The sequence below is a fragment of the Alphaproteobacteria bacterium genome (assembly GCA_017302575.1).
Taxonomy (GTDB): Bacteria; Pseudomonadota; Alphaproteobacteria; order Rickettsiales; family UBA3002; genus JAFLDD01.
The window spans coordinates 633749-1556494 of the sequence record JAFLDD010000001.1 but is presented as its reverse complement, the minus strand read 5'-3'; the positions used below and the strand labels follow the sequence as shown (position 1 = coordinate 1556494).

General features: G+C 51.3%; 926 protein-coding genes, 18 tRNA genes, 2 other RNA genes and 1 riboswitch (2 of these 947 only partly in view). Of the genes, 487 read left to right on the top strand and 459 right to left on the bottom strand.

Features of this window, described 5'->3' with window-relative positions; all coding sequences use genetic code 11:
• Positions 1-408 carry the 5' portion of a DUF2336 domain-containing protein gene (locus J0M34_07965; protein ID MBN8544184.1) on the bottom strand. The gene continues 738 nt to the left of window position 1, outside the view, so the window shows 408 of its 1146 coding nt (coding positions 1-408); it begins with the start codon at positions 406-408; its stop codon lies off the left edge, out of view.
• A 48-nt stretch (positions 409-456) separates the two neighbouring features.
• Entirely contained in the window at positions 457-1596 is a 1140-nt protein-coding gene (locus J0M34_07960) for a DUF2336 domain-containing protein (GenBank protein MBN8544183.1), read from the bottom strand.
• A gap of 167 nt (positions 1597-1763) precedes the next feature.
• Between J0M34_07960 and J0M34_07955 the strand changes: the two genes are divergently transcribed.
• Both J0M34_07955 and J0M34_07950 read left to right on the top strand, forming a co-directional pair.
• Complete coding sequence (locus J0M34_07955) at positions 1764-2468, top strand: CoA transferase subunit A (GenBank protein ID MBN8544182.1); 705 nt, start codon at positions 1764-1766, stop codon at positions 2466-2468.
• A 1-nt stretch (position 2469) separates the two neighbouring features.
• Positions 2470-3120, top strand: coding sequence for a CoA transferase subunit B (locus J0M34_07950; protein MBN8544181.1), 651 nt, complete (start codon positions 2470-2472; stop codon positions 3118-3120).
• 57 nt (positions 3121-3177) lie between these two features.
• Here the strand turns inward: J0M34_07950 and J0M34_07945 are convergent, their stop codons facing one another.
• The gene (locus tag J0M34_07945) at positions 3178-3642 is read right to left on the bottom strand and encodes a RidA family protein (protein ID MBN8544180.1); all 465 of its coding nucleotides are present in this window, start codon (positions 3640-3642) and stop codon (positions 3178-3180) included.
• Positions 3643-3843: 201 nt separating this feature from the next.
• Here J0M34_07945 and J0M34_07940 point away from each other — a divergent pair, with 201 nt between their 5' ends.
• From J0M34_07940 to J0M34_07905, 8 genes are all read left to right on the top strand, one after another.
• A complete protein-coding gene (locus J0M34_07940) occupies positions 3844-4212 on the top strand; it encodes a TrbC/VirB2 family protein (protein MBN8544179.1) in 369 nt (122 codons plus the stop codon).
• A 78-nt stretch (positions 4213-4290) separates the two neighbouring features.
• Complete coding sequence (locus tag J0M34_07935) at positions 4291-6675, top strand: hypothetical protein (GenBank protein MBN8544178.1); 2385 nt, start codon at positions 4291-4293, stop codon at positions 6673-6675.
• A complete protein-coding gene (locus J0M34_07930) occupies positions 6672-8291 on the top strand; it encodes a type IV secretion system protein (GenBank protein MBN8544177.1) in 1620 nt (539 codons plus the stop codon). Before J0M34_07935 ends, J0M34_07930 begins: the two co-directional genes overlap by 4 nt.
• Before the next feature lie 107 nt (positions 8292-8398).
• Complete coding sequence (locus J0M34_07925; GenBank protein MBN8544176.1) at positions 8399-9106, top strand: type IV secretion system protein; 708 nt, start codon at positions 8399-8401, stop codon at positions 9104-9106.
• A complete protein-coding gene (locus J0M34_07920; GenBank protein MBN8544175.1) occupies positions 9106-10083 on the top strand; it encodes a TrbG/VirB9 family P-type conjugative transfer protein in 978 nt (325 codons plus the stop codon). Before J0M34_07925 ends, J0M34_07920 begins: the two co-directional genes overlap by 1 nt.
• Positions 10080-11276: a TrbI/VirB10 family protein gene (locus J0M34_07915; protein MBN8544174.1), complete on the top strand. Its 1197-nt coding sequence runs from the start codon at positions 10080-10082 to the stop codon at positions 11274-11276. Before J0M34_07920 ends, J0M34_07915 begins: the two co-directional genes overlap by 4 nt.
• Positions 11277-11285: 9 nt before the next feature.
• A complete protein-coding gene (virB11, locus tag J0M34_07910) occupies positions 11286-12269 on the top strand; it encodes a P-type DNA transfer ATPase VirB11 (protein MBN8544173.1) in 984 nt (327 codons plus the stop codon).
• A 224-nt stretch (positions 12270-12493) separates the two neighbouring features.
• Positions 12494-14167, top strand: a complete 1674-nt coding sequence (locus J0M34_07905; GenBank protein ID MBN8544172.1) for a type IV secretory system conjugative DNA transfer family protein — start codon at positions 12494-12496, stop codon at positions 14165-14167.
• Here J0M34_07905 and J0M34_07900 read toward each other — a convergent pair.
• On the bottom strand, positions 14164-14697 hold the full coding sequence (locus J0M34_07900) for a histidine phosphatase family protein (GenBank protein ID MBN8544171.1): 534 nt from the start codon (positions 14695-14697) through the stop codon (positions 14164-14166). The genes J0M34_07905 and J0M34_07900 overlap by 4 nt on opposite strands.
• Positions 14698-14763: 66 nt before the next feature.
• Between J0M34_07900 and J0M34_07895 the strand changes: the two genes are divergently transcribed.
• On the top strand, positions 14764-16965 hold the full coding sequence (locus J0M34_07895) for an RNA degradosome polyphosphate kinase (GenBank protein ID MBN8544170.1): 2202 nt from the start codon (positions 14764-14766) through the stop codon (positions 16963-16965).
• Positions 16966-16967: 2 nt separating this feature from the next.
• Positions 16968-18461 (top strand): Ppx/GppA family phosphatase, encoded by a 1494-nt coding sequence (locus tag J0M34_07890; GenBank protein ID MBN8544169.1) that lies wholly within the window; start codon positions 16968-16970, stop codon positions 18459-18461.
• Here J0M34_07890 and J0M34_07885 read toward each other — a convergent pair.
• Positions 18353-19003: a leucyl/phenylalanyl-tRNA--protein transferase gene (locus J0M34_07885; GenBank protein ID MBN8544168.1), complete on the bottom strand. Its 651-nt coding sequence runs from the start codon at positions 19001-19003 to the stop codon at positions 18353-18355. The genes J0M34_07890 and J0M34_07885 overlap by 109 nt on opposite strands.
• Positions 19003-19440, bottom strand: a complete 438-nt coding sequence (gene aroQ, locus J0M34_07880) for a type II 3-dehydroquinate dehydratase (protein MBN8544167.1) — start codon at positions 19438-19440, stop codon at positions 19003-19005. Before aroQ ends, J0M34_07885 begins: the two co-directional genes overlap by 1 nt.
• A 20-nt stretch (positions 19441-19460) precedes the next feature.
• Here aroQ and thiS point away from each other — a divergent pair, with 20 nt between their 5' ends.
• Entirely contained in the window at positions 19461-19673 is a 213-nt protein-coding gene (thiS, locus tag J0M34_07875) for a sulfur carrier protein ThiS (protein ID MBN8544166.1), read from the top strand.
• Positions 19673-20449: a thiazole synthase gene (locus J0M34_07870; protein MBN8544165.1), complete on the top strand. Its 777-nt coding sequence runs from the start codon at positions 19673-19675 to the stop codon at positions 20447-20449. The genes thiS and J0M34_07870 overlap by 1 nt, the downstream gene beginning before the upstream one ends.
• Here J0M34_07870 and J0M34_07865 read toward each other — a convergent pair.
• Genes J0M34_07865 through J0M34_07845 form a run of 5 tightly spaced genes read right to left on the bottom strand, consistent with a single transcriptional unit; the run spans position 20446 to position 24661 of the window.
• The gene (locus tag J0M34_07865; protein MBN8544164.1) at positions 20446-20811 is read right to left on the bottom strand and encodes a response regulator; all 366 of its coding nucleotides are present in this window, start codon (positions 20809-20811) and stop codon (positions 20446-20448) included. The genes J0M34_07870 and J0M34_07865 overlap by 4 nt on opposite strands.
• 2 nt (positions 20812-20813) lie before the next feature.
• Positions 20814-21890 carry a response regulator gene (locus tag J0M34_07860; GenBank protein MBN8544163.1) on the bottom strand — a complete coding sequence of 359 codons (1077 nt, stop codon included), beginning with the start codon at positions 21888-21890 and terminating at the stop codon, positions 20814-20816.
• Positions 21880-22542: a DNA replication protein gene (locus tag J0M34_07855; GenBank protein MBN8544162.1), complete on the bottom strand. Its 663-nt coding sequence runs from the start codon at positions 22540-22542 to the stop codon at positions 21880-21882. Before J0M34_07855 ends, J0M34_07860 begins: the two co-directional genes overlap by 11 nt.
• Positions 22539-23603, bottom strand: a complete 1065-nt coding sequence (locus J0M34_07850; protein ID MBN8544161.1) for an AI-2E family transporter — start codon at positions 23601-23603, stop codon at positions 22539-22541. The genes J0M34_07855 and J0M34_07850 overlap by 4 nt, the downstream gene beginning before the upstream one ends.
• Positions 23600-24661 carry a DUF2066 domain-containing protein gene (locus J0M34_07845; GenBank protein ID MBN8544160.1) on the bottom strand — a complete coding sequence of 354 codons (1062 nt, stop codon included), beginning with the start codon at positions 24659-24661 and terminating at the stop codon, positions 23600-23602. The genes J0M34_07850 and J0M34_07845 overlap by 4 nt, the downstream gene beginning before the upstream one ends.
• 82 nt (positions 24662-24743) lie before the next feature.
• On the opposite strand from J0M34_07845, the gene J0M34_07840 reads away from it, so the two are divergent.
• The gene (locus J0M34_07840) at positions 24744-25805 is read left to right on the top strand and encodes a phosphoribosylformylglycinamidine cyclo-ligase (protein MBN8544159.1); all 1062 of its coding nucleotides are present in this window, start codon (positions 24744-24746) and stop codon (positions 25803-25805) included.
• Positions 25796-26374 (top strand): phosphoribosylglycinamide formyltransferase, encoded by a 579-nt coding sequence (locus tag J0M34_07835; protein MBN8544158.1) that lies wholly within the window; start codon positions 25796-25798, stop codon positions 26372-26374. The genes J0M34_07840 and J0M34_07835 overlap by 10 nt, the downstream gene beginning before the upstream one ends.
• Positions 26375-26446: 72 nt before the next feature.
• Here the strand turns inward: J0M34_07835 and ndk are convergent, their stop codons facing one another.
• A complete protein-coding gene (ndk, locus tag J0M34_07830; protein MBN8544157.1) occupies positions 26447-26869 on the bottom strand; it encodes a nucleoside-diphosphate kinase in 423 nt (140 codons plus the stop codon).
• 151 nt (positions 26870-27020) lie between these two features.
• Between ndk and J0M34_07825 the strand changes: the two genes are divergently transcribed.
• From J0M34_07825 to J0M34_07815, 3 genes are all read left to right on the top strand, one after another.
• Positions 27021-27872, top strand: a complete 852-nt coding sequence (locus tag J0M34_07825; protein ID MBN8544156.1) for an OmpA family protein — start codon at positions 27021-27023, stop codon at positions 27870-27872.
• Positions 27869-28792, top strand: coding sequence for a cobalamin biosynthesis protein (locus J0M34_07820; protein ID MBN8544155.1), 924 nt, complete (start codon positions 27869-27871; stop codon positions 28790-28792). The genes J0M34_07825 and J0M34_07820 overlap by 4 nt, the downstream gene beginning before the upstream one ends.
• Before the next feature lie 134 nt (positions 28793-28926).
• Entirely contained in the window at positions 28927-30276 is a 1350-nt protein-coding gene (locus J0M34_07815) for a hypothetical protein (protein ID MBN8544154.1), read from the top strand.
• Here J0M34_07815 and J0M34_07810 read toward each other — a convergent pair.
• The 8 genes from J0M34_07810 to J0M34_07775 all read right to left on the bottom strand — a co-directional run bounded on the left by J0M34_07810 (position 30266) and on the right by J0M34_07775 (position 37609).
• Entirely contained in the window at positions 30266-31321 is a 1056-nt protein-coding gene (locus tag J0M34_07810) for a VWA domain-containing protein (GenBank protein MBN8544153.1), read from the bottom strand. The two genes, J0M34_07815 and J0M34_07810, sit on opposite strands and share 11 nt — an antisense overlap.
• 5 nt (positions 31322-31326) lie before the next feature.
• Entirely contained in the window at positions 31327-32229 is a 903-nt protein-coding gene (locus J0M34_07805) for a pilus assembly protein (protein ID MBN8544152.1), read from the bottom strand.
• Positions 32229-32786 carry a pilus assembly protein gene (locus J0M34_07800; GenBank protein ID MBN8544151.1) on the bottom strand — a complete coding sequence of 186 codons (558 nt, stop codon included), beginning with the start codon at positions 32784-32786 and terminating at the stop codon, positions 32229-32231. The genes J0M34_07805 and J0M34_07800 overlap by 1 nt, the downstream gene beginning before the upstream one ends.
• 47 nt (positions 32787-32833) lie before the next feature.
• Positions 32834-33943 carry a rod shape-determining protein RodA gene (rodA, locus tag J0M34_07795; GenBank protein MBN8544150.1) on the bottom strand — a complete coding sequence of 370 codons (1110 nt, stop codon included), beginning with the start codon at positions 33941-33943 and terminating at the stop codon, positions 32834-32836.
• A gap of 23 nt (positions 33944-33966) precedes the next feature.
• A complete protein-coding gene (mrdA, locus tag J0M34_07790; GenBank protein ID MBN8544149.1) occupies positions 33967-35751 on the bottom strand; it encodes a penicillin-binding protein 2 in 1785 nt (594 codons plus the stop codon).
• 15 nt (positions 35752-35766) lie between these two features.
• The gene (gene mreD / locus J0M34_07785) at positions 35767-36234 is read right to left on the bottom strand and encodes a rod shape-determining protein MreD (GenBank protein MBN8544148.1); all 468 of its coding nucleotides are present in this window, start codon (positions 36232-36234) and stop codon (positions 35767-35769) included.
• 43 nt (positions 36235-36277) lie between these two features.
• Positions 36278-37111: a rod shape-determining protein MreC gene (gene mreC, locus J0M34_07780; GenBank protein ID MBN8544147.1), complete on the bottom strand. Its 834-nt coding sequence runs from the start codon at positions 37109-37111 to the stop codon at positions 36278-36280.
• A 72-nt stretch (positions 37112-37183) separates the two neighbouring features.
• Complete coding sequence (locus J0M34_07775) at positions 37184-37609, bottom strand: hypothetical protein (protein ID MBN8544146.1); 426 nt, start codon at positions 37607-37609, stop codon at positions 37184-37186.
• A gap of 161 nt (positions 37610-37770) precedes the next feature.
• Between J0M34_07775 and J0M34_07770 the strand changes: the two genes are divergently transcribed.
• Positions 37771-39831 carry a tail fiber domain-containing protein gene (locus tag J0M34_07770; GenBank protein ID MBN8544145.1) on the top strand — a complete coding sequence of 687 codons (2061 nt, stop codon included), beginning with the start codon at positions 37771-37773 and terminating at the stop codon, positions 39829-39831.
• A 144-nt stretch (positions 39832-39975) separates the two neighbouring features.
• Positions 39976-41466: a hypothetical protein gene (locus J0M34_07765; protein ID MBN8544144.1), complete on the top strand. Its 1491-nt coding sequence runs from the start codon at positions 39976-39978 to the stop codon at positions 41464-41466.
• Between the two features lie 100 nt (positions 41467-41566).
• Here the strand turns inward: J0M34_07765 and J0M34_07760 are convergent, their stop codons facing one another.
• From J0M34_07760 to miaA, 7 genes are all read right to left on the bottom strand, one after another.
• Positions 41567-42613, bottom strand: a complete 1047-nt coding sequence (locus J0M34_07760; GenBank protein MBN8544143.1) for a rod shape-determining protein — start codon at positions 42611-42613, stop codon at positions 41567-41569.
• A 67-nt stretch (positions 42614-42680) separates the two neighbouring features.
• Positions 42681-44246 (bottom strand): 2-isopropylmalate synthase, encoded by a 1566-nt coding sequence (locus J0M34_07755; protein ID MBN8544142.1) that lies wholly within the window; start codon positions 44244-44246, stop codon positions 42681-42683.
• 53 nt (positions 44247-44299) lie between these two features.
• Positions 44300-45313: a ketol-acid reductoisomerase gene (gene ilvC, locus J0M34_07750; protein ID MBN8544141.1), complete on the bottom strand. Its 1014-nt coding sequence runs from the start codon at positions 45311-45313 to the stop codon at positions 44300-44302.
• A 58-nt stretch (positions 45314-45371) separates the two neighbouring features.
• Positions 45372-45920, bottom strand: coding sequence for an acetolactate synthase small subunit (gene ilvN, locus J0M34_07745; protein ID MBN8544140.1), 549 nt, complete (start codon positions 45918-45920; stop codon positions 45372-45374).
• A 3-nt stretch (positions 45921-45923) separates the two neighbouring features.
• Positions 45924-47678: a biosynthetic-type acetolactate synthase large subunit gene (gene ilvB / locus J0M34_07740; protein MBN8544139.1), complete on the bottom strand. Its 1755-nt coding sequence runs from the start codon at positions 47676-47678 to the stop codon at positions 45924-45926.
• Between the two features lie 104 nt (positions 47679-47782).
• Positions 47783-48886, bottom strand: coding sequence for a hypothetical protein (locus J0M34_07735; protein MBN8544138.1), 1104 nt, complete (start codon positions 48884-48886; stop codon positions 47783-47785).
• Positions 48887-48928: 42 nt separating this feature from the next.
• Positions 48929-49813, bottom strand: a complete 885-nt coding sequence (gene miaA, locus J0M34_07730) for a tRNA (adenosine(37)-N6)-dimethylallyltransferase MiaA (GenBank protein MBN8544137.1) — start codon at positions 49811-49813, stop codon at positions 48929-48931.
• Between miaA and serB the strand changes: the two genes are divergently transcribed.
• Entirely contained in the window at positions 49807-50637 is an 831-nt protein-coding gene (serB, locus tag J0M34_07725) for a phosphoserine phosphatase SerB (GenBank protein ID MBN8544136.1), read from the top strand. The two genes, miaA and serB, sit on opposite strands and share 7 nt — an antisense overlap.
• A gap of 81 nt (positions 50638-50718) precedes the next feature.
• On the opposite strand, the gene J0M34_07720 is transcribed toward serB, so the two are convergent.
• Genes J0M34_07720 through hflK form a run of 3 tightly spaced genes read right to left on the bottom strand, consistent with a single transcriptional unit; the run spans position 50719 to position 54225 of the window.
• Positions 50719-52146, bottom strand: a complete 1428-nt coding sequence (locus tag J0M34_07720; protein MBN8544135.1) for a DegQ family serine endoprotease — start codon at positions 52144-52146, stop codon at positions 50719-50721.
• A 15-nt stretch (positions 52147-52161) separates the two neighbouring features.
• Positions 52162-53097: a protease modulator HflC gene (hflC, locus tag J0M34_07715; GenBank protein MBN8544134.1), complete on the bottom strand. Its 936-nt coding sequence runs from the start codon at positions 53095-53097 to the stop codon at positions 52162-52164.
• Between the two features lie 3 nt (positions 53098-53100).
• Positions 53101-54225, bottom strand: coding sequence for an FtsH protease activity modulator HflK (gene hflK / locus J0M34_07710; GenBank protein ID MBN8544133.1), 1125 nt, complete (start codon positions 54223-54225; stop codon positions 53101-53103).
• A 49-nt stretch (positions 54226-54274) separates the two neighbouring features.
• Here hflK and J0M34_07705 point away from each other — a divergent pair, with 49 nt between their 5' ends.
• Complete coding sequence (locus tag J0M34_07705) at positions 54275-55060, top strand: Mrp/NBP35 family ATP-binding protein (GenBank protein ID MBN8544132.1); 786 nt, start codon at positions 54275-54277, stop codon at positions 55058-55060.
• A gap of 86 nt (positions 55061-55146) precedes the next feature.
• Positions 55147-56964: a hypothetical protein gene (locus tag J0M34_07700; protein ID MBN8544131.1), complete on the top strand. Its 1818-nt coding sequence runs from the start codon at positions 55147-55149 to the stop codon at positions 56962-56964.
• Positions 56965-56973: 9 nt separating this feature from the next.
• Here J0M34_07700 and J0M34_07695 read toward each other — a convergent pair whose 3' ends face one another.
• The 3 genes from J0M34_07695 to J0M34_07685 all read right to left on the bottom strand — a co-directional run bounded on the left by J0M34_07695 (position 56974) and on the right by J0M34_07685 (position 62726).
• Entirely contained in the window at positions 56974-57474 is a 501-nt protein-coding gene (locus tag J0M34_07695; protein ID MBN8544130.1) for a TIGR00645 family protein, read from the bottom strand.
• A gap of 87 nt (positions 57475-57561) precedes the next feature.
• Complete coding sequence (locus J0M34_07690) at positions 57562-58479, bottom strand: FAD-dependent thymidylate synthase (protein ID MBN8544129.1); 918 nt, start codon at positions 58477-58479, stop codon at positions 57562-57564.
• Positions 58480-58583: 104 nt separating this feature from the next.
• Positions 58584-62726 (bottom strand): hypothetical protein, encoded by a 4143-nt coding sequence (locus tag J0M34_07685; protein ID MBN8544128.1) that lies wholly within the window; start codon positions 62724-62726, stop codon positions 58584-58586.
• Positions 62727-62860: 134 nt separating this feature from the next.
• On the opposite strand from J0M34_07685, the gene ssrA reads away from it, so the two are divergent.
• The 4 genes from ssrA to ettA all read left to right on the top strand — a co-directional run bounded on the left by ssrA (position 62861) and on the right by ettA (position 66056).
• Positions 62861-63224, top strand: a transfer-messenger RNA (tmRNA) gene (ssrA, locus tag J0M34_07680).
• A 49-nt stretch (positions 63225-63273) separates the two neighbouring features.
• On the top strand, positions 63274-63795 hold the full coding sequence (locus tag J0M34_07675) for a hypothetical protein (protein ID MBN8544127.1): 522 nt from the start codon (positions 63274-63276) through the stop codon (positions 63793-63795).
• A 24-nt stretch (positions 63796-63819) separates the two neighbouring features.
• Positions 63820-64278 (top strand): nucleoside deaminase, encoded by a 459-nt coding sequence (locus tag J0M34_07670; GenBank protein MBN8544126.1) that lies wholly within the window; start codon positions 63820-63822, stop codon positions 64276-64278.
• A 101-nt stretch (positions 64279-64379) separates the two neighbouring features.
• Complete coding sequence (gene ettA / locus J0M34_07665) at positions 64380-66056, top strand: energy-dependent translational throttle protein EttA (protein ID MBN8544125.1); 1677 nt, start codon at positions 64380-64382, stop codon at positions 66054-66056.
• A 3-nt stretch (positions 66057-66059) separates the two neighbouring features.
• Here ettA and J0M34_07660 read toward each other — a convergent pair whose 3' ends face one another.
• Positions 66060-66647 carry an ABC transporter substrate-binding protein gene (locus tag J0M34_07660; GenBank protein ID MBN8544124.1) on the bottom strand — a complete coding sequence of 196 codons (588 nt, stop codon included), beginning with the start codon at positions 66645-66647 and terminating at the stop codon, positions 66060-66062.
• Positions 66647-67345: a VacJ family lipoprotein gene (locus J0M34_07655; protein MBN8544123.1), complete on the bottom strand. Its 699-nt coding sequence runs from the start codon at positions 67343-67345 to the stop codon at positions 66647-66649. The genes J0M34_07660 and J0M34_07655 overlap by 1 nt, the downstream gene beginning before the upstream one ends.
• Before the next feature lie 249 nt (positions 67346-67594).
• On the opposite strand from J0M34_07655, the gene metF reads away from it, so the two are divergent.
• Complete coding sequence (gene metF, locus J0M34_07650; GenBank protein MBN8544122.1) at positions 67595-68485, top strand: methylenetetrahydrofolate reductase; 891 nt, start codon at positions 67595-67597, stop codon at positions 68483-68485.
• Here the strand turns inward: metF and J0M34_07645 are convergent.
• Both J0M34_07645 and J0M34_07640 read right to left on the bottom strand, forming a co-directional pair.
• Entirely contained in the window at positions 68482-69162 is a 681-nt protein-coding gene (locus J0M34_07645) for an OmpA family protein (GenBank protein ID MBN8544121.1), read from the bottom strand. The genes metF and J0M34_07645 overlap by 4 nt on opposite strands.
• A complete protein-coding gene (locus tag J0M34_07640) occupies positions 69159-69986 on the bottom strand; it encodes a MotA/TolQ/ExbB proton channel family protein (GenBank protein MBN8544120.1) in 828 nt (275 codons plus the stop codon). Before J0M34_07640 ends, J0M34_07645 begins: the two co-directional genes overlap by 4 nt.
• 71 nt (positions 69987-70057) lie before the next feature.
• On the opposite strand from J0M34_07640, the gene J0M34_07635 reads away from it, so the two are divergent.
• The 3 genes from J0M34_07635 to rsmD are packed head-to-tail and all read left to right on the top strand — an operon-like array spanning position 70058 to position 72079.
• The gene (locus J0M34_07635) at positions 70058-70792 is read left to right on the top strand and encodes a gamma-glutamyl-gamma-aminobutyrate hydrolase family protein (protein ID MBN8544119.1); all 735 of its coding nucleotides are present in this window, start codon (positions 70058-70060) and stop codon (positions 70790-70792) included.
• Positions 70785-71525 (top strand): rRNA pseudouridine synthase, encoded by a 741-nt coding sequence (locus tag J0M34_07630; GenBank protein ID MBN8544118.1) that lies wholly within the window; start codon positions 70785-70787, stop codon positions 71523-71525. Before J0M34_07635 ends, J0M34_07630 begins: the two co-directional genes overlap by 8 nt.
• Entirely contained in the window at positions 71525-72079 is a 555-nt protein-coding gene (gene rsmD, locus J0M34_07625; protein ID MBN8544117.1) for a 16S rRNA (guanine(966)-N(2))-methyltransferase RsmD, read from the top strand. The genes J0M34_07630 and rsmD overlap by 1 nt, the downstream gene beginning before the upstream one ends.
• Positions 72080-72145: 66 nt before the next feature.
• Here rsmD and J0M34_07620 read toward each other — a convergent pair whose 3' ends face one another.
• The gene (locus J0M34_07620; protein ID MBN8544116.1) at positions 72146-72991 is read right to left on the bottom strand and encodes a hypothetical protein; all 846 of its coding nucleotides are present in this window, start codon (positions 72989-72991) and stop codon (positions 72146-72148) included.
• 10 nt (positions 72992-73001) lie between these two features.
• On the opposite strand from J0M34_07620, the gene J0M34_07615 reads away from it, so the two are divergent.
• A complete protein-coding gene (locus J0M34_07615; protein ID MBN8544115.1) occupies positions 73002-74129 on the top strand; it encodes a coproporphyrinogen III oxidase in 1128 nt (375 codons plus the stop codon).
• Positions 74130-74136: 7 nt separating this feature from the next.
• On the opposite strand, the gene J0M34_07610 is transcribed toward J0M34_07615, so the two are convergent.
• On the bottom strand, positions 74137-75366 hold the full coding sequence (locus J0M34_07610; GenBank protein ID MBN8544114.1) for a penicillin-binding protein activator: 1230 nt from the start codon (positions 75364-75366) through the stop codon (positions 74137-74139).
• Between the two features lie 38 nt (positions 75367-75404).
• Between J0M34_07610 and rsmI the strand changes: the two genes are divergently transcribed.
• Genes rsmI through J0M34_07585 form a run of 5 tightly spaced genes read left to right on the top strand, consistent with a single transcriptional unit; the run spans position 75405 to position 83004 of the window.
• Positions 75405-76265, top strand: coding sequence for a 16S rRNA (cytidine(1402)-2'-O)-methyltransferase (rsmI, locus tag J0M34_07605; protein MBN8544113.1), 861 nt, complete (start codon positions 75405-75407; stop codon positions 76263-76265).
• Positions 76234-76605: a YraN family protein gene (locus J0M34_07600; GenBank protein MBN8544112.1), complete on the top strand. Its 372-nt coding sequence runs from the start codon at positions 76234-76236 to the stop codon at positions 76603-76605. Before rsmI ends, J0M34_07600 begins: the two co-directional genes overlap by 32 nt.
• 1 nt (position 76606) lies before the next feature.
• Positions 76607-77266 carry a BON domain-containing protein gene (locus tag J0M34_07595; GenBank protein MBN8544111.1) on the top strand — a complete coding sequence of 220 codons (660 nt, stop codon included), beginning with the start codon at positions 76607-76609 and terminating at the stop codon, positions 77264-77266.
• A 9-nt stretch (positions 77267-77275) separates the two neighbouring features.
• Positions 77276-78208 (top strand): glutathione synthase, encoded by a 933-nt coding sequence (gene gshB, locus J0M34_07590; GenBank protein MBN8544110.1) that lies wholly within the window; start codon positions 77276-77278, stop codon positions 78206-78208.
• A gap of 59 nt (positions 78209-78267) precedes the next feature.
• Positions 78268-83004 (top strand): NAD-glutamate dehydrogenase, encoded by a 4737-nt coding sequence (locus J0M34_07585; protein ID MBN8544109.1) that lies wholly within the window; start codon positions 78268-78270, stop codon positions 83002-83004.
• A gap of 7 nt (positions 83005-83011) precedes the next feature.
• On the opposite strand, the gene purH is transcribed toward J0M34_07585, so the two are convergent.
• Genes purH through J0M34_07535 form a run of 10 tightly spaced genes read right to left on the bottom strand, consistent with a single transcriptional unit; the run spans position 83012 to position 94826 of the window.
• Positions 83012-84547 carry a bifunctional phosphoribosylaminoimidazolecarboxamide formyltransferase/IMP cyclohydrolase gene (purH, locus tag J0M34_07580; GenBank protein ID MBN8544108.1) on the bottom strand — a complete coding sequence of 512 codons (1536 nt, stop codon included), beginning with the start codon at positions 84545-84547 and terminating at the stop codon, positions 83012-83014.
• Positions 84544-86409 carry a polysaccharide biosynthesis protein gene (locus tag J0M34_07575; protein MBN8544107.1) on the bottom strand — a complete coding sequence of 622 codons (1866 nt, stop codon included), beginning with the start codon at positions 86407-86409 and terminating at the stop codon, positions 84544-84546. Before J0M34_07575 ends, purH begins: the two co-directional genes overlap by 4 nt.
• The gene (locus tag J0M34_07570; GenBank protein MBN8544106.1) at positions 86406-87104 is read right to left on the bottom strand and encodes a hypothetical protein; all 699 of its coding nucleotides are present in this window, start codon (positions 87102-87104) and stop codon (positions 86406-86408) included. The genes J0M34_07575 and J0M34_07570 overlap by 4 nt, the downstream gene beginning before the upstream one ends.
• A 20-nt stretch (positions 87105-87124) precedes the next feature.
• Positions 87125-88888, bottom strand: coding sequence for a DNA mismatch repair endonuclease MutL (gene mutL, locus J0M34_07565; GenBank protein ID MBN8544105.1), 1764 nt, complete (start codon positions 88886-88888; stop codon positions 87125-87127).
• On the bottom strand, positions 88875-90089 hold the full coding sequence (locus J0M34_07560; protein MBN8544104.1) for a hypothetical protein: 1215 nt from the start codon (positions 90087-90089) through the stop codon (positions 88875-88877). Before J0M34_07560 ends, mutL begins: the two co-directional genes overlap by 14 nt.
• Positions 90086-91405 carry an insulinase family protein gene (locus J0M34_07555; protein ID MBN8544103.1) on the bottom strand — a complete coding sequence of 440 codons (1320 nt, stop codon included), beginning with the start codon at positions 91403-91405 and terminating at the stop codon, positions 90086-90088. Before J0M34_07555 ends, J0M34_07560 begins: the two co-directional genes overlap by 4 nt.
• Entirely contained in the window at positions 91395-92786 is a 1392-nt protein-coding gene (locus tag J0M34_07550) for an insulinase family protein (protein MBN8544102.1), read from the bottom strand. The genes J0M34_07555 and J0M34_07550 overlap by 11 nt, the downstream gene beginning before the upstream one ends.
• Positions 92786-93391: a DUF3035 domain-containing protein gene (locus J0M34_07545; protein ID MBN8544101.1), complete on the bottom strand. Its 606-nt coding sequence runs from the start codon at positions 93389-93391 to the stop codon at positions 92786-92788. The genes J0M34_07550 and J0M34_07545 overlap by 1 nt, the downstream gene beginning before the upstream one ends.
• A 30-nt stretch (positions 93392-93421) precedes the next feature.
• On the bottom strand, positions 93422-93880 hold the full coding sequence (gene lspA, locus J0M34_07540; GenBank protein ID MBN8544100.1) for a signal peptidase II: 459 nt from the start codon (positions 93878-93880) through the stop codon (positions 93422-93424).
• Between the two features lie 31 nt (positions 93881-93911).
• The gene (locus J0M34_07535) at positions 93912-94826 is read right to left on the bottom strand and encodes a bifunctional riboflavin kinase/FAD synthetase (protein MBN8544099.1); all 915 of its coding nucleotides are present in this window, start codon (positions 94824-94826) and stop codon (positions 93912-93914) included.
• A gap of 54 nt (positions 94827-94880) precedes the next feature.
• On the opposite strand from J0M34_07535, the gene murJ reads away from it, so the two are divergent.
• Entirely contained in the window at positions 94881-96428 is a 1548-nt protein-coding gene (gene murJ / locus J0M34_07530) for a murein biosynthesis integral membrane protein MurJ (GenBank protein ID MBN8544098.1), read from the top strand.
• Here the strand turns inward: murJ and J0M34_07525 are convergent.
• The 4 genes from J0M34_07525 to petA are packed head-to-tail and all read right to left on the bottom strand — an operon-like array spanning position 96425 to position 100033.
• Entirely contained in the window at positions 96425-97219 is a 795-nt protein-coding gene (locus J0M34_07525) for an undecaprenyl-diphosphate phosphatase (protein ID MBN8544097.1), read from the bottom strand. The genes murJ and J0M34_07525 overlap by 4 nt on opposite strands.
• A 55-nt stretch (positions 97220-97274) precedes the next feature.
• Positions 97275-98030, bottom strand: a complete 756-nt coding sequence (locus J0M34_07520; protein ID MBN8544096.1) for a cytochrome c1 — start codon at positions 98028-98030, stop codon at positions 97275-97277.
• Positions 98030-99493 (bottom strand): cytochrome b N-terminal domain-containing protein, encoded by a 1464-nt coding sequence (locus J0M34_07515; protein MBN8544095.1) that lies wholly within the window; start codon positions 99491-99493, stop codon positions 98030-98032. The genes J0M34_07520 and J0M34_07515 overlap by 1 nt, the downstream gene beginning before the upstream one ends.
• 9 nt (positions 99494-99502) lie before the next feature.
• Positions 99503-100033 carry a ubiquinol-cytochrome c reductase iron-sulfur subunit gene (gene petA, locus J0M34_07510; protein MBN8544094.1) on the bottom strand — a complete coding sequence of 177 codons (531 nt, stop codon included), beginning with the start codon at positions 100031-100033 and terminating at the stop codon, positions 99503-99505.
• 172 nt (positions 100034-100205) lie between these two features.
• Here petA and J0M34_07505 point away from each other — a divergent pair, with 172 nt between their 5' ends.
• Both J0M34_07505 and hemF read left to right on the top strand, forming a co-directional pair.
• A complete protein-coding gene (locus J0M34_07505; GenBank protein ID MBN8544093.1) occupies positions 100206-100664 on the top strand; it encodes a tRNA (cytidine(34)-2'-O)-methyltransferase in 459 nt (152 codons plus the stop codon).
• A 60-nt stretch (positions 100665-100724) separates the two neighbouring features.
• Positions 100725-101711: an oxygen-dependent coproporphyrinogen oxidase gene (hemF, locus tag J0M34_07500; GenBank protein MBN8544092.1), complete on the top strand. Its 987-nt coding sequence runs from the start codon at positions 100725-100727 to the stop codon at positions 101709-101711.
• Here the strand turns inward: hemF and J0M34_07495 are convergent.
• The 5 genes from J0M34_07495 to J0M34_07475 form a co-directional block, all read right to left on the bottom strand.
• Positions 101677-102549 (bottom strand): class I SAM-dependent methyltransferase, encoded by an 873-nt coding sequence (locus J0M34_07495; GenBank protein MBN8544091.1) that lies wholly within the window; start codon positions 102547-102549, stop codon positions 101677-101679. The two genes, hemF and J0M34_07495, sit on opposite strands and share 35 nt — an antisense overlap.
• 38 nt (positions 102550-102587) lie before the next feature.
• On the bottom strand, positions 102588-103811 hold the full coding sequence (locus tag J0M34_07490; GenBank protein ID MBN8544090.1) for an MFS transporter: 1224 nt from the start codon (positions 103809-103811) through the stop codon (positions 102588-102590).
• Positions 103812-103870: 59 nt separating this feature from the next.
• Positions 103871-104101, bottom strand: coding sequence for a hypothetical protein (locus J0M34_07485; GenBank protein ID MBN8544089.1), 231 nt, complete (start codon positions 104099-104101; stop codon positions 103871-103873).
• An 11-nt stretch (positions 104102-104112) separates the two neighbouring features.
• Complete coding sequence (locus tag J0M34_07480; protein MBN8544088.1) at positions 104113-105093, bottom strand: adenosine kinase; 981 nt, start codon at positions 105091-105093, stop codon at positions 104113-104115.
• An 86-nt stretch (positions 105094-105179) separates the two neighbouring features.
• Complete coding sequence (locus tag J0M34_07475) at positions 105180-105890, bottom strand: 3-deoxy-manno-octulosonate cytidylyltransferase (GenBank protein ID MBN8544087.1); 711 nt, start codon at positions 105888-105890, stop codon at positions 105180-105182.
• A 79-nt stretch (positions 105891-105969) separates the two neighbouring features.
• Between J0M34_07475 and J0M34_07470 the strand changes: the two genes are divergently transcribed.
• The 13 genes from J0M34_07470 to J0M34_07410 all read left to right on the top strand — a co-directional run bounded on the left by J0M34_07470 (position 105970) and on the right by J0M34_07410 (position 120487).
• A complete protein-coding gene (locus tag J0M34_07470; GenBank protein MBN8544086.1) occupies positions 105970-106578 on the top strand; it encodes a cytochrome c family protein in 609 nt (202 codons plus the stop codon).
• Positions 106579-106649: 71 nt separating this feature from the next.
• Entirely contained in the window at positions 106650-107087 is a 438-nt protein-coding gene (locus J0M34_07465; protein MBN8544085.1) for a hypothetical protein, read from the top strand.
• Between the two features lie 9 nt (positions 107088-107096).
• Positions 107097-108074, top strand: coding sequence for a paraslipin (locus tag J0M34_07460; protein MBN8544084.1), 978 nt, complete (start codon positions 107097-107099; stop codon positions 108072-108074).
• A 98-nt stretch (positions 108075-108172) separates the two neighbouring features.
• A complete protein-coding gene (locus J0M34_07455; GenBank protein MBN8544083.1) occupies positions 108173-109978 on the top strand; it encodes an ABC transporter substrate-binding protein in 1806 nt (601 codons plus the stop codon).
• Complete coding sequence (yejB, locus tag J0M34_07450; GenBank protein ID MBN8544082.1) at positions 109975-111075, top strand: microcin C ABC transporter permease YejB; 1101 nt, start codon at positions 109975-109977, stop codon at positions 111073-111075. Before J0M34_07455 ends, yejB begins: the two co-directional genes overlap by 4 nt.
• A complete protein-coding gene (locus J0M34_07445; GenBank protein ID MBN8544081.1) occupies positions 111072-112109 on the top strand; it encodes an ABC transporter permease in 1038 nt (345 codons plus the stop codon). Before yejB ends, J0M34_07445 begins: the two co-directional genes overlap by 4 nt.
• Entirely contained in the window at positions 112106-113701 is a 1596-nt protein-coding gene (locus J0M34_07440) for an ABC transporter ATP-binding protein (protein ID MBN8544080.1), read from the top strand. Before J0M34_07445 ends, J0M34_07440 begins: the two co-directional genes overlap by 4 nt.
• Positions 113702-113739: 38 nt before the next feature.
• Complete coding sequence (gene mnmE / locus J0M34_07435) at positions 113740-115047, top strand: tRNA uridine-5-carboxymethylaminomethyl(34) synthesis GTPase MnmE (GenBank protein ID MBN8544079.1); 1308 nt, start codon at positions 113740-113742, stop codon at positions 115045-115047.
• 24 nt (positions 115048-115071) lie between these two features.
• Complete coding sequence (mnmG, locus tag J0M34_07430; protein ID MBN8544078.1) at positions 115072-116925, top strand: tRNA uridine-5-carboxymethylaminomethyl(34) synthesis enzyme MnmG; 1854 nt, start codon at positions 115072-115074, stop codon at positions 116923-116925.
• Positions 116926-117528: a 16S rRNA (guanine(527)-N(7))-methyltransferase RsmG gene (gene rsmG / locus J0M34_07425; protein ID MBN8544077.1), complete on the top strand. Its 603-nt coding sequence runs from the start codon at positions 116926-116928 to the stop codon at positions 117526-117528. It begins immediately after the preceding gene.
• Positions 117529-117536: 8 nt separating this feature from the next.
• The gene (locus J0M34_07420; protein MBN8544076.1) at positions 117537-118325 is read left to right on the top strand and encodes a ParA family protein; all 789 of its coding nucleotides are present in this window, start codon (positions 117537-117539) and stop codon (positions 118323-118325) included.
• Between the two features lie 12 nt (positions 118326-118337).
• The gene (locus J0M34_07415; GenBank protein ID MBN8544075.1) at positions 118338-119240 is read left to right on the top strand and encodes a ParB/RepB/Spo0J family partition protein; all 903 of its coding nucleotides are present in this window, start codon (positions 118338-118340) and stop codon (positions 119238-119240) included.
• 44 nt (positions 119241-119284) lie between these two features.
• Positions 119285-120487, top strand: a complete 1203-nt coding sequence (locus J0M34_07410; protein MBN8544074.1) for a hypothetical protein — start codon at positions 119285-119287, stop codon at positions 120485-120487.
• On the opposite strand, the gene J0M34_07405 is transcribed toward J0M34_07410, so the two are convergent.
• The 5 genes from J0M34_07405 to J0M34_07385 all read right to left on the bottom strand — a co-directional run bounded on the left by J0M34_07405 (position 120484) and on the right by J0M34_07385 (position 126377).
• Positions 120484-121521 (bottom strand): DNA polymerase III subunit delta, encoded by a 1038-nt coding sequence (locus J0M34_07405; protein ID MBN8544073.1) that lies wholly within the window; start codon positions 121519-121521, stop codon positions 120484-120486. The two genes, J0M34_07410 and J0M34_07405, sit on opposite strands and share 4 nt — an antisense overlap.
• Complete coding sequence (locus J0M34_07400; GenBank protein MBN8544072.1) at positions 121518-122018, bottom strand: hypothetical protein; 501 nt, start codon at positions 122016-122018, stop codon at positions 121518-121520. The genes J0M34_07405 and J0M34_07400 overlap by 4 nt, the downstream gene beginning before the upstream one ends.
• Positions 122019-122020: 2 nt before the next feature.
• Positions 122021-124573, bottom strand: a complete 2553-nt coding sequence (locus tag J0M34_07395) for a leucine--tRNA ligase (protein ID MBN8544071.1) — start codon at positions 124571-124573, stop codon at positions 122021-122023.
• The gene (locus J0M34_07390) at positions 124573-125094 is read right to left on the bottom strand and encodes a DUF3576 domain-containing protein (GenBank protein ID MBN8544070.1); all 522 of its coding nucleotides are present in this window, start codon (positions 125092-125094) and stop codon (positions 124573-124575) included. The genes J0M34_07395 and J0M34_07390 overlap by 1 nt, the downstream gene beginning before the upstream one ends.
• A 122-nt stretch (positions 125095-125216) precedes the next feature.
• On the bottom strand, positions 125217-126377 hold the full coding sequence (locus tag J0M34_07385; GenBank protein MBN8544069.1) for a porin: 1161 nt from the start codon (positions 126375-126377) through the stop codon (positions 125217-125219).
• A gap of 261 nt (positions 126378-126638) precedes the next feature.
• Between J0M34_07385 and J0M34_07380 the strand changes: the two genes are divergently transcribed.
• Complete coding sequence (locus tag J0M34_07380; protein ID MBN8544068.1) at positions 126639-127352, top strand: YggS family pyridoxal phosphate-dependent enzyme; 714 nt, start codon at positions 126639-126641, stop codon at positions 127350-127352.
• Between the two features lie 16 nt (positions 127353-127368).
• Here J0M34_07380 and J0M34_07375 read toward each other — a convergent pair whose 3' ends face one another.
• The 9 genes from J0M34_07375 to priA are packed head-to-tail and all read right to left on the bottom strand — an operon-like array spanning position 127369 to position 135503.
• On the bottom strand, positions 127369-127521 hold the full coding sequence (locus J0M34_07375; GenBank protein MBN8544067.1) for a Flp family type IVb pilin: 153 nt from the start codon (positions 127519-127521) through the stop codon (positions 127369-127371).
• A 28-nt stretch (positions 127522-127549) separates the two neighbouring features.
• Entirely contained in the window at positions 127550-128140 is a 591-nt protein-coding gene (locus J0M34_07370; protein ID MBN8544066.1) for a hypothetical protein, read from the bottom strand.
• Between the two features lie 36 nt (positions 128141-128176).
• Positions 128177-128575 carry an ATP synthase F1 subunit epsilon gene (gene atpC, locus J0M34_07365; protein ID MBN8544065.1) on the bottom strand — a complete coding sequence of 133 codons (399 nt, stop codon included), beginning with the start codon at positions 128573-128575 and terminating at the stop codon, positions 128177-128179.
• An 8-nt stretch (positions 128576-128583) separates the two neighbouring features.
• Positions 128584-130014, bottom strand: coding sequence for a F0F1 ATP synthase subunit beta (atpD, locus tag J0M34_07360; protein MBN8544064.1), 1431 nt, complete (start codon positions 130012-130014; stop codon positions 128584-128586).
• A 30-nt stretch (positions 130015-130044) separates the two neighbouring features.
• Complete coding sequence (locus J0M34_07355; protein MBN8544063.1) at positions 130045-130554, bottom strand: hypothetical protein; 510 nt, start codon at positions 130552-130554, stop codon at positions 130045-130047.
• Complete coding sequence (locus J0M34_07350) at positions 130551-131423, bottom strand: F0F1 ATP synthase subunit gamma (GenBank protein ID MBN8544062.1); 873 nt, start codon at positions 131421-131423, stop codon at positions 130551-130553. Before J0M34_07350 ends, J0M34_07355 begins: the two co-directional genes overlap by 4 nt.
• 6 nt (positions 131424-131429) lie before the next feature.
• Positions 131430-132956: a F0F1 ATP synthase subunit alpha gene (locus J0M34_07345; GenBank protein ID MBN8544061.1), complete on the bottom strand. Its 1527-nt coding sequence runs from the start codon at positions 132954-132956 to the stop codon at positions 131430-131432.
• 18 nt (positions 132957-132974) lie between these two features.
• Positions 132975-133526, bottom strand: coding sequence for an ATP synthase F1 subunit delta (gene atpH / locus J0M34_07340; protein ID MBN8544060.1), 552 nt, complete (start codon positions 133524-133526; stop codon positions 132975-132977).
• Between the two features lie 48 nt (positions 133527-133574).
• Positions 133575-135503, bottom strand: a complete 1929-nt coding sequence (priA, locus tag J0M34_07335) for a primosomal protein N' (protein ID MBN8544059.1) — start codon at positions 135501-135503, stop codon at positions 133575-133577.
• 42 nt (positions 135504-135545) lie between these two features.
• Between priA and fsa the strand changes: the two genes are divergently transcribed.
• The 4 genes from fsa to J0M34_07315 all read left to right on the top strand — a co-directional run bounded on the left by fsa (position 135546) and on the right by J0M34_07315 (position 138458).
• Positions 135546-136199 (top strand): fructose-6-phosphate aldolase, encoded by a 654-nt coding sequence (fsa, locus tag J0M34_07330; GenBank protein ID MBN8544058.1) that lies wholly within the window; start codon positions 135546-135548, stop codon positions 136197-136199.
• Positions 136196-136591, top strand: coding sequence for a hypothetical protein (locus J0M34_07325; protein ID MBN8544057.1), 396 nt, complete (start codon positions 136196-136198; stop codon positions 136589-136591). Before fsa ends, J0M34_07325 begins: the two co-directional genes overlap by 4 nt.
• Positions 136592-136680: 89 nt before the next feature.
• Complete coding sequence (locus tag J0M34_07320) at positions 136681-137430, top strand: DUF484 family protein (GenBank protein ID MBN8544056.1); 750 nt, start codon at positions 136681-136683, stop codon at positions 137428-137430.
• 92 nt (positions 137431-137522) lie between these two features.
• Positions 137523-138458, top strand: coding sequence for a tyrosine recombinase XerC (locus J0M34_07315; GenBank protein MBN8544055.1), 936 nt, complete (start codon positions 137523-137525; stop codon positions 138456-138458).
• Here J0M34_07315 and J0M34_07310 read toward each other — a convergent pair whose 3' ends face one another.
• Positions 138459-138725, bottom strand: a complete 267-nt coding sequence (locus tag J0M34_07310; protein MBN8544054.1) for a hypothetical protein — start codon at positions 138723-138725, stop codon at positions 138459-138461.
• A gap of 193 nt (positions 138726-138918) precedes the next feature.
• Here J0M34_07310 and J0M34_07305 point away from each other — a divergent pair, with 193 nt between their 5' ends.
• Positions 138919-139116 (top strand): hypothetical protein, encoded by a 198-nt coding sequence (locus J0M34_07305; GenBank protein ID MBN8544053.1) that lies wholly within the window; start codon positions 138919-138921, stop codon positions 139114-139116.
• A 161-nt stretch (positions 139117-139277) separates the two neighbouring features.
• On the opposite strand, the gene J0M34_07300 is transcribed toward J0M34_07305, so the two are convergent.
• Positions 139278-140483, bottom strand: coding sequence for an NADP-dependent isocitrate dehydrogenase (locus tag J0M34_07300; protein ID MBN8544052.1), 1206 nt, complete (start codon positions 140481-140483; stop codon positions 139278-139280).
• 161 nt (positions 140484-140644) lie between these two features.
• On the opposite strand from J0M34_07300, the gene J0M34_07295 reads away from it, so the two are divergent.
• Both J0M34_07295 and J0M34_07290 read left to right on the top strand, forming a co-directional pair.
• The gene (locus J0M34_07295; protein ID MBN8544051.1) at positions 140645-142471 is read left to right on the top strand and encodes an HAD family hydrolase; all 1827 of its coding nucleotides are present in this window, start codon (positions 140645-140647) and stop codon (positions 142469-142471) included.
• Positions 142468-142680 carry a hypothetical protein gene (locus J0M34_07290; protein MBN8544050.1) on the top strand — a complete coding sequence of 71 codons (213 nt, stop codon included), beginning with the start codon at positions 142468-142470 and terminating at the stop codon, positions 142678-142680. Before J0M34_07295 ends, J0M34_07290 begins: the two co-directional genes overlap by 4 nt.
• Position 142681: 1 nt before the next feature.
• Here J0M34_07290 and J0M34_07285 read toward each other — a convergent pair.
• The 5 genes from J0M34_07285 to J0M34_07265 form a co-directional block, all read right to left on the bottom strand.
• Positions 142682-142758: transfer RNA gene (locus J0M34_07285), tRNA-Arg, on the bottom strand.
• Complete coding sequence (locus J0M34_07280) at positions 142759-143910, bottom strand: TOBE-like domain-containing protein (GenBank protein ID MBN8544049.1); 1152 nt, start codon at positions 143908-143910, stop codon at positions 142759-142761.
• A complete protein-coding gene (cysW, locus tag J0M34_07275) occupies positions 143900-144745 on the bottom strand; it encodes a sulfate ABC transporter permease subunit CysW (protein ID MBN8544048.1) in 846 nt (281 codons plus the stop codon). Before cysW ends, J0M34_07280 begins: the two co-directional genes overlap by 11 nt.
• Positions 144721-145560, bottom strand: coding sequence for a sulfate ABC transporter permease subunit CysT (gene cysT / locus J0M34_07270; protein MBN8544047.1), 840 nt, complete (start codon positions 145558-145560; stop codon positions 144721-144723). Before cysT ends, cysW begins: the two co-directional genes overlap by 25 nt.
• A complete protein-coding gene (locus J0M34_07265; protein MBN8544046.1) occupies positions 145557-146489 on the bottom strand; it encodes a sulfate ABC transporter substrate-binding protein in 933 nt (310 codons plus the stop codon). Before J0M34_07265 ends, cysT begins: the two co-directional genes overlap by 4 nt.
• A gap of 11 nt (positions 146490-146500) precedes the next feature.
• On the opposite strand from J0M34_07265, the gene J0M34_07260 reads away from it, so the two are divergent.
• A complete protein-coding gene (locus J0M34_07260; protein MBN8544045.1) occupies positions 146501-149548 on the top strand; it encodes an L-glutamate gamma-semialdehyde dehydrogenase in 3048 nt (1015 codons plus the stop codon).
• On the opposite strand, the gene J0M34_07255 is transcribed toward J0M34_07260, so the two are convergent.
• The 7 genes from J0M34_07255 to mdh form a co-directional block, all read right to left on the bottom strand.
• Complete coding sequence (locus tag J0M34_07255) at positions 149545-150930, bottom strand: dihydrolipoyl dehydrogenase (protein MBN8544044.1); 1386 nt, start codon at positions 150928-150930, stop codon at positions 149545-149547. The genes J0M34_07260 and J0M34_07255 overlap by 4 nt on opposite strands.
• A gap of 1 nt (position 150931) precedes the next feature.
• On the bottom strand, positions 150932-151150 hold the full coding sequence (locus J0M34_07250) for a hypothetical protein (GenBank protein ID MBN8544043.1): 219 nt from the start codon (positions 151148-151150) through the stop codon (positions 150932-150934).
• Positions 151150-152334 (bottom strand): 2-oxoglutarate dehydrogenase complex dihydrolipoyllysine-residue succinyltransferase, encoded by a 1185-nt coding sequence (odhB, locus tag J0M34_07245; GenBank protein ID MBN8544042.1) that lies wholly within the window; start codon positions 152332-152334, stop codon positions 151150-151152. Before odhB ends, J0M34_07250 begins: the two co-directional genes overlap by 1 nt.
• 9 nt (positions 152335-152343) lie before the next feature.
• Entirely contained in the window at positions 152344-155244 is a 2901-nt protein-coding gene (locus tag J0M34_07240; GenBank protein MBN8544041.1) for a 2-oxoglutarate dehydrogenase E1 component, read from the bottom strand.
• 134 nt (positions 155245-155378) lie between these two features.
• On the bottom strand, positions 155379-156254 hold the full coding sequence (sucD, locus tag J0M34_07235; protein MBN8544040.1) for a succinate--CoA ligase subunit alpha: 876 nt from the start codon (positions 156252-156254) through the stop codon (positions 155379-155381).
• 9 nt (positions 156255-156263) lie between these two features.
• Positions 156264-157436, bottom strand: a complete 1173-nt coding sequence (gene sucC, locus J0M34_07230) for an ADP-forming succinate--CoA ligase subunit beta (protein MBN8544039.1) — start codon at positions 157434-157436, stop codon at positions 156264-156266.
• A 26-nt stretch (positions 157437-157462) separates the two neighbouring features.
• The gene (gene mdh, locus J0M34_07225) at positions 157463-158425 is read right to left on the bottom strand and encodes a malate dehydrogenase (GenBank protein ID MBN8544038.1); all 963 of its coding nucleotides are present in this window, start codon (positions 158423-158425) and stop codon (positions 157463-157465) included.
• Positions 158426-158600: 175 nt separating this feature from the next.
• On the opposite strand from mdh, the gene J0M34_07220 reads away from it, so the two are divergent.
• Positions 158601-159095: a hypothetical protein gene (locus J0M34_07220; GenBank protein MBN8544037.1), complete on the top strand. Its 495-nt coding sequence runs from the start codon at positions 158601-158603 to the stop codon at positions 159093-159095.
• Between the two features lie 3 nt (positions 159096-159098).
• On the opposite strand, the gene rho is transcribed toward J0M34_07220, so the two are convergent.
• From rho to J0M34_07200, 4 genes are all read right to left on the bottom strand, one after another.
• Positions 159099-160358: a transcription termination factor Rho gene (gene rho / locus J0M34_07215; GenBank protein MBN8544036.1), complete on the bottom strand. Its 1260-nt coding sequence runs from the start codon at positions 160356-160358 to the stop codon at positions 159099-159101.
• Positions 160359-160518: 160 nt separating this feature from the next.
• Positions 160519-160950, bottom strand: a complete 432-nt coding sequence (gene hemJ, locus J0M34_07210) for a protoporphyrinogen oxidase HemJ (GenBank protein MBN8544035.1) — start codon at positions 160948-160950, stop codon at positions 160519-160521.
• 15 nt (positions 160951-160965) lie between these two features.
• Positions 160966-161952 (bottom strand): ferrochelatase, encoded by a 987-nt coding sequence (locus J0M34_07205; GenBank protein ID MBN8544034.1) that lies wholly within the window; start codon positions 161950-161952, stop codon positions 160966-160968.
• Entirely contained in the window at positions 161949-162980 is a 1032-nt protein-coding gene (locus J0M34_07200; GenBank protein MBN8544033.1) for a uroporphyrinogen decarboxylase, read from the bottom strand. Before J0M34_07200 ends, J0M34_07205 begins: the two co-directional genes overlap by 4 nt.
• A gap of 352 nt (positions 162981-163332) precedes the next feature.
• On the opposite strand from J0M34_07200, the gene J0M34_07195 reads away from it, so the two are divergent.
• From J0M34_07195 to dnaQ, 4 genes are all read left to right on the top strand, one after another.
• Complete coding sequence (locus J0M34_07195) at positions 163333-164166, top strand: kinase/pyrophosphorylase (GenBank protein ID MBN8544032.1); 834 nt, start codon at positions 163333-163335, stop codon at positions 164164-164166.
• Positions 164159-164983 carry a shikimate dehydrogenase gene (locus J0M34_07190; protein ID MBN8544031.1) on the top strand — a complete coding sequence of 275 codons (825 nt, stop codon included), beginning with the start codon at positions 164159-164161 and terminating at the stop codon, positions 164981-164983. The genes J0M34_07195 and J0M34_07190 overlap by 8 nt, the downstream gene beginning before the upstream one ends.
• Positions 164980-165567 (top strand): dephospho-CoA kinase, encoded by a 588-nt coding sequence (locus tag J0M34_07185; protein ID MBN8544030.1) that lies wholly within the window; start codon positions 164980-164982, stop codon positions 165565-165567. The genes J0M34_07190 and J0M34_07185 overlap by 4 nt, the downstream gene beginning before the upstream one ends.
• 102 nt (positions 165568-165669) lie before the next feature.
• Positions 165670-166353: a DNA polymerase III subunit epsilon gene (gene dnaQ / locus J0M34_07180; protein MBN8544029.1), complete on the top strand. Its 684-nt coding sequence runs from the start codon at positions 165670-165672 to the stop codon at positions 166351-166353.
• On the opposite strand, the gene secB is transcribed toward dnaQ, so the two are convergent.
• On the bottom strand, positions 166350-166805 hold the full coding sequence (gene secB, locus J0M34_07175) for a protein-export chaperone SecB (GenBank protein MBN8544028.1): 456 nt from the start codon (positions 166803-166805) through the stop codon (positions 166350-166352). The genes dnaQ and secB overlap by 4 nt on opposite strands.
• A gap of 67 nt (positions 166806-166872) precedes the next feature.
• On the opposite strand from secB, the gene J0M34_07170 reads away from it, so the two are divergent.
• Genes J0M34_07170 through J0M34_07150 form a run of 5 tightly spaced genes read left to right on the top strand, consistent with a single transcriptional unit; the run spans position 166873 to position 171185 of the window.
• Positions 166873-167544 (top strand): Tim44 domain-containing protein, encoded by a 672-nt coding sequence (locus J0M34_07170; protein MBN8544027.1) that lies wholly within the window; start codon positions 166873-166875, stop codon positions 167542-167544.
• Positions 167545-167596: 52 nt separating this feature from the next.
• Positions 167597-168694, top strand: a complete 1098-nt coding sequence (locus J0M34_07165) for an MltA domain-containing protein (GenBank protein MBN8544026.1) — start codon at positions 167597-167599, stop codon at positions 168692-168694.
• Positions 168695-169141, top strand: a complete 447-nt coding sequence (locus J0M34_07160) for a Smr/MutS family protein (GenBank protein MBN8544025.1) — start codon at positions 168695-168697, stop codon at positions 169139-169141.
• Positions 169138-169833: a response regulator gene (locus tag J0M34_07155; GenBank protein MBN8544024.1), complete on the top strand. Its 696-nt coding sequence runs from the start codon at positions 169138-169140 to the stop codon at positions 169831-169833. Before J0M34_07160 ends, J0M34_07155 begins: the two co-directional genes overlap by 4 nt.
• Positions 169830-171185 (top strand): two-component sensor histidine kinase, encoded by a 1356-nt coding sequence (locus tag J0M34_07150; protein ID MBN8544023.1) that lies wholly within the window; start codon positions 169830-169832, stop codon positions 171183-171185. Before J0M34_07155 ends, J0M34_07150 begins: the two co-directional genes overlap by 4 nt.
• 116 nt (positions 171186-171301) lie before the next feature.
• Here the strand turns inward: J0M34_07150 and phaP are convergent, their stop codons facing one another.
• From phaP to J0M34_07135, 3 genes are all read right to left on the bottom strand, one after another.
• Positions 171302-171754, bottom strand: a complete 453-nt coding sequence (gene phaP / locus J0M34_07145) for a TIGR01841 family phasin (GenBank protein ID MBN8544022.1) — start codon at positions 171752-171754, stop codon at positions 171302-171304.
• Between the two features lie 121 nt (positions 171755-171875).
• A complete protein-coding gene (gene proC, locus J0M34_07140; protein MBN8544021.1) occupies positions 171876-172649 on the bottom strand; it encodes a pyrroline-5-carboxylate reductase in 774 nt (257 codons plus the stop codon).
• A 137-nt stretch (positions 172650-172786) separates the two neighbouring features.
• Positions 172787-173284, bottom strand: coding sequence for a YbjN domain-containing protein (locus J0M34_07135; protein MBN8544020.1), 498 nt, complete (start codon positions 173282-173284; stop codon positions 172787-172789).
• 290 nt (positions 173285-173574) lie between these two features.
• On the opposite strand from J0M34_07135, the gene J0M34_07130 reads away from it, so the two are divergent.
• The gene (locus tag J0M34_07130; protein MBN8544019.1) at positions 173575-174300 is read left to right on the top strand and encodes a prepilin-type N-terminal cleavage/methylation domain-containing protein; all 726 of its coding nucleotides are present in this window, start codon (positions 173575-173577) and stop codon (positions 174298-174300) included.
• Positions 174301-174303: 3 nt separating this feature from the next.
• On the opposite strand, the gene J0M34_07125 is transcribed toward J0M34_07130, so the two are convergent.
• Positions 174304-174540, bottom strand: coding sequence for an accessory factor UbiK family protein (locus J0M34_07125; protein ID MBN8544018.1), 237 nt, complete (start codon positions 174538-174540; stop codon positions 174304-174306).
• A gap of 91 nt (positions 174541-174631) precedes the next feature.
• On the opposite strand from J0M34_07125, the gene rfaD reads away from it, so the two are divergent.
• Genes rfaD through J0M34_07100 form a run of 5 tightly spaced genes read left to right on the top strand, consistent with a single transcriptional unit; the run spans position 174632 to position 179085 of the window.
• On the top strand, positions 174632-175624 hold the full coding sequence (gene rfaD, locus J0M34_07120) for an ADP-glyceromanno-heptose 6-epimerase (GenBank protein MBN8544017.1): 993 nt from the start codon (positions 174632-174634) through the stop codon (positions 175622-175624).
• Positions 175624-176412, top strand: coding sequence for a prolipoprotein diacylglyceryl transferase (locus tag J0M34_07115; GenBank protein ID MBN8544016.1), 789 nt, complete (start codon positions 175624-175626; stop codon positions 176410-176412). The genes rfaD and J0M34_07115 overlap by 1 nt, the downstream gene beginning before the upstream one ends.
• A gap of 1 nt (position 176413) precedes the next feature.
• A complete protein-coding gene (locus J0M34_07110) occupies positions 176414-177487 on the top strand; it encodes an SAM-dependent methyltransferase (protein ID MBN8544015.1) in 1074 nt (357 codons plus the stop codon).
• Positions 177484-178209, top strand: coding sequence for a peptidoglycan editing factor PgeF (gene pgeF / locus J0M34_07105; GenBank protein MBN8544014.1), 726 nt, complete (start codon positions 177484-177486; stop codon positions 178207-178209). The genes J0M34_07110 and pgeF overlap by 4 nt, the downstream gene beginning before the upstream one ends.
• Before the next feature lie 3 nt (positions 178210-178212).
• Positions 178213-179085: a branched-chain amino acid aminotransferase gene (locus J0M34_07100; GenBank protein ID MBN8544013.1), complete on the top strand. Its 873-nt coding sequence runs from the start codon at positions 178213-178215 to the stop codon at positions 179083-179085.
• Here J0M34_07100 and pgsA read toward each other — a convergent pair.
• The 3 genes from pgsA to J0M34_07085 are packed head-to-tail and all read right to left on the bottom strand — an operon-like array spanning position 179082 to position 182237.
• Complete coding sequence (gene pgsA, locus J0M34_07095) at positions 179082-179660, bottom strand: CDP-diacylglycerol--glycerol-3-phosphate 3-phosphatidyltransferase (protein MBN8544012.1); 579 nt, start codon at positions 179658-179660, stop codon at positions 179082-179084. The two genes, J0M34_07100 and pgsA, sit on opposite strands and share 4 nt — an antisense overlap.
• Positions 179653-181458, bottom strand: coding sequence for an excinuclease ABC subunit UvrC (gene uvrC / locus J0M34_07090; protein ID MBN8544011.1), 1806 nt, complete (start codon positions 181456-181458; stop codon positions 179653-179655). The genes pgsA and uvrC overlap by 8 nt, the downstream gene beginning before the upstream one ends.
• Positions 181459-181460: 2 nt before the next feature.
• On the bottom strand, positions 181461-182237 hold the full coding sequence (locus tag J0M34_07085) for an SDR family NAD(P)-dependent oxidoreductase (protein ID MBN8544010.1): 777 nt from the start codon (positions 182235-182237) through the stop codon (positions 181461-181463).
• Positions 182238-182251: 14 nt separating this feature from the next.
• Here J0M34_07085 and J0M34_07080 point away from each other — a divergent pair, with 14 nt between their 5' ends.
• From J0M34_07080 to J0M34_07055, 6 genes are all read left to right on the top strand, one after another.
• Positions 182252-183940 (top strand): cation:proton antiporter, encoded by a 1689-nt coding sequence (locus J0M34_07080; protein MBN8544009.1) that lies wholly within the window; start codon positions 182252-182254, stop codon positions 183938-183940.
• Positions 183941-183984: 44 nt separating this feature from the next.
• Positions 183985-184920, top strand: coding sequence for a ribose-phosphate pyrophosphokinase (locus J0M34_07075; protein MBN8544008.1), 936 nt, complete (start codon positions 183985-183987; stop codon positions 184918-184920).
• 156 nt (positions 184921-185076) lie between these two features.
• Positions 185077-185760, top strand: coding sequence for a 50S ribosomal protein L25/general stress protein Ctc (locus J0M34_07070; GenBank protein MBN8544007.1), 684 nt, complete (start codon positions 185077-185079; stop codon positions 185758-185760).
• A 3-nt stretch (positions 185761-185763) separates the two neighbouring features.
• The gene (locus tag J0M34_07065; protein MBN8544006.1) at positions 185764-186321 is read left to right on the top strand and encodes an aminoacyl-tRNA hydrolase; all 558 of its coding nucleotides are present in this window, start codon (positions 185764-185766) and stop codon (positions 186319-186321) included.
• Positions 186322-186437: 116 nt separating this feature from the next.
• Positions 186438-187538: a redox-regulated ATPase YchF gene (gene ychF, locus J0M34_07060; protein ID MBN8544005.1), complete on the top strand. Its 1101-nt coding sequence runs from the start codon at positions 186438-186440 to the stop codon at positions 187536-187538.
• Positions 187539-187569: 31 nt separating this feature from the next.
• On the top strand, positions 187570-188439 hold the full coding sequence (locus J0M34_07055) for an FKBP-type peptidyl-prolyl cis-trans isomerase (GenBank protein ID MBN8544004.1): 870 nt from the start codon (positions 187570-187572) through the stop codon (positions 188437-188439).
• A gap of 308 nt (positions 188440-188747) precedes the next feature.
• Here the strand turns inward: J0M34_07055 and J0M34_07050 are convergent, their stop codons facing one another.
• The gene (locus J0M34_07050; protein ID MBN8544003.1) at positions 188748-189638 is read right to left on the bottom strand and encodes a LysR family transcriptional regulator; all 891 of its coding nucleotides are present in this window, start codon (positions 189636-189638) and stop codon (positions 188748-188750) included.
• A gap of 121 nt (positions 189639-189759) precedes the next feature.
• Between J0M34_07050 and J0M34_07045 the strand changes: the two genes are divergently transcribed.
• Complete coding sequence (locus tag J0M34_07045; GenBank protein ID MBN8544002.1) at positions 189760-190494, top strand: zeta toxin family protein; 735 nt, start codon at positions 189760-189762, stop codon at positions 190492-190494.
• Here the strand turns inward: J0M34_07045 and trxB are convergent.
• The 4 genes from trxB to greA form a co-directional block, all read right to left on the bottom strand.
• Entirely contained in the window at positions 190491-191450 is a 960-nt protein-coding gene (gene trxB / locus J0M34_07040; GenBank protein MBN8544001.1) for a thioredoxin-disulfide reductase, read from the bottom strand. The genes J0M34_07045 and trxB overlap by 4 nt on opposite strands.
• A 78-nt stretch (positions 191451-191528) precedes the next feature.
• The gene (locus J0M34_07035; protein ID MBN8544000.1) at positions 191529-192131 is read right to left on the bottom strand and encodes a peroxiredoxin; all 603 of its coding nucleotides are present in this window, start codon (positions 192129-192131) and stop codon (positions 191529-191531) included.
• 112 nt (positions 192132-192243) lie between these two features.
• Complete coding sequence (locus tag J0M34_07030) at positions 192244-193209, bottom strand: mitochondrial fission ELM1 family protein (protein ID MBN8543999.1); 966 nt, start codon at positions 193207-193209, stop codon at positions 192244-192246.
• Positions 193210-193683 (bottom strand): transcription elongation factor GreA, encoded by a 474-nt coding sequence (gene greA, locus J0M34_07025; protein ID MBN8543998.1) that lies wholly within the window; start codon positions 193681-193683, stop codon positions 193210-193212. It lies immediately after the preceding gene.
• Positions 193684-193823: 140 nt separating this feature from the next.
• On the opposite strand from greA, the gene J0M34_07020 reads away from it, so the two are divergent.
• A complete protein-coding gene (locus tag J0M34_07020; protein ID MBN8543997.1) occupies positions 193824-194471 on the top strand; it encodes a hypothetical protein in 648 nt (215 codons plus the stop codon).
• A gap of 8 nt (positions 194472-194479) precedes the next feature.
• Here J0M34_07020 and carB read toward each other — a convergent pair whose 3' ends face one another.
• From carB to cpaB (J0M34_06945), 15 genes are all read right to left on the bottom strand, one after another.
• A complete protein-coding gene (carB, locus tag J0M34_07015) occupies positions 194480-197770 on the bottom strand; it encodes a carbamoyl-phosphate synthase large subunit (protein ID MBN8543996.1) in 3291 nt (1096 codons plus the stop codon).
• On the bottom strand, positions 197770-198897 hold the full coding sequence (gene carA, locus J0M34_07010) for a glutamine-hydrolyzing carbamoyl-phosphate synthase small subunit (GenBank protein MBN8543995.1): 1128 nt from the start codon (positions 198895-198897) through the stop codon (positions 197770-197772). The genes carB and carA overlap by 1 nt, the downstream gene beginning before the upstream one ends.
• A gap of 113 nt (positions 198898-199010) precedes the next feature.
• Positions 199011-199796, bottom strand: a complete 786-nt coding sequence (locus J0M34_07005) for a prepilin-type N-terminal cleavage/methylation domain-containing protein (GenBank protein ID MBN8543994.1) — start codon at positions 199794-199796, stop codon at positions 199011-199013.
• An 11-nt stretch (positions 199797-199807) separates the two neighbouring features.
• Positions 199808-200590, bottom strand: a complete 783-nt coding sequence (locus J0M34_07000; GenBank protein MBN8543993.1) for a type II secretion system protein — start codon at positions 200588-200590, stop codon at positions 199808-199810.
• A gap of 15 nt (positions 200591-200605) precedes the next feature.
• Positions 200606-201841 carry a polyhydroxyalkanoate depolymerase gene (locus tag J0M34_06995; protein ID MBN8543992.1) on the bottom strand — a complete coding sequence of 412 codons (1236 nt, stop codon included), beginning with the start codon at positions 201839-201841 and terminating at the stop codon, positions 200606-200608.
• A gap of 144 nt (positions 201842-201985) precedes the next feature.
• On the bottom strand, positions 201986-202672 hold the full coding sequence (locus tag J0M34_06990; protein MBN8543991.1) for a hypothetical protein: 687 nt from the start codon (positions 202670-202672) through the stop codon (positions 201986-201988).
• 12 nt (positions 202673-202684) lie between these two features.
• On the bottom strand, positions 202685-204070 hold the full coding sequence (gene dctA, locus J0M34_06985) for a C4-dicarboxylate transporter DctA (GenBank protein ID MBN8543990.1): 1386 nt from the start codon (positions 204068-204070) through the stop codon (positions 202685-202687).
• Between the two features lie 46 nt (positions 204071-204116).
• Positions 204117-206168 carry an excinuclease ABC subunit UvrB gene (gene uvrB / locus J0M34_06980; protein ID MBN8543989.1) on the bottom strand — a complete coding sequence of 684 codons (2052 nt, stop codon included), beginning with the start codon at positions 206166-206168 and terminating at the stop codon, positions 204117-204119.
• Between the two features lie 19 nt (positions 206169-206187).
• A complete protein-coding gene (locus tag J0M34_06975) occupies positions 206188-207135 on the bottom strand; it encodes a type II secretion system F family protein (GenBank protein ID MBN8543988.1) in 948 nt (315 codons plus the stop codon).
• Positions 207135-208100 carry a type II secretion system F family protein gene (locus J0M34_06970; GenBank protein ID MBN8543987.1) on the bottom strand — a complete coding sequence of 322 codons (966 nt, stop codon included), beginning with the start codon at positions 208098-208100 and terminating at the stop codon, positions 207135-207137. The genes J0M34_06975 and J0M34_06970 overlap by 1 nt, the downstream gene beginning before the upstream one ends.
• Positions 208101-208109: 9 nt before the next feature.
• On the bottom strand, positions 208110-209516 hold the full coding sequence (locus tag J0M34_06965) for a CpaF family protein (protein MBN8543986.1): 1407 nt from the start codon (positions 209514-209516) through the stop codon (positions 208110-208112).
• 1 nt (position 209517) lies between these two features.
• A complete protein-coding gene (locus tag J0M34_06960; GenBank protein MBN8543985.1) occupies positions 209518-210768 on the bottom strand; it encodes a hypothetical protein in 1251 nt (416 codons plus the stop codon).
• 58 nt (positions 210769-210826) lie between these two features.
• On the bottom strand, positions 210827-211414 hold the full coding sequence (locus tag J0M34_06955) for a hypothetical protein (GenBank protein MBN8543984.1): 588 nt from the start codon (positions 211412-211414) through the stop codon (positions 210827-210829).
• Entirely contained in the window at positions 211414-212862 is a 1449-nt protein-coding gene (locus J0M34_06950) for a type II and III secretion system protein family protein (protein MBN8543983.1), read from the bottom strand. The genes J0M34_06955 and J0M34_06950 overlap by 1 nt, the downstream gene beginning before the upstream one ends.
• A gap of 44 nt (positions 212863-212906) precedes the next feature.
• The gene (gene cpaB / locus J0M34_06945) at positions 212907-213899 is read right to left on the bottom strand and encodes a Flp pilus assembly protein CpaB (GenBank protein ID MBN8543982.1); all 993 of its coding nucleotides are present in this window, start codon (positions 213897-213899) and stop codon (positions 212907-212909) included.
• A 345-nt stretch (positions 213900-214244) separates the two neighbouring features.
• Here cpaB (J0M34_06945) and guaA point away from each other — a divergent pair, with 345 nt between their 5' ends.
• Genes guaA through J0M34_06920 form a run of 5 tightly spaced genes read left to right on the top strand, consistent with a single transcriptional unit; the run spans position 214245 to position 220118 of the window.
• Positions 214245-215795, top strand: coding sequence for a glutamine-hydrolyzing GMP synthase (guaA, locus tag J0M34_06940; GenBank protein MBN8543981.1), 1551 nt, complete (start codon positions 214245-214247; stop codon positions 215793-215795).
• A gap of 3 nt (positions 215796-215798) precedes the next feature.
• A complete protein-coding gene (locus J0M34_06935; GenBank protein ID MBN8543980.1) occupies positions 215799-216446 on the top strand; it encodes a tetratricopeptide repeat protein in 648 nt (215 codons plus the stop codon).
• Between the two features lies 1 nt (position 216447).
• Positions 216448-217767: a PQQ-binding-like beta-propeller repeat protein gene (locus J0M34_06930; GenBank protein MBN8543979.1), complete on the top strand. Its 1320-nt coding sequence runs from the start codon at positions 216448-216450 to the stop codon at positions 217765-217767.
• Between the two features lie 11 nt (positions 217768-217778).
• Complete coding sequence (der, locus tag J0M34_06925) at positions 217779-219137, top strand: ribosome biogenesis GTPase Der (protein ID MBN8543978.1); 1359 nt, start codon at positions 217779-217781, stop codon at positions 219135-219137.
• A gap of 51 nt (positions 219138-219188) precedes the next feature.
• Positions 219189-220118, top strand: coding sequence for an ABC transporter ATP-binding protein (locus J0M34_06920; GenBank protein ID MBN8543977.1), 930 nt, complete (start codon positions 219189-219191; stop codon positions 220116-220118).
• Between the two features lies 1 nt (position 220119).
• Here J0M34_06920 and J0M34_06915 read toward each other — a convergent pair.
• A tRNA-Arg gene (locus J0M34_06915) sits at positions 220120-220196 on the bottom strand.
• Positions 220197-220280: 84 nt separating this feature from the next.
• On the opposite strand from J0M34_06915, the gene J0M34_06910 reads away from it, so the two are divergent.
• From J0M34_06910 to J0M34_06875, 8 genes are all read left to right on the top strand, one after another.
• Entirely contained in the window at positions 220281-220880 is a 600-nt protein-coding gene (locus J0M34_06910; GenBank protein ID MBN8543976.1) for an NTP transferase domain-containing protein, read from the top strand.
• Positions 220881-220911: 31 nt separating this feature from the next.
• Positions 220912-221454 (top strand): cupin domain-containing protein, encoded by a 543-nt coding sequence (locus J0M34_06905; protein ID MBN8543975.1) that lies wholly within the window; start codon positions 220912-220914, stop codon positions 221452-221454.
• A gap of 518 nt (positions 221455-221972) precedes the next feature.
• Positions 221973-223787, top strand: a complete 1815-nt coding sequence (locus tag J0M34_06900) for a ribonucleoside-diphosphate reductase subunit alpha (protein ID MBN8543974.1) — start codon at positions 221973-221975, stop codon at positions 223785-223787.
• 35 nt (positions 223788-223822) lie between these two features.
• Positions 223823-224230 (top strand): hypothetical protein, encoded by a 408-nt coding sequence (locus tag J0M34_06895; protein ID MBN8543973.1) that lies wholly within the window; start codon positions 223823-223825, stop codon positions 224228-224230.
• A 57-nt stretch (positions 224231-224287) separates the two neighbouring features.
• Positions 224288-225274 carry a ribonucleotide-diphosphate reductase subunit beta gene (locus J0M34_06890; protein ID MBN8543972.1) on the top strand — a complete coding sequence of 329 codons (987 nt, stop codon included), beginning with the start codon at positions 224288-224290 and terminating at the stop codon, positions 225272-225274.
• A 209-nt stretch (positions 225275-225483) separates the two neighbouring features.
• Positions 225484-226023 (top strand): 50S ribosomal protein L11 methyltransferase, encoded by a 540-nt coding sequence (locus tag J0M34_06885; protein ID MBN8543971.1) that lies wholly within the window; start codon positions 225484-225486, stop codon positions 226021-226023.
• Between the two features lie 114 nt (positions 226024-226137).
• Entirely contained in the window at positions 226138-226710 is a 573-nt protein-coding gene (locus J0M34_06880; GenBank protein ID MBN8543970.1) for a hypothetical protein, read from the top strand.
• A gap of 7 nt (positions 226711-226717) precedes the next feature.
• On the top strand, positions 226718-228661 hold the full coding sequence (locus tag J0M34_06875) for a hypothetical protein (protein MBN8543969.1): 1944 nt from the start codon (positions 226718-226720) through the stop codon (positions 228659-228661).
• Between the two features lie 59 nt (positions 228662-228720).
• On the opposite strand, the gene J0M34_06870 is transcribed toward J0M34_06875, so the two are convergent.
• Positions 228721-230691, bottom strand: a complete 1971-nt coding sequence (locus tag J0M34_06870; protein MBN8543968.1) for an APC family permease — start codon at positions 230689-230691, stop codon at positions 228721-228723.
• Between the two features lie 166 nt (positions 230692-230857).
• Between J0M34_06870 and mnmD the strand changes: the two genes are divergently transcribed.
• A complete protein-coding gene (gene mnmD, locus J0M34_06865; protein MBN8543967.1) occupies positions 230858-232492 on the top strand; it encodes a tRNA (5-methylaminomethyl-2-thiouridine)(34)-methyltransferase MnmD in 1635 nt (544 codons plus the stop codon).
• Between the two features lie 25 nt (positions 232493-232517).
• Positions 232518-232592: transfer RNA gene (locus J0M34_06860), tRNA-Thr, on the top strand.
• A 139-nt stretch (positions 232593-232731) separates the two neighbouring features.
• On the opposite strand, the gene J0M34_06855 is transcribed toward J0M34_06860, so the two are convergent.
• Together J0M34_06855 and ubiA are read right to left on the bottom strand one after the other, a co-directional pair.
• Complete coding sequence (locus tag J0M34_06855; GenBank protein MBN8543966.1) at positions 232732-233991, bottom strand: GGDEF domain-containing protein; 1260 nt, start codon at positions 233989-233991, stop codon at positions 232732-232734.
• The gene (ubiA, locus tag J0M34_06850) at positions 233988-234830 is read right to left on the bottom strand and encodes a 4-hydroxybenzoate octaprenyltransferase (protein MBN8543965.1); all 843 of its coding nucleotides are present in this window, start codon (positions 234828-234830) and stop codon (positions 233988-233990) included. Before ubiA ends, J0M34_06855 begins: the two co-directional genes overlap by 4 nt.
• A gap of 44 nt (positions 234831-234874) precedes the next feature.
• Between ubiA and J0M34_06845 the strand changes: the two genes are divergently transcribed.
• Both J0M34_06845 and gshA read left to right on the top strand, forming a co-directional pair.
• Complete coding sequence (locus J0M34_06845; protein MBN8543964.1) at positions 234875-235624, top strand: 16S rRNA (uracil(1498)-N(3))-methyltransferase; 750 nt, start codon at positions 234875-234877, stop codon at positions 235622-235624.
• Entirely contained in the window at positions 235593-236864 is a 1272-nt protein-coding gene (gene gshA, locus J0M34_06840; protein ID MBN8543963.1) for a glutamate--cysteine ligase, read from the top strand. Before J0M34_06845 ends, gshA begins: the two co-directional genes overlap by 32 nt.
• Here the strand turns inward: gshA and J0M34_06835 are convergent, their stop codons facing one another.
• A complete protein-coding gene (locus tag J0M34_06835) occupies positions 236865-237041 on the bottom strand; it encodes a DUF465 domain-containing protein (protein MBN8543962.1) in 177 nt (58 codons plus the stop codon). It abuts the gene before it with no gap.
• 236 nt (positions 237042-237277) lie between these two features.
• Positions 237278-238810, bottom strand: a complete 1533-nt coding sequence (locus J0M34_06830) for a YifB family Mg chelatase-like AAA ATPase (protein ID MBN8543961.1) — start codon at positions 238808-238810, stop codon at positions 237278-237280.
• 147 nt (positions 238811-238957) lie between these two features.
• Here J0M34_06830 and J0M34_06825 point away from each other — a divergent pair, with 147 nt between their 5' ends.
• Together J0M34_06825 and J0M34_06820 are read left to right on the top strand one after the other, a co-directional pair.
• Positions 238958-240781 carry a hypothetical protein gene (locus J0M34_06825; GenBank protein ID MBN8543960.1) on the top strand — a complete coding sequence of 608 codons (1824 nt, stop codon included), beginning with the start codon at positions 238958-238960 and terminating at the stop codon, positions 240779-240781.
• A gap of 204 nt (positions 240782-240985) precedes the next feature.
• On the top strand, positions 240986-241648 hold the full coding sequence (locus tag J0M34_06820; protein ID MBN8543959.1) for a J domain-containing protein: 663 nt from the start codon (positions 240986-240988) through the stop codon (positions 241646-241648).
• On the opposite strand, the gene rpoH is transcribed toward J0M34_06820, so the two are convergent.
• The 11 genes from rpoH to coxB all read right to left on the bottom strand — a co-directional run bounded on the left by rpoH (position 241645) and on the right by coxB (position 252270).
• Positions 241645-242553, bottom strand: coding sequence for an RNA polymerase sigma factor RpoH (gene rpoH, locus J0M34_06815; GenBank protein MBN8543958.1), 909 nt, complete (start codon positions 242551-242553; stop codon positions 241645-241647). The two genes, J0M34_06820 and rpoH, sit on opposite strands and share 4 nt — an antisense overlap.
• Before the next feature lie 97 nt (positions 242554-242650).
• Positions 242651-243649, bottom strand: a complete 999-nt coding sequence (locus tag J0M34_06810; GenBank protein MBN8543957.1) for an RluA family pseudouridine synthase — start codon at positions 243647-243649, stop codon at positions 242651-242653.
• Positions 243649-244902, bottom strand: a complete 1254-nt coding sequence (locus J0M34_06805) for an insulinase family protein (GenBank protein MBN8543956.1) — start codon at positions 244900-244902, stop codon at positions 243649-243651. The genes J0M34_06810 and J0M34_06805 overlap by 1 nt, the downstream gene beginning before the upstream one ends.
• Entirely contained in the window at positions 244899-246272 is a 1374-nt protein-coding gene (locus tag J0M34_06800) for a threonine synthase (GenBank protein ID MBN8543955.1), read from the bottom strand. The genes J0M34_06805 and J0M34_06800 overlap by 4 nt, the downstream gene beginning before the upstream one ends.
• Positions 246273-246968, bottom strand: a complete 696-nt coding sequence (locus J0M34_06795) for an SURF1 family protein (GenBank protein MBN8543954.1) — start codon at positions 246966-246968, stop codon at positions 246273-246275.
• Positions 246955-247290, bottom strand: coding sequence for a DUF983 domain-containing protein (locus J0M34_06790; GenBank protein MBN8543953.1), 336 nt, complete (start codon positions 247288-247290; stop codon positions 246955-246957). Before J0M34_06790 ends, J0M34_06795 begins: the two co-directional genes overlap by 14 nt.
• A 95-nt stretch (positions 247291-247385) precedes the next feature.
• A complete protein-coding gene (locus tag J0M34_06785) occupies positions 247386-248198 on the bottom strand; it encodes a cytochrome c oxidase subunit 3 (protein ID MBN8543952.1) in 813 nt (270 codons plus the stop codon).
• A gap of 12 nt (positions 248199-248210) precedes the next feature.
• Positions 248211-248732: a cytochrome c oxidase assembly protein gene (locus J0M34_06780; GenBank protein MBN8543951.1), complete on the bottom strand. Its 522-nt coding sequence runs from the start codon at positions 248730-248732 to the stop codon at positions 248211-248213.
• 138 nt (positions 248733-248870) lie between these two features.
• Positions 248871-249779, bottom strand: a complete 909-nt coding sequence (locus tag J0M34_06775; protein ID MBN8543950.1) for a heme o synthase — start codon at positions 249777-249779, stop codon at positions 248871-248873.
• Positions 249766-251391 (bottom strand): cytochrome c oxidase subunit I, encoded by a 1626-nt coding sequence (gene ctaD, locus J0M34_06770; protein MBN8543949.1) that lies wholly within the window; start codon positions 251389-251391, stop codon positions 249766-249768. Before ctaD ends, J0M34_06775 begins: the two co-directional genes overlap by 14 nt.
• A gap of 21 nt (positions 251392-251412) precedes the next feature.
• The gene (gene coxB, locus J0M34_06765; GenBank protein MBN8543948.1) at positions 251413-252270 is read right to left on the bottom strand and encodes a cytochrome c oxidase subunit II; all 858 of its coding nucleotides are present in this window, start codon (positions 252268-252270) and stop codon (positions 251413-251415) included.
• A 157-nt stretch (positions 252271-252427) separates the two neighbouring features.
• On the opposite strand from coxB, the gene tldD reads away from it, so the two are divergent.
• Positions 252428-253831, top strand: a complete 1404-nt coding sequence (gene tldD / locus J0M34_06760; protein ID MBN8543947.1) for a metalloprotease TldD — start codon at positions 252428-252430, stop codon at positions 253829-253831.
• Here tldD and J0M34_06755 read toward each other — a convergent pair.
• Positions 253828-254214, bottom strand: coding sequence for a hypothetical protein (locus tag J0M34_06755; protein MBN8543946.1), 387 nt, complete (start codon positions 254212-254214; stop codon positions 253828-253830). The genes tldD and J0M34_06755 overlap by 4 nt on opposite strands.
• 296 nt (positions 254215-254510) lie before the next feature.
• Here J0M34_06755 and J0M34_06750 point away from each other — a divergent pair, with 296 nt between their 5' ends.
• The 3 genes from J0M34_06750 (at position 254511) to J0M34_06740 (ending at position 255668) form a co-directional block, all read left to right on the top strand.
• The gene (locus J0M34_06750; GenBank protein ID MBN8543945.1) at positions 254511-254753 is read left to right on the top strand and encodes a hypothetical protein; all 243 of its coding nucleotides are present in this window, start codon (positions 254511-254513) and stop codon (positions 254751-254753) included.
• A gap of 79 nt (positions 254754-254832) precedes the next feature.
• Positions 254833-255195, top strand: a complete 363-nt coding sequence (locus J0M34_06745) for a hypothetical protein (GenBank protein ID MBN8543944.1) — start codon at positions 254833-254835, stop codon at positions 255193-255195.
• 167 nt (positions 255196-255362) lie between these two features.
• Entirely contained in the window at positions 255363-255668 is a 306-nt protein-coding gene (locus J0M34_06740) for a hypothetical protein (protein ID MBN8543943.1), read from the top strand.
• On the opposite strand, the gene J0M34_06735 is transcribed toward J0M34_06740, so the two are convergent.
• From J0M34_06735 to J0M34_06690, 10 genes are all read right to left on the bottom strand, one after another.
• On the bottom strand, positions 255665-256468 hold the full coding sequence (locus J0M34_06735) for a 4-hydroxy-tetrahydrodipicolinate reductase (GenBank protein MBN8543942.1): 804 nt from the start codon (positions 256466-256468) through the stop codon (positions 255665-255667). The two genes, J0M34_06740 and J0M34_06735, sit on opposite strands and share 4 nt — an antisense overlap.
• Positions 256465-257634, bottom strand: coding sequence for a molecular chaperone DnaJ (gene dnaJ / locus J0M34_06730; GenBank protein ID MBN8543941.1), 1170 nt, complete (start codon positions 257632-257634; stop codon positions 256465-256467). Before dnaJ ends, J0M34_06735 begins: the two co-directional genes overlap by 4 nt.
• 43 nt (positions 257635-257677) lie before the next feature.
• Positions 257678-259615, bottom strand: a complete 1938-nt coding sequence (gene dnaK, locus J0M34_06725; GenBank protein ID MBN8543940.1) for a molecular chaperone DnaK — start codon at positions 259613-259615, stop codon at positions 257678-257680.
• Positions 259616-259720: 105 nt separating this feature from the next.
• A complete protein-coding gene (locus tag J0M34_06720; GenBank protein MBN8543939.1) occupies positions 259721-261709 on the bottom strand; it encodes a hypothetical protein in 1989 nt (662 codons plus the stop codon).
• A 141-nt stretch (positions 261710-261850) separates the two neighbouring features.
• On the bottom strand, positions 261851-265198 hold the full coding sequence (locus J0M34_06715; protein MBN8543938.1) for a hypothetical protein: 3348 nt from the start codon (positions 265196-265198) through the stop codon (positions 261851-261853).
• 214 nt (positions 265199-265412) lie between these two features.
• Positions 265413-265488 (bottom strand) — tRNA-Ile (locus J0M34_06710).
• A 143-nt stretch (positions 265489-265631) separates the two neighbouring features.
• Positions 265632-265922 carry a hypothetical protein gene (locus tag J0M34_06705; GenBank protein MBN8543937.1) on the bottom strand — a complete coding sequence of 97 codons (291 nt, stop codon included), beginning with the start codon at positions 265920-265922 and terminating at the stop codon, positions 265632-265634.
• Between the two features lie 95 nt (positions 265923-266017).
• Positions 266018-266194 (bottom strand): hypothetical protein, encoded by a 177-nt coding sequence (locus J0M34_06700; GenBank protein MBN8543936.1) that lies wholly within the window; start codon positions 266192-266194, stop codon positions 266018-266020.
• Positions 266195-266303: 109 nt separating this feature from the next.
• On the bottom strand, positions 266304-266834 hold the full coding sequence (locus J0M34_06695; GenBank protein MBN8543935.1) for a demethoxyubiquinone hydroxylase family protein: 531 nt from the start codon (positions 266832-266834) through the stop codon (positions 266304-266306).
• A complete protein-coding gene (locus J0M34_06690) occupies positions 266831-267328 on the bottom strand; it encodes a disulfide bond formation protein B (protein ID MBN8543934.1) in 498 nt (165 codons plus the stop codon). Before J0M34_06690 ends, J0M34_06695 begins: the two co-directional genes overlap by 4 nt.
• 127 nt (positions 267329-267455) lie before the next feature.
• Here J0M34_06690 and J0M34_06685 point away from each other — a divergent pair.
• From J0M34_06685 to J0M34_06670, 4 genes are all read left to right on the top strand, one after another.
• Positions 267456-267540 (top strand) — tRNA-Leu (locus tag J0M34_06685).
• 260 nt (positions 267541-267800) lie between these two features.
• Positions 267801-268691: a DUF1698 domain-containing protein gene (locus J0M34_06680; GenBank protein ID MBN8543933.1), complete on the top strand. Its 891-nt coding sequence runs from the start codon at positions 267801-267803 to the stop codon at positions 268689-268691.
• Between the two features lie 4 nt (positions 268692-268695).
• Positions 268696-269052, top strand: coding sequence for a DUF1523 family protein (locus J0M34_06675; protein MBN8543932.1), 357 nt, complete (start codon positions 268696-268698; stop codon positions 269050-269052).
• Positions 268989-269276 (top strand): alkylphosphonate utilization protein, encoded by a 288-nt coding sequence (locus J0M34_06670; protein ID MBN8543931.1) that lies wholly within the window; start codon positions 268989-268991, stop codon positions 269274-269276. Before J0M34_06675 ends, J0M34_06670 begins: the two co-directional genes overlap by 64 nt.
• A 3-nt stretch (positions 269277-269279) precedes the next feature.
• Here J0M34_06670 and J0M34_06665 read toward each other — a convergent pair whose 3' ends face one another.
• Together J0M34_06665 and J0M34_06660 are read right to left on the bottom strand one after the other, a co-directional pair.
• Entirely contained in the window at positions 269280-269900 is a 621-nt protein-coding gene (locus tag J0M34_06665; GenBank protein MBN8543930.1) for an SRPBCC family protein, read from the bottom strand.
• Between the two features lie 49 nt (positions 269901-269949).
• A complete protein-coding gene (locus J0M34_06660) occupies positions 269950-270867 on the bottom strand; it encodes a bifunctional helix-turn-helix transcriptional regulator/GNAT family N-acetyltransferase (protein ID MBN8543929.1) in 918 nt (305 codons plus the stop codon).
• 118 nt (positions 270868-270985) lie between these two features.
• On the opposite strand from J0M34_06660, the gene hisB reads away from it, so the two are divergent.
• Genes hisB through J0M34_06620 form a run of 8 tightly spaced genes read left to right on the top strand, consistent with a single transcriptional unit; the run spans position 270986 to position 275315 of the window.
• Positions 270986-271585, top strand: coding sequence for an imidazoleglycerol-phosphate dehydratase HisB (hisB, locus tag J0M34_06655; protein MBN8543928.1), 600 nt, complete (start codon positions 270986-270988; stop codon positions 271583-271585).
• Positions 271586-271641: 56 nt separating this feature from the next.
• On the top strand, positions 271642-272025 hold the full coding sequence (locus J0M34_06650; GenBank protein MBN8543927.1) for a DUF2628 domain-containing protein: 384 nt from the start codon (positions 271642-271644) through the stop codon (positions 272023-272025).
• Complete coding sequence (hisH, locus tag J0M34_06645) at positions 272022-272648, top strand: imidazole glycerol phosphate synthase subunit HisH (protein ID MBN8543926.1); 627 nt, start codon at positions 272022-272024, stop codon at positions 272646-272648. Before J0M34_06650 ends, hisH (J0M34_06645) begins: the two co-directional genes overlap by 4 nt.
• Positions 272648-273181, top strand: coding sequence for a GNAT family N-acetyltransferase (locus J0M34_06640; protein MBN8543925.1), 534 nt, complete (start codon positions 272648-272650; stop codon positions 273179-273181). Before hisH (J0M34_06645) ends, J0M34_06640 begins: the two co-directional genes overlap by 1 nt.
• Positions 273178-273888, top strand: coding sequence for a 1-(5-phosphoribosyl)-5-[(5-phosphoribosylamino)methylideneamino]imidazole-4-carboxamide isomerase (hisA, locus tag J0M34_06635; protein MBN8543924.1), 711 nt, complete (start codon positions 273178-273180; stop codon positions 273886-273888). The genes J0M34_06640 and hisA overlap by 4 nt, the downstream gene beginning before the upstream one ends.
• Positions 273885-274643: an imidazole glycerol phosphate synthase subunit HisF gene (gene hisF / locus J0M34_06630; GenBank protein ID MBN8543923.1), complete on the top strand. Its 759-nt coding sequence runs from the start codon at positions 273885-273887 to the stop codon at positions 274641-274643. Before hisA ends, hisF (J0M34_06630) begins: the two co-directional genes overlap by 4 nt.
• 1 nt (position 274644) lies before the next feature.
• A complete protein-coding gene (locus tag J0M34_06625) occupies positions 274645-274962 on the top strand; it encodes a phosphoribosyl-ATP diphosphatase (protein ID MBN8543922.1) in 318 nt (105 codons plus the stop codon).
• Positions 274962-275315 (top strand): HIT domain-containing protein, encoded by a 354-nt coding sequence (locus J0M34_06620; GenBank protein ID MBN8543921.1) that lies wholly within the window; start codon positions 274962-274964, stop codon positions 275313-275315. Before J0M34_06625 ends, J0M34_06620 begins: the two co-directional genes overlap by 1 nt.
• Here J0M34_06620 and maf read toward each other — a convergent pair.
• From maf to J0M34_06570, 10 genes are all read right to left on the bottom strand, one after another.
• Positions 275304-275834, bottom strand: coding sequence for a septum formation protein Maf (gene maf, locus J0M34_06615; protein MBN8543920.1), 531 nt, complete (start codon positions 275832-275834; stop codon positions 275304-275306). The two genes, J0M34_06620 and maf, sit on opposite strands and share 12 nt — an antisense overlap.
• Entirely contained in the window at positions 275834-276052 is a 219-nt protein-coding gene (infA, locus tag J0M34_06610; GenBank protein MBN8543919.1) for a translation initiation factor IF-1, read from the bottom strand. The genes maf and infA overlap by 1 nt, the downstream gene beginning before the upstream one ends.
• Positions 276053-276164: 112 nt before the next feature.
• The gene (locus tag J0M34_06605; protein MBN8543918.1) at positions 276165-276626 is read right to left on the bottom strand and encodes a UPF0262 family protein; all 462 of its coding nucleotides are present in this window, start codon (positions 276624-276626) and stop codon (positions 276165-276167) included.
• A gap of 14 nt (positions 276627-276640) precedes the next feature.
• Positions 276641-277921, bottom strand: a complete 1281-nt coding sequence (hisD, locus tag J0M34_06600) for a histidinol dehydrogenase (GenBank protein ID MBN8543917.1) — start codon at positions 277919-277921, stop codon at positions 276641-276643.
• A complete protein-coding gene (locus J0M34_06595; GenBank protein ID MBN8543916.1) occupies positions 277911-278570 on the bottom strand; it encodes an ATP phosphoribosyltransferase in 660 nt (219 codons plus the stop codon). Before J0M34_06595 ends, hisD begins: the two co-directional genes overlap by 11 nt.
• Positions 278567-279874 carry a UDP-N-acetylglucosamine 1-carboxyvinyltransferase gene (gene murA, locus J0M34_06590; protein MBN8543915.1) on the bottom strand — a complete coding sequence of 436 codons (1308 nt, stop codon included), beginning with the start codon at positions 279872-279874 and terminating at the stop codon, positions 278567-278569. Before murA ends, J0M34_06595 begins: the two co-directional genes overlap by 4 nt.
• A 42-nt stretch (positions 279875-279916) precedes the next feature.
• Complete coding sequence (locus J0M34_06585) at positions 279917-281173, bottom strand: impB/mucB/samB family protein (protein ID MBN8543914.1); 1257 nt, start codon at positions 281171-281173, stop codon at positions 279917-279919.
• Positions 281174-281201: 28 nt separating this feature from the next.
• Positions 281202-281774, bottom strand: a complete 573-nt coding sequence (locus J0M34_06580; protein MBN8543913.1) for a dCTP deaminase — start codon at positions 281772-281774, stop codon at positions 281202-281204.
• A 70-nt stretch (positions 281775-281844) separates the two neighbouring features.
• A complete protein-coding gene (locus J0M34_06575; protein ID MBN8543912.1) occupies positions 281845-282156 on the bottom strand; it encodes a hypothetical protein in 312 nt (103 codons plus the stop codon).
• Positions 282153-282293, bottom strand: coding sequence for a hypothetical protein (locus J0M34_06570; GenBank protein MBN8543911.1), 141 nt, complete (start codon positions 282291-282293; stop codon positions 282153-282155). Before J0M34_06570 ends, J0M34_06575 begins: the two co-directional genes overlap by 4 nt.
• A gap of 56 nt (positions 282294-282349) precedes the next feature.
• Between J0M34_06570 and J0M34_06565 the strand changes: the two genes are divergently transcribed.
• A tRNA-Thr gene (locus J0M34_06565) sits at positions 282350-282424 on the top strand.
• A gap of 107 nt (positions 282425-282531) precedes the next feature.
• Here J0M34_06565 and J0M34_06560 read toward each other — a convergent pair.
• Both J0M34_06560 and J0M34_06555 read right to left on the bottom strand, forming a co-directional pair.
• Positions 282532-284349: an ABC-F family ATP-binding cassette domain-containing protein gene (locus J0M34_06560; protein MBN8543910.1), complete on the bottom strand. Its 1818-nt coding sequence runs from the start codon at positions 284347-284349 to the stop codon at positions 282532-282534.
• An 8-nt stretch (positions 284350-284357) separates the two neighbouring features.
• Positions 284358-285602, bottom strand: a complete 1245-nt coding sequence (locus J0M34_06555; GenBank protein ID MBN8543909.1) for a DEAD/DEAH box helicase — start codon at positions 285600-285602, stop codon at positions 284358-284360.
• 332 nt (positions 285603-285934) lie between these two features.
• Here J0M34_06555 and J0M34_06550 point away from each other — a divergent pair, with 332 nt between their 5' ends.
• The 4 genes from J0M34_06550 (at position 285935) to J0M34_06535 (ending at position 293167) form a co-directional block, all read left to right on the top strand.
• Positions 285935-286456 carry an ATP-dependent zinc protease gene (locus J0M34_06550; protein MBN8543908.1) on the top strand — a complete coding sequence of 174 codons (522 nt, stop codon included), beginning with the start codon at positions 285935-285937 and terminating at the stop codon, positions 286454-286456.
• A gap of 5 nt (positions 286457-286461) precedes the next feature.
• A complete protein-coding gene (locus J0M34_06545) occupies positions 286462-288081 on the top strand; it encodes a UUP1 family membrane protein (protein MBN8543907.1) in 1620 nt (539 codons plus the stop codon).
• Between the two features lie 13 nt (positions 288082-288094).
• Positions 288095-289024, top strand: a complete 930-nt coding sequence (locus J0M34_06540) for an alpha-L-glutamate ligase-like protein (GenBank protein ID MBN8543906.1) — start codon at positions 288095-288097, stop codon at positions 289022-289024.
• 192 nt (positions 289025-289216) lie between these two features.
• On the top strand, positions 289217-293167 hold the full coding sequence (locus tag J0M34_06535; protein MBN8543905.1) for a hypothetical protein: 3951 nt from the start codon (positions 289217-289219) through the stop codon (positions 293165-293167).
• A gap of 62 nt (positions 293168-293229) precedes the next feature.
• Here the strand turns inward: J0M34_06535 and J0M34_06530 are convergent, their stop codons facing one another.
• The 4 genes from J0M34_06530 to J0M34_06515 all read right to left on the bottom strand — a co-directional run bounded on the left by J0M34_06530 (position 293230) and on the right by J0M34_06515 (position 298327).
• Positions 293230-294063, bottom strand: coding sequence for a hypothetical protein (locus J0M34_06530; GenBank protein ID MBN8543904.1), 834 nt, complete (start codon positions 294061-294063; stop codon positions 293230-293232).
• Positions 294064-294211: 148 nt separating this feature from the next.
• Positions 294212-296803, bottom strand: coding sequence for a hypothetical protein (locus J0M34_06525; protein MBN8543903.1), 2592 nt, complete (start codon positions 296801-296803; stop codon positions 294212-294214).
• A gap of 119 nt (positions 296804-296922) precedes the next feature.
• Complete coding sequence (locus J0M34_06520) at positions 296923-298236, bottom strand: DUF2748 family protein (protein MBN8543902.1); 1314 nt, start codon at positions 298234-298236, stop codon at positions 296923-296925.
• A gap of 14 nt (positions 298237-298250) precedes the next feature.
• Positions 298251-298327, bottom strand: a tRNA-Arg gene (locus tag J0M34_06515).
• A gap of 62 nt (positions 298328-298389) precedes the next feature.
• Between J0M34_06515 and J0M34_06510 the strand changes: the two genes are divergently transcribed.
• Entirely contained in the window at positions 298390-299274 is an 885-nt protein-coding gene (locus J0M34_06510; GenBank protein MBN8543901.1) for a carbon-nitrogen hydrolase, read from the top strand.
• A gap of 3 nt (positions 299275-299277) precedes the next feature.
• Complete coding sequence (locus J0M34_06505) at positions 299278-300309, top strand: agmatine deiminase family protein (GenBank protein ID MBN8543900.1); 1032 nt, start codon at positions 299278-299280, stop codon at positions 300307-300309.
• Here J0M34_06505 and J0M34_06500 read toward each other — a convergent pair.
• Complete coding sequence (locus J0M34_06500; protein MBN8543899.1) at positions 300306-301703, bottom strand: phosphomannomutase/phosphoglucomutase; 1398 nt, start codon at positions 301701-301703, stop codon at positions 300306-300308. The two genes, J0M34_06505 and J0M34_06500, sit on opposite strands and share 4 nt — an antisense overlap.
• Before the next feature lie 118 nt (positions 301704-301821).
• A complete protein-coding gene (locus J0M34_06495) occupies positions 301822-302796 on the bottom strand; it encodes an AAA family ATPase (protein ID MBN8543898.1) in 975 nt (324 codons plus the stop codon).
• Positions 302797-302875: 79 nt separating this feature from the next.
• Here J0M34_06495 and J0M34_06490 point away from each other — a divergent pair, with 79 nt between their 5' ends.
• A complete protein-coding gene (locus tag J0M34_06490) occupies positions 302876-303376 on the top strand; it encodes a prepilin peptidase (protein MBN8543897.1) in 501 nt (166 codons plus the stop codon).
• Here J0M34_06490 and J0M34_06485 read toward each other — a convergent pair.
• The gene (locus J0M34_06485) at positions 303373-304275 is read right to left on the bottom strand and encodes a YihY/virulence factor BrkB family protein (protein ID MBN8543896.1); all 903 of its coding nucleotides are present in this window, start codon (positions 304273-304275) and stop codon (positions 303373-303375) included. The genes J0M34_06490 and J0M34_06485 overlap by 4 nt on opposite strands.
• 80 nt (positions 304276-304355) lie before the next feature.
• Here J0M34_06485 and aceB point away from each other — a divergent pair, with 80 nt between their 5' ends.
• On the top strand, positions 304356-305954 hold the full coding sequence (gene aceB, locus J0M34_06480) for a malate synthase A (GenBank protein ID MBN8543895.1): 1599 nt from the start codon (positions 304356-304358) through the stop codon (positions 305952-305954).
• 4 nt (positions 305955-305958) lie between these two features.
• Here the strand turns inward: aceB and J0M34_06475 are convergent, their stop codons facing one another.
• Entirely contained in the window at positions 305959-306648 is a 690-nt protein-coding gene (locus J0M34_06475) for an acyloxyacyl hydrolase (GenBank protein ID MBN8543894.1), read from the bottom strand.
• Positions 306649-306798: 150 nt separating this feature from the next.
• Here J0M34_06475 and J0M34_06470 point away from each other — a divergent pair, with 150 nt between their 5' ends.
• Complete coding sequence (locus tag J0M34_06470; protein ID MBN8543893.1) at positions 306799-307203, top strand: hypothetical protein; 405 nt, start codon at positions 306799-306801, stop codon at positions 307201-307203.
• Positions 307193-307828, top strand: coding sequence for an O-methyltransferase (locus J0M34_06465; protein MBN8543892.1), 636 nt, complete (start codon positions 307193-307195; stop codon positions 307826-307828). The genes J0M34_06470 and J0M34_06465 overlap by 11 nt, the downstream gene beginning before the upstream one ends.
• Here J0M34_06465 and J0M34_06460 read toward each other — a convergent pair.
• Together J0M34_06460 and J0M34_06455 are read right to left on the bottom strand one after the other, a co-directional pair.
• Positions 307815-308279 carry a DNA polymerase III subunit chi gene (locus tag J0M34_06460; protein MBN8543891.1) on the bottom strand — a complete coding sequence of 155 codons (465 nt, stop codon included), beginning with the start codon at positions 308277-308279 and terminating at the stop codon, positions 307815-307817. The two genes, J0M34_06465 and J0M34_06460, sit on opposite strands and share 14 nt — an antisense overlap.
• 71 nt (positions 308280-308350) lie before the next feature.
• Positions 308351-309841 carry a leucyl aminopeptidase gene (locus J0M34_06455; GenBank protein MBN8543890.1) on the bottom strand — a complete coding sequence of 497 codons (1491 nt, stop codon included), beginning with the start codon at positions 309839-309841 and terminating at the stop codon, positions 308351-308353.
• Positions 309842-309925: 84 nt separating this feature from the next.
• Here J0M34_06455 and J0M34_06450 point away from each other — a divergent pair, with 84 nt between their 5' ends.
• From J0M34_06450 to rsmA, 5 genes are all read left to right on the top strand, one after another.
• Complete coding sequence (locus tag J0M34_06450; GenBank protein ID MBN8543889.1) at positions 309926-311032, top strand: LptF/LptG family permease; 1107 nt, start codon at positions 309926-309928, stop codon at positions 311030-311032.
• Position 311033: 1 nt separating this feature from the next.
• The gene (gene lptG, locus J0M34_06445) at positions 311034-312158 is read left to right on the top strand and encodes an LPS export ABC transporter permease LptG (GenBank protein ID MBN8543888.1); all 1125 of its coding nucleotides are present in this window, start codon (positions 311034-311036) and stop codon (positions 312156-312158) included.
• Between the two features lie 91 nt (positions 312159-312249).
• Positions 312250-314403, top strand: a complete 2154-nt coding sequence (locus tag J0M34_06440; GenBank protein MBN8543887.1) for an LPS-assembly protein LptD — start codon at positions 312250-312252, stop codon at positions 314401-314403.
• The gene (locus J0M34_06435; protein ID MBN8543886.1) at positions 314393-315634 is read left to right on the top strand and encodes a SurA N-terminal domain-containing protein; all 1242 of its coding nucleotides are present in this window, start codon (positions 314393-314395) and stop codon (positions 315632-315634) included. The genes J0M34_06440 and J0M34_06435 overlap by 11 nt, the downstream gene beginning before the upstream one ends.
• A complete protein-coding gene (rsmA, locus tag J0M34_06430) occupies positions 315631-316461 on the top strand; it encodes a 16S rRNA (adenine(1518)-N(6)/adenine(1519)-N(6))-dimethyltransferase RsmA (GenBank protein ID MBN8543885.1) in 831 nt (276 codons plus the stop codon). Before J0M34_06435 ends, rsmA begins: the two co-directional genes overlap by 4 nt.
• A gap of 31 nt (positions 316462-316492) precedes the next feature.
• On the opposite strand, the gene gmk is transcribed toward rsmA, so the two are convergent.
• The 3 genes from gmk to J0M34_06415 are packed head-to-tail and all read right to left on the bottom strand — an operon-like array spanning position 316493 to position 318208.
• Positions 316493-317131, bottom strand: a complete 639-nt coding sequence (gene gmk / locus J0M34_06425; protein ID MBN8543884.1) for a guanylate kinase — start codon at positions 317129-317131, stop codon at positions 316493-316495.
• On the bottom strand, positions 317121-317612 hold the full coding sequence (locus J0M34_06420) for a copper chaperone PCu(A)C (protein ID MBN8543883.1): 492 nt from the start codon (positions 317610-317612) through the stop codon (positions 317121-317123). The genes gmk and J0M34_06420 overlap by 11 nt, the downstream gene beginning before the upstream one ends.
• Complete coding sequence (locus tag J0M34_06415; protein ID MBN8543882.1) at positions 317609-318208, bottom strand: SCO family protein; 600 nt, start codon at positions 318206-318208, stop codon at positions 317609-317611. Before J0M34_06415 ends, J0M34_06420 begins: the two co-directional genes overlap by 4 nt.
• Positions 318209-318357: 149 nt before the next feature.
• Here J0M34_06415 and J0M34_06410 point away from each other — a divergent pair, with 149 nt between their 5' ends.
• Positions 318358-318852, top strand: coding sequence for a hypothetical protein (locus J0M34_06410; protein MBN8543881.1), 495 nt, complete (start codon positions 318358-318360; stop codon positions 318850-318852).
• 1 nt (position 318853) lies between these two features.
• Entirely contained in the window at positions 318854-319876 is a 1023-nt protein-coding gene (locus J0M34_06405) for a 2-dehydropantoate 2-reductase (protein ID MBN8543880.1), read from the top strand.
• On the opposite strand, the gene J0M34_06400 is transcribed toward J0M34_06405, so the two are convergent.
• On the bottom strand, positions 319813-320337 hold the full coding sequence (locus tag J0M34_06400) for a hypothetical protein (protein ID MBN8543879.1): 525 nt from the start codon (positions 320335-320337) through the stop codon (positions 319813-319815). The genes J0M34_06405 and J0M34_06400 overlap by 64 nt on opposite strands.
• Between J0M34_06400 and J0M34_06395 the strand changes: the two genes are divergently transcribed.
• Entirely contained in the window at positions 320329-320790 is a 462-nt protein-coding gene (locus tag J0M34_06395) for an outer membrane protein assembly factor BamE (protein MBN8543878.1), read from the top strand. The genes J0M34_06400 and J0M34_06395 overlap by 9 nt on opposite strands.
• Here J0M34_06395 and thiL read toward each other — a convergent pair.
• From thiL to rpiB, 9 genes are read right to left on the bottom strand one after another with little or no spacing between them, the layout of a single operon-like run.
• The gene (gene thiL, locus J0M34_06390) at positions 320787-321653 is read right to left on the bottom strand and encodes a thiamine-phosphate kinase (GenBank protein MBN8543877.1); all 867 of its coding nucleotides are present in this window, start codon (positions 321651-321653) and stop codon (positions 320787-320789) included. The two genes, J0M34_06395 and thiL, sit on opposite strands and share 4 nt — an antisense overlap.
• A complete protein-coding gene (locus J0M34_06385; protein ID MBN8543876.1) occupies positions 321646-322110 on the bottom strand; it encodes a hypothetical protein in 465 nt (154 codons plus the stop codon). Before J0M34_06385 ends, thiL begins: the two co-directional genes overlap by 8 nt.
• On the bottom strand, positions 322103-322558 hold the full coding sequence (locus tag J0M34_06380) for a 6,7-dimethyl-8-ribityllumazine synthase (GenBank protein MBN8543875.1): 456 nt from the start codon (positions 322556-322558) through the stop codon (positions 322103-322105). The genes J0M34_06385 and J0M34_06380 overlap by 8 nt, the downstream gene beginning before the upstream one ends.
• 1 nt (position 322559) lies before the next feature.
• Complete coding sequence (gene ribB / locus J0M34_06375; GenBank protein MBN8543874.1) at positions 322560-323654, bottom strand: 3,4-dihydroxy-2-butanone-4-phosphate synthase; 1095 nt, start codon at positions 323652-323654, stop codon at positions 322560-322562.
• Positions 323651-324241: a riboflavin synthase gene (locus J0M34_06370; protein ID MBN8543873.1), complete on the bottom strand. Its 591-nt coding sequence runs from the start codon at positions 324239-324241 to the stop codon at positions 323651-323653. Before J0M34_06370 ends, ribB begins: the two co-directional genes overlap by 4 nt.
• Positions 324226-325305, bottom strand: coding sequence for a bifunctional diaminohydroxyphosphoribosylaminopyrimidine deaminase/5-amino-6-(5-phosphoribosylamino)uracil reductase RibD (ribD, locus tag J0M34_06365; protein ID MBN8543872.1), 1080 nt, complete (start codon positions 325303-325305; stop codon positions 324226-324228). The genes J0M34_06370 and ribD overlap by 16 nt, the downstream gene beginning before the upstream one ends.
• A 2-nt stretch (positions 325306-325307) precedes the next feature.
• Positions 325308-325757: a transcriptional repressor NrdR gene (gene nrdR / locus J0M34_06360; protein ID MBN8543871.1), complete on the bottom strand. Its 450-nt coding sequence runs from the start codon at positions 325755-325757 to the stop codon at positions 325308-325310.
• A 14-nt stretch (positions 325758-325771) separates the two neighbouring features.
• On the bottom strand, positions 325772-327121 hold the full coding sequence (locus J0M34_06355) for a serine hydroxymethyltransferase (GenBank protein ID MBN8543870.1): 1350 nt from the start codon (positions 327119-327121) through the stop codon (positions 325772-325774).
• A 10-nt stretch (positions 327122-327131) separates the two neighbouring features.
• Positions 327132-327563, bottom strand: coding sequence for a ribose 5-phosphate isomerase B (rpiB, locus tag J0M34_06350; GenBank protein ID MBN8543869.1), 432 nt, complete (start codon positions 327561-327563; stop codon positions 327132-327134).
• A gap of 125 nt (positions 327564-327688) precedes the next feature.
• Between rpiB and J0M34_06345 the strand changes: the two genes are divergently transcribed.
• From J0M34_06345 to J0M34_06330, 4 genes are all read left to right on the top strand, one after another.
• On the top strand, positions 327689-328498 hold the full coding sequence (locus J0M34_06345) for a prepilin peptidase (GenBank protein MBN8543868.1): 810 nt from the start codon (positions 327689-327691) through the stop codon (positions 328496-328498).
• 124 nt (positions 328499-328622) lie between these two features.
• Positions 328623-330419 carry a secretin N-terminal domain-containing protein gene (locus tag J0M34_06340; protein MBN8543867.1) on the top strand — a complete coding sequence of 599 codons (1797 nt, stop codon included), beginning with the start codon at positions 328623-328625 and terminating at the stop codon, positions 330417-330419.
• Position 330420: 1 nt separating this feature from the next.
• Positions 330421-331185, top strand: coding sequence for a hypothetical protein (locus J0M34_06335; GenBank protein ID MBN8543866.1), 765 nt, complete (start codon positions 330421-330423; stop codon positions 331183-331185).
• Positions 331185-331979 carry a hypothetical protein gene (locus J0M34_06330; GenBank protein ID MBN8543865.1) on the top strand — a complete coding sequence of 265 codons (795 nt, stop codon included), beginning with the start codon at positions 331185-331187 and terminating at the stop codon, positions 331977-331979. Before J0M34_06335 ends, J0M34_06330 begins: the two co-directional genes overlap by 1 nt.
• Here the strand turns inward: J0M34_06330 and panB are convergent, their stop codons facing one another.
• On the bottom strand, positions 331980-332801 hold the full coding sequence (panB, locus tag J0M34_06325; GenBank protein ID MBN8543864.1) for a 3-methyl-2-oxobutanoate hydroxymethyltransferase: 822 nt from the start codon (positions 332799-332801) through the stop codon (positions 331980-331982).
• Complete coding sequence (locus J0M34_06320; protein ID MBN8543863.1) at positions 332767-334287, bottom strand: HAMP domain-containing histidine kinase; 1521 nt, start codon at positions 334285-334287, stop codon at positions 332767-332769. The genes panB and J0M34_06320 overlap by 35 nt, the downstream gene beginning before the upstream one ends.
• A gap of 183 nt (positions 334288-334470) precedes the next feature.
• Here J0M34_06320 and rpmH point away from each other — a divergent pair, with 183 nt between their 5' ends.
• The 6 genes from rpmH to argB are packed head-to-tail and all read left to right on the top strand — an operon-like array spanning position 334471 to position 338454.
• On the top strand, positions 334471-334605 hold the full coding sequence (gene rpmH, locus J0M34_06315) for a 50S ribosomal protein L34 (GenBank protein ID MBN8543862.1): 135 nt from the start codon (positions 334471-334473) through the stop codon (positions 334603-334605).
• 14 nt (positions 334606-334619) lie between these two features.
• A complete protein-coding gene (gene rnpA / locus J0M34_06310; protein MBN8543861.1) occupies positions 334620-334976 on the top strand; it encodes a ribonuclease P protein component in 357 nt (118 codons plus the stop codon).
• A complete protein-coding gene (gene yidD, locus J0M34_06305; GenBank protein ID MBN8543860.1) occupies positions 334969-335205 on the top strand; it encodes a membrane protein insertion efficiency factor YidD in 237 nt (78 codons plus the stop codon). Before rnpA ends, yidD begins: the two co-directional genes overlap by 8 nt.
• 1 nt (position 335206) lies before the next feature.
• Positions 335207-336931, top strand: coding sequence for a membrane protein insertase YidC (yidC, locus tag J0M34_06300; protein ID MBN8543859.1), 1725 nt, complete (start codon positions 335207-335209; stop codon positions 336929-336931).
• Complete coding sequence (locus J0M34_06295; GenBank protein ID MBN8543858.1) at positions 336928-337536, top strand: YihA family ribosome biogenesis GTP-binding protein; 609 nt, start codon at positions 336928-336930, stop codon at positions 337534-337536. Before yidC ends, J0M34_06295 begins: the two co-directional genes overlap by 4 nt.
• A gap of 9 nt (positions 337537-337545) precedes the next feature.
• Positions 337546-338454, top strand: a complete 909-nt coding sequence (argB, locus tag J0M34_06290; GenBank protein ID MBN8543857.1) for an acetylglutamate kinase — start codon at positions 337546-337548, stop codon at positions 338452-338454.
• Here argB and J0M34_06285 read toward each other — a convergent pair.
• From J0M34_06285 to rplU, 14 genes are all read right to left on the bottom strand, one after another.
• Positions 338441-338917, bottom strand: coding sequence for an RNA pyrophosphohydrolase (locus J0M34_06285; protein MBN8543856.1), 477 nt, complete (start codon positions 338915-338917; stop codon positions 338441-338443). The genes argB and J0M34_06285 overlap by 14 nt on opposite strands.
• On the bottom strand, positions 338917-340272 hold the full coding sequence (locus J0M34_06280; GenBank protein MBN8543855.1) for a divergent polysaccharide deacetylase family protein: 1356 nt from the start codon (positions 340270-340272) through the stop codon (positions 338917-338919). Before J0M34_06280 ends, J0M34_06285 begins: the two co-directional genes overlap by 1 nt.
• Positions 340272-341615: a S41 family peptidase gene (locus tag J0M34_06275; protein MBN8543854.1), complete on the bottom strand. Its 1344-nt coding sequence runs from the start codon at positions 341613-341615 to the stop codon at positions 340272-340274. The genes J0M34_06280 and J0M34_06275 overlap by 1 nt, the downstream gene beginning before the upstream one ends.
• A gap of 16 nt (positions 341616-341631) precedes the next feature.
• Complete coding sequence (locus tag J0M34_06270) at positions 341632-342750, bottom strand: peptidoglycan DD-metalloendopeptidase family protein (GenBank protein ID MBN8543853.1); 1119 nt, start codon at positions 342748-342750, stop codon at positions 341632-341634.
• Positions 342734-344290, bottom strand: a complete 1557-nt coding sequence (locus J0M34_06265) for a 2,3-bisphosphoglycerate-independent phosphoglycerate mutase (protein MBN8543852.1) — start codon at positions 344288-344290, stop codon at positions 342734-342736. Before J0M34_06265 ends, J0M34_06270 begins: the two co-directional genes overlap by 17 nt.
• Positions 344291-344329: 39 nt before the next feature.
• A complete protein-coding gene (locus J0M34_06260) occupies positions 344330-344794 on the bottom strand; it encodes a 23S rRNA (pseudouridine(1915)-N(3))-methyltransferase RlmH (protein ID MBN8543851.1) in 465 nt (154 codons plus the stop codon).
• Positions 344795-345112 carry a DUF1905 domain-containing protein gene (locus tag J0M34_06255; protein MBN8543850.1) on the bottom strand — a complete coding sequence of 106 codons (318 nt, stop codon included), beginning with the start codon at positions 345110-345112 and terminating at the stop codon, positions 344795-344797. It abuts the gene before it with no gap.
• A complete protein-coding gene (rsfS, locus tag J0M34_06250) occupies positions 345102-345524 on the bottom strand; it encodes a ribosome silencing factor (GenBank protein MBN8543849.1) in 423 nt (140 codons plus the stop codon). The genes J0M34_06255 and rsfS overlap by 11 nt, the downstream gene beginning before the upstream one ends.
• A gap of 33 nt (positions 345525-345557) precedes the next feature.
• Positions 345558-346154: a nicotinate (nicotinamide) nucleotide adenylyltransferase gene (gene nadD, locus J0M34_06245; protein ID MBN8543848.1), complete on the bottom strand. Its 597-nt coding sequence runs from the start codon at positions 346152-346154 to the stop codon at positions 345558-345560.
• A complete protein-coding gene (locus J0M34_06240; GenBank protein MBN8543847.1) occupies positions 346151-347392 on the bottom strand; it encodes a glutamate-5-semialdehyde dehydrogenase in 1242 nt (413 codons plus the stop codon). The genes nadD and J0M34_06240 overlap by 4 nt, the downstream gene beginning before the upstream one ends.
• Complete coding sequence (locus J0M34_06235; GenBank protein ID MBN8543846.1) at positions 347389-348507, bottom strand: glutamate 5-kinase; 1119 nt, start codon at positions 348505-348507, stop codon at positions 347389-347391. The genes J0M34_06240 and J0M34_06235 overlap by 4 nt, the downstream gene beginning before the upstream one ends.
• Entirely contained in the window at positions 348479-349519 is a 1041-nt protein-coding gene (obgE, locus tag J0M34_06230) for a GTPase ObgE (protein ID MBN8543845.1), read from the bottom strand. The genes J0M34_06235 and obgE overlap by 29 nt, the downstream gene beginning before the upstream one ends.
• An 89-nt stretch (positions 349520-349608) precedes the next feature.
• Positions 349609-349860 (bottom strand): 50S ribosomal protein L27, encoded by a 252-nt coding sequence (gene rpmA, locus J0M34_06225; protein ID MBN8543844.1) that lies wholly within the window; start codon positions 349858-349860, stop codon positions 349609-349611.
• A gap of 12 nt (positions 349861-349872) precedes the next feature.
• Positions 349873-350364 carry a 50S ribosomal protein L21 gene (rplU, locus tag J0M34_06220; GenBank protein ID MBN8543843.1) on the bottom strand — a complete coding sequence of 164 codons (492 nt, stop codon included), beginning with the start codon at positions 350362-350364 and terminating at the stop codon, positions 349873-349875.
• A 151-nt stretch (positions 350365-350515) separates the two neighbouring features.
• On the opposite strand from rplU, the gene J0M34_06215 reads away from it, so the two are divergent.
• The 8 genes from J0M34_06215 (at position 350516) to J0M34_06180 (ending at position 356876) form a co-directional block, all read left to right on the top strand.
• Entirely contained in the window at positions 350516-351913 is a 1398-nt protein-coding gene (locus J0M34_06215) for a PAS domain-containing protein (GenBank protein ID MBN8543842.1), read from the top strand.
• A gap of 45 nt (positions 351914-351958) precedes the next feature.
• Positions 351959-352717, top strand: a complete 759-nt coding sequence (locus J0M34_06210) for a phosphate ABC transporter ATP-binding protein (protein ID MBN8543841.1) — start codon at positions 351959-351961, stop codon at positions 352715-352717.
• The gene (locus tag J0M34_06205; protein MBN8543840.1) at positions 352710-353183 is read left to right on the top strand and encodes a PAS domain-containing protein; all 474 of its coding nucleotides are present in this window, start codon (positions 352710-352712) and stop codon (positions 353181-353183) included. Before J0M34_06210 ends, J0M34_06205 begins: the two co-directional genes overlap by 8 nt.
• An 82-nt stretch (positions 353184-353265) precedes the next feature.
• Complete coding sequence (gene rplM / locus J0M34_06200; protein ID MBN8543839.1) at positions 353266-353727, top strand: 50S ribosomal protein L13; 462 nt, start codon at positions 353266-353268, stop codon at positions 353725-353727.
• A 6-nt stretch (positions 353728-353733) separates the two neighbouring features.
• Positions 353734-354177: a 30S ribosomal protein S9 gene (gene rpsI / locus J0M34_06195; protein ID MBN8543838.1), complete on the top strand. Its 444-nt coding sequence runs from the start codon at positions 353734-353736 to the stop codon at positions 354175-354177.
• A gap of 56 nt (positions 354178-354233) precedes the next feature.
• Positions 354234-355238 (top strand): N-acetyl-gamma-glutamyl-phosphate reductase, encoded by a 1005-nt coding sequence (locus J0M34_06190; GenBank protein MBN8543837.1) that lies wholly within the window; start codon positions 354234-354236, stop codon positions 355236-355238.
• 32 nt (positions 355239-355270) lie between these two features.
• Positions 355271-355750 (top strand): gamma carbonic anhydrase family protein, encoded by a 480-nt coding sequence (locus tag J0M34_06185; GenBank protein MBN8543836.1) that lies wholly within the window; start codon positions 355271-355273, stop codon positions 355748-355750.
• Between the two features lie 79 nt (positions 355751-355829).
• Positions 355830-356876, top strand: coding sequence for a hypothetical protein (locus J0M34_06180; protein MBN8543835.1), 1047 nt, complete (start codon positions 355830-355832; stop codon positions 356874-356876).
• On the opposite strand, the gene phaC is transcribed toward J0M34_06180, so the two are convergent.
• Positions 356873-358612 (bottom strand): class I poly(R)-hydroxyalkanoic acid synthase, encoded by a 1740-nt coding sequence (gene phaC / locus J0M34_06175; protein MBN8543834.1) that lies wholly within the window; start codon positions 358610-358612, stop codon positions 356873-356875. The genes J0M34_06180 and phaC overlap by 4 nt on opposite strands.
• A gap of 260 nt (positions 358613-358872) precedes the next feature.
• On the opposite strand from phaC, the gene J0M34_06170 reads away from it, so the two are divergent.
• The 5 genes from J0M34_06170 to recJ are packed head-to-tail and all read left to right on the top strand — an operon-like array spanning position 358873 to position 365243.
• A complete protein-coding gene (locus J0M34_06170; protein ID MBN8543833.1) occupies positions 358873-359964 on the top strand; it encodes a hypothetical protein in 1092 nt (363 codons plus the stop codon).
• A 38-nt stretch (positions 359965-360002) separates the two neighbouring features.
• Complete coding sequence (locus J0M34_06165) at positions 360003-361214, top strand: LL-diaminopimelate aminotransferase (protein ID MBN8543832.1); 1212 nt, start codon at positions 360003-360005, stop codon at positions 361212-361214.
• Entirely contained in the window at positions 361211-362497 is a 1287-nt protein-coding gene (locus J0M34_06160; protein ID MBN8543831.1) for a homoserine dehydrogenase, read from the top strand. The genes J0M34_06165 and J0M34_06160 overlap by 4 nt, the downstream gene beginning before the upstream one ends.
• A 53-nt stretch (positions 362498-362550) precedes the next feature.
• Positions 362551-363507, top strand: coding sequence for a class II fructose-bisphosphatase (glpX, locus tag J0M34_06155; GenBank protein MBN8543830.1), 957 nt, complete (start codon positions 362551-362553; stop codon positions 363505-363507).
• A complete protein-coding gene (recJ, locus tag J0M34_06150; GenBank protein ID MBN8543829.1) occupies positions 363507-365243 on the top strand; it encodes a single-stranded-DNA-specific exonuclease RecJ in 1737 nt (578 codons plus the stop codon). Before glpX ends, recJ begins: the two co-directional genes overlap by 1 nt.
• Here recJ and J0M34_06145 read toward each other — a convergent pair.
• Positions 365235-365876, bottom strand: a complete 642-nt coding sequence (locus J0M34_06145) for a carbonic anhydrase (protein MBN8543828.1) — start codon at positions 365874-365876, stop codon at positions 365235-365237. The two genes, recJ and J0M34_06145, sit on opposite strands and share 9 nt — an antisense overlap.
• A gap of 127 nt (positions 365877-366003) precedes the next feature.
• On the opposite strand from J0M34_06145, the gene J0M34_06140 reads away from it, so the two are divergent.
• Positions 366004-366078, top strand: a tRNA-Glu gene (locus tag J0M34_06140).
• Positions 366079-366150: 72 nt separating this feature from the next.
• Positions 366151-367215: a glycosyltransferase gene (locus J0M34_06135; GenBank protein MBN8543827.1), complete on the top strand. Its 1065-nt coding sequence runs from the start codon at positions 366151-366153 to the stop codon at positions 367213-367215.
• Here J0M34_06135 and J0M34_06130 read toward each other — a convergent pair.
• Positions 367193-368110: a hypothetical protein gene (locus J0M34_06130; protein MBN8543826.1), complete on the bottom strand. Its 918-nt coding sequence runs from the start codon at positions 368108-368110 to the stop codon at positions 367193-367195. The genes J0M34_06135 and J0M34_06130 overlap by 23 nt on opposite strands.
• Before the next feature lie 90 nt (positions 368111-368200).
• Between J0M34_06130 and J0M34_06125 the strand changes: the two genes are divergently transcribed.
• Genes J0M34_06125 through J0M34_06115 form a run of 3 tightly spaced genes read left to right on the top strand, consistent with a single transcriptional unit; the run spans position 368201 to position 371348 of the window.
• Complete coding sequence (locus tag J0M34_06125) at positions 368201-369571, top strand: methyltransferase domain-containing protein (GenBank protein ID MBN8543825.1); 1371 nt, start codon at positions 368201-368203, stop codon at positions 369569-369571.
• Entirely contained in the window at positions 369568-370920 is a 1353-nt protein-coding gene (locus J0M34_06120; GenBank protein ID MBN8543824.1) for a class I SAM-dependent methyltransferase, read from the top strand. Before J0M34_06125 ends, J0M34_06120 begins: the two co-directional genes overlap by 4 nt.
• On the top strand, positions 370917-371348 hold the full coding sequence (locus tag J0M34_06115; protein MBN8543823.1) for a GNAT family N-acetyltransferase: 432 nt from the start codon (positions 370917-370919) through the stop codon (positions 371346-371348). Before J0M34_06120 ends, J0M34_06115 begins: the two co-directional genes overlap by 4 nt.
• Positions 371349-371447: 99 nt before the next feature.
• On the opposite strand, the gene typA is transcribed toward J0M34_06115, so the two are convergent.
• On the bottom strand, positions 371448-373274 hold the full coding sequence (gene typA, locus J0M34_06110; GenBank protein MBN8543822.1) for a translational GTPase TypA: 1827 nt from the start codon (positions 373272-373274) through the stop codon (positions 371448-371450).
• A 104-nt stretch (positions 373275-373378) separates the two neighbouring features.
• Between typA and J0M34_06105 the strand changes: the two genes are divergently transcribed.
• Positions 373379-374002 carry a MarC family protein gene (locus J0M34_06105; GenBank protein ID MBN8543821.1) on the top strand — a complete coding sequence of 208 codons (624 nt, stop codon included), beginning with the start codon at positions 373379-373381 and terminating at the stop codon, positions 374000-374002.
• Here the strand turns inward: J0M34_06105 and J0M34_06100 are convergent.
• From J0M34_06100 to J0M34_06070, 7 genes are all read right to left on the bottom strand, one after another.
• On the bottom strand, positions 373992-374237 hold the full coding sequence (locus J0M34_06100) for a hypothetical protein (protein ID MBN8543820.1): 246 nt from the start codon (positions 374235-374237) through the stop codon (positions 373992-373994). The genes J0M34_06105 and J0M34_06100 overlap by 11 nt on opposite strands.
• Before the next feature lie 20 nt (positions 374238-374257).
• Positions 374258-374331: transfer RNA gene (locus J0M34_06095), tRNA-Gln, on the bottom strand.
• 53 nt (positions 374332-374384) lie between these two features.
• Positions 374385-374705 carry a divalent-cation tolerance protein CutA gene (locus J0M34_06090; GenBank protein MBN8543819.1) on the bottom strand — a complete coding sequence of 107 codons (321 nt, stop codon included), beginning with the start codon at positions 374703-374705 and terminating at the stop codon, positions 374385-374387.
• Positions 374706-374771: 66 nt separating this feature from the next.
• Positions 374772-375569, bottom strand: a complete 798-nt coding sequence (locus J0M34_06085; GenBank protein ID MBN8543818.1) for a prepilin-type N-terminal cleavage/methylation domain-containing protein — start codon at positions 375567-375569, stop codon at positions 374772-374774.
• Between the two features lie 123 nt (positions 375570-375692).
• Positions 375693-377168, bottom strand: coding sequence for a D-glycero-beta-D-manno-heptose-7-phosphate kinase (gene rfaE1 / locus J0M34_06080; protein ID MBN8543817.1), 1476 nt, complete (start codon positions 377166-377168; stop codon positions 375693-375695).
• Entirely contained in the window at positions 377168-377740 is a 573-nt protein-coding gene (locus J0M34_06075; protein MBN8543816.1) for a DUF1013 domain-containing protein, read from the bottom strand. The genes rfaE1 and J0M34_06075 overlap by 1 nt, the downstream gene beginning before the upstream one ends.
• A 10-nt stretch (positions 377741-377750) precedes the next feature.
• Positions 377751-378791 (bottom strand): NAD(P)H-quinone oxidoreductase, encoded by a 1041-nt coding sequence (locus J0M34_06070; GenBank protein MBN8543815.1) that lies wholly within the window; start codon positions 378789-378791, stop codon positions 377751-377753.
• Between the two features lie 81 nt (positions 378792-378872).
• Between J0M34_06070 and J0M34_06065 the strand changes: the two genes are divergently transcribed.
• On the top strand, positions 378873-379058 hold the full coding sequence (locus J0M34_06065; GenBank protein ID MBN8543814.1) for a DUF1192 domain-containing protein: 186 nt from the start codon (positions 378873-378875) through the stop codon (positions 379056-379058).
• 4 nt (positions 379059-379062) lie between these two features.
• Here J0M34_06065 and J0M34_06060 read toward each other — a convergent pair whose 3' ends face one another.
• From J0M34_06060 to J0M34_05980, 17 genes are all read right to left on the bottom strand, one after another.
• The gene (locus J0M34_06060; protein MBN8543813.1) at positions 379063-379812 is read right to left on the bottom strand and encodes a prepilin-type N-terminal cleavage/methylation domain-containing protein; all 750 of its coding nucleotides are present in this window, start codon (positions 379810-379812) and stop codon (positions 379063-379065) included.
• A 31-nt stretch (positions 379813-379843) separates the two neighbouring features.
• Complete coding sequence (rpmE, locus tag J0M34_06055; protein ID MBN8543812.1) at positions 379844-380134, bottom strand: 50S ribosomal protein L31; 291 nt, start codon at positions 380132-380134, stop codon at positions 379844-379846.
• A 36-nt stretch (positions 380135-380170) separates the two neighbouring features.
• Complete coding sequence (gene thiD, locus J0M34_06050; protein ID MBN8543811.1) at positions 380171-380980, bottom strand: bifunctional hydroxymethylpyrimidine kinase/phosphomethylpyrimidine kinase; 810 nt, start codon at positions 380978-380980, stop codon at positions 380171-380173.
• Positions 380980-382332, bottom strand: coding sequence for a phosphoglucosamine mutase (locus J0M34_06045; GenBank protein ID MBN8543810.1), 1353 nt, complete (start codon positions 382330-382332; stop codon positions 380980-380982). Before J0M34_06045 ends, thiD begins: the two co-directional genes overlap by 1 nt.
• Before the next feature lie 124 nt (positions 382333-382456).
• A complete protein-coding gene (ftsH, locus tag J0M34_06040; protein ID MBN8543809.1) occupies positions 382457-384406 on the bottom strand; it encodes an ATP-dependent zinc metalloprotease FtsH in 1950 nt (649 codons plus the stop codon).
• Between the two features lie 9 nt (positions 384407-384415).
• Entirely contained in the window at positions 384416-385417 is a 1002-nt protein-coding gene (tilS, locus tag J0M34_06035; protein ID MBN8543808.1) for a tRNA lysidine(34) synthetase TilS, read from the bottom strand.
• On the bottom strand, positions 385408-386295 hold the full coding sequence (gene ybgF / locus J0M34_06030) for a tol-pal system protein YbgF (protein MBN8543807.1): 888 nt from the start codon (positions 386293-386295) through the stop codon (positions 385408-385410). The genes tilS and ybgF overlap by 10 nt, the downstream gene beginning before the upstream one ends.
• Positions 386296-386404: 109 nt before the next feature.
• Positions 386405-386887 carry a peptidoglycan-associated lipoprotein Pal gene (gene pal / locus J0M34_06025; protein ID MBN8543806.1) on the bottom strand — a complete coding sequence of 161 codons (483 nt, stop codon included), beginning with the start codon at positions 386885-386887 and terminating at the stop codon, positions 386405-386407.
• Positions 386888-387242: 355 nt separating this feature from the next.
• Positions 387243-388541 (bottom strand): Tol-Pal system protein TolB, encoded by a 1299-nt coding sequence (gene tolB, locus J0M34_06020; protein ID MBN8543805.1) that lies wholly within the window; start codon positions 388539-388541, stop codon positions 387243-387245.
• 161 nt (positions 388542-388702) lie between these two features.
• Positions 388703-389512: a hypothetical protein gene (locus J0M34_06015; protein MBN8543804.1), complete on the bottom strand. Its 810-nt coding sequence runs from the start codon at positions 389510-389512 to the stop codon at positions 388703-388705.
• Positions 389513-389524: 12 nt separating this feature from the next.
• A complete protein-coding gene (gene tolR, locus J0M34_06010; GenBank protein MBN8543803.1) occupies positions 389525-389977 on the bottom strand; it encodes a protein TolR in 453 nt (150 codons plus the stop codon).
• 1 nt (position 389978) lies between these two features.
• Positions 389979-390752 carry a protein TolQ gene (gene tolQ, locus J0M34_06005; GenBank protein ID MBN8543802.1) on the bottom strand — a complete coding sequence of 258 codons (774 nt, stop codon included), beginning with the start codon at positions 390750-390752 and terminating at the stop codon, positions 389979-389981.
• Positions 390753-390761: 9 nt separating this feature from the next.
• Positions 390762-391208, bottom strand: a complete 447-nt coding sequence (gene ybgC, locus J0M34_06000; protein MBN8543801.1) for a tol-pal system-associated acyl-CoA thioesterase — start codon at positions 391206-391208, stop codon at positions 390762-390764.
• The gene (gene ruvB / locus J0M34_05995) at positions 391208-392245 is read right to left on the bottom strand and encodes a Holliday junction branch migration DNA helicase RuvB (GenBank protein MBN8543800.1); all 1038 of its coding nucleotides are present in this window, start codon (positions 392243-392245) and stop codon (positions 391208-391210) included. Before ruvB ends, ybgC begins: the two co-directional genes overlap by 1 nt.
• Positions 392242-392859 (bottom strand): Holliday junction branch migration protein RuvA, encoded by a 618-nt coding sequence (ruvA, locus tag J0M34_05990; GenBank protein MBN8543799.1) that lies wholly within the window; start codon positions 392857-392859, stop codon positions 392242-392244. The genes ruvB and ruvA overlap by 4 nt, the downstream gene beginning before the upstream one ends.
• A complete protein-coding gene (gene ruvC / locus J0M34_05985; protein ID MBN8543798.1) occupies positions 392856-393356 on the bottom strand; it encodes a crossover junction endodeoxyribonuclease RuvC in 501 nt (166 codons plus the stop codon). The genes ruvA and ruvC overlap by 4 nt, the downstream gene beginning before the upstream one ends.
• Positions 393349-394095 (bottom strand): YebC/PmpR family DNA-binding transcriptional regulator, encoded by a 747-nt coding sequence (locus tag J0M34_05980; GenBank protein MBN8543797.1) that lies wholly within the window; start codon positions 394093-394095, stop codon positions 393349-393351. The genes ruvC and J0M34_05980 overlap by 8 nt, the downstream gene beginning before the upstream one ends.
• Positions 394096-394202: 107 nt before the next feature.
• On the opposite strand from J0M34_05980, the gene J0M34_05975 reads away from it, so the two are divergent.
• Genes J0M34_05975 through J0M34_05965 form a run of 3 tightly spaced genes read left to right on the top strand, consistent with a single transcriptional unit; the run spans position 394203 to position 395404 of the window.
• A complete protein-coding gene (locus J0M34_05975) occupies positions 394203-394829 on the top strand; it encodes a hypothetical protein (protein MBN8543796.1) in 627 nt (208 codons plus the stop codon).
• Positions 394830-394838: 9 nt separating this feature from the next.
• Positions 394839-395120: a heavy-metal-associated domain-containing protein gene (locus J0M34_05970; protein ID MBN8543795.1), complete on the top strand. Its 282-nt coding sequence runs from the start codon at positions 394839-394841 to the stop codon at positions 395118-395120.
• Positions 395117-395404, top strand: coding sequence for a metal-sensitive transcriptional regulator (locus J0M34_05965; protein MBN8543794.1), 288 nt, complete (start codon positions 395117-395119; stop codon positions 395402-395404). Before J0M34_05970 ends, J0M34_05965 begins: the two co-directional genes overlap by 4 nt.
• Here the strand turns inward: J0M34_05965 and J0M34_05960 are convergent.
• From J0M34_05960 to J0M34_05940, 5 genes are read right to left on the bottom strand one after another with little or no spacing between them, the layout of a single operon-like run.
• Positions 395401-396591 (bottom strand): O-antigen ligase family protein, encoded by a 1191-nt coding sequence (locus J0M34_05960; GenBank protein ID MBN8543793.1) that lies wholly within the window; start codon positions 396589-396591, stop codon positions 395401-395403. The genes J0M34_05965 and J0M34_05960 overlap by 4 nt on opposite strands.
• The gene (locus J0M34_05955; protein MBN8543792.1) at positions 396591-397679 is read right to left on the bottom strand and encodes a DegT/DnrJ/EryC1/StrS family aminotransferase; all 1089 of its coding nucleotides are present in this window, start codon (positions 397677-397679) and stop codon (positions 396591-396593) included. Before J0M34_05955 ends, J0M34_05960 begins: the two co-directional genes overlap by 1 nt.
• Before the next feature lie 8 nt (positions 397680-397687).
• Positions 397688-398260: an N-acetyltransferase gene (locus J0M34_05950; protein ID MBN8543791.1), complete on the bottom strand. Its 573-nt coding sequence runs from the start codon at positions 398258-398260 to the stop codon at positions 397688-397690.
• Position 398261: 1 nt separating this feature from the next.
• On the bottom strand, positions 398262-399323 hold the full coding sequence (locus tag J0M34_05945; protein ID MBN8543790.1) for a Gfo/Idh/MocA family oxidoreductase: 1062 nt from the start codon (positions 399321-399323) through the stop codon (positions 398262-398264).
• 4 nt (positions 399324-399327) lie between these two features.
• Positions 399328-400632, bottom strand: coding sequence for a nucleotide sugar dehydrogenase (locus J0M34_05940; GenBank protein ID MBN8543789.1), 1305 nt, complete (start codon positions 400630-400632; stop codon positions 399328-399330).
• Between the two features lie 98 nt (positions 400633-400730).
• On the opposite strand from J0M34_05940, the gene J0M34_05935 reads away from it, so the two are divergent.
• The 19 genes from J0M34_05935 to J0M34_05845 are packed head-to-tail and all read left to right on the top strand — an operon-like array spanning position 400731 to position 422623.
• Positions 400731-401822, top strand: a complete 1092-nt coding sequence (locus tag J0M34_05935; GenBank protein MBN8543788.1) for an N-acetyl sugar amidotransferase — start codon at positions 400731-400733, stop codon at positions 401820-401822.
• Position 401823: 1 nt separating this feature from the next.
• Positions 401824-402606, top strand: a complete 783-nt coding sequence (locus J0M34_05930) for an ABC transporter permease (GenBank protein ID MBN8543787.1) — start codon at positions 401824-401826, stop codon at positions 402604-402606.
• On the top strand, positions 402606-403907 hold the full coding sequence (locus J0M34_05925) for an ABC transporter ATP-binding protein (GenBank protein ID MBN8543786.1): 1302 nt from the start codon (positions 402606-402608) through the stop codon (positions 403905-403907). Before J0M34_05930 ends, J0M34_05925 begins: the two co-directional genes overlap by 1 nt.
• A gap of 6 nt (positions 403908-403913) precedes the next feature.
• Positions 403914-404729: a class I SAM-dependent methyltransferase gene (locus J0M34_05920; GenBank protein ID MBN8543785.1), complete on the top strand. Its 816-nt coding sequence runs from the start codon at positions 403914-403916 to the stop codon at positions 404727-404729.
• A 2-nt stretch (positions 404730-404731) separates the two neighbouring features.
• Complete coding sequence (locus J0M34_05915; GenBank protein MBN8543784.1) at positions 404732-405622, top strand: methyltransferase domain-containing protein; 891 nt, start codon at positions 404732-404734, stop codon at positions 405620-405622.
• On the top strand, positions 405622-406668 hold the full coding sequence (locus J0M34_05910; protein ID MBN8543783.1) for a CDP-glycerol glycerophosphotransferase family protein: 1047 nt from the start codon (positions 405622-405624) through the stop codon (positions 406666-406668). Before J0M34_05915 ends, J0M34_05910 begins: the two co-directional genes overlap by 1 nt.
• Positions 406665-407750, top strand: a complete 1086-nt coding sequence (locus J0M34_05905) for a phosphocholine cytidylyltransferase family protein (GenBank protein ID MBN8543782.1) — start codon at positions 406665-406667, stop codon at positions 407748-407750. The genes J0M34_05910 and J0M34_05905 overlap by 4 nt, the downstream gene beginning before the upstream one ends.
• Positions 407747-408562, top strand: coding sequence for a hypothetical protein (locus tag J0M34_05900; GenBank protein MBN8543781.1), 816 nt, complete (start codon positions 407747-407749; stop codon positions 408560-408562). The genes J0M34_05905 and J0M34_05900 overlap by 4 nt, the downstream gene beginning before the upstream one ends.
• Positions 408559-411483, top strand: a complete 2925-nt coding sequence (locus tag J0M34_05895; protein ID MBN8543780.1) for a hypothetical protein — start codon at positions 408559-408561, stop codon at positions 411481-411483. The genes J0M34_05900 and J0M34_05895 overlap by 4 nt, the downstream gene beginning before the upstream one ends.
• Positions 411483-412079 (top strand): gamma-glutamyl-gamma-aminobutyrate hydrolase family protein, encoded by a 597-nt coding sequence (locus J0M34_05890; protein ID MBN8543779.1) that lies wholly within the window; start codon positions 411483-411485, stop codon positions 412077-412079. Before J0M34_05895 ends, J0M34_05890 begins: the two co-directional genes overlap by 1 nt.
• Positions 412076-413335, top strand: coding sequence for an ABC transporter ATP-binding protein (locus tag J0M34_05885; protein MBN8543778.1), 1260 nt, complete (start codon positions 412076-412078; stop codon positions 413333-413335). Before J0M34_05890 ends, J0M34_05885 begins: the two co-directional genes overlap by 4 nt.
• Before the next feature lie 3 nt (positions 413336-413338).
• Positions 413339-416536, top strand: a complete 3198-nt coding sequence (asnB, locus tag J0M34_05880; GenBank protein ID MBN8543777.1) for an asparagine synthase (glutamine-hydrolyzing) — start codon at positions 413339-413341, stop codon at positions 416534-416536.
• A complete protein-coding gene (hisH, locus tag J0M34_05875) occupies positions 416533-417141 on the top strand; it encodes an imidazole glycerol phosphate synthase subunit HisH (GenBank protein MBN8543776.1) in 609 nt (202 codons plus the stop codon). The genes asnB and hisH (J0M34_05875) overlap by 4 nt, the downstream gene beginning before the upstream one ends.
• The gene (gene hisF / locus J0M34_05870; GenBank protein MBN8543775.1) at positions 417138-417899 is read left to right on the top strand and encodes an imidazole glycerol phosphate synthase subunit HisF; all 762 of its coding nucleotides are present in this window, start codon (positions 417138-417140) and stop codon (positions 417897-417899) included. The genes hisH (J0M34_05875) and hisF (J0M34_05870) overlap by 4 nt, the downstream gene beginning before the upstream one ends.
• Complete coding sequence (locus tag J0M34_05865) at positions 417896-418723, top strand: hypothetical protein (protein ID MBN8543774.1); 828 nt, start codon at positions 417896-417898, stop codon at positions 418721-418723. Before hisF (J0M34_05870) ends, J0M34_05865 begins: the two co-directional genes overlap by 4 nt.
• Before the next feature lie 6 nt (positions 418724-418729).
• Complete coding sequence (locus J0M34_05860) at positions 418730-419989, top strand: N-acetyl sugar amidotransferase (protein MBN8543773.1); 1260 nt, start codon at positions 418730-418732, stop codon at positions 419987-419989.
• A complete protein-coding gene (locus J0M34_05855; protein MBN8543772.1) occupies positions 419989-421131 on the top strand; it encodes a glycosyltransferase in 1143 nt (380 codons plus the stop codon). Before J0M34_05860 ends, J0M34_05855 begins: the two co-directional genes overlap by 1 nt.
• 3 nt (positions 421132-421134) lie before the next feature.
• A complete protein-coding gene (locus tag J0M34_05850; protein MBN8543771.1) occupies positions 421135-422352 on the top strand; it encodes a glycosyltransferase family 4 protein in 1218 nt (405 codons plus the stop codon).
• A complete protein-coding gene (locus tag J0M34_05845; GenBank protein MBN8543770.1) occupies positions 422342-422623 on the top strand; it encodes a hypothetical protein in 282 nt (93 codons plus the stop codon). The genes J0M34_05850 and J0M34_05845 overlap by 11 nt, the downstream gene beginning before the upstream one ends.
• Here the strand turns inward: J0M34_05845 and J0M34_05840 are convergent.
• The 3 genes from J0M34_05840 to J0M34_05830 all read right to left on the bottom strand — a co-directional run bounded on the left by J0M34_05840 (position 422620) and on the right by J0M34_05830 (position 423905).
• Entirely contained in the window at positions 422620-423402 is a 783-nt protein-coding gene (locus J0M34_05840; protein ID MBN8543769.1) for a hypothetical protein, read from the bottom strand. The genes J0M34_05845 and J0M34_05840 overlap by 4 nt on opposite strands.
• Before the next feature lie 204 nt (positions 423403-423606).
• A tRNA-Ala gene (locus tag J0M34_05835) sits at positions 423607-423682 on the bottom strand.
• 70 nt (positions 423683-423752) lie between these two features.
• Positions 423753-423905, bottom strand: a complete 153-nt coding sequence (locus tag J0M34_05830) for a DUF1674 domain-containing protein (GenBank protein MBN8543768.1) — start codon at positions 423903-423905, stop codon at positions 423753-423755.
• A 28-nt stretch (positions 423906-423933) separates the two neighbouring features.
• Between J0M34_05830 and J0M34_05825 the strand changes: the two genes are divergently transcribed.
• The 9 genes from J0M34_05825 to J0M34_05785 all read left to right on the top strand — a co-directional run bounded on the left by J0M34_05825 (position 423934) and on the right by J0M34_05785 (position 432237).
• Complete coding sequence (locus J0M34_05825) at positions 423934-425091, top strand: methyltransferase domain-containing protein (GenBank protein MBN8543767.1); 1158 nt, start codon at positions 423934-423936, stop codon at positions 425089-425091.
• 16 nt (positions 425092-425107) lie between these two features.
• Complete coding sequence (locus J0M34_05820) at positions 425108-425779, top strand: ribulose-phosphate 3-epimerase (protein MBN8543766.1); 672 nt, start codon at positions 425108-425110, stop codon at positions 425777-425779.
• Positions 425779-426345 carry an SIS domain-containing protein gene (locus tag J0M34_05815; protein MBN8543765.1) on the top strand — a complete coding sequence of 189 codons (567 nt, stop codon included), beginning with the start codon at positions 425779-425781 and terminating at the stop codon, positions 426343-426345. Before J0M34_05820 ends, J0M34_05815 begins: the two co-directional genes overlap by 1 nt.
• A gap of 110 nt (positions 426346-426455) precedes the next feature.
• A complete protein-coding gene (locus J0M34_05810; protein MBN8543764.1) occupies positions 426456-427112 on the top strand; it encodes a hypothetical protein in 657 nt (218 codons plus the stop codon).
• 78 nt (positions 427113-427190) lie between these two features.
• On the top strand, positions 427191-429953 hold the full coding sequence (locus J0M34_05805; protein ID MBN8543763.1) for a chemotaxis protein CheW: 2763 nt from the start codon (positions 427191-427193) through the stop codon (positions 429951-429953).
• Positions 429953-430441, top strand: a complete 489-nt coding sequence (locus J0M34_05800) for a chemotaxis protein CheW (GenBank protein ID MBN8543762.1) — start codon at positions 429953-429955, stop codon at positions 430439-430441. Before J0M34_05805 ends, J0M34_05800 begins: the two co-directional genes overlap by 1 nt.
• 1 nt (position 430442) lies before the next feature.
• On the top strand, positions 430443-430817 hold the full coding sequence (locus tag J0M34_05795; protein MBN8543761.1) for a response regulator: 375 nt from the start codon (positions 430443-430445) through the stop codon (positions 430815-430817).
• On the top strand, positions 430817-431419 hold the full coding sequence (locus J0M34_05790) for a chemotaxis protein CheB (protein MBN8543760.1): 603 nt from the start codon (positions 430817-430819) through the stop codon (positions 431417-431419). Before J0M34_05795 ends, J0M34_05790 begins: the two co-directional genes overlap by 1 nt.
• On the top strand, positions 431416-432237 hold the full coding sequence (locus J0M34_05785; protein MBN8543759.1) for a protein-glutamate O-methyltransferase CheR: 822 nt from the start codon (positions 431416-431418) through the stop codon (positions 432235-432237). The genes J0M34_05790 and J0M34_05785 overlap by 4 nt, the downstream gene beginning before the upstream one ends.
• Before the next feature lie 45 nt (positions 432238-432282).
• Here J0M34_05785 and J0M34_05780 read toward each other — a convergent pair whose 3' ends face one another.
• The gene (locus J0M34_05780) at positions 432283-433014 is read right to left on the bottom strand and encodes a response regulator transcription factor (protein MBN8543758.1); all 732 of its coding nucleotides are present in this window, start codon (positions 433012-433014) and stop codon (positions 432283-432285) included.
• Between the two features lie 367 nt (positions 433015-433381).
• Between J0M34_05780 and J0M34_05775 the strand changes: the two genes are divergently transcribed.
• The 4 genes from J0M34_05775 to J0M34_05760 are packed head-to-tail and all read left to right on the top strand — an operon-like array spanning position 433382 to position 436836.
• Positions 433382-434542: a hypothetical protein gene (locus J0M34_05775; GenBank protein MBN8543757.1), complete on the top strand. Its 1161-nt coding sequence runs from the start codon at positions 433382-433384 to the stop codon at positions 434540-434542.
• Between the two features lie 46 nt (positions 434543-434588).
• Positions 434589-435938 (top strand): flagellar protein export ATPase FliI, encoded by a 1350-nt coding sequence (gene fliI / locus J0M34_05770; GenBank protein MBN8543756.1) that lies wholly within the window; start codon positions 434589-434591, stop codon positions 435936-435938.
• Positions 435939-436358 (top strand): flagellar FliJ family protein, encoded by a 420-nt coding sequence (locus tag J0M34_05765; protein ID MBN8543755.1) that lies wholly within the window; start codon positions 435939-435941, stop codon positions 436356-436358.
• Positions 436348-436836 (top strand): hypothetical protein, encoded by a 489-nt coding sequence (locus tag J0M34_05760; GenBank protein ID MBN8543754.1) that lies wholly within the window; start codon positions 436348-436350, stop codon positions 436834-436836. Before J0M34_05765 ends, J0M34_05760 begins: the two co-directional genes overlap by 11 nt.
• Before the next feature lie 68 nt (positions 436837-436904).
• On the opposite strand, the gene pdxH (J0M34_05755) is transcribed toward J0M34_05760, so the two are convergent.
• The gene (gene pdxH, locus J0M34_05755; GenBank protein MBN8543753.1) at positions 436905-437483 is read right to left on the bottom strand and encodes a pyridoxamine 5'-phosphate oxidase; all 579 of its coding nucleotides are present in this window, start codon (positions 437481-437483) and stop codon (positions 436905-436907) included.
• Positions 437484-437520: 37 nt separating this feature from the next.
• On the opposite strand from pdxH (J0M34_05755), the gene J0M34_05750 reads away from it, so the two are divergent.
• From J0M34_05750 to J0M34_05735, 4 genes are read left to right on the top strand one after another with little or no spacing between them, the layout of a single operon-like run.
• Positions 437521-438864, top strand: coding sequence for a YdbH domain-containing protein (locus tag J0M34_05750; GenBank protein ID MBN8543752.1), 1344 nt, complete (start codon positions 437521-437523; stop codon positions 438862-438864).
• Positions 438861-439037: a YnbE family lipoprotein gene (locus J0M34_05745; GenBank protein ID MBN8543751.1), complete on the top strand. Its 177-nt coding sequence runs from the start codon at positions 438861-438863 to the stop codon at positions 439035-439037. The genes J0M34_05750 and J0M34_05745 overlap by 4 nt, the downstream gene beginning before the upstream one ends.
• 9 nt (positions 439038-439046) lie before the next feature.
• Positions 439047-439367 carry a YdbL family protein gene (locus J0M34_05740; GenBank protein ID MBN8543750.1) on the top strand — a complete coding sequence of 107 codons (321 nt, stop codon included), beginning with the start codon at positions 439047-439049 and terminating at the stop codon, positions 439365-439367.
• On the top strand, positions 439367-440104 hold the full coding sequence (locus J0M34_05735) for a methyltransferase domain-containing protein (GenBank protein ID MBN8543749.1): 738 nt from the start codon (positions 439367-439369) through the stop codon (positions 440102-440104). Before J0M34_05740 ends, J0M34_05735 begins: the two co-directional genes overlap by 1 nt.
• A 3-nt stretch (positions 440105-440107) precedes the next feature.
• On the opposite strand, the gene J0M34_05730 is transcribed toward J0M34_05735, so the two are convergent.
• Genes J0M34_05730 through rph form a run of 4 tightly spaced genes read right to left on the bottom strand, consistent with a single transcriptional unit; the run spans position 440108 to position 443821 of the window.
• Positions 440108-441958, bottom strand: coding sequence for a thioredoxin family protein (locus J0M34_05730; protein MBN8543748.1), 1851 nt, complete (start codon positions 441956-441958; stop codon positions 440108-440110).
• Positions 441949-442494 (bottom strand): NAD(P)H-dependent oxidoreductase, encoded by a 546-nt coding sequence (locus J0M34_05725; GenBank protein MBN8543747.1) that lies wholly within the window; start codon positions 442492-442494, stop codon positions 441949-441951. Before J0M34_05725 ends, J0M34_05730 begins: the two co-directional genes overlap by 10 nt.
• A complete protein-coding gene (gene rdgB / locus J0M34_05720) occupies positions 442491-443102 on the bottom strand; it encodes an RdgB/HAM1 family non-canonical purine NTP pyrophosphatase (protein ID MBN8543746.1) in 612 nt (203 codons plus the stop codon). Before rdgB ends, J0M34_05725 begins: the two co-directional genes overlap by 4 nt.
• Entirely contained in the window at positions 443102-443821 is a 720-nt protein-coding gene (rph, locus tag J0M34_05715) for a ribonuclease PH (GenBank protein MBN8543745.1), read from the bottom strand. Before rph ends, rdgB begins: the two co-directional genes overlap by 1 nt.
• A gap of 190 nt (positions 443822-444011) precedes the next feature.
• Here rph and grpE point away from each other — a divergent pair, with 190 nt between their 5' ends.
• Genes grpE through J0M34_05690 form a run of 5 tightly spaced genes read left to right on the top strand, consistent with a single transcriptional unit; the run spans position 444012 to position 447320 of the window.
• Positions 444012-444590: a nucleotide exchange factor GrpE gene (gene grpE / locus J0M34_05710; protein ID MBN8543744.1), complete on the top strand. Its 579-nt coding sequence runs from the start codon at positions 444012-444014 to the stop codon at positions 444588-444590.
• A gap of 33 nt (positions 444591-444623) precedes the next feature.
• Entirely contained in the window at positions 444624-445502 is an 879-nt protein-coding gene (locus J0M34_05705) for a hypothetical protein (protein ID MBN8543743.1), read from the top strand.
• Positions 445502-446050 (top strand): HAD-IIIA family hydrolase, encoded by a 549-nt coding sequence (locus J0M34_05700; protein ID MBN8543742.1) that lies wholly within the window; start codon positions 445502-445504, stop codon positions 446048-446050. The genes J0M34_05705 and J0M34_05700 overlap by 1 nt, the downstream gene beginning before the upstream one ends.
• Complete coding sequence (locus tag J0M34_05695) at positions 446035-446625, top strand: YdcF family protein (GenBank protein MBN8543741.1); 591 nt, start codon at positions 446035-446037, stop codon at positions 446623-446625. The genes J0M34_05700 and J0M34_05695 overlap by 16 nt, the downstream gene beginning before the upstream one ends.
• Entirely contained in the window at positions 446622-447320 is a 699-nt protein-coding gene (locus J0M34_05690; protein MBN8543740.1) for a 1-acyl-sn-glycerol-3-phosphate acyltransferase, read from the top strand. The genes J0M34_05695 and J0M34_05690 overlap by 4 nt, the downstream gene beginning before the upstream one ends.
• Here J0M34_05690 and J0M34_05685 read toward each other — a convergent pair.
• Entirely contained in the window at positions 447300-447962 is a 663-nt protein-coding gene (locus tag J0M34_05685) for an ATP-binding cassette domain-containing protein (protein MBN8543739.1), read from the bottom strand. The two genes, J0M34_05690 and J0M34_05685, sit on opposite strands and share 21 nt — an antisense overlap.
• A 57-nt stretch (positions 447963-448019) precedes the next feature.
• Here J0M34_05685 and J0M34_05680 point away from each other — a divergent pair, with 57 nt between their 5' ends.
• Positions 448020-448796: a zinc-ribbon domain-containing protein gene (locus tag J0M34_05680; GenBank protein ID MBN8543738.1), complete on the top strand. Its 777-nt coding sequence runs from the start codon at positions 448020-448022 to the stop codon at positions 448794-448796.
• On the top strand, positions 448796-449332 hold the full coding sequence (gene hpt / locus J0M34_05675) for a hypoxanthine phosphoribosyltransferase (protein ID MBN8543737.1): 537 nt from the start codon (positions 448796-448798) through the stop codon (positions 449330-449332). The genes J0M34_05680 and hpt overlap by 1 nt, the downstream gene beginning before the upstream one ends.
• Before the next feature lie 76 nt (positions 449333-449408).
• On the opposite strand, the gene lysA is transcribed toward hpt, so the two are convergent.
• Genes lysA through argH form a run of 3 tightly spaced genes read right to left on the bottom strand, consistent with a single transcriptional unit; the run spans position 449409 to position 452247 of the window.
• Positions 449409-450665 (bottom strand): diaminopimelate decarboxylase, encoded by a 1257-nt coding sequence (gene lysA / locus J0M34_05670; protein ID MBN8543736.1) that lies wholly within the window; start codon positions 450663-450665, stop codon positions 449409-449411.
• On the bottom strand, positions 450665-450850 hold the full coding sequence (locus tag J0M34_05665) for a hypothetical protein (protein ID MBN8543735.1): 186 nt from the start codon (positions 450848-450850) through the stop codon (positions 450665-450667). The genes lysA and J0M34_05665 overlap by 1 nt, the downstream gene beginning before the upstream one ends.
• On the bottom strand, positions 450847-452247 hold the full coding sequence (argH, locus tag J0M34_05660) for an argininosuccinate lyase (protein ID MBN8543734.1): 1401 nt from the start codon (positions 452245-452247) through the stop codon (positions 450847-450849). Before argH ends, J0M34_05665 begins: the two co-directional genes overlap by 4 nt.
• A gap of 12 nt (positions 452248-452259) precedes the next feature.
• On the opposite strand from argH, the gene J0M34_05655 reads away from it, so the two are divergent.
• Entirely contained in the window at positions 452260-452832 is a 573-nt protein-coding gene (locus tag J0M34_05655) for a TlpA family protein disulfide reductase (GenBank protein MBN8543733.1), read from the top strand.
• Between the two features lie 24 nt (positions 452833-452856).
• On the opposite strand, the gene J0M34_05650 is transcribed toward J0M34_05655, so the two are convergent.
• Both J0M34_05650 and J0M34_05645 read right to left on the bottom strand, forming a co-directional pair.
• Positions 452857-453663, bottom strand: coding sequence for a TIGR01459 family HAD-type hydrolase (locus J0M34_05650; GenBank protein ID MBN8543732.1), 807 nt, complete (start codon positions 453661-453663; stop codon positions 452857-452859).
• On the bottom strand, positions 453664-455238 hold the full coding sequence (locus tag J0M34_05645) for a lysine--tRNA ligase (GenBank protein ID MBN8543731.1): 1575 nt from the start codon (positions 455236-455238) through the stop codon (positions 453664-453666).
• Positions 455239-455332: 94 nt separating this feature from the next.
• Here J0M34_05645 and J0M34_05640 point away from each other — a divergent pair, with 94 nt between their 5' ends.
• The 4 genes from J0M34_05640 (at position 455333) to J0M34_05625 (ending at position 461060) form a co-directional block, all read left to right on the top strand.
• Positions 455333-457354: an SPOR domain-containing protein gene (locus J0M34_05640; protein ID MBN8543730.1), complete on the top strand. Its 2022-nt coding sequence runs from the start codon at positions 455333-455335 to the stop codon at positions 457352-457354.
• Positions 457355-457446: 92 nt separating this feature from the next.
• A complete protein-coding gene (locus J0M34_05635; GenBank protein ID MBN8543729.1) occupies positions 457447-457815 on the top strand; it encodes a DUF3307 domain-containing protein in 369 nt (122 codons plus the stop codon).
• Positions 457816-457911: 96 nt separating this feature from the next.
• The gene (locus J0M34_05630; GenBank protein MBN8543728.1) at positions 457912-458280 is read left to right on the top strand and encodes a hypothetical protein; all 369 of its coding nucleotides are present in this window, start codon (positions 457912-457914) and stop codon (positions 458278-458280) included.
• Complete coding sequence (locus J0M34_05625) at positions 458277-461060, top strand: FecR domain-containing protein (protein MBN8543727.1); 2784 nt, start codon at positions 458277-458279, stop codon at positions 461058-461060. The genes J0M34_05630 and J0M34_05625 overlap by 4 nt, the downstream gene beginning before the upstream one ends.
• A gap of 2 nt (positions 461061-461062) precedes the next feature.
• On the opposite strand, the gene J0M34_05620 is transcribed toward J0M34_05625, so the two are convergent.
• Positions 461063-463252, bottom strand: coding sequence for an adenylate/guanylate cyclase domain-containing protein (locus tag J0M34_05620; protein MBN8543726.1), 2190 nt, complete (start codon positions 463250-463252; stop codon positions 461063-461065).
• Between the two features lie 22 nt (positions 463253-463274).
• Between J0M34_05620 and J0M34_05615 the strand changes: the two genes are divergently transcribed.
• From J0M34_05615 to J0M34_05605, 3 genes are read left to right on the top strand one after another with little or no spacing between them, the layout of a single operon-like run.
• On the top strand, positions 463275-464630 hold the full coding sequence (locus tag J0M34_05615) for a DUF560 domain-containing protein (protein MBN8543725.1): 1356 nt from the start codon (positions 463275-463277) through the stop codon (positions 464628-464630).
• A 7-nt stretch (positions 464631-464637) separates the two neighbouring features.
• Positions 464638-465006: a cyclic nucleotide-binding domain-containing protein gene (locus J0M34_05610; GenBank protein MBN8543724.1), complete on the top strand. Its 369-nt coding sequence runs from the start codon at positions 464638-464640 to the stop codon at positions 465004-465006.
• Positions 465003-465455, top strand: a complete 453-nt coding sequence (locus J0M34_05605) for an ATP-binding protein (GenBank protein MBN8543723.1) — start codon at positions 465003-465005, stop codon at positions 465453-465455. The genes J0M34_05610 and J0M34_05605 overlap by 4 nt, the downstream gene beginning before the upstream one ends.
• Here J0M34_05605 and J0M34_05600 read toward each other — a convergent pair.
• The gene (locus tag J0M34_05600; GenBank protein ID MBN8543722.1) at positions 465452-467002 is read right to left on the bottom strand and encodes a tetratricopeptide repeat protein; all 1551 of its coding nucleotides are present in this window, start codon (positions 467000-467002) and stop codon (positions 465452-465454) included. The genes J0M34_05605 and J0M34_05600 overlap by 4 nt on opposite strands.
• The gene (locus J0M34_05595; protein MBN8543721.1) at positions 466995-468686 is read right to left on the bottom strand and encodes a glycosyl transferase family protein; all 1692 of its coding nucleotides are present in this window, start codon (positions 468684-468686) and stop codon (positions 466995-466997) included. Before J0M34_05595 ends, J0M34_05600 begins: the two co-directional genes overlap by 8 nt.
• Positions 468687-468974: 288 nt before the next feature.
• Here J0M34_05595 and J0M34_05590 point away from each other — a divergent pair, with 288 nt between their 5' ends.
• From J0M34_05590 to ccoS, 10 genes are all read left to right on the top strand, one after another.
• Positions 468975-474083 carry a M48 family metalloprotease gene (locus tag J0M34_05590; protein MBN8543720.1) on the top strand — a complete coding sequence of 1703 codons (5109 nt, stop codon included), beginning with the start codon at positions 468975-468977 and terminating at the stop codon, positions 474081-474083.
• Between the two features lie 189 nt (positions 474084-474272).
• Complete coding sequence (locus J0M34_05585) at positions 474273-474896, top strand: sulfite exporter TauE/SafE family protein (GenBank protein MBN8543719.1); 624 nt, start codon at positions 474273-474275, stop codon at positions 474894-474896.
• Between the two features lie 4 nt (positions 474897-474900).
• Positions 474901-476346 (top strand): cytochrome-c oxidase, cbb3-type subunit I, encoded by a 1446-nt coding sequence (gene ccoN, locus J0M34_05580; protein MBN8543718.1) that lies wholly within the window; start codon positions 474901-474903, stop codon positions 476344-476346.
• A complete protein-coding gene (gene ccoO, locus J0M34_05575) occupies positions 476333-477070 on the top strand; it encodes a cytochrome-c oxidase, cbb3-type subunit II (GenBank protein MBN8543717.1) in 738 nt (245 codons plus the stop codon). Before ccoN ends, ccoO begins: the two co-directional genes overlap by 14 nt.
• Complete coding sequence (locus tag J0M34_05570) at positions 477070-477222, top strand: cbb3-type cytochrome c oxidase subunit 3 (GenBank protein MBN8543716.1); 153 nt, start codon at positions 477070-477072, stop codon at positions 477220-477222. The genes ccoO and J0M34_05570 overlap by 1 nt, the downstream gene beginning before the upstream one ends.
• Positions 477215-478087, top strand: a complete 873-nt coding sequence (gene ccoP / locus J0M34_05565; GenBank protein MBN8543715.1) for a cytochrome-c oxidase, cbb3-type subunit III — start codon at positions 477215-477217, stop codon at positions 478085-478087. The genes J0M34_05570 and ccoP overlap by 8 nt, the downstream gene beginning before the upstream one ends.
• A 3-nt stretch (positions 478088-478090) precedes the next feature.
• Positions 478091-479470, top strand: coding sequence for a cytochrome c oxidase accessory protein CcoG (ccoG, locus tag J0M34_05560; GenBank protein ID MBN8543714.1), 1380 nt, complete (start codon positions 478091-478093; stop codon positions 479468-479470).
• A complete protein-coding gene (locus J0M34_05555; GenBank protein MBN8543713.1) occupies positions 479467-479904 on the top strand; it encodes a FixH family protein in 438 nt (145 codons plus the stop codon). The genes ccoG and J0M34_05555 overlap by 4 nt, the downstream gene beginning before the upstream one ends.
• Positions 479901-482054, top strand: coding sequence for a cadmium-translocating P-type ATPase (gene cadA, locus J0M34_05550; GenBank protein ID MBN8543712.1), 2154 nt, complete (start codon positions 479901-479903; stop codon positions 482052-482054). The genes J0M34_05555 and cadA overlap by 4 nt, the downstream gene beginning before the upstream one ends.
• Positions 482051-482212, top strand: coding sequence for a cbb3-type cytochrome oxidase assembly protein CcoS (ccoS, locus tag J0M34_05545; GenBank protein ID MBN8543711.1), 162 nt, complete (start codon positions 482051-482053; stop codon positions 482210-482212). The genes cadA and ccoS overlap by 4 nt, the downstream gene beginning before the upstream one ends.
• On the opposite strand, the gene J0M34_05540 is transcribed toward ccoS, so the two are convergent.
• Positions 482209-482451 (bottom strand): YdcH family protein, encoded by a 243-nt coding sequence (locus J0M34_05540; GenBank protein MBN8543710.1) that lies wholly within the window; start codon positions 482449-482451, stop codon positions 482209-482211. The genes ccoS and J0M34_05540 overlap by 4 nt on opposite strands.
• Positions 482452-482577: 126 nt before the next feature.
• Between J0M34_05540 and J0M34_05535 the strand changes: the two genes are divergently transcribed.
• Together J0M34_05535 and J0M34_05530 are read left to right on the top strand one after the other, a co-directional pair.
• On the top strand, positions 482578-483198 hold the full coding sequence (locus tag J0M34_05535; GenBank protein MBN8543709.1) for an OmpW family protein: 621 nt from the start codon (positions 482578-482580) through the stop codon (positions 483196-483198).
• 2 nt (positions 483199-483200) lie between these two features.
• Positions 483201-483623 (top strand): hypothetical protein, encoded by a 423-nt coding sequence (locus J0M34_05530; protein ID MBN8543708.1) that lies wholly within the window; start codon positions 483201-483203, stop codon positions 483621-483623.
• Here the strand turns inward: J0M34_05530 and J0M34_05525 are convergent.
• From J0M34_05525 to J0M34_05490, 8 genes are all read right to left on the bottom strand, one after another.
• A complete protein-coding gene (locus J0M34_05525; protein MBN8543707.1) occupies positions 483620-484345 on the bottom strand; it encodes a Crp/Fnr family transcriptional regulator in 726 nt (241 codons plus the stop codon). The genes J0M34_05530 and J0M34_05525 overlap by 4 nt on opposite strands.
• A 331-nt stretch (positions 484346-484676) precedes the next feature.
• Positions 484677-487691 carry a hypothetical protein gene (locus J0M34_05520; GenBank protein MBN8543706.1) on the bottom strand — a complete coding sequence of 1005 codons (3015 nt, stop codon included), beginning with the start codon at positions 487689-487691 and terminating at the stop codon, positions 484677-484679.
• A complete protein-coding gene (locus J0M34_05515; protein MBN8543705.1) occupies positions 487681-488304 on the bottom strand; it encodes a hypothetical protein in 624 nt (207 codons plus the stop codon). The genes J0M34_05520 and J0M34_05515 overlap by 11 nt, the downstream gene beginning before the upstream one ends.
• Positions 488305-488488: 184 nt before the next feature.
• Positions 488489-488959 (bottom strand): hypothetical protein, encoded by a 471-nt coding sequence (locus J0M34_05510; GenBank protein ID MBN8543704.1) that lies wholly within the window; start codon positions 488957-488959, stop codon positions 488489-488491.
• Between the two features lie 621 nt (positions 488960-489580).
• On the bottom strand, positions 489581-490603 hold the full coding sequence (gene cydB, locus J0M34_05505; protein MBN8543703.1) for a cytochrome d ubiquinol oxidase subunit II: 1023 nt from the start codon (positions 490601-490603) through the stop codon (positions 489581-489583).
• A complete protein-coding gene (locus J0M34_05500) occupies positions 490596-491999 on the bottom strand; it encodes a cytochrome ubiquinol oxidase subunit I (GenBank protein ID MBN8543702.1) in 1404 nt (467 codons plus the stop codon). The genes cydB and J0M34_05500 overlap by 8 nt, the downstream gene beginning before the upstream one ends.
• A 44-nt stretch (positions 492000-492043) precedes the next feature.
• A complete protein-coding gene (locus J0M34_05495; GenBank protein ID MBN8543701.1) occupies positions 492044-492223 on the bottom strand; it encodes a DUF2892 domain-containing protein in 180 nt (59 codons plus the stop codon).
• An 11-nt stretch (positions 492224-492234) separates the two neighbouring features.
• Positions 492235-492591: a carboxymuconolactone decarboxylase family protein gene (locus J0M34_05490; GenBank protein ID MBN8543700.1), complete on the bottom strand. Its 357-nt coding sequence runs from the start codon at positions 492589-492591 to the stop codon at positions 492235-492237.
• Between the two features lie 102 nt (positions 492592-492693).
• On the opposite strand from J0M34_05490, the gene J0M34_05485 reads away from it, so the two are divergent.
• Together J0M34_05485 and J0M34_05480 are read left to right on the top strand one after the other, a co-directional pair.
• Positions 492694-492978 carry a winged helix-turn-helix transcriptional regulator gene (locus tag J0M34_05485; protein MBN8543699.1) on the top strand — a complete coding sequence of 95 codons (285 nt, stop codon included), beginning with the start codon at positions 492694-492696 and terminating at the stop codon, positions 492976-492978.
• Positions 492979-493001: 23 nt separating this feature from the next.
• Positions 493002-493523: a rhodanese-like domain-containing protein gene (locus J0M34_05480; protein MBN8543698.1), complete on the top strand. Its 522-nt coding sequence runs from the start codon at positions 493002-493004 to the stop codon at positions 493521-493523.
• Positions 493524-493796: 273 nt separating this feature from the next.
• Here the strand turns inward: J0M34_05480 and J0M34_05475 are convergent, their stop codons facing one another.
• The gene (locus tag J0M34_05475) at positions 493797-494171 is read right to left on the bottom strand and encodes a hypothetical protein (GenBank protein MBN8543697.1); all 375 of its coding nucleotides are present in this window, start codon (positions 494169-494171) and stop codon (positions 493797-493799) included.
• 374 nt (positions 494172-494545) lie between these two features.
• On the opposite strand from J0M34_05475, the gene J0M34_05470 reads away from it, so the two are divergent.
• Both J0M34_05470 and J0M34_05465 read left to right on the top strand, forming a co-directional pair.
• Positions 494546-495142: a hypothetical protein gene (locus J0M34_05470; GenBank protein MBN8543696.1), complete on the top strand. Its 597-nt coding sequence runs from the start codon at positions 494546-494548 to the stop codon at positions 495140-495142.
• A gap of 310 nt (positions 495143-495452) precedes the next feature.
• Positions 495453-496100, top strand: coding sequence for an amidotransferase (locus J0M34_05465; GenBank protein ID MBN8543695.1), 648 nt, complete (start codon positions 495453-495455; stop codon positions 496098-496100).
• Positions 496101-496103: 3 nt separating this feature from the next.
• Here the strand turns inward: J0M34_05465 and J0M34_05460 are convergent, their stop codons facing one another.
• Positions 496104-496841, bottom strand: coding sequence for a sulfite exporter TauE/SafE family protein (locus J0M34_05460; GenBank protein ID MBN8543694.1), 738 nt, complete (start codon positions 496839-496841; stop codon positions 496104-496106).
• Between the two features lie 5 nt (positions 496842-496846).
• Positions 496847-497398 carry a hemerythrin domain-containing protein gene (locus J0M34_05455; GenBank protein MBN8543693.1) on the bottom strand — a complete coding sequence of 184 codons (552 nt, stop codon included), beginning with the start codon at positions 497396-497398 and terminating at the stop codon, positions 496847-496849.
• Positions 497399-497487: 89 nt separating this feature from the next.
• Here J0M34_05455 and J0M34_05450 point away from each other — a divergent pair, with 89 nt between their 5' ends.
• Positions 497488-498600 carry a ThiF family adenylyltransferase gene (locus J0M34_05450; GenBank protein MBN8543692.1) on the top strand — a complete coding sequence of 371 codons (1113 nt, stop codon included), beginning with the start codon at positions 497488-497490 and terminating at the stop codon, positions 498598-498600.
• Here J0M34_05450 and J0M34_05445 read toward each other — a convergent pair.
• From J0M34_05445 to hemN, 14 genes are all read right to left on the bottom strand, one after another.
• Complete coding sequence (locus tag J0M34_05445; GenBank protein MBN8543691.1) at positions 498597-498923, bottom strand: hypothetical protein; 327 nt, start codon at positions 498921-498923, stop codon at positions 498597-498599. The two genes, J0M34_05450 and J0M34_05445, sit on opposite strands and share 4 nt — an antisense overlap.
• Positions 498920-499498: a molybdenum cofactor guanylyltransferase gene (locus tag J0M34_05440; GenBank protein ID MBN8543690.1), complete on the bottom strand. Its 579-nt coding sequence runs from the start codon at positions 499496-499498 to the stop codon at positions 498920-498922. The genes J0M34_05445 and J0M34_05440 overlap by 4 nt, the downstream gene beginning before the upstream one ends.
• Positions 499470-499922, bottom strand: a complete 453-nt coding sequence (locus J0M34_05435; protein ID MBN8543689.1) for a molybdenum cofactor biosynthesis protein MoaE — start codon at positions 499920-499922, stop codon at positions 499470-499472. The genes J0M34_05440 and J0M34_05435 overlap by 29 nt, the downstream gene beginning before the upstream one ends.
• Before the next feature lie 2 nt (positions 499923-499924).
• Positions 499925-500179 carry a hypothetical protein gene (locus tag J0M34_05430; GenBank protein MBN8543688.1) on the bottom strand — a complete coding sequence of 85 codons (255 nt, stop codon included), beginning with the start codon at positions 500177-500179 and terminating at the stop codon, positions 499925-499927.
• Complete coding sequence (locus J0M34_05425; GenBank protein MBN8543687.1) at positions 500164-501420, bottom strand: molybdopterin molybdotransferase MoeA; 1257 nt, start codon at positions 501418-501420, stop codon at positions 500164-500166. Before J0M34_05425 ends, J0M34_05430 begins: the two co-directional genes overlap by 16 nt.
• A complete protein-coding gene (moaCB, locus tag J0M34_05420; GenBank protein MBN8543686.1) occupies positions 501420-502406 on the bottom strand; it encodes a bifunctional molybdenum cofactor biosynthesis protein MoaC/MoaB in 987 nt (328 codons plus the stop codon). Before moaCB ends, J0M34_05425 begins: the two co-directional genes overlap by 1 nt.
• Positions 502407-503384, bottom strand: coding sequence for a GTP 3',8-cyclase MoaA (gene moaA / locus J0M34_05415; protein ID MBN8543685.1), 978 nt, complete (start codon positions 503382-503384; stop codon positions 502407-502409).
• A riboswitch (molybdenum cofactor riboswitch) is annotated at positions 503372-503514 on the bottom strand. (Overlaps the previous gene by 13 nt.)
• Positions 503515-503560: 46 nt before the next feature.
• Positions 503561-505138 carry a nitrate- and nitrite sensing domain-containing protein gene (locus J0M34_05410; protein ID MBN8543684.1) on the bottom strand — a complete coding sequence of 526 codons (1578 nt, stop codon included), beginning with the start codon at positions 505136-505138 and terminating at the stop codon, positions 503561-503563.
• 94 nt (positions 505139-505232) lie between these two features.
• Entirely contained in the window at positions 505233-506138 is a 906-nt protein-coding gene (locus J0M34_05405) for a U32 family peptidase (GenBank protein MBN8543683.1), read from the bottom strand.
• 2 nt (positions 506139-506140) lie between these two features.
• On the bottom strand, positions 506141-507151 hold the full coding sequence (locus J0M34_05400) for a U32 family peptidase (GenBank protein ID MBN8543682.1): 1011 nt from the start codon (positions 507149-507151) through the stop codon (positions 506141-506143).
• Complete coding sequence (locus J0M34_05395; protein MBN8543681.1) at positions 507135-507638, bottom strand: SCP2 sterol-binding domain-containing protein; 504 nt, start codon at positions 507636-507638, stop codon at positions 507135-507137. The genes J0M34_05400 and J0M34_05395 overlap by 17 nt, the downstream gene beginning before the upstream one ends.
• Before the next feature lie 17 nt (positions 507639-507655).
• Positions 507656-508240: a pyridoxamine 5'-phosphate oxidase gene (gene pdxH / locus J0M34_05390; GenBank protein ID MBN8543680.1), complete on the bottom strand. Its 585-nt coding sequence runs from the start codon at positions 508238-508240 to the stop codon at positions 507656-507658.
• A gap of 41 nt (positions 508241-508281) precedes the next feature.
• The gene (locus J0M34_05385) at positions 508282-508701 is read right to left on the bottom strand and encodes a hemerythrin domain-containing protein (GenBank protein MBN8543679.1); all 420 of its coding nucleotides are present in this window, start codon (positions 508699-508701) and stop codon (positions 508282-508284) included.
• Between the two features lie 16 nt (positions 508702-508717).
• On the bottom strand, positions 508718-510100 hold the full coding sequence (hemN, locus tag J0M34_05380) for an oxygen-independent coproporphyrinogen III oxidase (GenBank protein MBN8543678.1): 1383 nt from the start codon (positions 510098-510100) through the stop codon (positions 508718-508720).
• Positions 510101-510232: 132 nt separating this feature from the next.
• Between hemN and J0M34_05375 the strand changes: the two genes are divergently transcribed.
• The 7 genes from J0M34_05375 to J0M34_05345 all read left to right on the top strand — a co-directional run bounded on the left by J0M34_05375 (position 510233) and on the right by J0M34_05345 (position 520174).
• The gene (locus tag J0M34_05375; protein ID MBN8543677.1) at positions 510233-511549 is read left to right on the top strand and encodes a NarK/NasA family nitrate transporter; all 1317 of its coding nucleotides are present in this window, start codon (positions 510233-510235) and stop codon (positions 511547-511549) included.
• Between the two features lie 25 nt (positions 511550-511574).
• Positions 511575-512888 (top strand): NarK family nitrate/nitrite MFS transporter, encoded by a 1314-nt coding sequence (locus tag J0M34_05370; protein ID MBN8543676.1) that lies wholly within the window; start codon positions 511575-511577, stop codon positions 512886-512888.
• 95 nt (positions 512889-512983) lie between these two features.
• A complete protein-coding gene (locus J0M34_05365) occupies positions 512984-516781 on the top strand; it encodes a nitrate reductase subunit alpha (GenBank protein ID MBN8543675.1) in 3798 nt (1265 codons plus the stop codon).
• A 4-nt stretch (positions 516782-516785) separates the two neighbouring features.
• On the top strand, positions 516786-518315 hold the full coding sequence (gene narH / locus J0M34_05360) for a nitrate reductase subunit beta (protein MBN8543674.1): 1530 nt from the start codon (positions 516786-516788) through the stop codon (positions 518313-518315).
• Complete coding sequence (gene narJ / locus J0M34_05355) at positions 518302-519015, top strand: nitrate reductase molybdenum cofactor assembly chaperone (GenBank protein ID MBN8543673.1); 714 nt, start codon at positions 518302-518304, stop codon at positions 519013-519015. The genes narH and narJ overlap by 14 nt, the downstream gene beginning before the upstream one ends.
• Positions 519012-519701, top strand: a complete 690-nt coding sequence (gene narI, locus J0M34_05350; GenBank protein MBN8543672.1) for a respiratory nitrate reductase subunit gamma — start codon at positions 519012-519014, stop codon at positions 519699-519701. Before narJ ends, narI begins: the two co-directional genes overlap by 4 nt.
• Before the next feature lie 2 nt (positions 519702-519703).
• Entirely contained in the window at positions 519704-520174 is a 471-nt protein-coding gene (locus tag J0M34_05345; protein ID MBN8543671.1) for a hypothetical protein, read from the top strand.
• Positions 520175-520505: 331 nt separating this feature from the next.
• On the opposite strand, the gene J0M34_05340 is transcribed toward J0M34_05345, so the two are convergent.
• Entirely contained in the window at positions 520506-521753 is a 1248-nt protein-coding gene (locus J0M34_05340) for an alginate export family protein (protein ID MBN8543670.1), read from the bottom strand.
• Positions 521754-521888: 135 nt separating this feature from the next.
• On the opposite strand from J0M34_05340, the gene J0M34_05335 reads away from it, so the two are divergent.
• The 4 genes from J0M34_05335 (at position 521889) to J0M34_05320 (ending at position 527538) form a co-directional block, all read left to right on the top strand.
• Positions 521889-523067, top strand: a complete 1179-nt coding sequence (locus tag J0M34_05335) for an NnrS family protein (protein MBN8543669.1) — start codon at positions 521889-521891, stop codon at positions 523065-523067.
• Positions 523060-524496, top strand: a complete 1437-nt coding sequence (locus tag J0M34_05330; protein ID MBN8543668.1) for an aminotransferase class I/II-fold pyridoxal phosphate-dependent enzyme — start codon at positions 523060-523062, stop codon at positions 524494-524496. The genes J0M34_05335 and J0M34_05330 overlap by 8 nt, the downstream gene beginning before the upstream one ends.
• Positions 524497-524650: 154 nt before the next feature.
• Positions 524651-526858 carry a ribonucleoside triphosphate reductase gene (locus J0M34_05325; GenBank protein ID MBN8543667.1) on the top strand — a complete coding sequence of 736 codons (2208 nt, stop codon included), beginning with the start codon at positions 524651-524653 and terminating at the stop codon, positions 526856-526858.
• Positions 526840-527538 (top strand): anaerobic ribonucleoside-triphosphate reductase activating protein, encoded by a 699-nt coding sequence (locus J0M34_05320; protein ID MBN8543666.1) that lies wholly within the window; start codon positions 526840-526842, stop codon positions 527536-527538. Before J0M34_05325 ends, J0M34_05320 begins: the two co-directional genes overlap by 19 nt.
• Positions 527539-528401: 863 nt before the next feature.
• Here the strand turns inward: J0M34_05320 and J0M34_05315 are convergent.
• Positions 528402-528602, bottom strand: coding sequence for a helix-turn-helix transcriptional regulator (locus tag J0M34_05315; GenBank protein MBN8543665.1), 201 nt, complete (start codon positions 528600-528602; stop codon positions 528402-528404).
• Between the two features lie 235 nt (positions 528603-528837).
• Here J0M34_05315 and J0M34_05310 point away from each other — a divergent pair, with 235 nt between their 5' ends.
• From J0M34_05310 to J0M34_05285, 6 genes are all read left to right on the top strand, one after another.
• Positions 528838-530457 (top strand): recombinase family protein, encoded by a 1620-nt coding sequence (locus tag J0M34_05310; GenBank protein MBN8543664.1) that lies wholly within the window; start codon positions 528838-528840, stop codon positions 530455-530457.
• A gap of 183 nt (positions 530458-530640) precedes the next feature.
• The gene (locus J0M34_05305) at positions 530641-531810 is read left to right on the top strand and encodes a site-specific integrase (GenBank protein ID MBN8543663.1); all 1170 of its coding nucleotides are present in this window, start codon (positions 530641-530643) and stop codon (positions 531808-531810) included.
• Between the two features lie 62 nt (positions 531811-531872).
• Positions 531873-532946 carry a hypothetical protein gene (locus J0M34_05300; protein ID MBN8543662.1) on the top strand — a complete coding sequence of 358 codons (1074 nt, stop codon included), beginning with the start codon at positions 531873-531875 and terminating at the stop codon, positions 532944-532946.
• A 102-nt stretch (positions 532947-533048) separates the two neighbouring features.
• Positions 533049-533243 carry a helix-turn-helix domain-containing protein gene (locus tag J0M34_05295; GenBank protein MBN8543661.1) on the top strand — a complete coding sequence of 65 codons (195 nt, stop codon included), beginning with the start codon at positions 533049-533051 and terminating at the stop codon, positions 533241-533243.
• A gap of 9 nt (positions 533244-533252) precedes the next feature.
• Positions 533253-533735, top strand: coding sequence for a helix-turn-helix domain-containing protein (locus J0M34_05290; GenBank protein MBN8543660.1), 483 nt, complete (start codon positions 533253-533255; stop codon positions 533733-533735).
• Positions 533736-533738: 3 nt separating this feature from the next.
• Complete coding sequence (locus J0M34_05285; protein ID MBN8543659.1) at positions 533739-534830, top strand: tyrosine-type recombinase/integrase; 1092 nt, start codon at positions 533739-533741, stop codon at positions 534828-534830.
• On the opposite strand, the gene J0M34_05280 is transcribed toward J0M34_05285, so the two are convergent.
• The 9 genes from J0M34_05280 to J0M34_05240 form a co-directional block, all read right to left on the bottom strand.
• Entirely contained in the window at positions 534827-535174 is a 348-nt protein-coding gene (locus J0M34_05280) for a DUF3147 family protein (GenBank protein ID MBN8543658.1), read from the bottom strand. The two genes, J0M34_05285 and J0M34_05280, sit on opposite strands and share 4 nt — an antisense overlap.
• Positions 535155-535781 (bottom strand): cation transporter, encoded by a 627-nt coding sequence (locus tag J0M34_05275; GenBank protein ID MBN8543657.1) that lies wholly within the window; start codon positions 535779-535781, stop codon positions 535155-535157. Before J0M34_05275 ends, J0M34_05280 begins: the two co-directional genes overlap by 20 nt.
• A gap of 6 nt (positions 535782-535787) precedes the next feature.
• Positions 535788-536201: a hypothetical protein gene (locus J0M34_05270; GenBank protein MBN8543656.1), complete on the bottom strand. Its 414-nt coding sequence runs from the start codon at positions 536199-536201 to the stop codon at positions 535788-535790.
• Position 536202: 1 nt separating this feature from the next.
• Positions 536203-539403, bottom strand: a complete 3201-nt coding sequence (locus J0M34_05265) for a CusA/CzcA family heavy metal efflux RND transporter (GenBank protein MBN8543655.1) — start codon at positions 539401-539403, stop codon at positions 536203-536205.
• Between the two features lie 8 nt (positions 539404-539411).
• Positions 539412-540350, bottom strand: coding sequence for an efflux RND transporter periplasmic adaptor subunit (locus J0M34_05260; protein MBN8543654.1), 939 nt, complete (start codon positions 540348-540350; stop codon positions 539412-539414).
• The gene (locus tag J0M34_05255; protein ID MBN8543653.1) at positions 540340-541590 is read right to left on the bottom strand and encodes a TolC family protein; all 1251 of its coding nucleotides are present in this window, start codon (positions 541588-541590) and stop codon (positions 540340-540342) included. Before J0M34_05255 ends, J0M34_05260 begins: the two co-directional genes overlap by 11 nt.
• Before the next feature lie 51 nt (positions 541591-541641).
• Complete coding sequence (locus J0M34_05250) at positions 541642-541938, bottom strand: hypothetical protein (GenBank protein MBN8543652.1); 297 nt, start codon at positions 541936-541938, stop codon at positions 541642-541644.
• 50 nt (positions 541939-541988) lie between these two features.
• Positions 541989-542630, bottom strand: a complete 642-nt coding sequence (locus tag J0M34_05245; protein MBN8543651.1) for a hypothetical protein — start codon at positions 542628-542630, stop codon at positions 541989-541991.
• Positions 542631-542746: 116 nt separating this feature from the next.
• Positions 542747-542823, bottom strand: a tRNA-Met gene (locus J0M34_05240).
• Positions 542824-543033: 210 nt separating this feature from the next.
• Here J0M34_05240 and J0M34_05235 point away from each other — a divergent pair.
• From J0M34_05235 to J0M34_05205, 7 genes are all read left to right on the top strand, one after another.
• Positions 543034-543123 (top strand) — tRNA-Ser (locus J0M34_05235).
• Between the two features lie 121 nt (positions 543124-543244).
• The gene (locus J0M34_05230; GenBank protein ID MBN8543650.1) at positions 543245-544183 is read left to right on the top strand and encodes a DUF2806 domain-containing protein; all 939 of its coding nucleotides are present in this window, start codon (positions 543245-543247) and stop codon (positions 544181-544183) included.
• A gap of 207 nt (positions 544184-544390) precedes the next feature.
• Positions 544391-544918 (top strand): sigma-70 family RNA polymerase sigma factor, encoded by a 528-nt coding sequence (locus tag J0M34_05225; protein ID MBN8543649.1) that lies wholly within the window; start codon positions 544391-544393, stop codon positions 544916-544918.
• Positions 544911-545558, top strand: coding sequence for a DUF1109 domain-containing protein (locus tag J0M34_05220; protein MBN8543648.1), 648 nt, complete (start codon positions 544911-544913; stop codon positions 545556-545558). Before J0M34_05225 ends, J0M34_05220 begins: the two co-directional genes overlap by 8 nt.
• 109 nt (positions 545559-545667) lie before the next feature.
• Positions 545668-545916 (top strand): hypothetical protein, encoded by a 249-nt coding sequence (locus tag J0M34_05215; GenBank protein ID MBN8543647.1) that lies wholly within the window; start codon positions 545668-545670, stop codon positions 545914-545916.
• Positions 545917-545961: 45 nt separating this feature from the next.
• Positions 545962-547644, top strand: a complete 1683-nt coding sequence (locus tag J0M34_05210; protein MBN8543646.1) for a DUF692 family protein — start codon at positions 545962-545964, stop codon at positions 547642-547644.
• Positions 547631-548068 carry a DoxX family protein gene (locus tag J0M34_05205; GenBank protein MBN8543645.1) on the top strand — a complete coding sequence of 146 codons (438 nt, stop codon included), beginning with the start codon at positions 547631-547633 and terminating at the stop codon, positions 548066-548068. Before J0M34_05210 ends, J0M34_05205 begins: the two co-directional genes overlap by 14 nt.
• A 2-nt stretch (positions 548069-548070) precedes the next feature.
• Here J0M34_05205 and J0M34_05200 read toward each other — a convergent pair whose 3' ends face one another.
• Genes J0M34_05200 through J0M34_05160 form a run of 9 tightly spaced genes read right to left on the bottom strand, consistent with a single transcriptional unit; the run spans position 548071 to position 559446 of the window.
• Positions 548071-549741, bottom strand: coding sequence for an alpha-keto acid decarboxylase family protein (locus tag J0M34_05200; GenBank protein ID MBN8543644.1), 1671 nt, complete (start codon positions 549739-549741; stop codon positions 548071-548073).
• A gap of 40 nt (positions 549742-549781) precedes the next feature.
• A complete protein-coding gene (locus J0M34_05195) occupies positions 549782-550660 on the bottom strand; it encodes a hydroxymethylglutaryl-CoA lyase (GenBank protein ID MBN8543643.1) in 879 nt (292 codons plus the stop codon).
• A complete protein-coding gene (locus J0M34_05190; protein ID MBN8543642.1) occupies positions 550657-551169 on the bottom strand; it encodes a biotin/lipoyl-binding protein in 513 nt (170 codons plus the stop codon). Before J0M34_05190 ends, J0M34_05195 begins: the two co-directional genes overlap by 4 nt.
• A complete protein-coding gene (locus J0M34_05185) occupies positions 551166-552668 on the bottom strand; it encodes an ATP-grasp domain-containing protein (protein MBN8543641.1) in 1503 nt (500 codons plus the stop codon). The genes J0M34_05190 and J0M34_05185 overlap by 4 nt, the downstream gene beginning before the upstream one ends.
• The gene (locus tag J0M34_05180; GenBank protein ID MBN8543640.1) at positions 552665-553453 is read right to left on the bottom strand and encodes an enoyl-CoA hydratase/isomerase family protein; all 789 of its coding nucleotides are present in this window, start codon (positions 553451-553453) and stop codon (positions 552665-552667) included. The genes J0M34_05185 and J0M34_05180 overlap by 4 nt, the downstream gene beginning before the upstream one ends.
• 1 nt (position 553454) lies before the next feature.
• Positions 553455-555068, bottom strand: coding sequence for a methylcrotonoyl-CoA carboxylase (locus J0M34_05175; GenBank protein MBN8543639.1), 1614 nt, complete (start codon positions 555066-555068; stop codon positions 553455-553457).
• Entirely contained in the window at positions 555068-556585 is a 1518-nt protein-coding gene (locus tag J0M34_05170; protein MBN8543638.1) for an aldehyde dehydrogenase family protein, read from the bottom strand. The genes J0M34_05175 and J0M34_05170 overlap by 1 nt, the downstream gene beginning before the upstream one ends.
• 8 nt (positions 556586-556593) lie before the next feature.
• Positions 556594-557748: an acyl-CoA dehydrogenase family protein gene (locus J0M34_05165; protein ID MBN8543637.1), complete on the bottom strand. Its 1155-nt coding sequence runs from the start codon at positions 557746-557748 to the stop codon at positions 556594-556596.
• 9 nt (positions 557749-557757) lie between these two features.
• On the bottom strand, positions 557758-559446 hold the full coding sequence (locus J0M34_05160) for an AMP-binding protein (GenBank protein MBN8543636.1): 1689 nt from the start codon (positions 559444-559446) through the stop codon (positions 557758-557760).
• Positions 559447-559507: 61 nt separating this feature from the next.
• On the opposite strand from J0M34_05160, the gene J0M34_05155 reads away from it, so the two are divergent.
• Positions 559508-559963, top strand: coding sequence for a MaoC family dehydratase (locus J0M34_05155; GenBank protein MBN8543635.1), 456 nt, complete (start codon positions 559508-559510; stop codon positions 559961-559963).
• Here J0M34_05155 and J0M34_05150 read toward each other — a convergent pair.
• Positions 559960-560997, bottom strand: a complete 1038-nt coding sequence (locus J0M34_05150; GenBank protein ID MBN8543634.1) for a hypothetical protein — start codon at positions 560995-560997, stop codon at positions 559960-559962. The genes J0M34_05155 and J0M34_05150 overlap by 4 nt on opposite strands.
• A gap of 126 nt (positions 560998-561123) precedes the next feature.
• Here J0M34_05150 and tdh point away from each other — a divergent pair, with 126 nt between their 5' ends.
• Together tdh and J0M34_05140 are read left to right on the top strand one after the other, a co-directional pair.
• Positions 561124-562152 carry an L-threonine 3-dehydrogenase gene (gene tdh / locus J0M34_05145; protein MBN8543633.1) on the top strand — a complete coding sequence of 343 codons (1029 nt, stop codon included), beginning with the start codon at positions 561124-561126 and terminating at the stop codon, positions 562150-562152.
• A complete protein-coding gene (locus tag J0M34_05140) occupies positions 562149-563336 on the top strand; it encodes a glycine C-acetyltransferase (GenBank protein MBN8543632.1) in 1188 nt (395 codons plus the stop codon). The genes tdh and J0M34_05140 overlap by 4 nt, the downstream gene beginning before the upstream one ends.
• Here J0M34_05140 and J0M34_05135 read toward each other — a convergent pair.
• Together J0M34_05135 and J0M34_05130 are read right to left on the bottom strand one after the other, a co-directional pair.
• Positions 563329-564330, bottom strand: a complete 1002-nt coding sequence (locus J0M34_05135; GenBank protein MBN8543631.1) for a hypothetical protein — start codon at positions 564328-564330, stop codon at positions 563329-563331. The two genes, J0M34_05140 and J0M34_05135, sit on opposite strands and share 8 nt — an antisense overlap.
• 68 nt (positions 564331-564398) lie before the next feature.
• Positions 564399-565247 (bottom strand): phenylalanine 4-monooxygenase, encoded by an 849-nt coding sequence (locus tag J0M34_05130; GenBank protein MBN8543630.1) that lies wholly within the window; start codon positions 565245-565247, stop codon positions 564399-564401.
• A 109-nt stretch (positions 565248-565356) separates the two neighbouring features.
• On the opposite strand from J0M34_05130, the gene hppD reads away from it, so the two are divergent.
• From hppD to maiA, 4 genes are read left to right on the top strand one after another with little or no spacing between them, the layout of a single operon-like run.
• On the top strand, positions 565357-566454 hold the full coding sequence (hppD, locus tag J0M34_05125) for a 4-hydroxyphenylpyruvate dioxygenase (protein MBN8543629.1): 1098 nt from the start codon (positions 565357-565359) through the stop codon (positions 566452-566454).
• A complete protein-coding gene (locus J0M34_05120) occupies positions 566451-567602 on the top strand; it encodes a homogentisate 1,2-dioxygenase (protein MBN8543628.1) in 1152 nt (383 codons plus the stop codon). Before hppD ends, J0M34_05120 begins: the two co-directional genes overlap by 4 nt.
• Positions 567599-568597 (top strand): fumarylacetoacetate hydrolase family protein, encoded by a 999-nt coding sequence (locus J0M34_05115; protein ID MBN8543627.1) that lies wholly within the window; start codon positions 567599-567601, stop codon positions 568595-568597. Before J0M34_05120 ends, J0M34_05115 begins: the two co-directional genes overlap by 4 nt.
• Positions 568597-569238: a maleylacetoacetate isomerase gene (gene maiA, locus J0M34_05110; protein ID MBN8543626.1), complete on the top strand. Its 642-nt coding sequence runs from the start codon at positions 568597-568599 to the stop codon at positions 569236-569238. Before J0M34_05115 ends, maiA begins: the two co-directional genes overlap by 1 nt.
• Here maiA and J0M34_05105 read toward each other — a convergent pair.
• From J0M34_05105 to J0M34_05095, 3 genes are read right to left on the bottom strand one after another with little or no spacing between them, the layout of a single operon-like run.
• Positions 569235-569912, bottom strand: coding sequence for an ATP-binding cassette domain-containing protein (locus J0M34_05105; GenBank protein MBN8543625.1), 678 nt, complete (start codon positions 569910-569912; stop codon positions 569235-569237). The genes maiA and J0M34_05105 overlap by 4 nt on opposite strands.
• Positions 569912-571081 (bottom strand): FtsX-like permease family protein, encoded by a 1170-nt coding sequence (locus J0M34_05100; protein MBN8543624.1) that lies wholly within the window; start codon positions 571079-571081, stop codon positions 569912-569914. Before J0M34_05100 ends, J0M34_05105 begins: the two co-directional genes overlap by 1 nt.
• On the bottom strand, positions 571078-572013 hold the full coding sequence (locus J0M34_05095) for an efflux RND transporter periplasmic adaptor subunit (protein MBN8543623.1): 936 nt from the start codon (positions 572011-572013) through the stop codon (positions 571078-571080). Before J0M34_05095 ends, J0M34_05100 begins: the two co-directional genes overlap by 4 nt.
• A gap of 106 nt (positions 572014-572119) precedes the next feature.
• Between J0M34_05095 and J0M34_05090 the strand changes: the two genes are divergently transcribed.
• On the top strand, positions 572120-573523 hold the full coding sequence (locus tag J0M34_05090; GenBank protein ID MBN8543622.1) for a pyridoxal phosphate-dependent aminotransferase: 1404 nt from the start codon (positions 572120-572122) through the stop codon (positions 573521-573523).
• Here the strand turns inward: J0M34_05090 and J0M34_05085 are convergent.
• The 5 genes from J0M34_05085 to J0M34_05065 form a co-directional block, all read right to left on the bottom strand.
• Positions 573520-574254, bottom strand: a complete 735-nt coding sequence (locus J0M34_05085; GenBank protein ID MBN8543621.1) for a phosphatase PAP2 family protein — start codon at positions 574252-574254, stop codon at positions 573520-573522. The genes J0M34_05090 and J0M34_05085 overlap by 4 nt on opposite strands.
• Before the next feature lie 76 nt (positions 574255-574330).
• Positions 574331-575248 carry a protein translocase subunit SecF gene (gene secF, locus J0M34_05080; protein ID MBN8543620.1) on the bottom strand — a complete coding sequence of 306 codons (918 nt, stop codon included), beginning with the start codon at positions 575246-575248 and terminating at the stop codon, positions 574331-574333.
• Between the two features lie 5 nt (positions 575249-575253).
• On the bottom strand, positions 575254-576165 hold the full coding sequence (locus J0M34_05075; protein MBN8543619.1) for a TerC family protein: 912 nt from the start codon (positions 576163-576165) through the stop codon (positions 575254-575256).
• 39 nt (positions 576166-576204) lie between these two features.
• Entirely contained in the window at positions 576205-577464 is a 1260-nt protein-coding gene (locus J0M34_05070; GenBank protein ID MBN8543618.1) for a dicarboxylate/amino acid:cation symporter, read from the bottom strand.
• 122 nt (positions 577465-577586) lie between these two features.
• Positions 577587-578972, bottom strand: a complete 1386-nt coding sequence (locus J0M34_05065; protein MBN8543617.1) for a sigma-54-dependent Fis family transcriptional regulator — start codon at positions 578970-578972, stop codon at positions 577587-577589.
• A 176-nt stretch (positions 578973-579148) separates the two neighbouring features.
• Between J0M34_05065 and J0M34_05060 the strand changes: the two genes are divergently transcribed.
• The 3 genes from J0M34_05060 (at position 579149) to J0M34_05050 (ending at position 583788) form a co-directional block, all read left to right on the top strand.
• Positions 579149-580234: an efflux RND transporter periplasmic adaptor subunit gene (locus J0M34_05060; protein MBN8543616.1), complete on the top strand. Its 1086-nt coding sequence runs from the start codon at positions 579149-579151 to the stop codon at positions 580232-580234.
• Positions 580235-580237: 3 nt separating this feature from the next.
• Positions 580238-583297 (top strand): efflux RND transporter permease subunit, encoded by a 3060-nt coding sequence (locus J0M34_05055; protein MBN8543615.1) that lies wholly within the window; start codon positions 580238-580240, stop codon positions 583295-583297.
• Between the two features lie 95 nt (positions 583298-583392).
• Positions 583393-583788, top strand: a complete 396-nt coding sequence (locus J0M34_05050; GenBank protein ID MBN8543614.1) for a hypothetical protein — start codon at positions 583393-583395, stop codon at positions 583786-583788.
• 32 nt (positions 583789-583820) lie between these two features.
• Here the strand turns inward: J0M34_05050 and J0M34_05045 are convergent, their stop codons facing one another.
• The 10 genes from J0M34_05045 to J0M34_05000 form a co-directional block, all read right to left on the bottom strand.
• On the bottom strand, positions 583821-584873 hold the full coding sequence (locus J0M34_05045) for a deoxyhypusine synthase (protein ID MBN8543613.1): 1053 nt from the start codon (positions 584871-584873) through the stop codon (positions 583821-583823).
• A gap of 48 nt (positions 584874-584921) precedes the next feature.
• Positions 584922-586121 carry a type III PLP-dependent enzyme gene (locus J0M34_05040; GenBank protein ID MBN8543612.1) on the bottom strand — a complete coding sequence of 400 codons (1200 nt, stop codon included), beginning with the start codon at positions 586119-586121 and terminating at the stop codon, positions 584922-584924.
• A 268-nt stretch (positions 586122-586389) separates the two neighbouring features.
• Positions 586390-587862 (bottom strand): exopolysaccharide Pel transporter PelG, encoded by a 1473-nt coding sequence (pelG, locus tag J0M34_05035; GenBank protein ID MBN8543611.1) that lies wholly within the window; start codon positions 587860-587862, stop codon positions 586390-586392.
• Entirely contained in the window at positions 587862-589364 is a 1503-nt protein-coding gene (gene pelF, locus J0M34_05030) for a GT4 family glycosyltransferase PelF (protein MBN8543610.1), read from the bottom strand. Before pelF ends, pelG begins: the two co-directional genes overlap by 1 nt.
• A gap of 6 nt (positions 589365-589370) precedes the next feature.
• Positions 589371-590501 carry a tetratricopeptide repeat protein gene (locus tag J0M34_05025; protein MBN8543609.1) on the bottom strand — a complete coding sequence of 377 codons (1131 nt, stop codon included), beginning with the start codon at positions 590499-590501 and terminating at the stop codon, positions 589371-589373.
• Positions 590488-591822 carry a GAF domain-containing protein gene (locus J0M34_05020; protein ID MBN8543608.1) on the bottom strand — a complete coding sequence of 445 codons (1335 nt, stop codon included), beginning with the start codon at positions 591820-591822 and terminating at the stop codon, positions 590488-590490. The genes J0M34_05025 and J0M34_05020 overlap by 14 nt, the downstream gene beginning before the upstream one ends.
• Positions 591823-591839: 17 nt before the next feature.
• Positions 591840-596219, bottom strand: a complete 4380-nt coding sequence (locus J0M34_05015) for a hypothetical protein (protein MBN8543607.1) — start codon at positions 596217-596219, stop codon at positions 591840-591842.
• Positions 596220-596401: 182 nt separating this feature from the next.
• Positions 596402-597322 (bottom strand): SDR family NAD(P)-dependent oxidoreductase, encoded by a 921-nt coding sequence (locus J0M34_05010; GenBank protein MBN8543606.1) that lies wholly within the window; start codon positions 597320-597322, stop codon positions 596402-596404.
• Positions 597323-597490: 168 nt separating this feature from the next.
• Positions 597491-598297, bottom strand: coding sequence for a prepilin-type N-terminal cleavage/methylation domain-containing protein (locus tag J0M34_05005; GenBank protein ID MBN8543605.1), 807 nt, complete (start codon positions 598295-598297; stop codon positions 597491-597493).
• A 31-nt stretch (positions 598298-598328) separates the two neighbouring features.
• Positions 598329-598799, bottom strand: a complete 471-nt coding sequence (locus J0M34_05000) for a low molecular weight phosphotyrosine protein phosphatase (protein MBN8543604.1) — start codon at positions 598797-598799, stop codon at positions 598329-598331.
• A 68-nt stretch (positions 598800-598867) separates the two neighbouring features.
• Between J0M34_05000 and J0M34_04995 the strand changes: the two genes are divergently transcribed.
• Positions 598868-599422, top strand: coding sequence for a nitroreductase (locus J0M34_04995; protein MBN8543603.1), 555 nt, complete (start codon positions 598868-598870; stop codon positions 599420-599422).
• Here the strand turns inward: J0M34_04995 and J0M34_04990 are convergent.
• From J0M34_04990 to J0M34_04970, 5 genes are all read right to left on the bottom strand, one after another.
• Positions 599419-600213, bottom strand: a complete 795-nt coding sequence (locus J0M34_04990) for a prepilin-type N-terminal cleavage/methylation domain-containing protein (protein MBN8543602.1) — start codon at positions 600211-600213, stop codon at positions 599419-599421. The genes J0M34_04995 and J0M34_04990 overlap by 4 nt on opposite strands.
• 112 nt (positions 600214-600325) lie before the next feature.
• The gene (locus J0M34_04985) at positions 600326-601111 is read right to left on the bottom strand and encodes a prepilin-type N-terminal cleavage/methylation domain-containing protein (protein MBN8543601.1); all 786 of its coding nucleotides are present in this window, start codon (positions 601109-601111) and stop codon (positions 600326-600328) included.
• A 9-nt stretch (positions 601112-601120) separates the two neighbouring features.
• Complete coding sequence (locus tag J0M34_04980) at positions 601121-601915, bottom strand: prepilin-type N-terminal cleavage/methylation domain-containing protein (GenBank protein ID MBN8543600.1); 795 nt, start codon at positions 601913-601915, stop codon at positions 601121-601123.
• Between the two features lie 84 nt (positions 601916-601999).
• Positions 602000-602323 (bottom strand): 2Fe-2S iron-sulfur cluster binding domain-containing protein, encoded by a 324-nt coding sequence (locus J0M34_04975; protein ID MBN8543599.1) that lies wholly within the window; start codon positions 602321-602323, stop codon positions 602000-602002.
• Positions 602323-603375, bottom strand: coding sequence for an NAD(P)/FAD-dependent oxidoreductase (locus J0M34_04970; GenBank protein ID MBN8543598.1), 1053 nt, complete (start codon positions 603373-603375; stop codon positions 602323-602325). The genes J0M34_04975 and J0M34_04970 overlap by 1 nt, the downstream gene beginning before the upstream one ends.
• Before the next feature lie 181 nt (positions 603376-603556).
• Between J0M34_04970 and J0M34_04965 the strand changes: the two genes are divergently transcribed.
• Positions 603557-604864, top strand: a complete 1308-nt coding sequence (locus tag J0M34_04965) for an aminotransferase class I/II-fold pyridoxal phosphate-dependent enzyme (GenBank protein ID MBN8543597.1) — start codon at positions 603557-603559, stop codon at positions 604862-604864.
• Here J0M34_04965 and J0M34_04960 read toward each other — a convergent pair whose 3' ends face one another.
• Entirely contained in the window at positions 604865-605341 is a 477-nt protein-coding gene (locus tag J0M34_04960) for a hypothetical protein (protein MBN8543596.1), read from the bottom strand.
• Between the two features lie 172 nt (positions 605342-605513).
• On the opposite strand from J0M34_04960, the gene J0M34_04955 reads away from it, so the two are divergent.
• From J0M34_04955 to J0M34_04945, 3 genes are all read left to right on the top strand, one after another.
• Entirely contained in the window at positions 605514-606206 is a 693-nt protein-coding gene (locus J0M34_04955) for a pirin family protein (GenBank protein MBN8543595.1), read from the top strand.
• A 20-nt stretch (positions 606207-606226) separates the two neighbouring features.
• Positions 606227-606697 (top strand): DNA starvation/stationary phase protection protein, encoded by a 471-nt coding sequence (locus J0M34_04950; GenBank protein MBN8543594.1) that lies wholly within the window; start codon positions 606227-606229, stop codon positions 606695-606697.
• A gap of 49 nt (positions 606698-606746) precedes the next feature.
• Positions 606747-606821: transfer RNA gene (locus tag J0M34_04945), tRNA-Cys, on the top strand.
• 2 nt (positions 606822-606823) lie between these two features.
• On the opposite strand, the gene J0M34_04940 is transcribed toward J0M34_04945, so the two are convergent.
• The 3 genes from J0M34_04940 to J0M34_04930 form a co-directional block, all read right to left on the bottom strand.
• Positions 606824-607186: a hypothetical protein gene (locus J0M34_04940; protein ID MBN8543593.1), complete on the bottom strand. Its 363-nt coding sequence runs from the start codon at positions 607184-607186 to the stop codon at positions 606824-606826.
• Positions 607187-607781: 595 nt separating this feature from the next.
• Positions 607782-608000 carry a hypothetical protein gene (locus tag J0M34_04935; GenBank protein MBN8543592.1) on the bottom strand — a complete coding sequence of 73 codons (219 nt, stop codon included), beginning with the start codon at positions 607998-608000 and terminating at the stop codon, positions 607782-607784.
• 3 nt (positions 608001-608003) lie between these two features.
• Positions 608004-608801, bottom strand: coding sequence for a hypothetical protein (locus J0M34_04930; protein MBN8543591.1), 798 nt, complete (start codon positions 608799-608801; stop codon positions 608004-608006).
• Between the two features lie 196 nt (positions 608802-608997).
• Between J0M34_04930 and J0M34_04925 the strand changes: the two genes are divergently transcribed.
• On the top strand, positions 608998-610362 hold the full coding sequence (locus J0M34_04925; protein ID MBN8543590.1) for a TolC family outer membrane protein: 1365 nt from the start codon (positions 608998-609000) through the stop codon (positions 610360-610362).
• 127 nt (positions 610363-610489) lie between these two features.
• Positions 610490-611035: a DUF2497 domain-containing protein gene (locus J0M34_04920; protein ID MBN8543589.1), complete on the top strand. Its 546-nt coding sequence runs from the start codon at positions 610490-610492 to the stop codon at positions 611033-611035.
• A gap of 68 nt (positions 611036-611103) precedes the next feature.
• Here the strand turns inward: J0M34_04920 and J0M34_04915 are convergent, their stop codons facing one another.
• Positions 611104-611466 carry a hypothetical protein gene (locus J0M34_04915; GenBank protein ID MBN8543588.1) on the bottom strand — a complete coding sequence of 121 codons (363 nt, stop codon included), beginning with the start codon at positions 611464-611466 and terminating at the stop codon, positions 611104-611106.
• A gap of 214 nt (positions 611467-611680) precedes the next feature.
• Between J0M34_04915 and J0M34_04910 the strand changes: the two genes are divergently transcribed.
• From J0M34_04910 to J0M34_04895, 4 genes are read left to right on the top strand one after another with little or no spacing between them, the layout of a single operon-like run.
• Positions 611681-612172, top strand: coding sequence for an ankyrin repeat domain-containing protein (locus tag J0M34_04910; GenBank protein ID MBN8543587.1), 492 nt, complete (start codon positions 611681-611683; stop codon positions 612170-612172).
• A gap of 49 nt (positions 612173-612221) precedes the next feature.
• A complete protein-coding gene (gene ilvD, locus J0M34_04905; GenBank protein MBN8543586.1) occupies positions 612222-613943 on the top strand; it encodes a dihydroxy-acid dehydratase in 1722 nt (573 codons plus the stop codon).
• A 59-nt stretch (positions 613944-614002) separates the two neighbouring features.
• Entirely contained in the window at positions 614003-614740 is a 738-nt protein-coding gene (locus tag J0M34_04900) for a hypothetical protein (GenBank protein ID MBN8543585.1), read from the top strand.
• 57 nt (positions 614741-614797) lie between these two features.
• Positions 614798-615001: a DUF2061 domain-containing protein gene (locus J0M34_04895; GenBank protein MBN8543584.1), complete on the top strand. Its 204-nt coding sequence runs from the start codon at positions 614798-614800 to the stop codon at positions 614999-615001.
• A gap of 69 nt (positions 615002-615070) precedes the next feature.
• On the opposite strand, the gene J0M34_04890 is transcribed toward J0M34_04895, so the two are convergent.
• The 5 genes from J0M34_04890 to dusB all read right to left on the bottom strand — a co-directional run bounded on the left by J0M34_04890 (position 615071) and on the right by dusB (position 622162).
• Entirely contained in the window at positions 615071-616465 is a 1395-nt protein-coding gene (locus J0M34_04890; protein MBN8543583.1) for a sigma-54-dependent Fis family transcriptional regulator, read from the bottom strand.
• Between the two features lie 123 nt (positions 616466-616588).
• A complete protein-coding gene (locus J0M34_04885) occupies positions 616589-618769 on the bottom strand; it encodes a PAS domain-containing sensor histidine kinase (GenBank protein ID MBN8543582.1) in 2181 nt (726 codons plus the stop codon).
• Between the two features lie 5 nt (positions 618770-618774).
• On the bottom strand, positions 618775-620241 hold the full coding sequence (ntrC, locus tag J0M34_04880) for a nitrogen regulation protein NR(I) (GenBank protein ID MBN8543581.1): 1467 nt from the start codon (positions 620239-620241) through the stop codon (positions 618775-618777).
• A 144-nt stretch (positions 620242-620385) separates the two neighbouring features.
• Positions 620386-621117, bottom strand: coding sequence for a hypothetical protein (locus J0M34_04875; protein MBN8543580.1), 732 nt, complete (start codon positions 621115-621117; stop codon positions 620386-620388).
• Positions 621104-622162, bottom strand: coding sequence for a tRNA dihydrouridine synthase DusB (dusB, locus tag J0M34_04870; protein ID MBN8543579.1), 1059 nt, complete (start codon positions 622160-622162; stop codon positions 621104-621106). Before dusB ends, J0M34_04875 begins: the two co-directional genes overlap by 14 nt.
• Before the next feature lie 40 nt (positions 622163-622202).
• Here dusB and J0M34_04865 point away from each other — a divergent pair, with 40 nt between their 5' ends.
• The 3 genes from J0M34_04865 to J0M34_04855 are packed head-to-tail and all read left to right on the top strand — an operon-like array spanning position 622203 to position 624327.
• Positions 622203-623297 (top strand): bifunctional 2-C-methyl-D-erythritol 4-phosphate cytidylyltransferase/2-C-methyl-D-erythritol 2,4-cyclodiphosphate synthase, encoded by a 1095-nt coding sequence (locus J0M34_04865; protein MBN8543578.1) that lies wholly within the window; start codon positions 622203-622205, stop codon positions 623295-623297.
• The gene (locus tag J0M34_04860) at positions 623294-623848 is read left to right on the top strand and encodes a phosphatidylglycerophosphatase A (protein ID MBN8543577.1); all 555 of its coding nucleotides are present in this window, start codon (positions 623294-623296) and stop codon (positions 623846-623848) included. The genes J0M34_04865 and J0M34_04860 overlap by 4 nt, the downstream gene beginning before the upstream one ends.
• A complete protein-coding gene (locus J0M34_04855) occupies positions 623845-624327 on the top strand; it encodes a CinA family protein (protein ID MBN8543576.1) in 483 nt (160 codons plus the stop codon). Before J0M34_04860 ends, J0M34_04855 begins: the two co-directional genes overlap by 4 nt.
• Here J0M34_04855 and glmU read toward each other — a convergent pair.
• A complete protein-coding gene (glmU, locus tag J0M34_04850) occupies positions 624324-625685 on the bottom strand; it encodes a bifunctional UDP-N-acetylglucosamine diphosphorylase/glucosamine-1-phosphate N-acetyltransferase GlmU (protein ID MBN8543575.1) in 1362 nt (453 codons plus the stop codon). The genes J0M34_04855 and glmU overlap by 4 nt on opposite strands.
• Before the next feature lie 66 nt (positions 625686-625751).
• On the opposite strand from glmU, the gene J0M34_04845 reads away from it, so the two are divergent.
• Both J0M34_04845 and J0M34_04840 read left to right on the top strand, forming a co-directional pair.
• On the top strand, positions 625752-626996 hold the full coding sequence (locus J0M34_04845; GenBank protein MBN8543574.1) for a DNA recombination protein RmuC: 1245 nt from the start codon (positions 625752-625754) through the stop codon (positions 626994-626996).
• Between the two features lie 54 nt (positions 626997-627050).
• Positions 627051-627566 (top strand): hypothetical protein, encoded by a 516-nt coding sequence (locus tag J0M34_04840; protein MBN8543573.1) that lies wholly within the window; start codon positions 627051-627053, stop codon positions 627564-627566.
• Here the strand turns inward: J0M34_04840 and recR are convergent.
• From recR to ffs, 4 genes are all read right to left on the bottom strand, one after another.
• Positions 627563-628153 carry a recombination protein RecR gene (gene recR / locus J0M34_04835; GenBank protein MBN8543572.1) on the bottom strand — a complete coding sequence of 197 codons (591 nt, stop codon included), beginning with the start codon at positions 628151-628153 and terminating at the stop codon, positions 627563-627565. The two genes, J0M34_04840 and recR, sit on opposite strands and share 4 nt — an antisense overlap.
• Before the next feature lies 1 nt (position 628154).
• Positions 628155-628472, bottom strand: coding sequence for a YbaB/EbfC family nucleoid-associated protein (locus tag J0M34_04830; protein MBN8543571.1), 318 nt, complete (start codon positions 628470-628472; stop codon positions 628155-628157).
• On the bottom strand, positions 628473-630149 hold the full coding sequence (locus tag J0M34_04825; protein ID MBN8543570.1) for a DNA polymerase III subunit gamma/tau: 1677 nt from the start codon (positions 630147-630149) through the stop codon (positions 628473-628475).
• A 122-nt stretch (positions 630150-630271) separates the two neighbouring features.
• Positions 630272-630368, bottom strand: an RNA gene (ffs, locus tag J0M34_04820) — signal recognition particle sRNA small type.
• 235 nt (positions 630369-630603) lie between these two features.
• Here ffs and J0M34_04815 point away from each other — a divergent pair.
• From J0M34_04815 to J0M34_04800, 4 genes are all read left to right on the top strand, one after another.
• Positions 630604-632886 carry a DNA translocase FtsK 4TM domain-containing protein gene (locus J0M34_04815; protein ID MBN8543569.1) on the top strand — a complete coding sequence of 761 codons (2283 nt, stop codon included), beginning with the start codon at positions 630604-630606 and terminating at the stop codon, positions 632884-632886.
• Positions 632887-632947: 61 nt separating this feature from the next.
• Positions 632948-633964, top strand: coding sequence for a hypothetical protein (locus J0M34_04810; GenBank protein MBN8543568.1), 1017 nt, complete (start codon positions 632948-632950; stop codon positions 633962-633964).
• A 93-nt stretch (positions 633965-634057) separates the two neighbouring features.
• The gene (locus J0M34_04805; protein MBN8543567.1) at positions 634058-634663 is read left to right on the top strand and encodes an outer membrane lipoprotein carrier protein LolA; all 606 of its coding nucleotides are present in this window, start codon (positions 634058-634060) and stop codon (positions 634661-634663) included.
• Positions 634664-634849: 186 nt separating this feature from the next.
• Positions 634850-635059 (top strand): DUF1150 family protein, encoded by a 210-nt coding sequence (locus tag J0M34_04800; protein MBN8543566.1) that lies wholly within the window; start codon positions 634850-634852, stop codon positions 635057-635059.
• A 108-nt stretch (positions 635060-635167) separates the two neighbouring features.
• On the opposite strand, the gene xth (J0M34_04795) is transcribed toward J0M34_04800, so the two are convergent.
• Positions 635168-635956, bottom strand: coding sequence for an exodeoxyribonuclease III (gene xth / locus J0M34_04795; GenBank protein MBN8543565.1), 789 nt, complete (start codon positions 635954-635956; stop codon positions 635168-635170).
• Between the two features lie 225 nt (positions 635957-636181).
• Here xth (J0M34_04795) and J0M34_04790 point away from each other — a divergent pair, with 225 nt between their 5' ends.
• The 13 genes from J0M34_04790 (at position 636182) to J0M34_04730 (ending at position 648450) form a co-directional block, all read left to right on the top strand.
• A complete protein-coding gene (locus tag J0M34_04790) occupies positions 636182-637411 on the top strand; it encodes a UbiH/UbiF/VisC/COQ6 family ubiquinone biosynthesis hydroxylase (protein MBN8543564.1) in 1230 nt (409 codons plus the stop codon).
• Positions 637408-638559 carry an acetylornithine deacetylase gene (argE, locus tag J0M34_04785; protein MBN8543563.1) on the top strand — a complete coding sequence of 384 codons (1152 nt, stop codon included), beginning with the start codon at positions 637408-637410 and terminating at the stop codon, positions 638557-638559. Before J0M34_04790 ends, argE begins: the two co-directional genes overlap by 4 nt.
• Positions 638560-638603: 44 nt before the next feature.
• Entirely contained in the window at positions 638604-638996 is a 393-nt protein-coding gene (gene apaG, locus J0M34_04780) for a Co2+/Mg2+ efflux protein ApaG (GenBank protein ID MBN8543562.1), read from the top strand.
• A 46-nt stretch (positions 638997-639042) separates the two neighbouring features.
• Positions 639043-639429, top strand: a complete 387-nt coding sequence (locus J0M34_04775) for a hypothetical protein (protein ID MBN8543561.1) — start codon at positions 639043-639045, stop codon at positions 639427-639429.
• Between the two features lie 201 nt (positions 639430-639630).
• Positions 639631-639795 carry a hypothetical protein gene (locus tag J0M34_04770; protein MBN8543560.1) on the top strand — a complete coding sequence of 55 codons (165 nt, stop codon included), beginning with the start codon at positions 639631-639633 and terminating at the stop codon, positions 639793-639795.
• A 122-nt stretch (positions 639796-639917) separates the two neighbouring features.
• Entirely contained in the window at positions 639918-641015 is a 1098-nt protein-coding gene (locus tag J0M34_04765; protein ID MBN8543559.1) for an EAL domain-containing protein, read from the top strand.
• A gap of 84 nt (positions 641016-641099) precedes the next feature.
• Complete coding sequence (gene cpaB / locus J0M34_04760; protein ID MBN8543558.1) at positions 641100-641954, top strand: Flp pilus assembly protein CpaB; 855 nt, start codon at positions 641100-641102, stop codon at positions 641952-641954.
• The gene (locus J0M34_04755) at positions 641954-643507 is read left to right on the top strand and encodes a type II and III secretion system protein family protein (GenBank protein ID MBN8543557.1); all 1554 of its coding nucleotides are present in this window, start codon (positions 641954-641956) and stop codon (positions 643505-643507) included. The genes cpaB (J0M34_04760) and J0M34_04755 overlap by 1 nt, the downstream gene beginning before the upstream one ends.
• A gap of 4 nt (positions 643508-643511) precedes the next feature.
• Positions 643512-643856: a hypothetical protein gene (locus J0M34_04750; GenBank protein MBN8543556.1), complete on the top strand. Its 345-nt coding sequence runs from the start codon at positions 643512-643514 to the stop codon at positions 643854-643856.
• 24 nt (positions 643857-643880) lie between these two features.
• Complete coding sequence (locus J0M34_04745; GenBank protein MBN8543555.1) at positions 643881-645059, top strand: AAA family ATPase; 1179 nt, start codon at positions 643881-643883, stop codon at positions 645057-645059.
• A gap of 3 nt (positions 645060-645062) precedes the next feature.
• Positions 645063-646490: a CpaF family protein gene (locus J0M34_04740; protein MBN8543554.1), complete on the top strand. Its 1428-nt coding sequence runs from the start codon at positions 645063-645065 to the stop codon at positions 646488-646490.
• Between the two features lie 2 nt (positions 646491-646492).
• Positions 646493-647446: a type II secretion system F family protein gene (locus J0M34_04735; GenBank protein MBN8543553.1), complete on the top strand. Its 954-nt coding sequence runs from the start codon at positions 646493-646495 to the stop codon at positions 647444-647446.
• Positions 647443-648450, top strand: coding sequence for a type II secretion system F family protein (locus J0M34_04730; protein MBN8543552.1), 1008 nt, complete (start codon positions 647443-647445; stop codon positions 648448-648450). Before J0M34_04735 ends, J0M34_04730 begins: the two co-directional genes overlap by 4 nt.
• A gap of 100 nt (positions 648451-648550) precedes the next feature.
• On the opposite strand, the gene J0M34_04725 is transcribed toward J0M34_04730, so the two are convergent.
• Positions 648551-649387 (bottom strand): tetratricopeptide repeat protein, encoded by an 837-nt coding sequence (locus tag J0M34_04725; protein MBN8543551.1) that lies wholly within the window; start codon positions 649385-649387, stop codon positions 648551-648553.
• 176 nt (positions 649388-649563) lie between these two features.
• On the opposite strand from J0M34_04725, the gene J0M34_04720 reads away from it, so the two are divergent.
• From J0M34_04720 to J0M34_04710, 3 genes are read left to right on the top strand one after another with little or no spacing between them, the layout of a single operon-like run.
• Positions 649564-650148, top strand: a complete 585-nt coding sequence (locus J0M34_04720; GenBank protein MBN8543550.1) for a pilus assembly protein — start codon at positions 649564-649566, stop codon at positions 650146-650148.
• Positions 650148-650705, top strand: a complete 558-nt coding sequence (locus J0M34_04715; GenBank protein MBN8543549.1) for a pilus assembly protein — start codon at positions 650148-650150, stop codon at positions 650703-650705. Before J0M34_04720 ends, J0M34_04715 begins: the two co-directional genes overlap by 1 nt.
• An 11-nt stretch (positions 650706-650716) precedes the next feature.
• Positions 650717-652084, top strand: coding sequence for a pilus assembly protein (locus tag J0M34_04710; GenBank protein MBN8543548.1), 1368 nt, complete (start codon positions 650717-650719; stop codon positions 652082-652084).
• 13 nt (positions 652085-652097) lie between these two features.
• Here the strand turns inward: J0M34_04710 and J0M34_04705 are convergent.
• A tRNA-Gly gene (locus J0M34_04705) sits at positions 652098-652172 on the bottom strand.
• 139 nt (positions 652173-652311) lie between these two features.
• Here J0M34_04705 and J0M34_04700 point away from each other — a divergent pair.
• The 11 genes from J0M34_04700 to J0M34_04650 all read left to right on the top strand — a co-directional run bounded on the left by J0M34_04700 (position 652312) and on the right by J0M34_04650 (position 659653).
• Complete coding sequence (locus tag J0M34_04700; protein MBN8543547.1) at positions 652312-652635, top strand: DUF4236 domain-containing protein; 324 nt, start codon at positions 652312-652314, stop codon at positions 652633-652635.
• A 7-nt stretch (positions 652636-652642) separates the two neighbouring features.
• Positions 652643-652825, top strand: a complete 183-nt coding sequence (locus J0M34_04695; protein MBN8543546.1) for a Trm112 family protein — start codon at positions 652643-652645, stop codon at positions 652823-652825.
• 135 nt (positions 652826-652960) lie between these two features.
• On the top strand, positions 652961-653833 hold the full coding sequence (locus J0M34_04690) for a MotA/TolQ/ExbB proton channel family protein (protein MBN8543545.1): 873 nt from the start codon (positions 652961-652963) through the stop codon (positions 653831-653833).
• 9 nt (positions 653834-653842) lie between these two features.
• Positions 653843-654238, top strand: coding sequence for a biopolymer transporter ExbD (locus tag J0M34_04685; GenBank protein ID MBN8543544.1), 396 nt, complete (start codon positions 653843-653845; stop codon positions 654236-654238).
• Complete coding sequence (locus tag J0M34_04680; GenBank protein MBN8543543.1) at positions 654235-654645, top strand: biopolymer transporter ExbD; 411 nt, start codon at positions 654235-654237, stop codon at positions 654643-654645. The genes J0M34_04685 and J0M34_04680 overlap by 4 nt, the downstream gene beginning before the upstream one ends.
• Positions 654642-655691, top strand: a complete 1050-nt coding sequence (locus tag J0M34_04675) for a TonB family protein (GenBank protein ID MBN8543542.1) — start codon at positions 654642-654644, stop codon at positions 655689-655691. Before J0M34_04680 ends, J0M34_04675 begins: the two co-directional genes overlap by 4 nt.
• A gap of 9 nt (positions 655692-655700) precedes the next feature.
• Positions 655701-656762, top strand: a complete 1062-nt coding sequence (rfbB, locus tag J0M34_04670) for a dTDP-glucose 4,6-dehydratase (GenBank protein MBN8543541.1) — start codon at positions 655701-655703, stop codon at positions 656760-656762.
• Complete coding sequence (gene rfbD / locus J0M34_04665; protein MBN8543540.1) at positions 656759-657607, top strand: dTDP-4-dehydrorhamnose reductase; 849 nt, start codon at positions 656759-656761, stop codon at positions 657605-657607. Before rfbB ends, rfbD begins: the two co-directional genes overlap by 4 nt.
• Positions 657604-658134: a dTDP-4-dehydrorhamnose 3,5-epimerase gene (rfbC, locus tag J0M34_04660; protein ID MBN8543539.1), complete on the top strand. Its 531-nt coding sequence runs from the start codon at positions 657604-657606 to the stop codon at positions 658132-658134. The genes rfbD and rfbC overlap by 4 nt, the downstream gene beginning before the upstream one ends.
• Before the next feature lie 2 nt (positions 658135-658136).
• Positions 658137-659003, top strand: coding sequence for a D-amino-acid transaminase (locus J0M34_04655; GenBank protein ID MBN8543538.1), 867 nt, complete (start codon positions 658137-658139; stop codon positions 659001-659003).
• Positions 658991-659653, top strand: a complete 663-nt coding sequence (locus tag J0M34_04650; GenBank protein MBN8543537.1) for an HAD-IA family hydrolase — start codon at positions 658991-658993, stop codon at positions 659651-659653. Before J0M34_04655 ends, J0M34_04650 begins: the two co-directional genes overlap by 13 nt.
• Here the strand turns inward: J0M34_04650 and J0M34_04645 are convergent.
• The 3 genes from J0M34_04645 to J0M34_04635 are packed head-to-tail and all read right to left on the bottom strand — an operon-like array spanning position 659646 to position 662537.
• Positions 659646-660767 (bottom strand): prephenate dehydrogenase/arogenate dehydrogenase family protein, encoded by a 1122-nt coding sequence (locus J0M34_04645; GenBank protein ID MBN8543536.1) that lies wholly within the window; start codon positions 660765-660767, stop codon positions 659646-659648. The two genes, J0M34_04650 and J0M34_04645, sit on opposite strands and share 8 nt — an antisense overlap.
• Positions 660767-661861, bottom strand: coding sequence for a histidinol-phosphate transaminase (locus J0M34_04640; GenBank protein MBN8543535.1), 1095 nt, complete (start codon positions 661859-661861; stop codon positions 660767-660769). The genes J0M34_04645 and J0M34_04640 overlap by 1 nt, the downstream gene beginning before the upstream one ends.
• Before the next feature lies 1 nt (position 661862).
• Positions 661863-662537 (bottom strand): chorismate mutase, encoded by a 675-nt coding sequence (locus J0M34_04635; GenBank protein ID MBN8543534.1) that lies wholly within the window; start codon positions 662535-662537, stop codon positions 661863-661865.
• 53 nt (positions 662538-662590) lie between these two features.
• On the opposite strand from J0M34_04635, the gene J0M34_04630 reads away from it, so the two are divergent.
• Positions 662591-663772, top strand: a complete 1182-nt coding sequence (locus tag J0M34_04630; protein MBN8543533.1) for a homoserine O-acetyltransferase — start codon at positions 662591-662593, stop codon at positions 663770-663772.
• The gene (gene metW / locus J0M34_04625) at positions 663769-664377 is read left to right on the top strand and encodes a methionine biosynthesis protein MetW (protein MBN8543532.1); all 609 of its coding nucleotides are present in this window, start codon (positions 663769-663771) and stop codon (positions 664375-664377) included. Before J0M34_04630 ends, metW begins: the two co-directional genes overlap by 4 nt.
• On the opposite strand, the gene J0M34_04620 is transcribed toward metW, so the two are convergent.
• The gene (locus J0M34_04620) at positions 664360-665271 is read right to left on the bottom strand and encodes a hypothetical protein (protein MBN8543531.1); all 912 of its coding nucleotides are present in this window, start codon (positions 665269-665271) and stop codon (positions 664360-664362) included. The genes metW and J0M34_04620 overlap by 18 nt on opposite strands.
• A gap of 170 nt (positions 665272-665441) precedes the next feature.
• On the opposite strand from J0M34_04620, the gene J0M34_04615 reads away from it, so the two are divergent.
• Entirely contained in the window at positions 665442-665651 is a 210-nt protein-coding gene (locus J0M34_04615) for a hypothetical protein (GenBank protein ID MBN8543530.1), read from the top strand.
• On the opposite strand, the gene J0M34_04610 is transcribed toward J0M34_04615, so the two are convergent.
• Positions 665648-667468: a lytic transglycosylase domain-containing protein gene (locus J0M34_04610; protein MBN8543529.1), complete on the bottom strand. Its 1821-nt coding sequence runs from the start codon at positions 667466-667468 to the stop codon at positions 665648-665650. The two genes, J0M34_04615 and J0M34_04610, sit on opposite strands and share 4 nt — an antisense overlap.
• A 144-nt stretch (positions 667469-667612) precedes the next feature.
• Between J0M34_04610 and J0M34_04605 the strand changes: the two genes are divergently transcribed.
• Both J0M34_04605 and J0M34_04600 read left to right on the top strand, forming a co-directional pair.
• Positions 667613-667879 carry a hypothetical protein gene (locus J0M34_04605; protein ID MBN8543528.1) on the top strand — a complete coding sequence of 89 codons (267 nt, stop codon included), beginning with the start codon at positions 667613-667615 and terminating at the stop codon, positions 667877-667879.
• 117 nt (positions 667880-667996) lie between these two features.
• Complete coding sequence (locus J0M34_04600) at positions 667997-669256, top strand: hypothetical protein (GenBank protein ID MBN8543527.1); 1260 nt, start codon at positions 667997-667999, stop codon at positions 669254-669256.
• A gap of 50 nt (positions 669257-669306) precedes the next feature.
• On the opposite strand, the gene J0M34_04595 is transcribed toward J0M34_04600, so the two are convergent.
• Both J0M34_04595 and ppa read right to left on the bottom strand, forming a co-directional pair.
• Positions 669307-671391, bottom strand: coding sequence for a sodium-translocating pyrophosphatase (locus J0M34_04595; GenBank protein ID MBN8543526.1), 2085 nt, complete (start codon positions 671389-671391; stop codon positions 669307-669309).
• 95 nt (positions 671392-671486) lie between these two features.
• Positions 671487-672011 carry an inorganic diphosphatase gene (ppa, locus tag J0M34_04590; GenBank protein MBN8543525.1) on the bottom strand — a complete coding sequence of 175 codons (525 nt, stop codon included), beginning with the start codon at positions 672009-672011 and terminating at the stop codon, positions 671487-671489.
• A 104-nt stretch (positions 672012-672115) separates the two neighbouring features.
• Here ppa and J0M34_04585 point away from each other — a divergent pair, with 104 nt between their 5' ends.
• From J0M34_04585 to queA, 9 genes are all read left to right on the top strand, one after another.
• Positions 672116-673321: an argininosuccinate synthase gene (locus J0M34_04585; protein MBN8543524.1), complete on the top strand. Its 1206-nt coding sequence runs from the start codon at positions 672116-672118 to the stop codon at positions 673319-673321.
• A gap of 68 nt (positions 673322-673389) precedes the next feature.
• Positions 673390-674142 (top strand): tellurite resistance TerB family protein, encoded by a 753-nt coding sequence (locus J0M34_04580; GenBank protein ID MBN8543523.1) that lies wholly within the window; start codon positions 673390-673392, stop codon positions 674140-674142.
• 96 nt (positions 674143-674238) lie between these two features.
• Complete coding sequence (gene gyrA, locus J0M34_04575) at positions 674239-676974, top strand: DNA gyrase subunit A (protein MBN8543522.1); 2736 nt, start codon at positions 674239-674241, stop codon at positions 676972-676974.
• 51 nt (positions 676975-677025) lie between these two features.
• Positions 677026-677517, top strand: a complete 492-nt coding sequence (locus J0M34_04570) for a hypothetical protein (protein MBN8543521.1) — start codon at positions 677026-677028, stop codon at positions 677515-677517.
• Between the two features lie 94 nt (positions 677518-677611).
• On the top strand, positions 677612-678139 hold the full coding sequence (locus tag J0M34_04565) for a hypothetical protein (GenBank protein MBN8543520.1): 528 nt from the start codon (positions 677612-677614) through the stop codon (positions 678137-678139).
• A 47-nt stretch (positions 678140-678186) separates the two neighbouring features.
• On the top strand, positions 678187-678702 hold the full coding sequence (coaD, locus tag J0M34_04560; protein MBN8543519.1) for a pantetheine-phosphate adenylyltransferase: 516 nt from the start codon (positions 678187-678189) through the stop codon (positions 678700-678702).
• Positions 678703-678750: 48 nt separating this feature from the next.
• Entirely contained in the window at positions 678751-679299 is a 549-nt protein-coding gene (locus J0M34_04555; GenBank protein ID MBN8543518.1) for a peptidylprolyl isomerase, read from the top strand.
• A gap of 35 nt (positions 679300-679334) precedes the next feature.
• Complete coding sequence (locus J0M34_04550) at positions 679335-679808, top strand: peptidylprolyl isomerase (protein ID MBN8543517.1); 474 nt, start codon at positions 679335-679337, stop codon at positions 679806-679808.
• Positions 679808-680830, top strand: a complete 1023-nt coding sequence (gene queA, locus J0M34_04545) for a tRNA preQ1(34) S-adenosylmethionine ribosyltransferase-isomerase QueA (protein ID MBN8543516.1) — start codon at positions 679808-679810, stop codon at positions 680828-680830. The genes J0M34_04550 and queA overlap by 1 nt, the downstream gene beginning before the upstream one ends.
• Here queA and J0M34_04540 read toward each other — a convergent pair.
• On the bottom strand, positions 680827-681498 hold the full coding sequence (locus J0M34_04540; GenBank protein ID MBN8543515.1) for a hypothetical protein: 672 nt from the start codon (positions 681496-681498) through the stop codon (positions 680827-680829). The two genes, queA and J0M34_04540, sit on opposite strands and share 4 nt — an antisense overlap.
• A 64-nt stretch (positions 681499-681562) precedes the next feature.
• Between J0M34_04540 and tgt the strand changes: the two genes are divergently transcribed.
• Both tgt and J0M34_04530 read left to right on the top strand, forming a co-directional pair.
• Positions 681563-682690 (top strand): tRNA guanosine(34) transglycosylase Tgt, encoded by a 1128-nt coding sequence (tgt, locus tag J0M34_04535; GenBank protein MBN8543514.1) that lies wholly within the window; start codon positions 681563-681565, stop codon positions 682688-682690.
• 72 nt (positions 682691-682762) lie between these two features.
• Positions 682763-682838: transfer RNA gene (locus tag J0M34_04530), tRNA-Lys, on the top strand.
• A gap of 147 nt (positions 682839-682985) precedes the next feature.
• Here the strand turns inward: J0M34_04530 and J0M34_04525 are convergent.
• Entirely contained in the window at positions 682986-684044 is a 1059-nt protein-coding gene (locus J0M34_04525; protein ID MBN8543513.1) for a DUF560 domain-containing protein, read from the bottom strand.
• A gap of 91 nt (positions 684045-684135) precedes the next feature.
• Positions 684136-685530 carry an amino acid carrier protein gene (locus tag J0M34_04520; GenBank protein MBN8543512.1) on the bottom strand — a complete coding sequence of 465 codons (1395 nt, stop codon included), beginning with the start codon at positions 685528-685530 and terminating at the stop codon, positions 684136-684138.
• A gap of 94 nt (positions 685531-685624) precedes the next feature.
• On the opposite strand from J0M34_04520, the gene J0M34_04515 reads away from it, so the two are divergent.
• Both J0M34_04515 and J0M34_04510 read left to right on the top strand, forming a co-directional pair.
• Complete coding sequence (locus J0M34_04515; protein ID MBN8543511.1) at positions 685625-686794, top strand: hypothetical protein; 1170 nt, start codon at positions 685625-685627, stop codon at positions 686792-686794.
• A gap of 1 nt (position 686795) precedes the next feature.
• Entirely contained in the window at positions 686796-687266 is a 471-nt protein-coding gene (locus J0M34_04510) for a hypothetical protein (GenBank protein MBN8543510.1), read from the top strand.
• 1 nt (position 687267) lies between these two features.
• On the opposite strand, the gene pyrF is transcribed toward J0M34_04510, so the two are convergent.
• The 4 genes from pyrF to J0M34_04490 are packed head-to-tail and all read right to left on the bottom strand — an operon-like array spanning position 687268 to position 690459.
• Complete coding sequence (gene pyrF, locus J0M34_04505) at positions 687268-687990, bottom strand: orotidine-5'-phosphate decarboxylase (GenBank protein MBN8543509.1); 723 nt, start codon at positions 687988-687990, stop codon at positions 687268-687270.
• Complete coding sequence (locus tag J0M34_04500) at positions 687987-689303, bottom strand: dihydroorotase (GenBank protein MBN8543508.1); 1317 nt, start codon at positions 689301-689303, stop codon at positions 687987-687989. The genes pyrF and J0M34_04500 overlap by 4 nt, the downstream gene beginning before the upstream one ends.
• Positions 689296-689508 (bottom strand): hypothetical protein, encoded by a 213-nt coding sequence (locus tag J0M34_04495; protein MBN8543507.1) that lies wholly within the window; start codon positions 689506-689508, stop codon positions 689296-689298. The genes J0M34_04500 and J0M34_04495 overlap by 8 nt, the downstream gene beginning before the upstream one ends.
• A 3-nt stretch (positions 689509-689511) precedes the next feature.
• Positions 689512-690459, bottom strand: a complete 948-nt coding sequence (locus J0M34_04490; GenBank protein ID MBN8543506.1) for an aspartate carbamoyltransferase catalytic subunit — start codon at positions 690457-690459, stop codon at positions 689512-689514.
• Between the two features lie 105 nt (positions 690460-690564).
• Here J0M34_04490 and J0M34_04485 point away from each other — a divergent pair, with 105 nt between their 5' ends.
• Positions 690565-691563: a hypothetical protein gene (locus J0M34_04485; GenBank protein MBN8543505.1), complete on the top strand. Its 999-nt coding sequence runs from the start codon at positions 690565-690567 to the stop codon at positions 691561-691563.
• A gap of 42 nt (positions 691564-691605) precedes the next feature.
• Complete coding sequence (locus tag J0M34_04480) at positions 691606-692559, top strand: tetratricopeptide repeat protein (protein ID MBN8543504.1); 954 nt, start codon at positions 691606-691608, stop codon at positions 692557-692559.
• Here the strand turns inward: J0M34_04480 and J0M34_04475 are convergent.
• Entirely contained in the window at positions 692556-693293 is a 738-nt protein-coding gene (locus J0M34_04475) for an SDR family NAD(P)-dependent oxidoreductase (protein ID MBN8543503.1), read from the bottom strand. The two genes, J0M34_04480 and J0M34_04475, sit on opposite strands and share 4 nt — an antisense overlap.
• A complete protein-coding gene (gene mazG / locus J0M34_04470; protein MBN8543502.1) occupies positions 693290-694063 on the bottom strand; it encodes a nucleoside triphosphate pyrophosphohydrolase in 774 nt (257 codons plus the stop codon). Before mazG ends, J0M34_04475 begins: the two co-directional genes overlap by 4 nt.
• Before the next feature lie 36 nt (positions 694064-694099).
• On the opposite strand from mazG, the gene J0M34_04465 reads away from it, so the two are divergent.
• The 3 genes from J0M34_04465 (at position 694100) to J0M34_04455 (ending at position 696167) form a co-directional block, all read left to right on the top strand.
• Positions 694100-694834 carry a heme ABC transporter permease gene (locus J0M34_04465; GenBank protein ID MBN8543501.1) on the top strand — a complete coding sequence of 245 codons (735 nt, stop codon included), beginning with the start codon at positions 694100-694102 and terminating at the stop codon, positions 694832-694834.
• Complete coding sequence (locus J0M34_04460) at positions 694831-695166, top strand: ferredoxin family protein (protein MBN8543500.1); 336 nt, start codon at positions 694831-694833, stop codon at positions 695164-695166. Before J0M34_04465 ends, J0M34_04460 begins: the two co-directional genes overlap by 4 nt.
• Positions 695167-695423: 257 nt before the next feature.
• Positions 695424-696167, top strand: coding sequence for a CarD family transcriptional regulator (locus J0M34_04455; protein ID MBN8543499.1), 744 nt, complete (start codon positions 695424-695426; stop codon positions 696165-696167).
• A 146-nt stretch (positions 696168-696313) separates the two neighbouring features.
• Here the strand turns inward: J0M34_04455 and J0M34_04450 are convergent, their stop codons facing one another.
• The 18 genes from J0M34_04450 to ffh form a co-directional block, all read right to left on the bottom strand.
• Positions 696314-697066 carry a prepilin-type N-terminal cleavage/methylation domain-containing protein gene (locus tag J0M34_04450; protein MBN8543498.1) on the bottom strand — a complete coding sequence of 251 codons (753 nt, stop codon included), beginning with the start codon at positions 697064-697066 and terminating at the stop codon, positions 696314-696316.
• A complete protein-coding gene (locus J0M34_04445; GenBank protein MBN8543497.1) occupies positions 697067-697819 on the bottom strand; it encodes a prepilin-type N-terminal cleavage/methylation domain-containing protein in 753 nt (250 codons plus the stop codon).
• A 38-nt stretch (positions 697820-697857) separates the two neighbouring features.
• Entirely contained in the window at positions 697858-698661 is an 804-nt protein-coding gene (locus J0M34_04440) for a succinate dehydrogenase iron-sulfur subunit (protein ID MBN8543496.1), read from the bottom strand.
• Between the two features lie 9 nt (positions 698662-698670).
• Positions 698671-699492 carry a M48 family metalloprotease gene (locus tag J0M34_04435; GenBank protein ID MBN8543495.1) on the bottom strand — a complete coding sequence of 274 codons (822 nt, stop codon included), beginning with the start codon at positions 699490-699492 and terminating at the stop codon, positions 698671-698673.
• Positions 699492-701279 (bottom strand): succinate dehydrogenase flavoprotein subunit, encoded by a 1788-nt coding sequence (locus J0M34_04430; GenBank protein ID MBN8543494.1) that lies wholly within the window; start codon positions 701277-701279, stop codon positions 699492-699494. Before J0M34_04430 ends, J0M34_04435 begins: the two co-directional genes overlap by 1 nt.
• A 2-nt stretch (positions 701280-701281) precedes the next feature.
• A complete protein-coding gene (sdhD, locus tag J0M34_04425; GenBank protein MBN8543493.1) occupies positions 701282-701680 on the bottom strand; it encodes a succinate dehydrogenase, hydrophobic membrane anchor protein in 399 nt (132 codons plus the stop codon).
• Between the two features lies 1 nt (position 701681).
• A complete protein-coding gene (gene sdhC / locus J0M34_04420) occupies positions 701682-702056 on the bottom strand; it encodes a succinate dehydrogenase, cytochrome b556 subunit (protein MBN8543492.1) in 375 nt (124 codons plus the stop codon).
• Positions 702057-702331: 275 nt separating this feature from the next.
• Entirely contained in the window at positions 702332-703363 is a 1032-nt protein-coding gene (locus J0M34_04415; protein MBN8543491.1) for an aspartate-semialdehyde dehydrogenase, read from the bottom strand.
• Positions 703364-703367: 4 nt separating this feature from the next.
• Positions 703368-704483 (bottom strand): 3-isopropylmalate dehydrogenase, encoded by a 1116-nt coding sequence (leuB, locus tag J0M34_04410; GenBank protein MBN8543490.1) that lies wholly within the window; start codon positions 704481-704483, stop codon positions 703368-703370.
• Positions 704484-704487: 4 nt separating this feature from the next.
• Entirely contained in the window at positions 704488-704907 is a 420-nt protein-coding gene (locus J0M34_04405) for a DUF1761 domain-containing protein (GenBank protein MBN8543489.1), read from the bottom strand.
• Positions 704908-704954: 47 nt separating this feature from the next.
• Positions 704955-705554 (bottom strand): 3-isopropylmalate dehydratase small subunit, encoded by a 600-nt coding sequence (gene leuD, locus J0M34_04400; GenBank protein MBN8543488.1) that lies wholly within the window; start codon positions 705552-705554, stop codon positions 704955-704957.
• 3 nt (positions 705555-705557) lie between these two features.
• Positions 705558-706427, bottom strand: coding sequence for a four helix bundle protein (locus J0M34_04395; protein ID MBN8543487.1), 870 nt, complete (start codon positions 706425-706427; stop codon positions 705558-705560).
• Entirely contained in the window at positions 706424-707836 is a 1413-nt protein-coding gene (leuC, locus tag J0M34_04390; GenBank protein MBN8543486.1) for a 3-isopropylmalate dehydratase large subunit, read from the bottom strand. Before leuC ends, J0M34_04395 begins: the two co-directional genes overlap by 4 nt.
• 39 nt (positions 707837-707875) lie before the next feature.
• The gene (gene rplS, locus J0M34_04385; protein ID MBN8543485.1) at positions 707876-708277 is read right to left on the bottom strand and encodes a 50S ribosomal protein L19; all 402 of its coding nucleotides are present in this window, start codon (positions 708275-708277) and stop codon (positions 707876-707878) included.
• A gap of 78 nt (positions 708278-708355) precedes the next feature.
• Positions 708356-709066 (bottom strand): tRNA (guanosine(37)-N1)-methyltransferase TrmD, encoded by a 711-nt coding sequence (trmD, locus tag J0M34_04380; GenBank protein MBN8543484.1) that lies wholly within the window; start codon positions 709064-709066, stop codon positions 708356-708358.
• The gene (rimM, locus tag J0M34_04375) at positions 709059-709577 is read right to left on the bottom strand and encodes a 16S rRNA processing protein RimM (protein ID MBN8543483.1); all 519 of its coding nucleotides are present in this window, start codon (positions 709575-709577) and stop codon (positions 709059-709061) included. The genes trmD and rimM overlap by 8 nt, the downstream gene beginning before the upstream one ends.
• 83 nt (positions 709578-709660) lie before the next feature.
• A complete protein-coding gene (gene rpsP / locus J0M34_04370; GenBank protein MBN8543482.1) occupies positions 709661-710095 on the bottom strand; it encodes a 30S ribosomal protein S16 in 435 nt (144 codons plus the stop codon).
• 177 nt (positions 710096-710272) lie between these two features.
• Complete coding sequence (ffh, locus tag J0M34_04365; GenBank protein MBN8543481.1) at positions 710273-711625, bottom strand: signal recognition particle protein; 1353 nt, start codon at positions 711623-711625, stop codon at positions 710273-710275.
• A gap of 237 nt (positions 711626-711862) precedes the next feature.
• On the opposite strand from ffh, the gene J0M34_04360 reads away from it, so the two are divergent.
• The 4 genes from J0M34_04360 (at position 711863) to J0M34_04345 (ending at position 714186) form a co-directional block, all read left to right on the top strand.
• Positions 711863-712123, top strand: coding sequence for an exodeoxyribonuclease VII small subunit (locus J0M34_04360; GenBank protein MBN8543480.1), 261 nt, complete (start codon positions 711863-711865; stop codon positions 712121-712123).
• A gap of 89 nt (positions 712124-712212) precedes the next feature.
• A complete protein-coding gene (locus tag J0M34_04355) occupies positions 712213-713085 on the top strand; it encodes a polyprenyl synthetase family protein (GenBank protein ID MBN8543479.1) in 873 nt (290 codons plus the stop codon).
• Entirely contained in the window at positions 713085-713822 is a 738-nt protein-coding gene (locus J0M34_04350; protein MBN8543478.1) for a TlyA family RNA methyltransferase, read from the top strand. The genes J0M34_04355 and J0M34_04350 overlap by 1 nt, the downstream gene beginning before the upstream one ends.
• A 73-nt stretch (positions 713823-713895) precedes the next feature.
• On the top strand, positions 713896-714186 hold the full coding sequence (locus J0M34_04345) for a hypothetical protein (protein MBN8543477.1): 291 nt from the start codon (positions 713896-713898) through the stop codon (positions 714184-714186).
• On the opposite strand, the gene J0M34_04340 is transcribed toward J0M34_04345, so the two are convergent.
• Together J0M34_04340 and uvrA are read right to left on the bottom strand one after the other, a co-directional pair.
• On the bottom strand, positions 714183-714959 hold the full coding sequence (locus J0M34_04340) for a hypothetical protein (protein ID MBN8543476.1): 777 nt from the start codon (positions 714957-714959) through the stop codon (positions 714183-714185). The two genes, J0M34_04345 and J0M34_04340, sit on opposite strands and share 4 nt — an antisense overlap.
• A gap of 51 nt (positions 714960-715010) precedes the next feature.
• On the bottom strand, positions 715011-717923 hold the full coding sequence (gene uvrA / locus J0M34_04335; GenBank protein ID MBN8543475.1) for an excinuclease ABC subunit UvrA: 2913 nt from the start codon (positions 717921-717923) through the stop codon (positions 715011-715013).
• Between the two features lie 125 nt (positions 717924-718048).
• On the opposite strand from uvrA, the gene ssb reads away from it, so the two are divergent.
• From ssb to J0M34_04285, 10 genes are all read left to right on the top strand, one after another.
• Entirely contained in the window at positions 718049-718504 is a 456-nt protein-coding gene (ssb, locus tag J0M34_04330; GenBank protein MBN8543474.1) for a single-stranded DNA-binding protein, read from the top strand.
• A 40-nt stretch (positions 718505-718544) separates the two neighbouring features.
• Positions 718545-719372, top strand: a complete 828-nt coding sequence (locus J0M34_04325; GenBank protein MBN8543473.1) for a diaminopimelate epimerase — start codon at positions 718545-718547, stop codon at positions 719370-719372.
• Between the two features lie 54 nt (positions 719373-719426).
• Positions 719427-719897: a hypothetical protein gene (locus J0M34_04320; GenBank protein MBN8543472.1), complete on the top strand. Its 471-nt coding sequence runs from the start codon at positions 719427-719429 to the stop codon at positions 719895-719897.
• Positions 719898-719953: 56 nt separating this feature from the next.
• Positions 719954-721192 carry a tRNA (N(6)-L-threonylcarbamoyladenosine(37)-C(2))-methylthiotransferase MtaB gene (gene mtaB / locus J0M34_04315; protein MBN8543471.1) on the top strand — a complete coding sequence of 413 codons (1239 nt, stop codon included), beginning with the start codon at positions 719954-719956 and terminating at the stop codon, positions 721190-721192.
• Between the two features lie 3 nt (positions 721193-721195).
• The gene (gene ftsY, locus J0M34_04310) at positions 721196-722071 is read left to right on the top strand and encodes a signal recognition particle-docking protein FtsY (protein MBN8543470.1); all 876 of its coding nucleotides are present in this window, start codon (positions 721196-721198) and stop codon (positions 722069-722071) included.
• Between the two features lie 136 nt (positions 722072-722207).
• Entirely contained in the window at positions 722208-722504 is a 297-nt protein-coding gene (locus J0M34_04305) for a VirB3 family type IV secretion system protein (protein MBN8543469.1), read from the top strand.
• Positions 722504-724900 (top strand): VirB4 family type IV secretion/conjugal transfer ATPase, encoded by a 2397-nt coding sequence (locus J0M34_04300; protein MBN8543468.1) that lies wholly within the window; start codon positions 722504-722506, stop codon positions 724898-724900. The genes J0M34_04305 and J0M34_04300 overlap by 1 nt, the downstream gene beginning before the upstream one ends.
• A gap of 2 nt (positions 724901-724902) precedes the next feature.
• Positions 724903-726459 (top strand): type IV secretion system protein, encoded by a 1557-nt coding sequence (locus J0M34_04295; GenBank protein MBN8543467.1) that lies wholly within the window; start codon positions 724903-724905, stop codon positions 726457-726459.
• A complete protein-coding gene (locus J0M34_04290; protein MBN8543466.1) occupies positions 726456-727988 on the top strand; it encodes a type IV secretion system protein in 1533 nt (510 codons plus the stop codon). The genes J0M34_04295 and J0M34_04290 overlap by 4 nt, the downstream gene beginning before the upstream one ends.
• Before the next feature lie 10 nt (positions 727989-727998).
• Positions 727999-729429: a type IV secretion system protein gene (locus J0M34_04285; GenBank protein ID MBN8543465.1), complete on the top strand. Its 1431-nt coding sequence runs from the start codon at positions 727999-728001 to the stop codon at positions 729427-729429.
• A gap of 185 nt (positions 729430-729614) precedes the next feature.
• Here the strand turns inward: J0M34_04285 and J0M34_04280 are convergent, their stop codons facing one another.
• The 7 genes from J0M34_04280 to ruvX form a co-directional block, all read right to left on the bottom strand.
• Complete coding sequence (locus J0M34_04280; GenBank protein ID MBN8543464.1) at positions 729615-731477, bottom strand: hypothetical protein; 1863 nt, start codon at positions 731475-731477, stop codon at positions 729615-729617.
• 9 nt (positions 731478-731486) lie between these two features.
• The gene (locus J0M34_04275) at positions 731487-731771 is read right to left on the bottom strand and encodes a DUF2610 domain-containing protein (GenBank protein ID MBN8543463.1); all 285 of its coding nucleotides are present in this window, start codon (positions 731769-731771) and stop codon (positions 731487-731489) included.
• Positions 731772-731870: 99 nt separating this feature from the next.
• A complete protein-coding gene (locus J0M34_04270) occupies positions 731871-732188 on the bottom strand; it encodes an ETC complex I subunit (protein MBN8543462.1) in 318 nt (105 codons plus the stop codon).
• Positions 732189-732292: 104 nt separating this feature from the next.
• Positions 732293-734902, bottom strand: a complete 2610-nt coding sequence (gene topA, locus J0M34_04265) for a type I DNA topoisomerase (protein ID MBN8543461.1) — start codon at positions 734900-734902, stop codon at positions 732293-732295.
• Complete coding sequence (gene dprA / locus J0M34_04260; GenBank protein ID MBN8543460.1) at positions 734895-736049, bottom strand: DNA-processing protein DprA; 1155 nt, start codon at positions 736047-736049, stop codon at positions 734895-734897. The genes topA and dprA overlap by 8 nt, the downstream gene beginning before the upstream one ends.
• Positions 736039-736617 carry a glycerol-3-phosphate 1-O-acyltransferase PlsY gene (gene plsY, locus J0M34_04255; protein MBN8543459.1) on the bottom strand — a complete coding sequence of 193 codons (579 nt, stop codon included), beginning with the start codon at positions 736615-736617 and terminating at the stop codon, positions 736039-736041. Before plsY ends, dprA begins: the two co-directional genes overlap by 11 nt.
• A gap of 194 nt (positions 736618-736811) precedes the next feature.
• Positions 736812-737285, bottom strand: a complete 474-nt coding sequence (ruvX, locus tag J0M34_04250; GenBank protein ID MBN8543458.1) for a Holliday junction resolvase RuvX — start codon at positions 737283-737285, stop codon at positions 736812-736814.
• 52 nt (positions 737286-737337) lie between these two features.
• Here ruvX and gatC point away from each other — a divergent pair, with 52 nt between their 5' ends.
• Genes gatC through gatB form a run of 3 tightly spaced genes read left to right on the top strand, consistent with a single transcriptional unit; the run spans position 737338 to position 740568 of the window.
• Positions 737338-737625, top strand: coding sequence for an Asp-tRNA(Asn)/Glu-tRNA(Gln) amidotransferase subunit GatC (gatC, locus tag J0M34_04245; protein MBN8543457.1), 288 nt, complete (start codon positions 737338-737340; stop codon positions 737623-737625).
• A complete protein-coding gene (gene gatA, locus J0M34_04240) occupies positions 737625-739106 on the top strand; it encodes an Asp-tRNA(Asn)/Glu-tRNA(Gln) amidotransferase subunit GatA (protein ID MBN8543456.1) in 1482 nt (493 codons plus the stop codon). Before gatC ends, gatA begins: the two co-directional genes overlap by 1 nt.
• 1 nt (position 739107) lies before the next feature.
• A complete protein-coding gene (gatB, locus tag J0M34_04235) occupies positions 739108-740568 on the top strand; it encodes an Asp-tRNA(Asn)/Glu-tRNA(Gln) amidotransferase subunit GatB (protein MBN8543455.1) in 1461 nt (486 codons plus the stop codon).
• On the opposite strand, the gene J0M34_04230 is transcribed toward gatB, so the two are convergent.
• Entirely contained in the window at positions 740561-741277 is a 717-nt protein-coding gene (locus J0M34_04230; GenBank protein MBN8543454.1) for a hypothetical protein, read from the bottom strand. The two genes, gatB and J0M34_04230, sit on opposite strands and share 8 nt — an antisense overlap.
• Positions 741278-741374: 97 nt before the next feature.
• Here J0M34_04230 and J0M34_04225 point away from each other — a divergent pair, with 97 nt between their 5' ends.
• Positions 741375-741923, top strand: coding sequence for a hypothetical protein (locus J0M34_04225; protein MBN8543453.1), 549 nt, complete (start codon positions 741375-741377; stop codon positions 741921-741923).
• Positions 741924-741926: 3 nt separating this feature from the next.
• Here the strand turns inward: J0M34_04225 and J0M34_04220 are convergent, their stop codons facing one another.
• The 4 genes from J0M34_04220 to hemC are packed head-to-tail and all read right to left on the bottom strand — an operon-like array spanning position 741927 to position 745597.
• Positions 741927-743234 carry a hypothetical protein gene (locus J0M34_04220; GenBank protein MBN8543452.1) on the bottom strand — a complete coding sequence of 436 codons (1308 nt, stop codon included), beginning with the start codon at positions 743232-743234 and terminating at the stop codon, positions 741927-741929.
• Complete coding sequence (locus J0M34_04215) at positions 743227-744018, bottom strand: hypothetical protein (GenBank protein ID MBN8543451.1); 792 nt, start codon at positions 744016-744018, stop codon at positions 743227-743229. The genes J0M34_04220 and J0M34_04215 overlap by 8 nt, the downstream gene beginning before the upstream one ends.
• Entirely contained in the window at positions 744018-744686 is a 669-nt protein-coding gene (locus J0M34_04210; protein MBN8543450.1) for a uroporphyrinogen-III synthase, read from the bottom strand. Before J0M34_04210 ends, J0M34_04215 begins: the two co-directional genes overlap by 1 nt.
• Entirely contained in the window at positions 744683-745597 is a 915-nt protein-coding gene (hemC, locus tag J0M34_04205; protein MBN8543449.1) for a hydroxymethylbilane synthase, read from the bottom strand. The genes J0M34_04210 and hemC overlap by 4 nt, the downstream gene beginning before the upstream one ends.
• 28 nt (positions 745598-745625) lie before the next feature.
• Between hemC and tsaD the strand changes: the two genes are divergently transcribed.
• Positions 745626-746654: a tRNA (adenosine(37)-N6)-threonylcarbamoyltransferase complex transferase subunit TsaD gene (gene tsaD, locus J0M34_04200; GenBank protein ID MBN8543448.1), complete on the top strand. Its 1029-nt coding sequence runs from the start codon at positions 745626-745628 to the stop codon at positions 746652-746654.
• Here the strand turns inward: tsaD and J0M34_04195 are convergent.
• Positions 746632-747402: a substrate-binding domain-containing protein gene (locus J0M34_04195; GenBank protein ID MBN8543447.1), complete on the bottom strand. Its 771-nt coding sequence runs from the start codon at positions 747400-747402 to the stop codon at positions 746632-746634. The two genes, tsaD and J0M34_04195, sit on opposite strands and share 23 nt — an antisense overlap.
• 54 nt (positions 747403-747456) lie before the next feature.
• Here J0M34_04195 and J0M34_04190 point away from each other — a divergent pair, with 54 nt between their 5' ends.
• The gene (locus J0M34_04190; GenBank protein MBN8543446.1) at positions 747457-748041 is read left to right on the top strand and encodes a HupE/UreJ family protein; all 585 of its coding nucleotides are present in this window, start codon (positions 747457-747459) and stop codon (positions 748039-748041) included.
• On the opposite strand, the gene J0M34_04185 is transcribed toward J0M34_04190, so the two are convergent.
• On the bottom strand, positions 748036-749034 hold the full coding sequence (locus tag J0M34_04185) for a zinc ABC transporter substrate-binding protein (protein ID MBN8543445.1): 999 nt from the start codon (positions 749032-749034) through the stop codon (positions 748036-748038). The genes J0M34_04190 and J0M34_04185 overlap by 6 nt on opposite strands.
• Here J0M34_04185 and J0M34_04180 point away from each other — a divergent pair.
• Both J0M34_04180 and J0M34_04175 read left to right on the top strand, forming a co-directional pair.
• On the top strand, positions 749016-749780 hold the full coding sequence (locus tag J0M34_04180; protein ID MBN8543444.1) for a metal ABC transporter ATP-binding protein: 765 nt from the start codon (positions 749016-749018) through the stop codon (positions 749778-749780). The genes J0M34_04185 and J0M34_04180 overlap by 19 nt on opposite strands.
• Positions 749773-750573 (top strand): metal ABC transporter permease, encoded by an 801-nt coding sequence (locus J0M34_04175; GenBank protein MBN8543443.1) that lies wholly within the window; start codon positions 749773-749775, stop codon positions 750571-750573. Before J0M34_04180 ends, J0M34_04175 begins: the two co-directional genes overlap by 8 nt.
• On the opposite strand, the gene metC is transcribed toward J0M34_04175, so the two are convergent.
• Both metC and J0M34_04165 read right to left on the bottom strand, forming a co-directional pair.
• Positions 750544-751743: a cystathionine beta-lyase gene (metC, locus tag J0M34_04170; protein ID MBN8543442.1), complete on the bottom strand. Its 1200-nt coding sequence runs from the start codon at positions 751741-751743 to the stop codon at positions 750544-750546. The two genes, J0M34_04175 and metC, sit on opposite strands and share 30 nt — an antisense overlap.
• A 1-nt stretch (position 751744) precedes the next feature.
• Positions 751745-752185 carry a PAS domain-containing protein gene (locus tag J0M34_04165; GenBank protein MBN8543441.1) on the bottom strand — a complete coding sequence of 147 codons (441 nt, stop codon included), beginning with the start codon at positions 752183-752185 and terminating at the stop codon, positions 751745-751747.
• A 261-nt stretch (positions 752186-752446) separates the two neighbouring features.
• Between J0M34_04165 and J0M34_04160 the strand changes: the two genes are divergently transcribed.
• The 4 genes from J0M34_04160 to J0M34_04145 all read left to right on the top strand — a co-directional run bounded on the left by J0M34_04160 (position 752447) and on the right by J0M34_04145 (position 757974).
• Positions 752447-755776 carry an isoleucine--tRNA ligase gene (locus tag J0M34_04160; protein ID MBN8543440.1) on the top strand — a complete coding sequence of 1110 codons (3330 nt, stop codon included), beginning with the start codon at positions 752447-752449 and terminating at the stop codon, positions 755774-755776.
• On the top strand, positions 755773-756771 hold the full coding sequence (locus J0M34_04155; protein ID MBN8543439.1) for an NAD(P)-dependent glycerol-3-phosphate dehydrogenase: 999 nt from the start codon (positions 755773-755775) through the stop codon (positions 756769-756771). Before J0M34_04160 ends, J0M34_04155 begins: the two co-directional genes overlap by 4 nt.
• A 123-nt stretch (positions 756772-756894) precedes the next feature.
• Positions 756895-757443, top strand: a complete 549-nt coding sequence (locus tag J0M34_04150) for a hypothetical protein (GenBank protein MBN8543438.1) — start codon at positions 756895-756897, stop codon at positions 757441-757443.
• 21 nt (positions 757444-757464) lie between these two features.
• Positions 757465-757974: a hypothetical protein gene (locus J0M34_04145; GenBank protein MBN8543437.1), complete on the top strand. Its 510-nt coding sequence runs from the start codon at positions 757465-757467 to the stop codon at positions 757972-757974.
• Between the two features lie 168 nt (positions 757975-758142).
• Here the strand turns inward: J0M34_04145 and glnA are convergent, their stop codons facing one another.
• A complete protein-coding gene (glnA, locus tag J0M34_04140) occupies positions 758143-759546 on the bottom strand; it encodes a type I glutamate--ammonia ligase (protein MBN8543436.1) in 1404 nt (467 codons plus the stop codon).
• Between the two features lie 27 nt (positions 759547-759573).
• Positions 759574-759912 carry a P-II family nitrogen regulator gene (locus J0M34_04135; GenBank protein MBN8543435.1) on the bottom strand — a complete coding sequence of 113 codons (339 nt, stop codon included), beginning with the start codon at positions 759910-759912 and terminating at the stop codon, positions 759574-759576.
• A 278-nt stretch (positions 759913-760190) separates the two neighbouring features.
• Here J0M34_04135 and J0M34_04130 point away from each other — a divergent pair.
• The 3 genes from J0M34_04130 to J0M34_04120 all read left to right on the top strand — a co-directional run bounded on the left by J0M34_04130 (position 760191) and on the right by J0M34_04120 (position 762050).
• Positions 760191-760267, top strand: a tRNA-His gene (locus J0M34_04130).
• 63 nt (positions 760268-760330) lie between these two features.
• Entirely contained in the window at positions 760331-761824 is a 1494-nt protein-coding gene (locus J0M34_04125; protein ID MBN8543434.1) for a hypothetical protein, read from the top strand.
• Positions 761805-762050 carry a hypothetical protein gene (locus tag J0M34_04120; protein ID MBN8543433.1) on the top strand — a complete coding sequence of 82 codons (246 nt, stop codon included), beginning with the start codon at positions 761805-761807 and terminating at the stop codon, positions 762048-762050. The genes J0M34_04125 and J0M34_04120 overlap by 20 nt, the downstream gene beginning before the upstream one ends.
• Here the strand turns inward: J0M34_04120 and J0M34_04115 are convergent.
• The 6 genes from J0M34_04115 to ccmD all read right to left on the bottom strand — a co-directional run bounded on the left by J0M34_04115 (position 762047) and on the right by ccmD (position 766792).
• Positions 762047-763261, bottom strand: coding sequence for an MFS transporter (locus tag J0M34_04115; GenBank protein ID MBN8543432.1), 1215 nt, complete (start codon positions 763259-763261; stop codon positions 762047-762049). The two genes, J0M34_04120 and J0M34_04115, sit on opposite strands and share 4 nt — an antisense overlap.
• 231 nt (positions 763262-763492) lie before the next feature.
• Positions 763493-763867 carry a cytochrome c-type biogenesis protein CcmH gene (locus J0M34_04110; GenBank protein MBN8543431.1) on the bottom strand — a complete coding sequence of 125 codons (375 nt, stop codon included), beginning with the start codon at positions 763865-763867 and terminating at the stop codon, positions 763493-763495.
• Positions 763860-764357: a redoxin family protein gene (locus tag J0M34_04105; protein MBN8543430.1), complete on the bottom strand. Its 498-nt coding sequence runs from the start codon at positions 764355-764357 to the stop codon at positions 763860-763862. Before J0M34_04105 ends, J0M34_04110 begins: the two co-directional genes overlap by 8 nt.
• The gene (locus tag J0M34_04100; protein MBN8543429.1) at positions 764354-766219 is read right to left on the bottom strand and encodes a heme lyase CcmF/NrfE family subunit; all 1866 of its coding nucleotides are present in this window, start codon (positions 766217-766219) and stop codon (positions 764354-764356) included. The genes J0M34_04105 and J0M34_04100 overlap by 4 nt, the downstream gene beginning before the upstream one ends.
• Complete coding sequence (gene ccmE / locus J0M34_04095; GenBank protein MBN8543428.1) at positions 766216-766659, bottom strand: cytochrome c maturation protein CcmE; 444 nt, start codon at positions 766657-766659, stop codon at positions 766216-766218. Before ccmE ends, J0M34_04100 begins: the two co-directional genes overlap by 4 nt.
• Positions 766649-766792 carry a heme exporter protein CcmD gene (gene ccmD / locus J0M34_04090; protein ID MBN8543427.1) on the bottom strand — a complete coding sequence of 48 codons (144 nt, stop codon included), beginning with the start codon at positions 766790-766792 and terminating at the stop codon, positions 766649-766651. Before ccmD ends, ccmE begins: the two co-directional genes overlap by 11 nt.
• 380 nt (positions 766793-767172) lie before the next feature.
• Here ccmD and J0M34_04085 point away from each other — a divergent pair, with 380 nt between their 5' ends.
• From J0M34_04085 to J0M34_04060, 6 genes are all read left to right on the top strand, one after another.
• Entirely contained in the window at positions 767173-768816 is a 1644-nt protein-coding gene (locus J0M34_04085) for a type II/IV secretion system protein (GenBank protein ID MBN8543426.1), read from the top strand.
• Positions 768817-768881: 65 nt separating this feature from the next.
• Entirely contained in the window at positions 768882-770084 is a 1203-nt protein-coding gene (locus tag J0M34_04080) for a type II secretion system F family protein (protein ID MBN8543425.1), read from the top strand.
• The gene (locus J0M34_04075; protein ID MBN8543424.1) at positions 770084-771793 is read left to right on the top strand and encodes a hypothetical protein; all 1710 of its coding nucleotides are present in this window, start codon (positions 770084-770086) and stop codon (positions 771791-771793) included. The genes J0M34_04080 and J0M34_04075 overlap by 1 nt, the downstream gene beginning before the upstream one ends.
• Complete coding sequence (locus tag J0M34_04070; protein MBN8543423.1) at positions 771793-772497, top strand: hypothetical protein; 705 nt, start codon at positions 771793-771795, stop codon at positions 772495-772497. Before J0M34_04075 ends, J0M34_04070 begins: the two co-directional genes overlap by 1 nt.
• Positions 772498-772522: 25 nt before the next feature.
• A complete protein-coding gene (locus tag J0M34_04065; GenBank protein ID MBN8543422.1) occupies positions 772523-773746 on the top strand; it encodes a hypothetical protein in 1224 nt (407 codons plus the stop codon).
• Between the two features lie 19 nt (positions 773747-773765).
• On the top strand, positions 773766-774491 hold the full coding sequence (locus tag J0M34_04060; protein MBN8543421.1) for an ABC transporter ATP-binding protein: 726 nt from the start codon (positions 773766-773768) through the stop codon (positions 774489-774491).
• Here J0M34_04060 and J0M34_04055 read toward each other — a convergent pair.
• From J0M34_04055 to J0M34_04045, 3 genes are read right to left on the bottom strand one after another with little or no spacing between them, the layout of a single operon-like run.
• Entirely contained in the window at positions 774488-775636 is a 1149-nt protein-coding gene (locus J0M34_04055; protein MBN8543420.1) for a PilT/PilU family type 4a pilus ATPase, read from the bottom strand. The two genes, J0M34_04060 and J0M34_04055, sit on opposite strands and share 4 nt — an antisense overlap.
• On the bottom strand, positions 775636-776745 hold the full coding sequence (locus tag J0M34_04050) for a type IV pilus twitching motility protein PilT (GenBank protein MBN8543419.1): 1110 nt from the start codon (positions 776743-776745) through the stop codon (positions 775636-775638). Before J0M34_04050 ends, J0M34_04055 begins: the two co-directional genes overlap by 1 nt.
• Before the next feature lie 34 nt (positions 776746-776779).
• Positions 776780-778306, bottom strand: a complete 1527-nt coding sequence (locus J0M34_04045) for a tetratricopeptide repeat protein (protein MBN8543418.1) — start codon at positions 778304-778306, stop codon at positions 776780-776782.
• Positions 778307-778466: 160 nt separating this feature from the next.
• Between J0M34_04045 and J0M34_04040 the strand changes: the two genes are divergently transcribed.
• Both J0M34_04040 and J0M34_04035 read left to right on the top strand, forming a co-directional pair.
• Positions 778467-779315, top strand: coding sequence for a M23 family metallopeptidase (locus J0M34_04040; protein ID MBN8543417.1), 849 nt, complete (start codon positions 778467-778469; stop codon positions 779313-779315).
• Positions 779316-779324: 9 nt separating this feature from the next.
• Positions 779325-780380 carry a quinone-dependent dihydroorotate dehydrogenase gene (locus tag J0M34_04035; protein ID MBN8543416.1) on the top strand — a complete coding sequence of 352 codons (1056 nt, stop codon included), beginning with the start codon at positions 779325-779327 and terminating at the stop codon, positions 780378-780380.
• Here J0M34_04035 and J0M34_04030 read toward each other — a convergent pair.
• Positions 780377-781030, bottom strand: a complete 654-nt coding sequence (locus J0M34_04030; GenBank protein ID MBN8543415.1) for a dienelactone hydrolase family protein — start codon at positions 781028-781030, stop codon at positions 780377-780379. The two genes, J0M34_04035 and J0M34_04030, sit on opposite strands and share 4 nt — an antisense overlap.
• 63 nt (positions 781031-781093) lie before the next feature.
• Between J0M34_04030 and polA the strand changes: the two genes are divergently transcribed.
• Entirely contained in the window at positions 781094-783874 is a 2781-nt protein-coding gene (polA, locus tag J0M34_04025) for a DNA polymerase I (protein ID MBN8543414.1), read from the top strand.
• Positions 783875-783942: 68 nt separating this feature from the next.
• Positions 783943-785367, top strand: a complete 1425-nt coding sequence (locus J0M34_04020) for a nitronate monooxygenase (protein MBN8543413.1) — start codon at positions 783943-783945, stop codon at positions 785365-785367.
• Positions 785368-785370: 3 nt separating this feature from the next.
• Here the strand turns inward: J0M34_04020 and J0M34_04015 are convergent, their stop codons facing one another.
• Positions 785371-785868 carry a hypothetical protein gene (locus J0M34_04015; GenBank protein ID MBN8543412.1) on the bottom strand — a complete coding sequence of 166 codons (498 nt, stop codon included), beginning with the start codon at positions 785866-785868 and terminating at the stop codon, positions 785371-785373.
• Between the two features lie 38 nt (positions 785869-785906).
• On the opposite strand from J0M34_04015, the gene J0M34_04010 reads away from it, so the two are divergent.
• The gene (locus tag J0M34_04010) at positions 785907-786887 is read left to right on the top strand and encodes a D-glycerate dehydrogenase (protein ID MBN8543411.1); all 981 of its coding nucleotides are present in this window, start codon (positions 785907-785909) and stop codon (positions 786885-786887) included.
• Here the strand turns inward: J0M34_04010 and J0M34_04005 are convergent.
• From J0M34_04005 to ubiE, 6 genes are read right to left on the bottom strand one after another with little or no spacing between them, the layout of a single operon-like run.
• The gene (locus J0M34_04005; protein MBN8543410.1) at positions 786884-787618 is read right to left on the bottom strand and encodes a HesA/MoeB/ThiF family protein; all 735 of its coding nucleotides are present in this window, start codon (positions 787616-787618) and stop codon (positions 786884-786886) included. The two genes, J0M34_04010 and J0M34_04005, sit on opposite strands and share 4 nt — an antisense overlap.
• Complete coding sequence (gene cysK, locus J0M34_04000) at positions 787618-788589, bottom strand: cysteine synthase A (GenBank protein ID MBN8543409.1); 972 nt, start codon at positions 788587-788589, stop codon at positions 787618-787620. Before cysK ends, J0M34_04005 begins: the two co-directional genes overlap by 1 nt.
• Positions 788590-788591: 2 nt before the next feature.
• Entirely contained in the window at positions 788592-789050 is a 459-nt protein-coding gene (gene dut, locus J0M34_03995) for a dUTP diphosphatase (protein ID MBN8543408.1), read from the bottom strand.
• The gene (gene coaBC / locus J0M34_03990) at positions 789047-790270 is read right to left on the bottom strand and encodes a bifunctional phosphopantothenoylcysteine decarboxylase/phosphopantothenate--cysteine ligase CoaBC (GenBank protein MBN8543407.1); all 1224 of its coding nucleotides are present in this window, start codon (positions 790268-790270) and stop codon (positions 789047-789049) included. The genes dut and coaBC overlap by 4 nt, the downstream gene beginning before the upstream one ends.
• A gap of 51 nt (positions 790271-790321) precedes the next feature.
• A complete protein-coding gene (gene ubiB, locus J0M34_03985; protein MBN8543406.1) occupies positions 790322-791731 on the bottom strand; it encodes a 2-polyprenylphenol 6-hydroxylase in 1410 nt (469 codons plus the stop codon).
• Positions 791731-792471 (bottom strand): bifunctional demethylmenaquinone methyltransferase/2-methoxy-6-polyprenyl-1,4-benzoquinol methylase UbiE, encoded by a 741-nt coding sequence (gene ubiE / locus J0M34_03980; protein MBN8543405.1) that lies wholly within the window; start codon positions 792469-792471, stop codon positions 791731-791733. The genes ubiB and ubiE overlap by 1 nt, the downstream gene beginning before the upstream one ends.
• A gap of 54 nt (positions 792472-792525) precedes the next feature.
• Here ubiE and mutM point away from each other — a divergent pair, with 54 nt between their 5' ends.
• From mutM to dnaA, 4 genes are all read left to right on the top strand, one after another.
• On the top strand, positions 792526-793383 hold the full coding sequence (gene mutM, locus J0M34_03975; GenBank protein ID MBN8543404.1) for a bifunctional DNA-formamidopyrimidine glycosylase/DNA-(apurinic or apyrimidinic site) lyase: 858 nt from the start codon (positions 792526-792528) through the stop codon (positions 793381-793383).
• 126 nt (positions 793384-793509) lie between these two features.
• Positions 793510-793782, top strand: a complete 273-nt coding sequence (gene rpsT, locus J0M34_03970) for a 30S ribosomal protein S20 (GenBank protein ID MBN8543403.1) — start codon at positions 793510-793512, stop codon at positions 793780-793782.
• A 118-nt stretch (positions 793783-793900) separates the two neighbouring features.
• Complete coding sequence (locus J0M34_03965) at positions 793901-794347, top strand: rhodanese-like domain-containing protein (GenBank protein ID MBN8543402.1); 447 nt, start codon at positions 793901-793903, stop codon at positions 794345-794347.
• Positions 794348-794362: 15 nt separating this feature from the next.
• Positions 794363-795781, top strand: a complete 1419-nt coding sequence (gene dnaA, locus J0M34_03960) for a chromosomal replication initiator protein DnaA (protein ID MBN8543401.1) — start codon at positions 794363-794365, stop codon at positions 795779-795781.
• Positions 795782-795845: 64 nt separating this feature from the next.
• Here the strand turns inward: dnaA and J0M34_03955 are convergent, their stop codons facing one another.
• The gene (locus J0M34_03955; GenBank protein ID MBN8543400.1) at positions 795846-796421 is read right to left on the bottom strand and encodes a hypothetical protein; all 576 of its coding nucleotides are present in this window, start codon (positions 796419-796421) and stop codon (positions 795846-795848) included.
• A 2-nt stretch (positions 796422-796423) separates the two neighbouring features.
• Entirely contained in the window at positions 796424-797314 is an 891-nt protein-coding gene (gene rfbA / locus J0M34_03950) for a glucose-1-phosphate thymidylyltransferase RfbA (protein MBN8543399.1), read from the bottom strand.
• A gap of 153 nt (positions 797315-797467) precedes the next feature.
• On the opposite strand from rfbA, the gene J0M34_03945 reads away from it, so the two are divergent.
• From J0M34_03945 to gyrB, 3 genes are all read left to right on the top strand, one after another.
• A complete protein-coding gene (locus J0M34_03945) occupies positions 797468-798583 on the top strand; it encodes a DNA polymerase III subunit beta (protein MBN8543398.1) in 1116 nt (371 codons plus the stop codon).
• 146 nt (positions 798584-798729) lie between these two features.
• Entirely contained in the window at positions 798730-799869 is a 1140-nt protein-coding gene (gene recF, locus J0M34_03940) for a DNA replication/repair protein RecF (protein MBN8543397.1), read from the top strand.
• A 25-nt stretch (positions 799870-799894) separates the two neighbouring features.
• Positions 799895-802279 (top strand): DNA topoisomerase (ATP-hydrolyzing) subunit B, encoded by a 2385-nt coding sequence (gene gyrB, locus J0M34_03935; protein ID MBN8543396.1) that lies wholly within the window; start codon positions 799895-799897, stop codon positions 802277-802279.
• 56 nt (positions 802280-802335) lie between these two features.
• Here the strand turns inward: gyrB and J0M34_03930 are convergent, their stop codons facing one another.
• Positions 802336-802668 (bottom strand): hypothetical protein, encoded by a 333-nt coding sequence (locus J0M34_03930; protein MBN8543395.1) that lies wholly within the window; start codon positions 802666-802668, stop codon positions 802336-802338.
• 217 nt (positions 802669-802885) lie between these two features.
• Between J0M34_03930 and J0M34_03925 the strand changes: the two genes are divergently transcribed.
• Both J0M34_03925 and rpmB read left to right on the top strand, forming a co-directional pair.
• Positions 802886-803833, top strand: coding sequence for an SDR family oxidoreductase (locus J0M34_03925; protein ID MBN8543394.1), 948 nt, complete (start codon positions 802886-802888; stop codon positions 803831-803833).
• Positions 803834-803988: 155 nt separating this feature from the next.
• Positions 803989-804288 carry a 50S ribosomal protein L28 gene (rpmB, locus tag J0M34_03920; GenBank protein ID MBN8543393.1) on the top strand — a complete coding sequence of 100 codons (300 nt, stop codon included), beginning with the start codon at positions 803989-803991 and terminating at the stop codon, positions 804286-804288.
• 56 nt (positions 804289-804344) lie between these two features.
• Here rpmB and J0M34_03915 read toward each other — a convergent pair whose 3' ends face one another.
• The 5 genes from J0M34_03915 to J0M34_03895 are packed head-to-tail and all read right to left on the bottom strand — an operon-like array spanning position 804345 to position 808658.
• A complete protein-coding gene (locus J0M34_03915) occupies positions 804345-806219 on the bottom strand; it encodes a cobaltochelatase subunit CobT (GenBank protein ID MBN8543392.1) in 1875 nt (624 codons plus the stop codon).
• Positions 806216-807187, bottom strand: coding sequence for an AAA family ATPase (locus J0M34_03910; protein MBN8543391.1), 972 nt, complete (start codon positions 807185-807187; stop codon positions 806216-806218). Before J0M34_03910 ends, J0M34_03915 begins: the two co-directional genes overlap by 4 nt.
• 1 nt (position 807188) lies before the next feature.
• Positions 807189-807710 carry a hypothetical protein gene (locus J0M34_03905; GenBank protein MBN8543390.1) on the bottom strand — a complete coding sequence of 174 codons (522 nt, stop codon included), beginning with the start codon at positions 807708-807710 and terminating at the stop codon, positions 807189-807191.
• A complete protein-coding gene (locus J0M34_03900; protein MBN8543389.1) occupies positions 807707-808252 on the bottom strand; it encodes a J domain-containing protein in 546 nt (181 codons plus the stop codon). The genes J0M34_03905 and J0M34_03900 overlap by 4 nt, the downstream gene beginning before the upstream one ends.
• Before the next feature lie 37 nt (positions 808253-808289).
• On the bottom strand, positions 808290-808658 hold the full coding sequence (locus tag J0M34_03895; protein MBN8543388.1) for a helix-turn-helix transcriptional regulator: 369 nt from the start codon (positions 808656-808658) through the stop codon (positions 808290-808292).
• A gap of 250 nt (positions 808659-808908) precedes the next feature.
• Between J0M34_03895 and J0M34_03890 the strand changes: the two genes are divergently transcribed.
• Positions 808909-809169 carry a BolA family transcriptional regulator gene (locus tag J0M34_03890; protein MBN8543387.1) on the top strand — a complete coding sequence of 87 codons (261 nt, stop codon included), beginning with the start codon at positions 808909-808911 and terminating at the stop codon, positions 809167-809169.
• Here the strand turns inward: J0M34_03890 and J0M34_03885 are convergent.
• Positions 809166-809528: a methylated-DNA--[protein]-cysteine S-methyltransferase gene (locus J0M34_03885; protein ID MBN8543386.1), complete on the bottom strand. Its 363-nt coding sequence runs from the start codon at positions 809526-809528 to the stop codon at positions 809166-809168. The two genes, J0M34_03890 and J0M34_03885, sit on opposite strands and share 4 nt — an antisense overlap.
• Before the next feature lie 158 nt (positions 809529-809686).
• The gene (locus tag J0M34_03880) at positions 809687-810346 is read right to left on the bottom strand and encodes a ParA family protein (GenBank protein MBN8543385.1); all 660 of its coding nucleotides are present in this window, start codon (positions 810344-810346) and stop codon (positions 809687-809689) included.
• A gap of 95 nt (positions 810347-810441) precedes the next feature.
• Between J0M34_03880 and J0M34_03875 the strand changes: the two genes are divergently transcribed.
• The 3 genes from J0M34_03875 (at position 810442) to J0M34_03865 (ending at position 814063) form a co-directional block, all read left to right on the top strand.
• Positions 810442-811386, top strand: coding sequence for a threonylcarbamoyl-AMP synthase (locus J0M34_03875; protein ID MBN8543384.1), 945 nt, complete (start codon positions 810442-810444; stop codon positions 811384-811386).
• Complete coding sequence (locus J0M34_03870) at positions 811387-812652, top strand: hypothetical protein (protein MBN8543383.1); 1266 nt, start codon at positions 811387-811389, stop codon at positions 812650-812652.
• A gap of 154 nt (positions 812653-812806) precedes the next feature.
• Entirely contained in the window at positions 812807-814063 is a 1257-nt protein-coding gene (locus J0M34_03865; protein ID MBN8543382.1) for a hypothetical protein, read from the top strand.
• A gap of 30 nt (positions 814064-814093) precedes the next feature.
• Here the strand turns inward: J0M34_03865 and J0M34_03860 are convergent.
• A tRNA-Asn gene (locus J0M34_03860) sits at positions 814094-814168 on the bottom strand.
• A gap of 107 nt (positions 814169-814275) precedes the next feature.
• On the opposite strand from J0M34_03860, the gene J0M34_03855 reads away from it, so the two are divergent.
• Positions 814276-814938 (top strand): CPBP family intramembrane metalloprotease, encoded by a 663-nt coding sequence (locus J0M34_03855; GenBank protein MBN8543381.1) that lies wholly within the window; start codon positions 814276-814278, stop codon positions 814936-814938.
• Here the strand turns inward: J0M34_03855 and J0M34_03850 are convergent, their stop codons facing one another.
• Complete coding sequence (locus J0M34_03850; GenBank protein MBN8543380.1) at positions 814939-815739, bottom strand: hypothetical protein; 801 nt, start codon at positions 815737-815739, stop codon at positions 814939-814941.
• A gap of 109 nt (positions 815740-815848) precedes the next feature.
• Between J0M34_03850 and J0M34_03845 the strand changes: the two genes are divergently transcribed.
• The 5 genes from J0M34_03845 (at position 815849) to J0M34_03825 (ending at position 821083) form a co-directional block, all read left to right on the top strand.
• Entirely contained in the window at positions 815849-816550 is a 702-nt protein-coding gene (locus J0M34_03845; protein ID MBN8543379.1) for a ceramidase domain-containing protein, read from the top strand.
• Entirely contained in the window at positions 816547-817203 is a 657-nt protein-coding gene (locus J0M34_03840) for a ceramidase domain-containing protein (protein ID MBN8543378.1), read from the top strand. The genes J0M34_03845 and J0M34_03840 overlap by 4 nt, the downstream gene beginning before the upstream one ends.
• 115 nt (positions 817204-817318) lie before the next feature.
• On the top strand, positions 817319-819628 hold the full coding sequence (gene metE, locus J0M34_03835) for a 5-methyltetrahydropteroyltriglutamate--homocysteine S-methyltransferase (protein MBN8543377.1): 2310 nt from the start codon (positions 817319-817321) through the stop codon (positions 819626-819628).
• Between the two features lie 152 nt (positions 819629-819780).
• A complete protein-coding gene (locus J0M34_03830; protein ID MBN8543376.1) occupies positions 819781-820584 on the top strand; it encodes a phasin family protein in 804 nt (267 codons plus the stop codon).
• A 76-nt stretch (positions 820585-820660) separates the two neighbouring features.
• Complete coding sequence (locus J0M34_03825) at positions 820661-821083, top strand: organic hydroperoxide resistance protein (GenBank protein ID MBN8543375.1); 423 nt, start codon at positions 820661-820663, stop codon at positions 821081-821083.
• Here J0M34_03825 and hemA read toward each other — a convergent pair.
• Both hemA and J0M34_03815 read right to left on the bottom strand, forming a co-directional pair.
• On the bottom strand, positions 821080-822306 hold the full coding sequence (hemA, locus tag J0M34_03820) for a 5-aminolevulinate synthase (GenBank protein ID MBN8543374.1): 1227 nt from the start codon (positions 822304-822306) through the stop codon (positions 821080-821082). The two genes, J0M34_03825 and hemA, sit on opposite strands and share 4 nt — an antisense overlap.
• A gap of 76 nt (positions 822307-822382) precedes the next feature.
• On the bottom strand, positions 822383-823405 hold the full coding sequence (locus J0M34_03815; GenBank protein MBN8543373.1) for a COX15/CtaA family protein: 1023 nt from the start codon (positions 823403-823405) through the stop codon (positions 822383-822385).
• 49 nt (positions 823406-823454) lie between these two features.
• Between J0M34_03815 and J0M34_03810 the strand changes: the two genes are divergently transcribed.
• The 7 genes from J0M34_03810 to J0M34_03780 all read left to right on the top strand — a co-directional run bounded on the left by J0M34_03810 (position 823455) and on the right by J0M34_03780 (position 831102).
• On the top strand, positions 823455-824792 hold the full coding sequence (locus J0M34_03810) for a cbb3-type cytochrome c oxidase subunit I (GenBank protein MBN8543372.1): 1338 nt from the start codon (positions 823455-823457) through the stop codon (positions 824790-824792).
• Between the two features lie 67 nt (positions 824793-824859).
• Positions 824860-825375 (top strand): glycine zipper 2TM domain-containing protein, encoded by a 516-nt coding sequence (locus J0M34_03805; protein MBN8543371.1) that lies wholly within the window; start codon positions 824860-824862, stop codon positions 825373-825375.
• A gap of 147 nt (positions 825376-825522) precedes the next feature.
• Positions 825523-826314 carry an enoyl-ACP reductase FabI gene (fabI, locus tag J0M34_03800; GenBank protein MBN8543370.1) on the top strand — a complete coding sequence of 264 codons (792 nt, stop codon included), beginning with the start codon at positions 825523-825525 and terminating at the stop codon, positions 826312-826314.
• A 70-nt stretch (positions 826315-826384) separates the two neighbouring features.
• Positions 826385-826957, top strand: coding sequence for a hypothetical protein (locus tag J0M34_03795; GenBank protein MBN8543369.1), 573 nt, complete (start codon positions 826385-826387; stop codon positions 826955-826957).
• A 45-nt stretch (positions 826958-827002) separates the two neighbouring features.
• Complete coding sequence (gene aroC / locus J0M34_03790) at positions 827003-828067, top strand: chorismate synthase (protein MBN8543368.1); 1065 nt, start codon at positions 827003-827005, stop codon at positions 828065-828067.
• A 42-nt stretch (positions 828068-828109) separates the two neighbouring features.
• Complete coding sequence (gene htpG / locus J0M34_03785) at positions 828110-829942, top strand: molecular chaperone HtpG (GenBank protein ID MBN8543367.1); 1833 nt, start codon at positions 828110-828112, stop codon at positions 829940-829942.
• An 86-nt stretch (positions 829943-830028) separates the two neighbouring features.
• Entirely contained in the window at positions 830029-831102 is a 1074-nt protein-coding gene (locus J0M34_03780) for a GGDEF domain-containing protein (protein MBN8543366.1), read from the top strand.
• 12 nt (positions 831103-831114) lie between these two features.
• Here J0M34_03780 and J0M34_03775 read toward each other — a convergent pair whose 3' ends face one another.
• The 5 genes from J0M34_03775 to J0M34_03755 all read right to left on the bottom strand — a co-directional run bounded on the left by J0M34_03775 (position 831115) and on the right by J0M34_03755 (position 834750).
• Positions 831115-831309, bottom strand: coding sequence for a YdcH family protein (locus tag J0M34_03775; protein ID MBN8543365.1), 195 nt, complete (start codon positions 831307-831309; stop codon positions 831115-831117).
• Between the two features lie 145 nt (positions 831310-831454).
• A complete protein-coding gene (locus J0M34_03770; GenBank protein ID MBN8543364.1) occupies positions 831455-832384 on the bottom strand; it encodes a methionyl-tRNA formyltransferase in 930 nt (309 codons plus the stop codon).
• The gene (locus J0M34_03765; protein MBN8543363.1) at positions 832384-832779 is read right to left on the bottom strand and encodes a hypothetical protein; all 396 of its coding nucleotides are present in this window, start codon (positions 832777-832779) and stop codon (positions 832384-832386) included. The genes J0M34_03770 and J0M34_03765 overlap by 1 nt, the downstream gene beginning before the upstream one ends.
• Positions 832780-832815: 36 nt before the next feature.
• Complete coding sequence (locus J0M34_03760; GenBank protein MBN8543362.1) at positions 832816-833370, bottom strand: peptide deformylase; 555 nt, start codon at positions 833368-833370, stop codon at positions 832816-832818.
• Between the two features lie 36 nt (positions 833371-833406).
• Positions 833407-834750 carry a glutamate--tRNA ligase gene (locus tag J0M34_03755; protein MBN8543361.1) on the bottom strand — a complete coding sequence of 448 codons (1344 nt, stop codon included), beginning with the start codon at positions 834748-834750 and terminating at the stop codon, positions 833407-833409.
• A 23-nt stretch (positions 834751-834773) separates the two neighbouring features.
• Here J0M34_03755 and J0M34_03750 point away from each other — a divergent pair, with 23 nt between their 5' ends.
• Complete coding sequence (locus J0M34_03750) at positions 834774-836777, top strand: ComEC family competence protein (GenBank protein MBN8543360.1); 2004 nt, start codon at positions 834774-834776, stop codon at positions 836775-836777.
• Positions 836778-836781: 4 nt separating this feature from the next.
• Here the strand turns inward: J0M34_03750 and J0M34_03745 are convergent, their stop codons facing one another.
• Genes J0M34_03745 through J0M34_03720 form a run of 6 tightly spaced genes read right to left on the bottom strand, consistent with a single transcriptional unit; the run spans position 836782 to position 842764 of the window.
• Positions 836782-837513 carry a DUF599 domain-containing protein gene (locus J0M34_03745; protein ID MBN8543359.1) on the bottom strand — a complete coding sequence of 244 codons (732 nt, stop codon included), beginning with the start codon at positions 837511-837513 and terminating at the stop codon, positions 836782-836784.
• Entirely contained in the window at positions 837514-838302 is a 789-nt protein-coding gene (gene trpC, locus J0M34_03740) for an indole-3-glycerol phosphate synthase TrpC (protein MBN8543358.1), read from the bottom strand.
• Positions 838295-839242, bottom strand: coding sequence for an anthranilate phosphoribosyltransferase (gene trpD / locus J0M34_03735; protein ID MBN8543357.1), 948 nt, complete (start codon positions 839240-839242; stop codon positions 838295-838297). Before trpD ends, trpC begins: the two co-directional genes overlap by 8 nt.
• Positions 839239-839811, bottom strand: a complete 573-nt coding sequence (locus J0M34_03730; GenBank protein ID MBN8543356.1) for an aminodeoxychorismate/anthranilate synthase component II — start codon at positions 839809-839811, stop codon at positions 839239-839241. Before J0M34_03730 ends, trpD begins: the two co-directional genes overlap by 4 nt.
• Positions 839808-841301, bottom strand: coding sequence for an anthranilate synthase component I (trpE, locus tag J0M34_03725; GenBank protein ID MBN8543355.1), 1494 nt, complete (start codon positions 841299-841301; stop codon positions 839808-839810). The genes J0M34_03730 and trpE overlap by 4 nt, the downstream gene beginning before the upstream one ends.
• Positions 841301-842764, bottom strand: a complete 1464-nt coding sequence (locus tag J0M34_03720; protein ID MBN8543354.1) for a SurA N-terminal domain-containing protein — start codon at positions 842762-842764, stop codon at positions 841301-841303. The genes trpE and J0M34_03720 overlap by 1 nt, the downstream gene beginning before the upstream one ends.
• A 77-nt stretch (positions 842765-842841) precedes the next feature.
• Here J0M34_03720 and J0M34_03715 point away from each other — a divergent pair, with 77 nt between their 5' ends.
• From J0M34_03715 to J0M34_03610, 22 genes are all read left to right on the top strand, one after another.
• On the top strand, positions 842842-843573 hold the full coding sequence (locus J0M34_03715) for a triose-phosphate isomerase (GenBank protein MBN8543353.1): 732 nt from the start codon (positions 842842-842844) through the stop codon (positions 843571-843573).
• Positions 843574-843963: a preprotein translocase subunit SecG gene (gene secG / locus J0M34_03710; protein MBN8543352.1), complete on the top strand. Its 390-nt coding sequence runs from the start codon at positions 843574-843576 to the stop codon at positions 843961-843963.
• Positions 843963-845642 carry a CTP synthase gene (locus J0M34_03705; GenBank protein ID MBN8543351.1) on the top strand — a complete coding sequence of 560 codons (1680 nt, stop codon included), beginning with the start codon at positions 843963-843965 and terminating at the stop codon, positions 845640-845642. Before secG ends, J0M34_03705 begins: the two co-directional genes overlap by 1 nt.
• Positions 845639-846466 (top strand): 3-deoxy-8-phosphooctulonate synthase, encoded by an 828-nt coding sequence (gene kdsA, locus J0M34_03700; GenBank protein MBN8543350.1) that lies wholly within the window; start codon positions 845639-845641, stop codon positions 846464-846466. Before J0M34_03705 ends, kdsA begins: the two co-directional genes overlap by 4 nt.
• Positions 846463-847737, top strand: a complete 1275-nt coding sequence (gene eno / locus J0M34_03695; GenBank protein ID MBN8543349.1) for a phosphopyruvate hydratase — start codon at positions 846463-846465, stop codon at positions 847735-847737. Before kdsA ends, eno begins: the two co-directional genes overlap by 4 nt.
• Before the next feature lie 92 nt (positions 847738-847829).
• On the top strand, positions 847830-848225 hold the full coding sequence (locus tag J0M34_03690) for a hypothetical protein (GenBank protein MBN8543348.1): 396 nt from the start codon (positions 847830-847832) through the stop codon (positions 848223-848225).
• Between the two features lie 292 nt (positions 848226-848517).
• Positions 848518-848793, top strand: coding sequence for a septum formation initiator family protein (locus J0M34_03685; protein MBN8543347.1), 276 nt, complete (start codon positions 848518-848520; stop codon positions 848791-848793).
• 166 nt (positions 848794-848959) lie between these two features.
• On the top strand, positions 848960-851044 hold the full coding sequence (locus tag J0M34_03680) for a hypothetical protein (protein ID MBN8543346.1): 2085 nt from the start codon (positions 848960-848962) through the stop codon (positions 851042-851044).
• Between the two features lie 65 nt (positions 851045-851109).
• Positions 851110-851427 (top strand): hypothetical protein, encoded by a 318-nt coding sequence (locus J0M34_03675; protein ID MBN8543345.1) that lies wholly within the window; start codon positions 851110-851112, stop codon positions 851425-851427.
• 79 nt (positions 851428-851506) lie between these two features.
• Complete coding sequence (locus J0M34_03670; GenBank protein ID MBN8543344.1) at positions 851507-852127, top strand: ribonuclease D; 621 nt, start codon at positions 851507-851509, stop codon at positions 852125-852127.
• 3 nt (positions 852128-852130) lie between these two features.
• On the top strand, positions 852131-853105 hold the full coding sequence (locus J0M34_03665; protein MBN8543343.1) for a KpsF/GutQ family sugar-phosphate isomerase: 975 nt from the start codon (positions 852131-852133) through the stop codon (positions 853103-853105).
• A gap of 2 nt (positions 853106-853107) precedes the next feature.
• Complete coding sequence (lptC, locus tag J0M34_03660; protein ID MBN8543342.1) at positions 853108-853749, top strand: LPS export ABC transporter periplasmic protein LptC; 642 nt, start codon at positions 853108-853110, stop codon at positions 853747-853749.
• Positions 853746-854267, top strand: coding sequence for a lipopolysaccharide transport periplasmic protein LptA (gene lptA, locus J0M34_03655; GenBank protein MBN8543341.1), 522 nt, complete (start codon positions 853746-853748; stop codon positions 854265-854267). The genes lptC and lptA overlap by 4 nt, the downstream gene beginning before the upstream one ends.
• 47 nt (positions 854268-854314) lie before the next feature.
• Positions 854315-855169 (top strand): LPS export ABC transporter ATP-binding protein, encoded by an 855-nt coding sequence (gene lptB, locus J0M34_03650; protein MBN8543340.1) that lies wholly within the window; start codon positions 854315-854317, stop codon positions 855167-855169.
• A 74-nt stretch (positions 855170-855243) separates the two neighbouring features.
• The gene (rpoN, locus tag J0M34_03645) at positions 855244-856761 is read left to right on the top strand and encodes an RNA polymerase factor sigma-54 (GenBank protein ID MBN8543339.1); all 1518 of its coding nucleotides are present in this window, start codon (positions 855244-855246) and stop codon (positions 856759-856761) included.
• Complete coding sequence (locus J0M34_03640) at positions 856751-857980, top strand: CpaF family protein (protein MBN8543338.1); 1230 nt, start codon at positions 856751-856753, stop codon at positions 857978-857980. Before rpoN ends, J0M34_03640 begins: the two co-directional genes overlap by 11 nt.
• Positions 857981-858118: 138 nt before the next feature.
• On the top strand, positions 858119-858697 hold the full coding sequence (gene raiA, locus J0M34_03635) for a ribosome-associated translation inhibitor RaiA (GenBank protein MBN8543337.1): 579 nt from the start codon (positions 858119-858121) through the stop codon (positions 858695-858697).
• Positions 858698-858700: 3 nt separating this feature from the next.
• Complete coding sequence (locus J0M34_03630; GenBank protein ID MBN8543336.1) at positions 858701-859138, top strand: PTS sugar transporter subunit IIA; 438 nt, start codon at positions 858701-858703, stop codon at positions 859136-859138.
• The gene (locus tag J0M34_03625) at positions 859135-859572 is read left to right on the top strand and encodes a serine kinase (protein MBN8543335.1); all 438 of its coding nucleotides are present in this window, start codon (positions 859135-859137) and stop codon (positions 859570-859572) included. Before J0M34_03630 ends, J0M34_03625 begins: the two co-directional genes overlap by 4 nt.
• Positions 859573-859623: 51 nt before the next feature.
• Positions 859624-860031: a PTS sugar transporter subunit IIA gene (locus J0M34_03620; protein MBN8543334.1), complete on the top strand. Its 408-nt coding sequence runs from the start codon at positions 859624-859626 to the stop codon at positions 860029-860031.
• Entirely contained in the window at positions 860028-860324 is a 297-nt protein-coding gene (locus J0M34_03615) for an HPr family phosphocarrier protein (protein MBN8543333.1), read from the top strand. Before J0M34_03620 ends, J0M34_03615 begins: the two co-directional genes overlap by 4 nt.
• A 347-nt stretch (positions 860325-860671) precedes the next feature.
• Positions 860672-860875: a DUF465 domain-containing protein gene (locus J0M34_03610; GenBank protein MBN8543332.1), complete on the top strand. Its 204-nt coding sequence runs from the start codon at positions 860672-860674 to the stop codon at positions 860873-860875.
• 270 nt (positions 860876-861145) lie between these two features.
• Here the strand turns inward: J0M34_03610 and J0M34_03605 are convergent, their stop codons facing one another.
• Positions 861146-861421 carry a DUF2312 domain-containing protein gene (locus tag J0M34_03605; GenBank protein MBN8543331.1) on the bottom strand — a complete coding sequence of 92 codons (276 nt, stop codon included), beginning with the start codon at positions 861419-861421 and terminating at the stop codon, positions 861146-861148.
• Positions 861422-861560: 139 nt separating this feature from the next.
• Here J0M34_03605 and J0M34_03600 point away from each other — a divergent pair, with 139 nt between their 5' ends.
• The 3 genes from J0M34_03600 (at position 861561) to J0M34_03590 (ending at position 862491) form a co-directional block, all read left to right on the top strand.
• Positions 861561-861764, top strand: coding sequence for a 30S ribosomal protein S21 (locus tag J0M34_03600; GenBank protein ID MBN8543330.1), 204 nt, complete (start codon positions 861561-861563; stop codon positions 861762-861764).
• A gap of 121 nt (positions 861765-861885) precedes the next feature.
• Positions 861886-862092, top strand: a complete 207-nt coding sequence (locus tag J0M34_03595; protein MBN8543329.1) for a peptidoglycan-binding protein — start codon at positions 861886-861888, stop codon at positions 862090-862092.
• Positions 862093-862104: 12 nt separating this feature from the next.
• Positions 862105-862491 (top strand): hypothetical protein, encoded by a 387-nt coding sequence (locus J0M34_03590; protein ID MBN8543328.1) that lies wholly within the window; start codon positions 862105-862107, stop codon positions 862489-862491.
• Position 862492: 1 nt separating this feature from the next.
• Here the strand turns inward: J0M34_03590 and J0M34_03585 are convergent, their stop codons facing one another.
• Genes J0M34_03585 through J0M34_03575 form a run of 3 tightly spaced genes read right to left on the bottom strand, consistent with a single transcriptional unit; the run spans position 862493 to position 865405 of the window.
• Positions 862493-863893 carry an NAD(P)(+) transhydrogenase (Re/Si-specific) subunit beta gene (locus J0M34_03585; protein MBN8543327.1) on the bottom strand — a complete coding sequence of 467 codons (1401 nt, stop codon included), beginning with the start codon at positions 863891-863893 and terminating at the stop codon, positions 862493-862495.
• 2 nt (positions 863894-863895) lie between these two features.
• Complete coding sequence (locus tag J0M34_03580) at positions 863896-864276, bottom strand: NAD(P) transhydrogenase subunit alpha (protein ID MBN8543326.1); 381 nt, start codon at positions 864274-864276, stop codon at positions 863896-863898.
• Between the two features lies 1 nt (position 864277).
• A complete protein-coding gene (locus tag J0M34_03575; GenBank protein ID MBN8543325.1) occupies positions 864278-865405 on the bottom strand; it encodes a Re/Si-specific NAD(P)(+) transhydrogenase subunit alpha in 1128 nt (375 codons plus the stop codon).
• Between the two features lie 123 nt (positions 865406-865528).
• Between J0M34_03575 and purE the strand changes: the two genes are divergently transcribed.
• Genes purE through J0M34_03560 form a run of 3 tightly spaced genes read left to right on the top strand, consistent with a single transcriptional unit; the run spans position 865529 to position 867268 of the window.
• Positions 865529-866023: a 5-(carboxyamino)imidazole ribonucleotide mutase gene (purE, locus tag J0M34_03570; protein ID MBN8543324.1), complete on the top strand. Its 495-nt coding sequence runs from the start codon at positions 865529-865531 to the stop codon at positions 866021-866023.
• Complete coding sequence (locus tag J0M34_03565; GenBank protein MBN8543323.1) at positions 866023-867099, top strand: 5-(carboxyamino)imidazole ribonucleotide synthase; 1077 nt, start codon at positions 866023-866025, stop codon at positions 867097-867099. The genes purE and J0M34_03565 overlap by 1 nt, the downstream gene beginning before the upstream one ends.
• Positions 867092-867268 (top strand): hypothetical protein, encoded by a 177-nt coding sequence (locus J0M34_03560; GenBank protein ID MBN8543322.1) that lies wholly within the window; start codon positions 867092-867094, stop codon positions 867266-867268. The genes J0M34_03565 and J0M34_03560 overlap by 8 nt, the downstream gene beginning before the upstream one ends.
• Here J0M34_03560 and J0M34_03555 read toward each other — a convergent pair.
• Genes J0M34_03555 through rpmI form a run of 4 tightly spaced genes read right to left on the bottom strand, consistent with a single transcriptional unit; the run spans position 867260 to position 871331 of the window.
• The gene (locus J0M34_03555) at positions 867260-869617 is read right to left on the bottom strand and encodes a phenylalanine--tRNA ligase subunit beta (GenBank protein MBN8543321.1); all 2358 of its coding nucleotides are present in this window, start codon (positions 869615-869617) and stop codon (positions 867260-867262) included. The genes J0M34_03560 and J0M34_03555 overlap by 9 nt on opposite strands.
• Positions 869614-870711, bottom strand: coding sequence for a phenylalanine--tRNA ligase subunit alpha (gene pheS / locus J0M34_03550; GenBank protein ID MBN8543320.1), 1098 nt, complete (start codon positions 870709-870711; stop codon positions 869614-869616). The genes J0M34_03555 and pheS overlap by 4 nt, the downstream gene beginning before the upstream one ends.
• 51 nt (positions 870712-870762) lie before the next feature.
• Positions 870763-871122 (bottom strand): 50S ribosomal protein L20, encoded by a 360-nt coding sequence (rplT, locus tag J0M34_03545; GenBank protein MBN8543319.1) that lies wholly within the window; start codon positions 871120-871122, stop codon positions 870763-870765.
• An 11-nt stretch (positions 871123-871133) separates the two neighbouring features.
• A complete protein-coding gene (rpmI, locus tag J0M34_03540) occupies positions 871134-871331 on the bottom strand; it encodes a 50S ribosomal protein L35 (protein ID MBN8543318.1) in 198 nt (65 codons plus the stop codon).
• Between the two features lie 224 nt (positions 871332-871555).
• Between rpmI and J0M34_03535 the strand changes: the two genes are divergently transcribed.
• The 6 genes from J0M34_03535 (at position 871556) to argF (ending at position 876676) form a co-directional block, all read left to right on the top strand.
• The gene (locus tag J0M34_03535; GenBank protein ID MBN8543317.1) at positions 871556-871909 is read left to right on the top strand and encodes a hypothetical protein; all 354 of its coding nucleotides are present in this window, start codon (positions 871556-871558) and stop codon (positions 871907-871909) included.
• A gap of 228 nt (positions 871910-872137) precedes the next feature.
• Positions 872138-872887, top strand: a complete 750-nt coding sequence (locus tag J0M34_03530; GenBank protein ID MBN8543316.1) for a Bax inhibitor-1/YccA family protein — start codon at positions 872138-872140, stop codon at positions 872885-872887.
• Between the two features lie 155 nt (positions 872888-873042).
• Positions 873043-873567 carry a hypothetical protein gene (locus tag J0M34_03525; GenBank protein ID MBN8543315.1) on the top strand — a complete coding sequence of 175 codons (525 nt, stop codon included), beginning with the start codon at positions 873043-873045 and terminating at the stop codon, positions 873565-873567.
• A 238-nt stretch (positions 873568-873805) separates the two neighbouring features.
• Complete coding sequence (locus tag J0M34_03520; protein MBN8543314.1) at positions 873806-874576, top strand: ABC transporter permease; 771 nt, start codon at positions 873806-873808, stop codon at positions 874574-874576.
• 27 nt (positions 874577-874603) lie between these two features.
• Positions 874604-875770 carry an aspartate aminotransferase family protein gene (locus tag J0M34_03515; GenBank protein MBN8543313.1) on the top strand — a complete coding sequence of 389 codons (1167 nt, stop codon included), beginning with the start codon at positions 874604-874606 and terminating at the stop codon, positions 875768-875770.
• 3 nt (positions 875771-875773) lie between these two features.
• Entirely contained in the window at positions 875774-876676 is a 903-nt protein-coding gene (gene argF, locus J0M34_03510; protein MBN8543312.1) for an ornithine carbamoyltransferase, read from the top strand.
• Here argF and dxs read toward each other — a convergent pair.
• On the bottom strand, positions 876673-878598 hold the full coding sequence (dxs, locus tag J0M34_03505; protein ID MBN8543311.1) for a 1-deoxy-D-xylulose-5-phosphate synthase: 1926 nt from the start codon (positions 878596-878598) through the stop codon (positions 876673-876675). The genes argF and dxs overlap by 4 nt on opposite strands.
• A 42-nt stretch (positions 878599-878640) precedes the next feature.
• Here dxs and J0M34_03500 point away from each other — a divergent pair, with 42 nt between their 5' ends.
• Together J0M34_03500 and nadA are read left to right on the top strand one after the other, a co-directional pair.
• Positions 878641-879138: a L,D-transpeptidase family protein gene (locus J0M34_03500; GenBank protein MBN8543310.1), complete on the top strand. Its 498-nt coding sequence runs from the start codon at positions 878641-878643 to the stop codon at positions 879136-879138.
• Between the two features lie 23 nt (positions 879139-879161).
• Positions 879162-880094 carry a quinolinate synthase NadA gene (gene nadA / locus J0M34_03495; protein MBN8543309.1) on the top strand — a complete coding sequence of 311 codons (933 nt, stop codon included), beginning with the start codon at positions 879162-879164 and terminating at the stop codon, positions 880092-880094.
• A 2-nt stretch (positions 880095-880096) separates the two neighbouring features.
• On the opposite strand, the gene J0M34_03490 is transcribed toward nadA, so the two are convergent.
• Both J0M34_03490 and sdhA read right to left on the bottom strand, forming a co-directional pair.
• Positions 880097-880555, bottom strand: coding sequence for a hypothetical protein (locus J0M34_03490; protein ID MBN8543308.1), 459 nt, complete (start codon positions 880553-880555; stop codon positions 880097-880099).
• 18 nt (positions 880556-880573) lie between these two features.
• Positions 880574-882352, bottom strand: a complete 1779-nt coding sequence (sdhA, locus tag J0M34_03485; protein ID MBN8543307.1) for a succinate dehydrogenase flavoprotein subunit — start codon at positions 882350-882352, stop codon at positions 880574-880576.
• Positions 882353-882403: 51 nt separating this feature from the next.
• Between sdhA and nadC the strand changes: the two genes are divergently transcribed.
• From nadC to J0M34_03455, 6 genes are all read left to right on the top strand, one after another.
• Complete coding sequence (nadC, locus tag J0M34_03480; protein ID MBN8543306.1) at positions 882404-883240, top strand: carboxylating nicotinate-nucleotide diphosphorylase; 837 nt, start codon at positions 882404-882406, stop codon at positions 883238-883240.
• A gap of 39 nt (positions 883241-883279) precedes the next feature.
• A complete protein-coding gene (locus tag J0M34_03475; protein MBN8543305.1) occupies positions 883280-883711 on the top strand; it encodes a transcriptional repressor in 432 nt (143 codons plus the stop codon).
• A gap of 3 nt (positions 883712-883714) precedes the next feature.
• A complete protein-coding gene (locus tag J0M34_03470) occupies positions 883715-884503 on the top strand; it encodes a GNAT family N-acetyltransferase (protein ID MBN8543304.1) in 789 nt (262 codons plus the stop codon).
• A complete protein-coding gene (locus J0M34_03465) occupies positions 884504-885289 on the top strand; it encodes a 1-acyl-sn-glycerol-3-phosphate acyltransferase (GenBank protein ID MBN8543303.1) in 786 nt (261 codons plus the stop codon).
• A complete protein-coding gene (ddpX, locus tag J0M34_03460; GenBank protein MBN8543302.1) occupies positions 885279-885833 on the top strand; it encodes a D-alanyl-D-alanine dipeptidase in 555 nt (184 codons plus the stop codon). The genes J0M34_03465 and ddpX overlap by 11 nt, the downstream gene beginning before the upstream one ends.
• Positions 885834-885919: 86 nt before the next feature.
• A complete protein-coding gene (locus J0M34_03455) occupies positions 885920-886219 on the top strand; it encodes a flagellar basal body rod protein (protein ID MBN8543301.1) in 300 nt (99 codons plus the stop codon).
• Here J0M34_03455 and J0M34_03450 read toward each other — a convergent pair.
• A complete protein-coding gene (locus J0M34_03450) occupies positions 886216-886776 on the bottom strand; it encodes a NifU family protein (protein MBN8543300.1) in 561 nt (186 codons plus the stop codon). The two genes, J0M34_03455 and J0M34_03450, sit on opposite strands and share 4 nt — an antisense overlap.
• 58 nt (positions 886777-886834) lie before the next feature.
• On the opposite strand from J0M34_03450, the gene dapD reads away from it, so the two are divergent.
• Entirely contained in the window at positions 886835-887647 is an 813-nt protein-coding gene (dapD, locus tag J0M34_03445) for a 2,3,4,5-tetrahydropyridine-2,6-dicarboxylate N-succinyltransferase (GenBank protein ID MBN8543299.1), read from the top strand.
• Positions 887598-888776, top strand: a complete 1179-nt coding sequence (dapE, locus tag J0M34_03440) for a succinyl-diaminopimelate desuccinylase (GenBank protein MBN8543298.1) — start codon at positions 887598-887600, stop codon at positions 888774-888776. The genes dapD and dapE overlap by 50 nt, the downstream gene beginning before the upstream one ends.
• On the opposite strand, the gene truA is transcribed toward dapE, so the two are convergent.
• Positions 888773-889510: a tRNA pseudouridine(38-40) synthase TruA gene (truA, locus tag J0M34_03435; protein ID MBN8543297.1), complete on the bottom strand. Its 738-nt coding sequence runs from the start codon at positions 889508-889510 to the stop codon at positions 888773-888775. The genes dapE and truA overlap by 4 nt on opposite strands.
• 11 nt (positions 889511-889521) lie before the next feature.
• On the opposite strand from truA, the gene acs reads away from it, so the two are divergent.
• From acs to J0M34_03395, 8 genes are all read left to right on the top strand, one after another.
• Positions 889522-891438 (top strand): acetate--CoA ligase, encoded by a 1917-nt coding sequence (gene acs, locus J0M34_03430; protein ID MBN8543296.1) that lies wholly within the window; start codon positions 889522-889524, stop codon positions 891436-891438.
• Positions 891439-891597: 159 nt separating this feature from the next.
• Positions 891598-892644, top strand: coding sequence for a pyruvate dehydrogenase (acetyl-transferring) E1 component subunit alpha (gene pdhA, locus J0M34_03425; GenBank protein ID MBN8543295.1), 1047 nt, complete (start codon positions 891598-891600; stop codon positions 892642-892644).
• A 10-nt stretch (positions 892645-892654) separates the two neighbouring features.
• Positions 892655-893641: a pyruvate dehydrogenase complex E1 component subunit beta gene (locus J0M34_03420; protein MBN8543294.1), complete on the top strand. Its 987-nt coding sequence runs from the start codon at positions 892655-892657 to the stop codon at positions 893639-893641.
• 8 nt (positions 893642-893649) lie between these two features.
• Positions 893650-894399 (top strand): SIMPL domain-containing protein, encoded by a 750-nt coding sequence (locus J0M34_03415; protein MBN8543293.1) that lies wholly within the window; start codon positions 893650-893652, stop codon positions 894397-894399.
• Positions 894400-894412: 13 nt separating this feature from the next.
• On the top strand, positions 894413-895699 hold the full coding sequence (locus J0M34_03410; GenBank protein ID MBN8543292.1) for a pyruvate dehydrogenase complex dihydrolipoamide acetyltransferase: 1287 nt from the start codon (positions 894413-894415) through the stop codon (positions 895697-895699).
• Positions 895699-896046: a hypothetical protein gene (locus J0M34_03405; GenBank protein MBN8543291.1), complete on the top strand. Its 348-nt coding sequence runs from the start codon at positions 895699-895701 to the stop codon at positions 896044-896046. The genes J0M34_03410 and J0M34_03405 overlap by 1 nt, the downstream gene beginning before the upstream one ends.
• 8 nt (positions 896047-896054) lie before the next feature.
• Complete coding sequence (gene lpdA, locus J0M34_03400) at positions 896055-897452, top strand: dihydrolipoyl dehydrogenase (protein ID MBN8543290.1); 1398 nt, start codon at positions 896055-896057, stop codon at positions 897450-897452.
• An 83-nt stretch (positions 897453-897535) separates the two neighbouring features.
• Positions 897536-898225, top strand: a complete 690-nt coding sequence (locus J0M34_03395) for a hypothetical protein (protein ID MBN8543289.1) — start codon at positions 897536-897538, stop codon at positions 898223-898225.
• On the opposite strand, the gene J0M34_03390 is transcribed toward J0M34_03395, so the two are convergent.
• From J0M34_03390 to J0M34_03360, 7 genes are all read right to left on the bottom strand, one after another.
• Positions 898222-898812 (bottom strand): COQ9 family protein, encoded by a 591-nt coding sequence (locus J0M34_03390; protein MBN8543288.1) that lies wholly within the window; start codon positions 898810-898812, stop codon positions 898222-898224. The genes J0M34_03395 and J0M34_03390 overlap by 4 nt on opposite strands.
• Positions 898813-898832: 20 nt before the next feature.
• On the bottom strand, positions 898833-899864 hold the full coding sequence (locus tag J0M34_03385; protein ID MBN8543287.1) for a HAMP domain-containing histidine kinase: 1032 nt from the start codon (positions 899862-899864) through the stop codon (positions 898833-898835).
• 91 nt (positions 899865-899955) lie between these two features.
• Complete coding sequence (gene grxC / locus J0M34_03380) at positions 899956-900210, bottom strand: glutaredoxin 3 (GenBank protein MBN8543286.1); 255 nt, start codon at positions 900208-900210, stop codon at positions 899956-899958.
• Positions 900211-900236: 26 nt separating this feature from the next.
• Positions 900237-900878: a heme-binding protein gene (locus J0M34_03375; protein ID MBN8543285.1), complete on the bottom strand. Its 642-nt coding sequence runs from the start codon at positions 900876-900878 to the stop codon at positions 900237-900239.
• A 1-nt stretch (position 900879) separates the two neighbouring features.
• Positions 900880-901551, bottom strand: a complete 672-nt coding sequence (locus J0M34_03370; GenBank protein MBN8543284.1) for a glutathione S-transferase family protein — start codon at positions 901549-901551, stop codon at positions 900880-900882.
• On the bottom strand, positions 901551-902423 hold the full coding sequence (locus J0M34_03365) for a DUF1189 family protein (GenBank protein ID MBN8543283.1): 873 nt from the start codon (positions 902421-902423) through the stop codon (positions 901551-901553). Before J0M34_03365 ends, J0M34_03370 begins: the two co-directional genes overlap by 1 nt.
• 1 nt (position 902424) lies before the next feature.
• The gene (locus J0M34_03360) at positions 902425-903342 is read right to left on the bottom strand and encodes a complex I NDUFA9 subunit family protein (GenBank protein ID MBN8543282.1); all 918 of its coding nucleotides are present in this window, start codon (positions 903340-903342) and stop codon (positions 902425-902427) included.
• A gap of 98 nt (positions 903343-903440) precedes the next feature.
• On the opposite strand from J0M34_03360, the gene J0M34_03355 reads away from it, so the two are divergent.
• The 3 genes from J0M34_03355 to J0M34_03345 all read left to right on the top strand — a co-directional run bounded on the left by J0M34_03355 (position 903441) and on the right by J0M34_03345 (position 905499).
• Positions 903441-903525, top strand: a tRNA-Leu gene (locus tag J0M34_03355).
• A 58-nt stretch (positions 903526-903583) separates the two neighbouring features.
• Positions 903584-903961: a response regulator gene (locus J0M34_03350; protein ID MBN8543281.1), complete on the top strand. Its 378-nt coding sequence runs from the start codon at positions 903584-903586 to the stop codon at positions 903959-903961.
• Entirely contained in the window at positions 903958-905499 is a 1542-nt protein-coding gene (locus tag J0M34_03345; protein ID MBN8543280.1) for a PleD family two-component system response regulator, read from the top strand. The genes J0M34_03350 and J0M34_03345 overlap by 4 nt, the downstream gene beginning before the upstream one ends.
• Here the strand turns inward: J0M34_03345 and xth (J0M34_03340) are convergent.
• Positions 905488-906279 (bottom strand): exodeoxyribonuclease III, encoded by a 792-nt coding sequence (gene xth, locus J0M34_03340; GenBank protein MBN8543279.1) that lies wholly within the window; start codon positions 906277-906279, stop codon positions 905488-905490. The two genes, J0M34_03345 and xth (J0M34_03340), sit on opposite strands and share 12 nt — an antisense overlap.
• 112 nt (positions 906280-906391) lie before the next feature.
• Here xth (J0M34_03340) and J0M34_03335 point away from each other — a divergent pair, with 112 nt between their 5' ends.
• The gene (locus tag J0M34_03335) at positions 906392-906691 is read left to right on the top strand and encodes a hypothetical protein (protein MBN8543278.1); all 300 of its coding nucleotides are present in this window, start codon (positions 906392-906394) and stop codon (positions 906689-906691) included.
• Between the two features lie 3 nt (positions 906692-906694).
• Here J0M34_03335 and J0M34_03330 read toward each other — a convergent pair whose 3' ends face one another.
• Positions 906695-907015: an iron-sulfur cluster assembly accessory protein gene (locus J0M34_03330; GenBank protein MBN8543277.1), complete on the bottom strand. Its 321-nt coding sequence runs from the start codon at positions 907013-907015 to the stop codon at positions 906695-906697.
• 74 nt (positions 907016-907089) lie between these two features.
• Between J0M34_03330 and J0M34_03325 the strand changes: the two genes are divergently transcribed.
• The 13 genes from J0M34_03325 (at position 907090) to J0M34_03265 (ending at position 919560) form a co-directional block, all read left to right on the top strand.
• Positions 907090-908274, top strand: a complete 1185-nt coding sequence (locus tag J0M34_03325) for a deoxyguanosinetriphosphate triphosphohydrolase (GenBank protein ID MBN8543276.1) — start codon at positions 907090-907092, stop codon at positions 908272-908274.
• Entirely contained in the window at positions 908275-909987 is a 1713-nt protein-coding gene (locus tag J0M34_03320; GenBank protein ID MBN8543275.1) for an arginine--tRNA ligase, read from the top strand.
• The gene (locus tag J0M34_03315) at positions 909984-910892 is read left to right on the top strand and encodes an SPOR domain-containing protein (GenBank protein MBN8543274.1); all 909 of its coding nucleotides are present in this window, start codon (positions 909984-909986) and stop codon (positions 910890-910892) included. Before J0M34_03320 ends, J0M34_03315 begins: the two co-directional genes overlap by 4 nt.
• Positions 910892-911866 carry a beta-N-acetylhexosaminidase gene (gene nagZ, locus J0M34_03310; protein MBN8543273.1) on the top strand — a complete coding sequence of 325 codons (975 nt, stop codon included), beginning with the start codon at positions 910892-910894 and terminating at the stop codon, positions 911864-911866. Before J0M34_03315 ends, nagZ begins: the two co-directional genes overlap by 1 nt.
• A 46-nt stretch (positions 911867-911912) precedes the next feature.
• Positions 911913-912068: a twin-arginine translocase TatA/TatE family subunit gene (gene tatA / locus J0M34_03305; GenBank protein MBN8543272.1), complete on the top strand. Its 156-nt coding sequence runs from the start codon at positions 911913-911915 to the stop codon at positions 912066-912068.
• A 3-nt stretch (positions 912069-912071) separates the two neighbouring features.
• Positions 912072-912350 (top strand): twin-arginine translocase subunit TatB, encoded by a 279-nt coding sequence (gene tatB / locus J0M34_03300; protein MBN8543271.1) that lies wholly within the window; start codon positions 912072-912074, stop codon positions 912348-912350.
• Positions 912334-913101: a twin-arginine translocase subunit TatC gene (gene tatC / locus J0M34_03295; protein MBN8543270.1), complete on the top strand. Its 768-nt coding sequence runs from the start codon at positions 912334-912336 to the stop codon at positions 913099-913101. Before tatB ends, tatC begins: the two co-directional genes overlap by 17 nt.
• Entirely contained in the window at positions 913094-914521 is a 1428-nt protein-coding gene (gene serS / locus J0M34_03290) for a serine--tRNA ligase (protein MBN8543269.1), read from the top strand. Before tatC ends, serS begins: the two co-directional genes overlap by 8 nt.
• The gene (surE, locus tag J0M34_03285) at positions 914521-915294 is read left to right on the top strand and encodes a 5'/3'-nucleotidase SurE (GenBank protein ID MBN8543268.1); all 774 of its coding nucleotides are present in this window, start codon (positions 914521-914523) and stop codon (positions 915292-915294) included. The genes serS and surE overlap by 1 nt, the downstream gene beginning before the upstream one ends.
• Positions 915291-915956, top strand: a complete 666-nt coding sequence (locus J0M34_03280) for a protein-L-isoaspartate(D-aspartate) O-methyltransferase (protein ID MBN8543267.1) — start codon at positions 915291-915293, stop codon at positions 915954-915956. Before surE ends, J0M34_03280 begins: the two co-directional genes overlap by 4 nt.
• Before the next feature lie 153 nt (positions 915957-916109).
• Positions 916110-916823 (top strand): M23 family metallopeptidase, encoded by a 714-nt coding sequence (locus tag J0M34_03275; GenBank protein ID MBN8543266.1) that lies wholly within the window; start codon positions 916110-916112, stop codon positions 916821-916823.
• Between the two features lie 36 nt (positions 916824-916859).
• On the top strand, positions 916860-918287 hold the full coding sequence (locus J0M34_03270) for a deoxyribodipyrimidine photo-lyase (protein MBN8543265.1): 1428 nt from the start codon (positions 916860-916862) through the stop codon (positions 918285-918287).
• 82 nt (positions 918288-918369) lie between these two features.
• Positions 918370-919560 (top strand): hypothetical protein, encoded by a 1191-nt coding sequence (locus tag J0M34_03265; GenBank protein MBN8543264.1) that lies wholly within the window; start codon positions 918370-918372, stop codon positions 919558-919560.
• On the opposite strand, the gene J0M34_03260 is transcribed toward J0M34_03265, so the two are convergent.
• A complete protein-coding gene (locus tag J0M34_03260; GenBank protein ID MBN8543263.1) occupies positions 919557-920339 on the bottom strand; it encodes a cupin domain-containing protein in 783 nt (260 codons plus the stop codon). The two genes, J0M34_03265 and J0M34_03260, sit on opposite strands and share 4 nt — an antisense overlap.
• A 160-nt stretch (positions 920340-920499) precedes the next feature.
• On the opposite strand from J0M34_03260, the gene rpmG reads away from it, so the two are divergent.
• The 4 genes from rpmG to secD form a co-directional block, all read left to right on the top strand.
• On the top strand, positions 920500-920667 hold the full coding sequence (rpmG, locus tag J0M34_03255; protein MBN8543262.1) for a 50S ribosomal protein L33: 168 nt from the start codon (positions 920500-920502) through the stop codon (positions 920665-920667).
• Positions 920668-920672: 5 nt separating this feature from the next.
• The gene (yajC, locus tag J0M34_03250) at positions 920673-921101 is read left to right on the top strand and encodes a preprotein translocase subunit YajC (protein ID MBN8543261.1); all 429 of its coding nucleotides are present in this window, start codon (positions 920673-920675) and stop codon (positions 921099-921101) included.
• A 61-nt stretch (positions 921102-921162) separates the two neighbouring features.
• Positions 921163-922161, top strand: coding sequence for a glycosyltransferase (locus J0M34_03245; GenBank protein ID MBN8543260.1), 999 nt, complete (start codon positions 921163-921165; stop codon positions 922159-922161).
• 63 nt (positions 922162-922224) lie between these two features.
• On the top strand, positions 922225-922746 hold the 5' end (the start) of the coding sequence (secD, locus tag J0M34_03240) for a protein translocase subunit SecD (GenBank protein MBN8543259.1). It continues 1047 nt past the right edge of the window; only the first 522 of its 1569 coding nucleotides appear in the window; the start codon lies at positions 922225-922227; its stop codon lies off the right edge, out of view.

Sequence of the window (922746 nt, the reverse complement as noted above, 5' to 3'; positions counted from 1 at the left end):
GCGCTTGCTAATGGCCAGCAGCTTGCTGACTTCGCGGCTGGAATCAATGATGTTGATAAGATCAGCATCCGATAGAACTTTAGACGCTTCAAGAATAGGTAGCGACACACGCTCATGGTCATTAGCGAGGTGAATGACAATATCACGCGGCATTTCAGGATTTTCACGAATACGCAAGGCGAGGTTCTCACGAACTTTAAGATGCGCGTCCTTCATGAGAAGTCTGAAAATTTGCTCGGCTACTTCGCGCTCGCTTTCAACAAACTTCTTATCATTGTAGCCGGCAGAAACCTTGTGTAGCACATCCAAGCGCGCTTCTGCAGAATCGTCCTTGAGTAGACGTTCAACATCAGTCGCGGTCAGAATCATCGGACCGGTACTATCACGTGCTGCGTTATCTGAAGTCATGCACTAGGCCTAGCAAAGCCCGTGACACCTGACAAGTAAATGCGGGTATTAGTGAACGGTTGGTTGTTCACGCATGCTACGACCGATCAGCGAAAGCAACGTATCCATATGCTCAACCGCTTTATCATAGCCGCCACTGGTAATACGCTCTACCATACGCTGCCCAAAGTTCATCGAGCGATAGGCGCCATACTCTGTCTCATCGAGCGCCAAGCGCAGCATCACCTTAATCGCAGGGTAAAATGCTGCAGGCATCTGCGCCGAATCATAGAGCGCTTTGAAACCTAGTGGGCCTGGGTCAAGTACCAGCAAGCGCGCATTCGACACAGGAATGCCCACCAATTTCGCCAAGGCCGTTTCAAAGAAGCGCAGGTCACCAATGCAAAGCGAGCGAATCACCACGGAGTGTGTAAGACGTTTTGCTTTATACATACCATCCACCAACTTCTGGATGTCCTGCTGGCTCATCCAAGGGGATAGGAATTGTAGTGTTGCTGTTTCGCGCGCTGCTTCCGTCGCCTCTTCAATCACATGGAGATTGAGACGATAACGGCGCGTCAGTGATTTTTTGAGTTGGTCAGAGACTTTGCTAAATAGGCGCTCGGCAAACGCTGGCGACAAACCGCCGCGATAGACCAATTCCTCAAGCACGCTGTTTTCGCGCGAGAATTCTTCAAGCAAGGTTTCCAACGAGGTTTCAGAAAGCGACGCGCTCTGATTCGCGACAATCTCTTTCACCACTTCTGGAACATGCGTCTCAATCAAGGTATGCGCCAGAGCCTTACTCACCGACTCACGCTTCGCCACCGCCTGAAGCTTGGGCACTTCACGCGTTGCTTTCACGATACCGATCAGATCTTCTTCGGTGAGCACAAAGCTGTGCTGCAAAATCGGCACCGCTACCTCGGTCACATCGTTAGCGAGCGCGAAAACCACATCATGTGGGACATTAATATTATCTTTAAGCTGCTCAGCGAGCACTTTGCGTACACGCAACTCTGTATCACGCAGCAAGAGACGGAAAATTTCAATCGCGAGGGTATTTTCAGAATCCGAGAAAAGGCCAGTGTTAAACCCTGTCGTGATTTTATCCGCGATACGGCCACGCATAGCCGCAGATGGCTCTTTAATAAGGGCTTGAATATCTTCAGGCGTAATATTCACTGCACGCTCACTGGTTGGATGCATGGTCGTAAAATCTCCCTAAGATAGCGCGAAATGTATTAATGAATTATTAACATAATCGGCAAGGGTTAACAATACATAAAATAATGTGAATAGGCACTTATCCTCCGCTTTTACTTGACGATTGTGGCCGAAAAGCTAGGCTGCACCACGCGAAACGGGAGAGATAAATGGCCAATAAAGTATACACAGACGCAAAAACAGCCCTAGAAGGCCTCTTAAAAGACAATATGACCGTTATGTCGGGCGGGTTTGGCCTGTGCGGCATTCCCGAAAACTCCATTGCCGAGCTTAAAAATGCCGGCATTAAAGGGCTCACCATTATCTCCAACAACTGCGGGATTGATGAATTTGGCCTCGGCATTCTGTTGAAAGACCGCCAAATCAAGAAAATGATCTCTTCTTATGTAGGTGAGAATAAGACATTCGAGACCCAATACCTTAATGGCGAACTCGAAATCGAATTTAACCCGCAAGGCACATTGGCCGAACGTATTCGTGCTGGTGGCGCGGGCATTCCAGGCTTTTTCACCAAGACAGGCGTGGGCACCATTGTCGCGGAAGGTAAAGAAGTGCGTGAATTTAACGGCGAACAATACGTGATGGAAACAGGCCTCACCGCCGACCTCGCCATTGTGAAAGCATGGAAAGGCGACAAGGACGGTAACTTGGTGTTCCGCAAAACCGCACGCAACTTTAACCCGATGATGGCCATGGCAGGTCGCACCACCGTTGCCGAAGTTGAAGAACTGATCGAAGTCGGCGAACTCGACCCCGACAATATTCACACTCCAGGCATTTTCGTGCAGCGTATTTTCCAAGGCAAGAACTACGAAAAACGCATCGAGAACCGCACCGTAAGAAAGGCAGCATAACATGGCATGGGATAGAGACGATATGGCAATGCGCGCCGCAAAAGAGCTGCGCGACGGGTTTTATGTAAACCTCGGTATTGGTATTCCCACACTCGTGGCGAACCATATTCCCGCAGGCATCAAGGTTACGCTGCAGTCGGAGAACGGCATGTTGGGTATGGGGCCATTCCCCCTCGATACGGACGTAGACGCCGACCTTATTAATGCTGGCAAGCAAACCATCTCGGAACTGCCAGAGAGCGTGTATTTTAGCAGCGCTGATTCATTCGCGATGATTCGCGGTGGCCATATCGACTTGTCGGTGCTCGGCGCATTACAAGTTTCCGAAGCGGGCGATTTGGCGAATTGGATGGTTCCAGGCAAAATGGTCAAAGGCATGGGCGGCGCGATGGATTTGGTGGCGGGCGTGAAGCGCATCGTCGTTATCATGGAACATAATGCTAAAGACGGTTCGGCCAAATTAGTGAAGGCATGCAACCTGCCCCTCACCGGCCTTGGCGTGGTCGATATGGTGATTACCGATTTAGCGGTGTTTCATATTGAAGCAGGCAAACTCATTCTGAGCGAGCTTGCACCAGGCATCACGGTCGACGAAATCCGCAGCAAAACCGAAGCGTCCTTTGAAGTAGGTCGCACCCTCAAAGCTGCGTAAGTTTTTTACCGTTATTCGAGCGCCGAAGTGGCGCGCGCCGCTTGAGCGCAATGATGCTTATGCCAGCTCGAACGTTGCGTCTACCTCAACAGCAACACCAAATGGTAGACCAGAAACGCCCACCGCGAAACGCGCGTGCTTACCTGCATCACCAAAGATGTTCACCATCATATCCGAAACGCCATTCGCCACTTTGGGGTGATCAACATAATCATCCGGCGCGTTCACGAAAATGCCCATGCGCGCAAGGCGTTTAATCTTGCCCCAATCGCCGCCCAGAACTTTTTTCGTATGCGCAAGAATATTGAGACCACAAATACGGGCACATTCTTGGCCTTGCTCTAACGTGAACTCTCGTCCCACTTTGCCAATAAATTGTGGCTTGCCATCGAGCATGGGTAATTGGCCCGATACAAACACCATGCCGCCTGCGATGGTGCAGGGCACATAGTTTGCTGCGGGAAGGGTAACTTCCGGTAGAACAATCCCCAATTCCTTAAGACGTGCTTCAATATCGGCCATGCCAGACTCCAATGTGATAATGGTTAGAATTCAAACCCCTAGCTGTGACGCTTTTGCATCTAGGGTGACTTTCTATGCCATAGATCGTTAGCATTGTCATAAAATTGTAACGATTTAGTAACTATTTGTTGATAGAACTTATCAACGGGCGTCTATCTACGAAATAGATTCGTCTGATAGCGTGTAAAAAAGGGAGTCTCTATGAAATCAGTGATTACAAGTGAACAAGTCTGGTCACTCTGCATTTGCATGGTGATGGCGTATGCAGTGTTCCTGCTACCATCAGCAGCAATGGCGGAAGTAGACTTTGGTGCGAATATCAACATCGGCCTCGGTAACGGCGGTGGTGGTGGTGGCACCATTGGTCGCGTTCTGTGTAACGTTGCCGGTTGGTTTGAAGGCCCAGTAGGTCGCGGTATCGCAACCCTTGCGATTATCGTAATCGGTATCGGTGCCTTGATGGGTAAAGTATCATGGGGTATGGCGATTATCGTGGGTATCGGTATCGCGGTTATCTTCGGTGCTCCAACCATTGTAAACGAGTTGGGCGCTGGCGGCGGTGGCTGCTAACTAGCTTAGACGAACAAGGCGCTATCTTGCCGTAAGACGGGGTAGCGCCTTTTTCATAACATGAGGTAAGATTTCCGCATGGCGGGTTTACCGAAAAAAAAACTATTATCCATCACCAAATCGCACAAAAAACCTGACGATTTGGAAGCGATGCGCGACATCTCTGATGATGTCATTGAATCCGATTTTGTACCCTATGCGTGCTTGGCGGATGCGCACTCTCTCTTCACCAAGAATGGTGAAATTATCCAAATTATCAAAATTGCAGGGCTTGATTATACGCCGCAAGGCCAAGCTTCTGACTTGCGTACCGCAATACGTGACGCCATTTTCAGACACATCCCCGATACCAGCTATGCGATTTGGCTGCACACACTTCGTCGCAAACATACGCTAATAGAAAAATCTTTTTTTCCTGACGGATTTTCGTCACGCGTTGATGAAGCGTGGAACACGCAACATCGCTGGGACCAGTCCTATACGAATGAACTCTACATCACGATTGTCAAAGCAGGACAAGACGCCAACCTGTTTAATCTACAATCCTTGCTCAAAAGTTTGTGGTTGCCGAAAGATTTGCGCATACGCAACGCCTATCTGGATGAGGCTAATAGCGATTTAGACCTGACGGTTAATAATATACTTGAAAGCCTCTCATCATTCGGGGCGCGGCGCCTAGAAGTGGTCGAACGCAAGGGCGTATACTACTCTGAGCAGCTCGAATTTTTAGAGAAGCTCATCAATCTTGAAGAACGGCCTATGCCTGTTCCCACCCAAGATTTATCGCATTATCTTACGAGTGGCGAAATCACCTTTGGCTTCAACGCTATGGAAGTGCGCACCGCAGAAGGCAAGCGTCGCTTTGCGAGCATTCTTTCACTCAAAGAATATAAAGAGTCTTCGCTTGCGGGGATTGATCAGTTTCTAGAAATTCCATGCGAAATTATCATCACGCAGTGCTTCGATTTCATCGGCGCTTCACAAGCCAAAGAAGCTTACGAGAAGCAACAGCGCTACTTGAAACTTAGTGGCGATAAAGAACTCGCCGAGTGGGTCGAGATTGACCGCCTCACCGAACATAAAGAGTTGCCCGAGCGGGCGTTTGGTGAGCAGCAATGTTCAGTTTTCCTTATCGCACCCAGCATTAAGCAGCTTGAAGCAAATATCAAATTAGTACGTAAAGCACTGGGTAAATTAGGCATCCTGACGATACGCGAAGATCTGAAATTCGAAGAAATGTATTGGGCGCAACTACCTGGCAACTTTCCATTCATCGCCCGCAAGCGCTCCACGAATACGACGCACCTCGCTGGCTTTGCGAATTTGCAGCGCGCCCCAATGGGCAATACCAAAGGCAGCAAGTGGGGCCCAACCATTACGATTCTGCCCAGCATTCAGCGCACGCCATACTTCTTCAATTTCCATGCGGGTGAATCAGCCCATACGGCGATTATTGGCCGCACGCGCAAAGGCCGCACCACGCTTGCACATTTCTTGCTTGCCCAATCGCGCAAATTACAAACGCGCATCTGGTACCTTGATACACGCGGCCGAGCAGCGAGCTTTATTCAATCCATCGGCGGCACCTATCAACCGATTGGCACGATTCAGCATCCTATCAGCCCCCTCAAGTTGCCTGACGAGCCAGCCAACCGTGAGTTCTTGAGCTTATGGATGACCAGTCTATTCGCGCCCAAGACTCTTACACTTAATAGCGGCATGTTGTCGTTCTTCTCGGCGGTCGTGAATGAGTTCTATAAACTACCTGCTGAGCAACGCACCATGACGCTGATGCAGCAAGCCATTGCTGCAAACGATCCCGTGATGGCAAAAGCCATTACGCCATATATTGCGGGCGGTGAGAAAGGTGATTTGTTTGATTTGCCCACAGACCGCTTTGCACCAGGCAATATCACAGGGTGGAATATCAGCCACGTAATGGATGATCCCACCAAGCGCACTCCGCTTGCGACGTATTTATTGCACCGCCTGACCATGCAACTCGACGGCAAGCCCACCATCATTGTTCTGGATGAGGGATTCTTGCTGTTAGACAGCCCCATCTTCGGCACCAAGTCCAAAGAGTGGCTGGAGTTTCTTACCAAGCGCAACGCTATGGTACTCATCCTGTCGAGCAAGTTAGAGGAAAGCGCCAACCTCACGCATACCCCCACCATCATGAATGCGATGAGCACACAGCTTTACTTGCCCGACGCCGACCCCATGCCTCAGTACATGGATCGGTTCGGTTTGAGTGAGGCAGAGTATTACGCTTTGCCGCAACTCTCATCGATCGAGCGCCAATGCCTTCTGAAGCGCGCCGATGGAAACCATATACTCTCTGCAAAGCTTGATGGTCTGGGCGTGTTGTGTGATACGCTATCAGGCAGGCTTAGCGCGGGCTCCAGTAATCCCGCCGAACTGTTGGCAGAGCTGATGAACCCACGCAAGGAGCTTGCATGAGTCATCGCATTACCTACCAACAAATACTTTGGGCAATGTTCCTTACTTTTGGTGGGCTCGCATTTCTTATGCTGATGAGTGATCCCGCGCTCGCAGCATTTGGCGACCAAGGCGCACAGAGTTTTAGTTGCTATGATGGTAAAGCAGAGGGCGACCTCATCATGTCTGCAGCAGATTGCCCCTCGCGCCTAACCAAAGACAACATCTTCTCCTACCTTGTATGCCACGTTGAGAGCATCAGCAGCCAGATCTTCGGCAACATGTATTGCGGTGTGATTGTAGAGTTGATTCCTGCCGTGCAGGCGGTGCTCACCCTTGCCGTGGTTACGTTCGGTGTTGCGTTCACCGTTGGCGTGGTGCCCGCTACTGGTCGTGAAGCAATTGTATTTTTGCTGAAAATCGCTTTCGTTTTGGCCTTCGCCACCCAAGCCGAATACATGATTGGTTATGGCTACAACTTCTTTGTGGGTGGTTTGCGCGAAGGTACAGTGGTTGCGATGAGCGGCCTCGTTAATGACGAGAGCGGCAACCCCATCGACTCAACCGCCGACGTCTATGGATTCCTAGATAGCATGATGGGAAAAATGATCGGCTTCGCTACGGCAGAATCGGGCGAGACATGGAATGATGACAACAATCCCTGCAAAAACGCGCTTTTCGCCATGGTGGCGATTATGGCCATCGCCTTCCCGCCATTATTCTTGTTGTCGGGCCTGTTCTTCATGAAAATGATGATGTTCTTGCTGCGCGCAATCTTTGGCTACATGTTCTCGATTGTTGGAATCGCGTTCCTGATGACACTCGCGCCTATTTTCCTATCCATGGCGCTCTTCAAACAAACACGCAAATGGTTCGATAAGTACTTGGGCTACCTTGCATCCTTCACCTTGCAGATGGTGATTATCTTCACCTTCATCGCCTTTATTTTCTCGATCAAACCATTCAGCCTCATCGATAATATGGCGAGCCTTGTCGTGAAGAACGAGCAGGTTATTGAAACCGATACGTTCCGTTGGCCATGGCAATACTGTACGCTATGTAAATTTGAAATTGTTAGAGGAGGCACTCTCGAAGATGACGGTACAATAACAGGCGGAACCGTGCTTCCTGACGGTGATCGCACCAACCCAGCGACCGATTTATTTCGCTGTGAAGCGGGTGCGGATGGTACGCCCTATACCGTCCTCAATTCAGCCAATCCGGGCCCACTAGAAGATGGTAGCGCCAACAAAATCATGGAAATGGCGGGAACAACATTGCTCGGACTGGTGATACTCATTTATGTCATTGACCAAATTATCCACTACGTCCCAAGTATTGCATGGCGCTTGGCATCCTCACTCTCTGGCGGTGTCTATGCACCACAAGTGATTAGCGGCGGCGGCTTCCATGGTCAGGCGCCAGGTGTCAGCAACATGGCCTTTGACCTGACCGATAGGGTGGGTGAAGGCTTCTATGCCTCCTACACTGAGAAAATGCGCGAGGCGGGCTCTAACAGCATTACTGCTGCTGGAGCAGGGCTTGAAGGCGCACAAAGAGGCTTGCGAAGCGGGCTGACAGGCAGCTTGGCTGAATTCTTCTTCAACCCAACCCGCACCAGACATGACGAATACTAAGTGGTGTGCACAGACTTGTGCATAAGCAATCAGGGGCGCTTGCAATCACCCCACCCCCAGATATAGTTGCTTCTTGATTTTTCACCACAATCATTGGGGATTGCTGAGTGTTCAAGCGTAAGCAGCAATCAGTTTCAGATAGTGCCAAGCACTGGTATCAAGACAAGTACCAGCAAGTGTTGGTGCAGCGTAACGTGCTGGCGCTGCTGACCCTTGTCGCGTTGGCGGTATCGCTTATTTCCGTCATCGCCGTTAAGCGCATGGCACCCCTCAAAACCGTTGAGCCTTACCTCCTACAAATTGATGATCGCAGCGGCATCGTCCAATCGGTAAATCCTGCGCAACGCAATGTTTATGCAGCTAGCGAAGTCGTCGACCGCTACTTCGTATCGCGCTACATTTCCTCACGGGAAAGCTATAATTTCAGCATCCTGCGCTACAATTACGATTCCGTTCGCGTGATGAGCGTGCCTAACATTTTCTTTGATTACCGCAGAGCTGTAGACCCAGCAAACCCCAATAGTCTTGCCGCAGTATTCAAAGGCGTTGGTCAGCGCGACGTGAAGTTCGCTTCCATGAGCTACATCCACAATCCACCGCTACCCAACGAAGAAGTGGAAAAAACTCCTGCAAAAATCATGCAAGCGCGCATCATTGTGGTCGATAAGATTCCCGGCTCGTCAGACATTGAGACGCGCTATGTTGTTACGATTACGTTCGAGTATGCTAAGCTGAATCTCAATCAAGAAGAGATGCTGATTAATCCTCTAGGTTTCCAAGTACTGAACTATCAAATTCAGAAGGAGATCAACTAATGCGGCACGTGCTTGCCATGCTTGCATTACTCGTTGTATCCGCGCTAGCGGCGCCTGTTGTCGCGCAACCTGTTGTGAGCGATAGCCGCATCAAAACCTTCGTTTATAATGAAAATGAAGTATTCAACGTGACCACGCATTACGGCTACCAAGCCAATGTCGAATTCGGCAATAAAGAAGAAATTGAGACCGTTTCTGTTGGTGACCGCGTGGGTTGGCAAATTGTTCCTGCTGGCCGCCGCCTCTTCATCCGCGCGATGGAAGAGAAGGCTCACACCAACATGACCATTGTGACCAACAAGCGCGCTTATCAATTCGACCTGCGTTCCAGTGATTCAGATGCCGTGTATGGTAGTGAGGAACTAACCTACGTGGTGCGCTTCTTCTACCCCGAAGAAGGTGGTCTGCCACCTTCGCCGATCACCATTCCAACACAGCAAACCAGCGCGTGGTCAAGCCCTGCAGCACCCGTGCAGCAAGTCATGAGCGCTCCTATGGCACCACCCGTATCGATGATGCCAGCACCCGCACCACAAATCATGAGCGCCCCTGTGCAGACCTATGCGCCACCACCATCGCAACCAATTTACGCTGCACCTGCGGCACCCGCCTATTCAAACTTGCCGTCGCCCGCGTTGCTCAATAAGCCACCTGCGCCTGCTGCGCCCATCGCAACGACTATCGCCAGCTCCCAACCTGCAGCCAACCGCATGAATTATCGCTACACCTACACAGGCCCGAATGAAATCGCGCCCGTAAAAATCTATGATGATGGTCGCGCTACCTACTTCAAATTCCGTGACACGTCTCGTCTACCACGCCTTGCCATCATTAATAGTCGCGGTGAAGAAATCGAAGTGCCCTATCAGCTAAACGCGGAAGGTCTTGCAGTGGTGAATGCCATCGCCCCACAATTCTCGCTGCGCAATAATGGCGCAGAAGTCATGGTCTATAATGAAGCGCAGGTATCCGGATGAATACTGCCGCTCCTCCTCCTCCACCTCCACCACCGATGGATGATCCCTTCACCAGCAATGCTGAGCCAGAAGGCGGTGGTCTAGACACAGGCGCGCCTTCCGTTGCGGCAAGCAAGGGTAAAACCATGATGGTCATGGGCGCACTAGCACTCGTGGCGGTGTATCTTTTATACAGTATCTTTTTTGGCGGCGGCGGCGAAGAAGCGCCCGTCGTAGAGGATGAAAAACCACGACCCATTGCACAGCAGGAGTTTGAACCACCACCTCTTCCGGAAGAACCTCCCGTCCTCGCACCACCACCTATTATTGAAGCGCCACCTGTTCCGCAGCCAACCGTTCTGCCCGCGATTGAGCCAGAGGAAGACAATGCGCTGAAAGCACAAATGCAAGCACGTCAACGCTCGAACATGATGGTCGTGGATGGTGGCAATTCTGCGTTTGGCGGAACCAATGACGCACCAAGCCAAGAAGCGCCCATTGGTGATGACCCCAATAGCGCCTTCGCAGCAGCAGCCATCAACAACAGTAAAGCTGATCAATCGATTGCAACGCGTATTGGTGACTTACGCCGCGTCATTGCTCAGGGTCGGATGATTCAGGCAACCTTGGAAACGGCCATTAATACGGACCTTCCTGCACCGATTCGCGCAGTGGTTTCGCGTGATGTGTATGGTGAAGCGGGCACTAAGCCGCTCATCCCTGTTGGTTCGCGCCTGATTGGTCAATACAACACCAGCGTGACGGGTGGTCAGTCACGCGTATTCGTTATTTGGACGCGCGCTATCCGCCCCGATGGGATTGACGTACAGCTTGGCTCACAAGGCGTTGACCAAATCGGTCAAGCAGGTATCGCTGGACAAGTGGATACGAAATTCCAAGCCATCTTCTCGCGCGCGGTTATGTCGAGCGTTGTGTCTATCGCCTTGGCACTCGCTTCAGATGAAATCAGCCCAGGCGATGGCGAAAGCTCAACTACTTCCTCGACCTTTGGCACGACTCAGTCAGGCGATGCCGCATCCACCGCGACGGTCAACGCCTTGAATCGCTTGGGATCCGTCACCGAGACCTTCATGCAAGGCTTCCTTGATCTTGGGCCAACGATTCTGGTGGATCAGGGCACACAACTGAATGTTTTCGTCAATCGTGACCTGATTTTCCCCGCCGAACTTGTCGGCAGCCAAATCATCAACTAAACTGCTGCCATGTCATTGGCTGCTCTCAACACTTATCTCAAACCTCTTGAACGCCTCTTCGCCGAAGAAGGTATTCAGGAAATCTCTATCAACACGCCTGGTGAAGCGTGGGTCGAGAAGTTCGGCGATATGCGCCACGAAACACTGCCCGAGTTCACGCTTGAGCATTTAAAAGGCCTCGCGCACTTGATTGCTCAGTCCACCAATCAATCCATCAGCGAAGAAAAGCCGCTTCTGTCTGCAACCCTGCCTGGCGGCTACCGTATCCAAATCGTGTTCCCACCTGCTGTTGAGGGCAACACCGTCGCCATGTCGATTCGTAAACAAGCGACGATTCAAATGACGCTGGATGATTATGAGCGCATGGGCGCATTTTCCAACACCAAGACGGGAGCAAAAATCGAAGACGACGCCGACCGTGAGTTGATGGCGCTTTATAACGCAGGCGAAGTAAAGCAGTTCATCATCAAAGCGGTGCAGCATAAAAAGAACATCATCGTATCAGGCGGTACCTCCACAGGTAAGACCACCTTCCTTAACGCCGCGCTGCGCGCTTTGCCATCGCATGAGCGCATCATCACCGTTGAAGATGCGCGCGAAGTGCGCATTGAGAACGTTGCCAACCGCGTGCATCTATTGGCCAGTAAGGGCGGGCAAGGCCGCGCCAAAGTCAGCCAGCAGGATTTGATTGAGGCGTGTTTACGTCTGCGCCCTGACCGCATCATCGTGGGCGAGTTGCGCGGCGCTGAAGCATTCTCCTATCTGCGTGCGGTCAACACAGGTCACCCAGGTTCTATCGCGTCACTTCACGCCGATTCGCCAGCACTCGCGATCGAGCAGCTCATCCTCATGATCATGCAGGCTGACTTAGGTATCACGCGTGAACAGATTAAAGAGTATGTCGAAACCGTTATACAAGTTGTGATTCAGTTGAAGCGCGGCGAAAAAGGCCGCCGCTTCATTTCCGAAATTTACTTCAAGCCAGGTCACTAGCCATGAAGGAACAACTGGATTCGCTGTTCAATAAGCTGATCCTCGCGCTGCTGATATTCATCACGCTTGGCGTGCCAACCTACGGCGGTATTGCGGTTAGTTACGCACTGGGCCATCGCTATGTCAGCGAACGCCAACGCACCGCAATCGCGCCCTATAAATCCTATATTTTGGCAGCGACTAACCCGCTAGGCCTTATCAATGCTTATTACGGACTGCATAAAATGGCGGCTTACTACAAGCAGTTCCCTCAGCACCGCAGCTATTATTTCAACACCGAGTTTGATGCAAAATTTTACGGGCCGCTCGCGGGTAGCTTCCTGCTCGCCTTGTTCACCCTCTTCATGATGCGCGCACCTTTGATGGATTTCCGCCCCGTGCGCAAGAAAGAGAAGATCCACGGTGATGCGAAATGGGCCGATGAAGCAACCATTCGCCGCGCTAAGCTACGTGCCAAAAAAGGCCTGCTCATGGGGCGCACGGGCGTACGCAACTACCTTATTATCGACGACTTCCAACACGTGCTACTCTTCGCACCAACGGGCTCTGGTAAGGGTGTGGGCTTCGTGATCCCGAACCTGCTCTTTTGGGAAGAGTCCGTCGTTGTACACGATATTAAAGGTGAGAACTTCGAGCTCACCTCAGGCTATCGTTTCAATAAATTGAAGCAGACGTGTTTCTACTGGAACCCTGCTGACCCTAACGGTATCTCGCACTGCTATAACCCGCTCGACTGGATTTCCGACAAGCCCGGCCAGATGGTCGATGACGTGCAAAAAATCTGTAACCTCGTATTGCCCGAACAGGAATTCTGGCAGAACGAAGCACGTTCGCTCATGATGGGCGTGATTCTCTATCTCTGCGCGGTTCCAGAAAAAGTAACCTCGTTTGGCGAAGTCGTACGCACCATGCGTTCCGATGACGTAGTCTATAACCTCGCCGTGGTGCTCGACACGATCGGTGGTAAAATTCACCCTGTTGCCTACATGAACATCGCCGCCTTCCTACAAAAAGCCGACAAAGAACGTTCCGGCGTGATTTCAACCCTAAACTCAGGTCTTGAACTGTGGGCCAACCCACTGATTGATACCACCACCGCATCGTCGGACTTCGACCTGCAGACCCTGAAAAAGAAAAAGCAAAGCGTCTATGTCGGCGTAACGCCAGACAACTTGCAGCGCTTGGAGCCCCTGCTCAAAGTATTCTACCAGCAAGCCACCGACTTCATGACCCGCAACATGCCAAAGGCCGACGAGCCACACGGCGTCATGTTCATGATGGACGAGTTCCCGTCACTTGGTGAAATGCCACAATTCCAAATTGGTATCGCCTATTTCCGTGGTTACCGTGTGAAGCTCTTCCTCATCGTTCAGGATACGCAGCAGCTCAAGGGTATTTACGAAGAAGCAGGCATGAACAGCTTCCTCTCCAACAGCTATTACCGTGTGACCTTCTCGGCGAACAACATCGAAACCGCCAACATGATTTCACAGCTCGTGGGCAATAAAACGGCGCAGCAATCTTCGCACAACAAACCGCGCTTCATCGATTTCAACCCCGCATCGCGCACCATGCACGTTTCCGAAACGCAGCGCGCGCTTATCTTGCCACAGGAAGTGATTCAGTTGCCGCGCGACGAAGAGATTATCCTCATCGAGTCATTCCCGCCGGTGAAAGCGAAAAAGATTTTCTACTTCAAGGATTCGTTCTTCACCAAGCGCCTTATGCCACCTTGCCCAATACCAACACAAGAACCTTACGACCCACGCAAGAAGAAGAAAGTAGCAGCAGCGCCGCCTCCACCACCGGCTGATAACAAGCCTGCGGGCGCACCACCTGCAGCGCCACCACCTCCACCACCGCCTCCTGCGGCAAGCGGCACTAAACCTTCTGCTTAAGCGATTTTAGATGGCTGGGTTGCCGGCAGTTCTTTACCAATCAAGTAGGTTTCTAATAACCCGCTATTCAGTCTCATCTCGTTCCACGTATCGAGTGTGAAGCTCAGGCGTGCATAGGCGCAGGTTGGGAATTTCAAGGCAAGCCGCTTGATATCTTGCTCATCTTTAGCGTCATCCATCAACCGCACCACCAACTCATGCATGCCGGGATTGTGGCCAATAATCATGATATGCTGCGCCGTATCGTCGGCCTGCTGCACATAAGCGAGCATTTCTCCCGCGCTTGCTAAGTAAAGCTTATCGGCCAGAATCGTGGGGATAATGGCACCAAGTTGGGCCAGTGTTTCTCGCGTACGCGTCGCGCTGGAACACAAGATAAGCTCGGGCAACATGCGATGTTGCGCCAAATACGCGCCTAGGCGCGCCGCGTCCTCTCGCCCACGGGAGGTCAGGGGGCGCTCTGCGTCCGTTGCATAGGCTTCCGCGTCAGCAGCTTTCGCATGGCGAAGTATGGATAAGGTGCGTTTCAGTCTTGCTCTCCTCGCGCGTCAGGCTACATTACACGGGTAACCTTTCAACACAAGCTGCATTGCATCATGGCATCACGCACGCGCAAACGCACTCCTCTCGTTCCCGCCCCGTCGGAGACGTTGATCCGCGCACATTTTACCAAACCAGAACATCGCTTTTTCAATCGCGAAATTTCATGGCTGTCCTTTAATACCCGCGTATTGGAAGAGGCGATGAACCCGCACTTGCCGTTACTGGAGCGGGTCAGGTTCCTCTCTATATCCGCAGCAAACCTTGACGAATTCTACATGGTGCGCGTGGCGGGGTTGAAGGACAATCTAGACCAAGGCATTCATACGCCGTCGCCTGATGGTCTCACCACCAAGCAACAGTTAGACCGCGTCAACGAGGCAGCAGCCGCGCTGATCCACAAGCAACAGCAATGCTGGATTCATCTGCAAAAACTATTAGCGAAGGAACAGATTCGCATCATCACTGCGAAAGACCTCTCACGCAGTGATAAGGTCTGGTTACGCAGTTATTTTGAAAAGAATATTTTCCCTATTCTTACGCCTATCGCGGTGGACCCTGCGCACCCCTTCCCCTTCGTACCTAATCTCGGCATTGTGCAGCTCTACGCGCTACAGCCACCCAAAAAGAAGAGCAAAAAAATGCTCGCAATGGTGCAGTTTCCGCCCACGCAAGGCCGCTTTGTAAAACTGGAAACAGGCAAAGGCACACGCTTCATGCTGCTGGGTGATGTGATCGAGCTTTTCATTGATCTACTCTTCCCAAAATACACGCTGCTGAATGCGGGCGTATTCCGTATCGTGCGCGATAGCGACGTCGAGGTCGAAGAGGAAGCAGAAGACTTAATGCGCTATCTCGACAAAGCCGTCAAACAGCGCCGCTATGGGCGTATTGTGCGCCTCAAAGCCAGTAAGGGCGCAACAGCAGAGCTCATCAAATTCATGTGCGAGCATTTGCCAGCCGAGCGCGAGGATGTCATCGAGATTGAGGGTATGGTTGGGCTAGCACAGGTCAGTGAAATTTATGACACACCGCGTCCCGACCTGAAATTCTCGCCCTTCAAGGTGCGATTCCCCGAGCGCATCAACGACTATGGTGGTGATTGTTTTGCAGCGATTGAGGCGAAAGATATTGTCATCCACCACCCGTATGAATCCTTTGATGTGGTGGTCAAATTCATTGAGCAGGCGGCCGCCGACCCGAACGTTATTTCGATTAAACAGACACTCTACCGCACGAGCGCCGACTCACCGATTGTCAAAGCACTCATTCGTGCGGCTGAATCTGGCAAAACGGTTACTGCCCTAGTGGAACTCAAAGCGCGCTTTGATGAAGAAGCCAATATGCGCTGGGCACGCGACATGGAGCGCGCAGGCGTACAAGTCGTCTTCGGTTTCGTGAATATGAAGACGCACGCCAAAGTATCACTCGTCGTGCGGCGCGTTGGCAAAACCATGAAAACCTACGCGCATTTTGGCACGGGCAACTACCACCCTAATACCGCCAAAGTCTATGCGGATTTATCCTTCTTCACATGTAACCCCGACCTCTGTCAGGACGCTGGGTACGTATTTAATTACGTCACGGGCTATGCCAAACCCCTCACCTTCAAGAAGCTTGGCGTGGCGCCGCTACACATGCGCAATAAGCTCTATAAACTGATTCGCGAAGAAATGGCGCATGCGCGTGCAGGACGCCCTGCCGCTATCTGGGCGAAGATGAACTCGCTCATCGACCCCGAGATGATTGATGCGCTCTATGCTGCATCCCAAGCGGGGGTACAGATTGAACTTGTCGTGCGTGGTATTTGCGGTATCAAGCCAGGCATCAAGGGCTTCTCAGAAAATATTCGGGTGCGCAGCATGGTTGGCAGGTTCTTGGAGCATGGCCGTATGGTGGCATTTGGTGCGGGGCATGGCTTACCATCCCCCAAAGCCAAGCTCTTTATTTCTTCTGCCGACTGGATGACGCGCAATCTCGACCGCCGCATCGAACTGCTGATTCCCATCACCAATACGACCGTACATGCACAAATTCTTGACCAGATTTTCGTCGCCAATTTGAAAGACGAGCGCCAAAGTTGGGTGCTCAGTGCAAATGGCGAGTATCACCGCATCACCAACGACCCCAACGCGTTTGCTGCACATGATTACTTCATGACCAACCCGTCACTTTCAGGGCGTGGTAAAGCACTGCAAAAAATTGGCCAGCCCGAAACACCCATCGCTGCTGCCGCCAAGAAAAAGAAGCGTAATTAGCCATGGTCATTAAATATAACACCGCCACTGCCGATCACCCCAAAGGGTTGATTGGTATTATCGATATTGGCTCCAACTCCGTGCGCATGGTGGTCTATCACGCCCTTAAGCGCGTGCCACTTCCCGTATTTACCGAAAAATATATGTGCGCATTAGGCAAAGGGTTGGCCCGTACTGGGCGGCTTAATCCTGATGGGGTGAAGTCCGCCCGCATCGCAATGGCGCGCTTCATGGCTATGGCAGGAAGGCTTGAGTTAGCCAGTCTTGATATTCTCGCCACCGCCGCCGTACGTGACGCGGAAGACGGTAAAAAATTCGTGGCCGAACTGACCAAAGAATTTGGCATAACCATCAATGTGATTAGCGGCGAACGCGAAGCCGAACTAGCGGCGCAGGGTATTATCGCCTCCGTGCACGAACCGCTTGGCATCTCTGCCGACCTAGGTGGTGGCTCGATGGAGCTAGCCTCTGTCGAACGCCATAAAATTGGCCTAACGACAAGCTGTAGGCTGGGCTCACTTCGTATTCTCGATAGCAGCGAAGGCAAAACTAAAGCGATGGAAGAATTTATTAAGCGTGAGCTTAAAGCGATTCCATGGCTTAAAAACGCACACCCACATTGCCTGTATGCCATTGGCGGCGGCTTCCGTACCATTGCCAAACTCCATATGAAGAAAACGCGCTATCCGCTCGACATTGTGCATGAATACACCATGTCGAAACGCGCCATCTCGCAGTTGCTTGAGAAACTGGTAAGCCTCAATGCTTCGGAAATTGCTGCACTTCCAGGCGTCTCCACCAAGCGCGCACCAACCATGATTCCCACCGCACTGGTGCTGCAACAATTGCTCGATATGACAGGCGCACCAGAAGTGATGTTCTCCGTGAGTGGTATTCGTGAAGGATTTTTCTATGACCTGCTCAATCCCAAACTCCAACAGGAAGACGCGCTCATTGCCTCAGCAATGGATTTAGCCGCATTGATTGGGCGAGGTGGCCGTTATGCGCAAGAGCTTTACGAGTGGACACAACCACTCTTTACCAACGAGCCCATCGGCTGGCGCCGCCTGCGCTTCGCGCTATGCACCCTATCGGAACTCGCTTGGAGCATCGACCCTAATTTCCGCGCCGAATGGGCGTATCACCGCATTATCCAATCCTCACTCAAGGGACTAGACCATAAAGAACGTCTGATGCTCGCATTAGCGCTCTATCACCGCTACCAAACCAAGTGGAAGTCCGAACGGGACGAAATGAAACTGCTCGATGAGCGTGAACGTTTATGGGCGCGCTGTGTGGGCCTGTCAGCAAACCTAGCATTCCAGCTCTCGGCGGGTAAGGCGGGCAATCTGCACCATGCGGATATCCGCTTATCGGATGGACGCATTTATCTATCACTCGACAAAGAGGCTAACCCTCTGCGCACCGAAACCGTTGAAAAGAGACTCGACGGATTGGGTGAAGCATTCAAGGCTTTCTCCAACTTTGTCATATAGCGCCTACGCGATACTTCCTCGACACCGAACTGCTTGAGATGCTCATTCACATACTGTGTATCAAGCAACATATAGTGCGCCTCACGCAACACCTCAACAAGCGTCACCAGCGCAATTTTGCTCGCCTCACTCACGCGCGAGAACATGCTTTCACCAAAGAATGCACCACCCAATGAAACCCCGTATAGCCCGCCAACCAGTTGTTTCCCGTCCCACACTTCCACGCTATGCGCATGGCCTAACGCATGTAGATCACAATAGGCTTCGATGATGGTCTGGCTAATCCACGTTTCTTTGCGATCAGGGCGCTGTTCGGCGCAAGCCTTCATGACTGCACGAAAAGCACGATCAACCGTCACGGTGAAATGGTGCGACTTCATCACCCGCTTCAGTCCACGCGGAACATTAAAATCATCAAGCGGCAGTACACCACGTGCACTGGGGTGGAACCATTCAATCTCTTCTGCGTCTTGCGATGGCGCCATGGGAAAGTACCCATTGGCATAAGCTAGCAGCAAAGTTTCAGCGTTAAGCGCCTGCACTACTTCACCAGCTTGGCGAGTGTATCGATAGCCAAGGCATAGCCTTGCGCACCTTTGCCGCAAATCGTCTCCCTCGCCACCGACTCGATATAGGAATGATGACGAAACGGCTCGCGGGTTTTGGGGTCACTAATATGCACCTCGATAATCGGCAGATTAACAGCCTTTAGCGCATCATGTAGTGCAACTGATGTGTGCGTATAACCGCCCGCATTAATGATGATACCAGCATGGTTGGTCCGCGCTTCCTGCACCCAATCAATTAGCTCGCCTTCATGATTACTCTGGCGAAAATCAACCGTCAGGCCGTGTTTTTGTGCCGTGTTCACGCATAACGTCTCAATATCGGCAAGCGTGGTGGTGCCATAAATTTCTGGCTCACGCACACCTAATAGGTTGAGATTGGGACCATTTAAGACTAAGAGTTTTGCAGTCATGATAAAGGCTTAGCAAACTTATGGGAACGCAGCAACTCAGCATCACACTCAATGGCGAGCCACGCGCCATCACCGCTTCCACTGTGGCCGATTTGGTGCAGGAATTGGGCGTGGATATCCGCCAAATTGCTGTTGAACATAACCGCACGATTCTTGCGCGCCCCAATTACGTCAACACCGCGATCCAGCATGGAGACACCATCGAGATCGTCAGCTTCATTGGCGGTGGTTAATGCTACCAAGCGATCCGCTTATTATTGCAGGCCGCACCTATTCTTCGCGCTTACTCGTGGGCACGGGCAAATATAAAACCATGCACGAAACCAAAGCAGCGATTGAAGCATCGGGCGCACAAATCGTAACGGCTGCGTTACGCCGCGTCGATTTAAGTTCCGTTAAAGACGAAAAGCTGCACGACGCGATTGATCCGCAAAAATATACGTATCTGCCCAATACCGCAGGCTGCTACACTGCCGAAGAAGCACTGCGCACCCTAAGACTCGCCCGCGAACTGGGTGGGTGGACACTGGTCAAACTCGAAGTGATTGGCGATAAGCAGAGCCTGCTCCCGAACATGGAGGAAACGCTCAAAGCCGCACCGCTTTTGGTAAAAGACGGGTTCGACGTGATGGTCTATACGCTAGATGACCCTGCGCTATGCAAAGAACTGGAAGCGCGCGGCTGCTGCGCTATCATGCCACTTGCTGCACCCATTGGTTCTGGCCTTGGCATCACCAACCCTTCCAATATTCGCCGCATTGTCGAACAATCAGACGTTCCAGTATTCGTTGATGCTGGCATTGGTTGCCCGAGCGACGCTGTTCAAGCCATGGAATTAGGTTGCGACGGTGTGCTGATGAACACTGCCATCGCCGAAGCAAAAGACCCCGTATTAATGGCCCGCGCGATGCGGCAGGCAGTAGAAGCAGGAAGATTAGGATATTTAGCAGGGCGAATGCAAACGCGAGCACATGCCAGCCCTTCTTCACCAATAGACGGAATAATCTAGAGAACGCCCAGCTCTTTAAGCTGCTTTTCAACTGAATCGAGCGTGAGTGGTTTGGCAAGAAACCCATTCGCGCCCGCTTCCAACACTGTTGCTAGATTCGCATCACGTTCCTTAGCGGAACAGATAATCACTTTAAGATCCTGCAAACGCTCGTCCTGCCGCAGTCGTGTTAGATAATCAACGCCATCCATTTGTGGCATCATCCAATCCAGTAACACTACGTCAAACTGTTCGACCAGCAACATCGCTGCTGCTTCATCAGCAGCGCTGACTTCTTCTGCAACGAACCCTAAATCTTCCATGATAAACCGCGCCACCATGCGGTTATTGACGTTATCATCTACCACTAAACATTTTTTCATAACTAACCCATTTTGCGTATTAATTGATGCAAGGAACGTACGAGCTCTTCAGCAATCTCACGACCCGTTTCCTTAATCTTTTGATTAAAGATAACCGCAATAGCATCAATATGCTTACGCACCACCATCATACCGCTTTCATCAACAACAGGATGCTGCGTCAGGTAGTCGACAAGCATCTTGCCAACTTCGCTACCCAAATCATAGCCGAAGGTGCCCGCCTGTGTTTTAATGGCATAGGCAGCCGTTAATAGTAAGTGATGTGCCGTTGGGTCCGTTGGGCGTTTTTTAAGCTCGCCATAAGCTTCTTCCAGCTTAGCAATATCGTCGCGCACCCACTCAACAAACTCATTAGCCGCTTCCTGAATAGCTTCTTGGCCTTCAGCAATCACCCGATCATTGAGAATATCTTGCGCAGTAACATCCGCACCAACATGCTGCTTCATTTCGACATTAGGCGGCAAGAACGCTACCAGACCCAGCAAATCACTACCACTATCCATGACCATGTCGGGCAACTCTTTGCCGGCAGAAAGCCGCTCTCTCACTAGTGAACGTCGTTCACGACCACCAGGTGGTGTTGGCCTTTTGCGTCTGCGACATGGGCCCGCATAAATCGGTGCATCGACAAAGATACGCGGATAATCAATCACCTTAATAATGCGATCAGACAGCGTCTTGGCATTAAACGGTTTCACCAAAAATTCGGTAATCCCAGAATCACGCGCCAACTGCACATCGTCTTTTTCTGCCTTACCCGTAAGCATGATGATCGGAATGTCGCGACGCATACGCTTGGCGCGTTTCGCACGGCGAATAGCGCGCACCATATCTATTCCATCTACAGGGCTCATGTTCCATTCGGTAATGAGCAACTCAAAACTGCGCTCATCAAGCGCATCAATTGCTTTAGCACCACTATCAACCATCTCAACTTTACGAAAACCAAAGTTGAACAACACGCGGCGCACTAAATCCGCTACGCGCAAATCACGATCGGCAACCAGCACGCGGATATTCGCAAAGCGAATCCGCATGTCTTCTTGGCTTAAATGGATATTCGTTGTCTTAGACCGCATGGGAAACCCACTCACGCGCTAAGGGCAGCGTAATGGCACGCCCTGATTCCAGTGCCTTACTATCAAGCCACGCGGCCGCATGATGCGCCGATGCATAGGAACGTTCCATGCGCGCCACGATATAGGTAATCACTTCTGGTGCAACTCGAATTTGTCTATCCGCAAAATGCTTACTTAATAATGCACCTAGCAGTGACTCGTTGGGCGCAGTTAGCTCAAGCGCCACCATCGCGCTTAGCCGCGAATGCAAGTCTGGCAAGCGCACTTTTAGCCGTGCGGGAGCCTCAGGCATGGTCACGAGCAGTGCGTGGTTTTGTGCACGGCAATGATTGATGAGCTGCGCTAATGCCGCCTCATCATTCCAGCCATCTACCACCAATAAGGGTGCACGCGCCGCAAGGGTTGCTGCGTCCACAGTTCCTAATTCTTGCGTTACGTAAAAGCCGCCATGCTTCTGCACCATACGCTGCGCAAGATGGGTTTTGCCAGACGCAGGTGGCCCATAAAGCGCCATCACTGGCTCTGGCCAATTCGGAAATTGGTCAAGCACCTCTACCGCATGACGATTAGCATCACCTACAATATAATCCTCGGCTGCATAGCTTACTGCACCAGTAAACGGCATGACTAATTGTGAAACAGGTGTCGTCATACAGTCGTATAGAACGGGCATTCTAAATAGCGGCCAACGGCAAAACGCACCAATACACCAATAACGGCCGTAATGGGCACCGCGAGCAATACGCCTGCAAAACCAAGCAGCACCGCACCCGCCAACATACCAAACACCATCCATAACGGATGCAAGCCAACGCGATCACCAATCACTTTTGGTGTCAGGATTTGTGACTCCAAAATCTGCCCGACCATGTAAATACCAATGACCGACAGCGTCTGCCACTCAAGACCGAAATGCATATAGGAAATGCCTACCGCCAATACCGTGCTCACCAACGTCCCCACATACGGAATGATAATGAATAAGCCTGCAATCAGCGCCAAAATAAGCGAGAACGGAATGCCGATAATGCTAAGCGTCAGCGCATAGTAAATGGTTAGCATCACCATTACCAATACCTGCCCACGCAGATAGCCCGACAAGGTGCTGTCGATCAGCACAACTTGCTCACGAATCGTTGCAGCATGTGCACGCGGTAATAGACGATCGATACTTGCCACCATCTTGTCCCAATCGCGCAGCAAATAAAAACATACAATCGGTGTAATCAGCAACATGGAGGCCAGATTTAGAGCCGCCGCACTCGACACCATCACGCTTTTAAGCACGTCCGTTGCTGCTGCCAGCGTTTGTTGCGCAAGCTCGGAGGACTGAATATCACCCTTCTGCCCCAACAACTCAAGAATAGGCGCGCCATGATGCTTCATGGCCAGTTGCGCTTCGCGCAGCAAATCAGGAATGGAGGTGAGCACGCCCGCCAACTGATGGTACAGCAACGGCCCCAGCCACATGATAATCGATGCCAGCGCCACAAAGAACGTAACCGTAACCGTTGCCGTCGCACAGATACGTGAGAATTTTGCACGCTCCAGCCTATCGACCAACGGGTCAAACAAATAGGCCACCATCATGCCCACGACGAAAGGCAGTAAAATTGGTCTGATGGATTGTAGAAAAACAATGAACAGAGCAATAACCGTTGCCCAGAAAATCAGTGTAATTAAGCGCGAACGCCCTGTCGTTGAAATGCTCATAGTTGCCTCAATGAAATCGTCCAGCCTTCGGCGTTAGGGCGCACGAAAATCGCCGATTTCTCTAAGTGTTTTCGCAATCTTCTCTCGTTACCGTCATAATACAGCCTGCCATCCACATGCTGCAAAGTAACTGATGGTACCTCGAGCTGAATGAAGCCAGGGTAGCTGCGCAGCGCCGCCTGCATATCACCATATTCTTTCATGGTGATAAAGCTGAACGTAACGGGCAACTGCGCCGCCTGCTCCATCATTTTGCGCTCTTCAATCGAGATAGAGGCAGCAAGGTCTGTCGCAATTTGTGCAATCGTATTGACTGCATCTTGCACACGGCTTGACTCTTCTTGCTCTTTATCCTTGGGCGTCAAACTAACGCGTTCTAATTTCACACCGCGATCGGTCAAGCGTCTGAGTAGAATATCCGTAGGGTCAGTCGTTCCCTTTAATCCCGTTCTAACAACCGCAATCATTACCTCATTAGCACCATAGCGCTCAAACAAGCTTTTCATTTCATCATACTCAATGGTCAGGATGTTATTATAATCCACGACGCGCAAATCCTCAGGGTCGCCCACTGGAATAATCACGGAGCCCTTACCCATTTTAAGGCTTTGTGATTTGAGGGTTTCCGTAAGCGGATTACGTTTTTCCCACAACAAAGGGCGCTCGCCGTCCATATAGACACCCAGCACCATCACGCCGCGTCGACGAAATTGTGGTTCTGGATTTTCCTCGGGCAGACCCAGCACCTTGCGCAACGGCGTATCAACGATACTGACCTTGATTTCAGCATACGTGACATCGTCCTTACGTTGGGTTCGCACCACCGTATATCCACGAATCATCTCTTTGATTTCAGCTTCTGAAAGCTTGGTAAGCTGGGCCTCAACTTGCTGCGCCCCCAGCTTGCGCGCCAACATATAAAGCGCACGCTTCTTGGCATAATCAACGGCCTTGGCCTCGGCCCCACTTCTGAGCGAATCAATCCCCACACCAATGACCCGAATCTCATGCAAAGCGGCGTGGGCGGGCATCGCCGCCGCACAAACAAGCATCATCATTGCGCAAGCTCGTTGCAAAAAGCCTACGAATGGGTTAGTTCTGCGCGAAGTTTTTATAATCATTGCCTAAAGGTTAGCCCAAGTGAACGCATCCCGCAATCAGCGATATAAAGAAGCCGGTGTCGATATTGACGCAGGTAATGCCCTCGTCGAGCGCATTAAACCTATGGCAAAAGCCACAAAACGCCCTGGTGTGCTGGGCGGTTTGGGCGGCTTTGGCGCATTATTTGACCTGAAAGGCGCGGGCTTTAAAGACCCCCTTTTGGTTTCCACGACCGACGGGGTAGGCACTAAATTGAAGCTCGCACAGGAAATGAACCTGCATAGCACCATCGGTATGGATCTGGTGGCCATGTGCGTGAACGACCTGATTGTTCAGGGTGCAACACCGCTTTTCTTCCTCGATTATTTTGCAACAGGCGCGCTCGATGTGGATGCAGCAAGTGATGTGATTTCTGGCATCGCCGAAGGCTGTGCATTAGCAGGCTGCGCGTTGGTAGGCGGCGAAACCGCCGAAATGCCCGGTATGTATGCCAAAGGTGACTATGACTTGGCGGGCTTTGCCGTAGGCGCTGTGGAGCGCGACATGTTGCTGCCTCGCAATGACATTCAAGACGGTGATGTGCTGATCGGCATCGCATCATCTGGCGTGCATTCCAATGGCTACTCACTCGTGCGCAAAATCGTCAAAGACTCCAAAGTCGCCATGACCGACGACGCACCATTCGAGACCGAACATCGCTCGCTTGGCGGCGCACTGCTTGAGCCAACACGCATCTATGTGAAATCATTGTTGCCCCTTCTTGCTGCGCAAAAAGTGAAAGCCATGGCGCATATCACAGGCGGTGGGTTGAGCGAAAACCTCCCACGTGTATTGCCAGAAAATCTCGCCGCACATATCGACCTTGAGCGTTGGGATATGCCATCTGTATTCAAATGGCTCATGGCGGCTGGAGATGTCGACGCGTCCGAAATGTTGCGAACCTTCAATTGCGGTATCGGCATGATTTTGGTCGTCGCTAAGGACGATGCGGCGCATGTCCTGAGCGCACTAGAAAGCACGGGAGAACTGGCCGGCGAAATCGGTAGCCTGATGAAACAGACGGGCGAGCGTGTAACCTATTCGGGTAATCTATGCGACTAAAAGTCGCGGTGCTGATTTCTGGTAATGGCAGCAATCTGCAAGCCTTGATGGACGCGACAAAACCTCCCAATTACCCCGCAGAAATTGTTCTGGTGCTTTCGAATAAAGCGGATGCTTATGGTCTAGAACGCGCAAAAAAAGCCGGCGTCCCTACTGTTGTCATCTCACACAAAGATTTTCCCGACCGCGAAACGTTTGATCGTACGATGGATGCTGAACTCAGAAAGCATGGTGTAGAGTTTTTATGCCTCGCGGGTTTTATGCGCATTCTCTCGCCATGGTTCACGCGTGAATGGGCTGGCAAAGCCATCAACATCCACCCATCACTTTTACCCGCCTATAAAGGCACCGACACGCATAAGCGGGTATTAGAAGCGCGTGAACAAAAACACGGCTGCACCGTGCATTGGGTTACAGAAGAGCTCGATAGCGGCGCGATTATCGCACAATCCGCATTATACGTGATGCCGAACGATACGGCGGAAACACTGCAACAGCGCGTCCATGCGCTAGAACACGCGCTTTATCCCGAAGCATTGAAGAAAGTAGTAAAAAGGAACCCTGCGTAGCGCCGAAGTGGCGCGAGCCGCTTGCGGCGGGGGTAAGCGAAGCGAAGGGGGCAAAGAGCCCCCTTCATATTATTACCCAACAATCTCTTCTGGTTTGAAGAAGAAGTTGATTTCGGTCTTGGCGTTTTCCAACGAATCCGAACCATGCACCGAGTTGCGCTCGATCGACTCAGCGAACATTTTGCGCACGGTACCTTCTGCTGCGTTTGCAGGGTTGGTTGCGCCCATCACGTCACGGTGATGTGCCACGGCATTCTCGCCCTCAAGCACCTGAACCACAACTGGTGCGGTGATCATGTAGTCTACCAGCTCACCATAGAATGGGCGCTCTTTGTGAACGATGTAGAATTGCTCGGCCTGAGCGCGGCTGAGGTGAATACGTTTTTGCGCCACAATGCGCAGACCCGACTTCTCGAATACAGCGTTGATAGCGCCCGTAAGGTTGCGCTCGGTCGCGTCAGGTTTCAAAATCGAGAGTGTGCGTTCTTTAGCCATTTTATTACTCCTGCAGGCGTTAAATTTGGCGCTTCGTTAGAGCATAGTTTATTGGATTGCAAGGTTTTTATAGGGTTGCAAGGCTGAAAAGGATTGGATAGGTTGCCCAGCAATCAAGAATAATAAAACACGTCAACTACCGGCAAGCCCAATGAAACACGTTTTGGCCAGCATTCTGGCGCTTTTAGCGCTAACTGCGTGCGATACCACCGCATCGCTGAAGGATTTGCGCAATGTCGCGCCCAATAAGGACGTGTATTACGCCACGCTTGCCACCCACTATCAGGATTACGCCGAGGCTGAGCTGAAGGTCTATGACTGGTGGTCATCTAAATATTTCGCAGATAAGGGCCTTCTTGCCGCCTACGGCAAAGATGTAAAGCCAGAAAATCCCGATTATTGGGATATCGATGAAGGGCAATTGCGCACACTCCGCGCCGCACGCGAAGTGCTCATGGCCTCGCTGACCGAGGATATGAAACGCCAAAAACCCCGTGAAGCTGCCAACGCGGTAGCGCTCTATGATTGCTGGGTTGAAAACCAAGAAGAAGGTTGGGAAACAGAGGCAATTGAAACCTGCCGCGATGGCTTCTATGAAGCGCTCGGCAAGCTCGAAATCACGCCCGACGGCAAAGTGTCTGATGCTAAAGATCCCGCGCCTGTGCCTGTTGAAACCACCTCGTCGATCCTCTATTTCCCTTTCGATGATGACCGCCTAACCGATCTCGCTTATGAGGCGTTGAACGAACTGATCGACTATGTAAAATCAAGCGGCGATGCGAAGGTCGTACTCAATGGCCACGCGGATCGTTCCGGTAGTGATACATATAATTTCACACTCTCTGAACGCCGTTCACGCTTCGTACTCGACCAGTTACTTGCAGCAGGTATCGATCCAGGGCGCATCAGCTATTTTGCGTTTGGCGAAACCGACCCACAAGTACCTACCGAAGATGGTGTGAAAGAACCCGCCAACCGCCGCGTAGAGATCTTTATCGAATGAGCTTGGAGATTATCCAGTCGCATCTGCTCGTCGTGGTGATTGGATACCTCATCAGCCTCTGTTTCGGCTCAAGTTTGCGCCATTCTATTGGCCTGCCGCTACGTCGCTTCGTCCATAGTCGCATTCGCACGCTTGGTGAACGCCTCAATAAACGCAGCATTGCCACCCGCGTCTGGCGCGGCCTTATTTTACTCGTGCTACTCATGGTTCCATGCCTCGCATTAGATTGGTTTTTGGGAAGCGCTGGCTTGTTTGCAGGCATTATCATTGCGCTTAGCGCAGACCTCCAACCAAGTTTGTGGCATGGCTGGGTAGCTGTAAGCGCAGGCAAAGTGCGTGATGAAAGACGTCTCGCCAGCGCCACTTCGGCACTAGCACTTGAACCACAAAGCGCACCTGACCATCACGGCACATTACGCCTTATCATACTCGGTCTGATTCACCATTTCACGATTGTGCTCGTGGGCGGCGCCTTCTGGTTTGCGTTGTTGGGTCTTAAAGGCATGCTGTGCTACTACATGCTAGCCGTTGCCTCACATTACTTTCGTGATAGCGAACAAGATTGGAAAGCGTTCGGCTGGGCAGCAGGTCGTTGCTTTACCTTGGTCGACGCCGTGCCATCGTTACTGAGTATCGCGTTACTCTTTCTTGCCAGTATATTTGTTCCTAAAGCCAAACCCTTTGCAGCGCTATCTGCCTATGCGCGCGCCACGGATGAACACCATGCCTATGCTGTTGCCGCAGCGTTGAAAATTGGCCTTGGCGGGCCGCGTGTGGTGAATGGAAAAATCCATCAAACGCCATGGATTGGTGATGGGACTGCACGGCTAGAGGCCACTGATCTCGCACGCTTCATGACACTTTTTACCATCGCCCTCTTCGAATTCGCAGTATTATTGTTATTTATCATAAACTTATAACGAACTCCGAGTAATGCAAAAATTGCATGGCTTAGCGCCTTGCGCTATGCTTCTGTCACACAATCTTCATAAGTCTCAAGGTGTTTTGAACCGTCCGCTACGTTAGAATGAAAAGCGTAGGAAAAGGATGTTGGATGCAAGAAAACGCACCTACAGTAAATGAGACTACCGCGCCGCAATCGCCGCCACCTCCGGCGGGTTTGCCTCCTTACGCACGTCCAACTTCGGGCATGAACCCGATGCACTCCAAGACAGAGTCTACACTCGCACCCACGTCAGAATTTACGCGCTTGCTACTACTCGCGCTTGTTAGTCGTTACGTATTCCGTGGTGCGCTAGGCTTAGCATTCGCCAAGAAAGTGGATGCTGCAACCACCGCAGGCAAAGGAATCGGTGGATGGATTGAGAAGGCGCGCGTAAGTATTCTAAACACCGCAGGTTTTGGCGGACGCTTCATTCAGCGAAAATTATTTCCCAAAGTACCGCTCGATGAACTAGAGGCCGCAACCTACACAGGCGCGCTTGGTCTGGGCAGTGGTGCCCTCACATTGCAATACAGCCAAATGGTGCGCAACGACATCATGAATATGTTCAGTGAGTCGGTAGGATATGAATTTGGTAAAAGCCCAGACACAGTAACATTCCAAGACATTGAGCGCAGTCAAAACATGATCGTCAAAGCGACCGTGAAAAACTACCGCGACAAAATGTCCGAGCGCTTATTGGTGGATGGATTGTTTGTAGGCGCTATCCCGTTCCGCAATGGCCATCTAGCCGATTTGCTGTTGGGTGTGAAAGGTGCGCAGGCACTTAGCGAAACATGGAAGCGTAAGTCGACGATGTTTGAAGACTTAGTGACCTTCGTGAATAACAAAATTAATCCGCGCAATGGCCTTGGCCAGCCAGTTACCGTCGGCGAGATTTTCGATCTCTATCAACATTATAATGAGCAGTTTAACCCGCAGCGCATGTTCTCGAACGTGGTTGAGCGCGGCACAGGCGAAGGCGCCGTATGGGCAGATAGTCAGGTAATTTTCAAACGCGTCGCTGAGCTAATGAACCTCACCTATGCATATAAACACGAGAACCTTCTCGATGCACAAGGACAAGTAATTCCTCAGGCGAATTTCCCGTTACCTAAATTCGTTTACATGCTCGGTCACGACTTGATCGATACGCGCAATCCAAAAACGACATTGGCCTATATTGAGGTCGCTAACCGTTATGGCATGGAAGCAGTAAAGGACATGCAAACAGAGTTGGCGAAAGGCACGACTCTTGAATCGCTACTCGAACGCTATCCTGTTGTAGAAAAAAATATTGTGGCCGCTACACAAGCGCCTGTCAGCGAATCACCCAATAGCATCACGAAGGGCAACCACCCAGATCAGGCGCTCGACACGCCACGCTCAACGATCAGCACGCACGAGCTTCGTAATGCTGAAGTGATCGCGCCAGAAGCCGCGCACATCGCTACTCTGTAATCCGCAAATTACTAACCGTTGTCAGAATGGAATTGAAGGTTGTTGATAATGTTGCAGCATCTGGCGCAATAAAGAAATACTGCCCTTCATTCGTACCAGGCGCACCCGTCGCACAACTGCTCATCAAACTGCGCACACCCGCATTAGCCGCAACCGTACTTCCAAAAGCGATGGTGAATACAACAATACCTTGTGCTTTGAAATCTGCACAATTTTGCAGCGTTTGATTATCGGAAGATACGGTATTATTGACGCCGTCCGTCAGCCACACCACCGTGCGCACTACGTCATTTCGCATGGACTGTACGAATCCAGCACGGCTAGCCGCATACCCGAACGCCGTTCCACTGTTTGTGCCGCCTACAGCACGCATGGCGTTAATTTCAGAGGTAACAGTGCCGCGATTCTCCGTAAGTGGTAGCGTGTCAGCACCAGCACCTGGAGGCACGCCTGCATCATATGGCACTAGGGCGATGCGGTTGGCAGTATTGCCATCAGGCAATAAATTGGTCGCAATGTTTAACGCCGAGTTACGCAGTGCGGCGATACGCGTTTGTCCACCGCCCGCATCGGCTAATCCCATGGATCCAGAATTATCCAGGATCATGATAAGATCATAGCTATTACCTGTGGTGGTCGAGCTGCTGGCAATGCGCGTCCGGCCCGTACTCACAACCGTATTAATACCCAAAAGACTCACAAACCGCGTAGGGACATCTGCCGTTGCCGTCACTAAAATATCACCGTTCGATATGGAGACAGCAGGGTTGGGCCGCGCAATACCCATATATCCATTAGGGAAATTCAGTGCAAAATAACGCCGTCCTGCTGCTTCTTTTTCTGCCTGCGTTGCGTCGCTCGGCATCGTTGCTGCAGCAATCGCCCCTGCATCAGAAGCTTGTTGCAATTTTGAACGCACTAACTGTTGACGCCCCAAATCGATCGCTGCACCTGATACGGCCGTGAGCGTTAAAATCATCAATCCCGCGATGATCAGAACACTACCGTCATTAGACCCAATAAATTGCTTCAAGAAACGTTTCATAATCCTCATGGGCATACTGGTGAAGTCGTACAAATAAGGGCGCCAATGAACGTCCAGCTTCCGTTATTACAACGGTACAAGCCACATCCATCTGGCCCTGAATTCCAACCGCGTGTCGTGCCGCCACTTGGCACACATTCACATGGCATGGCACCCGCCAAACTTCCAATACCACATGAGCCTGGGGGGCAAATATCGCCAGGACCGCCACCGCTACTGCTGCTTGAACTACCACCCGGTGCCGACGCACAATCCGCGCAGCCAAACGAAGGTGGCAAGCAATTCAGTGTGCCATTACGCGGGTGTAAAAAGACACGTCGCACCTGCACGGCAGGCTGAATTGCAAAGTCAAAAATACCGTCCAGCACATCTGATAAAAATGGCTCGTAGGAATAGAACACTTCCGCAACAATCATGTTCTCTTCATTCATCATCGTCACCAGTTCCGATGAAATCGCCGCAGGAAATGTCGCGCTGCTATTTTGCACGCTTGCATTAATTGCGGCAGGCGTAAGACCGTTCACGATGGAAGTAGTCTCGCCATTCGAGAGTGTGCCGCCACCAGCAAATTGCCACAAAATACGGTTGTTCACACCACAACGTTGAAGGGAGGTTACAATCACCGACTGCCGCGCAGGATTATCAAACGGTCGCAGCAAACTGTCATAGGTGGTAAGCGTTGCGTTAAGCGTTGCCTCGCTCAGTGCGCCCGCGCCATCGGGCGGTGATTGCGCTACCGAGTCGGCAATTGCGTAGCCCGCTTTATCAATTTTCTGGGTGATCAGCACATAGCGTGTAAGCTCCGTACCGCCTAGCACCAGCAACAAAATCAGCGGCAATACAAAAACGAACTCTATGAGCGCAACGCCTTGTTGATGACAACAGAATCTACGAAACAGTGCGCGCATCAGAATGGCTCGTTCTTTACAATCGTATTAGCGGTAATCAGGAATACGCCATTATTACCAAAAAAGCGACTCATCAATGGAAGTTGCACGCGCCATGGGTAGAGCACACGCACCTCAACCACATCCCCAGCATTGCCTAAGCTAACCGAGGCGTCGGCACCTTGATAGCCAGGAATATCATTCGTTTCTTCATAAATGAGGGGCGGTTCACACGGGCCACCTAAACGCGGCGGGTCGTCCATACAAATGTCGGGCGATGCCGTGGTACCACCACTCACCACCGTTGAAGCCGAGATTTGCAACTGGCTAGAATTAATAAGCCCCCTAAGTTTCTGCCGAAGATGCGTGCGCACATATTCCACACGATCACCCCCAGGCGCTGCTTTCCCGAGGCTTGCCTCACGCGCCGTTGCAGCAACGGCGCTTTCAATCGCAACTTGGTGAAAGCCTATCAGGCCAAATTCGATAATTGCCATCAGCAATAAGAAGAAGACGGGCGCAACGAGTGCAAACTCAACGATGGTGGCCCCAGCATTATCTAAGCGTCGTAGCTTCATGGCAGGTACTATAGCAGAAATTAGCATAAAATGCGCGGATTTTCTCCTCATAGGCCAAACTGTCTCGGGCGCGGCACGTTGGCATCTCGGTTCACGTAAACATGCATCAAAAGGCCGCAAGCCGCTAAGGTACTGATGAGAAACGAGCCCCCATAAGAAAGGAACGGCAATGGTACCCCTACCACGGGAATCATGCCCATGACCATCGCCATATTAATGAAGATATGCACGAACAGCATTGCCCCCACCCCAGCCGCAACCAATCGACCAAACGCATGACGACAATTGCGCATCAAGAGCAGTGCAAACGCCAAAAGCACTGCATAAAGACCCAGCAGTACAAAGGAGCCGAAAAAGCCAAATTCCTCGGCCAACATCGTGAAAATAAAGTCGGTCTGCTTTTCAGGTAAAAAGTCTAATTGACCCTGCGAACCATTCAACAAACCTTTACCAATAAACCCGCCCGAACCAATCGCAATCTTGGATTGGATAATGTTATAGCCCGCACCAAGAGGGTCGCTCGCTGGGTCAAGAAACGTCATCACGCGGCGCTTCTGGTAATCGTGCAATAAGCTGTAGGCAACAGGCAGTGCGGCAGCGGCGGCGACAATGACACTGGCAAAATAATACCAACGAATCCCCGCCATAAAACAGACTGAGAACGCAATAAACGCCACGATGGTTGCCGTACCTAAGTTAGGCTGTTTCAAGATTAACGCCACGGGCATGAGCACCAAGAAAGCAGGCAGCAACAATACTAATATATGCCGCGTGCCCTCCAACGTCGCGCCATGGAAATAGCGCGCCAAGGCCAGAATCACCCCAAGCTTCATCAACTCCGAAGGCTGCAAATTAAACACGCCAAGGCTCACCCAGCGCTGTGCGCCCATACCGATAAATCCCATAGCCTCTACGATAACCAGCAATGCCAGACACCCAGCATAGGTGAGGTACGAAAGCTGCAACAAGCGCTGCGTTGGCATCACCACCAATGCAGCAAACACGCCAAATCCGATGACCATGCGTATCGCTTGCGGCACAGCGAACACACGCCATGCACCACCTGCTGCCGAATATTGCATGATCAAACCGATGGCACATAGAACGCATATGACGAGCATAATCGGCGCGTGAACATCACGCAGCCTGCGCCCCATTTTACGCCACTGATGCGCCGAGATCACGTGAACAACTCCATCGTTTTTTGCATGACATCTTTAGCAACAGGCGCTGCCGCCGACGCACCACCGCCACCATGCTCAATCAGCACGGCACAACAATATTGCGGATCATGCGTAGGGCCGTAGCCAACGAATAATCCGTGATGGCGATATTTCCATGGGAGTGTATTTTGATTAAGGCCACGAATCGTAATGCGCCGCACTTGCGACGTTCCCGTTTTACCACCGAAGCGGTAAGCTTCTTCGCGAATACCGCTCGCATAGGCAGTGCCGGTTGGTGCGTTAGTCACCATATCCATACCTTCTTGGGCGAGCTTCAGGAACGCTTCATCAATATCGATAAATCCGTCTTCGCGTATCGCTACTTCTTCCGTCAGTCGCGGCAAGATTTTCTTACCGCCATTCACCATGCGTGCAATCATCACCGCTAACTGCAACGGCGTTGTCAGCACGTCACCCTGACCGATCGATGTATTGATGGTCTCACCAGGATTCCACACGCCTCGACCAATGCGCGCTTTCCATTCAGGGGTTGGGATAATACCGCCCTTTTCGCTCATCAAACCAAGTTCTGTTGATTCACCCAATCCCAAATCATTCGCCATTTTAGCGATTCCCTCAATCCCCGCTTGGCGACCAACCGTGTAAAAATACGTATCGCATGATTGTGCAATCGCGCTCTTATAATCCATGGTTCCGTGGCCCTCAGGCTTCCAACAATTGAAGCGGTGATTACCCAAGAAGAAATGGCCAGGACAATGTACGGTCGTACGCGGATTGATTTTACCTTCACGCAGCGCCGCAAGCCCCACCAGCATTTTAAAGGTTGAGCCAGGAGGATATTGCCCCGTAATCGCTTTGTTCATGAGTGGAATTTTTTCATTCGCATTCAGCGCTTTCCAGTAGCCTTCTTTAATGCCTTTGCTGAACTCATTTGGGTCAAATGCCGGCATGGAAACCAGCGCCAGAATATCGCCCGTATGCACATGCATGACCACCACCGCACCCGCCTGATCACCCAAACGCTGCACAATAAATTCCTGCAATCGGCTGTCCACCGTCAGCTTCAACGCGCCGCCTGCAATCGGCTCTTCTTTTTTAAGTTCACGAATCGGCTGGCCAAGGGCATTCACCTCAATATGGCGCGTTCCCGCCGTACCGCGCAGGCGCTCTTCGAACAAATACTCAATACCGTTTTTGCCGATTTTCATATCAGGCAAACGCAGCAACGGATGGTCGCGATTATCGCGCTCCGACACCTTGCCAACATAGCCCAATAAATGCGCGGCGTGATCCGCAAATGGGTAATTGCGCCACTGGCCTTCTTCAATCGCAACGCCTGGAAGCTCGGGCAAATGAAACTCTATTTTTGCCATATTCTCCCACGATAATTGCTCAGCCAGCAAGAGTGGTCCCGCCGGTCTTCGTGGTGGAATCTGATCCAGTACGCGCTTCGTTTGCGCCGCGTCCCATGCGAGCAACTCTGCCAAACGAACGATGGTTTTGCGCGCCTGTTTGGGCTGATCACGGTCAATATACAGACGATAGCTAATATCATTACCCGCCATCATCACGCCCATGCGGTCGGTAATCACACCGCGCGGTGGAATAATAAGTTGAACCTTAATGCGGTTACCTTCTGCTTCGGTTTTTAACTCATCACCCTTAACGAATTGCAGATAATAGAGCCGCGATAAGAGCGCAGCACCTGCTGCAGCTTGAATACCGCCAAATACGACGGTGCGACGATTGAGCATCTGAAGCTGATTGAGCGAACGTGCCATGCGTAGTGTCTAGCACTATCGTAGCGGCGGAAGCAACCTGAGGATAGGAATCAATAACAGGTGGATAAGGGGGTAGAATAGAATCGTCCAAAACAATTCGCTAAGCGCTGGAACAATTGGCAGCCACGCGCGCATCACCCACGACATGAGTAGCCACAAGGCGGTCATGTAGATTGCACTGAGCATCGCAATCTGCACCCATAGCAGTCGGAAATTTTGCAGATTCAATTGACGTGCATAGCGTGTAATGGCTGCACAAAACACCATCAACAAGAATGCTTGAGTACCAAGCGCCGTGCCTGTGACTGTGTCTTGCGCCAAGCCTAAAATAAAAACAAACCACAACGGCCAGACACGCGGATAATGCATGACCCAAAAACAGCATAGCAGCAACCCCATATGGGGGAACAAATCATAGCCTTTAATGAGTGAAGGCAACGCGCCAAAGAGCACCATCACTACGCCGACAACGGCAGGCAGCATGTGCATACATTGATCTGAAAAGGAACGCGACCTAATCACCATACTAGTGTGAACGGTGCTGGACGATGCGCACAAATTCTGCGCGATCTACAGGGCGCATTGGCTTCACCATCACGGTACGATCTTGAATGCTAAACACTGTCCCCACCATGATGTTGGCAGGCATTAACCCGCCCTCTTCTGTGGTCAAGACCACATCACCCACCTGTGTTTTGGATTGCGGCGACACGAATGCCAAGCGCAACAATTCACCGCTCGTCCCAACAATAATGGCACGCTCACGGCTGGTTGCCGTCACCACAGGAATCCGCGACGACGCATCATTGATGAGCAGCACACGCGACGTATGATCGTCCGAGTCCATCACGCGCCCGATAAGGCCATGCGAATCGATCACGGCTTGGTAAGGTTTGAGACCATCCGACTTACCCGCATTAATCAACACCTGCTGTGCAAATGCACCGCCAATATGGCCCGTAATTTTCGCACTCACATACGTAGCACGCTCAACGGGCTGGTATTGCATCATTTGGCGCAGTGCCTCGTTCTCTGCCTTGAGCGACATCGCAACCGACTGCCAATGACGCAGCGTATCATTTTCGGCTTTCAGTAATTGATTCGTGTGGTGGGCGTTCCACACGCCACTCATATTCGCAAGCAGGCTATGCCACGCTTCAATCGGCTTCGCCATCACCTCAAATACGGGCGCCATTTGCCCTAGCACCGCAATCCGTGCCTGCGCTAGCGAAGTATGTTGAGAGCGCGAAAGAGCGACAAATGTCAGCGCGGTAATGAACAAGACAATCACCAGCCCCCGCGACACCAGCAAGCCAGTGGAGGACGTTGTGCGAATGGATGTCTCGCGCCAGCGCGTCATGCATGTCTCTCTAAGATAAGGAGCTTGGGTTTACTATGCGCCTAGTCACCGCCTGATGACAAGCAAAAATCGCTAAGACCTGTTGATTAGGCGCGATATTTCACTGGGTGCATCAAATTCATCGCCGTTAAAATCAATGAACATCTGCGTTTGTGCAGTGAAATCTACATCTGGATATTCTTTTTCAATCTGCGGCAACAGCGCGCGGATGCTACCCAAAAACATCGGGTTACTAGCTACGACGTCACGCATCACTTCAATGTGCATCTCAACATTGTAGCTTGCGGTCCCACGACCTGCGGGCTGCTTAGGTACAATGCCCTTCACGCCTGCATTCACCACCATGTAATCTTGGGTCAGCGCAGGACGTGTATTACCTGGCACTTTGCCAGCCACACGTTGTGCTAACTCGCGATATACATACGCATCGACCATACGCTTATCGTTGGCGTTTAGTAAATCATATGCCGTGAGTGGCGATGGAGTGTTTGATTGCATGAACCGAACTCTACACTGCAAGCGTTAAGAAAAGGTAAAAACCACGCAGTTCACATTATTTATTACACCTATAGCTGCTGTGCTTACATAATCACTTGGTAAGCCTGAGCCGCTCATGGTAGAATCCCTCCACGTTTAAAACCCTCCTCAGAGGAATTTGGATGCGCTCCTATCGTTACGCGTTTTCGCTGGTCGAACTATCAATTGTACTCGCCATTTTAGGCGTAATGACAGCAGGTGGATTAAGCATCGGCACCACCGTGGTCGAACAGCAAGCAAATGTCGCGAGCAATACGCAGCTTGATAGCATCAACCAAGCGCTGCAGGATTATTTCAAGACCCAACGCCGCCTACCCTGCCCCGCAAACCGCACACTGGCACTGGGTGCTGCGGGTTTTGGTAATGAAGCGGGCGTGTGTAATGCTGGCGCAGCGTTAGCGGGTACCGTTTCAATCGGTGGGGTGCGTATTGGAGCATTACCCGTGCGCGCACTCGGATTGCGCGACCGCTCCATCGCGGATGAATTTGGCAATCGCTATATCTATGCTGTCACTGAACGCCACACCAACGACGTTGACTTCGTTAGCACAGCACCCGTCTATCAAGGCATGATTACCTTGCTGGATGGTGGCGGCAATACTATCGCGGCTGGTGGCACGAATTCTGGCGTGAGCTACGTTATTGTATCGACAGGTAGTGATGGTAAAGGCGGGCTACGTTACCAAACGGCTGGCGCTCCCGTTGCCTGCGGCGCGAGCACCAATCTGGACGTTCAAAACTGTAATGACGACGCCACCTTCCGCGACGCGCGGTTTAACAATGGCTCTGTTGCTGCCAGCTTCTTTGACGACTTTGTGCGCTGGATGCCTAAATTCCGCCTAAGCGCCGTAAGCACAGGCAGCAGCACCAACCTCTGGTCAAACGTGGGCGACAACATTCACAGCGTTGGTAATGACGGCAGCACCACAACAGGCAATGTGGGAATTGGTACGACAACACCAACGAGCGGTCGCCTACACGTAGTAGGCTCGGGTGGGGGCGCAAGTTCTGCAGCGTTCCAGACAACTGGTGCTTCTATCAATTTCGTATCGTTCTTGAGTGCACAAGGCGGCGGCAATTATGGCACCTCCCTACAGTTTACCGATACCGGAGTAAACAACGCAACCATTAGCTCCATTGCGGATTCCCAGCTCGAATTCTCGACTGCGGGTGCTCCACGCATGCGCATCACAGCTAACGGCAACGTCGGCATCGGGACAACAACACCAGGCACAGCACGTTTGAAAGTGGAGGGCGCTGTTGCATCCCCAAGCTACTTATCAGAGTATTCTAATACAGGAACTGGGCGCGGCATATATGTATCAAGCCAAGATTTTCCAATCATTGGCAAAAGCACCTCAAATGCTTCTGGAAACTGGGCAGTACGCGGAGAATCTCAAGATGGATTGCATTACGGCGGCCTTGGCGTTGCTAATGCCTATGGTGCATATGGCGTTACTTACCGACCAGGTGGATATATAGGCGTGTATGGCATTGCCGATACGGTCGCTACGGGAGGTTATGGTGTGTATGGGTGGGGTAATGCCAACAACTCCTATGGTGTGAGGGGCCATGTGCCTGCAGCCGTTACTGGTGCACTTGCAATGCTCGCTACCGCAGATGGTTCCAATAACGCATTCCTCGCGCAGCAAGCCGGCTCACAGCGTTACTGCTATATCGGCACTGCAAGTTACGCCCTGCAATGCGGCACGGCCGATACAAACTTTCAGGGCAAAGTGGGTATATTATCAGGCGTGAATGCTGCTTACGGCCTTACGGTTGGGGCTGATGTTCTGGCATCTGGCTTCTTCTCGCCTTCCGACGCACGCTTGAAAGCCGACATTCATCCAGCCTTCGCGGAAAATGCTTTAGAGGTGTTGCAGAAAATTCACGCGGTGCATTTCACGTGGAAAAAAGACGGCAGCAAAGATATTGGCGTGATTGCGCAAGACGTCGAGAAAGTCATGCCTGAAGCGGTGAATGGTAAAGGCGACCAAATCAAACAGGTTGCCTATGATAAGCTCATTCTACCCGTTATCGAGGCAGTAAAGCAGCTCTATACCAAATTCCTAGCGCTGGTGGATCAGGTCAGGAAATTAGAGACACGTATCGATACATTAGAGAAAGAGAATCAGCAGCTTAAACAGCGCTTAGAGCGATTGGAAAAGCGTGTTGGGGCCTAAGAGCAATAACCCTTTTCGCTGCTAGGTTATCGCGGTGCAATAGGGAGCGTGCTTGCGAAGTGTTAATAATTAAGATAAGATAGACGTTAATAATAATGAATTTATAGGGGTGGCTAGATTATGGTGTCATATTGTTCGCGTTACATGGTTGCGTGTTTATTCTCATTAGCACTGCTCGTTTTCACACCACTCTCTAGCGCTCAAGCACAGGTTAATGCCTGTACGTACATTGCACCTAATACCACCCAGACCATCACGGCTCATGGTGTGAGTAAAGTAATCACCAATTACAGCACCACCGAAAGACTATGCGTACCAACGGGTAATGCATCGCAGTGGAGCAGCTTCACAGGAATGACTGCCAATGCGAAAATTGGTATCTCGAACGTTCCAGTGGTTAATGGTTTGTGTAGCGGTGTCCCAGGCGCCTGTAGCACAGGTACGGTCAGTGGTGATAACGGCTTAACGGCGTGCGGTACAACCCGCACATGGACCTGTAACGGTTCTGGTGGCGGTACGAACGCGAACTGTTCCTCAGCGAATTCTGGGTGTCCCGTCAATGGCGGATGGACCGCATGGAGCGCATGTTCTGTAAGCTGCGGTGGCGGCACACAGACACGCACCTGTACCAACCCCGCACCTGCCAATGGTGGTGCGGCATGCGTTGGTTCAACGTCACAAGCATGTAATACGACTGGCTGCCCTGTTAATGGTGGCTGGAGTGCATGGAGCGCATGTTCTGTAAGCTGCGGTGGTGGCACACAGACACGCGCATGTAACAATCCGACACCTGCCAATGGTGGTGCAGCATGCGTCGGTTCAACGTCACAAGCATGTAATACGCATGCATGTGCAGTCAACGGTGTATGTGGCGGCGGTGCGAACACATGTTCTGCAGGTAGCCCATCTGGCTATAATGCTGGCTCATGTGGCGGCAGCCAAACCTGGACCTGTAATGGTTCTGGCGGTGGCAGCAACGCAAACTGCTCGATTGCTAACGGTGCATGCGCACCAAGCGATCCATGCGCTGACGCAGGATTTGGTTCAAGCTGTCTGATTACTGATGAATCAAGCTGTATTGGTACACCTACAGGTACTGGCTATTGCTGCGCGGCATGTGGCGGCGGCGGCGGTGGCGGCGGTGGCGGTGGCTGCTTCGTTACGGGCACCAAAATCAAAATGTCCGATGGTAGCTATAAAGCCATCGAGCAGATTGAAGTGGGTGACTTAGTACAAGGTCAGACGCTGGAGAACATGATTCTGGCAGTAGACATCTACGAGACAGATGAGCCTACCTACAGCATCAATGGCGGCCGCCATTTCATTACTGGCGAACACCCAGTAATGACGACAAATGGCTGGGCGGCAATTGACCCAGAACTAACCCGCCTTGAGTATAGCCACACGAAGGATGAGCGCATCCATCGTGACTTGGGTAACCTCAAAGTCCTAAGCGTAGGTGATGTGATGCTCACGGAAGGTGGCAAGAAAGTGGTTATCCACTCAATTGACACTAAAGAAAACTCAGGTCATGAGCAGAAACTCTATAATCTGCGCATGAATGGTGATCACACCTATTACGCGGATGGAGTGCTCGTGCACAACTTGGGTGGTGAAGACATGAATAAGTTCTAACCTAGGTCTTCTAAATAAATAACCCGCGTGTGAGCAATCAGGCGCGGGTTTTTATTTGCCTAACGCGCAGGCAGAAATCAGATGGGTTGGGGTATAGAAACTAGTCTTGCTTGAACAGCACGTGCTTCAAGGTCTCGGGGTGCTCCAGCACACGGCCCGTACCAATCGCCACACAGGAAAGTGCATCCTCCGCCACGAATACAGGCAATCCCGTAGCCTGCGACAATGCCAGATCGAGATGCTTGAGCAGCGAACCACCACCCGACATGACAATGCCTTTATCGACAATATCGCTCGAAAGCTCTGGGGGCGTGGATTCAAGGGCGACCTTCACCGCCTCAATAATCTGATTCACGGGGTCAGCAAGCGCTTCAGCAATTTGTGCTTCGCTAAGCAATAATTCCTTCGGCACGCCATTCATCAAATCGCGGCCTTTAATTTCAACGAGCCTGCCCTGCCCATCCGCAGGTGCCAGTGCTGCGCCAATTTCTTTTTTAATGCGCTCTGCGGTTGCTTCACCGATGAGTAAGTTATGGTAACGGCGAATATAGTTGATGATAGCTTCATCCATCTTATCGCCACCCACACGCGCACTACGCGCATAGACAATCCCCGCCAGCGACAATACGGCGACTTCCGTCGTACCGCCGCCAATATCGACGATCATCGAACCCGTTGGCTCCGTCACGGGAAGACCCGCACCAACAGCCGCCGCCATTGGCTCTTCAATCAAGTACACATCGCGAGCACCTGCATTTTCTGCCGACTGTTGAATTGCGCGGCGCTCGACTGGCGTTGAACCAGCAGGCACGCAAATAATAATGAGCGGGCCCGTGAAGGAGCGGCGATTATGCACGCGCTGAATGAAGTACTTAATCATCTCTTCCGCCGCGCGGAAATCTGCAATCACGCCATCTTTGAGTGGGCGAATCGCTTCGATTTTTTCAGGCGTTCTGCCCAACATCAACTTTGCTTCATTACCGAATGCATAGGGCACCATCATGCCGCGTTCTTGGCGCAGCGCCACTACCGAAGGTTCATTCAGCACCACACCGCGACCCTTCACATACACAAGGGTGTTGGCGGTGCCGAGGTCAATCGCCATATCTTCTGAAACAAGGCCCAATAATCTTCCGAATCCGAACATGGAGTCTCCACATCATTTAGAACATGTATGGCTTGCCACGTTGTCGCACTTATCGCAATGAAAATGCTTAAGCGGCTGTGGACGGCGCATCCTCATGCGTGTCTTTGAAATGGATGCGGCGGGTAAATCCATCCAACTTGTTGAGTGCGGAAATGTAAGCTTTCGCTGAGGCCACCAGCGTATCCACGTCCGCGCCATGACCATTGACGAGATGGTCAGCACGCTCCAAACGCACGGTGACTTCCGCTTGCGCGTCCGTACCGCCTGTCACTGCATGCACTTGGTACAGCTTGAGCACCACGTCCGAATAATCAACGACCAACGATTTAATCGCGTTAAAGATTGCATCCACTGGTCCGTTACCTTCTTTTTTCGCGGTACGCGTCTTGCCATCGATGCGCAGGGCAAGTCGTGCCATTTGCGGGCCATCGCTGCCGCATTCCACGCTCAATTTCTCAAATACGAAGCGCGCATCATCGACCCCGCGCCCAACCAGCGCCATGATGTCTTCGTCGTAAATTTCCTTCTTCTTATCGGCGAGGGTTTTGAAGCGCACAAAGGCATCTTCCAACGCGTTATCCCCAAGCGAAAGCCCTAATTCTACTAGTTTATCTTTAAACGCCGCTCGGCCAGAATGTTTCCCCATCACGAGGTTCGATTTCGCCAATCCGACCGACTCAGGTGTCATGATTTCATAGGTGTCGCGGTTCTTCAGCATGCCGTCTTGGTGAATGCCCGACTCATGCGCAAAGGCATTCGCGCCCACAATTGCCTTATTCACCTGCACGCTTTGACCCGTTACTTGCGTCACCAAGCGCGATGCGCGCATGATATGCTCGCTTTTGACGGCGCATTCTACGTTATAGTGCGCCTTATGCACTTTCAGCGCCATCACCACTTCCTCAAGTGACGTGTTACCTGCGCGCTCACCAATCCCGTTGATCGTACACTCAATCTGGCGCGCACCAGCTTTCACCGCAGCCAGTGAATTTGCCGTTGCTAAGCCTAGGTCGTTTTGACCATGGAATGAGAAAATCGCCTTGTCAGCATTGGGCACTTTGCCCATCACGTGCGTGAACATCTTGGCAATACTCTCAGGCGTGCCATAGCCAACCGTATCGGGCAGGTTAATCGTCGTCGCACCCGCAGCAATCGCCACTTCCACCGCGCGGCAGAGATAATCGAGCTCGGTGCGCGTCGCATCCATCGCGCTCCACTCCACATTGTCGGTAAAGGTGCGCGCAAGTTTTACGGCGTCGCGAATTACTTCCAGCGCCTGGTCTTGCGAAATCTTGAATTGGTGTGTGAGGTGAATCTCCGACGTCGACATAAACGTATGGATACGCCCACGTTTCGCAGGCTTAATTGCTTCGGCTGCACGGCGAATATCCGCCTCCTTCGCACGCGCCAGCGAACACACCACTGCATTTTGTGTCACTTCCGCAATCGCCTTGACTGCTTCAAAGTCCCCGTCCGAGGCCATGGCGAAGCCCGCCTCAATCACATCGATGCCCATATTATCGAGCACTTCCGCGACGAGGAGTTTCTCCTCACGCGTCATGGACATGCCGGGCGATTGCTCGCCGTCACGCAAGGTGGTGTCGAAAATGATAATACGGTTGCTAGACATCATAACCTCTCTTCACGCGCGGAAGATAGGTCACCTATACCGCGCGGGTGTTTATATTACGCAGCGTCAACGAGCTTGTTTTTCGCAATCCATGGCATCATAGCACGAAGCTTCTGACCCACTTGCTCGATTGGGTGTTTCGCGGACTCTTCGCGATACTTCTCGAGCTTGTGTGCACCTTGCGTTGCACGGTCAGCAATGAACTCACGCGCGAATTTACCCGACTGGATATCCTCGAGCACGCGCTTCATTTCCTTTTTCGTCTCCGCGGTAATGATGCGCGGACCCGTTACATAGTCACCATATTCGGCAGTGTTGGAAATCGAGTAGCGCATATTCGCCATGCCGCCTTCATAGAGAAGGTCAACGATGAGCTTGGTTTCGTGCAAGCACTCGAAATATGCCATTTCTGGCGGATAGCCCGCTTCAACCAGCGTTTCAAAACCAGCGTTGATAAGGTGTGTGATACCACCGCAAAGTACCGCTTGCTCGCCGAACAAATCGGTTTCGCATTCGTCTTTGAAGTTGGTTTCGATGATACCTGAACGGCCACCACCCACGCCCGAAGCGTAGGAAAGTGCCAGTTTCAGCGCATTGCCCGAAGCGTCTTGCGCAACGGCAACAAGGCATGGCACGCCGCCGCCTTTGAGATATTCACCACGCACCGTATGTCCTGGGCCTTTTGGTGCCACCATAAACACATCCATGTCCGCGCGCGCTTTGATGAAACCAAAGTGATAATTGAAACCATGCGCGAATGCGAGCGCAGCGCCTTGTTTGATATTCGCCTCTAAACCTGCGTAAATATCGGCCTGAAATTCATCTGGCGCGAGAATCATCACCACGTCAGCATCTTTCACCGCTTCCGCAGCTTCTGCTACTTTGAAGCCAGCCGCTTTTGCTTTCGCAGCCGTTGCCGAAGTTGAACGCAGACCAATGGTAATATCTTTTGCGCCCGAATCCTTCAGGTTCAACGCATGTGCGTGACCTTGGCTACCATAGCCGATGATGGCAATTTTCTTGCCCTTGATGAGTGATTGGTCGCAATCTTTATCGTAGTAAACCTTCATGACGTTCTCCTTGGGGTACGGACGAGCGTTTTAACCTGATTGTTAAGAAATAAAAGCGCTAAATACCCTTTTTACCGCGCGCGACGGAAGCCACACCCGTGCGGCAGACTTCTTCCAGCCCAAGGGGCCTCATTAAGTCTATGAAAGTATTCACTTTTTCGGTAGTGCCCGTAATTTCAAAAATGAAGCTATCAATCGTGGTATCGACCGGCTTGGCGCGGAAAATATCGGCAATGCGCAATGCTTCGACGCGATCATCATTCTTACCCACGACTTTTACCAGCGCCAATTCACGCTCCACGAACGGCGATTCCACCGTCAAATCATGCACCTTATGTACAGGCACCATGCGCTCCAAAAGCGCGATGATGTGCTTGATTTTGCGCATGCTGCCGCGAGTCACCACCGTAATGCGCGACAAATGTTTCTTCGTATCAACCTCTGCCACGGTGAGGGATTCGATGTTGTAACCACGGCTAGAGAAAAGCCCCACCACGCGGTTCAACACGCCGAATTCGTTATCCACCAACACCGCCAAAATATGGCGCTCTTCTTGAACAACCTCATCGGGAATATCATAAACGATATCGAGTAATTCTTGGGTCATAACTTACACCAAATTCTTGTTGAGTTCGCGTTTGCTTTCTTCGGGGCCCAACACTAACTCGTGATGCGCAGCACCTGCAGGAATCATTGGGTAGACATTTTCATTCTGGTCAACCCAGACATCGGCCAGTACGGGGCCTTTATGGTCGATCATTTCTTTGATGGTCTCATCCAGCTTCGCGGGGTCTTTGACGCGAATCCCCTTCATGCCGAAGGCTTCAGCAAGTGCTACGAAATCAGGTAGCGAATCCATGTACGATTCGGAATAACGGCTGGAATAGAACATCTCCTGCCACTGGCGCACCATGCCCATATATTGGTTATTCAAAATGAAGATTTTCACTGGCAAGCGGTACTGCACTGCCGTGCTCATCTCCTGAATATTCATCATGAACGACGCCTCGCCCGTCACGCATACAACGGGCTTATTCGGGTGCGCGATCTGCACACCTATCGCGGCGGGGAAACCATAACCCATCGTGCCTAAGCCGCCCGAGGTCATCCAACGATTCGGCTTATCGTAGAGGATGTGCTGCGCCGCCCACATTTGGTGCTGGCCAACATCGGTTGTGATGTAGAAATCTTTTTTCTCGAGCGCCGCATTGAGGCGACGCAATGCGTGCTGCGGCTTAATGATGCGCTTGTCTTGGTGATAGCCGAACGAATTCTTGCCGCGCCAACCATCAATCTGCTTCCACCACTTTGCGAGCGCTTCTTTATTCGCAGTGACTTTCTTCTTCTTCCACAGCGCGATCATCATCTCGAGTGTTTCGCCAGCGTCCCCCGTAATCGGCAAATCCACATGCACGATTTTATTGATGCTCGATGCATCCACGTCCACGTGAATTTTTTTCGAGCCTTGCGAGAACGCATCGAGACGGCCTGTTACACGGTCATCGAATCGCGCACCGATATTGATCATCACGTCGCACTCGCTCATACACATGTTCGCTTCGAGCGATCCGTGCATACCCGGCATGCCTAAAAACTGCGCGTCGGTGCCTGCAAAAGCGCCCAAGCCCATCAGAGTCGTCGTCACGGGGAAACCCGTCATATGCGCAAGCTTGGTGAGTGCATCGCACGCATCCATACCCGAGTTCACCACGCCACCGCCGACATAAAATAGCGGGCGCTTCGCTTTGCCCATCAACTCCACCGCACGCTCGACCATTTTCGCATCTGGCTTCTTCACGACCACGGCCGTCATTTTACGAATCGGCACATCCTTGCCGCGATAGCGACCCACGGCATTCAAAATATCCTTTGGGATATCGACAAGCACAGGGCCAGGGCGACCCGTGCGCGCCACATAAAACGCCTCATGCATAATACGGTCGAGGTCGTTCACATCTTTCACGAGATAGTTATGCTTCGTGCAGCTACGCGTAATCCCCGTCACATCCGCTTCTTGGAATGCATCCGTTCCGATCACATGCGTGGGCACCTGCCCTGTCACACAGACCAGCGGAATCGAATCCATCAACGCATCCGTCAGAGCTGTCACCGTATTGGTCGCGCCAGGGCCCGACGTCACCATCAACACGCCAACCCTACCGGTCGAACGCGCGTAACCTTCCGCTGCGTGACCCGCACCTTGTTCGTGGCGCACCAGAATATGGCGCAGCTTGTTTTGCTTAAAGAGCGCGTCATAAATCGGCAGCACCGCGCCACCTGGATAGCCAAATACCACCTCGGTGCCGTTATCGAGCATCGATTGGATTACTATTTCGGCACCAGTTAATTCGCGTGGCTCGGCCATAATCGCTCCTGTGGATAAAGAGGCAGGAACCTAGCCTTTTCAAAGGATTGCGTCAATGTGCTTTGTGAAAAATAATAGCGTTTAGATAGTTGGGCCCATACAGCCTAACGCTGGGCGATCTCTGACCCTGTTTCCATAACCTGCAATTTACTTTGAAGCTGGCGCTTGGCGGCCAGAAGATCGTGCACATTTGTCGCGGCATCAATATGGTTGAGGAAAATAGGCGTGAGCGTATCAACCACCCTATTTTGAATACGTTGGTTATTATAGATCTCTACTCCTTCACCCACACTATTATCGTTAGCGATATCCGTTGGAGATTCGATTCTTTTTGGGAACATCCGCAACCTTTGCAGCTTCAGGCCTGGCAACCTTTCACCTCCGTCATTAGCGGGTGTGATGGCGGGCATTTGTCGGGTGAATCCATAACTTCTTTGTCCTGCTGCTGCTAATCGCTGTACTGGCGTACGCGAATGCGATTCGTGCAAATCCGTTGCACGCCCAATGAACCATGCAATAGACATTGGCGAGTGCTCAGGCAGGCACGCCTCAAACGGGGTGAGCGCATCCTCAACTAAATCTTGCGCAGCTTCACTGACTTGATCAAACTGCTCGGACGTAAATTCATCAGAATCAAATTCGGGGTGCTTTTCGGAATAAGCTTTGCAGGCCAACCTATAGGGAGATTCACTATATACTTTCGCGCTATCTTCACCTTTAGCAATGCGTCGCGCTGCCACTAAATCGCAAACATCATAGTAAGCGTCGTGCTGGAAATCGCCGTACTCTATCATATCTTCTAGAAAATCGGTCCATGGATTTTCTTCAGGATCATAATGCTGGCCAATTTCTTCCTTGAAAAGACTGATAAATTCTACAAATGCCTCATAGCCTAATATGGGTTGGCCAGCAATAACGGTTGAATTAAACCCATTCTCAAGCGCGATACGTATTAGGTTTTCTTGCTGCTCTCGCGTCTTGGCCTCCGCTAATCCTTGCTTCAAATGATCAAGGAGCGTTTCCGTATAATTCCATCCTTCATTTAATTCGGCATCTGTTAAGTAATCTGGGTCTTTAGTTTTGCCAGCGCGCGCCATTTCTTTCATTTCAAGCTTCATAGCCTTATGCTCTTCGAGCAAAAGGCTTCGGGCCTCTTCAAATGCCTGAAACAACATCTCGTCGTCGTGGTGATTGGCGATTTCTAACATAGGAGCCAATGTACCATCCCGCATTGCAAAATAGTGTGAAGATTACGTGAAAATACGACCAAACTGCTCATATTTATCAATGGCTTGAGCGCTTGGGAATTGGTTGCGTAGCCACGTTATTTGCCGTTTTGCATAATTACGTGTGTTTTGCTGCCCTTTTGCAACCGCCTCCTCTTGCGTCATGGTGCCTTGTAGATAGCGTATCAATTCGGGTACGCCATGTGCACGCATCAAGGGCTGTGATTCTGGCAATCGCATTTCCATCAATGCGCGTACTTCTTCGAGCGCACCCTGCTCCATCATCTGTAAAAAGCGCGCATCGATACGCGCATAAATTTCCGCGCGCGGCTTATCGACAAAACACACATGAAAGCGTGCATCGGGTAGCGGCGGCGTTGTCGGCTTTTCTTGGAAGCTGGCAAGGCTCTCACCCGTTGCCTCCATCACCTCTAGTGCACGCAGAATGCGCTGTGTGTCACCTGGCTTCAAGCGTGCCGCCATTACAGGATCTTTCGCTTGCAATGCATCATAGATATTCTCGGTGCTGCGCACGGCAGCGCGCACATCATCAGGGATAGGCGGGATATCATTGATGCCTTCCATCAGCGCTTTAAGATACATGCCCGTTCCACCGACCAGCACAGGAAGTCTGCTTTCTGCGCGGGCATGGGCAATGACGGGCAGGACCATCTCAAGCCATAGCTTCACCGAACCATTCGTGGTTGCATCCAAAACGCCGTAGAGCGCATGCTCGGTCTGCGCTTCTTCTTCCGCCGTCGGCCGCGCGGTAATAATGCGCAATTCGCGATACATCTGCATGGCATCTGCATTGATGATGACAGCAGGGCGCGTTGCTGCTAGCTCCAATGCAAGGGCGGATTTTCCGCTGCACGTCGTACCCGTTAAAATGAGAATGTCCGATGTCATATGTGATGACACTCATAGCCCCAGAAGGCACCAAACTCAACCCACCTAGCGGTGGGAGGCAGATTGTTTGGCTAGAGGAAGGGCGTGCGTGCGATATCTTTTTTGACTCCGTGCCAGAGATGCCTGCAATAGATGGTGTAGACATCGTGATCCAGCCCACGGCTGGCCGCGAGAAGAAGCTCCTCATCAGCGATATGGACTCAACGATGATATCGCAAGAATGCATCGACGAGCTGGCCGATGTCGTAGGACTGAAAGCCCATGTCGCCGCGATTACCGAGCGCGCCATGAATGGCGAGCTGGATTTCAAAGCCGCCCTGCGTGAACGCGTCGCACTGCTTAAAGGCCTCAAGTCCGCAGACTTGGAACGCGTCATGCGCGAACGCATAACGCTCATGGCTGGCGCACAAACGTTGGTGCGCACGATGAAAGCGCGTGGCGCTTACACCGTACTCGTCTCGGGCGGGTTCACGTTTTTCACATCACGCGTCGCTGCGCAGATTGGCTTTGATGTCGATGTCGCCAATATTTTGGAAATGGAAAATGGTGCGCTCACCGGTACGGTAGCGGAACCGATTTTGGACAAAGATACTAAACGCGAAATGCTGCAGCATTATTGCGCAGCAAAAGGCTGCGCCTTAGGCGATGCATTAGCAGTAGGAGACGGTGCAAACGACCTGCCTATGTTGCTTGCAGCAGGCACAGGTATTGCTTACCACGCCAAACCAACCGTGCAGGCGCAAGCGAAAGCGCGCATCAATTACAATGATTTGTCGGCACTGCTGTTTGTGCAGGGCATTCCGCGTGACGCATGGGTAGAATAAGCGGCGCATAAACGCCCACTTAAAAACCGCCGCCGCGACGGCCGTTGAGGCCGAAAGCCCTAGCGGCGCTTGGGCAAAATATTATTTCACAGGCAAGGTCACAAATCGCGTTTCGCCACGTCGTGCCACCAAGAGCAATACATAGTCACGCCCTGCGCGTTTAGCACGCTCAATGACGGATTGGAAAGTTGCGACGCTATCTAATGCATCCTGATTCGCCTCGACGATCACGTCTCCTGGACGCAAGCCGCGCTGCGCGGCAAGACTACTCGCCTTAATATCCAGCAGGAACAGACCGCTCACTTGTGATGGAATACGATAGGTCTGACGCAATTCACGATTCAACGGCGCAAGCGCCATACCCACGACATCACTCTCGCGTGTTTGCGGTTTGTTCTGTTGTTGTTTGATGGATCTCGGTGTTGCCGAATCGTCTGGCAACTGGCCGAGCTTCACTGTGTAGTGCTGCTCATGACCCTTACGCCATACCGTCACTTCCGAACGGCTGCCAATCTCGGTCTCTGCCACCATGCGTGGTAACGAGCGCATCGCATTGATTTCGTTGCCGTTGAATTTCACGATCACATCGCCCGCTTGAATGCCCGAGTCTTTGGCAGGACCATCGGGGCTAACCTCGAGCACCAATGCACCATGCGGTTTGCTTAGGCCAATCGAGTTGGCAATTTCTTCAGTGACTTCCTGAATCTTCACACCCAACCAACCACGGCTGATTTTACCGCTATTGCGCAACTGTTCGATAATCGGCTGCGCCATCGATGACGGTACGGCAAAGCCGATACCAACACTTCCGCCCGTGGGCGAAAAAATCGCTGAATTTATACCCACCACTTTACCTGCCACATCAAAAAGTGGGCCACCAGAGTTACCACGATTAATCGCCGCATCGGTTTGGATAAAGTCATCAAAAGGTCCCGCATTGATGTTGCGGCCACGCGCCGAAACAATACCCGCCGAGACCGAACCACCAAGGCCAAATGGGTTGCCCACGGCAATCACCCAGTCACCCACTTTCAGTGCGTCTGAGTCACCGAAGCTAACATAGGTAAGCGGCTTTTTACTCTCGACCTTCAGCAAGGCCAGATCTGTTTTAGCATCCGTACCGATAATCTTCGCACTAAGCTTAGTATCATCAGGGAAGGTAACGCTTATCTCATCCGCCTGCGCAACAACGTGGTTGTTGGTGACGATATAACCCTTAGGGTCAATCACAAATCCTGAACCCAATGACGTCACATCCTGCTCGCGCGGTGCGCCCATTTGGTTTTGGAACTGCTCCATAAATTCTTTGAACGGCGCAAACTGTGGGTCATTCGGTAATGCATCAAAATTGAAAGGTACCCCCGCAGAGGCCTGTTTGATTTTCTGGGTCGTTGAAATATTGACCACTGCCGCCATGCGCGGCTCAACAATCGGCGCAAAAGATTCAGGCGCGGCCGCATAAGCAACGGATGAAAACCCAATGACCAGCGAAGCGATAAGGTAACGCATAGGTACTCCGAATAACTATTGATTTAATTGCTTCAGGAAACCTTTATCGGGCGACATCACCACGGTTGTATCCTCCTTAGCAAGCGTATTGCGATACGCCTGCATGGAGCGATAAAAGTCATAGAATGACGGGTCACGACCAAATGCCGAAGCTGTAATGCCTGCTGCTTCCCCGTCGCCTTCACCGCGAATGGTTTCTGATTCTTTCTGTGCTTTGGCGAGAATCTCTACTTTCTCGCGATCCGCTTTCGAGCGAATCTCAAGCGCACGCTCTTCGCCTTCGGCGCGGAATTTCTGCGCCTCTTTGGTGAAGTTTTTACGCATGCGCTCATAGGTTGCTTGCGAAATGTCGGCGGGCAAATCAGCGCGCACAATGCGCAGATCGAGAATCTCGATACCAAATCCTTGACCGCGACGCTGTGTCGTTTCAACGCCCACAGAACCTTCTGCACGATCTTCCATATCACCGCGCGTTGCTTGGCGGTTCACCTGTAAACGAATCTGCTCCATGATCGCGGCGCGATCCTTCGAAAGCAAATCACTGAGTGAGTGATTCGCCAAGGTTTTACGCATGTTCGACACCACAATGCTGTTCAGGCGACTGGCCAGATTGGCCTCGGTACGCACCGCTTGGTAGAACAACACTGGGTCGGTAATGCGATAGCGCACAAACGCATCAATCACTACGCGCTCTTCAACATCTGTCTCACGATTTTTAGAAATAAATTCTGCAGGCTGCGCACGAAAATCGAGCAAGCGATTATCAAAGAAGATCACATTCTGCACAAAAGGAAGCTTGAACTTGAGGCCAGGCTCTTTGATTTCACGCACGATTTCACCAAACTGCAATACCAGCGCCTGTTGTGTCTGCACCACGATAAACACGCTGCTATAAAGCAGCACGCCCATCACTGCCAAAGCTGCGCCAATTTTTATGAGTATTTTTTCCATGGGTTACTCGCTCGCTTTCGGTTGGCTGACAGCAGGTAACGGCAATACAGGCACCACGCCCGTTCCCTTGGCCGACTCGTCGATAATCACTTTAGGCATGCCCTTCATGACAGCTTCCATCGTCTCCAGATACATACGCTTGCGCGTTACATCCTTGGCATTCACGTATTGCTCATAAATCTTATTGAAGCGTGCGACATCACCTTGTGCTTCTGCAACTACGCGATTTTTATACGCTTCCGCCGCCTGCACCATTTGCACGGCTTCCCCTTTCGCACGCGGGATAATGTCATTGCGGTAACCTTCGGCAACGCTCTCGGCAGTCTCTTTATCCTGCTCGGCGCGCTTCACGTCTTGGAATTCACCAAGCACAGGGTCTGGCACATCGGGCTTGCTTAAGTTCACGGCAATCACCTCAATACCTGCTTTATACTGGTCAAAAATACGCTGCATAATTGCTTTGGTGTCCTCAGCAATCTGCGACTGCGCAGTGGTCAACACGTCTTCCAATTTATTGCGGCCAATCACTTCTCGCATCGCACTTTCTGCAACTGCTTTCACGCTGCCTGCAGGGTCACGCACATTGAACAAAAAGTCTTGGGGGTTCGTGCCATCAATTTTCCACTGCACCTCAAACCCGATATCAACGATATTACGGTCAGAGGTTAGCATGAGGCTTTCATGATTTTGCGGCAAATACGACATTTCCGCCGACGCGCGACGAATGGTCGGATTCTCAACCGCGCCGCCGCCGCCAATCTCCACCTTATTGACCGTCGTCACCGAAGGAATCATCACCGACTCAACGGGATAGGGAAAATGATAATTAAGGCCAGGGCCTTCCGTGCGCTGATATTCACCAAAGCGCAACACCACGCCCAGCTCGTCTGGATTCACGCGATATACACCCGAGATAAGCCATAAAACAGCAAGCGCCGCGAGAATCATTCCCGCAATGCGCTTTTCGCTCGCCCCGCCATCGGGCCCCATAGCGCCACGCATGCGCTCATGCGCTTTACGCAGCAATGCGTCCAGATCCATTTGCGGTTGGCCACCACCGCCCCCTGAAGGAGGCCGCATACCACCACCATTACCACTTGGTCGTTTACCCCATGGACTTTGCGCCATGTCATCTCCTCTTGTGCGAGTGCGATGACAGATATAGACACAGTTTACCATGAGTTCAAGTAAACCCATTCCACCTTCGATAAATCACTCGCCGCTTGCCCATGTGGGGCGCATCGTCGCGATCGCTTCGGGCAAGGGCGGCGTTGGTAAATCAACGACTACAGTCAATCTTGCCCACGCATTAACGCACGCGGGAAATCGTGTCGGAATTTTGGATGCAGATATTTATGGGCCCAGCATTCCGCGTATGTTGCAGCTTGATACGAATCTGCGCCCTGAAATGGTCGATGGGCAAATGATTCCTCCCATTTCCTACGGTATTCGCGCCATGTCGATTGGGCTGGTGATGGGCGAGCAAGCCGCTATTTTGCGCGCACCGATGATCACGAAAGCACTCGTGCAGATGTTACGCCTGACACGTTGGGGAACGGCAGAAGAACCGCTTGATTACTTACTGATCGATATGCCGCCTGGAACAGGTGATATTAATTTAAGTTTGGCACAAAACGTGAAGTTGGATGGCGCGATGATTGTTACGACCCCACAGGAAGTTTCGGTGATGGATGCGCGCAAGGCACTGCATGCTATGCGCAAACTGGGCGTTGCAATTCTGGGCGTGATTGAGAATATGAGTTATTTCACTGACCCTGCGGGCACACGTCACGCGCTTTTTGGTACGGGTGGCGGCAAAAAACTCGCCTCTGAAGAAGGAGTGAATTTCTTGGGCGAAATCGCCGTAGACACCGCCCTCGGCATCGCGGCGGATACAGGCGCAATACCCGAGAAACAGGCGCTTTTACCGTATATTTCCATCGCTAATCTATTGAAACACTGAAATTTCAATAGGTTATTGCCAGCCACATTAAGCGTTTCTTAGTGTTTTTGCCCTATCCTAATAAGGAAGAAGAATAGGGCAGTCGAATGGGCAGGCCATTAACCGCTGAAGAGTTCATAGAATTACAGGCCTACATGCATTTGTGGGACCCCAACCTTCGTGTTGGTTTCGCCGATCGCGCGCAGTTAGAAGTGGCTTTTGGAAGCTGGACATCACACAACGTTTCGCATTTGGCGCTGTCTCCGCAATTGCTGGAGCCGCCGCTAACTTCTACACATCTAGATACAGTGCGCACGCTTTTCCACCAAAGTACGCGTTGGATACACAGTAGACGCGGCGAATATGAATTGACTGATTATGCGCCTCGTCGTGCATTTGAAGAGTTACGAGAAATCATCGGCCCCCGTATACTTGATGGCAATGGTATTCAAGAACCCTTCACACCAGCCGAGATTATAGAATTGGAGACCGAGGCATTGGTAATTGCCCGTAGTATGGGTCTAAGAGATTTCAGAATTCGCGGTGAGGGAGTTCCACCATTCCCAGCAAACGTACTTGCGCTTTTAGAACATGAATCTATCAGAGCTCGACTAGTGACAACCGAGCTTGCTAGTGATGTTAATATTGATCGTGCGTCTGCACGACTCATCGCCCATTACGTACAGAATCAAGAAGCATTCTATGATGTTATGGGCACTACACGTGAATCTGGAATGAATCCACAGCAGCGAGTATTGCTGGAGTGGTCAATCAACAGACTTGGTACACGTTATAACGTGACATTAGGGAATGAAGCGCCTCTCGTCACCCAAGTAGACGGGGTATTTCATGAATATCCAGTTTCTGATTTAAGCATTCGTGATGCTTATATCGCAGAGCGCTATATGGAAATGTCGCGTCCTGAGCGCCGAGAAGAGTCGCTAAGAATCCAGGGCACACGTAACGATTATCGTTCCATGAACATCGTCGAACGTCTTGAAGCAGCATATAGCGAGGAGCAAGATGTGCTCTTCGGCTCGATCAACGCACTCTTCGACAACAATGCAACACGCGCGTTGTTAGGCCAACACGGTGCAGGGCTTTACCTGTTCCAGGTTCCTATCGCATCAGGGCAAGAATATCGTATCTCTTCGGGGTATGGTCATCGCGACAGAGAAGCTACAAACATCGGCGGCGCTACGAGTTCGTTGCATCGGGCGCTGGACTTCGCGGGTATGGGTGAACCGCTTCAATTGCGGCCGATGCGTGAAGGCTATCTGCGCAGCATCGTATTTGACCCTTATTTTGGTTTGAGCGTAATCATGGCACATACGAATCGGCAAGGCCATCTGGTATTCAGCAGCGGCTATGGCCACTTAGGCGCTGTTGATTCGAACATCCTGCGCGATCTAGATTACGTTGCGGGAGATTTTCCCTTCCGTGATAACGAGGCTTTTTTCAGACGGCATCCAGAACTACGGACCGTAGCCGACCCCACCTCAGGGGACCCAAGACGCCGCCGTCCTCTCATGCTTTCAGATTTCTCCAATCCTGAAGTCGTCAATCAATTCAACGCAGCAATTCAGCACGACCGAGAGCGCGGTTACACGAATGGTCTAATGTTGTTTGGTGCAGGCGATGTGCCGCCTAGTATTTATCTCGAGCGAGACCGTCTTATAGGTGTCGAAGGCGCGACAGGATCGGTCACTGGTCCACATCTTCACGCGCTTCTGATGCGCGAACGGGGCGAAATAGTAGGCCTTGATACTGAAGCACTACGCAGGGGTCGCCTGCTTTATAACCAAGACAGTGTCGTCAATCCGTTCTTTGATTTCAATCCATCAGAAGTGAGTGACGGGCGCGCGCCCGAACATGGTCTGGGCGCAGAGAACACTGCAACGGCAATCGGACCCAGACGTTCATAAAATCTACAGCTACGCCCTCTTTGCGCCCATCGCGAGGCGGTCCATCCATGCCAGTAGGACGCCCGATAACACAAACACCACGTGAATAATCACCATCCACTGAATTTCACGGTCGGAGTATTTCTCGATATCCATGAAAATCTTGAGTAGGTGAATTCCTGAAATTGCGACAATAGATGCCACGAGTTTTAATTTCAGCGTCGTGAAATCGACCTTGCCGAACCACTCAGGCATATCTTCATGATCCCTCATGTCCATTTTCGACACGAAATTCTCATAGCCCGAAAACATCACAATCATCAGTAAGTTACCAGCAAGCGTCAGGTCGATGAGCGAGAGAATGCCCAAAATAACATCCGCTTGGTCAAGCTTGGGTGCGCGCTCAATCATGTGCCACAACTCGCCTGCAAAGGTAAAAATCAGCACACCGAGTGCCGCGATAAGCCCCACATACATAGGTGCCATTAGCCAACGGCTAGCGAATAAACCACGTTCAAGAATTCTTTCCATGATTGTCTCCTATTCTATGGGTACACTGCGTAGCGCCGTAGCTGCGCGAGCCGCTTGCGGCGGGGGTCGCAGGGGGTAAGACCCCCTCTATCCCAAAACCTTCTGTAATTCTTCCCATTCGCGCTTGGTGAGGCCACTGGTTTCTTGCGTAACTTTCTCACCCGCAATCATACGCTTCACCACACCCAGACCCGTGCGCGACAGGCTTGCAGAATGCAAACGATATTCCTCAAACGCCTCATGTGCGAAAGGCACCCAGCGCTTCATCACATCGACCATCACGTCTGCATAGGCACGAATTTCATATTGTGCATGAGAGTCTGCACGTAGGCGCAGAAAGTGCATCAAATTATGTAAATCAATTTTCCAATACCACTGCGTGTAGTAATTGAGCGTTAGATTCATCCGCGCCAATTCGCGCGCCAAACCCGACTTCTCCATGTTGATGACATTGCCCTGCGCGTCACAATTCATCATCTCTTCGTAATGATCGTAGACCTGCAATGCATCCTGACGAAGCAGCTCAAGCACACGCTTCGCTTCTTCTGGGCTTAAATTGTCATCAGAGCGGCCTTGGTTATTGCTCTTTGATTGCGGCGCGAGGTCTTCAATACGCGGAATGTAGAATTCCTTATCCATAATCGAATAACGTGCTGAGTATTCATTCACATTCGCCGTACGGTGACGAATCCATTGGCGCGCAATAAAAATCGGCAACTTGATGTGGAATTTGATTTCGCACATCTCAAACGGTGTCGAATGCCAATGGCGCATCAGGTAGTTGATGAGCCCTTTATCCTGATTCACTTGCTTGGTGCCCTTGCCGTACGAAACGCGCGCGGCTTGCACGATGGCCGAATCATCGCCCATATAATCGACGACGCGCACAAAGCCGTGATCGAGCACTTTGAGGGGTTCGTATAAAATCTCCTCCAGCGCGGGAACGGTGGCGCGCTTGGTGGAAAATGTTTCAAACTCGGATTGAGGGTCGGCTAGCTTGGTCATAGCGGTCATGGTCTTGCTCGTTGTTTTTGTGTTGGCAATGAACATAAACGAGCAGCACCACGCCGCAAGCGCGAAATCAACTTATCCACGGGTGGATTTAGATACTAGGCACCAACACGGGCAAAGGCATCGCCGCCCGCACCTATGCCTAACGGGCCATCCGCATTTGCCACGTCTGCCACCTGATAGGTACCAATCGTAGTGGTATCGCAACGGCCAAAGCTCAATGATGCTGCAAGGCGCGAACATTCTGCGCGTGCAGCCTCGATTGAAGCCAGCGACGCTTGTTCTAGACCTGCTGGCATCGCGCCCAATGCGCCCTCCGTCGTAGCGACTTGGGTTGGTTCTTCTGAACGATCCCCGCCGCCCGTTACAAGGTTCACTGCCCCGTTATAAATACCGCCTACGAATTCAGCACCTGCTGTCAGCGAAGGCTTCATGAGCATATCATCAATCGCTTCTTGAGAGAATCCACACTCTCGCAAGCGCGCTTGCACCAGTCGGTAACTACCTTCTGAACCAGCAGTCGTACAAGCACCCGCTACAATACCTGCCAGTGGTGCAGCATTCACGCCCTCGTCAGCAACTACTCCAGCGTTGTGTGAATTAATCGCGATTTGGTCTTCAGGGCTGAGAGCGCCCATATCAACCAGTCTTTGAATGATCTCGACATTTCTAGCAGCCGTAGCGCCAGCAATACAAGCACCACCAACACCTACAAAGAACAGAGCATCACCTACGTAAGGAACACGGTTAATCCAACCACATAAATGGCCCAAGCCCCCTACCACTTTATCAACCCCACCCCAAACGCTGCGCGTCTCACGAATGGCGTGTAACGCCTCTTCAGCCGCCGCTACGGCAGTGGTTGCATCTTTTGCGTCTGCATTAGTTCCATGCGCAGTGCCGCCTTCAATGGCACGTGTACCATTTGCTTCGGCACGCGTACCATTTGCCTCAGCGTTCTGTGCACGAGCGTTATTGAGATCATGACGTGCCGCACGACGACTGCTACGCGCTTCTAGTGCGGCCGCTTTCTCTGGGTTAGCAGCTCTGATGCGCTCAAACTCTGCATCAGGAATAGCGCTCGCTACTGCGTTTGGTAGACGCTGAATATCTTCCAGGCGCATATTAAAGAAGAAGTCTGGATTTCTAGCGAGCAACGCATCAACAATGGGTTGTGCATTGCGACGCATATCCTCGTATGGTCCGCCCGCGAAACCCGCATCAAATCGTCTGTCGAGCGGATCCGTAGATGGCTGAATAGCATCAATAAATGCCAAGCGTTCTGCTCTGAAAACATCAGCAACCTGACCGCTATCAAGGCCATTAATCAGCTTAACAATATCTTCAGAGCTGCGGCCACGCAGAATATCATTATTGATAGTTGCGCGGATTGCATCGGGATTATTTCTTGCAATCTCAATAAGCGTTATTACAGGCAAGCGCGACTTGACTGCATGAATCTGTTCTGCACTTGCTGCTGTCCACGCATCGGTAGGGATCGTCTGCAACGCATCCGTGGTCATATTAGCCAGTGTCGCGGTTGGTATATCGCGCACATGTGCATCCGTAAAACCACTCGCAGCTTGTGGCGAGATATCTGGCGCCATATCAGAATCAATGATGCGCACTAAATCTGGATTACCTGCCACCGTTGCACGATCTAGGCCAGCAACTGTCTGTCGCGCAAGAACTGGGTCAGTGCTCGCGATGCGATTAGCAGTAACATCCACAGCCAAGCGTTGAGTTTCACCATTAATAGCGCTCACTTTTCTCGCAACATCTGCATCAAGCGCAGGGTAAACACCGCGCGCGTCGACAACAGCAAGGCGCGCCGATTCTACGTGCAGATTTCTTACTTGTAGGTCTGCTGCACGTTGCAGATCAATCGCCTGATCCAATCTTACGCGGGCAGTTTCGGCTTGAATCTCCGCAGCTCTCAAACGATCAACTGCGTCGCTTCTCAGTCTTGCATCACTAGGTGTCTGAGCCGATAGGCGCTGTGCCTGTTCAGCAGCAAGGCGCGCAGCGTTTGCTCTTTCAGCAGACGAACGTGCTTCTTGAACCGCATTGAGTGCGCTTTGTTGCGCCGTCAACGCCCGATTAATCTCGGCAGAAAGTGCCCCCGCTTGTGCGTTGCCCTGTAATGCCGTGAGTCTGTTAATCACAGTGGTTGAGCGGCCTGCTTGAGCAGTCAGGCGCGTGTTCAATGCGCTAGCCAGATCATCCGCATTGGCAGCGAATTGCAGGTTCTGACGCACACCACGACGTACAGGCACGCCATCAGCAATTAACTCGAGACGACCATTAATCTCAGCGTAACTCATGTCAACTCTGCGACGATGTGGGTGTCTTTGCAGTTCCACATCTTGACGGGAGCCAAGACGCGCAAGCGCATCTGAGAGTTTTTTCTCGTTACCAACCAATTTTGTGCCCACCGTAGTCGGTCCGCGTCCAAGCACTACGCTTGCTCTTGATTTTGCGGTGTCGATGAGTTTTGCCTCTTCTCCACCGCGCAATCTGGTAGCATTAGCAATGCGCTTTTCTTGGTGCGCAATCACGCGTTCCTGATAGGCACGACCACCACGGCTAGTAACATTGCCGTTATCGAGTTTTGCTTGCGCCGCATCACGCAAATGCGTGGCGCGGTCGATACGTGCATCATACATAGCGACCTTGGCGTATGCACGGCGCACTTTGTTATTAAATTGTGGCGAAGCGCTACCACGACCTTCCGCATAGCCACGATTAAAGCTCGCGCTCATATGCGCTAAGATTCTGCCACTAAATGGGTTGATGGCTTGTGCCGCAGACTTAATGGGCAGGCCAATCAAGCGACCCAAACGACCATGCAAGTCCATCTTGTAACTTAAGTAACCAGCACCCAGAATCATTGCGGTTGCAACACCCTGTCTCTCAATCGTGGCGTTCTCTTCATCGCCCGTCCACGAGAAGTTACCTTCGCGATCTTTGAAAGCGCCAGGCACCAAATTCATCCATTGATTACCGATACGACCGCCCATATCTGAAGCGCCAGGAGCTGGTGCGTAATCAAATGAGTTGTTATTGTTACCAACGAGTTGATAATTGCCGTCCATATCACGGAACACACCGCCATTCGCAATCAAGTTGGTCAGATTTTCATCTACACCCGCAGCTCTTACGATGGCTGCAGCATCACGACGATCATTCTGGGAAATTTCATCTTCCAAAATTGCTCTGAAATCACGACCGCGATTGCGTGCAATATTTGCATCAGACTCACGTTGTCCTTCAGCGAATTTCTCCATCGCCGTCTCCCAGAGACGACCAAAGTCAAAATTGCCGCTCATGACGCCATCAACAATCGACTTTACTGCCGCACCAACGCCCGCGAAGAAGCTCGCCACAGGCGCAACAAACGGTATGTTTGCAACAACCCAGCTCCAACCAGCAGAAAGGGACTCGCCCATATAGCTCCAAACCAACGAGCGTTCGTTATTAAATGGGCTATCAATCAGTGGCATCGTCGCGCGATTTTCACCTTCAGCATCTGCCATCATTGCCGCCGTATAGATCGTCGCAATGCGGCGCGCACGTTCTTCACGTGCAGCGCCACTCATCGTCGCGCGACCACCAGCACCCCAAAGCTCGCCAGCAGTTGTAGAGAGCGCATTCCACGCATCAACCGGGGTATTGACAATATCCAAAGCCGTACCAAAAGCAGTGCCTGCTGCAGCCCAGCCGTTGAAGCCTTGTTGGCCTTGCTGATTGGATGGTTGCTGAGATGCAATAACATTACCCGCCGCACCCGCAACCGCCGAGGTTACGTTGGCTAGCAATTGTTGCATCGGCGCGTTCATAGCCTCTGAACCACCATTGATAGCGCTGACTAGCGCACCGAATGATAGATTGTTAGGGTTCTCAACTGCGATGTGCGTATCGTAATTCAGCACGAGGTTATAGATGGCCGCATAACGCGCACCATAGGTGGGGTCGTTCTCCATAACACCGCTCAGCGTTGTAAGCTGTGCTGGCGTCATGCTTCTAAGATTATAGTTCGCGCCGCGAATAGTAATTTCAGTACTAGCCGTCGCAGTATCTTGCGCTTCGCCTTCCGAACCTTCCTGCGTTTCCGCATTAGCACCCTCTGGCGCTGGTGCTGCGCTTGAGGCGCCACCATTGTTCGATCCGCTATTCGCTGCTGCATCTGCAGCCAAGCGTTGGCGTTCGCGTTCTTGTTCTTCTTCGGTTCGTTCGGTCATAAATAGACTCCCTTACACTCTTGAAGATACCCTAGTTTGATGACGGTTTGATGACGGTTTGGCAGAAAATTGCCAAAAAATGACCCCTCCCAAAGGCGCACATTTCCTAGATTTAGGGGGTCTAGAGCCCTTAGATTCTGGACTTTTGGGGGAATTACACTTATATTAACCCTGTTCCGCAAGGGACTATGGCGATAAACGCCGTACAGAATAGACGGATTGGACCCGGGGGCAGTACCCGGCATCTCCACAAAGTCGCTGTAAAGCGGCGTTTTTGAGGGGATGAAGTAGCATCGACAACCGTAATAAAAGTTCGGTTTTTGCCAGGAGTGACGCTCCTTAATCAGTCATTTTTTAAGTGCAAACGATAACTTTGCGCTCGTTGCAGCTAACGACAACAACGTCGTAGCGGCTCGTCTCGCTGCTTAGTGTAGCCTGACAAGTCCTAGCTTGTAAACGCGGCTCGGGGGAGGGCCGGGCAACAGAACCTCCCCCACTGAATCCCTCTGCTTTGACTTATAGCAATAAACAGGCTAGAGTGCCCGACATGACAAAAGACACGATAGATTACCCAAGCATGATCGACAACGCGATGCGCGACGTCGTCCGCCAATCACTCGTCCATATCGAGCGTTACGGCTTGCCTGGTGACCATCATTTCTTCATCTCGTTCCAAACCAATTTCCCTGGCGTAAGCATTTCGCCGCAGCTTAAGTCGCGCTACCCTGAGGAAATCACCATCGTGGTGCAACACCAGTTCTGGGACCTGCATATCCAACCTGATCATTTCTCGATCATGCTGAGCTTTAACAATATTCCAGAAAAACTCGTTGTACCGTTTGATGCCTTGACGGCATTTGCCGATCCATCCATCAAATTTGGCCTGCAATTCCATGGCAAAAAAGCGACCAGCTCGTCATCGGACGAAAAAGTGGCATGCCCTGCAACAGGTCGTACGGGTCCTGAAAAACCTCCCGTCGCTTCGTTTGAAGAAGAAGCCTCGCGTGAAGATGCAAAGCCTGCGAACGACGAGAAAGTCGTCAGCATGGAAGCGTTCCGCAAGCGGTAGCGTGCCGCTACGGGCATATATTTTATGAATGCTCTCTCCCCCTTCACCACCCTGCTTTCCCTTGCGAAGAAAGCCGCCCAAAAAGGCGAAGTACCCATTGCCGCAGCGATTGTCGACAACGCAGGTAACCTCATTTCCATGGCACATAACAGGGTCGAGAAGCGCAAAGATGCAACTCAACATGCCGAACTCATTGCCATACGCCTCGCCTGCAAAGCGCGCGGCGAGAAATATCTGGAAGATTGCGACCTATACGTAACCTTAGAACCCTGCGCCATGTGCGCCCAAGCGATTTCATTAGCCAAAATCCGCCGCGTCTATTTCGGCGCCTATGACGCGAAAGGCGGCGGTGTCGAGCACGGCGCACGTGTTTTCTCTCACCCACAATGCCACCACGCACCCGAAGTCATCGGCGGCGTCATGGAAAATGAATGTGGGCAGTTGCTTAGCGATTTTTTTGCCGCTAAACGTAACCAATCTTAAATCACAACAAGGTCATATGAGCGCAGCAGCGCGAATCAGCCTTGAGCACGCTTCATGGCGAGGTCAGCAGACCGAGCCGGAAGCATTCAAGAGGAGCATCTATGTCGGTTCAATACACCTTCGTCATGAAAGGTCTTTCCAAAACCTACCCGGGCGGCAAGACCGTCCTCAAGGATATTTGGCTCAGCTTCTTCCCCGGCGCGAAGATCGGTATCGTGGGTCATAACGGCGCGGGTAAATCGACCCTGCTTAAAATTATGGCGGGGCTGGATAAGGAATTTAACGGCGAAGCATGGGCGGCGGACGGTATCAAGGTCGGTTTCTTGCCACAAGAACCCAAGCTCGATGAAACGAAAACCGCGTTCGAAAACGTGCTGGAAGCACTGAAAGACAAAAAGAAAATCCTCGATGATTTTAACGCGATTTCCGAGAAACTAGGCGAAGTGACCGACAATGACGAGATGATGCAACTCATCGAAGACCAAGGAAAATTGCAGGAAATCATCGACGCACAAAATATCTGGGAGCTTGACCGTGAAATCGAAGTGGCGATGGAAGCACTGCGCTGCCCCCCAGGTGATGCAGATGTAACGAAACTCTCGGGCGGTGAAAAGCGCCGCGTGGCACTCGCCAAATTACTTTTGGAAAAGCCAGACATGCTGCTGCTCGACGAACCGACCAACCACTTGGACGCAGAGTCGGTCGCATGGCTCGAGCATTATTTGAAAAACTACCCCGGCAACGTGGTGATGGTCACGCACGATCGTTACTTCCTCGACAACGTCACGAGCTGGACGCTCGAACTGGATCGCGGCCAAGGCAAACCGTTCGAGGGCAATTACTCAAGCTGGCTGGAGCAAAAAGCCAAGCAGTTGAAGCAGGAAGAGAACGAAGAATCCGCACGCGCCAAAGCAATGGCCGACGAGTTAGAGTGGGTGCGATCATCGCCCAAGGCACGCCAAGCCAAGTCCAAAGCGCGCCTTAAGGCGTACGAAGAAATGCTCTCGCAACAGCAGGAAAAACGCACGGCAACTGCACAAATTATCATCCCCGCAGGCCCACGACTTGGTAACGTGGTGATTGAAGCAGAAGGCCTCAATAAGGGCTTTGGTGAAAGACTTTTGATCGAGAACCTCTCTTTCCGCCTGCCACCTAACGGCATTGTCGGCATCATTGGTCCCAACGGTGCGGGTAAGACCACCTTGTTCCGTATGATTACGGGCGGCGAAAAAGCAGATGGCGGTAGCTTCAAAGTCGGCGATACGGTGAAGCTCGGTTATGTGGACCAGTCGCGCGATGCGCTGAACGACAAGAAAACCGTGTGGGAAGAAATCTCCGACGGCAACGAAGATATTGAGCTGGGCAAAATTAAAATGAAGTCGCGCGCCTACTGCTCGGCGTTCAACTTCAAAGGCCCCGACCAACAGCGCCCCGTAGGTCAGTTATCGGGGGGTGAGCGTAACCGTGTGCACCTCGCAAAAATGCTCAAGTCTGGCGCGAACGTATTATTGCTCGACGAACCCACCAACGATTTAGATGTAGAGACATTACGTGCGCTTGAAGAGGCATTGCTCGAGTTCGCGGGCTGTGCGGTGGTCATCTCCCACGATCGCTGGTTCCTTGACCGTGTGGCCACCCATATTCTGGCGTTTGAGGGGAATTCGCACGTGGAGTGGTTTGAGGGTAACTACGCAGACTACGAGGCAGACCGTAAGAAGCGCTTAGGTACAGATAACCTCATCCCAACACGGATTAAATATAAGCCATTCCACGTATAGGGATTATTTCGCCGCTAGGACTTTTTTGTTGAGCGCGGAAATCAAGTAATCGATCCCCTTGCTATTCACCACCGAGTTAAACTCGGAACGCTGAACGTTGAGCAGGCTAACGCCCTCCACAACAATATCCGTCACCTTAAAGCTCGTCTTCTCGTCACGCAGGCGATAATCAACAAAGACGCTTGGCTTGCCTGGATCAACAATTTCCATCGTCACTACAACGCTGCCGTCCGTTTCTTGCTTAGCATTACCAAGCTTGTAAGACTGACCCGAGTATTTAGCGATGCGGCCAACATAGCCCTTCATCAAGAATGGCTCATACGCCTTAAGATACGCTTGTTGTTGCACGGGCGTTGCCACATTCCAATGTCTTCCCAACACGAAACGGCCGATGAACGGAATATCAACGATTGTTTTGAAAAGCGTTTCTAACTTTGCTTGCTTGACTGGCTGAGCATCCGTGGTTTTCACAATCGCCAATGCTTGCGAAGCAATCTTATCGACATAGGTTTTTGCAGCTACCGCGTCACCTGCTTGTGCTGCCTGCGCACTAAGCGCAAGCGCCAACACTGCACCCAAAAGCCTACGCATTAGAACTGGCCTTTATCCGAGTAGTCGTAGCTATTCTTGATTTCCGCATCGCGTTGCTGCGTGTAAATGCTACGCAGCGAAACGTATGGATCAAGCGAGCTCTCATAGATATCGTCAATTGGATCAAGTAAACGCTCGCGCTTCTCGATGCCTTTTGCCGAAGCATAGAAGAACGCGTCGGTGTTATCTTCAAGCGTGTAGCGGAATGGATCCGTGAACCAATCAACCACTAAACCAACCACGTCACGACCATTGCTTGGGCCTAAGATTGGTAAGACAACGTATGGGCCTGAACCAGCGCCCCATGCGCCAAGTGTTTGACCGAAATCTTCCGAACGGTAGTTAAGACCTGCAGTTGCAGCAACGTCAAACATACCACCGATACCAACGGTGCTGTTGAGCATAAAGCGCCAGAAAGCGATGAATGAACGATCTACATCACCCTGCAGCAACGCGTTAGCAACCGTAATAGGCTCGCCAAGGTTCTGCGCAACACCGCTCACGCGGTCACGAATATAAGGGGTGGTCACGAAGCGATAGCCATGAGCCACAGGCTTCAGGACAATATTGTCCACGACTTCGTTAAATTGGAACACGCCGCGATTGAGCGACTCCATTGGATCTTCTTCGTTGTGGGTTGCACAACCCGTGAGCGCTAAGCCCATCATTACTGCCGTCACAATACCATACACGCGCATACAAACGTCCTTATTGTTTTTCGTGTTGTTTTTCTTGTGCCGCGCAGATAGTGGTTTTCTGTCTGCCCGACAAGGTGAATCTAAGGACTGAATATGAAGAAATCCTTAGCGCCAAGCCGGTCAGTGAGTGACTTCACGCATAATTTCATAATATTACACATATAAAACAATAGATTAGAATATTTTTACCAAGCGGCCTGCAACGAGGGTTTTACGGATACATGTTGCAAGTTTGCCACAGGAGGCGAGATGGACACACAATCCGACCTGATATTGAGTCTGCGCGAGCTCTACACAAAGTCAGCACCAAGTGTTTCATTCGAATTTTTTCCGCCCAAATCGACGGATGCAGAGGCAAAATTATGGGAAGTGATCCGCACGCTTGAACCTCTTTCGCCGCGCTTTGTTTCCGTGACCTATGGTGCAGGTGGCACCACGCGCGAACGCACGCATGCCACAGTGAAGCGTATTAAAAATGAGACAGGCCTGCAGCCTGCAGCCCACCTTACCTGTGTGGGCGCAAGCCGCGACGAAATTAAAGAAATTGCCAAGAGCTATTGGGACGCTGGCGTACGCCATATCGTCGCGCTACGCGGTGATGCGCCTGCTGGTCAATCCTACACACCACACCCACAAGGTTACGCCTATGCCGATACGCTGGTGAAGGGATTACTTGAGATCGGTGATTTCGAAATTTCTGTTGCAGCTTACCCTGAGACACATCCCGAAGCGCGCTCGACACAAGCCGACATGGAACACCTTCAACGTAAAATCGACGCAGGCGCTACGCGCGCCATCACACAGTTTTTCTTTGATGCGGACGTCTATTTGCGCTTTGTTGAACGTACACAAAAAGCGGGTATCACCGCAGAAATCGTGCCTGGCATTTTGCCAGTTACAAATTTTGCGCAGCTCACGAAATTTGCCAGCATGTGCGGCGCAAGTGTGCCCGATTGGTTAGGCAAATTATTCGACGGCTTGGATGAAAAACCCGAACAACGTAATTTGATTGCTGCGATGATTGCAGCCGAACAATGTCGTATGTTGATGCTGGCGGGCGTAAAACATTTTCACTTCTACACATTGAACCGCGCTGAACTGACCAACGCCATTTGCCACATCTTAGGTGTCAGAGGCTAATCCGCCTTCACGACCTTGACCACCACGCGGCGATTCAGTTCTTGGTTCGCAGGCAGAGGCGCGCCCGTCTGGTCTTGGTTTGGAGCCTTGGGCTGTGTATCGCCAAACCCCATCACCTTCATGCGATCCGCAGGCAAACCACGTGCAATCAAGAACCGCACCGTGTTTGCTGCACGCGCCGCCGAAAGTTCCCAGTTACTCGGAAACTGCTCTGTGTCAATCGGCGAATTATCCGTGTGTCCCTCAACCGCAATCATGAGTGCATCCGCCGCCATTAACTTCTTAAGCGTTGGCACTATTGCATCCAGCATCGGAACTGCGGCAGGTAAAAATTTTGCCGAGCCCGGCTGGAAGAATGAAGAGGAGGAAAGCTCGATATCAATTTCGCCTTCCTTCATGCTAACCACCATGTACTGATCATAGCCACTTGCCCCAAGCGAAAGCTCCAGCTCCTTGGTAAGCTCTTGATAGGGGTCTTCGTGGGCGAGTTGCTCGCTGATAAAGCCGCGATCTTTAAGTGCGCTGGAAATACGTCCCAACTCTTTTGGGTCAAGTGTTGCTAGTGAAAATAGCAGCACAAAAAATGCAAAGAGCAAGGTCACTATGTCGGCGTAGGTTACTAACCAGTCATCACCGTCTGGCTCGGGAAGTTTGGGTGCTTTAACGCTGTCGCTCATGCAGATTTCGGCGCCGCGCCGCGCATTTGTTTATCGATATTGAAATGAATCGCTGGGTCAAGATAGCTGTTCAGACGATCCTGCATATAACGCGGCGAACGCTTGTCCGCGAGCAACACCAGTCCTTCCACCATCATCAAATTGCGGAAACGCTCGGACTCTTCTTTTTGCAGCAATTTATTGGCCGCAGGCAAAAACACCATGCGGGCGAAGAACACACCATAAAGTGTGGTGATAAGCGCCAACGCCATGCCTTGTCCCACCACTGCGGCCAGTGAATCAATCCCCGCGCCCATGCTTTCCAAGATAGCGATCAACCCTACGAGTGTCCCAATCATACCAAAAGCTGGCGCGTTCGACGCCATGCCTTTGAGAATTTGTACAGGAATCGTTTTACGTTCAAACTCTGCTTCTACTGCTGTCAGCATCATTTTGTGCAAATCCGCAGGCGGGTGATTAGTAATCACCAGCTCCATGCAATATTTGATGAGTGGGTCGTTCGCATTCAAGCCTTTGATTTCATTCTCAAGTGCGGGCAAGCCCTTTTGCTGCACGAGATAGCTCCACTTAATGAGGCGCATGATTTCGGAGTTAAGGCCCTCACGCGTGGATTTAGGTTTATGGAACATCCACCAAATAGCTTTAAAAGCCGTGCCAACATAATTGCTTTGATAGCCCATATAGGCAGCAGCAATTGAACCGCCAATCACCATCAACACGCTGGCACCGTCAAAATAAATCAACGGATTACTGGTCGAAATAAAAATCGCCAGAAGGGTGAGTCCTAATCCAAAAATAACGCCAAGTAAGGAAGCTGGTGACATATGTCCAAGACCATTGTGCGAGGATGAATTGCCAGCTACTATGCGGTATAAATTCGGAAAGTACAACTGTGATGCGCACATCATCCCCTGTCATCGGCTTCACCCTCGATTACGAAGAAAGTGGCGGCTACTCAAAGTATCCGTGGTATGCAATCCGCGATAATTACTGCGCTGCCGTTGCAAAATTTGGCGCAACCCCCATCGCATTGCCGCACGAAGTAGCACAAGTGCCACAGTATCTGGAACTGCTCGACGGCTTGATCATCACAGGTGGGAACTTTGACGTACCGCCCGAAATGTATGGTGACACTTCCACACACGAAAAGGTCACGCTCAAGCGTCGCCGCACGGAATTTGAGTGGGCCATTACCAAGGGCGCGCTTGAACGCAAGATGCCTATTTTTGGTATTTGCGGCGGCGAACAACTACTCAACGTCATTTTAGGCGGCACACTTATTCAGCATATTCCTGACAGCATTGAAAACGCCTTGCCACACGAGCAACCTAACCCGCGTCATGAAGTTGGGCATGAGGTGCGTATCGAGGACGATACACTGCTTAAGAACATCATTGGCACTTCTACCATCGCAGTGAACTCGGCGCATCATCAGGCCGTAGCGAAAGTGGCGGCCAATGCTCTCGTCAATTCCTATGCACCCGACGGAGTGATTGAAGGCCTAGAACTACCAACGCACCTTCACCCCTTCTGTCTTGGCGTACAGTGGCACCCCGAATTTCTGATTACCGATGCGGACGCAAAACTCTTCGCTGCATTCGTAACAGCCGCACGTAATTATCATGGCTGAGGGTGAACGTATCGCGAAACGCATTGCTGCTGCGGGCATCTGCTCGCGCCGCGATGCCGAGCGACTGATTCAGGACGGGCGCGTCAGCATGAATGGTAAAGTGATTCACTCGCCCGCGCTCAACGTCACCGCAAAGGACATTATCAAAGTGGATGGCGAAGCCATCAAAAGCAAAACTGCCGATACACCCAAACTCTACGTGCTGCACAAACCTGCGGGCTACTTAACCACCTCGCGTGACCCTGAAGGGCGTCCCACGGTGTTTGATTTATTGCCCAGCAATTTGCCGCGCCTAGTGACGGTAGGTCGTCTCGACTACGACTCGGAGGGGCTGTTGCTGCTGACCACAAGCGGTGCTTTGGCACGCGCCATGGAGCTACCTAAAAACAAGTTACCACGCACCTACCGCGTGCGCGTGCATGGTGAACCATCCAAAGATAAGATCGACAAAGTGCGTCGTGGCGTCACCGTCGATGGTGTGCAATATCGCGGCATCGAAGTGAAGGTCGAGCGCCAGCAATCGAGTGGGCGAAATTTCTGGTTGAATGTGACACTCAAGGAAGGCAAGAATCGTGAGATTCGCCGTATCTTTGAACATATCGGCTCACCCGTTTCACGACTGATTCGTATCAGCTATGCGGGCATCGAGCTGAGTGATTTGAAAAAGGGCGAAGTGGCGCAAATCGCACCACATGTCGTCGAGACGCTTTGTAAGAAATTGGAGGTGAAGTAATGCGGGTGATTACTGGAAAATATAAAGGCCGCAAACTCACACCACCTGCTGATACGTCTATCCGCCCCACCTCCGAGCGCACGCGCGAATCTCTTTTTAACTTACTCATGCACGGCCAGTTTGGTGGTGCCAATATTATTCACCAACGCGTTGCTGATATTTGCTGCGGCACGGGCGCACTTGGGATTGAGGCACTCTCGCGTGGCGCAACACACTGCGTATTTGTTGATCAGGCCAAAGCGGGACTGGAGCTTGCCAAAAAGAATGTCGAGCATATAGGCGCCACGGCGGACGCTAGTTTCATTCTCTCTGACGCGAATCATTTACCCAAAGCCACCGAGCCTTGCGCGCTGGTGATGATCGATCCGCCTTATGACATCAACATCATTCCGCGTGTGGCTGGGTCACTCATCGAACAGGGCTGGGTAAAAACAGGCAGCATCCTCGTAACCGAAGTGCGCTTCACTACCGACATGCCCGAACTGCCGGGCTTCTCATTGTTGCTAGACCGTCAGTACGGCAAAGCGAAGGTACTTATATGGGAATGCATTTAACCAATAACCGACGCATCGACGGTCGTTGAGGCCGAAAGCCCCAGCGGCGCTAGAGCGAACCTAAAGCTAAAACCCCTTACCTTGCCCCTTACCCGCACTCTGCATCGCGTTTTGCAGGAATTTTCCAGCAAGGTTTAGCCCTGCCCCTGCGAGTTTTTTCACGATATCTTTAGCATCTTCATAGACTGCCAATTGCCCTGTCACATAACTCGTATGGGCTTGATCGATACGTTTTTGATCGTCTTTTAGGCCCTTCTCGACTTGGCCAAGCATGTGCAGTGCCTCGTGCTTCTCGCGCGCATTGAGCTTTTTCGTAGCCAGCAGCGCCTGAATACGCTCACGCAAATCGTCCATCTCCACGTGATTCATTTCTGCTTGCGCGGTCGCAACATCCATCTGCCCGTTAGAAAGCTGTTCCAGAATATGCTCGACCAACCCAATATCGGCCAATTGTTGTTCGCCCTCTTCCTGACGAGACTTAAAATTACGGTCCGCCACTTCTGCAAACAAGGCTGCAAAAAATACCGTGTAATCGCGATAATGCTGCGCGAGTTCGGTACGCGTTCCTTGCGGTGGCAATTTGCTGGCAGGTGCGCCGCCAGTATATTTCATGAGCGCTTGACTCGTTGACTTATCCGTCGCGCGGTTGATATTGCCCACGGGGCGCTCTTGGATTTGTCGCAAAATCGCCAAGTCATAGGCAAGATGCTCAACCGACAAACGTGAATGTTTCGCATAGATATCAACGCCCGACGTATAGGCACGCACCGCGTCATGGAAATGCTCGATGCGCGGGCGCATATCGCCCTCGGCGTAGCGAATACCCCATTCTGCCTCAATGACCAGAATGCGCTCATACTTACCATGCATGAGGTTCAGGATTGCTTCTTGTTCTTTCGAGCCGATTGTCATAGCAAGCATTATGCACAGGAAACCGCCGCTCGCAATCTATGTTCACTGGCCTTTTTGCAAAAAGAAGTGCCCGTACTGCGATTTCAACTCCCATGTCCGTGAGCAAGTTGACCATGTAGCGTGGCAAACCGCATTGCTCAAAGAACTGGCGTATTGGCGCGCCCAAACCACAGGCCATCGCGTTGTCAGTATCTTCTTCGGCGGCGGCACGCCGTCGCTGATGGAGCCCTCGACGATTGAAGCCATCATCCGCAGCGTACGTGACGGTTGGGAATGTTGCGAGGACATCGAGATCACCATGGAAGCCAACCCCACTTCCGTAGAGGCCGCCAAGTTTCGTGATGTGGCCAGCGCAGGAGTAAATCGCCTATCGCTTGGCGTGCAGTCACTTAAGCAGGAATCGCTCTCGTTTCTGGGGCGTGAACACTCTGCGAGTGAGGCGCTATATGCATTGGAGTTGGCAGCAAAACATTTCCCGCGCTATTCGTTCGATCTGATTTATGCATTACCGCACCAAACCCTTGCAGCATGGGAAAGCGAATTGCGTGACGCACTGAAATACGTGCGCGGGCATCTTTCGCTCTATCAATTGACCATTGAAGAGAATACGGCATTTCACCATGCCTATCACGTCAAGAAAGAATTCGCGCTGCCCCCTGAACCGCTTGCAGCAAGCATGTATGAGACAACACAAACCATCATGAATGAGGCAGGTTTGCCTGCCTATGAAGTCTCGAATCATGCAGCAGCAGGCCAAGCCTCACGACATAATCTCGCTTATTGGCGAGCGGAGGCGTATCTCGGCATTGGGCCAGGCGCACATGGGCGCGTCGATATCGCAGACAATCGCATCGCCACGCGCAATCTCAAGTCACCAGAACGCTGGCTTGAGGTCACTACAAACAATGGCAATGGTATCGAAGAAGCATTGACGCTTACCGCGCAAGAACGCACCGAGGAACAGGTGCTCATGGGCTTACGTTTAATGGAAGAAGGCATCGACGCGTCACTGGTTTCTACTGCAAAAGTAGCCCCACTTATTGCGCAGCAATTGCTGCAGCAAAATGGTGATAACATAAGAGTAACAGCGAAGGGTGCATTACTATTGAATGCTATTATCGCAAGCCTGCTAACGTAATAACTACTTACCTAAAGCTTGCGGGCGAAGGCGAGATCACTTCAAACGAACCACCACGCACTTGCAACACCGCTAATCCGCGCTCAGACGTGCCGTCCTTGCGGAAACGGAAAATCCCGTTGGCGGGACCATGAAATCCACTACGACCCGTTAACACAGGCGGGGTAAACGAACGACCCGAAGTTACAATCGTAATAGCTAAAGCAACAGCGTCATAGGAAAGGCTCGCCACACGTGGCGCCTGGTATTTATAAGTGCTCTGGAAGCGTGTTTCGAACGCATGGGTAAATTGTGGTGGCGATGTCGCAAACCACGCACCTTCGAGATTCACACGACTTAGCAACGTTGGGTCATCCCAAAGACCAGTGCCTAATAATTTTACACTCTCACCTTGCACGCCGCGATTGCGCAAGCCACGCAGAATCGTTGCAAGTGGCGTACCACCTTCAGGCAAAAGCATGCTATCAAATGCAGCAGGCTTACCTTGTGGCAATATGCTGGCTAATGATGCCTCTACACCAACGCCTTGGGGTGAATAGAGCGCCTCCGCGACAACACCACCTCCATTCTTGGTAATCGTGCTTCGTGCGGTTGCCAGCACGGCTTGACCATAAGCTGAATTTGGCACCAGCGCCGCGAGTTGGTTGCGCCCTTGCGTGGTAGCAAAATCAACCACACGCTTGGTTTGTTGCTCTGGCGAGAACCCGAACAGATAAATGTTGGGGCGCGCAACGGTAAGGTTATTGGAAAAGCTAATCACGCTCAAACCCGCCGCTTCCGCAACTGGAGCGACGGCCTGTGTTGCGTCTGCAAATACGGGGCCGATGATCAGTACCACACCATCGTCAACGGCTTCATTGGCGGCATCGCGTGCCTGCTCTGGCGTATCGCCCGTATCATACGTCACAAGCTCTACACGACGTTTGTTGGCTTCGGGCGAGAGTGTCGCGTATTTATCAAATTGCGATAGGACGGCTGCATCCTGCATCGCACGGCCCAGATCTGCGTGACGACCCGTGATGGGCAATAATAGCGCTACCTTTACCGAGGCTCCCGAGAGGGTTTGCTGAACAGGAGCAGCACTTGGTCTTGCACCAATCGTCTGCGCAACGGGAGGGCGCAAATTAGCCGTATTAATCGTGCCAGCAGGCACGGCCTGATGCGTCATTTGATCCGCAGGTTGGCAGGCGCTAAGCAACACCAACGTCAGTACACTAACAACAATTGAGCGAATCATAGGATGCGAGCCTTGGTTTAATATGCTAAAGAAGTGCCATGACTAGCAAATCCCCAGCAAAAAGCAATGTGCCAAGCGCTTTATATGTCGTTGCCACGCCGATTGGCAACCTCAAGGACATGACCTATCGCGCCGTGGAAACCCTCAAAAGCGTTGCTGTTGTTGCATGCGAAGATACCCGCACCAGCCATGTATTATTGCAACATTATGGGATCGAGACACCTACCCTTTCCTTCCATGAACATAACAGCGCCTCCATGCAGGATACGTTGATTACAAGGCTCGCCGCAGGCGAGTCGATTGCCCTATTGTCAGACGCGGGCACACCGCTTGTCTCTGACCCCGGCGAGAGCCTCGTCAAGGCCGTATGGGAGACGGGCCATCGGGTGATTCCTATCCCTGGCGCCAGCGCAACGATGACCGCGCTCAGCGCCGCAGGCGTTGCCACAGACGGGTTCTATTTCGCAGGCTTCTTGCCTACCAAAGCCAGCGAACGCGAAGCGCGTCTAGCATTCCTACGCGCCCTACCTGTGACCATCATCATGTTTGAAGCACCGCACCGTATTCTCGAAACGTTGGAGCATCTTCTAGCATCGCTCGGTAATCGTACAGCGGTGATTGCGCGGGAACTCACCAAAACCTACGAAACATTTCATCGCGGCACGCTAGCTTCCTTGGCAGAAACCATGAAGGAGAAAACGCCCAAAGGGGAAATGGTCTTATTGGTAGAGCCCGCAGTGAGTGAAGGCGCATTGCAAGATAGCGCAATGATAGACACGCTACTCAAAGACGCACTCACACGTCTGCCCAAAAGCGCTGCCGCCGCCGAAGTCGCTAAAGCCACGGGACTGACAAGGCAGGAAATATATGCCCGCGCCATCGCGCTCAGCACGCAATAAACGTTACCGCAAAGGCATTCGCGCCGAATGGGTCGCCGCACAACATTTACGTCTGCGCGGGTGGCGCATTATTGGCACGCGCTTCAAAACTCCACTGGGCGAAATCGACCTGATCGCCAAACGCGGCCGCACCATTGCATTTATCGAGGTCAAAGCACGTGCCTCACACCAAAAAGCGGCAGAAGCAATTCACCACGAGAATCAGCAACGTGTGGTGCGCGCAGCACAATGGTTCCTAAGCGCACACCCAAACTACGCCGATTATCATCTACGATTCGACGCATGTTTAGTACCGTGGTACTACTGGCCAACCTTTATTCCCCATGCGTTTGGAGCCTAAAATGTACCGTATTCTCCTATTAGCAGCGTTATTGCCCGCACTAACTGCCTGCTTCACCGTCGTCAGCACCGCCGTTACGGAAACGGGCATCACCATAGCGGAGGATCGCTCCTTTGGCTCGCGCGTCGACGACAATGTTATCTACGCCGAAATCAACCAGATGTTTTTGGAAAAAGACGTGAATGATTTGTTGGTGAATGTGACCATCAACGTACGCCATAAGCGCGTCATGTTAACGGGTAACGCAAAAACCGAGGAAACCGCGCAAGAAGCGGTAAGACTTGCTTGGCAAGCGAAGGGAGTTCAAGAAGTTATCAATGAGGTCGAGATCAACCCTAATAGCAGCCTATGGGACAGCGCCAATGATTCGCTCATTAAAAAGAATCTCGAAGCGCGCTACCTGATCACGAAAGGCGTGTGGGTCATCAATTACTCCATCGATGTGGTGAATGGCACAGTCTATCTGCTGGGTATCACTCATAACCGCGAAGAACTGGATAAGGTGCTGGAAGTGGCACGCGCCACCAAGGGCGTGAAGAAAGTGGTGAGCCACTTAAAAGTTGGCACTCAAATGCCAGCCAAGCCTGAATTGCCTGCTTCTAACTACTCAACCAGCACCGTGCCACAAGACGCGCCTATTCAATCGAAGCAAAACTTCTAAAGGTCTTAGATGAAAAAAGTCGCCTTCCAGATGGACCCACCTTCACGGCTAAACGTGAAGACGGATACAACGTTAATGCTTGCCGAAGAAGCACAGAAGCGCGGCTATGATTGTTACTACTACACACCCGATGATTTAAGTTGGCGTGAAGGCGAAGTGCTCGCCACCTTACGACCCATGGACGTAGACACCGAACACCAGCATTTCTGTGAACTGGGCGAAGGATCATTTGAATCCTTGAATGGATTTGATGTCATCTGGATGCGCCAAGACCCTCCCTTCGATTTATCCTATATCAGCGCCACACATATTCTGGAGCATCTGCCCAAGCCTACACGCGTGTTGAATGATCCCAAAGGCGTGCGCGAATCGCCCGAGAAACTCTCGCCGCTTTTTTTCAAGGAGTTCATGCCGCCTACACTCATCAGTCGCGACATCAACGCCATCAGAAGTTTTGCGCAAGATCACAGCATGATTGTTGCAAAACCGCTTTATGGATTTGGTGGCCGTAGTGTATTCAAGCTCTCGGTAGATGATCCTAATATCATCACCCTACTGGAACACTGGACCGAAAGTTCGCGCGAGCCACTCATGTGGCAAGCCTTCCTTCCAGAAGTGAATAAAGAAGATCGACGCATCATTTTGGTGGATGGTGAGATTGCCGCCGTATTTGGTCGCGTACCACACAAGGGCTCGATACGCGCCAATATGCGCGTTGGTGGCGAAGCCGTGGCAGCATCCCTCACGCGACAGCAAGAAAAGATCTGTAATGCAATTCGTCCCTATCTTAAGGAGCACGGCTTATTATTGGTCGGTCTTGATGTGATTGGCGACTATTTAACCGAAATTAATGTCACCTCTCCCACAGGCCTACGGGCGGTTGAAAAGCTCTATGGCGAGAATCTGGCCGCCAAGGTGTGGGACAAGGTGGAGGGCAGTTAGTGCCGCAGCGCAATATGTTTTTTGCTTTCAGTTTTCATCGAAGTTGCTAAGGGAAGCGCATGTCACCAAACTACTCTTCTCGTCATACGCTTTTACTGCAAAAGATTCTTGCAGCATTGCCTAAGAAAACCTCAGGCGCAACGCGCGAATTTGTTGGTCATTTTTATGGCCAGTCTACCGTCGAAGAACTCGAGCAGATTACACCACAGCACGCAGCAAGCATTGCGCTTACTGCCTATGAACACACTGCAAAGCGCAATGGTAAGGGCTGGTCGATTCACATTAGCGGCGTTACGCATAACGACGCAAAGCGCGCTCAGCTTTTCATTCTCAATGACGATATGCCGTTTCTGGTTGATTCGCTGACCAACCTGCTGACACGTCTCGGTCTAAGCATACATCTCATCATCCACCCCGTATTGGCTGCAAAGCGCGACGCAAAGGGTAAGCTGCTCGCCGTAAGTGACGAGAAGCCAGCAGGCTATCATGCTGAGTCATTAATTTATATGGAGCTACCGCCACTCAATGATGCGAAGGCGCTTGAGAAGCACATTGACCGTGTCTTGAAAAAAGTGCGCGCCGCTACCGCCGACTGGAAGGCAATGGATGCCTCCGTCAACGCATTAGCCAAACATTATCAAAGCAAGAAGCGCGGCGAGTCAGAAGAAACCAAACAATTTCTTGGCTGGCTACAAGACAAGAATTTCGTATTCTTAGGAACTGCTGAATACGACAAAACCGCCAAAGGATTGGTATTAAACAAAGCCAGTGCCAAGGGTGTTTATCGCCTCGAGGCAGATCACGAGGACGCCATTGAGCGCGCCCTAACGCCAACCGCCAATAAAGGCTTTAGCATCCAAAAATCTTCGGACGTTTGCGAAATCCACCGCAGCGGCTCGATGGATTATATCGCCATCACTCGCACCGATGCCAAGGGGAACGTCACGGGCGAAGTGCGTATCCTCGGTCTGTTTACATCCGTCGTTTACTACCAAAGCACGGATTTGATTCCATTTATTCGCAACAAAGTGGCACATGTGCTCGAAGAGTCGGGCTTTGACAGGCATGGTCATAGCGGCAAATCGCTGCGCACCATTATTGAATTCTTACCGCGCGATGAATTGTTTCAGATCGACGAAGATGAATTATTCACCATGGCCATGGGCGTGCTTGCACTTGAAATCAAACCGCATGTGCGTCTATTCGCTCGCCGCGACACCTTCGGACGATTCGTAAGCTGCTTGCTATACATTCCGCGTGAACGCTTCTCGACCAGCATTCGTGAACAAGTCGGCAAAATGCTCGCCAAAGCCCTCCACGGCACGATGAGTAATTTCTACACACAAGTGACCGAGTCACCACTGGCGCGTCTGCACATCATCATCGAGACGAAACCAGAACACCAACCAAGCGTTGATCTTGCCTCAATTGAGCGCACGATTGCTGGTCTCGTGAATCTCTGGCAGGAAGCTCTCAGGGACGCACTGGTGACTGAATTCGGCGCAGAGAAAGGCGCAGCGCTCCATCATCGCTATGCCGAAGCATTTGGTGCTGACTATACCAATACGCATACCGCCCAAGCCGCCGCGTTTGACATTCGTCAGGCAGAGTTATGCCTCACACAGGGCGGCCTCGCGCTTGAATTATTCCGTCGTCCGAATGAGGACGCAGACTGGGTACATCTCAAATGCTACACCACGAATGTGGATTCCACCCTGTCGGATATTCTCCCTCTGCTTGATCAAATGGGTTGCACCGTGGTGGATGTAACACCTTACGACGTGACCCCTAAAAATAATCCGCCGCTATTATTGCGTGATTTCATTCTACGCGTTCCACCACTTGCGGGCGTCGATTTGACCCAGCATAAAGCACGCTTAGAATCGGCCATGACATCTGTATGGGCAGGCGTGACCAGCAATGATCCGCTCAACGCATTAGTATTTTATGCGGGCCTCACCATTCGCGACATTGAGATTCTGCAGCTTTATGCGCGCTATCTGAAACAAACAGGCTTCTCCTATAGTCATAGCTTTATTGCGCAAGCTTTGCGCCAGCACCCTGCGCTTACATGCCTGCTGATTGATATTTTCAAAGCGCGATTTGATCCTGCACAAAAAAATCGTGAGGCTCTCACACAGAAACTACGCACGCAATTAGCAAACGGACTAGAGAACGTCACCAACCTCGCTGAAGATACCGTCATTCGCCGTATCGAAGCGCTCATCATGGCATCACTGCGCGTGAATTATTTCCAGCGCGACGCGCAGGGCAATCTCAAGCCTTACATCTCGGTGAAATTCCGCTCGGCCGAAGTCCCCGAATTGCCTCTGCCCGTACCATACGCCGAGATTTTCGTTACCAGCATGCGCGTCGATGGTATTCACCTTCGTGGCGGCCCCGTTGCGCGCGGTGGCTTGCGTTGGTCAGACAGGCCTGAAGATTTCCGCACCGAAGTATTGGGGCTGATTAAAGCACAAATGGTGAAGAACGCGGTGATTGTACCGCAAGGTGCGAAGGGTGGCTTCATCCTGCGCAAACCACCATCAGAGCGTGATGCTTTCATGCAAGAGGGGATTAGCTGCTACAAGGAATTCCTCTGTGGTCTGCTTGATATTACCGATAATATCGTTGGCAATAAGATTGTCCGCCCGCAAGGCGTTGTCTGTCATGACGGCGAGGACCCATACCTCGTTGTCGCCGCCGATAAAGGCACTGCCACCTTCTCTGACATCGCTAATAGCGTTGCTGCAGAATATGGATTCTGGCTGGGTGACGCCTTCGCTTCTGGCGGCTCCGCAGGCTATGACCACAAGGCCATGGGCATTACCGCCGCCGGCGCGTGGGTTTCTGTTGAACGCCATTTCCGCGAGCTTGGCATGAAAACGTCTGAGCCATTTACCGCCATCGGTATCGGCGACATGGCAGGCGATGTGTTTGGTAATGGCCTATTATCTTGCGATAGCTTCAAGCTTATCGCCGCATTTAACCACAAACATATTTTCCTCGATCCTAATCCCGATCCCAAGAAAAGCTTTATCGAGCGCAAACGTCTTTTCGTGACTCCACGCACCCAGTGGTCAGACTATAATCCCAAGCTCATTTCACAAGGCGGCGGAGTTTACGAACGCAGCGCCAAATCCATTACCCTAAGCAAAGAAGCGCGCACGGCTCTTGGTACAGACAAAACCACGCTCTCGCCTGACCAACTGATCCAGTTGATTCTCAAAGCACCCGTTGATCTCTTGTGGAATGGCGGCATTGGCACCTATGTAAAGTCCAGCAACGAAACGCATGAGCAGGTTGGCGATCGTACCAATAACGCCGTGCGCATTAATGGCTCTGAACTGCGCTGCAAAGTAGTTGGCGAGGGCGGCAACCTCGGCTTCACGCAGCGCGGCCGCATCGAATACGCGCGCACAGGTGGCAAAATCAATACCGACGCCATCGATAACTCTGGCGGCGTGGATTGTTCAGACCATGAAGTAAACATCAAGATTGCTCTGGGCGCTGCTGTCGCTAAAAAACGCCTTAACACTACTAAGCGTAACCAACTCCTCAAAACCATGACGGACGAAGTTTCGCGCCTAGTACTCAAGGACAATCAACTGCAGACCCAAGCCATCACGCTGGCTGAGAAACAGGGTCTGGACCTGCTCGAATCGGTAGGTAGTTTCATGACCGAGCTTGAGCGCGAAGGTCTGCTCAATCGCGCTGTTGAATATCTGCCAACCGAAAAGCAACTAGGTGAAATGCGCGCAGCATATCAGGGCTTTACGCGCCCTGAGCTTGCGGTACTTATGGCCTATAGTAAGCTTTCGCTATTTGCTGATTTACAGGAATCCACACTGCTGGATGCTACGTATTTCGAAACGGATCTACTGCGTTATTTCCCTAAAGAAATGCAAAAATCTTACGCCGATGAAATTCGCAATCACCGCTTGCGCCGCGAAATCGTGGCGACGATGATCACCAACAGCATCGTGAATCGTACGGGCATTACCTTCACCTACGAACTCATGCGCGAAACTGGGCTAAGCGCCGCAGATGTTGCGCAAGCCTATGTGATTACGCGCGATGCTTTCAAACTACGTGAGCTGTGGCATAGCATCGAATCGCTCGATGGGGTGATTGATGCAGGCGTTCAGGCCGAGATGTTCAAGGCCGTGAATGGCTTCATTGAACATAGCTGCCGTTGGTTCTTGCGCCACGTTCCACAGCCTATGCGCATTGACACCGTCATGAAGCAGTTCGCCGACGGCATCTCGACATTCATTAAGCATCATGAAGCGATGATGACGAAAACGCTACGCAAGTCCTATGAAATCGCGGTTGATAATCTAACCAACATGGGCATTCCTGCAGCTATTGCCCGCCGTGTCGCATCGCTAGAAATTCTTGCCTCTGCCTGCGATGTGGTTGAAGCATCGAATACAACGAAGCTACCCGTAGAATATGTGGGCCGCGTTTACTTTGAATTGGGCGCTGAACTAAAATTGGGCTGGCTACGCCGCACGGCGCGCTCACTCAAAGTCGATACTCATTGGGAACAATTAGCCGTTACCGCGCTCGTCACAGAACTTTATCAAGCGCAACAGCAACTGACGGTTCGCGTGCTACGTCGCAAAAAAGCAGCGAATGCGCATGCGCTGGTCGTGGGTTGGATGCAAGAGCATGAAAGTTCACTACAGCGCTATTTGAACGCGATGGAAGGCCTCAAGTCGCAACAGCAGGCCGCCAATTACGCGATGCTGATCGTGGCTCTACGTCACGTACAATGGGCGATTAGCCTCTAATGAGCTACTAGTGCTTAAAGTGGCGTGAGCCCGTAAACACCATCGCGATGCCCGCCTCATCTGCTGCCGCAATCACTTCAGCGTCACGCACCGAACCACCCGGCTGAACGACTGCGGCAATGCCTGCTTCTTTCGCAAGCGCCACATTATCTGCAAAGGGAAAGAACGCGTCAGAAGCTAGCAATGCACCCTTCGTGTCATGACCATGGGCCTGCGCCTTCTCAATAGCAATGCGCACCGAATCAACGCGGCTCATTTGCCCTGCGCCAATGCCAATCGTTGCGCCATCTTTAATCAAGACAATCGCGTTAGATTTCACTGCACGTACCACCTCAAAACCAAATAGCGCCGAATCGTGCAATGTGGCGGGCAATGGTGCCTTGGTAACAACTTTCCATGTGGCATCACTAAGTTTCTGCACATCTTTTGTCTGCACTAAATAGCCCCCGCTAATAGGCACAATTTGCCATTGGGAAAGTGGGCTGCGTGACGTTTCGCCCTGCGCAATAAGAACACGTAAATTCTTTTTCGTGGCCAGCTTTTGTTGCGCTTCGGGGGTGATATCAGGCGCCACAATAACTTCTAGAAAGAGGCTGCCAATCGCATCCACCATCGCGGCATCAATCGCCTGATTACATGCTAAAATGCCACCAAACGCACTCACGGGGTCACTTGCCAAGGCCTTGCTAAATGCCTCCGTCACCGTCGCACCCAGCGCCACACCACAGGGGTTCGCATGCTTGATAATCGCTACGGCTGGCTGCTCAAATGAGAGGGCCAATTGCCATGCTGCCTCAGCATCCGCGAGGTTATTATAGCTAAGCTCTTTGCCTTGTAGTTGTCGCGCAAATGCCAAGCCACCATGCCCCTGATTGCGCTGATAAAGAGCCGCCTGCTGGTGTGGATTCTCACCATAACGCAGTACGTTTGCGCGCTTTGCATCAAGCAGATATTCAGGCCAACCACCGCTCATCCATGCACCAATCAAACTATCATATGAGGCAGTGCGGGCAAACGCCTTTGCCGCTAACTGGCGTCGAAACTCCAACGTAGTGCCACTTGATTGAATGGCTTCCAATACAGCCGTATAGTCTACAGGGTCCGTTACCACATTCACAAACGCATGATTCTTTGCTGCCGCACGAATCATCGCAGGGCCGCCTACATCGATTTTCTCTATCAGTTTTTCTGGGTTATCTGTTTCATTGAGCGTTGCCTCAAACGGATACAAATTCACCACCAGCAAATCGATTTCTTCAATCCCATGCTCACGCATAGCTTCCACATGCGCGCTCACATCACGGCGCGCCAGCAAGCCGCCATGCACCATAGGGTGCAATGTTTTAACGCGTCCATCCATCATCTCGGGGAACTTCGTCAATGCGCTGACATCGCGCACTTGGAGTCCCATTTCACGAATTAATTGTGCCGTACCACCCGTGGAAACCAAATCCACTCCTGCAGCAGCAAGTGCGCGTACAAACGGTTCGAGGCCCGTTTTATCGGAAACAGAAATAAGGGCGCGATGAATGGGTCGCTTCATGGTTGATACTCAGGAATAAGCTGTGAAATGGCGGTACGTACGGAGGCTTCGTCACCTGTGCGTGCTGCGTCCGTAAGGCGTTGCAGCGTGCTTAATATAGCGATTCTATCAAGCTCGCGTGCCTTGGCCTGACGAATGGATTGGTGCTTTGTTTCCGTAAGATTCTCAGCGTCGTGGAATAATTCTTCGAATAATTTCTCACCAGGACGCAGACCCGTAAATATAATCTCAATATCTTCGTATGGTTTGAATCCCGCCAAGCGAATCATCTGGCATGCAAGCTCCTCAATGCGAATAGGTGCGCCCATATCCAAAACATAAATTACTGCTTTTTCTTGCGCCTCAGAACCTAATACTGCCGCCTGCAGCACGAGCTGAACTGCCTCGCTAATCGTCATGAAATAGCGTGTCATTTCTTTGTGAGTCACGGTGAGTGGGCCACCCTTAGCAAGCTGCTTTTGGAACAACGGCACGACCGAGCCAGCCGAATTTAACACGTTGCCAAACCGCACCGTAATGAAGCGCGTGCTGCAACCGTCTTGTGCCAATGCTTGGCAATAAATCTCTGCCGCGCGCTTGCTTGCACCCATAATGCTGGTGGGGTTTACAGCTTTATCTGTGGAGATCTGCACCATCGTTGTCACACCATTAGCGATGCAGCAATCCGCAACCTGTTTGCTACCAAGCACGTTGGTCAGCACTGCCTGATCAGGGTTCTCCTCTGAAAGTGGCACGTGCTTAATCGCCGCCGCATGAAAGACGATTTCGGGTTTTACATGCTGCATAATGCGGTGAAGCTGCTCTTTATCACGCACATCACCTAATATTGCGTGACGCGTAAGTGTTGGGTGCGTCTCGGCAAGTTCATGATCAATCTCATAGAGATGAAATTCCGATAACTCATAAAGTGTAATCTGCGCAGGCGCAGAAGCAGCAATTTGGCGTACTAATTCGCTACCAATAGAACCACCTGCTCCCGTCACCAACACACGCTTACCTGCCACCAGTGCACGCATTGCAGGCCTGTCCAGCATTGCTGGTGGGCGGCCCAGAATATCTTCCACCGCCACAGGTTGCGCTTCATAGGCGCGATTACCGTCTTTAAGCTCGGTAAGCCCAGGCAAGCGCGCCAAAGTTACCTGATGTTGCTGCCCTACCTCCAGCAACTGCTCAATTGTCTCACGCGCGGTGCTTGGGTCAGTGAGCAGCATGCGTTGTGGTGCGCGACCCTTACGAACCAGTTTCTTGATGATGTAGCTCGCTTCCGCCACGCTGCCATACACGCGCACATGGTGGATTTCGCGGCCATGTTTGCGGGTTTCATCATCAATCAATCCGACAACACGATAAGGAAAATCGTCATTGCGCTCGGATTCACGAATAAACATTTCCGCCTGTGCAGTTGCCCCAATCAGTAACACAGGTACGCGCGCACGGCCGCGACCCAAAAAGCGCGCCACCAAAGAGCGGTCTGACGCAATCCGCCACAACACACGCAGCCCCATCAGAAACACCATCAGCGTCATCCAATGGATGAACACGACCGAACGTGGCATATAGTCAAGGCGCGTAATCTGGAATGAACCAAGATAGAAAAGCGCCAGCGCAATCGTGCCTGCTTTTGCAAGCGTCATAAGGTCATTGAGTGAGGTATAACGCCACAAACGGCGATAGGTTTTGGACACCAGCATGACCACCATCAGCACCAACGCAAAAGCCAGCGCACCTTGCCACCACAAATCCCGCGCAAACATTTGCTCGGAAAGTCGCAAATACATTGCGACCATGAAACTCAGCGCCGCCATAGCAGAATCATGAAGGATGGCGATCAGATTGAGAGGTTGTTTGAAGAAAGCTTTCATGTGCGGCGTACCAAAGCATAAATCACTACAGGCGACACGCCTAAAATGCCTAACCACCACGCCCCTGCATAGGCGCTATGCGCCGCAAAGAATCCCAAAAGGAATAATAAGACAGCATTACCTGCCCATACATCATGCGCATGATGGGCACGAATGCTAAAGAACGCGCCACCTAATGCACCAATCATGACCAACGAATCCGTGGCGATGGCATGGGGTAGGCCCAACGCCAACGCCCCCACGACAAACAGCGCCAGTGATACGCCATAGGCGGCGAGAACGCCATGGCTTGGTTCACCAAGCGGCACAAGCGACACACCCACCCAAACGAGATAGATGAACATCATCACCGCAAGATTAGGTATAGCCACAGGCAAAGCAAATTGCGGTGCGGGTAGGCCGCTCATAGCTATCACCACCAATAGCGCGCTCATCGTTGCACGCAGGGGAAAGCTGATAGGCACAGCAACATGGCGTGTGCCAGCAAACCATAACAGTAATGCGCAAATCGCCACTGCCGCAGGAATAAGCGCAACCGTTAGGAAAGCAAGCGCGCTAAGGGCAGCATAGCTAAGGATGTTAAAGGCGCGCAATGGCAATCCCAAAAAGGCGGCTAGTCGGTCAGCCGTGCGACTCAACACCCATGTGATGAGACCCGCTGAAAGCGCCAAAATAACTGCATAGACCCAAACCATGACATCCTCTTGGCCGCACTCTACCGCCTGCCGAACAGTTTTTCAATGTCGGCGCGCTTCAGCTCCACATAGGTCGGGCGACCATGGTTACACTGGCCACTATAGGGCGTTGCTTCCATTTGCCTCAGCAGCGCGTTCATTTCAGCAATCGTCAGTGCCCGCCCCGCACGCACGCTGCCATGACAGGCCATAGTGCTCAAGATTTCCTCAAGCCTGTCTTTAAGCGCCAGCCCCGCATCATAGATCGTCACATCATCAGCCAGATCTTGCACCAAGCCCGCAACATTGGTATCGCCAAGCAATGCTGGAATTTCGCGAATGACTAAAGCGCGCTCACCAAAACGCTCCATCACTAGCCCAAGCTGCGCCCACTCTTCGCTGCGACTCATCAGCCTATCAAGCTGCGCTTCACTTAATTCAACCATCTCAGGAATCAACAAGGCCTGCCGCTTTACGCCCTCAGATTGCATGGCAGTTTTGAACTTCTCATACATAAGACGCTCATGCGCCGCATGCTGATCAACCATAATCAGTCCGTCTTTTGTCTGCGCGAGAATATAGGTGTTATGCACCTGCGCAACCGCCGCACCTAGTGGGTAATCACGCACCTCTTCTGGCAAGGACAAAGGTTGGCGCTGTGCCGCCGAAGGCGGTAATTGTTGCGCAGACCACAAGCTTTGCGAGCGTGAATCCTGCAACTGCATGGGTGCAGCATAGGCATATGGCATGGCTTGCGGTACAAAAGACTGCAGCGCTGCATCAGCAACCGTAGTAGCAGCGCGCTGTGAAACGGATTGCAGGGCTGCCTTTAGCGCGCCAAGCAATAATCCCCGCACTAATTGTGCGTCTCTAAATCGCACCTCAGCTTTTGCGGGGTGCACGTTCACATCGACCTGATCGGTCGGCACATCTACAAATAGCACCACCACGGGGTGCCTGTCGCGCGCCAGTAAATCCTGATAGGCAGCACGCACCACACCAAGCAACACACGATCACGCACAGGGCGGCGATTGACAAACAAATACTGCGACATGGAGTTTGAGCGACTATAGGTTGGCAAAGCAGCAAAGCCTGTAACGCGCAGTCCTTCACGTGTGGCATCCACGGGCACGATATTAGCGGCAAGGCCCGTACCGATGATCTTTTCCAAGCGTTGCGGTTGGGCTTGTAGCCAGTCGCTGGTGAGTGCAGCAAAATCACGCAGCGTTTTTCCATCATGCGTCAGACGGAAACGAATATCTGGATGCGCCATCGCGAGACGCTCAATTACATCAATGGCATTGGCAAGCTCGGTGCGCGGCGTTTTAAGAAACTTGAGTCGCGCGGGAATCGCATAAAATAATTCACGCACTTCTATCACGGTGCCTTGCGCAAGCGCGGCAGGCACAAGTGCGCTTACCTCACCGCCATCGACACGAATCTGCCAAGCATCCGCAGCGCCTTTTGCACGCGATGTAAGCGACAAGCGCGCCACCGAACCAATCGAAGGCAGTGCTTCACCGCGAAATCCCATCGTATAGATCGCCATGAGATCGTCATCGAGCAGCTTGCTGGTAGCGTGACGCTCGACCGCCAAAGCAAGTTCGTCTTTGGGAATACCCGCGCCATTATCACGCACACGAACAAGCTGTATACCGCCCGCTTCAAGCGCTACTTCGATATCCGTTGCTCCTGCATCAATAGCGTTCTCGACCAGTTCTTTCACCACCGAGGCAGGGCGCTCAATCACCTCACCCGCCGCAATTTGGTTGATAAGGGTCGTGCTTAATCTACGAATTGCCATAGCCAAGCGCCTTGCGGGTAATACGTTTTCCCTCTTCCACGGCTGGTTGATTGAATGGGTCAATCTCAAGCATGGACGCCGTCAAGATTGTCTCAATCATCCACTGCGCCATCAACTCTGCTAACGACGCAGCAGTTAGCGCCCCACGAAACACACGAATCGGCACACCGTTTTGCTGCAAGGTTGTCACCGTTGCTTCGGCGGTAGCGTGCATAACATCGCCCATACGGTGCGAGCCCAGATATTCCATGCCCGCAACAGGCACAGACGCAAGTGGCGCACCTAAACCCTGCATCTGCGGCAGAATGAGCGTGAAGATTTTATCGCGTGGGCCATCCAGATAGAGTTGTAATTGGCTATGCTGGTCAATCGCACCAATCGCCGTGACTGGCGTAGCACCGCGACCATTTTTACCCAAACTCTCCGCCCATAGTTGCTTGTACCATTGCGTGGTTGGGCGCAATGCATCCGCATAGCCCATCGTAACGTGGATCGGCATATCAGGAATGCTTGCCGCATAAAGCGCCGCCGTTTCCAGATGTGTCTCTTCCCGTTTGCGCCAATGCGCCCACACAGATTCAGCAGCATCTGTAATGGTCTTCACATCCAATCCGGCAAAAACGGCGGGCAATAAACCGACAGCACTGAATACCGAGAACCTGCCGCCTAATTGGCTGGGATGATCAATGGTCATGCACCCTAAATACTCGGCAAACCTGCGCAGTGGACGCGCGCCTGCAGAAGTAAGAACGCACGCATTCTTGCGCAATATAGCTGCTGCGGCTTGTGCTTCATAATGCGCGAGTACCGCAAGCGCCGTAGCGAGCGTTTCCACCGTCTCGCCCGACTTACTGACAAACAGCCACGCAGTGTCTTCCAAACTCAAATGTGATAAAACAAAATCAATCGTCGCGGGATCGCAATTCTCAATAAAATCGACCTGAGATTCGGGCGCTAAGCTACATAAAGCCTGCGCACCAAGACTGGCGCCGCCCGTACCTACCACCATGAGCTTGGTTGCAGATGCACCAAGCTTCTGTGCAGCTTTAGCAATATTCGGATCCGCCACAACTGGGCTAGCAAGAAGCGGTTTAGCGCGCGCTAATATAGCTTCTTTTTGCTGCAGGAATTGCTGCATACGCTGTTGATGCTTGACCGGTAAAGCTGCGGCGAAATGGCGGCGCTCTTCTTGCCACATCATGGCGTTTTTTCTGCCTCTGGTTTGCCGCCCACACTAATAAATAGCAGGCGCGATGGGTCGAGCAATGTTTTAGCGGCGCGATTCATATCGCTGCAGCTTACTGCATCAAAATAATCATTACGCTTAGCGATATAGTCCTCACCCAAATCAAAAATTTGCATGGTGAGTAGCATCGAGGCAATGCTGCGCGTATTATCCATTTGTAATGGGAAGTTACCCTTCACAAATGTCTTGATATCAGAACATTCCTGCGTAGTTACGCCTTTCATATAAAGATCACGAAGCGTCTCTTTGACACGCTCTATCGCCTCATCGCGCTTGATGTTGCGCGTGGAAAGTGCGCCATTCAGCAGCACCGCACCACGATATTCATCAAGCCCAGCAGAGACCGAATAAACAAGACCGTCTTTTTGACGAAGTTCCTGATTCAAGCGTGAAGTCAGATTACCGCCACCACCCACAACTTCCATGAGTAAATAAGCCGCGTAAAATTCTGGGTCACTGCGGCGAATACCTGGCGCGGCAAATAATACGGTTGATTGTGGTACATTCATTCCATCATCAATAAAGGTGCCTTGCGCCTGAACCGAGCTATTAGCAACGCCAACCACACCTGTCTCATTATTTGGTAACGCGCGAATCAATGGCGAAAGCATATCATCAAGCAATGCATCATCCACGTCTCCTGCGGCAGATACGGTAAGATTACCAGAAGTGAGGTATGTATCGATGAATTGGCGCACATCGCTTTCGCTCACGCGAGCTATCCCCTCCGCATCACCAAGCTTTGGGTTGGCATAGGGGTGATTCGCGAATGCTTTTTGTGCGAACATGCGCGCCGCGCGGTACTCGGCACTTTCGCTCGCACGATAAAGGTCGGATTGTTGTGCCGCTTTGATGCGCGCGATATCCGCACCATCCAGGCGCGGCTTGGTCAAAGCAAGCGTGACCAATTTTCCTGCCAATGGCGCATGTTCTTTCAGTGTGTGAATATGCACCAACAACCTATCGGCGCTCACGGTGGTATCAATGCTGATGGCATTTTCTTCAAGCGCTTCTTGGAAAGCTAACGCGTCATACTTCCCTGCACCTTCTAGCAACATGGTCGCAGTGAGCTGCGCCAAACCGAGTGTATCCTGCGGGTCACTTGCATAGCCAGCACCTTCAAACGATAGTACAATGTGCACTACAGGTAATGTGTCATTCGATGCATACCATGCCACCACATCACGATCGAGTGTGGTGGTTTCCACCTCCACCGCTTGTGCAGCAAATGGTGCCAACAAGAACAGTGATGCGATAAGATTACGGAGCATGCGAACCCTCCGTTTGTGTTGGCAATAATACGCCCGTCACTTGACGAGAAGGAACCATCACCGCTTTTGCTGCCTGCATCATTTGCTGTGGCGTTACTGCGTCCAGCGCGTCACCCCAGTGATAAAACACGCGCTCATCTTTCCCCAGAATATAAAGCTGCCCCATCACATGCGCTAATGGCGACAAACCATCTTGTGCATATATTGTTTCCGCTTTTAGAAGCTTCTTAGCTCGGCCAATATCGTTGCTGTCAGGCACCGTGCCAAGTGCCCGCGTCAGCGACTGATCAAGCGCCGACTCTAGCTGCTCAATCGTCACGCCCTGCGCAGGCTCAGCCACAATCGTCACGCTGCTGGGGCCCTCAAACCAATCGCTATAATCCACTGCAACCGAAGTGGCGAGTTTCTGATTACGCACAAGTTCGTTATATAAAACACTTGTCGTGCCGCCGCCCAAATATTGCGCCCATACATGTAGTGGCATCGCGTCTTTAGATTCGGCAAAGTTAATGGTTGGCGCTACATAAGAACGCACCAACTGCGATTGCTCGACACGCGCGTCGCGCAAAATCACCCGTCGCTCGGAACGGCTAGGCAACACCTCACTAGGCCACTGGCGCTTGGGCTGTATGCCCGCCCGTAATGGTCCATAATGCTGCTGCGCCAATTTGCGCACTTCCGCCACTTCTACATCCCCCGCCACTACCAACACCATATTGCTTGGTCGATAATGTCTTGCCATGAATTCGCGCGCATCTTTTACCGTGAAGCGCTCAATATCCTCTGGCCAGCCAATCATCGGTTGGCGATACGGGTGATTTAGCAACTGCACCGCATCCATCTCTTCAGCTAGCAGTGCAGTCAATCGATTATCGACGCGCCATTTACGCTCTTCTTGGATCACTGGAATTTCACGTGCTGCACGCGCTGTATCAAGCGTTAGATGTTCGAGTCTATCCGCCTCCATTGCCATTACTTGCGGCAAATGTTCTTTGGCAATCGTCACAAAATAGGTGGTGTAGTCACGCGTGGTGTACGCATTATGTTCGCCACCAAAGCGGGCGATGGTTCGATCATATTCGCCCTCGGGAAAATTCTTGGTACCCGTGAACATCAAATGCTCAAGGTAATGCGCAAGGCCAGTTTTGCCATACGGATCATCTGCCGCACCAACCCGTACAAAAAGCGCATGCTCAACAGCAGGAATACGATCATTCGGCATGACCACAACGCGCAAACCATTACGCAGCGTAAAGCTCTCTACAGGCACCGCCTGTTTGATATCATACGCGTCCGCGCGCGGCGCTGCGGTATAAAAATATACAGCCGCCACCGCTCCAAGCAACACGATGACGAGGGGTATGAAAAATTTCTTCAACATTAGAAAATCTTATCGATGACGGAGCGACTTTCGTCAGCTTCTGGCACCTTGCCTTTATTAATCGGCTTACCTTTTTCTTTATTTTTGCGAATGCGCTTTGCTTCTTTCTTCGCATCGACAATGGGCTCTTCGCCTTCGCCTTTAGTAAGCTTATCGAGTAGCGACTTTTCGTTCGACGTATCTTTGGGGGCGGTTATATCAGCGCCAAGCTTTTGACGAATTTCTGGATCCGCATTCTCAGCACCAAGCTTACCTAGGAAGCTTGATTCAGCAGACGTCTTTGCATCACTTGAGATAACGGGATCCAGTGCCGTCTCAACGCTCTTTGGCGCGGGCTCCATCGTTTCAACGGTTGCTTGAGTTGTACCATCATCTTTCAAAATCAGCTTCTTCGCCTGATTCTCGGTGGATTCTGCGGCGCGTATCTCGCCTGGACGCGGCGGCTTGAGGTCAAAATCAGGCGGCACCGAAAGTGGCGGGCGCGACACCACCACAAACTCATCCGGCGCTTCGCGAGTAAGTCCCACCGCCTCGCGAACTTCATTGCCTTCGCAAGCCGTGAGCAACAGCGCTGTTATGATAAGAGGGGTCAGGTGGATACGCATGGAGCGAGCATAGCGAGAATCGCGGCGATTTCAAGCCGCGTGACGGTTAAAAAACAGGCTGTGGAACAATAAGATAGCAACCCCGATACAAATCGCCGCATCCGCGATATTAAAGGCAGGCCAGCCCAAATCACCGATATGAAAATAGAAAAAGTCTGCCACCGCCCCAAATCGAAGTCGGTCCACCACATTTCCCAAGGCCCCGCCAATAACGAGACTATAGCCAATCCACTCCGCAGGGCGCTTCGAATGCAGGCACAAACGCGCCAATACGGCAGAGATGATTAGCGCCACAGCAATCAAGAAGTATGGCACATAGGTTTCAGGGGCAGACAACATTCCAAAGCTGATACCGTGATTCCACACCATCACCAATTTAAACCATGAGGTGATGATAATCGCAGGGCGCGCATCTACATTTACCCACTCAAGCATGGCAAATTTTACGAATTGGTCCGCCAGCACAATAAGCGCAATCACGATAAGCATTGTACGAAGGGCTGGGTTACGATTCATGCTGTTACCCTAATAGCTTGCGGGCAAGGTTGCAATCACTTGCCATTTGTTCGACCAATTCCTGCTCGCTGCTAAAATGCTCTTCTCCACGCAAACGCTGCACACATTCAACCTGTAGCATCTGCCCATAAAGGTCTGCATTCACATCAAACAAATGCACTTCCAGTAACGGGCTAGCGCTGCGATACATCGGGCGTATGCCGAGATTTGCCACACCATCACCCTTATTGGTGCGTACAGCATATATACCAAATTTAGGCAAAAGCAGCTCAGGCGAGAAATGCAGATTCGCCGTTGGATAGCCCAATAATCGGCCTCGCTTATCGCCATGTTGCACACGCCCAGAAAGCAGATAAGGCCGCCCCAATAAACAAGCGGCTTTCTGCATATCACTATCTTCCAGCGCTTCACGAATCGCCGTAGAGGAACAAACACTATGCCCAACCTTTACGGGCGCAATTTGCGCGTGGGTAGCACTATACGATGTCAATAAACGCGTCAGCAACGCGGCATTACCCGTGCGCGCTTTGCCAAACGCAAAATTCGTACCCGTCACCACATGGCGCGCTGCAAGCTTTTGGTGCAGTATCTGATGCACAAATGCTTCTGCATGAAGCCCCGAAAGTGCTGCATTAAACCGTGCCAGAAACACCTGCTTCACACCTGCATCGCGCAGCAGGCGCAATTTCTCGCCAAGCGTCTGTAAGCGAAAGGCCTGCTTTGCTTTGCTAAAATAGCGCCGAGGGTGTGGCTCGAAGGTGAGAACGCTCGGCTCAAGTCCGCGTAATTTCGCCTCAATCAACATGGCATCGATCACCGCTTGGTGGCCAAGATGCAGCCCGTCAAAATTACCGATAGCCACAGCGCTCGCCACAGGGCTTTGGTAATTATCATCGACAGAAAGACGAATCAGGCGCATTCGGTTGCTTCACTTTATTAGCGGTGCTACGGAAGGTGCTATATAAGGCATGTTATGTCATTAGTAAAATCCAGTGCAACGATAGGTTTCTTTACCCTGCTCTCCCGCATAACGGGTTTCGTACGCGACGTTATCATGGCCAATCTTATCGGCGCGAGCTGGCTATCAGACGCATTCTTTGTTGCGTTCAAGCTTCCGAATTTCTTTCGCAGGCTCTTTGCCGAAGGCGCATTTAACGTTGCCTTTATTCCTTCTTTTGCCTCCATTCTAACGAGCGAGGGGCGCAATGAGGCAATGAAGTTCGCCTCCGAGGTGCTGAGTATTTTGTTGATGGCGCTGCTGTTACTCAATGCCGTCTTCATCATTTTCATGCCGTGGATCACTCCCCTTTTTGCACCAGGCTTCACAGACACGCCTGAGAAATTCAATCTCACGGTTACGCTCTCGCAAATCACATTTCCCTATATTTTGTTTATTTCTCTCGTTTCACTACTTGGCGGTGTGTTGAATAGCTTCAATAAATTTGCGGCACCTGCGGCAAACCCCATCTTGCTCAATCTCTGCATGATTGCGGGGATGCTTTTCCTAACACATTATACCGAAACACCCGCCCATGCGCTGGCCATATCGGTGTTTGTTGCGGGTATTGTTCAGCTTGGTTGGCTAATTGCGATTTGCCGCAATCACGCCATGCTGCCTTCGTTGCTTGTACCGCGCATCACGCCCAAAGTGAAAACCATGCTGCTACTCATGGCGCCTGCCGCGCTGGGTTCTGGGGTACAGCAGCTCAATTTGCTGATTGATGTGATCATCGCCTCGCACATTCCCGACGCGGTGTCATACCTCTATTATGCCGACCGCATCACCGAGCTTCCGATTGGTATGATAGGCGTAGCCATAGGCACAGCCATGCTACCAATGATGAGTAAGCAAATCCGTGAAGGCAACAAATCTGCTGCACAAAACAGCATGAATCGTGGCATTGAATTGGTCATGTTATTCGGCTTTCCAGCAACGGCAGCTTTATTGGCACTTGCTGAGCCAATCATCCGCGTACTCTACTTCCATGGCGCCTTTAACGCGCAGGACTTAGTGGCAACCTACATGGCGCTCATGGCATTCACCGTTGGCCTTCCCGCCTTCTTGTTGGTCAAAGTATTTGCGCCTGGGTTTTTTGCCAATCACGACACAAAGACACCTTTCAAAATCGCCGTGCTGTGCGTGGTGATTAATTTAATCCTGAATCTCACGCTGAGCATCTGGTTGGCGCATGTTGGTATGGCACTCGCCACCTCGATTGCGGGGTGGGTGAATGCTGGATTGATGGGCTACATCCTGCATAAACGCGGTATTTTCGTGCCTGATTTGACGCTCAAAAAGCGTCTGATTCGCATGGCTGTTTCCGCTAAAATCATGGTGCTGGCCGTCATCATATGCAATAGCCTTCTCGCCGCATTTTATCATGAGGGAATTGTCATACGCACCGCAACACTTGGCGTAGTGGTAACCTTGGGCATGGTGCTGTATGTGTTCACTGCATGGTACGCAAATGCGCTCGACAAAGAGCAAATCGGTCGTCTGTTCCGTCGCAACAAGTCCTAGATATACAGTAGCGCTAGAATCACGCTTCCTAGTGCTATGCGGTAATATGCAAAAGGCGCAAACCCGTGTTTGCTGATGAACCCAAGCGCCCAACGCACCACAAAAAGCGCTGCAAAAAAGGCGGCAAGAAATCCTGTGGCGATCATTTCCATGTCACTTGCACTAAGCGCAGCTTTGGTTTTGTAGAGTTGGAAACTTGCTGCACCAAGCATAGTCGGGATGGCTAAAAAGAAAGAGAATTCTGCCGCCGCTCTGCGCTCCATACCAATGAAGCGCGCGCCCATAATCGTCGCTCCCGAGCGTGAAACACCAGGTATCATGGCGAGACACTGAACGAAGCCAATCATCAGCGCCACGCGCCAACCCATTGACTCCGTATCATGAATGGTTGGCAGTGGGCGCAAGCGCTCAATCAACAGAATAATGACACCGCCCGAAATCAGCGCAAGCGCCACCACAGTGGGGTTAAAGAGCGTCGCCATAATCAGGTCGCGCGCCAAAATCCCGATGACTACCGCAGGGAAAAAAGCCAAGGCAATATTGCGAATAAACCGCCATGCGGCTGCGTCACCCATCAGCGCATCACGCAGCACTTGCCATAGTTTGACAAAATACAGCACACAAATAGCAAGAATCGCCCCGAACTGAATGACCACCTCAAATACACGGTCAGGCGGCACAGAAAGCGCCAGCATATCGACAGCAAGAATGAGGTGACCCGTGGAAGAAATGGGTAAAAACTCGGTGAGTCCTTCCAGAATGCCAAGAAAAAAAGCGTGGGCGAGCTGCATAGTTTTATTACCCCGTTATATGAGGCCAGTAGGCCGAGCTGGAAGCAATCAAAGACTAGTGTACGTCTTTCCAGATGCGCTTCTTCGCCACGTAGAAGAAACCTGTCATAATAGTGAGGAAGAGTATGACACGAATGCCCATACGCTTACGGCTTTCCATCTCAGGCTCCGATGCCCATTGTAGGAAATTCACTACGTCATGCGCCATCTGGTCAACGGTTGCTTGCGTACCGTCCTGATAGGTCACCGCATCGTCCTTGAGTGGCGCAGTCATCGCAATTTGTCCGCCCGCAAAATAAGGGTTGTAATGCAGACCCTCACCAACCTGAACATCCGCAGGCGCATCTTTGTAGCCCGTCAGCAATGAATAGACATAATTAGCACCATCATGGCGTGCTTTGATAATCAAACTCAAATCAAGCGGGTAAGCACCATTTTGTGCAGCGCGCGCCGCCTTTTCGTTAGGATATGGTGAAGGGAATTTGTCGGAAGCGCGTGCGGGGCGCTCGAACATTTCACCATCATCATTTGGACCATCCGTGACGGTATATTCTGCCGCCATCGTTTTTACTTCAGCTTCAGAAAAGCCCACATCGGTCAGTGTGCGGAATGCAACGCGTTTAATACCATGGCATGCAGAACATACTTCGCGATAAACCTGTAATCCGCGTTGAATGGATAGTTTATCTGGTTTACCGAAAACACCATCAAACGCCCAATTTTGTTGGCGTGGATGTTTAGCATCACCCGCAGCGAAGCTCGCCACTGGCACCAAAAGAGCAAACACCAAAAGAGCAGAGATCTTACGCATTAGTGGCTCCCTTTGATAACAGATGCGCTGATAGATTCAGGCAGCTTGCGTGGCTTCTCATATTTGCCGAGTAATGGCAGAATCACCAAGAAATAGCCGAAGTAATAGGCCGTACCAATCAGCGAGAAGATCACATAAATCCCCTCTGCTGGTTTTGAGCCCAGCCAGCCCAGCATCAATGCGTTGACGACAAACAGCCAGAAGAACCATTTGAAGACGGGACGATAATTACCCGAACGCACTTTGGATGTATCAAGCCATGGCAAGAAGAACAGCACGATCAACGCACCAAACATGGCGCATACACCGGCGAGTTTCGCTTCAATCACAAAACCGATAAGGCCAAGCAGCAGCAAGAATGCGCCTGCGCCACCCACAATCAATAAGCGCTGAACACGACCAACTGGTTCATTACCGCACACGCATTTTATGGTGAGGGTTGCACCAATCGCTTTGCCGATATTGCTAACGTTACATTCGCCACGCTTCCACGTCCCGTATTTGAGGAATCCAGCATAAGCCAACACAGGCAGACTTAACGCCCAGAAAGGAATGTCGAACACGAAGGCGCGCAAAATCGCGTAGAACGGTAGGAAGTACCACTCAGGAACAATGTGCGCTGGGGTAACAAGCGGGTTAGCAGGAATATAGTTATCTGCATGACCCAGATAATTCGGCGCGAAGAAAATGAACGCCGCATACACAATGAAGAACACACCAAAGCCGAAGAAGTCTTTCACCGTGTAGTAAGGATGGAACGGAATTTTATCCTGCGGGCCTTTAGCATCGATACCCGTTGGGTTGTTCGAGCCATGCGCGTGTAATGCGATGATGTGCAGAATCACTACGCCAACGATCAAGAATGGCAGCAAGAAGTGCAGCGCGAAGAAGCGATTCAGCGTCGGATGATCAACCGAGAAACCGCCCCACAGCCATGTAACAATTGGGTCGCCCACGATTGGGAAGGCTGAGAACAAATTGGTGATTACAGTTGCGCCCCAGAAGCTCATTTGCCCCCATGGAAGCACATAACCCATGAATGCGGTTGCCATCATGAGAATGAGGATGACGATACCAAGCCACCACAACACTTCGCGTGGTGCTTTGTATGAACCGTAGTAAAGCCCACGGAAAATGTGAACAAACACGACGGTAAAGAACATCGATGCGCCAACCGCGTGCATGTAACGCATCAGCCAGCCATAATTCACATCACGCATGATGTGCTCGACCGAATCAAAAGCACCCGCCGCCGAGGGATTGTAATGCATGGTAAGCAATAAACCCGTGAGGATCTGCGTCACAAGGCAAATGCCCGCGATGGAACCAAAGTTCCACCAATAGTTCAGGTTTTTAGGCGCAGGATAATCCACTAACGTATGCTGCAATGTCGAGAAAATCGGCAGGCGATAATCCAGCCAGCCCATCACGCCAGGTTTTTGTTCTTTTGGTGCATTAGCCATAACTACTCCTTATCCGATGAGGATGTTCGTATCGGACGTGAATTCATACGTGGGAACTAGCAGATTCTTCGGTGCTGGGCCTTTGCGAATACGACCCGATGTATCATAGTGCGAACCATGGCATGGGCAGAACCAGCCTTTATATTCACCCGCCATATTCCCAAGCGGTACGCAGCCTAAATGGGTACAGACACCGACCATCACCAGCCACTTTTCTTTGCCTTCTTTCACACGTGCAGCGTCTGGCTCTGGATCGCGCAATTCACTGAGCGGCACAGACTTGGCTTCCTCGATATCCGCCGCCGTGCGGTGACGAATAAATACAGGCTTACCGCGCCACATCACCTTGATTTCCTGACCTTCTGCAATCGCCGAAATATCCACTTCAGTTGATGCCAATGCCAATACATCCGCCGAAGGATTCAAGCTGTCAATAAATGGCCATGCAACGGCGGCAGCACCCAGTGCGCCCATTGCTTGCGATGCCAGGATGATAAAATCGCGACGGTCGCCGTCTTTTACGGAATGATCTGTGCCCATAATTTGCCTCGTTGCGCGGATGCGCGTGGGATTGTTCTTACTGGCGGTGGTAGTAAATGGGCGCGACCCTGTCAAGCTAAGCGGTGGTCCGATATGCTGATAATCGGATAACCGCTAATCCTGATGCAATTTTACTATTCCGTAAGTGGCGATATCTGATAATCCAATGCGCATGATTAATCTCGTTCTTTACCAGCCCGACATCCCGCAGAACCTAGGCGCGATGCTACGATTATCCGCCTGTATGGGTGCAACTATCCATGTGGTAGAGCCATGCGGTTTCCCGCTCAACGATCAAAAATTGAAGCGCGCGGGGATGGATTACATCGCGCAGGCATCGCTCATCAAGCACGCCGACTGGGACGCGTTTTTAACCTACCGCACGAAGCACACTGGGCGCATGTTCCTGCTCGAAACTGATGGCACAATCTCCTACACCGACATTGCCTATCACCCCAGTGATTATGTCGTCTTAGGGCGTGAATCGGCAGGCACACCACGCGCACTGTACGAGTTAATGGAACAGGTCATTGTAATTCCAATGCGCGAGGGAGTACGTTCACTCAACGTAGCCATGTCAGCAGGGATGGTGGTTGGTGAAGCCTCTAGACAATTAGGTTGGGCATTTTGACCTATATCAATACACGTAGCGATCGGCGCTTTATCCTTGCCGCCATATGAAGGAGGGCTTATGCCAACGACAGCACAACGCATAGAACGTGAAATGACACTGACTGAAAAAAAATCGCTCTCTGAGAATTGGTTCCGCAGCCTGCGTGATACTATCTGCGCGCACTTCGAAGCCATAGAAGACACATTGCAAAGCGAAGCACCTGCTGGGCGTTTTAACCGCACTCCATGGCAACGCGCTGAAGGTGGTGGTGGCGAAATTTCATTAATGAAGGGCCGCGTTTTTGAAAAAGTGGGCGTGAACATCTCGACCGTTACGGGCGAGTTTTCCGAGGCCTTTCGCAAAGAAATCCCTGGAGCCGCCGAAGACCCGCGTTTTTGGGCGTCAGGCATTTCGCTCGTTGCGCATCAATGCTCGCCGCTCGTACCTGCGGCGCATTTCAATACGCGCATGATTGTGGTGGGTGATGGTGCGCGTATTTGGTTTGGTGGTGGTGGCGACTTGAACCCCATGTACCCCGACGCAAAAGATACGCAGGACTTCCACAAAGCATTCCAGACGGTCTGCGACCCAGTCGATGCCGCCTTTTACCCTGCCTTCAAAGCGTGGTGCGATGAATACTTCTTCATCCCCCATCGTAACGAGGCGCGTGGCGAGGGTGGAATCTTCTATGATTATTTGGGACTCAATCACCTCGGCACACAGGGGGGCATGATTGCGCCTGGCCAATTCGGTAAGGGAGGATTGGGCAAAGAGCGCACCGCCATAGGTATGGAAGTGGCAAGCAACGCTAATCTTGATTGGAATCAATGCTTTAACTTCACTCAAGCCGTCGCCGAAGCATTCGCAGATATTTATCCACAGCTTATCACACGGAATATGAATAAGAAATGGACGCAAGAACAGCGTGAGCACCAGCTAAGGAAGCGCGGACGCTACACCGAGTATAACCTATTGTATGATCGCGGGACACGCTTTGGATTAATGACGGGTGGCAACCCTGAAGCCATCCTTATGTCCCTACCTCCTGAAGCAAAGTGGGATTAGCCTGCGCGATTAACATTTCAGCCGTCGGCAAGAACACCGATTTACGGTAACGCAGAATGATGCACTCATTAAATAATGTGCGTAACGGCAACCAGCTATCGCGCGCAATATAAAGCTTGCCACGCAGTAGCGGCACATGAATGGTTTCGGGCTCTAAAAACTGTTGCGCGCCAAATAAATGGTTCAGCTCACGATAGGTGCTCAAGCCATGATGTTCATTATCAGGGTTGTTGCGCGTGTGCTCGATATAGATGAACGGGCTTTTAAGCCTCAGCAGTCGCATAAAACGTCTAAGCATAATCGTTACGCGCAAATAATCGAGATTCGGTGTTTTAATAATGACAATGCCGCCTGGCTTTAACACACGATACATTTCAGCAATCAGGGATTGCTTCGTTTCATACGATAAATGCTCAAATACATCGGCAGAATACACCACATCAAACTGCCCGTCCGCGAATGGCAACGTGCGCGCATCACCCTCAACAAAATCGCCGCGCAAGCCAGCAGATGCAAAGGCGGCGCGCCCGCGCTCTAGTTGTTGCGTGTTCAAATCGATACCGCTTACGTTGCCGCCCATATGCGCGATAAGCGCCATGTAGTCACCTGCACCACAACCAACATCAAGAAAGCGACGTCCTTCTATAGGCCCCATACCTTCTACAAAAATCTCACGCGTCAGCACCTCAGCTAAATTTTGGCGCATGTAGGTTTCGCCGCGCGGCCCTTTTTCAGGCTGGTAGAAATACCCCTTCATCCACACAAAAGGGGAAGCCGCCTTATGCAATGTCAGCAGATGGGTTTTCGTCCATGCAGTGGGTCTACTTCTAAAAAACATAGAAAATGCCTCTCCATAAACATGTGCGCGTGGTTAGCTTAACGTATGAAGCGCCACAAAATCAATCCTGGAATGCCAAGTATCATCGACGTCAGGTACATGGCGCTCCAACCCCATTCTTGGGCAATCCACCCTGCTGTGCCCGACAATACCGTCACCGCAAAGGCCGCCAGCGCCGAAAGCAGTGCATACTGAGTAGCTGTATGGGTACGTTCGGTGAGTGACATCATATATGCAATGGCCGCCGCCGACGCCATGCCGCTTGCCAAATTGTCAAAGCTATTGGCCAACACCAGATACCATAGTTCAGGCCCTATCTGCGCTTGGCCGACATACACCACATTCGTCAACAGCGCGAGCATACCAAACGGCACCAAACACCGCTTCACTCCATAGCGATGAATCAGCCATCCTCCCGCCATCATTCCCACAATGGTCGCTGCAAAGCCATAAAGCTTATTCACCACCCCAAGCTGGGTTTTCGTAAATCCTAAATCGAGCAAGAAGGGCGTGGTCATAAAACCAACAAACCCGTCAGGCACACGGTAAAGTAAAATGAATAGCAACACCAAAAGCCATGCGGGCGTACGGCGAATGAAATCCACGAACGGCTCCTTCACCATACCCCAGATGGTCGTGGGTAATTTGCGCGCAGGGGGCGCTTCTGGCTCGGGCATGAACAAGGTGAAGGGAATAGAAACGGCAGCAATTGCCGCCATCACCATATAGACAGCGCTCCAGCTCACCACGTCGGCAAGCGCTAAGGCACCAGCGCCGGAAACGAGCATACCTAAACGATAACCAAACACGGCGAAGGCGGCACCAGCGCCATATTCTTCACGCGGCAAAATCTCAGCACGATACGCATCAATCACGATGTCTTGTGAGGCCGAAGCAATCGACAAAACAAGCGCCGCCACGGCAATCCATACAGGCGAAATGGACGCATCAATATTCGACAGCACCACCAACATGCCCACCACCCAAAGTTGGGCGCATAGAAGCCAACTACGTCGTCGCGAAAGAAAGGGCAAGGACACATAATCCATCGCAGGTGCCCACAGAAACTTCACGCTATATGGGAACGCAACCCACGCGAATAAGCCGATCGCCGCCATGCTTAAACCAGAATCGGTAAGCCACGCAGCAAGCGTCGACGCCATGAGCATACGCGGGAAACCGCTAAAAAATCCAAGCGCGCCAACCAGCAACATGCGGGGCTGTAAGTAAAGTCTGATTCCTGCTGTATTCTCGTGCGTCATGCCAACCTTCCTGGTTGGTTATTTCGACACATCATCTGCCTTTGCAAAAAAAGTGCAAGCTATTTGAATGGCTCAAAAAGTGGGCGTTCGGTATTATAGCGTACGATCGAAAGCAGCGTAACAAACACCAACAATCCCGCAAAGCTGAATGACATGAGTGCGTCACCCGCATTCTCAGGCAGCGTCTCGATACCCTTATGCAGCATCAGGCGCGCCATGACTGCACACAAAATGCCCGTGATCATTTTACCATCACGGCTCGTCGGAATATTTTTTATTGCTTCGTACATCGTGCCCTCGCCTACGCAGCCAAAAGCCGCTTCAAGCTTTTTTGCGCGCGCGCACCCAAGTGGGTGATAATGTCGCTCGCACAGGCAGAACCTAGGCGGCCACAATCACGTAAATCCATGCCATTCACATAACCATAGAGGAAGCCCGCCGCATATAAATCGCCAGCGCCCGTTGTATCCACGACTTCACGCACAGGAACAGCATCCACCATCGTGCGTTTGTCTTTGGTCAGAATCAGCGAGCCCTTGTCACTCATCGTGATTGCGATAATGTCGCACTTGCCTTGCAGCGCATCTAAAATCGCAGGGAAATCATTGCCTGGGTAAAGCGCACGCGCTTCAGCCTCGTTGCAGAATAGAATATCGAAATCATTCTCGATCATATTCAGGAATTCATCGCGCGAACGTTCTACGCAAAACACGTCTGACAAAGTAAAGGCAACTTTTGCGCCATGTTGCTTAGCAAGTGCGAACGATTTCTTGAGTGCAATTTTCGCACATTCTTGATCCCACATATAGCCTTCGCCATACACAATCTGCGCCTTGGCAATCAATGCTTCGTCGATATCACGCTCATATAATTCGTTGCAGGCACCAATGAAGGTATTCATCGTGCGCTGCCCATCGGGCGTCACGCAAATCAGGCAGCGCGCGGTCGCTTTACCCTTATCTGCCGCAGGGGTCGAGAAGTCCACGCCAAGCGATGTCAAATCATGGCGGAAAATTTTCCCTAATTCGTCTTTATATACTTTACCGATGAACGCGGTCTTCGCACCAAGTGAGGCGAGGCCTGCCAGCGTGTTCGCTGCAGAGCCGCCCGACACTTCAGTCGATGGGCCCATCTTGTTGTAAAGTTCTTCCGCACGCGCTTCGTCAATCAAGCACATCGTGCCCTTGTTCATGCCTTCTTTTTGTACGAACGCATCGTCGGCAAATGACAGCACGTCAACAATCGCGTTACCAATCGCCACCACATGATAAGGTTTATTCATCGTTGTCTCTCCTTTTGTCTCGCGTAGCGCCGTAGCTGCACAAGCTGCTTGCGGCGGGGGAAGCGAAGCTAGGGGTTAAGTCCCCTTCAACCAACGAGCATCTCCCGAGCGCGTTCTAAATCTTCAGGCGTATCCACGCCCAAGGGCACCGTATCTACCACAGAAACCGCAATCTGCAAGCCATTCTCGAGGGCACGAAGCTGTTCCAGCTTCTCGCGAATTTCAAGAGGGGAAGGCGCCCAACCGATAAATTTCCGAAGGGCATCCCGCTTATACGCATAAATACCGATATGGTGGTAACGCGCTCCCTCGCCATGTGGCGCGGTGGCGCGGGTGAAATAAAGCGCTCGCCCATCCTGGCCAATCACTGCTTTTACGACTGAGGGATTCGTGTGTTCTTCTGCCCGCGTAATAGGCGCGGCCAGTGTCGCGATATCCGCACCCGAGCGAGAAAGCGTATCCAACAACACAGAGAGTAATTGGGGCTCCAGCGTTGGTAAATCGCCTTGTAAGTTAATAATAATCTCATGATTGCTTTCATGGATTGCCGCCCACACGCGATCAGAGCCCGAGGGTAAATTCGCATCCGTCAATACAGCAACACCGCCCGCTTGGCGAATCGGCGCAGCAATACGCTCGCTATCACATGCCACTAATACATCGCCAATGCCTGATTCCACTGCCCGTCGCCAAACATGTACAATCATCGGCACATCACCAATCATGGCGAGGGGTTTTTCAGGCAAACGTGTGGCGGCAAGTCGCGCCGGTATCACAATTAAGGGCCGTATTGTCATTTTCTTTTCATCTCTCTTGCGGCGAAACCATCCTTATGCTACCCGCACCATAGCTAATCATCGCACGAATGGATCTACCATGAATATGAAGCTGAATACAATTGCCATGGCCATACTTACTGCTGGAGTTATCGGCATGGTAACGGGAAAAGTCACGCAATTTATGTATGATGGCGGCCCTGCACACCCAGGCGCACACCACGAAGAAAAGCGCGGCTACAGCATCGAAGTGGTGGAAACAACAACAGGCGGCGCACCAGCTGCGGCTGCAGGTCCTGCTGATATTTCAGCGCTCTACGCGAACGCCGATATTGCCGCAGGCGCGGATTACTTCAGCAAAAAATGCTCGACCTGCCATACGATTGAGCAAGGTGAGCCAAACAAGATTGGCCCGAACCTCTATGGTATTATGGGCGGCCCGCGCGCGCATGCGGCAGGTTTTGGCTACTCCGACGCTTTGAAGAACGCGGGCGGCAAATGGGGCTGGGAAGAAATGAACGCCTTCCAGTGGAATCCGAAAAAAGCCATTCCTGGCACCATCATGGCCTATGCGGGCAACAAAAAAGATCAGGAGCGCGCCAACCTGATTGCTTACCTCAATTCCAAAGGTAGCAACCTACCATATCCGCCCGTGAAGGCCCCCGAAGCTGTTCCCGCAGCCGAAGAAGCGCCTGCTGAGAAAAAATAGCTACTGCTTATCATTGCTCGTGGCTCATTCTTCGGGTAATGAATCATGAAACCTCAGCAACGGAGTTGCTCATGACACCATCGATTATGTGGTTAGCTACTGGCGCAATACTACTGGCACTCGAAGCATTTGGTCTTCCTGGTATTGGTTTATTATTTATCGGTCTTGGTGCGCTTGCGACTGCCATCATCATAGAAATCGGCATGATTGGCGGTGAAGATTACATTAGCCAAGGTGCTGCGTTTTTCATCAGCTCGGCAGTGTTCACCGTTCTTCTTTGGAAACGCCTCAAAGCATGGCGCATTGGCAAAGAACCCGCCTATTCCAATATGGTAGGTGACAGCGCTACCGTTGGTAAAGATGGTCTTACGCGCGGCAAAGAAGGTATTGTTCACTGGTCTGGCACACAGATGCGCGCCGTCCTCGCGCCCGAAGCTGCAGATGCGCTAAGTGAAGGCGCACATGTTACTATCACCGCCGTCAAAGGTAATGTCGTTTCCGTTAAATAGGAGTCGCCTATGTTCACCCCATTTCTATTACTAACTGTTGGTTTTGTTGGCATCCTCGTTCTGTTTAAGGGTGTCAAAATTGTGCCGCAGCAAACTGCGTGGATTATCGAGAAACTTGGCCGTTTTGACCGTAAACTGGAACCAGGCCTCAACATCCTTATCCCCTTCATCGAGCGCGTGGCCTACAAGCACTCGCTGAAAGAATTCGCCTATGATGTGCAGGAGCAACCTGCCATCACCCGTGACAACGTCACCATGATGATGGACGGCGTTTTGTACCTGCGCGTTATCGACCCCGTGCAAGCATCTTATGGCGTGAGTGATCCGATTTATGCGGTGTCACAGCTCGCACAAACCACGATGCGTTCGGAGATTGGTAAGCTCTCACTCGACCAGTGTTTCGAAGAGCGTGAAACCTTGAACGCCAATATCGTGGCAGCGATTAACCAAGCCGCGCAAGCATGGGGCATTCAATGTATGCGCTATGAGATTAAAAACATCACTCCGCCTGCAACCGTACTGAAGGCAATGGAACTTCAAGTTGCTGCTGAGCGCCAAAAGCGTGCGGAGATTTTACAATCCGAAGGTCTGCGCCAATCCAAAATCAACATGGCCGAAGGTGCAAAACAAGAAGTCGTGTTGAATTCCGAAGGTGCGCTGACCGACCAAGTGAACCGCGCAAAGGGTGAAGCAGAAGCGATTCTCGCTGTTGCTGAAGCAACCGCCAAGGGCATTGAATTAGTCGCTGCGGCCATTCAGAAAAATGGTGGCGAAGAGGCGGTGTCGATGAAGATCGCTGAGCAATATGTGGTGGCATTCGAAAAACTCGCCAAAACCTCAACCACCATTCTGTTGCCCGCCAATGCTAACGACGCAGGATCAATGGTGGCGCAAGCATTGACGATCTTCGAGCAAATTCGTGGCCAAAAGGGCGCCGCAAAAGAAGCACTGAACGCCGCACCGTGGGGCAAGCCAACGAAAGCCTAGTGCGCTTGATGCACCACTTGCGTGCAATTCGGTTGTGATTCGCAGCAGCACAAGCCTGTGTGCTAGCATATGCTGCCTGCGTGTCTTAGCATAAACTCATGCGTTTTTGGTTGTGTTGTTTTAGTCTCATTCTAGCGAGCGTGCCATCATTGGCGGCGCCGCAGCACGCCATCACTCTGTATGGCGCGCCAAAATATTCGGCAGGATTTTCGCATTTTGAATATGTTAATCCTAAGGCACCCAAGTGCGGCACGCTTAAACTTTCCTCCACAGGAAATTTTGATTCGCTCAATCCTTATATCTTGAAAGGTGTTTCGGCACCTGGTGTCGCGACCTATTTATTCCAATCACTCATGATGCCGTCTTACGACGAGCCACAAACCTACTATGCACTGATTGCAACATCGGTGGAGGTTGCCAAAGACCGTAGCTACGCTGATTTCACCATTAATCGTAAGGCACGCTGGAATGATGGCGTTCCCATCACCGCCCAAGACGTGGTGTTCAGTTTTGATACGCTTAAAAATGACGGCCACCCCGTTTACCGCGTCATGTATAAACCTATCAGCAAGGTCGAGGCGCTAGGCACATATCGCGTGCGTTTCCATTTTGATGATGTCGAGCACCTCGAATTGCCGCTTATTGCCGCAGCCATGCCAATTTTACCTAAACATTATTACGAAAAAGTAGCCTTCAACAAAACCACGCTCGTGCCACCTCTGGGTTCTGGTCCTTATGAAATTACCAAAGTCGAAGCAGGACGCAGCATTGTCTATGAGCGCGTAAAAAACTATTGGGCAAGTAATCTGCCAACACAAAAAGGCTTTTACAATTTCGACAAAATTCGTTTCGACATTTACCGCGACGATGTCGTAGCGCTTGAAGGCATCAAGTCTGGGCAGTTCGATTATTACGAAGAATATATCGCCCGCAACTGGGCTACCGCCTACAATATCGATGCGGTGAAACGTGGTGATTTACTCAAGCTCAAAATCCCCAATAAAATCCCGCGCGGCATGCAGGCATTCTTATTTAACATCCGCCGCGATAAATTTTCTGACCCACGCGTGCGTGAGGCTATTGGCCTGACCATGGACTATGAGTGGATGAACAAGACCTTGTTCTATAGTGCTTATGACCGCTCCAGCTCCTTCTTCCAGAATACGGAGTTCCAAGCTACGGGTCTGCCAGAGGGCGACGAATTGGCATTGCTCATGCCACATAAAAGCGAGCTTTCCCCTGCCCTTTTCGAGAAACCATTCACTGTGCCGCATACAGACGGTTCTGGCTATGATCGTAACAATCTGATCAAAGCTCAATCCTTGCTGGAGGATGCGGGCTGGGTGTTGCGCAACGGCAAACGTGTCCATGCAAAAACGGGCGAGCCATTGACCATTGAGTTTCTGATGACTCAACGCACCTTCGAGCGCGTCGTATCCATCATGCGTAAAAATTTGCGGCGCTTGGGTATTGATTCCACCTTCCGTTATGTCGATGCCTCGCAATACCAACGCCGCATCGACAAGCGCGATTTTGATATGGTTTCCATCTGGTGGAATTTGGGGCTCTTCTACCCCTCGACCGAGCAATATACCTATTGGCACTCCTCACAAGCGGATGTGGAAGGAAGCCAGAATCTTGGCGGCATTAAAAACCCAGTCGTCGATGAATTAGTGAATAAAATTCTGCGCGCGCAATCGCTTGAAACTTTGCGCCCAGCAGCCCGCGCGCTCGATCGCGTGTTGCTATGGAATCACTACGTCATTCCTCACTGGCACTTAAGCGCATGGCGCCAAGTACATTGGAATAAATTTGGCAAACCCAAAATACAGCCAAGCTACAACACCGCCGTTGATACATGGTGGATGTTGCCTGCTGCTGAGATCAAGGCAGGCGTGCGATGATCGCGTATATCCTGCGCAGATTAGGGCTTATCATCCCCACCTTGATCGGTATTTTGCTGATTAACTTCGTCATTATTCAGGCAGCACCTGGTGGCCCTGTCGAGCAAATGGTCGCACAGCTTACTCAAGGCAATTTGCATAGTGCGGGCGCATCCCGTGTGGGTGGTGTCACCACCGATTTTGGTGCGCAACAAGCAGCGCTGCAAGGCCAGAGCAACTATCGTGGCGCGCAAGGAATCGACCCCGAATTGCTGGAAGAACTCAAAGCACAATATGGCTTTGACAAACTCGCATATGAGCGTTTCCTGCAAATGGTTGGCGATTATATCACCTTTGATTTTGGTGATAGTTTCTTCCGTGACGAACCCGTGATCGGCTTGATTCTCGACAAGCTTCCGGTTTCCATTTCGCTGGGGCTTTGGACCACGCTACTCGTCTATCTCGTCTCTATTCCGCTTGGTATTCGCAAAGCCGTAAAAGACGGTTCGCGCTTCGATATTTATTCCAGCGCGCTTGTAGTCATTGGCCAAGCGATACCTGGATTCTTATTCGCAATTCTGCTGCTTATTTTATTCGCGGGCGGCAGCTATTGGCAAATCTTCCCGCTACGCGGCATCACCTCTGATAATTGGGAATCCTTGAGTTTAGCAGGCAAAGTGATCGATTATTTCTGGCACATTACCCTGCCCGTCATCTCCATGGTGATTGGTGGTTTTGCCTCCCTCACCTTGCTCACCAAAAACAGTTTCATCGAAGAAATTTCCAAGCACTACGTGATGACCGCACGCGCCAAAGGTCTACCCGAAAGCCGCGTGCTATATCGCCACGTATTTCGCAACGCGATGTTGATCGTGATCGCAGGAATTCCCTCCGCGCTGATTGCGATTCTCTTCACCAGTTCATTGCTGATTGAGGTGATTTTCTCGCTCGATGGCTTGGGTTTGCTGGGTTTCGAAGCCGCCCTCACCCGCGACTATCCCGTGATGTTTGGCACACTTTTCATCTTCACTTTAATTGGTCTGGTTTTCAAAATCTTGGGCGACATCACCTATATGCTGGTTGACCCGCGCATCGACTTCGAGCGGAGGGGCGCATGAGTATTAACCCCATCACACGCCGCCGTTGGGATACGTTCAAATCCAATCGTCGTGGCTATATTTCCTTCTGGATTCTGCTGAGTCTTTTCATCATTAGCTTATTCGCGGAATGCATTGCTAATGACCGCCCGATCCTCATCAAATATAAGGGCGATTATCTATTCCCCATCTTCGTCGAATATACAGAGAATGAAACCTTTGGGGGCGCGCTCGAAACCGAAGCCGATTATGGCGACCCATGGACCATCCACGAAATTAATCAGCATGGTTGGATGATTCGTCCGCTCATTCCCTATGATTATTCCAGCATCAATTTCAACATCAATCGCGCCCCTGCCCCACCCAGCACCACCAACTTGCTCGGCACCGACGATCAAGCGCGTGATGTCTTTGCGCGCATCATTTACGGCTTCCGCACCTCGATGTTATTTGCGCTCATTCTGGTGTCGCTCTCAAGCGTGATTGGTGTAGCGCTTGGCGCAGTACAGGGCTATTTCGGCGGGTTGCTCGACTTGTTTTTGCAGCGTTTCATTGAAATGTGGCAAGGCATTCCCGTGCTCTTTTTGCTGATTATCTTATCTTCCATGGTGGTGCCGAGTTTCTGGTGGATTTTGCTGCTCATGCTATTTTTCAAGTGGATGGCACTCGTCGATGTGGTGCGCGCCGAATTCCTTCGCGCCCGTAATTTCGATTATGTACGCGCCGCACGCGCGCTTGGCGTACCCGAACTTACAATCATGGTACGCCACGTATTACCCAATGCGCTCGTATCCGTATTCACCTTCGTACCTTTCATGGTGGTTGGTGCGATTGGCACCCTCGCATCGCTGGATTTTCTGGGCTTTGGGTTGCCTTCAGGCTCTGCGTCGCTTGGTGAATTGCTGCAGCAAGGTAAAAATAATCCGCAATCACCATGGCTTGGTATTACGGGATTCTTCGTACTCGCCTTCACCCTTTCGTTGACATTGTTTATCGGCGAAGCGGTGCGTGATGCATTTAACCCTCGCAAAATCTTTACGGGAGAACGCAAATGACGCTGCTCTCCATCAAAGATTTGCATATTGGTTTTGGCGATGGCGACCGTTACCGCGAAGCGGTTTCTGGTATATCGCTCACCATTGAGAAAGGTGAATTACTGGCGCTCGTTGGTGAATCGGGTTCGGGCAAATCACTTACGGCGCTGTCAATTATGCGCCTGCTCGCAAAAGAATCGCGCATCCCCAAAGGTGAGATTTTCTTTAACGACGAAGCGTTGCACGACGCATCATGGAAACGCATCCAAGAATTACGCGGCAATCGTGTCGGTATGATTTTCCAAGAGCCGATGACGGCGCTTAACCCACTACACCCGATTGAGCGGCAATTGGTGGAGTCCTACAAATGGCACCACCAAACCAAAGGTGAAAGCGCGCAGCAAAAAATCCGCGAGCTATTCGAAGCAGTGGGTCTGCCGCATTTCATTGGTCGCAAAAACATGTATCCGCATGAGCTCTCTGGCGGCGAACGCCAGCGCGTCATGATTGGTATGGCCATCGCCAACGACCCTGATTTATTGATCGCCGATGAACCCACCACCGCACTCGATGTCACGTTACAAGTGCAGATTCTGAAGCTGCTCAAGAAGTTGCAGATTGAACGCAATATGGGCGTGTTGCTTATCACCCATGATTTGACGGTGGTACGTAAAGTCGCTGATCGTGTCGCCGTTATGCGCGAGGGTAAGATTGTCGAAACGGGCAAAACCAAAGACGTGTTCGATAATCCGCAGCACGAATACACGAAAATGCTGCTAGCGGCGATGCCGAGTGGCTCCGCCGTGCCCATCCCCCGCCCCGCGACGGACGTCTTGCGCACCGAAGGTCTTAGCGTACGCTACCCCATTAAATCGGCGATATTACGTCGCACCAAAGGCTATGTGAATGCCGTCGAAAATCTGCCGCTTTTCATTCGTGCGGGCGAAACGGTCGGTATCGTTGGTGAATCCGGTTCGGGCAAATCATCACTAGGCTATGGCGTACTTAAAATGATTCCGGCGGAAGGCGAAGTGGTGTTCTTGGGTAATCGCATCGACGACCTCACCACCAAACAAATCCGCCCCATGCGCAAAGACATGCAGCTTGTATTCCAAGATCCCTACGCGAGCTTGAATCCGCGCATGACCGTGCGCGACATCATCGCCGAAGGTTTGGAGATTCACTTCCCCAAGCAATCACGAGCTGAGAATGAGCGCCTCGTGGATACCATGTTGGAGCGCGTTGGCCTCACGGGGGCGATGAAAGCGCGCTACCCTCACGAATTTTCGGGCGGTCAGCGCCAACGCATCGCGATTGCGCGCGCCATGATTCTAAAACCAAAACTTGTCGTGCTCGACGAGCCTACCAGCGCGCTGGACATGTCGGTACAAGGCCAAGTGCTCGACCTGCTCAAGGATTTACAAGCCAGCCACCAAGTGGCCTATATCCTCATCAGCCACGATTTGCGCGTCATCAAAGCCATGGCGCACTATATTTTCGTGCTGAAAAAGGGGCTGGTCTGCGAGCAAGGCAAGACCGCCGAAATTTTCGACAATCCGCAGCACGAATACACCAAATCCCTCATGCACGCTGCATTTGGTGAACAGCTTTAGGATTGCATTAGCGCCCGCTTCGGCCTAGTGCTGCCTCCATGAAAACCGCCGATACCATCTATGCACTCGCAACTCCGCCCGGTAAATCCGGCGTGGCGATTATTCGTATTAGCGGGTCGGCAGCGCCGACATGTTTATCATCGTTAGGGTGTGAAGTGCCGAAACCGCGTATGGCAACACGCCTCACACTCAAAGATGGCAACACGATATTAGACGATGCCCTAGGCATCTATTTTAAGGCCCCTCACAGCTTCACGGGCGAAGATGTGATTGAACTGCACACCCATGGCAGCCGTGCGATTATAAAGGCCGTTTTAGAGGCTCTTTCCAAAAACAAGGCGCTGCGTGTTGCCGATGCAGGCGAATTTTCTAAACGCGCTTTCCTGAATGGGAAGTTGGACTTGGCACAAGCCGAAGGTTTGGCAGACCTGATTGATGCAGAAACCACCGCCCAACACACCCAAGCCATGCGCCAATTTGCTGGGCAAAACAGCGCGTTGTTTGAAGAACTTCGCCAATCGGTTCTGCATCCCCTCGCCTTACTGGAAGCCTATATCGATTTCCCCGACGAAGAAATTCCAGAGGCTGTATTGGCAGATGTGAATACGCGCATAGAGGCTCTCAGAGCCAATCTCCGCGCGATGCTCGATGATAATCATATTGGCGAAAAAATCCGCCAAGGGATTGAGGTAGTTATTTTAGGCGCGCCCAATGCAGGTAAATCATCCCTCCTCAATACGCTGGCGCGGCGCGATGTCGCCATAGTATCAGAAGTCGCAGGCACCACACGTGACATGATCGAGGTGCATTTGGACATTAACGGCTACCCCGTGACATTGATTGACACGGCAGGGCTTCGCGAAACGTCCGATTCCATCGAAAAAGAGGGGGTTTTACGCGCCAAAAATCGCGCGAAATCCGCCGAGCTAAAATTGCTGCTGATTGATTCCATTACGAGATCGGAATCACATAATGATTTTGTTCATGATGATGATACAAACACCCTCATTATCTATACCAAAAATGATGTCGGAAAAGCTCCCGAAAATGCCCTATCCATATCCACCAAAACAGGGGAAGGTATTCAGGAGCTGATTGAGGCCGTTAAAAGCAGGGTTCTTCATGAAATGGGTTCGTCCCCTTCCCCGCTCATCACCCGCGCCCGTCATCGTGAAGCGTTACAAAGAGCTCTCGATGCGCTGGGTCGGTTCTCGTCCGACACTCCCTTAGAACTCCAATGCGAAGAATTACGAATCGCCGCTCACGCCCTAGGTAAAATCACTGGAAAAATCGATGTCGAAGATGTATTGGACGTCGTCTTTTCGACCTTTTGTATCGGGAAGTGAATGTAATAGGTGAAGGTGTTTCACGTGAAACAATTTGATGTCATTGTCATTGGCGGTGGCCACGCAGGTACGGAAGCGGCGGCGGCATCGGCACGTCTGGGGGCTCGTACCGCCCTACTCACCCACAAGGCACATACTATTGGTGAAATGTCCTGCAACCCTGCCATTGGTGGTATTGCGAAAGGCACCCTCGTTCGCGAAATCGATGCGCTGGATGGTGTCATGGGGCGCGCCATTGACCGAGGCGGCATCCACTATAAAATGCTCAATGCATCGAAGGGCCCTGCCGTTCGTGGCCCCCGCGCTCAGGCCGATCGTAAGCTCTATCGCGAGGCTGTTCAGGCTATCTTAAAGGAATATGAGAACCTCACCATCATCGAAGATGCGGCAGAGGATCTGATGATCGAAGACAGTGCAATCAAGGGCGTGATTGGCGCTTCTGGCACCAGCTACCCTGCCCCTAAAGTTGTACTTACAACCGGCACCTTCCTTCGTGGCCTTATCCATTGCGGCGAAAAGAAAACCCCTGCCGGTCGCGTGGGCGAAGCCCCTTCTATCGGCCTATCGGATACCCTCCATAGCCTGAACCTGATGATGGGTCGCTTGAAGACCGGAACCCCTGCTCGTCTTGATGGTCGTACCATTGATTGGTCGGTCTGCACTCCGCAACCCGGTGACAATCCACCTGTCCCATTCTCCTACATGACGGACAAAGTCACCGTTCCCCAAATCACCTGTTACATTACCCATACCACATCCAAGACCCACCAAGTCATCCGCGATAATCTCCATCGTTCGCCAATGTATTCAGGGCAAATCGAATCAACGGGCCCGCGTTATTGCCCATCGATTGAAGATAAAGTCGTGCGTTTTGCCGATCGCGAACGCCACCAGATTTTCTTGGAACCCGAAGGTCTGGATGACGACACGGTTTATCCAAACGGCATCTCAACATCGCTTCCGGAAGAGGTTCAACATGACCTCATCAAGTCGATTCCAGGTCTTGAGAATGTCACCATCATTCGCCCTGGCTACGCTATTGAATATGACTATGTCGACCCACGTGAACTGAAACCAACGCTTGAGACCAAGAAGCTGAAGGGTCTATACCTAGCAGGGCAAATCAACGGCACCACAGGCTATGAAGAAGCGGGTGGGCAGGGTATTGTGGCAGGTCTAAATGCCGCATTGGCATCACAAGGCGCCGAGCCTTTCGTGATTGATAGGTCAGAGGCCTACATTGGCGTGATGATTGACGACCTCATTACCCACGGCACCAAAGAGCCATACCGTATGTTCACCTCACGGTCGGAGTATAGACTGTCCCTAAGACCTGACAATGCCGACATACGTTTGACGGGTAGGGGCATTGCCATTGGATGTGTCGGCCGCGCACGCCGCGAAGCATTCGAACTCAAGAAACAGCTACTGGATGATGCCATCACTCAGGCAAAACGATTCAACATCAGCCCCAACGAAGCCAAAGAATATGATTTGGCTTTGAATCAGGATGGCGCGCGTCGTTCGATTCTGGATTTACTGTCTTACCCTAATATTGGTTTTGACGATATTGCACCTATCTGGCCAGAGATTCGTGAATGGCGTTCGGACATTCGTGAGCAGGTGGAAATCGAGGCGCTTTACAAAAGCTATCTGGAACGCCAACAGGCCGATATCGACCTCTTCAAACAAGAGGAAAATCTCAAAATTCCAGATGATTTTGACTATGACTCGGTAGGCTCTCTATCCAACGAATTGCGGGATAAATTGAAAAAAACAAAACCTGCTACGTTCGGCGCTGCCAGCCGCATTCAGGGCATGACACCCGCCGCCATTGGCGCCCTCATGGCCTATATGCGCCGCGGTCGAGCAGCCTAGATGGATGGCCAAAAACAAACCGCCTCTGGCGCAGCCAGTGTTTCACGTGAAACATTGGAGAAGTACGTCCAGCTTCTTTTGAAGTGGAACCAAAAAATCAACCTGATTGGGCCTTCAACAGAGTCCGAAATCTGGGAAAGACACATCAAAGACTCCCTCCAGATCGTACCGCTCATCCCCAAAGACGCAACTTCCATCGTCGATTTAGGGAGCGGGGCAGGTCTACCTGGGTTGGTCATAGCTAGTCAACTTTCCATTCCCATCACCCTCATCGAACGCGACCAGCGTAAATGTGCTTTTTTGGCCGAAGCTATCCGAATTTGTGAATTTTCACATGTAACATTATCGAATTCGGATGCGCGAAATTCACAGGCAAAATATAATGTAATAATGGCTCGTGCCCTATCTTCTATAGATGGATTGCTTACGTTATGCGAAAGCATGATTATGGAAAATTCTATTTGTTTCTTTCCAAAAGGCAAAACATACGCTATTGAGATAGCCGAGGCACAAGGTAACTGGAATTTTGACTACCAAGCGACCCCAAGCCTCACACAATCAGACGCGGTGATTCTCACCATTTCGAAGATCAAAAGAAAATAAGTACCTGTATGACAAGAATAATTTCGGTAGTGAACCAAAAGGGTGGGGTGGGCAAAACCACCACGGCTGTCAATATGGCAACGGCACTCGCCGCCTGCGGTAAGGAAGTCTTGTTGATCGACTTAGACCCGCAAGGCAACGCCTCAACCGGCCTCGGCATTCCGTCAGCACAACGAATTCATACGTCTTATCAAGTGCTTATTGGCGAATCGTCGCTCGAGCAAGCAGCCGTTAAAACCATCATTCCACGCCTTTCCATCGCCCCTGCGACCATTGACTTGAGCGGTGCAGAGATTGAATTGGTGAATATGAGTGCGCGTGAATACCAACTTAAAAATGCGCTTAAAGATATGCCGAATCACTGGGATTACGTGATTATCGATTGCCCGCCAAGCCTTGGGCTTCTCACCATCAACGCGCTCACCGCATCGGCCTCTGTGCTTATTCCACTACAATGCGAATTCTACGCGCTTGAGGGCTTGAGCCACCTACTCAAGACGATTCGATTAATCCAGACCAAATTAAATCCCACACTGAGTGTGCATGGCGTGGTGCTGACCATGTATGACCGCCGTAACAAGCTCACCGAACAGATTGAGCAAGACGTGCGCAGCTTCCTCGGCACCGATGTGTATCGCACGGTAATTCCGCGCAATGTGAGAATGTCTGAAGCCCCAAGTCACGGCAAGCCGGCATTGGTCTATGACCTCAAATGCCCTGGGTCGCAGGCATATCTGAAACTCGCACGCGAAGTTATCCAACGCGAACGTAAATTCGCGGAACAATTAGCAGCATAAAAGGAGTAGGGCATGGCAACAGCAACTGCAAAAAAAGGTCTCGGCAAAGGGCTTTCTGCCTTGATGAGCGAGGAATACTCAACCGCGCAAGCCAACGATAATGCAGTCGCAACATTGCCACTTGATAAGCTCGTTGCGGGCAAATATCAACCCCGCCGCGAATTCGATGTAGAGGCGCTCGCAGAGCTTACCGTTTCGATTGAAAAGAACGGCATCATGCAGCCAATTTTGGTGCGCTCGATTGCTGGTGGTAAATACGAAATCATCGCGGGCGAACGTCGTTTCCGCGCCGCTAAGCATGCAAAGCTCAAAAGCGTTCCCGTATTAATTCGCGACGATGTGAATGATCAACAGGCGCTCGAGCTGGCGCTCGTTGAAAACATTCAACGTCAGGATTTGAACCCACTTGAAGAAGCCACTGGCTATCAACGCCTGATGGATGAATTCAAATACACGCAAGACAAACTCTCCAGCATCGTTGGCAAAAGCCGCTCGCACGTGGCGAACCTGCTGCGACTGCTGAGCCTGCCAGAAGGCGTCAAAAAATACGTGGAAACAGGTGATTTGACCATGGGTCATGCCCGCGCCTTGATTGGCGTTGAAGGGGCAGAAAAAATCGCCCGTGATATCGTCTCAAAACAACTTTCCGTACGTGAGACGGAAAACTTGGTACGTGGCGATGCGCCCGTACAAACCAAAGAATCTCATCGCCCGGCAAGCAACCCTAAATCTGCGTCACCAAGAAGCGCGGACAAAAGCGATGATATTTTGCAGTTGGAACGTATGCTCTCCGACAACCTAGGCTTGGGCGTTAGCATTAACACCCGTAGCGGCAAGGCAGGGGAAGTGACGATTTCCTATAACTCATTGACAGAGCTCGATGAAGTGCTGCGCCGTCTTGGTGGTAGCATTTAAGGCTTTGTCATCATAACGTCATGATAATGCTGTAGATTGCTTAGATGCAACCTACCGAATATCATTTGAAACCCGAGTTAAAAGCGCGCCTAGAAACCGCTCTACAACACGCATCAGACGCGATTCGTTATCAGGAGTGGAATTATCCGCTCGTGAATAAAATGGCGGTTATTAAGGGAAGCAAAACTGTATGTGAAGCCCTTGAAGCCGCGTTGGGTACAGAAAATCCGAATGCCGTGCCAGATTACGCGCGATTTGGCTTATCTGCCCCAACCGACGAAGAGCAGGAACAGGCCTCCGATTTTCTATCGATGATAGAAGTGATAGCTAACGACGGACAGGGCGCACTCGTCATTAAGGGCTTACCCGAAGATAAACGCCTTTCGCTACTGACAATGGCGCTGCCATATTTTTTTGGCACGCTTACCAATACAGCACGTACAGGCGAGCAAACAGATGCGGAAGGCTATCCGCGCTATTTGAAGGCCGACAAAATTGCGGTAAGCGGCAAACGCTTGCGACATCACGCGGCGCAACCCTTGCATATCGATGGCGAATACAAAAAAGGCAACGATGCAACAGGCTTTCTATACAAACCCAATTACATGCTGCGATTCTTGGCATCGCGCGGCAAGGGGGATGCAAATCTATCTACCAATATCTTCACGATTGATGAGTTTGTAGACCATGTAACAACCAGCATCATGGCAGATGAAAGCTGCTCCCGCTTTCTCACAGAACAATGTGGTGAAGCACCAACGCATGACGCTGTGCGTGAGCTCATCATTGACACATTATGCAAGCCCATATGGCCTGCGCCAACAATTGACATCGTCCATGGCGATGTGAAAGGTAGCCGAGCACAGCCCATGTTGCTGAAAGATTCACAGAACCAACTTTTCGTGAACCATTTTGCAAATGTACTAGAAAAACTCGCCGTAAGAGAGAAGGGTACTGTTTGGGATAGGTGGCAAGCATTCGTGGTAAAAGAACATAGCCCCCAAGCGTGTCACTTCTTCGATAGATTAGCCCATGCCATGCAAGAGGCGCGTACCGAGATGAAAACGGTCGATGGACTCGTGCTCGATAATGGCGAGATGCTAGTGTACAATGATCGCAGGGTGATTCACGGAACGGGTAAGCTTGGCGAAGACGTCAAAGGTAAGCACACGCGTACCATTGTTAACGGTTCCGCCCATCGGAATTTTGACCCTTCAGAAACTAGCGGCTCGTTAACGCCACGTTAGGCCGCTTTTTTGCCCGTAGAAGCGAAACTCGCGATTTCCATGAATCCACTAGCCAACCGCATGCGTGATTGCTCTGCATGACGCTTAGAATCCAATTCTAGGCGTTGCAGCACTGCCAGAGCATCTGCAATACGATTGGAACCCCAGCGCAACGCGTGAGGCTTCATGGCGGGAACAATCTTGAAAGCAATCTTGCCATAGAGCTTTTCAATCGCCAGTTCGATACTTAGACCATCGCGCCTCAAGGCAGCGATTTTCTCCAGCGTATCAAAATAGCGCATCACAGCACGCACCAATACCACGCCCATGTGCCCTTCGGCCAACAACCTATCCGTTAGCTTGCATAGGGACACCGTATCACCTGCCGCAATCGCCTTGGCCAAATCTTCGAGTGATTTATCATTATTTTCGCCAATCACCGCCATTGCGTCTTCCAGCGATACATGTTCGGCCTCGTCACCGACATAGAGCGAAAGCTTTTCCAATTCATTGAGCATGATCTGACGATCGCCACCCAATTGCGTTGCCAGATACGACACGACATCCGAGCTGGCGCGTAGACCGAATCCTCGCAATGTGTCGCGCAAAAATTGATCAAGCTGCCCACCCTCATCCTTGTAGATGGCGATACAGGCGATGTCTGGCATCTTCTCGGCCCAGGCGCGCAGCTTCGAGTCACGCCCCAATCCTTCGGTCACTTGCAAAATCAGAAAATTATCGTGCGAACGTAGACCCAACGCATCTTGCACGATTGGTAAAATCGCGTCCGACGCTTCTCGTATCGTCACCACTCGACGCCCGCCCATCAGACTCATCGAGGCCAGCTCATCCGCAAGTCGGGCAGGGTCATCCTTGAGGTGTTCTGGGGCAAATTCGATACGCGATAGCGGGTCTTGGTCTTTCCCTTGCCAACCCTCCGTAAGCTCACGCGTACGTTGGCGGACTTGCCCTGCATCGCTTCCATAAATCAGCGCCGCCGATGATTTTTGTGGGTGCTTGAGATACCCATCCAGCTCGCGTGGAGAGATTTTCATGGCGCTAACTTCGCACTGAGATTGGCCAAGCGTAGTTTGTAATCCTGCGCCATTTCGATAATAGCGCGCTTCTTCGCATCTTCTTTCGAAACATAGGCCGCATAGTCTGCAGTTTGCGAACTATTGTAACTTCCCACACGGCGTAATTTGCCCGTGTGAATCACCGCATTGTCCGACAAGCGGGTGAGGGTGTAGTCACTATCATAACGCATTTCGCCGCGTTCCGATGTACCATCAGGATTGATGAATAATGGGTAGTCCGTCTCAACATAGGTGATGTTAAGAACATAGGCAGGCGCCATCACGCGATAGTCTGGATTGACCGCATCTTCAATTTCTGCACGCAGTAATTCGCCCAAAATGCCACCAGGCGTTTTAATTTCAATCGCCGCGAGAACTGTGCCAGCGCCGCGTGCTTGATAGTCGCGACTATGCATCGGCTCAAAACCACAAGCAGTTAGCGCCAGAAGCGCAATACTCATCAGAACATGTTTCATGCTTAGGCCGCTACAATATTGACGATTTTATTCGGGACGACGATGATCTTTTTTACACCCTTACCGTCGATTGCTGCAACCACTTTCGGCTCAGCAAGCGCCGCTGCTTCCGCCTCTTCTTTGGCGATGTCCACGGCCAGCTCCAGCGTCGCACGCAGCTTGCCATTCACTTGCACGGCAACCGTCACGGTGTCATCTGCCATCAATGCAGCATCGGCAACAGGCCATGTGCGCGTTGCGATTAAATCGGCATTGCCCATCAGCGCCCAGCATTCTTCGGCAAGGTGCGGAATAATGGGTGCGATGAGATGCAGCGCCGCCGTAACAGCCTCGCGATATTCTGCCGCACATGTTTGTGTGTCCAACTTCTCGAGCGCATTGGTCAATTCACGCACACGCGCCACTGCCTTGTTGAAATGGAATTGCTCGATATCACGCGTCACGCCATGAATGGTTTTATGCGTCTGCTTACGAATCGGGTGATCACCCGTTGGTACGCCCGCCTTTGTAATCGCATCCAGATTCTCTGCCACCAAACGATACAATCTACCAAGATAACGCCAAGCACCATCAATACCCGCATCCGTCCATTCCAAATCACGATCGGGTGGTGAATCGGACATCATAAACAAGCGCGCCGTATCCGCACCATAACCGTCGATGATATTGCGCGGGTCTACGGTATTCTTTTTCGATTTGGACATCTTTTCCGAACGTCCTACGGTCGCAGGGCTACCATCTTCGAATAGCCATTCGCCAGCATCATTTTTGTGTGCTTCGGCGGGGTATCTCCATTCGCCCTTAGCGTCTTTGAAGGTCACATGGCCAACCATGCCTTGCGTCATCAGACCCTTGAACGGCTCCTCGACATTCACAATGCCACAATGCTTGAGCGCGCGCGTGAAAAAGCGCGAATAGAGCAGGTGAAGCACCGCATGCTCAATGCCACCAATATATTGTTGCACTGGCATCCAGCGCTCGGCGTCTTTGGTGATGCCCTTATCGCCACCGCCAGAGGCATAACAGAACGGATACCATGATGATTCAAAGAACGTATCGAACGTATCGGTCTCGCGCTCAGCAGGCTTACCGCATTGAGGGCAGTTAACATGTTTCCAAGTGGGGTGATGGGCAATGGGATTTCCCGGCTTACCGAAGGTCACATCTTCTGGCAGCGTCACGGGCAATTGGTCTTCAGGCACAGGCACTGCACCACAATCTTTGCAATGAATAATCGGGATCGGGCAACCCCAATAACGCTGGCGGCTGACACCCCAATCGCGCAAACGATAGTTGGTCTTGCGTTTGCCAACGCCTTTCTTCTCAAGCTCGGCAATTGCTTCTTCTTTGGCATCGGCAACGCTCATGCCATCAAACAACGGCGAGTTGATCAGCACGCCGTCTTCTGTGTAAGGGAACGTCACTTCACCGCCATCTTTTGGCGCGACCACTTGCTTGATGTCGAGGTTATATTTCTTGGCAAATTCATAGTCACGCTCATCATGCGCAGGACAACCAAACACAGCACCCGTGCCATAACCCATGAGTACGAAGTTAGCGATATATAACGGATGCTCGCTTCCCGTGAAGGGGTTCACCACTTTGAGCCCCGTATCGAAACCCTTTTTCTCTGCCTTTTCGATAGCCTCTTCCGACGTGCCAAGCTGGCTGCATTCTTTGATGAACGCTTCCGCTTCGGGATTATGCCCAATCATGCTCTGCGCCAATGGGTGCTCTGGCGCAATCGCTACAAAGCTCATGCCATAAAACGTGTCGGGGCGCGTCGTGTAGATTTCAATATCACTTTCAATCACATCCTTGCCTGGCTTCTTGCACAGCACCTTAAGCGTCACCAGCGCGCCAGAGGATTTACCAATCCACTTTTCTTGCATGATGCGCACTTTGTCTGGCCATGCGCCGAGTGTCTCTAGACCTTGCAGCAAATCTTCCGCAAAGTGGGTGATTTTCAAGAACCATTGCGACAAGGTGCGGCGCTCAACGATAGCGCCTGAGCGCCAACCACGCCCATCAATCACCTGCTCATTGGCAAGCACCGTATTATCGACAGGGTCCCAGTTCACCACCGCTTCTTTGCGGTAAGCAAGACCGTGCTTCAGAAATTGAAGGAAGAATTTTTGCTCGTGCTTGTAATATTCAGGCAAACAGGTCGTCACTTCACGCGACCAGTCATAGCTCAAACCAATGGATTTAAGCTGCTCACGCATCGTCGCGATGTTCAAGAGTGTCCACGCCTTCGGGTGCGTGTTGCGTTGAATCGCTGCATTCTCTGCGGGCAATCCAAACGCGTCCCACCCCATGGGGTAAAGCACGTTATAGCCCTGCGCGCGACGGAAGCGCGCCACAACGTCACCCAGTGTGTAATTGCGCACGTGCCCCATATGGATATTGCCCGAAGGGTAGGGGAACATCTCAAGCACGAAGTAATCAGGCTTGCCGTTGGGTGCGGGCGTATTAAAAACGCCTTGCTTGCGCCACGCGTCTTGCCATTTAGCCTCGCTAACGCGGGCGTTATAACGCTCTGAGGGAGAGGCCATTAGTAACCTAGTTGTGCAACACGAAGTTGGCGCGCGCGCGTCAGAATGGCATCTTCAAGCTTGCGATTCGTCGCATCATCGACGGTTTGATCCAGCCATTGTTTCGTTTTCTCGTCCTGCTTCTGCTTGAACATACGCACTTTCACGCTATCCGCACGCAATTGACGATCGAGAATAAGCGCATTGACCTTGAAGCGCTCGCCGCGTGCTTTGGGGTCTTCATACCAATCGGTGAGCACCACGCCGCCAAATGGGTCAGCCGAGGCAAGCGGCATGAATGCCAAGGTATCCAGCGTTGCGCGCCATAGGAAGCTGTTTACCCCAAGCGGATTATTGCCTTCGTCGCCCTTTTTTTCGCTGCCACTTAGCAAAATACCGTCTTCCCCTGTAAGTTTGCCCACGCGTTCTTTGCGAACATCGTCTGGGTTTTTGGGGAATTCACTAGTGTCGCCTTCAAGGCCACAACCCGCAACTAACAATGAAAAAAGAGCAGTAAAGAAGAGAGATTTACGCAACGTCATAATTCGCCTCGCATGTGAGGCGCACACCATAGCGAGGGCGCAGAAGTTTGCAAGAGCTAGCCACAAAAGAAAAAGGGGTAGCATTTCTGCTACCCCTCCATCTTAGACTTTAAGCCTTCAGCTTAGAACGCAACTTGCGTACCGAGCAGGAAGGTCGTGCCGTCGTTGTCGAAACCACCAGCACCGCCTTGATCGAACTCGTAGAACGATACTTCAGCGTATGGGGTCAGACCCGGAGCAAGTTTGTAGTCTGCACCAACTACGAAGTTGGTGAAGTCGTTGTCGGTGGTAGCACCCGTCTCACGAGTTGAGTTCAGGTAAGTAGCCGACAGACCGAATGGACCGGTTTCGTAACCAGCACCGAGCGTCCAGAAATCTGAATCGTCGTTGTTGGTGTTAACTGCGCGACCTGAGTCACCCCAGCTACCGTACGAAGCAGCAGCCGACCAACCTTGGTAGCCCAAGAGAGCGCCAATGCTGTAGGTGCGGATGTCTTCGTTAGCAGCGGTGTCATGGTCACCGTTTTCGTAGGTACCAGCAGCACCCAACTTCAGACCGTTTTCGAACTGATGATCGAAACCGAGAGCGATTTCGAAGATCTCGCCGAACTGGCCAGCAGCGTTGTCAACACGAGCAACGGTTTGACCACGATCTTCCATATCAGGGGTGTAGCTTGCGCCAACCTGGAAGCCCGAGAATTTTGGTGAGTAGTAGCTAACTTTGGTTGAGTTGTAGAAGTTCTCATCACCCAGAGCGGTGGTCACGCCATGATCAGCGAAACCTTTAGCTTTGGTAATGAAACCGCCTGAAGCAGCCAAGGTAGCACCTGGGACAGCAATCGTGCCATCCACGTTGGTGAAGTTGGTCCAGTCACCGTCGATACCACCGGTAGCAACAGCAACGTCACCAGCGGTGATGCCCATAGCAGCAGTTGCGCCACGGTTACCGCCCATTTCGAAACGACCCCAGTTACCTTCGAGGTAGGTGAAGGTACGAGTAGCGTTGCCACCCGAGTTGTTGTTGTTGTCGGTGATGTCGGTCTCGAGATCGATTACCGCACCGTAACCAAGACCACCATCGGTCTTGCCATCAACGCGAACGCTGATCTCGTTATCATTGCGGAAACCATGACCACGGTTGTTGTCATCGCGGTCGTCGCTGGTTTGACCAGCTTGGAAATCAGCGAAACCACCGAGGGTTACTTTGGGCGTCTCAGCGTGAGCAGCTGCAGAAAGCAGTGCCGCGCCGATCAGACCCGTCGTACCAAGAAGAATCTTTTTCATACGAATCGTCCTTTTTTTAGTTAAACAAGCAAGAGACGTCTTACACTATGTAAGTGTCTCCTGTGAACACAAGGTGCACGTGGCAAAAGCCCTATGCTCCACGAGGCCTTTATTACGGGAAAGGGGGTGACACACGCAACCCTTGCCAAGCCTTTTTTGGTGTCTAGGGGGTATTTAACACCCCCCTGTTGCACATTTACCACAAAGTCACACCCCAACCGAACCTTGCGCTCCGCAAAAAGCTATGCTATTGAAAAAACTATGAAAACTAACATTAGCACCCCCCATGACAGCCTTGCCACCCGCTTGGCAGGCTTGCAACAATGCCTAAAGGGTGGCGGCAGACCCCTAGTATCTGCAAAAAATGCCTCCCAACCCCTTCCATCTCCCGCCAGAATCATAGCGGTAAGCAAAACTCACCCCCCCGAACGCATTGAGGAAGCCCTTCGCTTAGGTGTCACGGACTTTGGGGAAAACAAAGTGCAAGAAGCGCAAGGCAAGTTTCCCTCGCTTAAAGCTAACCACCCTGAATTGCGCTTGCACCTGATTGGCCCCCTACAATCTAATAAGGCCAAAGAGGCAGTAGCACTGTTCGATGTCATCCACACCATCGACAGACCCAAAATTGCCGATGCCGTTTGCGCCGAACTAAAAAAACAAAACAGAGTCGTTAGCTGCCTCGTCCAAATCAATATTGGTGAGGAACCGCAAAAAGCAGGCGTATTGCCGCAGGACTTAGCCGCGCTACTTGAACATTGCCATACAATTGGCCTGCCCATTCACGGACTCATGTGTATTCCGCCTGAGGGTGAGAACCCAGCGCCCTACTTTGCGCTAATGTACCAATTGAAACGAACGCACCAACTAGCTGAGCTTAGCATGGGCATGAGTGGGGATTATGAAACCGCGCTTCGTTTTGGGGCTACGATGATACGTGTAGGCACTGCATTATTCGGCGCCCGCAATCACTCCTAAGAACCGACACTGCAAACTAAAGCGCTGCTTCCATTGCATTGCTAATCGCTACCCAGACGCCATCCAGTGAATCACCCAATAGTTGGAAGGCAACAATCGCCGCCACAGATATCAATGATGCAATAAGTGCATATTCAATCGCTGTTGCGCCTGAGCGGTTCTGGAACATAGGCGAATTATACCACAAACGGGGGCAGCTAGAAAGTCGCATTCATGGATGATTGCTGTAAATAGGCCCGCATATCAGCCTGCTGGTAGGCGCGCGAAGCCCGTTCAGGGGGTGTTGAAGCTCCATAAAGTGCCAGCACTTGTGCACGCTGTGTATCAAGCGCACTGATTTTTGACGTCATTTCATTCATGAAAGCATGAGGCTTAACATCGTGAATACTAGGCTCTGTATGCTGGATGGGCTCAGCCTTTGCTACTTGCACGGGCACATCTTTATCGTCATCACCAAATACGGCGGCGACCATAGTGCTGCCAATATCCTTGCCGGTTTCTTGCTCAAAAATCACATCCGCCAAGCTGCTGACAAAACCAAATACGCCACCCAATGCCGCACCGCCCGCCAGTTTCATTTCAGGCTTGATGGTATCGCCAGTCACTTCGCGGTAAATCGTATTAACAACAGGGATATGCTGTAGCGGATTAATCAGGTCGAGAAAGTCCCAAAACCCATATTCCGTCTCTTCCGTATCTTTGCTTTTGCTCGCAGCCTTATAGTCAGCCTCTGGCGCTGCCATTGCGCTCAGCTTGGTAGGGATTTGTCTGATTTCTTCAATGGCCATGGGCACTGCGTTGCAAGCCCCGTGCCAAAGCCTGCCTTATAAAGCAGCTACGAGGGCCTTTGCCGCTTCCATACGCTTAGCAGCCTTTGCCTTGTCGGAGTCGGTGCTCGCGCTATTCACGTCACGTTCGGCGCGATCCAGAACCTCTTTCGCTTCCTCTAGGGTAATGCTTTCAAGGTCATGAATATCATCCGAAATCACAGTGCAGCCCTCAGGCGATACCTCTGCATAGCCAGACGTTGCGAATAAACGCTTCTGGCGTTTCTCTGGCAGATAGATCGAAATCACCCCAGGACGCAGCATCGAGAAGAACGGCGCATGGTTAGGCAACACACCAAAATCCCCTTCAAGGCCTGGGATATCGACCATCTCCACATGCGTATCAAGCACGCTTTGCGCGGGAGAAACAATATGCAGATGGAAGACGTTGCTCATGATAGTCCCTATGCAGCAGCAGCGAGTTCTTTGGCTTTCTCAACAGCTTCTTCAATCGTACCAACGAGATAGAAAGCTGCTTCTGGCAGATGGTCGTATTCACCATCAATAATTGCCTTGAAGCCTTTAATGGTATCCGCAAGCGACACGTATGCACCTGGCTTACCCGTGAACACTTCCGCTACGTGGAACGGCTGTGACAGGAAGCGCTGGATTTTACGAGCGCGCGCTACGGTGAGTTTATCTTCTTCCGACAACTCGTCCATACCCAGAATCGCGATGATGTCTTGCAATGACTTGTAGGTCTGCAGAACTTTCTGAACATCACGCGCTACTTTGTAGTGTGCGTCACCAACAATCGCTGCTGAAAGCATGCGGCTGGTTGAATCGAGCGGATCCACGGCTGGATAAATACCAAGCTCTGCAATCTGACGCGAGAGTACGGTGGTTGCATCCAAGTGTGCGAATGACGTTGCAGGCGCAGGGTCGGTCAAGTCATCTGCTGGTACATAAATCGCTTGTACCGAGGTAATCGAACCCTTGTTGGTCGAGGTAATGCGCTCTTGCATGTTACCCATCTCGGTTGCCAGCGTTGGCTGGTAACCCACTGCCGAAGGAATACGGCCGAGCAACGCGGATACTTCCGAACCCGCTTGGGTAAAGCGGAATACGTTATCGACGAAGAACAACATGTCGCGGCCTTCTTGGTCACGGAAATATTCCGCCACCGTCAGACCTGTGAGCGCAACGCGTGCACGCGCACCTGGAGGTTCGTTCATCTGACCGTAAATCAGGGCACATTTTGATTTCTTTGGATCGTCGAGGTTGATAACGCCCGACTCCACCATCTCATGGTAAAGGTCGTTACCTTCGCGGGTACGCTCACCCACACCGGCAAATACCGAGAAGCCGCCACGTGCTTTCGCAATGTTATTGATAAGTTCCATGATGAGTACGGTTTTACCCACGCCCGCACCACCGAACAGACCAATTTTACCACCCTTAGCGTAAGGCGCGAGCAGGTCAATGACCTTAATACCCGTCTCAAGAATTTCGTCTTTGGTCGACTGCTCAGTAAAGTTTGGCGCTTCAGCGTGAATCGGCGCTACGTGTTTTGCGCTTACGGGGCCACGCTCGTCGATTGGCTCACCGATTACGTTGAGGATACGACCAAGTGTTTCTTCACCCACTGGAACGGTGATTGGCGCACCCGTATCACGCACTGCTTGACCACGCGTCACACCATCGGTGGAGTCCATGGCAATCGCGCGCACGGTGTTTTCACCAAGATGCTGCGCAACTTCAAGCACGAGACGCTTACCGTCTACTTCCATCTCCAGCGCATTCAAAATCGCTGGCAAGTGGCCTTGCTCAAATTTCACGTCGATAACGGGGCCGATGACTTGTGCCACCGCACCTGCCTGCGCATCTGCTTTCATTTTAATTACTGCTGCCATAACTTCTCCTAATTATCTTGTCTCAATAGTGATTTCGTTTTTCTTTATCATCTTCGTCAGCATCAATTGAGTTGCCGACATCATGCCGAGAAACGTAGCTAGTGCACCGTGCGAACTGCCACCTTCTTTCTTGAATACAAACATATCCAATATAACGAACAAAGCTACGATCAGGATTTCCAGAACAATCACCGTACCAACCCAGCGCCAACGATAGATGTTAAGCTTCTCGTGCGATACATTTGGACTGATGGTGAATTTCTTACGTGGCTTGAATACGCGCATGAACAAAAAGTATGAAGCAATGCTCAGGAAAATAATTTCGATAACGATGGGTAGCAAAAATGGTAGATTATTTACCGCTTCCCTCAATTCTCCTGTTTTCATAAAAGCGAGCGTTGCTGTTACGCCTGCGATAGCGACAATAATACTAAATACGCTAAACAGCAAAGCAACGCGCCACGAAACGCTGTTAAGTGCCCGGTATTCCTCGCGAGTCGGCTTGTATGTCTCGTTCATCACACGGCCTCCGCACCCGAGATAATCTCGATGAGCTCTTTGGTGATATTCGCCTGACGTGTACGGTTATACTTCAGGGTAATTTTCTTGATCATCTCGCCTGCGTTTTTGGTGGCGTTTTCCATCGCGTTCATGCGTGCACCCTGCTCAGATGCTGCGTTCTCAAGCAACGCTTTGAAAATCTGCATCGCAAAGTTACGCGGCAATAAATCGGCGAGAATCGCTTCTTCTTCTGGCTCGTAATCATACGAAGCATCCGATGATTGTGAGGACGTTTCAATCGCCAGAGGAATCAATTGCTGGTGCGTTACGATTTGCGAAATGACTGATTTGAAGTGGTTATAGTAAATGCTCACCACATCGATTTTTTCGCGCTCAAAAATCTCAAGCACATCTTCAGCGATTGCTTCCGCAACAGTGTAAGCAACCGTCTTTTTCGCAATGTCGGTTTTCACGCCAACAATCAATTTACCAAAATCATTTTGCAGCAAATCGCGTGATTTCTTGCCGACGCAATAAAGCTTCACGTTTTTGCCTTGTGCTTGCAATTCCTTCACCTGCTTGCGCGTCGCGCGGGTGATGGAACTGTTGAACGCACCACACAAACCTCTGTCTGCGGTTGCCACAATGATCAGGTGATTTTTGTCGCTGCCCGTACCCTTAAGCAGTAACGGCCCGTTACTTTGATGCTGATAGGACGCCGCCAAACGCGATACCATGCGATCCATCGCCATCGCGTAAGGACGCGCTGCTTCAGCCGCTTCACGCGCACGGCGCAGCTTGCTCGCCGCCACCATCTTCATGGCTTTGGTGATCTTCTGCGTCGACTTCACGCTTTTGATTCGGTTTTTAAGGTCCTTGAGTGACGGCATAGTGTATTACGCAATGCGTCCTTTCACTTGGCCAATCACTTCTTTCAACTTCGCTTCTGATGCATCCGACAGCTTTTCTTCTTTGCGGATAGTCTCAAGCAGCGACTTCTCACCACGCAGCGTGCGCAGCAACTCTGCTTCGAAAGCGCCCACTTTGTTGGTAGCCACATCATCGAGGTAACCTTTCACGCCTGCGTAAATTACGCATACTTGCTCTTCCATCTGCAGTGGCGCGTATTGCGCTTGCTTCAAAAGTTCAGTGAGGCGCTGGCCACGACCCAGCAGCTTTTGAGTTGCCGCATCAAGGTCGGAACCGAATTGCGCGAATGCTTCCATCTCACGGAACTGTGCAAGCTCCAGCTTAATCGAACCAGCAACTTGTTTCATTGCCTTCACCTGAGCCGCAGAACCTACGCGTGATACCGAAAGACCAACGTTCACCGCAGGGCGAACGCCTTTATAGAACAATTCGGTCTCAAGGAAAATCTGACCATCGGTAATCGAAATCACGTTGGTTGGGATATAGGCCGATACGTCACCCGCTTGGGTCTCGATCACGGGCAATGCCGTCAATGAACCTGCGCCTTTATCGTCCGACATTTTTGCCGCGCGCTCAAGCAAGCGTGAGTGCACGTAGAATACGTCACCAGGATACGCCTCACGTCCTGGTGGACGGCGCAGCAAGAGCGACATTTGGCGGTATGCAACCGCTTGTTTCGACAAGTCATCATACACGATCACGGCGTGTTTGGCGTTGTCGCGGAAATATTCACCCATCGCACAACCAGCATAAGGAGCGAGATACTGAAGCGGCGCAGGATCCGAAGCGGTCGCAGCAACCACGATGGTGTATTTCAGCGCACCGGTTTCTTCGAGTTTCTTCACAACTTGCGCAACGGTCGAACGCTTCTGACCAACCGCAACATAGACGCAATAGAGTTTTTTCTTATCATCGCCCGACTCGAACGCCGCTTTCTGGTTCAAGATGGTGTCGATAGCGATAGCGGTCTTACCGGTTTGGCGGTCACCAATGATAAGCTCGCGCTGGCCACGACCAATTGGAATCAGCGCATCGATCGATTTAATACCGGTCTGCACAGGCTCATGTACCGATTTGCGGTATACGATACCAGGCGCTTTAAGTTCTACGCGGCTACGCTTTTTCGCGTTGATTGGGCCCTTACCATCGATAGGGTTACCGAGCGCGTCCACCACGCGGCCGAGCATCTCTTCGCCCACTGGCACGTCCACGATGGTGCCCGTACGTTTTACAGAGTCGCCTTCTTTCACGGCCTTGTCGTTACCGAAAATTACCACGCCGACAGAATCGGTTGAAAGGTTCAGCGCCATACCTTTAAGGCCACCATCGAACTCGACCATCTCACCAGCCTGAACGTTCTCAAGGCCGTAAACGGTGGCAATACCATCACCGACGGAAACAACTTGGCCTACTTCAGCCAGCTCTGCGGCAGTCGATGCGCCCGAGATATGCTTTTTCAAAATGTCCGAAATTTCTGCTGCACGAATATCCATACCAGTCTCCTTTATTTCTTAAGCGGCCAACAATTGCTGGCGCATACGTTTTAACGCGGTTTCCACCGTTCCATCTAGTAAGTGCGAACCTACGCGAACCTTAAGACCGCCGATCACGGCTGCGTCTTCGGTGAGGGTGAGATTCACTTTTTTACCGGTAGCTGCTGTAAGCGCTGCAGCGACTTCTTTTTGCTCCATCGCCGACAATGCGCGGGCGCTGGTAACATGTGCGTCGAGCTCACCTTTGTGCGCGGTCAGTTTCTTCGCGAGAAGCTGTGCAATTTCTGGAAGCAGCTCTGCGCGGCCTTGCTCAGCAATCACGCGAACCGAGTCCGCAGCGATTTTGTCAGCCTTGGCGAGCAGTTCTACCAAAATACCTGATTTAAGCGCACGGCCCAGTAGGGGATTAGCCAAGGCGGCTTTTGCCGCATCATGCGCACTAATTGCCTGAGCCAGCGCAACAATCGCGCCGACAACCTCTTGTTCTTTTTTCGCAGCAAGCGACAGCGCGAAGATGGCTTCGGCGTAACGCGAGGCGATAGTCAGACGTTCAGTGTGTGATGTACTCATAAATGCGCGCGCAACCTAGCAAGGAAAGTCACAAAGACAAGTGTTTTTTCACATGAAATAATACGGGTTCACATCCACCTTCAGCCGCACGCGCTTGAATACGACCGAATCTAGCCATAATTGCAAGGTTTTCTGGAGGTTTACAGGCTTATCAGCCTTGACCAACAAGCGGTAACGATATTGCCCCTTAAGTCGCGAGAGTGGGGCAGGGGCAGGGCCCAGCACCTTGATGCGTACATCCGCAGGGGCGGTTCGGGCAAGCTGAATGCCCGCACGCTGCACCTCGGCCTCTACTGTACCATCGAGCAATATGGCAGCGAGTTGCCCATAAGGCGGCCAATGGCCGCGCTCACGTATTTCCATTTCAGCACGCATGAATCCGTCCCTATCCCCCGCCGCCAGCGCCTTCATGACAGGGTGCTTGGATTCATAGGTCTGCAAATAGACATGGCCCGCCGTATCTCCCCGACCGGCACGCCCCGAAAGCTGATGCAGCAATTGATAGGTGCGTTCGCTGGCGCGCAAATCACCGCCATTTAGCCCCAAGTCCGCATCCACCACACCCACCAATGTGAGGTTAGGGAAGTGGTGACCCTTCGCCACCATTTGCGTACCAATGATGATGTTGGCTTCGCCCGAAATCACTTTATCAATGACCCCTGCATCCACCACTTCGTCACTACTCAAGGTGAGTGGTGTTATTTCTGGAAACAGCGCGGCGACTTCCTGCGCGATACGCTCAACACCAGGGCCGCAGGCAGCAAGTTTGCCTTCCACCTTGCAACTTGGGCACTCGGTTGGTTCTTTTTCTTTATGTCCGCAATGATGGCAATGTAGCTGGTGTTTGCTTTGGTGCAGCACAAGCCATGACGAACAATCCGAACACTCAAAACGATATCCGCAGGCACGACAGAGCATGAGCGGCGCATAGCCACGTCGATTCAAAAACAGCAACACTTGCTCGCCACGCGCTAACGTGCTCTTCATTTCTTGGATAAACACCGGCGACAAAAAATTCCCGCGCTCGGGGGGATGTTTTGTCATATCCAATAGATGAATGCTCGGCAGTCCTGCCGCACCGTGCCGCTCGATAAGCTGCACGGCCTTATAGCGACCAGCCTTAATATTCTGCACGGTTTCAAGTGATGGTGTGGCCGAGACAAGCGTAACGGGAATATCCTCGAACTTGGCGCGCACCACTGCCATATCGCGCGCATGATACAGCACGCCGTCTTCTTGCTTGTAGGAAAGATCATGCTCTTCATCGACGATGATATGCGCAAGGTCTTTGAAGGGTAAAAAGAGCGCCGAGCGCGCCCCGACAATCACCTTCGCTTCGCCCGCTGCGACAGCATGCCATGCACGTTTGCGGTCGGCAGGTGATTGGCTGGAGTGCCATACCACTGGCGGCGCACCGAAGGTTTTTTCAAAGCGCTGCATCCATTGATGGGTGAGGGAGATTTCCGGCACCAAAATCAGAATCTGTTTTCCGGCTTTGATGGCATCATCAATAATATGGAAATAGACTTCCGTTTTACCTGAACCCGTCACACCATCCAGCACCGTGGGTATGCTGCCATTTACTTTAATCGCTTCATAGGCGTTTTGTTGCTCAATCGATAATGTCGGTAAGTTAGAATGATACGTGGGCGGCACATAAGTCTTACGCGGCAATTTAGTGGCGTGCGCAAGGCCACTTAATGCCAACACCGCCCCGCGCGGCGCTAAAGTATATTCAGCCACCCAGTCAATGAATTTCAAAAACGCCGCACCCAGCGCTGGCACATCCGGCGATTGTAGCACCGATTTCATTTTAGCTTCGGGTACATCGTCGCTTCCAGCACCCAAAACCACGCCCATGACCTTACGCCCCGCAAGCGGCACTTCCACAATACTGCCCAAATGAATGCCGCTATCGGCACGATAGTCGAGCGATTTATCGAGCGAAGTTGCGAGTAAGACATTGACGCGTGGCATGGTGTGGGCTACCGAAGTTTCATTATTCACGGGGGAATTGCCATGAAGTTCTTTGTTGATACCGCAGATGTTGCCGAAATTAAAGACCTCGCTGCAACAGGTTTGCTCGATGGCGTTACCACTAACCCCAGCCTCATCAAAAAATCGGGGCGCGACTTCAAGGAAGTCATCAAAGAAATCTGCGCCATCACCAGCGGCCCCGTAAGCGCTGAGGTCGTCGCGCTTGATTATGAAGGCATGGTGAAGCAAGGCGAAGACCTCGCCAAAATCGCCAAGAACGTCACGATTAAAGTACCACTCACCATTGATGGTCTGAAAGCGTGCAAGTATTTCACGTCCAAAGGCACCATGGTGAATGTCACCTTGTGCTTCTCGGCATCACAGGCGCTGCTTGCTGCGAAAGCGGGCGCGACATTCATCTCACCATTCGTTGGTCGCCTCGACGATATCAGCATGAACGGCATGGATCTGATTGCCGACATCATGACCATCTACAAAGCCTACCCACATTTCAAAACTGAAGTATTGGTCGCTTCCGTGCGCCACCCCATGCATATCGTGGAAGCCGCCAAACTGGGTGCGCATGTGGCAACCGCACCTGCGGGCGTACTTAAGGCACTTGCTAACCACCCATTGACCGATAAAGGTCTCGACCAGTTCATGAAAGACTGGGCAGCAACAGGCCAAAAACTATGAGATTTCTGCAACCATTCTTTAGTGCGGATGCAACATTAGTATTGCTTATTGCGCTCATGGTGACTGCGAGTTTTCATTTCTTCAAAGCAAGGTTGCGCCCGAAAAAAGAGAAGGGCTTGCTGGAGTGGTACATTTCCTTCTGCGAAGCATTCGACAATCTGGTGCACTTCATCAGCATTCTTACCGTCATTGCTTTCGGCTATAGCTTCGGATGGATGGAAATGGTGAAGCTACTCATCCTATGCTTGGTTCTGCCAATCATTGGAAATCTGATTGCAATGATTATCGGCGTAAGGCGCTGGGAAGTTCTTGCAGGCATCATCGCAATGCCTTTGGCACTTTATTGTGCTTGGCGTGTCTTTCCGCATCTTAATTGGTTTGGCTTTCTCTAAAAAGCCACACCGTTCTAAAATCCTTCGCAAAAGCACAAAAACCGCCGTTTGGCAGTGAATGTTGCACGTTTCCTTGCTAGATTGAGCACATGGAAACTATGACAAAAAGCAACGACATTCCCGCAGAAGACACCAAAAAGCTGGTTGAGGACTATCTGCGTTCTCACCCCACCTTCTTGATGGACAACCCCGAAATGCTGGAGGTGTTATTACCCCCCGCCCAGAACCACGGGCGTGGCGTGGTCGACTTCCAATTCTTCGCCATCGATAATCTGCGTCGTGGCATGGGGAAAATGAAAGACAAATTCAATCACCTCGTCACTAGCGCGCGCGACAATATGTCAACGCAGCAGCAGGTACAGCGCGCGGTATTATCCATAATCCGCGCCAAGAATCTTGAGCAACTACTCGAAGTGCTCACCACCGATTTGCTGACGCTCTTTGATGTAGATGTCGTGCGTCTCGCCATCGAATCGAACGCGGCTGGCTTGTATGACACCTATTATTCAGAGCATAACTACTCTGGCATTTGCTTCGTGCCCATCAATACTGCACAAGCCGCATTGATGAACGAGAAGGTTCGGCTGATTGCCGACACACATAACGAGCCCCCGATTGGCTTCGAGATGATTTTCGCCGATTGCTCGAATCTGGTACGCTCATGCGCCCTACTGCGACTCGACCTCGAACGCGTGGGCAAGCCCGCCATTCTTTCCTTCGGGGTTCGCGATTCAGGCCACTTCAATCCAAGCCAGGGCAGTGAGCTACTCGGCTTCCTCGCCGCAGTCATGGCTGTGTCGCTAGATCGTTGCCTGAACGACGCGGAATTACCTGTGTAGTAAAACCCTTCTTGTTGGCGCAAGGTCATGCGCTGCTTGAGTGTATTAAAAGTTCTTATTGTTCAGTATGAAAAGCTGTGTATAAAAACAGCATGAGCAAAGGCCCCCTAGCACCCGAAATCGCACTTCACATCCGTGACTGGCTGAAAGAACTTTCAGGCGTCAAGCGTGCAAGCACGCACAGCGTCACTGCCTATACGCATGATGTTAGCGCCTTTCTGGCATTCTTACACCAGCACACGGGCGAAACCGTAACCAACGCAACACTCACCACCCTAGAAGAGCGAGATGTGCGCGCGTGGCTTGCCTTCCGCCTTAAGCGCGGTTACGCGAAAAGTTCAAACGCACGTGCCATTTCCGCACTACGCACCTTCTTCCGCTTCCTGCATAAACATACGGGGCTTGAGAATACTGCCGTTATGAATATCTCGGCACCCAAACTCGATAAGCCGCTTCCCAAAGCGCCCAATGAGTCACAAGCCAACGCGGCGCTGGATGGCCTGCTCGACTTTGATCGCAAGACATGGATCAACGCACGCAATCATGCGCTCGCTATACTGCTTTATGGTGCGGGCCTACGTATCAGCGAGGCGCTCTCACTTACCGTGAACGATATTCGTCACAAAGATTCGCTGCGCGTACGCGGCAAGGGTGCAAAATACAGACAAGTTCCTGTGCTGCCCATTATTCGTGACGCCGTAGAGGCGTATTTGAAATGCTCGCCCTTCCATCAAGACAATGACGACAGCGTACCGCTATTTTATGGCGCACGCGGCAAGGCCATGCAGCCTGCGATCTTTCAACGCCTCGTGCGTGACATACGCCGCCAGCTCGGATTACCCGAATCACTCACACCACACGCACTACGCCATGCTTTTGCAACGCACCTGCTGAGTCGTGGCGCAGAGCTGCGCGATATCCAAGAACTACTCGGCCACGCATCGCTTAGCACGACGCAGCGCTACACGCATGTCGATGCTGCACGACTACTAAGCGCCTATCAAGACGCGCACCCATTGGCAGAATAATTATTTGAGCGTCGCTGCAGTACGAATCACCGTTTCAAACACATCTTTCACGTGCTCTTCTGGCTTAAGACGCCCCGTGCGCATGTTGTCAGAAACCTGCTTCCATAACTCTGGCGCAAGCTCTTTTGGCAACAATACAAATCCCTCATTCGCTATTGCCTTAAGCACCGCATCTGCTTGCTTGGTGTAGTTTTCATTGAAGTAACTGCTATCCGCCGCTTGGATAGCGCTCGCAATTTTGCTGCGTAACTTGTTCATGCTGCTCATAAACATTACTCTAACAACTGCAGCAAAACCGTGCAGCATTTTCTTTGCTGCGATGCAACAAAACTGTGGATAGAATTGTTGCGGCGCACTGCTATGATGCGGCGCAGCTAGGGATTTCCTAAGTTTTTTTGTGCAGATGTGGTATAAAGAAACTGTGGATAATGACGTCCACATAAAGGAGTGAAGTAAGTTTATGAAGATTATTCATCTCATCACGTTGTTCCTCGTAGTTTTAGGTGGTGTTCACACCATTTTCAGTACGCTGGGTATCGATATGTTGGGTACGTTGCTTGGCAGCGGCATCCATATGACGATCATACATTTCGTGATCGGCTTGGGTACAGTATACTATGTACTGCCGATGCTTAAATCGCATCTCGCTAGTCACTAGTTACGCTAATCGATAGAAGCGTTTTCCCCGAATTTACGGGAATTCGCGTGAATTGACTTCTTCACACCTTCGCATGGTTACCATGCGAAGGTTTTCTTTTGAGGGCCAAGCTTGGTAAGGGACGCGAAGCGGTGGCGACGATGCGCCCTCCTGCTTAAAAATTACGCACTCAAACGTGCGGCAACTGCGTCAATGAACTGCCCCGTCGTCACGTATTTTTGCTGTGTGCCTACTAGTAAAGCTAGGTCTTTGGTCATGATGCCCGCCTCAACTGTATCAATCACCGCTTTCTCAAGCGTGGTGCAGAATGCTTCCAGCGCAGTATTATTATCAAACTTCGCGCGGTATCTGAGGCCTGAGGTCCATGCATAGATACTCGCGATGGGGTTCGTGCTCGTTTCTTTGCCCGCCTGGTGATCGCGGAAATGCCGCGTGACGGTTCCGTGCGCCGCTTCGGTCTCAACTGTTTTACCATCTGGCGTTAGCAGGATAGAGGTCATAAGGCCGAGCGAACCGAATCCCTGCGCCACCACGTCCGACTGCACGTCGCCATCGTAGTTCTTGCAGGCCCACACAAAACCACCATTCGACTTGATGGCATAAGCAACCAAATCATCAATCAAGCGATGCTCGTACCACAATTTAGAGGCTTCAAAACGCTCCTTAAATTCCGTGTCGAACACGCGCTGAAAGATGTGCTTAAAGTCACCATCGTATTTCTTGAGAATGGTGTTCTTGGTCGAAAGATAGACGGGGTAATTCACCGTCAACGCATAATTGAAGCAGGCACGTGCAAAACCCTCAATCGAGCGATTAAGGTTATACATACACATCGCCACCCCGGCGCTCTTGAAGTGATAGACTTCCTGTTCGTAAACCTCACTACCGTCATCAGGCGTGAATTTCATCACCAGTCTACCAGGGCGATCAACAATAATATCCGTTGCACGGTACTGGTCACCAAACGCATGACGGCCTACGATAATCGGCGCCGTCCAGCCTGGCACATAGCGCGGGATATTTTTGCAGATAATCGGTGCACGGAAAATCGTACCGTCCAAGATGTTACGAATCGTACCGTTAGGCGACTTCCACATTTGCTTAAGGCCGAATTCTTTGACCCGCGCCTCATCAGGCGTGATGGTCGCGCACTTAATGCCCACGCCGTGCTTCTTGATGGCATTGGCAGCATCGACGGTAATCTGATCATTCGTCTCGTCACGCTTCTCAATACCGAGGTCGTAGTACTCCAGCTTAATGTCGAGGAAGGGAAGGATAAGCTTATCCTTAATCATCTGCCAGATGATCCGTGTCATTTCATCACCATCAAGTTCTACAACGGGGGTATTAACGGATATTTTGGCCATGGCACTCGTTCCTGTGAGGGTTTGGCAATCAAGTAGCAGAGTGGGCAAACGAATCAAGCACGCATATCTGTCACAAAACCTTCATAAAAACCTTGGTGCGACAAACCCATTTTTCCTTTCTTTGTCACGCGCTTGTCATACTTATCCTCTAAGATGGAGCTATGCCCGACTCGGTATTTACAATCCCGCATAGCGACCACCCGGCCAATAACAAATTGGTGGTAGGACTGGACCTGAATGGTACGCTGCTAAATTACGACAAACAAACGGGCGCTGTAACGCCTATAAAGGGCGCGCTTGAGACCCTGAAATATCTCAAAGCACAAAATATACCCTTCTTCATCGCCACAAACGATGATGGCGACAAGCTATCTGTCGAAGAAAAGCTTATGAAGGCTTTCCCGGAAGATTATGAGTCCATCTTCGGAAACCTAGATACGCCAGACCATGGCTTTCCTATTTTCAAAGCAGGAAAAGAATCACTACGGCGCAAGCCAGCTCCCTTCCTATTGCTGGATGGCTATAAGAATTATGAAGGCTATAAACGCGTCTACATCGGAAACACACCGCATGATATGCGGGCCGCCGAGCGTGCGGGCGCACTGCCAATATTAGTGGGCGAGCCACGCCAAGAACATAACTTGCCAATCGAAACAAGCCACAGCATTACGCACCAGGACCTCCCTGAAACGCTACATATGCTGCGCTACGACCATTTGCTTAATTTCAGTGATGATCCGCAGAAAGCTAGCGAAATAAAAAATCCCCACGCGGGCAAAAAGAATTTGGTGCGCATCACCCAAGGTAAGGATGATCTGCAAACACTACTCGCTCGTGCGCAGGAAATGCAATATGCGCTCGTGCGCAAGGCCATTCTGGTTACCTTCCGTACATTCCTGAAAACACGCGACAACGCATCGGATCTTTTAGAAAGCGTGGAAAAAAGTACCGAAGAAAAGTGGTCAAAACTATCCGACGAAGAGAGAAGCAGAACCCCTAAAGACAAGTACCTCGCCATGCATTTCAACAAACTCGCCAAAGAAATGCGCTTGGATATTCGCATTATTGCCAATGGTCCCAAAAATGAAGAACGCACTAAAGATAAGGCGCTGGCACGTGGCAAAGAAGAAAATGCGATTGATGATTTGATTCGTATTAAATTCACTTCAAAAAGTTTTCCTGAAACGCTGCATCATATTCGCGACCGCCTCGTCACTAGCTACCCACACGTCATAGAATCGATGCATATGCGCGATGGTGGGAATGTGAGCGACGAGTTTAATATCGCTTTTCACGGCCTTATTGCCGACATCAGCATTGGTGAAAAAGATCAGGTCAATCGCGCAGATCGCATCAGTCATTTGATGTACGAAATACGTCGTGATTTTGAACTTCCCAATGATTCCAAGCTGGAAAGTGTGATTCAACGCATTCGCTTTTGGTCACGCTTGATTGAGCACATGATGCAAGATGATTTCGTGGCCAATGTTAATTCGCACCCGTCGCTGGAATCCTATATAAATCATGTAAGCAGAGGCCTTGCTCAGGAAAAGAATAGCCCAATTCCTGATCACGATATTACTAAAGTTTTGAGGGCCATCGACAACAAAGAAACCCTATTTTATCTTTCTACATTCTTACGCGACTACATCGGCCACAAAGACGCTCGCGCTGAAGCTTCTCCGACCACACTACAGCGCCGAGAAGATCTTGTTATCCCAGCCATGATGGATGATGAGCTGGAAGCTCTAAGCCCTGACGAAAAGAAGGAGAGAGTGGCAGACGCCGTTACCCAACTACAAAACGTGCACAAGCTTGTTCATATCGCCTATATTCGTGACGCGGATCCTAGCTGGCAGCAAGAATATGTAAAAATGGCGCGCGAACTGAACCAGAAAAAGGGCGCCGAGATTATTCCAGAGCGCATGTTGGATATGATTAATAACAAACCAAAAAGCGAGCCTCTACAGCCTGTGAGGGAACGATGAGCAACTGGGCATATTATAAATTCGACAGCATGCCGTGCCGCATCAAAATGCAAAATGGCAAAGCTATAAAAGCTGAAATCTACGAAGTGGGCGTAGGTTTTACGCAAGCCTCACCATTGCTCATCTCTGATGAAGGGCGACCACTGAATAAAGCAGAATTTGATGCGCTCTTGATGCTGCGTATTCAACAAAACAAAGCCGATGCGTAAGTGGTGGGATCGAGAGGATTCGAACCTCCGACCTAGCGTTTAGGAAACGCTTGCTCTATCCAGCTGAGCTACGACCCCTTAAGCAAACACCTTCATATTTTTAGGCATGACATAGACTGCTTGGTGCTTCATCAAATGCAATTGATCGACAACCGTTTTAGGCAATTCTGCATCCAGCAATGCGCCATTCTCGCGCTCTAGTTCAATTTTCACAAGCGGACCCGCAGGATTCATGTGAATGATCTCGGCCTTCACCGTTCCCGGCTCACGTGTAATGTAAAAATAGAGCTCATGTGGTCTGCAAAATACCTTCACGGGAACCCCAACCGTATTGGACGCAACGCTCTTGGTTTGTGACACGGGTATCTTGGGCTGTTCGGCGCGCAACAAGCGCGAAAGCAGGGGAATCTTCTTTACCCAATCATTACTTTTCTCGCTTAGCAAGCGCACGGGTTCTTGCTTTTCGCCCTCTTGTAGAAGCAACGTTCCGTCGGGCAATTGCCACGCGTCAAACTCGTTATAATGCCCCAAGAAATCATACACGAAGCCGTTAGCGGGTTGTAAATATACCTGCTCGGGCGTTCCCACTTGCTCGATTTTCCCCTGGCTCATCACCACCACTCTATCGGCCATTTCCATGGCTTCTTCTTGGTCATGCGTTACGAAAATCGTGGTGATGTTCAGCTCCTCATGCAACCTGCGCATCCAACGTCTTAGCTCTTTGCGCACCTTCGCATCTAGCGCACCAAAGGGCTCATCGAGCAGTAGAATTTTTGGCTCCACCGCTAGCGCTCTCGCCAACGCGACACGCTGGCGCTGTCCACCCGAAAGCTGCGACGGGTAACGCGCATGATAGGATTCCAAATGCACAAGATTGAGCAACTTCATGACCTTCTCATGAATCACTTCTTCGGAAAGTTTGTGCGCACCCTTGCGCACACGAAGACCAAACGCAACGTTTTCAAAAACGCTCATATGTTTGAATAATGCATAATGCTGAAACACAAAGCCCACCGCACTGCGTGCTGAGACATTCGCTTTTGAGGCAATCTGGATGACGCCCTTATCGGGTTTCTCAAGCCCCGCTATCATGCGCAGCAACGTCGTCTTGCCCGAACCAGAGGGCCCAAGCAACGCTATCAACTCCCCGTCCGCAATCGACAGCGACACATCCTTGAGCGCGCTGAATTCCCGAAATCGCTTACTGACCTGCTGTATGCTAATGCCCATGCAGCTTCCTCCTCTCCACCCATTGCTTAGCAGCCAAAGTGATGAGCGCAAGCAACGTCAATACCGACGCTACCGCAAAGGCTGCCGCAAAGTTATATTCGTTATAAAGCATCTCCACATAAAGCGGAATGGTTGTTGTCTCACCACGTATATGACCCGATACGACCGAGACAGCACCAAACTCGCCCATGGCGCGCGCATTACATAAAAGCACGCCATAAAGCAGTCCAAGTCGAATGTTTGGCAAGGTCACTTGCGAGAACATTTGCCACGGCGTTGCGCCTAACATTATCGCAGCCTCTTCCTCTTCGCGCCCCTGTTCTTGCATAAGGGGGATTAATTCTCGCGCCACAAAAGGGAAGGTCACAAATATGGTGGTAAGCACCAAGCCGGGCAGCGCAAAAATAATCTCGATATCATGGCGCACCAACCAATCACCGATCAATCCATGCACGCCAAAGAGCAGTACAAACGCAACGCCCGATATCACAGGCGACACCGAGAAGGGCAGGTCAATCAACGTTAGCAGCAAGCGCTTGCCGCGAAACTGGAACTTCGCAATCGCCCAACTTGCAGCCACGCCAAATACCACATTGAATGGCACAGCAATCGCCGCGACCACCACTGTAAGCATAATCGCCGCCGCCGCATCCGCTTCACTGATGCTTTCTAGAAACACCGCAAGACCTTGGCTAAAGGCCTCTGTGAAAACCGCAATAACAGGCAAGACGATCAGCAGCAAAATCGCGCTAATCGCGATTAAAGACAGGCCCATTCGCCATGCGAGCGGTTCATGCGTTGCCATGTGCTTCATACGACGCGACTCACTTTCCATTGCTGCACGCTGTTAAGTCCGTAAAGCACCGCAAACGAAACCATAAGCATCATCACCGCAATCACATGCGCACCCGCCATATCATATTCTTCGAGCTTCACCAAAATCACTAGCGGCACAATTTCTGCCACTTGCGGAATATTGCTGGAAAGAAAAATAACTGAGCCAAATTCACCAAATCCTCGCGCCAGCGCGAGCGAAAATCCAGAGACCAGCGCTGGAAATAAATGCGGCAACAACACGCGCAAAAACATCTGCCCATGAGTTGCACCAAGCGAAAGTGCGGCCTCTTCGATTTCGCTATCGAGCGCTTCCAACACTGGCTCAAGTGCGCGCACAACATAAGGCAAGCCAACAAATATTAGTGCCAGCCAGATGCCTGCCTGATTAAACACCAACTCAATTCCGATAGATTGCAGATAGCCGCCAACCCAACCATCGGGTGCATAAACGGCGCAAAGCGCAATGCCTGCAATCGCCGTCGGCAATGCAAACGGTAAATCAATCAACGCGTTGAGAAAGCCACGCCCTGCAAATTCATAACGCACCAACACCCACGCAATCACTATACCCAAAATCCCCGCAATCATCGCTGAGCCAACGGCAGCCATGATGCTGACGCGAAACGACGCTAGCACCCGCGCGTCCGTTGCAACGCGCATGATCTCTACCCATGTAAGTTGCGTCACGCTCAACACCAGCACCGCCAATGGCAGCACCACAATACTAAACAAGCACAATAGTGTTGTGCCCATCGCAAGAGGATAGGCAGGAAGCACGCTATGCGCCGTCAATGCGAAGGGGCGGAATTTCATTCGGACCTCTTCATGAATTGGTCGAATAGGCCATTTGCGTCAAAATGTTCTGCTTGGGCTTTTTTCCAGCCTCCGAACGCTTCGATGTTTAGCACGCGCGTATGATTCAAGCTTTGCAAATCATCACGCATTGTCGCTGAGCGGAAAAAATGCTGCACGGCAAGAGCTTGTGCATCTGGCCCAAAAAGCCCTTCAACATAGTCATTGGCGATGGCAGCTTCACTAAGCACCGCCACCACTGGCTCTGCCTTTATAGTCACTCGCGGCATCACAATTTCGAATGCGTCCGCTCCAAAATATTTCTGCGCCAGATGCGCTTCATTCTCCCACGTAATCAACACGTCGCCTTGCTTACGTCGCACAAAATTGGTGGTCGCGGCACGCGCTCCCGTATCAAATACCGGCACATGCCTAAGCCATGATTTCATGTAGTCACGCGCTGCTGGGGAATTTTCACCATAGCGCGCTTGGGCATAACCCCACGCCGCCAAATAGCCCCACCTTGCGCCGCCTGAGCTTTTGGGATTGGGCGTCAATACCCGCACATCTGGTCGCGTCAAATCACCCCAATCATAGATTTGTTTGGGATTTCCCGCCCGCACCAAAAACACGATTGTCGAATAAAACGGGACACGTGGCACGACGGGCTTGGCGCGTTTTTGTGCAATCATCTCAACATCATACTCTAGCGCTAGCGATACTACGTCTGCTGGCAGACCATCCATAACGGAGCGGGCCTGTTTCCCCGACCCACCATGCGACATGCGAATACGCGCCTTGGGGTGAGTGCTCTTGAAGTGGCGATTATAGTCAGCAAAAAGCTCACGCGTCGCATCATACGAAACATGTAGAAGTGTTTCACGTTCGGGCTTGGCGAATGCGTGAGAAGCGGCTAATGTCAGCGTCAGAATAGTAAACCATTTTACCATGCAGTAACCCTATGACGCGCGCCGCACAAAAGCAAGATTCAACCATTCCACTCGACACATTGTTGCTTGAGGTCAGCAGCAACGCCTTGCTCGACGAAACACGCGCCGTGAACGCACTGCTTGCGGCAACCAAACCTCTCACAGCAATGGACACGGGCGTACGCACCCGCGCCAGCGAACTCATCACCAAACAGCGCGCGATTGGTGCTGGCACGGCCGTAGAGGCATTCTTACAATCCTACGGCCTCTCCACCAAAGAAGGCATCGCCATGCTTTGCTTGGCAGAAGCGCTGCTGCGTATCCCCGACAGCACCACCGCCGATTCGCTGATTGAAGACACTTTCAAATCAGGCAACTGGAAACAGCATTTAGGGCAAAGCGATTCGACATTGGTCAACGCAGGCACATGGGGACTAATGCTTACCGGTGAAGTGCTTAAACTGGATTCGGGCGACTCGCTCGCTTCTTGGTTTGGTGGACTTGTAAAACGTTCGGGTGAGCCCGTCATTCGCCAAGCACTGCGCTCTGCTATGGGTTTCATCGGCCAGCAGTTTGTCATGGGCGAAGACATTGACGACGCGATTAAGAACGCCGCCAAGCCTGAAAAGCAAGGCTACATGATGTCCTATGACATTCTGGGCGAAGGCGCGCGTACCCAAAAACAAGCAGCACATTATGTCGATGCCTATATGGCAGCGATTGCCAAAATCGGCGCGAATCGCACGGGTGAATTATTTTCTAAACCAGGCATTTCCGTAAAGCTTTCCGCCCTGCATCCGCGCTATGCCTATTTGCAGCGCGACCGTGTACTCGTTGAGCTTCTGCCGCGCCTCAAAACCATCGTACGCGAAGCCATGAAACACGACATCGCCGTATCGTTGGACGCAGAGGAAGCCAACCGTCTCGACCTTCATTTGATACTCTATTATGAGCTTCTGCGTGATCCAGAATTCGCTGCGTTCGAAGGTATTGGCTTTGTATTACAGGCCTATCAAAAGCGTGCATTCTACGCCGTTGATGCCCTCATTCACATGGCGCGCGAAACGGGCCATAAAATCCCCGTGCGTCTCGTGAAAGGCGCTTATTGGGACAGCGAAATAAAATATGCCCAAGTGAATGGATTAAGCGGTTATCCTGTCTTCACGGAGAAATTCTACACCGATCTTTCCTATCTTGCCTGCGCGCAAAAAATGCTTGCTGCAACAGACGTGCTCTATCCGCAATTTGCTACGCATAATGCCCTCACCGTCGCCACGATTATCGAATTAGCAAAAACAAAATCGCTGGCCGTGTCGGCCTTCGAATTCCAGCGCTTGCATGGCATGGGCGAGAGCCTGCATGACCAACTGGTGGGCGAATATCGCAGCCGCATTTACGCGCCCGTAGGTGCACACAAAGACTTGCTGGCGTATCTCATTCGTCGCTTATTGGAAAACGGCGCGAATACCAGTTTTGTCCATTTACTGCTCGACCAAGCCACGCCGATTGACTCCCTCACCGAAAGTCCGATTACGCTATCACTTGCCGCTAATTCCATGCCAAGCGCTGCGATTCCATTACCTGTAAATCTGTATGGTAATCGCAAGAATTCTGGTGGCTTTGAGCTTGGCTATCGTGCCGAATATGAGCGCGTAACCAGCGCTCTGAAACCACTTCTCAGCAAAAAATATGAAGCGCCAAGGGACACTAACGTAAAAGAAATACCCAACCTCTTTGCTGCAGCAAAAACTGCGCAAAAATCATGGGACGTAACACCCATCGCCACCCGCGCAGAGATGCTACGAAAGGCAGCCGATATACTCGAAGCCGAGCAAATGGAGTGGATTGCGCTGCTACAGCAAGAGGGCAAAAAAACCATCTATGATGCGCTAGCTGAAATCCGTGAGGCAGCCGACTTCTGTCGCTATTACGCACTTCATGCCGAGCAGCTCTTCACCCCGCAAACGCTTACGGGACCAACGGGTGAAAGCAACGTGCTAAGCTTACATGGTTGTGGTGTGTTCGTGTGTATCAGCCCGTGGAATTTTCCTCTCGCTATTTTCATGGGCCAAGTCGTTGCCGCACTCGTTGCGGGCAATTGCGTGCTTGCCAAACCCGCCGAACAAACACCTGCGATTGCGGCAAAAGCAGTTGAAGCATTGCACCGCGCGGGCGTTCCCCAAGACGTACTACAACTCGTCTGCGGCAAAGGTGAAACCGTGGGCGCCGCGCTGATTAAATCGCCACACACGGCAGGTGTCTGCTTTACGGGCTCTACCTATGTGGCCAAACTTATCCAGCGTTCTTTGGCCGAAAAAGACGGACCAATCGTGCCACTCATTGCTGAAACGGGTGGCCAGAACGTAATGATTGTCGACAGCTCGGCACTACTCGAACAAGCGGTGGATGATATCATCACCAGCGCCTTTGGTTCGGCGGGTCAACGCTGCTCGGCGCTACGCTGCGTCTTCGTGCAGGAAGATATTGTGCCTGCGCTGCGTGAATTGCTCATGGGCGCGATGGATGAATTGCGCCTCGGCGATCCAAAAGAACTCACCACCGAGATCGGCCCCGTGATCGACGAAGAAGCCCAAACCAAACTAAAAGCACATAAAAAGGCTCTGATTCGCGCCGTACGCTGGTATCACTCCACCCCCGTAGATGCCGCTAATATCGCGTATGACAGCTTCGTGATACCACATGTATTCCCCATCCAGTCCCTTAGCGACTTGGAGGAAGAGCATTTCGGTCCCATCCTGCATTTCATCAGCTTCAAGGCTAAAGAGCTGCCACACGTCATCGAGCAAATTCACGCAACAGGTTATGGCCTCACCTTCGGCCTACATACGCGCCTAAGAAGCGGGATGGACGAAATCCTAAGCGCTGTCCATGTCGGCAATCGCTACGTAAATCGCTCGATGATTGGCGCCGTGGTCGGCGTGCAGCCCTTTGGCGGCGAAGGCCTCTCAGGTACGGGTCCCAAAGCGGGCGGCCCATACTATCTGCTACGCTTTGCACATGAACGCACCACGACCATTAACACCGCCGCCATTGGCGGGAATGTCGAGTTGCTTAGCTAGATATGAACGGCGCGGCCATCTACTGCTAACGCCGCTTCCTTAACCGCCTCATTGAGCGTTGGGTGGGCGTGGCAGGTGCGGGCGATATCTTCGCTCGAGGCACCAAATTCCATCGCAATGCAGACTTCATGAATCATCGTGCCCGCATGTGGACCAATGATATGGCAGCCATAGACTTTATCGGTCTTCGCATCCGCCAGAATTTTCACAAAACCATCTGGCGTGCCCGCGCCGCGTGCACGTGAGTTTGCCATGAATGGGAATTTGCCGACCTTATAGGCAACGCCTGATTCTTTGAGCTGCTCCTCGGTCTTGCCCACGGTGGCAACTTCTGGCCACGTATAAACCACGCCTGGAATCGCATCGTAATTAATGTGCGGCTTCTGACCTGCGATATGCTCGACACACACCACGCCCTCTTCCTCGGCCTTGTGGGCGAGCATAGGGCCTGCAATCACGTCACCAATCGCGTAGATGCCCGCAACATTGGTTTGTAGATGTTCGTCGACCTCGATGCGGCCACGATTATCCAATTTCACGCCAACGCTCTCTAAGCCCAAATTCTGGGTATAAGGGCGGCGACCCACTGCGACCAGCAACACGTCGGCCTTCACGGTCTCGGCATTGCCGCCTGCTGCGTCTTCCACGGTCAGCTCAACGCCTTTGCCTGCTTTTGCGGCAGTTACTTTCTTACCAAGGCGGAATGTCATGCCCTGCTTCTCGAGAATCTTTTGGAACTGTTTCGAGATTTCATTGTCGATGCCCGGCGTAATACGGTCGAGATATTCAATGACCGTTACTTCCGCACCCAGACGTCCCCAGACCGAGCCAAGCTCAAGCCCGATAACACCCGCACCAATCACCACGAGCTTCTTGGGAACTTCCTTAAGCTCCAGCGCGCCGGTAGATGACACGATTTGTTTTTCATCAATCGTAATACCGGGAAGCGGTGTTACCTCAGAACCCGTCGCGATGATGATGTTCTTCGCACCGTATTTCTTGCCCTCAACAGTCACCTCATTCTTACCGCTAATGCTGCCATGGCCTACTAGGTAGGTAACTTTATTTTTCTTGAAAAGACCCTCGATACCTTTGGTAAAGCTCGACACCACCTCGTCCTTACGGCCCATCATGGTCTTGAGGTTCAGCGACACCTTCGCGTCAATACCGTGCTTGGCGAATTCATGCTGTGCGTCGTGATATTTTTCGGATGATTCCAGCAATACTTTCGACGGAATGCAGCCCACATTAAGGCAAGTTCCGCCAAGGGTGCCGCGCTTTTCAACACATGCTGTTTTCAAGCCCAACTGCGCCGCGCGAATTGCCGCAACATAACCACCAGGGCCACCACCAATAATCACTACGTCAAAATTTTCGCTCATATTAAAACCCATCATCTTCCATTAAATCATCCATGAAATCTTCGGTCTCATTCGTATCGAGAACGTCGTCCATTTCTTCTTCATCATCTTCCTCGGCATCTTCCTCTTTGGAGGATTCAGATTGCGTATTCGAAGCATTACTCTGCTTGCTACTCGATGCCTTGGCGCATGCCGCAAGCGGCGACGCGAGCAAAACCATCACGAGCAGCAAACGTAGCATTAAAGACCTAGCAACAAGCGGCGAGGATCTTCAATCGCCTGCTTCACCTTCACAAGGAAGGTCACTGACTCACGACCATCAATGATGCGATGGTCGTACGAAAGCGCCACATACATCATCGGACGAATCACCACTTGGCCATTCACTGCCACGGGGCGCTCTTCGGTTTTGTGCATGCCCAAAATACCCGATTGTGGTGGGTTGACGATAGGCGTCGACATCAGCGAGCCATACACACCACCATTCGAAACGGTGAAGGTACCGCCCGTCATTTCTGCCATGCTCAGCGTGCCGCTACGTGCCTTGTCAGCATACATCGCGATATCCGCCTCGATTTGTGCGAGCGACTTTTTGTCGCAATCACGCACTACTGGAACCACAAGACCCTGCGCACCACCAACAGCAACGCCGATATCGTAGTAGTTTTTGTAGATGATATCATCGCCAGCAATTTCCGCATTCACTGCAGGAACCTGTTTGAGCGCGTTCACTGCAGCCTTGATGAAGAAGCCCATGAAGCCAAGCTTAATGCCGTGCTTCTTTTCGAACTCGTCTTTGTATTCGTTGCGCAGCGCAATCACGTTCGTCATGTCGATTTCGTTGAACGTAGTCAAAATCGCCGCCGTGTTCTGTGAATCTTTCAAACGACGTGCAATGGTCTGGCGCAATTTGGTCATCTTCACGCGCTCTTCGCGTGGTCCAGCAGCAGCGCCGCTCGTACCCATACCATCGCCCTCAAGCGCAGTAATCACGTCGCCCTTGGTGATGCGACCATCTTTGCCAGAAGCGGAGATGCTTGCAGGATTCACTTGCGGATTCTCTGCCAGCATCTTGGTTACTGCAGGGCCATTTGCCGCAGCAGGCGCAGCAACAGGTGCTGCCGCTTTCGCAGGGGCAGGGGCGGGAGCCGCAGCAGGTGCTGCCGCACTTACAGCGCCAGAAGCGCCCACTTCAATTTTACCCAAAATCGCGCCAACGCCAACATTGCTACCTTCCGCAGCGAGAATTTCCTTCAGCGCGCCAGCAGCAGGTGATGGTACCTCAACGGTCACCTTATCGGTTTCGAGCTCACAAAGCGGCTCATCGACTTTCACTGCGTCGCCCACTTTTTTGAACCATTTGGCGATGGTCGCTTCACTCACCGACTCGCCCAAAGTTGGAACGACGATATCCTTGGTTGCCATGAAAATCTCCTATGCTTTCTTACGTTGTTTTTGTGCGTTCGCATCTTCCGTTGGTGCGAAGGCTTTTTCGACAATCTCAGCTTGTGCGCGCTGGTGCAGCTTCATGTACCCTTCTGCAGGAGACGCGGCTTCTTTGCGGCCCACATAACGAATACGCTGATTACTACGACCCAATGCATCCAACACGTCGCCGATACGTGGGCCAATAAAGCGCCACGCACCCATATTCTCCGGCTCTTCTTGTGCCCAGAATATTTCAGCGTTTTTATATTTTACCAACGCTTCTTCAATCTCGTTGCGCGGGAAAGGATAATACTGCTCGACACGCACAATCGCGACGTCGTCTGCCTTGCGCTCACGACGCTGTTCCAGCAATTCGTAATAGAACTTACCGCTCGTGAAAATCAGGCGTTTTACTTTGTCATCTGCTGCAATCTTGTCGATCTCGCCGATTACGCGCTTGAAGCTAGAGCCTGGTGCAAAATCCTTGAGCGAGCTGGTAGCAAGCTTGTGACGCAATAGTGATTTTGGCGTCATTACAATCAAAGGTTTGCGGAATTTACGGCCTACAATCTGGCGGCGCAACGCATGGAAGAAGTTCGCAGGCGTCGTGATATTGCAGACCTGCATGTTGTCTTCACCACAAAGCTGCAAGAAACGCTCAGGGCGTGCCGAGCTATGCTCTGGACCCTGACCTTCATGACCATGCGGCAGTAACATCACGAGACCCGACATACGCAGCCACTTGATCTCACCGCTTGCGATAAACTGGTCGATGATCACCTGCGCGCCATTGGCGAAATCACCGAACTGCGCTTCCCACAACACCAACGCTTCTGGCTCGGCGAGCGAATAGCCATACTCGAACGCGAGTACGGCAAACTCACTGAGGTTTGAATCATGCACTTCGTAGTGCGCCTGTTCACCGCCTAAATGATTGAGCGGCTCAAAGCGCGCTTCTGTTTCTTGATCGATGAATACGGAATGGCGATGCGAGAACGTGCCGCGACCCGAATCCTGACCCGTCAAACGAATCGGCTTTCCTTCCTTAAGCAACGAACCAAAGGCCAATGCCTCGCCCATTGCCCAATCAAGGCCTTCACCCGTTTCCATCATCTCTTGCTTAGCTTTTAGCTGACGCTCTACTTTTCGGTTAATGTTGAAACCCTGCGGGAATTGCGTCAACGCGGCGCCAATTTCTTTCAGCTTCTTGAGGTCCACGCCTGTATCTGGCTCTTTGCCAAGACCAATTTCTGGCTGCGCAAAGCCGCTCCACTTACCCTCAAGCCAGTTTGCCTTGTTGGGTTTGAAGTCCTTGCCTGCTTCATATTCCTTATTGAAATGCACATTGAGTTTCTCAATTTCTGCTGCCACCTCATCTTCAGACAGCGTGCCTTCGGCGATCAATTTCTGCGCATAAATACGTGCAGGTAACTGTTTTTGAGCAATGGTTTTGTACATGATAGGCTGGGTGAACATCGGCTCGTCACCCTCGTTATGGCCGTATTTACGGTAACAAATAATATCGACCACCGTATCGCGCTGGAACTGTTGGCGGAATTCTGTCGCCAGCTTACATGCAAATATCACGGCTTCTGGATCTTCACCATTCACATGGAAAATAGGCGATTGAACCGACTTCGCACAATCCGTTGGATAGGGCGTAAACCGCGAATAACGTGGTGCGGTGGTAAAACCAATTTGGTTGTTCACGATAACGTGCACCGTGCCACCCGTGCGATAGCCGCGTAAATCCGAAAGCGCGAGCGTCTCTGGCACCGAACCTTGGCCCGCGAATGCGGCATCGCCATGCAGGGTTAAGCCCATTACTTTACTGCGCACACCGTCTTTTTTCTGGTCCTGTTTTGCACGCACTCTACCCACTACAACAGGGTTCACTGCCTCTAAGTGCGAAGGGTTGGCGTTAAGCGACAAGTGCAAATTCTTACCATTCGACATGACGCGATCATGCGATGCGCCAAGGTGATATTTCACATCACCCGATGAATTGACCGACTCAGGGAAATCCAAGTTGCCATTAAAAATCGACAGCAGCTCCGAATAGCGCTTGCCCATGATGGTGGTGAGTACGTTCATACGGCCACGGTGCGGCATACCAATAACAATTTCTTCTACACCAAGATTGCTTGCTGTTTCCAAAATCGCTTCCAAACCAGGCACCATTGCGTCGCCACCCTGCACGGAGAAGCGCTTCATGCCCGTATATTTTAGCTGCACAAATTCTTCGAACCCTTCAACCTCAAGCAGCGTATTCAAAATGCGCTTCTTCTCGTCTTTCGTGAGGTTTGGGCGGCCTTGCGCGGCTTCAATGCGCGACTGAATCCATTCGCGCTGCGCAGGATCTTGGATGTGCATGTACTCGAAACCAATCGCGCTCGAATAGGTTGCACGTAGAATACCCAGAATTTCAGTCAAGCTTGCGCGCTCGAATCCGAGCGTGCCGCCCAAATAAATCGGGCGATCATAATCAGCAGAGGTAAATCCATACGTCGCGGGGTCAAGGTCAGGATGCGACTTAGGTGGCTCCAAACCAAGCGGATCAAGATCCGCCGCCAAGTGGCCGCGCACGCGGTATGCGCGAATCAAGCGTTGGGCACGAATAGCGTCCCACGCCGCCGCTTCAATCGCCTTCGGATCGGCTGGCGAGGCGCCGGCGCCTTTCGTTTTATCTGCTTTTTGAGCAGCATCAGGATCTGCCTGCCCAATCACCGCGGAGGGTGTTTTATCCCATGACGGCTTTTGCGGGCTTGGGTCGCCAAGCGCGGCAAAGAATTTCTGCCAGCTCGCATCTACCGATGCAGGGTTGGCAAGGTAGCGCTTGTAAAGCTCTTCAATAAAAACAGAGTTCGCGCCGTACAGATAGGAATTTTCAAGCGTTTCGCGTGACATAAAAGGTCCCAAGTGCGAGTGCGTATGATGAGCCATACGCTCCCTTGGGTTGTAGGCCTCACCCATTGGAAATTCAAGAAAATTCCAAAACTAGTTGACTGCGTCAATCAGTTTGGGTTGTGCACTATTATGGGCTATTTACCCAAAACTTCTTTCATGGTGCGACCCATAAAGCTTGGATTATCAGTCACTTTGATGCCTGCAGATTTCATGGCTTCAATCTTGTCCTCTGCGCCGCCTGAACCACCCGAAACAATCGCGCCCGCGTGACCCATACGACGACCTGGAGGAGCCGTACGACCAGCAATAAAGCCTACGATTGGCTTTTTGATTTTCGACTTCTTGAGGAACTCAGCGCCCTGCTCTTCTGCATCACCGCCAATTTCACCAATCATGATGATCGCGTCCGTCTCGTCATCCTTGAGGAATAGCTCCAACACATCAACGAAGTTGGTGCCATTAACGGGGTCGCCGCCAATACCTACGCAGCTAGACTGGCCAAGGCCAATCGCCGACGTCTGGCCCACTGCCTCATAGGTCAACGTGCCTGAGCGCGAAAGAATACCAATGCGGCCTTTTTTGTGAATATGGCCAGGCATAATACCGATCTTGCACTCGCCTGGCGTAATCACGCCTGGGCAGTTTGGACCCACCAAACGCGTCTTCGAGCCCGAAAGCGCGCGCTTTACTTTCACCATGTCGAGCACGGGAATGCCCTCGGTAATACAAATCGCCAATTCGATTTCTGCATCAATTGCTTCCAAAATCGCGTCTGCTGCAAAACGAGGCGGAACATAAATCACCGACGCATTTGCGCCTGTTTTAGCCTTTGCTTCGTGCACTGTGTTGAACACGGGAAGCTCGAGATGCTTCGTGCCGCCCTTACCAGGCGTAACACCGCCCACCATTTGCGTGCCGTAAGCAATTGCTTGCTCAGAGTGGTAGGTGCCTTCACGACCCGTGAAGCCCTGACAAATTACTTTAGTATTCTTATTAACGAGAATGGACATGATAACTCCTTATGCCGCTTTTTTCTTAACGGAAACGGTGATTTTTTCTGCAGCATCGGCAAGGTTGTCAGCCGCAATAATCGGCAGGCCAGATGTTGCGAGCATTTTCTTGCCCAACTCCACATTCGTGCCTTCCAAACGCACGACGAGCGGCACATTAAGGCTGACTTCACGCGCCGCCGAAATAATACCTTCCGCAATAATATCGCAGCGCATAATGCCGCCGAAAATATTGACCAAGATGCCTTCAACATTCGGATCCGAGAGAATCAATTTGAATGCTTCGGTCACTTTTTCTTTATTGGCACCACCACCCACATCGAGGAAGTTGGCAGGCTCGCCGCCATAAAGCTTGATGATGTCCATCGTCGCCATGGCAAGGCCTGCGCCATTCACCATGCAACCAATGTTGCCGTCCATTTTCACGTAGGAAAGGCCGAATTTACCCGCCTGCAATTCAAGCGGATCTTCTTCGGATTCATCGCGCATCTCAGCAACCTCTGGCTGGCGGAACAGCGCGTTGTCATCGAAGTTGAATTTTGCATCAAGCGCGATGAGTTTTTTCTGCTTAGTGATCACGAGCGGGTTAATTTCCACTTGCGATGCATCCGTATGCAAGAAGGCATTGTAAACACCCTCAACCAATTTCGCGAATTCGCCATGAAGCTCGGTTGGAACCTGCATACCAAACGCCAATTTGCGCGCATGGTGCGGCTGGAAACCTGCGGCTGGATCAACAGGAACGGTGATGATTTTCTCGGGCGTATTGTGTGCCACATCCTCGATGTTCACGCCACCTTCTTTGGAACCAATGAACGTGATCGCTGAATATTTACGATCAAGCACCGCCGACAAATAAAGCTCTTCGCCAATGTCCGAACCTTCTTCGATATAGACACGCTTTACTTCCTTACCCTCAGGACCCGTTTGATGGGTAACAAGGATCATGCCGAGCATTTCTTTGGTCAAACGCTTCACTTCATCAAGCGACTTCGCAAGCTTCACGCCGCCCGCATTACCGCGACCACCAGCATGAATTTGCGCTTTTACTACCCAAAGCGCGCCACCTAAATTTTGCGCCGCTGCTTCTGCCTCTGCTGGCGTATAGGCAACGCCACCACGTGGCACTGCTACTCCGAATTTTGCTAAAACAGACTTCGCCTGATACTCATGAATATTCATATTACTACGCTCCTAAACAAAGTGCCTTAAGCAGCACGCTTCTCTAATTTAATGCCGCCGCAAAGCTCGCGCACCGCATTCACCGAATGATCAAATTGCTTCTGCGCATCCGCAGGCAACGCGATCTCAACGATTTTCTCAACACCGCCCGCGCCGATAATGACCGGCACGCCAACGTAAATATCTTTCTGGCCATACTGACCCGTGAGATGCGCCGCAACCGGCAGCAATTTCTTACGGTCTTTCAAATACGCATCGGCCATTTCAATCGCCGAAGCCGCGGGTGCATAATACGCCGAACCCGTCTTCAGCAAGCCAACGATTTCAGCCCCGCCATCACGCGTGCGCTGAACAATCTTGTCCATCTTTTCCTGCGTCGTCCAGCCCATTTTAATGAGATCTGGAACAGGAATGCCCGCAACGGTCGAATAGCTCACCACAGGCACCATCGTGTCGCCATGACCACCAAGCACGAAGGTGGTAATATCTTTTTGCGAGACCTTGAATTCTTCCGCGAGGAAGTAGCTAAAGCGCGCTGAGTCCAGAACGCCCGCCATACCCACAACCTTTTTAGGATCAAAGCCCGTCACTTGCTGCATCACCCATACCATTGCATCAAGCGGGTTGGTGATCACAATCACAAAGGCATTTGGCGCATATTTCTTGAGGTTTTCACCAACCGTGGTGATGATGCCCGTATTGGTATTCACCAAATCATCGCGGCTCATGCCGGGCTTGCGTGCAATACCTGCGGTGACAATCACCACATCCGCGCCTTTGATATCTTCGTAACTATTGGTGCCTTTTACGTTCGCGTCAACGCGCTCAACCGCGCATGATTGGGAAATATCAAGCGCCTTACCTTGCGGTAAGCCCTCGACCACGTCGAACAACACCACATCGCCCAATTCTTTGAGTGCGGCCAAGTGCGCCAAGGTGCCGCCAATATTGCCGCCGCCAATCAATGCGATTTTCTTTCTCTGAGCCATGCGAATCTCCCGTATTTTTGGTTTTAAGGCGTTTAACCATAGGACATGGCCAAACGCAACTGAGGATTGTGGTTATAGGGGGTAAGTATGAAGAAAGGGTAAAGTTGCGACGCATTCTCCAAATTGATGCAGCTTCGTAACATTTTCTTAACAATTCCAAGCTAAGGATTACTTCATGGGTGATGAAAAAACACAGAGAGCTGCATTATTAAGCCTAGACCGTCAGGCCGTACGCCTCGCCGCTGCGCTGAGCGATGGCTCGCTCAGAGATTTTTCACACGAGGCTAAATCTACTCTCTCTGGCAATATAAGCGTTTTTGCGTTTAATCGCGATGCCGCAAAAGAGCTTTTATGGTTGCGCCCTGACGACGATGATGGATTAGACAGAATAATAAAAAGAGTCTGCGAAGGCATTAATTCAGTGCCAGAAAAAATGATACAAGAACCACACGAAATGATTCCTGTTAAAGGCGTATTTTTAACGCCCATGACAACCTGCAATTACGCGAAAACCGACCGTTATCTTGGAGAGCGGAGCAATATAAGCTTTATCGAGCTACAGCATCGCGCTGGTGAAACTATCGAGATGTTTCCATCGCGTCGCGTATCACTCGGTTTTGAAGCGCTGAGGGCGCAAGAAGCGGCCGAACAGCAATCTGTTGCTCGCTAATCGCTATTTATTCATTCTTGCGAAGAATTCTTCGTTCGACTTGGTGTCCTTCATCTTATCGAGCAGGAACTCCATCGCATCCATTGGCCCCATGGGGTTGAGGATTTTGCGAAGCATCCAGATCTTGGAAACATCGCCTTTTTCGTAGAGCATTTCTTCCTTACGCGTACCTGACTTGGCGATATCAATCGCAGGGTACACGCGTTTGTCGGACATTTTGCGGTCCAGAATAATTTCAGAGTTACCCGTACCTTTGAATTCCTCGAAAATCACTTCATCCATGCGCGAGCCGGTCTCAATCAGCGCCGTACCGATGATGGTGAGCGAACCGCCGAATTCAATGTTACGCGCCGCACCAAAGAAGCGTTTTGGGCGCTGAAGCGCGTTGGCATCCACACCGCCAGTCAATACCTTGCCGGATGATGGGATCACGGTGTTGTAGGCGCGCGCAAGACGGGTAATCGAGTCGAGCAGAATCACAACGTCTTTCTTGTGTTCAACAAGTCGTTTAGCTTTTTCAATGACCATTTCCGCGAGATTCACGTGGCGGGTCGCTGGCTCGTCGAAGGTCGAGGAAACCACTTCGCCCTTCACAGTGCGCGACATGTCGGTCACTTCCTCAGGGCGCTCGTCGATGAGCAACACAATGAGGTAACATTCAGGGTGATTTGCCGTAATTGCGTGCGCAATGTTCTGTAACATCACCGTCTTACCTGTGCGCGGCGGCGCAACCACCAGCGTACGCTGGCCCTTACCTTGTGGCGCAACAAGGTCAATCACACGGCGCGACAGATCTTCCTTTTTAGTCGGATCAACAAACTCCATCTTGAGTTTTTGCTCAGGATAAAGCGGTGTTAGGTTGTCGAAATTCACGCGGTGACGGCACTTCTCTGGCTCGTCAAAATTCACTGATTTCACATGATTAAGCGCGAAATAACGCTCTTCGTTTTTAGGGGCGCGCAAAATACCCTCAACCGTATCGCCCGTACGAAGACCAATCTTTTTAACAATTTGCGGCGCGACGTAAATATCGTCTGGACCCGCGAGGTAGTTTGCTTCTGGATAGCGCAGGAAGCCAAATCCGTCCTGCAGGACTTCAATCACACCAACGCCGATAATTTCTTCACCTTGCTCCGCCATGCGTTTCAAAATGGCGAAGACCATTTCTTGCTTAAGCATGTTGCCAACGTTTTCAACGCCGTACTGTTCTGCCATTTCAAGCAGTTCGTTAGGTTTTTTGCTTTTTAGGTCTTGTAGTCTCATGGTTGGAATCTCGGAGGGTTGTGAAGGCGGATGTTTTTGGGAAGAGGGCAGAAACGGCGCGAAAATTTTGGGCCATCTGCAATCAAAGATGCACCACTTATATAGAAATGAATCACAGGGTCAAGCTTTTTTTATCCAAGCGCCTTATTTTGCTGGATTTTTAGAAGGGCTTAAACACCACCAAGACGACAATCCCGACCATCAATAAAGTTACCAACTCATTGATAATTCTATAGAATTTATGAGAGTGTGGCCGTTCGTCCGCAGCAAACTTCTTTCGTATGACTGAAAACCAGCCATGCATCCCCGAAAGACCCAAAACGAGCAAAATCTTAGCGTGAATCCACCCGCCTGTCCCCGGTCCGCCAAACCCCGTTATCACTATCAACCAGATACCAAACCCCCAACTCGCGATCATGGCGGGGTTGATAATGGCGCGCAGCAGCTTGCGCTCCATCACCTTCAGCATCTCGGAGGCGTCGGAGCCAACCTTGGTTTCGGCGTGATACACGTAAAGGCGCGGCATATACAACATGCCCGCCATCCAACTAATGACGCTGATGATGTGAAGTGTCTTGGCAAGCAGATACATATCCATGAAACACTCCTACGCTTTACAGGGGCACTTTGTCCATTCTTTCGGACAGATACGCGCGGGCGGCTCATTCAAACAAAGCTGTTTCAGTCCCTCAATAAAGGCAGATTCGATCGAAACTGTCGGCACGCGGAAATAGGGGGCGTCGCCAACAAGGTGGCAATATTCGATATCGAGCTCCACCAGTGTTTCAGAATGCTCTGACACAAACGCTATTGGCACAAGAACAATCGGAACATTATCGTCTTTTGCGCGCAACAATTCATTTTCCGTACTTGGCCCGATCCACTTCAAAGGGCCAACACGCGACTGGTAGCAATTCACAAAATCAAGTCCGTAAATATCAAGCTCTTCAACGACCTTGAGCGTCGTTTGTTCCACTTGCCATTGATAAGGATCACCTTTGGCAATGATCTTTTCTGGTAAGCCGTGCGCTGAAAACAGCACTCTCGGGGTGCCTTGCGCCGATGCTTTTTCATACGCTTGGCGAATCAATTTTGCCTGCGCGGTAATAAAATCTTTCTGAATAGGATAACATCCAACAATGCGCGTGGGCACATTCAATTGCGCAGCAGATGCCGCGCGCTGCCAATCCTTCACCGAAGAGCCTGTCGTTGTCGTCGAAAACTGCGGATAAAGCGGCAAAAGAATAATCTCATCGGGATTATATGCTTTCACCTGTTTGGCTACCTCATCGCTCATTGGGTGCCAATAACGCATACAAATAAATGTCTTATGATTTGACCCTAGCGCTGCTTGTAGCGCTTCTGCTTGCTCTTTGGTATTTTCCAAAATCGGTGATTTACCGCCTAGCTCGGCGTAAATACCTTGGGCCTTTGGTGCACGACGCGACGAAATCAATTTTGCCAAAAAATACCGCATAGGGTTTGGCACAGCGATAATCGCGGGGTCATTGAATAAATTAAATAAAAAGGGCTGCACTGCTTCAGATGAATCAGGGCCACCGAGATTAAAAAGTATCACGGCTTTCCGTGTCATCGGCGGTATTCTTTCAGTAAATTTGAAAGCGCTTCCACATGCGAAATTGGCATTTCAGGAATCATGCCGTGACCCAAATTAAACACAAATGCTGAATCTTTCATCGTTTCTAAAATACGCTTTGCTTCGTCCAATGCACCCTTCAAATCATAGCACAGCAATAACGGATCGAGATTACCCTGCAAGGCACGGCCTTGCGCATTTTGTTTTGCCCACTCCATGGGGGTGTTCATATCAATACCAAAGCAATCAACGCCCGTTTGCGCATAATCTTTCAAAAACAATCCCGCACCTTTTGGAAAACCAATAATCGGTATTTCTTTTTTATAAGCTCGCAATGCTTTGACGATTTTCGTTGTTGGCTTAATGCACCATACTGCAAATTGTGCAGGTGATAATAATCCCGACCAACTATCAAAAATCTGGATCGCTTCTGCACCTGCATCGATCTGCATTTTGAGATATTCAATCGTTGCATCCGTTATTTTGTCGATGAGCGATTGCATCAATACTGGTTCTGCCTGTGCGAACTGACGTGCCTTGGCAAATTCTTTGCCGCTTTTTCCTTGCAGCATGTAGCACGCTACTGTCCAAGGAGCTCCAGCAAATCCAATGAGGGCACCGCCCTTTGGCAATTCCTTTTTTACTAACCTTACGGTTTGAGCAACAGGCTCTAAACGCTCTCTCACTTTATCAACTTGAAAAGCATCAATACGTTGCTTGGTGTTTGTTACTTCAACGATTGGTCCTTCACCTTCTGCAAACCTAACATCAACACCAAGCGCATAGGGAATCACAAGGATATCGGAAAATAAAATAGCTGCGCTCATTCCAAAACGACGCAACGGTTGTAAGGTTACCTCCGCTGCCTTTTCTGGAGAGAAACATAAATCTAAAAAACCGCTCGCTGTCGCTCGCGTCGCTTTATATTCTGGTAAAAATCGACCTGCTTGCCTCATGAACCAAAAAGGAACTTGATCCGACTGCTTACCCTGAAGGGTCGATATGAGAAGTTTATCCTCGGTCACTTACTACTACTTTCTTTATATTAAATAAGAATAGAGGTGGTAGTGGGGATGGCATATAATGGGGATTCACGCAAACTCAAAACTACTCCCCACCTCTACGCGCATATACACGCCCTGTTTTTTGAAGGCATAAAAATGTGCAGATTCCAGACAAGTAATTCAATCCACAGCGGAAAATCACCAACAGGACATCGGGGACAAACCATCTACACACCCAATTCACAGACCAACCGCGCAACTGTGTCACAGGTGGATAATTTTCTGAGTTAGGGTATAGCGAATGTGTGTAGAACTGGCGATTTTTAAAAATCAGTGCATAACTCGTATTCTATACACAAGAGGATGTGCGTAAGTGAAAAGCTTCCATTTGCATTTGGTTTCCGATTCCACTGGCGAGACGGTGAGCAGCGTTGCACGTGCCGCCATGGCGCAGTTTGAGCACGCTCAGCCGATAGAGCATAGCTGGTCGCTGGTGCGAACCAAGGGACAATTGGAAAAGGTCATCGCGGGGCTTGAGGCCAACCCAGGCATAGTCATGTTCACCTTGGTGGATGCAGAAATGCGCGAATATTTGCGCCAAGCTTGCGGCAGACTCAAAGTGCCTTGTATCCCGATTCTGGGCCATGTGATTCGTGAATTCTCGAATTACCTGAATGAGAAGGCCACGGGCGCAGCAGGTGTACAGCATGAAATGAGCGAGGATTATTTTCAGCGTATCGACGCGATTAATTTCGCACTCGAGCACGATGATGGACAGGCAACGTGGGAGTTGGAGCAGGCCGACATTGTCATTGTCGGCGTTTCGCGTACCAGCAAATCACCAACCTGCGTATACCTTGCATATCGCGGCTTTAAGGCAGCGAACGTCCCGTTTGTGCCAAATGTTCCGTTACCAGATAATATTGTAAAATTGAGGCAACCACTCGTCGTCGGCCTGACGATTAGTGACGACCGCTTGATTGATATTCGCCGCTCGCGCCTAATGGCCATGAATCAGGACACTAACACCGATTATGTGCGCGAAGAGGCCGTGAAAGAAGAAATCGAGAACGCCAAGAAAACCTTCCGCCAGCAGGGCTGGCCAGTAATTGATGTCACCCGTCGTTCGGTCGAGGAAACCGCAACGCTGATGATTCAATACCGCCTGCGTCAGGTGGAAAAACGCCAGGCAGGTGGTAATGACTAGTCTGCGCACAGGGTTGATAGGTCATCCCGTGAAACACTCGCTCTCACCACAAATCCACCGCTATTGGATGGCGCAATATGGCATCAAAGGCGACTACGAGTTGTGGGATACGCCGCCCGAGCAATTGGGCGATACCATGCGTAAACTGCGCGATGAAGCCGTGCGCGGCTTCAACAGCACGGTTCCACATAAGCAAGCGCTCATGCCGTTTCTGGATGAGATAGACGAAACCGCCAGACGTATCGGCGCTGTGAACACAGTGCTGAATAGATCGGGTAAGCTCATTGGCATTAATACCGACTCATACGGCTTCATCACTAATCTGAAAGAAGGGTTGGGAAATCTCGAACCCTATTTGGAGCGGGTCGTCGTATTAGGTGCGGGAGGGGCGGCGCGAGCAGTGCTTTTATCTCTTAAAGATGCAGGCGCAAAGCGCGTAACCATCATTAACCGCACCGTCCAAACTGCCGCAGCGCTGGCCAAAGAATTTAATTGTGAAACAGAGCATTGGCCTGTGAATAACAAGATATTTTCAGGCACAACATTGCTAATTAATACCACCGTGTTGGGCATGCAGGGTAAAGACCCGCTTATCATCGATATTAGCGAGCTTGCCGACCATGCTGCCGTGCACGACATTGTCTATGCGCCGCTACAAACGCGATTGCTGGAAGAAGCGAGTGAGCAGGGATTTGCCACTGTCGATGGGTTGGGCATGTTGCTCTATCAGGCGCAGAAAGCGTTTGCGTTATGGCATGGGGTGGAGCCAAAAGTAACGGGCGCGCTTCGCGCGCATGTGATAGAGAAGATTGCATGATTGTGATTGGCATCACAGGCGGAATTGCTTCAGGCAAATCAACCATTGCCCGCATGATGGCACAGCGCGGAATCACCCATGTCGATGCAGACGTGCTGGTTCATGGGCTCATGAAAACACCCAGCGTCATCAGCGAAATCGCCCAAATCTTTCCCTCCGCGATTAAGAACGGCGCCGTTGACCGCTCAGCGCTTGGCGCCATCGTCGCCAAAGATAAGGCGGCGCTTATCGCACTAGAAATGGTCCTTCACCCCGCCGTGCGTGAAGCCGAATTAGCAGCACTAAAACAATCGGTTAGACAAAACCGCCGCGCCGTAATTTTGGACATCCCCCTACTGTTTGAATCGGGGGCAGAAGCGCTCTGCGATATCGTTATCAGCGCAGCCGCTCCACTCGACATGCGTCGTAAGCGCGCGTTCTTGCGAAAGGGAATGACGGGCGAAAAATTCGACCGCCTCGTCGCTCGTCAGTTAGACGAGGTCACGCGCAACCTGCTTGCGGACGTAGTTATCCCCACAACACTAGGCAAAGCCTTTACTCGCAGGCGCGTCGAGCTACTATTGCGCGAGTTGGGGTTGCGTTAATCTTGTTATTCGAGATTCAGTAGAATCAAGTCAGCCGTGAGCTGGCGAAGCCACGCGAAGGACTAGTCAGCATGACGATGTCTGAAGCATTTAAGGAGCGCCATGCGCGAAATCGTTTTAGACACAGAGACCACCGGTCTTGACCCCTATTCTGGTCATAGAGTCGTAGAAATAGGCTGCGTGGAGCTGATCAATCACATCCGTACTGGCAATCATTTCCAAACCTACCTCAATCCTGAGCGCGATATGCCGCCAGAAGCAGAGCGGGTCCATGGTCTGTCCAGTAGTTTTCTAAGTGATAAGCCGCTTTTCAAAACCATCGCCGCCTCATTTCTGGAATTCATCGGCGATTCGCCGCTCGTTATTCATAACGCCGCCTTTGATATGAAATTCATCAATGCGGAATTGGAATCAGCAGGGTTTGCTGCCCTTGATATGAGCCGTGCGCTCGATACCGTGCTTATGGCGCGTCAGAAATTCCCAGGCCAACCCGCGAGCCTCGATGCGCTTTGTAAGCGTTTCAACATCGACCTTTCCACCCGCACCAAACACGGCGCGCTGCTTGACTCAGAATTACTGGCAGACGTGTATCTGGAACTGCGTGGCGGACGGCAGGCCGTCTTGTCGTTGAAGGAAGAAGAAACGCGCAGCAATGATGAAATAGATCTCGCGTTCACGGGCCATACCGATATTCCCACCCGCCATTTTCCGCCCACGGCGGAAGAGCTGGCGGCGCACCGCACCATGCTAGAGAAACTTAAAAACCCGATTTGGAGCGCAGCTTAAGCGGCAGGCTTTGCGCGATTTTGTTGATAGAGCGCGAAGAAATCAATCGGCTCCATTTGCAGAGGCGGGAAACCACCATCACGCGTCACATCCGAAATCACGCGGCGCGCAAACGGATAAATCAGGAACGCACCCTGAATGAACACGATTTGTTCAATCGCATCTTCAGGAATACCTTTAATTTCCAACACGCCCGCATAGGTTAAATCCGCCATGAATACGGTGGTGTTCTCTGCAATTGCGCGTGCATTAATATGAATGGAAAGCTCGAACACATCTTGGTCGAGTCGTTGCGCACCAAGGTTCACCGCCACTTCCATGGTAGGCGGCTCTTTGAGTGTGAACAGGCTCTGTGGGGCCTTGGGATTTTCAAACGAGAGGTCCTTAACATATTGCGCGCGCAGGGCAATTGCGGCGGGCTGCTCAGGTGCTGTTTCGGGCGCTGTGTTCATAACTATCCTTGTAATTATTCGCGCTTGTCTCTATATCAGCCGTGCTATTATTGCTAGGAGAAATTGCGTGGAAGGCTTCCAATACGGCGACATTATCGTGATCGGCGCAATCGCTGCTTTTGTGATTCTGCGCTACCGCTCTATGCTTGGTTCTGACGCAGGGCGTGACCCTTCCGAAATCCAACGCACTCAGCAGGAGCGGCAAAAAGCCGCCGCCGCCGCGATGGAGCCGATTGTAAAGCTCGTCGAGCGCGAAGCTGCCAAAAAAGCCGAACAACCCGAAACTTCCTACCCTGAGATGCTGGCAATTTCCTTCAAGCAAATGCGCAATATTGATGCTGAATTTTCACCCGAAGATTTCGTGACAGGCGCAAAAATGGCTTTTGAGATGGTGATTAAAGCCTTCAACGAGCGCGACCACGAAACATTAAAAATGCTACTCGCAAGTGATGTGTACGAAAACTTCAACGAAGCAATCGAAACACAAAAGCAGCAAAACGTGACCCACCAAACCACACTCGTGGCCATCAACAAGGCCGACATCACCCATGCCACGCTTCATGGCAAAAAGGCACGCATCACCGTGAAATTCGACAGCGAGCAAATCCATGTGGTACGCGATGCATCGGGAGCTATCAGCCAAGGCAATCCGTCCGACATTGATCTGATGGACGATGAATGGGTATTTGAGCGTGACTTAACATCCTCAAGTCCGAACTGGATGGTTGTAGAAACCTGATTTCCATCACTTTATCATTCACGCCATGTGGTAAATCCAGTTTACTCGGCGCATGAAACATCTTGTTCTTTTATCCCTTATTCTCCTCACCGCCTGCGCTGGCTATGAGGGTGACCCACATAAAGCCATTCTTACCCAAGCAAGTTACAGCGACATGCCGGGCTGGAGCAGCGACAAGCATGCAGAAGCCTACAAAGTCTTTGTCGATTCCTGCCGTGTGAATGATAAGCGCCCCAGCGCCTATGTGACCAAAGCGGGTAATGTGATTGGTGATCGTACAGCGTGGCGAAATGTTTGCGCCTTGACCTATCGCTTCGCTAACCCAACCGATGGTGAGGCGCGTAAGTTTTTCGAAGCGAATTTCACCCCTTACCGAATTACCACTCCATCAAGCGACAAAGGCCGTCTGACGGGGTATTACGAACCACTTCTGCGAGGCTCGCTCAAACGGGAAGGGCGCTACCAAACCCCAGTGTATGGCATGCCAAGCGGCTCAACCTACCCATCACGTGCGGCGATAGAGGCAGGCGCGCTGCGTGGGCGTGCGCCTGTGCTGCTCTACGTTGATGATCCTGTCATGCTGTTCTTTTTACATATTCAAGGCTCGGGCAAAGTGCGCCTGCCAGACGGGCGCATCGTCGGCATTAATTATGCGGGGCAGAACGGGCATAACTACATTGCGATTGGCCGCGTCATGAAGGAGGAGGGGCTGCTCGAAGAAGTCACCATGCAGACCATTCGTGACTGGCTTTATGCTAACCCACGCGATGCGCAACGCATCATGAATACGAACCCGTCCTACATTTTCTTCAAGAAATCACCAGGGGACCAAATGGCAAAAGGCGCGCTTGGCATACCGCTCACTGCAGGTCGTTCCCTCGCCGTGGATGATGAGCGTTCAACTTATGGCGTGCCGATCTACATTGCCACCATGAGCCATAATGCACGGGGATATGAAGCCCCTTATCAACGACTCTTGGTCGCACAAGATACGGGCGGGGCGCTTATAGGCGCGCATCGCGGCGATATCTTTTTTGGTCGCGGTGAATTGGAAGAATGGCAGGCGGGTCACCAAAATGCTTTGGGTAAAGTCTTCTGGCTTTTGCCTAATACGCAAGGCGTGGGCCTCAAATTTTTAGATGTATTCTAAATGAAAAAGCGCGACCTCACAGAGCAAGAGCGTGAGGAATGGCTCATCGAAAACGGCCAAAAACCAAAAGCCTCCGCTCCTAAAAAGCAGGTACTGGCTGCCGCACCGGTTAAAAAATCAGCCGCTACGCGGCCCATTGAGCTCGGACATACCGCAGCTATTGATGCTAAGCGCCTTAAGGCTACCATCGAAGCAACTCTCGACTTGCATGGCATGAGTGAAGACGCCGCTCACCGCGCCTTAACGCGGTTCATGAAGGCCGCCATCGCCAGTGAAATACGCACCCTTTTGATTATTACGGGTAAGGGAAAAGGCGTTTTACGTGCTGCCGTGCCCAAATGGTTGGACGTACCATCACTTCGCCCCTTCATTCTTGCGCTGACCTATGCTACGCCCAAAGAAGGCGGCGAGGGCGCGTACCGCGTACTCATGAAACGGAAGAGATGACAGCAGCAACAACAGCACAGCATGTTTTAGTGGTCGATGATGATGATCGACTGCGCCAATTGCTGCAGCAATATTTAAGCGAGCAGGGCTACCATATATCCACGGCGGCCGACACTAAGCAGGCCGACCAGTTGATGAAAGTCTTTGCGCTGGATGCTGTGGTGCTCGACGTAATGATGCCAGGCGAGCAGGGAACAGATTATGCGCGTCGCCTCAAGCGCGAGGGGCGCGATGTGCCCGTATTAATGCTTACTGCGCGCGGTGAGCAAGACGAGCGCATTGAGGGGCTGGAAGCAGGTGCCGAAGATTATTTGGCCAAGCCCTTTGCACCGCGTGAATTAGCGCTGCGTCTAGAGAAGCTTATTGCCCGCACCCAAAAACAAGCACCAAGCAGCGCTGTGCGCTTCGGTCCATATAAATTCTCGCTCGATACGGGAAGATTATTACACCAAGACGGCCCTGTATATCTCACCACGAGTGAGCAGGCATGTTTGAAAATTCTCGCGCAACATGCTGGCCAACCTGTGGCACGCGAGCGCATGGCGGCGTTGATCGGTGACGTGCATAATGAGCGTTCGATCGATGTGCAGATTAATCGCCTGCGCAAAAAAATCGAAACTAATCCTAGCAAACCCGCATTCATTCAGACTATTCGTCATGAAGGCTATGTTCTCTATACGGATGGCGTATGAGCATTGGTCGTCTCATTAAGCGGTTTTTGCCCACTAGTTTATTTGGCCGTGCGCTGATGATTCTCATCGTGCCTGTAGTGATCTTGCAACTCATGATTGCCTATATTTTCTATGAGCGCCACTGGGATTCGGTGGTACGGAATTTGTCCTCTGCTGCATCAGGGAACGTAGCGCTGCTGGTGAATGAATTTGAGCGCAACCGTATTTTGCTTGGTAGCGAAGCAGCGATGGAACGCATGGAGCCACTCGCTATGGGCATGGGTATGCGCCTATGGCTGGACCGTGCCAACAACGCAACGATGGGCCCCAACACGGACGCATTTCGTTTTCGTGAATTTCGCTCAAACCTCGATAGGGTTATCGATTTTCCCGTCCGCGTGAGCGAATCATCTTCTGGTAAACAAGTGCGCGTCAACGTGAAAACGGATGTTGGCATTTTGCGTATCAGCATGGATCGCAAGCGCCTTGCTAGCTCCACCACGTACATTTTTATTCTATGGATGGTTGGTACCGCGCTGTTGCTTACGGCAATCGCGGTTATGTTCTTGCGTAACCAGATTCGCCCGATTGTGCAGCTCGCACGTGTTGCTGAGCAATTTGGACTAGGGCAAGACGTGCAAGGATACGCGCCGCGTGGCGCCAGTGAAGTGCGCCGCGCAGGTCGGGCTTTCACAACGATGGCCGACAGGGTGCGCCGCGCCATTCAGTCGCGCACCGAAATGCTCGCGGGCATCTCGCATGATTTGCGTACACCACTCACGCGCATGAAACTCGAAATCGAAATGGGGAAGATTGACCCTCAAACGCGAGACGCGCTGCATGCAGATATTGAAGAAATGCGCCACATGATTGACGAGTATCTGGACTTCGCGCGCGGCGATGCTGGCGAGACGATGGAGCCCGTGCAGATTCACATGTTGCTTGCCGATATTGTCGAGAATTACACGCGCCAATCCCGCGCAGTGAGCCTCGCCCCTTGTGAAGCGGTAATGCTAAATGCGCGCCCCCAAGCCCTGCGGCGCTGTCTGCAGAACCTCATTGATAATGCGCTTCGTTATGGCAAGAAAGCGCATGTGTCGCTTGAAGTCAGTACAACATTTGTACGCGTCAAAGTGTTGGATGAGGGGGAAGGGATTCCCGACGCACAACAGCAAGATGTATTTAAACCATTCTTGCGTCTTGAATCTTCGCGCAATGTCAAAACAGGGGGTGTGGGGCTTGGGCTTTCCATCGCCCGTGACGTTGCTCAAAGCCATGGCGGCGACATCACGTTAGAGAATCAGAAAGACGCTAAGGGCAAAATCCTAGGCCTTGAAGTCACCGTGCGCCTACCGCGCGCGATGGTAAAATAAAACGCCCCGTGTTTCCACGAGGCGCTCCATTTGTTGCTAACCTATCTTCGCTACAAACCGACGCTTCGACGTCCGTTGAGGACGTAAAGCTAAGCGCCGCCTGAGCGAACTTAAAACTAAGCAGCGTTTTTCTTTGAAGGCTTTGCCGTGAAGCTGGTCATTTCATCCAGGCTTTCAGCAGCGCGACGGTTGATTACATCAAACGCCTCGAAGCCAGACTTGCTTACCAATTCCGAAACTTCGCGCAGGTTGCTGAGCGAGTTCTCGAAGAAGGTTTTTGCAAGTTCAACTTGCTTTGCAGTGTTCACTTCAGGTGAACCACCGGTCAGCATGTCTTTGGTGGTCTTAAGCACTTTCTCAACATGTGAGCGTGCAACTTCCGCTTGGCGACGTGCAATTGCTTGCGCGCTTTCAGCCAGTGCTTGTGAAGCAGCCGAAGCAGCTTCTGCGTTGCGGCGGTTGAACGATGCTACGCTGTTCATGTCGAACGCAGGCATAGCAGGCATTTGAGGAGCTTTAAAATCGCTCCAGAATTTCATCGCATCCGCGAAAGGGTTTTGGGTAGCCATGGTCATCTCCATCTCATTGTTCCAGTAAAAGCTACACCGTGCAGCTTTGTTGCATTGCAATATAGTGAGGGAATCCGCCCTTGTCAACCCTAATTGTGCATTGCACAAATACTTCGCAGATTTAGGAACTTAAGGCTTTTGAGCGGCTTTCTGCGGCTTGGGCTGTGGCTTCTATAAGCGTCTGGAGGGACGGCAATAATACAGCAAGTGCTGCCTCGGTTGTGCCGCCTTTGCTGGTGACTTGCTCGCGCAGTTTGCTCACATCGGCGAAGGGTGTATTCGCCATGCATGCCGAACCAAACACCGTTTGTTTGACGAGAAGATGTGCCGTCTGCGCATCAAGGCCCAGATGAATAGCGGCACGCTCTAACGCCTCCATGAATGCAAAGACATAAGCGGGGCCCGAACCAGAAATAGCGGTCACCGCATGCATTTGCTCTTCGTCGTTCACCCAGCACACTTCACCGCCTGCGGCGAACAAGTCCTGTACGATGCGCTGATCTTCTTCCGCAATAGTCGGCCCACAACACACACTCATGCCCTGTCCAACCAAAGCGGGTGTATTGGGCATCACGCGCACGCTGTTCTTAGGTAGCGCACCTAATGGCACGCCCGCCATAATGGATATGACCAGCGTATCATTGGGCCACTTGGCAAGCGCGGGCTTGATCTCATGATAGCTTTGCGGCTTTACCGCTAATACGGCAGCGCGCGGTGGTGTAGTAAGAGCCGCCAGCGACTCGATGCTTTCTATTCCCTCATCTTTGAGAATGCCGCGCCGCAGGGAACTTGATTCGACCACCAGAGGCGACCATTGCCGCCAGCGTGTCGCCAGCGCCGTGCCCATATTGCCACCGCCGATAATCAGCAAAGGATGTTCACTCGTGAATTCCATCCACGGATTGTAGCGTGCGAAAACACGTTAGTCGATAGCTTCAATTTTATTAAAGTTGCGTAGCGCCGTAAGCTGCGCGAGCCGCTAGCGGCGGGGGAGTCATTGAGGGGGTAAGACCCCCTCATAATTCAAAACGCCTACGCTTCGCCGACAGTGTCCATCAATGCGATTTCAAGCGCTTCGTCGGTCGAATTGCCGCCCCACATAACTGATTGGAAAGCAGGATAGAAGCGATTGCACTCCGAAATGGCGATGTCGAGCAGGTCTTCCATCTGCTCACTCGTTGCGCCTTGGCCACCGCGCAGCAGCATGGCATGACGGAACATAATCAGCCCATCATCTGCACCCATGTCGAAATGACCCAACCACATTTTCTCATTCACTTTCGCTAGAAGCGGGTAAAGCTTCGCACGTTGCTTTTCGGGAATCTTGGTTTCAAACGCGCAGGAGAAAATCAGCGCGCCCAAATCGGCCTGCCACGTGAACCAGATACGGTAATTGCACCAGCTAGACTGGACCTCAGCAACCAGCTCTTCATCAATCGGGCGGTCGCAAAGCCATTCACGGTTTTGGATGAGTTCTTCAGCAAGATCGAGTGGGTTAGGCAGGGTTTCTTGGAAAGCAACAGCGGACATAGATACTCCCTTCGTGATCTCAAAGATCTTAGTGACGACGGTAGCCAGACAAATAAGAGATGTGCAGATACACGGTCCAAACGCCTCTTACTTGATCCAAGCGACTGTCCGTGCTCTTCGGCGAGAACCGCCGCGGCACAAGGGAAATAGAACACAAGATTTTGGCGAAATCTATCAAAATATGGTGCCCTGCACATAAAATAATACCAAGGCTTGGGGTGTGTGATAAAAATTCATAGTGAAAGCGTAGCCTAGTTAGAGTAGGCTGAAATCATCAAAAGAGGTACGCTATGCGTCGTCACGGTTTCTCGCTCGTCGAACTTTCCATTGTGCTGGTGATCATGGGGTTGATTGTCGGCGGCATCATGGCGGGCGCATCGGTGATTCGTAACACGGAAGTGAAAACGGTAATCACGGAATATAATCAATACAAGCAGGCGGTTCTCACCTTTCGAGGAAAATATGCAGCGCTACCCGGAGATATTCCAGACGCTGCTAGCTATTGGTCGGGCGCTGTGAATGGCGATGGTGATGGATTAATCGAATGGGCCGCCGCTGCGAACGGCACGGGTGAATTCGTACAATTCTGGAGACATCTCTCATTGGCGGGGGAGATTGAAGGCCAATATACGGGGCTTGCGGGTTCGGGTGGCCCAAGGCATGTCGTGCCGGGCACCAATGCGCCTAAATCGACTATTACTAATGGGGGTTGGGGAGCATTTTTTCAAGATATGAGTGCGGGAGATGCGGATAATTTTGCTATCAACTACGGGAACGTAATGGTTTTGGGCGGCGAAATCGCAACCAACTGGAACTGGAATATGGTGCTTAATCCTGAAGAGGCGTGGAATATCGATATGAAAATTGATGATGGTATGCCAGGGGCGGGATCGATAATTGCAACGAATCGTACGAGCTGTGCCAATTCAACATCCGTTGCGGATTACGCGGCAACATATCAGCTGAGTCAAAAAAATAAAATCTGCTCACTCTATTTTGTTCGTATAAACGAATAGAGTCTATTTTTTCAGCGCCTCGATCTCTGCTTTGAGCTTTTCATTTTCTTCGCGCGCTTTTTGCGCCATGGCTTTCACGGTCTCGAATTCATCGCGCGTCACGAAACGCTCTTTGGCCATAAATCGCTCCAAACCATCCGCAACCATGCTTTCAAGCTCGCGCTTCATATCCATGAACGCACCCGCAGCGCCCGAGGTCAGTTTGGCAACATCTTCGAAGAATTTAGAATCTTTTTGCATGGTGTACGTCCCAAGTCGCGAGTCTTTGGTTGTCAGTATTCCAAATCTATAGCACATTACGCACGACTCACAACTAACGACTCATGGCTTTATGAAGAAAATTCTCGTAACAGGCGGCGCAGGTTTTATTGGTTCAGTGATTGCGGGGCACCTAGCAAATTCGGGCGCTTACCATGTGGTGATCGTCGACCAATTCGGCTCGACCGAGAAATGGCGCAACCTCGCCAAGCACCGTATTTTTGAAATTATCTCACCAGGTGAGACGTTCTATTGGCTCGAATCGAATAAGGAATCGCTTGAGGCGGTTATCCATATGGGCGCGATTTCCTCGACTACGGAAACCAACGTCGATCTGATTATGGAGACGAATTTCTCGCTCTCCAAATCGCTGTGGAACTGGTGTACGGATGCGGGTAAGCGCTTTATCTACGCATCTTCTGCGGCGACCTACGGTGGTGGCGAGCAGGGGTTTGATGACCAGCTTGATATGAATTACCTCGCCAAGCTCTTGCCCATGAATGCCTATGGCTGGAGCAAACAGCTCTTCGACCAGTTCGTATCACTGACCGTCGCCAATAAAGACAAAACGCCACCCCAATGGGTTGGTCTTAAGTTTTTCAACGTCTATGGTCCGAATGAATACCACAAAGGTGACCAGAAATCCGTTGCCTGCACCATTTTCCCGCACGCGAAACATGGTCGACCTGTGCATTTGTTTAAGTCCTATAACGCCAAATACAAAGACGGCGAGCAGCTACGCGACTTCGTGTACGTGAAAGACTGTGTATCGGTCATTGAGTGGTTGCTGGCCAATCCGCAAGTGAACGGCTTGTATAATCTTGGCACTGGCAAAGCGCGTACCTTCAAGGATTTAGCGAATGCGCTCTTTGCGGCACTTGGTAAGCCGCCCGCCATCAGCTATTTCGAAATGCCAGAACATATTCGCCCGAAATACCAGTATTTCACCGAAGCGAAAATGGACAGGTTGGTGGCTGCAGGCTACACGAAGCCGATGACATCACTTGAAGATGGCATCAAGGATTATGTCCAAAGCTATCTCGCCAAAGAAGATCCGTACTTCTAATGCCTTTTCCCGACATTGATCCGATCGCGCTGCAACTAGGCCCGCTCGTTATTCGTTGGTATGCGCTTTCCTACATTGCAGGGATTGTGCTTGCTTATCTTTACATCGGCAAACTCAATGCGCGATTTCCCTATTTCAACGAGAAAGCACGCGACGATCTCATCACCTATGCGGTGATAGGTATCATTCTCGGCGGCCGTATCGGTTATGTACTCTTTTATAATTTTCCATACTTCATGGAACACCCAAGTGATGCACTCAAAATCTGGCAAGGCGGCATGAGTTTTCATGGCGGCCTGCTGGGCATCTTCGCGGCATTCTGGCTCTATGCGCGCCGCCACAAACTTCACTGGTTACGCATTATGGATTACTTGGCGGCCGCAACACCGATCGGTTTATGCCTTGGCCGTATCGCCAATTTCATCAATGGTGAGCTTTATGGTCGTGTCACGGACGTATCATGGGGAATCGTGTTCCCCCACGCAGGTGGTTTGCCACGTCACCCTAGCCAACTCTACCAAGCGGCGACCGAAGGCCTATTATTATTTGTACTGCTCTATGTGCTGATTCGTACCACCAACATCATGCGCTATCGCGGTGCGGTGGGTGGATTATTCCTCGCGGGTTATGGTGTCGCACGTTTCGTGATGGAATTTTTCCGCATGCCCGACCCGCAGCTCGGGTTCTTGTTTGGCCAGTGGCTCACCATGGGGCAACTACTCTGCGTGCCAATGATAGTGGCGGGCGCATGGCTTATGCTGCGTTCAAAACGTTATCCCGTGAGCTGATATGAGTGCGCTGCTCCCCATCATTCGTGAGAAAATTGAAAATGAAGGCCCCATAAGCATCGCCGATTATATGGCGCTGGCACTTGGCCACCCAGAGCATGGCTATTACCGCAAACATAACCCCCTCGGTGCGCGCGGAGACTTCATCACCTCCCCCGAAATATCGCAAATTTTTGGTGAAATGATTGGTGTCTGGGTTGGCGAAGTGTGGCGACAGCTCGGCGGTGGCCCCGTCTCGTTGGTAGAGCTTGGGCCGGGGCGCGGCACCTTGATGGCCGATTTGTTGCGTGCGACCAAAAAAATCCCCGAATTTCATGACAGCATCACCATTCATATGATCGAGACATCGCCTGTATTGGCGCATGAGCAATATCTGACCTTGCGTAATGAGCATCGCCGTGTCGAGTGGCTCGATAGCGTCGATGAACTTCCCGAAAGCAAGACATTACTCATCGCGAATGAGTTCTTTGATGCTTTGCCCATTCGCCAATATGTCATCACCAGCGAAGGCATGTGCGAACGACGAATCTATTGGGACCATAAATCCGAATCATTACAATTCGTGCTTGGCCCACCAGGGCTGCAACTAGCCAAAAGCGGCAAAGTCATCGCAGAGGGCACGGTGATGGAGCAGTGTCCCGCCGCGCGCAACATTATGCGCACGATTGCAACACGCATTAAGGCACATCAGGGCGCGGCACTCATCATCGATTATGGCTATATGGGCGATGCACACCGCGATACGCTACAAGCAGTCAAAGCGCACCAATTCCACCCCGTGCTCAAAGAGCCAGGCGATGCCGATATCACCGCGCATGTCGACTTTACTGCGCTGATGGAACTAACGCGTGAGATGGGCGTTCCTACGTACGGACTTGAAAATCAGGGCACATTCTTGACGCGCATGGGTGCAGAAATTCGTGCAGAAATGTTGATGCGCAATGCCGATGCCGCTCAACGCGAACAAATTGCCAGCAGTTTACAGCGAATTGTTTCACCGCAGGCGATGGGCGAATTATTCAAAGTAATGGCCATTTGCTCGGACGCTAAAATCGAAGTGCCAGGGTTCCAATGAAATACAAATTTTTCACACGCGAGGGCGGGGTAAGTGAAGGGCTTTATGCTTCACTCAATTGTGGGCCCGGCAGTAAAGATAACCCCTACCATGTCGCCGAAAATCGCGCGCGTGCCGCGCGCGCATTCGGGATAGATGCAGAACAATTATTTACTCTCCACCAAATCCATTCTGCTGAAGTTGTCAACGTTATCGAATCACGTGCCGCCATTACCAGACCACAAGCCGATGCCATGGTAACCAATAGGCGTGGCGTGATGCTGGGTATTTTGACCGCCGACTGCACGCCCGTGCTGTTTTATGATGCGAAGGCACGCGTGATTGGCGCGGCCCATGCGGGCTGGAAGGGTGCGCATGGTGGCGTGCTGGAGAACACCATTCTTGCCATGAAAAAACTGGGCGCCAGCACGGCCGATATGCGCGTCATGATAGGCCCCTGCATTCAGCAAAAAAGCTATGAAATCGGCCCCGAATTTTACGAGCGCTTCGCGCCCGAATTACAAAAGAGATATTTTATACCTGCGGCTCGCGAAGAGCATTTTATGTTCGATTTGCCCGCCTATGTGCGTAGCCGCCTGATTGCTGCAGGCGTCACCACCATCGAGAATAACGGGCAAGATACCCTTACCAGTGAAAAAGAGTATTTCAGTTATCGTCGCAGCACCTTGCGTAACGAACCAGATTACGGTAGGCAACTATCAGCAATCATGCTTCAGGAATAAACTATGTCAGCACCTTCATTCGACGATCGCGATGGATTCATTTGGTTAGATGGAAAAATGGTGGAGTGGCGCGCCGCCAAAACACACGTGCTGACGCACGGTCTGCATTATGGCTCCAGCGTGTTTGAGGGCGAGCGTGCCTATGGTGGCAAGATCTTCAAGGACCGCGAGCACACGGAGCGTTTTCATCGCTCGGCGCAATTGTTGGGCTTCACCATTCCCTATTCAGTGGATGCGTTGATGGCCGCTAAGCAAGAAGTAATGAAAGTAAATAATATCGTGGATGGTTACTTCCGCCCTGTCGCGTGGCGCGGTAGCGAGATGATGGCCATTAGCGCACAAAAGAACGTCATTCATGTTGCGATTGCGGCGTGGCAATGGCCAACCATGTATAAGCAAGAAATCAAGGAAAAAGGCATTCGCTTGGCACTGGCCAACTACAAGCGTCCTTCGCCTGAAACTGCGCCGTGCGCTAGTAAAGCGGCGGGTCTTTACATGATTTGCACTATCAGCAAGCACGAAGCAGAGCGCGACGGATTCGATGACGCGCTGATGCTCGATTACCGTGGCTATTTGTGCGAGGCAACGGGCGCTAACCTGTTTCTCGTGATTAATGGCGAATTGCATACGCCAACACCAGATTGCTTCCTGAATGGCATCACGCGCCTAACGATCATCGATCTGGCACGCGCGCGTGGCATCAAGGTTGTTGAGCGTCACATGCAGCCCAGCGAGCTTGAGAACGCGCAGGAAATTTTCCTCACGGGCACGGCGGCGGAAATCACCCCAGTAGGTGAAATCGCAGGACGCAAATATACCATTGGCCCTGTGACCAAGCAGCTTATGGATGATTATAGTAAGCTCGTGCGCTCTTAGGACTTCTTGTATAACGCAAGGCTATATTGAATCGCCGATACCACACCAAGTATCGCGCCCAAGACAAGCACCATATTCCCCAACACTACTACCTGCGCGCTGCCGCCCAGATAATAATCAAAAACGGTGAACTCAGGGAAACTGAAGGTAAGGCCTGCCAAAGTGATGCCAATGGCAACCATTTGCACGGCAGTCTTGTATTTGCCTGCGCGTGAAACGGGCAGGGAGCGCTGCTGCAAACCCAAATGCTCGCGTAATCCAGAAACATAAATTTCACGCAGTACAATAACCAGTAAGGTCAACACACCGGTTACGCCATAAAGCGCAAGCGGGATAAGGATGGCAGTAATAAGCAGCTTGTCGCTAATCTGATCCAGCATCGCACCTAATTCGGATTTCACATTCCACTTACGTGCAAAATACCCGTCAAAAAAGTCGGTCGCTGCCGCGACGATAAATAGCCAGAAAATCCATTGCTTGGCCAAGGAAGGCTCATGCAGCACGAATAAAATTGGCAAGATGAGCACAATACGGGCAAGGGTGAGCGCGTTAGGGATTTGTGGTTTGCTAAGCATGAAAATACTCATAAATGGTTGCTGCTATCTTCTTAGAGATTCCGGGAACATTTTCCAACTCATTTAACGTGGCACGCTCCACATCCGCCCGCGAACCGAAATGCAATAGCAGCGCCCGCTTACGGCTCGCACCGATGTTGGGAATGTCATCCAGCGCTGATTGCGTGAGTGTTTTGCTGCGCTTCTTGCGATGTGCGCCAATCGCAAAACGGTGCGCCTCATCGCGTAGCCGCTGTAGGTAATGCAGGGTTGCGTCATTCTCTGGCAGTTGAAACGGCTCATGATCTCTGCGGAAAAACCATTCGCGCCCCGCATTGCGGTCTTCGCCTTTGGCAATCGCCACGAAAACAGGGCCTTCGATGCCCAATGATGTTGTTATCTCTAATACGGCGCTTAATTGCCCTTTTCCGCCATCAATCAGCACTAAATCAGGCAGTGTCGCCCCCTCTTTGAAGCGCCGCTTCATGACCTCGCGCATCATGCCGTAATCGTCGCCTGCAATCGTTGCGGGATCTTTAATGGTAAAGCTTCGGTAGGATTTTTTCTCAAATCCTTCAGGTGTTGCTACCACCATAACCCCCACTGCCTGCGTACCCATCACGTGGCTGTTATCATAAATCTCGATACGCTGCGGCGGCTCACGCAAGCCAAATAACTGCTGCAGGGATAGGTGATGCTTGGCAATCGAGGCGCGTTCATTCAGGTTGCGGGCAAGTGAGAGCGCTGCATTGCTGAGGGCCTGTTCAATCAACGTGCGCTTATCACCACGTTGCGGCACACGGATCGCTACGCGAATTTCGGCAAGTTGCGAAAGGGCATCTTCCATCACCGCCACATCCTCAATCTCATGGCTTAATAACAGTTCTGCAGGCGGCAAATGACGTTGGTAAAACTGTCCCAAGAAGGCGAGTAGGATTTCACTATCGCTCGCCTCTTCTTGTTTTGGAAAATACGCATGCTGTCCGAAATGCTGCCCCGCGCGGAAGAAGTACACCATTACCACGACCGCACCCCCCTCGCGATGCAGGGCGATAACATCGGCATTCTCTAGACCTACGGCGTGTAGCGCTTGTTCTTGTTGCACCTTGGTCAATGCAGCAATACGATCGCGCAGCAGCGCCGCTTTTTCATAACCCATCGCCGCGCTAGCCTGCGCCATGTCTTTGACAAGCACATCTTGTACGTCGCGGTTTTTGCCACGCAAAAAATCGGTGGCTAACGCCACTTGCTGCGCATAGCCCGCCTCATCGACATAGCCTACACAAGGCGCTGAACAGCGCTTGATTTGATATTGCAGACATGGCCGCGAGCGATTTTTGAAAATACTGTCCGAGCAGGGGCGCAGCAAAAATGCTTTTTGTAAAATCCCTAGCGTCTCGTTGACGGCGCCTGTTGATGCAAAGGGGCCAAAATATCTGCTGCCTTTTGGCGCGCTTCGGCCGCGATGTTTGCTAAGGCGCGGAAACACGTGATCGGAGAAAATGATAAACGGAAATGACTTATCGTCCTTGAGTAGAACATTATAACGTGGCTGATGTTTCTTGACTAGGCTCGCCTCAAGCAACAACGCCTCTGCCTCATTTTGCGTGGTGGTGATTTCAACGCGCTCCACCTGCGATACCATGCGCAGGATGCGTGTCGAGAGCGCACTTGCCGACGTATAATTACTCACGCGATTGGCAAGATTTTTTGCCTTACCAATATATAAAATATCCCCCGCCGCATTCAGCATGCGGTATACGCCCGAAGTATTAGGTATATCTTTGAGCGCAGCCTTAATCTGCTCAGCGCCGCGCATGACTACTCCGCCTTCATCCAGCGTTCCGCACTCAGGTGCATGCCTGAAGATAGGTAGAAAATTTGTCCCGTGATGCTTGCTGTATCCAGAATATAAGAGACAGTGCGGCACACTTCTTCGGTGCTGCTAGTGCTTTTTAGCGGGCTGACCTTCGCAAGATTACTGAAGGTGTTCTCGGTATCCATCACGCCAGGTAAGGTTGCGCCCAATGCAATGGTGTTCATACGAATGCGTGGCGCTAATGATGCGGCCAATAAATCCGTCAATGGTAGCCACGAAAGTTTGCTAGCGGCGTAGGAGAAAAATTGCGGCGAAACACTCCAGCCCATCATACCATCAGACAAGGTAATCACGTGGCCCGAAAGGGTAGGCGGTAAATGTTTAGCGAATGCTTGTGTAAGCAGTAAGGGCGAGAGCACGTTGACACGGAAATGCTCTTCCAGCACGTCGGGCTTCATGGAGTCAATCGTGTCGCGAATAAAGCGCGCAGCATTGTGAACCACAAGAGTGACGGGGCCGATGGGTAAATCATCAAATAGTTTCGTCACCACATCCACGTGCGATAAATCGCCCTGAATTACGTGGGCGCGTTGACCCAGCGCACGAATCTCGCTCGCCAGATTCTCCGCCTCATTTGCCGAAGAATGGTAATGCACAATAATATCATAGCCGCGCGATGCGAGATGCAGCGCGACTTCGCGTCCGACCCGTTTTGCCGCACCCGTAATTAATGCACAGGGTGCATATGTGGAAGTGGTTGCCATAGATAATGTGACCATGTCATAACATGGGTATGGAAACCACGCCACTGCTCAATATCATCATGTTGCTTGCTGCTGCGGTAGGCATCGTCACGGTGTTTCGCGCCCTGCGATTAAGCCCCGTGCTTGGCTACTTGGTGGCGGGGACATTGATTGGCCCTTACGGATTTAAGTGGATTGCCGATGTCGATGATATGGCGGCCATCGCCAAATTAGGCGTAGTGCTATTGCTATTCATGATCGGCCTCGAGCTGTCGTGGGACCGCCTTAAAACCATGCGCGTTAAAGTCTTTGGCATTGGTGGCGCGCAAGTGACGCTGACGGGTGCGGTGTTGAGTCTGCTCGCCACTCAGCTAGGCTTCAAAACCGACATTGCGCTGCTGGTTGGTTTTGGGTTGGCACTATCATCAACCGCGCTGGTGTTGCAGGTGTTACAAGAGCGCCGCGCCAGCTCTACCCAAACGGGCAGGCTATCACTAGCCATTCTTATTCTGCAGGATATCGCGGCAATTCCGCTTCTTATCATCGTCCCGCTCATGGCAATAGAGGGCGCAGATTTTGCGGACACACTCGCCCAAACAGCACTGCGTGCCGCCGTAGCATTAACGATCATCATTATCGTGGGTCGGTTAGTGCTTCGCCCATTATTCCGCTATATCGCAAAGTTAGATAACGGCGAATTATTTGTCGCCACCACATTGCTCGTGGTGCTGGGGATTTCTTATATATCGGAAATGAATGGGCTTTCGATGGCCTTGGGCGCATTCTTGGCAGGCATCCTAATTTCTGAAACGGAATTTCGTCATCAGGTCGAGGCGGATGTGAAGCCCTATAAGGGCCTGCTCATGGGACTATTCTTCATGACCGTGGGAATGCACATCGACATCGCATTTATTCTCGAACACGCACAAGCGGTGCTGGTATTATCAAGCGGTTTGCTACTGATTAAGGGCTCGCTTTTATACTTCATTCTGCGCCTCTTCCGTCGTAATCGCCAGACTTCGGGCCACACGGCGCTTATCATGGCACAGGGGGGTGAGTTTGGATTCATTTTATTCGGAATGGCCGCAGCCCTTGGCGTATTACCACAAGGCCAGTCACAGCTTTTACTACTAGTCATTGCGGTTACCATGGCGCTCACACCGCTACTCGATATGGTGGGCACAAAGCTGGAGCGTGAATGGCGCAAGCGTGCGCGCAGTGATGCGTTGCCACAGCTTGAAGAAGAAGCCAGTGACATGAAAGAGCATATCGTCATGGCGGGCTATGGCCGCATGGGCAGCATCTTGGCGGATGTGATGACGTATGAATCTATCCCCTTCATCGCGCTGGATGTGAACCCGCGTCACGTTACACGCGGCAGGCGTCGCCACCACCCCGTTTATTTCGGCGACGCGAGCCGACCCGACGTGCTCGAGGCCCTAGGTGTCACCCGCGCGCGCTGCATTATCATCACGTTCCACAAAATGGCCGACACAGAACGAGCGCTTCACTTATTACGAGCGGTCTATCCAGAAATCCCGATTTTTGCGCGCGCCAAAGACGAAGACGATGCCGAGAAGCTTTATAAAGCGGGTGCTACTGCCGTTATCCCTGAAATTTATGTAGGCGCGATGCGCTTGACCAGCCGCTTGCTCAAAGAGCTGAACTGGCCAGAGCCCGAAATCACTAGGGTAATGGAAACCATGCGCGCCCATACAGGTCCTGCGAATCTAGATTGATAGAGCATTGACTCTGCGCGTCCAACTCTCTATCACTCCTGCTCATGAAACTCATTGCATGTAACAGCAATCCCCAGCTTGCCGCCGAAATGGCGAAAGTGCTGGGCGTAAAGCTTACGGAAGCCTCCATCAAGCGCTTCTCGGACATGGAAATTTTCGTTGAGGTCATGGAAAACGTGCGTGGCGAGGACGTGTTCCTCATTCAGTCCACCTCGTATCCCGCCAACGACCACCTCATGGAATTGCTGATCACGCTCGACGCACTCAAGCGTGCTTCAGCGCGCCGCGTCACGGCGGTACTACCCTATTTTGGCTACGCGCGCCAAGACAGGAAACCAGGCCCCCGCACACCGATTACGGCAAAGCTCGTGGCAAATTTGATTACCGAGGCAGGCGCCGACCGCGTATTGAGTGTTGATTTGCACGCTGGCCAGATACAAGGCTTCTTTGATATTCCCGTAGACCATCTCTATGCGCGCCCTGTGATTGTTGAAGACATCAAGGAGCAGTACAAGAACCTCGATAATCTCATGATAGTCTCGCCTGATGTTGGCGGTGTGGTGCGCGCACGCTCACTCGCTAGCCGCTTGGATGTTGATCTGGCGATTGTCGATAAACGCCGCGAAGGCGCAAATAAATCAGAAGTGCTCAACATCATCGGTGATGTAGAGGGGCGTGACTGTATCCTGTTCGACGATATTGTCGATACGGCAGGAACCCTATGTAACGCCGCCGAGGCGCTTATGAAAGCGGGCGCTAAGTCGGTCGCTGCGTATATTACGCACGGTGTACTCTCAGGCCCTGCGGTTGATCGTATTGGCAAATCAGCGCTGACATCCGTTGTGGTGACCAATTCCATCGCGCAGCCAGACACGGTAAAGAACGGTAAGAAAATACGTACGCTCAGTATCGCTCCCCTTCTGGCGGAAGCTATCAAGCGCATCTCGGAAGAGACCTCTGTGTCGAGCTTGTTTGATTAGGGCGTCTGCCAGCTTATAAGTCATTGATTAGGCTGCATATTGTAAGAATGAAGATTCCCAGCCCCTAACCCCTTGCTTTAGCAAAAGAACCCTGCTATACCCGCGCCCCTAACGCAAGCAAGCGCCCAAAACCTAAGAGAAACGCTGGAGAAAACCATGAAAGCGCAAGTAGAATTTGAAGCAACACTTCGTCCCGTAGCAGGCAAAGGCACCGCACGTCAAAGCCGCCGCGAAGGTCGCGTGCCTGTCGTGGTTTACGGCAACAAGCAAGACAGCGTCAGCCTGACGGTCGATGCAAACAAAATCAGCCAGGAATATTTCCGTGGCGGTTTCATGAACAAAGTGGTTGCGCTAAAAGCAGACGGCAAAACCTTCCACGCGATCCCACGCGACATCGCGCTCAACCCAGTGTCAGACAAGATCGAACACGCAGATTTCATGCACGTGGATGAGAAATCACAAGTAAAAGTATGGGTGCCAATCCACTTCTTGAACGCTGAGAAATCAGTGGGCATTAAGCGCGGTGGTGTACTCAACGTGGTGCGTCACGATGTGGAACTGCTTTGCAATGTTAACTCGATTCCAAAATACCTCGAAGTAAACGTTGCTGAATTGAACATTGGTGACTCCGTACACATCAGCAACATCGCCCTTCCAGAAGGCGTGAAGCCAGCGATTAAGCGTGACTTCACCATTGCTTCTATCGCAGGCCGCATGGCTGAAGAAGAAGTGGCAACGGCTGCTCCGACCTCGGCAGAAGTTCCAGCAACGAACGCTGCTGCGGCGCAAGCTGCTGCTGCGGCCGCACCTGCTGCTGCTGCACCTGCCAAGAAGAAGTAAGCAATGCTTCTGATCGTAGGGCTCGGTAATCCGGGTACTTCCTACGCGCGCAATCGGCATAATATCGGTTTCATGGTGGTGGACGCGCTGGCGGACACGGCGAGCTTTTCCAAAAAATTCCATGGCGAAGCTGCTAGTATCGCGCGTGGTACTGAGAAACTGATTTTGCTCAAGCCTCAAACCTACATGAATCTTTCTGGCCAATCCGTACAGGCGGCCATGGCGTTTCATAAACTCGCCCCCGAGCAGATTATCGTGCTGCACGACGATCTGGATTTGAGCCTCGGCAAGGTCCGCATCAAGCAAGGCGGCGGCCATGGCGGACATAATGGCCTGCGTGATATCGACGAAAAGATCGGCAAAGAATATTGGCGCATTCGCATTGGCATCGCCCACCCAGGCGATAAAGACAAAGTGCATGATCACGTATTGAGCAATTTTGGTAAGGATGAAAAGCCCATCATCAACCCCGTGATTGATGCATTGGCGGATAACATTCAGCTATTTTGGGAACATTCTCCCGCCGCGCTCATGAGCAAGCTTGCACTCTTGGCAGAATAATCTATAGCCATCGTCATCTTATAAACGTTATTCGAGCGCAGGAGCGCGAGACAGCCATGAGCTGTGAAACACGCTCCATTGCGTAGGCCAGCAGGCCGGAGCAGGGAGCATTCTAAATGGGCTTCAAATGTGGTATCGTTGGACTGCCAAACGTTGGCAAATCCACCTTATTCAACGCACTCTTGTCGCAACAGGCGGCAGAGGCAGCGAACTATCCATTCTGCACGATTGAACCAAACGTGGGCCGCGTTGCCGTGCCGGATGCGCGCCTAGATGTGCTCGCCAAGATTGCTGGATCTGCAACGATTATCGGTACGCAGCTTGAGTTCGTCGATATTGCAGGACTCGTACGTGGCGCTAGTAAGGGCGAGGGATTGGGCAATCAATTCCTGAGCCATATCCGTGAGACGGACGCGATTATCTACGTACTGCGCTGCTTCGAAGATGGTGACATTACGCACGTGGAAGGCAGCATCGACCCCCTGCGTGATGCAGAGATTATCGAGCTTGAGCTAATTTTGGCGGATATGGAGTCCCTCGAAAAACGCGTCGATAATGGTGCCAAGAAAGCCAAAGGCGGCGACAAAGATGCTGCTGCTATGATTGCGTTGGCTGAGCCTATTCTCGCGCTGCTGCGCGACGGCAAGCCCGCGCGCCTCTACACGCCCAAAGATCGTGACGAAGCAAAACGCGTGAAATTACTGCAACTTCTCACCAGCAAACCCGCAATGTATGTACTCAATGTTGAGGAAGCCTCTGCTGCTGCTGGTAACGCGCTTTCCGCCAAAGCTGCGACTATGGCAAAAGAAAAGAATGCGGCGTCCGTCATTATCTCTGCGCAAATCGAAGCGGAAATGGCAGGGCTCTCAGCCGAAGAGAAATTAGAATTCCTGAAAGATCTGGGCCTCAAAGAAACGGGCCTTAATAGCATCATTCGTGAAGGCTATAAGCTGCTTGATCTTATCACCTTCTTCACCGTTGGACCCAAAGAAGCCCGCGCGTGGGATGTGCGCAAAGGCGCTCTTGCCCCTGAAGCGGCGGGTGTCATTCATACGGATTTCGAGAAGGGCTTCATTCGCGCCGAAACCATTGCCTACCAAGATTATGTGGACGGTAATGGCGAAGCGGGCGCGAAAGAAAAAGGCAAACTCCGCCTAGAAGGCAAAGAATACACCGTGCAAGACGGAGATGTTTTCCATTTCCGATTTAATGTGTAAGATGCCCGCTTCGTAGTAACGGAGCGATGCCATGATGCCTTTCCCAAAATGGATTAGTTGGATTTTTGTATGTCTGCTGGCCTATATTATTTACGTGGGCAACCAGTCGCAAAAGCCACCCGAAAGCGCCCCTAAAGAAGCCCCCGTTACTTCACAAGCAACGCAACCTAAAGACTATGAATCACTCCGCAAGCTGGTCGATGGTGATCGCTGGTATCGCGCCATTAACCCAAGCTATATCGGTGATGCCGACATTAAAGAAGTAAGTGTAGGTGAGGGTGCAGGCGTGCAGTGTGGTGACGACGTAAGCGTGCTGCTGCGTGGAACGCGTGAAGACGGCGCTAATTTCGACGCGTCGCATGATGAGTCCAAGCCCCTTGAATTCATGGTGGGTAAGGCACCTTTTGCTGCGCTCAATGAAGGTCTGATCGGAATGAAGTTGGATGGCCAACGCGTGCTCGATGCTCCAGCCAGTCAGGTTTATTCGGATCCAGAAAAACGTAACTTCAGTGAAATCAAGTTCCACCTCACCCTGAAGAAACACGTCAGCATGTCACCAGATAGCTTATCGGCAACGGCGGTAACGCTCGTAGCAGGCAACGACAAGAAAGAACCAGCGCGCTGTGGTGCAACGCTTCGTGCGGCTGTTACCATATTCAATGCGAAAGGTGAGCGCATTGCGCACACTAGCGAGCCAGTCAGCATTACTTTAGGTGCGCGAGAGCTGGCATGGGGTGTGGATGTGTTGGTGCGCGGAATGCGCATAGACGAACAGCGCCTTCTTACTTTGCCGCCAGCCTATCTCAAGCAGGCCACGAAAGCAGATGCTGCACTCACAAAATTACGACGCGCGCTTGATAGCAATGAAGTGCGTTTTGTGCAGATAGAGCGCCGCCCATAAAAAAAGCCGGGCGTTGTCACCCGGCGAGCATAACAGGGAGGCTACCCGCCCGATCGAAAAATCAGGCGACCGGGCAAGTGCCCAGTGGTGCCGAAGCACCAGTTCATCTGGCCAGAAGCCAAATGGACGGGGAACCTAGAGCAATTCACGTGCCAGTCAATCAAATTATACGGAATTCGCTAAGCGACTGATAGGGGCTGTGAAACGGGTGAAAATCTAACTAAACCATGGGTTTAGTGCACTTAAAACGGACGCTTCAGCGTCCGTTGAGGACGTAAGGGTCGCGCCGCACGCGCGCACTAAAATTACTAGAAGCCGGATTCCGCAATCTTCTGGGCGATAAAATTGCGAAACACAGCAACGCGCTTCGAATTCTTAAGCTCCACGGGGTAAATGTAATAGGTCTCGGTCGTTGGGCCTTGAATTTCAGGAAGCACACGCGCGATGTGGCGTGTTTTATACATGATATAGTCTGGCAACGGCGCAATCCCCATACCCTGTTTCACTGCCACGCGTAACGAAAATAGCGAATTCACCTTGAAGAATGGTTTAAGGCCCAGATCTTTGGCCTCTGGCAATTCATAAAGCCAATTCACCTCTTGGAAGGGGCTGGCAAAGGACGCATCAAACCCGAGCAATTTGTGATGCTTCAGGTCAGCAACGCATTTGGGTGTGCCGTACATTTGTAAATAGTCGCTGGATGCGTAGAGTGAGTTATGAAGTGTCATCAATGGCACTTGCACCAGATCAGGGTGCTTGGCAGGGTAGAAGCGAATCGCCGCGTCCGCTTCACGAATCGTCAAATCCAATTCGCGGTCCTCGCTGAGCAGCGTTACATCAATGTCGGGGTAAAGGTCGGTGAACTCCTTCATCTGTTTGGAAAGCCAGATATTCGTGAATGTCGCGGGCGCTGTTAGCTTATAAGGACCCTTCGGTTTCGTTGACGATTCCGAAAGCGCATTCTCTGTGGTTTGAAGTTTGGTCACCATGTCCGAAACGGTGCGGAATAAAATCTCGCCTTGTTCGGTAAGCATTAACCCGCGCGCATGACGGTGAAAAAGCGCGATGCCAAGCTTTTCTTCGAGCGCGGAGATTTGGCGGCTCACCGCCGATTGCGATAGGTTGAGTGACTCGCCCGCTTTGGTCAGGCTTTTACTTAAGGCGACGCTGTAAAATATCCGCAGCTTGTCCCAATCCATGAGTGCCCCTCATTGCTGCGGCGCAATATAGACAGAAGCGATTCGGTAATCAAGCGGCGAACGCCTTTCATTCTAAGCATATGTCATAAATCTTTAATATATGGCGGATAAGCTGGATTTAATGACCAATGAACTGCCCGAACAGACCCCTAAATTAATCTTCGTAGCTGGCGCGACGGGCTCGGGTAAATCACGCTTGCTTAAACACGCAAAAAAACTCTCTGGCGCACCAGACGATAGTCATGTCATCAGTTTTAATGACTTTAAGGATATCGCCACACACCATATGCCTGTGTCGCACTCAGAGAAATCGGGTGCTAATCTTCAAGGCTTTTTAGATGCGCGAGAAAAGGTATTTAGTGAGGCGTTGGACTCAGGCAAAACCATCATCTTTGAAACCCATTGTGAAAACAGGGAACAACTCGTCGACTTTGTCGGGCGCGCCAAAGAGCGCGGATATACGGTAGAGGCCTATGGCGTTATACGGGATATAGAAGGGTATCTTGAGCGCCGATTGGCCAAAGGCAAGAAGTACATAGCTGATGTGATTCCTAACCAGTTATCCTTTATCCGCAATTGGGAATATTTCCGATTATTCCCCGACAAATCTATTTGTTTTGAAGCCCATGATGGCGCTCCAAAATACGTAACACTACATGAAACCGTGCGTGATGGCGAAGATGTGCGGCTCTATCACCACGACCTGCCGCGTTGGGAAAGATTGGTGGATGGATGGAGCGAAGACTTAAGCAAGTCCGAACCCTTCTATCCAACCAGCAATGAAATACCTCACACCAGACTGGTTGAAGTAAATTCGAGAGAAGCGATGCTATCAGGCGGTAGGGGAAAATCCTAAGCTGCTTGTGAAATTGCGTGCTGATGCTCAAGGAACTTCTGCGCCTCAAGTGCAGCCATGCACCCAGTACCTGCGGCCGTCACTGCTTGGCGATAGATTTTATCCTGCACATCACCTGCTGCAAATACCCCCGCAATATTCGTTTGCGTCGTTCCTGCCTTGGTAACGAGGTAGCGGTCGCCGTCCATTTGCAATTGGTCTTTGAATAGCCATGTATTAGGCTCATGGCCAATGGCCACGAATGTACCTTGAACAGGCAGTTCAGAAATCGCCCCTGTTTTGAGGTTCTTGAGTTTAAGATGTGTCAGGTTGGGTGGATTATCCGTGCCACAGAATTCTTCCACGGCACTATCCCAAATCACCTTGATATTGGGGGTTTTGAATAATCTGTCTTGGCCAATTTTTTCAGCGCGCAGGCTATCACGACGATGCACAAGCGTTACCGACTTACAGATTTTGGATAGGAATAATGCTTCCTCCACCGCACTGTTGCCGCCGCCAATGACCGCAACATCTTTGCCTTTGAAGAAAAATCCATCACAGGTCGCGCAGGCAGAAACACCGAAATTCTGGAATTTCTTTTCTGATTCCAAACCAAGCCAGCGTGCCGATGCGCCAGTCGCGATAATCACCGTTTCGCCGTAATACGCATCGCCTGAGTCACCGACTGCGCGGAACGGACGCTTCGATAAATCCACTTCTTTGATGTAGTCGTGGAAAATGCGCGTGCCAACATGCTTGGCCTGTGCCTCCATCTGTTCCATCAGCCATGGGCCCTGAATGGCTTCAGCAAAGCCAGGGTAGTTCTCCACTTCCGTGGTAATCGTCAACTGACCGCCTGGCTGCATACCATGCACCATGATGGGCGTAAGCGCCGCGCGAGAAGCGTAGATTGCCGCTGTGCAACCTGCTGCACCAGAGCCAATAATCAGGACGGGTGTATGATGTTCAGCCATATCAGACTCCATAAGTAGGGGAGGTCAGCGCCCGACTCAGCCTACGAAACAAGCAGACTGAGTCGGGAGCGATTAAAACTAGAGCGCTTTTGCGTGCTCTTTGAGATAAGAAGCAACGCCCGCAGCATCAGCTTTCATACCAGCATCACCCTTTTTCCAGTTAGCAGGGCACACTTCGCCATGCTCTTCATGGAAGGCGAGCGCATCGATCGTGCGTAGCGTCTCATCAACATTGCGGCCAAGCGGCAGATCATTGATGAGTTGGTGGCGCACAACGCCTTTCTTGTCGATCAAGAAAGTGCCACGGAACGCAACAGCGTTGTTGAGCAATACGTCGTAGTCGCGTGCAATTGACTTGGTGATGTCCGCAACCATTGGGAAGCGAATGTTACCAATGCCGCCTTTATCAACGGGCGTATTTTTCCACGCGTAGTGGGTGTATTGTGAATCTACCGATACACCGATGAGTTCAACGCCGCGTTTTTTGAATTCTTCAATGCGGTTATCAAACGCGATGATTTCGGATGGGCACACGAAGGTAAAATCAAGCGGCCAGAAAAACAGCACGCCGTATTTACCCTTAATGTGGGTCTTCAAGTTGAAATCCGATTTGATGCTGTTATCTGGCATCACCGCGCTAGCGGTAAAATCTGGGGCTTCTTTGCCGACGAGTACACTCATGAATCACTCCTATTGGGTTGGTTGTCGCCGTTAATATATGGATACAAATTACCCACGCAACCCCCAATAACAGGGTTTTCAGGAAACAAATTTTAGTAAAATGGAAACGAAACTAGCTACGAATTTGCGGGAATCGCGTTCTGATTGCAGTGGCCACTAGCCGCGCATCATCCATAATCGTTGCGGGTTTCCACTCAAGAGAACTGGTGCTATCCAGTGGCTTAGCTAATAGCTGTTCATAAAGCGATTGGTGCAGCCGCGCATGTTTTTTGGGGATCACCTGCTCTGGCGCGAAGAGATAGACAGGCTTGCCCGAAACACAGGCCTCCGTGCACATAGAGAGCGAATCGCCCGTTGCAACCACTGCGTCGGCGCAGCCCAACAGCCCAAGATAAGGGTTGTCCTTATCCGCATCCCAGCGATGCAGAATATGCGCGCCACCCGCGAGAAGTGGTGCAATGACGTCCAATGCTTCTTTGGGCGTACGACGGCTTGTCGTCACCATCAATGTTCCCGTGGGTGCTAAATCCCGCGCGCGGGTGATGAGTTCACGCCAATCAGCCGCCCGATATTTTCCGTGTTTGGTATTACCGCCTATCGTCACCGCAACCCATGGGCGCGGCAGTTGGCGGAACTTGGGTAACCATGCCTCTTTTGCTGCTGCCAGCGTCTCTGGCGTAACGGCGTGTAGCGGTGCAATGGTGGTGAGGATATTATCGGCAGCCTTCACATCGTCATGATTGGGTACGGCCACTAAATCAAAATCACGTGCGGCACTTGACCACATCAAATACACAATGACGGTGCTTGGCGATTTCTTTTTGATGTAACGTGCAATCGGAATGGTGCGTCTGCCTGCGGTAATCACCAGCTTCGGCCATGGTGGTGCGATAGGCGCGCTGTGCGAATCATCCAGTGTGGTGAGGGACGGTGCAGTGAGTGGCAGGCGCGTCTTCCAATTAAAGGCAAGGCGTTTTAGTACAAACGGCATTCCCAACTTGCCAATGACGCCCAAGACCTGACCTGTATGCCCCGTACGATCATCCACGAGACCCCATACTGGAACAGGAGGTTCCATCTATTTGTACTGAACCTTCAACACTTCATAAAAGCGTACGCCTTTGGGCGTATTTACCTCAATGGAAGTGCCCGCTTTTTTACCAATCAGTGCCCGACCAATCGGTGCGGTGTTGGAGATCAGACCGCGTGTAATATCCGCCTCATAATCGCCAACAATTTGGTAAGTGATTTCTTCCTCGGTCTCTTCATCGACCACCGTTACGGTCGCACCGAATTTGATATGCTCGGCAGCATGCTCCACGACATCGATCACCTCAGCACGTGACAGTATCGCCGTGAGTTCCATGATGCGGCCTTCGATGAAGCTCTGCTTCTCCTTAGCGGCATGATATTCGGCATTCTCCGACAAATCGCCATGGGCGCGCGCTTCCGAAATCGCCTCAATCACCGCAGGGCGCTGCACGGTTTTGAGTTCTTTCAGTTCTTTCTCCAAACGGGCAAAACCCAGCTCGGTCATGGGAATCTTTTCCATAACATCCTGATACTTAATGATTTATGAGTAAAACGAACCCTGAATCTATCGGGTTTACTGCTGCGAGACAATAACAAACTTTCACAAAAGCGTCACACTGGAAAAGGGCAGTTTTGCTAGAATAAAAGCAGGAGAAACATATGGCCAAGCAAGAACAACTACCCAAAATCAAACCGCAGGAAAAACCGAGCTTGCTCAACCACGGGGCAGGGCAAGGCGCATTCTGGGGTGGAATAGCGGGATATTTAGCAACTATACCCATGATGCTTTCTGGAAAGGTGCGCACGGCAATTACTGCAAGTTTTGCTGTATCGGCTCTGGGTGCTGTTGTTGGTGGATTTTTAGGCAAATCAAAACAAGAGCAAGAACAAGTTGAGGGACGCGAGGTCAAAAAGCCGACTTCTTGGAATACAGGTATCATTACGGGTTTAGCTGTAGTGTCACCAATAACATTTGGTATTAGCTTTGTTAATATTCCTAAGGCGATGGCAGGAAAAGTAGGCATTGTGGGATCGCTTCTGGGTCTTACAAGCTTAGCAACAACCATCACTGGCATGGTGATCGGCAGCGGCATGCGCAAAAAAGAAATGCAGCGCGACTATAACCAAGCACTCAATCAGTTGGGCGAACAAAAAATCGCCGAAGGCATGGCCTATAAAAACGCCGCACTCTCACCACAAGAGCAGACGATTCTCGAAGGTCTCATGAATGCTCAGAAACAAGGTGGCCATGCGAGCAAGCTCGCCGAATCGCGTGAGCAAACTTCACCAGTGCAAATGAACCTCTAACGCTAAAACTACGCTGCGCTTTTCTTCTTAGCAGCTTGCGTATTCACGTATGATTGCAGTGGCGCAACGTCCAATCCCTTAGCACCCGCTTTATCAATCGCGGCAATCGCTTGAACCATAGCGCGGGCGCCTGCAATGGTGGTCGAATAAGGAATTTTACCCAAAAGCGCCGTGCGGCGAATCGAATAGGAGTCGGTAATCGCGGCCTGACCCTCGGTGGTATTAAATACCATGGCGATATTACCGTCTTTCATCATATCCACGATATGCGGGCGACCCTCGCGCACCTTATTGACGATCTCAATCGGTATGCCTTGTAGCTTCAAATACTCGCCCGTACCACGCGTGCAGACAACGCGGAAACCAAGCGTTGTAAGTTCCTGCGCAATGACCGAAGCGGCTGGCTTGTCGCCATCACGCACCGAAAGGAACACTTTGCCTTCCTTAGGCAAGGTGCTGCCCGCACCAATGAAGCCCTTGGCAAATGCCGCAGCAAAATTCGTGTGCAGACCCATGGTCTCACCCGTTGATTTCATTTCAGGCCCTAAAATCGTATCCACGCCTGGGAAGCGCGCGAATGGGAACACCACTTCCTTCACCGCAACGTGTTTGAGATTTTTCATCAAGGTCGTGTCGTCTGGCAAATCAAAGCTCGCCAGTGACTCACCCGCCATGAGGCGTGACGCGATTTTCGCAATCTGAATGCCCGTTGCTTTGGCAACGAACGGCACGGTGCGCGAGGCGCGTGGATTCACTTCGAGGATATAAATATTGCCCTGCTGTACGGCAAACTGCACGTTCATCAGGCCTTTCACGCCCAACGCACCCGCAAGCGCAATCGTTTGCTTGCGCACTTCGTCGATAATATTATCGGGCAATGAATAAGGCGGCAATGAACACGCCGAATCGCCGGAGTGAATGCCCGCTTCTTCAATATGTTCCATGATGCCAGGGACAAAGAAATCCTTGCCGTCGCTCAAGCAATCCACATCGAGCTCAATCGCGTCCTGCAAATAGCCATCCAGCAGAATTGGTCCATCACCAAACAGAGCTAAGAGCTCCGCCGTATAATTTTTTAATTCGACCGAGCCATGAATAATGCGCATCGCGCGGCCACCAAGAACATAAGACGGGCGCACCACTACAGGGTAGCCAATGGCTTCTGCAGCCGGCACCACTTCTTCAACCGTTTTACAAATCGCATTCTTCGGCTGCTTCAATTTCAATTTGTGCAGCAATTTTTGGAAACGCTCGCGGTCTTCGGCAAGGTCAATGCAATCGACTGACGTACCGATAATCGGAATGCCCGCTTCTTCGAGTGCGTGGCCGAGCTTGAGTGGCGTTTGTCCGCCGAACTGCAAAATCACACCCACGAGCGTGCCGTTCGTTTTTTCTTTCTCGATAATTTCAATCACATCTTCTGCCGTGAGTGGCTCGAAGTACAAGCGATCTGAGGTGTCATAATCCGTTGAAACCGTTTCAGGGTTACAGTTGATCATGATGGTTTCATAGCCCGCGTCTTTGAGGGCATAGGCCGCGTGTACGCAGCAATAATCAAACTCAATACCTTGGCCAATACGGTTCGGCCCACCACCTAAGATAACGATTTTTTTGCGGTCACTTGGGCGTGATTCGCAGAACGCGGCCTCACCATGACCTTCATAGCAGCTATACATGTACGGCGTGGGTGATTCGAATTCCGCCGCACACGTATCGACGCGCTTGAACACAGGGCGCACGTTATGTTTGTGGCGCGCCTTGCGAATATCTTTCTCGGTTTTCTTGGTGAGGGCAGCAAGCTGCTTATCGCTGAAACCAAGTTTTTTGAGTGCGTGTAACGATGGCGCATCGCTTGGCAAACCATTCGCTTTCACCCACATTTCGGCATCAATAATTTTCTTCAGTTCGCGAATGAACCATGGGTCATATTTCGTAAGCGTGTGAATTTCATCCACACTCATGCCGAAGCGCAAGGCTTGGCCGATTTTGAGAAGTCTATCGGGCGCAGCAACGGTAAGCGCCGAGCGCACAGCATCTAGGTTTTCTGCGCTTACGCCTTCAATCTCCACCGCATTTAATCCCGTGAGTCCCGTCTCGAGCGAACGGAAGGCTTTTTGCAACGATTCCGCAAAACTACGACCAATCGCCATCGCTTCACCGACTGATTTCATGGCGGTCGTCAGCGTCGTGTCCGTGCCGGGGAATTTCTCGAACGTAAAGCGCGGAATTTTCGTCACCACATAATCAATCGTCGGTTCAAAGCTCGCAGGCGTTGCCTTGGTAATGTCGTTGATGACTTCATCAAGCGTATAGCCCAATGCCAATTTCGCTGCCACCTTCGCAATTGGGAAGCCCGTGGCTTTCGATGCCAATGCGGAGGAACGCGACACGCGTGGGTTCATCTCAATCACCACCATGCGCCCGTCTTTCGGGTTCACGGCGAATTGCACGTTCGAGCCGCCCGTATCCACGCCAATCTCGCGCAGCACGGCAATCGAAGCGTCGCGCATGATCTGATATTCTTTGTCGGTGAGCGTGAGGGCAGGGGCAACGGTGATGGAGTCACCGGTATGCACGCCCATCGGGTCGATATTCTCAATGGAGCAGATGATGATGCAGTTATCCGCCTTGTCGCGCACCACTTCCATCTCATACTCTTTCCAGCCGAGTACGGATTCATCAATCATCACTTCACCCACCGGCGAAGCGTCCAAGCCTGAAGCGACAATCGCTTCGAATTCTTCACGGTTATAGGCAATACCGCCGCCCGAACCACCCATGGTGAAGGACGGGCGGATGACAGCAGGCAGGCCCGTATCCGCCAGTGCGGCGCGCGCCTCTTCCATGGTTTTTACGACATGGTTTTTGGGAACTTCTAAACCAATGCGCGCCATAGCTTGGCCGAATAACAAGCGGTCTTCCGCTTTGTTGATGGATTCGAGTTTTGCGCCAATCAACTCGACATTATATTTCTCAAGCACGCCGCTTTCTGCGAGTGCCTTCGCACAATTCAGCGCCGTTTGCCCGCCCATGGTGGGTAGCAACACGTCTGGCTTTTCTTTCGCAATAATTTTTTCGACATATTCCGGCGTGATGGGTTCGATATAGGTCGCGTCTGCCAAGTCAGGGTCAGTCATAATGGTGGCAGGGTTGCTATTCACCAGAATCACGCGGTAGCCTTCGGCCTTCAGCGTTTTCACCGCTTGCGTGCCCGAATAGTCAAACTCGCAGGCTTGGCCAATCACAATCGGCCCCGCGCCAATAATCAGAATGCTTTTTATGTCCGTACGTTTAGGCATTACGCAGCCCTCTTTTTCTGTGAGGCCATGAGTTCGGCGAATTGTTTGAACAGCGGCAACCAATCATGCGGGCCGGGGGATGCCTCGGGGTGGCCTTGCACCGAGAAGCACATGCCGTCTTTGGTGGCGATGCCTTGAATCGTGCCATCAAACAACGAACGGTGTGTGACCTCGACATTAGCGGGCAAGCCCTTATCGCTCACGCAGAAGCCGTGGTTCTGCGAAGTAATGGCAACCTTGTTCGTTTTCAAATCTTTGACAGGGTGGTTCGCCCCGCGATGGCCTTGTTTCATTTTCTCGGTTTTCGCGCCGAGTGCGAGGCCGAGCATTTGATGCCCGAGGCAAATACCAAACAGCGGCACGTTCGCGGCAATGATTTTTTGAATCACGGGCAGGGAATATTGCGCCGTGGCGGAAGGGTCGCCAGGGCCATTGCTTAAGAACACACCGTCTGGCTTCAGTGCTAAAATCTCTTCTGCGGTGGTGGTCGCTGGAACAACCGTCAGCCTGCAATCTTGCGAAGCAAGGCAACGAAGGATGTTGAGTTTCTCACCATAATCAATCGCCACCACATGGTGCGCACCATTGCCGATTTCTGTGTAGCCTTTGCCCAGCGCCCAGCGCTGCTTGCGCCATTCATATTGCGCAGGGGTCGTCACATGCGCGGCGAGCTCTAGGCCATTCATATCGGGCGCAGCGTCGAGTGCGGCTTGTAATTTCTTCTGGTCGATTTTGCCATCTTTGAAAAAACCAATCGCGCAATTTTGTGCGCCGTTTTTGCGGATATGCGCGGTGAGTGCACGCGTATCCACGCCGCAAATGCCCGTGATGCCGTTATTGATGAGCCAATCAGTGAGGTGCACATTGGCGCGGAAGCTGGAAGGGTCGGTGATGTTCTCGCGCAGAATTAACCCTGCGGCGTAGGGCTTTGCCGCCTCGATATCCTCGCCATTGCAGCCGACATTGCCAATATGCGGAAAGGTGAAGGTAATGATTTGACCGGTGTATGATGGGTCGGTGAGGATTTCCTGATACCCCGTCATCGCGGTGTTGAAGCAGATTTCACCCGCTGTAATACCATGTGCGCCAACGCCAAACCCTGAAAACACTGTCCCATCCGCGAGCATGAGCGCGGCATTGGGGGCAGTGGCGAAGGTCTGAGCCATCAGTAAAACTCCAATAAACGGGTAAACGGCTGTTACTTACGGGCTCACGCCCTGCCAGTCAAGCGGCAATGTGGTTAAAATGCTTTTGTGAAATTCAAGGCACATTGGGGCGTAGAATCGGTCAAACGATAGCTTGCGACCAGATCGAGCTCCGAATGCGTACCATCATCAGCCGCGCTACATAAGTTATTCCAATACATGGCGATTATTCTTCCAGTGGCGGGCTTACCGTCATCCATCTTCGTATCGATATTCCATGCTTCTTCTGGTTTTAATAGCGCAGTATGCGACGCGCCTGTTGCTGAAGCAGCCCCAAAGCGAAGATGGTTAAGATATTCGCCAGCATAGAAAGTGGTGTTGCCAACAAAGGGAGAGACAGAGGTGACTACCGTCCATCCGCCACTTCCCAGTTTACTCGATGGGCCATTTGTACCGATGATGGTGTGGTTTGCACCGCCGCTACCAGCAAGACCCGTATAAGTACCCTCTATTAGACCCGCCAAGGAGAGTTGTTTCCAGAATTGGAAACGCTCACCCGTTAAGCCCGCGCCGGCAGCATCGGTAATCGCGCCATCGCCGTTTCCATTACAGGTGCCAGGCGTGGCTGCGCTGCCGCTATGAGCGTTACAGTCTGTCGCGTTCTTACCCCAGAAACTAGTTGCGCTGCTCATATCGCCGGGAATCGCAAAGTACTTATCGCGGAAGGTATTCACGGCAGCAGCGTAGCGCTGATATTCTGTGCTTACAGCGCGCAGCTCGGATGCACGAATGAGCGACTGACCCGCGAGGATACCACCTGTCAGCAATCCGAGGATGACAAGGACAATCGAGAGTTCAACCAACGAGAAACCACGATTCATATCTAACAATTCTATAAATTGGTTAGCAGTAAAGGACACCCAAGCGCGGTCTGAACTAAATCATAGACTGAAGTGCTTGGCACGTCTGTGGTAGTGCAATTTAATCGAAAACTGGACTTTAAAGTTCGTATTTTACCTATAGCTGGCAGACCATCATCCATCTTGGTGTCGATGTTCCAAGCTTCTTCGGCTTTAAGAACACCAACGTTAGCAACGTTCGAAGTGTGTTGTCCACCTAGGTACAGAGTGTTGCCATAGCTGCCAGCAAATGGTGAGTTGGTGCCATCTTGTACCCCAAGCCACATCGCGCCGTATCCAGCGTTTGATAGTTTGCTGCGCGGCGCGTTGTTAGAACTGAACTCTACATGCTGCCCGCCACCGCTTCCGGCTAGGCCAGAGTAGGAGCCCTCAATCAGTCCCGATAAAGCCAGATGACGCCAAAATTGGTGCATATCGCCTGACTGGCCAGCACCGCCAGCACTGTTGATACTTCCATCGCCACCACCATCACAAGCCCCTGGTGAACCTGCTACTCCGAGGCCATGAGTGCTTACACAATCCGCATTCGTATTAAGGCGATTCCAGAATCTGGTTGCGCCATTAAAATCTCCTGGAATCGCAAAATACTTATCGCGAAAAGTTTGTACTGCAGCAGCGTAGCGCTGATATTCTGTGCTTACAGCGCGCAGCTCACTTGCGCGGATGAGTGATTGTCCCGCGAGAATACCACCTGTCAGCAATCCGAGGATGACAAGGACAATCGAAAGCTCAACGAGTGAAAAACCGCGCTGCATGGCGCGGATTATAATCTACGAATGTTTCTCAATCCAGCCTGTAATAACAGGGCGGACCTGCTCGCGCCATTTGCGGCCATTGAAGATACCATAGTGACCCACTTGTGGTGCCATATGGTATTTTTTCTTCGCATCCGAAAGATTCTTGGTGACCTCGAGTGCGGCTTTAGTCTGGCCAAGGCCCGAAATATCATCCAGCTCACCTTCAATCGCCAAGATAGCGGTTTTGGTAATCGCATCGGGGCGCACGCGTTGGTCATAATGCATCAACTTGCCATCCGGCAGCGAATGTTTGTGGAATACTTCCTCAATGGTCTGCAAGTAATATTCCGCAGGCAAATCGGCCACTGCGAGATACTCATTATAGAAGTCACGATGCGATTGCGCCTTCTCACCGTCTCCTTGTACGAGATGATTGAAAAGATCAACATGTGCGTCTTTATGACGCTCGAAGTTCATGCTCATAAAGCCAGCAAGCTGTAAGAAGCCTGGGTAAACACGGCGTGCAAAGCCTGGGTAATTGAGCGGCACGCGTGTGATCACATTGCTCTCGAACCACGAAATAGAATGTTCTTTGCTGAACTGATTCACCTTCGTTGGCGCTTTACGTGTATCCACTGGACCACCCATCAACGTCATCGTTTTAGGTGTGCAGGGGTCTTTGGTCTGGTTCATCAACGCAACGGCTGCCATGAGTGGCACAGAAGGTTGGCACACCGCCATGGTGTGAATGCCAGGGCCAATATGGCGCATAAATTCGAGCAGATAGTCGATATAGGTATTAAGCGTGAATTCACCCTTAAAGAGTGGCACTTCACGACCATCCAACCAATCGGTGATGTAGACATCATGATGCGGTAACAGTGCTTCAACTGTACCGCGCAGAAGCGTTGCATGGTGACCCGACATAGGCGCAACCAAAAGCAGCTTCGAACTTTTTTGTTTCGTATCGCGCTTAAAGCGCACGAGTTTACAGAATGCTTTCTCAAGCAATACTTCTTCCCACACGTCTACTTTTTTACCAGCAATCTCGGTCGTGGTGATGCCGAACTCTGGCTTAGGGTAAGACTGGGTGATGCGTTCAATCAACTCACCCGTTGCCGCCATGTGACGACCAAGACCCGTATAGGAAAGCGGGTGCAGGGGGTTTGAGAACATGTGTTTGGTGGCGTTGGCCATCATGCGCATAGGCGCAAGCGAGGCATGATGCATTTCTTTTAAATGATACAGGCCTGTGTTTTCGAAAATCATACTACCTCGTGGTCTAGCATTGTTGTTTTTGAGTCTTCAGAATAGCACCGATATCTGAAGAAACGGTTAAGCCACTTGCCTAGCAATAGTAGTTACGCATAAAACTACTACAAGATTTAGTATGTGGCTAGAAAAAACAGCATCTTAACGGTGTCGAGCCACATTACGCGCCAATACCTCACTCAGGAAGGCCATGGACACTGACGTGCACACCAACCATAAAACCATGGTGCCCATACCTGTGCGGGCGCAGACATTAGCATCCATCATCCGCAAGAATACTGCAAACATGAAGAGCACCGAAGCCTGAATGAAGAGCAACGTGCCAGGTTTGTTATGCGCATGCAGGTGCGCCGAGAAAATGACCAGCACCAACAAGATGGGTAGATAAAAAACAGCACCATTCATCTCGCGTGGGTTATGCAATTCGATGTTAATGTAATTCACCACAATAAACGTAAGTACGCCTAACAGCACATGCTTCCATCGCAGACCAATCACGTAACGAATGAAAATCGTGAAGAAGCCAAATACATAGGCCATGATAATAGCAACCTGTGTCCACAAGGTGGGTACGGATCGGAAGAAATAATTATAAACGCCCAAGATACCAATTGCCGCAATAGCCCACGCTACGGCATGCACCGCTTCTGCGGCCGCGAAACCATCACGACGGAAAATAAGATAGCGGCGATAGGTGTAAAGCCCAGCCAGCACAAAAGAAAGATTAGCCAACACATAAACAGGCATAGCCCACGTTACGTGATGACCCTTCACGCAGTAGGAACCCAAAATCATATTCAGCAATGATTCACTGAGCGCAGGATCCATAATGTAGGAAGTCTAGACTTTTTTACTCGCCGCGTCCAGCGCATGCGATTCAAGTATCACATCCTCTGGGTCACTTGCCGCATGCACCTCAATGGCACCACTTAATACTTTCTTGGCATGCACCAGATCAATCGCCTTCTCCCAGCGACCAATCACCAGCGTGCCTACGCAATTACCAATCAGGTTGGTGATGGCGCGCGCCTCTGCCATGAAGCGGTCAATACCCAACACGATGGTAACGGCAACCACTGGAATAATATCAAGCGTCGATAAGGTGCCCGTAAGCACGATAAACGCCGAACCTACCACTGCAGCCGCACCCTTAGAGGTGAAGAGCATCGTCAGTAAAATGGCCACTTCTTGCTCCCATGTCAGCGGTGTGTTGGTGGCTTGGGCAAGGAACACTACTGCCATGGTGAAGTAAATTGACGAACCATCGAGATTGAAACTATAGCCCGTAGGAATCACCATACCCACCACTTGTTTATGGACACCGAGCTTCTCAAGTTTATCCAAAATGCGCGGCAGCACCGTTTCCGAAGAGCAGGTGCCCAGCACAATAAAGATTTCCTCGCGGATATATTTGATGAGTTGCCAGATGGAGAGTCCCGTGGTCACTTTGAGCAATAAGGCAAGACCAACGAATACAAACGCCAAGCATGTCACATAAAAGAGCACCATGAAATAGAGCAGATTGCCTAAAGTCTCCACGCCGTAAGCACCAATGGTAAAAGCCATGGCGCCGAACGCACCAAGCGGTGCGAGTTTCATGATAATCGCGATAATTTTGAAAAACACCTGTGCGACGAGATCAATACCCTGAAGAATGGGCTTACCTTTTGCGCCTAGGCTCAGCATGGCCCAAGCAAACAGAATCGCAATCACCAGTACTTGCAGCAAGTTGCCTTCAGCAAATGCACCAACAAATGTTTTGGGAATGAGATTAAGCAGAAACTCCGTAAAGCTTTCGCTTTTGGTAGCACTAGCTGCGCTTAGATACGAATCTACCGCGCTGGGGTCAATCGAACTAACGTCGATATTCATGCCGTTTCCTGCGCCGCCTGCCGTTCCTACAATCAGGCCTATAATCAACGCCAAGGTAGTAGCACAAAAGAAATAGAACAGAGATTTAACACCCAAGCGTCCCGCCGATTTCATGTCACCCATATGGGCGATGCCAGACACTACGGTGCAAAAAATAATCGGCGCAATCACCATTTTGATGAGTTTGATGAAGCCATCACCCAAAGGCTTCATTTTTTGCCCGATATCTGGCGCAAAATACCCTAACGCAACGCCAATCCCAATAGCGATGAGCACCTGAATATATAAATGACTCAACCACGATTTTTTTTGAGCAGCCATAGGACCCCATGCATTTTCATGAATGGGCACCATAAAGACTTAGGCGTGAATTACTACCCCATAATCCCGCAGTGCAGCATTACGCTTTCTTTTTTCGTGTCTTCGGTGCTTTGCCAGTTGCTTTTGCAATAGGCGTTGCAGGTAATTCCAGCAGCATTGACTCCATGCGTTTTACCTCGTCGCGCAAGCGTGCGGCCGTTTCGAATTCCAAATCATTCGCGGCTTTGAGCATTTGCTTTTTCAGTTTCTCGATCTGCACTTCAAGCGATGTGCCGGTGAAATCTTCCAAGCCAGACTCTTTCACATCAACAGTCAAATAATCCTGCTCCTCGACCGACTGGCGAATATCCGAAAGCGATGCCTTCACCGATTGCGGTGTGATGTTGTGCTTTTTATTATAGGCCTCCTGAATCGAACGTCTGCGGTCGGTCTCTGCAATCGCGCCTTTCAGCGAGTCGGTCATTTTATCGGCATATAAAATCACCTTGCTGTTCACGTTGCGTGCCGCCCGACCAATGGTTTGAATCAGCGCCGTTTTGCTGCGCAGAAAACCTTCTTTGTCGGCATCTAGAATCGCCATCAGCCCGCATTCGGGAATATCCAAACCCTCACGCAGCAGGTTCACGCCAATCAGCACATCGAAAACGCCAACGCGCAAATCGCGGATGATTTGAATACGCTCCAGCGTATCAATATCCGAATGCAAATAGCGCACCTTGATGCCCGCTTCGTCCATATATTCGCTGAGCTCTTCGGCCATGCGTTTGGTAAGCGTCGTCACTAAGGTGCGCTGGCCGAGCTTTACTTGTTGCTTCACTTCGCTCAACAAATCATCGACCTGCAAACCAACGGGCTTAATAATACATTGTGGGTCGACAAGGCCCGTAGGGCGAATCACCTGCTCGGCGAATAGCCCATTCGTCCAGCCCAGTTCCAACTCGCTTGGCGTTGCCGAAACACAAATGGTTTGTGGGCGCATCGCGTCCCACTCCTCGAATTTGAGTGGGCGATTATCAAGGCACGATGGCAAACGGAACCCATGCTCCGACAAGACACGTTTGCGCGCTTGGTCACCATTATACATGCCGCGCACTTGCGGCAACGTCACATGCGACTCATCGACAAACAGCAATGCATTTTGCGGTAAATATTGGAACAACGTCGGCGGCGGTTCACCCGGCGCAGTGCCGGAAAGATAGCGCGAATAATTTTCGATGCCACGACACATGCCCGTTTCCATGAGCATTTCCAAATCAAATTGCGTGCGCTGTTCCAGTCGTTGCGCTTCAAGTAATTTTCCGTTGGCGTGCAGCCAATCAAGCCGCGCTTTCAAGTCCGTTTTAATATCTTTGATGGCCGCTTCAAGTGTTGGCTTGGGTGTCACATAGTGGCTGTTGGCATAAAGCGTAATCTCACTCAAGGTCTCGCCGCGCTCGCCCGTCAGCGGGTCAAATTCATAGATGGTTTCAATCTCATCCCCAAAGAAGCTCAAGCGCCATGCGCGATCTTCCAAGTGGGCAGGGAAGATATCGACACTATCGCCGCGCACACGGAAAGCACCGCGCACAAAGGCCATGTCATTGCGCTTGTAGAGAAGCTGCACGAATAGCGCGAGCAATTCTTTTTGCGTAATCTCGTCACCGATTTTGAACTTCTTGGTCATGCTCAGATAGGTCTCGACCGAGCCGATACCGTAAATACAGCTCACCGAAGCAACCACAATCACATCGCGTCGTTCCAGCAGCGAGCGCGTGGCACTATGGCGCATGCGGTCAATCTGTTCGTTAATCTGCGATTCTTTCTCGATGTACGTATCGCTTTTCGCAACATACGCTTCGGGCTGATAATAATCGTAATAGGAAACAAAATATTCCACCGCATTGTTGGGGAAGAAATGCTTCATTTCGTTATAAAGTTGCGCGGCGAGGGTTTTATTATGTGCCAGAATCAAGGCGGGGCGATTCGTTGCCTCGATCACCTTCGCCATGGTGAAGGTTTTGCCTGAACCCGTCACACCGAGCAGCACCTGATTTTTCGCCTGTGCTTCCAAGCCTTTGACAAGCTGCGCAATTGCCTGCGGCTGGTCGCCGCGCGGTTCATACTCGGAGATAACCTGTAATGAAGAAGCCATTACGCCTATATAGGCGAACTTAGCCGCCGGTTAAAGCACTACCATCACGCATGAAGCTGATAATCGCAGGCCCAAGGATGATGAGCATGAAGGCGGGCATCAACAAGAACACAAGTGGGATGGTTAGCAATACAGGCAGGCGTGCGGCCTTTTCCTCCGCCTTTGCGAGGCGCTGTAATCTGAAGTCCTCGGACAATACTCTGAGCGTATCGGTGAGCGATGTACCGAAGCGTTCGGATTGAATGAGCGTGGCAGTAAGTGATCGGAAGGCGAGCAAGTCTGTGCGCTCAGCAAGGTTAGAAAGCGCCTTGGTGCGGTCATTCAGCAATGCCAATTCCAGACGCGTGCGGTTCAGCTCTTGCGTCATTTCAGGAAAAGCGCGTCCCAATTCGCCACACACGCGGTTGAGCGATGCATCCAGCGCTAGCCCCGATTCAACGCAAATGAGCAGCAAATCGAGCGTATCAGGGAAAGCCTTGATGAGCAGGCTTTGGCGCTTGCTAATGGCGTTTTGTAAAAAGAAATAGGCGCCGAACACGGCAATAAATCCGATGAATAAACCCATCACGATAAAAAGGATTTTGCGCGTGCCGTCTGCAGGGGTGGCGACAAATGTCAGTGCTAACATTAGCAATACAATGCTCACCACGCGCTGGAAGAAGAGATAGAAAATCGGCGCATCGGGAGAAGGATTGCCCGCGCGGGCGAAACGCACCTCTAGTTTGCGCGTCGCTTCTTCAACATTCACGCCCATCATGCGTAGAATACCTGCCAGCGTTTTAGCGCGCATGGAAAGCTCTTTATCAAGACCAATTGAGCCTTCAGAGTCTTCGGTAATGCGTGTGCCATCAGCCGCGATACGAATGCGCAGCGAATCTTTGCGGCGGCGATTGGCCAAAAATTGGTCAAACGCGAGATAGCTTAGAAACACTACCAACCCAACCAGACCTGCGCCAAGAAGTTGCATTATATCTCCACGTCAATCATCTGTTTTACGACGAAGACACAGATGCCGAGCAGCCCAAGCGCGGTACCAAACATCATCATACCGATAGGGTCAGTGAAGAATGGCATCAGGTACGTAGGCTGCATGGCATAAAGCGCGCAGAACACAAATACTGGCAATAGGCCCAGCACCCATGCCGTCGCGCGGCCTTCGGAAGTCATAGCGCGAATTTTGTGTCGTAGCTGCTTGCGTTTGCGGATGATGCTGGAAAGATTGTTGATGATCTCTGCCAAGTTGCCACCCGTCTCTTGCTGAACCGTGAGTACAACCACGAAAAAGCGAATATCGGGCTCATTAATACGTACCGCAAGCCGTGCTAAAGCTTGATTCAAATTACGACCCATACCCAGCTCATCCACCACCTGGCGGAATTCTTCTTTAACGGGTGATTGCGAATTATCAGCCAGCATCTGCAGCGCGGTAGTGAGCGGAAAGCCTGAACGCACACTGCGCACAATCATATCGAGCGCATCGGGAAACTGGTCAAGAAACTGGCGATTACGCTTACGTACTGCACGCACGCAATGGCGGTATGGCAGATAATAACCAAGCAAACTTGCCAACAGCAAAGCGGCTGGCAGCGTGATGCCAAGCCCTATAAATAAAACAAGGCTGATACCAAATCCGGCCAGCATTAACGTCACCAAGAAGCGCAATTGATGCAGATATCCCGCTTGCACAGCCGCTTCATAAATAGGCTGCATGATGCGCCAGCCAAATACCGCACGCACCAGCGCGGACTCTTCCAGAAGCTGGTCTTTGAGAATAGTGGCCGTATCGTTCGTGCCTTGCGTTTCTTGATAGATGCGTTCTAGCGCTTGCTTGGTGTAATCACTCGCATCGCTCGGAATAGCCTTCGGAAATAGTATCGCGAACGCGATGTAGCTCACAATGCCCACACCTAATGCGAAGAGAAATACTTCCAATGAAACCTCCTATACGGGTCGTGGGAAGCACGACATAAGTTCATCCACTAGCCCGTAATATTCAGCTTGTTCGGCCATGCGCGGCTTGAACGGCATCGCTTCATATTCACCATCTAGCGTACCATCAGCGCGCACGCCTTTGACGCGATATTGGAACAAGGTCTGCGACTGAATAGTCTGCGAGTCAAAACCCGTGACCTCTTCAATTTGTACAATGCGACGCTTGCCATCTCGCATACGTTGAATCTGCACGATGAGATTCAGCGCGCTGGCGATTTGATAGCGCAACGAACTAACACCAATACTTACCGAAGACATCGCCACCAGATTCTCAATACGCGACAAGCAATCACGCGGTGTGTTGGCGTGAATGGTTGCCATCGAACCATCGTGGCCCGTGTTCATGGCAGACAATACGTCTATGGCCTCGTCACCGCGCATCTCACCAAGAATGATGCGATCAGGGCGCATACGAAGCGCGTTGCGCACCAGTTGGCGTTGATTCACCTCGCCCTTGCCCTCAATCGAAGCAGGGCGTGTTTCTAAGCGCAGCACATGTGGTTGCACCAATTGCAGCTCTGCCGCGTCCTCAATCGTGATGACGCGCTCGGTCGCCTCAATATGGGCAGAAAGCGCATTGAGTAGGGTTGTTTTTCCTGAACCCGTACCACCCGAGATAATAATATTCATGCGCACGCGGCCGCAAATCGCCAAGAATTTTGCCATGGCGGGCGAGAGCGAACCATAATCTACATATTGTTCGAGCGAGAGCTTATTCTTTTTGAATTTACGAATCGAAACCAGCGCACCATCCAGCGCAAGTGGCGGAATAATCGCGTTGAAACGCGAGCCGTCTGGCATACGCGCATCGACCATCGGGTTGGCTTCATCGACCCTACGACCAACGCGTGAAACAATGCGTTGAATCACGCCCAGCAGATGCTCTTCACTCAAAAACGTAATATCGGTGAGAAAAATTTTGCCATGGCGCTCGATGTAAATGCGCTTATGCGTATTAATCATGATATCGTTGACGTCAGCATCTTTGAGGAGCGGCTCAATGGGGCCAAATCCTAAAATCTCGTCCATCGCCTGATCTTTTATCAGCGAGATTTGCGGCGCGGTAAGCGGAATAGGAACGTTTGGTAATAGCTTCTCGGATGCTTCACGCACTTTGCGACGACGCACATCCACATCCATGCGCTCTAGTGCCTGAAAATCGATTTGATCGACCATATCAGCAAGCAACGCCTGCTTAGCAGCGCGATAATCCGCCGTTTCTAATTTGGAATCCAGATAGCGATAAAGCTCATGCTCACCTTCTGGTATGAAGGGCACTGAAGGGTTTGGCGCAGCAGTGGTAGCTGCTGGCGCTGCTGGTGTTGCAGAAGCTTCGAGAGGTTTTTTACCAAACATATTAACTTCCCTTCGTGAAGCGCGCTAAAGCACCCATAAAGCCACTTGGTTTTCCTTCGTCCGTGTCCAAGTCGGTGAGTGGATTAAGCCCCAACAACAAACGCGCGAGCTGTTCAATATCATGCCGCAGTTTGCTAGGTGGTAGCTCCATAATTGTCTTGGCTTCGCCTTCTGCCATTACTACGGATTTAATGTCATTGGTCACCATGTGGCGAATCGGTAGGCCGCACACTCTTTCGAAGTCTTTGGGCTCAATCGCCTCTTTGAATTTAGCGCCTGAACGGTTGATAACCAGTGATACCTGATCCATCGAGATATTATGCTCACGCCACGCTTTCAGCAGGCGCGCCGAGTGAGTAACGGACTTAAGCCAAAGCTGCGCCACCAACACTTGATGGGTGGAATATTGGCAGGCAGTAGCCACCCAAGGCAACCATACATGCGGCAAATCGAGAATGATCGTGTCATACGATTGCTTCAAGATGGTCAGCAATTCTGGAATGGCTTGCGCACTAAGATTGGGCAGAAAACGCAAATCACTAGGCGCTGCAATCACGTGCAGATCGCCATATTGGGCAGCCATGCGACGAATGAGGGTCGTATCAATACCACGCTCAGGATGTTCGAATAAATCACGAATACCGTACTGGCTTTGCAGATTGATATTCTTTGCCACCATGCCGAATTGGTAATCCATATCGACCAACACAGTGTGGCCTTGGAAAATTTCGCTAATCGCGTAAGCAGTGTTGAGTGCCAGTGTGCTAGCACCATCGCCACTTGCGGCGCTCATCATGGCAATCACGCGCTTTTCTTTGCCAGTGCTGCGCGTTGCGGCAGGGGCGGTGGCGGCTGCCGCTTGGGCAGGGGCAGCAGGTGCTGCTGAGGCAGGCCCAGCGAGTGCTTTAACAATATCTTGGCCCAAGGCTGGCATTGGCAAATAATCCAGCACTCCGCGTGATACCAGCGCGCGATAAAGTTGGATGTCATTGGTATTGCCTGCCGCTACTACACGTGTGCCCGCCACGCATTGTTCGCCCAACGTGTCAATTTCTGGCAATACGTCTGAGCCGCGCGAGCCAAGCTCAAGCACGATGTGCGAAGGTGTAATTTGATGTTTGGCAATTTTCTCGGCCGCGCTAGCAGGCGTACCTACCATAATCCAAGGTTCTTCCACACCCATGGCTTGGGCAACATCACGCGCCCATGGCTCAAGGGATGCTTCGCTAATAAGAATAAATAAACCGCTCATGACACTCCTGACACACTACACCGCTCTTTATGCCCGAGACCTAGGTGTGCGCAACGTATTACTGAGAACCAGAGGCACTTGTCAGTGAATTATCTATGGTGAGTGGTGCGCGCACCTCAGGCGACTTGCGGTAATTCTCAAAGGCTTGAACCCCTTTTTCTGCACCCGGATAATCCATCAAATTTGGATTCACAAACTGCTGTTTGTTTGGCACATGCTGAACGACGTTTGCCGCAATCGAGCACCCAAAAGACGCATGATTAAGCTGGTAGGGATTATCATTATCAATAAAGCGCTGTTCACAATCACGCGCTAAAATACGCTCATAAATCAGCGTCACGGTCTGCTCGCCTGATGGTACAAGTAAGGTAGGAACGCCATATAAATCGAGGACTTGTTTCGCCTCTTCGCACATTGGGTCGCCGTCTGTGCAGTAAAGTTCAGCGCGTGTTGGTTGGTCGCGGTTAATCCAATCCGATAAATCATTAAGTTCCGAATCGCTTTGCACGGTGAGATTGACCACTTCCGATGACACATCGATCAATGATTCAGGGCCACCACGATTAAAATAGGCCTGAGGTGACGGACGTTCGCACGCGCTGAGCGTGAGGGCAAGGAATGCGAGTGCTGCAAGGGATGCGCGCATTAGTCTACCATAAACCCAACGGGCCCCTCTGCAGTAGGTGTTGCATCGGTCGGTGCGCCAAGTGCTCCGTAGAAAATCGACTCCATGAAGCTGGCGGGTCTGAAATCATCGGTCGGTAATTTAATGTCGCCCGCTTTGGTTGGATCCACCAAATAAGGCGTTACAGCAATCACCAATTCCGTTTCATTGCGCTGATAGGAAGCGGAACGGAATAATGCCGAAAGCACTGGAATTTCACCCGCACCTGGGAGCTGATTGATTTGGGAAACCATGGTGTCGCGAATCAAGCCCGCAATCATGAACCCTTCACCTGGCGCAAGCTCCACCGTAGTAGAAGCGCGACGCGTGATAAGCGAAGGAGCGACAAAACCATCCGTAGTGGTGAAGGTGCGCTCATTGCTGATTTCGGATACCTCAGGCTGCACCTGAACGCGGATACGATTCTCGCTCAGCACGTAGGGCGTGAACTTAAGCGCCACACCAAAGGGTTTATATTGAATGGTAACACTGTCACCGTCTTGAGGTACGGGAATCGGGAATTCGCCACCTGCCAAGAACTCCGCCTGCTCGCCCGAAAGTGCCACCAGATTTGGCTCAGCTAATACCTTGAATAGCCCATCCTGCTCCAGCGCTTCAATCAATCCACCCAAACCATATTGCCCGCCTTGTTGCTGGATGCCAATACCAGAAAACGCGCTATTAGAAGCCTGATAACTACCGAATCGGAAAGAACGCTCGTTCGTGGCGGCATCTAATGCACCCAAACGTCCGCCACCTGTTCCGATGTTAAAGCTTAGGCTACCGCTTTTCACCGCCTGCAAATTCACACCAAGATTTTTGAGCGCCGTACGTTGGATTTCACCGATACGAATTCTCAACATCACTTGCTGGCCTGCGGTGATTTTCATGAGATTCAGAATAGGCGAGCGCTCGGCGTCGCCATCACGAACGGGACGCGATTTGGCTTCGTCTTTCGTCAACTTACCTGCCACGAATTGCTCGGCGATTTCAACGGCAGTTGCCGCTGTTTCTGCACTTGATACTTCGCCAGTCAGCGCAATGCGCGTATTCACCATCTCCACGCCAATGCGCTCATATGGTAAGAACTCGCGCAGTGCTTTGCGAATCGCTGGAAGGTCATAGACGACATACACATCGACGCTGCGAATGAGGCGCGATTTGCCATCAAATACACGCAAAGTGGTCTGGCCGATTTGTTTACCAATCACCGAGACTTTATTTTTGCCGTGCACATACACGTCGGCGACTTCGGGATCCGTGATGATGACCTCACCCATATCTACCGAAGTGGTCAATAATTCAGAGCGATTAATGGGTACATAGAAGGTCCCCGGCTTACTCGCAGCAAAGGCTTCATGCGAAAGCATGTTCAAGCCCAATACTATCAAACACGCGCTAAGAACACGTGCGAGGCGCGACCGAACCATTGTTTGCCCTTACTCTCAGGCTATTGCGTGACCGTCGACGCGGGCTAGTTTGCGGAGGGTTCCCCAGGATTGACGCGAACCGCAACCGCAGGCACAACCTGCGCTGCTCCCGATGCACCAGGAGCAAGGGCAGAAGATGCGATTTGTGCAGTCAAGTCAAGCGGCGCGGATGGGCCTGTGGATTCTTCTGGCTGCGTACCGCGAACGATGATGATGCCGCTTGTTGGCGTCACCGATTCATCAGGTTTTTGGTACTGCGAAATGTCGTTAAATGCCGTCACCATCATCGGATCAACCGATTCTTCATCCTGTGTCGAGCGTAGGGTTAGGGTCAGCGCGCCGACCTTTGCGCCCAAACGTAAACGCTGCGCGTCCGTCGGAGATGCAGCAAGCGATACAGAGCGTGGGATTGGAATCGTGCCATCTTCTTTGACGCCACCTGCTGCGCGCTGGTCGACCGCTAATACGCGCACGTTCGTGAGCAATGTCTCAGTAAGGGATTTGGTTTCACGTTTTTGTGAAAGTTGCCCTTTGGCGCCACCTGGGGGCTGCACCCATTTTTCTTCCTCGATCTCGTGCGTCAACATAACGTCCACACGGTCGCCTGGGAATACGAATCCCGCCAAACCGTCTGTTTCGTTAGTTTGAATGGTCACCATGCGCATGCCTTTAGGCAGCGTACCCGCAATGAAGTTGGGGTCGTCTTTATTAACGAGCTTATTAGTCAAGATTGGCTCTTGTGGTTGGAAATTACCGCGCGACACCATGCCGCTCACCACATCATTGCCTGCGATCGCGAATCCTTCGACCACCAAATGTTCTGGCCAAGGCTGAACTTCGAGCATTTCATCTTTAATGAGCATGCCGGGCACTATGGGCTGCGCCGCGACGATCACATTCGTTGTGCTCACGGATTGTTGTGGTGCTTGACCAGGAGTCTGCGCGACCTGCGAGCTGTTACCACCCGACATAGAAAGCACGATGAATGCAGCTACTGCCGCAAGGATAATTGCAAAAATAAGTCCGCCAAAACGCATGCCAACCTCTTATATGTGCCCAGTGAAGGGGCCTCGTTGTTGTTTTTCTACAAGAAGCGTGTGTGAATCCCCACAAACTTCTGTGCGTAACTATGTGGATAATAATGTGTATTACCCGCCTAGAGGCAAGATTATACGATTGAAAATGCTAATTTTCGGTTAAAAAGCTAAAAGGGCAGGCTGAATGGGGATTTCAGGTAACAGTGGTTAGAGCTGCCTCACGAAATAAACCGCACACGCAATGATGTTATTGGTCAAGTTACGGCAGAGTTGCCAAAAATGCCCCCCTAAAGCCACCTAAAACCACTATACATATCAGCCGCTTCACGCTAGACGAACAAGCCTATGAATCATGAACGTATCCTTATCCTCGATTTCGGCTCACAAGTAACCCAGCTCATCGCGCGGCGCGTGCGAGAGGCGGGCGTTTATAGTGAAATTCGCCCCTGCACCATTTCGCTTGCCGATATCAAGGCGTTCGGCGCGAAAGGCATCATTCTTTCTGGCGGTCCCGCATCTGTGCATGAAGATTACTCGCCCACCGTCGATAAAGGCATTTTCGATTTGGGTATCCCACTTCTGGGTATTTGTTACGGTGAGCAACTCATGTGTAATTTGTTGGGCGCGGCAGTAACGCCTGGCAACACGCGTGAATTTGGCCGCGCCATGGTGAGTGTGGTGGATGATAACGCGCTGTTCAAAGGTGTATGGGTGAAAGGCCAGACCAGCCAAGTCTGGATGAGCCATGGCGACAAGATCAATGGATTACCTGCTGGCTTCAAAGTTACCGCTACCACCGAAACCGCACCTTATGCAGCGATTGCCGACGAAGTGCGTAAATTCTACGGCGTGCAGTTCCACCCCGAAGTGGTTCACACGCTTGATGGTGCAAAACTCATCACGAACTTTGTGCGCGCGATTTGTTGCTGTAAAGGCGATTGGACCATGAAGGCATTCCGCGCCGAGGAAATCGCCCGCATCCGCGCGAAGGTCGGCAAAAAGAAAGTCATCTGCGGTGTGAGCGGTGGCGTTGATTCTTCCGTGGTTGCCAAATTATTGCACGAAGCGATCGGTGACCAGCTGGTCTGTATTTTTGTGGATACGGGTATGCTGCGTCTCAATGAAGGCGAGCAAGTGCACCAGCGTTTTGTGGAGCATTACAAAATCCCGCTTATTTACGTGAACGCCAGCCAGCTCTTTCTCACCCGCCTCAAAGGCGTGACGGACCCCGAGCGTAAACGCAAAATCATTGGTGAAACATTTGTCGAGGTGTTTGACGCCGAAGCAGCCAACTTCCAAGACGCGGAATTCTTAGCACAAGGCACTCTCTACCCCGATGTGATTGAGTCAGTGAGCTTCCATGGCGGCCCATCCGCGACCATTAAATCGCACCATAACGTGGGCGGATTGCCAGAAAAAATGAAGCTCGGTCTGGTCGAGCCATTACGCGAACTCTTCAAAGACGAAGTGCGCATCTTGGGTATGGAGCTCGGTATCCCTGAAGATTTAGTGTATCGCCATCCATTCCCAGGCCCAGGTCTTGCCATTCGCATTCCAGGTGAAATCACTCTCGAGAAACTCGATGTGCTTCGCAAGGCAGACGCGATTTACATTGAAGAACTCCGCCGTCACGATCTTTACGATAAAATCTGGCAAGCGTTTGCCGTGTTGCTGCCCGTAAAAACCGTAGGCGTGATGGGCGACGCCCGCACCTACGAAGCCGTCTGTGCGCTGCGTGCTGTTACCTCAACCGACGGCATGACAGCAGATGTATTCCACTTCCCGCACGACGTGCTGCATGCAATTGCAGTGCGCATCGTCAACGAAGTGCGCGGCATTAACCGCATCGTGTATGATATTACCAGCAAACCGCCTGGCACCATTGAGTGGGAGTAACCTATGGCAGAGAACGATAGTTTATTACGTGAAGTGGACGAAGCCATTCGCCAAGACCGCTTGATGGCGTTGTGGAATCACCTCAAAATGCCGATTATTTACGCATCCATCGCGTTGGTTGTCATCACGGCGGGCACCAGTGTTTGGAAGCAATATCAACAATCTCAGGCAGAAAAGATCACCCTCGCTCTGGCCGACGCGCAATCCCTTTACGGTGCACAAAAATATGAGCAAGCCGCCAAGGCGTTTGAAGCACTGACGCATCAAACACGAGGCGAGCTGGCCGATGCTGTAAATCTTTGGCAGGCGCGCGCCTTGCTTGGCGCAGAGAAAGAGGTGCCCGCCTTGCGTACCTTGCAAAACATTATCCTAGCCCCCGAAGGCAAGGATTTGTTCTGGCGCGATATTGCCTGCCTGCATCTGATGGGGTTGGTAAAAACCGCAGGTGAAATGCCATCACAATGTCAGGGTAAAAAGACGTCACCACTTTCGCCAGTACTTCAGCAAATATATGCTGCAGGGCTCTGGCAAGCAGGGGACGAGAAGGCTGCGCGTGCGCTGCTCGAATCCATCGCCAACGACACCACGCTACCGCCTAATGTTCGTGCACAAGCGCGCTCACTCGATACGACGATAGCGTACAAGGAGTAACATGCGTTACGCTCCACTCATCCTGACATTACTTGCGCTAAGTGCGTGCAGCGACACGCGCCTACCAGGTTGGATGGGCGGCGACCCACCTAAAATCGAGCGGTTGCCAGGTGAGCGATACGACGTGCTCGCCACTGAAACCACACTGAAGCCCGACGAGTCGGTACTGGATAAGCCCGTTGATGTACCCGAACAGCAGGCTAACGAAGATTGGCGCAACATCAACCAAGTCATGAGTGTCGCACACCCTGGTATTACAGGCCTTGAGAATTCCAGCTCAGCAACCATTGGTGATGGTGATGATTTCAAGCAAGGCATGGCGCCTTCCCCCATTGTTGCAGAAGGCACCGTCTATGCCATGGATGCGATTGGCAACGTCTCTGCCCATGCCGCCGATGATATTGACACGATTCGCTGGGTGAGCGAAGCGGCAGCAGAAGAAGACGAGCCAGAAATTCTGGGCGGTGGTATCGCTTATGATAATGGCACGATTTATGTCACCACAGGATTTGGCAAGCTTGTCGCGCTCAATGCTAAGAGCGGCAAGAGCATCTGGAAAACGTCGGTCGGCGCGCCCGTGCGTGGTGCACCTGCTATCTCAGAAAATATTGCGGTGGTGCTCACTGCCGATAACCAAACCCTTGCTTTCAATGCCACCACAGGTGCACCGCTTTGGGAGCATCGCGGCATTCGTGAAACCGCAGGATTCTTCTCGCGCACCTCGCCTGTAATCAGCGAAGGCGTGGTGGTTTCCGCCTATTCATCAGGTGAATTAGTGGCGCTGCGTTTGACCGCAGGCACCGTGATTTGGGCAGACTCCGTAAGTTCACCCATCAAAACACGTGCGGCGGCTGCATTTAGCGGTATTGATGCCGACCCACTCGTACAAGACGGTGTTGTCTATGTCGTAAGTGCTGGCGGCGTCATGATGGCCAACGCGCTACTCAATGGCCGCCCGCTTTGGTCACAGCGCATCGCTGCACATCAAACGCCGTGGGCCGCAGGCAATGCACTTTTCCTATTAACCGACGAGCATGAAGTGGCCGCATTATTTAAGCGCGACGGCGGAGTGCGTTGGGTGAGCTCGCTCAAACAAACAGACCGTGGGCACGACATCACCCCAAAATTATTTGGGCCTATGCTCGCAGGTAACGCAATCATCGTGGTGGATGCAGATGGCAGCTTCGTTGCGCTTTCACCGCGCACGGGCAAAAAACTGCGCATTCTCGATGTGCCTGATGGCATTGCTGCCGCACCAATTGTCGCAAATGGTGTACTCTACCTCGTCACCGCCGACGCAACGCTGCACGCGTTTAAATAGGAATCATTATCATGAGCTTCACCCTTGCGATTATCGGCCGCCCTAATGTCGGCAAATCCACCCTGTTTAACAGGCTGGTGGGCAAGAAGCTGGCCATTGTTGATGATGCAGCAGGCACGACGCGCGATAGGCGTTATGCACCTGCATCCTTAGCGGGGCTTGAGTTTACCATCATTGACACAGCAGGGCTTGAGCAAGCGCCAGCCGATGCATTGGAATCACGCATGATGGAACAGACCAAATCGGCAATCACCGAGGCCGATGTGATTTTGCTCATGGTCGATGTGCGTGACGGCGTCACCGCCGCCGACGAAGTATTTGCGCGTATGGTGCGTGCGTCAAACAAGCCCGTTATTTTGGTGGGCAACAAGGCTGAAGGTAAAGCCGCCGCCGCAGGAATTTCCGATTTATATTCACTGGGCTTCAACAAAATCGCCCTGATTTCCGCCGAGCACGGTGAAGGTATGGGCGAGCTTTACGAGGCGCTCGAAGAATACCGCGAAGAAAAAGACGAATGGGAAGAGGTGGAAGAAAGCACCGAGGAATACGAGCATCTCTCCATTGCCATTATTGGTCGTCCGAATGCGGGCAAATCCACCCTTATCAACGCGTTGCTCGGTGATGATCGCCTGTTGGTGGGGCCCGAAGCAGGCATTACGCGCGATTCGATTTCTGTCGAATTCTCACATAAAGGCCGCAGCCTGAAACTGGTGGATACGGCCGGTATGCGCAAGCGTTCCAACATCCAACACAAGCTCGAAAAACTTGCCGTTGCCGACTCTGTTCGCGCCATTAAATACGCACAAGTCGTGGTGGTATTGCTCGACGCGACCGCGCCGCTTGAAAAGCAAGATGCGGTGATTGCCTCACTCGTTGAGCGTGAGGGGAGAGCGTGCATTATCGGCCTTAATAAATGGGATTTAGTGAAGGCCAAGAAGAAGGAATATCTCGAAGAATTACGTTACATGCTCGACAAGCAATTACCGCAATTCCATGGCATCGAGGCAGTGCCGTGCTCAGCATTAAATCGCCAAGGACTTGATGCGCTGATGGATGCTTGCATGAATGCTTACGACATCTGGAATAAGCGCGTGCCCACCGCCGAGTTGAATCGTTGGCTTGAAATGTCGTTGCAGCACCATAGCCCGCCCATGGTGCGTGGCCGCCGCCTCAAGGTGAAGTATATGACGCAAATCAAATCGCGCCCGCCTGCTTTCCAGCTCTCGACCAACATGGCCAAAGAATTTCCTGACGCGTATTTACGCTATTTGGTCAACGGCTTGCGCGAAAGCTTCGGCTTGAAGGGGACGCCCATTCGCATGAATCTCAAAGTCAGCAATAACCCTTTTGCGAAGAACAAAAAGAAATAGTGTTTCCAAAGCTCTGCTTTGAAATCGCATATTTTGCTATATAAAGCGCCCATGACCGCACCTGCTATACGCATTGAGAATTTGCAAAAGACCTACCGCGCCAAAGGCGGTCAGGCGAAAGAAGCCCTGAAAGGCATTTCGCTGGAAGTGCCGCGTGGCGCTTTTTTCGGCCTGCTGGGACCTAATGGCGCAGGCAAATCCACCCTCATTAATATTCTTGCGGGATTGGTAATAAAAAGCGGCGGAGCGGCGGAAATCTGCGGCTACGACATTCAAACACAGGCGCGTCAAGCGCGCAGCGCGATTGGAGTGGTGCCACAAGAATTGGCGCTCGATACCTTCTTCACGGTGCGTCAGGCGCTCGACATTACGGCAGGATATTACGGCGTGCCAAAGTCAAAGCGTCGTACGCAGGAAATTATCGATGCGATGGGACTTAGCGACAAGGCCGACGTCCCCTCGCGTCGCCTGTCAGGTGGTATGCGCCGCCGTCTGTTGGTTGGCAAAGCCTTGGTGCATGCACCACAAGTGCTGATCTTGGACGAGCCTACAGCAGGCGTGGATGTAGAATTGCGCAGCCAGCTTTGGGACTATGTGAAAGAGCTGAACCGCAAGGGAACGACCATTCTGCTCACTACCCATTACCTCGAAGAAGCAGAGGAGCTTTGCGATGAGATTGCCATCATCAATCACGGCCAGATTATCGCGCATGATTCGAAAAAAGCCTTGATGGAAAAGGTCGATAAAAAAGAGATATTCTTTACGCTCACGCAAGCCTTGGCAACCATTCCCGAAAGTTTGGCCGACCTTAATCCGCGTATTGCTGAGGGTAAATTGGCGATTGAATATCAACCCTCCCACGCGAATATGGACGCGGTCATCAAGCGCGTGCACGAAGCGGGACTTACGATTAAAGACGTCTCGACCAAAGAAGTGGATCTTGAGGATATTTTCCGCAGCCTGACAAAAAGGGCAGCGTAGCTGGCGCACCCGACTGGAGTCGAACCAGCAACCTTTGCCTTCGGAGGGCAACGCTCTATCCAGTTGAGCTACGGGTGCAGCGCGCTTGCTATAACAGTATCCAACATTGGCGGCCAAGTAAAAACAGGTTTCATAACACTGGCCGTATGCTAGCATCGCGCCATGATGATACTTCCCGCCATTCTCGCAGGTGGTGGCGAGGGCAAGCGCCTCGCACCACTTTCTACGCCTGCCAGAACCAAACCATTTATCCCCTTGCCGGATGGCCAATCACTGCTCGAAAAAACCTTGCGACGCGTAAACGCCGAGGGATTCCTGCCCCCCATACTTATTGGCCGTAATGATGATCGCTATGCCTTGATGAATCACGCGCGCGCTGCATCCATTGTACCGCAAAGCATTTTGCTTGAGGCTTCGTCGTTTAATACGGCATTTGCGATTGCCTGCGCCACTGCCTATGCCCCGCCAGATGCGATGCTCGCCTTTCTGCCCGCAGATCACGCGATTGACCAGCCCGAGCCATGGAAAGAAGCCATGCAGGACGCAGCAAAACTTGCGCAAGATGGCGACACGATCGCACTTATCGGCATGGAAGGGGTGGCGTTTAGCGCTGAGTATGGTTGGATGGAGTTAAAGGGCACAAACATCATCAAATTTCTCGAAAAGCCCAATAAATTACCAGAATCTGGCAAGTTTTTTGGTAAATTCTGGTCAATTTATCGGTACATCAGGGGCATTTTCGCGCCTATTAGCCGAAAATAGCCCAGATATTTGGCAATTTGCCCAAAAATCTGTGCAAAATAGACAAAAACAGTGGGAATATGAGTGCCTAGATGCCTCAGATGCCGATTTTCAACCCATTTCATTCGATAAAGCGGTGATCGAGAAAGCCACTTCGCTGCGTGCGGTAAGCGCCTCCTGCGGTTGGCGGGATTTAGGAACATTGGCCGCATGGCTCGATTACACCCAGCAACCGCTCGAAAAACAATTACGCACGACCTCACGCGTCGACAGGCCGTGGGGATATTATGAGGTGTTGGATGTAAGTGCCGATAAAACCACTAAGCGCTTGCACGTTTTTGCGGGATGTCGTCTGTCGCGCCAACGTCATATTCATCGCAGCGAACATTGGAAGATTGAATCAGGCGAAGCCTATATCGAAAACGGTGAAGCACGCGCGACGTTGCATGCAGGACAAGAAATGACCATTGCGCGTGGAGCTTGGCATCGCCTCGTTAATCCCACGGACGCACCATTGATTATCCATGAAACGCAAATCGGTGTGGCCGATGAGAATGATATCGAGCGCTGCGAAGATGATTACGGCAGAATTTAGGTTTTGCGTGCGAAACCCCGTCGCCTGCGGCTAGCAATTTTTATCGTTACATGTATGATGTAGTTGGTGCACCTAAGCGCAGAATGTGGACAGCTTTGTGCATCCCGTGTGGATACAAGGATAGCATGCTCTAACGCACTCAAAAATAGTGCAAAAAAATAAATGTGAATCCACAGCATATCCCGATTGCGTCGCTGCCTAGAATCGCTAGCTTGTATGGCTCACTACCGCCTGAGTCATGGCAAAAATACCCCAGCGACTGTGGCGATTGAGACACAATATATAGTGTTGCTAAAAAACACAGATTTTGTGAAAAACTGGATACGACAAAAAACTAGGCTACTGATTTTGTGGAGTAAAATAACTTGCAACTGGAAAAATAGGGAAGTGTGAATAAAAATCCCCTAGACGACCAAACCACAATATGTAGTATTCGTCTTCTGCGAGAGTACTAACCCGCACAGACGGCCTACGACGAGACAATTAGGATACTGACAGGGTGTGCTAAAAACAAAAAAATGGAGAGTGAGATGACGATTAACGCTGCCGACATTACCACCGATAAAACCCGCGATGTATACCTCACCGATTTCGGCAAAGCGACGCTCGATGATCGTTACTTACTACCAGATGAAACCTATCAAGATTTGTTCGCGCGCGTTGCCGCAAGTTACGGCGATGACGCAGACCACGCAGGTCGTATTTACGATTACATTTCCAAAATGTGGTTCATGCCCGCAACCCCCATCCTCTCCAATGGCGGCACCAAGCGCGGCTTGCCCATTAGCTGCTTCTTGAATGAAACCGAAGATTCGCTGAACGGTATTGTTGATTTGTGGAACGAGAACGTCTGGCTTGCTTCACGTGGTGGCGGAATTGGTTCTTACTGGGGCAACTTGCGTTCGTTGGGCGAGAAAGTTGGTCGTAACGGCAAAACTTCAGGTGTTGTACCATTCATTCGCGTACAAGATTCGCTGACCTTGGCGATTTCGCAAGGCTCATTGCGTCGTGGTTCAAGCGCGGTATATCTCGACATTTCGCACCCAGAAATCGAAGAATTTATTGATATTCGCAGACCAACGGGCGGCGACCCAAACCGTAAAGCGTTGAACCTTCACCACGGCGTCAGCGTGACGGACGCATTCATGACCGCCGTAGAAAAAGACGAGAAGTGGGACCTGCTCTCGCCGAAAGACAAGCATGTTGTGGAGACCGTAAAAGCACGTGATTTGTGGGCAAAACTGCTGACAACGCGCATCGAAACGGGTGAGCCTTACATCCTCTTTATTGATACGGTGAATAAATCAATTCCAGAGCATCATAAGCAGCTCGGCCTCACCGTGAAGATGTCCAACCTCTGCTCGGAGATCACGTTGCCAACAGGATTTGACCATCTAGGTCAAAGCCGCACGGCAGTGTGCTGCCTCTCCTCGCTCAATGTTGAATATTTTGATCAGTGGAAAGATCACCCACAATTCATCACGGACGTGATGCGTTTCCTCGACAACGTCTTACAAGACTTCATCGATAGCGCCCCTGATTCCATGGCGCGTGCAAAATATTCTGCGATGCGTGAGCGTTCCGTTGGTTTGGGTATCATGGGCTTCCACTCATACCTTCAAAGCAAAATGATTCCGTTTGAATCGGTGATGGCGAAAGTGTGGAACAAAAAAATGTTCGAACATATTCGCAAGCAAGCAGATGCGGCGTCGCTACTTCTTGGTGAAGAGCGCGGCCCTTGCTTGGATGCCGCAGAAGTTGGTTCCAAAGAGCGTTTCAGCAATAAAATGGCGATTGCACCGACCGCGTCGATTTCCATTATTTGCGGCAATGCCTCACCAGGTATCGAGCCGTATGCAGCAAATGCATTCACGCAAAAAACCTTGTCGGGCAGCTTTGTGGTACGCAATAAATACCTCAAGCAGTTGCTTGCCGAGAAAGGCCAAGACACCCCAGAAGTATGGTCACTTATCACGACCAATGAAGGTTCTGTTCAGTTCTTGGATTTCCTTTCAGAAGAAGAAAAGCTCGTTTTCAAAACCGCGTATGAAATGGATCAACGCTGGGTGGTTGAACACGCAGCAGATCGTTCACCATTTGTGTGCCAAGCACAGTCAGTGAACGTATTCTTGCCCGCAAATATTCACAAACGGGACTTGCATAGCCTGCACTTTATGGCATGGAAGAAGGGTGTGAAGTCGCTGTATTACTGCCGTTCAGCAAGCTTGCAGCGTTCGGACAAGGTATCAAACAAAACGCCAGAGATTCAACTGGAGATGAGTTTGAAAACCAAACAGACCTCGACATATGAAGAATGTCTGGCCTGCCAATAACGATTACCCATATTTATACATTTTAGGAGACCTACATGGCACAAGCGAATACCAAAACATTCATCATCATCGGTGCGATCATTGCGATCATCGTGGCGATCGTTACCCAGATGGGCGGCAAAGTTGACCAAGCGGCGGTAGATACAGCCGCTGGTAAAGCAGAAGAAGCAACTAGTGCAGCAGGCGCTGCCGTAGAAGCGGCAACCACAAGCGATGCGGATGCGGCAGCAGCAACCCAAGCAGTGGATGCGGGCGCTCAAGCGGTAGATGCAGCAGCTTCGGCTGCGGCTCCAGCTCCAGCAGCTCCGGCTCCTGTTCCGCCAACACCAACGGATGCGGCAGCAGCAGCAGGTGCGGCGGCAGCAGGTGCGGCAGTTCCAGCTGCGGCGCCAGCCCCAGCAGCTCCAACACCAGCAGCAGCGCCAGCTCCAGCAGGTAACTAACACACCCAATCTCTCGCCCACTTAGGTGGGCGAGAAAACTATCTAAAGGAAAATCATATGTCTTCACTGCTTGATGCGAAACCAATCTACAAACCTTTTGCCTATCCATGGGCGTATGAGGCGTGGTTGATGCAACAACGTATTCATTGGTTGCCTGAAGAAGTACCACTCGCCGATGATGTGAGGGACTGGAAAAAGAATCTCCTGCCGCCCGAGAAGGCATTGCTCACGCAAATTTTCCGCTTCTTCACCCAAGCAGATATCGAGGTGAATAATTGCTACATGAAGCATTATTCCCAAGTGTTCAAACCTACTGAAGTGCAGATGATGCTCAGCGCATTCTCGAACATGGAGACGATTCACATCGCCGCTTACTCGCACTTACTTGATACGATCGGCATGCCTGAAACCGAATACCAAGCCTTCATGAAGTACAAAGAAATGAAGGATAAGTACGATTACATGCAGCAGTTCGGCATGGACAGCAAGATTGACATCGCTACCACCATGGCGGTGTTTGGCGCTTTCACTGAAGGCCTGCAATTATTTGCATCCTTCGCGATTCTGCTCAACTTCCCGCGCTTTGGTAAAATGAAGGGCATGGGGCAGATTGTAACGTGGTCAGCACGCGACGAGACCCTACACACCAACTCTATTGTGCGCCTGTTCAAAACTTTCTGTGATGAGAATCCAGAAGTCTGGAACGACGAGCTGCGCTCACGTCTTTATGTAGCGTGCAACACGATCGTAACGCACGAAGACGCCTTCATCGATCTCGCCTTCGGTGTAGGTGAAGTACAGGGCCTGACCCCAAATGAAGTGAAAAGCTATATTCGCTTCATCGCCGACAGGCGTTTGGCGCAGCTTGGTCTGCAGCCTATGTATCAGATCGAGAAGAACCCACTCCCATGGCTTGACGATATGCTAAACGGCGTTGAGCATGCGAACTTCTTCGAGAACCGCGTGACAGAATACGCAAAGGCAGCGACCCAAGGTACATGGGACGATGCCTTCGTGATTCACGAGGCTACCGAGGCAGCCTAGTGCTTAGTGGCGGGCTTTGGTTCGTCTTCTGGCCCTGACTTCAAGATTGGCAATTGACGCGGAAGCGTCGCAAATAATACGCCTTGAGTGTGTGTTGGTTGCTTGACGGGCTGTGTCTGTGTGTTCATGAAGTCCTCCATGACTCTTATACGCGTGACATCTATAGTATCCTGCGCGGGCGTTAACGAAACGTTACTATCCACAGGGAAATGATGCAGAAGCACGAAATCACACTCTATGCAGGCGCCGATGCGTTTGGTGATGGCTCTCACCCCACTACGCAGCTCATGCTCGCTGCGCTCGATGCGATCGATACACAAACATTCCTGCCAAACGCAGTCTGCGATATGGGGTGTGGGGCAGGGCTGCTTGCCATGCGCGCTGCGCAACGCTTTGGCTGCAAAGTGGTTGCAGTAGATATTGAGCGCACCGCCATCGAAGCTACTCGCGAGAATGCCACGAGAAATGGACTGGTCGTCGACACAGCGCACTCGGACGGATTTACACATCCCATCATCATGGCTCATGCGCCCTACGACCTTATCCTTATGAATATTTTGGAAGAACCGCTTATTCGTCTATCAGTTGACGTAGTCAACAATCTCGCGGCGGATGGGGTGCTGATTATGAGCGGTATGTTGCTATGGCAGTCAGAGAATATTATCAATGTTTATCAGGAGCTTGGGCTTTCTTTGGCCCATCGCTTACAGCGTGGTGACTGGGTGGCGTTAGCTTGGCAAAAAGCCTGAGATTATCGCAGCGAAGCAGCACGATTGACCCCATAGTTTCATCAAACCTTCACATAACTTTTTGACCAATCCGCTACACTGACAGCAAGGTAAAACAGGCCAGAGGGCTTTAACATGTCTAGCGTAACGGAAAATGGCATTCTCGACAAAAAGGACTTTGAATCATTCAAAGAGCGCACGGTTGCATCAAAATTCCGACACCAGTTGTTTTTGGGGATAGGCGGCGCGACGGTATTTGGCCTGGTTGGCGCATTCGGCAAAGCACTGCTTGATATTGCACTCCTGGGCAGTGCAGGTGCAGGCCTTGCATGGGCAGGTCTTGCTGCCACTGCGGTGGTTGGTCTTGGCTGTATTTATTTGGGCAGTAAATTTCTTTCAGAATCCATTTTAATGGATCAAGATTTTCAAGCTAAGAAAATTGCGCTTGCAACAGATGTATCTCGCGCGCAAGCTTTAGTACCAGATTCGCCGACACGACCTGTACATACAACGCCACCAGGAATGGCAATCCAGCGTCAACAAGAACTAGGCGATCCTGAAGATTCACAAGGCCATGACAAAATCTGGGCTGAAAGCGTACAGCGCCGCGACGCTACTGCCGTTGCACCCAAAGCCAAGACCGAAAGTTGGGAGCAGGTATTAGAAGCTGCAGAAAATTCACCCACTATTAGTCAACGCATTCACTAGGAACTAAATGGCAACGGAAATTACATTTGCCCATTCAGAACCTGCCCCACAAAGGCCACAATCTGTGCCGACTGCTTCTTATGTAGCAACACAGCGCGCCGCCACTCGCGTCACCCCACCTGATGCACGTCAGTTTGATGTACAAAAAATGGCGCAGCACCACCACATTCATGTAGAGCATGGCTCGTTATTTGTTGACCCCTATTTGGTGATTCACCCGCGCGAACTTGACCCCGCAAATGAAGAAGCGCTGAAGCGTAAATTACGCCTGACCTATAGCATTAACGACCCATCATTTTTCGAATCCGCGAAGCGCTTACCTGTTGCACTTAACATGGGTCAGCTAATCCCCGTATCACTGGCTGCCAAGCGCAGCAAATTGCAAAACGCCATCAAGCAATTTAACGACGAAGCTTCAGGCAATGGCCTAGACCAGCAGCTTGCTCGTGATGCACATGATCGCAATCATCCGATGGCGGCTATTGTCCGCGACACGTTGCAAGAACCGCATGTTGATCCTGTGGGTCTGGAGATGCTCAAGAACTCGCTGGCAATGTATATGCTGTGCCGTGAGCAACTCACGCGCCGAGGCTATTACGGTAAACTGACCGACTATATCAAGCGCACTAACTCGCCCGAACAGGTCCTGTCTGACTTGCAAGAGGAGTTGGGTGTAACCCCAAGCCAAATTCAAGACGCGGCATTAAATGGCGGCATTGATGGCGTAGGTAGATTAATGGGGCTCGATGCCAATTACATTGCCGAAGTGAAGCGTTTGAGTGATGTGAGTGCACAAAGTGACTTCTCATATAATTTGGTTGAACATTGGCATATTGGCCGCCAAGTACTCAGCGCGGATGCGTCGTTCGAGCAGAAACTAAGCTCAGGCCTAGAGGCGCGCATTAATGCAAAAATCAAAGAATACCGCTCACAAGTGCGCCACCACTATGATGTGCCAGAACCGATTCGCAAGGAAGAGAACCGTATCGCACAAGCATTGAAACTGGTGCACCCTACGCAAGCGGCATTGATGTTCGAGCTTGGCTATGAGCTGTGCTACTCACCAGAAATGACCGCAGATAAAATCGCTTTTCACCCAGGCATTTATGGTCTGCACCGCAAATCAGCAAATGACTTGCGCGATATCCAAGGCACCTATCGTATTTATTTCTCAGGCAAGGGCGATCTCAAAGGCTCGATGCGCACGCTGGTGCATGAAGTCACCCATAATTTATGGCCCGACTATCTAACCGAAAAAGAAGTGCGGGCGATTGATACGTTAGCCGCAGCAGATCGCGATCGCTTCCGCAATCTTTCACGCCTGATGGATGAGAAGTTTGATAGCTTTGCCAAATATGTGCATGCGTATCATGCGGGCAACCCGCAAGAAAAGCAGGCGGTGCTCACCAGTATGAACGAGCATTTCGCGCTTTATAATGTGCGCTTTGACCGCATTCTGCCTACGCTCAAGGACCCATATGAATTAATGTTCATGACCAAACATGCGGCCGATCGTCTGCATGTAGAAGGCGAAATGTATAATAAGTCAGGCTATGACACGCCGCAGGAACGCTTCCGCGAAGTGCTCTCGCGCTTCTCTGAATTGAAGCTCGTTGAGTTGCGCGACAATCAGCCTCTACTGGAATTTATCGCCCCTGGTTTGAACAAAGTATTTAATGATTACTACATTCCGCATCTCGAGCGTGTGCGTAGTGATATTTATAGCCGCGCGTCACGTAATGAGTCGCCCGTGACAAGAACTGCGGCATATCACGCTAGCGAGTCGCAACCCGCTCAAGAGCAAACAAGCATGCCACGCGCAGCAGATGCTGCCTGCGAAGCGCACGATAAGAATGCGACACCAGAAACGTCAATCTCCACTGAAACGGCGATCAAGATGGGTCCCGCGCTTCAGGCGCTGGAGTCAATGGGCGCCTACAAAGCGCACTAACACTTTCTGTTATTCAAGATTTGGCTAACGCTTTAGCTTCGTGAATCCCACAGGAATCACTACAGTTTCATTGGCATAATAATCAGATTCTGCGAACGGCTATGTAACTTCTTCTGCAACATGTAGGCCGTTTGGTTATGCAGCATTTGGTGCATGAAGGTTTCGTTCTCGAAAATCAACTTCGTTGCAAAAAATACAGCGCGCGGGAAGTCTTGTTGAATGCGTTCCGTGAGTTTGGATGCGGTATCAATCACGTCCGTACCGTAATCATGATAATAGGTGCTTGCAAGGCCACGATTGGTACAGAAATCGACATAATTCTTGAGCGTTAATTTCGTGTCGCGGCGCAATTTATGCCACATCGTCTGGTCGGTGAATTCTTCCGTATCAATCTCACCTACGCTAGCAAATACGAAGTTTTTGAACACATTCGGGAACAGGCGCTGCACCCACAAGAACGTGTGCATACCGCTTGCTGCGGAACCGCCCACCAAGAACACAGCCGTAGGCTCACGCGGGTCCATTTTGGGTTTTTCGGTAATGGTTTTGCTCGCGCCGCCAAACATGGCTGCGCCCAACTCTTCTTCGATATCACTCAGCTTTTTATGAACCTCGTCGTAGTGGCGGCGAATCCAAAGCCCAAGCGCGATTACAAGGCCCGTAACCAACACGGTTTTCCATCCACCATAGGAGAATTTCTCAACCAGCGTTGTAACAAGAATGGTCGCGCATACTAAAAACGCCAACCCAGCAATTGCCAATCTATGAAGCGATTTCCAGTTTTTGCGATCACGCCAACGATAGCGCGTAAGACCCGCAGTAGATAAGCTGAAGGTCAGGAAAACGTTAATGGAGTATAAAATAACCAGCACGTGCACTTCACCGCCCGTTAATAATAGCGCACCAATTGCAAGTCCGCCCATCAGTACCACGCCATTACGCGTGACAAGGCGGTTGGAGAGCGAGCTGAACATATGTGGCATCCAACGGTCCACCGCCATCGCCGCCAATACCGAAGGACCTGCAATAAAGCCTGTGTTACCCGCCACGAACAAAAGCCCCATCGCAAATAGCAGCGAGATGGTGACAAATTCTTTCGAGATATTAGTGCCAAATAATTCCCAGTCAGCCGTGACCGCTTTGAACGCAGTAGCGTTCAGCGTCTGGCCATCGACTTTTTGTACATCCCACAAAAGATACATCAGGATGATACCTGCCGCCATGAATGCCAGCGAAGCCGCCACTGCCCACATGGTCATTTTGCCCGTTCTTACGCGAGGTTCGGCAAGGCTTTGTACGGAATTTGAAACAGCTTCAAGACCTGTGTAGGTACCACCACCCAGCGAGAATGCTTTAAAAAATAATGCCAACACCGCAAGCCAGCCCACACTTTCTGTCATAGCGGAAGTTTCGTGCACAGCGTTGGGCATCACATCATCTAAGCCATAAGAGTGCGAAATAATCGCCGCTACAATAAGGACCACATGGGTGACGACAAAGCCCATGAAAATTGGCAGCAACATGCGTATGGATTCCTTCATACCACGCAAATTCATGTACGTGAGCAACATGACAATGGCGCAGCCCATCGGCAATTTATAGGTTTGGTACTCGGGAGGGAATAAGCTGAACAGCGCATCAATTCCTGCGGCGACCGAAATAGCAATCGTCAGCACGTAATCAATGAGTAGCGCGCCACCTGCCGTGAGGCCTGCCTTGGGACCCAGCAGACTAGAAGCAACACGATAACCACCACCGCCATTGGGGAATAGTTCGATTACTTGCGTATAAGCTGCCGCAATCAGGAAGACGGTAAAAGCGGTAGCAATCGCCAAGAAGATCGCCATGTGTGTGTGCGCGCCAAGCGCAAGGAACGCTTCTTCAGGACCGTAGTTGGCGGAAGACAAACCATCGGCACCAATACCAACCCACGCGAAGAAAGTAATGAGTGCTAAGTGCTTGCGTGTATCGGCCTTAAAGGGGTCGAGCGGCTTGCCGAAGAAAAATTGTTTAACTGCTTTTACGTTCATGGCCTGTGGCCTTCATTTCTTGCGCTAATAGCGTAATGACGCGCTGCAATAATCCTGTTCCATTGTAAATGCAAGCTTTCCGCATGAGTCTCTAGTGTTTTCTAGATAATTCAATGGGCTAGTAGAAAAATAAATCGCGTTGTGCTAGGTAAGCCACATGCATTTTATGCCTAAACAACCCAATCTGCCTCTTCCCGACATCGTCTGGGACGGCGCTACGCTCACCAGCCGAGCCTATGATGACGTCTATGCATCACGCGAGGGCGGCGTTGCAGAAACGGAATATGTATTCTTGGGCGGCAATGGATTTCCTGAACGTTGGAAAACACAAAACCATTTCACGATCGCTGAATTAGGCTTTGGCGCAGGCTTAAATTTTTTCACAACATGGCGACAATTCATCACCCACGCCGCACCAGAAGCGCACTTACATTTCATTAGCACGGAACGCTATCCGCTTAACGCGCAGGAAATGATGCGCGCTATTGCGCCGTACCGCGAACTGGAATGGATGGCACATCAATTCGCCGCGCGTTTACCGCAACGCCTTGCGGGTATTCATCACCTGCAATTCGAACGCGTGACTCTTACCTTGTGTTATGGCGACGCTGCCGAAACTTTACCGCAACTCAATCATCGCGTGGATGCATGGTTTTTGGATGGATTCTCGCCAGCAAAAAACCCCACTATGTGGGGCGAAGAGGTGTTGAAACACGTCGCACGATTAGGCGGAACATTTGCTACATTCACGGCGGCTGGTGAAGTGAAACGCCGCATGGAAGCATTCGGATATCGCGTCGAGAAACGCCCAGGATTTGGTAAAAAGCGCGATATGTTAATAGGTAGCCACCCGTTGCCTATGCCGCATCACAGGCGTGATAATGTGACTATTATCGGCGGTGGTATTGCGGGCTGTAGCACCGCCTATGCATTGGCGCGTCGCGGACATCGTGTGACCCTCTATGAAGAAGGCATCATCGCATCGGGCGCGTCGGGAAATCCAGCCGCATTACTCTATCCGCGCATCACCAAACATTGGTCACCAGAGATGAGTTTTTATCTGAGTGCTTATAGCTATATGCTTTCGCACATACCATACTGGAACAGCGCCCATGAAGTAGCGCCACTCATTAAAACCATCAAAGACGAACAGGAGCGCGAGCGCTTCACTGATATCAGCGCACGCACCAATATCGACCCGTCGATTCTGTATCTTGATAGGGCGCGTGACGCGTTGATATTCCCCAGCGCCATGTGGATCGACCCGCGCGAGCTATGTTATAAATTGCTGCAGCACCCTCACATCACGGTGCATGAGAATGCGGCTGTCGACGAACTTCCAGCCTCGCTCACAGTCTTGTGCAATGGCTATAGCGCGCAGCGTTTTGCACCCGAATGTGCTATGAAGCAGAATGCGGGACAAATTTCCCTCGTGCCCAACTGCCACCTGCAGCATAAACCCAACACACCACACTCACATAAAGGCTATATTATCCCGCATGATGCTGGGGTTTTGATTGGCGCTACCTACGACCGTGAAGACTTAAGTGGCGCGGTAACGCAGGCCAACCACCAAAAGAACCGCGAGGAAGCGCAGACCGCGCTCGCCGATTTATTTACCGATGATGATATGAGTGATTGGCAGGGCAGAACCAGCCTGCGTGCGACAACGCCTAGCCGTATGCCCTATATTCAGAAGGTACGCGAGGGGCTTTATATCAACGCAGGCCACGGCTCACGCGGGATGCTTTCTGCGCCCTATGGAGCCGAATTACTGGCAAATGAGATTTGCAATTCGTGAAAAAGACGCTAATCATGCCGCCAGTGCCGGCATAGCTCAGCGGTAGAGCAGCGCTTTTGTAAAGCGAAGGTCGGGAGTTCAATCCTCTCTGCCGGCACCATGCTATCGATTCGCAGATTAGCGCAACCGCGCCTGCGATTAGATAGGATGATTGTGTTGAGGGTTGAACGACGTTCACCACGAGGCCAACGGGCCGAGAGTAGGCAAGCGTAGCGCGCCCATCCTCTCTGCCGGCACCATTAACTTTCTTTCAACCAGCCTCTGAAATTCATCGGCTTTCCGAAATAATATCCCTGCAGATAATCGACCCCAAGCTCCATCAGCAGTTTGGCGACTTCACCATTCTCCACGAATTCCGCAACGGCCTTCAGACCGAATCCATGGGTGAAATCGAGCAGGGTTTTTACGAAAAAGCGCGAGTCAGCATTGTCGGTAAGGTCGCGCACAAATACGCCGTCGATTTTGATCATGTCGATTTCAAGCGACTTAAGTTGCGAGAAAGAAGTGTAGCCTGCGCCAAAATCATCGAGCGCTACCATCACGCCCATGGCTTGTAACTCTGCGCAGAACATCGCGCTTAATTTGAGGTCGCGGTGAATGGCCGTTTCGGTCAACTCGACAATCAGGCGCGGTGCGATAGCAGGCGTTTCATCAATCAACGTACGTAAATGTTTGTACCATACCGAATCATGCGTCGTCAGATTTGACACGTTAAGTGCCAACACCACGTTGGGGTCATGGCGTAGCTCTTTCACCACCATTTCCAAGGTCAAGCGATCAATGTCTGCAATCAACCCCATACGCTCAGCTACAGGAATCAGCGCCCCCGCCGAGCTGATTTTTCCATCATCGCTATGCAAGCGCAGCAATGCTTCGTAATGGCTTACGGCGCCTGTTTTGCTGGCGATAACTGGCTGGTAGGCCAGTCGAATCCGCTTGTGCTGAATGGCCTGCCCCAAGAAATTTGCCAGACCCATTTGCTCGCGGCTTTGTGCGGCATGTGTATCGCTACAATGGCCCGTTCCTTGATGAGCAAGCGCCACTAATGTGCGGCCCAATATCTCCTCTGTGCTTGCGTCGTTAAATGGCAACACATGATGCGCCACTGAAGCAACGCAATGCACGTCGCCATAGCGTAGCTGTGAGGAAGCCTCGCGCACATCGCTGCGCAATTGCGCAGCAAGCGCTTCTAAATCCGCAGAGGTCGTTTTAGGAATAAGAATGCCAAACTGGTCGCGCTGGGTGCGTGTTACAACGCTAGCAGCACCTGCTTGCATATCGATCAACTCGCGAATGTCTTCCATGACATTTTCAGCAACGCTCACCCCATAACCACTTACAATCATGGCCAAGTTATCAATCGATACAATGAGCAAGCCAGCCAAATGACCACCGCTTGCTGCTTGTTTAGCGAACATATCAAGAGTGGCGATGAAATCTTGCGGATAGCCGCAAGCACCTAAAGTAAGAGGAGAGTTTTCTGACGAATCAAAGGTCATAGTGTCACGCTAGAGTGCCACTCGTCAGCCAGAATAGCAATCAACAAAACAAGCCCTAACCATTCATTGCTGCGGAAGATGTCGCCCGCGTTGCTGCCGCGTCTGAGTCTGCGGATTTGCAGGCAGGCATGTGCCGCAACCAGCAATAACCCGAACTCATAATAGATTCCTAATTTAGCAATAATGCCCGCAGAAACTAGCAGCAGCCACATGGCAAGATAGCAGCCAAGCGCGAAAATCGGCACATACTTACCCAAACGCAGTGCGGTTGATTTCACGCCGATAAGTGCATCGTCCTGAGTGTCTTGAAGCGCATAAATCGTGTCATAGCCAAGGGTCCAAAAAAGCGCGGCGGCGTAAAACAGCCAAGCACTTAGCGTGATGTCGCCCGTAGTGGCGATGGAGGCGAACAAAATACCCGTGTTAAACGTCACGCCCAAAAATAATTGCGGCCAATAGGTGATGCGTTTCATCCATGGATACGCGGCAATCAGCGCCAACACGCAGAATGCAAGTGGCAAGGCGAGTGGTGGCAGGCTCAATATAATTGCGAGGCCAACAAGCAACAGAACCGCAAGCAACATTATCGCCTGTTTGAGTGTCAACGTGCCAGCCGCGAGAGGACGTGACTGCGTGCGCGCTACATGCTTATCGAAATCGCGGTCGGCAATGTCATTGAGGATGCAGCCTGCCGCACGCATCGCTGCTGCACCTAATAAGAATATAAGAAAAACGGTAGGTTCAGCGCCATGTACCGCAAGCGCCCATGCTGCGGGTAGGTAGCACAACCAAATGCCAATCGGTTTATGAAGTCGCATCAATTCGAGGATGGGTCGCATACGCTACTTCTAGCATCTTAAAATAATTCTGCTAGTGCTTGGCTATGACTATACACCGCATTGCTAGCATCACGCCGCTACAAAAGGGCATCATCCTCGCCTTGGATGAATCACAAGCTCATTATGTAACAAGTGTTTTGCGTTTAAAAACCAATGATACGCTCAGACTATTCCACGCCGACTCAGGGGAATATGAAGGGGTGATTCATGCCGTCTATAAAAAAGGCTGTGAATTGCGCATCGGCGAGCAAACGCGCTCACCCAAACGTAGCCCTGATTTTTGGTGTTGTTTTGCCCCAGTGAAAGGTGGACGCACCGAAACGATTATCGAAAAAGCCACCGAGCTAGGCGCGCGTGTGATTCAGCCCGTGCTTACCAAGCGCTGCGTCGTCGATAAAGTGAATCTGGAGCGTTTCGAAATCATCGCACGCGAAGCCGCCGAGCAATGTGAGCGCCTTGATATACCAGAGATTCGCCCGCTCATCCCATTCGAAAAATTACTTGCTTCATGGCCGAACGAGCGCCTCTTGTTTTATGGTGACGAGTCAGGAAACAGTGAATCCATCACAAAGACTTTGGAAAACAGAACCCCCCAAATTGCGAGTCTGGCTGGACCTGAGGGCGGGTTCACGCCCGAGGAATTTGCTCAGCTAAGCCATGTCGCATTTGCACGCGGCGTTTCACTTGGTCCACGCATCTTGCGTTCGGACACGGCAAACATTACCTTGTGTGCACTCATCATGCAGCAATTCGGAGATTGGAATGAACGTCCCCGCTTCCAGCCAAACGCCTAGCATCACGATTGTGCCAACGATTGAAGCGCTGCTTCGAACGCGCGGGGAAGATATTCGTGCGTGGTTCGCCAAAGTGCGCACACGGGTCAATGCGCCCTTTTATAGCTCGGTCGATGTGCGTCACGCGGGCTACAAACTTGCGCCCGTAGACACAAATATTTTTCCAGCAGGATTCAACCATCTTTCGCAAGCAGCCCGCGCGCGCGCCAAAGAGCGCATACAGGCACGGATTAGCGCACAAGAGATTAAGAATATCCTCATCATTCCCGAGAATCACACCCGTAATCAGGGCTACATCGATAACCTCTATGCACTTTCAACTCTTGTTGCAGAAGCGGGCGCTGAAGTGCGTATCGGTAGTTTAATCGCTGAGAAGAACGCGCCGATCGCGTTGAGCACGTCATCTGGCGCACCTGTGAATGAGTTGCCACTGCTGCGCGATAAAAACACACTCAGCACCGAAGATGGTTTTGTGCCAGAGCTGATTTTGCTCAATAACGACCTGACCTCAGGCCTGCCTGAAGTGCTGCGCGGCCTAACGCAACGTATTCAGCCACGCCCATCGCTTGGTTGGTATCGTCGCCGCAAGTCCATCCACTTCGATGCCTATGATAAACTCGCACAAGAATTCGCCCAAGCCTTCGATCTCGACCCATGGCTCATCACCACGGAAACGCATAAATGCGGCCTCGTCAATTTCGGTGATCGCAAGGGGCTTGATTGCGTAGCGGTTGCGGTGGAAAAAGTGCTGCACAAAATTCGCGTGCATTACCGCCATTACGGCATCACCAGCGAGCCCTACGTATTCGTGAAGTCGGACGCAGGAACCTACGGCATGGGTATCATGACTGCCAAATCAGGTGACGAAGTGGTGGAGATGAACAAGAAAGTGCGTAACAAAATGAACACGATTAAAGAGGGCACCCAAAGCACCGAGGTGATCATCCAAGAGGGCGTGCCAACGATTGACACCGTCGAGGGCTTCGCTGCCGAACCGATGATGTATCTGGTCGACGGCTATGCGGTCGGTGGTGCGTATCGTGTGAATCGTGAGCGTGATGCGGAAGGAAATCTCAATGCTTCTGGCATGTATTTCGCGGGTATGTGCGACGAAGGTGAAGTAGCCGATGCCGCGCACGTAAACGTCGCCAAATGCAGCTTCGGTGCATTCGGGCTGATTGCATCGCTTGCCTCACTCGCCGTACCCTCGGAAGAATACGGCGAGCAATATAGCATCTAATTATGCGTTGATAGGTTGCCTTCCCCGCTTATTGCGCTTGCGATGGGCCTGCAGTTTGTTGAGTTTATCCTTAATCATCAGGCGCTGCTTTTTGAGCATCATCACGCGCATCCAGTCAGGATATTTCTTGCGTGTTTCTTCCTCAATCTCAATTTGCACAACGGCAGATTTGTTCATGAGTGCTTTGAAAAGCTTAAACAGTTTGAAATTCATAGATCCTCCTTTGGTTGAGGAGGTAACGGTGCGTACTTGTCGATAGCACCGGAAACCTCCAGTGCGATCCGACATCACGCTTCACCATGAAGCGTCAGAGGGGCCCGGCTCGCAAAAGGAAATATGGGAAATAAAAACGCGTACGCAAGGGGTACGCCATGTAATTTTTTAATGAATCTAAGCTATTGAATAATATTATTCTAAGCTGCCTCGATCCAGCGCCCTTGCGGTTGCTGACGATAGGAAAGCGCCTCTGCTAAATGCGTATGACCAACGGATGGGCTACCTGCTAAATCGGCAATCGTTCGTGCTACGCGCATCACACGCGTCAAACCGCGCATGGAAAGTTGTAAACGCTTAGTCGCATCCTCGAGCAGCTTTTGTGCGGCCGCATCAAACTGCACCATGGATTGCAACGCATCGCCGCCCACTTCGGAATTGGTGCGCGCAATAATCCCCATCGTTGCAAAGCGCTTTTGCTGCATCGCGCGCGCCTCTGCGACGCGTGCTGCAACGTTTGTAGAAGGCTCTGCATTGGACGGCGTGAGCATCGAGAGTGTTTCCACCGCAGGCACTTCGACATGCATATCAATGCGGTCAAGCAGTGGGCCTGAAAGCTTGGACTGATAATCCACCGCGCATTTAGGCGCTTTGCTACAGGCACGTGAAACATCATCCAGATAGCCGCAACGACACGGGTTCATCGCCGCAATCAGTTGGAAGCGAGCAGGGTAAGTGATGTGCGCTTCAGCGCGCGCGATACTTACCGTACCAGTCTCTAATGGCTGGCGCAGCGATTCAAGTACACCGCGTGGATACTCAGGAAGCTCGTCCAAAAATAATACGCCTTGATGCGAAAGCGAAATTTCACCTGGCAATGCGCGCCTACCACCACCGACCATGGCTGCCATCGAGCTGGAATGGTGTGGCGCACGGAATGGCCGTGTATTTGAAAAGGTACCGCGCACGAGATTGCCCGCAACCGAGGCGACCAAATTAACTTCAAGCATTTCATTCGCATCCATTGGCGGCAGAATATTCGGCAAGCATGACGCCAGCATAGATTTTCCAGCACCTGGTGGCCCGATCATCAGCAGGTTGTGCGCGCCTGCAGCAGCAATTTCGAGTGCGCGTTTAGCGATATCCTGTCCGCGCACTTCTGATAAATCGGGTCCACGATGTGCCGTCCCAACCATACTTGGCGATGGCGGGCTCAACACTTGCTGCCCCTTAACATGATTAATAAGCGCTAGCAGTGAAGCGGGCGCAAGCACATCGATATGCTCACCGCCAAATGCTGCTTCTGCGCCATTATGCTCAGGGCAAATAATCCCTTTTTGTTGTGCTGCCGCCGCCAGTGCCGCAGGCAAGACACCAGCAACTGGTAATAACTGACCATCAAGCGCCAGCTCACCCATGGCGATGTATTCGCCCATCGCATCTTCGGGCAGCATGTTCAGTGCAGTAAGTAGCCCCAGCGCAATCGGCACATCGAAATGCGAACCTTCTTTGAGAATATCGGCAGGTGCGAGATTGATAAGAATCTTTTTAGCTGGAATTGCAATCCCCATGGATTGAATGGCGGCGCGCACGCGTTCGCGCGACTCGGCAACCGTCTTGTCGGGCAGCCCCACAATGGTGAACGCGGGAAGCCCCGCACCAATATGTACCTGCACCTCAACGGGCACCGCCTCAATGCCCTCAAACGCAACGCTGTGAATGCGAACGACCATGGGTAGGACGCTAGATTAATTTAACCCTATGGTAAAGCTGATGATTTTGGCATTAACCAAATCTTAACCTCTGGCGGATAAAACGCTTAAGTAACCGTTCTCTAAGACTTTCTTAGCGTATCCTTAACCCAAATCACGGCATACTCCATGCGAAATACCGTACCACAACTGACCGTTATTGATAAAGAAGAGCCAGTAGTGGATGCGGAGAATATTGCGCACAAAAGGAAGTTCATGGCGAAGCCGAACGCACAGTTTTTTACCCCCGTTGCTGCTGGGCCAGATGCGCGTGCTAAATCGCCGCGTGCGAAAACGCTTATCGCGTTCTCCGCACTCATCATGTTGTTGTTCTGCGTATTCGTGGCTTATCAAGCCAGCAAGGCATATGAGAATTCGGTGAATGAGGGCAAAAAGAATGCCGCACGCCTTACCAAGATTCTTTCCGACCAAGTTGAACTAACCTTCCTAGCGGTGGACCTCACACTGCGTCGTGCCGTTGAGCGCCAGTATTTCAACATGCTCTTTGGCGGCAACTTGCCACATGACATTGAAAATAATTTCCGCAATTGGGTAGAAGAAACGCCGCAAATCGCCGCGATGATGTTGGTGAATGAGCATGGCGCAGTTGAAATCGCTGCCAATAAAGACGGCTATGATAGCTGGTTCAACTATTATGAATCACTTAAAGAAAGCCCATCTTTCAGCAGCCTGCAAGACGATCTCGAGCGCAACTACTACATCGGCCAACAACACACACAAAGTAAAGAGCACCCCACACTCGTAGTGATGAGTCGCAGGCTTAATAAGCTTGATGGTTCCTTTGGTGGTGTCATCATTGCGGCAATTGATCCTAAATATTTCTCTGACTTCTTTACGTCTGTCGATTTTGGTACAGAGCGTTTCATGTCGTTGATGCTTGAAGACGGCACCCTGCTATTCACTGGCCCAGATCACGACCCAGAGCGCGACGTCATTCTAGATTTTATCGGCGATCATGCCAATGAACATGCTAAGCCGCATGCTGTCATTACCGATACGCAAAGTTTCAATGATACGATTAAAATCTACTCCTATTCACAACTTAAGAATCTCCCCATCATCACCGCCATCGTGATTGATGAGGCCGACTTCCTCTCCACGTGGCGTGATGCGCGTGTGAAGGATATTTCATTCCTCGCTATCTTCACCATTTTCGGTTCGGTGCTGTCATTCTTCGCACTCACCATGGCGAAACAGATTATGCGCGTGGAAGAATCCGAGGGTGCGGCGATTCTTGCCTCGCAAGCTAAATCCGAATTCCTTGCCAACATGTCGCACGAGTTACGCACGCCGCTTAACGCCGTCATCGGCTTTTCGGAAATGCTCAATGCGGGCTATTTTGGCCCACTCAACGACAAACAAAAAGAACGTATCCAAGATATCAACCTATGCGGCACGCACCTGCTGCAGTTGATTTCGGATATTCTCGAGTTCTCAAAAGGTGAAGCGGGCAAACTTGAACTTAACGAGGAAGAAGTCGATATCTCGCGCAGTATCGAGGAATGTACGCGCATCATGAACGAGAAGGCAAAAGGCAAACAGATTGCGCTGATAAGCAATATCGCACCAGGCTTACCGCTACTCAAAGCCGATAAGCGCAAGGTGCGCCAAATTCTGCTCAACCTGCTTTCCAACGCGATTAAGTTCACGCCGCAAGCGGGTTCCATCACGATTGATACGGGCCTCGAAGGCAATCAGCTTGCCATCACTGTTACTGATACAGGTATTGGTATTGCTGAAGAAGACATCCCCACCGCGCTTGCTGTATTTGGCCAGGTGCATCGTAGTCAAAGCCACGAAGGTACGGGACTGGGTCTACCGCTTTGTAAAATGTTCGCCGAACTCCATGGTGGTAAATTACAACTTACCTCCGCAGTGGGCGAGGGTACGACGGTGAAAGTCACCTTCCCCGCCAGCCGAGTGCTGCGCTAATATCACCCCCCGATGCTTGCTATCCACCATTCAACCCATAATATGCCTTTCTACTTGCCAACCTACTAAATATAGGTGTTATTAGCGGTACACACACTACGAATAGTAGGTATAAGTATCGTGACGACCCTACATCAACGTGCTCATAAACAAGAAGAAATATACCTTCGCGCGCGTCTTACGCACGCCCTCAAACATATTGAAATGCACGCACGTGCTACCTTGTCGCTAGAGCTGGAGCTGACCAGTTTCATCGAAACCTATTATGCGGCGGTGGGCGAGTATGTCGAAAAACTCGTCGCACTCGAATCACAACTCGAAGCAGCGCATGACTCCAAAGAAGAAGAATTCGCTGCCATCACCAGCGCGATGCATGACGCCGCCAAACAAGCGCAACTAGATCGCGCCAATGAACTCAAGAAACGTTACCGCACCCTCGCCAAACATATTCACCCCGATGTGCAAAGCACCGAAGATTATGTCGAGGCCGCCGTGAAAATGCAGGAGGTGAACGAGGCATATGACGCACGTGATCTTGCCAAACTCGTGCGTCTGCAAGCGGAATGGACGCTTGAGAATATTCTGAGCATGCCTGAGGATATTCGCCTGCCAGAATTACGTGCCCAACTGATTGCCGTTGAGAAGGCGAGCGGGCAGTACCAACAGGAACGCTTGGGATTGATGCATTCACCTGTTTATGAATTGATGCTGCGCGCAACCAGCGCACGCATGGCAGGCAGAGATTGGATTGCAGCAGTCGTGCATAAAATCAAAACGCAAATTGCGCTCAAAGAACGCACCTTAGTGACGGCAAAACTCGAAGCAATCAGCGATTGGCGCCATCAGCACCGTGCGGCAGTTGCCTAAGCAGCCTTCGGTGAAGGCAGAAGCGGTTTTTTCGCGGCTTCCAACACATACTGCGTCATTTTCTCGATGGCACGCGCCTCAATCTGGCGGACACGTTCACGCGAAATCCCGTAACGCTGCGAAAGATCCTCAAGCGTTACTGGCTCGTCCTTTAATTGGCGCTCCAGCACGATTTCACGCTCACGTTCATTGAGTGCTGCCATTGCATTCATCATCAGCGCACGCTTTTGCATGAACTCCTCATGGTCACCAAGTATTTCCTCATGTGACGCGCTGGGATCAGCGAGCATGTCACCATATTCAGCACCTTCACCGTCAGCGTTGATGGGTGCGTTGAGATGTTGGTCATGCGCCCCCATGCGCTGATCCATATCAATCACGTCTTGCTCCTGCACATTGAGCTCTTGCGCGATAATACGAATTTCCTGAGGGGTCAGTGATTTGGAATCATCGACCTCTTTGAGGCGCTTCTTCATTTTCTTGAGATTAAAGAACAAGCGCTTCTGTGCTGCACTCGTACCCATTTTCACCAAGCTCCACGAACGCAGGACAAACTCCTGAATCGAGGCGCGAATCCACCACATTGCGTAGGTAGAAAGCCTGAAACCTTTTTCGGGTTCGAACTTCTTCACCGCCTGCATAAGGCCAATATTGCCCTCGGCAATCAGCTCGCTCATCGGCAAACCATAGCCGCGATAACCACTGGCGATTTTCGCTACAAGGCGCAAATGGCTTGTAACAAGCGTATGGGCGGCTTCATAGTCGCCATCTTCCGTCCAGCGCTTCGCGAGTGCGTATTCCTCGTCTGCTTCTAATACAGGGAATTTCTGAATCTCTTGCAGATACTGACGAAGACCTGCATCCGTTGAGACTGTAGGCAGTGCTGCCATCTTATGATGTGCCATAATGACTTCCATTCCTGACATGTAGAGCGCAAATAATACCGCGCAAGGCGTTGCCAAACTTTTTATTATTCGTGTATTGGAAACTACCCCAAAAACCCTATTTTGTCAAGGAAGCCAGCCCGGCTTCTAAGGCCTTGAGATCCGCAGAAATAGGTGCTTCGAAGGTCATTTCGAGACCAGTTTTTGGGTGGCAAAGCACCAGTTGCCGCGCATGCAGCGCTTGTCGATCGAAAGACAGTAGTAAAGAAACTGTTTCTTCTGAAAGCACAATGTCATGAGATTTTAGACGATTAAGCCGCGTCTGCGTGCTCGGGCCATAAACCGGATCACCTATCAGCGCATTCCCTAAATGTGCCATGTGCACGCGAATCTGGTGGGTGCGCCCTGTATCCAGTTCGCATTCAATCTTGGTTGCAACCGTTGTGGCTCCCGCACGGTAACGCTCTAGCGTGGCATAATGCGTCACGGCATGTTTGCCAGTCTTGACCACTGCCATTTCTTTGCGCTTGTGCGGATTGCGCGCCAGTGGCGCTTCGACTGTGCCTGCCATTTGCTTGGTCGCGCCCCAACAATAGGCCAGATAGGTGCGCTTAAGTGTGCGCGATTTAAGCTGTGCCGAAAGATGCTGATGCGCTGCATCGTTTTTGGCAATCACCAACAGACCCGATGTGTCCTTATCAATACGATGCACGATACCAGGGCGCGCGACACCGCCAATCCCCGAAAGCGAGTCGCCGCAATGTGCAAGCAGCGCATGCACCAACGTTCCTTCGCGATTACCTGGCGCAGGGTGAACCGTAAGACCCGCCGGCTTATTGAGCACAAGAATATCCCCGTCCTCATGCACGATATCGAGATCCATTTTCGTCGGCGTTAGATCCAGCGCCACTGTATCAGGCTCGGTAAGTTCATAGACTTCACCCGCCTTGACTTTCTTCGAGGCATTATCGATAGGCGCACCTAAAAAATGGACACCGCCACCCGCAAGGAGGGTTTGGATGCGGTTACGTGTGAGCGAAGGAATCGCCGCCACTAGGAATTTATCAAGCCGCAGCCCGTGATGTTCTTCTAATACGGTGCATTGGTGGGTCTGCATTAGGCGGCCAGACGTTCCTGAAGCTTAACGCCCTCTAAGCTGCCATGTGGGCCAATCGCAGCAATGGCAGGCGCAGGATGCGCAAGGTAACGTTTCGCAACCGCGACGATATCATTAGCGGTGATAGCATCAATCTCGGCCAGCAGTTCTTCCGCCGAGCGCACCCGACCATAAATATGCAGGTGGCGTGCCATCCACTCCGCAATACGTCCGCTACTTTCGCGCGACATGACAAGCCCTGCTTTGAATTGGTTTTTCGCGCGCAGCAATTCTTCCTCATTTACGTCACTCAGCCCGTGAATGACTTTGCGCAAAGCGCCCAGCAGCGCATCCATATGCTCTTGTGTCGTGCCCGCATATATACCCAAAATGCCCGTGTCCTTATATCCAGAAACGAAACTCGAGACGCTATAAGCAAGCCCAAGACGTTCACGGATCTCTTGAAATAAGCGCGAACTCATTCCGCCACCCAAGATAGTGGATAGCACCTGAATCTTTGGGAAATCCTTGTGCGTCACCGCGATACATGGGAAGCCAAGCACGATTTGGATTTGCTCCAAATCTTTCTCAAGCGTCTTCACCAGACACTCGTGATGTGCTTCGATGATGTTTGGTTCTGCACCACGCGGCATGTCGCCAAAATAACGCGTCATGATCGCTTTGACGTTATCGGCATCAATCGCACCTGCTGCGCCCAGCGTAATACGGTTGGGCTGATAATGTGTTTGGGTATAGCGAATCAGATCCTCGCGCGTAAAGCTGCTCACGCGCTCTGGCTTACCTAAAATTGGGCGACCAAGGGGCTGTATGCCAAAGCTAGATTCTTGCGACATGTCAAACACCAAGTCGTCCGGCGAATCGTGATTCATGGCGATTTCTTGCAAGATCACTTCGCGCTCGCGCTCTAGCTCTGCTTGGTCAAAAGTACTATTGCGCATGATGTCGCACAAAAGCTCCAGTGCTTCGTCGGCATATTCTTTAAGCACTTTTGCATAATAAACCGTGTGCTCATGGCTCGTATAGGCATTCACATTCCCGCCCATTTTATCGAACGCTTCCGCGATGTGTTTAGCGTTCATCTTCGCCGTGCCTTTGAACGCCATATGCTCAAGCATATGCGACAAGCCACCATCGCTCGCATCTTCGTTACGCGCTCCAACATTCACCGCAATCGCAAATGCGGCGCTATGAATATTCGGCATCACTTCCGTCGCGATGCGAAGCCCATTATCCAGTTGGTCCAGTTTCATCATAAGCTGCGTACCAATGCTTTAAGTGTTTCAACATTATTCTCCATGGGCGTGATGCGCTCAGGGCGTGTATATAAATCTGCCAAATGGGCAGGAAGGGCTGGGCTAACACCCGTTGCTTGCTTCACGGCATCAGGGAACTTGGCGGGGTGCGCGGTGGCGAGCGTAACGGTTGGGCCAGAACATTCTGCCGCCGCTTTCACACCGCATGCAGTGTGTGGGTCAATGAGATAACCCGTATGCGCATGGGTAGCTTGAATCACCGTGAGTGTCGTTGCGTCATCCACGGCATGGGCATCAAATGCGGTTTGGAAACTCGCATGAGCAGCAGGCGAAAGTGTCAACGACTTGGCTGCTTTGAAATCCTGCATCATCTGTTCAATACGGTTGCCGTCACGTTCGTAAAGGTCGAACAGCAGGCGCTCAAAATTACTTGCTACTTGAATATCCATGCTCGGCGATAAGGTTGCGCTTACCTGTGTTGCTTTATATTCACCCGTCTTGAGGCAGCGCGCTAAAATATCATTCGAGTTCGTGGCGATGATGAGTTTACCCATCGGCAGGCCCATGCGCCGCGCAACATAGCCCGCGTAAATATCGCCAAAGTTACCGGTTGGAACGCAGAAATTGATGCTTCGCGCAGGTGCACCAAGTGCCAAAGCCGCGTAGAAATAATACACCACCTGCGCCATCACCCGCGCCCAGTTGATGCTGTTGACCGCCAGCAGATTTACTTCTGCGCGAAATGCCGCGTCATTGAAAACGGCTTTTACCAAATCTTGGCAATCGTCAAACGTGCCTTTCACGGCGAGTGCGTGAACATTTGCGTCCGCAACCGTGGTCATTTGCCGACGCTGTACGTCAGAAGGGCGCCCTTCAGGGTATAGGATCACGATGTCGATATTCTTGCGCCCACGCAGGCCAGCAATCGCCGCCGAGCCCGTGTCGCCAGACGTTGCACCCACCACGACAGATTTCTTTTTCTGCCCCGTGAGCGCCGCGCTCATGAATTGACCAAGCAATTGCAGCGCGAAATCTTTGAATGCCAACGTGGGGCCATGGAATAATTCGAGAACGAACTGGTCATGCGCTAATTGCGTAAGTGGCGCAATCGCACCATGCGCGAAGGGGCGATAAGCCGCCTCGATCATGCTGCGCAATTCAGTTTCAGAAAAACTATCACCCACGAATGGCGCGATGATTTCATACGCAAGCTCGTTATAAGAAAGTGTCGCCAGCCGACTAAGTTGCTGCGGTGAGAATTGCGGAATGGTTTCGGGCACATACAAACCGCCATCACTTGCCAGCCCTGCAAGTAATACCTCTTTGAATGTCAAAACGGGCGCCTGAGCGCGTGTCGAAATATAACGCATTCAGCGCTTGTAATGGTAGACGAGGAAAATGACAAGGATACCAAGCGCAATACCGTACCAGGTCACGATATAGCTAAGATGCTGATTATAAAGTTTAATTTCACCATCAAAGGGTATAGGATACTGCTTTGGGTCTTGCGTGCCAATTACATCCACCGTCACGGGGGCGACATTCTCAAGCCCACCCGCAATAGCCATCAGCTCCGTATCGCGTCCGAACCAGACGTTCTTTTCAGAGTTGGATGCAGGCGTAAACCGATTACGGTCCGCGCCGATACGAATCATCCCCACCAGACTGGTATGTCCCTTCGCCGCAGACTCAGGACGCTCGGTAATCTCTTTTCTTTTGGCAGGTACCCAGCCACGATTGACGATGACAATGCGCCCGTCCTTCAGACGTAATGGCGCGAAAATATGATAGCCCAATGTATCACGAAAATAGCGCGGCGTGACGTGGAACTCAGTGTCTTTCACCCACCAGCCAGAAAGTCTGATGCGTTCAAACTCATGTGCAGCAAGCGTTTCGTTGGGCGGCAACTCTGCAAGCGGCGCTTCGGTTTTCGCCCGCTCGATATCGGCGATCAAATGCTCTTTCCACTTCAAGCGCTGCACTTGCCACGTACCAAGCCCCAGCGTGATGATGAGAGCGCTTATAAAAAATAGTAATGGAATAGGACGCGGCTTAACGAATGGCATCTTTTTCTCGCAAACGATATTCATAGTGAATGAGGTAAGACTTGGACACACGCAGCACATAAAAACAAGCGGCGAATGTCAAAGGTATCCATAAAATAGCGTGCAGCCAGAAAGGTGGCGAGAAACTATATTCCACAAAGCCTGCGCTGAACGTCACCAAGAACCCAACAATCAGAATGGCAAAAAATACCGGACCATCACCCGAGTCGTGATCCTTGAGGCTTACGCCGCAGCTTGGGCATGCATCTACTACGCTGAGCACACCCGTAAATAGTGAGGCGTTGCCGCAGGCGGGACATTTACATGAAAGAGGTGATGCCATAGGAAGTGGTTCCCGTTATATGAGCGCAGTAGCGCGAATCAGCCTTGAGCACGCTTCATGGCGAGGTCAGCAGACCGAGCTGGAAGCATTAAAAATTACGACGTAAGCCAGTAAATTCCGATGAACAGGAACAGCCAGACTACGTCAACGAAGTGCCAATACCACGCGGCAAATTCGAAACCCAAATGGCCTTCCTGAGTCATGGTGCCCGTGTAGGCGCGACGCAAGCAGACCGCGAGGAAGATGGTGCCGATGATAACGTGAATACCGTGGAAGCCCGTCGCCATATAGAAGGTCGAGGCGTATTTACCATCCGTCAATGAGAAGGCAGCATGTGCATACTCATAGGCTTGGCAAATCGTGAAGCTGATACCAAGGCCAACGGTCCACCACAATGCGGTGCGCAGTTCTTTGGTATTACCTTGCAGTAGCGCCGCATGTGCCCATGTTACGGTAGTGCCCGACAGTAGCAGGATGAGCGTGTTCAAAAACGGTAAATCAAACGGGTCGAAAGCAATAATGCCTTCAGGTGGCCATACGCCTGCCGCAATGTCCCACACGTCGGTCAGTGGAGCTTTGGGGAACCACGCCGCACCAAAATACGCCCAGAAGAAGCACACGAAAAACATCACTTCCGATGCGATGAACAGCGCCATACCCAAACGCAAGCCGATACGAACTTTATCGGTATGTGCCTTATCATGAACACCTTCACGAATCACGTCACGCCACCAGAAGAAGGCGCAGGCTGCGGTTGCTGCAAGCCCTGCGAACAATACTAAATGCGCGAAGGCTTCCTTGTGTAAGGCCAGCGCTGCACCAATCGCAATGGTGAGCATGCTGAAGGCCGTAAGTACAGGCCATGGGCTTGGATTCACAAGATGGTAAGGGTGTTTCTGTGCGCTCATAAAGGCCTCACGTTATTTTGGCTTATTGGCACTTTCATAGCTAAAAAACGTGTAAGATAAAGTAATATTTCGCAAATCCTTGAGGTCTTCGTCTTCTAATATGGCGGGGTCGATGAAAAATGACACAGGGTAATTCGCGGTTGCTCGTGGATTCAAGCGCTGTTCCTCAAAACAAAAGCAGAGTATTTTGTTGAAATATTTACCAGCCGAGTGCGGTGAAACGTTATAGACCGCCGTGCCGCGCGTTTTGTAATTCGCTAGATTCTCAACATGAAATGCAGTTAAGCGCTGCTCGCCGATTTTCACATCAACATGGCGTTCAAGCGGGGTGAACGTCCACGGCAATTTAGGATCCATGTCTGTGTTGAAACTGACCGTGACAACGCGATCACTGATGGTATCGGGCGCTTTTTTGGCCAGCATTGGCGTGCCGTCAAATCCCGTGACGCGGCAAAACACATCGTAAAGCGGCACGGCAGCATAAGCGAGCATCAACATGCCGATAGGAATCGCAACATACGGCCAGACGCGCATGGATTATTGTCCAGTGACTTTGAGAATCGTCAGATAATAAAAGACGAAAACCACCAGCATGAGAATGGCGAATAACAGCCAGTTTTTACGCTTCTTTTGTTGATGAGTTTTTTCGTGCGGCATGAGAACCTTCCGTGACTAAGCGCTGATAAGCAGGGGCGCAATGAAACGATCTGTAAGGAGCGCACCAAAAAGAATGAAGAGATAGAGGATCGAGAACCCGAATAAACGCATTGCGTCCTTGGGAACGTCAGAGCGTAGCACGCGCCACGCATGCCAAAGATAATTCACGCCCAATGCCGTCGCTACCACGCCATACACTACCCCAACATCCGAAAACCAAAGAGGGGTAAGGCTGCTTGCAACCAGCAGCAAACTATAGATAAAAATTTCACGCTTGGTGCGCACTAAGCCGTGCGTCACGGGTAACATGGGCACACGCGCTTTTGCGTAATCATCATGGCGATAAAGTGCCAGCGCCCAAAAATGCGACGGCGTCCAGATGAAGACAATCAGAAACAATAACCACGGCGTAACAGCCCACGCATCACCCGTTGCGGCGGCCCAGCCAATCACGGCAGGAAAAGCACCTGCGGCGCCACCAATCACAATATTATGCGGCGTCGAGCGCTTGAGCAGCATGGTGTAAATCACCGTGTAGAAGAAAATCGCAAATGCCAACCATGCGGCGGCTATCCAATTGAGCGCCAAGCCCATCAGCCCGACCGATGTGATCGATAATACAAGGCCCATGACCAGCGCATCATCTTTAGCGATACGGCCTGCAGGCACAGGGCGCGACGCCGTGCGCTTCATCAGCGCGTCAATATCATGGTCATAATACATGTTGATGGCACCGCCCGCGCCCGATGCAAGCGCGATGCATAGAATGGCAATCACCTGCAGGAAGGGATGGATATGTACTGGCGCAAGCCATAAGCCTGTCGCGCCCGTGAACACGACGAGCGACATAACGCCAGGCTTCAGCAGCGTGAAGTAATCACCGATGCTGGAATCCGCGCCAAGTTCTGCCTTAGTGATGGCCACCCGATTTACTCATGTCTGGCTGTTCCTCGAACGTGTGGAACGGCGGCGGTGAGGGGAGGGTCCACTCCAGTGTTTTAGCGCCTTCGCCCCATGGATTATCACCCGCAGGACGTTTGCGCACGAACATGTCAATCACGACGTAGAGGAAGAAGAGAGCGCCGAAGCCCGCAATATAGGAGCCAATCGACGACCAGTAATTCCAATACGCATAGACATCAGGATAGTCTGGAATACGACGTGGCATACCCGCAAGACCCAAGAAATGCTGAGGGAAGAAGGTCAGGTTCGTGCCGATGAAGAAAATCCAGAAATGGGTTTTCGCCAAAAATTCGCTGTAGCGATAGCCCGTGATTTTCGGAATCCAGTAGTAGAAACCCGTGAATACACCGAACAGTGCGCCAAGGCTCATCGCGTAGTGGAAGTGTGCCACCACGTAATAGGTGTCATGCATTGCGATATCGATGGCAGTGTTGGCAAGCACCACGCCCGTGACACCACCAACGGTGAAGAGGAAAATGAAACCAATCGCAAAAACCATCGGTGTGTCGAAGCGAATCGAGCCGCCCCACATGGTCGCAATCCACGAGAAGATCTTGATACCCGTTGGAACTGCAATCACCATCGTAGCGAGCATGTAGTACGCTTCCGTATCAGGGTCCATACCGACCGAGAACATATGGTGCGCCCACACGATAAAGCCGAGAACACCGATGCAACTCATCGCGCCGACCATGCCAAGATAGCCGAATACAGGCTTTTTCGAGAAGGTCGATACCACTTCAGAGATGATACCGAAGGCAGGAAGAATCAGTACATACACCTCAGGATGGCCGAAGAACCAGAAGAGATGCTGGTAAAGAACAGGGTCGCCACCGCCTGCTGGGTTGAAGAAATTCGTGCCCAAATTACGGTCGGTAAGTAGCATGGTAATCGCGCCTGCGAGCACAGGAAGTGCAAGTAGCAGCAAGAATGCCGTGATCAGAATCGACCATGGGAAGAGCGGCATTTTGAACAAGGTCATGCCAGGAGCGCGCATGTTGAAAATGGTCACGATGAAGTTAATCGCACCAAGAATCGACGAGATACCCGCTAAGTGCAGCGAGAAAATCGCCAGATCCACCGCCATGCCGCGATGCAGGCCATCCGTCACTGAAAGCGGCGGATAAACCGTCCATCCCGTACCAACGCCGCGTGCTTCACCCAAGCCCACCACCGAAGATGCGAGCAGGAGAATAAGTGCAGGAACGAGTAGCCAGAACGAAATATTATTCATGCGCGGGAAGGCCATGTCGGGCGCACCGATCATGAGCGGCACCGCAAAGTTACCAAAGCCACCAATCAATGCGGGCATGATAAGGAAGAACACCATCAAGAAGGCGTGTGCGGTCAGGAAAACGTTATAGAGTTGGTAGTCGCCACCAAACACCTGATCGCCAGGATATTGCAACTCAGCGCGCAGCGCGATGGAGAAGGCAGCACCAAGCAAACCTGCGACCACCGCATAAATCAAATACATCACCCCGATGTCTTTGTGGTTGGTCGAATAAAGCCAACGACGCCAGCCCTTAGGTGCGTGGTCGTGATGGTCGTCATGATGATCGTGATGGGTCATAATCTGTGCCTCGTTTTTATTTTATGCAGCGTGTTTCACTTTCGCCCAAGCCAGCCATGCTTCATATGCTGCTTCGGAGACGACATTGATTTGGATTGGCATGAAGCCATGCAGTTTTCCGCATAACTCAGAGCATTGGCCATAATAAATACCTTCTTGCTCTGCCTTGAACCATGTTTCATTCAGTTTGCCTGGAACGGCGTCCATCTTCACGCCAAAAGAAGGCATTGCGAACGCGTGAATAACGTCCGCTCCCGTGAGTTGAAGGCGCACCGTTTTGCCAACAGGCACAACAATCGGATTGTCAACTGCGAGCAGGCGCGGCTCACCATCCAAAAGCTCGTCACCTTTTTTGATATTGCTATCAAACTCGATAGCCGCATCAGGATACTCATAGCTCCAATACCATTGGTGGCCAACCGCCTTAACGGTGAGATCGGGGTTAGCAATAGTGGTTTCATTGTCGATGAAGTAATGCGCGCGCAGCGAGGGGATGGCGATACCAACCAGAATCAAAATAGGTACGACCGTCCACAACACTTCGACGAGCACATTGTGCGTTGTCTTGCTAGGAACAGGGTTGCGCTTCTCGCGGAAACGGATGCAGGCATAGGTAAGCAATGCCAAAACGACAATGGTAATCACTGTGATAATCACCAGCAAGACATCATGCAGCCACACGAGCTCTTCCATGACGGGTGATTTAGCTTCCATAAAGCCTAGTTGCTTAGGTGCGGCGTGACCAACAATTTTGCTGGCATCAAACGTCAACGCATCTGGGATAACATTAATATCCACCTCAGGCGCAGCCTCTTGCGTTGCTGCAGGCGCTTCCTCCGCATGTGCGGAAGGGGTGATAAGATGAGCGCTCAGCACCATCGCCGCCAGCGCAATAATCATACGAATCTTCATGAGCAATCCATTACAATGAGAGAACAGTGACTTGCTAATCCATCAACCGCCTTCGTGCAAGCCCTTTACCGTTTCTTATAAATGAACGCTTTATTTTTGCGTAAGCAGTCACCATATTGCGCATATGAGCGCTTTTTCTCCCCTACATAATCCTGTGACCACACGCCAGCTCGAGGATGCGCTGCATGGCGCAGATGATGGCGAACTCTATCTTGAGTACCGCGTCTCAGAAAGTTACGTGTTCGATGATGGCCGCTTGAAGCAAGCATCGCAGGATACATCGCAAGGCTTTGGCCTGCGCGGTGTAAAAGGTGAAACCGCCGCCTATGCCCATTCCGCAGAGTTGAGTGAAGAGGCAATCGCCCGCGCCGCCAAGACCGTACAGACTGTCGACCATGGCCAAGCCTCAGTCAACACCGAGATCGCGCCACGCTTCGGTGCGAACCATACCTTATATACAGGCGCCAACCCTATCGACGCGGTGGCATTCCCCGCCAAACTGAAATTGCTTGAGGAAATCGATGCCTATCTGCGTGCCCGCGACCCTCGCGTGAAACAGGTAAGCGCGACATTGGCGGGCAGTTGGCAACATATCGAGATTTGGCGGGCAGGCGGCCAGCGCGCTGCCGATATGCGCCCGCTTGTTCGCCTCTCCATTCAGGTGGTAGTCGAACAGCAAGGTCGCATGGAATCAGGCTCCAGTGGTGCAGGGGGCAGGTATCTATATGACGGGCTTTTTGAAAATTGGAAAACGCAAGCCGATGAAGCGCTGCGCCAAGCATTAGTGAATCTTGAATCCGTTCCTGCACCTGCGGGCGAACTACCAGTGGTGCTCGGCGCAGGTTGGTGCGGTGTGTTGTTGCACGAAGCCGTCGGTCATGGGCTGGAAGGGGATTTTAACCGCAAAGGCTCTTCGACATTTTCGGGGCGCATTGGTGAGCAAGTCGCAGCCAAAGGCGTGACGGTGGTGGATGACGGCACGTTTGAAAATCGTCGTGGCAGCTTGACGATTGATGACGAGGGAACGCCAACACAGCGCAATGTGCTTATTGAAGATGGCATTTTGAAGGGATACATCCAAGACCGCATGAATGCGCGACTCATGAATGTTGCAGCAACAGGCAATGGCCGCCGCGAATCCTATGCGCACTTACCGATGCCGCGCATGACGAATACATTTATGCTGAACGGCAATCACACGCAGGAAGAAATGATAAAGAGCGTCAAGCGCGGTGTCTATGCGGCGCATATGGGCGGCGGACAGGTGGATATTACTTCTGGTAAGTTCGTATTTAATGTCACCGAAGGTTATCTTATCGAAAACGGCGCTATCACTGCGCCGCTAAAAGGCATCACGCTGATTGGTTCTGGCCCTGACATCATGGGTAAAATTAGCATGATCGGTAACGATATGGCGCTCGACCCAGGTGTAGGAACCTGCGGTAAAGCTGGCCAGTCCGTTCCAGTCGGCGTTGGCCAGCCCTCGCTTTTAATCTCTGCTATGACGGTTGGCGGAACCGCAGTTTAGTTGGGTCTGCCACCACCGCGATGTGGGCGATCTTGGCGAATCTCGCGACGATCGCCACGAATCTCGCGATGATCCTGTCTGATTTCACGGCGCTCTTGGCGTACGTCTTGGCGGCCATCACCATCATGGCGTGCCTCGCGTAAATCACGACGATCTTCTCTCAAGTCACGGCGATCACCGCGCAATTCTTGACGATTATCCTGTCTGTCCTCGCGGCGCTCTTGGCGCATTTCGCGGCGTTGTTCAAAACGCTCACGAATGGCCTCGCGGCGCTCTTGGCGCATTTCCATATTGGGTGGGGTGGCAGGCGTTGTCTGTGCAAATGCTGCCGTTGATAGTGTCGTAAGTAAACCAGCCAGTGCGAGCGTCGATAGGGTTTTCATGTGTCTCTCCCGTTAGACAGTGAGTGAAGTAGTGAAGCTAGCAAAACCACATATGAAATACAATCATTCGTCGTTTCAGTAACTTATTCCAAGGCGCCCCATGCGCCATTATGAGTGATACGCGCAAGCCAGCCAACCCCCTGCGCGGAAATGAGAGCCAGCAAGCCTTGCCAATAATTTAATAAAATTGTCTCTAATTTCAGAGCTATTTTATTAATTCGCTTAACCAATTATTAGGGAGTTTCGCGTACATTGAGTCTATGGGGCAGCCTTTATAGACCCCGATGGAGAGCTAGATGAGTTTATTTAGTGCGTCAGAGTCAGCAGCGCTTGTTTGCAGAGCTGGTAGCACATTAGTATCTGGTGCTGGCAGCAATAGTGCAAACTGGTTAGCGTTCGCGCAAGGAATGATTCAAGAACAGCGCTCTCAAGCTATGGCGTGCAGAACTGCAGGTTCAGATAATATCGTTTCCCAAGCAGTTTCATTCGCGCAAGATTTTGCAGCACGCTTGCAGCAAAAGAATAATGAGCTTGGCTGAAGCGGGCTTTCCCCTTCCAACTTTTCCAAAAATAACTATACTGGGCGCTTGAAAATTCTGAGAGCGTGAACGCCAACGCATGAATACTACGTGGAAAACCAGTGCCTTCAGCAAGAACACGACACCTGTTTCGGTGGACGAAGCGCTGCTCAATGAAAAAGGCGTGATTTTGCTTCAAGGCAAAAATATCTATGACGATCAGATTTTCACCTATCTCGAACTAACGCTGCGCAGCTTAATTCAACTGCGTGATAAAATGCGTGCACAAGAAGACTTCATGCCCGCCGAATATGGCACGGTGCTGGCGGCAGGAAAGGGCGAGCCTTCGCCCGAGCTCAAATCAGAAATGGCCGTGACGCATAATATGATCGATGTGCCTAAACCAAAACCTGCTGATCAAGCAGCATTTGCAATTCCCCAGCCCAAATTGTGGGACGACTAGCCTTCTGAGCCCGTGCTAGAAAAATAATTTTCAAAATAACCTAAGCGGCTGATTCATCTGCGTGTTTAAGGTGATTTTCAACCACCTGTTGCCCCACATGCCAACTGACGTTAACGAAACATTTACATCTGCATGCCTATGCTCCGCCTTATGGATAGGAGAAAACCATGCAACACGTAAATGATATGAAGATGCTCAGCTCGGTAGTGGACGCTCAAGTATTTGGCGCTCGTGGCGAGTGGGAAAAGCACGAAATTGCAGGTCAGGCGACCTATGTAAAACCAATCGCCGCGACCGACCCAGAACTCAAAGCGCGTATCGCTGAGCGTTACGACGAACTCGGTTTCGTACCGATGTTCTTCCGTGAGTCAGGTCGTGACTTTGTCGCACTCGAAAGCATCAAGGAAGCAGCGCGCAAGCGTTACAAAACGACCGAAGATGCATTCGTCGCGCAGATTCTGAAGAAGCTTTAAGCGATCACATCCCGCATCGTATAGAAACCAGCAGGTTTTCCTGCTGCCCAGTGTGCTGCGCGTAATGCACCCAGCGCGAAAATATCGCGATTCGCCGCGTGGTGAGAGAGAGTGAGTACTTCACCTGCGCCCGCAAAAACAACCGAGTGATCACCAATTACATCACCACCACGTAGAGCGGTAAAACCAATCGTACCTTCTTTGCGTGCACCCGTAATACCGTCACGCGATTTGACGGCTACATCATGCAAATCAACACCGCGCCCTTTGGCGGCTGCTTCCCCCAGTGAAAGTGCCGTGCCCGATGGTGCATCCACTTTATGCTTATGGTGCATCTCGGTGATTTCAATGTCGTACTCAGTGTTAAGTCGCGAGGATGTTTGCTCAACAAGTGCCATCAGCAAATTAACCCCCACACTCATATTCGACGACCACACGACTTGCGTTTGCTCGCCCGCGCGAATCAGCGCTTCTTTTTGAGTGCTGGTAAGTCCCGTGGTTCCCGAAATCAGGATTTTCTTGTGGCTGGCCGCAAGTGCCGCAAGGCCGACCGTGTTGTCTGGACTGGTAAAATCAATCACACACTCGGCAGTAAAAAGCTTGGCGGGTGCTTCTACCATCAGCTCTTTGGCAAAGCTTAGCCCTGCTTGCTCGAAATGCGCACCCGCAAGCTGTGCGGTGCCCGCGCGAATACCGCAGGCGGTCAGCTCCAGCGTTGGGTGGGTTGAAAGGGCGCGCACCAGCGCCAGACCCATACGCCCCGTGGCGCCCGCAATGGCAATGGTAAGTGGTTGACTCATTGCTTCAAATCTTCCCAGAATTCTTTCACTTTCGTAAAGAATCCTTCTGCCTCAGGACTGGTGGAATGTTTGCCGCCCGCATGGTCGAACTCTTCTAATAATTCGCGCTGGCGTTTGGAGATATTCACCGGCGTTTCCACCTGCACCTCGACATACATATCGCCCTTCGCTTCGGAACGTAACACGCTCATGCCTTTTCCCTTCAGGCGGAATTGGTGGTTACTTTGCGTACCTGCTGGCACACTGACTTTGACGCGGCCACCATCAATCGTTGGTACTTCGATATGGCCGCCAAGCGTTGCAATCGTCATTTTCAGTGGCACGCGGCAATAAATATTCGCGCCCTCACGGCGGAAAAGTTTATGTGGCTTGATAGTAAGGAAAATATAGAGATCACCTGCAGGCCCGCCACGAAAGCCCGCTTCACCTTCACCCGCTAAGCGGATACGCGTGCCTTCCTCGACACCTGCGGGAATGGTAACGGAAAGCGATTTTTCTTTGCGCACACGTCCCGACCCCGCGCAGGTTTTGCACGGCGTTTTAATGACCTTGCCCGTGCCCTGGCAGTTTGCACAGGTGCGCTCAATCGTGAAGAAGCCTTGCTGCATACGCACCGCGCCGCGCCCGCCACATACGCTACAGGTTTCAGGCTGCGTACCTTTTGCAGCGCCTGAGCCGCTACAATCACCGCAACTATCGGAAGTCGTAACCTTGATCGTCTGCTGCTTGCCTTTGAAAGCATCCTCGAGGGTGACATCCAGATTATAGCGCAAGTCTGCACCGCGTGCCGCGCCGCTTGATTGACCGCTTGCGCCGCCTTGGCGTCCACCGCCGCCACCGCGCCGACCCGTAAAATCACCGAACAGATCTTCGAAGATATCCGAGAAGCTACCAGAGAAATCAAATCCACCAGCACCACCACCGGCTGCATTACCGCCGCCTTGGGTAAACGCATCATGACCGAAACGGTCATAGGCGGCGCGCTTTTGCTCGTCTTTGAGCACATCATAGGCTTCGTTGATGGCTTTGAATTTCTTCTCCGCCTCGGGATTACCTTGGTTGCGATCAGGGTGATATTGCATAGCAAGCTTGCGATAGGATTTTTTAATTTCCTCATCGCTTGCGCCTTTGGCAACGCCCAATAAACTATAATAATCCTCGGCCATATGGGCTAGGGTCTAAGGGTTAGGGGTTCGTTGGTCAAGCCTGCTAGTTGGCTTTTTTATCATCACCGCTCAGATCTTCGAACTGCGCATCGATGACTTCGCCATTATCGCCAGAGGAATTCGATGACTGTGCTTCTGGCTCTGCTTGAGCAGACGCTTCGCCCTGAGGTGCAGATTGCTGTGCCTTGTAAATGGCTTCGCCCATCTTCATCATCGATTGTGCGAGTGCTTGCGACTTGCTCTCAATGTCGTCTTTGCTGCCCGATTCAAGAACGCCTTTGAGTGCGGCAACATCGGCCTCGACTTTTTCTTTGTCGGAAGCGGCGATGAGTTTCTCATGCTCGCGCAGGTTCTTTTCTGCTTCGTGAACCATCGACTCCGCCTTGTTCTTGGCTTCAATCAATTCACGACGCTTCTTGTCTTCTGCGGCGTTTGCTTCTGCGTCCTTCACCATTTTCTCGATGTCGGCATCGCTGAGGCCACCTGACGCCTGAATGCGAATCTGCTGTTCTTTACCAGTCGCCTTGTCTTTTGCCGATACGTTCACCAAACCGTTGGCGTCGATATCGAACGTCACTTCGATCTGCGGCATACCGCGTGGTGCAGGCGGAATATTGGTCAAGTCGAACTGGCCGAGCAGTTTGTTATCTGCTGCCATTTCGCGCTCACCCTGGAACACACGAATCGTCACCGCGCTTTGGTTATCATCGGCGGTCGAGAAGGTTTGTGACTTCTTGGTTGGAATCGTGGTGTTGCGGTCAATGAGGCGCGTGAATACGCCACCGAGCGTTTCAATGCCGAGTGAAAGTGGGGTCACATCAAGCAACAACACGTCTTTCACTTCGCCGCGCAATACGCCACCTTGAATCGCCGCGCCAATCGCCACCACTTCATCAGGGTTCACGCCGCGATGTGGCTCTTTACCGAAGAGTTTCTGCACGACTTCGATGACTTTCGGCATACGGGTCATACCGCCTACCAGAATCACTTCGTCGATATCGCTTGCCGAAAGACCCGCGTCTTTCAGTGCTTTTTTGCAAGGCTCGAGCGTACGCTCAACCAAATCTTCCACGAGCGATTCAAGCTTCGCGCGCGTCAATTTGATGTTGAGGTGCTTGGGGCCATTCTGGTCTGCCGTAATGAAGGGCAGGTTAATGTCGGTCTGTTGCGTTGACGACAATTCGATTTTTGCTTTCTCCGCCGCTTCTTTGAGGCGCTGAAGGGCAAGCTTGTCTTTGCGCAGATCAATCCCGTCTGATTTTTTGAATTCGTCGGCCAAGAAATCCAGAATGCGCATGTCGAAGTCTTCACCACCAAGGAATGTATCGCCGTTGGTTGACTTCACTTCGAATACGCCATCGCCAATCTCAAGTACGGATACGTCGAACGTACCACCACCAAGGTCATAAACCGCAATGGTCTGGCCTTCTTTTTTCTCGAAGCCGTAAGCGAGTGCAGCCGCCGTAGGCTCGTTGATGATACGCAGCACATTAAGGCCCGCGATTTTACCCGCGTCTTTGGTTGCTTGGCGCTGTGCGTCGTTGAAATAGGCAGGAACGGTAATCACCGCATCGGTCACTTTTTCACCGAGGTAATTTTCAGCCGTCTCTTTCATTTTCTGCAAAATGAACGCCGAGATTTGTGACGGCGAGAATTTTTCACCGCGCGATTCTACCCATGCATCGCCACCGTCGGCCTTGACGATTTTGTAAGGCACGAGCTGGATGTCTTTTTGCGTGGTTGGATCATCAAAGGTGCGGCCAATGAGACGCTTGATTGCGAATAAGGTATTTTCTGGGTTGGTTACCGCTTGGCGCTTCGCTGGGTGGCCAACCAAACGCTCACCGTCATTCGTGAAACCCACGATTGAAGGAGTGGTGCGTACGCCCTCTGCGTTCTCGATTACTTTGGTCTGCGTGCCTTCCATAATTGCAACGCAGCTATTCGTGGTGCCCAAATCGATGCCGATAACCTTAGCCATAGTCTTTACCTTTTTCTTATTTTTCAATTAGTTAAACATGAAGGAAACGCAATGTTTCCCTTTCCACGAAAGGCTATATAGGCAAGGTTTTTAAGAATGCAAGCCCTACGGGCAAGCAGGAGGGGGCACATAGCCGAACTGAGTCATATCGATGAAGTTCATCGAACCGCCCGAACACTGGTAGCGCGGCTTATCGGCCATATAAATATCAGTCTTATAGTTACCATTTGCAATACACGTTGAAGCGCAGTTCTGGCCATCTGTAAACAAACACTCCGTAGGAGCGCATGGCGAACCTGAGCATACGCCTGAATCTATTGCATCCATGCCAGGGCATGCAGGCGATAAGTTGCTAACAGTCAACACGCCGCTACAGCATATATATTCACTACAGGTGCTGGCAAATGTGCGTGATGTATCATCGCCAATACAGAGCGGATTGCCCGTGTTTGGATGCGTGGTACTACAATTTGGTGACAGGCAAGGCGGCACAAACGGTGCGCATGTCGCCCCTGGGTTCGGCGATGCGGCCAGTGTTCCAGCAGAGCAGCTAAAGCTCGCAGATCCCTGCTTAGGCCCGACCGTGTCATTGGCTATGCCGTTAGAACCACTGGATGTTACGGGTACTGTCGCAGTGCAGGTATGGGCGCCCACTGTCCATGTACGGGTATCTGAAGCGCAGCTTGAGGTGCAGCCCGAGCAGCATACGCCGCCGCCAATGTCCGTTCCAATACAACCAGTGCCGTAGAAAGGACCAGTCATCAAGCAGCCTGTACCCATTCCTGCATCAAAGCATGGGTCGCTTGCAGCAGAACACGATGCCCCACTTTGGCTTAGCACGCCCGCATTACAGGTAACGGTCACGGAGCCAGTATAACCTGGTGCAGCATTATTGACGCTCGTGTTAGCACCATTGGCAAGCAGTGGTGCATTGCCTGTACAATCCGTATTCCAGTTCACTGCCTGTGCCGCGCAATCACCTGGTGGCGGCGGCGCTGCAACGGAGCAATTGGAGGATGTTATGCTCAACACACCGTCCGTACAGCTAAATTCAGCATCGCCTGAGTAACCAGGATTTGTATTGGTAATAGTGCCGCTACTTGCCGTATGATTCACCAGTGGCACATTGCCTGCGCAGTTGCCGCCGCTCCATGATTGTGCGCTTGCAGTACAATGTCTGAAGCAGCTCTCGCCCGAATAGACCAGCGCACCATTATCGCAAGCAAGCGTCGCGTTACCTACATGCGTTGAAGTATTGGTATTGGAAACATTCTGCCCGCCAGTTCCGCTAAGCATATTGCTCCAACTATTATTGCTGCATCCTGTGCCCCATGTCGCATTGCCAATGGTTCCCGCTACGCATGGGCGATTCATCGACTGCGCCACTTCATCCACGCGACTCCACGCAATAATGTCGTCAAAGAAATTAGCGCCTGCGGAGGTCTCCATGGTTGTATCGACAAACACAGCATCCGTGTCGTTACAATTGGCTTGGTCAACTCCCTGCGTTGCCGCACAGACTTTGCCGACAGAAGCGGCTTTCGCACCATAACCACCTTTGCCGTCAGCGCCGTGTGATACAATCACGAATGCTGCATTGGTAAGTTTAGCAGCGCCCGCAGCATCATTCACCCTGATGACGCCGCTAGCAGTCGTGAATTGATACGGGTCGGTGAGCGCTTCACTCACCGCATAAAGAATGCGGTTTTTCCATTCATCTTCGCCCGCTGATTCAGTAAGGCCCAATGTTTTGGTCGGTATGGTGCCGATGCGTATATGCACACCACCGCCAATATCAAGCCGCACCGTGCCACCCGTTGCTGCAGCGCCAGCCGCACAATTCGCAAGCTCTTCGGCGTATCCCACCGCACTCGGTAATACATTGCGTGGCGCGACACATGGCAAGCGATGGTTCGTGCGCTGATAATCAATTAATGCCTGTTGGATGCGCTCAAGATTGGTATGCGAACCTGTGCGTGGGTTCCACACTGCCTCAGTGTCTTTACGCATCAACACGGTTCCTGCTGCCACGCCGATAACAACGAGCAGCACGGCGACAATAACCAAAGAAAGCCCTCGTTGATTGCGCTTCATGTGCATGAGTTTAACCTATGATTTCGTATGCACTGACACAAGACAAATTACCTTTTCTGCGCCTCAACGAATCTCGTTGCAAGAGATGTATGATGTTTTTACCCATCTCGTGAAAGCTTAGTAATGGATTCGTTGTATCGACTATTTCTCGACCCGCATCATAATATTGTGCACTAATACACCATTCACATAGTATGTATGATCGCCATCCAGAACAAGACCCCTCAATATCTCTTCCGTTTGATAAGGCTTAATGGAATCCACCGTCACGGTCTTTTTGTTCTCAAGCACTAGCACATCACCTACCACGAGCTGTCTGTAGTTGCGCTTATCTTCAGGGACGAGTTTTGACGAGTCGATATATGACCAACCTTTGTTCGTCATGAGCAGATGCTCCCCTGCCACCAATAACATGCCATCATTGATGTTATAAACATCGTCGTTGGTATAGTGCGTTTGAACCGTTTCAACACGGTTAACGGAATGTCTACCATACACCATGTCGCCTTTAACAATTTCTGAGAGAGGCTTCATGTTGCCATCGGCCATTCTCACCATAGCCTTGCCTAAGAAGCCGCCGCCGTCACTGCCGACATTGTGCATCAGGTATCCGTCCGCAAAGTAGCTCAAGTCACCATCAACCGAGACGTTATAAACGGTGCGTTTTTTGGCTGGTGTCTCCGTAATCGTATCCACTTTTATCGTACTGTCGCGTGTGATAATCGATACGCCCTTAACCAGCTTATTAGGTTTGAGGCCGTTATGGGTCTCGACATAGGTCAGTTCAGGGTCGATCGCATAGAGTTTGCCATTAACACCGATGAATGGGTGCTCAGCAGTGACGAACGCACGACCATCGTTGATGGAATATATTGCCTCATTCGTGGTGTATTTCGTCAGTCGTCTCACGGTGTTGGCACCTGACTTGCCTTGGATACGCTCGCCAAGCTCAAGTTCCGAAATCATTTTCGTCGAACCATCTTCCAATATCACTTTGGTGTCGCCCAGGAAGCAACCACCACCACCGCCGCCACCAAAGCCACCACACAGGCCGTCGCCATCAAGGTCGGCGCGGCAGCAGTTGCCATCATCAGGCAGGCCATTGGCAGTACATGAAGGGGGAGGACAACTATTAATGCCTGTAATCGCTATCTGGGCATATTTGAAGTTACTGCTGTTCTTTTCGTACTTCGCTGTCGCGTAGATACTGCACGAACCGTCATAATATACAGTCGCCTTGGTACTCTTCTTCTTGCGGTCATATGGCTTGTAATACTGTGTGGAAGCAACGCCCTGTGTAAAGTTCCATTTGTGTACTTCGGCGTGCCAGCTACTGCCCGCAGTATCGGTCGTGAGGATGAATGCATTGCCTGCCGCTACTCCGCCCGTAGTACAGACATTGTAGGTGGGTGTTGATACCGGGCCGTTCCATACGCGTGCAGAGGCATATCCCGTAATCCCAGTGGTCGAACAGCTAACCGTACACGCGGCGTTATCGATACTGCAACTTGAATTGGTGCCGCCATTTTCGCCTTGGCAGGTCCATGTATGTGTTGTGCCGCATGCGGTTTGACCACCATCGCTTACTGGATCGCCAAAATCACAGGTCATCGGTGTATCGCTACAGACACCATTGATTGCTGGGCATGCGCCGCCAAGGCAGCACGTAATGATGTCACCTCCGCTTGGACCGTTTGGATCACCGGTGGTTCCCGTATCATCCGTATCTGACTGGTAGCTGACTACGGACTGGCTAACGCCACTGATCTGATAGTCAGTAGTACACACGTAGGCAAAGCTACAGGTTGGGTGGTTGGAAGCACCGTTCGGGCAGGTAATCCCAGCCACTATTGCTTCACAGCCGCTAGTATCGGTCGCGCCATCTACCCATGCCGCACCACAATTTGCCCGTGTCTGTGTCGTATACGCGGTGCCACTATGATCTGCAGGGCAGGCCGACTCAACGCTGCGCGTTGAACCGTAACCATCAGGGCAGCTAAGGATACACGTCACGCCACTCACCGACATGGTGCCAGAGTTACATGAGAAATTACCCATACCCGAATAGCTTGCCGCCGAGTTGGCAACGTTATTAATCGTTTGGCCGTGCGTCATCGCGCCTGGGTTGGCCGAACAGCCCGCGCCCCAGCCCAATGTAGTTGCCGTGCAGTCTGGTGGGGTGAAGGTACAGGTTGAACCTGTCGATGACCATGAACCATAGGTACAGAGCAACGTATTACTGCCCGAGTAACTAGGAGTCGTGTTGTTGATGGTTGGAGCAGAACCGTGAGCGCTGGTAGTAGAGTTCGCTGTACATGAAGCACCCCAGTTGTGGGTAGTGCCTATACAACTTGCAGGGTTACAGACGATAGCTGATTGCACCAGCGCGCCATCTTGACACGTAACAGTAACCGAGCCTGTTCTACCGCTTGCCGTATTGGCCACGCTTTGCGATGCGCCATGGTTGAGAGATCCCGCGACAGGTCCAGTACAACTATCCACTGTCCAAGTTTGAGCAGGAAGTGGAGAAGGGCAATGAGCGTTACATATGCCGCCCGTGTAGGTTAACACACCGTCATTACAACCAATGGTCACGCTACCAGTTGCTGCAGTAGTGTTGGTATTGCTGATGGCCTGACCAGAGTCGCCATGCAACATATCAGTCCACGTATTGTTACTACATTGACCGCTATCCCAACTCGCGTCGCCTATCGTGCTGCGAATACACGGTTTATTGGTGACTTGCGCCTGCGCGTCCACCGCAGCATAGGCAATCACGTCATCATAGAAATTAGAGCCTGCGGTTGTATCCATATCTGCGATACGGAAGACCGAGTTCGTATCGTTACAGTTTTCTTGGTCTTTGCCTAGAGTTCCAGTGCAGGATTTGGTAGCGCTCGTCCCTTTCGCACCAACGGCACCCTTAGCGTCTGGACCGTGAGAAACAACGACCCACGCCACATCGGTCATGATGGGGTTATTGGCATTATCATTAACCGTAATCGCGCCTGTACCTGTCATGAACTGCGCAGTATCGGTCAGCTTTTCAATCACCGCGTACGTGAAACGATTGCCCCAACGATCTTCACCAGCATTTGCACTCAAACCAAGTGTGTTATGCGGTAGCGCGCCAATACGAAGGAAATTACCACCACCAATATTCAGACGAACCGTGCCTGCCGGTGCAGCAGAGTTGGTGTGACAGTTCGCAACACCTGCGGTGAAATTAATTTCATTACCATAACCCATGCCACCTGGTAAAACCGCGCGCGAAGCAACGCAGGGAAGACGCTGATAGCGTCGTTGGAAGGCGACCAGTGCATTCTGTACGTTCGTGAGATCTTGTTGCGATTCGGTGCGTGGAAACCAGAAGGATTCTTTATCTTGCTTCGCCACCATGTTTGCGGCAAGGCCGCCAGCGACAATCACCATAATCAAGGCGATGATTAGACCAAATCCAGCTTGTGAGTTTCGGCTTTTGTTTCGCATGGTATCCTTTTCCAACGCTTCCGCCCTTACCACAATGTGAAACTACATTACGCAGTAACATTTGGTAAGAATTCACTACAAATGTGCATAAATCGCACATATGTCGCTTGTGTCAGACCAGTATCATCCACAGAAGTTAATAAAAGATTAATTTTTGCAGTGCGAATTTACTAGCATAGGTGGTCATTATTCACTCTGCCTCGCAGTCTATCAATGGTGGGGCGAGAGGGATTTGAACCCCCGACCAAGGCGTTATGAGCGCCCTGCTCTAACCGCTGAGCTATCGCCCCACGTGGCTACTGGATACCAGCTTACACTCGTATGACAAGTAAGAAGAATTATGAGTGATGAAACTTGTATAGCACCGCAGATGCGCGAGCCGCTTGCGGCGGGGTAAGCGAAGCGAAGGGGCGAAGGGCCCCTTCAAATCTTGCTAGTTGAACCACTGTGATTTATCGACGGGGTCGAGTGAGAAGCGGCAATAGGTAAAGCCTTCGTTCCATGCCGTTTTATACATCTCGCTATCATTAAGCTCTGGGCGTTTTTTGAACCCATACATCGCTTTATAGACCATGCCGCCTTGTGCTGCGAGACCCGAGTCACACCCATCTTCCCAACCAAGCTTGTATTCGGGCGGACCCGCAGGCTCGACCATATACAGCGACGGTGGGCGACAGGAAGCCACCATAAAGAGCGCTGAGGTGATGAGTAGTAGTTTTCGCATGGTTTCAGTATAGCAAAACCCATGCAAAGAATTGTGAAGATTGTGTGAAGCTGTGCGCCAAATCTACGCTAAAAGCCTGAGTTCCGTAACGAGGACTAGACAGCGCGTGCCGCCCATTCCTGCGTTGCCAGTTCAGCGATATGACGTCGCATCCAATCAGGGGCCACACCGTCGCGTTTCATAATGAGCTGAACAATTGGCTCATCTAGCAACTCATCCAGTGTCGGCTCTGCGTGGCGAGACGTACTTGCCATCAGATGTGGGCTTATCATTTTTAGCCTCATTTTCTTGCCTTAGGTGGAATATGCATATCACAAAAATGCGGCTATTTCACGCATAATCGACAAATTATACGTGCAGTGCAACACCAGAGCTAAGCACTTAGACGCGCTCAGCAATCCAAATTGCTGCTCTGCAACCACGCTTGATGATGCCGCTTAGCAATTCATAAGCAGGGGCGCTTTCGGCGTCGTGCGCAATGCCGATATCGTGATGCTCCATTTCTTCCGCGCGAAATTGTGTGATGGTATCGCGTAACTCTGGCTCATCTTCGGGCATGTTTTCAAGCTGCTGCTGGTAGTGCTCGGCAATCACGGACTCAACGGCTACCGTGCAGGCCATAGCAGCCTTAGGCCCTAGCAATGCGGTGCCAGCGCCCAACGCATAGCCCGCAACATGCCAGAACGGTATCAGTGCTGAAGGGCGTGCGCGCCGTTCCGTCATCAAGTGATTAAACCGCGCTAAATGCACCTGTTCTTGTGCTGCCATATGGGCGATTTCAGGCGCGGTAGCGTCGTGTTTCAGCACGGCAAGTTGTCCTGCGTAAATGCGTTGCGCACCGTATTCGCCCGCGTGATCCACTCGTATCATGCGGTCAATATGTTGGGCTTTGCTTAAATCACCAGGGATCATGCCTGTCTCCGTGCCATGCGCAGCATATAGAGCATGCCTAGCGCCAATACTAGTCCCGTGACGCCGTTCCAAAAAGGCATAGAAATCCCCAAGAAATCCCAACCCACTTCCGCACAAGACACAAGCGGCGCCGAGGCGATTTGCGCCTTCAAATCTTCGAGTGATGTTGAGGAAACCGCGCTGCTAACGCACTCGCCCTGATAATCCACCCAGCCTTGCTCAATGCCAAAATGGTAAAAGCCCAAGCCCGAAGTGGTAAGCCACGCTAGTACCGCGAATACGGCCTGCATCTGAACCCATTCTTTGTAACGCATACCAATCAGGGCGAAGATGGCCAGCACCAGCACCAGCACATACGGATAGCGCTGATAGATACAAAAAGGGCAGGGCGGCAAATGCTGAACATATTGTACATAAAGCGCAAAGCACAGAGGCAGTGCCGCGCCGAAAAACATAGCTTGGATGAGCAGGAATGGGTGAACCTGTAAACGCATGGCGGGATGTAAGCAGAAATCACGCCCTATGACAATGATTGACGCAGGCCATCTTCTGGCTATAGTGCGCGACCTTAACTGCTAGCGGATGTATTTTCACAAAGCGCAGCAGAAGACACTAGGCAGTGCCCCTGTGGTGGAATTGGTAGACGCGCTCGACTCAAAATCGAGTGCCGCAAGGCGTGTTGGTTCGAGTCCGACCAGGGGCACCATTTCCAAAAAGGCCATTGGCTTCTTGGAAATAGTTCTGCGTCAGGCCGAGCACCAACTGGTTCGACTCGTAGCTTAGTGAGCGTAAGCGAACATAGCGAGAGCGGAGGAGCAAGGCGAAGCCGCCGCGAGCATGTCCGACCAGGGGCACCACCCTCAAAGCAGCCTACTTTCTTGGCGATAAGCGCTTGATTACCACCTATGTGGTTGCTATGAAGTCACCTTAACTAGAAACTCCGTACTCAGCACAAGACGAGAAACCATGAGCGCCGCCTATACCAAATACAAAAGCGTGTTTGCGATTAAACCATCTGGCAACGATGAAGTTAAGCGTATCCAGCAGGAAATGGATGCATTGGATCGCAACGCCCAGTATGGCTGGGGCCACACGATTGATTTTGGCGCATTTGAGAAACAGGGCGTGTTGGGCGATAATTACCTCAACATCATTGATAAACTTGACGAATGGGGCTGGCTGAAGCCCGATTATTCGGGCGCAGCGATTGCCGATATTGGCTGTTATACGGGCGGCATCAGCGCGATTCTTGCCTCGCGCAACCCGCGCATCGTCTATGGTGTTGACGAATTGCCATCGCACCTCGAGCAGTGCAACTACCTCGCAAAGTTGCTAAAAAAAGATAACATCAAAACGATTCCGTCCTCAGTTTACACGCTGGGGCAGCATATTGAAAATGCCTCGCTCGATATGATTCTATTCAGTGGCGTGCTTTACCACATGAGCGATATGTTGGTAGGGCTTTACCAACTGAACCAACTACTCAAGGTTGGTGGCGAATTACTCATCGAGACCAACGCGGTGGACGATAAAAACCGCTCATATGCGAATTTTGGTCGTTACCATGGCGGCATGTGGTGGCAGCCTTCTGGCGTTTGCTTGCGTGATATGTGCGAGTTCATGGGCTACAAAGACGTTGAGGTGAAATTCTACACCTATGGTCGTTGCCTGGTGCGTGCCATCAAAGAGACCGAGCATATTCCGTATCGCTGCGGCGTGAACTGGCCGTTTGAATCACGCATGGACCGCAAAAAATCTGTCGTGAACGAGTTGATCATGGCGCCTGCGCGCTCGAACTCAATGCGCATCAAGCGTATGATTCGCCAAACGGTGCGCAAGATATTCGGAAAAGAATAGGCTCATGCGCCGCATTCTGTTTATCGCCATTCCCGTCATTATCATCGTCGGGCTGCTGTTCACGAATCTTCCCTATCAGTGGCTAACCCAACGCACGATAGAGAATGTCCTCATCAAAGATAAGCAAATCTCTACCGAGAGCCAAAGACGTGAAAATGTCGTGACCAGCACGTACCTCATCTACACGGATCACGGCGTCTTTCGTAACGACGATGCGGGTTGGTTCCTGAAATATAATAGCAGCGATTTTTATGGTGATCTGGACGTGGGCAAGCGCTACCGCTTGAAAGTGTATGGGTGGCGCATACCCATTCTCAGCATGTACCCAAACATTGCGCGCATGAAAGAAGTAAAGGAATAGCGATGGAAGATCTCATTGTAAAAGATAGTAACGGCACGCGTCTGGCAGACGGTGACTCAGTAACACTCATCAAGGATTTGAAAGTCAAAGGCGCGAACGTGACTTTAAAGCGCGGCACGATGATCAAGAACATTCGCCTCACGTTTAACGAGGACGAAATTGAATGCAACGCCGAGAAAGTCAAAGGCCTTGTATTGCGTACCGAGTTCTTGAAAAAGGCGTAACCGCTACTCCTTCGCGGGCGCTTCTTCTGCTTTCTCATCGAGCGCTTTAGCAGCCTCGGCCGCTTCCGACGCAATCGCTGCAGCTTTTGCAGCAACATCAGCCGTAGCAACAGCAGCCAATTTCTTGAGACCCTTGCTCATCATGCTGGTGCAGATATCTCCACAATCCATGATAACGCTCATCGCCTTGGCAGCAAAGCCTGCTTTACCTTCCATTGCCCACGTCACTTTCGTGCCCTCTACGGTAGGTGAGAAGGTGAAAGTAACGGTGCTTTTGCCAGCCATTGGCTCGACGAAATCCAGCGCGAATACGACGCGATCAAACGGCACACTTTCGGTGATGGTGGATGAACCTTTGCCCACTTTCGAGTTACCTTCCCATGTCACGATTGAGCCAACACCCGACTCTGCGCCTTCGTAGCTAATCTTCATATCGGGATCTTGATCTGCCCATGGCGACCATTTTTCCCATTCCTTCTGTGTGTTCACGAAGGGGAAAATAACATCGGCCGGTGCGGCGATCACCAGAGCACGCTCATAGCGATACTCTGAAGGTTTCGTTGAAACATAACCAACAAAGCTAAGAATCAATACGACGAATACGAGAAGGATTTTTTTCAACATGAGTAGCTCCAGAAATGATTTCACTCATGCCATAATATAGCGCCGCGCATTAAGCAAGCATCAGCTCCCAATGTTCTTCGGTAAGCGGCATACCACAAAAATCCTGCACCTCTTCTTTCACAATCTTAAAGCCCACTGCATCATAAAGGCGACGTGCGGCCAGATTGTTCGAGGTCGTGAAAAGCGTGACACGTTTATAATGTTTGCTGCGCGCAAATTGAATGGCCTTCTCAAGCAGCTTCGTTGCCAAACCCATGCCGCGTGCGGCCGGCTCAACATAGAGCAGGCGCAGCTTGGCCGTTTCTGCATCGTGGCGTACTAGAAAGAGTGAACCCAGAATATCGCCATTACGCTCGACGACATAGCTACGCTCCCACGCTGGTTGATACTGGTCAATAAAGTCGGCCAGGATGCGCGCGCAAAGCGCTTCAAAGCGTGTATCCCAGCCAAATTCAGGAGCAATCAACGCCCCATGACGATGCACAATCCAGCCCGCATCACCCAGTTTGAGTTGGCGAAAGATGATCGGCGCAGAGGGGTCTTCGTTGATGGTGTTCAAAATTGTCTGCATGGATTTAACCATCGTGTCGCGCTTGGCGGGCACGAGCGATGCCAACTGCTCGCTTACATAATGGTTGGCGAATGCCTCAACCTCATTAAAGCGTTGTAAGCCTGTAGGTGTAAGTTTCAGGTGAAGTTGACGCTTATCCATCACGCTGGGTGTGCGCGTGACGAGTTTGCGTTTCACCAGCCGTGTCAGAATACGGCTAAGATACCCCGCATCCATATCCAGCAGGACGGTAAGCTCCTTAGCGGTAATATCGGGCTTTTGCGCAATAGCGTGCAAGATATGTAACTCAGGCAGACTATAGCCTTTTGGCAAGCTCTTGCCGTTCACTGCGCCCACATGGCGGGTGTAGGTGCGGTTAAAGTGCCGTATAGCGGCGACGTGCGAGGCAGTTCCCATATACTTGACTTTATCAACTATCTACATGGTCCTGTCAATTGTCAAAAGAGCTGCTTTTGTCTCAGACAGTTGACGGGACGGGCGGCCTCGTTTAGCGTGCGCCTCATCAGGAGAGCCCATGGCACGCATTGCAAAAGTCGAACGTAAAACGAAAGAAACCAGCATCGTCGTTGAGGTGAATCTCGATGGTACGGGCCAGTACCAAGTGAGCACGGGTATAGGGTTTCTCGACCATATGCTCGAGCAGCTTTCGCGCCATTCGTTGATGGACCTTAAGGTTGAGGCTAAGGGCGACCTCCACATCGATTTCCACCATACCACCGAAGATACAGGTCTGGCGATTGGCCAAGCCGTGGCCGATGCGCTGGGTGAACGCGTGGGCATTCGTCGCTATGCAGACGCCCTCTCGCCCATGGACGAAACATTGACCCGCGTGGCGATTGACCTTTCAGGCCGTCCTTACTTTGTGTGGAATGTCAGCTTCACCAAACCAAAATTAGGCGAGATGGACACCGAGTTATTCCGCGAATGGTTCCAAGCCTTTGCGCAGACCTCAGGCATGACACTGCATATCGAGAACCTCTATGGCGTGAATAACCACCATATCGTGGAGAGCTGCTATAAAGGTGTTGCGCGTTGCTTGCGCCAAGCAGTCGAGATTGACCCGCGTAAGGCCGATGCCGTGCCCTCCACCAAGGGTGTTTTGACAAAGAAATAACCGACGCTTAGTACGCGAAGCGAATTTAGCAAGAAGGCGAAGACAGAGCCGAGCATATGTTCAACTCTATTCAACTTTATGAAATCTATCAGCACCCGAACAAGCCAGAAGAAGAGGCCACCGTGCTTGTGCGCCAAGGCTTTTCGATATTCGCATTTTTGTTTCATGGTGCATGGTTGCTGTATCAGCGCTTGTGGCTAGAGGCGATATTATTCACCGTGTTGCTGGTTGCATCGGTTATGGTTGGCCAAAAGCTTGGGTGGTCTGAAGTGTCGATTGGTATCATCCAACTTGCTTTACAATGCTGGCTCGCTGCCAATGCTTCAGAAATTCGCGGCGCCGCACTGGAGCGCAGAGGCTTTATTTTGCGAGATGTCAGCACTGGTAGCAATGTGCTGGATGCAGAACGCCGTTATTATTACAGCCACGAACACGCATGAAACAGATCCTCATCATTGATTGCGGCGCAGGGAATTTACATTCTGTCCGCAAAGCCTTGGCACATGTTGCACCAGACGACGAGGTGCGCATCACCAGCGATGCCGCAGAGTTGGCAACGGCAACGCATATTGTGCTGCCAGGCGTTGGCGCATTTGCCGATTGTATGAATGGTTTGAAGGCCCTGCCAAATATGATTGCGGCGCTTGAAAAACACGTGCGCCACGGCACGACCCCTTTTCTGGGTATCTGTGTAGGCATGCAAATGCTGTTCGAGCGCGGCCACGAATTCGGTGTGCATGAGGGGCTTGGTTGGTTCAAAGGCGAAGTCAAACCACTTACCCCTGCGGATCAAAATCTACGCATTCCTCACATGGGGTGGAACAAGCTGCGCCTTAAGGCGAATCATCCGTTATTCAGTAACATTCCGCAGGCATCGCATGCCTATTTTGTGCATAGCTACCACGCGGTAGGTGCCGCACCAAACGATGTGCTGGCAACGGTTGACTATGGGGGTGATGTTGTGGCAATCATCGGCCGTGACCACATCGTCGCGACACAGTTCCACCCAGAAAAGAGCCAACGCATTGGCCTTGAGCTTCTAACCAATTTCGTGAGGATGTAATGCCCATTTCGGTTGAAAAAATAACAGCGTTTCGTGGCTCGGATTTGAGTGACCTTTGCCAAGCCACAGAAGATGCGATTACCGACGGTATCGGCTTCAATTGGCTTACACCGCCCATCCGCGATGTGCTGGAAGCGTATTGGAAAGGTGTACTAGTCGTACCTTCACGCACCTTGCTAGGCGGAAGACTGGACGGCACATTGGCAGCTTCCATCCAACTGGTGCGCCCTAGTAAGAGCAAAGAAACTTCTGCATTCTCCTGCGAGATTGAAGCGCATTTCGTCGCACCATGGGCACGCGGACATGGGTTGGCAAAAACACTGCTGGAGCATGCGGAACGCGAAGCCGCGAAAGATGGCTTCTCGATGGTTCGCCTCTCTGTGCGCGAAACGCAAGAGCGCGCGCTACAGATTTATCGTGAGTCTGGATACACGGAATGGGGCAGGCTGCCTTACTATGAATTCGTCAATGCCACGATGGTCGCTGGCCATTACTTCTATAAAAAACTCGAGCCTATATCTGGGCTGGTATGAGACTCTACCCCGCCATTGATCTGAAAGACGGTAAATGCGTACGCCTATTCAAGGGTGATATGGCGCAGGCCACAATCTATGGCGAGAACCCTGCCGAACAAGCTGCCGAGTTTGAAGCTGCGGGCTTCAAATACCTTCACGTGGTAGATTTGAATGGCGCGATTGAGGGACAAAGCGTGAACAAAAAACCCGTCGAGGCGATGCTAGAGCGATTGACGATACCCGTGCAGCTTGGTGGCGGTATTCGCACCCGCGCACAAGTCGAGGCATGGTTGGAAGCAGGTATCGCGCGCGTCATACTCGGCACGATTGCGCTTAAGAATCCCTCGTTTGTTCGCGAATTAGCGCGCGCATTCCCAAAGCAAATCGTTGTCGGCATCGACGCGAAGGGCGGCATGGTGGCGGTTGAGGGCTGGGTGAACACGTCGCAAATGCGTGCAGTTGATTTAGCCCGCGCCTTCGAGGACGCAGGCGTTGCAAGTATCATCTACACCGACATCGGGCGTGACGGAACTTTGAGTGGCCCTAACTTGGAAGAAACCGCAGCGCTAGCCAAGTCCGTGCGTATTCCCGTGATTGTATCGGGCGGTGTGTCGGGCAATCACGATATTGAGGCTGCCGCAAAGATGGACTGCTTTGAAGGCATTATCATTGGCAAAGCGCTTTACGAAAAAAAGATTGATTTGAAAGCATTGAAAATCGCATGACGTTTCCTGTCAGAATCATTCCATGTCTAGACGTCACGGGTGGCCGCGTCGTCAAGGGTGTGAACTTTGTCGATTTGATGGATGCAGGCGATCCCATCGAGCAAGCCAAGCTCTACGATGCACAGGGAGCGGATGAGCTCTGCTTCCTCGACATTACCGCTACTTCCGATAATCGCGGCATTCTATACGACATGGTGGATAAGGTGGCGCAGCAATGTTTCATGCCCTTCACTGTGGGTGGTGGCGTGCGCGAGCTGGGCGATATTCGCACGCTATTATTGGCAGGTGCAGATAAAGTTTCCATCAACAGTGCGGCGGTCAAGCGTCCTGAGTTCGTCAAAGAAGCGGCCGAGAAATTTGGCGCGCAATGTATCGTCGTGGCAATTGATGCCAAGAAGGTTGCTGACGGAAGATGGGAAATCTTCACCCATGGTGGGCGCAACCCCACAGGGTTGGATGCGGTGGAATGGGCAAAAAGAATGGCCTCCTCAGGTGCGGGCGAATTGCTAGTCACCTCAATGGATAGGGACGGCACCAAAGACGGCTACGATGTCGAGCTCATCAAGCGTATCACTAGCATTGTGCGCGTACCAGTCATTGCCTCTGGCGGTGTTGGCAGTCTCAAAGATTTCGCAGAAGGCGCCAAAGCGGGCGCCACGGGTTTGCTTGCCGCAAGCGTCTTCCATTTTGGCCAATTCAAGATAGCCGATGTGAAAGAGTCTTTATCAAATGCTGCGATTGCGGTAAGGCAGTAATATGCAAGATTCACTTTACAAGCTCTTCAACACGATCGTTGCTCGGCGCAATGCTAGCCCAGAAAGCAGCTATGTTGCTAAGCTGATGAGCAAGGGCATCGCGCACATCGCCAAGAAAGTGGGTGAAGAGGGCGTTGAAGTATCAATCGCCGCGACGCAAAATGACAAGGATGCTACCATCCGCGAAAGTGCGGACGTGTTGTTTCATTTGATGGTGCTATGGGCCGCCATGAACATCACCCCCGAAGACATCATGAAAGAGCTCGAACGCCGCGAAGGTGTTAGTGGCATCGAAGAAAAAAACAAACGAGCGCAGTAATGGCTTACGATAGCAATAATATCTTCGCGCGGATCCTAGGCGGTGAAATACCTTGCAATAAAGTGTATGAAGACGTTTTCGCGCTCGCCTTTCACGACATTGCACCTGCCGCACCCATACACGTATTGGTGGTGCCGAAGGGGGATTATGAATCCTTCGCAGATTTTGTTGCAAAAGCGGGTGCAAAAAATGTCGGCCAATTTTTTGAGTCCGTGCACAAAGTAGTGCAGCAATTAGGACTCAAAGACTTCCGCATCATCACCAATAATGGTGCAGTTGCTGGGCAGTCGGTATTCCATTTCCACGTGCATATTCTTGCAGGAAAATCGATGAGTGCCCTGTTAGCGGAGTAGCTTTGCGACTTCGTAAAGCGGCAACCCAACGACGTTTGTGAAAGAGCCGCGAATCATTTTCGTGAACGCTGCCGCAGCGCCCTGAATAGCATAGCCGCCCGCCTTACCTTCCCACTCACCTGTTGCGATATACGCATCAATATCGACATTGCTAAACTGCACAAGCGTGGTGACAGCAATCACCTTACTCACGCCGTTTCTACGCACACAAACACCTGTAATAACCTTGTGACGACGATTGGAAAGCAAGGCGAGGCATTCGCGTGCCATAGCCTCATTTTCACCTTTAGGCAGAATACGCCGACCACAGGCAACCACCGTATCTGCCGCAAGAACAAAGTCGCCTGCTACTGCATCCGCCTTTTCGCGGGCTAGACGCTTGGCATAAGCAAGCGGCAGCTCGCCCTTGTGGGGTGTCTCATCAATATCTGCGGGGATAACTTTGGCGGGTACGATGCCGATCTGCGCGAGTAGCTGCAATCTGCGTGGTGATGCAGATGCGAGTATCAACGACACGATTATTTCTCGCGGAACTTGATTCGTCCTTTGGACAAATCATACGGCGTCATTTCAACGGTAACCTTGTCGCCCGCCAGTACGCGAATGCGGTTTTTGCGCATCGAGCCCGAAGCATGCGCCAACACAACGTGGCCATTTTCAAGGGTTACCTTGAACATGGTATTGGGCAGCACTTCCGTGACCACGCCTTTGAATTCTAAGAGTTCTTCTTTAGCCATGTGCGGGCTTATAGCATGGCAGGCTTAATGTGCAATATGCAAATTGCGTAGCGCCGAAGCTGCGCGAGCCGCTTGCGGCGGGGGTCGCAGGGGGTAAGGCTCCCTCAAATCATTATTTAATGTGCAACACGCAAATAAGTGTGAAAAGGCGGCGCGCCGTATCAAAGTCGATTGCTGCGGCATCATCCAGCAGCGATTGGAGCTGCTCAGAACCTTCATTATGCACGCCGCGACGTGCCATATCGATGGTCTGGATTTTGTCCGAAGTGGCGTGTTTAATAGCCTCAAAGTAACTCTCGCAAATCATGAAATAGTCTTTGATAATGCCGCGAAACGGCGCCAGTGGCAGCACAATATCATGACCCTGAGACTGGGGATTGGTCAGCCGCAAAGTCAGGCGATTCTCGCGCACACTGATAAATAATTCGTAAGGGCCTTCGCACCCATTCGAGCGCAACGCGAAGCGATTATCCTCGACCAAATCTGCCATCGCCACGCGCCGTTCATGTTCGACTTCTGGTGTGCGACGAATGATGCTGGCGTCGTCAAGGGTGACTTTGGTAATGCGGGCCATGCGCCCTTATACCATCACTTGGTGCGCAATCTCAACGAAAGTGCGTGTGCGGGCAGGCCTTCACAGTCTGCTAGAATCGCCGCAGGCTCGGCCAGTGCTTTAGCAGCAACAGGGCTGCAACCAATGATGCTGGTGCGGGTGACGAAATCAAACACCGACAAGCCTGATGAGAAGCGTGCCGCACGTGATGTCGGCAATACGTGTGAAGGGCCCGCAATATAATCGCCAATCGCTTCAGGTGTATGACGCCCAAGGAAAATTGCCCCCGCGCGCTTTACCTTGCTGGCAAAAACCTCAGCGTCCTCGATAGCAAGTTCCAAATGTTCAGGTGCAATCATATCGATCAGTGGCAGCGCATCGGCAAAGGAATCGACCACAATGATTGCTCCATGATTCTTCCACGAAACACTGGTGATTTCGCGACGCGGCAGCATGGCTAAGAGCATCTCGATTTCTTGCGCGACGGCGTCAGCAAACGTGGCATCATTCGTAATCAGAATGGCTTGCGCCTCTTCGTCATGCTCCGCTTGCGAAAGCAAATCAGCCGCGATCCATGTAGGTTCGTTGCGCGCATCGGCCACCACGAGAATCTCGGAAGGGCCCGCAATCGTATCAATCCCCACCGCGCCAAAGACTTGACGCTTAGCTTCCGCCACATAGGCATTGCCTGGGCCGACGATTTTATCGACAGGCTGAATCGTCTCTGTACCGTAAGCGAGCGCCGCCACTGCCTGCGCACCACCGATGCGGTAAATCTCATCAACACCTGCAATTTGCGCTGCTGCCAACACCGCAGGATTGATTTTGCCAGTAGGCGTGGGCACTACCATAACAAGGCGTTCAACACCTGCCACTTTTGCAGGAATCGCATTCATCAAGACGCTGGATGGATAGCTAGCCTTTCCGCCCGGAACGTAAAGGCCCACCGAAGCTAGCGGCGAATATTTCCAACCCAGCGTAACGCCATCTGCGTCCTGATAGCGCTCATCCTTGGGGAGCTGCTTTTCGTGATAATCACGAATGCGTTTTGCTGCCAGCTCAAGCGCCGCATAAACTTCTTTGTCGCACTCAGCCGTCGCTTTGGCGATTTCATCTTTGGTGAAGCGCAAGCGACCTGGCGATAAAATCACCTCGTCAAAACGCTTGGTGTAGCTGATGAGCGCTGTGTCACCATTGCGGCGAATCTCTGCGATAATATCGCGCACTACGGGCGTAACATTTGTCTCACCACTGATACGTGCTGCGAGTAATTCGCGCAATTTATCGGTATCTTTATGGGTAAGTCTATGCACCATGTTTGAATGCCTCAATCACTGCGCTGATTTCTTGGTTACGCGTTTTGTAAGCCGTGCGATTGACAATCAGTCGTGACGAAATATCCATAATTTTTTCGATCTCGACAAGTCCGTTTGCTTTCAGCGTCGCGCCGCTTGAAACCAAATCAACAATCCGCTCACTAAGCCCTACTGCGGGCGCAAGCTCCATCGCGCCATTCAGCGTGATGCATTCTGCCTGCACGCCACGCGCAGCGAAATGGCGAGCGGTGAGGCTTGGATATTTGGTAGCAATTTTTACGTGCGTCCAGCGTGTGGGGTCGTCATTATCTGCCAGACCTTTCGGTTCAGCGACACTCAAGCGGCATTTACCAATACCCAAATCAAGTGGCGCATAAAGTTCTGGGTAATTGAATTCTTCCATCACATCCAAGCCGCACACGCCAAGCTGTGCTGCGCCATGCGCAACGAATGTGGCAACATCGAAGCTGCGCACACGAATGAACGAAAGATTTTTAATGTTCGATTCAAAACGCAGCGAGCGATCATTCTCGTCGAAGAATTTTGCTTCAGGCTTAATACCAAGCTTTGCAAATAGCGGCGCCAACTCCTCAAAGATTCGACCTTTGGGAATTGCAAAAATGGTGGGTTGCGAAAAGGTAAGACTCATCGGATCCTGCTTATCTTCGCGCCACACAGCGTGAGTTTTTCTTCCAGACGTTCATAGCCACGATCAAGGTGATAGATACGGCTAACAATGGTTTCACCCTCAGCACCTAGTGCGGCAATCACCAGTGAAACCGAGGCACGCAAATCCGTTGCCATGACGGGTGCACCTTTGAGTTTGGTGCGCCCATGTACCGTAGCGGTATTACCGTTTACGCTGATATTTGCACCCATGCGCGTAAGCTCTGGCACGTGCATAAAACGGTTTTCAAAAATCGTTTCAGTGATGGGCGAATCGCCTTCGGCCTGTGTCAGCACCGTCATCATCTGCGCTTGCATGTCGGTGGGGAAATCAGGGTAAGGCTGCGTAGAAATGGCCATCGGCTTGAGGCCTGCGCCATTGCGCCACACACGCACAACATCATCACCTTGTTCGACATGCACGCCTACTTGTTCCATCGCGGCAACCACATTGCCGAGTGTATCAAGGCGCGCATCCACCAATTCCAGCTCGCCACCCGCCATCGCCACCGCAGCAAGATAGCTGCCTGTCTCAATGCGGTCGGCAATCACGCGGTGCGTGGTTCCTGAAAGCGCAGAAACACCACGAACGGTAATGGTTTCTGTGCCCGCACCTTCGATGTTCGCACCCATCGCGTTGAGCAAATCAGCAAGGTCGGTAATTTCTGGTTCACGTGCCGCATTGTAAATCACGGTCGTACCTTGTGCGAGCGAGGCAGCCATCAGCACGTTCTCTGTCGCGCCGACCGATACTTTCTCAAATCGAACTTCTGCACCTTTCAATCCTTGAGGCGCTTCAGCTAACACATAACCTTCTTCCAGTGTAATCTTGGCACCTAGTGCCTCCATCGCTGCTAAATGCATATCGATAGGGCGTGTGCCAATCGCACAACCGCCAGGCAACGATACCTTGGCGCGGCCTTCGCGCGCCAGCAGTGGGCCAAGCACGAGAATGGACGCACGCATGGTGCGCACCAAATCATACGGTGCGGTGATGCTGGTAATTTCTTTCGCCTGCAGCGTCAGCTCACGGCTATAGCGCCCAGCCGTCGGGCTGCTATCCGCAAACAAGCCCGTTGCGGGGTCGCGCATCGAGAGTAGCACGCCATGCTGCATCAGCAGCTTTGCCATGGTCGTGACATCTGCCAGATACGGCACATTCTCCAGCGTTACCTTTTCACTGGTGAGTAATGCGGCGCACATAAGCGGCAGCGCCGCGTTTTTCGCGCCACCAATGACAATGCGTCCAGAAAGCTCCGTACCGCCGATAATGCGTAATTTATCCATAGGGGGCGGGTTTTAGGGTAAAAAACCCCATGCGTCAAAGGCCTATTCGTGGAATTCGGCAAGCTCTGGGACTCGGGAAAATGCGATCTTGGTGCCCGAGAACTGGCTGGAAGTCTTAGGTAAAAAGCCCATAGCCACGGTATCACGCCCAAATTTGGCATTGAGCCTATCCATCGCCTTGCTCGCTCTTTCGAGGCGATCGGCGCGTTGGGGATTGCCTGCCTCCATCGCATCGAACAGGGTAGGCTGAATGGCGGTATCCGCTTGCAGACCGTGCAGCGTGACAGAAATTTTCTTGAGTCGCGCTGGATTCATTTCCTGCAGAAGCTGTCGCCATAAACACTCAAGTGCCCGCATGAACTGCATGGAGTCAGCAGCGAGTGGAAACTCGGCGCGGTAGGCAACCCGTGCGCCATTTTCGATACGCACCGACAGATCGAGGAATCGCGCATGATAGGCTTTGCGCCGTAAGCGGCTTGCGGCTTTGAGCACAAGCCGTTGCGCCACAATATGCGCCGCCTCTATAGCGCGCCATTCAGGTGCCAGCACATGCGAATGACCAATGGTGGATGTATGGGTCGGCGCATCGGGAATCTCGACCCCGCGCAGGCGATAATAAAGCTGCTCGCCCGCCACGGAATGCCATATTCTGCGCATATGCTTTGGCTCGAGCTTCCAGATATCGGCAAAACTTCGAATGCCATGCTGTAGCAAGCGCTGCTCCATATTATAGCCGATACCAGGCAAGTCACGCGGTGCAAGTGCCATGAGTTTGGCAGGTATATCTGCGTGGCGAATCACGGTAAGGCCATCGGGTTTTTGCAGGTCGCAGGCAACTTTTGCCAAATAGCGATTCGGTGCGATTCCAATCGAGCAACGTATGTATTTTCCTGCTTCATGGCGTATTGCATCCTTGATGCGCCCTGCGATGTTGATCGCTTTTTCCTCTTCGCACTCATCACCCATCAGCTCGCACCCAAATTCATCAATCGATGCAACATAGGAAACAGGAATCACGCGATGCACAATCTCGTGCAGCCTATCGTGGAAACGTACATAGTGCTCGTGATTGGCCTCAACGATTTTGAGATGCTTACAGATACGCTTGGCCTCATAGACTGGCGTGCCAGTCTTAATGCTAAGTGCCTTGGCCTCATAGCTGGCTGCGATGGCGCTTGTGGCATCCGTCATCACGGGTACGACAATCACAGGCTCGCCGCGCAAATCGGGCTTTAATTGTTGCTCGACTGAAGCGAAGTAGCTGTTGAAATCAATGAATAGAAAACGTAGTGGCTGCATGCCGCCACCATAGCAGAACGACAAAAAGTTACGCGGATTTTTTCGACTCTACCTTTGGTAGGGTCACGCCAGTTTGACCCATATATTTGCCTTTACGGTCACCGTAAGAGACTTCGCACATCGACTCGCCTTTGAGGAAGAGGAACTGGCAAGCACCCTCGTTGGCATAGATCTTCGCGGGCAGGGGTGTGGTGTTAGAAAACTCCAACGTCACATGGCCTTCCCACTCTGGCTCCAGAGGTGTCACGTTCACGATGATACCGCAACGCGCATAGGTCGATTTGCCAAGGCAGATGACCAGAGTATCACGTGGGATGCGGAAATATTCAACGGTACGTGCGAGCACGAACGAATTTGGCGGAATGATGCACACGTCTGTTTTACGGTCGACGAAGCTTTTGGGGCTGAAGTCTTTCGGGTCGACGATGGCGGAATCCACATTGGTGAAAATCTTGAATTCGTCAGCCACGCGCGCGTCATATCCATACGACGACAAGCCGTAAGAAATCACGTTTTCGCGTTTCAGGTTCTCGACGAACGGCTCAATCATCTTGTCTTTGAGCGCGCGGTCGCGGATCCAATGGTCGGGTTGAATGGGCATAGAGCCTGTCTAGCGCGTTTATATGGATAAGCAAACCGCTAAGCACAGCCTATGTGGATAGCGTGAGTAACTAAAGCCCGCGCCCACCACCGCCTTCGGTGCCCGCAAAGCGGTTCCAGCGATCTTCGGCCATACGTTTACGACCATCCAGCTTATTGCGCACCTCTTGCATCCGTGCTGACCATGTAGGCTCGTCTTTTTTGTTCTTCGCCCCGCGTTCACTGGCTTCGCGGGCGCTATCACGCAATTCCTCTTCGCGCTCAAGGTCCAAATCCCGCTCGCGCCCATGCTGTTCGGCGTGCTGGTTAATTACTTGGTGGCGCCGGTTTTTGAGGTTCTGAAGCTTCTTTTTCAGTTTTTTAGCATCCGAGTGGTCACTCATTGGCTACCCGCTTTCTTCGGGGCGGCCTTACGACGCGCCATGTTGCGCTTGAGCGCGGCGGCCAGTTTGACCTTGCGGCGCTGTGCCGTTTTTTTCTTGGCGGGGTCTTTAATGATAGCCATTGGTTTTTCTACCATAAATCACTGCTTGCAGGCAAGAATGGTTTGTGGCATACGCGCCACTTCGCAAGTGTGCTGCTGTAGCTCAGTGGTAGAGCACGTCATTGGTAATGACGGGGTCGTAGGTCCGATTCCTATCAGCAGCACCATTTTCGCTCTAGTTTTGTCCAGAAGGCAAAACTAAAGCGAAAATCTAGAAGTTTCGCTAAGAACGAGGCGAGCCATCGAGCGGACGTTTAAAGCTTAGGCGTACATTTTAAGCATTTTGAGCTAGCGCTTTTTCAAGCTGTGCTTCCGCTTCACTCAGATCATTTTGCAGTTTTTCGTATGTCAGGTTGAGGCGTTTAAGATTATTTGCATCACCTGTTTCGCAGCATAGCGCGATCTCGTTCTCCAGCGCATCCTTCTTTTCGATGAGCGTGAGGACGTTTTCTTCGAGCTTACCGATGTTGGTTTTCTTGCCGCCTTTTTCGCGGCGACCTTCTTTGCGCGCACTCTCGCGCTCGCGGCGACGTTGCTGCACTACGAGTTTCTTGTAGCCCTCTAGATCATCCTCATACGGCACGCAGGTGCCATCAGCCACCAGCCATAATCTATCGGCTACACTATCGACCAAATGCGGGTCGTGGCTCACGAGAATCACCGCCCCTGAGTAATTGTTGAGCGCTTGCATGAGCGCTTCACGTGCATCAATATCGAGGTGGTTGGTAGGTTCATCCAGCAGCATGATGTGTGGCGCATCATAACTCATCAAACAAAAGAGCAGGCGGGCTTTCTCGCCACCCGAGCAATCGCCAACCTTGGTGTCGGACTTGTCTTTATCAAAACCAAAGCGCCCTAGCGCGGCACGCACTTTCGACTCATGAACACCCTTCATGGCGGCTTGCATGATTTGGTAAGGGGTTTGGTCAACTTCCAGCTCGTCGGTTTGGAACTGCGCAAAATAGCCGACCTTCAATTTGCCTGATTTATTGATGGTACCCTTCATGGGCGGCAAACGTCCCGATAGCAGCTTAACCAAGGTTGATTTACCGTTACCATTCGCACCTAGTAGTGCGATGCGGTCATCCATATCAATGCGCAAATCAAGGTTCTTGAGAATCGGTTTGCCCGTTTCATAGCCCGCATCCACGCCATCGAGCGTGATGAGTGGTGAGCGCAATTCTTGCGGTTCAGGGAATTCAAATGCCGTCACGCGGTCGGCCATTACGGCATCTACGATATCCATTTTTGCAATGGCCTTGAGACGGCTTTGTGCTTGGCGTGCTTTGCTGGCTTTTGCACCAAAGCGCTCAACAAATTTCATCATATGTTCTCTTTGCTTAAGCTGCTTTTCACGCAGTGCAGTTTGGTTCAGCATCTTCTCAGCACGGCGGCGCTCGAACTCGTCATACGTGCCCGTATAGGCATTGAGCTTCTGATTCTCCATGTGCAAAATATGCGTCACGGTTTTATTCAAGATATCGCGGTCATGGCTGATGATGAGCAACGTCTCGTTATAGCGCATCAGATAATTCTCCAGCCACACCATCGCCTCGAAGTCGAGGTGGTTGGTGGGTTCATCCAGCATCAGCAGGTTGGGTTGGCGAAACAATGTTGCTGCCAGTGCCACGCGCATCCGCCAGCCACCTGAAAAGTCCGAGATAGGGCGTTGCTGCGCCTCATCATCGAAGCCAAGGCCAGAAAGGATGGTTGCGGCACGCGAAGGTGCATCATAGGCGCTTATCTCATCCAGGCGCGTATAGATATACCCCATACGGTCAGGGTCGGTAACGGTCTCGGCCTCTTTCATGAGAGCAGCGCGTTCTGTATCTGCTGCCAATACGATATCGATGAGCGGGGTATCATCCTCCGGTAAATCCTGACGCACCCAACCCACACTCGCATTTTTGACGAGTGATATTTCACCTGAGTCGGCAACCAACTCGTTCGAGATAAGTTTGAAGAGCGTCGATTTACCAATGCCGTTCGGCCCAACCAAACCCACGCGCTGACCTGCCCCAATAGAAAGCGAAGCTTTATCTAGCAGGGTTCGGCCACCAATGCGGTAGGTAAGGTCGGATATCGAAAGCATAGTCGTCTCTAAGCAGCGATCGCTTGCATTGGCGCTTTGTTGCCACCGTGACCACTGCGGTCGCCGCGATTGCGATTACGGTTACGGCTACGTTTACGCTTCGGGCGTTTTTTCTCGACACCGTCTGCATTCACACGTGGCTGCTGCCTATCAATTTGCGTTTGGCCTGGGTTCAGCAATTTTTGAATCGCCTTCCATTTCGGACCATCTTTCGGCGAAATCAGATTCACGGCTGCACCTTCCGCGCCCGCGCGTGCGGTACGGCCAATACGGTGAATGTAATCTTCCGGCGCTTGTGGCAAGTCATAGTTAATGACGTGCTCAATATGCGGAATATCCAAACCGCGTGCTGCAATATCGGTTGCAACCAGAATGCGTGTTTTCTTGTTACGGAAATCATTGATAGCAGTATCGCGTTGATTTTGACGCAAGTCGCCGTGAATTGCGCCCGCTTCGTGTTTCATCGCACGCAGCTTTTTCGCTAGACGGTCAGCACCATGCTTCGTTTTCACGAACACAATGACCGTGCCTTGACGATTTTGTAACTGCACCAGCAACTGGCTGTATTTATCGTCATCGGAAACGGTAACATTTTCTTGTTTGATTTTTGCAATCGGCACGTTGGTTGCGCCCATCGAAATACGCACGGGATCTTTCAAGTAGCGCGCCGACAACTTAACGATATTATCGGGCAGCGTGGCTGAGAATAGCAGCGTCTGACGGTTGCGTGGCAGATGTGCTACGATGCGGTCAATCTGCGCACTAAAGCCCATATCAAGCATACGATCCGTCTCATCAAGCACCAGATAATTGGTGTTGTCGAGCTTCAGCGTACGCTTCGCGAGGTGGTCATTGATACGTCCTGGAGTGCCCACAATAATGCGTGGATTTTGGCGCAGTTGGTTGAACTGCTTGCCCATGGATTCGCCACCAATCAGCAGCGCGCCTTTGATGCCGCTATCAAGGCCGAGCATCAAATCGATCATATCAATCACCTGCACGGCGAGTTCGCGCGTGGGTGTCATAATCAGTGCAGAGCCATGCGGATTACGCAAAAGCTTAGCAATCAGTGGGATGCCAAAAGCCCCTGTTTTACCAGTGCCGGTCTGTGCCGAGCCTAAAATATCGCGGCCAGCAAGCACGTGCGGAATCGCTTCTGCTTGAATAGGGGTGGGTTTTTCGAAGCGCAGATATTCCAGTGCTTCGTCAAGTGCAGGTGGCAGATCAAATGCCTTAAAACTATCGATCGTCATTGTTTTGTCCTTTCCAGACAACATGTCGTTTGACACGGCGCATTATTGCGTCGTGAGGGTAGTCGAGAGTTATTTCCGCCTGAAAGGCAGCAACTCTTAATCAAACGCTGGTTGGCTGGACTGAAAAAGCCCAATTTTGCGCCTCAAAGGCGCGCCGCAAATGAAGATTCACTACGGCCGGCACATGCAAAAGAGTACAAAACTCAGGGCGCACCATACGCAGGATTCGCGCAAAGTCAATGCAAGACTAGAGGCGGGGCGTATAAAACCATTGACGTATGGTATCAAAAACGATTAGGAAGCAACGCCTTAAACCCGAGTTTTGCAAACATATGTTACGCATTTCATGTATTCTGTTGCTAGTGATGGCGGCCACTGCCAATGCCCAACCTAAAGCAGACCCAAAGCTCAAAATTGTAGGCTGGGTTGAGAACGTGACTGTTGCAGAGGTGGATATTACCTTCAAGGCTAAGCTGGATTCAGGCGCGAAGACTTCCTCCATTGATGCAGAGGTCATTGATATACGCAAAGTTGGTAAGCGCAAAAAAGGCTACACAGGCGAGCAGGTGGTTTTTAGCATCAAGAATGATAACAATAATAAGTCGGTCACCTTTGAGCGCGATATTGTACGCTATGTGCGCATTAAAAAGAAAAACGGTGGCTTTCTGCGCCGCCCAGTTATCAAAATGGAACTCTGTATCGCTGGCCGCCAGGTGAATGAAGAAGTGAACCTTGCCAATCGCGAAAACTTCATTTACCCACTGCTGATAGGTCGTAACATGATGCAACATGCCAAGCTGTCGGTGGATCCTTCTCGTACCTTCGTCAGTCGCGCTCGTTGTACTGAGGAATAAGCATAATGCGTAGTCTGCATGTCTGGAGTTTGGCGCTCATTTTCGCGGCTATCGGCTTTGGCATGGCGGCGTATAAGCACCTCACTCTCGAATTCCCACTAACGCCCGATACGACCTATAAAAGCTGGTACGTTGAATCACGTGTCGATCTCGCATCGAAAAACCCATGGCGTCAGGGCGATAAGCCCATCATTTTCACGCTGCAATTGCCACACCAGTCCGAACGATTCGTGTTGGTGGACGAGAATATTGTCGCCCGCGGCTTCGGCCATGAAATCACTGAGTCGGACGCAGACGGCAACCGCACTGCTGTTTTCTCCAAACGTCGCATGGACGCCAACGAAACCATTTTCTACCGCGCAATCGTTTATGAGCTCGACTCACCTTCAAAGCAGGTCGTAGCAGCGCCGCCCCAGCCAGACTCTTCCTATCAGAAAAAGAATCGCCCTAAACTCGAAGAGGGTGAAAAAGAAGCACCTGTCTATGTTGCGATTGATGCGCTGATAGGCGAAGCGAAGGACAAATCTGCCTCCACCAAAACGTTCGTGCGTGAAATCTACCGACTGGTCGGTGACGCGAGCGATGACCGTGTAAAACTCATTCGTGATTCCGTAGAAGAAGAACTCACCGACGTAGAGCTCGCTTCACTACTCTTACAGGCGGATGGTATTTCAACCCGTATTGCACATGGTTTGAAATTATCTGAAGATAAGCGTCGTGCAGGCACTGTTCAGTGGCTTGAAGTATTCGTGAAGAATGATTGGGTCGGCATCGACCCCGAGCACCGCAGCTTCGGCCTAAAAGATAAATATATTGTCTGGTGGTACGGTGATAAAGGCCTTTACAGTGTGGAAGGTAACGCGCGCGCTGAGACGATGATTGCCGTGCGACAGAACACCAACAACGCATTGACCCGTGCAATTTGGAAGAGCGGTCAGCTTGCTGATTTATTCCTGACCTTCTCGTTCTATAACCTGCCGTTGGATGCACAGCTCGTATTTAACGTACTACTCATGCTTCCTGTTGGCGGCCTTGTGATGGCCTTTCTGCGACAAGTGATCGGTGTGAAAACCTTTGGTACCTTTATGCCCGTGCTGGTCGCGCTTGCTTTCCGCGAAACGGGGTTGTTCGCGGGTGTGCTGTTATTCACGTTGGTGGTGATACTTGGTGTGATCATCCGCAACTATTTTGATGCACTGAAACTGCTTCTCGTTCCGCGACTAACGGCGGTGCTTACCGTGGTCGTTATTGTACTGAGCTTGATCGCCATGATCACCAATCAGTTCGGCATGATTGTCGGTCTGTCGATTTCGCTCTTCCCAATCGTTGTGCTCACGATGACGATCGAGCGCATGACCATGATGTGGGAAGAATATGGCTCGGAAACCGCGATTAAAACAGGTCTGATGAGCATGGGCTGCGCTATCATCGCCTACTTCGCGATGAATGACGAAACCCTCAATTACCTAATGTTTGCATTTCCTGAGTTGCTACTCGTTGTATTGGCACTTGCTATGGTGATGGGCCGCTATAACCACTATAAACTCACCGAGTATATTCGCTTCCGCCAGTTGCAAAAGTCGCTCGCCGCGCTTGAGAAAAAAGAAGCTGAGAAAGTGAAATAATATGTTTGCTGGAATGCTGGAAGGCTTGGGCAAATATAAAATCATGGGCATTAATGCGCGTAACCGCGATTTTATTTTTCCCAATAACCGTAGGCGTTTCTACCCACTGGTAGACGATAAATTACTCACCAAAAAACTCGCCCTCGAGGCGGGCATTCAAGTGCCCGAACTGTATGGCGTGATTGAATTCATCAACCAAGCAGGGCAGGTGGCGGAGATTGCCGCACCCCATAAACAATTCGTGATTAAGCCTGCGCGTGGTTCGGGTGGTGATGGTATTACCCTCGTCAAAGACGTGATTGGCGGCAGTTTTCAAAAGGCCAACGGCGAACTGATTTCCGCAGGTGATATGCAATACTACATCACCAATATCTTGGGCGGTATGTACTCAATGGGCGGCTCGAGTGACAAAGCAATTCTAGAATATGTTGTGCAGTTCGACCCCATCTTCAACGAAATCACCTATCAGGGCGTGCCCGATATTCGCATTATCGTCTATAAAGGTGTGCCGATTATGGCCATGCTGCGCTTACCAACCCGCAAGTCCGACGGTAAAGCGAACTTGCACAAAGGCGGTATTGGCGTTGGTATTGAAATGAGCACTGGCAGCACCATGTATGGTGTACAAGGCAGCAAGTTCGTCAACGAACATCCAGAGACATTGAAACCGCTCGCTGGCCGCCAAATTCCGCGCTGGCCATTTTTGCTTGAGATGGCGAGTAAATTTTATGACATCACCAAGCTCGGTTATGTTGGCGTGGATATTGTACTCGACAAAGACAAAGGCCCCATGGTGCTGGAGGCCAATGCGCGCCCCGGCATTGCGATTCAAATCGCCAATCGCTGCGGACTTTTAAGCCGTACCGAGAAGGTCGATGCGGTGGATGTGAGTAAATTTACCCTGCGTGACCGCGTAAATTTCGCCCTAAACGCCTATAAATAGGCGCAGCATAGCGGACAAATGACATTATCTTTCAATAAGATAGGCCAAATCTTAACCATTTGTTAACTATTAAATAGCCTATTAAGGGAAAATTAGATAAAAGTTAACCCAATTGTAACGATTGCTGTGCGATACTGCGAGCATAGTAACAGGGCAATCAAAAGCCCGAATAGGCAATTTTAGGAGATCAAGATGGTTGGCGAGAACTTTATCAATGATAGAACCAGCGACACGGATGAAGTTGTCAACAGAGACGACTTGACGGTAGTTCAGGCGCAGCGCCAAGGAAGATATAGCTCTACTGTCAGAGCGATGGGCCAGCTTGCAATGTATGAAGAGATTCTGCCAGCAGAAACCTATCGAGCTATTCGCGCAAGATATGCAACCGCGACGAATGATACTAATACAGAATTAGATGGTATTCAGCTCAGTCCAGAAAATAGCGATAGATTCCTAAGAGAAGTAACAGAGGCTGCTTTGGCGGAAATGTACGCGAACCCTCAAAGGGTAGTGGCGTATTTTGAAGAATTACAAAGACAAGGAATGTTGCCAGAGCGTTTCGTAACCTTTCCTGTTGGTGGGGTTGATACGGAAGCAGAAGCGCAAGATCTTATTGATAATCCGCGCGGTCGAAGCGCACGCTCGTTGCAGCGCATTAGAGATGTTGCGGCTGGCGGAATCGTGGGTGCAGAAGAACAACGTATTCTGCGCGAACATGCGACCTGGCTCGTCGAAGCAGGAACAGCACACGTCAACGATATTGACGCAGTGCCTGCTAATTGCGGCAAATGGGTTTACAATTACCCATTAACGCCAAATCAGGACGTTAAGTTGTTAACTGACCAAACTCCAAGATATCACCCGCTTAACACCTGTACGGATGGTGTTTGTACGCTTACCGTAGAATTAGAAAGAGCCCTTGAACCAGTAATCGCCGCCGCACCTGTCGCCGTGCAACCAACACCAACACGCGTACTCGTGCAAGAGGTGCTATCGACGGGCAGTCGCGAAGAACAACAACTATCTGTTGATTACTTCAACCTCATTCGCGGTAGACAGCCTCGAGATGTTGCTGCGGATGGCCCAGAACGCCGCGATATGCGGCCAGGTCGTGCCAGTGAAGGCACGTTGGTACAAGACGGAACAGGCAGAGATGCAAGCGTTACCGATACGTCTCGTAATAGAGGCGCTGAGGCTACCTTCCGCCCACAACGATCGGTAAACGTTGACCAGTACGGCCAAGCGACAGACTATAACGAGGAACAAACGCAGAAACTGGAAACTACCCCACGCCTCGTGTTCGATGCGGATGGTAATGAAGGCTGGAGCATTGATGGTAGTGCATTGATTTCTATCAATCGCCGTCGCGACCCAGATTTCGAAAATATTTTCACCAACTTCTCAACGGCACGCAATCGCATTAACGAACTCAACGCTACCGCAGAAGGTTTGCGCTATTTCACCAGTCTTCGTGCTACGGAAGATCTTCGTCAACCATTGATTCAAAGTACGACCCCACTATCATTTGCCGATTCGGAGCGCGCATTACAACTCACGTTGCGTACGGCACTGAACCCACTGGTGCGTTCAGAATATGGCTATGGCGTGGAGCTCAATAGAGATCTTATTCGCGCGGATTATGACAGAGTTCTGGCGAGTGCATTAGCGAACGAGTCTATACCACAAGCAGATAGGGACCGCCTTCGTGCTACTTATGCGGGCTATTCCGAATTGCTGGATGATCCCCTCGCACTTGCAAATGCGGTGGCCGACCATCGTAACGTCAATACACAAGAAGCGCTCTACACCAATACAACCGTTGTGGTTGATATGGGCGGCAGGGAATCAGACATTCAGACACGAAACGTCACCCTATCGGCAGAGCAGCGTGCTCAATTAGGTATTAGGGATGATGCAACGGGCGCGGATGCGCTATTCAATCCCGAGAAAGCCATCATTTCACAACGTGTTGAGATTAGAGACATTCGCCGTGCATATCGTGCAGAAGATCAGCGTGCTACGCGTGATAGAGAGTCGTCAAGACAAACACAAACGAGAGAAGTGCGTGAAGTCTTGCGATATGCGCAAGCGAATGCTGACCGTAGTAATGCGATGACCACGGGCGCACCTAACGTTCGCGACATTGATGTGGCAACAGGCGTAACATTTAATAATGAAACGCAAACGACAGAAAGCATCTTGCAGCAGGCAACTGAATTGCAGACTGCATTGGGTGACCCAGCAAACGAACAATTCCGCAATGCTTACGTGGATTATGTGTTGAGCAGCCAAGATAACCTCTCACAGATTCTAGAAATCTATAATTATGCAACGAATCCAAATGGAGCATCAGAAAATTGGCGCGCGCTTGGTTTTGAAACCCATGAAGAAGCGCTAAATTATACGCGACGTCACGCTAAAACCCTCAGTGGCAATAACAATCTGAGAGGCAATCTCCAATACGAAGATAACCGCGATGGTTTCTTATTCTTCAGTTGGGAAAACCGTAGCGAGAATCTTCGCCAGGGTCAGGAGGTTGCGCAGGCTATGTTGGCGCGTTACAATAGCCCTACAGCTACCCCTGAAGACAGAGCTATTATTCGTCGTGATTTGATGGATATGATTGGTCGTATCGACCCCAACAGCCCTCAAGCAGCGCCAATCTTAACGCGCTTGATGAACAGCGTCAGTTTGGACGTAGCTTATGATACGGGATCGGGTATAGCAGGCAGGGAAACAGGGGATCTTAACCCTAGATACCAAGCCATAATAGATGCACAGCCTGCGGAACTGGATATTGCAGAAATAGGTAATAATTGGGACATGTATCGCAGCACGGTAGACGGACGAAACCTCGCTGCAAACATCGCAATTTCTATACAGCAGCGCATCAATAATGGCGAAAATATTGTGATTGTAGATGATGATCGCGCCATCGAGTTGGCGAATGCAGCAATTGACAATAATAGTACTGTTGTTGATTTACCCCCACCTGAACCATTGGCCTCAGCGCTAGCAGATCCAACGGTTCTCGCAGGTGAAAACAATCTGGCATCTCAGCCACCAGCACCAACGGATGGAAGACCTGTGATAGCGACTACGCTATTATCTGCTACCACTGCAGGTGCAATACCAGCTATTAATTCCGATAGAATCACCGAAAACCAAATGAATAGTGCATTAGTAGATCGCTTGGCACTGCAAAGCCCTGCGCTTTACTCGCAACTGTTGGTGGCAGGTTTCTTCTCGGGTGATCAGGCGGCTAGACAGCAGATTGCGCTAGAGCTGCAACGTATGGCAGGTGCCCGTGGCAATCCTGACCAAGCAGCTTATGCAGAGCTCATGAGCAATTGGATTGTTGCCCGCGCTAATGCTGCGCAGGATGCAAATCCGCAAGCTGCAGTGACTGCAATCGATGCGGCATTCACAGACCAATTAAATAGCTACTTTAATGCGAATGGAGAAGTGGCAGTGCAGGCACTGCGTGCGCAGCAAACTCAGGCATTCAACGCGGTTCTTGCAGGGCAGCCTGCGGTGAACGCGTCTATTATGTCTAGCCTGCGTGCAGCATTAGGAAATGATAATGCACGCCTGAATGCGGCATTAGGCATGATACAAAGTGGCGACCTCAATGCCTTGCGCGCTGGCCAAAGCAATGAGTTTAATGCGCTAGTAGCTGGCATCGAAAGTGACGTTGATGCTCTAAATGCAGGTACAGGCCTAAACTTATGGATGATTGGTGGGGGATTAATCGGTCTTCTTGCAGGCAGAGAAGTAACGATAATTAGAACACTGATTGAAGTAATACAATTGCTTGATCCAACTAAAGCAGGAGGTCTGGATGGCCCCCCAGGCGACCCTGGACAGACGGTGACGACGACGACGACGACCGAAACAAGGACAACAAGTTATGATGTCGTTGATGGCGTTCTGGGCGGAGTTGCTGGCGCATATGCTGGCGATAGTTTGGGTAGAATGTTTGGCCGTATGGATCGCACCGATGAGGGTGAAATAGATGGAGCTCTCGCAGGTGCGGTTGAAGTAGAAGACCCTGCGGCTATACTATCCGCTCCGCCTTCAGCAACGCCTGATAATAGGCGTCGCGAGGAGAATGCGGTTGGTTCTGCTGTGCCAAAATCGTAATAATCACTAACCTTTTACACGGAAAGCCGATGGCAAAAAACCATCGGCTTTTTTGTTGGTGTCTAGCTAAACTGCAATAGGTTCAGCAAATCGCTATTAAAGGCTTGGGTCTGTGCGACCACGGAAAGTCCCACCTCCTGCTGCAAGGTGAGTGCGGCAAGGCGCGTTTGCTCACGCGGCACATCGGTGTTCAGCAAGCTGCCTCGCGCTGTGTCGATATCACCAATCGCTGCGGCCAACCCGTCCGCATTGGCGCGCAGCTCACTCAGGCTTGCATTGACTTCTGCCTGCACAATACCAAAGCGCTCGCGTGCGTCCTGCACCAATGGCAGCGCCGCTTGCGCATTCGATTGGCTGGTTATATCGGGCGTGGCACCCGCCAATAACGTGGCGCTATCGACCGCATCAATGATGACTTCCACACTGCCGCCATTTTCACCTACGGCAAATTCAAAGGGCGAGTTCGCGCCATCGAGCAATGTACGTCCACCAAAACGTGTGGCGCTTACAATCGCATCAATCGCGGCGCGCGTATCTTGAAAGCCCGTGTCTAAAAACACGCGGGCATTATCGGTGAGGGTAGAATCATCCGCTTGTCTGGTGAGGCCTTCGAGGGTTTCAAGCAGCGTGCCTATGCGCGTGAGGGCGTTGGCCGCAATCTCAAGCAAGCTACCTGCCGCGCCACTATTCACTTGGCCTTGGCGTAGCGTGCTGATTTGTGATTGCAGCGTCGCTGCGATAGTGATGGTCGATGCCTCATCCCCCGTACGCACGATACGGTTGCCCGAGGCAATACGAAAGGTAGAGTCGCTAATCTCGCGGCTGACGCGCGCGATGGCCGCGACCGTAGGATTGGCAGCAGCAGTAGCAGGCGCTGTGGCGGAGATATCCACCATGCGTTACCCCACATCTTGTCAGCGCGCCCGCTACCTGATTACGCGGCCGATGGTCACCAACGCCTCGCTATATGCCTAGGCGCAATGAATCGGTTGTGAGTGTAGCAGAAAGGGAGGGGAGTTTGAAGCGCATTTGGGCTTGGCCAAACTAGTTACGTGGCGGCACGGGTCTTTCGTTGTCGATTGCGGTTCTTAGAGGGGCAAGCCTGTTCTTTAGGTCTGTTGCTTCCCCAACACCTGCGCGCATCCAATCTAACATGCCACCAGTTTCAACGCCCAATAAACCGTTTACAAAAGATTCTCTGAAATAGGGGTCACTGAGAATAGCAGCAATACCAAGATCCTTATCATCCGTGGGGCTATAGCGCTGCCCTGATTCTGCCAATCCTGAATTAGCCAAAGCAGTCATAAAAATATTGCCAGTAGTATTAATACCAGCCCAAGATTCAAAGGTATTATTTGGTGTTTCGCCTTCTGGTGAGCGGTCAATCCACCAATTGTCTTTGATGTAATCCATCAAACGTTGCTGGGCAGGCGTCATATTATCTACATCCACGGTATTGAAGAATGTGCGAATCGCCGCCACGACTTCTGTGCTTTGCAAGCGACGTTGTATGTCATCATAAAGCTGTTCTCTTTCAGTTTGAGACATCTCAACTTCTTGACCAGTGGAAACCTGCAAGAAGAAATTAACAAGACGCAGGTTACGTGCGTCCGCATCGACTTCTGCTGCATTTTTTGCAGCTTCATCGCCAGTGGTCACCTCACGGCCTGTTGCTCTATCAATGCTATCAATCAGCGTCACTAGTGCTTCAAGGTTATAGGTACCAATGCGATCTGGGTGACCAGCAAGCGCAGCAAATCTACCATCAGCCGCTGAAGCTTGTTCAACACCATTGCCTGTCAAGAATGCTCTTACGGTTTGTTCACCGTAGCCTTCGGGGGTGCTTAGTGAGTGGGTTACTTGCTGTCCAGCAAGTCGTGCCAGATTTTCTAGAATAGCATTATTCTCACCTGAAACTAACGCGCGTGCGTTATTGTTGGGATCGTCTTGGAACAGTAAGCCCATCAGAGGTGTAAAATCTGACTCACTGCCGATGGCCTGTTGGAATGCACTATTGATACTTGCGCGCAACGCCTCATTTCCGCGCGTGCCCTCGTTGACTTGTCTCAAAATCCCAGCGCTTGCTGTAGCAGTTTCTGCCGACAGACTCTGTAATGGAGCCGCGCGTCGACGAATGCTGCTATCTGCTGGTTGCGCATTAATAAACGCATCAATTGCTGCTTTATTCGCACCATAAATCGCCAATAATTCTGGGTATTGTGCCATCACAGCATCCAATGCTGCGGCTCTTTCTTCATTTGGTGTTTGGAGTGCAGAGAGTTGTCCCTCTGTAAGGTTGAACGCACCTAGAGCATTCACAAAGCGCTCAAAGGTTCCCGCACCAGCGACTTCTAGAGTTTTTGCAAGATCAATAACACTCTGTGCGCCCTCGGGCGTGCTGAGCAGGCTGCGCATATCTCCCGTAAGTGCACCAGGGCCTTCGGTTGGTGCTAGGCTCGCGAGCGCACTTAGGCGAGGGCCATTCAAATTGGTATTGTTGGCGTTCGCTACAAGCGCCTGAACGGGATTATTGGCAAAAGCGATAACCGTATCTACGCCCAAAGCCTGCATTTGGGCACGTATTTGTGCAAAATGTGCTGCTGGCTCAACGCTGCTGCCAACTGGTGGAGTGGTCATGCGTTGAATTAAGCTCTGTGCTTCTGCATTACTTGTAACCGTCACGCCGCGAATGATGGTAAAGAGCGTAGCATCTGGAATTCGAGTGTCACTAGAATCTGAAATGAGACGTGCCACAGTCTCGCGCATTTGTGTTTGGCCTTCAGCACTTTCTGCTGGAATGAACGCCGCAAAAAGCTGGCGGCGCTGTTCCGCACCAAGACCATTCAGTGCTGCTTTTGCTTCAGTGCTAAGTGTTACGTTACCCAGCGCTTCTGCGTACTGGTACATGACTTCTAAACCTTCAGCTCTAACGCCAGCGAATAGGGTAGAATTGTTAAGCAGGCCGCGTACGGCATTAAGTACGTGGTTTTGTGGGCGCGCTGGAATAGGTCTATTATTAGCGCGCGCTTCCTCAACAGAACGTTGATATGTCTGATCTGCTAATTGTGCTTCACGAATGGCGATAGCGCGAGCATCATTTAACATGCGGCGACCATTGGGATCATTCAATAAGTAACTCAACGAGTGTTCGTTAAATGCCATGCCGACAAAATCACCGCGCGCTACGCGACCTGTCGCGCCATTACGGCCAGCTGCAAGTGCAGCGTTCAGCGTTGCTATATCTTGTGCGCTTTCCGTCTCGCCGTCGCGAATCATTGCTCTGGTCATATCTTCGGAAAGACCTGCCATCTGCAGTGCAGCGCGTGCGCCAGCACCTGTCATATATTGTGCAAAGTTGCCGAGCACGTTCTCGCGCAACCAGTCGCTCATGCCCTCAGGAAGGAAATTTAACAATCCTTCAACCATCGGCGCAAAGAATTCCATTACGGGTCTTAACCATGGCTGATCATGGAAATTATTCAGTAGCCAGCCGCCACCAAGAAGAATGATAGGTCCCCAGATCAGTGCTTGGAAAACAAATCCCAAAACGTCAAAGCCGCTGCGTACAGCGTTGCCCGCACCTTGCACGGTTTCGTTGAATTCTCTTACTGGACCTGCGATTGCACCAATACTCATTTACTTGCCTTCCTTCTTAAGAAGATACCATTTCAATGTGACGGTTTGATGACAAACCCCTAGAAAAATGGATGTTTCAGCAAGATTTTTGGTGGGTGGTTTAAGGCCGCAAAAGCCCCTTAAATCGAGGATTTGGGGTGCCAGCCAGCCCTCGAGGAAAACAGGCGGCGCAGCTTGGCTATAACCAATTGTATTATATTGTTTTTATTGGCTTTGCGCGCTAGCTCCAGCAGGTCATTTGGCAGGGCTGCCGTGACGTTTGGTATAACGGAACCGTAATATAATCTATACATATTAGGAATTGCTAATTTAACTGCCCCATGACCCCATTTATTCACCTGCTGGGGTACACGCGCCAATGCCTCGATACAGGCGATGGCTTCTTCCTCTATCGGATCATCGCGGCGATACGCATCGGCATTAGGGCTAAGATTGAAGGCCATGTCCTGCACGAAATGCGTCAGACCTGTTGCGCAACGTAAGCGAGGATAAGTGTGCAGCGTTGGTAGTGCCCCAATGTGACGTGCTGCAAATATCACCCACACGAGTGCACGCCACATTTGCGCGAGCACATAGCGTGGTGAAAAACGCAAGCGACTACTATAAAAATCGACGACCTGTTCAGCTTTGAGTAATGCACCAAGACCTCTTTGGTTCCATGAATCTAATAAAAACATTAGGCGCTGCCTGTCTGCATCACGCGCTGCTTTGCAAGCGGGGCTTGGCGCAAGCTCATACGTATCAGCAGAGATGCGCCCAGTAATGCCATGCGCTGTGCGGCGAAGGTCGGCATAGTGCCCAATCTCTTGCCCTGCAATCACCACCATGCGCGCGAGTGCTGGCCAGCCATCCGTGGTGTAGGTTTTTTCTTCACCCTCAAAAAACGGGTCGCCACTGCAAGAAACATAAATCGCCAATCCTTCATCTGCTGCGGATTGCAGGCCGCTTGCCGTGCCATGCGTTTGCCAGAAATGCATCGCCATGAGATCACCCACATTATGCGAGTAGGACACAAAGAATTCTGCACCTTCACGAAGCGCTAGTAACATGACAGCAGGATGCGCTGACTGCATCAGCACACGCGCGACTTTAAGCTCTTTGGCTTCATCAATACCGCGCGCTTTTTTCAGCTCGCGGTGCAGTTGCTCCAATACATCATCTATCGCTGCATCACCCAGCCCCATCGGCACGGATTGCGCGATGGTTTGTCGTGTTTTAGGCAGTAATTCGGGGTTGGTTAACTCGCGGGCACTGAAGCTACGGTCACTATCCACCGTCGAGTATTTCACGAAGTTACGCTCATGGTCTGCATTGATACGCAGGCGGCCTGATTTCACCAATTGCTGCGCCATTTGTTCCAGCACAGGCGGCATCTCCCACGCCTCAACGGCGGGTATAAAATGCAGCAGATGATATTCGTTGGAATTAGGCATGCGCATCCTTAATGTGGCGTGCCCGACAGGAGTCGAACCTGTGACCCTCTGCTTAGAAGGCAGATGCTCTATCCAGCTGAGCTACGGGCACGCACCATTTTCTTATAGCAGTGTGCTTGCGCCACAGGCAAGAACATGCTACGTGCCCGAATTATGAGCACAAACCCATACAAAATCGGCATCATCCAGATGTCAATGTCCGCAGACCCAAAAGCCAACATGGATAAGGCGATTGCCTTGCTGCGCGATGCAAAGAAACAAGGCGTGCAGGTGGCTTGCCTGCCAGAGCTGTTCTTAAGCCCCTATTTCTGCCAGAGCGAAAATCACGACTATTTCAAATACGCTGAGCCAATCCCAGGCCCGAGCACCGAGACATTGAGCAAGGTTGCCAAGGAATTGGACATGGTGGTGGTTGCTTCGCTGTTCGAGCGCCGTGCTGCAGGTGTCTATCACAACACCACCGTGGTGTTCGACGCAGACGGTACGGATTTAGGCATCTACCGAAAAATGCATATTCCAGATGATCCACGTTACTACGAGAAATTCTATTTCACGCCGGGTGATACGGGCTTCAAGAATTTCGACACCAAATATGGTCGCATTGGCGTATTGATTTGCTGGGATCAATGGTTCCCCGAAGCTGCGCGCCTTACTGCCATGCAAGGCTGCAGCGTGATTTTCTATCCGACTGCGATTGGTTGGCACCCCGCCGAGAAAGAACAATACGGTGAAGAGCAGTGGAACAAATGGCAGACGGTGATGCGTGGTCATGCCGTTGCTAATAACGTATTCATTGCAGCACCGAACCGCACGGGTCTTGAAAAAGATACGGATGGTGGTGCGCTCGAATTCTTCGGCCACAGCTTCATTTGCGATACGTCTGGCCGTTACATCGAACATGCAGACGATCACTCGCAAGCTATCCTTACGGCGACGATTGACCCCGCAAAGGTCGAGAAACAGCGCCAATACTGGCCGTTCTTCCGTGACCGTCGTATCGATGCCTATGGCAAAATTCTTGAGCATCCAAGCGCGTAAGTCATGAGCAACTTCCTCATGCCCGCAGAGTGGGCGCCACAAAAACGTATCTGGCTTTCGTGGCCGCATAACGAGGCCGATTGGCCAGGTAAATTCGCGCCCGTACCTTATGTGTTTGCCGAAATGGTGCGCCTTATCTCGCGCGACCAGCGTGTGGGATTATTGGTGAAAGATTCAAAAGCAGAGAAAGACGCCAAGCGTCTGCTCAAAGATGCGCACGCGAATCTCAAACATGTCGATTTTGTGATAGCGCCGACCGATCGTGGTTGGCTGCGTGACTGCGGTCCCATCTGGGTGAAAAGCGGCAAAGAACTTGTCGGGCTGGATTGGGGTTTCAACGCGTGGGCGAAATATCCGAATTGGAAAAAAGACACGATCGTGCCGACCCATGTATTGGGCTTCACCGAGCATGCTGGCCTTATTCCCAAGCATAAGGGCAAGCAAGTAACGCTCGAAGGTGGCGGTATCGAGGTGGATGGTGAAGGTAGCATCATCGTGACCGAAGAATGGCTGCTGAGCAAAAAACAGATTCGCAACCCCGGCTTTACGCGCAAAGATTACGAACAAGTTTTCGCGAAATATCTGGGCGCAGAAAATACCATCTGGCTTGGCAACGGCATCGTGGGTGATGATACGCACGGCCATGTCGATGATATCACGCGTTTTGTTGCTCCCGGTAAAATCGTCACCGTGGTCGAGCACGACAAGAAAGATGCAAACTACAAATTGCTACAAGATAACCTGAAGCGCCTGAACAAGGCACGTGATGCAAAGGGCAAGCCTTTTGAGGTCATCGACATCCCCATGCCGCGCCCTGTGATGTATGACGGCGAACGCTTACCAGCGTCTTACGCAAATTTCTTGATTTGTAACAAGGTGGTGTTGGTGCCTGTCTTCAACGATGTGGCGGATAAAGACGCGCTCGATACGTTACAAGCTTGCTTCCCAACTCGCGAAGTCATCGGCATTTATGCGCGTGATTTAGTGTGGGGCTTGGGAACAATTCATTGCCTTACGCAGCAAGAGCCCGCCTAGGCTGCCGCAGGCAATCCAATCTTATGACGACCCAAATAATCGGCAAGTGCGCTGCGCTGGCGCTGCAGGCCTTCTGCCGTGTAACCTTCGCAACGTGCGACCAACTTATCTTCCGTATTGGATGCGCGTATCAACCACCAACCATATTCATTGGTAACGCGCACACCGTCGAGCTGATTCACCGAGGCGCCATCTTTCGTAAGCATTGCAGCTAGTGATTCAATCACCGCGAATTTTTTGTCGTCATCGTACTGAATTCGCCATTCCTCTGAACTGTACAGCGCAGGCAACGATTCAATAAGCGCGCTGAGCGGACGCTTGCTTTCCACGACAATACGAATCAATCGCATCGCGGCATAGAGCGCGTCGTCATAGCCGTAATATTCGTCGGCAAAAAAGATATGGCCGCTTGCTTCACCCGCAAAAGCAGCTTTGGTATCGCGCATCTTGTCCTTGATGAGCGCATGACCTGTTTTCCACATCAGTGGGTGGCCGCCCCATAACGCTACTTGGCGGAAGAATGCATCGCTGGTTTTGACGTCAGCAATAATGGTGGCGTCCTTTTTGCGGCTCAGCACATCTTTGGCGAATAGCATGAGCAAATGGTCAGGTGATATGATTTTTCCGCGCTCATCGACCACCCCAAGGCGATCACCATCGCCGTCAAAGGCAAGTCCCATTAATGCACTACGAGACTTCACAGCCTTCTGCAAATCAACAAGATTGGCAGCTTTGGATGGGTCCGGCTCATGATTAGGGAAACTACCATCCATCGTTGTATAGAGCGCGAGCGCGTCCGTATCAGAATCTTTGGTCAGCGCGGCAATCACATCGCCTGCGGCACCATTGCCTGCGTCCCACACAATGTTGAGATCATGCACGTCCAAGCCGATGGGCAACGCCTTTTTAAGCTCGGCGAGATATTCTTCGTGAATGCTGACTTCCTCGCTATGGCCACGACCACGCACGAGTTCTTGCGTTTCGATACGCGTACGCAGCGTACGCAGTGCGTCGCCATGCACGCTGGCGCCCAAACAGGTAAACTTTGCGCCATTATGGTCTTTCGGGTTGTGCGAACCTGTAATCATCACCGAACCGTCGGCGGCTAGAAAATGCGTAGCAAAATAACACATGGGGGTGGGGCCTACCCCTGCGTCTAATACCGTCGCGCCCGCACTGGCCAAACCTTCGCGCATCGCATGGGCAAGAGCAGGCGAAGAATGGCGGCCATCGCGCATGAGAACGATTTGGGGGGTGCGACAGTTGACGGTGTCAATTACATGGCTTGCGAAGGCCTGACCTAGCGCATAAAAATCCTCAGCGTGCAAGGTTTTACCAAAGACGCCGCGTAAGTCATAGGCGCGAAACAAAGATGCATCGGGCAGAGTGTTCATGGCAGAATAACGGCGAAAAATTTCTCAGACGTAGTCCCTGCTACGACTTCCAAATTTTCCTTGTTCTTCTGCCAAATAAACGTCATGGCGCAATCTCCTTAGAATCAGCTAGAAGCGCCTAAGCTGCGCTCTCGGCGATCGGTTCTACAGCAACCGGCTGCTCGGACGGAAGTGGCGAAGAATCATTCGCGGCCTCCGGCGGTGGCGTGGGGGCAACGGGTTTTACCTCGCCCGTGCGCACTTCGGTAATACGCTGGTCAATCGCTGGAATTTTAAGTGCCTTGAGCAACTCGCGCACTTCTTGGCGCGCCGCTAAATGCGACATCGAAAGTGAGCTGGAAGCGCCATTCGTTTCGGTCACATCCAACACGGTAAGGCCTAGCAAAAACATCTCGCGGAAGATCACACGCTCCGAGAAACCCGGTGCTTGGCGGAAGCCAATGCGTTTGGCGAGTGATTCCATGACTTGCGTTATCATACGCTTATTGCGTGCATCGATATTGCTAAGGCGGTTACGCATGACCACCCAATCAATCGAGCCACCGTCGCGCTTAGCGCGCATCATTTTCTGTTCCCAGAGCATTTCGCTGTAGATGCTTGGGCGCTGCACTTCGAGGGTGGAACCATCCACCGTTGCCAACACGTCCAGATCCACAAAACTGTCGTTGATTGGTGTAATCACCGTATCAGCAAAGCTATGCGCAAGACGCGACAGATACGTGTCATTCCCAGGCGAATCAATCACCACAAAATCACAGGTAACAAGCAATTTTGCAAGGGCACGCGTGAAGCGATCACGATCATCTGCCTCCGCCTCGGATTGGGAAGGGAATGGGCTTTTATTGACCACAATGTGATGCGGCATCGGCAGGGGTGTATTTTCCTTAGCGATCGTCACTTTGCGATTTTCAAAATAGCGCGTGAGCGAACGCTGCCGCGCATCAATATCCATGGAGCCTACGCGAAAACCCAAACGCAGCAACGCCACAATCAAATGCACGGTTGTCGTCGTCTTGCCAGAGCCACCTTTTTCATTACCTGTTACGATAATATGGCCACGGCGAATCGGATTTTGTGAGGTAGTTGCTTGCATGATTTTAGTTATTCTTGTGATTAATTGTTAGGCAGAGTAAACCAAGCGCATCCGCAACACAACCCTAAATGAGGCGCCTGTGGAAGTTTGGGTTTCAAATTTACCAATACTATTCTTAGCCGCGCTCAGCCTAGCGATGCTGGCAGTCATTTTCTACGACACGCGTGAGTTTATCATCCCCAATACGCTCGTCGTTGCGATAGCCATGCTTTATCTGCCTGGCTTTTATTTTCTCGGCCTCAACCCCATTAATGGCCTGACAACAGGCGGTATCGTGCTGGTGCTCGGCATGGGGCTATTTGCACTTAAAGTTATGGGTGGTGGCGATATCAAATTACTCGCCGCACTAGCGCTATGGACGGGTTGGTCAACCGTGACCGTTAACTTCCTGATTTATATGGCAGTATTCGGCGGTCTGTTTGCCGTGGCAGTGGTGGTTTTACGTAAATTTGCGATCTTTTTACCCGTCAATCTGCCACGTATTTTGCGCGCGGGCGAGCCTATCCCCTACGGGGTTGCGATCGCACTAGCATTCATCATGGTATTGTGGGACGGGCAGATCTTTAAGTTCACGCTTTAATGTTTACTGATCACCTTATCATCCGGTGACTCCGTCGAATGTTCGCGCTCTTCTAAGCGTTTTCCTAACGCCAATAGTAACTCGTGGTTGAATTCCGCGCCATAGATAAAGACGATATTCATCACGAAGAAGAACAGCAGCGTTGCAATCAACCCCGAGAGCGAGCCGTAAATCAGGTTCACCTGACTCACATTATCCAAATAAAAGCTGACCAATGCCGCGCCGCCGAGCCAACCCGCGACCACAATAGCCGCCCCAGGCAATACAGCGATGAGTGTTTGTTTGATGTTAGGCAGCCAGTAATAGAGCGAGGCCACCGCAACAAACATGCAGGCAATGGCAATATAGACGAAGTCTTGCGTGAAGAAAGTAAGCGCGTCAGGCGGTAGTTTCCAGCCTGCTTGATGCGCGATGCGTTCAAAGAAAAGCGGCGTTAATACGAGCACCAGCATCACAAACATGACGATAACGGTAAGCAGCACGATTTGCAAAATCGACATGAGTCGGCGGAAGAAATAATGCGGCGGCTCACTCACGTTATAGGCACGGTTCAATACCGTGCGGAAGCCTTCTACTGCGGAGCTCGATGTCCATAGCGCACCAAGAATCGAGATAGTAAGTAAGCCTTGAGGAGGGCCTGAAATAATTTCTTCAATGCGCGGTTTAAGTGAAACAACCGCGTCTTCAGGGGCATGGGTAATAAGCATGTTGATGAATTGTGCGCCCAATTCGCCCTGACCGAAGAAGCCCGCAGTCGCCACAATGATAACCAGAAACGGAAACAGCGACAACAGTTCAAGGAATGCTAGGTAACCCGCAAGCTCAATCCCGTCATTTTCAACGAGATTATCGCCAGCGCGATATACCATACAGAGCGATTTTTTAATCCAGCTAAACATAAGCATGAACGTGCCACAGACATGCGGGGATGACAAATGAAAATGATTGGACTAGATAGATAGCAACAAGGAGTTTATGTATGAGCAATGCTGCACGCGCGACTGCTGCCACCACGTTGAAATTTACCTCACCCGCGCCCACAGGGTGTGAGTTCTTGCTGACGCCAGAGGCGATTGCTTTTGTCGCCACCTTGGTCGAGAAATTCCAACCACGTCGTGATGCGCTGCTTAAAAAGCGCATTGAACGCCAAAAAGAATTTGATAACGGCACGCTGCCAGATTTCAACCCCGCAACGAAATCCATTCGCGAAAACGCGTGGAAAGTGGCTGAGGTTCCTGCCGATATTCTCGATCGCCGTGTCGAAATCACGGGTCCTGCTGAACCGAAAATGGTCATTAATGCGCTGAACTCTGGCGCGAAAGTATTCATGGCGGATCTGGAAGATTCACTATCCCCAACTTGGGAAAAAATTATCGGTGGCCAGAAAGCGCTTTACGATGCGGTGCGCCAGCAACTCACCTATAAAAGCCCTGAAGGCAAAGAATATAAGTTGAATGACAAAGACCTTGCCGTACTCATCGTACGTCCGCGCGGTTGGCATTTGCCAGAGCGCCACGTAACATGGAATGGTGCGCCAATCAGTGGTGCATTGCTCGATTTTGGTCTTTATTTCTTCCATAATTCGAAAGAGCGACTTGCCCGCAAAACAGGTCCATATTTCTATATTCCAAAATTAGAGAATGCTGAAGAGGCGCAGCTATGGGCTGATATTTTTGCATTCTCCGAAGACTATATCGGTATTGCGAAAGGCACCATCAAAGCGACGGTGCTGATTGAAGTATTCACTGCCGTTTTCGAGATGCACGAGATTCTACACGCGCTGAAAGACTACGCAGTTGGCCTGAATTGTGGCCGTTGGGATTATATCTTCTCGACCATCAAGAAGCTGCATGCACATAAAGAATATCTGCTGCCAGATCGCACGCAAGTGACGATGAACAAGGATTTCTTGAAGTCATACTCCGAATTGCTAATTCAAACCTGCCACAAGCGCGGCGCTTTCGCGATGGGTGGCATGGCGGCGTTCATCCCCGTGAAGAATGATGAAGCGGCGAATGAGAAAGCCTTCGCTGCCGTGCGCGCCGATAAGGAGCGTGAAGCAAGCTGGGGCCATGATGGCACGTGGGTCGCGCACCCAGGCCTGATTCCAGTGGCAATGGAAGCGTTTAATCGACTGATGCCAGCACCAAACCAGCGCGATGTGTTGCGTGAAGATGTAAACGTAGGGCAGAAAGAACTGCTGCAAATGCACCAAGGCACAATCACAGAAGCAGGCGTGCGCAACAACATGAACGTGTCGATTCAGTATATGGCAAATTGGATCAACGGTAATGGCTGCGTACCCATTTTCAATCTGATGGAAGATGCCGCAACGGCTGAAATTTCGCGCTCACAGCTCTGGCAATGGTTGCACCACGGTGCAAAGACCGACGCAGGTCAGGCGATTGATGAGGCGTTCATTCGCAAAGTAGCGGATGAAGAGATTGTAAAGATCAAAGCCGCAGAAGGCGATAAATTGCAATATGACCGCGCGAAGGAGCTCGTGCTGAAACTGGTGATTGATAAGGCTTACGTCGAATTCCTTACGCTGCCAGCTTACGAAGCGTTAGCGGCGTAATAGCCTAGCGCTGCCAACCGAGCGGGTAGGCATAATTGACCTGCAAGATTTCTGTGCCAGGATTCTTATCACCCAGACCTGCATTAGAAAGGTGAGTCAATTGCAAGCCTACGCGGCTTTTGCTTTCCATTTCGTAGCTAAGTTCAACGCCCGTGCGGAACTCTATCCAGTGACCTAGATTCATCCCGTCATCACCATGACTATAGGCGCCCACTGAAGCAGTCGGCGTGAATAGAATGGAATCAGTAAGATAGAAATCCCAATTGAAGCCAGCATAGCCGTAAAGCGCGCTATCCGTATCCACGTAGAAACCAACAATCGGACGTAGGCCCATATAGATGGGAAGGTAATTATATTCGATGCTGAATGCGGTCGCGTTATTATCGTCCACCACCTGTGTCATGCCGATACCCCCGCGCAGATAGTCGGTATTCACCAGACCAACCGCAGGATTGATTTGCGCTTGTGCGAGTGGCTGTTGATATGGCTGCTGATATTGCGCTTGCTGGTAGTAATCAACTTGTGGCGCAGGCGCTTGGTAAGGTTGTTGATATTGCACAGGTTGCTGGTAGCCACCTTGTGCCTGTTGCTGAAAATATTGCTGTTGGTACTGCGCATCGTAACCATAGTTACTATATTGTGCGAATGCTGGTGTTGCTGCCAATGCCGAAATCAGAAGAACAATACGACGCATGTTGGACTCCATCCTAGCTCCTCAGGAGCTTCTAAATTGTCGCCGTAAGCGGCAATTTAGCGCCGCGAAGCGAGCGAACTCAAAAATAATAACTATTATTTTTGAAACTTAGGTTTAACTTTCGGGCAAGCTAGCGGTCAGGGGTTTAGGATGCAACGCTTTTTGAGGATTTATACCGTAGGAATCATGCTGAGCTTCATGGCCAGTAGCACACTTGCTGCAGAGGACCGCTACGGCAAGGCTGAGGCTGAGATTCTGAAGACGGGCGAGTGGTGGAAGGCGGATGACGTTCTCACCACCGAGGATGCCACGAACCATATCGGCGAGTTCGTGCTCGTAAAGGGGAGGGTGGTAAGCACTTTCCAAACCCGCGAAGACCTCTACCTCAATTTTGGTGAGAATTACAAAACCGACTTCACCGTGCGCATCCCCAAGCGTGCATGGAAACAGTTTGGTGACATGAAGGGTAAAGAAATCATCGTGCGTGGTGTGCTAAGAGAATATAATGGCCCAATGATTGTCGCCGATTTCAAGGAGCAAATTCATGAAAACTAGAACAGAGGGCAAGCTTGCCGAATATCTCTCGAGCACCTTTGTTGGCAATGATCCATTCGCGCACGTACGCGCCGAAGGTGAAACACGCCACCCTGGGATGCAAGTGTCGCCATACGAAGCACATCTGCTCGCATGGTTGGTGACGATAAGCGGCGCTAAGCGCATCCTCGAGGTGGGCACATTCATGGGGTATTCGACGCTTTATATGGCGAGCGCCATGCCAAAAAATGGAAGTGTCATCACGCTTGAGAAAAGCGAAGAAAACGCAAAAATTGCTGCAGCTCACGTTGCGCAAGATAAACGTATCGAGGTCGTATGTACGGACGCGCTGGCATGGATACAAAACTATTCAGGCGCGCCATTCGATATGATTTTCCTTGATGCCGAGAAGCGCCAATACCCTGCCTATCTGGAGGCAGCCTTATCGCATTTAAGCCCCAACGCATGGGTGCTGGCGGATAATAGTTTACTCTGGGGCGCAGTGAGTGGTGATGACCCCAAGGCTGCATCGAAAGAGGCAACCGAAGCCATGCGAGCATTCAACGCGTTGCTGGCGGATAAGACGAAATTCGATGGTGTATTGCTAACCACGCCTGAGGGGCTGACAGTGGCTAGGCGGCGTTAGATTCGGATTCTATTTTCCAGCCACCATTTGGTTGCTGCTTTACATACTGAAGTGCAACGCCTTGCTCTTTATATTTCGTCCAGCGTTCGCGCGCGGCATTAACCTGCGCATCATCATTGCCGTCAAACACGTCGAGCACTTTTGCGTAAGTGGAGTACGACGTAGGCATCGACCCATCTAGCACCACTAAAACATCGGCATTATTAGGGTTTTCGTCCACCAGCGAAAGATAAATGGGCTGTTCGCTTTTGTGCGCTTCTTTGGCGGTGCCGTGCGGCAAGAACCCATTCGGGTCGCCACTCCACATCGCATCGGAGACGCGTTTTATCATCTGCTCATCGCTGGCTAACATCACCACGCGCGACTTACCTTCGAGCGCTTTTTCCATGAGCTTTGGAATGGCACGCTCAATGCTTGTCGAGAGCAAATGATAGAACTGTATTTTTGTCATGACTTACTTAAACCCACGCTTGGACGGCGGTTGACGCCGTAAGGCCTAGCGCCGCCTGAGCGCATTTAACGCTATTCATAGTGCTTCTGAATCCACGTATTGAGCAGGCGAACGCCAAAAGCAGTAGCACCTTTCGGAATAGTGGCAGAAGGCTTGTTTGCCCAAGCGGTACCTGCAATATCCAGATGCGCCCATGTCGTGTCACCCACAAAGCGTTGCAGGAATTGTGCAGCCGTAACGGAGCCCGCTTCGCGACCCGCAGAAATATTCTGCATATCGGCAATATCGCAGTTAATGAGTTTATCGTAGTCATCACCCAGCGGCATGCGCCACAGGCGCTCACCCACTGCTTCACCTGCAGCATGAAGTTGCTCCGCCAACTTGTCTTTATTTGCATAAAGCCCCGCGCGTGACGAACCGATAGCCACAATAATCGCACCTGTCAGCGTTGCCAGATCAATCATCGCTTGTGGCTTAAAACGCTCTTTCGTGTACCACAGAGCATCCGCCAACACCAAACGGCCTTCTGCGTCAGTATTCAGTACTTCAATGGTCTGACCCGACATGCTGGTCACCACATCACCAGGGCGTTGTGCGTTACCATCTGGCATGTTCTCAACAAGGCCAACCACACCCACCACATTCACTTTCGCTTTGCGTGCAGCAAGCGTGCGCATGGTGCCGATAACGGCGGCGGAGCCCGCCATATCCCACTTCATTTCTTCCATGCCGTTTGATGGCTTAATGCTGATGCCACCTGTATCGAACGTCACGCCTTTACCAACGAGTGCCACAGGTTTGTCGGACTTTTTACCGCCATTCCATTGCATGATAACAAGCTGTGATTCACGCACCGACCCTTGACCCACGCCCAAGAGCGAGCCCATGCCTAGCTTCTTCATTTCTGCCTCGCCGAGCACTTCGACCTTGAGGCCAAGTTTCGCGAGTTTTTTGCACTCTGCGGCCAGCGATTCAGGGTAAATGATGTTCGCAGGCTCACTCACGATATTGCGCGTGAAGGCAATTGATTCCGCTAAGGCTTCAAGCGGTGCGTAAGCTTTTTTAGCCGCATCTACTTTCGCAGTGACCACCGAAATTGACTTAAGCTGTGGCTTATCTTCTGGCTTCTCTTTGGTGCGGTATTTATCGAAGCGGTAGGTTTTAAGTTGTGCGCCAAACGCGGCATGTGCTGCGACATCTTTTGAATCCAGTTTTGCGCCTGCTGGTAGTTCGGCAATCATTTCACCCGTCTTTACTTTAGCGGCATAAAGCGCGCCGATGGCATTACCCGCAGCATCTTCTACATCTTTGGTGGAAAGTTTCTTAGCATCGCCCACACCCACGACAATAACATGGCTATGTTGAATGCCTGCAAGCGTGATCAGCGTTAGGCTTTGGCCCGCTTTGCCCGTGAAGCTGGCATGATGCATGGCCGCGTTTAACGCGCCTTTGCTTGCTTTATCGAGTGTCTTGCCATGTGCGGATAATGCGCCGTCCGTACCAACAAAAAGAATGATAGGGGCAGAAGAAGTGGCGGTCGCGCGGAATACAGGAGTCAGCATGGGAACCTCATAAGAATGGAATGCATTTTATATAGTGTGAATGGACGCATTGCGCCACTGCAAAAAACACGCTAGCTTACACCGATGCAACGCTACCTCAAATATCTGATGAGCCACCTCATGTGGCCGACGATTTTGGTAACAGCCAGCCTGACAGGCATTATCTGGCTGACGCAGATGTTGCGTTTTGTGGATTTTATGCTGAATCGCGGCCTCTCGCTTTCGGACTTTTTGTATCTCACGGGCTTGATGCTGCCGTCGCTGCTGCTGATTCTCATCCCCATCGCACTCACCATTGCGGTTATCTATACCTATAATAAGCTGACGGGCGATAGTGAGCTCATCGTATTCAACGCGGTGGGCATCAGCAAAATGCAGTTAGCGCTGCCAGCCGTTCTAGTCGGCGGTGTATGTGCGATTGTTTGTATCGTGCTTTCATTTTACCTCATGCCCGTTGCCACCCAACAATTTCGTGATATCCGCACCTTCTTCCGCGACAAATATGCCTCCGTATTGCTTGAAGAAGAAGTGTTCAACACACCAATGGACGGCTTGACGGTATTCGTCCGCAAGCGCGACAGGCAGAATAATCTCTACGGTATTTTATTACACGATAATCGCATTTACGAAAAACCCGTGAGCATGATGGCGGCAGAAGGTAAACTCGTGCAAACACCCAATGGTCCGCGCTTTAACCTCATTAACGGTCTTCGCCAAGAAGTGCGTCAGGGTAAAGTGAACTGGCTTTCCTTTGATAATTACGCGCTCGATATTGCCTTTTACGGACAAGATATTCAGCGCAAGCGCGAGCCCGACGAGCGCACGATTGGCGAGCTGTTCGACTATAAAGATGTTGCAGAGGCCGATGTTCCCAAGCTGCGCGCAGAAGGCCACCAACGTATTCTTTGGCCATTTTTCAATCTCGCACTTCCTCTGTTAGTGTTGGCGATTATTTTCTCGGGTGAATTTAATCGTCGTGGCCAGTGGAAGCGCATGACCATAAGCGCGGTGAGTGCGGCTGTCACGGTATTGCTCTTTTTCGCACTCAGGAACTTGGTCGTAAAACAGCCAATGCTGATCCCCCTCATGTACCTGCTGCTGATGGCCGTTGTCGCGTGGAGTGTTTTCACGCTCATATCAGGCAAGACGATTCGCTTCCGCAACCCCTTGAAGCTCAAAGAGGCGCACTAATATGCGGATTCCTCTAACATTATCACTTTATATTGGCCGCGCATTTCTGACCGCAACCCTGACAACGCTGCTTGTGATGATGGTGATTGTAGGGTTGATGGAGCTACTCGAATTGGTTCGCCGTGGTTCTGAGACACCCAACGGTGTGCCGTTTGGCATCATTCTTGAAATGACGTTCATGAAGTTGCCCAATACGGTGGAGCGTATTTATCCCTTCGCATTTTTAATTGGTGGCATGACTACACTCTCGCGCCTCACGCGCACGAATGAGCTTGCGGTAGTGCGCTCTGCGGGCGTTTCCGTATGGCAATTTCTGTTTCCTGGTCTGGTGATTGCGTTTGTTTTGGGCATGATTTTTATTACGGTGGTGAACCCGATTGCCTCAGCCATGGTGTCACGATTTGAGCGTATTGAGGGCCGCTATATCTCTAACAAACCAAGCATGCTGACTATTTCGCTTTCGGGATTATGGCTGCGTCAGGTCGATGAGAATGGTGTCATGTTTAATGAAAAGCCCGTGAGTGAATATATCCTGCACGCGCGGCGCATGGACCAAGCCACCCTTACGCTCGTCGATATCATCATTTTCTTTTATGATGATAAGAGTAATTTCCTAGGGCGTATTGATGCTAAAAAAGGTCAACTTACCAAAGGCGCATGGCAGATATCTGATGCCATGATCTCCGCGCCAGGCCTTGATTCCAGAGTGATTCCGAACTTTGCTATGAATACAACACTTACGCTGAGCCAGATCCAAGAAAGCTTCGCACCACCCGAGACTTTCTCGTTCTGGCAACTGCCAGAATTCATCAACGTGCTTGAGAAAGCCGGCTTCTCAGCGATTCGCCATAAGCTCTATTGGCACACGATGATGGCATTACCATTCTTGCTTGCCGGCATGGTCATGGTCGCTGCGGTATTTAGTTTACGTCAGGCGCGCCGTGGCAAAACAGGAATCTTGATCGTACTGGGCATAGTGACGGGCTTTGTCTTTTATTTCTCGGCACAACTGATTTATGCACTCGGCGCATCAGGCGCATTGCCGCTAGTGTTGTCGGCATGGGCACCCTCGCTCGTAGTGCTGATGTTGGGCGGCTCACTGCTCCTGCATCTTGAAGACGGTTAAGCATTTAACTGTGAATCATTTTTCCTATTTTTTTGTGCCCCATTCTTCCCCCTGCTAGTGCTACTCAATTAACTCCATAAAACGGGGCGCCATGTCGCACGACTATGGAATAGTGAGCAAAGCACGTCAGGCCGCATTCGCGGCGCTGATGCTTCTTGGCGCGCACGCGGCACAGGCGCAGAACCTTACGCCCGCAGGCGACCAGCCTGTGCTCATGGAAGCGCTAGAGATGGGCTATGATCAGAAAAACGCCATCGTCATCGCACGCGGTAATGTGGAAGTAGTGCAGGGCGACTATCTGCTGGTGGCCGACAAGATCGTGTATTACCAAAACCAAAATCTCGTTCGCGCAGAGGGCAACGTCAGTGTCTTGCAACCAACGGGTGACGTGTTTTTCGCTAATAACGTTGAGCTCACGGATTATCTGAAAGCGGGAGTCATTCAAAATTTCCGCGCCCGCATGGCCGATAATTCGGTGATGGCTGCCAATACCGCCGTCCGCGAAAATGAATATGTAACAAAGCTCAAGAAAGCGGCCTATACACCATGTAATCTCTGCGAAGATGCAGCGCCCTTCTGGCAACTCAAAGCAGACGATGTGAAAATAGATGAAATTGATGAGCGTGTAACCTATGGCGATGCGCGCATGGAAATGTTCGGTGTGCCCGTGTTCTACACGCCATGGCTAAAGCACCCAACACCAGATGCAGGTGCAAAAAGTGGATTCTTGGTGCCAGAATATTCAACAGGCGCGAATTTAGGAACAACCGTAAAAGTGCCGTACTACTGGCGTTTGGCTCCCGATAAAGAAATAACACTGACCCCATGGTACATGGCGGAAGAAGGGCCGCTACTTCACGGATTTTATGAGCAACTAACCGACGATGGCCAGTTCACGGTTGATTTTAGCGGCAGCTTCCCTGAAGGCCGCGATACTGCGGGCAAGCCTTCAGGTGGTAATGAATTCCGAGGGCATGTGTTTGCCAAAGGCAGCGAAGCATTTGCAGATCATTGGCGTTACGGGTTTGATATTAACCGCGCGAGTGATGACACGTACTTACGCCGCTATGGATTTGGTGTGGATGAAACGCTTTATTCGCGCGTCTATGTCGAAGGGGCACAACGTCGCAATTATGGATTGGCACAGGGTCTTTCCATTCAAGGGCTACGCGCGACAGATAGCTCGAAGAACACGCCGCTCGTCTTACCAACGATTGAGGGATATTATGAAACTGACCCGTTTGCCAGTGGCCTCAAGCTTCATGCGTTTGCGAATGCACAATCCCTGACGCGTGACATCGGCGCAGATCAACATCGCGTATCAATGACAGTGGGTGGTGACATTCCCTATGTTAGCGATGGTGGGCATGTGTTCAAGGTCACCGGCAATGTCCGTACCGATGCCTATTCGGTAAAAGACGTATCCATCAACAATAATACGACGCAATTTGATGGCTCAAAAACACGGGTGATTCCGCAAGCGGCTGTTGAATGGCGCTACCCTCTCATCCGTCGCGTAGAGGATGCAAGCTTGGTGGTAGAGCCGATTGTCTTGGCGGTGGCACAACCTAGTGGCGGTAACCCACAGGAAATCAATAACGAAGATAATAGCCTGATCGAATTGAGTGACACGAACCTGTTCAGCCTCAACCGCATGCCAGGCCTTGATACGATTGATAGCGGCCCGCGCTTGGCGTACGGATTGCGCAGCCAATATCTGTTCGCCGATGGTAAAAGTCTCGAAATGCTATTGGGCCAGAACTACAACGTAGACGACACGCCATTCCCCAACTCGACAACGGCGGGGGAGAACTTCTCCGACTATATTGGTCGGTTGGCGCTGGATATCGACCCGTTCCGCGTCACTTATCGCTTTGCACTTAACGAAAACAGCCTTTCCCCCAACCGAAGCGAAGTGGGATTGGACTTCTACCAAGACTGGCTAACGCTCTCCATGGCCTACCTATCGCTGGATAATAACCGTTATATTACCGACTCCGAGGAGTTATACGGCTCTGCAACCGCGAATGTTTATGGTGGTTGGAGTGTCTTTGGTGGATTACGCCGCGATATCATCCTCGACCAAATGATTGCGACGAATGCTGGTCTGGTGTATCGCAACGAATGTTTCAATGTATCCATGGAAATGCTTAAGAGCTTTACGCGTGACCGTGATATTGAACCTGCTACAACCTTTATGTTGCGCGTTGGGTTCAAGAATTTGGGAGAATTTGGTGGGGATTAGACTGCTCATAGTCCTGTTGATGATTGCTGGTACGGCCAATGCTGCGCCGATTGGTATTGCTGCCATCGTCAATGACGATGTCATTACCTCGCTTGATGTGAAAGAACGCCGCGACCTTGTCATCGCCAGCTCGGGCATTAAAGCGTCGCCACAAGTCATCAAGCGACTTACTCCGCAAATCGTGCAGACCCTGATCAGCGAGCGCCTGCAAATGCAAGAGGCAAAGCGTTTATCGATCGTTATTACCAAAAAAGAAATTGATGCGGCGATAACGGCGATTGAAACCCAACGTGGAAAGCCCAAAGGCAGCCTTGCGAAATTTCTCAAAGAAAAGGGCGTGGCGCCACGCCAACTTCGCCAGCAAATCGAAGCACAGCTTGCATGGGGAAAAGTGGTGACGCGTAAATTGCGCCGCAATGTCGCCGTAACCGAAGAAGAGATTTTGCGTACACAGCAAGCACAAGCAACGTTGGGTGAAGAGCAATTACGCATCGCAGCGATTTCGTTGCCCATCAACAAGCCACAAGACGAACCGCAAGTTTCCGCATTAGCCAAAGAATTACAAAAGCAATTGGACGCAGGGGCAGATTTTAACGCGATTGCTTCACAGCTTTCGAGCAATCCGAATGTCGAACTCAACCCTTCTGTCTGGGTGCCTGAGCGCGCGTTGGAACCATCACTCGTACAGGCGCTGCGTAGCCTTAAGCCAGGCGATAAAACCCCGCCACTGAGAAGCTTGAATAGCTACCAGATTATTCAACTGCTAGACCGCCAGACAGTGAAGCCCGTAGCGGCAGAAACGGAAGTGGCATTGAAAGAGATTTTATTGCCTGTCGCGCAGGAGAAAGTCGATGTTCGCGAAATCGACGCGATGATGGAGATCGCCCGCGAAGTGCGCAAAAATCCTGGCACCTGTAATGAGTCCGTCGTTGCGGGCATTGAAGGCGTTGATCCCAACACGATTAAAGTGAATTACGTTCGCACGCGCTTGGGCGATATGGCGCCCGCGCTGCGCATTATGGTGGAGCGACTGGCGGTCACTGAAGTGAGCGAACCATTTGCAACCAAAGAAGCCGTGCGCATGCTGATGCTTTGCGAGAAAATCGAATTGCCTACCGAGTTGCCAGATCGCGAGAAAGTGCGCCAACAGCTCTTTGGTCAGAAGCTTGAGCTTGAAGCAGAAAAGCATCTACGCAATTTGCGCCGTGATGCGTTTATCGACATCAAATGAGTTTAGCGCCACTCAAATCCGTTATCGATTCGCATGGGCTGATGACCAAGAAATCCCTTGGCCAGCACTTCCTGCTTGATGCGGGATTGCTGCAGCATATTGTGCGATTAGCTGGCGATTTGCGCGGGGTAAATGCTATAGAGGTCGGCCCAGGCCCTGGTGGATTAACGCGGGCGCTACTTGTCAGTGAGTGTGCCAGTGTCACCGCCATTGAGATGGACCGTCGCTGCATTCCGATTCTGCAGGAACTAACGCAGCATTTTGCCATACCGTTTAGGCTACATGAAGCGGACGCGCTGACATTTGATATGCAGCAGATCCCTTCACCCCGCGCGATTGTGGCGAACCTGCCTTATAATGTTGGCACCGAATTGATTGCAGCATGGCTGCAGCAACTTGCAATCGACCCTAGCAGCTATCGTAGCATCACGGTCATGTTGCAGAAAGAGGTGGCTGAGCGTATTGCCGCACCAGTTGGCAGCAAAGCCTATGGGCGTATGTCGGTTCTCGCGCAGTGGTTATGTCATGCCGACGTAGTGCTGGACGTGCCGCCCGAGGCATTCTTACCGCCGCCGAAAGTGATGTCGTCTATTTTGCGATTAGTGCCGCGTGCTAAGCCGCTTGCGCCAGCGAATGTACAAGCACTCGAGAAAGTAGTGGCAGCCGCTTTTAACCAGCGCCGCAAAATGCTGCGCAAAGCGCTTGGTTCATTGGGTGTGGATGCTGCAGCATTATGCGACAAAGCAGGTATTGATGAAACGCTACGCGCCGAGCAATGCAGTGTCGAAATGTTTTGCGCACTAGCCAATGCGTTTCGTGCTTCGTAAAGCCCTTAATAGAACCGGCGCTTGAGCGCCATCATACTTCTTTACAAAGCCTGTCGATAAAGCCAGCCAGATATTCTTGGCGGGTGCGCTTTAAGCGCTCAGCTTCTAGAATCTTGCGAATCAGCACCAAGGCTTCGTCGAGATTATCATTCACAATGACGTAATCATATTCCTGCCAATGGCTAATTTCATGGGTTGCCTTCGCCATGCGCTTCTTAACAACCGCTTCGGAATCTTGGGCGCGGCTGCGTAAGCGGCGTTCCAATTCCTTCAGTGACGGGGGTAAAATAAAAACACTCACCAAATCATCGCGACAGCGTTCTGCCAATTGTCGTGTGCCTTGCCAGTCAATATCGAACAAGACATCCTTACCTTGTTCCAGCGCGTCCATCACATGCACGCGCGGCGTTCCATACTGATAGTCAAAAACTGTGGCGTGCTCGAGCAAATCGCCGTTGCGCACCTGTGCGTCGAATGTCACGTTATTGACGAAATAGTAGTCTCTGCCGTGCTCTTCACCGGGGCGCATTGGGCGCGTCGTCACGGAAACAGACATGCTCACCCCAGGCTCTGAGGCAAGTAATTTACGTGATAAGGTTGTCTTGCCAGCGCCAGAGGGCGAGGAAAGCACGAACATTAATCCACGACGTTTAGCATTATCAATGTGCATGCTTAGAGCTATTACGCGACTTTAATGCCTCAAGCAAGCGTGCTTGGCTTACAGGAAAAGTGATGGTCTGCGCGGCGCCTTTTTGCGGCGTAATCGTCACGCTAACGGTCTCACCGTCAAGGAGTGGCCGCTTCAAACCAATCAACATTACGTGATAGCTGCCCGGCTTCATAACGATCTGGCCCTTAGCTGGAATCACCACAGGATCCACGCGGCGCATTTTCATCATGCCATTTTCCATCACGTGATCGTGTAATTCCACGGTCTTGGCAACGTCAGAGGCAAAGGATTTTACCTCAATTGCGGTATCAGTGGGGTTATGCAATGTCGCAAACGCCGTACCGACCGACGCGCCATCAAGCGAAGGTGGGGCCCATGCATCATGCGCCATGAATGTGTCTGAGTCCTTCGAGAATGCGCGCTCACCAAAGGCTGCCACGAAAAATATACTCACAATCGAAAGTGCGAGAAGACGCATCATAGGTAGTTACCAAGTGCTTCAGCTAGTGCCTGCTCACTAATAGTGTGTGGAAAATGCGTAACGTAATTACCTTCTGGGTCCATCAGGTAAATGAAGCCAGAATGGTCCATCACATAGCCAATGCCTGAGTCTTTATCCTCGACCTTTTGATAGTAAACTTTATATGCATCTGCCGCTTGCTTGATTTGCTCAGGCGTACCACTAAGGCCCACAAACTGTGTGCCAAAATTCTGCACATAACGCCCAACCACATCCACCGTATCGCGCTCAGGGTCGATGGTAATGAAAATGGGTGTAAGCTTTTCAGCTTTACTGCCGATCTTTTCCAATGCGTTTTTAGTGACCAATAATGAAGTAGGGCAAATGTCGGGGCAGTGGGTGAACCCGAAGAACACCAGCATATATTTCCCAGCGAAGCTCTTTTCCGTAACGGTGTTCCCCGTGCCATCCACCAGCGTGAATGCACCACCAATCAGTGCCTTACCTGTGCTCTTAACGGGTGGGGAAGTAACGTTAAAAAAGGTAGGGCCGACATAGGCCATCAGGCCCGCTAGAGCCAACACCATCACCAACCACGATAGAACAGAACGTTTCATGCGCAGAGTATTAAACTGTTGAACTTCGTAAGTAAAATGAAAGTATCGTGACAGCTTCATTAACAAAAATTAACCCATCTTTAGGACTAGATGCAGTAGTTTCAATGTGTTATAATAATGGTAATAAGAATTGAGCTAGACACATGTACGTGCCGCCCAACATTTCGGTGCAAGGTGCAGGTTACGCACCTCCGACACCGTCCGTAAGTGCTATTAACGCGCCCACTTCAGCAGTGGAGACAGCGCGTCAGACGCAGATTGCCGTTACGGGGCTAGGTGCTGCATTAATTCCTAACACCGCTAATTATCGACCTACCATCGTGGTGCAACCGCGCCCTGCGTATATTGCCGCACAGTTTCTCGCGCAGGATTTATCGGCTCAGGAAGTTGAAGCATTCTTCACGCCAGCATCGCCAACGATTGTGCAATCAAATGTACAGCCACAACAATTGCAAGCGGCGCCAAGCCCTTCATCTCAATCCGCTTCACCAAATCAGGCTGAATTAGTCACCCAGACCACGCTCGCATCCGAGCAGCCTGCCCCAGCAGCGATAGACCGCCCACGCCGCGATGCGGGCTTATCGGCTTATAGTTCGGCAAATGCACTGCTTGCATCTGCCCCCGAAGTCGATACAAGTTTATAGCATGAAAATTGCGATTTACGGTGCAGGCGCTATGGGCTGCCTGATTGGTGGTTTGTGCGCGCGCGCAGGGTATGATGTGACCTTCATCGCGCGTGGTAAACAGCATGACGCGTTACAGCGCAAGGGCCTCACGTTGATTACTGGCAATGAGCGCTGGAATGGTAAGGTGAAAGTTTTTGAGCATCCGCGTGATGCTGGTAGCACGGATGTCGTGATGCTCACCACTAAAGCGCACCAACTGCCAACGATTGCTCCCAATATCGCGCCACTACTACATGACGACACGATCATCATGCCATCGGTGAATGGTGTGCCATGGTGGTATTTCCAATGTCATGGCGGACCCTATGATGGCAGAACACTCAAGAGTGTTGACCCTGATGGAACACTCACCAAATATATTGATGCAAAGCGCATCATCGGTAGCGTGAACTATCTGGCAGGCACGTTGGTGGAGCCAGGCGTCGTTGAGTATATGCCAAAATATCAATTCACCATTGGCGAGTTAACGCGCACGATTACGCCACGCGTGCAACAGCTAGGTGCGGTGTTCCAGAAGGCAGGTTTAGAAGTCAAAGTCACCGAAACGATTCGCGAGGATATCTGGCATAAAGTCTGGGGCAATAGCGCATTCAACCCGATTGGCGCGCTTACCCACGGCACGATGGCGCAACTCGCGCGCGACTATCACGATCTTGATTTAGTGCTCTCCGTCATGAATGAAACGCGTATTATAAGTGAAGCGCTTGATATCGCTATTCCGCAGACCCCTAAAGCGCGTGTCGAGATGGCGAGTAAAATTGGCTATCACAAAACCAGTATGCAGCAGGATATCGAAGCAGGCAGACCGACGGAGATTGATGCGATCATCGGTGCGGTACGTGAAATCGGCTTATGGATTGAAATGCCAACACCCTATCTCAACGCTCTTTATTCATTAGTAAAAATGAAAGAGCAGTTCTATCGCCCAGACGGCGCTGGCCACGTAACGTTACCCGCCCGCAAAGACGCGGCTGCTTCCTGAAGTTGCGCATCACTGCGCCGTGCATAGGCCGCAAGCTGCGCTAAACAATCAGCCTCTGCTGTGCCTGCGTAAATATTGCGCATGAGCGCATCACGCAGAGCTTCATCGCTTTCCCAAGCAGCTTCGTAAGCGGCGATTCGGCCATAAAGCGCATCGACCATTTTACGAATGCGTTTGCCAACACTGGGGTCGCCCACGCCCATTTCTCGCAAGTTGCGATCCATATCTGCAAAGAATGCGTCGGTGATGGCCTCGCCAAATGCGGTCTCACCTTTCAGTGCGCGCAAGGCAATGAAGAGATGCAGCACGACCATATCGAAACGCCCATCAATCGTGTCTGGCACATGGAGGTCTGTGTAGAAAAAAGGATTTCGTGCCTGCGAAACGCATGCTATATAAACATCCTGAGCCTGCATTGTTAGCGGGTCGGGAGAGAAAAATTGCGCCAGTCTTTGAAACATACACTCCTTATAACGATACTGTTTGTAACTGCAAGTTGCTCGCCGATTGTCGAACAGCGCGGCCATAGCCCTGCTAAAGAAGATTTCGCGCAAGTGATAGTTGGGCAAAGCCGTTCCGAAGATGTGCAAGCTGTGCTTGGTAGCCCGACCGTAACCTCCAGCTACGGCGAGAAGATCTGGTATTACATTTCCACACGCAAAGAGACCAAGGCCTTCTTCGCGCCAGAGATCACCAATCAGCGCGTTGTTGCAGTGATTTTCGATGCAGATGATACGGTGAAAGATATCGAGCGATACAAGAAAGAAGACGGCAAACCCGTCGAGCTAGTATCTAAAGAAACGCCTGCGGAAGGCCGCAAAATGGGCGTCATAGAGCAGTTGCTGGGCAACTTTGGCCGATTCAACGCGCCTGGCCGATCGGTGAATCCAGCGGGTAGTCCTGGTCGTATTTAGTGCGAATAACCCGTTTTGGGTCCGTCATATCCATGGATCACTACGCCATGCTGCGCGACAATCGTGCCAATACGCGTGATGGCTACATCGCATGCTGGAACTGCGCCTGAGGCGGTGAATAGCAATTCATAATCATCCCCGCCTGTGAGCATGGTGGTGATATCGCCATCGGGTGAAAATGGAATCTGCGCAACATCAATGACCGCGCCCACATTACTTGCGGCACATACATGACCCAGATCAGCAACCAGCCCATCGGAAATATCAATACATGCTGTAGCCACGCCATGTAGCTTTTGCCCCACATCCAATCGCGGAGTTGGGCGATAGTAACGTGCCAGCAATTCAGGTGAAGCACTAGTCAGTGTTTTAAGGGCCATCGCTGCATCGCCAATTCGTCCCGTCACAAAAATTCCATCACCAACTTTAGCACCAGAGCGAGTAAGGGGCGTAGTAACAAGCCCAAGCATGGTTGCGGTAAGATGAATGGTTTTGCCGCCCGTTGAATCACCACCAATGAGCACCATGCCGAATTCGTTTTGCAATGTCGCAAGTGTTTCCGTGAAGCTGTGTAACCACGCCATATCAATGCTCGGCGTGCTAACATTCAGCAGGTAACGCCATGGTGTTGCGCCCATCGCTGCAAGGTCAGAGAGATTGCGGCGAATCAATTTATGTGCGAACTGCTCCGCCGTAGCGCCGTGCGGCAAATGGATGCCTTCAATCACACTATCGGTGGTAATCACCAGTTGCTGATGCGCGGGCGGTGTTAGAACAGCAGCATCATCTCTCAGCCCAAATGCACCTGCTTCACCACCACTCAGTGGCGCAAAGTAAGCTGCGATGCGTTCATGCTCACGCATCCAACTCATCAAGCAAAAGGTTAAGCGCTTTATGCATATAGCCCAGCTCATCTTCACTCAGGAAGCCTGAAGCCACATCAGTATATTCACCAATCAACAAGGCGCGCGGCTTCTTCTGGTCATCCAAACGCTCAGCGCCGCAGGCTACGAAAATGCACAGCATGAGCGGGCTCATCCGCTCTTTGGTCCAACCTGGCAGAATCAGCTTATCGATCGCTTGGTCGATAAAGCCACGTGAATCCACTGTTTGTACCAGAATCTTTTCTAGCAAGGTTGCGTCCGGAGTGACATCGGCTGGCCAGTTCTGGTCGTCATTCACCTTGCTGTCTTTCCATTGCGCTTGAATGGTTAAGACAAGCTCCTTCGCGCTCTTTTTCTCAAGGCCAATCGATCCTGCATAGAGCGCCTGCACTGCAGCAAGCCGCGCCGCGCGTTTTTTCATCAAAGATTTATTCATCGGCGTCCTCTTCCTCGACCTGTTCGCCAAGGAATACCTGCTGTAATTCTAGCATACGCAAGCAGGCTTTTGCCGCTTCACCGCCTTTGTCACCTTGCGCGATATCAGCGCGCACCAAGGCTTGTTCCAAATTCTCTGTCGTCAAAACACCAAAGCCGATTGCTGCGCCAAACTGCACGGCCAGATCTTGCAGGCCGCGTGCGGTTTCTTGACACACATAATCGTAATGCGTTGTCTCGCCGCGAATCACGCAGCCAAGCGCGATATAACCAGCATAGCGATTGCTGCGCAGTGCGTAACCAATGGCAGCAGGAATTTCAAACGCACCCGGAACGGTGATGATTTCAACTTTCAACCCCGCGTCGGAAACAACTTGGGATGCACCGCGCACTAGCTGCTCGGCAATGTCTTGATAATAAGGCGATACGACAATCAGAATCGGTTTCATGTTAACTCACGTTTTGGTGGCCGGTGACTTCTAACCCATAACCCTCAAGCCCGACAATGTTTTTCGGTGCATTGGTGAGCAAGGTGAGCTTTCGTACCCCTAAATCCAGCAGAATTTGGGCACCGATACCATAGTCACGAAGCGCAGGATTCTTAGGCTCTTGGCCCATTTTAAGGCGTAAATTATCCGAGGCGGCAGTCTTACGTGCTTCTCGAATCAACACCACCACGCCATTACCATTTTCGCTGATTTTTTGCATCGCTGCTTGTAACAAGCCTGTAGTTCCAAGGCTGGTATCACCCAATACATCCTGCCACACATCCAACGAGTGCATCCGCACAAGGGTAGGGCTGTCAGGCGCAATATCGCCTTTGATAAGCGCAATATGCTCGGCATATCCAAGTGTCGTGCCATAAACGATGCAACGGAATTCTCCACCAAAGCGGCTGGTAAAACTACTCTCCACCAAACGCTTCACCAACTTTTCGGAGCGACGGCGATAGGCAATCAAATCCGCAATGCTGGCGATTTTGAGGCCGTGTTCTTTTGCGAAAGGAATCAGATCAGGCAAGCGTGCCATACTGCCATCGTCATTCATGATTTCACAAATAACGCCCGCAGGTTTCATGCCTGCCAAGCGTGCAATATCCACCGCCGCTTCGGTATGACCCGCACGCACCAGTACGCCACCTTCACGTGCCTCGAGCGGGAAGATGTGACCAGGTGATGAAATATCATGTGGCGCTGATTTGGGATCAATCGCTACCTCGATGGTTCGCGCTCTATCAGCAGCAGAAATACCAGTTGTAACACCTTCGCGCGCCTCAATCGAAACGGTGAATGCCGTTTGGTGACGCGAGGTGTTGTGGCGCGCCATCGGTGGCAAGCCCAACTTCTGTACCTGCGATTTTTCAAGCGTGAGACAAATCAGACCACGTCCATATTTCGCCATAAAATTCACGGCCTGTGCGTCACAGACTTCGGCAGGAATGACCAAATCGCCTTCATTCTCGCGGTCTTCATCATCGACCAGAATGAACATGCGCCCCGCTTTTGCTTCCGCAATAATTTCCTCGATGCTTGATAACGCACTCATGCGCGCATCTCCAACTGTCTAGCCACGTAACGCGCCAGCATATCGATTTCCAGATTCACCTTATCGCCAGGCTGCAAGTTCGCAAAACGTGTCACGCTCCATGTGTGCGGAATAATCATGACCGAGAACATATCATCCGTCACGCGGTTGACGGTGAGTGACACGCCATCAATGGTAATGGAGCCTTTTGGCGCAATAAATTTCGCAAGCGGGGCGGGGATATGGAATGTCCATTCGCGTGAATCGCCCCAAGCTTCGCTATGGATCGCATCCGTCACGGCATCGACATGGCCGCTTACCAAGTGCCCGCCAAGCTTATCACCAAGCGCCAACGATGGTTCGAGATTAATAACATCGCCCTTGCGCCAGCTTTCTGCGGTGGTCACACGCATCGTCTCGGCAGAAAGTACAACGGTGAAATCATTCGCTGTATGTTCACTCACAGTAAGACAAATGCCGTTACACGAAATCGAATCACCTAAACCATATACGAAGCGCTTCGCTTTGGGCGCAATCGTGATAGCCGTATCGCCGTCGTGCGCGATGCGGGTGATGATACCTTGATCTTGTACTAGTCCAGTAAACATGGCTCGAATTCCAGTATTTCCAATGTGTCCGCGCCGAGGTTTAGCGCCTCTGAGCGCGCATGGCGAGGGGTTTTTGCAATCCCAGCCAGAAGGTCTGTTTCTGTGCGGCCTATAATCTGTGGTGCCTTATACCAATAGAGCCTATCCACCAGATTGGCCGCTATAAAGGCGTTGCTTAAGCGTGGCCCTGCCTCAACCATCAGGCGGGAGATGCCCATTTTGGCAAGCGCCGCCGATATGCTGCGCGGAGATAACTCTTCGAGTGCAATGATATTCACGCCCTTCTCGCGCAGCTCAATCGCGTGCGAACCAGCGCGCTCCAGCGTATCGGCGAGGGTAATAATACATGTAGGTTGTGCCTCAGCGCTGCGCACAAGTTTAGAAGTGAGGGGGGTGCGCAACTGCCTGTCTGCAATGACACGAACAAGGGAAGGGTGTTCGTAGCCTTTGATGCGACAGGTAAGCTCGGGGTCATCGGCAAGCACAGTTCCGACACCTGTTAAAATCGCTTCCGAACGGCCGCGCAATAAATGCCCATGACGCTGCGCCACGTCACCCGTGATTTTCGTGCGCCCTCCTGTGCCGTCATGCATTGCCCCATCACTACTGGTGGCAATCTTCATCGTCACGAGCGGTAGGCCATGCTGGAGTCTACGAAAAAAACCTTGATGCGGGTGGGCCATTTCCAAAAGTGTTACATGGATCCCTGCTGCTTTGAGCATCGCAACGCCTTGGCCAGAAACGCGTGGGTCAGCATCGGTTGCGGCAATGAATACACGCGTTATGCCTGCCTTGATGAGTGCTTCCGCACAGGGAGGAGTTTTGCCGTGATGAGCACATGGCTCAAGCGTGACATAAGCTGTTGCGCCTTTTGCGGCTGTACCAATCGCATCGAGCGCAAGAGTTTCTGCATGGGGTCTGCCGCCCACTCCTGTTACGGAGGCCGCAAGCACGTGACCATCTTTCACGATGACACAGCCCACGCTGGGGTTCGGCATAGTGCGCCCCAAATGCCGCGCTCCCACGCGCAGCGCATGGTGCATGAAATGTTCGTCACGGTTCATTGCTAGAGCGCTTCGTTCTCTACGAAATTCTCAAAGTCTTTCGCTTCACGGAAATCACGATATACCGACGCATAGCGAATATACGCCACTTCGTCGATCGCCTTGAGTTCTTCCATCACTAACTGGCCGATGCGCGCGGTTGGGATTTCGCCTTCACCTTCGCTTTCGAGCTTCTGCACGATACGATTGATCGCCATCTCCATCGCCTCAGCATCCGCAGGGCGTTTGCGTAGCGCGATCGACATAGAGCGTGCGATCTTCTCACGGTCAAATACGCGCCGTTCACCATTGCTTTTCACCACCGTGAGTTCACGCAACTGCACGCGTTCAAATGTCGTGAAGCGTGATTCGCATTTTGGGCAGAAACGACGGCGGCGGATGGATGAACCATCTTCGCTTGGGCGCGAATCCTTCACTTGCGTATCAGCGTGACTACAGAATGGGCAGCGCATGGTTCCTCACTCGCTTATGAATAAATCGGGAAGCGCGCGGTAAGTGCCTTGACCTCAATTTTGGTCTTGGCTTCTTGTGCCGCGTTCTCTTCGGGTTTTTCAGGGTTTTTACTCAGGCCATCCAGCACGTCGGCAATCAAGGTGCCGATTTGCTCGAACTCTTTGATGCCAAAGCCACGTGTGGTGCCCGCAGGTGTGCCAAGGCGCACGCCTGAGGTCACAAACGGTGAGGCAGGGTCGAACGGAATCGCATTTTTATTGCAGGTGAGGCCAGCGCGTTCTAACGCCGCTTCGGCTGCTTTGCCTGTCAGGTTTTTTGGGCGAAGGTCAACCAACACCAAGTGATTATCCGTGCCCCCTGAAACGATGTTGAGGCCGCGTGCTTTGAGCACGGCTGCCAGTGCGCGTGCATTATCAACAATCGCTTGGCCATATTGTTTGAAACTTGGTTGCAGCGCTTCACCGAAAGCAACGGCTTTACCTGCAATCACATGCATGAGTGGGCCGCCTTGAATACCAGGGAAGATGGAGCTGTTCAGTGCCATCTCGAGCGTTTGATCTTTACCTTGTGCAGTTTTACCAACCACCAATTCAGGCACGTTTGAAAGAATCATACCGCCGCGTGGGCCACGCAATGTTTTATGCGTTGTTGTGGTCACGACATGTGCATGTGGCAGTGGCGATGGGTAAGAACCTGCCGCAACGAGGCCTGCAATATGCGCCATGTCGACCATGAAGTATGCACCAACAGAATCTGCAATCTGGCGGAAGCGCGCCCAATCCACCACGCGTGGATAGGCAGAGAAGCCTGCGATGATGAGTTTGGGTTTATGTTCTTTCGCGAGTTTTTCAATCGCATCGTAATCGAGCAGGTGATTATCTTCGCGCACGCCGTAAGTAATAGCATTGAACCATTTACCCGATTGGTTCACTGGCGCACCATGGGTGAGGTGACCGCCTGCCGCAAGGGATTGACCCATGATCGTATCGCCTGGTTTCAGCAGTGCGTTGAACACGCCTTGGTTGGCTTGCGAGCCCGAGTTGGGTTGTACGTTGGCGTAGCTACAACCATAAAGTTGTTTCGCGCGGTCAATCGCCAGTTGCTCGACCACATCCACATGCTCGCAACCACCATAATAGCGCTTGCCTGGGTAACCTTCGGCATATTTGTTGGTGAGCACCGAACCTTGCGCGTCAATCACCGCGCGGCTCACGATATTTTCTGATGCAATCAATTCGATTTGATTCTGCTGGCGCGCGAGTTCTTTTTCCATCGCTGCGAAAAGTTCTTTATCCGCCGATGCGAGCGGGGTGGTGAAAAATCCGTTCATAACTTCTTCCTTCTTTTTAGCCAGTGCAGACATTCCTAAACTCCTAACCTAATTTTTTAACACGTGATTCATGTCGTCCACCCTCGAACGTTGTGGTGAGAAAGCGGCGGACACATTCTTTTGCTTCCTCAACGCCAATGAGACGCGCACCGAGTGCAAGCACATTGGCATTATTATGTTTGCGCGACAGCTCGGCAGTAAGTCCCGTTTGGCAAAGTGCAGCACGTACGCCCGCAACTTTATTACAGGCGATGCTGATACCAACACCCGAACCGCAAATCGCAATCCCAAAGGCGGCGTGGCCGTCAGCGATATGTTTTGCAACCTTTTGACCGTAGTCGGGGTAGTCTACACTTGCGTCGCTATCGGTACCTAAATTCTCTACCGTAAATCCGAGCGACTCAATCTCGCTCACGAGTGCCTGCTTCAGTGCAAGTCCCGCATGGTCATTCGCGATGGCAACCCGTTTGTTCATTTCGGCTACACTCAGACACTATATATAGTAGTAGAGCAGGGTTTTGGCACGAAGCGGTGGACAGCGCAACCTAAAAGCATGATTTTAATGGCAGTTTTGCGCACAAGGCGCTTGGGGTGATAAGAATGCAACCTATTGATTTACAAGGAATCACGCACTGGGTGCTGCCGCTTGCGGCACTACTGGGTGCGTGTATCGGGTCATTTATCACACTTATAAGTTACCGCCTTCCCCGCGATGAAAAGGTTGGTGCGACACGCTCGCGCTGTCCGAAATGCGGCGCGCAACTAGCGGCGCGTGATTTGCTGCCCGTTCTTTCATGGGTCGTGAACTTCGGGAAGTGTCGGCATTGTCGCGCGGCGATTAGTTCGCGCTATATCATCACCGAATTATTATGCGCAATTGGCGCAGCAGCCATTCTCTATCGCTACGGTGAACTATCCTATGTGACGATTGCCTATATCGGTTTGTGGTTCGTATCGGTTGCCATCATTCTTACCGACCTTGAACATTATTTGATTCTCGACGAATACCAAATTGCACTCGCACTGTTCGGCATAGTGTTTGCCTATACGCAAGACATGAATGCACTCACCATTATCACCACCATGTCGATTGCGCTCGTAGGTAGCATCTGCGTGAAATATCTTTTCTTGCTGATCACCAAGCGCGATGGATTGGGTTGGGGCGATATAAAATTATTTGGCGTCGTGAGTATTTGGTTGCCGCATGCAATTCACTTTGCGCCATTACTCGTATTTGCAGGTGTTTTAGGTGTGGCGAGTGCATGTATCTGGCGCGCCCTTGGCAAAGGCGAGGTCTTTCCATTCGGCCCTGCCATCATTCTTTCGTTGCTTGTTTTCATCTTCATGCCAGAGGCCTACGCGACATTCTGGCAACTCTATGGAATAAAAATGCAGTTCCTGCATCCTTAAGCTGTGTATATTTGTTGTTGTGAGTTGCATGAACAAACGAAACATGTTTTCACAGATGATGTGCTCACGCACACAACAAAAATAATAAGCACTAGTCATTCAAGAGTGGGTTCAAGGTTGCCTCATGCGTCTTTCTTCAATTGGAAGTTTGATAGTTTCAGCTTTGGTACTTACTGCTTGCTTGCCGGGCGATGAGATCGCGGGTTTTAGGGGGGATGATCCATATGATCGCCCCCAAAACCTCGAACGAGATGATTACCGCAAATTAAACGATATTGGCACCTTGCTGCCTGAAGGCGCTACCGGCGATGTTCAAACTGGCGCCCCCCCAATTCCTGATGTTGCGCAAATTCTTGCCGCGCCACGACCACCAAAAATTGGCCAGTCCAAACTCGTATCAATCTCTGTCACCGAGGACGTGCCATTGCGTGATGTATTGTTTGAGCTGTCGCGTCTGGCGGATGTGGACATCGAAGTAGGTAACGGGATTGAGGGCGGTATCAACTTCCGCGCTAAGAACAAACCCTTCAACGAAGTGGTGGAGCGCATCTCAAGCCTTGGCGGTCTGCGCTATAAAATGACCAACGGCGTTCTTCGTATCGAGCCCGACACATCCTACATCAAAAACTACTCGGTCGATTTCTTGAACTTGGTCCGCTCAAGCGAAAGCAGTGTCAGCATCTCGACAGATGTATTGTCTGCGGGCTCTGAAGAGGGCGGTGAGTCGAGCGGCGGTAGCAGTAGCAGCAGCAGTAGTAGTAGCAGTAGCGGTGGCAGTTCCGCAATTTCAAGCGGTACCAGCGCTAGCATTAATTCTACGGCCGAAAGTGACCTGTGGTCGTCATTGGAAGCAAGCATTCAAGAAATTCTGAGCAGCACCGCAACCAACACCACGCGCACGAGCACACAAGAAGCTTCAATTAGTGCAACTACTGCCACCTCAGGCGCTGCGGAGGAGGGCGGCTACGTCATCAACCGCCAAGCGGGCATTATCTCGGTCAATGGTACCGAGCGCCAGCACGACGCAGTGCAGCGCTTCTTAACGCTGATGGAACGTAACGCCTCCGCGCAGGTGTTGATTGAAGCAAAAATTGTTGAAGTAACACTGCTCGATGAATTCCGTAGCGGTATCAACTGGGATTCAGTGGTTGGGCGTGGCCGCTTTGGTCTAAACTTCCAATCGATCAGCGATATCACCACTAACAACGTGATGAGCTTCACGCTGGATGAAGGAACCGGTGGTGGCGATATCAATGACTTGGTACGCTTGATCCAGCGCTTCGGCACGACACGCACCATGTCTAGCCCACGTCTGCATGCCATCAATAACCAACCTGCTGTGCTGACCGTTGCACAAAACCGCATCTTCTTCGAGGTGCAGGTAACGGGTGGCTCGTCGACCAGTGGTGGCGGTACCGTGACCACGACACAGCCTAGCTTCAACACCACACGACGCTCGATCCCGATCGGCATCATCATGACGATTCTACCATCCGTCAATCTCAAGACCAATGAAGTCACTCTCAACGTGCGCCCAACCTTGTCGCGCGTGGTAAATACGGTCCAAGACCCAGGCACAGTGCTAGCCGCACAGCTTGCAGGTGCAACCATTTCGAACGACATTCCAATCGTGGAAGTGCGCGAACTGGATTCGATCATGAAAGTGAAATCAGGTGGCGTCATGGTCATTGGTGGTTTGATGGAAGACACCAACACTGGCCAGCAAGATGGTGTTCCAGGTGCAAGCGAGATTCCATGGATTGGTAATGCGTTCAAATCACGCAATGAAACTACACGTAAGCGCGAGCTGATTGTATTCATCAAAGCAACCATCCTCAATAGCGCGGGATCACATCAAGCAGCCGACAAAGCGATCTACGAAAAGTTCAACACAGATCCGCGTCCGCTGAAGCTTCAGTAATATGTTTAGCAACATCCGCTATATTTTGCTTACCGCTACGCGCGATAGGTTGTTTCTTGGCCTGTTGCTTGGCGTGGCGGCAGCTTCCTATATTTGCAGTGTGCTTGGTTCTACCGCGATGCTTGAGCCAGAAGCCATGACACTAAGCTTCACGGCGGCCACGGCACGCGTAATCATTATGGTTGGTATGATTGTCTTCATCGGCTTTCACGTCCGTAATGCCTTTGACAGCAAAGAGATTGACGTGCTGCTCTCGCGTCCCATTTCGCGCACCACACTCGTATTTTCCTATTGGTTAGGTTTTTCGGTGGTCGCAACAATCCTGATCATTCCGCCCGTCGTGATTCTCGCCTACTTGGGCATTATCAATAAAACAGGCTTCATGGTGTGGTCGATTAGCGTGCTGCTAGAATCATGGTTGGTGGTCGCAATCGCACTCTTTGCTTCCTTCACGCTGCGAAGCGGGGTGAGCGCAGTATTAGCATCGCTGGCGATGTACACCATCGCGCGCATGATAGGGTTTTTCCTCGCCACCTTAAAATCGGGGGTGATTTTTCATAGTGATATTTTGCAAGCCAGCGCAAAATGGACCATCACTGCTATTTCTACCGTCATTCCTCGCCTCGACTTTTTCGCTAAAAGCCAATGGCTGATGTATGGCCCCAAATCCTATGACGACGCATTGCTCTGTTTGTATCAAGCAGCGATTTTTATTCCGCTACTGATTGCCGCCACCACGATTGACTTCAAGCGCAAGCAATTCTGATGTCACTGCGTTTGCCCATCGCCGCGCTATTACTATTCCTGAGTTTGCAGGGCGCCTTCTGGTACAACACCCACACACGCCTCCCAGAGATGGGGATTGTGCCGGATGTGCCAGGCGAGACTACCCTTAAAGCCCTGTCATTTGGTGACGAAGAGGCACTATTTCGCTTACTCGCCCTCAACATACAAAATGCAGGTGACACGTTTGGTCGCTTCACCGCACTTTATAAGTATGACTTTGAGCGACTCTATCACTGGTTTGTTGCGCTCGATAAATTGGACAATCAATCCAACTACATTCCTGCGATGGCAACTTACTATTTCAGCCAGACCCAATATGCGCCCGATGTAAAATATATTGTCGATTATCTCGAACAATTTGCCGACGGACGTGTGAAAGATAAATGGTGGTGGATGGTACAAGCCGTCTACCTCGCTGACCACAAACTCAAGGACTCAGGTCGCGCTTTAGAGATCGCCAATAAGCTGGCAGGCCATACGGAGATTCCAATCTGGGCGCAGCAAATGCCAGCCTTTGTGCATGAGAAGCGCGGTGAATTCGATGCGGCGGGTGCCATCATTCAAAACATCATGGATAGCGAGCAGCAATTGCCTCAAGGGGAATTGAATTTCATGCGCCACTTCGTGGATGAGCGTATTAAGGCGCTCGATAAAATAAAAGCCGAGTTCGACGCCACCAAACGCGAAGAAGCATTGCGTGCGCGCGGCATCGAGCCGAAAGCAGCGCCACAGGCGCCGCCGCCAGATGTCGGCGCAGCTAAAGCACCCATGTAATTATTTCTTAGTACCGTAGCACTGTGCCAATGTAGGGAATTTGCGTGCCCGTACTGCTTTAGCATATTCTGATGCCGCACGAGAAATTTCATGGCGCAGCTCAGCAAACGGCTTAACAAAGCGCGGCGTGAATTCGAACATGCCGAGCATATCATCCACTACCAGCACCTGACCATCACACGTAGGCGATGCGCCAATACCAATCGTTGGAATAGAAAGTTTCTGCGTAATAGTTTTTGCCAGTGGCTCCATAATGCCTTCAAGCACTACACTGAAAGCGCCAGCTTTCTCAACGGCAAGCGCATCTTCCATAATGAGCTTTTGTTGTGCTTTCTCTTTGCCTTGCGCTTTGAAGCCGCCCAATTGGTGCAGATGCTGCGGCATCAACCCTACATGCGCCATCACGGGGATACCGCGTTCCACGAGATAGGCAATGGTTGGTGCCATTTCTTTGCCACCTTCAAGTTTCACTGCCGTCGCACCCGTTTCTTTCAATACGCGTGCTGCGGAGTGGAATGCTTGCTCTGCGGAAGCTTGGTAAGAACCAAACGGCAAATCAATCACCACCAGTGCATTCTTCGAGTGGCGCACCACAGCGTCGCCATGCGCAATCATCTGCTCGAGTGAAACTTTGAGCGTGGAATCATAACCATACACCACCATACCAAGCGAATCGCCAACCATGAGGATATCGCAGGCGTCATCCAGCAGCGCGGCCATTGGCGCAGTATAAGCGGTGAGTACAACGAGGGGCGTGCCGCTTTTCGCCGCACGAATATCGGTGACACTACGTCGTTTCTGGTTCGTCACTTGTTTCGACATTGCTTGCACTTTCTTCTTCTGGTGGTTTCCAGTTTTTTGGCGCTTTTGGTAAACGCACCGTGACCGATGTGCCTACGTTCAATTCGCTTTCAATGGTGAATTCACCGCCCATCAGTTCCACGAACTTACGGCTAAGCGGCAATCCTAGGCCAGTGCCCTCATATTTGCGGCTGAGTTTATTGTCAACCTGACCAAACGGCATCATGACCTTAGAAATATCCTTGGGAGCAATACCGATCCCCGTATCTTTAACCTGAATCACCATTTGCTGCTTGCCCACATCTTCCCATAGGGCGCAGCGCACCTCGCCACCTGCAGGGGTAAATTTCACTGCGTTCGACAATAGGTTAAGCAGAACTTGTTTGAGTTTCTTACTATCCGTCACCATGACAAAGTGCTGGCTCGGCAAGTCTTCCACCAACATAACCTGCGCTGTCTCGGCACGCGGCATCACCATGCGTAAGCTGTTACGAATGATTTTACCCAAATCATGCTCTTCCCAATTGACTTCCAGCTTGCCCGCTTCAGCTTTGGAGTAGTCCAAAATATCGTTGATGAGGCTCAGCAGGTGCTTGCCCGAGCTATGAATATCGTCGATGAAGCCTTGATGCGCCGTATCCAGCAAATGCCGCGCTTCATTTCTAATAATATCAGAGAAGCCAATGATCGCATTGAGTGGCGTGCGCAATTCATGGCTGATATTCGCCAGAAACTGCGATTTATCGCGGCTTTGTGCCTCAGCAGCGCTGGCTGCGGCGGTCAATTCCAGATTCACTTCATGCTGGCGCGCGATGATGGCTTCAGCACGACTTGCAGTGAACATTAAAATACCAAGAATCACCAGAAAGGCGATAATCACCGCGCCGCTAATGAGCCATTGCATGTGGGCCATGCTTTCCTTGAGGGGCGTAATATCGCTATACATTTCCACTAATGCTTCCGGAATACATCTAGGAAGCGCATTCTTGGCACATAGCGGGCGGTCGCTCTCCGTGAATTCAGGCTTCATAATTGGAATAATCGACTGAATCATCAGTTTCGGTTTATCAGCATCCGTACTGCCAGTGAGATAGGCAGTATCTAATACGCGGCTGGCGATTTGCCCGCGTTGAATCTGCGGGACATTGAACAAGGTGATGCGTTTGCTGCCATCACTGGTAACGTAAGCCTTCGTCGAGCCATAATACAGTTGGCGGACATCAGGCGAGAAAATGGTGACTTTCGCAAAGCCCTGCCTAGCGAAGAATTTCCCTGATTCCGCAATAAACGCGGCGGCGATTTCTGGGTCACGCCCGCCATTTGCATTGAGTGGATGCTTGCGCCACACTGAATGTGTAAAGCTATCAATATCCGACAGATGCTCGATCTTCTCGGCATTAACGAACTCGTCGCGCATCATTCCAGTGAACATCATGCTGAGCGCAATCGCGCCCGCAACGACGACCACCAAACTAATCACCGAAAAATAGCGAAGGTAGGAAAACATGCCCATAACTGTAGCAAGAATAGGGGCCAAGACAACTCAAAACCGCCCTAAGTTGCTGAAATACGGGGTTTTGCTGATGATTGTGGCTCTGCAATAGTGCTTGACAGGGGCCTTCAAGCGATTTAGACAGTGCGCCCACTTTAAAAAAACTTATGAAGGCAAACAAGCGAGCGATTTATGGCAATGAAACGTACCTACCAACCAAGCAAGCTGATTCGCAAACGTCGTCACGGCTTCCGTTCGCGCATGTCAACCGTAGGTGGCCGCCGCGTGCTGGCTGCTCGTCGCGCTAAGGGCCGCAAGTCCCTCTCGGCGTAAGTTTGCTGCCTGTGATGGCAGGCTTCACAACATCTCTGACAATTACGCGCATCACCAAGCGCCCAGATTTTCTGCGTGCGAATGCAGGCCAGAAGGCCGCAAATTCAATAGCTATTATCCGTATGATTGCCTCACCCGACGCGAAAGCCGATACATGCCGCGTAGGGTTTACCGTCAGCAGCGCCTGCGGCAATGCCGTTATGCGCAACCGCATCAAGCGTCGCCTGCGTGCAGCCGTTGCTACATTATGGTCCACGCACGCACGCGCAGGGTACGATTATGTTATTATTGGTAAAGCGGGCAGCGATAAGGCCGAATATCAGACCATTCTCGATGAGCTGAGCAAAAGCCTGCGGAAGCTGCATGGCTAAGCTCTTGACCCTGTTCTTCAAGGCCATGATACGCGTGTATCAGTTGGCTATCTCGCCCTTTACACCACCCGCTTGCCGCTATCTGCCGACATGTTCGCAATACGCGGCGGAGGCCATCAAAGTACATGGTGCTTGCGCTGGTGGGTGGCTTGCCCTAAAACGCATCGCACGTTGCCACCCATGGGGCGGTAGCGGTATTGATAACGTACCAGAAAAGCACGAAAAATAATATGTTCCAGCCCAATCAACCTGGCCAAGGCCCCGATATTAAAAACCTCATTATCGCACTAGTGCTTTGCACTGCGATTATGGGCGCATGGCAGTATTTCTATGAGCGCCCACGACTCGAAGCGCAGCGTATTGCAGCAGAAAAGAATGCGTTGGTTGAGACGGTAAAAGCGCCCGTTGTTGATACGAAAGTGGAAGCTGTAGAAACTACCGAAACCGACGATGCACCACGTCTTCCAATCCGCTCCAATGCATTGCATGGCACGATCAATCTCAAAGGCGCGCGCTTCGATGATTTGACGCTCGCCAATTATCACGAGACGCTCGAAAAAGGTTCGCCTGAAGTGCGCCTACTCAATGAGCGCAGCAGCAAAGCCCCATATTTTGCTGAGTTTGGCGTATTGCCTGCCGAAGCACATATTGCCGCACCAGATGGTAATAGCTTATGGCAATCTGGGGGCCGTTCGCTCAGCCCTGAACATCCCGTGACACTTGAATGGCAAAGCGGCGGTTTGAAATATGAAAAAACCATTCATATGGACGAGCATTATATGTTCACCGTCACGCTCACGGTGCATAATGATACGGGCGAGGCATTGACGTTTTTCCCTTACGGCCTTGTGAACCGTACCTTCGCAGATACGTCCAAGCACATGTATATTTTGCATGAAGGGCCGCTCGGCGTACTTGGTAACGAGCTCAAAGAAATCAGCTACGAGTCCTTGCGCGACGATGGCCCAACCAAGTTGGAAGATACGAAAGGTTGGCTCGGCATCACGGACAAATATTGGCTCAGCGCTATTGTGCCAGATAAAGGTGAGGTGTTCGACGCAAGCTTCCGCCACATCACGCGTGACGATAAAGACGCCTACCAGATTGATGCGCGCGGCGAGTCCTTCACCGTTGATGCAGGCAAAAGCCACAGCGTGACCATGCGTTTATTCGCAGGCGCTAAGAAAGTAGAATTGCTCGACCAATACGCATCGGAATACAACATTCCCCTGTTTGATCGCGCCGTTGACTTCGGCATGCTCTACTTCCTGACTCGTCCGATGTTCGAGCTGTTGACCTTCTTCCAATCGCATGTCGGCAATTTTGGTATCGCGATTTTACTACTTACTGTCACCATCAAGCTCATCATGTTCCCATTGGCGAATAAGTCCTACACCAGCATGAGCCAGATGAAGTTACTGACCCCAAAAATGATGGAGATTCGTGAAAAATTTGCTGATGATAAGATGAAAATGAATCAAGAAATCATGGAAATGTATAAGCGCGAAAAGGTGAATCCACTCTCGGGTTGTTTGCCGATTCTGATTCAGATCCCCGTGTTTTTTGCATTGTACAAAGTCTTGTTCGTCACCATCGAAATGCGTCATGCGCCGTTTTATGGCTGGATTCACGACCTCTCTGCGATGGACCCAACCAACCTCTTCACCTTGTTTGGTCTTGTGCCGTGGGATGCGCCAAGCTTCCTGCATCTAGGTGCATTACCCATCATCATGTGCGCGACGATGGTGCTGCAACAGAAGCTCAACCCTAAGCCAACCGACGAAGTGCAAGCCATGGTCATTGGCTATATGCCCTATATTTTCCTCTTCCTATTCGCGACATTCCCTGCGGGTTTGGTGCTGTATTGGGCATGGAACAACACGCTGTCGATTGCACAGCAATGGTTTATCCAGCGTCGTTTGGAGAAGAAGGGGCTGCGGCCTAAGAACGCATGAACGAGTTTCCGCTCTTCGCCAAGCATGTAGAATTTGTGGCGGGTGTCGCGGAGCTTGAACAGTTGCCGACGTTCACCTTGCCCGAAGTCGCCTTTGTAGGGCGCTCTAATGTTGGTAAGTCATCCTTGGTGAATGCATTGGTGGGTCGCAACAGCCTATGCCGCACGTCCTCTACGCCAGGTCATACGCGCCAGCTCAATTTTTTCAATCTCGACGAAACGCTGATGCTGGTCGATGTACCAGGTTATGGTTACGCAAAAGCCCCCAAGAAAGATATTGAGCGCTGGCAGGGCGTTTTATTCTCGTATCTGCGTGGCCGCCGCGAATTGCGCCGCGCCTTCGTGCTGATTGACTCACGCCACGGCATTAAGCCGCCTGATATTGAAATGTTCAAATTGCTCGATGACGCAGCCGTCAGCTATCAGGTCGTGCTGACCAAGTGTGATAAAACCTCTGCTGCCGACCTTGAAACGTACAAAGAATTAGCCCTTAAGCATTTGAAAAAGCACCCAGCAGCCCATCCTGGCATCGTCGCGACCAGCGCCGAATCAAAACTTGGCATTGACGCGCTCAGACAGTGCGTTATAGACGCGATTCAAGGATAAGGATGTCCCATGGAAATTAAGTCGCTCAAGACCAAAGAACTTTTGCTGCGTACCGCTAAAACGGTGAGCGAAGCGTTGCCATATATCCAGCGCTTTGGCGGCAAGACGTTCGTGATCAAGTATGGTGGTCACGCGATGGGCGATGAGCGCACCGCCGAGACGTTTGCACGCGATATCGTGATGCTCAAGACAATCGGTATTAATCCAGTGGTCGTGCATGGCGGCGGCCCACAAATTGGCGCGATGCTAGAGCGCTTGAAAATCCAAAGCTCGTTCATTGATGGTTTGCGCGTAACCGACCAAGCCACGGTAGAGATTGTCGAGATGGTTCTCTCTGGCACGATCAACAAGCAGATCGTAACAGCGATTAACCAAGCGGGTGGCACGGCTATTGGTTTGTCAGGCAAGGACGGCGAGTTAATCAAAGCGCAGCAACTGCGCCGCACCAAAAAAGATCCCGACTCCAATATCGAGAAGCTTCTTGATCTAGGTTTTGTGGGTGAGCCCACCATCGTGAACCCTAAGGTGCTCGAGAACATTACCGCATCAGGCATGATTCCTGTGATTGCGCCAATCGGTATGGGACCAAATGGTGAAACCTATAATATCAACGCGGATACTGCAGCAGGCGCTATTGCAAGTGCGCTCAAAGCCGACAAGCTGATGATGCTGACCGACGTTCCTGGTATTCTCACCAAAGACAAGCAGCTCATCAGTGAAATCAACGCCAAGGAAATCGACGCGCTGTTAGCCGATGGCACGATTACAGGCGGCATGATTCCGAAAGTGGAAACCTGCGTCGATGCATTGAAAGCGGGCGTGAATAGCGCACATATCCTCGATGGTCGTATTCCACATGTCCTGTTGATTGAGGTCTTCACCGCAGGCGGTGCAAGCACGATGATTAAATCGGCGTAGCCAGCGCCTTAAACTCACGAACTAAGTCTTCATATAATGCGCGCTTGAATGGCACGATGAGGTCGGGCAGGGTCTCGACTGGCACCCACTTCCATTCCGAAAATTCTGGGTGCTCGCCCGCAATGTCGATATGCGAATCATCACCATCCAGTCGCATCGCGTACCACATTTGCTCTTGGCCACGATAGCGCCCCTTCCAAATGACGGGAACGAGTTCGTCGGGCAAATCATAGCGCAACCAGTCCTTTGACTCTGCAAGAATGGTCGCGCGATTCGTGCCAATTTCTTCTTTGAGTTCACGAAATGCTGCATCACGCGGAGCTTCATCGTCATCGATACCGCCTTGGGGCATCTGCCATGCCTCGGATGTCATATCAATGCGCTTGGCGACAAACACCAAACCTTGTGCATTGAAAAGCATGATGCCAACACCTTTGCGATACGGCAAATCCGTGCGCGCCATTAGTGACCGCCCGCCGCAGGTTTTGCTTCGCCACCACCATGGCCCGCCGCAGGTTTTGGCGCTGCTTCTACATCACCAGGCTGCAGCATGGGCGCAGGGCGTAGAATGACAGCGCTAAGCGGCGCAAGCTCGACACCTTCTTGCATATTGCGTGTGAGCCAGTTTTTAAGCAGAATCAAAGTCTGTGGGCGTGCATGCAGCAAAACAATAAGCTGCCCGCGCTCTTTTGCGCTATCAATAAGTCCTGCAAGTTTGCTCTTAATCACTGACTCATTCGGCACATCGTCCAGTACCAAATCACTTTTCGCGAGAATCTTCTTAATCTCCTTTTCATTGGCAAGCTCGCTGATAGTACGCTTGGGGTGCGTGCTAAGCGCGATGAGGCCACGCGAGTCGATGGATTTAAGCGTATTGCTAAACACGGTAGCCGTGCCGCTCAATGTTTCATCGTTCGGGAAAATGACTCCCACTGCACCAACCACCGTTCGCAAAATCACGTTTAAGCGTTTGTCGAAACTGTCGGGCGTGAGGGTTGCTATCAAGCCAAGCGGACCTGGATCATCTTGTGGGTATCCTTCCGTTTGCACGGGCAAATCAATCCATGCTTCATGCCCATCATTACGCGCCGCTTCAATCGCCTGCGAGAGTGATTCACCATAGGGCGAGAATGCAAAGCTTACCTCGGGTGGTAGTTCCTGTGCGAGAAGTTGTATATCGCTGCTAAAACCAAGCCCAAGCACAACGAAGTGAATGGTCGCAACATCGTCTTTGCGAACATAGTTTCGTGAATACAGCATCGCGGGTGTTACGTCTTTGCCCTTACCACGCTTGGGTAGCGCGCCTTCTGGCGTAATCTCTGCAACTTCAGGTGCAGGCGCGCTCAGCAGACTATCTTTAGTGCGCGCGACGCTTTTGATATTCGTACCACTTGGTGCAGTGGTTAGTGCTGGTGCATCATCTGGAAGTATTTCTTCACTGGCTTCATTGCTTGGTTGCACTGGCTCGGTTGGGCGGGGCACATCGCCTTCTGGGGTGATCGGCTTTTGGGCAGGAACTTTTGGCGGCGTTGCTTTTTTCTCGGCCTTACCCACATCAAAGGTCTCAGCAGAAGCTTCCTTGGGTGCGGCCTGTGGTGAAGACGCTTTTGGGCGGTCTGCGCCGCTTACGGCACCAGTCTTTGGATCAATCACCACGCGTTGTTGTGATTGTAGTGCAAGGGAAGTTTGAGCCGCAGGAACGCCAACTAAATCCACGATCGTGTTGAGCACGCCTAGTGTCAGCAGTACCGTAAGGCCAACCCAGACATAGCGGCTAGACGAGTTATTGGGACCAATACTACCAAGCCGCACTTTCATTACTGCACGCGAAGCGTATGAGGTTCTGTCGCTGCTGTGGTGGTGTTGGATTGCGATTTAAGGGAACCGTAAATCGACACAGCACGAATCAAATCAAGCGCACGGCTAAGCTGGTAATCGTCTTTAGCGCTTAACTCGCCAAGTTTCTTACCCGTCTCTTTCTCCTTACGCTTTTCATATTTTTCTTGCTCTTTATTGATGAGGTGGCGCGGCAGATTAGCTTCTGAAAGCAGATTCTCTTTCTTCTCTACTTCCACTTTTGCCTGCTGCACTTCAATATCTGGCACAATGCCTTCTGCCTGAATGGAAGTACCTGACGGGGTATAGTAGCGTGCAGTAGTCAAACGAATGGCGCCGTGATCTTTAATCGGAATTACCGTTTGCACTGAGCCTTTACCGAAGGACTTCATACCCAGTACAATCGCACGTTTGTGATCGCGCAAGGCACCTGCAACAATTTCCGATGCAGAAGCCGAACCTTCGTTGATGATAACAACCAGTGGCAAGCCATGGATAAAGTCACCCTCTGTCGCACTATAACGCTTGGATTCTTCAGGCTTGCGTGAGCGGGTCGAAACAATCTCGCCGCGTTCCAAAAATGCGTCAGACACCGCAATTGCTTGGTCGAGAAGGCCACCAGGATTATTACGCAAATCCAGCACCACGCCTTTGAGTTTCTTACCAATCGCTTTTTCCTGCTTCTCCATTTCCGACTTCATCATGTCGTAGGTAGTTTCGGTGAAGCTGTTGATGCGAATATATGCGACATCGCCCTCCGCACGAGAGCGCACGGCTTGAATTTTGATCACAGCGCGCGTGAGTGTAACTTTGAAGGGCTCTTTCTCGCCTTCGCGCAATACCGTCAGCTCTACTTTCGTATCAACAGGCCCGCGCATTTTCTCAACCGCCTCTGAGAGGGTCAAACCCATCACAGGCGTTTCATCAATCTGGCTGATGAAATCATTAGGCTTAAGGCCAGCCTTAGCTGCGGGAGTTTCATCAATCGGCGATACGACTTTTACCAAGCCGCTATCCATCGTCACTTCGATACCGAGGCCACCAAATTCACCTTTGGTTTGTACCTGCATTTCCTCGAACTGCTTTTCGTTCATGTAGCTCGAATGTGGGTCAAGCGAGGTGAGCATACCATTCAGCGCCGATTCGATGAGCTTCTCGTCCGTCACTTCTTCGACATAATCACTACGCACGCGATCAAATACATCGCCGAACAAATTCAGCAATTCATAGGTGCTGGTCTCTTTTTCTGGTGTCGATGCCATGGCGCCATGGGAAAGGGCGGTGAACGCAAGCAACGTCGTGGCGAGTAGTGAGAGGTGTTTCATAAGTTCCTTTTTCTGCCTATTGTCGTGCTAGGCTAGAAGGAAGCTTAGCGAACCAGCGCGCTGGGTCAATAGTCTTGCTGTTTTCTCTGAGTTCAACATAGAGTTCACTGTTACCTGTGGTGGGCATGGCACCCAGTGGTTCACCCGCCCTAACGCCCTGATTCAGCCCCACATCTACCCTGCCAAGCCCTGCCAGTAGCGAGATATAGCCGTTTCCGTGGCGGAGCAATACCATCGACCCATAATCACGAAATGGCCCAGTGAACACCACTTCACCATCATGCGGCGCGACGACCGTTCCTGAGGGTCTGCCGCGAAATACCATGCCGCGCCAAGTCTCATTAGCGTTTTTCTTCTGACCAAAGCGATGCAGCACGGTGCCAGCTAATGGTGCACGACCGCCACCCACGCTCATGCGCTTAAACCCTGTCGTCACAGGTGGTTTCGTGTCTAATTTAGCAATCAGCTCTTGCACAGTTTTAGCTTGTTTGGACAGTGCGGCGACCCGCGCTTTTTCTTGTGCATAGTCACCCCGCAAATCCTTGAGAAGCGCCTGACGTTTACCGACTTCGCTAGCCAGTTTCACTTGCTCCTGCTTAAGGCGGCTTTGGTCGTTTTTAACCGCACGATTGGCAGCTTCCGCGCGCGTGCGAATCGCCGATAATCGTTTGATTTCACTTGATAATTCAGCCGCTTTTTTGGACAGACTCGCGCTGGTTGCCTCCATCACTGCTGCTGTGCGCATCATCTGCTGCATGTTTTCAGGTTTGGTAAAATAGGCAGTGGTTGGCAATTCGCGCATTCTCAGCAAACTGCGAATCGTTCGGCTATAATCGCTTTTGCGCGTCGCGTAATCGCTTTCTGCTTGCTTAAGTTCTGTCGTAACATTTGCTAGTTCACGTTCGCGCTGACTGAGACGTGCTTCTGCCCATTGCACTTCTTTCGCGATAGTGCTGGCTTTGTCTTGCAGCGCGCCAATCGCTTTACTGTTCTGCTGGATGGTGCCTTCCAGTTGCTCCGTTTTAGCTTTGGATTGTGTGAGTGATTGTTGCAGTTGCTTGAGTTTGTCTGCGTCACTTGCGCTAAACGCAACAGCAGGCGCTAGCACTAATAGAATGCTAAGCCGCTTGAACATGGAACGTTCCGATCAAGTTGCGCCCTGTCATTTCTGCTGGCTGTGCTAATCCCAGCAGCGCTAATAGGCTCGGCGCTACATCGCACAATCTGCCTTCTGGCAAATCAATGTGCTGATGTTTGAACATCGTGCCCACCACAACAAATGGCACCAGATTAAGCGTATGTGCAGTGTGTGGTTGGCCGCCTTCATCATCATGCATACATTCGGCATTGCCATGATCGGCAGTTATAATCATCGCGCCACCTTTTGCTTCGACTGCTGCAATCAATTTACCCACGCAGGTGTCCACCGCATTGACCGCTTTCTTCGCAGCCTCAATATCGCCCGTGTGCCCCACCATATCGGTGTTTGCATAATTCACGATAATCACATCGAACTTCTCGGAGTTGATTGCATCGACCAATTGATTGGTCACTTCATATGCCGACATTTCAGGCTGCTCGTCATACGTCGAAACTTTAGGGGAGGGGACAAGAATGCGCTCTTCGCCCGCAAACGGCTCTTCGCGACCACCACTGAAAAAGAAGGTAACGTGTGCGTATTTTTCAGTCTCTGCAATCCGCAACTGTTTCATGCCCGCATTGGCGATGAGCTCACCAAAATTATTGGCAAGTGTTTGCGGTGGGAAGAGTGCCGGAATCATCGGTTTTAGTGCGTCGCTATATTCCACCATACCCAGCGTGGCAGCGAATGTAATCGGCGCTAATCGTGCAAAGCCATTGAATTTGGGATCAATCAATGCATGTAAAATTTCGCGGGCGCGATCGGCGCGGAAATTCGCCATCAGCAACCCATCGCCATCTTTCATGCCTTTGTAATCACCAATCACGGCGGGGTTGATGAACTCATCATGAATATCGAGTGCGTAGCTGTTTTCAATCGCCTCCAGCACGTTGCCCGCTTCGCTGCCCGTACCCAGCGCGATAGCGTTATATGCTTTGCTTACACGGTCCCAACGCTTGTCGCGATCCATTGCGAAATAGCGACCTGATGCTGTGCCGAAGCGAATATTCGCCGCACCAGAAATGTCATTCAGGAAGCGATTCACATAACTGACTGCGCTTTGTGGCGGCGTATCGCGCCCGTCCATAAAAGCGTGGATAATAACTGGCACGCCAGCCGCAGCGACGATATTTGCCAAGGCTGCAATGTGATGTTGGTGCGCATGCACGCCACCGTCCGACATCAAGCCCATCAGGTGACAGCTACCACCCGATTGTTTGAGTGCTGCAATGAACTGCGCAAGCTGTACGTCTTTGGCAAGACTACCATCGGCAATCGCTTGGTCGATGCGCGGCAAGTCCTGCATCACGATGCGGCCTGCACCAATATTCATGTGTCCAACTTCGGAATTACCCATCTGCCCTTCTGGTAATCCTACATGCTCTTCCGATGCGTTGATAACGCCGTAGGGATACTGCGTGCGCAAACTGTCCCACACAGGGGTTGCAGCCTGCATAATCGCGTTATGTTCGCGCTCGGTGCTTTCGCCCCAGCCATCAAGAATGCAAAGAACTACGGGTTTAGGTCGTTTCATGCATAGGGTTTTAGCATCACCGCGCCACGGTGCAACTAATCAATGACCCGTGTGATACGGGTGCCCCTGAATAATCGTGCTGGCGCGGAAAAGCTGCTCGGCAAGCATCACCCGCATCAACTGGTGCGGCCACGTAACCCCACCGAATGCGATAGTTTTTTTGGCCTTCTTCAATAGCGCGGGGTCTAGCCCGTCTTGTCCGCCAATCGCGAACACAAGCTGTTTCACGCGCTCATTACCCGCTTTTTGGATAAGTTTTGCAAGCCCCTCACTGGTGATATTCTCGCCGCCCTTGTCGAAGGCAATCAGCCAGCTATCGCCCGTAAGTAGCGCACCAATGGACTCACCTTCGTGCTTCAGGCGCTCGGTATGTGGCAACTTCTCTGGCGCATCTTTGAGTTCTTTGGTTGCAATGCCCCATTTCGTTTGCGCGATGTAACGTTCGTAAAGCTCTTGCTCTGCGCCACGCTTCATCTTCCCAACGGCTGCAATCAGGAGTTTCATTTATAAGTCCACGGTAATGGTAAGGGTGATATGTACCATGCTGCCTTTTTTGATGCCTTCTTTTTCGCGCACATCTGCTTTCAGCAACATCACATAACTCTCGTCTTTTTTGCTAGGGAAAATGGATGTTCCCCATGTTGTCTTACCAATCGAAGCAACAACAGGAATGGATCCCCAGCCGCGTTTATTGGTTTTAGGCGTATTGGTTTTTATGAGTGAGGCTTGTTTCTTGGGTAACGTAACAAGATACCACGTTCCTTTTTCAGAAGCATGTACCCACACTTTCGTGCGGAAGTCATACTCCGAATCAAAACGCACTCACCGACCACATCTTCTCGATGTTATACATGGAGCGCATTTCAGGGCGGAAGATATGGACAATCACATTGCCTGCATCAATCAACACCCAGTCACCCGTGTCTTGGCCCTCGGCATTCGCGTAAGAAAAGCCATTCTTCTTGAGCGCGTCTAACACCAGATCAGCCAGCGAACTCACATGGCGACCACCACGACCAGTGGCAACAATCATGTAATCCGCAAAGCTACATTTATCGCGCACGTCCAGCGCGATGATATCTTCCGCTTTGTTCTCATCAAGCGTCGCGCTGATGCAGTTGCGGCATTTTTCAGCAGCACTTAGCGTGGGTTTTCGGACGGGGGCTTTTTTAGCGGTTTTAGGTGTGGCGGGGGATTTCTTTTTGACAGCAGTGGCGGGTTTCTTTTTTGTCATAGTTGCGGTTGAAATACGCATCTCCCTTAATGATTAGGTACGTTCATTATGCCGCAAAAACGCCTTCGCTCCAAGCGATTTTCTTAGTGCCGTAGCACTCTGTGGATGACGCGGAATGCTGATATATGCCCAAGCAGGAAGGGTTTTCCCTCGTAAAAGCAGTCTGCTATTTGTGATGCGTTTGTGGCGATAGCGCAACGCAGCAAGATTATGCAGGGCAGAAAAGGCGTAAGGCGCGCGGTCAATAATCGCAATCGGCAACCGCGCAAAGATCTCTCGCCAAGCACGCCAACGGTGAAAATGCTGCAAATTATCCGCACCCATGAGCCACACAAATTGCGTGCCACGCGTGCGCCTTTGTAAGTGGCGAATCGTATCGATGCTATAATAAAGTGCGTTGCGTGCCTCTATATCCAGCACCTTGATATGCGGGTGAGTGGCTATTGTCTGTGCGCTTGCAAAGCGACTCTCATACTCGGCCAAATCAGCTTTTTTCTTGAGTGGATTATGCGGCGACACCAGCCACCATACTTCATCGAGACCAAGGCGTTTGATGGCTTCAAGCGTGATATGCAAATGCCCTTCATGGGCAGGATTAAATGAGCCGCCAAGTAATCCGATGCGTCTCATGCGCGCACCGTCCCATCACCCTCGACCACGTATTTATAGGTGGTGAGTTGTGCCGCGCCAACAGGCCCGCGCGCATGCAAGCGACCCGTTGCAATACCGATCTCTGCACCGAAGCCGAATTCGCCACCATCGGCAAATTGGGTGGAAGCATTGTGAACCACAATCGCGCTATCAACCTGTGCGGCGAACTGCTTTGCTGCAGCCGCATCCTCGGTGAGTATCGCATCCGTATGGTGCGATCCATAGTAGTTGATGTGCTCAATCGCTTCTTCCAAACAGCCAACCACTTTGACCGACAGGATTGGTGCAAGATACTCCGTTCCCCAATCCTCTTCATTGGCAAAACCAATGCGCGCATCAATCGCGCGCGCTGCGGCATCACCGCGCAATTCGCAGTCTTTAAGATCATCGACAATGCGTGGCAATAGGGTAGGCGCAATCGCCGCGTCGATAATCAGTGATTCAGTCGCACCACACACGCCCGTGCGGCGCAGCTTTGCATTGTGAAGTACGCGAGTGGCCATGTCTGGATTCGCTTTTGCGTGAATATAGGTATGGCAGTTGCCTGTAAGGTGCAGCAATGTGGGCACCGAGCTTTCTGCCGCAACACGTGCCGTGAGCGATGCGCCTCCGCGGGGAATAATCACATCAATCAACCCATGCATTTTGAGCAGCAACCCAACCGCTTCACGGTCTTGCGTAGGAACAAGCTGCACGCAGGAAGTGGGCAAGCCAACTTTCTTGAGCCCTGCGTGAATCGCTGCAACAATCGCGCGCGAAGAATGCGCCGATTCCGAACCGCCGCGCAAGATCACCGCATTGCCTGAACGCAAACATAATGCTGCAGCATCGGCGGTCACATTCGGGCGCGACTCATAAATCATGCCAATCACACCAAGCGGCACAGCCACTTTGTTGAAACGCAAGCCATTTGCAGGGTTTTGCCACGTTTCAAGCGAGCGACCAAGCGGGTCTTTTTGCGCAGCAATTTGGCGTACGGATGCGATGATCGCATCGATGCGTTTTTCGTCGAGCAGCAACCTGTCGCGCATGGCGGCATCTAAATGTGTTGCGGCGTCCATATCCTTTTTGTTGGCCGCAACAATGTCTGGCTTTGCAGCAGCCATCGCATCCGCACAGGCGAGCAATGCGTGGCTGCGCGCTTCTGCCGATGCAGTTGATAATGCGCGATACGCATCGCGTGCATCATGCGCTAATTGTTCGAGTTGTTGTTTCATACAACCATCACCAAATCATCGCGGTGAATCACCGTGTCATCACCAGCGTAACCTAATATCGCTGCAATATCGCCTGATTTTTTGCCCATGATTTTTGTCACTTCGCTGGCGTGATAGGCGCTAATACCTTTGGCGATAAGCGTGCCGTCTTGCAGCTCCACACCAATCGTATCACCGCGATCAAACGACCCTTTCGCCGCAATCACACCGGCGGGAAGCAGGCTCTTGCCTTGGCTAAGCGCGATTTTTGCGCCTGCATCAACCACAATCGCCCCTGGCAAATGCAACGCACTTTGAATCCAATGCTTGCGCGCGTTGATAGGCGATTCACTCGCAACAAACGTGCTATGTTTCGCCCCCTCGATGATTGCCCGCAATGGGTGTAATGCTTCACCCTTTGCAATGACCACCGAGCAGCCAGAAGCGGTAGCAATTTTTGCCGCCTCGATTTTGGTAATCATACCGCCGTTGCTGAATGCCGAAGCAGCGCCACCGCCCATGGCTTCAATCTCTTTGGTGATAGTTTCAATCACCGCAATGTGCTTCGCGTCTTTATGCTGTGAGGGGTTTTTATCATAAAGCCCGTCAATATCCGACAGCAGGATCAACGTATCTGCGCCTAGCATGGCTGCGACTTTTGCCGCCAGTCGGTCATTATCGCCGAACTTGATTTCAGCAGTCGCCACCGTGTCGTTCTCATTCACGATGGGTACAAGTTTATGTTGCAGCAAATGTTGCAATGTCGTGCGCGCATTAAGGTAGCGATGACGCTCTTCCGTATCCTCTAGCGTTACTAATACTTGTGCAACATCGATAGCTTGTGAGGTGAATGCCTCTGCCCATGCTTGCATCAATAAAGGTTGGCCAGCACTTGCTGCAGCTTGTTTTTCAGCCAAGGGTAATGCGCCCGTGCCAAGTTTCAGCGTTGCACGACCAAGCGCTACAGCACCCGACGAAACCAGCACGACCTGCGTGCCATTTTGGGTAAGTGCAGCGATATCCGCCGCGAGAGAGGCCATCCATTCTTTACGCGCAATGGATGTTTCAGTCGCGACCAGTCGCGAACCAACTTTGACAACGAGCAACTTACTCTTTTGTAGCGATGCTTTCTCCATGCGCCTTATCTTCCTGTTCTGCGCGATATGCGTCAATCGTGCGCAGCATGGCATTAATGACCTCTTCGATGCCGATACGACCTGCTGCTGAAATCACGAACACTTCCTTACCCGTATGCTTCTCAAGTTTTTTGCGCTTCTTCTTAATGTCCGCCTCTTCCATCGCATCACATTTATTGAGCGCGATGATTTCAGGCTTCTCAAGCACCGCTTCGTCATAGGCTTCTAGCTCGCCATGCACCGTGTCATAAGATGCGCATACGTCTTCTTCCGTGCCATCAATCAAATGCAGCAATACACCGCAGCGTTCGATATGCCCTAAAAAGCGCGTACCCAGACCTCGACCATCTGCCGCGCCTTCGATGAGACCAGGAATATCGGCCAGCACGAATTCGCGGTCATCGCGGCTCACGACACCCAGTTGTGGGTGCAATGTGGTAAATGGATAGGCACCGATTTTTGGTTTTGCTGCGCTAACCGCATCAAGGAAAGTTGATTTGCCTGCATTAGGTAATCCTAACAATCCGGCGTCCGAAATGAGTTTTAGTTTTAGCCACACCCATTTCTCTTCGCCATGCTCACCATCCGTTGCTTGGCGTGGGGCTTGGTTGGTGGATGATTTGAAATGCATGTTGCCCAAGCCGCCGCGCCCGCCTTTGCAAAGCACGAATTCCATATCTGGCTTGTCCATATCAACAATCAGGGTTTCTTTATCTTCCTCGAAAATCTGCGTGCCAACAGGGACGGTCAGAATCATATCGTCCGAACCTTTGCCATAACGCTGCGAGCCCATGCCGTGTTGGCCGCGCTTCGCTTTGAAGTGTTGCTGATAACGGAAATCGATGAGCGTATTCAGACCCGTCGCCGTCCGCACGATGATGCTACCACCGCGACCGCCATCGCCCCCGTCGGGGCCACCTTCGGGAATAAACTTTTCGCGGCGGAATGAGACGCAGCCAGCGCCACCATCGCCCGATTTTACGAATATTTTTGCTTCGTCTAAGAATTTCATGGATTGAGCCTATCTAACTCTTTGCCAAAAGCCAGAAATGAAAAAGGGGCGTTGCCGCCCCTTTGTCGATTCCTGTGTTTCAGCGCCAGTTACGCAACAACGCTTACTACGTTCTTGTCGCCAGCTTTCTTGCTGAATTTCACTTTACCATCGATGGTAGCGAAAATGGTGTAGTCCTTACCCATGCCTACGCCCGTGCCTGGGTGATAGGTGGTGCCGCGTTGACGGATGATGATGTTGCCAGCAACAACCGACTGGTCACCGAATTTTTTCACGCCCAAGCGCTGACCCTGTGAGTCGCGACCGTTTCTAGATGAACCACCAGCTTTCTTATGTGCCATGACTGACTCCTATTACTTCGCTTTTTTCGCTGCAGGTTTTTTTGCAGCAGGTTTCTTCTCAGCCGATGCTTTCTTAGCAGGAGCTGCTTTCTTCTCAGCCTTAGGAGCACCAGCTTTCTTTGCTTTCGCAGGAGCAGCAGCTTTGGTCTCAGCTTCGATTTTCTTTGGATCCGCTTTCGCGATCGACGTGCCGTTGAACGTGATGTTGGTCACGTGCAGAGTGGTCAGCGTTTGACGATGACCGTTTTTACGACGGTACTGGTGACGGCGCTTCTTTTTGAAGATGAGTACTTTCTCACCCTTAGCGGTCTTGATGATTTGCGCTTCAACGATTGCACCCGCGATGGTAGGGCTGCCCAGCAGGGGCTTGCCATTATTCATCAGCGACAACACGCGCTCTAATTTTACAACATCGCCAGCGTTACCTTCCAGCTTTTCAACTTGGAACGTATCACCTGCGGTTACACGGTATTGCTTGCCACCGGTCTGAACTACTGCGTACATAATCTTAATCCTCTTTAAGGGAGGCGGGAATATACTGCGGTTTTCCTAGGTGTCAACCGATTAAAATCAGAGCCCGCCAAGACTACAGAGTCGAGGGATTTCAGCATCTTACACTAGACTATGCCCAACAGACTCTGTACACTCACACCGCATGAACAAATCTTTCGTATCCTTCAGCACCTTATTTAAGACGGTTCTGGTCGTCTCCAGCCCCTCCTTGCTGGTGCTTGGGCTTTACGTGGCGATGGGCTATCTCGGCCTCTCCCAAATGCTTTATGCCTATGTTGTGATTGTGATCGCCACGGCGTTGCTTACCTATCCCTTCATCGCAAATGTAGCGGGGCTTACCCATTATGTGAATGAGCTGGCGCAGGATAAGCGGGTGGCCGCACCTGATTTAAGCTTCATAGGCTCCGCCGCCGAACTTTCCGAGGCGCTCAAGAAATTGCAGTCCAGCTACGAAGTGAAAAAGAAGCAGATGGAGACGATTATCACCGAACGTGAAATCTTGGTCGATACGCTGCCCGATATTCTTATTATGGTGAATGACGAAAAGAAGATTGTGCGCACCAACCGCGCCGCGCGCGCTATTTTCGGCCAGAATCTTGCGCAAAAGAACCTTGGTGATGTGATTGATAGCCGCTATTTGATGGACGCGGTGACATCCGTCATTCAGGACTTGAAAGGTCGTGAGATCGAATTCCGTGTTGAAGACCCAGTCGTGCGTGACTTCCTTGCCATTATCGAGCGCTTCCCCGTCCCATCCGCAGGGGGCATCACCACCATCATTACGATGAATGATATTACGGAACTTAAGTCAGTCGAGCAGATGCGCGCCGACTTCGTGGCCAATGCGTCGCATGAAATTCGCACGCCGCTTGCCTCTATCAAAGGCTTCATTGAAACGCTTCAAGGCCCAGCAAAGGACGACGAAGCAGCACGTACCGAATTCTTACAAATCATGCTCGAGCAAGCGGATCGCATGAAGCAGTTGATCGACGATTTGTTGTCACTCAGCAAAATCGAAATGAATGCGCATAGCGTGCCTACCAACCCTGTTGATCTTGCTAAGATCATCCGCCATGCAGGCGAGCATCTCAAACGTAATGCTGCCGATAAGAACATGCGCGTGACGCTCAACGTGCATGATAATTTACCGCCCGTAAAAGGCGAAGCCAATGAGTTGACGCAGGTACTGCATAACCTCATCAGTAACGCGATTAAATATGGCTACCCTGATTCAGAAGTCATCGTGAATGCCAAAATCACCACAGAATTGCCGCAAGACCTGAATATGCGCAACCTCACGCGCGTGGTAATGGTTTCAGTGCGCGATCAAGGTGAGGGGATTCCGAAGCAACACTTGCCGCGCCTGATGGAACGCTTCTACCGTGTCGATTCAGCGCGCACCCGCCAAGTGGGTGGCACAGGGCTTGGTCTGGCGATTGTGAAAGGTATTATCATTCGCCACCGTGGTGCAATCACCATTGATTCTATCATGGGTGAAGGCTCAACCTTTACGGTGTATCTACCTATTTACGAGTCCTAATAAAATACTCGACTCTTGATGCATGACTAGTTATCACTGCTGCCCATGAGTAATCGCGTTACCGCAAAGAACGTCAACGTCTTTTACGATACAAAGCAGGCATTGTTTGATGTTTCGCTGGATATCGAGCCCAAGGCTGTGACTGCATTCATCGGCCCATCGGGGTGTGGTAAGTCCACTTTCTTGCGCTGCATTAACCGCATGAATGATTTGATTCCTAAGTGCAAAATCACGGGCGAGATTTTGGTGAATGGCGCAAATATCTACGCACCGCAGGTGGATGTGGTCTTGCTTAGGGCGCAGGTGGGCATGGTGTTTCAAAAACCCAACCCGTTCCCGAAATCCATTTATGATAACGTTGCCTATGGCCCACGCATTCATGGTCTTGCGCCATCTAAAGAAGCCTTGGACGCGATAGTGGAATCGTCACTGCGTAAAGCCGCCTTGTGGGACGAGGTAAAAGATCGTCTTCATGCCTCGGGCACGGGATTATCGGGTGGCCAGCAACAACGCCTATGTATTGCCCGCGCCATTGCGGTTGAGCCTGAAATCATTTTGATGGACGAGCCTTGCAGCGCGCTTGACCCTATCGCCACCGCCAAGGTGGAAGAATTAATCGCACAGCTCAAAGAGCATTACACCATTATTATCGTCACACACTCGATGCAGCAGGCGCGCCGCGTGTCGAGCAAAACGGCGTTCTTCCATTTAGGTAAGATTGTCGAAATCGGTGCAACCGAACAGATTTTCGATGCGCCAAAACTCCAACAAACTAAAGATTACATCACGGGTCGCTATGGTTAAGGTGAATTATCAATCATACGATGAACGCCGTTTAACCCAGCGCCTCTATCGCTACTGGCAGGAAAAATCCGCAGGTCGCCCATTCCCCGCTGAAAATGATATCGACCCAGATGAGTTGGGCGCAGATTGGGAAAATTGCTTCTTGGTGCAGGTGCGCGATATCGTTAATGTCACGGACTATAATTATACGTTCCTCGGCGCGAACATCATGGAAGCATACCGTGGCAACCTGAAGGACCAACATAATGAGTTCATGGTAGGGCCCAATGCCCACAAGGTTTCCAAAAGTTTTGGCCGTGTCCTCACCACCCGCGCCCCTGTGATGGAAGAGGGGGAGCTGGTAACCCTTTCAGGACACATGATAAAATACCGCCAATGTATGCTGCCATTAGGCACGGCAGACGGCGTGGTAGAGGCGGTATTTGGTGGGCTTTCTTTCAAGTATTTCGACCCAGAAGCAGAATAGCCCCACATCACGCTTGACACTAGGCAATGACTTGTCTACACCACGCACCCTGTTTGAATGTAAGAACAAAAAAGAGCATGTTATGAAAACCTTTTCGGCAACGCCAAAAGACATTAAAAAAGAATGGGTTATGATCGACGCGAATGGCGTCGTTCTAGGCCGTATGGCAAGCTACGTCGCTAAAGTATTGCGCGGCAAGCACAAACCCAGCTTCACCCCACACATGGATTGTGGTGACTACGTCGTCATCATCAATGCCGACAAGGTAAAACTGACCGGTAAGAAAAAGACCGATAAAGTGTACTACCGTCACACGGGTCACCCAGGTGGTATCAAGGAAGCTACGCCAGAATATTTGCTGCGCGAAGGCAAGTCAGACCGCATCATTGAGAAAGCGGTTGAGCGCATGATGTTGAAAGACAGCCCATTGGCGCGTCGTCAAATGACACACCTTTACATCTACAAAGGTGCTGAACACCCACACACTGCACAGCAACCTAAAGTGGTTGATTTCGCAGCGATGAACGTTAAGAACGCACGGTAGGATTTTATGGTAAACGTAGCAGAACGCGATACTTCACAGCCCCGCACCCCAGCGATCGACAAGCAAGGTCGTGCTTATGGCACGGGTCGTCGTAAAGACGCAGTAGCCCGCGTATGGGTGAAAAAAGGCAAAGGCAAATACACCATCAACGGTAAAACCATTGAACAGTATTTCGCACGTCCTGTATTGCGCATGATCATCAACCAGCCTTTCGCTGCTCTCGGTGAAGAAGGTAAGTTCGATGTGACGGTAACCGTTCTCGGTGGTGGTCTTTCGGGCCAAGCTGGTGCAGTTCGTCACGGTATCAGCCGCGCGCTGGACGAGTACAATCCTGAATTCCACAAAGTGCTTCGCCAAGGTGGCTTCTTGACCCGCGATAGCCGCGTTGTGGAACGTAAGAAATACGGCCGCGCGAAAGCACGTCGTAGCTTCCAGTTCAGCAAGCGCTAATATTTTATTTCGTAATTCGTGTTGTCGTAATCCGGATTACGGATTAGGCAGGAATTATGAACCACATCAAAACAGCTATTCTTGGTGCATCTGGTTACACTGGCGCAGAGTTGTTGCGTCTGCTGGAGCACCACCCGCACTTTACTATCACGGCACTCACGGGTGATTCGCAAGCTGGCAAAGCCATGCACGAGGTCTACCCGCATTTGCGCCACCGCGATTTACCAAAGCTGGTGAAGCACACCGAAGTCGATTTCTCCAAGATTGATTTGGTGTTCTGCTGCCTGCCACACGGCACCACGCAGGAAATTATTGCGGGACTTCCTGCGAACGTAAAAATCGTCGACCTCTCTGCGGACTTCCGTTTGTTCGACGTTGCGCAATATGCGCAGTGGTATGGCCATGAACACCGCGCGGCAGAGCTGCAAAAATCTGCGGCATATGGCCTAACCGAGCATAATAGAAATGCTGTAAGGGCAGCACGCCTTGTGGCGAATCCAGGTTGCTACCCAACCTCGATTCTCACGCCGCTTTTGCCGCTGGTGAAAGCGAAACTCATCGACACGAAACAGGTCATTGCTAATTCATTGTCGGGTATTTCGGGTGCTGGTCGCAGCGCGAAACAAGAAATGCTATTCACGGAACTGGATGGTGGCGTCAGCGCTTACGGTGTTGGCAAGCACCGCCACATGGCAGAAATTGAGCAGGAATTGGGCTTCGCCATTTCCTTCACGCCGCACCTAGTTCCCATGACACGTGGTATGCTCAGCACCATTCACGTGAATGGCGATGCAGATAAGATTCGCGAATGCTTGGAGAACACGTACAAGAATGAACCTTTTGTAAAGGTCGTTGCAACACCACCTAGCACACACTCGATTCGTGGTACAAATCTCTGTGTGATGTCGGTGAGCAAAGGTAGACTGCCGAATGAAACCATCATCGTTTCCGTCATCGATAACCTTGTAAAAGGCGCTTCTGGCCAAGCAGTGCAGAATGCCAATGTGATGTTCGGATTCGATGAAACGGCCGCGCTAAAACTCACGGCGGTGTTCCCGTGAGCGCACCTATCATCCTTCCATTTAATGGCATCATGCCCACCATCCACCCCGATGCGTGGATAGCGCCAGGTGCGGTGGTGATTGGTGATGTGCATATCGGTGCCGACACCAACGTGTGGTTCGGTGTGGTGATTCGCGGTGATGTAAATACGATTCGCATCGGCGAACGCACGAATATTCAAGACGGCACCATCGTGCACGTCACGCGTAAAACAGGCCCAACCGTGATTGGCTCCGACGTCACGATTGGTCACAACGCCACGATTCATGCCTGCACGCTGGAGGATTTTTCCTTTGTCGGCATGCACTCGGCGGTGCTCGATCACGCGGTGGTGGAGTCGGGTGGATTTTTGGCAGCAGGTGCATTACTGACACCGAAAAAGCGCCTACCCGCAGGGCAAATGTTCGCGGGCAACCCCGCCAAATTTTTCCGCGAATTGACCCAAGAAGAGAAGGACTACATCCCGTTCTCGGCCAAGCATTACGTGGAATTATCCAAGAAATACAAATAGATAAGTCTATTGTGGCGTTGGCTTATCTTCATGGAACTGTCACACACCTAGCCGTCTGATTTTCATACAATAAAAGTGTATGGATCCGTCTAGAACCATTGGCAATGGCCTCAACAATTTTATACGCAGGGTGCAGATACATCTCACCGGCAAAGGCATCATCACGGGTGCTGTGATGATGGCGGGTTTGATGCCCACCTTTGTGCCAGCGTTGATTCCTGCCATCATCGCATTGGGCGGTATTGGTCTGCACATGTTCAAACGCCTTGATGAACAATGGCGCTACCAAGATGAGATGGCACTTAAGTACAAAGAAGAAATCGGCGCACAACTTGGCATCGACCCCAACGCAGTCACGCGCGACCATGTGAAACTTGCTGCCTATGGTGATCCCAAACAAGGCATTGACCCTAACCCCGTGCTTGCTCAGGCACTTGATCGTCAGCGCAGCAAAAGCTGGTTGGTATTTGGTACTGCCATCGCTGCGGCGGTTGTTACCTTCGCATTGTTAGCCGCAGGCGCAGGCGCAATTGCTGGCACAGCGATTGGCGGCATCACTTTCATGGGGCTTGGTACGATTCTATCCAATGCAGGCGGTTCCATCATTGCGGCCGCATGCAGTCTCTTTATTCAAGATGGTTTGGAATTCATTGTTGGTAAAGCGCGCGGCATTTCCACGCCGACCGCACATGATCGCATTTTGATGATTGAGTCGCGCATGGAACGCGGCAAGACGGTAACGCCACAACAAGTGTTTGAAGTTAAGCTTGCGTACTCACCGCAGCTTCAAGAGCGCATCGTGGGTATGACAGGCAAGCCATTCCATGCGCTGAAAGCGGACCAACAAGAACAGATCATGAATCGCATCGACCGTCATGGTGAAATGCAGGCTGTTGCAGATGAAATCAATAAAGGCACGATTGATGCCACCGCACTGCCATTTATTCTTACGGGTCAGCAAGCGTTTGTACGCACTGCGCCGCGCGAGGAAGAAACCAGCAATCCAGCACCACAACGTCGCAAGACATTCTTAGAGCAACTAGGTTTTGGCGATAAGAAAGATCAATCGCACGCCGAAAAGATCGACGAATCGCGAGTTGTCCCAATCGAAGCAGGAAGAAGCTAGGTGCGAACCTTAGCGTAAGCGCCGGGCGCTTTTTCAATCGGCTTATATTTTTTATTGCCCATGGTTGGCGGCTTCACTTTTTTACCCGCATAGTTCTTCAACCATTCATTCCAATTGCCCCACCACGAACCTTCATGATGTTTGGCGTCTTTCAGCCAATCGGCTGATTTGGGCGGCAGCTTACTGTTTTGCCACCAGCAATATTTCTTCTTGCTGGGTGGGTTCACTACGCCTGCAATGTGGCCTGAGTCCGCCAGTGTAAAGGTAATGGGCCCATCATAAATTTGTGTCGCAGCGTACGTACAAATCCATGGCGCGATATGATCATCTTTGGTCGCAAGCACATAGCTCGGCGTCGTGATTTTACTGATGTTGATAGGGGTATCCGCCAGCGTAATCCCGTTCGGCTGCACCAGTTTATTATCCTGATACATGTTGCGCAGATAGAAAGCGTGCATGGTTGCAGGCATGCGCGTGGAATCGGAATTCCAATAGAGTAAATCAAACGGGAAGGGGTCTTTGCCCAACAGATAATTATTTACCACGAACGACCAGATGAGATCATTTGAGCGCAGCATATTGAAAGTTGCTGCCATATCCGCCGCATCTAGGAAACCTTGCTCGCTCATGCGCTCTTCCAAGCTATCAAGCTGCATATCGTCGATGAATACGAGCATGTCGCCAGCCTCGGTGAAATCAACCATGGTGGTGAGATAGGTTGCCGAAGCCACGCGGCTCATTTGATTTTTAGCGCGTAGGTAAGCGAGTGTGATTGCCGTGAGTGTGCCACCCAAACAATATCCCACGAGGGATGTTTTCTTGCTACCCGTGGTGCTTTCCACCACATTCAATGCAGCCAACGGGCCTTCAAGCAGGTAATCGTCAAAACGCTTGCGACCAAGTTGCTCGTCGGGGTTCACCCATGAAATCACGAATACCGTATGACCCTGATTCACCAGCCAGCCAATCAGAGAATTCTCGGGGCGCAAATCCAGAATATAATATTTATTGATCCACGCGGGCGTAATCAGTATCGGCGTTTCATAGACTTGCTTGGTGGTGGGCTTATACTGAATAAGCTGCATCAAATCATTCTGGAACACGACATGGCCAGGCGTGGCCGCAATATCTTTACCGAAGGTGAACGCATTTTCATCGCTCATGCGAATGCGCAACTTACCGTCACCCGCTTCCAAATCCTCAAGCAGTTTGCCCAAGCCCTTCACCACGTTATCGCCGTTTGATTCAATAGTGGTGCGCATCACTTCGGGATTGGTAATAGCATAATTCGAAGGCGACATTGCGTCGATGAATTGGCGCGTGAAGAAATTCAGTTTATGCGCGGTGTGACGATCGAGCCCTTTGACTTGCCCAACCGTATCTTGCAGCCAGCGCGCATTGATCAGGTAGCTTTGTTTAATGTAATCAAACACCGTGCTGTCTTGCCACGCCGCATCGCGGAAGCGGCGATCACGCGGTGATTCCGTCACAAGTGGTTTTACATTTGTTTCACCGAACAGCTTTTCAGTTGTATATTTCACAAGGTTCATATGGTCTGCAACCAAGCCCATCTGCGCCTCTACTAAGTGCACGGGGTCCATGCTCACCGAGCGCGACATATGCAACATCGACTCCGCGAAACTGCGCGGATCGGTGTGACCCAATGCGGGCTTCATCGAATGATGCATCATAAGCTGCTGGGTGATTTTTTGCCAAATTTCACTAGCCTTCGCCATATTCTCGGCCAGCTTGTGGGCATCATACTGATACGCATCCGCCTGAGCGGAGGATGCAGGTTTTGAGGATGAGGTCGTCTTAGGATTCTTTTTCATGTGGTGGCTATAACATCGGTGGATAAGTCTGGCAATCAGTTGATATATGGGCGGAAGTTTTTTCGCTACGCAACGCTTTACAAACGCCCCTCAACTGGGTAGCTTCAACTCCTCCAAGTTCTTACAAAATCAACAAAAACTCCTCAACGGCACTTCAGGCGAGCATGCGGCTTTTTTCTCCAAAACCTAATGAAACGGCACTGAGCTTCGGCCTGACATGGTCCATGGTTGGCTCGGCAGTCGCGCTGACGTACCTTGCCAGTTGCGCATATCTGATTCCTGAGAACCCTAAAGCACCGCGTTATAACACCGTGATGGGCGATAAACGCCTACCACCGAAGAATCCTTCTCCTGCCAATAATTTCACGATGCCAGACGCCGCGTCGCAGCCAGCTCCCGCACCTGCAATGCAGCGCCATGCGCCTGCTGCGCAACCACAATCCATGATGCCTGCGCCCGTACCTCAGCCGCAAGCGCAGATTACGCCGCCGTTACCAGCATCTCAGGAACAGCCCTTCGTGCAAAACACGGCGCCCATTTCTCGTGCGCCAGAGCCTGCGCCTGCGCCAACATCGCAAGAGTATTCATGGTGGAATCCGCGCGGTTGGTTTGGTGACGCCCAGCCCGCAAAACCGATGAACACACCGTCGCCACAACTGGCGAATAACATGGCAACTGCGCCTGTAGCAGCCGTTGCCGCGCCATATGCGATGCAGCCGCTCCCCTCCAATGACGAGTATCCTGTTTTACAAAACACGCCCCCTTCGCCGCTAGCTACAGGGCAGGCGCAAGCGCGTGATAAGCTCAATAGTGCGCGCGGCGATATGGAAGCTGAGTTCAACAACGCTGCGCAACGCGCCAACCAATTACGTAGCGACGCGCAGGCGGAGCCCTCGCTGCTTTCCAGCATGCCACCGCAGCCTGAGCCTGTCGTGACTCCAAGTGTTACGCGCCCTGCCTCCGTGGTGTCGACTGATTTACCGCCACCAGCGAAAGTGGTAAGCACGAACGCACGCACCACGCCAAGCGATGAGATTACCGTAAGCGAGCCAATTACCCTGAAGGCGCCACAAGGCAAAGGCACGCCGATTGAAACAGGCGAGTCCATAACAACAAGCCTCAGTACGATGGACCCATCCACCAGCACGTTTGACCCAATGGCAGGCTCCACCGAGCCAATCACCCTCAAAGCACCCGAAGGCACCTATCGCGGTACGCGTTATCTACCCGAATCACGTTACGTTGAGCGGCGTTGATGTTGACAGGGCTGCTACGCCCTCTAATGTACCAGCCCATGGAAGAATTTTACCGCATTAATCGCCTGCCACCTTACGTATTTGCTGAAGTGAATAAACTGAAAGCAAAGTTTCGTGCGGAAGGTCGTGACATCATCGATCTTGGCATGGGTAATCCTGACTCACCCACACCTGCACACATTGTCGAGAAACTTCGTAACACAGCGCTCGATGAAACGGCGCATGGTTACTCCGTATCACGCGGTATTCACGGTCTGCGCAAAGCGCAAGCCGCTTATTACAAGCGCCGCTTTAATGTAGATCTTGATCCTGATTCCGAAGTGATTGCGACCATTGGTTCCAAAGAAGGTTTGGCAAATCTCATTCAAGCAATCACGGGGCCGAGCGATATTCTACTCGTGCCAAACCCAAGCTATCCTATTCATGCTTACGGTGCGGTGATTGCCGGTGCATCCGTGCGCTATATTCCGAAGATCGAGGGGGCGAATTTCTTCGACCAACTCACGCGTGCCATTCAAAACACGCAACCAAAACCAGTAGCATTGATCGTGAACTACCCCTGCAATCCAACTGCAGAAGTAGTGGATTTAGCCTACTACGAGAAAGTCGTGCAGATTTGCAAAGAGCATGGCGTGTACGTAATTTCCGATTTGGCGTATTGCGAAATCTATTTCGACGGTCTGCCGCCACCATCGATTTTGCAAGTGCCTGGTGCAAAAGATATTGCGGTGGAATTCACCACGCTTTCCAAAACCTATTCCATGGCTGGCTGGCGTGTTGGCTTTGCTGCGGGCAATAAACGGCTCATTCACGCGCTTACGCGCATTAAGTCATACCTCGACTACGGTATGTTCACCCCTATCCAAGTAGCAGCCACTGCAGCGCTCAACGGCCCACAAGAATGTGTGGCCGAAGTGCGCCAGCTCTATCAAGAGCGTCGCGATGTATTGGTAAAAGGCTTGCATGACGCAGGCTGGCCTGTCGAATCACCTAAAGCGTCGATGTTCATCTGGGCGGCACTGCCAGAAAAATATAAGCATATTGGCTCGTTGGAATTTTCGAAGTTGTTGCTGAGCGAAGCAGAAGTTGCCGTCGCTCCAGGCATGGGTTTTGGTGAATATGGTGACGGGCATGTGCGCATTGCTCTGGTTGAAAACAAGCAGCGCCTGCGCCAAGCGATTCGTAATATCAAAACCTTCCTCGCCAAAGATGCGGACGAAGTGTTGAAGAAATATAAGGTAGCCGCATGAGCGATGTATTGCGCATAGGTATTGCAGGCGTTGGCACCGTCGGCGCAGGCACCATCACTATTTTGCGCAACAACGCTGCCATGATTGCAGGGCGCTGCGGCAAGAAGCTGGTCGTCACCGCCGCCTCCATTCGCGATAGCAAAAAGAAACGCGACGTGGATCTCGGTGGCATCAACATTGTTGCAGACCCACAAGCGCTTCTCAAAGAGCCAGTTGATATTATTGTCGAACTCATGGGTGGTCACGAGGGTGCAGCGCGCACGCTGGTAACGACAGCACTGGAAGCGGGCAAACATGTAGTGACTGCCAATAAAGCACTCATGGCGCATCATGGCCTTGAGCTCGCAAAACTCGCTGAGAAAAATCGCGTTGTATTGGCATTCGAGGCAGCCGTGGCGGGTGGCATCCCCATCATTGCTGCGCTACGCGGCGGCCTATCTGCTAACACGATTACCCGTGTATCAGGCATTTTGAACGGTACGTGCAACTTCATCCTCACCAAGATGCTGCAAGAGAGCGCTAGCTTCGACGCGGTGATGGCAGAAGCCGCTAAGCTTGGCTACTTGGAGGCTGACCCGTCACTGGATATTGATGGCATCGACGCAGGTCACAAAATTTCGATTCTTGCATCACTCGCATTCGGTACGCAGGTGGATGTGAAGTCAGTCGCGATGACGGGCATTCGTGGTGTTACGCTGCGCGATATACACTACGCCCGTGATTTTGGCTATCGCATCAAACTGCTGGGCGTTGCAGAGCGCACATCGCAAGGCTTGCTGCAAACCGTTGAGCCATGCCTAGTCCCAGTGGACGCACCACTCGCAAGTGTGGATGGTTCGTTCAACGCGGTTGAAGTGGAAGGCGATGCGGTAGGCAAAGTGGTGTTCGAAGGCCGTGGCGCTGGCGCAGGCCCAACGGGCTCTGCGGTGGTTGCAGATCTCATAGCGATCGCGCGCGGTGATAGTTACCCACCATTTACTATGCCTGCGGCACAATTGGAAAAACCTAAAACAGCAAGCGCTGAAAAACGCGAAGGTACTTACTATATTCGTCTATCACTTAAGGACGAACCAGGCGTCTTGGCAGACTTCACGCGTGAATTTGCTGCGCAGAAAATCTCGGTGAAATCCATTATCCAACGCGAGATCGCCGAAGACAAATCGGCACAAGTTGTCGTCACCACGCACCACACCAACGAAGGTGCGGTGAAGCGTGCAGTGGCTGCAATTGAGAAACTCAACTGCACCGTGGCACCGCCCGTGTGCTTACGCATCCATAGATAGGAGAGCTTATGAAACCCGCAATCGTGAACAAAGAAGAAATGGGAACCTGGTGGATGGACCGCAATTTCGCACTGGAAGCGGTGCGCGTTACCGAAGCGGCAGCACTGGCCTGTTCACACTGGGTAGGGAAGGGCGACGAGAAAGCAGCCGACCAAGCCGCCGTGAACGCCATGCGCGAAGCCTTGAACGGCCTGACGATTGATGGCACCGTGGTGATTGGTGAAGGCGAGCGCGACAAGGCGCCGATGCTTTATATTGGTGAGAAAGTCGGTACTGGCCAAGGCCCACAAATTGACATTGCGCTCGACCCACTTGAAGGCACCACGATTTGCGCAACGGGCGGTCCAAACTCGCTCGCAGTGGTTGCACTGGCCGAGCATGGTGGCTTCTTGCATGCACCCGATGTGTATATGGATAAAATCGCTGTCGGTGGTGGTTTACCAGAAGGCGTAGTCGATCTGGACAATACACCGCTAGTAAACCTCAAGAATCTTGCGAAGGCGAAAAAATGCGAAATCAGCGACATCACGGCGGTGATTCTCAATCGCTCGCGTCATGAAGAGTTGATTGCAAAAGTCCGTGAGTCTGGTGCGCGGATTCAATTGATACAAGATGGTGATGTTGCAGGTGTGATTGCCACAGCATCATCCACCACTGGTGCAGATATTTATATGGGCATCGGCGGTGCACCTGAAGGTGTGTTGGCTGCGGCAGCGCTGCGCTCGATTGGTGGGCAAATGCAAGGTCGTTTGATTTTCAATGAAGAAGACGAGAAGGCGCGTGCAACCCGCATGGGCATCACCGACTTCAACCGTAAATACGCGATTCTCGATATGGCGAAGGGCGATGTTATGTTCGCCGCAACAGGCGTTACCGATGGTTCAATGCTCAAGGGTGTTAAGCGCACTCTGCAAGGGGCCACTACGCACTCCATCGTCATGAGAAGCAAGACAGGCACTGTACGCATCATCGAAGCGCAGCATAATTTCAGCCGCAAGAAAGAAATGTAATGCAAACAGCGTCAGGCTTGCCTTGGCGCGATAGGCTGACCGACGAGCGCGCAGCACTCGCGATTGCGCAACAGCACGAACTTCCCGAACTCGTTGCCCGTATTCTTGCTGGCCGTAACATTGCACTCGATGATGTGCCAGAATTCTTGAACCCAACGCTGCGCTCTGCATTGCCTGACCCATTTCATTTGCGCGATATGGACAAGGCCACGCTGCGTTTGCTGAAAGCGATTGAGCAGAAAGAAACCATCGCCATTTTTGGTGACTACGACGTGGATGGCGCAACCTCCGTTAGCCAATTGACGGATTACTTTGCTGCACTCGGTGTGCGCAGCATTGCCTATATCCCCGACCGCATGAAGGAAGGTTATGGGCCAAATAGTGCAGCATTTGAAAAATTAATCGCCCAAGGCGCTAGCCTTATCATCACGGTCGATTGCGGTACGTTGGCATTCGACCCCATCGCCCATGCTGCAGCAAAAGGGGTAGATGTATTGGTCATTGACCATCATATTGGCGAAGCACGACTGCCAAATGCTATCGCGGTGGTGAACCCTAACCGCGTGGATGAGACATCGCCGCACACGAATCTCTGTGCAGCAGGTGTCGTGTTCTTGGTGTTGGTTGCACTCAATAAAACCTTGCGCGAAGCAGGGTATTTTAGCGAAGCGCGTAAAGAGCCAAATTTGTTGCCAATGCTCGACAGGGTTGCACTCGGCACGGTGTGCGATGTGATGACACTCACAGGGCTGAACCGCGCCTATGTTGCACAAGGGCTGAAATTACTGGCACAGCGCAACCATATAGGTTTGCGTGCGCTGGCAGATGTAGCGCGGTTCGATGCAACGCCAGCAGTCTACCATCTCGGATTTTTGCTTGGTCCGCGCATCAATGCGGGCGGCAGAGTAGGGCAGTCGGACTTGGGTATTCGCTTGCTGATGAGCGCAAATGAAGCAGAGGCCGCCGCACTCGCCCACATGCTCGACCAACATAATAAAGAGCGCCAGGCAATCGAAACGATGGTGTTGGAGCAAGCGCTGGAGCAAGCCGAGACACAAAAAAACATGCCTGTTATCATGCTGGCGTCGCCAAACTGGCATGAAGGTGTGATTGGTATTGTGGCTGGCAGGCTGAAAGAAAAATTCGCCCGCCCTGCGATTATCGGCAATATCACGAACGGTAAAGTCAAAGCCTCGTCGCGCTCCGTTACGGGTGCGGATATTGGTGCTGCCACGCATCGCGCCGTGGCGCTGGGGTTGCTCACTAATGGCGGGGGGCATGCGGCCGCAGCAGGTTTCAGCTTTGCTGAAGATAAGCGCGATGCCGTGCATCAATATTACAGCGAACAACTCAGCGCAGCAGTCACAGCCTATGGTGAATCGCGCAGTAAATTGCTGGATGGTTGGATTAGCGTGAGCGGTGCTAGCCAAGAGCTGCATGAGTCACTCAAGCAGTTGGAACCCTACGGCCTTGGGTTTCCCAAACCCAAACTAGCTATTCGTGATGCGAAGATTGTACATCGTTCCGTACTGAAAGATAAGCACATGAAGCTAGTGTTAGCAGATGATGCAGGCAAAAGCAGACTCAACGCCATAGCCTTTAATGTGAACGACACGAAGCTGGGTGAAATGCTAGCAAGCCAGCAGACGCTTCATCTATATGGGGATTTGAACGAAAATCACTGGCAGGGACAAATCAGCCTGCAATTCGTGATTGATGATGCAGCGCTAGGCTAACTTCTTCCATGTATTCGTCGCTTGGTCCAATTCCCAAAGTATGCCTTGGTCCAAATCAAAGTGCCACCCATGCAGACTGATTTTACGATGCTCGAGTTGTTTTTGAATCCATGGGAAGGTTTTCAGGTTTGCCACTGAAAGCGCAATCGCGCCGCGCTCACAGATATGTGCTTGCTCGTCGAAGGGCTTATCATTATGATGCTCGCGGATCTCTTTTTTCACATCGTCGGCAATATGCATCCAGCTATGAACGAAGCTACCTGCATCGTCGGGCTGTGCGCGGCGCTCAATTAGGGCACGGATACCCGCACATTTGCTATGGCCAAGAATCACCACATGCTCAACCCCGATGCCCGTCACGGCGAATTCCAGCGCGGCCGAGGTGCCGTGATAGGTGCTCGTATCGTTTTGGTAAGGCGGCACAAGATTCGCCACGTTGCGGATCACGAAGACTTCGCCAGGCGCGGATTCCATGAGAATGGAGGGGTCGACGCGCGAATCGGAGCATGCAATCATCGCTACTTTGGGGGATTGCCCCTCAGTTGCAAGCTTGCGATAGACCGAATCATCCTCGACATAGTAACGCTGATAAAAGGATTTATAGCCCGAAATCAACTTCTTAAGGGCAGCCATCTTGTCCTCTGTTTTCGTTGCGGTTGGCCTGTGTAGCAGGGTGAGAGCGGGGTTGCAACCCCTACAAAAAAACCGTTGACGTAAGGGGGCTAACATGGTGAAACACACCCTCTTTTGACGGCCACGTGGCCCCTTCGTCTAGCGGTTAGGACGCGTCCCTTTCACGGATGAAACACGAGTTCGATTCTCGTAGGGGTCACCATTTAAAACTTAGCTGTTTCGCCATCTGCGAAATAGCTTCCATCCCCCCTATAAAATCCTGTAGCTATTTTCCATGACATCGTCGTTGCGCATTTTGCATGTAATGTTGGGTAAAGGCTTGGGCGGTATCGAAGCCATGTTCGCCCATTACGCGAACGCGCTGCAGGCGCGTGATCACCATGTAATAAATCTGATGAGTGAGGGTGCGCAGATAGCTGCATCGCTGAAAGCAGATAGTCACACGATTTTCTTACCAGCGCGCAGCCAATACGACCCACGCAATATGCTTGCTGTCAAACGCATCATTACCGCTCACAAGCCAGACATTATCCTCGCGCATGGTAAACGGGCAGACAGGGTCTTGACCTACGCGCAAGCGTTATTAGGCAAAACCACGCCGCATGTCGAACTGCTGCATCGTGCGCGTTTTCACCGCTTACATCGTGCCGATCTGACGATTGCAGTGAATCAAGACATTGCACAGTCATTTGCGCAACGTCATGGCGTGGATGTCCACATCGCTGTACTGCCGAATTTTATGATGCATGTGCCACAAGTCGCGTCACGCGAGGCATTGACCAAGCCGCCCCGTATTGGGTTTCTTGGGCGCTTGGTGCCCGAAAAAGGTTTGGACTTATTGCTTGAGGCCGCAGGAAAACTCCATCAACAAGGCATAGAGTTTAGCCTGCATATTGGCGGTGATGGGCCACAGAAGGCCACACTAGTGCAGCACGCGAAGACGTTAGGCATCGACAACATGATCACATGGCATGGCTGGGTCGCAGATACAGGCGCATTCTACGAGCAGGTTGATTGCTTATGTGTTCCCTCGCGTCATGAGTCCTTTGGGCTTATCATTATCGAAGCATTTGCCCATGCTATTCCTGTGCTAGCAACGCGCACGAGCGGCCCTAAAACCATCATCCATCATGGCCACGATGGCTGGCTGTGCGATAGCACGAGTGACGCGCTGGCCAAACAGCTTGCCGACATCATCACCCATCCAGCTACGATTCATGAGGCGGGTAAGCGTGCGCTATTGCGTGCGCCAGAATATAGCGCAGCCAACATCGTGCCGAAGATGGAAGCGGCACTGCGTGAAACAATTGAGCGATTTAAGTACCAATCAGACGTCTAAATCGTCGCTGCCAGTCTATAAGGTGTCGCTGCGCAGAATGCTGCGTGGTTTTCATATCCAACAGAGTCAGTGTGCCGCAGGCCGAAAGCGTATGACATCCCTCATAGCCTGATGCCAATGAATCTGGCGTAATGTCGCGTACGATCTCGGCATGGAAATGATCTGGCGTAAGCTCGTCCACTCGCAATAAACGTAGTGCCCCACCATAGCTCTCGCGGCAGTCTTGCATTGGTAAATAGAGCGCATCTTGGTGCACAAATGGGGTGCCACCCATGCGGCTACTATCAAACCCTGTGCGTACGGGGTTTTTGGCGTGTAGATGCCATGGCCCCAGCAATGAGTCAGCATAGGCAATATGCAACTCGTTCATGGCGCGCCCATCTGCGCCTGGGAGTGCAAAAAACATCCACCATCTATCGTGATGCTGTATGATGCTCGCATCAATCGCGGGCAGATCGAGCAGTGTCGCGGCCACCTCCCACTGCGTTGGGAAATCTTTAGCACGATAGAGCGTGAGTTTACCGCTACGGTGCGCCTCGGGCAGCATGTAGATTTGCCCATCATGCTGCAGCAAAAATGGATAGGAAAGATGATGCGCCGCGCGTAGCGCAATGCCCATGTCGATGAGTGCAAAGTTCTTGTCGTAACGGTAATAGTGAATCTCGCCGCGTTTGACGCGATAATCCAGCGCTTCAACGAGTAAGGTGAGATTACCAGCATCATCGACATGCCCAAACGGGTCAGCAATAAAACAAAAGGGCTTAGGGTATGGCAGCCACGTGATGGCGGGCTTGGAAATCTGGGGTATAAACGCGGTAATCGGCGCACGGGCGACCCCTACATGCCAGATCTCTGTTGCTGGTCGGAAGCGTAGAACCACGCGCATCTCCTTCATTAGCTATCTGGCTAGCGCTAATCGTATTGGAATGCAATCCTGCTGAGAATTTGAGTTGATTGTGAACATGGCTTTGCCTATCCTCGCGGTATGAACGTTGCAACTGCACCAGTCGAAGATGAGAACTACCTCAAGAAGGTACGCGAGCAATACGAGAATTACCCTTATCCGAGTATTGACCCAGAGATAGAGTATGTAGCGCCACGCATTCCTGTCACGGAAAGCTTTGAGCTGCTTAACCACGTGTGCTTTGGTGGCCGAAAAGATTTCCGCAAACCTTTCCGTTCACTCGTCGCAGGTGGCGGTACAGGTGATGCAGCAATAGCGCTCGCCGAACAACTGCGCGATACTGGCAACGAAGTGATTTATGTCGATATGTCAGAAGCATCGATGAAGGTTGCACAAAAGCGTGCAGAGAACCGCGGGCTTACCAACATACGCTGGATTCGTGATTCGTTACTAAACATCCCCAAAATGGACCTAGGCCAGTTTGACTATATCAACTGTTCAGGCGTGTTGCACCATTTGGCAGACCCTGATTTAGGCCTCAAAATCCTGAGTGACGCGCTCAAGGAAGATGGCGCGATGGGAATCATGGTCTATGCGAAATATGGCCGCATGGCCGTCTACATCATGCAGGATTTGCTGCGCATGCTTAATCACGACGAGCCTAACCTTCAAAAGCAAGTGGATACTGCGCGCAAAATCCTTTCAAACTTGCCAACCTCGCATTGGATGTTTCATTCTTCACAAATGATCAAAAACGAAGTAAATGGTAGTGGCGACGTTGGCATTTATGATTTGCTGCTGCACACACAAGACCGCGCTTATTCTATCCCCGAACTTTACGAATTCACACGCAAGGCAGGACTCTCAGTGCTGCGTTTCTACTCCGATTATCAGAATATCAGCCACCGTATTTATGACCCTAGCTTTTATATAAGCGATCCGAGACTGCTTGCAAAAATTGAGCAGATGCCCATGGAAAAGCAGCATGCCTTAGCTGAATTACTCTATAGCAAAATCGAAAAGCACACGGTGCATCTGGTGAAGAAAGTTCCTCAAGCACCGTCAATTGATGATCTGGATATGATCCCCTGTATTGGATTTACGGTCCATTCCTATCCCAAAGATATTGCGAACATGATCAGTAAATCGGGGCGAGTGGTGCAGCTGAAACAGTCGGTAGGCGATATATCAGTACAGTTTCCGAATGCACCTCAATTGGCGGCTATTTGGGGACAAATTAATAATCAGAAAACCCTACGTGAAATTTTCCGCTCTGTAATGGATTCAAGCAAAGACAAAAGCGTGAATTTCCAAACGCTTTCTCAGCAATTTAAGCCATGCTACGAAGCGCTAAATCGTATTGGCTGGATGTTCTTGCGACATAAGACTACAGCGCCTATTACCTATCCAGAGGCGATGCAAGCGCGTATCCCCAGAAGGAAAGCTGTATGAGCGCATTACCACAGACAGACGATACGAATTATCTGCGTCAGGTGCGTGAGCAGTACGAGAATTATCCTTACCCACCTGTCAATCCGCAGAATGAAAAACATAAATTTACGATGCCTGTCACAGAGGCATTTGATCATTTGAATCACGCATGTTTTGGTGGCCGAAGAGATTTCCGTAAGCAGTTTCGCTCGCTTGTCGCGGGTGGTGGAACGGGTGACTCTGCCATTGCGCTCGCTGAACAACTGCGCGGCACAGGCAACGAGGTTGTCTATATCGACATGTCAGAAGCATCCATGAAGGTCGCGCAAGAGCGTGCCGAGATTCGTGGCCTCACCAATATTCGCTGGATCCGTGATTCACTGTTGAATATCCCAAAACTTGGGCTTGGGAAATTTGACTATATTAACTGCTCGGGTGTGCTGCACCATTTGTCTAATCCCGATGAAGGATTGAAAGTTCTCAGTGAGGCGTTGGCTGATGACGGCGCGATGAGCATCATGGTCTATGCGCAATATGGGCGCATGGCTGTCTATCAGATGCAAGAGATGTTGCGTATTGTAAACGAAGGCGAAGCGAACTTACAAACGCAGGTTGATAATGCAAAAATCATCCTCAATAGCATGCCGCATACTAATTGGTTCATTCATTCATCCCAGATGATTCGCAATGAGATTTTAGGCGGTGATAATGCCATTTATGATTTGCTGCTACATACACAAGACCGCGCTTACACCATTCCGCAACTCTATGAATTTCTCGGAAAAGCGACGTTGAATTTGGTGGAACTCTTTAGTGATGACCGCGTCATTGGCCATCGTCTGTATGACGCATCCTACTATCTCACGGATCCTGAGCTGATTGAAAAAGTTAGCCATTGGCCTGTAAAAGAACAGCAGGAATTAGCCGAACTACTCCATAGTAAGATCGAGAAACATACCTTCTACGCGACCAAACAACTTGTTACACCCCCCAGCCCAAATGATTTGGCAATGGTGCCGCATTTAGGGTTCAACGTATATAGTGAGCATGCGCCATTGCTTGAAGTCATTCGCACGAATGCAGAAGAAACCGTGACGATTCGCCAAGAATCAACAGGTGCAATCGTTACCCTCAAGCATACACCACACCTACCAGAGTTATTTGCAGCGATTGATGGTAAACGTCCACTCGGTGAGATTATCAAATCTGTGCAGCAGGTAAGCACCTCAAAGCCTACCACTGAGCAACTAATTGCAGAGTTTGAGAACTTATTTACACCTATGCGCAATGCACTATGGATGTTCTTGCGGCACAAGGACACTGCCGAAGTATTACACCATGATGTCTTTCAAGCGAGGATACCAACATGAAACCAGTAGTCATGATTGTGAGAGATGCGCCTGATATCGCGATTTGTTTCGCTATTCGCTCCGAAGTATTTGTACGCGAACAGTTTGTGGACGAGTCAATCGAGTTTGACGGTCAGGATGATAAAGCAACCCACTTTCTGATTAAAGCCGGCGGCGCGCCTGTTGGCACGGGGCGTATTCGGTATCTGGATGGGAAGGTGAAGATTGAGCGCGTTGCCATTCGCAAACCACATCGCGGCAAGGGTTTGGGCAAGGCGCTGATGGAGCATATCATTGCTCATATTCGTAAAGAATCCAAGGCAGGAAAAATGGTATTGGCTGCGCAAGAGCAGGCCATACCGTTCTATACGTCGCTTAAGTTCAAGATTATTGGCGATGAATACATGGAAGCAGGTATTCCCCACCGCGACATGGAACGCGCATTGTAATTTAACGTTATTCGAGGTTCAGCAGAACCGAGTCAGCCATGAGCCCGCAGCGCGGCGCGAAGGACTAGGCAGTATGCCGATGTCCGAAGCATTAAAATGCTAGCTAGCTGCCGCTTCGCGCAAACGTTCTGCTTTTTTGCGCTCGTTGGGGTCGAGTTCTTTCTTACGCAGACGAATATTCTTTGGCGTTACTTCCATCAACTCGTCTTCCTCAATGTAAGCAATCGCTTGCTCCAGCGTTGGAACACGTGGTGGCGTCAATTTCACCGCTTCGTCTTTTGAGGTCGTGCGGATGTTGGTGAGCTGTTTTGCTTTCAGCGCATTCACTTCAAGGTCGTTATCGCGCGAGTGCTGGCCGATAATCATGCCTTGATAGATTTTCACGCCCGCTGGAATAATCAGGTAGCCACGGTCTTCCAAGCCCCATAGCGCGTATTCTACGGCAACGCCGCTACCGTTAGAAATCAACACGCCATTACGACGGCCAGGGATGTCACCCTTGTAAGGCGCATAGCCATGGAAGATGCGTGAAAGCACACCCGAACCACGTGTGTCGGTCATGAATTCGCCTTGGTAACCTATCATGCCACGTGCAGGAATCAGGAACTTGATACGCACTTTACCACCAGATGATGGGCGCATGTCGGTCATGTTGCCTTTGCGCAGCGAGAGTTTCTCGACCACGACGCCGGAATGCTCTTCATCCACATCTACTTGCACTTCCTCGATAGGCTCAAGGCGGTTGCCAGCTTCATCGGCCGTGAACAGTACGCGTGGGCGCGATACGGAAAGCTCAAAGCCTTCACGACGCATCGTCTCAATCAATACGCCAAGCTGTAATTCACCTCGGCCACCGACCTCAAATGCATCGGCGCGCTCAGTTTCTTTCACGGTGATAGCAACGTTACTTTCCGCTTCTTTGAACAGGCGATCACGAATCATGCGCGAGGTCACTTTCGTGCCCTCGGTACCAGCAAGCGGCGAATCATTCACGCCAATCGTGATGGCCATTGTTGGCGGATCGATTGGAATCGCACGCAGTGGTGATTGAAGTTCAATCGCACCAACAGTGTCGGCCACAGTGGTTTCGGTAAGTCCAGCAATCGATACGATCGAGCCTGCCTCAGCTTCGTTCACAGGGTTGCGCTCAATGCCGTCAAACGACAATAGCTTGGTGATTCGGCCTTGTTCGATCACTGTACCATCAAGGCGCATGCCTTTCACCGGCATGCCGACTTTCGCGCTGCCGCTTTCGATTTTACCAGTGAGTACGCGGCCCAAGAAATTGTCCGACTCAATGAGGGTGACGAGGAATGCAAAGGTTGCGTCCTTATCCACGTTTGGTTCTTCTACGTAGCGCACCACTTCATCCATGATGATATGGAGGTTCTCGCGTGGGTCATTGAGGTCTTTCACGGCCCAGCCGTTGCGGCCTGAAGCGTAAATGATAGGGAAGTCGAGCTGTGCATCGTTCGCCTCAAGCGCAACGAACAAGTCGAATACTTCGTTCAATACTTCGTCAACGCGCGCATCAGGGCGGTCTACTTTATTGATGACAACAATCGGGCGCAAGCCAAGTGCCAATGCTTTCATCAGTACGAATTTGGTCTGTGGCATTGGGCCTTCGGCTGCATCCACGAGAACCAATACGCCGTCCACCATACCCAAGATACGCTCTACCTCGCCGCCGAAGTCGGCGTGGCCAGGAGTATCGATGATGTTGATGCGAGTGTCTTTCCACTGAATGCTGGTGCATTTCGCGAGAATGGTAATACCGCGCTCTTTCTCCAGATCGTTAGAGTCCATCACGCGCTCTTCAACCTTCTGGTTGTCGCGGAAGGTTCCTGCTTGGCGCAGCATCACGTCAATCAACGTCGTTTTGCCATGGTCAACGTGAGCAATAATTGCGATATTTCTAAGTTGCATAAGTCCAGCCATCCAATTTTGTTGCGCTGCACCTACCGTAGTTTCCCGCAAGAATCCAGTATTTTTATCGACTTTGGGCCGAAAACTGCTATGAGACTGCGCCCATGGAACTAGAATTCATCAAAACCGCCTTTGCGACCCTCTTTGTGGCCGTTGACCCGCCAGGGCTTGCCGCTATCTTTTTGGGGCTTACAGCAGGCCTCAGCGCCGCTCAGCGCAAACAGGTAGCCTACCAGTCAGTCACGATTGCAACGACGATTCTTGTCGTGGTGATGCTTACGGGTGAGCTGGTGCTGTCGTCACTAGGTATTACCATGCCTGCTTTCCGTATTGCTGGTGGTATTTTGTTGTTCTTCATTGCGGTAGAAATGGTGTTTGAAAAACGCGAGCAGCGAAAGTCCAACTCTGCTGATGCCGCAATTGAACATGACCATCCAAAAAACATCGCAGCATTTCCATTAGCCATGCCGCTTATGGCGGGGCCCGGTGCGATTACGGCAACGATTGTTCAAGCAGGTCACGCTGAAGGTATCTTGGCGTGGGTCGGCCTCACTGCGGTGATCGCGGTGACCATGGGCTCCTGCTTAGCCGTATTCTTGATGGCAGACCGAATCGACAAACTACTTGGCACAACGGGTCGTATTGTGTTGTCGCGCATTTTAGGCCTTCTGCTCGCAGCGCTTGCAGTGCAGATCGTCGGCGATGGCGCGCTGGATTTTATTCGCTAGCAATTTTCGGGAATTCCACTACCACGCCGCGCTTCTTGAAATAGGTCTGCAGCATCTTGCGACCTTGGCGGTTATTTTGTGGTAACTTGGTGGGCTCAACCAAAATGGCTTTTTCACCCGCAGCATGCAGTGCCGTTTTCAGTTCGACGATACGTGTATCAAGACCTTCATTGTCTGCGTGCAGTGAGGTGTAAACATTCTCGAGTGCTTTCAGTATATCTTTGTTTGTGGTCATGGATCACTCTTTGAGAAAGTTGGCTGGGGCGCTAGGGATCGAACCTAGGATGTCGGTACCAAAAACCGATGCCTTACCGCTTGGCGACGCCCCAACACAGGCAGGCTGGTGTCATATCGTATAGTTTTCCAGCAATCAATGGGAAATTCAGGCACTTGTTTCTGAGTCTATCCAGCTTAAAAAAGGCGCAAATCCGCCACTTACGGGCAAAGCGAGGATGGCAGGGCATTGAGCAGGGTGTAATGCCTTGATACGCGCAATCGCCGCTTCGGCATTTGCAGCAGTGGTTTTGACGATAAGAGCGACTTCTTTGCTTTCGGTAAGCGCGCCTTCCCAGCGATAGATTGAATCAATCTCGCCCAGTATGTTGATGCATGCAGCAAGATGATCCTCAATCAGCGCGCGGCCAATGGAAGTGGCCAAATCGCGGCTAGGCACGGTGACATATAAGAGTTGAACCTGATTCATCAAACCCTCCAATAAAAAACGCCGCGGTTATAAGCCACGGCGTTAGTATTCTAGTAGTCGCTCGTCTTAGAACGAAGCGCGTAGACGTACGCGGCAGTTGATTTCATCGACGAATGCAGTGCCAACGTTGTAGGTATCAGGAGCCGGCGTGCTGTTTACGCATACACCCGTAGCTGCGGCAGCACCGACATCGACCGTTGCAAGTGCAGATACAGCCTGCACAACGCCCGTAGCTGGCAGTGCGTCATCCAACTTCTCGTCCATGGAGCGTGCCTCGCCTGGCGTTAGACCAGCACCAGGGGTAACTGCACCCGCGCCGCCTGCCGTAGTGATCGTCGAAAGAATGAAGAAGTTACGACCCTGTGTAGGGAACACATAGGCAAATGTGCCTTGGCGAACTTTCTGAGTTGGGAAATAGCCAGACATCGTCGCAATGCTCGTAATGTTAGGTACTGCGGTTGCGGTAGAGTCATACGTTGAAAGGTTCTGCGGAATGAGTGCTGCGGTACTAAGGTCAACCCAGAAGAGCGCTGTTTCACAACCTGCTGCAGTCGCACCAGCCGCGCAACCTTCCACTAGACCATTACCATCACCACGACCAGCCGTACCATCACGACCTGTTGCAGTGAGCAAACCAAACTGCGTAGCGTTATTTGCTAAAAGATCACCTGGAAGACCAGCATATTTATTGCGGAATGTCGTTGCTGCAGCATTGTATTTTTCAACGTCGCTAAGCGTTGAACGAACGGTTGCTGCTTTGATTAGATCCTGTCCCACAAGTACGCCGCCCACGATGAGGCCAATGATAACAAGAACGATTGCAAGCTCTACGAGTGTAAAACCTTTTTGGGTGTGACGACGCATGGGAAGGCTCCTAATGAACATACGCATGATTTAGCGCCTAATATCATGAAATGGCAACTAATTTTGTTTTATTAGTGGATAGCAGAGACGCACTTATAAGTTGAACATGTGGTGTAAATACAACTAAGCGGCTGAGCCTGAGGCTTTCTTGATGATTCCCGTGGTACTATAGCCCTGTTTGAGGGGTAGTAACGCCACCTTACCACCATAGGATTCTACCAACTCCCAACCCACAACTTGCTCTTTAGTGTAATCCGCACCCTTCATCAAAACGTCAGGTTTCAATGTTTCGAGCAGTTTGAGGGGCGTGTCTTCATCGAATAGCACGACTAAGTCGACCATACTAAGTGCAGCAAGTAGCGTTGCGCGGTCCAATTCATGATTCACGGGGCGCGATTCTCCCTTAAGGCGGCGCACCGACGCGTCCGTATTTAACCCGATCACCAACTTATCGCAGCGCGCTTTCGCGTCTTGCAGCAAACTTACATGCCCCGCATGCATGATATCAAAGCAACCATTCGTGAAACCGACTTTAAGTTTGTCGCGCTTCCAGCTCGTCACCATATCTTGCGCATAATGAAGTGGCAGAATTTTTTGCTGATGTGCCAAGGCTTGTGTCGTGTAAAGAGCCGTCGTCAAATCACTGCGATACACAACTGCGGTGCCAAGTCTTCCCACCACCACGCCGGCAGCGAGATTAGCAAGCTGTGCTGCGTTCGCCATGTCACCACCTGCAGCATAGGCTGCCGCAAGTGTTGCAATGGCGGTGTCGCCCGCACCCGAAACATCGAACACTTCACGCGCATTTGCAGGAATATGCTCGACAAGACCTTTGGCGTTGACGAGCGTCATACCGTCTTTACCGCGTGTGACGAGCACATACGTAAATTGATGTTGCTTACATAACGTTTGTGCAGCACCGACAATCGCTTCATCGGACGCGAAGCCGTCCACACCCACGGTCAATGCAAGTTCCTTGAGGTTGGGACTCAGCACCGTTGCGCCCGCGTAAATCGAAACATCGCGCTGTTTAGGGTCAACGAATACAGGAATTTTACTGGCGTTTGCTGCATCGATCGTTGCGCGCACAACAGCAGCAGTGAGCACGCCCTTGCCATAATCCGAAAGAATGACTGCCTGATGATTAGCAATTTCACTGACAATCGTTTCCAATAATTGTGCGGCGGTGGTGTCGCGCAGGTGATGCTTGGTTTCATGGTCTGAGCGCAGCAATTGCTGGCCACCTGCAACATAACGAGTTTTCTTGGTGCTGACGCGACCGCTCTCTGTAATCAAATAAGGCACCAAGTGCTTTTCCGCGCCGACCAAAGCGGTAAGCTGCTTGCCCACTGAATCATCACCGATCACGGAAACAAAACTTGCCTCTGCTTCAAGCGACAAGAGATTGCGCACCACGTTGCCAGCGCCGCCCAACATGCGCGACTCTTTTTCCATCGTGAATACGGGGATAGGTGCTTCAGGCGAAATGCGATCCACATGACCGTACATGAAGCGATCAAGCATAACATCACCCACGCAGAGCAGGCGCGTCGAAGGTATCGTATCAATAATGTGTAACAGTGCGTCTTGCGCAGACATTACGCCGCGTCATCTTCCGATGTTTCAACCACAATCGGCTTCGCATCTGCAGGGCGGAATTTGGTGACTACCGCATCCAATTTTGTCTGCATGCAAAGACCGAGCAACACAGGGTCTTTCGCCTTAATGTTGTTGATGTTCCAGTGCGTACGACCACGAATCGACTCGATGGTTTTTTTCGTCGTACCAATCAACTTCACGATTTGTGAGTCTGGAATGTAAGGGTGATATTTGATGATCCACTGAATCGCCTCTGGCTTGTCTTGGCGACGAGCGATAGGCGTGTAACGCGCACCTTTTTTCGCCTTCTCAAGCACGGCGTGTTTTTTCGCGCGCTCAGACAACTTCATGCGGTAATCGGAATCTTTTTCTGCCTTCTCGATTTCTTCTTTCTCGAGTTCGCCCATGAGTAATGGGTCTTGGCCTTTGATGCCGGCAGCGACTTCGCCATCAGCGATGCCTTGAATCTCAAGCGGGTGCATGCCGCAGAAATCAGCGATTTGCTCGAAGCTTAGTGTGGTGTTATCCAGCAACCAAACAGCAGTGCCTTTGGGCATAAGTGGGTAGGCCATTGTAATCTCCTTAATTCGTCCCGCTCGCGGGGGAAGCCACTTCTAGTAGAATTTTCCCACAATGCAAGCGTTCTTCCATGCGTTTATGCGCAGCATTGGCCTCTTCGAACGGAAAGACCGAATCAATCACGGGCAAGATTTTGCCTGAGGCGAGATAAGGCCAGATTCTGAGCCTTACCGCATCCATCAGCTCTGCTTTATGGGTGGGCGACTGCCCACGCAGGGTGACACCCGACCAGCGTAAATGCTTAACAAGTAAAGTACCCATTTTGATGCTTTCGGCCAAGCTGCCTTGCAAGAAACCAAGGCTCACCAGCCTGCCGCCTTTGCGCAATAGCCCTAAATGCGTGGTTAAATGCGGTGCGCCCAGCGTATCGATAATCACATCCACGCCCTGATTCTTGGTAAGTGCATTGATTTCTTGGGCAAAATCGCTGTTCGCGTAGTTGATGGGCACACCACCTAGTTTTTTGATGAGGGCGCATTTCTCGTCCGTTCCGGCGGTGCTATAAACCGTGGCGCCTAGTGCTTTAGCCACTTGAACGAGCACTACGCCAATACCGCTTGCCCCGCCGTGAATCAACACCCGTTCGCCCGCTTTCAGATTGCCTTCCCATATCAGCGCCATCCATGCGGTGGCGCAGGCTTCGGGCAATGTCGCCGCCTCTTCGAGATTCAGTCTTGCGGGTAAGGGCAGGGTATGGGCGGCCTCTACTGCAACATATTCAGCGTAACCACCACCATCGACCAGCGCACAGACTTTCTCGCCAATACTCCAGCCAACGACTTTCTCGCCCACTGCCTCAATCGTGCCCGAAACCTCAAGCCCCGGCAGGGGCGATGCCCCCTCAGGCGCACGGTATAGACCAAGCTTCTGCAGGCTATCGGCGCGGTTAATGCCCGTGTAGGCAACGCGAATCAATATCTGGGTAGGGCCAATATCGGGGCGCGGCGCGTCATGCTCCATCACCAGCGAACCATGCTCACCAGGATTGAGAATGCTGATGGCGCGCATGGGTGCAGTATCAGTTTTTTTGCGTGGGTTTGGCATAGAGTTCGTTGACCATTTACTGTTCGCCGTTTACCGTAAGCCACTACGGTAAACTGTCAACGCTAAACGGTAAACGACCCCATGTTCCTCGACGACGCACCACCCAAACCCAAGCCCGAACAGATGTTCCCGCGCAACATTACGGAAAGCTCCGTCGCCGCGATGCAGGAATATCTGGTGGAGCTGGATGCAGAGATTGCCCGCGTCAAAGCGGAAATCGAAAAGCGCGGCAGCGTCAAAGCAAAAGCCGAAGCGTTTTTTAGTTAGGCTATCACTGCTGACGCCAGACGAACATACAATCCTTATTATTGTTTGAAAGTAGATATGTTGCCGTCAGCGTAGCGCTGGATGCTGCGGTTGTGCAGAATGTGCCAGCAGTACTCATGCCAGAACCCCAACCGCCACCCCATAGTTTTCCCTGTGCGGGTAGTCCATCATCCATTTTCGTATCAATGTTCCATGCTTCTGAAGGGTTCACATTTCCGATAGTGGTGCCTGCGTTATTGGCGCCGTTATACAGTACGTTCCCATAGTCGCCATCGAACCAGTAGAGACTGCCTGTATAATTCCAATTACCCATACCCCAAGTGCTGTTATTACTTATTTTTGACGATGGCCAGGTGGGTAGAGTCACCGTTCCTGTGTAAGTTCCTTCAATAAGACCGGCATTCGCTAAATGTTGCCATGCACGAAATGGCTCGCGGCTGCCGGCAGATATGTCAATTCTTCCATTCCCGTCACCATTGCAGGTCTGCGTGCCTGTACCCACCGTTGTCACGCAAGTTGCGGGTGTTGCATGTGCCACTCCCCAGAAGTTCTGTGCATTTGCCATATCGCCCGGCAAGGCAAAATATTTATCACGAAATGTATTCACCGCCGCAGCATAGCGCTGATATTCAGCGGTCACTGCACGAAGCTCCGAGGCGCGAATCAGTGATTGGCCAGCGAGAATACCGCCAGTCAAAAGACCGAGTATGACAAGGACAATCGAAAGTTCGACGAGTGAGAAAGCTGAACGCATGCTATAATCATAGAGATTATAGCAAAGAAAGCTAAGCTTTCTTTTCTTTCTTCGCTTCTTTCGGAGCGGCAGGAGCGCCAGCAGAGCCATCTGGGTTTTTGTTGATGGAAGCAATCGCACCGAAGCGGTTGTTAAAGCTTTCCAAACGACCCGTTTTACGCAGGTTCACACCACCAACCCATGCTGGGTGCGTAAGTGGATCTACGTCCAAGGTCAGCGTGTCGCCTTCTTTACCGTAGGTCGAACGCGTTTCATATTTTGTACCATCCGTCATCACGATGGTGATCGTGTGATAATCGGGGTGAATGCCTTGACGTGCCATAACATGCTCCTTGAGTCTGGAGGCGGGTTGATAGACCTAGCAAGCGGCTTTGGCAAGCGCTTTTTGGCCTAAAATCCAACCATGGTTCAGTGGGCCATGGCCTTTACCCAGCTCAGGGGCGGATTTCAGGGCGTTTAGCACGTAGTTTCGCGCCTGATGAACGGCATCAGTCAGGGGCAGTTTAGCAGCAATCCCCGTTGCCAGCGCCGAAGCTAGCGTGCAGCCCGTGCCATGGGTGTGACGGCTGGCAATACGTGGGCTTGAAAAACGCGTCACCTTGCCATTTTCAATAAGAATATCAATGACTTCCTCGCCTTCCAAATGCCCACCTTTGAGCAATACAGCCTGTGAGCCAAGCTTCAGCAAGTCACGCGCCGCCTGTTCCATAGCTGCCGTGTCAGGGATTTTACGCCCCAGCAATAACTCGGCCTCTGGTATGTTTGGGGTAATGACATAAGCGCGCGGAATGAGTTTGGATTTCAACGCCTCGATAGCCGACGGTTCCAAAAGTGGCGAGCCGCCTTTCGCAACCATCACCGTATCCACGATGAGTGGGATCTCTTTAGGCACATGGTTTACGATCACATCAATCACCGATGCGGAGTGCAGCATGCCTGTTTTAATCGCATCCGCGCCGATATCGCTTAGCACCAAATCAATTTGCTGCGCGATGAAATCATCGGGCACGCTATGAATACCAAACACCCCCAGGGTGTTTTGTGCGGTGAGTGCGGTAATCGCGGTTGCTGCATAACCGCCTAGGCAAGTCACGGTTTTAGTATCGCCCTGAATGCCAGCGCCACCGCCAGAATCAGAGCCTGCGATAATGAGAACACGTGGCAGCATCACGCGCGCTTTTTAGATTGAATGGTACTCGCGATGGTGTCAGCGATTTTGCTAATTTTTTTATGGTCATCGCCTTCGACCATCACGCGAATCAACGGTTCGGTGCCTGAAGCGCGCACAAACACGCGACCCTTTTTACCCAAGGTCTCTTGCGCGTCCTTAATCGCCGCTTCAACTTTTTTCTCTTTAAGTGGGTTGCCGCCAGCAAAGCGCACGTTCTTGAGAACTTGCGGCACAGGCGTAAATACTTTCGAGGCTTTGCTCATGCTACGGCCATCTTCTACCAACAAGGCAAGCACTTGCAGTGCGGCAATGAGCGCGTCACCCGTAGTCGAATAATCACTTAGAATAATATGGCCCGAAGGTTCGCCGCCGATATTGCAGCCGCCTTTGCGCATCTGCTCCATCACGTAGCGGTCACCCACTTTGGTGCGGTGTAGTTTGAGTTTCTTTTTCTCTAGGAATTGTTCAAGACCAAGATTGCTCATCTGCGTTGAAACAATGCCACCGCCTTTAAGCTCGCCTGTTTTTTGCCACTGCACAGCAATCATCGCCATCAACTGGTCGCCATCGATCACGTTGCCTTTTTCATCAACCATGAGCAGGCGGTCTGCATCACCGTCCAGCGCGATGCCAAGGTCAGCCTTCTCGCGTTTGACAGCAGCAATGAGTGACTCGGGATGGGTTGAGCCGCACTTGTCATTGATGTTGAAACCATTAGGCTCATTATGAATTTTAATCACATGCGCGCCCAATTCCCACAGGATAACGGGCCCAACTTGATAGCCCGCGCCATTGGCGCAATCCATGACGATTTTAAGACCATCAAGGCGCAGATGTTTGGGGAACGTCGATTTCACTAACTCGATGTAGCGTCCTGGTGCGTCGTCAATACGTTTGGCGCGACCGATTTTGGTAGGGGCCGCGAGATGCTTACTCAAATCGCCTTGCATCATCAGTTCAATTTCACGCTCGATTTCATCCGAGAGTTTGTAACCATCGGGTCCGAAGAGTTTGAGGCCGTTATCTTCATACGGATTATGCGATGCCGAAATCATCACGCCAATATCGGCACGCATCGCGCGCGTGAGGAATGCCACCGCAGGCGTTGGTAGTGGGCCGAACAATAGTACGTCCATCCCCATCGACAGGAAGCCAGAGGTGAGGGCGTTTTCAATCATATAGCCAGATAAGCGCGTGTCTTTCGCAATCACCACACGGTGGCGGTGGTTGCCACGGTTAAAATAGCGACCCGCCGCCATGCCAACCTTGAGGGCGATTTCCGCAGTCATAGGGTGGCTGTTCGCGGTGCCGCGAATACCATCTGTTCCGAAAAGTTTGCGAGGACTCATGAGCGCTATTTACACCATGTGCGTTCAGGTGCAACGAAATCAATTGAAATATTCAGTGATAATAACCGACGCACCGACCTCCGTTGAGGAGGAAAGCATCAGCGGCGCTTGAGCGAACTAAATACTAGTGAATCGTTGAGCTTTGATCGCTGTTATCGCCACTATCGTCGCTCTTCTTGCGCTTGGATGGCAGCGAGGACTTAACAGGTTTCTTTGCCGATGCCTCAGCATCAGGGCGCGTAATCGTTTCACCCTTCATGAGTTGGGCAATTTCATCGCCCGTCAGGGTTTCAAATTCCAGCAACGCTTTAGCAACGATATCTAACTGGTCGCGGTGATCAGTGAGGAGCTTTGTCGCCGTCGCATGCGCTTCGGTGACGATACGTTTTACTTCTGCATCCACTGCTGCTGCCGTCGCTTCCGAGGTGGTGCTGTGGCGCGTAATATTCTGGCCGAGGAATGGCTCACCGTGATCACTCTGACCGTAATGGATAGGACCCAACGTATCACTCAGTCCCCATTCCGTAACCATCGCGCGCGATAATTTGGTTGCGTACTGAATGTCCGACGATGCACCAGACGACACTTTGTCATGACCGAATATCAATTCTTCCGCCACACGACCGCCCATAGCAACAGCAAGGTCAGCAATCATCTTCTCGCGCTTGTAGGAAATTTTATCGGACTCAGGCAAACGCATGACCATACCCAGCGCGCGACCGCGCGGAATGATCGTCGCTTTATGAATAGGATCACTTGCGGCGCAATGCATGGCAACGACCGCGTGACCCGCCTCGTGGTACGCCGTCATCTTTTTCTCTTCATCGCTCATCACCATAGATTTGCGCTCAACGCCCATCATGACTTTATCTTTGGCGGCTTCAAGCTCGCGCATCGTCACTACTTTTTTATCTTGGCGCGCCGCAAGCAACGCTGCTTCATTCACCAGATTGGCAAGATCAGCACCCGAAAAACCTGGTGTGCCACGTGCGATAATTTTTGCATCCACATCCGGCGCGAGGGGAACTTTCTTCATATGCACGTTGAGGATCTTGGTGCGGCCTTCAATATCAGGATTTGGCACGACAATCTGACGGTCAAAGCGGCCAGGGCGCAGCAGGGCGGGGTCAAGCACGTCAGGGCGGTTGGTTGCCGCAATGAGAATCACGCTTTCATTCGCTTCGAACCCGTCCATCTCGACGAGTAATTGGTTGAGGGTTTGTTCACGCTCGTCATTACCGCCGCCAAGCCCCGCACCACGGTGGCGACCTACGGCATCGATCTCGTCGATGAAGATAATGCACGGCGCTGATTTCTTTCCTTGCTCGAACATATCGCGCACGCGGCTTGCACCAACACCTACGAACATCTCTACGAAGTCCGAACCGGAAATGGAGAAGAACGGCACGCCCGCTTCGCCCGCAATGGCACGCGCCAACAAGGTTTTACCAGTGCCAGGAGGGCCAACCAGCAAACAGCCACGCGGAATCTTGCCGCCGAGCTTTTGGAATTTTTGTGGGTTCTTCAAAAAGTCTACAATCTCGGATAATTCGTCTTTCGCTTCATCGATTCCCGCTACGTCTTCGAAGGTGACGCGGTCACCATGCTCGGTCAAAAGACGTGCCCGTGATTTGCCAAATCCCATCGCGCCGCCGCCTTTGCCGCCTTGCATTTGGCGCATGAAAAACACATAGACACCAATCAAAATCAGGAAGGGTAGCCACGAGGACAGGAACATGTTCCAAAAGCCATTCATGCCCGAATTGCTGGGTGCTGCAGCGATTTTCACATTGTTGGCGCGCAGCGTGCTCACCAGCTCAGGGTCAGAGATAGCCTGCAATGCAAAGCGCTCACCATTATTGAAATGCCCCTGAATCATCGTGCCTTCTTCGCGGGATTCACGAATCATCACGTCTGCGATTTCGCCCGACTCAACCTTGCTGATAAATTCACTGTAGGAAAGGCGTGCCCCGCTCTCAGCCGTATCTTGCGGGCCTTGTATTAATTGCACCACCAAAAGTGCGGCGATGAGAATACCAGCCCAGAGCAGAATATTTTTAGCGATTGGAGGCATAAGATCTTTCTAAAACGAGCGCGAATCTAACCACCAAAACGGGCTGGCAGCAAGCGGTTTTGACGCGCGTCTATCCATGTTTTCGGCGTGTTCGGGTGATATATGGAGTGTTGTACCACGTTTTTCAATAAGGCAGTGCTTCAAAGTTGCTTTGGAGAAAGTGGGTTGCTGAATTCGAGCAAAAAGCCCCTCTGTCTCGTGCTTGCGCGGGCGTGTGTGAGAGCCGCTTACGGTGCATAAACTATCCGCCAATAAGCGCGTGGCGATAGGTTGGGGCAATGCAAGTAAGGTTGCACTATCCAAGGTAATCTCATCTTCGCTTGCCTGTGCGACGCGGGCAGCAGCGCGCGCATGCGCTTCGTCACGCTGAGCGCGGGCAGCGCCCTCACGCTGTGCAATCGCGATGAGGCGCTCATGCTCACTATCTGTCATCGCGTGGCGAATTGCATTGCGCTTGAAAGTGAGGTTTGCATTCGTGGGGTCTTCCACCCAACTCGCATTATGTGCACGCAAATACGCCTCTAGCTGCGATTTGCGAATATGCAGTAATGGTCGCAAGATTCGTACGCCATCGCGAATGGTGACGGCAGCCATCGCGCTTGCACCATCTTCTGTATCGCCGCGTTCTGTATGTAACGCCACCGTTTCCGCTTGGTCGTCCGCATGGTGAGCGACGAGTAAGTGCAGCACGTGATGATCACGACACCAAGCCGTTAAAGCATCATAGCGCCATTCGCGGGCACGCTCTGCCAGATTATTAGAAACCATTGGATGTTCGGGCGTTAGGATGATTGCACCAAGTCGTGCCGCGACCTCTTTGGCCTCATCGGTTGAATCATCGCGCAGGCGGTGATCGACGATCAGTGCGGACACAGTTCCCCCGCGTTGTACTGCCCATTCGCGTGCTAATAATAAGAGTGCCGTACTATCGGCGCCGCCAGAAAGCGCAACTGCAAGGTGAGGAGTGGGCTCGAAGGGGCCAAGTGCGTCCAGCAGAGCGGTTACTTGCACTTCAGCTTGCCGTATTCGCGCTGCGCTTTAGTGCGCGCATCAGGTGCGCGGTTGCCGTATTTGCTAATGATTTGCTTGAGCACCACGCAGGCTTGATCATTGCGCTTCAAGCCACCCAATGACATAGCGAGCTTCAGCAAGTTGTCGGGTGCTTTAGAACCTTTAGGTGCGGCTTCAAAACCGTTGCGGAAGCCTTCGGCTGCCTTAGCGTATTGTGAGCGTACATAGTAGCTTTCGCCCAGCCAATAATACGCATTCGCTGTGAGGGGATCTTTTGGATATTTATCCACGAAACTATCAAAGCTCTTACTCGCTTCTGCAAATTTACGATCATTCATCAGCTTGAATGCGTAAGAATAATGTGCGCTCGCATTTTCAAAGGTGCGCGGCGAGCTAGAAGTGTCGTTATCGTTGTCATTGCGTGCGTTGGGTTCGTACTGCGCTGGATTATCTTCTGGGCGCGCAGGCTCTTCTTCTGCCTCTTCCTCTTCTTCAGCCACATCTTCGTCTTCAACGTCTTCACTGGCAGCTTGCTGTTCAGCAAGTTGCTTCTCAATGGCTTGTAAGCGGAAATCCATATCATCCGAGAGTTGCTTTAATTCGGTTTGCAAGCGTGCGTTCATGTACTGCACTTGCTCGAACTGACCACGCAATTGGCGCATCTCTTCTTGTAGCTGCGTAAATTGTACATGTGCCTGCGCTTGTGTCGCAGGTGCTGCGGCTGGATCTGCTTTTGCACCACCCTGATAAATTTGACGCTGCATGAATGTAAGGTCACGCTCAAGGCGCGCCATGCGGTCCGCCATGGATGCCATATCCTGTGCCTGCGTGGCAGGAGCGATAGAAATTAACAGTAAGGCCAAAGCTAGCGCGCGCATAAACTCTCCGTATGCGCCTGAGTTAGCAAGTTTTAGCGAGGATGACAAGACAACAAAAAACCCGCTAGGTTTTCACCTAGCGGGTTTTCGTTTCGATTCGCGGAACGAATTAGTTCGCGATTACGGTCACGCCGCGGCGGTTTTGTGACCATGACGACTCGTCATGACCAACAACAGCTGGACGCTCTTTGCCGTACGAGATGGTCGAGACGCGGCTTGCATCTACGCCAAGACCTACGAGGTAGCTCTTCACAGCAGAAGCACGACGCTCGCCGAGTGCAATGTTGTACTCACGGGTACCGCGCTCATCGCAGTGACCTTCGATAGCAACATTCACGCTACCGTTTTGCTTCAGCCACTGAGCTTGGCTGTCGAGGGTCGCTTGACCTTCAGCAGTTACTACAGAGCTGTTGTAGTCGAAGTATACGCGGTCACCAACGCTTACGCCGTCAGCGTTCGTACCGAGGATACCGGTACCGGTACCAGCTGCGCCACCAGCGCCGCCTGCAGCACCTGAATCGGTACCAGCGGAATCACATGCAGCGAGCAAAAACAGCGATGACACGAGGGCCAATGCAGTCGTCTTTTTCATTTTAATCTCCTGATAAATCTATGTAAATCAATGTTTTATTCCAACGTGAGGTTGGGATGCACGTGATGTGGCACACTCGCGCGCAAAAGGCAAGGGGCGGTAACACGTTTTTTTGCAGGGAGCATCAATACCACAGGGATGCGATATTTTTGCAACAGGTGACAAAAAAGCCCCTTTACGAAGAACGCGCAACTCTAAATACCGCAGCCTTGGCGACGATTATTGGGTGAATGCGTAGCGCTGAAATGGCGCGAGCCGCTTGCGGCGGGGGAGTATACTACTAATCCCTTACTAAAAACGACGCCTCGACCTCCGTTGAGGAGGTAAGCCCCAGCGGCGCTTGAGCGAACCTATACTACATCGGCAGGAGCGGTGACCACGCCGGGTCTGACGCATCCGTCGGGGTAATGACTTCGCGCAGGTTATGTCCCGTAATATCGACGGAGTATAGGCGCGCACGCGTGCCGCCACGACCAGGGAATTCACGGCTGAACACTAGTACGCGGCCATTAGGTGCCCAGCTTGGGCCTTCATCCAGCCAGCTTTGGGTCAGCAAGCGCTCGCCCGAACCATCTGAGCGCATCACGCCAATGTAGAACTGACCGCCTGAGATTTTGGTAAACGCGATCAAGTCGCCACGTGGTGACCAAACAGGCGTACCGTAATTACCCGTGCCGAAGCTGATGCGCTGTACGTTGCCGCCGTTCGAATCCATCGTATAAAGCTGCTGCGAGCCGCCACGGTCAGAGTTGAACACAATTTTGCTACCATCAGGCGAGTAGCTTGGTGACGTATCGATCGTGCCACGACCATTTGTCAGTTGGCGCATCTGGCGTGAACGCAAATCCATTTCAAAAACATTGGTCGTGCCGCCTTTTGCAATCGACATCAACATACGCGAACCATCATGGTTGAAGCGCGGCGCAAAGCTCATGCCATCGAAACGGCCAAGCATTTCTTCGCGTCCCGTTTGCAAATCACGCAGGAATACGCGTGGTTGGCGACCCGCATACGACATATAGAGAATCTCTTGCGTATTGGGCGAGAAGCGTGGCGTGAGCACCAGCGAACGACCGTCCGTCAGGTATTTATGGTTCTCGCCATCTTGATCCATAATCGCGAGACGCTTGATTTTGCGGTTTGCAGGGCCCGTCTCCGAGACATAAACGATGCGCGAATCGAAGTAGCCATTCTCACCCGTCAAACGCTTATAGATCTCATCCGAAATCAGATGGGCGATACGACGCCAGTTGCGGGTGAAGGTGTTATATTCTTTACCAGCTACTTGTTGCTCAGCTAGTGCGTCCCACAAGCGGAAGCTTACTTTAAGGCGATCTGTGCCAATTGGCGTTACTGTACCCGTGACAATCGCTTGTGCGTTGATTTGACGCCAGTCAGCAAAGCGCGGCACTTGGTCGCCGTTCGAAACTTGCTCGATGAATGCCGAAGACGAAATCGGGCGGAACAAACCCGAGCGCTCCAAGTTCGCCGACACCACGGCAGCAATGCTTGCGCCATTTGCGGTATCGCCCGTAAACCCTGTAATAGCGACGGGAAGTGGATCAACGTTACCTTTGGTAATATCGATTTTTAACTGCGCAGAAGCAATAGTTGGCGCGAGAATCAATGTGGCGAGAAGGGCAATAAGACGCATAAGTTACCTCGATAAATGCTGCGCTCTTATATAGACAATTCGCGTAAGGGCGCAATGAGAATCATATCCCGTTATTCGAGCGCCAGTAGGCGCGAGTCAGCCATGAGCCCGCAACGCGACGCGGAGGACTAGGCAGCATGCCGATGTCCGAAGCATTGAAACTAATAAAGCATCTCGGACGGGTCAAAGGTCAATTCCATATCCGACCATGTTTCATATTTGTCGGAAGGTAAGTTTTGAAGTGGCGAGCATTTCCACACCGCGCGTATGGCGCTGTCTGCGGCTGCCTTAAAGAACGGGTTGGCTCGGTACTCACCCATTTGCGAGCTTGCTAATTTCGCCTCGGTCACTTCACCCGTTTGACTGACTTGCACGCGTACCTTCACGACGAGCTGGTCAGCATCCTTTGCGCCTGCGGGCATGCGCCAGCATTTAACGAACTGGCTGCGAATCGCATCCTTCTCGCTAATAGAAAGCGGTATCGTTGGATCATAAGGCTTGTCGGATTTGGTCTTATTCTCTTCGGTCGTGGTTTTATCTTTTGCCTTAGGCTTGGCCTCTTCCTCGGCCTGCTCTTGCAGCGATTTCAAGATCGCATCGAATTCTTCTTCCTCTTTTTTGGTGTCTTCTTTCACCTCTTCTTTTTTAGGCTCTTCCTTCTTTTTTTCGGCTGGCTTGTCTGGCAAGGGAACCGCGTCTTTTGGTAAATCCTGCTTAGGCTGCGTTTTTTCCTTTACCGTGGGCACGACCTTTTTGGGTGTTGGTGGTGTTGGCGCTTGCTGCCATTTCGAAAGCGGCTTGTCTTGCGAGGGAAGATTGGTAATAGCGCCAATAGGCACGACTTCCACCGTCAGCACCATTGGTTCAGGCAACTCGCGGTCAAAGATGCTTGGGAATCCAAAGAAGGCAATTAAGAAGGCGCCAAAATGGATACCAGCAGAATAGTGCAAACTGCGTTTTTCAACGAACACACACCCTCATTATTAACGGCGTGGTGCGGAAGGTTGATCCGTCAACAACGCCACTTTGGTAAAACCCGCAGCGTTAATGGTACCAATCGCTTGCATCACATTGCCATAATCAATCGATGTATCGCCGCGCACGAAAATGCGGGTTTCTTTTTTCTCACCTAGTACGGACTGTAGCTTGGGTCCCAATTCTTCGAGAGTCACTTGCGTGTTCTGGATAAAAATCGAACCATCACGGCGAATCGTTACATTCAACGGCTCGTCAGTGCCCGCAACGGGTGTTGCCTGTGCTTTTGGCAAATCTACTTGCACGCCAGAAGTCATCATTGGTGCAGCCACCATGAATACGATGAGCAGCACCAACATCACGTCTACGAAAGGAGTGACGTTGATTTCAGTGAAGCCGCCAGAACCATAGCGGCTATTACGCCCGCGACGACCGCCGCCACCTGGTAAACTTGCACCCATTTTACTTCTCCAACTGACGTGAAAGCAGCGTGTGGAACTCCATCGAGAAGTCCTCAAGCTTACCCGCCATACGATTCAATTCGCCATTGAATTTGTTGAAGGCGATCACCGCAGGGATTGCCACAAAAAGACCGATACCCGTAGCGAGCAACGCCTCGGCAATACCGGGCGCCACGACAGCGAGCGATGTATTCTGTGCACCCGCAATCGCGCGGAAGCTGTTCATAATACCAATCACCGTACCAAGCAGACCAATGAATGGCGCGGAAGAACCTGCCGTGCCGAGGAAACCAAGCCCACGCTCCAAGCGCTCCAGCTCGCGGTTACGCACGACCACCATCTGCTGCAACATACGTTCTTTGAGGGTAATCGTCAGCTCGCTAGTGCTGCCGCCCGTGCCCGAACCGCGCACGAGGCGCTCATTATTTTTGCTGCGGAACCACTCATCCATCGCCGCCATAAACATCAGCGCCATTGGGTGCTTGGATTTGCGCTTTTTGATTTTGTCATAGAACTTATCAAGCGCATCCGCCGACCAGAATTCATTCTCAAAATTCTCGCTGCGGCCAAGAATCTGGCGATAGGTCATGAATTTATCGAACATGATTGCCCACGAACATACCGACATACCAATCAAGATCATCATGATGAGCATGACGAGCGGATCAGCAATCAAGAACAAATCAAGCAGCGAATGCTGAGTTCCTGGGACAGTACCCACCGTGCCCGCAACAGAGGCGGCATCAACTCCAGCGACGGGGGCAGCAACGTTCATGGTCATGTCTTACTCCTTTATCATCTCAAACGGTAAATGCTGTGCAAAGATAGTAACGATATGCTCGGGAACCGGCATGGAGCGGAAATTACTCAGCGACACACAGGCAATCTCAATCGTCATTTCGGCGAGCACCGTTTCATCCTTGCGGACAATTTGGCGCATACTCATACGGGCTTTGCGAATGCTCTGCAAGCGGGTTTCAACAACCAGTGCGTCATCAAGCCTGCCGGGGCGTTTAAAGGCGATTTCCGCCTTAGAAACGACGAATATAAATTGCTCTTTTTCCTTGAGCACGCCTTGCTCCAACCCCATATGGCGCAGGCACTCGGTGCGGGCACGCTCGGCGAAGTTCAGGAAATTCGAGTGATAGACCACCCCGCCTGCGTCCGTGTCCTCGTAATAGACGCGAAGTGGATAGAAGAAAGCTCCGTCATGAAAGTGAGCTTGGTGCATTATTCACCCACATCCAATAACCCAAGCTGGTCGGGCGTGCGGCTGGGGGCATTCAGGCCGAGATGCTTATAGGCTGTCAGTGTCAGCATGCGCCCACGCGGTGTGCGCTGAATAAAACCGAGCTGTAGTAAGAAAGGCTCCACCGTTTCCTCAATTGAATCACGCGCTTCGGAAAGCCCTGCTGCAATGGTCTCAACACCCACGGGCCCACCTTGGTAATGCTCGGCAATGAAGTTCAGATAGCGACGGTCAGAAGCATCCAAGCCCAACCCATCCACTTCCAGCTTCTTCAAAGATGCGTCCGCGAGTTTGGCATTTACTTCCTTCTCGCCATTGGCATGGGCAAAGTCGCGCACGCGTTTCAGCAACCGCACCGCGATACGCGGCGTACCACGTGCACGTTTGGCAATTTCTTCTGCACCATCGCCCGTGAGTTTCAGATTCAGTAATGCAGAGGCACGCTCGACCACTTTGCGTAGCTCGGCGACATCGTAAAAATTGAGTTTCAGTGGAATACCAAAACGGTCACGCAATGGCCCCGTGAGCAAACCCAAGCGCGTGGTTGCGCCCACGAGTGTAAACTTCGGCAATTCGATGCGCACCGTGCGCGCTGAGGGACCTTCGCCAATAATCACATCGAGCTTATAATCTTCCATCGCAGGGTAGAGAACTTCTTCGACGGCGGAATTGAGGCGATGAATCTCGTCGATGAACAACACATCATTCGCTTCTAAGTTGGTAAGGATGGCTGCCAAGTCACCTGCTTTTGTAAGTAGTGGGCCCGACGTTGCGCGAAAATTCACCCCCAACTCACGCGAGATAATTTGTGCCAGCGTGGTTTTACCCAAACCTGGAGGGCCATAGAGCAAAACATGGTCGAGTGCTTCATTGCGCGATTTTGCTGCAGCAATAAACACCTTCAAATTCTCGACCGCTTGCGGTTGACCCGTGAAATCAGAAATCATTTGCGGGCGTAGCGAGGACTCTACACCATCACCTTCGACCTGTTCGGCGGCGAGTACGGAAGATTGCTTCATGCGGCCAACTCCTTGAGCCCGTCACGGATAAGCTGGTCGAGCTTTGCTTCAGGCTTTTGCTGCAGCACGCGCGCTACGGCAGTAAATGCATCGGCGCGTTGATAGCCCAAATGCACCAATGCTGAGATCGCATCCTCACTCATACTCGATGCGGCAGATTTTTTGTTTGGCTTATCGGAAGTCACCACCATCGGCGTTGTACTGCCGACCATTTTTCCGACGGTTGATTTCAGCTCGACCACAATACGTTCCGCGAGTTTGGGGCCGACACCACTTACTTGCGTCAGCGCCTTTTTATCTTGGGCGGCGATGCAGTTGATGATTTGTTCCGGTGAGAAATGACCAAGAATCGCCATGCCCATTTTCACGCCCACACCTTGCACGGTGGTAAGAATTTTAAACCATTCACGCTCAATCGCTGAACCAAAACCATAAAGGTGAATATGGTCCTCGCGCACATGCGTTTCGATAATCAAGCTCACCATGCCGCCAATGTCGGGCAGCATTCGCATCGTGCGTGCCGAACAAAACGCAATATAGCCGACACCATTCACATCAATCAGAATGTGGTCGTCGAATACCGCATCGAGCTTGCCAGTCAATTTACCAATCATGCTGCGCTCCTATGCTGCGAATGATTGGCATGGCAAATCGCAATCGCCAGCGCATCACTCGCATCGTGTTTTTCTTTTTTCATGGCCTCTTTCGAGGCAGGCAATAAGATTCCCACCATCTGCGTAATTTGGTTTTTGTCGGCCGTGCCAGTGCCCACGATAGCCTTTTTCACTGAGCGCGCCGCATATTCACCCACCGTAAGATTCGCCTGCGCCAGTGTTAGCATCAGCGCGCCGCGCGCTTGGCCAAGTTTTAAGGTGGATTGACCATTTTGTGTGGCAAACGTTTCTTCCATCGCCGCTTCAGTTGGCGAGAATTCGGCAATCGCTTTCTTGAGGCCTTCCGAAAGAATCAGCACGCGCTCGGCCATGGTCTGCGAGGTGTCTTTTGCCGAAATCGTGCCACATGCTATGAACTGCAGTGCAGAACCTTTTACGTCAATAATGCCCCAGCCTGTGCTGTTTAATCCCGGATCGATACCGATGATTCTACGCACTGAGTTTCTCCAATGTGTCGGCAGTCATTTCAACATTCGTATAGACTTCCTGCACGTCGTCATCGTCTTCCAACGCTTCAACGAGTTCGAGCAAATTCTTCGCCGCCTCGCCAGAAGCTGGGGCGGTGATTTTTGCGCTCCATGCCAGCTTGGCAGATTTCGCGTCACCAAATTTTGTAGCCAATGTGTCGCGCACCGCACCAAATGATTCCATGGTGCAAGTGATGGTATGCACATCGCCCGATGTTTCGCAATTATCTGCGCCTGCTTCGATAGCGGCCTCTAGCATTGCATCTTCCAGAATCTGTGCGGCGGGGTATTCGATAATGCCAATATGTTCGAACATAAAGCCGACCGAGCCGCTATCACCCATCGCACTATCATGTTTGGTGAAAATATCGCGGATGTTAGAGGCGGTGCGATTGCGGTTGTCGGTCAATGCCTCAACAATAATCGCAACACCCGCAGGTCCGTAGCCTTCATAGCGCACGCTGTCATAGTTCTCGGTATTGTTGGCGCCTGAGCCTTTGGCAATTGCATTTTCGATTTTATCTTTCGGCATGTTCTCTTGCCGCGCCTTGATAACGGCCGCGCGCAAGCGGGGGTTTTTGTTGATATCGCCGCCAGCTTTTGCCGCCACCATAATTTCACGAATAATTTTGGTGAATAGCTTGCCGCGCTTTTTATCCTGCGCGCCCTTGCGCACCATGATGTTTTTAAACTGTGAATGACCAGCCATGCGCAATTACTACTAGAAACCATCGTTTTTGCAAGTAATCGCCTCACGTTATTCCCCTATCAAAAATTGTGCTTTATAGATACCCTATAGGGGTATACATAGGGGCTATGAAATATGTTCTTCCCATTACCCTAATCTTTTTAGCCGCCAATGCTGAGGCGCGCGTGGTTTCCTACCCTGGCGGTACGATGCCTATGTTCGAGGTCACCGAAGATTATGTGAGCGCATCGGTGGATTACTCGCCCAGCGCCTTCCATTCATTCGGGCTAACAACCCAGCATTTCACGGGCGACAATGCATGGCTTTATACGGCGGACGTGAATTGGCTGGCCTATCGCCATAATGCTCCAAGCTCCCAGACCAATTTCTATCTCATGGGTGGCGCAGGTATGGCAGAGAAGGGTGGCGAGACAGCACCTGCAGGTCGCATCGGCATGATTGCTGACTGGGAAGATAGGCGCTGGATGGTGGCGTACCAGAACCATTATATTGCGACGGATGATGCGGTGCTCGAAAGCCATTTTGAGCAGCGTGCCCGTGTTGGAATTGCACCGTACAAAGCTTCGTATGAAGAGTGGCAGCCTTGGATTATCCTGCAAGCCGACCACGAGCCAGAAGATGACACGCCGCTGGAAGTTGGCCCCGTGTTGCGCGCCTTCAGAGGGCCAATATTAGCGGAGCTCGGCATCACCAATCGCGGTAATATTTATGCTGCACTGAATTTACAATTTTAGGAGAGTGATATGAAACGTACCTTACTTACAACTGCAGCCCTCATAGTGGTAAGCCCTATGGCATGGGCTGGTGAAATTACCGTGAAGGTGAATGGTCTCGTCTGTGCGTTTTGTGTGCAGGGATTGGAGCATCAATTCAAGGAACATGACGCAGTCAGTGCGGTAAAAGTGGACTTAGACGCAGCGATCCTCACCGTCACGACCAAAGACGGTAACGATATCAGTGATGCAGAAGTAAAACGCATTATTAGCGATGCGGGGTTTGACGTAACAAAGATTGAACGCCAATGAGTAAAAAACACGAACATCCCTCACATGCGGCACAGCTCAAAAAACTGAACCGCGTTGCGGGGCAAATTGATGGGCTGAAAAAAATGATTGAGGAGCGCCGCTACTGCCCCGACATTCTCACGCAGTGCCGCGCCGCACGCGCTGCGATCAAAAGCATCGAAGCTGAAATTATGACGCGTCACTTGCAGCATTGTGTGCAGCATGCGCTTGAGAATGGCGATGCTAAGAACGTGGCAACTAAGTTAGAAGAAATCGAAAAAATCTTCGCAAAATATAGCGACTAGCGCGCGCTACCAAGATAACGCCAGAGTATGGCCGCGAGCCATGCCATACCTATCCACCAATTCGCCCAAATACTAAACGACGAAAGACCTGTTGCGAGATAGGCTATCATCATCGCCACGGCTGCTTCTTGACCAAGGCCAACGGGCAAACGCGCACATTGCTTGAGCACTAAACACAGCGCCGCAGTGAACAGTAGCAGCCCAATAGCCCCAAGCTCTAGCAGTACCTGCAGTGCCGAGTGATGCGGATGAAGAGGTGGCCCGTTAAATGTAATTTGGTTTGGTAGATCAGGGCTATAGGGAATGAGGTGTGTCGTGGAAATGCCCCAGCCAAGCTGCCAATGATCCCAACTATTCGCAATCAGTGAATTCCAAATCGGCATGCGCCCCGCCGAGAAACTGGCGAAGTGCTCACGCACGCTATCCAGTTCTGGCAAAGTAAGTAACGCGTAAGTAAGCGCCGGTAAGATCAGGAAACCAAGTGGCACTAACATGCTAAGCAGGCGCATGGTGACTTTGGGCATACCATGCATAAGAAGCCAAATCCCACAACCTGCGACTAATCCCAGCATGGCTGAGTTGCTATCGAGTGACAGCAAGGTAATTGTGGTTACGGCGAATAATTCCAGCGCTAATACGCGCATCTGCTTTTTAAGCAGGCCATAGATGAGCACTAAGCTAAGTAGTGTCATAGCGTTCGCAAAGCGGTTGAGATACTGCATGACGAGTTTGTAATGATCGCCACCAAGCCCATCTGTTACCCAAATCAGCACGGGAATACCTGCGACCGTTTCAAGCGCAATAAAACATTGCACCGCGATGCAGGAAAGTGCCATCCATTCCACAAGGCGCGCGGCGGCAGGCGCAGTGAAGCGATTCGCGCTGACCCACAAGATCGCACCGACCAGCATGATTAAAGCAATACGGAGCCAATCGCTCAGCGACTCGCTAGGTTCAATAGACCACACTACACTAAGTAGCGGCCAGACGAGGATGAGGGCGATGAGTATGTAGAGCGCGCGGGATTGTATGATACCACGCAGTATGGCGCCGCGCTTGGGATGCAGCAGAATCACAAACACCGCTACCACGCTCATCACGGTTGAAACGAGCTTCGTAGAAATCAGTAACAAAAGGGGTGCGGCGATGAGTAAGGCGGTCGGGATATGCGCAAACAAAGCCAGCATTACGCCACGGCTGCACTAAGCGCATCGACAATGCGCTGTTGCGTTGTTTCATTCAGATACGGATGCATCGGCAAACTAAATACGCGCTGTGCGCACGCCTCTGAATGCTTCAGGCTGCCAGAGATACGACAAATGTCTTTGTAAGCAGGCTGCAAATGCAATGGGGTAGGGTAGTGGATTGCTGTTGGAATGCCTGCCTCGGTTAGCTTGGCAATTACCGCCTCGCGGTTTGCGACCTGCACGGTATATTGCCCCCACACGCATGTTCTGTCGCCTGCAACCTCAATCAACTGCGCGGCTTTACCATGTAGCAATTGTGCATAGCGGTTACCTGCGGCAATACGCTGCTCAATTTCCCAATCAAACTGCTCCAGCTTGGCGAGTACAATCGCGCATTGCAACGTATCCATACGCCCACCAACGCCGATGCGTGTGTGGTAGTAACGCTTTTCGGAACCATGCACGCGAATCTCGCGCATCGCTTTGGCAAGCGCCGCGTCGTTAGTAAAAATCGCGCCACCATCGCCATAGCAGCCAAGCGGTTTGCTGGGGAAAAAGCTGGTGCAGCCAATCTTCGAAAGGTTGCAGCTTTTGCGGCCTTTGTAGCTTGCGCCAAAACTCTGCGCAGCGTCTTCAATCACCGGAATATCGGCAGCAATCGCGTTAATCTCGTCCATATCCGCCACTTGGCCGTAGAGCGAAACAGGAATAATCGCCTTCGTTTTAGGCGTAATCGCGGCCTTCAGCAATGCTGCGTCCATGTTGCAGGTCTTGGGGTTTACATCCACAAACACAGGCGTTGCGCCAACCAGCGCGATCACTTCTGCTGTTGAAACGAACGTGAAAGGTGAGGTGATAACCTCATCACCCGCTTTCACACCAAGCGCCATGAGCGCAATCAGCAGCGCCTCTGTGCCCGAGGAAACGGTGATGCAATGCTGCGAACCCGTATAAGCCTCAAGCTGGCTTTCCAGCTCGCGCACCTCAGGCCCCATGATGAACTGGCCGTGGTCGAGCACGGCTTGCATACGCGCATCAACGCGCGACTTCAGCGACTTATATTGCGCTTTGAGGTCAATGAATTCGATTTTCTCGCTCATAATGGCTTGCACGTGTTGAAGCTGATTTCATAAGCGCTGCCACAGCTACAGGTAACGTTTCCCGTACCTTCAAGCTTCACGCCGCACTTGCACATCCACCCCGTACGACGAGCGGGAACGCCAACCATCAGTGCGTAAGGCAGAACGTCTTTATTGATCACCGCGCCAGCACCGACAAAGGCATATTCGCCGAGCGTGACGCCGCAAACAATCGTTGCGTTCGCACCAACCGTGACGCCTTTTTTAAGCAACGTTGGGCGGTATTCATTTTTACGCGATACAGAAGAGCGCGGATTATAGACGTTGGTGAATACCATGTGCGGGCCGCAGAACACATCGTCTTCTAAGCGCACCGCGTCGTAAATCGACACGCCATTTTGAACCTTCACATTATTGCCAATCACCACATCATTACCCACAAACACGTTCTGGCCGAACGAGCAGCTCTCGCCGATTTTTGCGCCACCACACACATGCACCCAATGCCAGATGCGCGTGTTAACGCCAATCGTCGCACCATCGTCGATAATCGCGGTAGGGTGAATGTTCGCCTGAGGGTGAACGGCCATATTAATAGTCCAATGGTAGGGCGATGCGCTTGCCGTCGCGCGCAGCTAGGTAAGCGGCAATCAATACTTCGAGTGATTTGAGACCCTCACGACCATCGGTCTCGGCTTCGGCTTTACCGCGCAGCGTATCAATCACGTTCTGATAATAAAGCGGGTGGCCATGGCCATAAACGGAGGTGGTTTCGTAATTTGCGGTTTTAATTTTTTCATCTTCGGGCAGTTTCTCGGCGAAGTCCCAATGCTGGATTTCATTCACCGCCACACCGCCAACACGCACCGTACCTTTTTCACCAATAATGGTGATGCTGCCCTCGAGATTCTTAGGATAGGTGAGCATGGTGACGTTCATGGAGCCCAGCGCACCTGAACGCCATTTGACGTTCAGCACCGCAGTGTCTTCGACTTCGATATTACGTGCGAGTGTCGCGGTATAGGCTTGGATGCTTTCGATTGGCCCAATCAACCAGTCGAGCAAATCGACATAGTGGCTGGCTTGGTTCATCAGCGCGCCGCCGTCAAATTCCCATGTGCCGCGCCATGCGGAGCTATCGTAATATTCCTGTGGGCGTGTCCAGAACACGTTCACATTCACCATATAAATACGGCCAAATCGGTCAGCTTCCACCGCTTGCTTGAGCAATTGCAGCGTCGCGTTACGACGATTTTGTTTCACCACGAACAGGCGCACATTCGCCTCGTCGCAAGCGCGCACCATGCGCAACCCGTCATGCCAGCGTGTGGCCATTGGTTTTTCGGTCATCACATGGCGACCTGCGCGTGCAATCTCCACCGCTTGTTCTGGGTGCAGGCCGCTTGGCGTTGTCAGCACAATCACATCCGCCTTCGTGGTTTTCAGCATGTCGGTAAGGTTGCTATGCGCTTTAGCGCCAGTCTCTTTAGCAGCCGTCTCACGCGCTGCTGCGTCGACGTCGCACACATCGACCAATTCAAGGTCTTTGTTGTGATGCGCAATCGCCGCGAAATGGTTTTTTGCGATGCGCCCGCAGCCCACGAGTGCGATGCGAACTTTGCGGTCAGTGATGGGTGCAGGAAAATTGCGCATGACGTTATGACTTCACGATATGAGGTTTAGGTTCGTTATAGCGCCCACGCGTATCGACAATGAGCTTAGCGTGCTTCTCGATGAACGCGTAATCAAACGCGTCATGATCGGTGGTGAGTAGCACGCAATCATAGGCGCCTAGATTCTTCTCGTTCAGTTCAACGCTTTTCAAATTAAACGAGTGTTCGCGCATTTTTGGGAAGCTTGGAATATGTGGGTCACTATAAGCAACCTCAGCACCCAGATCGCGCAACTTCTCCATCAGAATGACCGAGGGTGACTCGCGCATGTCGTCGACATTCTTTTTATAAGCAATACCGAGTACCAGCACGTTACTGCCGCGCACCGATTTTTTCTGTTCATTTAAGCCGTGCACGAGTTTCGACACCACATAATCAGGCATCGACGAATTCACATCCCCCGCCAGCTCAATGAAGCGCGTATGCACGCCATATTCGCGGGCTTTCCACGTGAGATAAAATGGGTCGATCGGAATGCAGTGACCACCAAGGCCAGGGCCAGGATAATAGGGTACAAACCCGAACGGCTTGGTCGCGGCTGCACGAATCACTTCGTGAATGTCGATACCCATTTTGTCGGCAACGATTTTCATTTCATTCACGAGGCCGATATTCACGGCGCGGTGAATATTCTCGAGCAATTTGCAAAGCTCTGCAGCGCGGGTCGAGCTCATCGGCACGACTTTATCAATCACTTGTCCATAAAGCGCCAAGCCAACTTCCAGACAGTCTGGTGTGTGGCCGCCGCACACTTTCGGAATCGAACGCGTGCTGAATTTTGGATTGCCTGGGTCCTCACGCTCTGGCGAGAAGACGAGGAAAATATCTTTACCAACCTTAAGACCTGTGGATTCAACGCGTGGCAGCAATTCTTCGTCCGTCGTGCCGGGGTAGGTGGTGCTTTCGAGCGAGAAAATCTGCCCAGCGCGCAAATGCGGCACCAGCGAGTCCGTGGTGTTAATCACATAGCTCATATCTGGTTCGCGATATTTAGTAAGTGGCGTAGGAACACACAGAATGAGTGCATCCACTTCCTTGGCGCGGCTAAAATCGGCGGTGGCGGATGAGCCGTTCTTCACAGCAGCGCCAATTGCCTCGCCCTTAATGTGCTGAATGTAGCTTTTGCCAGCATTAATCGCGTCAACTTTGCTCTGGTCGATGTCAAAACCCAGCACTTTATATCCCACTTCCGCGTAACGGATAAGCAGGGGCAGGCCAACATAGCCTAGGCCGACGATACCAATCGTGGCGGATTTGTCTTGGAACTTCTTGATTAAACTGTTTTTCATAGTTACTTCTCGCGTCAAAGCGGAGTAGGGTGAAGACCCTGTTTTGTCAAGAAATAAGGAAGCTTAGAGTGGCTCAGACAATCTGCCAGCGCTGTGTGATGGACACCACCGACCCGAACATCGTGTTCTTCGGGGCGGAGGGTTGTAACCACTGCATCGCCGCCAGTGCTAGGCTGGCCAAGGATGTCCCGCCTGATGCTGAGGCCGACGCGAGGCTTAAAGAATGCGTCGAATGGGTGAAACAGCGCGGCAAAGGCAAGCGTTACGACGTTTTACTAGGCATTTCTGGTGGAGCGGACTCGTCCGTACTGGCGGTGGAGGCCATAAAGCTGGGGTTACGCCCGCTTGCCGTGCATGTGGATAATGGGTGGAATTCCGACCTCGCCGTGAGCAACATTGCCGAACTGCTTAAGCGCTTGAATATTGATCTCGTTACCAATGTTTTGCAGTGGGACGAAATTCGCGACATGCAGCGCGCCTATCTAAAAGCGGGCGTGGTGGATATTGAGTGCGTCGCCGACCATGCGATTATTGCGACATTATATAAGACAGCCGCCAAACACGGTGTGCCTACGATTCTGGCGGGTACGAATGTGCGTACTGAATCTATCCTCCCCACCGCATGGGTGCATGATAAGCGCGACGGTAAAAGCGTGCGGGCGATTCATAAACGCTTTGGCACGGTAAAGCTGAAGCACTACCCATTCCTTTCGCCGCTTGAGCTGCTCACAGCGATTTTTATTCGCAAGGTGCGGTTTGTGCCGCTACTTAATTATCTGAAATACGACAAAGACGCTGCCATTGCGAAACTCGAGGCTGAGTATGGGTATCGCCGCTATGCGCGCAAGCATGGTGAGTCGCGCTTTACGCGCTTTTTCCAAGAATATATTTTACCCACGCGCTGGGGCTTCGACAAACGCAAGGCACATCTTTCGAGCCTCATCGTGAGTGGAGCGATGACGCGTGATGAGGCGCTCGAAGCGCTTAAAAAGCCGCTCTATGAGCCACAGGAACTGGAATCCGACATCGAGTATATCTGCAAGAAACTGGGTTTTACCCGTGCTGAATTCGATGCATTGATGGCGCAGCCCAAAGCGCGACACCGTGATTTTGCGAATAACGCTTGGATGTTCGATATGAACAATCCTATAACGCTCATGATCAGACGTTTCGCGCGTGGTGGTACCTAATATGAAGATACTCGATAGTTTTATTTCGCAATTCAGTTTGCTGCTGCGCTCGGTGAAAGTTGAAGCGCGGGCGCAACATGCAGGCACCGTGCTCGGTATGTTCTGGATTATCCTTGGTCCATTTTTGCTGCTCTCGCTTTATGCAGTCATTTATTCGGTCATCTTCGATATTCGCGTGCCGCATTTCTCGCGCGCTGAATACGTTCTCAACGTATTTTCTGGCCTCGTGCTGTTCCTTGCGTTCTCGCAAGCCATGGCGACTTCCACCAATGCGCTGCAAAAAGAAGCCAAGCTGGTGTTCAGCAATTTCCCTGCTGAATTCATTCCCACCAAAGCGGTAATGGTCTCCTACATTGTGCTACTACCTGCGACATTATTCGTCGTGATTGGCGACATCGCATTCTCCAAGCCAAGCTGGCACTTGCTGCTCTTGCCTGTCGTGGCAATCGTACAGCTTATGTTTTCTATCGGGCTTGGCTGCTTGCTTTCGCTGCTCGGCCTCGTGATGCGCGACGTGAGCTTCATCATCCAATATCTGGTGATTGCAATGTTGGTCGTAACCCCTATCGCCTATACGCCAGACATGGTGCCTAACTCGATTAAGCCGCTACTTTATCTCAACCCGCTTTATTATTTCGTTTCGGCGAATCAGCATCTGATTCTCATGAATACCTTGCCGCCGCTCATTGAAATCGTGCTGGGTACGGGGCTTTCGGTTGCTATGCTGCTGATTGGTGTGGCGCTCTTCAAGCGTGCTCGCATGGCGATGTTGGATTTGCTCTAATGACTACCGCCATCGCAATTGAGGGGGTGAGCAAGCATTACCCTGTATTCAGCCATCCGTGGCAAGCGGTGAAATATCTGTTCGGCGTTATTAAAAATGGCACCACGCGCATCCCCAAAGGTACGCATAGTGTTGCCGCGCTGAGCAATGTAAATTTGACGATTGCGCGCGGTGAGCGTATTGGTGTGATTGGTCGAAATGGTGCGGGCAAATCCACGCTACTTAAACTCATCGCGGGCGATTTTACCCCAACCGAAGGCCGCTTCACCATTGATGGCAATGTCTATTGCCTGCTGCCGGGTTCGGTAAGTTTTTCCTTCGAACAAACGGTCGAAGAAAACGCACGCCAGCACTTGAGTTATCTGGAATTGAGTGACGCCGATATGGTCAAAAAACTCTGGGAAATTGAAGATTTCGTTGAGCTTGGCGACTATTTTCACCAGCCAGTCAAAAACCTCTCGCTCGGTATGCGCATTCGCGCCGAATTCGCAGTCGCCACGTCACAAACCGCCGATATCGTTGTTATCGACGAAGTGCTCGGCGCAGGCGATATTTACTGGTCGGAGAAAATCGCCCGCCGCATGGAACAGCTTTGCGCAGATGGCACCACATTGCTGCTGGTGTCGCATTCGCTCGACCAGATTAACCGCTACTGTGAGCGCGCCGTGTGGATTGAGCGCGGCAAAGTCGTGATGGACGGGCCAACGCTGGAAGTCACCAAACGCTATGAAGGGTTTCTCGAGCGCCTAAGCTGGCAGACCGACGATGTAGATGATAAAAGCGTTACTATCGAGAATGTCGCAGCCAATATGGGCGACGAAGTGCTGGAAGATAGCGGGCAGCAGGTCATTCGTTGGCCAGGGCGTGGCGATGTGTTGATGACTGGCGTGTGGCTCAACGGGCAGGGCACGAATGCGCTTGAACTCAGTGAAAGCGACGCGCTTAGTTTCCGCATTGCGCTTCGTGCGCAAAAGCCCGGCAATTACAGCCTGCGCTACCTGTTAACGTTTTGGGACGCATACGGCAAACGCACCGGCGTGATGGAGAACTACGACGACAACGTGCAGTTTGGTGATGCTTTGACCCACGAAGTCACCGTAACCCGCGCCCATATTGGGCTTGCGGCGGGGGATTATTTCGTCACCATCAGCCTGAAAGACGCGCAGGCCTGCTTGGCGACGACGCTGGAAAGCCAGATCCGCCTTGATGTGCTCTACAGGTCGTTCAAAATTACAGTAAAACCCTCGACATTTCATAGACATGAGGGGTTTCAGCCGATATATAGGCTCCGAATTTCGTAAGGACCTATGATGTTTACCGAATACGCTAAAAAGCAGATTCTGCTAAAACCGCATTATCGTCAGCGTTGCGCGGCGGTAGGCGCGTTATTAAACCGTGCGGGTTACGCACTGAATATTGCCTCACGCAATCTGGTGCGTTTTATGAACCACCATGTCACGCACGAAGCGTCGGACTGGTTTGTGCATGACTTGCCCAAACTTCACGCCAAAGTGCGGGATATTCTGGCACGTCAGCGTGTCGACTACGGTAAATATTATTACTTCTATGGCTACCCTTACCAAGCACTCGCTATTTTGGGCATTTACGGCGAACGCTCCACCGAAGAGCGTTTTGATGCCTATGAACTGGGCAAGCTCGTCACCGCCAATGACCGCGTGTTCGACCTTGGCACGAATTGCGGCTTTGTTGCGCTCTATACATCATTCCGCACGGGCTGCTACGCTGAGGGCATCGACATCAACCCATACATGATCGAAATCGGCAATGAATGCGCGAACTATCTGCGCATCAGTGATCGCGTAAAACTCCACGCCACCAAGATTCAGGATTTCAAACTCGAGAAGCCCTACAGCATCGTATTCTCCTTCGCGACGCATTGGACAGACGACGAAAACTACCGCGTACCCCTGCGCGAACATTTCGAACGCTGCGCTGGCTATCTAGAGCAGGGTGGCCGCTTGTTGTTTGAAACGCACTCGGCCGATGTCGGCAATGCAGAGTTCTATGCAGCGATTGAAACTTTTGGTGATCTCTTCACCCTTGAATCCAAACGCGATACCGATCGCGGTACCCGCCACCTTTATCTCTTCAGGAAGAACTAGACATGACGACCAGAAATTGCCCAAGCTGCGGTTCAAACGAATTTCTCACGCTCGATACCTACAAGCGCCATTGGCACACCTGCCTGAAATGCGGCACGGCGATTAGCGAACAAAAATCATGCTACTCTCTTGGCTTCCTGCCCTACGCAGATTTGAAAAAGAGCAACACGCTCAATGACGAAAAAATGTATGATTACTTCATCGACAACACCCATATCAATTGGGCAGCGGGCGAGGGTCAGGAATTCATTCGTGATTACTTGAAGCCATCGGGCTTGGATGTTTCGGGCAAAACCCTCATCGATATTTCGGGCGGCAATGGCCACTTCATCAAGCAGGTTGAAAAACTCGGTGCGAAAATTACGCTTACCGAATTCAACAAGAAAACTGTTGAATATGCGGCGAAAGAACACGGCTTCGAGAATGTGTTTGAATATGATTTGAACACACATGATTTGGCGAGCCTCGCTAAGCGTAAATACGATATCGTATTCGCACGCGCTTGCATTATGTTCGCGAAGGACTTGAACAAGTTCGCGAACGATATGAAAAACACGCTCAATGCGGGCGGCCATATCCTCATCAATCATTCGGTGGTGCCAACCCTTGGTGTTATGCTGCGCACGCAACTTGATGAGTTCAGTTATTTCATTCTCCGCCAGCCAGAAACGATTATTGATGCGTTTACCAAAGCGGGCTTCACGCTCACCTATCGTGCCGATGAAACCGACAATAGCCTCTATGTCTATGACCACGATTTGCTGTGGCATTGGGGTCTTGTGTACCGCATGTATGAAAAGCGTGCCGTGAAGAAAATGGGTCGTAACCGACCATTCGCGCTGCCTGCGCGTGACCGCCGCCGCTCAACACTTGTCTTTAGGCTGGCTGCGTAATGTGGTTTAGGCGCGCACAGCGTCAGCTCGTATTTTTAAGCTCTTCACCCGTCGATGAAGTCTGGACGCGCTCTACCGCGCTCGCCTGCCACAAAGCGGGATTATCGGTAGAAGTCGCCATCGTTGGCGATTGCAGCAAGGGTGTGGGTGCTGAGGCGCTCGCGCTTTACAAAAAAGCGGGCATTAAAGCGCAGAGTACCAGCTTCGCTGCTGCCGCCAAAGTCCCTACAGAAATTGCCGTGACCGCATCCAGCGGTCTGGAGCGCAACATATTTCCCACGCGTGCAAAATACTTCGTGCATATGCCGCATTCGATTGTCAGCCTGCATATGATTTATCCAGACGATGCGTTTGATGGGTACGATGTGCTGCTCGCCGCAGGCGCGCACCATGTAGCGGAGTGGAACGCCATCAACAAAACGCCAAAGCCTGCCCATGCTGTTGGCTATGGTAAGCTCGACGTGCTGCATGAAAAAATGCTGCAGCAACCGCGCAGCAAACATTCTAAACCGCATGTGCTGATTGCACCAAGCTGGGGGCAGGATAATCTGCTCGACCGTTGCGGCGTTGCACTTGCCGAGGCATGTGTAGCGGAAGGTTATGCAGTCACCGTGCGCCCGCACCCACTTTTCTTCCTTGATAAAGCGCCCGTGCTTGATGCGCTTCGCGCCGTAAACGGTATTACCATTGAATCACCCTTTGAGGGCGACGCGGCAATTTTTACGGCCGATATTCTGGTTGGTGATTATTCGGGCATTGGTTTTGAATTCGCAGCATTGCGCAGCAAACCTGTCGTGTCCGTCGATGTGGGATTGAAAATCGTTAACCCCAATTGGCAATCAACCGGTATTACGCCGCTTGAGATTGCCCACCGCCAGAAACTCGGGCCCGTCGTCGCCCCCGAGCTTGCGCAGATTATCAGTGCGATTAAACAATCCCTCGCATCACCCACGAAGCCTGTGACGGATTATCTTTTCGCCGCACAAGGTGAGTGCGCCGCGAAATCGGTCGCTGTCTTGCAATCTTTGTTGCGAGGTGCCGTATGACCCGCGCCATCATCCTCGCCGCAGGTTTCGGCAGCCGCTTAATGCCACTCACCGCATCATCCCCCAAGGGCATGGTGCCGCTTTGCGGTGTGCCGCTGCTCATGCGCCAAATCTCGGTACTGCGTGCCTCAGGCATTCACGATATCACGATTGTCGGCGGCTATCATGAAGAGGCGCTCTACGGCCTCGGCTACCCCGTGGTGCGCAACGCCGAATATGCCACCACCAACATGGTTGAATCGCTCATGCGCGCCCGCCATGTGCTTGATGGCGCGGCGGATGTACTCATGTGCTACGGCGATATTGTGTATGAACCTCGCGTACTCGAAACCGTTCTGAGCACGCAAGCCGACATTGCCATCACCGCCGATTTGGGGTGGGAGAAGCTCTGGTCAGCGCGTATGGAAAATTACGCAAGCGATGTTGAAACCTTCAAAATGCATAACGGGCGTATCATCGAACTCGGCAAAAAACCAAAAGATTTAAAAGAGGTCGAAGCGCAATATATCGGGCTGGTGAAATTCTCGGCGGCGGCGCAATCGCGCGTCCTTGCGCATTATGATGCGCTTGATCGTAACGCGACCTACGACACCAAGAACTTCGACAACATGTATATGACGAGCTTCCTGCAAGGCATGATTGATGCGGGGTTCGACGTACGCCCCGCACTGATTAAAAATGGTTGGCTGGAAGTGGATACGCTCGACGACCATACGCGTTACGAAGCGTTGCAGCGTGAGGGTAAGCTCGCCGAGATTTGCACATTACCAGCACCAGTGACACTGAACGAATTATTGAAGCGCCCAGTACTGTTCGACGCGAGCAATCTCGATATGCTCTCGCGCAAGCTAGAGATTGTCGGCACGCTGCATAAAACGTATAAGGGCACGAAGCCTGCGGGGGATGTTGCAACGCCCGAAGAAGCAGCCATGCTACTCGCACAATTGCTGAAGGCCTTCGACGAAACAAAAGATTATCGTTACCTCAACACCGTCATCAAGGCCTTGAGTGGCACGCTCAAAAATCCACGCCCCGCATGGCAGGCGGAGCTTGAACAACTCGTGGCAGAGAGGTTGTCATGAGAAGCATCAATCTCACCGTGATTGCCGATAGAAGCTGCAGCACCTCGCGCACCTACCTCGAGTATCTACGTGCCGCAGGGCTGAAGCCCAAGCACCTATGGCTCGTGGATTTTGGCGCATGTTCGCTGCTCGCCCGCCTGAAGCCCATGAAGCGCACGATGCCCGCACCGTTCCTGTCGGAGAATGCAGCCTATCGCGAGCTATGCATGAACATCCAGCGCGAGGCGGGTGTTACGCCCACCGACTATTTTGCACAGTGGGAGCCGCAAGATTATGCCGAGGAAATCACCTATTTCCGCGCGCGTGATTTTGACGATGTCTCGCTGCAAGCGCGCATGAAGAAGCATACCGACACGGCGTTTTTATATACCAACGGTGGCATTTTGCCTGCTGCGATTTTGAATGCACCAGATGTGCGCGTATTGCATATTCACCCTGGTATCGTGCCGGATGTGCGCGGGTCAGATTGTTTGCTGTGGTCGGTCAAACTGCGCAACAAAATTGGTGTAAGTTGTTTTTACATGAGCGCAGGTATCGACGAAGGCGATTTAATTGCCCAACATGAATGGGACATTCCCAAACTACCATCGCTCGCCGCTATGCTCAATCCGCGTGAGGAGGACATGGGCTACCGCGCTTTGTTATACGCGCTCGATCCGCATTACCGTGCGCAACTACTTATCAAAGCGATTGGCGACGCAACGGATTTGCGCAATCTAGCATCGCGCCCGCAACCTAAAGCATCGCGCTCTGCCTATTTGTGGCTGCACCCCAGATTACGCCTGAAATTTATGCGTGAGGCGTTTTTATGAGCGCGCATGTCATTATCCTTGGTGCCGGCGCACCGCCCGACGACAACCAACCCTTCGGCTTGCAGCGCGTCACTCTCGACCGCCGCGTGCTCGACTGGCAGCTCGATGCATTCGCGCAGCTTAGTGCTGATATTCATTTCGTCGGTGGTTACGACATGGAATTGGTACAGCAGCATTTCCCCAAGCTCACCTATCACCATAACACACAATGGCGCGAAACAGGTGCGGTTGCCTCGCTTGCTATGGCACTTAAAGAAATCACGCCAAAAGGTGACGTGTATATTGCTTATTCCGACATTCTCATCCGCCCAGCATTGGTCGAGGCATTGGCTGCTACCGAGGCGCAATGTGTCGTTACTTATGATGCGCTGGGCGTGCAGCAATCACGCCCACCCGAAATGATTGGCGATAAGGAATTCGTAGGCTTGGTACGCGTGCCATTGGCGCGTTTGGAGGAGTTTAAGCGTGCTGCTATTGAAATAGCAGCATCATCACCGCGCGCACATCTTTCGAAACTATTCGCGCATTTAGAGCACCAATTACTCAACGCGCATGACCAATGGGCGCATGTGGAATATGGGCGTTCGGTCGCCAAATTCGTGATGGGTAGTAAGGCAACGACACTTGAGCGTTTGCAATCACGCCTCACGCACTCGAACATTTTGCCGTTATTCTATTTCACGCGCAGGCATTTTCACCATGCGCCAGATGAAGTGATTGGCGCAATCCTCCAACAATTTGTGGGCACGGCGCATCTCGTTGTGCGCTCCAGCGCAACGGACGAAGACGGTTTCACCAAAGCCAATGCAGGTCGTTATCACTCGGAATTAAATGTCGCTCCTAATGTCGATGCACTTCGCAAAGCGATTGAGAAGGTATTTGCTTCGTATTCGGGCAATGATGCGGCGGACGAAGTATTGGTGCAGCCTCAACTTTCGGATGTCGCGGCAAGCGGCGTGGTATTCACCCGCACGCTGGAAAATGGCGCGCCCTATTGCGTTATCAATTACGCACTCGGTGGCGACACCACGGCGATTACAGCAGGTGCGCAGACAAAACACGTAAAGAAATATGTAGCACGCTCAGCGCCTGAATCGGTGATTGCAGCGCTGCCCTCGCGCATCCAAAACATACTCCGCGCCGTGCGCGAGATTGAGCAATGTGTGTGCCATGACGCGCTGGATATTGAATTCGCACTGGATAGCCGCGATGCCGTCACCACCTTGCAAGTGCGCCCACTGATGATTGACGATACGCATCAAGATCGCGGGGTGGATGCACAGGTAACCGAGTCGCTGCAAGAACTGCACAAACACCTGCAAACCTATGACACGCCGCCAAAAGGGCAGGCGGGCACACACACTGCGTGGAGCGTGATGGCCGATTGGAACCCCGCCGAAATCGTCGGTGTGACGCCTGCGCCACTGGCACTTGACTTATATCGTCATATCATTACGGACGGGATATGGGCGCAGCAGCGCCACGAAGTCGGCTACCGCGATCTGCGCAACACGCCGCTCATCCAAAACTTCGCAGGTCATGCATTTGTCGATGTGCGCGCCAGCCTGAACTCCTTTATTCCCGCATCACTGGCGACAGAGCAGGCGGATCTGCTGGCAAATGCGGCGTTAGAGCAGTTGAACACGCATCGCGAATGGCACGATAAGGTGGAGTTTGAATTACTGCCAACCTGTCTCGATTTCGATTTTGCAAAATGGCAGTCGCGCTATCCAACAATCGATGCAACCCCATGGCGTGATGGTTTGCGTAGTGTCACACGCAACATCGTCACCCGCACGGCGAGTGACGTGACTGTCTCCGAAACGCTCGAAGCGCAATGCGCAGCCTTAGAAGTGCCAACCGATTCCTTAGGTGATTGGCTGAAGCAAACACTGGCGCATACTGCTAAAGGCGCACTGACCTTTGCGCATCTGGCGCGTGCGGGGTTTGTGGCTGCATCCTTGCTACGTTCTGCCGTGGCAAAAAATATACTCAGTGCCGATCGTTCCGCTGCACTCATGGAATCGATTGAAGGTGTGGGGCATATGTTCACCAACGCTGCAGCTGACGTGCGCGAAGGCCGCATGACACGTGCGGATTTCATTGCGCGATTTGGCCATTTGCGCCCTGGCACCTATGATATCGCAACGCCAGCCTATCGCGCGGCGGCGGAGCGTTACCTCGACCCTGTGATTGCCAAAGCAAAAACGACCCACCCGCAAAAATTCACGTGGACAAAAGACGAAGCCGCCGCGCTCAATGAAGCTCTCAAAACACTGGATATTGGTTTGGATGCGGAATCCATGCTGGCATTTATTGCCAAGGCCGTTGCAGGCCGCGAATACGCTAAGTTCGTATTCACACGGCTGCTTTCTGCCGCGCTCGATGCGCTTGAGGCGCAGGGCAAAGCACTTGGCATTCCAGCAAAGCGTTTACCCGCTATGCCGCTTGCCTTGTGGCTGGAGAATGCGACGGCTGAGCGTATCGTCAAAGAAACGCAGTCGCGCTACCGCGCCCATCGTTTAGCGGGGGCGATGATGTTGCCATCCGTCATGATGGCGGCGGATGAAATCTATGCCTTCGAAATGCCACCGAGCGACCCGAGCTTCATTACCACCCGTAAAGCACGCGCCGCCTTATGCCTGTTGAAGTTGGGCGAAGCGGCTACGCGTGAGGCAGTTGAAGGAAAAATCGTCGCCATCACCAATGCCGACCCCGGATTTGACTATTTGTTTTCGCTCGGCATTTGTGGTCTTATCACCGCCTATGGCGGGCCGAATTCGCACATGGCCATTCGCGCCTGCGAATACGGCATTCCCGCCGTGATAGGCATCGGCGAGGAAGCGTTTGGTCAATTGCGAAGCGGCGTGATGATGGAAATTGATGGCGCACAGCGCCGATGGGGAATGGAAGGAATCTAATGCGTGTCGTGATTACACAGCGCGTGGATAGTGTGGAGGGTCGCAGCGAAAAGCGCGACGCGCTCGATCAGGCATGGGCTACGACATTGCCAAAACTGCTTGGCCGTGACGTGACGATGCTGCCGCTTGCCAACATCCCCGAGAAAGCAACTGCGGCGCTGGAAGCCATGAAGCCTGAATTGCTGGTGCTAAGTGGTGGTAATGATATTGGCGCAGCGCCCGAGCGCGATGCAACCGAAGCCGCCGTGCTGAATTACGCCAAGCAACATAAGCTGCCTGTATTGGCTGTTTGCCGTGGTATGCAATTTATGCAGCACCATTTGGGTGGTGCGCTGGTGAAACTGGAAGGGCATGTCGCAACCGAACATGCCGTGCGTGCTCTTGATGGTTCTGAACTTACTGTGAATAGCTATCACCATTTTGGTATTACAACATTAGCGGCGGGGCTGAATGCGCTTTATATGCACGGCGATGGTTCTATCGAAGCCGCAAAGCACGCCGAATTACCGTGGCTTGCCATTATGTGGCACCCAGAGCGCGCCATGCCGCCTGAGGCAAATCTGTGGCTCGCCGAAACGTTGAAGGGGTGGTTATGACCGCACCCGCTATCATCACGCTGGCGAACGTCAACAAGACCTACCATCTCTATGGTAGTCCGCTGCGGCAAATGCTTGGCTATCTCGGTTTGGGCACTAAAAACGTGCCTACCAAACACGCGCTGTCGAATATCAACATCACCATTCGCAAGGGCGAGCGTGTTGGTATCGTTGGCCATAATGGTTCTGGCAAAACGACCTTGCTGCGCACCATCACCGGCTATACGCGCCCTAGCAGTGGTAGTGTCGAGGTGGTGGGTTCCACACAGGCGCTCATGCAGCGCGGCTATGGATTTAACGACCATCTGAGTGGGCTTGAGAATATTCGTAACGCCATGGTCTATAATGGCCTGCCCAAACACGCGCTTGATTTAGCCGAGGCGGATATTGTTGATTTCGTTGAGCTTGGTGAATTTCTCTATCACCCTGTAAAAACCTACTCGCTGGGGATGCGTGCGCGGTTGGAATTTGCCGCCGCAACAGCCATTCACCCGAGTGTGCTGGTGATTGACGAAGTGCTTGGCGCAGGCGATGGATATTTCGTGCGCAAATGCGCCGCGCGGATGCGTAACCTAATGGATAATACAACCTTATTGCTCGTCTCGCACTCGCTCGACCAAATCAAAGAATATTGTGAGCGTGTGATTTGGTTGGATGCAGGTATCGTTCGCGAAGACGGGCCGACGGATGCGGTGCTGGCACATTACCGCAGCTATATGAATACGCGCACCTCTGAGCTGCAGAATGAAGCACAGATTGCTACACAAACCACGCTCACACCGCAAGCATCGCTGCGCCAGAAACTGCTGCGCTCATTAGGTGTTACGCAGCAGATAGGCGTTATCAATCATTTTGCTTTCCAAGACCATGAAGGCAAAGCACTCGTTACCGAAACGGGTAAGCCACTCGGCTTCGCTCTTGATGTTACGGTGCCGCCTTCAGGGCAGCTTCAGCCACTGGTTTTGGGCGTTACTGAGCATGGCGGCTTCGCATTTGAGCTTGAGCTGGGCGCGCCACGCGGTGAAGGCAATCATAGCGTTACAGCAGCAAGCGCGAAAAGCGAAATCGGGGTAGGGGATTATGTGCTGTTCCCCGCATTGCGCGACATGGGTGGTACCATCGTAGCGTTAGGTGAAGTGCCACTCACACTCAGCATGGCTGTCGCCAATTGGAGCGACCCGCCACTCGTACATTTCGATGCAGACTGGCAAGCAGGCGGCCAGAAGCTAACCTCTAAAATATCGGCATGGGTATAAGGCATGTGCGGATTTGTTGCAGTCATTGGCCCCGGTGCACCGCTTCCTGAAGCATTGCTGTCGCATATGCGCGACCAGCTTGCCCATCGTGGGCCAGACGGCGCGGCGAACTGGCAAGGCACGCACGCCAATGGTACGGTGGCAATGGGCTTTCGTCGCCTTGCCATTATTGATACGCGTCAGGTTGCCGACCAGCCCATGGTAAGTGCAGATGGTCGCTACACCATCGTTTTCAATGGCGAGATTTATAATTACATCGAGCTGCGCGACGAACTGATTGCGCGTGGTCATGCATTCCAAACACGTAGCGATACAGAAGTGTTACTGTGCGCCTATATCGAGTGGGGCGAGGAGATGATCCACCGCCTCAACGGTATGTTTGCATTTATGATATGGGACCAAGAGCATGGTGAAGCATTAATCGCCCGCGATCGCTTTGGTGAGAAGCCGCTCTATTATGCGCAGTTGCCTGACGGTAAACTGGTATTCGCTTCCGAGATAAAAGCGATTCTCGCTCACCCAGATATGCCCATGTCTTATGACAAAACACTCATGGGAAGAGTGGTAGATGGCCATATTATTTTCGGAAAAGAAGAAACACTCTTCCAAGGCGTCAAGCAACTGCGTGCAGCACATATGCTGCGTGTGGGCGCAGACGGCGCGATACGCGCTACGCGTCGTTACTGGAAGCCTGAATATACCCAGTCACTAAATGATGTTCCAAAATCTCAATTGATCGAAGAATTGCGACACCATCTTGAGCGTTCGCTGCATATGCGTATGCGCAGCGATGTGCCGGTGACCGCATGTCTGTCAGGTGGTCTTGATTCATCGAGCATTGTGGGTTTGCTGGCGGGTTTCCCAAAAGGTGAGCGCATCGAATCCGCAATATCTGTGCGCTTCCCCGACGATCCGACAATTGATGAGGGTTCCTATATCGACCAGATGCTCAATGCGACGCATCTGAAGGGACACGCGGTTACGCCGACCAGTAATGACCTGATTACGGATCTGCGCAAACTCCATTGGCACCACGAGAATATTATTCCCGGCCCATCCATGTATCTCGAATGGGCGCTGATGCGCGAGGCGCGCAGTCTGGGCTATAAGGTGATTCTCGACGGGCAGGGTGCCGACGAAGTGTTCGCTGGCTACAGCATGTATTTTAAAGCCTACCAAGCAGAATTGGCACATCGTGGCCCATTGGGCTTGCTTAACGCAATCAGGCAAGGGCACATCAGGGATAAGCGCTTACAGGATGTTGCCAAAAACTATCACGATGCCAGCCGTCGCTTCAGCACGCGTGATAGTCTCAGCGTGAAACGCTTCTTTACCTATTACCGCACTTATGCGCCCGAAATGCTGCTACAATATGGCGATGGCATGGTGCCGCATCCGCATGAGATTGGTGCACTACGTTACGAGCTGATGATCAATCTACTGCGTACATCACTGCCATCGAATCTTTATAGCGGTGATCGTAACTCGATGGCGCATGGTATCGAATGTCGCTACCCATTCCTTGATTATGCGTTAGTGGATTTCACCACCCGTCTTCCAGACTGGGCATTCCAAGACAATGCATGGGGCAAAGCGATTCTGCGCTATGCAGTCGATGATGTGCTGCCAAAAACCATCACATGGCGCGCCGATAAGGTAGGCTTCGCCGCCCCACAAGACGCATGGCTGAAAGCCCCAGCAATGAAGCAGTGGATGGAAGAGCGCATCTTTGATGCGGGGCTGGCATTCCTGCCAAACTATAACCGTACCACGATCGAAAACATGTGGCGTGACCACCAGTCAGGCACGGCGGATTATTCGCTACCTTTGTGGAAATGGGCGAGCGCCTCCGAATTGTTGGATATGAAACGCACCAATGTCTGGAGCAAGAAAACCGCCACAAACGCAGCAATCATCGAAGCGCCAAAACCAACGGCATGGATTATTTCCTACACCCCTGTATGCAAAGAACCGCGAGTCATTCGTCAGGCGCAGGCGCTGATGGAAGCGGGCTGGCGCGTTGTTGTTATGGGGCTTATGGGAAAAACCAATGTGCCAGACGGCTGGCATTTCGTGCCGCTACCAGATGAGCTTCCCATGGAAGATGCGCAGCGCATGCACAAATGGTTCGGCGAGCGTATTGGTGGGCGAGCCTTCTCCTATTTCACACGTGCATTGGGTCGCCTGCGTATTGTTGGCATGTTTGTGGCGCGCTTTGCCCCCACCCATGCTGCGCGGTTGATAGGTGCGCGTTTTTATCAACGTGTTGTGCAGCCGTTTGAGTGGAAACGCAGAGCGATACGCAATTATTTCTATCGTCACCCCGACATGCAGCCACAACTTGTTCTAACGCATGATTACTTCACGGCAGATATCGGAATTGCAATCGCCAAGAAGGTTAATGCCCCAGTGATAGTCGATTGCCATGAATATGCCTGCGGACAGTATGTGCATATTCCTAATTGGGTGAAATGGCACCGCCCCTATGTATTCGCGCTGCAAGATTATTACTTGAAGAAGGTGCAAGGTGTCACAACTGTTTGCCAAGGCATTGCTGAGCTGATTCGTAAAGACCATAAATTGCAGTGTCCTGTGCAGGTTGTCAGATCTACGCCATTTTTTGAGCCGCAGAATTTCAAGCCAACCGAAGACACCATCACCGTATTATATCATGGCGAAATTTTCTCATCGCGAGGGCTTCATGTGGCGGTGCGATCCTTGCAATATTGGCGACCCGAATTCCGATTATTGCTTCGCGGCAATCCCGACGTCGGATACCTTGATGAGCTAAAAGCTATTGCAAAAGAAGTCGGCGTGGAGGACAGATTATTCATCGAGCCTGCCGTACCATTTAACGATATTATTCCTGCAGCAAATCGCGCCGATATAGGCTATTTCGTACATGAAGATTTAAGCGCACAGCGCCGCTTTACTTTGCCTAACAAGTTCTTCGAGTACGTGATGGCAGGCCTTGCGCTCTGTGTTTCCGACCTGCCAGAAATGGCACGACTCGTGAAACAATATGAAGTCGGACAACTGGTAAGTGACTGCGACCCTAAAGCGGTGGCAGAGGTCATTAACCGTTTCGACAGACCGATGATAGATGCTATGAAACAACGCTCGATCGAAGCAGCAAAGACACTCAATTGGGAAACTGAGAAGCAACACATGCTGAAGCTATACGAAAGTGTTCGCACATGATTGTTATCGTCAATTACGGAGTGGGTAACCTTTCTTCCGTACATAACATGCTGCGCAAAGCGGGCGCGGATGTGATGGTTTCTGACAAGCCATCCGATATTCTCGCCGCCGATAAGTTATTACTGCCCGGCGTAGGACATTTTGATTATGGCATGAAAATGCTGAATGAATCAGGCCTGCGCGATGCGCTTGATCATTTCGCGCTAGAGCTAAAAAAGCCGGTGCTTGGTATTTGCCTCGGCGCGCAAATTCTTGGCAAAGGCAGCGAAGAGGGTACTGCCGCCGGACTAGGGTGGATCGATATGCAATGCAAACGCATTCCCGCCGCCGAAGGTCTGCGCGTTCCCCATATGGGCTGGAACAAAATTGCAGTGAAGCAGCAAGCGCCCCTCTTCACCCATGCTACACCAGACGCACGTTATTATTTTGTGCATTCCTACTATATGAATTGCGCCAATGATGCCGATATCGCTGCTACCGCGCAGCATGGCATCACGTTCACCTGCGCGGTACAGCGCGGCAATATTTACGGTACGCAATTCCACCCCGAAAAATCGCTGCGTCATGGCCTTGCTATCATGAAAGCCTTTGCGGAGGCTGCATGAATAAAACACGTGTGATTCCAGTTCTGCTTTTGCGTGGTAAGGGGTTGGTGAAAACTACCAAGTTCAAAGACCCCAGCTATATTGGTGACCCGATTAACTCCGTGCGCATCTTCAACGAGAAAGAAGTGGATGAGTTGGTATTCTTGGATATCACCGCCACGCCCGAAGGTCGCGGCCCCGATTTTGAATTGCTGGCCGATATTGCCGGTGAAGCCTTCATGCCTATGGCCTATGGCGGCGGCATCACCACCATTGAGCAGGTGAAACGCATTTTCTCATTAGGCTTCGAGAAAATCATCATCAACAGCGCTGCTTATACCGCGCCAGAGGTGATTCGCGAAGCAGTGGCAATTTACGGCTCGCAAAGCATTGTTGGCTGTGTGGATGTGAAAAAGACATTGCTCGGCCGCTATGAGCTTTATAGCCATTCGGCAACGAACAAGCAGCCCCTCGACATGAAAACACATCTCCAGAATCTCATCGCTCTAGGGGTTGGCGAGGTGTTGGTGAATACGATAGACCGCGATGGCACCATGAGTGGGTACGACCTGAAATTACTGCGTGAAGTAACAAGCAACGTCGATGTTCCCGTTGTGGCCTGCGGTGGTGCTAGCGGCATGGCCGACTTCGAAGCTGCCGTAAAAGAAGCTAGCGTTTCTGCGGTTGCGGCAGGCGCATTGTTCGTTTATATGGGGCCGCACCGTGCGGTTCTGATTAACTATCCCGCCCGCAAAGATATCGAGGAAAAATTACCATGAGCAAATATGTTCGCTACGTCATCGTGATTATCAAACGACTTATTCGCTTAGTCGTCCCTGCTTCTGTGTTGGCATTCATACTCGACCCCGCACAACGCAAAGTAAAGTGGCGCGCCTTTCGCGTATCCCGCGCCCGTTCGATTGAAGAGGTGCGTCGCGTCGCTATCTCTTTGGGCTTCACGTACTTCCTCGATTACGATAAACAAATCCCCACCAAGAAGCGCGAATTCAATTCGGCGGTTTCCTTCTTCAAAATTACGCTCAAAGGCAAGCGCGTGCTGGACGTTGGTCCCGGCACTGCCGACTCGCTCGACGTCGCCAAAGCCGAAGGCGCTGCCGAAACCCTATTCATTGAGGAAGAGCCTGTATTCGTAAAATTCGCCGAACTCAAAGGCCATAAAGGCATCAAGCATAATTATACCTTCACGCCTTTTTTCCCGAATGACTGGAAAGGCAGCTTTGATTTCATCTACACGAAAGGCTCTATCAATTGCCAATGGGTGAATGAACAGCAGGCCATGCGCGAAGCGGGCGACATTAACGGCTACTTTGATTTTGACGCATGGGTGAAAGAGCTCATCACCCTCATCAAGCCAGATGGTCATATTGTGCTATTGCCTGCCATGTGGCAGCAACCTACGCGGATTATCGACGAAGCCTATGATCTCGACACCTACTACTGGTGCCCCGATGTGGCGGCATACCGCGCAAGCTTCTTCACGCAAACCTTGCTGAAGCACGGCTTCAGTGCCGTGGATAACGTACCTGGTTTGACACAGGAAAAGGCATTTCCGCTTGCCTTTTACTACGGTCCGCGCTCATAAGAGTGCATGAAAAACGCTCAAGCCATTCTTGCGCCGATTGACGGCTCTCCTATTACACATGCGGCATTCGTGCCCGCCGATAAGCCGTACCAAGTTTGCACGCGCTGTATTATGGATACGACCGACCCCGACATCACCTTCGACGATAAGGGCGTGTGCAACCATTGCTATTACTACGACAATAACATTATGCCCGCATGGCCTTCGCCCGAAAAAGGCGCGGTCATGCTCCAAGAGATGCTTGAGAAGGTGAAATCCTACGGCAAGGGCAAACCATATGACTGTATTATTGGTTTGTCGGGCGGTATCGACAGCTCGTTCATCGCCGTAAAAGCGGTGGAGTGGGGGCTTCGCCCACTCGTCGTGCATGTGGATGCGGGCTGGAACTCTGAACTCGCGGTGATGAATATCGAGCAGATTTGCAAACGCCTCGGCCTCGACCTCGTAACGCACGTGGTCGATTGGGAAGAAATGCAGGACATGCAATTAGCGTTCCTGCGCTCAAACCTCGCCAACCAAGACGTGCCGCAAGATCATGCATTTTTCGCAGCACTCTATGGCTACGCAATCAAGGCGGGCATTAAATATGTTATTAATGGCAGTAACTTCGCGACCGAGTCGATTCTCCCGCAAAGCTGGGGCTACGACGCGATGGATGCCACGCATGTGAAGGCCATTCACAAGCAATTCGGCAAGCGCAAACGCGGTAAATTCCCTATCGTCAGCTTCTTTGACCTGTATTTCAAATATCCATTTATTCTGAAAATGGAAGTGCTGCGCCCGCTCAATTACATTCCCTATAACAAGGAAGATGCCATCAAGATTCTCGAGCGCGATTATGGCTGGCGCTACTACGGCGGTAAACATTACGAATCACGTTGGACGCGTTTTTTCCAAGCCTATTATCTGCCGCACAAATTTGGCTACGATAAGCGCAAGGCACATTTGGCAAGCTTAGTAGTGTCGGGTCAGATGACGCGTAATCAAGCACTCGCGGAATTACAAAAACCGCTTTATGATCCGAAGTTGCTGGAGGAAGACAAAGCCTTCATCGCTAAAAAATTAGGTATCAGTGTTGCGGAATTTGACGCGCTGGTGAATGAACCACCGCGCCATTACAGCGAATTCCCCAATCACCAGCGCAAGTTCAAGCTGGCGTTTGGTGCCTACCGATTGCTGCGCAATTGGGCGTATATTCCCGTGCGCATTCTTACGAAAATCAAAGGTTACACGCGTCGTGCATTGCGGATGATGATAGGCCGATAATGGCGCTGAACCTGCACATTTACCCTTCGACCTTCACCAATGAAACCCGCATTCTTAAAATTATCCGCAGCTTGAAAGCGCATGGCGTGTTCAGCGAAATTCAGGTCATGGCGCTGCGCAAAGGTGACTTGCCTGCCTTTGAGTCGCTGGGCGAGGGGTTGAGCGTCATTCGCATCGCGCCGTTATTTGGTGCATCGATTCCCAGCAAAATCGGCACGCTCATTAAACTCATCGGCTGGCATGTCTCGGCATTTGTTGCACTGCGCGGCAAACCTATCGCCTGCGTGAATTGCCATAGCTTGCCCGTGCTGCCATTGAGCTGGATGATTGCAACATGGAAAGGTGCCAAACTCGTTTACGATACACATGAGCTCGAAACCGAAACGCTCAGCTCAAAAGGCTTGCGTCGCAAGATTGCGCGTGTCGTTGAGCGGCTCTTTATTCATCGCTGCGACGCGGTTTCGGTTGTTGGTCCATCTATCGCGGGTTGGTATAAAACACTCTATGGCTTGAAGCAGGTCACGGTCGTGCGCAACGTGCCGCCTGCCTTCAAGCAGGCCGCGCCCACTGGTAAACTGCGTGCTGCACTTGGTCTTGGTACAGAGGACGAAATTTATCTCTATCAAGGTCTACTCTCGCGCGGTCGTGGTATCGAGGCACTGCTCGAAGCATTTGTTACGCTCTTCGCGCCTAAACATCTGGTGTTCATGGGGTACGGCGATTTAGAGCCAGAGATTCGTAAAATGGCTACGCTACATGACAATATCCATTTCCACCCCGCCGTGCGCCCCGACGAAATTCCAGAATACACAGCGGACGCAACGGTGGGTCTGGCACTCATCGAGAATCTCTGCCTCAGTTATTATTACTGCCTGCCAAATAAGCTCTTCGAATATGCTGCCTGTGGTGTGCCGATACTCGCCAGCGACTTTCCAGAGATGCAGCATGTCGTGCAGCAATTTAACGCTGGCTGGGCAGTAAAACCCGAAGCCCAAGCCATTCGCAATGCCGTTGCAGACCTTACGCCAGCAGCCATCACGGCCAAAAAAGCCCGCTTGAGCGAGCTATCCACTGCCTATCGCTGGGAAAATGAAGAGCCGCAATTACTTGATATATACCGTCAAATCGGGCTAAAAGCCTGATACATGAAAGTATGGGTCCTCAAAGATAGCGAGCCGCTACCACTCACGCCTGAAGTAAAACCGCTTCGTGCAGCAATGTTGAGCGAGGCGCTCGTTGCGCGTGGCCACAATGTGCGTTGGTGGTGCTCGACCATTTCGCATTTTCATAAGAGCCGCGAAGCAGAAGCAGGCAGCTATACACTCGAAACTGCTAAAGGCAGCTACAACGTCCAGCGTATCGAGGCGGGGCTCTATACGCGCAATCTTTCAATCGCGCGCGTGCTCCATCACCGCCGCTTGGCGAAGCGCTGGCGCGAGGCTGCCGAGCAATCACACGAAACACCCGACATTATTCTCGTGGCGTACCCCATCATCGAATGGGTGCGCGAGGCGCTTGCCTACGCGAAACCACGCGGCATTCCCGTGGTGGTCGATGTGCGTGACCAGTGGCCAGACACCTTCGTGAATTATGCACCAACCTTACTCAAACCGTTCGTGTGGCTGGTGGCGAAGATGCTTTACCCAAATGTGCCTGCGCTGTTTCGTACGCCACAAGCCGTGACCTCGATGAGCACACCCGTGTTGCGCTGGGCGCTTCACAAAGCGCGGCGTGCTGAGGGTCACGATACATGCGTATTCTACCTTGGCACCTCACTTTCGCAAACCCTTCAGCAATCGACCCGCACGCAATTGCCGAATGATCGAACGACCCGATGCCTGTTCCTCGGCACGCTCGGTCACACGGCAGATGTGCTGACGATTGGTCACGCTGCGCGCTACATGCACGAGAGTAACCAGAACGTGCATATCACAATCGCAGGCGATGGCGATTATATGCAGTCGCTGCGTGATGTAGTCGAGGGCTTGCCGAACGTCACACTAACGGGTTGGCGCAGCACGGCGGATGCAAAGTTATTGCTCGCAGCATCAGACATTGCGCTGCTGACGGGTCATAACGAAGCCATGCCCAATAAGTTTTTTGATTATGTGGCCGCAGGCTTGCCGATTGTCTGCTCGCTGCGTGGCGAAGTGCGTGATTATATTACACAGCATCACTTAGGCGCATGCTGCCCCTCGGGCGATGGTGAGGCACTAGCGCGCGCCATCAACCATGTGCGTGAACATTACAGCGAGTGCGCAAAAGCGGTGCAGGCAATTCCCGCATCTGATTACGCCTGTGACGCGATTTATAATGGCTTTGCACAATTCCTCGAACAGTTGGGAAATCACCATGCCGTATGAAGACCCAATCGAAGCCGCCCTGCGCGCACTGACAGATGTAGAGTGGACGAAACGCAAAGACCGTTTCGAAGCGCGCATCAACAAAACGCACATGATTGGCATCCAAGAAATGCTCGCCGACCATGGCATCACCTCGCATGGTGAGGTGAGCGAAGCGCGCAGCGGGCGTTATATCGCCACCGTCGCCGCCACTGAAGTGCCCAAGATTTTAAAAGCCGTCGCTGTCACCGGCGCTAAGGTAAAACCGCATCGCCGCAAGTGGCAGAGTTAGGTTTTTAGCCATGAATTAATAGAATTAAGAATGCAACCAATCTTTAGAATGTAAAAGTTATTGCTCCCTGCCATAACAACCATCCCAGCCAGATGAGCATGCGCAGTACCATTTACCAGTTGAAGCGTAAATGCAGCGCCACCGCTCATACCATCTGGATTTAATGAAAGTGATCCTAGCACATTTAACTTTAAAACTGTTGAATCTTCTAGCTGATTTTCATCAGAAGCTATTGAACAAGTAATAGATGCCTGAGCAAATCCTAAGTGTCTTGTTTCTTCATTCATGCCGTAATCTTGTTTATCTGTCGGGTAACCTGATACGACTAGACCAACTACCTGATTGGATGGTACATCTGGGGGAAGCCCATTCAAATTGAAGAATCGCTCTTTCATTTGTGTTCTGTCTTTGCAGGGTTCTGTAAAATCAAACACTGCTAAATCATTTAAGACCTCATCATTAATATCATTATTATAGTATCTAATGCCGCCTGCAGAACAAAAACTTTTGCCATCTTTATCTAATAATCCAACATCCTCATAGCTTCTGCCTTCTAAGGTTTTTAATTGGTGACGAGTGCATAAAAGCAGGTATCGTTCACGGTAATGAATGCCTATACATGAACCAATTAAACTACATGAATAAGTTTCGTTGTGATTCCAAACAACAAGTGGATGAGTATAGAGAGCAAGTGTTTGTTCTAGTGATTTAATTGGGATTAATAAGCCATTCAGTTGAACTGTGTGCTTTAACATGTCTTCAATGGTTGTTGGCCTCATAACAGGTGCTCGCTGTTTCTTGCGTATTTTAAAAACAGAATATTCTATAGGCAACAGGATTGATTCGCAGCGTTTTAACGCTGCTCACCCTTCGGGCGCCGATGGCGTCCCATTTTGTCTAAGGGCAAAATGGTCGAACAAGGTTCGCCCTGCGCGACTACAGCCATTAAAAAAGCCCGCTCCAAATGGAGCGGGCTTTTTTAATGGTGGAGGCAACAGGAATCGAACCTGCGACATTCTGCTTGCAAAGCAGACGCTCTACCAACTGAGCTATGCCCCCACGCGTCGGTCAAATCGAGGTGATGCAGATAATCTAACCCGCCGCCCCCGTCAAGTAAAGAGTGTAAGTACTAGAAATCTACGCATTTTCCGCCGATTTCCCAGTCATTATAACGGGTCGGCTCGGGCTTGCCGCTACCGCCCACCTCGTCTTTAGGCCTAGGCGCGGGCTCGACAGGCTTGGTTTCAGGCGTTTTAGGTGTTTTCTCGGTTGGCTTTTCCATGACTCTCCCTTACCACTCGCCTCCACCTATGTCACGCACTCGTACCATTGCAATTCAAGCACTCCACACCCTCCTTTCCGAAGGGCGGACGGTGGATGAGGTTTTGCCCCGCCACATGGAGCTGAGCGAAGAGGACGAGAAATTCGTCCACGCGCTGCTCATGGCAACGCTGCGCCATATCGGGCAATTGGATGCGATGATCGAGCCGCACCTTGAAACACCCTTGAGCAAAAAACTCCACGCCGTGCAGTGCGCCCTGCGCATCGGCGCGGCGCAGATTCTGGTGATGAAAATTCCTGCTCACGCCGCCGTGGGTGAAACCGTGCAGGCCATGAAGGGCGGCAAATACAAGCCCTATGCAAAACTCGTGAATGCCGTGCTGCGCAAAATCGAACTCGCGCCACTGCCGCCCGCCACCTACAACTTGCCCGCATGGTATAAGCCGCGCTGGAAGCAGTATTATGATGTCGCGCGCATTTGCGATATCGTATTGGAGCAAACACCGCTTGATATCATTCGCCGCGATGGTTCGGGGGAGCGCTTCGCTGCGCCTTACCCTTCGGTCGAGACAATCAAGGGCTATCACGAAGGTGACTTCTGGGTGCAAGACAAAGCCGCCAGTATGCCCGTCACCATGCTTGGCGATATCAAAGGTAAAACCGTGCTGGAAATCGGCGCAGCGCCAGGTGGCAAGACTGCGCAATTATGCGCTGCGGGTGCTGTCGTCACCGCGCTTGATCGCAGCGAATCACGTATGCAGCGTTTGAATGAAAACATGAAACGTTTGCGAATGGACATCACACCCGTTGTTGCGGATGTGATGGAGTGGGAGCCGCCATCGCCATACGACATCGTCGTCATCGACGCGCCTTGTAGCGCCACGGGCACATGGCGTAGGCATCCTGAAGTCGTGCATATCACCACGCTTGATGACATTCGTGAACTCGCCAAACTACAAGCCGATATGCTCGCGCGCATCTGGCCGTGGGTGAAAGCGGGTGGGCGACTGCTTTATATTGTCTGCTCGCTCGAGCGCGAAGAGGGCGAAGCACAGCTTGAAGCGTTCCTTGCAGCCAATAAAGATGCAACGCAACAGGGCGCTGCCCTGCGTACCAACCCAGCGATGGAAGCCGAAACAGGCGGTATGGATGGGTTTTTCGCAGCCATATTGCAAAAGGCCGCATAACTGCTAGAACACTCTCATGGCTATTAAAACACCACCTGTCAAAATCGCTCCGTCGATTCTTTCTGCCGACTTCGCCCGCTTGGGTGAAGAGGTTGCTGCTATCACCAAAGCCGGTGCCGATTTAGTGCATGTCGATGTGATGGACGGGCACTTTGTGCCGAACCTGACGATTGGACCATGCGTGGTGAACGCCATTCGCCCGCACACCAAACTACCGCTCGATGTGCATTTGATGATCGATAATCCTGATCTGCTGATTCCTGAATTCGCCAAAGCGGGTGCAGACATCATCACCATCCATGCTGAGGCAACACCGCACGCCGACCGCAGCTTGGCGCTGATTAAATCACTTGGTAAAAAAGCGGGTATCTCGATTTGCCCAGCAACACCACCCAGCGTACTTGAATATGTGATGGATAAGGTCGATCTGATTTTGCTCATGACAGTGAATCCTGGTTTTGGTGGCCAGTCATTTATCCCCTCGCAACTTGCGAAGATTCGCACCGTACGTAAAATGATTGGTAAGTCTGGTCGCCGTATCATGCTTGAGGTGGATGGCGGCATCAACCCAGGCACAGCCCGCGAAGTGATTGCAGCCGGTGCCGACACGTTGGTAGCAGGCTCTGCGGTATTCACGGGTGACGCCAAAAAATATGCGAAAAATATCGCCGCCCTGAGAGGAAAATAATGGGCGATCTCGATATCATCACACGCATTCGTATTGAGCATGCGCAAGCAGTCGAAGGTGTTTTCACCAACCATGTAGGTGACATTACCAAGCTCGCCGAGAAAATGGCCGCAGCAGTAAAAGCTAATCACAAACTTCTATTTTGTGGCAATGGTGGCAGCTCGTGCGACGCCATGCATATCGCGGGCGAATTTGTCGGCCGCTTCGTACACGACAGACGCGCACTTCCTGCCATCGCACTCACGGCAGATAGCGGCATCATTACCGCCGTGGCGAATGATTACAGCTACGAAGATATTTTCTCGCGTCAGGTCGAGGCGCTAGGGCAGGCGGGTGATATTCTGATTGGCATGTCGACCTCTGGCAAAAGCCCAAATGTGCTGAAAGCGATTACGGCGGCGAAGGCAAAGAATATCTTCACCGTGTTGCTCACGGGTGAAAAGGGCAAGGACCGCAAAGATGCCGACATAACTATCGTTGTGCCGTCCACGGTCACAGCCCATATCCAAGAAGCCCACATCACGGTGCTTCACAGCTTAGCTTCTCTTGTCGAATCAAGGCTTTAGCGGCACGTTAACGAAAAATTCACTTTTGCGTTCTACTATATAAGAGTTGTAGCACTATTCGTTTGGCGCTACGCTAAGGCAAATCAACATCGTAAGAAAAGAACCCCGTCATGATCAATGAAACCAAGCTTGCTGAAATGCTGTGTACGCGTTTGTGCCACGACCTCACGGGCCCAATCGGTGCTGTCAATAATGGCGCCGAATTCCTTTCTGAAGAAGGCTTCGACATGGAAAACGAAGCCATGAAACTCATATTAAATAGCGCAAGCGAAGCAGTAAACCGCCTGCAGTTTTATCGTCAGGCGTATGGGCGCGTAGGTGAAACGGGTGAAGCATCGCTTTCCGACAAGAAACAATTGGCAGAAGCCTTTTTTGCGTCCACCAAAGTTAAACTCGATTGGCCCGATGCGCATACAGACGCTAGTGGTGTTGCGATAAGCCAACGTATGGGAAAATTAATCCTAAATCTTTTGATCATTGCGGGCAATTCCCTAATCAAGGGCGGTACGCTTGCGGTGCGCGTTTCGCAATCCGACGCGGGAGAGAAAGAAGTCCGCCTCAGCGCTAAGGGTGACATAGTAAAGCTGGACGCAGAGCTTGTAGCGATTCTCAAAGGTCAGGGCGACGAGGGGATGCTTAACCCCAAAAGCTCGCAGCCTCTTTTAACAATGAATCTCGTTGAGAATATGGGTGCAAGCCTTGCCTTCGAAGCATCCAGTGATGCGTTGGAACTAGTTTGTCGCCAACAGGCACTCGTTACGGCATAAGCGCCCGATTTTATTTGTGATTTGTATCGTCCTGTGTAAGATGAGCGGATAAAAAAACATCTGCGCACAGGGCATTCTATGGATGATTTAATCAGCGAATTTATCACCGAAACTTCCGAGTCCCTTGCCGTTCTGGATCTAGAGCTAGTGAAGCTCGAGCAAAACCCAAATGATAAAGAGATTTTGGGAAATATTTTTCGTCTCGTTCATACGGTCAAGGGAACCTGCGGATTCCTTGGCTTGCCGCGCCTTGAATCGGTAGCGCATGCGGGTGAAAATGTTCTCGGTAAAATTCGCGATGGCCACATTATCGTGACACCCGAAGCAATATCGCTGGTGCTCGAAGCGCTTGATCGCATCAAAACCATCATGGAGCAACTTGCCGAGTCGGGCAGTGAACCAGCAGGTGATGACAAAGATCTCATTGCCCGCCTGAATGCGTTTGCTGATTCAAACGGCGCGGTTGCTAATACGAGTGCGCCTACGCCCGCGCCTGCACCAAAGAAAAATGATATTAATGTTGCTAACATGCTTTCGCCTGATGAAATCAAAAGTGGCGGCGGTATGACTAGCTCCACCACGCAAGACGAGTTGGACGAGCTGGAACGCGCCTTCCGTGAAGCAGTGCCAACCATTGAAGGCGGCGTGGATTATACAAAAGCCCCAAGCACCTTCATGGAAGATACGCCTGCTGTTCCTGCGCCTGCGGCGGCTAAACCTCCGCTCGCTGAACAGCACAAGGACAAAGCAATCAAGCAAGGACTGGAAACGGATGCCAAGGACACAGGCGGCGGTGGCGCTGGGGTGAATCAAAGCATCCGCGTCAATCTCGATGTACTCGAAGACTTGATGCAAATGGTGGGCGAGTTGGTGTTATCGCGCAATCAATTGATGCAAATCATGCGTAACCGCGACGACAGTGATCTGAAGGGTCCATTGCAGCAGCTTTCGCAAATCACCACCGAACTGCAAGACGGCGTGATGAAAACGCGCATGCAACCTATCAGCACGGCGTGGACCAAATTTCCGCGACTGATTCGTGACCTGTCGCAAGATCTCAAAAAGAAAATTGATTTGAAAATGATCGGTGAAAACACCGAACTGGATCGTCAGTTGCTTGAGATGATCAAAGACCCGCTAACGCACATGGTGCGCAATAGCTGTGATCACGGGCTTGAAATGCCTGCCGATCGTGCAGCAGCGGGCAAGCCAGAGACTGGCACTGTAACACTCAGCGCCTATCACGAAGGCGGCCACATCATCATCAAAATCGCTGATGATGGGCGCGGTATCAACCTCGAGCGTGTGAAACAAAAAGCACTCGAGAATGGCGTCACCACCAAAGACGAACTCGCCTCCTTAAGCGACGAGCAAATCATGCAGTTCATTTTCAAGGCAGGGTTCTCAACCGCCGAGAAAGTGACAAGCGTCAGTGGCCGTGGCGTGGGAATGGACGTGGTGCGTACCAATATCGAAAAAATTGGTGGCACAGTTGAGTTGAGCTCAACCGCAGGCAAGGGTTCTACGTTCAATATCAAAATCCCGCTCACCTTAGCGATTGTATCGGTGCTGTTGGTAGAAGCCGACAAGCAGCGTTTCGGTATTCCGCAGCTTAACGTCGTTGAACTGGTGAGAGTTGATAAGAATTCCGAATATAAAATCGAGACAATCAGTAATTCCAAAGTGCTGCGCTTGCGCGGTAATTTATTGCCGCTTGCATCACTAAATGAATTATTGGGCTTGCCTAAAAGCGACGAACAGAGTGACCGCGATTGCTACATCGTCGTAGTAAAAGCAGGCGCAAGCGATTACGGACTCATGGTCGATGCCGTGCACGACACCGAAGAGATCGTGGTGAAACCTGTGTCGCGACTACTCGAAAATGTAGCGCTTTATTCCGGCAACACCATCTTGGGTGACGGTAGCGTTATTATGATCTTAGACCCGAATGGCATTGCACGCGCCCTGGGTGAGCCTGAATTAAGCGGCAGAGAAGAAGTTGAGAATAACCTCATCAATAGTGCAGACCGCGTCGCAAGCTTCTTGATTTTCAACACAGGCGGTGGTGCACCAAAAACTGTACCGCTTGAGTTGGTCTCACGTCTTGAAGACATTGAGATCGATAAAATCGAGGAGTCTGCAGGCAGCAAAGTGGTGCAATATCGTGGCGATTTGATGCAGCTAATTACCTTGCCTGGCTGTGATTTCCCAGAAGCGAAAGACGGTGAAATTCCCGTTATTGTCTTTACCTATGACCGCAAAACCATCGGCTTGGTGATCGACGAGATTCTTGATATCGTGCAAGCGCCTGTCGAAATTAAGGGTAGTTCACAGCAAGAACATTTCCTTGGCAGCATGGTGATCGGTAGCAAAACCACCGACGTTGTGGATGTTGGGTATATCCTTAAAGAAATTGGCGGAGATATTAGCGCAATTGCCCGCAAAGTGGATGCGGTAAAAGACGTCGAATTATTATTAGTTGAAGACAGTGATTTCTGGCGCAATCTTGCCGAGCCTCTGTTGCAATCCGTAGGCTACCATGTCACGTGGGCGGAACACGGCGCAATGGCGCTCAGCCTGATGCAGGCCAAAGCATTTGATGTCATCGTCAGCGATATTGAAATGCCGCAGATGGACGGCTTCCAATTCGCAACCGCCGTGCGTAAAGATAAGCGCTTCGATCACATTCCAATCGTTGCCTTCACCTCGACTGCGAACGAGCAATTCCGTCGTCGTGCCATCCACTGCGGTATGCAGGATATGGTAACGAAAACCGACCGCGAGGCGCTGCTCGTTGCGATTGCCAAGCAACTTCAAAACAATAATCAGGAGGCCGCATAATGAGCTCAGGTGCCTTGGTGGTTCAAGATTCACATGTACCTGCGCCCGCAGCCTACGGCGCATTGAAGCAGGAATTTGTAACGCTGCGACTTGACCAACAGTTGTTTGGTATTTCCGTCATGGCTGTGCAGGATGTGCTGCGCAAACAGCCCATTTCGCCTGTACCACTTGCCCCTCATATTGTTGCGGGCTCGCTTAACCTGCGTGGCCGCATCGTCACTGCAATTGATTTGCGCAAGCGTCTAAGCATGGATGATTACCCCAATCGCGATACCATGATGAAAGTCGTGGTTGAGTACCAGCATGAGCTTTTTGCATTCATGGTGGATGCGGTGGGCGATGTGCTTACCCTCGAGATGAGTGATTGCGAAAAGCCGCCTTCGAATATGAATGAGAGCTGGCGCAGCGTCGCGGCTGGCGTGTTCAAGCTACAAGATGAATTATTGGTGGTACTAGATGTAGGCAGCGTCATTGATGGAGCGTCATGATATGAGTAAGACCTGTCTAATTGTTGATGACTCCAAGATTGTTCGCAAAGTCATGAGTAAAATTATCCAGCCGCTAGGCTACAGTGTACTGGAAGCAGAGAATGGCCAAGAGGCCCTCGACACGCTGACGAGCGGCACCGCTCAAGTAGACCTTGTGATGCTGGACTGGAATATGCCTGTTATGAATGGCATCGAGTGCCTTAAGGCCTTACGTGCCAGAACAGATGTGCATCAACCCCCAGTTATCTTCTGCACCACCGAGAATGAGTTCGCTAAAATTCAAGAAGCCATGATGAGCGGCGCAAATGAATATGTCATGAAGCCATTCGACGAAGAAATCATTCGCGGTAAGCTCGAACAACTTGGACTTCTCTAGTGAGTAGCGCAAGGTCAACCAAAACTCACCGTTTTGAAGCGCTAGCTATTGCTAGCTCTACGGGAGGCCCGCAAGCGCTTTCCGCACTATTCAAGTCATTGCGCGGCGGCATCAGCCATGTACCCGTTTTTATTACGCAGCATATGCCAGCCAACTTTACCACCGTGCTTGCTGAGACAATCTCGCGCGATGCACACATGGACTGCCACGAAGCCAAAGATGGTGAAATGGTCAAATCAGGCGTGATTTATCTCGCCCCTGGTGATTACCACATGCTGGTGGAATTCTCGGGCAAAGGCCCTGTGCTGCGCCTTAATCAAGACCCTCCCGTGAATTTTTGTAGGCCTGCTGCTGACCCAATGTTTGCAGCACTTGCATCGTTCTACAAAGATAGACTGCTGGGAGTCGTGCTGACGGGCATGGGTTCCGACGGATTGGAAGGCGCAAAAAAGATTGTTGCAGCAGGCGGCACCATCATCGCACAGGATGAAAAAACATCGGTGGTGTGGGGAATGCCTAAAGCCGTATCCGATGCGAAGATTGCAAAAGCGGTTCTACCGCTCGACCAAATGGGTCACTATATCGTGAGGGCACTCGCATGAGCTTAGCCCTTCGCAAAGACGAGTTTGATGTGATTGCTGAATTCCTCAAGCAGCGCTCTGGGTTGGCGCTCACCCAAGATAAGATGTATCTGATCGAAACACGGTTGCAGCCGATTGTGCGCAGTCACAACCTGAAAGACATTCCCGATCTGATAGCTAAACTGAAATCTGGCTCGGTACCGCTTGCCCTCTCCACCGATATTACCGAGGCTATGACGACCAATGAGTCGATGTTCTACCGCGATACTAAGCCATTCGAGCATCTCACCAAAGTCATGATTCCTGAACTCAAAGCTAAGGGACGTACGCATTTGCGCATTTGGTCGGCGGCGTGCTCAACGGGGCAGGAACCATACTCGATAGTGATGTCCTTGCGCGAAATGGCCGCTGCACTAGGCGGTATCACCTTCGAAATCGTCGCCACCGATATTAACGAGAAAGTAGTTGAGCGCGCCCGCCAGGGTCTTTTCACACAATTTGAAGTTCAGCGCGGCCTGCCGATCACCATGCTCATGAAATACTTCAAGCAGCAGCCTGGTAATATGTGGGAAATCCAAGACCACGTGAAAACAAGCGTGAAGTTCATGAAACTGAATCTGCTCGATAGCTATAGTGCGCTCGGCAAGTTCGATATTATTTTCTGCCGTAACGTACTCATCTATTTCGATGACAAAGGTAAAGCGCAAGTGCTCGATAAGTTGGCCAACTGTTTGAACCCACCAGGCTTCTTAATGCTTGGAGCCGCCGAGACGATTCTCAGCCTCAGCAGCAAATACAAGCTGATGGAAGATCATCGCGGGCTTTATACGTTGGCATAAAAAAAGCCCGCACCAAGCGGGCTTTTCTCATTCATGTGAAACGTTCTAGGCTTCAGCTTTGGCTTTCTTAGCCGCTTTCGCAGCAGGAGCTTCCGCCGTTGGCTCAGGGTCTTTCAGCACGTAACCACGGCCCCAAACGGTTTCGATATAGTTCTCGCCATTGCTCGCATCTTCAAGCTTCTTACGCAGCTTGCACACGAACACGTCGATGATTTTAAGTTCAGGTTCATCAATGCCGCCGTAAAGGTGGTTGAGGAACATTTCTTTGGTGAGGGTCGAACCCTTACGCAACGAAAGCAATTCGAGAATGCCGTATTCTTTCGAGGTCAGGTGCAGGGGACGTGAATCCACTTCTACCGAACGTGTATCGAGATTCACCACCAGTTTACCAGTGCGAATCACCGACTCTGAATGGCCTTTCGAACGACGAACGATTGCTTGGATACGCGCAATCAATTCACCTTTGTTGAATGGCTTGGTGAGGTAATCATCAGCGCCGTAACCAAGGCCTTTGATTTTCTGGTCAGGACCAGAAAGACCCGAAAGGATCAGGATAGGGGTGTTGATTTTCGCAGCGCGGAAGCGGCGCAGTACTTCATAACCGTCAATGTCTGGCAGCATGAGGTCAAGAATGATAATATCGTAGTCGTAGAGTTTGCCGATTTCCAAACCCTCTTCACCGAGTTCGGTGGTGTCACAGATAATGCCTTCAGAGGCGAGTGATAATTCGATGGCTTTAGCGGTGGAGGCGTCGTCTTCAACAAGTAATACGCGCATGGTGTGGTCCCCTGTTAGGTAATCCGTGGTTGAGCAGTTAATATACTATTAACGATTATCACAAACAACTAGAATTTTAACTATTAAGGTATTTTTAACACTTGCCACTATAAAGAAGCTATATAAATCAATAGAATAAGAAATTTTATCTGTTTCAGGTTTACACTCTTCAACCATACAAATGTTACCAAGTTAATGATTGTGTGTAATATATCACGCTAAATTAGTTAACCGAGCGGCTGAATCCTAAATTTTAAAGAGCAATAAGCCAATTTATGGCCCGTCGCGCAGCCAATAACTTCATCAGAAGTAATAGATTATTAACGATGCTGTGGAATGATAGGAATATAAAACATGAAGGCAACGCATGAAGCGAATCTTCCTACTTGGTGCACCTGATAGCGACCCTGCATTTGCGGATTTCAATCGCGAAGTGCGCGCCCTTGAGGGACGCTATGATGATGTAGAAGTCATCCGTATTGATGATTTAGCGGGTAGAACTGAATCGGAGCGCCAATCTGAAATAACGCGCCGTATTCAAACCGCAAGCGGTGGGCAGGCATTTGAACTTTTTGTAGGTACTCATGGCTCTAATGACGCGTCTGGTGACGTTATCGGCAGTTATGAGAGTTTTCATACGGCAATAGCCCGCGCGAATTTGCCTATTCGTGCCGTGTTCTATGAGTCATGTTATGGTGAGTTGGCGATACGCTATGCCGATAGATTGCCAGAGGGAACATTGGTTGCCGCCTCCGCAGGGGATCGGAGCTTTGGTTATTCTGGTGCAATGGATGACGTGGTGCGCAACCTTGGAACAGGCGGTGTTGTAGATTATATGATTGCCACGCAAATTCGTTCTAACCCTTACTTGTACAGCATTCTGAACACCTTTGAAGCTGAGAGAGAAGGAGAACGCGCAGGCGAAAGGATTACAGTGCGCTTAGATGGTGGCAGCAGCTTGAATCTGCATAACGAGCCGCGTGAGTTAGTTGCAGATGAATTTGCCATCAGTGGTAGTGGCATAAGAGATATAGATAGCGTACTGTCGACCTTAACACCACGACAACTGCGTGCTGCTATCGACCGATTGGAAGATCAAGGTTACAGTCAGTATAGTCAGTATATGCAGTTGCAGGTGATGGAGTTAACGGGTCGTAATTCTGCCAGAACAACGGGTATAGCGATACCTCAGAACCCGCTTCAGGGGCCCTATGTGGTAGAATTTCCTAACTTGGCACCTGCGGGAACGTTTATAAGCCCTTCGTTTTCAAGCAGCCCATCAGATGACTTTCCACGAACGATAGAAGAGCAAATTATGTTCATGCGTGGTGCATTAACGGGACAAAGATCTAGCGGGGACGGTATTGTCGACTCGATAACAGTTCAATATGGTCAAGCAGTGGCAATACAAGCATTAAGAGATCAAGGCGTCTTTAATTGGACAGAGGCTGACGCTTCTGCCGAGCAGCCTAGCTCTACTACAGTTTCGCCTTCACCAACGCGCAAAGTAACTATTATTCTTCAATAAAACGCGCTTTTGACCCACGCCCTAAAAGCTGGTACACTCACGCCGAATGAGCAACCTTCGCCAGCATTTACTCAAAGAGCTTGAATCCATCCCCGATTTGCAAATGACGGGAAGGGTGACGGCGGTGAAGGGTCTGCTTGTTGAATGCACGGGGATTGAGCAGGTGCTCTCCGTCGGGGCGCGTTGTAAGGTGCAGGGAACCCTTGCCGATAGCCACGAAGTGTTGTGCGAAGTCGTTGGCTTCCGTGATGATGTAGCACTGCTTATGCCCTTCCACTCGGTGGAGGGTATTGGGTTAGGCGCGAAAGTTACCGCAACATCAGCTACCTCGGTGGTAGAGCCGTCGAGCGCTTGGCTCGGTCGTATCATTGACGCGATGGGCAATCCGATTGACGGTAAGGGGCCGCTCCCCAAAGGTGCGGAAGCTTATCCACTACGTGCATCGCCGCCTCCTGCGGCAGATCGCCAGCGCGTCAAAGGAAAATTGGATTTAGGCGTGCGCGCCATAAACACCTTTCTAACCTGCTGCGCAGGTCAAAGAATGGGGATTTTTGCAGGCTCTGGCGTTGGTAAATCCATTCTGATGTCGATGCTCGCGCGCTATTCACTTGCCGACGTGAACGTCATCGGCCTCATCGGTGAACGTGGTCGTGAGGTGCAGGAATTCATCGAGGATGATTTGGGTGAAGAAGGCCTCAAGCGTTCGGTGGTAATCGTTTCCACCTCGTCTGAGTCGGCGTTGATGCGTCGTCAGGCCGCCTATACGACAATGGCCATTGCCGAATATTTCCGTGACCAGAATCAACAAGTATTATGCCTAATGGACTCTGTCACCCGCTTTGCCATGGCACAGCGCGAGATTGGCCTATCGGCAGGTGAGCCACCAACTACCAAAGGTTACACACCAACCGTATTTTCAGAGCTACCACAATTACTCGAACGCGCTGGCCCCGGTGTAAAAGACCAAGGCGCTATCACAGGTCTATTCACGGTACTCGTCGAGGGCGATGATACTAACGAACCAATCGCGGACGCAGTGCGCGGTATTCTCGACGGCCACATCGTGCTCGATCGTGACATTGCACAGCGCGGGCGTTACCCAGCGATCAATATTCTCAAATCTGTCTCGCGTATGCTGCCTGATTGTAATTCCGAAGAAGAAAATAATCTGATTCTCATCGCCCGCCGCTTTCTCTCGACCTATGAAAACATGGCGGAGCTGATTCGCCTTGGTGCCTATCGTCGCGGCACGGATCCAGATGTGGATCGCGCCATGCAGTTTTATCCGCAAATCGAGGCCTTCCTAACCCAGCGCGAAAATGAATCCGCAAGCCTGCCCGAAGGTTATGAATTACTATCACAGATTCTCGCCCAAGGCGGCAAGGAGAAGAAATAAGTGAAAAGTATTGCCACGCTGATTCGCGTTAAGCAACGCGAGCTAGATGCGTTGAAGCGCCAGCAGGCGATCTTAGAAAAGCGCCGCGAAGAACTCTACATGCTGATTATCCAGTTAGGTGATCGCCTAGTGCAGGAAATGAAACTCGCCAAAGAATTACCAGAAATGGCCCATTTCTTTGGAGATTTTTCGGTGAGCATTAAAAAGCGGCAAGATCAAACCTACATCCAAATCCGCAAGCTCGACAAGGAGCTCGATAAACTTGCCGAGCAGCTCAGTGAAAAATTTAGCGAGCTAAAAAAGTTCGAGCTCGCTCATGCTGCATGGCTCAAGCGCGAAGCCGACAAAGTAAGGCGTCGCGAACAAATCGACATGGACGAAGTCGGCATCAGGGGGTATCTTCGCAAAGATGCGTTATAGTATTTACATCATTTTGCCTTTCATGATCTCTGGGTGTGTGTTTAACCAAACCAGCATCCAGCGCGACTATGAGCGCGAACGCAAATTCTGCCAAGCGTACGCGGAAGGCCGTATCGAGAAGTTCGCATCGCCTGATCGCAATGTTAGTCAGAAAGGCCGTAATGCCGAGCTGGTGACGCTATTTAGTGACTGTATGGCAAAAGAAGGCTGGCAAGTTGCCACCCCAAAACGTGCGGGCAAGACGAGCAGCTCAAAACCAGCGACAGCACCTGCGCAGCCAGTGCCTCAACAACCAGCGCCACAACAGCCAGCGCCACAACAGCCAGTTCAAACGCAGGCAACGCCATTGACACCGTCACCATCCATGCCGCCACTACGCCAGCCAGTCAATCCTAATGCTGCGACCTACCAGCCCGCCGCACCAGCAAATGCTGCACCCGTACCATATTATGGTAATGGTGCTGGCCGCAGTTTTTAGTTTTTAAGCACGCGCTCAAGCGGCGCGCAGCCTTTCGGCCTCAACGGCCGTCGAAGCGTCGGTTCTCACTAAGGATACAAGTAGGTTTTGATCCACGCGTCATTTTCGCGCGTGAAAATATAGCGATCATGCAAACGGTACTGTCCCTGATGCCAAAACTCGATGGTTTGGGGCACCAGCCGCCAACCGCCCCAATGTGGTGGGCGGGGAATAGGTTTGCCTTCATACTGCTTCTCAATCTCCTGTACGCGGTTCTCCAGTGCCTCGCGCGATTCAAGCGACTGCGATTGCAACGATGCCCATGCACCAATCTGGCGTCCACGCTCGCGTGAGTTAAAGTAAGCATCCGACTCTCTGTCGCTAACTTTAATAACGGTTCCTTCGATACGTACCTGCTTCTCAAGTGGCATCCAATAGAAGCAAAGTGCCGCCTGCGGGTTGCCTGCAAGCTCAAGGCTTTTGCGCCCTTGGTAATTGGTGAAAAATACGAAACCTTCTGTATCCACTTGCTTGAGCAGGACAATGCGTGCCGACGGCGTACCAGTAGGTGTAGCCGTGGCAAGCGTCATAGCAGTCGGCTCGCTAATGCTGGCATGTGCCTTGGCTTCGGCAAACCATGTATTAAATAATGTAAATGGGTCGGTCATAGATTGACTCTATATAAGGGAAGAGTAAGAAAGAAGCATGAAAAAAATTATCAGAATCATTCTTGTGCTTATCATACTGGCACTTGGTGCTGGGTGGTTTTTTGGTACATCGATTGCTGAAAAACAAGTGCGCGCCTATTTGAAGGGCGAGGGTGTTCCCGTTGAATCGCTAAGTGTTTCCAGCATCTGGTTCGACTCCGTTACCTTGAGTAATGTGAAAATGGGTAAAGACACGAACGTGTCCATCGACAGCGTCACGCTGATGCGCACGGAAGATAAAACCTATCCATACGCGATGGATGCAAGTGGGCTGGCCTTGAAAGCGCGTGTGGATGGTGAGCTGGTTGATTTGGGCGGCGTCGAGAAACTATGGCAAAAGCAGTCATTCCCCGCCAATCCAGCAAAACCGATTAGCATCAGCATTAAGACGGATGCTGACCTAAAAAGTGATGGCGCAAAAGCCGTTTCAGGTTTGCTGGATATTGCAAAGCTTGTCGTGAAACAAAAGGATTTGGAGACAACCCTCATCAATACGGATGTGACCATTCACACCGAGCATGGCCCGCAATATAAGGCACCCTTCACGATAGATGAATTGAACGTCGTGCAAAATGGCACAGAGGTTGTGGCCCCACTTACAGTAAAGGGTGAGGTCATTTATAACCCACAAACAACCTTGGCCGACGTGCTGGCGCGCATTGATGCGCTGGACGAGAAAATGCAAGCTGACGTATTGGCGAAATATACCGTAAAGGCAGAGCAGGGCACTATCCAGATCACTACGCCGGAATTACAATTGGGAGAAGGTAAGCTTGAGCTTTCCAAGCTATTACCTTCCGCCGCCAAAGATACGCCAACGCCTGATATGTCGCTGGTACTCAAAAGTGTTATCACGCTTGCAAAGGGCGACTGGCAAAAAATGGATGTGAATGCCACGTTCGACAATGCACCCGTTGCAAAACTGCTAGAGAAAGCATTGGGTAAGGGTGCAACGCTTGAGGGTCAGATTAAAGGCAATGTGCCCATCACGCTGACCAAGCAAAATTGGCGCATCAACAGCGCGCGCATCGTCAACAAAGGCCCGATGAAACTCACCATGCTTGGCGAGGCAGCAAATGTGGTCGGAGGGTTACTGGATATGCTCGGTAAAAAAGGTGGTGACACTGCTCGTGCCTTACAGGAAGTAAACGTGAGTACGCTGGACCTCACTGGTAACTCAACCGACGATAAAGGCAACATGACGCTCAAAGGAACGGTTGCGGGTAATAATCCTGTGATTGGTCGTGGCGTCCAACTTAATCTCAATCTCACCACGAATCTGCGCGACATGCTGCGCAGCATGGCGGGTGATGCAACGAGTTACGTGAAAGGTTCATTATGAGACTATTGCTCGTATTGCCGATTCTGCTCGCTGCTTGTGCAACTGTACAAGTGCAAGCACCAGAAAAGCCCATCGTTATTGATTTGAATGTAAAAATTGAGCACGAGATTCGCATCAAGGTCGAAAAAGACCTCGATAAAACCGTCTTTGCTAAAGATTCACCCCTATTCTAAAGGTACGTTATGTTGCGCAGCATTTTTGTCGTAATTGCACTCTTGGTTCTGCCAGCTCAAGCCTTCGCAATGTCGTTAGACGAGGCAAAAGCGCAGGGGCTTGTTGGCGAGCGCGTGGATGGTTACTTAGGCCCAGTCGTTGAATCGGCTGAAGTGATCGCGCTGGTAAAGGACATCAACAACCAGCGCCGTGCCGAGTATGCGCGTATCGCCGCAGGTAATGGTCAGCCGTTGGATGTCATCCAGAAGTTGGCTGCACAAAAAGCCTATGAGAAAACACCGTCAGGCTTCTATGTGCAAAACACTAGCGGCGCGTGGGTAAAGAAATAATGCAACGTCCGGACGTTATTGCGCTCCGACAGTTCTACTCCGCCGCACTTGGGCGTAAAGTAAAGCAGCGCTTGCGTCACATCCTATTAGAAACATGGCCTGAGCATGAAGGCGAAACCATTTTAGGGCTTGGCTATGCAACGCCATTGCTGCGCGCGCTTGAGCGTGCCCAAGGTAAACGCGCTGCCATTATTGCTGGCATGCCTGCGGCGCAGGGCGCAATCTATTGGCCTATCCATACGGATAATCGTAGCTTCTTGATGAATGAACAGAATCTGCCACTGCGCGATAATAGTGTGAATCGCGTAGTCATGTTACATATGTTTGAGCACTGCCATGAACCTGAGAAACTACTGGCCGAGTGTTATCGCATTCTAGTGCCAGGTGGTCGTGTTATCATCATTGTGCCCAATCGCCGTGGCGTGTGGCAATCACTTGGTGAAACGCCCTACACGCAAGGTACGCCTTATCGCAGTTCGCAGCTCAAGCAACTGCTCAATGCAGAAGAATTTACCCTTCGTGAAATGCGCACTGCGCTGTTCGCACTGCCAGTTGCACACCCGATTATGCTGCGCATCTGGGAGATGTGGGAACGCCTATTCGGCTTAATCTGTTGGGGTATGGGTGGTGTAGTGGTTATCGAGGCTGAGAAGCAAATTTATGCGGCAATCCCTGAGCCCGTATTTAAGAAGAAGCGCCAAGCTCGCTGGTCTGGCGCTGCAGTATCTGCAGGTTAGACTCTAGGCGAGTTTTGTAAAGAACGGCGAGAGTAGTTCAATCACCAAGTCTGGCGTCAGAATTTGTGGTAGCAATGTGGGCTCACCATAGCTTGGATAAAACACATAAAGCGGTACACCATCGCGTCCGAAGCTGTGCAGCAATTCTGTGATTTCGTCATCACGTTTCGTCCAATCAGCAATCATCAACACAATGCCATGTTCCTTAAAAAATGCTGCGGTTTCATCACGGCGCAACGCCACACGTTCATTGACTTTGCAGGTAATACACCATGCCGCCGTTGCATCGATAAATACGGGTTTTCCTTCGGCACGGTAGCGTGCCAGCAGCTCGGGCGAGTAGGCAACGGTTTCCACGCCGTCCATCACGCTATCCGTCATATCCTTGTTTGGTGAGGTCATGAGGAGCTGTGCAAGCACCCACACTAACCAGATCGTGGTTGCGAGCATAGGAATAGCCAGCAGCTTTTTGAAGCGCACCATCCACGCACCAGGTTTGGGTAAAATTCTTTGTGCAGTAGGAATTAAGCAAATCAGCAAATACGGTGCAGCAAGCCCTAACCCAAGTGCAGCAAAAACCAGCAGCGCCGAAGCAGCAGGCAAGGTTGCGGCAACCCCTAATGCAGGCGCCATGAATGGCGCGGTGCAAGGCGTTGCGACCAACACGGCAAGCACGCCAGTGCCAAAACTACGCAGATGCGAATCGCCTTGGCCAAGCGCATGCGCCTTATTACCAAACAGTACAGGAAGCTCAAACACACCCCATAGATTGAGTGATACCAGTAGCATAATGATTGCCAGAATGGCGACAAAAACGGGTGATTGTAACTGGAAGCCCCAACCAATCGCTGCGCCTGCTTCACGTAGAGCGATGAGTGCACCCGCAATGGCAAGGAATGAAACGAGCACCCCACATGTATAAGAGAATCCACCCGCGATGACATGCACACGTTCATGCGCAGATTTTTTAGCAAGTGCGAGAGCCTTGAGCGATAATATCGGCAAGACGCATGGCATGAGGTTAAGGATTAAGCCTCCAATAAAGGCAAATAGTACAACCGTGATAAACGCCATATCCTTATTCAAGACGGGCGGCGGTTCTTCATAATGCAACGTCATGCGGTATTGTTTGCCTTGGGCAACGAGTACGCCATCATATTCTTCGCGTGGGGGCTGCGCGCCTTTCTTAGTGGTGATGGTCAGCATCTTTCCATCCTGCTCCACCACTTGTTCGGCACTATTCTTGACCACCCCATCATGCAGAGGAAACCACTGTGCATCCTCGGCGTTAACGCCTTTGGGCAGCGCAAATCGCATGGTAAGTGTGTCATCATTCACTGCGTAAGTGCCCATCCAATCCGCATCATCTGGCAGTCCAGCAATTGCATCCCAAAGCGGCTCTTCTTTCGGTAGAGCAAAGGTGACATCTGCCGAGCCTGGAATGCAGATTTCTTTGCACACTAGCCACGAAACTTTTGCATCAATCGTCGCAGATTTTACCGTATTCTTCATGGTAATAGGGCGCAGCAATGTTACAACACCCTGATGGCCATAGGTCATGAAGTCGCCTTCAGCCATACGTTCTGGTGCTGGCCAAGCAATCGGACCTATTTCAATATCGTCATGTTCTGCAATCGCGATATCAGGCGGCATGCCCGAATCACCAGAGTTCTGCCAATAAATATGCCAGCCATCTTCTATCTGGAACTCAACGCCAATCCAGCCTTGCTCGTTCTGTTTGAGAAACGACATCTGTACTTTAGGCGTAACCTGCACGAGCGTTTTGCCGTCCACCTCTTGTGCAAAAGAAGGCGCAGCAAAGCATAACCCAATCAGTGCAGCAATTAATCGCATAAACGCCGTGTGTAATGTACGAACTCGGTGACAGTATCGGTTACATAACGTTCTTCTTTCGGCACTGTAATGGCGTTGGCAATCAGGTTGCGCTTCGCATTGCCGATGGAAATAATATTCGGGAAAACATAGCCGCCCAGCACTTCAAGTGGCACGCGCAACTGCTGCAATCCCATGCGCCCGCCGCGCTCGGAAGGCGAGGCCGAAAGCAGTAAAATCGTCTTACCTTTGAACGCGGTGGTGGAGTCAATCGATAACCAGTCGATGAGGTTTTTCAGCGAGCCTGGCATCGACCAATTATATTCAGGTGCTGCCAACAACATGCCATGGTTGCGTGCAATCGCTGCTTTCAGTTTCATCGCCCCATCAGGCAGTGTGGTGGCTTCGTCGCGATACATGGGCGCATCAATCGCCGCATAGTCCAGCGATTCAATGGTCGCGCCGATCCCGTGGGCAATTTTGGCAGCATAATCTACCAGCATGCGATTCAGTGAATCGGGGCGATAGGATGCAGCAAGTGATAACAGCTTTGTCATGCGGCCTCTTTTGCCAAACGCTTGGCAAGCAATGCGAATGCTCGTCCACGATGGCTGATACGATGTTTGGTATTCGCATCCATTTCGGCAAAGGTTACATCATAACCCTCAGGAATAAAAATCGGATCATAGCCAAACCCCTTATCACCGCGTGGCGGAAAGGTAAGTGTGCCTTTAATCTCACCCTCAACATGCTCGACATAGCCATCAGGCCAGCCCAGCGCGAGATTGCATATGAAGGATGCAGCCGCACCCTGAGGGGCGATAGACTTGGCAGCAAGCTCGTCATGCACACGTTGCATGGCGAAGGCAAAATCCTTGCGTTCACCTGCCCAGCGCGCCGAATAGATACCAGGTGCGCCATCAAGCCCTGCTACGGAAAGGCCCGAATCATCGGCGAGGGCAATCAGCCCCGTTGCCTTAGCACTGTGTAGCGCTTTGAGGGCTGCATTCTCAGCAAAGCTTGCACCCGTCTCCTCTGGCTCGCTCACGTTCTTTTCGGCAGCAGAAATAACTTCTAGCGCATAGGGCTTCAGTAAATCACGAATCTCAACCAGTTTGCCTTGGTTGTGGCTAGCCAGTAGGAGCGGTGACGAAATAGTGCGCATTAAAAACCCAGAGCTTCCTTTTGTTTCGCCATAAGCAACTGGCCACCCGCCATCGCCAGTGAAAGTAATTGCTGCATTTGTTCGTGGGTGAAGGTCGCTTCCTCGCCCGACATTTGCACTTCGACTAATCGGCCATTACCCGTCAGCACCACGTTTGCATCGACCTCCGCGCCCGAGTCTTCTTCGTAATCCAAATCTAGGAACGCTTCACCATTCACAATGCCGCACGAAATAGCTGCAACAGGTGCAATCATCGGTGTTTTTTGAATAAGCCCACGCTTCATGAGGGTCTGAACCGCGCCATAAAGCGCGACGTAGGCACCTGTGATACTGGCAGTGCGTGTGCCGCCATCTGCTTCGAGCACGTCACAATCAATCACAAGCTGTCGTTCGCCGAGCAGCCCCAAATCAATCGATGTGCGCAGCGAGCGCCCAATCAGGCGTTGGATTTCTTGCGTGCGACCCGATTGCTTGCCTTTTGCCGCTTCGCGTGGATTGCGGCTATTCGTCGCGCGCGGCAACATGCCATATTCCGCCGTTACCCATCCCTTGCCAGTATTGCGCAGCCATGGTGGTACAAAATCATCCACACTCGCGGTGCAGAGCACTTTCGTGTGACCAAATTCCACCAAGCACGAGCCTTCCGCATGGCGCGACACGCCCGCTGTAAGGGTGACAGGGCGTAAATCGGCGGCGGTACGATTGAAGGAACGCGGCATAAATTCTCCGTTGATATGGCTTGAAATAGCCCGCTTTCACCCTACATGCAACGGGAGGCTTGAAAAATCATCGAAACGTGACATAGTGTTTCCGAATTACCATGATTAGGAAACACTATCAAAATCACTGCCAAAAGCGGTGATTTTGCGTCGCGTAGCGAACGAACATAATTTAAAAATTAAGGCGCATATGACTGAAGCAGCAGAACAGCACGAACCCGAAATGCCACCCGAGGAACAGCCAGACGCCGAGGCAATTGCCCGCGCGCTGAATGTGCTATTGGAAGAGAAAGAAAAAGAAGTCGCGGCACTCAAAGACCAGTCATTGCGCGCGCTCGCTGAAGTTGAGAATATTCGCCGCCGCGCCGAGCGCGATCAGGCCGACACAGCTAAATATGCTGTGAGTAAATTTGCAGGTGATTTAGTGGGTGTGCTCGAAAACTTACAGCGCGCGGTGGATGCAATCTCACCAGAACTGCGCAAAGAACAGCCAGCCGTTGGTAACCTCGCAATTGGTGTAGAAATGACACTCAAGGAACTGTTGGGCGCATTTGAGAAGCACGGCATTAAGCGTCTTGACCCATTGGGCCAGAAATTCGACCATAATTTCCATCAAGCCGTCACGCAGGTGGAAGACGGTAAAGCCGAGGCGGGCACTATCTTACAAGTGTTGCAGGCAGGCTATATCATTCACGACCGCCTCTTGCGCCCTGCAATGGTGGTAGTTGCCACCAATAATAACAGTGCGACATTGAACACGAGTGTCTAGACATTCGCACCGACTAACGCTAGTTTACTTTCCATGCGACAACCCTCCAGTGACATTCCCTTCGCGCGCGACGATGCGCACCGTATGCTACCCTTGATGGTGGCATGTCTGGTTGGGTTTTCTGCGTTGCTGTTAATGGTCGCGTTCTCGCTATCTAATAATATTCAAACCCAAGCGCGTGATGTCTATGGCACGCTGCAAATCGAATTATCAAGCGACACGAATAGCGCCACGCTTGATAAAGTGATTGCCCTGTTAAAGCGCACGCAAGGCGTTCAGGACGTAGTGGTGGTTGGTAAAAAACAAATGGAAGGGTTGCTCAAGCCATGGCTGGGCAGCAACCTCGCGCTGGATGATCTGGCGTTACCTGTGATGATCGACGTTAAAACGGCGGTTGCGAAGGATAAAACCACCGTGGATGTATTGGCACTCAGTGCCGAGTTGGAAAAAATCAGCAAAGGCGCATTGGTGGAAGATCGTGGCCCATGGCTCGACCACATGGCGCACGCGCTTAAATATGTACAGGCTGTCGTGATATTTATCGCCTCCGCGTTGATGCTCTGCATGGTTGCGATGATTGTCTTAGTGTCGCGCACCAGCTTGAAGCTGCATTTCAAAACAGTCAGCTTGTTGCATATGTTCGGCGCAACGGACGACTATATCCTGCGCCAATTTCAAATTAACAGCGCATGGCTTGCGGGGCGTGGCGCGCTGCTGGGCATCGTATTTACGATAGTCATTATGGGATTCGCAGTGATTGCAACCCAGCAATGGGAAAGCCCCATTCTGCCTACGCTTACGATCACCACATCACATATTCTTAGCCTCATCGCCTTGCCAGTATTCACCGCGCTTGTGGCGTGGGTTGCTACGCGTGTGACCGTGCAATCCATGCTCGCACAGATGCACTAATGCTGGTGCTGCTCGACCGTGACGGCGTAATCAATCGGGACGCACCCGAAGGTATTCTGCGTGTAGAGGATTTTCATATTTTCCCGCAAGCGCTCGAAGCCATCGCTGCGCTTTCGCAAGCAGGCTTTCATGTTGCGATCTGCACCAATCAGTCTGCTGTCGGGCGGGGCAGAATGACTCAAAAAACACTGGATGCGATTCATCGTAAGCTGCATGAGGCCGCGCACGCTGCAGGCGGCAAGATTGACGCGATCTATGCAGCCACCGAAGCGCCTGAACATGCCACCCATCGTCGCAAGCCAAATCCTGGAATGCTGCAAGAGGCGCTCACGCAGTTTGGGGCCAATCCTGCCGATACGTTTATGGTCGGCGATATGTTGCGCGATTTGGAAGCCGCTCATTCAGCAGGCTGTAAAAAAATATTGGTAAGAACAGGCAAAGGCGCTGAAACAGAAGCAAAATCGATCCCCGCACATCTTCAGCCTGTTATCGTCGTTGAACATCTGCTAGAAGCGTCTCATCATATTCGTGCATGCGCCCTATCGTAACAGTTTGTGCTGCTTTATTGCTTGCGTGGTTCATCGCGCTGCTGCTGTTCGTGCAGCGTATACCTGCGCACGGCACTACGGATGATACCAGCACTGACGCGATTGTTGCACTGACTGGCGGCGTGTTGCGTTTGGAGCGTGGCTTTCAGTTATTAGGGCGCGACAAAGCGCCAATTCTCTTTATTAGCGGCGTAGGTAAAACCACCACGCGTGATGAGTTGCTGCGTGAATATGGTACAACAGCAATCAAAGATAAAATCCAAAAGAATGCGGCGGAACTGCTGCTCGATTATGCGGCTGACAGCACCTATACCAACGCGCATGAAGCGGCGCGCATGATTCGTTCACGCGGTCTTACCACGATTCGCCTCGTTACATCCAATTACCACATGCCACGTAGTGTGATGGAGTTTGAGCGCGCGATACCAGAAGTGTTTGTGATTCCCGATGCAGTGATGCCACCAAAATTTCAAACCAAACGTTGGTGGGCAGACAGCTATTCGCGCACGCTTGTGCTCAGAGAATTCCATAAATATTGGCTCGTGTGGTTCCGCACGCGCATTCACCGCGCATGAGCATTCTACGCACGCTAGTGTTCTTCGCGCTTTGGTTGCCGTTCACGGCGTTGCTTGGCATTGTCGCAGCGCCAGCGTTAGTACACACCAAACTGGTGTGGTGGGTGGCAGATTTCTGGTCAGGCGTTACGTTGCTATGGCTGCGCCTCAGTTGCAATATAACCTCTGAAGTGCGCGGTGCTGAGTCATTACCGCGTGAGAAGGCTATTTTTGCCAGCAAACATCAATCCGCATGGGATACGTTGATGCTCTGGCGTACGCTGAATCGCCCGCTTTTTATTCTTAAGCGTGAACTCTATTGGATTCCCTTTTTCGGTTGGTATCTCTGGCGCTCCAATCAAATCGCCATTAACCGCGCGGATCGTAAAAAAGCGATGGAGCAGATTCTGTCGCAAGTACAAAATGCCAAGAATTCAGGCCGCCCGATTGTTATCTTTCCCGAAGGCACGCGTGGCAAAGTTGGTGCAGATACAACCTATCATAGCGGCGTTGCAAAGCTAAGTGCAGCGCTGGGTTGGCCAGTGATTCCTGTTGCGCTCAACGCCGGTAAATTTTGGCCCAAGCGCCCAGTATGGAAAACATCAGGGCATGCGGTGATGCAATTTCTGCCCGCACTGGCTGCATGTGGCGAAGACAAGCACGCATGGATGAAGCAGCTGAAAGAGCAAATCGAACTAGCGTCGCGCGCGCTGTAACTGCCCGTCGCGCAGATAAAGCACAGGATAATCAAACGAAGCCATCAGTGATTCGTCGTGGGTGGCGAAGACAATCGTTGTGCCAACTTTATTGAGCGAGCGGAATAGGTGCATCAGCTTCATGCTGAGTTCGTGGTCGAGGTTACCAGTCGGTTCGTCCGCCAAAATGAGCAGGGGCTTATTGATAACGGCACGGGCAATCGCCACGCGCTGCTTCTGGCCACCTGAAAGCTGTGAGGGGCGCACATCGGCAAATCCATCAAGGCCAATCCACGCCAGTAATTCACCTACTTTTTCATCAATCTCTTCCGTTTCCTCGCCCATGATTTTCAAGGGAAGCGCTACATTCTGCGCCACGGTGAGATGATTGAGTAATTGAAAATCCTGAAATACCGTGCCGATTTTGCGGCGATAATCTGGCAATTCTTCACGGGTAAGTTCTGTGACGTCATTACCAAACAGGTGCAAACTGCCTGATGTGGGCTTAAGCGACAAAGCAAGCAAACTAAGTAGCGAAGATTTACCCGCGCCCGATGCGCCAGCAATAAACGTGAACGAGCCAGCCTCAAGATGCAACGAGAGTTGCTTGAGCACAGGCTTGCCTGCAAGATATTCCAAACCGATTTGGTGACAACGAATCATAGTGGATATCTACGATATAGGCTGGAAACAGCAATCAAAATCCGCTAGCTTGCACACATGCTTTTGGAATGTCCAAGTTGCCACGCGCAATTCAATGTACCTGACGGCGCAATCCCCGCGACGGGACGCGCTGTGCGCTGTAGCGCGTGTAAGCACCAGTGGAACGCCCTGCCGCCGATTCCGCAAGAGCCGCGTAACGTTGCCGTTGATACGGATTTCTTAACAGAGCTCAGCAAAGTAACGGACGTTCCTGAAACGATTGATGAAGTCGCTGCACCAGCAACACAACCCACTTCCGAGGAGGACGCAAAGGCAATGGCCGCTATTGAGGCTGCCCTGTCTAATGCTGCGCCGAAATCTCCCGCAAAGCCCTCTAAACCGCGCTTTGACGTACCTGTTAGACCCTTCAAAATCGCTGCGCCTGCACTTGCTGCTTGCTGGCTCGTTCTTGCGTTTTACGCCTATTTCCCTAGCTGGGCGAATGCGCCGATTGTCGGCCCCATTTACCGGTTGATGGGTGTTGTAGCTACCGATGGTGTGGTGCTTGCTGACATCGCGATGCAGCCGCAACGCGAAGGGCAGCGCACCCGTTATCTGATTAGCGGTAATATCGTGAACCAAGAAGCATCCGAGCGTATGGTGCCAACGGTGCGCGTGAAAATGCTGGACCGTAATAGCGACACAGTCTGGGAACGTGAATATGAGGTGAACAAACCTCTCAAGCCTGGCGAAATTTATCCATTCCGCATTACCAATGCCGAGACCAGCTTTGGGCACAATGTTGTACAACTGGTTGTGGATGTCGGCCACCCGCTCGACATGATGTTCCGCTAATGGCAGAAAAACGTAGCATTCCCGTGCTCTACACGGCAGCAGAGATCAAAGACCGCGTCGAAGCGTTGGCGGCAGAAATCGCTGCGAATATCAGTGGTGATTTCTTGATTGTGTCGCTGCTGCGCGGTTCTTTCATGTTCACCGCCGATTTAGTGCGCGAGCTATGCGCCATCGGAATTCACCCGCAAATCGACTTCATGACGCTGCAAAGCTATGGCGCAGGCACGCAAAGTTCTGGCGAGGTAAAAGTGGGCCGCGACCTGACGGAAGACGTCAAAGGTAAAACCATTCTCGTAGTGGACGATATTCTGGAAACGGGTCGCACGCTAAGCTATGCGCTTGATTTGCTAAAGTCGCGAGGCGCAGAGTCAATAAAGGTCGCTATGCTGCTTGAAAAGCCAGGTAAGCTTGAGGTCGCCGCCAAAGCTGATTTCGTCGGATTCAGCATCCCTGATAAGTTCGTCGTGGGTTACGGCCTAGATTACGCGAATCACTACCGCGAGCTGCCGTTTATTGGGTATTTGGATGTTCATTGATGCGTAGCGCCGCAGCTGCGCGAGCCGCGAAGCGGCGGGGGAGTCACTGAGGGGGTAAGACCCCCTCGACTTAAAACTAAATCCACTTAGGCACAGATTCTTGCGCCAGCATCTCTTCATAGCTAGGGCGTGGGCGAATCACCGAAAACTCGCTGCCCTTCACCATCACTTCAGGAATCAGTAGCCGTGAATTATAGCTATTCGACATAGTCGCACCGTAAGCGCCCGCCGTGCGCAGTGCCAGCAAATCGCCTTCTGCAGGTAATGGCATCGCATAGTCTTTGACGAACACATCACTCGATTCACACACCGGCCCTACAACGCTAACCGTTGACGGCTTCACAGTAGTTTCAGACACGGGCACAATCTCATGCACCGCATCGTAAAGGGCAGGGCGCAATAAATCATTCATGCCCGCATCGATAATGACATACGTATGCGCAGCATGTTTCACATACACTACTTTAGTGACTAGCAAACCCGCATTACCAGCGATCAAGCGCCCAGGTTCAAAAATGAGCTGTGCACCTAAATCGCCCACGGCTTCACGCACAATCTTGGCATAATCTGCGGGTGGTGGCGGCGCTGCATCTGCTTGCGTGTAGGGCACTCCAAGTCCACCGCCTAAATCGATGGTACGAATCGCCACGCCTGACGTGCGCAATAATTCTACCAGTTCGCGCACGCGCAAATACGCTGCTTTGAAAGGGTCAAGCGAAGTAAGCTGTGAGCCAATATGTATCGAGACGCCTTGCACATTGATGCCAGCAAGCGTTGCGGCATGCGCGTATATTTTAGGAGCAATATCAATATCAATACCGAATTTGTTTTCTTTTTTACCCGTCGATATTTTGGCGTGCGTTGCTGCATCCACGTCGGGATTCACACGCAGCGCGATGGGCGCCTTAACACCCATAGAGAGCGCCACTTCGTTCAGCGCTAATAATTCACGCTCTGACTCGACGTTGAATTGAAAAATCTTTTGGCTTAGCGCATAGCGCATTTCTTCACGTGTTTTCCCCACGCCCGAAAATACGATCTTATCGGGCGAAATACCTGCTGCTAGCGCGCGGCGCAACTCGCCCTCTGACACGACATCAGCACCGCTTCCAGCCTTGGCGAGCGTTGCGAGCACCGCAACGTTGCTATTGGCCTTGACGGCAAAACACACCAATGGATTCAGGGATTTCAACGCATCATGAAACACACGGAAATGGTGGGTAAGTGTGCTGTGCGAATAAACATAGAACGGCGTACCAACGGCTGCTGCAATATCAGCGATGGCCACTTCTTCTGCATGAAGCTGAGAATGCTTATAGGTGAAATGGTCCATTAAATGCTCGGAGTCTGCGCTTGTTGTTTACGCAATTGATCTTCTTCAAACTGCTTCTTGCGCTGTAGTTTTTCTTGCTGCTTCTGCTCGTACGCGGGAATATCTTTTGGCGCAATGAGTGGGCGCTGGATACCGCATGCTGCAAGCAATGCTGCACAACCTAAGAGTGCTACACAGCTCCTCATAGATAATCCTTCTTCGCTTTGCTGATTGCTTTTTTAACCTGCTCTGGTGCGGTACCGCCAAAGCTCTGACGACGCGCTACGCACGCTTGCAAGGTAATTGCTTTATAAATATCCGCCGTAATTTTATGATGCGCGGACTGCATTTCTTTGAGCGACAAATCATCAAGCGTGCAGCCCTTTTTCTCAGCCATTTGCACCAGCTTACCAGTGATGTGGTGTGCATCACGGAAGGCGATGCCCAACTTCTGTACCAGCCAATCCGCCAAATCAGTTGCGTTGAGATAGCCAAGCCCTGCGGCTTCGGCCATGCGTTTCTTATTTACGGTCATATCCGCAATCATGCCGCTCATAGCCTTGAGGCTCATAAGCGTATCATCAATCGCTTGAAAGAAAGCGCGCTTATCTTCCTGCATGTCTTTATTATATGCCAGAGGCAGCGACTTCATCGTCACCAACACGCTATTGAGTGCTCCCACCACGCTGCCGCTTTTACCGCGAATCAGTTCAGCCGCATCAGGGTTGCGTTTTTGTGGCATGATGGACGAGCCGCTCGTAAAGGCATCGCTCATCTTAATGAAGCCAACCATGGGGTTGCTCCAGAAAATCAATTCTTCTGCCAAGCGCGACAAATGCACCGCAATAATCGAAAGTGCGGCCAGCACTTCCATCACATAGTCGCGGTCGGAAACCGCGTCGAGCGAGTTATTCATCGGTGCAGAAAAACCAAGTGCCTTCGCTGTCTTATGACGATCAATCGGGTAGGTGGTTCCCGCTAATGCTGCTGCACCAAGCGGTGATTCATTAAGGCGCACGGCTGCATCATCCAACCGCGCACGGTCGCGCTGGAACATCTCGACATACGCGAGAAGGTGATGCGCAAACACTATCGGCTGTGCGGGCTGCAAATGCGTCATGCCAGGCAGAATAGTGTCCGTGTGTTTTTCGGCTTGAGCCAACAATGCTACTTGAACATTGCGCAGCGCGCTGTCCATCTCCGTGATGATACGGCGCGTGTAAAGTCGCAAGTCGGTAGCAACTTGGTCATTGCGCGAACGCGCTGTGTGAAGACGACCTGCCGCATCACCAATCAGCGTCTTCAAGCGTGCTTCAATATTCATATGAATATCTTCAAGTGCGGTGCTGAAGGTAAATTTTCCCGCTTCAATCTCCCCCAGAATCTGCTTGAGACCTTTTTCAATCAAGTCTGCGTCCTTGCGGGAAATAATCTGTTTCGAGGCAAGCATGCTCGCATGGGCGATTGAGCCCGCAACATCCTCACGGTAGAGGCGCTTATCCACGTCAATCGATGGATTGATAGCGGCGAAAGCCTCGGCAGGGCCTTTGGCGAAGTGGCCGCCCCACATGGGATTAGCCTTGGATGTTTTCTGTTTACTCACTATATTCACCTCATGATGACCCTTCGACATATAGCGGCTTTCGCGTGCATCGCAATCATTTCTGCGAGCGCACTCGCTAAAGAGAGCAAGTATTATAGCTGGATAGCCTATGATACGCCTATTGCGGTGCCTGATGGCAAAATGCAAATGCTCTCAGGCATGCGTAGCCTGAAGGATTTCAAGGGCCACGCAGTGCTGCTGAATCTCTGGGCTACGTGGTGTGTGCCATGCCTTAAGGAATTGCCCACCCTCGACGCGCTGGAAAAAGACTGGGGCGATAAGGGGCTGATAGTGCTGCCGCTTTCCCTCGACAGTAAGCCTTACCAAACGATACGTGATTTCTTCGACAAATCAGGCTTGAAGCTGCCGCACCTCGCGGTCGATAGAGGTGAAGTCAGCCAAGCCTTAGAGTGGGACGCGTTGCCGATGACATTTCTCATCAATCGCGAGGGGAAAATCATCGCCTACTGGGCAGGTGCGACCAACTGGACCGACATGCAGCATGAAGCATGGTTGAAGAAGGCGCTCAGCGAGGACAGAACGTCCGAGCCAGCCATGAGCCCGCGAAGCGGCGCGAAGGACTAGTCAGTATGACGATGTCCGAAGCCATTATATAATAGAGAAAGCAGGCAATACGTGCGTAGCATCGGGGCAAATCATGCGCGCTTCTGCTTCATTTAACACCTTACCGTGCTGTACTTTAAGCACGCCGCCCGTGAGTAGTAGGGAATCTAACTTAGCAGCTTTGGCGCCCGCAATATCGGTATCAGGGTTGTCACCAATCATGAGCAACTTTGCGTCATTCGGGAAATGCTTCTTCGCAGCATCATAGACATTCTGGTGTGGCTTACCGATGAAAATAACACGCCCGCCCATGCGTTCATATTCCTGCGCCAATGCTCCCGCGCACAGCATGGAGGTGCCGTCTTGCTTCACCACTTCATAATCAGGGTTAATGCACCAAAGCGGCAAATCCCGCGCCAGTAGTTTTTGAAGCGTAGGCTTCACCTCATCATGAGGCTGGAAATCCACCTCATAGCCTGTGTTTAGTACAAACGATGCCTCATCGATTCCAACACTGCGGTACTGTGTTAAGTCATCCAGCACGTCTTCGTCTTTACTGGGGCCGAGATAGTAATAGCCCTTTGGCGTTGTTTCTTGAGCCAGCATTTCATACGCCACCTCGCCAGAGGTAATAATCCGCTCATAGTGACTACGCGGGATGCCGTAACCATCCAGCACCTTTTCGACTTTGAATGCACGGCGTGGTGCGTTGGAAAGAAAAATAACAGGCTTCGGTGCAAGCGATGCCAATGCTTCCGCAACGCCAGGGTAAAGCGCTGTACCATCATGTATCACGCCCCAAAGGTCGATGATAAATGCATCATACTGCGTAGCGATTTTAGAGAGTGTCATCTAGGCCGCAGCCTGCTGCTTAAGCGCATTATCAATCAGCGCAATGGTTTCTTTCGCACCGAACAGCGCAATGAATGAACCCATGCGTGGGCCTTGCTGTGAACCAAGCAGCGTTTCATACATCGCCTTGAACCAATCACGCATCGTCTCTTTGCTGTAATACTTCAGGCCGAAGTCATAAATCTTCGTCATGATCTCATCGGAAGGCGTGCCATCCGCAACGGTGGTGAGATAGGCGCGTAAGTCCGTAAGTGCGGTGCGCTCATGCTCGGTCGGTGCACGGAACTGTTTGGTTGGTTTCACGAAGTCATGATAATAACGCACGGCAAAGCCGCATAGCTTATCAAGCATCGGCGAATTTTCTGGCGTTGCGTTCGGTAACTCACGCTTCAGGAAGCCCCAAAGCACGCTTTTATCTTCCGCGTTACAGGCAGAAACAAGATTCAGTAGCAGGCTAAATTTCACGTTGCTTTCAGGCGCCGGCACATGACCTGCATGGATATACCAAGCGGGATTCTCAAGCTTCGCCGCATCCTCAGCCAACGGATATTTCTCAACATAGGTCAGATAGTCGTCAACCTGTTGAGGAATGACATCGAAGTGTAGTTTCTTCGCGGTGCGTGGCTTGGTGAACATATAAAGTGCCAGCGATTCGCTGGGCGCGTAGGTCAGCCACTCGTCAATCGTAATACCATTGCCTTTTGATTTCGAGATTTTCTGACCTTCCGCATCGAGGAAAAGTTCGAACATCATCTGTTGCGGTGGAATGCCGCCTGCAATTTTACAGATCGCATCGTAAAGAGGCGCGCTCGCAAGGTGGTCCTTGCCATACATTTCATAATCAACGCCAAGCGCCGCCCAGCGCATACCCATATCAGGCTTCCATTGCAGCTTGCAGTGACCGCCAGTAACGGGCACGGTTTCTTCCGAACCATCCTCTTCGACATAGGTGATCGTGCCTGCCTCTGTGTCCACCTTATTGACTTTAGCAAGCAATACCTTGCCCGAGCGCGGCGAGACAGGAAGAAACGGGAAGTAGGTCTGCTGGCGCTCTTCACCGAGCGTTGGCAGCATGACTTTCATCACCTTCTCGTGATTACGCAAGATGGTCAACAGCGCTTGGTCGAATTCGCCGCTCTTATAAGTAGCGGTCGAGGATTTGAATTCATAGTCGAAGCCGAAATGGTCAAGAAACGCGCGCAAACGCGCATTCATGTGGTGGCCAAAGCTTTCATGCGTACCGAATGGGTCGGGGATAGCGGTGAGGGGCTTACCGATATTCGCTGCAATCATTTCCTGATTAGGTAAATTATCAGGCACTTTACGCAGCCCATCCATATCATCGCTGAAGCAAATCAACTTGGTTGGTATATCGGAAATCTGCTCGAACGCAGCGCGAACCATGCTGGTGCGTGCGACCTCGCCGAACGTGCCGATATGCGGCAGTCCCGAAGGCCCATAGCCTGTTTCAAATAATACGTAGCCTTTAGGATTCCCGTGTTTTTGAATGCGCGCGAGTAGTGCGCGTGCTTCCTCAAACGGCCAAGCCTTTGCTGTCATTCCATGTGGATTCATATGCCTTTCTTATAGGCAGAAACCGTGACTGTAAATGAGATGTTAATAACTAGACCAAAACTGCTTGCACCCCTAGAACCTTTGTCCTAAGCCTATGGGCAATAAAACGATTCAACAAGCGAGTACACTCGTGATTTTCTCGGCATTAACGCGTCCATTAGTGATTGGCTCTGCTCTCGTGATTGCGATTTTCGCAACCAATGCGCGTGCGGCTCAGCCTACCGTGTTTATGCTTCAGTTCGGCTCCTTCGAAACCAAACAGGAAGCTGACGCCAAGATTAAAGCGATTGGTGACAAGCACGCAGGTATGCTGGCAAAATACCCAGCCGTGATTCGTGAAATCACCATGCCGCCGGATAATTTAACCGTGTACCGCACCCAAGCTGGCCCCGCCAAAACGCGCGAAGACGCGCAGTCTGTATGTGCACAGTTGGCGAGCCAAGGCGACGAATGCTACGTCGTTGAAACAGCAATGGTGATTCCTGGCACGGCACCTGCGGTTCAACAAGCTGGCATCGTACCTGCGGTAGAGGACGAAAAAACCATCCACACAGACAGTAAGCCTATCCCCGCACGTGATCCAGAAAACATCAAGACGATTGAAAAAGTGATTTCACCAGTGGCGGAAGAGAGCAAGACTGCCATGCTCAAAACCATGGACGAGGCGGCTAATGCTCCACGCCTGATCCCACAACCAAACGCCGCACCAATTCCTGCGCCAAAGCGTGCGCAACAAGAAGAGGACGATGATGATTCGTTCTGGTCATGGCTCGACAGTGATGATGACGAGGACGAAAAGGACGCATGGGCAATGCGCAAGCTGGAAGCAGATGCGATTGCACAAAAAGAAGCTGCCGCAAGGCGTGCCGCACCAGTGGACGATGTCGCAACCCAAGACATGGCCGCTCTCGCGCCGCCTGCACCGATTGCTCCTGCCGCGCCACCAGCAGAAGCCGCGCCACAGCCTCTAACGCCACCAGTGGCTGAGTCAGCGCCGCTTGCAGCACCACCTATTGAAGCCGCCGCACCGCCTGCGTCTAATCCTTTCTCGCCACCACCACCAGTGCTTGCACCAGAATCGTCACAACCATTTCAGCAACAAGCTGCGCCGCTACCTATCCCGCCAGCAGATGCACAGTTAGGTAATCAAGGTCTGAGGCTTCCACCGCCGCCACCACCCACCGAAGCAGCGCGCGAACAAATGGCACGCGGCGAGATGGCGCCAGCACCTGCAGCACCATTTGCGTCTGGTCCTGCTCCTGTGCTTGCGGCGCCTGAGTCAACGGGCAGCATCGTAACATCGGAACTTCCTGCGGCGCCGTTTAAAAAACAAGGTGAAGTGCAAGTAGGTGAAGCGAAGCGCGTTCCGCTAAGTGAAACCAAAAAGCAGGAACCTGTTGAACAAGCAGCTAGCACTGTCGTGGGGGTGAATGAACCACCACAAGTGGCCGAGAATGTGCCGCCGCCGCCACCCGCAACACCGATTACGCCGCCTAGCTCCGCGATGCCTCAAAAGACATTATGGGCGCATATCCATTACTTCCCTGACCAACAAGCCGCTCTGAGCTTCTGGGACGCGTATCGCCGCGCTCACCCGGATTTTCCAGTGGTGCGTGTACGCACGACCAGCTCGCTGGTCGCACGCCAGCAAGGTGACATGCGCGTATCACTGCGCATTGGGCCATTTGCTCAGCAAGGCTTCATCAATATCCTCTGCCACTCTGTTCAAGAAAAGAACGAAAACGTGGAGTGTGGTGCAATTACCGATATGGGCGCATCAGCAAGCACCTTCGCGCCGCGTGACCGCTACGCACAATCCATCGGTCAGTCTGCGCGCTATGCGAATATGACGGCACCACAAGCTTCAGGTTTCTGGGTACAGCTTGGCAGCTTCACCACGGCGGATGAGGCAAAAATGGCGTGGGAAGACGTGCGCACCCGCAATGCTGATGCGCTCGATGAATTAAAACCTGCGATTATAAGCCCTAAACAAGGTAGCCAGTCACAGCCAATCTTCCGCCTACGTACGGGTCCATTCGCATCACAAATGGCCGCCAAAGACGTTTGCAGCCGCGTGAAAGTAAACCAAGGTAGCTGCCTCGTCGTGTCGGATTAATCACGCTTTGTGCGAATTCAGACGAAGTCATTCCTGAAACCATAAGTTTTTTTGGCGCGCAGCCGCATCATTGCTAGACTGCACCCATGGAAATGACGCTTCTCAGCTTTTTGCTTATCAAGCACTTCATCTGCGACTTCATGCTGCAGCGTCGCTATCAATACGAGAATAAGGGCAAATATGGCCACCCAGGTGGGCTGCTCCATGCGGGCATTCATGTAGTCGGCACGGCCATCGTTTTATGCTGGTTTATCGACCCCATCTTGGCGCTCAAACTAGCGCTGTTGGATGGTGTGGTTCACTACCATATCGATTTTGCCAAGAGTAACGTCAACCGTAAGATGGAATTGCAGATTCAGCATAACCAATATTGGGCCTTGTTGGGGTTTGACCAGCTCCTGCACCAGCTAACCTACATTGGAATTATTTGCGCCATTACAAACGGTTGGATTGCATCATAAAAAACCCTAAAATTTGAGCTAAATCCAAGGTTTAATTTCATTCTCTTACAGGCCAAAATGTACTATACTCAGCGCAGAAATATCTTAAGGAGTACTATGCGGTTGATGGTATGTGGTGCCTTAGCGATCTTGGCGCTCTTCATGATAGCGTCCACCGCTCACGCCTCTGTCAGCGCGGAACGTAAAAACCTCTATCAGTCCTTATTGCGCCAACCCAACGACCTCGGACTGAACCAGCAATACGCGAATCTGTGTATTTCCGAGAATGACTACGAAGCAGCGATTCCTGCGCTCGAGCGTTTAGCAATGCTGCAGCCAAGTAATGCGCTCATACGTTTGCGCTTGGGGCAGATGTTTCGCGCACTAGGCTCAGAAGTAATGGCGCAAAAATATTTCACCGAGACCATGAATCATCCGCATGCGTCTATGGAAGTTAGAGCAAAAGCGAAGGGGTACTTACAATGACGCTACGCAATGTAATACGTGCGAGTGCTTTGGCGTTAACGTTATGTTTGGCTGCACCTAGTTTTGCAGCAGAGTCAATTGGCGTCGTGGGAGCATTGCAGGGCACAGCGAATGCCGCAGGCACTACAGGCGCACGCGCCCTAAAAGTAGGCGACCAAGTATTTCTGGACGAAGAAGTAACCACAGGTGCGGGCAGCAAATTGCAATTGATGCTCAATGACCGCTCGACCATCACGCTTAATCCTAACTCGAAAGTCAAAGTGCGCGAATTCGCGTATGATGCTTCTGCCGATTCAGGTTCGATGGCGATGGAGAGCGTAAAAGGTGCTTTCCGCTTTATCGGTGGCGCGCTCTCTAAACAAAATCCTGTGACGATTAAAACGCCCGTGTCCTCGATTGGTATTCGTGGCGGTATCGCGGATGCATTCGTCGGCCCACAAGGTCAGACTGATGCTGTATTCCACTATGGTGACGCCATGACCATGACCAACGCGAATGGCCAAACCATCGAGATTACGCAGCCAGGCCAAGGCTTGAGTATGCAAACTCCGACCGATGTTCCAAGCTTCACGCCACCTGCGGTGTTGCAACAACATATTGGTTCATTTGATGCGCTACCGAATGCAGGCACTTCAGGTGAAGGCGCGGCGAATGGTACTCAGCCAGCCTCACAAGAGCCAAACCAAGGTGGCGGTGGTGAGGAAGGTACAACGCAAAAACAGGGCGATGCGAATACCCAAGGCGGAACTTCTCAGGGTGGCACCACGCAAAACGGCGCACCACAGGGTAGAACAGCTCCAGGTGGAACAACGGCTGGAACGGGGCAGGATGGCAGCGCTAACCAACAGCAATTTGGCGCGTTTGGTGGCTCTGCACCCACTAACAATATAATAAACTCGCCTACGAGTGATGCGTTAACGGGGCGAGTTTCTACGGACGCTATCAATACCACGCAACTCATTAACCAAGCGACCACGGTTGCAACGAACGCAACCGTATCAGGCACTAGCTTGGTAAATACCCAAGGCGAATTCAAAGGCCGTTACGGTATTATTGTGCCACAAACTGGTAATACAAAAGAGCGCGGCTCTGTTGTTGCAATCAGACAGGGCGACCAGTTCTTAATCAGTGCAAACGAGTTTTCACCAAACTTTGGCAACCAGCATGTTGGCAAAATCCCCGTTCTCAATAGCGCAGGCACTACGGCACTGACCAACCCTATCCTGATCGACCCAAGCGACACGACCTTCTACACGGGTTTTGGTTACGCTACTTCTTCGCTGAATAGTTTCTATTATCACCTAGATCCCGTTGGTAATACCGAAGACCTCAATCTATTCTTTGGTCGCCAGATTCCCGCAAGCTTATTGGGCTCTGCAATGAGTAATACTGTGGCAAACTCGAGCGCAACCAACGGCATCACCTACTTCAAATTTGCACCTGATTTGCTGACGTTCGACGGCTCACTCTCCACACCGCAGTTAGGCTACTTTGATTATGAAGTGCTCAATATTGGCGCGACATCATTCATTGGTGTGCGTGATACATCCTTTGGTTTGGCGGCTGATTTCTCTACCAAACGCTTCTTGAGTGGCTTTATTGACTGGAGTGGCGCAACCGCTAACCGCGATGTTGCAATCGCCTTCGGTAGCATCGGTAGTGACAGCGCAGGCGGTTCGCTCAATGGCGTGATTTATGATTTCTCGCAATCTGGAAACTCACTAACTGGTATCGCAACGAAGCAAGGGGGCATCTCTAGCGGCCCAGGCACGATTTATGGCGATAGCAATAACCAGATTGAAGCCTTGATGATTGAAGGCACATCGCCTCAAGGTCAATCTATTCTAACACCTGTAATACGTGTAGCTGCGGGAGATGTAGACCCTACCATCAATGAGGACCGCACGGCGGGTACCCAACAATTGCAAGGGTTTGCTGCAGGTCATATGGGCGTGAATGTAGGAGGAACCCCAACGGTGAAGAATGTGTGGAACACGCATTCGAATGGCGTTACCGTGACCACAAATAGTGGCAGTGGCACTGCATCAGGCACGCTGGCATTATTTGATAAAACCGACAACACCAAAACCGTGACCACACAATTTGGCACGAATAATACACAAAGTGCTTACCTCTCAAACGATCTCTATGCTGCGCAGCAATCAGGTGTAACGTATGGTGGTAACTTCGCTGGAACAGGCACCAATGGAACCTATGGTGGCAATGGATTTATTGCCAATGCAGAAGCCATGTCGAACGTCAGTAATTACTGCAATAGCTGTGATTTCGTGCATTGGGGCGTGTGGGCAGGTAACGTCAATCGCGCTCCTGGAGGTGCCACCGCAGTCACCGACTCCACCTATGTGGTGCCCTATGTTGTAGGGCAGGTGACGGATTCAGCCAATATACCGTCTATACCTGGTAACACGTTCTATACAGGCGCCATGTATGGATCAGAATATAACTCAACTACCTCGACCCTAGAAAGATTTGAGGGCGACTTTACTGCAGGAATTAATCTCAGCACCCGACAAGTGACCAGCTTTACAGGAGATATTGGTAGCTTCTCGAATATCGAGATGACTGGTGGGCCTGTGAGTATAGCAGCAAGCGGCCCTGCAAACTTCAACTTCAATATTGCCGACACGGGTGCGAGTGCTACTGGCGTAGTCAATGGCGCATTATTCGGCCCAGTTGCTGACAATATTGGTGGTAATTACAGCATCACCAGCACGGGCGGTATCAATGGCACGGGTGTGTATTTGGGTGACCGACCTTAGCGCTATTTTTCTTCTGCGGTATAAACGCCGTCCCACGCATCTTCAGGCTCCTCGAACTGGAAGCGCGCTACGCGTTGGCGATAGAGTGTGTAGACCGAATCTAGCGATAATGAGCTGACAGTTGGTGCCAGCGACGCTGCAGCATTTAGTGCAGCAATAGCCTTCGCCCAATCCTTGCTGCGATAGGCAGAAATCATCGCCGCATGATGGGTAGAGAGTTCTTGAAATGCTGCACTCTTGGCGAATACTTCATCGCCGAGCAAAGTATAGATTGCCAGTGCTTTGCTCTTGCCCTTAACACGGATTAAATCCAGTTCAAGCAGTGCCATATCTTGCACCTGCTTGGCGGTTCCTTCGCCGATAATCAGATCCAGCCCATAGGTTTTGCTTTGCCCTTCAAGGCGTGAGGCTAGATCCACGTTATTGCCTAACGCAGAGTAATTAAACCTCTGCTTGGAGCCAAGGTTACCCACGCAGCAAATACCCGTATTAAGGCCCATTCCCATGCGCACAGGTGGCAATTCAGGGTTGGTTTTGGCCAGATTAGCATTGAAAATAACAAGCTGTTCGCGCATTCCCAATGCGGCGCGGCAGGCATGTGCAGCATGCTGTGTATCTGTCAGCGGCGCATTCCAAAACGCCATAATGGCATCACCAATATATTTATCAATCGTGCCAGACTGCCCCAAAATCGCGTCGCTCATCGGTGTCAGGAAGTGGTTGATGAAGGTGGTCAAGGCTTGGGGATTCATGTTTTCTGAATAGGAAGAAAAATCACGAATATCGCAGAACATGACGGTAATTTCTCGATTCTCACCTCCCAGCGTTAGCTCGTGTGGACTGGCCACGGCGCGCGACACAAGCTCTGGCGAAAGATATAAGCTAAATGCTGCACGCACTTGGCGGCGCTCATGCTCGCTCCGTAAGAAGCGGCGCAGCGATTCTACCGCATACATCACAATCAGTGTGATGGTTGCGGTGACGGGTTCAATCAGAATATGCGCTTCACGAAATGCCAACCACGAGCCACCCAGTGTGAGGCCAATCAACATCAACATACACACGAAGCCACCCATCGCATTGGTGTGCCTCATCATCCACAGTAATAATGCACCCAGTATGAAAATCAGGCTCATCTCTGCACCAAATATCCAATCTGGCCGCTCAAGAAATTGCTGCAATATCATCTGCTCGACTGCTTGCGCATGCACCTCGACACCCGCCAGTGCGCGATAAAGCGGGGTAGTACGTAAATCTTTTAGGCCAGCGGCACTTGTGCCAATAAAGACAATATGACCCGCTAAATCTTCAGGCCTAAATGTACCATCCATCACCTTCCACGCAGGGATATAGCGATCTTTCACCGAACGCGAGTAATATATCCACAACATTCCTTCCTTATCGGTGGGAATGGTGAGATCGCCGACACGCACCGCTTCCATACTTTGCTTGCCGATCAGTTCATAGACCTTCGCACCCATTGCAACACGTAGAGTTTCTAAAGCGAGTGAAGGGTAAAGTTGTTGATTATAGCTTAGAAATAATGGCACCCACCGCAACACACCATCATTCTCGTCGGCGCTGTTGATGAATCCTGAGCCGTGTGCAGCGCTTGTAAATAATGGCAAACTGCCAATCATACCGTCAAACCTACGAATCGATTCACTTGGCAGGTCTCCACGAATCAAAACACTGGCCTTATCATACTCATGGGGTTGATAACTTTGTTTTGTAAACATTGAAGATATCACTACGGATGCCTTACCTATCGTTTTGGCGAAATGCTTATCTGGGTCGGGAAGTGTTCCCAGTGCCCCGCTCAGTGCTTCCTGCTTGCCCCAAAGGGGTAGAATATGTTTGGGTGCGGTACGGTCTTCCTCGGGGAAAATCATATCGAAGCCGATAGCTGCAACCCCTGCATCCGTCAGCTTTTGTGTCATATCGGCGAGTAGCTGGCGTGGCCATGGCCACTGACCCAGTTTCGAAAGACTCGCATCATCAATATCAATAATACGCACGCCTGTTGGTTTATAGGGGCGCGGCGCGAATTGTTGGTAGAAGTCGAATGTTTTGTAGGTAAGGTCCGTAATCAGGGGGGGTTCAGCGAACTTGCTTGCTACCATGACACACAGCAGCACCCACGAAGAGAAAAGCAGCAGAAAAGAGGTAATTTTGCTTACGTTGAACCGCATGCCACTGTTATAAACGATGGGTATGAAAAGGCTTCCGCTAAGTGCGTTGAGCGTGCGCTCAGGGCGCATATTGTCCGTCTGCCGTGCTCTTTGCGTGACGGCAGCCTTAGCCGCGTCTTTGCCAGCTTACGCGAATGACGGAATTACTCTCAAGCAGTATCGCCGTTGGTTGGAAACCTCTTCAAACGTCACGCTGGACAGCTATTTCACCTATGCCCAACGTGCGATGAAGGATCGTAATTACTACGAAGCGGAGTGGGCGCTGCGCAAACTTCTTTCCAATAGTGGTGGTGAACTAGACCGCGTGAAACTGGACTTAAGCCTAGCGTTGCTAGCCCAAGGCAAGTTTCTAGATGCACGGGATTATCTTGAGGAAGTGCTGCGCAAAAACCCGCCACCACAAGTGCAGCAAAATATACGTGCCTTGCTGGCTCAGGTGGGCAAACAATTATCCCCGCATCGCATCACGGGTAATCTGACGGTCGGCTTCAATAGCGATACGAATGGTAACTCCGCTCCGGGTAGCGGCCAAGTGAGCATTATTGATACGAGCGTCACCCTCGATCCAAGCGCCCAAGAGACGGATGATATCAATTACTTCACAGCACTGAGCGTCAATCACACCTACCGCCATGATACGCAGAATCGTACGAAAACGATTCGTTGGAAAACCGATTTGGTGGGCTATTTGTCGCGTCAGGATAAGCTCGACCAGCTCGATGTATCTCTGTTCTCCGCACGAACAGGCCCTGAAGTGACATGGCTCAATACAGGTGTGCGCGCGGGGTTATTTGCAAGTCATAGTGTCGTGAGTTTGGATGGTAAGGGGTATTTGCGTAATCCGAAGGGTGAGTTCGTATTGGATATCCCAATCAATACACGTCTTACCGCTTCCTCGAATACGTCGTTGGAATATCGCGAATTCTTGAACTCCGAGACGGTCACAATCTACGAGGACCGCAACGGCAGAGCATGGCAGCAGACCTTTGGTCTGCGTTACGCCTTTAATGATAAGTGGGCGGTTGATGGTAATCTCTTCTACCGCAGTGAAGGCGCGCGCCAGAATTACTATTCCAACCACCAGTATGGTGGCGGTGTGGGGCTTACCCACTTATTTACCAAAAGCCTGATGATGAATACGCGCCTTGGTTATCGCTACTTTGACTATGATGCTGCCGATTTCCTCATCAGCAACAAGGTGCGTGAAGACCGTGAATCAAGCTTTGGCGTCACGCTTGCCAAATCCTTTACGATTGATGGATACGAGACCAAGCCTTCCGCAACGCTTGGCTATGTGTATCGCGACATGCAATCCAATATCCAGAACTACGACTATGACAATCACCGTGTAACCACTGCACTCAATCTGCCATTCTGAGGGTTCGATGAAAGAAGCCTTTTTGAAAAGTTTTCCTAAGGACACTTCAATTATCATTGAAGGTAGCGTATCGCAGGAGGTGTACCTGATTAAATCGGGCCGTGTAGATATCGTAAAGAACTCGCCCTCAGGTACGGTGAAGCTTGCCTCGCTTGGCCCTAAGGAATTATTTGGTGAAATGGCGTTGATTGAAGAGCGCCCGCGTTCAGCCTCTGCAATTGCGGTGCTCGATACCGAATGTTACGTGATCAATGCGCAGATTTTTGAACAAAAACTTAACGAGCTAGACCCATTCTTGCGCGCTATTTTCCGTGTGATGGGCAATACGATTCGCCGCCTCAGCAAAGAAAAAATTATTGCTGAGCTCGCGCCATGAACCTAACTTTCCGCTTTCGAACGTTAGAGGAAGTGGAAACGCTTTTGCCAACGATTGCTGCTCATTTTCCCAACCCCAAAGCAGTGACGTATGGTCTGCAAGAGTTGATGGTGAATGCCATAGAACATGGCAATCTCGGTATCACCTATGATGAAAAAACCAAATTGGTCGAAAGCGGTACGTGGCATGATGAGATCATTCGCAGGCTAGAGCTCCCAGAATATCGTCACCTATACGCCGAACTATCCATTCAGGCAGATGGTAAGGCCATGTATGTAATGATACGTGACCAAGGCAAAGGATTTGATTGGGGTGCTTACATGCAATGCGATACGATAGACCCAGCGCGCCCTAATGGTCGTGGCATCTGCACCGCGATGAAGTTATCGTTCGATGAGCTTGAGTATCGTGGGACAGGTAATGAAGTGCTCGGCACGGTTCGCCGTTAATACTGCATCACGAAGCGCACAAATGGCCCACTTTTATCTTCGGTGCTGCCCATCGCTTCGCGCCACTGGAAAATAAGCTCGCCGCTAGCGCGTGCTGCACGCTTGGCCTCTTCGTCGAACCAATATTTAATGCTGATGCCTGGGCCAACCTCAACAGAATCGCTGCTGGTATTACGGTTGTGTTGGTGCGCGCCTGCCGCAACAAGGTGCGGCGTCAGCACCCAAGAATGACTTGGACGATAGGAATAGCCAAATCGCGATTCAAGAGTAGCGAATAACTCCGAGCGATTGGTGAGATACGAAACATCTGGGGTGACAAATACATAAGGCCATGCCGTCTCAGTGGGGTCGATATCATAGCCCATCGTATATGCATAGGTGCTGCGGAGCTGCCAATCGCTGATGGCCTGTGAACCTATCGGGAAAAGGCGTGCAGCATAAAGATACCATTCGGTAGCGGGCAGGGGTGTACCACGAATACCTACCGCGCCTTGTGCGGTATTATCATTCAAGTCAAACTGACCACTATTGGAGGATGCAAAGGCTTGTGCAAAAAGTTGCACGCGTCGCTCATTACGCTGCCAGCGCTCTGGACCATAGATGGTTTCAAAGCCATATTGCATCGATTCATTGAAGCTCTGAATGCCTGGAATGCCTGAAGCGCGCGCTAATCCATCGCGGTAGGTTAAGCTGCCATAACTTACCCATTCATCTTCAAGCTGTTGAATGTCGCGGCGTACGGCATGGAATTTTTTCATGTCTTTCTCGGTGTCCAGCATCTTGCGGAACTGTTGCGCCGCTTGCTCTCGGTAGCCTTCATCTTTGAGAGTATAGGCAAAATCCTCGCCGATTTTGGCGTCATATCGCGACTTTAGGCCTGCAGCAAAATGGGGAATCGCAGGTTCATTCTGTTTAAGATTACGATGCGCATACGCCAGTGAGATATGATAAAGACGATTATCTGGCTCCTCAGCAAGTGCGCGCTTAAAGGCGGCCACAGCCTCTTCTGGTTTACCATCTTTCTGTGCCTTAAGCCCCGCATAATATGCTTCTGCGCCGGGTTGTTCGACGATGGCAACAAACCGTGGCTTTGTACGCTTGGGTGCGGAGGCAGCAGGCGGCACCAGAGCCTTAGGTGTTGCTACAGGAAGTTCCACAACAGGCGCGGCAGGTTTCTCTGCCACTAGGGTTGGGTTGGTGGCAATGAAGCGTTTGCCAGTCACGTTTTCATAGGCTTCATGCAGTCGCGTTTCCTGAGGCGAACGCACCAAACCCGATGTCACGACTCGCTCTGCATCTGCCGCTCGTTTTACATCGAGCAGCAAATAGGCAAGTTGAATGCGATAACCAACATTATCAGGCAGTATTTCTACCGCACGCTCAAAAAGCGGTATGGCTTCTTCATAACGTTCTTGCTTGATAAGCTGATAGCCGCGATTTGCAATTGGGTAGGCACGGAAATAATCCAGCGACTCCTCATCTTGCGCAGCATAAACAGGCGGACAAAGCAGCAAAGCCAGCAACGCTATAACACCCAGCTTACGCATTTTCCAGCTCCTGAGATGTTTGAAGTTGCAGCAATGCTTCTTCAACACTGATGCCCATATGTTGGGCCAGCACATTAGCAAGCTCTGGTAGCTCGATCTTTTTCATGTTTAACAACATCTCACCCAAGGGCTTTTTCTCTTGCTTCTGGCGCGCCAGTGCATCGGTTAATGCAAGCTGTGTAATCAAGTTGCGTTCCAAAAGCAATTCGCCCAGACGCTGGCGCATATGCTCAAGCTGATGCGTCGAAGGGTAGGCATGCGCGGTTTTGTCCCACACCATCGGCTTGCCTGTAGCGCGGTGTGCCATGAATTGGCGCAATGCCCGCAGCGATGCGAGAAACGCAATGATATTGCTAACCACCATGCGAGGAATGGATAGCGCTGCCTGTTCCCAGCCATAGATCTGGCCAGTGAAATAGGCGCGGTGCAGAATGCGGTTCATCAGGAAGAAGAAGTTGATCATGATGAGCCACCAAGGGAACGACCAAGTATTGATCAGCGTGGGGAAAAGATACACATCATCAAAGAATATCGGCACGACATTCAGCAGCACAATGTGCAGCAAGAGCAAGTAAGCAACAAACGTGGCAAACGCTGTAAACACGGCCTTACGATCACGAAACAGCATGTAGCGCGTGGCAAGGTTGCCTTGCCAGCCAATAAAGCGCCAGCCTTGGAACACAATGCCTAATATCCAACGTGCCTTCTGGCGAGTGGCGGTACGCACTGTGTCAGGGAAGAATTCACGTGTTGCCACAAATTCGAGTTGGCGGCGGGTGGTAATCTCGCCACTGAAAGGCGAGACCCTACGCACCGTCGCCATGATGCCATAGCGCAAGAATATCTGCTTCATGCCAAGCGATTTGAGGCGGAACCCGATATCATAATCCTCGGTGAGCGAGTCCGTATTGAAAACGGTATTGTTGTTTTGTGCAGCCAGTGCATCAATGGCGCGGCGCGAAAAACAGGTTGCCACACCAGCGCTTGGAATGGCGCCTGTCAGATATTCGCGCACCATCATATCCTTACTGTGCGACTCGGCAAACTCGTCGATATAATGGCTACCAACGAATTTATACCATGGCAGCTCAAGCGGAAAGACAGGAAGCTGCATCATGTCCATACGGCCGATGAGATAGTTGAATAGCTTAAGCTCTAGCCGATGCACCACATCCTCAGCATCATGCATGACGATGCCGGCAAAGCGAATCCCTTGCTTCTGTTCGCACAGCATCACTCCTTGCACCAGCCAATTTAGACAGTCTGCCTTGCAAGTTGGCCCATCGCGCGGCACGATAACCAAATGCACGGTGGGGTATAGCTCGCACATGCGTTGCGCTTCGGCTTGGGTTGCGGGGTCATTCTGATACGCGCCAATGAACATGTGGTAATTGCGATAATCGTAGCTACGCAATGTGTTCTCAATCATCTGCGCGATCACGGCATCTTCTTGCCATGCGGGAATCATTACCGCGAAGGGTGCTTCACTAGGAATGTAGAGCTGCTCGATATCAAGCGGCTTGTATTTGCGGCCCATGAAAAGCTTGCGGCGAATCGTGCGCGACCAATAAATAATGTCGATGAATAAATCATCTAATCCCGAGATGATGATGATGACCGCCGTAATGACCAAAAGCACCTTGATGAGGTAGATGTAATGCGCGGTGATATCGATTAAGAGCATTGTGCGCCGCTATCATAGGTGAGGGAAGGGTCCATAAGCCTCGGTGAATAAATATACGAAGGTCTGATAACAAAACCACCTACCATAGGCAAATAATGCGGCTTTTAAGCGCCTAAAATGCGCTATATTGCTGGCAAAAGCGGTAATTAGCCACATGGCTAGCTGAGGTTTTCGAAACAGAAAATCAGTCGCAAACCGTACATTGTTATAAAAAATATCAATAAGAATCAGATGGTTGCGCGAGCTGGCTGTCATCAAATCGTCACATTCTTCTGATATCTTAGTAGGATGCAGGATATTGATTTCACACAAAAAGATATTCTCTCGGCGTTGGAGCGCGGCGAGCTACCAAAAGCATTCATGGATGAATACAAGCTGATGGATCCTGCTGATCCGCGCGCTAAAGCATTCGCTTCCTACATGAACAAGATTATGGATCGTCTTGTTAAGGGTGCGCTTGCGGAGAATTATCGTGGCGGTAAAATTCCTGAAGTGCGTTTCATGCTCATCGAGGACGAATCACCCAACGCTTGGATGATGAGCGTCGCCAAACCACCGATTGTCGCATTCACATCAGGGCTATTCAAAATTCTCCAGAATGAATCAGAGCTAGCTGGCATCTTGTGCCATGAGCTTGGCCACGATACCTTCTACAACCATTTAGGCCTCAACAAGAATGGCAAGCTGCAAGAGCTTGCTGCCGATCTCAGGGCACCCTATTTGCTTCGCAAAGCAAATTACCCGCAGTCTGCTTTGCGTACTGCACTGAACAGATTGGAGAAGTCAAACCATGCAGATGCAATTGAACGCATCTTGCATACAGCAACGGCCGTACATCCCAATACGCAAGTTCGACTTTCAATGTTGAAGGACGTCGAGCGCATGATGGTAAGAGGCTCAACCGAACGTGGTTGGGGGATGGGTGAACAATCACCGCAATCCATTCAGGATAACCCATTTCCATCGGAAATAAGAAGACTTGGCTCTATCGCTACGAAGAAGGGTGTAGTAGAAAAAAGCCTGGAAGATAGAGGTTTTAGTCGTGCTGCATGGCAGACACAGCTTGATCTGCTAGAGGAAATTTATACGAAGCATATTGAGAACCTAGATCCATTTTATACATCAAGACTAGAAGATTATCTAAAGGCAATCGGCCAATTCAGACAAAAACATGAAGTGCGGTTTAGTGAAGAAAAGACACGCACGCTGATTGATAAAACCTGTTTTTCCAAGAATGCAAAAAATTCAGAACAAATTTATCGTGCATGGGCTGGTGCTACACAGAGCATGTTTAGCCCAATTGCTCCTGTCGGCAATCAAGCACGAATTCAAAAAATCATAGATAACTTTCGTGCGGCAAATAGTGAGTTGGACGCAACAACCGCAGCAAAACAATTAGTGAGTTTGTACGGGCACTATTATAAAAACAATCCCTATCTCATTACGAATATCGATTTTACTGGCTTCGATATACATTATAACCAAAGAGATGTTTTGGCGCGTGGCGGCTCTATTGTTGCACCATGGAAGCAGCATGCTGAATGGGCTGTTAAGACCGAAAATCCAGCATTAATTGAGGCGCTCAAAATTCTTGGCGTAGCATCAATCAATTCAAAGATCGCTGCACTCGCCAAACGTAATAATATTGAGACAACGCCAAATACACGTGCAGCAATCAGAACAGATATCTATGTCGGCTATGAGTATCTTCGTCTGCTATTTGACGGCGATGGAACCATTAAGGCCATCAATCTTAAAGATCCGCAAAGCATGGTTTTAAGGGACAAGCAAAATCAAAGCATCGAAGAAGACTATGTAGATACTGTCGATTGGTCGGAAATGAATTCCAATTTCAAGGGTTTCTGCCAAAAGCATATTGATTATATTCTGGGTAAGCCTTCCTATTCAGACCGCGCCTACCCATTTGCTGAGCGCTTTGTAGATGAGTTGGAAAAGCACATCGCCTTTGGTAAACACAAATCTGATTACGAATGGTTCATTAAAGAATTTTGGCAAGAGATTGATAGCCACACTAGTGCTGTTCTCAAGAGTGAATATAAGGGCAAGTTAGATGGCAAATTAGGCTTTAGTGCTACGCACCCTGTTTATCAGCATTTTCTGGAGAGTTTTTCTTCATCGGGCAAGGAAAGAGTTAGTCTTCATTTCTTGCGTTACTATTCAAGCGATCAAAGCAAGGCTGCACTGGAACGTTGGGAATTCCCATACCGCGTATTTGCGTTTCCTCAAGTGTCAACGATTCAGGGACTGCTCGAAGAACTTGCCAAAGAATCAATCACACTTTCACCTCAGGTAACGACATCGGGATTGAGTGGCGACCGAGAGTTTATACTCAATGCAGTATTTTGTGAAACGATTACTACGCTACAAAATGCAGGCGCGCTGAATCTCGAAGAAATCCATAAGTTACGCCATGTGCTAAGTTCGGGAATAACATGGGGCAGCCTAAGAGTTCAAAAAGAGTTATTTGCAGAACTCAAACAACAATTAGATTCCAAAATTATTGAATGGAAAAAGAGTCAACCCACACCTGATAATTTAAATGAACTAATCACCAACTTTAAGCTACTGCAATCTGGAAGCAGCCCAGTCACAACAGGTGAGAACAACCGCTACATTGATGGGAAACTGCCTTCAATCCTTGCAGAGCATTCCGATATCGCTATCACCTATCAAAAGGCCATTCGTAAAAGCATCACAGAGCTCAGTAGTGCTGCGGAGCAAAAAACCCATCTAGAAAAACTAATTTTCAAGGATGACTTGCCAGCAGGCTTAAGTGCTCAGATCAATTATATGAAGCCAGCATATTCTGGCGATATTGATGATCCGAAATTCAAAGATTGGGTCACCAAGGCGTATGTCTTGGCGACGGCAAATTACCTAAAAGATCTAGATCCAACTGCGCGTGCAGGGGCTCTCGAAGAACTGATTAAGTCGCTAAAGCAAAAAGCGCCTGCCGTGCGTACTGCCGTCATCATGGAGATGCTGCTTAAAACAGAAGCAGCAAATATTTATAAGCCGACAGAAGAAGAAGCGAGCCTACTACGCGAGCACATCAACGATAGTACGCTTGAAAAGGCCAACTCTCTGCACCTGCATTTTGCGGGCACCGAGGTATCCGTTCTTGAGGCTTCCAAGAATCCAGATGTTAGGGCCAAAGTCCTAGAACTGCTAACCAGTCCCTACGACATACGTAATGCAAAAGAATTCCTGCAAGCCATTAAAAAGAATGTTTTCGAATACAGAGATGATTTGCGGACGCTATTCGATACTACGGTGAGTCAAGAAGGCCAACTCTATGGTATTGAGCTATTACATAAGACCTTTTGGAATACGCAGTTCGAGGTCAGAAGCCTCATCATGAATAAGATTCTGTTCCCCGTCGAACAGGAGAATGATTCAGCCATCATGTCCCAAGGGATCAATTACGCGATTGATTCTGCTTTGCCCCCAGAGGAAGCAACCCGCAACCAAGAAGTCAGTGCTGCCCGAAAAGTAGTGCAATCCTATTTTGAAGCAACAGACGACTTGGCCGATAGACGCTTTATGGCGGCGGCTATCCTAACCGCTAATCCACCAGAAACGCGTGAGAAGGGGACAGAAATTTCCCCTGCCAAAGGCCTAAGCTTGGTGTTAGGCGCAATTGACCCCGCAGGTGACAAAGTAAAGCAGGCGATTGAAAGTCACCCTGACACCCCGCAATCCATCAAAGAAGCGTTCAAAGATTCTAAAACCATGGCGAAGAATCCGCCGCGCGATATCGTGATAAAATGGGTGAAGGAATCCAACCAAGACCTGCCAAAAAGTCAGCAAATTCGGCAATTATCGCGCATATTAGGTGCAGGTTCATACGGTATTACCGTCCAAGGATTCCGCGAGGACGGCAGTAAAGTTGCGCGTACCATTCTATACCCGAACGTAAGACCAAAAGCTGAAAACGAATTTAAGATCTTGAGCCGTGCCGTTGATATTTTGGTGAAGAAGGATCCAAGATTTGAACCCGTATTAGACATGGTACGTCAGGCGCAGCGTAGCTCATCCGTTGAAACCGATATGGATATTGCAGCTAAACAAGCCCACCTTGCTGCTAATCTCTATGACGGCATGAAAATTACAGTTGGTGAAGAAGCATTCACTTTTCAAGCAGCGCCATATATCGGCCACGGAGCCGATCACAAAGATTTCTTGGTAATGCCAGGCAAGCATTTCAACGATATTTGGACCAGTGCTAAAAAATCAAATGAGCCAAAAGAGATTGAGCGCGCCAAAGCGATGGCCAAGGCGTTATTGACAGTCGAAATTCTTAGCTTGCTGCGCGGCGGGCCATTTGACCATGACCGTCACGGCGGCCAGCAACGCATTAGCGGCAATCATATTGGCCAGTTTGATTTTGGCGGTATGAGTCTTGCCGAAATGACCGAGCATGAAAAGAAGCTGCTGGGCAAGGTATTCGGAAAAGTCATTGGTGGATTTACGCCAGGAAAATCGATTGCTACGCTGATCTATGAGTCAGCTAAATCCGTGGCTACTAGCAAAGAAGATCGCGATTTCCTTGCAGCTATCCAACGTGGCATTCTTGCGCTGGGTAACTTCCAAGAGCCCCTAGATCAAATGGATATGTTGTCGGTATTAGCAGCAGTTGTGGGTAGCGGTCAGGTGGACGCGACCATACGTCAAAGCATCGAAGCGCAACTGGATGATAACGGCAAAATGATGTTGTCTATGCTTGAAATGCAAGCATCAACATGCGGTATCACCATTGAAAAGACACAAGAGAAGTTCCAAGCGACCGATGTGACCGATGAAGAGGACGTAGGTGACCTTAGCAATCTCGATTACATCGAAGAAGAGTATGTTTCTGGTATCAGAGAGGAAGCGGAAGCTTCCGAAGTAAAAATAGAAAATAAGCGCAAAAAAATAAAGTATGGCGATGAATCAAGAGAACCAAGCGGCAATAAAATAAGCAATGCAGCGAAAATTGCTGCTGGTATTGCTGCAGCTACGGCTGCAACTGCAGGCGCAATTGCGCTCGCAGATTCCAATAGTCAGTCGGAAGATATCAATACACGCGCCGCCCGTGGCATGAGAAGCCATGCCAAGTCAAACACGTCTTCAGACCCTACTTTGAAAAATATTGCTGGCATCACACTCTCTACCGTTGGGGCCGCCGCGCTGCTGGACGGAATTGGCTTCGCAGGAAAGGGGCTAAGCTCGCTTACGAAGGCGTTCAGCAAAAATAAACTTCAAGACGCGATACATGTTAAGCCTAACAAAGGTGGTATGTTCAACGTATCCACCGCGATTGGTATCGTTACCGTCGGGCTGTCGGCCTTGCTGCTGATGCAAAAAGACAGCAGCGATCAAAACCAGACACGCTAGATTAAACCCCTCTATTACCACCGCTTTTTAACTAGATAGCCAGCATGGCGTTCAGGAGGCTTTGTGCACCCAAATACGCCAAGGTTACTGGGAGCAATCGTTTAGAACTCAATTACTTGACCCAAATCAAGACGTGAAAATGCGGTGTTTATAGAGTGCCCATCAATGGAAGCATTACTTTCGCATTGTATGGCGGCTTTTTCCCAAACGGGTGGAGTGTTGTCTGTATTTTTTCTGGGTGGACTCATGGGCAGCCTAACGCATTGCCTCGTCATGTGTGGGCCAGTGGTGGCATGCCAGTCGGCATGTGGTGGCACGTGCGGCAAACGTATGAGTGGGGCATCGCAGTGGCAATACCATCTGGGTAGATTAGCAACCTATGGCGCGCTTGGGTTTTTTGCGGCGCTTTCTTCTAAACAGATCGCTGCCGCTTCTTATTGGCCAATTCTCTCTGCAACGATGATGGTAATGGCAGGCATTGTGTTCTTAGTTAGCGCATTATTTCCGTCGCGCCATGCGTTGATTGGTAGTTCGCCGCGCAACGGATTTCTGCGCGGGGCATTGATGAGCTTCATGCCTTGCGGATTACTATATGGCGCACTGATGATGGCGGCAACGCTCGCCAATCCATTCGCCGGTATGGTGGCAATGTGGTTGTTCGTACTGGGCACAATTCCCGTCTTATTAGTTGCAAGCGGAAGTGCAGCAATTCTTGCGCAAAAATGGAAAGAGATGATGAGCGGCGTTGGCCGCTTCGGGATGGCATTTAATGGGCTGGCACTTCTGGTGATGGCCGTCAATATTGTGAGGTAATAACATGCAAACCGCCATGCGCAGTGCGCCAGACTATAACGATGAAATTGTAAAAAAATTCACCATCGCCGCACTATTTTGGGGTGTAGTGGGTATGTTGGTGGGCTTGGTGATTGCCCTGCAAATGGCATTCCCTGAATTGAATATGGAGCCATATTTGAGTTTTGGCCGCCTGCGTCCTGTGCACACGTCGGGTGTCATCTTTGCGTTTGGTGGCAGCGTACTATTTGCTACTTCATACTTCATCGTTCAGCGCACCTGCCGTACGCGCTTATGGAACGACACGCTCGCTAATTTTACCTTCTGGGGTTATCAGGCATTCATCGTCATGGCCGCGCTGGGCTATGTGCTGGGCGTTACACAGAACAAAGAATACGCCGAGCCAGAGTGGTATGCAGACTTATGGCTGACGGTGGTGTGGGTTGCGTATCTACTAATTTTCTTGATGACACTTAAGAAGCGCGAGGAACCGCATATTTATGTGGCAAACTGGTTTTTCCTTGCCTTTATCGTCACCGTGGCGGTGCTGCATTTGGTGAATGGAGTTAGCATTCCTGTATCAGGAATGGGCAGCAAATCGGTGCCGCTGTGGGGAGGAGTTCAGGCTGCGCTGATTCAATGGTGGTATGGGCATAACGCGGTAGGGTTTTTCCTCACGGCAGGGTTCTTGGGCATTATGTATTATTTTATTCCCAAGCGTGCCAATCGCCCTGTTTATTCGTACAGGCTTTCGATTCTGCATTTTTGGTCGCTGATATTTATTTATATCTGGGCGGGGCCACACCATTTGCACTACACCGCTTTGCCAGATTGGGCGCAAACGCTTGGTATGACCTTTTCCATCATGCTGTGGATGCCAAGTTGGGGCGGCATGATCAATGGTGTTATGACCCTGTCAGGTGCATGGAATAAGCTGCGCGATGACCCCGTGTTGCGCTTCATGATTGTTGCGCTGGCATTCTACGGCATGAGCACTTTCGAAGGCCCGCTCATGTCCATCAAGGCCGTCAACTCGCTCAGCCATTATACGGATTGGGGCATAGGTCACGTGCATTCAGGCGCGCTAGGTTGGGTCGCATTCATTAGCTTTGGCGCTATTTACCACCTCGTACCTGTGCTTTGGAAAAAGAAAGAACTGTATTCCATGCGACTGGTGAATACCCACCTTTGGGTCGCGACTATCGGCATCGTGTTCTACATCACTTCCATGTGGATCTCAGGCATCATGCAGGGCCTGATGTGGCGTGCATATGATGCGATGGGATTCCTTGAATACTCCTTCGCAGAATCGGTGGAGGCCATGCATCCTTACTACCTCATTCGCGCATTGGGCGGGCTGCTCTATCTCTCCGGCATGCTGATCATGGTCTATAATTGCTGGAAAACCATTACAGGATGTAGCAAGCAATGCTCTACCTGCCAGTGCGGTACGGAGGTTGCTCATGCTTAAGCATCACAAAAAACTCGAACGCAATTCCATCCTACTATTGATTGGCACGATTCTAGTCATTTCGATTGGCGGCTTGGTCGAGATTGTACCGCTATTCCGCATCGAGACGACTATTGAGAAAGTGAGCGGTATGCGCCCACTGACACCACTCGAGCTAACGGGCCAGCAAATTTATATGCGCGAGAATTGCAGTGCGTGCCATAGCCAACAGATTCGACCACTGCGCGATGAAGTGGAGCGTTACGGCCATTATTCGCTCGCTGCTGAGAGCATGTATGATCATCCATTCCTGTGGGGTAGCAAACGTATTGGACCAGACTTAGCGCGTGTCGGTGGCAAATATTCCGACGAATGGCACGCGGCACACCTTGCCAATCCACGCGATGTGGTCCCAGAATCTATCATGCCAAAATATAGCTTCATGGCCGAGCATGCAGCAAACCTGCGCAAGGTGGGAGACCTGATGAAAGCCTATAGCGTTACAGGTGTTCCCTACACAGATGATATGATTGAGAATGCCTATAATGATGCGATGGCGCAAGCGCATGCCGATAGCGACACAACAGGTCTGAACACCCGCTATGGTGAGAAAGTGAATGTGCGTGATTTCGATGGGCAACGCTATCTCGTGTCCGAGATGGACGCGCTGATTGCCTATCTGCAAACACTCGGCACTCTTGCCGACATCAAAAACTATCAGTTGCAAGAAGAGGGTAAGCGCTAATGGAAACGCTAGCACATTATGCACCCATCACAGGGCTTTTGTTTTTCTTCATTGTGTTTGTTGGCATTGCTATTTGGGCGTGGCGACCAAGTGCAAAACAAGAATTTCAATGCCTCGGCATGATCCCGCTAAAGGAGGACAGCCATGACTAACGCGCATGATAAAGACGAGCTCTCAGGCGTAGAGACCACAGGGCATGAGTGGGATGGCTTGAAAGAGCTAAATCACCCTGCGCCGCGCTGGTGGCTTTGGGTGTTTTTTATTACGGTGATCTGGGCGGTAGGCTATTGGGTTGTCTATCCTGCATGGCCAACGCTTTCGGGCAATACGAAAGGCGTTGCGGGTTGGACATCGCATCGGCAATTGGCGCAATCGCAGGCCGAAATCACGGCGCGTCGTGGTACGTTCGCCGAGAAAATCAATGCTCACATTTTGGAAGAGATTCAACAAGACCCAGAGCTTTACGCCTTCGCTGTGGCGGCAGGCAAAACGGTATTCAAGGAGAACTGTGCTGCATGTCACGGCACTGGCGCGGCAGGCGGTAAGGGCTATCCCAACCTCAATGACGATGATTGGATATGGGGTGGTGATCTGGCGTCCATCTATCATACACTTAAAGTAGGTGTACGCTCAGGGCATGACGATGAGCGGGGTACACAAATGCCAGCATTCGGAGAGATGCTAAAACGAGAAGAAATCGTCAGTCTGGCTGACCATGTATTGGGTCTTGCTAGTAGCAAGGAATCAGACGAGGCAACCACTGCACTGTTTAATCAGAATTGTGCAGCATGCCACGGCGAGTCTGGCACGGGTAGTCGTGAAATGGGCGCTCCCAATCTGGCGGACGCTATTTGGCTCTACGGTGGCGATAAAGCGAATGTCGTGCAACAAATTACCAACCCACGGCATGGTGTTATGCCGAATTGGGATACACGCTTGCCCGACGCAACCATCAAGCAATTATCCATTTACGTGCATTCACTCGGTGGGGGTGAGGCCTCAGCGCCTAACCCATAGGTTATGGAAGAGAAAATACAGCTCTTTGCTAAACGAAAAAAGATCTATCCGCGCCGCGTATGGGGGAAATTTCGCAAGCTAAAATGGGTCTCGATGGTGGTGCTACTCACCATTTATTATGGCGCGCCATGGCTGCGCTGGGATCGTGGTGCATACTCGCCCAACCAAGCAATTCTTATCGATCTTAACCATACGCGTGCGTATTTCTTTAGTATCGAGATCTGGCCGCAGGAAGTCTATTATCTCACGGGAATACTTATTCTTGCTGCCGTAGGTCTATTCTTTGTTACCTCATTGTTGGGGCGTGTTTGGTGTGGCTATGCCTGCCCACAAACAGTGTGGACGGATTTATTTGTCTGGGTTGAGCGCATCGTGCAAGGGGATCGAAACGCGCGCAAAAAATTAGACGAATCGCCATGGAATTTTGAGAAGATCCGCAAAAAAGGCCTCACCCATATTTTATGGTTATTGATTGGTCTGCTGACGGGCGGCGCGTGGGTGTTCTACTTCAATGATGCGCCAACACTCTTCGATCAAATTATACATTTCGATGTGCCGTGGAGTGTCGGAGGATGGGTGCTGGGCCTGACTTTCTCTACCTACCTCATGGCGGGTTTTGCGCGTGAGCAAGTCTGCACCTATATGTGCCCGTATGCACGCTTCCAATCCGCCATGTTTGATAGAAACACACTCATTATTGCCTACGATGCCGAGCGTGGCGAACCACGCGGCAAACATAAGGCAGGGACTAGTTGGGAAGGGCGCGGCCACTGTATTGACTGTGACAGCTGCGTGATTGTCTGCCCCATGGGTATCGACATCCGCGAGGGGCTGCAAATGGAGTGCATCGCCTGCGGATTATGTGTTGATGCCTGCGATAATGTGATGGAAAAAATTGGACTGCCCAAAGGGCTTATTCGCTACGATACAGAAAACAAGACGCCATTTAAGCCATGGCGGCCACGCACGTTCTGGTACGGTGGTATCATCTCAATTGTTGGGTGTTTGATGCTTTATAGCTTGTTGACACGTTCACTAGTTGAACTGAATGTCATTCACGACCGTAACCCGCTATTTGTAAAGCTTGCTGATGGATCGGTGCGTAATGGCTACAACATTAGTATCATCAACAAGCAGCACGAAGATAAAACCTACGCATTGCGTGTGGATGGCTTTGAAGATTCGGCGATACGCCTGCAGGCAAGCGGCGATATCTCCGCAAATGAGCTTCCTGTATTCGCCAACTCAGTGGGGCATTTCCGCGTGTTTCTAACGGCCCATAAGCCAACAGAGCAACGCCAAGAGATAATGTTCCAGATTCAAGAAACAGATAGTATGATAACAGCACAAGAAGACAGTATCTTTGTAAGTGAGGGTCTATGACCGCACGACATGTATGGTGGTATTTTGTCGCATTCTTCGGGTTCATAGCCGCCGTGAATGCGCTGATGGTGACAATTGCAATTCGTACGCATAGCGGCGTTGTTACCGAGCATTCCTATGAAAAGGGTCTGGCTTACAACGCAGTGGTGCACGCAGAGGAAAAGCAAGCAGCGCTAGGGTGGAGTAGTCGCATGAGTTACACGGATAACATGCTGCATTTCACGTTATACGACAAAGATGCTAAGCCCATTACGCCCGAGACAGCCACTGCAACCATCACTCGCCCTACAACATCGGGCATGGATTTCACCGTGAAGCTAAGCGGCACAGAGACAGCGATAGCCTTCCCTATGAACGGTCTATGGGAAGTGCAGGTGGATATATCGCACGCAGGCACGCATTATCAGCAGCGTAAGCGCATCGTTGTGCCATGAGTAGCGCGCATTTCATCACCACTGAGGCGGACGGAAGCCATAGCCTAAATGTGCTGGTAGAAGGCATGCATTGCCCATCCTGTGTTGCGCTCATCGAAGGAGCTTTGCGCAAAAATGCTGCAGTTACCAACGCGCGTCTAAACCTCTCTACCAAGCGCTTACGGATTGTGTGGGATGGTGCAGTGGAACTAGGGGATAGCTGGGTTTCGTTGATCAGCGCTATGGGGTATCGCGCCGTTCCATTTGATGCGTCCACCGCAGAAACTACTGAGAAGAAGGAAGAGAAATTCCTGCTGTACTGCCTGGCCGTTGCTGGCTTTACCAGCGGAAATCTCATGCTGTTTTCGGTGCCCTTATGGAGCAGCGATAGCATAGAAATGGGCGAAGCCACGCGCACACTTTTCCATTGGGTACAGGCCGCGATAGCACTTCCCGCCATTAGTTATTGCGGCATTCCATTCTTCCGCTCGGCATGGACAGCGCTGCGTAGCTGGCGCACCAATATGGATGTTCCTATTTCCGTTGCTGTGATTCTAGCAACGCTCATGAGCCTGTTCGAAACTATCACTCGCGGCACGCATTCCTATTTTGATTCTGCGGTGATGCTGCTCTTCTTTCTCCTCATCGGCCGCTATCTCGAAGCCCGTGCGCGCGGTCGTGCACGAAATGCTGCGCAAAATTTATTGCAGATGATGACAGGGTTTGCCACCGTACTAAATGCTGATGGCACAAGCCAAACTATACCATTCTCCGAAATAACCGAAGGCATGACATTACACATTGCTGCGGGCGAGAAAATTGGTGCAGATGGGGTGATACTTACTGGCACATCCGAAATTGATACCAGCCTAATCACAGGCGAGACTATGCCGCATGAGGTAGAAGTGGGTGCAGCATTATTTGCTGGGACGATTAACCTTGCCGCACCTATTACCATGCGTGTCACCAAAGCAGGTGAGCGTTCCACGCTTTCGGAAATCATCAAGTTAATGGAATCCGCCGAGCAAGCGCAGGCAAAATATGTAACACTCGCGGATAAGATCTCCAGATGGTACACGCCCGTCGTGCACGCGTTAGCCGCAGCAACTTTCGTAGGCTGGATGATCTGGACAGATGCGCCTTGGCAAGCAGCATTGCTCTATGCGGCAACAGTATTGATTATCACCTGTCCTTGTGCGCTTGGGCTTGCAGTGCCTGTGGTACAGGTCTTGGCAAGCGGCAACCTAATGCGTCGCGGGATTTTTCTTAAAAGTGGTAGTGCACTAGAAAGGCTTGCTGCTATCACCCATGCCGTGTTCGACAAAACTGGTACGTTGACACTGGGAAAGCCAGAATTGCTGCACAAAGAAACTTACAGATCAGAAGATTTACAACTAGCCGCCTCACTCGCTGTGCACAGTAAACACCCACTCTCACAAGCTCTGGTGGCTGCTTATGATGGTGCATTATTGCCATTTGTGGTGCAGGAAGTGCAGGGTGCTGGCCTTGCAACTGAAGGCGTCAAACTTGGCAAGCGTAGTTGGGCAACCCAACTACCAGATGATGGGCAGAGCATGATGGAATTATGGTTGGCAGTGGAAGGCAAAGAGCCAGTTCGTTTTACGTTTGCCGATCAACTGCGCGCTGATGCAAAGAATGTTATTTCAGCGCTACATGCTCAGGGTATTAAGACGCTTTTACTTTCAGGGGATCGTCAGGAAATCACACGCGATACTGCGGCGCTGTTAGGCATTGAACATTTCGAGGGCGCGCTATCGCCGATGCAAAAAACCGAGAAAATTGCAGCGCTCAAAGCAAATGGCGCCAACGTTCTGATGATCGGCGATGGATTGAACGACGCGCCATCGCTCGCCTCGGCAACCATTTCCCTGTCACCCGCTAGCGCGATGGATATCACCCAGAATGCCGCAGATATTGTATTTCAAGGCGATAGGTTGCAACCCGTCTGCACGGCGTGGCGCACGGCAAAATTCTCACAAACGCTGGTAAAACAAAATTTTGTGCTAGCGATTCTCTATAATGTTGTGGCAATTCCACTCGCCGTTGCGGGTATGGTAACACCACTGATTGCGGCCATTGCCATGTCCAGCTCGTCGCTGCTGGTGATTGCCAACGCAATGCGCCTTAATCTATTCAAGGATGAACTATGAGTATTCTTGTGTATCTCATTCCCATCGCGTTTACGCTTGGCCTTGCTGGGCTTGCGGCATTCTTTTGGGCGATGAAATCGGGCCAGTTCGATGATCTTGACGGCGCACCTTATCGCGTTCTCAGGGATGATGAGAACGATGCGCCGCCCAATCACTAAGCTGCTTGTTTCAACAGTACGAACAACTGATCTTTCAATACTAAGCGCTGCTTCTTAAGTGCTTCAATCCGCTCATCCGATGCTGCTTCCGCACCTGTTTCAATGCGATGTACTTCATGTTCAATCTGGTCATATTCCGCAAACAAGCGTGCGAAATGATTATTGGTCATTTTTAGCGTATGTATCTGCGCACGAAATTCAGGAAATTCATTGATAAGGCTATGGTTTTCAAGTGACATAATGACTCCTTCTGTTGATGCGAACCATGCTATGTCCACTTGATGCCGTGGCACTTGATATAAATCAATGTGCGTCAGGATTCTTTCGTTAGAGGTAGTGCACCAATTTAAGTACGAGAGAAAGTTATGAAAAAAATTCTATTAGCCACCGTTTGCCTTGCGTCCCTTTCATCCATTGCTTCACCTGCTCTGGCTGCAGAGCATTTCAAAGAGGGTGACTGGATGGTGCGTGCTCGCGCCCTTAATGTACGCCCAGATGTCGATAGCACATTGTCGATTGGTGGCACGGTGAAAATTGATAATAGTGTCGTTCCTGAATTGGATATGACGTATTTCTTTACGCCAAATGTTTCGGCAGAGTTAATTGCCGCAGTAACTCCGCACAAGCTCACTACGAGTGGCGGTGTCGATGCGGGTGACGTGTGGCTGTTGCCACCAACCCTGACCCTGCAATATCACTTTGACCAGTTTGATAGCGTGATTCCCTATGTTGGCGCCGGCGTGAACTATACGCATTTTTATGGTGAGAATGCAGGCGCACTGAGTTCCGTCGATTATGATGATAGCTTTGGTGGTGCGTTGCAGGTGGGTGCGGATATCCCACTCGAAGATAATTGGTATGCCAACGTGGACGTGAAGAAAGTCTTTATTAGCACTACAGCAAACTTCTCTGGTGCAGGTGGCGTACGAGCGGATGTTGATATCGATCCGTGGATCATCGGCGTTGGCGTTGGCTATAAGTTTTAGTCATGGCAAGCTGCGACATCATTCCGCTCTCATCGGCCAAGGCCTGTTCAGGCAAATGCAGGAGTGATGGGTGTGGTGTTGCGTCGAGTGTTTGGGTGTTGGCTGCGTGCGAGGGCGCAATGGCGTTGTTTCGTAAACAAGCGAATGGGCACTTAGTACCCGTTCCAGAGCAAACGCCGCGCGCCTACTCGTTAGAAAGCGTTTTACGAGAACAGCTTGCTCAAGCATTCGAGCGTGAGGATTTTGCGCAGCTGGTATTGGTAGGCAGCGCTAATGATATCGCATGGACGCAGTCATGCTTACCCGAATCCATTTCTAAGAAAGTGGTTGCTGAAATTAAATATCCGTTGATGTCTGCGTGGTTTAGCTCGGACTCACAGACAAGCAAGCTGACCCAAGCACTTGCTCACGTACTAGAACATTAACCCATTTCTTCTATGTCACAGCTGCCTGATTCAGAGCAGCTATTACAGACGAAATCGCGCAGTTTCTCGATCGTTTGGATGGTGATCTCATGCCCCGAAACCGTGATACCTAGCGGCTTGAGTTGCTGCTGGCTGCGCGATAGGGTTTCTGGCTTCATCCCTAAATAGGTCGCCAAAATATGCTTCTCAACGGGTATTTGCAGGGTCTTGGAGCCATCAGCTTGCGTATGGCACAGGCGTAGCAAAAAGCACCCCAGGCGTTGCGAGGCCGACATAGTGCTCATCTGTTCCAACTTGAGCTGTGCTTGCGATGTGCGCTGGTTGAGTAGCGCCATAATCGTACCTGAAAGCGCAGCATTCTCTGCAATCAGCGTACGAATGATCGCTGAAGGAATTAGCGCGAGCTCTGTATGTGCTGTCAGTATTTGGGCATGATAGGGATAACTGGCATTGGGAAATAAAGCGGCTTCGCCGAACATGTCGCCTTCGGTGCATAACCCCACGATGCTTTCTTTGCCATCGGGTGTTTGGCGCGTCAGCTTCACCCAGCCTTTGAGCACCAGCCACAGGCTTGCCGCCGTATCGCCATGGTGCAAAACGACATCGTCCTTTTCATATGCTTTCACTTGCACATGCGGTGTAAGTGCTTGCAACACGGCAGGCTGGTTTTGAAACAGCGTGTGGTAACCCAAATGCTGTGAAGAACTACGTTCAAGTTTCATACGGCTCTATTAGTACGGAAATCAAATTAACGCTAGTGGTTGATTGATATTAGGGGGCGCTACTAAGCCATTCTCTAGAGATTCACGGCCATCTAGGGTGTGCGAATGTGTAAGGGGTATATATTTGACTAATGGGGATGCGCTAAAGCGCCAGAATGGTTGCGGGGGCGCGATTTAGCTCAAACTTTAAACCCGACCAAGCCCTAGAGCCACCCGCCGTCATCGTCCAACTTCCTATAAAGGGGCAGCAGGGCGATATTGTGGTGAAACGGTACCTACCCACCTAGAGCGGCCTAGAATGGGTGTCGTCTGTTGGCCTTAATCTACGCGACTACCCAAACAACTGGTCGTTATAGGTTTTGCCGAAGTAGTCATAGACCGTGCCGCCATGGGCGATCGCACCAACGAGTTGGAAGGTTGTGCCACCCACGAGTTGTAGGTTGCCACTACCATCAAGGTCAGCCACTTCGCTAGTCGCCAGCATCCCTCCTTCGATTATATCAAAGCTCAATGCACTGCCGATACCATCTAGCTCGGCGTCAATATCGAATGTGAGAGTGTCATTCTCATAAGAGCTGATTAACGTTTCCTTTGCCGTACCACTCTTTAGGCTGGCTTGAGAAGCGCCGCCAAACAAGAAATCACTTGCGGTAAGCGTGCTCGCGGTAAAATTCGTGAGTGTGATGACGAGGTCAGTACCTGCGCGCGGTATCGTAATAGTTGTATCAGCGCCCACCTGTGCAATCGTCAAATCACTAAAGGAATCTATGTCAGAGGCATTCAGTTGTTTTGGATTCAGCGGATAAACAATACAGCGTTGAGTCTGAGGAATAATGATGACGTCTGTGCCATGAACAAAATCGACAATGGTGAGCGCAGTGGCCGAATGATCTATCGTAAACGCATCCGCACCCTTGCCACCCATGAGCGTATCACTACCTTGATTACCAAAGAGAGCGTCATTGCCGTCGCCACCCCAAACAACATCGTCACCGCTACCACCCGAAAGCGTATCATTACCTAAACCACCAGCTAGCGTGTCGTTGCCGTCACCGCCCGTGACAAGGTCATTACCACCGCCACTTGCTAGATAATCATTGCCGCCTAGGCCGCTAACCGTATCCGCACCCATGGCACCGAAGAAATAGTTATCATTCGCATTGCCCGTCAGCGTCTGGCCACTTGGCGTGGTGCCTGTGAGAATATTATCAATATCGTATTTCGTCAGCACGTTGCCGTCTGCATAAGCAAATGCTTCAATATTATTGCCGATATTACCACCAGGCTTAAAGCCTGCGATTCTCACCGACGAAACACCATCCACATTGATATCGAGAACACTACCGTTTAGCGAGAACGTCGTATCGGCATAGACCAACCCTTCACCAAATTGGAGAATATCGTTACCGCCCGCATCACCTATAGAGTCAGCACCATCACCCGCATTATGTATGTAGGTATCGTTGCCAGCACTGTTCGACCCGCTAATGCTATCATTGCCTAACCCGCCAATAATCGTGTCATTGGCATGAACTAGGTTAGGGGCAGTCGCGCCACCGCCGCTATAGACCATTAATCCTGATATTTGTTCAGCTCCCGATGTGGCAAGCTGGAAGGATTCCGAGCGATAAAGAGCACTGGAAAGTGGGTTAATCGTATCAAGATAGGTGCCTTGGAGTGCAGCAATATATTGCGCATCGGTAACGCCAAGTGCATTGGAGATCACATTGATTGCTGGCAACCATTGCGACCAATAATCTTGAAGTGCGGCAGCGGTTGATGGCTGTGACGCCGCAAGCGCGTCAATCATAGCATCCAAGTTGCCTACCAAATCGTCTTGCAGATAATTGTAGTTAATGCCGCTTGCCCATGCGAGTGGGTGATTGCTGCTGGTATCGGCAATCTGCACCAGCAAGCGTGCTGCAACTGCATCCACTAAATGGTTCCAGTTAATTTCGAGATTTACGCCCGTATTCGCGTTGGGATTAGGCGTGCCTGTACCATTCACATCATCATAGAAGGAACTACCAATCAGTTCTTCCAGCGCCTCCAAATGCTGCGCGTTGATATTAACCCCGCGGCTACCTGCTACCACATCATCCGAACCCGTCCAACGAATCAGGATGGCTTCTACCGCATTATGAAAAGCTGCATAATTAAATGTCGTGAAATTCTGAGTTGCGAGACTATTGACCATGCCCAACAGCGTCGCATCATTCGTCATCGACACCCAAAGATTAGGCGTTGTGCCATATCCATGCAACAAGGGCAGGTCGAACACGGCCTCGTTATACACGAAATTATTCGGGTAATCGTAATAGCTGCGCGTCGGGTCATTCTCAAACCACACATCCACAATGCTGCGCGTATTACCATTAATAGTATAGGTGCTCGTACCATCAATCGTGTGGCCTTGGTTCGTGCCGCCACCCGCCGTGTAATTAAGATTGATAGACGTAATGCCTAGTTCCGAAAGCGTGTGCAGTTCATTCGCTTCGCTATAGCCATTACCATTTGTATCTTGCCATACGCGCAGTTGCACAAAGTTCGCATCCGTCGCAGTGATGAGGTTGTCATTGTTGCTATCCAGCGCATCCAGCGCCGTGAATCCATTGGTAGTCTGCGTACCGAACAGCTCCGAGATATCATTAATCACGCCATCGCCATTTACATCGCGTGCCAGCAACCCATCATCGGGCATTACCCAGCCTGTGTGCTGCATGAAATCATTATTGTCGAGGTCGAAGAACGCATGGCTATTCGCAAGTGATAACAATTCAATCCCATCACCGTCCAAATCAAGCACAAGTGGCGAAATGAGGGGGTTGCCAAACAACTCATTAGACAAATCCAAAAAACCATCCAGAGCGAAAGGCACTAGTAAATCATAAGGAGAATTAAGGAGGTTATATATGTTATCAATATATTCACCAATCGATCCGATGGTATCTAGTTGTTCTGGAGTAAATAAATCTCCAATGTCGCCGGATTGTCCAGCAGCGCCATATACTCCCTGCACAAAGTTTGCACAGTTATTTGAACCCAAATTATAAACGCCTGGATTTGCTGTAACACTATTGATATAAGCAGTAACATTGCTGAATTGTTCATCGCTGAGAGAAATAGTGTGCGAATAGGTTTGGGTAACATTCAGATTAGGGTTAATCGCCCGTCCCGAATCATCTAGCACAGCACCTAGCCCATGCAATCTATCTACATTTATTATCCCATCAGCAGCAGGATGATATCCCCGGTAAATGGTGTTACCATTCGAGTCAGTTAGCGCAACATAAGCGTGTCCAACAGCACCGCCATTATCAATGATAATCGTTAAGCTACCTGGCATTAGCGTCTCCTAAAGTAAGAGTAAAAATGTTGGCTGTATCATCTGGTTGATTGCGGTAGGCTTGAATAACTTTAATGTTCGAGACATCTAATCTGCCACAACCCATTTGACGCCAGTAACTAATGTACAGGCCTATATCTGAATAATAGGGGAACGCTCCTTTTGTCTTTTCTTGTTCTTTAATCAGTTCGTTCTTATCAGGTAGAAACTTGCAGGGGTTTTGTAAAACATTCTGCAATGCTTTATGCAGTTCTGGATGCTTTAGAAAAAGTGGATCTGCAGTAATATCAACACATTTCTGAAACCACCACCAGCCACATTTCCTAAGATAAAGATCATTTGCAGCCCCTTCGGACATCAGAACACATGCTGCGCCCGCCTCTGGACGTTTAATTAAACATTCATCTTGAATAGCCTTCTCATTTAATGAAGCATAGGTAGCATAAGATTTTAGAACACGAGTCTGACCAAAAGCAAGTTGCACAACCGCTGAGATCGCATTGCCAGTAGAATAGCTCCTCTCAGGAAAAAACATCAAAGCTAGTGACAATACATAACATAAGAGTGCTATTAGAAAAACAGCATAAAAAAGGTGTTTCTTAGTTTTATTCATTATAGTTCTCCTCTGCTCTTCTTCCAAAAGTAGCCCACTATTCCTATGTAAATAATAATCATGCATTGATGAATTAGTTCATGAGAATTTGGCCAAAAATGTCGTGCTGACATAACGATAACCGTGCCAGGGATTACGCTGACAGCAAATATTTTAAAAAGAAGTTTGAAATTCATAATTCACCTCATTTTTGAACAATCCAAATCCTCTTATAATTGCGCTCGCTGGATGCATATTTTTCATTAACTTTGATTACTTTCGCCAATTGATTGACGCACTGGACTCCATCTTTAGCATAGTCCCGACTAAAATCGACATTGGGTATGTAGAAGAAGGCTTTTTTAGCTGCGCTGTCCTTAAACAACAAAGCCCATCTTCCGTCGTCATTCAGAGAAGGTATTGGTGTTATCAATTCATATTCAGGCAATTTTAAAGGTCTAATATCTAACGAATATGAAGGGTAAATACACACCTCATCCCAAGAAAAGTCTGTAATGCTTGCGAGTAATACACTTTCAGAATCAGATTCATAGAAATCCGCAATGCTGCGATCAAGCTGCCTAAATTGGCTAGGCGATCTTACAAGTCCATAAACAACTAAAGCCGCCAACAAAAGAGCAAGGATAATAAGTCCGCGTTTCAGGATTTTCTTCATGGAAACTTTCCGAGCAAATAATTATTTTATTTATTAGATTTTTACTGTGCCTGCGCGCTTATGCCAAGCGCCTTATTTGCCTATTTCCTATTAATTTGATGCTGAAAAAGCATAAAAATCACCCACGCAACACGTTAAATTAACTCCGATAATTGAATGTTATCGGGGGCAATAGAAAGCTGTTCATATTTGGAATGCATGGCTTTATTTATAGAAAGCAAGTGTTGGTTGTTTAGAATTATTTTCTAACAAAACAACAATATGCGCTATGTGCACCGCCCGATATTGCTTGAACTTTGAATAGGTCGCTAAGGTTGAATAAAGCTAGCGCTCCCGAGAAGTTGTGAGGTCGCGGCGGCGCGATTTAGCTCAAACTTTAAGCCTAACCAAGCCCTAGAGCCACCCGCCCTCATCGTCCAGCTTCCTATAAAGGGGCAGCAGGGCGATATTGTAGTTAGACGATACCTACCTAGAGCGGCTTAGACTTAGCCCATACTCCTGATCAGCCACTTAATGGGATACGCAGCTGCCATTACGGTGAATAGGCCACTACACCACAAGGCAATGAACCATACCCATTGCTTGGCTTTGGGGTGGGCATTAAGCCAGTCGCGACTGCGTTTAATACATATGTTCATGGCTGCTTTTGCCTCGGAAAATATAATAGCAGTAACCTGTATAGCCAAGGATGAGTGGCAGCAATGGAGCGACGCCAACTAACATCAAGGATAGACCGGGACCCGATGCGGCTGCGTCCCAGATGGAATAGCTAAAGGGGATGATCCACGGGAAAATGCTGATACCAAGCCCCAGATAGCCCATCAGAAAAATACCGATACTGGCAAGGAATGGGCGGTATTCATGCTTGCTGCGGTGCAGGTCGCGCCATACCATCAGGAAAAGGCCAGCGGTGATAAGCGGAATCGGCAGCAGGTAGTAAATGTTCGGCGTGCTGAACCAGAAGGTTTTGATTTGTGGGTTCATGAATGGCATGGCGATACTCACCAGCCCCATAAAAATACCGACAAAACCCAATACATAAGAGGCCACTTTGCGCGACCATTCCATGGTGACATCTTCGGTTTTCATGACCAGCCATGTAGAGCCTAGCAGCGCATAGCCAAACACCACGGCAATGCCCGTCATCAAGCTGAAACCAGTTGCCCAGTCAAATGGTCCGCCAGAGAAGTTGCGACCATCCACTTCCACGCCTTGCACGAATGCACCAAGAATCATCCCTTGGCAAAACGCGGCAGAAAGCGAGCCGTAATGGAACGCATAATCCCACAAGCGACGATCACGTTCATTCGCTTTGAAGCGGAATTCAAAGGCAACACCGCGCAGGATAAGGCCAAGCAGCATAACGATGATGGGAATATAAAACGCTGGCATCAGCACCGAATAAGCCAGCGGGAATGCAGCGAACAACCCGCCGCCGCCCAGTACCAGCCATGTTTCATTACCATCCCAGAAAGGGGCAATCGAGTTCATCATACGGTCGCGGCATTTGTCGGAAGGTGCGAATGGAAACAGAATGCCGATTCCCAGATCAAACCCATCGAGCAGCACATAGAGGAAAATTGCGGTGGCTATCAATAATCCCCAGATCAGTGGCAAATCAATCGTGGCGGAAAAATCAAACATGGGTGCCTCCTTTTTCCGTGGCTGCTTCCGTCACGGTTGCCTCAATACTATGGCGATAGAATTGTTCTTTATCATTTGCGGCAGGGATGCCTTTGCCTATGAGTTTAAGGATGTAATAGCTACCTGCACCAAACACGAATGTGTACATCACCACGAAGGCTAGCAACGACCACGCCACCTGCGGACCCAGAATAGCAGGTGATACAGATTCCATCGTGCGAATGATGCCATAGGCCGTCCACGGTTGACGGCCAATCTCAGTGACAAACCAGCCTGCAAGCAGCGCGATAAAGCCAGTCGGCATCATCAACATCCACCAACCTTGCAGCCAGCGTGTGGTGAATAATTTACCTCTAAAATACTGTACGGCACTGACAGCACCGATGAAAATCATCAGCATTCCCAATCCTACCATCACGCGGAAGCTCCAAAACACCCATGCTACAGGAGGACGATCTTCTTTCGGGAAGTCTTTAAGCGCAGGGATTTTACCATTCGCATCACCCGTCAGCACCCAGCTGGCTCCACCGGGAATCGCGATGCCATATTTGGTTTCCTCAGCGTTTTGATCCGGCCAGCCGAACAGATAAAGCGGCGCAGCTTTGCGGTGTTCCCAATTACCTTCCATTGCCGCTACTTTAGCGGGTTGATGTTCCATCGTATTTTCGCCGTGCATGTGGCCGATGAATAATTGCGTAGGCGCAACCAGCGCAGCCATAATCGCCGCCATTCCTAGCATAATACGCGCTTGTGGCACATGGCGTTTATTCCACAAATAAAACGCCCCAACCCCACCTACCACAAACGCTGTGGTAAGATAGGCCGCTGTAACCATATGTGCGAAGCGATACGGGAAGGATGGGTTAAAAATGATTTCCAGCCAGTCAGTCGGCATCAAGCGGCCATCTTCGGCAATGCTAAAGCCCTGCGGCGTCTGCATCCAGCTATTGGCTGACAAAATCCAGAAGGCTGACATCAAGGTACCACCTGCCACGATGCAGGTTGCTACAAAGTGCATCCGTTTGCTAACGCGCCCCCAGCCGAAGAGCATAATGCCGAGGAAAGAAGCCTCCAAAAAGAAGGCGGTTAATACTTCAAAGCCAAGCAATGGTCCGAGGACATTCGCCACACGGTCGGAAAAAATCGACCAGTTGGTGCCGAACTGGTAAGACATCACCACACCCGATACCACGCCCATGCCGAACGCCACGGCAAAAATCTTGACCCAGAACTTATAGACATCACGGTAAAGGTCGTTGCCTGTCTTTAGCCAACGCCATTCCAACACCGCAAGAAAGCTTGCCAATCCAATGGTGAAGGCAGGAAACACGATGTGGAAACTGACCGTAAATGCGAATTGGATGCGGGCAAGTAACAGTGGGTCAAGATCAAACATTCATTATCTCCAGCTTATACAGTTTAGTGTCTTATAATAGAATCTTATTTATCCGTCGAGATGTTGAGAGGTACATAAGCAGGGCACCAACGGATGATGCCAGTAAGTAGGGGCACAATGCCAATCGCGCCCCAGATGTTTCCTGTGGTCACACCCCAGCCGATAATAGTAAGGCCTGCGATGATGCGAAGGGTGCGATCCGTTTTTCCAACATTACATTTCATAGAAATCTCCATTAAGCGGGGTTGTTGAGAGCAGAAAATTGTTCGTAGGCAAGCATGGCATCGGCGGCATACATCAGTGATGGTCCGCCGCCCATGTAAACGGCCATGCCCAACACTTCTTCGAATTCCTCTCGGGTTGCGCCCAACTTCACCAGCGCCTCTGTGTGAAAACCAATGCAACCATCGCAGCGCGTAGAAACACCAATCGCCATCGCGATAAATTCCTTGGTCTTTTTATCGAGCGCACCGTCTTTAGTGGCGGCTTGTGCCATCGCGGAAAAACCCTGCATAGTATCTGCAATGTCCTTGCGTAATACCTTCATGTTGCTGCTAATGCGCTTGGTGATGTCGGGGTAAGATTTGGTCATAAATTCCTTTATAGGTTGACGAATGATTGCCTTGACTATGTTAGCAACTACTAATACAATGTCAACATGAAGAATGCAGCAAACTCTCTCGATATGAAGCAGATGAAAAAGAATGCAGCAGCGGCAGAGTTGTTGCTGAAGCAGCTCGCCAACGCCAATCGCCTAATGGTACTTTGCCATCTTGTTTCGGGTGAAAGAACGGTCGGAGAACTCGCTGAATCTGTTGGATTATCACAATCTGCACTCTCTCAGCACCTTGCAAAGTTGCGCGAAGCTGGCTTAGTTGCATCCGATAAGCGCGGGCTCTCGGTCTATTACCGTATTTGCAGCATGGAGGCGCAGGCGCTGCTTTCGGTGCTGCATCTCATCTATTGCCGCAAAGCGTGATTATTTTAGAGGATTCTAACATTATGGCACTCAGATCCATCGACGCGAAAACACTAAAGACATGGATGGACACTAACGAAGCCGTGCTGGTGGACGTGCGTGAACCCGCAGAACATGCGGCAGAGAACATCACGGGTGCAACACTGTTGCCGCTTGGCAGTGTAAGTAAATCAGCGCTTCCACCTTACGCAGGTAAAAAGCTGGTGATCCACTGTCGCAAAGGTGGACGCGGTGGTTCAGCTTGCCAAAAACTACTCACCGAGGACCCCTCCCTTGAGATTTACAACCTTGAGGGCGGCATCGATGCATGGAACGCGGCTGGACTCATGGTAGTGATTTCCGGTAAATCCTTCCTGCCTTTGGACAGGCAGGTGCAACTGACAATTGGCTTACTGCTGATAGCAGGAAGCATTCTTGGCACTGTGTTTTCCCCATTATGGTTCCTGCTCACAGGCGTGATTGGTGCCGGATTGACTGTCGCAGGTCTCACAGGTTTCTGCGGGCTTGCGCGCATCATGGCCAAGATGCCTTGGAATCAGAAATAGCTTAGGCAACCTATCACCCGCTAAATGGTAGCCCGCACCCTATTTTAGATTTGGCCAGTCACTTATATAGGCAGCAGGGACCCGATTTAGCTTGAACTTAGAAGTTGTTCTTGAGGCTCACTCAGTCTTGCTCTCAAAGAAAATCCCGAGGCTGTGAGGGCGCGATTTAGCTCAAACTTTAAGTCTGACCAAGCCCTAGAGCCACCCGCGCTCGTCGTCCAGCTTTCTTGCAAAGGTCAACAAGGCGATATTGTGGTAAAACGATAATGTTTATTAACGCATTATTCCAAGGCTGATTATAACGGTACAGTAGGTCATATCATCAACTTTAGTGCCAACATAAGCAGCTGACATCATCAAGAGAAGAAGGCCAGGCGCTAAAAAGAGCATGTGCAGCCAAGGCGTCTTTGTTAGGAAAAATAAAGCTGGAATAAATGCAAGGATCAATAATGCGCTGATTATGGTGCGCTTTGATGTAGCGCTGTGACGCTCAGTATAAAGCGCATGGGATATAAGAGCTAGCTTGCAAGCATAAAGCGAAGCAATGATCGCGGGCAGCCATGTTCTCCAAGCTGATGTATCAATACGCATTTTGAGGAAGCGTACATCATTATGCGTATATAACATCAGTACAATTGCGAGTAACAAGGCACATGCCAATGGTAGCGGGAAACGCTTAACTCCGCATATTTACAGCAAATACTCGGAATAAATACATAGAATGTTACAGTTGAGCTTACATCTAGAATTATGAGGTTAGGCTAAAAGAGCTAATTAAAAGGTAGCACCACGGTAGCACCAGCATTATAGCCCAAAACTGAAAAAGCCCCGTGAGGGGCTTTTTAGTTGGTTGCGGGGGCGCGCATCCACCGATGTCTTCCTAAGGTACGAGTCGTTATTGACCTGGGGTAGGTCCAGAGGCGAAATCTATAAAACAACCCCTTACACAGTATATAATCATCCTTCCCTTTACTATAAAATTGCTGTATTTTTCCCATGAGAATCAATGAGATGTGGCAGGCATGAAAAAGAGCAAACCAGAATCTGAAAAAACTCCAGTATCAAAGACCAGCTACAGACCCATCAGCGGATCTGATAATTCGAACTTCAGCACTGCACTACTAAACCAAGTCATCCAATCATTATTTCTTCCTGAATATTTAGGCAAAGAACAGCGTGACAAAGTCATTACAGCTGCAATAGCCACTTTAAGAGAGATTGCACCTAAGGACGGGCTCGAAGGAGTGCTGGCTGCACAAATGGTTGCGACTCACAATTCAGCGATGGAATGCATACGGCGCGCTGCGCTAGAAAATCAAACATTTGAAGGACGGAACATGGCGCTGAATCATGCCCAGAAACTCCTTAGGCTATATCTTGAACAAATGAAGGCCCTCAATAAACACCGTGGCAAAAGCGACCAGAAGGTCGTCATTGAGCATGTCAACATAGCACCAGGCGGTCAAGCTATCGTGGGGAATATCGAATCTGGGAACCTCAACAAATCGAGTGCTACCCCAGCTATAACGCACCATGATACACTGGTTATAGATGGCCACGCTGTCACCTCTCCTGCTTCATCAAAAACTGTTGTCAAAAATGCCAAGAGGAAAAAGTAACCATACGCGCAATACTCAGGGAATGTTAGCAAGCCCTCGGTGCGGCGCCAAAACCCGTAAAGGCACTTCCTGTTCTTCACCCGCCGTTCAGGGCAAGAGGCGGTGTAGGATGCATGGAGGGGCAGCAGGCAGCGGCGCACCTAAAAAGAATCAGAATGCCCTTAAGCATGGCCAGTATACAAAGGAAGCGATAGCTTTTGACAAACATGTACGCAAATTAATTAAAGATGGCCGGAAAACAATTGATCACGCGAGCTAAAGAACTGTGCGAATTCATTACTTCCAGCATGTAGCATTTGAAGGATTAGGCATGATCCGTGAGTGGATGCAGCGGAGTGGCTGCGTCTCCAATTGCACGGCGTTTTATAAACCAGACTGGGAAATCCCTGATTTAGAAAGCTACGATGCCCTGATTCTTATGGGTGGCCCGATGGGTATATATGATGAAAAAGATTACCCATGGCTTGCAAAGGAGAAAGCGCATATCAAAGCGGCTATTGAGGCTGGAAAATCAGTACTTGGTATTTGCCTTGGCGCTCAGCTAATTGCATCCGTTCTTGATGCACGTGTTGCGCCAATGGAGACTAAGGAAATCGGCTGGTTTCCAGTTGCCACAACCGATGAAGGAGTTGATCATCCCATTCTGGGCGGGTTGAATCATACAATGACTGTATTGCACTGGCATGGAGATCGGTTTGAAATTCCTTCTGGAGCCATAAGGTTAGTGAGCAGCCATGCCTGCGACAATCAGGCATTTTTATACCAAAAGCGTGTTCTGGGCTTGCAGTTCCATCTGGAAATGGATGAGCCGGCTATACGGCAGATAATTAATACGTGTGGGCATGAGCTTGTTGTAAGCGCAACGATTCAATCTGCAAAAACGCTACTGGCACATGCAGCAGAGTTGAATACGAAACGAGCTTTGTTCCAACTTCTGGATAACTGGGTATCTGCTTAACTCTTAGGTAAACAGCATCTTACCACCTGCTATCACCAGCACCAAGGCAAGCATGGTGCGGATGCCGGGTACGGTGAGCGTGCGCGTCCCAAAATGCGTGCCGAGCAATCCTCCAGCAAGTGCAGCTATCGCCCATAACGAAAGCGCTGAGGGCAACGCCTGAATCGAGGATACATTACCAAGCAAGCCAGAAATGGAATTTACCAAAATGAAGCTAGCGGCGATTCCCGATACTTGCCGTGTTGGAGCCCAGCCCATGAACAGTAATAGCGGACTCAAAAAAATACCACCGCCAGTGCCACTTAACCCGGCAAGCAGACCAAGCCCCATGCCGGTAGCCAGTGCCGCCGCCAGCGGCGGGCGCTTAACAGTTCGATCTTTTTGTTTCGATTGCCTTGCAGTCCGCTGCAATTGAACTGCCGAGAGCAATAATATGATGCCGATCAGCGGTTTGTAGAACGCGCCTGGCACATGAATCATCCCCCCAACAAAGGCGGAAGGAATGGATGTGACAACGAAAGGCACCAGCAACGTAATATCGTTTTGCTTTGCGCGCGTATAACGATACATGGCAATCGATGCCACCAGCACATTTAGTGCAAGCGCAGTAGGACGCATGATTTCAGGTGCAAGCCCTAAAAGCGCCATTGCCGCCAAATAGCCCGATGCACCGGCATGTCCCACAGAGGAATAAAGCGCGGCAGCAACAAAAATGAGCGCGGCAAGTGATAATTCTTCCATAACCGTTAGTGTACCCCACCGCCGCATCCGCCACAGCATCTGTTTTCGCTACTGCTGGCTTGCTGTTTAAAGAGAATATCATTTTCTAAGCGGATATGTTCCATCAGGTCATCGCGCAACTCACCAACACCCAAATACAATGCTCGCCAACTGTTACATGCGTCGTCTGGCAACCGTAGGTGATGCGCAAGCATCAGCATTTTTTCCAATGCTTCCATATGCTGAACATGCTCCGATTCCATAACGTAAATTGGCCCCGTCGCCATAGCGCCCTGACCACGCATAAGCATCGGGAACAGAATTCGCTCCTCTTTTTGCATGTGGCCCTCAAGTTCTTGCAGCATGTTGGTCAAATGCAGAGCCAGCCCTGTAGGAATGTCAGGATGCGCGGCATGCACGCGTTCCACTTTCTCGGCCAAATGAATCAATTTCGGAAGCTGTTCGCGATGCCGGACATGATAACGATCTAATACATGAGCAATCAGTTCTTTAGTGCTTGCCCTACTCCAATCTGTTTTACTGGGTGGTTGTTCTGTAATAGACATCCATTCCTCCATACGTTTTTTTACAGACTATGAGCAGTTATCTTTTACGGGATTGACCTAGATCAATCCCAAATCAAACACGCGTAGTCTATGTTTTGCGTATGCTAAGGTACGCTAGACAAACCGTCCTTCCCGAAATCGGACAAGAAGGACAGGAACGCCTGAAATCCGCCTCAGTACTGTGCATCGGGACGGGAGGTCTTGGCTCGCCTGCCTTGCTTTATCTGGCCGCTGCTGGCATTGGCAGAATCGGGCTGGTGGATGATGACATGGTGGATATCAGCAACCTACAACGGCAAGTGTTGTTTAAGGAAACCGATCAGGGAAAGTCGAAGGTAGAAGCCGCGAAGGCGGCACTGGCCGAGTTGAATTCGCAGTGCCAGATTGAGGCGTATCACCAGCGATTCATCCCAGAAAATGCGGAAGCATTAATACAAAACTATGATGTCATCATCGACGGCACGGATAATTTTAGCAGCAAATTCCTAATTAACGATGCCTGCGTGAAGTTTGGTAAGCCACTAGTTTATGGTTCGATACTTGGTTTTGTGGCGCAGGTGTCGGTGTTTTGGGCCAAGGGGGAAAATCATCATGGGCCGTGCTATCGTTGTCTGTATCCCAAACCACCCGGCGGCCATATCCCCAACTGCGCCGAAGCGGGAGTGATTGGCGCAATGGCGGGCATTGCCGGAACCGTGCAGGCGCTTGAAGCCATTAAAATGGTACTGGGGCTGAAGTGGTGCAAAGAAAAGAATTTGGAGCCACTGCTTGGTACGCTTTGGATACTGGATGCTCGCACCATGCAAACAAAGACCCTCATATTGCGCAAACGTCACCAATGTTCCGCATGTGCCCGTGATCCGAACGATATTCTTCTCACGCAAGCGGAGGAAAGTTGCGCGACAAAATCAAATGTAAAGAATATCAGTGCAGAGGATGCTGCAAACCAAATAAGCAAAGCCGTGTTTATTGATGTACGTGAAGCACATGAGCTGGCTTCAGGCCGAATTCCAAAGGCGTTACATATTCCACTTGGCACCTTGCTATCCAACGAAGATTCGGTGGGCGATATTGCCTCGGACACTCCCGTGATTGTCTATTGCCAGCACGGCATACGCAGCTTTTCGGCAGCTTCACATCTTATCGCGCTGGGCTTCAGAAATGTTGCTCATATCAACGGCGGTATTGTGCGTTGGAAAGGTGAACTTGCCTAAGCTGCACGTTTGCGTCGTACATCCACCTCTAGCACCACCGTGAGTCGAACACCCTTCATTGTAACCGCTTGTTCGATCCCCTCGCGCGATGGAAGCGACGCCAAAAAAAGAGCGAAGTCTTTGCGGTCCACTATCAACTTCCATGCATTTTTTTGTACGTCTAATGTCAAAGTCTGCTCCATCTCTGCTAGCACTACCGAATATTCCACGGTCTGCTCCCCGAGATTAAGCGAAAATGCCAATAAACCGTCGCGCATTAAAAGTTCTGTCTCGCCTTGCGTGATGCGAAAGCGAAGCTGATCTTCACTGATGCGTAGATTCATGAGATGACCTCCTGCCATTCTTCGGGCGTGTTGGTATTGGTGAGCGCTTTTTGCATTTGTTCTGGTAGCGGCACTGATATTGCTTTCAGACCAGCCAAAAATTCTTTTACAGACAATTTTCTTTTCTTCACCAACTCCTGAATACAGCTATCGGCATGGCGTATGACCGTTTCATCGGTCGGAATAATGCAGGGAAGCGGATGTCCTTCCATGTGGTGCGGCTTATGTGCAGGACAATCAACAAGCAGCCGAATCACGTCTGCTGTCAGGTGAGGCATATCTACCGGAACGAAAAGCAGTCGCTTGTAATTCATCGATAACCTTAGAATGCAGGAACAGATACCACTTACAGGCCCACATCCTGAAAGCAGATCAGGAAAACTTGGGTAATCTGCGATTTTACCGCTCACATAAACGCGCGATACACCCGCAGAACGAATACTGTCCGCCACTATATCCACCAGCCGTTTTCCTTTATAGGGCAGTAATGCTTTATCTTGCCCCATGCGTGAGGACTTGCCGCCGACCAGAATAACTGCAGCGATGTCATCCATGGTGATGTCCACAAAGCGCATGGCCTTTTACCCACTCGCTATCGCCATCCATATAATGCTCCTGCTTCCATACGGGGGCGCGGATTTTGAGTTGCTCAATCAGGTAACGACAGGCCTTAAAGGATTCATCGCGATGGGGTGAGCCGACAGCGATGATGACGCTAATGCCACCAATTTCCAACTTGCCTTTGTAATGCTCGATATAAAGCCGCAAGCGTTCGCTGAACTCAGCTTTAGCTTCCGCGCAGATTTCCCGAAACACATTGCAGGCCAGCGGTGCGAATACATCGTAACTCACCGCATTCACGGCCTTGCCCATATTGTGATTGCGCACCTTGCCGACGAACATATTCAGTGCGCCATTTTCTGCCGCATGCACAAAATCGGCGGCTTTTTGGATGGAAAGCGCTTCCTCGCTGATGCCCGTATAGATGGATTGTGTCATCGTCAGCCTCCGCACACGGGGGGCAGAATGGCAAGCTGGGTATCGCGCTCAAACACGGCATCTTCGGGCAGAATCTGCGTTTCATCGGCCAGCGCCGAATCATCAATCAACGGATGGTTATGAAGCGCGGCCTTAAGTGCGCACCGTGCCTCAACCAGCGTTGCGCCATACGGCAGGCTGAGCGTGAGTGGCTTGCCATTTTCATGCCCACGAAACGCACCAAAGAGATTCACGGTAAGGGTTATGCTGCCTGACATAGTGTTTTATCCTTGTTAGAACCCGTTGTTTTTAATGCGGCATACAGCACGATGGATACACGCTCACCCGCGTTGACCGCCGTCTTTCCTTCCTCCAGCACCACCCACGCATTGTTTGCTACCATCGGGCGGATCTTGAAGGACTCCTGACCATCGCTGATATTTGTACGCAAGCTACCCGCTTCATCCAGCCAGACTGATGCTTTCAGGAATTGACGAAAGTTACCTTTCTTGGTGAAGTTGTTTTCCAATGTGGCCATGAGCAGCGGAGCATCAGGCAGGCCTTGCAATGCGCGCACTAGAGGCATCACGAAGAAGGTAAAGCCAATCGCCGCTGAAATCGGATTCCCTGGCAAGCCAAAATAGAAGCTGCCGTTTGGCAGCGTTGCAAACAAAACAGGCTTTCCAGGGCGAATGTTGACGCGGTGGAAGTGGATCGTCGCCCCCATATTCTTCAAACTCTCAGGGATAAAATCCCACACTCCCTTAGAGACCGCGCCCGTGCTGATGAGTATCGCGGGTTCTTTGATCGCAGCAATTTTACTCTCGAACAGCGCAGGATCATCGCGCACAATCCCTTCATATTGTGCTTCCAGTCCTTGCTGCTCGGCTACTGCCAGCAAATACGGCGCGTTGGAATTGTAGATCTGTGCGCCTTGCAGCGGCGTCGCATAATTATCCGTGATTTCATTACCCGTGCTGAGGATATGCAGTTTTGGCGTGTGCGTAGTCGCCACTTCCGTGATTCCCAAGCTGGAGAGCAGCATAATCGTTTCTGGCGCAATGGCCTCGCCACGGCGCAAAACTGACTGACCCTTCGTCACGTCCTCACCCGGAAACCGCACATGATCGCCCGTGCGCGCAGGTCTGGTGAATGTCACCGTATCGCCATTCACTATCACCATCTCCACCGGCACAATAGCGTCATATGGCTCTGGTACGATAGCGCCTGTCATGATCTGCGCGGCAGTCTCCGTGTGTCCGACAGAAGCCACATCTCCTGCAGCAATAGCCGTCTGAATTTTTAAGGTCACGGGGCTTTGTTCGCTGGCGCTTGCGAGCTGAAGCGCGCACACGGCGAATCCATCCATCGCGCTATTACGGAAGCTCGGCACCTGCATCGGGCTTGTCACGTCCTCAGCTGCAATCTTTCCAAATGCCTGCATGAGTGGAACTTGCTGCACCTTTGGCGCGCCTGCTTGGCCAGTGATAATCTTTAATGCTTCTTCGTATGAAATCATTATTTTTCTCCGTTTGAAATGCGGATGAGATGTGGAATGAGTTTCGGCAACAAGGCGCTTAAGCTTTCGCTGACAGCAGCTGGGTTACCCGGAAGCGTGATGACCAGCGTAGAGCCGATAATGCCAGAGACAGCGCGACTGCTCCATGAAAGTGGTGTGTACTGTGCGCCATCGTTTCGCAGCAATTCTCCTACGCCAGGGATTACTTTATCGAACAGCGGCAACAAGGCTTCGGGTGTATAATCGCGGGGTGAAACACCCGTGCCGCCCGTAGTGATAAGCAGATGTGGCGCATGGTGCTTCACCATTTCTTGCACCGTGGCGACGATGCCATTCTTATCGTCAGGGATAACTTGATAATCGCAAATACTGCACCCTACCTCTTCCAATGCGGCTTTGAGTGTCGCGCCCGAAACATCCTCATATTCGCCCTTCGCGGCGCGATCACTTAAGGTAAGCACGGCGGCTTTACGGCCAGCCAGCAGTTTTGCAACTGGCGGATTCACAAGTTCCAGCACCCAATCTGGAACGCCAGCAGGGTTTAGCCACAGGCCAGATTTTCCGCCTTTTTTGGCAAGCAGTTTAATCTCGCGCATGGCTAGATTCGCTTCGATCATCTTGCTCAAATCCCAGATGGTGAGCAGCGCCGCATTCACTCCCGCAAGCACTTCCATCTCGATGCCCGTTTTGGCATGCACCGAGGCCACGCAAAACACACACACGGCATTCACTTCGGGCAAGAGTTCGGTGAAAACACGCACCATGTCCAACCCCATCGGGTGGCAGAGAGGGATCATCTCGTAGGCCTTTTTAGCCCCCTGAATGCCAGCAATTTCCGCCAGCATCAGCACATCGCCTTTAGGTAGTTTGCGATCACGAATCAGCGCGAAGGCTTCCGCCCCGACGACAATTTCACCACTAGCAACAGCAATGCGGTGCTTAATGGGTTTGTTCCCGACATCGATCATTTGAAAACTAGGCTTCATCTATCCTCCGAGTGTCGCAAGGTGCGGCGTGGAGCCGGTGATTCCTTGCTGTAAATAATGTGTTTCATGTTTGAAATGCAGCGCCGAAGCAATGGCATCAATGAGTTCTTCGCGTTGGTCATCGGCTTGTAAATATGGGCGTAGATTGTAGCCGCCTTCGCCAAACAGGCAGAGCATTAGCTTGCCGCGTGAGGTAACGCGCAGGCGATTGCAGCTTTTGCAGAAATCCTTGGAGTATGGCGCAATGATGCCGATTTTCCCGGCATAGTCAGGATGGGTAAATTCCTGCGCAGGGCCACTATCTGGCTTGCGAAGCTCTGGCACGAACCCATGCTCTAAGAGCTGCTGAATAATGACGTTTGCACTGATATGATGCTGCTTGAAAAAAGCCAGATTCTCACCCGTTTGCATCAGCTCAATAAAGCGCACAGATAACGCCTCTCGCTTAATCCACGACAGGAATTCAGGCAATGTATGATCAGTGACTTCCTTGAGAAGCACCGAGTTGATCTTGATATTGGTGAAACCTGCCGTTTTTGCCGCTTCAATACCCTCCAGCACATGCGCGAGCTTATCCTGCCCGGTGATGGCGTGAAACCGCTCGCTATTGAGGCTATCGACGCTGACATTGAGCGCATTAATGCCCGCATCGAGGAAGGCTCTGGCATTTTCTTTCAGGTTATAGCCGTTGGTGGTGAGCGCCACGGTGCGAATACCCGAAATGCTACTGACGGCGCGTGCAATCTGGGTCAAATCCTTCCGCACCGTTGGTTCGCCTCCCGTCAGTCGGATTTTATGTGTGCCAAGCTCGGCGAAAGCCGTTGCAAGTCGGGTGATCTCAGGGAGCGTCAGGAAATCACGGTCAGTTTTCTGGTAGCCATTGGGCAGACAATAGGTGCAGCGGAAATTACACACTTCCGTCACGGACAGCCTTAAATAGGGGAATTTCCTCCCAAATGAATCCTTCAACACCTTCATATCCTTTCCAAACGCGGGAGGCAGAGGCGTTTCCGCCGCTACCCGGTGAGCTTATGCCCACGGCCTAAAATCCTTGAGTCAGCGACATGCCAACCGTTAGGCGTTTCAGGCTTCGGATGATGGAAGGGTAAAAAGGAAAGGCGTTTTAGCAATTGATGTGGATCAACTGCCTAAAATTAATTCAAACATTGAGGATTTGGACATTCCGGTGTGTTATGGCGGCTACACCCAGCGGCAAGGTCACTATCACAGAAATCGCACAGGGCGAATACATCTGGCAGACTGATGCTACTGCGCTCCACATCGATGCCTTGATCTTTAAGGGTTTGTAGCGTACGCGAGAACGTCTCCGGCTTCATACCGAGGTAACCAGCAATCAGCGATTTATCATAGGGTAGCTTGAGGTTTTTTGTACGATCACCGCTTTCTAAAAACAGTTTTAGCAGGAACCAGCCCACGCGCTGTGTCACGGTTTTAAGTGTCAGTTGCTCAAACTGGCTGATCAGCGCCTGAGACCTACCAGAAACGGTAGAGAGCATATTTACTGCCAACGCATGGTTATTTTTTAGTTTCTCCCGAATCATTGAGGCAGGAATCGAAAGCAGCTTCACATTATCAACCGCTTGCGCATTCACCGGCAGCGGCGTGTCATTAAAAATGACGGTTTCTAGCATATTATCGCCCGTGCTCAGCACCTGAAGAATGGACTCCTGACCATCAACATTCCCCTTAAACAGCTTCACCCAGCCCTCTAGAATAATGTAAAAACGTGAAGCCTGTTCACCCTGCATAAAAATGAGTGCGCCTTTGTCATGGCTGGTGATACGTGCATATTTGAGGAGTTCGTTCAGACTCGCCGTATCAAGCCCTGCAAAAAGCGGCAGCGCCTTAATCGTATCTATATAAGCACGCACACTTGACTCAATCGCACTTACATCAGAAACGTTGAGACTCGATGAAGAAGAAGCTTTTTTATCACTTCTCACATTGGCTTTCTTGGCCTTCTGGGCAGGCTCTTCCGCTTTGTTCAGTTGCTTAATCATCATACGGCTGACTTCATGCAACACGTCCATTTTTGCAGTAAACAAATTAAACCATTCCACTGCACTCAATGCTTCAAGCTGAGGAGAAGTGCCATTTTTAAGTGCCGCATGAATCTCTTCCACGCGCTTGAAACTGTCGTTTTCCTTCTTTAGTTTTTCGATAGCATCACGCCCTTTGCTATCGGCAAGCATCATAAACATGCGTTCGTAGGCTTGCTGTTCGGAAATGATGTATTGCAACCGCTCTCTGAGTTCGGGTGACTCTTTCCAGTCCATCATCACGAGCTGTGTTCCTAGTGCTCGCTCAAGCCCGACACGCTCTTTCCATTGCAGAAAATGCATGAGTGCTGCCACCTTGGCGGGTTGATTATCCGTATCAAAAACCGCCAGTTCCTGCGTAATATCGATGGCGGGAGCAATAATCTCGCGGCTATAAAAAGAAATCGCCTCTGGCGCTTCAATCATCCGCGCAATGATATATTTCCGTTTAGCCATCAAATAATGAGCGGCATGTAAAAACGGTTCGAGCTTTGCATTTTGCCGCTTAGGCAAGGCACTTAAAGACTTCAAGCGAGTATCAACGACAGCAAATTGTGATTCCAACTCCTCGGAAAACTTCTGGCCACGACTTCGCAGATAAAGCGAGACCGCGCCGCGCTCTTTCTGCGCCTCATGGATAAAGTCACAAAAATCGTATAAAATATTGGTCATTAAGCGGAGTCCACCTTCTATCACTGAATATACCCGCAGCGACAGAATCTCAATAGAATAAGGCGGATAAACTACTATGCTTACAGGTAGGGGTTTATGCGGCATATTGCCAGAGATAGCCGGGCTTATGGTAAAAGAATCCATTGGAGAATTTTAGGGAAGCGTCGATTTCCTGTATCTTTCTAATGGCTTCTAATGGTTCGCATCGTCCCTGCACCACCCCTTGGAAAGCCTCAATCACCGTCCCCATGTCCAGCGTGTGGGGCGAAAGCCTGATATAATCAAGCCCCCAGCGCATCATTTCGGGGACTTCTTGAGCCAGATTCATATAGCTATGCGACATGGTTTGTACGCCATTGATAGTAAGGAATGCCTTCCCATCTACTGTTCTCAGTTCCATTCCATCGGGGTCATTTTCGCATACAAACTGGCAATTATCCTTGATTTTATTGTGCGCTCTGGCGTGGTAACAGCGTGCTGATAGTGCCAGTGGCGCACGCCCAAAAACCATAATCTCGCTACCAGCCCCCAGCTTTTTTGCCTCCGTGACCAGCGCTTTCAGTGCTGCGGCATACAATTCGCTGGGAAAAGTGAAGTGCTGTGCGCCGTTTTTCACCAGATGCGCCATGGTGTCTTCGTTATAGGTGTTGACATACTGGCCGATGTAATGGGGCTTTCCTCGTAAATGAAATAAGGCAGCGGCATCGTTCGCTTCCACCGGATAGTCATCCAGCGCGCAGACAGACTTCGTCATTTTGCGCTCACGCGGAATCATGATTTCCGATAGGGTTGAGAATACGGCTTTCTTACCGGCGGCACTTAGACGCTCGGCCACCTCACCATAATACGGCTCAAAGAACGGGCTGCGCTTGGAACAGATCACTTCCCCCACATACACCGTATCAACGTCCCACTCATCAGCGGCACGAAAATAAAAATCCCGCCAATATTCTGCCTTCCAATTAAACAGCACAGGGCCAAGGGTGAGTTTGGTTGACATAGCTATCTCCACTTCTTGCTGCGAAATGCGCCAGTGGTTTCCTTTTGCCCCTCGGTCAACGCTACCAGATCGGCTTTTGGAATGGTTTTCCCCTGCATCACGCTATCGACCGCCAGACGCCAGGTGCTGACGACCTGCCGGATATAAGCTCTGGAACGCTGCCGCCCTTCGATTTTGAACGCTTCGATGCCCGCCCCGATCATCTGCGGAAGCAGATCAAACAAATTCAAGCTGATCGGCTCTTCAAACGCATAATAGGGATCATCGCGATGCGGAGCGATGTATTTGCCTTTGCAAATGGTAGGATAACCGGCACCTTGTGCGCAGGAGAAGCAGTCAATCGTAAATTCGCCGAGCTGAGAACAGAGCATATTATTTTTATCTTCATAAAACGTCACATCGCTCGGCGGTGAGCACACGCCGTCGAAATTGGTGGATACTCCGCTGACGAAATTCGTCAGGCTGCACCTTCCCTCAGCCATGAGTCCCTGATTGCCGAAGATGAAGGTTTCAATCTCACAGGGGATTTCGCTTTTAAGCTGCTTGATTTCAGGAATACTTAATATTCTGGGCAACACCACACGCTTGACACCAAATTCCTCGCAATAATAGCGAATCGCTTCCACTGAAGGTGCTCCAGCCTGCACCGATAAATGAAGACGCTGGTCGGGATATGTGGTGGCAATATGGTGCGCCACCCCGATATCAGCGACAATCATTGCATCCACACCAAGCCGTACGCCATCGGCAACCGCCTGTTTCCAGAGCAATGTCTGTCCTGCGGGTGGGAAAGTATTCAGTGCTAACAGCACTTTTTTCCCGCGCTTATGGGCATAGTCTACGCTTTCTTCCATTTCCTCAGGGGTGAAATTAAGCCCCGGAAAATTTCGGGCGTTTGTCGCATTCTGGAAGCCGCAATAAACCGTATCTGCACCCGCATCGACGGCGGTTCTGAGCGCAGCAGGAGTGCCCGCTGGACATACCAGCTCTGGCGAGTTATTTGGCAAATGCATGATGTAGTTCCTCTAATTTCCGTGCGAATTTTAATCCTATAGCACCTGGTCTGCCGAACGCTTTTGCCGCTTCGTCAATCACGGTGCTGTCCATGTCATCCAGTGCATTTCTTAGGGCAACCACCGCTTCGGTATCTCCTTCAATCACGAGTTCTCTTGAGAAAAAGAGTGCATCTCCATCCATGCGTGCCTCAACCAGCTTCAGTAAATTCATGAAGCTGCCAGAGATTTTTGCATCCCAAGGCTCAGAGGCGCTTCTTCTCACCAAAAGCCTAGGTTTTTGTGGATCGGCTCGCAAGAACAGCACAAAAGGCATATCTGTTGGCATAATGAGGAAGCATTTTTGCGCATGTGCACCGAGTCTGGCGAAAATGCGCGGATTATTCCTAGCAACGGTATGGATGCACTTACTTAAAATAAGCTGAAGTGCAAAAATCGGAACCGGCCTGATAAGCAGTTTTCGTAGCGTGGGCGTTGTTCTAATCATAAAGTAAATTCCGTTACTCAAGGTTGCAGCATAGCCTCATACCATTCGTCCTCACGGAGATAATAAATATGGCGCTCATGAATGCGGTATGCGCCGTTTACCCAGAACTCAAAATAATCCGGAACAATCCGAAAGCCTTTCCAGTGCGGTGGTCTTTCTACATTTCCTGTTGCCCATTTGGCTGTGTAGTGTGCAATACGTTTCATAAATAGGCTGCGATCTTTAAGCGGCTTAGACTGCTCAGATGCCCATGCCCCGATACGTGATTTGAGCGGACGCGTGTTAAAATAGGCGTCCGCCTCTGCATCGCTAACATGGGCAACAAACCCCTCAATGCGAATCTGACGACCGCATTCCGGCCAGTAAAAACACAATGCCGCCTGTGGATTATCATCGATATCGCAGCCTTTGCGACTATGTGCATTGGTATAGAAAGTGAAGCCCGACTCACTGAAATCTTTTAGCAGCACCATGCGGCAGGACGGTGCACCGCAGCGTGTCGCGGTTGCCAGACATACCGCCGATACATCCTGTTTTTCTTTGGTCGTAGCTTCCTGATGCCATGTGGCAAACTCTGCAAATGGACTTGCCTGCGCGCGCATACCATAAGGCGGATCAAAGGGCATCTGTATGTCGCTGCGCCTCATGCCATTGCCTCAGAGAAAGGATATAAACTACGCTCCTCCTGATCAATGTGGCGCTCAAGATTGGCAATCAATGTCTCCGTCTGTTCACAGAATTGTTCTGGCTTGTTCTTTAAAGTCTGCGTATCGGGCCATTCCTGCAAATAGCTTTTTAAACCATCGGCAAAAGATCCCATGTTTTGTACGTGATTCCTAGCGAGCATTCTGGTGGGTTCGTGTTCGCTTAACAACAGTTCCTGATACACGCTGCGGTCTTCCTGTAGCAAATGCGCCAATGTTTTTCGCATTAGCTTCGCAATGAGAGCATGTAGTATACTAGCATTGTCGGGCACATGATTGGGCTGCAGCAGATGACGAATCTCATAAGCAATCCCTAGTATTTCTGCATGTTCATTACGAAAACGCTCCAAATCTTTCATGTTGATTTCTCCATGCTTAGGATACTCTCGAATAACGGGCAGCCTCGGGAAGCTGATACTGATCGAACACCGCAGCCACCGCACGTGAAGCCATCCGGTAGGGTGTTGCAATCTGAACAAAGTGACCTTGCGTACGCGCAATGTCGGCATACGCACTATCCTGCAGCAATTTCATTTCACGCTCACATATATTGGCATCATGTCCGTGGCGTGCTGCAATCTGGCCTATGTCGGCCTCCATATAGCACATGAGCGTATCAATAATTTCTTTGCGGAAACTGTCCTGCGCGCTCGTCTTCCAGCCTCGGCAGGTGGCAAGCTGTCTAGCTTCAATACGCTTGCTGTATTCGTGCGTAGCGCTGTAATTCTGGGTGTATCCGCCCGGAAACTGGCTGATGGCAGAGGTACCAAAGCCCAACAAAATATCGGTGGTGTCGGTCACGTAGCCCTGAAAATTACGCCGCATACGATGAGAGTTCGCAGCAACCGCCAGACTATCATCTTCGCGTGCAAAATGGTCGATACCAATTGCCACATAGCCATTTGCGAGTAAAAACTCCGTCGCCATTCGGTAAAGCATGAGCTTCGTGCGATCATCGGGTAGCGCATGTTCATCAATCAATCGCTGATGTTTTTTCATATGCGGCACATGGGCATAGGAGAAGAGCGCAATGCGAGATGGTGCAAGCGAAAGCGTTTGTTTAAGCGTAAGCTCAAAACTGGCAATGGTTTGATAGGGCAGACCATAAATCAAGTCTGTATTGATCTGATGAATACCTGCGTCATGCAGGTACTCCATCAATCCTGCTACCATCTCAAACGATTGGATGCGATTCACCGCCTTCTGCACCTTTGGGTCAAAGTCCTGAATCCCCATGCTGACGCGCGTAAATCCAAGGTTGCCGTAAAACGCTATTTTTTCTTCGCTGGTGGTGCGCGGATCAAGCTCAATCGCAAGTTCACCGGGTGGCGCAAACTCGAATGCCGATGCCAGCGCATACAAAATTGACATTAACTGCGATTCGTTCAGCAGGCTTGGGCTTCCGCCGCCAAAATGAATCTGCTTCAATTTCCCTTTTCTGGCGGCGCGCTGACCAATCAGTGCAATCTCATCCAACAGCACACGCACATATTTCTCAATCGGCTCATCGCGATACGTCATTTTCGTGTGGCAACCGCAGAACCAGCATAATTCACGGCAAAAAGGAATATGCACATAGGCAGAAATCGTCTGGTCTTTTTCGATGGATGCAAGCCACGCACTATGCTGATCTGCATTAACGCCGCTATGAAAATGCTGTGCTGATGGATAGCTGGTATAGCGCGGCGCCTGAAGTCCCAGCCAAGCCGGCGGTTTTTCAGGCACATTGGGAGATGTAATCGCTACAGCGCTTGACACAGGTCAACCTCGGTTCCATGGCACACCCGGATTAAAAACCATTCTCTGTAAAAAATACTTGATACGGATCAAATCGATTTTTTTGGGGTTGGGGCAATTTGAGGCCATCACAAACAGGTCGTGAGGTCTTAAATGGTTAATCTAAAAACAATTCCTGCCAGCCAGCAGAATCGTGCCCTCTACAGCACGACACTGGACTTTACGCTGAACTTTGCCGTCTGGACGATTTTCGCCATTATTGGCGTTCAGATTAAGCAGGATATGAACCTCAATGACACCCAGTTCAGCCTTTTGATTGGGACACCAATTCTCACCGGATCATTGGTGCGATTGTTTCTAGGTATTTGGGCAGATCAATTTGGTGGCAGAATCGTGATGCTGATTGTTTCGCTCTGTGCTGCCGCCTCCACATGGATGCTCACCTACGCAGACACTTACGAAATGATGTTGGTGACCGCGCTCGGCATGGGGCTTTCGGGCGGCACGTTCGTGGTAGGTATTGCCTATCTCTCCAAATGGTACAGCAAAGATAAACAAGGCACGGCGCTTGGCATTTTCGGCATGGGGAATATCGGTGCAGCGGTAACAAAATTCGGCGCACCGTTTATCATGGTCGCTTACGGTTGGCATAGTGTGGCGCAGATCTGGGCGGTAGCGCTTGCGGTGACCACCATCCTCTGGTTCCTAGTGACCAAAGATGAGCCTGAGCTGGTAGAGCGCCGCAAAACAGGCGCACCAGCAAAAACCACCAAGATGGCACTCGCACCACTTAAAAACCTGCAAGTATGGCGTTTCTCTCTCTATTATTTCTTTGTATTCGGTGCGTTTGTCGCGCTCGCTTTATGGATGCCGCGCTATTATGTCGGAGCGTATGGGCTGGACATTAAAGTTGCAGGGATGCTGGCTGCCAGCTTTTCCATCGCCGCTTCGGCTTTCCGTGCTATCGGCGGCTGGATGTCGGATAAATACGGTGCGCGCAAAGTGATGTATTGGACATTCTCCGTCTGCATCATCTGTTGCTTCATCCTCAGCTATCCATCCACCGATTATGTGATTCATGGTATCAACGGTGAAAACATAGAGTTTAGTACCGGACTCAGCGTGGTTCCGTTCACCATCATCGTGTTTGTGCTGGGTCTGTTCATGTCGTTTGGCAAGGCTGCCGTCTATAAACATATTCCCGTCTATTATCCGGATAATGTTGGCTCTGTTGCAGGTATTGTAGGCCTGATCGGCGGGCTTGGCGGCTTCTTCCTGCCACTGGCATTCGGCATCCTCAACGATCTCATCAATATCTGGACGAGCTGTTTCATGCTGCTGTTCGTGCTGGTGTCGACAGCACTCATCTGGATGCATTTTGCTATCATGTTGATGGAAAAACAGAAACATCCCGAACTGCGTGGGCCGAAATTCCTGCCTGAGCTGGATGTAGTACCCAAGCACTCATAACCCCTCAAACCCAAGAAGGCTTTTTATGTCAAAACACCCGGAACAATGGAACCCTGAAGATAGCAGTTTTTGGGAAAAGCACGGCAAGAAAATCGCACGCCGCAATCTATGGATTTCGATTCCCTGTCTGTTTCTGGGGTTCGCCACATGGATGATCTGGTCGGCGGTCGCCGTCAATCTCAATAGTGTCGGCTTCAATTTCACCAAAGAGCAGTTGTTTACGCTAGCAGCAGTACCGGGACTTACTGGGGCTACGCTGCGCATCCTCTATTCCTTTGTGGTGCCCATTTTCGGTGGACGTAACTGGACAGTCCTGAGCACCATCACATTGCTGATTCCGGCGATTGGTATTGGGCTTGCCGTGCAAGACCCGAATACGCCTTATGAAACCATGCTGCTTTTGGCGCTGGCTTGCGGTTTCGGTGGCGGGAACTTCTCTTCTTCTATGTCGAATATCAGCTTTTTCTTTCCGAAAAAAGCACAAGGAACTGCACTGGGGCTGAATGCTGGCCTTGGCAATCTGGGCGTAAGCGCGTTACAGTTTCTGGTTCCCGTAGTCATCGGTGCCAGTGTATTTGGCGATCTTGGTGGCACTTCGCAAATCATGACCGCTGCCGATGGTGCAACGAAAACCGTATGGCTGCAAAATGCAGGCTTCATCTGGGTCATTCCGATTATTCTGTGCACACTCGCTGCTGCGTTTGGCATGGATAATTTGAAATCCGCCAAAACGCCGCTCGCTGAGCAGCTCATCATCTTCAAACGCAAGCACATGTATCTCACCACATGGCTATATGTCATGTCGTTTGGTTCGTTCATCGGCTACGCGGCGGCGTTTCCGCTGCTCATCAAAACCCAATTCACAGATATCAATCCGCTTGATTATGCGTTCATCGGGCCTCTGCTTGGCGCACTCATCCGCCCAGTTGGTGGCTGGATGTCGGATAAAACCAGTGGCGCATCGGTCACGTTCTGGAACCTGATTGTTATGATTGCAGCGGTCGTTGGGGTGATTCATTTCATCCAACCAGAAACCAAGCAATTCGTAGGATTCTTTGCTTGTTTTATGGTGCTGTTTACCACTACCGGCATCGCCAACGGTTCTGTTTTCCGCATGATTGGCGTGATTTTCCCGCCAAAGGAAAAGGCGCCGGTACTTGGCTTCAGCGCTGCGATTGCTGCGTATGGCGCATTTTATATCCCCAAATGCTTCGGTTGGTCACTTGAGCTAACAGGAGCTGCAGATACCGCTTTGTGGGGTTTTATTGGTTACTACATCACCTGCCTGTTTGTGACCTACATCTGGTATTTCCGCAAAGGAGCCGAGGTAAAATGCTAAATTTCATGAAAAAGCGAGAAGTTGATCCACATCAATCACGCGGGGCAGTTCGCCACCTAACATCCAGCAGCATAACACACTAGGAAGAGCGCAATATGAGCTATTTAATCGACAAGCTGACCTTCTTCAAACAAGCGAAAGAGCCATTTGCAAACGGTCACGGTATCACCACCGATGAGTCGCGCGAGTGGGAACACACCTACCGTGATCGCTGGCAGCATGATAAAATTGTGCGCTCCACCCATGGCGTGAATTGCACCGGTTCGTGCAGTTGGAAGATTTATGTGAAAAACGGCCTTGTCACATGGGAAACGCAACAAACGGACTATCCGCGCACCCGTCCTGATATGCCCAATCATGAACCGCGTGGCTGCTCGCGTGGTGCCAGCTATTCCTGGTATCTCTATAGCGCAAATCGCCTGAAATACCCGCTCATTCGCAGCCGTTTGCTGAAAGCCTACCGCGATGCCAAGAAAATCGCGAAAGACCCAGTGAATGCATGGGCAGCGGTAGTGGGCAACGAGCAAATCCGCAAATCCTATCAGAAAGTGCGCGGCCTTGGCGGCTTTGTTCGCACCGATTGGGATGAGGTGAATGAAATTATCGCTGCCGCCAACGTCTATACGGCAAAGCAGCACGGCCCCGACCGTATCATCGGCTTCTCACCGATTCCTGCCATGTCGATGGTGTCCTACGCCGCAGGCTCGCGTTACCTGTCGCTGATTGGTGGCGTATGCATGAGTTTTTACGACTGGTATTGCGATCTGCCTCCTTCCAGCCCGCAAACATGGGGTGAGCAGACCGATGTGCCGGAATCGGCTGACTGGTATAACTCTAACTTTATTATCGCGTGGGGCAGCAACGTGCCGCAAACGCGCACACCGGATGCTCACTTCTTCACCGAGGTGCGCTACAAAGGTGCAAAAACCGTGGCCGTCACGCCTGATTATTCCGAAGTCGCCAAACTCTGCGATTTATGGATGCACCCCAAACAAGGCACCGACGCCGCTCTTGCCATGGCAATGGGGCATGTGATTGCCGCCGAGTGGCATGTGAAAAGTAAAAGCGATTATTTCGACGATTACTGCCGCATGTACACCGACATGCCGTTTCTGGTGCGCTTAATCAAAAACAAGGATGGCTATCTGGTACCAGAGCGTATGCTTCGCGCCTCCGACTTTGAAGGCAACATGGGTACGGACAATAATCCGGACTGGAAGCCCGTCATCATGTGCGGCCATGAAGAGAAAGTGCGTATCCCGAATGGCACGATTGGTTCTCGCTGGGGACAGAAAGGCAAATGGAATCTGGAGCCGAAAGACGAAGTCACGGGTGAAGAACTCTGGCCATTGCTTTCGCTTATGGAGCACAGCAAGCGCGAAGTGGTGAGTGCTGCGTTCCCTTATTTCGGCAATCTGGAGCATGAGCATTTTAATTCGACCGATCATGCCAGTATTTTAGAGCGCAATATTCCTGCCCTAAAAATGAAACTCAAAGACGGTGAAGCCATCGTTACCACCTGCTACGATTTGTTCATTGCCAATTATGGCGTGGATCGTGGCCTTGGCGGCGGCAATGTTGCCAGCTCGTTTGACGATGATGTGCCTTATACCCCTGCTTGGCAGGAGCATATTACTGGCGTCAAGCGTGAGCATGTTATCAACGTGGCACGTCAGTTTGCTGAAAATGCCCATAAAACCCACGGAAAATCGATGGTGATTATTGGTGCGGCGATGAACCACTGGTATCACATGGACATGAACTACCGCGCGATCATCAATATGCTGGTGATGTGTGGGTGTATCGGTAAATCGGGCGGTGGCTGGAGCCATTATGTAGGTCAGGAAAAACTCCGCCCACAAACCGGCTGGGCACCACTGGCATTTGCGACCGACTGGAATCGCCCACCGCGTCAGCAGAACTCCACCTCGTTCTTCTATGCCCATACCGACCAATGGCGCTATGAGAAGCTCAAAATGGAAGAGATTCTCTCGCCGCTGGAAGATAATGCGGATTGGAAAAATGCTTCTTTCATTGACTGCAATGCCAAGTCCGAGCGTATGGGCTGGTTGCCTTCTGCGCCTCAAATGGAGCGTAACCCGCTGGAGCTGGGTAAAATCATCAAGGATTCAGGTGAGGCCGTAGGTACGGCAGTTGCGGCTGGGCTGAAATCGGGCGAACTAAAACTCTCCTGCCATGATCCCGATGCACCGCAAAACTGGCCGCGCAACATGTTTGTCTGGCGCTCGAATATTCTAGGCTCCAGCGGCAAAGGCCATGAATATTTCCTCAAGCATTTGCTGGGTACGAGTCATGGCGTTCAGGGCAAAGATTTAGGCGAAGAAGGAAGAACCCTAAGCAAAGAAGTCGTCTGGCATGATAAAGCCCCTGAAGGCAAACTCGACCTGCTGGTCACACTGGATTTCCGTATGTCCACGACGTGCATGTACTCAGATATCGTGCTGCCGACCGCGACCTGGTATGAAAAACACGATCTGAATACTTCCGATATGCACCCGTTCATTCACCCACTTTCTGCGGCGGTGGATCCGGCATGGGAATCGCGCACCGATTGGGAAATTTACAAAGGTATTGCCAAGAAATTCTCTGAAGTCTGTGTGGGGCATTTGGGTGTCGAGCAGGATGTGGTCTTAAACCCCATCAAGCACGATACGGCGAATGAGATTGCACAACCGCTCGATGTTAAAGACTGGATGCGCGGTGAGTGTGAACCTGTTCCGGGAAAAACCATGCCGAATGTATTTTTAGTGGAGCGGGATTATCCAAATACCTACAAAAAATTCACCTCGCTGGGGCCAATGCTTGCCAAACTGGGCAATGGCGGTAAAGGCGTCTCGTGGAATACCGAGCATGAGCTGAAGGCGTTAGCGGATTTGAACTATACCGTCACCGAAGAAGGCATCAGCAAAGGTCAACCACGTATTGAAACTGCGATTGATGCGGCGGAAACCATCATGATGCTGGCACCCGAAACCAACGGTGAAGTGGCGGTGAAAGCGTGGAAAGCACTCGGTGAAGCCACAGGCCGCGACCATACGCACTTGGCGGATACCCGTGAGGATGAAAAAATCCGCTACCGTGATATTCAGGCGCAACCGCGCAAGATTATCTCGTCACCGACATGGAGCGGTATTGAATCCGAGCATGTGAGTTATACGGCGGGCTATACCAATGTGCATGAGCTGATTCCGTGGCGCACACTGACAGGCCGTCAACAGCTTTATCAGGATCATGCGTGGATGCGGGCGTTCGGTGAGCAGCTTTGCACCTACAAACCGCCAGTGGATTTGAAAACTACGGATGAGGTAAGTAAACGCTTCGGTAAAGGCCGCAAGGAAGTGGTGCTGAACTTCATCACGCCGCACCAGAAGTGGGGAATTCACTCGACCTACACGGATAATTTGCTGATGCTAACGCTATCGCGTGGCGGGCCAATAATCTGGGTTTCGGAGATTGATGCGAAGAAGATTGGCGTCATCGATAATGACTGGGTGGAAGCCTACAATGCCAACGGCGCGCTCACCGCACGCGCGGTGGTCAGCCAGCGTGTGCCTGAAGGCATGATGATGATGTACCACGCGCAGGAAAAAATTGTGAACGTACCGGGCAGTGAAATCACTGGCGCACGCGGTGGTATCCACAATTCCGTCACACGCACCGTACTAAAACCTACGCACATGATTGGTGGCTATGCACAGCTTTCGTATGACTTTAACTATTACGGAACGGTGGGCAGTAACCGCGACGAATTCGTCGTGCTGCGTAAGATGGATAAGGTGGAATGGATGAACGAAGACAGCTACGGCGACAAGCTCTTCCACGGTGAGATTCCGCGTTTAGAGCAAACCGCACTTGGCAAACAGGGAGCATAAGGCAATGAGAGTACGCGCACAGATCGGTAAAGTCCTCAATCTGGACAAATGCATCGGTTGCCACACCTGTTCGGTCACCTGCAAAAACGTATGGACCTCGCGTCGTGGCGTGGAATATGCGTGGTTTAATAACGTCGAAACCAAGCCGGGTATTGGCTATCCGAAAGACTGGGAAAACCAGAAACGCTGGAATGGTGGCTGGACGCGCAAGAAAAACGGCAAGCTACAACCCAAACAGGGCGGCAGATGGCGGAGCCTAGCAAATATCTTCGCCAATCCGAATATGCCATCGATCGATGATTATTATGAGCCATTCACCTTCGATTACGAGCATTTGCAAAAATCGCCGGAATCGAAAACCATGCCTTCCGCCCAGCCTGTCTCGGTCATCACAGGTAAGAAAATGGACAAGGTGGTGGGTGGTCCCAACTGGGAAGAAATTTTGGGTGGTGAATTCGAGCATCGCAGCAAAGATTACAATTTCGAAAACGTACAAAAAGAAATGTACGGCCAGTTCGAGAATACCTTCATGATGTATCTGCCGCGCCTGTGCGAGCATTGCCTGAACCCTGCCTGCATTGCTGCCTGTCCATCAGGTTCGATCTATAAGCGTGAGGAAGATGGCATTGTGCTGATCGATCAGGATAAGTGTCGTGGCTGGCGCATGTGCGTTTCGGCGTGTCCGTATAAAAAAATCTACTTCAACTGGGAGTCTGGTAAATCCGAGAAATGTACGTTCTGCTACCCACGCATTGAAGCTGGTGAGCCAACTGTCTGCTCCGAAACCTGCGTCGGGCGCATCCGTTATTTGGGTGTACTGCTCTATGATGCGGATAAGATTGATGCAGCTGCCAGCGTCGAAGATGAAAAAGATTTGTATCAGGCACAGCTAAACATGTTCCTTGATCCAAATGATCCAGAAGTGATTGCTGCCGCGAAAGCCGAGGGGATTCCTGATAGCTGGATGGAGGCGGCCAGACGTTCCCCCGTTTATAAAATGGTAATGGAATGGAAGATTGCATTCCCGCTACATCCTGAATATCGGACGTTGCCGATGGTATGGTATATCCCGCCGCTTTCACCCATTCAGAATGCCGCAGAAAGTGGTGACATGGGCATGAACGGGGTGATTCCCGATGTAAAAAGCCTTCGCATTCCGGTGATGTATCTGGCAAATCTGCTCACGGCTGGTAAAGTTGAGCCGGTAGTGGTTGCGCTGGAGAGGATGCTCGCGATGCGTAGCTTCATGCGCTCCCGCCATGTGGACGGGGTCGTGAACACCGAAGTGCTTAAGCAAACCAATACAAGCGAGGCGATGGTCGAGGAAATGTATCGCTATATGGCGATTGCAAACTACGAAGATCGCTACGTCATTCCCACTTCGCACAAGGAATATGCGATGTCAGCCTTTGATGTACGTTCTGGCTGTGGCTTCTCGTTTGGCGATGGCTGTAACAGCGGCGGTAACGATTACAATATGTTCAGTAAACCAAAACGTAAAAACCTGTTCGGAGGCACCCATGCCAGCAGCTAGATTTCAAACCTTCAAAGCACTCGGCATCTTGCTTTGCTATCCGACAACGGAATGGCAGGAAGGAGTGGTCGAACTCGCCGAGCTTATTAACCGCGAAGCTATCTTAAAGCCGCAGGACAGAGAGGCAATTCATGCCTTTGCGGCAGATGCAGCGGAAAGCGACCTGTTTGATTTGCAGGAGGCGTATGTCGATGCATTTGATCGCGTGCGCTCGCTCTCACTGCATTTGTTTGAGCATGTGCATGGTGAATCGCGGGATCGCGGTCAGGCCATGGTCGATCTGGCAGGGATGTACGCGGAGCATGGCTACGAACTATCGGCGAGTGAATTGCCAGATTATCTCCCAGTGTTTCTGGAGTTTCTCTCTATTCTGCCAAACCATGAAGCCGTCGAAATGTTGGGCGACCCACTGCATGTGATTGAAGCACTCAGCAAACGTCTGGCCGAGCGTGGAGCGGCGCAGCACGTCATCCTCGATAGCCTGATCCGGTTTATGGGCAAAGAACCTGCAAAAGTAACACCAAGACCGCGAGCAGAGGTGATTGATTTCGCTGCGATGGATAAGGAATGGGAAGAAAAACCCATTGAATTCTTAGGCGCTAGCGCACCCGCAGCTTCTGCAGGTGGCTGCGGCGGCGGAAGCTGTGGTGGCGGTGGATGTGGCGGAGGGAAACCGCAAGCAATGGAGCAACGGATATGATTACTTTCTTTCATGAATTTTTCTTTGGCATGTTGCCCTACATCGTGCTGGTGGTGATGGTGCTTGGCACAATCATCCGTTATGACCGCGAGCCTTATTCATGGCGCGCTGCCTCAAGCCAGATTCTGGCGGATAAAGGCCTGCGTGTCGGCAATATCCTGTTTCATATCGGCGTGATTTTCCTATTTTTCGGGCATCTGATCGGGCTGCTCACGCCGCACAGCGTGTACCATCACGTCATCAGTGCAGAGAATAAGCAGATGGTTGCGATTGTGATGGGTGGGCTTTTCGGCACGATCTGTTTTATCGGCCTCACCATTCTGTGTGTTCGCAGATTGTTTGTAGCACGGGTACGCGTGACCAGTGCACCGGCAGATGTCGCAATTCTGGTTATCCTCTGGGTGCAGCTGGTGCTTGGGCTGACGACGATTCCATACTCACTCGGCCATTCTGATGGCAGTGTGATGATGGCGCTATCAGAATGGTGCCAGAGCATCATCACCTTCCAGGGTGCTCATCCAGAGTTGATTGAGCCGCTGGCATGGCCTTACAAGGCGCATTTGATTCTGGGGATGTTCATTTTCTTCCTCTTTCCCTTCACCCGTCTGGTGCATATTTTAAGCGCACCGGTGCGTTATGTCTGGCGGCCTTATCAGGTAGTCCGTAGCCGAGCAGCGAGGAGATAATCATGCCCGTATTTGTGAATAAAGTAGAAATCACGGATGATGAGGTGTTTGCGGAAATGCAATATCACCCCGCTGAAAATGTCGCCGAAGCACAATATCAGGCAGCACTGGCACTCACCATTCGTGAGCTTTTATGTCAGGAAGCGTCACGGCTTGGCATCACACCTCCGGTGGAGCAGGACGATACGGAGCTGGCACGGGAATATCTGGTGAACAGTCTTCTCGAACAGGAAATCACCGTACCCACCCCGACGGAAGAAGAATGCGAGCGTTATTATCAGCGCAATCCGTCCATATTCAGAGATCAGGGTGGCAACGTGGCACCTTTTGCCGCCGTGCGTGAGTCGATAGCGGAATATCTGCAGGAAGCCAGCGAACAGCAGGCAATGAAACACTATGTGAAGATACTGGCTGGACAGGCCAATATCGCGGGGATAGCCTTGGAGAGGGCACACAGCCCGCTGGTGCAATAGATTTTCGTGGTTGATCTATATCAACTACATCTTGCCTGACTTGTGTTTATCGTTAGGTTTCGCAGTTAGGGAGGACGTTATGAGTGAACCTGACGACCAAGCCAGATCTGTTGCCCTGGCGCTCGCTGTAGACATCTGTAGAGAATGCGCATGTACGAATCGGATTCTCCCGTCTGGAGCAACTTGTTATCCTGACTCTCCATGCCCTTACTTTCACTCGCGTAATTTTTATTACGACAGTGAACATAAGCGCTTTTGGTGCTGTAATTGGGTAAATGAACGCGGGGAAGTAACTTCCGCCGCGTAACAAGAGCCGATTGTTGTTTAGTGGCTAGAATTTCACCTGCACATAGGGCATGATTTTCACTGTGTCGGTGTAAAGATCGTCGGCATTATAAGCACCGACCTTGATACCTGCCGTGTAGTATTGCTGGAAGGTCTGCTCGACTGAGGCATCCCATTCCGTGCCGTAGTCAGCACTACCACGCTCCGCAGAGAATTCATGATAGACCAGCACCGCTTTAGTGCCATTTAGCCATGTATTTTCTGACTTGGCGATATAGGTGACGCCGATATTGGCATCCACCAGACCATTCGCAGGTGTGGTGAGGAACTTATCTACCCAGCCATCAAATGCGTGGTTGGTGCCAAGCACAAACTGCATCGCATTCGTGCCGTCGCCCTCGATGGATTCGTATTGCCCTTTGAGCGTCCATTGCCCAAACGTAACACCGGGTTCAATCGAATAGTAATGGAAGCTGATACTGTTTGGGTTATCAGCGTAATCATTCTGGTGGGCGTATTCAAGGTTCAGCAAGCCAGTTACGCCTTCAGCTACAGGATGTTTTCCCTCAAACCGTGCGCCGTAAGTGGCACTGGAGAGTGCAACAGAATCGGGAATATCGAGTAGATAGCTATAGCCCGTGATCTTACCGAATGACAGCCCCGCATAGGAGCCATTAATGAGATGTACATCACTGTGATCCCACGTTCCCACGGGTGAATCTTTCCCGAAAACACGATTCACCTGATTGGCGTGCGCGTAATAGAGTGTGGTATCTTGAATGGAATTATTTTTGATGCTGATCGCATCGAATGTTTGGTCATTCTGCCGCCATGCAATACCGCCCACGAAACGCTGATTGTCGAGTACGATATTTTGCCTTCCTAGTACCAGTGCCGTATCTGGAATACCCGTATAGGTTATTTGTAGACGGTTGAGAGAGGTATCTTCAGGGTCGGCCACCGTTGGATAGGTTGTTTTCCCGTTGATCGTATCGTTGTAGTTTTCTCCACCAATATCGGTGATATTTTCAAATTCTAGCAAAGCACTGAAATCTTTGAACTTACCTGTTTCATAACCCAAGCGCGTGCGCAACGTGTGCGCATTGGCCTCATTCGCAAGCCCATCCTGATCGACATATTCATAGCGGTAACGCGCATCAAAGATCGGTTTACCCTCTGTCAGCGCTTTGGTAAAATCGCTTTCTACAGGGGGCTGATCTGCCGCATAAGCAGGAAAGCTGGCGGCGATGCAGAGAGTTAGTGCGCTTGTCAATAGTAGTCGGCGATTCGTCATAATTTCCTCGTTAAGTAGTAATCATGCGCGAAAACCTAATGTGTAAAAGCACGCTATGAATTGATCCGGCTCAAGTGTTTTTATGACTGCGCGCCGTAGCATCGCCACCAAATCCCATCATGGAAGGTGCTGCACATGACCTTAATCAATATCTCCGAGCCTGAGAGGCCATTGCTACACGGGTTTGCCTTGTTCCGGCTTGGATTTCGGCCATTCTTTTTGCTTGGAAGCCTGTGTGGGCTCTTGGTACTCGGCTACTTCATCCTGCTGATTAGCGGCATGGCAACAGAGCTCCCAAGCAGGTGGGATATGGTGGAATGGCATCGGCATGAGATGCTGTTTGGTTTTGTGGGTGCGATTATCGCAGGATTTTTGCTGACGGCAGTACCGAACTGGACAGGGCTTCCCACCGTGAAAGAAAAAAGTTTGGCCGCCCTCACGGGGTTATGGTGCGCCGGTCGTGCATGTGTGTTCATGTCCGCGTCGCTGCCTGAAGCGTTAGTGATGGTCGTGGATGCCAGCTTTTTCGTGGGCTGTGCGCTTGCGATTGCGCCTGCGCTCATTCGTTCAAACAACAAACGCAACTACGGATTTATTGTATTGTTATTGCTCTTGGCGCTGGCATCGGGACTCACGCACGGTGAGTATGCCGATGTAGGCATCCGCCTTGGTCTTGGTGTGGTCACCCTCATGATGACGCTGATAGGTGGGCGAGTGATTCCCTTCTTCACCGAGCGGCGATTAAATATCAGCATCACGCGAACGGCTCGTATCGAAAAACTCACGATGATTTGCACATTACTTGCTGTTCTATGCAACGTTATCGCACCAGATGCATCATGGCTTTATTTGCTTTTTATCGCAGCGGGCGTGGTGAATCTCTGGCGTTTTAGTACGTGGCAGACAGTTAAAACTCTCCGCATTCCACTGTTATGGGTGCTGCACGCGGGCTACATCTGGCTGATCTTCAGTTTCTTTGCAAAAGCAGCCGTGCTGATGGGGCTTTCGGTTCCTACAGCATTTGCCACCCACAGCCTGACCGCCGGTGCGATGGGCACACTCATTCTTGGCATGATTGCGCGTGTGTCGCTTGGGCATAGCGGCAGGCCTCTGGAAATCGGGAACGCCATGCACATCGCATTTGTGGCAATTAATCTAGCGGCATTGCTTCGCGTGTTTAGCTGGTGCCTACCGATGGATACCATGACGGGTTTTCAACTTGCGGCTTTATGCTGGCTCATTGCTTACGGTATCTTTGTGGTGGTTTATACGCCGATTCTTGTACGCCCAAGACTGGATGGCAAAGATGGATAATCAACCACCACTCCTGACACTGCCCGAAGACGACATGCGCCGCATGGCACAGAAGGTATTCGGCCTGATTGTCGATCATTTCACTGACCTTAGAGACTTACCCGTCACCACGCCATCCACGCTGGAGCATGTCACCGAAGGCCTGCACGAGCCGATACCGACGCAGGCAGTGCCTGTCGAGCAACTCCTCGCACAGCTTAAAACCCATGTGTTTGACCAGATGACGCATCTGGATCACCCGCGTTATTTCGCCTTCGTGCCAGGGCCGAGCAATTTTGTCAGCGCGATGGCGGACGCGATTGCATCCTCCTTCAACGTCTTCAGTGGCGCGTTTATTGGCCCGTCTGGTGTGGCGCAAATTGAGGTTACCACCATTGAGTGGCTGCGCGAGCTATTTCGTTTTCCCAAAGATGCAGGTGGATTATTTGTCAGCGGCGGCTCGATGGCGAATATGACGGGGCTAGCCGTGGCACGGCATGTCATGCTGGCAGGAAACACCACCAATGCCACGGTGTATTTTTCCGATCAAACCCATTCCTCTGTAGCCAAAGGTCTAAAAATTCTCGGTTTCCAGCAGTTCCAACTTCGCAAGATTGCTTCTGACGCAACATTCCGCCTTTCGGTGGAAGCCTTACGCCAACAAATCGCAGCGGATCGCCTGCAAGGGCTAATACCATTTTGCGTGGTGGCCAATGCGGGAACCACCAATGCCGGTGCTGCTGACCCTATCAAGGAGCTCTCGGTATTTTGCAAAGCCGAAGGCCTATGGCTGCATGTGGATGGTGCCTATGGTGGCAGCGCAGCGATTACCGAGTGCGGACGCAAAGTACTCGAAGGCATCGAGCTGGCCGACTCGCTGGGCATCGACCCGCATAAATGGATGTTCCAGCCCTATGAAATCGGCTGTGTGTTGGTGCGCAACCGCGAACATCTAAAAAACACCTTCCGCTTCTCGGCGGAATATCTGAAGCTCAATGAGCAATGCGCCGAGCAGATCAATTTCTGTGATTACGGTGTACAGCTGACACGCGGATTTCGTGCGCTGAAGCTCTGGCTATCGCTCAAAGCCTTCGGCGTGGAGGCGTTCCGTGCGGCTATTACCAAGGGCATAGAGAATGCCGAATATGTCGAATCGCTACTACGCAACGAAGACTGCTGGGAAATTATCACGCCCGCACAGCTGGGCATCATCACTTTCCGTTACCGCGCAAATGGATTGAATGAATCGGCACTGAACGAACTGAATAATCATATTGCGCAAGATATCATCTATTCTGGCTATGCGATGCTCAGCCCAACCATCCTTGGCGGCAAACATGTGCTGCGCATGTGTACGATCAACCCCCGCACCACCCATCAAGATTTGGCCAGCACGGTCGAAATGTTAAAATCATTTGGCGGCAATAGTATCGATAAACCAGCCCCTTAAGGAAAATGTCACATGACTTATCCCATTTTAGGGGAATTTGATCTGGGTCAAATGCACCACTCAAATACCACATGTAGTATTATGCCCGCTAGACATACCAATATATAGTTAAAACAAGGGGGATTTTATGCCGTTGACCGAAACTGTTTCCACTATGCCCGCTGCCGCCGACTTGCCACGCGCATTGCAGCCTGCCACACAGAAACCGAATGTGTTTTCGCTCTCGGTGCATGCGAGCTTGAAAGAGGCATTTGCGATATCAGGCGAAGGTAGCTTCGATGCGTTCATGTCGTTTCTATCGACCTCCAAAGAAGCGCTGGCCGATAGTGCGATGGAAAGCGTGATCGAGGATGAGCTAGCAGCAGCGGGTTACGTGAAAACCCTTAAGGCATTCATTCTGAACCGCAACCGTGCCGCCGCACAGGACACGCTGGTGAGCTGCAAACAAGCGGTGGAGGAATATATCCTGCAACAGGATTGGCGCGTGAACGCCAATGCCAACACCGCCTATAGCAATGCGGGGCTTATTAATAACTCTGCGGGCAAAATCATCGCTAATTACTGGCTGGATAATGTCTATTCATCGGAGGAAGGTCAGGCGCATCGCCGTGCAGATTACCATATTCACGACCTCGACTGCTTGACGGGTTATTGTGCAGGCTGGAGCCTACGCGCACTGCTTGATGAAGGCTTTAACGGTGTTGCGGGCAAAGTCTCCAGCCGCCCGCCCCGCCATTTCCGCGAGGCGCTGGGGCAGATGGCCAACTTCCTCGGTATTCTGCAATCCGAATGGGCGGGCGCACAGGCATTCAGTTCCTTCGACACCTACCTGGCACCCTATGTATTCAAAGACAAATTGCCCTTCATCGAAATCAAAAAGGCAATCCGCCAGTTTGTTTATAACCTCAATGTTCCGGCGCGCTGGGGGCAAAGCCCTTTCACCAACATCACGCTGGATATCACCGTACCGCCAGATTTGCGTGATAATTTTCCTACCGCGAACTGTATCCATCTCTTTCGTGGTATTGATGACCCCGAGGTTATTGCTGAGGCGAGGAAACGTGGCGTCACCAATCTAGAGGATTTAACCTACAAACATTTCCAGCCAGAGATGGAGCAGATCGTCATCGCCTATTACGAAGTGATGACCGAAGGAGATTCCTGCGGCCAGCCCTTCACATTCCCGATTCCCACTGTCAACGTGATGGAGGATTTCAATTGGGACAGCCCGGTCGCTCAGGCACTGTTCGAGAATACCGCTAAAATCGGCAGTTCTTACTTCCAGAACTTCATCGGCAGCCAGTATATGCTGAATGATAAAGGCGAGAAAGTTCAGAACCCCGATGCTTATGCACCGCACGCTGTGCGCAGTATGTGCTGTCGCTTACAGCTTGATCTGCGCGAGTTAATGAAGCGCGGCAATGGCTTGTTCGGTTCGGCAGAAATGACGGGTTCGATTGGTGTCGTCACACTAAATATGGCTCGGCTAGGCTATCGCTTCAAAGGCAATATGCTGGGGCTGATTCAGGAAACCGAACGGCTGATGAGCCTCGCCAAATCCACGCTAGAGAAAAAGCGTGTGTTCATTCAGGAAATGTATGATCGTGGACTGTTTCCTTATACACGCCGTTACCTGCCGCACTTACGCAACCATTTCAGCACCATTGGCGTGAACGGCATGAATGAGATGGTGCGTAACTTCACTGGCGATGCCTACGACATCACCGACTCGCGCGGCATGAAAATGTGCGAGGAGATTCTTGATTATATGCGTGTGGAGTTGAAGAAGTTTCAGGAGGAAACGGGGCATCTCTACAATCTCGAAGCCACGCCCGCCGAGGGCACCACCTACCGCTTTGCCAAGGAAGACCGCAAGACTTATGGCAATGCCATCATCCAGGCGGGCTGCGAGGAGAATATCTACTACACCAACTCCACGCAGATTCCCGTAGGCTACACAGAAGATCCGTTCGAGGCGCTGAACCTGCAGGATAAACTGCAATGCAAATATACAGGCGGCACCGTGCTTCACCTCTATATGAGCGAGCAGATTTCCTCTGGTGAGGCCTGCAAACGGCTGGTGCGGAAGGTGATCGAGAATTACCGCTTGCCTTACATCACCATCACGCCCGTGTTCTCCGTGTGCGAAACCCATGGTTATCTCACGGGCGAGCAGTCCCATTGCCCCGACTGCAGCAAGGAGACGCTCGTGTGGACGCGGGTGATGGGCTACCACCGCCCAGTGGCGAGCTTCAACCTCGGCAAGAAAGGCGAGCATAAGGAGCGCAAGCATTTCAAAGAAAATGCGTCGCCCCACCTGCCGCTTTTTACCACGGAGAGCGCGTGTTGCAGCGGGCATTAAACAAGCTCCCCATCACGAGCATTACTCCCTTCACCTTTCAGGACTACCCTGAGCATACCGCCTGTATTCTGTGGTTCTCTGGGTGCAATATGGCATGTAGTTACTGCCATAACCCTGAACTGGTGAAGGGAGAGCTAGCTAAGCTGCCCTTCGAACAGGTAACCGAATTTCTGGAATCACGTAAAGGGCTGCTCGAAGGCGTGGTGCTCTCGGGCGGTGAGTGCATGATGAGCGCGCAGCTTCCAGAATTCGCCCGCTACCTGAAAATGCTCGGCTTCAAGGTGAAGGTGGATACCAACGGCACCAATCCCGATATGCTGGAGAAGATGCTTGGCGAGCAGTTGATTGATTATATTGCCCTTGATTACAAAGCACCCTCTGATCTATTTCAAAGCATTACAGGGTTTGATGGGTATACACGGTTCGAACAATCACTGAAGCTGCTCATCGCGTCCGGCGTTTCGCTTGAAATTCGTACCACTGTACATGCGGATCTATTGGAAGAAGAAGACATCAATGCCATCTTAAAGCATCTGGAAATTCTTGGATTCAACGGCACCTATTATTTGCAGAATTTCCGTGCCGAGAAAACGTTGGGAAATATTGGCATTCCACTCAGGCATTTGAATCTGGATCTGTTGAAGAAGAAAAATTTTCCAGTAATCATGCGCGGCTTTTAGCTTACTGAATTCTATGCTTCCCAAGTTAGACTTATTTCTAGTCTGACTTCCTACGCATTATTGCAAAATAGACAGTCGAGGAGGCTTAGCCCCCCCCGACTGTCATCGAAGCAACTAGTGTTTCATCATACCATGCTTGGCTTGCCACTTACGCTCCGACTTGTCGCAAAGTGGACAAGGCTTGGCTTCGGTTGCAGAGGCAGCAGTCTCTTTACCTTGGCATGACTTACATGCACCATCATGACAGCAGGAGCATTTATTCTCCTTACAGCATTGGTCACATGCGCCCCTCACACAGCACTCGCATGTCTTACAGCAAGACATTTTCGTGCAGTATCCCGATGGGCTTTCTTGCGTATTTGCACACGCGCTTACAAAGGCCATTACAACGAATGGCAACAGTTTCTTAAACATAGGAACTCCTTAATAAAATGATTTCAAAAAAATTAATCTGAAATCAGGCTATTTTCGGAGGTCGCTCAAGAGAATCGGGACTATGGGAAGTTGCTGTAACTTCCGCTAACTGTACCAGCATGATTGGCTTAACAGGGTGCTGGCTTTGTAATGGCCGCGCGATAGCGAAGGGTGAGAAAAAGCATTTCAAGCAGGTATGGTCTGTGCAGCAGTTCTCAGCCTGTTTCTGCGGGGTCTTTGAAGCTGTAGAGTGGCAATCCATGCCAGCCACCTCTTGCTCTGCAAGCGGCTGCACAGAGCAGGCATGATACGCACTGCTCAGTACACCAAATGCAAAGCACATCATCAACACAGCACTGCTGAAACGTTTAAGCATGGGCATAACGTACCAGAAATTCAACCCTTGAACACTGTTAATATTATTATATCTGGTGTCGGTCTTTACCATATCATTTTCGGAGCCTTACACCAGCTCCCTTCCCGTTCTCTGGGATGAATTCAACGCCTGTTTTTTCCAACGCAGCTTTGAGCGCATCCATCGTGCGCGGATTTAATGACTCGCCACGCTCAAACCGTGTGACGGTATTAGGCGATACTTTCGCAAGCTTCGCCAAATCGCGCACCCCTAGACCTAGAGCGGCGCGGGCCATCTTACATTGTTCGATCGTAAGGCTGTTTTTGGTTACCATGTGACTATTTTGTGTTGATGTAACTAATTTTGCGTGTTATGGTCACACCGTAACTAATTAATGGTGTCATGACAATGCAAAAGGCGCAATCATCCGAGACGCAGGAAAACAAGCCATCTTCGGCGCATTTTGATTGCCTCATCAAAGCCCTTGCCCATGCCATCGCACTGCAAATGTTGGAAAGGGCCAAACCCCAATGAAGGCTGTCATCTACGCTCGATATTCCTCTGACCTGCAAAGCGATTCATCCATCGATGATCAAGTTCGCCTATGCACTGCATTCATTGCTGGTCGGCAATGGCAGCAAGGGCCAACCTATTTCGATAAAGCGATAAGTGGGTCGATTCGCTGCCGCCCACATTACCAGCAGATGCTGGGGGATGCGCGTTCTGGCCTATTCACTATCATCGTTGCGGAATCACTTGATCGGCTTTCGCGCGATCAGGAAGATATTGCAGCGCTCTTCAAGAATGCTGCATTCCTCGGCATCAAAATCATCACCGTGGCGGAAGGCGAGATCAGCGAATTGCATATCGGCCTCAAAGGAACGATGAATGCGCTGTACTTAAAAGACCTCGCGCAAAAAACCAAACGTGGCATGGAAGGAAAAGTGCGTGAAGGCAAGTTCGCGGGTGGTAATGCCTATGGCTATCGCACCATCAAGGAGTTTGACGGTGCCGGAGGAATCATTACTGGCAGACGTGAAATCCTGCCCGACGAAGCCGAAGTGGTGCGGAGGATATTTGAGGATTTCTCTTACGGGAAAAGTCCCAGACACATCGCCAAAGAACTTAACACAGAGAATATCCCTGGTCCCGGCGGAAGAAAATGGAGGGACAGCGCCATACGCGGCCATTTCAAGAAAGGCACCGGCATTCTTAATAATGACCTTTACGCGGGACGCCTTGTTTGGAACAAACAGCGATTCATCAAAGACCCTGCAACTGGCAAACGTGTATCCAGACTAAATGCGAGGGAACAGTGGGTCATTCAAGGGGTGCCTGAACTGCGGATCATTTCGGACAATCTTTGGAAAAGCGTGAAGGCGCGACAAAACGTTATTACTGCGCAATCGCCCGTCAGGTGCGGCACCAACAGCATGACAGGGTCGCGGCGCAATAAATATTTGCTTTCAGGATTACTGATCTGTGGCGAATGCAATGGCGGGTTCACATTGATCGCCAAAGATAAATATGGTTGCGCCAATCGCAGGAATACAGGGACGTGCAGCAATGACTTTCTGATTGGTCGGGAAGAGCTTGAGCATAAAATTCTTGCAGGCATTCAGCACAAATTGCTCGAACCTGAACTGCTGAGAAAATTTATTGATGAATATACTTTGGAACTTGAGAAACTCGCCGCGTCCACCAAACAAGAGCAGGCTATCATTCGTAGAGAACTAACGACAATCGATAAACGTTTGAGCGCCGTACTTAATGCCATTGAGCAAGGAATCGTCACGGAAACCACCAAAGCACGTCTTATTGAACTAGAAACCAAGAAAAATGCTCTCGCATCGCAAATTGAAGAAGTGGCTCCTTTGCCCAGCCCAGACAAACGCCTCATCGCGCTATACCAAGAAAAGGTGAGTGAGTTATGCCGAGGTATCGCCGTGCCGGAATTGAAATTGGCTGCGATGGACTCTATTCGTGGACTCATCGATAGGATCGTCATTCCCTCGGGTAGCAACGCGGTAGCACTGTACGGCGAATTGGCGAAGTTGGTCGATTTTGAAGAAGACGGTTCTTTTTTGGATTCCAAAAAGATATCGGTGGTTGCGGGGGCCAGATTTGAACTGACGACCTTTAGGTTATGAGCCACTCGGCCTAATGTATAGCGAAATTTAACGAAACTTCTCTAATCTTTACCCAGAGCCACTTTCCACAGGTTTTCTGTTTAACCTTGCATCCTCACCTATGCGGCAATAGGCTCTATTTTGCGGCAACGGTGCGGCAACGGAATACTCTGTACCCTCTCGTGTACCCTCAAAGGATTCGGCATGAAGCAACTGGCATTCACGAAGCAAGCGATACAAAAACTTCCTATCCCCAAGAAGGGCATGGCGACCTATCAAGACCTTCGGGAGCGTGGGTTGAGCCTTTACGTGACACGAGGTGGCGCAATCACCTTCTTCGTGCGCAAGCGCATCAATGGGCGCGATGAACGTGTGAAGCTGGGGAACTTCCCTGAAATGACCGTCGAGCAAGCGCGTGGCGCGGCACTTCAAACCAAGGCGGCTATCGCAAGTGGCGCGAACCCGAACCAAGAGCGCATGAAGCTGCGCAAGGAAATTACCTTTCAGGAATTGTTCCATGAATACATGGAGCGGTATAGCAAACCCCACAAGAAGTCGTGGGAGTTCGATGACCGCGAGGTGCGCAAGTTCCTCTCGCACTGGTTCACGCGCAAGGTATCGAGCATCACCAAGCAGGAGATTGGCAAGCTGCATGACAAGCTGGGGCGTGAGAACGGCCAGTATCAGGCGAACCGTTTACTGGAACGCATCCGCGCCATGTTCAATAAAGCCATCGAATGGGGATGGGATGGTACGAACCCTTCCATCGGTATCAAGAAGTTCCGTGAGAAGTCACGTGATCGCTTCATCCAGCCTGATGAGTTGCCGCGTTTCCACGCTGCCCTCGCGCAAGAAAAGAACGATACTGCACGCGACTATATTCTCATGTCGCTTTACACAGGCGCTCGTAAATCGAACGTGCTGGCGATGCAGTGGGATGAAGTGAACTGGGAGCGTGGTGAGTGGCGCATCGAAGAAACCAAGAATGGCGACCCTGTCACCTTGCCGCTTGTCCCTGCCGCCATCGACCTTCTTGAACGCCGCAGGCGCTTGACCAATAGCCCATGGGTATTCCCGAACGCCCAAGGCACGGCACACTATGCTGACCCCAAGAAGGCTTGGAAGCGCGTCTTGAAAACGGCTGGCATCACCGACCTGCGCATCCATGATATTCGCCGCACCTTGGGCAGCTATCAAGCTATCACAGGGGCATCCCTGCCTATCATCGGCAAGTCCCTTGGGCATAAATCCCAGCAGGCCACCGCCATCTATTCGCGCCTGAACCTAGACCCTGTGCGCGAGTCACTGGTGCGTGCCACCGATGTTATATTCGCCGTAGAACCCAAGAAAATAGCTGGGGGCAAAGGCCGTTAGGGCGTTGCATCCTCATTCCTGCCGATTAGACTTGGGTAAATAACAATAAGTAATCGGTAGCAATGACAGCATTATCAAAAACCGCGCCATCGTGGCTTGTGTCCGAACATGCGCCTCTGGATTGGCTGATCTCACTCATTTTCGTTGATGACTTCTGTGATCTTTTGCGAATCACCACAAGTCACTTTGATTTCTTGAATATTGGCGACATCAACAAGGCGATTAAACCCGCACGCTATAAGGACTTTGATGAAGCGTATCAAGCAGCAGCGGACTACGTAGCTAATGACGCAGAAGCCAAAGCATTACGCGATAAAGCAATAATGGCCATTGAGAGTGGCGAACTCACTTACTACCAATACCCGACGAATGAGTGGGGCGATAAGTTGCGCGTTGGCCGTGATGACGATATGGATTCTCTCGGATTTTTGAGATGGGCTGGAAAGCAGGGTTATGGTGTTCACGAAGAAGTCGCTGCCGCATGTGAACATCTGATGAGATCAGAGGCTTACCGTATCGAAGCGGCTGAAAAAGAAACACGTTCCTTCCCTACGATCACACAGGAAGATTTTGCACGACTGCGTAAGCAACCATTGTGGCGTGTTGGCACAGCCATTCTATACCTCCTTGGTCGCCGCTCCCGAAGCGACGGCAAGGAGCATGACTATCGTGGCGAAAACGAGATTTACGATAAAATCGCGCAATACGTTGAAGATGCCAATACAGCGAACCTGCTAACCCTTGCCATACCAGATTACGTCCTTCCAGAGGTTCCCAAGCCCAAAGAAGCGCATAAAAATCAATACACGTTGGATTCTAAGGTTAAGCCCGAAGCAATCATAGCATGGGCTAAGACACTTCCGATGGAACTTCCGATCCTTGGTTCTATTCCTGCTCCTTCTGCTGCCCACATCAGCCCAGAGATGAAGTTGATGCTCGATGCACTTGAACATTTCTGGAAAGGCTACGATGCAGGCAGTAAGAACGCGCCATTAAAAAAGCATGTTACCGCGTGGCTTCAAGAAGAAGGTGCAAAACGTGGCATCGCTTTAAGCGACAATTTAGCAGAGGGTATGGACTCCATTATGAGGCCACTCAATGCTCGGCGCGGCGGATTGAAATCGAATAAGGGTTAAACCCTTGAACCCTTTGCCTTGAACCCTTCGGCGGCAGACTTCTGCGCTTAACGTGCCTATTCCTCGATTCAGGATTTTTGTTTCAACCTGACGGAGGATACCATGACTGACCCACAAAACACTTTGCTTAACCGTACCCAAGCTGCCGAATATCTCGGCGTATCGAAAGGCACGCTCGAAGTATGGGCATGCACTAAACGCTATGCACTTCCGTATGTGAAGGTCGGGCGCTTGGTGAAGTACCGCCTCTCGGACTTGCAGGCATTCGTCGCTTCCCGCATCATCACCAACGCGTAGTGGGGCGTTATGCCGACCAAGCGGCGCACCTACAATACGCGGCTCATCCGTAAGCAGAACACCTACACTGTCAACGAAATTGCCGAGCGGTTCTTGATACATAAGAACGCAGTACGCAACTGGTTGAAAGAAGGGCTGCCAACGATTGACGATAAGCGGCCACTGATGATTCACGGTTCCGATCTCGCGGCGTTTCTCGACGCTCGCCAGAAACGGCGCAAGCGTCCCTGTGCAGTAGATGAGTTTTATTGCTGCAAGTGCCGCACCCCAAGACAGGTGTGGGAGCGAGTCGTGGATTTAACCCAGCTTAAAAAGGGCGAGTGGCTGGCACGCGGTATCTGTGTCGTATGCGAGAGCAAAACGCAGCGCCTTTACCCTACAAGAAGCCTACCAGAATTGCGTGAACGCTTCTGTGTCCAGACGGTCAGTGGGGAACACATATCAGGGAGTTTCCACCCTCCCGTTATCTGTGATTTCAACCAAGGAGTATAGACCATGACCAAATACACTGCCGAAAACGAACGTATCAAGCGGCGCTATTTCGAGTATCAGAAGGAAGCGATGCGCAAGTCCGAATCCACAATTCAAGGACTCAGCATCGCGCTTACTCGTTTCGAGTCCTACACGGGATACAAGAACTTCGGAACCTTCACCAAAGAACAGGCCATAGGTTTCAAGAAGCATCTTACCGCATCCCTGAATCAGCGTGAACAAAAACCTCTGAGCAAGACCACGATTCAACACACGTTAAGCGCGGTTAAAGAGTTCATGGTGTGGCTGAGTCGTGAGCAGGGCTATCGCCGCAAGGTGCATGTGCGCGATGCTGAATACCTGAACTACGGGGAGAAGGAAGCGCGTGCTGCCGCTGCGCATACGCCCAAATCACCACCGACCTTGGAACAGGTGCGCCACGCCATTTTCGCTATGCCGAGCAACACCGATATTGAGCGCCGTGACCGCGCCCTCTTTGCGCTGGCAATCCTAACAGGGATGCGCGATAGCGCCTTGGTTTCGTTACGCCTGAAACATATCGACACGGCCACCGAGTTGGTGAACCAAGATCCCAACATGGTACGCACGAAGGCCAGCAAACAGATATTCACCTACTTCATGCCTGTCGGTGATGACCTAAAAGCCATCGTGAATGAGTGGGTGCATTACCTGCGCACGGTGAAGCTGTATGGCAATGATAACCCCGTGTTCCCGCGCACCAAAGTGGTGGCGAGTGCAGAGAAAGGGTTTTCCGCACAAGGGATTGAACCAGTATGCTGGTCAAACGCCACACCCGTTCGTCGCATCATGCGCGAGGCCTATGAACGTGTTGCCCTCCCATACTTCCACCCGCACTTGCTGCGTAAGACCCTTGTGCAAGTTGGTGAGAGGCGTTGCCGCACCCCAGAGGACTTCAAAGCATGGAGTCAGAACATCGGCCATGAAAGCGTGATGACCACCTTCCGCAGCTACGGGAATGTCGGGCTTGAACGCCAAGGTGAACTCATCAAGAATCTGGATGGTAGCCCCATCGCCATTACTCCTGAGATCATTGGGCAAGTACTTAGAGCGACGGGTTTCAGCAAGGACAGCTAGGCACGCCCCACAGCTTGCATGAGCCATGTGGTAAGGCCATAGGCAACAGCAGTGGCAATGGCAGCAATCATCAAGGCTACCCAGAAATGTACCCCTTGTTTGATAGCGATAGGTAGCACGATGAAGAATACGAGCGAGGGCAGCACAAGCCACATGATGTCGCTGGAAAGCACAGCAACCTTGTTTGCGTCCTTGGTGTCGATATAGAGCCAGATGAATGCCAAGAGTGAGGTCAGAGGCAAGGATGCCAACACGGCTGCAATGAAACTGTATCGTTTGGCGATTTCCGAGATGGCGACGATGAGCGCCGCGCTCGTAAAGAACTTAATGACCAGATACACCATGTCGCAATTCCTTCCGTGCCATGCCGATGATATGCCATGCCGCACTCAATGCAAGCCATGCCATCACCGCAGCTACCAATACGTCAGGCCAAACGCTTGCGAAAGCGAAGACACCACCCGCAGCAAACATCACAGCGATATTACCTAGCGCATCGTTACGACTGCATAGCCATACGGAAGCAGCGTTGCTGTCCTCTGCCTTGTAGCGATAAAGCAAAAAGGCGCAGGCGACATTCACGACCAAAGCGATGATGCTGATGATGGTCATGATGAAAGGTTCGGGTATCACAGGCTCGAAGGCTTGCATGAAGGTAGAGTAAGCTGTCCATAACCCGACCACACCAAGCGACAGGCCTTTGAAGATGGAGGCTTTGGCTTTCATGGTGAGCGCACGACCCAGCACATAAATGCTGATGCCATAGTTGGCAGCATCGGAAAGAAAATCGAGTGAGTTGGCGAGAAGTGCGACCGAATGCGCCATGTGGCTGGCGATCACCTGCACCACGAACATGATGGCGTTCGCAAACAAGCACACCCACAGCACCTTACGATAAGCTGGGCTGTCCAGTTCCGTTGAGCAGTGTGAATCTCCGCAATTTGCGTTCATACATTCCTACTTACTACGAAGTTTCAAACCCGTCATCTGTTCGCATATCTGCTGAGTTCTGACAGCATGCTCAGCACCACCCTTACGCTCTTTTTCTCTTTTAAGAATCACTTGTTCTTCGCACTTATCGGCCAATGCTTTCTTCTCGTTTGCTAGATCCATCTGTTTGCATAACGCCTTCATGTCCCTCACCTCGGAGGCGTAGGAGTTGTGTGACCCATGTTTACGTTGGCTCCCCGCATGACTACGTTTTGATTTGAGGCTTGGCCATTCAGCCTCGCTCAGACAGGCATTAAGCAATGTCTCCTTGCGCTCTGCTGGGGTTACTGCTGCTAACTGCTGGTCGAGAGACTTCGGTTGTTCAACTGTACATGCGGTGATTACAACCAGCAATGCCACCATGTAAAATGCGTGTTTCATTTTACTCTCTCACTTCTTTATCGAGATTGAATTTGCGGTACAGCGCAGGCAGAACGACCATTGTCAGTGCCGTTGCAACCAGCAACCCACCGATCACCACCATCGCCAAGGGGCGCTGTACTTCCGCACCCGCACCCGTTGATACAGCCATCGGCACGTAACCTAGCGAAGGAACAATGGCAGCCATGAGCATTGGTCGCAGCTTGCTTAATGCACCTTCACGCACGGCTTGCTCTGGGGGCAGACCCGCCAGCACATGCTGGTTGATGCTGGTAATCATCACCAGCCCGTTCAGCACCGAGATGCCTGACAGCGCAATGAACCCTACCGCTGCCGATACAGAGAACGGCATACCGAACAGGAACAAGGTGAACACGCCACCAATGACCGCTAATGGAATGCCGCTGAACACTAGCAAGGCCTGCTTCACCGAATTAAGCGCGGTAAAGAGCAACAGGAAGATCATGAAGAAGCAGGCAGGAACCACCAGTGCAAGACGCTTGCTTGCTGCTTTCAGATTCTCGAACTGGCCACCCCATTCCGTCCAATATCCTGCGGGGAGTTTTACTGACGATTCAATAGCGGTCTGTGCTTCTTGCACGAACGAACCAATATCGCGGCCACGCACGTTGGCTTGCACCACGATACGGCGCTTACCATTCTCACGACTGATCTGGTTCACACCTTCGGTCGTTTCCAAATCGGCCAGTTCTTTCAATGGCACATATTCAGGGCGGTCATGTTCTTCCCCGTCGGATGGCAGAAGGATAGGCAGGCTTTCTAATACTTGAATGTCCTGACGCAATTCGTCGGGTAGGCGCACGACAATATCGAAACGCTTATCGCCCTCAAAGATCAGGCCTGCTTCACGACCACCGACTGCAATGGCCAACACATCCAGCACATCGCTGACGTTCAAGCCATAGCGTGCAATCGCTTCCTTACGCAGCTTCACTTCAAGCATAGGTAAGCCCTCGGTCTGCTCGACTTTCACATCGGCAGCGCCTTCGGTCTTTTGCAAGACTTGCGCAATCTTAACGGCGGTGCTGCTAAGTGCATCGAAGTCATCACCATACAACTTCACTGCAACATCACTTCGCACGCCTGAGATCAACTCGTTGAAGCGCATCTGAATGGGCTGAGTGAACTCGTAGTTGTTCGCAGGCACTTTGGCGACGCTCTTTTCCAGCTTCTTAATCAACTCGGCTTTCGAGATGCTATCTGGCCATTCGTCCTGTGGTTTGAGGATGATGAAGGTGTCCGATACGTTCGGTGGCATAGGGTCTGCCGCCATTTCCGCCGTACCCGTTTTGGAGAAGACGAATGCCACTTCGGGGTTCTTGCTGATGGCACGCTCCACCGCGAACTGCATTTCCTGCGAGGTGGTAATGCCTGTGCTTGGAATACGCATCGCATGCATGGCGATGTCCTTTTCATCGAGCGTCGGAATGAACTCACGCCCCATGAACATGAACATAATCGCCGCCAGAATGAACCCAGCAACTGCCAAACCAGCAACCCTCATCGGTTGCAGCATGGCTCTGCCTAGCCACATCTCATAGCGCACGCGTACCTTCTCGATGACAGGGCTTTCCTTCTCGCTGATGCGGTTTTTCACGAAAATCGCAATCATCGCAGGCACGAAGGTAAGTGACAGGATGAGCGCCGAAACGAGCGCGATAATCACTGTCATCGCCATAGGCGAGAACATCTTACCCTCAACCCCTGTGAAGGTCAGCATGGGAACATAAACCAGAATGATGATAAGCTGACCGAACACGGTGGGTCGCACCATTTCCTGCGCAGCAGCCATCACCTCATGCAATCGTTCCGTCAGGTTCAAAGTGCGCCCGACATGATGCTGACGCTCTGCCAATCGTTTCAAGCAGTTCTCGGTAATGATGATGGAACCATCCACGATCAGCCCGAAATCCAACGCACCAAGACTCATGAGGTTGCCGCTGATACCGCCCTTCACCATGCCAATCGCCGTCATGAGCATGGATACAGGAATCACCAGCGCGGTGATGATGGCCGCACGGATATTTCCCAATAGCCAGAACAAGACACCAATGACCAGCAAGGCACCGACCGTCAGGTTCTCTTGCACGGTAGAGATAGTCGCATCTACCAGCTTCGTACGGTTCAACACGGCTTTGGCATGAATACCTGCGGGAAGTGATTTGTTCACTTCCTTCATCTTCATATCCACCGCATCGGCCACAGTACGGCTATTCGCACCGATGAGCATGAGTGCCGTACCTACCACGACTTCCTCACCATTCTCTGATGCGCTGCCTGTACGCAACTCCCTACCGATACCGATAGTGGCAAGGTCACGTAGATAAACGGGAATGCCCTTACGGGTGGTCACGACAATATCGCCCAACTCGTTCGGTGCGGAAATGCGACCATCGGCACGCACTACGTAAGACTCGCCACCTTGTTCGATATAGCCTGCACCAATGCTATGGTTGTTGGCTTCAATGGACTCAATGATGTCGCTGAATGACAGACCCAGCGCGACCAGCTTTTCAGGGTTCGGCTGCACATGGTATTGCTGCACATAACCACCAATCGCATCTACGCCTGCAACACCTTCCACCCCTTTAATCTGTGGGCGAATCATCCAGTCCTGTACCGTGCGCAGATAGCTGGCACGTTCCAGATCGTTGGCGAGTCGTTGGCCTTCGGCGGTAAGGTAGCTTCCATCACTTTGCCAACCCGCTTCACCATCATGCTGCTTCTTGCGGCCTTCCTTGGTGTATTCCACCGTCCACATATAAATCTCGCCAAGCCCTGTCGAGATCGCACCCATGGAGGGTTCTACCCCATCGGGCAGACTTTCCTTTGCTTCGGCAAGGCGTTCGCTCACCTGCTGTCGTGCGAAGTAAATATCCACCTTGTCACTGAATACAGCGGTCACTTGCGAGAACGCATTACGCGAAATCGAGCGCGTAGATTCCAGCCCAGAGATACCTGCTAAGGCCGTTTCAATCGGGAACGTCACCTGTTTCTCGACTTCATTGACCGAGAGCGCGGGTGACATCGTATTGATCTGCACTTGATTGTTGGTGATGTCAGGCACGGCATCAATCGGGAGATTGCCGAGCATGTAAAGACCCACCGAGGCTACGGCTGCCGTTAGCAGCGCAATCAGATAGCGATGGTGAATCGAGAATGAGAGTAAGGATTTAATCATGATAAAACTCAGTGTTCATGTTCTGCGGATGCTTTGCCGATGTCGGCCTTCACCACAAAACTGTTTTTGGAAACAACCTCTGCACCTGCATCTAAGCCGCTGGTGATTACGGTCTGGATACGGTCAGCACTGCCCAGCGTAACAGGGGTGGCTACATACTCCGCACCCTCTTTTACGAATACTACGGGCTTGCCTTCAAGACGCTGAATCGCTGCGGTAGGAACGGCTAGCGCCGCTTCCTTTTCCGTCAGCGTAACATCGACCCGAACGGTCATGCCTGCACGCCAGATGCCTGTGCTGTTATCCAGTTCGGTACGCGCCACGATGGTCTGGCTTGCAGCATCGGCAGTAGGTAGCACTGCGCTGATAGTGCTCTCGCCTGTGACCTTGCCATCCAGCGTTGAAACCGTGACCTTCTGGCCTTGCGTGATCTGGTTGGCATCACCTGCGAACACGAAGAACTCTGCCCATAGGCTGTTCAGGTCTGCGACTACGAAGATGGGTTCTTCACCCGTTTCGTCACCCACACTGATATGGCGTTCCAGCACGATACCATCGAGGGGTGATGGCACTGCATAGACTTGCAGGCTTTCATTGCTCTCTACACGCGCCAGTTTCTCGCCGCGCTTCACGGCTTCACCCGCTTGCTTGAACACGTCACGCACTACCCCAGCATAACGTGCTTTTACCTGCGCACTACGGTTCTGGTTCAGTACAATACGACCCGACAGGCTCTTGGATTCACGCACCGTTGCAGCACCTGCCACCACGGTTTCGATACCCATTTCCTTGGCGGATTCGTCGCTGATATGCGCACGCTGGCCAGCCTCTTCGTGATGGCCTTCCTCTTCCTCATGCTCTGCCTTGGATGCAGGCATGAAGGCATAGATGCCACCTCCAACAAGCGCAGCAATCACTGCGATAAAGATGATGCGTTTACTCGTCATGGTGATCTCCTTCGGATGGCGTATGGTGCAGACCCGCAATGCGTTCGAGTTCTGCTTTGTGTGTGTGGTAGTTGCGAAGCGCAGTGATGTATTGATGGCGTGCATCGAATAAGGTGCGCTGCGCATCCAGCACTTCAAGATACTGGAACTTGCCAGCGCCATACCCATAGCGTGATTGGCCAAAGGCTTGCTCTGCGGCAGGGATGATCGTATCCCGCAGGCTGATCGCTTGCAGATACGCCGTGCCTAATGCGCCTTGGAGACGTGCGAAGTCCTTTTGGCGGTCGAGCAATGCAAGTTGTTGGTCACTTTCACTTCTGCTTACTTCTGCACGCGCCCGTTCGATATTACCTCGGTTGCTATCGAAAACAGGAATGGGTAGCGACACGCCCAGCACGAAGGCCTTATCATCCGTATCGCGGAATTGGCGCACACCCAGATTCACCGTAGGGTCGGGCAAGGCATTGGCCTTTTCCAGTTCCAGCAATGATGTAGCACGTTTCTTCTCACGCTCCCAACGCACCCAATCGGGCGTAGCTTTCAGCAATTCTTCTTCGACTGTTTTGGGTGATTCCACCGCAAAGAACGCATCCGTTGCCAAGGCTTCGCTCAGTTGTGGCCTGCCCATCAGCACTGCCAGTTGCTTACGAGCGACCAGTGCTTCCTGCTTGGCTTCTTCCTGTGCGAACTTGCTGGTAGCGACGGTGATCTCTGCTTTGCTTCGTTGCATCAAGGGTGAGGCAGCTTCGGCCACGCGACGCGAAACGCTTTTGAGTTCTTCACCTGCAATGCGGTGCTGCTCATCGGCGTAGCGTTCCTTTTCCTGTGCAGCTACTGCATCGGCATAGGCAACGCTCACATCGCGGATGACATCAAGACGGATGGCTTCGGCATCCAGCGCCGCTACGTCATAACCGAAATGCGCGGCATCCTTACGTGCGGAACGCTTGCCCCACATCTCGATCTGTTGCGTCACACCATAGGTCATCTCGGCGCTTTGGAACCCATCATAAGGGGCATCACCACCGATATTCTCAGCCTCGATACCCAGTTCGGGGTTCGGGTAAGCACCTGCTTGGGTGCGTTCGCCTGCACTGGCTTTTACCCGCGCCTTGGCAGAGTTCATGGCAGGGGAATGTTCCAGCGCCTCGGCGATGGCATCATCTAGTTGCAAAGCCTGCTGCGCATAGGCAGTGGGGCTGAGTAAAATGGCCAATAACGGCCAACAATATCGTAACATGGGAGAAATCCTGTAATCGTTGAAATGGGCGCACTACGTGCGTCGGGCGATTTACAGGCTAGTGGGTGGTTCGATGAGTGTGGGCGGACTGACAGAGGTGAATCCTTGTGCAAGGTTCCACTCGGTCTTATCCGATACATCTGCTGATGGCTGCTTCACCGCAGAGAGATGCAGTACCGTACCACCGCAGCAATGATGGTCAGCACCTGTATCAGCTTTCTTCTCTTGCTTGTGCTCGTCGCCCATGAAGAAGGCGCAATGCGCATCATCGCAATGCTCATACGCCATCGCCACTTGGTTAGCGGTGAAGATCGTCAGGGCGATAAGGATGGTGAAAATGAAGCGCATGGGATTGTGTTACATTAAACCATGCGGATAATCAACCCATAGCTAAGGGATTAGGATGTGGCACGATTATTGGGGCGCAGAAGTATTTTAATGCGATGTTCTAATCCGTGGCTGTCAACGATACCCAAGGCAACCTTTAAGGGCTTGTCCTCATTTCCTAGCTTTTGACGAACCATTATGGATATTCGCACCCAATCAGTATGACTAGGCAGAATATAATCTCGACCCAATTTGAGCGCATCAAAGATACCGATTTCGGAGTGCACCACCTCGCTCTTTCTTAAACTAGGTGAAATCAATCGCATCGAGTGAAATCTCAATCCTTTGGAAGTAAGATTCAAAACATCGCAGTCCGCCACTATCTGCGTTATGTAACTATCGTCCTTTTGTTTTGCTAGATGCCACCAGCACTGCATTGGTCGTGGGGTCAGAATAAAATTCTTCGATTTGCGTTTTTTAAATCCTGCCGTTAATTCGCGCAATATACGAGCAAAGGTCAATGCAGCACATAATACCATGGCAAAAAATAGCCATCCGCCATGTGCTTCTCGAATAACAGTAAGATCAATTCCAGCAGTCGTTGGTAGGAATAAAATCATTCCCATGGCGACAGCAATAGCAAAGCATGTCCACCCCGATACTGTATCGAGAGCCGACAAAACTTTTGCTGTCCAATCAGGAGAACCTGTCATTTTACCAAGCTAGATGTGTGCGATGAATAAATCCACTGATTCAATAAACTGCGGCAACGGTGCGGCAACGAGTCTGGATAAAGAAAAAGCCAATCTTGGGAGATTGGCTCTGATGTTGGTTGCGGGGGCCAGATTTGAACTGACGACCTTTAGGTTATGAGCCTAACGAGCTACCGGGCTGCTCCACCCCGCGTCACCATATATTCGCCCCGAATATGGCTCGGGGGAGCGTTTCTATAGCTCGTAAGCCGCTCCAGCGCAAGCTTTGCGTTAAACTATTGACGAAAGCCGCAGATTTGCGTACTTCCCTGCCTGACAAAGACGTGGACAGGTGGCCGAGCGCCAGCCGTCTGGCGCTTGAGGCATCGCTTAAACCGCGAGGCTTTAGACATTGAATGGATATGGACAGGTGGCCGAGTGGTTTAAGGCTCTAGTCTTGAAAACTAGCGTGGGGGCAACTTCACCGTGAGTTCGAATCTCACCCTGTCCGCCATTTGAAACATAATCAGATTCAGCCCACTGAGTTCGAATCCCAGTCAAGGGTTCGTTAGGTTCGAAAATCTATTTCCTGATCGTTTTTTACTGCTAGAATTACAAAAAACTTAAGGATTTTTATGAACTGGATCGCAAAGCTATCTGAAGGAAGTCAGAGAGTAATCAATACTGTTAAGGCAATCGGCCCTTTTGCAATTTCTCAATCAGATAAAATGTCAGAAGCTTGGCAGAGGCATCAAGGCAGATTGGCGCAAGTCGATATGTTGAAAGAGCTATTAAGTAACGAAATCGAAACCAGAGGAACAATTAAAAAACTGTTACTTGAGCGTTATGTCGCTGCGCCAGATGATGAGAGAATCAGGATTGAACGTGATTTGGAATTCGTAGATGGTATTACTAGGCAGGTCCAAATTACTTTGAAATCACTTTCCTATGGCGATGAAAAAAGCGCTGAAACAACTCCGCCGACTTCAGCACCTATAGAGGATCATTGGATCGATAAATTTAATGAATTAGCCCGTAAGCGCAATGAAGAGTGGCGTGCTGATTTATTAGCTCGTGCATTAGCATGCGAAACTGCAACCCCAAGCTCGGTAAGTCCTCGTGCATTGTGGCTTATTGGAAATATGGAAGAAGGATTATTTAAAGCATTTTCTGACCTTTTAAATCTTTGCATCTGGATAGGCGGATCACCTATTTTGCCACACTCGCATGTGGAAGCATTTGACCGAGTCGTGCCCAACACAAACCGAACCGTAGGTAATCTGATTTTTCAACTTGGTGATATTGGGGTAATTGCAGATCATTTAACGAGTTTTAGGCAATACAGTCCTGGCAGTGCCTTTATTGCTAGTTATGAAGAAACTAGATACGTTATTATCCCAAAACAAAAAATTGAAGTGAGAGGCATTTTACTTACACTACTAGGAGATTCCGTAGCTAAATTCTGTAATCCAAACTGGAATTCAAGTGGCCTTTCTGTATTTAACGATTGGATTAAAACGATCTCGCCAGAAATGGCAGAATTAAAACTGTTAACCGGACAAGTAGCCACCTAATTCGCGATGAGGCATGCTATGATCTCAATGCTAATATAATTAATTTTGTACCTTATAATCGCAGCAAAATCAGTCGGGAAAGTTCGAAAACCGTTCACTACGCGCCGCCATATCCAAGCGCCCATAAGGGCGCTTGTACTTGCATCGCAATCGAATAGAATGCAGCCCGAATAAGCGGATGTAAGACTCAGCGTGAAAAAGAGCGAGATCAGTGCAGAGCTAACGCGTACCTTGCTAGCAGGTCTGGCAGGTGATGCCGTGGCGTATGCCGCATTCTTGAACCAACTCTCACCCATATTGCGCCGAGTCATTGGCAGGAAAATCCCCGCAAGTGATGTGGAGGACGTGCTGCAGGAAGTGCTGATTTCCATCCATAAAGCGCGCCATACCTACGACGGCAACCGCCCATTAATGCCATGGCTTATCGCCATTACCAGCTTTCGGGTGACAGATCACCTGCGTAAAACCTACAGCGAGATGCGCCATAAGAGCGTGGATATCGCTGATTATGAAAATCTGCTGGAAGCGGTAACCGAAAACACCCATGAGTCCGAATCTATAGATGAGATGCTGGATGGCATAGGTGGTCGCGAGCGGAAAATCCTTTCCATGATGCATGTGGAGGGTTACACCGCAAAGCAAGTTGGCGAACAGCTGGGCATGAAGGAATCTGCGGTAAAAGTAGCGGCACACCGCGCCATAAAGAAGATACGGGAAAAATTTAGCCATGGCTGATACGAAACAGCTCATTGAAACACTTAGTGCCCAAGCAACGCCCGTGCGTCCGTTGCGCCCGCAACGTTACGCGCTCATCCTGCTTGCGGCTTTGTCTATCTATGCAATATGCGCACAATGTTGGCTCGAAGGCTTCCGCCCCGACCTTGCCCAACAGCTTCAGCGCCCGCTTTTTGTGGTCGAACTGCTATTGCTAGCCGCCATGCTGATAAGTTCGGTCCTCGCAGCACTCCATGCGATGAGGCCTGATGCAATCGTTCAAAAATACCGCATGAGGCTACCATTTATATTCTCAGGTCTCATGCTCCTACTTGTCGCCTTCCAGCTTTTCATGCCGCATGATGTACGCATGGTGATGTCGAATGCAGACTCACATACGCATGGCTGCACAGCGTATATTGCGTTTTCTTCCATGCTACCTGCTATCCTCATCTTTTGGCTCATCCGTAAGGGCGCGACCATTATGCCAATGCGTGCGGGCTTGCTGGCAGTCATTGCCTCTATGTCCGTTGGCGCGCTGACGTTACGGCTAGCAGAGGCCAACGACGAGATAGCACATTTACTGATGTGGCACTATGCTCCCAGCCTGTTTTTTGCTGCTTTGGGCGCGGTTTTGGGGCGCTATTTGCTGCGTTGGTAAAAATATTTGATACGCCTGTAACTATTTTTGCCCACCCGCCGAACTTGACTATGTAACCGCTCATCAAACCACGACGTTACATCACAAACATTAACCAACGGAGAATTTTATGACCACCAATACTAAACTCGCTTCTGCTGCATTGCTCGGACTTCTCACTGCTGGCATGCTCGCTGCACAACCTGCATTAGCTGGAAGCGACAAAGCTTCTTGTAAAGGTGCAAACGGCTGTAAAGGCAATTCACAAGCAGAGAAATCTCAGTGCAACGGCGCTGATAAATCTAGCTGCAACGCTAAAGATGGTGAAAAAGCGTCATGCAAGTCTAGCAATGGCTGCCACGGCAAAGACGGCAAGTAACCTTGCAACGGTTAGGGGTAGCTTGTTGGCTACCCCTACCATTTTATGGCAACCACATCACTTCCACATTTAGGGTTTGGGCTTGGGCTACGTACCAAGCACATGCCTCACATTCTCGAGCATCGCCCCGCAGTCGACTGGTTCGAGGTTATCTCTGAAAACTATATGGATACAGGCGGCAAGCAGCGCCGCAATCTTGCCCGCATCGCCGAGCATTACCCTATCGTGCTACACGGTGTATCACTTTCCATTGGTACTGTTGATGCGCTTAATTCTGAATATCTAAGAAAGCTCAAAAGCCTGATCAATGACGTAAAACCAGCGTGGGTGAGTGACCACTTATGCTGGACGGGTGTTGCACACAAAAACACCCATGACCTGTTGCCAGTGCCCTATACGGAAGAAGCGCTCAAGCACATCGTGCAGCGCATTCGAGAAGTGCAGGATTTTCTCGAGCGTCCCATAGCACTCGAAAACCCCTCCACCTATTTGGAATTTAAAAGCTCCACTATGTCAGAGGCGGAGTTTATCACCCGCATGGCAGAAGATTCAGGCTGCAACCTGCTGCTAGATGTGAACAATGTTTACGTCACCTGTTATAATCATCGCCTCGATGCAAAAGCCTATCTAGATGCGTTGCCACTAGAGCGTGTCGTGCAAATGCATCTTTCGGGGCATACGAATAAGGGCACTCACATCATCGATACGCATGACGACCACGTGATTGATGACGTATGGAACCTTTACAAATACGTAGTACAAAAAGCAGGGCGCACACCCAACACCATGATTGAGTGGGACGATAAAATTCCGGAATTCCCAGTGCTCTATGCAGAATTAGAGAAGGCGCGTGCCGCAGCGAATGACGCGCAGCATTTCACGATCCCCGAGCTTGCAAAGCCCAATACACCTTACGTGATGAACGAGAATCCAGCCCTTATTTTGCAGCAAGAAACCCTTCAAGAAGCGATTATGAAAGGGCAGAGCATGGATAGCCGACCCGCAGAATGGATTCGCCAGAAAGAGGATTTTTCTGCTGAACAACAACTCGGCGTTTACATAAACGCCTATCGTTGGCGCTTGTTCGATGTGGTGGCCGAAGACTACGCTGTGCTTAAAACCTATCTCGGCAAAACAAAATTTGATGCGCTGATAGACGGGTTTATCCGCGACGTACCACCGCAGCATTTTAATGTGGCCCGCTACGCAGCACGGTTGCCTGAGTATCAACAAGCTGACCCCAACTATGACGCGTTTGCGCAGGAGTTGTGTGTGCTGGAAACGGCCATTACCCAACTCGCCGACGAGGAAGAGGTTCGTGCCCTAACCCCAGAAGACCTCACAGGAATGACACCAGATAGCTTGATGAAATCGCGCCTGTTCCCGCGCAAGGCCTTGAAGCTTTTTGCCTTTAACTATGATGTGAATGGTTACTACCGTGCAGTGATTGATAAAACGCCAGCCGCCACTCCTCAGCAAACACCAAGCTGGCTAGCCGTATTTCGCCACGAGGATGTCATGTGGCGTATGGATTTGGAGGAACAGGAATATCTGCTCCTTAGCGCATTATTCAATGGTGCTACGGTTGGTGAGGCATTGGAAAACTGCGCAGAATCATTCGCGGCTAACATTTCCGAATATTTTTCACGATGGATGCGTAACGGTTTGCTTGCCGCCGCCGAATATAAGATCGTAACCAACAAAGGAACGACGTATGAAGCCGCTTAATTTTCTGATTCTTTGGCCAAAACGCATTGCTGCGCATTTCGAATGGGCAGGTGCACTTATTGCACGCATCACCGTTGGCTATGTATTCATGCTGACAGGTTTCGGTAAGTTGCAACACTTGGATAGAGTGACCGAATATTTTACAAGTCTTGGCATACCCGCACCTCACATTCTCACACCGTTTGTTGCAAGCTTAGAGTGCTTTGGTGGCGCATTCCTCATTCTGGGTGTGCTCACCCGCATCAGCGCAGGTGGCTTAGCGATTACGATGATAATCGCCATCCTCACCGCTCGGTGGGAGGAGGTGGATTCGCTGCACACGTTGTTAGGGTTTGAGGAAACGCTTTACCTCGCCATCTTCACGTGGCTAGCAATTAGCGGTGCTGGAAAAGCCTCGCTCGATTGGCTGATAGAGCGTAAGTAATACTACGCGCTGCGTTTGTCTTTATCGCGCAATTTACCCAGTTCTTCGCCAACACGCTTGAGGCTTGGACTGCAATCATTGCGCGGTATGACAACCTCAATCAGATACATCTGATCATCCTTAAGTGCGGCTTGAATCGCCGTTTCCAGCTCACCATTGGTTGTCACTTTATACGCCATGCCACCGCCAAAGAGATCGGTAAGTTTGGTGTAATTCCAACGCAGAATCTCGTTGAACGGCCCATCGAGAATGAAGCGCTGTGTGCCATAACCATCGTTATTGATGACAAACACGATTGGCTTCATGCCAAATTTAACAGCCGTGGAAAGCTCAATTCCCGTCATCTGGAAGGCACCGTCTCCGACAATGGCGAATACGCGGTTATCAGGGCGCGCAGCCATCGCGCCAATCGCCGCAGGAACAGCAAACCCCATCGAGAGATAGTAGGCATCTGCCAGAAAGTAGCTGGCATTACGCGTACGCAACTTCATCGCACCGAAGAGTGAATCGCCCGTGTCACACGTAATCGTATCGTTCTCGCCCACGGACAATCCCAGAATACGGAAGAAGTTCTCCATCGTAACGGGTTGGTTGCGGTCTTTATCGGTGAGTGGCTCTGGCTCAGGTGCTGGTTTTGGCAGAGCCGAAAGTTGGCGTGGCTTGATGGGTGCTGCAAGCAGGCGTTCAAGCAATTCCTTGAGAACAACATGCTCATAGCTGCGGTAACCGATGCTCATCTTCTCGGTGGTGCAAATCATCGTATTCTTACGGCGCAGCTTCTCGCTGGTGTTCATAAAGCCGAACCAAACATCCGTGATGTATGCACCCAGCATGATGATGCAGTCGGATTCCTCTACGTAGCTTTGCAGCTTCGCATCAGAGAGCGGGCCAGAATACACGCCAATGAACAGAGGGTGTGTTTCACTGATGATGGATTTGGAGAGCAGGGTAGAAGCCACAGGAATATTGAACTTAGAAGCAACTTCGAGTGCCAGCTCTTCCAGCCCATAACGGTGCAACTCAATATCTGCGATGATTACAGGTTGTTTCGCGCCATTAATGGCGGCAATAGCGTCCTCAACCATGGCAACAAGATTCTCTGGGTCGCTGGTGCGTGGCGCTTTATTGCGCGGTGCAGGAATATGGCCAATCGGCATGTCCACCACATCAAACGGGATTTCAATATAGCCAGGCAGGGACTGCTCGCGCATCGTATCCACCACGCGCATGATTTCACCCGCCGCCGTTTCAGGATCAAGCAGCACTGCGGTCGCGCAGGTCACTTCTTCATAGATGCGGCGCTGCGTATCAAACGTGCGCACTTTATGGTGCATTAATACGTCTTTGGTTCTGTCAGCAGGTGAGGGGCCACCCGAAAGCACCAGCAATGGCGACTTCTCGGCATAAGCGCAAGCTACGGAGTTGAGCATGTTCAAGCCACCCACACAATAGGTAACGCAGGCCACACCAAGCCCATGAATGCGGGCATAAGCATCCGCCGCGAACCCAACGCTTGGCTCGTGCGTCATGGTGATGATGTCAATCGGTGAAGCTTGCATCCAACGGAAGGTTGGCAAGGCAAAATCACCAGGAATGCCGAATACATGGCCAACACCCTGACGGTGCAGATAATCGAATAGAAAAGAACCAACCGTATGTTGCTGTGCGCTCATAAGAATCCTCTAGGTTGCATCGTGTGTAACGAAAAAACCCTCACTTGCCAAGCGCAGTGCGCATATAATGAGCAGCTTTTTCCAGCATTGCGATATCCTGCACATCGCAGCGAATATGCTGGGATGTTGCCCATGCGACGAGGGTTTCCATCGCGAGGTTACCCTTCGGGCTATTTGCATAGGGGCAGCCACCCAGCCCACCCGTTGATGCGTCAAACACGCGAATACCCATTTCATAGGACACTGCAACATTGGCAATCGCGTTGCCGAATGTGTCGTGGAAGTGCATAGCCACTTTTTCAAGCGGGGTGTTTGCAGTAATCAATGCATCCAATACCATGCGCGTGGTTTGTGCAGTGCCAATACCCGTCGTATCGCCAAGCGACACTTCAAAACAGCCCATTTCCAGTAGTTGGTGGGTTCGTTTCACCACATCCGCAGGCGTAAATGCGTAATCACTATAACCAAAGAGATTTGAAATATAACCGCGTACGCGCATGTCTTGTGCACGTGCTGCAGCGATCGTGGGTGCAATCGCACTAAAGGACTCATCAACGCCTTGCTGGATGTTGGCGCGCGAGAAGGATTCCGCGAGTGCCAAAAACACTACAACTTCTTTTGCGTGCGCGTCCTTTGCGCGGTCTAGGCCTTTAAGATTCGGCACGAGATAGGAAAAAATAACATCAGGGAAATCTGCCTCAACTGGTTGCAACAATGCGGCAACTTCTGCACTATTCGCCATAGCAGGAACCGCCTTGGGATGCACAAAGCTGCCGCCCTCAATGCGCTTAAGCCCTGCCTGCGCAAGCATGCGAATGAAGGTCGCCTTCGTGTGCGCATCAAGTGTTGCAGCATTAGGTTCGTTCTGCAGGCCATCACGCGCCCCAACCTCCACCAACGTAATGGATGCATCACTCATGCGCGCTTCTGAGTCACTACAACCAGCTCAGCTCCTTCTTCTACCATCGCGCCCTCGCTCACCGCGATACGCTCAACGATGCCATCGCCGCCAGCAGCAAGCGTCATTTGTAGCTTCATAGCTTCCATCACCACCAATGCTTGGCCATTGGCTACCTTATCGCCAGCCTTCACCAAAATCTGGCGAACCAGTCCAGGCATAGGCGCGCGTGGGCTAAGCGGCTTCTCTTCCGTAGCAGCGCTGCGGCCAGCACGTGGCTCACCCACCAGCAATTCTTGTCCAGTAAGCGCGATGCGCAATGCGCCCTTAGCAGTGCGTGTTGCAGCCAGTGTCTGGCGTTTCCACACACCATCAGAAATCTTCTGGGCAAGCACATAGCTGCCATCTTTCAAGCGCTCTAACTGGAAATCATAGGATGTTCCATTGCATGTAAATGACACGCTATTTTGCGTACGATTTACCGCTTCAACAGCAATAGGATGATGGCCAATATGGAGCGTTTTGTTCATCGCATCCCCGCGACGTTACGATCTGTCCACGCGGAATATTCCTGTGTCGTTTCGGTGGAGTGTGCTACGCCAATTGCTGCATCTTGCAGCAAAAGATATGCTGCAGCAAAAGCGGCGGCAGTATCGGTCGGCAATTCTGGTTCTGCTAAGCTTGCGCCGTGCGTTTTGACGAAATCCGTTGAGACCTTGCCCGCAACGAACGCTGGGTGATTTAATACGCGCAGCAAATAATCACGATTATGTGTCACTCCGCTGATTAGTGCGCGCTGCAACGCGTCGCTTAGTCGTGCAATGGCTTCATCGCGCGTCGTGCCGAATGCGACGAGTTTCGCGATCATCGGGTCATAACGTGACGAAACCACATTCCCTGCGCGATAACCATTTTCTGCGCGAATGCGGGGCAATTGCGGCAAGCTGAATTGCTGCAACGTGCCAGGGGAAGGCATAAAGTCACGCGCAGGGTCTTCGGCATAGAGCCGTACCTCGATAGCATGGCCGCGCTGGGCGATATCAGCTTGCGTGAATGGCAGCTTTTTGCCCATCGCCACCTCAAGCTGTAATTGCACTAGATCCAAACCCGTGACCATTTCCGTAACAGGGTGTTCAACCTGCAATCGCGTATTCATTTCTAGAAAATAAAATGCACCGCGCGCATCCATAATAAATTCAATCGTGCCCGCGCCCGTATAGCCGATATGCTTGGTAATCTTGATGGCTTCCGCCGCCATGGCCTGACGGGTCGCATCGGGCAGAGCAGGGGCTGGGCTTTCCTCGATAATCTTCTGATGGCGGCGCTGCACCGAACAATCGCGTTCATATAAATGCAGATGATTACCATGCATGTCGGAGAATACCTGCACCTCCACATGGCGCGGGGTGAGCAGGTATTTTTCGAGCAATACGCGATCATCACCAAAAGCATTTTTCGCCTCTGCGCGCGCTGCTTGCAAAGCTACTTCCAATTCCTTTGCGTGCTCGACCACGCGCATCCCTTTACCGCCACCACCAGCAGCAGCCTTCACTAAAATGGGGTAGCCGATATGCTCAGCTTCCTTCGCAAGTATCTTAATGTCGCGCGATTCACCATCATATCCAGGCACGGTAGGCACGCCAATTTTATTGCATAAAATGCGTGAGGCAGCCTTGTCGCCCATTTTAGCAATCACCTCGGCGGATGGGCCAATGAAGGTCAACCCAGCTTTCGTAACCGCATCGGCGAATGCAGCATTTTCGGATAAGAACCCATAGCCTGGGTGAATGGCATCCGCGCCACTGGCTTTGGCTGCAGCAATCAAGGCGGCGCTGTTCAGGTAGGTAGCCGCTAGCCCATCGCCCTCAAGCAGGCATGCGCGATCACCAATCGAGGCATGAGGTAAGTCGCGGTCATCTTCAGCAAACACAGTCACGGTTTCAATACCCATGACGCGGCATGTGGCGGCAATACGGCAAGCAATTTCGCCGCGATTCGCAATCAGTACTCGCGTGATGGCGCGCGTCATGAAGCACTCCATGGTGGCTTGCCACCTTCCAGCAATGCTTTCATGCCTGCCTGACCTTCTGCGCTGACGCGTGCATCGCTAATCGCCTCAATCGCTAAGTCATGCTGAATGCTGATGGGTAAAGCGTGCATCGTGCGTGCGAGTGACTTCGCCTTGACGCTTGCTTGTGGTGCAGCCTTTAGGAACTCACCAATGAGTGTCTCTCGCGCTGTAGGCAACTGATCACCTGATGTAATCTGGTGAACGAGGCCAATACGCTGCGCGGTTGCTGCATCAAAACGCATGCCGCTAATGAAATAGGCGCGCGCTGCACCAATGCCGATTTTTTCGATCGCATAAGGGCCAATCACCGCAGGCAGCAATCCAAGACGTGTTTCCGTAAAGCCAAAACTCGCTGTGTCCGTTGCCAGCACATAGTCGCAGACTGCCGCAAGTCCTGAGCCACCACCAAGTGCATTGCCATGTACGACACCAATCAATGGTTTGCTGAAACCCGAAATAGTGGCGAACATATCAGAGAGCTTTTGGCTATCTGCTTTGTTTTCTTCCACTGAATAATTGACCATGGCGCGCATCCAATTCAAATCGCCGCCTGCGCAGAAAGATTTGCCATGCCCATAAAGCACGGCCAGTCGCACGGACTCATCGGCATTGAGTGCACCAAATGCAGCCGTAAGCTCGCCAATCAATGCGGCATCAAACGCGTTATGCACTTCGGGGCGGTTCAGCCCCACTAGTGCTACACCGCGTGCATCGACATCTACTGTAAGGAACGAATACTGCATGTTACATCCTGAATACGCCAAAGCGTGTGGGTTCAATGGGGGCGTTTTGGCAGGCTGCCAATGCAAGGCCCAACACATCACGCGTTTTGGCAGGGTCGATGATACCATCATCCCACAGACGCGCGGTCGAATAGTAGGCGCTGCTCTCACGCGCATATTTTTCCAGCAATGGCGCACGAATGGCATCCAACTCTTTGGCCGAGAGCTTTTTGCCATCTTTCTCCAGCGCGTCTTGGCGAATACGCGTTAGCACGTCAGCCGCTTGCTCACCGCCCATGACGGAGGTGCGCGCATTCGGCCACATCCATAAAAAGCGCGGGTCAAACGCACGGCCACACATGCCGTAATTTCCTGCACCAAAGGATCCGCCAATAATCACGGTAAGCTTAGGCACATTCGCGTTACTCACCGCCATTACCATCTTCGCGCCATGACGGGCGATGCCTTCGCTCTCATACTTCTTGCCCACCATGAAGCCCGTGATGTTCTGCAAGAAAATAAGCGGGATGGAACGCTGCGCGCAGAGCTCGATAAAGTGCGTCGCCTTGATCGCGGACTCTGAGAACAATATGCCATTATTCGCAACGATACCAACGGGCACGCCATGAATTGCTGCAAACCCACACACAATGGTTTGCCCATAGCGGCGCTTGAATTCGTGGAATTCCGAACCATCAACTAAGCGTGCGATAATCTCGCGCACATCGAATGGCACACGGGTGGATTCTTTAGGTAGAATACCATAAATATCCGAAGCATCGTAAAGTGGCGCTGCATACGGTGATGTATTGCGCGCAGGTGTTTTCCAATTCAAATGCTGCACAATATCACGCACGGTGCTGAGCGCTTCGGGTTCATCCGACGCATAATGGTCTGCCACGCCCGATTGCGAGGTGTGCACTTCTGCACCGCCCAAATCTTGTGCGCTAACATCTTCGCCGGTCGCAGCTTTAACGAGTGGTGGGCCAGCGAGGAAGATCGTGCCATTCTCTTTCACAATCACGCTTTCGTCGCACATAGCAGGCACATAAGCGCCCCCTGCTGTGCAGGAGCCAAGCACCGCCGCAATCTGTGGAATGCCGACAGCCGACATACGGGCTTGGTTATAGAAAATGCGGCCAAAATGGTCGCGATCGGGGAATACTTCGTCTTGCATAGGCAGGAACGCGCCGCCTGAATCAACGAGGTAGATGCAAGGCAAACGATTTTGCAGGGCAATTTCTTGTGCACGCAAATGCTTCTTCACCGTGAGAGGGAAATACGTGCCGCCCTTTACGGTAGCATCATTCGCCACAAACATGCATTCGCGGCCATGCACGCGCCCGATACCCGTGACCACGCCAGCAGATGGCACGCCACCCTCACTTGCGTACATATCGTGCGCAGCAAGTGCAGAAAGTTCAAGAAAAGGCGAGCCAGCATCCAAAATGCGTGCCACGCGCTCACGTGGTAATAACTTGCCGCGCGTCTGATGCCGTTCCACTGATTTCGCACCGCCACCTTGCTGCACTGTCTCGATCTGTGCGGTGAGTGCGTCACGCAACCCAGTATGAAATGCGGCATTCTCTTTGGCTTCTGCCGATGAAGCGCTGAACGTACTATGAATAACCGGCATTAGAAGAACCCCAGCGCGTTCGGGCTGTAGCTGGTCAGCACGTTTTTAGTTTGGCGGAAATGCCCCAGCATCATGCGGTGATTCTCGCGCCCAATGCCCGATTGTTTGTAGCCACCAAACGCGGCATGGGTAGGGTAGAGGTGATAAGAATTCACCCATACGCGGCCAGCTTGCAGTGCGCGGCTAGCATTATATGCGGCATGAATGCTGCGCGTCCAAACACCTGCGGTAAGTCCATAGCGCGAATCATTGGCGATACGAATCGCATCGTCGTAATCCTTAAAGCGTGTGACTGAAAGCACGGGTCCAAAAATTTCTTCTTGAAAAATGCGCATATTGTTCGTGCCTTCAAACACGGTGGGCGATACGAAGCATCCTGCATCCAGCGCGCCGCCTAGCTTGGGCTGGCTACCACCAGTAAGCAGTTTTGCGCCCTCATTTTTGCCAATATCAAAATAGGAGAGCACTTTTTTATGTTGCTCGGCAGAGGCTTGCGGCCCCATCATCGTGGTGAGTTCAAGCGGATTGCCAACGGTAATTTTTTGCACACGTGCAATCGCGCGTTCCATGAACTTGTCGTAAATTTTCTCATGCACCAGCGCGCGTGTCGGTGAGGTGCAGACCTCACCTTTATTCAGGGCAAACATGGCGAAGCCCTCAAGACACTTATCTGCAAAGGCATCGTCAGCATCTAGCACGTCGTCAAAGAAAATATTGGGCGACTTGCCACCCAGCTCCAACGTCACGGGGACAATATTCTTTGCAGCATATTCCATGATAAGCTTACCCGTGGAAGTTTCGCCCGTAAACGTCAGCTTCGCCACGCGTGGGCTGGTGGCCAGCGCCTTACCTGCCTCGACACCAAAGCCATGCACCACATTGATAACGCCTGGTGGCAGAATATCGGCAATCAGTTCCATGAACAGCATGATGGAAATAGGTGTTTGCTCGGCAGGTTTGATTACGATAGTGCAGCCCGCAGCAAGCGCAGGAGCAGATTTCCATGCCATGAGCGTGAGCGGGAAATTCCATGGAATAATTGCGCCAACGACACCGATAGGCTCGTGGAAGTGATAAGCAACAGTGGTTGCATCAATCTCTGAAATGCTGCCTTCTTCACCGCGACACATCGCCGCAAAATAGCGGAAATGATCAATAACCATTGGCAAGTCGCCTGCCATCCCTTCGCGCAGGGGTTTGCCCATGTCGATACATTCCGCAAGGGCCAGCTTTTCGATATTCGCTTCTACACGATCAGCAATCGCATTGAGAATTTTGCTGCGCTCGGCGGGTGAGGTCTTGCTCCATGTTTCAAAGGCTTTATGGGCTGCATCCAGTGCCTTGTCGATGTCGGCAGAATTCGAGCGCGCCACTTTGCATAAGTGTTCACCCGTGATCGGGCTGGTATTATCAAAATACTGCCCATCCGTTGGGGCAGCGTGTTTGCCACCAATCCAGTTCTGCAAAGTTGCAGCTAAGCCAATATTTGTTTTTGCTGCATCGAGTAATCCAGACATAGGTGCTCCTATTCTGCGCAACCAATTGCGCGTGAAATAATCAGGCGTTGAATCTCCGACGTACCTTCACCGATACGCAGCAAGCGATGATCGCGCCAGAAGCGCGCCACACCATATTCTTCCATCAACCCATAGCCGCCGTGGATTTGCACGGCCATATCGCTGACTTCCCCAGCCACTTCCGAAGCGTAGAGCTTCGCCATCGCCGCCTCCTTGGTGAAGGGCTTGCCAGCATCCGCCATTAGGCACACTTTGTATAAGTACGTACGCGCCATCTCGATTTTCATATGCATGTCGGCTAGTGCGAATGCAATCGATTGGAAGCGCGCGATAGGCTGGCCAAACTGATTACGTTCCTTCGCATAGGCCAATGCTTTTTCGTAAGCGCCTTGGGCACAACCAACACCCATAGCAGCGATGCCGATTTTGCCCCGATCCAGTGTAGCAAGCATTTGTTTGCTACCGTCACCTTGCTTACCAAGCAGGTTTTCATCTGGCACAAATACATCGTCGAAATAGAGCGTCGAGGTATCTGACGAGCGCCACATCAACTTACCATGCATGGGCTCAGCGCTGAATCCTTTCGTGCCTGCTTCTACTATGAAACAGGAAAGTTCAGGCTTGCCTTCGCCGCGCGAACCACTCACCGCTTGCACGGTAATACCTGCATTCATTTTAGTGGAAGCATTAGTGATAAAGATTTTCGAGCCATTAATTTTCCAGCCACCATCCACTTTCTTAGCGGTGGTTTTGCTGCCGCGTGAATCCGAACCTGCATTGGGCTCGGTCAGGCCGAAGCCCCAGACATACTCGCCCGTGCAGAGCTTCGGCAGGTATTTTTTACGCTGTTCCTCGTTACCGAAATAATAAAGCGGGCCAACACCAAGCGAGTTATGCGCGGTAATCGTAGCCGCTTGTGAGCCATCCGCCCGCGCGACTTCTTCGCAGGCAATGGCATAAGCGAGATAATCAAGCCCGTGGCCACCATACGCTTCAGGAATGATAATGCCAAAAAGCCCAAGCTCGCCCATTTTGCGCGTCAACGCTTCGCTGAAGCGCTCTTCCTTATCGAGCTGATGGGCGATAGGGGCAATTTCCTTATCGGCAAATGCACGCACAGAATCGCGCAGTTGTTGGTGTAAATCGGGTAATTCGTAGTCCATGGACGCTCCTTAAGCGGTTTTTTGTTCCTGCAATTTCAGCGCTTCACATACCTGCTCACGCATTTTAAATTTCTGAATTTTACCACTGACGGTGGTTGGAAAGCTGTCAACGAACTGAATGTAACGGGGCACTTTATAGTGCGCCAGACTTTTCTTGCAGAATGCACGCAGTGTTTCCTCATCCAGTTTGGCCTGTGGATGGAGCTGTACCCATGCACATAATTCCTCGCCATACTTGGCATCTGGCACACCAAACACTGCCGCTTGCGCAACGTCGGGATGGGTGAAGAGGAACTCTTCAATTTCGCGTGGGTAAATATTCTCGCCACCGCGAATCACCATATCTTTTAGGCGTCCCGTGATTTTGAAATAGCCATCCGGCCTGCGAATGGCCAGATCACCGGTATGCACCCAACCGTCTTTATCAATCGTGATAGCGGTAGCCTCGGGGTTTTTGTAATAGCCGCGCATCGTGGTATGGCCACGTGCGCAAAGTTCACCCTGTTCACCATCTGAAACTTTTACACCTGTTTCGGGGTTGCGAATTTCAATTTCTACACCATCAATCTCACGCCCTACCGTTTCGACGCGCAACGCCACCGAATCATCCGTGCGGCTTTGTGTCACCACGGGCGAGGTTTCTGTCTGACCATAGGCAATAGTGATTTCTCGGCAATTCATGACGTCGATGACTTTCTTCATCACCTCAATCGGGCAGGGGCTTCCCGCCATAATCCCACTTCGCAGTTGTGGTAAGGTGCGCGGTTGCTTGCTCATTTCATCCAGCATCGCCACGAACATGGTGGGCACGCCATAGATGGTCGTGCAACGTTCTTTCTCCAAAGCCTCGAGCGTTGCGGCAGGCTGGAAATATTCCGCAGGCACGACCAGCGCCGCGCCACGGCTAACTGCGCCTAGCGAGCCCATCACACAACCAAAGCAGTGGTAGAAAGGCACGGGAACGCACATTCTGTCGTTCTCGGAAATATTCTGGCAGCCCGTCACATAATACGCATTCATCAGAATATTGCGATGGGTGAGCATCGCCGCTTTGGGAAAACCCGTCGTGCCCGACGTATATTGGATATTAATGACATCATGTGCGCTAAGTTTTGCACCGATGGCTTCCAGCGTTGCATCATCCACATTACGACTGGCTTTGAGCATCTCTTCCCATGCGAGATAGCCGCTCGGAGCATTGGGCTTGAGTGCTGCGGCAAGGCGCAATTTAGGAAATGCCTCGCTGCGAATCATCCCATCATGTGCGCTGGTGATTTCTGGGCAGGCTTCCGTAAAAATCGCATAATAATCGGAGGATTTGAACTGATCGGTCAAGAACAGCGCGACAATATCACTTTGCGCAATCGTATAGGAAAGTTCGAACGGGCGATAGGCTGGGTTAATGGTCACCAACACAATACCTGCGCGTGCGGCGCCGTATTGTAATAACACCCACTGCGGGATGTTCGTGGCCCATACGCCAATATGCTCACCTGGTTTGATGCCCATCGCAAGCAGGCCTTTGGCCACTTCCGTTACCTTCGCATCATATTCGCGGTAATTTAGGCGCAGACCTTGCTGCGCGAAGATAATCGCATCACGCTCTGCAAAGCGTGCAGCAGTGCGCGATAACGCTTGCCCGATGGTGAGTCCATCAAGCCACGGCGTGCCATGAAGCGTTGTAGAAGAAGCATTCATAAGAGGCATGAGTCATATCTGGTTGCACGGGCGATGCAAAGCGTGTTAGATGCAGCGCAACATGAGCACCTATTATTTCGAAGATTTCAGTGTCGGCCAGCGCTTTGAAACAGAGCCGCACACTACCACTGAAGCCGAAGCGCTAGCCTTTGCAAAGCGCTATGACCCTCAGCCACACCACACCGACCCCGTCGCCGCGCGAGATAGTTTATTTGGCGCACTCGTATTAAGTGGGTGGGAAACTGCCTCGATTATCATGGGGCAGAAGCTACGCAATACCCCGCTTGGACAAGTGGCAACCGGCTTGGTGGGGATAGGAATTGATAATTTGCGTTGGCCCAAAGCCGTCGAGCCTGGCGATACGTTACGTGCAACGATTACGATTATCGCCGCGCGCCCTTCGAATTCACGCCCCGATAAAGGCGTAGTGAAATATAAAATCGAAGCATTTAATCAGCGCGATGAATTAGTGATGGGAATGGAAGTGGCAGTGCTTATGCCGCGTCGTAGCGCTTAAGCGCGCTCTACCGCATGTTCGAGCTTTGGCGCTTCTGCCATGCGCTCACGGCTTACAATCTCGTGAACTTTCGCCTTTGGAGTATGGGTGGTTTCAACCACGTGCTCTTGCTCAGTGTGACGCGCGGGAGCAGGCGAATTCTTTTCAGGCTTCTTCTCTTTACCGCCAGCAAACATGCTATAAAAGATAGCATGCAGACCAGCATAAGGCAGACCTAAACCAAAATCCATTGGGGTGGCGCTGCGTGTGATGTAGTCAAATTTTTCTTTTGCATCGACTGCGACTTCACCTATTTTGATTTCGCCGTTAGCATCCCGCAGAATATCAAGCTTAATGCCGTCTTTCAGCTTTGCCTCTGAGAAACCCATTTTACGTGCGGTGCCATCAACAACATCACCAAGTTTGCCAAAGAATGCTGTTCTGGCGCCAATAATAGGTTTGAATATAGGGGATTTAGTAACCCATGATTTAGGAATCAGCACCCAAGCCAACAGAGGCGCGAGCGCGGCAAAACGTGACGTCATGCCTGCGGCAAAATCTTTGGTTGGTTCTTGCTCAATTGCTTTGTAGGAGGCTTCAAATCTCGGATCATTGGCAACCTTCTCTTTGCCATGAATCATCTCATCAAGCCCGCGTGAAATACCGATACGATTTTTCTTATCTTCAAGCACCATGAGTGGCGGAATCGTAAACATACCGCCAGCAATAATGCTGAAGAATGTCTCAAACTTATCAACGCTATATTTAAGTGCATCGAAAGCTTTTACGCTCTCGTCCCCACCCTTTGCGATATCATTTTTGAAAAAAGGATTTAGTAGCTTGGTCCCTATTTTCTGAATTGGGCCACTCCAAAGTTTTTGCCCAATCTTGGTGTATTTTGCTCCATAAGCAAAGCCGACACCACATAGTGTATTAAATACCCAATCTACTGAGAGGTACGTGCTCCACTTATGGATATGCTGGCCAGTCGTGACGATAGGCTTTTCGCCCTGTGCGCGTGCCGAGGATTCTGAAACTGTTTTTTCAGTACTCACTAATAGGTCTCTCCAACCTGTATTCTAGCAAACCCACCCCCCTAGTATTATGAAGATTGGGTTACAATTACCCCGTTGCGTGCGGGGGTAACTTCCGCTAAAACGGCATAAAATAAGGAGTTTTTCATGAAGGCACTGGTCAAAGCGCACGCGAAGGAAGGTATCTGGCTCGAGGACGTGCCCGTGCCCGAATACGGCATCAACGATGTGCGCATCAAAGTGCTGATGACCGGTATTTGCGGCACTGACGTGCATATTTATAACTGGGATAGCTGGGCGCAAAAAACCATCCCTGTTCCCATGGTGGCGGGTCATGAATTCGTTGGCCGTGTCGAGGCAGTGGGCAGCAACGTCCAGCATATTGAAGTGGGGGATTTGGTCTCCGCCGAAGGGCACATCGTTTGTGGCTATTGCCGTAATTGTATGGCGGGCCGTCGTCACTTATGCGCGAATACTTTGGGGGTTGGTGTGAACCGTAACGGCGCCTTCGCTGAATATGTCGTGGTGCCCGCGCTCAATGTTTGGAAATGCAGTGAAGAAATTCCGTTAGAGCATTACGCCATTTTTGACCCGCTTGGTAATGCGGCGCACACTGCGCTTAGCTATGACTTGGTGGGCGAAGACGTGCTGATTACAGGCGCGGGCCCTATTGGCGCGATGGCGGTCGGCATGGTGAAAAAGGCGGGGGCGCGCCACGTGGTGATAACCGATATGAACGAATATCGCTTGGATCTCGCAAGAAAGATGGGTGCCACCACCGTCAATATCACCAAGCAGAAACTGGAAGATGTCGCCGACCAACTTGGTATGACCGAAGGCTTCGACGTGGGTTTGGAAATGTCGGGCAACCCTAAAGCGCTGTCGCAAATGATTGGTAACATGGCGCATGGCGGTAAGATTGCCATGCTTGGCATTCAACCCGATAACACGGCCATTGATTGGGACGCGGTGGTATTCAAAGGCCTTACCATTAAAGGCATATATGGTCGCCTGATGTTCGAGACATGGTACAAACTGAGTATGATGCTAGAAAGCGGTCTCGATATCACGCCTATCATCACACATCGTTTTCCCTACAACGAATTCCAAAAGGGTTTCGATATCATGCGCTCGGGCAATAGCGGCAAAGTGATTCTGGATTGGAGCATGCTATGAGTAATTTCGACGCACAATTAAAGTCTGAAATTGAAACGCTGACGCAAGCAGGCACGCTCAAAACCTTCCGCCACCTCACGGGGCCGATGGACACTAAGGTGCACATGCAAGAGAAGTCGGGTGATATTCTCGTGCTCTCTTCGAACAACTATCTTGGCCTTGCCAACCACACTGAAGTCATCCAAGCAGGGCAGGAGGCGCTGAGCAAATATGGTGCGGGCACTGCGTCTGTGCGCTTCATTTGCGGTACGTTTGATATCCACGACAAAATCGAATCAGCGATTGCAAAACTCCATAGCACCGAGGCGTCGCTCACCTATGTTTCGTGCTGGGCGGCAAATACCGGCTTGATGCCATCAATTGCTGGCGCTGAGGATGTGCTGATTTCCGATGCACTCAATCACGCATCGCTGATTGACGGCTGCCGCATGAGCAAAGCCAAGCGCATGATTTACGCGCACTCTGACATGGCGGAACTCGAAGCCAAGCTGAAGGAAGCAAAAGGTGCGCGCCGCATCTTCATCGTGACCGACGGTGTCTTTAGCATGGAAGGCGACATTGCAAACCTCCCCGCGATCGTGAAGCTCGCACGTGCATATAATGCCATCATCATTCTCGATGATTCCCATGGCGTAGGCGTGATGGGTAAACATGGTCGTGGCTGCGCTGAACATTTCGGCGTAGAGAAGGACATCGACATTTACACAGGCACGCTGGGTAAAGCGCTCGGTGGTGCAGCAGGCGGATATGTTGCAGGCTCCAAGGCGCTCATTACGTACCTCAACCAAGTGTCGCGCCCGCAACTTTTCTCGAATGCGCTGCCAGCAACCATCGCTGCAAGTGCCTGTAAAGCGATTGAGATTCTAAACCGCGAGCCAGAGCGTGTCGCGCGCCTCCATGCGCTCACTGCAAAGATGCGTGAAGGCCTGAAAAAACTCGGCTTCAAACCGCATGATGGCGAATCAGCAGTGATTCCGATTATTTTAGGCGATACGGCTTTTGCAATTAAGATGAGTCAGGAATTACTCAATGAAGGCATCTTCATCACGGGCTTTGGTTACCCCGTTGTACCTGAAGGCACGGCACGTTTGCGTATGCAAATCTGTGCAAGCTTAACGGATGCGCAAATCGACTTCGCACTCAAAACATTTGAAAAAGTCGGAAAGAAATTCGGGCTTATTTAGCCAGTGCTTGCTGCTGCGGTGCTGACTCAACGCGCTGCTGATAATCTTTCTCGCGTGCAGAAATATGCGTGCGTGGCGCATGTGTAGAAACAGCAACTTCTTCTACTGGCGGCTGTTTTTTCTCTTTTTGTTCTTTGCGGTATTCACCATCCGTAAACGGCGCCACAATACGCGTAATCGGGAACATGGCGGCGGCAACCATCCACGATGTAATCGCTTCATTGATGAAATAATATGGCCATGCCACGCGGTTGGGATCACGCCCCACAACTTCAACACCATCTTTGAAAACACCAGGCGCCGTGCGCTCTAGATCAGTAATTGCATCTAGGGTTTTCGTATCGCCCGTAACCTTGGAAATGGTTTTACCAATCCAGCGACTAGCAGCGATGATAGGTTTATCAACATAGACACTTTCATTCGTTAACTTGGAAAGTTTGCTGGCTTTATCCCACACAAACCCAGTGAAGAAATAAAACGGAATGAGCGACAACACACGGCTACTGATAATCGACGTCCAGCCTTGGCGCGGTGCATCTGCCAAATCACGTTCCGCCTGTTGAATAACAGGGTCAGTGTCAGCACGTTCCCCATAAATCTCGCGGTTGTATTTATGCACGAGTTCAGAGCGCGCATCTTCCAGCCATTTCACAGGTAAAAGCACCGCAAATCCACCCGTCAGGAAGAAGCTGCGGTTCGACCATGTATCCGCCAACTTATCGCTGATGCCTGGAATTTTATCCCACTGCTTTTTCCACCAGCCACGTGCTGCCGTACCTGTATGGGTGCGGTTTGCCCAATACACAGCAATAAGGCTAAGCGCCACATTCAGGCCATAATTCACGCCTGTATAAGTTAGCCAGTTAAAACGTTTTTCACCTTCGGTAATGAAGCGTTTCTCGCCAGATTCTGAACGTAGGTCAGGGCTCGCTGCAAGCTGTGCAGGCGCGTTTCGTTCGCGGGTTATCTGTGAAGTATCCAGTGCGATAACCACTCCTTTCCACCTTCAAATTTAGCAAAATCAGGGGATTGGGAGTGTGAAGATACCGTGACAATCAGCCGTTAATCTTGGCCCTTTTGGAACAGAATATCGCTGGGTAATATGCTACCCACACCGACCGACTCTTTGGCAGCTATCTCTTTGTAAATAGGTAAGAAATCAGGCTTGGTGGCCTCTAATAGCTGCTCAAAGCTATCAATGACAAAATACGGGTTCTGGAAGGTGTCAATGCGGTATTGCTGGCGCATGATGCGCTTCACATCAAAGGCTACATGCTTAGGCGCCTCGCTTAAGCAATATTTCGATTCACCCATCGAGCTGGTGATGCCCGAACCATAAATGCGACGACCCTTGGGCGTATTAATCAGCCCGAACTCCACCGTGAACCAATAGAGTGTTTCCAGATACGGCAAATAACCATGCTGGTGGGCTTTCATGCCGCCTTCACCAAACGCATGGAAATAATCGGCAAATACGGGGTGCGCCAACATCGGCACATGCCCAAACATGTCGTGAAAAATATCAGGCTCGACCAGATAATCGATTTCCTCGGGCTTGCGAATGAAGGTGGTGACGGGGAATTGGCGTTTAGCCAAATGCGCAAAAAACATCTCGGCAGGAATCAATCCGGGAACGGTAATGAGTTTCCAGCCCGTGCGTGCTGTGAGTCGCTCGCTGATGCGGTCATAGTTGGGAATGCCGTTCTCGCCCGCGAAGTCGAGCAGCGCCACCCCATCGAGATATTCTTGGCAGGCGCGGTTTTGAAGCTCTGGCATGATGCGCTGAAGCAGGAACCGCCACATGGCGTGATGGTCTTCGTTGAACGACTCCCACTTAAAGCTACAACTCATATCCTCGGGGTTCACGTTCGAATAATCACCCCTTAACTCAAACCCAATTTCTGCGCGCATATGCACTCCTATTGCGTCGCACTATAACACACGGAGTTTCCAAGGCAAAGGGTTGCCAGTGCGCTGCAACAGCGCTATGTTGCAACCCTATTCCAGCAGGAGAAACCCCATGGCACATGCCGCAATGAAAAACGAACCCTTCCCAAACCCTATGGGTACGGACGGTTTTGAATTCGTCGAATACGCGTCGAAAGAACCAGAGAAACTGGCAAAACTCTTTGAAAGTCTCGGCTTCATCGCCGTTGCCAAGCACCGTCGCAAGAACGTGACGCTCTATCGTCAGGGCGACATCAACTTCATTCTGAATGCCGAGCCCAATGGCCAAGCCAAACTTTTCACCGACGAGCATGGTGCTTCCGCCAACGCTATGGCGTTTCGTGTCAAAGACGCGGCCTATGCGTTCAAGCGCGCTAAAGAACTAGGTGCGGAAGTGGTGGAATCCACTGCAGGGCCCATGGAACTTTCCATTCCCGCTCTCAAGGGCATTGGTGGCTCGCTCGTCTATCTCGTCGATCGTTACGGCGATAATGGCAGCATCTACGATATCGATTTTAAGTTCTTCGATGGCGTGGACCGCAACCCCAAAGGTGCTGGCCTGACATACATTGACCACCTCACGCACAATGTTTTCCAAGGCAATATGGACAAGTGGGCAGGTTTTTATGAGAAGCTCTTCAACTTCCGCGAAATCCGTTACTTCGATATTCAGGGCAAGCAAACGGGCCTCAAATCACGTGCGCTCACCAGCCCAGACGGCAATATCCGTATTCCTATCAACGAATCCTCCGACGATAAATCGCAGATCGAGGAATATCTGAAACTGCATAACGGCGAGGGGATTCAGCATATCGCGCTGGGCTCAACCGATATCTATGCAACGGTCGAATTGCTGCGCACCAAAGGCGTCGACTTCATGGACACCAAAGACACCTATTATGACCGCGTGAATGAACGCGTGCCAAACCATGGTGAAGATCTGGCGCGTATGCGCAAGAACAAAATTCTTATCGATGGTGAGGCCATGGATAAGGACAAGCCCGAAGAGTTGTTGCTGCAGATTTTTACCAACACGGTGATTGGTCCGCTCTTCTTCGAGATCATTCAACGCAAGGGCAATGAAGGCTTCGGCGAAGGTAACTTCCGCGCACTCTTCCAATCGATCGAGGACGACCAAGTGCGCCGTGGTGTACTGAAGGAGAAGGCATGAGCCGCAAATATATCAGCTTTCCGCGCGTGGCGGGCACGGCTTCACGTCAGGCCCATTGCGACTTGCCTAAAGGCACGTTCGAGCGCGAGTTCGGGCGCGAAGGATTCTTTGGACCATGCACCCATCTGCACCATGCACACAAGCCTACAGGCTGGGTGAAATGGGAAGGGGATTTGCGCCCCTATGCGTTCGATTTGAATAAACTCTCGTCAATCAGCAATACGCCATGGAACGCAGTGCCCATGTTCTCCAACAGCACCTGTAGCGTGCGTTGGTGGGTAACGAGTGGCAAGATGGATCATCTCGTAACGAATGCAGAAAGTGACGAGCTGCTGTTCATCCATAGCGGAGAAGGGGATGTGTTCTGCGATTTCGGTCACCTCGCTTATAAAGCGGGTGACTACATCACCATGCCGCGCGGTGCCAAATGGCGCATCGAATCGAAAGGCAAAAGCGAGATTCTGCTCATCGAATCGAAATATGACGGCTACCGCTTGCCCGAGAAAGGTCTCGTGGGTGACCACGCGATTTTCGACCCCGCGATGCTGGATGTTCCCGAGCTGAACGACGCCTACAAAGCGCAGCAGGACAATAAGGAATGGAATGTGGTAATGCGCCGCGCAGGGAAATTCACCACCGTGACCTACCCGTTCAACCCGCTCGACGTAACGGGTTGGCATGGCGATAATTTGCCCGTGCGCATCAACTGGCGCGATATCAGGCCGCTCATGAGCCACCGCTATCACTTGCCGCCATCTGCACACACGACATTCGTTGGCAATCGCTTCGTGGTCTGTACCTTCGCGCCACGCCCTGCGGAAATGGATCCCAATGCATTGAAGGTGCCATTTTATCATTCGAACAATGATTTCGACGAAATCATTTTCTACCATCATGGTGAATTCTTCAGCCGCGATAATATCAAACCCGGCATGGTCACCTTGCATCCCGCAGGCTTTGCGCATGGCCCGCACCCCAAGGCCTTCAAATTGGCCGAAGAAGCTGACGCAAAACGCAAACCGACCGACGCACCAAAAATGCTCGACGAAGTCGCGGTAATGATAGACACGCGTGAAACGGTAGAGATTGCCGATGATATCAAAACCACCGAATGGAAAGACTACCCCTTGTCTTGGAGAGAAGCATGAAATTAGGAAGCCTTAAGAATGGTCGTGATGGTACGCTGATTGTCGTATCCAAGGATTTAAAAACCGCCACCAAAGTCGCCGACATCGCTGAGACGATGCAGGAAGCTCTCGATAACTGGGCGAAGCTCGCCCCGCAGCTTGAGAATATCTACAAGTTGCTCAATGCGGGCAAAGAGCCAAATGCTTTCTCGCTCAAAATCAAAGATCTCGCAGCGCCTATTCCGCGCGCCTACCAATGGCTCGATGCATCGGCTTACGTGAATCACGTTGAGCTAGTGCGCAAAGCGCGTGGCGTGGAAATGCCACCAAGCTTCTGGACCGACCCGCTCATGTATCAGGGCGCGGGCGATATTCTGCTCGGTGCGCATGACGACATCCCACTGGCTGACGAAGCGTGGGGTATCGATTTTGAAAGTGAAATCGCCGTGGTAACCGACGATGTGCCGATGGGCGTTAACCCTGCCGATGCACGTAATCACATTAAATTGCTCATGCTGGTGAATGACGTTTCACTGCGCTATGTCGCCAAAGAAGAAATGCAAAAAGGCTTCGGCTTTTTGAATGCGAAACCTGCAACAGCATTCTCACCCGTTGCCGTCACGCCCGACGAGCTTGGTGATGCATGGGACGGTGGTAAGATTCATCTGCCACTCATCACGCACCGAAATGGCAAGCTTTTTGGTAATCCGAATTGTGGTGTCGACATGGTGTTTGATTTCCCGACACTCGTCGCACATGCCGCCAAAACACGCTATTTAGGCGCAGGCACCATATTAGGTTCGGGCACGGTTTCGAATAAAGATAGAAGCGTGGGCTCATCGTGTATTGTAGAGCAGCAAACGCTCGAGAAACTCGATACAGACAAGGTCAGCACACCATTCATGAAATTTGGTGAACACGTCAAAATCGAGATGCTCGATAAAAACGGCGCGTCGATTTTTGGCACGATTGAGCAAAAACTAGTGCAGTACCAATACAAGAAAGCTGCAGCATAATGAAGCTCCACACCTACTTCCAATCCAGCGCCTCATACCGCGTGCGCATCGCCATGAACTTGAAGGGTATAGCGGCGGAGTATAGCTATCACGATCTCACGAAGGATAAACATCTGGATGCGGAATATGCGAAAATCAATCCGCAGAGAATGGTGCCAAGCCTTGAGGTGAAGGGTGAAGTGCTGGCACAATCCATCGCCATCATGGAATATCTGGAGGAGACGCACCCTAATCCTGCGATTCTGCCAAAAGAACCGTTAGCGCGTGCCCATGCACGTGCAATAGCGTTACTGATTGCTGGCGATATCTCTGCCATCAATAACCTCAAAATCCGCAAATTCTTGAAGGCGCATTTCGGCGCAAGTGACCACTTCGTCAAAACGCAATGGATTCAACACTGGATTGCTGATGGCTTCACCGCGCTAGAGTCATTCTTGACGCGCAGCCCGCATACGGGAACCTATTGCGCGGGTGAGTACCCCACGATTGCTGATTGCTGCTTAGTACCGCAAATGTTCAATGCGCGGCGCTTCGAACTCGACCTGACGCCGTACCCCACCATCGTGCGTATCTCTAATGCATGCGAGCAGTTAGATGCTTTCAAGAAAGCCCACCCAAGCCAGCAGGCCGACGCTGCTTAAGTCTTCTGGGTAATCCGCCCATCTTCAAGTTCGATGATACGTTCGGCCATGTCGAGAATACGATAATCATGGGTGACGAGTAGAATCGCGCAGCCTTTTTCTTGCGCTAGTTTGCGCAGTAAGCGCACCGCTTCTTGCCCATTCGCTTTATCGAGTGATGCGGTGGGTTCATCCGCGAGAATCAGTTTTGGGTCATTGGCTAACGCACGTGCAATCGAGACACGCTGGCGTTGCCCGCCCGATAATTTTGCGGGTTTAAAGTTCATCCTGTCGCCGAGCCCTACTTCTCGCAACATTTCGGCAGCACGCTTCTTTCGCTCAGCTTCACTGAGACGGTCATTCAACTCCAATGCCATGCAGACATTTTGCTCGGCGGTGAGGGCGGTAATCAAATTGTGCTGCTGGAAAATGAAACCAATATGCCGACGCACCGACACGCGTGTTGCTTCGCTACTATGTACCAGTTCGCTTCCCATGACGTTTACGCTGCCTTCCTCGGCTTTGCGTAACCCGCCAATAAGCGTTAACAGTGTGGTTTTCCCCGAACCAGAGGGGCCAGTAAGAATCGTAACCTCGCCCGGATTAATGGTGAGTGACACGTCCTTCAGTACTTGAAAGCGCAGCTCGTCCTCGCCGTAATAGTGATTGAGATGTTGAACCTTGACGACGCTCATTAGAACATATCCGCAGGGTTGGCCTTACGCAGGCGTTTGATAGCAAAAAGCCCAGAGACAAAACACATCACAAAAATCATCACGAAGACGTTGATGATTTTGTCCAGTGGCATAGGCATTGGAATATAGGTGAAGGATTCTGCCAAGTCGTAAAGGCCTAAGCTCGCAATCATGCCAGGGAAGAACCCAAGCAGTGCAAGGATCATTGCCTCAGCAAACACCACGCAAACGAGGTAGAGGTGCGGATAGCCCATCGCTTTAAGCGTCGCATATTCGCTAAGGTGATTCATGATATCGGTGAAAAGAATTTGGTACACAATCACCATGCCGACCACGAGGCCCATCACCATGCCCATGCCGAAAATAAAGCCGATTGGCGCACCATTTTGCCAATAGGTTAATTCAAACTGGCGTAATTCATCATAGGTGAAGACATAGACGTTCTCATCCATCAATGCCTCAAGGTCGCGTTTTACGCGGTTTAAGTCTGCGCCTTCCTTCAGGCGTACCGCGCCAATATCTACCATGCTAGGCGAACGCATAGGGAACATACGAAAGAAGTTCTGGTCGCTGGTGATGACATTTCCATCTGCAGCGAAACTGGTGCCGATGCGAACCAACCCAACCACATGCACGCGCCGATCATTAATTTCGCTGTAGACATTTCCTTTCTCCAAAAGTTCGGCCACGGGGCCGAATTCAGGCCGCGAAGCGCGGTCGAAAAGAATATTGTCTGACTGCACCAGCAGGGGTGCGTATGGAACCACCTCTGCACCATTGAATGCGCCCGAATACGGGTCTGCACCCCATACCATCAAGGTGCGCTTACCTCTGGTAACGGGATTTTTCCACGGCGCTTGGCCAATATATACAGGGGTCACATCTTTCACGTCGGGGTGCGACAAGGTGCGCATCAACTCAGGACGTTCAAACTGCACGGTGCGCCACAGTGCTTCTGTCTGGCGATGAAGAATAAAAATATCGCCATCAAGTTTTTTAGGAGCGCTGGCCGCCGTATCGTACAGTGAGTCGCGGAACCCCTGCTGCATGAAAACGAGCAGGGTAGCAAATAACACGCCAAGCACGGCGGCAATCAATTTGCTGCGTTCATGAATCAGTTGTCGCCATGCTAGGCGTGCGGCGAGTCGTAATGTCGTGCCTAACTTCATGGTAGGATACGTACATCCACCTGACGATACATCATGTTGCGCAGCAATTGCACATCTGCGGCATTGATAGTGATGCGCACTTCAATGATGCGATTATCGCGGTTGGCGAGCGGGTCAGTATTATTCAAATCATTCTTGAATACTTGGAATCCAAGCTCACGCACGCTTCCCGTGATTGGCGCGTCCATACCGCGAATGGTGATCTCGGCTTCTTGGCCAGTTTTGACGCGCGCGATATCACGCTCATACACCTCTGCTACAGCATCTAGTTGTGTCAGATTAGCAATATCCGCCACTCCGTTATCGCCCACGCGCTCACCTTGCCGCGTGTGGATTTTGAGGATTGTACCGTCAATAGGCGCGGTAACTTGCGTTTGCTTTACTTCTTCCTCCGCCAGTTTCACTTGCGAATTCGTTGCGGTAAGCTCAGCATTCAGCGCGCGGATGTTGGCAACGGCTTGATTCAGTCGATTCTCAGCCTCTTCCTTGCGGGCAATGGATACAGCACTGGTTTGGGCAAGCTTGCGATAGCGCTCCGCCTCGCGGCTGGCAGTGTTGCGTTCCGCCTCTTGTGCGCTGATACGCCCACGAATCACGTCAATTTGTGCTTTGGCAGTCTCTAGGGCCGCAAGCTTGCGCCCATGGTCACTAAAGGTAACGATGATGTCGCCCTGCTTAACATCTTGGCCCTCTTCAACGTGCAATACTTCAACGCGTGCACCGTCTGGTCCCGCATCATGCGAAAGGCGAATGACTCGCGAGCGTGGCTCAATGCGCCCAAGTGCGCCCACACCTTCAGCCGTAACGGCTGCTGATTCTTGTTCTTCTACTGTAATGGGAGCGTGGGGTGGTTTAGCGTCTGTAGTGTTAAATTGTAAAAAACCAACGGCAGCCAAGCCGATGAACACTAAAAGTGTGATAAGACGTTTCATGCGCGCATTGATAGGTAAAACCGCAAGAAAGCGCAAGTATTTCGGTGATTCTTCTTGAGTTTGTCCTCTGTAAATACTAAGGCAGCGATAAGAAAACGAGGTTTCTATGGTACAATGTTTTGAATATGCAGCACCTGCCGTTCCGCGCAGTTCTCCCACCATGACCGCCGCTAATATGGCAGCAAAAGCAAAGGCATTCGGCATTGAAGTCGATATTTTCACGATTGGTGATTTATTCCCAAAACCCAGCGAAGAGGAAGTATTGCTGTGGGTGCGCTCATTGCGTGAAGCTGCCAAGAAATTCAAAGACAACCCACGTTTCGCACTGCGCCCTGCCGCAAAAGAACGCGCTTATTCAGAAACGGGCGGATTACCATCCCTGCGCGAAGAAATCGCTTACGGATTTACTCGCGACACCGGCTTAGCGGTGGACGCTTCGCATGTGCGTTGTGGTAATGGCGGTAAAGGTGCGCTCACGGGTGCATTCGCCTTTCTTGCGGGCAAAGCCCAACCTGTAGTGATGTTTGCTGCACCTGCATGGCCTACCAATTATGATATGTTCCCACATGGTACGCGCATCATTGAAGTGGATACGCAAGGGCGCGGCATCATGTCGGCCAAAGAACTCAGTGAAGCACTCAAGCAGTTTCCTAACCCTGAGGTAATTCTTATCAATGCACCGTCAAACCCTACGGGCGCTAATTATTCACCGCAAGAGCGTGAAGCGGTATTAACCGTTATCAAGAACGAAACGAAAACAACGCTCGTTGCGTTTGATGACCCCTACGGCAAACTTGTATTCGACCGTGAACCCTATGATGTGAAAACCGTTCTGCAACGTGGAGCAGTCGAGAAAGAACTGTTCGCCGCAGGCCGTATTGCGACGTTCCGTACCGCCTCGAAAGAGTATGGTATGGCTGGCTCACGCGTGGGTTGGCTGGTAACGCGTAATAACGACATGCTGGTAAGCTTGCAAAACTATAACGAGTCCAAGGGCGGTGGTATTTCTTCGACCACGCAGCTTGAGGTGCAGGCCGCTTTATGTTTCGGCGATGACTTCATCACCAAAACGGTAGCAACCCTCAAAGAGAAACGTGAGATTGTTGTGAAGGGCGTCGCTTCCTTGCAGTACGCAACAATGCTGCCACCGCAAGGCACGATTTACGCGTGGATTGATTTTTCCAAGCTTAAGGGCAAATTCGTTCCAATTGAGGCGCTGCGCACCGAAGCTGCACAAGAAAGCCCTGAGGTGATGAGCAATATGCAACGCAAGTCGGGCGGTTTCACGCTCGACGTTCCCGCAGACCTCATGCGCTATTTAGTGTTTGTTGCTGGAGTATGCCCTGTACAAGGTACGCCATTCTTTGCGCCTGAATCACCTGCAGGCGTGACGGACTGGCATGTACGTATGAGCATCTGCAACGACGTGGCAGAACTTACCCGTGGTTTGGAGAAGCTCCAAAGGGCAGAAGGATTACTGAAGAATTCAGCAGGTGAAGCCGCCGCTTAGCGCTTACGCTTGCAGTGACTTTTGCAGCATGACTTTTTGTAGGCAATAGGCTGCTTTCGCAATTCGGTTTTCACGCAATTCAAATCTTTCTGGAACTGCGGGATCGTCTTCATCTTCGCTACGATCTCACGCGCAAGCAATTGACCGCCTTGCAAATCATGCGGGTAATGTACGCCACCTTTTACACGATGCTGCGCCACTTCCAAGGCGCGCGCATAAAGTGCTTCACGTGCATTTGGCACGAGTTCAGAGAGCAATTCCGCCCACACAAAGTTCGTGGTGGTATGACCGCTAGGGTAGGCGTGGCTGGTAATAGGCTCCGCATAAAGATGGATGCGCTTATCCATCAAGTAGGGGCGGGTCGTACCCCAATAATCTTTGGTGACATCGCTGATTCGCCAGCTATCTGAACCTGTGCGCTTTAGAAACTCAAACAGCACGGGATAGTTCGCTGCCGTCACCTTTGCGCCCAATACATCGGTTGCCAGCATCTCTGGTAGTACGGGCTTTTCGGCTTTAATTTGGGCAATGGTCTCGGCCGAGAGGTTCTGTTGTGAAGCAATTACCGTATCCACGTCACGGTACCATTCTTTTGAATAAGGCGCGGGAGGAACGGGAATACTGCGCACGCTAACCGTATCAGGAGAAACGTAGTTGGGTGAGTATGGATACTTGCTGCCGCAGGCAGTGAGGGTAATTGCGAGGGCAACGAATAGCAATTTGCGTAGCATAAAAACTCCCTAATGAGGCTCTTTTGTATCCGAACTATCGGGGAGGTCAACCCGCAAGGGTTGCATAGCAGATATGCTATAAACGCACAGCTTCTTCGCGGCGCAGATTCATGTAGATCAGCAGCGTTGCCGAAACATAAACCGAGGAATAGGTGCCAACGACAACCCCAAAAATCATGGCCGCGCTAAAGCCGAACAAGACATCACCGCCTAGTGTAACAAGGCCGATCAGCGCCAATAGCACCGTGCCGCCCGTCAGAATCGTACGCGACAGGGTTTCGTTGATGGATTGGTTGAGCAATTGGTTCAGCACCAGCGTTTTATATTTGCGCAGGTTCTCGCGCACACGGTCATAAATGACCACCGAATCGTTGATGGAATAACCGATGACCGTCAAGATTGCAGCAACCGATGTCAGGTTAAATTCAATTTGCGTGACCGAGAAAAACCCGACCATCATGACGGTATCGTGCATCAAGGCGAGAATGCCGCCCGCGCCGAACTGCCACTCAAATCGAAACCACAGGTAAAGCATCATCATCACTAGTGCTGCGGTGATCGCAATAATACTCCCCTCAATCAGTTCGTCGCCCACTTGCGGGCCGACATAATCAACACGTAAGAATTCGACTTTCTCACCGTATTTTTCATTAATCAGGGTGCGCACCCCGTCGGCGATTTTGCTTTGTTCCATGCCTTTTTGTGGGGCAAGGCGAATCATCACCTCATGGTTACTGCCAATTTCTTGGAGCATGGCCTCACCTGTTGAGGCATCACTAATAATCTGGCGCAGCTTGGCAAGGTCGGCCTTCTGTTCGGTGCGAATTTCCATCACCACGCCGCCCGTAAAATCGATGCCAAAATTCAGACCCTGCGTGTAAAGCGAACCAGCCGTTACCAGCATGCCGATAATCGTGAACATGAGTCCATACCAACGATTGCCGATGAAATCGAACTTCGGAACTTTGTCGAGAAAGCGAATAGGGAATTGCATAGCGATTACTTATTAGGATTGCGTGTTTTGAACAACGAGAAAATGACCGATAGCGCAATCACCACCACGGTAAAGAGTAGCGAATATTCCACTTCGATCAGCTTGTATTCAACATGGTGATTCACCAGCATCTTACCGCCGATAAATACCAGTACTAGCGACAAACCGTATTTCAGATATTCGAAGCGATGCATCATCGCTGCTAGTGCAAAGTAAAGGGCACGCAGACCTAAAATAGCAAAGATGTTGCTAGTGAATACCACGAAGGTATCTTGTGTAATGGCAAAGATTGCTGGAATGGAGTCTACGGCAAAGACCACGTCCGCCACATCAATGACGATGAGTACTAAAAAGAGTGGCGTGAACCATAGCACGCCATCTTTGCGGACAAAGAAGCGGTTACCTTCATAATGTGATGTAACGCGAAACCGCTTATTGAGGTAGCGGATCATCTTATTATTCTCGATGTCAGGTGTTTCTTCTGCCGCGAGCAGCATTTTAATGCCCGTGTAAACCAAGAATGCGCCAAGCAGATACATCATCCAGTCGAATTGCGCGATGAGCTGAGTGCCCGTTACAATAAATGCACCACGCAGAATGATCGCCCCCAAAATACCCCAGAACAATACGCGATGTTGGTATTCTTGCGGCACTTGGAAATGGGTAAAAATCAGCACGAACACGAAAATATTATCAAGGCTCAGTGTTTTCTCGATGAGATAGCCACTAAGATATTCATAGCCCGCTTGTTGACCGAGATTCTCAAATACCCAAAGCGAGAAGGACAGGCCAAGTATGACGTAGAACAAGCTGAGCTTTAACGCCTGACCAACGCTCAGCACGCGTTGCTTGCGATTAAGTACGCCAAGGTCAAATGCAAGTAGTAAGGATATCAGAACAAAGAACGCGCCCCACATCCACAGAGGATGTTCAAGAAACAGGATATCAAGCACAGATTAATCTTTCTTGTAATAGACGGATTCGTTGAGCGTACCTTCGGTGTGGTCCACCATCATTGTAATCGCACAATCGCCCGTAATGTTAATGGTGGTACGCACCATGTCGAGCACGCGGTCAACACCCAAGAGCAGACCGATACCTTCAATCGGTAGGCCAACAGAGTGCAGCACCATGCCCATAAAAATAATCGAGCCAGAGGGGATACCTGCCGCGCCGATGGAGCCAAGCGTACAGGTGAGTAGTAACACCGCATAATCCGCCATCGTCAAATCTACGCCAAACAGCTGCGCAAAGAACAGAGCGCAAATGCCAAGGTAAATCGCTGTGCCGTCCATGTTGATGCAGGCACCAAGCGGCAGCAAGAAATGCGCGCTCTGCTCAGAAACGCCGAGCTTGGTCTGCACTTCACGCATAGCAGTAGTAAGGGTAGCCTTCGAGCTGGAAGTCGAAAACGCCATGAGCTGTGTCGCAGCCAGTTTCTTGTAGAAATAAATAGGGTTGAGGCGCGTAAACACCAAAATCAGCACTCCAAACAGCGTGTACTGGAATGCGCAAGCAGCCAGAACTGCTACCACGAGGTTAATGAGGATTTTCACAATCTCCATCCCTTGTGTGCCAACCGACCATGCCATAAAACCAAACACGGCGAGCGGCGCAAGGCGCACGATATACTCAATCATCTTGAAAATAACTTGTGCAAAATCATGAATGATTTCACGCGGACGTGCTGCTTTCTCACCCATCATATTCATGACAACGCCAAACAATACCGAGAACACGATGACTTGGAGTAAATGGCCTTCAGCAAATGATTCAAAGATGTTGGTAGGAATCAGATGAAGCAGGAAATCGAGAACCGTTGGTGGTGGCGCTTCAGCCGCCGCAGGCACGCTGCCAGCGAATTCTTCGATGTTGACGTGCAGGCCTTTACCAGGCTCAAACAAAATACCAGCAGACAGACCAATGATTACCGCAAAGAGGGCTGTCGCGAGATAGGCGCCAAGACCTTTGAGGCCAACGCGTTTGAAGTTCGCGCCATCGCCCATGCTGGTAATGCCAGAGACGAGAGCTAGAAAAATCAGGGGAACAACCACCATTTTAATGAGGTCGATAAAGATTGTACCCATGGTTTTGAAAGGAGCCGCATCTTCGCCCAGCGCAAAGCCAGTGATGATACCCAGCGCAAGGCCGATCACCACCTGCTGCCACATTTTTAAGCCAAATACCTTAAATTCCTGAACGTCTGCACCAGCCATAATCGCGTAACTTCCTGTTGCTCATAAGAAAAGGTTAGAAATTGAGTGGGCGCACCATAATCAGCGACCATGGGTTTGGCTAGTAGATAATGCGCAGATTGGTGTGCAGTGCAGCATGCCAGCTAGGCGGTTTTCTTGTCGCTTAGCTTGCGATAAAGGGTCGATTGCCCGACTTCAAGTGTAGCTGCGGCTTTGGGAACGGAGTCGCCGTAATAGGTGAGCGTATGCGCAATCACTTCATCTTCAATTTCTTGCATGGTTTTGCGCGAACCATCCACACGTAAAAGAGAAATCATATGCTCAGCGAGGGTAACGGAACCATCGTTTGTTGGGGTGAGGAAGCCCTCCAACTCATCGCGGCTAATCGCCGTGCCGCTACATAGTAATAGCGTGCGCGAAATACAGTTCTCCAGTTCGCGCACGTTGCCTGGCCACTCGTGATCCGTAAGCAGCTTCTCGGCATCAGCGTCTAACGTACGGTGGGGAATACCCTCGCGTGCCATCAGGCGCTCAGCAAAATAATGGGCGAGGGGGAGAATATCATCCTTTCGTTCACGAAGTGCGGGTAAATGTAGCGGCAATACATTCAAGCGATAGAATAAATCCTCACGGAAGCGGCCTTCCTTAATATAGGCCGTCAAATCACGGTGTGTGGCCGAAATAATCCGCACATCGACCGCAACGGGCTTGCCCGCACCTACAGGCTCAATCTCTTTGGATTGAAGCGCACGCAGCAGCTTAACCTGCGTGTCATGCGGCAATTCACCGATTTCATCTAGAAATAACGTGCCGCCCTGAGCCTCACGAAACTTACCAATCGCTTTTGCAACGGCGCCAGTAAACGCACCTTTCTCATGGCCGAACAATACGCTTTCGGCGAGGTTTGCAGGAATAGCGCCGCAGTTAATCGCAATGAATGGCTTACCTGCACGCTTACTCTCGCCATGAATGGCGCGTGCAAATGCTTCTTTACCCACGCCGCTTTCACCTGTGATTAATACGGGCAGGTCGGAGGTGGCAATCTTACGGCCAGTAGCAATCGATGATTTCAGCCCACCTGCACAACCTATCAAGTCTTCAAATCGAAACGCGCCGGAGGTTTCGCGTGTCAGGCGTGATACCTCGGCACTTAAAGCTGTCGTACGTAATGCGTGCTGAATTGAGATATGCAAACGCTCAGCGCTGATGGGCTTGGTAATAAAGTCATAGGCCCCCATGCGTACACATTCTACGGCATCTCCAATATCACTGCTCGCGGTTACCACAATCATTGGCAAGCTAGGGCGCAACTCTTTAGTGGCGGTGATAAGGGCTTTACCGTCCATTATCGGCATGTTGAGGTCGGTTAAGACAAGCGATACTTGTTGGTTGGCATCGTCCTTCAGCAGGGCGAGCGCTTCCTGCCCGTTACGAGCTTCTACGGCTTCAAAGCCCAGATGCCCGCATAAATTGTTCAGCGCAAGGCGCTGGGTGGCTTCATCTTCGACGATTAGGATAAGTGGCTTCATGGAAACGTACGATGGTAAGAATCGTACCTGAATGCAAGCATAAGTTGAATAGTGAGGATTGGGTGGGGTTTTGCCACACTGCCTGTATCAATCAGGAAACAGCATGTTTTAAGCGATTTGCGGCTTGGCAAAGCTAGGAATTACCTACTAAATAGCTAAAAACAAGGAGCAGACGGATGGTACGGAATAAGCTCATTCTTTTAGTGGGCATTGGCGCGTTAGCCTATGGCGCCTATTGGGGTTACGGATACTTCATGACGCCTGCGCAGCAGCAGGGCGGGTTCGCCATGGCGGTCGAGGCCTATGATGTCGTTCCCCAACCTCTGGATGTAACGATTGAAAGCGTAGGCACCTTGCGTGCCAATGAATCCGTAACGCTGCGCCCTGAGTTGGCGGGCCGCATCACCGACATTTTATTTACCGAAGGTGCGTTGCTGAAAAAAGGCACGCCACTCTTTAAGATAGATGACCGCGTTTATAATGCAGAAGTAAAGCAGGCATCGGCAAATCTACAGCTTGCTAAGCTGAACTTTGAACGCTTCCAGAAACTTTCCAAAACTGGTGCATCAACACGCCAGCGCTTTGATGAAGCGCAAGCCAACCTCGGTGTTGCGCAGGCCAATTACGACCTTGCGCGCACGCGTCTTGATTATGCAACCATCGCCGCACCGTTTGATGGAACGGTTGGTCTGCGCAATATCAGCCCAGGGGATTTCGTAAGTGTTGGCCAAGACCTTGCTAACTTCGTCAGTTACGATCCTATGAAAGTGGATTTCAATATTCCTGAGAACCAATCGCGCCAGCTTAAAGCAGGCCAAACGATTGATATCACCGTTGAAGCAGTCCCCGGCAGAACCTTTGCGGGGGATGTATTCGCCATCGACCCGCAGATTGATGTGAATGGTCGTGCCGTTGCGCTTCGCGCGACGATCGCGAACCCCGACTATCTTCTGAAGCCAGGCTTCTTTGCGCGTGTGTCGTTGCTTGTAGAGAAAAAGGAAAGCGCCTTGTTGATTCCTGAGAACGCTATCGTGCCGCAGGGTAATGACAAGTTCGTTTTCAAAATCAAAGAAGATAACACGGTAACATTAGTACCTGTGACGCTTGGTATTCGCAAAGGCGGGCAGGTGGAGATTACCGAAGGTCTATCGGCGGGGGATGCAATTGTTACCAGTGGGCAGATCAAGCTGCGCGAGGGTGCACCTGTTCGCCGCACAGACCAAGCGCCAGCAGATGCTGCCGCCGCTCCTAAAAAGGAATAATGCGTGAAAATTTCGGAAATATGTATCCAGCGTCCAGTCTTCTCAATGGTGGTGAACTTTATCATCATCCTGCTTGGGGTTGTGAGCTATGACCGACTGACCATTCGCGAATATCCGAATATCGACGTGCCCGTTGTCACGGTTGAAACGAACTATTTGGGTGCATCGGCAAAGATCATCGAATCGCAAGTGACCAAACCGCTTGAGGATTCTCTCTCTGGTATTGAGGGAATCGACTTCATCAAATCCATTTCACGCTCTGAGCAATCACAAATCACTGTGCAGTTCCGCCTCAGCCGCGAAGCGGACGCTGCCGCATCTGACGTGCGTGACCGCGTTGCCCGTGCGCGTGACCTGCTGCCCGAGGAAGTCGATGAACCCATCGTTGCCAAAGTCGAAGCCGACGCGCAACCCATCATCTGGATGGCGCTAAACAGCGACACCCATAGTCCGCTCGATATTTCTGAGGCGGCGGACCTCATCGTGCAAGACCGTGTGCAGACCCTTCCAGGCGTTGCAAACGTTCGCTTATTTGCCGAGCGCCGCTATTCCATGCGTATCTGGGTCGATCGTGAGCGTTTAGCAGGTTACAACCTCACCACCCAAGACGTTGAGAACGCACTGCGTACGCAGAACGTAGAAATTCCCGCAGGAAGAATTGAATCCACCCAGCGCGAATTCACCGTGGTCTCACAAACCGACCTCAACACGCCCGAACAGTTTGGTGACGTGATCTTGCGCGAAACCGAAGCAGGACACTTGGTGCGCATGAAAGACGTCGCTCGCGTTGCCTATGGACCCGAGGAAGAGCGCTCCATCGCACGCTTTAATAGCAAACCCTCCATTGCGCTTGGTGTTGTGAAGCAATCCATTGCTAACCCGCTTGAAATTTCATCCGCGATTCGCAAAGAGCTGCCGCGCATCCAAAAGAATCTTCCAGAGGGCATGACGCTCAGCATCGCCTACGACTCGTCCGTATTCATCGACCAATCGATTAAAAACGTTTTCAAAACGATTATCGAGGCAGTGCTACTCGTCGTACTGACCATCTTCTTCTTCCTGCGCACCATGCGCGCAACCCTTATCCCGCTTGTTACGATCCCTATCTCGCTGATTGGCACGCTTTTTATCATGTACACGCTGGGCTTCTCAATCAATACGCTGACGCTGCTCGCGATGGTGATCGCGATTGGTCTGGTGGTGGACGATGCCATCGTCGTGCTTGAAAATATCTACCGCCACATCGAAGAGGGCATGGATGCGTTTCATGCTGCCGTGAAAGGTATGCGCGAGATTGGTTTCGCTGTCGTCGCCATGACCTTAACGCTTGCAACCGTATTCGTGCCCGTTTCACTTACCCCTGGCCGCACGGGGCAGCTCTTCGTTGAATTCGCGATTACCTTGGCAGGTGCGGTGATTATTTCGGGTCTGACAGCACTAACGCTCTCGCCCATGATGTGTTCGCGCCTGCTGAAGCCCCAGCACAATGCACCTAAATGGAGCAAAAAAATCGAAGGCTGGATTGTAGCGCTTGAGCGCAGCTATAAAGCGCTGCTTACTGCATCGCTACGCTTCCGCCCGCGTATGTTAGTACTTGCGGCGGTCACGTTCGTCGGCGCCTATTTCCTGATGGGCAACTTACAATCACAACTTTCACCTACCGAAGATCGTGGCGTTATATTTGGTGTGGGCATTTCGCCTGAAGGTTCGACCATCTGGTATTCCGACGATTACGCCAAGCAGATGGAGAAAATCCTCCAATCTGTTCCTGAAGCGAATTGGAACTTTATTGCAGTGGGTTTCCCATTCGTTACCCAGACCTTCACGGTATTAGGCCTCACCCCATGGGAGGAGCGTCATCGTTCCTCGCTCGATATTATTGGTGAAATTTCGCCGCAGCTTTTTGGTATCCCGGGAACACTGAACTTTGCCATCAACCCCGCATCGCTCGGTCAAGGTGCACGCAGCCAGCCCGTGGAGTTCGTTATCCAAACGACGGATAGCTACGAAGCACTCGATAAAATCGTCAATGGCGTCATGGCCAAAATGATGGCCAATCCAAATTTCCAAGCGCCCGATTCGGACCTGAAACTGAACAAACCAGAAATCCGTGTAACCATGGACCGAGACAAGCTCGCCACCATGGGCATTGGGGTAAGCGATGTGGGCCGCAGCCTAGAAACCATGTTGGGCGGGCGACAAGTTACGCGCTTTAAGCGTGGGTCGGAGCAATATGACGTACTCGTTAAAATCGAGGACGATAAGCGCCGCACCCCAACCGACCTCACGGCCATTTATGTGCGCGGACGCGAAGGGGAAATGGTGCCGCTCAGCAATATCGTAAGCTTGCAAGAAACCGTTGCACCGCGCGAGCTCAACCACTTCAACAAACTACGTGCGGCTACGATTACGGCCAACCTAGCCCCAGACTACGGGCTTGGCCAAGCGCTCGAATTCATGGAAGCCACCACGCGTGAAGTCGCAACCGACGTGCAGACCGACGTGGGCGGCCAAAGCCGTGAGTTCCGCGAATCCAGCGCCAGCATGGGCATGTTGTTTGGTCTTGCACTGGCCTTCATTTACCTTGTACTCGCCGCGCAGTTCGAAAGCTTCCGCGACCCCGTCATCATCCTGCTTACCGTTCCACTCGCCATGGCGGGTGCGCTGCTTGCCATGAACCTCACGGGTGGCACGCTTAACGTTTACTCGCAGATTGGTCTCGTGGCGCTCATGGGCCTTATCTCCAAACACGGCATCATGATTGTGGAGTTCGCCAACCAATTACAAGACAGGCGCGGGCTTAGCAAAATCGAAGCGATTATCGAATCCTGCTCTATTCGTATGCGGCCAATCCTCATGACCACGGCTGCAACGGTACTGGGTGCACTGCCGCTCGCCATTGCAAGCGGTGCTGGTGCCGAAGCCCGCCAAGCGATTGGCTGGGTGATTGTGGGCGGTATGACGATTGGTACGCTCTTCACCCTCTTTATCGTGCCAACATTCTACCTGCTTCTCAGCCGCCGTAAGCCGCTGCTAGTCATTGATGAGAGTAAAATCGTATAGTTCTCATGCGGTTAACCCCATCATCACTAAATCTTCATTTTTTTTTAAGATTTACTGGTTATAGTCTAGCCATAACCTATTGAAGGAGAGATGGTGTGACCGGACAATATAACGGCCCAGACGGCACGACTTTGAACATGGAAGAATATTACAATCTTACCCCTGAACAGCGCCATCAGGCTGCTGAAGAAGGGTTTGCGAGATTAAGCCCTGAGCAAAGAGAAGCGCTTTCTTATTATGAAGAAAGCTCCTTCTTCTCACAAGCGGCTCGCGGCAACGTATGGCATCAAAATCCTGCAAATCGGAATGAACACGGGGAAAACTTTATTAACTCACAGGTTCTGGATGCTGATATTTTACAAAATATGGTTGCTTCTTATGCAGCTAGCAGGCAGCAGGAAAATATGTTTGAGCTAGGCAATGCTCCCTTGCAGAAGCTTGAAATAAGTCCGCGCGTAGTGAATGATGACGGGGTGATGATTATTAGGTAAAAAGAAAAGGCACCTTTCGGTGCCTTTTCTGTTTATGCCGAGAACAGCTTTGCGAATTCGCGTTTCTTGCGGCTCTTCCAGTGACCACGGTGATAGGCGTCCGAAGCCAGCAGTGGCAATACCGAGCCTGCTTCTGCGAATACCATCTGCTCCAACGCCGTATCGACCTTGCCCCATGAGCAGGCTTCTTTCAGCGTCGAGCTTGAGCATGCACCATCGCGTACGTCCGCCACGGTGATTTGTACGGCGTAAGCGTGCATGTCTGCTTCCTCGCCAAGAATTTCGGCGCACACCACGGTGTCTTGCGTGAAGTTCTTAGGCACGCCACCACCAATCATGAGAAGGCCAGTCTTGCCCGCTTTGATTTTAATGTCGGTGAGTTCGCGGAAGTCGGCGATTGCATCCAGCATCATGTGCTTCTTTGGGTTATCGACTTGGTGCTTCACCAAACCGAAACCTGCCGAGCTATCGACAAATGCAGGGCAGAAGATAGGCACGTTATGCTCGTAAGCAAGCTGCACCAGCGAGTCTTTTTTCTTTGCGTTGCCTGCAGCGAGCCATTTGCCCATTTCCGAAATGAATTCGCGTGAGCTGTAGCCGCGTGGCTCAAGCTTGTTAGCGATTTCCAAAATGGTGTGGTCGCATGCTTGCAGCTCTTCCTCATCGATGTAGGTATCATAGATGCGGTCGATGTAGAGGTCGCGCAGGAACTTGTCGTCTTGTCCCGCCGCGCTGCCATGATAGTGCTTGAAGCCAAGTGCTTCGAAGAAGTCCATATCCACGATGCTCGCGCCCGTTGCTACAATCGCGTCCACCATGTTGAAGCGGATCATGTCAGCATAAAGCTTCATGCAACCACCCGCGCTGGTCGAGCCAGCAAGCGTGAGGATGATGCTGCAATCCTTGTCAGCAAGCATCTGGTTATAGATGCTGGTGGCGCGCGCTAGGTCGCGGCTGGTGAAGCTCATATTGCTCATCTGGTCGATGATAGGGCGCGCATCGAACGTGGTGATGTCGATATGCTCGACAGTCTTGCTGAGCAATTGTGCCTTTGCGTTTGATTTAGCTTTCGGTTGTGCAGTCATAGCGCTCTCCTTCGCGGAATTCCGTGGTATCAAAAATGTGGGGGTTATTTACGCCGAAGCGACGTTGTATGCAACCTCATATTCAGGCTGCAACAAGCGGTCAGGGCGGTACATGCTCATGAGCGGCTCATCTTTCACCGCAATCACCTGATTGCTGATAGAAAAACCGTTAAAGCGCGTTGCCATGGTACGACCATAAGCACCCAACTGGCCAATCTCGAGATAGTCGCCTTCGCGTACGTCCTCAGGCAGGTAGAAGGGGCCTTTCATGAAGTCCATCGAGTCGCAGGTCGGGCCATAGAAGCTGAATGGGCGCAGGTCATTCGACACGTCTGCGCGCAACACGCGCGCAGGGAAGATGAACTTCGGTGCGCCTGCATCAAACAGCGAACCATAGGTGCCGTCATTGAGGTAGAGGAAGTCGCCTTTGCGCATTTCCACACGCACCACTACCGCACCGGATTCCGCCACGAGGGCACGACCAGGTTCAGCGAGCAATTCGCAACCATGTTGTTTTACGAGATCACGCGTATTGTCATGAATCGCGCGGAAGAAGCTCGCCATATCAGGCGGGTTCATGCCTGGGTACATGGAAGGAAAACCGCCGCCCACGTCGAACGAGTCGATTTTCACGCCCGAAACTTTCACCACCTTTTTCGCCATCTGAATCGCCATGCGATACGCGTCAGGGTGCATGCACTGTGAACCCACATGGAAGCATACGCCTGCATGTTTCGCCACGGCACGTACAGCTTGCAGCAGCGCAGGTGCTTTATCCGTCATCGCGCCGAATTTGTCCGAGAGGGTCAATTCCGCATGGGTGTTAGGAATAGCAATACGCACATGCAGGCCGAGATCGGTAGCATTGCCCGTTTCTTGCAGAATCTTCGCCAGCTCTTCTTCGCTATCGAGCGAGAAGTTGCGCACGCCATATTTCGCATACGCATCGCGAATTGCTTGGCGCGACTTCACCGTGTGCATGAAGAATAGTTCCGCGTCGGGGAGAAGGCCACGCACCATCGCTACTTCATGGAGCGACGCAACGTCGAACGTGCGAATGCCATTCGCCCATAGGTCGCGCAATACATGCTCGTCAGGATTGGTTTTCACTGCGTACATCACGCGGCCTTTGAAGCCACGCGTAAACGATTCCACGGCACGCTTAAGTGCATGGGCACGATAGATAACTACAGGATGCTCGGGCTGTAAGGACTTTACAGCAGAATCAGTCGTTGCGTAATTGCGCATGTCATAAACCCTCATTAGTACGTTAACCAAAACGCACCAGCAAACCTTGCGACGGATTTATGACAGCAGTGCCAAGGTCACCTTGCTGGGTTGGGCTTTCTCACCTTCCCCCTCTAGGGATCTCTACACGCCATGGGATTTGCGGCTGTGTCCAATTATAGAGAGATTGCAGATTTGTAAAGTAAAAATATCATTACAGAATGTTACGGGATGTGAAGGGGATAGCCCCTGTTGCTCACAGCCCCCAACCGCGCGCCACGCAACTGGCTTATTCCTTGGTTTCCTTCACGTGCTGGCGATCAACGCCCATCGCGAATTCACCGCGTACAACGCCATATTCTTCATCCGCACCTGTACGCAACTTCGGCAGCTTCACCGAGTTGTTGTTGGTGATGAAGGCATGGTACGGCAGCTTACGTACGTGACTGAAGAGCAGGGTTGCCGCGAGCATAAAGGTCAGTGCTGAAGCCAGGAAGAATCCGTAGCCATAATATTCATAGCCCATTTGCATGAATACTAAAGTCAGCAGCGTATTGCTCACGAAGTAGAAAATGAACACCCACATGTTGTTACGGCGGCAATCGAAGTACGCGAGAATGATGGTCGCGAACAGTAACAATACTTGGAAGAACGAACCAAGTACGCCCAAGCGGAAGATAGCGAGCTGCATGAAGAACATGCCAATCGCGTCGAAAATTTGTGGGGCAAGCAGAATCACCAGCAATGCAATCGAACCTTGCAGCAACATCGTATTACGGCCACCTTCCAAGATGCTTTCGGTGATTTTGCTGTGGAAGCTCAAGATACGACGCATCGAAGCATGGGCCAGAATGTTACCGTAGAATTTGCGGTAGTGATTGAAGAACGCGGTCTCTACTGAGAATACGAACAGGGCGAGTGATGGTAGAATGGTCATTGCTGCCATGAACATCGCGCTGTCATAATCGGGGTAGAAGCGCATGCGGGTAGGAAGCTCGGTAGCTTCTGGCGCATACCACATAATCCATTTATCGATCCAGAGCGCCATGTTGTAGAAGAAACCGCCAACAGCGAGCTCCCAATACTTGCTCCAGAACGGCTTTAGGGCAAACTCAGTGGTGAGCTTGTAAGGGTATTCAGCAAAGATACGACCCGCTAACAAGAACACGATCACGGCCAAGCCTACGTTATAGCCTGCTACTAAGCCTGCTGCTGTCTGCTCGCACAGGAAGCGTGCGCACAGTACGGCAACTGCCATACCAATCAGGTAAGCGCGCGTCACTGCCGAGAAGTCTTTGAGTGCAGTAAGGTAAACCGAAAGCAACCATACGCCTGCAATCAAGAACATGTTGGAGAAACCAGCAAGGCGCAGGCTCAGGTCCATATCAAAGTAGTACACGTAGAAAAACAGTGCGACGGGCAGGTTAAACGCAAACACTAAGATCATGCTCTCAAGCATAACCGTTGGAGTCGTCGTTACGTTGCGTACGTGAATCTGGTCGGCCAGATAGCGCGTCATGATCATGTAAACAGGCGCCGATAATGCGAGCGAGAAGGAGAAGTTATAAACAATCACGCCACGGAAATTCATGAACTCCATGTCTGCGGAGCCGCCATAAAAATAGGTGGTAAATGCGAGCGCCACAACGGTGAAGAGCCATGGGCCAGCGATTGCGAATGCCGAATGGATATAAGCACCAGCAACGCCCAGAAGGTCGTCACGGCGCGCAAGTTTATTTAGTTCGAAGCCAATACCAGCCATTACGCTCTCCTTAAATACTGGGCGTATAAGTTACGATAGGCCTGATGTTGGATGGCCTGATTATAATACTGCTCCATGCGGGTACGAATCGCCTTACTTGCTGCTTCGTAGCGCGCATTATCCGAAAGGAGCGTGTAAATGGCTTCTGCCGTTGATGCAGGTGAGGCAAGCGGTGTGACAATGCCGCCCGCACCGAGATGCGGATCCTCTTCACTCACGCCTTCAATCAATTCACGGCACGCGCCTACGTCGGTGGCAACGATTGGAACGCCAGCAGCGCCCGCCTCAAGTATCACGAGCGGTTGTGCTTCCGAAATACTGGTGAGTACGAGAATATCGATATTCGGGATGTAGTCGTCCACCTTCGATTGGCCAGTGAAGACAATGTTATTATCCAAGCCCAAAAGCTGCACTAGGTTTTGGCACTCGGTGAAGTAATCCTCATCCTCGTCGGTTGGTCCAACCACATAAGCACGAATATCAGGCGCGTATTGCTTCGCCAGACCTACGGCACGAATATAGGTTTTAATGTCTTTGATAGGTACGACGCGGCCAATCAAGCCAATGGTTGGTGTCGCTTGGCGGCGATGGCCAAGGCTTGAAAAACGGCGAATATCTACGCCGTTCGGAATGATCATCATCTTTGCTGGGTCTGCACCATCTTCAATTTGCGGCTTCTGGTTGCCTTTGAAGAGGGTAATAATCGCATCGCACGCTTGGTAGCATACATGCGAGAAGTTGTTGATCGAATCAATCCACATATCGCGCAAGTCGCGGCGTGGTTTCTCAATCGTCAGCGCCTTCGAGGATGTTGCTTCCAACCAGTCTGCTGCCGTGACCTCGATGCGACGTTCATTCGTGTAAATGCCATGCTCGGTTACGAACACGGGCTTATTCGTTTCAAGCTTCGCGCGCGCCGCCATCAAGCCTGCATAGCCCGTCGACATGGCATGGTAGATATCTGCTTGTGGCAATGGCGCAAGCAAGATGGAGTACAAGCCACCAACAATCGCGCGATAGGACCAGAAGTAGTCAAGGAACGAGTGGTCGGTGAAACCTGCTTCGTAAAGGTCAACGAGTTGTTTCCACGCCTCTTCACGATCGAGCAAAATCTCGGTGCCAAGTGGTGCGCGAATAGAACCCAACACATCGATGATGGTTTTAAGCTCGCGCAATTCCATGGGGCGCTCACCTGTAAGGTTCGCAAGTGGCTCACGCAGTGCTTGGTGAATGCGACGAGCAGAAAGCGCATTGATGTCCGACCCTTTAGGAAGGTCGTTGAGCGTAATCGTTGTCAGGCCAATCACGTTATTAGGCAGGTCGTATTTCAGTTCCAGTTCGGCCTCACGCGGCACAATAGCAAGCAGGTGAAAGCTCAAATGGCTTTGCTCTTGAATAAGGCTATGCGCCCAGCCAGAAACGCCGCCCGTAACGTAAGGGTACGTTCCTTCGAGTATCAAACACACATCCGCTTTTTGGCCAACCGCTTTCATGCTACTCATTCCTTTTTACGCTACTTGCATCCATAAATTCACTGCGTCGCGCACATCACGTGGTAAATCCTCTTGTGCGACAATCCCGCGACCATGTTCTAGAATCGTCCGGCGCAATTCACGGAAATTGCCTAGACGGAACAAGCACTCAAAGTGCCACAGCATCATGTTCTTCACATTCCAGCCGCGATCAACCGCATGGCGGAACCATTCCGACGCTTCTTCCCACTGCTTGTTGCGGTGGAGCAGGCGGCCAATTGCCACCCATGCTTCTGCATTGTTGGGATCTTGTTGTAGGAATGCCTTGTAGGTTTCAATGGCACGCGTGCGGTTGTTCTTTTCGAGTTCAGGGTCAAGAATGCCCGTGAACGCATAATCATCGAAGAACTTGGCAAGTGCCATGGTGAGGTACGGATTCTTCGGCTCTTTCGCACGCGCCAGTTCGATACGTTCCAGCTTGCGCATGAAATCTTTCTCGATTTTTGCAACGGCAGTAGCGGCTTGTACGCGAATCGTATTGCTTGGGTCTTTAAGTGCCGCTTTGAAGGCAGGCGACAAGCGAGGGTGGAAACGCGACGTCATTTTCGCTAGCGCACGGCGTTTCTGATCTTCTGAACCTAAGCGCATCACATCGAGGAATGGCATTACACCATAATATTGCGGATTCTCGTCGATACCTTCGAGGATATCGTCGTAGATTTTTTGTGGCTCGGTAGGGTTATCGGTAGGGAAGATACTCTCATACCATTCTTTAAATGGCTGGCGTTTCTGGCTCAATATCACGAAGCAGATATAGCCAAACAATGCACCCGCCGTACCAAAAATACCTGTCATGAAGCTAACGATAGAAAGGATAGCAAGATGCTGCACATCCATACCCTTGCGGTATTGCGCATAGGTAATCATCGCCGTTACGCAGCTCACTGCAATATGCAGGATGATAGGAATCATCGGCCACATCTTGATGCCCAGCAAGAGGTAGAGATTGAAGGCATGAATGAGTGTCAGCACCAGCGCCAGACCGATAAACAGGCCATTCGTCGCGGTAGCGCTATCGATGGTATTCAGGTCGTGCACATCCTCCTCGCGGAGCACATCCTCGACATACTGCGTATAATCAATGGGTGCGGGGTTATGCGGCTTCATGAATCACCTGTACGATATAGCTGAAGGTCACGTCGCCATGCGCTTTGAGGTGGCGCTCCATATCCTTGGCGATCTTGTCGCGTACGATATTAGCACCAGCTTGCTTAGCTGAAGGCAGCAAAATCGAATATTCCTCACCATCGGTTTGGTAGTCGAAAGCAAGGTCAACGTTACGTAATGCGCCGCGCACCGACTCACCAATCTGACGAGCAATCGTAATGCGTTGGCCATCATCCAGCGATTGTGCGTTGTTCAGCTTGATCACCAGCATCGACAAATCAAAGCCGACACGTTTCGCCAACTTCGCCAGATAATCGCTTTGGCGTTTGAAATAGTTGTAGGTGAGCATATTGCGCTCAGGGTTCACCATCGCATCAGACTTCACGGTCTGGTAGTTGCGTGCGTTGATGAGTGCCGTACCGATCCACTCGCACAGGGCGCGGAAGGTCTCGACGGTGTTAAGGCTCATCGTCACGAAATCCATCTGCTCTACTTTGAGCATACCCACGACGCGCTTGCTGTCTGGGTCATACACGGGGCCCGCCATGATGCCTTGGCCACCCAGAATCTGTTCATGCTCTTCGTTAGCAACAATAAGCGTTTGCTGCTGTGCGACCACCGCTTGGTATAGCGGGCTGTAAGAGTCAATTTCCTGCGCATATGTATCGGTGGTGTGCCAGCCATGCAAAATCGTTGCTGAGAGTTTGTTGTCGTGGAAAATATAAAGCGAGAACTTCTGTGGCCCAAGCACCGACTTCACCAAACGCTCAACGCCCTGCATCACTGCTTTAGGGTCGAGTGTTTCAACAGCCTTAGCGGCACGATACGCCTCAATGCTCGAGGTAAGTTGGCCAGCAACTTGTACTTCAAGCGCTTCCTTGCGGCCCTTCACAAATTTATACGAATCCGAAATCAGCTCTTCGCGTGAGCTTGATTCTTCGAGCTCGCGCATCAGGCTGTTGCGCTCACGAATATGGCGTTGGCGCAATTCGCCGATAATCCAGCCCACCATAAACCACAAGATTGGGTTGATGAGGATATTGTAGAGGAAATCATAACGCTCAATGCCTGCTGGCTGTTCTGGCATATTGCCGAATAGGTAAAACAGCGTAGACAAACCTGCCGCAAATAGCGCCTCATTCGTGCCGTATTGCACGCCGATCAGTAGCACCACAATCCAGAATGGGTGAGGGTTCACGTCAAAGAAGCGGTCGCCGCTAAACAGCGCCACATCGAGCACGGCGAGAATCACCAACATCAAAATCGTCTCGATAATTGCCGAGACTCTGAGTCCTAAAACTTTACGATGATTGCGTTGCATGATGCGAATCCTTCTTCTTAGAATTTATATTGTAAATGCGCGCCGACATTGGTCGCATTGTTGTTGGAGTTGTTTGATTCAACGCCGTAGCGGGCACGAACGCCTGCTTCCACCGTCTCGGTCAAATCTTGTGTCACGCGGCCTTCAACCACAGGGCCACCTGCGCCTAAGCGGTCATACGCATAACCTGCTTGCAACAAGCCATGGGTGGTAGGCGTGATGTCGCCACTGACGATACCCGAAAGGAAATGCACCTCGCGTGAGCGCAGTGGCAGTGGGTAGTAAACATCGCCGCTTGCCGCTCTGCGTTGAGGGCGATCTTCGGTCAGGTATTCACCATCGAATCCATAACCGATTGCAACGAATGGCGACTCGTTAACACGCTGGGTAAGAGACGCGCGAATCAAGCCCGTTCTCGCTACATCATCCGTATCTTTGATGTTGTAGTTGTTGAGTGATGTCTCAAGACCGAACGATAAGGTTGGGTTGATGGAGGCGCTGTGACGCAAACCAATGCGGTCGCGGTTCGCATGCTCATAGACGGCTTCCACGAAATCCCAGTAAGGGCGGTGGTATTCACCAATCAATTCGCTGCGGCCACCAAGTGGGTTGTTAAATGCATAGTACAAGCCAGCGCCACCCGTATCATTGTTGGCAAAGCCCGACACTTGTAAACGGCCACTATCATCGAAATATTGTGCGAGATAGACTTCACCCTGCTGGCGGCTGGTCTCGTAATTTGCTGGTAAGCCATCCACAGCGCGGCGAATCTGGAAAGTATCCATCGCATTGTTTTTAAGGTTTAGCCCAACTTCCGTGCGGTCGCTCACACGTGCAGCACCCGACAAGGTCGTGATCTGCTCGTCATTGTCACCGAAGCTACGATATTCATGGTCTAGCTTCACGAAGTTGGTTTGCGTTTGTTTACGCAGGTCCATCACCATGCGCGCAACATCCTCGTTGTCAGGTTGCACGGTTTGCACTTGCTGCAACAACTCGATTGCTTTGATGGAGTTACCTGCAGCCGTTTCCATATTCGCAGCATAGGTCAATACTTGTGGATCTTTTGGATAGTAATTCTGCAGCGCTGCTAAGCGTTGGCGAGCCAAGTCCGTACGACCCGTTTCTTGCTCGATACGTGCATAGAGCATCTGCAAGCGCAGATCCTGCTGGCGATCAAACTCAGCCTGTGGGGTAAGGGTTTGTGCCTGTGCGGGTACAACGGCGAATTCTGTGGCTGTCGTTGGTACAAAACGCACGACATAGCCTGGCTTAGCGGAAATGGTTACGGAGTCATACGCAGCGTCGGTCTTTTCGATCCACGCATGGTCGGTACCTTTCAGTGGCGCGTTACCTTCGATAGGTTGCGCGAAGCTGATTTTCATTTCACGGCCACCGCTCAGGCGCTCGATGCTGCTCACATCACCTGCACGACCCATAATGGCTTGTGACTTACCATAATAAGGTGAATTCTTGTCGTACTGGTTAGCGATGCGTGTCGCGTCATCAAAATATTTAAACTCAATCAGCACCACCATGTAGTCGCCCAAGATGCCCTTATTGTCAGGGTGCTGTGCGAGCAATGCTTCAAAGCCGCGCTTGGATTCTGCATGCTGGCCGAGGCGCATGAGCGCAATGTAATAGCGTGTTTGTGCATCAAGTGCGGTATTGGGGCGAGCCTGCTGGCCACGCACCAATGCTTGGTACTCTGCCTGCTCCTGTGCAGTCATGTTCTGCTGCTTATAAAGTTGCGCGCGATAGTAATGCGCAATCTCTGGGTCAGTAATGCCCGCAGAAGGATTATAAATCGCAAAATAGCGATCAAAATACTGGCGCGCTTCATCATAACGGCCCTTGCCGAATGCTACGACGCCAAGCTGCTTGAGAGCGTATTCATTGCGTGGGTCAACCTGCGCAGCGCGTTGATATGCGTGGAACGCTGCGTCATTATGGCTGAAGGTTTCGCCCGCTTTTGCATAATCGATAAGCGCTGCAGCATCGGTAGTTTGTGCCACCCAGCCGCGCATATTATTATCAAATACATCTGCGCCACCTGAGCCAGCAAGTACATGGAAGTATTTCTTGCGCAGCGCTTGATTATATAGTGCATCAGGCGTGCTCGAGACGTATTGGAGCACTGCATAATCATCACCATAATCGCTGATGATTTTATTCCATGCCTGCTTATCATACGCATTGGCAGTTTTCGCGCGGTTCATCACCCAAGTGATTTGCTGCGTATTAAGTTTGCCGCCCCATACATAAAGAAGGTTCTTCACTTCCTTGCTCTCAGGGCCTTTATTTTCAGCGAGCGCTTGATAGATTTTGGTCGCCTCTGCTTTGCGGCCACGCTTCATAAGCTCTGCTGCGGTTGATTCGCGATTCGCTTCACTGAAGCGCGCATTCATACCATTCGCAAATAATTGCTCTTCAGTAAGTGGCTTGGCAGGTGCCGCAGATTTGCCAGGCGTGCTACGCGCGGTAAGTTGCGCATACATTTTTTTCCATTCACCGCCACGCGCTTTTGCGTACTCACGGACGAAAGGGGTAGCCTTATCGCGCTTGCCGTTATTGATGAGTGCGTAGGCATAATTGATTTGCTGCTTATCATCACCACGAACTGCTTTAAGCGACGCTTCCGAATAGTCGGTGAGCTCTTTGCGGGCGGTGGCATCCTTGCGTGCAAGGCGTGTGAGAGCGGAAATATAAAGCGCATCATTCGCGCCATCTTTCATGGCTTGCTCACGCAGCATTGGCAGCGCCTTGGCTTCTTGGCCCGAGCTCAAATACGACGCGATCACAATATCTTTATTCATAGGTGATGGGTCGCGTGCGAACAGCGCTTCGGCCATTGGCACTGAAATATCCGCGTGCTTATTATTGTTAGCGAGATAGAAATATTCCTGCATGTCTGGCAGTGGCGCAGTTTGGCGGTTTGCCTCAATCCAGGGCAACATGATATCGCCGCGACCTGCAGATGATGCTAAGCGTAAATGCGCCTTGGTGATCTCGTTTTGTTGCTTCAGCTTCGCTAACTCGCCCACTGGATCAACAATATCCTTCGCGCGGTCAGCAAGAATATGGATCTGAGCGAACTCCACCACTTGTGGACCATTCATTTCTGCCACCGCAGGGAAGCGTGAAACGATGGTATCAAAGCACATGGTCTTGCCCGCGCGTGCGCATGCTTCTGCAAGTCTCACACGTTGCACGGAGGTCAAATCAATCGCCAGTGCTGTATCGATTTTCTGGTCTTGGTCTTTGTTGTTCTTAATCAGCGCAATCACTGCAGCAAGCACAGGCTTGTCCGTGATTACGGTTGGCTCACCAAAGCGCGTTGCCAGAATTTCAAATACGCTGCTGGTTTCGTTGCCGCGCGAGATTTCAAGCAAGTTAAGCGCATCCTCTTCCTTGAAGCCCGCAACATCCATGCGCTTAGCGATATCTTCTGCCGCAGGAATATCCTGACGCTTCAGCGCCAGTTCGAGATAAGGCTTGTAAAGCTCAGGTGTCATTTTGCCAGCCTGATCCACGCGGGTCAGCACTTCAAACGCATGATCAGCGCGACCTGCAGTGATATTCGCATTTACGTAGGCAGCAACCAGCGCTGTATCTTCCGTCAGCATTTGCATGCGTGGTTCAACTAGCGCAATCGCTTTATCGGCATGGCCTGCGTAATGCAGGATGTTCACCAACTCAGTGAGTTCTTTGATGTTTGGATTAGCAGAAATCCAAGCGTTTGCCGCATCAAATGCCTCTTGGCCTTTGCCGTTCTCTGCAAGAATCGTCGTGCTGATATAGGTCAGCGTATAATTCGTAAAGTCAGGGTGCGTCGCTTTGAGTTTCTCAACGGTAGCCAGCGCATCTTCCTTGCGCCCCTCAACCATCTGAATGGTCGCCAGATCAGCAAAATACTCAGGATTCTTTCCGCCATTCACTTCAATGCGCTTAGCAAGCACTTCAATTTGCTTAGGGTAGTTTTTCTCAGCGTTGTAAATATAGGAAAGCTGGGTCAAGTTCTGTTCGGTAGGCTCAGCATTAGCGACAATAGCCAAGTGCTCTTGGTATTTCTCTTGGTTGCCCGCGAGTTGGTACTGCTCCACAATGCGGCGGTGGCCATTCATGTCCTGCGGGTTGGCAACTACATATTCCTCAAGCAGCGCAATAGCGGCAGGGCGGTTGCCCTCATCGATGCGCTTATCCACCAGCGCGTTGATGATCGGGAAAGTGCGGCGGCCTTGCGCATACTCAGCCTCAATGTCGACATTGCCCAAATCAATGGTCTGCACATCGCGCGCCTGCATGACCGCAACGTCTTGCTCGTTCGGGATGAGTAGCAAGCTGGCGCCGATACCGATCACGACGAGTACGAGTGCAACAAGTATATATCTACGCATGGAAAGCCTCGTTCCTAAAATCTACTCTGCCGAGGCGACGAAAAAATTGCGCGCATTGGAACATGCGCTGCGTGTTCGCGTTATTGGACATAAAGCCCATTAGCCTGTCGCGGAAATTAGAAAAATCAACAGCCTGTGGCGATTTTTTAATGCCTTGCTGTGGCTTTGTATACACAGAAACCTTACGCATGGGCGGCCTCTTTCTGCGACGCGCCGACCAAAGCAGCCAACCCATCCTTGAGGGGGGTTGTCGCGGTAAATCCAAGAAGCTTTTTTGCCTGCTCAGGGTTGCCAAGGCTGTGGCGAATATCGCCCTTACGTGCTTCGGCGTGGGCTGTTTTTGGCGCCGTGCCGACCAGCTCTGCTAGTGTCGCAACGAGTTGCTTTAGGCTCGTGGCTTTACCCGTGCAGCCGTTTGCCACTGCGGCGGGGCCAGAATGGTTTGAGGCAGCCAGTAGTAGCTTCACAATATCGCCCACATAGATGAAGTCTCGCGTTTGCTCGCCGTCGCCGAAATAGGTGATGTCTTGCCCTGCAAGCGCGCGGTCGGTGAAAATGCTGATCACGCCAGAGTAGGGTGAGCGCGGGTCTTGGCGCGGGCCAAACACATTGAAGAAACGCAGGCCAACGCTACGGATATTCTGCTGTTGGGCGTAAACTTCGCCCGCCAATTTATCGCGGCCATAATTGCCTAGCGGTGTAGTTTCTGCACTTTCAGCCAGTGGTAGATTGGGGTTGTCGCCATATACCGCAGCCGAGGAAGCATAGACCACAAGCGGCTTTTTGGGTGAGGCGGCGGCCGCATCCAGTACATTCTTCGTGCCGATGAAATTCGTGCGGTGGCTATTCTCCGCGTCACGCTCACACAGCTCAACGGAGGCAACGGCAGCAAGATGGAATACTAGGTCAGCTTTGCCTACCAGCTCATGAACCAGCGCCGCATCCGCAACGTCGCCGACAACGAGTTTAGCTTTAGAAGGCGCGTTGGATTGCTTGCCTGTGGACAAATTGTCCAAGATAATCACATCCATGCCAGAAGCCACGAGTGCATCCGCCAAATGCGAGCCAATAAAGCCGCAACCGCCTGTGATTAGTGCCACCATCGTTAATCTTTGTTTTTGTTTAGTAAAATTCGGAAGGTGGTTGTTAATAACTTATTAACTAATAGACTGTAAAGCAAAAACTGTGGGTAATCATAATTACCATATGATTTTACTAAGAGATTGCGACTTTATTCACAGGAATCAATGCGCTAGCGTAATGGATTGCGTCTAGAACTGCTGCCTAAAATAGAGAGAGCATTGATTGGTAGAATCACTTAATTTGTAGCTTGCCGCCAAGTCATTATTCGCGTGAGTGCCGTCATCAGCCGCAGCGCAGGCATTGTTCCAGTAGCGCGCAATCACCTTACCTTGGGCGGGCTTTCCATCATCCATTTTTGTATCAATATTCCACGCCTCCTCAGGCTTCAAAACGGCCGTGTGGGGTGGTAGGCCAGCTAGTTGGCCACCTAAGACAAACAAATTTCCATAATCCATAGCGTAGGCTTGTGCATCACCTGCATAGACACCAAGGCCGCGCGTACCCCAGCCAGCATTGCCCAATTTAGATTTAGGGCTGTTGGTCCCAATGACAAAGTCCGTGCCGTTTGTTGCGCCAGAAAGGCCGCTATAGTTTCCTTCAATCAAACCAGCCAGTGCTAAGTGTCTCCATATCTGCATCAGCTCACCTGATTGTGAAGCGGTGCCTGCATCGTTGAGTGTGCCGCCGCCATTGCCATCACAGGCGCCTGGTGCAGCTACGGCTGCGCTCGAATTGGTGACGCAATCCGCGTTGGCATTTAATCGCCCCCAAAAGCGTGTGGCGCTGCTAAAGTCACCAGGTATTGCGAAATACTTGTCGCGAAAGGTGTTTACTGCAGCCGCGTAGCGCTGATATTCCGTGCTCGCCGCTCGTAATTCTGATGCGCGAATGAGTGATTGACCCGCAAGAATGCCGCCCGTCAGCAGGCCGAGGATAACTAGCACAATCGAAAGCTCTACTAAGCTGAAGCCGTGTCGCGTAGGTGATTTTATCATGAAGCAATCATACGCTAATAAGCTTTAGAGGCTATAGAATTTTCTTAAGAATGCCTTCCGTTGCGCGTAGGAGCAGCGCGTGCACATACTCAAAGTCACTTAGGTCGCCATAGTATGGGTCAGGCACTTCCATAACGGGGGTTGATTCGGAATATGGTAGATAGAGTTCAATGCGCGCTTTGCAGCCCTCGGGCGCATGCTTCTTGAGTCGCGCAAAATGTGTTTTATCCATAGCGAGGATGAGATCGAAGTTATCAAAGTCGCGCCCGCGTATATTACGAGCCCTCAGATCCGAGATATCGACCCCGTATTTCAGGCTGGTAGATTGCGCACGTGGATCGGGCGCTTGGTCAATATGGTGCGAATCCACCCCTGCTGAATCGAGCGTGAATTGCTCAAGCATGCCCAGCTCTTTCAAGATATGGCGCATGTAACCTTCAGCAACGGGGGAACGACAGATATTTCCTGTACACACAAACAGGAGCGAGCGAGGTTTAGACATAGTCTTTGTTTTTTTCCTTTATTTCACTTACTTATACCATACTCCACGCCGCAAGTCATGAGCGATTTATGCATAGTCCCATTGAATATTTGTTGACGCGCCGTTCCGTGAAGGCTGCGAATCTGATTGCCCCTGCGCCTGATAATGCGCAGCTAGAAACCATTCTCACCGCAGCGACTCGTGTGCCCGACCATGGCAAACTCTGCCCATGGCGCATCAAGGTGCTGCATAAAGCAGGGCAGGCGAAGTTGGGCGAGTTATTCGCGAAACGCTATTTGGAGCTCAACCCCGATGCGAACGAAAAGCAGATAGAATTTGAACGCCAGCGCCCGCAGCGCGCACCGTTGTTATTGGTGGTCACCAGTAATCCTGTCGAGAGCATCAAAGCGCCCTTGTGGGAGCAGCAATTGTCGGTCGGCGCGGTGTGCATGAATATTCTGCACGCCTCTCATATGCTCGGCTTCGCTGCCAACTGGCTCACCGAATGGCCAGCGTTTGATGAAGCAATTGAGTGCGAAATGGGTGGGCGCATCGCGGGCTTTATCTATCTCGGCACCGCCACCGAAAAACCCGAAGAGCGTGAGCGTCCGAAGTTGGAAGATGTGGTGGTGGAGTGGAGTTAGAAAGCTTTAGCAAAGTGAATCGAGCATTCTTTGCTGGTAACGGTCAATTTATAATCACCAGTTCTATCTGTCTGTGATGTTGAAGTAGTGCAGGCAGCGGCAGCGCCAAAATTCTGGTTAACGCGCGGAAGCACGCGGCCTGAATGTGGTTTGCCGTCATCAATTTTAGTATCAATATTCCATACCTCTTCAGGTCTGAATGCTGAACTGAGAGGCCATGCTGTTGCCCATTGAGCGCCGGTTCCCAACATGTTGCCGTAATCATAAGCGTAGGTACCCGTGTCTCCTGCGTAATTACCAATCGGCCACACCCCCCAGCCAGCATTGCTGAGTTTCGAGCGCGGACAGTTTGTGCCCAGCACGCATTCTCCGCCACCTCCAGCGCCTGCAAGGCCTGTATAATCACCTTCGATAAGGCCCGCGAGTGCCAGATGACGCCATAGCTGTATCACTTCGGCAGATTGACTTCCGGCGCCGCCAAGATTTACTGATCCATCACCATTGCCATCGCAGGTGCCAGGCGTTCCAGCGACTGCAAGTCCTGAATTAGAGACGCAATGCCCAGCGACGACTGTTCGGCCCCAAAATCGTGTGGCATCGCGAAAGTCTCCAGGAATTGCGAAATACTTATCTCTAAACGTATTGCCTGCGGCAGTATAACGCTGATATTCAGTCGTAACCGCGCGCAGTTCGCTGGCGCGGATGAGGGATTGACCTGCCAGAATACCGCCCGTCAGTAGGCCGAGAATTACCAAGACAATGGAGAGTTCAACAAGTGAGAATCCACGCATGTACGAAAAGTTATAGCGAGGGGAGGGGTAATGCAAATCCTTTATGGCCATTCCCCCGCCACCCAAAAAACCGAAGAGCGTGAGCGGCCTAAGTTAGAAGATGTGGTGGAGTTTAAAACGGGTGCCTAAAATGCAATGCGCACTGCAAGGTTGAATCACTTAATTTATAACTAGCGACCAAGTCGTTATTTGCGTGCGTTCCATCATCTGCAGCGGAGCAAGCATTGTTCCAGTATCTTGCAATGACTTTGCCTGAAGCAGGTTTTCCATCATCCATCTTTGTATCAATATTCCACGCTTCTTCGGGCTTTAAAACCGTGGCATATGTCAGGGCGTTAGTAGTTTTGCCACCAAAGTTAAACATGTTCCCGTAGTCCATAGCGTAGGTTGATCCATCGCCAACATAATTGCTTGCGTTCTGAAATGACCATGCCGCATTCCCCAATTTTGAAGCTGGCACGTTCGTGCCAATAGTCGCATCTGAACTGCCGCCTGCTGAAGCAATGCCAGTATATGATCCTTCGACTAGGCCGGCCAACGCGAGATGACGCCAAAACTGAAAACCCTCTGCAGACTCAGAAGCAAGGGCATAGCTAATAAAACCATTTCCATCCCCATCACATGCGCCTGGCGACCCAACGGCAGCGCCAGACTGGCTAACGCAATGAGCGGCCGCAACTCCGCGTGTCCAAAATCGCGTGGCATCGCGAAAGTCCCCAGGAATTGCGAAATACTTATCTCTAAACGTATTACCTGCAGCAGTATAACGCTGATATTCGCTAGTGACGGCGCGCAACTCGGAGGCGCGGATGAGTGATTGACCCGCGAGTATGCCGCCCGTGAGCAGGCCAAGTATGACCAGAACAATCGAAAGTTCAACGAGTGAGAATCCGCGCATGCTAACCACCTAAAATGAATTTCTGAAATATAATGCGCATTGTACAGAAGAGTCGCTTAGCTTGTAACTTGCTGCATAGTCGTTATTGGCGTGAGTGCCATCATTTGCCGCAGCGCAAGCGTTGTTCCAAAAACGTGCGATGACGTTGCCCTGTGCTGGCAGTCCATCATCCATCTTTGTATCGATATTCCAAGCTTCTTCGGGTTTCAATGCTCTTCCAAAGGTGCGAGAGTTGCTTACGGGCGCGCCAAACTCGAAGGCAAAAATATAGGACAATACATAGAGTTCTGTGTCGCCGAACGGAGTGGCTATATGCTGCATTGACCAACCTGCGTTTGAAAGCTTGGATCTTGGCGCGTTCGTACCAAGGACCGTATGCTGAGCGCTCCCCGAGCCCGAAAGCCCAGAAAAACTACCTTCCATCAATCCAGCAAGCGCAAGATGACGCCAGAATTGGTACTGTTCACCGGACTGACTGGCTGCTGCCGCAGTTGAAAGCAGGCCATCACCATTTCCGTCGCATGCGCCAGGTGTACCGGCGACCGCCAGTCCAGAGTTGCTAACGCAGTCCGCATTGGTGTTTAAACGAGCCCAAAAGCGAGTGGCATCACGAAAATCGCCTGGTATGGCAAAATATCTGTCTCGGAAGGTATTGCCTGCTGCGACATAGCGTTGATATTCAGTCGAAGCGGCGCGCAGTTCGCTGGCGCGAATGAGGGATTGTCCTGCCAGAATGCCGCCCGTGAGCAGGCCGAGAATTACCAAGACAATCGAGAGTTCAACAAGTGAGAATCCACGCTTCATGACAGGCAACATATCATGGTGCAAATCCAATCAAAAGCGCAATGTGAATACAGATACTTAGGCGCATATAGTTGACGGAGTCAACTAGTCGGGGTTTGGGGCTAAGGTAACATGCAGCCCGTCCAGCTCTTCGTTCATCAGAATCTGGCAGGAGAGGCGCGAGTTCGACTCCACCTGCATGGCGTCATCTAGTGATAATTCTTCGTCCGCCGATTTGGGGGCGAGTTTTGATAACCATGCCTCATCCACATAGACATGGCAGGTCGCGCACGCGCAGGCACCGCCGCACTCGGCTTTGATTTTAAGGCCATTATCGCGGATGATTTCCATCACGCGCCAGCCTTCTGGCGCTTCCAGCACATGCTCGCCGCCGTCGTGATCCGTTACGTTCAGCGTGTAGACTTCCATTACTTCACCCCGAGTTTTTTCTGCAAATCGGTGGAGCTAGTCGTGTATTGGAAGCGCAGTTTCTGATCAGGGAAAATATAGCGGAAGGCTTGCTGCGCCATCAGCGCGCCTTCATGGAAACCGCTGAGGATGAGTTTCAGTTTGCCAGGGTAGGTGTTGATATCACCAATCGCGAAGATGCTTGGCACGGAGGTTTCGAATTTCTCCGTATCCACCGTAATCAGGTTTTCGTGCAAGTTCAGCCCGAAATTCGCAACAGGCCCCAGCTTCATCGTGAGGCCGAAGAACGGCAAAAGCACGTCGCACGCGATGCGTTTTGTTTGCTTTTCATTGTCGGTGATTTCAACCAATTCCAATTGGCCGTTGGAGCCTTGCAAGTCGCTAACTTGACCAAATACCAAATCAATTTTACCTGCTGCTGCAAGCTCACGCATTTTGTGTACCGAGTCAGGCGCAGCGCGGAATTCATCGCGACGATGCACGAGGGTGATGTGTGAGGCAATCTCGTGCAGGTTCAGCGTCCAATCCAGCGCGCTATCGCCACCGCCGACAATCACCAGCTTCTTGCCACGAAATTGCTCACGCTTTTTCACGGCATAGAACACGCTCTCATTCTCGTACTGCTCGATGCCTTTGATCGGTGGTTTCTTCGGCACGAACGAACCGCCGCCCGCCGCAATAACAACCACCTTAGCACGAATAGTGGTGTCACTATCCGTTTTAACAATCCATGAATCGCCGTCCCTCGCGAGGGACTCGACCATCTGGTTGAAATGATATTCCGCACCGAATGGCGCGATTTGCTTCAGCAACGCATCGGTCAGTTCTTGGCCCGTGCAAATCGGCACGGCAGGAATATCATAGATGGGTTTTTCGGGGTAAAGCTCGGCGCATTGGCCACCAGGGCGATTGAGAATATCCACCAAGTGGCACTTGATATTGAGTAGCCCAAGCTCGAATACCGCAAAAAGACCACATGGGCCTGCGCCCACAATCACCACATCGGTGGTGTGCGTGCCGCCAGCTTCGTGAATCTTTAGCGCAGTGCTCATGGCGGGTGGATACCAGCTTTTGCGGCAGTGACAAGCATTTTGACATCCGCGCCCGCAGTCGCTATAAGCGGTTTCATGAAATTCACCTGTAGATGTTGTTGTCGGCCGCAGTAGTTGCAGGCTTACCGCACGCGAGCCTTAGGCTTTCGCGTTAACATCACATTTTTCACATGAGATTTTTATGACCGACAAGAAGCAAGGTTTCCACACACGTTCCATTCACGAAGGCTACACGCCCGACGCAACGGGCTCGCGCCAAGTGCCGATTTATCAAACCAGCGCCTACGTATTCGAAGACGCTGAAGACGCTGCCGATAAATTCGCCCTCAAGAAATTCGGCAATGTTTACTCGCGCCTGACCAACCCAACCAACTCAGTACTTGAAGCACGCCTCGCGTCGCTCGAAGGCGGGGTAGGGGCAACGGTAACGGCGTCGGGTCACGCGGCGCAGCTTTTGGTATTCCAAGCGCTCGTGCAACCAGGTGAGCGTTTCATTGCATCTAAGCGCCTTTATGGTGGCACGACCGACCAGTTCCAAAACACCTTCCCGATGAGCTTCGGCTGGCACGCTGATTTCGTCGATGTGGATGATTTGGACGCCGTGAAAAAAGCCATTACGCCTAAAACGAAATTGATTTTCATTGAGTCGCTTGCCAACCCAGGTGGCGTGATTTCGGACATTGAAGCGCTCGCTAAAATCGCCAACGAGGTAGGCATTCCGCTCGTTGTCGATAACACCATGGCATCGCCCTACCTGCATCGCCCGATTGAGTGGGGCGCGCACATCGTGCTGCATTCGACCACCAAATTCCTGAACGGCAATTGCACAGCGATGGGCGGCGCGATTATCGACGGGGGCAATTTCGACTGGAAAAAACATGCCGCGAAATATCCTGAACTCGGCAAACCGCACCCATCCTACAATGGTGTGAACTTCGCTGAGAGTTTCGGCAACATGGCGCTTGCGGTGCATAACCATGCAATCGGTCTGCGCGCGCTTGGCCCAACCCAATCACCGTTCCATGCATTCCTCACACTTAATGGTATTGAAACGCTCGGTCTGCGTATGGATCGCCATGTACAAAACGCGCAAAAAGTTGCCGAGTGGCTCGAGAAACATGCGGGCGTGGAATGGGTAAATTATGCGGGTCTGCCATCGAACAAGTACCACGCACGTGCTAAAAAATACCTGCCAAAAGGCGCGGGCTCAGTATTCACCTTCGGCGTGAAAGGTGGCTACGACGCAGCGAAAACGCTGGTGGATAATCTCAAGCTCTTCTCAATGCTCGCCAATATCGGCGACACGCGCTCGCTGGTGATTCACCCGTCATCGACCACCCATGGTCAGTTGACTGAGGAGCACAAAAAAGCCGTGGGCGTATTGCCCGAAGCGATTCGTGTGTCCATCGGTATCGAGGACGCGGAAGATATCATTGCGGATTTGGAGCAGGCCTTAGCTGCTGCATCAAAAGCAAAGAAGGCTGCTTAACTATCCAAGAAGGTTCCCGCTTTTTCCGGGTGTTGAAGGAGGTGGTGAGCTGAATGCAACCGCGCACTCAGTTGCTTCAAATGAAATAGACTTCATGCCCGGAAAATTACGACCATCTTCGATAGATAATTGCTGCCTTCCAAAAAGCTCTTGGATTTGTACAAGTTGTTCGCGCGAACAACTTAAGGTATAGGCGTATGAGTTTGGCCGTTCTGATCCATCAGGATATAAAGCTCTTATCCTATCAGGATCTCCAGGGCCCAACCCGTACACTCCATTTAAGCCGCGTCTCTGAAATTCATCTGTTAAAACATCTCGAACTGCGTCCCATTGATTGTTTGTAGTAATGCGATTGCAGGGATAGTTGAAAATGACTGAATAATTTTCAGGCTGACCATTCTTTGCGGGGTAGTGAAAAATATGTAGGTTTGCGCCTCTGAGAGCATCAATGGGGTTATTGGGGTTATTTGTTGTCATCTATGCCTCGCGGAATTCATATTATACGCGTCCTAATTATGTAATAACTTATTTAATAATGAGTTAATCAAGAAACAGTTCGTCGCAATAGGTGGACTGGCATTTCCCTATGTAAATCCTATATATCTTGCATATCCGCCACCTAAACCTGTGGCGTGGATGAAGAGACGTTATGATTACCGTTAGACCCTATGAAACCCTAGGCACGATGAACATCGGCTGGCTCGATGCCCATTACCATTTCAGCTTCGCGAACTATCACGACCCACGTTATATGAGCCTCGGCCCACTGCGCGTGATTAATGACGACATCGTGCGTGTCGGCGGCGGTTTCGACCCCCACCCACACCATGATATGGAAATCATCACCTATGTGCGCGAGGGTGCAATCACCCATAAAGACTCACTCGGCAATGAGGGGGTCACACGCGCTGGCGACGTGCAGATTATGTCGGCTGGCACGGGCATTGTGCATGGCGAATGGAACAAGGAAGGTGAAGATACGCGCCTTTATCAAATCTGGATTTACCCACGCAATAAAGGCAACACGCCGCGTTGGGAGACGCGCCAGTTCCCTAAAGAACATGAAGGCCTTCAATTGCTCGTAAGTGGTGAGAAAGCGGACGGCGCACTCACTATCGACTCTGACGCAGCCATATGGGGTGGGCACATTGCTGAGGGTAAAACCCATGAACATGCCTTGGCGGGGGCTGGCTATCTGCTGGTTTCCAAAGGCAGCGTGAATGTGAATGGCCACGACCTAAGGGCAGGGGATGGCGCGCAATTGGTGAACGAGAAGAAACTGCTGTTGGCCGCTCACCAGCCATCAGAAGTCTTGCTCATTGATTTGCCTCGCGTACAATAAGGAATGAAAAGGAGATAACCATGTCGAACAAACCTGTGACGGAAGCGCTCAAACGCGTACTCGCCGATACCTACACGCTTTACCTCAAAACCCAGAACTATCACTGGAATGTCGAGGGGCGTCATTTCCACTCCCTGCACCTCATGTTCGAGGGGCAGTATAACGAGCTTGCCTTGGCCAATGACGAAATCGCTGAGCGTATTCGTGCGCTGGGCGAAAAAGCACCAGGCAGTTTTTCTGAATTCGCCAAGCTATCTTCTATCAAAGAAGCCAATAGCGATTTGGATGAAAATCAGATGGTGAAGGATTTGTATCAAAGCAACATCGCGCTGACCCAGACCATCAAGAAGGCGCTCAATGCCGCACAAAAAGCGGATGATGAAGGCACGACGGACTTACTGGTCGTGCGCAGCAAAGCGCACGAAAAAGCAGCATGGATGCTCAAAAGCAGCCTGCCTGCGGACGTAAAAGCAAAGCTGAAGATTGCGTAGTGCTTGACCAGACCATGCGTGGGGGCTAATAAAACCAACCTCCACGGCTGGCCGAGTAGCAAAGTGGTAATGCTTCGGTTTGCAAAACCGACATGCGGCAGTTCGATTCTGCCCTCGGCCTCCAGTTTATCCTCTACCAGACTGGTGCTGCTGCCACCCGACCGTCCTGCGATCAGTTCCCTTGATAGAAGCTAAAATGCTGATGGGGTCAGATTGTAATACACCCAAAGTTAGCCCCGTATCTCTAAAGAATGGTTTCAGTTTACTGCCGCACTCTGCTTCTGCAGCTTTCTGGCCTTTCCAAACTTCTTCATCGTTTTGGCCGTGCTCATTAATAAAAGCATTATAAGCCGCAATCTCAGCTCTCGCCGTTTCAAGCAGTGCGTCCTGATCTGGTGTGCCCCCAGCCTTAGCCGCGCGAATCATCGCGGTGCAGACGGCGTGCGCACGAATGAAGTGTTGGCTTGGCTCTGGTGCGGTTGGTTGCATGGGGTAATTCTATAACAATTCATTGTTACATATCCATGAAGATAGCTAGTAATGAGCGCATTAACTACTTATCCACAGATCTATTCCGGTTTTTTGAAATGGACGACTATAGCGCAAACCCTCTCCCACTAAGGGTTTGAATGGCGGTGCTGAAAATAATTGGCCAAAAATGGGGATAAAAAACCTGCCCAAGTGGCGTAATCGGCATGTGGCCCTTATAACCAAATACAAGATGAATGGCCGAGTTTGGAGCGAAACCAAAAAACGCAGTCATCCCGAGAAGAATCGTACTTCTCGTGTCATCCCCACGAAGGATGGCTAAATGGAGGAGCTTAGAGCGAAAGCTTTAAGAGAGCCTTCGAGAGCTCAGACGGAAGTGCCCACTAGGCACGTTTGAGATAAGCGGCAGAGCCGTGAATCGCGGTGGGGTCTAGTGCCCATCCGGTTTGGAATGTCCGCCCCTTCGAGCTTCGGCTCGGGCGGGGCGGTGTCCGGACAAACCTTCAGCAAATCGAATGCCGCGAGGCAATCGCTCGGTGCGTAGGGTAAAAAGGCTGCGGTGTTAAATCCGTGGCCTTTTTTGCATTCAGGGTCATTATGCGGCTAGGCTAGCTGGCAGGGGGCCAAAGCCCGAATCAAGAATCTCGCCATACTGCTCGAGCATAATTTTCCCGCCCTCTTCAAGCGCATGGTGTATCTTATGCTCCTGTCCGCGCGCAACGCGCATCACAAAGTACATTTCATGCCACCCTGTATCACACACGATTGAAACAATCGCTGATCCATCTTCCGCCATTTTTTGCGACCATTTCATTGCTCAAATCTCTCTTTGTACATTCTTGCCGGCAACGGTAATCATGAAGCTTGATTCCAGCATGGCTTCAATCGATGGGTTATCACCTAATTCTAGTTTTAATCCCCTTGGCGCAACACTCAATTCTGGTAATGGCGCCTCGTGTTGAGAAAGGCGACGTTCCTGTTTCATGAATTGTGCCATTTGTCTGGCGACATGTTGCGTTAATGCGAGTTGATTGTCAGGTGTCCACTGAATGACCTGCGCAGCGTCATTTTCCTTATGCCACTTTTCAAATTCACCACGTACTTGCTCGTTGCTTTCTGGGGCGTGCTCACGATCAAAAGGTTGTGGCGCTTTCTGGAAATAGGCTGCTCGGTGTGGCGTATAGCCAAATGCCGATTGGTAATCGGCGCCCAATAATCCATGGAATTGGTTGACTTTATGCATGGGCTCTTGCCCCTTGCTTTTACTACCTTTGGGGGTTGCGGTATTTTCGACAATGATCACGCGTTTATGCAATTCAGGGTCACTTTCCTCAAACTGTGGTCGAATGCCTCTTTGGGGATCTCCCAGCACTTCCTTAATCAGTTTTTGTCCTGTGCCGCTCGTGCGTTGGCCACCTTCAAAAAATCCGCCATCCACCACCATATAGTCCACGCGATAACGTGAGTCCTGCAAGGCCTTGCGGGCATCTTCTATGGACGTTGCGGTGATAACATGATGATCCCTAAATTCCTCCCTCATAACCTGAGCGTAGGGCTTCAAAACGCCTTCTTCGAGATCATCAATAACTAATACGGCTTCTTTTCTTTGAGGCATCACACATGATCCATCTGGTTAGATAACTCATTATTATTAACCTGTAATTGTTAAGAAATTATGACGCTCTAAGCCTTTGTCAGTCTTGCGCCAAAGCCACACTATGCGCCATTCATGCTTGGAAACATGCTGTTGCTTAACCAATCCTTTACGTAGCGCTAACGGAACCTTAAATAATAGGTGCAATACTGCGCTCATGTTACACAAAGAAAACACAATGTTACGGCAACTATTCACAGCTTTATCCCTAGGCGCGCTGCTTGCTGCACCTGCCTACGCGGCGGACGATGTATTTAAGCAGGCACTTAAAGCAACCTATTCCGAGAATCCCCGCATTAAGGCTGAGCGTCAGCGCCAAGAATCGAGCGACGAGGAAGTAGCGCAGGCAGTTTCAGGATTCCGCCCAACCGCTATTGCGAATTATAATCGTGGCCGCCAACGTACCGATTTCGGTGGCGCGGGCTGGGTTTATGGCAAGGCCGAAGATAAAAGTTTGACCGTTGAGCAGCCCTTATTCCGTGGCTTTGGTACGATTTCAGGCTATCGCGCAGCTAAGCAGCGTGTGCGTGCGGGGCAGGCGCAGCTTATGGCGGTCGAGCAGGCCGTATTACAGCAGGCTATCACTGCCTATATGGATGTGGTGGCTAACCAGTCGTTGCTGGAGTTGTCGCGCAACAACAAAGAAGTCCTCGAAAAACAATTACAAGCGTCGAAAGAGCGTTTCGATGTGGGTGAAGTAACCCGTACAGACGTTGCGCAATCCGAAGCGCGTTTATCGCAAGCGCGTACCGATGTTATCTCGGCGGAAGGTCGTTTGATTTCTGCAATCGCGGCGTTTGAGCGTGTGGTTGGTTATAAGCCTGAAGGCAGCCTAAGCGTGCCCGAGCAAGTGCCTGAATTGCCCGCAAGTTTGAAAGAAGCATTGACGGCAGCGCGTGATGCAAACCCGCAATTACTAGCAGCGATTCGCACATATAAAGCAGCAGATCACGATGTTTGGACCAATACATCTACCTTGCTACCACGCGTTTCACTCGTAGGGTCGATGAGTGAGCAAAAAGGTGCAGGCGTTGGCGGCAATAGCACCTTCGATCAAGATAAGTTGACCGTGAATGTTCAAATCCCGCTCTATCAGTCGGGTGCGGAATGGTCACGCGTGCGCGAAGCAAAAGCGATCGCGCGTCAAAGCAAACACACGGCGATGGATACCGAGCTTTCGGTTGAAGAATCCGTAACTCGTGCATGGGAAGCGCTCGAGACAAGTATCGCCACCATCGCGGAGCGCGAAGACCAGATTAAAGCCGCCGAAATTGCATTGGATGGTGTGAAGCAAGAGCAGGAATATGGTGCGCGCACCGTGCTGGATGTGCTTGATGCTGAGCAAGAGCTGTTCACCGCCCGCACCAATCTCGTCCGTGCGCAGCGTGATAAGACCGTCGCAACTTACAATCTCCTAGTGACCATGGGCGCGTTGAGCCCTGAAGCGTTGGAGCTGGATGTAGCAAGCTACGATCCCAACGAGAATTACGACGCCATTAAATGGCAACCCATCGGTTTCTAAAGTTGGCTTCTAAAAGTCACGCTTACAAACAACCTGCACAGATAACGGGATAATCACGCAATTCTTCTTGCCAGACAAAACCCTACACGGTTAAGTGTCAAAAGTAGTGACCCATTTCAGGTAGCGAATGTCGGCCAAAGAACAAGATCAGTCGATGGAGGAAATCCTCCAATCCATCAAGCGAATCATCGCGGATGAAGGGGAAACTGCGGTTTCCGAGCCACCAGCGTCAGGTTCAGATGTGCTTGAATTGACCGACATGATTACACAACCAGCCTCCGCCCCAGAAGAAACCGTATCCGCGGCGATGGAGTCAATGTCGATTGACGACATTATGGCAATGCCAGCATCGCCAGAGACCACGATTCAGCAAGAATCTGCCGAGCCAGCGCCTACCATGGGCTTTTCGAATGAGGGGTTGGTTTCGAATGCTGCTGTTGAAACGGCTGCCGCTTCCATCAAAGCGCTACTTGAAACCCCAGGCGCTGCTGAGCATGTCTATCAGCCGCTTCCTTCGGCACAGTTCCGTTCAGGTGCAACGGTAGAAGATTTGGTGATTGAAGCCCTCAAGCCAATGCTCAAAGAATGGCTGGATGGTAACTTGCCACAGATGGTCGAGCGTTTGGTTGATCGCGAAATCAAGCGCATCGTTGCCCTGACCAAAAACGTCTAAACGTTTTTCTTTTCCCCCTCTTATAGCTGCATGAAAGCCTGTGATTCGCGCGTCCGCTTATGCACAGCTTATCCACAATGTCGCAACCGCATTGCCACGATGTGTTCGTTGCGCAACATCAATAACATAATCATCGAAATTAAATGATGATATAGCATAAAGCTCGTGCGCTGCATGAAGAATGCGGTAAGTTCATCCATGCAATCAGCATTCATTCTCAACAGATTGAGATTTATGCAAAATACCCTTAGGTTAGTGACGATTCTTGCGTGGGGTTTGTGGATACCAGCGTATGCACAGGCCCCCACTTTTTCCTTGCCCCCGATACCGGGTTCGGGCGAGGCTGTCAGCACACCTACGGCGAACAAAATACCCGCTTTGCCCAAAGCACCAAGTGCAGACGCACCACCCCCGCTTGCGATCCCTGGCACCGAAGCCTTAATGGCAAAACCTGACGCATCGGAAGTGGCGGCAGAAGAAAAAGAAGAGCCCGTCGAAGAAGCGCAAGAGATCACTAACGCGGCGCCCGCAGATTTACCAAAGCGAAAGGCGCCAGAGCCCACACTCTACACGGTTAAACCACCACCACTTTCGATTGGCCCTGTCGCAAGTGCAGAACAAACGCCACCACCACTCGCGTTGCCCATGCCGCCAACAGGTGGCAGCTTAGTGGCGACGGCGATTCCCGAAATCAAGGCTGCCGCCAAAAAACCCAAGCGTCCAACATGGGAAGACGTGCTTAAGCCAAGCTATAAGCCCAAAGAAACGACCTTCAACTATCGCCGCCAAGTGCTGCCACCGACGATTTATCGTGATAGCTACACCAACGCTAACCGCCATTTGCATGTCGCACGCAGTGGCCAAGCCTATGACAACATATTCCTGCTCGCTGTGGCGCGTAATGATGTTAACGCGGTACGTGCCATGCTTGCCAATGGCCGTCGCGATGTGAACCTCACGAATGCTGAGGGCGATTCAGCATTGATTGTTGCGTTACGTCACGGTGCATTACAAACCGCACGGTTGTTGTTGGCGCGCGGCGCTGACCCATTGATGCGTGGTGCAGGCGGCCTGAGCCCCTATGATTACGCGTATTATTGGGGCGATACAGATTTAATGGCACAACTACGCGGCTAAGCGCGGTTAGGCTTGCTCGGACCCCGCAATTCTATTATGCAGCTTCATCATGACCAAAAAATACGGCAAATCTACACTCGTTTCACGCCACGTGACGGAAGGGCCCGAGCGTGCCCCGCACCGTAGCTATCTCTATGCGATGGGGCTAAGCGAGCAGCAAATCCACCAACCACTGATTGGCGTGGCGACTACATGGAACGAAGCGGCGCCCTGTAACATCACGCTGTCGCGCCAAGCGCAGGCGGTGAAAAAGGGTGTAGCAGCCGCAGGTGGCACGCCACGCGAATTCACCAGCATCACCGTGACCGATGGCATCGCCATGGGGCATCAAGGCATGAAGTCGTCGCTCGTATCGCGCGAGGTGATCGCAGACTCAGTGGAACTCACCATGCGCGGCCATTGTTACGATGCGCTTGTTGGTCTCGCAGGGTGCGACAAGTCACTACCAGGGTTGATGATGGCGATGATTCGCCTCAATGTTCCCTCGGTATTTATTTATGGCGGCACCATTCTTCCTGGACAGCATAAAGGCAAAGACGTCACCGTGGTCGATGTGTTTGAGGGCGTTGGAAAACACGCCTCTGGCAAGATGAGTGGTGAGGAATTGCATGAGCTTGAACAAGTAGCGTGCCCTTCGGGCGGTTCTTGTGGTGGCCAATTCACCGCAAACACTATGGCCTGCGTGAGTGAAGCAATCGGCCTTGCATTACCTGGCTCTGCGGGCGCACCTGCGCCGTATGAATCGCGCGATGCGTTCTGTTTCGATTCTGGCCACGCGATTATGAATTTGCTCAAACTCAAAATTCGCCCGCGCGACATTGTCACGCGTAAATCACTTGAGAATGCGGCGGCAGTCGTTGCTGCAACGGGTGGTTCCACCAATGCAGCGCTCCATTTGCCAGCGATGGCGCACGAAGCGGGTATTGATTTCGACATGAACGACGTAGGCCGCGTATTCAAGCGCACGCCATATTTGGCTGATCTCATGCCAGGCGGTAAATACACCGCCAAGGATATGTATGAAGCAGGTGGTGTCGCGATTGTGATGAAAACCTTGCTTGATGGCGGCTATCTGCATGGTGATTGCATGACGGTGACGGGCAAGACCATCAAAGAAAATCTCAAGCACGTTGTGTTCCCGAAAAACCAAGACGTTGTCTATCCGCACACGAAGCCGATCCGCAAAGAAGGCGGTGTGGTGGTGCTCAAAGGCAATCTCGCCCCTGAAGGTGCGATTGTGAAAGTCGCGGGCCTCAAGCAACTTAAGTTCACGGGTCCTGCACGCGTCTTTGATTGCGAAGAAGAAGCGTTCAAAGCGGTAGAAGCCAAGAAATACAAAGCAGGCGAAGTACTGGTCATTCGCTATGAAGGTCCTAAAGGCGGACCAGGCATGCGCGAAATGCTCTCGACCACTGCGGCACTTTACGGGCAAGGCATGGGCGAGAAAGTGGCGCTCATCACCGATGGTCGCTTCAGTGGCGGCACGCGTGGTTTCTGCATCGGCCATGTTGGGCCAGAGGCCGCCGTGGGTGGGCCGATTGGGTTGCTCAAGAATGGTGACGTCATTACGATTGATGCGGTAAAGGGAACGATCGATGTCGCGCTCGATAAAAATGAACTCGCCCGCCGTCGCACGGCGCGGAAGCCGCGCGGACATGATTATAATTCTGGCGCGCTCTGGAAATACGCCCAAACGGTCGGCACGGCTGAAAAGGGTGCTGTCACACATCCTGGTGCAGCGCAAGAAACCCACGTTTTTGCCGATATTTAGGGCATATCCTTCATCAAATCTTCACATTCGAAAACCCCGCAATCTGACATAATACGGGGATGGTAGAGAACCGTTCACAGCGCGATGAATCGCCCGATAAGTGGAATGCCGCTATGCGCGGCTTCGTGAAGGACTTTGCCGTGTCTGCGGTCATCACGGGTATTATCCGTACCGCGAATTCGATTTTCTATAAACACGCAACCACCGTACACACGGTTGGTGATTGGTGGAAACAAGGACGCTGGAAGCTAGATGGCGTGATCGCTCTGATGTTCGGTGCCTTTGGTGCGTTTGAGGAATATCATCGTGCTGAAAAAGACGCCAGAAAGAACAAAGAGCGAGAAAGCAGACCTGTTTCAGCAACCAATGAAACGCCGCTCCATATCGAGGATAATCAGAAATATTTAGGGGATAATAAGCTGGTGGCTGGCCTGCAGTCGGCAGTTACCTCCACCGCGATTTGGACGGGTGCTTTCATGCTTATGTCGGTGGCATGGGGCAAGCTCTTCAAACTTGAGTCAGCACGCACGGTTGGCGATTGGGCTAGATCAGGGCAGTGGAAATTTGATGCAGGCTTGGCTGGAATCTTGAGTCTGTTTGATGGTTTTTCTGCGTATAAAAAGGCAGAGAATGCCGAGCAGCAATTTAAGGATAATCGCCGCGAAAACGCCGAGCTGAAGCATAGGCTGGGGCAGGTGGCAGAGATTAGCAAAGAGCGCCCCTTAGCCCGCGTTGAGGCCGCCTCAGCACAGAATGAAGCCTTGCTGGCCGCGCATTCTTTGAACCAAGCCCGCTAATTTGCGGTTGAGAATCACTCGCAATTGTGATAGAGTATAATCATAATGGAGTGAGATATGGTCGAGTTTATTCGTTCGCATGCAACAGTCGCTAAAACCATCACCTACAGTATGACGCACGTTACCGTAGCGGTATGCGTTGCCTATGCGTTATCGGGAAGCCTTGCCGTGGCGCTATCGATTGGTTTGATCGAACCCATGGTGCAAAGCTTCACCTTCTATTTCCACGAGCGTGGTTGGAAGAAGTTCTTGAAGGTATAAAAAAAGCCCCACTAAAATATAGCGGGGCTTTTCCTATTCAGTGAACTCAGGCTCCTTCGAGCCATCCATTCAGGCGGCGACTTTCTCGTCGTTACCGATACCAAGCATCTTCAGCTTGCGGTGAAGCGCCGAGCGCTCCATGCCCACGAAGTTGCTGGTCTTCGAGATGTTGCCACCAAAGCGGTTGATCTGAGCGGCAAGATATTGCTTCTCAAATGTCTCGCGTGCTTCACGAAGCGGCATGCTCATAATGTCGCTTGAAAGCTCTGGACGCAGAACCGTGATATTGCTGTCGATCAATTCTGGTGGCAGCGCATCGGACATAATCTCGCCCGACTCACCTGGCTGCGCCATGATGATCAGCCACTCCATCACGTTGCGCAATTGGCGAACGTTGCCTGGCCAGTTGTAGGATTGCAGTACCGCCATTGCCTCGTCCGACAGGCTGCGTTGAGCAAGGCCCATCGCATCGCTAGCGCGCTTGAGGAAGTGGCGTGACAGAGCAGGAATATCGTCACGACGTTCGCGCAGTGAAGGCATACGTAGTGGCACAACATTCAAGCGGTAATAGAGGTCCTCGCGGAAACGACCAGCCTGAATTTCTTGCTGGAGGTCTTTATTGGTTGCCGCAATCACGCGCACATCCACCGACACGCGCTTGTTACCACGCACGCGCTCGAACGACTGTTCTTGCAATGCGCGCAGCAAACGGCCCTGCGTTTCGATGTGCATGTCAGCCACTTCATCAATGAAGAGAGTGCCGCCATGTGCACGTTCAAGCAGACCAAGTTTCTCCGCACCACCATTGGGATTAGTGTCCTCGGTGCCAAACAGTTCAGCCTCAATGCGTGCGGGCGTCAACGCCGCAGCGTTGAGCACAACAAACTGTGCGCCACCACGGTGCGAACGTGAATGCAGCAAGCGTGCAATCATTTCCTTACCCGTGCCTGGTGCGCCTGTGATGAGAACGCGCGAATTGGTTGGAGCCACCTTCTCGATTGTCTGACGCACGGTATTCACCGCCGCCGAAGTGCCCAACAAATCTTGCTCAGGCGAACCACGACGCTTCAGCTCGACGTTTTCGCTTCTGAGTTTCGCAGCTTCTAGTGCGCGCTTCACGATGATGGTGAGGCGTTCTGCACTGAAAGGTTTCTCGATGTAGTCGTAAGCGCCCAACTTGATGGCAGTAACCGCCGTTTCAATGTTGCCATGACCAGAGATCATAACGACAGGAACGTGTGGGTACTTTTTCTGTACGATTTCAAGGATGCCCAACCCGTCTAGTTCTGACCCCTGTAACCAGATGTCCAGAATGATAGCGGTGGGTACGCGCTCGGCCAGAGCTTTGAGGGCCTGGTCGGAATTATTTGCAACGCGGGTGATGAATTTCTCATCGGAGAGAATATCGGAAATGAGAGAGGTAATGTCCTTCTCGTCATCAATAACTAGGATGTCAGTAGCCATGCAGTCCTCGTGTTCCTTAAGTGACGGTTTCTAATTTTTACTTGCTTTTGCGTTACTTGCCGGAAGTCTGCTTTTACTGTTGCCAGAATGTTACAGCACTAAATCTAGATGTAAAGCCTTTTTTTACGTGGCAGTGATTTTTCTCGAAAATGCGAGTTGCACCATCGCGCCACCTTCGGGGTGATTACTCAGCGTAATCGTACCGCGATGTTCTTCCATCGAGCGCTTTACAATCGCAAGTCCAAGACCTGTTCCCTTCGCGCGCGTTGTTACATAAGGTTCGGTGAGACGATCTAATTTATCGAGCGGGAAACCCGTGCCATTATCGCGAATCGTAATGTTCATGAAATCATCATTCATGGTAAGCGCGATCGAAATAGTGCGGGGCTGATCGCTCGGAACATTCTCGAATGCTTCTGCACCATTCTTGATGAGGTTAAGCAGTACTTGCCCCACTTGGCGTTCATCGCATACGAGGCGTGCTGTATCTGGCAAATCCATCGTGTAGGAAATTTCAGGATGCACGGTTTGCTCAGAGAATACGGTGCGTTTGATCAGCGATACCACGTCTTCGTCCTTGAAGCTGGCAACAGGCATACGTGCGAACGCAACGAACTCCTCGACCATGCGACCAATGTCTTTCACGTGGCGCGAGATCGTATCGATGTAACGTAAATAGCCTTCTTTATCGGAGGTGATTTCAGGCGCGAATTTTTTCTTGAGACGCTCGGTAGAAAGCGTAATCGGTGTGAGCGGGTTTTTAATTTCATGCGCAATGCGGCGTGCAACATCTGCCCATGCGGCGCTACGCTGCGCGCTCATCAGGTCGGTGATGTCGTCGAAGGTTACGATGAATCCTTCAATCACATCCATGAAACGCTCAACGGTGATTTGCACGTGCAGCGTGATGCGTGCATCACCACGATCAATCACGATATCTTGCGCTGCGCCTTTTTCGGGCTTTTTCTCAGCCTGTGCAATGAGTGGGCGTATAGCGGGTAGGATTTCTTCCAGTGCGCGGTGGGTGATGGTGACATCATCGGCAAGGCCGAGCAATTCAATCGCGCGGCGATTGGTGAGTGTAATTAACCCGTGTGCATCCAGCGCGATAACGCCTGCCGAAACACCTGATAATACCGCTTCGGTAAAGCGACGACGCTCATCCACGGCGCGGTTAGCATCCATCAAATCGCTGCGTTGTTTTTCAAGCTGCGCTGTCATGCGGTTAAAGGTACGCGCAAGGTTTGCCACCTCATCATTGGCGGGGCCTTCATGCACCTTGATGCTGTAATCACCAGCGCGCACGCGATCCGTTGCGCTAATGAGTTGTGAAATGGGGTTGATGAGTTTCATCGCCAACTGCATGCCCGCCCAAATAGAAGTCAGCAGTAGCAGCAACGCCAACATGATAAAGGCAACCGAGAATTGTAGACGCAGCGCCGCTATATCGTGCTCTAATTTCTTGAACTGCTTCACCGCACCTTTAGCAGATTGCAGATGCTCAATAACCTTAGGGTCTACCACGCGCCCTACTAGCAAATACAGATCAGGATATTGACGGATTTTGATAACGGCTTGAATGCGGTCGTCACCTTCGCCAATCATTACCATTTCACCACGATCAGCGCGCGCGAACACCTCTTCGGGCATGCGTTCAAACACTAGCGAGAAGGAAAGGGCAGTGCGCGCTAACACACGGCTGCGCTCAAACACAATGGCTTCCGACAAATTGCGTAGCGCGGCCTGTACCGTCAACTTACGCTCAAACTCAGCCGATTGTACGGAGCCAATCGTAATATCGCGTTTGATTTCTTCGGCCAGTCCACTGGCGCCAACTTGCAATGTATTGCGATGCTCTTCCATATAAGCACGCGCAATGACTACCGATTCTTGCAACGCTTTGCTTACGCGCTGATCAAACCATGACTTCACGCCAATATTGAAAAACACTGCCGAGAATATCGAAACGATAATCGTGGGAACAATCGTCACTACGCAGAACATGAGTAAAATACGCGTTTGCAAACGCGTGCCTACCAACCCTTTTTTGCTGGCCTGCCATAGCTCATAAGCACGCTTCACGATAATCGATGCCAGCGCAACCAGCAGCGCTAGCGTCGAGAGCGTAAGCCACATCGCGGATTGTGGTGAGGTAGTGCCTTCACCCGTTTCACTAATCAGTGTCAAGAATAAGGTGGTGGTGATTAAGGCTAACGCCATCAGCGCCAATCCCAACACACGACGGCGCGTGCGGCGCGAAGCCTTACGCAAACCTATCGGTTGTGAGGGGGGATTCGCGCTCATCACATTCATGCAGCGTCCATCATCATGAGTCGCTTCGCATCGATTTCCAGCTCACGCATTTTCTTGCGCAGCGTATTGCGGTTGATACCAAGAATCTCCGCGGCCTTGATTTGGTTGCCGCCCGTCACGCGCAATGTCTGCTCGATGAGGGGTTTTTCAACAATACGCAGTACGCGGTCATAAAGGCCGGTGACGGGCACATCGCTGCCGTGCGTTGCAAAGGTATGGCGGATGTGGCGATAGACTTGATCGCTGAGATTCTCAGCGCTTGGTGCATTCGTTGCTTCCGTGAAGAGCGGCACAACCAATGCAGCCCCCACATGCGCCATCACATCTTCCGCACGTAACATCGGTGGTGTTTGCAATGCGCAGAGACGATACATCAGATTTTCCAACTCGCGGATATTACCTTTCCACACATGCTCCTTCAGTATCTGCAATGCGCTTGCATCGAGCTGCTTCGCAGGTAAGCCGCGCTGTGCAGCAAGCTTCAAGAAGTGCTGCGCCAATAGTGGAATATCGTCCGCACGCTCGCGCAACGAAGGAACGGCAACGGGCACCACATTCAGGCGATAGAATAAATCTTCGCGGAAATCGCCGCTCGCTACGCGCTGCGACAAATCATGGTGTGTCGCTGCAATGATGCGCACATCGGTTTTAATCGAGCGCGTCGAACCAATCGGCGAGAACTCACCCTGCTGCAATACGCGCAGCAAACGCGTTTGCGCTTCCATCGGCATGTCGCCGATTTCATCCAAGAATAACGTGCCGCCCTGTGCGCGCTCGAAAGCACCAAGCTGGCGTTGGTGTGCGCCAGTGAACGAACCTTTCTCGTGACCGAACAATGCCGACTCAATCAGTTCACGTGGAATTGCCGCCATGTTGAGTGCAATGAATGGCGCAGCTTTACGCTTGCTAAGTGCATGGAGCGCACGTGCAACAAGCTCTTTACCCGTACCCGACTCACCTTGTACCAACACCGTGAGGTCATTGGTGATGAGGCGCGCCAGCACCCGGAAAATATTTTGCATGGCTGGAGATTTACCAACCAGCGTCACGCCTTCGTCGATGCGCACAATGCCATCATCCTCCGCTGCATTCACACGCAACTCATGGCGCAATGCACGCGCAACCGATTCATTCAATGAATCAAGATCAAATGGTTTTGGCAGGAATTCCACTGCTCCAAGCTCTTGTGCTTTGGCAGCATTGAGCAATGTATTATGCGCGCTCATCACAATCACCGGCAGCTCAGGGCGTGCACGGTGCCACTCGGCCAATCCATCCAACCCATTGCCCGAAGGCATCGCCACATCCGTAATCACAATATCGCCGACACCGTTTTTAATGACGCGCGTTGCGTCCGGCACGTTGGTGAATTGCTCGACATGGTAGCCCTGCTTGGTAAGGGCGCGTGAAAGCACCAGCAAAATGCTTGCGTCATCATCAACTAAAAGAATGGTGGAGCTCATGAGATACCTGCCTATTTTTTGGTTTTGCCTAATTTTTAGGCAGTTTATAGCCCTAAGCCTATCGAAATGCAACCGCGTAGCGCCGAAGCTGCGCGAGCCGCTTGCGGCAGGGGTTTGCGGGGGTAAGACCCCCGCCAGACGAAACTATGCCTGTGGCAAATACAAACTGAAAATAGCTGGCGAATCAGGCGCTGACTCACAGGCGACAAGCCCTTCATGTTCCTCGATAATCTTGGCAACGATGGCCAGCCCCAACCCTTTGCCGTCGCGCCCGCTATTGAAGGGTGTGAACAGGCGCGGAGCGATAGCGGCGGGAACACCCGCACCATTATCTTCAATCGTCACCTGAATCGGCAATTTGCGGCCACCTACGCGCTGCATACGTTCACCCAGCATATAGCGCGTGCGAATCGTCACCGTTGGTGTTTCGGTTTTCTCAACCGCCTCGCACGCATTTTTCACAAGGTTCATGAGTGCTTGAATGAGTTGCTCTTTCACACCGCGCACATCGGGAATCGAGGGGTCATAGTGTGTCACGAATTTCACCTGCGCACCAAACGATGATTCCGCAGCGAGACGCACATATTCCGTAATCTCGTGAATATTCAGCGGCTCCATTTTTTGCGTGGGGTTTGGCGTGAGCGGGTCGAGCGTTGCGACCAACTGCTCAATGCGTTTCGCTTCATTGATGATAAGTTGCGCGAGTGTTTTGTCTTCGTCATTCGCGGATTGTTCAAGCAATTGCGCCGCACCTTTGATGGACAAAAGCGGGTTGCGAATTTCATGGGCGAGGGATGCTGCAAGCTGTGCCGAAAGCGCCGTCCATTCCGGCGCGGGCAATACGAAATCAGGCTTGAGCGATTTATTCTCCTTCACCTTCGGTCACTTTCTCATGCGCGCGTTGCGTGAAGCCTTTATCAAGCAAGCCATTATAATAATCACGAATCAGTATTTTCACAGCGTTCACATCGGTCGATGTATTGACCTTCTGGCGATATTGCGACGAGTCGTGCAACCCGCCCGCATACCAGCCAACATGTTTACGCGCGATGCGCAAACCATTCACCTCACCGTAATAGGAAAGCATGTCTTCATAATGCTGAAGCACAATATCGCGCTGAATATCAAGCGAAGGGTCGGCAGGCGCTTTCTCGCCACGTAAATGGCGGCACGCTTGGTTGATAAACCATGGGCGACCGTAAGAACCACGACCAATCATCACCCCATCCGCGCCGGATTTTTCGAGTGCTGCATCCACATCTGCATAGGTCGTGATATCGCCATTCGCAATCACCGGCAGCTTCACCACGTCTTTCACACTGCGAATAAAATCCCAATCCGCCGAACCTTTATACATCTGGCAGCGCGTGCGGCCATGAATCGTAATCATCTGAATGCCCAGCTCCTCCGCGCGTTTTGCAAAGATGGGCGCGTTAAGCGAGTTATGATCCCACCCCATGCGCATTTTCAGCGTCACGGGAATCTTCACCGCTTTCACGGTCGCTTCCAGAATGCGCATCGCCAAGCCTTCTTCACGCATTAGCGCCGAACCCGCCATGCCATTCACGACCTTTTTCACGGGGCAGCCGAAATTAATGTCGATGATATCGGCACCGCGGTCTTCATTCAGCTTGGCAGCCTCGGCCATCACTTCAGGGTCGCACCCAGCCAGCTGCACCGAAAACGGGCGCTCCGCCACGTCTTTCTGCGCCATGCGAATGGCGTTCTTCGTTTCGAGTATCACCGCTTTGCTGGCAATCATCTCGCTCACCACCAGCGGCGCGCCAAAGCCTTTGACCAGCTTACGGAAAGGCAGGTCACTCACCCCCGTCATCGGCGCCAATATGGCGTGGTCATCGAGCGTGATATGCCCGATTTGGATAGGTTTGCGTTTCGCGCTCTGTTCGTGTAGTTGCTGCATAAGCCGCGCCTACCTAACAAATCCGTGGCCAAGAGGCAAGATGAGCCAACCGAAAATAGCCGCATTGATTGTCGCCGCAGGCAGTGGAACCCGCGCAGGCGGCGCTTTGCCTAAGCAATATCAGCAGCTTGCGGGTAAGCCTATGCTGGCGCATTCGGCGCAAACATTAGTGAACCACCCCGCCATTTCAAACGTGTTGGTAGTGATTTCGTCTGAGCATGAAGACTTATATACGCTCGATGTTCCTTACTCCCATGGCGGCAAAGAACGCCAAGACTCCGTGCGTTTGGGTTTGGAAGCCTTGGCGAAACATGCGCCCGATTACGTATTGATTCATGACGCAGCGCGGCCATTTCTTTCCACTACGGTCATCGATAACATCGTCGCAGCACTCGGCAACGATGCGGTGATTCCAGCGCTTAGCGTCGCCGATACGATTCGCACACGTGATGGCGCAACGATTGACCGCAACACGCTGCTGCGCATTCAAACACCGCAGGCATTTCCTTTTGCGAAGATTTTAGAGCTACACCAAAAAAATAAAATCGCCGCAACGGATGATGCGGAATTATGGCTACAAGCAGGCGGCAAAATCGTGTATGTCGAAGGCGAAGAGAGAAACCGCAAAATGACCACCGCCGAAGATATGCGCATGCCCATCACCAAAATCGGTATGGGCTATGACGTACATAAACTGATTGATGGCGATGCAATTATCTTGGGCGGCGTAAAGATTCCTCACACCAAAAAGCTCGAAGGCCATTCGGATGCAGACGTGGTGTTACACGCCATCGTGGACGCGATTTTAGGCGCATTAGGCGAGGGTGATATTGGCGTGCACTTCCCACCGTCGGACACAAAATGGAAAGGCGCGGACTCCGCGAAGTTTGTCGAGCATGTGCGCGATTTGCTGGCGCAAAAGCACGCCACACTCAACCATCTGGATGTAACGATTATCTGCGAAGCGCCAAAAATCACGCCACATCGCGAAGCGATGCGCACACGCATCGCACAGTTGTTGGGAACTGATATTTCCGCTATAAGCGTCAAGGCAACCACCACCGAAGGTCTGGGTTTCACAGGCCGAGGTGAGGGGATTGCCGCACAAGCCGTCGCCACTGTGAGTATCGCATGAGCATCTATCACCACATCGCAACCCTTGGCCCTTCGGGAAAATCCAAGTTTGCACCAGGCACGGTTGGCTCACTTGTTGCAGTGATTCTTGCCTTCAACATCATGCACCTACCTGTTGGTTGGCTAGTGCTGTGGGCGCTTACGGCTCTTTCTATTTGGTTAGGCACGGTAAGTGCCAATCGCTACATGGCCGATAAGGGAAGTACGCACGACCCAAAAGAAATCGTGGTGGATGAACTTGCTGGAATGTGGCTGACGCTAGTTGTCTGGCACCTCTGGATTGTGGTGATGACGATGTCCTTGGAAGGCGCAGAAGAAACCATCGAGCTGCGTGGCTGGGATATAAAATTTCTCGCGCTAGGTTTTGTGCTATTCCGTTTCTTCGACATTGTAAAACCATGGCCAATTTCATGGGCAGACCGCAAGGTAAATGGCGGTTGGGGCGTGATGCTCGACGACCTCATCGCAGGGGTGTTTGCGGGAACGTTGCTTTACGCACTCTACCTGTTCTGGCCACTCATTACGGGCGATATGCCTGAGTCTGGCGTATGAGCATTTTCTCCGACGATCTCACCAAACTCGCGATTGACGTGCTGGCGGAATGTCGCGCACGTGGCTGGAAACTCACCACCGACGAATCCTGCACAGGTGGATTGATATCAGCGCTCCTCACTGAGATTGCAGGCTCATCTGACGTGTTCACCCATGGCTTCGTTACCTATGCGAATGCAGCCAAAACAGAATTGGGCGTGAAAGAAGCGCTCATCGCTAATCACGGTGCCGTAAGTGAAGAGGTCGCCAAAGCGATGGCCGAAGCTGCATTGAAAGCCGCACATGCAGATATCGCCATTGCTGTCACAGGTATTGCAGGGCCCAGTGGCGGCACGGCCGAAAAACCTGTTGGCCTCGTGCATGTTGCCTGTGCCGTGAAAAACAAAACCACCCACGAGAAGTTTTTATTTAGCGGTGATCGCAGCGCCATTCGTCTGGCAGCAGTGGAAGCGGCGTTGAAGATGGCATTGAAAGCCTAATTCTTCTTTTGCTTTTCTCTAAATACTTTCGCCCAGTCTTGCTTCTGTTCTTGGCGGGTGCGTGCCACGCCGAGTGCATCGGCATCAATGTCTTCGGTAATTACCGAACCTGCCGCGACAATTGCGCCGTCGCCTACATTCACAGGCGCAACGAGTGCGGTGTTCGAACCAATAAATGCATCGCGCCCAATCACCGTGCGGTATTTCTGGTAGCCGTCATAGTTACAGGTAATCGTGCCCGCGCCAATGTTCGCTTCCTCGCCCACGGTCGCATCACCAATGTAACTAAGGTGCGAAATTTTCGCGCCCGCATCGATTTCCGATTTTTTGATTTCTACGAAATTACCGATCTTCGCGCCTTCACCCAAATTCGTGCCAGGGCGCAATCGTGCGAAAGGCCCCACACTTGCTTTATCGCCAATCACCGTGCCTTCAATGTGTGAGCTTGCCTTGATATGCACGCCGTCACCAATCACTACGTCGGTGCCAAAAAACACATTCGGCTCGATGATAACATCGGTGCCGATGCGCGTATCGGCGCTGAAATAAATCGTCTCTGGCGCGAGCAATGTCACACCGTTTTCCATGTGCGAAATACGCAGCTTCTCTTGAATCGCGGTCTCCGCTTGCGCTAATTCCACACGTGAATTCACGCCCAACACTTCTTGCGCCGAACCCTCGACCACGCGTGCGGTGAAGCCAGCACTTCGCGCAATCGCCACCACGTCGGTCAAATAATATTCGCCTTTTTTATTCTCGTTACCAATTTTCGAGAGCAGCCCCCACGCGACATTCCCGCGCAGCGCAATCACCCCCGAATTGCACAGCGTAATGTGTTTTTCTTTTTCGTTTGCATCGCGCGCTTCGACAATGCGCTCCAGCGTGCCATCGCTTGCGAGCACCAAGCGGCCATACTCCGCAGGGTCGTGCGGCGTGAAGCCAAGCACGGCCACGGCACATGTCGCATCCGCCGTCAGTGTTTCGAGCAACCGCGTAATCGTCTCTTGGGTAATGAGTGGCGTATCGCCGTAAAGTACCAGCAGGTTGCCCTCAAATCCCGTGAGCGAATCTTTGGCCGAAAGCACGGCGTGCCCCGTGCCGAGCTGCTGTTCCTGCACGGCGAAATTCACCGTTTCATCCACCGATTGCGCGTAGGAGCGCACCGTGTGCATGCCAGGTGCAACCACCAGCGTGAGGGGTGACAAGCCCGCATCCAGCGCCGTGTGCATGACATGGCCAACCATCGCGCGGCCCGCGATTTTATGCATCACCTTCGGCAACTCACTCTTCATGCGCGTGCCTTTACCGGCTGCCAAAATAATTGCTGCTGTGGGGATCGCTGTTTTCTTTTTAGCCATATTTTCTCCGTGCGCTTTGTGCGTACTATGGTAGCATAGCGTCGATTTTACAAAAGGGAAACACCTATGCTTCCGTGGATATTTGTAGCGCTATCATCCGTTGCTGCTGTGGCCTGTCTTATCTGGGCACGCAAGAACGAGCGACAGTTATATTCTGAAATAAACGCACGCAAACTCGCCGAGCAGCAGGTTGAGCAAGTGCAGTTACAAATGCAACAGATGCGCGATGACCGCGAAGCCTTCATGCAGCACAGCAAAGCTGCAGCGTTTGAAACTGGCAACCAACTTTCCAATAAACTGCTCGAAGACCATAAGCGCGAGCGCGAGCAAACCCATAAGCAGTTCGAGCAATTCACCAAGACCGCAACCGACACGCTCACTCAAAAACAGCAAGAGGTAGCGCAGGTGTTAGGTAAGGTACAAGGGCAGGTGGACGCTTCGCGTAACCAGCTTGCTGTGCTGGTGCGTGCCATGCAAAACCCGATGGGCGCAGGCATCGAGGGCGAAATTACTATGAACAACCTGCTCCAGCAGCATGGCTTCACCGAGGGCACGGACTACGAATTGCAAGTGCACCTCGCGGGTGAGGAGGGCAGTTTGAGGCCGGATTGCGTGATTTACCTACCGCATCAACATGCGGTGATTATTGATTCTAAAGCGTCGCAGCACATCATTGCGCTGTTCGAAAAAGAAGGCACGCCCGAGTTCGACGGAGCATTCAAGGAATTGCAGGCGACGATGCGCACCCACGCGAAGGCACTGGCGGGCAAGTCGTACCAAGATGCACTCAAGAAACTCAAAAGCCGTAATGGCCAGCCCATCACGCGCACCACACTAGTGATGTTCGTACCGAATGACGAAGTCGTCACGCGCTTGATGCAGAAAGACCCGAATCTCATGCAGTTCATGCGCGAGCATGATATTGTGCTGGCAGGCAAGGTAACACTTTCGGGCTTATTGCTTTCGCTGCGCGCCATTGTGCGTGAGGCCAGACAACAGGAAGAATCACACGTGATTCTGGAAATGACCCAAGCCCTTATGAGCGATGTGATCATGGCCATGAAGCACGCTGATAAGGTGATGAGCGGTATTCGTGGCAGCGCCAAGGCATTTGATGAATTCTCGGCCAGTATGAATCGTGGCTTGAGCCGTATGCGCAAGATGGTGGCGAAGGGGCTGCACCCCGCTAAGAACGCCGCAGTACCAGCAAATCTGCCACGCTATGACATCAGCAAAGCGGATGATGTCGTGCAAGGCGAGGCCGAAGAAGTACCGAATGTGCTGAGCATCACCAAAGACGACGCGGCGTAGAATTCATCAAATTGTCACTCTTTTTTGCCAGTTTATGGTTAAAATACAGAACATATGGGATGGGGATTCAAAGAGAAGGTAGAAAGCGGTGATCTGACGGGCAGGCTAAAAGATTTTAGCGGCGCGGCAGAGCTTATGCTTGAGAGTAATGGTAATCGCGCCCGTGCTGAAATACGAATAGGGCAGCAATGTGCGGGTGTCAGTGACACTGTCCCTCAGAAGATGATCTCGCGGGTTGCATTGCAATTCCGCAATCATGATGCGTTGTCTGAACCTGAGGCCACGTTAGAGATTCTCGCAACACGCAAAAACCCAGAGAAGAATGCAAAGGACGAGTTTAGAGGGATAAGCGGCAATACGGAATGGGAGTTCACCGTCACTCACAAAGGTAAAACGACAAGATCAAAAAATCCAGAACTTTACCCGTTGCCAGAAGGTAAATGGTCGCTTGAGGCAGACAGCATTACTTACATATCTCGTAACATGAAGGGCCCGCAAAGGACAGAAGGTCTATTGCAGAAACTATGGGCTGATTCACTGCCTGAGGGCGGTACTGCCCGTACCCGTTAATACGCAACGCGGGCGCTGAGAGCGGCACTTAACGTGCCGTCATCCATATAATCCAACTCACCACCGACAGGAATGCCATGCGCAAGTTTGGTGATTTTTGCGCTGCTATTTTCCAAACGTTCCGCCACATAATGCGCGGTGGTTTGCCCTGCAACGGTGGCGCTTAATGCCAGAATAATTTCCGTCACGTTCTGTTCTTTCACACGGCGCAGTAGTGGCTCAATACGAAGCGCCTCGGGCCCGCGACCATCAATCGCGCTGAGCGTTCCACCCAGCACATGATAGACGCCCTTGAAGGCGCGGCTGCGCTCCATTGCCCATACATCGGCAACGTCTTCAACCACGCACATAACTGCATGGTCACGCAATTCATTCGCGCAGATATGGCACGGGTTCATGTCGTCCAGCACACCGCAGGTTTCGCAGGTTTTGACTTCCGCCTGTGCCACGTTCAGCGCTTGTACAAGCGGTGGAATGCGCGATTCTTTCTGCTGCAAAATATGCAGTGCCAATCGCTGCGCCGAACGCTTGCCAACCCCAGGCAACCGCGACAGTTCAGACACTAATTTTTCAATCGCATTGGACATATTAGAAGGGGAGCTTCATTCCTGCAGGAAGGTTCAGCCCGCCTGTGACATTGCCCATGGTGTCGGCAACGGCGGCATCCATTTTTTCTTTCGCATCACGATGTGCAACGATGATGAGGTCTTCGAGCATTTCTTTATCATCGAGCACGCTGGCATCAATCGTCGTGCGCAGCAAATGGCCTTTGCCTGATAGCGTGAGTTTCACCGTGCCACTGGCAGCACTGCCTTCAAATTCCATTGCCTCAAGCGCGGCTTGCGCTTGGCCCAGCTTGGCTTGCATCTCTTGTGCTTGTTTCAACATTTTCTGGATATTCATAATCTACTCACTCTTTTTGTTCGGAATAAAATCAACAATCTTCGCGGCAGGGAATGCTTCCATCACTGCGCGAACTTTAGGGTGTGACTCAGCATATTGGCGCAACTTGGCAGCTTCCATTTTGCGTTGCTCGGCAATCGTTGGTTGGCCTTCTTCGCTGCTAAATACCAGCGTCCAACGCTCACCCGTCCATTGCTGTAGCAGGCGATTAATGCGCGCTGGAACATCCGCCGCTATGTGTGCAACAGGGCGCATCTCGATTTTGCCTTTTTGAAAACTCACCAAACGCAGATCGCTGATAAGGTGGCTCAGCAACATGGGCTCGCGCTTAAGCTTAAACAGCTCAAGTACCTCTTCGAAGGTTTCCGCTTTTGCCATGGTTTGTGGCTGTGCTTGTGGTGCAGCAACAGCATGTGTGGCAAGTGCAGTTGCACCGTACGAAGTAGGAGCAGAATAAGAAGAAGTCGTGCGTGGTGGTTGCGGCGCCTCGTGCTGAATGACGGCAGCCGATGCCGTAGCAGCAGGGTTCTGCAATTGTTTGATCAGAGCGGCAGGTGTTGGTAGCTGCGACGCGTAACCAAGACGTACCAGAATCATCTCAAAGCAGGGAAGGGCTTGCGATGTTTGGCGCATTTCTTCTGCACCCTTAAGCAAAATTTGCCATGCACGCGTAAGCGCAGGAATCGAAAGTTCCTTCGCCAAACGCTTCGCATTTTCTTGCTCGCGCGGTGAGTAATGCACATCGCTCGCCAGTTGCGGCGCGGTTGCCACGCGGGTGATATAATGCACGATTTCCATCATATCGCTGAGTAAAATTTGCGGGTCAGCACCTTGATTATGCAGCGTGTTCGCTTGCGTCAGCGCCTCTTCGACTTTGCCTGTGGTGATCTGTTCTAGCAGTGTGAAGACTTGTGATTTGTCGGCCAGACCGAGCATGTCGCGCAACGTGTCGGACTTAATATCGGTATTGCCGTTATTGTCCGTATGCATGGCAATAGCGCGATCAAGAATCGAAAGTGAGTCGCGCACCGAGCCTTCGGCAGCCGTGGCAATGAGTTGCGCGCACATATCGTCGAGCGCGATATCTTCGCGTTTAGCGACACTGATAAGATGATTCGCCAGCATATCACCATCGACACGCTTCAAGTCGAAGCGTTGGCAACGTGAAATAATGGTAACGGGAATTTTACGAATCTCAGTCGTCGCGAAAATGAACTTCACATGCGGAGGTGGTTCCTCAAGCGTCTTCAGCAGTGCGTTGAACGCACTTTTGGAGAGCATGTGCACCTCGTCGATGATGTAGACTTTATAACGAGCGTTCGTGGGCGCGTATTGCACCGACTCAATCACATCACGCATATTTTCAACGCCCGTATTCGACGCCGCATCCATCTCGATGACATCAACATGCCGGTCTTCGGCAATCGCAATGCAGTTGCTGCACACGCCGCACGGGTCGGTCGTGGCTTCGCCATTGCCATCCGCGCCGATGCAATTCAGGCCGCGCGCAATAATACGTGCCGTGGTGGTTTTACCAATCCCGCGAATGCCAGTAAGCATGAATGCATGCGCGATACGACCCGACGCAAAGGCATTGGTGAGTGTGCGCACCAACACTTCCTGACCAATCAGGTCGTGGAAGGTTTGTGGGCGATATTTGCGAGCTAAAACGCGATACATTCTATATTCCTGTTATTCGAGCGCAGCAGCGCGAGACAGCCATGAGCAGCGGAGCGTGTTTCATGGCGAGGTCAGTAGACCGAGCCGGAAACATTGGAAGACGAAGCCACTTCGCCTTGCGGTGAAGTGGCTGACGGACGACCCGATGCGAATCCCGTTACGGCTGCTGCCTTTCGGCCCTGACCGGATTCGCGGGGGCATCGCCCGCCGCCAGCCGCTTCTAACCTAGGCAAAATAGGGGTTAATGCAAGGCCGAAACGCCCCCAGATGCGCCTTTGCCGCAACAGGTAACGAATAGACGGGTTAAAAGCCAAAAAACCAAGGGTTTCTGCTTGCTGTAGGGTTGTTTGGGGTGTCTAGTCTAGCTGTGGATAAGTAAAGAGCCCTCAGCCCGCTAAGCGGCGTTCCATTGCGCGCGAGGCAAGCTGGGAACAAACTGTAAAAGGACTTTGCAATGCTTCGTCGCGCCGTCAATATGATTCCTGTTCCTGAATTCATCGCCCGCCGCAGTTCTGAGCTCTATGCGCTCATTGCGGTGACGTTTAGCATCATACTGGCTGCCTCGTTATTAACCTATCACGCAGGCGATCCATCATGGAACCATTCGGGCAATGATACGATTCACAATGCCGTAGGTTTAACGGGCGCGATTCTCGCGGATATGTGCCGCCAGCTTTTTGGTGTGATGGCAGCGATACTGGTTGTTGCGCCGCTGGGTTGGGCATGGCGCTGGGTGATGAAAGATACTGAGTCCAGCATGGGCTGGCGCATTCTGGCGCTTGTGTTGGCGCTGGTAACAGGTTCAGCAGCGCTTGCGTTGTTGGCCGCTTATACAGGTGCTGCGTGGCTTGCACAGGCTAGCGGTGCCATCGGCATTGTGATCAGCATGGCGCTGATTCAATTACTGCCTGCATTAGCAGCAATCGCATTGATGGTGGTGTTATGCCTCGTAACGCTACCTCTGGCGCTTGGCTTGCGTCTGCATGAGTATATCGCATTATCCATTATCCTTCGTACGGTAACTGCCGCGATTGCAGGCGGTGCCATAACCCTTTGGCAAATGGTAGCGCGTCGCCGCCATGAGGAAGAAGACGAAGAAGCGGAAGAAGAAACCGTCGATGAAGCGGACGACGATGAAATCGACGAAGAAGATGACGAGCCGGTGCTCACTAAGAAACGCGTCCAATCCAAAAAATCGAAAAAAGTCGACAACCAAGCATCGCTTGGCTTACGACCACGCAAGGGTGCATTCACCCTGCCTTCGTTGGATCTATTACAAAAGAAATCCAGTAAGGCAGTGAAGCAACAAAGCGAGTCTGCGCTGGAACAAAACGCACGACTACTTGAGTCGGTATTGCTTGATTTCGGTATTAAAGGTGAAATCACCAACGTGCGTCCAGGCCCTGTGGTGACGCTCTATGAACTCGAGCCTGCACCAGGCATCAAATCATCCCGCGTGATTGGTTTGGCGGACGATATTGCCCGCTCGATGAGCGCGATTTCTGCACGTATCGCGGTGATCCCAGGCCGTAACGCGATTGGTATCGAATTACCAAACAGCAACCGCGAAATGGTGGTGTTGCGTGAGTTGTTCGAGGACGATAGCTACGAAGACACGGAAGCAAAATTGCCACTCGTGCTGGGTCGCGACATCGGTGGCGAGCCGATTATTGCCGACCTCGCAAAAATGCCGCATTTGCTCGTCGCGGGTACGACAGGTTCGGGTAAATCGGTGGCGATTAACACCATGATCATGTCGCTCGTTTATCATCTGACGCCGGATCAATGTAAGTTCATCATGATCGACCCGAAGATGCTCGAGCTTTCGATTTACGACAATATTCCGCATCTACTTTCACCCGTTGTGACCGAGCCGGGTAAAGCGGTCGTCGCGCTCAAGTGGGCGGTGAAGGAAATGGAAAATCGTTATCGCCTGATGAGCAATCTCGGCGTGCGCAATATCGAGAACTATAATAAGCGCCTCGACGAAGCGCGTCAGAACGACGAGGAATTATTCCGCACCGTGCAGACGGGTTTTGATGCTGAAACCGGCAAACCCATCATGGAAAAGCAGGCGCTTGATACCACGCCGCTGCCATTCATCGTCGTCATCGTCGATGAGATGGCCGATTTGATGATCGTCGCAGGTAAAGAAATCGAAGGTTCCATCCAGCGCCTCGCGCAGATGGCGCGTGCAGCGGGTATTCACATTATTATGGCAACGCAGCGCCCGTCGGTGGATGTGATTACCGGTGTTATCAAAGCCAACTTCCCGACGCGTATTTCGTTCCAAGTCACCAGCAAAATCGACTCGCGCACCATTCTGGGTGAGCAGGGGGCAGAGCAACTGCTCGGCCAAGGTGACATGCTACATATGGCTGGTGGTGGTCGCATCACCCGCGTGCATGGCCCCTTCATTTCCGACAAGGAAGTCGAAGCCGTCACCAACTATCTGCGCACGCAAGGCGAGCCGCAATATGAAGAGGCGGTGACCCGCGACGACGAAGAAGAATCCAACATGGCCGATATGATGGAAGGTGAGGGTGGCGCCGAAGAAGACCTCTACCGTCAGGCCAAACAAATCGTGATTCAGGACGGCAAGGCATCCACCAGCTATCTGCAGCGCCGCCTGAAGCTCGGCTATAACCGCGCCGCGCGGATGATTGACCGCATGGAGGAGGAGGGCATCGTCGGCCCCGCCAATCACGTGGGTAAACGTGAAGTCTTGATGCGTTAAGCAGAAATTAATATTTAGGTCATAAACTTAAATCGTGGGTCAGTATCCTGATAGAATTGAAATGATTCGTGACGGCTATGTTGCTGTGTCTGCGAATGCTATTTTGCGTGATAGAGCGGTGAATACAACTACCGTTCCAGAGTTAAGTCGACCGATTAATATTGAAGATGATTCTGAATTTGCTCAGGCGTTTCGAAGAGTTGAGTCGCGTATTAGAGATAGATTGGCAACTTCATCAACCGCACAGAGCCTATTAGCCATGCCTGGTTGGGGGAGATCTCAACGCGAAGCGTGGGAAGCTAACTTAGGACAAATCGTTTCTGAAGAAATGGGCGAAGAGCCACTTTTCTCTGAATATCGAGCAAGTGGTTTGCGACTCAGCAACTTTAATACTCTATCAGATCAACGTAAGTTTGATTGTTCAGAAATGTCGGTAGTTGAAGCATTGCTGATGCAACGTGTTGAGAACGATGACGATGTGCTTGGATCTATTAATAGTGATCGTCCAAACGACTTAAGGCGTGCTGGAGATTATTACGTGGTTGAAGGCTTTTACGCTGATGCCTCAGTAAGCGAGTGGCATCAGTGGCATATATCTTCAATAACGGGCAACGTATTTGAATCAACAATTAATAGTGGGTCAATGCCAGTATATTACCAATCAATGGAAGGCTCAAATTGGAGTTTTGATAGATTTATCGCAGGCTTTCCCTTTGTTGGCGTGCCCGCTTCTGTTGATGAAGACGCAATGACAACTACACCTCTTATGTACCCTGAGGAAATAGCAATATATAATCAAGGTTATTTTAACAACGTGGATTTTCAGTCCGCGCGCGACCAGCGCTTAGAAGCCATACAATCCAGAGACTATCAAAATTTAGCTACTGCATCCCTTAGTTTTACAACAGTGGATGAACGCAGGCAGTTATTTGAAGAAACAGCAGAAGGCATCTTACAGCAGCAGAGGGATATATTAAACGGCGCTGGACAAGTTGCGCCTATTCAGCCTGCTACAGAAGCACCAGCGGAATCTCCCGCGCCACTTATCCGACAGAATGATGGTAGGGGCGGTAGATAATCGCCTTGAACTCCAAGCATTCAGCTAAAATTGAAGCACTCTTTATTCACTTTGTCATTGCGAGTCGCCATGCTTCGTGGCAATCCATATCTCATGAAAAAAGCTCTAGCGATGATTCTCTGCCTTTTTGCCACCCCAGCCTTCGCGGGGGAGTGGAACGCCAAGCAAGTGAAGGCCGTTGAAACGTATCTTTCGAGTATTAGCTCCATCGTGGCGGACTTTAATCAAGTCTCACCTAATGGTGAATTGGCGACAGGAAAATTCTATCTCAAGCGCCCTGGCAAAATGCGCTGGCAATATAATCCACCTACGCCGATCCTTCTGGTATCGAATGGCAAGACGGTAACTTACTTCGACGCGTCGTTGGACCAAGTGAATTACATCCCCTTGGATGAGACCTTGGCGGGCTTCCTTGCGCAAAAAGATATTCGCTTGCAAAGCCCCGCAACGGTGCTGGTCGACTTCAAGAAATCTGGCGGGATTATCCGCGCTTCCATCGTACAGCGCGAGCAGCCAGAACAAGGCACGCTCACGCTCGAGTTAACCGAAAAGCCCATGCAGCTTAAGCAGATGAAAATCATCGACGCGTCAGGTGGCGAAACGAGCATTCAGTTGCAAAACGCTGCCTTTGGGCCCGTCATTCAAGACAAGATGTTTGTCTTCATCGACCCGCGCGGCGTCGCGCCTAGAAAGCGCTAGGACATACCAAATCCCGTTATTCGAGCGCAGCAGCGCGAGCCGTAAAGCGGCGGGGGTAAGACCCCCTTCAAATATGACAACTCTATGACAATCCACAGATGCAACGATTTCACGCAACTGTCACACATGGCGCGGCCGATTTTTGTTAGATTGCAAGTAAGACAAAAACCGACTGGGAGACAGAATATGCAAGTTGAAACCGTAACCTTGGAAGAGCTGATGATGTCAATGGTAGGCGTTGAGACCATGGCCTACATTAAGCCAGTAACCGATGGTAACGAAGCAGGCTTTGCAGTATTCGCCGCAGACGGTACGCAGCTTGCCATCTTCCCAACCGAGGAAGGCGCCTATTACACGGCGCGTCAAAACAACCTCGACCCTGTGAGCCTCCACTAGTATGTATCTATTGCCCGTTGCAGCAGTACTTGGTTTCGTGTGGCTTGGTGTACTCTTCTATTGCACACGCCCCGCACTCAAAAACATCTCGATTCGAAATCTGCTCGATTAGAGCTTCAATTCCAAAAGTATCGGCACGTGGTCCGACGTGCTTTCCCAATCTCTGGTCTCCTTGGTAATCACATGCCCCTTAAGCGCCGACTTCAGCGCAGGCGTTACCCAGATATGGTCTAGTCTGCGGCCACGATTCGCCACTTTCCAATCACGGTTGCGATAGCTCCACCAACTGAAGAGCTTCTCTTCCATCGGGGTGAATTCGCGCGCCGCGTCAATCCAACCAATCGTGTCGCGTAGCGCCAGCATCTTCTCGCGCTCAATCGGCGTATGGCTCACCACGTCGCGCAATTGTTTGGATGACCACACATCATGCTCATAGGGCGCGATGTTCATATCACCCAAAATCACTACAGGCTTTTTAGGGTTCACGGTTTTTGACCATTTCGTCATCCCTGCCACGAACTTCAATTTATCGTCGAACTTCTCGTTTTCTTTCGGGTCGGGAATGTCACCGCCCGCAGGCACGTAGAAATTATGAATCTCGATACCGTTAGGTAATGTCGCGGCGATATGGCGTTTCGCACCACTGCCCGAAACATCGTTCGTGCTGTGCAATGTCAGCGGAACCTTTGAGAAGATGGCAACACCATTATAACTCTTCTGCCCTGAAAACAGGTGATGCTTAAAGCCAAGCTCTCCCACCAAATCATGCGGGAAGTCTTTATCCTCGACCTTGGTTTCTTGCAGGCACAGCACATCGGGCTTGGCCATCTCGACATAGCGTTTGAGAATATGCCCGCGAATGCGGACGGAGTTGACGTTCCACGATGCAATTTTCATCCGACGCTTATGACACAAAAAAAGGGAGGCCGTAAAGCCTCCCCCTTAGTGGTTGCAGGAACAAATAAAGTGGGTCAAGTGTTACAAGACCCGTGCCAGTCTATATAATGAGTGAAATCAATAGGATAAACATTGGCCTGCGTCGCGGCCATGCCAATAGAAACAGCAAGCTGCATAAAAAAGAGTCATGTTTGCAAGTAATCTGGCGCGTGCTACACCAGCGTCATGGAATCTCATGACATCATCATCGCAGGGGGCGGTCTGGTTGGCAATGCGCTGGCGCTCGCACTCGCGCAGGGCGGCCTGAATGTGGTGGTAATTGACCCAATCCCCGCCAAGGATCAGATCGAAACCAGTTTTGATGGGCGCACCAGCGCCATCGCGCTCGGCTCGGTGCGAATCTTAGAGCATATCGGTGCGTGGAATTATATCGCGCCGAATATTTCGCCCATCCACGATATTCGCGTGTGCGATGGTTTCGCCCAAGGTTTCGTGCATTACCACGACAAAGACGTGGGCGATGAACCATTTGGCTACATCATCGAAAATCACATGATTCGCCGTGGGCTTTATAAGAAAGTTACCGAGCAGTCGGGCATCACCATGTTGAGCGGCCTGAAAGTCACGGATTATGAAACCTTCGATACACATGTGGTCGCTAAACTCGATAATGGTCGCGAACTCAAAGCCCCATTGCTCGTCGCGGCGGATGGTAGATTTTCAGGCCTGCGCGATAAAGCGGGCATTGATTATCGCATCATCTCCTATGACCAAACGGCGATTGTGTGTGTGATGGAGCATGAGAATCCCCATCAAGGCCTCGCGCTGGAACGCTTCATGCCTGCAGGGCCGTTTGCGGTGTTGCCATTGATCGACGATGCGCATGGAACGCATCGTAGTGGCATCGTCTGGACAGAGCATGAAGATGACGCTGCACATTATATGAAACTAAGTGACGACGAATTTAATGCCGAGCTTGCGCGTCGCAGCGGCGAGTATTGGGGCAAGGTAAAAGCCGTGGGCAAGCGCTTCGCCTATCCGCTCAAACTCCAAACCGCGACGGAATTCATCGCGTCACGTTTTGTATTAGTGGGTGATGCAGCGCATGGCATTCACCCCATTGCGGGTCAGGGTGTGAACCTTGGTTACCGCGATGTCGCAGTGCTATCTGAGTTGCTGATTGAACAGCACCAACACAAACGCGACTTGGGCGATGCCGAGCTGTTGAAGCATTATCAACGCTGGCGGAAATTTGATTCTGTAAGCATGACCGCAAGCACCGACTTGCTGAATCGCCTATTCTCGAACCGCTCGCCATCGTTGGCATTCTTGCGTCGCACTGGCCTTAAGATGGTCGAGCGTATGCCGCCTCTCAAACATTTCTTCATGCGTCATGCGATGGGGCTCATTGGTGATTTGCCAAAGATGATGGAACCGCCTAAAAAGGTGGCATGAGTTATCCGTCACTAGAGAACGTCATTGAAATTCTCGCCAAGCTGGTGAGCTTCGATACGACCAGCCACCAAAGCAATCTCGCGCTTATCGAATGGGTGGAAGATTTCTTGGGTCGGCGCGCCGTGCCCTATGAACGTGTCAACGAAGGCAATGGCAAAGCATCACTCTTAGCGCGTGTGGGACCCAAGGGGCAGGGCGGAATTGTGCTTTCAGGCCACACGGATGTTGTACCAACGGTTGGTCAGCCATGGTCGAGCGACCCTTACCAACTCGCTTTTCGAGGCGGGCGTTTTTATGGTCGCGGTACGAGTGACATGAAGTCATTCCTTGCGCTTGCGCTGGCGCATGTGGACTATTGGAAGGCGCAATCACCAAGAAAACCAATCTGGTTTGCCTTCTCGCATGATGAAGAGATCGGCTGCCTAGGCGCAGCGCCAATGGCGCAGAAATTAATCGACGAGCATGTAGAGCCATCCTTAATCGTGGTTGGTGAACCGACCGAGATGAAGCTCGTCATCGCGCATAAGGGTATACTTTCTTACGAAACAATTATCACAGGGCGCGAGGCGCATTCGAGCATGCCACAACAAGGCGTAAACGCCGTGATGTTGATGGGTGAGTTAATTCATACGCTCAACGATATTTCCATCCGTGCACGCAAAAAGGCCGACAAAAAATCAGGGTTCACTCCCAACTACTCCACCGTGCATGTTGGCGTGGTCGAGGGGGGCACGGCACGCAATATCATCCCGCGTCATTGCCGCATCGCGTGGGAAGTGCGCCCACTGCCAGGTACGGATGTAGCGGAAATTCTTAAGCCATATTACGAGCAATGCATTGCGCTAGAAGATGCGATGAAGCAAATCGACCCCACCACCTCGATCGTCACGCGCCAACTCACCAATGTCCATGGTCTTGGTGCGGTAGATGAAGCAAGTGAACATGTCGCACTCGCCAAGCGCTTGGCCAATAGCAACCACGCCGAATATGTCTCCTACGGGACAGAGGGCGGCATCTTCCAACATCACGGCTTGAACACCATTATTTGCGGCCCAGGCTCCATCGACCAAGCGCACCAGCCCGATGAATTTATCGAAAGCGCCCAATTGCAGTTGGGTATGGAATTTATGCGCAGAATTGGTGCTTAGCCACCCTTGACTTTCACGCTACATCGTACTTATATCCCCATCCTATGTTCAGCAAAGTTACACGCGACATTAAAGTCACCGCAGTGCCGACGTTCTTGAACGAGCACTCCGAGCCATCAGACGGTCATTATGTCTGGGCCTACACGATTCAACTTGAAAATCATGGTTCCGAAACGGTGCAACTGCTCAATCGTTATTGGCAGATTACGGACGAGCAGGGCCTCACCCAAGAAGTGCGTGGGCCAGGGGTCATTGGTGAAACGCCAGTGATTGAACCAGGCAAGGCATTTCAATATACCTCGGGCACGTCGCTGAATACGCCATCAGGCATTATGCTCGGCGCCTACGAAATGGTGAACACCAAGGGAGAGCATTTTGACGTTGATATCCCAGCGTTTTCGCTCGATTGCCCCTTTAAGAAAGCCCTCGTAAACTAGTGTTTTTGTAATACTATCGTAACCTTTATCGTGGTATAATGGGTCCATGGCAGATGATATTATCAGTCGAATAGCCCAAATGCAGTCGATGGAGCAGGCCGCCCGTGGTGGTATGGGGCCTGGCTCGCTATTCGGCATGATTCCTGACGCGGATGTTTCAGGCGGTTTCCAGATGATGATTTTGGGTATCGGCAAGAACCCGCTCAACACACCACTCGTATCGCTTCTTAATAGTGGCCGTATTGGTGCTAAGCCTGGTAAACAAGCATTGCTGGCGCGTATCGCGGCACAAATGTCGTCGGATTTCAGCAAGGCCAACCAACAAGCCGCAGAGTTTGCCCGCATGCTTGCTCACGATGTGCAGTCCGCACCGATTAGCCATGGCTTGCCGCGTGATTTAGGCACTGGCGGCGGTGGTCACCGCGAAATCTAATCAATAAGTTATGCACACCCACTAGATGTAGTACGCTATATATAGTGGGTTGCGCCTTTACAACAGCCGATCCGTTGTAATTTATAGCATTTTTTAGCTATGCGTTTGCTGCATAGCTTGGCTTCCGAAAGAGCACTCCTCATTGCAGCGCAACAGGCGCATAAGGGCGTCAAGAAACAAACGCCCCACATGGAGCTACACATGAAAAACCTGATTGCACTTACTGCCGTGATGCTTTGCCTCACAGCTTGCGGCAACCAGCAGAACACTGCGATGCTCGACCAGAATAAAGCAAACTGGGACGAACTGGCAGTAGCGCCTGAAGCAGCCACGGTGAAGAACGGCTTCCTGATCATGATGCGCTAGGCATTGTTGCCTTTGTGTCCTCTGACACACTTCCGAAAAATTGAATTAAATCCAATACGTTATTTTTATCTCGCGCTTGCAATTGCGCCTCTAAAAGCGCAACCTAACCAACGTAACTTTACGTGAGTGATAGCGCAGTGACGACACCCAGCCCCGCTTTTTATTCGCCTTGGATTCCTTCCCCGCACTATTGGCTTATTTATCAATGCGCAGATAATGCCCTGTCCGAACGCCTCAAAGCGGATTTTGCAGCAAAGGGAATGAAGCCTCTGTATGACTCGTCGCTCATGTTCGGCATGGCGATTAAGCACCCATGGGTAAGCGCGTTTAATGATGTTGGTGAAGTGATCAAGAAACACGGCGCCGCATCTGTCATCAAGGTCGCACTCATTCCGGCGCAGCCCCAACCACTCAAAGAAGAAGCGACGATGCTTATGCGCTCCTACATCGAGATGGAGCAGGCGAGCAAACATATTTGGCTTATGCACGCGCTGCTGGATCATCGGCTGATCTGCTTCATGCAGCGTGTGATTGATAAGCGCGGTAAAGTGGCAGGCTTCGAAGCCTTCGCCCGCATTGAAGAAGAAGGCGGGTCAATGCGTGATGGTGGAGCCATTATGCTAGCCAGTCGTATGCTGAACCTTGAGTTCCAGCTTGATCGCATGCTGCACAAAGAGGCGGTGCGTACGTTTGTGGGCTCAGATAGTGATGGGTATCTCTTCATCAATTTCGTCACGGGTTCCATTAGCCGTCCCGAGCATTATCTCGAAGGATTGTCGCAGGCGGTTGAGTCGTTTGGTCTGATGCCGCGCCACATTGTGCTCGATATTTCGATTCAGCCACCACTGGCTGGGTTAAAACAACTCAAGACGCTCGTCGATTATTGTCGCACGCGCGGCTTCTCGCTCGCAGTGGACGATGTGATGACCGCAGAAGAGCTCAAGCATGTGATCGCTGAGATCAAACCAGATTTCGTGAAGCTTGATGGTCGCTTAAGCCGTAACATCACGGAAGCGCGTGTGGCGAGCAATGTCTCTGCCATGGTGGAGCTGGCGCATACATCTGGTGCTACCGTGGTCGCGGAGGGGGTGGAGACAGAGGCGCAGCATCAGCGCTTAAGTGATATGGGCGTGGGCATGTTCCAGGGCTATTTGTTAGGCGTGCCAGAGAGAGTGAAATTTGATTCAAATGCTAATAAAATGTTAAAAATCAATAGCTAGTAAAGTGGTGAAAGCTGTGGTAGGGTGCCACAGTTAAAAAACAAATAAGCCGAGTAAATCGGCAGAGTGCACAGGGGAGAAGCGATGCAAGGACGTAGTCTGCTATTGCTGGGTGTTGCCGCCATATTGGCGCTGGTGACGGCGTTAGGCCTTAAAAGTCGTATGGGCAGTGACGATGCCAATACGGGGCCACGCATTGTCGTTGCAACGATTGATATTCCTGCTGGCGCTTTCGTGCGTGCCAATGATTTTCTAACCTTCAAAGAATGGCCTGAAGATAACATCACCGAATCTATGTTGGTGGATGGTCAGGTGACCTTAAAAGAATTCGACGGCTCCGTTGCGCGTCGCGCTATCCAAAAAGGTGAGGCGGTCGTAAAAAATGTGCTCGTGAAAGCAACCGAAGGCGGATTTATGTCTGCGGTGCTTGAGCAAGGTAAGCGCGCAGTTTCTATAGCGGTGGATTCAACGTCGGGCAATGCGGGCTTTATTTTTCCTGGTGATAAAGTCGATTTGATTTTGACGCTTTCCACTGGAAGTCGTCAGTCGCCCGTGCGTGCGAGTGAAACCTTCGTAGAGGACGTGCGTGTCCTCGCGGTCGATCAGATGCTCGATAATCCCGAGAATAAAGCCATGCTCGCTAAGACGGTGACGTTGGAGGTCACCCCCAAGCAAGCCGAGAAAATCAACGTTGCGAAGGATTTGGGTAAAATCAGCCTAAGCTTGCGTAGCCTTGCCAAAGACGATGACTCAGAAAAAACGGAAGATGCAGGCGAGATTGATCTGCACACCTTATTAGAGAATGCTGAAAAAAGTCAGGAGGAGAGTGTTACGCGTGATAGTGACGTCAGCTCCATCGTGACGCCACGTATGGCTGTTGGTGCCAAAGTGCAAATTATTCGCGGCGGTAAAGAACGCGAAGAAGTGGAGTTCCGCTAATGACCCATCCACGTACATCGCTCACGCGTCGTGCAACATCCTATGTCGCATCATGCGCACTCGTATTTGCTAGCGCGAATCCTGTGATGGCTGCGCCACCGAAGCCGACCAAAGAAGCTGGAGAATTTTATGATACGCTGGCGCGTTCCTCGCTCGATAGTGGGTTCGCGGTAGAAGTAAATAAGGGTATTCCGATCCGCTTAAAAGAACCTGCAGTTTCCGTTGTGGTGGCGGATTCAGACATCGCCGATGTTCAAGTAGTCTCACCTAAAATGATTTATGTGAACGGTCGCAATATTGGTGAAACCAGTATTATGGCAGTCGATGCGAATGACCGCATTATTCTGCAAGGTACCGTGACTGTAACGCATAACCTGAGCAAATTGCGCAAAGCCGTCGCGCAAATGATGCCAGGTGCCGAGATTGATGCAGCATCCACCGATAACGCAATCATCCTAAAAGGCGATGTGAACTCGCCCGTGCTTGCCGAGAAGGTCAGTCGCTTGGCGACATCGTTCCTGCGTGGCAATGGCCAAAGCGTCATTAATATGATGGATACAAGTCAGAGCGATCAGGTGTTGCTCAAAGTTAAAATTGTTGAGGTGGCGCGCACCGAGCTGAAACGCTTTGGCATTAACTGGGAGAGCCTCTTTAACGGCCCAGGTAATTTCATTTTCGGCTTGGGGCAGGGGCGTGATTTTGTCAGCGATACGGGAACATTGCTGCGCAACACCACCAGTGGCGATAACAGCCTTTTCATTCGTAACATTGATGGTGGCAATAACTTCACGGCGGTGATTGATGCGCTCGAGCGTGATGGATTGGTCAGCATCCTCGCAGAGCCTAATTTAACAGCGCGCTCGGGCCAAGCTGCTAACTTCCTTGCGGGTGGTGAGATTCCAATTCCTGTGCCAGGCGATGATGGTACCGTGACGATTGAATATCGCCAATTTGGTGTCAGCCTTCAATTTACACCGACGGTCATGAGCAAGGATAAAATCAACCTTGCTGTCTTGCCTGAGGTAAGCGCCCTTTCAACCGAGAACGCGATAACGGGCGGAACGTTTGGTACCATACCTGCACTGACAACGCGTCGCGCCAATACCTCGGTCGATTTAGGTAGTGGCCAGACCTTCGCGATTGCAGGATTATTGCGTAGTGACAACGCAAATAACATCAATGAATTCCCAATTCTGGGTGATATTCCCGTCTTGGGTGCATTGTTCCGTTCAAGCGAATTCCGCAATAACCAAACCGAGTTGGTCATCCTCGTCACGCCTTACATCGTGAAGCCAATTGATGATCCCTCAACGCTTGCTACACCGCTTGATGGCTACACGCCACCAACGGATTATGAGCGCATTGTGCTTGGCAAACTGCAAGGAGAGTCGCCAAAAACACCGCATTCCGAGAAGGCGATTCGTGATGCAGAAGCAGCGCCTGTAGATGAAACCAAGCAAGCCGATTTACCGCCCGCAGCACCTGCTGCACCCACGACGCCTGATGCAGCATTTGCAGGTAGCCGTGGTCAAGCTGGATTCTTGATGAGGTAATGCCATGAAACATATACTGCCAATTCTGTTACTGGCCTCCCTTGCTGCATGCGATGACTATGTGCCCGCCGAGAAAAAAGCGGTGATCAATCCAGTCACTCGCGAAATCACCAAGCCCGCACCATGCCCGGATTGGAGCCATCAGACAGAAAATTATGATAATAGTGTGCATAGTAATTTTGGCTGTGCGACGGCAAATAACATAGCGATTCAACTCGATGACCCCGCCGATGCTGTGCGCGGCCATGGTTCTGGCACCGATACAGAGAGCACCGTGCGTACGGTAGGGCGTTATCGCGCTGGCGAGATTCCACAACCACTCCAACCACTCAGCGATGTTGGCAACTAACGACTAAACAAACGATAGGCGACCATGAAAGTAATAGCGTTTCTTACCGATGGCCCCAGCAAAGACGCGTGTGCGCAGGCCTTCAGCACCCTGCCGTCCAAGGTGATTCAGGGCGGCGCAGTGGATGCCGTAGGGTATCTAAAAGAAAATCCCTCACCCGACTTTTTGATCGTCGAAGTGCCTTCTGCCGACGCCGCACCAGCGATGCTCGACCAATTGGCCGATGTCGTGGCGCCAGAAACGAAAGTGGTGATTACTGGAAAAATTGACACGTTCCGTTTTTATCAATGGCTCAAAGATATTGGCGTGCATGGCTATTTGCTTGAGCCGTTCACCGCCGCACAATTGCAGGAAATTCTTAAGGAAGCGCCAGCGCGCGGCGATAAATCTGAGGCTAAGAAACCATCCAAGGTGGTCGCATTCATTGGTGCGCGTGGCGGCGTAGGTGCAACAACTATTGTTGCGAATACGGGCTATATCATCGCCACTGAGCAAAAGAAGCCAACCGCTATTATTGACCTCGATTTGCACTTTGGTGCGCTAGCACTCACCCATGATATCGAGCCAAGCCGTGGCTTGCAGGACGCGCTTGAAAAACCAGACCGTATCGACGGACTGTTCCTCGATCGTGTGATGACCAAGTATGTCGATAACCTCTATTTGCTGAGCGCCGAAGAGCCTCTGCATGAGGCAACGCCGCATGATGCCAACGCCGCCGAGAAACTGCTGCTGGTGATGCGAGAGAAATTTGAAGTGATACTGGTTGATTTGCCGCACGTGATGACACCGCTCACCCGCGCCGTGCTACTGGCCGCAGATGAGGTGATCATCGTCAGCGAATTATCATTGGGTAGCTTGCGTGACGCGCTGCGTATCAAGGACTATGTGGTGGAACAACTGCATCGCCCCGCGCCAAAAATCATTAGTAATCGCGAAGGCATGTACGGCAAACACGAATTGAAATTAGCGGATTTTGAAAAGCATATTGGCACAAAAATAAGTGCCCATGTTCCCTTCACAGCAGATATTTTTGTCGCCGCAACGCAAGGTGAATTAGCAGCCAAAGCTGTTAAGCATGTTGATGTACAAAAGGCACTTCATGCGGTGGTGCAGCTCATTGTGGGTGCAAAAAAACCAGCAGATGGCGCAAAGCCTCAAGCCAAGCCATTGTTGGGTGGGCTATTCGCACCCAAGAAAGCGTAGGCCATGTCAGGTTTTGGACGCAGGAATATCCCTGTTGCTAGCCCTGCCAGTGCTGCTACGCCGCCAGCAGTTCCCGCCGAAGCCGCAGCAACCTCGGCGCCCGCACCAACTAACGAGCGTTTGAGTGAGCGTGACCCGAACATGACGGCCGTATCAAAGGATGCGCCGCAGCTTGACGATGAATTGCAGAAAACCAAAGAGCTTATCTACAACACCTTGATGGAGCAGATTGACCTGCCTACCGCTTCGCGCCTTAAGGCAGAGGAATTGCGTCGCCAGATTACCGACCTGATTGGTGAAATCGTGATGGAGAAGAAACTCGCCATCAACCAGGCAGAGCAGCACGTACTCGCCAACCAAATCGTGGACGACATGATTGGCCTAGGGCCGCTTGAGCCACTGCTAAAAGACGAAGCAGTGACGGATATTATGGTGAATGGACCACAGCAAATTTATGTCGAGCGCAAGGGTAAGTTGGAGCTGACCGACATTCAATTCCGCGACAATGAACACGTCATGAACATTGCGCAGCGTATCGTTACAGCGGTTGGTCGTCGTGTCGATGAATCAAGCCCAATATGCGATGCGCGCCTAAAAGACGGTTCACGCGTAAACGTCATTGCTACGCCATTATCACTTAAAGGCTGTAGTATTTCGATTCGTAAATTCTCTAAAAAGAAAATCACGCTCGATATCATGGCGCAGCAGGGCAATATTTCTCCAAATCTCTGTACGGTCCTTAAGATTGCTGGCGCATGCCGTCTCAACATCATCGTATCGGGCGGTACGGGTTCGGGTAAGACCACGTTACTCAACGCACTCAGCCGCATGATTGACCATGGCGAGCGCGTCGTAACGATCGAGGATGCGGCAGAGTTGCAATTACAGCAGCCACACGTCGTGCCACTTGAAACACGCCCAGCCAACCTTGAGGGTGGTGGTGAAATCAACATGCGCGACCTCGTGAAAAACGCGCTGCGTATGCGTCCTGACCGCATTATCCTTGGTGAGGTACGCGGTGGCGAGGCGCTCGACTTACTACAAGCGATGAACACAGGTCACGACGGTTCGCTTGGAACGCTCCACGCCAATAACCCGCGTGAGGCGCTGACGCGTTTGGAGAACATGGTGAACATGGCGGGTACCAAGTTGCCATCGAGCGCCATACGACATCAGATTGCTTCTGCTGTGCAGCTCATTGTCCAGATTCAGCGTATGCGTGACGGTATGCGCCGCATCACGCACGTCACAGAAGTAGTGGGGATGGAAGGTGAGGTGGTGATTACACAAGACCTCTACACCTACGTATTCCAAGGCGAAGACGCTAACGGCAAGCTGATTGGTGAATTCAAATCCACGGGATTACGCCCCAATTTCTGTAAACAAGCAGCCTATTTCGGACTCGAAAAAGCGCTGCTGGATGCGATGTAATCATGCTGTATTTAATCACAGGGATTTTAGGTGCGCTACTCGTAGTGTTCGCCTTCTCGGATGGCAGCGCCAAGAAACGCAATGCTCGCATGGCACGCGTAGTTGGGCGCACGCCAGCCACCAGCACCCTAAGCACGTCGGGGCAATCAAGCTTGCGTCGTAAAGCAGTGGATTCAAAGCTTCCATTCATTGGTGAAGTCAAAAAGCTGAATCTCGAAACACTCGCAGAGCGCCTGCAAACCGCAGGCATGCAGATGACGCCGAAGCGCTATTTGATGATGAATCTGATTATCGTGATTGTAGTGGCGCTGCTGGTTATCATTCTTAAAAAGAAAATCCTTCTGGGCTTGCTCATCGGGCTGATTGTCGGGATTGGCTTTCCGCACATGATTGTTGGCAAAAAGCTTGCGAAGCGCAAAATCGAATTCATTAAACTGTTCCCTGATGCGATTGATTTGATTGTACGGGGTTTGCGCGCAGGTTTGCCAGTGAGTGAGTCGATGCAAATCGTCTCACGCGAGATTGGCCAACCTGTGGGACCCGTATTCGGCACGATTGCCCAGCAAATCGCACTGGGTGTGCCCGTTGAAAAGGCACTGACTGATGTGGCGACGAAACTGGGGCTTACCGAGTTTAACTTCTTCGTGACGACCATTATCTTGCAGCGTGAAACGGGGGGTAACCTCGGCGAGATTCTGAGTAACCTCTCAGAAATTTTGCGTGCCCGCGCTATGATGAAACTCAAAATTAAAGCGCTCTCATCGGAAGCCAAGGCTTCTGGTTTTATCGTTGGCGCCTTGCCGTTCTTCGTTCTCATTATGCTGGCGATTGTTTCGCCGGATTATATCAAGGTGCTGTACACGGATTATCGCGGCAACCTGTCAGCACTTGGTGCAGCATGTAGTATGGCTATGGGGGCGTTCGTCATGCGTAAGATGACGCAGTTTGAAATATGAGCAACCAAGCAGGACAGCCACTCAATATCGAAGCGTTATTGCCCCTTGGGATAACCTTAGACGATGTGCTGCTTGTCACCGCAATGGGTACGGTATTCTTGCTGGTATACTCCATCGGTCAGCTATTCATTGATCGTGATCGCATGGCACCGCGCCTCAAAGCAATCGCTGAACGCCGTGCGGAATTGAAATCAGGGTTGATAGGCCCAACGCGCCGTAAAAAAGTGAAATCACAAAGCGGCATGGAGTTTATCCGCAATGTCGTATCGCAGTTGAAGTTGACGCAGCAGCACCAAATGGGCGAGTTGCAAAAACGCATGACGCGTGCGGGATTCCGTAGCAAAGATGCTGTGATTATTTATGCTTTCGCCAAACTGGTTGCGCCTTTTGCAGCATTGGCACTGGGTCTGATTCTCGCTAAAATTGACTGGGCAGCACCCTTTGAAGCCAAGAAAGCGTGGAAGTGGCTTATCGTGCTAGGGGTTGCGTATTTCGGTTCATCGCTGCCCGACATTATTATTCGCAACAAGCGCGACAAACGTTATCACGCGATTCAAAAAGGCTTACCCGACGCACTGGATTTGATGATGATTTGTGCCGAGGCTGGCTTAAGCTTGGCCGCAGCTTTGGATCGCGTTTCCAAAGAGCTTGGCCGAACCTATCCCGAAATTGCTGAGGAGTTAAGCCTCACTTCGGTGGAGTTGGGATTCCTGCCCGACAGGCAAGTGGCGCTTAAGAACCTCGCTGATCGTGTGGATTTGCAAGAAATTCGAGGGTTCGTGAACGTGATTGTGCAGACCGATAAATACGGTACGCCTATCTCGCAAGCATTGCGTGTGCTCTCCAAAGAATTCCGCACCGAGCGCATGTTGCGTGCTGAACAAAAAGCAGCACGACTCCCCGCGATGATGACCGTGCCCATGATCGTATTTATTCTACCAACACTCTTCGTGATTGTAATGGCTCCGGCCATTATCAGCGTGCTGGATACAACGAGTAAATAGCATGTAACGCTTCGGCCTCGCACACGCCGTGCTCGCCTTCGCGCAGCTTCGCTGGCTCAAGGCTGATTCAGCCTGCTGGCTTCATCTAACGGGATTTGTACTACTCGCTCGCTTGAACAGGCAAGCTTGGTGGCGTTGCTGCTTCATCGCCTTTTTTCTTGGCAGCGTAGTATGCTTCTAAGCTCTCAAGCGCTTCTTTTTGCTTATCTGCATCATAGTCGTCACCAAGGATTTCTTGTGCCTTCTTCTCTTCTTTCAGCAACGTATAGGCCAGCGCAAGATTATGTATCGTCACCGCCGAGGCGTCTTTCTCCTTAGCGAGTGGCTCAAGCAAGCTCACCGCTTCTTTTGCTTCGTTATTAAACAAATAGGAAAGCCCCAGATTATTCTGCACGAAGCTTGCTTGCTCGCGTGGATTATAGGTCAGCGCTTCCTTGTAAGCGAGTTGTGCACCAATATGGTCACCCTGCATGTCCATGGCGATCCCTTTGCCCGCCAGCAAATCAATATTGCGCGGCATGGCGATCAGGCCATTTTCGAAGACGCGCTGTGCTTCGGTATAATAACCTTGCGACAATAAATATTTACCCAGCATCAAGTTCAGGTCTGGCTGCTCAGGTTGCCAGCTTAGGCCTTCTTGCACGATCTTTTGTGCCTCGGCTGCACGCCCTTGATTGGCAAGTAGTCGTGCCAGCATGATATGCGCATCAACATGTCCTTTGGAGAGTGCGATGGCGCTGCGGTAAGAGGCTTCTGCTTGTGCGGTCTGGCCAGCACGCAGGGATTGATTGCCAGATTCAATAGCGAGCAGTTCGCGTGCAGGGAGTGGCCCAAGTGTTGCAGGGTCAACAGGCCCCTTGGTGGTTTCCATCGTACCGTCGCAGGCAGCAAGCGCTAAAAGTGAGACGGTGCAGAGTAAACGAAGATGTGCGCGCATAATAACCTCGTGTGAATGTCCTATAACCTAACGACATTGAACGTAGAAAACAAGCGTGCAAAATAGGTACAATTTGAGCGAAACACCATTAAAATATCCATCAATATCAATGAATTGGAAATGATTTTGCGTGACGTAAGCGGCCCACTTCTCTATACTATAGCGTGAGGTGAATCATGCGCTTTCTGAAGCAGTTTCGTAAGAACGATGACGGCGTGACCGCGCTCGAATTCGCGTTCGTGGCGCCTGTACTGTCATTGTTCGTGATGGGTGTCATTGAAGCAGCGATGATGATGTTCGTGCAAAACATTATCGAAAGCGCGACCTTCAATGCATCGCGTTTGGGAAAGACAGGATTCGCAACGGAAGGTGCAACGCGCGAAGAAACCATCCGTGCGATGATCGATGAGCGGGCAGGTGGTTTGTTGGATGCAGAATTGATCGAGATCGATTCGATGGCATATGGTGGTGGCTTCGGCGATATCAACCAACCTGAACCCTACACGGATAGTAACGGTAACGGCACTAAAGATGGTGCAGAGCCTTATATTGATTCCAATGGTAATGGACAGTGGGACGCGGATATGGGTGCCGCAGGTTTAGGGAATGCGGGCGATGTCGTTGTCTACACCGTACAATATCCATGGACCTTATTAACACCGATGGCAGGTGCGTTTTTCGGCAATGATGAGTTGGATCCAGATGAAGACCCCGTCATTGTGCTTACCGCGCGGGCTGTTGTTAGGAATGAGCCATTTTGATGGGATTTCGCACACAGTTTTTGCGTAATGAGTCGGGGATAGCCGTCACCGAGTTTGCGATTGCTTCGGGCTTTTTTATGATATTGCTGTTGGGAGGATTTGAGTTGTCACGCGCCGTGCTTGTGAATCAGAAAGTCGAGAAAGTTGCCTATATCACGGCCGACGTTACCTCGCAGGCAACGGTTTTGACCGCCGACCAAATGGACGAATATTTACTTGCTGCTTCACAGGTGATGGACCCATTTGAATTCGCCGAGAATGGCGTGGTGATCGTAACCTCTGTTGAGCGCGACCCTGGCGATGTACAACGCATTCGTTGGCAATATGAGGGCGGTGGATCGCTCGAGGCCGAAAGTCGTGTTGGCTTGGCAGTGGGCGTTACGGCGGTATTACCTGAAGGCCTCATCATCAACGAGCGCGATAACGTCATCGTAGCGGAAGTATTCTATCGCTACACACCGATGTTTGCAGCCAATGGTTTATATGAAGAGACAGATATTTACAAAACGGCCGTATTCAAGCCGCGATTAGGTGCACTCACGACCGCACCCCAATAGGGAGATCGTTTATGCGTAAACAATGGTGGAATAACAGAGCAGGTGCGGTGATGCCACTGATGGCCGTCAGCATCATTGCGCTGGTAGGTATGACAGGTGCAGCCGTTGATACAGGGCGCGCACAACTGGTGCAGTCCAAACTATCAAGCGCGCTGGATGCGGCAGGACTAGCAGCAGGATCGAATATCAACACACAAGATGTACAAGCCGAGGTGCAAAAATATTTCGATGCGAATTTCCCAGACGACTATCTGGGTTCCGAAGTCACGGAGCTTGTCGCAACCGTCAATGACGACAATACAGTGATTTCACTCAGTGCCGAGGCGGTGGTGCCTGTACGTATTATGCAGGTGATGGGGTTTGATACGATTACGGTACGCGCCACCTCGGAGATTACGCGCCAGACCAAAGGGCTGGAGGTCGTGCTAGTAGTCGATACGACCGGTTCGATGTGTTCCCCTTGTACCAAGATTGATGCATTGAAAGATGCTGCCCATGATCTCATCGGCATTCTCTATGGGGAGGAAGAAAATCCAGAGGACTTATATGTCGGTATTGTACCCTTCTCGCAGAACGTGAATGTCGGCAATACGCGCACCGCATGGCGCGATGCGACCCATTGGGCAACCCTGAATTGGCGAGGCGTAACATGGGCAGGTTGTGTGGAGGAGCGCTTCAATAATCGTGATGTGACGGACGACCCGCCATCGGTAGAAGCCTTCCGAGCGTTCTTCTGGCCCGATGTGAATAGCGGCAACTACGCCAATGACTGGCTTACCAATGGTGGTAGCTTGCGTTCGGGTATCGGTTATAGCAAAGGTCCCAACAAGCATTGTACGCTGAACCCGCTGGTTCCGATGACCACCAACCGAACAACATTGGATAATGCAATTACGAATCTTACGACCAATGGTAATACGCACGTGAATGTCGGCGCTATATGGGGCTGGCGTATGCTATCACCTCGTTGGCGCGGTCTGTGGGGGGGCGATATGGATGCAAACGCTCTACCACTTGATTACGATACACCGCTGATGAACAAAGCCGTAATCATCATGACTGATGGTGAAAACGTCTATGGTAATACGACGCGAACATCTTACGGTTATATCACCGATAATCGTCTAGGCACGACGAGCACCAGTGTCGCACCCGACAGATTGGATGATAGATTGGCACAAGTCTGCGAATCGATGAAAGCGCAGGGTATATTGGTCTATACCGTGGCATTCGATGCGCCAGGTGCAAATATCGAAACCTTGCTCGAAAATTGTGCGACCAATCCAGACTATTTCTTCAATTCACCCACGGCTGCCGATCTGAGTGCTGCTTTCAATGCAATTGGGGATTCGCTGTCGAATCTAAGAGTGAGTCGATAAAAAAGGGGAGAAATGGAGCGGGCGAAGAGATTCGAACTCTCGACATTCACCTTGGCAAGGTGACACTCTACCACTGAGCTACGCCCGCTCACGTGAGGCTGCGTAACATACGCAAGCAAAATGAAATTGCAAGCGCTTCTTACAGATTGATTTATCAAGGGATTATAGGGGCATTATCGCATTGCGCTCTGCCGCTTGGCCGATTAGGCTGTGCTAAAGGAGTGCTTATGGGGTTCCGTTTCCGCAAAGGCGTACGTATCCTGCCCGGACTGAGGCTGAATATCACGAAACATGGTATCAGCAGCCTGACGATTGGGGGCAAGGGTCTTACCTATAATATCGGCAAGAAGGGAACCCGTGCAACGGGCGGCCTGCCTGGAACTGGCCTCTCTTATTCTGAGTATTCGGCTCATCATAGCGAAGCACGCGAGCAGGTCATAAACCCCGAAACGGGTGAAATCACAGAAGAGAAAGTGACCTCTGGCCCACCATGGGTCATGATTGCAATGATTGCACTCGTTCTTCTCGTCGTTTATACGCTGCGTAGTTAGGAAATCCATGCACACCTCCAAACCAGATAGCGCCTTACTCGAATTACTTGTCTGTCCCGTCAGCAAGAGCACATTGATCTATGACGAAAAGGCGCAGGAGCTCATTTCCAATGCGGCGGGTTTAGCGTACCCGATCCGTGACGGCATCCCCATTATGCTGCCTGAAGAAGCCCGTAGTTTGGCGAAATAGCCCTATCCACAGCCTGTGGAAAACCTAACGGAGTCCTCGACTCTAGGCGCTATTTGCGCTAGCGTGCGGGTTCAATAATAAAACAAAACGGCAAAGCATATGGTTGAGTTGATATTCGTCAAGGGCGGATGGGTCATGTACCTCATTGTAGCCCTATCGGTCTACACGCTCGCAATCCTGTTTTACAAGGCTTACCAGTTTGTGAATGCGCACGTTTACAACACGCGCTTCATCGACCCAGTCATGCTTTTCGTCAAGCGCGGCGAGATGACCGATGCCAGCAAACTCCTCGAAAAAGAACGCGGACCAGTCGCACGTATCATGCGTGTGTCGGTAGATTGCATCATGAACCGCGATATGAGCGTCAAATCACGCGAGGCTGAAATTGCCCGTGTTGGCGCAGGTGAGTTGCGCTATCTCGAATCCCACATGCGCTCGCTCGAGGTGGTTTCCACCATCGCGCCATTGCTGGGCCTGATGGGTACTGTTATCGGGATGATTGCATCCTTCAGCAAACTCTCGCAAGCGGGTTCACGCATTGACCCATCCATGCTGGCAGGCGGTATCTGGGAAGCGCTGATTACCACGGTTGGCGGCTTGTTGGTAGCGGTGCCAGCATTGGCTGCTTATTATGTGATTGATGCGCAAATCGAGCGCGTGCGTGCCATCATGCGTGATGTTACCGTGCAGATTCTTGCTCTTGAAGATAGCTTCATCAAAAACGAAAAAGAACAAGAGAAGCGCGAAGCCATTGAGTTGGAGAATGCGCGTCGCCGCTTGATGGAAGATCAGCAAAAAGCGGCTGCGATGATGGCGGCTGCCGTTGCCAATAGCAATGCGCAACAAACTGCGCAGCGCATCGACCGCGAGAAAACGGAAAAAGAAAAGAAGAAGCGTGAGCAAATGGAATTGCTGGCCGAAAAAACAGCAGAAACCGCTACGTCGCGCGGTGCGCCGCAAAGCGCCAGTGTGCTGCGCCTACTCAGCCCCAGCTATAATAAGTTCTAGGAGAAGGCGATGGATATCCAGCGCCAGCCCCGTAAAGCACTGCATATGAATCTCACCTCGCTGGTGGATATCATTTTCATGCTGGTGATTTTCTTCATGATGACAACGAGCTTCACCGCATCCGAATCGCTGGAGCTTTCACTGCCCAGCAAAAACGCTACCGTTGCCTCTGGCAAAGACGTGATGCGTCTGCGGATTATGGCAACAGGCCATGTCACGATTAACGATGTGTACGTGAATGCTGAGCAGCTTAATGACGAGCTGGTTGAAGTCATTGCGCGTGACCCTGATGCACGCATCGCCATCTTAAGCACCCCAGGTGTTAGCGTTCAGCAGCTCGTAAGCTTAATGGATCTGGTATATCTGAGTGGTGGCCGCAACGTGCAAGTGGATAAAGCGGTATGAGTTTTGACTTCATAAGAGCCAAGCGTTCACCGCGCCCGATGAGCTTCATTCCGCTCATTTCCATTATGTTCGTGTTGATTTTATTCTTCATGATTGCAGGTCACTTGGAAAAAATCCAAATCATCGAGGTGGATTTGCCCATGGCGGATTCTGGCCAGATGATCGACGAAGGGCCTATTGAAATCATGCTCGGCAAACGCGATGAAGTCATCATTAACGACGAAATGCGCTCCACGAGCGAAGTCTTGGCAGAGTTGAAAAACCAGCTCGCGACGAATCCTGAGCGCGTCATAACGATTAAGGCCGACGCGGCGCTGGAAGCGAATAAGTTGGTGGATTTAATGCAAATGGTGCGTGATGCGGGCGGGGTAAACCTTTCGCTGATTACGGAGTCAAGCAGCCTATGACGACATGGCGTAACATACAGCCCAATCCGCGTAGCATGACATTGATGCCAACCCATCACTCGTTAGGCAACAATACCTATCTAAGCGGCATTGATTTCAACAAAATGCTCATGCTGGCGTTGGTGATTCATGTGCTGGTGCTTGGTCTTACGAACTTGCTTCCCGAAGAAAAAGTGACGACGATTCCAGTCCACTCACTCTCATTCAAAATTGGTGAGAATCAGGCTATACGGGCTTTTCAGCCAGCACCTGTGCCGCAGCCTAAATTCGTTCCTGAGGTAAAACCTGAGCCAGTGAAACAAGTTCCAGCCCCTAAACCCGTTGCAAAAGCACCTGCCAAATTGCCAACGTGGAAACCTGCCACGACAGAAAAATCAGTCATCAAAACGAATGCACCAAAAGCAGAAGTGCCAAGCGTGGGAAGCAAGCCTCTCGCTGCACCAACTGTTACACCGCCTGTGCCACGCCAAGTACCACAGGAAAATCAGTTCGCCGCCGCCCAGCAAAAAATTGCGCCGCCAGCGCCTAAGAAAGAAGAATCCTCGCTGCTGGACTTCTTGATGCTGCCCATCAATGCAATCACGGCAGATAGTAAAAAGCCTGCCATCGCTGATAGCCCGCAGCAATATGTGCGCGACCATGGTGCGGCCCCCTCACAGGAAATTGACACGTTACGTGCACAGGCGCGTAACACCTTCGCCAAGTCAGACACAGCTTCCGCAGTGGGTGAGCAAACAAGCGGCATGAGCGCCGAGCAACAAGTGCGCGCCAATTATGAGAAAGTCATTTCCGCATGGATTGGGCAGCATAAGATTTACCCAGCATCCGCGCGTGGTCGCGAGGGTAGGGCGGTGCTGCGCATCCGCATCGACCGTCAAGGCTATGTGCGTTACTACGCGCTGGAGGAATCCTCAGGTGTTGCTGTGCTCAATTCCGCCGCGATTGATATGATTCGTCGTGCTAATCCAGTACCAGCCGTGCCAGAAAATTACCCTGCAGGGAACCTAATCGAGTTTCTGATTCCCATCACCTTCGAAGCACCTTAAGAATAAGCCATGTCCTATTCATCCACACAACCCACCATTCTGATTACTGGCGGGGCGGGGTTTATCGGTTCTGCGCTAGTGGCCGAGGCGGTGCGATTAGGCTATCACGTCGTCGTTCTCGACAAACTCACCTATGCAGGCCACCCACAAAATCTGACATGGATAAACCATCAAGACTGGGCGGGAAGCTATGCGCTTGTCGTCGGCGATATTCGTGACGCGGCAACGGTAAGCGAGTTGTTCGCCGCTCATAAGTTCGAGGCGGTGATTCACGCGGCTGCCGAATCACACGTTGATAATTCTATTGCTGGCTCTGCGCCATTCATTCACACCAATGTGGTTGGTACGCACACATTGCTCGAAGTCTCGCGCAATTATGTCGCCAGCCTGCCGGAAGCTGAGCGTAAAAAATTCCGCTACCTCCAAGTCTCTACCGACGAAGTCTATGGCGCACTCGGCGAAACTGGAACATTCAAAGTCGATTCACCGATTAAACCAAATTCACCTTATGCAGCTTCCAAAGCGGCGGCGGATTTGCTGGTGCTTTCATGGCACCATACGCATGGGCTGAATACGGTCATCACGCGTTGCTGCAATAATTATGGCCCACGCCAGCACCCCGAAAAGCTCATCCCCCGTATGTTGACCAATGCACTCAAGGGCGAGAAGCTGCCTGTCTATGGCCAAGGCAAACAAAAGCGCGAGTGGATACATGTGGATGATCACGCACGTGGCGTGTTCGCGGCACTTAAAAACGGCGAGTCGGGTGGCATCTATCTGCTCGGTAGTGGTGTCGAGATGGAGAATATTACTCTCGTGAAAGCACTTTGCGTTTGGCTTGCTGACGCGAAGCAGGGCGGTGATTACCTCAAGCTTATTACCTTTGTCGAAGACCGTTTGGGGCATGACTTCCGCTACGCGTTGGATGTTGAGGCCTCGCATAAAGCGATCAAATTCACGCCGGAAGTGCCATTCGAAGAAGGCATCAAAACTACCATTTTATGGTACTTGAACCATCCTGAATGGGCAGAGGCGATGATGAAGCATAGCCAAGCGGTTCGCGGGCAATGAGAGCAATTGTGCTAGGTGCGCGTGGCCAAGTGGGGCACTCGCTATGCCCGATGCTTGGTAATGATGTGCTGGCCATCACCAAAGACGCATTCGACTTCACGCAACTCAGCGCCATCGAGAAAACACTCGATACCATGGCAGATGGTTTCAATCCTGAAATCATCATTAATCTGGCTGCTTATACCAATGTCGAGCAAGCTGAAATCGACAAAGACTTGGCGACGACCGTCAATGCACACGCGCCTAAAGAAATCGCCGCATGGTGCAACAAACATCGCGTACCCATCCTTCACACCTCTACGGACTATGTGTTCGACGGCCAAAAGCAATCGCCCTATACGGAGCGCGACGATACAAATCCTCTCAACCATTATGGTATCAGTAAATTGGCGGGCGAACATGCAGTGCTAGAAAGCGGCGCCAAAGCCATCGTGCTGCGCTTGTCATGGGTCTACAGCGTCACGCATGCTCATAGCTTCGTGCGCAAGATCATGGCGCGTGCCGCAACGGACAAAACATTGAATGTCGTCGCTGACCAAGTGGGTTCACCAACCAGTGCTGCGGCTGCGGCTAAGGCGATTGCAGCACTGTTACAAAAATTACCTGCTTCGGGCATTTACCATGCAACCCCTCAAGGGCATACAAGCTGGCACGGTTTCGCTTGTGCCATTATGGAAGAAGCTGGCATTACGCTTGAATCCATCACGCCGACACTCACTCACGAATTCGCAACCAAAGCCAAGCGCCCAGCTAATTCACGCCTAGATTCTTCGAAGCTTGCCAAAGCGGGTATCGTGATTCCCCATTGGCGCGAGGGCTTGAAAGAGGTTATGAAGAAGTCATGAAATTAATCGATACCAACATTCCAGAAGTGAAGCTGGTGCAGTTGAAACTGCATCATGATGCGCGCGGATTCTTCTGCGAGCAATACACGCAAGCGATTGGCGAAGCGTTGGAAGTAACATTCGTACAGGATAATCGTTCGCGCTCAGTTGCTGGCGTGTTGCGCGGTATCCATTATCAACTTGGTCAGGGTAAGTTGGTGAGCGTCACCCACGGTCGCGTGCTTGATGTTGCGGTGGATTTGCGCAAAGACTCGCCCACCTACAAACAGCATGTGGCGCATGAATTGAGCGATGAGAACGGCCTGATGCTCTGGATTCCAGCAGGTTTCGGCCACGGTTTCTGCGTACTGGGTGATCAGCCTGCCGATGTGCTTTATAAAGTCACCACAGGCTATAACCCCAAGGGTGAGGGCGGGATTCGCTATGATGACCCCGAGCTGAATATACGCTGGCCAAATGAAAATCCTATCCTTTCAGACCGCGATAAAGCCTTGCCATTGCTCAAGGATGCCATTATCCCAGCCTGACTATGGCACGCATTGCATACGTAAACGGAAAATACCTCCCCAGTCACCTCGCAACGGTGGCGATGGAAGACCGTGGCTACCAATTTGCCGACGGTGTCTATGAAGTGGCCGCATTCATCAATAATCGCCTGCTCGACGAAGCCAAGCACCTCGACCGTTTGGAGCGTTCGCTAGTGAAGCTGGATATTCCAATGCCGATGGCGCGTAATGCACTTATCGTCAAAATCCGCGAGTTGATGCGACTGAGCGAAAAGACCTACGGCATTATCTATCTGCAAATCACGCGTGGCACGGCGCCGCGTAACCATTTGTGGAAATCGACCATGAAGCCCAACCTCACCATGTGTGTGCTGCCAGCCAAATTCCCAAGCGCGGCAATGCGCGAGAAGGGCTGTGCCGTCATCACCGCGGCAGACGAGCGTTGGTCGCGCTGCGATATCAAATCCATTTCACTGCTGCCGAACATTCTCGCGCGCAAAAAATCCGACAAGCCAGAGCTGCGCGAAACATGGCTGATTCGTGACGGTGTGATCACCGAAGGCTCCTCGACCAATGCATTCATTGTAGCGGGTGGTAAAGTCATTACCCACCCTGCGAATAACTTCATTCTTGGTGGCGTAACGCGCGACGTGTTGCTGCAACTCGCTGCCGAGCATCAAATTCCCGTGGAAGAGCGCGGTTTCACACCAAAAGAAATGACCGCCGCTTCCGAGGCATTCATTACCAGCACGAGTAATTTTGTGATGCCTGTTACGGAAATCGACGGCAAAAAAGTTGGCGATGGTAAGGTTGGAACAATCACCAAACGCCTGATGGAAATTTATGACGCACATCTCGATAGGGAAGTAGGCGAGCGATGCGCAGCCTAATAAAGCCAAAAGCAGTGTTGTTTGATTGGGATAATACGCTGGTCGATACATGGCCGGTGATTCACAAAGCATTGAATATGACCATGCGCTTCATGAATCACGAAGAATGGTCGTTGGACTATGTGAAAGCGACGGTCAAAAAATCGATGCGTGATTCCTTCCCCGAATTATTTGGTGATGATTGGAAGCGCGCCGCAGACCATTACCAACAATCCTATCGCTCCATCCATCTGCAGGAGCTGGGCGTGCTTGAGGGTGCGGAAGACGTTCTCAAAGCACTGAAAAATACCGACTGGTTCATTGGTATCGTCAGCAATAAAAAAGGCCCAAGCTTGCGTCGTGAGCTTGAGCATCTGGGTTGGGGGCATTATTTCCAAGCGGCCATTGGCTCCGAAGATTCTGAGTATGACAAACCACATCCAGCCCCAGTGCTGGAAGCGCTCAAAAGCACTGCCATTATGGCAGGCGCGCATATCTGGTTCGTGGGCGATACGGCCGTAGATTTAGAATGTGCGCAGGTAACACGCTCAACACCGATTCTTTATGGTGATGTGCAAACCAATGGCGGAACCTATGAAGGCTTCCCATTCGATGCGCACGTTAAGAACCATGCAGAAATGCTCGAGTTAGTGAAGAAGTTTGCTAGCTAACGAGAGCTGTTGCTTCTTTTTCGATTGCCTGTAAATGCGCAAAAAGCTGCGGCTCTTCATTCAAGGTCATCAGGCGTTCGACTTCCTCGAAAAGTGGCAAAATGCCCTCAATCAGCAGCGCTACAATGGCAGCCGTCTTGCTGATTTCTTCAATATCGATTTCTGGTTCTTCTGCGGCTGGTGCAACAATATCGCGCATGCCACCTGCACCGAAACGGCGCACTGAAGCGCCCGCATGTTGTTCATACACGCTCACCGTTGAGATGAGTGACGCCGCAAGAATACGCGGCAAATAACGCGCCGCGACTGGCTTGATGTCTTGGTCGGTTGGTGCATTCTCGCCTTCGCGCAGCTCTTTTACAAAATGTCCAAGAATCGATTTATATGCCGCCAATGCAGGCAGGATCGCCGTACGATTCTCGATGAATATATCCGTCCACATACGTGGGTTGGAGCGCGAAATGCGTAGGAATTTTTGTAACGTCATGTCGTCTTTGCCTACGCGCAAGCCTTGGCGATACAAAAAGCTCGACGCCACAAATGCAATCAAATGCGGCAGGTGCGAGACATGCGCATAAATCTGGTCGTGGATGGTCACGGGAAGTTCCATCACCTGTGAATCCAGTTTCTCCCACAGTCGGCGCACGCGCTCAGTTGCATGGCTGGGTGTTGATTCAAGTGGCGTAATGATGAGCAGCTTTTCTTCAAATAACGCGCCATTAGCAACAGCAGCGCCCGCTTTCTCCGAACCCGCAATAGGGTGCGCTGGCACGATAGCAATGCCATTGAGCACAGCGGCAATATCTTGCATGGGCTGCTTCACCGACCCAATATCGGTAATCACCGCCGTCTTCTTGACGTGTGGCGCAATGGCTTGCGCTAATGCGGGATAGGCGCGAAGCGGTGCAGACAACATGATTAAATCTGCCTCCTTCACTGCTAATGCTGGTGTTTCGGCGATATCATCAATCGCTTCATTCATAATCAACAGCTGGCCGTGATGTGTAATTGGGTCATAGCCAATGATCTGTTCGCCAATACCCGCATTGCGGCAGGCAAGCGCAAAGGAACCACCCAGTTGTCCCAAACCAAGTATCGCGATTTTAGAAAACATCAGGCAGCGTTCCTGCTCGCAACAAAATCATTCAGTGCTTGAGTGAGCAGATTGTTCTCTTCGCTCGTGCCAAAGCTGATGCGTAGATATTCTGGTAAACCATAAGCTACCGTGTCACGTACAATCAATCCACGCTGAGTGAGAAACTGATTTGCCTCGGTTGCCTTTTGGGTACTACCAAAATGCACAAGCACAAAGTTAGTATGGCTTTGCACAAAACCCAACCCTAGCTGCTTCAACGTGTCACAAACACGCTTGCGCTCGATAGCATTCTTCTCGCGCTGCTGTGGTACGAACGCCGTATCGTGGAGCGCGGCAACACCTGCTGCAAGGGCAGGCGCAGTAACATTGAATGGGCTGCGAATACGGTTCATGGCGTCGATAATCGCGGCGGGTCCATGCGCCCAACCAAGGCGCAGCGCAGGCAGGCCGAAGATTTTCGAGAAGGTGTGGAACACAACCGTATTGGTATCTTTCACCAAGCCGTGACCTGTATCGTAATCATTCACGTCCATATATTCTGCATAGGCAGCGTCGAGTGCGAGAATCACGTCCTCGCGCAGGCCAGCGCGCAGGCGCTTGATTTCACTGAACGGAATATAAGTGCCCGTCGGATTATTAGGGTTGGCGATGAACAAAATCTTCGTACGCGGGGTGACAGCAGCCAGCATTGCGTCGACGTCGAAATGCAATTCTTTCTCGGGAGCGGTAACCGGTGTTGCTTCATTGGCGAGTGTATAAATTTTATACATCAAGAAGCCATATTGGCTGTAGAGCACCTCGTCACCTTTACCAGCGAAGGCGTGAATTAGCAGGCCAATCAATTCGTCGGAGCCTGAACCACAAATCAGTTCGTTCTCGGGGAAGCCATGCGTTTTGCTGAGTGTCTCGCGCAATTCCATATGCCCACCATCAGGATAGCGGTGGAGGTTTTTTGCCGCCGCTTCGAATGCGGCAATTGCTTTGGGTGAGGGCCCCCACGGATTCTCATTCGAGGAGAGCTTGATAATACGCTGCGCACCATCCGCTTTGGATTTGCCGCCGACATACGGCTTAATTTGCATGATAGATTCTTTAGGCTTGGGCGATGTCATATTATTCCTTACGAAGTTGCGCAGGGTGGGTGCCAACCCATACCGAGTCGGCGCGGTCTTTCACAAAACCTGCAACACTGACCACATGACGGTCAGAGTCAATGAAGTAACTGACATCATCACCTGATGGTTCGGGTGCAAGTGCGGCAATGGCTACTGCCTCGACTTTATTGCCAATCACAGGCAGCGCTGCGAAAATTTTCAAAGTCGGGTGTTTCTCAAGCAGCGCAATATCCTGAGTTGGGATAATGGCAATGTTTGCCTGCTTGCCGCTTACGCTGCGCACGGCTTCTTCGCTATCGGCTGCATCGTGGTGGTCAACGTAATGGCCAAAATATTCATGCCCTAAATGGCGCGGCGCAGAAGATATGACTTTCAAAGGTGATTCCAGATGGGTGCTGGCGCTAATCAGATGCCGCCAGATAATGACCGCCGCATGGACATTGAAATCACTACCCTTGAAGGCTTCATAAATGCGCTTATGCATTTGACCTTCGCGGGCAGGACGAATGTGACAATCATTAGGCGTGTGCGCGCGCTTTAGCACAGCAACTTCTTGGATAATGCCCGTACGCTCTTTGATCAGGGCAATCAGCCTATCGTCCAGCGCGTCGATACGGGCGCGCAAGGCCTGTAATTGTGCATCAAAACTGGATTTGGTTGCTGGCTCACTCATGGCTCATTGCCTAGACCATTGCACTTCGAACTGCAAGTATCTATGAAAGGCATATGAAGCTTTCCGCACCTTACACCACGCGCTTGAATTTTGGCCCGCAGCATACGGCGGCTGAAGTTGGGCAGCTTATCGATATTACGCCAGATACGCCCTTTCAGTTTGATTGCGGCGCAACCATGGACACGATTACGCTAGCCTACCAAACGCTTGGCACGCTGAATGCTGATAAATCCAACGCCATTTTGCTGTGCCATGGCTTAACAGGTGACCAGTATATTTCAGGCACGCACCCCGTCACGGGGAAGCCTGGATGGTGGGAAGATATTGTCGGCCCAGGTAAAGTGCTGGATACGGATAGATATTTTCTGATTGTCAGCAATGTGATGGGCGGATGTCTGGGATCCTCAGGGCCCAAATCCATTAACCCAAAAACGGGCAAGCCATATGGCATTGAATTCCCGATCCTCACCATCAGCGACATGACCCGCGCCCAAACACTCCTGATGGATGCGCTAGGCATCGACCAGCTATTTGCTGTCATTGGTGGCTCCATGGGCGGGATGTTGGCGCTGGAATGGGCCGCAAAATATCCTGAGCGTGTGTTTGCCTGCATGCCTATTTGCACTGCCGCCCGTCACAGCCCACAAAATATCGCCTTCCACGAAATCGGCAGACAAGCGGTGATGGCTGACCCTAATTGGAATGAAGGCCACTATATTGAGCGTGGTACGTTCCCCTCCAAAGGGCTTGCCGTTGCACGCATGACTGCGCACGTTACCTATCTTTCTGAAACGGCATTGCACGAAAAATTCGGTCGGCGCTTGCAGAATAAAGCGGCGCTGGGTTATGGCTTCGATATCGATTTTCAGGTGGAGTCGTACCTGCGCCACCAAGGCAAAACCTTTATTGAGCGCTTTGACCCCAACTCCTATCTCTACATCACCCGCGCGATGGATTACTTTGATTTAGAGCGTGATTATAACGGGCATCTTAGTCACGCCTTCTTGAATACGCCTGTGCGCTTTTGTGTCATCAGCTTCACGAGCGACTGGTTATTCCCTACCGAGGAATCGCGCCGTATCGTACGTGCGCTGAATGCCGTAGCGGCAAGTGTAAGTTTTACCGAAATCAAAACCGACAAAGGGCATGACGCCTTCTTGCTGGACGTGCCGGCCCTACATGCCACCTTGCAGGGATTTTTGGATGGGGCAGCAAAGGCGAGGGGGATAGCATGAGTACATTGCGCCCAGACTTACAAACCATTGCGGAACTCGTCACCCCCAACAGCCGCGTACTTGATATTGGCTGCGGTGAGGCGGAGTTGCTTGCGTGGCTGAAGTCTCAAAAATCGGTTGATGGTCGCGGCATCGAGATCGAGCAGGAGCGCGTGCAGCGCGCCGTGCGTATGGGCATTCCCGTCATTCAGGGCAACGTCGATACGGACTTGGCGGATTACCCAACAGGTGCGTATGATTTCGCTATCTTGAGCATGACGCTACAAGCCATGAATAATCCTAAAAATGTGTTGGCAGAGCTGACGCGTATCGGCAAACAGGCCATTGTATCGGTGCCCAATTTTGGCCACTGGAAGAATCGCCTCTATCTCGCACTTCATGGCAAGATGCCTGTTACGCGCACACTTGCTTATGAATGGTACGACACGCCAAACATTCACTTCTGCACCATCGCCGACTTCGTGATTTTATGTGAGCGTATGGGCATCACGATTGAGCGCCGCATCATGGTCGATGCGCAAGGGCAGCGTTCACGGTTCTATGGTCGTGGCTGGTGGGCAAATCTATTTGGCCAGCAAGGCGTGTTTCTATTGAGTGCGCGGTAGTTCGAGCACGACATCGCAGGCGTGGCTATCAATGGGTTCAATAGTAATCGCTGCTCCAATACGTGAAGCCAACAGGCTTGCGAGTTGGATATTGGCATGTTGCTTGAGTGTTGAGGCAAACATCGAGACATGGGTGCTGCGCCCATACATGCATTGCTCAAGAAACGCATAGCGCTCTGCTTCGGTGAGCGCGCCTGGGCGCATGAGATTGACGCGTAAATGAATACTCACGCTGCGATTCGTCTCCGTGGCGCTGACGGACAGCATGCTATCGTCTTCCGCTAGTCTGAGTGTGCCAAGCAGCGTCAGCATCACTAGCGCTTGTAGCAATGCGGGCTGGCTTTCAATATGTATCCCTTCTTCCCATGTTTCGCTATTAAGCTTCATCGCGCGACGATCGAGCATGGTGGAAACATTCAGCAACGTGCTTTGCATCATCGTCGATAAGTTAACGGGCTGCGAGATTGCATTCGCGCTGCTGGCATTTAGCAACCCAATCGCATGGGTGATAAGTCGCAAATTATAGGCCTGCTCGCAGACACCATCATAATCGTCACGGACTGATGGGTCGGCACGGCGCGCGATGATGCGTTCTTCCAGATATTCTGCATAGGCAAGAATCTGTTTGTAATGCACCCCAACCTCTCGCCCTGTGAGGTGGGTGATACAGGATTGCTCCTGTTCAAACTGCTGGAGTCGCTTGCGGCTCAACTCCAGTTGGTATTCCATGTTGTGCTGTTCAACATAGGAAAAGAGTATTTGCTGAATCGTCTGGTGTACGTGCTCGATACGATGCGAGCGCAGGCGATACCAAAGCCTAACAAGGCGGGTATGAATACCAATATTAGGGTAGGAGGGGGTGATAGACTCAAAACCTACACGCGAGTTCTGCATAGGAATCAACCTACGGCTTAATAGTTAACAAGCCATTAACCTTTTCACCCACAAGTAGAATGGCGTGCTGTGGCGATTTGGGCGCAATACCCTAGGTAATCAGTAGATGAATGGGCTGTGGATAGTTTTTGCTGCGCTGCACACAAACCCATGCTATAGGCTGGGGCAGTATGAGAACTATTCTACCCATTTTCATAATCCTACTGGTGAGCGCTTGTGCAAAAGAGCGCCAAGACTCGGTATGGGATCTGTATGACGTGCGCCACCCAGTGCCCGAGGACTCGCAAGTGCCTGTCAGTCAGGCAACGCAATATGACCAATATATCGATAACGACGCCTACTACCAACCCCCCACGATTGAGCAGTACGACCCTGACTAGCGTACCAAGTCGGTCTTGAGACCAATCGGCGTGCTGGGGTTCAGTAATGCACGATACACTTGTACGTTCTCAAGTGCTCGCATCACATAATTGCGCGTTTCTATGAAGGGAATCGATTCAATCCAGTTGATAGCCGCTTCTGGATTATTGGGTGGCATACCAAAGCGCGCTATCCATTTACGAACATTGCCCGAGCCCGCATTATAACTGGCAATCGCCAGAATATAGGAACCATCAAACCCGTCAATCAAACGTCCGAGATAATTTGTACCAAGGATCATATTGTACTCTGGCTCGAACAGGCGATGAATCGTGTAACCCATGCCCAGCTTCCGTGCCATCATTTGCGCCGTTGGTGGCATAAGCTGCATGAGTCCGCGTGCCCCAGCAGGGCTCACTGCGCGAATGTTAAATTCGCTCTCTTGGCGGGTGATAGAAAGCGCCAATGCTGGCTCAATCGTGCTCAGTGTGGGTATCTTGATTTTCGGCCAGCCATAGTTCAGCAGAATATGCTGCTTCTGTAGTGCAAGCTTGCTGACGCGTACGGCGTCAAATTCCTGACCATGCTGTTTGGCGAAATCAGCAAGAATAGCGAGGTCATACTTATCGTTCGTGTTCTGGGCAAGATTCAGTAAGAACGCATCCGCTTCCTCTTCCTTGCCTTGTTGGATGAGTAGCGCGATGAGGCGTGGTGTATCGTTCTGCGCGAATTCACGGCGCTCACTTTCATCCACGGAAATGGGGGAGGGTAAATCAAGCGTTGCGGTTTTATCGAGCTCTAATGCGGCCATCTGGCCATAAAATACGGTGGGGTGCTGTGCGGCTTTTTCAAACCATTCTTGCGCAATATCATGATTGCCATTCTTGCGTGCAGCTCTACCTGCCCAATAGGCAGCACGCGATTGGCTGACAGGGAATTTCACCAATTTATACAGCTGGTAAAAATCTTCATAGCCGCCACGTGCATCCGCGAGGTGCTCGGTGCGAATCCATCCCTTCACCCATAGAGTATCTGCAAGATATTCAGGCTTCATCTGCCCATGACTGGAAAGAATATCCAGCGCGCGTGCATACTGGCGTTTTTCAAGTGCCTTACGTGCATATTGCATGCGCAGCGTATACCAAGCATCAGGGTGTGGCGGGTTAGAAGGTGCTTGAGCAAACAGCTCCATCACTCCTTCTTCCATGCCGCGCTTGTGGCGCCAGGTGATACGGTCAAAAATCAGTCCTGCATTCTCTTTGAAATGAGCGGGTAGTTTGTTGACGAGGGCATTTGCATTCCCTGCATTGGTGATGAGTGCAATCCGCGCCTCATAGAGTGGGCGATAAGAGCCTGCTTCATGAATCAAACGCTTTGCAGTCGCGGTTTTTCCTTCAAACAACAGGCGCGAGATACGCTCACGATGGTTGTCTTCCGTTAATTGCGCGCCATAACGTGCGAGCACCATTTTTTCTTCATCGGCATTGAAATCGCCTTGAATCCAACCCTGCACAACCTCTTTGATGCCGCCCACACCAGCGCGTGCGCACGCAATCATACCGCGCCCTGAAATGGGTGGGAATTCGCGGCAGAAGGCCTCAATATCACCACCTTGGCGCAATGCTGCTTCTTCGGTTTTCATGCGAATGACGTTTTGCTTAGGCCAATCGCTATGGCGCTTCAGGAAGCGATACCCCTCATCAAAGAAAATCACGGCGGAAGGATCCGTCATCTGCTCCCACTGCGCGTAATCGGCAAGCAACTGACCGTCCGACGTTGCGTGGGCAGGTGTGGTAATCACGAGGTATGAAATCAGCGCAAGAAAGAAACGGTGCATAGATACTGTGTAGCTAATGTCTAGAGCTTGTGCCAGCCCTTTTGATGAGGGGATAGTTTTTGAAAAATAGTGCTCACGTTAACGAATTCGTCATCAGACTGTCATATGGTGGTGATAGCCGTACTATGTAACGAAGAGGATTTTATGACAGAAGAAGCGAGCATTTTAGATCTTGTGAAACGAACTGCATACTTCGAGCAGCTTATTGCAATGGACCGTACACCCATACCAACCAATCGAGGTGCTTGGAAAGACATCGTGGAAAAAGCAAATGCAGAAATTGAACAGCGTGGTGGACTTGGTTCATTTAGCCCACAAGAAGTTAGTGCAGCGCAAAAAGCTGGTAGAGATATGGCTTTAGCATGGAATCAGACTAATACTGCTGAAATGAGCACAGGCTATATTCGATAGCTGGGTTACGCTAAAGCAAGTCGGCGCTTTGTTCTGAATTAACCAAATTTTAAGCAATTCTTCACGGTATCTTTATGAGTTGGCGCTAGCCTTGGTAAAAATGGCAAAGGATAAATTATGGTAGAAAGAACCTTTAGTTCCGAAGAAGAAGAACAACGCTTCCTGCGCGACCAGTCGAATACTGTTCGAGAAAATCGTCAGAGCGTGCAGCAGGTAGCACGCGATATGGGTCAGTTGCGCGGGGAGTTAGCAGATTATGATATCGCTGATTCACTCTTTAGAACAAGACGTGTTGATGAGGCTAGTGCTGTTCTCAGCGCAAGCGCTACACTCACTGCAGAAGATCGGCAGTACAGGGAAGCGCAAAGAGCGCTAGATAATTATAATCCTTCGCCGCGCCTGCCACGAGAGGCTTCAATATTTAATTGGTTTCCTGATCCAGGCCTGAGTAGGGAACAAATTAGCATAGAAAGAGCGCGTCTAGCGGGTATAAGCAATGGAGAGCTAGCGGATCTTCAGCAAGCACGAGAAGGTCTGGTTTGGGCAAATGGCACTGCTGAGCGCGCAACAGATAACTATAACGCTGCAAGAAATGAGATTATCGTTACCAACGGGCAGCGCGACGTTAGTGACTTAAACACGCTAGGTGTTCATGATGTTCAGCGACTCGCGCGGTTCTTGAGAGATGTTGAGTATCAAGCTGCTGGGGAAACGGTTTCTAGATCCGACGATGCTGATGGTATCAACGGTCCACGCACACGAGCGTTGATGCGTACGCTTGGAATCGACACAAACAATGATGGTAATTACACGCAAGCCGAGCTTGCAGAGCTAAGAACGCGAGTGGATGCAGCAATGCTGCGTTTAGCTGAAGCGGGCAGCCCTGAGACACTCGAAGTGCGTATTGCCCGTACGGGATTTACTGGAAATGCTGCTATCGAACGGCTTGCAGCAGAGAATAGTAGATACACGACGATTCACGTTGATAGCCTCCGCAATCCTGGCACTTCGGCTGCTGATGCGCTTAGCCAAATGAACTCAACCAGTGTCGTGCCTGGCTACCAATACGAAACACAGGATTTAAATTTATCGCTAGACCAGCGTGCATCTATCGCTGCCATCGCTAGCAGATATCGTGCGCAAACAGCAGAATATACTCAAGCCTTGAGTGATTTGGGTGGTGAGCGTGCACTCGCCATTCCGAATGGCTTTGTCATCGTGCGTTTGGAAGGCCGCAACCAAGATGGTTCGATTGGGCCGCAAACGGTATTAGTACCGCGTGGTGAGTTAATCGACGCATTGGGTGGCCCTAGTGACCCACAAGCTAGGTTGATATTGAGCGATCTTCAAAGGGCGCGCTCAGGCCGCACCGATTAAAAAAAGGGCCGCTAAAAAGCGGCCCTTTCCATTTAAGTCTCTGACTAAGATTAGCCAGCCAAGAGTGCGAGCAGCAGAATCGCCGCGATGTTCGCAATCTTGATGAGCGGGTTCACCGCAGGACCAGCCGTATCTTTATACGGATCGCCTACCGTGTCGCCAGTTACAGCAGCTTTGTGTGCTTCTGAACCTTTGCCACCAAAGTGACCTTCCTCGATGTACTTCTTGGCGTTGTCCCACGCACCACCACCAGACGTCATGGTGATAGCTACGAAAAGACCCGTCACGATCACACCGATGAGCAAGGCGCCCAGCGCTGCGAATGCCTGCTCTTGACCCGCGATTTCGTTAATCACGAAATAGAGCAATACCGGCGTTACGATTGGCAGAAGGGATGGAATCACCATCTCTTTAATCGCCGCTTTGGTTAGCATGTCCACCGCCTTTGAGTAATCTGGGCGAGCTTTACGCTCCATGATGCCCGGAATCTCTTTGAACTGGCGGCGTACTTCAACCACAACAGCACCTGCGGCACGGCCAACTGCTTGCATGGCGAGGCCAGCAAAGAAGTATGGCAGCAAACCACCGATAAACAGACCCACAAGCACGTACGGGTCCGCGAGGTTGAACTGAACGTTCAAATCAGGGAAGTAGTGCTTCAAGTCTTCGGTGAATGCTGTGAACAGTACGAGTGCAGCAAGTGCAGCCGAACCAATCGCGTAGCCTTTGGTTACCGCTTTGGTGGTGTTACCGACAGCATCGAGCGCATCGGTGGTGACACGCACTTCTTTCGGCAGACCCGACATTTCGGCGATACCGCCAGCATTGTCGGTCACAGGGCCATAAGCATCAAGCGCCACGACCATCCCTGCAAGTGCCAGCATGGTGGTTGCAGCAATCGCCACACCGAACAGACCACAGAACTGGTAGGAAATGATGATACCCGCGCAGATGGTAAGAATCGGCAGAACCGTTGCTTCCATCGAAATCGCGAGGCCTTGAATCACGTTCGTACCGTGACCCGTGGTCGATGCTTGCGCAACGGAACGCACAGGGCGGTAAGCGGTTGAGGTGTAGTACTCAGTGATCCAGATCATCAAGCCTGTCACACCCAGACCAACCAGCGCGCAATAGAAGATATCCATTCCATTGAATGCAAAACCGTTGGTGGTGAATTCAGAACCAAAGCCGAGCATTTCGTCGGTCAGTTTCCAAATGAAGCCAGCCGAAAGCAGTGCACTCACGATAAAGCCCTTATAAAGCGCTTTCATGATGTTGCCTGATTTATCGAGCTTCACGAAGAAGGTGCTGATGATCGAAGCAACAATACACACTGCACCAAGTGCAAGTGGGTAGAGCATCATCGTTTCCTGTGTCAGACCTGAGAAGAATACTGCAGCAAGCAGCATGGTCGCCACGATGGTCACCACATAAGTTTCGAACAAGTCAGCCGCCATACCAGCGCAATCGCCCACGTTGTCACCAACGTTGTCGGCGATAACCGCAGGGTTACGTGCATCATCTTCAGGGATGCCCGCTTCAACCTTACCAACGAGGTCGGCGCCTACGTCCGCACCTTTGGTGAAGATACCGCCACCAAGACGTGCGAAGATAGAAATCAGCGATGCACCGAAGGAGAGGGCAACCAGTGCCTCCAGAATCTTACGTGGCTCTACGCCTGAATCTTTCAGGTAGAAATAGTAACCAGCCGTACCCAGCAAACCAAGGCCAACCACCAACATACCTGTAACAGCGCCTGAGCGGAATGCTACGGTGAGTGCACCCTGCAGGCTACCACGAGCCGCCTCGGTGGTGCGCACGTTGGCGCGAACCGAGATCATCATGCCGATGTAACCAGCGATACCAGAAAGAACCGCGCCAACGGCAAAGCCAATCGCCACGTTCCAGCCCAGTTTGTAGCCAAGCGCTACGAAAATCAGCGCGCCAACGACGGCAATCGTCGTATATTGGCGGTTAAGGTAGGCTTTAGCGCCTTCCTGAATGGCATTAGCGATGTCGACCATCGTTTCATTGCCCTTGCTAAGCGCAAGAATGCTGCGACCAGCCAGCAGCCCGTAAAGCAGAGCTAGACCGCCACAGGCGAGAATGAGGTTTTGAAAATCAATCAGTTCCATTGGTAACTCCTTAAGAATGTGTCAGAAAAGACCGCTCCATAAGTATGGATTGAACGCCGATTGCAAGCAAAACCTATGTTGCTGTGCAACATGAATTATTTTGCGTTCGTGATGCCCGCTTCAATAAGCTTACGCGCGGTTTGCTTGTCGCCCCAGCCTTGAACCTTCACCCATTTGCCTTCCTCGAGGTCTTTGTAGTGCTCAAAGAAGTGGCGGATCTGGTCGAGCAGAATCTTGGGAAGATCGGTGTATTCATTTACTTCGTCAAAGAACGGGTGCAGGCGGCTGACGGGAACGCAGAGGATTTTTTCATCCATGCCTTTATCATCTTCCATGATGAGCACGCCAATCGGGCGCACGGCTACCACGCAACCGGGCATCAGTGCACGGCGGCCAACTACCAGCACATCCACAGGGTCACCATCGTCAGCAAGGGTGTGGGGGATAAAGCCATAATTGCAGGGGTAGGTCATGGCTGTATGCAAGAAACGGTCAACGAACACCGCGCCAGAATCTTTGTCGAGCTCATACTTAATAGGCTCCGAGCCCATCGGCACTTCGATGATCACGTGCACATCGTCAGGTGGGTTCTGGCCAATGCTGATTTTGGAAACGTCCATGTCTGCTCCAATTATGTTGCAGTGCGTTATGGAAAAAAACCCAAAGATTCGCAACTGTTTTTTCTTGATTGCACAGACGGCTGTCTCTGCTATAGGCATCGCCCATGAGCAAAAACATCAAAAAAGTCGTCCTAGCCTATTCAGGCGGTCTGGACACCTCCATCATTCTGAAGTGGCTGAAGGAAGAGTATAATTGCGAAGTCGTGACCTTCACTGCCGACATCGGGCAAGGTGAGGAGTTAGAGCCAGCGCGCGAAAAAGCGAAGCTGATGGGCGTGAAGGAAATCTTCATCGACGATCTGCGCGAAGAATTCGTGCGCGATTACGTATTCCCCATGTTCCGCGCCAATGCACTGTATGAAGGCGTCTACTTATTAGGCACCTCGATTGCACGCCCGCTTATTGCCAAACGCCAAATCGAAATCGCTAACCAAGTCGGTGCGGACGCCGTGTGCCACGGCGCAACCGGCAAGGGTAACGACCAAGTGCGCTTCGAGCTTAGCTATTACGCACTGAAGCCAGATGTAAAAGTCATCGCCCCATGGCGCGAATGGAAACTCGATTCACGTACCGCGATGATTGATTACGCCATGAAGAACCAAATCCCCGTGCCGAAAGACAAGCACGGTGAAGCGCCGTATTCGATGGACGCGAATTTGCTGCATATCAGTTACGAAGGCAAAGCGCTGGAAGACCCATGGACGGAACCTTCAACCGACATGTTCCGCCTGACGGCGAACCCAGAAGATGCGCCGAATGAGCCAGAATATATCGAAGTAGAATTTGCAAAAGGTGATGCAGTTGCTGTGAACGGCAAAAAGCTCTCGCCTGCAAGCCTGCTTGCTGAGTTGAACAAGCTGGGTGGCAAGCATGGCATTGGCCGTCTTGACCTCGTCGAGAACCGCTATGTTGGCATGAAGTCACGCGGCGTATACGAAACACCAGGCGGCACGATTTTGCTCTCTGCCCATCGCGGCATTGAATCCATCACCCTCGACAGAGGCGCGATGCATTTGAAAGACGACATCATGCCGCGCTACGCCGAGCTGGTCTATTTCGGCTACTGGTTCAGCCCCGAGCGTGAAATGCTCCAAGCACTCATCGACAAGTCGCAAGAGAACGTATCGGGAATCGTGCGCTTGAAGCTCTACAAGGGCAGTGTCTCGGTGGTGGGTCGTAAGTCGCCACACAGCCTCTATTCCATGCAGCATGTGACCTTCGAAGCAGACAGCGTCTATAACCAAAAAGACGCCGAAGGCTTCATCAAGCTGAACGCCCTGCGCCTGCGCCTACTGAATCGCCAGAAATAAAATCATAGACCTCTTGAAGTCAGAATAACCGACTCTATATGTCGGTTATTCAACTTATGGAGAAAGCTATGCTAGACCCCAAATCCCTACTTTCCAATGTCAATGCAAACGGTCTCGTTGGCAAAATGCTTGGCGGAATGGCGACGAAACAATTCGCAGGCGGTTTGCTTGCTGGTGGTTTGGCGAGCCAACTCGTGAGTAAGGATACGATTGAAGGCGCGGTAAAGCTCGGCGGTCTCGCACTGCTGGGTACGCTGGCGTATAAAAGCTACAACGCCTATCAGGCCAATAAAGCCTCAGGTGGTTCGGCAAGCGTGGTGGACGCGGTGAAACAAGGGGCAGGTGACATGGTGACGCAGGGCAAAGCCCTTGCCGGCAATTTCAAATCCCTCATTGCCAATGCACAAGCAAGTGCGGCTGCTGCACCTGCAGATTTGCCAGCACCAGAGCAAACCAATGAGCTTGCACTCTCCGTGATTCGCGCGATGATTGGTGCTGCCAAAGCCGATGGCAAAGTGGATGCGGATGAGACCAAGCGTATTTTAGGCCATCTCGAGCAAAGCGGTGTAGATTCGGCGGAAAAATCTTTCCTGATGACCGAACTCGCCAACGCACAAGACGTGAATCAGATTGCTTCAGGTGCCAAAACGCCAGAAGAAGCTGCAGAGGTTTATCTTGCGGCACTGCTGGTGTGCGACAGTCAATGTGCGGCCGAGCAAGCCTATTTGAGTCAGTTAGCAACGGCTCTCAAATTGGAGCCTGCATTTACACAGGCATTGCAGGCAGAATTGCTCAAGGCGCAAACAGCCCAAGCTGCCTAGAAACTGTGGATAAGTGCGGCTTTTAGGGTTGTATAGCCCGATAGAACCGCTACAACTGGTGCTCCAATAAAATTAACGTAAAAAAGAGCAAGCACCATGGTTGAGACCACCGCAGAAATCCTGCCGATTTCCATTGAAGACGAAATGCGCAAAAGCTACCTCGATTACGCGATGAGCGTGATCGTATCCCGCGCCATTCCCGACGTGCGCGACGGTTTGAAACCCGTTCACCGCCGCATTCTTTTCGGCATGCTCGAGCTGGGCGTTGAATATAACAAGCCTTACAAAAAATCGGCACGTATCGTCGGTGACGTGATGGGTAAATACCACCCGCACGGCGACAGCGCGATTTACGACTCGATGGTGCGCATGGCGCAGCCCTTTAGCATGGGTTTGATGCTGGTCGATGGTCAGGGTAACTTCGGTTCGATGGACGGTGATAACGCCGCCGCGATGCGTTATACCGAATCACGCCTCAGCAAAGCAGCGCATGCATTGCTTGAAGACATCGACAAAGACACCGTCAATTTCCATGAAAACTACGACGGTTCTGAACAAGAACCATCCGTGCTTCCTGCGCGCTTCCCCAACCTGTTGGTGAATGGTGGTTCGGGTATCGCGGTGGGTATGGCGACGAACATTCCGCCACATAACCTCGGCGAGGTGATCGACGCGACCTGCGCAATGATCGACAATCCGAATGTCACGATTGAAGAACTCGCGGCGATTTGCCCAGGCCCTGATTTCCCAACCGGCGGTATCATCCTTGGCCGTACGGGTTCGTATAGCGCCATGACCACGGGTCGTGGTTCGGTCGTGATGCGCGGTAAAGCCGAAGTCGAAGTGAATAAGAAAACCAACCGTGAATCCATCATCATCACCGAGATTCCATACCAAGTGAACAAAGCGCGCATGATTGAGCGCATGGCCGAATTGGTGAAAGAAAAGAAAATCGAAGGCATCTCAGACCTGCGTGACGAGTCCGACAAATCGGGCGTGCGCGTAGTGGTCGAAGTGAAAAAAGACGCCGTGGCCGACGTAGTTCTGAACCAACTCTATATGTATACGCCGTTGCAAACCAGCTTCGGTGTGAACATGCTGGCGCTCAATAATGGCCGCCCACAACTGCTCAACATTCATACGGTATTGAAGGCATTCATCGAATTCCGTGAAGAAGTGATTTCGCGCCGTACACAATTCTTGCTCACGAAGTCGCGTGACCGCGCACACGTATTGATAGGTCTGGCTATTGCCGTTGCGAATATCGACGAGGTGATTGCGGTGATTCGTGCATCAAAAGACCCTGTCGTGGCAAAAGAAGAGCTGATGAAGCGCGATTGGAAAGCCGCGAATGTGAAAGCGCTGCTCGATCTTGTTGAAGATAAAGGCAATGAACTTGTAGGCGACCGTATCAAGTTCACCGAAGCACAAGCCAAGGCGATTCTTGAGTTGCGCTTGCAACGCCTGACGGGCTTGGAACAAGAGAAAATCGACGGTGAGTTGAAAGAACTGGCAGTAGAAATCGCCGAGTTCTTGAGCATCCTCGGCAGCCGCGAAAAACTCTACGGCCTGATGCGCGATGAGCTGGTGAAAGTAAAAGAAGAATTCGCCGTGCCGCGCCGTAGCATCATGGAAGATTCCGAATTCGAAGCCGATGTTGAATCACTCATCCAGCGCGAAGAAATGGTCGTGATGGTCACGGCGGGTGGTTATATCAAGCGCGTACCGCTTGCGGCTTACCGTGCGCAAAAGCGCGGTGGCAAAGGCCGTTCGGGTATCGACCTGCGCGAAGAAGACGCAACCACCGAGCTGTTCGTGGCATCAACCCACGCGCCGGTGCTGTTCTTCTCATCAACGGGTAAAGTCTACAAACTCAAAGTCTATCGCCTGCCACTCAGCACTCCTCAAGCACGCGGTAAGGCACTCGTGAATATTTTCCCACTAGCGGAAGGCGAGACCATCACCAACTTCATGCCACTGCCGGAAGACGAATCAACGTGGGATAACCTCCACATCTTCTTCTCGACAGCTGCGGGTAACGTGCGCCGTAACGACTTGAGCGATTTCAAATCGGTGATGAGCAACGGTAAAATTGCCATTAAGCTCGACGCCGATGATGCATTGGTCGCCGTGCGTTCATGTAGTGAAGAAGACCACGTATTGCTCTGCTCGAAAGAGGGCAAGGCCGTGCGATTCCCAGTCACCGCAGTGCGCGTATTCAAATCTCGTACGTCCGACGGCGTGCGCGGTATGAAACTGGCCGATAAAGACCGTGTGGTATCAATGACCATTCTGCATGGTATTCGTGCCAGCGCCGAAGAGCGCGAGCAATATCTGAAAGTGGCTTCGGCGCGTCGTCGTGCCTCAGGCCTCGAAGAAGACGCAGGCGATTCAATTGATTTGAGCGCAATCACCATTACTGAGGCACAAATCGAGGAAATGGCGAAGGCCGAAGAAATGATTCTCACTATCACCGAACTCGGGTTTGGCAAGCGCACCAGCGCCTTCGAATACCGCGTGACGGATCGGGGTGGTTCAGGCGTTACCGCCATGGGCATCACCAAGAAAAACGGCAACATCGTGATGAGCTTCCCCGTACAAGACGGCGACCAGATCATGCTGATGACCGATAAAGGCACCTTAATCCGCACCAATGTGAAAGACATCCGCATCTGCGGCCGTACGTCACAAGGTGTGATTGTCTTCCGTACGGATGGCGAGAAAGTCATTTCCGCTACCCGCATCAAGGAAGAAGACGCAGTGGTGGATGACAGCATCGAAGGCGGTGAGGGCGAAGCGCCTGACGCGCCCGAGGCAACAGACGCGGCCTAATTTCATCGAATTGTCATAAAATTCATGCTGTTAACCTGCTATGTTAATCGCATGAATGTTAAACCTATCAGTGAAGTTGTAGTATTAGAAATCGAGGAAACTCGGCCATTCGTGCCCGTTAAGGACGCGTGGCGCAAGCTCTCTACGAGTGCAAACGAGATACTGGATTATAGAACGACAGATACGGCTATTCGTGCAGAACTGGCTAAATTTCTAAAGCATTGGGATAGTGAGTGTGCTGATTTTTTCCCAGGGCGTTTGAGCAATGTGATCAATAATTACGTCGCCAAAGCAGAACTAGGGCAGGATATTTTCCACCGCGAGCTAAAACAACTATCCTCTTCTTATGCAAAACGTCTCGATACAGCTATTGAGATCTTGGACAGTATTGATCAAAGAAATGACAATCAGCTAGGGTATCTCATCGGCGGGGTGCGTGTAGATTTGGAGGCACTCAAACAGCAGTTAGATACTGCGATGCCACTATTCAATGAAAGAGCCAAGGCGTTTCATAATAGCGGCATGGATGGCGCAAAAAAATAGGTCTCGTAAGTTTAGGCCTATTCAAGAGAAGTTTGACCTCTAATTTCTTCGAATTGTCATAATTACCCTACTAGGATTCTGCTAATAGCGTCGCATGCATTACGATAACGCAACGCCAGATAATCATATTCATGCCAGCAATCTGCGCAGAGAAATTGTAGAATTTCGAAGCGGGCTGAATAGTCTTAACGAGAATGAATATCAGCAGCTAACCGTATTGTTTCAAGATATTCGCACTAAAATGCGTTTGCTGCATGCGAAGCCACAAGAACATCCTAGCACGACCTCTCATAGTGCAGTGGATTGGTTTTATGATTACGTGGGCAACCGCCTCTTTTCAGGACTCATGCTGTTGGAAGGGATAGAAAATCGTGACACAGAAACCGTGCTAAACGACTTGAAGCGGGTGCAAGCGCGCATGCAGGGCCGTAACGAAGAGTTCAGGTTACTGAAGATGGATTTAGAGTTCTTTCCTGCTGCAGAAGGCGAGGAGTGCGACAAACTGCAAGCGTCCAATAGACTACTTGCTACGTTTCAAGAAAAAGCCAACGCACTTGCTAAACAGCTAGACGATATTATCACACGATATGAATCGCAGGTAACAACGCGTAGAAGCGCTTAAACGGAGAGTTGCCCAATTCACAAAAAAAGGGCATGCTGCCCCAAATCATCGGAGTAAGCTTTATGCGTATTGGTATCTATCCAGGCACATTTGACCCCATCACCCATGGACATATGGACATTATTCGTCGTGCGTTGCGTGTGGTCGATAAACTGATTATTGGTGTCGCGCAGGATTCCGCAAAAGAGCCCATTTTTGATATGAAAAAACGTGCTAGTCTTGTGCGTGAAGATTTAAAGATGCTGGGTGCAGATGCTGATCGCGTAACGGTGAAGCACTTCTCTGGATTGCTCGTTAAATTTGCCAGCGAAGAAAAAGCGACATTGCTCATTCGCGGTCTTCGTGCGGTCTCGGACTTTGAATACGAATTCCAGATGGCCAGCGTGAACAACAAAATCGCACCGGAAATTGAAACCGTGTTCCTCACTGCTTCCGACGCGACGCACTTCATCTCGTCGCGCTTTGTGAAGCAAATCGCTCGCTTGGGTGGGGATGTCAGCAAATTCGTTTCCGCCAACGTGTCCGAGGCGCTGCAACAGCATTTCCTGCTGCCACGCGGCTAGACATCGCGCCACAACTGCGCTATCACACCAAAAACCCAAGGAGATCCTATGCGTATTTTATCGATGATTGCAGGTGTATTTATGCTCACGGCAACGGCTGCTACGGCGCAGACCTACAAAGACCCTGAGAACACATTGTTGCTACAATTGAAAGACGGCACCGTGGTGATTCAACTCATGCCTGAAGTTGCGCCAAACCATGTGGCGCGCATCAAGGAACTAGCGCGCAAGGGCTTCTATGATGGCGTGGTGTTCCACCGCGTAATCGAAGGCTTCATGGCGCAGACAGGCGACCCGACAGGCACAGGCACGGGTGGTAGCGACCTGCCAGATTTGAAAGCGGAGTTTAACAGCAAGAAACACATCACTGGTACGCTTTCGGCAGCACGTGCAAGTGATCCAGACAGTGCAAACTCGCAATTCTTCATCTGCTTCAAACCCGCTCCTTTCCTTGATGGGCAGTACACCGTCTATGGTCAGGTGATTGAGGGCATGGAGTTCGTGAATAACATCACACGTGGCGAGCCGCCTGCGAATCCAGACAAGATCATCAGCCTGAAAGTCGCTGCTGATGTTGCAAAACCTGCTGCTCAGTAAGGTTCGACATGGCAAAGAAAGATAAAAAAATCGATTTGGATTCACCCGAAAATACGCTGTTGCTCGAACTGAAAGACGGCACGGTGACCATCCAAATGCGCCCTGATTTGGCACCAAAGCATGTGAAGCGTATCAAAGAGCTGGTGCGAGATGGTTTCTATGATGGCATCATCTTCCACCGTGTAATTGATGGGTTCATGGCGCAAACGGGTGACCCTACGGGCACGGGTATGAGCGGTTCTGGGCAAAAGTTGAAGGCCGAATTCAGCCGCGAGCCACATGAGCGTGGTACGCTGTCGATGGCGCGCGCGATGAATATCGATAGCGCCGACTCGCAATTCTTTATCTGCTTCCAGTCGGCTAATTTCCTCGACGGTCAATATACCGTCTGGGGTAAAGTAAAGTCTGGTATGGAGTTCGTAGATAAAATCACGCGCGGTGAGCCGCCTACGAATCCTGACAAGATCATCAGTTTCAAAGTCGCTGCCGACGTTGCAAGCGCAGCCTGATGCGCGTCGCGCTGTTTGACTTCAACCTACCGCCAGAGCGTATTGCTTATACGCCCGCAGAACCGCGCGAATCCGCCAAACTGCTACATGTATCAGACACGCTGAGTGATAAGCACATCGCCGATGTGCCAGAGTTTCTGGATGCGGGCGATATCGTAGTGTTCAATAACAGCAAAGTGATTCCAGCACGCCTATTCACGAACGTGGGTGAGAAGCAGGTTGAAGTTTTACTGCACCGTAAGTTGGCAGATGGTTGGTCGGCCTTCGCCAAACCTGCCCGTAAATTAAAAGAGGGAATGACCCTAACATTTGGTGAAAATTTTCATGCCGAAGTAACGGGTCGTACCGAAGATGGGCAGGTGCTTTTACGCTTCGAAAAGAGCGGCAGCGAACTTCATCTTCTACTGGAACGTTATGGCCATATGCCGCTTCCGCCCTACATCTCGCGCGATGATACGGCGGAGGATAAAACCAATTACCAAACCGTCTATGCGCGCCATGAAGGCTCCGTCGCTGCACCAACAGCAGGGTTACATTTCACTCAAAACTTGCTCGAAAAAATAAAAAGTAAAGGCGTTCAAACAGCGTTTGTAACGTTGCATGTAGGGGCAGGAACCTTCCAGCCCGTGAAGGTCGAAGATACGGCCGAGCATGTCATGCACCACGAATGGGCAGAGATAACCCAAGAGACCGCCGATGCCATTAATGCCGCCCGCGCAGCAGGTGGTAGAGTTATTGCAGTGGGCACGACGTCCTTACGCATTCTAGAGACTGTGGCGGCGGAAGATGGCATATTGAAGCCCTATAGTGGTGACACGAATATCTTCATAACTCCAGGCTATCGCTTCAGAATTGTCGATAGGCTAATGACCAACTTCCACCTACCCAAATCAACCTTGTTCATGCTAGTCAGCGCCTTTGCGGGATTGGAAAAGATGCAGCAAGCCTATGCGCATGCTATCGCTAATCAGTATCGTTTCTATTCATATGGAGATGCATGCTTGCTAGAACGTAGCTACTAGCACATGTTGCGTTTGCCGCCCTGATCTAGTTCGGAAAGGGGCGAAACTTTACCAACGAAACTTTCCAATCCCTCGCGCTTTTCAAAAAGGAATGCAGCCATATTTATAGGCTTGTCATCGATGTTTTTAGGGTAGCAACCCATTCGATATTCGTTCTCATTCAGCATTAGGCAGCCTTTATAAGCCAGCACGAAATGGAATAACGAGCACGCGTCCTTAAAGAACACCTCCTCTCTGCTGAGCGGCGTGTCTGGGTCCATCTTTTCCTCAGCATAGCCCATCGGAATAAGTGTAGCAAATTCCATCGGTCCTTTGATGCGATAGATCAATACGGTCTTCTCAAGCATCTGTCCGAGATGGGCCAACATCTCTTTACGATCTGCCTCGGGAATTTCGCGAAACCCCTGCGCGATTATCTCAAATGGTGATTGGCTATCTGGCTCTTCTTCGCGCAAGAAATTGAGCCCCTCAAAAGATTTGAACTTCACGCGCAGACAATCGGGAATTTGCTTATTGTTTGGATTCTCAAGATACATGAAAAAATAGTTAGTTGTATCGAGCATGGATTGCTGGATGGTGTCGCGCATATTATCGAGCGTCTCACGCGTGAGCAATTCTGGTGCATTCTCACTGCCTGCAATTATCTTTGGGACTGGTTTTGTCGACATCCTGCTTGCTCCTCCGCTTATTTCCATTGTAGTCAATTGTCGTTATTTTCAGTATGACGGTTTGATGACATTTGCTCTAAACATACACACCACCGATGGCGCAGCGCGCACGGGTGAAATCACGACAGCACATGGCACGATACGTACGCCCGCCTTTATGCCCGTTGGCACGGCGGCCACGGTAAAAGCCATGCACCCCGAAGACGTGAAGGCAACGGGTGCAGATATCATTTTAGGCAATACCTACCACCTCATGTTGCGCCCCACGGCAGAGCGTATTGCGCGCTTGGGCGGACTGCATCAGTTCATGAACTGGCAGGGTCCGATCCTTACCGATTCAGGCGGATTTCAGGTTATGTCGCTTGCCGCACTTCGTAAAATGAGCGAGCAGGGCGTTACGTTTCAATCGCATATTGATGGCAGTAAATGGGAACTCACGCCCGAGCGTTCCATTGAAATTCAGCACCTGCTTGGCAGCACCATCACCATGGTATTTGACGAATGCACGCCATTTCCCGCAACACATGAAGAAGCCAAACGTTCGATGGAGCTATCGATGCGTTGGGCACAGCGTTCCAAAGATGCGTTCAAGGCGCGTGATGGCTATGCGCTATTCGGTATCGTGCAAGGTAGCGTCTATGATGATTTGCGCGAGATTTCCTCGCGTGCGCTCACAGGCATTGGATTTGATGGCTACGCCATTGGCGGTCTGGCGGTGGGTGAAGGGCAGGCTGAAATGCTTCGCGTGTTGGATTTCACGATGCCACATCTTCCAGAGCATGCACCGCGCTATCTGATGGGCGTTGGCAAGCCAGATGATATTGTCGAAGCGGTCCGTCGTGGCGTCGATATGTTTGATTGCGTCATCCCGACGCGCTCAGCACGTAATGCACGTGCCTATACGAGCATGGGTGAGATTAACCTCCGCAATGCCCGCCATGCGGATGATCCGCGCCCGCTTGACCCAACGTCTAGCTCACCTATTTGCCGTGATTATAGCCGCGCCTACCTGCACCATCTATTCAAGGCCGATGAAATGCTAGGACCAATGCTGCTGACCTTGCATAATCTGCACTACTATCAGGAATTGATGCAGGGGCTGCGCGATGCCATCGCAAAAGGGCAGTTTTCCTCGCACTGCGAGCGTTTGCATCACGGTTGGGCAAAGGGCGATTTGCCCCTACACACATAATGCAATCAAGCGCTTGACAAATGGGTGTTTCTGCTTAAGTTGCACCCTCTAAATCCAACGTAGTTAAGGTGTGAGTTCGTAGCTCAGTTGGTAGAGCACACGACTTTTAATCGTGTTGTCGTGGGTTCGATCCCCACCGAACTCACCATTTTAAGGCACGGCATACGAAAGTATGCCGTGCCTTAAAATTATGTGCTTGGTGTTGGAGTGAATCCGCAGGTTCACAAAAATTCATAACAAAAAACCCGACCGCATTGCTGAGGTCGGGTTTTCATTTCATGAAGCTTTATCCAGACTAGAACTTATAGCCCGTCTGAACAAACACGCTCTTATCATGGTTACCTTTGTTAGCGATGTTGGACTTCTTGCCTTTATAGCCAGCGCCAACTGCTGCAAACATGCCGTTATCGAACTGCTTGTTCAAGCCGATACCGTAATCATGCTGCTCGTCGTCACGGCGTGGATCAGCGCCGTTGATGAAGGTAGACTCACCATATTTATAGGCCAGACCGAGGGTCAAATCCCAAGGCAGCTTGCGCGCATAGCCGATATCCGCGCTCCATGCGTCCTTGCTCTTGAGGTTGTTCTCGTTGCGGTCTTCTTTCGGTGAGTAGTTGAAAGAAATCTTGTCTTTTGCGGTCAGCTTGTAGGCCGTTCCAACTTTTAAGCCCGTCACATTAGTGTTGGTCGTGCGTGGCACCACGTTGTTACGGAATTCTTTGTTGATGCGTGCACTGAAATCCCAATCCTTGGTAGCTTTCCATTTTGCAGCAATGCCTGGAATGGTGCTTTCGCTCTGATCTTTGTGAGCCTTCTCAAGCTGTGCGTAGGTAATGGTTGGGCTGAGGGTCAAATCCCACTGCTTAATCTTGAATTCCGCACCCGTATTCACCGCCCAGTTAATGCGGTTGAGTTCATGGCGGTCCATCTGGCGGTTAACGCCTGCCAGCACGGCAGTCTTCCATGAGAATGTATCGCTGAATTTATAGGCGTGGTTTACGCCGAACGAGTATTGAACACGTGAATCGCGGTAAACCTGAGCAGGCGTGCCCACCGCAGCCAAATCATCATCTTCGTCTTCATCCTCGTCCACGGTGTCGTCATCGAGGTCATCTGGATCCAGCTCATTGTCCTCGAGGAGTTCTGCGAGATCATCGTCTTCATCTTCATCGTCATCGAATGACTTACCGGCTTTCGCAGGAGATGCCGCCGCGTTGGAGTTCTGGCCAGCAGTCACAGCGAACTTGCCGCCGAACGTGTGGTTGCCAAACTTAAGTGGCGCAGCCTCTGCGCTTGAGGCAACGACAGCAATAGCGGTCGTAGCGAGTAGGGTGGCCAAAAGATTTGAACGCATACAAACTCCAAAAAACACAAATAATAATACAGGAAACTTTCCGCCTTATTATCAGCCGATTGCAGTTAAGCAACTGAAAAATGCAAAAAAATCACAGTACATGTGTGCTTTGGTAGGCCAAAAGCGCTGTTTTGATCTTTTTGCGCAACAGGTACAGTGCCAGAATGTTAGGCAAAGACATGCCTAAAATCAGCAGATCCGAGAAATCCAGCACGATACCGAAGTCCATCACGCCGCCTGCAAAGCACGCCACACAGAAAAGGACGTAATAGAGGCGGATTGCCTTGCGTCCGAACAGGTAGCTCCAGGCAATTTCGCCATAATAACTCCAACCGATCGTGGTGCCATAAGCAAAAATAAACACGTTGATGGCCAGTAGAATCGTGAACCAGTCACCCACCGAGGCGAAGGCCTTAGCAGTAATAAGCACCCCGTCCTCAAGCGATGCGCCCGTATAAGCGCCCGTGATTGTGATGATAAGACCAGTGAGAAACGCAATAATCGCCGCGAAAAGTGGCTCAAGCAGTGCCATCGACCCTTCGCGCACGGGCGCAGTGCGTGCGGCTGCATGGGCAATCGGCGCCGAGCCAAGCCCTGCCTCATTCGCAAACAAGGCGCGTTTAAAAGCAATCGCCAGCATACCAACGAATCCACCCGCAACCCCTTCAGGTGTAATGGCTGTGCGCGCCATGATAGACAGTGCATTGCCAAGATTATCGATGTTAGCGATCACAATAATCACCGCGCAAATCAGAAAAAGGATTCCCTTAATCGGCGAGATTTTCTCTGCCACTTTGGCGATGCGCTTAATAGAGCCGAACAGCACCAGCGCTACAAATCCTGCAAACGCAAGGGCGATTACCCATTTATAGTCAGACAATGCAGGGATTTCATACGCAATCATCTTCACCGCTTGGTTGGATTGGAACATGTTGCCACCGCCAATCGCTCCACCGAGGCAGAAAATCGCAAATAAAATGGCAAGGAATTTACCGAGCGGTGCTAGGCCAATATCGGCCAATCCATCGCGCAGATATTGGATGGGGCCGCCGAACACTTTGCCGTCCGCATCGATTTTGCGATACTGCATCGACAGCGTTACCTCTGCAAATTTCGTGGCCATGCCAAGCACGCCCGCCACGACAATCCACAACGTCGCACCTGGGCCACCAATTGCAATCGCCGCCGCAACGCCCGCAAGCGAGCCAAGACCAACGGTTGCAGCGATCGCTGAGAACAGTGCTTGCAATGGGCTGACTTCACCTTTTTCCGTGCTGGATTCTTTGTCGCGACCACTTGCGATACGCAGCGCATGACGCAACATACGCAGGTTCACACCACGCAAATAGGCCGTAAAAAACAGCGCCGCGACCATCAACCAGGCCACAATAAAGGGGAATCCGCTAATATCGTAAAACAGAACGGCAGAAAGCCCTGCCACCATTTGCTCAATAACCCATTGAAATGAATTAGAAATACTGTCCATAAGTGGCTCCCGATGAATCTACTCACAGCTTTATAACCAAGCTTCACACGATTGTCACATGCAGATGTTACTCTTTAGGATAGAGAGGAGTGTCATGAGCGAAACGACACCACATTCACCTATGCGCGATGATTTGCGCGAGCCGAAGCAAGAGGACATCAAACTCAAGCTGGCGGGTGCTGGATATATTATCGGCGATGGATTGATGATCGGCGCTGCGATGATGCGCGTGAAAGAAGTGGATCGTCTAAAAACGCTGAATACTAAAGCCATCAGCGCGGCATGGTGGATGGCGGGCGGTGTTGGTGCGGCCCTATTCGGCAATCCCAGCGTCGAACGACAAGTGCAGATTCAAGCGGGAAAATTAGAAGCGCATCTGAAGCGTCAGGGCATCACAATCCCACAAGATGTACGCGCGAAACACGCGCTGTTAAAAGAGCGCAGTTTTTGGGATAGTGTCGCCGATTTTTGCTACGAGCATCCTTCCGAATTACTCAATACGGGATATGCGATTGGTGCAGCACTGCTTCTGCATAAAGGATTCAAAGAGATTCGTTCAGGTGCAAAAAACCTGCTACCTGCGAAACTCGATACATCAAGCATTACCAGTGTTTCGAGCTGCATAGCAGCCATCAATAAATCGATTGATAACATGTCCACGAATTTTGGCATTGGCGCGATGGTGTTGCCTGGAGCATTAATAGGACTGTTCGCAAAAGAAGACCCAAAAGCACAGGAAAAAGCAAAAGACGGTAATGTCGTTGATAAAGCCGTTGCTTTTGTAGCGGAGAAGCCATTGCGCATTTCGGCTGGGCTTTACATGTTGAACAATCTTTTTCTTGCGGCGGATTTTGGGCAGGATTGGACGCGTCGTGCGCGTGACTACGCAACACACACACCTAAGCCGCACTGGCTTTCAGGTGCGCAACTAGCAACCTACATAGCTTGCAACATTTTGCTACTCATGTCGTCGCGCAATCAAATTACCGACAAAGGTTTTAATGAAACTACCATTTCTAAATTTGAAGATGCGGCGGCTGCGGTAATTGCTGCACAGCCTGTTGAACAACAGGAAGCCCTCATTAAGAATATCAGTGAATTCATGTCCAAGCAGCAGGGCATAAAACTAAAGCCAGAAGAACTAGAAGCGCAGTTGCGCGAACGCTTGCAACCTAAAACCACCGTTTCACCTGCCGCACATCGCCATGCCCAGCGCTTGCAGCAGCGTGAGCTAGTAGAAAAAGCAACCCCTGCAATGGTGTAGGATGATAGTTTTTTTAGATTTAGATGGCGTCTTGGTTCACGAGGGTAGGGCATTCCAGCCAGCGCGAGGCAATGTATCAGAAGACGCCATGAAAGCATTCAATCAATTAGTTAAAGAAATCGACGCAGAAGTCGTATTTATTTCGAATCGAAGACGCTTCGGTGACCCAGAGAATTTAAAGACCATCCTGCGTCAAGAAGGTTTCGAGGGTAAATTTCACGACGACTTTTGTATAAGAACTTCTTTAGTTCCACTCAGCAGAGGAAAAGGGATTGATGATTGGTGCGAGAAACATTCCATTAAACCCGAAGACTATATTATCTTGGATGATAAAACACGTGGCTTAGCACCTCACCACATAGAGCGTCTTATGCAAACGAGTACCAGACGGTTGCTGACATTAGAAAATGTCGAAGAGATTTGTAACGCGCTGGCCCAGCAAACCAAGCTTGGGCACGGCAATAGCCTGTAATCTATATCTGAAGAGACGTCGCAATCGCTTGCGCAGCTTCCGCGCGATTGGGGGCTTGAGTAATGGGGCGACCAATCACCAGATAATCTGCACCTTTTTGTAATGCTTCACGCGGCGTCATGATGCGTTTTTGATCATGCGCATCACCGCCCTCAAGGCGAATACCTGGAACGACCAACTTGAAATCACCGCCCATCGCGCGACGAAGCATGCCGATCTCAAATGGCGAGCAGACCACGCCATCCAGCCCCGCGCTTTGTGCAAGGTCAGCAAGGCGAAGCACTTGATCATTGAGATTATCTTTAAACCCAAGCAGCGAGATGTCGTCTTGATCAAGGCTGGTAAGCAGCGTCACACCCACAACTAAGGGGCGTTCTTTACCAGTAATTTGCGCCACACGGTCCGACGCATCAATCGCCGCGCGCAACATGTTGATGCCGCCATTCGTATGCACCGTGAGCATAAAGGTGTTAAGCCCCGCCGTTGCTGCAATCGAACGTGCTACCGTGTTGGGGATGTCATGAAATTTCAAATCCAGAAACACTGGAATGCCTAGCTTGGTAATGCGTGAAACGCCGACCGCGCCATTAGCCGTGAAGAATTCCAGACCGAGTTTCACCGCGCCGACATGTGGGCGTACTTCCTCAGCGATGGAGCTTGCCGCATCCACTTCCTGCGTATCCAGCGCGCAGATGATGGGGTTCTTAGGTGAGAGATTGGTCATGCTTTGAATACCGTTTCGCCACCAACGACGGTGCGCAATGCGCGGCCTTTGGTTTTCACATCATCAAATGGCGAGTTCTTTGATTTGCTATGCAGCGCGTCGTTTTTAATCACCCATTCATGGTTGATATCGATGAGTGTCAGGTCAGCAGGCGCACCTTTTTTCAAACGTCCTGCAGTGGCGTGAATAATGTCCGCCGCTTTATAGGTCATCGTCGCCAACACATCGCGCAAGCTGAGGTGCTTGTCGTGGTAGAGTTTCAGCGACAGGCTCAGCATCGTTTCCAAACCGACAATACCGAAGCTCGCCGTATCCATTGGCACGCGCTTGGATTCCGCATCATGAGGCGCGTGGTCGGTGGCAATGGCGTCAATCGTGCCGTCTTTGAGGCCTTCAATCAGCGAGAGGCGGTCAGACTCCGCACGCAGTGGCGGGTTCATTTTACTGAAGGTGCGATAATCCATGACTGCTTCGTCGGTCAGAATGAAGTGGTGAGGCGCAACTTCCGCCGTCACGTTAATGCCTTTTTTCTTGCCCCAGCGCACCAGCTCCACCGCTTCTTTGGTGGAGATATGCAGTACGTGGCAATGACCGCCCGTCAGTTCCGCGAGCAAAATATCACGTGCCACAATCACCGCTTCCGACACGTTGGGGATGCCTTTAAGGCCAAGTTTCGTTGCTACCCAACCTTCATTCATGCAGCCACCGCATGAGAGGTTATGATCTTCCGCATGCTGTGCAATCGGCACGCCCAGCGCCTTACCCATGGTGAGTGCTTGGCGCATGATCTGCGCATTCATCACGGGCAAACCATCGTCGGTAAATCCACAAGCGCCTGCCTCAACAAGCATCGCCATTTCGGTGAGCTCTTCACCTTTTTGGCCTTTGGTAATAGCGGCATAGGGACGAATATTTACATAGCCCGTTTCAATGGCGCGCTTTTGTAAAAACGCCAGCACGGTAATATCGTCTACCACTGGTTTGGTGTTTGGCATGGTCGCGACTGTCGTCACGCCACCTGCGGCAGCTGCCTTCGAGCCCGTCTCGATTGTTTCTTTATATTCCTGCCCAGGCTCACGGAAATGCACCTGAATATCCAGCAGCCCAGGGCAGAGCACATTGCCGCCACAATCCACAATCTCTGCGCCTTCGGGTGTTGCGACCTTCGCGCCGAAATCAGCAATCGTTGAACCTTTGGTAATCAGCGTGCCTTTTTCATCGAGGCCCGATTCAGGGTCAATGAGTCGCGCATTGGTATAAGCAACCGTGTGGTCAGGTTTTAGATTGCGCTGGGGTTTAAAAAAACTAGTCATCTTTCTTCTTCGCTTCTCTTTTTAATCGTTTCGCTTCGGCCAGTGGTTCAAGCTCACCAATTCTTCGTTCAAGCTCTTGTCCCACATGAGAATCTCTATCAAAATGGCCTTGGTCTAGGCCTTCTTGTAAGCGTCTTTTCCAGATCGCAAGTTCCTTTTCTGGATCCAAAGGTACCTTATAAACCTGTTTTCTCATGCGTGCCATTACTCACCCTAACACTAATTCTAAAACCGCCTGCCTTACTGCAACTCCCATTTCCACTTGGTCTAAAATCGCGCTACGGCCAATATCATCGGCCACGTCGCTATCAATCTCCACACCACGATTCATCGGGCCTGGGTGCATAATCAGCGCGTTTGGTTTCGCGTGGCTGAGTTTTCCATAATCCAAACCATAGCCATGGAAATAATCACGCACGCTGGCGATGCCACGACCCGCCATGCGCTCATGTTGAATGCGTAGCATCATCACCACGTCCACGTCTTTTAGGCCTTTGCGCATGTCGGTCGTGTAGTTCACGCCGAACTTCTCGACTGCGGTTGGCATCAGAATCGGCGTTGCCACCAGCGTCACTTCCGCGCCCATGGTTTTGAGCAGATAAATGTTACTGCGCGCCACGCGGCTATTTGCGATGTCGCCGCAAATCGCCACTTTGAGCCCTTTAAGTTTGCCTAGCTTGCGGCGAATGGTCAGCGCATCAAGCAGCGCTTGGGTGGGGTGTTCATGCGCGCCATCACCTGCGTTGATGATATGGGCATTGGTTTTCTCGGCAATCAGTTGCACCGCGCCGGCAGACTGGTGGCGAACCACAATCGCATCCGCTTGCATGGCGTTCAGTGTCATCGCCGTATCGAGCAATGTCTCGCCTTTGCTGGTCGAGGAGGTCGAAGCACTAATATTTATGACATCCATGCCCAAGCGTTTGCCAGCCAGCTCGAAGCTAGTGCGCGTGCGCGTGGAATTCTCAAAGAAGAGGTTGATAAGGGTGCGACCCGTCAGGCTTTTCGACTTCTTATCGATCTGGCGGTTTTTCTCGACATAGGTTTCGGCCGCATCAAGAATCGTGGTGATAGTAGAAGCATCAACGCCTTCCATTCCAAGCAGGTGTCTTGGGAAGGCTTTATCATGAGCCGTTTTTCGCGCGGGTGTAGGCATGAGCGCAACTGATAGCGAAGCAGGCGTAAAAAGCCAGCACAATTACGCACTTAGCTTCATAAAATCTTCACATTATTCGCAATATAGCTCTGCTAGACTGAAAAAATGGACGGAAATCAATTAGTCAGTGATGATGCAAACCAACTTACAGAGATACCCAATATCCGTGAGTTGGTGGCGCGTTCAATGGCTGCAAAGCGCTTGGGCAGGGGTTTGCAAGGCGTGGTGTATGAGTTTGATGACGAAGCCAAACGCCAATACCCCATTTTAGATAAGTTTCTAGTGAAACGGTTCCGTACATGGACTGATTTCCCGACAAATGACGCAAATAGCTTCCTTAAAAATTTGTCAGAATCAGAGTCACTAATAGAATTACCAGATGAACTTGGCGGTCGTAATTTTGGTCAGGCTGTATTCAAAGATAATAAAGGAACATTCGCAATTCTGCTTCGCCAACAAGGGCAAGACATAACTGACTGGATACGCGATACCATTTGTGAAGGTCGTAAGTTAAGCGTATCTGGGCGCTATGACGCCTATCTTGATTGGCTGCGCAATCTACCGGATGATGCCTTCCTCGACCTTGCAGACAAGATTGCTTTTGTGAAATCCAGAGGCTTTCATCTCGATCACGTGAAGAAAGATAACTTGTTCTGGGATAATGACTCAGGGCGCTTCAACCTTATCGACCTGTTTGCTGAAGTGGTAGACCCAAAAGCAGAAGCTGCCGACCCTGTTCGCAAACGAGAAGTACACCAGCGCCCAATACAAAAATGGGCAGCAGGTCAGTTGGGTGTTGCGGATCTAACCATTAGCGAAGAAATGCTGGCGCTTTTCAAAGAGCAAAATAAGCGGATTGTGTTGAGCTTAGAGCTGCCCAAAACCGGATTTATAGCCAAAGACAAAGGTATTGAAGCTCTTGAAACTATGATTGAGTGGCGCATTAACAAATTACATTTAGACGAAAAATTCAAAGACACATATCCGCATGTGGGCCGCATGCACACACCTTCTTCGCAACTCCCGGCAATTCAGATGGATGCCCCAAGTATTGAGCTCCAAGGCAAGCTTGGTGAAGTGCATAGCCGCACAGCTCAAACCTAACCGCTTTATTCTTTTTTAAAGCTATGCTAACTCATCCTCTCCATGAAATTTCTGCCACTCATTCTTATTCCTTTGCTAGTGACTGCCTGCGAGAAGGGCAGCATCGCTGAGCAATGGGCAAACCCTGACAAAACCTTCTCGAAGCTCGACCAGCCCGACGTGCCCACCGTGCAATCCACGCTCGAACGTCAGGCAGAAGAAGCGTTGCAGAAGAATGATTATAAGCGTGCCGCAGGTTTCTATCAGCAGATGATAGATTCCAAAAAAACACCTGCCAAAGACAAGCTGCGCTACCGCGCGATTATGGCAGACATGCTTCGCCGCATTGGTGAGAATGAAAAGGCGCTAAGGCAATTCAACGAAGTGCTAGAAGAAGATCCAAACCATATTGATGCGTTGGAAGGCAAGGGCCTTACGGAAATGGCGCTTGGCCAATCGGCGGACGCAGGGCGCACGCTCTCCAAAGTGCTCGATAAAGACGGCAAGCGTTGGCGTACACTGAATGCACTTGGTATTTTGTTTGTTACCAAGAACATGATTCCCGAAGCGGTCGAATATTTCACCGAAGGTCTACGCGTGAGCCGCGATAATCCCGCGATATTGAATAATGTTGGCCTCGCGCGTGCCATTGACCGTAACTATCCCCGCGCGATTGAGACATTACAGCAAGCCGCAAAAATGAGCGTGACCGAAGAGCGCAAGAAGCAAGTCGAACTGAATTTAGCGCTCGTATATGGCATTAGTGGCGACATTGACTCCGCACGTGCCATGGCAGAGAAGCACTTGGAAGGTGCTACGCTCGACAATAATTTGGGGCTTTACGCGCACCTTGCGAAGAATGATGAGCTGGCAAAAACCTACCTTAACATGGCGCTTTCTAACAGCCCAACCTACTATGAGCGCGCGTGGAATAATTTGGATATTATTACAGAACAATCCAATCCCGATACGAAGGCGAATCCCTACGGCAAACCGAAGTCGGTGCCGATTCGCTAAGTGCTGCGATGTACGTTTGGCCCACCAGGTGCCTGCATCACGGGCATCACCTCAATGCGGTTGATGTTCACATGCGGTGGTTGTGCCATCGCCCAGCGCACGGTTTCCGCGATGTCTTCCGCAGTCAAAGGCTTTAGCCCTTTGTAAACTGCACCGGCACGTTTTTTATCGCCTTTAAATCGCACCAGCGAGAACTCGGTTTCTGCCATGCCAGGTTCAATATTGGTAACGCGCACAGGGCTGCCGAGTAAGTCTGCGCGCAAGGCGAGCGAGAAATACGTCACAAATGCTTTGGTTGCGCCATATACATTCGAGCCAGGGTAATGGTAGCTCCCCGCCATCGAGCTGATGTTGATGATGTGGCCGCGCTTACGCTTGCGCATGCCGGGTAATAGCAAACGCGTTGCCGTCATCAGCCCTTTGATGTTGGTATCGACCATCGTATTCCAATCATCGAGGTTCGTTTCGTCCGCCGGTGAAAGATCGAGTGATAGACCTGCATTATTAATCAAAACATCGACCTTCAGATTTTTGAGCGCGGCAGTGGTTGCTTTCTGGTCTTGTATGTCGAACACTAGCGTGGTCACTTTTGCGGGCTTGCATTTCGCAGCAACTTTCTTCAGCTCCGCCTCGCGCCGCCCCGTCAGAATCAAATGCACGCCTTTGTCTTTCAGCGCCAATGCACACGCCTTGCCAATGCCTGATGATGCGCCTGTGATAAGAATGGTTGTCATGCTGTTTTCGCCTTTTGCCAAAGTGCTTCCATTTCGTCGAGGTTCGTCTCTTCCCATTTCTTGTTCTGCTTTTTCAGTGCGGCTTCGATGAACTGAAAGCGCTTGGTGAATTTCGCATTTGTTTGGCGCAATGCCTCTTCGGGGTCGATGCCATGAAAGCGCGCAAGGTTCGTAACCGCAAACAACAAATCGCCGATTTCTTCCTGAAGATGTCCTTTATCGCCAGATGCAGTGGCTTCTTCGCACTCGTTCAGTTCTTCTAAAATTTTATCGCGCACACCGTCTGTGTCGGGCCAATCAAAGCCAACACGTGCGGCACGTTTTTGTAATTTTTCGGCGCGCATAAGGGCGGGCAGGGCAGTGGGCACATCGGCCAATACGCTATCGCCCGTTTTCTTCTTACGCTCCTCGGCTTTAATATTTTCCCAATTCTCGGTCTGCGCGTCGGCGTCTTTGATGGTGGCATCACCAAACACATGCGGGTGGCGGCGCTCCATCTTTTCGCCAATATTCTGCGCGACGTCCTCGAATGTAAACAGCCCGTCCTCAGATGCCATTTGTGAATGGAACACAACTTGCAGCAACAAATCACCGAGTTCTTCTTTTAGGTTCTGCATATCGCCACGCGCAATCGCATCCGCCACTTCATAAGCTTCCTCGATGGTGTAGGGCGCTATGGTTTTAAAGTTCTGCTCCAAGTCCCACGGGCAGCCACCATTAGGGTTGCGCAGCTTTGCCATAATTTCGAGTAGTCTTTTGGTATGATTCATATTGATTCGCTTTCCGTTGGATGACATATAGCGGGCATGCATCGTTTTGCCAACCCAGCGCGTTTTGCCCGTATGAGCAAGGTACTGCTGCCTATTGCAGCATTGCTGGCGTTGGTGCTTGTCTCTTATGCGCTGTATCTGGTGTTCTATGTTGCGCCGCCTGATTACCAGCAAGGCATTAGCGTACGTATCATGTATATCCACGTGCCTGCGGCCATGCTCGCCTCTGCGCTATATGGCATCATGGCTGCGCTATCGATTAGCTATCTGATCTGGCGTCATACGCTAGCTAATGTCATTGCACGCGAAGCCGCCGCCATTGGATTAACACTAACTGCCGTTACGTTGGTTACCGGTATGCTTTGGGGCAAACCTATGTGGGGTGCCTATTGGGTGTGGGACGCGCGCTTGACCAGCATGCTCATTCAACTTTTTCTCTATGCGGGTTACCTTGCCGTTGCCAATGCTGGCGGGCAAAGTGAAAAAGGGCGAGTCGCTGCCGCATGGTTATGTATTGTCGGTGCGATCAATTTACCCATTATCAAATTCTCGGTGGAGTGGTGGAATACGCTGCACCAACCCGCAGGGCTTTTGCGTTTTGATGGCACATCCGCGATTGACCCAAGCATGCGCACCCCGTTACTACTGATGTTGGCAGGAGTGACCTTGCTTGTGATAGCCCTTTTGTTAGTGCGAGCTAACGCTGCGCTCAATGAACAAAAAATCCGACGCTTGCAAATTTCTAAGATTAGTCATAAATCGCGCGCATGACCTTCGTTGTTACTGATGCCTGTGTCCGTTGCAAGTATACGGACTGCGTAGAAGTCTGCCCCGTGGACTGCTTCTATGAGGGAGAGAACATGCTCGTCATTCACCCTGATGAATGTATTGATTGCGGCGTGTGTGAACCGGAATGTCCTGTCGAAGCGATCAAGCCTGAGTCCGAGGATTTGATCAAATGGGTCGAGATTAACCGCGATTACGCGATGAAGTGGCCAGTCATTACCAAAAAGAAGGACGCCCCAGCCGACGCGGACGACTTCAAAACGGTGGAAAACAAGTTCGAAACACTGTTTAGCCCCGAAGCTGGCACGGGCGACTAAGTCTTAAGTTATTGTTTTTTAATGAAAAATAAATTTCGCAATAGAATTATTCATTAATTAACTAAATTTTTACCATTCTATTTGCCCAAATTTTGTGCTATAACCCTGCCATCCTCAGTGAGAGAGGATTCCCAAGACACGTTACAAGAACGGTATATGTGTTGAGGCAACTGCCAGAGGCAGATGTCCAAGGGATGTTGTAGTGAGTTGAGTTGTGTAACCAACGATGGCAGTGCCATCACAAAGGGGTAACAAACATGGCGACCAAGGCAAAAGCAAAAAAAGTAATGGCTAAAAAAACTGTAGCGAAAAAACCTGCAGCTAAAAAAGCAGCAGTGAAGAAAGTTGTTGCGAAGAAAACGCTCGTGAAAAAAGCGAACGTGAAAGCGGCTGTAAAATCGACCGTTAAGCCAGGCAGCAAAAAGATTGAAGTGAAGAAGCCAATGGCTGTAGTCGCACCAAAACCTGTAGCGAGCACGCCTTCGGTTGCGCCAGTTGCATCAAGCAAGAAAGGTTTCGCAGTCGGTGAGTACGTGGTGTACCCAACGCATGGTGTTGGCCGTATTATGGGCATCGAGGCTGAGAAAATCGGTGAGTACGAGTTGAAAGTATTCGTCATCAACTTTGAAAAAGACAAAATGACCCTACGCGTGCCGCTCAATCGTGCGGAAGCTGCAGGCCTTCGTTCGATTTCGCCAAACGACCAGATTTCACGTGCAATCACGACCTTGAAAGGCCGTGCAAAAATCGCCCGTGGTATGTGGAGCCGTCGTGCGCAGGAATATGAATCAAAAATCAACTCAGGCAATCTGGTTCAGATCGCTGAAGTGGTGCGCGATCTGCACAAGAACGTTGACCAGTCAGAGCGTTCATACAGTGAGCGTATGATTTATGAGACCGCAATGCACCGTTTGGTTGGTGAAGTTGCTGCGTCTGAGCGTGTGGATGTAAAGGCCGCTCACGACAAACTGCTCAAAGTATTGCGTAAACAAGCAGCTTAGTTTTTAAGTGCGAGGGAACGCTTCGTTCCCTCGTAACTCCCTCCGCCGCAAGCGGCTCGCGCAGCTTAGGCGCTGCGCAGGAAACAAAAAAGAGTCTATGGCAAACGAAACCCCGCGATGAAAGTCGCGGGGTTTTTTTATTGTGTTTATTGAAATGCTTTGAACGAAAGACTGCAACCAACTGCCGACGCGCTCAGTAAGTATTCTGCTGTGCTAGCAACCGCAGTCGTATTGCAGGTAAGGTTTGCTTCAGTGGCGACGACGCTGCCGTAGGCGGGTCTGCCGTCATCCATCTTGGTGTCGATATTCCACGCCTCTTCAGGCTTTAGTGCATAACCAAATGGCATGTTATTGGTCTGCGAAGCGCCGAACATCAGCACCTGAGTATTGGTCATAAACCCAATGCTGCCAAATAGTCTCATGCCCCAGCCCGCATTCGTCAATTTAGAGCGCGGCACATTGGTGCCCAGTATTGCATGGTCAATATTACCCACACTGCCTTTGGCCCCAGTGTAATTACCTTCAATCAGTCCAGCGTTGGCAAGCTGTTGCCAGAATCGGAATTGCTCAGAGCTGCCCGTGAAAGAAGTCTCATGCTCGATGGTTCCATCACCATCACCGTCGCAGGTTTGTGTGCCTGTGCCTTGGGTTACAGCGCATGTGGCAGGGGTGGCATGGGCAGCGCCCCAGAACTTTGTCGCATCACGAAAATCGCCAGGCAGACCGAAATACTTATCGCGAAACGTAGCGATGGAGGCAGCATAGCGCTGGTATTCAGATGAAACAGCACGAAGTTCCGACGCGCGAATAAGCGACTGGCCAGCGAGAATACCGCCCGTCAGCAATCCAAGGATTACCAATACGATGGAAAGTTCGACGAGTGAGAAACCACGTATCACTTAGTAGCCAGTTTTAATGACCAGTGCACAGTTCACACCGCTTTGATCAAGCGCATAAGTAGAAGCAGCGAGGGTCGTTGTTGCTGCGACAGGATTACTGCAGCCTGCAGCAGCAGCTGCAGCGAGTGCATCGCGCTCTAGTGTTACGATGGCGCCAGTAGCGGGATTCGCGTCGTCTGCTTTGGTATCAATATTCCATGCTTCTTCAGGCTTTAATGCCTCGGTTGGTAGCGTGGCACTGGTGCCGCCGCCAAACAGGAATGCATTGCCATAAGAGCCTTCAAAATATGTGGTGGTCGGTGTGGTGGCTACGGTGCCGAGGTTGCCAACGTTCCAGCCCGCATTATTGAGCTTCGAGCGAGGGTTGTTTGTACCAGCCGTAAGCGTGGTGTTGGCAATGTTGGTGTAGCTGCCCTCAATCAAACCGGCTGCCGCCATATGGATCCAGAAGAGGGAGATTTCGTTGGTCGTAGCCGTACCTGTGGTTTCAACGAGACCATCGCCGTCACCATTACCAACCCACGCAGCCGCACCGAAGCTGGTCGCGTTATTCATATCACCTGGTATAGAAAAGTACTTATCGCGGAAGGTGCCAATCGCTGCTGCGTAACGCTGCTGTTCTGTGCTAACTGCACGAAGCTCCGCAGCGCGAATCAAGGATTGTCCTGCCAAAATACCGCCCGTGAGCAGACCTAAAATGACAAGTACGATGGATAATTCGACCAGCGAGAAACCGCGTGAAGTGCTGTGCATGTTAGGAGCTCCTTTTATGAATTTTTAGAACTATACCATTAAACTTTGCGGGCGAGTAGCATCTTCTTGATTTCAGCAATCGCTTTCGCAGGATTTAGGCCTTTGGGGCAGGTTTTAGCACAGTTCATGATGGTATGGCAGCGATAGACACGGAACGGATCTTCAAGATTATCAAGACGTTCACCGGTCATTTCATCGCGCGAATCAATGATCCAGCGATACGCATGCAGCAGGATAGCAGGGCCTAAATAGCGGTCGGAATTCCACCAATAGCTAGGGCAACTGGTCGAGCAGCACGCACAGAGGATACATTCATAGAGACCATCGAGCTTGGCGCGGTCTTCTGGCGATTGCAGGCGCTCTTTGCCTTGTGGTGCGCGTGACTCCGTCTGTAGCCATGGCTTGATGGACTCGTACTGCGCATAAAAATGGGTCATGTCAGGCACGAGGTCTTTCACCACGCTCATATGCGGCAAGGGGTAGATGTTCACATCGCCCTTCACATCGCAAATGGGCTTGAGGCAGGCGAGGGTGTTCGTGCCGTCGATGTTCATCGCGCAGCTACCGCAAATCCCCTCACGGCAGGAACGGCGGAAGGTCACGGTCGAGTCTACTTCGTCTTTAATCTTGATCAGCGCATCGAGCACCATAGGCGCGCACTCATCCATATCGATCTCATAGGTATCGATACGAGGATTCTTGGCTTCGCCCTGTTCATTTTTATCTTCAGGATCGTAACGGTATATATTGAATTTCTTGACGTTTTTCGCGCCAGACTTCGCCGCGAATTTCTTCCCGTCCTTATTGATTTTAGAGTTTTTAGGTAATGCAAACTCAGCCATAGATGCTCCTTACGATTTCATCGGCTTCAGGTTAGGAATAAGAGGTAAGCCTTTGGATTGTTTATAGCGAATCTCTTTGACGGTTTTATCCATCTCAATCGTGCGCTGTGGGTTATTGGGGTGCGTGGTGCTGATATAAATCGCGTCTGGTTCGGCAAGCGACATCTCGCGCCAGAACATGGGTGCGTCCTCAATTTTGAAACCTGCACGTGCCAGTATGTATAGCCCAACATAGTCCGCCTCGTGCTCGAATTCCGAGCTGTAGCTGAGCTGGCCTTGTTGCGCGCCAAGTTTACCGAACTGGCCATTCGTGCTCGTCCCGCGTGACGTTGCGGCAATATCCACCAAGGTGCCGAGCACTGCGCCAATCGTCACATTTTGCATGAGCGCTTGTTGGTGGCCCATGATGTTATGCGCGAATTCATGCGCAATCACGAAAGCAAGCTGGCTATCATTGCGCGTAAAATCAATCATCGCAGGGTAGATAACAACTTTTTGCCCATCAGCATGGGCGTTAAGACCTTTTTCATCGACATTCAACTCAACATCAAACGTACATTTACCTTTGCCCTTGGTGAGCTCCATGCAAAGTTGGCCAGATGCTTGTTCGATGGGTTGTGAGATGACACCTAGGCGCGCTGCCATGATCTTGATGTCTGAAGGGCTATAGTCTTTTTTGTCGTTGAAGTTTTTATTAGCAGCTTTCGCAGCCTCAGACTGCATCTGCTGCTCATACTTCACTTCTTGCGCAGAATAGACAGGGCGCTGCGTCGTTGGCTTAGCACACGCTGCCACCGCTACCAATGCTACTACTGCAACCATTTGCTTCATTAATAGACGCGCTTCTTTGGTGGGATAGGTTTCACATCATCGCTCAGCACATTCATATGCACAGGGCGATAATCGATTTTCGTATTACCTTTTTCATCAATCCAGCAGATGGAGTGTTTCATCCATTCCTCATCGTTACGATCTGGGTAATCCTCATGCGCATGCGCGCCACGACTTTCTTTACGGTTTTCCGCACAGGTCACCGTGATGAGTGCTTGGCTGCGCAGGTTGTCCAACTCCAGTGCCTCAACGAGGTCAGAGTTAAAAATCATTCCACGATCGCTAATCGCCAGATCGCTGAAAGAAGTATAAACGTCCTTCATTTTCGTCACCCCTTCTTTGAGTGACTCGCTGGTGCGGAATACGGCCGCGTGGTTTTGCATGACACGCTGCATTGCTTTGCGTATCTCAGCCGTACGCTTGCCGCCTTTCGCGTAGCGAATAGCATCAAGACGTGTCAGCACCTTATCGGTTGCGGCTTGCGGCGCTGCTTTCACGCGCGTGCCTTTTTTCACAATATCACGTGCGCGGTGCGCTGCTGCGCGGCCAAATACCACGAGATCGAGCAGTGAGTTCGAGCCAAGACGATTCGCGCCATGCACCGAAACGCAACCCGCTTCACCAATCGCCATCAAGCCTTCCACGACCGCGTCGGGATTGCCGTTTTTGAGCGTCACCACTTCACCATGGTAGTTGGTGGGCACGCCACCCATGTTGTAATGCACGGTTGGAATCACCGGAATAGGTTGTTTGGTAACATCCACGCCTGCAAAGATTTGCGCGGTTTCTGAAATGCCAGGCAAACGTGCGTGCAGTACCGCAGGGTCGAGATGGTCGAGATGCAGGAAGATATGATCGCCTTCCGCGCCAACGCCACGGCCTTCACGAATCTCCATCGTCATCGAACGCGACACCACGTCACGCGAGGCAAGGTCTTTTGCCGATGGCGCATAGCGTTCCATGAAACGCTCACCCTTGCTATTCACCAGATATCCGCCTTCACCGCGTGCACCCTCGGTAATCAGACAGCCAGAGCCATAAATACCCGTGGGGTGGAATTGCACGAACTCCATGTCCTGTAGCGGAATGCCCGCGCGTGCCGCCATGCCGCCGCCATCACCCGTACAGGTGTGCGCCGACGTTGCCGAGAAATAGGCGCGGCCATAACCACCCGTTGCGAGCACGGTTTGGTGGCCATAGAAGCGGTGCAAGGTGCCATCGTCGAGATTCCACGCCATGACACCACAGCATTTGCCGTCATCATCCATCAACAAATCAATGGCGAAATATTCGATGAAGAACTTCGCAGAGTGCTTCAGTGCTTGTGTGTAGAGCGTGTGCAAAATGGCGTGGCCTGTACGGTCAGCCGCCGCGCACGTACGTTGCGCCGCAGGGCCTTCACCATAATTGGTGGTCATACCGCCGAAAGGACGCTGATAGATTTTGCCTTCTTTCGTGCGGCTGAATGGAACGCCGTAATGCTCGAGCTCGATGATTGCTGCAGGCGCTTCACGGCACATATATTCAATCGCGTCTTGGTCGCCCAACCAGTCGGAGCCTTTAATCGTGTCGTACATGTGCCAGCGCCAATCGTCTGGACCCATGTTGCCAAGCGCTGCCGAGATACCGCCCTGAGCCGCTACCGTGTGCGAGCGGGTAGGGAATACTTTGGTGATACAGGCAGTGGAAAGGCCTTCTGCCGCCATGCCGAAGGTAGCGCGTAACCCAGCGCCGCCTGCGCCCACAACAATCACGTCATAATAGTGGTCGGTAATGTTGTAGGTCATGGCTAAATCCCGAAGAAATGAAGTTTAATGACAGCGAACAGGCTCAAAATACCCATCGCCCAGAAAGCAAAACTATTGGTAAAGAGCGCCCCAAACTTGATCCACTCATGGTGAATGTAATCTTCAATCACCACTTGAATGCCAAGCTTGGCGTGCCAAAAACCAGAAACCAACATACCCGCCAAAGCCACTGCAACGAGAGGGCTTTCCAACCACGCGGCAACTTCAACGCGGTTCGCACCCGCAAGCTCACCAACCAAGGAAACCATAAACCAAATAGAAAGCGGCACGAGCAATACGGCGGTGAGGCGCTGCATCCACCAGTGGTGAACACCGTCTTTTGCAGAACCAAGCCCGCGTGCGCGTGCAATGGAAGAGGTGAGTTTTGAACGAGATTTCATGCTAACTCCAGATAATGAGCCACGTGATAAGAGTGGCGAGTGCGGTAAATCCAAAGACGAAATAACCAGTTTTATCGGCGGTTTTGAGGTCAAAGCCATTACCTGTATCCCACCAGAGGTGGCGTAACCCGTTACCAAGGTGGTAGTAGAAGGCCACTGACCAGCCAATCAGCATGATTTGGCCAAGGATTGAGCCAAAAAACCCACGCCACATCACGAAATAGCCAGAATTATAGGCCGCAGCCCATAGCCAAGCGACCATAAAGGCCGCGCCGACGGACAGCACAATGCCGCTAATGCGGTGGAAAATGGAGGTAACCGAGGAAATCTGTGGTCGGTAAATCTGCAGGTGGGGCGAGAGGGGGCGCTCGTTCATAACAATCCTGTGAGATAATTTTTAATATTTTTCGCATTTTTAAGAGGTTGCCAGATGCTTGTCAAACAAGCACTTAGATTGCACACAGCGTTCATTGAGCGGAAACGGTTTTGTCACGTAATTGCCACGCTAAAACAGCAGCTTTACCGCTATAGTAGCCCATGATTGTTAGAATCAGGGACGGGCATGAGTAAAGTCACCAAAAAGGCGGACTTTATCATCGACGGTAAAAAGGCGGAAGCGCGATGAAATGCTTAAGGCGCGCAGCGCTTAGCTTAAGCCGCTTTTGCTTTCAGCCCAAAATTCTCAATCAACTTCTCAGCGATTTGTACGGCATTGAGTGCCGCACCTTTGCGCAGATTATCCGACACAACCCACATGTTGATACCATTGGCAATGGTTGGGTCTTTGCGCACGCGTGAAACATAGACGTTATCTTCGCCCGCACATTCAGCAGGCGTAATGTAGCCGCCATCTTCACGACGATCCACCAAGGTCACGCCTTCTGCCTCTTCGAAAATATCGTAAACTTCTTTCACCGAGATAGGGTTGGTGAATTCGATATTCACCGACTCCGAATGGCCAACAAATACCGGTACGCGCACGCAGGTCGCGCTCACCAGAATATTCGGATCGAGAATCTTTTTGGTCTCTTCTACCATCTTGAATTCTTCTTTCGTCATGCCGCTATCCATGAATGAGTCAATGTGCGGAATCACGTTGAAAGCAATGCGCTTGGTGAATTTCTTTGGGTCTTTATGGTCATGCACATAAAGTGCTTTGGTTTGGTCATAGAGCTCGTCCATCGCGTCTTTGCCTGCACCCGAAACGGATTGGTAGGTCGAAACCACCACGCGTCTAATAGGGTTTACCGCGTGCAATGGCTTCAGCGCCACGACCATTTGAATGGTTGAGCAGTTAGGATTCGCAATGATATTGCGTTTGCCGAAATCTTTTAGCGCATGCGCATTCACTTCTGGAACAACGAGCGGAATATCCTGCTCCATACGGAAATAGGAGGTGTTATCAATCACCACACAACCTTGGACCGCAGCACGTGGCGCATGGACTTTCGAAACCGCAGAACCGGGAGAAAACAGAGCGATATCCGTACCCGTGAAATCATAATCATCGAGCACTTTGACATCGAGAATTTTGGTGTCACCGAAGCTCACTTGTTTGCCAAGCGAGTTGCGCGACGCAAGCGCCACCACTTCGGATGCTGGGAATTTACGCTCATCCAGAATCGCTAGAATTTCACGGCCAACATTTCCTGTCGCGCCCACTACTGCAATTTTGTAACCCATCGTCTTACGCTGCCTTCGTTTGTTTATTCAGTTTTTCCAGTGACGCTAAAATCGCATCACCCATTTCTTTGGTGCCAACCTTCTTCTTGCCGTCTTGCATAATATCACCCGTGCGATAGCCTTGCTCCAGCACATCAGCAACTGCCTTATCGACGAGATCTGCTTCACGAATCATGTTGAATGAATAGCGCAGCATCATGCTCACCGAGAGAATCGTTGCGATCGGGTTGGCAATGCCTTTGCCTGCGATATCAGGCGCGGAACCATGCACGGGCTCATACAGTGCCGCGCGCTTGCCGTTCTTTTCTTCACCAAGCGAGGCGCTCGCCAACATACCGAGTGAGCCTGTCAGCATCGCCGCGCAATCAGAGAGAATATCGCCGAAGATATTTCCAGTCACCATCACGTCAAACTGCTTTGGATTGCGCACCAACTGCATCGCCGCATTATCAACATACATATGCGACAGCTCGATATCGGTATAATCTGCGTCGCGCAATTTCTGCACTTCTTCGCGCCACATTTCGGTGGTCTCGAGTACGTTCGCCTTATCGACCGAGCAAAGTTTTTTGTTGCGCTTACGCGCAAGCTCTAGCGCCACGCGGCCAATGCGCGTGACTTCCCAATCCGCATACACCATGGTGTTACGACCCACGCGATGACCGTTCTCGACGGTAACGCCGCGTGGTTGACCAAAATAAATATCACCCGTCAGTTCGCGCACGATAAGAATATCCAGACCCGAAATAACGTCTGCTTTCAGTGTCGAAGCATCCGCCAATGCAGGGAAGCACATAGCAGGGCGCAAGTTTGCAAACAAATCGAGGTCTTTGCGAATGCCGAGCAAGCCGCGCTCTGGGCGTACGCTATAATCCAGCGATTCCCATTTTGGGCCACCAACGGCACCGAGCAAAATCGCATCTGCCTTCTTTGCTTTCTCGAGTGTTTCAGCAGGGTAGGGTGTTCCCACCGCGTCATACGCCGAGCCGCCGATAAGTGCTTCATCGAAAACAAATGAAGCGCCAGCCGCGCTGGCAGCCCATTCGAGCACGCGCTTGGCTTGAGGGACTACTTCAGGCCCGATGCCATCACCAGGCAGCAATAGGATGGTCTTTGTCATGACGCTAGCTCCAGAACAAGAATACGGTAGCGCCTGCTAGCAGAGAAAACAGGCTTCGAAAAGCCTGAAGTAAGAAAAGTGCAAAAGGTTGCTTCTCCCACACGAAACCATTGGCTTGTTCGGCCATCACAAAGAGCCAGATAAGGCTGACACCGCCATAGAGAGCATGTGTGTTACTACCTGCGTGTGCAGCAACAACGCCAAGCAAATATGCAATGAGCAGGGCAAAGATGGTAGCGAACACATAGCCACGGCGCGCCTCATCGGGGCGGATATCGCTCATGCGGATACCAGAGAGGCGCATCCAAGCTTTACCGAAGAAGAAGCTCGAGTACCAAAGAGAGCCAACGATCATCATCGCCACGGCGCTTAGAACTACGGCGAATGGGGAAACGTCTGCGAGTGTGTTCCAGTAATGTTCCATCAACCCGAGATAGCGGGTTTTTCAAGGAATTGAAAGAAAAAATCCTACTAAAGCCAAGGAAACGCTTGGCTGCGCTGAGTCTCAAAGTTGGCAATCGCCGCCTTTTTCTCAAGCGTTAGGCCGATATCATCAAGCCCATTGAGTAAGCAATGCTTGCGGAATGCGTCCAAATCGAAGCGGAATTCATGGTTTCCGGCTTTGATGGTCTGCGACGGCAAATCAACGGTGATTTTATTGCTCGACGACTGGGCGTGCTGCATCAACGATTCCACCTGCTCACGTGGCAGCACGATGGGCAGAATACCGTTTTTAAAGCAGTTATTATAGAAAATGTCGGCAAATGACGGTGCAATCACGCAGCGAATACCGAAATCCAGCAGCGCCCACGGCGCATGTTCGCGCGAAGAGCCACAGCCGAAATTATCAAACGACACCAGCACTTCCGCAGACGTGTAAGGCTCGCGGTGCAAGACGAAATCCTCAATCTTTTTGCCTTCGACCGTATAGCGCATTTCATAGAACAGGCCGTCTTTGAGACCCGTGCGCTTAATGGTTTTCAGGAACTGCTTCGGGATAATCATATCCGTATCCACGTTTTGCAACGGGAGTGGGGCAGCAACTGCGGAAATACTGGTGAACTTTTGCATGGATTAGTCGCGGTCTCTACGTGGTTTTGGTTTGCCGCCGAAGTCACGCTTCACGTAAGGCTTCTTGCTGCCGCCGTATCCTTGGCGGTCACCGCGCGTGTCCTCGCGCTTTTTGTAAGGGCGGTCGCCACCATCACGTGCTGGGCGTGCATCGCGGTCACGCGGCTTGTATTCGCGGCGTGGCGCATCACCATCTTCACGTTTCTGGTAAGGCTTCTTATATGGGCGGTCGCCACCACGCGCGTCATCGCGTTTAAAATCACGACGTGGGCGGTCTTCACCACCTTCGCGCTTCTGGTAAGGCTTTTTGTAAGGGCGGTCACCACCGCGATCATCGCGGTCACGTGGCTTGAATTCACGACGTGGACGATCTTCACCACCATCACGTTTTTCGTAAGGCTTCTTGAACGGACGGTCACCACCACGCTCTTCGCGTGCTTTGCTGCGCTCTTCACGCTGTGCCACTTGCTCGGCACGTTCTGCATCGCGCGCGGCGATTTTCAGGCCATGCTGCATGCCGATAAGCAAACGTGTGATGGCATCAATCTCGTCCTGCGCGTCCGAAGCTTCGACATATTTCAAACGCTCAGCGAGTTGCAATTGTGTTGAAAGTTCAGCAAGTGCTGATTGCGCTTCACGGTAGAATTCGCTGATCTCCAAGCTGTCGCTTGCAGCGCTTGCTGCCGCAATCGCACTGGCAACGTAAGTTGCCGTTTGGCGCAGTTGTGCAGCCAAACCCGCATGCTCACGCGCAGGGAATTGTTCGGTTTGTTCGAAGACTTGCTCAGCAAGCAACATCGATTTCTGCCACGCTGGCAGGTTCTGGTAGTCACGTGCCGTGCCGATGGCAGCGGTCTTCAGTTCGGTACTCATTGGAAATCCCTTACATCTGCCAGTTTTCCCGTAATCGCGGCGGCAGCGGCCATGGCGGGACTCATCAGATGGGTGCGGCCACCACGGCCTTGCCTACCTTCGAAATTTCGATTGCTGGTCGCGGCGCAACGTTCGCCAGGTGACAAGCGGTCATTATTCATAGCAAGGCACATCGAGCAACCAGCTTCGCGCCACTCAAATCCAGCGGCGGTAAAAATTTTATCCAAGCCCTCTTTCTCGGCTTGTTGTTTTACAAGGCCAGAGCCCGGAACAATCATGGCGAGCTTCACTGAAGCAGCAACTTTTTTGCCGTCCACGATTTTTGCAGCAGCACGCAAATCTTCGATACGGCCATTGGTGCATGAACCAATGAACACCTTATCGATGGCAATGTCAGTAAGCGGCGTGCCTGCGGTAAGACCCATATATTCAAGCGAACGGGCAATCGTCTCGCGGCGTGCTTCTTCGAAATCCGTAGGTGAGGGCACTTTGCCGCTAATCGGCAGAACGTCTTGTGGGCTGGTGCCCCATGTGACTTGCGGAAGTATGTCGGCAGCATTGAGCGTGATTTCCGCATCAAACGTCGCATCCGCATCGCTTGGCAGAGTCTTCCACCATGCAACGGCCTTGTCCCACAACTCACCTTTTGGCGCCATCGGGCGGCCTTTGAGGTATTCGAAGGTTTTCTCGTCTGGCGCAATCAGACCCGCGCGCGCACCTGCTTCGATGCTCATGTTACACACGGTCATACGACCTTCCATGCTGAGTTCGCGAATCGCCGAACCTGCATATTCAATTACATAGCCCGTGCCGCCAGCCGTGCCGATTTTACCGATGATGGCGAGCGTAATATCTTTCGCTGTCACGCCGATTGGCAAAGTGCCATCCACGGTGACGCGCATATTTTTTGCACGTTTTTGAATCAGTGTTTGGGTGGCAAGCACATGCTCGACTTCCGACGTGCCGATACCAAATGCGAGCGCACCGAATGCACCATGTGTCGAGGTGTGCGAGTCACCACACACAATCGTCGCGCCGGGAAGGGTGAAGCCTTGCTCAGGCCCCACAATATGCACGACGCCTTGGCGCAGATCGTCCATCTTGAAATACTGCACGCCGAATTCTTTGGTGTTGTCTTCAAGCGTTTGCACTTGAATGCGCGACGTTTCGTCTTTGATGCCTTGCAGGCGATCGCTCGTCGTTGGTACGTTATGATCGGCAACTGCGAGTGTCGCTTCAGGCTTATGTACTTTACGGCCAGCAGCGCGCAAACCTTCGAAGGCTTGAGGCGAAGTTACTTCATGCACCAAATGACGGTCGATATAGAGCAGACACGTTCCGTCCTCTGCTTCATGAACGAGATGTGCATCAAAAATTTTATCAAAAACTGTACGTGGTCTTGCGCTCATGCGAAGACTTTCCAATCATCAAAATCGTGAAAGACGTGATTACGCTTGGGCTTCGCTGCCAGCGTTATCTGCACCCGGAACCACCGAACGCTTTTCTTTAATACGTGCCGCACGGCCAGTAAGACCACGCAGGTAGTACAATTTCGCACGACGCACTTCACCGCCACGGATTTTCTCAATCGAATCCAGACGTGGTGAGAAGGTTGGGAAGATACGCTCAACACCTTCACCATGGCTTACTTTACGCACGGTAACCGATGAATTGATGCCAGCATTTTTCTTTGCAATCACGAGACCTTCGAACGCCTGAATACGCTCGTTGTTGCCCTCGATAATACGCACGTTCACGCGCACGATGTCGCCTGCTTCAAACGCATCGATGCGCTTGCCTGCGGTTGCTTTTGCCAATTGCTCGGCTTCTAATTGCTGTACAATGTTCATAACGTTCTCTCTTTATAGCGCGCATCCCGCGCGGAAAGGGCTTATTGGGGTATTTTGGGGGCGATGTCAAGCGCTTCGCTATTTTTTATATTTTTCCCATAAATCCGGCCGGTTTTTCTGGGTCATAGCCTCGGCCTGCGCCTTGCGCCAAGCATCAATATTCTTGTGATGACCGCTGGTAAGCACGTCCGGCACGGTTTTACCGTCCCATTCCGCGGGTTTCGTGTAATGTGGATACTCCAGAAGATGCTGATATTCCTCGTGAAGTCCGAAACTTTCCTCCCCCAAGCTGGCTGCATCACCCACAACATCTGGCAACAGGCGTACTGTGCCCTCGATAATCGCCATGGCGGGGATATCGCCGCCCGTGAGTACAAAATCGCCCAGTGATACTTCGCGTGGCGTATGTTTCTCGATAACGCGCTCATCAATCGCTTCATAGCGCCCACAGATAAGAATGAGTGGTTGCTCGGTGAACTCCTTCAGCATGGGTTGCGTCAAACGTTCCCCACGTGGGGTGAGGTGCACAAGCTGCGCATTAGGCACCCGCTTCTTCGCTTCCGTAATCGCGGCATCCATCACGTCAGGCTTAATCACCATGCCCGCGCCACCACCATAAGGTGAATCATCCACCACCTGATGTTTGCCAATGCCGTAGTCACGTAAGTTAATGGTGGTGAGTTTCCACGTACCATTATCCAACGCATCACCGATGAGTGAATGCGCCAAGGGCCCCGGATACATATCGGGCATCAGTGTAATGACCACCACTTCCCATGGCTTAGTCATGTTCTTCTCCACGGATGACTTCAGGCGGTGAAATCACAATACGTTTCGCCGCGACATCAATCGTGGGGAAGGTAGCGGTATTGAACGAAAACATCTCGTCGCTACCATCCCTTTTGGTGATTTCTAAAATATCACCCGCACCAAAATTATAGACTGCCTTGATCGTGCCATACGCGTCACCATTTTCCCAAGTAACGGGGATGCCAATCAAGTCTGTTACGAAAAATTCACCTTCTTTGCGCGTATCAGGCAGGGCTGCGCGTGGAACGCCCAGCTTCTTGCCGCGCCACAATTCTGCATCTTCGCGCCGCTTTAATCCCTCAATTGCGGCAATAAATACAGTGCCATCACCACCCGTAATTTTTAGACGTACGGGATTGCCCGCCGCATCTATCAGGTTGGGTAGCGCGAAGGATTCAGGCGGGCTAGCAAAGGATTTGATTTTGACGCGGCCACTCACACCGTGCGGTGACGTTACCACCGCAAGCTCGACAAAATCAGAAACATTCATGGCTTAAAGTCCGAAATGTTCAATGACCCCGAACACACCCAGAACTACGCCAGCGACTGCCAAGGCGATTTCCATGGGTTGCCTTATGCTGCTGGTGTTTCTTCAGCAGTAGGAGCAGCAGCTTCAGCAGGTGCTTCCGCAGCAGCAGCTTTCTCAGCCTCTGCTTGTGCTTTTGCTTCTACTTCCGCAGCAGCAGCTTTCTCTTTGCGGGTTAGCTTGTCAGCTTTTCTGCGTGGCTTTTGTGGCTTGCCATCAGCGCTTGGCTTCTGGGTCAGGCCCATATCAGCAAGAATGCGTGCTACGCGGTCTGAAGGCTGTGCGCCAGTGCCGAACCAATATTTTGCGCGCTCTGCGTTAATGACGATGCGGCTTGCATTGTCTTTCGCGAGCAGTGGGTTGAAGGTACCCAGTTTTTCAATGAAGTTACCATCACGTGGCTTGCGGCTATCCGCAACAACGATACGGTAGAAGGGGCTTTTTTTCGAACCACCACGGGCTAAACGAACAACAGTTGCCATAATCAAATCTCCATCTTTCGGTTGGGCTTAATTGCCCATGTGACCCAAGAAGAGCGGGGCTTATGGCACAGGATTTTATGAATTGCCAGTATTTTTTAGTGCGAAGGGGTCTTACCCCCTCGTGACTCCCCCGCCGCAAGCGGCTCGCCTTACGGCTACGCGGCGTCCCTTATAAGGTCAGCCCCCTAATAACCTTTTGAGATTGGCGGGATTTGCCAGTCCCTTCATGCCGATTTTCTTCATCTGCTTCATCATGGTTTCCATTTGTTGGTATTGTTTGATGAGCTGATTTAGTTCCTGCACCGTGCGCCCTGCACCAGTCGCGATGCGGCGGCGGCGCGAAGCATTCAGCAAATTAGGGTTAGTGCGCTCGGCTTTGGTCATCGAGAGAATCATCGCTTCTTGATGCTTGATGCGCTTCTCGTCGATGCTTTGGCCTTTCATCGCCTCCTGAATTTTGCCTGCACCAGGCAGCATATTCAGCATCGCCCCCATGCCACCCATTTTCTGGATTTGCTTCATCTGCTGCAGCATGTCGTTCATATCGAACTTGCCCGACTGCATTTTCTCCATTGCCGCTTTGGCGTCTTGCTCGTTGAAGGTCTCGGCAGCTTTTTCAACGAAGCTCACCACATCACCCATATCGAGAATGCGTGAAGCAATGCGCTCAGGGTGGAAAACTTCAAACTCATCCAGCTTCTCGCCCATACCCGCGAATTTAATTGGCTGGCCGGTGATATGCTTCATCGATAGTGCCGCACCACCACGACCATCACCATCCAAACGTGTGAGAATAATCCCCGTCACGCCAATCGACTCATGAAATGCCTTGGCGATATTCACAGCGTCCTGACCCGTCAACGAGTCGGCAACCAGCAGTGTCTCGATTGGGTTGGTCAAATCGCGCACGGCCTTCAGCTCGTCCATCAACGTGTCGTCGATATGCAAACGACCTGCCGTATCCAGCAGCAACACATCATAGCCTTCGGTGCGTGCAACGTGCAGCGCGCGCTTGGTAATGGCTTCAGGTTTTTCACCTACGACAATCGGTAATGAAACAACATCCGCCGCCTTCGCAACGGTTGCTAATTGCTCTTGCGCCGCAGGTCGGTAAATATCGAGTGATGCAACAAGCACCTTCTTGCGCTGTTTATCTTTCAGGCGCTTGGCGAGTTTGCCCGTGCTGGTGGTTTTACCCGAACCCTGCAGACCACACATCAAAATCACCGCAGGTGGTGTGGTGTGCAAATTAATTTCAGCAGTCTCGCTGCCAAGCAACTGCACCAGCGCATCATGCACCAACTTCACGACCATCTGTCCTGGAGATACAGAAGTAACAATCTTCTCGCCGACGATTTTTTCTTTAAGGCTGGCGATGAATTCTTTGGCAACGGGCAGGGCGACATCCGCCTCGATCAACGCCATACGAATATCGCGCAATGCGGCATCCACATCCGCTTCACTCAAGGTGCCGCGACTGCGAAGCTTATCAAAGGATGCGCTAAGACGTTTTGAAAGAGAATCAAACATGGCGGGCTATGTAGCATAAAAAAAGCCCCGCGCTAGTGAAAGCGCAGGGCTGTAGAGAGACACAGAATTGATGGGCAGAGATGTATTGCAATTAATAATGAGTTGCAAGTAGAATTTTAGGTAATTGTATTTATTATATAATTCTGTCTTTTGCTATGTGTGGATACCACGACTATCACCATTGATTCATCTCGAAAAATCCGTATAGTTGCGCTTCAAAAAAGTATCAGGAATTCCATGGCTAAAGCCGCAACGACACTTCCCGACAGCATCAAGGAACTCAGCTTCGAGCAAGCCCTCAAAGAGCTTGAGACGATCGTGCGAGGCCTTGAGTCAGGCCAAACGGATTTAGAAAAATCCATCACCGATTATACGCGCGGTGCGCAATTGCGCGACCACTGCCTCGCAAAATTGAATGAAGCAAAATTGAAAGTTGAAAAAATTACCAAAGGTGCCGATGGCGCGCTAACTACCAGTGCATTTGATTCAAAGGAATAATCATGTCAGCGAATTTACAAAAATCATTAGCCGAAATTTCTGAGAAGCTCGACCGTGTGATGGACGATTTGTTGCCAAGCAATTTGGCAATGGCCAATAAAGTAATTTCGCTGCACAGCCGTGAAACGGAAAGTGACGCAGGCGAAGTGGAAATGCGCGGCGAAACCAAAGTGATGGAAGCGATGCGCTACAGCGCACTGGCGGGCGGTAAGCGTTTGCGCCCATTTCTTACCGTAGAAAGCGCCAAGCTTTTCGGCGTGAACCCCGATGCGGCAATGATGACCGCCGCCGCGATTGAATTCGTGCACACCTACTCGCTAGTGCATGACGATTTGCCCGCCATGGATAACGACGATTTCCGTCGTGGCAAGCCAAGCTGTCACAAGCAATTCGGTGAAGCGGCTGCGATTCTCGCAGGCGACGCGCTGTTGACATACGCATTCGAAGTATTGTCGCACCCAAGCGTTCATGCAGACCCTAACGTGCGCTGCGAATTGATTCGCTCACTGGCGCGTGCATCTGGTGTGCGCGGCATGGTCGGTGGTCAGATGATGGACCTCGACGCCGAACATCAATCCATGTCGGTGGATGAAGTGATTCGTCTCCAGCGTCTTAAAACGGGTGAACTCTTTGCTGTGTCGTGCGAAGTGGGCGCGATTTTGGGCAAAGCGCCGGACGCGATGCGTTCACGCCTCTCGCGCTATGCGCATGATATGGGCTTGGCCTTCCAAATTACCGACGACTTGTTGGACGTTGAAGGAACGCGTACCTCAACCGGCAAAGGCGTGAAAAAAGACGCAGCCAAAGGCAAAGCCACCTTGATTAGCGCGCTGGGTATCGAGCGTGCGCGCGAACAAGCCAACACGCTGGCCAAACAAGCAATCGAGCACCTCTCGCCATTCGATAATCGCGCCGATTCGCTGCGTGCGCTGGCAAGTTATGTGGTGACACGTAAGAGCTAGTGAGCAAATCCAGACTAGATCAACTGCTTGTAGAACGCGGTCTTGCTGAGACACGCAGCAAGGCGCAGGCGCTGATTATGGCAGGGCTGGTCTATCAGGGTGAAAAAAAACTCGACAAGGCAGGCCAGCAATTCGACGACGAAATCGAACTGAACGTGCGCGGCAAGGAACACCCATGGGTGTCGCGCGGGGGCATGAAACTCGCCCACGCCATCGACCATTTTAAACTTACAGTAAAAGATGAAGTGGTGGCGGACATTGGCTCCAGCACTGGCGGATTCACGGATGTGCTACTGACGAATGGCGCCAAAAAAGTCTACGCGGTGGATGTTGGGCATGGCCAGCTCGACGTGAAATTACGCAATGATAATCGCGTGGTGGTGATGGAAGAAACCAACGCGCGGAACCTCACCCGCGAACAGATTCCCGATGCGCTCGATAGTATCGTCTGCGATGCTAGTTTCATCTCGCTCAAAAAAGTCCTGCCTGCTGTGATGGCGCTCGCCAAGCCGAACGCAAAACTCATCGCCCTCATTAAACCGCAATTTGAAGTAGGCAAAGAAATCGTCAGCCGTGGCAAGGGCGTGGTGCGTGACGCGGCTATTCACCAAGCGGTGTGTGACGATATTTCCGAGTGGATTGCTGGGTTAAATTGGAAGGTAAAAGGCATCGTGGAAAGCCCAGTCACTGGGCCTAAGGGCAATAAAGAGTTCTTGATTTTTGCGGTGCGTCAATAATGCATTTTTTTACATAAACTTCATACAATTTATATCATTACACTTTATGATAGGGGCATAGTGAGGTGACATTATGCCATGCGAAGCTACGACAGTAGATGGAGTAAGAGAATACGTGGTGCATAACCTAAAGACGCATTTTTATAGCATCTTTAATCCAGATGTATCTGCAGTAATGTTTGAACCCAAGTCAGGCACTAATCCGATGTTATCGCTCGAGTTAACAAGACTAATACCCGATGTATTTGGATTTAGTTGTAGTGGCAGGGGTGTTACTATTATGGGTGAAAACAAAATCGCAGCGCTCGAAGCAGCAGGTGTTCCTATTGATCGCGCTAATACGCGTTCACATATTCAGCGCTAACGCTTGAATGTAGTACCTCGGGATTGACCAGCCCCACCAATCACTGTTTCCAATTCATGCCGACCCATCTCAAGCGCTGAGGTATGATGACGCATGCTGAGCACATCCATATTGCTAGGTGGTTCTGGATCGTTGCCTACACGTTGCTTTGCAACGGGCGCAAGAAAACTCTCCGTGAACATCTGCATCACGGCGTTTGGTGCAAGCATCAGCCTATCAACCACCACGTTATCGCCATTCGCGTTGGAAACCAGATTCACCGTGAATGCACCTTGCAATGAAGCTGGAATTTTCTCTGCAATGGCTTTTAGTAAGCCTAGCTCATTACCAGATAAAGCAGGCAGCCCATATTGGGTTGCAGCGTCAGGTTCCAGCAAGGTGCTAAGTGTGAAGCTGCCTAGAAATTTTTTATCCGCGTAGTGATAATCTTCTGCATAATATTTTTCTGCAGGTTCTCGGTCTACATAGACACTCATTGCCACTGATTCTGTTGGTACGGTCGCGTTATTATCTGTCGCATCGATGAGTGCGCGAAGTTCATTGCCCTTATAGCTGCGCACAAAACCATTATGGTCTGTGGTTCTATTGCCCTTGAGCTCCGCCATAGCATGAATCACGGGATTAGGCTGCATCTCAAGTTTGATGGCTTTGCCGTGTTCTACCGTTAGCGAAAAAAGCCCATGCAACGGAGCAGGTATTTTCGCGAGCAAAATGCGAACGTCATCGCATGGATGGCGATCATTCGCATATAGATTAAGTGGCGCCGTTCTCATGCCACAAATGTAGCATGGTTGGAGAGAGGAATTTATGAAGCTTCTGTGAAACTACGCGGCTTTGCCTTTTGCTTTCTTCTTTGAAAGCAACGGCTTAAGGTATTGCCCCGTGATGCTTTTAGCATGCGCAGCAACTTCTTCCGGCGTACCCGTTGCCACCACTTGCCCACCTTTGTGACCGCCCGCAGGGCCGATATCGACAATGTAATCCGCTGTCTTAATGACATCGAGATTATGCTCGATGACGACCAGCGTGTTGCCCGAATCAACCAGCTTATGCAGCACGCCCAGCAGCTTCTTAATATCGTCGCTATGCAGACCCGTGGTCGGCTCATCGAGGATATAAAGCGTTTTACCCGTGGCGCGTTTAGAAAGCTCCTTGGCGAGTTTAATGCGCTGTGCTTCACCACCCGAAAGTGTAGTCGCCGACTGACCAAGGCGAATATATCCCAAGCCTACTTCTTTAAGCGCCAAGAGTTTTTCGCGAATGCTTGGGTGCGCGGTGAAATATTCCGCCGCTTCATCAACGGTCATGTTCAGTACATCGGCAATCGATTTGTCCTTGTACTTTACTTCCATCGTCTCACGGTTATAGCGCATGCCCTTACACTGATCACAGGTCACATAGACGTCTGGCAAAAAGTGCATCTCAATTTTAATCATGCCGTCGCCTTGGCAGGCTTCGCAGCGTCCGCCCTTCACGTTGAAGCTGAAGCGGCCCGGCGCATAGCCACGCGATTTGGATTCGGGCAGACCCGCAAACCAATCACGAATCGGCTGGAATGCACCCGTATAGGTCACAGGGTTTGAGCGTGGCGTGCGGCCAATCGGTGATTGGTCGATTTCAATAATTTTGTCGATGAACTCCAAGCCTTCGATTTTATCATGCGCGCCTGGTGTTACCTTGCTGCCATGCAAACGCTTGGTCACCGCTTTATAAAGCGTTTCAATCACAAGCGATGATTTGCCACCGCCCGAAACACCCGTCACGCAGGTGAATAGGCCAAGCGGGAACTCGGCGTTGATGCCTTTCAGGTTGTTTGCACGCGCACCTTTAATGCGAATCGATTTCATTTTGTAGCCTTGGCGGCGTTCCTTTGGCACATCGATTTGCTTCGCACCAGACAGATATTGACCAGTGATGGAAGCTTTGGTGTTCTCGACTTCTTCCGGTGTACCTTTCGCAATCACTTTGCCGCCATGAATGCCTGCGCCAAGCCCCATATCAATGAGGTAATCAGCACGGCGCATCGTGTCTTCATCATGCTCGACGACGATAACAGTATTGCCCAAATCGCGCAGATGCTGGAGCGTGTGTAACAGACGTTCATTATCGCACTGGTGCAACCCAATCGACGGCTCATCGAGCACGTACACCACGCCCGAAAGGCCTGAGCCGATTTGTGAGGCAAGGCGAATGCGCTGTGCTTCGCCACCCGAAAGTGTGCCAGACTCGCGCTTGAGTGTCAGATAATCCAAGCCGACATTCTCCAAGAATCCAAGACGGTCGCGGATTTCTTTTAAGACTTTTTCAGCGATTTTATTATGCTTTGCATTGAGCTTTTTCGGCAAGGCCGCGAACCATTTACCCGCATCTTCGATGGTCAGATCACATACTTGCGAGATATCATGCTCGGCAATTTTCACGCAGAGTGCCTCTGGCTTCAGACGTGCGCCATGGCACGATTCGCATGGCGAGAAGGACTGGTATTTTTCCATGTCATCGCGCGACCAGTCGGAATCCGTTTCCGTGTAGCGGCGCTTGAGATTGCCGATAACCCCTTCGAATGGCTTATGGCTATGGAAGGTGCGCGCACCATCGAAATACGAAATTTTGATCGGCTCATCGCCCGAACCGTGCAGAATGACGTTCTGAACATCTTCTGGCAAATCTTTGAACGGCGTCATCATCGACACTTTGTAATGCTTCGCGACTGCCTCAAGCGCTTGCTGATAGAATTTCGCATGACCCGAATTCCACGGTGCAATCGCACCGGTGGCGAGCGATAAGGTTGCGTCTGGCACCACTAATGCTTCGTCGAAATACATTTGCGTGCCGAGGCCGTCGCAGGTCGGGCAGGCGCCAAATGGCGAGTTGAACGAAAACAAGCGTGGCTCGATTTCCGAAAGCGTAAAGCCCGAAACAGGGCAGGCGAATTGTGATGACAAAGTGATGATATCGCCTACTTTACGTGCGTCTTTATCATCCGCTTTGCCTTTGGTTTTCTTTTTGGCCTCTGTTGGCAATTCAGCGATTTCAATCATCACCAAGCCATTGCCGATATTCAACGCGGTCTCAATCGAATCGGCCAAACGATTACCCAATTCATTCGACACCTTGATGCGGTCAACGACAATCGAGATATCGTGTTTCTTGTTTTTATCGAGCGTTGGCAGCTCGTGCATCTCGTAGAACAGGTCGTCGATCTTCACGCGGGTGAAGCCCTTTTTCTGCATGTGCTGCAGCTCTTTGCGGTGTTCGCCTTTTTGGCCGCGTACCATCGGCGCGAGCAAATAGAGCTTTGTGCCTTCGGGCAGTTCTTTAATCACATCGACCATTTGCGAAACCGTCTGCGATTCAATCGGCAAACCTGTCGCGGGCGAGTAGGGCACGCCGATGCGCGCATAGAGCAAGCGCAGATAATCGTATATTTCCGTCACGGTACCGACCGTCGAGCGCGGGTTGCGCGAGGTGGTTTTCTGGTCAATCGCAATCGCGGGCGAAAGACCCTCGATGCTTTCTACATCTGGCTTGTCGTGGATATTCAAAAACTGGCGCGCATAGGCAGAAAGCGACTCGACATAGCGGCGTTGTCCCTCGGCATAGAGCGTATCAAAGGCAAGGCTGGACTTGCCCGAGCCTGAAAGGCCCGTAATAACCACCAGTTTATTCTTGGGGATATCGAGATCTACGTTCTTGAGATTATGCTGTTTTGCGCCGCGGATGGAGATGAATTCTGTCATAAATGTCCTAGATTGGGGTCGAGCACTATAAGGGGCATTCTCTCCACAGGTCAATGGGAAAGCCGTTGCATGGCAACAAATAGACCGTATAGTGACGCTCTACAAAACCAAACGGAGTGACGACAATGGCTGGCAGCATCAACAAAGTAATTCTCGTAGGCAATCTCGGCAAAGACCCTGAAGTGCGCGCAACCCAAGACGGGCGCGAAATCTGCAACCTCACGATTGCGACTTCCGATACATGGAAAGACAAGAATACCGGCGAGCGCCGCGAGAAAACCGAATGGCACCGCGTGGTGATCTTCAACGATAATCTGGTGACCGTTGCGAAGAACTACCTCAAAAAAGGCGCAAAGGTGTATATCGAAGGCCAACTGCAAACCCGCAAATGGCAGGACAAAGAATCTGGCCAAGACAAGTACAGCACCGAAGTGGTGTTGCAGGGCTATAACGGCAATTTGACCATGCTCGATAAGCGTGACCGTGAAGAAGGGGCAGGCGGCTATGATGCGCCAGCTTCGGGCGGTTACCAGCGTTCAAAAGTGGCCGAAGCTAGCTTGGATGATGAAATCCCATTTTAGTCTAGCGTTTGTGTCTGCAGCTAGGCTATAAGCGCGGCCTATGAGCAAACTACCATTCCAGAAAATGCATGGCACCGGCAATGATTTCGTGGTCATTGACGCGCGCAAGCACGCCTTGAAGATCGACGAAGCCTTGGCGAAACATTTGGCCGACAGGCGTTTGGGCATTGGTTGCGACCAACTGGTCGTTATCGACAATTCCAAAACCGCTGATGCTTACATGCATATTTATAACTGTGATGGGTCGAAGATCTCGACCTGTGGCAATGCCTCGCGTTGTGTGGGTGACATTCTCATCCGCGAATTAAAGAAAGATAAGGTAAGTATCGAAACAGGTGCTGGCGTAGTCAACGCAACACGAATCGGCGCAGATTTAGTTCAGGTCGATATGGGCGAACCAAAATGGGACTGGCAGCAGATTCCGCTCAGCGAGTCGCGCAACACACTCCATCTTGGCCTCGAAGAGGGTGGGTTGATGGACCCTGTCGCTGTGAATATGGGCAACCCACATGCGATTTTCTTCGTGCGTGACACCAATTTCGTGCGCATGGGCGAGTGGGGCAAAAAGCTCGAAGTGAACCCGCTATTTCCTGAGCGCGCCAATATCAGCGCCGTGCAAGTGCTTGATGCGAATCATCTGCGCATGAAAGTGTGGGAACGCGGTACGGGCGAAACGCTTGCCTGTGGTTCGGCTGCCTGCGCTGCGGTTGTGGCAGGTGTGCGCCGCGAACTCTGTGCGCGTAAGGTCAGCGTGGAATTGCCGGGTGGCACGCTCGAGATTGAATGGATACAAGGCGAAGGCAATGGTCGTGTCTTGATGACGGGGCCCGTGGCCTATGTATTTAGTGGTGAAATAAGCCTCCATTAACGAAAGCTTAAGCACTTCCAACATATAATTTATACGTAACAGTAGTGTAACGCTATGCCACCTAAACTCAGTGAAGAACAGTTAGTCGCAAAAATTGATGATATCGTTCATCGATATTATGCCTACTACGTGCCTAACGGAGAACGCGGTTTCACTTATCCCTATCAGGCCTATCATTCGGGTGCACGTGTTGCGCAGCCAATGGGAATGGAGCTTTTAAGCCGAAGCCATCATTTGGAGCTGCGATGGAATGAGCCCGCATTGCCAGATTATAATCTCACTAACAGAACGGATGAAGCGCTGAGGTTGCTTGGTCAATTAGATGACCAAGAAGGCCAGTGCCGCATGATCAGGGACCTTGATAATGATGGAAAAATTGACCTGAAAGATATTTACTACGCAGTACATATTGATGAATTGCCAGATCAATACAGGCCAGCACCTACACCACGCCCAGTGCGCGAAACACCGCATAATGACGAGCCCAATCTTAGTTATACTTCTGGTAGCCCTCAACAAAGATAAGGCAAACCCAAGGTTTTTCACTTTTCCCGCGTCCTGCTTGCTGCTAAAGCAGCGCCATGTCCATTGAAGTTGTTACATTCGGTTGCCGCCTGAACACTTACGAAAGCGAAGTGATGAAGAGTCACGCCGAAGCGGCGGGGCTGAAAGACACCATCATATTCAATACCTGCGCGGTGACGGCGGAAGCCGAGAAACAAGCGCGCCAATCGATTCGTCGCGCGCGTCGCGAGAACCCCAATGCGCGTATCATCGTTACGGGTTGTGCTGCGCAAGTGCATGCCGAAGATTTCAAAGCAATGCCTGAGGTGAACGCTGTTTTGGGCAATGATGAGAAAATGAAACCTGCACCGTATCTAAGTGTGGATACGGAGCGCGCGCAGGTGAATGACATCATGAGCGTGAAAGAAACGGCGTCGCACCTCGTTGCGTCGTTCGACGGGCGTGCGCGTGCTTTCATTCAAGTTCAAAATGGCTGCAATCATCGCTGCACGTTTTGCATTATTCCCTATGGTCGTGGCAATTCGCGCTCAGTGCCGATTGGTGAAATTGTTGCGCAAGTGCGCACGCTCGTTGAAAATGGCTACAACGAAGTCGTGTTTACGGGTGTCGATGTTTCCGATTATGGCAAAGACCTTCCCGGTGAACCAACACTCGGCCAAATGATGCGCCGTGTGCTCGCGCAAGTGCCCGAACTGAAACGCCTACGCCTTTCGTCGATTGATGCGGTGGAAGTGGATGATGATTTATATCGCTTGATTGCAGAAGAACCACGCCTCATGCCGCATCTGCATGTAAGTTTGCAGGCGGGGGATGATATGGTCTTGAAGCGCATGAAGCGCCGCCACTTGCGCAAAGACATCGTCGAATTCTGCGAGAAGGTGCGCAGTTTGCGCCCTGATATGGTGTACGGCGCCGATATCATCGCGGGCTTCCCAACCGAGACGAACGAGATGTTCGAGAACACCTTGCGTTTGGTCGAAGAAGTGAATCTGACGTATCTGCACGTATTTCCATACTCCGCACGCATGGGCACTCCGGCTGCGAAAATGCCGCAAGTGACTATGGCGCTGCGCAAAGAACGCGCCGCACGTTTGCGCGATGCAGGTGAGAAACAAGTCGCGAAATATCTACAAACCTGTGTAGGTAAAACCATGAACATCGTGGTCGAGCAGGGCGGCAAAACGGGACATAGCGAAACCTTCGCGCCCGTGACACTCACACATGAAATGCCTGTGGGTAGCTTATGTGCGGTGAACATCGCGCAGGCCACGCCCACGCATTTGTTGGCAGCCTAAGCCATGAGCTTATTCTCCGGACTTTTCAAAACGTCTTCACGCTTTGCAGAGCTTTTCACCAAGAAAAAACTCGACGCGCAAACACTCGAAGAGCTCGAAGAATTGCTCATCATGAGCGATATGGGCGCCAAGGCCGCAGCGAGTATCGTTGCCGAGATTTCCGAAGGTCGTGTCGATAATGATATCAGCGAGGATGAGATAAAATCATTGCTCGCAGATGCAATTGTCAAACGTCTTGCACCCTATGCAAAGCCTCTGGTTTCTGAAGGGTGCGTGGTGGTGGTTGGCGTAAATGGTAATGGTAAAACGACGACGATTGGCAAGCTGGCATCGCACTATAAATCGCAAGGCAAAATGGTGATGTTAGCGGCTGCCGACACGTTCCGCGCTGCCGCCGTAGAGCAGCTTATGGAATGGGCAAGCCGTGCGAATGTGCCATGCATTACAGGTGCAGAAAACTCAGACCCTGCGGCAGTAGCGTACCGTGCCATGGAGCAGGCGAAGCAGGAAAATATCGATCTGCTATTCATCGATACAGCAGGGCGTTTGCACACCAAAGACAATCTCATGGCCGAGCTTTCGAAGATCCTCAAAACCATCCAAAAAGTTGACGGCTCGGCGCCCAGCGCCGTGATTCAGGTGCTTGACGCAACAACAGGCCAAAACGCGCTTTCGCAAGTCGCGGCCTTCAAGGATACGGCAGGGGTGACAGGGCTTATTGTCACCAAGCTCGACGGCACGGCGAAGGCGGGCGTTGTCGTAGCGTTAGCCGAACAATTTGGCCTGCCGATTCATGCGATTGGGGTGGGCGAGGGCGTCGCCGATTTGCAAGCCTTTGACGCAGAAGCATTTGCCAAGGCACTGGTCGGTGTAAAATAGCCACAGAATCCCTAATGCACATAGGTGCATCTTAACCAAAACTTAAGTATTACTTGGTAGAATTTTCATAAAATGCTAGCGTGCTCGCTAACACTAAGAAATTCAAAACAATTTGCGGGCAAAAAGGGGTGGTACCATGGCCGGTGGCCGACTCAAAGCCGATCCGTTATTCCAAGGTCTCGCACGGCCGCCTATGATTGCGGGTGTGAGCTACATGTATTTCGTCGTCAATGCGATGATTACGATGAGCATGTTTATTAACACGGCTGACTTCACCTCCTTTTTCTACGGCGTATTTATTCACGGCTTTGGCTACCTGCTCTGCATGAAGGAGCCGCGCGCAGTAGAGCTTTGGATGTTGCGACTAAGTAAAGGATTCCTGACGTGGAATCGTGGCTATCACCACCACACTAACTCGTATGACGTGTTCTAATGCTGCTTGGTCAGTTGAAAAAACGTACGGTATCGAAGGCACGCGTCTCCAAGCGTGAGGTATCTGCCGCGACGTTCATTCCCTATGACTATCACTGGGACAAAGACACCATCATCACTAAAAACAAAGAGCTACTGCAAATCATCAAGGTAGATGGTTTCTCGTTCGAAACGGCGGACGACGATGTCGTCGACATGAAGAAAATGGTGCGTAACTCCCTCTACAAGTCAATGGCAGAGGGTACGTTTTCTATGTGGTTTCACATGGTACGACGCAGGCAGACGGGCTACCCTGGCGGCGAAATGCCTAAAGGTTTCGCTAAGACACTGGATGATAGATGGAAGCAGAAGCACCATTCTAAATCGAGCTTCGTGAATGAGCTCTTCATCACCATCGTTCGCAAGCAAGACACCAAGGGTGTCGCCAAGTTCGAGACGATGTTCCAAAAAATTGAAAGCAAGGCGGATAAAGAATCCGAAGCGGTGCAATTGCGTGAAGCGCATAAGGAACTGAAAGAGGCGGTGTACCGCGTGCTTGCGACCTTCAAGGATTATGGTGCACGCGTGCTTACCACCAAGCAGACCGAGTTTGGCCCGATTTCCGAGCCGCTCGAATTTTTGGGACGTTTGGTGAATGGTGGTGATTCTCAGCCCATGCTCGTACCGTCCATGGACATTGCGCATTATCTTCCTGTTAATCGCCTTTACTTCGGCAATCGCGCTATTGAAATACGTACGCCAACGGGCGTGAAATATGCAGGTGTCATTAGTATCAAAGAATACTCACCCGCCACTGCGGCGGGCATTATGGACGCCTTTTTGCAGTTGCCGTTCGAGTTTATTATTGCGCAATCCTATCAGTTCCTGAACCGCCAGACGAATATCGGTGCGATGCAATTGCAGCAACGCCGCATGTCGAACTCGCAAGACGTTGCGGTGTCGCAGGTGCGCGAAATTTCGGATGCGCTCGATATGGCAATGTCGGGCCACATCGCATTTGGTGAGCATCACCTAACGGTGACTTGTATCGAGGACTCGTTAGCTGCACTGGAAGGTGCGCTGTCGATGGTGATCGCAGAAATGGTGAATGTAGGAATCAACCCTATTCGCGAGAAAATGATTCTCGAGCAATGTTATTGGGCGCAGTTGCCTGCGAATTTCGATTTCGTCGGTCGTAAAGCGAAAATCAACACGCTCAATATCGCGGGCTTTGCAGCCATGCATAACTACCCTGTCGGCAAAGCAACCGACAATCATTGGGGCGATGCGGTAACGGTATTTGATACCACCTCAGGTACACCATTCTATTTCAACTTCCACGCGCGCGACGTGGGCCACACTACCATCATCGGTCCAACGGGTGCTGGTAAAACCGTGCTCATGAACTTCCTCTGCGCGCAGGCGCAAAAATATAATTGCCGTATGTTCATGTTCGATAAAGACCGAGGCGTGGATATTTTTGTGCGCGCACTTGGTGGTAAATATACGCACATTGATCCAGGCAAGCGTTGCTATTTCAATCCGCTTCAACTCGACGATACGATGGAAAATCGCAGCTTCATAGCGGAGTGGTTAAGTTCACTTGTCTCCGTGAATGACGAGCCGGTCACCGCCGAAGATTATGAAGTGATTCAGCGTGCAATCGAAGGTCTCTATAAACTCGACAAGGGTGATCGCGTCTTACGTAATTTGGCGGCATTCTTTGGCCTTGAGGGCCCAGGAACGCTCGCAACACGCCTTAAGCCATGGCATTCCGATGGCCGCTATGCGCAGATCTTTGACCATGTGGAAGATGTCATGGATTTCCGCTCTAGCACCGTTTTTGGATTCGAGATGGGTGACGTGCTCACCAATCGTGTCTGCTTGATTCCTGTGTTGCTCTATCTGTTCCACCGTATCCAACTAGCACTTGATGGAACGCCGACCATGATCATTCTCGATGAGGCATGGGCATTAATCGATAACAAGGTATTTGCCAGTAAAATTAAAGACTGGCTGAAGACGCTCAGAAAGCTCAACGGCATGGTTGTATTTGCAACCCAGTCGGTAGAAGATGCGGTGAACTCCGATATTTCGGATACGCTGATCCAACAAACCGCAACGCAAATCTTCCTTCCAAACCCCAAAGCGACCGACGCGTATCGTAAAGCATTTATGCTGTCGGAACGTGAATTTAACCTTCTCAAGAACACGGACCCTGGCACGCGCTATTTCTTGGTTAAGCAAGGCAAAGACGTTGTTGTCGCGCGCATTGACCTTAGTGGTATGGATGATGTGATCAGCGTGCTTTCAGGCCGTGCAGAGACAGTAGGCCTGCTAGACGAAATTCGCAAACAAGTGGGTGATGACCCTGAAGTCTGGCTACCGATTTTCACCAAACGTGTGAAAGAGGTGTGAGCATGAGCATCGGCGCTATGCAGCATCTTAAAAGAATCTGTGCTGTTGCTTTCTTATGTGTTGCGGTCTGGTTCCTGTTTGCTCCAGTTCATGCTGCCTACGCTGTGGATTTGAATCTTAATCTCAATCTCAATTTGAGCCCGTCTGCGGCAGCACCATCAGGAAACGGCATGGTTGCAAAGTGCGAAGATTATGATGGCATTGCCGTGCGTATCGTGAGCTGTGTGCGTGATACTCTGGCGAATGCGAGCGGTGTATTTTTCGAACAATTCACACCAATGCTCACTGGTGCTGTCATGGGTTTCTTGACGCTCACCGTGATTTTCTATGGCGTTATGCTGGCGGGCGGTATGGTCGAGAACGTAGCGCGCGACACAATGGTGATGCTTATCAAACTAAGCTTCGTGGTTTATTTCGTTCAAAACACTGACATGCTTTATGAGTGGGTCATCGAATCGATGGATGCATTATCTGCATCCATGTTTAGCTTTGGTACGATCAATCACCCCACGGCATCCGCATGTATGGTGGGACAGGATACCATCTGGCAGCGCTTGGATTGTTTGATGGATACGACCTTTGGTATCGATATGGGTGATGGTGGTAGTGAATCATCCAACATACAAATCACAGGTGTCGGGCTTGCACGTGGCCTGTTTGCGTTCTTTGCCTCGGCATTCTTTACCTCTGTCCCAGGCTTTATCATTGGTATTATTGGTTTTGGCTTCATGTACACCATGCTGTTCTTCTTGGTGAAGGTAGTGTTCGTATTCCTCATGTCCTATATCGGTATTTTGTTCATGATGCTGATTGGGCCGCTCTTCATACCACTCGTCATGTTCCGCCAGACCAAGCAGTATTTCGATAACTGGGTGGGATTAGTCGTTTCTTTCGCCCTACAGCCTGTGATTGTTGTTACTTTCGTAAGTTTCGCCTGCGCGGCGCTGGATGTAACCATCTTTTCAGGTGATCAATCGTTTGTGCGCACCATCGCAGGGGATGCCGCACGCGCTAATGGATTTAACCTGAATCGCTACATCGAAGAGAATGAAGGTTACAAAGATGAAACGGTTGGACCAACCATGCTTGCGCAAGGCTCAACGGGCGAAACGCCTCAGGGTACCGTAAGGGAAGGTGCTGTTCCGTACTTTGATTCAGAATGCACCCAGAGTGTTGAGGCTGCGCAAAACTGTGCAGAGGGTTGGGTAGTGGGTGTAAACCTGCGTAAGATCGATTGGAATAAGCTAGCGCATGCGCGCAGACCAGAAGTGCAGCCAGAAAACGAAACTGGTAATGGCCTGCTCGATGATTCCGAGACAACGGATCCAGTAGAAAAAGCCTTCATGAATGAACTGATGGCCTCGGCCATTTTGCTGATGGTGATGTCATTTATTGTGAACGCGTTGATGAAAGTGGTGCCACAAATCGCCAACGATCTGGTGGGTAGCTTCCGCACCACACCAAACGTCTTTGGTCTTGCAGGTGGCTGGAAATGGCAAAGCGCCATGTCGGGTCAGGCGGGCAGGCAAATGAGTGAAACGCTAGCGGGTAGGAGATGATGCGTAAGCTGCTACAGTTAGCTTTCGTTGCGTTACTGCTGGTACAAGCAGCGCCCAGCTATGCGGATGCTGTCGGTGGAGGCAATCCTGCTGCGTCTGGCGAAATTCAAACCTTGGATGCTGGTGGCTCTCAAAAATCCTGTAGTGACTATGGCACGCTCACAGGCGCGATTGTGCCATGTGTGATGTACACGGTTGAAACCGCAGGCGAGCAGATGGCGATTGCGTTTGTGGATTTGCTTGAACCCACCATCATGTCGTTTCTGGTGCTGGTGATTACTTTCTTCGGCGTCAAAATAATGCAAGGTGAAGGGCAGGTCGCGCAACGCGGCATGTTGCTGGTCATCAAAATTGCTTTCGTACTTGGATTCTTACAAATCATGCCAAGTACGATTCCAATGGCGCATGACATCATGAAAGAGAGTAGCGCGATTGTAGCAGGCGCGCTGGCAGATGAAGGAAGCTTCACCTGTGAAGTCGGCAACTTCATGAAACCCGATGCTGGTGATGACCAATTGCTATGGGCGCAAATGGATTGCTTGCTAGGCAAGCTGTTTGGCTTCGTCGTTGGTTCGAACGGCCAACCAAACATGTTGCTGGCAGCAAGTGGCTTGGGGCTGCTTAGCGGGTTCTTATTCGCGGGTAACGTCGGTATTTTTATATTTCTAGCCTTGCTTGGTCTACTATACACTATGTTCATGTTCGTCGTGAAAACGATGTTCGCCTATCTGAACTCCTTCATTCTTGCGACGCTACTTATTATCATCGCGCCGCTTTTCATACCCTTGGCGTTGATGCAGGCATCCGCGCAGTATTTTGACAAATGGTGGAAGGGTATACTCGCGGCATTAATCATGCCCGTGATGATTAGTAGCTACGTCATGATGTCACTGATGCTCTATGATAAGGTGCTGTTTGCAGAGGATTCAACGGTCCAGCAGCTTTTCAATGAAGAGACGATGCAGGAATTCCAAATCTTCTCACGCATGCTGTGTACAAGTATGGTGAGCCAATCGTCCGATACCGGGAACGCGGTTGCTGAGCATGAGGGTGATGATGAAGCAACGCGTGCAGGACGCGATACAATCTCGGATGCTGTTTCAGGCACGATGGGGCGTCACATGAATTGCGCAGAAGCCTCGGCAGTAGATATTGATGCGATGGCAGAAGACATGGAAGGTGTCGGCAACAGGCTTGAGGGAATGTTCGTTCAGATTCTCCAATTGCTCATTGTTGCGGTGGTCATTAGCCAAGGCTTCAAGATCGTACAAGAATCGGTACGTAACATTACGGGAAGCAGCATGGTGTCATCGGCAGTGGATCCTGTGTCGACCATGGAGATGAGAATGAATAATGCTATCCAAAGCGCCAATCAGGGCTTTAGGGGCGCAACTACGGATCTGGGAACTGCAGAACAGCCGCGTAACGTCGCTGTTGGCGGCTTGAGTGGAACAGACTTCCTTCGTGGGGTGCCAGACTTGTTTACTGGCGCGGCACGCGGATTTGGTGATGGAATGAAGCGAGAATAACGAGGGGTTTATGGCACAGAAGAAAACCGATCATACCGTGAAAGCAGCGCTACGAAGTCTGCTGCTTTTGGCCATGTTAGTGCTGATGCCAGCTCATCAGGCACTAGCTATCGACCCTCCATCAATACCCAACCCGCTTGCAAACGTGGGGCTTTCACCAACGGGAGGCGCTGCTGCGGCGGATCCAGGCCAGTGCACCAGTTTTAACCAGCGAATGAATGAGATTTTCAGCCCAAGTGCTGGGCCTTCTAACTTTGGCCAAATCGCTGGTACTACACAAACGGGTATTCTCAGCCAGATTTACGAATTCATCACAAGCATTGTGAATGAAGCAACGCAAAAGATATTCGAAAACTTTACACAAAATGAAGCATATCAGGATGCCGTCTATGCAGCGATAGTGCTTTCCGTGACATTATTCGGCGTGTTTTTCACGATTGGCTTAGTGCAACTTACCGCAGGCCAAGTGTTGGTGCGCCTCATTAAGATCGGCCTTATTTTCACGCTCATCTCGCCCTCCGGTTGGCAGTTCTTTTCTGATTATATGGTCACCGCATTTAATGATGGCACCGACGAGTTAGTCATGGGGGTCTTACAGATTGCTTCTGGGGGCAATGAATTACCGCCTGATGCAACCCCATTCTATCAACTCGATAAGCTTGGTGAGTTTTTGATTAACCCTGAAACCTTCATGGCGATTTTTGGAACCTTCATGGCGGGCCCATTCGGCCTTGGTATGGGTGCGCTGCTTGGCATGGCCTTCGCCGCCTTTATTAAAATGCTGATCGAGGCACTGCGACTTTACGCCGTGTGTTTCGTGGTACGTTCACTGTTACTTGGTCTTGCGCCTATCTTTATCGTCTTCTTGCTGTTTGAGAAAACCAAGCAGATGTTCACAAGCTGGCTCAACTCCCTCATCAGTACCGCGTTGCAGCCGATCTTGCTCTTCACGTTCTTGGCGTTCTTCACCGTAATGATGCAAAGCGCCACGCAGAATATGTTCAGTGTTGAACTGTGTTATACAGAAGGTACAGGCGTGGAAGGTACTTCAAATGAAGTATCGGGCTGGAGATTCCGTGACCCCGATACAGGCACTATTATTGATGGAGATATGACATGGGAGGGTGCCGCAACATGTCTCATGCGTGATACGGGAGTAGATAGTGGCGAAGATTGCCCTGAATTCCCAATTAAAATCATCGACGTATTAAGCTTCCTCTTGCTCGTGTTCCTCTGCTCGCGCTTCGCCGAGGTAGTGGATCGTGTCTCGAACGAATTAGCGGGTACTCTGATTGCACTTGACCCTGCAGGTAAGTTCGACCAACTTATGAGCCAGATGGGTCAAGGTGGCCAGCAGTCACCGCCGCCTAGACCTGCCGCACCAACGACTCCCGCTCCTAGCACAACAGCGCCGACTACGCCGCCAACAGCGCCAAGATAGGGACAGTAATATAGATTGGATAAAAATATGAAATACACACTTTGCATACTTGCACTACTTGCTCTCGCTGCTTGCGGTTCAGAGAAAGTAGAAGTCCTAAAAAGCCCATGCGTCGGCTTGGAAGACAGCCCGTGTGGTCCTAAACGTCCCGTCAATAGTTGGTGGATGAGTAAGCCACAGCAAGCTTAGCGCTCGCGTCCGCCTCGGTTAGGTGGCGGTGGTGGCGGTGCAAGCATTTGCTGATCAATCTGCTTTTTCTTTTCGCTATCAGCAGCCTGCTGTGCTTCTGTTTTCTGGTTAGGCTGTGCCATGCTGCCTTTAGGCGTTGTCCCAGGCATAAGCGGTGGTGGTCTCAAATTGCCTGTATTTCCATAGAGGTTTTGTGCAATCGTATCCTTGGCATTTTTAGGGGTAACCGCACCTGTTTTAATGTTGCTAGTGTTCGTGGCGTTTTGAAAGCCCATCAAAATGCGTGGGTCAATCTGCTTAGCAATATCGGCGGCTGTCTGAGCCTGTTTAGGCGCTTGAATGGCGGAAGTGCTTTGCCCATGGTGATGGTGATCATGTGAATGATCAGCTTGCGCTCGCTGTTGTTGAAGTTGTTGTGATTGGCGCAGACTACGCTGAGCTTGCTGGCGTGCTTGGCGTGCATTGGCTGCACGGGCATTCTGGCGTTGCTGCTGTACTTGTTGCTGGTCGCGATTGCTGCGTGCGGCGGCTTGCGCTGCCTGCTGGACCGCGCGATCAGCTTGCGCCCGTGCGGCATTTTCTTCGCCTTGTTGGTTAGCAACCGTTTTTTGTGTGGTTTGCTGCGTAATCTTATTGGCCATACCAGCCGTAGGTGCAGCCGTCATGAAGCTCGAAATATTCTGCTGGATCGAATGACCAACCAGTGCTGATGGGCCAGAGATAGCCTGCGTCTTCTCGATAACCGTATCAATACCTTTATTGATACGCTCAGTCAGTGCACCGAAGCGCTTATCATTCAAATGTGCGAACTGGTTCGCCGTGCGGCTAAGTTGTCCCGCAATACGCTCCGCCATTTTGGTATTCTTTGAGCTTGTCGCAAGGCGCATCGCCTCTTCTTTGCAGAGATAACCCATCTGACCAAACGCCTGAATCGCTGACATGACAGCAGGGTGCTGCAAGATGGATGGGTCGATACTACGTGCATAAGCCAGCAAGCGATCAAACATCGCCAATACACCAGAAATCGAACCAATGGTTTCCGCGTCCTCTGGCAGAATATTCAGCCCGCTCATGATATTCATATCACCAAACGAGACTTTGAGTTTGTTCAGAATATCTTTCGCTAAATCGATTGCTTCGCGGCGCACAGGTTCGGCCAAACTATTCACGCCACCCGCGCGTGCAGCGCCATGAATCAACTGGTCGCCTAATACATCAAGGTCTTGCGCTGCCTCTTCGAGCTTCTCGCGCAAACGCTCCTCGTCGCTGTGGTCATCAAATGCGAATGGCGTTTCATCTAACGGCAATAACGCCAACTCACTTTTGCCCTTACCACCGACGAGTTCCATCACCTTGGTGAATGGTCGCACCCAATTACTATGGCGATCCATTTCCTGAATCTTACGGTAAATGTAGCGCGCGCCTTCGCCATTAGGGGCGCTGGATTCTTCAATGCTGACAGCCGTTTTATAAGGGTCACGTTCTTTACCTGCGCGTAACTGCTCATCCCACTGCAGGCCTTCACCAAGGAATCGCGCAATCATGCGTAGTGACTCACGCACTTTGTCGGGATTCATCCCTTCAGGTGCATCGTCGAAATAACGCATCATCAAGTAATTGCGCACGCAGGCGATGTTATCGCGCAGCGTAGTATTCAGCGCGCCTGCTAAATCATGTGCACCAAGCGTGGGGAACAGTTGCGCAATCACACCGTCAAACAGTGCATGACGCGCAGGGGTGAAGCCAAGTTTATTTTCAGGAGTGCGCACAAGCGCATAAAGCCCGTCCCAGGAGAAAGAGGTGCTGACACCGTAAGTGCCCACTCCCTTAATTTCTAGAATCTCTATGGAATCGGCCATCTGGCCTCACTATTTCTTCGGTGGTGCACCTGCTGCACCGCCTGCGCCTTCTTGCTGTGCTGCGCCCAATGCGTACACACACAAGTCTTCAAACGATACATTGTTCTCTTGCGAAATCTTGAAGAGTTTCTCGAAGCTATCCATCACGTCTTGCGGAATGGTGCCGCCGCGCTCGGAAGAAAGCCACCATGCTTGAAACTGCAGTGGGTGCTTCTTAGGGTTAGGCTCACCGATATAGACGTGGAAGGGGTGTTTCACCCCGTTAAAATCGCATGGAACTGTAAAACGCTTCATAACAATACCTTAAGACGCATTATAGCATGATACGAGAGAATTATTACAGTTTTGTGACAGCCGTGGCTAAGCAATTCATTTTTTGGAGAAAGCTGAGGCTTATGCACCTTGGTCGTACGCGCGGCGGCGGCCATTGGCAAAGTTCGCGGCATAGGCCTTCGGCGGTGTTTTACGAATGTGCGGCTGCAAGATCTCGTAAGCGATGTTCTTTGCCTTAGCATAGGCAACCGCTTGTTCTTTCGTTTCAAACTTCAGCTTGATTTGCTCTCGCGTATCGCCTTGCGTGTTCCAACCCATGAGTGGTTCAGGCGTTGCGGGAATAACCGCTACATACTCGAGCAGCCAAAAATCCTTGGCTTTTCCCGATTGCATTGCCGTTTTCGCCGGCTGGTAGATTTTAGCGCGTGTCTGGCTCATGAAGGCTATTTCTAGGGCACAGCCGCCAATAATCAAGGAATTCATGCATGAAATGCACAGCAGACCCACAGCTTTTAGGCGGTGTAGCCGACATGCACCTAAACTTACGCCTTTTTCTTGGCGGGTGCTTTCTTCTTAGCAGGTGCAGCTTTCTTGGTGGTGGTAGCCTTTTTCGCCGCCGTTTTCTTAGGCTTCGCGGCTGGGAGCAGTTTTACTGCGTCTTCAAGTGTGAAGCTGTCCATATCCGTGCCTTTCGGAACGGTAATGTTCTTCTTCGCGAACTTGATGTAAGGGCCATACTTACCCTTCAGCACCACAATTTTCTCGCCAGACTCAGGGTGTTCGCCCAAATCTTTCAAGGGTTCCGCCTTGGCAGATTTCTTCTCACCCGCTTCTGCAATAAGCGTCACGGCGCGGTTCATGCCCACGGTCAACACATCGTCCTCACCTTTGAGGTTCACATAGCGCCCTTGGTGCAGAATATAAGGGCCGAAACGACCGATATTCGCCACGATGGTCTCACCAGTCTCAGGGTGCACACCGACTTCGCGTGGGAGCCGCAGCAGTGATAATGCCATCTCAAGCGTAACGTTCTCAGCGCGTGTGCCGCGTGGTAAACTGGTGCGGCGCGGCTTCGCCGATTCGCCCAACTGCACATACACACCATAAGGGCCTTTGCGCAGCGAAACCACCTCGCCATTATCAGGGTGATTACCTAGAATCTTTGGGAATTCCATGGCAGCGACGACTGTGCCGTCTTCGTTTTTCTCTTCACCGCCCGTTGCGCTGAGCTGGCGCGTAAAGCCGCACTCAGGATAGTTGGAGCAGCCAAGGAATGCACCGAATTTGCCTGTCTTAAGGCCAAGGCGACCCGTGTTACAGGTTGGGCAAACGCGGCCTTTAACTGCCGCATCACCCGTGCCGAAAATCATGGGCTCCAGCAACGTATCAAGACGATCCAGCACTTCCGTGATGGTGAGCTTCTTGCTTTCTTCAATGCGCGCATGGAAATCGACCCAGAATTTACGCAGCTCTTCTTTCCATTGTTTTTCGCCATCGGCAATTTCATCGAGCGTATCTTCCATATTTGCCGTGAAATCATACTCCACATAACGATCGAAGAATGACATCAAGAACGCCGTCACAATGCGACCAAGCGATGCTGCGGTGAAGCGTTTCTTATCAAGCGTGACATAGCCGCGATCAATCAATACCGAGATAATCGACGCATAAGTAGAAGGGCGGCCAATGCCCAATTCCTCAAGACGTTTGACGAGTGATGCTTCCGAATAGCGTGGTGGTGGCGTGGTGAAATGCTGGTGTGTTTCCAGTTTCTTGGTGGTGACGTTCTCGCCTTCCTTCATTTCTGGCAGGCGTTGCGAATTATCATCCGCTTCGTCTTCATCGCTTTTTTTATCGTTCTCTTTTTGGTCTTCCTCAATCGTCTCTTGATAGAGGCACAAGAAGCCATCAAATTTCAGTACCGAACCATTCGCACGCAACGCATGTTGTTTCGAGCCATCGCGCATTTCTACGGCCACTTGGTCATAAACCGCCGCCTCCATTTGCGACGCCATCATGCGCTTCCAGATGAGTTCATAGAGGCGCGCTTGCTCTTCTTCCAACTCGCGGAACGCCGCAGCAGGTGTGCGTGACAAGTCGGTCGGGCGAATGGCTTCGTGCGCTTCCTGAGCGTTCTTGGATTTGGTTTTATACATGCGCGGCGATGGCGGAACATACTCCGCACCATATTCTTTACCGATCAAATCGCGCGCTGCCATGACAGCATCCGTCGATACGGTGATACCGTCGGTACGCATGTAGGTAATCCAACCGCTTTCATACAGTTTCTGCGCAACTTGCATGGTGCGTTTCGCACCAAAACCTAATTTGCGCGCACCTTCCATCTGCAACGTTGAGGTCATAAATGGCGCATAGGGTTGGCGGCGCATGGTTTTAGGCGTTACGCTCATCACGGTGAAGGCAACACCCGTCAGCGTGCCTTCAACTTCCTTGGCTTGTGCTTCGGTGGTGAGGCTGAATTTCTCGAGCTTCTTACCTTTATATTCGGTCAGTTTCGCGGTGAAATTATCGCCACCTGCCGTGTTCATATTCACGGTCACATCCCAATATTCGCGAGGCACGAATACCTCGATTTCCGCTTCGCGTTCGCAAATCAAACGCAGTGCCACCGATTGCACGCGACCCGCCGATTTCGAACCAGGCAGCTTACGCCACAACACGGGCGAGAGTGTGAAGCCTACGAGGTAATCCAGCGCACGTCGTGCCTGCTGCGCATTCACCAAATCCATGTCGATATCGCGTGGGTGTGCCACCGCATCCAACACTGCCTTTTTGGTGATTTCGTTGAAGGTAATGCGATGTACCTGCGTTTTTGCAGTGAGTGATTTATTCTCTTTAAGTGCTTCAAGCACGTGCCATGAAATCGCTTCACCTTCGCGGTCAGGGTCAGTCGCAAGATATAAGATGTCTGCGCCTTTGAGTGCTGTTTTAATCGCGCCTAATGGCTTCTTGGAATCACCGTCCACCTCATAGGTCATGGCGAAGTCTTCGTCAGGGCGTACGCTTCCGTCCTTCGATGGCAAATCACGTACGTGACCGAACGATGCAAGCACCGTGAAATCATCACCGAGATACTTATTAATGGTCTTTGCTTTCGCGGGAGACTCTACAACAACTACTGACTTAACCATGATTTACATTCTCTCCAACGATTAAACTAACCCTTGCACCAGGATGGCGCTGCAGCTTTCCTGCCAGTTCCAATTCCAACAATACCGCCATTACCAAATGCGGCGAAACACCGCTTGTCACCAACACATCATCGAGCAAGGTGGGGCTTGGCGAAAGCGCGGCGGTAATAGCGCGGCGTGCCTCTTCAAGCAAGCTCGAATCAGGATCAAGTGTGTTTTCGGCAAACATTGAAGGTTCTTTGTCCGCCAATGGCAACGCCTCTAGGGGCGAGAGGTTGCTTAGAATATCTCGTACGGATTCAAGCATGGTCGCGCCTTCGCGAATCAGTTGATTCGTGCCATGGCAGCGTGGATCCATGGGAGAGCCGGGAACGGCAAATACGTCGCGGCCATAATCATTGGCAAAATGTGCAGTGATGAGCGAGCCGGATTTCAATGATGCTTCAATCACGGCACTGGCGCGTGTCATACCCGCAATGATGCGGTTGCGTGAAGGGAAGGATCGCGCATGCGGCTTCGCGCCGAATGCCAACTCAGAAATGATGGCGCCTGATTCAGCAATTTCATGATACAAAACTTCATTCTCTGGTGGGTAAATATTATCAATCCCGCCGCCAATCACCGCAACAGTTCCCGTGGCCAATGAACCACGATGCGCTGCTGCGTCAATCCCGCGCGCCAATCCAGAAATGATAGTATACTTCGCTTCACCCAAATCGCTGGCTAATTTACGTGCAAACGCGCAGCCATTCGCTGAAGCATTACGTGCCCCAACAATACCGATGAGCTTATCGTGATTCCATAAATGTGTATGGCCCTTCACCGTAAGAATTGGCGGCGCGTCATTCACGACTTGTAATAAGCGTGGGTATGATTCCTCGCCATACATTACTATCTGTGCGCCAAATGCGGTTAGTGCTTCAAACTCGCGCTCTGCCTCGGCTTTAGAAGCGATGCGAATCGCCTTGCTGCGACCACCACGACGACTAATATCAGGCGCCATCTCGAGCGCTTTCGCCACCGAACCGCAATATTTCACGAGGTGGAAGAACGTCACAGGCCCAACATTCTCGCTACGAATCAGGCGCAGTGCATCGACAGGGTTCGTGCCACGCAGGGTTGGGTTGGGAATGAAATTACTGACCATCTTTTTTCCCAAACAGGTTCGACACAGGTTCAGTGCCATTAATCAGTCGGCGCATATTATCTGCATGGTTTGCCACTACTACCAACACTGCAATTAATATCACCAGCGCAGATGCGCCGCCACCACTCAGCATGGCAGCAAATGGCGTGAGTGATAATGCCGTAAGCGCCGCGAGTGACGAGATGCGTTTATAATAAAACATCGCCACCCAGATGAGCAGGGTAAAAAATCCAACGGACCACGAGAAGGCGAGTAGGCCACCCAGAATAGTTGCTACACCTTTGCCGCCTTTGAAATGTAGCCACACGGGGAAGCAATGCCCAAGCACGGCAGCAAGCACCGCTAGTGCGCTAGCATAAGGCGCGGTGGAATCCATGACGGCAACCGCGACAACACCTTTGAGCATGTCGAGTGCGAGCGTTGCCGCCGCAATGTCCTTACGGCCCGTGCGTAGCATATTCGTCGCGCCGATATTACCTGAACCTATGCTGCGTGGGTCAGGCAGTTTAAAAATTTTGGAAAGAATCACGCCAAACGGAATACTGCCAATCAGATAGGCAATCACCATTGCTGCAATCAAACTAAGCGCGTCCATTTTCTAGTCCTCTCACGTGTGCGTGCGTACGTGTACGTATACACACGAGCGTAGCAGCCAAAATTTTAGGTTAGCAAGTAAAACCTTGTAACGGCGTAGCGCCGAAGCTGCGCGAGCCGCGAAAGCGGCGGGGGAGTCACTGAGGGGGTAAGACCCCCTCGCGCCAACTAGTGATTTCCGAGTGCATCCAGCACGCCCTGAAGCATATAGGTAGCGGCAAGTTTATCGACAAGTTCACCACGGCGCTTACGGCTTAAATCGGCTTCATCAATCATCATACGGTTCACGGCGACGGTGGAAAGCCGCTCGTCCCATAGCAGAGTGGGCAGGGCAACTTTCGTAGCCATGTCACGCGCAAACTGGCGGGTGGACTGGCATCTAGGCCCTTCGGAGCCGTCCATATTTACGGGATAGCCAATCACCACCCCAGAAACACCATGTTCTGCGATATGTTCGGAAACGATCGCGATATCTTTGCTGAACTTGGTGCGCTCAATCAGTTGCAGGGGCGAGGCAACCATGCGGCTAGCGTCGCTCATGGCGAGGCCAATGGTTTTTTCTCCCACATCCAAGCATATCAGGCGTCCCTGCCTTGGCAGGGCATCGAAAAACTCAAGGATTTGATGGGTATAAGAAGCCATGCGTCACTAATACTTGCTTTTTTAGGCAAAGCCAGAGTAAAACCGCCCACCTATGGCTCTCACCGATAAAGAAATGCTCCATGTCGCAAAGCTCGCACGCATTCGCCTCAGCGAAGCGGAAGTGTCGCATTATGCGAAAGAAATCAATGGCATCCTGAAATGGATCGAACAGCTTGGCGAAGTGAACACCGACAATATCGCGCCGCTTGCCAGCATCTCCGAGCAAGCCTTGCCATGGCGCGAAGACAAAGTGACGGATGGTAATATCCAGCAGCAAGTGCTGAAAAACGCCACGGGTGCAGAGTATGGCTGTTTCACCGTACCGAAGGTGATTGAATAATGAGCAGCCCATTACATATGTCGCTCAGCGAAGCGCGTGACGCGCTGGCCGCAAAAAAAGTAAGCTCGGTAGAGCTGACCAAGCTGCATCTCGATGCGATTGAAAAACATAATCCTGCATTGAACGCCTATGTTCACCACACGCCTGAAATCGCAATTGCGCAGGCCAAAGCGTCGGACGAAAAGCGTGCAAAAGGTGACGTCGGTTTATTAGAAGGACTACCCATCGGGGTAAAAGATTTGTTCTGCACCAAGGGCGTGAATTCGCAGTCGGCATCAAAAATTCTTACGGGCTTCAAGCCTGAATATGAATCGACCGTGACCACCAAGCTTTTCGCAGAAGGTGCGGTGATGCTCGGTAAAACGAATATGGACGAATTCGCCATGGGATCGGCGAACATCACCAGCCACTACGGCAATGTAATTAACCCATGGAAATCAAAAACCGAACCTGCGAAGCAACTGGTTCCCGGTGGTTCGTCGGGTGGTTCTTCGGCAGCCGTTGCGGCGCGCTTGGGCTACATGGCAACGGGTACGGATACAGGTGGCTCCATTCGCCAGCCTGCGGCATTTACGGGTATTGTGGGCATTAAGCCAACCTATGGCCGTTGCTCGCGCTGGGGTATTATCGCCTTCGCAAGCTCGCTCGACCAAGCAGGCCCAATGACGCGCACCGTGCGCGATGCAGCGATTTCGCTCAAGGCCATGTCGGGTCATGACCCGAAAGATTCCACCAGCGCGAAACTGGCAGTGCCAGATTTCGAAGCGGTACTGGGGCAGGGTGTGAAAGGCCTTAAAATCGGTATTCCGAAAGAATATAAAATCGACGGCATTCGCGCCGACATCATCGCCGAGTGGGAAAAAGGCGAAGCGATGCTGAAGGCTGCAGGTGCTGAGATCGTGCCGATTTCATTGCCGCACACCAAATATGCGCTGCCAACCTATTACGTGATTGCACCTGCCGAGTGTTCCTCCAACCTCGCGCGATACGACGGCGTGCGTTACGGCCTGCGCGTGGTGGATGATGGTGACAACCTCAACGACATGTATGAAAAAACACGTGCCGCAGGTTTTGGTGCAGAAGTGAAGCGCCGCATTCTGATTGGCACCTATGTGCTCAGCGCAGGTTATTACGACGCGTATTACAAAAAAGCACAGCGCGTGCGCGCACTCATCGCGAATGATTTCAAAGAAGCATTCAAGAAGTGCGATTTGATTCTCACGCCCACCGCACCTTCAGACGCATTTGCAATTGGTGACAACCAAGACGATCCAGTCGCCATGTATCTCAACGACGCTTTTACCATTCCAGCATCACTCGCGGGTCTGCCTGGTCTTGCCTTGCCAACGGGTCTTTCACCAGACGGTCTGCCGCTTGGTCTGCAACTCATCGGTCGTATGTTCGACGAAGAAACCGTGTTCAAAGCTGCTGCCGTGATTGAAAGCGCCGCAGGATTCAACCGCGCACCGGAGGGGTACTAATATGACCGCTCCATATCGCATCAAAGGCCAAACGGGTGATTGGGAAGTGGTTCTCGGTCTTGAGGTGCACGCACAAATCACCTCGAACTCGAAACTCTTCAGCGGTGCTGCCGTGCAATTCGGTTCCGAGCCCAACGCGAACGTAAGTTTTGTCGATGCGGCGATGCCGGGAATGCTCCCCGTCATCAACGAAAAATGTATCGAGCAAGCAGTGCGCACGGGGCTTGGCCTGAAAGCGCAAATCAATCTAACATCGCTGTTCGACCGTAAGAATTATTTCTACGCCGATTTGCCGCAAGGCTATCAGATTTCGCAATATCTCGACCCCATCGTTGGTAAGGGCACGTTGACCATTGACCTTGCAGATGGCACGTCACGCGAAATCGGCATCACGCGCCTGCACCTTGAGCAGGATGCGGGTAAATCGCTGCACGAACATTCGCCTAAGCATAGCTTCATCGATTTGAACCGTTCGGGCGTTGCGCTCATGGAAATCGTGAGTGAGCCAGATATGCGCTCGCCAGAAGAGGCGGCAGCGTATTTCAAAAAACTCCGCACGATCTTGATGTATCTCGACACCTGTGATGGTGATCTCGAAAAAGGCAACATGCGTGCCGACGTGAACGTCTCCGTGCGTAAACCGGGCGATGCGTTTGGCACGCGTTGCGAAATCAAGAACATGAACTCCGTACGCTTCATGATTAAAGCGATTGAGTTCGAGGCGGCACGCCAAGTTGAAATCATCGAAAGCGGTGGCAAGGTCGATCAGGAAACGCGTTTGTTCAACCCTGATAATGGTGAAACCCGCACCATGCGTAGCAAAGAAGATGCGCATGATTACCGCTATTTCCCAGACCCTGATTTATTGCCGCTTATCCTGACGCAGGAATATGTCGACACCATCAAGAAGTCGCTGCCGGAATTGCCGGATGAGAAAAAAGCACGTTACATCGAGAAAATGGGCTTATCGGCCTATGATGCGAGCGTGATTTCTGCCGAGAAAGAAGCCGCCGATTATTTCGATGTATTGGTCAATGCGAAGCATGACGCAAAGTTGGCGAGCAACTGGATGACGGTAGAATTGTTTGGTCGCTTGAACAAACTGGGCAAAGAAATCACCGAGTCACCTATCAGCGCCGAGCAGCTTTCGGGTCTGCTGGCATTGATTGAAGATAACACCATCAGTGGTAAAATCGCGAAAACCGTATTCGAAAGAATGTTCGAAACCGGCAAGCCCGCGAAACAAATCGTGGAAGAAGAAGGTCTCGTGCAAGTGACCGACATGGGCGCGATTGAAAAAGCAATCGATGAAGTGATTGCCGCCAACCAAGACAAAGTTGCCGAGTATAAATCGGGCAAAGAGAAAATGTTCGGCTTCTTCGTAGGCCAAGTCATGAAGGCAACGGGTGGCAAGGCCAACCCTGCCATCCTCAACGATATCCTGAAGAAAAAACTTAGTTAGTTTTTGGCAAGCTCGCTGGCAGTTCTGCTTGCGGAGTAGACTCGACATCGCGCAACTCACGCATCAAACCTACCGCTTTCTCATGCGTAGGATTCATACGCAAGATCGCTTGTAAATCCTCTTTCGCGAGCGCTCTATCTTTTAGCGCTATAAATGCTTCGGCGCGGGCGAGCAGCACATCATCATTGCTGGGGCGCAGGCTCACTGCATGGTCAAGGTCTTGCACAGCTTCAGCATTCTGCCCGTATTGTTGGCGGATTTTAGCACGATCCAGCAGTAGCTCGGCAGTCAGTCGCGCCTCGGTGGCATTATCCACCCCTTCTTGGTTCATTGCCTCAATTTGTGCGGAGAGGGTAGAAAGTGCCGCTTCTGCACGATTAGCAAGTATCCATGCGCGTGAGGCTTGGCGTGCTACATAGGTGCGCAGCATAATGTCCTTTGGGTCCAGCCTGTCACGCACCAGTGAGAGGCTAGCGGCAGATTCTGCATACTGCTTCAAGCCGTAAAGCGCCATGGCTTTACAATGATGTGCGCCAATACCGTCCTCGATTTTGAGCCATTCATCGGCCTTCACTAAGGCAGCTTGTGGGTCGGTTGCGGCCAATGCCGAGCATTCCTTATAGGCGGGAGACGCAGTGAAGGAATTTGCCCATGCGAAGGATGCGGCAGATAGAATAAAAAATGCAGTAAGAAGAGGGGTTTGCTTCATAAAACCGATGTAGAGAAAAAAATCTCTCTCTGCAAGCTATTGAGAATGGCACGATACATGCTTATATGTAGTTATGTAACGCAGGAAAGGTAATCCAATGCGCTTTTTGGCAATGGCATTTTTAGTGACTCTGCTTGCTGGCTGTGAAGAGGCGCATAACAGCTCGGACACAGCAGCGCGTGTAGCCAACCAAGTGAAAGAAGATACGGTCGGTGCATGGCGGGAGGTCTTTACCTTCAGGCCAACCAAGCCCAAGCAAGCGCCACAAACGCGCTATTGCTACCAAATGCAAAGCGACATTTCCTGCTACGACACGCCACAAACCCATATGACATCTAAACTCGTTGGCTATCAGGACGGGGAATCGATTTCCTATATCCAAAAGGGTGGTGGCTCGATGGGTATCAGCACCGCACAAACACAGATTACGCCGCCTAACGCGCCACCAAGCTCGATGAATGCGGCTCCCTATAGTGGTGTGAGTAGCGATGATTTAATGGCCTACCCAACGAATCAGCAGGAAATTCGTGTCGACGAAACCAATGCGCCACCACCAGCGCTCAATCCAACGACGTGTACACCTGGCATGTCGCCATTTGAGTGCAACGAGTCGCAATATATACCCAATGCGGAAGTAGGCAGATAAGCGCTAGGCGCACACCTGAATTTCACTGCGCGTCACTTCGGGCTGGCCCCACACGCTGCTATCCAACACAACACAGCTTGCGCAATGTAATTCCCAATGATTTTGCGAAGTGCCGCAGCTTGCGCAATGCCAACGCGGTTCGTTCGGTGCATCCATCGCGCGCTTGAACCATGGGCTTGCATCAGCCGCTTGGCCACTCAGCTTCACGGCCACTTCTGCCATCGCGCTGTAGAGTGGCTTGCGGTCATGATGCTCAATCGCGGCTTGCAACACCTTAGCAGCGTCTTCGTAGCGCTCTTGCTTCTGCGCAATGGTAGCTTCAAGCAGCGCAGCTTCTGCCGAGCCTTTTGCTTTCGTGGCCAGCATCGCCGCGATGCGTCGTTGGCGCTTAGCAGGCAGGGGCGCAAGATACACCAGCAGTTGCTGTAGCACAGCAGTGTGTGGTGCGCGCGCCCACGCACGACGCAATAGTTTGAACGTATCGCGCGATTGCCCTTGTTCCGCATAATGCTGAGCTAACAAAATAACGGCAGGCAGAAATTCTGGCGCATAGTTGGTTGCGTGCTTCAGAGCTCGCAAGCGTGCAAGCGGGTCTGTCTCTTTGATAGCTCGTAGATAATACGCAATCGCCGCAAAGCGGTTACGCTCACCACGTGACAGGCCGTGATGCAGCTTGGTAGATGTAGCCAACGCAATAATCGCGTCCAGCCGATTACAATGGAAATACAGATCCACCAGCACCAGATTCGTGTGATGGTCGCGTGGCTGGTCCTGATGTGCTTGCAGAGCTAGCACCAATGCCTCTTCGTATTTTTTCTGCTGCATATGCTGGTCAATCAGGCGGCGCGTCGCAAATAACGACGTATCCTTATCCGCGAGCAGGAAGCGCAAATGTTCAGCCGATTTATCACTATGACCTTGCGAGGCAGCAAGTTGCGCCGAAAGTAGGCGTGGCAGCGCGCTGTTCGGTAGAAGCTTCACCGCCTGCTGCAATGAACGCTCTGCGGCCTGCGAATCTTGCAATGCTAGGGCAGTGACTGAGCGGGTAAGATGTTGCAGCCCCTTTTCTTGACGGGTGAGTGCCTTGCGCAAGCGGCGCTTCTCGGGCCAATGAAATAGTTGCCAGAAGAGCAGGCCAAGCCACGTGGTGAGCATAATCAGAATGACCAGCGCGATAATCACCAACGCCATTGCCATACGAATTTCATAACCAAACCACTCAACAGTCATAAAGCCTGGGTGGTCCATCAACCACATCGCGCCGGTACTAAGCGGAATCAGCAGCAATAGGAATACAATGAATTTAGCCATGTGCGGCCACCAATTCTGCTTCAAGTGCATCCAGTGCTTTCAGCACGCTGCGTCGCGTATCGTAATCGGTGAGCCAATCTGCAAAATCATCAGATGCTTCGTCGCGCAAATGTTTTGCCGCCACATCAATATCGCCACGCTCAACCGCGCGGGTGAGGGGGCGATGGTCAAGTTTGCGAACGGTGATGACATCACGCAAGCGGTTCAGCCACGGTAGCGTGTCTTCCTGCGGGGAAGCTGTCGCATAGATTTCTTCAAGCTCTCGCACCAATACCGCACGTGATTTAATACCGTCCACATGCTCACTTAGAGTGACTTTTATTGCCGCATCCACTTGTGTAAGTTGTGGCTCTAAGGCTTTCCACTCATCATGATACGACTTGCCCCTAATCACCGCTTTGCGCAGCGCTAAGTAAGCGATCTGTGGCGCTGTGGTAGAGGTGGGGGTGGGCGCTGCCGTTTCAATTCTTTGTTCTGCCGCCTCTAATTCTTCGAGCAGGAATTTCACATCCTCCTCGCTGTTAAATAACTGTTCGGTAAGGCTGCGCTGTGCTGCCTGCGCGCTACGCAGTGCTTCCTCAAGTTCGGCGATAGTGTCGTTGTGCTTCTCGGTTTCTTCTTCGCTCAAAGAGCCAAGTTTTGTTTGTTCGCTGCGCAAATAATGAATCAGCTCGTGCTGCTTTTTGCTGGTTTCATGGGTGCGATATAGCGCACCACCAAGCCCCGCCGCAGCAAGTAATGCTGCCGTTGCTATCGACCACGCTAACTGGTTTTTGTTAAGCATTACGCCTTTATAGTCGTATTGATGCAGTCAATCAATGATTGCTGCGTAGGGCTGGCACTCACGTGAATGGCTTTCCACGGCAAGCTGCCTGCGGCAGCAGCCACTGTCGCGCTAATACAGAAAGCATGTATGTGCGATACGTCTTGCGTGATAAGTGCCTGTGCAGCTTTCACGGCGCCCACCGACATGAATAGTACGCCTGAAATGTCCTTCCAATGCGTTGTCACATCTTGGGGAAGCTGTGTTTCGGCAATCGCTTCATACGTCACCACTTGCGTCACGCTATGGCCTTGGCTTTCGATAAGCTTCTTTATATCAATCCGCGTTTCATCGCCCGATAAATAAAGAAATTTGCTAGGCGAGTTATGTCCCACCACGACCATTGCGGCTAGAGTTGCGGCATCTTGGGCAATGGGCAATGCGAGCTTGAAGCCTTGCGAGCGCGCTGCTTCAGCACTGGCTTCGCCCACGGTGTAGAGTGGCAAATCGTGATAGTCACTGATACCAATTGCACCGTGCGGGCTAGTGGTTATCACGGCGTCGTATGCGCCCTCAAGTTTAGGCTTACGATAAACGATGTGCGTGACAGGCGCGATGATGCATGGCCGTCCAAGTTGCTTTGCAAATGCTTCACTTTGATCGCGTGGGCGGGTGAGCCAAATAGTCATACAATGTTCCTTTTCAATAAATGTCCTGCGCGCTGTGCAAGAACTTCGCCGACATGGTTGCCTAATGCTTCTGCATCGCTCAATGCAGCTTCGCTATGGTAGCTATGTTGCTCCGAGCCGTCCTCGGCAAGCACTTGTGCACGCAAATGAATCGTGCCGCCTTCGATCGTTGAGAGCCCCGCAATCGCAGTTCGGCACGAACCATCAAGCGTTAGCAGCATCGCACGTTCGCAGGTAGCGCGCGTCATGGTTTCTGCGTGATTAATCTGCGCCAAACACTCACGCACCACCCTATTATCAGCGCGACATTCCGTAGCAATGATGCCCTGTGCCGCCGCAGGCAACATGATTTCTGGTGCGATGCGCTCGCGTATATGCTCGCCCATACTCATGCGGTCCAGCCCTGCGCAGGCGAGGAAAGTACCATCCGCCACTCCGTCATCAAGCTTCTGAAGGCGCGTTTGCACATTGCCGCGAAACTCAACCACCTTCAAATGTGGGTAGTGAATTTTGAGTTGCGCAATACGACGAATCGATGAGCTGCCCACGACAGCGTGATTAGGCATTTCGGCAAGAGAAGCATACTTGCTGCTAATCCACGCATCACGCGGGTCGTCGCGCTCAAGCACGTTGCCGATAATCAGTCCGTCAGGCAAAATACTTGGCATATCTTTCATCGAATGCACGGCGATATCAATATCGCCCGTAAGCAGCCCATCTTCCAATTCTTTGGTGAAAAGGCCCTTAAAGCCCCAATCCGTCAGCTTGGCTTGAAGGTCCTTATCACCCGCCGTTGTCATGGGGTGCAGGGTAATTTCAAGCGCTGGATTGGCGCGTAACAACGTATCGCGCAGTTTTTCTGCTTGCGTCATCGCCAGCTTGCTGGCACGGGTTCCGATACGAAGTTTCATGAAATATGAGCTATCGCATTGAGGGCGAATGAACAAGGTTTTTACGGTATTAGGCATTGAATCAAGCTGCGACGAAACCGCCGTGGCACTCGTGCGCTCCGATAAAACCGTACTGTCGCACGCGCTAGCCTCACAATATGACGAACACGCAGCCTATGGTGGCGTTGTGCCAGAAATTGCCGCACGCGCGCATTTGGCACATATAGACGCGCTGGTTGTTAAAGCCTGCGCGGATGCAAACCTGTCACTGCATGATATTGACGCCGTTGCAGCAACCACTGGCCCAGGACTTATTGGTGGTGTGATTGTTGGCGCTATGGTGGGCAAAGCGATTGCGGCAGCAACGGGTAAACCCTTCATCGCTATTAATCACCTCGAGGCGCATGCCCTAACGGCGCGCTTGAGCGAAGAGGTCGAATTCCCTTATGGGCTGCTGCTTGTATCGGGCGGCCATTGCCAGATTTTATTGGTAAAGGGGGTGGGAGATTACGAACAACTTGGCGCGACGCGTGACGATGCGTTAGGCGAAGCCTTCGACAAATGCGCAAAAATGTTGGGACTGCCCTATCCAGGTGGCCCTGCGCTTGAGCAAGCCGCGCTCAACGGCAAGCCAATCATAAGCCTGCCTCGTCCTATGTTGGGCACGAATGGTTGCGACTTCTCCTTTTCTGGCCTCAAGACTGCCGTACGTTTAGCGATTGAGGCAGCAGATAATCGCGATGCGGTATTTATTGCGAATATGGCTGCATCCTTCCAACAGACCGTTGCTAGTGTATTGCATGACAGACTCAGCAATGCTCTCGCTATGATGCCTCACGTAAAGGGGTTGGTGGTCGCGGGCGGAGTCGCTGCAAATCAGTATTTACGCGGGCAAATTGCCAAAACACTCGCTCCCCATAATGTGGCACTTCACGTACCGCCTATGGCGCTATGCACGGACAATGCTGTCATGGTCGCATGGGCAGGGGTGGAGCGTTACGCGCTTGGTAAATTCGACAGGTTAGATACGGAACCTAAGGCGCGCTGGCCGCTTGTTACTCTGAAGCAGCAGGCTTAAAGCCATAATGTGCGAAGGTTGAGGCTGCTGCATCACTTTGCAGGAACTTTACGAGTTGGCGCGCTTTCGGCATGGATTCACTCGCCAACGTTAGCGCCATGAAAACGATAGGCTCATACTGTGTTTCAGGAATCACCGAAACCACGGTTAATTCTGGGTCGAGCAGAACGTCAGGCCCTAGCAGAATACCGGCGCTTTCCTCATTCTTGAGGCGAGAAATCAATTCGGATTTTTTATCCAGCATCACACGGCTTTCGAGCGATGCCTCGCTGGCGTTGAGTGCAGCAATGCTACGTGATCCTTCAATATAGTGTGCAGGGTTCAGTAACAAAATCGGAATGGCGCTGCCTTGATTGAGAAAGAGATTCGCCAATGTCCATTGCCCACGCAGGCTGCCGCTATCTTCCTTACGGCGCGCCATGACCAACTCTGTGCGCACCAGTGGTGATTGGGCAAACACATCCACCTGACCGCGCAATTGCAATTGCGTTGTCAGCTCGGTATCCGCGCTAATCAGTACATGGGCTTCCATACCTTCGCCAATCAGTGTTTCGGGATCCTTTTCCTCGCTTGAGACAAGTGTTATGGCGACACGTTTTTGAACACTGTAATCACGCACCAGCTCGCTGAGCGGCAGTATCAAGGAAGGGTCCGCGATGATGGTCAGATTGCTCAATTCGCGGGGCGCAGCCTGTGCATATTGCGTAACGCAAAGCACGATGGCGATAGATTTTAACAGATTTCGCATAGATCCATTCTTTTTGAAGTCGCAGTGAAGGTCAATTCGTACTATAACAAACCCATGTCGAGTAAGCGCTTTATTTTATTCATGGTGGCCGTATTCCTGCTAGGCGCCTTTCCATTTCTGGTGGTGCAGCCCACGGGTGCGGCAAGTGCGGGCCTGAGTTCGGGCTTTACCGCGCCGCTTGATCATATCCCCAAACTGTTGCTGTTGTTGTTACTGGGGGTTTGGTCGTCCATTCTGCCGAAAGAGGGCATGGTAGTCATGCCACTTGGTTTCTTGGTCATGGTGTTGATTGGCGCTGCGCTCTCGCTAGAAGTCTCGCAATACCCAGCGCTGCTGCAATTTATCCTTGGTGGCATTTTGTGCTTTGGCCTTGTGGTAGGTATGGCGCGCACCAAAATCACCATAGTGAGTGTTTTGATCTCGGCATCATTTGGGTTTCATTACGGCATTAATTATTTGAGCATGGTACCAACCATTGCGTCGCCCATGTACTACCTTCTAGGGTTGATGATTGCATTAGCGCTTATTTTGTCGATCGCGGTCGCCTTTGGGATCACCCTGTTGGGTGATCATGAGCAATGGTGGGAAAAACTTCAAGACAACCCACGCCTGCACTTTATCAGATCGTGGTTCTTATAGACAGCGCGCGTAGGCTTTCGCCACCATCAGCAACATCCGCTCATAGCCGTTGCTTGCCCACGCCGTAAACGGAACCTCATTAGAGGTGTAAGGGCGTTCGGGGTTGAGCGTGACAACATCCGCCTGCGACAGCTCAGCAATACGCTTCACATGGTGATTGCTGGTTTCGCTGAAGATACAGCGTACATGTGTTTTGTTGGCTTTCTCAAGAAGCTGCTTCATGGTTTTAGCACCCTGATACTCTTCTGGGCGTTGCGTGATATAACCTGCCTCAAGCCCATAACGCTTCTGAAAATACTGGTACGCATCGTGATAAGTCATCACGGGAACGGCCTTAGAGCTGTCCGACTGACGTTGCTTCGCTGCGGCAATGATGTTGCTAATACCTGGTTGCACTTCTGCGCGCAGGTGTAGTGCATAGCGCGTTGCATTATGCGCAAAATTCGCACGCTGCTCTGGCCAATAATCGCCCAGCTTATCGGTGAGTGCTGGAAGCAAATTCGCAATCCTCAGTGGATCAAGCCAGAGGTGAGGGTCGTTCGTTTTTTTGTGATGGTGGTGATGATGATGCTCTTCCCCTTCATGCTCTTCATGGTGCGCATCGACTTCACCCGCACTCAGAAACGGATTTTCAGCGCGATAGGCTAATGGCTCTGCACCATCAAGCTCGCTCAAATAAATAACGCTCGCGCCCTTTTTGGCGCGTTCTGTGAGAAGCTTGGTAAGAGCAGGGGCAATATTTTTATCAATTGCCACAATCACTTCTGCTGCATTGAGGCGCGTAATCTGGCCAGGCGTAAAGCCTTTGTGATGTAGGCTCTGCCCAACATTCAGCAGGGTAGATGTCTTGCCAATGCCCCGAACTACTTCTGAAATAATTGGCTCAGTAACAGGCGCAACTACCAGTACATGCGGTTGCCACGCTGCCTGCGACGCTTGCGCAGTCAGCGTAATTAGGGCAAGAAAGCAGCCATATGCAATCACACGATTCATCGAATGCACCTTTACTGTCCGCACAGGGTTTGCGCAAGCATTACCGTGGCCGCGAGGTGCTGAGTGGTGTTTCGCTTACCATTCATCCGCGCGAGCTAGTGACGATTATCGGCCCCAATGGTGCGGGTAAAACAACCCTGCTTAAGCAATTGATCGGGCTTGAGCAGCCCGATAGCGGAACCATCACCCGCGCCAATGGCTTGACGATTGGCTACATTCCGCAGCAGTTTCGCCCACCACTGTCGATGCCCATCACGGTGCGTGATTTTTTGAAACTAACGCATGCCGATGGAATCGCTGAAGCCTGCCATGAAGTCGGCGTTGCTTATACATTAAACCAGCCACTCAGCGCATTAAGCGGTGGCGAAATGCGCCGCGTATTATTGGCGCGTGCAATCTTGCGTAAGCCGCAATTACTTGTGCTGGATGAACCAACAGCAGGTGTCGACGTAGCGGGGCAGGGCGAGCTGTATCAGCTTATCGCAACACTCAGCAGCAATCATGGTTGCGCGGTGCTCATGGTGTCGCATGACCTATATGTCGTGATGGCGCAAACGACGCGCGTCATTTGTTTGAATGGCCATGTCTGCTGCGAAGGCACACCGCAAGCACTTGGCACGCACCCCGAGTTTAAAGCACTGTTTGGTGATGAATTGGCAAAACAACTTGCGATGTACCACCATCATCACGACCACACACATAGCCTGCACGAACATGCTGACCATAGCGAGTGTAACCATGGATGATTTCCTACTAAGAGCAATGATGGGTGGCGTGCTACTTGCGCTTGCCGTAGGGCCATTGGGTGCGATGGTCGTGTGGCGGCACATGGCATATTTCGGCGATACAATTGCTCATGCAGCGCTACTTGGCGTAGCGATTGCGCTTATCAGCAACGTCATTCCAATGACGCTGGCAATGTTTATAGTGTCGCTTAGTGTGGCTCTCACCCTCAATCTCCTGACGCGTGATGGGCGCTTCCATGCCGATACAATGCTAGGCATGTTAGCGCACGGAACCTTGGCCATCGGCGTATTGTTGGTGGCGATGAGTGGCGATATTCAGGTGGATATCAACGCCTATTTATTCGGCGATATCCTCACCATTATGGACTATGACCTCGCAATGCTCGGTGTGTTGTTCGCGGCGGTGGTTGCAATCATCACCGTTCATTGGCGTGCTTTTATTTTGATGACGATTGATGAAGCAGTAGCCCGCGCCGAGGGGATTCGTGTCGAGCGTACCAAGCTCTTGCTCACCATGCTGCTTGCTGCAACGGTGGCAGTTTCCATCAAGCTTGTTGGTGTGCTGCTTATTACCGCAATGCTAATTATTCCTGCGGCGGCGGCGCGTAACGTGGCGCGCTCACCACTTCAGATGGTGCTTATGGCAAGTATATTTGGCGCTATCGCAGTCGTGATTGGGCTGCAAGGTGCCATTGAATTCGACGCGCCCGCAGCCCCCATGATGGTGACTAGTGCGATCGGAATATTTTTGGTTAGTGCGCTACTAAGCCGCGTTTTTAAGAGCCGTGCGTAAACGGGCAAAGCCTGCTTCTAAATCGGCAATCAAGTCACTTGGCGCTTCAAGACCAATATGGAACCTGAGCAGCCACGTGTCTTTATCCCACTTCGTTGCGCTGCGCATTCTGGCGGGCTGATACGCAATCACGAGTGATTCATAGCCACCCCAGCTAAAGCCCATACCAAAATGTTTGAGCTCATCTAGCAGAGCGGCAAGCGCTGGCTTATTGATTGGGTTCTTCATTTCAACCGCGAATAGGCCGCATGCACCTGTCATGTCGCGCTTCCAAAGCGCATGACCAGGATCTTCTGGCAGAGCAGGGTACAGCACGCGTGTAATCTCTGGCTGCTTCTGGAACCACTTCGCAACTTCAAGCGCATTTTGTTGGTGCTGCTTCAAGCGAAGTGACATAGTTCGCAAGCCGCGCAGGGCAAGATAGCAGTTATCGCTACTCGCGCAGGCACCAAGATTCTTATGCGTACGACGTAGCTGTTCGAAATGTTCTTTTTTGCACGTCACGACACCCATCACCAAATCCGAGTGACCGCCAATATATTTCGTCGCTGAGTGAATCGAGATATCGACACCCATATCAAATGGGCGCTGCAATAGCGGCGTTGCCCATGTGTTATCGGCAAATACCATAGCGCCGTGCGCATGCGCGATTTTCGCGATTGCCGGAATATCCTGCATTTCAAACGTGAGCGAGCCAGGGCTTTCGCAATACACCACTTTGGTGTTTTTCTTCATCAGCTTTTCAATGCCAGCACCAATCGTTGGATCGTAAAACTGCACCTCGATACCAAGGCGCGGCAATTCTTTTTCCACGAAGTGGCGGCCAGAACTATAGAGCGAGTCAGGCACCAACACATGGTCGCCCGCATTCAAAAACGCCAGCATGGGTGTGCTGATGGCAGCAAGGCCTGAGGCAGTGATGATAGCGCCATCCGCACCTTCAAGTTCAATAACGGCTTCTTCCAGCGCATCGCTGGTGGGCGTGCCATAACGCCCATACCCACGGTGATAAATCTTGCCTTGCTCATAGGCATCGAACGTCGCGAAGTCTTGAAAGATAACCGTGCTCGTGCGGTGCACGGGTGGGTTCACTGAACCAAGGTCGCGCTTTGGGTCGCGCCCGAGGCTCATCAGTTTCGTATCAAGTTGTTCGTGTGAGTGGTCGCTCATATTAGAATTCTCTCCAGCTTAGGCCAACAACGACATGTGTCACCCGATTATCTGTTCCAAATGGTAGCATGCAAGAGCGGTACTTCACGATCTTGCTACGCTCGTTCACGAATTGGCCTTGGTCGAACAAAGGCTCTGGCTTGGCAATCACATCAGCGATTTTTTTAATAAGTGCCGCGCCCTGAAAATGCTTCTGACCCGTGGTAATGGTCTGCCCCGTCATATCTTTGGTGTAGAGGGACTTCACTTTTTCGCCCACCCCATAGAAATTCACCACGGGAGTCGCTCCCTCAGCCGTAGGTTGTACCGTAAACAGCATACATTGCTGCCAAATATCATCGATCGCCGACTTGTTGAAATGCGAGAACTCAGGCATAGACGCGTCTTTTCGGATAAGATTCCAGTACGAAACAAGCCGGTCAGTAAGGCGTTGTGGTTCCATGCATTTCCCCCAATAAGTTGCATAATTCTATCAATAGCTGCATTACTGACCGAATTTTGCTAAACCTACGATTGTATGTTTGCGATAGCCGTCATCGAACTAATGCTCAGCCCCGCAATGCTGCTTTACTACAGCCTGCGCCAGCGCTTTGCAATCAGAGAACCTAAAATCGAGCGTCGGCGCAAATATATCTACGAGTAGTGTGGTAAGCAGCAGCAAGTGCTGGATTTTTCGCCTGCGGTTAGTTATCACAAGCCCCTTATGACAAAACATTACCCCGACGTAGAAGCCAACCCAAACTTTGCGCAGCTCGAAGAGCAGGTGCAGAAATTCTGGGAGTCCGACAATACTTTCGAAAAATCCGTGAATGCGCGCGACCCCAAAAACGCGTACGTGTTCTATGATGGCCCGCCCTTCGCCAACGGCCTGCCGCATTACGGCCACTTGCTCACCGGCTATGTGAAAGACGCGATTGCCCGTTACCAAACCATGAATGGCAAACGTGTGGAGCGCCGATTCGGGTGGGACTGTCACGGCCTTCCCGCCGAAATGGGCGCTGAGAAGGAATTGAATATCTCTGGTCGCGCGGCGATTCAGCAATTCGGCATCGACAAATTCAATGCGCATTGCCGCACCTCGGTGATGAAATACACCGCCGATTGGGAATATTACGTCAACCGCCAAGGCCGCTGGGTGGATTTCAAGAACGACTATAAAACGATGGACACTCCATTCATGGAGTCATGCCTCTGGGCGTTCAAAGAGCTCTACAACAAAGGCCTGATTTACGAATCCATGCGCGTGATGCCCTATAGTTGGGCTGCGGAAACGCCTGTTTCAAACTTCGAAACACGCATCGACAACGCAACCCGCGAGCGCGAAGACAAAGCTGCATATGTAAAGTTTAAGCTAGCATCAGTTCCAGACTTTATCGCTGAGAAGTGGCCAAATCTGCAAGATTGTTATGTAGTAGCATGGACAACTACTCCTTGGACTCTTCCGTCAAACCTTGCCTTGGCAGTAGGTAATTTGGCATATGAAGCAGTCAAAGTTTCTGATTCTGAATGCAGAATCTATTCCGCTACTGCTGCAGCAAAGTTCCATCCTGAAATCTTTAGCAGTGCTTTCTCAAGAACAGGGAAATCTGAAGAAATTGCTGAGGAGCAATCAGAAGAACATCACTTTGTGCATTGGAAAAAATTACTTGGCCTTTCCTACGAACCACTCTTCCCATTCTTCAAAGACACGAAGAACGCATTCAAAGTGCTGGATGGCGGCGATGCCGTAACCGAAGGCGAGGGCACAGGAGTAGTGCATATGGCGCCAGGTTTTGGTGAAGTCGACCAACAGATTTGCGCGAAAAACGGCATCGAAGTCATGGTGCCTGTCGATGAAAAAGGAAAATTCACTTCCGAAATTTTCGACTTGGATGATTTGAAACTCCGAGGCCTCGTCGTCGTTCCCGATACGCGCATTGCGGAAGCGGATATCGTCGTGAGCGAGGAAGACAAAGCCCAGCACATCGCCGCGAAAGATGTGGCGAAATATGGTTTGGCCAATATGCGCATCGTGCGTTGGTTGAAGGCGCATAACGCGCTGGTGAAAGACGAGCCTTACAAGCACAACTACCCGCATTGCTGGCGCACCGACACGCCGCTGATTTACCGCGCTATGTCGTCATGGTATGTGAATGTGCAAAAAATCAAAGCCAACATGGCCGAGAATAATAAAAATATTCACTGGATTCCCGACCATGTCCGCGAAGGCCAAATGGGCAAGGGCATTGAGTCCGCGCCGGATTGGTCGATTTCGCGTAACCGTTTTTGGGGCACGCCGATTCCGATTTGGGAATCCGCTTCAGGCAAAATCCATGTCTGCGGTTCGATTGAAGAAATCGAAAAACTCAGCGGCAAAAAAGTGCCAGACCTTCACCGCCCATTTATTGATGAAGTCGTGCTGAAAATCGATGGCGAAGACTACACGCGCATCGAAGATGTATTCGATTGCTGGTTCGAATCGGGCTCCATGCCTTACGCGCAGGTGCATTACCCGTTCGAGAATAAGGAGCAGTTCGAAAAAACATTCCCTGCCGACTTCATCACCGAGTACATCGCGCAAACACGCGGCTGGTTCTACACGCTGCAAGTATTGAGCGCGGCGCTGTTCGGCTGTGCGCCTTTCAAAAACGTCATCTGCCACGGCGTGGTGATTGATGAAGAGACGGGGTTGAAATACAGTAAGCGCCTGAAGAACTACAAAGACCCCAAAGAGGTGATGGATCAATATGGCGCCGATGCACTTCGTTGGATGATGCTGGCATCCCCCGTCATGCGTGGGGCGGATTTGGGTGTCGACCCTGATGGTAAATTCATCCGCGACATTGTGCGCCTGAACATCAAGCCTATCTGGAACGCCTATAACTTCTTCACGCTCTACGCGAATGCGGATGGCATTCAGGCGAAAGACATCACATCGGCGAAAGACGTGCTCGACCGCTATATCTTGGCGAAGGCAAAAGCCGCGGTGATTCAGGTGAAAGCATCACTCGACGCGTATGATACACCAGGCGCGTGCGAAGCGATTACAGGCTTTTTTGAGGTGCTCAATAACTGGTACATTCGCCGCTCAAAAGACCGCTTCTGGGCAGAGGAAGTGAATGACGATAAACAAGCCGCTTACGACACGCTTTTCACTGCGCTGAACATCATGTGCAAGGCGGCAGCCCCACTCCTACCATTCACCGCCGAAGCCATCTATCGCGGCCTCAATGGCGAAGCATCAAGTGTGCATTTGCAAGATTTTCCTGATGTGAGCAAAATTGCGGATGATGCAGAAGTTATAACGCTTATGGATGGTGTAAGAGATATATGTACATCCGCGTTGGCGATTCGAAATAAACTCAATATTCGCGTAAGACAGCCATTAGCTTCACTAACCTTTGCGGGTAATGCTAAATACATGGCAGCAGTTGAAACTGCAAAAGGTAGCGGAGTTTGGGGAACACTATCGGGCGTTATTCAAGACGAAGTAAATGTGAAGAACTATGCAACAGGTGGTTCTTTTGAAGATTATGCGACTATCAAACTGCAAATTAATTCTGCTGTTCTAGGTAAACGCTTGCCAGAGAAAATGAAGCAGATTTTACCAGCTTCTAAAAAAGGTGAGTGGAACAGGACTAGTGATGGTGGTGTAGAAATCGCAGGCGAAAAATTGCTGCCAACGGAGTATAATATACAGTTGGAACCAAAGCCTGAGTACAAAGATAATGCGCAAGCAATATCAACAAATGATGGAATCGTTATCCTCGACACGAAGGTGTCGCCCGAGCTCGAAGCGGAAGGTTTAGCGCGGGATATGGTGCGGATGATTCAGCAAGCGCGCAAGGACGCAGGCTTGCATGTGAGTGACCGCATTGCGCTGACGCTGGAATTGCCCGCAGGCTTCAAAGCGGCGCTGAACCACCGAGATATGATTGCCGAGCAGACATTGGCTGTATCGCTCAATGAGGGCAACGCCTCTGCATCCGAAAAGACATCGACGCAAGAAGTGGATGGTGAAAAAGTCGTGATAGGAATCAGCAAGGCAGCATGACGAGTGAAACGCACATTGGTGTTGTCGGCGCGGGCGCATGGGGCACGTCGCTGGCGATTTTGGCCAATCGCGCAGGTTCACGCGCCACGCTGTGGACGCGTAACCCCATGGTCGCGGATTCGATTCTGAATAAGCGCGTCAACGCGCATTATTTGCCAGAGATTTTTATTGATCCCGCGATTAGCGTAACGCGTGAACTCACCGCTCTGAAAGAGTGTGGCGCATTGATACTTACGATTCCCGCCCAATCGCTGCGCACGGTGTGCATTACTTTGTCGGACCTGATTTCAGCCTCCATTCCGTTGGTGATTGCAACAAAGGGAATTGAGCGCGGCTCGCTCATGTTCATGAGTGAAGTGGTGCAATCCATTCTGCCACATAATCCGGTGGCGATTCTCTCGGGCCCTAACTTTGCGGGCGAAGCAGCATCTGGTACGCCAACGGCAGCAGCGCTCGCCACACATCACGCACGCGTCGCCGAACAAATGTCATTTGCATTAGGTGGAAAATTTTTCAGACTTTACGCGAATGATGACCCCATCGGCACGCAGGTGGGGGGCGCGGTGAAGAACGTCTTGGCGATTGCAGCAGGCATTGCGCTTGGTCATGGGCTTGGCGAGAATACACGTGCGGCGATTATCACGCGTGGATTGGTCGAAATGGCGCGCCTCGCGCGTGCTAAAGGTGGGCGCGAGGATACGTTGTTCGGCCTTGCGGGCGCGGGTGATGTGGTGCTGAGCTGTACCAGTCAGAAATCGCGCAATTACGCACTCGGATATGTGATCGGCAAAGGCACACCGATTATGGATATTGTGCATACAGGAAAAGCAGGGCTTACCGAAGGCGTTGCCACGGCAGAATCGGTCACGCAACTCGCGCAGAAACTCGCTGTCGCGATGCCAATTGCACAGGCCGTAAATGATATTTTAACAGGCGCATTACCCGTGCAAGGCGCGATCGAGCGGCTGCTAGAACGCCCGCTCTCTCAAGAATAACCCACACAAGCTATTGATAAATAAGGTTATTCATTTTGCGCTTTTCGCAAAATGTCACACAACTGTCATCCTACAGATTTTTCAAAATGTTATTATTCAAGGTAAGGAGAAGTGTATCTGACTATGAGCACACGCGACAGACATTACACAAGAACAGGTGATAATATCTTCACCACGATTTCGAATTGGGCGAGCTTATTGCCCATTCCGATTTTTCGTGAATTTCTTGTCACTACCGTTGGTCTTGTTGGTGCAGCGTGGGACGCTGGTGGTTGGTTATTGCAAGGTAAACCGCTTAGCGCTGCTGCCGCATTTGGTACAGGTGCAGCCAGCACCTTCACCAATGCAGGGGTAGCTGCGGGTGGCGCGTTAAACCCAATGTGGTGGGTTAACGTTGGTTCAACCATATTCACGGGTCGTACGTTAGGTACCCATGTGCGCAAAGGCACTGAGGTAGTTGCAGGAGCAGTAACGGGACCACTAGGCATTCAGCCAACGGTGCTGCGTTCGCACCAAGCAGGCATTGGCAGTATTAATGGCGGCTTCCAGTCGCAACGCCCAGGGCAGTGGGCAAATTACGTATCGCAACGTTCGGGTCGTGATCCGAACCAGCAATGGACAGAATATGTGCAACAAAATGGTGGCGCACAAATGGGTGCATATCGAGGCTAAATAGGATAAGAAGAGGGTGCTATGACACAGACGGCGACGCAAATGAACGAGATGGAACAGAAATATTACGAGGTAATGGAGCTGTACTCGCTGGCAGATGAGCTAGTGCTGAGCACAGAGAGCAACCTCGTGGCCAATCCCGATGCGCAGCTTGATTTGGTAGAGCCATTGGCGGACGCAATGGGTAGCTCTGCCGATATTCTGACCGAAGAATTCATCGCATTGGTAGATGGTAAGGCCAATCGCAAGACGATTGCCAAAAAGAAAATTGAAGATGCGCTGCGCCAAATCTACACGGCGATAAGTGATTATAGCGAAAAATCAGCCCAGATGATGCATGGCGTAAGCAATGTGGCAGACCCCATCGTGAAGCGTATCAAGCGCCAGCTTGAAGCAGTGATCGCAGTATTCGTTGATTTTGTAACACTCTCGCTGGACCGCATTATGCAGAAAAACGATGTGGAAGAACTCAAGCAACGCCAAGAGAAAATTGCGCTGATGCTGCACTCAATGGGACAGCAAGCAACCTAATAATAAAAGTGTATGGCAAACAAAAAAAAGGGCACCGAAAGGTGCCCTTTTCATTTGTAGAATCCGTGCTTACTCTCCAATGGAACGCTGCGTAGGCCGTTAGGCCGAGCCGCGTAGCGAGGGGGAGCGGTAGCGGGGGCAGCGTGCTGCCCCCTGCACCGAAGGTGCTTATACAGAGTAGTACATTTTGAATTCCACTGGCGATGGAGCCATTTCCCAACGCTGGATCTCTTCCATCTTCAGGTCGATGTAAGAGTTGATTTGGTCGTCGCTGAACACGTCACCTTTTTTCAGGAACGCGCGATCAGCATCCAATGCCTCTACTGCTTCACGCAGTGAGCCTGCAACATGTGGAACTTCTTTCAGTTCTTCAGGTGGCAAGTCATAGAGGTTTTTATCAACCGCATCTCCTGGGTGGATCTTGTTCTCGATACCATCGAGGCCTGCCATCAGCAGTGCTGAGAAGCAGAGATATGGGTTCGAGGTAGCATCAGGGAAACGTGTTTCGATGCGCTTCGCTTTTGGTGAAGCAACATATGGAATACGAATCGATGCTGAACGGTTGCGTGACGAGTACGCTAGCAATACGGGCGCTTCGTAACCTGGTACAAGGCGCTTGTAGCTGTTGGTCGAAGCATTGGTAATCGCGTTCAATGCTTTCGCATGCTTGATGATACCGCCAATGTAGTACAGGCAGGTTTCGCTGAGATCAGCATAACCATTGCCCGCGAACAGTGGCTTGCCGTCTTTCCAGATGGACTGGTGCACGTGCATACCCGAACCGTTATCACCGTAGATAGGCTTTGGCATGAAGGTCGCGGTTTTGCCGTAGGTGTTGGCGACGTTCTGAATCACGTACTTGTATTTTTGAACGTTATCAGCCGTTGCGGTGAGTGAGCTGAAGTCAAAACCCAACTCGTGCTGTGCTGGCGCAACTTCGTGGTGGTGCAGCACAGGTGTGATGCCCACGTCTTTGAGGGTTGCAAGCATTTCAGCGCGAAGGTCTGCCGCCGAATCAACCGGAGCAACAGGGAAGTAACCACCCTTCGGACCAGGGCGGTGACCAAGGTTGTTTGCATCATAGCGCTTGCCCGAATTGCTTGGCAACTCTTCTGAATCCACTTCATAGAACGAACCGAACTGGCCGCTATCGAAGCGTACATCGTCGAATACGAAGAATTCCAGCTCTGGGCCGAAATAAGCGGTATCGCCGATACCCGTATATTTCAGGTATGCCTCAGCGCGTTTCGCGGTCGAGCGTGGGTCACGGCCATAGGATTGGCCCGTTGCAGGCTCGATGATGTCACCCGTTACAACCAAGGTTGGCTGCGCAGCGAATGGATCGAGGAATGCGGTGGATGCATCAGGCATCAGAATCATGTCAGACTCGTTGATGGACTTCCAACCCGAGATCGACGAACCGTCGAACATCACGCCGTCTTCGAAGGTGCCTTTATTGACCTTGTCAGCAATGTAGGTGGTGTGTTGCCACTTGCCGCGTGGGTCGGTGAAACGGAAATCCACGAATTGCACATCGTGTTTTTTTACCAGATCAAAAAAAGCATCAGACATAGTCACTCCTTAGGGGTTAGAAATGTGTTAAATAGCATTTGGTCCACGCTCGCCCGTGCGAATGCGGATGACTTCTTCAATAGGTGAGATGAAAATTTTGCCGTCACCGATACGGCCCGTTTGCGCAGCAGCCATAATCGCCTCGATAGTTTTTTCCACCATCGGCTCGTCGACAATCACTTCGATTTTCACCTTGGGCAGAAAATCCACCACATACTCCGCGCCACGATAAAGCTCCGTGTGGCCTTTCTGTCGACCAAAACCACGCGCTTCAATTACCGTGATGCCGTGAAGCCCAATTTCTTGGAGCGCTTCTTTCACATCATCGAGTTTGAAAGGCTTAATAATGGCTTCGATTTTTTTCATGAGCGTGTTGCCTGCAGTAAAATATTAGAGCGCGTGAAGTACGCAACCCTTGTGCCAAACGCTGAAAAATAAATTTATTATTCTTATTCAATAGGTAATTAGGATGTCTGAACCTGATTTATTACCTTAGGATTGCTCACAAAAAGTCAGATTGCCTAGGATTTAGGCATAGTGATGTGAATCCATGCAGCTACGTGCGCCAAGAACCCACAGCCGATAAACGCCCTTGATTTTTCGTAGGACTTCGCGTTTAACAGCGCCTCCCCACGCGGGATATGGCGGGTGTAGCTCAACTGGTTAGAGCGTCGGTTTGTGGTACCGAAGGTTGCGGGTTCGACCCCCGTCACTCGCCCCATCTAATCCAACTAACTTACTGATTTATAACATTCGGCACGATGTGTGCAATGCGCACAGTGTTATGACTGATTTACTCTCACTGACCTCGCGCTTCAGTGCGTTGTCGTCGCGCATTCGCCGTACTAATGGCGAAATTGCGCTATCGACTGCGCAATTATCGAGCGGCAACCGCATCCAATCCGCAGGGCAGGACGTCGCGGGTGTTTCGGTGATTGCGCAATTGCGCTCGGGGCTTGCGGCGATGCGTAGTGCCGCCAACAGCCTTGGCCAAGCCAACAGCTTACTGCAAATTGCCGATGGTGGGCTGGCGCAAATTGGCGGTATGATCGAGCGAATCAACCAACTTGCGTTGCGCGGAACGAATGGCGCGCTGAGTGATACGGACCGCAATTATCTAAACACCGAATTACTGCAGCTCATGTCGGAAGTGGATCGCACAGCAAAAAGCACGAAGTTCGACAAGATTAACGTGATTTACGCGCCACGCGGGCAGGCGACTAATGGCACCTCGAATCCTGATTTGATGTTTGGTACACAAGGTCAAGATACCATATCGGGCTTAGAGGGTAACGATACCATCTACGCACTAGGTGGTGACGACACGATTAAAGCGGGTGGTAGTGTGGTACCAGGTTTGCAAGGCAGCGTGTATCTTTCCCCAGCTGCGGTGGGCAGTCTCGCTGTGGCGAATGCGTATATGGCCGCCAACCCACCCGATGCAACCTTCATTGCGAACAGCCTGAACTATAATAATGGTGCCACTGTTGGTGCATTCTTGGGAGCGGATGCGGCAAGCCTCAGTAACCCTGCCGTTGCGGCAGCAGCACCAGACCGCATGATTTATGTGTTCGAAGGCATAATCAACGTGCCTGCGACCGGCACCTACACCTTCAACGTCGGCTCCGACGATGGGTTTGATTTACAAATAGATGGCGCAAGCTTAAGCCAATTTCCAGGCATACGCGGGTTTGGTTTTACCAATGCCAATATCCCACTCACGGCGGGGCCACATACTTTTAGGCTTACCTATTTTGAGAATGCGGGTGGTCAGAACTTAGTTGTCAACAGTGATATGTTTGCCAGCAATATCGTCGACAATAGCGCCACCGAATATACGCCGATTCAAGATGGTGATGATACCGTCTATGGTGGTGCAGGCAATGATGTCGTCGAACTGCGCGGCATACGTTCGGACTATGAGATTACCGATATGGGCGATGGCAGCATTTCAGTGCGTGATTTTCGCACGTTCCAAAATGACGGTACGGATCGCCTCTATAGTGTCGAGCGCTTGCGCTTCAGTGATGGTGAAGAAATGTTCTTCAATCGTCGTGATCTGCCCTCAGACAATGAACCCGCAACGACTTTGCGCTTTAACGTCACCGACTCAAGCGGCAAAACATTTGATTACAGCATTGTAAATGCATCAACCGAAGGGTTGTTCGATAATCCCACAGCCGTGAATGTGAGCACGGTGGCGGACGCACAAGCAGCCATCACCTTCATCCGGCGAGGCATTGCGGCGTTTAACCGAAATGCGCGCTTATGTAGGTAGCAAACAAACCCAAGCTGGCATAATTGAGGATACGTTGCGCAATCGCAGCTTCACCACTGATGCGGCGCGTGCGGTACTGGAAGATACAAATATCACGCAGACGACAACACAATATGCACTGCAGCTCGCACGTCAGCAAGCGGGCATTAGTGTTTCCGCGCAAGCAGACTTGCTAAAATTTGACTCCATCAACGCCTTGATGGAAGGGCTTTCAACCGAGGCCTAACGCCAACGCCAGAGCAATGCGATGAGTGGCAAGCTCAGCAATGAAAAAATCAGCAATACTTGCTCAACATTCAGCCCCGCCGCATAAAACCCTACGGCTGCAAATGAAGCGACGGCAACAAATAAGGCATTAATCACGTTATTGCTGGCAATCGTGCGCGCGCGGGTGGCTGAGTCGCCGCGTATTTGTAAGGTGGTGTAAAGTGGCACAATGAAAACACCGCCCGCCACGGCAATCACGCTCAAGTCAAACATAATGCGCCAATCGGCAAGGCGTGTGAAATATTGCGCAACTCCCATGAATGGCTCGCTTGGCGCTTCCAGCACATGCGACACAATATATAAGTCGATGCCTGCAAGTGTAATGGCCAGCAAACTCCATGGCGCGAATTTCAACGAGACATTGCCTTTGAGCAGGCGATGGCACGCAAGCGAACCAATCGCGATACCAACAGAGAAGATAGCATTATAAAGCGTCACAATTTCTTGATTACCGCCAACAACCAGTTTGGTGAACACGGGTAGTTGGGTGAGGTAAGTCGCACCAATCGCCCAGAACCATGAAATACCGATAATCGCGACCAGCAACTCTGGCGTGCGAAACGCATAGCTCACCATGTCGCGTGTCGTGGCAAAAATATTAAAGCGCAATCGAAGGCTTGAGTTTACAGCTACGGTTTCGGGTACATAGCGTGACGCAACGACACCCACAACACCAAGCGCAATCATGGTGACGGCAACAATTTCCGTTCCATGCGGTGCCAAAATCAGGAGACCGCCTAAAATCGTGCCCATCAGAATGCACAAGAACGTGCCAGCCTCCACCATGCCATTACCAGCGAGTAATTCATTCTCTTTTAGAAGCTCAGGCAAGATCGCATATTTCACGGGGCCAAAGAAGGCTGCCTGCACACCAAGCAACAGCAACATGACGAGCAGTAGCCAGACATGCTGGAAAATCAACACCAGTGCCGCGAATAGAAACAGTACCAACTCAGTGGCTTTCAAAATACGAATCAGCCGATGCTTGGGGTAGCGATCGGCAAGCAATCCCGCCACTCCCGAAAAAAGGAAGAACGGCAAGATAAAAACCGCCGCCGCGATGGAAATAAAGGTCGCTACGCTGATATGGGCATTATCAGCGAGCGAGTAGGTGATAAGAATCGTCAATGCGTTTTTATAGTAATTGTCATTGAATGCACCTAGTGCCATGCAGGTGAAATGTGGCGCAAAACGCCGCGTTGTAAGTAACGAGAAGGGGCTCATCAAAACCTCAGAATGTCACCAAGCAATAGACACTGAACGGAAACACAATACTAGCGAGTAATACAAAACATACCGTTTTCCATTGGTGTGAACGCGGAAAATCAGCCGATAAACTGGGCATTACCAACAGCCACGCCACACTTAACGAAAGCGCTGTTGCTATGAGGAAGAACAGAATCATCGCTTCCTCCATAAGAGTGCAAGACCAACCAGCAACAGCAATAGCGGCGCGCCCCACAACGCATAGGTGTGCGGATTTAGTGGTGGCGTCATCAAGATGCTATCGCCATAGCGTTGCTTGAAATATGCGAGAATTACCTTCTCTGCTTGTCCGTCCTTTGCCATGGCGCGAATCTCGCTGCGCATTTGAATGGCGAGGGTTGCATCCGACTCGGCAAGGGATTGCCCGTCACACACCACACAGCGTAATTGGTGGAAGCTGCGTTGTGCAATCGCTTCCTGCGTTGCATCACTGAGTGCGGGCTCGGGCGTAAAGGCATGCGCCGAGCATGCAAGCATCAATGCCAACATGTAGGGGAATAGTTTATTCATGCAGCACCTTTGCCACTGCGTCGCGGTTGTTGGCATCAAGCGCGCCAGAGAGGTGATAAATAACACGGCCATTACGCACGATGAAGGTTTCAGGAACTCCGCGCAACCCAAGTGCAATCGCCGCTTTGCCGTTTGTATCTGCCCAGACGTGGTCATAGGGTTTGCCGTGCTTTTCAAGCATTGCATCAATATTCTCGGCGCTGTCGTTCCATGCAATGCCATGAAACGTGACAGACGGAAATTGCTTCTTAAGCGCGATGAGTTCGGCATGTTCTGCAACGCATGGCAAACACCATGATGCAAAGAAATTGATGAGATGTGTGCCATCGCCCAACACGAATGGCGCGGTTTCATCGTGAAGCGCAGCAATCGAAAGTGTGGGTAGAGGGTAGGGGGCGAAATCAGCCGCCACTGGCTTCTTATGCAGCAACAGCACGGCAGCGATTGCAGCGAACACTAAGAACACTATCAACGGAACAGCACGTGTCATGAGCGCCTCCTGATTCCTGCGATAAAGCTTAGACCGCCACTCATGCCAATCAGCACGAAACCATACCAAACCCACTGCTGCAACGGTGTGACATACATGCGTATGCCCACCCCATCTTTTCCTGATTCGCCCATCACTAAATAGATATCGCGTAGTGGTGTTGAATGGAGCGCTGCTTCCGACGTGTTCATGTCGCGCACGGGATAATAGCGAATTTCTGGCGCGAGGGTAATGGTACTATTACCTTTGCGAATCTCAAACACACCACGGCGTGTTACATAATTATGCTCTTGTGCTTTCTCGGCGCGAAGAGGTGTCACCGTATAGTCGCCTAACTGCATGGCAGATGTGCCAATACGCGGCACTTCATATACTTCGCGGCTAAGCGATGTAGCGGTGATAGCAAGCGCGAACACAGCAAGACCAGCATGGCCAATGATGCTGGCAACATGACGCAACGATATATTCGAGAGGTTGCTCGATGCATAGCGCACGACACTCATCACCAGCAGTGCGCTCAAACTAAATCCGACAAGCAGCAGCCACCACTCTTCTTGAAACATCAGCAGCACAATACAGGCGCAGCCAAGAACGGGCAGTGCGGCCGCTTTTAGCAGTGCAACGCGTTGCTTTTTCGTAGTGCCGTCCCATGCCATGAGTGGCGCGGCAGCACACAGAACGAGTAACGGTGCGGTGAGCGGTAAGAACGTCGCATTAAAATAGGGAGGGCCAACCGAAACAGGCGGCAGTCCCAACAATTCAAGTATCAACGGGTAGAGTGTCGCCAATAAAATCGTGCCTGCTGCGGTGAGAAGCAGAATGTTATTCAGCAGAATAAAACCTGTGCGCGACAGCAGCGAAATAGGCGCCGATGTAGGTAATTGCCGCCATGCATAAAGCGTGAGGCCACCACCCGTTACCAGCACGATGTAGCCCAAAATATAAAGCCCTCTAAGTGGGTCGGATGCAAAGGCATGCACGGAGGTGATCAACCCCGAACGTACAATAAACGTTCCGATAAGACTGAGGCTAAAAGTAAGTATGGCGAGCAGCACGACCAGCTTGCCCATTTGATTGCGGCGTTCCAGCACGAGATTGGCATGCAGCAATGCGCCGCCCGCAAGCCACGGCATGAGCGAAACATTTTCAACGGGGTCCCAAAACCACCAGCCACCCCAACCTAGTTCACGATACGCCCACCAACTGCCTGCACCAATGCCAAGTGTCAGCGCTGCCCATGTAATACCAAGCCATGGCTTCACGGCGCGTGCCCACGCACTGTCAATCGTTCCACGCAGCAGCCCTGCAATCGCGTACGCAAACACGATTCCGTAACCGACATAGCCGACGTAAAGTGTCGGCGGGTGAAAGGCGAGGCCAATGTCTTGTAGTAGCGGGTTTAGATCCTGACCTTCGAATGCAGGCGGATAAATGCGCCAGAATGGATTTGACGTAAAAAGGATGAAGGCTAAAAATCCTGCTGAAACCAATCCATGCACATGGAGGGTGAGGCGCTTGAGCTCAACATCCTCAGCGCGAAAAAACGCGACCAGAAATCCGAAGAAGCTTAATACCAGCATCCACAACAGCATCGAGCCTTCATGGTTGCCCCATACACCGGTAATTTTATACAGCAACGGCTTGGCGGAGTGCGAGTTCTCCACCACATTCACCACCGAAAAATCTGAGACGACATAGCAATGCACCAGCGCCAAAAACGCTGCAAAAACCAGCATGAACTGCAATGTCACGGCAGGTTTTACCAGATAGTTCGATGTGCGCAGTAACAAAGGAGAGCTTGTATTAAGCAGGGCCACGCCAAGGGCTAACAGCAATGCAAAATGTCCAAGTTCAGGAATCATTCTGGTTTCCACTGGCCAGATTGCTTGAGCGCATCCGCTACCTCTTTGGGCATGTAATTTTCATCATGCTTGGCAAGAATTTCGCGCGCAACTACGTGACTGCCTTGGAGAGTGCCAAGCGCCACTACACCTTGCCCTTCGCGAAATAGCGCGGGCAATAATCCGCGATACTCGACATCGATCTCGCGCGTTAAATCAGTCACCGTGAAGCGTATGCTGCCGTCCTCACGCTCGATAATACTACCTGCTTTTACAAGCCCTCCCAAACGCATTTCCTGTTTTGGGTTGAAGCGTCCTTCACCGATTTTTGCGTAAAGCTGGGTCGGGGTGAAGAAAAACACCAGATTTTCACGAAACGTATAGAGAATCACACTGCTAGCAGCCACCATGATAGCGATGCTCACTGCCAGAAAAATCATGCGTTGGTGTTTAGGCTTCATCGCGTTCCAGATGCGCGAGGGTGCGTTTGGCGCGCCGCGCGCGTAATAGGCTGGATACAACCAGCAGCAACACAGTGATGAATGTCACCGTATAGGCGGTTGTGACGAAGAATTCCAAATCAGGTTGTTGCATGGCCGCTCTATAGCGTTCCTAGGGTCTTAGCGCAAGTAACTGCGACAGTTATGCACGACTTCTTAACAATTCTTCAAGTCTTTGGAAAAGTTGCAGGAATCTCTTGCACTCACGGCACAAGTTTGCTGCTATGGCTGAATGGATATCACCATCACCGATTCGCATGAACGGGGAACCTGTCACGCATGACTACATCACCACCTTCTGGCGATGATGATTTTCTCTCTGTGGGAAAATCTTCCAAGGCGGCACCTGCTGCGTCGGCAGGGGGTGCGCCAGCGCCGACTGCTGCAGCCGCGCCTGCTGCAAGCCCAGGCGAAAGCGGACTAGGTAAAGCTGGTCCTGCTAAATCGGTGCGTATTGGTGAACGCCTCATTACCATGGGCTTGATTTCCAAAGATCAATTGGAAATCGCGCTGCGCGAGCAGGCGAAATCGAAAAAGCTGCTGGGCAATATCCTCGTCAGCATGAGCTTCATCACCGAGTCGGCGCTGGGCGAGGTGTTGGCGGAATCAACGGGTGCCGAGAAGTTTGACCCCAAAGCTACCATGCTGGATACGACGCTGCTGGAATTAATCCCGCGTGACGTGTGTGTCCGCAATAAAATTATTCCCATCTCGCAAGAGGGTGGCTCCATTAAAATCGCGATGGTGGACGTGTATAACGTACTTGCGCTCGATCAAGTGCGCCGCCATTTGGATAAAAACGCGAAGATCACGCCACTTTATGCGACTGAGAGCGAAGTCAGTGACCTGATTGATCGCTACTACAATTACGAAATGTCGATTGATGGCATTCTGCGCGAGATTGAAACAGGTATCCGTGAAAAATCGTTGCTGGATGGACGCGAGGATGGCTACATCAACCCAACGGTACGCCTCGTGAATGCCTTGCTGGTCGACGCGATCAAGCAGGGCGTTTCGGATATTCACTTCGAGCCTGAGGGAAGCTTCCTGCGCTTGCGTTACCGTATCGACGGCGCGCTACAGCAAATTCGCAGTTTCCACCGCGATTATTGGCCGGCCATGCTGGTGCGCCTTAAAATTATGGCGGGCATGAACATTGCGGAAACGCGTAACCCGCAAGACGGTCGCATCAGTCTTACCGCCTTGGGCCGTGATGTTGACTTTCGTGTCGCTACCCAGCCTACGGTGCATGGCGAGAACGTGGTGCTGCGTATTCTGGATAAATCCAAAGCCCTTGTGCCATTAACGGATCTGGGGTTCTCCCAGCATAACTTGAATCTGCTCAAGAAATGTATCTTGAGGCCAGAAGGTATTATCGTGGTCACTGGTCCTACGGGTTCGGGTAAAACCACCACGCTTTATTCGATCCTGAGCTACATCAACTCGATTGATGTCAACATCATGACGCTTGAAGATCCCGTGGAATACCAATTGCCGATGATTCGCCAAACCAGCGTCCGTGAGGGGTCTATCGATTTCCAGTCGGGTATTAAATCACTTATGCGTCAAGATCCCGACATTATCTTCGTGGGTGAGGTGCGTGACGAAGAAACTGCCATCATGGCGGTACGCGCGGCACTAACAGGTCACCAAGTATATACGACGCTGCACACGAACGACGCGCTGGGCGCTATTCCGCGTCTTGGCGATATTGGTATTCCCGCCCACTTATTGGCTGGTTCGCTCATTTGCACCATTGCGCAGCGACTGGCGCGAAAACTGTGCGATAATTGTAAAAAGCCCCGACAAGCCAACCCTGACGAGTGCAAATTAATGCTCGCAGACCCAGCGAAGCCGCCTGTTGTCTATGACGCGGTGGGCTGCGAAAAATGTGGCTTTAAGGGCTATAAGGGCCGTACCGCCGTGGTCGAGATTCTGCGCATCGATAAGGGTATGGATGAATTGATCGCCACCCACGCTACCCGTAATCAAATGCTGGAATATGCAATGGAGCATGGTTTCATCGCCATGGTGCAAGATGGCATCGCCAAGGTCTTACAAGGCGAGATAGACCTGCCTGAACTCATAAATACGGTAGATTTAACCGACCGCCTATAATAGACTGCATCCGCTCGGTAGGCACGGGGTAACAACAACAAAACGCCCCAATCATTTGGAGTCTTATGCCTACGTATAACTATTCGGCCATCAATGAAAAGGGCCGCACCATCCGAGGTACGATGGTCGCGGAGAACGAAGTCGACCTTGAAACACGCCTCAAGGAAGTCGATCTTTCTATGGTCGATTGTAAGGTTGCCAAGACAAAACGCGCAGGATTCCGCTCTAAAATTAAACTCAAAGATATGATCATCCTCTGCTTGCACTTGGAGCAGCTCACCCGTGCGGGCGTGCCGATTCACGAATCGCTGGCCGACGTGCGTGATTCCACTGAATCGGCCAAGTTGCGCGACGTGATGACCGACATTCTTGAAAAAGTGAAAGGCGGTATGAAGCTTTCGGAGTCGCTCGCCACCTATCCGCGCATTTTTAACGAAGTATTTGTGGGTCTGGTGCAGGCGGGTGAGAAAAACGGTAACTTGACCGACTCCTTCGTTCACATGTCTGACCACATGAAATGGACGAACGATCTGCGCCGCAAGGTAAAAAAAGCGGTGACCTATCCAATTGTGTTGCTGGTGGTTATGTCGGCAGTGATTGCGATTTTGATGGTTTATGTGGTGCCTAAGCTCATCAAGTTTATCGTCGACCAAGGCTTCGAGATTCCGTTCCACACCCGCGCACTGATTTGGACATCCGAATTCTTTCAGAATTATTGGTTCTTCGTATTCATCGTGCCCGTTATGATCTTCATGACGCTGTTGGGTGTCTACCGAACCTCTGAATCATTCGCCTATCGCGTGGATTCACTGTTAATGCGCATACCTATTTTGGGTAATGTAATCCGTAAGATTAACTTAGCGCGTTTTACGCACTTCTTCTCAGTGATGTTTAAAAGCGGCATCGATATACCTGATGCGCTAATTGCGGCGCGTAACGTTGTGGCGAATCGCGTCATTAAAGAGTCGGTTGAGGTTGTGCATCGCAGCGTCATTGAGGGTAACAATTTGACGGCCAGTTTGCGTATTTCAAACCAGTTCCCCATGCTTGTCATCCGCATGTTCAAAGTGGGTGAAGATAGTGGTAACATGAGTGACGCATTGGAAAATATTAACTTCTTCTATAACCGCGAAGTGAACGATTCGGTTGACGGGCTGGTGGGAATGATTCAGCCACTACTCACTATCGTCATGGGCGGTCTAATATTCTGGGTCATTGCTTCGGTATTCGGCCCGCTCTATCAATCCTTCCAGAACATGAAATTCTAATGGCATTAGCAGACAAAATTAAAGTACGTGCACGTGGTGGAGCAGAAGGGGATAGCGTAGCTGTACCTAAAGCTCGGGTTGGTCGCGTGAACGCAAAGCAAGAGCGCTTTGTCTTGCTGATTGGGGATGAGGGCGCGATTCTGGTATATACCAAGGGCAGGCGGGTACAGCGCAGGTTGTTTGCGCCATCGCCGCAGCCTGAGCATAGCAAAGCAATTGTGGATTTAATGGCGGCGCACCCCAAAGTGCCTGTTCGCCTATTAGTCGATTCTATTGATCAGCAATATGTGCGCCACGCCTTACCACCTGTGAGTGCGCTCAGCATCTCAAAACTTGTGCAGCGCCGCTTGAATCGCGATTTCCCGCCAGAAGATATCAAGGGAGCACTGCAGATTGGCCGTGATCGAACGGGGCGCAAAGAGTGGAACTATCTGCTTATCTCGCTAGCGAATACTGCGCAGATCCAAGCATGGATGGAATTAATCATCGAGCAGCCCAACCAATTATTGGGCATCTACCTCGTGCCAGTGGAGACGCAGAACTACTACAACGCGATTGCCTCAGCGATCCCGCAGCGTTCATACGAAGGGACGCGCGCAACATGGAAATTGCTCGTTACTCACAATAAGGTCGGCGGTTTCCGTCAGGTGGTACTCAAAGAGGGTAAGCTGTCATTCACGCGTCTGGCGCAGTCGATGGATGATGCGATTCCCGCAGTTGTGGCTGGCAATATCGAGCAAGAGATTCTCAATACCATGGAGTATTTGCGTCGCCTTGGTTACACCGACCCGGCGACGTTGGAGATCGTTACCGTTGCGGCGCAGGAAGTAAAAGACTCACTCGACCTTAAGCGTTTTAATGCGGCAGGCGCTTATGCGGTTGCGCCACTAGAAGTGGCAGAGTTTCTAGGCTTGGAGCAAGCGGCACTTTCCGCAGATCGTTACGGCGATGTAGTGATGGCAACACATTTTGCCACGGTTTCAAAGCCTGTCATGAAGCTGATGTCAAAATACGGCAAGCAGATTGAGCAATTCTATCAGATACGATTGGCAGCGAAAATTGCAGGCTCGCTTTTGGTTGCACTTATGGCGCTTTCGTCGGTTGATAATATCGTGACCTATTTCATGGATAGCAGCGAATCGAGCGAAATAGGAAAGAAGCAGACGCAACTTCAAGCGCAGATTGCTGAAGTGCAAGAAGGCTTAACGAAGGTCGATGACGGAACCAGCGTCAAGTCGGCGGTCGTTGCTGCTGCTGATGTCTTCAAAGTCTATCAATATGACCCGTTGGAATTTATCCAGAAACTCGTGCCGCTCTTGAAAGACGTTACGGTTACCAGTTTTAACTGGGAGCGTAAGGAATTACCAGGTGGCATTGATAGCACGGCTATCATGGCTTCTGGCGTCAATAATCCTCCCTTGGTCATTACCGTGGATATGGAGTTTACCGCGCCATTTTCTGATAAAGACCAACTGATCAGGGCGGTCAAAGAGTACGTTGATAATCTGAAGCTCCAATTGCCAGAATATGAGATCAAGCAAGAAGGTGGCGCGACACAATCTTCGACAGACAAAGTAGAAGTTTCGTTTGATGCAAAGTCATCCCCGGTGTTGCAAGACGGGACGAACAAAGTCAGGTTGATATTCTCTGGTCCTAACGCGAATACGGCAGCCAATCCCGCCACCGCGCCAATGATGGGGGCTATGTAATGAGTAGTAAATTACAAGTTCTCAAAAAGCAGGTCATCCGTGAGGCTGGGTTAAGGGCGGGCTATGTGGTCATTGCATTCATAGCGATGATGGTTACTGGCAGCTTCTCAGAAACCGCCAGCACTGAAAAAATGCAGGCACAAGGTCAGCTTTCAGCTTCAGAATCACAGCTTGGAATGATGCGCAGCCAGATCACTAAAACGAATAGCGCAGAACAGCGCTTCGCCGAGCTTAGTATTAATCGCGATAATGAAGAGTTCGTTACCACTACCGATAGGCTCAAGGAAACCTTGAAAGTGATGAAGGAACAGTACCGTTTATCGGATGCGATGCGCCTTACCATCTCGCAAGAGAAAATCTCGGAGCGTCCAGAGTTTACAGGCTTGAATTATAAAATTCTCGTACGTGATGAAATGGAAATTAGCACTGGTACACTTTCTGACCTGCATTTCTTTTCATTCATTCAAGATATGCAGCGCCGTATGCCAGGGCTCATTCGCATCAAGCAAATGAGCGTGCTGCGTAAATCACAACTCTCGATGGATGTGTTGGGACAAATGAGCACAGGTGGCAAACCAGACGTTGTTGATGGAGTAGTAAAATTTACGTGGCTAACACTGCAAGATGCGAATCCGCCAAAGACTGGGCAGGGTCAAGATGCCAATGCACCTAATGCTGCACCACCAACTGCGGGGGGTATGTAGTATGAAGGTGTTTTCTCATAGTCTTATGTTTGCTGTGTTAACCTGCGCTTCAATTCCTGCCTTTGCACAGACAAATTCTGACCTTCCCGCGTTACCTCCTGAAATGGGCGATGGCGCTGCTGTCGATACAGGTATCACATTGCCAGCGCCGATAGTGGTTCAAGAAACACCTAAAGCTGAAACGACCACTCCAACCGTTGTAAGGACGCAAACTCCTGAGCCTGTTGTTGCGCAACCTACTACCGCAAACGTAGGGACAGCAAATCAAGTTCAAGAAGTGTTCCCTTCAGGCGTTGCTAATGTCGTTACAGTGCCGAGTACGCCTGAAACCGAAGCGGCGGCTCAGCCTACAGCACCGCAAATCAAAGAAAATTATATTCCATCGTATGGTAATTTTACGCAAAGTCTTATGTTTAATAGCACCGATATTGATCGCATGAAGAAGGTTTTATATGCCTACGAGAGCGTGAAGCGTATCGATAAGCCAACAGCCAGCACCCAAACACCAGAAGTGCCTATATTGCCAATCGCTGCTGTAGAAGAGCCGAAGCAATATCCAAGTTTTTACTTATCTAGCATTGTATATCGCTCACCCAAAGACTGGTTGCTGTGGATGAATAACGCAAAATATTCACCTAAGAAACGGCCAGGCGAGGCGACCTTACTCTCTATTTCTCCGCGTGCTGCCGTGTTTAGCTGGAAACCAGAATATATCGAGCAAGCTAAACTGCGCTTTGAGCAATCGCTGATTGATAAAACGATACCGAAACACTTTAAATCCGCGATGAGTAAGGTGCGCTACGACGAGAATCGTGAGGCATTTGTATTTACACTTGCCCCTAACCAGAGTTTCGTTGGCGCAGCTTTTGGTATTTATGAAGGCAAATATGCAAGCCGAGATGTACCGGAAATGGAACAGCAAGCGCAGGTCGATGCGCTCTTGGCTCCCGCTGCGCCTGTAGCACCCAATCCCAATGCGAACCGTGATCCTGATGCTGCGCTAAGAGCAACGGTTCAGGACTTGGATAGAATGCGCAGCAACTTAACGCAGCTAGCGCCGCGTAATAATCCGAATGCCGCTAATACTCCTACTACTCCTTCCACACCAGCTCCCTCTTCTGGAGCTTCAGCATCATCTGCTCCAGCCCCAACTGCATCAACGCCCGGCGCCTCAATGAGTTTGCCACCAGCGCAGTTGATGCCTACTACCATTACGCTCGATGCGCCAACACCAGCGCCTGCACCTTAGACCAGAATGAAGTAGCCCTATGTCACCACTTGAAATATCAGCAATCTCCAAATCTTATGGCAAACATCAGGTCCTGAAGGATGTTTCATTTTCACTACGTGAAGGTGAAATCTTCGGGCTGATAGGCCTTAACGGTATTGGTAAGACAACCTTAATTAAAATCATTCTTGATCTAAGTAATGCGGATAGCGGGCAGGCCAGCATTTTAGGTAAGCCTAGTACGTCCGTAGAAGCGCGACGTAATATCTCCTATTTACCCGAAAAGTTCACGCCTTCGCGGTACTTATTGGGGCGCGAGTATTTGGCGCTTTCACTATCATATTATGGTAAAACATTGGATATCGCCGCCGCCCGCCACATGGCGGAAGCATTAGATCTCAACCCAGATGTACTGGACCGCAAGGTGGGCTCCTACTCCAAAGGGATGGGGCAGAAGTTGGGTCTCGTTGGCGCGTTTATGGTGGACCAGCCATTCCTTATCCTCGACGAACCAATGAGTGGTCTCGACCCAAGATCACGCATCAAATTGAAGGACGTGATGCTGGAGCAGAAGAAGCGCGGCAAAACGATATTCTTTAGCTCGCATATTCTGGCGGACATTGACGAGATTTGTGATCGTATTGGCATCATTCACGATACCGCTCTACGCTATATCGGCACGGCGAAGGACTTCAAGCCAACCTATCAGGAACAATCACTCGAGCGTGCATTCCTCAAGGCGATTGATGTGCCAAAAGCGGCTTAGAATTCACTTTTCTTTGGAGGCTCAGGGCGCGCCACTTGACGCACCGATATCGCTTCTCTGCCAACGCGGGTGAGCGATTCGTTCTGCTTAATCATCAGGCGCAGGTTGGCAGGGTTGTCGGCCTCTGCAATGGCTACGTCCTGAGTAATCGTGCCACTACGGAAAAGCTGATAAAGCGATTGGTCAAATGTTACCATGCCTTCTTCGCCACCTTTTTCGATCATATCTTTGATCTGGCGAATCTTGCCTTCTTCAATCAGTTGTTTGATAAGACCGTTATTCAACATGACTTCAACGGCAAGACTGCGGCTACCAATCGTATTCGTAACTAGTCGCTGCGAAAGAATCGCTTTAAGGTTCAATGAAAGATTCAAGCGGATTTGGTGATGGCTTTCCTCAGGGAAAAAGTTGAGGGCGCGCTCAATAGTCTGGTTCGAGTTGCTAGCGTGAAGGGTCGCGATGCACAAATGGCCAGTCTCAGCAAAATAGAGAGCTTGTTCCATTACCTCGCGATCACGTATCTCACCAATAACCACCACGTCAGGGCGCTGGCGAAGCGCGTTCTTTAACGCGAGAGAGAATGAGTAGGTATCAATACCCACGTCACGTTGGCTGACAATACAGTTTTGGTGTGCGTGTACATACTCGATAGGGTCTTCAACAGTAATAATGTGCCCATCGCCATGCTGATTACGATACCCGACCATGGAAGCAAGAGAGGTGGTTTTACCTGAGCCCGTCGGACCCACCACCAAAATCAACCCGCGCTTTTGCATTACGAGATCGCTGTAAATCTTGGGCAAGCCCAAGGATTCAGCAGTCGGAATATTGGTTTGGATGCGGCGGATGGTAATCGCAATATGCTGTTGCTGCTTATACAGATTGATACGAAAACGTGCGCGTGCATTCCACGAGATAGCGGTGTTCAGTTCTAGGGTGCTCTCGAACTCATCAATCTGATTGTCCTGAATGAGCTGGCGCATGTAGCGATCTAAATCCGCATCATTGAGTGGCGTATCGCTACGTTTCTCAATGCGATCCGTAACGCGCAGGGAAGGTGGACAGTCAAACGTGAGGTATAAGTCCGACGCTTGGCGCGCAACCATCGCCTCTAGATACGTATCAATATGTTCGGCATTGGTCATTAAAAGGCGCTCTCACGACGTACATTGGCAGCCTTGGCACCACCTGAAGCGGGTGCTTCCTTCTTCTCGGCATCCTCATCGCTACCGCTTGCAATTGCTTCACGCAGCGTTTCTTCACTAATCACCCCATCATTATAAAGGCGATTCAGTGTATCACGCATCGTCGTCATGCCGATTTTGGAGCCCATCTGAATCATGGAGTTGATCTGTGGGATCTTACCCTCGCGAATCAAGTTACGAATAGCTGGCGTACCCAACAAAATTTCATGAGCAGCAACGCGACCTGAACCATCCGCGCGCTTAAGAAGCGTCTGCGCAATAATGGCTTCAAGCGATACAGATAGCATCGCGCGGATCATGTCTTTATCGTTAGCAGGGAACACGTCGATGATACGGTCAATCGTTTTAGGTGCAGAGCTTGTATGTAGCGTTGCCATCACCAAGTGGCCAGTTTCTGCAGCCGTCATGGCAAGCTGAATCGTTTCTAAATCGCGCAACTCGCCCACCAGAATCACATCAGGGTCTTCACGCAAGGCAGACTTCAGTGCGCGCGCAAATGATTTGGTTGTCGCGCCTACTTCACGCTGGTTGATGAGCGATTTTTTCGAGTGATGCACGAACTCGACGGGGTCTTCGACCGTCAGGATGTGCTTGCTGAAATTGGTGTTAATGTAATTTACCATTGCGGCAAGGGTCGTTGACTTACCCGAACCTGTTGGGCCAGTGACGAGAATGATGCCTTTATGCAAGTGGCACAGGCGGCGTAGCACTTCAGGTGCCTTCAAATCATCAAGCGACAATATCTTGGTAGGAATGGTACGAAATACCGCCGAAGGGCCATTAATCTGATTAAAGGCGTTCACGCGGAAGCGCATGTCCGTTCCGAATGAAATAGAGAAGTCCAACTCCAGCTCACGCTCATAGTCGCTACGCTGGTTTTCGGTCATGATTGAGTAAAGCAGTTGCTTCACCTGTCCCGCTTCAAGCGGCGGCATTTCAACTGGCAGCATATCGCCATTAATACGCATAATAGGCGGGTTGCCTGTCGATAAATGCAGGTCAGAGCCCTTATTCTTGGTGGTGGCAACGAGAAGGTCGGTGATTTCCATGTTGGGACTCTAGTTCAGTTGCGTAAACAAAACGTTAACTTCCGCGCGTATCAATTGATGCGGTGTTGATATAGGTCAGACGTTTTTGAATATCCTCAAGTGGAGCAGGGATAGATTCACCGCGCAGGGCCGCATCCACCAACAAGCCGTAAAGTGCCGAAGCATCAGCATAACGACCTTGCTTATCCATCATGATAGCGAGGTTATATTTATACACCAGATTCTCAGGTGACATGCGAATCGCTTTAATCATGGATTCGCGCGCCATATCGTGTTGGCCTAGCTTCTCAAGCAAGATAGCCATTTGCGCATAAATAGGGCTGAATTCTGGGTTGCGTGACGCAAGCTTCTGCAACTCGAACAACGCTTCTTCAGGCGCCTCGTCACTTACTAATACGAGGAAGTTATTCAAGCCTTCACGGTGATTGGGGTTCACGCGAAGCAGTGCGCCATATAGTGGGCGCGCCTTCGCCAACTCACCTGCGCGGTGATAAGTTGCCGCTAAACCAAAAAGCGCATCCTGATTGCGTGGCTCTGCCGCGATGATGTTCTGGTAGATATTCACTGCCATTTCACTGTCGCCGCCAATGAGCGCTTCATATGCTCTATTGAGCTCGATATTGGAATCAAACCCTTCGCGCTGCATGCTGATTTTGAGACCCGCTTGCTCGTACTCAACTTGCTTTTGAAGCGTTGGGATAAGGCTTGAGACTTCAGGGCTAACACGGCTAAGCGTAGTGCGCGTTGGCGCAGCAGGAGGAGGTGCGGTATTTACATGGCTCGGAATACGGCCAAGAATTTCTTTGGTTTCGCTCGACAAGCTAGCACTTTGCATCCCCGAAGCCATCGGTACGGGTGCGGCGCTACCAATGACTGGCGGCGGTGGCGCAATGGAAACCGAGCTGTTCATATTCTTGCCCGTGGAGCTGCGCATGTCGGGATCGATAATATCCACTGGCGCACCTTCACTTGGCGCAGCAGCCGATGCAGCAGGAGCAGTTGGCGTAGCTAATGCAGTTGCCATTGGCGCCATGTCAGGCAGTGGCGGTGGCGGAGCAATATAGCCAGCCATTTGCATTTCTTGCGGCGCACTCTCAGCCTGTGGCTGCGCGTCCATCATCTGATTCGCTTTAGCCTTAACCTCGTCCGAAACTGGGGGCAGGCTTGGCGCTGGCGCAATCGACGTTGCGGCCACTTCCATTTCTTGTTCCATCGTCGCGCTAGAAGGTAATGGCGCAATGCTTGGCGCTGGTTCAGCGGATACAGCCTCAACTGGCGCAGAGGCGCGTGTTGGGTAAAGCGGTTTGGGCGCTGCCACCTTATCGACGGTAGGAATAAAACCAGCACGGCTTGTGGTCGCCGCATTCCGGTTGACCATCATCATCGGCGCAGGTGCCGTGCGACCGCGTGGTAAATATTGGGTGCTGATCGCGGCAGTCTCGTCTTTGCCAGCATCGGGGTCAAAGCCAGCCATTGCATCAGGCGCTGCGACAAGCAGGCAGCACATGGTGGTGCAAAGCAGTTGATGACGTCTTGAACCTAGTAAACGATGAATCAGCATATATCCCGAGAAACGTGACGCGTTAGCAACGACACTAACCAAAACCAGCCCCGCACGAGAGTATAAACGCAAGATATGGTGGTAAAACGCATTATTGAATGACCGTATGTGGTGTAGATGTAACAAAAACTTGGCATAAGCCTTGCAAACACACGGTAGTATGAAGACAAAACCTATCGTATTCGCGCTTCTTGCGCTTTTGGTTGCTCAGCCTACGCTGGCCGATAGCAAAATTATTGCAGGCAAAAAATTCATGGCATTGGCACCAGCGCGCATGGGTGTGCCATCCACACCTATCCGTCAGACACAAGTGCAGCGCTCCGACATGAAAGCGATGCGTTCAGGCTTCATGCGTCTTGATCGTGATTTGGTGATTCGTGCAGCGCGGCGTCCGAATGTCGTGCGTGCAACAGAATCTGCGCCAGCACAGGTGGCGATGTTACAAGCGGATGGTGCGCCCGTTGTAACGCGCGGTAACGCCGTGACGGATTTGTTTGGTGATAATGGCGGCAGCGATTCACCTGTATTTGGCGAAACCATGCGCAACACCAACACGGCAAGTCGTAGCGGCCATATTTGGCCTATTGCTAGCAACGTGAACCAGAAAATCAGCTCTGGCTATGGTATGCGCAAGGACCCCTTCCATGGGAAAATGCGTTTCCACGGCGGCATTGATATCGCCGCAGCAACGGGCACGCCGATTCTGGCTAGCGCCGCAGGAACCGTGAAGGAAGTGGCCACAGGCCGTGGTCTGGGGCAGCACATCACTATTGCACATAACGATGGTAGCGAAAGCACCTATGGCCACTTGAGTGCGCAATCAGTGCGCGTTGGCCAGCGTGTCGCACAAGGACAGGCCATTGGTAAACTGGGCTCAACGGGTCGCTCAACAGGGCCGCACCTCGATTATCGTATCAAGAAGAATGGCCAGCGCATTGACCCTATGATGGTGCTGAATGCTCCACAGGGAACCGCGACGAAGGTTGCGCAAGTCGTTCGTGTGCGCTAGCACGCACATATGAGCCTCTATTCCCTCATTCGCCCAGTCGTTTTTTCGCTTCCTCCCGAACAAGCACATCGTGCAGCGATACGTGCACTGAAAATAGGTGCCGTTCCAGCCTGCACAGTGAGCGATGCGCGACTGAACACTGAAATTGCCGGCTTGAATCTTCCCAACCCTGTTGGGCTTGCTGCTGGGTTCGATAAGAATGCTGAAGTCTACAGTGCGGCACTTAAATCAGGTTTTGGGTTTGCTGAAGTTGGCACCGTAACGCCGAAAGCGCAGGCGGGAAATCCCGCGCCGCGCATCTTTCGTCTGGTAGAGCAAGAAGCCATCATTAACCGCCTCGGTTTCAATAATGAAGGCATGGAAGCTGCCGCGTGGAATTTACGGCATCGCAAGCAGGGTGGCGTGGTTGGTGGCAATATCGGCAAAAACAAAGACACAGAAGATGCGGCGAGTGATTATGCTGCCGCTATGCGCACACTCTATGCGCTGGTTGATTATATCACGGTGAATATCTCGTCACCTAACACGCCTGGCCTGCGTAACCTTCAAGGGGCGGAGGCATTGCAACCGCTCGTCCGTGCGGTGCACGACGTACGTGCCGACTTGGTAAAAGCGGGCTTGGCGCGCAAGCCTATCTTTGTAAAGATAGCACCCGATAATAATGCTGCGGCTCTTAAAGATATTGCTGATGTTGCCCTCACATTAAAAATCGATGGACTGATTGTCAGCAATACCACCATCACACGTGACGGTGTGGAGATGAGCACATATGCAAACGAGCAGGGCGGGCTAAGCGGCAAACCGCTTTTCCAAAAATCAACGCAAGTGTTGAAGCATATGTACCAACTCACCGAAGGGCGCATTCCGCTTATTGGTGTGGGTGGCATTTCAAGTGCTGAGGATGCTTATGCAAAAATCAAAGCGGGCGCGACAGCCGTGCAGCTATACACGGCGCTTATTTATAAAGGCTTCGGCTTGGTAAACGACATTAATCGCGGATTGGTGAAATTGCTGGAGCGTGATGGACTAAAATCGATCCACGATGCTATCGGGCGCGACGCTTAAATCCCGAAACACTTCTTCAAGAAATTCACGGCAATATCAAGACCTTCAGGGTCAATGCTATGCGGAAGGTACGGGCGCGCGTGCGACTCGACTTCGACATGCTCAGTGGCCAGCGCATAGGTAGCGTGTTGCATAGCGGCGAACGGTACCACCATATCTTCTTCACCATGGATTAAACACACGGGTGGCTTGCTGCGTATTTCATCGTGCAAAAGATCCGCGCCAATCATCGCGCCTGAGAATCCAACAATTCCTGCAAGGGGTTTAGAACGCCGTGGCCCAACATAAAGCGAGGTCATCGTTCCTTGCGAGAAGCCCAATAACGCTATGTCTGCGTCACGCAATTTAAATCGGTCGCGCTGTGCATCGATAAACTGGTTCACAATCGGCGCAACCGTCCGAACACCTTTCAGCATCGCGCCTAAGCTGCGATCTTGCAGCGAGAACCATTGGTGACCATATGGCGCCATATCGCACGGGAAGGGCGCATTGGGCGAAATGAAATGCGTGTCGGGCAGCGCTTCCTTCATCAGTGGCGCAAGGCCAATAAGGTCATTGCCATCAGAACCCAGACCATGCAGCAATATCACCAAGCGCTTTACCGTTCCGCTTGTGGGTGCAAGGTCAGGCCCTTGTAGATGAATTGTCATAATCACTTCCCATATCAATCTTCAAGGCTATGGTGTAGCGCGAATTCCCCAAGGTGCAAGTAAATGTCAGATAGCGCGCGTTTAGTATTGGTCGACGGCTCGGGATATATCTTCCGTGCCTATCACGCTTTGCCGCCGCTCACGCGTAAAGACGGTACGCCCGTTGGCGCAGTCTATGGCTTCACCAATATGATGATTAAGCTTCGTGAGAGCTATGCGGACGACCATTTAGTCGTGATTTTTGACGCATCGCGTATTTCATTCCGCCAAACGATTTACCCAGAATATAAAGCGCACCGCCCACCTGCGCCCGAAGATTTGGTGCCACAATTTGCATTGGTGCGCGAAGCCACGATCGCTTTGGGCATTCCCGCAATCGAATTGGCGGACTATGAAGCCGATGATTTGATAGCAAGCTATGCCGAAGCCGCGAAGAAGCAAGGCATGGAAACCCTTATCATCTCCTCCGACAAAGACTTGATGCAGCTCATCACCGACGGCGTTAAAATGCGCGACCCGATGAAGCAAAAAGACATCGGGCTGGATGTGGTGATGGAGAAATTCGGTGTCGCCCCCGAAAAAATGACCGAGGTGCAGGCGCTGATTGGTGACTCCGTCGATAACGTTCCGGGTGTTCCAGGCATTGGCCCAAAAACAGCAGCAGAGCTGATTAATCAATTCGGAACGCTTGAGAATCTCTTGGCGAATCTCGACCAGATCAAGCAACCCAAACGCCGTGAATCATTGCAAACCCATGCTGAAGCCGCGCGCATCTCGCGCCAATTGGTGGAGCTCAAAAAAGACGTTCCCTTGCCAGAGCCGATTGATGATTTGCACGCCAAGCCACTCGATTTAGATGTGCTGTTGGCATTCTTAACGGAACAGAATTTCACGACGCTCATTAAAAAATTTGGTGGTGACCCATCGGCGGTGCAATCCACCACCGTTGCGACAGAACCTTATAAAACCAAAGCGATGCAGCCTGTTGTTGAAATAAAATACGAAACCATTCGTGATGCCGCCACTCTCAAAAAATGGGTGGATGAAGCTATCGCAGCAGGGCTCGTGGCGGTGGATACGGAAACCACATCCCTCAACGCCGCAAGTGCCGAATTGGTGGGTATATCGCTTGCCACGGCGGCGGGTAAAGCTGCTTACATTCCGCTTGCGCATGTGGAAGGCGAAGCCGCCAAAGCGCAAGACGATATGTTCAGTTCGGCACCCAAGCGCCGCTTGGTCGATGGGCAAATCCCGCGTGATGAAGCGTTGAAGATTTTAGAGCCGCTTTTTACGCATGCTGGCACACTCAAAGTTGGCCATAACCTCAAATATGATTTGGTGGTGCTCGATAAATATAAGGTGCGCATCGCGCCTGTGGGCGACACGATGTTAATGTCTTACGCCATTGGCGCGGGTCTGCACGCGCATAATCTCGACGAGTTGGCGCAAAATTATTGCGGCCATAAAATGATTTCCTTCGACGAAGTGACGGGCACAGGCAAAGCCCGCAAAACATTCGATGAAGTCGATATCGATAGCGCCACGAAATACGCCGCCGAAGATGCAGATTTTACGCTGCGCCTCTATCATGCGCTACTACCGCAACTCGTCGAGAAGCAGGTGATGGGCGTCTATGAAACCATCGACCGCCCATTGATTCCAATCATCACGGCGATGGAAGCAACGGGCATCACGATTGATAAAAACAAGCTGAATGAACTTTCACGCTACCTCGCCGAGCATATGGCAACGCTGGATGAAGATGTACAAAAACTCGCGGGTATGCCGTTCTCGATTGGCTCGCCAAAGCAACTGGGTGAAGTGCTATTCGATAAGTTGCAGCTCGAAGGTGGCAAGAAATCCGCCAAGTCGGGTGCTTATACCACGGATGCGGAAACGCTGGAAATTCTCGCAGCCGATGGTCACGAGATTGCGCAAAAAGTGCTCGACTGGCGGCATATGAGCAAATTGAAAAGTACCTATACCGACGCATTGCCCGAAGCAATTAATGCGCGCACGGGCAGGGTGCACACCAGCTATGGGCTTGCCTCGACCACAACAGGTCGCTTGTCATCCACCGACCCGAATTTGCAAAACATTCCCATTCGTACAGAGCTTGGCCGTCAAATTCGCGATGCGTTTATTGCCGCGCCAAACCATTCGCTTATCTCTGCCGACTATTCGCAAATCGAATTGCGCTTGCTGGCGCATGTGGCGAATATCGACGTGCTAAAGGAAGCCTTCATTAAGAATATCGATATTCACGCGGTCACCGCGAGCCAGATGTTCGGCGTGAAGGTGGAAGAGGTAACGGGCGACCTGCGCCGCAGCGCCAAGACCATCAACTTCGGTATCATTTACGGCATCAGCGCGCATGGCTTGGCAGCGCGTTTGGGTATTTCACGCACCGAGGCGGGCGAATATATCGACAAATACTTCAAACAATATCCAGGCATTCGCGAATATATGGACACGACCATCGCTTTTGCCCGCACGCATGGCTACGTACAAACGCTCGATGGGCGCAAAGTGCATGTGAAGGGCATTAACGATAAGAACCCGAATATGCGCAACTTCTCGGAGCGTGCCGCCATCAATGCGCCACTTCAGGGCACGGCGGCAGATATCATCAAGCGTGCTATGGTGGGTGTGTATGAATTATGTGCGCAATCACAGGCCAAATTACTCCTACAAGTGCATGACGAACTGGTCATTGAGGCGCCCGCAAATACGGCGGAATCCCTAGCCAACGAGGTGAAGAGGACAATGGAGCGCGCAGCGAACCTCTCCGTACCGCTCACGGTTGAGATGGGCACAGGTCAAAACTGGGGAAAAATCCATTAGACAGGGGGGGTTCTACCCCCTATATTCCGCCCCCTAATATTACCAATTATAACAATGTAGGCCTAATAATGACCGCCGTTGCTACTGCTGAATTCTCGCGTAAACTCAAGCCTGTACTGGTTTCTGGCAAAGAAGTGCTCCCTATTATTGAGGGTGGAAAAGGGGTTGGTGCGTCCAATGGCCGTTCGGCAGGCGCATTTGCTGCGGCAGGCGCGGTCGGTACGATTTCGGCGGTGAACCAGCTCGAATATGATGCGGAGGGTAAGGTCATTCCGCTCGTATATAAAGGCACCACTCGCCGTGAGCGCCATGAAGAGCTCGTCGAAAACGGGATTCGCTCAGGTATTCAACACGCGAAAATGGCCTATGAAATGTCGGGCGGCCAAGGTCGCATCCACATTAACGTGCTGTGGGAAATGGGCGGTTGTGAGCGCGTCATGGAAGGCGTGCTGGAAGGCGCTAAGGGACTTATTAATGGCGTGACATGTGGTGCGGGTATGCCATACCGCCTAAGCGACATTGCCGAGAAATATAATGTTCACTACCACCCCATCATTTCGTCGATGCGTGCGTTCCGCGCCTTGTGGAAGCGTGCCTATTCTAAAAGTGCTAATCTGCTAGGCAGTGTTGTGTATGAAGATCCATGGTTGGCAGGTGGCCATAATGGTTTGAGCAACAGCGAAGATCCACAAAAGCCAGAGGATCCATACCCACGTGTTGCCGAGTTGCGCAAATTCATGAACGAAGTGGGCTTGAACCATGTGCCTATCATTATGGCGGGTGGTGCATGGCACTTGAAAGACTGGGAACATTGGCTCGACAACCCCGAGATTGGCCCTGTCGCATTCCAATTTGGTACGCGCCCGTTGCTCACTAAAGAAAGCCCGATTCCTGATGCATGGAAATCACGTCTTACGACGCTCAATGAAGGCGATGTGTTCCTCAACAAATTCAGCCCAACGGGTTTCTACTCATCGGCAGTGAATAATGATTTCATCAAAGAACTGCGTGGCCGCGAGGAGCGCCAAGTACCATTCGCTACTGAGCCAACAGGCTACATGACAGAGCCTTTCCCATTTGGCCCACGTAAACGCCCGCACTACATGACACCAGAAGATTTCGAAAAGGCGAATCGTTGGGTAGCGCAAGGATTCAGCGACCCAATGAAAACACCAGACGAAACCCTGATGTTTGTCGCTCCCGAAAAAGCAAAGGAAATTCACCAAGACCAAGTGGATTGCATGGGCTGTCTGACACATTGTCGCTTCAGCAACTGGAAAGACCATGACGATTACACCACTGGTAAAAAAGCTGATCCGCGCAGCTTCTGCATCCAAAAGACGCTGCAAGAAATCGTGCGTGGTGGTGACATCGAGAACAACCTGATGTTCTCAGGCCATAACGCTTACAAGTTCAAGCAAGACCCATTCTATTCCAATGGTTTTGTGCCAACGGTGAAAGAACTCGTCGAACGCATCATGACGGGCTACTAAGCGCTATTCCTCAAACGTCTCTTCGCGCGTAACGCCCCAGATATCGGCTTTGCGAATCCAACCCTCGTGACCTTCAATATTAAGTTGGCACCAGTCGGGATTGCAGGCCTGTAGCTTGCCAACCACGAGCGGGTCAGCACGCATAACGGTCGGCGATGTAGCATCAGGTTTCGCATAGAGGTTCTGCTGCTTGTCAATGATGAGTGCGGTGCGCGCACCGTCCAGCAAGCCTTTATGAACCCATCCACTTGATCCCTCGAAATCCTTGATACGTCGCCAATGCGCGAATTCTTCGATAATCTGCACGGGCATGCTGGCGCGGCGGTAGACCCACGTAATCGGGTAGCGCTTGCCAGGGCCAACGCGCATATTCACTTCATCGGATTTCAGCGCAACATAGCGTGGAATCGGCAGGCCTGAAGGGTTCAAAATGGAAACGTCTTCTGCCTGCGCTGTTGCAGCGCACAGTAAGATAGCGGCGAAAACATTGCGTTTCTTCATAAGCCCCCTTATATCGCAAGTCATAAGGAAGTCAAAACATGGCAAGCCGCATCTTCGTTACGCATCAATTGCCCGAGCCCATCGAGAAACGAATGGCTGAGCTATTCGGCCATGTGCCGCGCCAGTCGGATTCCGCACTCGATAGCGCAGGCATTATTCTGCGTGCAAAGGGCGCGAACGTATTAGTGCCAACACTTTCAGATGCCATCACCAAAGACGTGATTGACGCACTCTCGCCGAATCTCAAGCTTATCGCCAACTTCGGTGCGGGGGTTGATCATATCGATGTGTCATATGCAAAAAAGCGAGGCATCATCGTGACTAACACGCCTAGCGTACTGACCGAAGATACCGCCGACATCGCCATGACCTTGATTCTCGGCGTGCCGCGCCGCTTGTCGGAGGCCGCGCAAGCGATTCGCCTCCAGCAATGGCAAGGTTGGAGCCCGCTTTACATGCTCGGCCATCGGGTGAACGGCAAAAAGCTGGGTATCGTTGGTTTGGGGCGCATTGGCCAAGCCGTTGCCAAGCGTGCCAAGGGCTTTGGTATAGAAATTCATTACCATCAACGCGTCCGCTTGCATGCGTCAGTGGAAAAAGAACTGGGTGCAACCTACCATGCAACGCTCGACGCGATGCTGAAGGAAGTCGATATTGTATCACTGCACTGCCCACACACGAAAGACACGCACCACTTGATGAACGCAGCGCGCTTTAAGAAAATGAAACCAAGCGCCTATATCATCAACACGGCACGCGGCGCGCTGATTGACGAAACCGCCATGATAGACGCATTGAAAGATGGCGTGATCGCAGGGGCAGGGCTTGATGTATATGAGCACGCGCCTGATGTGCCGCATGCCTTACGCAATCAGCCCAATGTTATTTTGCTGCCGCATATCAGCTCGGCGACGATTGAATCGCGTCTCGAAATGGGTGAGCGCGTGATTATCAATATCCGCTCGTTCCTCGATGGGCATAATCCGCCCGACAAAGTGCTGGTCGAAGAAGCGATTTAGCCGCATACCTTGCAGCCAACATCTTTCTGAATCGCCACAATGCGTTGCTGATGCGACGTTCCATCAAACACGGCAATAGAACCAACAAGGGCGGGGGAGCCAAGAATCATTCGTACCACTTCAAGCGCTTGCGCTGAACCAATCATGCCAGCAAGTGGCCCAACAACGCCTGATTCTTTGCAGGTGTTTGCTTCTGGCGCATCGGGGTGCAGGAAGCACGCATAACATGCAGAACGATTAGCAACACTCATCACCTGCCCATTAAATCCTGAAATAGCAGCGCTTACTAACGGCTTGCCGAGTTTGACGCAGGCAGCGTTTACTACAAATCGTGTTTTGAAATTATCGCACCCATCGGCAATCACATCATACTGCGCAATGATGCGCTCTGCATTCTCTGCTGTAAGCGGTTCTGGAAAAATCGTCACCTGCACATCAGGATTTAGTTCGCTGACGCGGTCAGCGGCGCTTTCCACTTTCAGTCGGCCAATATCGCCCGTTTCGTGAATGACCTGACGTGCGAGATTTGACAATTCAACACGGTCACCATCGATAATGCCTAAATGGCCAATACCTGCCGCCGCGAGATAGGGAATCAATGCCGAGCCAAGTCCGCCTGCGCCAATCACCAATACACGCGCACGCAGCAAGGCCTCCTGACCTGCTTCACCAAATTCTGGCAGCATGATTTGCCGCGCATAGCGGCGTTGCTGCTCCAGCGTTAGCGCCATTATGCTTCCGCGAACAGGCTGGTGGAAATGTAGCGTTCTGCAGCAGAAGCAACAATCACCACAATCATCTTTCCCTTCATGTCGGGGCGTGCCGCTACCTTCAATGCAGCAGCAACCGTTGCACCCGACGAAATGCCTGCGGGAATTCCTTCCAGCAGTGAAAGTTGGCGTGAGGTAGCAAACGCCTCGTCACTCGTCACGGTGACCACTTCGTCGATCAATTCGCGCTTCAAGTTATTGGGAATAAAACCCGCACCAATACCTTGAATTTTATGTGGGCCAGGGTTGCCACCCGAAATAACAGGGCTTTCCTCTGGCTCAACGGCGATGATTTTGATGTTAGGGTTTTTCTCTTTCAGCACAGTTCCTGTACCCGTAATCGTGCCGCCCGTACCCACGCCCGTGATGAACACATCCACTTTGCCTTGCGTGTCATTCCAGATTTCATGACCCGTTGTGCGCACGTGAATCGCAGGGTTGGAAGGGTTGTTGAATTGCTGAAGCATGATGGCGTTCTTATTCGCGGCGACAATTTCTTCTGCCTTCTCAATCGCACCACGCATACCTTTAGCAGCAGGCGTGAGCTCCAACTCAGCGCCCAAGAATTTGAGCATCTTGCGACGTTCCATCGACATGCTTTCAGGCATCGTCAACACCAGCTTGTAGCCTTTTGCCGCACACACAAATGCAAGTGCAATCCCTGTATTGCCGGAAGTTGGCTCCACCAGCACTGAATCCTTGGTGATGACACCTGCCTCTTCGGCGGCTTCCACCATCGACAATGCAATGCGGTCTTTGACAGAGGAAAGTGGGTTGAAAAACTCCAGCTTTGCATACACGTCTGCCACTGCGCCCGCTTGCTCTGCAATACGGTGCAACTTAACGAGCGGCGTGTTGCCGAGCGTTTCTAAAATGGAGTCATACACGCGGCCACGGCCCGCCTTATCGAGATGATCAAGTGATTTACGCATGACTAACCTTTCGTGCCTGTTGAGCCGAATCCACCTGCACCACGGTCAGACGTTGGCAGTTCCAGTACTTCGCTCCATTGCGCGCGTGTGTAGGGTGCAATCACCATTTGCGCAATGCGCATGCCACGCTCAATCGTGAAGGCTTCTGTCGAAGTGTTGATCAGAATCACACCCACTTCGCCGCGATAATCTGCATCCACCGTGCCAGGCGCATTCACTATGCTAATGCCACTTTTAAGCGCAAGGCCAGAGCGAGGGCGCACCTGTGCTTCAAAGCCATCTGGCAACGCAATCGCGATACCAGTGGGCACGAGTTTGCGTTCATTTGGGTTTAGCGTAATAGGCGCATCGATTGCTGCCAACAAATCCATACCTGCGCTATGTTCGGTTGCGTAAGCGGGTAGGGCAAGATCCTTGCCGTGAGGAAGGCGCGTAACGGAAATAGAAACAGATTTACTCATGATGCGTTCTTTCGTTTTTTAGAAGTGGAGAGAGATTCGATAATTTCTTGTACCAGCTTTTCACCTACGGCGAGCTTACTCATTTTTGGCCACTTCGTTTCGCCTTTGGCTGTTACAAATAAAATGGTGTTTTCATCCGCGCCAAACACTTTGCCGCCTTCTACATCGTTGCCGAGCACGAAATCGCTGCCTTTGGCTTGCAGCTTCTTGCGCGCATAGTCTTTCACCGCATCCGTTTCAGCAGCAAAACCAATCACAAGGTCTGGGCGCATTTTGTGCTTGGCCACTTCCGCCAGAATATCGCGCGTGGGAATGAGTTCCAGCGTAAGCTTCGAGACAGCGCCGTGCTTTTTTATTTTATGCGGCGAAACATGGGTCATTCGCCAGTCGGCAACTGCTGCCGCACCCACAAAAATATCTGCAGGCAATGCGCGCATCACCGCATCATGCATTTCATCTGCGGTTTGCACAGCCACCAGTTTTACACCCGCAGGCGTAGGAATTTGCACGGGACCGCTAATCAGCGTAACTTCTGCGCCATGTGCTGCAAGTGCTGCGGCAACGGCGTGACCTTGTTTTCCAGAAGCGTGATTGCCAAGAAAACGTACAGGGTCAACGGGCTCATGCGTAGGGCCGCTTGTAACGATAGCTCTCTTACCTTTCAAAACACCGCTTCGTGCAGAGGAGTGTTCGGTAATGAAGCGCACAATCTCGGCAGGTTCAGCCATGCGGCCAACGCCATATTCACCACATGCCATCGCGCCTTCGGTAGGGTCGATGAAACGAATGCCGTCCGCTTTCAGTTGGGCGACGTTGCGTTGCGTCGCCGCGTGTGACCACATTTTGTGATTCATCGCTGGCGCAACGATAACGGGTTTATCGGTCGCAAGTAGAGCGGTTGTTGCTAAATCACTCGCTAACCCTGCGGCCATCTTTGCCAAAACATCGGCACTGGCGGGCGCAACCAACACTAATTCGGCAATACGAGACAGTTCAATATGTCCCATCGCCACTTCGTCCGTGAGCGAGAATAAATCATGATAGGTTTGTGTGCCCGTGAGCGATGACACGGCAAGCGGCGTAATAAACTCTGCGCCACCCTTACTTAAAATCGCATGCACTTCCACGCCGCGCTCTTTGAGCAGACGAATCAACTCAAGGCTTTTATACGCGGCAACCGAGCCGGTGATAATGAGCAGAATGGAACGAGGTAATGCCATACAGGGCTTATAGAGGGTAGCTGTGGCTCTCGCAACTATTGCGGCACGAAACTATGCGTTTTTTGCCTGTAATTCGCCCAAATAGGCACGTATTTCTCGTAATACGGTGGGTGATTCGCGCAAGACTTCCAGCGCCTCACGTGCGAAATCACGCAGTTTTGCACGCGGCGAGAAGTTCTCCTGAGCCCACTGGGTAATGAGCGGTTCCGCCAATTGCCACATATTCACATTTGGATTGAGACCACGGCCTACGCCCTCGGCGGTCATCATGGTTTTTTGCAATAAAATCAAATGTGGCTGGGTTTCCATTTCAAACATAGTGCCAATATCAATCAACTGGCCAAGCAAACGCCCCACCGAGATTTCATTGAGCGCTTTGCCCATCATGGGTTGGCCAACGCCACGGCATGCCTGCGCAAATAAATCAACCGACACATGCGGCGGTATCCACCCAGCATCATAGTGAACGCGTGCAACGCGCTGATAATCACCTTTCAGGAATCCGTAGAGAATCTCCGCGAGCACTAATTGGTTGGCATGGTCAATACGCCCCATGATGCCAAAATCAACAGGTGCTAGGCGACCATCTGGCAGCACGAACAAATTGCCTGGGTGCATATCGGCATGGAAAAATCCGTCGCGGAATACTTGGTTGAAGAAAGCAGTTGCCGCTTTCTCGGTAATTTTAGTGGTGTCGATACCTGCCGCTTCCATGCCCGCTTTGTCGCTGGCGTGGAATCCACGAATACGCTCGGTGGTGAGCACGCGCTTCGCGGTACGCACCCAATCGACCGCCACGACATAAAATTCTGGATCGTGCTTGGTATTTTCTTTCAGTTCTTCGGCGGCGGCGGCTTCAAATCGCAAATCCAATTCAACACGAATGGTTTCCTCAAAGGTTTTAACAACCTCAACAGGTTTTAAGCGTGGCATACGCTTGGCGATCTTTTTTGCAATCCAGTAAAGCAGCGCGATATCGCGTGCGAATGCCGCTTCGATATGTGGGCGTAGAACCTTCACCGCAACGTCTTTACCGTCTTTTGTGGTCGCAAAATGCACCTGCGCAATCGATGCGGCGGCGGTTGCATCATGCTCAAACCATGTGAAGAGATTCTCAATCGTGTCACCAAGCTCGGCCTCGATAATCTGCTTGGCGATAGCACCATCAAACGGTGGTAATTTATCTTGCAGCGACACCAAACCTTCCGCCAATTCAACGCCAATCAAATCACCGCGCGTGGAGAGTGCTTGGCCCGCCTTAATGAAACTTGGCCCCATCTGCTGAAGCGCATTGCCAAGTCGAACACCTTTATTGGCTTTTCTATTACGCTTGGTGATGAGCCAGAAAAATACACGGACAGGGAGAGGAAGTTTGATAACGTCACATACAAACGTCGCATCATGGCGTGCTAGGATATAGGCCAAACCAAGCAAACGAAGGCTGTATCTTACATCTTCCATTAGATTTTCCAGCCTTGGTGAATGGCCACAACGCCTAAAGATAAGTTATCAAATGTAACGCGTCCGAAGCCGCAAGATTCCATGAGTTTCACGAGCTCGCGCTGTTTGGGGAACATGCGAATCGACTCAACCAGATACTGGTAAGACGCACGGTCCTTCGCGACCAACTCGCCGATCTTGGGAATGATGTTGAAGGAATATTTCTCGTAGATCTTTGCAAGCAATGGCTCATTCACCTTGCTGAACTCAAGGCACAAGAACTGCCCGCCAATTTTGAGCACGCGATGCGCTTCTTTTAGTGCCTTGGGAATATCCGTAACGTTACGTAATCCAAACGCAATCGTATACACATCCACCGAGTTGTCGGGCAGGGGGAGTGACTCGGCATTACCACAAACCCAACGTAACTTAGCTGTTTCGCCTTTATCGAACTGGCGGTCTTGCCCTGCGCGCAGCATCTGTTCATTAATGTCACAAACATTTACAGCCGCACCTGTCTTCTTATAAAGCCGCACCGCGATATCACCCGTGCCACCCGCTACATCGAGCAATGTGCTATTCGCATCGGCATGTACTTTCGAAACGAATGTATCTTTCCACAAGCGGTGCATGCCCGCGCTCATCAGATCATTCATGATGTCGTAATTGCTTGCGACCGAACTAAATACACCTCTTACGCGCGTCACCTTCTCTGATGCGTCGATGGTCTCGTAGCCGAAATGCGTTTGCGAATTGTTCATGCGTTACCTATGTTCATGGCGGCTGATACAAGTTTTTACAGAAGGAAGCAACCCATGCCCGAACTACCCGAAGTGGAAACCACCAAGCGGGGCTTGGAGCCGGTTATTCTAAATAAAACGATTAAGGCAGTAACGGTGAATCGCCGTGATTTGCGCACGCCGATTCCAAGAACATTCGAAAAAACCGTTTCAGGCCAGAAAATAACGGCGCTAAGGCGCCGCGCCAAATACATACTCATCGACCTTGCGAACGGTAAATCCATTCTCGTGCATTTGGGTATGTCGGGGTCTATGCGTATCGTAAAACCCAATAAATATAAGGCTCTCAAACACGACCATGTGATTTTCGAAATGCATGACCACGCAGTGGTCTTTCATGATCCACGCCGTTTTGGCATTATCGACGTGCTCACCACCGCCACTACCGAGAAGCACCCGCTATTTGCACATTTAGCGCCAGAGCCGCTTTCCAGCGATTTTAACGCAGCGTATTTGCAAGAAGCATTGGCGCGGCGCAATGGTCCTATCAAACCTGTCATCATGAATCAGGAAGTGGTCGTCGGCGTGGGAAATATCTATGCAAGTGAGAGCTTGTTTTTAGCAGGCATTCATCCACAAACCCCTGCAAAACACGTGGTTTCGCGCACTCCTCAATTAGTGAAAGCGATACAGAAAACACTCCGTGCAGCGATAGACTCAGGTGGCTCAACACTACGTGATTTCGTGCATTCGGATGGTGCAACTGGCTATTTCCAACATCGCTTCAATGTCTATGAACGCGAGGGTGAGCCTTGTGTTGCGTGTGGTCGTGAAATCATCCACATGGTGCAGGCGGGGCGGGCTAGCTACTTTTGTGCGACCTGTCAACCAAACAAAAATATAGCCAAAAAACCTAGGATTTCCAAGGCCTAGAGTCGTCAATCAAATTTTTTTAGAAACAGCACGTTTCTTGTGCTTGACGTGTGGATATCTCGTAAGTAGACATACCATCCTCTTTGGCAATACCGCCCGAGAGACATACAACAAAATGGGTAAACCATGGCACATCATAAGTCAGCCCAAAAACGTATCCGTCAGACGGAACGCCGCAATGCGGTTAACCGTTCACGCGTGACCCGTATCCGTACCTTCATCAAGAAGGTCGAAGCGGCGATTGCAACCGGAGACGCTAAGGGTGCACAAGAAGCGCTTCGGCAAGCGCAACCGGAAATCATGCGTGGCGTTAGCAAGGGCGTATTAAAGCTCGGCACGGCATCGCGCAAAGTTTCCCGTCTTGCCTCGCGCGTCAAGTCACTTCGCGCCGCGGCCTAGCCCTAACATTAGAATACCAACTCGTGTGTGTCGCTACCTACGTAAGGTGGCAAACCCTTTGCTATTGTCTGCTGGGTTCTCCAGTAGGCACCAACATGTAACTGAATAAGGATGCGTGATGAATCACGTGCGTGCCAATGTTGAGAAAGCGTCGTACTCTGGTGACGTAGCCCCTCAACAAGCTTGGCAGGCATTGGAGTCTGATTCTAAAGCGCAGCTAGTGGATGTTCGCACCCAGCCCGAATGGGTATTCGCGGGTGTACCAACACTAGATGCACTTGGTAAGAAGACACATTGCGTATCGTGGAAGCTCTATCCGACGATGGAGGTCAATACTGGTTTTATCAACCAGTTGAGCGCCGCCATATCGGATAAAACCGCCCCCTTGTACTTCCTGTGCAAGACGGGTGGGCGCTCGCTCGATGCGGCAATCGCTGCGACTGCTGCGGGCTATACACACTGTTACAATGTTGCAGGGGGATTTGAGGGTGAATCGAATGAACATCGCCAACGCGGTCAGGTAACTGGCTGGAAGGCAGCTAAGCTCCCCTGGGAGCAAGCGTAACGGAGTAATAAAAAAATGAATGAATCGATCGCATACTATCAAGGCAAGCCCGAACACCTCGCAAAATGGGAGCGCGTACGTGAGCGCTTACGTAACGCCTATGGTGAGGCAATTTTCAAAAGCTGGTTACAACCGCTCAAACTAGCGGATGTGAAGAATGGTCAGGTGATGGTGACTGTACCAACCCGCTTCATGCGTGAGTGGATACTTTCGCATTATGCCGATAATATCTTGCGCTTCTGGTGCCAAGAGGACCAGACGATTCACTCGGTGGATATTTTCGTGAAGGCGGAACCAGTCATGGTGAACCCTGTGCAGAATGCACCAAGCAACATCAATATCGAAGCAGCGATGCTCAACGCTGCTAACGAAGACAAGCCACTGAATCCAGATACAATCAGTGCGCCACTTGATCCTCGTTATACCTTCGACAACTTTGTCGTAGGCAAACCAAACGAGCTCGCGCATGCTGCGGCACGCCGCGTGTCGGAAAGCTCAAGCGTCACCCAAGGCGGTAACCCGCTCTTCTTATATGGTGGTGTTGGTCTTGGTAAAACGCACTTGATGCACGCCATCGCTTGGCACATCCGCCGTACCGATCCTGCGCGCAAAGTGGTCTATCTCTCGGCTGAGAAATTCATGTACCTCTTCATCCGCGCCCTGCGCACTAAAGAGACCATGACCTTCAAAGAATATTTCCGTTCGGTAGATGTCTTGATGGTCGATGATGTGCAGTTCATCGCTGGTAAAGAGTCAACGCAGGAAGAATTCTTCCACACCTTCAACGCGCTGATCGACCAGAACAAGCAGCTCATCATCTCGGCTGACCGCTCGCCAAACGAGTTGGAAGGCATGGAAGAGCGCATCCGTTCACGTCTCGGTTGGGGCTTGGTGGCAGACATTCACACCACCACCTATGAACTACGTCTGGGCATTCTCCAGTCGAAGGTCGAGAAAATGCCACATGTGCATGTTCCTGCCCGCGTACTGGAATTCTTGGCGCACAAGATCACCAGCAATGTGCGTGAACTGGAAGGTGCATTGAACCGCGTTGTGGCGCACACGACATTGGTAGGCACGCCTATCACGCTCGAAAGCACACAAGAGGTTCTCTACGATATTCTTCGTGCGAATGATCGTCGCATCACGATTGAAGACATTCAGAAGAAAGTCGCAGCGCATTACAATATCAAAATCAGCGACATGCACTCGGCGCGTCGTTCGGTGGCGATTGCTCGTCCACGTCAGGTGGCGATGTATTTAGCGAAAAAGCTCACCACCAAGTCGCTGCCAGAGATTGGCCGTAAATTCGGTGGCAAAGATCACACGACGGTCATGCACGCAGTGAAGCGCATCGACGAAATCTGCAAAGCCGATCAGGAGTTCGCAGATGATGTTGAATTGCTGATGCGTATGCTGCAGTCAGCCACGTAAGAATAACCTCCTAAGGGTTAACAACGGGAAGGGGCGGCGCACGCAAGAGCGCCGCCCCTTTTCGTTAGCGAGCAACCTGCCGATACACATAGACGGTTCGTTGTTGCTTCTCGTCCTCGATAATCATTGCAACTTTTTGAGTAGTCCAAGGCACGTCACGCAGTTCACGAATGGGCCGCGTGCGGACAACAATAATGTCACCCATGGCATTACGCGCTGCGGGGCTGTCTAAAAAATCCTGATAGGCGGAAACGACATCAGGCACGCGCGCTTCCATAAGCTCTGCCTGAGCACGTTCGTTTGAATCGAAGAGACATTTCAGCGCATCGCGGCGTTCTATAATTGCTTCTTTCAGCCATTCTTGAGCATCAAACGCATCTGCGCCGCTACGGTCAAGATAGGTGAAAAGTGACTTGGGGTTCACAGCATTGCACACCGTTAATACGCGTAATTTAGTGCCTGAAAGCTGTGCGGCGACATCGTCAGCGTAATCGAGATTATCGACGAAAATACTGGCCTCGGTAAGTTTGGCAGCGTTTACCCCATCAATATAGGCGGGCATCGGCGTGGCGAGGCGGGTGTATAGCAACCAGCCTACGACCAAAAGCCCCAGTAAAACGAATGCGTGGCGAAGTCGCATGCTTAAGCAGCAGCCCTAAGCTCTGCTTCTTCCTTGAGGATTGCTTCCGCATCGCTTTTATAAGTGGAAGACGGCATGTTCGCGACGATGGTTTCGAACTGCTCAAAGCTGATGAAGCCTTTGCGATACGCAATCTCTTCGAGGCAAGCCAGTTTCTGACCTTGGCGCTTTTCAACGATGCGCACAAAGTCACCTGATTCGAGCAATGAGTCGTGCGTACCTGCATCCAGCCACGCAAGACCGCGACCCCAGAATTTCACATTCAAACTGCCACGTTTAAGATACTCAGCATTCACGTCCGTAATTTCGAGTTCGCCGCGTCCTGAAGGTTTGAGGTTCTTAGCAATCTCAATCACGTCGTTGTTATAGACATAAAGCCCCGTCACCGCCCAGTTGGACTCAGGGTCTTTTGGCTTCTCGATAATCTTGGTGGCTTTGCCGTTTTTATCGACACTCACCACGCCAAAACGCTGCGGGTCGCGCACGCGGTAGGCGAAAATCGTGCCGCCGACATTATCGCTAATCGCGCTTTGCAAGCGCTGCTGAATTGCGTCACCATAGAAGATGTTATCGCCTAATATGAGCGTCACGGGTTCCTTGCCAATAAATTTCTCGCCAATCGTGAACGCTTGGGCAATGCCTTTCGGCTCTGCCTGCTCAGCATAGGTAATCTTCAAACCAAGGCGGGAACCATCGCCAAAGAGCTGTTTGAATTGCGGTAGGTCCTCGGGCGAGGAAATCATGAGATATTCACGAATGCCGCCGAGCATGAGCGTGGATAAGGGGTAATAGACCATTGGCTTGTCATAGACAGGCAATAGATGCTTATTGATGCAATTCGTAACGGGATAAAGGCGTGAGCCACGACCCCCTAAGAGAATAATACCCTTCATATGCAACCCCTTGTTCTGCGCTCTTTCTAATGCGCCATGACGCGGGAAGCAAAGCAATTGTGGATAAGTTTCAACTTTCCTTGCACGCCGTTTGGCCGCTCCTATATAACGAGCGCATCATCGCACTAACCTACTAAAATTCAGAGAAAAACTATGAAGCTAGTCATTGAACGCGCAGTACTCATGAAGGCACTTGCTCCCATCCAGTCTGTGGTGGAGCGTCGCGGGACTATTCCCATTCTTGCGAACGTAAAGCTCGAAGCGGCAAACGGTGAGCTGGCATTAACAGCAACCGACATGGAAATCGCGATTGTTGAGCGCGTCAAAGCCGAAGTGGGTGACAAAGGTGCGACCACTGTTCCTGCTCACATGTTCTGGGAAATCGTGCGCAAGCTTCCAGACGGCTCGAATGTTGAATTGAAATTGGGTGACTCAGGCAAGCTGACGATTAAAGCAGGCCAGTCGAAATTCTCGCTCGCTGCCCTGCCGGTGGACGACTTCCCCGTAATGGCCGAAGGTGACTTGGCGCATAGCTTCACCATTACGCCTGCCGAGTGCAAAGCGCTGCTCGAGAAAACCCGCTTCGCGATTTCGACCGAGGAAACGCGTTACTACCTCAACGGTATTTACCTGCATGCTGCGAACAACGCGGGTGCTGCGGTACTGCGTGCAGTGGCAACAGACGGCCACCGCTTGGCGCGTATGGAAGTGGCGCTGCCAGATGGTGCGGCGAAAATTCCAGGCGTTATCATTCCACGCAAAACCGTTGGCGAGCTCTACAAACTCGTTGAAGAAGGTGGCGACACGGTGGAAATTTCCATGTCGGAAACCAAAATCAAATTCGCAGTGGGTAATGCAGTGCTTGTCAGCAAACTGATTGACGGTACCTTCCCAGACTATGAGCGCGTTATCCCAACCGGTAACGACAAAATCATGGAAGTGGACGGTAAAATTTTCAGCGCGGCGGTTGACCGTGTTTCAGTAATTACCTCCGAGAAATCACGCGGCATCAAACTCGCGCTGAACCCAAGCAAACTGACGCTCACTGCAAGCGCAAGCGAGCAGGGCACTGCAACCGAAGAACTCGCCGTTTCCTATGGCGCAGACACGGTGGAGATTGGGTTTAACTCACGTTACCTGCTCGACATGATGCAGCAAATCGAGGGTGAAGTAGCGCAATTCGTATTCGCGGATTCTGCGTCACCAACGATCGTGCGTGACCCTGCGGATGTCGGCGCGCTTTACGTCATCATGCCAATGCGCGTGTGATTGAACGCATGAAGTTGGCGGATTGCGTCGTCATCTCCGTTCTCGAATGCTCACATACCGAAACGCACGCTCCGCTTCTGCGAGCGGTGATTCCTTGCACTGCATCCAACTTGCTGCGTTCAGCATTTGTCTGATAGGTTGCATTCATGAACTCACCCCACGCCATTACCAAACTCACGCTCGAGAATTTCCGCAATTATCGCACGTTGTCGCTCGAGTTGCCTGCAAAGCCTGTGATTCTCACGGGGCATAACGGCGCAGGGAAAACCAACATTCTCGAAGCACTCTCGCTGCTGTGCCCTGGTCGTGGCTTGCGCAAATCAACCCTCAAGCAAATGGATAATCAGGCGGCAGGTGGCGCGCCGTGGGTCGTGGCGGTGGAATTGCAAAGCCGCGATGAATCGTATCGCATTGGCATGGGGCGCGACGGCGAATCGCAACGCGACAAACGCATTCTGAAAATTGATGGTGAGTTGGTACGCGGTCACGCGGTGCTCACCCAAGTCACCAACGTGCAATGGCTCACCCCCGCGATGGATCAAGTGTTCATGGAAGGCAACACCGCGCGCCGCAAATTTCTTGACCGCATGGTCTATGGCTTCGACCCCGAACATGCCACGCGCGTGGCGCAATACGAACTCGCCATGCGTGAGCGCAACAAGCTGTTAAGCGACCGCGCCTTGGCCGACCCCTATTGGCTTTCGGTGCTCGAACAGCAAATGGCCGAAGCTGGAATCGCCATGACGATTGCGCGCCAAGAAACCCTCGCCCGCATTGCGCAAGCCATGCAGGAATTGAACCCCAAATTCCCCAAAGCCATTACCGAACTTCAAGGCACGCTGGAGACATGGTTGGCAAGCGGCCTTTCCGCCCTCGATGCAGAAGCTAAATTTGCCGCGCGTTTAGCCGAGATTCGCGGCCTCGATTCCGCTGCGGGGCGCGCAATGGAAGGGGCGCATCGTTCACACTTCCATGTTATCCACAGCCTTAAAAACGCCATGGCCGAGCAATGTTCAACCGGTGAACAAAAGGCACTTTTGCTGTCGCTGATTTTATCCGCTGCGCAGGCGCGTGCGCAGTGGTGCGGATTACCGCCCATTTTGCTCTTAGATGAGGTAATTGCCCACTTAGATGTGGATAAGCGAAATTGCCTTTTTGACGTCATTTCGAGCACTGCTATACAAGCATGGATGACAGGCACCGACGCCGCAGATTTTCAGGGCTTGCAAGCGTTTGCAACCGTGGTAGAAATCGCTGCAGGGGAAGCCCTCATAAAAGTACAATAATAACCAAGGTAAGCAGATGTCCGCTATGACCCAAGAAGTTGAAAGCAACGAGCCGAACGCCTACGGCGCCGATTCTATTAAAGTTTTGAAAGGCCTCGAGGCGGTTCGTAAGCGCCCTGGCATGTATATCGGTGACACCGACGACGGTTCAGGTCTGCACCACATGGTGTACGAAGTACTCGACAACGCGATCGACGAAGCCCTCGCAGGACATTGCGACAAGGTCTATGTTGCCATCAACGAAGACGGTTCGGTAACCGTGGAAGATAATGGTCGCGGCATTCCGACCGACATGCACAAAGGTGAAGGCCGTTCGGCAGCAGAAGTGATTATGACCGAGCTGCACGCAGGCGGTAAATTCGACCAGAACAGCTATAAAGTATCCGGCGGTCTGCACGGCGTGGGTGTCTCGGTGGTGAACGCGCTTTCCGAATGGCTGGAGCTCACCATTTGGCGCGACGGCAAAGAACATAAAATGCGCTTCGAGCATGGCGTGGCGACTGCGCCGCTCAAAGTAACGGGTGACGCAAAGGGCAAGAAGGGCACGCAAGTGACGTTCTTCCCAAGCTCCGAAACCTTCTCGCAAATCATCTTCGATTACGACACGCTTGAGCACCGCATCCGCGAGTTGGCATTCCTGAACTCTGGCGTGCGCATTCTGCTCGTTGATAAGCGTGGCGAAACCCCACAAGAAACCGAATTCTATTACGAAGGCGGTACCGAGGCTTACGTAAAATACCTCGACCGCAGCAAGGTTGCCGTTCACCCAACCATCATGATGTCGGGCGAGAAAAACGGCATCACCGTAGAAGTGGCGATGCAGTGGAATGATTCCTACCACGAGAATACGCTGACCTTCACAAACAACATCCGCCAGCGCGACGGTGGCACGCACTTGCAAGGCTACCGCGCAGCATTGACCCGTTGCATCAACAACTACGCCAATGAATCGGGCATTGCGAAAAAAGAGAAGGTCGAACTTTCGGGTGATGATGCACGCGAAGGTCTGACGGTGATTATTTCAGTGAAGGTACCAGATCCCAAGTTCTCCTCACAGACGAAGGACAAGCTGGTATCTTCCGAAGTACGCCCCGTGGTGGAGTCAATTGTTGGCGACAAGCTCGGCCAATGGTTTGAGGAGCACCCAACAGAAGCACGCATCGTGATTGGTAAAATCGTTGAGGCGGCGGCTGCACGTGAAGCGGCGCGCAAAGCCCGCGAATTGACACGCCGTAAAGGTGCGCTCGATATTTCGAGCCTGCCAGGCAAACTGGCAGATTGCCAAGAGAAAGACCCAGCATTGTCCGAACTCTTCATCGTAGAGGGTGACTCGGCAGGTGGTTCGGCGAAGCAAGGCCGCGATCGTAAATACCAAGCGATTTTGCCGCTCAAAGGTAAAATCCTCAACGTTGAGCGCGCGCGCTTTGATAAAATGCTGAGCTCACAAGAAGTCGGCACGCTCATCACCGCGATTGGTACGGGCATTGGCCGCGAGGAATTTAATGCTGATAAAGCGCGCTACCACAAAATCATCATCATGACCGATGCTGACGTGGACGGTTCGCACATCCGCACCCTGCTTTTGACCTTCTTCTACCGCCAGATGCCGGAGCTGATCGAAAAGGGTTACCTCTACATCGCGCAGCCACCGCTTTATAAGCTGAAGCGTGGCCAGCAAGAAACCTATCTGAAGAACGACGAAGCATTGGAAGCGTTCCTCACCAGCTCCGCGCTGGACGATGCCGAGATGCGCGTTGGTGGCACAGTAATTTCAAGTGCCGACTTGCAAGCCCGCGTTCAGGAAGCAACCCGCCTCACCAAACTCATGCAGGCAATGAGCCGCCGCGTACCACTCGCAATGGTCGAGGCTGCAACCTTGTCGCACCTGTTTGCCGGTGGCAAACTCGAAGCCTTCACCCATGTGCTCAACAGCCTCTCCGCCGATGGTGGTGGTTGGAAAGCCGAGAAGGCCGAGAACGGCGTTACCGTTTCACGCACCGTGCGTTCCGTAGTTGAACATGTATTGCTCGAAGACAAATGGCTGCAAAGCCGTGAGGCAAAAGAGCTTGGCGCAGCGCATGGCCAGATTATGAAAGACTACGCGTCACCAAGCACCTTTGTTCGCAAAGCAAATGAATATTCTGTTCGCACACCAACCGAGCTGCACAAAGCCGTGATGGAATCGGCGAAGAAGGGTATGTCCATCCAGCGCTTCAAAGGTCTGGGCGAGATGAACCCCGAGCAGTTGTGGGAAACCACGCTGGACGCTACCAAGCGTACCTTGCTGCGCGTGAATGTTCATGATGCGTCGGATGCTGACGAAGCATTCAGCACATTGATGGGCGATATCGTGGAACCACGCCGCGACTTCATCCAGAACAATGCACTGAAAGCGGATATCGACGCTTAAAGATTGATTTAAGCGCAAATAAAAAGGGTATCTCTAAAGAGTGCCCTTTTCTTTTGTTATCTTGCAACTTTTTGACTTTCTCGAGCCAAAGCTGCCCCTAATACATTGGTGGGGTCTTCAAACCTCACGGAGACATAGCCCTCATGTTGTTTGAGGTGTAAGTAAAGACCTCTATTTTCTAAAGCTGCCCCAAACTGCTTGAGATCAACATGTTGTCCCAAGAATTCATTATCACACAACTTAAACACATATTCATTGTTATTATAGATTGCGAGACCCCTAATGCTTCCGCCGCACTCCGTAACAATCTTGCGAAGCTCGGCAGGCGCGCATAAAAAAGAGAATTGAGTATTAGATAATCCGTTTCTTTCTCCATCCGGCACTGTCATGAATAACCCCTATTTGAAGTAATATGGCTAACTTACTGTAGTTCGCTATAGGCTTGTGTGAAGATTTGATGAACAATAACGGGATGGTAGATTGTCACATCAACGTTCACAAAGAGCGCACTCAAAGCGAATATCGAGGCTTAAACGTTTCAAACCGTCATAAAACCGTCATAATATCTTGCTAAGTACTCCCCCATAACAACGAGGAGTGTGAGCAATGACAACAGAGAAAACGCAAGACTTAGTGGGCAAAACAGCGCTGGTGACAGGCTCGACCAGCGGCATTGGTCTTGCCATTGCGCAGGAAATGTTAGCGCGCGGTGCCAACGTAATGTTCACAGGCAAATTCATGCATAAAGATCCAGCGGAAGTTGAAAAACAGCGTGCAGAATTCACCGCAACGCTGGATGCGATTAAAGCAAGCTATCCAAATCGCGCGATTGGTTTCCAAGAATCTGAGGCTGGTGACTATAATTCAAACGTAGCTTTAGTAAAAGCAACTGCAGCATTGGGTGGCGGTAAAATTGATATCCTTGTCAATAACGCGGGTGTGCAAGTTCCTGTGCCGGTTGATCAGGTGGAACCCGAGCGCTGGAAAAATCTGATTGATGTGAACCTCAACGGCGCGTTCTACGCAACTCATGCTGCCGTACCGTTTATGAAAGCAGCTGGTGGTGGTAATATTATCAATGTTACTTCCGTACACGCACACGTAGTATCACCAGGGCGTGCAGCCTATTGCGCATCCAAATTTGGTCTGCGTGCCTTGACGGAAACGGCGGCGATCGACCTCGCACCGCATAACATCGCCGTGAACACCGTAAGCCCTGCCTTTGTGAAAACACCTTTGGCGCAGATCCAGATTGACCAAATGGTTGCACAAGGCAAAACCCTCGAAGAGGCAGAGGCATGGCGCCTGCAATTGCAGGACGGTAAGTGGATACCTATCGAAGAGCTTGCTAGCAAAACCGCTGATATTGCCGCGCGTAAGTCTGGCCTGAAAACAGGTGCCGACTTGCTGTTAGATAATGGTTATGTCGAAAAAGCGCGTGGCCAAACCAAAGCGCTGAGCAGCACAGGCATCGCGTTCTTCGATAAAGCGACGCGTGCGGCTATGGAAACCTTCAACCGCGTGATTGGGACAGGGGATTTGCCGCCCCACTAATATGGCGATTTTTTCCGCATCGCACAATATTATGCTTGACGGCAGGGCGAAACTCTGTTAGATAGCCAGTCCGCGCGGAGATTTCAGTGGTTATCCACAGGCTTTTCCACCCCGCGAATATGCAGTAACATACAGAAAAATAGAGAGAATCGGCGATGTCGAAGCGTTGTGATATTAACAAAGATAAAGGCGTGATGAGCGGTAACAATCGTTCACACTCTAACATTAAAACCAAGCGCCGCTTTATGCCGAACTTGCAGCCTGTTTCGCTGATTTCGGACTCGCTGGGCACCACGGTGAAGCTGCGCATCAGCACCAACACGCTGCGCACCATCGACCATAATGGTGGTCTTGATAACTACCTGATGAGCGTTCACAGCGCTAAATTGTCAGACGAAGCGCGTGCATTGAAGCGCCGCATCGTGAAAGCACGCATCGCGGCTCAAGCTGCATAAGGCGTGTTAGCCAAAAATGAAAAGGCGCCGCATGGCGCCTTTTTTTATGCCTGCAGTTAAGCGGCGCGTTTACGCTGTGACTTACGCGTGCTTCGGCTATCCTCTTTCACAAAGAGTCGCGTGATTTCTTTGAGCATCGTATCACCAAGCTGCTCGACATCATGAATCGTAATGGCGCGTCCGTAATAGCGGGTTACATCATGGCCAATACCAATCGCTAGCATTTCCACGGCATTCTCGCGCTCGATGCGCTTGATGACCTCGCGCAAATGCAGATCCAGATAGCTGCTCGAATTCGCTGATAGGGTCGAGTCATCCACGGGTGCACCATCGGATATCACCATCAGGATTTTGCGTTGCTCTGGGCGCGTTCGTAGCCGCTCATATGCCCATAAAATGGCTTCACCATCGATATTCTCTTTCAAAATACCGTCTTTGAGCATGAGGCCAAGATTGCGTCGCGCACGCTGTAAGCGCTGGTTGGCAGATTTATATATGATGTGCCGAAGGTCATTGAGTCGCCCAGGGTTTTCAGGTCTGCCAGCTTCCACCCATTCCTTGCGAACAAAGCCACCCTTCCAATCACGCGTGGTGAAGCCAAGAATTTCTACTTTTACACCGCAGCGCTCAAGTGTGCGCGCCAGAATGTCAGCACTCAATGCCGCAATGGTAATCGGCCTGCCACGCATAGATCCCGAATTATCGATAAGCAGCGATACCACCGTGTCACGAAAATCCGTGTCCTTTTCGATCTTATAAATCTCACGCATATCGGGCCGCGCTACAATTGATGCAAGGCGCGCATTATCAATCATGCCGTCCTCTTGCTCGTAAATCCATTGGCGTGCTTGCTGTGCGAGTAGCAAGCGCTGCAAGCGCGTCGCCAAGCGCGAGGTAACGGTGTGGTATTGCTTTACCTTCAACATGAGTTGCTCAAACAAGCGCTGCAATTCATCATGCGGTGCCAGCATGTCTGCCTCCACCGTTTCGTCGTGAGAGGTGCTAAACGCATGATAGGTTGGAATATCTGCCCAAGGTGCAAACTCGGCGCGATTGGGCGTAGCATTGGGCGTTTTATCGCGTGCGTCGAATTCTTCTTCCGTGTCTTGATCTGCATCGGTGGCGGATTCCATGGTTCCGTCTTCACCATCTTCTGGGTCGCTGCTGCGGCGCGATGACTTGAGCGACATCATCGGCTCTTCATCAGTTTCGTCTTCTTGCTCGCCGTAACCTTCCATGTCCTGAAGCTGCTCGCTGCTCGTCGGGTCAGACTCGCCAGCGCCCGTTGCCATGCTTCCCATAAACTCCAATTCGCGCAACATGGTTTGCACCAACTTCGAGAAGCGCTTCTGGTCGTGCTTTAATGCGGCAAGCTCACCTAATTGTGGCAGCACTTTCTCTTCCACCCACGGGCGCCACATGGCCACCAGTTTCTCAATCGACTCTGGGGGCTTTTGTCCCGTCATAGCCTCACGCGCGATCATGGCAACAACGTCAGGCAGGGCAAGTTCCTCGCGCCCCTGCATCCGCGCATAGCCTTGCAAATCACAATGCATGCGGTGGCGCTCGGCAAGATTATGGCGAACTCCTTGCATCGCTTCGCCACCAATCGCTTCAAGTCGAATGAGCTCGAGCGCATCAAACACAGCGCCTGCACGAATATCCGCAGGGCGGCTCTTTGTGTGCATGGTGCTATTATGGTGCTTCAGCGCTAAGGCTGCTAAATCCACCTGCGCACGCATATGCCGCGTCATTTCTTCGGGTACGGCATGATTCAGCTTAGCAATCAGAATCGATTCGCGCAGTGCAAGTGGCTCGTCGCTCACACGGTTGAGGCCAACCATCACATGCAACTCTTGCTTACCTGAAATAGCCTGCGCGACCTGTGCTTGCGCTTCGAGAAATTCAGTTTCGCTATCGCGCGTGCTCACGCGGCGCTCGCCATCAGATCGACATCAAAGCAGCGCTGGTAATATTCTGCAATGGTCGCGCGTTCCATCTCATCGCATTTATTGAGGAAGGAAAGTCGGAACGACAAGTTCACATCACCCAGAATCTGGAAGTTCTCCGCCCAGCTAATTACCGTGCGTGGCGACATGACGGTGGAGATATCGCCATTCATGAAGCCTTGGCGTGTCAGATTAGCCATGGCAATCATAGCCGACACAAGACCCTTGGGCTTTGCGGTTTTCATTTCAGGCACGCGCGCCATAACGATTTTTTCTTCAACATCGGCGGGTAGATAATTGAGCGTTGTTACAATATTCCAGCGATCCATCTGACCTTGGTTAATGGGCTGCGTGCCATGGTATAAGCCCGTTGCATCGCCCAAACCAATAGTGTTGGAAGTCGCAAAAATGCGGAAATAAGGGTGCGGCGTGATCACACGATTCTGGTCGAGCAGGGTAAGCTTGCCTTGTGCTTCCAGAATGCGTTGAATCACGAACATAACATCGGGGCGACCTGCATCATACTCGTCAAATACCAACGCGATGGGGCGTTGCAGTGCCCAAGGAATAATCCCTTCTTGGAACGCCGTGACCTGCTTGCCTTCACGCAGAACAATAGCATCGCGCCCTACTAAATCAGTGCGGCTGATGTGGGAGTCCAGATTCACGCGGATACACGGCCAGTTGAGGCGTGCAGCGACTTGTTCGATATGGGTGGATTTGCCGGTGCCGTGATAGCCCTGCACCAGCACGCGGCGATTATGCATAAAGCCCGCAAGAATAGCCAACGTAGTTGTTTTGTCGAAGTGATAGGCTTCATCCACCACAGGGCTATAGCTCGAGCTATTCACAAACCCCACAGGCTTCAAATCCGATGCGAAGCCAAACACCTTATCGGTTGCCAGTTTCTTGCTAGGTTTTTCTTCAATACTGAAATCGGTGTCGTTCATCTTAATCTTCCAGTGTTTCTAGATCTCTATCTTCGAAGCGGCATAGTTTATTTCGAAGGGGGTTGTAAAGCGTACGATCGTCCGTTTCCCAGTATTTCGCATCATCGGCGATTTTGTTGAGCAGTGCGACACGCTCAGTATCCAGCGAGGTAAGGGTGGCGGTGCTGTCGTCAATCGAAACGGGCGCATTCGGATATTCTTCAAGGAACTGTTTGCGCATGGTTGGGTTCAGCTTATAGCGCGTGAACACGCCTTCCTTCACCGTGAAGCGGAATAGGAAGCCGCCTTTGTCGGATGGATTCTCTTTCATCAAGATATAATGATGCCCATCCAACGTGATTCCGCGCGCTAGTTTTTCGATGCGATCTTCCTTCACTTCACGCTCATGCACCTGCGCGTAAAGCGCTGCATTAATTCGATTCAGGCAGATGTCGCCCTCAGCTTTTTTCCATGCGTCACCAAAATCATCAACGACGATACAGGCACAAAGAAGTAGAGGCAAAAGCAGCAATAGACGTTTCATACGTGATCTTTCACATAAAATTCCATGAGGTGGTGGTAGGCAATCGTAATTTTCTTGAACACATCCTCGGCGCGAGCATTACCACGATTTACATCTGGGTGATATTTTTTCACGAGCTCGCGATACTGTGCCTTGATAGATTTTTTATCGGTGGGGTGCTCTAGATCAAGCGCGGCTAATGCGTCACGATCCTTGGGGTTAATGGGCTTCACATTGCTACGGTATTGGCCGTCACCAAACATGCGGTTAAAGGCGTGCTCTAGCTGCGCGGTGGAAGTACCCTGGCCTTGATCGACACGCCAAGTAGGTCGATGGCCAATGGTCGCATCTTTTTGGAAATCGTAAATCTGGTCTTGGGTCATGCCCTCAAAATAATTCCAGTTCTTGTTGAACTGAACGATGTGTTCTTGGCAGAACCACTGATATTGGTGCAGTTGTTGGCGCGACATGGGTGCGCGGTAGTCACCAGGTTGCTGGCATCCGTACCAGGCGCAGCTATTGCCGCTAGGTTCAATGGTTTCGGATTTTCGTTTGCGAGGCATGGCGTGATTATGCCATGCCTGAAGCAGCTAGCAAGTGCTACGCTGTAATGCTGCGGATAAAACTTACCACGGCACTTCGGCGCGCGTCAGGAAGGTTGTTGAGGTGCTTTAGCAGAACGACTTGCTCGCGCGACAATAAGTTCTCGCTTGGTACGCCAATATTGGCGGTTGGCTGAAGCCCATCAAAGAACGTATCGGGCGAAACGCCCAATAATTTGGCAATTTCATACAGACGGCTGGCTGCTATGCTATTCGCGCCAGTCTCGTACTTGTGAAGCTGCTGATAACTGATTCCAAGCTTTTCGCTCAAATCTTCTTGTGTAAGGCCGCGTGCAGCGCGCATCACGCGCAACTGTTTACCTACATGCTTATCAACCGCCCTTGTTGGGTCTGTTTTACGTCTCATTTGTGTCTCTCTCCCATGTTGTGTTCACAAACATAGGATTCGCAATGCATATGCCACCTATGCCGCTTGGTGACAATCCTTTATTTTCAATGGCTTATCTAGGGTTGATGGGCTTATATTAGACACGCCTAATGCGTGTATTCTCGCTTTGATTCTCAAATTGAGAGAGTTTGGAAGAAACCAGAGGTTTGGTAGTGCATCTTTTAAAAAAGAATCGTCTGTGGTTTGTTTTTCGCTTACATCAGTTCCCATGAATACTCGTACGCAACAGATTGAAGAACACCTGCGCAAAGCATTTTCACCAACGCTGCTTAGCGTGCGGGATGATTCATCCAAGCATGCAGGCCACGCAGGTGCGCGCCCCGAGGGGCAAACGCATTATACGGTGGAGATTGTTGCGGAAGCATTTCGTGGCAAGTCACGCGTGGAATCACATCGCATGGTGTATGACGCATTGCATGGAATGTTCGACGAAGGGTTACACGCGCTGGCGATTAGCGCGAAGGCTTAAGCCGCCGCGAAGCGCAGTTTTGCCTCAAGCGACAACAGGCGCTCTTTCACCTCTAAGCCACCGAGTGAAAAACCACCGAGCGACCCATCTTTCGAGATGACGCGATGGCATGGGATCACGAGGGGAAGGGGATTGGCGCCACATGCACTTGCGATTGCGCGCACGGCACGTGGGAAACCAACTTTCTCTGCAAGTGCGGTGTAGCTAATTGTCTCGCCGTAGCGCAGGCGGGAAAGCTCCAGCCATACAGCGCGCTGCAATGGCGTGCCACCCACCAACTCGTATGGCAACTTGAGTGGCTTGCCCGCTTCGAGGTAATTATCGATCTCGCCGCAGGTGCTGGCGAAGAAGCCGTTCATCTCGACAGCAGGATTATTCGTATCGTAATGGCGCGCCAACTCGCGACCTTGCGCTGCGCTTTCCACCAATGTCAAATAACGTAGGCCTTTGTTGGAAGCGATGAGTAGTAAGGTGCCGATATCCGAATCATGCGTCGTGAAAAAGAGTGGCTCGCTGTTCATGCCGAATTCCTTTGCTCTGCGCGTTTACGATTCAGATACTGCATAATTTCTTTCGCCAATGCACGCACTTCTTCGGCTGCCAGACTATTCGGGTCAGACTCTGTCACGCCTAATCCTTGCATGAGCGAGCAGGCATAGGCCACGCGGTTACCAAAGCGATTGCTGGTAAGCCCGACCATTTCACCCGAAATCGCCTCAGTAATTTTTGCGCTGGAGGGCACGCGGTTCAATACCATTTTCACCGGCACTTTTTCTTGTTTGCAGATGTTGATGGTTGCACTCGTCGCCCACACATCCATCGGGCTAGGCTGGAGCGGCACGACCACAAGGTCCGCCGCGCGAATCGCCGTACGCGCTTCCGCGTCCGTATGCGGAGGCGAGTCGATGACGATAATATCATGCGTGTATTTCAGGCGATCAAGTTCCGAGCGCACCCGCCAGCCAGAGATGCTAGCGAAGGTAAGCCCTACTTCGTCCTCACCCAAGTGGGCTTGACGCACCTTGAACCATTGGCCAAGCGAACCCTGGGGGTCGATATCCACGATCGCGACCTTATTACGACCACTGCTCGCCCATGCGACAGCCAAATGCGCTGCCATGGTTGTCTTGCCTGCACCGCCTTTTTGTTGTGCAATCGTGATGACACGTGCTACCACCTTTTCGCTCCTAGAGTTTATGGGAATGTTTTTTGGTTTGCTTGCCGAGCGATGAGATCACCTAGAATGTAACGCACACTACTATATATTGTCAAATGAACGAGACTTATCCACAATCTATTGATTTTGAGCTTCAAGAACGCGTCCTAAGTATTTGGAAAAGCGGCGAGCTTGTCGGCATCCCCACCGAGACGGTTTATGGATTAAGCGCCGACGCGGAGAGCGATCTAGCCGTCGCAAAAATTTACAGCATGAAATCAAGGCCGCAATTTAACCCCCTGATTATTCACGTGGCGAACATCGAGGTCGCGAAAAAATATGCGCAGTGGAATCCGCTCGCAGAAACACTCGCGCAGAAATTTTGGCCAGGGCCACTCACCATCGTACTACCCACAGTGCAACCCACAGTACTATCCACACTCGCGCTGGCTGGGGGTAACACGGTGGCGTTGCGCGCACCATCGCACCCAACATTTCATGTGTTACTTGAGAAGTGGGGAAGGGGCATCGCCGCACCGAGCGCGAATCGTTCAGGGCGTGTCAGCCCGACTACGGCGCAACATGTGCGCGACGAATTTGGTGACATGTTATATGTCGTCGATGGTGGCGCGTGCGATGTCGGCATCGAGTCCACGGTGGTCGATGCGACGGATGAAAACGGCGTGGCCATTTTGCGCAAAGGCATCATCACGAGCGAACAACTCGCGGCAGTCGTACCCATCATCGCCGCGAAGGACGAGGTGATAAAATCACCAGGCATGTTACTACACCATTACGCACCGTCCATCCCCGTGCGCCTCAACGCCACGCGTGTGGAGGGGGACGAGGCCTTGTTGGCCTTTGGCACAGACGTGCCAAGCGGTGCGCGCACCACCCTGAACCTGTCACCTTCGGGAAATCTGGTCGAGGCGGCAGCGAATCTGTTCGGATATTTACGAATTCTTGACCATTTACCCCATAAGATGATTGCGGTCATGCCAATCCCCGAACAGGGAATTGGTGAAGCTATTAACGACAGACTAAAAAGAGCCGCGCAATAAATGTTCCTGCCACTTGAGATGAGACAAGCATCGCTAGACGAAAAATACCCTAGCACGGGTATTTTGTGGCGCGTGGATTCTGAATCTAACCCACCCGAAAGAGCAGGCTCCATTGATCTGAGCAGGCCGTGCGTAGTCTACTTCGGAGGCGGCGCGTATCTATCGATGGAAACCGAACAATTGGCAACGCAGTATCGCACCCTCCAGCATATTATCGACGGTGCCGTTCCATCTTCTGCGTTTGATTTTTACAGCTTTACGCTTGAAAGCCCCGAGAGTGGTTCAGTGCGAAGCAATAAAACGGCGTGTAATAAATACGCAAGTGCCGTCACGGATGCGTATAACGAAGACCCAAAGCAGTTCTTTTCGCTGAAAGCACAACAATTCGTCGATCAGGCGCTTGCCAGTTATTTCCCAGATGGCAGGTCCATGAACGCCACCGAGCGTGCAGAAGCGATGAACGTATTGGCGCGTCAATTATCCAACCTCACCATCTTTGCGAATAGCTACGGGACTACGTTTACGCAAGAAGTGCGCAACGTGCTGGTGCATATGCTGGATGAAAGGGGCTTTGAGGAAAAAGAAATGAATCCCGCCATTTTAGCAGTTGCAGCAATCGGTGTTGGACCAAACGCAACCATAAAACCAAAATATCCCGATTTTTCGCAAGTCACCTTACTATATAACGAAGATAAATCAGCTATGGCTGAATCGGGCATTCATATAGGCCACCCTCATCTTGATTTTAGGCATACGGAGCAGCCCATTGCCCGTGCGGATGTTGGCGCGGTCGATGCTGGTGCGCATCACATTCTGTTGAGCCGCGAAACGGATACAACGCTACGAGGCGTAGGTTTCCGCAACCAAGAACTACCGAAATTGCCCCTGCAAGAATTGGCCGCCGCCGCGCACGATATTGAAGGGCAAGTAGCCGACCGCACGCAAGAAACACCGCATATGGTGCATCGTCAGGTCGATCCGCATAACAAGCCGCTCTATACTTCTGCCCTACATCACGAGATGAGGGATGATGGAATTTATTATGTGATTCCTAGCAATGTGCTCGGTATCAACACCTGCCGTTTCATCACCGAAATGGTGAAAGCATCGGCGCAGGGCGATAGGGATACGGGCCCAGCGCTTAACGCGGCGGTGGATCGATTCATTACTCCAGAGCAAATGCAAAAAGACCAATCGCAAGTAGATTTCTTCGTCCGCCTTCATCAGTCGCTGGGGCAAGATAATCCAAAAAGTGCGGAGCGGTAGAATGATTGGTTGAGACGGGCAACCAACTAAAGACGGTTTTTAGGGCTTGATTGAGCTCACAGCTTAATTGGATTTCTCGCTTATAGCATTAATATTGAGGAAATATTAACGAATGAACGATATATTCCAATAAGATAGATAGTGGGGCGCTCTGGTGAAGCCATCAGGTTTTGAGAGATTAGAAGCAGCTGTAGCCAAAGGTGAACTAGAAATCACTTTGGTTGATTCGCCGCCGCGAACGGTAGGTAGCGCATTATTTAGGAGCCTATCGCAATTTTATGATGCTTCATTTTACGAAGCATTTCATCCCAACCGCGGCACGTTTGACGAAATATGTGGTCACATTACAGACACTTTGACTGAAACGAAAACATCGCAACATCCCAAACGTATTCTTATAAAATCTCTACCTCGTCATTTTAGTGCAGAAGACTGGCCTAAGATGCGTGGGATATGCGGTCATTTTATCTATGCTGCACGCGATCCGCATTTGCAAATGTACTCATTACTTGAGCGCAATGCTAACGATCTTCATTTCAAGAAAAAAGGTGCCGAGGGGTTATCTACTGAAGAAGTTTGGACTTATGCAGAGAAGGTCGGCGAATGGCTGCAGGATGGTGGAGAGCGTGTAGGAGAAGCTAATCGCGGAGGTAGTAACTCCGACCAATTAAAAATACAGGGCGATTTCGCACGTGCGTGTTGGCGTGAAATGGATGCTCATATTGATGATGTTCAAAATGACATTCAGCGCGCCTGTGGGCATCAGTCTTTGTCGCTAGTTTCAGGCTTTATGTTACGCTCTGATCCTGAGCCAATTATGAGAGAATTGCTTGATCGCTTGCACTTACCTAATGATGCGGATGACTTGCACAAAGCCTGTCGTGCATGGAATGAGCAATCCAAGGATTCCGTTTTCGTCGAGTCGCTGGGAGCCTCTGCTTATACTGAACAAGTGAGAGACTCAGAAGGTTTTACGTTGCCGCTAGAGCCCACGCCAACACTGGAAAAATTCCCAGAAGTTACCTTTGGCAAACATATTATAGACGTAGCTTTACCGTTATATAATAAGTTTTTATCAAATCCTTATCTCTTAGGCAGGAATAGTTTGCAGGACAAGATGAGTAGCATCGTGGATGGAGAGTCCGAAACATCCAGTAAGCTACTTGAGGCTAATCCAGTAGAAGTCTACGCACACGTAAGTGCAATTGACCCAAAAGTTCGCGAGCATATTGTTCCTAACGATGGTATTTCAAGTGGCTTTTCTAATGAAATCATCAAACAAGGTATGTTGGATAAAGTGAGCGCAAAATATCAACCTTATGCTTCATCTTTCGACGTTATTGATCGTTCTGGTAAAGGCGGCAAAGAAAATGTGCCTACTTTAGGAAAAGCTACCAATGAACGGCAATAAAAACCCCGCCGTAAGGCAGGCTTTTTAGTTTGGCTCCCCGGGCTGGATTCGAACCAGCGACCATTCGATTAACAGTCGAATGCTCTACCGCTGAGCTACCGAGGAACACCGTGCTCAAAACTTTAGGGGCGCATCTATGGCATAAGTGGTTTTTCATGGCAACGATTTTATGAGGGTTGCTTTTTCGCCAAAAAACACCATCTATCAATCCCATGCACCAACTCCTCCATGCCCGCGCCTATCTGATTGCTGAACTCCTCCTCATCGCGGTGGCGGTTCCTGTCCTATTCATGGGGCATATGAAGGGTGGGGTGCTCTTTGCGGTGCTGTGGGTCATGCTGCTCTACTGCATTTTCATCTATCGCCACCTGCGCCCTGATATGACCATCCGCCAATTCTGGGACGGGGCGGCACTGCGCGCGCAGGGCGTGTGGAAGCCTATTCTCGTGCGGTTCGTGATTTCTGCCATCGCGATGACCGCGCTGCTTTTCACCATTAACCCCGAAAAATTCCTCGAACTGCCAACGCAGCGCACGGGATTATGGATGATGATTATGGTCATGTACCCGCTCATTTCGGTGGTGCCGCAGGAGTTCATCTTCCGTACCTATTTCTTCGAGCGCTACAAGCCGCTCTTCCCAAGTCGTGGCGCGATGATTACCGCCTCCGCGCTGGCTTTTGGCTTTGCCCATATCATTTTACAAAACTGGGTCGCGGTGGGGCTTACCACCATTGGCGGCTTTTACTTTGCCTGCACCTATCATAAGCGGCGCTCCATGGCGCTTGTTTGGGCCGAGCACGCTCTCTATGGCTGCTTCCTGTTTACGATTGGGCTGGGCACCTATTTCTATTCAGGCGCACCGAATAAATGGTGATTAGAAGCGACCAGGCTGCGTGCTAACGCGCGCTTGAGCAAATTCAGGATGCTGCAGGAAATCCAGATAACTACCCTTACTCTCAGCCATGGCATGTTTGGCGCGTTGTCGTTTCATATCCACACCTAAAGCATTCACATACAGCTCGGCGTTCGGTTCGCTCAGTTCGGAAAACCCTTGGCTCACAAGCTCACGCGCGAAGGCTTCATTCACCGCCAGTAATTGCTCACCAACCTTATGCGAATCATCTTGCGGAGTGTTATCGTCATAGAAGAATTGTGCGATGGTTGGGTCGACAAGGAAATGTTTCTGCGTCACCTCGCCATGTTCTTCGATAGGCAACTTCAACACTAATATGCCGTGATTGATTTTCGAGAAGGCATTGGTGTGAATCGACGTGACCATGGATTTTGGCAATTCACTCAGCACTGCATCCGATAGGTCGCGTGCCTGCACGCATTTATTCGTAATGTAGCGACCCCAATGATCGGGTGGGTGACCATGATAGAGTTCTTCTGCGTCACCATTCGTGTAGAGGTCGGTGGTGGGGTCATAGCGCGTTTTAACATCTGGTAGTGCGCCATGGGTCGGATCAATCCAGTTGCGCTTGCTGTCATAAAGATTCTCCAACCCTTGCAGGGCAAGGGCGACGGTCCAATGTAACAGTGTATGCGCTTCTCCCATGGTGATAGGTTCGGGCGGCTGAGACTTCAGTTTCGTGACAATGGGGGCGACGGCCTCGTACTCCACGTTGGGCGGCCGTAACTCGGGGATGCTCAAGGATTCAAGCGGTTCTGCCATTCCCGTAGTTTACAAAGCTTCGGTTAGTATATGGTTAATGCTGCGACGCAGCTAAAAATAACGATATTTTTCAGGCGATTGTGGCATAAAAATCTGCTATATCTGAAGCATGGAGCCAACCTTATCGCACTTATATGGTGTTTGCGAACGTCACGCAGAGGGCTTGTTCGCCGAACCACTTAATGTGATTTCCAATCTCGGATTCATCTATGTTGCGGTGGCGATCTATCGCTTTTACCACAAGCACGAAGACGTAATGGGGCGTTGGATATGGGATATTCACGCGCTCACCTTTCTTACGTTCTTCATTGGCATCAACAGCATCATCTTCCACGCTTACCCAAACACCACGACGGAGTTGATGGATACGATTCCCATCGTGCTCTTCATCATGATCTATTTCGTTAGCGTGATTTTCCGTATCGGGCGCACCACGCTGTTTCAGGGGATTGTCTGCCTCGTTGCATTTGTAGGTTTCTCACACGTGCTAGTGCATCAATTCCCACGCGCACTTAACGACTCGATTGGCTACCTCTCTTCGATGATCGCCTTGGTGATTATCGCCGTGTATCTCAACATGAAGCGTCGCCCCAGTGCGAATCAATTCATGCTTGCGGCGATCATTGGCATCACCTCGCTCTTTTGCCGCGCGATTGACCGCGAAGTGTGTGACCTCTTTCCGCTTGGTACGCACTTCCTGTGGCACTCGCTCAATGCTACGCTGCTTTACATTTTGCTGAAGCAGATTGTTCGCAACGTAAACCGCGAGGCGCGTCTCAAGCGCATGGCGGGTGATTCGAGCGCGATATGAGCGACCCAAACATAACCAACTACCTAGACGCATACTGCGAACGTGCAGGTGATGCAGGTTTATGGGCAGAGCCGCTCAACGCAATTACCAACCTCGCGTTTATCATTGCAGCCTATTACGCGGCACGTGCGCTGCGCGGGAATCATTTCAAGACGCATTGGGATTTATGGCTACTCACACTTACCCTGTTTAGTATTGGGGTTGGTTCTGGCCTCTGGCACCTCTATGCCACGCAAGAAACCATGCTGGCGGATGTCATTCCGATTGGCATCTTCATTCATCTGTTTTTCTACGCAGCGCTGCGCCGTGCATTCGAGCTTTCATGGTTCAAATCGCTCATGGGGGTTGGTGCATTCATCGCTGTATCCTATGTCGCGGGTAAATACCTGCCTCCTGATATGCTCAATGGCAGCGTCATGTATTTGCCTGCTATTTCAGCACTGGCACTCTTTACGGTCTTGCTTAAAATAAAGGCGCATCATGCTGCGCGCGGCTTTGCAGTTGCGTTGGGTGTTTTCATCCTTTCCATCACTTTCCGTACGCTAGATCTAAGTATTTGCAGCACTCTGCCCATCGGTACGCACTTTTTATGGCACTGTTTCAATGCCTTTGTGCTCTACCGCTTGCTTCTATCGCTCGTCCACAGGCCTTAGAAAGGCTTGCTTTTCCTAATTCCAAGGCTATAAACGCCCTCCCGATTGAGGCGCAGCCATGCGCCTTGTGGCTTCCCATGGTGGGTTGCCGACAAGCTATCGAAAGGAGCTACACATGGCCATTTCCGCGAACCTAGGTTTCCCACGTATTGGTGCAAACCGTGAATTGAAAAAAGCACTCGAGTCTTTCTGGAAGGGTGAACTAAACGAAGCCTCGCTCGAAGCGACGGCAAAAGAAATCCGCGCGACCAACTGGAAGCACCAGCAAGCTACAGGTATCGCGCATATCGCCAGTGGTGATTTTGCGTATTATGACCAAGTTCTCAACCACACTCACATGTTCGGTGCGATTCCACCTCGCTACGAAGCACTCAAAACCAAAGATAAGTTGAGCCTGTATTTCGCGATGGCGCGTGGCCACCAGAAAGACGGTGTGGACGTCGTGGCAATGGAAATGACCAAGTGGTTCGACACTAACTACCACTACATCGTGCCAGAATTTGATACCGATACCAAATTCTCGCTCACCCATAACTATCCGCTTGAGCAGTTCAATGAAGCAAAAGCACAAGGCATCACCACCCGTCCGGTAGTGATTGGCCCCGTGACCTTCCTGAGCCTTGGTAAAACCCGCAGTGGTGGCAATGCTCTCGACCTATTGCCAAAACTGCTGCCTGTGTACCAACAAGTTCTCAAGTCCCTCAAAGACGCTGGCGCAGAATGGGTGCAGATTGACGAGCCATTCTTGGCACTCGACCTGTCGGACGACCAAAAGAAAGCCTACATCGAAGCATTTGATGCACTGAAAACATCGGGGCTCAAAATCATGCTGACCACGTACTTCGCGGGTCTGCGTGATAACGCTGCATTGACCTTTGCTCTGCCAGTGGATGGTGTGCATATCGACCTCGTACGTGAGCCAGGCCAGCTTGATGCTGCGCTTACCAACGTGAAACCAAACCAAGTGCTCTCGCTCGGTGTGGTGAATGGTCGTAACATCTGGAAAACTAATTACGAAGCGGCGCTAAAACTCATCGACCGCGCACTCGAAAAAGTGCCAAGCGAGCGTTTGGTCATTGCGGGTTCATGTTCGCTCCTGCATTCGCCCGTAGATTTGAACAACGAAACCACCCTCGATAGCGAAATTAAATCGTGGTTGGCGTTCGCCGTTCAGAAGCTCGACGAAATTGCGTTGCTCACCAAGGCAACCAATGATCGCAATGCAGAGGATGTACAAGCAGCACTCGCTGCCAATGCAAAAGCAATGCAAACGCGTGCTACCAGCAAACGCATCCATGATGATGCAGTAAAAGCGCGTATGGCAAAACTGAACGACGACATGCTCAAGCGTAAGTCGGAATTCAAAAACCGCATCGGCGCGCAAGACGCATTGTTGAAGCTGCCGCTATTGCCAACCACCACCATCGGTTCCTTCCCGCAGACGGTTGAGATTCGTGAAGCGCGCGCGCAATTCAAGGCGGGCAAACTTACCGAAGCGCAATATGACGCGTTCTTGGAAGAGAAAACCAAAGAATGTATCAAGTACCAAGTGGACGCTGATATCGACGTGCCCGTGCACGGAGAATTCGAGCGTAACGACATGGTCGAGTATTTTGGTGAACAACTGAAGGGCTACACCTTCACCAAGAATGGTTGGGTGCAGTCGTATGGTTCGCGCTGCGTGAAGCCGCCAGTTATTTTCGGTGACGTATCGCGCCCACAAGCAATGACCGTGCGTTGGACCAAGTTCGCTCAGTCACTGACCGATCGCCCAGTAAAAGGCATGCTTACGGGCCCAGTAACGATCTTGCAGTGGAGCTTCGTGCGTGACGATCAGCCACGCGAAATCACCTGTAAACAAATTGCACTCGCGATTCGCGATGAAGTGGAAGATCTCGAAAAAGCAGGCATTCGTCTCATTCAGATCGACGAGCCAGCCGTGCGTGAAGGCTTGCCACTGCGCGCATCGGATCGCCCAGCATATCTGACATGGGCAGTAGATAGCTTCCGTCTTTCTGCAGCCGTGGTTGAAGATGCAACGCAGATTCACACCCACATGTGCTATGCTGAGTTCAACGACATCATGCCAAATATCGCGGCGATGGATGCCGATGTAATCTCCATCGAAACGTCACGCTCAGCGATGGAATTGCTCGATGCTTTCGTTGATTTCAAATATCCAAACCAGATTGGACCCGGCGTATACGACATTCACTCGCCACGCGTGCCAAGAGAAGAAGAGATGACCAAACTTCTTCGCAAAGCGCTCGAAGTGTTGGAGCCATCGCAGGTTTGGGTGAATCCAGATTGCGGTCTTAAGACACGCGGCTGGAAGGAAGTAGACCCAGCACTTCGCGCCATGGTTGCATCTGCCAAGAAGCTACGTAGTGAGTTGAAAGCTCACAAAAAAGTAGCAAACGGCTAAGGCATAACGCTTTATTAATGGCTGGAATCGGCCATTTATCACAGCCGTCAGCTATTTTTGCATTGCAGCATTTTTATGCGTTTGTGAGCTTGACTCATAAGCGAATAGCGCTATATTCGCTGCATTGCAAAATCGACCCTTAGGAGAGTACCATGAGCAAAAGAAAAACCAAAAAGCCTGCAGCAAAAAAGTCAGCAGCAAAGAAGCGTGCATCTGCACCTTTGAAATCTGCGACAGCAAAACAAGCGACGAGCCAAGATTGGACACAGCAATCAGCTAAGCTGTACCAACTGCCATTCGCACAAGGCGACATGAACAAGGCTGCAAAGGATATGCAGTCAATGACCGAGCAAGCCGTAAAAGCATCAACCGATTTGATGCAGCAATTTTTCGGTGGCGCGAAGGGTTTCGACACCAGCAAACTCTTGAGCCAGTTCGATCCTTCGAAAGCATTCGCTCAGTTCGATGCGTCGAAAGCGTTTGGTCAATTTGATCCTTCGAAAATGTTCAGCCAATTTGCAGATGCTGCAAAAGGTTCAGAAAAAGCGTTCAGCTTCGGTAAAGACGCAAGCGCACACTTGCAAAAGAGCGCGCAAGGCGCAACCAAAGCAGTTAACGAAGCGGTAGAACTTTCACGCGAGAATGCTGAAGCTGCTATGCAGTGCGGTAACATCGCGGTGAGCGTTTCGAAAAACATCAGCGCAGAGATCATCAACTACGCGAACAAAGCATTCGCGCAGAATGTTGAACTCAGCAAACAAATCTTCAACTGCCGCACGCTGAACGACATGTTCGACCTCAGCAGCAAGTTTTTCAAATCGAACCTTGATGGTTTGTTTAACGAGTCGTTGAAAGTGTCGGAATTGGCATTTAGCGGCGCTTCGGAAATTTCAGAGCCGCTCAATGAGCGCGTTGCTGAATCGACCGAGCGCTTCGTGAAAGCAGTTGCCGCATAATGGCTACTGCCACGCACTAATCTAAAAGGCTCGCCAAACGGCGGGCCTTTTTTATTTCAACCCAAAGGAGCAACTCATGAAAAAATTATATACGGCACATGCAACTACCACTGGCGGACGTGATGGGCTGAGTAAAAGCGATGATGGCCTGATTAACCTCAAGCTTGCGCGTCCGGGAAGTGGTGTAGGCAGTAACCCAGAGCAGCTGTTTGCCGCAGGCTATTCAGCATGCTTTGGCAGCGCCGTGCAATACGTTGCGCAGCTACAAAAAATCGAAACGGGTGAGGTGAGTGTCACCGCAGACGTAAGTCTGCATCAAGGCGATGATGGATTTTCGATTAGCGTGGTGCTGAATGTGAGCCTGCCAAAACTGGATGCGCAGGCTGCTCAAGCGCTGGTCGAGAAGGCGCATACGGTATGTCCATACTCCAAGGCAACGCGCGGTAATATCGAAGTAACCTTGAATGCAAATGGTCAGGCAGTCGCCAAAGCCGCTTAAGCGACTTTGCGCGCTTCCGCTTCATCGAAGCGAATGTTGAGGCGGCTATAAACTTCTACCAATGCGTCGGTGAGGTGCTGCATCATTTCCATCGTGTGGAATGGGGTAGGGGTAAAGCGCAGACGCTCTGTGCCACGGCGCACAGTAGGATAGTTAATGGGCTGGACGTAGATGTTATATTCTTCCAGCAGAATATCGGAAGCTTGCTTGCACAGGACAGGGTCGCCCACCATCGCTGGAACGATATGGGTTGGTGTATCCAGAATCGGGATGCCCGCATCACGCAGCATTGATTTTAACGTCGCTGCATTGGCTTGGTGCTGTTCGCGCTCGGCCGATGAATGCATGAGATAGCGAATACTCGCATTGGCGCCTGCCGCAACTGCGGGGGGAAGCGAGGTGGTGAAAATAAAGCCAGGTGCGACGGAGCGAATCGCGTCCACGATATTTCTGCGGCTGGCAACGTACCCGCCAATCACGCCATATGCTTTCGCCATGGTGCCTTGAATGATATCGACTTCGTCCATCAGCCCGTCACGCTCAGCGATACCAGCCCCATGCGGACCATACATACCCACGGCATGCACTTCATCGAGGTAAGTGAGGGCATTATATTGGCGGGCAAGCGAGCAGATATCTCTGATAGGGCCGATATCACCGTCCATCGAATATACGGACTCAAACGCGATAACTTTGGGACGTTTTGCATCCACGCTATCGAGCAACTTGGCGAGGTGATCAACATCGTTATGGCGGAACACTTTTTTCTCTGCACCAGATTGGCGGATACCATGAATCATCGACGCATGGTTTTGCGCGTCGGAGAATATAATCGCGTCAGGCAGCATCGCGCCGAGCGTTGCAAGTGTTGCTTCATTCGCAACATACCCCGAGGTGAATACCAACGCCGCTTCTTTCTGGTGAAGCGCTGAAATGGTTTCTTCCAACTCGACGATGCAATGATGCGTACCAGAGATATTGCGCGTACCACCAGCGCCAGCGCCCATGGTATCAATAGCCTGCTTCATCGCTTCACGAACGGTAGGGTGCTGACCCATGCCCAAATAATCATTCGCACACCAAACGGTGACTTGCTGACCGGTACGTTCACACAATGCTTTAGGGAATGCTCCGACCTGACGCTTCAGGTCAGTGAACACGCGGTAGCGGCCCTCTGCTTTAATATCAGCAATCGCCGCGTCAAATAGTGCGTCGTAATTCATCAATTCCGTATTAGTGACGTTTTTTCTTGTTGTACTTGTCCTAAGTCAAGTCGCCCTTACGAGCAAGAATAAAGCGTTATTTTTTCAGTGGCAGCGCATAGATAATGCGCACCAATACGGCAATCAGCAACAGTGCATTGAGTTGGTGGAGGCTGGCAAGCCAGATATTCACCACAGAAATAAGCGTATAAATGCCTAAAGCGAACTGTAATAACAGCACCCACATTAAGTTTTTGAGCCGCTCGCGCTCCATAATGTGCATGCGCGGATAGGCGTAATACATGAAGGCAAATGTAGCGATGACTAATACAACTGCCGCCATGCGGTGTTGGAACTGTACCATGGGCACATGCTCAAGGTGATTGAGCCACCATGGCTCTAGTAGTGCAATGCCGTTGGGCACTAATTTACCGTCCATCAAAGGATAGGTATTGTAGATCAAACCAGCATCAAGCCCCGCCACTAACGCACCGAGGAAGATCTGGATAGCGGTGAGAAAAAGCAGTGCGCGTGCCGCAATCGCCGCGCCACGATGCGAGGAATGCCGAGGCTGACCATGAATCTGCAGCCATGTCCAATAGACATAAGCAAAAATACTAAAGGCGAGTGTGAGATGAATGCCAAGTTTAATAGGCGCGACGCGTGGCTGGTTTTCAAGGCCGCTTGCCACCATAATCCAACCAACGGTGCCTTGTGCGGCCACCAAAATCCCTGCAATTGCCATGCGTTTTAAGAGTGGTGCGGGCAGCATGCGTTTGGTTGCAAAATAAATCCACGGCAGCAGAAACACCAAACCCGTAATGCGCCCAGCGACACGGTGAATATATTCTAGCCAGAAAATGCCTTTGAAATCTTCCACCGTGAAATGTGCATTCTTGTGAATGAATTCAGGGCTGGATTGGTATTCGGTGAATTCGCGTTGCCATGCATCTTTGCTTAGCGGCGGAAGAATGCCCGTGATGGGCTTCCATTCGACAATCGACAAACCCGATTCGGTAAGCCGCGTTACGCCACCAATCAGAACCATCAACACGACCATGGCCATGCAAGCAATCAGCCAGCGTGAAATAGAAGGGAGGTGGATTGGGAGTGGTTGCATGTTGACTGTCCCATAGAACGCTCTAAGGTGCCGCGCAAGAGGAGAATCTATGCAAAACACTCCGTATCACTGGCCGAAACGATGGCTCATGCTTGGTGTTACAGCACTTGCTATTGCGGGTTTGTTCTCACTCGTTCTGGTAATCGCGCGCACGCCTCAGCTTGCTGCCTTCAAAGACCTCTTCTCGGTAGCACTGGTGGTGCATGTTGATCTCTCGGTACTAGTATGGTTCCTTGCTGTCATGTGCGTGGGTATGGCGATGTTCATTCAAACCTACCAACGCGAACCCTTGCCCGTGATTGCGCCCGCCAGTTGGTGGTGCATGGCAATAGGCACATTCTGTATGACAATCTCACCCCTCACGGGTGAGTGGGAAGTCATCAAGAGCAATTATATTCCCGTATTATTTAATGGATTCTTCTTCCTTGGCCTCGCGTTGATTGCTGCCGCAATCTTGCTTGTCAGCGTACACCTAATTATTGTCGCGCTGGGGCGTGAATTTGCGTCACACACCAAGCACGGCAACACTGCCGTTGATATGGGCTGGGTCACCATTGCCATCATCCTGCTGGTAGCGCTGTGCATGTTCTACTTAAGCGGCGAAGCTATGCCCGCAGGCCAAACCCACCAGCACTTCTTCGAGCTGCTCTTCTGGGCTGGTGGCCATACGCTGCAATTCGCTTACACAATGGTGATGATGTTGGCATGGCTAGCGCTTGCTAAGAAAGTCATCGCACGTCCTGTCGCGCCTGCGTGGGTGCTGATGGTGCTTTGGTTGCTTTCGCTCGGCGCGGCGATGGTGCCGCTCTACGCGTTCACCCAATACACTATCGACGATCAGGCGTTCATCAATCACTTCACCGATATCATGATCGAATGGGGCGGCGTTGCTCCAAGTATTCTGTTCGTAGCGCTGCTTTGGGGTTTAGTGCGCCACTGGGGTGCAACGCGTGAGTATCGTGCCTGTGCCTCGGCGCTTATTACGTCGATGGCGCTATTTGCGGCGGGTGGATTGTTAGGCTTAATGATTCAAGGGCAGAACGTCACCATTCCTGCGCATTATCATGGCGCAATCGTCGGCGTAACCTTAGCGCTCATGGGCTATGCCTATGCATTGCTACCACGTTTTGGTTGTCGCGCTGTGACGAGCTGGCGTAGTGCGTTCTGGCAGCCTATTTTATATGGGGTAGGGCAGGTTATGCACATTGGCGGCCTCGCCTATTCAGGTGGATACGGTGTGTTGCGCAAAACGGCAGCCGCAGGGCAGACCTACGCACCTGAAGTCAAAATCGCGCTGGGAGTCATGGGTTTAGGCGGATTATTGGCGATTATCGGGGGGTTAATGTTCGTCGTGGTGGTATGGCGTTCGACCCGTGCGCAGGGGTAACACATACTTGCGCGTATAACGAATGCAGAGTAGAAGCTGCGTGGCATTTACAACAGGAGATTTACGAATGCGTATGAAACAAATCGTGGCGTTAAGTACCGTAGCAATCATGCTGACAGCGTGCGGCGCACAGAATGCAGAAAATGCACGCCAAGGTGGCGTAATGGGTGGTGGTGGCATCACGAAAAGTGATGTGGGCACCGTAGGTGGCGCAGTTGCAGGCGCAGTGATTGGTTCGAAAATCGGTGGCGGTAGCGGTCGTACCGCAGCAATCGCAATCGGTACACTGCTTGGTGCAGGTGTAGGTCACGAAATTGGCGCATCGCTCGACCGTGCGGACATGAGCTACTACAACAAGACACAGCAGCAAGCGCTTGAGACAGCACCTGCTGGTCAGACACTGCCATGGAACAACCCAGAGTCGGGTAATTCAGGTAGCTTCACCCCGTCAAACTACTACCAGACGGCGGAAGGCAGCTATTGCCGTGAATTCAACCAGACCATCAATGTGGGTGGCAAGACTGAGCAAGCCTATGGTACGGCCTGCCGCCAGCCTGATGGCTCATGGAAAGTGACCCAATAGCCTGAGGGATTCAAAAATAACGAAAAAAACCCTCATCCGCACTTCTCATTTCAAAAAAGAGGTGGTATCGGATGGGGGTTCTTTTTTTATGACCACGAGAGACAGAATATGACCGAGAAAGAAGTGCAGATTCCACAAGGTGCCCTCATGAAGGGTAAGCGCGGCCTGATTATGGGCGTCGCCAATGACAAATCACTAGCATGGGGCATTACCCAATATCTCGCTGCCCAAGGCGCTGAGATCGCCTTCACCTATCAAGGTGAAGCACTTGAAAAACGCGTTCGCCCATTGGCGGAATCCGTTGGCAGCAAGCATATTCTGCCATGCGATGTCACGGATGCAGCAAGTATCGACGCAGCATTTAACACCTTGGAAAAGGACTGGGGATCGCTGGACTTTGTGGTGCATGCGATTGGCTTTTCCGACAAGAACGAGCTCAAAGGCAAATACGTAGACACCAGCTTGCCGAACTTCCTCAACTCGATGAACGTATCGGTCTATAGCTTCACGGCTGTCTGCAAGCGCGCCTATCCACTCATGAAAAATGGTGGCTCACTCCTCACGCTTACCTATCTGGGCGCTGAGCGCGTGGTGCCGCATTATAACGTGATGGGCTTATGCAAAGCCGCACTTGAAACCTCGGTGAAATATCTGGCGGTGGATCTGGGTGAATATAACATTCGCGTCAATTCGATTTCTGCGGGCCCTGTAAAAACCTTGGCTGCTATGGGTATTGGCGATTTCCGCTACATCCTGAAATGGAATGAGCTTAACTCACCGCTCAAGCGCAACACCACGATTGAAGACGTGGGCGGTGCGGGCCTCTATCTGCTGTCCGACTTGGGTGCAGGCACAACGGGCGAGAATCTGCATGTTGATAGCGGCTACCATGTGGTTGGCATGAAAGCTATCGACGCACCAGATATTGCGTTGGTGTAGCGTTTTTCTCGTTATTAACCTAGTGTTAACCAAGTCTTGTTAGCTTTCGTAGGCAATACAAGGAAACCCCATGGTTAAAAAGAAAACCTCAGTCACGGATGTTGATTTGCAGGATACCCAATCGTTTGGAAATCCAGATCTACAATTTCGTACTGAGCTTCGCAAAAAACTACGTGATATGAATGAAACGCTTGGCGCTATCAATGAGGCGTATGATCTCACTCCTCTACATCAATTGGGCTATTGCGTGAGTACCAGCAGTAAAGCAGATGACAAGGATTGGATTTTAGGTGGCCCAGCCGAAAAAATATATCGCATCAATCTCGAACGCGAAGCCCATGATTACCCACCGCAAATACCAAAAGATGTAATTGATGCGGCCGATATCAACCACAATACATTGCATGTCGCGCAAAGTTTTGCGCTGGGCTGTAAATTATATTTGGATAACCCACGCAGTATTGCCGAAAATTTGCCGCGTATTATTATCTCTGCAGAAAAAATGTTGGAAGATGTTCAGCGCATTGAACGACGTACGGGGCATGATTTAAGTGGTTATACTGAATACTTCGTGGATATTATCGATATGTGTCATAAGTTCATCGAAAGCCAGCAAGGGCAGGCTTCGGGCGTCTTTCACTAGCTATCCTATTGAATATCGTAAAGCGGGCATGTATAGCAGAAGGCTATGGCATCCAATTCATTCGGCAATCTGTTTCGTTTCACCACATGGGGCGAGTCTCATGGTGAGGCGATTGGTTGCGTGGTGGATGGGTGCCCATCGCTGATTTCACTCACCGAAGCAGACATCCAACCATTTTTGGATAAACGCAAACCCGGTCAGAATAAATTCACTACGCAACGTCGTGAAGCGGACGAGGTAAAAATCTTGAGCGGTACGTTCGAAGGTAAAACCACGGGCACGCCGATTTCGCTGATTATTTATAACCAAGACCAAAAGTCGAAAGACTATGGCGACATTAAAGACAAGTTCCGCCCCGCCCATGCTGATTTTACCTATGACGCGAAATACGGCATTCGTGATTACCGTGGCGGCGGGCGTTCTTCCGCGCGCGAAACGGCCATGCGCGTTGCCGCAGGTGCGATTGCGCGTAAAATTCTCAAGGGCGTGAAAATCACGGGGTACTTGGTTGAAATGGGTGGTGATGGTATCGACCGCTCCAAAATCAATCTCAAAGAAATCAGCAAAAATCCCTTCTGGTGCCCCGATGCGAAGGCGGCAGCGCGCTGGGCAACGTCGCTCGATAAAGCGCGTAAAGACGGTTCCTCACTCGGTGCGGTGATTGAAGTGGTGGCCGAGGGCGTGCCCGCAGGCTGGGGCGACCCCATTTATAATAAGCTCGATGCAAAATTGGCCGAGGCGATGATGAGCATCAACGCCGTGAAAGCCGTCGAGATTGGTGATGGTTTCGCAGCCGCTAAATTGCGCGGCGAAGAAAATGCCGACCGTATGCGCGCTAAGGGAAAGAACGTTGAATTCCTCAGCAACCATGCAGGTGGCATCTTGGGTGGTATTTCAAGCGGCCAACCGATTGTCGTGCGCTTCGCGGTAAAGCCAACAAGTTCGATTCTGCAACCCGTGGAAACCGTGACTAAGGGCGGAAAGAATACCGACATCATGACCAAAGGCCGCCATGACCCATGTGTGGGCATCCGTGCTGTGCCGATTGGTGAAGCGATGATGGCCTGCGTTCTGGCGGATGCCTATCTGAGCTTCAAGGCCTTGAAATAGTCGAAAAACGCGCCATATACCGTGCAGAGACGGAGTAAGACTATGGCAAAAGCAGCAAAAAAGACCACCGAACCACACGCAGAGCTTCATACGTTCGACGCTGAGATAGCGCGCGTACTGCACTTGATGATCCATGCGCTGTATACCAACCGCGATATCTTCCTGCGTGAGCTTATCTCAAACGCTTCTGATGCGTGCGATAAGTTACGTTATCAGGCCGCGCAAAATGATGCGCTTCTTAAGGATAATCCTGATCTGAAAATCCATCTTTCTTTTGATGCCAAAGCTAAGACTATCACCATTGAGGATACCGGCATCGGCATGAACCGCGAGGACATGATGGCCCATCTCGGCACCATCGCCAAATCTGGCACGCGCGAGTTCTTCGAGCAGATTGAAAAAAACAAGGACACCAATCTCATCGGCCAATTTGGTGTGGGTTTCTATTCTGCCTTCATGGTGGCAGAGAAAGTCACCGTGGAATCACGCAAAGCAGGTGAAGAAGACGCGTGGTGGTGGGAATCTGAAGGGGCAGGCAGCTACACGGTTTCTCCTGCGGCATCGCGTCCACGCGGTACGACTATTACGCTGTATCTGAAGGACGACGCAAAAGAATATCTCGATAAGCATAAGCTCAGCTTTATCACTAAAACCTATTCCGATCATGTGTCCTTCCCCATAAGCCTGACAGACGAGGAGGGGGTGACCCAAACCCTCAATGACGGCTCAGCGATTTGGACGCGCAATAAAAGCGATGTGACGGAAGAGCAGTATCAGGAATTTTATCGCCATATCGCCCATAGCCCAGAAAAGCCATGGATGGTGTTGCACAATAAAGCAGAAGGAAAGGTGGAGTACACCAACCTACTGTTCATCCCAGGCATGAAGCCGTTTGATCTGTTCCACCCCGAGCGCAAGCGCCGCGTGAAGCTTTACGTAAAGCGCGTATTCATTACCGACGAAGGCGTCGACCTTGTTCCAGCTTATATGCGTTTTTTGCGTGGTGTGATCGACTCGTCAGACCTACCACTGAACATCAGTCGTGAAACGCTACAAAAGAATGCGGTGCTCACTAAGATTCGTGAATCCATTACCTCACGCGTGCTTGCCGATCTGAAAAAGCGCGCAGAAAAAGAACCCGAAGAATACGCAAAGTTCTGGAGCAACTTTGGCCCCGTACTGAAAGAGGGTTTGTGCGAAGCTACCGAGCCACGCGATAAAATTCTCGATGCGTGCAGGTTCCACTCCACGCATGGTGATGCCATGACATCGCTGACCGAGTACAAATCGCGCATGAAATCTGACCAAGAGGCAATTTACTACATCACGGGTGATTCGCTGAAAGCCCTGCAAAACAGCCCACAAATCGAGGGCTTCAAGCAACGTGGCATCGAGGTGCTGCTGCTCACCGACCATGTCGATGACTTCTGGACGAACGTAACCCTGAAATACGGTGAGACTCCGTTCAAATCAGTGTTACGTGCAGGCAAGGATTTTGAAAGCAAAGCAGAAGCTAACCAAGATTCACCATCCGTACAGTCATTGATAGATGCAATGAAGAAATTATATGGCGAGGAAGTGCGTGATGTGCGCACCACCCAACGCTTGGCCGATAGCTCTGTGTGTTTAGCGATAGGTGAAGGCGATATGGACATGCGCATGGAACGCTTCTTGGCCGAGCATAACCAATTGCCAAGACGCATGCCTAAAATCCTTGAAGTGAACCCCAACCACCCACTGATTCAGAAGCTGGCAGACGGGCATGACGAGGATAGTTTATGGCTATTGCTAGACCAGGCGCGCATTGCAGAAGGCGAGCCAGTTAGTGATATCGCAGCTTTCAGCAAGCGCTTGAATGCCAAGCTTTTAGGCTAAAATCGCTGCAGCGCACTATCATTTACGCATTCTTAATAAATACCTGCTAAGACTCATAGGTAACAATAATAACATATGAGGTCCGTATGGCTGCTCAATCAGCAAAAATAACAAAGACCTCGGCAATCAAGCGACTCTGGAAAAACAAGGCGAAACGCGGCTGGCGCAAAGGCAAGCAGGCGATCGAGCATATTGTTACGATTCAACAGCTCAAAGATGAGTTGGAAATTCTGAGTAGTTATTCAACGGATACCGTCTATCGCCTCGACTATGAAACCATGCATTATAGCTACGTCAGCCCGAATGCTACGAAGCTGCTTGGTTATACGCCAGATGAGTTGAAGCGCATGAATGTGCGCACGCTCATTATCGAAACACGCCTTATTGAAGGCGGCGTGAAGCAAGTGGAAAGCTATGCTGGCTTGGAACTGATGCGCAAAAATCGTGAAGTGCAAAAATGGCAAGCAGACTACCTGATGCGCACTAAGGATGGCCGCAAAATATGGGTGTCGGACATTTCCTATCCATGGCACGATAAGAATGGCAAACTACTTGGCTCGGTGGGAAGCCTGCGCGATATCACCGACCGTATCTATGCCGAAGAACAACTCAAAGAAGCAGTGACCGAACTTGTTAGTCGCGATGCGCTGACTGGTCTGCCACTGCGTAAGCAATTCTTCGCCAAACTCGAAGACGAAGTGAAGCGTACACGCCGTAGCGGTAAAGACGCAGCGTTATTGATGATCGATATTGATAAGTTCGCCGCGCTCAATCAACAGCATACCGAACCATTTGGCGATTTCGTATTACAGGAAGTCACGAAACTTATTCTTTCCTGTTTACGTGAAACCGATATGGCCGCGCGCGTAGCGGGCGAGGAATTCGCTATCGTGCTGCCTGATACAAGTATCGAAGGCGCTTATTGGGTGGCCGAGCGTATTCGCACCACCGTGAATAGCCATCATTTCACCTCGCGCCATAGTTCGCAGCCAGTGCAGCTAACCTTATCGATTGGCGTGGCAACCAGCCGTGAAACCCAAGAGCAAGACGCAGGCATGCTACTCTCGCTTGCCGATCACCGCATGAGTCAGGCTAAGCAAAAAGGCCGCAACCAAGTGGTGACGGGTGAATTCGTCGAGCAGTCAGGCGTAATTCATTAAACGAAAAAACGCCTAAGCGGGTTGGTCGGGGAACATTTCCATTTCAAGCATGGAAATTTGATCGCGCATGCGAAGCTTCTGCTTCTTGAGTTGCGCTAAACGGAACTCGTTATCAGTACCCACGAGTTGTGAAATTTCACTATCAAGTTTACGGTGCTGTTCGCGTAGCTCATCGAGCTGCTTCAAGATCACGACGTCGTCATTCATAGGTACTTGCCATTGCATTAACATGTTGTTGCCTTACCGAGCTGTTATTACGTGTTTTTATAATTAGATGGGGAAAGTAGCACAAAAAATAGGCAGTTCCAACCGCTTTTGCGGGGCGTGTGGATAGGGGGCTTCAGCAAGCAGGTTAACCTAACTGGTTATCTTTTTGAACTATAAAGGATTTTAAGACATCCGATGCCGCCATTCGTATCTTATTGGGGCGCTGTAACTCAAGGATTCTAAGGGCTGAGCCGCCCCCACATTGAACCAGTAAGGCATCATCGAGCACGATGCCCGTGGGTTTAGCTGAACCATTATATGGCTCAACCTTAGCGCTAAAAATTTTCACGACTTCACCATGGATGGTTGTCGTTGCCACAGGTGATGGATATAGCCCACGAATCTGGTTACGAATTTCCTGTGCAGGTTTTGACCAATCGATTTTCTGATCTTCTTTGGTAATTTTATGCGCGTATGTCACGCCATCGCCAGATTGTATGGTTGGCGTGAGCGATGAAAGCTTCGCCAACACATCGATAGTCATGCGTGCGCCCGTGCTTGCCATAGTGTCATGCAAATCACTTGCATTGAAATGATCGGGAATCGCAAATGCCTCGCGCGCGAGTACTGCGCCAGTATCCAGCCCTGCTTCCATCTGCATGATACAGCAGTCAGTGGTAGTATCGCCTGCCATGATGGTGCGCTGAATCGGCGCGGCGCCACGCCAACGTGGTAATGCTGAGGGGTGAATGTTGATGCAGCCATGCTTAGGCGCATCCAAAACCGCTTGCGGTAACAACAAACCATATGCGGCGACCACGGCAACATCCGCATGATGCGCGGCAAACGCTGATTGCTCTTCGGCTGACTTTAAGCTCGTAGGTGTAAAGACGGGTATAGCGTGCTGTTCTGCCAATTGCTGAATAGGTGACTTAGTCAGCTTCTGCCCACGACCAGCAGGGCGCGGCGGCTGCGAATAAACAGCAACTACCTGATGTTCAGACGCGATGAGCGACTGCAATGTCGGCACTGCAAACTGCGGTGTGCCCATAAAAACTACGCGACGTGCGGTCATTATTTTTGCTTCTGCGCCTGCGACTTCATCGCGCATTGTTGGCGGGCGCTGGTATAACGAATGTCTTTCTCAATCGCATTCTTCGCCGAAATTTCGAGGAATTCGCGATGCGTCATTGACTGCATGAGGTTGGTGATAACGCAACGGCATGGCGCGATAAGCTGGGTATTACCTTGCGTACATGAAATCAGGAATACGGGAACAGTGTTCGCAGGCCATGCGTCAGGCGCAGCGGGTTGGGCAGGTGACGCAGGTGCCGGTGGCGAATCCGGAACTTTTGGCGCACCAGGTTGCTGAACATTCGTAATGGCCTCTTTCGGAAAATTGGCAGCAGGGTCCGCCGTTTGTGCAACGGCAGAAGATGCAATCAGCAAGAGTGGTAAAATGAAGCGCATGACCAGACGTTAGCGCCGAGAAAAATAATTGTCACGCTATAAAGCAGCGTTATCCTCTTTCGGATGAGGCATATCGCTAATCATGCCAAGCTTCTTGAGCTTGGTGAGTTTCTTCACAATCATCTCGCGCTTTAGTTTCGACAGGTGATCGGTGAAAACAATGCCATTCGTGTGGTCGATCTCGTGCTGCAAGCAGGTGGCGAGTAACCCATCCGCATCGATTTCATGCTGTACGCCTTTCTCATCAAGGTAACGCACGCGCACTGTATCAGGCCGCTCCACTTCAGCGAACTGATCAGGGAACGACAAACAGCCTTCAAGAAATTTACGCGGCGTTTCATCCTTCGCCACAATCTCGGCATTGATGAACACGCGCGGGTCATTGCCACCTTCGCGCTGCGCCACATCAATCACGATAATTTTTTTATGCACGCCGACTTGCACCGCAGCCAAACCAAGCCCGTCATTTGCATACATGGTCTCGAACATGTCTTTGACAAATGCGCGCACGCCATCATCCACCGTTGGCACATTCACGGAAGGAATATGCAAGCGCGGGTCAGGCTCGATAACGAGTGGCATGATGGTCATGAGGGCTATGTATGCTCAAAATACAATAAATGCAAGCTACAGCGCCGCTTTCAGGCGTGTTAAGGCTTCGGTTTTACCTAAAATGGCAATCGCATCAGGGATATCGGGGCCGCTCATGGCTCCAACAATGGCAGCACGCATAGGCGGCATAACCTCGCCTAATTTCTTGCCATTTGCCTCAGCCACGGCGGTAATAGCAGCCTTGATAGCTGCGGCATTCCAGTCTCCCAGTGCTTCGAGCGCGCCAATCATCATGGGTAAGTTCGCTTTGCCTTTTTCAAGGGTTGCTTTTGCCTTATCGTCATAGCTCGTTGGGCGTTCGAGGTAGAATTTCATAGCATCATTGAGTTCAGTTAGCGTGCTGGCTTTGGATTTTACGCTGTCGAGTGCTGCTGCCCACTGCGCTTCCATGCCCACAAGCTGCGCTAATTCAGCGCCAGACTTCGCACGCATATAATGTGCATTCACATGGTTGAGTTTCGCAAAATCAAGGCGCGATGGCGACTGGCCAATGCCTTCAATATTGAACCATTCGATAGCTTGCGTGTCGGAAATGATTTCGTCGTCACCATGGCTCCAACCCAAGCGCAGCAGGTAATTGCGCATGGCCTCGGGCAAATACCCCATGCCCGCATAATCACCAATGGCTGTTGCGCCGTGACGTTTTGAAAGCTTCGCGCCGTCTGGCCCATGAATGAGTGGAATATGCGCCCATGCCGGAACGTCCCAACCCATGGCTTGATAAATCACCATCTGGCGGCCAGCGTTATTCAAATGGTCGTCACCACGTATAATGTGGGTGATGCCCATATCATGATCATCCACGACCACGGCGTGCATATAGGTGGGCGTGCCGTCGGAACGCAAAATCACAAAATCATCGAGCACATCGGCACCGAAGGTCACATCACCTTGCACTAAATCCTTCACAATTACTTCACCCGTCAGTGGTGCTTTAATACGAACGCTTGGCTTTACGCCTGCAACGCTGTCTGTGCGGTCTCTCCACTTGCGGTCATATTTGAAAATCTCGCCTTTGGCTTCGGCGGCGGCGCGTTGCTCTGCCAGTTCTTCAGGCGTGGTGTAGCAATAATAGGCCGCGCCATTTTTCACAAGTTCTTCGGCCACTTCGCGGTGACGCGCTGCGCGTGCAAGCTGATACACAATCTCACCGTCCCAACGCACGCCCATCCAGTCCAACCCTTCGATGAGTGCTTGTTTTGCCGCATCGGTCGAGCGTGCAACATCCGTATCCTCAATGCGCAGCTTGAACTGGCCGCCGTGGTGGCGGGCGAACAAGTAGTTGAATAACGCTGTCCGTGCACCGCCAATATGGAGGTAGCCAGTAGGCGAGGGGGCAAATCTGGTAATGACTGTCATGGCCGCGACTGGTAACAAAAGCTATGCTTACGCGCAAGGAGTTACTGGCCCAGATACTTATGGATTGGCGTGCCGATGAGGGGCGAGGGCTACTCACGCCTTTATGGTTCATCGCGGGGATAGCGCTCTATTTCGCGCTGCCCAGTGAGCCTGACTATGCGCCTTATTTCTTGTTAGTAGCAGCCATCGCTTGGTTTTTCACCAAGCGCCTGCGAAGCGCAAGCTATGCCTTTTTACTGCTGATGATCGGGTTGTCATGGGCGACATTTTATACAGCGCATATCGAACATCGCATGTTGGAGCGCGCGATTACGCCGCGCCCCGTAACAGGGGTGATTGATGAGATTGAGCCCACCGCTAAAGGCATACGGATCACTTTATCGCAGGTCACGATTGCAGGATTTAATCCCGAACAAACCCCGCGCCGTATTCGTGTTGCGATGCGTGGTGAGTTGCCTGAACTCATGATAGGTGACGGTGTGAAACTGAATGCAGGCATGTTGCCACCCATGGGCCCCGCTATGCCGCACAGCTTCGACTTTGCCCGCTATTTCTTTTTCCGCGACATTGGTGCAGTGGGCTACGGGCTGAACCCGATCACCGTTACCAAGCATGCGACTGACGGTGAGGGGTGGAGTGCCATGTGGGCGCGCTGGCGCCATGCGCTGACGCAAAATATCATGCACACCTTACCATCACCGCATAATGGTATTGCGGCAGGGTTGATTACAGGTGAGGATGCGGCGATTCCACCAGAAGTGCACGACCAGCTATGGGCCGCAAACCTCTTGCACGTGATTGCCATTTCAGGCGCGCATATGGTGGTGATTTCAGGGATTGCATTTATTGGCCTTCGGTTGCTGTTTCTAGCAATCCCAACATTCGGTCAACGCCCGATTGCCAAACAAATCGCAGCAGCCTTCACGTTGATTGCACTTACTGCGTACCTACTGATTACGGGTATGATGCTCTCTGCCACGCGTGCTTATATCATGATGGCGTTCGTGCTAGGCGCTGTCATGCTAGCTCGCAACGTGCAGCCCATGCGTTCGTTGATTCTGGCGGCCGTACTCATGCTGATAATCGACCCGTCCGATTTGTTGGAGCCTGGCTTCCAACTCAGCTTCGCCGCAACGATGGCGATTATCGCCTTTGTCTTTTCACGCGACCTTGCGGAGCAAACTACGTGGCGCACACCGCTTAAATATCTTGGTTGGCTGCTGATGGTAAGTGTCGTGGCTGAAGCATCGACTGCGCCATTGGTGATTCACCAATTCAATACTCTCTCGCCGTATGGTGTACTGGCGAATACTATATTAAGCCCAGTAGTCGCTATCATCATCATGCCAATGGTGGCGCTTTATTTCTTGCTACTACCTATCGGGCTTGAATCCATCGCCCTGCATGTCATGTGGGTGGGAATCGAAGCGATGCTACGCGTCGCTGCAAATGTATCTGAGCTGCCGCATGCACTAATATTCATTAAGGCGATTCCCAATTGGGGTGCAGCACTTTTTGCATTCGGCTTAGCGTGGCTTTGCATACTCTCCACGCGCATGCGCTATACGGGCATCATCGTTATGGTGCTTGGCATTGCCAGTATTAGTACCGTGCGTTTGCCTGATATGCTGATTGCAAGCGGCCTTAACCAGATCGCGCTACGAAGCGAGGGCGCTTATCACCTTGTGCGTGGGCGCGCAGAATCACTCGTGCCAGAATTATGGGCGAATGGAACAGCTACTGGCCAAACACTGCCCTATACGCCGAAATTAGCACCTGATTGGCGTTGCGACAAACTTGGCTGCGTAGCGTTCGAGCGTATTGCGCTGCCTTATAGCGATTTAGCGCTGCTCAACGATTGTAACGCGTCGGACGTCATTTTTATGAAGTACGGTGCCAAGTGCCTGAATGACACGCGCATTATCGAAACCTATAAAATGAATGGCACAATCGGTATTTGGCTAGGCGATGAATTGCGCATCGAAACCAGCCGCGACTGGCAGGGCAATCGCCCATGGAGTGACTAGCGGGTTAAATGCCCTCAACCCCGTCAAGGGTTGCCACCGCGTGCGAGCGAAACTCGCGACGAAATAGCTCGTAAACCACCAACGTTGTCATCACGATGAAGAATGCACCATTAATGAACCACGCAACGGTTGCTACGCCAAAATAATAGGCGCGCAGCCCCATGTTGAAATGGCGGCCCGCATTGGCAATCAAATCACCCACGCGCAGTGCATATTCCTTATGCTCATTACGAATATGATTTGGGTGCGGTGTCGCGCCTACCAGAATACAGGTATAGTTATATTGGCGCAGCGACCATGTGAGTTTGAAAAACGCATATACGAAAATAATGCCAAGCAAGAGAAGCTTTGCCTCCCACATGAAGGCTGTAGAGCCCACGGTAAAAGGAATCGCTCGAATCAGTTGCAGACCTTCTTCATTATGTGTGCCAAGCACGGTAATAATACCCACCAGAATCAGAATGGTGGTCGATGCAAAGAATGCAATCGAGCGCAATAGATTGCCTATCAGCGTTGCATCCATCACGCGGTTTTCACGCAGCAGCATTTCCTGCATCCACTTTTTACGCATATCGTCCATAGTGCGCATGAGGTTGGTGCGTCTGTGATATTGCCTGTCTGCGTAATCGGAATATCCGAACCACGCACAGAAAAAGAATAGGGCTGCGGCAATATCCAGCCATAAGATTGGCTGGCCATTGATCACCGTGTGATATTCAGCGAGTTGGCCTAGCATCTATCCCTCCAATAAGTGGTGTGTGGCAGCCAATACATCAGCTTGTCGCATCAGCGATTCGCCAATCAGGAAGCAATGAATGTCCGCCGCGCGCATCTTGGCAATATCGTCGCGTGTGAAAATGCCGCTTTCGCATACGGGCGTATAACCCTCAGGAATCAACGGGCGCAACGTGAGTGATGTCGCAATATCAACCTGCAATGTCTTGAGTGAGCGGTTATTGACCCCCAGCAGCTTCGACTTTAGCTTTAGCGCGCGGTGCAGCTCTTCCTCGTCATGTACTTCGACCAGCACGTCCATTTTCAGCTTTATCGCCGCGTCTTCCAATTCTTGCGCCTGCGCGTCCGAAAGGGCGGCCATAATCAGCAAAATGCAATCCGCACCTAGAGCGCGTGATTCGGTGATTTGGTACGGGTCGATCATGAAATCTTTGCGCAATACAGGAAGATTCACCACTTCACGCGCTTCTTTGAGGTACTCGTCACGCCCTTGAAAATACGGCTCATCCGTAAGTACGGAAAGGCAGGTCGCGCCACCAAGTTCATAGAAATTCGCCAGCTCAGGTGGGTTGAAATCTTCACGAATCACCCCTTTGCTGGGCGACGCTTTTTTGATTTCCGCAATCAGGGCGACGCTGCCATTAGCAATTTTCTTTTGAATCGCCGCATGAAACCCGCGCGTAGCCGATTGCTGTTTGGCCAAATCTTCTAAAACGCTTAGCGGCGTAATGGCCTTATGCTTGGCAACATGCTCGCGCTTTACATCGCAAATTTCTTGCAGCTTACTCATGGCTTACCTTCTTCAGTCGCTCCAGTATCGCCATTGCGCGGCCAGAATCAATGGCTTCCGCAGCAAGGCTGGCGGCGCTTCTCAAATCATCCGCAATATCTGCTACCATCAACAGCGCCGCGCTATTGAGCAATACCGCGTCTCTATAAGCTCCCGCAGCACCTTCGAGAAGCGCAGTGAATGCAGAGGCGTTATGCACTGCGTCGCCACCCGTCAATGCATCGGGCGCGTGGTACTGCAAACCTGCATCGAGCGGGGTGATGGTGTGAGTATTGGTAAGTGTCGGTGCGCTGATGGAGCATTCATCCACCCCGTCTTCACCATGAACAATGGTAACATTCTCGCGGCCAAGTAACTGGCACGCTGCCGCAAAGGTAGGAATCAACGCCTTATCAAACACGCCAATAAGCTGGCGATTCACATGCGCAGGGTTACATAGTGGCCCCAGTAAATTGAAAATCGTGCGTGTGCCAATGGCCTTGCGCAACGGTGCCACGCGCGCAAATCCCGGGTGAAAATTCGGTGCGAACAAAAACGCAATGCCAACATCATTCAAGCAACGCACAAGCGTTTTGGTGGAAGCCTCGATATTCACGCCAAGCGCCGCCAACACATCCGCCGACCCACTGCTGGACGAAATAGCACGGTTACCATGCTTTGCCACTTTCACGCCACATGCCGCAACGACCAGTGCAGTCGCTGTTGAAACATTCAGCGTATGTTTGCCGTCGCCACCCGTGCCACAACAATCGACTGCACCTGCAAAAGCGGGGAAGGGGTTGGCGCGTTCCATCACTGCATCCACTGCACCAGCCAATTGCTCAGGCATGATGCGCGATAATTCAAGCGAAGTCAGAAACTCAGTCGCTTCGGCGGCGTCTATCGTGCCGTCGAGCATCGCGCCGATGGTAGTTTTCATCGACTGGCGCGCGTCAATCATAGCGTGTCGAGGAAGTTCTTGAGCAGTTTATGCCCATGCTCGGAAGCTATGGATTCAGGGTGGAATTGCACGCCATGAATCGGCAATGTCTTGTGCTGTAAGCCCATAATCAGCTTATCTTCCGTCTCGGCCGTTATTTCCAAGTCAGCGGGCAGTGAATCACGCTCCACAATCAAGGAATGATAGCGCGTGGCGATGAATGGATTGGGGATGTCTTTGAACACGCCTTTGTTGGTGTGCAGCATCTTGCTGGTTTTGCCGTGCATCACATACGGTGCGCGAATCACCTTGCCGCCGAATACTTGCCCAATCGCTTGGTGGCCAAGGCACACGCCGAATAGCGGAATCTTACCCGCCGCTTGTTTGATGAGGTCTAAGCACACGCCCGCTTCATTCGGCGTGCATGGGCCTGGCGAAAGCACGATACCGTGAGGCTTTTTGCCAATGATGTCGGTCACGCTCATCGCGTCGTTGCGCACCACTTCGACATTCGCGCCCAGCTCACTCAAATAATGCACGAGATTATAGGTAAAGCTGTCATAGTTATCGATGAGGAGAATATTTTTCATGCGAATTTCCTCGCCAGTTCCGCAGCGCGCATCACGGCTTTGGCCTTGTTCATCGACTCTTCATATTCGGCTTTCGGGTCAGAATCGGCAACAATGCCGCCACCTGCTTGCGCATAGACTTTACCGTCTTTTACCAGCGCTGTGCGCAGTGTGATGCACGTATCCATCGATCCATTCGCCGAGAAATACCCCACGCAACCTGCATAGAAACTGCGGCGCTCGGGCTCCAATTCATCGATCACTTCCATCGCGCGGATTTTGGGTGCGCCCGAAACCGTACCTGCAGGGAAACCTGCGGCGAGAGCATTCAGCGCATCCAACCCGTCGGCCAATTCGCCTTCGACATTGCTCACGATATGCATGACATGCGAATAGTGCTCGATGATCATTTGCTCGGTCACGCGCACATCACCGCGCTTTGCCACGCGGCCTACGTCGTTACGACCAAGGTCGAGCAGCATGAGATGCTCGGCGAGTTCTTTTGGATCAGCCAATAATTCCTCAGCGAGCGCTTTGTCTTGCGCATTGTCTTTGCCGCGTGGGCGCGTGCCTGCAATGGGGCGAATGGTCACGATATTATCGCGTAGGCGCACGAGAATTTCAGGCGAAGAGCCCACTAATGCATAGCCGCCGAAATTCAAATAGAACAGGAATGGCGAAGGGTTGAGGTGGCGCAGGGCGCGATAGAGAGCAATCGGCGGCAAATCAAAATCCGCCGTGAAACGTTGCGACAGCACGACTTGGAAAATATCACCCGCTTTAATGTATTCCTGCGCCTTGGTGACAAGGCCTTTATACTCATCTAGCGTCAGATTACTTTTGAAGTTTGGCTGGGTATCGGGCACGTCTTTATAGTAATTGCGCTGGTCGATAGGCCCTTGCAATAAACGCACAACGGTTTCGATGCGTTTTTTTGCGCCTTCATAGTGAGCGCTGCCATCGCCATCGGTTTCCCAAATCGGCGCGACGATAAATACCACGCCGTGCACGCTGTCAAAAATCAGCATCGTGCGCGGGCGAATAAAGCATGCGTCCGGAATATTGATATTGTCGGGCTTGGAGTCGGGCAGGCGCTCCATCAACTTCACCATGTCATAGCCCATATAGCCAATCACGCCTGCAGCCATGGGCGGCAGGAACTCTGGCAGCTCCATACGGTGCGACTGGATGAGCTGGCGCAGCGAGCTTAAGCTGTCGTCCCACGCAGGTTCGAAGCTATCATCATTAAATGGTGGTGTGCGCGACACTTCGGGCTTGTTGCCCATGCAGCGCCACATCAAATCAGGGTCGATACCGACGATAGAATAACGCCCACGTGTTTCACCACCTTCAACGGATTCGAGCAAGAATGCCTGTGTGCTCTCGTGCTGTAATTTCAGCATGGCGGAAACGGGGGTCTCCAAATCGCTGACGAGTTTCGTCCAGACGACTTGGCGCTTGCCCGCCTTATGCGTTGCTACAAACTCATCACGTGTTGGGTGAATCGCCATTATTGCTGTTGCTCGGGCATTGCGCCGACTTGGCTAACAGGGTAGCGTTGCATGACATCGCGCATCCAATACTGGTAGAGTTGGCTATTGAGTTGCGCGCGCATCGTGCCGATGGCTTTATCATCCGCTTTTGCATCGCTAGGGATGTTGATGTCCGACACAATGGCCAGCGCGTAGCCACCTTTATCGAGGGCGACTGGTCCGATTACATCACCTTTATCTGCATCGAACATGCCATGATGCAGTGCTTCGGGAATATCCTTGCTGGCTGAAACATCTGGGCGTGCGAGCAGCCCCGTATCACGCACGCTTGCGCCTGCCGCTTGCGCAGCAGCGATTTGCGCATCGAGTGACGCTTCGCCATTCAGTTTCTTTTTAAGCGCCAAGGCGTTTTCTTTGGCGAGTTCTGCACCCTTATCTTCACGGCAATGGGTGATAACGTCCTGCTTAACGGCTTCGAATGCTTTAGGCGTAGCGGGAGTAATGTTATTCACGCCCACCATGAAATATTCACCTTCTTTGCTGCTCAACAGGCTCGAAGCTTCACCGTCATTCAGTGTAAATGCTTGAGCGACTACTTCACGCTCCAACTCAGAGTTGCCTGCATCTGCACTCACGTTGAGTGTCTTGATGGTGGCTGTGAGTTTTGCTGAATCGAGTGCTTCTTTGAGTGATGAACCCGCAGCAACGGCATCATCCACCGTATAGCTGAGTTCTTCAAAGGCATTGCCATCGCCTTTAGTAAGTTTGGTAATGGTGGCCTTATCAATGATCGCCAGTTGAATGCTGCGTGTTTCGGGCTGCATGTAAAGCGAGTCTTTTTGTGTTTCGTAATACGCTTTGAGTTCTGCATCATCCAGCGCGATGGTATCATTTGCAGCGATGGTAATCAGCTTGGCGCTACGGCGCTGCATGCGGTTAAGTGTCAGAAGATTCGCGTAAGCTTCAGGCATGCGAAGCTGGTCCAACTCGGCGCTGCGAGTATAAAGCCCTTCACTCAGTTCTTGAGTTGATTGCTTACGATACATTGCCTCGTTCTGTTGGCTTTGCTTGAGGTACATCATGAACGCTTCGGCATTGAATGTGCCATCTACGTTCTGGAATAGTGGGTTTTCTTTCGTGTGCTTGGCAAGCAATGCATCGCCGATTGCTAAGCCCATCTCGCTGCTCGCTGTGCGCATTAAGCGCGTTTGTACCATGCGCTCAAGCACTTGCTGGCGCAACATAGGTGAATTGAGCACTTCGGGAGGGATCGAGCCCTCTGCATTGCGTTGAACCATTTGCAACTCGCGGCCAAATTCCTGTGCCGTGATATCGCTTTCACCAACGCGTACCAATGTGCCGTCGGTAGGGCCACCGCGTACGATATCGCCAATCCCCCATACAGCAAAGGTAACGACTAGAAAGAACAGAAGGGTCTTGGCAAAAATACCACTGACCGTGTTGCGCATGGCGGCGAGCATAATAAAAGCCTCTATTGGTTAGCAGTGTGTGGTGTAAGGCTGTTGAAATTAAATGTAAAGTGCGGCATAGGTTTTCCATGACGAAAACACCACTCCTCGTAGCTAACTGGAAAATGCACGGCAATAAGCTGCGTGTTGCGCAGTTTGCGCAGCAGGTTAGCCCACACATCCCCAGCCAGATCGAGGCGGTTTTCTGCCCACCTTACCCGTATTTGCACATTCCGCCCAAAGGCCCACTGAAGCTTGGTGCACAGGATTGCGCCACCACCCAGGAGGGGGCTTATACAGGCGAAGTCAGTGCTAGCATGCTGCGTGATATCGGCTGTGAATACGTAATTCTGGGGCACTCCGAGCGCCGCCAGCATTTTGAGGAGCATGAATCCATGATTGCCACCAAGGCGGTGGCAGCACTGCAGGTTGGCTTAGTGCCTATTATCTGTATTGGCGAAAGCGAGCGTGAGCGCGAGGAAGGCCTGACTGTGAAGGTTCTGGAACGCCAACTTTCGACACTTCTGCCATTGGCCGATGGGTTAGTCATTGCTTATGAGCCTATTTGGGCGATTGGAACGGGTAAAACTCCAACGCTAAATCAGATTGAAGAAGCCCACGGCTTCATTCATGCACAGCTTGCTAAAACAGCGCGTGACAGCGCCCCGCACGTCTTGTATGGAGGCTCGGTAAAACCAACCAATATCCGCGAAATTCTCGCGCTCAAGGCAGTCGATGGGGCATTAATCGGTGGTGCCAGCCTTGAGGCGGACGCGTTTGTGACTATGTTGCGGGCGACGGCGGAAGCGAAAGGATTATAGATGGAAACAGTTTTGTTAGTGGTTCAGGTATTAGTGTGTGCGGCACTGATTGTGGTGATTCTCATCCAGCGTAGCGATACGGACGGGTTCGGTCTCGGCTCAGGCTCTGGCGCGAACGTGTTTTCAGGTCGCGGCAAAGCCAACTTCATGACGCGCTTAACCTCCATCCTCGCGGCGATTTTTATCATCAATAGCTTGGTGTTGGGAATTCTTGCAGCACGCAGTGGCCCCGAGTCACTGGTCGACACGATTAAAGAGCAAGAGTCGGGTGAACCATCCGTACCGCTCGCGATTGACGAGGTGAAGAAAGAGACCAAAAAGTCAGCACCGAAAGCGGCTGATGACGTGAAAAAAGAAGAGAAAACACCAGAAGTGCCGAAAGCAGAATAATGCCTACGAAGTACATATTTATTACAGGCGGTGTAGTTTCTTCCTTAGGGAAGGGGCTTTCAGCCGCGTCGCTCGCAGCGCTCTTACAAGGTCGTGGCTTTAAGGTGCGCCTGCGCAAGCTTGACCCGTATCTGAACGTTGACCCAGGCACGATGAACCCAACCCAGCACGGGGAAGTCTTCGTAACCGAAGACGGTGCGGAAACCGACTTGGACTTAGGGCACTATGAGCGCTTCACTAATGTGAACGCCAAGAAGTCTGACAATATCACCACCGGCCAGATTTATTCGAAGCTGCTCGCCAAAGAGCGCAAAGGTGAGTATCTCGGCGGAACCGTGCAGGTTATTCCGCACGTTACCGACCTCATCAAAGACTTCGTCAAAGGCAATACGGATGGTGAAGATTTCATCCTTTGCGAAATTGGCGGCACCGTAGGTGACATTGAGGGGCTTCCATTCTTCGAGGCGATTCGCCAATTAGGCTACGAGCTTGGCCGCAACCGCGTATTGTTTATGCACGTGACGTTAGTGCCATACATCGCTGCTGCTAAAGAATTAAAAACCAAGCCAACGCAGCACTCCGTGAAGGAGTTGCGCTCGATTGGTATTCAGCCTGACATTCTCCTCTGCCGTGCGGATCGTGAAATTCCGCTCAGCGAGAAGCGCAAACTGGCGCTGTTTTGTAATGTGAAAGTCGAGAACGTTATCAGCGCGCTCGATGCGGAAACGATTTATCAAGTGCCGCATAACTTGCATTGTGAAGGTCTCGACAGACAGGTGATGAGCCATTTCGGTGTGAAGCCGAAGAAAGAACTTTCACTTGCGGCGTGGGATAAGATCGTCAAGCGCTACAAGCAGCCTGCGGGCGAAGTGAATGTAGCGCTCGTTGGTAAATACACCTCGATTGGCGATACCTACAAATCGCTGACAGAAGCACTGGATCACGCAGGTATAGAGCATAATGTGCGCGTTAATGTGCAGTGGATTAATTCGCGCGTATTCGAATCTGCGGATGCAGATAAGAAACTCAAAGACGTTGACGCTATCTTAGTCCCAGGTGGCTTTGGCGAAGACGGCGTGAAAGGCAAAATCGCTGCGGTGAAATATGCGCGTGAACGCAAGATTCCCTATTTTGGTATTTGCTACGGTATGCAAATCGCCACCATCGAGATTGCGCGCAACCTCCTTGGCATCAAAGACGCAACTTCCAGCGAATTTAATTCGCCCGCCAGCAAAGACAAGCGCGGCCCGCTTGTTGGCCTCATGAAAGAGTGGAAGCACGCAGGCAAAACCGAGAAGCGTAGCAAAGATTCCGACCTTGGCGGTACGATGCGTCTGGGTTCTTACCCATGCGTGATTCAAGCGAAGTCACTCGCGGCGAAGGTATATGGAACGACCAAAATTACTGAACGTCATCGTCATCGCTATGAAGTGAACATGCATTATGCTGCCGATTTAGCAAAGCATGGCGCGGTGTTTAGCGGCCTTTCGCCAGATGGTAAATTGCCAGAAATTCTGGAACTCAAAAATCATCCATTCTTTATCGCGGTGCAATTCCACCCCGAATTCAAATCGCGCCCATTCGATGCTCACCCTATCTTTGCAGCGTTCGTAAAAGCGGCAAAAGAGAATAAAGGCAAAGTGGGCAAACCCAAACTTGTGAAAAAGAAGGCAGCATGACGCACCACGTCAAAGCAGGCAACGTCACCTTCGGTAACGACTTGCCGTTCGTGCTGATTGCTGGCCCCTGCCAAATGGAATCACGCGACCACGCGCTCGATATGTCGGGTAAACTGGTGGAGCTCACCAAAAAGCTTGGCATTCCATTCGTCTATAAAACTAGCTACGACAAAGCGAATCGCACCAGCTTGAAAGGCGTGCGCGGCATGGGGTTGGATAAATCGCTGGCCGTATTTGAAGAAATCAAAAAGACGTTTGGCATTCCTGTTCTAACCGACGTGCACGAGATCGCGCATTGCGAGGCTGTCGCTCCCGTGGTGGATATTTTGCAAATCCCTGCATTTCTCTGTCGCCAGACGGACTTGCTGATTGCTGCCGCAAATACTGGTCGCGTGGTGAATGTGAAAAAAGGACAATTCCTCGCGCCGTGGGACATGAAGAATGTCGCGGCGAAAGTGGCGGACTCTGGCAATAAGAATATCTTGCTCACCGAGCGTGGTGTGTCGTTTGGTTACAATACGCTGGTGAATGACATGCGTGCGCTGCCCATCATGGCGCAGACGGGTTATCCCGTGATTATCGACGCGACTCATAGTGTGCAGCAACCAGGCGGGCAGGGTACTGCAAGCGGTGGTGACCGTACGATGGTTCCCACCATCGCACGTGCCTCGGTGGCGGTGGGCGTTGCGGGTGTGTTCATGGAAACGCACCAAGACCCCGACAACGCACCAAGCGATGGTCCGAACATGGTGAAGCTCGCAGACATGCCAACGCTTCTCGAACAACTGAAAGCCTATGATTCACTTACCAAGAGCTACCTATGACCGCTATTCAATCCATTCGTGCACGCGAAATTATCGACAGCCGTGGCAACCCAACCGTAGAGGTGGATGTGTTGCTTGAGTGCGGTGCATTTGGCCGCGCGGCGGTACCATCGGGCGCATCAACAGGCGAGCATGAAGCGATTGAACTGCGCGATGGTAACAAGAAGCGCTATTTGGGCAAAGGCGTACAAAAAGCCGTTGATAACGTGAATGGCGAGATTGCAGACGCGCTCATGGGCTTTGATGCCACCGAGCAAGTACATATAGACGAAACCTTGGTAACGCTTGATGGTTCAGGCAATAAAGGCCGCCTTGGTGCGAATGCAACGTTGGGCGTGTCACTGGCGGTTGCCAAAGCGGCTGCACAATCTTCGGGTCTTTCGCTTTATCGTTATGTGGGCGGCGCGCAGGCGACGATTCTGCCCGTGCCGATGATGAACATCATCAATGGTGGCGCGCACGCGGACAACCCGATCGATATCCAAGAATTCATGATTATGCCCGTTGGCGCAAAGTCGATGGCGGACGCGATTCGTTGGGGCGCGGAGATTTTTCATGCACTGAAAAAACAACTCAAAGACGCAGGCCATAATACAGGGGTAGGTGATGAAGGCGGCTTTGCCCCCAACCTCAAATCCGCCGAAGACGCGTTGAGTTTTATTTGTAAGGCGATTGAGTCAGCAGGCTACAAGCCAGGTGACGATATCGTGCTATCGCTTGATGCGGCGGCGTCTGAATTCCACAAAAAAGATAAGTATGAGTTGGTGGGCGAAGGCAAATCGCTCGATGCGGCGGGCATGGTAAAATACTATGAAAACCTCGTTAGCAAATTCCCAATCGTCTCCATTGAAGACGCGATGGGTGAGCATGATAAAGCAGGCTGGAAACTCGCTACCGAGTCACTCGCAAAGAAGATTCAATTAGTGGGTGACGATTTGTTCGTTACCAACCCAACCATTCTCGCCAAAGGTATTGAAGATGGTTTGGCGAATGCGCTGTTGGTAAAAGTAAACCAAATCGGCACGTTGACGGAAACGCTACGCGCCGTCGAGCTAGCACATCGCGCGGGGTATAAATCCATTATGTCGCACCGCTCTGGCGAAACGGAGGACGCAACCATTGCGCACCTCGCTGTTGCAACCAATTGCGGCCAGATCAAAACGGGCGCGCCATGCCGCTCTGACCGTACTGCGAAATATAATGAGCTGCTGCGTATCGCTGAAGAACTCAGCGCCACAGGCCGCTATGCAGGTAAAGCCGCTTTAGCCTGACACGATGCGTCAACCCCCCGCAGGGGTTAAACTAACCACTCCGTATCACTACCGAACGCAGATTAACTGCGTCGTCACGTATGGAGAAACTTATGAAGACCCGTCACGCGTTGATCCCATTATCATTGGCAGCATTATTCGCCATGCCTGCGCATGCTGAATATTGCCGTGAGTTCACCAAAGATGTTCTTGTCGGTGGGCGTTTGCAGCAAGCGTATGGCACATCCTGCATGCAGCCCGACGGCGCATGGCAAATCGTACAGCAGCCAACCATTCAAGCTGCACCCACGGTCACCTATGTGCAGCCCGTGAGTTACGTGCAGCCTGTTACCTATTACAATAGCTACTCGCGCCCGTACTATCCTCGCACATCATCCTTCAGCTTCATCTACAACTCAGGTGATCGTTGGGACCGCCACCGTGGTTACCGTAATCATGGGTATGGTTGGGGGCATCGCAAGCATGGCCACGGACATGGTCACTGGTAATATGTTTTGCACCTAGTTACAAAACTGCCACGCGAGGTAGCTTATTGAAAAATAAGCTACCTTTCGCTTATGCTATACGTGCGGATAATCACGAAAGGCTATTTTGTTCCACAAAGTTCGTGAACCACCACATAGCACTATAAAAATCGCTCCTAAGCTGTTATAAATTATAGGTATTTGACAGCAATAATAATTGTACAATCGTTCATAATAAACGATATGTGTATTACATTACAGGGGCTTACGTCTAATGAGGCGTGCGGCAGTACAGAAACTATCACCAATGCGGCTCATGCGGCCGCTATTGATTGTTTGCGCCGTATTTTATCTCGCCTATCACGTGATGCATGGTGAGCGCGGCCTGTTTGCGTTGATACGTGAAACGCATGAACACGAAGTGCTGCAAACACAACTGCAGGAAACGAAAATGAAGCGCGTGGCGATGGAACAGCGCGTGCGCCACATGCGCGATGATTCACTGGATCTCGATTTGCTCGACGAGCAAATGCGCCGCATGATGGGCATGATGCAGCCCGACGAAGTGGTGATTTTACTTCCAAAAAGCTAAGCGTTTCACGCGCGAGTATTCGCCCAAAATTTCTCAGCCGAGATTTATGACAAATCTGTGAAGTTTCACGCTATTTCGGCGTTGCAGCATCGAATAGTTTTGCGGTTTTTCCTGCCGTGGCGCACAGTGAAATTAATAATAATTAATTCTAAAAAATACGCAGGACATGTCTCGCAACGACAATAGCAATTCCAACGGCAGATTTGTAGCAACGCACGCAAGTGTGGTGGGTGCCATATCTAATTTCTGGATTGATGCGCTTTCTACTCAAACGCGCTTAGCTACCAGTATGATGCGCGCGGGCGCAGATGCAGTACAATCCTATAATCGTAGTGTACGTGAAGCATCCGAGGTCTATTGGGAATTAGCTACAAAAATTGCCGTCAATACCAACGCCCACTTCCTGCTTCAGTGGATGAAAAATGCCGAGGAAGTCCGAGAGCTCTGGAATATCGATTGGACAAGAGAATCAGTGGCGGCGATGAATGAACGTTATCCAGAATTCATGCAGTTCCGCAAGATGATCGATAGGCAGTTCCAAAGTTGGGATTACTCGCCAGCGAATAGCGCCTACGCGATGAGTCGCGAAGCGATGTTGGCCTACTTCCGTTTCTTACCACCACCCGTCGCAACGTGGATGAAGCATGAGTTGATGAACAATCCGCAGATTCAAGACATTGCGCATAGCAAGGGCATGATTGAGGCGATGGAGATCGTCGGCAGAACGCTGCCTGGACAAGGTGAGATTTTTGAATCGGATCTGAATCATCACTTTGTTACCGAGAATGCAGACGGCGAAATCGTGCCAGTGGATGATATGAAATTGATCGACGATATGTTCCCGCGCGCGACGAATGGTAATGGTCAGGCGTTCTTCCCGCGCATTATTCTCACGTCTAGTCATGCACGTGCAGAAAAGAACAGCGACATTACCGATATTACGCATGGCGTGCAGGCATTGGCGCGTGACAGTATTGGTAAGGGAAAACAGGAATTGGACATCGCGCATTTGGGAGATGGCGGATCGCTTGATTCCAGCAAAACACTCGTGCTGATGGCATGTGATACGGAGCAAAACCCGTTCTTAAATGGCGCCATGTTGCTGCGCAGGCTAGAAGAGCTACAGAGCATTAAGCATACAGGCGAATTACCAGAAGATAATTTTGAATATACCTCCGATGGAGCTAAGCGCATCGCTAAGCTGATGCTTCGCTGCATGGCACAAGACCCAGACGATGTGGATATGAACGACCTGCGACCACTTAAAGAAATCGGAGAGCCTATACAATTGCGTGCCCGTCCTGAGCTGATTGCACAGCATTTCCAACTCATTGGTTATAGTAAGGGCGGCAACGTAGTAAGTGACGCAATGCGTTATCTGATTCACGATTTAATGGCGCAGAGTGGTGGTGAATATCTCGTTCAAATGAATGGCCATGCGTTGTCTGAGCCAGAACATAAGGAAAAAGTGCGTGATCTCGTGCGTAATGTCGCGTGTATGTCCATCGCAGCACTCGAAGTGCAAATGGATAAATACTACAAAGAATGTGGCGTAAGACGCGCTTCATTCAACAATGAAAACGACATGATATCTGGTCATATGCCGTTTGATTCGACATGGGCCGACCGTAAGTGGACTATCAAAGGCACCAAAGAAAAAGCAGGACATGACCCCAAAGATGCGCTGGGCACTATTCACCCCCCAAAGCGTGGTTACGTACTGGATGATGCACAAGTGAGAAGGCGCGTATCCGAAGCCATGGCGCCGCTATATGGCAAGGCTGCTATGTCGAGCATTTCATACACAGATGAGCAATCACGCGCCGATGGCGCGATTGTTGTTGGCACCGCAGCAGGCACTTCAGACGAGTTATTTATAAACTATCAAGAGAAGATCGAAGATGCATTGCGTAAAGCGTTTGTGAAAGCGCGCTTCTCGCAAGAAGATGCGGATAAAGTACAGTTGCTAATTCCAGAAGTGGCAAATCGTCGCGCATTTGTATTGCAGGGGCCAGAGGGTTGGCGTGATGATCCAAAAGCGCTGCAAGCGCTTTATAATGGTCTTGCGCAACTTCGCAAAGAGCCCAATTCTGGATTGGTCGTTTCGGACGAGATTTTTGAAACGATTATCCCCAAACGTATAGCACATATGCAAACCCCAGAAAGGCTCGATAAATTGGCCAGCCCTGCGCTTCGCACTGCTTGGGAAAATTTTGAACTGGATACCACGCAGTTCCGCCAAAAATCCTAAGGCTATTTACTCTTCCTTAACTCTACGGTTACGTTTTCTTAATCCGCGCATGGTAGATTGGCAGTATGGATATATTGACCACACTCTATGTCGCTGCTGGGATGGGCTTCGCGATTGCCTTTATTCCACAAATCATCACCCTCTGGCGCGATAAGACGGGTGCGGCTTCCATCAATATCAGCACGTGGGGCATGTTTGCTGCCTGCAGCACCATCACCTTACTTTATGCCATTTTCAAGACAGACGACCCGTACTTCGTATTCTGCGCAAGCCTTGGCGTAATCGGCAATAGCGCCGTATTATTGCTGGCACTTAGCCGCCGTAATCGCGCGGCCGAGGCGTTAGATCTCTCTGAAGCCATCAAAATACCTGTAAAAAACTAAGTTTTTCAAGCTTCTACTTGTAAATCCTGCCTTGTTATGGCAGGTTTAGCCCCTATTTTGGAGAGCATAGGAGAAGCGTATTACCATCTTTTTACATCGGGGCGATTTGCCCAAAGACGTAACGTTTAACGGCGATATCGGTGTGGATTGTGAGGCTATGGGCCTCAATAATCATCGCGACCGCCTCTGCGTGGTGCAATTATCAGATGGCAATGGCGACGCGCACCTCGTGCAGTTCATGCCAGGCGAGTTCAACGCTCCCAATCTCTGCGCATTACTGACCGACCCCAAGCGTGTGAAAATTTTCCACTTTGGTCGTTTCGACATCGCGCTCATCAAACACTATCTCGGCGTGGTGACTGCTCCTGTTTATTGTACGAAAATCGCCTCGCGCCTCTGTCGCACCTATACGGACCGCCACGGTTTCAAGGACTTGTGCCGTGAGTTGCTCACCACCGAAGTATCGAAGCAGCAGCAATCCTCTGATTGGGGCGCTGAAGTGCTCACGCCTGAACAGCAAGAATATGCAGCGTCGGACGTATTGCATCTTCACAAGCTGCGCGAAAAACTGAACGTGATGTTGGAGCGCGAAGGCCGCACGAAGCTCGCTCAGGAGTGTTTTGCATTTCTGCCCAGCCGCGCCTTGTTGGATTTAGAGGGTTGGGCCGAGCAGGATATTTTTAGCCACGGCAGTAACTAACGCATGAATACCAAGCCGCACAGCAAGTCCCACCCGTTCATCGACGCCGCGCGTGATGTGTTGCGTTTGGAGATTGAGGGCATCGAAGCCATCTATGATTCGCTGGACGACGACTTTATCGCTATCATCGAATTGCTGGCGAAAGTCAAAGGCCGCGTGATTGTAAGCGGCATGGGAAAGTCTGGGCATATCGCCCGCAAAATTGCAGCGACGATGGCCTCAACGGGCACGCCTGCCTATTTCGTGCACCCATCCGAGGCAAGCCACGGCGATTTGGGAATGATTACCAAAGACGACGCGGTGATCTGCCTTTCCAATTCTGGCGAAACCTCAGAACTTCGCGATATGATTGCCTATACGCGCCGTTACGGCATCCCACTCATTGGGATCGCACGCCGCGAAGGTTCTGCACTAACCGAGGCTGCTGATATTGGCATCGTGCTACCTGAAATTCCTGAAGCATCGCCAACAGGCGCGCCAACCACCAGCACCACCATGACGCTGGCATATGGCGACGCAATCGCTATGGCGTTGCTCACCAAAAAAGGTTTCTCGCGTGATGATTTCGGTGCCTTGCACCCAGGTGGCAAACTCGGCAAAGCGTTCGTGCGTGTAGGTGATTTAATGCACGGAGCGGATGAACTTCCCACCACCAAAGACGACGCGCAAATGCGAGATGTCCTGCTAACCATGACAGCAAAGCGCTTTGGCTGCGCAGGGGTGGTGAATAATAAGGGCGAGATGATTGGTATCATTACCGACGGCGACTTACGCCGCCATATCGACAAAGATTTGATGAACGCAAAAGCCACTGAAGTGATGACTAAGAATCCAATCACTATCACGCGCAATATGCTCGCGGCAGAAGCGCTGGGCATCATGAATGATAAATCCATCACCTGCCTGTTCGTGCTAGAAGACGGTAAGCCCGTGGGGATTATTCATATCCATGACTGTTTGCGTGCAGGGGTGATGTAGCCGTGGTGCACGACCCGCAGCCACTACGCGTTGAAGATTTATTCGCGCGGCTGACGCGTTACACACGCTTTGTACTATTCAGTAAATGGTTTCTTGCTATCTTCGCGGTACTGGTGATCGCCTTCCTTATAGGTTGGCCACTGCTCACGCGTGACACAAGCGGCATGCGCGTATCCTTCGTGGTGACCGAAAACAAAGACGGTTCGCGCGCCATCTCGCCCATGATGAAAAATCCACGCTATCAAGGTGTCGATAAAAAAGGACAAAAATATACCGTAACGGCATTACAGGGTGTTCAGCGCACGCCTGTCATCATCGATTTGGAGCAGGTGCAGGCCGATATGTTCATGACCGACGAATCATGGCTTTCGCTAACGGCCGACAGGGCTGAATTCCATGATGATAGCAAGTTGCTCTACTTGCTCGGCAACGTGACGATGTTCCATGATGGTGGCTACAGCGTCGTCACGGAGCGTGCGGTGGTGGACACGAATACGTCACAAGCGGCTGGGGATATGGCAGTGAGTGGGCAAGGGCCGATGGGCAACTTGCTTGCCACGGGCTTTGAAATCAGGGATAACGGTAACATCATTAAATTTGGCGGCCAAGGCCGCGTGACCATGGAACTGGTAAAAGCGAAATGAAGCACTGGATTCGCGCAGTATGTATCGTGATGCTTGCCGCAAGCGCCCATGCGCAGCAGGCAGATACCAAAAAGCCTATGGAAGTCGTTTCCGATACGCTTGAAGTTTTGCAGAACGAACAAAAAGCAATCTTCGTTGGCAACGTGATTGCGACGCAGGGTAATATCAATATGCGCGCCGAACGTATGGTGGTGTTTTATCGCGAAACGCCTTCGGGCACGCAGCCAACTCCATCAGTGGGTGGTGCAAAAGGTATTTACCGCGTGGAAGCCTATGGCAACGTCATTTTCACAACGCCGACCGAAACGGGGCAGGGCGACCAAGCCATTTACAATGTGGACACCGAGACAGTGGACCTGATGGGCAATGTAACGATCACACGTGATAAGAACGTGCTCAAGGGTACAAGCCTCACCTATAATATGGCGACTGGTCGCAGCATCCTGAATAGTTCTTCGGGGCAAACAGGTGGCCGTGTGCGCGGGTTATTCGTGCCCAATCAGTCGGGAGCAAAATAATCATGAGCAGTTATGATGATGATGAGAATGATTGGATGAAGCGCTTAATGGCCAGCGCTAATAACGATCGTAGTAAAACACCCAATACGCCAATATCAACGCCATCTGCGCCAATCGCACCGCCTGCATCGCCATTTTCAACCGATCAGGATTTTGATGCACCAAAGCTTGTCAACAAAACCTCTGGCCTTGCGGTACGTAACTTAGGCAAGCAATACGCTAAGCGCCCAGTCGTGCGCAACGTGTCACTCGAATTGCAGCGCGGCGAGGCGGTCGGTCTTCTTGGCCCCAACGGTGCGGGTAAGACGACCTGTTTCTACATGATTACGGGCCTTGTAACGCCCGATTACGGTACGATTTACATGGACGGTGTGGATATCACCAGCCTGCCGATGTATCGCCGTGCCCGCTTGGGTATTGGTTATCTGCCTCAGGAGGCAAGCATCTTCCGTGGCATGACAGTAGAGCAAAATATCATGGCGGTTTTGGAAGTAAGTGAATCCAACCCAGAGCGACGCAATACACAGTGCGACGAATTATTGGCGGAATTCTCCATCACCCATTTGCGCCATTCACCAGCGATTGCACTTTCGGGTGGTGAACGTCGCCGTGCCGAGATTGCGCGCGCACTGGCTGGTCGACCAAGCTTTGTCCTGCTCGACGAACCTTTGGCGGGCATCGACCCTATCGCCATTGCAGAAGTGCGCGATATTGTGTCGCACCTTAAAGACCGTGGCATCGGCGTGCTTATCACCGACCACAACGTACGCGAAACCCTCGACATCATCGACCGTGCCTACATTATTCATGATGGTTCAGTGCTGATGGAAGGCTCGCCATCCGACATCGTGAATAACCACGAAGTGCGCCGCGTTTACTTGGGCGAGAAGTTTTCATTATAAAATTCAAGCGCTAAATTTTCACTTGGTCTATTTCTTGCATGGAAATAGCGAACGAATTTTGCTATCGTGCTCGCATGGTTTCATTAAAGCAAGAATTCCGCCAATCGCAATCGCTGGTCATGACCCAGCAACTGCAGCAATCTATCAAGCTGCTGCAACTTTCGGCGATGGAACTTCAAGAATTTATTGATGCGGAGTTGGAGAAAAACCCGCTCCTCTCGCGCGAGGAAAACGAAGCGCCCGAAGCAGCGCCCGCCGACGAGGAGGCTGCGGCAGCCGTTGTCGCCGACGACGGCGAGACAGATTATGAGCGCAAAGAGCTCGATGTTTCCGATAAGGATTATTCGGTCAACGAATCGCTGTATGATGAAGAATATGCGGGCGATTGGAATGACGAGGACCGCACGGATTTCAGCCGCTATTCTGCCGATACGCATGCGCAAGGTGGTGGTGCCTCCGCCCGCAATTTTGATGACGAAGACGGGCCGAATATCGAGGGCACGTTGTCATCCGAGAAAACACTAAGTGAACATTTGATGGAGCAAATCGCCATCGATATCATCGACCCGATTGAACGCGTACTGGCGATCGCACTTGTCGATGTTCTGGATGATTCGGGTTATTTACGCGAAGACACGAAATCATTGGCGGAGCAGCTTGGCGCCCATGCCAAGCAAATCGAAGCGGTGATTGCAAAGCTGCAAAAGCTTGACCCAGTCGGTGTATTCGCGCGCTCGCTTGCGGAATGCTTGAAGCTGCAATTGCGTGATATGAACCGCCTAGACCCCGTCATGGATAAATTCATCGATCATATCGAGTTGATGGGTAAGGGCGAGCTGGCTGCCCTCAAAAAAATCTGCGGTGTGGACGATGAAGATTTCGCGCAACTGCTTGCCGACGTAAGGTGCTGCAACCCCAAGCCTGCAAGCCGATTCGTCAAGGAAGAATCGCAGGTTGTCACCCCTGACGTATTAGTACGTCGTGCTAAAGGCGGGGGCTGGATAGTAGAATTAAATAGCGACGCGCTACCGCGTATTTTGGTGAACCGCACCTATGCTGGTGAAGTGAACAGCAAGAAAAACAAAGACGCTAAGAAATACCTCAACGAACAACTCGCGAACGCTAACTGGCTTATCAAAGCCCTCGACCAGCGCGCCCAAACCATCCTGAAGGTAGCCAAAGAAATTGTGAAACAGCAGGAAATGTTCCTGATTCACGGCATTCGCTTCTTAAAACCCCTCGTGCTCAAAGATATTGCCGAGGCCGTGGGGATGCACGAATCAACCATCAGCCGCGTGACAACCAGCAAATTTATCGCCACGCCGCGCGGTACGCTGGAAATGAAATATTTCTTCACATCCGCTATTAATAGCGGGGTGGGGGACAATGAGTTCTCGAGTAAGACCGTGCAATACTACATTAAAGAGCTGGTCGATGCCGAAGAGCCTAAAAAGATACTATCGGACGAAGATATTGTCGCAAAACTCAAGGATAGGAATATTGACGTTGCGCGTAGAACGGTGACGAAATATCGTGAGGCCATGCATATTCCCTCATCAGTGGTGAGAAGGCGGCAGAAAAATGGCGGGTGACGATAAGATAGTGGATCAGCGCATCGCGATGTTGGAAACGCAGCTTCAACTGCTGACCCGCGTGCTAGGCATTGACCACGAGCCCGAAGCCCCAGTCGTTACCCATCACGATAAAGAGCAGCTATTGCGTGCCATTGAAGAATTAGCGCCGCTCAAGCCCTTGCTAGATGATGAGCGCATCAATGACATTCTTATCAACGGCAATCGCGGTGTCTATGTCGAGCGCCGTGGGAAGCTCGAAAAATCCGATATTACCTTTCCGAGCGATGCCACGGTATTCAAGCTTGCTGAAGCGATTGTCAATCGCGTCGGCCGCCAAATTCATCCGCGCCGCCCATTGGTGGATGCGCGCTTGCCGGACGGCTCGCGCGTGAACATCATTGCGCCGCCACTTTCGGTGGATGGTACGATGATCTCGATTCGTAAGTTCAGCAAGAACACCATCACGCTGGACGATATGGTGCAGAACCAAAACCTCTCGCCGCAGCTTGCGGAATTCCTCAAAGTTGCTGGCAAATGCCGCCTCAATATCATCATGGCAGGTGGCACGGGCTCGGGTAAAACCACGCTGCTCAATGCCGTTTCCCAACATATTCTTGAGGACGAGCGTATCGTCACGATTGAGGACGCAGCCGAGCTTCGCCTTGCCCAGCCACATGTCGTGCGTCTTGAAACCAAGCCCGTTACGCTTGGTCGCTCGCGTGAGGAAGAGGTAACGATTCGTGACCTCGTTAGAAATGCGCTACGCATGCGCCCAGACCGCATTATTGTGGGTGAGGTGCGCGGGGCCGAAGCTTTCGATATGATGCAGGCGATGAATACGGGTCATGAAGGCTCGCTCACCACGATTCACGCCAACCACCCGCGTGATGCTCTGTCGCGTATCGAAAACATGGTGAATATGGCGAACTTGAACTTGCCGCCTGCGGCGATTCGCAGCCAAATTGCTTCGGCGATTCACCTGGTCGTTCAAATCAGCCGCCAGCGCGATGGCCACCGCCGTGTGACCTATGTTTCCGAAGTGGTGGGCATGGAAAGCGATGTGGTGACCATGCAGGACTTATTCGTATTCCAGAATAAGGGCGAAGATAAAAACGGCATGCTTCAGGGTGACTTCCGTTGGAGCGGTATCATGCCGCGCTTCATTCGCCGTGTCGCATATTATGGTGAGTCCGAGCGCTTGGCCAAGGTGTTGGGCGTACGTCTGCCTAATCTCTAACCATCTATAATCCTAAGAATTTTCCTTATTCTATTGGAAATCCCCTAATTAAATGCTATATGTAAATGTACTCCTCCGTGCATTCTGCGCGATGAAAGAGCAAGCAAACTAGAAAACAAAAACATCAGGAGAAAAGTGATGCAATTGCAGATTTCAGGTCGTCATGTTGATTTGGGTGAATCGTTCCGTGCGCACGCGGAAAAACGACTGAACGACTCCGTCTCAAAATATCTTGATCGTGTACCAAACGTGGATGTGGTGGTTGGCAAAGAAGCACACCAGTACCGCGTGGATATTCATGGCAATACAGGCACGCATTCGGGCATCGTGGTGAAAAGCCAAGCATTTGCACCGGATGTTTATGCAGCATTTGACGCAGCCGCCGAGAAGATCAGCAAACAACTTCGTCGCTATAAGCGCCGTCTGAAAGGCCACCACCATGGTGACCGCAAGGATACGAACATCTTCAACGCGCGTAAATATGTGTTGCAGACCGAGCGCCACGAGGAGCTAGAAGAGCAGGGCGCACCTCTAGTAATCGCTGAGAAATCAACGCCTGTTGAAACACTCACGGTAAGCGAAGCGGTCATGAAAATGGATCTTGCCCACTTGCCAGCCTTGCTGTTCTTCAATGCAGCGAATGGTCGTATCAACGTAGTATATCGCCGTGAAGACGGTAATATTAGCTGGGTTGATCCTGAAGGTATGGCGGCCTAACGCATGCAATCCTTGGCAGACATACTCACCAAGGATTCGATTCTGTTGGATTATAACGCCAATAGTCTGGAGCAGGCATTGCAAGCAATTGCTACGCTTGCTTCAGAAATGAGTGGCCTACGCCCGCAAACCATCATCGAGAAATTGTCGGAGCGCATCGCGCAAGGTGTGGGCGTGGGTGGTGGTGTTGCCATTCCCCATGCGAGATTTGAGGGGTTACACCGCACCATAGGGTTTTATGTTAGGCTGCGCGTACCACTGCAATTAGCAGGTCAACCCGTTGATACCATGTTCATCATGCTTGCCCCTGAATATGCAGACGCAGAGCATTTAAAGGCGTTGGCGCACGTTGCGCGCTTGCTGCGCACACCTGAATCACGCGACCGCCTGAATCGTGCCGACAGCAAAGAATCGGTCTTTGATCTGCTTGCGGCGGCATGAGCGACTATCTTCACGGCACGGCAATTATTTGGAAGGAAGCAGGCATTCTGCTGCTTGGTGCATCTGGTTGCGGTAAATCCTCTCTCGCGGCGGAACTCATTGCGCGCGGTGCAGTGCTAATTGGTGACGATCAGGTGAAGCTGGTGAGCGAGGCAGGGCAGATGATCGCAGAAGCGCCCAAAGCACTCGAGGGTGTGTTAGAACTGCGTGATTTGGCGCTGATACGCCTGCCTCATATCGTCCGTCACCCCATCCATTTGGTAGTGCATATTACGCCTCATGGCGCATCTCCAGCCCCGCATGACGCGTTGAAATCGATACCCTCCATAACGCTACCGCCCCATCGCGGCGACAGTGCCGCAAAGCTCATGCTCTACGAGGAAGCGTTGCAGGAAGGGCGCGTGCTGCCAGAGGATTGGAAACCCAGCGCATAAAACGTCTAAAGCCCTTGCAAACCCTGTGGTTCAGGGCTAAACCCACCCTCTATGATTGGTATCGTTATCGTCACCCATGGCAATCTGGCGAAAGAATTTATCGCCATTGCGGAACATGTGGTTGGCAAACAGCAACATATCATTCCCGTCTGTATTGGCGCGGAGGACGACATGGAGCAACGGCGTCAGGAAATCCTGACGGCCATTAAGCATGTTGACCAAGGCAAAGGCGTGGTTGTTCTTACCGATATGTTCGGGGGCACGCCCAGCAACCTAGCCATCTCATCGATGGTGCAAGGGCAGGTGGAAGTGATTGCGGGGATTAACCTGCCAATGCTGATTAAACTAATCTCCGTGCGTCTAAGCTTGCCGCTTATGACTGCCGTGCTAACTGCGCAAGAAGCAGGGCGTAAGTATATTAATGTGGCCTCAAACCTTCTCAAGAAGCAGAGCGCATGAGCATCGCCGCGCGCGTCACGATCCAAAATCGCAAGGGCTTGCATGCCCGCGCTGCTGCTAAGGTTGTCAAAACTGCTACGCAGTACGATGCGCAAATCCGTGTCACCCGTATTCTGCGTGAAGGCGAAACCGTGGATGTTCCAACCGTGGGTGCAACGTCGATTCTGGGGTTGCTGATGCTGGCGGGAGAGACAGGCGTGCAGCTTGATTTAGCGGCAGATGGCCCGCAAGCCCAAGAGGCAATCGACGCGTTGGTAAACCTCGTAAATCGTAAATTCGACGAGAGTGAGTGAAGGGTTCTGTGTTATTCGAGCGCCAGTAGGCGCGAGTCAGCCATGAGCCAGCGAAGCTGCGCGAAGGACTAGTCAGCATGACGATGTGCGTAGCATCAACAAATACTATCCACATTTATTTTAAATGCTCATAAAGAAACCTATTGGCAACAGGTTGAAGTTTCGTGCAAAACAAAATGTCAATTGCCTGCGCAAAAATATAGTTATTTTCTTGACTCTAGTTTTGCTTGCCATATGAAGGCCAGTTTGCTTTTATACCACCTGTAGCCACGGTGCTGCAAACTACGTCCAAGATCGGCGCTGAGCCGGCTCTCTCAAACCAGAGATCACAACGAAGGATGTTCGGTATGTCACTATTCACTCACTTAACTACGCTTGAAGATAAGCACACCAAGATTGAAGGTATGTTGGCCAACGAGACGTTGCGTCCCATGCCTGACTTCTCGGTGATACAAACCCTCAAGAAGCAGAAGCTGCTTCTGAAAGAGGAGATGGAGCGGATTCGCCGTGTTCAGGAAGCCCCACGTCAGCAACAAGGCGACGTGGCCTGAGCAGCGAATGGGTGCGCGCTGCGGTGCGTGCCCAACCAATACCGACGTGAGGTAAGACTCGCTCGGTTTTAGCGGGGGGCGTTCGGAGGCTCCCCATATGAAGAGGCCCTGTTAACCACATATGCTGGTTCGGGGCCTCTGTCATTTTGGAGCAATGGAATCCCGTGATTCGAGCGCCAGTAGGCGCGAGTCAGCCATGAGCCCGCGAAGCGGCGCGCAGTGCCGAGCAGTAGGCGAGGTCACGGAGCATCAAAAAGCTTAGGCGTAGCCTTAGGCCGCTTCTTCGTATTCCGCGTCCATACCCAATGCGCGCTTGTAGAGATCAAGCATATATTCGGCTTCCGCACGGTCATTCGACTTCATCTTACGCAGCTTGAGAATCTGGCGCATGGTTTTGGTATCAAAGCCGTTCGACTTTGCCTCGGCCATCACATCACGTATATCGCTGGCGAGGCCTGTTTTTTCCTCTTCTAAACGCTCAACGCGTTCAATGTAGCTTTTCAGTTTCGTGGACTCAATGCCGCCAGTAGTGGGGGACTTCGCCATAGCTTGCCTCTTAGGTTTGTTGTTTTTGGAGGCAAAACATAAGATTTTCAGGGGGTAGGGGGCAAGTTTAGGCTTGCCTTTATCCACAGTTGTGCATAAAACGGCGCTCCAAATCAAGCGAGGAAGGGGGTAAATCCCAATGGTAGAAGTTACAGTACGTGACAATAATATTGACCAGGCTCTGCGTGTTCTGAAGAAGAAAATGCAGCGCGAGGGCATCTATCGTGAGATGAAAATGCGCAAGCATTACGAAAAACCTTCCGAGAAACGCGTTCGTGAGATGGGTGAGGCAGTGCGCCGCGCTCGTAAACTCGCCCGTAAGAAATCCGAGTTGTTCGACTAGACCTTGGATTCAGCAGGTTACATACCGAAAAAGGCGCCTTAGCGGGCGCCTTTTTTTGTAAATTGGTAAGGGTTCATTAACTATTAATGGCTATTCTTCTAAAGTACACAAGGAGAATACAATGGTTGTTGACGCATATTGGCATGATAAGCCCATACCCACTCCAGACGCTTCGTATATTACGAGCATACAAAACGCCCTCAAAACATTAGGCTTTTTGCCAGATAATTTTACCGCGACTGGTGAGATGGACGATGCAACGCGTGCAGCCATTCAACAATTGCAAGGCGGGGAAAGCGGTTTAGGCAGCAATGGCGACCTAACCTAAGGGGTTGCGGAGTTGCTCAATGCCCGTATGGAAGAATATAACCAACAAGTGACGAATTCGTATCAGCAGATCAATCAATATAAAGCATCACTGGCGAATGACGCGCAGTTAGAGAGCGCTGTATTAGGTAATTTAGATGATGACCGTGTCGAAGCATTGCTAGCTAGCCAACAGATTAACGGTTTGGATTTATCGGATGGTGTAGATACAAGCGATTTGGTCGCTATACAGGCATTCCTCGGCAATCCTGATAATGCCGCCAAAATACAGGCCGTGCGCAATGGCATGGACTCTATTATTGAGCCAGAAAACAACAACTTCATTGATGCACCTGTAGTGGCTCCCAGCACGCCAACCACTGCCGAGATACGAGACAGGGCAAACGCGATTGATCTTTAGCCTATAAGTCCTTCAGCGCTTTGACGAGATGCTCCGTTGCAGCCTTTGCATCGCCGAACAGCATCATGGTGTTATCCTTGTAGAACAGCTCGTTTTGAATGCCTGCATAACCCGCAGCCATCGAGCGTTTATTGAAAATCACATTACGCGCATCGGCCACATTTAAAATTGGCATGCCATAAATCGGGCTTTTTGGATCAGACTTAGCGGCGGGGTTGGTCACGTCATTCGCGCCGATGACATAGACGACATCAGTGGTGCTGAAGTCGTTGTTGATTTCCTCAAGCTCTACTACGTTATCATACGGCACGTTCGCTTCCGCGAGCAGCACGTTCATGTGCCCTGGCATACGCCCTGCTACGGGGTGAATCGCGTAGCGCACCTTCACACCCTTATGCTCCAGTGTTTCGGCAAGCTCACGCACAGCGTGCTGTGCTTGCGCAACCGCCATGCCGTAACCTGGAACAATGATAACACTGTCAGCGTTTGAGAGCAGGAACGCGGCATCCTCAGGACTTCCAGTTTTCACTGGGCGTTCGTCCTTGCTGGAAGGCGCGTCGCCGCCTGTCGTCGCTGCTGAACCAAAGCCACCAAAGATAACGTTGAAGATGGAGCGGTTCATCGCCTTACACATGATGTAGGAGAGAATCGCGCCGCTCGCACCGATGAGCGCGCCCGCAATGATGAGCAGAGGGTTGCCCAGCGTGAAACCAATGCCTGCCGCCGCCCAGCCCGAGTATGAGTTGAGCATCGAAACGACCACGGGCATGTCCGCCCCACCAATGGGGATGATGAGCAATACGCCCAGCGCAAATGCCAGCAGTGTTATCAGAATGAAGAGCTGCTTAGACTCAGTGCCGCAGAAAATAATGAGCAGCACAAGCGAAGCCGCGCCAAGCACAGCGTTGATATGGTGCTGCATCGGGAAGCGAATGGGCGAGCCAGACATGAGGCCTTGCAGCTTGGCAAAGGCAATCACCGAGCCTGAAAACGTAATCGCGCCGATGATCGAGCCGAGCGACATTTCAATCAAACTGCCGAAATGGATGCTGCCTGTCGTGCCAATGCCGTACGCCTCTGGCGACCAAAGCGCCGCCGTCGCAATCAATACCGCCGCCAAACCAACGAGCGAGTGGAAGGCTGCAACGAGTTGTGGCATGGCCGTCATCGCGATGCGCTTGGCGATAACCACACCAATCGTGCCGCCAATGGCGATACCAAGTATGGTCAGCATGTATGAGGTGACGGCAGGTAAGGTGAGGGTGGTGATGACTGCAATAACCATCCCCGCGATGCCGTAGAGGTTGCCTTGGCGCGCGCTAGCAGGTGACGACAAGCCGCGCAGTGCCATGATGAAGCACACGGCGGCAACTAAATAAGCGAGTGTAGCAAGCGATGACATGGCTATTTCTTCTCTTTCTTCTTGAACATCTCAAGCATGCGCTGAGTTACGACGAATCCACCAAAGATATTGATGGAAGCAAGCACGACAGCGATAAAACCAAGCACGTGTGAAGTGCCGAATCCATCGGGTCCTAATGCGACAATCGCACCGACAATAATAATACCAGAAATCGCGTTCGTCACACTCATGAGTGGTGTGTGCAGTGCAGGCGTTACGCGCCACACCACGTAATACCCCACGAAACACGCCAGCACGAATACGCTAAGTCCGAAAATGAATGGGTCTACGCCTGCACCATGTGCGGCTGCCTGCACTTGTAGCGTCGCAAGCTCGCTGGCGAGCTCCTGTGCCTTCTCCGTAGCGGTGGTTAAATCGCTCATATTAAGCTCCCTTCACCATCGGATGCACAAGTTGCCCATCCTTCGCAATTAAGGTTCCTTTGATTAATTCATCATCCCAATTCACGCTGAATTGTTTTTCCTTGTTCACCATGAGTGTTGAGATGAAATTAAACAGGTTACGCGCAAAAAGTGGCGTTGCGTCGCTCGCCGCGCGGCTTGGCAAATTCGTATGACCAATCAAGGTCACGCCATGTGCTACGGTCACTTCATCGCGCTTGGTGAGCTTGCAGTTGCCGCCCGAAGCAGCCGCCAAGTCCACAATCACACTACCATGCTTCATGTCCTTCACCATCGCTTCGGTAATCAGTTCTGGCGCAGGCTTGCCTGGAATGAGTGCGGTGGAAATAACAATATCATGCGTTTTGAGTGTGTCGTGAATCAGCTGCGCTTGTTTCTTTTTATATTCATCGCTCATTTCTTTCGCATAGCCGCCCGCAGTCTCGCCACCTTCTTCGGCGGGGACTTCGACAAATTTCGCGCCGAGTGATTGCACTTGCTCTTTCACCGCAGGCCGCACGTCAAACGCGCTGACGACTGCACCAAGGCGCTTCGCCGTCGCAATCGCTTGCAAGCCCGCAACGCCCGCACCCAAGACCAACACTTTCGCGGGTGGCACGGTTCCTGCCGCCGTCATCATCATCGGCACGACTTTGCTGGTGGTAGTGACGGCTTCAATCACCGCACGGTAGCCTGCAAGGTTCGATTGCGAGGAAAGAATATCCATCGACTGCGCACGCGAAATACGTGGTAGCAACTCCATCGCATACGCGTGAATGTTCTGCTTTAGAATCGGCGCGAAGTCCGTTCCTTTATCCAGTGGCGCCAACATCCCAATCAAATGTGCACCAGTGGGGATAGCAGCAATCTGCTCCGCGCTTGGCATGTTGATGCTCAGCACAATATCCGCGCCTGCATAGGCTTCTTTTGCCGAAGCAACGATGGTTGCGCCGGCGGATTTGAATTGCTCATCCGAAATGGAGGATCCTAATCCCGCGCCTGTTTCAATGGCCACCTGCGCGCCAAGTGCAACGAGCTTTTTGACTTCCGCAGGTGCAAGGGCACAGCGCGATTCAAGTGGGTGGGTTTCTTTTGCTATAGCGATTTTCATGCGATACCTATCTGTTGCCGCTATGGTGCGTAGTTTACGAGCCAAGACAAGCATTATTTTAGGGTGGTTGACCCACGGGGCTTAGCGGGGTATGGTGCGCAGCCTATGGCAAAAAAGCTTAAAATGAAAAACACGAAATCTGCGCCAAGCGTAGGAATCATCATGGGTTCCCAGTCCGACTGGGCGACGATGAAGCACGCAGCCGATATCCTAAAAGAGCTCGGTGTTTCCAATGAACAAAAAATTGTTTCCGCACATCGTACGCCAAAGCGCCTTTATGATTACGCAACGGGCGCGAAAGAGCGTGGCCTAAAAATCATCATCGCGGGGGCAGGGGGTGCGGCACATCTTCCTGGCATGACCGCCGCAATGACGGCACTGCCTGTATTAGGTGTTCCCGTACTCAGCAAATCGCTGGATGGTATGGACGCGCTATTATCCATCGCTCAAATGCCTAAAGGCATTCCCGTTGGCACACTCGCAATTGGTGAGCATGGTGCAGCCAATGCGGCACTGCTTGCAGCATCCATTCTCGCATTGGAAGATAAAGAACTTGCTAAACGTCTCGCCAAATGGCGCGAGAAGCAAACCAAATCCGTGGCGTTGGAGCCTAAGTAATGAACGAGATTGTGCCACCCGGATCAACTATCGGAATCGTTGGTGGTGGACAGTTGGGGCGCATGTTGGCGCGCGCTGCCAGCCGCATGGGCTATAAAACCCATATTTTTACCCCTGAAAAAGATTCGCCTGCATCGCATGTCGCATTTGCAACGACGATTGGTGCCTATCAAGACGCGAATGCGCTGCGCGCCTTTGGCGAAGCGGTAGATGTAGTGACCTTCGAATTCGAGAACGTGCCGAGCGAAACGCTCATCATGCTCGAAAAAATTGTAGCCGTGCGCCCGAACCCGAATGTGCTCTTCACCACGCGTCACCGCCTGCGTGAGAAAGAATTTATCCGTGCGCAAGGCATTCAGACTGCGCCATTTGCGCCCGTGCGTAATGAAAAAGAGTTAGCAGAAGCCATCAAGACCATCGGCACGCCGAGCGTGCTCAAAACCTGTGAGCTTGGCTATGACGGTAAAGGCCAAGCCGTCATTAAAGATGCCTCACAAGCCAAAGCTGCCTGGGAAAGTCTCGGCAAGAGCGAATGCGTGCTTGAGGGCTTCATCAACTTTTCGGCGGAGGCTTCCATCATCGTGGCGCGCTCAACGAGTGGCGAGGCGCGTTGCTATCCACTGGTCGAGAATATCCACCGCGACCATATTTTGCATAAGACCATCGCACCTGCATCGTTCATCGACGATCACCAAGAACAGGCCGTGAAGATTGCAAAAACCCTCGCCGAGAAACTCGACTTGTTCGGATTGCTCGCCGTGGAGTTATTCGTAACCAAAGACGGATTGTTGGTAAATGAATTGGCGCCACGCCCGCACAACTCAGGCCATTGGACAATTGAAGGCGCGCCAACCTCGCAGTTCGAGCAGCATATCCGCGCGATTTGCGGTTGGGCATTGGGTGACACGACAGCCCGCAGTAAGTGCGAAATGATAAACCTGCTAGGCGACGAATGGCAGCAATGGCAGGAATACGCCAAGCAGCCTGAAGCTCACGTGCATCTCTACGGTAAAACCGAATCTCGTGCTGGCCGCAAAATGGGTCACGTGACGATTGTAAAACGCGCCAATGACTAAGAAGCCGTGGGAACAAAAGCCCGAGAAGAAGGGCAAGTCCACCAAACTCACGCCTGAACAAATTGCAGCAGCGCGCCAACGCGCCGAAGAGAATGGCAGGCGCTACCCGAATTTGATTGATAATATGTGGGCCGCCAAACTGGCGAAGGTAACGAAGGACTTACCGTAACGTCGCGCCAATGCCCATCGCAGCGGTGATGATAGCTTGCGAGGTTTTCTCGATTTCTGCATCGGTCAGTGTGCGGTCGTCCGCCTGAAGTGTTACCGAAACCGCAATCGACTTTTTACCTTCGGGCAATTTATTGCCTTCATACACATCGAAAATCGCAGTGTCGCGAATTAGGGCTTTGTCTGCACCATTAATTGCTTTCAATATATCTGCTGCGGCCACGCCGCCATCCACCATGAAGGCGAAATCACGCGTCACGGGTTGGAAGTCTGAAACGGTGAGGGCTTTGCGCTTCGCGGCTTTTGGCAACGGAATCGCATCCACATGCAGTTCAAACGCCATGACTTTCACGTCACAATCGAGTGCCTTGAGTGTTGCTGGGTGCAACTCACCAAACGTGGCGAGTATGTTTTTACCCATCGCAATCGCGCCCGCACGACCAGGGTGATACCATGCGGGTACATCACGCGTAACGGTAAGTTTCGAAGCATCATAACCCGCCGCTTCGAGCAGTGCGAATACATCGCCCTTTACATCCAACACATCAGCGTTGGGAGAACCGAGATGCGAGAATCCATGCTTCAAGCCTGCACGCACGCCAGCGACGACATTTTTCTGACCAGTCGGCGTAATATTCTGGAAGGTCGCGCCTGCTTCAAAAATCGCAATACTATTTTGGCCGCGCGCGGCGTTGCGCTTCACCGCATCAATCAAATGCGGCAGCAAATTCGGGCGCATGATGGAAAGGTCGGCGCTAATCGGGTTCAACAAGCGCAGTTCTTCTGCTTGGCCACCAAATGCTTTCGCCTGCGCATCAGAAATGAAACCCCAGCTATGGGTTTCGTGAAGGCCACGCGAAGCTGCTGCACGACGCAGCGTCGAAAGACGTTGCTGTGCTTGGTTCACTGCAGGTTTGGAAACGCTGGTAGATTTAGGCAGCGAAACAGCAGGAATATTGTCGTATCCATGAATGCGCAGCACTTCCTCGGCGAGGTCGGCGAGCATCGTCACATCATGACGCCATGTAGGAACAGTGACGTTACCGCCATGAATTTCAAAACCGAGTGACGAAAGAATTTTCACCATCTCTGCTTCGGTAATGTTTGTACCGCCTAATGCGTTGATGGCTTTTGCATCGAACGGAATGGGCGCAACATGCGCAGGCAACGCGCCTACGAAGTTACTTTCTTCGGCTTTTCCACCAGCCAGTGCCAAAATCATGCTCGCAGCGCCGATATCACCTGGCTCAAGCCCTTTGCTTGGCACGCCGCGTTCGAAACGTGAACGCGCATCCGAATCAATTTGCAGTGCGCGGCCAGATTTCGCAATGCGCAGTGGATTGAATAATGCAATCTCGAGCAACACATCGGTCGTGTTCTCATCAACGGCGGTGGACTTGCCGCCCATAATGCCACCCAAACCAATCACGCCCGAATCATCAGCGATGACGCAACACTGCGTGTTGAGGCGGTATGTTTTATCATTTAGTGCCTCAAACGTTTCGCCTTCTACAGCACGCCTCACCCGCAGGGTGCCTTTGAGTTTTTTAAGGTCATAAACATGCGCAGGGCGGCCATAAACGAGTGTCAGGTAATTGGTGATGTCCACCAACACCGAAATCGGGCGCATGCCAGCGGCAGTGAGTGTGTGTTGCAACCACGCGGGTGATTGGCCGTTTTTTACACCACGAATAATGCGGCCGCGGAACGCAGGGCAGCCCTCTGTATCTTCAATCGTAATCGGATAAGTCTCGCCGCCCGCGCTGAATGCTTCAGGCTGTTGGGTTACGAATTTGCCAATGCCTGTCGCCGCGATATCGCGTGCAATACCCATCACACCCATGCAATCGCCACGGTTGGCGGTGATGTTGAGGTCAATGATAGGGTCGTTCAAACCAAGTACATCTACGATGGACGCGCCGATTGGTGCATCCAGCGGCAGCTCAATAATACCCGCACTATCGCCACCCAAGCCCAACTCATCGGCTGAACACAACATACCCTGAGATTCGACATCGCGCACTTTGGCTTTTTTGATTTCAAAATTGCCGTTCGGAATCGTCACGCCCACATTCGCCAGTGCAACTTTAATACCCGCACGCGCATTCGGCGCACCGCAAACAATTTGCAGCTCGCTTGTCGCGGTCTTCACTTTGCATACTTGTAATTTGTCTGCATTGGGATGTTTCTCCGCAGAAATAATCTCTGCAACAACAAATGGGGTCAAGGCTTCAGCCTTGTCCTCGATGCCTTCAAGCTCCAGACCAATCATGGTCGCGGTTTTGCAAATTTGCTCGAGCGATGCGTCAGTCTCAAGGAAGCGTTTCAATGTGGAATAGGCGAACTTCATGCGACAACTCCCTTCACGAGTGAAGGAATATCCAGCGGCTTGAAGCCGTAATGTTTCAGCCAGCGCATGTCGCCCGCGAAGAAGGTGCGCAGATCAGGAATATTATATTTCAGCATCGCAAGGCGCTCGATACCGAAGCCGAAGGCGAAGCCTTGCCACTCAGCAGGGTCAAGGCCGCAGTTTTTCAGCACGTTCGGGTGCACCATGCCGCAGCCAAGAATTTCCAGCCAATCATTGCCTTCGCCAATCACCAGCGCGTCCTTACCGCGCTTGCAGCCAATATCAACTTCAGCCGAAGGTTCCGTGAACGGGAAGAAGCTCGGGCGGAATTGCATCGGCACTTTCTCAAGACCAAAGAATGCTGCCAACACATCATGCAGCAGCCCTTTCAGGTGCCCCATGTGAATGCCTTTGTCGATCACGAGGCCTTCGATTTGGTGGAACATCGGCGTATGGGTCATGTCCGAATCTGAGCGATAGGTGCTGCCTGGTGCGATGATACGAATTGGTGGTTTCTCATTCACCATGGTGCGGATTTGCACGGGCGATGTATGGGTACGCAGCACGGGGTGCTCGCCGCCATTACCTTGCAGATAGAACGTGTCATGCATCTGGCGGGCAGGGTGCGACTCAGGAATATTCAGCGCTGTGAAGTTATGGAAATCGTCTTCCACCTCGGGGCCTTCGGCTACGCTGAAACCAAAATCTGCAAATATCGCAGTCAGCTCTTCAATCACTTGGGTGATGGGATGAATGGTGCCTGTCGTTGCAGGTAGTGGCGGCAATGAAACGTCCATCGTTTCGCTGGCGAGTTTTGCATTAAGCTCGGCAATCGCAAGCTCGGCCTCTTTCGCTTCAATCGCTTCCGTCACGATGCGTGTGGCAGCAGTGCGATCCGCACCGATTTCTTTTTTGCCCTCAGGCGACGCATCTTTAATCGAGCGAAAATATTCGTGGCCGCTCAGTGAGCCGCTCTTACCTAAGTAAGCAACTTTCACATCTTGCAACGCCTTGGATGAAGCAGCCGTTTTCGCAGCAGCAACAGCTTGCTCAACAAGAGTACGAATATCCGAATTTTTGATGTCAGAGGTCATGCGGGAATGAGTAGAAGAAAAAAGGGGCGCTGGAAAGCGCCCCTTTTACATTTAGGCTTTGAGCGCCGCACTTGCCTGTTCAGCGAGTGCTTTAAACATCGCGGCGTCTTTTACCGCGATATCGGCGAGAACCTTACGGTCGAGCAATACACCAGCTTTGTTCAAGCCGTTGATGAATTGCGAGTACACCAAACCGTGCTCACGTGCTGCAGCGTTGATACGCTGAATCCACAGAGCGCGGAAGTTGCGCTTGCGTGCGCGACGGTCGCGGTACTGGTACTGCAGACCTTTTTCCACTTTGCTTGCCGCTGCGCGGAAGCAATTTTTTGAACGGCCACGATAGCCCTTCGCCATTTTGAGAACTTTTTTGTGACGCGCTCTTGCGGTCACACCACGTTTAACATGTGCCATGATGCTGCTCCTTAACCGTAGGGGAGGAATTTTTTAACGATACGTGCATCCGACTCGTTCAGAATCGTGGTGCCACGTTGATCGCGAATGAATCGCTTCGAACGACGACGCATCATGTGACGTTTACCAGCTTGGTTAGCTTTAACCTTGCCAGTTGCGGTGAACGAGAAACGTTTCTTCGCTCCGCTTTTGGACTTTAGTTTCGGCATTTGACTCTCCTTAGTTATGGGCTCCAATGCCCGTTTACTGGCTCCCAAGGCATGCCATTAGCCTGGAACCAACCCCGTGAGGGGAAGGGGTGTATAAACAGGTTTGAGGAGTGGCGCAAGCCCATTTTCGCTTAATAAGGTGGTTTAGAGGCGGGATTCTTCACAAAACCTTAATATAAGCACTTAAACGGGTGGGTTATAGTATATCCAAATGGAGGCTTCTAATGGCGCAGGATAAAAAGCAAATGGACACTGAAAAATACCACGGTACAGGCAATATTGCTAGTGCCTTTGGGGCGAGCACTGTATGGGGTCTAGTGGCAGCTATTCCGTCTGCTATCATTGGCTCTTTTGGCGGCTTTAAGATGCACAATGCTGTGAAAAGAGCAGGTAATGATATTGATAATGCTATTGATACTGCGGGTGGTTTTACTAAGCTCAAAGGTTTTAAAACACTTGCAATTGCTGCCGTTATTCCTGCTGTTGCTAGTGTAGTAGGCCTTGTGCGTGGCTGGAATACTCCAGACTATGGCGATAGAAAAGCAAGCTCTAGGTACAGAAATAGGTGGGCATCCTAAACGCTTTACCGACGGTCTGAGATCGCATGCCGAGCATGGCAGCCACCTAGAAGCCGCAAAGTCTAGCAAAGAAGCGGCTGCAAGCGCCGAGCACGGCGTTTAATCACCCCTACTTCTGATAATAATCCACAAAAATCGGACATACCCATGTCCAGTTACCCTTGCACACCCCCTCCTATATCCCATATAATAGGTCAAGTATTAGCCTAGCTGATACGTCAACAATGTATGGAGACCCACATGGAAGTTTGGAATCGTTCATCCGCACAGAGCCAGTCAATGGCGCGCGATGAGGGCCTACGTAGCTATATGCTACGTGTATATAACTATATGACTAGCGGCGTACTGCTAACGGGCGTTATCGCCTATTTCGCCAGCCAGTCCGAGACATTTTTGGGCATGATGATTTCCCAAGGCGCGGATGGCCGTTATGGCATGTCTGGCCTAGGTTGGATTGTAGCTCTCGCACCAGTGGGAATGGCGTTTTTCCTTGCCTTCCGTGCCCATAAGATGACCGCATCGCAGGTGCAAACGACCTTCTGGGCCTATGCAACGCTGATGGGCTTGTCACTCTTCTCGATCTTCCTTGTGTACACGGGCGCAAGCATCCTGAAGGTGTTTTTCATCACGGCGGGTACATTTGGCCTGCTCAGCATGTATGGCTACACCACCAAGAAAGACCTCACGAGCTGGGGTACGTTCTTGAGCGTGGGCGTATTGGCCGTATTTGTGGTATCGCTGGCTAACGTATTTTTCTTTAAAGCCAGTGGCTTAGACCTTGCGCTTTCCTACGTAGGTGTGTTCTTGGCACTCGGTTTGACTGCTTATGACACGCAGAAAGTAAAAGAGATTTACTACATGACGGCAGGTAACGAAGAAGCGGTAAAGAAAGCGTCGGCACTGGGTGCATTGTCGCTCTACTTCGACTTCATCTACCTGTTCATCAACCTGCTACGTATTATGGGCGATCGCCGCTAATCGTGGGGTAGAAAAGGATGTGGAAAAGGGGCTTTTTAGCCCCTTTTCTTTTTGACGTTCTACGCAAAAACGCATAATATCATCACAACAATGCAAGAGACCGCAGGAAGCGGTACGGCAAGGGGACTAGATGGTGTAGGAAAGTATCCTCGCGCGTGGTGTCTGGAATCAATAACTCAATCAGCTCGCTTTTAGCGGCAGGTTATTCGCAGCTTGGTCAAGCAGCGTCTATTCAACAAATTCGTGCGGATGAAATCGCCAATAAAGCGCGACTTCAGGCGGCTGAGGCCGAGCGCATTCAGCAAACGGTCACGCCCGTATCGCGTGATGGCCGCTCGCCCTATCAAGGTGCATTTATCGGCCTTGAGCAACGCCAACAAACACTCAAAGACCTCGCCAAACCCAAGGCAGATATATTACCCAGCGATGAGTTGCAGCTTTTCGGTATCGGTGAAGACGCTGAAACGCCAACACCAGCAACTACGTCGCAAACCATTTTTGAGCAAGCAAGTGACGGCGTGTTTTATGCAGTGAATGACAATGCATCAGGCCGTAGCGGGCAGGCAGAAGCCGCCGCAAGGCGGAATCAGTCTACACGCCAACAGCAGGTGGCTGACCTTTATCAGCGTAACTTCAATGCGCAGTTTGAAGCGCCGCCAACCTACGCAATCGCAGCATAGCTATTCGCGAATTTCAATTTTCGCATCGCCAAGCTTAATGGTCGTGGTGTTCTTCTCTTGCTGGTAAATGTAGAAGCCAACACCCAATACGATAACGAGAGCAACGATGATGATATTCTTATTCATGGGAATCTCCTGTGATAGTTGCATCAAACACTCTTTCACCTATTTGTCAAAACAGACTGTTTATAATGAAGTCACTTGCGCACTATATTAAATACAGTATCTGGAAGGCATGATGAGCACCGTAAACTGGGTAGGGCTTGCAACCCTCTATAAGCGCGAGACATGGCGATTCCTGAAGGTATGGAATCAAACCATCACCGCGCCCGTGGTAACTACACTGCTGTTTCTTGCTATACTCACACTCGCTATGGGTGCGCATGAGCGCCTTATCCATGGTGTGCATTATGATATGTTTATTGCGCCAGGCCTCATCATGATGGCGGTAGTGCAAAACGCCTTTGCCAATACCTCTTCATCGCTCATGCTGATGAAATTCCAAGGCATCATTAATGACCTGCTGATGCCGCCACTCTCAGCAATTGAAATTACCGCAGGCATGGTTATGGGCGGTGTTTCGCGTGGTTTGATGGTCGCCGTAACAGTCAGCGTGGCTATGTGGTTTTTTGTGCCGTACAGCATTTCGCATTGGTGGGCGGTGGTTTTCTTTATCGTTGCCTCCTCACTCATGCTGGCGTTGCTTGGCCTGATTGCTGGTATCTTTGCCAATACCTTCGATCAGACATCTGCCATCACGAATTACATCATCACGCCGCTTTCCTTCCTTTCGGGCACATTCTATTCGATTCAGGATTTGCCGCCGTTTTTCCAAGCAATCAGCCACGCCAACCCATTCTTTTACATGATTGATGGCTTCCGTTACGCAGTGATTGGCTACAGCGACAGTTCACCGATTCTTGGCGTGAAAGTGCTAATTGCTACCAATCTCGTGCTTCTGTGCGTTGCTTATTCCATGATTAAGCGTGGCTATCGCTTGAAAAGCTAGCGCTTTTGGCGTATTCGCTCATCCCCTATGACCATTACACCCTACATGCCAGTTTATCGGCGTTCGAACGTGCGTATTACGCATGGTGAAGGCGCGTATCTGATCGGTGATGATGGGAAGCATTACCTCGACTTTGCGGCGGGCATCGCGGTGAATGCTTTTGGCCACTCGCACCCACGTTTGGTAGAGGTACTACAAAATCAGGCGGCACGCTTATGGCACTGCTCCAATCAATTCATGACGCCCGAGCTTGAAACCTTCTCAGCTAATTTGGTGAAAGCCACCTTTGCAGATTCCGTATTCTTTTGCTCCTCAGGCACCGAAGCGGTGGAGGCGGGCATCAAATTCATGCGCCGCTATCACTACGAAAACGGGCAAGGCTATCGTCACCGCATCATCACCTTCGAAGGTGGATTCCATGGCCGCACATACGGCGGTATCTCCGCAGGCGGTAACGACTATGCGCGTGTTGGTTTTGGACAATTGCTCGGCGGGTTTGACCGCGTGGCATTTAGCGACATTGCAGCAGTAAAAAATGCACTTGGTAAAAATACGGCGGGTATTTTGCTTGAGCCAATTCAAGGTGAGGGCGGCGTGCGCGTATTCGATATCGACTTCCTCAAAGCCGTTCGCGCGCTGTGCGATGCTGAGGGAATTCTGCTAATGTGCGACGAAGTGCAGTGTGGCTATGGTCGCCCTGGCACGTTATTCGCGTTTGAGCGCGCGGGTATTACACCGGATATCTGCACCTCGGCAAAGGGTATTGGTGCAGGCTTCCCTCTTGGTGCGGTGTTGATTAGCGAGAAGGTCGCAAAAGCCATTCCCGCAGGCAGCCATGGTGGAACCTATAATAACAACCCGCTAGCAATGGCCGTTGGTAACGAAGTGCTGGCGATGATGCAGGAGAAAAACTTCCTCCCTCATGTAAAAACTATCAGCGAAGAATTGATGAATGGTCTAAAAGGCCTTCAGCAGAAATATGCAGTGATTAAAGACGTACGCGGTGTTGGTTTAATGATTGGTCTCGAGCCAGTGGGCGATGCGCGCGCACTCGCCGCACAATTGTTGGAGCATGGATTAACCACCGCACCAACGGTGACGAATGTGATTCGCCTCGTACCACCATTGAATATTGAAATCGGCCATGTGCAGGAAGCACTCGGCATCATCGAAAAAGTTTTGAAGAAAGGCTAGCCCATGCGTCATTTTCTGGATTGGCGGTCACTCAGTGCCGCAGAACTCAATGCACTGCTTGCTGAAGCCAAGCGTCGTAAATCCGTGCGCGGCAATGAAGAGCGCAATCTGCGCGGCAAATCCCTCGCCATGATTTTTGAGAAAAACTCGACGCGCACGCGTGTTTCTTTCGAAACAGCCATGAACGAGCTAGGCGGGCACGCACTGATTTTGCAAAAGGATGATTTGCAGTTGGGCAGGGGCGAAACCGTTGCCGATACAGCGCGCGTTCTCTCACGCTATGTGCATGCGATTATGCTGCGTGCCCATGGCCACAACACCATCATGGAGTTGGCGCAATACGCAACCGTGCCCGTGATTAATGGCCTCACCAATCTGCTGCACCCCTGCCAATTACTGGCGGATGTGATGACGGTCGAAGAGCGCCTCGGCAGTATTTCAGGCAAAACGATTGCATGGGTGGGCGACGGCAACAATATGGCCAATAGCTGGATAACCGCCGCCGATAAATTGGGCTTCACGCTGAAACTTGCTTGCCCAAAAACCCTGCAGCCAAGCGCAGAGATTTTGGCAGATGCTAAAAAGAATGACGCGAAAATCATGTTGGTCAATAAGCCCGAAGAGGCCGTCGAAGGCGCAGACGTAGTCGTCACCGACACGTGGATCTCCATGGGCGACGATGACACGCTCACTCGCCGTCAAGCGTTCGAAGGCTACCAAATCAATGACGCAATGATGGCGCGTGCAAGAAAAGACGCAATCTTCCTGCATTGCTTGCCTGCGCACCGTGGTGAGGAAGTGACTGACAGCGTTCTCGATGGCCCGCAGAGTGCCGTGTGGGACGAAGCCGAAAACCGCCTGCACGTACAGAAGGCAGTATTGCTTTGGTGCTTCGAAGAGATTTAGGCTGCTATCTGAAGTGGCACGTTCTTCGCGCCGAGCAGCTCGGTAATCGTCGCAATCAATTGCGTGGCATTTAACCCAGCTTCATCATATTGCTTCACGGGTGCGTTCTGGCGTTGGAACATATCAGGCAGTGCCAAGCTGCGTAGCTTGCATTTACCACTATCCAGCCAGCCTTTGTTGGTTGCCGTGGTGAGCACATGCGAACCGAAACCACCTTGCGAACCTTCTTCAATCGTAATCACCCATTCGTGATTTTTAATGAGATTCTGAATCATCGCTTCGTCGAGCGGTTTAGCAAAACGCGCATCCGCAATCGTGATGTTGATGCCATGCTGCGCGAGATGGTCGGCAGCTTTTTTGCATTCACTTAGTCGTGCCCCAAAGTTGAGTAGGGCGACCTTCGCACCTTCGCGAATCATGCGTCCCTTGCCGATTTCAAGCGGTGTACCACGTGCGGGCAGGGTAACGCCTGTGCCTTCGCCACGCGGGTAACGCACGGCACTTGGGCCATTATTATACGCCGCGCAGGTGGCGACCATATGCATCAATTCCGCCTCATCACTCGCTGCCATCACCACAAAATTTGGCAGGGCAGTGAGATAGGCAACGTCGAACGAACCCGCATGGGTTTCACCGTCTGCACCCACAAGGCCAGCGCGGTCGATAGCGAAACGCACGGGCAGATTTTGTACGGCCACATCATGCACGACTTGGTCATAGGCGCGTTGCAGGAAGGTCGAATAAATCGTGGCGAATGGCTTGTACCCTTCGGCGGCTAAGCCTGCCGCAAAGGTCACGGCATGTTGTTCAGCGATGCCCACATCGAACGTACGTTCGGGGAATTTCTGGCTGAATGCATCAATGCCCGTTCCGGAAGGCATAGCGGCGGTGATGCCAATCACGGTGTCATCCGCCTCGGCCTCGGCAATCAGTGCTTTGGCATAAACGCTGGTATAGCTTGGCGCATTTGCCACGGCTTTCATTTGCGTTCCTGTGCGAACATCAAATTTCGTGACACCATGATATTTATCATCGGAATCTTCGGCTGGCGCGTATCCATAGCCCTTTTGTGTCACTACGTGAATCAACACTGGGCCTGATTTTTTCTCGTCGCGCACGTTTTTGAGCACAGGTAATAAATGGTCAAGATTATGGCCATCCACTGGCCCAACATAATAAAAGCCTAGTGCTTCAAACAACGTGCCGCCCGTTGCATAGGTACGGATGTGCGCCTCGGTCGATTTGGCGGCGCGCTGAAGTGGTTCAGGGAATTTGCTCGCCACCATTTTGCCGATATGGCGCAGCGAGCGGTACGATTTCGATGAGATCAGGCGCGACAGATAGGCACTAAGCGCACCAGTTGGTGGCGCAATCGACATGTCATTGTCGTTGAGAATCACGATCAAACGCGAACCCAATGCGCCCGCATTATTCATTGCTTCATAGGCCATGCCAGCGCTCATGGCGCCATCACCAATCACGCAGACGATTTCATGGTCTTGTTTTGCAAAGTCGCGCGCCACTGCCATGCCAAGCCCCGCAGAAATCGAGGTAGAGCTGTGGCCTGCGCCGAACACATCATATTCCGATTCATCGCGCTTACAAAAACCCGACAAACCACCGCCTTGGCGAATGGTGCGGATTTTATCACGACGCCCCGTGAGAATTTTATGCGGATAGGCTTGATGCCCTACATCCCAGATAATTTTGTCGTTTGGCGTATTGAATACGTGATGAAGCGCCACCGTCAATTCCACCACACCCAAGCCTGCACCTAAATGGCCGCCTGTTTGTGCCACGGCATCGACCATTTCGTCGCGCAGTTCTTTGGCAAGCTGCTTTAATTCGTCAAGCGAAAGCCCCCGCGTATCAGCAGGGTATTGCACGCGGTCGAGCAGGGGTGTAAGTGGTTTGGGGTTCATGATTCAGGGTAATACGGCAGAAATGCAGGGGTTTCAAGTATTATGCAGCTTTTATGCGATGGAAAAACACTAACGGCAGATGGGCGTAAAACCCGCGCTGCTGTTGGCCGTAGCGGGCTTACCAGCCATAAGCGGGAAGGGGATTTGGCTACCCCCATCGGGCGGTTTGCGCTGCGTGCCTGCTATTACCGACCCGACCGTATAAGCCCGCCACCCCTTACGCAGTTGCCGCTTATCGCGCTTTCGCCCAATGATGGCTGGTGCGATGATCCTAAGCACGAGCTTTACAATAAACCCGTAAAGCTGCCCTTTGATGCAAGCCATGAGAAACTCTGGCGCGACGACCATGCCTATGACCTCATCGTGCCCTTAGGCTATAATGACGACCCGATTATTGCAGGCAATGGCAGTGCGATTTTCTGGCATCTCGCGCAGCCCGACTGGCGCGGAACGGAAGGCTGCGTAGCCATCGAGCGTGACGCAATGTTGGAAATACTACGTTTCTGTGACCAAAACAGCGTGATGGTGATTGAACCTTAAATAAAAGACGTTATGTATCCCTCATGGACTATGAAGCAGAGATAAAGCGCCTCAAAACCGAAATGAATGCGGTGATTCTGGCGCATTACTATCAGGAAGATGATATTCAAGACATCGCCGATTTCATTGGCGATTCGCTTCAGCTTGCACAAGAAGCACAAAAAACCACGGCGGACGTGATTGTATTTTGTGGCGTAAAATTCATGGCAGAGGGCGCGAAAATCCTCAACCCCGACAAGCTGGTGTTGTTGCCAGATTTGAAAGCAGGCTGCTCGCTCGAGATTTCATGTCCACCAGACAGATTCGCAGCGTTCAAGGCCAAATACCCCGACCATATTGTTGTCACCTATATTAACTGCTCTGCTGAAATTAAAGCGCTGAGCGATATCATCGTGACATCCAGCAATGCTGAGAAAATCATCAATCAACTGCCGAAGGATCAGAAAATCATCTTCGCGCCAGATAAGTTCCTCGGCAGCTATCTCAATAAAAAAACAGGCCGCAACATGGTGCTGTGGGACGGAAGTTGCATGGTGCATGAGCGCTTTTCGGAGCGTGAGCTCATCAAGCTCAAGACTCATCACCCCAAAGCGCATGTGATTGCACACCCAGAGTGCCCTGAGGCATTGCTCAATCACGCCGATTTTATTGGCTCCACTTCGGCGCTACTCAAATTCACACAGGCGCGCATAGGCGAAGAATTTCTGGTGATGACCGAGGCGGGTATCATCCATCAAATGGAAAAGAACGCGCAGGGTAGTAAATTTTACCCCGTTCCCTCGGCGCTCGATGGTGGCGCGTGCGTGGCATGTAATACCTGTGAGTTTATGAAGATGAATACGATCGAAAAACTCTATGCCTGCATGCGCGATAAGTCGCCATCCCTCGAAATGACGGCGGCGCAAATTACGGCCGCGAAAAAGCCGTTATTAAGGATGTTGGAGATGAGTGTTTAAGCCTAACTATTGGGATACATAACCAATAATTTCTCTTTGGCTTGTTTAGCCAATTCTGGCGGGCATGCGCCCTTTTCCTTAGCCATCATATCTGATGTTGCTCCCTGCATGATTCCATGAAGTAAGCCAATATACGCCATTTGTTTGTCACTCCAAATCAGTTTAGCGCGCTCCTGTTTCATAAATTTCAGATAGCTAAGGTTTTGCCAATCTAATCCGCACCACTCCGCTATGCCTGTATTTGCACCAGCAATAGTTACTCTTTTAGCATCTTCAGGAGGAATCACGGGAGATTTCTTTTCTTCGTCAGTTTCTGGTGGGACAAACGAGCCATCTGATAATTTTGCATTAGGGAGAATATCCCTTGCTAACTGCATAATTTTTGTAAGCTGCACATCACTTCCTGCAAAAGATTGCGAACTAAAACTAATAAGGCACACAAGCACCAGAATTCTGAACATGCAATCGTACTCCTGTTTTTAATACACTCTCGCCTCTGGCTCGAAATAAGGTGCTTCAGGGGTTTCGGGCTTGCGCACCTCGCGCGTATTGTAATGCGAAGCGCCTTTTACCTCAACGCCCACTAAACTATGCTTTAGCCAGTGCACATCATCACGCGCAGGGTAATCTTCGCGGTAATGCGCGCCGCGACTTTCCTTGCGCTCCAGCGCTGCGCGCATAGTTGCAATCGCTTGCAGTAACAGATTTTTCGTTTCAAGCGCGCCGACCAACTCGTTATTCCACACAAGGGATTTATCCTTGAGTCCGAGCGATTCGTGGCAACGCTGTGCTAGGGTCTGTAGCTGCTTTGCGCCCACCACCATAATATCTTCAGTGCGGAAAATAGGAGCGCATGTGCTCATGGTTTCTTGAATTTGTTTGCGCATGGAGCTGGCAGGTAAATGCCCATTCATAGTGATGATGCTATCGAACCATTTTAGCGCGGCGTCGATCGTTGTTTTTTTAAGAGTTGGCAGTGCTGCGCCGGGGGTAAGGTGCTCATTCGCCCACACGCCCGCATCCTTGCCGAACACCATTAAGTCGAGCAGGGAATTACAGCCTAAGCGATTCGCGCCATGAATCGAATTACACGCAGCTTCACCAATTGCCATTAAGCCTTTTACGCGCTCGCCTTGCGCATTCATCACCTGATTTTCAACATTAGTCGGAATGCCGCCCATCGTGTAATGCACGGTTGGAACAACGGGTATCAGGTCTTTGCGCGGGTCGAGCTTGAGCACCATTTTCACTAGCGAATCAATATAGGGTAATTTCGTTTCCCATGTCTCTTCGCTCAGATGTCGCATGTCGATATGTAGATGGTCACGTTTCGTGCCACATCCTCGCCCTTCTTGAATCTCACGCAGCATGGAGCGTGCAATGACGTCGCGGCTAGCGAGGTCTTTCGTTTGCGGAGCGTAGCGATTCATGAAGCGTTCGCCATTCGCATTCACAAGGAATGCGCCTTCGCCGCGCGCGCCTTCGGTAATCAGAATGCCTGTGCCGTAAAGCCCCGTAGGGTGGAACTGCACGAATTCCATATCCATCAAAGGCAGGCCTGCGCGCAAGACCATCGCATTGCCATCACCTGTGCAGGTATGTGCTGCGGTGGTCGAGTTATAGACCTGCCCATAACCACCAGTCGCCAAGATAGTAAGCTGTGCTTGGAACGCATGGAACGTGCCCGTAGCCATATCCCATGCAACAATGCCCTGACAAACGCCGTTTTCCATCAATAGATCGAGCGCAAAAAATTCGCTAAAGAAGGTAACAGGTTGAGATTTAGCCTTGTGAATCAGCGTTTGCATGATGGCTTGGCCTGTGCGGTCTTCCGCCGCGCACGCGCGATAAGCAGGACCTTTGCCATATTCCACTGTTTGTCCACCATAAGGGCGTTGATAGATATTGCCATTTTCATCACGCGTGAAAGGAACGCCCCAATCTGCCAATTCGCGAATTGCCTCGGGCGCTTTTTCGCATAAGCGGGCAATGGCATCTTGGTCGCCGAGCCAGTCAGAACCGCGCACCGTATCATACATATGCCAACGCCAGTCATCTGTGCCGCGATTACCTAATGCCGCCGAAATGCCGCCCTGCGCCGCCATGGTATGGCTGCGTTGCGGCTGTACTTTAGAAACAACAGCAACACGCAGATTGCCAGTGCTTGCGGCAATTGCCGCACGCAAGCCAGCGCCGCCCGAGCCGATAATCAGCACATCAAACGCGTGGTGGATGACAGGATAGCTATTGGCAGCCATGGTTTTCTCACGTATCACTACTGACCATCAAATAGTATTCATGAGGGGCAGATGCAACGGACATTCGATATTCAGGCATTTTTGATGAGTGCATTGCAAGAAGATATCGGCAGTGGCGATATCACCAGTGCGGTGGTTATCCCTGAGCAAGCCTCTGGAAACTATGGTTTTCGTGCCCGTGAAGACTTAGTCGTGGCAGGCAGCATTTTCGTGCCCATGCTTTTCAGCTTGCTCGATGAGCGCTGTAAAGTTGAGCTTAAAGTTGCTGAAGGTGACTTGATTGAAGCAGGCGCAACCATCGCCACGATTGAAGGGCCAGTGCGCGCCATTCTAGCGGGTGAGCGCGTGGCGCTTAATATCTTGCAGCATCTTTCAGGTATCGCACTCATTACACGCGCTTATGTGAATGCGGTGGCGGGAACAGGTGCAAAGATTGTCGATACGCGTAAGACATTACCAGGCTGGCGCGAGTTACAGAAATATGCCGTGCGCTGCGGCGGTGGCCATAATCACCGTATGGGACTTTACGACGCGGTGCTCATCAAAGATAACCACCTCGCCATTGCGGGTAGCGTCGAAGCTGCCGTCAAAACAGCAAAACAGAACGTACCATTTTCAAGTCGTGTGGAAGTAGAGTGCGACACGCTCAAACAAGTGGAAGAAGCCGTAGCCGCCGGTGCTGATATTGTGCTGCTCGATAACATGGATAATGCAACCTTAAGCAAGGCAGTCGCGATTGCTAAGCCAAAGAATGTAATGACCGAGGCATCGGGCAATGTATCGCTCGAAACGGTTCAAGCCATCGCCAAAACAGGGGTGGATGTGATATCGGTAGGCCGCCTCACGCATTCTGTACGCGCTGTGGATATCGGCTTGGATGCTGCATAGCGGAATAAATTGAGTGTTTTGCTTGCCTTAACGCTGTTCATGACTAGACTGCGCGCCATGCCTTCAAATCTTGAGAAGAAATGTATCGAAAAAGGCCTGAAAATGACAGGTCAACGCCGCACTATTGCGCGTGCGCTTAGCGATTCTCATGACCACCCCGATGTTGAGCTGCTCTATCAACGCGCCGTGAAATTGGACGCGAATATCAGTATTGCCACCGTTTACCGCACGGTGAAGCTGCTGGAAGAATCAGGAATTATCGAGCGCCATGATTTTGGTGATGGTCGCTCACGTTACGAAGAAATGTCGGAAGAACATCACGACCACCTGATTGATTTGAAATCAGGGCAGGTGATTGAGTTCAGCAATGAAGAAATCGAGAAACTACAGGTACGCATAGCAAAAGAGCTGGGCTACAAGCTGGTAGATCACCGCTTGGAGCTTTACTGCGTACCACTGGAAAGCAAATAATCTATGACCTTTGACCCTGTCTTTGAACCCATTGTGCAAGGTAACCTTGTGGTGCGTCTTGCTGAAAGTGAAGCAGAAGTTCATGCTGCGCAGCGCTTGCGTTATCGCGTGTTCTGCGAAGAAATGGGTGCGAGTGCCAATCAAGAAGTGCGCACACAAAAGCGTGACTTCGATCAATACGATCCGGCCTGCCACCATGTGCTAGTGCTGGATAATTCGCGCAGTGGTGACGAGAAAATCGTGGGAACATACCGCCTACTGACGCGCACTAACATGAAGCAGATCGGTAATTTTTACACGCAAGGCGAATATAATATCGACAAGCTGATCGACCATCAGGGCGAAATTATGGAGCTTGGGCGTAGCTGCGTGGAAATTCCCTATCGTACTCGCCCCGTCATTCAGTTGCTATGGAAGGGTATTGGCGCGTTCGTAACAGCAAAAGATGTTAAGCTATTATTCGGTTGTGCAAGTTTTGCGGGTACGGACCCTAAAGCCCACCAGCTTGCACTGGCGTACCTGCATCATTTTCATCTCGCGCCAGAGGATATTCGTCCGCGCGCACTTGACCAGTATTACACCAACATCAATCTCATGGCGAAAGAGGCGATTGATCCGCGCAGTGCGCTCAATCAACTGCCAACGCTTATCAAAGGCTATCTTCGTCTTGGCGGGTATATTGGTGACGGTGCCGTAGTCGATTACGCATTCAACACAACTGACGTATCCATCGTGGTGCGTATGGATAGTATCGGTGAAAAATACGCCAACAAATATCAGGCCGGGGCGTAAGTGAAAGAAATCCAATCACCGTATAAGTTGCGTATCATACTGCGTGCGACACTCCTTTTTGTATGGACCATTTTCTGGCTTATCCCCGTATTTGTGATGTGGTTGCTGCGTAGCCAGTCGATTCGCCGTTGGTTGGTGCATATGCATCTCAAAGGTGTCGTAAGTATTCTTTCACTAAAAGTAAAAGTGGTGGGCGAGCTGTCAACCAAGCGTCCGCTTTTGTTGGTAGCCAATCACGCAAGCTATGCAGATATATTTATCATAGGCAGCAAGCTGCCTGTTTCTTTCACTCCCAAACGTGAAATCCGTTCTTGGCCTGTCATTGGTTTTATGGCCGTGCTAGCCGATTGCGTATTCGTGGAGCGTAAGCCCAGCCAAATGCAAGAGGCGCGCGAAGAGATGCTCGAAAAGCTCGATATGGGCAAAGTGGTGTGTATTTTCCCTGAAGGTACTACGAATGATGGCCTCAATGTGAAGCCATTCAAAAGCGGCTTCTTTAGCTTGGCTGAAAATTATAATCTGCCCGTGCAGCCTGTGACCATCAGCTACACGCACATCAATGACCAACTCATTCCCGACACGCTGCGTGACCACGTGGCATGGGTAGGGGAGGCGACGTTTTTTGGCCATTTCTTGCGGTTGATGGGCTACCAGTCCATCACCGCGACGATGCATTTTCACCCACCGCAATTGCTGGAAGATTTCGAAGACCGCAAGGCACTTAGCGGTGCGTGTCAGGTGATGGTTCAAACCCAACATGCAAAGACCTTGGCCGATGCTCGTTGAGATTACCGAGAAAGAATACGGCGTAAAAATTGATTTGCGTTACGCTACGTCAGATAATTTTACAGGCGAACCCGTTTACCGCGCCGACGCAAAGTGCCTACTGCACCCTGAAGCTGCCGAGAAATTGAAAGTGGCTATTGCATTGGCGAAGGCACAAGGTTTGGGATTTATTGTGTTCGACGCGTATCGCCCCACCGAGGCACAGTGGAAACTCTGGAACCATACGCCTGACCCAAGTTTTCTGGCCGACCCTAACAAAGGTTCTCCCCATTCACGTGGTACGGCGATTGATTTGAATTTGACCAAGGACGGCGTGGAGCTCGACATGGGTACGGCGTTTGACGCCTTCACGCCACTATCCCACCATGGAAACATGGAAATCTCAGCCGAGGCGCAGAAAAACCGCCTATTGCTCATGGGCATCATGACGACCGCAGGCTATGACTTCTACCGCAATGAATGGTGGCATTATCAATTGTTTAACAGCCGTAATTACGAGCTATATAGCGATGCGCAGGCTGGCAATTTAGTCATGCCCAGATAGATAAAATACCCTTCAAATCCATTCTATTATTCAATCTTTGTTAAATATCCCCTGATATGCTATAAGCATAGACCAATGGGGTATGCATGATTGACGCATCGAAAATTGCACTGACGGGTTTGAACGCTGCGGAGCGCCGCTTGTCGGTGAGCGCTCATAACACGGCAAATGCGACCACGCCGAATTTTACATCACAGCGCGTGGTGCAGTCTTCGGTGGTGGAAGGTGGCGTGCGTACCGATGTGGTGAATGTTGAGAGCGAAGGCGTATCGCTGGAAGAAGAAGCGATTGAGCAGAACCTCTCAACCTATACCTATAAGGCGAACCTTAAGGTTCTAAAAGTTCAACAAGAACTCGACCAAGCTCTCCTCGACATCAACGCCTAAGCAACGGGCTCTACTGCAATCACTTCGGGAATATAATGTTTCAGCATGTTCTCGATGCCGTTTTTCAGCGTGGCCGTTGAGCTTGGGCAGCCCGAGCACGCGCCATGCATTTCGAGGTGCACGATACCTTCTTTGAACGAATGGAACACGATATCGCCACCATCTTGTGCAACGGCGGGGCGCACGCGTGTTTCGATCAGTTCCTTGATTTGCTCGACAATCTCTTGCTCGTCTGCCGAATAGGTGATGTCGCTTTTAGCTTTTTCTTTCACTTCCACCATCAGTGGGTTGCCGGATTGGTAATGCTCCACCATCGTGGTCAAAATCTGTGGCTTCAACACATCCCACGACGACGCTTCCGTTTTAGTCACGGTCACGAAATCCGAGCCATAAAAAACTGCGCGAATATCGGCCAATACAAACAGCGCCGAAGCTAATGGCGATGTCGCTGCATTTTCACGATTGGTGAAAAACGCCGTTTTGTCGCCCAGAACGTCCTGCCCAGGCAGGAATTTCATGGTGTTGGGATTTGGTGTTGCTTCCGTTTGAATAAACATTGTAAACCTCGCTGGAGGCTATATAGAGCCAAGAAAGACCAAGCACAAGGATAGGATAATGAACGCCAAGATACAGTCTGTTATTGAAACCGCGTGGGAAAAGCGCGCTGAGATCAACACCAATACGGGCGGCGACGTGCGCGACGCAGTCGAGAAGGTCTTGAAATCCGTCGATTCGGGCGAGCTGCGCGTGGCAGAAAAGGTCAATGGCGTGTGGCAGGTGCACCAATGGGTGAAGCAGGCGATTTTGCTCAGCTTCCGCCTCAACGCCAATGAATTAATGGGCAATGGCCACTGGGACAAAGTGCCCCTGAAAACCAGCGCATGGAGCGAGATTCAGTTTGAGTCCGCAGGCTTCCGTGCCGTTCCGGGTTCGGTGGTGCGCCGTGGCGCATTCGTCGATAAAAACGTCGTGCTCATGCCGAGCTTCATCAATATCGGTGCCTATGTAGGCGAGGGCACCATGGTCGATACATGGGTAACGATTGGTAGCTGCGCACAGATTGGTAAGCATTGCCATATCAGCGGCGGCGTTGGCATTGGCGGCGTGCTGGAGCCACTACAAGCAAACCCCGTTATCATCGAGGACAATTGCTTCATCGGTGCGCGTAGCGAAGTCGCTGAAGGTGTCATCGTCGAAGAAGGTTCGGTTATTTCGATGGGCGTATTCTTGGGCGCTTCGACCAAAATTGTTGACCGCGCAACGGGTGAAATCACCTATGGCCGCGTGCCTGCCTATTCGGTGGTTGTGCCCGGCACCTTGCCTGGCAAAACACCTGCTGACCCACATCTCGCTGCAGCGATTATCGTGAAGCGTGTGGATGAGAAGACCCGCAGCAAAACCAGCATCAACGAGCTTCTGCGTGCGTGACGTCGTTGAACTCACCAAGGCGCTCATTGCGTGCCCATCTGTTACGCCGCATACGGCTGGCGTGTATGAGGTGATTGAAGAATATTTAAAGCCGTTGGGCTTTAAGGTCATGCGCCATACCTTCCACGAAGACGGTACGGATTCTGTCGAGAACCTTTATCTGCGTTATGGCACATCTGCGCCGAATTTCTGTTTTGCTGGCCATACCGATGTCGTGCCCGTGGGTGATGAAGCGGCGTGGACAACGCCACCATTCCACCCCGAAGTGAAAGACGGCGAATTGATTGGTCGTGGTGCGGAGGACATGAAAGGTGCTATCGCGGCATTCATGATTGGTGCAGCAAATTTCATGAAGAAAAACCCGAACCCCAAAGGCTCCATCTCGCTGCTGATTACGCAAGACGAAGAAGGCTTTGCCATTAACGGCACGAAGAAAATGCTGAAGTGGCTGGAAGAGAAGGGCGAGAAGCTGGATGTATGTGTGGTGGGTGAGCCCACGAACCCTGATGTGCTTGGCGAAATGGTGAAAATTGGCCGCCGTGGCAGTGTGAGCTTCACCCTCACGGTGCGCGGCAAACAAGGCCACGTGGCCTACCCAGACCGTGCCGATAACCCCATTCCGCGTATGCTGAATATGCTTCAGGCGCTTGAAAATACGCCGCTAGATAAGGGCACCGAATATTTCCAGCCAAGTAATCTGGAGATTGTCAGTATTGATGTCGGCAATACGACCTACAATGTGATTCCCGCGAATGTCTCTGCAAAATTCAACGTGCGTTTCAACGACACGCACAGCTCGCAATCGGTGGAAGACTGGGTGCGTAAACAATGCGCCGCTTTCGGTGAATTTGAAATCATCAAACGCGTGACGGGTGAGGCATTCCACACCGAACACAAAGCATTGACGGATGTTGTCGTGCAGGCGGTAGAAGAAATAACGGGCAAAACGCCCGTGCTTTCAACAACAGGTGGCACGTCAGATGCGCGTTTCATTAAAGACTATTGCTCTGTCGTGGAGTTCGGCACCACTGGCCGCACCGCCCACATGGTCGATGAGCGGGTGGAAGTCAAAACCCTCGAAGGCCTCGCCAAAGTCTATCAGCGTATGCTGGAACTTTACTTCGCCTAATACTCAACCTTCATGAAATACAATCCGCAAGCAGGTGCGGTGACGGCGGCGGCGCGGCGGTCTTTGGCATCGCGGATTTTTTCAACATCGGCGACGTGCAGTTTGCCAACTCCCACATAGGCGAGTGTGCCCACCATAATGCGCACCTGATTATGCAAGAATGACTGTGCCGAGCAGCGAATAAAGACATTCTCGCCGTCTTTCTCGATTTCTAATGTATCCAACGTTTTGACGGAGAATTGCGACTGGCATTCGCTGGAGCGGAAGCTGTTAAAATCATGCTTGCCGATTAGAAACTGCGCTGCTTCGCGCATCGCATCAATATTCAACGGGCGAAAAATATCCCACGCACGATTAATATCCAGCGCCGCGCGCGAGGGGCGATTGATAATGCGATATTCATAATGCCTGCGCTTAGCGTCGAACCGCGCATGGAAGTCGTCATGCACCAGCTCGGCAGTTTTCACGACGATAGGTTGCGGGATGAGAATGGCATTGATGCCCTTGGCAATCGCATACGGGTCGCGCTCATCCGGTGCGTCGATATGGGCGATTTGGCCTTTGGCATGTACCCCCGCATCGGTTCGCCCGCTACATTGCGCTTCGATGGGTCTATCATAAAAATGGCTCAAAGCCGCCTGTAGCGCGCCTTGAATGGTGGGCGTATTTTCTTGGATTTGCCAACCCGAATAGGCTGTGCCATCATACTCAATCGTTAATTTATATCTCGGCATAGAAGGCGCTTATGACACAACTGATTCCCGCAAGCAAAGGCGTTCATCTCACCAAAGAAAAATATGCGCAGATGTATGAGCAATCCGTGCGCGACCCTGAGGGCTTTTGGGGCGATATCGGCCGAGAATTCGAATGGGTAAAGCCCTTCTCGAAAGTCAAAAACACCAATTTCGCGGGTGATGTAAGCATCAAATGGTTCGAAGGCGGTAAGCTGAATATTACGGCCAATTGCATCGACAGGCACTTGGCAACACGCGGCAACAAAACCGCGATTCTGTGGGAAGGTGACGACCCAACACAGAGTAAAACAATAACCTATAACGAGCTACACGCTGAGGTGTGCAAACTCGCCAACGCCATGAAATCGCTAGGCGTGAAAAAGGGCGATCGCGTCACCATTTATATGCCCATGGTGCCTGAGGCGGCCTATGCCATGCTGGCCTGCGCGCGCATCGGCGCGGTGCATTCGGTAATATTTGGGGGCTTCTCGCCCGATTCGATTCGTAGCCGCATCGAAGATTGCCAGAGTGATTTTGTAATTACCGCCAATGAAGGCCGTCGTGGTGGCAAGGCTGTACCCCTCAAAACAAATGTCGATGCGGCGATTGATGGTTTGAATGTGCGCCACGTGTTGGTGCTGAAGGTCACGGAAACTGCCGTGCCCATAAACGCCCCGCGTGATGTGTTGTGGGAGGCGGTAGTGCCACACCAAACCACGGATTGCTCGCCTGAACCAATGGATGCGGAAGATCCATTGTTTATTCTCTACACCTCTGGCTCTACCGGCAAGCCCAAAGGCCTGCTGCACACCACGGCGGGTTATATGGTGTTCGCCGCCACCACGCACAAATACGTCTTCGATATCGTGGAAGAGGATGTCTATTGGTGCACCGCCGATGTGGGTTGGGTGACAGGCCATAGCTATATTGTTTACGGCCCACTGGCCAACGGTTCCACAACGCTGATGTTCGAGGGCGTGCCTACCTATCCCGATGCATCACGCATGTGGCAAGTGGTCGATAAGCATAAGGTCACGAAGTTTTACACTGCGCCTACGGCCATTCGCGCGCTTGAACGCTTGGGCGATTCTTTTGTGAAATGCACGAGCCGTGCGACGCTTAAAATCATGGGAAGTGTCGGCGAACCCATCAACCCTGCCGCATGGTTATGGTATTACGATGTGGTCGGCGAAAAACGCGCACCGATTATGGATACATGGTGGCAAACCGAAACGGGCGGCCACATGATAACACCACTGCCCGGTGTGACGGACATGAAGCCCGGTTCCGCAACCTTGCCGTTCTTCGGCGTGAAACCCGTGGTCTATGATGCGCAGGGAGCGTTACTCGAAGGTGAATGCGAAGGCATGTTATGCGTTGCCGATTCATGGCCGGGTCAAGCACGTACGATTTACGGCGACCATAAACGCTTCATCGAAACCTATTTCAGCACCGTAAAAGGCAACTACTTCACGTCCGACGGCTGTAAGCGCGACGCCGATGGCTATTACTGGATAACAGGCCGCGTCGATGACGTGATTAATGTGAGCGGCCATCGCCTTGGCACCGCAGAGATCGAGTCTGCACTTGTAGCACATGCGCAGGTGAGCGAAGCGGCAGTGGTTGGCTATCCGCATGATATTAAGGGGCAGGGTATTTACGCCTATGTCACGCTGAATGCGGGTCTGGAAGCGAGCGATGCGTTGAACGCCGAGTTAAAGCAGTGGGTACGCAAACAGATCGGTGGGCTGGCGGTGCCAGACTTTATTCACGTTACGCCAGGCTTACCCAAAACCCGTTCCGGTAAGATCATGCGCCGCATTTTGCGCAAAATCGCCGAGAATGATTATGGAAATCTGGGGGACACCACCACACTGCTGGATCCAGATATCGTGCAACAACTGATTGACTCGCGGCTAAATCGCTAATTGCTGCGCTGCACTATAACGCCATGAAATCCCTATGAATTTGCTTGAGATTCGCGTGCAACTCGCTACAAGGGCAACTCTTGCACAAAATGAGGAAAAATCATGGCTAAAGCTGCCGCTAAAAAGAAAGCAAAACCCATTGCCGCAAAAGCAAAGAAAATGGTGAAAGCTGCTCCCAAGAAGCAGGCGAAACTTGCACCTAAGAAAGCACCTGCTTCGGTAACGAAGTCAGACAAAGTGTCGCTTCCAAAAGAAAAACTCATCGCCATGTATCGCGAGATGCTGCTCATCCGCCGCTTCGAAGAGAAGGCCGGCCAGCTTTACGGTATGGGGCTGATTGGTGGCTTCTGCCATCTCTATATCGGCCAAGAGGCAGTCGTAACGGGTATTCAGGGCGCTGCAAAACCAACCGACGCCGTCGTCACCACGTACCGCGACCACGCGCACATGATTGCCTGTGGTATGGAACCACGCGGCATTATGGCCGAGCTGACAGGCCGCATCGGTGGCTTCTCGAAAGGTAAGGGCGGGTCAATGCACATGTTCTCCGTCGAGAAGAATTTCTTCGGCGGTCACGGCATCGTCGGCGCGAACGTGCCGCTTGGTACAGGCATGGCCTTCGCGCAAAAATACAGAGGCACAAAGGATATTACCTTCACCTATTTCGGTGACGGCGCAAGTAACCAAGGCCAAGTCTATGAGTCATTCAACATGGCGTCGCTTTGGAATTTGCCAGTCATCTACATCATCGAGAACAACGAATACGCGATGGGTACGAGCACCCAGCGCCACGCAGCCGATACCGAGCTTTATAAGCGCGGTGAAGCCTTCGGTATTCCAGGCATCAAAGTAAATGGGATGGACGTGCTGGAAGTTTACGCAGCAGCAAAGAAAGTCATCGAGCACGTGCGCAGCGGCAAGGGCCCCTATTTGATGGAAGTGAAAACCTATCGCTATCGCGGCCATTCCATGTCCGACCCCGCAAAATATCGCACGAAAGAAGAAGTCGAAAAATATAAAGAGCAGCGCGATGCGCTTAATAATTTCCGCGAATATTTGAGCAAAAACAAAATCGCCAGCGAAGCCGACTTCAAAAAAATCGAAGACGAGGTGAAAGCCATCGTGAATGACGCTGCTGAGTTCGCCAAAGAATCACCAGAGCCGGATGCCACCGAGCTTTGGACAGACGTGTTGAGTAAGGAGTAACGCCATGGTCATGACAACAGTAAGAGATGCACTGCGTGATGCGATGGCCGAAGAAATGCGCCGCGACAAAGACGTATTCGTGATGGGCGAAGAAGTCGCCGAATATCAGGGCGCCTACAAAGTAACGCAGGGTTTGCTCGCGGAATTTGGTGATAAGCGCGTGGTCGATACACCCATTACCGAGCACGGTTTTGCTGGCCTCGCTGTTGGTGCGGCGTTCATGGGCCTTAAGCCTGTAGTCGAATTCATGACATGGAATTTCGGCATGCAAGCGATTGACCAAATCATCAACTCTGCCGCTAAGACACTTTATATGTCGGGTGGTCAGGTGAAATCGCCAATCGTGTTCCGTGGGCCTAACGGTGCAGCGTCACGCGTGGCCGCACAGCACTCGCAGTGTTACGCAAGCTGGTATGCGCATTGCCCGGGACTCAAAGTGGTAGCGCCTTATGACGCAGCCGATGCAAAAGGCTTGCTGAAATCGGCGATTCGTGACCCGAACCCCGTTATCTTCTTGGAAAACGAAATCACCTATGGCTGGCAATTTGAAGTGCCAGAGGGCGAGCATCTCGTGCCCATCGGCAAGGCAGCCGTGAAGCGCCAAGGTAAGGACGTGACTATCGTCGCTTTCTCCATCTGCGTGAAATATGCACTCGAAGCTGCTGAGCGTTTAGCTGCCGAAGGCATCAGCGCAGAAGTCATCGATTTGCGTACCCTGCGCCCACTCGACAAACAAACCATCATCGACTCTGTTCGTAAAACCCACCGCCTGATTTCGGTGGAAGAAGGTTGGCCAGTTGCGGGTATCGGTTCTGAAATCGCTGCGATTGCCATGGAAGAACTGTTCGACGATCTGGATGCACCGATGGTGCGCGTCACGGGTAAGGACGTGCCATTGCCATACGCGGCGAACCTTGAAAAACTCGCGCTTCCTTCGACCGAAGATGTGGTCGTGGCCGCACGTGAATTAATTAACCCAACCGCTTTTGCCGCATAGGAGACGTTATGAGACATGTAGTGTTCGCCGTCGCTGCCTTGCTTGCTACCACCACCGCTAACGCACAGGAATTATCGCCCGTTCGCGCCATTAGCGTGACAGGGCAGGCGGAACGTAAAATTGTTCCTGATGAGGCGCATCTTCAAGTAAATCTCAATGCGCAAGAAATGAAATTGGCGGACGCTAAAAAAGCACATGATGCCAAACTCAATAAGCTGATAGCCATTGCGCGTGGTGCAGGTATCCCTGAGAATAAATTGCGCACTGACTCATCTAATACCCAGCCTATTTACACCTACGAGAGCAACCCAACGACGGGCCAGAGCACACGCCTTTTCAAAGGCTACCGCGTGCAGACGAATGTGGATGTCACAATCACGGATACCACCAAGCTCGCCGATTTGATGGACCAAATCACTGGTGCAGGTTTCGAGCAAGGCGCGAATACAGAGTGGGGCAATCTGCTTAATCTTTACTACACCATTTCCAATCCCGACGCGATTCGTGACGACATCATGATTGAAGCGATTGCCAATGCAAAATCGAAGGCACTACGTATGGCAACCGCCGCAGGTGCCGAGCTGGCGCGCGTCCACCAGATTATTGAGAACGGCACGCCACAATTTGCACGCTACCCCATGCCAATGATGGCCATGGCTAAGGGCGGCATTGCAATGGACGCTGCAGAATCCGTAGCGCCACCTGCAGGCGAGCAACAACTAAATGCGACAGTCACCGTCGTCTATGAATTGAAGTAAGAAGGAACTGATCATGCCAATTGAAATTTTAATGCCCGCACTTTCACCCACCATGACCGAGGGTAACCTCGCTAAGTGGAATAAAAAAGAAGGTGATAAGGTAAAAGCTGGTGATGTGATTGCCGAAATCGAAACCGACAAGGCGACCATGGAAGTAGAAGCCGTGGACGAGGGCACGATTGGAAAAATCGTGATTGCGGCAGGCACTGAAGGCGTAAAGGTGAATGATGTCATTGCACTTTTGCTGGAAGACGGCGAAGACAAGAAAGCACTTGATGCTTGGAAGCCAAAAGCAGCTCCCAAAAAAGAAGAACCAAAGGCGGCGGCAGCGCCAGCTTCTGCAGCACCAACGGCAGCTCCTACTGCTGCACCATCGGCACCTGTGCTTGCGCCACGCGCACCTGCAGCGCCTGTGGTGGCACAACGCAATACGGGTGAGCGTGTGGTTGCTTCACCGCTCGCGAAACGCATTGCAAAACAGCGCGGCATTAATCTCTCCAACGTGATTGGTACGGGCCCGCATGGTCGCGTCACCAAAATCGACGTGGATAGCGCCGTAAGTGGCGGCGGCGGTAAAATCGTTCGCAACCCAACGGAATTCGTGCAGATTCCGAACAACAACATGCGCAAGGTGATTGCCAAGCGTTTGCAAGAATCGAAACAAACCGTTCCGCATTTCTATCTCACGGTAGAAGTGGAAATCGACGCGTTGCTCGAAGCACGCCAACAGCTTAACGACCATGCAACCGCACAAAGCAAAGACGGCAAGCCTGCTTACAAGCTTTCGGTGAATGACATGGTGATTCGCGCATCAGCGCTCGCGCTGCGCGACATGCCTGCTTGCAACGTAAGCTGGTATGATGACGCGATTGTGCAGTATCAGAACGTCGATATCTCGGTGGCCGTGGCGACTGATGGCGGCTTGATTACCCCAATTATTCGCAATGCGGATCAGAAATCCTTGCCACAAATTTCGGCGGAAATGAAAGATCTCGCCAAGCGTGCGCGCGACAACAAACTGAAGCCCGAAGAATTCCAAGGCGGCGGTTTCTCAGTCTCGAACCTTGGCATGTATGGCATCAAGACATTCCAAGCCATCATCAATCCACCCCAAGCCTGTATCTTGGCGGTTGGCGCTGGCGAAGAAGTGGTGCGCGTGCGTGAAGGTTCAGTCGTTGCTGTGAACGTGATGAGCTTGACCTTGTCAGTTGATCACCGCGCGGTGGATGGTGCGCTGGGCGCGCAATATCTGCAAGCGTTGAAGCGCTACATTGAACAACCCGTGCTAATGTTTGTCTAATGGCACTCTTTATCTGCAAGCATTGCGGATATGAGGGGGAAGCCAAACGACAAGTGCGCGGTACGCGCGGCGTTGAGATTATGATGTGGACGGTGTTTACTCCGATTGCACCATTCTACACCATCTGGCGACGTGTAGGCGGCAACAGTAAGCAATGCCCGAACTGTGAGCGACAAGGGTTCGTGAAGAGTTCGAGTGATGAAGGCTACATAGTGAAGAAGAAAATTGAAAAAGAATTGGGTGATGTGGTGATAAAGCCTGCAGCCACGCAGTTCGAGGCCTTCGGCAAGCAGTCGTCGCAGGTTGAGGAAATGAAAAAACGTCAGATTGACCCTGACCAGTTTTAGGAGTGACTATGAGTGAGCAATTCGATGTGGTGGTAATTGGTGGTGGCCCAGGTGGTTATGTCGCGGCGATACGCGCGTCACAGCTTGGCATGAAAGCCGCAGTGGTCGAGCGCGATAAGCTCGGCGGTATTTGTCTCAACTGGGGATGTATCCCAACCAAAGCATTGCTGCGCTCGTCGGAAATCTATCACAATATGCAGCATGCTGAAGCCTATGGTCTGAGTGTGAAAGGCATCAGCTTTGACTTGCAAAAAATCGTGGCGCGTTCGCGCGAAGTGTCATCGACCATGAATAAAGGTATCGGCTTCTTGATGAAGAAACACAAAGTCACCGTGTTCGAAGGTTCGGGCGCATTGGCTGGCCGTGGCAAAGTAAGCGTGAAGAACGGCGACAAAAAAGTGGCGGATATCGAAGCGAAACACATCATCATCGCAACGGGCGCACGTGCGCGTGTGATTCCAGGGTTGGAGCCAGACGGCAAACTGGTCTGGACCTACCGCGAAGCCATGGTGCCAGACGTGATGCCAAAATCACTAGTAGTGGTGGGCTCTGGCGCAATCGGCATCGAGTTCGCGAGCTTCTATAAAACCCTCGGCGCTGATGTAACGGTTGTCGAGGTGCAAGACCGCATCATGCCAGTGGAGGACGAGGAAATCTCCAAAATGGCGCAGAAGATGATGGAAGCGGAAGGCATGAAATTCCGTACCGGCGCGAACGTAAAAGGCCTGAAAAAAGGCAAGGATAACGTGACCGTGACCATCGAAGGTAAGGATGGCAAAAAGGAAGACATCACCGTTGATCGCGTCATCATGGCGGTGGGAATTGTGGCGAACACCGAGAACCTCGGCCTTGAAGGCACAAAGGTAAAGCTGGAGCGCGGTAACATCATCATCGACGAATTCTGCCGCACGCATGAGTCTGGCGTCTACGCGATTGGTGACGTAGCGGGCGCACCATGGCTTGCACATAAAGCGTCACACGAGGGCGTGATTTGCGTGGAAGCGATTGCAGGTCTGCATCCGCACCCAATGAAGCGCGAGAATATTCCAGGCTGTACCTATTGCCGCCCACAAGTGGCAAGCGTTGGCCTCACCGAGAAAGCCGCGAAAGAAAAAGGCTACGAGCTGAAAGTCGGCAAATTCCCGTTCATGGGTAACGGTAAAGCCGTTGCGCTGGGCGAGGCGGAAGGCCTCATCAAAACCGTGTTCGACGCGAAAACGGGCGAGCTGCTCGGCGCGCATTTGATTGGCGCAGAAGTGACCGAGCTGATTCATGGCTACGTGCTTGGCAAAACCAACGAGCTGACCGAGGCAGAATTCATGCACACCGTCTACGCACACCCAACGCTGAGCGAGATGATGCATGAGTCAGTACTGGCAGCATACTCAAGAGCGTTGCATATCTAGCAATTTTCTGCTATATACTAGGGTAACAGCCCGTCTTAGAGGTCTTACGAGATCACCTATATGGCAAGCGGACAAGGTTCCGTATGAAGCGCGCGCCGCTGTTCTACCGCTCTGTGTATGACGAACAAGCCCTCGACGACTGCTTCTCTGATTTAATTCACGCCAAACTCTCCGACCAAGATAAAATCGAGGTTGGCTGCCTCATCCAATATTTCATGATCCTCAAAGCGTACGGGTTATTCGAGCTTCCCGTTGATTTTACCAAGCACCGCCAAGGCGAGGGGCCAGACTTCAGCATTTGCAGTAGTGAAGGGCTATTCGGCGTAGAAATGACCAAAGTCACCACGCAGGATTATCAGGTCTGGCTGAAGCGCCGTATGAATTACCGCGCCATTAAAGACATGAATGATTACCTCGAGCATAAGCCCGAACAGCGCGTGGGCGAGCTGGCGCAGCTACGTGTGTTGCGCAAGAATTTCAAAATCGCCAATTACCACGCCAGCGTGAAAGATATGTTCGCCTGTGACTTGGTGCTGGAGGAAGATGGTGATTGTTCACTGGATATTGATGTGCAGATGGAAGTGCTGCAGCGCTATATTATGCCTATCAAGAACCAAAAATTCCGACGCATTTCGATGATTTCAGGTTCGGTGCTGTTTTATGCTATCAACACGCCAGAGGCCGCAATTCTCGAAGCACCAGAGTCGATTCCAACATGGCTACGCCCGCAGAAGCTGATGCTGGAAACCCCGCCAACAGAGTTGTGGCATTAAGCAACTCGCCAGCTTTTCACTTTGGCTTTGAATTTCTCAAACTGCATGACGTTATCAATGCGGCGACGCAGGAAGGCTTCTGTTTCCTCAAGGTCGGGTGAATCATCATTCAGCCACACGTAAAGCGTGCTCATATAGACTTTGGAGAGGATGATGCGTTTGGAATAATGATTCCAATCCGTCGCTGTATCACCACTTAGGTGCCACATTTCGTCCATCGTGCGGTAAAGGGCACGAACGCCCGCCGCCGCATGCCACGGCAGCGCATACATGGCTAGGCCACGGCGTACTGCCTCGCGGTGGGTAAGGTTTTGTTTGAGGCGCACCAGCACGCAGGTGGTAATGCGCTCACGCACTTTCATGCTGGCGAGGTTATAATCACGCTTTAGTGTTTCGCTCATACGCGCATCACCGCGCTGGGTGAAATATTCTAGCGCTTCAAATACACCGCTTGGGAAGGCGCGCGAAACATCCGCTTTATGAAGTCCTGCCTTCTGCGCAGCGCGTTCCAAAACTGAATCAGTCCAGCCGTCAAAGGCGACGTCGGGCAGGGCAGCATCGAGAATGCGGTCTTGAAGTGAGGTCATGGCCTAAGTTTAGGCCTAGCCTAGACCATGCGCAAGTGGGTTTTCTTGGCAGAAAGGCCAGTAATGACGCGCTCGGCAGGTAAATACATGCTAACGACTGTGCCTTGGCCGCGCATCGACTCAATCGATACTTTGCCATGGTGACGTGCAATCAGTTCCTTCGCCAAAGAAAGCCCAAGGCCAATACCATTACCTTCGACTTTGAAATACGCCGCATCTGACTGCAGCGCGGCGCGGATGGTTTTGAGCTGTTCATCAGGCATACCTTTACCGAAGTCACGCACGGCAATCACCAACCCGTCTTGACCTTGCGGGCGGGCGCTGAGGTGAATCTCGCCACCATTCAATGAGTGTTTCACGGCGTTAGATAGGAAGTTTGAAAGTGCGCATAAGAGCTGTCTGCGATCGGCATGAAGCGTAATGCTGTGCGGAATATCGAGCTTGAGGGAAATGTCGCGCGTGAATGCCTCATGCGAGAAGATTTCGCGCACTTCCGAAAGTAATTCATTGAGCGAGAAGGGTTCTTCTTTCATCGCCATGCCGCCTGAATCGAGCGAAGCGATTTCTAGCAAGTCATTCACCTTGCTTAAAAGCTGCTGCCCAGAATCATGAATATTCGTAACGTACTCGCGGTAATTAGGGTGGCCAACATCGCCAAATATTTGATTACGCATCATCTCCGAAAAGCCCATGATAGCATTGAGCGGCGTGCGCAGCTCATGGCTCATGCTCGACAGAAATGCCTGACGGCCACGATTCGCTTCTTCCAATTGCTGCTCTGCTTTGCGCAGGCTTTCTTCCATACGATCCATTTGGGTGATGTACCAATTCACATCATCCATCTCTTCGGGCGTATAGGGTTCATCCACCACAGGTGCGGGCGCTTTTGCAGGCGCTGCTTTTGCATCCGTTTTTGCGATAGTAGGCTGGGCAATGCCCGTTGCCACGCGGGTGAGGCTCGATGCGTCAATACGGCCAAACGCAACGCGCTGCGACGCTTTGCGCTGCTTCGCTGCTAATTCATAAACATCACGCCAATACATCCACCACATGCCGCAACGCTAAACGATGTGCATTGCGTGATGTTATCAAAAAGGTGAAAATCCTCACCGATACTACTGAGAAAGCATCGCTTTGTGGCTTTTACGCCGCGAGTAGCGGGTCCAATTTTCCATCTTTGTCCAGCGCGTAGAGATCATCAAATCCACCGACATGCGTATCGCCAATGAAAATTTGTGGAACCGTGCGACGGCCACCAGCCTTCGCCACCATCTCTTCACGCACCTTATCATCCTCGGCGTTGATTTCGGTGTAGGTCTGGCCTTTGCGCTTTAGCAAGTCTTTCGCGCGCACGCAGTATGGGCAGTAAGTGGTGGTGTAAATAACGACATTAGCCATAAAACCTCTCTTTAAGGATATCTAGGTTATTCCTTAACGATTTCAATCCAGACTTCGTTGCGGCGCAGGAAAGACACTGTCCACGGAGGATTGTAAAAGTGGTAACTTGCTGGGCTAATAGGGGTGAGTTTTTCGTGTTTCACCCATGCTTCAAGCTTTGCCTGTTGTTTGAGTAAATAGCTGTCACGAGTCGGACCAGAAAAGCGAATCACCGCAAAACGCTGCGGTTTCGTCATGCTGACTTGAACGCGCTCATCGACGGGTTTTGGCAAGCTCTCCAACGTATATTTGGAAGGCATGGTAAACCTTACGCGCCACACATTGTCCTCACCTTCGAATGACTGGCTAACGGGTGTCGTCATCGCGATTTTCTCGGAAGATTGTGAGACAGGCGTTGTCATCGCAATGCTGCTTTTGCTGATATTATTACCGAAAATAAAATCAGCGATAATGCGGAAGCCTTCACTAATCGCTTCGTCGCGCGGGCCTTTGGTGACGGCTTCTGCTACCAGTGCGGGTGCATAGTCACGTATCTCGAAGGGCTTTTCACTACGCACAACGTCAAAGCGTGGTTCTTCGTAAGTTCCCATCACATCTCCGCAAGCAACGAGGGTGGAAAGCATCAGTGCGATTGCACCAACGGTGTAAACTATGGTGCGTTTTTTCATGTTAAAAATCTAAGTCCTTATAATGTTCAGGTGGTGCAAAGCCGTGGATTTTGTCGTCCAGCAAGTCGCGGAATGATGGGCGCGATTTGATAAGCACATACCATTCTTTTACGGCGGGCTTATAATCCCAATCAATTTCACCTAGATAATCCAAGCAGCTCAAATACGCGGCGGCTGTCATATCCGCCATGGTCAGATATTCACCCGCCAGCCAGTTACGCCCCATCAACAAGTGTGCGATATAATCGAGGTGAAAGCGCAAATTGCTTTTTCCTGCACGAATGGCTTCGGAGGAAGGTTCACCATAACCAAGTAAACGCTTAAAGACTTTCTCAAAGATAATATTCTGCGCTACTTCGCGCTCGAACTTTGCATCAAACCACTCGACGATGCGGCGCACTTCAGCACGCTCTTCAGGCGTGTTGCCATAAAATTGTACTTCGGGGAACTTTTCGTCCAGATATTCGCAAATCGCGTAAGCACCGACGATAGGCTGCAATACTTTCTCAACAATCAATACAGGGACTTCGCCTGCTGGGTTGAGCGCGAAGAACTCAACACGGCGAAGCCAGACATCTTCCTGCTTGAGTTGGAAGTTGATGGCTTTTTCACGCAGCATCAGCCGTATTTTACGGCATGCAGGTGAAAGCGGTGTGTGGTAGAGAACGTGCATTAATCCTTCTTCGTTTCTGTTGTAAGTAGTGCCGCGAGTACGCCAAGCGGCACCAAAACTTTAATCCATGTGCTTACGCCCGAGCCAAATGCAATCAGCGCCACCGCTTCGATGATGGTAAGCGGAATCAGCACCATCGCGAGGACGCGCACACTGGCATCATAGTTCAAGGAGCGCTTCATAAAGGTCGCAAGAACTAGCCCTGCCACGGCGAGTGGTATCAGCAAGAAGAGGCGAATAATAACAAAAACAGGCATCAGCACTAGCCACGTCATGGCGCCCATCAGTAGGTAGAATTTCCAGATATGCGCATGGATCACTACCATGGCATCGCTTACGAAACCATTCGCGTTTGCGCGGTTAATGGTGAATGGCTGCGGCATATTGTTGAAGAATTCAGCAAGCGGGCGAATTTTAGTTTCGTTATCACCCTCGGCACTATCATCCTTAGCGATCACTTCTTTAGCTGTGATTAAAATCGGCGTTGTCATATTCGCATAGGTTGTCGCGCCCGATGTATCGACTGTAATGGCCTCTTCACGAATCCTTTCACCAAAGATTTCCACATCAATGATAATCGCGTGTGGGCCAGTAATGCTTGTGCTGAGCGTATTGTCCGTCACGGTGCTTTCAGGCCATTGGTCAGCAACTTGGCGCAGCGCGTCTTCCAACACGGAAGGCTTGCCGTCCTCACGCCCCTGCACCAATTCCGTATGCAGAATGCGCGTACCCGCCACCAAACCAATCGCTAGCAGCAGTGCAAACACGCCAATCGTATAACGCATCGCCCAGCCTTTCCATTGACCGTAAACCTCTTTGTAAAGGTCAAAGTCATAAAAACTGCGCAGGATAGTTGTCAGAAATACGTTCATATTATCTCGCGTTGAAACGCTCTAATAAGGTGGGAAGTACAGATTCAATTGCTGTTGGTGCAATGCCTAAATCTTTGAGCTGCAATGCGTCCGCACTGGCGACATTATCGGTTTTCAATAACCGTACTTGGTCGCGCGTGATTTGAGGCGGTAGGGGGAGCAGTTCACTCACCCAGCCCATCAACGAAGCAATAGGCGCAGGGATGCTGATTAGGCATTTCTTGCGACCCGTCAGCGAGAGCATGAGTTTCAACAATTCCTTCATGCTGTAGGTTTTGGGGCCTGCCAACTCGAAGGTTTTGCCAGCAACATCGCTCGTGGCGGCTGTGAAAATAGCAGTGGCTACATTTTCTACCGTAACGGGTTGGAATCGCGTATGTCCGCCAGCAATAAGGGGCAGGGCAGGCGCGATCAAGCTCATGCGGCCAAAACGTTGGAAAAATCCGTCCTCTGGCCCGATGATAAGTGAAGGGCGCAGAATCGTCGCATTCGGAAATTTAGCGCGAACTGCCTCTTCACCTGCCAGTTTGGTATGGCCATAGCGTGAGTCTGGGTTAGGGCTAAGCGCCGAGATCTGAATGAATTTCTTGGCGCCTGCCTTTTTAGCATGCTCAGCAATGAGCTGCGCGCCTTTCACGTTAATGGCCTCAAACTTCTGGTTGCCTGATTGATACAGGATGCTGACGAGGTTAATCACCACGTCCGAGCCAGCAAATTTGCCTTCTAGGGCTTCAGGTTTGGTAATATCGACGCGCTGAAGCACGATTTGCCCCACAGTTCCTGCGGTTTTCAGGAATTCGGCAGCGATAATGTCGCGGCATAGAATATTGACGCGCCAGCCAGCGTCCGCAAACCGTTTAACGGTATGGCGGCCAACAAACCCTGAGCCGCCGACAATAGTAACAATCGGTGAAGACATGAGAGAACCTCTTTGAAGTGCATGGCATAGCAAGCCGCAGCGAAAATGCAAGTTTGACAGTGACTTTGCACGTTGCTATACCGCGCACTTCCTGAAGTGCCCAGGTGGCGGAATTGGTAGACGCACTAGCTTCAGGTGCTAGCGCCGCGAGGCGTGCTGGTTCGAGTCCAGTCCTGGGCACCAATACATAAAAAGAAAAGCCTTTGAAAAACAGGTTTTTACTGTTTATAGTATTCGCTCTATGAGCAAACGCATCCTGATTGTTGAAGATAATGATCTGAACTTAAAGCTTTTTCGCGATCTTTTAGGTGCGAATGGCTATGAGACAGTCGAAACGCGTGAAGGGCTAGAGGCAATCTCGCTCACCCGCAATATGATGCCCGATTTGATTTTGATGGATATTCAGTTGCCAGAAATCTCGGGCCTCGACATCACCAAAAAAATCAAGGCAGATGCGCAAATCCAGCATATCCCAGTCGTCGCCGTTACGGCCTTCGCCATGAAAGACGACGAAGAAAAAATCATGCAAGCTGGCTGCGAGGCGTATCTTTCCAAGCCCATCGCGATTGACCAGTTCCTCGCTACGATTCGTCGCCTACTCGAAGGGGTTGAAGCATGACGGGCCTGATTCTGGTGGTGGACGATGTGCCCGCGAATATCAAGCTGCTCGAAGCAAAGCTTAGTAACGAATATTATGACGTTATCACCGCCAAAGACGGCTATGAATGCATTCAGCAAACCAAAGACAAAAAGCCTGATCTGATCCTGCTTGATGTGATGATGCCAGGCATGGACGGGTTCGAAACCTGTCGCCAGATGAAAAAAGACCCAGAAATTTCTCACATTCCTGTGGTGATGGTAACGGCGCTCTCCGACCAATCGGCGCGCGTGGAGGGTCTTGAATCTGGTGCGGACGATTTCGTAACGAAGCCAATTAACGATACGGCGCTCTTTGCGCGTGTACGCTCGCTCGTACGCATCAAAGTACTCATCGACGAGCTGCGGTTGCGCGATAAATCAGGCACGCAGCTAGGTATGTCGCCTGAGCAATATGGTGCAAATTTTGATGTTTCTGGCTCACACATCATGGTGATTGATGATGATATTGTGCAGTCCAAGCGCACGAATGATAAGCTGACGAATGCGGGCTATAAGGTCAAAATGTTCACGGATCATAAAGAAGGTCTGGAGCACGCGAAGACCGCGCCGCTCGATTTGATTCTCATCTCCATGCAGCTTGCGGATATTGACGGGCTTCGTCTCGCCACGCAATTCAAAGCAATCGAGGCAGTGCGCCATGTGCCCATCATCATGATGGTGGATGAGGAAGAGCAGCACCTAATGCTCAAAGGCTTGGATTTAGGGGTGAACGACTATCTGGTGTCGCCCGTAGATTATAATGAAATGTTCGCGCGCGTTAAAACGCAAATACGCCGCAAAAAATATCAGGAAGCACTGAAATCCAATTATCAAGAATCCGTCTCCATGGCGGTGACAGACGGTTTGACCAAGCTCTATAATCGCCACTATCTCGACACACACTTGAAAAACCTCGTGCGTCAGGCAGGTGAAACGAGGCGCCCTCTTTCTGTTGTGATTATGGATATGGATCACTTCAAGCAAGTGAATGACACGTTCGGCCATGACGTGGGCGATGAAGTGCTCATTCAACTTTCGGAAATCATCGTTCGAACGATTCGTTCGGCCGATTTGGCGGCGCGCTACGGCGGCGAAGAGTTCGTAATCCTCATGCCAGAAACAGATTCAGCGCGTGGCTATGAAGCGTCCGAGCGTTTGCGCAAAGCGGTCGAAAATACGCCATTCAAAATTTCCGCACCGCAAGAATTTTTGAGTAAAACGATCAGTATTGGCTACGCGACGATGGAGCCAAGCGATACGCCAGAAACGCTCCTCAAGCGTGCTGACCTTGCGTTGTACGAAGCGAAGAACGGTGGCCGTAATATGGTGCGTCCACTACCGCGCGACAGTTATGCATTGCCGCCAAGCCGCGTCGCAGCGCGTGAACAAATTGCAAATGAATTACCATCTTTGCAATCTTCTAATTTGAAAGTTGCAGTCGCTCCCGAAAAGAAGGGTGAAGACGACTTTCTAAGCGCGCCTAGCTCGCTACCTTACGCACAAAAATCAGATTTCTAATTTAGCCAGCACTGGCGCATGGTCGGATGGTTTTTCCTGCTTACGCGGCTCTTCATCAATCCAGGCATCCTGCAATACATCCACGGCGTAAGGTGAGAGCAGCAAGTGATCAATACGCATACCATTGCCGCGCTCATAACCACCGCCGCGATAATCCCACCAGCTAAATTGCTTGGTATCGGGGTGCTTCATGCGAAACGCGTCATAAAGTCCGAGATTCATAAGGGCGCGTAACTGTTCGCGCTCCGCAGGGTGATAGCACACCGAGCCGTCTTGCGATTTGTGGTCAAGCACATCAATAGGGAAGGGCGCAACGTTAAAGTCACCACCTAATATGGCGACTTCATGATGTTTTAATGTCTGCTGCCAATGCGCACGCAAGCGCTCATAAAATTTGAGTTTGTAAGCGAATTTGTCGGAGCCCACTTCCTGACCATTCGGCACATAGGCTGAAGCAACACGTATCGCTTTGCCCTTTAAGCTCACCACCGCTTCAATGTAACGCGCTTGCTCGTCAGCATCGTCACCAGGTAATCGCGTGATGACATCATCGATGGGGAATTTCGAAAAAATCGCCACGCCATTATAAGTTTTCTGGCCATGGATAGCGAGGTTATAGCCCTTATCTTCAAATTCCATACGCGGGAACGCGTCCGTCTCGCACTTTAATTCTTGTACCAGCACAATGTCCGGCTTCGCCGCATCCAGCCACGCCAGCACGTTGGGCAACCGCGCCTTAATGGAGTTAACGTTGAAGGTGGTGATAATTAATTTGGACATAGCCAGACTATAGCTGATGGGATCGTCGATAATCAAAACATCTTCATTAAACCTTCACATAAAACTGCTCTATTATAAACTGGCAATGGTTTAAACAACTGAGGACAGAATAATGCATGGCATTAAAGAGTTGTGTCGCAGGCTCAGAAAGCATGGAAATTTAAGCGTGCTGATGAATGAAGAAAGTTCAGGAATCTTGGCTATTTTTGTTACCGACGAGGGACGAAAAGAACTGCTCGATCAAGGCGTTGGGTCAAAAAGAATCGTTCATGCAGGCAAAGATAGTGACTCACTGCGATGGTCGGTTGAACTCGACTCTTTGTTGAGTCATTTTGAAAGCGAGCGCGAGCTTAATAAAGCTTTAGATGTCACAGGTTCTAGGAAATCTTCAGGACGTGCTGGAAAAGGCTAAGTACTAAACGCTGAAGCTATTGCCGCAGCCGCATTTAGCCGTAGCGTTGGGATTTTTGATTTCAAAGGCTGCCGAACCGAGTGATTCAACATAATCGAGCGTTGATTCTTTGAGCAGCTCCAGCGATGTCGTATCCACTACCACGGTGCCGAACTGCATGTCGTCGTCATTCAGTTGCGTATCGAAATCGAGCATATACTGAAACCCAGAGCAGCCACCGCCCTTAACGGAAACACGCAGGCGCGAGCCTTCAGGCTCACCCACAAGTATCTTGTTGATACGCGCTTTAGCCGACTCGGAAATGTTGAATTGCAACGCTGTCATACAGAGTAATGTAATGTAGCCTTGCCAGAACTGCAATGGTTGCCTGTGACACACAGCTTTGCTAAGCAGGAAACATGAAAAAAGCACCCGACGACGGCCTTGCGCCCTATGCAACTCACCCCGCCGATACGCGTGGACGTTTAATCGCCGAAAAAGAATGCACCATGCGCACGCCGCACCAGCGTGATCGTGACCGTATCATTCACTCTGTGGCATTCCGCAGGCTGGAATATAAGACGCAAGTCTTCGTGAATCACGAGGGTGACCATTACCGCAATCGCCTCACGCACTCGCTTGAGGTGTCGCAATTGGCGCGCACCTTGGCGCGCAACCTTAAGCTCAATGAAGATTTGGCCGAGGCGTTGGCCTTAGCGCATGATTTGGGGCATACGCCGTTTGGTCACGCAGGCGAAGAGGGGTTAAACGAAGCCATGCGTGATAATGGCGGCTTTGATCATAACGCGCAGACGATACGCATTTTAACGCAGCTTGAGCAGCGCTACGCGGATTTTGACGGTCTCAACCTCACATGGGAAACGCTGGAGGGTATCGCCAAACATAATGGCCCATTGGTGGGAACGCCGAACGCCAAGCCCATACCGCGTGCGCTCAAACAATATGCCGAACAACAAGACTTGGAGCTGCACAGCTACGCCAGCGCCGAAGCACAAGTCGCCACGATTGCCGACGACATCGCCTATAATAACCACGACTTGGACGACGGGCTGCGTGCGGGCTTCTTCCGCTTAGAGGATTTGATTGGTCTGCCACTGCTGGGCGACATCATCGAGGAAGTGCGGATGCAGCATCCAATGCTCTCTAACCAGCGTCAATCGCATGAGGTGATTCGTCGCCTGATTAGCCGCATGGTGGCCGACGTGTTAACCACCACCAAATTGCGCATCAACCAGCACCGCATCGCCAGCGCTGATAATGTCCGCCAGCTTGGTATGCCGCTCGTCAGCTTCTCTCAGGAGATGGATGAGGTTAACCGCTCCATAAAATCCTATCTTTTCAAGCACATGTATCGACATTTTAAAGTAAATCGCATGTCGTCAAAGGCAAAAAGAGTCATCAAGGAACTCTTCCAATTCTTCCATAATGAGCCCAATTGCCTCCCCACGGTCTGGTATGCGCAGACAGACGGGCCTCGCACCCAGCGCACGGCGGAGATTGTTGCCGATTTTATCGCTGGCATGACCGACCGTTTTGCCCTAGAGGAACACGCGCGTATTTTTGACCCGAATGCAAAGAGTTAAATGAATATTTTTAATCAATATCGTGACGCGGTGGTGCAAGCCGTTACCAGCGTCTTCCCGAACGTGGATCTAACCAAGCTCACGCTTGAGCCGCCGCGCGACGCGTCGCATGGGGATTTGGCAACGAACGCCGCGATGATTTTGCCAGGACAAACAGGTAAGAAGCCTCGCGAAATTGCTGATGCAATCAAGCCAGAACTTGAAAAAATCAAAGGCGTGCTGAAGGTGGATATCGCAGGCCCAGGTTTCATCAACATGACGCTGGATGTCTCTGCATGGCGCAATGTTTTGCCTATTATTCTAGAACAAGGAACAGCCTTCGGTGACTCACAGGTTGGCAAGCATTTTGGCAAAGTGAATGTCGAATATGTGTCGGCGAATCCTACGGGCCCACTCCATATCGGTCATGCGCGCGGTGCAGTCTATGGCGATGCGTTGGCGCGCTTGCTGCTCAAAGCGGGCTATGACGTTACCAAAGAATATTACATCAACGATGCGGGCGGGCAGGTCGAAGTGCTCGCGAAATCGGCATTCCTGCGTTACCGCGAGGCTTGCGGCGAAACGATTGGTGAGATTCCTGAGGGGCTATACCCCGGTGAATATCTAAAAGCGGCGGGTGAAACTATAAAAACGCAACTCGGTGCCGATGTGAAAGAGGGCGACCCGCGTATCAAGCAAATCGCCATCGAAGAAATGATGAAGCTCATCAAGCATGACCTTGCTGACCTTGGCATTTTTCATGACGTCTTCACGTCTGAAGCTAAACTTCACGCCGACAAAATGGTCGATAAGGCAATCGATAAACTCAAGGCTGGCGGCCATATTTATCGCGGTGTGCTGGAAGCGCCAAAAGGCGAAACCCCTGACGATTGGGAACCCGAAGAGCAGTTATTATTCCGCGCCACCGAGTTTGGCGATGACTCCGACCGCACGGTCGAAAAAGCCAATGGCGCACGCACCTATTTCGCGGGCGACTTGGGGCTAACGCTTGATAAAATTAATCGCGGCTTCACCACGCTGATTTATATGTTTGGTGCTGACCATGGCGGTTATGTAAAACGTATGGAAGCGATGACCGCCGCGCTTTCCGATAAAACAGCCAGCGTGGATATCAAGCTGTGCCAATTGGTGCATCTATTCAAGAATGGCGAGCCTGTGCGCATGAGTAAGCGTGCTGGCAACTTCGTTACCGTGCGCGATGTGCTCGACGAAGTGGGAAAAGACATTCTGCGTTTCGTGATGCTGATGCGCAAAACCAATCAAGACATGGAATTTGATTTCGACAAAGTGAAAGAACAGTCGAAAGAAAACCCAGTATTTTATGTGCAATACGCGCATGCTCGCTGCAAATCACTGTTGCGTATGGCGGCCGAGCAAGCGCCTGATGCATTGAATGCCGCGCCTGATTTTAGCGTACTCACGCATCCTGCAGAGATGGCGCTCATCAAGAAACTGGCCGAGTGGCCGCGTCAGGTCGAGCAAGCTGCCGCCGCGCATGAGCCGCACCGCATTATTTACTACCTACAAGAATTGGCGAGTGCGTTCCACGGCTTGTGGAATGTCGGTTCAACGGATGCGGAAATTCGCTTTATCCTGCCTGATGCGCCGCAACAAACAACGGCGCGATTGGCACTTGCGCGCGCAATGGCGAATGTTGTAGCTTCTGGCCTTGCCGTATGCGGCGTCCAACCAGTCGAGGAGCTACGAGGATGAAGCCCGATTTCGAAGAATTCGATGATTACGCTGAAAGCGATTCGCCACGCTCACGTGCAATGTCATGGGTAGTTTTGGGCATAGCGCTTTCAGGTTTTGTCGCCCTAGCATGGTACGCGTATCAATCAGGTAGTGAATCTGTTCAGGACGGCCAGATGGTGGTTATCAAGGCCGACACTTCGGCGATTAAAGAAAAACCTGCCGATGCAGGCGGCGAACAATTCCCACATCAAGACAAAACGATTTACGACACTATTTCACCTTACCGCGCAGACAATGAAGCGAAGGTTGAAAAGTTATTGCCAGAAGCGGAAGAGCCCGTTGCTGTAAAGCTTGAAGCAAAGAACCAAGATACAAAAACATGGGTGAATGATAAGCTAAAGCGTGAAAGTGACGCGGAAGAGCGTATCAACGCGCAGCTTGAAAAGAAAACAGCTGAGAAGAAGCCTGAAGAACCAGTAAAGGCGCCAATTCAAGCAGAAGCGCCAAAGGTCGTGGCTGAAAAAGTTGTGGAAACAAAGGTGGAACCAAAAACGGAAGCACCAAAAGCAGAAGCAAAAGCAATTGTAGAAGAAGCACCCCCTGTGGTGGAGGCTGCAAAGCCAGCGCCATCAACCGTGCCAGTGCCAGCATCAACGCCTGCACCAGAAGCTAGCGGCAGTGGCTATAAGGTTCAGCTAGGTGCTTATGGTTCCGAAGCAGAAGCTAAGCAAAACTGGGCGCGCATCAGCAGTAAGCATGCCGCGATTTTGAGTGGTGTTCCACACGTCATTCAACGCGCGGAAGTTGGCGGCAGAATTGTCTATCGTTTGCGCACCTCTGGCTATGCAACGCCCGTAGCGGCTAAGCAGGCCTGCGCCAAATTGTCTGCGGCGGGCCAAGCCTGCTATTTTGCGGGCAAGTAATGAACGCAAAAGCCTTTATTTGCGGTGTCAAAGGCCATTATCTCTCTGCGCTTGAGCATGAGTTTCTGCTGCGTGAACAGCCTTACGGTGTAATTTTATTCGCGCGTAATTGCGATAATCCTGCGCAAGTCAAAACGCTTTGCGCTGAAATCATGAATTGCCTGAAACACCCCTTCGCGTCGATTCTCATTGACCAAGAGGGGGGCAGGGTAGCGCGTCTGCGCCCACCGCACTGGCGCAAATACCCACCCGCCGCGCATTTTAAATGTGCCAACGAAGTGAAATTGAATGCACGCGTCATCGCGGAAGAGCTAGCGAGTGTAGGCATCACCACTAACTGCGCACCCTTGGCGGATGTGCCTATTGCCGACGCTCATGACATTATCGGTGATCGCGCCTTCGGAACCACGCCTGAGCAAGTCACGCGCCTTGCCCGCGCCCAAGCAGATGGGTTGATGGAAGGTGGCATTTTGCCCATTCTCAAACATATCCCTGGCCATGGCCGCGCGCGTGCCGATAGCCATGAGGAATTGCCCGTGGTGGACGTTTCGTTAGAAGTGCTGGAAGCCTCCGACTTCGTGCCATTCCGCGCCCTGCGTGACATCCCGCTTGGTATGACGGCGCATATTCTCTACACGGCGCTTGATGCAAAGACCGTTGCTACACAGTCGAAAAAGGTTATCGACTATATCCGTACCAAAATAGGATTCGACGGGCTGCTGATGAGCGACGATTTGTCGATGAAAGCCCTCACTGGAACCTATGCTGAGCGCACCAAAGCGACCTTTGCCGCAGGGTGCGACCTCGCGCTTCACTGCAATGGCGACATGGCGCAGATGCGTGACGTTGCTGCACAAAGCCTAGAGCTGGCGGGTGACGCGCTCCGCCGCGCTCAGCGCGCCAAATCCATGATGCCGTTAGCGCGCACATTGAGTGAAGCCGAGCTTAAGGATTGGGCTAAATCCGTAGCGTGACAGCCGCTCATAAGCGTGCTAAACCCAAGCCTCCAATGGAGGATATATGGGATTAGGTTTTACAGAATTACTGGTGATTTTAGTCATCGTATTAGTGTTATTCGGCGCAGGCAGATTGACGCGCTCAATGGGCGATCTTGGCAAAGGCTTGCGTGCCTTCAAAGACGGCCTCAAAGAAGAAGACACGACAAAGAAAGAATAGCCCATGTTTGACGTAGGCTTCACCGAACTGCTGCTGATTGCAGTAGTCACGCTGATTTTCGTGGGCCCAAAAGACCTGCCAAAAGTGGCGCGCTACATCATTTCCTTTGTACGCGAACTGAAAGGCGTTGCTGCCAAAGTACGTGCGCAGGTCGACGAAGTGGTGGAGCAATCAGGCGCGAATGAAATCAAAATGGCGACACGCACGATTATTGATCTCGAAGGTAAACCGCAAATCGCCTATGATCTCGAAGAGTTGAAGAGCGATGTCATCAAGCACTAAAGCGCCACTCATGGTGCACCTCATCGAGCTGCGCGACCGCATGATTCGCGTATTTGCTGTCTGGGGTCTTACCACGGCACTATGTTATTTTTACGCGGGGCATATTTATAATTTCCTCGTCGAGCCACTCGCTACCGCATTCGCGGGGGACGAAAATCGCCGCCTCATCTACACCAGCCTCACCGAGACCTTCGTAACCTATATTCGCCTCGCCATTTATGGCGGGTTTTTCATTGGCTTCCCTTACATTGCCACGCAGATTTACCTGTTCATCGCCCCAGGCCTGTATAAGCGCGAGAAGGCGGTGATTTTGCCGTATCTCGTCGGTGCGCCCATCCTGTTCCTTCTGGGCGCGGCGCTGGCTTACTACTTCGTGATGCCTGTGGCATGGGGCTTTTTCCTCTCGTTCGAGCTACCGCGTGGTGAAGCAGCCATTCCACTGATGCTCGAGGCAAAAGTCAGTGAATATGTGACCTTAGTGGTGCATGTGACGGTGGCATTTGGCCTTGCCTTTCAGTTGCCTGTGCTGCTCACACTGCTGGTACGTATGGGCATGATGAAAACCGATACATTGGTGAATGGCCGCCGCTTTGCTGTGGTGATTTTGCTAGTCATCGCGGCAATCCTCACGCCGCCCGACGTTTTAAGCCAGCTCATGCTTTTCATCCCGCTCTATGTTCTGTACGAATGTTCCATTGTCGTTTGCCGCGCGATAGAGAAGCGGCGCGAGGTGGAATTAGAACATGCATGATATAAAATTTATTCGCGAAAATCCTGATGCCTTCACGCGTGCGCTGAAGCGCCGCCCAGCGATTGAAAATCCCGAAGGCTTGACCGCCAAATTGCTGGAGCTCGACACGCAGCGCCGCAAGGAAATCACTGAACTTCAGGAATTGCAGGCCAAGCGTAACGACGTGGCCAAGCAAATCCCCATGGCGAAAAAAGAGGGCAAAGACGTTGCCCCGCTTATCGAAGAAGGCAACCGCATTAAGCAACGTATTGCGGAGCTTGAGGCCACCCATAGTGAAGGCGGCGAGCTGGAAGACGCGCTGATGCGCATTCCCAATTTGTTGGCGGACGATGTGCCCAATGGTGCCGACGAAAACGCCAACCAAGAAATTCGCATTTGGGGCAAGAAGCCTGAAGTGGCTAATGCCAAAGAGCATTTTGACTTAGGCGAAGCCTTGGGGATGATGGATTTCGAGACCGCGACCAAAATCTCTGGTTCACGTTTCGTATTGCTCAGTGGCCACCTCGCGCGCCTAGAGCGCGCCTTGGCCAACTTCATGCTCGACATCCACACCCATGAATTCGGCTATACCGAGTGCAACCCGCCGCTTTTGGTAAAAGATAAGGCTTTGTATGGGACTGGGCAGCTTCCTAAATTTGAAGAAGATTTGTTTTCTGCTCAGTCTGTAAGTCATGATGTTGTTGGAGAATTGACGCAAAATTTTGTTGAAAAATTTAGTGTTATCAATCCCTCTGATCCTAAAAATATTGAAAAAATCAGAAACTCAATAAAGGTGGTTTTGACGTTTGGTCGTGGTGCGGCAGCAGCGAATAGGAAGTGGCTCATTCCTACCGCCGAAGTGTCGCTCACCAATATCGTGGCGGATTCGATTATCGAAGAATCCTATCTGCCACGCCGCTACACGGCGTGGACGCCGTGTTTTAGGTCAGAGGCGGGAAGCGCAGGGAAAGACACGCGCGGTATGATTCGCCAGCACCAATTCAGCAAAGTGGAGTTGGTAAGCATCACCAAGCCCGAGGATTCCGTAGCCGAACATGAGCGCATGACCAATGCGGCAGAAACCATATTACAAAAGCTCGGCCTGCATTACCGTGTGATGTTGCTCTGCGCGGGCGATACGGGCTTTGGTGCGCGCAAGACCTATGACATCGAGGTCTGGTTGCCGGGGCAAAATCGCTTCCGTGAGATTTCGAGCTGCTCGAATTGCGGTGACTTCCAAGCACGCCGCATGAAAGCTAGATATCGCAAATCGGGTGAGAAATCACCGGTGCTGGTTCACACGCTCAATGGCTCTGGCCTTGCAGTTGGCCGCACGCTGGTGGCGATACTCGAAAATTATCAGCAGCCTGATGGCAGCATCAAAGTGCCAGACGCACTCGTGACCTATATGGGCGGGCTCACGAAAATCGAGGCGGCGTAATGGATTTGAAAAACACACGTATTCTCATCAGCAATGACGATGGGGTTGAGGCCGAGGGCATCGCGCTGCTGGAACGCATTGCCAAAACGCTGAGCGACGATGTGTGGGTGGTTGCCCCCTCGCACGAGCAAAGCGGGGCGGGGCACTCGCTAAGTTTGCACGCGCCACTGCGCATTAAGCAAGTGGGCGACCGCCGATTTTCCGTAAGCGGTACACCGACGGACGCGGTATTGTTGGGCGTGATGGAAGTGCTGAAAGACAAGCGCCCAGGGCTGATGCTCTCAGGCATTAACCGTGGTTCTAATCTTGCCGAGGATGTAACCTATAGCGGCACCGTGAGCGCAGCTATGGAAGCAACGCTGATTGATATTCCCGCCATTGCGCTTTCGAATGCGATTACCGAAGAGGGCGCGAATTGGGAAACGCCCGAGAAATACACCGCGCAGATTATTCAATCGCTCGTGAAAATGAAATGGCCTTCAGGCACGTTGATGAACGTGAATTTCCCGCCAATACCAGCAGCGCAAGTGAAGGGTATTAAGGCATGTCCGCAAGGTCGCCGTAAGTTGGACGATAATCTGCATCGCCGCACTGACCCTCATGGAAGGCCGTATATTTGGATAGGCGGCCAACGAACCGAGGCGTTTGATGACCAGCCTTCGTCGGACTTTTTGCAGATGCGCCATAACTATATCACCGTCACCCCACTCAACATGGATATGACGGATTATAAAGCACTCGAGCACATGCATACGCTTGTGGAGGGTGCATGATTCGCAGCACACGCACCATCGCCCATCACGATGATCAGGTGCTCGCTGCTGAGAAAATCCGACTGCTGATGAAACTGCGCAGAAATGGTATCACCGACACGCGCACCCTTGCTGCGATTGAACATACGCCACGTGAAGAATTCATGAGCGAAGCGCAACGCCACCATGCGTATGACGACAGCGCCGTGAGTATCGAGATGGAGCAAACTATCAGCCAGCCCACCGTCGTAGCGTGGATGACGCAATCGCTCGACGTGCAGGACAAACATGTGGTGCTGGAGATTGGCACAGGCTCTGGCTATCAGGCGGCTATCTTGTCGCACCTCTGCCGCCGCGTGCATACGATTGAGCGCCACAAACCGCTGTATGAAGTGGCGCAAGCGCGCTTTGATGTATTGAAATTACGCAATATCACCTGTCATTTGGGGGATGGCAGCAAGGGTTGGCCACATGCCGCGCCGTATGATCGCATCATCGTCACCTGTGCTTCGGACGAAATGCCGAATACGTTACTGATGCAATTGGCCGAAGGCGGGGTGATGATTGTACCGGTGGGCCCGCATGTTGCAGACCAGCAACTCTATAAAATCACGCGCCAAGGCGCTGAATTCCTGGCTGAAAAGCTATTTCCGGTGCGATTCGTACCGCTCGTTGCTGAATAATTATTCACAATTCTCATGATTGAATGTTCATTAAGATTGTGCTAAATGTCCATTCAGGATATCCACAGAGTTATCAACAGCATTAAAAGCTGAAAAAAGAGAACCCAGTCGCGTCGGCAGGCAGTTAAAAACAAAAAGATGCATGGGGGATGTATGCGGCTATCAACGCTCGCGGCCTTGATGATTTTAACGACCATCATGTTGTCGGCCTGTTCGCAACAAAATTTTGCGCAGGTGATTGATAATAGTGGCCAGTATTATGGCCAAGACTCGATGCCAAAATATTCAAGCTGGAATCCTGCGCCCGAAAATCCGCAGACCGCTTTCAAATACCAGAACTCAGACGCATATTCAGTAGAAGCTGAGGTGGGCTCGGTAAGCAGTCACGATTTAGCGCCGCCAACAGAGAAGGTAACCACTACCTCTCTGGCAGAGGCAACGCCTGCACCAGCAATTACGCCAACGTTATCGCCAAAAACATCGAGCATCACGACGACGGCTATGGGTGAATGGCAGTGGCCTGTTCAAGGTAAAACTAGCAGTGCTTCTGAAGGTATCGTCATTGCGGCGGGTGAGGGTTCGCCCATTCGCGCTGCAGGCGAGGGCACAGTAGCTTATGTAGGCAACCAGCCTGATGATTTCGGTAACATCGTTATTATTCGCCACGCTAATGGCGCGATGACGTCCTATGCGCATGCGCGTGAAATACTAGTAAGCAACGGTGATTACATTAAGCAAGGCGACTTGCTGGGTTACGTTGGTAAAACAGGCAATGTAACAAGCCCACAATTACACTTCGGTATGCGCGTTGCCGATGCATCGGTAAATCCGCTCGATTATTTGCCGCAAAGTCTCGCTAGCAGATAACTTGCATTTTACTGCGCATGTTCGCATAGTGCGGCCATGAATCTTTCACTTGTCTGGTTGCGCCGTGATTTGCGGCTTCACGACCATGTGCCGCTTTCATTGGCGCTGCAGGCATCGCACCCTGTGCAGCCAATATTCATTTTTGATACGGATATATTGGCGCGGTTCAATAATCCACGCGACAGGCGCTTAAGTTTTATCGCCCGCACGCTACACCATATGCATACGCAACTCGTGAAGCGCGGCGGTGGTTTGTTAGTGCTGCATGGCAAGCCGCAAGAAATTATTCCCAAACTCGCGAGCGTCCTTAAGGCAGATGCTATTTATAGCGCCGAGGATTTTGAGCCAGCCACCATCGCGAGGGATGCGGCAGTGAAAGCCTCTCTCACCACAACGCGGTTTGTTCAAGCCGTCGATCATCTCATCCATGCGCCCTACAAAATCCTTAAAGATGATGGCACGCCATTCAAAGTATTCACGCCCTATTACAAGCAATGGCAAAAACATCTCTCACCCGCCGATAGCGCGGAAGCTTTAGTGAATGACAAGAAACGCTATGCAGATATCGCAAAAAGCACCACGCTTGCCAAGCAAGCAGGGCTTAATATCGTGCCGATGGAAACGGTTGCCGCCATGCTCACGGCAATCGGATATTCAGAAGTTGAAGATGCGCTCTGGAATGTCGATAACGCGCAGGATCGCTTAAAGACCTTTATTGCTCAGCGCCTCAAAGCCTATGGCTCTGCACGTGACTTCATGGCGACGATTGGCACTAGCCAACTATCACCATACTTGCGGTTTGGGTTGGTTTCGGTGCGCGAGTGCTTGCGTGCGGCGCAGGCAGCAGGTGTGGGCGAAAAATGGATTAGTGAACTTGCTTGGCGCGAATTCTACGCGATGATTTTGTTCCACTGGCCTAACGTGGTGCGCGAAGAATTCCAAGCCCAGTACCGAGTGATTGGGTGGAATCAGGCTGGCGCGCTGTGGGACGCCTTCACGCGAGGTATGACGGGTTACCCTATCGTCGATGCTGCGGTGCGTGAGCTGCTGCAAACGGGGTGGATGCATAATCGTGCCCGTATGATTGTGGCGAGCTTCCTTACCAAAGATTTGTTGATAGATTGGCGCTTGGGCGAAGAATTTTTCGCGCAGCATTTGATGGATTATGAATTGGCCAGTAATAATGGTGGTTGGCAATGGGCAGCCAGCACGGGGACGGATGCCGCGCCTTATTTCCGCATTTTTAATCCCGTGCTTCAAAGTAAAAAGTTTGATGGGGCAGGCAAGTATATTCGCCATTACGTGCCCGAGCTAAAGTCGCTAAGCGATAAAGAGATCCATGCGCCGTGGGAATTAGGTTTGATGGCACCAAAAAGCTACCCCGCGCCTATCGTGAATCATGCCGAAGCCAAGGATAAGGCCGTTGCCGTGTTTCGTGCGCTCGGCCACAAGATGGGTGGATAAGCTGCTGATTAATATAGCTATAGCGCTCTAAGCTTCAACAAATCTTCATAAATCCTTCTCACCAATTGTGATAAATTGGGTGATGAGTAAAAATCCTACATTGGAAGAATTCTTAGCTCAGGCCTTACCGAAGGATGCAGACAAGCCGCACGCCTTAGCGGTGGGTGAGCATCACGATCAAGTCGAGAATCTGCGATATTTCACCCAGCAACTAGACACACTGAAAGCTCAAAATAATCTCGGTGCGATTGGCCTTGAGAAGCCACCATTTATGGAGGTTATCTTGTGGGCGTACGCGGATGGAGTGGTCGACGAAGCATACGTAAAGCGTATGTTTCAAGCGTATGGTGAAGCTGAATACTCCGAGGCCATGAAAGAAAAAGCGGGCTTGGCGATTGAGGCAATCAAAAGAGATATACCGTTATTTTGTTTTGATACGCGAGATACATTTGCACAATTTGCTGCCCAAAAAGGCGCTCTGGAAGCATATCGAGAGGAGCTATCTAAAGATCCCGACCTAAGAGATAAGTTAATCAATGAAGAGGACGCGAGCTTTATAAATCGCTCCCAGCGTGTTCAGGTTGGGTTTTTGATTTCAGAGATACGAGCGCTGCTCAAAGACAAAGAGCACCCCGAATATCGCGCGCGCCTAAATGACCTTGAAGCAGTGCTGCTAGCTCAGCGAACCATGAGGGGAGAAAGTAAACTGCTTGGATATGATGCGGTTGGCGCCGCTTTAATCGCAGAACGAACGCCCCAAGGTAAAAATGCACTCACCATTTCTGGTCTGGATCACATCATGGGTTTGGCAAGCAGAAAGGATGGAGTAGAGGGCACTTTAGCGCAGCATTTGAATACGAATTTTGAGGCCACCACCGCTCTTGCGGGGAATAGTAAAGAGGTGCGCAAAGTGTTGCTGGATTATGTGCGTAATCCAATTTTTACTCACCCACATAATGCTCACCCTTTTCATCTGCCCAATATCATGCTGGTGGACGAAGACAGAGTCATTACCGAAATACCAGAGTCCGCAGAAAGCGATACAATTGAAGAGATATTGATAGATGATCAGGCCAGCTATTACATCGATAATCCGCTGTTAAAGGACGCGCCATTCCCTATGGATGCAAACATTGCAGAAGTCAGAAAATCAACTAGGTACATGAGCGAATCGCACATACAAACAGCGCTTGGCAAGCTACACAGAAATGAGCCTTGGGCTGAGTTGATTGCGAAGGGTCGTGGTGCGGAACAAGACGCTGAGCGCGGCTAGAATAGTGAGTGCTTGAGAACCGTATTGCCAGCTTCGCCAGGCGGCACGAAATCAATTACCAAGATATTTGCCGTTACATTGCCCTTATTCTCGCCATAGTGCCATAGCTTGACTGGCTCTACTACGAAACTACCTGCTTTGATGGTTTCGCTGCGCTTTGTATCCGCATCCACGAGGTCAACCTCGCCCGAAAGCACAAAGAATACGCGTTGATGTGCATGCATGTGTAACGGGAAAACGCTGCGTGCCATAATGTCGTACGTGCTGGCACGAATCTCTGGGTTCTTGGTGACGTTAATAGGCTGGTCTGACCATGTTTTAGCGAAACGCTCATGTTTGCCTGCGGGGTAGGGGACTGTGCCGCCGTTGCTTAGCTCAATATTACTTTTGGTGCCAACAGGCACGGTATCAATCAAGAGCAGTTCGGCAGGCTTGTCTCCAATGTTGACGCCATAGTGCCATTCATCGCGCATCTCGATGACGAGATCGCCTGCTTTGTAAGTTCGGTTTATTTTTCGTGCAACATCCACCAAATCCAGCGTGCCCGAAACGAGGTAGCCAATACGTTGATAGGGATGCTTATGCTTGGGTAGGCTTTGCCCAACCCCGATCGTAACGCGGCTCACCACAAATTCTGGCTGTTCGGTAAGTTCGATGGGCATGCCAGTCACGGTTTGGGTGGTCTGCGCAATGTCTGAAATGATGGAGTTTGGCCCCTGCGCTGACAACGCCGCAGGGCTGAACATAATAATACACGCGATTTGACAAAGGCGGTTCATCACATTTTTATAGGGGAATTCATATAAAAAGCCAAGGTTTTCCTAGGGGTTGTATCACTTCTGATGCATGGATTGCGTGTACTAAGCGTACGCGGCGTGAATCGCTGGTTGACAGAGGGGTTAAAATCCGTAGATTGCGCCCCTCAAATACGAGGAAGTTATGGCAAAGAAAGCAACAATTTTGGTGAAACTCGAGTCGACTGCTGACACGGGCTATTTTTACGTTCGTAAGCGTAACCCACGCAAACAGACCGAAAAACTAAAGTTCAAGAAGTACGATCCAATCGCGCGTAAGCACGTTGAATTCAACGAAACCAAACTGAAGTAGTTCTCATGTATTATTCTATCTGGCTTGCTCTTACTGTCGCACCAGTGGGCGCATTTGCTCAGGCCGCTTCGCCTATGGGTTCAAGCCCATTCGCAAGCCTGATGCCGCTTATCCTGATTTTTGTTATTTTCTACTTCCTGCTCATTCGCCCACAGCAGAAGCGTTACAAACAACATCAAGCGATGCTTGAAGCCCTCAAAAAGGGTGATCAAGTAGTCACTGGTGGCGGCATCGTTGGTAAAGTCATCCGCGTTGAAGATGATAAGGCAGTGATCGAAATTGCAAACGGTATCGAAGTAACCGCCGTAAAAGCGACCCTGCAAACCGTTATCGTCAAGCCAGAGCCAGGCAAGCCTGCGCATCAAGAAAAGAAAAAGACCGAAAAAAACGATAATATTTTGCCATCAAAAGACCAAGTGGCAAACGATAACTAATTGTTATTTATCGACTTTTTTCCTTCATTAAGCTGTAGCATTTCCATGGTATGCTCTTGGAATGAAAGAGCGCCCTGCTAATCCCAAGGTTTCCTATTGCACCACCGTGCGCGGAGAAACCTATGAAGCGATGTTGAAAGAAACGCTTCCCAAGAATCTTGCACTTGAACAAGACAATCCAAATGTAGAATTTATCGTCGTCGATTATGGCGGCACACCAGATATTGGCCAGTGGATTCAAAGCACATTCCCAGACGAGATTGTGTCGGGCAAATTGCAGTATGTGCGTTTTGAGGCGCCGCATTTTGAGATGGCGCATTCAAAGAACATGGCGCATCGCATGGCAAGCGGCGATATTCTATGTAACTTGGATTGCGATAATTTTTTAGCGGAAGGCCATACAGATTGGTTGGTTAAAACGCTGACCGAAAATCCCAGAACAGTGGTGACATCGGTCACCGCCACCATGTTGGAATCTATCATTCAAAAGCTGGATGCAGCGCGCATCAAAATTCAGCGCAAACTGGATCCTGAAGCCGAACCAAAATCATGGCTTGGTGGGCGTGTGGCGATGTGGAAAGAAGATTTTATAAAAATTGGCGGGTATGATGAGCGCTATTCCGCATGGTGCCCCGATGATGTGAATATCGCCATGCGCGCCGTTGAAACAGGGCTTAGGCCTAAGTTTCTGCCGTCACGATTCCATGGCGAAACCATTACGCATAGCCATGAAACACGGGTTGAAAATCTTTCTGCCGAAGATCGCGAACACTCTGCCGCATTACTACAAAAGAACGTTGAAGAGATTGGACCCACATGGGAACAGCGATTCAAAAACTTTGGTAAGGAGCTAGAGCTAAGACGCCGCAAGCCCGCCCCATATGCCAATCTTGAAGGAAATGTTGGGTGCGGGGATGTAGTAAATTCTGATGATGTGACTACTACTATTGCACCTCTTATCTATGAAGAGCGCGGACTAACACAAGAGCATGTTGATCAGATCCATAGTCAGCAAAAATACAGGGCGCATGCTGAGCGCCCCATCGGTATTCGTACATAACATCATTGACCCTTTGTCTGATTGCACCTAAAAGCCTTGCATCATCTTTTGCGAGTCTTAGCTATGCTTCAATTCCCGCGCTGGAAAGCGCTCCTTGTTCTGCTGTTGTGCGTCTATGCCGCTATTGTGGCATTCCCCAATCTTTTGGACGAGTCTAAGCGCAACACGCTGCCTGACTTCCTACCACATCAAGCCGCACCTCTTGGCTTGGATCTACGCGGCGGCTCGCACTTGTTGCTACAGCTCGATTTCAATCGTTACCTGCGCGAACATATGATGAATCTGCGCGACCAGCTTCGCAATACGTTGCGCAAGGAGCGTGTGGGTTATCTGAATCTCAAGGCAACAAAAGACAGTGTCAGCCTGTCGATTCGTGAAGAAACTCTTGGCGAAGATGTGGTTCTCAAAGATCTCTATCGTCGCGTTGATCCTGATTTCACGATCACCGAAAAAGATGGCGTGACCACGCTCACTTATGACGAAGTGGCGCTGCGCGCTATGCGTGCGCATTTGCTTGCGCAGTCTATCGAGATTGTGAATCGTCGCGTGAACGAAACGGGTACGAAAGAGCCTATCATCCAGCGC

What these genes read in the sequence shown, in the direction of transcription:
- J0M34_04640 (MBN8543535.1), bottom strand. Translation starts at nt 661,861, where the DNA reads ATGACATCGCCCAAGCCTAAAGAATCTATCATGCAAATTAAGCCGTAT.
- J0M34_03595 (MBN8543329.1), top strand. Translation starts at nt 861,886, where the DNA reads ATGGTTGTTGACGCATATTGGCATGATAAGCCCATACCCACTCCAGAC.
- J0M34_04020 (MBN8543413.1), top strand. Translation starts at nt 783,943, where the DNA reads ATGACCGCCGTTGCTACTGCTGAATTCTCGCGTAAACTCAAGCCTGTA.
- J0M34_04175 (MBN8543443.1), top strand. Translation starts at nt 749,773, where the DNA reads ATGGATGATTTCCTACTAAGAGCAATGATGGGTGGCGTGCTACTTGCG.
- J0M34_07870 (MBN8544165.1), top strand. Translation starts at nt 19,673, where the DNA reads ATGCTACCAAGCGATCCGCTTATTATTGCAGGCCGCACCTATTCTTCG.
- J0M34_07420 (MBN8544076.1), top strand. Translation starts at nt 117,537, where the DNA reads ATGACAAGAATAATTTCGGTAGTGAACCAAAAGGGTGGGGTGGGCAAA.
- J0M34_05810 (MBN8543764.1), top strand. Translation starts at nt 426,456, where the DNA reads ATGATCAATGAAACCAAGCTTGCTGAAATGCTGTGTACGCGTTTGTGC.
- J0M34_03900 (MBN8543389.1), bottom strand. Translation starts at nt 808,252, where the DNA reads ATGCCTCGCAAACGAAAATCCGAAACCATTGAACCTAGCGGCAATAGC.
- lptG (MBN8543888.1), top strand. Translation starts at nt 311,034, where the DNA reads ATGCGGATTCCTCTAACATTATCACTTTATATTGGCCGCGCATTTCTG.
- raiA (MBN8543337.1), top strand. Translation starts at nt 858,119, where the DNA reads ATGCAATTGCAGATTTCAGGTCGTCATGTTGATTTGGGTGAATCGTTC.
- J0M34_06855 (MBN8543966.1), bottom strand. Translation starts at nt 233,991, where the DNA reads ATGACCTTTGATTCGTCAGAAAACTCTCCTCTTACTTTAGGTGCTTGC.
- tolQ (MBN8543802.1), bottom strand. Translation starts at nt 390,752, where the DNA reads ATGAACGTTGCTGCCCCCGTCGCTGGAGTTGATGCCGCCTCTGTTGCG.
- J0M34_05680 (MBN8543738.1), top strand. Translation starts at nt 448,020, where the DNA reads ATGCTTTTGGAATGTCCAAGTTGCCACGCGCAATTCAATGTACCTGAC.
- J0M34_06340 (MBN8543867.1), top strand. Translation starts at nt 328,623, where the DNA reads ATGCGTCTTTCTTCAATTGGAAGTTTGATAGTTTCAGCTTTGGTACTT.
- ssb (MBN8543474.1), top strand. Translation starts at nt 718,049, where the DNA reads ATGGCTGGCAGCATCAACAAAGTAATTCTCGTAGGCAATCTCGGCAAA.
- J0M34_07520 (MBN8544096.1), bottom strand. Translation starts at nt 98,030, where the DNA reads ATGCGTAAGATCTCTGCTCTTTTGGTGTTTGCTCTTTTGGTGCCAGTG.
- J0M34_04865 (MBN8543578.1), top strand. Translation starts at nt 622,203, where the DNA reads ATGAGCCAACCGAAAATAGCCGCATTGATTGTCGCCGCAGGCAGTGGA.
- J0M34_05345 (MBN8543671.1), top strand. Translation starts at nt 519,704, where the DNA reads ATGCCCGTATTTGTGAATAAAGTAGAAATCACGGATGATGAGGTGTTT.
- rpmG (MBN8543262.1), top strand. Translation starts at nt 920,500, where the DNA reads ATGGCAAAGAAAGCAACAATTTTGGTGAAACTCGAGTCGACTGCTGAC.
- grxC (MBN8543286.1), bottom strand. Translation starts at nt 900,210, where the DNA reads ATGGCTAATGTCGTTATTTACACCACCACTTACTGCCCATACTGCGTG.
- J0M34_03895 (MBN8543388.1), bottom strand. Translation starts at nt 808,658, where the DNA reads ATGAGACGTAAAACAGACCCAACAAGGGCGGTTGATAAGCATGTAGGT.
- pheS (MBN8543320.1), bottom strand. Translation starts at nt 870,711, where the DNA reads ATGACCTCTGACATCAAAAATTCGGATATTCGTACTCTTGTTGAGCAA.
- J0M34_05400 (MBN8543682.1), bottom strand. Translation starts at nt 507,151, where the DNA reads ATGCATTTGCCAAATAACTCGCCAGAGCTGGTATGTCCAGCGGGCACT.
- J0M34_06680 (MBN8543933.1), top strand. Translation starts at nt 267,801, where the DNA reads ATGAGCGCCGCCTATACCAAATACAAAAGCGTGTTTGCGATTAAACCA.
- J0M34_05040 (MBN8543612.1), bottom strand. Translation starts at nt 586,121, where the DNA reads ATGCGCAATTACGCAACGACTGATTCTGCTGTAAAGTCCTTACAGCCC.
- J0M34_04010 (MBN8543411.1), top strand. Translation starts at nt 785,907, where the DNA reads ATGGCAAGCCGCATCTTCGTTACGCATCAATTGCCCGAGCCCATCGAG.
- J0M34_04195 (MBN8543447.1), bottom strand. Translation starts at nt 747,402, where the DNA reads ATGCGAAATCTGTTAAAATCTATCGCCATCGTGCTTTGCGTTACGCAA.
- J0M34_07690 (MBN8544129.1), bottom strand. Translation starts at nt 58,479, where the DNA reads ATGACCAAGCTAGCCGACCCTCAATCCGAGTTTGAAACATTTTCCACC.
- J0M34_06900 (MBN8543974.1), top strand. Translation starts at nt 221,973, where the DNA reads ATGGAGAGTGAGATGACGATTAACGCTGCCGACATTACCACCGATAAA.
- mutM (MBN8543404.1), top strand. Translation starts at nt 792,526, where the DNA reads ATGCCCGAACTACCCGAAGTGGAAACCACCAAGCGGGGCTTGGAGCCG.
- J0M34_03265 (MBN8543264.1), top strand. Translation starts at nt 918,370, where the DNA reads ATGAGTAAAAATCCTACATTGGAAGAATTCTTAGCTCAGGCCTTACCG.
- hisF (MBN8543775.1), top strand. Translation starts at nt 417,138, where the DNA reads ATGAATAAAACACGTGTGATTCCAGTTCTGCTTTTGCGTGGTAAGGGG.
- J0M34_05290 (MBN8543660.1), top strand. Translation starts at nt 533,253, where the DNA reads ATGCCGACCAAGCGGCGCACCTACAATACGCGGCTCATCCGTAAGCAG.
- ccmD (MBN8543427.1), bottom strand. Translation starts at nt 766,792, where the DNA reads ATGCAACAACCTGATTTGGAATTCTTCGTCACAACCGCCTATACGGTG.
- J0M34_06795 (MBN8543954.1), bottom strand. Translation starts at nt 246,968, where the DNA reads ATGCCATTCGTTAAGCCGCGTCCTATTCCATTACTATTTTTTATAAGC.
- J0M34_07585 (MBN8544109.1), top strand. Translation starts at nt 78,268, where the DNA reads ATGTCACCAAACTACTCTTCTCGTCATACGCTTTTACTGCAAAAGATT.
- J0M34_07960 (MBN8544183.1), bottom strand. Translation starts at nt 1,596, where the DNA reads ATGCATCCAACCAGTGAGCGTGCAGTGAATATTACGCCTGAAGATATT.
- guaA (MBN8543981.1), top strand. Translation starts at nt 214,245, where the DNA reads ATGAATCATGAACGTATCCTTATCCTCGATTTCGGCTCACAAGTAACC.
- J0M34_03825 (MBN8543375.1), top strand. Translation starts at nt 820,661, where the DNA reads ATGAAAAAATTATATACGGCACATGCAACTACCACTGGCGGACGTGAT.
- J0M34_05165 (MBN8543637.1), bottom strand. Translation starts at nt 557,748, where the DNA reads ATGGACTACGAATTACCCGATTTACACCAACAACTGCGCGATTCTGTG.
- J0M34_06800 (MBN8543955.1), bottom strand. Translation starts at nt 246,272, where the DNA reads ATGCGTTATATTTCGACACGCGCTCAGGCGCCCGTTTTGACATTCAAA.
- J0M34_05105 (MBN8543625.1), bottom strand. Translation starts at nt 569,912, where the DNA reads ATGAGCGTCGTCAAGGTTCAACATCTCAATCACTATTACGGCGAGGAC.
- J0M34_05665 (MBN8543735.1), bottom strand. Translation starts at nt 450,850, where the DNA reads ATGAGGAGCTGTGTAGCACTCTTAGGTTGTGCAGCATTGCTTGCAGCA.
- J0M34_05555 (MBN8543713.1), top strand. Translation starts at nt 479,467, where the DNA reads ATGACCGCACGACATGTATGGTGGTATTTTGTCGCATTCTTCGGGTTC.
- J0M34_07005 (MBN8543994.1), bottom strand. Translation starts at nt 199,796, where the DNA reads ATGAATCGTGGTTTCTCGTTGGTTGAACTCTCGATTGTCCTTGTCATC.
- J0M34_04570 (MBN8543521.1), top strand. Translation starts at nt 677,026, where the DNA reads ATGAATGTTAAACCTATCAGTGAAGTTGTAGTATTAGAAATCGAGGAA.
- trpE (MBN8543355.1), bottom strand. Translation starts at nt 841,301, where the DNA reads ATGGCGATTCACCCAACACGTGATGAGTTTGTAGCAACGCATAAGGCG.
- J0M34_04135 (MBN8543435.1), bottom strand. Translation starts at nt 759,912, where the DNA reads ATGAAAAAAATCGAAGCCATTATTAAGCCTTTCAAACTCGATGATGTG.
- J0M34_07815 (MBN8544154.1), top strand. Translation starts at nt 28,927, where the DNA reads ATGCAAGAAAACGCACCTACAGTAAATGAGACTACCGCGCCGCAATCG.
- J0M34_03455 (MBN8543301.1), top strand. Translation starts at nt 885,920, where the DNA reads ATGATTGACGCATCGAAAATTGCACTGACGGGTTTGAACGCTGCGGAG.
- J0M34_06380 (MBN8543875.1), bottom strand. Translation starts at nt 322,558, where the DNA reads ATGAAACCGATTCTGATTGTCGTATCGCCTTATTATCAAGACATTGCC.
- J0M34_07920 (MBN8544175.1), top strand. Translation starts at nt 9,106, where the DNA reads ATGCGGCACGTGCTTGCCATGCTTGCATTACTCGTTGTATCCGCGCTA.
- ccmE (MBN8543428.1), bottom strand. Translation starts at nt 766,659, where the DNA reads ATGAAGCCTAAACACCAACGCATGATTTTTCTGGCAGTGAGCATCGCT.
- coaBC (MBN8543407.1), bottom strand. Translation starts at nt 790,270, where the DNA reads ATGGCATTACCTCGTTCCATTCTGCTCATTATCACCGGCTCGGTTGCC.
- J0M34_05045 (MBN8543613.1), bottom strand. Translation starts at nt 584,873, where the DNA reads ATGACTGCACAACCGAAAGCTAAATCAAACGCAAAGGCACAATTGCTC.
- miaA (MBN8544137.1), bottom strand. Translation starts at nt 49,813, where the DNA reads ATGACATCGGACATTCTCATTTTAACGGGTACGACGTGCAGCGGAAAA.
- pelF (MBN8543610.1), bottom strand. Translation starts at nt 589,364, where the DNA reads ATGAGTAGCATGAAAGCGGTTGGCCAAAAAGCGGATGTGTGTTTGATA.
- sdhA (MBN8543307.1), bottom strand. Translation starts at nt 882,352, where the DNA reads ATGGCTGCCAATAGCTATCCTGTCATCCACCACGCGTTTGATGTGCTG.
- metC (MBN8543442.1), bottom strand. Translation starts at nt 751,743, where the DNA reads ATGAGCGACCACTCACACGAACAACTTGATACGAAACTGATGAGCCTC.
- J0M34_04430 (MBN8543494.1), bottom strand. Translation starts at nt 701,279, where the DNA reads ATGACCTACAACATTACCGACCACTATTATGACGTGATTGTTGTGGGC.
- J0M34_05210 (MBN8543646.1), top strand. Translation starts at nt 545,962, where the DNA reads ATGGCAACCACATCACTTCCACATTTAGGGTTTGGGCTTGGGCTACGT.
- J0M34_07895 (MBN8544170.1), top strand. Translation starts at nt 14,764, where the DNA reads ATGGCATCACGCACGCGCAAACGCACTCCTCTCGTTCCCGCCCCGTCG.
- J0M34_06125 (MBN8543825.1), top strand. Translation starts at nt 368,201, where the DNA reads ATGAACGTTGCAACTGCACCAGTCGAAGATGAGAACTACCTCAAGAAG.
- leuD (MBN8543488.1), bottom strand. Translation starts at nt 705,554, where the DNA reads ATGCAAAAGTTCACCAGTATTTCCGCAGTTGCTGCCCCACTCCCGTTG.
- J0M34_03905 (MBN8543390.1), bottom strand. Translation starts at nt 807,710, where the DNA reads ATGAAACGTCTATTGCTGCTTTTGCCTCTACTTCTTTGTGCCTGTATC.
- virB11 (MBN8544173.1), top strand. Translation starts at nt 11,286, where the DNA reads ATGTCATTGGCTGCTCTCAACACTTATCTCAAACCTCTTGAACGCCTC.
- J0M34_04960 (MBN8543596.1), bottom strand. Translation starts at nt 605,341, where the DNA reads ATGACAACAAATAACCCCAATAACCCCATTGATGCTCTCAGAGGCGCA.
- J0M34_04050 (MBN8543419.1), bottom strand. Translation starts at nt 776,745, where the DNA reads ATGGAAATCACCGACCTTCTCGTTGCCACCACCAAGAATAAGGGCTCT.
- J0M34_07630 (MBN8544118.1), top strand. Translation starts at nt 70,785, where the DNA reads ATGGCTGAGGGTGAACGTATCGCGAAACGCATTGCTGCTGCGGGCATC.
- J0M34_05640 (MBN8543730.1), top strand. Translation starts at nt 455,333, where the DNA reads ATGGGCAATAAAACGATTCAACAAGCGAGTACACTCGTGATTTTCTCG.
- J0M34_06400 (MBN8543879.1), bottom strand. Translation starts at nt 320,337, where the DNA reads ATGTTTCAAAGACTGGCGCAATTTTTCTCTCCCGACCCGCTAACAATG.
- J0M34_06105 (MBN8543821.1), top strand. Translation starts at nt 373,379, where the DNA reads ATGGAACTAGAATTCATCAAAACCGCCTTTGCGACCCTCTTTGTGGCC.
- rnpA (MBN8543861.1), top strand. Translation starts at nt 334,620, where the DNA reads ATGGCAGGCTTCACAACATCTCTGACAATTACGCGCATCACCAAGCGC.
- J0M34_05430 (MBN8543688.1), bottom strand. Translation starts at nt 500,179, where the DNA reads ATGTCAGGCAGCATAACCCTTACCGTGAATCTCTTTGGTGCGTTTCGT.
- J0M34_05325 (MBN8543667.1), top strand. Translation starts at nt 524,651, where the DNA reads ATGCCCGCTGCCGCCGACTTGCCACGCGCATTGCAGCCTGCCACACAG.
- J0M34_04750 (MBN8543556.1), top strand. Translation starts at nt 643,512, where the DNA reads ATGAAACATATACTGCCAATTCTGTTACTGGCCTCCCTTGCTGCATGC.
- hisD (MBN8543917.1), bottom strand. Translation starts at nt 277,921, where the DNA reads ATGGTGCATAGACTTACCCATAAAGATACCGATAAATTGCGCGAATTA.
- J0M34_04080 (MBN8543425.1), top strand. Translation starts at nt 768,882, where the DNA reads ATGCCTACGTATAACTATTCGGCCATCAATGAAAAGGGCCGCACCATC.
- J0M34_05750 (MBN8543752.1), top strand. Translation starts at nt 437,521, where the DNA reads ATGAAAAAAATTATCAGAATCATTCTTGTGCTTATCATACTGGCACTT.
- J0M34_03405 (MBN8543291.1), top strand. Translation starts at nt 895,699, where the DNA reads ATGGCACTCTTTATCTGCAAGCATTGCGGATATGAGGGGGAAGCCAAA.
- J0M34_05455 (MBN8543693.1), bottom strand. Translation starts at nt 497,398, where the DNA reads ATGGAGGAATGGATGTCTATTACAGAACAACCACCCAGTAAAACAGAT.
- J0M34_05295 (MBN8543661.1), top strand. Translation starts at nt 533,049, where the DNA reads ATGACTGACCCACAAAACACTTTGCTTAACCGTACCCAAGCTGCCGAA.
- hemA (MBN8543374.1), bottom strand. Translation starts at nt 822,306, where the DNA reads ATGAATTACGACGCACTATTTGACGCGGCGATTGCTGATATTAAAGCA.
- J0M34_04815 (MBN8543569.1), top strand. Translation starts at nt 630,604, where the DNA reads ATGCTTCGTCGCGCCGTCAATATGATTCCTGTTCCTGAATTCATCGCC.
- J0M34_04715 (MBN8543549.1), top strand. Translation starts at nt 650,148, where the DNA reads ATGGGATTTCGCACACAGTTTTTGCGTAATGAGTCGGGGATAGCCGTC.
- gatB (MBN8543455.1), top strand. Translation starts at nt 739,108, where the DNA reads ATGACCGCTCCATATCGCATCAAAGGCCAAACGGGTGATTGGGAAGTG.
- J0M34_03830 (MBN8543376.1), top strand. Translation starts at nt 819,781, where the DNA reads ATGAGCAAAAGAAAAACCAAAAAGCCTGCAGCAAAAAAGTCAGCAGCA.
- J0M34_05645 (MBN8543731.1), bottom strand. Translation starts at nt 455,238, where the DNA reads ATGAATCCACATGGAATGACAGCAAAGGCTTGGCCGTTTGAGGAAGCA.
- J0M34_05615 (MBN8543725.1), top strand. Translation starts at nt 463,275, where the DNA reads ATGAAAAGGCTTCCGCTAAGTGCGTTGAGCGTGCGCTCAGGGCGCATA.
- dnaA (MBN8543401.1), top strand. Translation starts at nt 794,363, where the DNA reads ATGAATGAATCGATCGCATACTATCAAGGCAAGCCCGAACACCTCGCA.
- J0M34_05815 (MBN8543765.1), top strand. Translation starts at nt 425,779, where the DNA reads ATGGGCGATCTCGATATCATCACACGCATTCGTATTGAGCATGCGCAA.
- J0M34_07265 (MBN8544046.1), bottom strand. Translation starts at nt 146,489, where the DNA reads ATGGTAAAATGGTTTACTATTCTGACGCTGACATTAGCCGCTTCTCAC.
- narJ (MBN8543673.1), top strand. Translation starts at nt 518,302, where the DNA reads ATGCCAGCAGCTAGATTTCAAACCTTCAAAGCACTCGGCATCTTGCTT.
- J0M34_03535 (MBN8543317.1), top strand. Translation starts at nt 871,556, where the DNA reads ATGGCGCAGGATAAAAAGCAAATGGACACTGAAAAATACCACGGTACA.
- J0M34_04125 (MBN8543434.1), top strand. Translation starts at nt 760,331, where the DNA reads ATGACTGATTTACTCTCACTGACCTCGCGCTTCAGTGCGTTGTCGTCG.
- J0M34_06575 (MBN8543912.1), bottom strand. Translation starts at nt 282,156, where the DNA reads ATGAGTGACCACTCGGATGCTAAAAAACTGAAAAAGAAGCTTCAGAAC.
- J0M34_05820 (MBN8543766.1), top strand. Translation starts at nt 425,108, where the DNA reads ATGGCTATTAAAACACCACCTGTCAAAATCGCTCCGTCGATTCTTTCT.
- J0M34_03890 (MBN8543387.1), top strand. Translation starts at nt 808,909, where the DNA reads ATGAATACTCGTACGCAACAGATTGAAGAACACCTGCGCAAAGCATTT.
- J0M34_06180 (MBN8543835.1), top strand. Translation starts at nt 355,830, where the DNA reads ATGGATCCGTCTAGAACCATTGGCAATGGCCTCAACAATTTTATACGC.
- J0M34_07070 (MBN8544007.1), top strand. Translation starts at nt 185,077, where the DNA reads ATGAAAGCGCAAGTAGAATTTGAAGCAACACTTCGTCCCGTAGCAGGC.
- J0M34_07595 (MBN8544111.1), top strand. Translation starts at nt 76,607, where the DNA reads ATGTACCGTATTCTCCTATTAGCAGCGTTATTGCCCGCACTAACTGCC.
- J0M34_05935 (MBN8543788.1), top strand. Translation starts at nt 400,731, where the DNA reads ATGGACACCACCGACCCGAACATCGTGTTCTTCGGGGCGGAGGGTTGT.
- J0M34_03530 (MBN8543316.1), top strand. Translation starts at nt 872,138, where the DNA reads ATGGAGACCCACATGGAAGTTTGGAATCGTTCATCCGCACAGAGCCAG.
- J0M34_05525 (MBN8543707.1), bottom strand. Translation starts at nt 484,345, where the DNA reads ATGAAACTTGAACGTAGTTCTTCACAGCATTTGGGTTACCACACGCTG.
- kdsA (MBN8543350.1), top strand. Translation starts at nt 845,639, where the DNA reads ATGACGCACCACGTCAAAGCAGGCAACGTCACCTTCGGTAACGACTTG.
- J0M34_06650 (MBN8543927.1), top strand. Translation starts at nt 271,642, where the DNA reads ATGTTCAACTCTATTCAACTTTATGAAATCTATCAGCACCCGAACAAG.
- J0M34_06955 (MBN8543984.1), bottom strand. Translation starts at nt 211,414, where the DNA reads ATGCGCGCATCCCTTGCAGCACTCGCATTCCTTGCCCTCACGCTCAGC.
- uvrB (MBN8543989.1), bottom strand. Translation starts at nt 206,168, where the DNA reads ATGGCTTCTTCATTACAGGTTATCTCCGAGTATGAACCGCGCGGCGAC.
- J0M34_04680 (MBN8543543.1), top strand. Translation starts at nt 654,235, where the DNA reads ATGAGTTTTGACTTCATAAGAGCCAAGCGTTCACCGCGCCCGATGAGC.
- yidD (MBN8543860.1), top strand. Translation starts at nt 334,969, where the DNA reads ATGGCTAAGCTCTTGACCCTGTTCTTCAAGGCCATGATACGCGTGTAT.
- ilvD (MBN8543586.1), top strand. Translation starts at nt 612,222, where the DNA reads ATGACCAAAAAATACGGCAAATCTACACTCGTTTCACGCCACGTGACG.
- J0M34_03810 (MBN8543372.1), top strand. Translation starts at nt 823,455, where the DNA reads ATGCAAAACACTCCGTATCACTGGCCGAAACGATGGCTCATGCTTGGT.
- J0M34_07315 (MBN8544055.1), top strand. Translation starts at nt 137,523, where the DNA reads ATGAGCAAAGGCCCCCTAGCACCCGAAATCGCACTTCACATCCGTGAC.
- trpD (MBN8543357.1), bottom strand. Translation starts at nt 839,242, where the DNA reads ATGATTGACGCGCGCCAGTCGATGAAAACTACCATCGGCGCGATGCTC.
- J0M34_05775 (MBN8543757.1), top strand. Translation starts at nt 433,382, where the DNA reads ATGAAGCGAATCTTCCTACTTGGTGCACCTGATAGCGACCCTGCATTT.
- metE (MBN8543377.1), top strand. Translation starts at nt 817,319, where the DNA reads ATGGCCATTTCCGCGAACCTAGGTTTCCCACGTATTGGTGCAAACCGT.
- J0M34_07260 (MBN8544045.1), top strand. Translation starts at nt 146,501, where the DNA reads ATGACGCGCGCCGCACAAAAGCAAGATTCAACCATTCCACTCGACACA.
- J0M34_04655 (MBN8543538.1), top strand. Translation starts at nt 658,137, where the DNA reads ATGGCACGCATTGCATACGTAAACGGAAAATACCTCCCCAGTCACCTC.
- J0M34_03410 (MBN8543292.1), top strand. Translation starts at nt 894,413, where the DNA reads ATGCCAATTGAAATTTTAATGCCCGCACTTTCACCCACCATGACCGAG.
- tolB (MBN8543805.1), bottom strand. Translation starts at nt 388,541, where the DNA reads ATGCGTCTTATTGCCCTTCTCGCCACATTGATTCTCGCGCCAACTATT.
- rpmB (MBN8543393.1), top strand. Translation starts at nt 803,989, where the DNA reads ATGTCGAAGCGTTGTGATATTAACAAAGATAAAGGCGTGATGAGCGGT.
- J0M34_07460 (MBN8544084.1), top strand. Translation starts at nt 107,097, where the DNA reads ATGTTCACCCCATTTCTATTACTAACTGTTGGTTTTGTTGGCATCCTC.
- pdxH (MBN8543680.1), bottom strand. Translation starts at nt 508,240, where the DNA reads ATGCGCGCGCAGGCAAGTCCATTTGCAGAGTTTGCCACATGGCATCAG.
- sdhD (MBN8543493.1), bottom strand. Translation starts at nt 701,680, where the DNA reads ATGAAATCTCGTTCAAAACTCACCTCTTCCATTGCACGCGCACGCGGG.
- J0M34_06660 (MBN8543929.1), bottom strand. Translation starts at nt 270,867, where the DNA reads ATGGGAACTGCCTCGCACGTCGCCGCTATACGGCACTTTAACCGCACC.
- J0M34_07845 (MBN8544160.1), bottom strand. Translation starts at nt 24,661, where the DNA reads ATGATGATGCTTGTTTGTGCGGCGGCGATGCCCGCCCACGCCGCTTTG.
- J0M34_03395 (MBN8543289.1), top strand. Translation starts at nt 897,536, where the DNA reads ATGAAGCGCGCGCCGCTGTTCTACCGCTCTGTGTATGACGAACAAGCC.
- J0M34_05270 (MBN8543656.1), bottom strand. Translation starts at nt 536,201, where the DNA reads ATGAAACACGCATTTTACATGGTGGCATTGCTGGTTGTAATCACCGCA.
- ctaD (MBN8543949.1), bottom strand. Translation starts at nt 251,391, where the DNA reads ATGACCCATCACGATCATCATGACGACCATCACGACCACGCACCTAAG.
- J0M34_07755 (MBN8544142.1), bottom strand. Translation starts at nt 44,246, where the DNA reads ATGATGTCTAGCAACCGTATTATCATTTTCGACACCACCTTGCGTGAC.
- cpaB (MBN8543558.1), top strand. Translation starts at nt 641,100, where the DNA reads ATGCAAGGACGTAGTCTGCTATTGCTGGGTGTTGCCGCCATATTGGCG.
- J0M34_07480 (MBN8544088.1), bottom strand. Translation starts at nt 105,093, where the DNA reads ATGAATAAACCTTATCATGTGGTGGCGATTGGTAACGCGATTGTTGAC.
- J0M34_05940 (MBN8543789.1), bottom strand. Translation starts at nt 400,632, where the DNA reads ATGAAAAACAGTTTAATCAAGAAGTTCCAAGACAAATCCGCCACGATT.
- J0M34_07490 (MBN8544090.1), bottom strand. Translation starts at nt 103,811, where the DNA reads ATGACGCACGAGAATACAGCAGGAATCAGACTTTACTTACAGCCCCGC.
- rho (MBN8544036.1), bottom strand. Translation starts at nt 160,358, where the DNA reads ATGAGACTACAAGACCTAAAAAGCAAAAAACCTAACGAACTGCTTGAA.
- ubiA (MBN8543965.1), bottom strand. Translation starts at nt 234,830, where the DNA reads ATGCGACCCATCCTCGAATTGATGCGACTTCATAAACCGATTGGCATT.
- coxB (MBN8543948.1), bottom strand. Translation starts at nt 252,270, where the DNA reads ATGGTGCTGAGCGCTCATCTTATCACCCCTTCCGCACATGCGGAGGAA.
- J0M34_04725 (MBN8543551.1), bottom strand. Translation starts at nt 649,387, where the DNA reads ATGCGCGCACATCTTCGTTTACTCTGCACCGTCTCACTTTTAGCGCTT.
- J0M34_06910 (MBN8543976.1), top strand. Translation starts at nt 220,281, where the DNA reads ATGATGATACTTCCCGCCATTCTCGCAGGTGGTGGCGAGGGCAAGCGC.
- J0M34_07515 (MBN8544095.1), bottom strand. Translation starts at nt 99,493, where the DNA reads ATGGCTAATGCACCAAAAGAACAAAAACCTGGCGTGATGGGCTGGCTG.
- J0M34_06145 (MBN8543828.1), bottom strand. Translation starts at nt 365,876, where the DNA reads ATGGCTGCCCTTAAGAAGTTGATTTCGGGCTATAAATCCTTTTATCAG.
- rsfS (MBN8543849.1), bottom strand. Translation starts at nt 345,524, where the DNA reads ATGACAAAAAAGAAACCCGCCACTGCTGTCAAAAAGAAATCCCCCGCC.
- rpiB (MBN8543869.1), bottom strand. Translation starts at nt 327,563, where the DNA reads ATGAACAAACGGGTTGCCATCGCGAATGACCATGCGGGACTTGCACTG.
- J0M34_06845 (MBN8543964.1), top strand. Translation starts at nt 234,875, where the DNA reads ATGACTATACACCGCATTGCTAGCATCACGCCGCTACAAAAGGGCATC.
- J0M34_06060 (MBN8543813.1), bottom strand. Translation starts at nt 379,812, where the DNA reads ATGCGTTCAGCTTTCTCACTCGTCGAACTTTCGATTGTCCTTGTCATA.
- J0M34_06935 (MBN8543980.1), top strand. Translation starts at nt 215,799, where the DNA reads ATGGCAGAGAACGATAGTTTATTACGTGAAGTGGACGAAGCCATTCGC.
- J0M34_04035 (MBN8543416.1), top strand. Translation starts at nt 779,325, where the DNA reads ATGAGCCTCTATTCCCTCATTCGCCCAGTCGTTTTTTCGCTTCCTCCC.
- J0M34_05005 (MBN8543605.1), bottom strand. Translation starts at nt 598,297, where the DNA reads ATGATAAAATCACCTACGCGACACGGCTTCAGCTTAGTAGAGCTTTCG.
- J0M34_04840 (MBN8543573.1), top strand. Translation starts at nt 627,051, where the DNA reads ATGGGATGGGGATTCAAAGAGAAGGTAGAAAGCGGTGATCTGACGGGC.
- rsmA (MBN8543885.1), top strand. Translation starts at nt 315,631, where the DNA reads ATGAGTTTAGCGCCACTCAAATCCGTTATCGATTCGCATGGGCTGATG.
- J0M34_04055 (MBN8543420.1), bottom strand. Translation starts at nt 775,636, where the DNA reads ATGACCAATGCCGAACATATTGATACGTATCTAGAGGCGATGGTTGCG.
- mrdA (MBN8544149.1), bottom strand. Translation starts at nt 35,751, where the DNA reads ATGGCACGTTCGCTCAATCAGCTTCAGATGCTCAATCGTCGCACCGTC.
- ruvA (MBN8543799.1), bottom strand. Translation starts at nt 392,859, where the DNA reads ATGATTGGTAAATTGACTGGCAAGCTCGATGCGGTATTCGACGACCAC.
- J0M34_07905 (MBN8544172.1), top strand. Translation starts at nt 12,494, where the DNA reads ATGGCGGCTTACTACAAGCAGTTCCCTCAGCACCGCAGCTATTATTTC.
- ccoS (MBN8543711.1), top strand. Translation starts at nt 482,051, where the DNA reads ATGAGTATTCTTGTGTATCTCATTCCCATCGCGTTTACGCTTGGCCTT.
- J0M34_04110 (MBN8543431.1), bottom strand. Translation starts at nt 763,867, where the DNA reads ATGAATAAACTATTCCCCTACATGTTGGCATTGATGCTTGCATGCTCG.
- hisB (MBN8543928.1), top strand. Translation starts at nt 270,986, where the DNA reads ATGGCACGCATTGCAAAAGTCGAACGTAAAACGAAAGAAACCAGCATC.
- J0M34_06585 (MBN8543914.1), bottom strand. Translation starts at nt 281,173, where the DNA reads ATGCAGCCACTACGTTTTCTATTCATTGATTTCAACAGCTACTTCGCT.
- J0M34_04440 (MBN8543496.1), bottom strand. Translation starts at nt 698,661, where the DNA reads ATGGCTGAGTTTGCATTACCTAAAAACTCTAAAATCAATAAGGACGGG.
- sucC (MBN8544039.1), bottom strand. Translation starts at nt 157,436, where the DNA reads ATGAATATTCATGAGTATCAGGCGAAGTCTGTTTTAGCAAAATTCGGA.
- J0M34_04810 (MBN8543568.1), top strand. Translation starts at nt 632,948, where the DNA reads ATGATTCGTGACGGCTATGTTGCTGTGTCTGCGAATGCTATTTTGCGT.
- J0M34_04770 (MBN8543560.1), top strand. Translation starts at nt 639,631, where the DNA reads ATGAAAAACCTGATTGCACTTACTGCCGTGATGCTTTGCCTCACAGCT.
- J0M34_04150 (MBN8543438.1), top strand. Translation starts at nt 756,895, where the DNA reads ATGAGCACACGCGACAGACATTACACAAGAACAGGTGATAATATCTTC.
- J0M34_07115 (MBN8544016.1), top strand. Translation starts at nt 175,624, where the DNA reads ATGCCTTTTCCCGACATTGATCCGATCGCGCTGCAACTAGGCCCGCTC.
- J0M34_03745 (MBN8543359.1), bottom strand. Translation starts at nt 837,513, where the DNA reads ATGCTAGGCCAACTCGCTGAATATCACACGGTGATCAATGGCCAGCCA.
- J0M34_04045 (MBN8543418.1), bottom strand. Translation starts at nt 778,306, where the DNA reads ATGCTGATTCATCGTTTACTAGGTTCAAGACGTCATCAACTGCTTTGC.
- J0M34_06785 (MBN8543952.1), bottom strand. Translation starts at nt 248,198, where the DNA reads ATGAGCGCACAGAAACACCCTTACCATCTTGTGAATCCAAGCCCATGG.
- J0M34_06625 (MBN8543922.1), top strand. Translation starts at nt 274,645, where the DNA reads ATGCAAGATTCACTTTACAAGCTCTTCAACACGATCGTTGCTCGGCGC.
- J0M34_03555 (MBN8543321.1), bottom strand. Translation starts at nt 869,617, where the DNA reads ATGAAGTTCGCCTATTCCACATTGAAACGCTTCCTTGAGACTGACGCA.
- J0M34_03815 (MBN8543373.1), bottom strand. Translation starts at nt 823,405, where the DNA reads ATGCAACCACTCCCAATCCACCTCCCTTCTATTTCACGCTGGCTGATT.
- J0M34_05825 (MBN8543767.1), top strand. Translation starts at nt 423,934, where the DNA reads ATGTCACGCACTCGTACCATTGCAATTCAAGCACTCCACACCCTCCTT.
- J0M34_06505 (MBN8543900.1), top strand. Translation starts at nt 299,278, where the DNA reads ATGAGCAACTTCCTCATGCCCGCAGAGTGGGCGCCACAAAAACGTATC.
- J0M34_07155 (MBN8544024.1), top strand. Translation starts at nt 169,138, where the DNA reads ATGACAGCAGCAACAACAGCACAGCATGTTTTAGTGGTCGATGATGAT.
- J0M34_06320 (MBN8543863.1), bottom strand. Translation starts at nt 334,287, where the DNA reads ATGTTTTCCTACCTTCGCTATTTTTCGGTGATTAGTTTGGTGGTCGTC.
- gyrB (MBN8543396.1), top strand. Translation starts at nt 799,895, where the DNA reads ATGACCCAAGAAGTTGAAAGCAACGAGCCGAACGCCTACGGCGCCGAT.
- J0M34_03390 (MBN8543288.1), bottom strand. Translation starts at nt 898,812, where the DNA reads ATGACCTCACTTCAAGACCGCATTCTCGATGCTGCCCTGCCCGACGTC.
- J0M34_03585 (MBN8543327.1), bottom strand. Translation starts at nt 863,893, where the DNA reads ATGTCATCGCTTGCTACACTCGCTTATTTAGTTGCCGCCGTGTGCTTC.
- J0M34_05340 (MBN8543670.1), bottom strand. Translation starts at nt 521,753, where the DNA reads ATGACGAATCGCCGACTACTATTGACAAGCGCACTAACTCTCTGCATC.
- J0M34_04730 (MBN8543552.1), top strand. Translation starts at nt 647,443, where the DNA reads ATGAGCAACCAAGCAGGACAGCCACTCAATATCGAAGCGTTATTGCCC.
- J0M34_07735 (MBN8544138.1), bottom strand. Translation starts at nt 48,886, where the DNA reads ATGTTAGAAATCGCCAATCACCACGACGACGAGATGTTGTTTCAGGCA.
- J0M34_07280 (MBN8544049.1), bottom strand. Translation starts at nt 143,910, where the DNA reads ATGGGCATTAGCATACAGCAGGTCAGTAAGCGATTTCGGGAATTCAGC.
- J0M34_07855 (MBN8544162.1), bottom strand. Translation starts at nt 22,542, where the DNA reads ATGACGACACCTGTTTCACAATTAGTCATGCCGTTTACTGGTGCAGTA.
- ruvX (MBN8543458.1), bottom strand. Translation starts at nt 737,285, where the DNA reads ATGGCTTCTTATACCCATCAAATCCTTGAGTTTTTCGATGCCCTGCCA.
- J0M34_07030 (MBN8543999.1), bottom strand. Translation starts at nt 193,209, where the DNA reads ATGGAACCTCCTGTTCCAGTATGGGGTCTCGTGGATGATCGTACGGGG.
- J0M34_04700 (MBN8543547.1), top strand. Translation starts at nt 652,312, where the DNA reads ATGGGGTTCCGTTTCCGCAAAGGCGTACGTATCCTGCCCGGACTGAGG.
- rpsP (MBN8543482.1), bottom strand. Translation starts at nt 710,095, where the DNA reads ATGGCAACTGTTGTTCGTTTAGCCCGTGGTGGTTCGAAAAAAAGCCCC.
- rplT (MBN8543319.1), bottom strand. Translation starts at nt 871,122, where the DNA reads ATGGCACATGTTAAACGTGGTGTGACCGCAAGAGCGCGTCACAAAAAA.
- J0M34_05130 (MBN8543630.1), bottom strand. Translation starts at nt 565,247, where the DNA reads ATGCGCGCAGAAATTGGGTTTGAGTTAAGGGGTGATTATTCGAACGTG.
- J0M34_03450 (MBN8543300.1), bottom strand. Translation starts at nt 886,776, where the DNA reads ATGTTTATTCAAACGGAAGCAACACCAAATCCCAACACCATGAAATTC.
- J0M34_04435 (MBN8543495.1), bottom strand. Translation starts at nt 699,492, where the DNA reads ATGAAGCAAATGGTTGCAGTAGTAGCATTGGTAGCGGTGGCAGCGTGT.
- J0M34_06640 (MBN8543925.1), top strand. Translation starts at nt 272,648, where the DNA reads ATGCCCATTTCGGTTGAAAAAATAACAGCGTTTCGTGGCTCGGATTTG.
- J0M34_05590 (MBN8543720.1), top strand. Translation starts at nt 468,975, where the DNA reads ATGCAGGATATTGATTTCACACAAAAAGATATTCTCTCGGCGTTGGAG.
- recR (MBN8543572.1), bottom strand. Translation starts at nt 628,153, where the DNA reads ATGTCCAATGCGATTGAAAAATTAGTGTCTGAACTGTCGCGGTTGCCT.
- J0M34_07685 (MBN8544128.1), bottom strand. Translation starts at nt 62,726, where the DNA reads ATGACCGAACGAACCGAAGAAGAACAAGAACGCGAACGCCAACGCTTG.
- J0M34_06995 (MBN8543992.1), bottom strand. Translation starts at nt 201,841, where the DNA reads ATGATTTTCGAAAACACAGGCCTGTATCATTTAAAAGAAATGCATCAT.
- J0M34_03945 (MBN8543398.1), top strand. Translation starts at nt 797,468, where the DNA reads ATGAAGCTAGTCATTGAACGCGCAGTACTCATGAAGGCACTTGCTCCC.
- J0M34_03605 (MBN8543331.1), bottom strand. Translation starts at nt 861,421, where the DNA reads ATGGCGAAGTCCCCCACTACTGGCGGCATTGAGTCCACGAAACTGAAA.
- queA (MBN8543516.1), top strand. Translation starts at nt 679,808, where the DNA reads ATGCGCGTCGCGCTGTTTGACTTCAACCTACCGCCAGAGCGTATTGCT.
- ccoG (MBN8543714.1), top strand. Translation starts at nt 478,091, where the DNA reads ATGGAAGAGAAAATACAGCTCTTTGCTAAACGAAAAAAGATCTATCCG.
- aroQ (MBN8544167.1), bottom strand. Translation starts at nt 19,440, where the DNA reads ATGACTGCAAAACTCTTAGTCTTAAATGGTCCCAATCTCAACCTATTA.
- J0M34_04605 (MBN8543528.1), top strand. Translation starts at nt 667,613, where the DNA reads ATGACAGAAGAAGCGAGCATTTTAGATCTTGTGAAACGAACTGCATAC.
- J0M34_04565 (MBN8543520.1), top strand. Translation starts at nt 677,612, where the DNA reads ATGCATTACGATAACGCAACGCCAGATAATCATATTCATGCCAGCAAT.
- ilvN (MBN8544140.1), bottom strand. Translation starts at nt 45,920, where the DNA reads ATGACCCAAGAATTACTCGATATCGTTTATGATATTCCCGATGAGGTT.
- J0M34_06570 (MBN8543911.1), bottom strand. Translation starts at nt 282,293, where the DNA reads ATGGTAGAAAAACCAATGGCTATCATTAAAGACCCCGCCAAGAAAAAA.
- J0M34_05385 (MBN8543679.1), bottom strand. Translation starts at nt 508,701, where the DNA reads ATGAAAGATTTGGAGCGTTTTCGTAATGAACATGCAGAAATACTAGGG.
- tsaD (MBN8543448.1), top strand. Translation starts at nt 745,626, where the DNA reads ATGAACAAGGTTTTTACGGTATTAGGCATTGAATCAAGCTGCGACGAA.
- dprA (MBN8543460.1), bottom strand. Translation starts at nt 736,049, where the DNA reads ATGGTCAGTAATTTCATTCCCAACCCAACCCTGCGTGGCACGAACCCT.
- thiL (MBN8543877.1), bottom strand. Translation starts at nt 321,653, where the DNA reads ATGCGTGAGCATGAACGCATCGCAGCTTACTTTGCGCCACTGAGTGGT.
- phaP (MBN8544022.1), bottom strand. Translation starts at nt 171,754, where the DNA reads ATGGCTACCCAAAACCCTTTCGCGGATGCGATGAAATTCTGGAGCGAT.
- J0M34_04585 (MBN8543524.1), top strand. Translation starts at nt 672,116, where the DNA reads ATGAGCAAAAACATCAAAAAAGTCGTCCTAGCCTATTCAGGCGGTCTG.
- rsmG (MBN8544077.1), top strand. Translation starts at nt 116,926, where the DNA reads ATGGATGGCCAAAAACAAACCGCCTCTGGCGCAGCCAGTGTTTCACGT.
- J0M34_03280 (MBN8543267.1), top strand. Translation starts at nt 915,291, where the DNA reads ATGATTCGCAGCACACGCACCATCGCCCATCACGATGATCAGGTGCTC.
- J0M34_05900 (MBN8543781.1), top strand. Translation starts at nt 407,747, where the DNA reads ATGAGAAGCATCAATCTCACCGTGATTGCCGATAGAAGCTGCAGCACC.
- J0M34_06895 (MBN8543973.1), top strand. Translation starts at nt 223,823, where the DNA reads ATGGCACAAGCGAATACCAAAACATTCATCATCATCGGTGCGATCATT.
- J0M34_06805 (MBN8543956.1), bottom strand. Translation starts at nt 244,902, where the DNA reads ATGATGAAACTGGACCAACTGGATAATGGGCTTCGCATCGCGACGGAA.
- J0M34_07350 (MBN8544062.1), bottom strand. Translation starts at nt 131,423, where the DNA reads ATGCCGTCACTCAAGGACCTTAAAAACCGAATCAAAAGCGTGAAGTCG.
- J0M34_07810 (MBN8544153.1), bottom strand. Translation starts at nt 31,321, where the DNA reads ATGAAACGTTTCTTGAAGCAATTTATTGGGTCTAATGACGGTAGTGTT.
- J0M34_07305 (MBN8544053.1), top strand. Translation starts at nt 138,919, where the DNA reads ATGAAGATTATTCATCTCATCACGTTGTTCCTCGTAGTTTTAGGTGGT.
- J0M34_06210 (MBN8543841.1), top strand. Translation starts at nt 351,959, where the DNA reads ATGAGTAATCGCGTTACCGCAAAGAACGTCAACGTCTTTTACGATACA.
- J0M34_05500 (MBN8543702.1), bottom strand. Translation starts at nt 491,999, where the DNA reads ATGTTTGATCTTGACCCACTGTTACTTGCCCGCATCCAATTCGCATTT.
- ubiB (MBN8543406.1), bottom strand. Translation starts at nt 791,731, where the DNA reads ATGGAAGATGTAAGATACAGCCTTCGTTTGCTTGGTTTGGCCTATATC.
- J0M34_04070 (MBN8543423.1), top strand. Translation starts at nt 771,793, where the DNA reads ATGAGTAGTAAATTACAAGTTCTCAAAAAGCAGGTCATCCGTGAGGCT.
- ilvC (MBN8544141.1), bottom strand. Translation starts at nt 45,313, where the DNA reads ATGAAGGTTTACTACGATAAAGATTGCGACCAATCACTCATCAAGGGC.
- J0M34_06825 (MBN8543960.1), top strand. Translation starts at nt 238,958, where the DNA reads ATGCGAAATACCGTACCACAACTGACCGTTATTGATAAAGAAGAGCCA.
- petA (MBN8544094.1), bottom strand. Translation starts at nt 100,033, where the DNA reads ATGGGCACAGATCATTCCGTAAAAGACGGCGACCGTCGCGATTTTATC.
- J0M34_05960 (MBN8543793.1), bottom strand. Translation starts at nt 396,591, where the DNA reads ATGCTGGCTTTGTTTGCGCATATCCCGACCGCCTTACTCATCGCCGCA.
- J0M34_05510 (MBN8543704.1), bottom strand. Translation starts at nt 488,959, where the DNA reads ATGAAGAAAATCCTGAAACGCGGACTTATTATCCTTGCTCTTTTGTTG.
- J0M34_05090 (MBN8543622.1), top strand. Translation starts at nt 572,120, where the DNA reads ATGGTACAATGTTTTGAATATGCAGCACCTGCCGTTCCGCGCAGTTCT.
- J0M34_03420 (MBN8543294.1), top strand. Translation starts at nt 892,655, where the DNA reads ATGACAACAGTAAGAGATGCACTGCGTGATGCGATGGCCGAAGAAATG.
- mdh (MBN8544038.1), bottom strand. Translation starts at nt 158,425, where the DNA reads ATGGCTCAGAGAAAGAAAATCGCATTGATTGGCGGCGGCAATATTGGC.
- J0M34_04690 (MBN8543545.1), top strand. Translation starts at nt 652,961, where the DNA reads ATGTACCTCATTGTAGCCCTATCGGTCTACACGCTCGCAATCCTGTTT.
- J0M34_03260 (MBN8543263.1), bottom strand. Translation starts at nt 920,339, where the DNA reads ATGAACCGCCTTTGTCAAATCGCGTGTATTATTATGTTCAGCCCTGCG.
- htpG (MBN8543367.1), top strand. Translation starts at nt 828,110, where the DNA reads ATGGCAAAAGCAGCAAAAAAGACCACCGAACCACACGCAGAGCTTCAT.
- rfbC (MBN8543539.1), top strand. Translation starts at nt 657,604, where the DNA reads ATGAAATTAATCGATACCAACATTCCAGAAGTGAAGCTGGTGCAGTTG.
- J0M34_07600 (MBN8544112.1), top strand. Translation starts at nt 76,234, where the DNA reads ATGCCCGCGCCATCGCGCTCAGCACGCAATAAACGTTACCGCAAAGGC.
- J0M34_06370 (MBN8543873.1), bottom strand. Translation starts at nt 324,241, where the DNA reads ATGTTTACTGGACTAGTACAAGATCAAGGTATCATCACCCGCATCGCG.
- dxs (MBN8543311.1), bottom strand. Translation starts at nt 878,598, where the DNA reads ATGAACCCCAAACCACTTACACCCCTGCTCGACCGCGTGCAATACCCT.
- polA (MBN8543414.1), top strand. Translation starts at nt 781,094, where the DNA reads ATGTCAGATAGCGCGCGTTTAGTATTGGTCGACGGCTCGGGATATATC.
- pyrF (MBN8543509.1), bottom strand. Translation starts at nt 687,990, where the DNA reads ATGACCAATCTCTCACCTAAGAACCCCATCATCTGCGCGCTGGATACG.
- J0M34_05785 (MBN8543759.1), top strand. Translation starts at nt 431,416, where the DNA reads ATGAGCTTAGCCCTTCGCAAAGACGAGTTTGATGTGATTGCTGAATTC.
- nadD (MBN8543848.1), bottom strand. Translation starts at nt 346,154, where the DNA reads ATGAGACGCATCGGATTACTTGGCGGCTCATTTAATCCTGCCCATGAA.
- J0M34_04005 (MBN8543410.1), bottom strand. Translation starts at nt 787,618, where the DNA reads ATGGCGCTAACGCTGGAGCAGCAACGCCGCTATGCGCGGCAAATCATG.
- fliI (MBN8543756.1), top strand. Translation starts at nt 434,589, where the DNA reads ATGAGCAACCTTCGCCAGCATTTACTCAAAGAGCTTGAATCCATCCCC.
- J0M34_05015 (MBN8543607.1), bottom strand. Translation starts at nt 596,219, where the DNA reads ATGCGTAGATATATACTTGTTGCACTCGTACTCGTCGTGATCGGTATC.
- J0M34_06070 (MBN8543815.1), bottom strand. Translation starts at nt 378,791, where the DNA reads ATGCCAAACCCACGCAAAAAAACTGATACTGCACCCATGCGCGCCATC.
- J0M34_06695 (MBN8543935.1), bottom strand. Translation starts at nt 266,834, where the DNA reads ATGATCCCTGGTGATTTAAGCAAAGCCCAACATATTGACCGCATGATA.
- rsmD (MBN8544117.1), top strand. Translation starts at nt 71,525, where the DNA reads ATGCGGGTGATTACTGGAAAATATAAAGGCCGCAAACTCACACCACCT.
- J0M34_05410 (MBN8543684.1), bottom strand. Translation starts at nt 505,138, where the DNA reads ATGACCAATATTTTATACGATTTTTGTGACTTTATCCATGAGGCGCAG.
- J0M34_05625 (MBN8543727.1), top strand. Translation starts at nt 458,277, where the DNA reads ATGACGCTACGCAATGTAATACGTGCGAGTGCTTTGGCGTTAACGTTA.
- J0M34_03955 (MBN8543400.1), bottom strand. Translation starts at nt 796,421, where the DNA reads ATGCGACTTCGCCACGCATTCGTTTTACTGGGGCTTTTGGTCGTAGGC.
- J0M34_05865 (MBN8543774.1), top strand. Translation starts at nt 417,896, where the DNA reads ATGAGCAAATATGTTCGCTACGTCATCGTGATTATCAAACGACTTATT.
- serB (MBN8544136.1), top strand. Translation starts at nt 49,807, where the DNA reads ATGTCATATGTGATGACACTCATAGCCCCAGAAGGCACCAAACTCAAC.
- J0M34_05470 (MBN8543696.1), top strand. Translation starts at nt 494,546, where the DNA reads ATGAAAAAGAGCAAACCAGAATCTGAAAAAACTCCAGTATCAAAGACC.
- J0M34_05970 (MBN8543795.1), top strand. Translation starts at nt 394,839, where the DNA reads ATGAAACGTACCTTACTTACAACTGCAGCCCTCATAGTGGTAAGCCCT.
- J0M34_04480 (MBN8543504.1), top strand. Translation starts at nt 691,606, where the DNA reads ATGAAATTTCTGCCACTCATTCTTATTCCTTTGCTAGTGACTGCCTGC.
- J0M34_05375 (MBN8543677.1), top strand. Translation starts at nt 510,233, where the DNA reads ATGGTTAATCTAAAAACAATTCCTGCCAGCCAGCAGAATCGTGCCCTC.
- argE (MBN8543563.1), top strand. Translation starts at nt 637,408, where the DNA reads ATGAGTTATCCGTCACTAGAGAACGTCATTGAAATTCTCGCCAAGCTG.
- J0M34_07865 (MBN8544164.1), bottom strand. Translation starts at nt 20,811, where the DNA reads ATGAAAAAATGTTTAGTGGTAGATGATAACGTCAATAACCGCATGGTG.
- trmD (MBN8543484.1), bottom strand. Translation starts at nt 709,066, where the DNA reads ATGACTAAGCCATGGGAAGTGGTGGTCATTACACTGATGCCCGATATG.
- J0M34_04745 (MBN8543555.1), top strand. Translation starts at nt 643,881, where the DNA reads ATGAAAGTAATAGCGTTTCTTACCGATGGCCCCAGCAAAGACGCGTGT.
- J0M34_05520 (MBN8543706.1), bottom strand. Translation starts at nt 487,691, where the DNA reads ATGCCAGGTAGCTTAACGATTATCATTGATAATGGCGGTGCTGTTGGA.
- priA (MBN8544059.1), bottom strand. Translation starts at nt 135,503, where the DNA reads ATGCCACGCGTCAATGTCTTACTCGCAACTTCGCTCGATAAATCGCTC.
- gatA (MBN8543456.1), top strand. Translation starts at nt 737,625, where the DNA reads ATGAGCAGCCCATTACATATGTCGCTCAGCGAAGCGCGTGACGCGCTG.
- J0M34_05605 (MBN8543723.1), top strand. Translation starts at nt 465,003, where the DNA reads ATGAACCTAACTTTCCGCTTTCGAACGTTAGAGGAAGTGGAAACGCTT.
- J0M34_06830 (MBN8543961.1), bottom strand. Translation starts at nt 238,810, where the DNA reads ATGGTCGTTCGCATTCACAGCGTTGCGTTTGAGGGCATTGAGGCGGTG.
- J0M34_05445 (MBN8543691.1), bottom strand. Translation starts at nt 498,923, where the DNA reads ATGAATCTACGCATCAGTGAAGATCAGCTTCGCTTTCGCATCACGCAA.
- J0M34_07410 (MBN8544074.1), top strand. Translation starts at nt 119,285, where the DNA reads ATGCAACCTACCGAATATCATTTGAAACCCGAGTTAAAAGCGCGCCTA.
- J0M34_06890 (MBN8543972.1), top strand. Translation starts at nt 224,288, where the DNA reads ATGTCTTCACTGCTTGATGCGAAACCAATCTACAAACCTTTTGCCTAT.
- purH (MBN8544108.1), bottom strand. Translation starts at nt 84,547, where the DNA reads ATGAAGCGACCCATTCATCGCGCCCTTATTTCTGTTTCCGATAAAACG.
- dnaK (MBN8543940.1), bottom strand. Translation starts at nt 259,615, where the DNA reads ATGGCTAAGGTTATCGGCATCGATTTGGGCACCACGAATAGCTGCGTT.
- J0M34_03760 (MBN8543362.1), bottom strand. Translation starts at nt 833,370, where the DNA reads ATGACCATCATGCCACTCGTTATCGAGCCTGACCCGCGCTTGCATATT.
- J0M34_07130 (MBN8544019.1), top strand. Translation starts at nt 173,575, where the DNA reads ATGCGTCGTCACGGTTTCTCGCTCGTCGAACTTTCCATTGTGCTGGTG.
- J0M34_05945 (MBN8543790.1), bottom strand. Translation starts at nt 399,323, where the DNA reads ATGCGCAATTTTCCTGCACCCATCACTGACCGCAAAGTTCGCATCGCA.
- J0M34_06755 (MBN8543946.1), bottom strand. Translation starts at nt 254,214, where the DNA reads ATGAAAACCCTATCGACGCTCGCACTGGCTGGTTTACTTACGACACTA.
- J0M34_05405 (MBN8543683.1), bottom strand. Translation starts at nt 506,138, where the DNA reads ATGTCAACCAAACTCACCCTTGGCCCTGTGCTGTTTAATTGGAAGGCA.
- J0M34_04300 (MBN8543468.1), top strand. Translation starts at nt 722,504, where the DNA reads ATGCTGCTTGGTCAGTTGAAAAAACGTACGGTATCGAAGGCACGCGTC.
- J0M34_06100 (MBN8543820.1), bottom strand. Translation starts at nt 374,237, where the DNA reads ATGACCACAAACAAAGATATACTGAAAGCACTCGAGAATGTTTACACC.
- secG (MBN8543352.1), top strand. Translation starts at nt 843,574, where the DNA reads ATGGAAACAGTTTTGTTAGTGGTTCAGGTATTAGTGTGTGCGGCACTG.
- J0M34_04650 (MBN8543537.1), top strand. Translation starts at nt 658,991, where the DNA reads ATGCGCAGCCTAATAAAGCCAAAAGCAGTGTTGTTTGATTGGGATAAT.
- J0M34_03615 (MBN8543333.1), top strand. Translation starts at nt 860,028, where the DNA reads ATGAGCATCGCCGCGCGCGTCACGATCCAAAATCGCAAGGGCTTGCAT.
- metW (MBN8543532.1), top strand. Translation starts at nt 663,769, where the DNA reads ATGAGTACATTGCGCCCAGACTTACAAACCATTGCGGAACTCGTCACC.
- dctA (MBN8543990.1), bottom strand. Translation starts at nt 204,070, where the DNA reads ATGGTGCCCATTCATGAAAATGCATGGGGTCCTATGGCTGCTCAAAAA.
- J0M34_07610 (MBN8544114.1), bottom strand. Translation starts at nt 75,366, where the DNA reads ATGATTCGCTCAATTGTTGTTAGTGTACTGACGTTGGTGTTGCTTAGC.
- J0M34_03685 (MBN8543347.1), top strand. Translation starts at nt 848,518, where the DNA reads ATGCGGCCGCTATTGATTGTTTGCGCCGTATTTTATCTCGCCTATCAC.
- trxB (MBN8544001.1), bottom strand. Translation starts at nt 191,450, where the DNA reads ATGGCTGAACATCATACACCCGTCCTGATTATTGGCTCTGGTGCAGCA.
- rpmA (MBN8543844.1), bottom strand. Translation starts at nt 349,860, where the DNA reads ATGGCACATAAGAAAGCTGGTGGTTCATCTAGAAACGGTCGCGACTCA.
- moaCB (MBN8543686.1), bottom strand. Translation starts at nt 502,406, where the DNA reads ATGAAGCCTAGTTTTCAAATGATCGATGTCGGGAACAAACCCATTAAG.
- J0M34_05535 (MBN8543709.1), top strand. Translation starts at nt 482,578, where the DNA reads ATGAAAAAAATTCTATTAGCCACCGTTTGCCTTGCGTCCCTTTCATCC.
- J0M34_04285 (MBN8543465.1), top strand. Translation starts at nt 727,999, where the DNA reads ATGGCACAGAAGAAAACCGATCATACCGTGAAAGCAGCGCTACGAAGT.
- J0M34_07700 (MBN8544131.1), top strand. Translation starts at nt 55,147, where the DNA reads ATGGGCAGGCCATTAACCGCTGAAGAGTTCATAGAATTACAGGCCTAC.
- J0M34_05885 (MBN8543778.1), top strand. Translation starts at nt 412,076, where the DNA reads ATGACCGCACCCGCTATCATCACGCTGGCGAACGTCAACAAGACCTAC.
- J0M34_07050 (MBN8544003.1), bottom strand. Translation starts at nt 189,638, where the DNA reads ATGGATTGGGACAAGCTGCGGATATTTTACAGCGTCGCCTTAAGTAAA.
- rimM (MBN8543483.1), bottom strand. Translation starts at nt 709,577, where the DNA reads ATGAATGTTTCTGATTTTGTCGAGCTTGCGGTGGTAACGTCACCGCAC.
- J0M34_04710 (MBN8543548.1), top strand. Translation starts at nt 650,717, where the DNA reads ATGCGTAAACAATGGTGGAATAACAGAGCAGGTGCGGTGATGCCACTG.
- J0M34_04980 (MBN8543600.1), bottom strand. Translation starts at nt 601,915, where the DNA reads ATGAAGCGTGGATTCTCACTTGTTGAACTCTCGATTGTCTTGGTAATT.
- J0M34_04935 (MBN8543592.1), bottom strand. Translation starts at nt 608,000, where the DNA reads ATGAAATGGTCGCAAAAAATGGCGGAAGATGGATCAGCGATTGTTTCA.
- J0M34_07395 (MBN8544071.1), bottom strand. Translation starts at nt 124,573, where the DNA reads ATGGCCTCTCCCTCAGAGCGTTATAACGCCCGCGTTAGCGAGGCTAAA.
- topA (MBN8543461.1), bottom strand. Translation starts at nt 734,902, where the DNA reads ATGGTTAAGTCAGTAGTTGTTGTAGAGTCTCCCGCGAAAGCAAAGACC.
- J0M34_05460 (MBN8543694.1), bottom strand. Translation starts at nt 496,841, where the DNA reads ATGGAAGAATTATCACTTGCCGCGCTCATTTTTGTTGCTGCCGCGCTT.
- J0M34_07525 (MBN8544097.1), bottom strand. Translation starts at nt 97,219, where the DNA reads ATGCAGCTCGCCCACGCTTTTTTTCTTGGCATTCTGGAAGGACTCACC.
- J0M34_04325 (MBN8543473.1), top strand. Translation starts at nt 718,545, where the DNA reads ATGAGCAAACTACCATTCCAGAAAATGCATGGCACCGGCAATGATTTC.
- ppa (MBN8543525.1), bottom strand. Translation starts at nt 672,011, where the DNA reads ATGGACGTTTCCAAAATCAGCATTGGCCAGAACCCACCTGACGATGTG.
- secB (MBN8544028.1), bottom strand. Translation starts at nt 166,805, where the DNA reads ATGAACACAGCGCCCGAAACAGCACCTGAGCAGCCCGCCGCAATTGCC.
- rplU (MBN8543843.1), bottom strand. Translation starts at nt 350,364, where the DNA reads ATGTACGCAGTAGTTCAGACCGGTGGCAAGCAATACCGTGTAACCGCA.
- J0M34_03520 (MBN8543314.1), top strand. Translation starts at nt 873,806, where the DNA reads ATGAGCACCGTAAACTGGGTAGGGCTTGCAACCCTCTATAAGCGCGAG.
- rpmI (MBN8543318.1), bottom strand. Translation starts at nt 871,331, where the DNA reads ATGCCGAAACTAAAGTCCAAAAGCGGAGCGAAGAAACGTTTCTCGTTC.
- J0M34_04555 (MBN8543518.1), top strand. Translation starts at nt 678,751, where the DNA reads ATGCGTATTTTATCGATGATTGCAGGTGTATTTATGCTCACGGCAACG.
- J0M34_04465 (MBN8543501.1), top strand. Translation starts at nt 694,100, where the DNA reads ATGCATCGTTTTGCCAACCCAGCGCGTTTTGCCCGTATGAGCAAGGTA.
- gatC (MBN8543457.1), top strand. Translation starts at nt 737,338, where the DNA reads ATGGCTCTCACCGATAAAGAAATGCTCCATGTCGCAAAGCTCGCACGC.
- J0M34_07455 (MBN8544083.1), top strand. Translation starts at nt 108,173, where the DNA reads ATGCGTTTTTGGTTGTGTTGTTTTAGTCTCATTCTAGCGAGCGTGCCA.
- J0M34_06540 (MBN8543906.1), top strand. Translation starts at nt 288,095, where the DNA reads ATGCTGGAAGGCTTGGGCAAATATAAAATCATGGGCATTAATGCGCGT.
- rpsI (MBN8543838.1), top strand. Translation starts at nt 353,734, where the DNA reads ATGGTAAACGTAGCAGAACGCGATACTTCACAGCCCCGCACCCCAGCG.
- J0M34_06535 (MBN8543905.1), top strand. Translation starts at nt 289,217, where the DNA reads ATGGTTGGCGAGAACTTTATCAATGATAGAACCAGCGACACGGATGAA.
- J0M34_04415 (MBN8543491.1), bottom strand. Translation starts at nt 703,363, where the DNA reads ATGGGTTACAAAATTGCAGTAGTGGGCGCGACAGGAAATGTTGGCCGT.
- J0M34_05250 (MBN8543652.1), bottom strand. Translation starts at nt 541,938, where the DNA reads ATGCGCTTCATTTTCACCATCCTTATCGCCCTGACGATCTTCACCGCT.
- sdhC (MBN8543492.1), bottom strand. Translation starts at nt 702,056, where the DNA reads ATGAACGAGCGCCCCCTCTCGCCCCACCTGCAGATTTACCGACCACAG.
- J0M34_04825 (MBN8543570.1), bottom strand. Translation starts at nt 630,149, where the DNA reads ATGTATCGCGTTTTAGCTCGCAAATATCGCCCACAAACCTTCCACGAC.
- J0M34_06790 (MBN8543953.1), bottom strand. Translation starts at nt 247,290, where the DNA reads ATGGCATCACCTCTTTCATGTAAATGTCCCGCCTGCGGCAACGCCTCA.
- J0M34_05840 (MBN8543769.1), bottom strand. Translation starts at nt 423,402, where the DNA reads ATGAGGCCAACAACCATTGAAGACATGTTAAAGCACACAGTTCAACTG.
- J0M34_07160 (MBN8544025.1), top strand. Translation starts at nt 168,695, where the DNA reads ATGAAAAAGCGCGACCTCACAGAGCAAGAGCGTGAGGAATGGCTCATC.
- J0M34_04580 (MBN8543523.1), top strand. Translation starts at nt 673,390, where the DNA reads ATGCTAGACCCCAAATCCCTACTTTCCAATGTCAATGCAAACGGTCTC.
- atpC (MBN8544065.1), bottom strand. Translation starts at nt 128,575, where the DNA reads ATGAGCAACGTCTTCCATCTGCATATTGTTTCTCCCGCGCAAAGCGTG.
- J0M34_05515 (MBN8543705.1), bottom strand. Translation starts at nt 488,304, where the DNA reads ATGAATAAAACTAAGAAACACCTTTTTTATGCTGTTTTTCTAATAGCA.
- tolR (MBN8543803.1), bottom strand. Translation starts at nt 389,977, where the DNA reads ATGGGTGCAAGTTTACCAGGTGGCGGCGGTCGTCGCGGGCGTAATAGC.
- J0M34_04405 (MBN8543489.1), bottom strand. Translation starts at nt 704,907, where the DNA reads ATGGAACATTACTGGAACACACTCGCAGACGTTTCCCCATTCGCCGTA.
- J0M34_03965 (MBN8543402.1), top strand. Translation starts at nt 793,901, where the DNA reads ATGAATCACGTGCGTGCCAATGTTGAGAAAGCGTCGTACTCTGGTGAC.
- J0M34_05215 (MBN8543647.1), top strand. Translation starts at nt 545,668, where the DNA reads ATGACCACCAATACTAAACTCGCTTCTGCTGCATTGCTCGGACTTCTC.
- J0M34_05010 (MBN8543606.1), bottom strand. Translation starts at nt 597,322, where the DNA reads ATGGTGGCACTAATCACAGGCGGTTGCGGCTTTATTGGCTCGCATTTG.
- J0M34_05185 (MBN8543641.1), bottom strand. Translation starts at nt 552,668, where the DNA reads ATGACGCGCGCCATCACGCGAGTACTGATTGCGAATCGCGGCGAAATT.
- carA (MBN8543995.1), bottom strand. Translation starts at nt 198,897, where the DNA reads ATGCTCGCGGATGGGACAGTGTTTTCAGGGTTTGGCGTTGGCGCACAT.
- J0M34_06240 (MBN8543847.1), bottom strand. Translation starts at nt 347,392, where the DNA reads ATGAAACAACAACTCGAACAATTAGCGCATGATGCACGCGATGCGTAT.
- J0M34_03845 (MBN8543379.1), top strand. Translation starts at nt 815,849, where the DNA reads ATGGAGCCAACCTTATCGCACTTATATGGTGTTTGCGAACGTCACGCA.
- ilvB (MBN8544139.1), bottom strand. Translation starts at nt 47,678, where the DNA reads ATGGCCGAGCCACGCGAATTAACTGGTGCCGAAATAGTAATCCAATCG.
- J0M34_06835 (MBN8543962.1), bottom strand. Translation starts at nt 237,041, where the DNA reads ATGAACAAATCTGCCGTTGTGCAAATTGAGATTGAGGAAGAAACACGC.
- narH (MBN8543674.1), top strand. Translation starts at nt 516,786, where the DNA reads ATGAGAGTACGCGCACAGATCGGTAAAGTCCTCAATCTGGACAAATGC.
- J0M34_06885 (MBN8543971.1), top strand. Translation starts at nt 225,484, where the DNA reads ATGATGCAGAAGCACGAAATCACACTCTATGCAGGCGCCGATGCGTTT.
- ychF (MBN8544005.1), top strand. Translation starts at nt 186,438, where the DNA reads ATGGGCTTCAAATGTGGTATCGTTGGACTGCCAAACGTTGGCAAATCC.
- J0M34_07560 (MBN8544104.1), bottom strand. Translation starts at nt 90,089, where the DNA reads ATGATGTGGCAAGAAGAGCGCCGCCATTTCGCCGCAGCTTTACCGGTC.
- J0M34_06560 (MBN8543910.1), bottom strand. Translation starts at nt 284,349, where the DNA reads ATGCTTTCGATATCCGACCTTACCTACCGCATTGGTGGCCGAACCCTG.
- J0M34_06960 (MBN8543985.1), bottom strand. Translation starts at nt 210,768, where the DNA reads ATGAGCGGTTTATTTATTCTTATTAGCGAAGCATCCCTTGAGCCATGG.
- plsY (MBN8543459.1), bottom strand. Translation starts at nt 736,617, where the DNA reads ATGGTGATTGCCTATCTGATTGGCAGTATTCCGTTTGGCGTGATTCTT.
- J0M34_03930 (MBN8543395.1), bottom strand. Translation starts at nt 802,668, where the DNA reads ATGACAGTGCCGGATGGAGAAAGAAACGGATTATCTAATACTCAATTC.
- J0M34_03770 (MBN8543364.1), bottom strand. Translation starts at nt 832,384, where the DNA reads ATGACCGCACGTCGCGTAGTTTTTATGGGCACACCGCAGTTTGCAGTG.
- J0M34_06345 (MBN8543868.1), top strand. Translation starts at nt 327,689, where the DNA reads ATGCAACCTATTGATTTACAAGGAATCACGCACTGGGTGCTGCCGCTT.
- J0M34_04290 (MBN8543466.1), top strand. Translation starts at nt 726,456, where the DNA reads ATGATGCGTAAGCTGCTACAGTTAGCTTTCGTTGCGTTACTGCTGGTA.
- rsmI (MBN8544113.1), top strand. Translation starts at nt 75,405, where the DNA reads ATGACTAGCAAATCCCCAGCAAAAAGCAATGTGCCAAGCGCTTTATAT.
- ftsH (MBN8543809.1), bottom strand. Translation starts at nt 384,406, where the DNA reads ATGCCTCCAATCGCTAAAAATATTCTGCTCTGGGCTGGTATTCTCATC.
- J0M34_05075 (MBN8543619.1), bottom strand. Translation starts at nt 576,165, where the DNA reads ATGTGGGGCGCGTTCTTTGTTCTGATATCCTTACTACTTGCATTTGAC.
- J0M34_07380 (MBN8544068.1), top strand. Translation starts at nt 126,639, where the DNA reads ATGAAAACTAACATTAGCACCCCCCATGACAGCCTTGCCACCCGCTTG.
- J0M34_04295 (MBN8543467.1), top strand. Translation starts at nt 724,903, where the DNA reads ATGAGCATCGGCGCTATGCAGCATCTTAAAAGAATCTGTGCTGTTGCT.
- J0M34_07505 (MBN8544093.1), top strand. Translation starts at nt 100,206, where the DNA reads ATGATTAATCTCGTTCTTTACCAGCCCGACATCCCGCAGAACCTAGGC.
- J0M34_07405 (MBN8544073.1), bottom strand. Translation starts at nt 121,521, where the DNA reads ATGAAAATCTCTCCACGCGAGCTGGATGGGTATCTCAAGCACCCACAA.
- J0M34_06170 (MBN8543833.1), top strand. Translation starts at nt 358,873, where the DNA reads ATGCGGCTTTTTTCTCCAAAACCTAATGAAACGGCACTGAGCTTCGGC.
- J0M34_06335 (MBN8543866.1), top strand. Translation starts at nt 330,421, where the DNA reads ATGTTTAGCAACATCCGCTATATTTTGCTTACCGCTACGCGCGATAGG.
- ubiE (MBN8543405.1), bottom strand. Translation starts at nt 792,471, where the DNA reads ATGAACAATTCGCAAACGCATTTCGGCTACGAGACCATCGACGCATCA.
- J0M34_04510 (MBN8543510.1), top strand. Translation starts at nt 686,796, where the DNA reads ATGATAGTTTTTTTAGATTTAGATGGCGTCTTGGTTCACGAGGGTAGG.
- J0M34_06950 (MBN8543983.1), bottom strand. Translation starts at nt 212,862, where the DNA reads ATGGTTCGGTCGCGCCTCGCACGTGTTCTTAGCGCGTGTTTGATAGTA.
- J0M34_04685 (MBN8543544.1), top strand. Translation starts at nt 653,843, where the DNA reads ATGGATATCCAGCGCCAGCCCCGTAAAGCACTGCATATGAATCTCACC.
- hisH (MBN8543776.1), top strand. Translation starts at nt 416,533, where the DNA reads ATGATTGTTATCGTCAATTACGGAGTGGGTAACCTTTCTTCCGTACAT.
- atpH (MBN8544060.1), bottom strand. Translation starts at nt 133,526, where the DNA reads ATGAGTACATCACACACTGAACGTCTGACTATCGCCTCGCGTTACGCC.
- J0M34_03360 (MBN8543282.1), bottom strand. Translation starts at nt 903,342, where the DNA reads ATGTCTTCACCGATTGTTACTATTGTCGGCGGCTCAGGGTTTGTTGGC.
- J0M34_05000 (MBN8543604.1), bottom strand. Translation starts at nt 598,799, where the DNA reads ATGTCTAAACCTCGCTCGCTCCTGTTTGTGTGTACAGGAAATATCTGT.
- nagZ (MBN8543273.1), top strand. Translation starts at nt 910,892, where the DNA reads ATGAACGCAAAAGCCTTTATTTGCGGTGTCAAAGGCCATTATCTCTCT.
- J0M34_06205 (MBN8543840.1), top strand. Translation starts at nt 352,710, where the DNA reads ATGGTTAAGGTGAATTATCAATCATACGATGAACGCCGTTTAACCCAG.
- J0M34_07695 (MBN8544130.1), bottom strand. Translation starts at nt 57,474, where the DNA reads ATGGAAAGAATTCTTGAACGTGGTTTATTCGCTAGCCGTTGGCTAATG.
- J0M34_07185 (MBN8544030.1), top strand. Translation starts at nt 164,980, where the DNA reads ATGATTGTGATTGGCATCACAGGCGGAATTGCTTCAGGCAAATCAACC.
- J0M34_05160 (MBN8543636.1), bottom strand. Translation starts at nt 559,446, where the DNA reads ATGAATGCTTCTTCTACAACGCTTCATGGCACGCCGTGGCTTGATGGA.
- lspA (MBN8544100.1), bottom strand. Translation starts at nt 93,880, where the DNA reads ATGCTTATCGTGATTGCGCTTATTGTGCTGGCGGACCAATTCGTAAAA.
- ruvB (MBN8543800.1), bottom strand. Translation starts at nt 392,245, where the DNA reads ATGAAGCAATCTTCCGTACTCGCCGCCGAACAGGTCGAAGGTGATGGT.
- J0M34_04340 (MBN8543476.1), bottom strand. Translation starts at nt 714,959, where the DNA reads ATGAGAACGGCGCCACTTAATCTATATGCGAATGATCGCCATCCATGC.
- tgt (MBN8543514.1), top strand. Translation starts at nt 681,563, where the DNA reads ATGACATTTGCTCTAAACATACACACCACCGATGGCGCAGCGCGCACG.
- J0M34_04675 (MBN8543542.1), top strand. Translation starts at nt 654,642, where the DNA reads ATGACGACATGGCGTAACATACAGCCCAATCCGCGTAGCATGACATTG.
- J0M34_05695 (MBN8543741.1), top strand. Translation starts at nt 446,035, where the DNA reads ATGCGCCCTATCGTAACAGTTTGTGCTGCTTTATTGCTTGCGTGGTTC.
- J0M34_07635 (MBN8544119.1), top strand. Translation starts at nt 70,058, where the DNA reads ATGCGCACATCATCCCCTGTCATCGGCTTCACCCTCGATTACGAAGAA.
- J0M34_07800 (MBN8544151.1), bottom strand. Translation starts at nt 32,786, where the DNA reads ATGAAGCTACGACGCTTAGATAATGCTGGGGCCACCATCGTTGAGTTT.
- J0M34_07570 (MBN8544106.1), bottom strand. Translation starts at nt 87,104, where the DNA reads ATGGTTTGGGTCTATGCAGTTATTTTGGCGCTTTCAGCGGGTCTCATC.
- asnB (MBN8543777.1), top strand. Translation starts at nt 413,339, where the DNA reads ATGTGCGGATTTGTTGCAGTCATTGGCCCCGGTGCACCGCTTCCTGAA.
- hemJ (MBN8544035.1), bottom strand. Translation starts at nt 160,950, where the DNA reads ATGTATCTGCTTGCCAAGACACTTCACATCATCAGCGTCATTAGTTGG.
- J0M34_06215 (MBN8543842.1), top strand. Translation starts at nt 350,516, where the DNA reads ATGAACAAATCTTTCGTATCCTTCAGCACCTTATTTAAGACGGTTCTG.
- J0M34_06820 (MBN8543959.1), top strand. Translation starts at nt 240,986, where the DNA reads ATGCACGCACGTGCTACCTTGTCGCTAGAGCTGGAGCTGACCAGTTTC.
- J0M34_05530 (MBN8543708.1), top strand. Translation starts at nt 483,201, where the DNA reads ATGGCAAGCTGCGACATCATTCCGCTCTCATCGGCCAAGGCCTGTTCA.
- ccoN (MBN8543718.1), top strand. Translation starts at nt 474,901, where the DNA reads ATGCAAACCGCCATGCGCAGTGCGCCAGACTATAACGATGAAATTGTA.
- J0M34_03565 (MBN8543323.1), top strand. Translation starts at nt 866,023, where the DNA reads ATGAACGAGATTGTGCCACCCGGATCAACTATCGGAATCGTTGGTGGT.
- murA (MBN8543915.1), bottom strand. Translation starts at nt 279,874, where the DNA reads ATGGATAAATTACGCATTATCGGCGGTACGGAGCTTTCTGGACGCATT.
- J0M34_03330 (MBN8543277.1), bottom strand. Translation starts at nt 907,015, where the DNA reads ATGACAGCGTTGCAATTCAACATTTCCGAGTCGGCTAAAGCGCGTATC.
- J0M34_04520 (MBN8543512.1), bottom strand. Translation starts at nt 685,530, where the DNA reads ATGGACAGTATTTCTAATTCATTTCAATGGGTTATTGAGCAAATGGTG.
- mreD (MBN8544148.1), bottom strand. Translation starts at nt 36,234, where the DNA reads ATGCTGCCTGCCGTTGTCGGCGTAGTGATGGTGCTCTTTGGCGCGTTG.
- J0M34_04360 (MBN8543480.1), top strand. Translation starts at nt 711,863, where the DNA reads ATGGCTAAAGCCGCAACGACACTTCCCGACAGCATCAAGGAACTCAGC.
- J0M34_07770 (MBN8544145.1), top strand. Translation starts at nt 37,771, where the DNA reads ATGCGCTCCTATCGTTACGCGTTTTCGCTGGTCGAACTATCAATTGTA.
- J0M34_04085 (MBN8543426.1), top strand. Translation starts at nt 767,173, where the DNA reads ATGGGCTTGATTTCCAAAGATCAATTGGAAATCGCGCTGCGCGAGCAG.
- J0M34_07825 (MBN8544156.1), top strand. Translation starts at nt 27,021, where the DNA reads ATGAAACACGTTTTGGCCAGCATTCTGGCGCTTTTAGCGCTAACTGCG.
- rpmH (MBN8543862.1), top strand. Translation starts at nt 334,471, where the DNA reads ATGAAACGTACCTACCAACCAAGCAAGCTGATTCGCAAACGTCGTCAC.
- J0M34_07440 (MBN8544080.1), top strand. Translation starts at nt 112,106, where the DNA reads ATGACGCTGCTCTCCATCAAAGATTTGCATATTGGTTTTGGCGATGGC.
- glpX (MBN8543830.1), top strand. Translation starts at nt 362,551, where the DNA reads ATGGACCGCAATTTCGCACTGGAAGCGGTGCGCGTTACCGAAGCGGCA.
- J0M34_05060 (MBN8543616.1), top strand. Translation starts at nt 579,149, where the DNA reads ATGGTACGGAATAAGCTCATTCTTTTAGTGGGCATTGGCGCGTTAGCC.
- rfaE1 (MBN8543817.1), bottom strand. Translation starts at nt 377,168, where the DNA reads ATGTCTGCGCAAGACGCACTGTTACACATTATTGATACGATACCTTCG.
- xth (MBN8543279.1), bottom strand. Translation starts at nt 906,279, where the DNA reads ATGTCCAAATTAATTATCACCACCTTCAACGTTAACTCCATTAAGGCG.
- hpt (MBN8543737.1), top strand. Translation starts at nt 448,796, where the DNA reads ATGGCAGAAAAACGTAGCATTCCCGTGCTCTACACGGCAGCAGAGATC.
- J0M34_05425 (MBN8543687.1), bottom strand. Translation starts at nt 501,420, where the DNA reads ATGATTTCATACGAAGAAGCATTAAAGATTATCACTGGCCAAGCAGGC.
- secF (MBN8543620.1), bottom strand. Translation starts at nt 575,248, where the DNA reads ATGCAATTCCCTATTCGCTTTCTCGACAAAGTTCCGAAGTTCGATTTC.
- rfbB (MBN8543541.1), top strand. Translation starts at nt 655,701, where the DNA reads ATGTCCTATTCATCCACACAACCCACCATTCTGATTACTGGCGGGGCG.
- J0M34_05180 (MBN8543640.1), bottom strand. Translation starts at nt 553,453, where the DNA reads ATGCAGTATTCGTTCCTTACAGTAGATGTCGATGCACGCGGTGTAGCA.
- J0M34_05585 (MBN8543719.1), top strand. Translation starts at nt 474,273, where the DNA reads ATGGCGGCTTTTTCCCAAACGGGTGGAGTGTTGTCTGTATTTTTTCTG.
- J0M34_07065 (MBN8544006.1), top strand. Translation starts at nt 185,764, where the DNA reads ATGCTTCTGATCGTAGGGCTCGGTAATCCGGGTACTTCCTACGCGCGC.
- J0M34_03270 (MBN8543265.1), top strand. Translation starts at nt 916,860, where the DNA reads ATGAATCTTTCACTTGTCTGGTTGCGCCGTGATTTGCGGCTTCACGAC.
- sucD (MBN8544040.1), bottom strand. Translation starts at nt 156,254, where the DNA reads ATGTCCATTCTCGTTAATAAGAATACTAAAGTAATTTGTCAGGGCTTC.
- J0M34_06750 (MBN8543945.1), top strand. Translation starts at nt 254,511, where the DNA reads ATGAGTTTATTTAGTGCGTCAGAGTCAGCAGCGCTTGTTTGCAGAGCT.
- J0M34_04475 (MBN8543503.1), bottom strand. Translation starts at nt 693,293, where the DNA reads ATGACAACCATTCTTATCACAGGCGCATCATCAGGCATTGGCAAGGCG.
- J0M34_04900 (MBN8543585.1), top strand. Translation starts at nt 614,003, where the DNA reads ATGGTAGAGAACCGTTCACAGCGCGATGAATCGCCCGATAAGTGGAAT.
- J0M34_07345 (MBN8544061.1), bottom strand. Translation starts at nt 132,956, where the DNA reads ATGGATATTCGTGCAGCAGAAATTTCGGACATTTTGAAAAAGCATATC.
- J0M34_05690 (MBN8543740.1), top strand. Translation starts at nt 446,622, where the DNA reads ATGAGCATTCTACGCACGCTAGTGTTCTTCGCGCTTTGGTTGCCGTTC.
- J0M34_03640 (MBN8543338.1), top strand. Translation starts at nt 856,751, where the DNA reads ATGGCGGGTGACGATAAGATAGTGGATCAGCGCATCGCGATGTTGGAA.
- J0M34_07400 (MBN8544072.1), bottom strand. Translation starts at nt 122,018, where the DNA reads ATGAAACATGTTCTGATGAGTATTGCGCTTCTGGCGCTAACTGCTTGT.
- J0M34_07310 (MBN8544054.1), bottom strand. Translation starts at nt 138,725, where the DNA reads ATGAGCAGCATGAACAAGTTACGCAGCAAAATTGCGAGCGCTATCCAA.
- J0M34_03755 (MBN8543361.1), bottom strand. Translation starts at nt 834,750, where the DNA reads ATGACAGTCATTACCAGATTTGCCCCCTCGCCTACTGGCTACCTCCAT.
- J0M34_04845 (MBN8543574.1), top strand. Translation starts at nt 625,752, where the DNA reads ATGCTTCCGTGGATATTTGTAGCGCTATCATCCGTTGCTGCTGTGGCC.
- acs (MBN8543296.1), top strand. Translation starts at nt 889,522, where the DNA reads ATGACACAACTGATTCCCGCAAGCAAAGGCGTTCATCTCACCAAAGAA.
- J0M34_06965 (MBN8543986.1), bottom strand. Translation starts at nt 209,516, where the DNA reads ATGTTTGGTAAAAAACCTCTCGAAGCTTCTGCAACACCAGCAGCGCCA.
- J0M34_05440 (MBN8543690.1), bottom strand. Translation starts at nt 499,498, where the DNA reads ATGCGCTTTGTGGACATCACCATGGATGACATCGCTGCAGTTATTCTG.
- J0M34_06415 (MBN8543882.1), bottom strand. Translation starts at nt 318,208, where the DNA reads ATGAAACGTTCTGTTCTATCGTGGTTGGTGATGGTGTTGGCTCTAGCG.
- phaC (MBN8543834.1), bottom strand. Translation starts at nt 358,612, where the DNA reads ATGGCGAAGGCTAGTGAAATTTGGCAAAAAATCACCCAGCAGCTTATG.
- J0M34_06090 (MBN8543819.1), bottom strand. Translation starts at nt 374,705, where the DNA reads ATGAATCAGGTTCAACTCTTATATGTCACCGTGCCTAGCCGCGATTTG.
- J0M34_04485 (MBN8543505.1), top strand. Translation starts at nt 690,565, where the DNA reads ATGGACGGAAATCAATTAGTCAGTGATGATGCAAACCAACTTACAGAG.
- J0M34_07220 (MBN8544037.1), top strand. Translation starts at nt 158,601, where the DNA reads ATGGGTGATGAAAAAACACAGAGAGCTGCATTATTAAGCCTAGACCGT.
- J0M34_05910 (MBN8543783.1), top strand. Translation starts at nt 405,622, where the DNA reads ATGTGGTTTAGGCGCGCACAGCGTCAGCTCGTATTTTTAAGCTCTTCA.
- J0M34_05095 (MBN8543623.1), bottom strand. Translation starts at nt 572,013, where the DNA reads ATGAAACGTCTTATCACACTTTTAGTGTTCATCGGCTTGGCTGCCGTT.
- J0M34_03470 (MBN8543304.1), top strand. Translation starts at nt 883,715, where the DNA reads ATGACCTTTGACCCTGTCTTTGAACCCATTGTGCAAGGTAACCTTGTG.
- J0M34_03365 (MBN8543283.1), bottom strand. Translation starts at nt 902,423, where the DNA reads ATGAACGTATTTCTGACAACTATCCTGCGCAGTTTTTATGACTTTGAC.
- dusB (MBN8543579.1), bottom strand. Translation starts at nt 622,162, where the DNA reads ATGCAGCAACTACACGAACAGAGCGCGAAACGCAAACCTATCCAAATC.
- dapE (MBN8543298.1), top strand. Translation starts at nt 887,598, where the DNA reads ATGAGAAGACCCGCAGCAAAACCAGCATCAACGAGCTTCTGCGTGCGT.
- argF (MBN8543312.1), top strand. Translation starts at nt 875,774, where the DNA reads ATGCGTCATTTTCTGGATTGGCGGTCACTCAGTGCCGCAGAACTCAAT.
- J0M34_07820 (MBN8544155.1), top strand. Translation starts at nt 27,869, where the DNA reads ATGAGCTTGGAGATTATCCAGTCGCATCTGCTCGTCGTGGTGATTGGA.
- J0M34_06440 (MBN8543887.1), top strand. Translation starts at nt 312,250, where the DNA reads ATGTCGCACGACTATGGAATAGTGAGCAAAGCACGTCAGGCCGCATTC.
- J0M34_03325 (MBN8543276.1), top strand. Translation starts at nt 907,090, where the DNA reads ATGAAAAAAGCACCCGACGACGGCCTTGCGCCCTATGCAACTCACCCC.
- thiD (MBN8543811.1), bottom strand. Translation starts at nt 380,980, where the DNA reads ATGCTGCCACGTGTTCTCATTATCGCAGGCTCTGATTCTGGCGGTGGC.
- J0M34_04225 (MBN8543453.1), top strand. Translation starts at nt 741,375, where the DNA reads ATGCGCTTTTTGGCAATGGCATTTTTAGTGACTCTGCTTGCTGGCTGT.
- J0M34_06185 (MBN8543836.1), top strand. Translation starts at nt 355,271, where the DNA reads ATGCCCACCATCCACCCCGATGCGTGGATAGCGCCAGGTGCGGTGGTG.
- hppD (MBN8543629.1), top strand. Translation starts at nt 565,357, where the DNA reads ATGGCACATGCCGCAATGAAAAACGAACCCTTCCCAAACCCTATGGGT.
- J0M34_04220 (MBN8543452.1), bottom strand. Translation starts at nt 743,234, where the DNA reads ATGGCTAAATTCATTGTATTCCTATTGCTGCTGATTCCGCTTAGTACC.
- J0M34_05260 (MBN8543654.1), bottom strand. Translation starts at nt 540,350, where the DNA reads ATGACGAGTAAACGCATCATCTTTATCGCAGTGATTGCTGCGCTTGTT.
- J0M34_06275 (MBN8543854.1), bottom strand. Translation starts at nt 341,615, where the DNA reads ATGAAACACCTCTCACTACTCGCCACGACGTTGCTTGCGTTCACCGCC.
- dut (MBN8543408.1), bottom strand. Translation starts at nt 789,050, where the DNA reads ATGAGTAAATCTGTTTCTATTTCCGTTACGCGCCTTCCTCACGGCAAG.
- ftsY (MBN8543470.1), top strand. Translation starts at nt 721,196, where the DNA reads ATGAGCTTATTCTCCGGACTTTTCAAAACGTCTTCACGCTTTGCAGAG.
- J0M34_04860 (MBN8543577.1), top strand. Translation starts at nt 623,294, where the DNA reads ATGAGCATCTATCACCACATCGCAACCCTTGGCCCTTCGGGAAAATCC.
- J0M34_07190 (MBN8544031.1), top strand. Translation starts at nt 164,159, where the DNA reads ATGACTAGTCTGCGCACAGGGTTGATAGGTCATCCCGTGAAACACTCG.
- thiS (MBN8544166.1), top strand. Translation starts at nt 19,461, where the DNA reads ATGGGAACGCAGCAACTCAGCATCACACTCAATGGCGAGCCACGCGCC.
- J0M34_04305 (MBN8543469.1), top strand. Translation starts at nt 722,208, where the DNA reads ATGGCCGGTGGCCGACTCAAAGCCGATCCGTTATTCCAAGGTCTCGCA.
- J0M34_06495 (MBN8543898.1), bottom strand. Translation starts at nt 302,796, where the DNA reads ATGCAAGCAACTACCTCACAAAATCCGATTCGCCGTGGCCATATTATC.
- recF (MBN8543397.1), top strand. Translation starts at nt 798,730, where the DNA reads ATGAACTCACCCCACGCCATTACCAAACTCACGCTCGAGAATTTCCGC.
- J0M34_05450 (MBN8543692.1), top strand. Translation starts at nt 497,488, where the DNA reads ATGCTAAGGTACGCTAGACAAACCGTCCTTCCCGAAATCGGACAAGAA.
- hemF (MBN8544092.1), top strand. Translation starts at nt 100,725, where the DNA reads ATGCCAACGACAGCACAACGCATAGAACGTGAAATGACACTGACTGAA.
- J0M34_07150 (MBN8544023.1), top strand. Translation starts at nt 169,830, where the DNA reads ATGAGCATTGGTCGTCTCATTAAGCGGTTTTTGCCCACTAGTTTATTT.
- J0M34_06470 (MBN8543893.1), top strand. Translation starts at nt 306,799, where the DNA reads ATGCAACGCTTTTTGAGGATTTATACCGTAGGAATCATGCTGAGCTTC.
- J0M34_05255 (MBN8543653.1), bottom strand. Translation starts at nt 541,590, where the DNA reads ATGTTACGATATTGTTGGCCGTTATTGGCCATTTTACTCAGCCCCACT.
- J0M34_04755 (MBN8543557.1), top strand. Translation starts at nt 641,954, where the DNA reads ATGACCCATCCACGTACATCGCTCACGCGTCGTGCAACATCCTATGTC.
- purE (MBN8543324.1), top strand. Translation starts at nt 865,529, where the DNA reads ATGAAAAACACGAAATCTGCGCCAAGCGTAGGAATCATCATGGGTTCC.
- pdxH (MBN8543753.1), bottom strand. Translation starts at nt 437,483, where the DNA reads ATGACCGACCCATTTACATTATTTAATACATGGTTTGCCGAAGCCAAG.
- J0M34_07080 (MBN8544009.1), top strand. Translation starts at nt 182,252, where the DNA reads ATGGAAACCACGCCACTGCTCAATATCATCATGTTGCTTGCTGCTGCG.
- J0M34_03475 (MBN8543305.1), top strand. Translation starts at nt 883,280, where the DNA reads ATGACTAGACTGCGCGCCATGCCTTCAAATCTTGAGAAGAAATGTATC.
- proC (MBN8544021.1), bottom strand. Translation starts at nt 172,649, where the DNA reads ATGGAATTCACGAGTGAACATCCTTTGCTGATTATCGGCGGTGGCAAT.
- J0M34_06620 (MBN8543921.1), top strand. Translation starts at nt 274,962, where the DNA reads ATGGCTTACGATAGCAATAATATCTTCGCGCGGATCCTAGGCGGTGAA.
- grpE (MBN8543744.1), top strand. Translation starts at nt 444,012, where the DNA reads ATGACTGAAGCAGCAGAACAGCACGAACCCGAAATGCCACCCGAGGAA.
- hisA (MBN8543924.1), top strand. Translation starts at nt 273,178, where the DNA reads ATGAGACTCTACCCCGCCATTGATCTGAAAGACGGTAAATGCGTACGC.
- J0M34_04500 (MBN8543508.1), bottom strand. Translation starts at nt 689,303, where the DNA reads ATGACTAGTTTTTTTAAACCCCAGCGCAATCTAAAACCTGACCACACG.
- J0M34_04995 (MBN8543603.1), top strand. Translation starts at nt 598,868, where the DNA reads ATGCATAGTCCCATTGAATATTTGTTGACGCGCCGTTCCGTGAAGGCT.
- tatB (MBN8543271.1), top strand. Translation starts at nt 912,072, where the DNA reads ATGTTTGACGTAGGCTTCACCGAACTGCTGCTGATTGCAGTAGTCACG.
- leuC (MBN8543486.1), bottom strand. Translation starts at nt 707,836, where the DNA reads ATGAGCGCAAGACCACGTACAGTTTTTGATAAAATTTTTGATGCACAT.
- J0M34_03885 (MBN8543386.1), bottom strand. Translation starts at nt 809,528, where the DNA reads ATGAACGGCTTCTTCGCCAGCACCTGCGGCGAGATCGATAATTACCTC.
- J0M34_06115 (MBN8543823.1), top strand. Translation starts at nt 370,917, where the DNA reads ATGAAACCAGTAGTCATGATTGTGAGAGATGCGCCTGATATCGCGATT.
- pgsA (MBN8544012.1), bottom strand. Translation starts at nt 179,660, where the DNA reads ATGCTTAGCAAACCACAAATCCCTAACGCGCTCACCCTTGCCCGTATT.
- rfbD (MBN8543540.1), top strand. Translation starts at nt 656,759, where the DNA reads ATGAGAGCAATTGTGCTAGGTGCGCGTGGCCAAGTGGGGCACTCGCTA.
- J0M34_04185 (MBN8543445.1), bottom strand. Translation starts at nt 749,034, where the DNA reads ATGAATCGTGTGATTGCATATGGCTGCTTTCTTGCCCTAATTACGCTG.
- J0M34_05975 (MBN8543796.1), top strand. Translation starts at nt 394,203, where the DNA reads ATGAAATATGTTCTTCCCATTACCCTAATCTTTTTAGCCGCCAATGCT.
- J0M34_04120 (MBN8543433.1), top strand. Translation starts at nt 761,805, where the DNA reads ATGCGCGCTTATGTAGGTAGCAAACAAACCCAAGCTGGCATAATTGAG.
- J0M34_04595 (MBN8543526.1), bottom strand. Translation starts at nt 671,391, where the DNA reads ATGGAACTGATTGATTTTCAAAACCTCATTCTCGCCTGTGGCGGTCTA.
- J0M34_03315 (MBN8543274.1), top strand. Translation starts at nt 909,984, where the DNA reads ATGAAGCCCGATTTCGAAGAATTCGATGATTACGCTGAAAGCGATTCG.
- hisF (MBN8543923.1), top strand. Translation starts at nt 273,885, where the DNA reads ATGACGTTTCCTGTCAGAATCATTCCATGTCTAGACGTCACGGGTGGC.
- uvrC (MBN8544011.1), bottom strand. Translation starts at nt 181,458, where the DNA reads ATGCGCGGCGCTGAGCAGATTAAGGCTGCGCTCAAAGATATACCTAAT.
- J0M34_07020 (MBN8543997.1), top strand. Translation starts at nt 193,824, where the DNA reads ATGGCCAAGCAAGAACAACTACCCAAAATCAAACCGCAGGAAAAACCG.
- J0M34_04930 (MBN8543591.1), bottom strand. Translation starts at nt 608,801, where the DNA reads ATGCCTCAAAGAAAAGAAGCCGTATTAGTTATTGATGATCTCGAAGAA.
- glnA (MBN8543436.1), bottom strand. Translation starts at nt 759,546, where the DNA reads ATGTCTGATGCTTTTTTTGATCTGGTAAAAAAACACGATGTGCAATTC.
- J0M34_04275 (MBN8543463.1), bottom strand. Translation starts at nt 731,771, where the DNA reads ATGAAGCGTTTTACAGTTCCATGCGATTTTAACGGGGTGAAACACCCC.
- J0M34_04940 (MBN8543593.1), bottom strand. Translation starts at nt 607,186, where the DNA reads ATGCAACCAACCGCACCAGAGCCAAGCCAACACTTCATTCGTGCGCAC.
- J0M34_07805 (MBN8544152.1), bottom strand. Translation starts at nt 32,229, where the DNA reads ATGCGCGCACTGTTTCGTAGATTCTGTTGTCATCAACAAGGCGTTGCG.
- argB (MBN8543857.1), top strand. Translation starts at nt 337,546, where the DNA reads ATGGAAATTAAGTCGCTCAAGACCAAAGAACTTTTGCTGCGTACCGCT.
- rdgB (MBN8543746.1), bottom strand. Translation starts at nt 443,102, where the DNA reads ATGCGCACTATTTCGTCACCGCTCCTACTGGCTAGCCACAACCAAGGC.
- J0M34_05570 (MBN8543716.1), top strand. Translation starts at nt 477,070, where the DNA reads ATGGAAACGCTAGCACATTATGCACCCATCACAGGGCTTTTGTTTTTC.
- J0M34_04455 (MBN8543499.1), top strand. Translation starts at nt 695,424, where the DNA reads ATGGCGACCAAGGCAAAAGCAAAAAAAGTAATGGCTAAAAAAACTGTA.
- gmk (MBN8543884.1), bottom strand. Translation starts at nt 317,131, where the DNA reads ATGCACATTGATAATGCTAAACGTCGTGGATTAATGTTCGTGCTTTCC.
- J0M34_05890 (MBN8543779.1), top strand. Translation starts at nt 411,483, where the DNA reads ATGCGTGTCGTGATTACACAGCGCGTGGATAGTGTGGAGGGTCGCAGC.
- J0M34_05855 (MBN8543772.1), top strand. Translation starts at nt 419,989, where the DNA reads ATGGCGCTGAACCTGCACATTTACCCTTCGACCTTCACCAATGAAACC.
- J0M34_05435 (MBN8543689.1), bottom strand. Translation starts at nt 499,922, where the DNA reads ATGACACAATCCATCTATACGGGCATCAGCGAGGAAGCGCTTTCCATC.
- J0M34_06265 (MBN8543852.1), bottom strand. Translation starts at nt 344,290, where the DNA reads ATGAAACGACCTAAACCCGTAGTTCTTTGCATTCTTGATGGCTGGGGC.
- J0M34_05205 (MBN8543645.1), top strand. Translation starts at nt 547,631, where the DNA reads ATGAAGCCGCTTAATTTTCTGATTCTTTGGCCAAAACGCATTGCTGCG.
- J0M34_07290 (MBN8544050.1), top strand. Translation starts at nt 142,468, where the DNA reads ATGAGCAACTGGGCATATTATAAATTCGACAGCATGCCGTGCCGCATC.
- rpmE (MBN8543812.1), bottom strand. Translation starts at nt 380,134, where the DNA reads ATGGCACGTCAAGGCATTCACCCCGATTATCACACGATCACCATCGTG.
- der (MBN8543978.1), top strand. Translation starts at nt 217,779, where the DNA reads ATGAGCTTCACCCTTGCGATTATCGGCCGCCCTAATGTCGGCAAATCC.
- J0M34_07835 (MBN8544158.1), top strand. Translation starts at nt 25,796, where the DNA reads ATGCGACTAAAAGTCGCGGTGCTGATTTCTGGTAATGGCAGCAATCTG.
- J0M34_05895 (MBN8543780.1), top strand. Translation starts at nt 408,559, where the DNA reads ATGAGCGCGCATGTCATTATCCTTGGTGCCGGCGCACCGCCCGACGAC.
- J0M34_05140 (MBN8543632.1), top strand. Translation starts at nt 562,149, where the DNA reads ATGAGTAATTTCGACGCACAATTAAAGTCTGAAATTGAAACGCTGACG.
- J0M34_03625 (MBN8543335.1), top strand. Translation starts at nt 859,135, where the DNA reads ATGAGCGACTATCTTCACGGCACGGCAATTATTTGGAAGGAAGCAGGC.
- J0M34_07945 (MBN8544180.1), bottom strand. Translation starts at nt 3,642, where the DNA reads ATGGCCGATATTGAAGCACGTCTTAAGGAATTGGGGATTGTTCTACCG.
- J0M34_03610 (MBN8543332.1), top strand. Translation starts at nt 860,672, where the DNA reads ATGTCACTATTCACTCACTTAACTACGCTTGAAGATAAGCACACCAAG.
- J0M34_04540 (MBN8543515.1), bottom strand. Translation starts at nt 681,498, where the DNA reads ATGTCGACAAAACCAGTCCCAAAGATAATTGCAGGCAGTGAGAATGCA.
- J0M34_06810 (MBN8543957.1), bottom strand. Translation starts at nt 243,649, where the DNA reads ATGCAGACCCACCAATGCACCGTATTAGAAGAACATCACGGGCTGCGG.
- J0M34_07390 (MBN8544070.1), bottom strand. Translation starts at nt 125,094, where the DNA reads ATGACGTTGCGTAAATCTCTCTTCTTTACTGCTCTTTTTTCATTGTTA.
- J0M34_07655 (MBN8544123.1), bottom strand. Translation starts at nt 67,345, where the DNA reads ATGCGCGTGTATGGTATTGTGACGGCAGTAATGATGGGCTTAGCGCTC.
- J0M34_04320 (MBN8543472.1), top strand. Translation starts at nt 719,427, where the DNA reads ATGCCACCTAAACTCAGTGAAGAACAGTTAGTCGCAAAAATTGATGAT.
- J0M34_03350 (MBN8543281.1), top strand. Translation starts at nt 903,584, where the DNA reads ATGAGCAAACGCATCCTGATTGTTGAAGATAATGATCTGAACTTAAAG.
- cysW (MBN8544048.1), bottom strand. Translation starts at nt 144,745, where the DNA reads ATGGAAAGTGAGTCGCGTCGTATGAAGCACATGGCAACGCATGAACCG.
- J0M34_06355 (MBN8543870.1), bottom strand. Translation starts at nt 327,121, where the DNA reads ATGTCTGCACTGGCTAAAAAGAAGGAAGAAGTTATGAACGGATTTTTC.
- J0M34_05230 (MBN8543650.1), top strand. Translation starts at nt 543,245, where the DNA reads ATGAACTGGATCGCAAAGCTATCTGAAGGAAGTCAGAGAGTAATCAAT.
- J0M34_04955 (MBN8543595.1), top strand. Translation starts at nt 605,514, where the DNA reads ATGATTACCGTTAGACCCTATGAAACCCTAGGCACGATGAACATCGGC.
- J0M34_04910 (MBN8543587.1), top strand. Translation starts at nt 611,681, where the DNA reads ATGCCGCCAACAGGTGGCAGCTTAGTGGCGACGGCGATTCCCGAAATC.
- J0M34_03780 (MBN8543366.1), top strand. Translation starts at nt 830,029, where the DNA reads ATGGCTGCTCAATCAGCAAAAATAACAAAGACCTCGGCAATCAAGCGA.
- odhB (MBN8544042.1), bottom strand. Translation starts at nt 152,334, where the DNA reads ATGGCAACCAAGGATATCGTCGTTCCAACTTTGGGCGAGTCGGTGAGT.
- J0M34_05905 (MBN8543782.1), top strand. Translation starts at nt 406,665, where the DNA reads ATGACCCGCGCCATCATCCTCGCCGCAGGTTTCGGCAGCCGCTTAATG.
- ndk (MBN8544157.1), bottom strand. Translation starts at nt 26,869, where the DNA reads ATGGCTAAAGAACGCACACTCTCGATTTTGAAACCTGACGCGACCGAG.
- greA (MBN8543998.1), bottom strand. Translation starts at nt 193,683, where the DNA reads ATGGAAAAGATTCCCATGACCGAGCTGGGTTTTGCCCGTTTGGAGAAA.
- J0M34_04355 (MBN8543479.1), top strand. Translation starts at nt 712,213, where the DNA reads ATGGCCAATAAAGTAATTTCGCTGCACAGCCGTGAAACGGAAAGTGAC.
- J0M34_07375 (MBN8544067.1), bottom strand. Translation starts at nt 127,521, where the DNA reads ATGTTCCAGAACCGCTCAGGCGCAACAGCGATTGAATATGCACTTATT.
- J0M34_04165 (MBN8543441.1), bottom strand. Translation starts at nt 752,185, where the DNA reads ATGGAACCACAACGCCTTACTGACCGGCTTGTTTCGTACTGGAATCTT.
- J0M34_06075 (MBN8543816.1), bottom strand. Translation starts at nt 377,740, where the DNA reads ATGGCCTACCCACTTATGCCCAAAGGCACTGCTGTTTGGTTGCTGGAT.
- J0M34_07915 (MBN8544174.1), top strand. Translation starts at nt 10,080, where the DNA reads ATGAATACTGCCGCTCCTCCTCCTCCACCTCCACCACCGATGGATGAT.
- J0M34_04215 (MBN8543451.1), bottom strand. Translation starts at nt 744,018, where the DNA reads ATGCTTAACAAAAACCAGTTAGCGTGGTCGATAGCAACGGCAGCATTA.
- J0M34_05190 (MBN8543642.1), bottom strand. Translation starts at nt 551,169, where the DNA reads ATGAACAAAACGCTCCATATTGGCCATCATCCTATTGCTGTTGAAGCG.
- mreC (MBN8544147.1), bottom strand. Translation starts at nt 37,111, where the DNA reads ATGACGCGCTGGCGCGAGACATCCATTCGCACAACGTCCTCCACTGGC.
- J0M34_03560 (MBN8543322.1), top strand. Translation starts at nt 867,092, where the DNA reads ATGACTAAGAAGCCGTGGGAACAAAAGCCCGAGAAGAAGGGCAAGTCC.
- J0M34_06465 (MBN8543892.1), top strand. Translation starts at nt 307,193, where the DNA reads ATGAAAACTAGAACAGAGGGCAAGCTTGCCGAATATCTCTCGAGCACC.
- J0M34_07545 (MBN8544101.1), bottom strand. Translation starts at nt 93,391, where the DNA reads ATGCGTATCCACCTGACCCCTCTTATCATAACAGCGCTGTTGCTCACG.
- J0M34_05020 (MBN8543608.1), bottom strand. Translation starts at nt 591,822, where the DNA reads ATGCAACGCAATCATCGTAAAGTTTTAGGACTCAGAGTCTCGGCAATT.
- J0M34_06555 (MBN8543909.1), bottom strand. Translation starts at nt 285,602, where the DNA reads ATGACGATCGATAGTTTTAAGGCATTTGATCTGCCACCTGCACTTGAC.
- lpdA (MBN8543290.1), top strand. Translation starts at nt 896,055, where the DNA reads ATGAGTGAGCAATTCGATGTGGTGGTAATTGGTGGTGGCCCAGGTGGT.
- J0M34_04460 (MBN8543500.1), top strand. Translation starts at nt 694,831, where the DNA reads ATGACCTTCGTTGTTACTGATGCCTGTGTCCGTTGCAAGTATACGGAC.
- J0M34_04615 (MBN8543530.1), top strand. Translation starts at nt 665,442, where the DNA reads ATGAGAACTATTCTACCCATTTTCATAATCCTACTGGTGAGCGCTTGT.
- J0M34_06780 (MBN8543951.1), bottom strand. Translation starts at nt 248,732, where the DNA reads ATGCGCGTCTGGCCGTATGTTGCGATTCCTATCGGCATGTTGATGCTC.
- J0M34_04740 (MBN8543554.1), top strand. Translation starts at nt 645,063, where the DNA reads ATGTCAGGTTTTGGACGCAGGAATATCCCTGTTGCTAGCCCTGCCAGT.
- J0M34_05330 (MBN8543668.1), top strand. Translation starts at nt 523,060, where the DNA reads ATGGATAATCAACCACCACTCCTGACACTGCCCGAAGACGACATGCGC.
- J0M34_03715 (MBN8543353.1), top strand. Translation starts at nt 842,842, where the DNA reads ATGACGAAAACACCACTCCTCGTAGCTAACTGGAAAATGCACGGCAAT.
- J0M34_04735 (MBN8543553.1), top strand. Translation starts at nt 646,493, where the DNA reads ATGCTGTATTTAATCACAGGGATTTTAGGTGCGCTACTCGTAGTGTTC.
- J0M34_04490 (MBN8543506.1), bottom strand. Translation starts at nt 690,459, where the DNA reads ATGCCTACACCCGCGCGAAAAACGGCTCATGATAAAGCCTTCCCAAGA.
- J0M34_03805 (MBN8543371.1), top strand. Translation starts at nt 824,860, where the DNA reads ATGCGTATGAAACAAATCGTGGCGTTAAGTACCGTAGCAATCATGCTG.
- J0M34_07760 (MBN8544143.1), bottom strand. Translation starts at nt 42,613, where the DNA reads ATGTTCGGATTCGGAAGATTATTGGGCCTTGTTTCAGAAGATATGGCG.
- J0M34_05245 (MBN8543651.1), bottom strand. Translation starts at nt 542,630, where the DNA reads ATGACAGGTTCTCCTGATTGGACAGCAAAAGTTTTGTCGGCTCTCGAT.
- J0M34_05065 (MBN8543617.1), bottom strand. Translation starts at nt 578,972, where the DNA reads ATGAAGCCACTTATCCTAATCGTCGAAGATGAAGCCACCCAGCGCCTT.
- J0M34_06920 (MBN8543977.1), top strand. Translation starts at nt 219,189, where the DNA reads ATGACCGCACCTGCTATACGCATTGAGAATTTGCAAAAGACCTACCGC.
- cadA (MBN8543712.1), top strand. Translation starts at nt 479,901, where the DNA reads ATGAGTAGCGCGCATTTCATCACCACTGAGGCGGACGGAAGCCATAGC.
- J0M34_06450 (MBN8543889.1), top strand. Translation starts at nt 309,926, where the DNA reads ATGCAACGCTACCTCAAATATCTGATGAGCCACCTCATGTGGCCGACG.
- J0M34_04645 (MBN8543536.1), bottom strand. Translation starts at nt 660,767, where the DNA reads ATGTTTTCTAAAATCGCGATACTTGGTTTGGGACAACTGGGTGGTTCC.
- J0M34_07295 (MBN8544051.1), top strand. Translation starts at nt 140,645, where the DNA reads ATGCCCGACTCGGTATTTACAATCCCGCATAGCGACCACCCGGCCAAT.
- carB (MBN8543996.1), bottom strand. Translation starts at nt 197,770, where the DNA reads ATGCCTAAACGTACGGACATAAAAAGCATTCTGATTATTGGCGCGGGG.
- trpC (MBN8543358.1), bottom strand. Translation starts at nt 838,302, where the DNA reads ATGAGTAAGCTGCAAGAAATTTGCGATGTAAAGCGCGAGCATGTTGCC.
- J0M34_06285 (MBN8543856.1), bottom strand. Translation starts at nt 338,917, where the DNA reads ATGGCGCGCACGGATTTGCCGTATCGCAAAGGTGTTGGCATCATGCTT.
- J0M34_06740 (MBN8543943.1), top strand. Translation starts at nt 255,363, where the DNA reads ATGCAACACGTAAATGATATGAAGATGCTCAGCTCGGTAGTGGACGCT.
- J0M34_03665 (MBN8543343.1), top strand. Translation starts at nt 852,131, where the DNA reads ATGAATACCAAGCCGCACAGCAAGTCCCACCCGTTCATCGACGCCGCG.
- J0M34_06530 (MBN8543904.1), bottom strand. Translation starts at nt 294,063, where the DNA reads ATGGTGGATATCTCCGCCACAGCGCCTGCTACTGCTGCTGCCAATCCT.
- J0M34_06675 (MBN8543932.1), top strand. Translation starts at nt 268,696, where the DNA reads ATGCGCCGCATTCTGTTTATCGCCATTCCCGTCATTATCATCGTCGGG.
- J0M34_03490 (MBN8543308.1), bottom strand. Translation starts at nt 880,555, where the DNA reads ATGTTCAGAATTCTGGTGCTTGTGTGCCTTATTAGTTTTAGTTCGCAA.
- rpoH (MBN8543958.1), bottom strand. Translation starts at nt 242,553, where the DNA reads ATGGCACATCATAAGATGGCAGCACTGCCTACAGTCTCAACGGATGCA.
- J0M34_03690 (MBN8543348.1), top strand. Translation starts at nt 847,830, where the DNA reads ATGAAGACCCGTCACGCGTTGATCCCATTATCATTGGCAGCATTATTC.
- J0M34_07370 (MBN8544066.1), bottom strand. Translation starts at nt 128,140, where the DNA reads ATGGCCATTGAAGAAATCAGACAAATCCCTACCAAGCTGAGCGCAATG.
- J0M34_03515 (MBN8543313.1), top strand. Translation starts at nt 874,604, where the DNA reads ATGACCATTACACCCTACATGCCAGTTTATCGGCGTTCGAACGTGCGT.
- uvrA (MBN8543475.1), bottom strand. Translation starts at nt 717,923, where the DNA reads ATGACAGAATTCATCTCCATCCGCGGCGCAAAACAGCATAATCTCAAG.
- J0M34_06510 (MBN8543901.1), top strand. Translation starts at nt 298,390, where the DNA reads ATGAGCACAAACCCATACAAAATCGGCATCATCCAGATGTCAATGTCC.
- J0M34_07955 (MBN8544182.1), top strand. Translation starts at nt 1,764, where the DNA reads ATGGCCAATAAAGTATACACAGACGCAAAAACAGCCCTAGAAGGCCTC.
- J0M34_03720 (MBN8543354.1), bottom strand. Translation starts at nt 842,764, where the DNA reads ATGCTCGCCGCCATGCGCAACACGGTCAGTGGTATTTTTGCCAAGACC.
- ettA (MBN8544125.1), top strand. Translation starts at nt 64,380, where the DNA reads ATGTCGGTTCAATACACCTTCGTCATGAAAGGTCTTTCCAAAACCTAC.
- J0M34_07445 (MBN8544081.1), top strand. Translation starts at nt 111,072, where the DNA reads ATGAGTATTAACCCCATCACACGCCGCCGTTGGGATACGTTCAAATCC.
- hisH (MBN8543926.1), top strand. Translation starts at nt 272,022, where the DNA reads ATGAAACAGATCCTCATCATTGATTGCGGCGCAGGGAATTTACATTCT.
- J0M34_06735 (MBN8543942.1), bottom strand. Translation starts at nt 256,468, where the DNA reads ATGAGTCAACCACTTACCATTGCCATTGCGGGCGCCACGGGGCGTATG.
- ybgC (MBN8543801.1), bottom strand. Translation starts at nt 391,208, where the DNA reads ATGCACCAAGCTCACTTTCATGACGGAGCTTTCTTCTATCCACTTCGC.
- J0M34_06085 (MBN8543818.1), bottom strand. Translation starts at nt 375,569, where the DNA reads ATGCGTCGTCACACCCAAAAAGGTTTTACACTCGTAGAGCTTGCAATC.
- tdh (MBN8543633.1), top strand. Translation starts at nt 561,124, where the DNA reads ATGAAGGCACTGGTCAAAGCGCACGCGAAGGAAGGTATCTGGCTCGAG.
- J0M34_07670 (MBN8544126.1), top strand. Translation starts at nt 63,820, where the DNA reads ATGAATGCTCTCTCCCCCTTCACCACCCTGCTTTCCCTTGCGAAGAAA.
- J0M34_07055 (MBN8544004.1), top strand. Translation starts at nt 187,570, where the DNA reads ATGATGCCTTTCCCAAAATGGATTAGTTGGATTTTTGTATGTCTGCTG.
- J0M34_07325 (MBN8544057.1), top strand. Translation starts at nt 136,196, where the DNA reads ATGAGATTTCTGCAACCATTCTTTAGTGCGGATGCAACATTAGTATTG.
- J0M34_07320 (MBN8544056.1), top strand. Translation starts at nt 136,681, where the DNA reads ATGGAAACTATGACAAAAAGCAACGACATTCCCGCAGAAGACACCAAA.
- J0M34_07930 (MBN8544177.1), top strand. Translation starts at nt 6,672, where the DNA reads ATGAGTCATCGCATTACCTACCAACAAATACTTTGGGCAATGTTCCTT.
- J0M34_04885 (MBN8543582.1), bottom strand. Translation starts at nt 618,769, where the DNA reads ATGAGCGCGAATCCCCCCTCACAACCGATAGGTTTGCGTAAGGCTTCG.
- J0M34_03675 (MBN8543345.1), top strand. Translation starts at nt 851,110, where the DNA reads ATGGATATATTGACCACACTCTATGTCGCTGCTGGGATGGGCTTCGCG.
- gyrA (MBN8543522.1), top strand. Translation starts at nt 674,239, where the DNA reads ATGGTTGAGACCACCGCAGAAATCCTGCCGATTTCCATTGAAGACGAA.
- J0M34_03345 (MBN8543280.1), top strand. Translation starts at nt 903,958, where the DNA reads ATGACGGGCCTGATTCTGGTGGTGGACGATGTGCCCGCGAATATCAAG.
- J0M34_03335 (MBN8543278.1), top strand. Translation starts at nt 906,392, where the DNA reads ATGCATGGCATTAAAGAGTTGTGTCGCAGGCTCAGAAAGCATGGAAAT.
- J0M34_04925 (MBN8543590.1), top strand. Translation starts at nt 608,998, where the DNA reads ATGTTACACAAAGAAAACACAATGTTACGGCAACTATTCACAGCTTTA.
- J0M34_07485 (MBN8544089.1), bottom strand. Translation starts at nt 104,101, where the DNA reads ATGTACGAAGCAATAAAAAATATTCCGACGAGCCGTGATGGTAAAATG.
- J0M34_04600 (MBN8543527.1), top strand. Translation starts at nt 667,997, where the DNA reads ATGGTAGAAAGAACCTTTAGTTCCGAAGAAGAAGAACAACGCTTCCTG.
- dapD (MBN8543299.1), top strand. Translation starts at nt 886,835, where the DNA reads ATGAACGCCAAGATACAGTCTGTTATTGAAACCGCGTGGGAAAAGCGC.
- J0M34_04270 (MBN8543462.1), bottom strand. Translation starts at nt 732,188, where the DNA reads ATGAGCCAGACACGCGCTAAAATCTACCAGCCGGCGAAAACGGCAATG.
- J0M34_05395 (MBN8543681.1), bottom strand. Translation starts at nt 507,638, where the DNA reads ATGATTAGAACAACGCCCACGCTACGAAAACTGCTTATCAGGCCGGTT.
- recJ (MBN8543829.1), top strand. Translation starts at nt 363,507, where the DNA reads ATGCAAACAGCGTCAGGCTTGCCTTGGCGCGATAGGCTGACCGACGAG.
- nrdR (MBN8543871.1), bottom strand. Translation starts at nt 325,757, where the DNA reads ATGCGCTGCCCATTCTGTAGTCACGCTGATACGCAAGTGAAGGATTCG.
- J0M34_04610 (MBN8543529.1), bottom strand. Translation starts at nt 667,468, where the DNA reads ATGCACCGTTTCTTTCTTGCGCTGATTTCATACCTCGTGATTACCACA.
- J0M34_05070 (MBN8543618.1), bottom strand. Translation starts at nt 577,464, where the DNA reads ATGGCTGGTGCAGACGTTCAGGAATTTAAGGTATTTGGCTTAAAAATG.
- J0M34_06545 (MBN8543907.1), top strand. Translation starts at nt 286,462, where the DNA reads ATGCGTAGTCTGCATGTCTGGAGTTTGGCGCTCATTTTCGCGGCTATC.
- J0M34_07535 (MBN8544099.1), bottom strand. Translation starts at nt 94,826, where the DNA reads ATGCGCCTGATTCGTCTTTCTGTCGATGATAATTACCAAAGCCCTGTG.
- leuB (MBN8543490.1), bottom strand. Translation starts at nt 704,483, where the DNA reads ATGACAAAGACCATCCTATTGCTGCCTGGTGATGGCATCGGGCCTGAA.
- J0M34_04895 (MBN8543584.1), top strand. Translation starts at nt 614,798, where the DNA reads ATGGTCGAGTTTATTCGTTCGCATGCAACAGTCGCTAAAACCATCACC.
- J0M34_06525 (MBN8543903.1), bottom strand. Translation starts at nt 296,803, where the DNA reads ATGAGTATTGGTGCAATCGCAGGTCCAGTAAGAGAATTCAACGAAACC.
- J0M34_07135 (MBN8544020.1), bottom strand. Translation starts at nt 173,284, where the DNA reads ATGTCCGCTGTTGCTTTCCAAGAAACCCTGCCTAACCCACTCGATCTT.
- J0M34_04040 (MBN8543417.1), top strand. Translation starts at nt 778,467, where the DNA reads ATGAAGACAAAACCTATCGTATTCGCGCTTCTTGCGCTTTTGGTTGCT.
- hflK (MBN8544133.1), bottom strand. Translation starts at nt 54,225, where the DNA reads ATGGCGCAAAGTCCATGGGGTAAACGACCAAGTGGTAATGGTGGTGGT.
- dnaQ (MBN8544029.1), top strand. Translation starts at nt 165,670, where the DNA reads ATGCGCGAAATCGTTTTAGACACAGAGACCACCGGTCTTGACCCCTAT.
- moaA (MBN8543685.1), bottom strand. Translation starts at nt 503,384, where the DNA reads ATGAAGGTGTTGAAGGATTCATTTGGGAGGAAATTCCCCTATTTAAGG.
- J0M34_04920 (MBN8543589.1), top strand. Translation starts at nt 610,490, where the DNA reads ATGTCGGCCAAAGAACAAGATCAGTCGATGGAGGAAATCCTCCAATCC.
- mnmE (MBN8544079.1), top strand. Translation starts at nt 113,740, where the DNA reads ATGAAAACCGCCGATACCATCTATGCACTCGCAACTCCGCCCGGTAAA.
- J0M34_04030 (MBN8543415.1), bottom strand. Translation starts at nt 781,030, where the DNA reads ATGACAATTCATCTACAAGGGCCTGACCTTGCACCCACAAGCGGAACG.
- J0M34_06475 (MBN8543894.1), bottom strand. Translation starts at nt 306,648, where the DNA reads ATGCGTCGTATTGTTCTTCTGATTTCGGCATTGGCAGCAACACCAGCA.
- J0M34_04190 (MBN8543446.1), top strand. Translation starts at nt 747,457, where the DNA reads ATGTCGAGTAAGCGCTTTATTTTATTCATGGTGGCCGTATTCCTGCTA.
- J0M34_05740 (MBN8543750.1), top strand. Translation starts at nt 439,047, where the DNA reads ATGTTGCGCAGCATTTTTGTCGTAATTGCACTCTTGGTTCTGCCAGCT.
- J0M34_04160 (MBN8543440.1), top strand. Translation starts at nt 752,447, where the DNA reads ATGACAAAACATTACCCCGACGTAGAAGCCAACCCAAACTTTGCGCAG.
- J0M34_07765 (MBN8544144.1), top strand. Translation starts at nt 39,976, where the DNA reads ATGGTTGCGTGTTTATTCTCATTAGCACTGCTCGTTTTCACACCACTC.
- J0M34_04060 (MBN8543421.1), top strand. Translation starts at nt 773,766, where the DNA reads ATGTCACCACTTGAAATATCAGCAATCTCCAAATCTTATGGCAAACAT.
- J0M34_06460 (MBN8543891.1), bottom strand. Translation starts at nt 308,279, where the DNA reads ATGACAAAAATACAGTTCTATCATTTGCTCTCGACAAGCATTGAGCGT.
- J0M34_05705 (MBN8543743.1), top strand. Translation starts at nt 444,624, where the DNA reads ATGCGACAACCCTCCAGTGACATTCCCTTCGCGCGCGACGATGCGCAC.
- J0M34_05845 (MBN8543770.1), top strand. Translation starts at nt 422,342, where the DNA reads ATGCCGTATGAAGACCCAATCGAAGCCGCCCTGCGCGCACTGACAGAT.
- truA (MBN8543297.1), bottom strand. Translation starts at nt 889,510, where the DNA reads ATGCCGAGATATAAATTAACGATTGAGTATGATGGCACAGCCTATTCG.
- J0M34_06160 (MBN8543831.1), top strand. Translation starts at nt 361,211, where the DNA reads ATGAGCGATGTATTGCGCATAGGTATTGCAGGCGTTGGCACCGTCGGC.
- typA (MBN8543822.1), bottom strand. Translation starts at nt 373,274, where the DNA reads ATGCAACTTAGAAATATCGCAATTATTGCTCACGTTGACCATGGCAAA.
- J0M34_05650 (MBN8543732.1), bottom strand. Translation starts at nt 453,663, where the DNA reads ATGACACTCTCTAAAATCGCTACGCAGTATGATGCATTTATCATCGAC.
- cysK (MBN8543409.1), bottom strand. Translation starts at nt 788,589, where the DNA reads ATGCGTAAATCACTTGATCATCTCGATAAGGCGGGCCGTGGCCGCGTG.
- tatC (MBN8543270.1), top strand. Translation starts at nt 912,334, where the DNA reads ATGTCATCAAGCACTAAAGCGCCACTCATGGTGCACCTCATCGAGCTG.
- J0M34_04180 (MBN8543444.1), top strand. Translation starts at nt 749,016, where the DNA reads ATGCAATCACACGATTCATCGAATGCACCTTTACTGTCCGCACAGGGT.
- J0M34_04805 (MBN8543567.1), top strand. Translation starts at nt 634,058, where the DNA reads ATGAAAAAAGCTCTAGCGATGATTCTCTGCCTTTTTGCCACCCCAGCC.
- J0M34_03630 (MBN8543336.1), top strand. Translation starts at nt 858,701, where the DNA reads ATGCAATCCTTGGCAGACATACTCACCAAGGATTCGATTCTGTTGGAT.
- J0M34_05335 (MBN8543669.1), top strand. Translation starts at nt 521,889, where the DNA reads ATGACCTTAATCAATATCTCCGAGCCTGAGAGGCCATTGCTACACGGG.
- maiA (MBN8543626.1), top strand. Translation starts at nt 568,597, where the DNA reads ATGAAGCTCCACACCTACTTCCAATCCAGCGCCTCATACCGCGTGCGC.
- yajC (MBN8543261.1), top strand. Translation starts at nt 920,673, where the DNA reads ATGTATTATTCTATCTGGCTTGCTCTTACTGTCGCACCAGTGGGCGCA.
- J0M34_07555 (MBN8544103.1), bottom strand. Translation starts at nt 91,405, where the DNA reads ATGCTCCGTAATCTTATCGCATCACTGTTCTTGTTGGCACCATTTGCT.
- J0M34_06870 (MBN8543968.1), bottom strand. Translation starts at nt 230,691, where the DNA reads ATGAACGTAAAAGCAGTTAAACAATTTTTCTTCGGCAAGCCGCTCGAC.
- J0M34_06130 (MBN8543826.1), bottom strand. Translation starts at nt 368,110, where the DNA reads ATGAAGGAGATGCGCGTGGTTCTACGCTTCCGACCAGCAACAGAGATC.
- J0M34_06875 (MBN8543969.1), top strand. Translation starts at nt 226,718, where the DNA reads ATGGCAACGGAAATTACATTTGCCCATTCAGAACCTGCCCCACAAAGG.
- J0M34_03415 (MBN8543293.1), top strand. Translation starts at nt 893,650, where the DNA reads ATGAGACATGTAGTGTTCGCCGTCGCTGCCTTGCTTGCTACCACCACC.
- ntrC (MBN8543581.1), bottom strand. Translation starts at nt 620,241, where the DNA reads ATGAGCTCCACCATTCTTTTAGTTGATGATGACGCAAGCATTTTGCTG.
- ribD (MBN8543872.1), bottom strand. Translation starts at nt 325,305, where the DNA reads ATGAACCGTGACGAACATTTCATGCACCATGCGCTGCGCGTGGGAGCG.
- J0M34_04800 (MBN8543566.1), top strand. Translation starts at nt 634,850, where the DNA reads ATGCAAGTTGAAACCGTAACCTTGGAAGAGCTGATGATGTCAATGGTA.
- J0M34_07035 (MBN8544000.1), bottom strand. Translation starts at nt 192,131, where the DNA reads ATGAGTGTACTCGTCGGCAAAGAAGCCCCAGATTTTACCGCTAGCGCG.
- J0M34_06690 (MBN8543934.1), bottom strand. Translation starts at nt 267,328, where the DNA reads ATGCGTTTACAGGTTCACCCATTCCTGCTCATCCAAGCTATGTTTTTC.
- J0M34_06120 (MBN8543824.1), top strand. Translation starts at nt 369,568, where the DNA reads ATGAGCGCATTACCACAGACAGACGATACGAATTATCTGCGTCAGGTG.
- J0M34_06975 (MBN8543988.1), bottom strand. Translation starts at nt 207,135, where the DNA reads ATGCAACTTCTTGGCGCAGGTCTGGTTGGGTTGGTAGTGTTTCTAAGC.
- surE (MBN8543268.1), top strand. Translation starts at nt 914,521, where the DNA reads ATGGATTTGAAAAACACACGTATTCTCATCAGCAATGACGATGGGGTT.
- J0M34_05930 (MBN8543787.1), top strand. Translation starts at nt 401,824, where the DNA reads ATGAAGATACTCGATAGTTTTATTTCGCAATTCAGTTTGCTGCTGCGC.
- J0M34_04100 (MBN8543429.1), bottom strand. Translation starts at nt 766,219, where the DNA reads ATGATTCCTGAACTTGGACATTTTGCATTGCTGTTAGCCCTTGGCGTG.
- metF (MBN8544122.1), top strand. Translation starts at nt 67,595, where the DNA reads ATGGACACACAATCCGACCTGATATTGAGTCTGCGCGAGCTCTACACA.
- J0M34_06385 (MBN8543876.1), bottom strand. Translation starts at nt 322,110, where the DNA reads ATGAATAAATCTTTGATGAAAAAACGCGCGGCGCGGCTTGCTGCAGTG.
- J0M34_03795 (MBN8543369.1), top strand. Translation starts at nt 826,385, where the DNA reads ATGGTTAAAAAGAAAACCTCAGTCACGGATGTTGATTTGCAGGATACC.
- mutL (MBN8544105.1), bottom strand. Translation starts at nt 88,888, where the DNA reads ATGGCAATTCGTAGATTAAGCACGACCCTTATCAACCAAATTGCGGCG.
- J0M34_07075 (MBN8544008.1), top strand. Translation starts at nt 183,985, where the DNA reads ATGAAACTCATTGCATGTAACAGCAATCCCCAGCTTGCCGCCGAAATG.
- J0M34_06065 (MBN8543814.1), top strand. Translation starts at nt 378,873, where the DNA reads ATGTTCCTCGACGACGCACCACCCAAACCCAAGCCCGAACAGATGTTC.
- J0M34_05490 (MBN8543700.1), bottom strand. Translation starts at nt 492,591, where the DNA reads ATGACCAAATCTTACCCCGACATCACCAAGCGCATTAGCAGCAACATG.
- J0M34_07860 (MBN8544163.1), bottom strand. Translation starts at nt 21,890, where the DNA reads ATGCGGTCTAAGACAACGAATATCCATTTAAGCCAAGAAGACATGCGG.
- infA (MBN8543919.1), bottom strand. Translation starts at nt 276,052, where the DNA reads ATGGCTAAAGAAGAACTCTTAGAATTCAAAGGCGTGGTCACGGAAGTG.
- J0M34_05780 (MBN8543758.1), bottom strand. Translation starts at nt 433,014, where the DNA reads ATGCGCGTATTACTTGTTGAAGACGACGCCTCCACCGCTAAAGCCATC.
- J0M34_04065 (MBN8543422.1), top strand. Translation starts at nt 772,523, where the DNA reads ATGTTTGCTGTGTTAACCTGCGCTTCAATTCCTGCCTTTGCACAGACA.
- J0M34_05860 (MBN8543773.1), top strand. Translation starts at nt 418,730, where the DNA reads ATGAAAAACGCTCAAGCCATTCTTGCGCCGATTGACGGCTCTCCTATT.
- J0M34_07475 (MBN8544087.1), bottom strand. Translation starts at nt 105,890, where the DNA reads ATGACAATACGGCCCTTAATTGTGATACCGGCGCGACTTGCCGCCACA.
- fsa (MBN8544058.1), top strand. Translation starts at nt 135,546, where the DNA reads ATGAAGTTCTTTGTTGATACCGCAGATGTTGCCGAAATTAAAGACCTC.
- ffh (MBN8543481.1), bottom strand. Translation starts at nt 711,625, where the DNA reads ATGTTTGATTCTCTTTCAAAACGTCTTAGCGCATCCTTTGATAAGCTT.
- J0M34_05980 (MBN8543797.1), bottom strand. Translation starts at nt 394,095, where the DNA reads ATGGCTGGTCATTCACAGTTTAAAAACATCATGGTGCGCAAGGGCGCG.
- J0M34_04115 (MBN8543432.1), bottom strand. Translation starts at nt 763,261, where the DNA reads ATGGCACTAGGTGCATTCAATGACAATTACTATAAAAACGCATTGACG.
- mnmD (MBN8543967.1), top strand. Translation starts at nt 230,858, where the DNA reads ATGCCTAAACAACCCAATCTGCCTCTTCCCGACATCGTCTGGGACGGC.
- J0M34_06405 (MBN8543880.1), top strand. Translation starts at nt 318,854, where the DNA reads ATGAAAATTGCGATTTACGGTGCAGGCGCTATGGGCTGCCTGATTGGT.
- J0M34_06720 (MBN8543939.1), bottom strand. Translation starts at nt 261,709, where the DNA reads ATGAAGCGCAATCAACGAGGGCTTTCTTTGGTTATTGTCGCCGTGCTG.
- J0M34_04620 (MBN8543531.1), bottom strand. Translation starts at nt 665,271, where the DNA reads ATGCAGAACTCGCGTGTAGGTTTTGAGTCTATCACCCCCTCCTACCCT.
- J0M34_05465 (MBN8543695.1), top strand. Translation starts at nt 495,453, where the DNA reads ATGATCCGTGAGTGGATGCAGCGGAGTGGCTGCGTCTCCAATTGCACG.
- J0M34_07470 (MBN8544086.1), top strand. Translation starts at nt 105,970, where the DNA reads ATGAATATGAAGCTGAATACAATTGCCATGGCCATACTTACTGCTGGA.
- dnaJ (MBN8543941.1), bottom strand. Translation starts at nt 257,634, where the DNA reads ATGGCCGAGGATTATTATAGTTTATTGGGCGTTGCCAAAGGCGCAAGC.
- J0M34_06295 (MBN8543858.1), top strand. Translation starts at nt 336,928, where the DNA reads ATGAACGAGTTTCCGCTCTTCGCCAAGCATGTAGAATTTGTGGCGGGT.
- J0M34_06550 (MBN8543908.1), top strand. Translation starts at nt 285,935, where the DNA reads ATGTTACGCATTTCATGTATTCTGTTGCTAGTGATGGCGGCCACTGCC.
- J0M34_05170 (MBN8543638.1), bottom strand. Translation starts at nt 556,585, where the DNA reads ATGTCTGGATTACTCGATGCAGCAAAAACAAATATTGGCTTAGCTGCA.
- J0M34_06745 (MBN8543944.1), top strand. Translation starts at nt 254,833, where the DNA reads ATGAATACTACGTGGAAAACCAGTGCCTTCAGCAAGAACACGACACCT.
- J0M34_03245 (MBN8543260.1), top strand. Translation starts at nt 921,163, where the DNA reads ATGAAAGAGCGCCCTGCTAATCCCAAGGTTTCCTATTGCACCACCGTG.
- J0M34_03320 (MBN8543275.1), top strand. Translation starts at nt 908,275, where the DNA reads ATGAATATTTTTAATCAATATCGTGACGCGGTGGTGCAAGCCGTTACC.
- J0M34_03750 (MBN8543360.1), top strand. Translation starts at nt 834,774, where the DNA reads ATGCTTACGCGCAAGGAGTTACTGGCCCAGATACTTATGGATTGGCGT.
- J0M34_06715 (MBN8543938.1), bottom strand. Translation starts at nt 265,198, where the DNA reads ATGCGAAACAAAAGCCGAAACTCACAAGCTGGATTTGGTCTAATCATC.
- J0M34_03600 (MBN8543330.1), top strand. Translation starts at nt 861,561, where the DNA reads ATGGTAGAAGTTACAGTACGTGACAATAATATTGACCAGGCTCTGCGT.
- aroC (MBN8543368.1), top strand. Translation starts at nt 827,003, where the DNA reads ATGGCATCCAATTCATTCGGCAATCTGTTTCGTTTCACCACATGGGGC.
- J0M34_06705 (MBN8543937.1), bottom strand. Translation starts at nt 265,922, where the DNA reads ATGCGAAAACTACTACTCATCACCTCAGCGCTCTTTATGGTGGCTTCC.
- J0M34_04965 (MBN8543597.1), top strand. Translation starts at nt 603,557, where the DNA reads ATGACCGACAAGAAGCAAGGTTTCCACACACGTTCCATTCACGAAGGC.
- J0M34_03575 (MBN8543325.1), bottom strand. Translation starts at nt 865,405, where the DNA reads ATGAAAATCGCTATAGCAAAAGAAACCCACCCACTTGAATCGCGCTGT.
- J0M34_06665 (MBN8543930.1), bottom strand. Translation starts at nt 269,900, where the DNA reads ATGTTGAAAAAAATCCTTCTCGTATTCGTCGTATTGATTCTTAGCTTT.
- rpoN (MBN8543339.1), top strand. Translation starts at nt 855,244, where the DNA reads ATGGTTTCATTAAAGCAAGAATTCCGCCAATCGCAATCGCTGGTCATG.
- J0M34_03925 (MBN8543394.1), top strand. Translation starts at nt 802,886, where the DNA reads ATGACAACAGAGAAAACGCAAGACTTAGTGGGCAAAACAGCGCTGGTG.
- J0M34_05795 (MBN8543761.1), top strand. Translation starts at nt 430,443, where the DNA reads ATGAGTAAGACCTGTCTAATTGTTGATGACTCCAAGATTGTTCGCAAA.
- J0M34_07000 (MBN8543993.1), bottom strand. Translation starts at nt 200,590, where the DNA reads ATGCAGCGCGGTTTTTCACTCGTTGAGCTTTCGATTGTCCTTGTCATC.
- J0M34_05085 (MBN8543621.1), bottom strand. Translation starts at nt 574,254, where the DNA reads ATGCTACGCAAATTGCTATTCGTTGCCCTCGCAATTACCCTCACTGCC.
- J0M34_03910 (MBN8543391.1), bottom strand. Translation starts at nt 807,187, where the DNA reads ATGAACGACACCGATTTCAGTATTGAAGAAAAACCTAGCAAGAAACTG.
- J0M34_05310 (MBN8543664.1), top strand. Translation starts at nt 528,838, where the DNA reads ATGAAGGCTGTCATCTACGCTCGATATTCCTCTGACCTGCAAAGCGAT.
- J0M34_07850 (MBN8544161.1), bottom strand. Translation starts at nt 23,603, where the DNA reads ATGAGCATTTCAACGACAGGGCGTTCGCGCTTAATTACACTGATTTTC.
- J0M34_03730 (MBN8543356.1), bottom strand. Translation starts at nt 839,811, where the DNA reads ATGAAAAATATTCTCCTCATCGATAACTATGACAGCTTTACCTATAAT.
- J0M34_06260 (MBN8543851.1), bottom strand. Translation starts at nt 344,794, where the DNA reads ATGAAACTCCTGATTGCAGCCGTTGGGAAGATGAAGCGTGGCGCAGAG.
- obgE (MBN8543845.1), bottom strand. Translation starts at nt 349,519, where the DNA reads ATGAAATTCTTAGACGAAGCAAAAATATTCGTAAAATCGGGCGATGGT.
- mtaB (MBN8543471.1), top strand. Translation starts at nt 719,954, where the DNA reads ATGTCCATTGAAGTTGTTACATTCGGTTGCCGCCTGAACACTTACGAA.
- J0M34_04630 (MBN8543533.1), top strand. Translation starts at nt 662,591, where the DNA reads ATGAAGCTTTCCGCACCTTACACCACGCGCTTGAATTTTGGCCCGCAG.
- J0M34_05730 (MBN8543748.1), bottom strand. Translation starts at nt 441,958, where the DNA reads ATGCGATTAATTGCTGCACTGATTGGGTTATGCTTTGCTGCGCCTTCT.
- J0M34_05745 (MBN8543751.1), top strand. Translation starts at nt 438,861, where the DNA reads ATGAGACTATTGCTCGTATTGCCGATTCTGCTCGCTGCTTGTGCAACT.
- J0M34_07620 (MBN8544116.1), bottom strand. Translation starts at nt 72,991, where the DNA reads ATGACAATCGGCTCGAAAGAACAAGAAGCAATCCTGAACCTCATGCAT.
- apaG (MBN8543562.1), top strand. Translation starts at nt 638,604, where the DNA reads ATGTTCAGCAAAGTTACACGCGACATTAAAGTCACCGCAGTGCCGACG.
- J0M34_05285 (MBN8543659.1), top strand. Translation starts at nt 533,739, where the DNA reads ATGACCAAATACACTGCCGAAAACGAACGTATCAAGCGGCGCTATTTC.
- rpsT (MBN8543403.1), top strand. Translation starts at nt 793,510, where the DNA reads ATGGCACATCATAAGTCAGCCCAAAAACGTATCCGTCAGACGGAACGC.
- J0M34_07950 (MBN8544181.1), top strand. Translation starts at nt 2,470, where the DNA reads ATGGCATGGGATAGAGACGATATGGCAATGCGCGCCGCAAAAGAGCTG.
- J0M34_04635 (MBN8543534.1), bottom strand. Translation starts at nt 662,537, where the DNA reads ATGAGTGAGCCAGCAACCAAATCCAGTTTTGATGCACAATTACAGGCC.
- yejB (MBN8544082.1), top strand. Translation starts at nt 109,975, where the DNA reads ATGATCGCGTATATCCTGCGCAGATTAGGGCTTATCATCCCCACCTTG.
- J0M34_05830 (MBN8543768.1), bottom strand. Translation starts at nt 423,905, where the DNA reads ATGGAAAAGCCAACCGAGAAAACACCTAAAACGCCTGAAACCAAGCCT.
- J0M34_07705 (MBN8544132.1), top strand. Translation starts at nt 54,275, where the DNA reads ATGAGTTCAAGTAAACCCATTCCACCTTCGATAAATCACTCGCCGCTT.
- pal (MBN8543806.1), bottom strand. Translation starts at nt 386,887, where the DNA reads ATGAAAAAGACGACTGCATTGGCCCTCGTGTCATCGCTGTTTTTGCTC.
- J0M34_06700 (MBN8543936.1), bottom strand. Translation starts at nt 266,194, where the DNA reads ATGATAAGCCCACATCTGATGGCAAGTACGTCTCGCCACGCAGAGCCG.
- J0M34_05635 (MBN8543729.1), top strand. Translation starts at nt 457,447, where the DNA reads ATGACGCTTCTCAGCTTTTTGCTTATCAAGCACTTCATCTGCGACTTC.
- J0M34_04975 (MBN8543599.1), bottom strand. Translation starts at nt 602,323, where the DNA reads ATGGAAGTCTACACGCTGAACGTAACGGATCACGACGGCGGCGAGCAT.
- J0M34_05485 (MBN8543699.1), top strand. Translation starts at nt 492,694, where the DNA reads ATGAAAAAGAATGCAGCAGCGGCAGAGTTGTTGCTGAAGCAGCTCGCC.
- serS (MBN8543269.1), top strand. Translation starts at nt 913,094, where the DNA reads ATGCATGATATAAAATTTATTCGCGAAAATCCTGATGCCTTCACGCGT.
- J0M34_03375 (MBN8543285.1), bottom strand. Translation starts at nt 900,878, where the DNA reads ATGAAAAAACGCACCATAGTTTACACCGTTGGTGCAATCGCACTGATG.
- J0M34_03580 (MBN8543326.1), bottom strand. Translation starts at nt 864,276, where the DNA reads ATGAGCGATTTAACCACCGCTACGGAGAAGGCACAGGAGCTCGCCAGC.
- J0M34_06135 (MBN8543827.1), top strand. Translation starts at nt 366,151, where the DNA reads ATGACATCGTCGTTGCGCATTTTGCATGTAATGTTGGGTAAAGGCTTG.
- J0M34_05315 (MBN8543665.1), bottom strand. Translation starts at nt 528,602, where the DNA reads ATGGCCCGCGCCGCTCTAGGTCTAGGGGTGCGCGATTTGGCGAAGCTT.
- J0M34_05495 (MBN8543701.1), bottom strand. Translation starts at nt 492,223, where the DNA reads ATGAAATGTAATGTTGGAAAAACGGATCGCACCCTTCGCATCATCGCA.
- J0M34_05965 (MBN8543794.1), top strand. Translation starts at nt 395,117, where the DNA reads ATGAGTAAAAAACACGAACATCCCTCACATGCGGCACAGCTCAAAAAA.
- J0M34_05655 (MBN8543733.1), top strand. Translation starts at nt 452,260, where the DNA reads ATGATGACCCTTCGACATATAGCGGCTTTCGCGTGCATCGCAATCATT.
- J0M34_05950 (MBN8543791.1), bottom strand. Translation starts at nt 398,260, where the DNA reads ATGGCCGTTCACCCTCAGGCGAACATTCACCCTACCGCGATTATCGAC.
- J0M34_06485 (MBN8543896.1), bottom strand. Translation starts at nt 304,275, where the DNA reads ATGTTTAGCTGGATTAAAAAATCGCTCTGTATGGTATATCGCGCTGGC.
- J0M34_04210 (MBN8543450.1), bottom strand. Translation starts at nt 744,686, where the DNA reads ATGACTATTTGGCTCACCCGCCCACGCGATCAAAGTGAAGCATTTGCA.
- J0M34_04515 (MBN8543511.1), top strand. Translation starts at nt 685,625, where the DNA reads ATGAGCGAAACGACACCACATTCACCTATGCGCGATGATTTGCGCGAG.
- J0M34_05685 (MBN8543739.1), bottom strand. Translation starts at nt 447,962, where the DNA reads ATGATTCGTTGTCACCAAATCGGTTTGGAATATCTTGCAGGCAAGCCT.
- J0M34_04395 (MBN8543487.1), bottom strand. Translation starts at nt 706,427, where the DNA reads ATGAGTACCGAACTGAAGACCGCTGCCATCGGCACGGCACGTGACTAC.
- ccoP (MBN8543715.1), top strand. Translation starts at nt 477,215, where the DNA reads ATGACTAACGCGCATGATAAAGACGAGCTCTCAGGCGTAGAGACCACA.
- J0M34_05540 (MBN8543710.1), bottom strand. Translation starts at nt 482,451, where the DNA reads ATGTCACTTGAAAACCATAGCCTTATCAATGAATTTCCTGAATTTCGT.
- rplS (MBN8543485.1), bottom strand. Translation starts at nt 708,277, where the DNA reads ATGAACATTGTACAGCAATTAGAAGCCGAGCAATTGGCAAAAGCAACC.
- gshB (MBN8544110.1), top strand. Translation starts at nt 77,276, where the DNA reads ATGAAAAAAGTCGCCTTCCAGATGGACCCACCTTCACGGCTAAACGTG.
- tldD (MBN8543947.1), top strand. Translation starts at nt 252,428, where the DNA reads ATGAGCGCTTTTTCTCCCCTACATAATCCTGTGACCACACGCCAGCTC.
- J0M34_05725 (MBN8543747.1), bottom strand. Translation starts at nt 442,494, where the DNA reads ATGACAAAGCTGTTATCACTTGCTGCATCCTATCGCCCCGATTCACTG.
- J0M34_07660 (MBN8544124.1), bottom strand. Translation starts at nt 66,647, where the DNA reads ATGCGTAGGCTTTTGGGTGCAGTGTTGGCGCTTGCGCTTAGTGCGCAG.
- J0M34_03840 (MBN8543378.1), top strand. Translation starts at nt 816,547, where the DNA reads ATGAGCGACCCAAACATAACCAACTACCTAGACGCATACTGCGAACGT.
- J0M34_05300 (MBN8543662.1), top strand. Translation starts at nt 531,873, where the DNA reads ATGACAGCATTATCAAAAACCGCGCCATCGTGGCTTGTGTCCGAACAT.
- eno (MBN8543349.1), top strand. Translation starts at nt 846,463, where the DNA reads ATGACCGCTATTCAATCCATTCGTGCACGCGAAATTATCGACAGCCGT.
- J0M34_04775 (MBN8543561.1), top strand. Translation starts at nt 639,043, where the DNA reads ATGGCAGATGATATTATCAGTCGAATAGCCCAAATGCAGTCGATGGAG.
- pdhA (MBN8543295.1), top strand. Translation starts at nt 891,598, where the DNA reads ATGGTGAAAGCTGCTCCCAAGAAGCAGGCGAAACTTGCACCTAAGAAA.
- hemC (MBN8543449.1), bottom strand. Translation starts at nt 745,597, where the DNA reads ATGAAACTTCGTATCGGAACCCGTGCCAGCAAGCTGGCGATGACGCAA.
- J0M34_05610 (MBN8543724.1), top strand. Translation starts at nt 464,638, where the DNA reads ATGAAAGAAGCCTTTTTGAAAAGTTTTCCTAAGGACACTTCAATTATC.
- yidC (MBN8543859.1), top strand. Translation starts at nt 335,207, where the DNA reads ATGTTCCAGCCCAATCAACCTGGCCAAGGCCCCGATATTAAAAACCTC.
- ybgF (MBN8543807.1), bottom strand. Translation starts at nt 386,295, where the DNA reads ATGCGCGCGCTAGCTTTGGCCTTACTGTTAATTTCTATCGCTCCTGCC.
- J0M34_05850 (MBN8543771.1), top strand. Translation starts at nt 421,135, where the DNA reads ATGAAAGTATGGGTCCTCAAAGATAGCGAGCCGCTACCACTCACGCCT.
- J0M34_03855 (MBN8543381.1), top strand. Translation starts at nt 814,276, where the DNA reads ATGCACCAACTCCTCCATGCCCGCGCCTATCTGATTGCTGAACTCCTC.
- J0M34_04445 (MBN8543497.1), bottom strand. Translation starts at nt 697,819, where the DNA reads ATGCACAGCACTTCACGCGGTTTCTCGCTGGTCGAATTATCCATCGTA.
- J0M34_07775 (MBN8544146.1), bottom strand. Translation starts at nt 37,609, where the DNA reads ATGCAATCAAACACTCCATCGCCACTCACGGCATATGATTTACTAAAC.
- J0M34_06280 (MBN8543855.1), bottom strand. Translation starts at nt 340,272, where the DNA reads ATGAAAGTGCGGCTTGGTAGTATTGGTCCCAATAACTCGTCTAGCCGC.
- J0M34_07890 (MBN8544169.1), top strand. Translation starts at nt 16,968, where the DNA reads ATGGTCATTAAATATAACACCGCCACTGCCGATCACCCCAAAGGGTTG.
- cydB (MBN8543703.1), bottom strand. Translation starts at nt 490,603, where the DNA reads ATGTTTGATTTTTCCGCCACGATTGATTTGCCACTGATCTGGGGATTA.
- J0M34_07615 (MBN8544115.1), top strand. Translation starts at nt 73,002, where the DNA reads ATGCACAGGAAACCGCCGCTCGCAATCTATGTTCACTGGCCTTTTTGC.
- J0M34_07205 (MBN8544034.1), bottom strand. Translation starts at nt 161,952, where the DNA reads ATGACACGGAAAGCCGTGATACTTTTTAATCTCGGTGGCCCTGATTCA.
- narI (MBN8543672.1), top strand. Translation starts at nt 519,012, where the DNA reads ATGATTACTTTCTTTCATGAATTTTTCTTTGGCATGTTGCCCTACATC.
- J0M34_05100 (MBN8543624.1), bottom strand. Translation starts at nt 571,081, where the DNA reads ATGAAGTTAGGCACGACATTACGACTCGCCGCACGCCTAGCATGGCGA.
- J0M34_05700 (MBN8543742.1), top strand. Translation starts at nt 445,502, where the DNA reads ATGCTGGTGCTGCTCGACCGTGACGGCGTAATCAATCGGGACGCACCC.
- J0M34_05370 (MBN8543676.1), top strand. Translation starts at nt 511,575, where the DNA reads ATGTCAAAACACCCGGAACAATGGAACCCTGAAGATAGCAGTTTTTGG.
- J0M34_05115 (MBN8543627.1), top strand. Translation starts at nt 567,599, where the DNA reads ATGAAATTAGGAAGCCTTAAGAATGGTCGTGATGGTACGCTGATTGTC.
- J0M34_05175 (MBN8543639.1), bottom strand. Translation starts at nt 555,068, where the DNA reads ATGCCGGTTATTCATAGTACGTTCAGCGCTTCATCGGCAGAAGCCAAA.
- J0M34_05805 (MBN8543763.1), top strand. Translation starts at nt 427,191, where the DNA reads ATGGATGATTTAATCAGCGAATTTATCACCGAAACTTCCGAGTCCCTT.
- J0M34_04855 (MBN8543576.1), top strand. Translation starts at nt 623,845, where the DNA reads ATGAGCATTTTCTCCGACGATCTCACCAAACTCGCGATTGACGTGCTG.
- J0M34_07110 (MBN8544015.1), top strand. Translation starts at nt 176,414, where the DNA reads ATGAGTGCGCTGCTCCCCATCATTCGTGAGAAAATTGAAAATGAAGGC.
- J0M34_07240 (MBN8544041.1), bottom strand. Translation starts at nt 155,244, where the DNA reads ATGTCACGCGAAACGCTTGAAAATTCCTATCTGTACGGCGCGAACTCT.
- J0M34_03870 (MBN8543383.1), top strand. Translation starts at nt 811,387, where the DNA reads ATGTTCCTGCCACTTGAGATGAGACAAGCATCGCTAGACGAAAAATAC.
- J0M34_07125 (MBN8544018.1), bottom strand. Translation starts at nt 174,540, where the DNA reads ATGCAAAAAGATTCTAAATTCTTCGAAGATGTTGCCAAACTGACCTCG.
- J0M34_04075 (MBN8543424.1), top strand. Translation starts at nt 770,084, where the DNA reads ATGGCATTAGCAGACAAAATTAAAGTACGTGCACGTGGTGGAGCAGAA.
- J0M34_07300 (MBN8544052.1), bottom strand. Translation starts at nt 140,483, where the DNA reads ATGGCCAAAATATCCGTTAATACCCCCGTTGTAGAACTTGATGGTGAT.
- J0M34_04015 (MBN8543412.1), bottom strand. Translation starts at nt 785,868, where the DNA reads ATGAAGAAACGCAATGTTTTCGCCGCTATCTTACTGTGCGCTGCAACA.
- J0M34_07935 (MBN8544178.1), top strand. Translation starts at nt 4,291, where the DNA reads ATGGCGGGTTTACCGAAAAAAAAACTATTATCCATCACCAAATCGCAC.
- J0M34_05025 (MBN8543609.1), bottom strand. Translation starts at nt 590,501, where the DNA reads ATGAAGCCGCATAACCCCGCACCCATTGATTATACGCAGTATGTCGAG.
- J0M34_06420 (MBN8543883.1), bottom strand. Translation starts at nt 317,612, where the DNA reads ATGATGCGTCTTCTCGCACTTTCGATTGTGAGTATATTTTTCGTGGCA.
- J0M34_03620 (MBN8543334.1), top strand. Translation starts at nt 859,624, where the DNA reads ATGATTGGTATCGTTATCGTCACCCATGGCAATCTGGCGAAAGAATTT.
- J0M34_07675 (MBN8544127.1), top strand. Translation starts at nt 63,274, where the DNA reads ATGACAAAAGACACGATAGATTACCCAAGCATGATCGACAACGCGATG.
- J0M34_04990 (MBN8543602.1), bottom strand. Translation starts at nt 600,213, where the DNA reads ATGCGTGGATTCTCACTTGTTGAACTCTCCATTGTCTTGGTAATTCTC.
- J0M34_05760 (MBN8543754.1), top strand. Translation starts at nt 436,348, where the DNA reads ATGCGTTATAGTATTTACATCATTTTGCCTTTCATGATCTCTGGGTGT.
- J0M34_04230 (MBN8543454.1), bottom strand. Translation starts at nt 741,277, where the DNA reads ATGAAGCAAACCCCTCTTCTTACTGCATTTTTTATTCTATCTGCCGCA.
- J0M34_05600 (MBN8543722.1), bottom strand. Translation starts at nt 467,002, where the DNA reads ATGCGTAAGCTGGGTGTTATAGCGTTGCTGGCTTTGCTGCTTTGTCCG.
- J0M34_07085 (MBN8544010.1), bottom strand. Translation starts at nt 182,237, where the DNA reads ATGGTCACATTATCTATGGCAACCACTTCCACATATGCACCCTGTGCA.
- J0M34_03680 (MBN8543346.1), top strand. Translation starts at nt 848,960, where the DNA reads ATGTCTCGCAACGACAATAGCAATTCCAACGGCAGATTTGTAGCAACG.
- J0M34_06330 (MBN8543865.1), top strand. Translation starts at nt 331,185, where the DNA reads ATGTCACTGCGTTTGCCCATCGCCGCGCTATTACTATTCCTGAGTTTG.
- J0M34_03500 (MBN8543310.1), top strand. Translation starts at nt 878,641, where the DNA reads ATGCAGCTTTTATGCGATGGAAAAACACTAACGGCAGATGGGCGTAAA.
- J0M34_07385 (MBN8544069.1), bottom strand. Translation starts at nt 126,377, where the DNA reads ATGAAAAAGATTCTTCTTGGTACGACGGGTCTGATCGGCGCGGCACTG.
- rph (MBN8543745.1), bottom strand. Translation starts at nt 443,821, where the DNA reads ATGCCGCGTTCCTTCAATCGTACCGCCGCCGATTTACGCCCTGTCACC.
- aceB (MBN8543895.1), top strand. Translation starts at nt 304,356, where the DNA reads ATGAGCAATGCTGCACGCGCGACTGCTGCCACCACGTTGAAATTTACC.
- fabI (MBN8543370.1), top strand. Translation starts at nt 825,523, where the DNA reads ATGAAGGGTAAGCGCGGCCTGATTATGGGCGTCGCCAATGACAAATCA.
- glmU (MBN8543575.1), bottom strand. Translation starts at nt 625,685, where the DNA reads ATGGCTAAAAAGAAAACAGCGATCCCCACAGCAGCAATTATTTTGGCA.
- J0M34_03875 (MBN8543384.1), top strand. Translation starts at nt 810,442, where the DNA reads ATGAACGAGACTTATCCACAATCTATTGATTTTGAGCTTCAAGAACGC.
- J0M34_03385 (MBN8543287.1), bottom strand. Translation starts at nt 899,864, where the DNA reads ATGTGGTGGATGTATTGGCGTGATGTTTATGAATTAGCAGCGAAGCAG.
- J0M34_04145 (MBN8543437.1), top strand. Translation starts at nt 757,465, where the DNA reads ATGACACAGACGGCGACGCAAATGAACGAGATGGAACAGAAATATTAC.
- mazG (MBN8543502.1), bottom strand. Translation starts at nt 694,063, where the DNA reads ATGAATCATACCAAAAGACTACTCGAAATTATGGCAAAGCTGCGCAAC.
- nadA (MBN8543309.1), top strand. Translation starts at nt 879,162, where the DNA reads ATGGACTATGAAGCAGAGATAAAGCGCCTCAAAACCGAAATGAATGCG.
- pgeF (MBN8544014.1), top strand. Translation starts at nt 177,484, where the DNA reads ATGAAATACAAATTTTTCACACGCGAGGGCGGGGTAAGTGAAGGGCTT.
- J0M34_04985 (MBN8543601.1), bottom strand. Translation starts at nt 601,111, where the DNA reads ATGCGCGGATTCTCACTCGTTGAACTTTCGATTGTTCTGGTCATACTT.
- J0M34_06455 (MBN8543890.1), bottom strand. Translation starts at nt 309,841, where the DNA reads ATGCTGACTCCTGTATTCCGCGCGACCGCCACTTCTTCTGCCCCTATC.
- J0M34_06580 (MBN8543913.1), bottom strand. Translation starts at nt 281,774, where the DNA reads ATGCCCATTCAACCCGACCATTGGATCCGCGACCGCGCGCTCAAAGAC.
- J0M34_05800 (MBN8543762.1), top strand. Translation starts at nt 429,953, where the DNA reads ATGAGCTCAGGTGCCTTGGTGGTTCAAGATTCACATGTACCTGCGCCC.
- J0M34_05305 (MBN8543663.1), top strand. Translation starts at nt 530,641, where the DNA reads ATGAAGCAACTGGCATTCACGAAGCAAGCGATACAAAAACTTCCTATC.
- J0M34_05630 (MBN8543728.1), top strand. Translation starts at nt 457,912, where the DNA reads ATGCGGTTGATGGTATGTGGTGCCTTAGCGATCTTGGCGCTCTTCATG.
- J0M34_07250 (MBN8544043.1), bottom strand. Translation starts at nt 151,150, where the DNA reads ATGCTACGTTTGCTGCTCGTGATGGTTTTGCTCGCGTCGCCGCTTGCG.
- J0M34_07550 (MBN8544102.1), bottom strand. Translation starts at nt 92,786, where the DNA reads ATGTTGAAGAAATTTTTCATACCCCTCGTCATCGTGTTGCTTGGAGCG.
- J0M34_04790 (MBN8543564.1), top strand. Translation starts at nt 636,182, where the DNA reads ATGGAATCTCATGACATCATCATCGCAGGGGGCGGTCTGGTTGGCAAT.
- J0M34_07940 (MBN8544179.1), top strand. Translation starts at nt 3,844, where the DNA reads ATGAAATCAGTGATTACAAGTGAACAAGTCTGGTCACTCTGCATTTGC.
- J0M34_05200 (MBN8543644.1), bottom strand. Translation starts at nt 549,741, where the DNA reads ATGAGCGCACAGCAACATACGGTTGGTTCTTTTCTATTCGATTATCTG.
- J0M34_07165 (MBN8544026.1), top strand. Translation starts at nt 167,597, where the DNA reads ATGAAACATCTTGTTCTTTTATCCCTTATTCTCCTCACCGCCTGCGCT.
- J0M34_05735 (MBN8543749.1), top strand. Translation starts at nt 439,367, where the DNA reads ATGCAACGTCCGGACGTTATTGCGCTCCGACAGTTCTACTCCGCCGCA.
- J0M34_07255 (MBN8544044.1), bottom strand. Translation starts at nt 150,930, where the DNA reads ATGAGCGAAAATTTTGACGTAGTGATTATTGGTGGTGGCCCTGGTGGT.
- J0M34_03765 (MBN8543363.1), bottom strand. Translation starts at nt 832,779, where the DNA reads ATGCGCTTCATTTTACCACTCTTGCTGATTGCATCTTCTGCCGTTGCA.
- J0M34_07720 (MBN8544135.1), bottom strand. Translation starts at nt 52,146, where the DNA reads ATGCGTTACCTTATCGCTTCGCTGGTCATTGGGTTTTCATCCGTTGCT.
- J0M34_05275 (MBN8543657.1), bottom strand. Translation starts at nt 535,781, where the DNA reads ATGAACGCAAATTGCGGAGATTCACACTGCTCAACGGAACTGGACAGC.
- ribB (MBN8543874.1), bottom strand. Translation starts at nt 323,654, where the DNA reads ATGAGTGCGTTATCAAGCATCGAGGAAATTATTGCGGAAGCAAAAGCG.
- hflC (MBN8544134.1), bottom strand. Translation starts at nt 53,097, where the DNA reads ATGGAAAAAATACTCATAAAAATTGGCGCAGCTTTGGCAGTGATGGGC.
- J0M34_04970 (MBN8543598.1), bottom strand. Translation starts at nt 603,375, where the DNA reads ATGAGCACTGCGCTAAAGATTCACGAAGCTGGCGGCACGCACACCACC.
- J0M34_06045 (MBN8543810.1), bottom strand. Translation starts at nt 382,332, where the DNA reads ATGAGTCCTCGCAAACTTTTCGGAACAGATGGTATTCGCGGCACCGCG.
- ddpX (MBN8543302.1), top strand. Translation starts at nt 885,279, where the DNA reads ATGCTCGTTGAGATTACCGAGAAAGAATACGGCGTAAAAATTGATTTG.
- J0M34_07415 (MBN8544075.1), top strand. Translation starts at nt 118,338, where the DNA reads ATGGCAACAGCAACTGCAAAAAAAGGTCTCGGCAAAGGGCTTTCTGCC.
- lysA (MBN8543736.1), bottom strand. Translation starts at nt 450,665, where the DNA reads ATGGACCATTTCACCTATAAGCATTCTCAGCTTCATGCAGAAGAAGTG.
- cysT (MBN8544047.1), bottom strand. Translation starts at nt 145,560, where the DNA reads ATGAAATTCCGCCCCTTCGCATTGACGGCGCATAGCGTGCTTCCTGCC.
- pelG (MBN8543611.1), bottom strand. Translation starts at nt 587,862, where the DNA reads ATGGCTGGTATTGGCTTCGAACTAAATAAACTTGCGCGCCGTGACGAC.
- J0M34_06520 (MBN8543902.1), bottom strand. Translation starts at nt 298,236, where the DNA reads ATGCCTAATTCCAACGAATATCATCTGCTGCATTTTATACCCGCCGTT.
- J0M34_06165 (MBN8543832.1), top strand. Translation starts at nt 360,003, where the DNA reads ATGGAAGAATTTTACCGCATTAATCGCCTGCCACCTTACGTATTTGCT.
- J0M34_04950 (MBN8543594.1), top strand. Translation starts at nt 606,227, where the DNA reads ATGTCGAACAAACCTGTGACGGAAGCGCTCAAACGCGTACTCGCCGAT.
- J0M34_07495 (MBN8544091.1), bottom strand. Translation starts at nt 102,549, where the DNA reads ATGTTTTTTAGAAGTAGACCCACTGCATGGACGAAAACCCATCTGCTG.
- J0M34_07465 (MBN8544085.1), top strand. Translation starts at nt 106,650, where the DNA reads ATGACACCATCGATTATGTGGTTAGCTACTGGCGCAATACTACTGGCA.
- murJ (MBN8544098.1), top strand. Translation starts at nt 94,881, where the DNA reads ATGTCATTAGTAAAATCCAGTGCAACGATAGGTTTCTTTACCCTGCTC.
- cpaB (MBN8543982.1), bottom strand. Translation starts at nt 213,899, where the DNA reads ATGCGTTTTGGCGGACTTATTTTTGCAATTATCCTTGCGGCAGTAGCT.
- J0M34_04105 (MBN8543430.1), bottom strand. Translation starts at nt 764,357, where the DNA reads ATGACACGTGCTGTTCCGTTGATAGTGTTCTTAGTGTTCGCTGCAATC.
- J0M34_06270 (MBN8543853.1), bottom strand. Translation starts at nt 342,750, where the DNA reads ATGTTCAAGCGGCTTAGCATTCTATTAGTGCTAGCGCCTGCTGTTGCG.
- lptA (MBN8543341.1), top strand. Translation starts at nt 853,746, where the DNA reads ATGAAGCACTGGATTCGCGCAGTATGTATCGTGATGCTTGCCGCAAGC.
- J0M34_03370 (MBN8543284.1), bottom strand. Translation starts at nt 901,551, where the DNA reads ATGCACGTTCTCTACCACACACCGCTTTCACCTGCATGCCGTAAAATA.
- J0M34_04280 (MBN8543464.1), bottom strand. Translation starts at nt 731,477, where the DNA reads ATGGCCGATTCCATAGAGATTCTAGAAATTAAGGGAGTGGGCACTTAC.
- rodA (MBN8544150.1), bottom strand. Translation starts at nt 33,943, where the DNA reads ATGGGGCGCAGGCTGCGTGATGTTCACGCGCCGATTATGCTCGTCATA.
- J0M34_05920 (MBN8543785.1), top strand. Translation starts at nt 403,914, where the DNA reads ATGATGTTTACCGAATACGCTAAAAAGCAGATTCTGCTAAAACCGCAT.
- lptB (MBN8543340.1), top strand. Translation starts at nt 854,315, where the DNA reads ATGGCCAGCGCTAATAACGATCGTAGTAAAACACCCAATACGCCAATA.
- J0M34_06190 (MBN8543837.1), top strand. Translation starts at nt 354,234, where the DNA reads ATGAACCACATCAAAACAGCTATTCTTGGTGCATCTGGTTACACTGGC.
- J0M34_05155 (MBN8543635.1), top strand. Translation starts at nt 559,508, where the DNA reads ATGAGCACCTATTATTTCGAAGATTTCAGTGTCGGCCAGCGCTTTGAA.
- J0M34_06930 (MBN8543979.1), top strand. Translation starts at nt 216,448, where the DNA reads ATGCGTTACGCTCCACTCATCCTGACATTACTTGCGCTAAGTGCGTGC.
- panB (MBN8543864.1), bottom strand. Translation starts at nt 332,801, where the DNA reads ATGTCGAAACAAGTGACGAACCAGAAACGACGTAGTGTCACCGATATT.
- J0M34_07640 (MBN8544120.1), bottom strand. Translation starts at nt 69,986, where the DNA reads ATGTCACCAGCTTCCTTACTTGGCGTTATTTTTGGATTAGGACTCACC.
- J0M34_04495 (MBN8543507.1), bottom strand. Translation starts at nt 689,508, where the DNA reads ATGGCACGCATGAGAAAACAGGTTTATAAGGTACCTTTGGATCCAGAA.
- J0M34_06880 (MBN8543970.1), top strand. Translation starts at nt 226,138, where the DNA reads ATGTCTAGCGTAACGGAAAATGGCATTCTCGACAAAAAGGACTTTGAA.
- J0M34_05220 (MBN8543648.1), top strand. Translation starts at nt 544,911, where the DNA reads ATGGCTGATACGAAACAGCTCATTGAAACACTTAGTGCCCAAGCAACG.
- J0M34_03775 (MBN8543365.1), bottom strand. Translation starts at nt 831,309, where the DNA reads ATGAATGACGACGTCGTGATCTTGAAGCAGCTCGATGAGCTACGCGAA.
- J0M34_07575 (MBN8544107.1), bottom strand. Translation starts at nt 86,409, where the DNA reads ATGAAAGCTTTCTTCAAACAACCTCTCAATCTGATCGCCATCCTTCAT.
- rfbA (MBN8543399.1), bottom strand. Translation starts at nt 797,314, where the DNA reads ATGAAGGGTATTATTCTCTTAGGGGGTCGTGGCTCACGCCTTTATCCC.
- J0M34_05265 (MBN8543655.1), bottom strand. Translation starts at nt 539,403, where the DNA reads ATGATTAAATCCTTACTCTCATTCTCGATTCACCATCGCTATCTGATT.
- J0M34_04695 (MBN8543546.1), top strand. Translation starts at nt 652,643, where the DNA reads ATGCACACCTCCAAACCAGATAGCGCCTTACTCGAATTACTTGTCTGT.
- J0M34_05620 (MBN8543726.1), bottom strand. Translation starts at nt 463,252, where the DNA reads ATGCGGTTCAACGTAAGCAAAATTACCTCTTTTCTGCTGCTTTTCTCT.
- rfaD (MBN8544017.1), top strand. Translation starts at nt 174,632, where the DNA reads ATGAAGAAAATTCTCGTAACAGGCGGCGCAGGTTTTATTGGTTCAGTG.
- J0M34_05595 (MBN8543721.1), bottom strand. Translation starts at nt 468,686, where the DNA reads ATGCTCTTAATCGATATCACCGCGCATTACATCTACCTCATCAAGGTG.
- J0M34_04720 (MBN8543550.1), top strand. Translation starts at nt 649,564, where the DNA reads ATGCGCTTTCTGAAGCAGTTTCGTAAGAACGATGACGGCGTGACCGCG.
- J0M34_05195 (MBN8543643.1), bottom strand. Translation starts at nt 550,660, where the DNA reads ATGAGTGATGCATCCATTACGTTGGTGGAGGTTGGGGCGCGTGATGGC.
- tatA (MBN8543272.1), top strand. Translation starts at nt 911,913, where the DNA reads ATGGGATTAGGTTTTACAGAATTACTGGTGATTTTAGTCATCGTATTA.
- J0M34_06605 (MBN8543918.1), bottom strand. Translation starts at nt 276,626, where the DNA reads ATGGCCCGCATTACCAAAGTCACCCTTGACGACGCCAGCATCATTCGT.
- J0M34_05915 (MBN8543784.1), top strand. Translation starts at nt 404,732, where the DNA reads ATGACGACCAGAAATTGCCCAAGCTGCGGTTCAAACGAATTTCTCACG.
- J0M34_04155 (MBN8543439.1), top strand. Translation starts at nt 755,773, where the DNA reads ATGACGAGTGAAACGCACATTGGTGTTGTCGGCGCGGGCGCATGGGGC.
- J0M34_05120 (MBN8543628.1), top strand. Translation starts at nt 566,451, where the DNA reads ATGAGCCGCAAATATATCAGCTTTCCGCGCGTGGCGGGCACGGCTTCA.
- J0M34_05365 (MBN8543675.1), top strand. Translation starts at nt 512,984, where the DNA reads ATGAGCTATTTAATCGACAAGCTGACCTTCTTCAAACAAGCGAAAGAG.
- J0M34_05480 (MBN8543698.1), top strand. Translation starts at nt 493,002, where the DNA reads ATGGCACTCAGATCCATCGACGCGAAAACACTAAAGACATGGATGGAC.
- J0M34_06500 (MBN8543899.1), bottom strand. Translation starts at nt 301,703, where the DNA reads ATGAACACTCTGCCCGATGCATCTTTGTTTCGCGCCTATGACTTACGC.
- J0M34_03705 (MBN8543351.1), top strand. Translation starts at nt 843,963, where the DNA reads ATGCCTACGAAGTACATATTTATTACAGGCGGTGTAGTTTCTTCCTTA.
- J0M34_06990 (MBN8543991.1), bottom strand. Translation starts at nt 202,672, where the DNA reads ATGGATCCTGCGCTCAGTGAATCATTGCTGAATATGATTTTGGGTTCC.
- gshA (MBN8543963.1), top strand. Translation starts at nt 235,593, where the DNA reads ATGAACGTCCCCGCTTCCAGCCAAACGCCTAGCATCACGATTGTGCCA.
- J0M34_05925 (MBN8543786.1), top strand. Translation starts at nt 402,606, where the DNA reads ATGACTACCGCCATCGCAATTGAGGGGGTGAGCAAGCATTACCCTGTA.
- J0M34_04345 (MBN8543477.1), top strand. Translation starts at nt 713,896, where the DNA reads ATGCCATGCGAAGCTACGACAGTAGATGGAGTAAGAGAATACGTGGTG.
- J0M34_04890 (MBN8543583.1), bottom strand. Translation starts at nt 616,465, where the DNA reads ATGGCTACTGACATCCTAGTTATTGATGACGAGAAGGACATTACCTCT.
- J0M34_05280 (MBN8543658.1), bottom strand. Translation starts at nt 535,174, where the DNA reads ATGGTGTATCTGGTCATTAAGTTCTTTACGAGCGCGGCGCTCATCGTC.
- J0M34_07100 (MBN8544013.1), top strand. Translation starts at nt 178,213, where the DNA reads ATGTCAGCACCTTCATTCGACGATCGCGATGGATTCATTTGGTTAGAT.
- J0M34_03850 (MBN8543380.1), bottom strand. Translation starts at nt 815,739, where the DNA reads ATGGCAGAACCGCTTGAATCCTTGAGCATCCCCGAGTTACGGCCGCCC.
- nadC (MBN8543306.1), top strand. Translation starts at nt 882,404, where the DNA reads ATGCAACGGACATTCGATATTCAGGCATTTTTGATGAGTGCATTGCAA.
- J0M34_07045 (MBN8544002.1), top strand. Translation starts at nt 189,760, where the DNA reads ATGACCAATGAACTGCCCGAACAGACCCCTAAATTAATCTTCGTAGCT.
- rplM (MBN8543839.1), top strand. Translation starts at nt 353,266, where the DNA reads ATGAAAACCTTTTCGGCAACGCCAAAAGACATTAAAAAAGAATGGGTT.
- J0M34_04525 (MBN8543513.1), bottom strand. Translation starts at nt 684,044, where the DNA reads ATGCGTTCAAATCTTTTGGCCACCCTACTCGCTACGACCGCTATTGCT.
- J0M34_06235 (MBN8543846.1), bottom strand. Translation starts at nt 348,507, where the DNA reads ATGGAGAAAGCATCGCTACAAAAGAGTAAGTTGCTCGTTGTCAAAGTT.
- atpD (MBN8544064.1), bottom strand. Translation starts at nt 130,014, where the DNA reads ATGAAAGCAGATGCGCAGGCAGGTGCGGTGGCACAAGTCATCGGCCCC.
- J0M34_07645 (MBN8544121.1), bottom strand. Translation starts at nt 69,162, where the DNA reads ATGAGCGACAGCGTTAAAGCACCCAAACTTCCCGAGCCAGACGGTGAT.
- J0M34_03275 (MBN8543266.1), top strand. Translation starts at nt 916,110, where the DNA reads ATGCGGCTATCAACGCTCGCGGCCTTGATGATTTTAACGACCATCATG.
- J0M34_06595 (MBN8543916.1), bottom strand. Translation starts at nt 278,570, where the DNA reads ATGAGTCTTACCTTTTCGCAACCCACCATTTTTGCAATTCCCAAAGGT.
- xth (MBN8543565.1), bottom strand. Translation starts at nt 635,956, where the DNA reads ATGAAAATTGCATCGTGGAACGTCAACTCCGTCCGCATTCGCGGGCAT.